At 60.0% G+C, this 906,549-nt stretch carries 867 protein-coding genes, 16 tRNA genes, 2 other RNA genes and 3 pseudogenes (2 of these 888 only partly in view); 465 read left to right on the top strand and 423 right to left on the bottom strand.

All coding sequences use genetic code 11. The features are described from left to right. The 8 genes from NAP1_RS06725 to NAP1_RS06695 form a co-directional block, all read left to right on the top strand. A protein-coding gene (locus tag NAP1_RS06725) for a YdbH domain-containing protein (protein ID WP_050750415.1) crosses the window boundary here: on the top strand, nt 1–710 show its end. It extends 2,602 nt beyond the left edge of the window; the window shows 710 of its 3,312 coding nt (coding positions 2,603–3,312); its start codon lies beyond the left edge, outside the window; its stop codon occupies nt 708–710. Nucleotides 711–790: 80 nt separating this feature from the next. Beyond that, a complete protein-coding gene (locus tag NAP1_RS15860) occupies nt 791–982 on the top strand; it encodes a YnbE family lipoprotein (protein WP_050750414.1) in 192 nt (63 codons plus the stop codon). 42 nt (nt 983–1,024) lie between these two features. Next, complete coding sequence (locus tag NAP1_RS06720; RefSeq protein ID WP_007164496.1) at nt 1,025–1,414, top strand: YdbL family protein; 390 nt, start codon at nt 1,025–1,027, stop codon at nt 1,412–1,414. A gap of 140 nt (nt 1,415–1,554) precedes the next feature. Further along, the gene (locus NAP1_RS06715) at nt 1,555–1,881 is read left to right on the top strand and encodes an AtpZ/AtpI family protein (RefSeq protein WP_007164495.1); all 327 of its coding nucleotides are present in this window, start codon (nt 1,555–1,557) and stop codon (nt 1,879–1,881) included. An 82-nt stretch (nt 1,882–1,963) separates the two neighbouring features. After that, the gene (locus tag NAP1_RS06710; RefSeq protein ID WP_040464797.1) at nt 1,964–2,719 is read left to right on the top strand and encodes a F0F1 ATP synthase subunit A; all 756 of its coding nucleotides are present in this window, start codon (nt 1,964–1,966) and stop codon (nt 2,717–2,719) included. A 52-nt stretch (nt 2,720–2,771) separates the two neighbouring features. Continuing rightward, nucleotides 2,772–3,002, top strand: a complete 231-nt coding sequence (locus NAP1_RS06705; RefSeq protein ID WP_007164493.1) for a F0F1 ATP synthase subunit C — start codon at nt 2,772–2,774, stop codon at nt 3,000–3,002. A gap of 88 nt (nt 3,003–3,090) precedes the next feature. Continuing rightward, entirely contained in the window at nt 3,091–3,585 is a 495-nt protein-coding gene (locus NAP1_RS06700; RefSeq protein ID WP_007164492.1) for an ATP synthase B chain, read from the top strand. After that, nucleotides 3,578–4,099: an ATP synthase subunit B gene (locus tag NAP1_RS06695; protein ID WP_007164491.1), complete on the top strand. Its 522-nt coding sequence runs from the start codon at nt 3,578–3,580 to the stop codon at nt 4,097–4,099. Before NAP1_RS06700 ends, NAP1_RS06695 begins: the two co-directional genes overlap by 8 nt. Before the next feature lie 57 nt (nt 4,100–4,156). On the opposite strand, the gene NAP1_RS06690 is transcribed toward NAP1_RS06695, so the two are convergent. The 7 genes from NAP1_RS06690 to aroA all read right to left on the bottom strand — a co-directional run bounded on the left by NAP1_RS06690 (nt 4,157) and on the right by aroA (nt 10,483). Then, nucleotides 4,157–5,137 carry an NADPH:quinone oxidoreductase family protein gene (locus NAP1_RS06690; RefSeq protein ID WP_007164490.1) on the bottom strand — a complete coding sequence of 327 codons (981 nt, stop codon included), beginning with the start codon at nt 5,135–5,137 and terminating at the stop codon, nt 4,157–4,159. A gap of 5 nt (nt 5,138–5,142) precedes the next feature. Continuing rightward, the gene (gloB, locus tag NAP1_RS06685) at nt 5,143–5,898 is read right to left on the bottom strand and encodes a hydroxyacylglutathione hydrolase (RefSeq protein ID WP_007164489.1); all 756 of its coding nucleotides are present in this window, start codon (nt 5,896–5,898) and stop codon (nt 5,143–5,145) included. Nucleotides 5,899–6,027: 129 nt separating this feature from the next. Then, nucleotides 6,028–7,737: a 30S ribosomal protein S1 gene (gene rpsA, locus NAP1_RS06680; protein WP_007164488.1), complete on the bottom strand. Its 1,710-nt coding sequence runs from the start codon at nt 7,735–7,737 to the stop codon at nt 6,028–6,030. A gap of 232 nt (nt 7,738–7,969) precedes the next feature. After that, nucleotides 7,970–8,608: a d(CMP) kinase gene (locus tag NAP1_RS06675; RefSeq protein WP_007164487.1), complete on the bottom strand. Its 639-nt coding sequence runs from the start codon at nt 8,606–8,608 to the stop codon at nt 7,970–7,972. Then, nucleotides 8,605–8,895, bottom strand: coding sequence for a hypothetical protein (locus NAP1_RS06670; protein ID WP_007164486.1), 291 nt, complete (start codon nt 8,893–8,895; stop codon nt 8,605–8,607). Before NAP1_RS06670 ends, NAP1_RS06675 begins: the two co-directional genes overlap by 4 nt. After that, on the bottom strand, nt 8,892–9,170 hold the full coding sequence (locus NAP1_RS06665; protein ID WP_007164485.1) for a hypothetical protein: 279 nt from the start codon (nt 9,168–9,170) through the stop codon (nt 8,892–8,894). The genes NAP1_RS06670 and NAP1_RS06665 overlap by 4 nt, the downstream gene beginning before the upstream one ends. Further along, entirely contained in the window at nt 9,167–10,483 is a 1,317-nt protein-coding gene (gene aroA / locus NAP1_RS06660; protein WP_007164484.1) for a 3-phosphoshikimate 1-carboxyvinyltransferase, read from the bottom strand. Before aroA ends, NAP1_RS06665 begins: the two co-directional genes overlap by 4 nt. Before the next feature lie 154 nt (nt 10,484–10,637). On the opposite strand from aroA, the gene NAP1_RS06655 reads away from it, so the two are divergent. From NAP1_RS06655 to NAP1_RS16455, 10 genes are all read left to right on the top strand, one after another. Next, nucleotides 10,638–10,976, top strand: a complete 339-nt coding sequence (locus NAP1_RS06655; protein ID WP_007164483.1) for a TIGR02300 family protein — start codon at nt 10,638–10,640, stop codon at nt 10,974–10,976. A gap of 101 nt (nt 10,977–11,077) precedes the next feature. Beyond that, a tRNA-Ala gene (locus tag NAP1_RS06650) sits at nt 11,078–11,153 on the top strand. Nucleotides 11,154–11,273: 120 nt separating this feature from the next. Further along, the gene (gene ffh, locus NAP1_RS06645) at nt 11,274–12,755 is read left to right on the top strand and encodes a signal recognition particle protein (protein WP_007164482.1); all 1,482 of its coding nucleotides are present in this window, start codon (nt 11,274–11,276) and stop codon (nt 12,753–12,755) included. Nucleotides 12,756–12,805: 50 nt separating this feature from the next. Further along, nucleotides 12,806–13,312 (top strand): 30S ribosomal protein S16, encoded by a 507-nt coding sequence (rpsP, locus tag NAP1_RS06640; protein WP_007164481.1) that lies wholly within the window; start codon nt 12,806–12,808, stop codon nt 13,310–13,312. An 8-nt stretch (nt 13,313–13,320) separates the two neighbouring features. Further along, complete coding sequence (gene rimM, locus NAP1_RS06635; RefSeq protein ID WP_007164480.1) at nt 13,321–13,848, top strand: ribosome maturation factor RimM; 528 nt, start codon at nt 13,321–13,323, stop codon at nt 13,846–13,848. A gap of 5 nt (nt 13,849–13,853) precedes the next feature. Further along, a complete protein-coding gene (locus NAP1_RS06630) occupies nt 13,854–14,435 on the top strand; it encodes a hypothetical protein (RefSeq protein ID WP_007164479.1) in 582 nt (193 codons plus the stop codon). Continuing rightward, nucleotides 14,435–15,256, top strand: coding sequence for a TIGR04222 domain-containing membrane protein (locus NAP1_RS06625; protein ID WP_007164478.1), 822 nt, complete (start codon nt 14,435–14,437; stop codon nt 15,254–15,256). Before NAP1_RS06630 ends, NAP1_RS06625 begins: the two co-directional genes overlap by 1 nt. A gap of 23 nt (nt 15,257–15,279) precedes the next feature. After that, the gene (locus tag NAP1_RS06620; protein WP_007164477.1) at nt 15,280–16,239 is read left to right on the top strand and encodes a carbon-nitrogen hydrolase family protein; all 960 of its coding nucleotides are present in this window, start codon (nt 15,280–15,282) and stop codon (nt 16,237–16,239) included. A gap of 8 nt (nt 16,240–16,247) precedes the next feature. Further along, the gene (locus tag NAP1_RS06615) at nt 16,248–16,565 is read left to right on the top strand and encodes a hypothetical protein (protein WP_007164476.1); all 318 of its coding nucleotides are present in this window, start codon (nt 16,248–16,250) and stop codon (nt 16,563–16,565) included. Further along, nucleotides 16,562–16,714, top strand: a complete 153-nt coding sequence (locus tag NAP1_RS16455) for a hypothetical protein (protein WP_007164475.1) — start codon at nt 16,562–16,564, stop codon at nt 16,712–16,714. The genes NAP1_RS06615 and NAP1_RS16455 overlap by 4 nt, the downstream gene beginning before the upstream one ends. Nucleotides 16,715–16,728: 14 nt before the next feature. Here the strand turns inward: NAP1_RS16455 and NAP1_RS06610 are convergent, their stop codons facing one another. After that, nucleotides 16,729–17,229: a hypothetical protein gene (locus NAP1_RS06610; RefSeq protein ID WP_040464329.1), complete on the bottom strand. Its 501-nt coding sequence runs from the start codon at nt 17,227–17,229 to the stop codon at nt 16,729–16,731. An 84-nt stretch (nt 17,230–17,313) separates the two neighbouring features. Here NAP1_RS06610 and trmD point away from each other — a divergent pair, with 84 nt between their 5' ends. The 3 genes from trmD to NAP1_RS06595 all read left to right on the top strand — a co-directional run bounded on the left by trmD (nt 17,314) and on the right by NAP1_RS06595 (nt 20,773). Continuing rightward, nucleotides 17,314–18,054 (top strand): tRNA (guanosine(37)-N1)-methyltransferase TrmD, encoded by a 741-nt coding sequence (gene trmD, locus NAP1_RS06605; protein WP_007164473.1) that lies wholly within the window; start codon nt 17,314–17,316, stop codon nt 18,052–18,054. After that, the gene (gene rplS / locus NAP1_RS06600; RefSeq protein WP_007164472.1) at nt 18,051–18,419 is read left to right on the top strand and encodes a 50S ribosomal protein L19; all 369 of its coding nucleotides are present in this window, start codon (nt 18,051–18,053) and stop codon (nt 18,417–18,419) included. The genes trmD and rplS overlap by 4 nt, the downstream gene beginning before the upstream one ends. Nucleotides 18,420–18,547: 128 nt before the next feature. Beyond that, the gene (locus tag NAP1_RS06595; RefSeq protein WP_007164471.1) at nt 18,548–20,773 is read left to right on the top strand and encodes a DPP IV N-terminal domain-containing protein; all 2,226 of its coding nucleotides are present in this window, start codon (nt 18,548–18,550) and stop codon (nt 20,771–20,773) included. Here the strand turns inward: NAP1_RS06595 and NAP1_RS06590 are convergent, their stop codons facing one another. After that, nucleotides 20,774–21,640 (bottom strand): alpha/beta fold hydrolase, encoded by an 867-nt coding sequence (locus NAP1_RS06590; RefSeq protein WP_007164470.1) that lies wholly within the window; start codon nt 21,638–21,640, stop codon nt 20,774–20,776. 71 nt (nt 21,641–21,711) lie between these two features. Between NAP1_RS06590 and NAP1_RS06585 the strand changes: the two genes are divergently transcribed. The 10 genes from NAP1_RS06585 (at nt 21,712) to NAP1_RS06540 (ending at nt 30,196) form a co-directional block, all read left to right on the top strand. Next, nucleotides 21,712–22,737, top strand: a complete 1,026-nt coding sequence (locus tag NAP1_RS06585) for an aspartate-semialdehyde dehydrogenase (protein ID WP_040464321.1) — start codon at nt 21,712–21,714, stop codon at nt 22,735–22,737. A 4-nt stretch (nt 22,738–22,741) separates the two neighbouring features. Next, on the top strand, nt 22,742–23,290 hold the full coding sequence (locus NAP1_RS06580; protein WP_007164468.1) for a hypothetical protein: 549 nt from the start codon (nt 22,742–22,744) through the stop codon (nt 23,288–23,290). Nucleotides 23,291–23,309: 19 nt separating this feature from the next. Further along, nucleotides 23,310–23,960: a 2-hydroxychromene-2-carboxylate isomerase gene (locus tag NAP1_RS06575; RefSeq protein WP_007164467.1), complete on the top strand. Its 651-nt coding sequence runs from the start codon at nt 23,310–23,312 to the stop codon at nt 23,958–23,960. After that, nucleotides 23,924–24,712, top strand: coding sequence for an alpha/beta fold hydrolase (locus NAP1_RS06570; protein ID WP_007164466.1), 789 nt, complete (start codon nt 23,924–23,926; stop codon nt 24,710–24,712). Before NAP1_RS06575 ends, NAP1_RS06570 begins: the two co-directional genes overlap by 37 nt. Continuing rightward, complete coding sequence (locus tag NAP1_RS06565; RefSeq protein WP_007164465.1) at nt 24,709–25,230, top strand: hypothetical protein; 522 nt, start codon at nt 24,709–24,711, stop codon at nt 25,228–25,230. The genes NAP1_RS06570 and NAP1_RS06565 overlap by 4 nt, the downstream gene beginning before the upstream one ends. Nucleotides 25,231–25,308: 78 nt before the next feature. Then, the gene (locus tag NAP1_RS06560) at nt 25,309–27,183 is read left to right on the top strand and encodes a M2 family metallopeptidase (RefSeq protein ID WP_007164464.1); all 1,875 of its coding nucleotides are present in this window, start codon (nt 25,309–25,311) and stop codon (nt 27,181–27,183) included. After that, complete coding sequence (locus NAP1_RS06555) at nt 27,180–28,193, top strand: YncE family protein (RefSeq protein WP_007164463.1); 1,014 nt, start codon at nt 27,180–27,182, stop codon at nt 28,191–28,193. Before NAP1_RS06560 ends, NAP1_RS06555 begins: the two co-directional genes overlap by 4 nt. After that, the gene (locus tag NAP1_RS06550) at nt 28,190–28,639 is read left to right on the top strand and encodes a RimK/LysX family protein (protein ID WP_007164462.1); all 450 of its coding nucleotides are present in this window, start codon (nt 28,190–28,192) and stop codon (nt 28,637–28,639) included. The genes NAP1_RS06555 and NAP1_RS06550 overlap by 4 nt, the downstream gene beginning before the upstream one ends. A 34-nt stretch (nt 28,640–28,673) precedes the next feature. Beyond that, entirely contained in the window at nt 28,674–29,579 is a 906-nt protein-coding gene (gene rimK, locus NAP1_RS06545) for a 30S ribosomal protein S6--L-glutamate ligase (RefSeq protein WP_007164461.1), read from the top strand. Nucleotides 29,580–29,650: 71 nt separating this feature from the next. Continuing rightward, on the top strand, nt 29,651–30,196 hold the full coding sequence (locus tag NAP1_RS06540) for a YbjN domain-containing protein (protein ID WP_007164460.1): 546 nt from the start codon (nt 29,651–29,653) through the stop codon (nt 30,194–30,196). On the opposite strand, the gene NAP1_RS06535 is transcribed toward NAP1_RS06540, so the two are convergent. The 6 genes from NAP1_RS06535 to rpsF all read right to left on the bottom strand — a co-directional run bounded on the left by NAP1_RS06535 (nt 30,193) and on the right by rpsF (nt 35,129). Continuing rightward, entirely contained in the window at nt 30,193–31,866 is a 1,674-nt protein-coding gene (locus NAP1_RS06535; RefSeq protein ID WP_007164459.1) for a methyl-accepting chemotaxis protein, read from the bottom strand. The two genes, NAP1_RS06540 and NAP1_RS06535, sit on opposite strands and share 4 nt — an antisense overlap. Continuing rightward, a complete protein-coding gene (locus NAP1_RS06530) occupies nt 31,863–32,201 on the bottom strand; it encodes a hypothetical protein (protein WP_007164458.1) in 339 nt (112 codons plus the stop codon). Before NAP1_RS06530 ends, NAP1_RS06535 begins: the two co-directional genes overlap by 4 nt. Nucleotides 32,202–32,285: 84 nt before the next feature. Beyond that, complete coding sequence (locus NAP1_RS06525; protein ID WP_007164457.1) at nt 32,286–33,734, bottom strand: AMP nucleosidase; 1,449 nt, start codon at nt 33,732–33,734, stop codon at nt 32,286–32,288. A gap of 118 nt (nt 33,735–33,852) precedes the next feature. Beyond that, nucleotides 33,853–34,527, bottom strand: a complete 675-nt coding sequence (rplI, locus tag NAP1_RS06520) for a 50S ribosomal protein L9 (protein WP_007164456.1) — start codon at nt 34,525–34,527, stop codon at nt 33,853–33,855. A 12-nt stretch (nt 34,528–34,539) separates the two neighbouring features. Beyond that, nucleotides 34,540–34,764 carry a 30S ribosomal protein S18 gene (gene rpsR / locus NAP1_RS06515; RefSeq protein WP_007164455.1) on the bottom strand — a complete coding sequence of 75 codons (225 nt, stop codon included), beginning with the start codon at nt 34,762–34,764 and terminating at the stop codon, nt 34,540–34,542. Beyond that, complete coding sequence (rpsF, locus tag NAP1_RS06510) at nt 34,764–35,129, bottom strand: 30S ribosomal protein S6 (RefSeq protein ID WP_040464792.1); 366 nt, start codon at nt 35,127–35,129, stop codon at nt 34,764–34,766. Before rpsF ends, rpsR begins: the two co-directional genes overlap by 1 nt. A gap of 197 nt (nt 35,130–35,326) precedes the next feature. Here rpsF and NAP1_RS06505 point away from each other — a divergent pair, with 197 nt between their 5' ends. Next, nucleotides 35,327–36,268 (top strand): DUF808 domain-containing protein, encoded by a 942-nt coding sequence (locus NAP1_RS06505; RefSeq protein WP_007164453.1) that lies wholly within the window; start codon nt 35,327–35,329, stop codon nt 36,266–36,268. After that, a complete protein-coding gene (locus NAP1_RS06500) occupies nt 36,268–36,912 on the top strand; it encodes a glutathione S-transferase family protein (RefSeq protein WP_007164452.1) in 645 nt (214 codons plus the stop codon). The genes NAP1_RS06505 and NAP1_RS06500 overlap by 1 nt, the downstream gene beginning before the upstream one ends. Here NAP1_RS06500 and NAP1_RS06495 read toward each other — a convergent pair whose 3' ends face one another. Beyond that, nucleotides 36,913–37,194 (bottom strand): hypothetical protein, encoded by a 282-nt coding sequence (locus NAP1_RS06495; RefSeq protein ID WP_007164451.1) that lies wholly within the window; start codon nt 37,192–37,194, stop codon nt 36,913–36,915. After that, complete coding sequence (locus tag NAP1_RS06490) at nt 37,191–38,615, bottom strand: glutamate ligase domain-containing protein (RefSeq protein ID WP_007164450.1); 1,425 nt, start codon at nt 38,613–38,615, stop codon at nt 37,191–37,193. Before NAP1_RS06490 ends, NAP1_RS06495 begins: the two co-directional genes overlap by 4 nt. Nucleotides 38,616–38,670: 55 nt before the next feature. Here NAP1_RS06490 and NAP1_RS06485 point away from each other — a divergent pair, with 55 nt between their 5' ends. The 9 genes from NAP1_RS06485 (at nt 38,671) to NAP1_RS06445 (ending at nt 45,718) form a co-directional block, all read left to right on the top strand. Continuing rightward, a complete protein-coding gene (locus tag NAP1_RS06485; protein WP_007164449.1) occupies nt 38,671–39,501 on the top strand; it encodes an LD-carboxypeptidase in 831 nt (276 codons plus the stop codon). Between the two features lie 62 nt (nt 39,502–39,563). Further along, entirely contained in the window at nt 39,564–40,499 is a 936-nt protein-coding gene (gene fabD, locus NAP1_RS06480) for an ACP S-malonyltransferase (RefSeq protein ID WP_007164448.1), read from the top strand. A 2-nt stretch (nt 40,500–40,501) separates the two neighbouring features. After that, nucleotides 40,502–40,924 (top strand): N-acetyltransferase, encoded by a 423-nt coding sequence (locus NAP1_RS06475; protein ID WP_007164447.1) that lies wholly within the window; start codon nt 40,502–40,504, stop codon nt 40,922–40,924. A gap of 10 nt (nt 40,925–40,934) precedes the next feature. Further along, nucleotides 40,935–41,684: a 3-oxoacyl-[acyl-carrier-protein] reductase gene (gene fabG / locus NAP1_RS06470; RefSeq protein ID WP_040464318.1), complete on the top strand. Its 750-nt coding sequence runs from the start codon at nt 40,935–40,937 to the stop codon at nt 41,682–41,684. Beyond that, nucleotides 41,684–42,232, top strand: a complete 549-nt coding sequence (locus NAP1_RS06465) for a hypothetical protein (protein WP_007164445.1) — start codon at nt 41,684–41,686, stop codon at nt 42,230–42,232. Before fabG ends, NAP1_RS06465 begins: the two co-directional genes overlap by 1 nt. A 157-nt stretch (nt 42,233–42,389) precedes the next feature. Next, nucleotides 42,390–43,517: a DNA polymerase III subunit beta gene (gene dnaN, locus NAP1_RS06460; RefSeq protein WP_007164444.1), complete on the top strand. Its 1,128-nt coding sequence runs from the start codon at nt 42,390–42,392 to the stop codon at nt 43,515–43,517. After that, a complete protein-coding gene (locus tag NAP1_RS06455; protein ID WP_007164443.1) occupies nt 43,517–43,939 on the top strand; it encodes a hypothetical protein in 423 nt (140 codons plus the stop codon). The genes dnaN and NAP1_RS06455 overlap by 1 nt, the downstream gene beginning before the upstream one ends. A 7-nt stretch (nt 43,940–43,946) precedes the next feature. Beyond that, on the top strand, nt 43,947–44,585 hold the full coding sequence (locus NAP1_RS06450; protein WP_007164442.1) for a glutathione S-transferase family protein: 639 nt from the start codon (nt 43,947–43,949) through the stop codon (nt 44,583–44,585). Nucleotides 44,586–44,623: 38 nt separating this feature from the next. Continuing rightward, complete coding sequence (locus tag NAP1_RS06445; RefSeq protein WP_007164441.1) at nt 44,624–45,718, top strand: DUF2855 family protein; 1,095 nt, start codon at nt 44,624–44,626, stop codon at nt 45,716–45,718. A 3-nt stretch (nt 45,719–45,721) separates the two neighbouring features. Here the strand turns inward: NAP1_RS06445 and NAP1_RS06440 are convergent, their stop codons facing one another. Both NAP1_RS06440 and NAP1_RS06435 read right to left on the bottom strand, forming a co-directional pair. Further along, nucleotides 45,722–46,549, bottom strand: a complete 828-nt coding sequence (locus NAP1_RS06440) for an SDR family oxidoreductase (RefSeq protein WP_007164440.1) — start codon at nt 46,547–46,549, stop codon at nt 45,722–45,724. Then, nucleotides 46,546–48,312, bottom strand: a complete 1,767-nt coding sequence (locus NAP1_RS06435) for an amidohydrolase family protein (protein WP_007164439.1) — start codon at nt 48,310–48,312, stop codon at nt 46,546–46,548. The genes NAP1_RS06440 and NAP1_RS06435 overlap by 4 nt, the downstream gene beginning before the upstream one ends. A 108-nt stretch (nt 48,313–48,420) precedes the next feature. Here NAP1_RS06435 and NAP1_RS06430 point away from each other — a divergent pair, with 108 nt between their 5' ends. Beyond that, nucleotides 48,421–49,317: an alpha/beta fold hydrolase gene (locus NAP1_RS06430; RefSeq protein WP_007164438.1), complete on the top strand. Its 897-nt coding sequence runs from the start codon at nt 48,421–48,423 to the stop codon at nt 49,315–49,317. Here the strand turns inward: NAP1_RS06430 and NAP1_RS06425 are convergent. Together NAP1_RS06425 and NAP1_RS06420 are read right to left on the bottom strand one after the other, a co-directional pair. Further along, nucleotides 49,314–50,180, bottom strand: coding sequence for an alpha/beta fold hydrolase (locus NAP1_RS06425; RefSeq protein ID WP_007164437.1), 867 nt, complete (start codon nt 50,178–50,180; stop codon nt 49,314–49,316). The genes NAP1_RS06430 and NAP1_RS06425 overlap by 4 nt on opposite strands. 127 nt (nt 50,181–50,307) lie before the next feature. Further along, complete coding sequence (locus NAP1_RS06420; protein WP_007164436.1) at nt 50,308–52,005, bottom strand: alpha/beta hydrolase; 1,698 nt, start codon at nt 52,003–52,005, stop codon at nt 50,308–50,310. A gap of 195 nt (nt 52,006–52,200) precedes the next feature. On the opposite strand from NAP1_RS06420, the gene NAP1_RS06415 reads away from it, so the two are divergent. The 12 genes from NAP1_RS06415 (at nt 52,201) to NAP1_RS06360 (ending at nt 69,645) form a co-directional block, all read left to right on the top strand. Next, complete coding sequence (locus NAP1_RS06415; RefSeq protein ID WP_007164435.1) at nt 52,201–54,393, top strand: EAL domain-containing protein; 2,193 nt, start codon at nt 52,201–52,203, stop codon at nt 54,391–54,393. 232 nt (nt 54,394–54,625) lie between these two features. Continuing rightward, entirely contained in the window at nt 54,626–56,716 is a 2,091-nt protein-coding gene (locus NAP1_RS06410; RefSeq protein ID WP_007164434.1) for a bifunctional diguanylate cyclase/phosphodiesterase, read from the top strand. Between the two features lie 70 nt (nt 56,717–56,786). Next, on the top strand, nt 56,787–58,604 hold the full coding sequence (lepA, locus tag NAP1_RS06405; protein ID WP_040464787.1) for a translation elongation factor 4: 1,818 nt from the start codon (nt 56,787–56,789) through the stop codon (nt 58,602–58,604). Nucleotides 58,605–58,805: 201 nt separating this feature from the next. After that, nucleotides 58,806–60,602, top strand: a complete 1,797-nt coding sequence (locus NAP1_RS06400; protein ID WP_007164432.1) for a DEAD/DEAH box helicase — start codon at nt 58,806–58,808, stop codon at nt 60,600–60,602. Nucleotides 60,603–60,807: 205 nt separating this feature from the next. Next, complete coding sequence (locus tag NAP1_RS06395) at nt 60,808–61,731, top strand: CsgG/HfaB family protein (RefSeq protein WP_162013472.1); 924 nt, start codon at nt 60,808–60,810, stop codon at nt 61,729–61,731. A gap of 75 nt (nt 61,732–61,806) precedes the next feature. Beyond that, nucleotides 61,807–62,736 carry a hypothetical protein gene (locus NAP1_RS06390; RefSeq protein ID WP_007164430.1) on the top strand — a complete coding sequence of 310 codons (930 nt, stop codon included), beginning with the start codon at nt 61,807–61,809 and terminating at the stop codon, nt 62,734–62,736. A 242-nt stretch (nt 62,737–62,978) separates the two neighbouring features. Then, the gene (locus NAP1_RS06385) at nt 62,979–63,779 is read left to right on the top strand and encodes an outer membrane protein assembly factor BamD (protein ID WP_007164429.1); all 801 of its coding nucleotides are present in this window, start codon (nt 62,979–62,981) and stop codon (nt 63,777–63,779) included. A 52-nt stretch (nt 63,780–63,831) separates the two neighbouring features. Further along, the gene (gene recN / locus NAP1_RS06380) at nt 63,832–65,499 is read left to right on the top strand and encodes a DNA repair protein RecN (protein WP_007164428.1); all 1,668 of its coding nucleotides are present in this window, start codon (nt 63,832–63,834) and stop codon (nt 65,497–65,499) included. Further along, nucleotides 65,499–65,867 carry a hypothetical protein gene (locus NAP1_RS06375; protein WP_007164427.1) on the top strand — a complete coding sequence of 123 codons (369 nt, stop codon included), beginning with the start codon at nt 65,499–65,501 and terminating at the stop codon, nt 65,865–65,867. Before recN ends, NAP1_RS06375 begins: the two co-directional genes overlap by 1 nt. A gap of 48 nt (nt 65,868–65,915) precedes the next feature. Beyond that, the gene (gene ligA / locus NAP1_RS06370) at nt 65,916–67,964 is read left to right on the top strand and encodes an NAD-dependent DNA ligase LigA (protein WP_040464784.1); all 2,049 of its coding nucleotides are present in this window, start codon (nt 65,916–65,918) and stop codon (nt 67,962–67,964) included. Between the two features lie 59 nt (nt 67,965–68,023). Next, nucleotides 68,024–69,148 carry a class A beta-lactamase gene (gene bla / locus NAP1_RS06365; protein ID WP_007164425.1) on the top strand — a complete coding sequence of 375 codons (1,125 nt, stop codon included), beginning with the start codon at nt 68,024–68,026 and terminating at the stop codon, nt 69,146–69,148. Further along, nucleotides 69,145–69,645: a CinA family protein gene (locus NAP1_RS06360; protein WP_007164424.1), complete on the top strand. Its 501-nt coding sequence runs from the start codon at nt 69,145–69,147 to the stop codon at nt 69,643–69,645. Before bla (NAP1_RS06365) ends, NAP1_RS06360 begins: the two co-directional genes overlap by 4 nt. Here NAP1_RS06360 and NAP1_RS06355 read toward each other — a convergent pair. Continuing rightward, nucleotides 69,642–70,313 (bottom strand): SDR family oxidoreductase, encoded by a 672-nt coding sequence (locus NAP1_RS06355; protein ID WP_007164423.1) that lies wholly within the window; start codon nt 70,311–70,313, stop codon nt 69,642–69,644. The genes NAP1_RS06360 and NAP1_RS06355 overlap by 4 nt on opposite strands. A gap of 164 nt (nt 70,314–70,477) precedes the next feature. On the opposite strand from NAP1_RS06355, the gene NAP1_RS06350 reads away from it, so the two are divergent. Together NAP1_RS06350 and NAP1_RS06345 are read left to right on the top strand one after the other, a co-directional pair. Further along, on the top strand, nt 70,478–70,834 hold the full coding sequence (locus NAP1_RS06350) for a YciI family protein (protein ID WP_007164422.1): 357 nt from the start codon (nt 70,478–70,480) through the stop codon (nt 70,832–70,834). A 35-nt stretch (nt 70,835–70,869) separates the two neighbouring features. Beyond that, complete coding sequence (locus NAP1_RS06345; RefSeq protein ID WP_007164421.1) at nt 70,870–72,048, top strand: RNA polymerase sigma factor; 1,179 nt, start codon at nt 70,870–70,872, stop codon at nt 72,046–72,048. Here the strand turns inward: NAP1_RS06345 and NAP1_RS06340 are convergent. Genes NAP1_RS06340 through NAP1_RS06325 form a run of 4 tightly spaced genes read right to left on the bottom strand, consistent with a single transcriptional unit; the run spans nt 72,011 to nt 75,260 of the window. Beyond that, entirely contained in the window at nt 72,011–72,727 is a 717-nt protein-coding gene (locus tag NAP1_RS06340) for a DUF2459 domain-containing protein (RefSeq protein WP_007164420.1), read from the bottom strand. The two genes, NAP1_RS06345 and NAP1_RS06340, sit on opposite strands and share 38 nt — an antisense overlap. Beyond that, nucleotides 72,711–73,631: a 50S ribosomal protein L11 methyltransferase gene (locus NAP1_RS06335; protein WP_007164419.1), complete on the bottom strand. Its 921-nt coding sequence runs from the start codon at nt 73,629–73,631 to the stop codon at nt 72,711–72,713. The genes NAP1_RS06340 and NAP1_RS06335 overlap by 17 nt, the downstream gene beginning before the upstream one ends. Next, nucleotides 73,628–74,545, bottom strand: coding sequence for a subclass B3 metallo-beta-lactamase (gene bla / locus NAP1_RS06330; protein WP_162013471.1), 918 nt, complete (start codon nt 74,543–74,545; stop codon nt 73,628–73,630). The genes NAP1_RS06335 and bla (NAP1_RS06330) overlap by 4 nt, the downstream gene beginning before the upstream one ends. Then, nucleotides 74,535–75,260: an SDR family NAD(P)-dependent oxidoreductase gene (locus NAP1_RS06325; protein ID WP_007164417.1), complete on the bottom strand. Its 726-nt coding sequence runs from the start codon at nt 75,258–75,260 to the stop codon at nt 74,535–74,537. Before NAP1_RS06325 ends, bla (NAP1_RS06330) begins: the two co-directional genes overlap by 11 nt. 147 nt (nt 75,261–75,407) lie before the next feature. On the opposite strand from NAP1_RS06325, the gene sdhC reads away from it, so the two are divergent. The 4 genes from sdhC to NAP1_RS15855 all read left to right on the top strand — a co-directional run bounded on the left by sdhC (nt 75,408) and on the right by NAP1_RS15855 (nt 79,361). Beyond that, complete coding sequence (gene sdhC / locus NAP1_RS06320; RefSeq protein ID WP_040464780.1) at nt 75,408–75,797, top strand: succinate dehydrogenase, cytochrome b556 subunit; 390 nt, start codon at nt 75,408–75,410, stop codon at nt 75,795–75,797. A gap of 3 nt (nt 75,798–75,800) precedes the next feature. Further along, nucleotides 75,801–76,187 (top strand): succinate dehydrogenase, hydrophobic membrane anchor protein, encoded by a 387-nt coding sequence (sdhD, locus tag NAP1_RS06315; protein ID WP_007164415.1) that lies wholly within the window; start codon nt 75,801–75,803, stop codon nt 76,185–76,187. A gap of 29 nt (nt 76,188–76,216) precedes the next feature. Further along, complete coding sequence (gene sdhA / locus NAP1_RS06310; protein WP_156777338.1) at nt 76,217–78,031, top strand: succinate dehydrogenase flavoprotein subunit; 1,815 nt, start codon at nt 76,217–76,219, stop codon at nt 78,029–78,031. A 67-nt stretch (nt 78,032–78,098) separates the two neighbouring features. Then, nucleotides 78,099–79,361 (top strand): adenylate/guanylate cyclase domain-containing protein, encoded by a 1,263-nt coding sequence (locus NAP1_RS15855; RefSeq protein WP_007164413.1) that lies wholly within the window; start codon nt 78,099–78,101, stop codon nt 79,359–79,361. Here NAP1_RS15855 and NAP1_RS16450 read toward each other — a convergent pair. Further along, nucleotides 79,346–79,492, bottom strand: coding sequence for a hypothetical protein (locus tag NAP1_RS16450; protein ID WP_007164412.1), 147 nt, complete (start codon nt 79,490–79,492; stop codon nt 79,346–79,348). The genes NAP1_RS15855 and NAP1_RS16450 overlap by 16 nt on opposite strands. 173 nt (nt 79,493–79,665) lie before the next feature. On the opposite strand from NAP1_RS16450, the gene NAP1_RS06300 reads away from it, so the two are divergent. Continuing rightward, on the top strand, nt 79,666–80,655 hold the full coding sequence (locus NAP1_RS06300) for a C13 family peptidase (RefSeq protein ID WP_007164411.1): 990 nt from the start codon (nt 79,666–79,668) through the stop codon (nt 80,653–80,655). Here the strand turns inward: NAP1_RS06300 and NAP1_RS16285 are convergent, their stop codons facing one another. Next, complete coding sequence (locus tag NAP1_RS16285) at nt 80,656–82,191, bottom strand: esterase-like activity of phytase family protein (protein WP_007164410.1); 1,536 nt, start codon at nt 82,189–82,191, stop codon at nt 80,656–80,658. Between the two features lie 132 nt (nt 82,192–82,323). Between NAP1_RS16285 and NAP1_RS06290 the strand changes: the two genes are divergently transcribed. Together NAP1_RS06290 and NAP1_RS06285 are read left to right on the top strand one after the other, a co-directional pair. Next, entirely contained in the window at nt 82,324–82,722 is a 399-nt protein-coding gene (locus NAP1_RS06290) for a BlaI/MecI/CopY family transcriptional regulator (RefSeq protein WP_007164409.1), read from the top strand. Continuing rightward, nucleotides 82,719–84,377 (top strand): M56 family metallopeptidase, encoded by a 1,659-nt coding sequence (locus NAP1_RS06285; protein WP_007164408.1) that lies wholly within the window; start codon nt 82,719–82,721, stop codon nt 84,375–84,377. The genes NAP1_RS06290 and NAP1_RS06285 overlap by 4 nt, the downstream gene beginning before the upstream one ends. A gap of 110 nt (nt 84,378–84,487) precedes the next feature. Here NAP1_RS06285 and NAP1_RS06280 read toward each other — a convergent pair whose 3' ends face one another. Both NAP1_RS06280 and NAP1_RS06275 read right to left on the bottom strand, forming a co-directional pair. Beyond that, a complete protein-coding gene (locus NAP1_RS06280; RefSeq protein ID WP_241761188.1) occupies nt 84,488–84,985 on the bottom strand; it encodes a hypothetical protein in 498 nt (165 codons plus the stop codon). A 25-nt stretch (nt 84,986–85,010) separates the two neighbouring features. Beyond that, the gene (locus NAP1_RS06275) at nt 85,011–85,862 is read right to left on the bottom strand and encodes a neutral zinc metallopeptidase (RefSeq protein ID WP_007164406.1); all 852 of its coding nucleotides are present in this window, start codon (nt 85,860–85,862) and stop codon (nt 85,011–85,013) included. 125 nt (nt 85,863–85,987) lie between these two features. On the opposite strand from NAP1_RS06275, the gene NAP1_RS06270 reads away from it, so the two are divergent. The 7 genes from NAP1_RS06270 (at nt 85,988) to NAP1_RS06240 (ending at nt 92,490) form a co-directional block, all read left to right on the top strand. Continuing rightward, complete coding sequence (locus NAP1_RS06270; RefSeq protein WP_007164405.1) at nt 85,988–86,740, top strand: 3-hydroxybutyrate dehydrogenase; 753 nt, start codon at nt 85,988–85,990, stop codon at nt 86,738–86,740. After that, entirely contained in the window at nt 86,737–88,227 is a 1,491-nt protein-coding gene (locus tag NAP1_RS06265) for a M20/M25/M40 family metallo-hydrolase (protein WP_162013470.1), read from the top strand. Before NAP1_RS06270 ends, NAP1_RS06265 begins: the two co-directional genes overlap by 4 nt. Before the next feature lie 98 nt (nt 88,228–88,325). Beyond that, on the top strand, nt 88,326–89,780 hold the full coding sequence (gene guaB / locus NAP1_RS06260; RefSeq protein WP_007164403.1) for an IMP dehydrogenase: 1,455 nt from the start codon (nt 88,326–88,328) through the stop codon (nt 89,778–89,780). A 9-nt stretch (nt 89,781–89,789) separates the two neighbouring features. Next, nucleotides 89,790–90,068 (top strand): hypothetical protein, encoded by a 279-nt coding sequence (locus tag NAP1_RS06255; protein WP_007164402.1) that lies wholly within the window; start codon nt 89,790–89,792, stop codon nt 90,066–90,068. Next, a complete protein-coding gene (locus NAP1_RS06250) occupies nt 90,065–91,246 on the top strand; it encodes an RsmB/NOP family class I SAM-dependent RNA methyltransferase (RefSeq protein ID WP_007164401.1) in 1,182 nt (393 codons plus the stop codon). The genes NAP1_RS06255 and NAP1_RS06250 overlap by 4 nt, the downstream gene beginning before the upstream one ends. Before the next feature lie 60 nt (nt 91,247–91,306). Further along, nucleotides 91,307–91,801 carry a tetratricopeptide repeat protein gene (locus NAP1_RS06245; RefSeq protein ID WP_156777212.1) on the top strand — a complete coding sequence of 165 codons (495 nt, stop codon included), beginning with the start codon at nt 91,307–91,309 and terminating at the stop codon, nt 91,799–91,801. A 17-nt stretch (nt 91,802–91,818) separates the two neighbouring features. Next, complete coding sequence (locus NAP1_RS06240) at nt 91,819–92,490, top strand: glutathione S-transferase family protein (protein WP_007164399.1); 672 nt, start codon at nt 91,819–91,821, stop codon at nt 92,488–92,490. Nucleotides 92,491–92,496: 6 nt separating this feature from the next. On the opposite strand, the gene NAP1_RS06235 is transcribed toward NAP1_RS06240, so the two are convergent. Beyond that, nucleotides 92,497–92,970, bottom strand: a complete 474-nt coding sequence (locus NAP1_RS06235) for an RNA pyrophosphohydrolase (RefSeq protein WP_040464315.1) — start codon at nt 92,968–92,970, stop codon at nt 92,497–92,499. Next, complete coding sequence (locus NAP1_RS06230) at nt 92,967–93,917, bottom strand: alpha/beta hydrolase (protein WP_040464313.1); 951 nt, start codon at nt 93,915–93,917, stop codon at nt 92,967–92,969. Before NAP1_RS06230 ends, NAP1_RS06235 begins: the two co-directional genes overlap by 4 nt. A gap of 98 nt (nt 93,918–94,015) precedes the next feature. Here NAP1_RS06230 and NAP1_RS06225 point away from each other — a divergent pair, with 98 nt between their 5' ends. The 4 genes from NAP1_RS06225 to NAP1_RS06210 are packed head-to-tail and all read left to right on the top strand — an operon-like array spanning nt 94,016 to nt 98,871. Continuing rightward, entirely contained in the window at nt 94,016–94,972 is a 957-nt protein-coding gene (locus NAP1_RS06225; RefSeq protein WP_007164396.1) for a metal-dependent hydrolase, read from the top strand. Nucleotides 94,973–94,986: 14 nt separating this feature from the next. Further along, nucleotides 94,987–96,378 (top strand): deoxyribodipyrimidine photo-lyase, encoded by a 1,392-nt coding sequence (locus NAP1_RS06220; protein ID WP_007164395.1) that lies wholly within the window; start codon nt 94,987–94,989, stop codon nt 96,376–96,378. A 44-nt stretch (nt 96,379–96,422) separates the two neighbouring features. Then, nucleotides 96,423–97,658, top strand: coding sequence for a cyclopropane-fatty-acyl-phospholipid synthase family protein (locus NAP1_RS06215; RefSeq protein ID WP_007164394.1), 1,236 nt, complete (start codon nt 96,423–96,425; stop codon nt 97,656–97,658). A 22-nt stretch (nt 97,659–97,680) separates the two neighbouring features. Further along, entirely contained in the window at nt 97,681–98,871 is a 1,191-nt protein-coding gene (locus tag NAP1_RS06210) for a serine hydrolase (RefSeq protein WP_007164393.1), read from the top strand. A gap of 21 nt (nt 98,872–98,892) precedes the next feature. On the opposite strand, the gene NAP1_RS06205 is transcribed toward NAP1_RS06210, so the two are convergent. The 3 genes from NAP1_RS06205 to purF form a co-directional block, all read right to left on the bottom strand. Continuing rightward, nucleotides 98,893–99,237: a PilZ domain-containing protein gene (locus NAP1_RS06205; RefSeq protein ID WP_040464309.1), complete on the bottom strand. Its 345-nt coding sequence runs from the start codon at nt 99,235–99,237 to the stop codon at nt 98,893–98,895. A gap of 208 nt (nt 99,238–99,445) precedes the next feature. Beyond that, nucleotides 99,446–100,159 (bottom strand): SDR family oxidoreductase, encoded by a 714-nt coding sequence (locus tag NAP1_RS06200; RefSeq protein ID WP_007164391.1) that lies wholly within the window; start codon nt 100,157–100,159, stop codon nt 99,446–99,448. 6 nt (nt 100,160–100,165) lie between these two features. Continuing rightward, the gene (purF, locus tag NAP1_RS06195) at nt 100,166–101,668 is read right to left on the bottom strand and encodes an amidophosphoribosyltransferase (RefSeq protein ID WP_007164390.1); all 1,503 of its coding nucleotides are present in this window, start codon (nt 101,666–101,668) and stop codon (nt 100,166–100,168) included. Nucleotides 101,669–101,878: 210 nt separating this feature from the next. Here purF and NAP1_RS06190 point away from each other — a divergent pair, with 210 nt between their 5' ends. The 7 genes from NAP1_RS06190 to NAP1_RS06160 all read left to right on the top strand — a co-directional run bounded on the left by NAP1_RS06190 (nt 101,879) and on the right by NAP1_RS06160 (nt 109,616). Next, nucleotides 101,879–103,117 carry a lipoprotein-releasing ABC transporter permease subunit gene (locus tag NAP1_RS06190; RefSeq protein WP_007164389.1) on the top strand — a complete coding sequence of 413 codons (1,239 nt, stop codon included), beginning with the start codon at nt 101,879–101,881 and terminating at the stop codon, nt 103,115–103,117. Then, a complete protein-coding gene (locus NAP1_RS06185) occupies nt 103,110–103,784 on the top strand; it encodes an ABC transporter ATP-binding protein (protein ID WP_007164388.1) in 675 nt (224 codons plus the stop codon). Before NAP1_RS06190 ends, NAP1_RS06185 begins: the two co-directional genes overlap by 8 nt. Nucleotides 103,785–103,856: 72 nt before the next feature. Further along, a complete protein-coding gene (locus NAP1_RS06180; RefSeq protein ID WP_007164387.1) occupies nt 103,857–104,135 on the top strand; it encodes a hypothetical protein in 279 nt (92 codons plus the stop codon). 108 nt (nt 104,136–104,243) lie between these two features. Beyond that, nucleotides 104,244–104,777: a hypothetical protein gene (locus tag NAP1_RS06175; RefSeq protein WP_007164386.1), complete on the top strand. Its 534-nt coding sequence runs from the start codon at nt 104,244–104,246 to the stop codon at nt 104,775–104,777. Continuing rightward, on the top strand, nt 104,774–105,253 hold the full coding sequence (locus NAP1_RS06170) for a glutathione peroxidase (RefSeq protein ID WP_007164385.1): 480 nt from the start codon (nt 104,774–104,776) through the stop codon (nt 105,251–105,253). Before NAP1_RS06175 ends, NAP1_RS06170 begins: the two co-directional genes overlap by 4 nt. A gap of 74 nt (nt 105,254–105,327) precedes the next feature. Beyond that, nucleotides 105,328–108,825: a DNA polymerase III subunit alpha gene (dnaE, locus tag NAP1_RS06165; RefSeq protein WP_007164384.1), complete on the top strand. Its 3,498-nt coding sequence runs from the start codon at nt 105,328–105,330 to the stop codon at nt 108,823–108,825. Next, nucleotides 108,825–109,616 (top strand): DUF4019 domain-containing protein, encoded by a 792-nt coding sequence (locus NAP1_RS06160; RefSeq protein ID WP_007164383.1) that lies wholly within the window; start codon nt 108,825–108,827, stop codon nt 109,614–109,616. Before dnaE ends, NAP1_RS06160 begins: the two co-directional genes overlap by 1 nt. A 56-nt stretch (nt 109,617–109,672) precedes the next feature. Here NAP1_RS06160 and NAP1_RS06155 read toward each other — a convergent pair whose 3' ends face one another. Next, nucleotides 109,673–110,809 carry an OmpA family protein gene (locus NAP1_RS06155; protein ID WP_007164382.1) on the bottom strand — a complete coding sequence of 379 codons (1,137 nt, stop codon included), beginning with the start codon at nt 110,807–110,809 and terminating at the stop codon, nt 109,673–109,675. 265 nt (nt 110,810–111,074) lie between these two features. Continuing rightward, nucleotides 111,075–112,211 (bottom strand): OmpA family protein, encoded by a 1,137-nt coding sequence (locus NAP1_RS06150; protein ID WP_007164381.1) that lies wholly within the window; start codon nt 112,209–112,211, stop codon nt 111,075–111,077. Between the two features lie 202 nt (nt 112,212–112,413). On the opposite strand from NAP1_RS06150, the gene NAP1_RS06145 reads away from it, so the two are divergent. Genes NAP1_RS06145 through NAP1_RS06135 form a run of 3 tightly spaced genes read left to right on the top strand, consistent with a single transcriptional unit; the run spans nt 112,414 to nt 114,946 of the window. Continuing rightward, nucleotides 112,414–114,024, top strand: coding sequence for a long-chain fatty acid--CoA ligase (locus NAP1_RS06145; RefSeq protein WP_040464774.1), 1,611 nt, complete (start codon nt 112,414–112,416; stop codon nt 114,022–114,024). A gap of 5 nt (nt 114,025–114,029) precedes the next feature. Then, nucleotides 114,030–114,485 (top strand): DUF411 domain-containing protein, encoded by a 456-nt coding sequence (locus NAP1_RS06140; RefSeq protein WP_007164379.1) that lies wholly within the window; start codon nt 114,030–114,032, stop codon nt 114,483–114,485. A gap of 20 nt (nt 114,486–114,505) precedes the next feature. After that, entirely contained in the window at nt 114,506–114,946 is a 441-nt protein-coding gene (locus NAP1_RS06135) for a DUF1330 domain-containing protein (protein WP_007164378.1), read from the top strand. On the opposite strand, the gene NAP1_RS06130 is transcribed toward NAP1_RS06135, so the two are convergent. Continuing rightward, on the bottom strand, nt 114,943–115,248 hold the full coding sequence (locus NAP1_RS06130; protein ID WP_007164377.1) for a hypothetical protein: 306 nt from the start codon (nt 115,246–115,248) through the stop codon (nt 114,943–114,945). The two genes, NAP1_RS06135 and NAP1_RS06130, sit on opposite strands and share 4 nt — an antisense overlap. Before the next feature lie 30 nt (nt 115,249–115,278). After that, a complete protein-coding gene (locus tag NAP1_RS15850) occupies nt 115,279–117,120 on the bottom strand; it encodes a S8 family serine peptidase (RefSeq protein ID WP_199796965.1) in 1,842 nt (613 codons plus the stop codon). 411 nt (nt 117,121–117,531) lie between these two features. Between NAP1_RS15850 and NAP1_RS06120 the strand changes: the two genes are divergently transcribed. Further along, nucleotides 117,532–118,359: a universal stress protein gene (locus NAP1_RS06120; RefSeq protein WP_007164375.1), complete on the top strand. Its 828-nt coding sequence runs from the start codon at nt 117,532–117,534 to the stop codon at nt 118,357–118,359. 42 nt (nt 118,360–118,401) lie between these two features. Here the strand turns inward: NAP1_RS06120 and NAP1_RS16445 are convergent, their stop codons facing one another. From NAP1_RS16445 to NAP1_RS16440, 5 genes are all read right to left on the bottom strand, one after another. Continuing rightward, a complete protein-coding gene (locus NAP1_RS16445; RefSeq protein ID WP_156777211.1) occupies nt 118,402–118,554 on the bottom strand; it encodes a hypothetical protein in 153 nt (50 codons plus the stop codon). 123 nt (nt 118,555–118,677) lie between these two features. Continuing rightward, nucleotides 118,678–119,772: a PA0069 family radical SAM protein gene (locus NAP1_RS06115; protein ID WP_007164374.1), complete on the bottom strand. Its 1,095-nt coding sequence runs from the start codon at nt 119,770–119,772 to the stop codon at nt 118,678–118,680. Nucleotides 119,773–119,951: 179 nt separating this feature from the next. Continuing rightward, nucleotides 119,952–120,482 carry a molybdenum cofactor biosynthesis protein B gene (moaB, locus tag NAP1_RS06110; protein WP_007164373.1) on the bottom strand — a complete coding sequence of 177 codons (531 nt, stop codon included), beginning with the start codon at nt 120,480–120,482 and terminating at the stop codon, nt 119,952–119,954. A 15-nt stretch (nt 120,483–120,497) separates the two neighbouring features. Next, the gene (locus NAP1_RS06105; RefSeq protein WP_007164372.1) at nt 120,498–122,171 is read right to left on the bottom strand and encodes a lytic transglycosylase domain-containing protein; all 1,674 of its coding nucleotides are present in this window, start codon (nt 122,169–122,171) and stop codon (nt 120,498–120,500) included. 89 nt (nt 122,172–122,260) lie between these two features. After that, the gene (locus NAP1_RS16440; protein ID WP_156777210.1) at nt 122,261–123,034 is read right to left on the bottom strand and encodes a hypothetical protein; all 774 of its coding nucleotides are present in this window, start codon (nt 123,032–123,034) and stop codon (nt 122,261–122,263) included. Nucleotides 123,035–123,137: 103 nt separating this feature from the next. Between NAP1_RS16440 and NAP1_RS06095 the strand changes: the two genes are divergently transcribed. The 7 genes from NAP1_RS06095 (at nt 123,138) to NAP1_RS06065 (ending at nt 130,996) form a co-directional block, all read left to right on the top strand. Continuing rightward, complete coding sequence (locus NAP1_RS06095) at nt 123,138–124,784, top strand: electron transfer flavoprotein-ubiquinone oxidoreductase (RefSeq protein ID WP_007164370.1); 1,647 nt, start codon at nt 123,138–123,140, stop codon at nt 124,782–124,784. Nucleotides 124,785–124,792: 8 nt separating this feature from the next. Further along, nucleotides 124,793–125,605 (top strand): 4-(cytidine 5'-diphospho)-2-C-methyl-D-erythritol kinase, encoded by an 813-nt coding sequence (locus tag NAP1_RS06090; protein WP_040464770.1) that lies wholly within the window; start codon nt 124,793–124,795, stop codon nt 125,603–125,605. Continuing rightward, nucleotides 125,602–126,324, top strand: coding sequence for an N-formylglutamate amidohydrolase (locus NAP1_RS06085; protein ID WP_007164368.1), 723 nt, complete (start codon nt 125,602–125,604; stop codon nt 126,322–126,324). The genes NAP1_RS06090 and NAP1_RS06085 overlap by 4 nt, the downstream gene beginning before the upstream one ends. A gap of 42 nt (nt 126,325–126,366) precedes the next feature. After that, nucleotides 126,367–128,082 (top strand): dihydroxy-acid dehydratase, encoded by a 1,716-nt coding sequence (gene ilvD / locus NAP1_RS06080; RefSeq protein WP_007164367.1) that lies wholly within the window; start codon nt 126,367–126,369, stop codon nt 128,080–128,082. Between the two features lie 67 nt (nt 128,083–128,149). Beyond that, nucleotides 128,150–128,416, top strand: coding sequence for a hypothetical protein (locus NAP1_RS06075; protein WP_007164366.1), 267 nt, complete (start codon nt 128,150–128,152; stop codon nt 128,414–128,416). Continuing rightward, a complete protein-coding gene (locus tag NAP1_RS06070; RefSeq protein ID WP_007164365.1) occupies nt 128,409–129,800 on the top strand; it encodes a bifunctional ADP-dependent NAD(P)H-hydrate dehydratase/NAD(P)H-hydrate epimerase in 1,392 nt (463 codons plus the stop codon). Before NAP1_RS06075 ends, NAP1_RS06070 begins: the two co-directional genes overlap by 8 nt. Next, nucleotides 129,791–130,996 (top strand): class I SAM-dependent RNA methyltransferase, encoded by a 1,206-nt coding sequence (locus NAP1_RS06065; RefSeq protein ID WP_371169739.1) that lies wholly within the window; start codon nt 129,791–129,793, stop codon nt 130,994–130,996. Before NAP1_RS06070 ends, NAP1_RS06065 begins: the two co-directional genes overlap by 10 nt. Here the strand turns inward: NAP1_RS06065 and NAP1_RS06060 are convergent. From NAP1_RS06060 to NAP1_RS06045, 4 genes are all read right to left on the bottom strand, one after another. Further along, the gene (locus NAP1_RS06060) at nt 130,993–131,784 is read right to left on the bottom strand and encodes a hydrolase 1, exosortase A system-associated (RefSeq protein ID WP_007164362.1); all 792 of its coding nucleotides are present in this window, start codon (nt 131,782–131,784) and stop codon (nt 130,993–130,995) included. The genes NAP1_RS06065 and NAP1_RS06060 overlap by 4 nt on opposite strands. Further along, the gene (locus NAP1_RS06055; protein WP_241761187.1) at nt 131,781–132,401 is read right to left on the bottom strand and encodes a hypothetical protein; all 621 of its coding nucleotides are present in this window, start codon (nt 132,399–132,401) and stop codon (nt 131,781–131,783) included. The genes NAP1_RS06060 and NAP1_RS06055 overlap by 4 nt, the downstream gene beginning before the upstream one ends. An 87-nt stretch (nt 132,402–132,488) precedes the next feature. Beyond that, nucleotides 132,489–132,755, bottom strand: coding sequence for a phosphopantetheine-binding protein (locus NAP1_RS06050; RefSeq protein WP_040464769.1), 267 nt, complete (start codon nt 132,753–132,755; stop codon nt 132,489–132,491). Between the two features lie 123 nt (nt 132,756–132,878). Continuing rightward, nucleotides 132,879–133,901, bottom strand: a complete 1,023-nt coding sequence (locus tag NAP1_RS06045; protein ID WP_007164359.1) for a GNAT family N-acetyltransferase — start codon at nt 133,899–133,901, stop codon at nt 132,879–132,881. Nucleotides 133,902–133,926: 25 nt separating this feature from the next. On the opposite strand from NAP1_RS06045, the gene NAP1_RS06040 reads away from it, so the two are divergent. From NAP1_RS06040 to NAP1_RS05980, 13 genes are all read left to right on the top strand, one after another. Next, complete coding sequence (locus NAP1_RS06040) at nt 133,927–135,471, top strand: acyl-CoA ligase (AMP-forming), exosortase A system-associated (RefSeq protein ID WP_007164358.1); 1,545 nt, start codon at nt 133,927–133,929, stop codon at nt 135,469–135,471. Next, entirely contained in the window at nt 135,471–136,703 is a 1,233-nt protein-coding gene (locus tag NAP1_RS06035) for a pyridoxal-dependent decarboxylase, exosortase A system-associated (protein WP_007164357.1), read from the top strand. Before NAP1_RS06040 ends, NAP1_RS06035 begins: the two co-directional genes overlap by 1 nt. Before the next feature lie 174 nt (nt 136,704–136,877). Continuing rightward, nucleotides 136,878–137,519: an XrtA/PEP-CTERM system exopolysaccharide export protein gene (locus NAP1_RS06030; RefSeq protein WP_007164356.1), complete on the top strand. Its 642-nt coding sequence runs from the start codon at nt 136,878–136,880 to the stop codon at nt 137,517–137,519. A gap of 18 nt (nt 137,520–137,537) precedes the next feature. Then, a complete protein-coding gene (locus tag NAP1_RS06025) occupies nt 137,538–139,061 on the top strand; it encodes an XrtA system polysaccharide chain length determinant (protein WP_007164355.1) in 1,524 nt (507 codons plus the stop codon). Nucleotides 139,062–139,071: 10 nt separating this feature from the next. Continuing rightward, nucleotides 139,072–140,052, top strand: a complete 981-nt coding sequence (locus NAP1_RS06020) for a P-loop NTPase (protein ID WP_007164354.1) — start codon at nt 139,072–139,074, stop codon at nt 140,050–140,052. Nucleotides 140,053–140,054: 2 nt separating this feature from the next. Then, a complete protein-coding gene (locus tag NAP1_RS06015) occupies nt 140,055–141,674 on the top strand; it encodes a preprotein translocase subunit YajC (RefSeq protein ID WP_241761186.1) in 1,620 nt (539 codons plus the stop codon). A gap of 20 nt (nt 141,675–141,694) precedes the next feature. After that, nucleotides 141,695–142,855 carry an XrtA/PEP-CTERM system-associated ATPase gene (locus NAP1_RS06010; protein ID WP_007164352.1) on the top strand — a complete coding sequence of 387 codons (1,161 nt, stop codon included), beginning with the start codon at nt 141,695–141,697 and terminating at the stop codon, nt 142,853–142,855. Between the two features lie 3 nt (nt 142,856–142,858). After that, complete coding sequence (locus NAP1_RS06005) at nt 142,859–143,794, top strand: XrtA system polysaccharide deacetylase (protein WP_007164351.1); 936 nt, start codon at nt 142,859–142,861, stop codon at nt 143,792–143,794. Next, a complete protein-coding gene (locus NAP1_RS06000; RefSeq protein ID WP_007164350.1) occupies nt 143,791–144,852 on the top strand; it encodes a FemAB family XrtA/PEP-CTERM system-associated protein in 1,062 nt (353 codons plus the stop codon). The genes NAP1_RS06005 and NAP1_RS06000 overlap by 4 nt, the downstream gene beginning before the upstream one ends. Before the next feature lie 13 nt (nt 144,853–144,865). Further along, entirely contained in the window at nt 144,866–146,092 is a 1,227-nt protein-coding gene (locus tag NAP1_RS05995) for a TIGR03087 family PEP-CTERM/XrtA system glycosyltransferase (protein WP_007164349.1), read from the top strand. After that, nucleotides 146,082–147,113, top strand: a complete 1,032-nt coding sequence (xrtA, locus tag NAP1_RS05990; protein ID WP_040464296.1) for an exosortase A — start codon at nt 146,082–146,084, stop codon at nt 147,111–147,113. The genes NAP1_RS05995 and xrtA overlap by 11 nt, the downstream gene beginning before the upstream one ends. A gap of 14 nt (nt 147,114–147,127) precedes the next feature. Further along, a complete protein-coding gene (locus tag NAP1_RS05985; RefSeq protein WP_007164347.1) occupies nt 147,128–149,026 on the top strand; it encodes an XrtA/PEP-CTERM system amidotransferase in 1,899 nt (632 codons plus the stop codon). Nucleotides 149,027–149,247: 221 nt separating this feature from the next. After that, on the top strand, nt 149,248–150,177 hold the full coding sequence (locus NAP1_RS05980; protein ID WP_007164346.1) for a crotonase/enoyl-CoA hydratase family protein: 930 nt from the start codon (nt 149,248–149,250) through the stop codon (nt 150,175–150,177). Nucleotides 150,178–150,186: 9 nt separating this feature from the next. Here NAP1_RS05980 and zapE read toward each other — a convergent pair whose 3' ends face one another. From zapE to NAP1_RS05965, 3 genes are read right to left on the bottom strand one after another with little or no spacing between them, the layout of a single operon-like run. After that, the gene (gene zapE / locus NAP1_RS05975) at nt 150,187–151,302 is read right to left on the bottom strand and encodes a cell division protein ZapE (protein ID WP_007164345.1); all 1,116 of its coding nucleotides are present in this window, start codon (nt 151,300–151,302) and stop codon (nt 150,187–150,189) included. Further along, nucleotides 151,302–151,790 (bottom strand): PaaI family thioesterase, encoded by a 489-nt coding sequence (locus tag NAP1_RS05970; protein WP_007164344.1) that lies wholly within the window; start codon nt 151,788–151,790, stop codon nt 151,302–151,304. The genes zapE and NAP1_RS05970 overlap by 1 nt, the downstream gene beginning before the upstream one ends. A 10-nt stretch (nt 151,791–151,800) precedes the next feature. Then, entirely contained in the window at nt 151,801–152,583 is a 783-nt protein-coding gene (locus NAP1_RS05965) for a succinate dehydrogenase iron-sulfur subunit (protein WP_007164343.1), read from the bottom strand. Between the two features lie 316 nt (nt 152,584–152,899). Here NAP1_RS05965 and NAP1_RS05960 point away from each other — a divergent pair, with 316 nt between their 5' ends. Next, nucleotides 152,900–153,634, top strand: coding sequence for an SDR family NAD(P)-dependent oxidoreductase (locus NAP1_RS05960; RefSeq protein ID WP_007164342.1), 735 nt, complete (start codon nt 152,900–152,902; stop codon nt 153,632–153,634). Here NAP1_RS05960 and NAP1_RS05955 read toward each other — a convergent pair. Together NAP1_RS05955 and NAP1_RS05950 are read right to left on the bottom strand one after the other, a co-directional pair. After that, the gene (locus NAP1_RS05955) at nt 153,631–153,915 is read right to left on the bottom strand and encodes a hypothetical protein (RefSeq protein WP_007164341.1); all 285 of its coding nucleotides are present in this window, start codon (nt 153,913–153,915) and stop codon (nt 153,631–153,633) included. The genes NAP1_RS05960 and NAP1_RS05955 overlap by 4 nt on opposite strands. Before the next feature lie 85 nt (nt 153,916–154,000). After that, nucleotides 154,001–155,017 carry a phosphoribosylglycinamide synthetase gene (locus NAP1_RS05950; protein WP_007164340.1) on the bottom strand — a complete coding sequence of 339 codons (1,017 nt, stop codon included), beginning with the start codon at nt 155,015–155,017 and terminating at the stop codon, nt 154,001–154,003. Between the two features lie 204 nt (nt 155,018–155,221). Here NAP1_RS05950 and NAP1_RS05945 point away from each other — a divergent pair, with 204 nt between their 5' ends. After that, nucleotides 155,222–155,824, top strand: a complete 603-nt coding sequence (locus NAP1_RS05945; RefSeq protein ID WP_007164339.1) for a class I SAM-dependent methyltransferase — start codon at nt 155,222–155,224, stop codon at nt 155,822–155,824. Nucleotides 155,825–155,896: 72 nt separating this feature from the next. On the opposite strand, the gene NAP1_RS05940 is transcribed toward NAP1_RS05945, so the two are convergent. Further along, on the bottom strand, nt 155,897–158,611 hold the full coding sequence (locus NAP1_RS05940; RefSeq protein ID WP_007164338.1) for a ribonuclease E/G: 2,715 nt from the start codon (nt 158,609–158,611) through the stop codon (nt 155,897–155,899). Nucleotides 158,612–159,074: 463 nt separating this feature from the next. On the opposite strand from NAP1_RS05940, the gene NAP1_RS05935 reads away from it, so the two are divergent. The 9 genes from NAP1_RS05935 to NAP1_RS05895 all read left to right on the top strand — a co-directional run bounded on the left by NAP1_RS05935 (nt 159,075) and on the right by NAP1_RS05895 (nt 168,147). Further along, nucleotides 159,075–159,959: an N-acetylmuramoyl-L-alanine amidase gene (locus tag NAP1_RS05935; protein ID WP_007164336.1), complete on the top strand. Its 885-nt coding sequence runs from the start codon at nt 159,075–159,077 to the stop codon at nt 159,957–159,959. A 59-nt stretch (nt 159,960–160,018) separates the two neighbouring features. Further along, entirely contained in the window at nt 160,019–162,529 is a 2,511-nt protein-coding gene (locus NAP1_RS05930) for a penicillin-binding protein 1A (RefSeq protein WP_007164335.1), read from the top strand. Continuing rightward, nucleotides 162,529–163,065: a peroxiredoxin gene (locus NAP1_RS05925; RefSeq protein ID WP_007164334.1), complete on the top strand. Its 537-nt coding sequence runs from the start codon at nt 162,529–162,531 to the stop codon at nt 163,063–163,065. Before NAP1_RS05930 ends, NAP1_RS05925 begins: the two co-directional genes overlap by 1 nt. A 73-nt stretch (nt 163,066–163,138) precedes the next feature. Further along, complete coding sequence (prfB, locus tag NAP1_RS05920) at nt 163,139–164,266, top strand: peptide chain release factor 2 (protein WP_007164333.1); 1,128 nt, start codon at nt 163,139–163,141, stop codon at nt 164,264–164,266. Continuing rightward, nucleotides 164,263–164,985, top strand: a complete 723-nt coding sequence (locus NAP1_RS05915; RefSeq protein WP_007164332.1) for a class I SAM-dependent methyltransferase — start codon at nt 164,263–164,265, stop codon at nt 164,983–164,985. The genes prfB and NAP1_RS05915 overlap by 4 nt, the downstream gene beginning before the upstream one ends. A 124-nt stretch (nt 164,986–165,109) precedes the next feature. After that, entirely contained in the window at nt 165,110–165,619 is a 510-nt protein-coding gene (gene fabA / locus NAP1_RS05910) for a bifunctional 3-hydroxydecanoyl-ACP dehydratase/trans-2-decenoyl-ACP isomerase (protein ID WP_007164331.1), read from the top strand. Nucleotides 165,620–165,661: 42 nt separating this feature from the next. After that, nucleotides 165,662–166,891, top strand: coding sequence for a beta-ketoacyl-ACP synthase II (locus tag NAP1_RS05905; protein ID WP_007164330.1), 1,230 nt, complete (start codon nt 165,662–165,664; stop codon nt 166,889–166,891). Nucleotides 166,892–166,936: 45 nt separating this feature from the next. Further along, nucleotides 166,937–167,692, top strand: coding sequence for an enoyl-ACP reductase (locus NAP1_RS05900; RefSeq protein ID WP_007164329.1), 756 nt, complete (start codon nt 166,937–166,939; stop codon nt 167,690–167,692). 2 nt (nt 167,693–167,694) lie between these two features. Beyond that, nucleotides 167,695–168,147 (top strand): GNAT family N-acetyltransferase, encoded by a 453-nt coding sequence (locus tag NAP1_RS05895; protein WP_007164328.1) that lies wholly within the window; start codon nt 167,695–167,697, stop codon nt 168,145–168,147. A 2-nt stretch (nt 168,148–168,149) separates the two neighbouring features. Here NAP1_RS05895 and NAP1_RS05890 read toward each other — a convergent pair whose 3' ends face one another. Continuing rightward, entirely contained in the window at nt 168,150–169,163 is a 1,014-nt protein-coding gene (locus tag NAP1_RS05890; RefSeq protein ID WP_007164327.1) for a D-glycerate dehydrogenase, read from the bottom strand. Nucleotides 169,164–169,251: 88 nt separating this feature from the next. Between NAP1_RS05890 and NAP1_RS05885 the strand changes: the two genes are divergently transcribed. Continuing rightward, nucleotides 169,252–169,752 (top strand): SH3 domain-containing protein, encoded by a 501-nt coding sequence (locus tag NAP1_RS05885; RefSeq protein ID WP_007164326.1) that lies wholly within the window; start codon nt 169,252–169,254, stop codon nt 169,750–169,752. A 4-nt stretch (nt 169,753–169,756) separates the two neighbouring features. Here NAP1_RS05885 and NAP1_RS05880 read toward each other — a convergent pair whose 3' ends face one another. Further along, nucleotides 169,757–170,953: an acetyl-CoA C-acyltransferase gene (locus NAP1_RS05880; RefSeq protein WP_007164325.1), complete on the bottom strand. Its 1,197-nt coding sequence runs from the start codon at nt 170,951–170,953 to the stop codon at nt 169,757–169,759. 176 nt (nt 170,954–171,129) lie between these two features. Between NAP1_RS05880 and NAP1_RS05875 the strand changes: the two genes are divergently transcribed. From NAP1_RS05875 to NAP1_RS05765, 23 genes are all read left to right on the top strand, one after another. Beyond that, on the top strand, nt 171,130–172,542 hold the full coding sequence (locus tag NAP1_RS05875; protein ID WP_007164324.1) for a coniferyl aldehyde dehydrogenase: 1,413 nt from the start codon (nt 171,130–171,132) through the stop codon (nt 172,540–172,542). A 12-nt stretch (nt 172,543–172,554) separates the two neighbouring features. Beyond that, nucleotides 172,555–173,793, top strand: a complete 1,239-nt coding sequence (locus NAP1_RS05870; protein WP_007164323.1) for a hypothetical protein — start codon at nt 172,555–172,557, stop codon at nt 173,791–173,793. Between the two features lie 129 nt (nt 173,794–173,922). Continuing rightward, nucleotides 173,923–174,297 (top strand): NADH-quinone oxidoreductase subunit A, encoded by a 375-nt coding sequence (locus tag NAP1_RS05865; protein ID WP_007164322.1) that lies wholly within the window; start codon nt 173,923–173,925, stop codon nt 174,295–174,297. Then, nucleotides 174,294–174,887, top strand: a complete 594-nt coding sequence (locus NAP1_RS05860) for an NADH-quinone oxidoreductase subunit B family protein (protein WP_007164321.1) — start codon at nt 174,294–174,296, stop codon at nt 174,885–174,887. The genes NAP1_RS05865 and NAP1_RS05860 overlap by 4 nt, the downstream gene beginning before the upstream one ends. Before the next feature lie 8 nt (nt 174,888–174,895). Beyond that, a complete protein-coding gene (locus NAP1_RS05855; protein ID WP_040464291.1) occupies nt 174,896–175,093 on the top strand; it encodes a hypothetical protein in 198 nt (65 codons plus the stop codon). Then, the gene (locus NAP1_RS05850; RefSeq protein WP_007164319.1) at nt 175,090–175,869 is read left to right on the top strand and encodes an NADH-quinone oxidoreductase subunit C; all 780 of its coding nucleotides are present in this window, start codon (nt 175,090–175,092) and stop codon (nt 175,867–175,869) included. Before NAP1_RS05855 ends, NAP1_RS05850 begins: the two co-directional genes overlap by 4 nt. Continuing rightward, nucleotides 175,866–177,077: an NADH-quinone oxidoreductase subunit D gene (locus NAP1_RS05845; RefSeq protein WP_007164318.1), complete on the top strand. Its 1,212-nt coding sequence runs from the start codon at nt 175,866–175,868 to the stop codon at nt 177,075–177,077. Before NAP1_RS05850 ends, NAP1_RS05845 begins: the two co-directional genes overlap by 4 nt. Further along, entirely contained in the window at nt 177,077–177,745 is a 669-nt protein-coding gene (locus tag NAP1_RS05840) for an NAD(P)H-dependent oxidoreductase subunit E (RefSeq protein WP_007164317.1), read from the top strand. The genes NAP1_RS05845 and NAP1_RS05840 overlap by 1 nt, the downstream gene beginning before the upstream one ends. After that, the gene (locus tag NAP1_RS05835) at nt 177,745–177,930 is read left to right on the top strand and encodes a hypothetical protein (protein WP_007164316.1); all 186 of its coding nucleotides are present in this window, start codon (nt 177,745–177,747) and stop codon (nt 177,928–177,930) included. Before NAP1_RS05840 ends, NAP1_RS05835 begins: the two co-directional genes overlap by 1 nt. Continuing rightward, complete coding sequence (gene nuoF, locus NAP1_RS05830) at nt 177,920–179,212, top strand: NADH-quinone oxidoreductase subunit NuoF (protein WP_007164315.1); 1,293 nt, start codon at nt 177,920–177,922, stop codon at nt 179,210–179,212. Before NAP1_RS05835 ends, nuoF begins: the two co-directional genes overlap by 11 nt. Next, entirely contained in the window at nt 179,209–179,955 is a 747-nt protein-coding gene (locus tag NAP1_RS05825) for a hypothetical protein (protein WP_156777209.1), read from the top strand. The genes nuoF and NAP1_RS05825 overlap by 4 nt, the downstream gene beginning before the upstream one ends. Nucleotides 179,956–179,957: 2 nt before the next feature. Further along, a complete protein-coding gene (gene nuoG, locus NAP1_RS05820) occupies nt 179,958–181,973 on the top strand; it encodes an NADH-quinone oxidoreductase subunit NuoG (protein WP_007164313.1) in 2,016 nt (671 codons plus the stop codon). Further along, nucleotides 181,970–183,112: an NADH-quinone oxidoreductase subunit NuoH gene (nuoH, locus tag NAP1_RS05815; protein WP_007164312.1), complete on the top strand. Its 1,143-nt coding sequence runs from the start codon at nt 181,970–181,972 to the stop codon at nt 183,110–183,112. Before nuoG ends, nuoH begins: the two co-directional genes overlap by 4 nt. Continuing rightward, the gene (nuoI, locus tag NAP1_RS05810; RefSeq protein ID WP_007164311.1) at nt 183,109–183,597 is read left to right on the top strand and encodes an NADH-quinone oxidoreductase subunit NuoI; all 489 of its coding nucleotides are present in this window, start codon (nt 183,109–183,111) and stop codon (nt 183,595–183,597) included. Before nuoH ends, nuoI begins: the two co-directional genes overlap by 4 nt. A gap of 27 nt (nt 183,598–183,624) precedes the next feature. Then, on the top strand, nt 183,625–184,248 hold the full coding sequence (locus NAP1_RS05805; protein ID WP_007164310.1) for an NADH-quinone oxidoreductase subunit J: 624 nt from the start codon (nt 183,625–183,627) through the stop codon (nt 184,246–184,248). Continuing rightward, on the top strand, nt 184,245–184,553 hold the full coding sequence (gene nuoK, locus NAP1_RS05800) for an NADH-quinone oxidoreductase subunit NuoK (protein ID WP_007164309.1): 309 nt from the start codon (nt 184,245–184,247) through the stop codon (nt 184,551–184,553). The genes NAP1_RS05805 and nuoK overlap by 4 nt, the downstream gene beginning before the upstream one ends. A gap of 6 nt (nt 184,554–184,559) precedes the next feature. Beyond that, the gene (nuoL, locus tag NAP1_RS05795) at nt 184,560–186,569 is read left to right on the top strand and encodes an NADH-quinone oxidoreductase subunit L (RefSeq protein WP_007164308.1); all 2,010 of its coding nucleotides are present in this window, start codon (nt 184,560–184,562) and stop codon (nt 186,567–186,569) included. A gap of 15 nt (nt 186,570–186,584) precedes the next feature. Then, on the top strand, nt 186,585–188,126 hold the full coding sequence (locus NAP1_RS05790) for an NADH-quinone oxidoreductase subunit M (protein ID WP_007164307.1): 1,542 nt from the start codon (nt 186,585–186,587) through the stop codon (nt 188,124–188,126). Nucleotides 188,127–188,128: 2 nt separating this feature from the next. Then, a complete protein-coding gene (gene nuoN, locus NAP1_RS05785) occupies nt 188,129–189,607 on the top strand; it encodes an NADH-quinone oxidoreductase subunit NuoN (RefSeq protein ID WP_040464760.1) in 1,479 nt (492 codons plus the stop codon). After that, entirely contained in the window at nt 189,493–190,332 is an 840-nt protein-coding gene (locus NAP1_RS05780; protein WP_371169715.1) for a biotin--[acetyl-CoA-carboxylase] ligase, read from the top strand. Before nuoN ends, NAP1_RS05780 begins: the two co-directional genes overlap by 115 nt. A gap of 15 nt (nt 190,333–190,347) precedes the next feature. Continuing rightward, nucleotides 190,348–191,145: a type III pantothenate kinase gene (locus tag NAP1_RS05775; RefSeq protein ID WP_007164304.1), complete on the top strand. Its 798-nt coding sequence runs from the start codon at nt 190,348–190,350 to the stop codon at nt 191,143–191,145. 29 nt (nt 191,146–191,174) lie between these two features. Beyond that, nucleotides 191,175–192,842, top strand: coding sequence for a ribonuclease J (locus NAP1_RS05770; RefSeq protein ID WP_007164303.1), 1,668 nt, complete (start codon nt 191,175–191,177; stop codon nt 192,840–192,842). Beyond that, complete coding sequence (locus NAP1_RS05765) at nt 192,842–193,132, top strand: DUF1467 family protein (protein WP_007164302.1); 291 nt, start codon at nt 192,842–192,844, stop codon at nt 193,130–193,132. Before NAP1_RS05770 ends, NAP1_RS05765 begins: the two co-directional genes overlap by 1 nt. A 6-nt stretch (nt 193,133–193,138) precedes the next feature. Here NAP1_RS05765 and NAP1_RS05760 read toward each other — a convergent pair whose 3' ends face one another. After that, nucleotides 193,139–195,718 carry a hypothetical protein gene (locus tag NAP1_RS05760; RefSeq protein ID WP_040464286.1) on the bottom strand — a complete coding sequence of 860 codons (2,580 nt, stop codon included), beginning with the start codon at nt 195,716–195,718 and terminating at the stop codon, nt 193,139–193,141. A 70-nt stretch (nt 195,719–195,788) separates the two neighbouring features. On the opposite strand from NAP1_RS05760, the gene NAP1_RS05755 reads away from it, so the two are divergent. From NAP1_RS05755 to NAP1_RS05740, 4 genes are all read left to right on the top strand, one after another. Next, complete coding sequence (locus NAP1_RS05755) at nt 195,789–196,106, top strand: hypothetical protein (protein WP_007164300.1); 318 nt, start codon at nt 195,789–195,791, stop codon at nt 196,104–196,106. 122 nt (nt 196,107–196,228) lie between these two features. Next, a complete protein-coding gene (locus tag NAP1_RS05750; protein ID WP_007164299.1) occupies nt 196,229–197,437 on the top strand; it encodes a hypothetical protein in 1,209 nt (402 codons plus the stop codon). A gap of 41 nt (nt 197,438–197,478) precedes the next feature. Next, nucleotides 197,479–198,417, top strand: coding sequence for a hypothetical protein (locus NAP1_RS05745; RefSeq protein ID WP_007164298.1), 939 nt, complete (start codon nt 197,479–197,481; stop codon nt 198,415–198,417). Beyond that, nucleotides 198,414–199,835, top strand: coding sequence for a sensor histidine kinase KdpD (locus tag NAP1_RS05740; protein ID WP_007164297.1), 1,422 nt, complete (start codon nt 198,414–198,416; stop codon nt 199,833–199,835). Before NAP1_RS05745 ends, NAP1_RS05740 begins: the two co-directional genes overlap by 4 nt. Nucleotides 199,836–199,898: 63 nt before the next feature. Here NAP1_RS05740 and NAP1_RS05735 read toward each other — a convergent pair whose 3' ends face one another. Together NAP1_RS05735 and gltX are read right to left on the bottom strand one after the other, a co-directional pair. Further along, nucleotides 199,899–201,185: a citrate synthase gene (locus NAP1_RS05735; RefSeq protein WP_007164296.1), complete on the bottom strand. Its 1,287-nt coding sequence runs from the start codon at nt 201,183–201,185 to the stop codon at nt 199,899–199,901. A gap of 45 nt (nt 201,186–201,230) precedes the next feature. Next, the gene (gene gltX / locus NAP1_RS05730) at nt 201,231–202,634 is read right to left on the bottom strand and encodes a glutamate--tRNA ligase (protein WP_007164295.1); all 1,404 of its coding nucleotides are present in this window, start codon (nt 202,632–202,634) and stop codon (nt 201,231–201,233) included. A gap of 36 nt (nt 202,635–202,670) precedes the next feature. Here gltX and NAP1_RS05725 point away from each other — a divergent pair, with 36 nt between their 5' ends. Further along, the gene (locus tag NAP1_RS05725; protein WP_007164294.1) at nt 202,671–204,956 is read left to right on the top strand and encodes a ComEC/Rec2 family competence protein; all 2,286 of its coding nucleotides are present in this window, start codon (nt 202,671–202,673) and stop codon (nt 204,954–204,956) included. Nucleotides 204,957–204,979: 23 nt separating this feature from the next. Here NAP1_RS05725 and lexA read toward each other — a convergent pair whose 3' ends face one another. From lexA to NAP1_RS05675, 10 genes are all read right to left on the bottom strand, one after another. After that, entirely contained in the window at nt 204,980–205,684 is a 705-nt protein-coding gene (lexA, locus tag NAP1_RS05720) for a transcriptional repressor LexA (protein WP_007164293.1), read from the bottom strand. Nucleotides 205,685–205,898: 214 nt separating this feature from the next. Next, nucleotides 205,899–207,077 carry a gephyrin-like molybdotransferase Glp gene (gene glp / locus NAP1_RS05715; protein ID WP_007164292.1) on the bottom strand — a complete coding sequence of 393 codons (1,179 nt, stop codon included), beginning with the start codon at nt 207,075–207,077 and terminating at the stop codon, nt 205,899–205,901. Continuing rightward, nucleotides 207,074–207,550 (bottom strand): cyclic pyranopterin monophosphate synthase MoaC, encoded by a 477-nt coding sequence (moaC, locus tag NAP1_RS05710; protein WP_007164291.1) that lies wholly within the window; start codon nt 207,548–207,550, stop codon nt 207,074–207,076. The genes glp and moaC overlap by 4 nt, the downstream gene beginning before the upstream one ends. A 168-nt stretch (nt 207,551–207,718) precedes the next feature. After that, nucleotides 207,719–208,507 (bottom strand): indole-3-glycerol phosphate synthase TrpC, encoded by a 789-nt coding sequence (trpC, locus tag NAP1_RS05705; RefSeq protein WP_007164290.1) that lies wholly within the window; start codon nt 208,505–208,507, stop codon nt 207,719–207,721. Nucleotides 208,508–208,512: 5 nt separating this feature from the next. Further along, nucleotides 208,513–209,505: an anthranilate phosphoribosyltransferase gene (gene trpD, locus NAP1_RS05700; protein WP_007164289.1), complete on the bottom strand. Its 993-nt coding sequence runs from the start codon at nt 209,503–209,505 to the stop codon at nt 208,513–208,515. After that, nucleotides 209,502–210,104, bottom strand: coding sequence for an aminodeoxychorismate/anthranilate synthase component II (locus NAP1_RS05695; protein WP_007164288.1), 603 nt, complete (start codon nt 210,102–210,104; stop codon nt 209,502–209,504). Before NAP1_RS05695 ends, trpD begins: the two co-directional genes overlap by 4 nt. After that, nucleotides 210,101–211,078: a prolyl aminopeptidase gene (gene pip / locus NAP1_RS05690; protein ID WP_199796964.1), complete on the bottom strand. Its 978-nt coding sequence runs from the start codon at nt 211,076–211,078 to the stop codon at nt 210,101–210,103. The genes NAP1_RS05695 and pip overlap by 4 nt, the downstream gene beginning before the upstream one ends. Next, nucleotides 211,071–211,910, bottom strand: coding sequence for a phosphodiester glycosidase family protein (locus tag NAP1_RS05685; protein WP_007164286.1), 840 nt, complete (start codon nt 211,908–211,910; stop codon nt 211,071–211,073). The genes pip and NAP1_RS05685 overlap by 8 nt, the downstream gene beginning before the upstream one ends. Continuing rightward, nucleotides 211,907–213,424, bottom strand: a complete 1,518-nt coding sequence (gene trpE, locus NAP1_RS05680; protein WP_040464758.1) for an anthranilate synthase component I — start codon at nt 213,422–213,424, stop codon at nt 211,907–211,909. The genes NAP1_RS05685 and trpE overlap by 4 nt, the downstream gene beginning before the upstream one ends. 50 nt (nt 213,425–213,474) lie before the next feature. Continuing rightward, nucleotides 213,475–215,412 carry a SurA N-terminal domain-containing protein gene (locus NAP1_RS05675; protein ID WP_007164284.1) on the bottom strand — a complete coding sequence of 646 codons (1,938 nt, stop codon included), beginning with the start codon at nt 215,410–215,412 and terminating at the stop codon, nt 213,475–213,477. A gap of 291 nt (nt 215,413–215,703) precedes the next feature. On the opposite strand from NAP1_RS05675, the gene tpiA reads away from it, so the two are divergent. The 3 genes from tpiA (at nt 215,704) to NAP1_RS05660 (ending at nt 218,749) form a co-directional block, all read left to right on the top strand. Next, nucleotides 215,704–216,468: a triose-phosphate isomerase gene (gene tpiA, locus NAP1_RS05670; RefSeq protein WP_040464282.1), complete on the top strand. Its 765-nt coding sequence runs from the start codon at nt 215,704–215,706 to the stop codon at nt 216,466–216,468. Nucleotides 216,469–216,583: 115 nt separating this feature from the next. Continuing rightward, nucleotides 216,584–217,006 carry a preprotein translocase subunit SecG gene (secG, locus tag NAP1_RS05665; RefSeq protein ID WP_007164282.1) on the top strand — a complete coding sequence of 141 codons (423 nt, stop codon included), beginning with the start codon at nt 216,584–216,586 and terminating at the stop codon, nt 217,004–217,006. Between the two features lie 105 nt (nt 217,007–217,111). Then, a complete protein-coding gene (locus tag NAP1_RS05660; protein ID WP_007164281.1) occupies nt 217,112–218,749 on the top strand; it encodes a CTP synthase in 1,638 nt (545 codons plus the stop codon). A 534-nt stretch (nt 218,750–219,283) separates the two neighbouring features. Here the strand turns inward: NAP1_RS05660 and NAP1_RS05655 are convergent. Then, on the bottom strand, nt 219,284–219,775 hold the full coding sequence (locus NAP1_RS05655; protein WP_007164280.1) for an Hsp20 family protein: 492 nt from the start codon (nt 219,773–219,775) through the stop codon (nt 219,284–219,286). A 177-nt stretch (nt 219,776–219,952) separates the two neighbouring features. Here NAP1_RS05655 and grxC point away from each other — a divergent pair, with 177 nt between their 5' ends. The 5 genes from grxC (at nt 219,953) to NAP1_RS05630 (ending at nt 223,854) form a co-directional block, all read left to right on the top strand. Further along, complete coding sequence (gene grxC / locus NAP1_RS05650; RefSeq protein WP_007164279.1) at nt 219,953–220,216, top strand: glutaredoxin 3; 264 nt, start codon at nt 219,953–219,955, stop codon at nt 220,214–220,216. Beyond that, entirely contained in the window at nt 220,217–221,032 is an 816-nt protein-coding gene (locus NAP1_RS05645; protein ID WP_007164278.1) for a carbon-nitrogen hydrolase family protein, read from the top strand. It abuts the gene before it with no gap. A gap of 9 nt (nt 221,033–221,041) precedes the next feature. Next, entirely contained in the window at nt 221,042–221,530 is a 489-nt protein-coding gene (locus NAP1_RS05640; protein ID WP_007164277.1) for a DUF1178 family protein, read from the top strand. 40 nt (nt 221,531–221,570) lie between these two features. Next, nucleotides 221,571–221,647 (top strand) — tRNA-Arg (locus tag NAP1_RS05635). 86 nt (nt 221,648–221,733) lie between these two features. Continuing rightward, nucleotides 221,734–223,854 (top strand): S9 family peptidase, encoded by a 2,121-nt coding sequence (locus NAP1_RS05630; protein WP_007164276.1) that lies wholly within the window; start codon nt 221,734–221,736, stop codon nt 223,852–223,854. Nucleotides 223,855–223,871: 17 nt separating this feature from the next. Here NAP1_RS05630 and NAP1_RS05625 read toward each other — a convergent pair whose 3' ends face one another. From NAP1_RS05625 to NAP1_RS05600, 5 genes are all read right to left on the bottom strand, one after another. Further along, nucleotides 223,872–227,192, bottom strand: coding sequence for a S41 family peptidase (locus tag NAP1_RS05625; RefSeq protein WP_007164275.1), 3,321 nt, complete (start codon nt 227,190–227,192; stop codon nt 223,872–223,874). Between the two features lie 104 nt (nt 227,193–227,296). Further along, nucleotides 227,297–229,351, bottom strand: a complete 2,055-nt coding sequence (locus NAP1_RS05620; RefSeq protein WP_040464278.1) for a S9 family peptidase — start codon at nt 229,349–229,351, stop codon at nt 227,297–227,299. 328 nt (nt 229,352–229,679) lie between these two features. Further along, nucleotides 229,680–230,843, bottom strand: a complete 1,164-nt coding sequence (locus tag NAP1_RS05610) for an MFS transporter (protein WP_007164272.1) — start codon at nt 230,841–230,843, stop codon at nt 229,680–229,682. 62 nt (nt 230,844–230,905) lie between these two features. Further along, entirely contained in the window at nt 230,906–231,817 is a 912-nt protein-coding gene (locus tag NAP1_RS05605; protein ID WP_007164271.1) for a haloalkane dehalogenase, read from the bottom strand. 56 nt (nt 231,818–231,873) lie between these two features. Next, on the bottom strand, nt 231,874–232,722 hold the full coding sequence (locus NAP1_RS05600) for a mechanosensitive ion channel family protein (RefSeq protein WP_007164270.1): 849 nt from the start codon (nt 232,720–232,722) through the stop codon (nt 231,874–231,876). A gap of 147 nt (nt 232,723–232,869) precedes the next feature. On the opposite strand from NAP1_RS05600, the gene NAP1_RS05595 reads away from it, so the two are divergent. The 4 genes from NAP1_RS05595 (at nt 232,870) to NAP1_RS05580 (ending at nt 237,107) form a co-directional block, all read left to right on the top strand. Next, nucleotides 232,870–234,036, top strand: coding sequence for an acyl-CoA dehydrogenase family protein (locus tag NAP1_RS05595; protein WP_007164269.1), 1,167 nt, complete (start codon nt 232,870–232,872; stop codon nt 234,034–234,036). 128 nt (nt 234,037–234,164) lie between these two features. Further along, the gene (locus NAP1_RS05590; protein ID WP_007164268.1) at nt 234,165–234,464 is read left to right on the top strand and encodes a septum formation initiator family protein; all 300 of its coding nucleotides are present in this window, start codon (nt 234,165–234,167) and stop codon (nt 234,462–234,464) included. Nucleotides 234,465–234,647: 183 nt separating this feature from the next. Beyond that, the gene (pdhA, locus tag NAP1_RS05585; protein WP_007164267.1) at nt 234,648–235,748 is read left to right on the top strand and encodes a pyruvate dehydrogenase (acetyl-transferring) E1 component subunit alpha; all 1,101 of its coding nucleotides are present in this window, start codon (nt 234,648–234,650) and stop codon (nt 235,746–235,748) included. 3 nt (nt 235,749–235,751) lie between these two features. After that, the gene (locus NAP1_RS05580) at nt 235,752–237,107 is read left to right on the top strand and encodes a pyruvate dehydrogenase complex E1 component subunit beta (protein ID WP_007164266.1); all 1,356 of its coding nucleotides are present in this window, start codon (nt 235,752–235,754) and stop codon (nt 237,105–237,107) included. Nucleotides 237,108–237,146: 39 nt separating this feature from the next. On the opposite strand, the gene NAP1_RS05575 is transcribed toward NAP1_RS05580, so the two are convergent. Genes NAP1_RS05575 through NAP1_RS05565 form a run of 3 tightly spaced genes read right to left on the bottom strand, consistent with a single transcriptional unit; the run spans nt 237,147 to nt 240,432 of the window. Continuing rightward, nucleotides 237,147–237,872 (bottom strand): TadE/TadG family type IV pilus assembly protein, encoded by a 726-nt coding sequence (locus NAP1_RS05575; RefSeq protein WP_007164265.1) that lies wholly within the window; start codon nt 237,870–237,872, stop codon nt 237,147–237,149. Beyond that, nucleotides 237,872–238,471, bottom strand: coding sequence for a TadE/TadG family type IV pilus assembly protein (locus NAP1_RS05570; protein ID WP_007164264.1), 600 nt, complete (start codon nt 238,469–238,471; stop codon nt 237,872–237,874). Before NAP1_RS05570 ends, NAP1_RS05575 begins: the two co-directional genes overlap by 1 nt. Next, a complete protein-coding gene (locus tag NAP1_RS05565; protein ID WP_083776260.1) occupies nt 238,468–240,432 on the bottom strand; it encodes a TadE/TadG family type IV pilus assembly protein in 1,965 nt (654 codons plus the stop codon). The genes NAP1_RS05570 and NAP1_RS05565 overlap by 4 nt, the downstream gene beginning before the upstream one ends. A gap of 217 nt (nt 240,433–240,649) precedes the next feature. Between NAP1_RS05565 and NAP1_RS15840 the strand changes: the two genes are divergently transcribed. Beyond that, nucleotides 240,650–241,309, top strand: coding sequence for a hypothetical protein (locus tag NAP1_RS15840; protein ID WP_007164262.1), 660 nt, complete (start codon nt 240,650–240,652; stop codon nt 241,307–241,309). Nucleotides 241,310–241,355: 46 nt separating this feature from the next. Continuing rightward, nucleotides 241,356–241,823 (top strand): hypothetical protein, encoded by a 468-nt coding sequence (locus NAP1_RS05555; RefSeq protein WP_007164261.1) that lies wholly within the window; start codon nt 241,356–241,358, stop codon nt 241,821–241,823. Here NAP1_RS05555 and trmFO read toward each other — a convergent pair. Further along, nucleotides 241,820–243,205: a methylenetetrahydrofolate--tRNA-(uracil(54)-C(5))-methyltransferase (FADH(2)-oxidizing) TrmFO gene (gene trmFO, locus NAP1_RS05550; protein WP_007164260.1), complete on the bottom strand. Its 1,386-nt coding sequence runs from the start codon at nt 243,203–243,205 to the stop codon at nt 241,820–241,822. The two genes, NAP1_RS05555 and trmFO, sit on opposite strands and share 4 nt — an antisense overlap. Before the next feature lie 64 nt (nt 243,206–243,269). Between trmFO and NAP1_RS05545 the strand changes: the two genes are divergently transcribed. Next, nucleotides 243,270–243,920 carry a lysoplasmalogenase gene (locus tag NAP1_RS05545; RefSeq protein ID WP_007164259.1) on the top strand — a complete coding sequence of 217 codons (651 nt, stop codon included), beginning with the start codon at nt 243,270–243,272 and terminating at the stop codon, nt 243,918–243,920. Between the two features lie 5 nt (nt 243,921–243,925). Here the strand turns inward: NAP1_RS05545 and NAP1_RS05540 are convergent, their stop codons facing one another. Both NAP1_RS05540 and gyrA read right to left on the bottom strand, forming a co-directional pair. Continuing rightward, on the bottom strand, nt 243,926–244,756 hold the full coding sequence (locus tag NAP1_RS05540) for a TauD/TfdA family dioxygenase (RefSeq protein ID WP_007164258.1): 831 nt from the start codon (nt 244,754–244,756) through the stop codon (nt 243,926–243,928). A gap of 72 nt (nt 244,757–244,828) precedes the next feature. Further along, entirely contained in the window at nt 244,829–247,630 is a 2,802-nt protein-coding gene (gyrA, locus tag NAP1_RS05535) for a DNA gyrase subunit A (RefSeq protein WP_007164257.1), read from the bottom strand. Nucleotides 247,631–247,983: 353 nt separating this feature from the next. Between gyrA and NAP1_RS05530 the strand changes: the two genes are divergently transcribed. Further along, entirely contained in the window at nt 247,984–249,348 is a 1,365-nt protein-coding gene (locus NAP1_RS05530; protein ID WP_007164256.1) for a hypothetical protein, read from the top strand. A gap of 78 nt (nt 249,349–249,426) precedes the next feature. Here the strand turns inward: NAP1_RS05530 and NAP1_RS05525 are convergent, their stop codons facing one another. From NAP1_RS05525 to NAP1_RS05510, 4 genes are read right to left on the bottom strand one after another with little or no spacing between them, the layout of a single operon-like run. After that, complete coding sequence (locus NAP1_RS05525; RefSeq protein ID WP_007164255.1) at nt 249,427–250,149, bottom strand: NYN domain-containing protein; 723 nt, start codon at nt 250,147–250,149, stop codon at nt 249,427–249,429. 56 nt (nt 250,150–250,205) lie between these two features. Beyond that, nucleotides 250,206–250,847 carry a carbonic anhydrase gene (locus NAP1_RS05520; protein ID WP_007164254.1) on the bottom strand — a complete coding sequence of 214 codons (642 nt, stop codon included), beginning with the start codon at nt 250,845–250,847 and terminating at the stop codon, nt 250,206–250,208. A gap of 33 nt (nt 250,848–250,880) precedes the next feature. Then, on the bottom strand, nt 250,881–251,189 hold the full coding sequence (locus NAP1_RS05515; RefSeq protein ID WP_007164253.1) for a P-II family nitrogen regulator: 309 nt from the start codon (nt 251,187–251,189) through the stop codon (nt 250,881–250,883). Next, nucleotides 251,186–252,172 (bottom strand): sodium-dependent bicarbonate transport family permease, encoded by a 987-nt coding sequence (locus NAP1_RS05510; protein WP_007164252.1) that lies wholly within the window; start codon nt 252,170–252,172, stop codon nt 251,186–251,188. The genes NAP1_RS05515 and NAP1_RS05510 overlap by 4 nt, the downstream gene beginning before the upstream one ends. Nucleotides 252,173–252,281: 109 nt before the next feature. Between NAP1_RS05510 and lipA the strand changes: the two genes are divergently transcribed. Continuing rightward, nucleotides 252,282–253,238, top strand: coding sequence for a lipoyl synthase (gene lipA / locus NAP1_RS05505; RefSeq protein WP_007164251.1), 957 nt, complete (start codon nt 252,282–252,284; stop codon nt 253,236–253,238). After that, nucleotides 253,238–253,699, top strand: a complete 462-nt coding sequence (locus NAP1_RS05500; RefSeq protein WP_007164250.1) for a type II toxin-antitoxin system RatA family toxin — start codon at nt 253,238–253,240, stop codon at nt 253,697–253,699. Before lipA ends, NAP1_RS05500 begins: the two co-directional genes overlap by 1 nt. Here NAP1_RS05500 and NAP1_RS05495 read toward each other — a convergent pair. The 3 genes from NAP1_RS05495 to NAP1_RS05485 are packed head-to-tail and all read right to left on the bottom strand — an operon-like array spanning nt 253,660 to nt 255,907. Then, nucleotides 253,660–254,172, bottom strand: coding sequence for a CinA family protein (locus tag NAP1_RS05495; RefSeq protein WP_007164249.1), 513 nt, complete (start codon nt 254,170–254,172; stop codon nt 253,660–253,662). The genes NAP1_RS05500 and NAP1_RS05495 overlap by 40 nt on opposite strands. After that, nucleotides 254,169–254,720 carry a hypothetical protein gene (locus NAP1_RS05490; RefSeq protein ID WP_007164248.1) on the bottom strand — a complete coding sequence of 184 codons (552 nt, stop codon included), beginning with the start codon at nt 254,718–254,720 and terminating at the stop codon, nt 254,169–254,171. The genes NAP1_RS05495 and NAP1_RS05490 overlap by 4 nt, the downstream gene beginning before the upstream one ends. A gap of 26 nt (nt 254,721–254,746) precedes the next feature. After that, nucleotides 254,747–255,907: a bifunctional 2-C-methyl-D-erythritol 4-phosphate cytidylyltransferase/2-C-methyl-D-erythritol 2,4-cyclodiphosphate synthase gene (locus tag NAP1_RS05485; protein ID WP_007164247.1), complete on the bottom strand. Its 1,161-nt coding sequence runs from the start codon at nt 255,905–255,907 to the stop codon at nt 254,747–254,749. Between the two features lie 85 nt (nt 255,908–255,992). Here NAP1_RS05485 and dusB point away from each other — a divergent pair, with 85 nt between their 5' ends. The 7 genes from dusB to hflX all read left to right on the top strand — a co-directional run bounded on the left by dusB (nt 255,993) and on the right by hflX (nt 265,425). Continuing rightward, nucleotides 255,993–257,015, top strand: a complete 1,023-nt coding sequence (gene dusB / locus NAP1_RS05480; RefSeq protein WP_007164246.1) for a tRNA dihydrouridine synthase DusB — start codon at nt 255,993–255,995, stop codon at nt 257,013–257,015. Nucleotide 257,016: 1 nt separating this feature from the next. Continuing rightward, nucleotides 257,017–258,129 carry a nitrogen regulation protein NR(II) gene (locus NAP1_RS05475; protein ID WP_083776259.1) on the top strand — a complete coding sequence of 371 codons (1,113 nt, stop codon included), beginning with the start codon at nt 257,017–257,019 and terminating at the stop codon, nt 258,127–258,129. Between the two features lie 15 nt (nt 258,130–258,144). Then, entirely contained in the window at nt 258,145–259,566 is a 1,422-nt protein-coding gene (locus NAP1_RS05470) for a sigma-54 dependent transcriptional regulator (RefSeq protein WP_007164244.1), read from the top strand. Between the two features lie 70 nt (nt 259,567–259,636). Then, complete coding sequence (locus NAP1_RS05465) at nt 259,637–261,916, top strand: HAMP domain-containing histidine kinase (protein WP_007164243.1); 2,280 nt, start codon at nt 259,637–259,639, stop codon at nt 261,914–261,916. Nucleotides 261,917–261,974: 58 nt separating this feature from the next. Further along, nucleotides 261,975–263,363 (top strand): sigma-54 dependent transcriptional regulator, encoded by a 1,389-nt coding sequence (locus NAP1_RS05460; RefSeq protein WP_007164242.1) that lies wholly within the window; start codon nt 261,975–261,977, stop codon nt 263,361–263,363. Between the two features lie 167 nt (nt 263,364–263,530). Then, nucleotides 263,531–264,109, top strand: coding sequence for an RNA chaperone Hfq (gene hfq, locus NAP1_RS05455; protein WP_007164241.1), 579 nt, complete (start codon nt 263,531–263,533; stop codon nt 264,107–264,109). 17 nt (nt 264,110–264,126) lie between these two features. Continuing rightward, complete coding sequence (gene hflX / locus NAP1_RS05450; protein ID WP_007164240.1) at nt 264,127–265,425, top strand: GTPase HflX; 1,299 nt, start codon at nt 264,127–264,129, stop codon at nt 265,423–265,425. On the opposite strand, the gene mazG is transcribed toward hflX, so the two are convergent. The 10 genes from mazG to NAP1_RS05395 all read right to left on the bottom strand — a co-directional run bounded on the left by mazG (nt 265,420) and on the right by NAP1_RS05395 (nt 275,190). Then, a complete protein-coding gene (gene mazG, locus NAP1_RS05445) occupies nt 265,420–266,205 on the bottom strand; it encodes a nucleoside triphosphate pyrophosphohydrolase (RefSeq protein WP_007164239.1) in 786 nt (261 codons plus the stop codon). The two genes, hflX and mazG, sit on opposite strands and share 6 nt — an antisense overlap. A 242-nt stretch (nt 266,206–266,447) precedes the next feature. Continuing rightward, the gene (locus NAP1_RS05435; protein ID WP_007164237.1) at nt 266,448–267,230 is read right to left on the bottom strand and encodes an MBL fold metallo-hydrolase; all 783 of its coding nucleotides are present in this window, start codon (nt 267,228–267,230) and stop codon (nt 266,448–266,450) included. 10 nt (nt 267,231–267,240) lie between these two features. Then, on the bottom strand, nt 267,241–268,017 hold the full coding sequence (locus NAP1_RS05430; RefSeq protein WP_007164236.1) for a TatD family hydrolase: 777 nt from the start codon (nt 268,015–268,017) through the stop codon (nt 267,241–267,243). Further along, nucleotides 268,017–269,594, bottom strand: coding sequence for a methionine--tRNA ligase (gene metG / locus NAP1_RS05425; RefSeq protein WP_007164235.1), 1,578 nt, complete (start codon nt 269,592–269,594; stop codon nt 268,017–268,019). Before metG ends, NAP1_RS05430 begins: the two co-directional genes overlap by 1 nt. After that, nucleotides 269,581–270,555: a DNA polymerase III subunit delta' gene (locus tag NAP1_RS05420; protein ID WP_007164234.1), complete on the bottom strand. Its 975-nt coding sequence runs from the start codon at nt 270,553–270,555 to the stop codon at nt 269,581–269,583. The genes metG and NAP1_RS05420 overlap by 14 nt, the downstream gene beginning before the upstream one ends. Continuing rightward, nucleotides 270,552–271,202, bottom strand: a complete 651-nt coding sequence (gene tmk, locus NAP1_RS05415) for a dTMP kinase (protein WP_007164233.1) — start codon at nt 271,200–271,202, stop codon at nt 270,552–270,554. Before tmk ends, NAP1_RS05420 begins: the two co-directional genes overlap by 4 nt. Continuing rightward, nucleotides 271,199–272,359: a D-alanyl-D-alanine carboxypeptidase family protein gene (locus tag NAP1_RS05410; protein WP_040464268.1), complete on the bottom strand. Its 1,161-nt coding sequence runs from the start codon at nt 272,357–272,359 to the stop codon at nt 271,199–271,201. The genes tmk and NAP1_RS05410 overlap by 4 nt, the downstream gene beginning before the upstream one ends. Nucleotides 272,360–272,429: 70 nt before the next feature. Then, entirely contained in the window at nt 272,430–273,479 is a 1,050-nt protein-coding gene (locus tag NAP1_RS05405) for a lytic transglycosylase domain-containing protein (protein WP_007164231.1), read from the bottom strand. Between the two features lie 71 nt (nt 273,480–273,550). Continuing rightward, complete coding sequence (locus tag NAP1_RS05400; RefSeq protein ID WP_007164230.1) at nt 273,551–274,276, bottom strand: hypothetical protein; 726 nt, start codon at nt 274,274–274,276, stop codon at nt 273,551–273,553. Continuing rightward, the gene (locus NAP1_RS05395) at nt 274,276–275,190 is read right to left on the bottom strand and encodes an aminotransferase class IV (RefSeq protein WP_007164229.1); all 915 of its coding nucleotides are present in this window, start codon (nt 275,188–275,190) and stop codon (nt 274,276–274,278) included. Before NAP1_RS05395 ends, NAP1_RS05400 begins: the two co-directional genes overlap by 1 nt. A gap of 70 nt (nt 275,191–275,260) precedes the next feature. Here NAP1_RS05395 and NAP1_RS05390 point away from each other — a divergent pair. Together NAP1_RS05390 and NAP1_RS05385 are read left to right on the top strand one after the other, a co-directional pair. After that, nucleotides 275,261–275,350, top strand: a tRNA-Ser gene (locus NAP1_RS05390). A gap of 20 nt (nt 275,351–275,370) precedes the next feature. After that, on the top strand, nt 275,371–275,739 hold the full coding sequence (locus tag NAP1_RS05385; protein WP_007164228.1) for a hypothetical protein: 369 nt from the start codon (nt 275,371–275,373) through the stop codon (nt 275,737–275,739). On the opposite strand, the gene lpdA is transcribed toward NAP1_RS05385, so the two are convergent. From lpdA to NAP1_RS05365, 4 genes are all read right to left on the bottom strand, one after another. Next, on the bottom strand, nt 275,736–277,151 hold the full coding sequence (gene lpdA, locus NAP1_RS05380) for a dihydrolipoyl dehydrogenase (RefSeq protein ID WP_007164227.1): 1,416 nt from the start codon (nt 277,149–277,151) through the stop codon (nt 275,736–275,738). The two genes, NAP1_RS05385 and lpdA, sit on opposite strands and share 4 nt — an antisense overlap. A gap of 177 nt (nt 277,152–277,328) precedes the next feature. Next, a complete protein-coding gene (locus NAP1_RS05375) occupies nt 277,329–277,703 on the bottom strand; it encodes an acyl-CoA thioesterase (RefSeq protein WP_007164226.1) in 375 nt (124 codons plus the stop codon). After that, entirely contained in the window at nt 277,696–278,127 is a 432-nt protein-coding gene (locus tag NAP1_RS05370; protein ID WP_007164225.1) for a hypothetical protein, read from the bottom strand. Before NAP1_RS05370 ends, NAP1_RS05375 begins: the two co-directional genes overlap by 8 nt. Then, nucleotides 278,124–279,515, bottom strand: coding sequence for a 2-oxo acid dehydrogenase subunit E2 (locus NAP1_RS05365; protein ID WP_007164224.1), 1,392 nt, complete (start codon nt 279,513–279,515; stop codon nt 278,124–278,126). The genes NAP1_RS05370 and NAP1_RS05365 overlap by 4 nt, the downstream gene beginning before the upstream one ends. Nucleotides 279,516–279,690: 175 nt before the next feature. Here NAP1_RS05365 and NAP1_RS05360 point away from each other — a divergent pair, with 175 nt between their 5' ends. Further along, nucleotides 279,691–280,143 (top strand): universal stress protein, encoded by a 453-nt coding sequence (locus NAP1_RS05360; RefSeq protein ID WP_007164223.1) that lies wholly within the window; start codon nt 279,691–279,693, stop codon nt 280,141–280,143. A gap of 34 nt (nt 280,144–280,177) precedes the next feature. Here NAP1_RS05360 and NAP1_RS05355 read toward each other — a convergent pair whose 3' ends face one another. The 10 genes from NAP1_RS05355 to radA form a co-directional block, all read right to left on the bottom strand. Further along, on the bottom strand, nt 280,178–280,693 hold the full coding sequence (locus NAP1_RS05355) for a peroxiredoxin-like family protein (RefSeq protein WP_007164222.1): 516 nt from the start codon (nt 280,691–280,693) through the stop codon (nt 280,178–280,180). A 52-nt stretch (nt 280,694–280,745) separates the two neighbouring features. Next, a complete protein-coding gene (locus NAP1_RS05350) occupies nt 280,746–283,049 on the bottom strand; it encodes a ribonuclease R family protein (RefSeq protein ID WP_007164221.1) in 2,304 nt (767 codons plus the stop codon). A 23-nt stretch (nt 283,050–283,072) separates the two neighbouring features. After that, on the bottom strand, nt 283,073–284,491 hold the full coding sequence (locus NAP1_RS05345; protein ID WP_007164220.1) for a M28 family peptidase: 1,419 nt from the start codon (nt 284,489–284,491) through the stop codon (nt 283,073–283,075). Between the two features lie 46 nt (nt 284,492–284,537). Further along, complete coding sequence (gene proS / locus NAP1_RS05340; protein ID WP_007164219.1) at nt 284,538–286,082, bottom strand: proline--tRNA ligase; 1,545 nt, start codon at nt 286,080–286,082, stop codon at nt 284,538–284,540. Between the two features lie 63 nt (nt 286,083–286,145). Beyond that, nucleotides 286,146–286,733 carry a polyhydroxyalkanoate synthesis repressor PhaR gene (gene phaR / locus NAP1_RS05335; protein WP_007164218.1) on the bottom strand — a complete coding sequence of 196 codons (588 nt, stop codon included), beginning with the start codon at nt 286,731–286,733 and terminating at the stop codon, nt 286,146–286,148. A gap of 105 nt (nt 286,734–286,838) precedes the next feature. After that, nucleotides 286,839–287,906 carry an alanine racemase gene (gene alr / locus NAP1_RS05330; protein WP_007164217.1) on the bottom strand — a complete coding sequence of 356 codons (1,068 nt, stop codon included), beginning with the start codon at nt 287,904–287,906 and terminating at the stop codon, nt 286,839–286,841. Further along, a complete protein-coding gene (locus NAP1_RS05325) occupies nt 287,896–289,575 on the bottom strand; it encodes an MFS transporter (RefSeq protein ID WP_007164216.1) in 1,680 nt (559 codons plus the stop codon). The genes alr and NAP1_RS05325 overlap by 11 nt, the downstream gene beginning before the upstream one ends. Nucleotides 289,576–289,641: 66 nt before the next feature. Then, nucleotides 289,642–290,079 carry an iron-sulfur cluster assembly scaffold protein gene (locus NAP1_RS05320; RefSeq protein ID WP_007164215.1) on the bottom strand — a complete coding sequence of 146 codons (438 nt, stop codon included), beginning with the start codon at nt 290,077–290,079 and terminating at the stop codon, nt 289,642–289,644. Beyond that, nucleotides 290,079–290,615: a CvpA family protein gene (locus tag NAP1_RS05315; protein WP_007164214.1), complete on the bottom strand. Its 537-nt coding sequence runs from the start codon at nt 290,613–290,615 to the stop codon at nt 290,079–290,081. Before NAP1_RS05315 ends, NAP1_RS05320 begins: the two co-directional genes overlap by 1 nt. Before the next feature lie 12 nt (nt 290,616–290,627). Then, nucleotides 290,628–291,995 carry a DNA repair protein RadA gene (gene radA / locus NAP1_RS05310; RefSeq protein ID WP_040464265.1) on the bottom strand — a complete coding sequence of 456 codons (1,368 nt, stop codon included), beginning with the start codon at nt 291,993–291,995 and terminating at the stop codon, nt 290,628–290,630. A 72-nt stretch (nt 291,996–292,067) separates the two neighbouring features. Between radA and NAP1_RS05305 the strand changes: the two genes are divergently transcribed. Then, complete coding sequence (locus tag NAP1_RS05305) at nt 292,068–294,398, top strand: patatin-like protein (protein WP_007164211.1); 2,331 nt, start codon at nt 292,068–292,070, stop codon at nt 294,396–294,398. Between the two features lie 6 nt (nt 294,399–294,404). On the opposite strand, the gene NAP1_RS05300 is transcribed toward NAP1_RS05305, so the two are convergent. From NAP1_RS05300 to dnaK, 3 genes are all read right to left on the bottom strand, one after another. Next, nucleotides 294,405–295,295, bottom strand: coding sequence for an MBL fold metallo-hydrolase (locus NAP1_RS05300; RefSeq protein WP_007164210.1), 891 nt, complete (start codon nt 295,293–295,295; stop codon nt 294,405–294,407). 77 nt (nt 295,296–295,372) lie between these two features. Next, nucleotides 295,373–296,515: a molecular chaperone DnaJ gene (gene dnaJ, locus NAP1_RS05295; protein ID WP_007164209.1), complete on the bottom strand. Its 1,143-nt coding sequence runs from the start codon at nt 296,513–296,515 to the stop codon at nt 295,373–295,375. A gap of 87 nt (nt 296,516–296,602) precedes the next feature. After that, nucleotides 296,603–298,537, bottom strand: coding sequence for a molecular chaperone DnaK (gene dnaK, locus NAP1_RS05290; protein WP_007164208.1), 1,935 nt, complete (start codon nt 298,535–298,537; stop codon nt 296,603–296,605). A gap of 209 nt (nt 298,538–298,746) precedes the next feature. Here dnaK and NAP1_RS05285 point away from each other — a divergent pair, with 209 nt between their 5' ends. From NAP1_RS05285 to NAP1_RS05260, 6 genes are all read left to right on the top strand, one after another. Beyond that, entirely contained in the window at nt 298,747–299,226 is a 480-nt protein-coding gene (locus tag NAP1_RS05285; RefSeq protein ID WP_007164207.1) for a copper chaperone PCu(A)C, read from the top strand. Between the two features lie 32 nt (nt 299,227–299,258). After that, on the top strand, nt 299,259–299,756 hold the full coding sequence (locus NAP1_RS05280) for a vgr related protein (RefSeq protein WP_241761182.1): 498 nt from the start codon (nt 299,259–299,261) through the stop codon (nt 299,754–299,756). Nucleotides 299,757–299,840: 84 nt separating this feature from the next. After that, a complete protein-coding gene (locus NAP1_RS05275) occupies nt 299,841–300,317 on the top strand; it encodes a hypothetical protein (RefSeq protein ID WP_007164205.1) in 477 nt (158 codons plus the stop codon). A 51-nt stretch (nt 300,318–300,368) separates the two neighbouring features. Continuing rightward, nucleotides 300,369–300,944 carry a hypothetical protein gene (locus tag NAP1_RS05270; protein WP_007164204.1) on the top strand — a complete coding sequence of 192 codons (576 nt, stop codon included), beginning with the start codon at nt 300,369–300,371 and terminating at the stop codon, nt 300,942–300,944. Between the two features lie 54 nt (nt 300,945–300,998). Next, the gene (locus tag NAP1_RS05265) at nt 300,999–301,667 is read left to right on the top strand and encodes a crotonase/enoyl-CoA hydratase family protein (protein WP_007164203.1); all 669 of its coding nucleotides are present in this window, start codon (nt 300,999–301,001) and stop codon (nt 301,665–301,667) included. Continuing rightward, nucleotides 301,664–302,158 carry a GNAT family N-acetyltransferase gene (locus tag NAP1_RS05260; protein WP_007164202.1) on the top strand — a complete coding sequence of 165 codons (495 nt, stop codon included), beginning with the start codon at nt 301,664–301,666 and terminating at the stop codon, nt 302,156–302,158. Before NAP1_RS05265 ends, NAP1_RS05260 begins: the two co-directional genes overlap by 4 nt. Nucleotides 302,159–302,165: 7 nt before the next feature. On the opposite strand, the gene grpE is transcribed toward NAP1_RS05260, so the two are convergent. Together grpE and hrcA are read right to left on the bottom strand one after the other, a co-directional pair. Then, a complete protein-coding gene (gene grpE, locus NAP1_RS05255) occupies nt 302,166–302,753 on the bottom strand; it encodes a nucleotide exchange factor GrpE (RefSeq protein ID WP_007164201.1) in 588 nt (195 codons plus the stop codon). An 18-nt stretch (nt 302,754–302,771) separates the two neighbouring features. Further along, entirely contained in the window at nt 302,772–303,812 is a 1,041-nt protein-coding gene (gene hrcA, locus NAP1_RS05250) for a heat-inducible transcriptional repressor HrcA (protein ID WP_007164200.1), read from the bottom strand. An 81-nt stretch (nt 303,813–303,893) separates the two neighbouring features. Between hrcA and rph the strand changes: the two genes are divergently transcribed. Next, complete coding sequence (gene rph / locus NAP1_RS05245) at nt 303,894–304,607, top strand: ribonuclease PH (RefSeq protein WP_040464263.1); 714 nt, start codon at nt 303,894–303,896, stop codon at nt 304,605–304,607. Then, complete coding sequence (gene rdgB / locus NAP1_RS05240) at nt 304,604–305,239, top strand: RdgB/HAM1 family non-canonical purine NTP pyrophosphatase (RefSeq protein WP_007164198.1); 636 nt, start codon at nt 304,604–304,606, stop codon at nt 305,237–305,239. The genes rph and rdgB overlap by 4 nt, the downstream gene beginning before the upstream one ends. Here the strand turns inward: rdgB and NAP1_RS05235 are convergent. Continuing rightward, nucleotides 305,236–305,763, bottom strand: coding sequence for a CAP domain-containing protein (locus tag NAP1_RS05235; RefSeq protein WP_007164197.1), 528 nt, complete (start codon nt 305,761–305,763; stop codon nt 305,236–305,238). The genes rdgB and NAP1_RS05235 overlap by 4 nt on opposite strands. Nucleotides 305,764–305,810: 47 nt before the next feature. Here NAP1_RS05235 and hemW point away from each other — a divergent pair, with 47 nt between their 5' ends. Both hemW and NAP1_RS05225 read left to right on the top strand, forming a co-directional pair. Further along, nucleotides 305,811–306,962: a radical SAM family heme chaperone HemW gene (gene hemW, locus NAP1_RS05230; protein WP_007164196.1), complete on the top strand. Its 1,152-nt coding sequence runs from the start codon at nt 305,811–305,813 to the stop codon at nt 306,960–306,962. Next, the gene (locus NAP1_RS05225; RefSeq protein ID WP_040464261.1) at nt 306,959–307,858 is read left to right on the top strand and encodes a tyrosine recombinase XerC; all 900 of its coding nucleotides are present in this window, start codon (nt 306,959–306,961) and stop codon (nt 307,856–307,858) included. The genes hemW and NAP1_RS05225 overlap by 4 nt, the downstream gene beginning before the upstream one ends. Here the strand turns inward: NAP1_RS05225 and gshB are convergent. Genes gshB through rsmI form a run of 3 tightly spaced genes read right to left on the bottom strand, consistent with a single transcriptional unit; the run spans nt 307,855 to nt 310,036 of the window. After that, on the bottom strand, nt 307,855–308,817 hold the full coding sequence (gene gshB, locus NAP1_RS05220) for a glutathione synthase (RefSeq protein ID WP_007164194.1): 963 nt from the start codon (nt 308,815–308,817) through the stop codon (nt 307,855–307,857). The genes NAP1_RS05225 and gshB overlap by 4 nt on opposite strands. Nucleotides 308,818–308,825: 8 nt before the next feature. Beyond that, a complete protein-coding gene (locus tag NAP1_RS05215) occupies nt 308,826–309,182 on the bottom strand; it encodes a YraN family protein (protein WP_007164193.1) in 357 nt (118 codons plus the stop codon). Beyond that, entirely contained in the window at nt 309,179–310,036 is an 858-nt protein-coding gene (rsmI, locus tag NAP1_RS05210) for a 16S rRNA (cytidine(1402)-2'-O)-methyltransferase (protein WP_007164192.1), read from the bottom strand. Before rsmI ends, NAP1_RS05215 begins: the two co-directional genes overlap by 4 nt. A gap of 41 nt (nt 310,037–310,077) precedes the next feature. Here rsmI and NAP1_RS05205 point away from each other — a divergent pair, with 41 nt between their 5' ends. The 6 genes from NAP1_RS05205 (at nt 310,078) to NAP1_RS05180 (ending at nt 315,851) form a co-directional block, all read left to right on the top strand. Then, on the top strand, nt 310,078–311,289 hold the full coding sequence (locus NAP1_RS05205) for a penicillin-binding protein activator (RefSeq protein WP_007164191.1): 1,212 nt from the start codon (nt 310,078–310,080) through the stop codon (nt 311,287–311,289). Between the two features lie 64 nt (nt 311,290–311,353). Further along, a complete protein-coding gene (gene parE / locus NAP1_RS05200; protein ID WP_007164190.1) occupies nt 311,354–313,342 on the top strand; it encodes a DNA topoisomerase IV subunit B in 1,989 nt (662 codons plus the stop codon). Further along, nucleotides 313,342–313,713: a hypothetical protein gene (locus tag NAP1_RS05195; protein ID WP_007164189.1), complete on the top strand. Its 372-nt coding sequence runs from the start codon at nt 313,342–313,344 to the stop codon at nt 313,711–313,713. Before parE ends, NAP1_RS05195 begins: the two co-directional genes overlap by 1 nt. A 64-nt stretch (nt 313,714–313,777) precedes the next feature. Next, nucleotides 313,778–314,290, top strand: coding sequence for an RNA polymerase sigma factor (locus NAP1_RS05190; protein ID WP_007164188.1), 513 nt, complete (start codon nt 313,778–313,780; stop codon nt 314,288–314,290). Beyond that, nucleotides 314,287–314,862 carry a hypothetical protein gene (locus tag NAP1_RS05185; RefSeq protein ID WP_156777207.1) on the top strand — a complete coding sequence of 192 codons (576 nt, stop codon included), beginning with the start codon at nt 314,287–314,289 and terminating at the stop codon, nt 314,860–314,862. The genes NAP1_RS05190 and NAP1_RS05185 overlap by 4 nt, the downstream gene beginning before the upstream one ends. Nucleotides 314,863–314,981: 119 nt before the next feature. Then, nucleotides 314,982–315,851 carry a MoxR family ATPase gene (locus tag NAP1_RS05180; protein WP_040464749.1) on the top strand — a complete coding sequence of 290 codons (870 nt, stop codon included), beginning with the start codon at nt 314,982–314,984 and terminating at the stop codon, nt 315,849–315,851. Nucleotides 315,852–315,866: 15 nt separating this feature from the next. Here NAP1_RS05180 and NAP1_RS05175 read toward each other — a convergent pair whose 3' ends face one another. Continuing rightward, nucleotides 315,867–317,267, bottom strand: a complete 1,401-nt coding sequence (locus NAP1_RS05175) for a methyl-accepting chemotaxis protein (protein WP_007164185.1) — start codon at nt 317,265–317,267, stop codon at nt 315,867–315,869. A 124-nt stretch (nt 317,268–317,391) separates the two neighbouring features. On the opposite strand from NAP1_RS05175, the gene NAP1_RS05170 reads away from it, so the two are divergent. Both NAP1_RS05170 and NAP1_RS15835 read left to right on the top strand, forming a co-directional pair. Continuing rightward, nucleotides 317,392–318,576 (top strand): VWA domain-containing protein, encoded by a 1,185-nt coding sequence (locus NAP1_RS05170; RefSeq protein ID WP_007164184.1) that lies wholly within the window; start codon nt 317,392–317,394, stop codon nt 318,574–318,576. A gap of 60 nt (nt 318,577–318,636) precedes the next feature. After that, a complete protein-coding gene (locus tag NAP1_RS15835) occupies nt 318,637–319,068 on the top strand; it encodes a hypothetical protein (RefSeq protein ID WP_007164183.1) in 432 nt (143 codons plus the stop codon). Between the two features lie 27 nt (nt 319,069–319,095). Here the strand turns inward: NAP1_RS15835 and NAP1_RS05160 are convergent, their stop codons facing one another. Beyond that, nucleotides 319,096–319,548 carry a GNAT family N-acetyltransferase gene (locus NAP1_RS05160; RefSeq protein ID WP_162013468.1) on the bottom strand — a complete coding sequence of 151 codons (453 nt, stop codon included), beginning with the start codon at nt 319,546–319,548 and terminating at the stop codon, nt 319,096–319,098. Between the two features lie 51 nt (nt 319,549–319,599). After that, complete coding sequence (locus tag NAP1_RS05155; RefSeq protein WP_007164181.1) at nt 319,600–320,826, bottom strand: exo-beta-N-acetylmuramidase NamZ domain-containing protein; 1,227 nt, start codon at nt 320,824–320,826, stop codon at nt 319,600–319,602. Between the two features lie 96 nt (nt 320,827–320,922). On the opposite strand from NAP1_RS05155, the gene NAP1_RS05150 reads away from it, so the two are divergent. Then, nucleotides 320,923–321,414, top strand: coding sequence for a TspO/MBR family protein (locus NAP1_RS05150; RefSeq protein ID WP_007164180.1), 492 nt, complete (start codon nt 320,923–320,925; stop codon nt 321,412–321,414). Here the strand turns inward: NAP1_RS05150 and NAP1_RS05145 are convergent. Continuing rightward, on the bottom strand, nt 321,411–321,941 hold the full coding sequence (locus NAP1_RS05145) for a hypothetical protein (RefSeq protein ID WP_040464260.1): 531 nt from the start codon (nt 321,939–321,941) through the stop codon (nt 321,411–321,413). The genes NAP1_RS05150 and NAP1_RS05145 overlap by 4 nt on opposite strands. Nucleotides 321,942–322,016: 75 nt before the next feature. Between NAP1_RS05145 and tyrS the strand changes: the two genes are divergently transcribed. From tyrS to cysK, 4 genes are all read left to right on the top strand, one after another. After that, entirely contained in the window at nt 322,017–323,243 is a 1,227-nt protein-coding gene (tyrS, locus tag NAP1_RS05140) for a tyrosine--tRNA ligase (protein ID WP_007164178.1), read from the top strand. A 137-nt stretch (nt 323,244–323,380) separates the two neighbouring features. Continuing rightward, nucleotides 323,381–323,719 carry a PilZ domain-containing protein gene (locus tag NAP1_RS05135; protein ID WP_040464259.1) on the top strand — a complete coding sequence of 113 codons (339 nt, stop codon included), beginning with the start codon at nt 323,381–323,383 and terminating at the stop codon, nt 323,717–323,719. A gap of 80 nt (nt 323,720–323,799) precedes the next feature. After that, nucleotides 323,800–325,122, top strand: a complete 1,323-nt coding sequence (locus NAP1_RS05130; RefSeq protein ID WP_040464746.1) for an MFS transporter — start codon at nt 323,800–323,802, stop codon at nt 325,120–325,122. After that, a complete protein-coding gene (gene cysK / locus NAP1_RS05125; RefSeq protein ID WP_007164175.1) occupies nt 325,119–326,039 on the top strand; it encodes a cysteine synthase A in 921 nt (306 codons plus the stop codon). Before NAP1_RS05130 ends, cysK begins: the two co-directional genes overlap by 4 nt. A gap of 30 nt (nt 326,040–326,069) precedes the next feature. Here the strand turns inward: cysK and NAP1_RS05120 are convergent, their stop codons facing one another. From NAP1_RS05120 to NAP1_RS05100, 5 genes are all read right to left on the bottom strand, one after another. Continuing rightward, nucleotides 326,070–329,069, bottom strand: a complete 3,000-nt coding sequence (locus tag NAP1_RS05120; protein ID WP_007164174.1) for a VCBS repeat-containing protein — start codon at nt 329,067–329,069, stop codon at nt 326,070–326,072. Nucleotides 329,070–329,448: 379 nt separating this feature from the next. After that, entirely contained in the window at nt 329,449–331,254 is a 1,806-nt protein-coding gene (locus NAP1_RS05115; RefSeq protein WP_007164173.1) for an acyl-CoA dehydrogenase C-terminal domain-containing protein, read from the bottom strand. A gap of 54 nt (nt 331,255–331,308) precedes the next feature. Continuing rightward, on the bottom strand, nt 331,309–331,794 hold the full coding sequence (locus tag NAP1_RS05110) for a MerR family DNA-binding transcriptional regulator (protein ID WP_007164172.1): 486 nt from the start codon (nt 331,792–331,794) through the stop codon (nt 331,309–331,311). 62 nt (nt 331,795–331,856) lie between these two features. Then, nucleotides 331,857–332,288, bottom strand: a complete 432-nt coding sequence (gene hisI, locus NAP1_RS05105) for a phosphoribosyl-AMP cyclohydrolase (RefSeq protein WP_007164171.1) — start codon at nt 332,286–332,288, stop codon at nt 331,857–331,859. 305 nt (nt 332,289–332,593) lie between these two features. After that, nucleotides 332,594–333,379: a ComF family protein gene (locus NAP1_RS05100; RefSeq protein ID WP_241761180.1), complete on the bottom strand. Its 786-nt coding sequence runs from the start codon at nt 333,377–333,379 to the stop codon at nt 332,594–332,596. Nucleotides 333,380–333,485: 106 nt separating this feature from the next. Between NAP1_RS05100 and NAP1_RS05095 the strand changes: the two genes are divergently transcribed. Continuing rightward, nucleotides 333,486–334,241 (top strand): hypothetical protein, encoded by a 756-nt coding sequence (locus tag NAP1_RS05095; RefSeq protein WP_007164169.1) that lies wholly within the window; start codon nt 333,486–333,488, stop codon nt 334,239–334,241. Here NAP1_RS05095 and ppdK read toward each other — a convergent pair. The 3 genes from ppdK to NAP1_RS05080 form a co-directional block, all read right to left on the bottom strand. Continuing rightward, nucleotides 334,238–336,904: a pyruvate, phosphate dikinase gene (ppdK, locus tag NAP1_RS05090; protein ID WP_007164168.1), complete on the bottom strand. Its 2,667-nt coding sequence runs from the start codon at nt 336,902–336,904 to the stop codon at nt 334,238–334,240. The genes NAP1_RS05095 and ppdK overlap by 4 nt on opposite strands. A gap of 108 nt (nt 336,905–337,012) precedes the next feature. Next, nucleotides 337,013–339,064 (bottom strand): glycine--tRNA ligase subunit beta, encoded by a 2,052-nt coding sequence (glyS, locus tag NAP1_RS05085; RefSeq protein ID WP_007164167.1) that lies wholly within the window; start codon nt 339,062–339,064, stop codon nt 337,013–337,015. Then, complete coding sequence (locus NAP1_RS05080) at nt 339,064–339,933, bottom strand: glycine--tRNA ligase subunit alpha (protein WP_193353890.1); 870 nt, start codon at nt 339,931–339,933, stop codon at nt 339,064–339,066. The genes glyS and NAP1_RS05080 overlap by 1 nt, the downstream gene beginning before the upstream one ends. A 307-nt stretch (nt 339,934–340,240) precedes the next feature. Here NAP1_RS05080 and NAP1_RS05075 point away from each other — a divergent pair, with 307 nt between their 5' ends. From NAP1_RS05075 to NAP1_RS05015, 13 genes are all read left to right on the top strand, one after another. Then, nucleotides 340,241–340,603 (top strand): UrcA family protein, encoded by a 363-nt coding sequence (locus tag NAP1_RS05075; RefSeq protein WP_007164165.1) that lies wholly within the window; start codon nt 340,241–340,243, stop codon nt 340,601–340,603. 122 nt (nt 340,604–340,725) lie between these two features. Next, nucleotides 340,726–341,112 carry a hypothetical protein gene (locus NAP1_RS05070; protein WP_156777206.1) on the top strand — a complete coding sequence of 129 codons (387 nt, stop codon included), beginning with the start codon at nt 340,726–340,728 and terminating at the stop codon, nt 341,110–341,112. 80 nt (nt 341,113–341,192) lie between these two features. Then, a complete protein-coding gene (locus NAP1_RS05065) occupies nt 341,193–341,570 on the top strand; it encodes a hypothetical protein (RefSeq protein WP_007164163.1) in 378 nt (125 codons plus the stop codon). Further along, nucleotides 341,570–341,989 (top strand): hypothetical protein, encoded by a 420-nt coding sequence (locus tag NAP1_RS05060; protein WP_007164162.1) that lies wholly within the window; start codon nt 341,570–341,572, stop codon nt 341,987–341,989. The genes NAP1_RS05065 and NAP1_RS05060 overlap by 1 nt, the downstream gene beginning before the upstream one ends. Continuing rightward, on the top strand, nt 341,982–342,359 hold the full coding sequence (locus NAP1_RS05055; RefSeq protein WP_007164161.1) for a hypothetical protein: 378 nt from the start codon (nt 341,982–341,984) through the stop codon (nt 342,357–342,359). Before NAP1_RS05060 ends, NAP1_RS05055 begins: the two co-directional genes overlap by 8 nt. Next, a complete protein-coding gene (locus NAP1_RS05050) occupies nt 342,359–342,820 on the top strand; it encodes a hypothetical protein (RefSeq protein WP_007164160.1) in 462 nt (153 codons plus the stop codon). The genes NAP1_RS05055 and NAP1_RS05050 overlap by 1 nt, the downstream gene beginning before the upstream one ends. Beyond that, nucleotides 342,817–343,011 carry a helix-turn-helix transcriptional regulator gene (locus NAP1_RS05045; RefSeq protein ID WP_007164159.1) on the top strand — a complete coding sequence of 65 codons (195 nt, stop codon included), beginning with the start codon at nt 342,817–342,819 and terminating at the stop codon, nt 343,009–343,011. Before NAP1_RS05050 ends, NAP1_RS05045 begins: the two co-directional genes overlap by 4 nt. Then, nucleotides 342,998–343,621 carry a hypothetical protein gene (locus tag NAP1_RS05040; protein ID WP_007164158.1) on the top strand — a complete coding sequence of 208 codons (624 nt, stop codon included), beginning with the start codon at nt 342,998–343,000 and terminating at the stop codon, nt 343,619–343,621. Before NAP1_RS05045 ends, NAP1_RS05040 begins: the two co-directional genes overlap by 14 nt. A gap of 59 nt (nt 343,622–343,680) precedes the next feature. Beyond that, entirely contained in the window at nt 343,681–344,334 is a 654-nt protein-coding gene (locus NAP1_RS05035; protein WP_040464257.1) for a hypothetical protein, read from the top strand. Further along, nucleotides 344,331–344,987, top strand: a complete 657-nt coding sequence (locus NAP1_RS05030) for a hypothetical protein (protein WP_156777205.1) — start codon at nt 344,331–344,333, stop codon at nt 344,985–344,987. The genes NAP1_RS05035 and NAP1_RS05030 overlap by 4 nt, the downstream gene beginning before the upstream one ends. Nucleotides 344,988–345,074: 87 nt before the next feature. Continuing rightward, on the top strand, nt 345,075–346,004 hold the full coding sequence (locus NAP1_RS05025) for a TraB/GumN family protein (protein WP_007164155.1): 930 nt from the start codon (nt 345,075–345,077) through the stop codon (nt 346,002–346,004). After that, nucleotides 346,004–346,894 carry a TraB/GumN family protein gene (locus NAP1_RS05020; RefSeq protein WP_007164154.1) on the top strand — a complete coding sequence of 297 codons (891 nt, stop codon included), beginning with the start codon at nt 346,004–346,006 and terminating at the stop codon, nt 346,892–346,894. Before NAP1_RS05025 ends, NAP1_RS05020 begins: the two co-directional genes overlap by 1 nt. 120 nt (nt 346,895–347,014) lie before the next feature. Next, nucleotides 347,015–347,701, top strand: coding sequence for a 50S ribosomal protein L25/general stress protein Ctc (locus NAP1_RS05015; RefSeq protein WP_007164153.1), 687 nt, complete (start codon nt 347,015–347,017; stop codon nt 347,699–347,701). 83 nt (nt 347,702–347,784) lie between these two features. Here NAP1_RS05015 and NAP1_RS05010 read toward each other — a convergent pair whose 3' ends face one another. Continuing rightward, complete coding sequence (locus tag NAP1_RS05010; protein WP_162013467.1) at nt 347,785–348,201, bottom strand: hypothetical protein; 417 nt, start codon at nt 348,199–348,201, stop codon at nt 347,785–347,787. Between the two features lie 91 nt (nt 348,202–348,292). On the opposite strand from NAP1_RS05010, the gene pth reads away from it, so the two are divergent. The 5 genes from pth to ychF all read left to right on the top strand — a co-directional run bounded on the left by pth (nt 348,293) and on the right by ychF (nt 352,119). Beyond that, nucleotides 348,293–348,862 carry an aminoacyl-tRNA hydrolase gene (gene pth / locus NAP1_RS05005; protein ID WP_007164151.1) on the top strand — a complete coding sequence of 190 codons (570 nt, stop codon included), beginning with the start codon at nt 348,293–348,295 and terminating at the stop codon, nt 348,860–348,862. Nucleotides 348,863–348,880: 18 nt separating this feature from the next. Further along, a complete protein-coding gene (locus NAP1_RS05000) occupies nt 348,881–349,459 on the top strand; it encodes a hypothetical protein (RefSeq protein ID WP_007164150.1) in 579 nt (192 codons plus the stop codon). Between the two features lie 61 nt (nt 349,460–349,520). Beyond that, the gene (locus NAP1_RS04995; RefSeq protein ID WP_007164149.1) at nt 349,521–350,516 is read left to right on the top strand and encodes an SDR family oxidoreductase; all 996 of its coding nucleotides are present in this window, start codon (nt 349,521–349,523) and stop codon (nt 350,514–350,516) included. A gap of 134 nt (nt 350,517–350,650) precedes the next feature. Continuing rightward, a complete protein-coding gene (locus tag NAP1_RS04990) occupies nt 350,651–350,872 on the top strand; it encodes a PEP-CTERM sorting domain-containing protein (protein WP_007164148.1) in 222 nt (73 codons plus the stop codon). 146 nt (nt 350,873–351,018) lie between these two features. Continuing rightward, nucleotides 351,019–352,119 carry a redox-regulated ATPase YchF gene (ychF, locus tag NAP1_RS04985; protein WP_007164147.1) on the top strand — a complete coding sequence of 367 codons (1,101 nt, stop codon included), beginning with the start codon at nt 351,019–351,021 and terminating at the stop codon, nt 352,117–352,119. Here the strand turns inward: ychF and NAP1_RS04980 are convergent, their stop codons facing one another. Continuing rightward, a complete protein-coding gene (locus NAP1_RS04980; protein ID WP_007164146.1) occupies nt 352,120–353,841 on the bottom strand; it encodes a hypothetical protein in 1,722 nt (573 codons plus the stop codon). 444 nt (nt 353,842–354,285) lie between these two features. On the opposite strand from NAP1_RS04980, the gene NAP1_RS04975 reads away from it, so the two are divergent. Together NAP1_RS04975 and NAP1_RS04970 are read left to right on the top strand one after the other, a co-directional pair. Then, complete coding sequence (locus NAP1_RS04975; protein WP_007164145.1) at nt 354,286–354,972, top strand: PilZ domain-containing protein; 687 nt, start codon at nt 354,286–354,288, stop codon at nt 354,970–354,972. A gap of 127 nt (nt 354,973–355,099) precedes the next feature. Next, nucleotides 355,100–355,906, top strand: coding sequence for a DUF1206 domain-containing protein (locus NAP1_RS04970; protein WP_040464740.1), 807 nt, complete (start codon nt 355,100–355,102; stop codon nt 355,904–355,906). Between the two features lie 43 nt (nt 355,907–355,949). On the opposite strand, the gene mutL is transcribed toward NAP1_RS04970, so the two are convergent. Then, the gene (mutL, locus tag NAP1_RS04965) at nt 355,950–357,782 is read right to left on the bottom strand and encodes a DNA mismatch repair endonuclease MutL (protein WP_007164143.1); all 1,833 of its coding nucleotides are present in this window, start codon (nt 357,780–357,782) and stop codon (nt 355,950–355,952) included. Between the two features lie 211 nt (nt 357,783–357,993). On the opposite strand from mutL, the gene NAP1_RS04960 reads away from it, so the two are divergent. The 5 genes from NAP1_RS04960 to rodA are packed head-to-tail and all read left to right on the top strand — an operon-like array spanning nt 357,994 to nt 363,784. Continuing rightward, on the top strand, nt 357,994–359,037 hold the full coding sequence (locus tag NAP1_RS04960) for a rod shape-determining protein (RefSeq protein ID WP_007164142.1): 1,044 nt from the start codon (nt 357,994–357,996) through the stop codon (nt 359,035–359,037). 58 nt (nt 359,038–359,095) lie between these two features. Further along, nucleotides 359,096–360,001, top strand: coding sequence for a rod shape-determining protein MreC (mreC, locus tag NAP1_RS04955; protein ID WP_007164141.1), 906 nt, complete (start codon nt 359,096–359,098; stop codon nt 359,999–360,001). Then, nucleotides 359,998–360,558 (top strand): hypothetical protein, encoded by a 561-nt coding sequence (locus NAP1_RS04950; protein ID WP_007164140.1) that lies wholly within the window; start codon nt 359,998–360,000, stop codon nt 360,556–360,558. Before mreC ends, NAP1_RS04950 begins: the two co-directional genes overlap by 4 nt. Next, nucleotides 360,558–362,657 (top strand): penicillin-binding protein 2, encoded by a 2,100-nt coding sequence (gene mrdA, locus NAP1_RS04945; protein ID WP_007164139.1) that lies wholly within the window; start codon nt 360,558–360,560, stop codon nt 362,655–362,657. Before NAP1_RS04950 ends, mrdA begins: the two co-directional genes overlap by 1 nt. Further along, nucleotides 362,654–363,784 carry a rod shape-determining protein RodA gene (rodA, locus tag NAP1_RS04940; protein WP_007164138.1) on the top strand — a complete coding sequence of 377 codons (1,131 nt, stop codon included), beginning with the start codon at nt 362,654–362,656 and terminating at the stop codon, nt 363,782–363,784. The genes mrdA and rodA overlap by 4 nt, the downstream gene beginning before the upstream one ends. Before the next feature lie 6 nt (nt 363,785–363,790). Here the strand turns inward: rodA and NAP1_RS15830 are convergent, their stop codons facing one another. Then, nucleotides 363,791–364,501 carry a LuxR C-terminal-related transcriptional regulator gene (locus NAP1_RS15830; protein WP_007164137.1) on the bottom strand — a complete coding sequence of 237 codons (711 nt, stop codon included), beginning with the start codon at nt 364,499–364,501 and terminating at the stop codon, nt 363,791–363,793. Nucleotides 364,502–364,833: 332 nt separating this feature from the next. Here NAP1_RS15830 and NAP1_RS04930 point away from each other — a divergent pair, with 332 nt between their 5' ends. The 6 genes and pseudogenes from NAP1_RS04930 to ribH all read left to right on the top strand — a co-directional run bounded on the left by NAP1_RS04930 (nt 364,834) and on the right by ribH (nt 369,629). Next, a complete protein-coding gene (locus NAP1_RS04930; RefSeq protein WP_206740587.1) occupies nt 364,834–365,064 on the top strand; it encodes a hypothetical protein in 231 nt (76 codons plus the stop codon). Between the two features lie 116 nt (nt 365,065–365,180). Continuing rightward, nucleotides 365,181–365,256: transfer RNA gene (locus NAP1_RS04925), tRNA-Lys, on the top strand. Nucleotides 365,257–365,396: 140 nt separating this feature from the next. Continuing rightward, a complete protein-coding gene (locus tag NAP1_RS04920; RefSeq protein WP_007164135.1) occupies nt 365,397–366,899 on the top strand; it encodes a DUF3336 domain-containing protein in 1,503 nt (500 codons plus the stop codon). A gap of 87 nt (nt 366,900–366,986) precedes the next feature. Beyond that, a pseudogene (locus NAP1_RS16775) lies at nt 366,987–367,304 on the top strand (transglycosylase SLT domain-containing protein); the annotation flags it as partial. Between the two features lie 651 nt (nt 367,305–367,955). Further along, nucleotides 367,956–369,203 (top strand): 3,4-dihydroxy-2-butanone-4-phosphate synthase, encoded by a 1,248-nt coding sequence (gene ribB / locus NAP1_RS16640; protein ID WP_040464736.1) that lies wholly within the window; start codon nt 367,956–367,958, stop codon nt 369,201–369,203. Nucleotides 369,204–369,209: 6 nt separating this feature from the next. Beyond that, nucleotides 369,210–369,629 carry a 6,7-dimethyl-8-ribityllumazine synthase gene (gene ribH, locus NAP1_RS04910; RefSeq protein ID WP_007164133.1) on the top strand — a complete coding sequence of 140 codons (420 nt, stop codon included), beginning with the start codon at nt 369,210–369,212 and terminating at the stop codon, nt 369,627–369,629. A gap of 119 nt (nt 369,630–369,748) precedes the next feature. On the opposite strand, the gene NAP1_RS04905 is transcribed toward ribH, so the two are convergent. Then, entirely contained in the window at nt 369,749–369,949 is a 201-nt protein-coding gene (locus NAP1_RS04905; protein WP_007164132.1) for a hypothetical protein, read from the bottom strand. 315 nt (nt 369,950–370,264) lie between these two features. Between NAP1_RS04905 and NAP1_RS15825 the strand changes: the two genes are divergently transcribed. Beyond that, nucleotides 370,265–370,876, top strand: coding sequence for a MarR family winged helix-turn-helix transcriptional regulator (locus tag NAP1_RS15825; RefSeq protein ID WP_007164131.1), 612 nt, complete (start codon nt 370,265–370,267; stop codon nt 370,874–370,876). 77 nt (nt 370,877–370,953) lie between these two features. On the opposite strand, the gene eno is transcribed toward NAP1_RS15825, so the two are convergent. Beyond that, nucleotides 370,954–372,243 (bottom strand): phosphopyruvate hydratase, encoded by a 1,290-nt coding sequence (gene eno / locus NAP1_RS04895; protein WP_007164130.1) that lies wholly within the window; start codon nt 372,241–372,243, stop codon nt 370,954–370,956. Nucleotides 372,244–372,434: 191 nt separating this feature from the next. On the opposite strand from eno, the gene NAP1_RS04890 reads away from it, so the two are divergent. The 6 genes from NAP1_RS04890 (at nt 372,435) to NAP1_RS04865 (ending at nt 375,365) form a co-directional block, all read left to right on the top strand. Next, the gene (locus tag NAP1_RS04890; RefSeq protein WP_040464734.1) at nt 372,435–373,049 is read left to right on the top strand and encodes a hypothetical protein; all 615 of its coding nucleotides are present in this window, start codon (nt 372,435–372,437) and stop codon (nt 373,047–373,049) included. 48 nt (nt 373,050–373,097) lie between these two features. Beyond that, entirely contained in the window at nt 373,098–373,544 is a 447-nt protein-coding gene (locus NAP1_RS04885) for a phage holin family protein (protein WP_007164128.1), read from the top strand. Continuing rightward, nucleotides 373,541–373,921, top strand: coding sequence for a hypothetical protein (locus NAP1_RS04880; protein WP_007164127.1), 381 nt, complete (start codon nt 373,541–373,543; stop codon nt 373,919–373,921). Before NAP1_RS04885 ends, NAP1_RS04880 begins: the two co-directional genes overlap by 4 nt. Continuing rightward, on the top strand, nt 373,911–374,528 hold the full coding sequence (locus NAP1_RS04875) for a hypothetical protein (RefSeq protein WP_007164126.1): 618 nt from the start codon (nt 373,911–373,913) through the stop codon (nt 374,526–374,528). Before NAP1_RS04880 ends, NAP1_RS04875 begins: the two co-directional genes overlap by 11 nt. Before the next feature lie 98 nt (nt 374,529–374,626). Beyond that, nucleotides 374,627–374,857, top strand: coding sequence for a DUF4170 domain-containing protein (locus NAP1_RS04870; RefSeq protein ID WP_007164125.1), 231 nt, complete (start codon nt 374,627–374,629; stop codon nt 374,855–374,857). 19 nt (nt 374,858–374,876) lie between these two features. After that, nucleotides 374,877–375,365 carry a GNAT family N-acetyltransferase gene (locus NAP1_RS04865; protein ID WP_007164124.1) on the top strand — a complete coding sequence of 163 codons (489 nt, stop codon included), beginning with the start codon at nt 374,877–374,879 and terminating at the stop codon, nt 375,363–375,365. A gap of 19 nt (nt 375,366–375,384) precedes the next feature. On the opposite strand, the gene greA is transcribed toward NAP1_RS04865, so the two are convergent. From greA to carA, 5 genes are all read right to left on the bottom strand, one after another. Further along, nucleotides 375,385–375,861: a transcription elongation factor GreA gene (gene greA / locus NAP1_RS04860; protein ID WP_007164123.1), complete on the bottom strand. Its 477-nt coding sequence runs from the start codon at nt 375,859–375,861 to the stop codon at nt 375,385–375,387. 121 nt (nt 375,862–375,982) lie between these two features. Further along, nucleotides 375,983–379,306, bottom strand: coding sequence for a carbamoyl-phosphate synthase large subunit (gene carB / locus NAP1_RS04855; RefSeq protein WP_007164122.1), 3,324 nt, complete (start codon nt 379,304–379,306; stop codon nt 375,983–375,985). Next, complete coding sequence (locus tag NAP1_RS04850; RefSeq protein ID WP_007164121.1) at nt 379,306–379,839, bottom strand: hypothetical protein; 534 nt, start codon at nt 379,837–379,839, stop codon at nt 379,306–379,308. Before NAP1_RS04850 ends, carB begins: the two co-directional genes overlap by 1 nt. After that, a complete protein-coding gene (locus tag NAP1_RS04845; protein ID WP_007164120.1) occupies nt 379,836–380,366 on the bottom strand; it encodes a hypothetical protein in 531 nt (176 codons plus the stop codon). The genes NAP1_RS04850 and NAP1_RS04845 overlap by 4 nt, the downstream gene beginning before the upstream one ends. Nucleotides 380,367–380,425: 59 nt before the next feature. Further along, on the bottom strand, nt 380,426–381,604 hold the full coding sequence (gene carA / locus NAP1_RS04840) for a glutamine-hydrolyzing carbamoyl-phosphate synthase small subunit (protein WP_007164119.1): 1,179 nt from the start codon (nt 381,602–381,604) through the stop codon (nt 380,426–380,428). Nucleotides 381,605–381,752: 148 nt separating this feature from the next. Here carA and NAP1_RS04835 point away from each other — a divergent pair, with 148 nt between their 5' ends. From NAP1_RS04835 to parA, 5 genes are all read left to right on the top strand, one after another. After that, nucleotides 381,753–382,202: a GatB/YqeY domain-containing protein gene (locus NAP1_RS04835; protein ID WP_007164118.1), complete on the top strand. Its 450-nt coding sequence runs from the start codon at nt 381,753–381,755 to the stop codon at nt 382,200–382,202. A gap of 9 nt (nt 382,203–382,211) precedes the next feature. Then, nucleotides 382,212–382,973 carry a hypothetical protein gene (locus tag NAP1_RS04830; RefSeq protein WP_156777204.1) on the top strand — a complete coding sequence of 254 codons (762 nt, stop codon included), beginning with the start codon at nt 382,212–382,214 and terminating at the stop codon, nt 382,971–382,973. Between the two features lie 47 nt (nt 382,974–383,020). Next, nucleotides 383,021–384,874, top strand: a complete 1,854-nt coding sequence (gene dnaG / locus NAP1_RS04825) for a DNA primase (protein WP_007164116.1) — start codon at nt 383,021–383,023, stop codon at nt 384,872–384,874. 72 nt (nt 384,875–384,946) lie between these two features. After that, nucleotides 384,947–386,971 carry an RNA polymerase sigma factor RpoD gene (gene rpoD, locus NAP1_RS04820; RefSeq protein ID WP_007164115.1) on the top strand — a complete coding sequence of 675 codons (2,025 nt, stop codon included), beginning with the start codon at nt 384,947–384,949 and terminating at the stop codon, nt 386,969–386,971. Nucleotides 386,972–387,147: 176 nt separating this feature from the next. After that, nucleotides 387,148–387,789 (top strand): ParA family partition ATPase, encoded by a 642-nt coding sequence (gene parA / locus NAP1_RS04815; protein WP_007164114.1) that lies wholly within the window; start codon nt 387,148–387,150, stop codon nt 387,787–387,789. A 10-nt stretch (nt 387,790–387,799) separates the two neighbouring features. Here parA and NAP1_RS04810 read toward each other — a convergent pair whose 3' ends face one another. Next, nucleotides 387,800–388,477 (bottom strand): hypothetical protein, encoded by a 678-nt coding sequence (locus tag NAP1_RS04810; protein ID WP_156777203.1) that lies wholly within the window; start codon nt 388,475–388,477, stop codon nt 387,800–387,802. 146 nt (nt 388,478–388,623) lie between these two features. Between NAP1_RS04810 and NAP1_RS04805 the strand changes: the two genes are divergently transcribed. The 8 genes from NAP1_RS04805 to NAP1_RS04770 all read left to right on the top strand — a co-directional run bounded on the left by NAP1_RS04805 (nt 388,624) and on the right by NAP1_RS04770 (nt 393,844). Beyond that, on the top strand, nt 388,624–389,103 hold the full coding sequence (locus tag NAP1_RS04805; protein WP_007164112.1) for an RpiB/LacA/LacB family sugar-phosphate isomerase: 480 nt from the start codon (nt 388,624–388,626) through the stop codon (nt 389,101–389,103). Next, entirely contained in the window at nt 389,100–390,410 is a 1,311-nt protein-coding gene (gene glyA, locus NAP1_RS04800) for a serine hydroxymethyltransferase (RefSeq protein WP_007164111.1), read from the top strand. The genes NAP1_RS04805 and glyA overlap by 4 nt, the downstream gene beginning before the upstream one ends. 18 nt (nt 390,411–390,428) lie before the next feature. Further along, nucleotides 390,429–390,656: a hypothetical protein gene (locus NAP1_RS04795; protein ID WP_040464254.1), complete on the top strand. Its 228-nt coding sequence runs from the start codon at nt 390,429–390,431 to the stop codon at nt 390,654–390,656. Between the two features lie 3 nt (nt 390,657–390,659). Next, nucleotides 390,660–391,133 (top strand): transcriptional regulator NrdR, encoded by a 474-nt coding sequence (gene nrdR / locus NAP1_RS04790; protein WP_007164109.1) that lies wholly within the window; start codon nt 390,660–390,662, stop codon nt 391,131–391,133. Nucleotides 391,134–391,135: 2 nt separating this feature from the next. Then, complete coding sequence (locus NAP1_RS04785; RefSeq protein WP_007164108.1) at nt 391,136–391,885, top strand: RNA methyltransferase; 750 nt, start codon at nt 391,136–391,138, stop codon at nt 391,883–391,885. 102 nt (nt 391,886–391,987) lie between these two features. Beyond that, complete coding sequence (locus NAP1_RS04780) at nt 391,988–392,299, top strand: hypothetical protein (RefSeq protein ID WP_007164107.1); 312 nt, start codon at nt 391,988–391,990, stop codon at nt 392,297–392,299. 187 nt (nt 392,300–392,486) lie between these two features. After that, on the top strand, nt 392,487–393,101 hold the full coding sequence (rpsD, locus tag NAP1_RS04775) for a 30S ribosomal protein S4 (RefSeq protein WP_007164105.1): 615 nt from the start codon (nt 392,487–392,489) through the stop codon (nt 393,099–393,101). A 110-nt stretch (nt 393,102–393,211) separates the two neighbouring features. Next, nucleotides 393,212–393,844, top strand: a complete 633-nt coding sequence (locus tag NAP1_RS04770) for an NAD(P)H-dependent oxidoreductase (protein WP_007164104.1) — start codon at nt 393,212–393,214, stop codon at nt 393,842–393,844. Nucleotides 393,845–393,874: 30 nt separating this feature from the next. Here the strand turns inward: NAP1_RS04770 and NAP1_RS04765 are convergent, their stop codons facing one another. From NAP1_RS04765 to NAP1_RS04725, 9 genes are all read right to left on the bottom strand, one after another. Then, complete coding sequence (locus NAP1_RS04765) at nt 393,875–394,189, bottom strand: chorismate mutase (protein WP_007164103.1); 315 nt, start codon at nt 394,187–394,189, stop codon at nt 393,875–393,877. A 54-nt stretch (nt 394,190–394,243) separates the two neighbouring features. After that, nucleotides 394,244–395,371, bottom strand: coding sequence for a tRNA guanosine(34) transglycosylase Tgt (gene tgt / locus NAP1_RS04760; protein ID WP_007164102.1), 1,128 nt, complete (start codon nt 395,369–395,371; stop codon nt 394,244–394,246). Continuing rightward, complete coding sequence (locus tag NAP1_RS04755) at nt 395,368–396,135, bottom strand: ABC transporter permease (RefSeq protein WP_007164101.1); 768 nt, start codon at nt 396,133–396,135, stop codon at nt 395,368–395,370. The genes tgt and NAP1_RS04755 overlap by 4 nt, the downstream gene beginning before the upstream one ends. Beyond that, the gene (locus tag NAP1_RS04750) at nt 396,135–397,082 is read right to left on the bottom strand and encodes an ABC transporter ATP-binding protein (protein WP_040464730.1); all 948 of its coding nucleotides are present in this window, start codon (nt 397,080–397,082) and stop codon (nt 396,135–396,137) included. Before NAP1_RS04750 ends, NAP1_RS04755 begins: the two co-directional genes overlap by 1 nt. Nucleotides 397,083–397,134: 52 nt before the next feature. Further along, complete coding sequence (gene queA / locus NAP1_RS04745; RefSeq protein ID WP_007164099.1) at nt 397,135–398,172, bottom strand: tRNA preQ1(34) S-adenosylmethionine ribosyltransferase-isomerase QueA; 1,038 nt, start codon at nt 398,170–398,172, stop codon at nt 397,135–397,137. Between the two features lie 94 nt (nt 398,173–398,266). Beyond that, a complete protein-coding gene (locus NAP1_RS04740) occupies nt 398,267–398,977 on the bottom strand; it encodes a peptidylprolyl isomerase (protein WP_007164098.1) in 711 nt (236 codons plus the stop codon). 111 nt (nt 398,978–399,088) lie between these two features. Further along, nucleotides 399,089–399,601 carry a pantetheine-phosphate adenylyltransferase gene (gene coaD, locus NAP1_RS04735; protein WP_007164097.1) on the bottom strand — a complete coding sequence of 171 codons (513 nt, stop codon included), beginning with the start codon at nt 399,599–399,601 and terminating at the stop codon, nt 399,089–399,091. A 48-nt stretch (nt 399,602–399,649) separates the two neighbouring features. Then, nucleotides 399,650–400,564: a polyprenyl synthetase family protein gene (locus tag NAP1_RS04730; protein ID WP_007164096.1), complete on the bottom strand. Its 915-nt coding sequence runs from the start codon at nt 400,562–400,564 to the stop codon at nt 399,650–399,652. A gap of 1 nt (nt 400,565) precedes the next feature. Further along, a complete protein-coding gene (locus tag NAP1_RS04725) occupies nt 400,566–400,835 on the bottom strand; it encodes an exodeoxyribonuclease VII small subunit (RefSeq protein ID WP_007164095.1) in 270 nt (89 codons plus the stop codon). Between the two features lie 63 nt (nt 400,836–400,898). Here NAP1_RS04725 and NAP1_RS04720 point away from each other — a divergent pair, with 63 nt between their 5' ends. Genes NAP1_RS04720 through NAP1_RS04700 form a run of 5 tightly spaced genes read left to right on the top strand, consistent with a single transcriptional unit; the run spans nt 400,899 to nt 405,840 of the window. After that, the gene (locus tag NAP1_RS04720; protein ID WP_007164094.1) at nt 400,899–401,303 is read left to right on the top strand and encodes a DUF2177 family protein; all 405 of its coding nucleotides are present in this window, start codon (nt 400,899–400,901) and stop codon (nt 401,301–401,303) included. Nucleotides 401,304–401,329: 26 nt separating this feature from the next. Continuing rightward, nucleotides 401,330–402,004 carry a hypothetical protein gene (locus tag NAP1_RS04715; RefSeq protein ID WP_007164093.1) on the top strand — a complete coding sequence of 225 codons (675 nt, stop codon included), beginning with the start codon at nt 401,330–401,332 and terminating at the stop codon, nt 402,002–402,004. Between the two features lie 16 nt (nt 402,005–402,020). Next, nucleotides 402,021–404,264 (top strand): phosphoribosylformylglycinamidine synthase subunit PurL, encoded by a 2,244-nt coding sequence (gene purL, locus NAP1_RS04710; protein ID WP_007164092.1) that lies wholly within the window; start codon nt 402,021–402,023, stop codon nt 404,262–404,264. After that, nucleotides 404,249–404,590: a DUF6122 family protein gene (locus NAP1_RS04705; RefSeq protein ID WP_007164091.1), complete on the top strand. Its 342-nt coding sequence runs from the start codon at nt 404,249–404,251 to the stop codon at nt 404,588–404,590. Before purL ends, NAP1_RS04705 begins: the two co-directional genes overlap by 16 nt. Next, on the top strand, nt 404,590–405,840 hold the full coding sequence (locus NAP1_RS04700; RefSeq protein WP_007164090.1) for a TCR/Tet family MFS transporter: 1,251 nt from the start codon (nt 404,590–404,592) through the stop codon (nt 405,838–405,840). Before NAP1_RS04705 ends, NAP1_RS04700 begins: the two co-directional genes overlap by 1 nt. Here NAP1_RS04700 and NAP1_RS04695 read toward each other — a convergent pair. After that, entirely contained in the window at nt 405,837–406,628 is a 792-nt protein-coding gene (locus NAP1_RS04695) for a Coq4 family protein (RefSeq protein WP_007164089.1), read from the bottom strand. The two genes, NAP1_RS04700 and NAP1_RS04695, sit on opposite strands and share 4 nt — an antisense overlap. 86 nt (nt 406,629–406,714) lie before the next feature. On the opposite strand from NAP1_RS04695, the gene NAP1_RS04690 reads away from it, so the two are divergent. Then, complete coding sequence (locus NAP1_RS04690; protein ID WP_007164088.1) at nt 406,715–407,401, top strand: nitroreductase family protein; 687 nt, start codon at nt 406,715–406,717, stop codon at nt 407,399–407,401. 32 nt (nt 407,402–407,433) lie between these two features. On the opposite strand, the gene NAP1_RS04685 is transcribed toward NAP1_RS04690, so the two are convergent. The 3 genes from NAP1_RS04685 to serB all read right to left on the bottom strand — a co-directional run bounded on the left by NAP1_RS04685 (nt 407,434) and on the right by serB (nt 411,199). Beyond that, nucleotides 407,434–408,258, bottom strand: coding sequence for a Coq4 family protein (locus tag NAP1_RS04685; protein WP_007164087.1), 825 nt, complete (start codon nt 408,256–408,258; stop codon nt 407,434–407,436). Nucleotides 408,259–408,398: 140 nt separating this feature from the next. After that, nucleotides 408,399–410,276 carry an acyltransferase family protein gene (locus NAP1_RS04680; RefSeq protein WP_007164086.1) on the bottom strand — a complete coding sequence of 626 codons (1,878 nt, stop codon included), beginning with the start codon at nt 410,274–410,276 and terminating at the stop codon, nt 408,399–408,401. Then, nucleotides 410,273–411,199: a phosphoserine phosphatase SerB gene (gene serB, locus NAP1_RS04675; protein WP_083776328.1), complete on the bottom strand. Its 927-nt coding sequence runs from the start codon at nt 411,197–411,199 to the stop codon at nt 410,273–410,275. The genes NAP1_RS04680 and serB overlap by 4 nt, the downstream gene beginning before the upstream one ends. Between serB and miaA the strand changes: the two genes are divergently transcribed. The 7 genes from miaA (at nt 411,192) to NAP1_RS04640 (ending at nt 417,247) form a co-directional block, all read left to right on the top strand. After that, nucleotides 411,192–412,151 (top strand): tRNA (adenosine(37)-N6)-dimethylallyltransferase MiaA, encoded by a 960-nt coding sequence (gene miaA / locus NAP1_RS04670; protein WP_007164084.1) that lies wholly within the window; start codon nt 411,192–411,194, stop codon nt 412,149–412,151. The genes serB and miaA overlap by 8 nt on opposite strands. A 284-nt stretch (nt 412,152–412,435) precedes the next feature. Next, nucleotides 412,436–414,160 carry a biosynthetic-type acetolactate synthase large subunit gene (gene ilvB, locus NAP1_RS04665; protein ID WP_007164083.1) on the top strand — a complete coding sequence of 575 codons (1,725 nt, stop codon included), beginning with the start codon at nt 412,436–412,438 and terminating at the stop codon, nt 414,158–414,160. A gap of 13 nt (nt 414,161–414,173) precedes the next feature. Then, nucleotides 414,174–414,689 carry an acetolactate synthase small subunit gene (ilvN, locus tag NAP1_RS04660; protein WP_007164082.1) on the top strand — a complete coding sequence of 172 codons (516 nt, stop codon included), beginning with the start codon at nt 414,174–414,176 and terminating at the stop codon, nt 414,687–414,689. A gap of 58 nt (nt 414,690–414,747) precedes the next feature. Beyond that, on the top strand, nt 414,748–415,767 hold the full coding sequence (ilvC, locus tag NAP1_RS04655) for a ketol-acid reductoisomerase (RefSeq protein WP_007164081.1): 1,020 nt from the start codon (nt 414,748–414,750) through the stop codon (nt 415,765–415,767). 41 nt (nt 415,768–415,808) lie between these two features. Then, nucleotides 415,809–416,159, top strand: a complete 351-nt coding sequence (locus NAP1_RS04650) for a DUF2200 domain-containing protein (RefSeq protein ID WP_007164080.1) — start codon at nt 415,809–415,811, stop codon at nt 416,157–416,159. Nucleotides 416,160–416,205: 46 nt separating this feature from the next. Next, nucleotides 416,206–416,802, top strand: coding sequence for a DUF4329 domain-containing protein (locus NAP1_RS04645; protein WP_007164079.1), 597 nt, complete (start codon nt 416,206–416,208; stop codon nt 416,800–416,802). Nucleotides 416,803–416,845: 43 nt separating this feature from the next. Beyond that, nucleotides 416,846–417,247, top strand: a complete 402-nt coding sequence (locus tag NAP1_RS04640) for a hypothetical protein (protein WP_007164078.1) — start codon at nt 416,846–416,848, stop codon at nt 417,245–417,247. Between the two features lie 216 nt (nt 417,248–417,463). On the opposite strand, the gene NAP1_RS16430 is transcribed toward NAP1_RS04640, so the two are convergent. Next, nucleotides 417,464–417,895, bottom strand: a complete 432-nt coding sequence (locus NAP1_RS16430) for a hypothetical protein (RefSeq protein WP_007164077.1) — start codon at nt 417,893–417,895, stop codon at nt 417,464–417,466. Nucleotides 417,896–418,011: 116 nt separating this feature from the next. Continuing rightward, nucleotides 418,012–418,491 carry a YHS domain-containing (seleno)protein gene (locus tag NAP1_RS04630; RefSeq protein ID WP_007164076.1) on the bottom strand — a complete coding sequence of 160 codons (480 nt, stop codon included), beginning with the start codon at nt 418,489–418,491 and terminating at the stop codon, nt 418,012–418,014. A gap of 286 nt (nt 418,492–418,777) precedes the next feature. Between NAP1_RS04630 and NAP1_RS04625 the strand changes: the two genes are divergently transcribed. Further along, entirely contained in the window at nt 418,778–419,935 is a 1,158-nt protein-coding gene (locus NAP1_RS04625) for an alpha-hydroxy acid oxidase (RefSeq protein WP_007164075.1), read from the top strand. A 58-nt stretch (nt 419,936–419,993) separates the two neighbouring features. Continuing rightward, complete coding sequence (locus tag NAP1_RS04620) at nt 419,994–420,425, top strand: hypothetical protein (protein WP_007164074.1); 432 nt, start codon at nt 419,994–419,996, stop codon at nt 420,423–420,425. 106 nt (nt 420,426–420,531) lie between these two features. On the opposite strand, the gene NAP1_RS04615 is transcribed toward NAP1_RS04620, so the two are convergent. After that, on the bottom strand, nt 420,532–421,092 hold the full coding sequence (locus tag NAP1_RS04615) for a YHS domain-containing (seleno)protein (RefSeq protein ID WP_007164073.1): 561 nt from the start codon (nt 421,090–421,092) through the stop codon (nt 420,532–420,534). A 334-nt stretch (nt 421,093–421,426) separates the two neighbouring features. On the opposite strand from NAP1_RS04615, the gene leuA reads away from it, so the two are divergent. Further along, the gene (gene leuA / locus NAP1_RS04610; RefSeq protein ID WP_007164072.1) at nt 421,427–423,103 is read left to right on the top strand and encodes a 2-isopropylmalate synthase; all 1,677 of its coding nucleotides are present in this window, start codon (nt 421,427–421,429) and stop codon (nt 423,101–423,103) included. Nucleotides 423,104–423,111: 8 nt separating this feature from the next. Here leuA and NAP1_RS04605 read toward each other — a convergent pair whose 3' ends face one another. Then, on the bottom strand, nt 423,112–423,303 hold the full coding sequence (locus NAP1_RS04605) for a hypothetical protein (RefSeq protein ID WP_007164071.1): 192 nt from the start codon (nt 423,301–423,303) through the stop codon (nt 423,112–423,114). Between the two features lie 403 nt (nt 423,304–423,706). Between NAP1_RS04605 and NAP1_RS04600 the strand changes: the two genes are divergently transcribed. Together NAP1_RS04600 and NAP1_RS04595 are read left to right on the top strand one after the other, a co-directional pair. After that, on the top strand, nt 423,707–424,753 hold the full coding sequence (locus NAP1_RS04600; RefSeq protein WP_007164070.1) for an amidohydrolase: 1,047 nt from the start codon (nt 423,707–423,709) through the stop codon (nt 424,751–424,753). A 48-nt stretch (nt 424,754–424,801) separates the two neighbouring features. Continuing rightward, entirely contained in the window at nt 424,802–425,806 is a 1,005-nt protein-coding gene (locus tag NAP1_RS04595; protein WP_040464722.1) for a nitronate monooxygenase family protein, read from the top strand. A gap of 15 nt (nt 425,807–425,821) precedes the next feature. Here NAP1_RS04595 and NAP1_RS04590 read toward each other — a convergent pair whose 3' ends face one another. The 3 genes from NAP1_RS04590 to NAP1_RS04580 form a co-directional block, all read right to left on the bottom strand. Next, the gene (locus NAP1_RS04590; protein ID WP_256364609.1) at nt 425,822–426,319 is read right to left on the bottom strand and encodes an AHH domain-containing protein; all 498 of its coding nucleotides are present in this window, start codon (nt 426,317–426,319) and stop codon (nt 425,822–425,824) included. Between the two features lie 68 nt (nt 426,320–426,387). Beyond that, nucleotides 426,388–427,254, bottom strand: a complete 867-nt coding sequence (locus NAP1_RS04585; RefSeq protein ID WP_156777199.1) for a hypothetical protein — start codon at nt 427,252–427,254, stop codon at nt 426,388–426,390. 99 nt (nt 427,255–427,353) lie between these two features. Continuing rightward, the gene (locus NAP1_RS04580) at nt 427,354–427,836 is read right to left on the bottom strand and encodes a flavodoxin family protein (protein WP_040464248.1); all 483 of its coding nucleotides are present in this window, start codon (nt 427,834–427,836) and stop codon (nt 427,354–427,356) included. Nucleotides 427,837–427,919: 83 nt separating this feature from the next. Between NAP1_RS04580 and recJ the strand changes: the two genes are divergently transcribed. The 8 genes from recJ (at nt 427,920) to phoB (ending at nt 436,332) form a co-directional block, all read left to right on the top strand. Then, nucleotides 427,920–429,719, top strand: coding sequence for a single-stranded-DNA-specific exonuclease RecJ (recJ, locus tag NAP1_RS04575; protein WP_040464246.1), 1,800 nt, complete (start codon nt 427,920–427,922; stop codon nt 429,717–429,719). 105 nt (nt 429,720–429,824) lie between these two features. Next, a tRNA-Glu gene (locus NAP1_RS04570) sits at nt 429,825–429,899 on the top strand. A gap of 101 nt (nt 429,900–430,000) precedes the next feature. Then, the gene (locus NAP1_RS04565) at nt 430,001–431,266 is read left to right on the top strand and encodes an ATP-binding protein (protein ID WP_007164063.1); all 1,266 of its coding nucleotides are present in this window, start codon (nt 430,001–430,003) and stop codon (nt 431,264–431,266) included. A 130-nt stretch (nt 431,267–431,396) separates the two neighbouring features. Continuing rightward, the gene (gene pstC / locus NAP1_RS04560; RefSeq protein ID WP_007164062.1) at nt 431,397–432,782 is read left to right on the top strand and encodes a phosphate ABC transporter permease subunit PstC; all 1,386 of its coding nucleotides are present in this window, start codon (nt 431,397–431,399) and stop codon (nt 432,780–432,782) included. Then, nucleotides 432,775–434,040 (top strand): phosphate ABC transporter permease PstA, encoded by a 1,266-nt coding sequence (pstA, locus tag NAP1_RS04555; protein ID WP_007164061.1) that lies wholly within the window; start codon nt 432,775–432,777, stop codon nt 434,038–434,040. Before pstC ends, pstA begins: the two co-directional genes overlap by 8 nt. Nucleotides 434,041–434,081: 41 nt before the next feature. After that, nucleotides 434,082–434,828, top strand: a complete 747-nt coding sequence (gene pstB / locus NAP1_RS04550) for a phosphate ABC transporter ATP-binding protein PstB (RefSeq protein ID WP_241761239.1) — start codon at nt 434,082–434,084, stop codon at nt 434,826–434,828. Beyond that, complete coding sequence (gene phoU, locus NAP1_RS04545) at nt 434,828–435,496, top strand: phosphate signaling complex protein PhoU (protein WP_007164059.1); 669 nt, start codon at nt 434,828–434,830, stop codon at nt 435,494–435,496. Before pstB ends, phoU begins: the two co-directional genes overlap by 1 nt. Nucleotides 435,497–435,642: 146 nt before the next feature. Beyond that, on the top strand, nt 435,643–436,332 hold the full coding sequence (gene phoB / locus NAP1_RS04540) for a phosphate regulon transcriptional regulator PhoB (protein ID WP_007164058.1): 690 nt from the start codon (nt 435,643–435,645) through the stop codon (nt 436,330–436,332). Here phoB and NAP1_RS04535 read toward each other — a convergent pair. The 7 genes from NAP1_RS04535 to NAP1_RS16280 form a co-directional block, all read right to left on the bottom strand. Continuing rightward, nucleotides 436,329–437,069 carry an extensin family protein gene (locus tag NAP1_RS04535; RefSeq protein ID WP_007164057.1) on the bottom strand — a complete coding sequence of 247 codons (741 nt, stop codon included), beginning with the start codon at nt 437,067–437,069 and terminating at the stop codon, nt 436,329–436,331. The genes phoB and NAP1_RS04535 overlap by 4 nt on opposite strands. 2 nt (nt 437,070–437,071) lie before the next feature. Next, on the bottom strand, nt 437,072–440,647 hold the full coding sequence (locus NAP1_RS04530; protein WP_007164056.1) for an error-prone DNA polymerase: 3,576 nt from the start codon (nt 440,645–440,647) through the stop codon (nt 437,072–437,074). 12 nt (nt 440,648–440,659) lie between these two features. Further along, nucleotides 440,660–442,096 (bottom strand): UdgX family uracil-DNA binding protein, encoded by a 1,437-nt coding sequence (locus NAP1_RS04525; protein WP_007164055.1) that lies wholly within the window; start codon nt 442,094–442,096, stop codon nt 440,660–440,662. Further along, nucleotides 442,096–443,334 (bottom strand): putative DNA modification/repair radical SAM protein, encoded by a 1,239-nt coding sequence (locus NAP1_RS04520; RefSeq protein WP_007164054.1) that lies wholly within the window; start codon nt 443,332–443,334, stop codon nt 442,096–442,098. The genes NAP1_RS04525 and NAP1_RS04520 overlap by 1 nt, the downstream gene beginning before the upstream one ends. Before the next feature lie 70 nt (nt 443,335–443,404). Beyond that, entirely contained in the window at nt 443,405–443,743 is a 339-nt protein-coding gene (locus NAP1_RS04515) for a PilZ domain-containing protein (protein WP_083776254.1), read from the bottom strand. A gap of 65 nt (nt 443,744–443,808) precedes the next feature. After that, complete coding sequence (locus NAP1_RS04510) at nt 443,809–445,317, bottom strand: DNA polymerase Y family protein (RefSeq protein ID WP_007164052.1); 1,509 nt, start codon at nt 445,315–445,317, stop codon at nt 443,809–443,811. A gap of 22 nt (nt 445,318–445,339) precedes the next feature. Then, the gene (locus tag NAP1_RS16280) at nt 445,340–446,128 is read right to left on the bottom strand and encodes an ImuA family protein (protein ID WP_007164051.1); all 789 of its coding nucleotides are present in this window, start codon (nt 446,126–446,128) and stop codon (nt 445,340–445,342) included. A 261-nt stretch (nt 446,129–446,389) separates the two neighbouring features. Here NAP1_RS16280 and NAP1_RS04505 point away from each other — a divergent pair, with 261 nt between their 5' ends. Beyond that, on the top strand, nt 446,390–446,875 hold the full coding sequence (locus NAP1_RS04505) for a pyridoxamine 5'-phosphate oxidase family protein (RefSeq protein ID WP_007164050.1): 486 nt from the start codon (nt 446,390–446,392) through the stop codon (nt 446,873–446,875). Nucleotides 446,876–446,933: 58 nt separating this feature from the next. Here NAP1_RS04505 and NAP1_RS04500 read toward each other — a convergent pair whose 3' ends face one another. Further along, nucleotides 446,934–448,334 carry a sodium-dependent transporter gene (locus tag NAP1_RS04500; RefSeq protein WP_007164049.1) on the bottom strand — a complete coding sequence of 467 codons (1,401 nt, stop codon included), beginning with the start codon at nt 448,332–448,334 and terminating at the stop codon, nt 446,934–446,936. A gap of 146 nt (nt 448,335–448,480) precedes the next feature. Between NAP1_RS04500 and panB the strand changes: the two genes are divergently transcribed. Next, a complete protein-coding gene (panB, locus tag NAP1_RS04495; RefSeq protein WP_040464243.1) occupies nt 448,481–449,353 on the top strand; it encodes a 3-methyl-2-oxobutanoate hydroxymethyltransferase in 873 nt (290 codons plus the stop codon). Here the strand turns inward: panB and NAP1_RS04490 are convergent. The 6 genes from NAP1_RS04490 to NAP1_RS04465 all read right to left on the bottom strand — a co-directional run bounded on the left by NAP1_RS04490 (nt 449,338) and on the right by NAP1_RS04465 (nt 458,188). After that, nucleotides 449,338–450,309 (bottom strand): bile acid:sodium symporter, encoded by a 972-nt coding sequence (locus tag NAP1_RS04490; protein ID WP_007164047.1) that lies wholly within the window; start codon nt 450,307–450,309, stop codon nt 449,338–449,340. The two genes, panB and NAP1_RS04490, sit on opposite strands and share 16 nt — an antisense overlap. Before the next feature lie 40 nt (nt 450,310–450,349). Then, entirely contained in the window at nt 450,350–451,828 is a 1,479-nt protein-coding gene (locus NAP1_RS15820; RefSeq protein ID WP_007164046.1) for a lipopolysaccharide assembly protein LapB, read from the bottom strand. After that, nucleotides 451,821–453,185 carry a PEP-CTERM-box response regulator transcription factor gene (gene prsR, locus NAP1_RS04480; RefSeq protein ID WP_040464241.1) on the bottom strand — a complete coding sequence of 455 codons (1,365 nt, stop codon included), beginning with the start codon at nt 453,183–453,185 and terminating at the stop codon, nt 451,821–451,823. Before prsR ends, NAP1_RS15820 begins: the two co-directional genes overlap by 8 nt. Beyond that, the gene (gene prsK, locus NAP1_RS04475; protein ID WP_007164044.1) at nt 453,185–455,323 is read right to left on the bottom strand and encodes an XrtA/PEP-CTERM system histidine kinase PrsK; all 2,139 of its coding nucleotides are present in this window, start codon (nt 455,321–455,323) and stop codon (nt 453,185–453,187) included. Before prsK ends, prsR begins: the two co-directional genes overlap by 1 nt. Continuing rightward, a complete protein-coding gene (locus NAP1_RS04470) occupies nt 455,323–456,708 on the bottom strand; it encodes a TIGR03013 family XrtA/PEP-CTERM system glycosyltransferase (RefSeq protein WP_007164043.1) in 1,386 nt (461 codons plus the stop codon). The genes prsK and NAP1_RS04470 overlap by 1 nt, the downstream gene beginning before the upstream one ends. Nucleotides 456,709–456,850: 142 nt before the next feature. Then, complete coding sequence (locus tag NAP1_RS04465) at nt 456,851–458,188, bottom strand: short-chain fatty acyl-CoA regulator family protein (protein WP_007164042.1); 1,338 nt, start codon at nt 458,186–458,188, stop codon at nt 456,851–456,853. Nucleotides 458,189–458,343: 155 nt separating this feature from the next. Here NAP1_RS04465 and NAP1_RS04460 point away from each other — a divergent pair, with 155 nt between their 5' ends. Together NAP1_RS04460 and NAP1_RS04455 are read left to right on the top strand one after the other, a co-directional pair. After that, nucleotides 458,344–459,942, top strand: a complete 1,599-nt coding sequence (locus NAP1_RS04460) for an isocitrate lyase (protein WP_007164041.1) — start codon at nt 458,344–458,346, stop codon at nt 459,940–459,942. 121 nt (nt 459,943–460,063) lie between these two features. Then, complete coding sequence (locus NAP1_RS04455; RefSeq protein ID WP_007164040.1) at nt 460,064–460,249, top strand: hypothetical protein; 186 nt, start codon at nt 460,064–460,066, stop codon at nt 460,247–460,249. A 135-nt stretch (nt 460,250–460,384) separates the two neighbouring features. On the opposite strand, the gene NAP1_RS04450 is transcribed toward NAP1_RS04455, so the two are convergent. From NAP1_RS04450 to efp, 6 genes are all read right to left on the bottom strand, one after another. Beyond that, nucleotides 460,385–461,767: an amidohydrolase gene (locus tag NAP1_RS04450; RefSeq protein WP_007164039.1), complete on the bottom strand. Its 1,383-nt coding sequence runs from the start codon at nt 461,765–461,767 to the stop codon at nt 460,385–460,387. 197 nt (nt 461,768–461,964) lie between these two features. Beyond that, a complete protein-coding gene (locus NAP1_RS04445) occupies nt 461,965–463,764 on the bottom strand; it encodes an SLC13 family permease (protein WP_007164038.1) in 1,800 nt (599 codons plus the stop codon). Between the two features lie 71 nt (nt 463,765–463,835). Continuing rightward, the gene (locus NAP1_RS04440; RefSeq protein WP_007164037.1) at nt 463,836–464,669 is read right to left on the bottom strand and encodes a hypothetical protein; all 834 of its coding nucleotides are present in this window, start codon (nt 464,667–464,669) and stop codon (nt 463,836–463,838) included. Nucleotides 464,670–464,766: 97 nt separating this feature from the next. Next, a tRNA-Leu gene (locus NAP1_RS04435) sits at nt 464,767–464,851 on the bottom strand. A gap of 44 nt (nt 464,852–464,895) precedes the next feature. Next, nucleotides 464,896–465,714: an inositol monophosphatase family protein gene (locus tag NAP1_RS04430; RefSeq protein WP_007164036.1), complete on the bottom strand. Its 819-nt coding sequence runs from the start codon at nt 465,712–465,714 to the stop codon at nt 464,896–464,898. Between the two features lie 6 nt (nt 465,715–465,720). Next, entirely contained in the window at nt 465,721–466,284 is a 564-nt protein-coding gene (efp, locus tag NAP1_RS04425) for an elongation factor P (RefSeq protein ID WP_007164035.1), read from the bottom strand. A gap of 205 nt (nt 466,285–466,489) precedes the next feature. Between efp and NAP1_RS04420 the strand changes: the two genes are divergently transcribed. Beyond that, complete coding sequence (locus NAP1_RS04420) at nt 466,490–466,906, top strand: hypothetical protein (RefSeq protein ID WP_007164034.1); 417 nt, start codon at nt 466,490–466,492, stop codon at nt 466,904–466,906. Here NAP1_RS04420 and thiE read toward each other — a convergent pair. After that, nucleotides 466,903–467,538 carry a thiamine phosphate synthase gene (thiE, locus tag NAP1_RS04415; RefSeq protein WP_007164033.1) on the bottom strand — a complete coding sequence of 212 codons (636 nt, stop codon included), beginning with the start codon at nt 467,536–467,538 and terminating at the stop codon, nt 466,903–466,905. The two genes, NAP1_RS04420 and thiE, sit on opposite strands and share 4 nt — an antisense overlap. Before the next feature lie 131 nt (nt 467,539–467,669). Here thiE and NAP1_RS04410 point away from each other — a divergent pair, with 131 nt between their 5' ends. Next, nucleotides 467,670–468,110 carry a hypothetical protein gene (locus NAP1_RS04410; RefSeq protein ID WP_007164032.1) on the top strand — a complete coding sequence of 147 codons (441 nt, stop codon included), beginning with the start codon at nt 467,670–467,672 and terminating at the stop codon, nt 468,108–468,110. 7 nt (nt 468,111–468,117) lie between these two features. Here the strand turns inward: NAP1_RS04410 and NAP1_RS04405 are convergent, their stop codons facing one another. The 7 genes from NAP1_RS04405 to tkt form a co-directional block, all read right to left on the bottom strand. Then, nucleotides 468,118–469,008 carry a fructose bisphosphate aldolase gene (locus NAP1_RS04405; protein WP_007164031.1) on the bottom strand — a complete coding sequence of 297 codons (891 nt, stop codon included), beginning with the start codon at nt 469,006–469,008 and terminating at the stop codon, nt 468,118–468,120. 87 nt (nt 469,009–469,095) lie between these two features. Next, on the bottom strand, nt 469,096–469,554 hold the full coding sequence (locus NAP1_RS04400) for a PaaI family thioesterase (protein ID WP_007164030.1): 459 nt from the start codon (nt 469,552–469,554) through the stop codon (nt 469,096–469,098). A gap of 3 nt (nt 469,555–469,557) precedes the next feature. Beyond that, a complete protein-coding gene (locus NAP1_RS04395; protein ID WP_007164029.1) occupies nt 469,558–470,205 on the bottom strand; it encodes a TIGR02466 family protein in 648 nt (215 codons plus the stop codon). Between the two features lie 20 nt (nt 470,206–470,225). Further along, the gene (locus NAP1_RS04390; RefSeq protein ID WP_007164028.1) at nt 470,226–470,654 is read right to left on the bottom strand and encodes a nuclear transport factor 2 family protein; all 429 of its coding nucleotides are present in this window, start codon (nt 470,652–470,654) and stop codon (nt 470,226–470,228) included. Continuing rightward, the gene (pgk, locus tag NAP1_RS04385; RefSeq protein WP_007164027.1) at nt 470,647–471,855 is read right to left on the bottom strand and encodes a phosphoglycerate kinase; all 1,209 of its coding nucleotides are present in this window, start codon (nt 471,853–471,855) and stop codon (nt 470,647–470,649) included. The genes NAP1_RS04390 and pgk overlap by 8 nt, the downstream gene beginning before the upstream one ends. Before the next feature lie 29 nt (nt 471,856–471,884). Further along, nucleotides 471,885–472,892 (bottom strand): type I glyceraldehyde-3-phosphate dehydrogenase, encoded by a 1,008-nt coding sequence (gene gap / locus NAP1_RS04380; protein ID WP_007164026.1) that lies wholly within the window; start codon nt 472,890–472,892, stop codon nt 471,885–471,887. A gap of 15 nt (nt 472,893–472,907) precedes the next feature. Beyond that, a complete protein-coding gene (gene tkt / locus NAP1_RS04375) occupies nt 472,908–474,905 on the bottom strand; it encodes a transketolase (protein ID WP_007164025.1) in 1,998 nt (665 codons plus the stop codon). Between the two features lie 275 nt (nt 474,906–475,180). Here tkt and NAP1_RS04370 point away from each other — a divergent pair, with 275 nt between their 5' ends. The 7 genes from NAP1_RS04370 (at nt 475,181) to NAP1_RS04345 (ending at nt 479,233) form a co-directional block, all read left to right on the top strand. Then, nucleotides 475,181–475,390: a hypothetical protein gene (locus NAP1_RS04370; RefSeq protein ID WP_162013462.1), complete on the top strand. Its 210-nt coding sequence runs from the start codon at nt 475,181–475,183 to the stop codon at nt 475,388–475,390. Then, the gene (locus NAP1_RS15815) at nt 475,387–475,965 is read left to right on the top strand and encodes a cell division protein ZapA (RefSeq protein ID WP_007164023.1); all 579 of its coding nucleotides are present in this window, start codon (nt 475,387–475,389) and stop codon (nt 475,963–475,965) included. Before NAP1_RS04370 ends, NAP1_RS15815 begins: the two co-directional genes overlap by 4 nt. A gap of 11 nt (nt 475,966–475,976) precedes the next feature. After that, nucleotides 475,977–476,145, top strand: a non-coding RNA gene (gene ssrS, locus NAP1_RS16275) — 6S RNA. Nucleotides 476,146–476,303: 158 nt separating this feature from the next. Beyond that, nucleotides 476,304–476,885, top strand: coding sequence for a 5-formyltetrahydrofolate cyclo-ligase (locus tag NAP1_RS04360; RefSeq protein WP_007164022.1), 582 nt, complete (start codon nt 476,304–476,306; stop codon nt 476,883–476,885). Continuing rightward, entirely contained in the window at nt 476,885–477,130 is a 246-nt protein-coding gene (locus NAP1_RS04355; RefSeq protein ID WP_007164021.1) for a DUF2842 domain-containing protein, read from the top strand. Before NAP1_RS04360 ends, NAP1_RS04355 begins: the two co-directional genes overlap by 1 nt. Nucleotides 477,131–477,209: 79 nt before the next feature. Next, nucleotides 477,210–477,722, top strand: a complete 513-nt coding sequence (locus NAP1_RS04350; RefSeq protein ID WP_156777196.1) for a hypothetical protein — start codon at nt 477,210–477,212, stop codon at nt 477,720–477,722. Between the two features lie 68 nt (nt 477,723–477,790). Next, entirely contained in the window at nt 477,791–479,233 is a 1,443-nt protein-coding gene (locus tag NAP1_RS04345; protein WP_007164019.1) for an MFS transporter, read from the top strand. Nucleotides 479,234–479,239: 6 nt separating this feature from the next. Here the strand turns inward: NAP1_RS04345 and NAP1_RS04340 are convergent, their stop codons facing one another. The 8 genes from NAP1_RS04340 to thyA form a co-directional block, all read right to left on the bottom strand. Beyond that, nucleotides 479,240–479,770: an SRPBCC family protein gene (locus tag NAP1_RS04340; RefSeq protein ID WP_162013461.1), complete on the bottom strand. Its 531-nt coding sequence runs from the start codon at nt 479,768–479,770 to the stop codon at nt 479,240–479,242. Further along, complete coding sequence (locus NAP1_RS04335; protein ID WP_007164017.1) at nt 479,763–480,095, bottom strand: helix-turn-helix transcriptional regulator; 333 nt, start codon at nt 480,093–480,095, stop codon at nt 479,763–479,765. Before NAP1_RS04335 ends, NAP1_RS04340 begins: the two co-directional genes overlap by 8 nt. 125 nt (nt 480,096–480,220) lie before the next feature. Then, a tRNA-Asp gene (locus tag NAP1_RS04330) sits at nt 480,221–480,297 on the bottom strand. A 103-nt stretch (nt 480,298–480,400) separates the two neighbouring features. Then, the gene (locus NAP1_RS04325; protein ID WP_007164016.1) at nt 480,401–480,970 is read right to left on the bottom strand and encodes a YdeI/OmpD-associated family protein; all 570 of its coding nucleotides are present in this window, start codon (nt 480,968–480,970) and stop codon (nt 480,401–480,403) included. A gap of 34 nt (nt 480,971–481,004) precedes the next feature. Further along, entirely contained in the window at nt 481,005–482,300 is a 1,296-nt protein-coding gene (locus NAP1_RS04320; RefSeq protein ID WP_007164015.1) for a dihydrolipoamide acetyltransferase family protein, read from the bottom strand. 6 nt (nt 482,301–482,306) lie between these two features. Continuing rightward, nucleotides 482,307–483,365: an alpha-ketoacid dehydrogenase subunit beta gene (locus NAP1_RS04315; RefSeq protein ID WP_007164014.1), complete on the bottom strand. Its 1,059-nt coding sequence runs from the start codon at nt 483,363–483,365 to the stop codon at nt 482,307–482,309. Continuing rightward, a complete protein-coding gene (locus NAP1_RS04310; protein ID WP_007164013.1) occupies nt 483,362–484,666 on the bottom strand; it encodes a 3-methyl-2-oxobutanoate dehydrogenase (2-methylpropanoyl-transferring) subunit alpha in 1,305 nt (434 codons plus the stop codon). Before NAP1_RS04310 ends, NAP1_RS04315 begins: the two co-directional genes overlap by 4 nt. 72 nt (nt 484,667–484,738) lie before the next feature. Further along, a complete protein-coding gene (thyA, locus tag NAP1_RS04305) occupies nt 484,739–485,707 on the bottom strand; it encodes a thymidylate synthase (RefSeq protein WP_007164012.1) in 969 nt (322 codons plus the stop codon). A 103-nt stretch (nt 485,708–485,810) separates the two neighbouring features. Here thyA and NAP1_RS04300 point away from each other — a divergent pair. Next, nucleotides 485,811–485,887 (top strand) — tRNA-Pro (locus tag NAP1_RS04300). 17 nt (nt 485,888–485,904) lie between these two features. Here NAP1_RS04300 and NAP1_RS04295 read toward each other — a convergent pair. After that, on the bottom strand, nt 485,905–486,360 hold the full coding sequence (locus NAP1_RS04295; RefSeq protein ID WP_007164011.1) for a DUF3429 domain-containing protein: 456 nt from the start codon (nt 486,358–486,360) through the stop codon (nt 485,905–485,907). Nucleotides 486,361–486,419: 59 nt separating this feature from the next. On the opposite strand from NAP1_RS04295, the gene NAP1_RS04290 reads away from it, so the two are divergent. From NAP1_RS04290 to NAP1_RS04280, 3 genes are all read left to right on the top strand, one after another. Beyond that, nucleotides 486,420–487,193 (top strand): SDR family NAD(P)-dependent oxidoreductase, encoded by a 774-nt coding sequence (locus NAP1_RS04290; RefSeq protein WP_007164010.1) that lies wholly within the window; start codon nt 486,420–486,422, stop codon nt 487,191–487,193. A 135-nt stretch (nt 487,194–487,328) separates the two neighbouring features. Further along, nucleotides 487,329–487,511, top strand: coding sequence for a YqaE/Pmp3 family membrane protein (locus tag NAP1_RS04285; protein WP_040464239.1), 183 nt, complete (start codon nt 487,329–487,331; stop codon nt 487,509–487,511). 164 nt (nt 487,512–487,675) lie between these two features. Further along, nucleotides 487,676–489,055, top strand: coding sequence for an AarF/ABC1/UbiB kinase family protein (locus NAP1_RS04280; protein ID WP_007164008.1), 1,380 nt, complete (start codon nt 487,676–487,678; stop codon nt 489,053–489,055). Here NAP1_RS04280 and NAP1_RS04275 read toward each other — a convergent pair whose 3' ends face one another. After that, on the bottom strand, nt 489,056–490,816 hold the full coding sequence (locus tag NAP1_RS04275) for a DUF885 family protein (RefSeq protein ID WP_007164007.1): 1,761 nt from the start codon (nt 490,814–490,816) through the stop codon (nt 489,056–489,058). Nucleotides 490,817–490,883: 67 nt separating this feature from the next. On the opposite strand from NAP1_RS04275, the gene NAP1_RS04270 reads away from it, so the two are divergent. Next, nucleotides 490,884–491,372 (top strand): low molecular weight protein-tyrosine-phosphatase, encoded by a 489-nt coding sequence (locus NAP1_RS04270; protein WP_040464237.1) that lies wholly within the window; start codon nt 490,884–490,886, stop codon nt 491,370–491,372. Here NAP1_RS04270 and NAP1_RS04265 read toward each other — a convergent pair. Both NAP1_RS04265 and recG read right to left on the bottom strand, forming a co-directional pair. After that, nucleotides 491,360–492,076 carry a hypothetical protein gene (locus NAP1_RS04265; RefSeq protein ID WP_007164005.1) on the bottom strand — a complete coding sequence of 239 codons (717 nt, stop codon included), beginning with the start codon at nt 492,074–492,076 and terminating at the stop codon, nt 491,360–491,362. The genes NAP1_RS04270 and NAP1_RS04265 overlap by 13 nt on opposite strands. A gap of 78 nt (nt 492,077–492,154) precedes the next feature. Continuing rightward, nucleotides 492,155–494,218 carry an ATP-dependent DNA helicase RecG gene (gene recG, locus NAP1_RS04260; RefSeq protein WP_007164004.1) on the bottom strand — a complete coding sequence of 688 codons (2,064 nt, stop codon included), beginning with the start codon at nt 494,216–494,218 and terminating at the stop codon, nt 492,155–492,157. A 54-nt stretch (nt 494,219–494,272) separates the two neighbouring features. On the opposite strand from recG, the gene NAP1_RS04255 reads away from it, so the two are divergent. Both NAP1_RS04255 and mfd read left to right on the top strand, forming a co-directional pair. Further along, entirely contained in the window at nt 494,273–494,551 is a 279-nt protein-coding gene (locus tag NAP1_RS04255) for a succinate dehydrogenase assembly factor 2 (protein WP_007164003.1), read from the top strand. 68 nt (nt 494,552–494,619) lie between these two features. Beyond that, complete coding sequence (gene mfd / locus NAP1_RS04250; protein ID WP_007164002.1) at nt 494,620–498,111, top strand: transcription-repair coupling factor; 3,492 nt, start codon at nt 494,620–494,622, stop codon at nt 498,109–498,111. Here mfd and NAP1_RS04245 read toward each other — a convergent pair. Continuing rightward, nucleotides 498,108–499,202: a redoxin domain-containing protein gene (locus tag NAP1_RS04245; protein WP_007164001.1), complete on the bottom strand. Its 1,095-nt coding sequence runs from the start codon at nt 499,200–499,202 to the stop codon at nt 498,108–498,110. The genes mfd and NAP1_RS04245 overlap by 4 nt on opposite strands. An 84-nt stretch (nt 499,203–499,286) precedes the next feature. Then, complete coding sequence (locus NAP1_RS04240) at nt 499,287–500,141, bottom strand: EAL domain-containing protein (protein WP_007164000.1); 855 nt, start codon at nt 500,139–500,141, stop codon at nt 499,287–499,289. Nucleotides 500,142–500,314: 173 nt separating this feature from the next. On the opposite strand from NAP1_RS04240, the gene NAP1_RS04235 reads away from it, so the two are divergent. Further along, on the top strand, nt 500,315–501,154 hold the full coding sequence (locus NAP1_RS04235; protein ID WP_007163999.1) for an NAD kinase: 840 nt from the start codon (nt 500,315–500,317) through the stop codon (nt 501,152–501,154). A 108-nt stretch (nt 501,155–501,262) separates the two neighbouring features. Then, nucleotides 501,263–501,337, top strand: a tRNA-Asn gene (locus NAP1_RS04230). A 71-nt stretch (nt 501,338–501,408) separates the two neighbouring features. Here NAP1_RS04230 and NAP1_RS04225 read toward each other — a convergent pair. Next, the gene (locus NAP1_RS04225; protein WP_007163998.1) at nt 501,409–501,792 is read right to left on the bottom strand and encodes a tyrosine-type recombinase/integrase; all 384 of its coding nucleotides are present in this window, start codon (nt 501,790–501,792) and stop codon (nt 501,409–501,411) included. 8 nt (nt 501,793–501,800) lie between these two features. Next, a complete protein-coding gene (locus NAP1_RS04220; protein ID WP_156777195.1) occupies nt 501,801–502,607 on the bottom strand; it encodes a hypothetical protein in 807 nt (268 codons plus the stop codon). Nucleotides 502,608–502,965: 358 nt separating this feature from the next. Here NAP1_RS04220 and NAP1_RS04215 point away from each other — a divergent pair, with 358 nt between their 5' ends. Then, the gene (locus tag NAP1_RS04215) at nt 502,966–503,211 is read left to right on the top strand and encodes an AlpA family transcriptional regulator (protein WP_007163995.1); all 246 of its coding nucleotides are present in this window, start codon (nt 502,966–502,968) and stop codon (nt 503,209–503,211) included. Nucleotides 503,212–504,537: 1,326 nt separating this feature from the next. Here NAP1_RS04215 and NAP1_RS04200 read toward each other — a convergent pair. Further along, the gene (locus tag NAP1_RS04200; RefSeq protein WP_156777194.1) at nt 504,538–505,962 is read right to left on the bottom strand and encodes a hypothetical protein; all 1,425 of its coding nucleotides are present in this window, start codon (nt 505,960–505,962) and stop codon (nt 504,538–504,540) included. Between the two features lie 281 nt (nt 505,963–506,243). On the opposite strand from NAP1_RS04200, the gene NAP1_RS04195 reads away from it, so the two are divergent. After that, entirely contained in the window at nt 506,244–507,233 is a 990-nt protein-coding gene (locus tag NAP1_RS04195) for a hypothetical protein (RefSeq protein WP_156777193.1), read from the top strand. Between the two features lie 191 nt (nt 507,234–507,424). On the opposite strand, the gene NAP1_RS04190 is transcribed toward NAP1_RS04195, so the two are convergent. Next, the gene (locus NAP1_RS04190; RefSeq protein WP_206740586.1) at nt 507,425–508,036 is read right to left on the bottom strand and encodes an HNH endonuclease; all 612 of its coding nucleotides are present in this window, start codon (nt 508,034–508,036) and stop codon (nt 507,425–507,427) included. A gap of 372 nt (nt 508,037–508,408) precedes the next feature. On the opposite strand from NAP1_RS04190, the gene NAP1_RS04185 reads away from it, so the two are divergent. From NAP1_RS04185 to NAP1_RS04175, 3 genes are all read left to right on the top strand, one after another. Next, nucleotides 508,409–508,951 (top strand): recombinase family protein, encoded by a 543-nt coding sequence (locus tag NAP1_RS04185; protein WP_040464236.1) that lies wholly within the window; start codon nt 508,409–508,411, stop codon nt 508,949–508,951. Between the two features lie 71 nt (nt 508,952–509,022). Next, nucleotides 509,023–510,024 carry a phosphoribosyltransferase gene (locus NAP1_RS04180; RefSeq protein ID WP_156777192.1) on the top strand — a complete coding sequence of 334 codons (1,002 nt, stop codon included), beginning with the start codon at nt 509,023–509,025 and terminating at the stop codon, nt 510,022–510,024. A gap of 480 nt (nt 510,025–510,504) precedes the next feature. Continuing rightward, on the top strand, nt 510,505–510,909 hold the full coding sequence (locus tag NAP1_RS04175; protein ID WP_007163986.1) for a hypothetical protein: 405 nt from the start codon (nt 510,505–510,507) through the stop codon (nt 510,907–510,909). Between the two features lie 32 nt (nt 510,910–510,941). Here NAP1_RS04175 and NAP1_RS04170 read toward each other — a convergent pair whose 3' ends face one another. The 3 genes from NAP1_RS04170 to NAP1_RS04160 all read right to left on the bottom strand — a co-directional run bounded on the left by NAP1_RS04170 (nt 510,942) and on the right by NAP1_RS04160 (nt 514,927). Then, a complete protein-coding gene (locus NAP1_RS04170) occupies nt 510,942–511,685 on the bottom strand; it encodes a sulfite exporter TauE/SafE family protein (protein ID WP_007163985.1) in 744 nt (247 codons plus the stop codon). Nucleotides 511,686–511,740: 55 nt separating this feature from the next. Then, on the bottom strand, nt 511,741–514,509 hold the full coding sequence (gene secA / locus NAP1_RS04165) for a preprotein translocase subunit SecA (protein WP_007163984.1): 2,769 nt from the start codon (nt 514,507–514,509) through the stop codon (nt 511,741–511,743). A gap of 139 nt (nt 514,510–514,648) precedes the next feature. Next, nucleotides 514,649–514,927, bottom strand: coding sequence for a hypothetical protein (locus NAP1_RS04160; RefSeq protein WP_007163983.1), 279 nt, complete (start codon nt 514,925–514,927; stop codon nt 514,649–514,651). A 120-nt stretch (nt 514,928–515,047) separates the two neighbouring features. Here NAP1_RS04160 and argJ point away from each other — a divergent pair, with 120 nt between their 5' ends. Together argJ and NAP1_RS04150 are read left to right on the top strand one after the other, a co-directional pair. Next, entirely contained in the window at nt 515,048–516,274 is a 1,227-nt protein-coding gene (gene argJ / locus NAP1_RS04155) for a bifunctional glutamate N-acetyltransferase/amino-acid acetyltransferase ArgJ (RefSeq protein WP_007163982.1), read from the top strand. After that, the gene (locus NAP1_RS04150) at nt 516,271–517,095 is read left to right on the top strand and encodes an inositol monophosphatase (protein ID WP_007163981.1); all 825 of its coding nucleotides are present in this window, start codon (nt 516,271–516,273) and stop codon (nt 517,093–517,095) included. The genes argJ and NAP1_RS04150 overlap by 4 nt, the downstream gene beginning before the upstream one ends. Before the next feature lie 104 nt (nt 517,096–517,199). Here the strand turns inward: NAP1_RS04150 and trxA are convergent, their stop codons facing one another. The 10 genes from trxA to NAP1_RS04105 all read right to left on the bottom strand — a co-directional run bounded on the left by trxA (nt 517,200) and on the right by NAP1_RS04105 (nt 530,809). Then, a complete protein-coding gene (gene trxA, locus NAP1_RS04145; protein ID WP_040464708.1) occupies nt 517,200–517,520 on the bottom strand; it encodes a thioredoxin in 321 nt (106 codons plus the stop codon). Nucleotides 517,521–517,600: 80 nt separating this feature from the next. Next, complete coding sequence (locus tag NAP1_RS04140; RefSeq protein WP_007163979.1) at nt 517,601–520,057, bottom strand: UvrD-helicase domain-containing protein; 2,457 nt, start codon at nt 520,055–520,057, stop codon at nt 517,601–517,603. Further along, complete coding sequence (locus NAP1_RS16770) at nt 519,985–521,094, bottom strand: UvrD-helicase domain-containing protein (protein WP_007163978.1); 1,110 nt, start codon at nt 521,092–521,094, stop codon at nt 519,985–519,987. Before NAP1_RS16770 ends, NAP1_RS04140 begins: the two co-directional genes overlap by 73 nt. Beyond that, nucleotides 521,091–524,129 (bottom strand): double-strand break repair protein AddB, encoded by a 3,039-nt coding sequence (gene addB, locus NAP1_RS04135; RefSeq protein WP_007163977.1) that lies wholly within the window; start codon nt 524,127–524,129, stop codon nt 521,091–521,093. The genes NAP1_RS16770 and addB overlap by 4 nt, the downstream gene beginning before the upstream one ends. Further along, nucleotides 524,110–524,835, bottom strand: a complete 726-nt coding sequence (locus NAP1_RS04130) for a nucleotidyltransferase family protein (RefSeq protein WP_007163976.1) — start codon at nt 524,833–524,835, stop codon at nt 524,110–524,112. The genes addB and NAP1_RS04130 overlap by 20 nt, the downstream gene beginning before the upstream one ends. Then, nucleotides 524,832–525,821: an aminoglycoside phosphotransferase family protein gene (locus NAP1_RS04125; RefSeq protein ID WP_007163975.1), complete on the bottom strand. Its 990-nt coding sequence runs from the start codon at nt 525,819–525,821 to the stop codon at nt 524,832–524,834. The genes NAP1_RS04130 and NAP1_RS04125 overlap by 4 nt, the downstream gene beginning before the upstream one ends. Next, nucleotides 525,818–526,273 (bottom strand): tRNA (adenosine(37)-N6)-threonylcarbamoyltransferase complex ATPase subunit type 1 TsaE, encoded by a 456-nt coding sequence (tsaE, locus tag NAP1_RS04120; protein WP_007163974.1) that lies wholly within the window; start codon nt 526,271–526,273, stop codon nt 525,818–525,820. The genes NAP1_RS04125 and tsaE overlap by 4 nt, the downstream gene beginning before the upstream one ends. After that, nucleotides 526,270–528,618, bottom strand: a complete 2,349-nt coding sequence (locus NAP1_RS04115) for a PAS domain-containing sensor histidine kinase (RefSeq protein ID WP_007163973.1) — start codon at nt 528,616–528,618, stop codon at nt 526,270–526,272. The genes tsaE and NAP1_RS04115 overlap by 4 nt, the downstream gene beginning before the upstream one ends. Before the next feature lie 106 nt (nt 528,619–528,724). After that, a complete protein-coding gene (gene ahcY / locus NAP1_RS04110; protein ID WP_007163972.1) occupies nt 528,725–530,143 on the bottom strand; it encodes an adenosylhomocysteinase in 1,419 nt (472 codons plus the stop codon). 141 nt (nt 530,144–530,284) lie between these two features. Continuing rightward, a complete protein-coding gene (locus NAP1_RS04105; RefSeq protein ID WP_007163971.1) occupies nt 530,285–530,809 on the bottom strand; it encodes a hypothetical protein in 525 nt (174 codons plus the stop codon). A gap of 226 nt (nt 530,810–531,035) precedes the next feature. Between NAP1_RS04105 and NAP1_RS04100 the strand changes: the two genes are divergently transcribed. Beyond that, a complete protein-coding gene (locus NAP1_RS04100) occupies nt 531,036–531,515 on the top strand; it encodes a peroxiredoxin (RefSeq protein ID WP_007163970.1) in 480 nt (159 codons plus the stop codon). A gap of 32 nt (nt 531,516–531,547) precedes the next feature. On the opposite strand, the gene NAP1_RS04095 is transcribed toward NAP1_RS04100, so the two are convergent. The 3 genes from NAP1_RS04095 to NAP1_RS04085 all read right to left on the bottom strand — a co-directional run bounded on the left by NAP1_RS04095 (nt 531,548) and on the right by NAP1_RS04085 (nt 533,402). After that, the gene (locus NAP1_RS04095) at nt 531,548–531,985 is read right to left on the bottom strand and encodes a PaaI family thioesterase (protein WP_007163969.1); all 438 of its coding nucleotides are present in this window, start codon (nt 531,983–531,985) and stop codon (nt 531,548–531,550) included. Between the two features lie 44 nt (nt 531,986–532,029). Beyond that, the gene (gene folE / locus NAP1_RS04090; RefSeq protein WP_007163968.1) at nt 532,030–532,653 is read right to left on the bottom strand and encodes a GTP cyclohydrolase I FolE; all 624 of its coding nucleotides are present in this window, start codon (nt 532,651–532,653) and stop codon (nt 532,030–532,032) included. Between the two features lie 257 nt (nt 532,654–532,910). Next, nucleotides 532,911–533,402 (bottom strand): hemerythrin domain-containing protein, encoded by a 492-nt coding sequence (locus NAP1_RS04085; RefSeq protein ID WP_007163967.1) that lies wholly within the window; start codon nt 533,400–533,402, stop codon nt 532,911–532,913. Nucleotides 533,403–533,496: 94 nt separating this feature from the next. On the opposite strand from NAP1_RS04085, the gene NAP1_RS04080 reads away from it, so the two are divergent. After that, entirely contained in the window at nt 533,497–533,892 is a 396-nt protein-coding gene (locus NAP1_RS04080) for a metallopeptidase family protein (RefSeq protein WP_007163966.1), read from the top strand. Nucleotides 533,893–533,948: 56 nt separating this feature from the next. Here NAP1_RS04080 and NAP1_RS04075 read toward each other — a convergent pair. Then, a tRNA-Arg gene (locus NAP1_RS04075) sits at nt 533,949–534,025 on the bottom strand. A 76-nt stretch (nt 534,026–534,101) separates the two neighbouring features. Continuing rightward, nucleotides 534,102–534,509 (bottom strand): (deoxy)nucleoside triphosphate pyrophosphohydrolase, encoded by a 408-nt coding sequence (locus NAP1_RS04070; RefSeq protein ID WP_007163965.1) that lies wholly within the window; start codon nt 534,507–534,509, stop codon nt 534,102–534,104. 96 nt (nt 534,510–534,605) lie between these two features. Between NAP1_RS04070 and NAP1_RS04065 the strand changes: the two genes are divergently transcribed. Beyond that, nucleotides 534,606–534,791, top strand: coding sequence for a Flp family type IVb pilin (locus NAP1_RS04065; protein ID WP_007163964.1), 186 nt, complete (start codon nt 534,606–534,608; stop codon nt 534,789–534,791). A 119-nt stretch (nt 534,792–534,910) separates the two neighbouring features. Next, a complete protein-coding gene (locus tag NAP1_RS04060; protein ID WP_007163963.1) occupies nt 534,911–535,075 on the top strand; it encodes a Flp family type IVb pilin in 165 nt (54 codons plus the stop codon). Nucleotides 535,076–535,170: 95 nt separating this feature from the next. On the opposite strand, the gene NAP1_RS04055 is transcribed toward NAP1_RS04060, so the two are convergent. The 4 genes from NAP1_RS04055 to NAP1_RS04040 form a co-directional block, all read right to left on the bottom strand. Then, a complete protein-coding gene (locus tag NAP1_RS04055; protein ID WP_007163962.1) occupies nt 535,171–536,649 on the bottom strand; it encodes a M48 family metalloprotease in 1,479 nt (492 codons plus the stop codon). A 92-nt stretch (nt 536,650–536,741) separates the two neighbouring features. After that, complete coding sequence (locus tag NAP1_RS04050; RefSeq protein ID WP_007163961.1) at nt 536,742–537,698, bottom strand: acetyl-CoA carboxylase carboxyltransferase subunit alpha; 957 nt, start codon at nt 537,696–537,698, stop codon at nt 536,742–536,744. Nucleotides 537,699–537,709: 11 nt separating this feature from the next. Then, nucleotides 537,710–538,597 carry a tyrosine recombinase gene (locus NAP1_RS04045; protein ID WP_007163960.1) on the bottom strand — a complete coding sequence of 296 codons (888 nt, stop codon included), beginning with the start codon at nt 538,595–538,597 and terminating at the stop codon, nt 537,710–537,712. 11 nt (nt 538,598–538,608) lie between these two features. Then, nucleotides 538,609–540,504, bottom strand: coding sequence for a hypothetical protein (locus NAP1_RS04040; protein ID WP_007163959.1), 1,896 nt, complete (start codon nt 540,502–540,504; stop codon nt 538,609–538,611). A gap of 274 nt (nt 540,505–540,778) precedes the next feature. Between NAP1_RS04040 and NAP1_RS04030 the strand changes: the two genes are divergently transcribed. The 4 genes from NAP1_RS04030 to NAP1_RS04015 are packed head-to-tail and all read left to right on the top strand — an operon-like array spanning nt 540,779 to nt 543,790. After that, nucleotides 540,779–541,345 (top strand): shikimate kinase, encoded by a 567-nt coding sequence (locus tag NAP1_RS04030; RefSeq protein WP_007163958.1) that lies wholly within the window; start codon nt 540,779–540,781, stop codon nt 541,343–541,345. After that, nucleotides 541,336–542,475 (top strand): 3-dehydroquinate synthase, encoded by a 1,140-nt coding sequence (gene aroB / locus NAP1_RS04025; RefSeq protein WP_007163957.1) that lies wholly within the window; start codon nt 541,336–541,338, stop codon nt 542,473–542,475. The genes NAP1_RS04030 and aroB overlap by 10 nt, the downstream gene beginning before the upstream one ends. Then, nucleotides 542,472–543,242, top strand: coding sequence for a cyclase family protein (locus tag NAP1_RS04020; protein ID WP_007163956.1), 771 nt, complete (start codon nt 542,472–542,474; stop codon nt 543,240–543,242). The genes aroB and NAP1_RS04020 overlap by 4 nt, the downstream gene beginning before the upstream one ends. Beyond that, entirely contained in the window at nt 543,242–543,790 is a 549-nt protein-coding gene (locus NAP1_RS04015; protein WP_007163955.1) for a chloramphenicol phosphotransferase-like protein, read from the top strand. The genes NAP1_RS04020 and NAP1_RS04015 overlap by 1 nt, the downstream gene beginning before the upstream one ends. A 1-nt stretch (nt 543,791) precedes the next feature. Here NAP1_RS04015 and NAP1_RS04010 read toward each other — a convergent pair whose 3' ends face one another. The 13 genes from NAP1_RS04010 to NAP1_RS03945 all read right to left on the bottom strand — a co-directional run bounded on the left by NAP1_RS04010 (nt 543,792) and on the right by NAP1_RS03945 (nt 557,230). Further along, nucleotides 543,792–544,061 carry a hypothetical protein gene (locus NAP1_RS04010; protein ID WP_007163954.1) on the bottom strand — a complete coding sequence of 90 codons (270 nt, stop codon included), beginning with the start codon at nt 544,059–544,061 and terminating at the stop codon, nt 543,792–543,794. Between the two features lie 234 nt (nt 544,062–544,295). Next, nucleotides 544,296–546,332, bottom strand: coding sequence for an acetyl/propionyl/methylcrotonyl-CoA carboxylase subunit alpha (locus NAP1_RS04005; RefSeq protein ID WP_007163953.1), 2,037 nt, complete (start codon nt 546,330–546,332; stop codon nt 544,296–544,298). Between the two features lie 96 nt (nt 546,333–546,428). Further along, nucleotides 546,429–546,872 carry a hypothetical protein gene (locus tag NAP1_RS04000; protein WP_007163952.1) on the bottom strand — a complete coding sequence of 148 codons (444 nt, stop codon included), beginning with the start codon at nt 546,870–546,872 and terminating at the stop codon, nt 546,429–546,431. A 154-nt stretch (nt 546,873–547,026) separates the two neighbouring features. After that, the gene (locus tag NAP1_RS03995) at nt 547,027–547,758 is read right to left on the bottom strand and encodes a DUF3445 domain-containing protein (RefSeq protein WP_241761178.1); all 732 of its coding nucleotides are present in this window, start codon (nt 547,756–547,758) and stop codon (nt 547,027–547,029) included. Between the two features lie 67 nt (nt 547,759–547,825). Next, nucleotides 547,826–548,833, bottom strand: coding sequence for a biotin synthase BioB (bioB, locus tag NAP1_RS03990; protein ID WP_007163950.1), 1,008 nt, complete (start codon nt 548,831–548,833; stop codon nt 547,826–547,828). Then, the gene (locus tag NAP1_RS03985; RefSeq protein ID WP_241761177.1) at nt 548,830–549,576 is read right to left on the bottom strand and encodes an alpha/beta hydrolase; all 747 of its coding nucleotides are present in this window, start codon (nt 549,574–549,576) and stop codon (nt 548,830–548,832) included. The genes bioB and NAP1_RS03985 overlap by 4 nt, the downstream gene beginning before the upstream one ends. A gap of 95 nt (nt 549,577–549,671) precedes the next feature. Beyond that, on the bottom strand, nt 549,672–551,933 hold the full coding sequence (scpA, locus tag NAP1_RS03980; RefSeq protein WP_007163948.1) for a methylmalonyl-CoA mutase: 2,262 nt from the start codon (nt 551,931–551,933) through the stop codon (nt 549,672–549,674). Nucleotides 551,934–552,041: 108 nt separating this feature from the next. Then, nucleotides 552,042–552,815: an enoyl-CoA hydratase-related protein gene (locus NAP1_RS03975; protein ID WP_007163947.1), complete on the bottom strand. Its 774-nt coding sequence runs from the start codon at nt 552,813–552,815 to the stop codon at nt 552,042–552,044. 103 nt (nt 552,816–552,918) lie between these two features. Beyond that, nucleotides 552,919–553,359, bottom strand: a complete 441-nt coding sequence (gene mce, locus NAP1_RS03970) for a methylmalonyl-CoA epimerase (RefSeq protein ID WP_040464231.1) — start codon at nt 553,357–553,359, stop codon at nt 552,919–552,921. Nucleotides 553,360–553,614: 255 nt separating this feature from the next. After that, the gene (locus NAP1_RS03960; protein WP_007163945.1) at nt 553,615–555,147 is read right to left on the bottom strand and encodes an acyl-CoA carboxylase subunit beta; all 1,533 of its coding nucleotides are present in this window, start codon (nt 555,145–555,147) and stop codon (nt 553,615–553,617) included. A gap of 64 nt (nt 555,148–555,211) precedes the next feature. Beyond that, complete coding sequence (locus NAP1_RS03955) at nt 555,212–555,448, bottom strand: helix-turn-helix transcriptional regulator (RefSeq protein ID WP_007163944.1); 237 nt, start codon at nt 555,446–555,448, stop codon at nt 555,212–555,214. Continuing rightward, the gene (locus NAP1_RS03950; protein WP_007163943.1) at nt 555,448–556,077 is read right to left on the bottom strand and encodes a DUF2975 domain-containing protein; all 630 of its coding nucleotides are present in this window, start codon (nt 556,075–556,077) and stop codon (nt 555,448–555,450) included. The genes NAP1_RS03955 and NAP1_RS03950 overlap by 1 nt, the downstream gene beginning before the upstream one ends. Before the next feature lie 127 nt (nt 556,078–556,204). Beyond that, entirely contained in the window at nt 556,205–557,230 is a 1,026-nt protein-coding gene (locus NAP1_RS03945; protein ID WP_007163942.1) for an NAD-dependent epimerase/dehydratase family protein, read from the bottom strand. Between the two features lie 76 nt (nt 557,231–557,306). Here NAP1_RS03945 and NAP1_RS03940 point away from each other — a divergent pair, with 76 nt between their 5' ends. Next, nucleotides 557,307–558,440: an FAD-binding oxidoreductase gene (locus NAP1_RS03940; RefSeq protein ID WP_007163941.1), complete on the top strand. Its 1,134-nt coding sequence runs from the start codon at nt 557,307–557,309 to the stop codon at nt 558,438–558,440. A 2-nt stretch (nt 558,441–558,442) separates the two neighbouring features. Here the strand turns inward: NAP1_RS03940 and gorA are convergent, their stop codons facing one another. The 5 genes from gorA to pgi all read right to left on the bottom strand — a co-directional run bounded on the left by gorA (nt 558,443) and on the right by pgi (nt 565,007). After that, a complete protein-coding gene (gene gorA / locus NAP1_RS03935) occupies nt 558,443–559,798 on the bottom strand; it encodes a glutathione-disulfide reductase (RefSeq protein WP_007163940.1) in 1,356 nt (451 codons plus the stop codon). Nucleotides 559,799–559,898: 100 nt separating this feature from the next. Beyond that, a complete protein-coding gene (locus NAP1_RS03930) occupies nt 559,899–560,927 on the bottom strand; it encodes a hypothetical protein (RefSeq protein WP_007163939.1) in 1,029 nt (342 codons plus the stop codon). Nucleotides 560,928–561,037: 110 nt separating this feature from the next. Further along, nucleotides 561,038–562,492: a DEAD/DEAH box helicase gene (locus tag NAP1_RS03925; protein WP_007163938.1), complete on the bottom strand. Its 1,455-nt coding sequence runs from the start codon at nt 562,490–562,492 to the stop codon at nt 561,038–561,040. 225 nt (nt 562,493–562,717) lie between these two features. Then, on the bottom strand, nt 562,718–563,140 hold the full coding sequence (locus NAP1_RS03920; protein ID WP_007163937.1) for a hypothetical protein: 423 nt from the start codon (nt 563,138–563,140) through the stop codon (nt 562,718–562,720). Between the two features lie 325 nt (nt 563,141–563,465). Then, a complete protein-coding gene (gene pgi / locus NAP1_RS03915) occupies nt 563,466–565,007 on the bottom strand; it encodes a glucose-6-phosphate isomerase (protein WP_007163936.1) in 1,542 nt (513 codons plus the stop codon). A gap of 98 nt (nt 565,008–565,105) precedes the next feature. Between pgi and lepB the strand changes: the two genes are divergently transcribed. The 3 genes from lepB to era are packed head-to-tail and all read left to right on the top strand — an operon-like array spanning nt 565,106 to nt 567,554. After that, on the top strand, nt 565,106–565,954 hold the full coding sequence (gene lepB, locus NAP1_RS03910; RefSeq protein WP_007163935.1) for a signal peptidase I: 849 nt from the start codon (nt 565,106–565,108) through the stop codon (nt 565,952–565,954). Further along, entirely contained in the window at nt 565,891–566,649 is a 759-nt protein-coding gene (gene rnc, locus NAP1_RS03905; protein WP_156777189.1) for a ribonuclease III, read from the top strand. The genes lepB and rnc overlap by 64 nt, the downstream gene beginning before the upstream one ends. After that, complete coding sequence (gene era, locus NAP1_RS03900; RefSeq protein WP_007163933.1) at nt 566,646–567,554, top strand: GTPase Era; 909 nt, start codon at nt 566,646–566,648, stop codon at nt 567,552–567,554. The genes rnc and era overlap by 4 nt, the downstream gene beginning before the upstream one ends. 13 nt (nt 567,555–567,567) lie before the next feature. Here era and NAP1_RS03895 read toward each other — a convergent pair whose 3' ends face one another. The 6 genes from NAP1_RS03895 to plsY form a co-directional block, all read right to left on the bottom strand. After that, complete coding sequence (locus tag NAP1_RS03895) at nt 567,568–568,149, bottom strand: hypothetical protein (RefSeq protein WP_007163932.1); 582 nt, start codon at nt 568,147–568,149, stop codon at nt 567,568–567,570. 52 nt (nt 568,150–568,201) lie between these two features. Beyond that, nucleotides 568,202–568,699, bottom strand: a complete 498-nt coding sequence (locus NAP1_RS03890; protein ID WP_007163931.1) for a PleD family two-component system response regulator — start codon at nt 568,697–568,699, stop codon at nt 568,202–568,204. Nucleotides 568,700–568,815: 116 nt separating this feature from the next. Beyond that, the gene (locus NAP1_RS03885) at nt 568,816–569,145 is read right to left on the bottom strand and encodes a hypothetical protein (protein ID WP_007163930.1); all 330 of its coding nucleotides are present in this window, start codon (nt 569,143–569,145) and stop codon (nt 568,816–568,818) included. A gap of 109 nt (nt 569,146–569,254) precedes the next feature. Continuing rightward, on the bottom strand, nt 569,255–571,831 hold the full coding sequence (gene topA / locus NAP1_RS03880) for a type I DNA topoisomerase (protein WP_007163929.1): 2,577 nt from the start codon (nt 571,829–571,831) through the stop codon (nt 569,255–569,257). 119 nt (nt 571,832–571,950) lie between these two features. After that, nucleotides 571,951–573,105, bottom strand: a complete 1,155-nt coding sequence (dprA, locus tag NAP1_RS03875; RefSeq protein ID WP_007163928.1) for a DNA-processing protein DprA — start codon at nt 573,103–573,105, stop codon at nt 571,951–571,953. A gap of 16 nt (nt 573,106–573,121) precedes the next feature. Then, a complete protein-coding gene (gene plsY, locus NAP1_RS03870; protein ID WP_007163927.1) occupies nt 573,122–573,754 on the bottom strand; it encodes a glycerol-3-phosphate 1-O-acyltransferase PlsY in 633 nt (210 codons plus the stop codon). A gap of 87 nt (nt 573,755–573,841) precedes the next feature. Between plsY and murI the strand changes: the two genes are divergently transcribed. The 5 genes from murI (at nt 573,842) to NAP1_RS03845 (ending at nt 579,175) form a co-directional block, all read left to right on the top strand. Next, nucleotides 573,842–574,636 (top strand): glutamate racemase, encoded by a 795-nt coding sequence (gene murI / locus NAP1_RS03865; RefSeq protein WP_007163926.1) that lies wholly within the window; start codon nt 573,842–573,844, stop codon nt 574,634–574,636. Between the two features lie 206 nt (nt 574,637–574,842). Continuing rightward, nucleotides 574,843–576,063: a 5-aminolevulinate synthase gene (gene hemA, locus NAP1_RS03860; protein WP_007163925.1), complete on the top strand. Its 1,221-nt coding sequence runs from the start codon at nt 574,843–574,845 to the stop codon at nt 576,061–576,063. Nucleotides 576,064–576,210: 147 nt separating this feature from the next. After that, nucleotides 576,211–577,479, top strand: a complete 1,269-nt coding sequence (locus tag NAP1_RS03855; protein WP_007163924.1) for a retropepsin-like aspartic protease — start codon at nt 576,211–576,213, stop codon at nt 577,477–577,479. Between the two features lie 68 nt (nt 577,480–577,547). Further along, nucleotides 577,548–578,405, top strand: coding sequence for a TauD/TfdA family dioxygenase (locus NAP1_RS03850; RefSeq protein ID WP_007163923.1), 858 nt, complete (start codon nt 577,548–577,550; stop codon nt 578,403–578,405). A 77-nt stretch (nt 578,406–578,482) separates the two neighbouring features. After that, the gene (locus tag NAP1_RS03845; protein WP_007163922.1) at nt 578,483–579,175 is read left to right on the top strand and encodes a nitroreductase; all 693 of its coding nucleotides are present in this window, start codon (nt 578,483–578,485) and stop codon (nt 579,173–579,175) included. Between the two features lie 3 nt (nt 579,176–579,178). On the opposite strand, the gene NAP1_RS03840 is transcribed toward NAP1_RS03845, so the two are convergent. Beyond that, a complete protein-coding gene (locus tag NAP1_RS03840; RefSeq protein ID WP_007163921.1) occupies nt 579,179–579,715 on the bottom strand; it encodes a hypothetical protein in 537 nt (178 codons plus the stop codon). Nucleotides 579,716–580,008: 293 nt separating this feature from the next. Here NAP1_RS03840 and NAP1_RS03835 point away from each other — a divergent pair, with 293 nt between their 5' ends. Then, the gene (locus NAP1_RS03835; protein ID WP_007163920.1) at nt 580,009–580,365 is read left to right on the top strand and encodes a MerC domain-containing protein; all 357 of its coding nucleotides are present in this window, start codon (nt 580,009–580,011) and stop codon (nt 580,363–580,365) included. 10 nt (nt 580,366–580,375) lie between these two features. On the opposite strand, the gene NAP1_RS03830 is transcribed toward NAP1_RS03835, so the two are convergent. Then, nucleotides 580,376–581,581 carry a type III PLP-dependent enzyme gene (locus NAP1_RS03830; protein ID WP_007163919.1) on the bottom strand — a complete coding sequence of 402 codons (1,206 nt, stop codon included), beginning with the start codon at nt 581,579–581,581 and terminating at the stop codon, nt 580,376–580,378. Nucleotides 581,582–581,730: 149 nt separating this feature from the next. After that, on the bottom strand, nt 581,731–582,288 hold the full coding sequence (locus tag NAP1_RS03825; protein WP_241761176.1) for a LemA family protein: 558 nt from the start codon (nt 582,286–582,288) through the stop codon (nt 581,731–581,733). Between the two features lie 84 nt (nt 582,289–582,372). On the opposite strand from NAP1_RS03825, the gene NAP1_RS03820 reads away from it, so the two are divergent. Further along, nucleotides 582,373–583,419, top strand: a complete 1,047-nt coding sequence (locus NAP1_RS03820) for a DUF3137 domain-containing protein (RefSeq protein ID WP_007163917.1) — start codon at nt 582,373–582,375, stop codon at nt 583,417–583,419. Between the two features lie 4 nt (nt 583,420–583,423). Here the strand turns inward: NAP1_RS03820 and NAP1_RS03815 are convergent, their stop codons facing one another. From NAP1_RS03815 to NAP1_RS03800, 4 genes are all read right to left on the bottom strand, one after another. Continuing rightward, a complete protein-coding gene (locus NAP1_RS03815) occupies nt 583,424–584,617 on the bottom strand; it encodes a carboxynorspermidine decarboxylase (RefSeq protein ID WP_007163916.1) in 1,194 nt (397 codons plus the stop codon). A gap of 33 nt (nt 584,618–584,650) precedes the next feature. Then, nucleotides 584,651–585,187 carry an O-acetyl-ADP-ribose deacetylase gene (locus tag NAP1_RS03810; protein WP_007163915.1) on the bottom strand — a complete coding sequence of 179 codons (537 nt, stop codon included), beginning with the start codon at nt 585,185–585,187 and terminating at the stop codon, nt 584,651–584,653. An 81-nt stretch (nt 585,188–585,268) separates the two neighbouring features. Further along, nucleotides 585,269–586,003, bottom strand: a complete 735-nt coding sequence (locus tag NAP1_RS03805; protein WP_007163914.1) for a hypothetical protein — start codon at nt 586,001–586,003, stop codon at nt 585,269–585,271. A 16-nt stretch (nt 586,004–586,019) separates the two neighbouring features. Then, nucleotides 586,020–587,231, bottom strand: a complete 1,212-nt coding sequence (locus NAP1_RS03800; protein WP_007163913.1) for a saccharopine dehydrogenase family protein — start codon at nt 587,229–587,231, stop codon at nt 586,020–586,022. Nucleotides 587,232–587,474: 243 nt separating this feature from the next. Here NAP1_RS03800 and NAP1_RS03795 point away from each other — a divergent pair, with 243 nt between their 5' ends. The 5 genes from NAP1_RS03795 to NAP1_RS03775 all read left to right on the top strand — a co-directional run bounded on the left by NAP1_RS03795 (nt 587,475) and on the right by NAP1_RS03775 (nt 591,392). After that, nucleotides 587,475–588,431, top strand: coding sequence for a threonine/serine dehydratase (locus tag NAP1_RS03795; RefSeq protein ID WP_007163912.1), 957 nt, complete (start codon nt 587,475–587,477; stop codon nt 588,429–588,431). 96 nt (nt 588,432–588,527) lie between these two features. After that, the gene (locus tag NAP1_RS03790; protein ID WP_007163911.1) at nt 588,528–589,742 is read left to right on the top strand and encodes a DUF3419 family protein; all 1,215 of its coding nucleotides are present in this window, start codon (nt 588,528–588,530) and stop codon (nt 589,740–589,742) included. Further along, complete coding sequence (locus NAP1_RS03785) at nt 589,742–590,416, top strand: class I SAM-dependent methyltransferase (RefSeq protein WP_007163910.1); 675 nt, start codon at nt 589,742–589,744, stop codon at nt 590,414–590,416. The genes NAP1_RS03790 and NAP1_RS03785 overlap by 1 nt, the downstream gene beginning before the upstream one ends. A 73-nt stretch (nt 590,417–590,489) precedes the next feature. Next, nucleotides 590,490–590,945 (top strand): MAPEG family protein, encoded by a 456-nt coding sequence (locus tag NAP1_RS03780; protein WP_007163909.1) that lies wholly within the window; start codon nt 590,490–590,492, stop codon nt 590,943–590,945. Nucleotides 590,946–590,966: 21 nt separating this feature from the next. Beyond that, nucleotides 590,967–591,392, top strand: a complete 426-nt coding sequence (locus NAP1_RS03775) for an MAPEG family protein (RefSeq protein ID WP_007163908.1) — start codon at nt 590,967–590,969, stop codon at nt 591,390–591,392. Nucleotides 591,393–591,413: 21 nt separating this feature from the next. Here the strand turns inward: NAP1_RS03775 and trxB are convergent, their stop codons facing one another. Together trxB and NAP1_RS03765 are read right to left on the bottom strand one after the other, a co-directional pair. Then, nucleotides 591,414–592,385, bottom strand: a complete 972-nt coding sequence (gene trxB / locus NAP1_RS03770; RefSeq protein ID WP_007163907.1) for a thioredoxin-disulfide reductase — start codon at nt 592,383–592,385, stop codon at nt 591,414–591,416. A 62-nt stretch (nt 592,386–592,447) separates the two neighbouring features. Further along, complete coding sequence (locus NAP1_RS03765) at nt 592,448–593,239, bottom strand: tyrosine-protein phosphatase (protein ID WP_007163906.1); 792 nt, start codon at nt 593,237–593,239, stop codon at nt 592,448–592,450. 172 nt (nt 593,240–593,411) lie between these two features. Between NAP1_RS03765 and NAP1_RS03760 the strand changes: the two genes are divergently transcribed. After that, nucleotides 593,412–593,873, top strand: a complete 462-nt coding sequence (locus tag NAP1_RS03760; RefSeq protein ID WP_007163905.1) for a response regulator — start codon at nt 593,412–593,414, stop codon at nt 593,871–593,873. Between the two features lie 2 nt (nt 593,874–593,875). Here NAP1_RS03760 and NAP1_RS03755 read toward each other — a convergent pair whose 3' ends face one another. From NAP1_RS03755 to NAP1_RS03720, 8 genes are all read right to left on the bottom strand, one after another. Next, complete coding sequence (locus NAP1_RS03755) at nt 593,876–595,213, bottom strand: trehalose-6-phosphate synthase (RefSeq protein ID WP_241761175.1); 1,338 nt, start codon at nt 595,211–595,213, stop codon at nt 593,876–593,878. 62 nt (nt 595,214–595,275) lie between these two features. Next, nucleotides 595,276–597,072, bottom strand: a complete 1,797-nt coding sequence (locus NAP1_RS03750; RefSeq protein ID WP_007163903.1) for a glycoside hydrolase family 15 protein — start codon at nt 597,070–597,072, stop codon at nt 595,276–595,278. Between the two features lie 3 nt (nt 597,073–597,075). Beyond that, entirely contained in the window at nt 597,076–597,819 is a 744-nt protein-coding gene (otsB, locus tag NAP1_RS03745; protein WP_007163902.1) for a trehalose-phosphatase, read from the bottom strand. A gap of 68 nt (nt 597,820–597,887) precedes the next feature. Beyond that, on the bottom strand, nt 597,888–600,146 hold the full coding sequence (locus tag NAP1_RS03740) for a DUF11 domain-containing protein (RefSeq protein ID WP_156777188.1): 2,259 nt from the start codon (nt 600,144–600,146) through the stop codon (nt 597,888–597,890). Beyond that, nucleotides 600,143–605,362 carry a carboxypeptidase-like regulatory domain-containing protein gene (locus tag NAP1_RS03735; RefSeq protein ID WP_156777187.1) on the bottom strand — a complete coding sequence of 1,740 codons (5,220 nt, stop codon included), beginning with the start codon at nt 605,360–605,362 and terminating at the stop codon, nt 600,143–600,145. Before NAP1_RS03735 ends, NAP1_RS03740 begins: the two co-directional genes overlap by 4 nt. Nucleotides 605,363–605,404: 42 nt before the next feature. After that, entirely contained in the window at nt 605,405–606,550 is a 1,146-nt protein-coding gene (locus NAP1_RS03730) for a hypothetical protein (RefSeq protein WP_007163899.1), read from the bottom strand. A 99-nt stretch (nt 606,551–606,649) separates the two neighbouring features. Continuing rightward, a complete protein-coding gene (locus tag NAP1_RS03725; RefSeq protein WP_007163898.1) occupies nt 606,650–607,135 on the bottom strand; it encodes a hypothetical protein in 486 nt (161 codons plus the stop codon). Nucleotides 607,136–607,163: 28 nt separating this feature from the next. Beyond that, nucleotides 607,164–608,144 carry a hypothetical protein gene (locus NAP1_RS03720; protein WP_007163897.1) on the bottom strand — a complete coding sequence of 327 codons (981 nt, stop codon included), beginning with the start codon at nt 608,142–608,144 and terminating at the stop codon, nt 607,164–607,166. Between the two features lie 284 nt (nt 608,145–608,428). Between NAP1_RS03720 and NAP1_RS03715 the strand changes: the two genes are divergently transcribed. Next, entirely contained in the window at nt 608,429–609,805 is a 1,377-nt protein-coding gene (locus NAP1_RS03715; RefSeq protein WP_007163896.1) for a M24 family metallopeptidase, read from the top strand. On the opposite strand, the gene NAP1_RS03710 is transcribed toward NAP1_RS03715, so the two are convergent. Genes NAP1_RS03710 through NAP1_RS03695 form a run of 4 tightly spaced genes read right to left on the bottom strand, consistent with a single transcriptional unit; the run spans nt 609,802 to nt 615,948 of the window. Then, a complete protein-coding gene (locus tag NAP1_RS03710; RefSeq protein WP_007163895.1) occupies nt 609,802–610,788 on the bottom strand; it encodes a DUF2891 domain-containing protein in 987 nt (328 codons plus the stop codon). The genes NAP1_RS03715 and NAP1_RS03710 overlap by 4 nt on opposite strands. Further along, entirely contained in the window at nt 610,779–611,729 is a 951-nt protein-coding gene (locus NAP1_RS03705; protein WP_007163894.1) for a DUF979 domain-containing protein, read from the bottom strand. The genes NAP1_RS03710 and NAP1_RS03705 overlap by 10 nt, the downstream gene beginning before the upstream one ends. Continuing rightward, nucleotides 611,726–612,397: a DUF969 domain-containing protein gene (locus tag NAP1_RS03700; protein WP_007163893.1), complete on the bottom strand. Its 672-nt coding sequence runs from the start codon at nt 612,395–612,397 to the stop codon at nt 611,726–611,728. The genes NAP1_RS03705 and NAP1_RS03700 overlap by 4 nt, the downstream gene beginning before the upstream one ends. After that, the gene (locus NAP1_RS03695; RefSeq protein WP_007163892.1) at nt 612,394–615,948 is read right to left on the bottom strand and encodes a hydantoinase B/oxoprolinase family protein; all 3,555 of its coding nucleotides are present in this window, start codon (nt 615,946–615,948) and stop codon (nt 612,394–612,396) included. Before NAP1_RS03695 ends, NAP1_RS03700 begins: the two co-directional genes overlap by 4 nt. Before the next feature lie 546 nt (nt 615,949–616,494). Between NAP1_RS03695 and NAP1_RS03690 the strand changes: the two genes are divergently transcribed. Next, nucleotides 616,495–616,680: a PLDc N-terminal domain-containing protein gene (locus NAP1_RS03690; RefSeq protein WP_007163890.1), complete on the top strand. Its 186-nt coding sequence runs from the start codon at nt 616,495–616,497 to the stop codon at nt 616,678–616,680. A 92-nt stretch (nt 616,681–616,772) separates the two neighbouring features. On the opposite strand, the gene NAP1_RS16265 is transcribed toward NAP1_RS03690, so the two are convergent. Beyond that, entirely contained in the window at nt 616,773–617,858 is a 1,086-nt protein-coding gene (locus tag NAP1_RS16265; RefSeq protein WP_083776250.1) for a sigma-70 family RNA polymerase sigma factor, read from the bottom strand. On the opposite strand from NAP1_RS16265, the gene NAP1_RS03680 reads away from it, so the two are divergent. The 12 genes from NAP1_RS03680 (at nt 617,857) to NAP1_RS03630 (ending at nt 632,548) form a co-directional block, all read left to right on the top strand. Then, nucleotides 617,857–619,437, top strand: coding sequence for an ABC-F family ATP-binding cassette domain-containing protein (locus NAP1_RS03680; RefSeq protein WP_007163888.1), 1,581 nt, complete (start codon nt 617,857–617,859; stop codon nt 619,435–619,437). The genes NAP1_RS16265 and NAP1_RS03680 overlap by 2 nt on opposite strands. Nucleotides 619,438–619,604: 167 nt before the next feature. Continuing rightward, nucleotides 619,605–620,660 carry an efflux RND transporter periplasmic adaptor subunit gene (locus NAP1_RS03675; RefSeq protein WP_007163887.1) on the top strand — a complete coding sequence of 352 codons (1,056 nt, stop codon included), beginning with the start codon at nt 619,605–619,607 and terminating at the stop codon, nt 620,658–620,660. A gap of 16 nt (nt 620,661–620,676) precedes the next feature. Then, nucleotides 620,677–623,763, top strand: coding sequence for an efflux RND transporter permease subunit (locus tag NAP1_RS03670; protein WP_007163886.1), 3,087 nt, complete (start codon nt 620,677–620,679; stop codon nt 623,761–623,763). Continuing rightward, nucleotides 623,760–625,154, top strand: coding sequence for an efflux transporter outer membrane subunit (locus tag NAP1_RS03665; protein ID WP_007163885.1), 1,395 nt, complete (start codon nt 623,760–623,762; stop codon nt 625,152–625,154). Before NAP1_RS03670 ends, NAP1_RS03665 begins: the two co-directional genes overlap by 4 nt. Nucleotides 625,155–625,241: 87 nt before the next feature. Then, on the top strand, nt 625,242–625,574 hold the full coding sequence (locus tag NAP1_RS03660) for a helix-turn-helix transcriptional regulator (RefSeq protein WP_007163884.1): 333 nt from the start codon (nt 625,242–625,244) through the stop codon (nt 625,572–625,574). After that, nucleotides 625,571–626,437: an MBL fold metallo-hydrolase gene (locus tag NAP1_RS03655; RefSeq protein WP_007163883.1), complete on the top strand. Its 867-nt coding sequence runs from the start codon at nt 625,571–625,573 to the stop codon at nt 626,435–626,437. Before NAP1_RS03660 ends, NAP1_RS03655 begins: the two co-directional genes overlap by 4 nt. Next, a complete protein-coding gene (locus NAP1_RS03650; protein ID WP_007163882.1) occupies nt 626,434–626,880 on the top strand; it encodes a YeeE/YedE family protein in 447 nt (148 codons plus the stop codon). Before NAP1_RS03655 ends, NAP1_RS03650 begins: the two co-directional genes overlap by 4 nt. Next, nucleotides 626,880–627,290, top strand: coding sequence for a DUF6691 family protein (locus tag NAP1_RS03645; protein ID WP_040464695.1), 411 nt, complete (start codon nt 626,880–626,882; stop codon nt 627,288–627,290). Before NAP1_RS03650 ends, NAP1_RS03645 begins: the two co-directional genes overlap by 1 nt. A 6-nt stretch (nt 627,291–627,296) precedes the next feature. Continuing rightward, nucleotides 627,297–629,090, top strand: a complete 1,794-nt coding sequence (locus NAP1_RS03640; RefSeq protein ID WP_241761174.1) for a SulP family inorganic anion transporter — start codon at nt 627,297–627,299, stop codon at nt 629,088–629,090. 273 nt (nt 629,091–629,363) lie between these two features. After that, a complete protein-coding gene (locus NAP1_RS03635) occupies nt 629,364–629,867 on the top strand; it encodes a hypothetical protein (protein ID WP_162013459.1) in 504 nt (167 codons plus the stop codon). A gap of 439 nt (nt 629,868–630,306) precedes the next feature. Beyond that, nucleotides 630,307–631,338: a hypothetical protein gene (locus tag NAP1_RS16425; protein ID WP_156777184.1), complete on the top strand. Its 1,032-nt coding sequence runs from the start codon at nt 630,307–630,309 to the stop codon at nt 631,336–631,338. A gap of 7 nt (nt 631,339–631,345) precedes the next feature. Next, nucleotides 631,346–632,548: a hypothetical protein gene (locus NAP1_RS03630; RefSeq protein WP_156777183.1), complete on the top strand. Its 1,203-nt coding sequence runs from the start codon at nt 631,346–631,348 to the stop codon at nt 632,546–632,548. Nucleotides 632,549–632,580: 32 nt separating this feature from the next. Here the strand turns inward: NAP1_RS03630 and NAP1_RS03625 are convergent, their stop codons facing one another. After that, nucleotides 632,581–633,570: a matrixin family metalloprotease gene (locus NAP1_RS03625; protein ID WP_007163876.1), complete on the bottom strand. Its 990-nt coding sequence runs from the start codon at nt 633,568–633,570 to the stop codon at nt 632,581–632,583. 480 nt (nt 633,571–634,050) lie between these two features. Between NAP1_RS03625 and NAP1_RS03620 the strand changes: the two genes are divergently transcribed. The 6 genes from NAP1_RS03620 to NAP1_RS03590 all read left to right on the top strand — a co-directional run bounded on the left by NAP1_RS03620 (nt 634,051) and on the right by NAP1_RS03590 (nt 641,529). Next, nucleotides 634,051–634,263, top strand: coding sequence for a hypothetical protein (locus NAP1_RS03620; RefSeq protein ID WP_007163875.1), 213 nt, complete (start codon nt 634,051–634,053; stop codon nt 634,261–634,263). Nucleotides 634,264–634,359: 96 nt separating this feature from the next. Next, complete coding sequence (locus tag NAP1_RS03615; protein ID WP_162013458.1) at nt 634,360–635,499, top strand: Arm DNA-binding domain-containing protein; 1,140 nt, start codon at nt 634,360–634,362, stop codon at nt 635,497–635,499. Between the two features lie 659 nt (nt 635,500–636,158). Then, nucleotides 636,159–637,214, top strand: a complete 1,056-nt coding sequence (locus NAP1_RS03605) for a tyrosine-type recombinase/integrase (RefSeq protein WP_007163872.1) — start codon at nt 636,159–636,161, stop codon at nt 637,212–637,214. 325 nt (nt 637,215–637,539) lie between these two features. After that, a complete protein-coding gene (locus NAP1_RS03600; protein WP_007163871.1) occupies nt 637,540–638,238 on the top strand; it encodes a DUF4145 domain-containing protein in 699 nt (232 codons plus the stop codon). Nucleotides 638,239–638,300: 62 nt separating this feature from the next. Then, entirely contained in the window at nt 638,301–639,989 is a 1,689-nt protein-coding gene (locus NAP1_RS03595; RefSeq protein WP_007163870.1) for an RNA-directed DNA polymerase, read from the top strand. Next, nucleotides 639,982–641,529, top strand: a complete 1,548-nt coding sequence (locus NAP1_RS03590; RefSeq protein WP_007163869.1) for a DNA polymerase — start codon at nt 639,982–639,984, stop codon at nt 641,527–641,529. The genes NAP1_RS03595 and NAP1_RS03590 overlap by 8 nt, the downstream gene beginning before the upstream one ends. Nucleotides 641,530–642,394: 865 nt before the next feature. Here NAP1_RS03590 and NAP1_RS03585 read toward each other — a convergent pair. Next, on the bottom strand, nt 642,395–643,006 hold the full coding sequence (locus NAP1_RS03585; protein ID WP_007163868.1) for a DUF2231 domain-containing protein: 612 nt from the start codon (nt 643,004–643,006) through the stop codon (nt 642,395–642,397). 233 nt (nt 643,007–643,239) lie between these two features. Continuing rightward, nucleotides 643,240–643,629, bottom strand: a complete 390-nt coding sequence (locus NAP1_RS03580; RefSeq protein ID WP_241761173.1) for a hypothetical protein — start codon at nt 643,627–643,629, stop codon at nt 643,240–643,242. Between the two features lie 223 nt (nt 643,630–643,852). On the opposite strand from NAP1_RS03580, the gene NAP1_RS03575 reads away from it, so the two are divergent. Further along, nucleotides 643,853–644,140, top strand: a complete 288-nt coding sequence (locus NAP1_RS03575) for a hypothetical protein (protein WP_007163866.1) — start codon at nt 643,853–643,855, stop codon at nt 644,138–644,140. Nucleotides 644,141–644,233: 93 nt separating this feature from the next. Further along, nucleotides 644,234–644,674, top strand: a complete 441-nt coding sequence (locus tag NAP1_RS03570) for a hypothetical protein (RefSeq protein WP_007163865.1) — start codon at nt 644,234–644,236, stop codon at nt 644,672–644,674. 13 nt (nt 644,675–644,687) lie between these two features. Here the strand turns inward: NAP1_RS03570 and NAP1_RS03565 are convergent, their stop codons facing one another. From NAP1_RS03565 to NAP1_RS03535, 7 genes are all read right to left on the bottom strand, one after another. Beyond that, a complete protein-coding gene (locus NAP1_RS03565) occupies nt 644,688–645,422 on the bottom strand; it encodes a PepSY domain-containing protein (protein WP_233994312.1) in 735 nt (244 codons plus the stop codon). A gap of 20 nt (nt 645,423–645,442) precedes the next feature. Continuing rightward, nucleotides 645,443–645,865 carry a nuclear transport factor 2 family protein gene (locus NAP1_RS03560; RefSeq protein ID WP_241761172.1) on the bottom strand — a complete coding sequence of 141 codons (423 nt, stop codon included), beginning with the start codon at nt 645,863–645,865 and terminating at the stop codon, nt 645,443–645,445. A gap of 154 nt (nt 645,866–646,019) precedes the next feature. Beyond that, on the bottom strand, nt 646,020–647,336 hold the full coding sequence (locus NAP1_RS03555) for a copper resistance protein B (protein ID WP_007163862.1): 1,317 nt from the start codon (nt 647,334–647,336) through the stop codon (nt 646,020–646,022). Next, the gene (locus NAP1_RS03550) at nt 647,333–649,183 is read right to left on the bottom strand and encodes a copper resistance system multicopper oxidase (protein ID WP_040464219.1); all 1,851 of its coding nucleotides are present in this window, start codon (nt 649,181–649,183) and stop codon (nt 647,333–647,335) included. Before NAP1_RS03550 ends, NAP1_RS03555 begins: the two co-directional genes overlap by 4 nt. A 48-nt stretch (nt 649,184–649,231) precedes the next feature. Then, entirely contained in the window at nt 649,232–649,789 is a 558-nt protein-coding gene (locus NAP1_RS03545) for an RNA polymerase sigma factor (RefSeq protein WP_156777181.1), read from the bottom strand. Between the two features lie 15 nt (nt 649,790–649,804). Beyond that, a complete protein-coding gene (locus NAP1_RS03540; RefSeq protein ID WP_007163859.1) occupies nt 649,805–650,239 on the bottom strand; it encodes a periplasmic heavy metal sensor in 435 nt (144 codons plus the stop codon). 3 nt (nt 650,240–650,242) lie between these two features. Then, entirely contained in the window at nt 650,243–650,539 is a 297-nt protein-coding gene (locus tag NAP1_RS03535; protein ID WP_007163858.1) for a hypothetical protein, read from the bottom strand. Nucleotides 650,540–650,687: 148 nt separating this feature from the next. Here NAP1_RS03535 and NAP1_RS03530 point away from each other — a divergent pair, with 148 nt between their 5' ends. From NAP1_RS03530 to NAP1_RS03485, 10 genes are all read left to right on the top strand, one after another. Further along, nucleotides 650,688–651,374, top strand: a complete 687-nt coding sequence (locus tag NAP1_RS03530; RefSeq protein WP_007163857.1) for a class I SAM-dependent methyltransferase — start codon at nt 650,688–650,690, stop codon at nt 651,372–651,374. Next, nucleotides 651,371–651,838, top strand: a complete 468-nt coding sequence (locus tag NAP1_RS03525) for a DUF411 domain-containing protein (protein ID WP_007163856.1) — start codon at nt 651,371–651,373, stop codon at nt 651,836–651,838. Before NAP1_RS03530 ends, NAP1_RS03525 begins: the two co-directional genes overlap by 4 nt. A 44-nt stretch (nt 651,839–651,882) precedes the next feature. Then, nucleotides 651,883–652,158, top strand: a complete 276-nt coding sequence (locus NAP1_RS03520) for a hypothetical protein (RefSeq protein ID WP_007163855.1) — start codon at nt 651,883–651,885, stop codon at nt 652,156–652,158. A gap of 281 nt (nt 652,159–652,439) precedes the next feature. Continuing rightward, nucleotides 652,440–653,723 (top strand): APC family permease, encoded by a 1,284-nt coding sequence (locus tag NAP1_RS03515; protein ID WP_232725834.1) that lies wholly within the window; start codon nt 652,440–652,442, stop codon nt 653,721–653,723. A gap of 112 nt (nt 653,724–653,835) precedes the next feature. After that, a complete protein-coding gene (locus NAP1_RS03510; RefSeq protein WP_193353873.1) occupies nt 653,836–654,585 on the top strand; it encodes a glutaredoxin in 750 nt (249 codons plus the stop codon). Further along, nucleotides 654,582–654,995 (top strand): potassium channel family protein, encoded by a 414-nt coding sequence (locus tag NAP1_RS03505; protein WP_007163852.1) that lies wholly within the window; start codon nt 654,582–654,584, stop codon nt 654,993–654,995. Before NAP1_RS03510 ends, NAP1_RS03505 begins: the two co-directional genes overlap by 4 nt. Beyond that, on the top strand, nt 654,992–655,519 hold the full coding sequence (locus NAP1_RS03500; RefSeq protein WP_007163851.1) for a DUF305 domain-containing protein: 528 nt from the start codon (nt 654,992–654,994) through the stop codon (nt 655,517–655,519). Before NAP1_RS03505 ends, NAP1_RS03500 begins: the two co-directional genes overlap by 4 nt. Then, a complete protein-coding gene (locus NAP1_RS03495) occupies nt 655,516–656,004 on the top strand; it encodes a DUF6692 family protein (RefSeq protein WP_007163850.1) in 489 nt (162 codons plus the stop codon). The genes NAP1_RS03500 and NAP1_RS03495 overlap by 4 nt, the downstream gene beginning before the upstream one ends. A gap of 92 nt (nt 656,005–656,096) precedes the next feature. Beyond that, nucleotides 656,097–656,801, top strand: coding sequence for an NAD(P)-dependent oxidoreductase (locus NAP1_RS03490; protein ID WP_007163849.1), 705 nt, complete (start codon nt 656,097–656,099; stop codon nt 656,799–656,801). 72 nt (nt 656,802–656,873) lie between these two features. Next, nucleotides 656,874–658,226 carry a rhodanese-like domain-containing protein gene (locus NAP1_RS03485; protein ID WP_007163848.1) on the top strand — a complete coding sequence of 451 codons (1,353 nt, stop codon included), beginning with the start codon at nt 656,874–656,876 and terminating at the stop codon, nt 658,224–658,226. A gap of 11 nt (nt 658,227–658,237) precedes the next feature. Here the strand turns inward: NAP1_RS03485 and NAP1_RS03480 are convergent, their stop codons facing one another. The 15 genes from NAP1_RS03480 to NAP1_RS03410 form a co-directional block, all read right to left on the bottom strand. Continuing rightward, nucleotides 658,238–660,568 (bottom strand): heavy metal translocating P-type ATPase, encoded by a 2,331-nt coding sequence (locus NAP1_RS03480; protein ID WP_007163847.1) that lies wholly within the window; start codon nt 660,566–660,568, stop codon nt 658,238–658,240. Nucleotides 660,569–660,580: 12 nt separating this feature from the next. After that, a complete protein-coding gene (locus NAP1_RS03475; protein ID WP_007163846.1) occupies nt 660,581–662,125 on the bottom strand; it encodes a multicopper oxidase family protein in 1,545 nt (514 codons plus the stop codon). Nucleotides 662,126–662,181: 56 nt separating this feature from the next. Further along, entirely contained in the window at nt 662,182–662,565 is a 384-nt protein-coding gene (locus NAP1_RS03470; protein ID WP_234990067.1) for a copper-binding protein, read from the bottom strand. Continuing rightward, nucleotides 662,544–665,711, bottom strand: a complete 3,168-nt coding sequence (locus NAP1_RS03465) for an efflux RND transporter permease subunit (RefSeq protein ID WP_007163844.1) — start codon at nt 665,709–665,711, stop codon at nt 662,544–662,546. The genes NAP1_RS03470 and NAP1_RS03465 overlap by 22 nt, the downstream gene beginning before the upstream one ends. Then, nucleotides 665,708–667,198 carry an efflux RND transporter periplasmic adaptor subunit gene (locus NAP1_RS03460; protein ID WP_007163843.1) on the bottom strand — a complete coding sequence of 497 codons (1,491 nt, stop codon included), beginning with the start codon at nt 667,196–667,198 and terminating at the stop codon, nt 665,708–665,710. The genes NAP1_RS03465 and NAP1_RS03460 overlap by 4 nt, the downstream gene beginning before the upstream one ends. Beyond that, on the bottom strand, nt 667,195–668,430 hold the full coding sequence (locus NAP1_RS03455; RefSeq protein ID WP_007163842.1) for a TolC family protein: 1,236 nt from the start codon (nt 668,428–668,430) through the stop codon (nt 667,195–667,197). Before NAP1_RS03455 ends, NAP1_RS03460 begins: the two co-directional genes overlap by 4 nt. A gap of 121 nt (nt 668,431–668,551) precedes the next feature. After that, nucleotides 668,552–668,824, bottom strand: coding sequence for a hypothetical protein (locus NAP1_RS16635; protein ID WP_241761171.1), 273 nt, complete (start codon nt 668,822–668,824; stop codon nt 668,552–668,554). A gap of 193 nt (nt 668,825–669,017) precedes the next feature. Further along, nucleotides 669,018–669,656, bottom strand: a complete 639-nt coding sequence (locus tag NAP1_RS03445; protein WP_007163840.1) for a cation diffusion facilitator family transporter — start codon at nt 669,654–669,656, stop codon at nt 669,018–669,020. Continuing rightward, nucleotides 669,653–672,145 (bottom strand): heavy metal translocating P-type ATPase, encoded by a 2,493-nt coding sequence (locus NAP1_RS03440; protein ID WP_007163839.1) that lies wholly within the window; start codon nt 672,143–672,145, stop codon nt 669,653–669,655. The genes NAP1_RS03445 and NAP1_RS03440 overlap by 4 nt, the downstream gene beginning before the upstream one ends. Beyond that, nucleotides 672,145–675,366, bottom strand: coding sequence for an efflux RND transporter permease subunit (locus NAP1_RS03435; protein WP_156777321.1), 3,222 nt, complete (start codon nt 675,364–675,366; stop codon nt 672,145–672,147). The genes NAP1_RS03440 and NAP1_RS03435 overlap by 1 nt, the downstream gene beginning before the upstream one ends. A gap of 46 nt (nt 675,367–675,412) precedes the next feature. After that, on the bottom strand, nt 675,413–676,564 hold the full coding sequence (locus NAP1_RS03430; protein WP_007163837.1) for an efflux RND transporter periplasmic adaptor subunit: 1,152 nt from the start codon (nt 676,562–676,564) through the stop codon (nt 675,413–675,415). Nucleotides 676,565–676,575: 11 nt separating this feature from the next. Continuing rightward, complete coding sequence (locus tag NAP1_RS03425) at nt 676,576–677,757, bottom strand: TolC family protein (protein ID WP_241761170.1); 1,182 nt, start codon at nt 677,755–677,757, stop codon at nt 676,576–676,578. Nucleotides 677,758–677,876: 119 nt separating this feature from the next. After that, nucleotides 677,877–678,290 (bottom strand): hypothetical protein, encoded by a 414-nt coding sequence (locus tag NAP1_RS03420; RefSeq protein WP_156777180.1) that lies wholly within the window; start codon nt 678,288–678,290, stop codon nt 677,877–677,879. 2 nt (nt 678,291–678,292) lie between these two features. Next, nucleotides 678,293–678,937 carry a class I SAM-dependent methyltransferase gene (locus tag NAP1_RS03415; protein WP_007163834.1) on the bottom strand — a complete coding sequence of 215 codons (645 nt, stop codon included), beginning with the start codon at nt 678,935–678,937 and terminating at the stop codon, nt 678,293–678,295. Nucleotides 678,938–678,945: 8 nt separating this feature from the next. Further along, nucleotides 678,946–679,308: a DUF3703 domain-containing protein gene (locus NAP1_RS03410; RefSeq protein WP_007163833.1), complete on the bottom strand. Its 363-nt coding sequence runs from the start codon at nt 679,306–679,308 to the stop codon at nt 678,946–678,948. An 82-nt stretch (nt 679,309–679,390) separates the two neighbouring features. Between NAP1_RS03410 and NAP1_RS03405 the strand changes: the two genes are divergently transcribed. Next, nucleotides 679,391–679,777: a helix-turn-helix domain-containing protein gene (locus NAP1_RS03405; protein ID WP_007163832.1), complete on the top strand. Its 387-nt coding sequence runs from the start codon at nt 679,391–679,393 to the stop codon at nt 679,775–679,777. A gap of 47 nt (nt 679,778–679,824) precedes the next feature. On the opposite strand, the gene NAP1_RS03400 is transcribed toward NAP1_RS03405, so the two are convergent. Together NAP1_RS03400 and NAP1_RS03395 are read right to left on the bottom strand one after the other, a co-directional pair. After that, nucleotides 679,825–680,091 (bottom strand): AlpA family transcriptional regulator, encoded by a 267-nt coding sequence (locus tag NAP1_RS03400; protein WP_010412637.1) that lies wholly within the window; start codon nt 680,089–680,091, stop codon nt 679,825–679,827. 1 nt (nt 680,092) lies between these two features. Further along, complete coding sequence (locus NAP1_RS03395; protein ID WP_007163830.1) at nt 680,093–680,554, bottom strand: hypothetical protein; 462 nt, start codon at nt 680,552–680,554, stop codon at nt 680,093–680,095. Between the two features lie 365 nt (nt 680,555–680,919). Between NAP1_RS03395 and NAP1_RS03390 the strand changes: the two genes are divergently transcribed. The 6 genes from NAP1_RS03390 to NAP1_RS03365 are packed head-to-tail and all read left to right on the top strand — an operon-like array spanning nt 680,920 to nt 685,052. After that, complete coding sequence (locus NAP1_RS03390) at nt 680,920–681,246, top strand: hypothetical protein (RefSeq protein WP_007163829.1); 327 nt, start codon at nt 680,920–680,922, stop codon at nt 681,244–681,246. Nucleotides 681,247–681,272: 26 nt separating this feature from the next. After that, on the top strand, nt 681,273–681,560 hold the full coding sequence (traL, locus tag NAP1_RS03385; protein WP_007163828.1) for a type IV conjugative transfer system protein TraL: 288 nt from the start codon (nt 681,273–681,275) through the stop codon (nt 681,558–681,560). A gap of 12 nt (nt 681,561–681,572) precedes the next feature. Continuing rightward, on the top strand, nt 681,573–682,142 hold the full coding sequence (locus NAP1_RS03380; protein ID WP_007163827.1) for a type IV conjugative transfer system protein TraE: 570 nt from the start codon (nt 681,573–681,575) through the stop codon (nt 682,140–682,142). Further along, nucleotides 682,139–682,894 (top strand): type-F conjugative transfer system secretin TraK, encoded by a 756-nt coding sequence (locus tag NAP1_RS03375; protein ID WP_007163826.1) that lies wholly within the window; start codon nt 682,139–682,141, stop codon nt 682,892–682,894. The genes NAP1_RS03380 and NAP1_RS03375 overlap by 4 nt, the downstream gene beginning before the upstream one ends. After that, nucleotides 682,894–684,177, top strand: coding sequence for a TraB/VirB10 family protein (locus NAP1_RS03370; RefSeq protein ID WP_007163825.1), 1,284 nt, complete (start codon nt 682,894–682,896; stop codon nt 684,175–684,177). The genes NAP1_RS03375 and NAP1_RS03370 overlap by 1 nt, the downstream gene beginning before the upstream one ends. Then, nucleotides 684,174–685,052: a DsbC family protein gene (locus NAP1_RS03365; protein WP_007163824.1), complete on the top strand. Its 879-nt coding sequence runs from the start codon at nt 684,174–684,176 to the stop codon at nt 685,050–685,052. Before NAP1_RS03370 ends, NAP1_RS03365 begins: the two co-directional genes overlap by 4 nt. 158 nt (nt 685,053–685,210) lie before the next feature. Here NAP1_RS03365 and NAP1_RS16565 read toward each other — a convergent pair whose 3' ends face one another. Then, nucleotides 685,211–685,471 (bottom strand): hypothetical protein, encoded by a 261-nt coding sequence (locus tag NAP1_RS16565; protein ID WP_193353872.1) that lies wholly within the window; start codon nt 685,469–685,471, stop codon nt 685,211–685,213. A 158-nt stretch (nt 685,472–685,629) separates the two neighbouring features. Here NAP1_RS16565 and traC point away from each other — a divergent pair, with 158 nt between their 5' ends. The 11 genes from traC to NAP1_RS03305 are packed head-to-tail and all read left to right on the top strand — an operon-like array spanning nt 685,630 to nt 698,519. Then, nucleotides 685,630–688,179, top strand: a complete 2,550-nt coding sequence (gene traC / locus NAP1_RS03355) for a type IV secretion system protein TraC (RefSeq protein WP_007163823.1) — start codon at nt 685,630–685,632, stop codon at nt 688,177–688,179. Beyond that, the gene (locus NAP1_RS03350) at nt 688,179–688,583 is read left to right on the top strand and encodes a hypothetical protein (protein WP_007163822.1); all 405 of its coding nucleotides are present in this window, start codon (nt 688,179–688,181) and stop codon (nt 688,581–688,583) included. The genes traC and NAP1_RS03350 overlap by 1 nt, the downstream gene beginning before the upstream one ends. After that, the gene (locus NAP1_RS03345) at nt 688,576–688,956 is read left to right on the top strand and encodes a TrbI F-type domain-containing protein (protein ID WP_007163821.1); all 381 of its coding nucleotides are present in this window, start codon (nt 688,576–688,578) and stop codon (nt 688,954–688,956) included. The genes NAP1_RS03350 and NAP1_RS03345 overlap by 8 nt, the downstream gene beginning before the upstream one ends. Beyond that, complete coding sequence (locus NAP1_RS03340) at nt 688,953–689,459, top strand: S26 family signal peptidase (RefSeq protein WP_007163820.1); 507 nt, start codon at nt 688,953–688,955, stop codon at nt 689,457–689,459. The genes NAP1_RS03345 and NAP1_RS03340 overlap by 4 nt, the downstream gene beginning before the upstream one ends. Next, nucleotides 689,459–690,091, top strand: a complete 633-nt coding sequence (gene traW / locus NAP1_RS03335) for a type-F conjugative transfer system protein TraW (RefSeq protein WP_007163819.1) — start codon at nt 689,459–689,461, stop codon at nt 690,089–690,091. Before NAP1_RS03340 ends, traW begins: the two co-directional genes overlap by 1 nt. Continuing rightward, on the top strand, nt 690,088–691,101 hold the full coding sequence (gene traU / locus NAP1_RS03330; protein ID WP_007163818.1) for a conjugal transfer pilus assembly protein TraU: 1,014 nt from the start codon (nt 690,088–690,090) through the stop codon (nt 691,099–691,101). The genes traW and traU overlap by 4 nt, the downstream gene beginning before the upstream one ends. Continuing rightward, a complete protein-coding gene (gene trbC, locus NAP1_RS03325) occupies nt 691,098–691,853 on the top strand; it encodes a type-F conjugative transfer system pilin assembly protein TrbC (RefSeq protein WP_007163817.1) in 756 nt (251 codons plus the stop codon). The genes traU and trbC overlap by 4 nt, the downstream gene beginning before the upstream one ends. Beyond that, nucleotides 691,850–693,571: a conjugal transfer protein TraN gene (locus NAP1_RS03320; RefSeq protein ID WP_007163816.1), complete on the top strand. Its 1,722-nt coding sequence runs from the start codon at nt 691,850–691,852 to the stop codon at nt 693,569–693,571. The genes trbC and NAP1_RS03320 overlap by 4 nt, the downstream gene beginning before the upstream one ends. After that, nucleotides 693,568–694,380, top strand: coding sequence for a conjugal transfer protein TraF (locus NAP1_RS03315; protein WP_007163815.1), 813 nt, complete (start codon nt 693,568–693,570; stop codon nt 694,378–694,380). Before NAP1_RS03320 ends, NAP1_RS03315 begins: the two co-directional genes overlap by 4 nt. Then, nucleotides 694,370–695,806, top strand: a complete 1,437-nt coding sequence (locus tag NAP1_RS03310) for a conjugal transfer protein TraH (RefSeq protein WP_007163814.1) — start codon at nt 694,370–694,372, stop codon at nt 695,804–695,806. Before NAP1_RS03315 ends, NAP1_RS03310 begins: the two co-directional genes overlap by 11 nt. Nucleotides 695,807–695,816: 10 nt before the next feature. Next, nucleotides 695,817–698,519, top strand: coding sequence for a conjugal transfer protein TraG N-terminal domain-containing protein (locus tag NAP1_RS03305; protein ID WP_007163813.1), 2,703 nt, complete (start codon nt 695,817–695,819; stop codon nt 698,517–698,519). A gap of 4 nt (nt 698,520–698,523) precedes the next feature. Here NAP1_RS03305 and NAP1_RS03300 read toward each other — a convergent pair whose 3' ends face one another. Further along, on the bottom strand, nt 698,524–698,733 hold the full coding sequence (locus NAP1_RS03300) for a hypothetical protein (protein ID WP_007163812.1): 210 nt from the start codon (nt 698,731–698,733) through the stop codon (nt 698,524–698,526). Between the two features lie 123 nt (nt 698,734–698,856). Between NAP1_RS03300 and NAP1_RS16630 the strand changes: the two genes are divergently transcribed. The 4 genes from NAP1_RS16630 to NAP1_RS03290 all read left to right on the top strand — a co-directional run bounded on the left by NAP1_RS16630 (nt 698,857) and on the right by NAP1_RS03290 (nt 700,657). Continuing rightward, nucleotides 698,857–699,396: a thermonuclease family protein gene (locus NAP1_RS16630; protein WP_007163811.1), complete on the top strand. Its 540-nt coding sequence runs from the start codon at nt 698,857–698,859 to the stop codon at nt 699,394–699,396. Continuing rightward, nucleotides 699,396–699,527 carry a hypothetical protein gene (locus NAP1_RS16710; protein ID WP_256364604.1) on the top strand — a complete coding sequence of 44 codons (132 nt, stop codon included), beginning with the start codon at nt 699,396–699,398 and terminating at the stop codon, nt 699,525–699,527. Before NAP1_RS16630 ends, NAP1_RS16710 begins: the two co-directional genes overlap by 1 nt. Nucleotides 699,528–699,556: 29 nt before the next feature. Then, nucleotides 699,557–699,718, top strand: coding sequence for a hypothetical protein (locus tag NAP1_RS16765; RefSeq protein ID WP_007163809.1), 162 nt, complete (start codon nt 699,557–699,559; stop codon nt 699,716–699,718). Nucleotides 699,719–700,021: 303 nt separating this feature from the next. Next, nucleotides 700,022–700,657 carry a S24 family peptidase gene (locus NAP1_RS03290; protein WP_007163807.1) on the top strand — a complete coding sequence of 212 codons (636 nt, stop codon included), beginning with the start codon at nt 700,022–700,024 and terminating at the stop codon, nt 700,655–700,657. A gap of 153 nt (nt 700,658–700,810) precedes the next feature. Here the strand turns inward: NAP1_RS03290 and NAP1_RS03285 are convergent, their stop codons facing one another. Beyond that, nucleotides 700,811–702,226: a DUF2235 domain-containing protein gene (locus tag NAP1_RS03285; RefSeq protein WP_007163806.1), complete on the bottom strand. Its 1,416-nt coding sequence runs from the start codon at nt 702,224–702,226 to the stop codon at nt 700,811–700,813. 377 nt (nt 702,227–702,603) lie between these two features. Here NAP1_RS03285 and NAP1_RS03280 point away from each other — a divergent pair, with 377 nt between their 5' ends. The 3 genes from NAP1_RS03280 to NAP1_RS03270 all read left to right on the top strand — a co-directional run bounded on the left by NAP1_RS03280 (nt 702,604) and on the right by NAP1_RS03270 (nt 707,927). Continuing rightward, on the top strand, nt 702,604–705,699 hold the full coding sequence (locus tag NAP1_RS03280) for a DEAD/DEAH box helicase (RefSeq protein WP_007163805.1): 3,096 nt from the start codon (nt 702,604–702,606) through the stop codon (nt 705,697–705,699). A 393-nt stretch (nt 705,700–706,092) separates the two neighbouring features. Further along, the gene (locus NAP1_RS03275; protein WP_040464686.1) at nt 706,093–706,716 is read left to right on the top strand and encodes a helix-turn-helix domain-containing protein; all 624 of its coding nucleotides are present in this window, start codon (nt 706,093–706,095) and stop codon (nt 706,714–706,716) included. Beyond that, nucleotides 706,713–707,927: a type II toxin-antitoxin system HipA family toxin gene (locus NAP1_RS03270; protein WP_007163803.1), complete on the top strand. Its 1,215-nt coding sequence runs from the start codon at nt 706,713–706,715 to the stop codon at nt 707,925–707,927. Before NAP1_RS03275 ends, NAP1_RS03270 begins: the two co-directional genes overlap by 4 nt. A gap of 93 nt (nt 707,928–708,020) precedes the next feature. Here NAP1_RS03270 and mobF read toward each other — a convergent pair whose 3' ends face one another. The 13 genes from mobF to NAP1_RS03210 all read right to left on the bottom strand — a co-directional run bounded on the left by mobF (nt 708,021) and on the right by NAP1_RS03210 (nt 727,720). Continuing rightward, nucleotides 708,021–710,933 (bottom strand): MobF family relaxase, encoded by a 2,913-nt coding sequence (gene mobF, locus NAP1_RS03265; RefSeq protein ID WP_007163802.1) that lies wholly within the window; start codon nt 710,931–710,933, stop codon nt 708,021–708,023. 48 nt (nt 710,934–710,981) lie between these two features. After that, nucleotides 710,982–713,321 carry a type IV secretion system DNA-binding domain-containing protein gene (locus NAP1_RS03260; RefSeq protein WP_007163801.1) on the bottom strand — a complete coding sequence of 780 codons (2,340 nt, stop codon included), beginning with the start codon at nt 713,319–713,321 and terminating at the stop codon, nt 710,982–710,984. After that, nucleotides 713,311–713,640 (bottom strand): hypothetical protein, encoded by a 330-nt coding sequence (locus tag NAP1_RS03255; RefSeq protein WP_007163800.1) that lies wholly within the window; start codon nt 713,638–713,640, stop codon nt 713,311–713,313. Before NAP1_RS03255 ends, NAP1_RS03260 begins: the two co-directional genes overlap by 11 nt. 649 nt (nt 713,641–714,289) lie before the next feature. Next, entirely contained in the window at nt 714,290–716,296 is a 2,007-nt protein-coding gene (locus NAP1_RS03250; protein WP_007163799.1) for an ATP-binding protein, read from the bottom strand. After that, on the bottom strand, nt 716,293–717,504 hold the full coding sequence (locus NAP1_RS03245) for a GIY-YIG nuclease family protein (RefSeq protein ID WP_007163798.1): 1,212 nt from the start codon (nt 717,502–717,504) through the stop codon (nt 716,293–716,295). Before NAP1_RS03245 ends, NAP1_RS03250 begins: the two co-directional genes overlap by 4 nt. Beyond that, a complete protein-coding gene (locus NAP1_RS03240) occupies nt 717,497–719,545 on the bottom strand; it encodes a DEAD/DEAH box helicase (protein WP_040464211.1) in 2,049 nt (682 codons plus the stop codon). Before NAP1_RS03240 ends, NAP1_RS03245 begins: the two co-directional genes overlap by 8 nt. Beyond that, a complete protein-coding gene (locus NAP1_RS03235; RefSeq protein WP_007163796.1) occupies nt 719,542–719,973 on the bottom strand; it encodes a hypothetical protein in 432 nt (143 codons plus the stop codon). The genes NAP1_RS03240 and NAP1_RS03235 overlap by 4 nt, the downstream gene beginning before the upstream one ends. Before the next feature lie 148 nt (nt 719,974–720,121). Further along, nucleotides 720,122–721,135, bottom strand: a complete 1,014-nt coding sequence (locus NAP1_RS03230) for a hypothetical protein (protein ID WP_152434321.1) — start codon at nt 721,133–721,135, stop codon at nt 720,122–720,124. Between the two features lie 2 nt (nt 721,136–721,137). Next, nucleotides 721,138–723,867 carry a DNA methyltransferase gene (locus NAP1_RS03225; protein WP_007163793.1) on the bottom strand — a complete coding sequence of 910 codons (2,730 nt, stop codon included), beginning with the start codon at nt 723,865–723,867 and terminating at the stop codon, nt 721,138–721,140. 152 nt (nt 723,868–724,019) lie between these two features. Beyond that, nucleotides 724,020–725,198 (bottom strand): site-specific integrase, encoded by a 1,179-nt coding sequence (locus tag NAP1_RS03220; protein WP_007163792.1) that lies wholly within the window; start codon nt 725,196–725,198, stop codon nt 724,020–724,022. After that, the gene (locus tag NAP1_RS03215; protein ID WP_007163791.1) at nt 725,195–726,187 is read right to left on the bottom strand and encodes a site-specific integrase; all 993 of its coding nucleotides are present in this window, start codon (nt 726,185–726,187) and stop codon (nt 725,195–725,197) included. Before NAP1_RS03215 ends, NAP1_RS03220 begins: the two co-directional genes overlap by 4 nt. 601 nt (nt 726,188–726,788) lie before the next feature. After that, on the bottom strand, nt 726,789–727,010 hold the full coding sequence (locus NAP1_RS16250) for a hypothetical protein (protein WP_007163790.1): 222 nt from the start codon (nt 727,008–727,010) through the stop codon (nt 726,789–726,791). A gap of 311 nt (nt 727,011–727,321) precedes the next feature. Beyond that, nucleotides 727,322–727,720, bottom strand: a complete 399-nt coding sequence (locus NAP1_RS03210) for a single-stranded DNA-binding protein (RefSeq protein ID WP_007163789.1) — start codon at nt 727,718–727,720, stop codon at nt 727,322–727,324. Between the two features lie 537 nt (nt 727,721–728,257). Here NAP1_RS03210 and NAP1_RS16415 point away from each other — a divergent pair. Continuing rightward, nucleotides 728,258–728,890 (top strand): annotated as a pseudogene (locus NAP1_RS16415) (tyrosine-type recombinase/integrase). Between the two features lie 119 nt (nt 728,891–729,009). Here NAP1_RS16415 and NAP1_RS03200 read toward each other — a convergent pair. From NAP1_RS03200 to NAP1_RS03185, 4 genes are all read right to left on the bottom strand, one after another. Next, a complete protein-coding gene (locus NAP1_RS03200) occupies nt 729,010–732,114 on the bottom strand; it encodes an efflux RND transporter permease subunit (RefSeq protein ID WP_007163786.1) in 3,105 nt (1,034 codons plus the stop codon). After that, a complete protein-coding gene (locus NAP1_RS03195) occupies nt 732,104–733,090 on the bottom strand; it encodes an efflux RND transporter periplasmic adaptor subunit (protein ID WP_162013457.1) in 987 nt (328 codons plus the stop codon). The genes NAP1_RS03200 and NAP1_RS03195 overlap by 11 nt, the downstream gene beginning before the upstream one ends. 110 nt (nt 733,091–733,200) lie before the next feature. Then, complete coding sequence (locus NAP1_RS03190; RefSeq protein WP_007163784.1) at nt 733,201–733,614, bottom strand: hotdog fold thioesterase; 414 nt, start codon at nt 733,612–733,614, stop codon at nt 733,201–733,203. After that, nucleotides 733,611–734,498 (bottom strand): alpha/beta fold hydrolase, encoded by an 888-nt coding sequence (locus tag NAP1_RS03185; RefSeq protein WP_007163783.1) that lies wholly within the window; start codon nt 734,496–734,498, stop codon nt 733,611–733,613. The genes NAP1_RS03190 and NAP1_RS03185 overlap by 4 nt, the downstream gene beginning before the upstream one ends. A 77-nt stretch (nt 734,499–734,575) precedes the next feature. On the opposite strand from NAP1_RS03185, the gene NAP1_RS03180 reads away from it, so the two are divergent. After that, nucleotides 734,576–735,049, top strand: coding sequence for a MarR family winged helix-turn-helix transcriptional regulator (locus NAP1_RS03180; RefSeq protein ID WP_007163782.1), 474 nt, complete (start codon nt 734,576–734,578; stop codon nt 735,047–735,049). Between the two features lie 196 nt (nt 735,050–735,245). Here NAP1_RS03180 and NAP1_RS03175 read toward each other — a convergent pair whose 3' ends face one another. Then, the gene (locus NAP1_RS03175) at nt 735,246–735,578 is read right to left on the bottom strand and encodes a metalloregulator ArsR/SmtB family transcription factor (RefSeq protein WP_007163781.1); all 333 of its coding nucleotides are present in this window, start codon (nt 735,576–735,578) and stop codon (nt 735,246–735,248) included. After that, nucleotides 735,575–736,234 carry a peroxiredoxin gene (locus NAP1_RS03170; RefSeq protein ID WP_007163780.1) on the bottom strand — a complete coding sequence of 220 codons (660 nt, stop codon included), beginning with the start codon at nt 736,232–736,234 and terminating at the stop codon, nt 735,575–735,577. The genes NAP1_RS03175 and NAP1_RS03170 overlap by 4 nt, the downstream gene beginning before the upstream one ends. 74 nt (nt 736,235–736,308) lie before the next feature. Here NAP1_RS03170 and NAP1_RS03165 point away from each other — a divergent pair, with 74 nt between their 5' ends. From NAP1_RS03165 to NAP1_RS03090, 17 genes are all read left to right on the top strand, one after another. Further along, nucleotides 736,309–737,241: an MBL fold metallo-hydrolase gene (locus NAP1_RS03165; RefSeq protein WP_007163779.1), complete on the top strand. Its 933-nt coding sequence runs from the start codon at nt 736,309–736,311 to the stop codon at nt 737,239–737,241. Beyond that, complete coding sequence (locus tag NAP1_RS03160) at nt 737,238–737,687, top strand: YeeE/YedE family protein (RefSeq protein ID WP_007163778.1); 450 nt, start codon at nt 737,238–737,240, stop codon at nt 737,685–737,687. Before NAP1_RS03165 ends, NAP1_RS03160 begins: the two co-directional genes overlap by 4 nt. Continuing rightward, a complete protein-coding gene (locus NAP1_RS16410) occupies nt 737,684–738,103 on the top strand; it encodes a DUF6691 family protein (protein WP_007163777.1) in 420 nt (139 codons plus the stop codon). The genes NAP1_RS03160 and NAP1_RS16410 overlap by 4 nt, the downstream gene beginning before the upstream one ends. After that, a complete protein-coding gene (locus NAP1_RS16625; RefSeq protein ID WP_007163776.1) occupies nt 738,103–738,513 on the top strand; it encodes a TIGR01244 family sulfur transferase in 411 nt (136 codons plus the stop codon). Before NAP1_RS16410 ends, NAP1_RS16625 begins: the two co-directional genes overlap by 1 nt. 19 nt (nt 738,514–738,532) lie before the next feature. Further along, nucleotides 738,533–739,756 carry an FAD/NAD(P)-binding oxidoreductase gene (locus NAP1_RS03145; protein ID WP_040464203.1) on the top strand — a complete coding sequence of 408 codons (1,224 nt, stop codon included), beginning with the start codon at nt 738,533–738,535 and terminating at the stop codon, nt 739,754–739,756. 25 nt (nt 739,757–739,781) lie between these two features. Continuing rightward, nucleotides 739,782–741,539 carry a SulP family inorganic anion transporter gene (locus NAP1_RS03140; protein ID WP_007163774.1) on the top strand — a complete coding sequence of 586 codons (1,758 nt, stop codon included), beginning with the start codon at nt 739,782–739,784 and terminating at the stop codon, nt 741,537–741,539. Then, nucleotides 741,539–741,700 carry a transposase gene (locus tag NAP1_RS16760; RefSeq protein WP_007163773.1) on the top strand — a complete coding sequence of 54 codons (162 nt, stop codon included), beginning with the start codon at nt 741,539–741,541 and terminating at the stop codon, nt 741,698–741,700. Before NAP1_RS03140 ends, NAP1_RS16760 begins: the two co-directional genes overlap by 1 nt. Then, nucleotides 741,693–742,148, top strand: coding sequence for a DoxX family protein (locus NAP1_RS03135; RefSeq protein ID WP_007163772.1), 456 nt, complete (start codon nt 741,693–741,695; stop codon nt 742,146–742,148). The genes NAP1_RS16760 and NAP1_RS03135 overlap by 8 nt, the downstream gene beginning before the upstream one ends. A gap of 19 nt (nt 742,149–742,167) precedes the next feature. Continuing rightward, a complete protein-coding gene (locus NAP1_RS03130) occupies nt 742,168–742,635 on the top strand; it encodes a Dps family protein (protein WP_007163771.1) in 468 nt (155 codons plus the stop codon). A 265-nt stretch (nt 742,636–742,900) separates the two neighbouring features. Then, nucleotides 742,901–743,425: a hypothetical protein gene (locus NAP1_RS03125; RefSeq protein WP_007163770.1), complete on the top strand. Its 525-nt coding sequence runs from the start codon at nt 742,901–742,903 to the stop codon at nt 743,423–743,425. 35 nt (nt 743,426–743,460) lie between these two features. Next, complete coding sequence (locus NAP1_RS03120; protein WP_007163769.1) at nt 743,461–744,090, top strand: peroxiredoxin; 630 nt, start codon at nt 743,461–743,463, stop codon at nt 744,088–744,090. A gap of 88 nt (nt 744,091–744,178) precedes the next feature. Beyond that, the gene (locus tag NAP1_RS03115; protein WP_007163768.1) at nt 744,179–745,621 is read left to right on the top strand and encodes a cytochrome ubiquinol oxidase subunit I; all 1,443 of its coding nucleotides are present in this window, start codon (nt 744,179–744,181) and stop codon (nt 745,619–745,621) included. Beyond that, nucleotides 745,621–746,616 (top strand): cytochrome d ubiquinol oxidase subunit II, encoded by a 996-nt coding sequence (gene cydB, locus NAP1_RS03110; protein WP_007163767.1) that lies wholly within the window; start codon nt 745,621–745,623, stop codon nt 746,614–746,616. Before NAP1_RS03115 ends, cydB begins: the two co-directional genes overlap by 1 nt. Next, entirely contained in the window at nt 746,616–746,744 is a 129-nt protein-coding gene (locus NAP1_RS03105; RefSeq protein ID WP_007163766.1) for a DUF2474 domain-containing protein, read from the top strand. Before cydB ends, NAP1_RS03105 begins: the two co-directional genes overlap by 1 nt. A gap of 57 nt (nt 746,745–746,801) precedes the next feature. After that, nucleotides 746,802–748,154, top strand: a complete 1,353-nt coding sequence (locus NAP1_RS03100; RefSeq protein ID WP_007163765.1) for a rhodanese-like domain-containing protein — start codon at nt 746,802–746,804, stop codon at nt 748,152–748,154. Continuing rightward, nucleotides 748,147–748,770, top strand: a complete 624-nt coding sequence (locus NAP1_RS03095; RefSeq protein WP_007163764.1) for a cyclopropane-fatty-acyl-phospholipid synthase family protein — start codon at nt 748,147–748,149, stop codon at nt 748,768–748,770. Before NAP1_RS03100 ends, NAP1_RS03095 begins: the two co-directional genes overlap by 8 nt. A gap of 25 nt (nt 748,771–748,795) precedes the next feature. Beyond that, on the top strand, nt 748,796–749,248 hold the full coding sequence (locus NAP1_RS03090) for an isoprenylcysteine carboxylmethyltransferase family protein (RefSeq protein WP_007163763.1): 453 nt from the start codon (nt 748,796–748,798) through the stop codon (nt 749,246–749,248). A gap of 95 nt (nt 749,249–749,343) precedes the next feature. Here NAP1_RS03090 and NAP1_RS03085 read toward each other — a convergent pair whose 3' ends face one another. The 5 genes from NAP1_RS03085 to NAP1_RS03065 all read right to left on the bottom strand — a co-directional run bounded on the left by NAP1_RS03085 (nt 749,344) and on the right by NAP1_RS03065 (nt 753,268). After that, on the bottom strand, nt 749,344–749,673 hold the full coding sequence (locus NAP1_RS03085) for a DNA-binding transcriptional regulator (RefSeq protein WP_007163762.1): 330 nt from the start codon (nt 749,671–749,673) through the stop codon (nt 749,344–749,346). After that, nucleotides 749,660–750,079 carry a type II toxin-antitoxin system RelE/ParE family toxin gene (locus NAP1_RS03080; RefSeq protein ID WP_007163761.1) on the bottom strand — a complete coding sequence of 140 codons (420 nt, stop codon included), beginning with the start codon at nt 750,077–750,079 and terminating at the stop codon, nt 749,660–749,662. Before NAP1_RS03080 ends, NAP1_RS03085 begins: the two co-directional genes overlap by 14 nt. Continuing rightward, on the bottom strand, nt 750,051–751,289 hold the full coding sequence (locus tag NAP1_RS03075; RefSeq protein WP_007163760.1) for a site-specific integrase: 1,239 nt from the start codon (nt 751,287–751,289) through the stop codon (nt 750,051–750,053). The genes NAP1_RS03080 and NAP1_RS03075 overlap by 29 nt, the downstream gene beginning before the upstream one ends. Further along, on the bottom strand, nt 751,286–752,386 hold the full coding sequence (locus NAP1_RS03070) for a site-specific integrase (protein ID WP_007163759.1): 1,101 nt from the start codon (nt 752,384–752,386) through the stop codon (nt 751,286–751,288). Before NAP1_RS03070 ends, NAP1_RS03075 begins: the two co-directional genes overlap by 4 nt. Nucleotides 752,387–753,046: 660 nt before the next feature. Further along, nucleotides 753,047–753,268, bottom strand: coding sequence for a hypothetical protein (locus tag NAP1_RS03065; protein WP_007163758.1), 222 nt, complete (start codon nt 753,266–753,268; stop codon nt 753,047–753,049). 344 nt (nt 753,269–753,612) lie between these two features. On the opposite strand from NAP1_RS03065, the gene NAP1_RS03060 reads away from it, so the two are divergent. Continuing rightward, on the top strand, nt 753,613–753,879 hold the full coding sequence (locus NAP1_RS03060; protein ID WP_007163757.1) for a DUF6437 family protein: 267 nt from the start codon (nt 753,613–753,615) through the stop codon (nt 753,877–753,879). 63 nt (nt 753,880–753,942) lie between these two features. On the opposite strand, the gene NAP1_RS03055 is transcribed toward NAP1_RS03060, so the two are convergent. From NAP1_RS03055 to NAP1_RS03020, 8 genes are all read right to left on the bottom strand, one after another. Next, nucleotides 753,943–754,341, bottom strand: coding sequence for a single-stranded DNA-binding protein (locus NAP1_RS03055; protein WP_007163756.1), 399 nt, complete (start codon nt 754,339–754,341; stop codon nt 753,943–753,945). Nucleotides 754,342–754,622: 281 nt separating this feature from the next. Next, complete coding sequence (locus tag NAP1_RS03050; protein ID WP_007163754.1) at nt 754,623–754,892, bottom strand: hypothetical protein; 270 nt, start codon at nt 754,890–754,892, stop codon at nt 754,623–754,625. A gap of 323 nt (nt 754,893–755,215) precedes the next feature. Beyond that, on the bottom strand, nt 755,216–756,157 hold the full coding sequence (locus NAP1_RS03045; protein ID WP_007163753.1) for a DUF2493 domain-containing protein: 942 nt from the start codon (nt 756,155–756,157) through the stop codon (nt 755,216–755,218). A 271-nt stretch (nt 756,158–756,428) separates the two neighbouring features. Beyond that, on the bottom strand, nt 756,429–757,157 hold the full coding sequence (locus tag NAP1_RS03040) for an RES family NAD+ phosphorylase (RefSeq protein ID WP_007163752.1): 729 nt from the start codon (nt 757,155–757,157) through the stop codon (nt 756,429–756,431). Continuing rightward, entirely contained in the window at nt 757,129–757,506 is a 378-nt protein-coding gene (locus NAP1_RS03035; protein WP_007163751.1) for an MbcA/ParS/Xre antitoxin family protein, read from the bottom strand. The genes NAP1_RS03040 and NAP1_RS03035 overlap by 29 nt, the downstream gene beginning before the upstream one ends. A gap of 39 nt (nt 757,507–757,545) precedes the next feature. Next, the gene (locus tag NAP1_RS03030) at nt 757,546–757,974 is read right to left on the bottom strand and encodes a hypothetical protein (protein WP_007163750.1); all 429 of its coding nucleotides are present in this window, start codon (nt 757,972–757,974) and stop codon (nt 757,546–757,548) included. An 11-nt stretch (nt 757,975–757,985) separates the two neighbouring features. Further along, on the bottom strand, nt 757,986–758,915 hold the full coding sequence (locus NAP1_RS03025; RefSeq protein WP_007163749.1) for an ArdC family protein: 930 nt from the start codon (nt 758,913–758,915) through the stop codon (nt 757,986–757,988). Nucleotides 758,916–759,135: 220 nt separating this feature from the next. Then, nucleotides 759,136–759,525: a helix-turn-helix domain-containing protein gene (locus NAP1_RS03020; RefSeq protein ID WP_007163748.1), complete on the bottom strand. Its 390-nt coding sequence runs from the start codon at nt 759,523–759,525 to the stop codon at nt 759,136–759,138. Nucleotides 759,526–759,600: 75 nt separating this feature from the next. On the opposite strand from NAP1_RS03020, the gene NAP1_RS03015 reads away from it, so the two are divergent. The 4 genes from NAP1_RS03015 to NAP1_RS03005 are packed head-to-tail and all read left to right on the top strand — an operon-like array spanning nt 759,601 to nt 761,866. Continuing rightward, complete coding sequence (locus NAP1_RS03015) at nt 759,601–759,948, top strand: mercuric transporter MerT family protein (protein ID WP_007163747.1); 348 nt, start codon at nt 759,601–759,603, stop codon at nt 759,946–759,948. Continuing rightward, nucleotides 759,941–760,153 (top strand): GDCCVxC domain-containing (seleno)protein, encoded by a 213-nt coding sequence (locus NAP1_RS16730; RefSeq protein ID WP_081432306.1) that lies wholly within the window; start codon nt 759,941–759,943, stop codon nt 760,151–760,153. The genes NAP1_RS03015 and NAP1_RS16730 overlap by 8 nt, the downstream gene beginning before the upstream one ends. Beyond that, a complete protein-coding gene (locus NAP1_RS03010; protein ID WP_007163746.1) occupies nt 760,146–761,477 on the top strand; it encodes an NAD(P)/FAD-dependent oxidoreductase in 1,332 nt (443 codons plus the stop codon). Before NAP1_RS16730 ends, NAP1_RS03010 begins: the two co-directional genes overlap by 8 nt. Continuing rightward, nucleotides 761,474–761,866, top strand: a complete 393-nt coding sequence (locus NAP1_RS03005; protein WP_007163745.1) for a hypothetical protein — start codon at nt 761,474–761,476, stop codon at nt 761,864–761,866. The genes NAP1_RS03010 and NAP1_RS03005 overlap by 4 nt, the downstream gene beginning before the upstream one ends. Before the next feature lie 1,915 nt (nt 761,867–763,781). Here the strand turns inward: NAP1_RS03005 and NAP1_RS16755 are convergent. The 3 genes and pseudogenes from NAP1_RS16755 to NAP1_RS02990 form a co-directional block, all read right to left on the bottom strand. Beyond that, nucleotides 763,782–764,066: pseudogene (locus NAP1_RS16755) on the bottom strand (ParB/Srx family N-terminal domain-containing protein); the annotation flags it as partial. 99 nt (nt 764,067–764,165) lie between these two features. Further along, nucleotides 764,166–768,401 carry a strawberry notch family protein gene (locus NAP1_RS02995; RefSeq protein ID WP_007163743.1) on the bottom strand — a complete coding sequence of 1,412 codons (4,236 nt, stop codon included), beginning with the start codon at nt 768,399–768,401 and terminating at the stop codon, nt 764,166–764,168. A 78-nt stretch (nt 768,402–768,479) separates the two neighbouring features. Further along, nucleotides 768,480–769,394, bottom strand: coding sequence for a toprim domain-containing protein (locus NAP1_RS02990; RefSeq protein WP_007163742.1), 915 nt, complete (start codon nt 769,392–769,394; stop codon nt 768,480–768,482). An 83-nt stretch (nt 769,395–769,477) separates the two neighbouring features. Here NAP1_RS02990 and NAP1_RS16220 point away from each other — a divergent pair, with 83 nt between their 5' ends. Together NAP1_RS16220 and NAP1_RS02985 are read left to right on the top strand one after the other, a co-directional pair. Next, a complete protein-coding gene (locus NAP1_RS16220) occupies nt 769,478–770,119 on the top strand; it encodes a transglycosylase SLT domain-containing protein (RefSeq protein WP_371170560.1) in 642 nt (213 codons plus the stop codon). Then, nucleotides 770,116–770,319, top strand: coding sequence for a DUF5818 domain-containing protein (locus NAP1_RS02985; RefSeq protein ID WP_007163740.1), 204 nt, complete (start codon nt 770,116–770,118; stop codon nt 770,317–770,319). Before NAP1_RS16220 ends, NAP1_RS02985 begins: the two co-directional genes overlap by 4 nt. A 9-nt stretch (nt 770,320–770,328) precedes the next feature. On the opposite strand, the gene NAP1_RS02980 is transcribed toward NAP1_RS02985, so the two are convergent. The 8 genes from NAP1_RS02980 to NAP1_RS02945 all read right to left on the bottom strand — a co-directional run bounded on the left by NAP1_RS02980 (nt 770,329) and on the right by NAP1_RS02945 (nt 776,730). Next, on the bottom strand, nt 770,329–771,582 hold the full coding sequence (locus NAP1_RS02980; protein WP_007163739.1) for an integrase arm-type DNA-binding domain-containing protein: 1,254 nt from the start codon (nt 771,580–771,582) through the stop codon (nt 770,329–770,331). Between the two features lie 178 nt (nt 771,583–771,760). Beyond that, nucleotides 771,761–771,837 (bottom strand) — tRNA-Met (locus NAP1_RS02975). A gap of 110 nt (nt 771,838–771,947) precedes the next feature. Further along, nucleotides 771,948–772,640 (bottom strand): cyclic nucleotide-binding domain-containing protein, encoded by a 693-nt coding sequence (locus NAP1_RS02970; RefSeq protein WP_007163738.1) that lies wholly within the window; start codon nt 772,638–772,640, stop codon nt 771,948–771,950. 73 nt (nt 772,641–772,713) lie between these two features. Continuing rightward, nucleotides 772,714–773,247: a 2'-5' RNA ligase family protein gene (locus tag NAP1_RS02965; protein ID WP_007163737.1), complete on the bottom strand. Its 534-nt coding sequence runs from the start codon at nt 773,245–773,247 to the stop codon at nt 772,714–772,716. A 2-nt stretch (nt 773,248–773,249) separates the two neighbouring features. Further along, entirely contained in the window at nt 773,250–774,218 is a 969-nt protein-coding gene (gene mltG / locus NAP1_RS02960; protein ID WP_007163736.1) for an endolytic transglycosylase MltG, read from the bottom strand. Nucleotides 774,219–774,222: 4 nt separating this feature from the next. Then, the gene (gene fabF / locus NAP1_RS02955) at nt 774,223–775,482 is read right to left on the bottom strand and encodes a beta-ketoacyl-ACP synthase II (protein ID WP_007163735.1); all 1,260 of its coding nucleotides are present in this window, start codon (nt 775,480–775,482) and stop codon (nt 774,223–774,225) included. Between the two features lie 141 nt (nt 775,483–775,623). Beyond that, nucleotides 775,624–775,860, bottom strand: a complete 237-nt coding sequence (locus NAP1_RS02950; protein WP_007163734.1) for an acyl carrier protein — start codon at nt 775,858–775,860, stop codon at nt 775,624–775,626. Nucleotides 775,861–775,959: 99 nt separating this feature from the next. Then, nucleotides 775,960–776,730: a hypothetical protein gene (locus NAP1_RS02945; protein ID WP_007163732.1), complete on the bottom strand. Its 771-nt coding sequence runs from the start codon at nt 776,728–776,730 to the stop codon at nt 775,960–775,962. Nucleotides 776,731–776,824: 94 nt separating this feature from the next. Here NAP1_RS02945 and NAP1_RS02940 point away from each other — a divergent pair, with 94 nt between their 5' ends. Both NAP1_RS02940 and NAP1_RS02935 read left to right on the top strand, forming a co-directional pair. Further along, nucleotides 776,825–777,838, top strand: a complete 1,014-nt coding sequence (locus tag NAP1_RS02940; protein ID WP_040464677.1) for a histone deacetylase family protein — start codon at nt 776,825–776,827, stop codon at nt 777,836–777,838. Between the two features lie 141 nt (nt 777,839–777,979). Beyond that, nucleotides 777,980–778,414, top strand: a complete 435-nt coding sequence (locus tag NAP1_RS02935) for a PA2169 family four-helix-bundle protein (RefSeq protein ID WP_007163730.1) — start codon at nt 777,980–777,982, stop codon at nt 778,412–778,414. Nucleotides 778,415–778,584: 170 nt separating this feature from the next. Here NAP1_RS02935 and aspS read toward each other — a convergent pair whose 3' ends face one another. Continuing rightward, the gene (gene aspS, locus NAP1_RS02930) at nt 778,585–780,399 is read right to left on the bottom strand and encodes an aspartate--tRNA ligase (RefSeq protein WP_007163729.1); all 1,815 of its coding nucleotides are present in this window, start codon (nt 780,397–780,399) and stop codon (nt 778,585–778,587) included. A gap of 192 nt (nt 780,400–780,591) precedes the next feature. Between aspS and rnd the strand changes: the two genes are divergently transcribed. The 3 genes from rnd to NAP1_RS02915 are packed head-to-tail and all read left to right on the top strand — an operon-like array spanning nt 780,592 to nt 783,377. Further along, nucleotides 780,592–781,794, top strand: a complete 1,203-nt coding sequence (gene rnd, locus NAP1_RS02925) for a ribonuclease D (RefSeq protein ID WP_007163728.1) — start codon at nt 780,592–780,594, stop codon at nt 781,792–781,794. A gap of 7 nt (nt 781,795–781,801) precedes the next feature. Next, a complete protein-coding gene (locus NAP1_RS02920) occupies nt 781,802–782,698 on the top strand; it encodes a hydrogen peroxide-inducible genes activator (protein WP_007163727.1) in 897 nt (298 codons plus the stop codon). After that, a complete protein-coding gene (locus tag NAP1_RS02915) occupies nt 782,679–783,377 on the top strand; it encodes an HAD family phosphatase (RefSeq protein ID WP_007163726.1) in 699 nt (232 codons plus the stop codon). Before NAP1_RS02920 ends, NAP1_RS02915 begins: the two co-directional genes overlap by 20 nt. A 17-nt stretch (nt 783,378–783,394) precedes the next feature. Here NAP1_RS02915 and pgsA read toward each other — a convergent pair whose 3' ends face one another. Then, nucleotides 783,395–784,003 carry a CDP-diacylglycerol--glycerol-3-phosphate 3-phosphatidyltransferase gene (gene pgsA / locus NAP1_RS02910; protein WP_007163725.1) on the bottom strand — a complete coding sequence of 203 codons (609 nt, stop codon included), beginning with the start codon at nt 784,001–784,003 and terminating at the stop codon, nt 783,395–783,397. Between the two features lie 146 nt (nt 784,004–784,149). Between pgsA and NAP1_RS02905 the strand changes: the two genes are divergently transcribed. Next, the gene (locus NAP1_RS02905) at nt 784,150–785,565 is read left to right on the top strand and encodes an MFS transporter (RefSeq protein ID WP_007163724.1); all 1,416 of its coding nucleotides are present in this window, start codon (nt 784,150–784,152) and stop codon (nt 785,563–785,565) included. A 3-nt stretch (nt 785,566–785,568) separates the two neighbouring features. On the opposite strand, the gene NAP1_RS02900 is transcribed toward NAP1_RS02905, so the two are convergent. Then, nucleotides 785,569–785,844: a hypothetical protein gene (locus NAP1_RS02900; RefSeq protein WP_007163723.1), complete on the bottom strand. Its 276-nt coding sequence runs from the start codon at nt 785,842–785,844 to the stop codon at nt 785,569–785,571. 166 nt (nt 785,845–786,010) lie between these two features. On the opposite strand from NAP1_RS02900, the gene NAP1_RS02895 reads away from it, so the two are divergent. After that, the gene (locus NAP1_RS02895) at nt 786,011–787,699 is read left to right on the top strand and encodes a thiamine pyrophosphate-binding protein (RefSeq protein WP_007163722.1); all 1,689 of its coding nucleotides are present in this window, start codon (nt 786,011–786,013) and stop codon (nt 787,697–787,699) included. A gap of 65 nt (nt 787,700–787,764) precedes the next feature. Here NAP1_RS02895 and NAP1_RS02890 read toward each other — a convergent pair whose 3' ends face one another. From NAP1_RS02890 to NAP1_RS02880, 3 genes are all read right to left on the bottom strand, one after another. After that, nucleotides 787,765–787,935, bottom strand: a complete 171-nt coding sequence (locus NAP1_RS02890) for a CsbD family protein (protein WP_007163721.1) — start codon at nt 787,933–787,935, stop codon at nt 787,765–787,767. Nucleotides 787,936–788,025: 90 nt separating this feature from the next. After that, the gene (locus tag NAP1_RS02885) at nt 788,026–788,775 is read right to left on the bottom strand and encodes an SDR family oxidoreductase (protein WP_007163720.1); all 750 of its coding nucleotides are present in this window, start codon (nt 788,773–788,775) and stop codon (nt 788,026–788,028) included. Between the two features lie 82 nt (nt 788,776–788,857). Continuing rightward, nucleotides 788,858–789,268 carry an EVE domain-containing protein gene (locus tag NAP1_RS02880; RefSeq protein ID WP_007163719.1) on the bottom strand — a complete coding sequence of 137 codons (411 nt, stop codon included), beginning with the start codon at nt 789,266–789,268 and terminating at the stop codon, nt 788,858–788,860. 194 nt (nt 789,269–789,462) lie between these two features. Between NAP1_RS02880 and NAP1_RS02875 the strand changes: the two genes are divergently transcribed. The 5 genes from NAP1_RS02875 to NAP1_RS02855 all read left to right on the top strand — a co-directional run bounded on the left by NAP1_RS02875 (nt 789,463) and on the right by NAP1_RS02855 (nt 794,763). After that, nucleotides 789,463–791,148: a bifunctional diguanylate cyclase/phosphodiesterase gene (locus NAP1_RS02875; protein WP_007163718.1), complete on the top strand. Its 1,686-nt coding sequence runs from the start codon at nt 789,463–789,465 to the stop codon at nt 791,146–791,148. 75 nt (nt 791,149–791,223) lie between these two features. Beyond that, nucleotides 791,224–792,033, top strand: a complete 810-nt coding sequence (gene dapF / locus NAP1_RS02870) for a diaminopimelate epimerase (protein ID WP_007163717.1) — start codon at nt 791,224–791,226, stop codon at nt 792,031–792,033. Further along, nucleotides 792,030–793,205 (top strand): MiaB/RimO family radical SAM methylthiotransferase, encoded by a 1,176-nt coding sequence (locus tag NAP1_RS02865; RefSeq protein ID WP_007163716.1) that lies wholly within the window; start codon nt 792,030–792,032, stop codon nt 793,203–793,205. The genes dapF and NAP1_RS02865 overlap by 4 nt, the downstream gene beginning before the upstream one ends. Continuing rightward, a complete protein-coding gene (gene ftsY, locus NAP1_RS02860; RefSeq protein WP_007163715.1) occupies nt 793,202–794,116 on the top strand; it encodes a signal recognition particle-docking protein FtsY in 915 nt (304 codons plus the stop codon). The genes NAP1_RS02865 and ftsY overlap by 4 nt, the downstream gene beginning before the upstream one ends. Further along, a complete protein-coding gene (locus NAP1_RS02855) occupies nt 794,116–794,763 on the top strand; it encodes an inner membrane-spanning protein YciB (protein ID WP_007163714.1) in 648 nt (215 codons plus the stop codon). Before ftsY ends, NAP1_RS02855 begins: the two co-directional genes overlap by 1 nt. A gap of 6 nt (nt 794,764–794,769) precedes the next feature. On the opposite strand, the gene NAP1_RS02850 is transcribed toward NAP1_RS02855, so the two are convergent. The 10 genes from NAP1_RS02850 to NAP1_RS02810 form a co-directional block, all read right to left on the bottom strand. Then, nucleotides 794,770–796,689 carry a potassium transporter Kup gene (locus tag NAP1_RS02850; RefSeq protein ID WP_007163713.1) on the bottom strand — a complete coding sequence of 640 codons (1,920 nt, stop codon included), beginning with the start codon at nt 796,687–796,689 and terminating at the stop codon, nt 794,770–794,772. Between the two features lie 116 nt (nt 796,690–796,805). Beyond that, nucleotides 796,806–797,447 carry a tetratricopeptide repeat protein gene (locus NAP1_RS02845; protein ID WP_007163712.1) on the bottom strand — a complete coding sequence of 214 codons (642 nt, stop codon included), beginning with the start codon at nt 797,445–797,447 and terminating at the stop codon, nt 796,806–796,808. Further along, entirely contained in the window at nt 797,444–797,878 is a 435-nt protein-coding gene (locus NAP1_RS02840; RefSeq protein WP_007163711.1) for a cytochrome c-type biogenesis protein, read from the bottom strand. Before NAP1_RS02840 ends, NAP1_RS02845 begins: the two co-directional genes overlap by 4 nt. Next, nucleotides 797,875–798,405, bottom strand: coding sequence for a DsbE family thiol:disulfide interchange protein (locus NAP1_RS02835; protein ID WP_007163710.1), 531 nt, complete (start codon nt 798,403–798,405; stop codon nt 797,875–797,877). The genes NAP1_RS02840 and NAP1_RS02835 overlap by 4 nt, the downstream gene beginning before the upstream one ends. Then, nucleotides 798,402–800,417 (bottom strand): heme lyase CcmF/NrfE family subunit, encoded by a 2,016-nt coding sequence (locus NAP1_RS02830; RefSeq protein WP_007163709.1) that lies wholly within the window; start codon nt 800,415–800,417, stop codon nt 798,402–798,404. The genes NAP1_RS02835 and NAP1_RS02830 overlap by 4 nt, the downstream gene beginning before the upstream one ends. A 6-nt stretch (nt 800,418–800,423) precedes the next feature. Next, nucleotides 800,424–800,894: a cytochrome c maturation protein CcmE gene (ccmE, locus tag NAP1_RS02825; protein ID WP_007163708.1), complete on the bottom strand. Its 471-nt coding sequence runs from the start codon at nt 800,892–800,894 to the stop codon at nt 800,424–800,426. Beyond that, nucleotides 800,891–801,031 (bottom strand): heme exporter protein CcmD, encoded by a 141-nt coding sequence (ccmD, locus tag NAP1_RS16215; protein WP_007163707.1) that lies wholly within the window; start codon nt 801,029–801,031, stop codon nt 800,891–800,893. The genes ccmE and ccmD overlap by 4 nt, the downstream gene beginning before the upstream one ends. After that, nucleotides 801,028–801,789 (bottom strand): heme ABC transporter permease CcmC, encoded by a 762-nt coding sequence (ccmC, locus tag NAP1_RS02820; protein WP_007163706.1) that lies wholly within the window; start codon nt 801,787–801,789, stop codon nt 801,028–801,030. Before ccmC ends, ccmD begins: the two co-directional genes overlap by 4 nt. Before the next feature lie 86 nt (nt 801,790–801,875). Then, nucleotides 801,876–802,943, bottom strand: coding sequence for a Glu/Leu/Phe/Val dehydrogenase dimerization domain-containing protein (locus NAP1_RS02815; protein ID WP_007163705.1), 1,068 nt, complete (start codon nt 802,941–802,943; stop codon nt 801,876–801,878). Between the two features lie 60 nt (nt 802,944–803,003). Beyond that, nucleotides 803,004–803,080 (bottom strand) — tRNA-His (locus NAP1_RS02810). A gap of 237 nt (nt 803,081–803,317) precedes the next feature. Between NAP1_RS02810 and NAP1_RS02805 the strand changes: the two genes are divergently transcribed. Both NAP1_RS02805 and NAP1_RS02800 read left to right on the top strand, forming a co-directional pair. Continuing rightward, complete coding sequence (locus NAP1_RS02805) at nt 803,318–803,953, top strand: 2OG-Fe(II) oxygenase (protein ID WP_007163704.1); 636 nt, start codon at nt 803,318–803,320, stop codon at nt 803,951–803,953. Next, complete coding sequence (locus tag NAP1_RS02800) at nt 803,941–804,495, top strand: MOSC domain-containing protein (protein WP_007163703.1); 555 nt, start codon at nt 803,941–803,943, stop codon at nt 804,493–804,495. The genes NAP1_RS02805 and NAP1_RS02800 overlap by 13 nt, the downstream gene beginning before the upstream one ends. A gap of 63 nt (nt 804,496–804,558) precedes the next feature. Here NAP1_RS02800 and rpmE read toward each other — a convergent pair whose 3' ends face one another. The 10 genes from rpmE to pyrH all read right to left on the bottom strand — a co-directional run bounded on the left by rpmE (nt 804,559) and on the right by pyrH (nt 814,466). After that, nucleotides 804,559–804,783, bottom strand: coding sequence for a 50S ribosomal protein L31 (gene rpmE, locus NAP1_RS02795; protein ID WP_007163702.1), 225 nt, complete (start codon nt 804,781–804,783; stop codon nt 804,559–804,561). 450 nt (nt 804,784–805,233) lie between these two features. After that, nucleotides 805,234–805,743 (bottom strand): 3-hydroxyacyl-ACP dehydratase FabZ, encoded by a 510-nt coding sequence (gene fabZ / locus NAP1_RS02790; protein WP_007163700.1) that lies wholly within the window; start codon nt 805,741–805,743, stop codon nt 805,234–805,236. A 33-nt stretch (nt 805,744–805,776) separates the two neighbouring features. Then, the gene (locus NAP1_RS02785; protein WP_007163699.1) at nt 805,777–806,469 is read right to left on the bottom strand and encodes an OmpH family outer membrane protein; all 693 of its coding nucleotides are present in this window, start codon (nt 806,467–806,469) and stop codon (nt 805,777–805,779) included. Further along, nucleotides 806,469–809,219 (bottom strand): outer membrane protein assembly factor BamA, encoded by a 2,751-nt coding sequence (bamA, locus tag NAP1_RS02780; RefSeq protein ID WP_007163698.1) that lies wholly within the window; start codon nt 809,217–809,219, stop codon nt 806,469–806,471. Before bamA ends, NAP1_RS02785 begins: the two co-directional genes overlap by 1 nt. A gap of 236 nt (nt 809,220–809,455) precedes the next feature. Next, nucleotides 809,456–810,577: an RIP metalloprotease RseP gene (gene rseP / locus NAP1_RS02775; RefSeq protein WP_040464188.1), complete on the bottom strand. Its 1,122-nt coding sequence runs from the start codon at nt 810,575–810,577 to the stop codon at nt 809,456–809,458. Next, complete coding sequence (gene dxr, locus NAP1_RS02770) at nt 810,570–811,733, bottom strand: 1-deoxy-D-xylulose-5-phosphate reductoisomerase (RefSeq protein WP_007163696.1); 1,164 nt, start codon at nt 811,731–811,733, stop codon at nt 810,570–810,572. Before dxr ends, rseP begins: the two co-directional genes overlap by 8 nt. Before the next feature lies 1 nt (nt 811,734). Then, the gene (locus NAP1_RS02765; protein WP_007163695.1) at nt 811,735–812,469 is read right to left on the bottom strand and encodes a phosphatidate cytidylyltransferase; all 735 of its coding nucleotides are present in this window, start codon (nt 812,467–812,469) and stop codon (nt 811,735–811,737) included. Then, nucleotides 812,456–813,097 carry a polyprenyl diphosphate synthase gene (gene uppS, locus NAP1_RS02760; protein ID WP_050750452.1) on the bottom strand — a complete coding sequence of 214 codons (642 nt, stop codon included), beginning with the start codon at nt 813,095–813,097 and terminating at the stop codon, nt 812,456–812,458. The genes NAP1_RS02765 and uppS overlap by 14 nt, the downstream gene beginning before the upstream one ends. Nucleotides 813,098–813,173: 76 nt before the next feature. Beyond that, nucleotides 813,174–813,731 carry a ribosome recycling factor gene (gene frr, locus NAP1_RS02755; RefSeq protein WP_007163693.1) on the bottom strand — a complete coding sequence of 186 codons (558 nt, stop codon included), beginning with the start codon at nt 813,729–813,731 and terminating at the stop codon, nt 813,174–813,176. A 3-nt stretch (nt 813,732–813,734) separates the two neighbouring features. Beyond that, complete coding sequence (pyrH, locus tag NAP1_RS02750) at nt 813,735–814,466, bottom strand: UMP kinase (protein WP_007163692.1); 732 nt, start codon at nt 814,464–814,466, stop codon at nt 813,735–813,737. A 97-nt stretch (nt 814,467–814,563) separates the two neighbouring features. Here pyrH and NAP1_RS02745 point away from each other — a divergent pair, with 97 nt between their 5' ends. Then, complete coding sequence (locus NAP1_RS02745; protein WP_156777178.1) at nt 814,564–815,631, top strand: MBL fold metallo-hydrolase; 1,068 nt, start codon at nt 814,564–814,566, stop codon at nt 815,629–815,631. 250 nt (nt 815,632–815,881) lie between these two features. Here the strand turns inward: NAP1_RS02745 and NAP1_RS02740 are convergent, their stop codons facing one another. The 4 genes from NAP1_RS02740 to rpsB form a co-directional block, all read right to left on the bottom strand. Continuing rightward, on the bottom strand, nt 815,882–816,121 hold the full coding sequence (locus NAP1_RS02740; RefSeq protein ID WP_007163690.1) for a hypothetical protein: 240 nt from the start codon (nt 816,119–816,121) through the stop codon (nt 815,882–815,884). Between the two features lie 138 nt (nt 816,122–816,259). Continuing rightward, nucleotides 816,260–817,159 carry a sterol desaturase family protein gene (locus NAP1_RS02735; protein WP_007163689.1) on the bottom strand — a complete coding sequence of 300 codons (900 nt, stop codon included), beginning with the start codon at nt 817,157–817,159 and terminating at the stop codon, nt 816,260–816,262. Between the two features lie 146 nt (nt 817,160–817,305). After that, nucleotides 817,306–818,232 (bottom strand): translation elongation factor Ts, encoded by a 927-nt coding sequence (tsf, locus tag NAP1_RS02730; protein ID WP_007163688.1) that lies wholly within the window; start codon nt 818,230–818,232, stop codon nt 817,306–817,308. A 110-nt stretch (nt 818,233–818,342) separates the two neighbouring features. Further along, nucleotides 818,343–819,113, bottom strand: coding sequence for a 30S ribosomal protein S2 (gene rpsB / locus NAP1_RS02725; protein WP_007163687.1), 771 nt, complete (start codon nt 819,111–819,113; stop codon nt 818,343–818,345). Nucleotides 819,114–819,434: 321 nt separating this feature from the next. On the opposite strand from rpsB, the gene NAP1_RS02720 reads away from it, so the two are divergent. Beyond that, entirely contained in the window at nt 819,435–819,707 is a 273-nt protein-coding gene (locus NAP1_RS02720) for a hypothetical protein (protein ID WP_007163686.1), read from the top strand. Here the strand turns inward: NAP1_RS02720 and pssA are convergent. Then, the gene (gene pssA / locus NAP1_RS02715; protein ID WP_007163685.1) at nt 819,685–820,551 is read right to left on the bottom strand and encodes a CDP-diacylglycerol--serine O-phosphatidyltransferase; all 867 of its coding nucleotides are present in this window, start codon (nt 820,549–820,551) and stop codon (nt 819,685–819,687) included. The two genes, NAP1_RS02720 and pssA, sit on opposite strands and share 23 nt — an antisense overlap. A gap of 43 nt (nt 820,552–820,594) precedes the next feature. Beyond that, nucleotides 820,595–821,347, bottom strand: a complete 753-nt coding sequence (locus NAP1_RS02710; RefSeq protein WP_007163684.1) for a phosphatidylserine decarboxylase — start codon at nt 821,345–821,347, stop codon at nt 820,595–820,597. A gap of 152 nt (nt 821,348–821,499) precedes the next feature. Between NAP1_RS02710 and NAP1_RS02705 the strand changes: the two genes are divergently transcribed. Beyond that, nucleotides 821,500–822,630: a phosphatase PAP2 family protein gene (locus NAP1_RS02705; protein ID WP_162013456.1), complete on the top strand. Its 1,131-nt coding sequence runs from the start codon at nt 821,500–821,502 to the stop codon at nt 822,628–822,630. Here NAP1_RS02705 and NAP1_RS02700 read toward each other — a convergent pair. After that, complete coding sequence (locus tag NAP1_RS02700; protein WP_007163682.1) at nt 822,591–823,757, bottom strand: beta-ketoacyl-ACP synthase III; 1,167 nt, start codon at nt 823,755–823,757, stop codon at nt 822,591–822,593. The genes NAP1_RS02705 and NAP1_RS02700 overlap by 40 nt on opposite strands. A 210-nt stretch (nt 823,758–823,967) precedes the next feature. On the opposite strand from NAP1_RS02700, the gene NAP1_RS02695 reads away from it, so the two are divergent. Continuing rightward, the gene (locus NAP1_RS02695) at nt 823,968–829,520 is read left to right on the top strand and encodes an AMP-binding protein (protein WP_007163681.1); all 5,553 of its coding nucleotides are present in this window, start codon (nt 823,968–823,970) and stop codon (nt 829,518–829,520) included. Further along, nucleotides 829,517–833,170, top strand: coding sequence for an SDR family NAD(P)-dependent oxidoreductase (locus NAP1_RS02690; protein WP_007163680.1), 3,654 nt, complete (start codon nt 829,517–829,519; stop codon nt 833,168–833,170). The genes NAP1_RS02695 and NAP1_RS02690 overlap by 4 nt, the downstream gene beginning before the upstream one ends. Here the strand turns inward: NAP1_RS02690 and NAP1_RS02685 are convergent. The 4 genes from NAP1_RS02685 to NAP1_RS02670 all read right to left on the bottom strand — a co-directional run bounded on the left by NAP1_RS02685 (nt 833,167) and on the right by NAP1_RS02670 (nt 837,305). Next, entirely contained in the window at nt 833,167–833,613 is a 447-nt protein-coding gene (locus tag NAP1_RS02685; protein WP_007163679.1) for a response regulator, read from the bottom strand. The genes NAP1_RS02690 and NAP1_RS02685 overlap by 4 nt on opposite strands. A gap of 4 nt (nt 833,614–833,617) precedes the next feature. Then, nucleotides 833,618–835,495, bottom strand: a complete 1,878-nt coding sequence (locus NAP1_RS02680; RefSeq protein WP_199796962.1) for a PAS domain S-box protein — start codon at nt 835,493–835,495, stop codon at nt 833,618–833,620. 68 nt (nt 835,496–835,563) lie between these two features. After that, nucleotides 835,564–836,217 (bottom strand): response regulator transcription factor, encoded by a 654-nt coding sequence (locus NAP1_RS02675; protein WP_007163677.1) that lies wholly within the window; start codon nt 836,215–836,217, stop codon nt 835,564–835,566. Further along, the gene (locus NAP1_RS02670) at nt 836,214–837,305 is read right to left on the bottom strand and encodes a sensor histidine kinase (RefSeq protein WP_199796961.1); all 1,092 of its coding nucleotides are present in this window, start codon (nt 837,303–837,305) and stop codon (nt 836,214–836,216) included. Before NAP1_RS02670 ends, NAP1_RS02675 begins: the two co-directional genes overlap by 4 nt. Nucleotides 837,306–837,507: 202 nt before the next feature. Between NAP1_RS02670 and NAP1_RS02665 the strand changes: the two genes are divergently transcribed. The 3 genes from NAP1_RS02665 to NAP1_RS02655 all read left to right on the top strand — a co-directional run bounded on the left by NAP1_RS02665 (nt 837,508) and on the right by NAP1_RS02655 (nt 841,361). Then, entirely contained in the window at nt 837,508–838,092 is a 585-nt protein-coding gene (locus NAP1_RS02665; RefSeq protein WP_007163675.1) for a hypothetical protein, read from the top strand. 227 nt (nt 838,093–838,319) lie between these two features. Continuing rightward, nucleotides 838,320–839,015, top strand: a complete 696-nt coding sequence (locus NAP1_RS02660) for a DUF2490 domain-containing protein (RefSeq protein WP_007163674.1) — start codon at nt 838,320–838,322, stop codon at nt 839,013–839,015. Between the two features lie 177 nt (nt 839,016–839,192). Continuing rightward, entirely contained in the window at nt 839,193–841,361 is a 2,169-nt protein-coding gene (locus NAP1_RS02655; protein ID WP_007163673.1) for a S46 family peptidase, read from the top strand. Between the two features lie 91 nt (nt 841,362–841,452). Here NAP1_RS02655 and NAP1_RS02650 read toward each other — a convergent pair. Continuing rightward, nucleotides 841,453–841,538, bottom strand: a tRNA-Tyr gene (locus NAP1_RS02650). Nucleotides 841,539–841,698: 160 nt separating this feature from the next. On the opposite strand from NAP1_RS02650, the gene rlmB reads away from it, so the two are divergent. Both rlmB and NAP1_RS02640 read left to right on the top strand, forming a co-directional pair. Further along, nucleotides 841,699–842,496, top strand: a complete 798-nt coding sequence (rlmB, locus tag NAP1_RS02645; RefSeq protein WP_007163672.1) for a 23S rRNA (guanosine(2251)-2'-O)-methyltransferase RlmB — start codon at nt 841,699–841,701, stop codon at nt 842,494–842,496. A 30-nt stretch (nt 842,497–842,526) separates the two neighbouring features. Further along, a complete protein-coding gene (locus NAP1_RS02640; RefSeq protein ID WP_007163671.1) occupies nt 842,527–843,423 on the top strand; it encodes a hypothetical protein in 897 nt (298 codons plus the stop codon). Between the two features lie 131 nt (nt 843,424–843,554). Here NAP1_RS02640 and NAP1_RS02635 read toward each other — a convergent pair whose 3' ends face one another. From NAP1_RS02635 to hrpB, 7 genes are all read right to left on the bottom strand, one after another. Then, complete coding sequence (locus NAP1_RS02635) at nt 843,555–843,827, bottom strand: HU family DNA-binding protein (RefSeq protein ID WP_007163670.1); 273 nt, start codon at nt 843,825–843,827, stop codon at nt 843,555–843,557. A 271-nt stretch (nt 843,828–844,098) separates the two neighbouring features. After that, nucleotides 844,099–846,495 (bottom strand): endopeptidase La, encoded by a 2,397-nt coding sequence (lon, locus tag NAP1_RS02630; RefSeq protein ID WP_040464668.1) that lies wholly within the window; start codon nt 846,493–846,495, stop codon nt 844,099–844,101. A gap of 109 nt (nt 846,496–846,604) precedes the next feature. Further along, entirely contained in the window at nt 846,605–846,946 is a 342-nt protein-coding gene (locus tag NAP1_RS02625) for a YbaB/EbfC family nucleoid-associated protein (RefSeq protein ID WP_007163667.1), read from the bottom strand. Between the two features lie 19 nt (nt 846,947–846,965). Beyond that, the gene (locus NAP1_RS02620) at nt 846,966–848,771 is read right to left on the bottom strand and encodes a DNA polymerase III subunit gamma/tau (RefSeq protein WP_007163666.1); all 1,806 of its coding nucleotides are present in this window, start codon (nt 848,769–848,771) and stop codon (nt 846,966–846,968) included. Between the two features lie 57 nt (nt 848,772–848,828). After that, nucleotides 848,829–848,923, bottom strand: an RNA gene (gene ffs / locus NAP1_RS16210) — signal recognition particle sRNA small type. A 110-nt stretch (nt 848,924–849,033) separates the two neighbouring features. Continuing rightward, nucleotides 849,034–849,312, bottom strand: coding sequence for an ETC complex I subunit (locus tag NAP1_RS02615; protein ID WP_007163665.1), 279 nt, complete (start codon nt 849,310–849,312; stop codon nt 849,034–849,036). Between the two features lie 36 nt (nt 849,313–849,348). Further along, nucleotides 849,349–851,775, bottom strand: a complete 2,427-nt coding sequence (gene hrpB, locus NAP1_RS02610; RefSeq protein ID WP_040464667.1) for an ATP-dependent helicase HrpB — start codon at nt 851,773–851,775, stop codon at nt 849,349–849,351. 206 nt (nt 851,776–851,981) lie between these two features. Between hrpB and NAP1_RS02605 the strand changes: the two genes are divergently transcribed. Next, nucleotides 851,982–852,791, top strand: a complete 810-nt coding sequence (locus NAP1_RS02605; RefSeq protein ID WP_156777177.1) for a hypothetical protein — start codon at nt 851,982–851,984, stop codon at nt 852,789–852,791. A 74-nt stretch (nt 852,792–852,865) separates the two neighbouring features. Here the strand turns inward: NAP1_RS02605 and NAP1_RS02600 are convergent, their stop codons facing one another. Continuing rightward, nucleotides 852,866–853,876, bottom strand: a complete 1,011-nt coding sequence (locus tag NAP1_RS02600) for a polyprenyl synthetase family protein (RefSeq protein WP_007163662.1) — start codon at nt 853,874–853,876, stop codon at nt 852,866–852,868. 67 nt (nt 853,877–853,943) lie between these two features. On the opposite strand from NAP1_RS02600, the gene NAP1_RS02595 reads away from it, so the two are divergent. After that, nucleotides 853,944–854,264, top strand: coding sequence for a chorismate mutase (locus NAP1_RS02595; RefSeq protein ID WP_007163661.1), 321 nt, complete (start codon nt 853,944–853,946; stop codon nt 854,262–854,264). Between the two features lie 7 nt (nt 854,265–854,271). Here the strand turns inward: NAP1_RS02595 and NAP1_RS02590 are convergent, their stop codons facing one another. The 5 genes from NAP1_RS02590 to NAP1_RS02570 form a co-directional block, all read right to left on the bottom strand. Further along, a complete protein-coding gene (locus NAP1_RS02590; protein WP_156777176.1) occupies nt 854,272–854,709 on the bottom strand; it encodes a hypothetical protein in 438 nt (145 codons plus the stop codon). A gap of 62 nt (nt 854,710–854,771) precedes the next feature. After that, nucleotides 854,772–856,271: a HAMP domain-containing sensor histidine kinase gene (locus NAP1_RS02585; RefSeq protein WP_007163659.1), complete on the bottom strand. Its 1,500-nt coding sequence runs from the start codon at nt 856,269–856,271 to the stop codon at nt 854,772–854,774. Further along, nucleotides 856,222–856,899 carry a response regulator transcription factor gene (locus NAP1_RS02580; protein ID WP_007163658.1) on the bottom strand — a complete coding sequence of 226 codons (678 nt, stop codon included), beginning with the start codon at nt 856,897–856,899 and terminating at the stop codon, nt 856,222–856,224. Before NAP1_RS02580 ends, NAP1_RS02585 begins: the two co-directional genes overlap by 50 nt. Nucleotides 856,900–857,028: 129 nt before the next feature. Next, nucleotides 857,029–857,370 carry a PepSY domain-containing protein gene (locus NAP1_RS02575; RefSeq protein ID WP_007163657.1) on the bottom strand — a complete coding sequence of 114 codons (342 nt, stop codon included), beginning with the start codon at nt 857,368–857,370 and terminating at the stop codon, nt 857,029–857,031. An 84-nt stretch (nt 857,371–857,454) separates the two neighbouring features. Further along, complete coding sequence (locus tag NAP1_RS02570) at nt 857,455–858,210, bottom strand: SIMPL domain-containing protein (RefSeq protein WP_007163656.1); 756 nt, start codon at nt 858,208–858,210, stop codon at nt 857,455–857,457. 99 nt (nt 858,211–858,309) lie between these two features. On the opposite strand from NAP1_RS02570, the gene NAP1_RS02565 reads away from it, so the two are divergent. The 3 genes from NAP1_RS02565 (at nt 858,310) to NAP1_RS02555 (ending at nt 861,258) form a co-directional block, all read left to right on the top strand. Next, nucleotides 858,310–860,124 (top strand): ABC-F family ATP-binding cassette domain-containing protein, encoded by a 1,815-nt coding sequence (locus NAP1_RS02565; protein ID WP_007163655.1) that lies wholly within the window; start codon nt 858,310–858,312, stop codon nt 860,122–860,124. After that, complete coding sequence (locus NAP1_RS02560) at nt 860,121–860,705, top strand: uracil-DNA glycosylase family protein (protein WP_007163654.1); 585 nt, start codon at nt 860,121–860,123, stop codon at nt 860,703–860,705. The genes NAP1_RS02565 and NAP1_RS02560 overlap by 4 nt, the downstream gene beginning before the upstream one ends. Nucleotides 860,706–860,895: 190 nt before the next feature. Next, nucleotides 860,896–861,258: a nuclear transport factor 2 family protein gene (locus tag NAP1_RS02555; RefSeq protein ID WP_007163653.1), complete on the top strand. Its 363-nt coding sequence runs from the start codon at nt 860,896–860,898 to the stop codon at nt 861,256–861,258. A 30-nt stretch (nt 861,259–861,288) separates the two neighbouring features. Here NAP1_RS02555 and NAP1_RS02550 read toward each other — a convergent pair whose 3' ends face one another. The 3 genes from NAP1_RS02550 to NAP1_RS02540 form a co-directional block, all read right to left on the bottom strand. Further along, the gene (locus NAP1_RS02550; RefSeq protein ID WP_007163652.1) at nt 861,289–861,825 is read right to left on the bottom strand and encodes a DUF4199 domain-containing protein; all 537 of its coding nucleotides are present in this window, start codon (nt 861,823–861,825) and stop codon (nt 861,289–861,291) included. 108 nt (nt 861,826–861,933) lie between these two features. Beyond that, the gene (locus tag NAP1_RS02545) at nt 861,934–862,359 is read right to left on the bottom strand and encodes a response regulator transcription factor (protein WP_007163651.1); all 426 of its coding nucleotides are present in this window, start codon (nt 862,357–862,359) and stop codon (nt 861,934–861,936) included. 37 nt (nt 862,360–862,396) lie between these two features. After that, nucleotides 862,397–862,867 carry a DUF6456 domain-containing protein gene (locus NAP1_RS02540; RefSeq protein WP_007163650.1) on the bottom strand — a complete coding sequence of 157 codons (471 nt, stop codon included), beginning with the start codon at nt 862,865–862,867 and terminating at the stop codon, nt 862,397–862,399. Between the two features lie 106 nt (nt 862,868–862,973). Between NAP1_RS02540 and NAP1_RS02535 the strand changes: the two genes are divergently transcribed. Beyond that, nucleotides 862,974–863,555, top strand: coding sequence for a helix-turn-helix domain-containing protein (locus NAP1_RS02535; protein WP_007163649.1), 582 nt, complete (start codon nt 862,974–862,976; stop codon nt 863,553–863,555). Nucleotides 863,556–863,656: 101 nt separating this feature from the next. Next, nucleotides 863,657–864,838 (top strand): glycosyltransferase, encoded by a 1,182-nt coding sequence (locus NAP1_RS02530; RefSeq protein WP_007163648.1) that lies wholly within the window; start codon nt 863,657–863,659, stop codon nt 864,836–864,838. A 132-nt stretch (nt 864,839–864,970) separates the two neighbouring features. Here the strand turns inward: NAP1_RS02530 and secF are convergent, their stop codons facing one another. The 3 genes from secF to yajC form a co-directional block, all read right to left on the bottom strand. Then, nucleotides 864,971–865,951, bottom strand: a complete 981-nt coding sequence (gene secF / locus NAP1_RS02525; RefSeq protein ID WP_007163647.1) for a protein translocase subunit SecF — start codon at nt 865,949–865,951, stop codon at nt 864,971–864,973. 12 nt (nt 865,952–865,963) lie between these two features. Continuing rightward, nucleotides 865,964–867,634, bottom strand: a complete 1,671-nt coding sequence (gene secD / locus NAP1_RS02520; RefSeq protein WP_007163646.1) for a protein translocase subunit SecD — start codon at nt 867,632–867,634, stop codon at nt 865,964–865,966. Between the two features lie 88 nt (nt 867,635–867,722). After that, nucleotides 867,723–868,043, bottom strand: a complete 321-nt coding sequence (yajC, locus tag NAP1_RS02515) for a preprotein translocase subunit YajC (RefSeq protein WP_007163645.1) — start codon at nt 868,041–868,043, stop codon at nt 867,723–867,725. Between the two features lie 261 nt (nt 868,044–868,304). Here yajC and NAP1_RS02510 point away from each other — a divergent pair. The 8 genes from NAP1_RS02510 (at nt 868,305) to accC (ending at nt 876,444) form a co-directional block, all read left to right on the top strand. Next, nucleotides 868,305–868,381: transfer RNA gene (locus NAP1_RS02510), tRNA-Pro, on the top strand. 198 nt (nt 868,382–868,579) lie between these two features. After that, nucleotides 868,580–870,709 carry a TonB-dependent receptor gene (locus NAP1_RS02505; protein ID WP_156777175.1) on the top strand — a complete coding sequence of 710 codons (2,130 nt, stop codon included), beginning with the start codon at nt 868,580–868,582 and terminating at the stop codon, nt 870,707–870,709. Between the two features lie 39 nt (nt 870,710–870,748). Further along, nucleotides 870,749–871,630, top strand: a complete 882-nt coding sequence (locus NAP1_RS02500) for a CoA ester lyase (protein WP_007163643.1) — start codon at nt 870,749–870,751, stop codon at nt 871,628–871,630. Nucleotides 871,631–871,721: 91 nt separating this feature from the next. Continuing rightward, complete coding sequence (locus NAP1_RS02495) at nt 871,722–872,135, top strand: holin family protein (protein WP_007163642.1); 414 nt, start codon at nt 871,722–871,724, stop codon at nt 872,133–872,135. Between the two features lie 175 nt (nt 872,136–872,310). Continuing rightward, the gene (locus NAP1_RS02490; protein ID WP_007163641.1) at nt 872,311–873,900 is read left to right on the top strand and encodes a hypothetical protein; all 1,590 of its coding nucleotides are present in this window, start codon (nt 872,311–872,313) and stop codon (nt 873,898–873,900) included. A gap of 97 nt (nt 873,901–873,997) precedes the next feature. Then, complete coding sequence (locus NAP1_RS02485) at nt 873,998–874,447, top strand: type II 3-dehydroquinate dehydratase (protein ID WP_007163640.1); 450 nt, start codon at nt 873,998–874,000, stop codon at nt 874,445–874,447. A 119-nt stretch (nt 874,448–874,566) separates the two neighbouring features. Further along, nucleotides 874,567–875,088 carry an acetyl-CoA carboxylase biotin carboxyl carrier protein gene (accB, locus tag NAP1_RS02480; protein ID WP_007163639.1) on the top strand — a complete coding sequence of 174 codons (522 nt, stop codon included), beginning with the start codon at nt 874,567–874,569 and terminating at the stop codon, nt 875,086–875,088. A gap of 6 nt (nt 875,089–875,094) precedes the next feature. Continuing rightward, nucleotides 875,095–876,444 (top strand): acetyl-CoA carboxylase biotin carboxylase subunit, encoded by a 1,350-nt coding sequence (gene accC, locus NAP1_RS02475; protein ID WP_007163638.1) that lies wholly within the window; start codon nt 875,095–875,097, stop codon nt 876,442–876,444. Here the strand turns inward: accC and NAP1_RS02470 are convergent. Beyond that, nucleotides 876,404–877,192 (bottom strand): helix-turn-helix domain-containing protein, encoded by a 789-nt coding sequence (locus tag NAP1_RS02470; RefSeq protein ID WP_007163637.1) that lies wholly within the window; start codon nt 877,190–877,192, stop codon nt 876,404–876,406. The two genes, accC and NAP1_RS02470, sit on opposite strands and share 41 nt — an antisense overlap. A gap of 82 nt (nt 877,193–877,274) precedes the next feature. Between NAP1_RS02470 and NAP1_RS02465 the strand changes: the two genes are divergently transcribed. Together NAP1_RS02465 and NAP1_RS02460 are read left to right on the top strand one after the other, a co-directional pair. Further along, entirely contained in the window at nt 877,275–877,721 is a 447-nt protein-coding gene (locus NAP1_RS02465; RefSeq protein WP_007163636.1) for a nuclear transport factor 2 family protein, read from the top strand. A gap of 11 nt (nt 877,722–877,732) precedes the next feature. Further along, entirely contained in the window at nt 877,733–878,098 is a 366-nt protein-coding gene (locus NAP1_RS02460) for a nuclear transport factor 2 family protein (RefSeq protein WP_007163635.1), read from the top strand. Nucleotides 878,099–878,122: 24 nt separating this feature from the next. Here the strand turns inward: NAP1_RS02460 and NAP1_RS15795 are convergent, their stop codons facing one another. After that, complete coding sequence (locus NAP1_RS15795; protein WP_007163634.1) at nt 878,123–879,325, bottom strand: sensor histidine kinase; 1,203 nt, start codon at nt 879,323–879,325, stop codon at nt 878,123–878,125. Between the two features lie 285 nt (nt 879,326–879,610). Between NAP1_RS15795 and NAP1_RS02450 the strand changes: the two genes are divergently transcribed. Continuing rightward, nucleotides 879,611–880,930, top strand: a complete 1,320-nt coding sequence (locus NAP1_RS02450; protein ID WP_040464663.1) for an NAD(P)/FAD-dependent oxidoreductase — start codon at nt 879,611–879,613, stop codon at nt 880,928–880,930. Here the strand turns inward: NAP1_RS02450 and NAP1_RS02445 are convergent. From NAP1_RS02445 to NAP1_RS02435, 3 genes are all read right to left on the bottom strand, one after another. Continuing rightward, on the bottom strand, nt 880,927–881,310 hold the full coding sequence (locus tag NAP1_RS02445; protein WP_007163632.1) for a hypothetical protein: 384 nt from the start codon (nt 881,308–881,310) through the stop codon (nt 880,927–880,929). The two genes, NAP1_RS02450 and NAP1_RS02445, sit on opposite strands and share 4 nt — an antisense overlap. 53 nt (nt 881,311–881,363) lie before the next feature. Next, complete coding sequence (locus tag NAP1_RS02440) at nt 881,364–881,720, bottom strand: GFA family protein (protein ID WP_256364608.1); 357 nt, start codon at nt 881,718–881,720, stop codon at nt 881,364–881,366. A gap of 86 nt (nt 881,721–881,806) precedes the next feature. After that, on the bottom strand, nt 881,807–882,268 hold the full coding sequence (locus NAP1_RS02435) for an Lrp/AsnC family transcriptional regulator (protein ID WP_007163629.1): 462 nt from the start codon (nt 882,266–882,268) through the stop codon (nt 881,807–881,809). A gap of 297 nt (nt 882,269–882,565) precedes the next feature. On the opposite strand from NAP1_RS02435, the gene NAP1_RS02430 reads away from it, so the two are divergent. The 3 genes from NAP1_RS02430 (at nt 882,566) to NAP1_RS02420 (ending at nt 885,591) form a co-directional block, all read left to right on the top strand. Then, nucleotides 882,566–884,329 (top strand): histidine kinase dimerization/phospho-acceptor domain-containing protein, encoded by a 1,764-nt coding sequence (locus NAP1_RS02430; protein ID WP_007163628.1) that lies wholly within the window; start codon nt 882,566–882,568, stop codon nt 884,327–884,329. 120 nt (nt 884,330–884,449) lie between these two features. Beyond that, the gene (locus tag NAP1_RS02425) at nt 884,450–885,436 is read left to right on the top strand and encodes a polysaccharide deacetylase family protein (RefSeq protein WP_007163627.1); all 987 of its coding nucleotides are present in this window, start codon (nt 884,450–884,452) and stop codon (nt 885,434–885,436) included. Between the two features lie 79 nt (nt 885,437–885,515). Beyond that, a tRNA-Ile gene (locus NAP1_RS02420) sits at nt 885,516–885,591 on the top strand. An 85-nt stretch (nt 885,592–885,676) separates the two neighbouring features. On the opposite strand, the gene NAP1_RS02415 is transcribed toward NAP1_RS02420, so the two are convergent. Together NAP1_RS02415 and NAP1_RS02410 are read right to left on the bottom strand one after the other, a co-directional pair. Continuing rightward, entirely contained in the window at nt 885,677–887,098 is a 1,422-nt protein-coding gene (locus NAP1_RS02415; protein ID WP_199796960.1) for a sigma-54 dependent transcriptional regulator, read from the bottom strand. Next, nucleotides 887,098–887,628, bottom strand: coding sequence for a heme NO-binding domain-containing protein (locus NAP1_RS02410; RefSeq protein WP_007163625.1), 531 nt, complete (start codon nt 887,626–887,628; stop codon nt 887,098–887,100). The genes NAP1_RS02415 and NAP1_RS02410 overlap by 1 nt, the downstream gene beginning before the upstream one ends. A gap of 251 nt (nt 887,629–887,879) precedes the next feature. On the opposite strand from NAP1_RS02410, the gene NAP1_RS02405 reads away from it, so the two are divergent. From NAP1_RS02405 to NAP1_RS02395, 3 genes are read left to right on the top strand one after another with little or no spacing between them, the layout of a single operon-like run. Beyond that, nucleotides 887,880–889,127, top strand: coding sequence for a polysaccharide biosynthesis/export family protein (locus NAP1_RS02405; protein ID WP_040464661.1), 1,248 nt, complete (start codon nt 887,880–887,882; stop codon nt 889,125–889,127). Further along, nucleotides 889,124–890,551 carry a hypothetical protein gene (locus NAP1_RS02400; RefSeq protein WP_007163623.1) on the top strand — a complete coding sequence of 476 codons (1,428 nt, stop codon included), beginning with the start codon at nt 889,124–889,126 and terminating at the stop codon, nt 890,549–890,551. Before NAP1_RS02405 ends, NAP1_RS02400 begins: the two co-directional genes overlap by 4 nt. Then, nucleotides 890,506–891,768, top strand: coding sequence for a hypothetical protein (locus tag NAP1_RS02395; protein WP_007163622.1), 1,263 nt, complete (start codon nt 890,506–890,508; stop codon nt 891,766–891,768). Before NAP1_RS02400 ends, NAP1_RS02395 begins: the two co-directional genes overlap by 46 nt. Before the next feature lie 187 nt (nt 891,769–891,955). On the opposite strand, the gene NAP1_RS02390 is transcribed toward NAP1_RS02395, so the two are convergent. From NAP1_RS02390 to NAP1_RS02375, 4 genes are read right to left on the bottom strand one after another with little or no spacing between them, the layout of a single operon-like run. After that, the gene (locus NAP1_RS02390) at nt 891,956–893,002 is read right to left on the bottom strand and encodes a glycosyltransferase family 4 protein (protein ID WP_007163621.1); all 1,047 of its coding nucleotides are present in this window, start codon (nt 893,000–893,002) and stop codon (nt 891,956–891,958) included. After that, complete coding sequence (locus NAP1_RS02385) at nt 892,999–893,985, bottom strand: glycosyltransferase family 2 protein (RefSeq protein ID WP_007163620.1); 987 nt, start codon at nt 893,983–893,985, stop codon at nt 892,999–893,001. The genes NAP1_RS02390 and NAP1_RS02385 overlap by 4 nt, the downstream gene beginning before the upstream one ends. A gap of 25 nt (nt 893,986–894,010) precedes the next feature. Then, nucleotides 894,011–894,940, bottom strand: coding sequence for a glycosyltransferase family A protein (locus NAP1_RS02380; RefSeq protein WP_040464657.1), 930 nt, complete (start codon nt 894,938–894,940; stop codon nt 894,011–894,013). Beyond that, complete coding sequence (locus NAP1_RS02375) at nt 894,940–896,214, bottom strand: oligosaccharide flippase family protein (RefSeq protein WP_156777174.1); 1,275 nt, start codon at nt 896,212–896,214, stop codon at nt 894,940–894,942. The genes NAP1_RS02380 and NAP1_RS02375 overlap by 1 nt, the downstream gene beginning before the upstream one ends. A 282-nt stretch (nt 896,215–896,496) precedes the next feature. On the opposite strand from NAP1_RS02375, the gene NAP1_RS02370 reads away from it, so the two are divergent. After that, nucleotides 896,497–897,924 (top strand): WecB/TagA/CpsF family glycosyltransferase, encoded by a 1,428-nt coding sequence (locus tag NAP1_RS02370; RefSeq protein ID WP_007163617.1) that lies wholly within the window; start codon nt 896,497–896,499, stop codon nt 897,922–897,924. Here NAP1_RS02370 and NAP1_RS02365 read toward each other — a convergent pair. Together NAP1_RS02365 and NAP1_RS02360 are read right to left on the bottom strand one after the other, a co-directional pair. Then, nucleotides 897,921–899,576, bottom strand: coding sequence for a response regulator (locus NAP1_RS02365; RefSeq protein ID WP_007163616.1), 1,656 nt, complete (start codon nt 899,574–899,576; stop codon nt 897,921–897,923). The two genes, NAP1_RS02370 and NAP1_RS02365, sit on opposite strands and share 4 nt — an antisense overlap. Then, nucleotides 899,563–902,316, bottom strand: coding sequence for a HAMP domain-containing sensor histidine kinase (locus tag NAP1_RS02360; protein ID WP_007163615.1), 2,754 nt, complete (start codon nt 902,314–902,316; stop codon nt 899,563–899,565). Before NAP1_RS02360 ends, NAP1_RS02365 begins: the two co-directional genes overlap by 14 nt. A 365-nt stretch (nt 902,317–902,681) precedes the next feature. Between NAP1_RS02360 and NAP1_RS02355 the strand changes: the two genes are divergently transcribed. Continuing rightward, nucleotides 902,682–902,758, top strand: a tRNA-Pro gene (locus tag NAP1_RS02355). A gap of 153 nt (nt 902,759–902,911) precedes the next feature. On the opposite strand, the gene NAP1_RS02350 is transcribed toward NAP1_RS02355, so the two are convergent. Next, nucleotides 902,912–905,455, bottom strand: coding sequence for a TonB-dependent receptor (locus NAP1_RS02350; RefSeq protein WP_007163614.1), 2,544 nt, complete (start codon nt 905,453–905,455; stop codon nt 902,912–902,914). Nucleotides 905,456–905,634: 179 nt separating this feature from the next. Between NAP1_RS02350 and NAP1_RS02345 the strand changes: the two genes are divergently transcribed. Next, on the top strand, nt 905,635–906,303 hold the full coding sequence (locus NAP1_RS02345) for a GntR family transcriptional regulator (RefSeq protein WP_007163613.1): 669 nt from the start codon (nt 905,635–905,637) through the stop codon (nt 906,301–906,303). Nucleotides 906,304–906,308: 5 nt separating this feature from the next. Beyond that, a protein-coding gene (locus tag NAP1_RS02340) for a hydroxymethylglutaryl-CoA lyase (RefSeq protein ID WP_007163612.1) crosses the window boundary here: on the top strand, nt 906,309–906,549 show its 5' end (the start). The gene runs 689 nt beyond the window's last position; only the first 241 of its 930 coding nucleotides appear in the window; its start codon is at nt 906,309–906,311; its stop codon lies off the right edge, out of view.

Raw genomic sequence — 906,549 nt, 5'->3', positions numbered from 1 at the left:
TGATCCTTCGTCCAACCAAGATCAACTTCGGCGGTGGCGAGGGGCAGAGTTATGTCTTTGAGCTGATCGCGCTCGACGCAGCCACCTTCGTTACCCAGATGGAGCTGTCGAATATCGGCGCGACTGGCACATTCGACGGCACGATCCCGATCTTCTTCGATGCCGACGGTAATGGCTCAATCAATGGCGGCTTGCTGATCTCGCGGTCGCCGGGCGGCAATGTCTCCTATGTAGGCGAGCTTACATATGAGGACCTCGGCGCGATCGCCAATTATGCGTTCAACTCGCTTCGTTCGCTCGACTACAACCAGATGGCGGTCGAATTGAATGGCGATCTTGCCGGTGAAATCGTCACCAATTTCAAGATCGACGGCGTGAGACAGGGCGAGGGAGCGAGCCGCAACTTCATCACCCGCCAGCTTGCCGACCTGCCGATCCGTTTCAACGTCAATGTACGTTCTGAGAACTTCTACCTGCTCGCGACAATAGTCCGCGGAATTTTCGACCCGACGATCTTCGACACGCCTGCGATGCGCGAATCTCTTGGAATCGGAGAATTTGCTCCGATCGAAAACGAGCCAGAACCAACGCCGGGTCCAGATCTCCCGCCGCCTGTTGAGAGTATCATCCAAAGGCGTGACCAGACTACCGAAGCGCTCCTGCGCGATGAATCGACCGTTCAACCTCCAGAAAGCGATAATCTGCCATGAAGATGCGTAAATTGACCCCGGTGCACCCGGATGCCACATCTTGTGAAACACAAGGCAAAGGGCGCAGCAGGGGAAAAGTTATGGCGAGGACCCGGACATACGGGACCGGACTGGCAGTTTTGGGCGCGATGGCGCTTACCGGGTGCATCAATGTTTCCGCGCCTGAAGAGCCCATCGTTATCGAACTGAACGTCAATATCCGCGCCGAAGTGCTGTATCGGCTGGCAGAGGATGCCAGCAATACGATTGAAGAAAATGCAGATATCTTCTGACAGGCTTTGATGCCTGCCGAAGATTGGAGGAACGAGAGACCAATGACCCTGATCCGCAACACCATGCTTGCTGCCGCTGCCGGCCTTATTGCCGTCACCGGTGTTGTCGCCCCGGCTTCGGCCCAGCGCGACCCTGCCTACGCCGCCGCGCGTGCCAATGGTTCCGTGGGCGAAAAGATGGACGGCTATCTGGGCGTTGTTGGTGATGCCACACCTGCACTTCAGCGGATGGTGGACGACATCAACATCCGTCGCCGCGCCGTTTATGCTGAAAAGGCCAAGGAAAACAACGCGACGCTTGAGCAATATGCGACCACCGCAGGGTGTCAGGCAATTGCCCGCACGGTGCCCGGTGAAAAGTACGAAGCGCCTGATGGAAGCTGGCAAACGCGCACCGATGCACCTCCGCAGCGGCTTCCTGCCTGTCCGTGATTTTCCACTGCACGCTTCAATGCGTGAGGAAAGCGCAACACCCTACCATTGACTCGGGTTTTGCCCTCTTCTAGGGGGCACACGCCCTTGGCGGGCACCTCGTTGTCGCGTGCCTCGCTTGCCTCAATTTGGAAAGCAGCATGAGCGACGAGAAACCCGCCCGAGAACCCATCGCTGAGGATGCGCGGATCGACGCGCTCGAAGAGCGGCTCAAGGCCGCACGCGAGCGCGAAGACGAACGCAACCGGTCGAAGGTCCAGGGAGCCGATGCGAACTATCGCAGCGGCAACCGGGTCCTTGCAGATCTGCTCGGCGGAATTCTCGGAGGCAGCGTCATCGGATGGGCAGTCGATGCCATATTCGGAACGCTCCCATGGGGTCTGTTGGTCGGCCTTTTCCTCGGAATTGGCGTTGCCTTCAGGAACATTATTCGTGCGGCAAACACGGCCCCCAAGGACCCGGAATAGGTCCTGACAAAAGGGGCCGCGTTTTTACAGGTATCAGGGATACAACAAGGTCGTGGCAGCCGAAGCAGGCAAAGTCGATCCGATGAAGCAATTCCAGATTGAGCCGCTTATCGGCCAATCCTGGGAAATCGCTGGCTTCAACATCGCATTCACCAATTCCGCTCTCTGGATGGCGATCACCACGGTTCTGCTGTGGGCGTTTGTCTTCGGCGGCATGAAGCGTGAGCTGGTCCCCGGTCGCTGGCAAATGGCGGTCGAGACCTTCACGGGCTTCATCGACGACATGCTGGAGGCCAACATCGGTAAGGAAGGTCGCAAGTACCTTCCTTACATCTTCAGCCTGTTCATGTTCATCCTGTTCGGCAACCTGCTTGGCCTCTTGCCGATCGGTCTTGCCTTCCTTCACCCGTTCACCTTCACCAGCCACTTCACGGTGACCGGCGTTCTTGCTGTGATCAGCTTCTCGATCGTTCTGATCGTCGGCTTCTGGAAGCACGGCATCAAGTTCTTCACCCTGTTCGTGCCGCACGGTACGCCGCTGCCGATGATCCCGATCATTTTCCCGATCGAGCTGATCTCGTTCCTCGTGCGTCCGTTCAGTCTCGCGCTTCGTTTGTTCGTTGCAATGATGGCAGGGCACGTTCTGCTCAAGGTTCTCTCGTCCTTCGTCATGGACGGCATCAACGCTGGCGTCGGGTTTGGCCTTCTGGTCAGCCTGCCGAGCTTCCTGCTGATGATCGGCATCTCGGCTCTCGAGATCCTTGTCGCAGGCATTCAGGCATACGTCTTTGCACTGCTCACCTCGCTGTACATCAACGACGCAGAGCACCTTCACTAAGTTCACCTTTTTCCATTCCAACAATTCGATTTTCTCAAGGAGTTTAAGTACAATGGAAGCAGAAGCAGCCAAGCTCATCGGCGCAGGCCTCGCAGCTATCGGTGCCGGTATGGCAGCCATCGGTGTGGGGAACGTCTTTGGTTCGTTCCTCGAAAGCGCCCTTCGCAACCCGGGTGCAGCAGACGGTCAGCAGGGCCGCCTCTTCATCGGCTTCGCCGCAGCCGAACTTCTCGGCCTGCTGGCATTCGTCGTCGCGATGATCCTGATCTTCGTCGCCGGCTAATCAACTTTCGGTTCCCGGGCTGGCCAGTGATTTGGCTGGCCCGGTGACCACCTGATTTCTTTCGACCTTCAAGGCAAAGCCAACTGACATGCCTCAGATAGCCCAGCTCGCCGAGACCTATTCCAGCCAAGTATTCTGGTTGCTGGTCTTTTTCGGCATCACTTTCTTCCTCATCGGTCGGGGCATGGTCCCCAAGGTGATGGAGACCGTGGGTATGCGCGACCAGCAGATCGCTGACGACCTTGCTGCTGCGCAGGCCGCCCGTGACGCTGCTGACGAGCAGGAAGATGCATGGCGCGAGCGTGAGAACGCCAACCGTGCAAAGGCGCAGGGCCTGATCGCCGACGCCAAGGCGAAGGCTGCCGCTTCGTCCGAAGCCAAGCTGGCTGACGCGCAGAAGCGTCTCGATGCGAAGCTCGAAGCCGCCGAAACCGAGATTGAAGCCGCGCGTACCAGCGCGATGGCCGAGGTCGAGGACGTGGCTGCCGAAGCGACGCAGGACATCGTGGCTCGTCTCGCCGGTGCCAAGGTCGACAAGCGGACCGCACGGTCTGCCGTGAAGAAGGCTCTCGCCAATGGCTAACCTCGTTCTCACCATGATCGCTGCGGGCGAAGGTCCCGCGGCATTCGGGCTTCAGGACTACCAGTGGGTCAGCCTTGCGATGGCTGTTCTGATCGGTGTCGTCCTTTGGAAAAAGGTCCCCGGCGCGATTGCCGGCGGGCTCGACAACAAGATCGCCGAGATCAAGCAGCAGCTCGACGAAGCCAAGTCGCTTCGCGCCGAGGCCGAGAAGCTACGCGACGAGTACGCCGCGAAGATCGCCGGTGCCGAAAAGGACGCCGAAGCGATGATGGAAGGCGCTCAGCGCGAAGCTGACGCGATCCTCGCCAAGGCCGAAGCCGACAGCGAAGCGATGGTCGCTCGCCGTCAGCGCATGGCCGAAGACAAGATCGCCGCAGCCGAACGCGAGGCAGTCGACGGCGTTCGCGCCAGCGCTGCCAACGCTGCTGCCGCTGCATCGCGTACGATCATCGCCAGCAAGCACGACGCCGAGGCTGACAAGGCTCTGGCTGACGAGGTCATTGCCTCGCTCTAATGGCTTCGCCGATCCGGGATTTGAGAGGGCGGTCCTTTAAGGGCCGCCCTTTCTGATTCAAGATCCCGGCTCGAACACGACCTTTCCGACCAACTCACGCTTGGCCATCGCTTCGAAGCCTTCGCGCCAGCGTGACAGGGGAAGGGTGCGGTCAATTGCGGGGCTGATCCTGCCAGCCTCCGCAAGCTGCGCAATCGCAGCGTTGACCGCAGCACCTCGCTCGGGAAAGCGGCGTGCGTATTCGCCGGCGCGCAGGCCGACGATGGAAAAACCCTTTATAAGCGGGATGTTAGTCGCGACTTCGGCGATCCGTCCGCTGGTGAAGCCGACCACGACCAGCTTGCCCCCAAAGGTCACGCAGCGGGTGGATTCGTCGAAGATGTCTCCACCGACCGGATCGAAGACGATGTCGCACAGGTGACCGTCGGTGAGTTCGGCGACTTCCTCGCGGAAACGTCCCTCGGCGGTGATGACGGCGTCAGGCGAGCATGCCGCTTCGATTGCAGCGCGTTTGCCCGCAACGCCTGTTGCGGCGATCACCTTGGCCCCCAGCGCTTTGGTCAAATCGCAGGCGGCCAGTCCGACGCCGCCGCTTGCGCCGTGCACCAGCACGGTTTGTCCGGCCTCCAGCCCGCATAGCTCAACAAGGCCAGTATAGGCTGTCGAATAGGCTGCGCCCATTGCGGCTCCCTGTGCGAAGTCGAAGCCTGCGGGCAAGCGCGACAGTCCGCGCTCAGGAATGCTCGCGATCTCTGCGAAGGCTCCGGTTTTGTTGCCGCCCATTACCCGGTCACCGGGGCTGAAGCCGCTATCCGCATCCGCTTCGATCACCTCGCCAGCGCATTCGAGGCCGCTTGTAAAAGGCAGCTCAGGTTTGAACTGGTACTTCCCCTTGGTCATCAACAGGTCGGGAAAGTTCAATGAGGCGGCGCGCACACGAACGAGCACTTCGCCCGGCCTTCGCTCCGGCTCCGCCATGTCGGCAAGCGTGACGCCGGACAGGTCGTCCGACAGGCTTTCAACCCTCAGAGCCTTCATGGCCGTCAGAAATTGTCCTTGGCCGCCCTGAGCGCCGCGAAGGTCTCGTGCGGAGCATTGCCGCCCCAGCGCTCCATCAGCGCAGGATCGTCAGCGCGCAGGAATGGGTTGGTCTCAAGCTCGCGTTTGAGCACGGTGGGAATGGTCCATTCGCCGCGCGCGCGCTTCTCGTCGATCTCGCGGGCGTATTCCTGGAGTGCTTCGTTGTCGGGGTCCGCGTGAAGCGCAAACTTTGCGTTCGCCTGCGTGTATTCGTGCGCGCAATAGAGCACGGTTCCGGTCGAGAGGCGCTTGATACGCTCAAGGCTGCGCCAGAACTGTTCGGGCTCGCCTTCGAACATCCGCCCGCAGCCCAGCGCGAACACGCTGTCGCCGACGAAGGCCATGCCTTCCTCGACCACGTGATAAGCGATGTGGCCGTTGGTATGGCCTGAGACGTCGATTACGTCGGCGCGGTGTTCACCGAGGTTTACGGTGTCGCCGTGTGCGACCACGCGGTCGATCGGCGAGAGCTTCTCAACCTCTTTGGGAGCCAGCACACGTGCGCCGGTCTTCTCAACGATCTCGACATTCCCGCCCGCGTGATCGGGATGCCAGTGGGTGTTCCAGATATGCGTGATCGTCCAGCCCTTGGCCTCCGCCTGCCTCAGATACTCCTTCGCATCCGGCGTATCGATCGCGGCAGTTTCATCGGTCACGCTGTTGTGCAGCAGGAAGCCGTAATTGTCGGACAGGCAGGGGAACTGGTGGACTGTTAGCATGAGACTGTTTGGCTGTCCTATCGCTTCGCGGTTTGAGGACCCCAGTCTACGCCCATCCGCAGATGTAGGAAAGGCCCGCTCTACGGTTTGGAGAACGGGCCTTTCCGAATGCCTTGAAAGGCGTTTGGCTTAGTCGTCCGACTTCTTGAGCGCTTCGCCCAGGATGTCGCCGAGCGATGCGCCCGAATCCGACGAACCGAACTGCTGAACCGCTTCCTTCTCTTCGGCGATCTGACGCGCCTTGATCGAGAAGTTCGGCTTCTTCGAACGGTCGAAACCGGTGACCATCGCGTCGACCTTGCTGCCGACCTGGAAGCGGTCGGGACGCTGTTCGTCGCGGTCACGGCCAAGGTCGCTGCGCTTGATGAAGCCGGTTGCGCCATCGTCGCCAACCTGAACTTCGAGGCCACCATCGCGGACTTCGAGAACGGTGACGGTGACGGTCTGGCCCTTACGGAGCGAACCGGCTGCGGCTGCGCCTGCTTCGGTTGGAGCACCCTTTTCAAGCTGCTTCATGCCGAGGCTGATGCGTTCTTTGTCGACATCGACGTCGAGAACCACGGCCTTGACCTGCTCGCCCTTGCGGTGGAGCGCCAGAGCGTCTTCGCCCGAAATACCCCATGCGATGTCCGACATGTGGACCATGCCGTCGACGTCGCCGTCGAGACCGATGAACAGGCCAAACTCGGTAGCGTTCTTGACTTCGCCTTCGACTTCGGCGCCGACCGGGTGCTTCTCGGCGAACTCGTCCCACGGGTTGCGCTGAGCCTGCTTGAGGCCGAGGCTGATGCGACGCTTTTCGCTGTCGACTTCGAGGACCATGACTTCGACTTCCTGCGAGGTCGAGACGATCTTGCCCGGGTGGACGTTCTTCTTAGTCCAGCTCATTTCGCTGACATGGACCAGGCCTTCGATGCCCGGCTCGAGTTCGACGAATGCGCCGTATTCGGTGATGTTGGTGACCTGGCCGGTCAGCTTCATGTTCACCGGATACTTGGCAGCAACGCCATCCCAAGGATCGCTCTCAAGCTGCTTCATGCCGAGGCTGATGCGCTGCGTTTCGGCGTTGATGCGCACGATCTGCACGGTCACGGTGTCGCCGATGGCGATCACTTCGCTCGGGTGGTTGACGCGCTTGTAGCTCATGTCGGTGACGTGGAGCAGGCCGTCGATGCCGCCCAGGTCGACGAACGCACCGTAATCGGTGATGTTCTTGACCACGCCGTCGATGACCTGACCTTCGGCCAGCTTGTCGATCAGCTCGCTGCGCTGTTCTGCGCGGGTTTCTTCAAGCACGGCGCGGCGCGAGACAACGATGTTACCACGGCGACGGTCCATCTTGAGGATCTGGAAGGGCTGCGGCACTTCCATGAGCGGGGTGACGTCGCGCACGGGGCGGATGTCGACCTGTGAGCCCGGAAGGAAGGCCACTGCTCCGTCGAGGTCGACGGTGAAGCCGCCCTTGACGCGGCCGAAGATGCGGCCTTCGACGCGCTTGCCTTCGCCAAACTCGTTTTCGAGCTTGTCCCAGGCAGCTTCGCGGCGGGCGCGATCGCGGCTGAGCATGGCTTCGCCGTCAGCGTTTTCGACGCGGTCCACGTAGACTTCGACTTCATCACCGACCGACAGGCCGTGATCGTCTTCGCCGCGTGCGAATTCCTTAAGGTTGACGCGGCCTTCGCTCTTGAGGCCTACGTCGATGACGGCGTGACCAGCTTCGATTGCGGTCACGGTGCCCTTTACGACGCGGCCTTCAAAGCCACCGTCGTCGGCGCCGCCGAGTTGTTCGTTGAGTAGCGCTTCGAAATCGTCGCGCGTTGGGTTGGGTGCAGTTGCCATAAGGCGTGCGTTTCCTGTTTAACGTTTGCTACCGGCCACCGGTTTTACCGGGGTCTTAAACCGCCTCCCACGCACCATTGCGAGGGCTAGCGGGGCAAGAGGCCGATGTCTCCACGCAGCCGGATGCTGTCGCAGAGGTCCTTTCAATCGCGCCATTATGTTTGGGGATTGCGAGAACGGCCGCGCGCCTAGGCCAAAGCACGCTGGAAAGCAAGCAAATTGCGGAGAGCTGTTACCTTGCTGCGAGTGCCTCTTGCACAGCCTCCAGCACCGTCTCAAACGCCTGCTCGCGGTCGAAGGCGGTGGTGTCGATCACCAGCGCGTCGGCTGCGGCCTTGAGCGGCGCGTCCTTCCGGTTGATGTCGCGGGCGTCGCGGGCGACGATGTCCTTCTCGATCTCGGCGAGGGGGATTTCCTCCTCGTGGTCCATCTTCTTGTCGACCATTTCGAGCCAGCGGCGGCGGGCGCGTTCCTGCACGCTGGCGGTGATGAACAGTTTTACGTCGGCATCGGGAGCAATGACCGTCCCGATATCGCGACCATCGAGCACCGCGCCGCCAGGTTGCTCGGCAAAGGCGCGCTGGCGCTTGAACAAAGCCTCGCGCACCGCCGGATGGACCGAGACGCGGCTTGCCAGCCCGCCCGTTTCCTCCGCGCGCAGCACGTCGTCCTGCATTAGCTCATCGGGAAAGTCGCAGGCCGCCAGCGCATCGGCCGGGTCGTCGGGATTGCCGCCATTGATCGCGACCTGCCGCCCCACTGCGCGGTAGAGGAGGCCGGTGTCGAGATGTGGCACGCCGAAATGCTCGGCAAGGCGGCGTGCGATCGTGCCTTTGCCCGAAGCGGTGGGGCCATCAACGGCGATGATCATTGTGCGACTTCCTCATTATGGATTGTCTCCTGGTGCTCCGTCTTTTTGCGCAAAGCCTTCACCAGACCGAAAATTGCAATGGCTGCCCAAAACCCTTCGAGCACGAGGCTTGGCCAGTTTGTGTGGACCAGCAGGCTGATCGTCAGAAGGCCCGCGCCGGTCAGGTTGGTGCCGTGCAGGATGAAGGGGTTCGGCTTCTCGACGTAGGTGAGATAGGCATAGGCCCCGATGATGCAGGCCGTGCCGAGAAAGCCGATCATCGAATAGATATCGAGCGGGGTCGTCATTGTCGGTCCTTTGCGGCGGCAGCGGCTTTCTCCGCCTCGACCTGCCGACGAAATTCCTTCGCGGCCTGCCTTTCGCGTTTGGAGCGTTCGCGGCCCTCTTTCGGCGCCCAATCCCAGCGCAGCCAGATGAAATAGCTCAAAACCGGCAGCAACAGCACCGCCAGCCACAGCCTGCCGAGCTGGATCGCCTCGCCGTGAACGAGGTGGTCGTAGATGACCGACCCGAGCACGAAGATGCCGATGCCAAGCGAGTAGAGCGCGATCTTTTCCTTCATTGCGCCGCGCTTTCGAGCATCTGCATGAAGGTGGGAAAGCTGGTCGCGATCGGGTCGGTGTCGTCGATTTCGACGCCGTCGCGGCTTGCAAGACCTGCGACCGCCATGCTCATCGCGATGCGGTGGTCGAGATGGGTTTTGACCCGCGCGTTGGACGTGCCCCGAAGCGGTTCTCCGCCAGTGCCGTGAATGGTGAGGCCGTCTTCGTGCTCCTCGACCCGCGCGCCTGCCGCGGTGAGGGCGGCGGCCATGACGGAGATGCGGTCGCTTTCCTTGACACGAAGTTCTTCAAGGCCGGTGGTTGTGGTGGTCCCTTCCGCCATCGCGGCGGCGACGAACAGCACCGGAAATTCATCGACCATGCTGGGCACGATGGCCGGGTCAACCTCAATGCCTTTGAGCGGAGCATGGCGCACGCGCAGATCGGCCACAGGTTCGCCTCCGACCTCGCGCGGGTCCAGTTCCTTGATATCCGCGCCCATCTGCTTGAGCACCGTGACAATCCCAGCGCGCGTCGGGTTGAGGCCGACATTCTCGACGACCAGATCGCTCCCCGGAACGATGCTCGCGGCAACGAGGAAGAAGGCGGCGGAGGACGGATCGCCGGGGACGGTGACGTCCATCGGCTTCAAATCCGCTTCTCCGTGGATCGCGATGACGCGTTCTCCGTTTTCTTCGCTGACTTCGAGGTTCGCGCCGAACCCTCTGAGCATTCGCTCGGTGTGATCGCGGGTCGCGATAGGCTCAATGACGCGGGTGATGCCCGGCGTGTTAAGCCCTGCGAGAAGCACGGCGCTTTTCACCTGCGCGCTCGCGACCGGCAGGCGATAGGTGACCGGCACGGCGGGCGATGCGCCGCGCAGCATGCAGGGCAGGGTGCCTCCAGCGGAGGCCTCGAAACTCGCGCCCATCTGGCTCAGCGGTTCGATCACGCGGTTCATCGGACGGCCCGACAGGCTCGCATCCCCGATGAAGGTCGCGGTGAGCCCATGACTGGCGAGCAGGCCCATCATCAGCCGGGTCGATGTGCCCGAATTGCCCATATCGAGCGCGGCGCGCGGCTCGATCAGGCTGCCCAGACCCGCGCCGTTCACGCGCCAGGTGCCGTCATCCTCGCGCACGATCCGCGCTCCGAGCTGGCGCATCGCGGCGGCGGTGGCGAGCACGTCCTCGCCTTCGAGCAATCCGGCGATCCGGCTTTCACCCACGGCAAGCCCTGCAAACATCAGCGCGCGGTGGCTGATCGACTTGTCGCCGGGTACGCGAAGGCGACCCTTTAGCGGCGCTGATGAGGTGAATGTGTACGATCCCATGGCGCGCAGGTCTTTGACAGCGGCTCTACCATCTGGCAAGGCGCGCCGCACTTTCGGACCGATACCTTGATAAAGAGGCGATCCGGTCCCACACAAGCTTACAAACTACCCGTGCCGCAGGCGCACTCGCGGCAAGACTAAGGACACTATCGAAATGGCGAAGCCTGAATGGGGAACCAAGCGTTCCTGCCCCGACTGCGGAACCCGCTTTTATGACCTGGGCAAGGACGATCCCGTCACCTGCATCGAATGCGGCAACACCTGGGAACCGGAACCCGTGCTGAAGTCGAAGCAGCCGATCCCTATCGACGATCCCAAGAAGAAGGATCAGGAAGCCGACAGCGATCTCAGTGGCGACGATGATGATGAGCTGAAGGACATCGAGAACATCGACGACGACGATGATTCGCCCGACAACGACGTTGACCTTGGCGGCGACGATGACCTTGGCGTGGCCAAGGGCAAGGGCGACGACGAAGACGACGATACCTGATTTTGCTCTTGCGTTTCGCGAGGGGCGGTCTTAGAGGAGCGCTCCCTTGCGAATGCAGGGGCGCGGCCTTATCTTCGATAGGGTCACGACATCGATGAATTGGGGCCTTAGCTCAGCTGGGAGAGCGCAACACTGGCAGTGTTGAGGTCAGCGGTTCGATCCCGCTAGGCTCCACCATCGAACCATATTCAGTGAGTTGTCCTTTGTGATGGCTCCGCACGCTGGCCGACGAGGTTTCGTCCGCCGGCGTTTTTCGCGTTTATCGGACTTCGCAGGTCCGAGAGGAGTTTGAAGACGATGTTCGACAATCTGTCCGACCGCCTTGGCGGCGTCTTTGATCGCCTCACGGGTCGTGGTGCGCTGAGCGAACAGGACGTTCGCGACGCGATGCGCGAAGTGCGCGTGGCGCTGCTTGAGGCCGACGTTGCGCTTCCGGTTGCGAAGCGTTTCATCGATTCCGTAACCGAAAAAGCGATTGGCCAGGAAGTTCTCAAGGCGGTCAAGCCGGGGCAGCAGGTCGTCAAGATCGTCCACGACGAGCTCGTGGCGATGCTTTCGGGCGAGGAAGGCGAAGGGGCTACTGAAGGCCTGAACCTCGATGCCAAGCCTCCGGTCGTCATCATGATGGTCGGTCTTCAGGGCTCTGGTAAGACGACCACCACGGCAAAGCTCGGCAAGCTGATCCGCGAACGCCATGGCAAGAAAGCCATGATGGCCTCGCTCGACGTCAACCGTCCGGCAGCGCAGGAACAGCTCGCAGTGCTGGGTGAGCAGACGCAAGTCGCGACCCTGCCGGTTATCGCGGGCCAGCAGCCGGTCGACATCGCGCGGCGCGCGATGGAGTCGGCTCGTCTCCAGAATTTCGACGTGCTGTTGCTCGACACCGCGGGCCGCCTGCATGTCGACGAAGCGCTGATGGCCGAGATGAAAGCCGTCAGCCAAGTGTCCGCGCCGACCGAAGTGCTGCTGGTCGTCGACTCCCTGACGGGTCAGGACGCAGTTAACGTCGCGCAGAGCTTTAGCGGCGAAGTCCCGCTCACCGGCGTGGTTCTCACCCGGATGGACGGTGATGCGCGCGGCGGTGCGGCGCTTTCGATGCGCGCTGTCACGGGCAAGCCGATCAAGTTTGCAGGTACGGGCGAAAAGCTCGATGCGATCGAGACTTTCCGACCCGGCTCGGTGGCCGACCGCATCCTTGGCATGGGCGACGTTGTCAGCCTCGTCGAAAAGGCGGCTGCGACGATCAAGGAAGAAGAGGCCGCCAAGCTCGCCGAGAATTTCGAGAAGGGCAAATTCGACCTCAACGACCTGCGCATGCAGCTGAAGCAGATGCAGAACATGGGCGGTCTGGGAATGCTTGCCGGCATGATGCCGGGCATGAAGAAGGCCAAGCAGGCGATGGCCGCGTCGAATATGGACGACAAGGTTCTGGTCCACATGGACGCGATCATCTCCTCGATGACCAACAAGGAGCGCGAGCGTCCCGAACTGATGAACGCCAAGCGCAAGAAGCGCGTGGCCGCGGGCAGCGGGACCGACGTTCAGACGGTCAACAAGCTTCTCAAAATGCACCAGGAAATGAGCCGCGCAATGAAGCAGCTTCGCAAGATGGGCGGGCTCAAGGCGCTGGCTGGCATGTTTGGCGGCGGCGGTGGCCTTCCCGGCGGAATGCCGCCTGGCATGGGCGGCCCCGGCGGCGGGGGCGGCTTGCCCGGCCTCGGCGGCGCTGGCGGCCTTCCACCCGGACTTCCCGGTCTTGGCGGACCGAAGAAAAAGTAATCTCACAAATTATAAGAATTCAGATATTTAAACTCGAAAGGTAATCTACAATGGCAGTTGCAATCCGTCTGTCGCGCGGTGGCGCGAAGAAGCGTCCTTACTACCGCATCGTCGTCTCGGACTCGCGCAGCCCGCGTGACGGCAAGTATCTCGAGCAGATCGGCACCTACAACCCGCTGCTCGCCAAGGATGACGAGAACCGCGTCAAGCTCAACGAAGACCGCGCCAAGTACTGGCTCGGCGTTGGCGCCACGCCGTCCGACCGCGTCATGCGTTTCCTCGATGCCGCCGGCATCATGGAACGTCCGGCCCGCAACAATCCTCAGAAGGCAGAACCGGGCGAAAAGGCCAAGGAACGCGCCGAGGAAAAGGCTGAGAAGCTGAAGGAAGCCGAAGAAGCAGCCAAGGCCGCCGAAGAGGAAGCCAAGGCAGCAGCCGAAGCTCCGGCAGAAGAAGAAGCGCCCGCCGAAGAGGCTCCTGCTGAAGAAGCAACGGCTGAAGAAGCACCGGCGGAAGAAGCTGCCGAAGACGCTGCTGAAGACAAGGCAGAAGGCTAAGCCTCGCCTTGGCGGACACGTCCGACACGCAAGCTGCGCCCGGTCTGGTGGAATTGGCCGCCATCACCGGCGCGCACGGCGTGGCGGGCGAGGTCCGCTTGAAGCTGTTGGGCGAGGGGCTCGATGCCCTTCGCCAGCACAAAAGCTTTAACGGGGGCGCACTGACCCTCAAGAAAGTCCGCTCCGACAACAAGGGCGGCGCCATCGCCCGCTTTGCCGAGGTGCAGGGGCGGGGCGAGGCTGAAAGGTTGCGCGGCACGGTGCTGACCGTCCAGCGCGAGGCTTTGCCCGAGCTTGAAGAGGGCGAATACTACCACGCCGACCTGATCGGGCTTGCCGTTGAAACCGACGCTGGAAATGCGATCGGCAAGGTGACTGCTGTCCAGAATTTCGGCGCAACCGACATTATTGAAATCGCACTCGATCCGCCGCCTGAAAAGGGCCTGAAAGCGATCATGGTCCCAATGACCAAGGCCGCCGTGATCGAATGGGACGCACAGCGGCTTGTCATTTCGCAGGATTTCGCCGACCAATAGCGCTTATGAGCGCGTCCGATCCCTCTATCGAATACGCGACTTCCACAGAGCTGTGGAAGCGACTCGACAGCTATGTGATCGGCCCGGAAACCGCCACGCTCTCCTTCCCCGCACGATTGGCGCGCGAAAACCGCTGGGAGGCCGACTTCACCAGCCGCGTGATCTGCGAATACAAGCGTTTCTGCTACCTCGCCGTCACTGCAGGACAGGAGGTTACTCCGTCGGATGCGGTCGATCAGGCCTGGCACCTCCACCTCACCTACAGCCGCGACTATTGGGGCGAGTATTGCGAGGAAATCCTGCAATGCGACCTCCACCATGGCCCAACCGCTGGCGGAGCGGCGGAAAAGTCGCGGTTCTACGATCAATATGCCGAGACGCTCGAACTCTACGAGGACGCTTTTGGTGAGACCGCGCCGCCCGATATCTGGCCCGCTGCGCAGCGCCGCTTTGGCCGCGATCCCAAGGGCATACGCGTTAACCCCGATGATGTTATGGTGCTGGAAAGACGCGTCGCTATCCTCGGCGCGTTTGGCTGGATCGCGCTGGGTGTGGGCATCGCGGTCGTAGTGGGAGTGATTTTCTGATGGAGCTTTTCGCGTCTTACACCGGCGGCGACTTTCTCGTTTTCTATTGCATAATGCTCGTCACCTGCATCTTCGCAGGCTTGTGGATCCCTGCAAACCTGCGCCCTGAAGGGAGGCGCGGCGAGGTCGAGGACCTCGAGGAAGTCGCAGTCCTAACCGGCGGAGCCGACCGGCTGAGTGTAGCGGTGCTCTCCTCGCTCTTTGCGAAGGGCGCTCTCGACGTGGACGAGAGGAAAAGACTCGCGGTCCGGCAGACCGGGGTTGCGGAGAATGAAAGCGAGCGAGCAATCCTCGCCAAGGTCGGCGGCTTTCGCCCGGCCGAAGCGGGCCGCTCGATCAAGGCGCAGGCGGCGGCGGTGGAGACGCAGCTGATCCGGCGCGGCCTGATGATGGACGAGGGCGATAGGTGGAAGCTGCGCGCACTGTCGGCTGCGCCATATGCCGCGCTGCTCGCCATCGGGCTTTACCGTCAACAAGCAGGGGCTGCGATCGGGGAGCCGACCGGGTTCCTCGTGGCTCTCATTATCATCACCTTGGTCCTCGGCCTTTTCCGCTTCGCGATGGGCAATCCGCGAACGATGGCCGGGAATGAAGTTGTGCGCTCGCTTGAGCAGAATGGCAGCCGTTTGCGCCGCGCTCCGCAGGCGAACGAGGCAGGCTATGCCGTTGCAATCTTCGGCACAGGCGTTTTGGTCGGCACGCCGTGGGAGCCGGTCCATGCCGCGCGCCAGTCCGGCACAGGCGGCGATGGCGGCGGATCGAGCGATAGCGGCGATGGTGGAGGCGGCTGCGGCGGAGGATGCGGCGGTTGCGGGGGCTAGCCCGCGCGAGTAGGGCGCGGGACATGACCAAACTCAACGTAGCGATCTGCCAGGCGGCACCGATTCCGCTCGACTTCGATGGCGGTATCGAGAAGGCCACGCGCCTCGCCAAGGAAGCCATCGATGCGGGCGCGCAGATGGTGGCTTTCGGAGAGACCTTCCTGGGTGGCTATCCGCTTTGGCTCGATGAAGCTCCGGGCGCGGCTTTGTGGGACCATCCGGGGACCAAGGCGTGCCATCTGATCATGCTCGATAATGCTATTGTGCGGGGTGACGAGCGGTTGCTTCCCTTGCAAGAGCTGTGCGATGCCAGCGGCGCGGTCATCAGCCTCGGCGCGCATGAGCGGCTGCGGCAAAGCCTTTACAATAACCAACTGCTCTTCCGCCCGGGCGAAGCGCCGCTCGACCACCGCAAGCTGGTGCCGACCCATGGTGAGCGCCTGATCTGGATGCGCGGTGACGGCTCGACGCTGAGCGTGCACGAGGCCGAGTGGGGCCGGGCGGGCAACCTGATCTGCTGGGAGCACTGGATGCCCTTGGCGCGCGCCGCGATGCACAATCTCGGCGAAAGCGTCCACGTCGCCGCCTGGCCGACCGTGCGCGAGGAATATGCGCTGGCGAGCCGGCACTATGCGATGGAAGGGCGCTGCTTTGTGCTCGCGGCGGGTTTGGTACAGCACCGCGATGATCTGTTCGACGGGCTGGAACGGGTTGGCGGGAGTCCAGAGGCTCTGGCGCTTTTCAACGCCATTGAGGGCGAGGTGCTGAACCGAGGCGGATCAATGGTCATCGCCCCCGATGCTCGGGTGCTGGCGCAGGCGGGTGAAGGTGAAGAAACCCTCCACGCCGAACTCGACCTCGGCGAGATCGGTGAGGGCTTGGCGAGCCTCGATACCGATGGACACTATTCGCGGCCCGACGTGTTTGAGCTCAATGTCGACACGCGCTCGAAAGACGGCGTGAATTGGGGGTATGAATATTGAACTCCTGGATGATCACCATCTTCGTGCTGGCGTCGGTCGCGATGAATTTCTTTTGGCGAGCGCTCTTCCCGGAGCGACGATTGCGCTGGCTCGTCTCCTCTTTGGCGATCCTTCCGGCACTGGGATATGTCGCTCTCACTGGCTATCGCGAACTAGTTGCCATCGGGCGGCATGACGCCGAGACCGGTTCGCCACCGCCAAACATGATAGACAATCTGCTGGCCGAACTAGAGCGTGCGGCGCTTTTTGGTGCCCTGTGGTTCTTGGCCGTAGTGGCTGTCGGCTTCTTCCTGAGATTCTTCGCGAAATCGGCGCGCAGGGCATGACCTTCGCCGCCATCATCTATGCCGCCGCAGCCGATGCCGCACCAGTCAACGAGTTCGGCATGTGGGATGGCGGCCCGACACCGACGGCCATTACTCGCGGCCTGACGTGTTTGGAATTAATGTCGATAAGCGGGCGAAAGATGGGGTGAATTGGTCAGAGTAGCTACTCCGCCCCCCAGCTTACCGAATAGCTTGTTTTGCTGCCCGGCGCGTTAGTCGAAAAGTCGTGGTAGAAGCTGTAGAACCCGGTCTTTTCGACCACGAATTCAGCGCGGCCCGACTGTGTGCCCGTGATCGTCTGCGACTGGTCGGAGAAAGCGGCATTCGGCCATGCGTGAAGGTCGAAGCGTACTCCCGCGTCTTCGTCGCCCTTGACGTCATACTCGAAAAACGCGGTCTGGCCGGCGACCAGGAACATACGCTGCGTACCGAAATTGCTCACCCCTCCCGAAACGTTGAACCCTGCGCCGCTCATCTGTGACTGTTGCGCCTGCCCGAGATAGGGAAATATTGTCGAGACATACAGGAAGAGCCACAGGATTAGTGCGCCTCCAAAGATTAGTGACCCGTTCTTGCCGAAACTGATGAGGGTGCCACTGGCGGCTACACGCTGCCCACCGGGAGGGCCTTCGTAGTATTCGCGCAGTTCGGGATCCGAAATCATGCTTCTGAAACGTGCCATGCATGCACATTAACCACCGAACCTTAGGAATTGATTGATTGCCCTCGCGCTGGCAGGGCGCGCACGATGACCTTCGCCGCCACCATCCTCACCCTCTATCCCGAAATGTTTCCAGGGCCACTTGGCACTTCGCTCGCAGGCAAGGCGCTCGAGCGAGGGGACTGGGCGTGTGAGACAGTCAACCCGCGCGACTTCGCCACTAACAAACACCGCACCGTCGATGATACGCCCGCAGGCGGAGGTGCCGGTATGGTGCTCAAGGCGGACATCCTGGGGGCGGCGGTCGACAGCGTCGCGGATGAGCGCCCGATCCTTGCGATGACCCCGCGCGGCAAGCCCATCACCCAGGCCCGTATTCGCGAGATCGCGGATGGTCCCGGCGTCACCATCATCTGTGGCCGGTTCGAGGGCTTCGATGAGCGACTGTTCGAAGCGCGCCCGCAGATCGAGGAAGTCAGCCTCGCCGACATCGTCCTCTCGGGCGGAGAAACGGCGGCGATTGCGATACTTGACGCTTGCATTCGGCTGCTTCCCGGAGTAATGGGCGCGGCTTCTAGCGGGACCGAGGAGTCGTTTGAGGACGGCCTTCTTGAATACCCGCAATATACCCGACCTTACGAATGGGAAGGGCGCACGATCCCCGAAGTGCTGCGATCGGGGGATCATGCGAAGATCGCTGCTTGGCGAAAGTCGAAAAGCGAAGAAATTACACGGTTACGCAGACCGGACCTTTGGGAACGTCATGAGGGCGTTCGGGACCAGTCTGCCTCTGGCGCGCGGCGAAAGAACAAGGATACGGACCAGTGAACCTGATCCAGCAAATCGAAGCCGAAGAAATCGGCAAGGTTGAACGTGAAATTCCCGACTTCCGCGCAGGCGACACCGTTCGCGTGGGCGTCAAGGTGAAGGAAGGCAACCGCGAGCGTGTGCAAAACTTCGAAGGCGTTGTGATTGCGCGTTCGAACCGCGGCATGGGCTCCAACTTCACCGTCCGCAAGATCAGCTTCGGCGAAGGCGTGGAGCGTGTGTTCCCGCTGTACTCGCCGATCGTCGATTCGATCACCGTCGTTCGTCGCGGTGTCGTGCGTCGTGCGAAGCTGTACTACCTGCGTGGCCGCACCGGTAAGCGTGCGCGTATCGCCGAGCGTCGCGAGAACGTCGCCAAGGCATAAGCCTCGCTGGCATAGCGAAATTCGTAAAGGGCGGTCCGTTGGGCCGCCCTTTTTCGTTGCGGGGTTGCAATGCTTCGTCGTGATTGCGAGAGCCTATTCTGAATGACAACAAAGGGGCTTTCCTTGAAATGCGAATTGCTTTGCTTGCTGCCGCCGCCGCAATCCTTTTGCCGACCACTGCTTTCGCGGACGCGCACATGACCGAGAGCTCTCCTGAACTCACATTCGAACGCGTCTTTGCCTCCCCATCGCTTAACGGACCGACCCCGCGCGCGGTCAAGTTCTCGCCCGATGGCAAGTACCTGACCCTGCTGCGCAACCGCGAGGAGGACTCCTCGCGCTACGACCTGTGGGGATATGACTTCGCCACGCGCGAATGGCGCATGCTGGTCGATAGCGAGGCGATCGGTTCGGGTCGTGAGCTATCCGAAGACGAAAAGATGCAGCGGGAGCGCGCACGCGTTGGCAGTCTCAAGGGTATCATCTCCTACCAATGGGCAAGCGATGGCTCGGGCGTCCTCGTGCCCATCGACGGCGACCTCTATTTCGCCAAGCTCGACGGGACGGTCCAGCGCCTGACCGATACCGAGGAAAGCGAACTCAACCCCAAGCTTTCGAGCAAGGCGGGCTACGTTTCCTTCGTGCGCGATCGCCAGCTGTGGGTCGGGGAAGTGGGAGGCGAAGCGGCTCCGATCACGCCCAAGGAAGAAGACACGATCCGCTGGGGCGAAGCCGAATTCGTCGCGCAGGAAGAGATGAGCCGCCTCACAGGGTATTGGTGGGGACCGAACGACCAGCGCATCGCTGTCCAGCGCACCGATGAAAGCCCGGTCGGTATCGTCACTCGCGCAGCTATCGGTGCAACCGGCACGCAGGTCTTCGACCAACGCTATCCGGTGGCTGGCTCGGACAACGCGATTGTCGAACTTTATGTGATGGACCCCGATGGCGGGAACCGTGTGAAGGTGGACTTGGGAGACGACACCGACATCTACGTCGCCCGCGTGAACTGGGGGCCGGACGACTATCTCTATGTCCAGCGCCAGAACCGCGAACAGACCGTGCTCGACATGCTCAAGGTCGATCCTTCGACGGGCGAGAGCGAGGTTTGGTTCACTGAAACCGCCGCGCGCGACGATTACTGGATCAACCTTTCAGACAATTACCGCTTCCTGAAAGATGGCAGCCTCTTGTGGTGGTCGGAGCGGGATGGCTTCGGCAATTTCTACCGCTTCGACGGAGAGAACTGGACGCAGCTGACGAGCCGCAAGGAGCCTGTCACCGCGCTGGTCGGAGTGGATCAGGACGGGGACAAGCTTTATTATCGAGCAGTGACCGATGTTCTGACCGAGCAGGTCTACGTCTCCAGCCTGTCCGCCGAAAGCGAACCGACGCTGCTCACCGATCCCGACTACACCAACTCGGCCAGCATGGACCCAACGGGCAAGGGCCTGCTCATCAGTCGTTCAGCCACCGACCAGCCGACCCAAAGCTATATCGCGGATACGAGGGGGGAACGGCTTGTTTGGGTCGAGGAAAACGCGCTCGACGCGGATCATCCCTACACGCCGTTTCTGCTGAGCCACACGCCGCCCGAATACGGCACGATCCCAGCCGAGGACGGCACGCCGCTGCATTACATGATGCTCAAGCCTGAGATGGAGCCGGGCAAGCAGTATCCAGTGTTCTACTATCACTATTCCGGGCCGGGTCCGCAGGTCGTGGACAAGGGCTGGGGCGGCGCTCTGGCGCAGGCGGTGGTTGACAAGGGCTATATCTGGTTCGCGCTCGACAATCGCGGCTCAGCCAATCGCGGGGTCGATTTCGAACAGCCGCTTTACCGCGCCATGGGCGGGGTCGAAGTGCGCGATCAGAAGACCGGTGCCGAGTTTCTCAAGACGCTCGATTACGTCGATGCAGAGAAGATCGCGATCTACGGCTGGTCCTATGGTGGCTACATGACGCTGAAGCAGTTGCAGGCTGATCCGGGGCTTTATGCAGCCGGTATCTCAGGCGCGCCCGTGACCCGCTGGGGCCTGTACGATACGCACTATACCGAACGCTTTATGGGCGATCCGCGCGAAGTGCCCGAAGCGTATGAAGCCGCGAGCGCCATTCCCAATGCAACCAAGATCAGCGATCCGCTGCTACTGATCCACGGCATGGCGGACGACAATGTGGTGTTTGAGAACTCTTCAGAGCTGATCAGCGTGCTTCAGGAAAACAACGTCGCATTCGAGATGATGCTTTATCCCGGCTACACCCACCGCGTTGGCGGCGAGCAGGTCAGCCCGCATCTGTGGAACACCATGTTCCGCTTTCTCGAGGCGCACGGGGTGACCCCGCCGGAGTAATTACCCGGTGAGCCACTCCAGCGCCTTGGCGGCGACTTCGTCAGGCGCTTCGACCTGCGGGTAGTGGCCGACATTCTCAATCAGGTGGTGCCTCGCGTCCGGCAACACTTCGCACCACTTGTCATAGGCGTGCTTGCCCGAAACCGGGTCGAGCGCGCCGTTGATGAGGCCGATCTTGTCTTGCGCGCCGACAAGTGCGGCTTCCCAGCGCTCCTTATTCTCGACCCGGTCGGCGATGTAATGGAGCAGCTTGTGCGTGATGCGATTGCCGTCCTTGTAGCTGATGAACTCCCAGAATTCGTCGAGCTCCTTTTCGCTCGGCTGGGTGTCGGGGCCGAACACTTCGGAGAAGCTCTTGCCGAACCCCTTTCGGCTCATCATCAGACCGAGCAGGAAGCCGAAAGGCGAAACGCCGAGTTTCTGCATCGGGCGAGGGCGGTGCTGGTCGGGGAAGATGCCCCCATTCAAAAACACCATTTTGCCAAGGCCCTTCGCGCCTGAGCCATCCTGCTGCTGCGCCAGCAATTCCTGTCCGACCGATACGCCGTAATCGTGCACCAGCGCATCGAACTCGCCCACGCCAAGCTCGCCCAGCAGCGCTTCCTGAAGATCGGTCTGGCGATGGATCGAGTAGCCCGAGCGCGGCTTGTCCGACAGGCCGAAACCAAGCATGTCGCACGCAATAAGGTGGTGCTTCTCAGCCAGAGTATCCCACACCGGCACCCAGTCCCAGGAGCAGGTCGGAAAGCCGTGCACCAGCAGCAGCGGCCTCGCCTCTGGATCGCCGCCTGTCCAATAGGCGATCTTGTGCCCGTCAAAGTGGAATTGCTTGGCCCGGTTGTGCCAGTCTCGCGTAGTCAGCGTCACGTCTTTCCCCTTGCCAATGGGGCATAGTGTCGCCACCTCACGGCGCAAGAAACTTAATCGGAGAATGTGAATTGGGTTACCGGGTGGCTATCGTCGGCGCGACGGGCAATGTCGGACGCGAAATGATGCAAGTGCTGGCCGAGCGCGAATTCCCGATTGAGGAAATCGCGGCGGTCGCCAGCGGGCGCAGCCAGGGATCAGAGGTTGAGTTCGGCGACACCGGCAAGATGCTCAAATGCAAGAATATTGAGCATTTCGACTGGTCGGGCTGGGATATCGCGCTGTTCGCCGCCGGAAGCGGCCCCGCCAAAGAGTACGCGCCGAAAGCGGCGGCAGCGGGCTGCGTGGTGATCGACAATTCCTCGCTCTACCGGATGGAACCCGACGTGCCGCTGATCGTGCCCGAGGTGAACCCCGATGCGATCGACGATTATTCCAAGCGCAACATCATCGCGAACCCTAACTGCTCGACCGCACAGCTGGTTGTGGCGCTCGCTCCGCTGCACAAGGCGGCGACGATCAAGCGCGTCGTGGTTTCCACCTACCAATCGGTTTCCGGCGCGGGCAAGGCGGGGATGGACGAGCTGTTTGAACAATCGCGCGCAATTTTCGTGGGCGATCCGGTCCAGCCGGCGAAGTTTACCAAGCAGATCGCCTTCAACGTCATCCCGCATATCGACGTCTTCCTCGACGATGGTTCGACTAAGGAAGAGTGGAAGATGATGGTCGAGACCAAGAAGATCCTCGACCCCAAGATCAAACTGAACGCGACCTGCGTGCGCGTGCCGGTCTTCGTCGGCCACTCCGAGGCGGTGAACATCGAGTTCGAGAACGAGCTTTCGGCAGAGCAGGCACAGGATATCCTGCGCGAGGCTCCCGGCATCATGCTGGTCGATAAGCGCGAGGACGAAGGCTACGTGACCCCGGTCGAAAGCGCCGGCGACAGCGCGACCTATATCAGCCGCGTGCGTGAGGACCCGACGGTCGAGAATGGCATCACCTTGTGGTGTGTGTCCGACAATCTGCGTAAGGGCGCGGCATTGAACGCGGTGCAGATCGCAGAACTGCTCGGTCGACGTCATCTCAAGAAGGGCTGAAGCGATGCGCGTACTGGTGATCGCAGCCTCTTGCCTGGCACTAGCTGCCTGTGGCGGGTCGGATGTACCGTCGCCAGCCGAACGGCTTGAACAACGCGAGGGCGGGGCGGTCGCCGAAATCATCGATCCGGGCCAGGTCACGCTCAGGTCCGAAGGCCTCGTTGCTGGACCTGACGCGTTCTTCTTTGCTGCCGGACAAAGCGAAGTCGAAGCCGCGCTCACCCGCGCAATCGGCGAGCCGGGAGAAATCTTGGAAATGCCCGAATGCGGCGCGGGGCCAATGGAGAGCTCTGCCTATCCGGGCGGGCTGACAGTCAATTACCAGGACGGAATCCTCGTTGGCTGGCTGGTCAACGAGCCGTCGGACTCAATCGGAGTAGAAGGCCTGCCCGTCGGCACCTCGCGCTCTGATCTGGAAGCCATGCCTGGCTTTGCCCTGATCGAAGGCAGTACGCTGGGCGAGGAATTCATGCTTGGCGACAGGTTTGCGGGCTTCATCGAGGATGATGCGGTTTCCATGCTTTATTCAGGGACGCAGTGTTTTTTCCGCTGAAGCGCGCTAGGCTCGCGGCATGACATTATCAGCCGATCTGTTCTTCAGCTTCCGCTCGCCTTATTCCTACCTCGCCGTGGGCCGGTACCGCGATATGGCGCGCGAATACGATCTGGACATCACGCTTCGCACCGTATGGCCCATTGCGATTCGCGATCCTGATATTCTGTTCACCGGCAACCCTGCGGCGCCGCGTTACATTGTGATGGATTGCATGCGCGCAGGGCAGTTTCTGGGCATTCCGATCAGCTGGCCCAGGCCCGATCCGGTGGTGCAGAACTTGATGACCCGCGAGATTGCTGAGGAACAACCTTACATTCACCGTCTCTGCCGCCTTGGACAGGCGGCGACCCGGCGCGGCAAGGGCTTGGAGTTTGCCGCCGAAGTCGCTCCGATCATATGGGACGGCAGCGTCGATGGCTGGAATGAAGGCGATCACCTCGCGCGCGCAGCTGAACGCGCTGGCCTCGACCTTGCCGAGATCGACGCAGAGGCCGAGAGCGACGCTGAAGCGCTCGACGCCGAGATCGCCGACAATCAAGAAGCGCTGGAAGCCGCAGGTCACTGGGGCGTGCCCACGCTTGTCATTGATGGGGAGCCGTTCTTCGGTCAGGACCGCGTCGAAATGGCGAAATGGCGTTTGGAGCAGAAGGGGCTGGCGAGGCGGTGAGTGCCGAGAGTTTCGAAAGCTTTGACGGCACGCGCCTCGCGGTCCACCGCGCGGGTGAAGGACGCCCAGTGGTGCTCTTGCATGGCCTGTTCTCGAGCGCTTTCATGAACTGGACCAAGTGGGGCCATCACACGCGGCTTGCCGATGCCGGGTTTGAGGCGATCATGCTCGATTTCCGCGTTCACGGCGACAGCGACGCGCCGCATGATCCCGCCTCTTATCCCAAGGGCGTGCTGGTGCGCGATGCGGCGGCGCTCGTGGAGCATCTGGCGCTGGAGCCGGGCGAGTTCGACCTTGTTGGTTTTTCGCTCGGCGCGCGCACGGCGATCCATGCGGTCGGCCACGGCATTCTCGAACCGCGCAAGCTCGCGATATGCGGCATGGGCGTTGCTGGCCTTGCCGAGTGGGAGCGGCGCGCGGCGCACTTCAAGCGGGTGATCGACGAATTCGACACGATCAAGCCGGGCGACCCCGCCTATGTGGCGCGCACGTTTCTGAAGTCGCAGGGCGTCGACCGCATCGCAGCGCGGCTCTTGCTCGATGCGATGGAGGATTTCGACCTCGCGCGGCTGGCGAGCATCACCATGCCGACAGGGGTTATCTGCGGCGACGAGGACAACGACAATGGCTCTGCCGAAGAGCTGACCGCGCTGCTTCCCAACGCGACTTATTATGAGGTGCCCGGCAGCCACCTCAATTCCGTCACCAAGCCCGAGCTTGGCGAGGCTCTGGTGGAGTTTCTGACCGCATGACCGCTTCCAAGCGCGCCTTCCTGCTCTGGTGGATCGGCGGCCTCGTCGCGTTCGGCATCGTGATCTGGCTGGGAAGCGGGATCACCGGAGGCGAAGTCACCCTCGGCATCCTCGACCACCAGGCTGCTGGCACGGCGGCGCGGGTGGACGAGATACAGCAGCAATGGCTCGCTGGCGGCGTCTTGGATCTTGCAAGGATCGCGATGGCAGGCGATCTCGTTTTCATCGGCATCTACGGCATCGGCTGCGTGCTTGCCGGGGTCTATTACCGCTCGCGCCCGCAGATCGTTCTCAAGGTTTTCGGTCTCACGGCCCTTGTTGCAGGTGTGCTGTTTCTCGCCACCGATTATGGCGAGACCATCGCGCAGTTCATCCAGCTGATGGAATTGCAAGGCGATGATGATCTGGCCGGATTCGCCGCCACGTTGCGCCCGGTAAAGGTGTTCGCCTTTATTGCCGCGACATTGGCCGTAATCGGCGCGCTTTTGGCGGAACGCCTTTCGTCGAGAGCATCTTGATAATCGCCTCAAAGCCGCGCAATCACGCTGGCCAGAGGAACTTGACTGGAAAAGACTAGAGAAGAGGGTCACTCCACCATGAAATTCACCAAACTTTCGCTCAAGGCTTCGGCGGCTGCGCTGGCCGTGTCGCTCGCCGCCACCTCGGTGCCTGCATTGGCAGAGGCGCATCAGGACAGCGCCGAAATGCAGGATGCCGGTACGCAATTCCCGCTGACGCCAGAAGGCGCGGCGCAGTTCGTCGCCAGTGTCGAGGATGAGATGCGTGCCTTCTCCGAGCCATATGCGCGCGTGTCGTGGCTCAATGCGACCTACATCAACACCGATTCCAACGCGCTCGCCTCGCAATATGGCGCGCAGCTCACCACGATGAGCGTCGGCTTTGCCAACGAAGCGGCCAAGTATGCCGCCGTCGAAGGGCTGGACCCCGAGGTAGAGCGCAAGCTTGGTATGCTGCGCTATTCGATCGGTCTGCCTGCTCCGGCACGCGACGGCGCGGCTGAGGAACTGTCCGACATCGCCACCCGTCTTCGTGCAGCCTATGGGGCGGGGCGCGGCACTCTGAACGGTGAGGAAATCGGCGGCTCGGATATCGAGGCCGAAATGGGCAATCTTGATCGCACGCCCGAGGAACTCGCCGAAATGTGGGCCAGCTGGCACGACAATGTCGGCGCACCGATGCGCGAGGATTACGCGCAATATGTGAGCCTCGCCAACGAAGGTGCTGCCGAGCTTGGTTTCGACGATCTCGGCACGATGTGGCGCTCTGGCTACGACATGAGCCCGGAAGAATTCGCCGCCGACACCGAGCGCATGTGGCAGGAAGTGAAGCCGCTCTACGTCGCGCTTCACACCTATGTCCGCCGCAAATTGAACGAGCATTACGGTGACGAGGTCCAGCCCGCGACCGGCCCGATCCGCGCTGACCTGCTCGGCAATATGTGGGCGCAGGAATGGGGCAACATCTACCCGCTCGTCGCACCCGAGGGCGCTGGCGATATCGGCTATGACCTCACTGACCTGATTGTCGAGAAGGACCTCGATGCGGTTGAGATGACCCGCGTGGGTGAACAGTTCTTCTCATCGCTCGGCTTCGAACCGCTGCCGCAGACCTTCTGGGAGCGCTCGCAGTTTACGAAGCCCGCCGACCGCGAAGTCGTGTGCCATGCGTCTGCGTGGAACCTCGACAATGTCGACGATCTGCGGATCAAGATGTGCATCAAGCAGAACGCGGACGACTTCATCACGATCCACCACGAGCTTGGCCACAACTACTATCAGCGCGCCTACAACCAGCAGGATTTCATGCACCTCGGCGGCGCCAATGACGGCTTCCACGAAGCGATCGGAGACATGATCGCGCTGTCGATCACGCCTGAATATCTGGTGCAGATCGACATGCTTGAACCCGAACAGGTGCCAAGCGCCGACAAGGATATTGGCCTTCTCCTGCGTCAGGCGATGGACAAGGTGGCGTTCCTACCATTCGGCCTTCTGATCGACCGCTATCGCTGGAGCCTGTTCGACGGCAGTGTCGCGCCTGGGGATTACAACAAGGCGTGGAACGATATCCGCCTCGAATATCAGGGCATCACCCCGCCGGTCGAGCGCCCAGCCGATGGCTTCGATCCGGGTGCGAAGTACCACGTGCCGGGCAATGTCAGCTACACGCGCTACTTCCTTGCGCGCCTCCTCCAGTTCCAGTTCTTCAAGGCCGCCTGCGATCAGGCCGGTTGGGAAGGGCCGCTTCACCGCTGCTCTTTCTATGGCAATGAGGAAGTGGGCAAGAACCTCAACGCCATGCTTGAACTCGGCGCTAGCGAGCCGTGGCCTGAAGCGCTCGAAGCCTTCACCGGCGAGCGTCAGATGAACGGCACGGCGATGGTCGAGTATTTCGCGCCGCTGATGGCGTGGCTCGAAGAGCAGAACGAGGGCCAGGAAGAAGGCTGGTGAAATACGCAGCCGCCTTTGCCGCAATAGCGTCGCTTTTGGTCTCCTGCGCTTCGGCGCAGGAGCCGGAGGCGAGCGCGCCGGTCGCATCCGATGTGACCGGCACGCTGTTCGTTGCGCAAAAGCGCGGCAACACGATCACCAAGGTCGATCTTGCGAGCGGTGAAGAAGTTCTGCGCCGCGACAGCTGCACCAACCCGCACGAACTGGCGACCTCACCCAATGGTCGGCATGTCGCACTAGCTTGCTACGGCGGGACGACGATCGACATTTTCAATACCGACACGCTTGAGCGCACGCACAGCGTCGAGCTTGGCGAGAACGCGCGCCCGCACGGCATCGTGTGGCATGAAAACGGGCACATCTACTCGACCGCCGAGGGGCGTCAGTCGATCTTCTGGATCCGCAGTCCGCTGAGCCAGATGCCCGACGTATTCGAATACGCGACCGGCAAGCGCGGCAGCCACATGCTGGTCGTCGCTCCCGATGCGCGCACCGCTTGGACCACTGATCTTGGATCGCGAACAGTAACGCGCGTGGACCTGCTTACCCGCCGAGTACCGCTTTCGGTCACGGTAGGAGAGGAACCCGAAGGCATCGCACTGACGCCCGACGGCGAGACGCTGTGGGTATCGGCGCGCGGCTCCAATCAGGCTTTCGCTCTCGATCCTGAGAGCATGGAAGTTCGCAGCACGGTCGAGACCGGTGCATTTCCGCTGCGCCTCGCCATCCGCCCACAGGGCGATGTCGCGGTAACCTCCGATCTGATGGACAGCGGTTTGTCGGTGATCGATCTCGAGACGGCCAAGGTTACCCGGCAGATATCCGTCGACGTGGCTTCGAATGCACAGCAACGCTTTCAGGTGACTATCCTGTGGTCGGACGATGGGACACGCGTCTACGTGGCCGAAACCGCCAGCAACACGGTGGCCGAGGTCGACTACGCGACCGGCGAAGTCCTGAGGCGACTGCCAGGCGGCGAGGGCGGGGACGGGCTCGCGATCCTGCCGTGACCGGAAAAACGCCTCGCAAATTCCTGCCCGCGGTCGGCTGGCGAGAGCTGGTCGACCTGCCTGATATCGGCCTTACCGGCATCCCGGCAAAAATCGACACAGGCGCGCGTACGTCGTCGCTGCATGCCCGTGTGCTCGAGCAATTCGAGCGCGACGGTAAACCCTTCGTGCGCTTTGCCGTAGACTGGGACGATATCGCTCACGAGGGCGTGGCGGTTCAGGTTGACAGGAGGGGCATAACAAGCTCGAATGGCGAAACGCAGTACAGGTTCGTAATCAAGACTCCGTTGCGCATCGGTGAAGTCGAATTTCGCGCTGAATTCAGTCTTGCTGACCGTTCGGACATGAAGTTTCCGATGCTGATCGGGCGGACGGCCCTGCGACGACGCTTTGTAGTCGATAGCGGACATTCGTGGCTGCAATCGCCCACTCGCCCTGATAATTAGACGCGCCCACGCCTTTCCAAGGAACACCCCATTTATGAAAATCGCCATGCTGGCTCGCAATCCGAATCTCTATTCACACAAGCGTCTGAAAGAGGCAGCAGAGCAACGGGGTCACGAACTCGATATTCTAAACACCACGCGCTGCACCGTGAACATTGCCAGCCATCGGCCCACGCTGACCTATAATGGCGAGACGCTGGCAGGCTATGACGCAGTGATCCCGCGCATTGGGGCATCGATCACCAATTATGGCCTTGCGGTGTTGCGACAATTCGAGATGGCTGGGGTGTGGCCGCTCAACGAAAGCGTTGCGATCGGACGCAGCCGCGACAAGCTGCGCTCCATGCAGATCCTCGCCAAATACGGTCTTGGTCTGCCTCTCACCGCCTACGCCAACGACCCTAAGCAGGCCGAGGAGATCATTAAGGCGGTCAACGGGCCGCCGGTGGTCATCAAGCTGCTCGAAGGTACGCAGGGCATCGGCGTCGTGCTTGCGGAAACCATGTCGAGCGCAAAGTCGGTGATCGAGGCGTTTCGAGGGGCGAACGTCAACATCCTCGTGCAGGAATTCATCAAGGAAGCGGGCGGCACCGACATTCGCGCGCTGGTTGTCGGCGGCAAGGTCGTCGCCGCAATGAAGCGCACCGGCGCGGCAGACGATTTCCGCTCCAACCTTCACCGCGGGGGAAGTGCTGAGGTCATCAAAATCACGCCAGAAGAACGTTCGACCGCCGTTCGGGCAGCAAAGCACATGGGTCTGAATGTCTGCGGCGTCGACATGCTACGTTCAAACCACGGACCAGTGATCATGGAGGTCAATTCCTCGCCCGGTCTCGAGGGCATCGAAACCGCGACTGGCAAGGACGTTGCGGGCCAGATCATCGACTTCATGCAGGCGAACGCGAAGGTCGGCGCGACCAAGACCAAGGGGCAGGGCTGATTCGGGACAGCCTGCAAAGAAGTATCAGCAGGCCCTTTGCGGCGTCGTGCAAACTGGCTATCCCTTCGCGCATGCTTATTCGCTCGATCATTTCGACTTCGCTCGCAGCCCTTGCCTTGGCTGTAACCTCAACGCCAGCCGCAGCGCAGCAGGCCCCCTCCCAGACACAGGCGCAATCAGCGCGACCCGACTGGGTCGGCCGCTTTGACGATCAGCTGATGCGGATGCTGATGCAGGATCTGCGCGCGACCTGGACCGTGGAGCAGTCTGCTGAAGGCCTGACCACCTATCGCGCGAGCGCCGAGGGCGGGATCAATTTTGTCGCCGTGCCGCGTTCGTGTGAGGACCAGAATGGCTGCGTTGGACTGGTTGTCATCGCCTTGTTCAATGACGTCAATGTCGACAACGCTGCTCGGCTTGATGCGTTCATCAATGCATTCAACGACCGCCAGCCCACAGCAAAGGTCATGCGCGATCCGCAGGGCATGGTTGCTCTCCAGGCCTACATCAACGCTGCTAACGGCATCACCTATCGCAATCTGCTCGCGCAGATGGTCGTATTTGGGCAGAACATCACCACGCTCAGCCGCGCTCTTATCGAACTCGAAAACGGCTAAGCGGGAATCGGATCAACGCCGAGGCTGGCGGTGAAACTGCTGGTCGAGCGCTCCAGTTCTCGGACAGTCTGAGCCAGGCCTGCAGCCGCTCGCTGCAACTCATCTGACAGCTCGCTTGCAGAACTGGCCCGCTTTGCGAGCGTTCGGGTTCTCTCGACCATCTGGTCCGCTTCGCCCGCAGCTCGGCGTGCGAATTGCTCGATTGTATCAGCCGATTGCGTCTGGTTGCCGACCCCGTGAAGGATGGCGGTCGCGGTTTTGCCGAGTTCTGCAATGGCTGCATCGATGGCCTCGAAACTGCTTTCTGCACTCAGCGTGCCGGCGCGGACCCCCTTGAGGAATACGTCGATCTGCGTGGCTGCATCGGTCGCCTGCGAGGCGAGAGCCTTTACCTCCTGAGCAACGATGCTGAACCCGCGACCCGACTTGCCCGCTGAGGCAGCTTCTATAGCAGCGTTGAGCGACAGCAGGTCGGTTCGCTCGGCGATGCGAACAATCGCCCGTGTCGCCTCGCCAATGGTCCGTGATTGCTCTGAGAGCGAGCCGATCGCCTGTCCCCCGCTTTCCGAACGGCTGTTTGCCTCAATCGAGAGGTCGCTCTGTTTGCGCACAAGTGCCGAGATCTCGCTGATAGCCACGGATAATTCGGCCACCCCGGCAGCGACAACATTGGCAGCGCGGCTTGCGCCCTCAGCGCAATTTGCCACGTCGTTTGCTTCTTCGCCTGCCTCTTGTGCAATCGCCTTCAAGCCGCGGGCGCTTCGCTCGAGCATTGAGACTGTACTTGCAACAGAGTGCGTAACGGCGCTGATAGTTTGCTCGAAGTCCGCCGCAATCCGCTCATTGCTTCGACGATGCGCGGCACTCAGTTGCTCACACTTACGCGAATGCGTGCTGCGCTCGTCCTCTAACCGCTTCTGCGCATCGCAAAGATCGCTGTGGAGCCTGTTCAGCTGTTTGGCGTGGTCCTTTGCATCGCCCTCAAGGTTGGCAATGCGCTCAATAATGCTAACCAGTTTTGCTGTGACCCAGCCCAAAAAGCACGCAATCAGGACAGGGCCCATGATGTGCAGGGAAGTGCCCAGCATTCCCTCGCTGCTGGAGAACGCTGGCTGAGGCATGATGAAGGCAACGGTCACATGATGCAGCACCCCGACTGTGCTCGCTGCCAGCACTGCTCTCGTATCGCAAAGGGGCACGAGCAGCCCGAGGGCGAGAACGGCGAAGAGCTGTATCTCTGACTGCCAGATGCTGTTCTGCGACGCGTAGATAAGGAGCGCTGGCTGTAGCGCGGCCACCAAGCCTAGAAGGACGCGGACAGTTGCATCGGTGCGGCCCTTTGTCGCCGCCCAAAACGGAATCAGGGCCAACAGCGCGCTCGCTACGGCTGCACCGCGAGCGTGTTCCCCGTCGACTATGGCCATCAAGGCAAGGGAGATAAGCACGCCGGCGCTGGCAATCGCGATCAGAAGCACCCCTTTCCGCCGCAATCCCTCGATGAGTTCGGACGCGGTTGCATCGGCGGGTGAGTGGATGGGCTTCGATGTCGTTCTGGAGCTTCCGGCGGCATCTCTTGCCAGTAGCTCGAAGACGCTGGCGGGTTCGCCCGAGGCAGTGGCCGTGGGTAGGTCAGCGGCGGCAAGAGTGCCCATGTCGGGAAGAGCGCTCATGGGATTGCTCGGACCTTGGAAGGCCCGCAGCCAGGCGCGGTTGCATTGAGCGTCAGGACACCGTGTTTGCTCAGAGCTTCGAGAAAACCAGGTGTGTCACCTTGGATGATGAAGGACCCGTCCACTGCCCCGCGTGCAAGGAGCAGCGTGCGCGGCGCCTCGACCAAACGTGGGAGTTCGCGAGCAGCCTTGGCATTCAGGGGCACCAGCGCAACCGGAGCGCCGGGACGCGGCAATGTTACAAACGCCACCGCCGCAAGGCAGAGCGCAGTCACAAGGACCGCAATCAGGCCTTGCTCAAAGCGACCGTTTCCATGCGCGGGGCGAAAGGGCATGGCCGGGGATATCGCCAATTTTGGTTAGCGCATCTTCCCCGGTTCACCACGTATAGGACCGCAGCGTGATAGCCCTTACCGGCTTTACCGGAAGGGCGGCTCGTTAAACGCACGCAGCTTGCGGCTATGCAGGCGGTCGCCTTCATCGCGCAAGCGCGCCGCGGCTTCGAGGCCTATCTGCAAGTGAGCGGCAATCGCTTCCTCGTAGAACTTGTTGGCCTGCCCGGGAAGCTTGATCTCACCGTGAAGCGGCTTGTCCGAAACGCACAGAAGCGTGCCGTAAGGAACGCGGAAGCGATAACCCTGCGCGGCAATGGTCGCGCTCTCCATCTCGACCGCGATTGCGCGGCTTTGCGAGAAGCGCTTGGCGCTCGACGCGTAGTGCAACTCCCAGTTGCGGTCGTCGGTGGTGACGACCGTGCCGGTGCGCATGCGCTCCTTGATGTTCGCGCCCTGAACGCCCGAGACGGCTTCCGCCGCGCCTGCCAGCGCCAGCTGAACCTCAGCAATCGGCGGGATCGGGATTTCGGGCGGAAGCACCTGATCCAGCACATGATCGTCGCGCAGATAAGCGTGAGCGAGCACGAAGTCGCCGATCTTCTGGCTAGAGCGCACGCCGCCGCAGTGGCCGATCATCATCCAGGCATGTGGACGCAGCACGGCGAGGTGGTCGCAGATCGTCTTGGCGTTGGATGGGCCGACGCCGATATTTACGAGGGTGATGCCTTTGCCGTCCTCGCGAATGAGGTGATAGGCAGGCATCTGGTGCTTGCGCCAGGCGGTATCGTTGAGCTGCTCTTGAGCGTTGTCAGTGCATTCGGAGATGTCGAGGCCAGCTGCACCCTTGAGAGCCGTGTAGCCACTGCCATCATCGTTTTCGCAAATCTGCTGCGCGCCCCAGTTCACGAATTCATCGACATAGCGATGGTAGTTGGTGAACAGGATAAAGTCCTGAAAATCCTCGACTTTGGTGCCGGTATAATGCGCAAGGCGGGCAAGCGAATAATCGGTGCGCAGACCATCGAACAGCGACAGCGGCATGTCCGCATCGTCGTCGAACTCGATGCCGTCCGCCAGCTCGTCTCCGATGAGCGACAGATCGGTCGAAGGGAAGTATTGCGCGATTTCATAGGGCGGGGTGCCCTGCATCGCCGCACCGGCTTCACCGTCGAGCACATAGGGAAACGGGATTTCCTGGCGCGAGCGGCTTACCGTGACGTCGATCTCATATTCGGCAGAGATCAGTTCGAGTTGCTCGGCAAGGTAGGGGCCGAACAGGTCGGGCCGGGTGATGGTGGTGGTGTAGGTACCCGGCATTTCCAACCGGCCAAAGGCGCGGCTGCGATCCTGGGGATCGCCCACTCCTGAATAATGCAATGTCAGCTGGGGATAGGCGTAACTTCCATCTTCGCGCTTTCGCTGCGGAGGGATGGTGCCGTTCTGGCCAAACGCGATAACGTCCGCGCGAAGGGTTGCGACGGCGTCGCTGTAGTGCTGCTGCAATTGTTTCAGGATGGTGGGGATTGGGGTCATTCAGCTGTCCTCTTTGTTGTTCTTGGCTTTAATTTAGGACCTTTGCAGGTCTTTTACAAAAAGGGCGCGAAGGTCGTTTGACCCTCGCGCCCAATTTTCGCTCGAAGAGAGAAAGCGCTTAGGCTTCGTCTTCGTTCTTGTGATCCGTTGCTTCGATCAAAGCTTCGGTTTCGCTCACGCCTTCCGGCTTGGCGACACCGTCTTCGAACAGTTCCTCAGGGATTTCGCCCGGTTCGAGGCCTGCATTGTCGATGCGCGTATCGGCAGCAGCTTCTTCGATCTCGCGCTGCTCTTCTTCGAACAGCTGTGCAAGAACGTCGACGCCCTGCGACTGCAGTTCGGCTTCGTCGTCCGAACGGGCGACGTTGGCCTTGACGGTCACGTGCACCTCGGGGTGGAGGGCGACGGTTACGTCGTGCATGCCGATGGTCTTGATGGGCGCGCCCATGATGACCTGCTTCTTGTCGATGTCGTGGCCCTTGTCATTGAGGCCAGCAACCATGTCGCGAACATTGACCGAACCATAAAGCTGGCCAGCGTTGGAAGCGGCACGAATGAGGACAACCTCTGCGCCTGCAACCTTCTCGCCGAGCTTTTCAGCTTCGGTACGCTTCTCGGCGTTCTCTTTTTCAAGACGTTCGCGGTTGGCTTCGAACACGGCCTTGTTGGCTTCGTTTGCGCGCAGGGCCTTCTTCTGCGGGAGAAGGAAGTTGCGGGCATAGCCGTCCTTGACGGTGACAACGTCGCCGATAGTGCCGAGCTTCTCGATACGTTCGAGGAGAATGATATCCATGTCTCTTTCTCCTTACTTCACGATGTACGGCAGCAGGCCGATGTGACGGGCGCGCTTGATGGCCTTGGCCAGTTCACGCTGCTTCTTTGCAGAAACGGCGGTGATGCGCGAAGGCACGATCTTGCCACGCTCGGACATGAAGCCCTGAAGCAGGCGCACGTCCTTGTAATCGATCTTGGGTGCGTCCTTGCCGCTGAAGGGGCAGGACTTGCGGCGGCGGAAAAACGGGCGGGCCATCAGTCGCGCTCCTCACGGTCGGAACGGCGCTTCTTGTCGCGCTCGTTCTTGCGCATCATCACGCTGGGACCTTCTTCGTGCTCTTCGACACGGATGGTCATGTAGCGAATGACGTCTTCGTTGATACGGGTCTGGCGCTCGAGTTCCTCAACCACCGAGCCGGGGGCGTCGATGTTGAGCATGACGAAATGCGCCTTGCGGTTGCGGTCGATCTTGTAGGCGAGGGACTTGAGACCCCAGGTCTCGGTCTTGGTGACCTTGCCTTCGTTCGCTTCGACGATTTCGGTCGCCGTGGCCGCCAGCGCGTCAACCTGGGCCTGCGAGAGGTCCTGACGCGCGAGGAAGATATGCTCGTAAAGAGCCATCTCGCGTTCCTTCAATTGCAATGCCGATCGCTGGCTTGTCCGCACCATTGCGGGGCCCCTCCGGCTTTCTTTAGCACCGCCTCCCGGAAGAAGCGGATGCGCGCACATAACGGTTTTCGCCGGTAATGCAAGTCTTGTGCGCCGGGAACAGCGGGGCCAAGCGGCAGTTGGGAAGGCACATATAAAGGGGAACATGAATGCCATCAGGTCTGGTCGCTTTATTCGACGACGTTGCAGTCATTGCGCGCGCTGCGGCTGCATCGGCCGACGATATCGCTGCTGCAGCCGGTAAGGCGGGCTCGAAAACTGCGGGGGTGGTCATAGACGATGCCGCCGTCACGCCGAGCTACGTCACCGGCCTTTCCCCGGCGCGCGAATTGCCGATCATCTGGGCGATCACCAAGGGCAGCTTGTTCAACAAGTTGGTGATTCTCTTACCCGGCGCGATCCTGCTTTCAGAGTTCCTGCCCTGGCTGATCATCTACATCTTGATGCTGGGCGGAGCCTTCCTTTGTTACGAGGGCGCCGAAAAGGTCATGGAGAAGCTTGGCGGTGACAAACACGGTAAGACGGTCGAGGATGTGATCGAGGACCCGGTCGAGTTCGAGAAGCAGCGCATTTCTGGCGCTATTCGCACTGACCTGATCCTATCTGCAGAAATCATGGCGATCGTCTTGAATGAACTCGATCTGCCGACGTGGTGGGAGCGCGGGCTGGCGCTGGCTCTCGTCGCGGTGGCTGTTACGGTTCTCGTCTACGGTACAGTCGCGATCATCGTGAAGCTGGACGATATCGGCCTGTCTCTTACCAAGTCAGACAGCGCCGCGACGCGCAGTTTCGGCGAGGGGCTGGTGGCTTTCGTTCCAAAATTGCTGATCGCGCTTTCCTTCATCGGCACCATCGCGATGCTGTGGGTTGGCGGCGGGATCATCATCCACGGCACGCACGAGATCGGCTTTGACCTGTTCTACGATATTGCACACGGCGCAGAATATGCCGCGGCTGGCGCGCTGACGGCGATTTCCGGTGTGGCCGGGTGGGTGACTTATGCTGGCGTCTCGGCGGTGCTGGGGCTTGGTCTGGGTTTCGTGATCGCAATCCTGCTCCACAAGGTCATCGGTTATGAGGGTGCTCACTGATGGTAGGCGGGCTGACGCTTTACACCTGCGCCGGTTCGCGCGGGCTGCGGGCGACCTGGGCGGCGGAGGAGGCAGGGATCGATATTAATCTCAAGGTGCTGCCGTTCCCACCGCGCCACCTTGCGCCCGAATATCTCGACATCAACCCGCTTGGCACAGTCCCGATGCTGGTCGAAAACGAGACGCAGATGACCGAGAGCTGTGCGATTGCGCATTATCTGGCCATGAAGGACGGCTCTGGCGATTTGGTCATCGCTCCGGATGAAGCCGACTATGCCGAATATCTCGACTACACCTACCACGCCGATGCGACAATTACCTTCCCGCAGACGGTCTATATGCGCTTTGCGATCTTCGAGAAGGCAAAGGGTTGGGGCGATGCTGGCGTTGCGTATGCCAAGTGGTTCGAGAAGCGGCTCGTGAAGGTCGAGCAGCGACTGGAAGGGCGCGAATATCTGTGCGCAGATCGTTTCACAGTGGCCGACATCTGCGTTGGTTATGCGCTGGTGCTGGCGGGCAGGGTGGGCCTCGACGAGCGCGTGCCCGACAGCCTCAAGTCTTATCGCGAGCGCTTGACGCAGCGAGAGGCCTACAAGCGGGCCGTAGCTCGCGAAGAGGCGGGGCTGAAGGCGCTTTCGGCCTGATCAGGTATCGGAAGAAGGAGCGAGCTGCGTCCCGCATTTGCCGCAGGTCTTGTTCGGCCACGGAACCGCAAATATCCCGCGAAAGAACAGGTTCTTCCCGCAGCTCGGGCAATTGTAGGTGAGCATCCGCCGATTGGCGAAGACGAGGCCGATAATCGCAATGCCGAAAGCGATGCTCGAATGGCCGAAGGTGCGTTCAACCAACATCACGAACAGCACTGACAGCACGAGCGCCCCGGCCATGAACCATGCGTGCTGGCGAGCCCGTTCGTAGATGCTCATGCGAGCCGCTCGAATATGCTGCGCGCAAAGGTGCTGAGCGTGTCGTCGCGCGCGCCCATGATGACGATGCGATCGCCGGGGCTGGCGATTTCGATGATCCGGTCGCCGCAGGCCTCGCGCTCGGGAATGTGCTCGGCCGTCCCGCCATGCTCCTCGATCATCGCGATGATCCGTTCTGTCCCCTCGCTTCGGTCGACGGTGCCGCCGAAATACACGGGATCACACATGATCGTGATGTCGTCCGCGCCTAGCTCCTTCGCGAAGGTCTCCGCGAGTTCATGGCCCATCTGCTTGAGCGGACCATATCCATGCGGCTGAAAGAAGGCGATCACGCGGCCTTCGGTGGCCTTCAGCGTGCGCAGGGTCGCGGCGCATTTCTCCGGATTATGGCCGAAATCGTCAATCACAGTAATGCCGGAGGCGCTCGTCCCGACCACGTCGAAACGCCGGGCAAGACCTGCAAAATCCTTGAGCACGTAGACAGCTGAGCGCACTTCGATACCCGATGCACTCGCCGCCGCGATAGCTGCAAGCGCGTTCGAGAGGTTGTGCATTCCCGGCATCGGCAGGATTAGCGGGAACACTTCGCGCGTGCGGTTGTCGATCACCGCTGCCCTGATGCCGAGCGCGTCCTGCTCGATCGATTCCGGTTCGACCGTGATATCCGCGCTCTGATCGTGCACCGCGAAGCTGACGACGTTCTTTACGCGCTCGGCAAGGAAGCGGGCTTCCTCGTTGTCGAAATTGATGACCGCACGATCAGATATCGCGACATAATCGCCGAATAGCTGGCGCAGTTCCTCGATGCTTTTGTGGTCGAGGCTCACGTTCAGAAGAACCCCGACGCTGGGACGATAGAGCGCAATCGAGCCGTCGCTTTCGTCGACCTCACTGACGAAACTCCTGCCCGAGCCCATCCGCGCCGACGCGAAAGGATTGGAGCCGTCGGCGAAGTTCTTCATCACCGCGCCGTTCATGACCGTTGGGTCGCGGCCAGCTTCGGCCATGATCCATGCGATCATTCCGGTGACGGTCGACTTGCCCGACGTCCCGCCGACAGCAACCGAATGCTCGGCGCGATTGAACAGGTTGGAGAGCAACTCGGCGCGGCTCATGCGCTGGCAACCAAGTTCCTTCGCACGGCGCACTTCGGGTACTGTGTCCTCGACCGCAGCGGAGGCGATCAGGATCTGCTTTCCCGATGTGATCCCGCTCCCATCTTGTGGGAAGAGTGCGAAGCCGTTGTCTGCCAGCCAAGCGAACTTTTCGGGCGTGCGGCCCTGATCGTATGACCGGTCGGACCCGGCCACTTCAATACCTAACCCATGCGCAATCTGGGCGAGCGGGAGCATGCCCGATCCACCGATTCCGCAGAAAAACAGAGGGTGCGCATCAGGCGCATCAACATTGTCGCGATCCATGATTGCAAAGGTTATGGGCTTGCACAGTGACTGACAAGCGCCATAGGCTCCCCACATGACGAATATCGCCATTTGCGCGCCCGCAACGCCGATCACCCGCGACCACGCCGATGCGCTGAGGCAGTTGGTCGCCGATGAGTTTCCCGGTGTCAGCGTCACCTTTCACGAGCAATGCTTTGCCGAACAAGGTCATTTTGCCGGCGATGACCTGACGCGCCTGTCGGCATTGCTCGATTGCGCGAACGATCCGCAATTCGACGCCGTGTGGTTCGCCAAGGGGGGATATGGCTCGAACCGCATCGCCGAGGCCGCCGTCGCCCAGATGAACCCAAACGCGCGGCAGAAAACGTATGTCGGTTTTTCCGACTGCGGTTACCTTCTCGGCGCGCTCTACAAGGCTGGTATCGGCCAGTGCGCGCATGGATCGATGCCGGTAAGCGCAAGGTCCGAGACAGGGAGCGAGGCGGTTCGGCGTGTGCTGCGCTGGTTCGGCGGCGACAATTCAGGGTTAGAACCGAGCCTAGATGGCGTCACGCCAGCTGCGGCCTTCAATCTCATCACGCTTGCCATGCTCGCCAAGACGCCTGCCATGCCCGACCTCACCGGTCATGTCGTAATGGTCGAGGAAGTCGCCGAGCACCTCTACGCCATCGACCGCATGTTCTTCGCTCTGGCAGGCAGCCTGCCGCGTATCGCCGGGATCAGGCTGGGGGCGGTGACAGCGGTGCCCGAAAACTATGTCGAGTTCGGTCAGAACGAGGAGGAGATTGCGAAATATTGGTGCGACCGCATGGGCGTGCCCTACCTTGGCCGCGCCGAGATCGGACACACCGCTGCCAACAGGGTTGTGCCGTTCGGACTTGCAGGGCCTGCGCGAGGCTCCTAACGGCGCGGGGCTAACTCAGAACGGGGCCGCAAGAGCCCTGATGTAATGACGGGGATACTCACATGATTGCATTCGTTTTTCCGGGGCAGGGTAGCCAGAAGGTCGGCATGGGCACCGAGCTCGCCGCCGCCAGCGCTGCCGCGCGCGAGGTTTTCGAAGAGGTCGACGAGGCGCTTGGCATGAAACTCTCGGCCATCATGCGCGACGGACCCGAGGACCAGCTGACTCTCACCGAAAACGCACAGCCTGCAATCATGGCTAATGCGATTGCGACCCTGCGCGTGCTTGAGGATGATTTCGGCGTGAAGCTGGCGGAAACCGGCTCCTGCGTCGCCGGCCACTCGCTCGGCGAGTATAGTGCCCTTTGTGCCGTCGGCGCCTTCGACCTTGCCACCACTGCGCGCCTTCTGAAGCTTCGCGGAAGCGCGATGCAGGCGGCCGTGCCTGTGGGTGAGGGCGGCATGGCTGCGTTGCTCGGTGCTGACGTCGAGAAGGCCGCCGCGCTTGCTGCCGCCGCTTCCGAACAGGACGTGTGCGAGGTCGCGAACGACAACGATCCCACTCAGGTTGTCATCTCGGGCCACAAGAGCGCCATCGACCGAGCCATCGCGATGGCGAAGGACCACGGCATCAAGCGCGGCATCGCTCTGCCGGTTTCCGCACCTTTCCATTGCTCGCTCATGCAGCCAGCCGCCGACCGAATGGCCGAAGCGCTCGCCGAAACGCTTCCGGGAGAACTGGCCCTGCCGGTCTACGCCAATGTCACAGCAACGAAGGTGTCTGACCCGGAAGAAGAGCGCAATCTGCTGGTAGAGCAGGTCACAGGCCGCGTGCGTTGGCGCGAGAGCATCATCGCGATGCGCGCGGACGGTGTTGAGCGTTTCGTCGAACTGGGCGGCAAGGTGCTTGGCCCCATGATCGGCCGGATCGACAAGGAAGCGGCCACCGACAGCCTGATTTCAATGGAAGACCTGGAGGGGTTCGCCAAGACGCTTTGAGCATGTTCGATTTCACCACCCACTGGATCAACCGGGAAAACGCGCACCTGCTCACGCGTGTCGCGCCGGGCACATTCGACCACGCCATCGATCCAGAGCGCCTTGCCCGGTATCTCGCAGGCCCCGCCAACTGGATGGCGGTTGCGATGCATGAGGCGCAGGTGGTGGGCATGCTCATGGCAGTCATCCACGACCATCCCGACAAACCGACCGAACTGTTCCTTGACGAGATCGGCACAGGCGACGATTGGCGGCGTAAGGGTATTGCGCGCGCCTTGATCGAGAGACTCTTCGAGCGCGCCGATGCCGAGGGCATTGATGAGATTTGGTTGGGGACTGAAACCGACAACGTACCTGCGCGCGGCCTCTATGAAAGTTTCGGCCACACGCGCGAGGATGCGGTGATTTATTACCTCGACTGGTGAGGAGAGAGATATGTTTAGGCTTGATGGAATGAACGCGCTGGTCACCGGCGCAAGCGGCGGGATCGGGTCGGCAATCGCGATTGCATTGGCGAAGCAGGGCGCGCGGGTGGCGCTGTCGGGCTCGAATGGCCAGAAACTGCGCGCCTTCCGCGAGCAACTGCATGAAGAGCATGGCGGCGAGCATGTCGAGATCACCTGCGACCTTTCCAACACCGAGCAGGTCGAGGAACTGATCCCAGCAACGCTCGATACGCTGGGCGGCATCGACATTCTCGTGAACAATGCCGGCATCACACGCGATGGGCTCGCCATGCGGATGAAGGATGAGGACTGGCACCAGGTCGTCTCGATCAACCTCGAAGCCGCTTTCCGCCTGATGCGCGGCAGCGCTCGACCCATGATGAAAGCGCGCTTTGGCCGCATCATCAACATCACCAGCGTAGTTGGACACACCGGCAATCCGGGCCAGATGAACTACTGCGCCGCCAAGGCAGGCCTGACCGGGATGACTAAGAGCTTCGCGCAGGAAGTCGCAAGCCGCGGCATCACCGCCAATTGCGTCGCTCCTGGTTTTATCCGAACCGCGATGACCACCGCGCTCGACGAAAAGCAGACCGAGACGATCAACGCCCGCATTCCGATGGGCAAGATGGGCGCAGGCGACGATATCGGTGCGGCCGTGAGCTTCCTCGCCAGCCGCGAGGCCGGCTATATTACGGGCGAGACGCTGCACGTGAACGGCGGCATGGCGATGGTCTGATGAAGAGGATCACGCTCCTCGCTGCCGGATTGCTGGCAGCTGCCTTCACGGCGCCCGCTGTATCGGCCAAGGAAGGCTCTCTCGCCGAATGTGCCGTCGCTGAAGCTCCGGAGGGGTTCCAGTCGAACCTCTTCCGCTCGTGGACCGCAAGCTACGAGAAGGACGCCGAGATCGAGATCGATGAGCGCGGTTTCCTGCTCATCGTACTCCAATGCTTTGACGGCGATATCGGGGACAGAGCCGCCATGGAGCGGGCGGCGCTGATCGTGATCTCCGCCGCGCTCAAGGACGAGGCCGCCGGGCGACTGGAAGGCATGGGACTGGATCTTGCCCAGGTAGACGCGGTCATGCTTCCGATCATGAAGCAAGTCCCGGTCAAGAAGCTGCTCAACAACAACCTTTCCTTGCCGGAAGAGCTGGAAACCGAAGCGGAAGAGCGATTCAACGATTTGATCGAGGCGAGCGGGATCGAGGGAACGAAGGTCGAAACCACTCTCGCCGCCTATCTTATCGGCATGATTGGCGACATCCTCGACCCTCAGAAGTGACGAACGCCCCCTTATCCCCAGCCCATTCCTTACAGTTAAAGCGACAAACTTGCCCGTGGTGACAGCCGCGCTAAGGTTTTCAGGACCAAGGGCGCTTTCGGAAGCGATTCCGCATCCGTTGAGGGCCGCAGACAAAACAACGATAGGTTGAAAGCTGATGAAGGCTACGATCGAACGCGCGACGCTCCTGCGTTGTCTCTCTCATGTTCAATCGGTGGTTGAGCGCCGCAACACCATTCCGATCCTGTCCAACGTCCTGATCGATGCATCGGACGGCGGAAGCGTGAAGGTCATGGCGACCGACCTCGACCTGCAGGTTGTCGAAACGATGAACGCCTCCTCGGTCGAAAGCCCCGGCGCGATCACCGTGTCGGCGCACCTGCTGTTCGACATCGCCCGCAAGCTCCCCGACGGCGCTCAGGTCAGTCTCGAAACCGCTGAGAACCGGATGGAGGTCAAGGCCGGGCGCGCGCGCTTCAAGCTGCCGACGCTTCCACGCGACGATTTCCCTGTAATCGTTGAGGGCGACCTTCCAACCAGCTTCGAAATCCCTGCGCGCACGCTGGCGCAGATGATCGATGCAACTCGTTTCGCGATCTCGACCGAGGAAACGCGTTACTACCTCAACGGCATCTTCCTGCACGTGACCGATGAAGACGAGCCGGTACTCAAGGCTGCGGCCACCGATGGCCACCGCCTTGCGCGCTTCACGCTTGCGCGTCCCGATGGCGCCGAGGGTATGCCTGACGTGATCGTACCGCGCAAAGCCGTGGCGGAGCTTCGCAAGCTACTCGAAGAAGCTCTCGACGGGGCAGTCCAGGTCGACCTTTCGGCTTCCAAGATCCGCTTCACGCTTGGCGGTGAGGGCGGGGTGGTCCTGACCAGCAAGCTGATCGACGGCACATTCCCTGACTACAGCCGCGTCATTCCGACCGGGAACGACAAGCTGCTGAAGGTCGATCCCAAGCTGTTCTTCGAAGGCGTCGACCGCGTTGCTACCATCGCCACGGAGAAGACCCGCGCGGTCAAGATGGGGCTCGATGCGGACAAAGTGACGCTCTCGGTGACCTCGCCTGACAACGGCAACGCAGCCGAAGAGCTGATGGCCGATTACAAGAGCGACGGTTTCGAAATTGGCTTCAACGCGAACTACCTCAAGGACATCCTTGGCCAGTTCGATGCTGAAGAGATCGAGCTTCACCTTGCCGATGCGGGCGCACCGACGCTGATCCGCGAAAGCGATACGAGCCCGGCTCTCTACGTTCTCATGCCGATGCGCGTGTGATGAGGCTTCTGGGGGGGATTTTCGCCGGATCGGGGCTGCTCATCCTTGCAAGCGCGAGCTTTGCGCAGAGCGAGGATGAAAACACCGCTTTCACACCCGAAGATGACCTCGACTGCGCGATGTATGTCGGCGCGCTGATGGCCGAATCGCAGGCCGAGATGACTCCCGAAAGCCGTGCGGCGCTGACCAGCGCCTTCACATACTTCACCGGGCGATACGAAGCCTTGCGCGGCACCGGATTGACCGAGGCCTTCACCGCGCGCTACCCCGCCTATGCTGCGTCCGACCCTCAACAGATCGCGCAGACCTGCTCGGTCCGCATGCGCGCCTTCGGAGCGCGGCTGGAACGTGCCGGGCGGGCGATGGCGGAGATGATGCCGTCTGAAACAGAGGCACCGGCTGACAGCCAGCCAGCTGGATAATCTTTCCATGGGCGACACCTCGCCGCCGCAAGTCCGCATCTTCGGGACGGTCATTTCGACCTATACGCGGATCGTCGAGCTCACGTGCGAGGAAGCTGGTCTTTCGCATGAGACTATCGCAACCGCCGCGCAGTCTCAGCAAAACCGCCATCCATTCGGCAAGGTTCCGGTGGTCGAGGTCGATGGGCTGGAACTGATCGAGAGCGTCGCAATCGCGCAATATCTCGACAATGCGCACAATGATTCAGCGCTTCAGCCGACACAACCTGCGGCAAGGGCGGTCATGGACAAGTGGATCGCGCTTGCGAACAACTACCTCTTCCCGATATTTGAGAACGGCCTTGTCATGCCGTGGATCATGCACCGCGTCGGCGGCTTTCCGCTGGATGAAGACAAGGTCCAGCGCGCGCTTCCCACCGTCAGCCGCGCGCTCGGCTATATCGAGGGCGAATTGAGCGAAGATGGCGCCTGGGCGTCGCTCGGTTTTACGCTGGCCGATGTGTTTCTCTACCCGATCGTCAGGTCGGTCCAGCTCACCCCGCAGGGCCGGGTCGGGATCGAACAATGCGAGCGCCTGCATGGCTGGCTCGCTTCGTGCGAAAAACGCCCCTCGATCGTCGCTACACGGTGGGAAAGCGAGGTTTGATCGGTTAAGGCTGCTCGTCAAAGAGGAGACACTGACGCATGACCCTTTCTCAAGTCCAAGTCCGCAAAGATGCGCTGACCGATGCCGAAACCGTTGAAACCGAGGCAGGCGCGCTCGCAAACGGCGCGATCCGGCTCGAAGTCGAGAGCTTTTCGGTAACGGCGAACAACATCACCTACGCAGTGGTGGGCGATGGATTTGGCTACTGGAATTTTTTCCCACCGACCGGCGGCGACACCGAGGGCAAGGGCATCGTCCCCATGTGGGGCCACGCCAGGGTGGTTGAGAGCAACTCTGACGAAATTGCCGTTGGCGAGCGGGTTTACGGCTACCTCCCGATGGCAACGCATCTCGATGTCATTCCCGGAAAGGTGTCGGACAGCGGCTTCATGGATATGGCGGACCATCGTCAGCCGATGAGCCCGATCTACAATCAGTACTCGCGCCTCGCCGCCGATCCGGAGCATGACCCTGCGCGTGAAGCAGAGCGCATGATTTACGGCCCGCTGTTCAAGACCGGCTTCCTGATCGAATACTTCATGCGCAAGGAAGGCTGGTTCGGTGCGAAAGAAGTGATCCTGACCAGCGCCTCATCGAAAACGGCGATGGGGCTTGCCAGCGTCGCCAAGCAGAATTCTCCCGATGTGAAGCGCGTTGGCCTGACGTCCGAAGGCAATGTCGAATTTGTCGAAAAAACCGGCCTTTATGACGCGGTCTACACCTACGCGGAGATTGGGACGCTTTCGCTGAACGACTGTGTCACGGTCGACTTCGCCGGCAATGCCGAGGTGCTTGGCAAACTGCACGAGCACTTCAATGCCATGCTCAAATATTCGTGTCTCGTCGGGGCAACCCATATCGAGGCGCGTTCGAGCTTCAATGAGGATGGCGAACTTCCCGGACCCAAGCCGACCTTGTTCTTTGCGCCCGACCATGCGGTCGCGTTCTTCAAGGAGCACGGCCCTGTCGAAGGTGGCAAGCTCGTGGCGGCGACCTGGCACCAGTTCCTGCAATCGGTTGAAGGAGCGGTCGAGATCGCCAAGCTCTCAGGCATCGACGCAGCGCGTGAAACCTATCTCGAAATGGTCGGCGGAAGCGTCGATCCGGCCAAGGGGATCGTGGTCGAGCCTTAAGGCTCAATCGGGCTCTACGACCGCATAGTTGAACAGGCCCGAGCGCTGCGCAGCGTGGCGCTCGACCATTTTCTGCTGCGTGTCAGGCTCGGTCGGGATGATGCACCAGCCGCCGCCCATGGCGAGATTAGCGTCGACTCCCTCTGCTAGCACTTCGGGGCCGGGCTGAGCGCGCCAGTGGTCTCCGACCTCGTCGGGGCTCTGCCGCGCCCCGCCGAAACGTTCGGGTCTTGCCTGCGCCGCGTTCCAGATCTGAGTGTTGAGGATGCCGGGACACAGGATCGTGACCCCGATATCTTCTTCGGCAAGCTCTGCGGTCAGCGCTTCACCGATGGCGGCGGTCATCTGCTTGGTCGTGGCATAGAGTGTAAACGGCCCGCTGACCGGTGTCACCGAAGCCGAGCTCGCGGTGATCCCGACATGGCGCGCGCCGTCGCGGGCCTTGAGTGATGGCAACCATGCGCGGGCTGTGTGCATCGGCCCCATCACGTTCACACCGATCAGCCAGTCGAGCGTGCGCGTCTTTGCGCCGCTGACAGTATCCGCGCTACCAACGCCCGCATTGATCCATAGGAGCGAGGGTTCGACCCCTTGCGCGATCAGTTTCTCGGCAACGCGCTTCGTTTCCTTCGCGTCCGACACATCGCATCCATGCGCGACCGACGCATCGCCGCACATGCGCGCAGTTTCCTCCGCCTCGTAAGCATCGATATCGAGCGCGCAGATTCTCATCCCCTTGGCGGCGAAGTGCTGGGCGAGCCATCGCCCGATGCCGCGGCCAGCGCCGGTGATGACGGCCCAGTCGCCGGGCTTTGGTTCAAATGCGCTCACTCGGCCGCTTCCGCCAGTTCGGCGCGCTGTGGGCCACGGATCAAGCCGCCGGGCGTCTCACCGGTCCACTTGCCTTCCTCAAACGTGACCACGCCGTTCTTGATCGTGCAGGCGTAACCGTCGGCCTTTTGCAACAGGCGCTTGCCACCCGCGGGAAGGTCGAAGGCGAGCCATGGGCGGCCCAGTTTGAGGCGCTCCATGTCGATGACATTGATATCAGCGAGATAGCCCGGCGCGATGACGCCGCGATCTTCGAGACCGTAAAGCATGGCGGTGTCGCGGCACTGACGCTTGATCGCATTTTCGAGCGTGATGCGATCCCCGCGCTTGCGATCGCGAACCCAGTGTTCGAGCATGAAGGTGGGCGAGGCTGCATCGCAGATCGTTCCGCAATGCGCGCCGCCATCGGACAGCGAATTGACAGTATCGTCGGCGTGCTGGAGCGGGTAGAGGAAGTCGAGATTGCCTTCCGCATAGTTGAGGATCGGCAGGTAAATGAAGCCGGTCCCATCCTCGCGGCAGAGCATGTCGTAGGCGTATTCCTGCGGGTCCACGCCAGCGGCCTTGGCGCGCGCGTTCACGCTGGCGGTTTCGTCCGGTTCGTAATCGAAATCCGGGTCCATTTCGTATTGCAGCGCCCAGCCTTGGGTGATGACCATGACAACACCGATGATGTCCATCGGCGCTTCGGAATAGTCGTTGGCTTCGGAAAGCAGCTGTTTCTTGAACGCAGGATCGAGCAATTTGGCTTTCTGCTCTTCCCAGGGAAGCTCTGCAATCGCCTGCCAGCTGGGGCGGTAGACGAAGGGGTTTACCGTGCCCTGCCACGCCATGATGATGCCGTTTCCGCGAAGCGCGATCTGGGCAACGATGTTGGCGCCGTTGTCATTCTCGGCGCGCATCGTCTCGATCTGCTCCTTGAGCGGCATTTCCTTGGCGATGCTTTCGAGCGCGGCGAAGGTTACCGGGATGCCAGCTTCGCGGCTCAGCTTGCCCATCCATTCAAACTCGTTCCAGTCGCGCTGGAGGTCGCTTGCCATCTCGAACACGGCATGGCCGCCTGCATCCTTGGCGCGGCCCATCGCATGGCCGATGGCGACCAGTTCTTCGGGCGTCGCGGTGGTGCCGGGGACTAGCTCTCCGTCGACAGACTTGTGCAGGACGGTTCGCGAGGTCGAAAAACCAAGAGCACCGGCGCGCACGCCTTCTTCGACGATTGCGCTCATCTTGGCGATATCTTCGGAGGTGGGAACGGCACCCGGCTGCTCGCGATCGCCAAGCACATAGGCGCGAACCGCGCCATGCGGAACGTGAGTGCCGATATCGACCGTCCGGGGCAGCTTTTCGAGCGCGTCGAGATATTCGGGGAAGGTCTCCCAATCCCAGGTGATCCCTTCGGCCAGAGCTGTGCCGGGGATGTCCTCGACCCCTTCCATCAGACTGATCAGCCATTCGTGCCGGTCCGGCTTGGCAGGCGCGAAACCGACGCCGCAATTGCCCATGACGACCGTAGTGACGCCGTGCCAGCTTGAGGGAGCCATCTCCTGATCCCAGGTCGCCTGCCCATCGTAATGCGTGTGAATGTCGACGAAGCCTGGCGCGACGATTTTGCCGGTCGCATCGATCTCGCGCGCTGCGTCCCCGGTTACCGTCCCGACCTGAGCAATCAGCCCGTCCTTGACCGCGACGTCTCCGGCGAAACGCTCTGCGCCCGTTCCATCGACGATGGTTCCGCCTCTGATGATGAGGTCGAATGCTGGCATGAAATGTCTCCTCTCTCAGTCGTGGAAGGTCTCACAATGAAACCTGCTTGTCCAGAACGAGCACGGCTCGGACTGGCCCGATGCTCGCGCCGGTGTTAGCCATGCGGCATGGAGAGAAAACCAAGCTGGAATCCGCCCGCAGACAGCGGCATTGCCATTCGCTGGGTGGAGGCGAACGGGCTGACTTTCGAAGTTGCCGAGACGGGTGAGGGCGAGCATCTGGCGCTTTGCCTGCATGGCTTCCCCGAACTGCATTATTCGTGGCGGCACCAGATGCCTGTTCTGGCTAATAAGGGCTACCGCGTCTGGGCCCCTAACCTGCGCGGCTATGGCGCGACGGACCGGCCCGAGGGCACTGACGCTTATCGTTTGCGCACGCTCGCGCAGGATGTGGCGGCGCTCATCGATGCAAGCGGCGCAAAGGAGGTCACGCTCATCGCGCATGACTGGGGTGCGATCATCGCGTGGTATTTTGCGATCCTGAAGGTTCGCCCGCTCACCCGCCTCGTCATCCTCAACGTGCCGCATCCGCGTTGCGCGCGGCGTGAGCTCAAGCATTGGCGGCAGCTCAGAAAAAGCTGGTACATCTTCTTCTTCCAGCTGCCCTGGATACCCGAATGTTTGCTCGGTCGAGGGCGTGCTGCACCGATCGGGCGCATTTTCCGCGATTCAGCGGTGAACAAGTCGCTGTTCACTCGCGAAGAAGTCGCGCCCTATCGCGAGGCAGCGGCGCAGCCGGGCGCTCTGACCGCGATGTTCAACTATTACCGTGCACTGCTGCGCCGACCCGATGCGCGCGATACCGGCGCTGGCTTGGTCGATGTGCCGACACTGGTGCTGTGGGGCGAGCAGGACGTCGCGATCGACATCCATGTGCTCGACGGGATGGAGGAGTATGTGAGCGACCTCACCGTGCGCCGCTACCCGCACGCCTCGCACTGGGTGCAGCAGGACATTCCAGACGAGATCAACGAGGCACTGAGCGAATGGCTGCCTGACGTCTAGGCGGCTTCGGCGCTTTCGTTCTCGGTTGCGGGCCGGTCGAGGAATTCGCGGATCGAGTCCACGCTCTCGTCCTTGTGGCTCAGCAAGAAAAGGTGCCCGCCGCCGAGCATGATCTTGAGCTCGCTATTGGGGATTAGTGCGTTCAGGAACTTGCCGTTCGCCAGCGGCACGATGGCATCTTCATCGCCCATCATGATCAGAGTTTCCTGATTAAGCAGGAAGGGCAGGGCAGGTGCGCTGGTCCAGCCGATCATGCAAAGCAACTGGTACATATAGCCGCGCGGTGATGGCGGCTGAAGGCGCGACATATGCCCCTTTTTGCCCGGACCTGCTCCAAGGCCCTCGCCATAGAGCGTCTCGAAATTCTGCATCATGTAGTCTGTGTCGACGTAGCGACGCGGATTGGCCATCTTGGTCAGCGCTTTGGGGCTGCCCGGCATCATCAGCATGCCTGCGCTGGTCGCGATCAGGACCAGACGGCGCACGCGGCCTGCATGTTGCATTGCGAAATGCTGTGCCATCCCGCCGCCCCAGCTGATGCCCATCACATCAACATCGCCAACGCCCAGATGATCGAGCAGCTGCGCAGCAGTCCAGCTCATGGTGAAGGGGTTGTACGGCATGAGCGGGTCAGGTGAACCGCCAACGCCCGGCATGTCGAACATGATGAAGGGACGCTCTGGCAGGGCCTCTGCCAGGGGAGCAACCGCTTCTATATTCGCGCCAATGCCGTTGAAGAAAAGGACTGGCAGATGGTCGGAAGGCTCATCGAGCCGCCAGCGTGCAACCCTGAGAGTGCGTCCGCCCACCTGTTCCATCGAAACGACCGCCCCGTGCATGGGGTCGTCCTTGGTTTCGCTCACTATCGTACCGTCCTTTTGATGCGCGCGTGATCCCGAGCGCCTGTCTTGGGTGGGAGGCACGCATCGCAGATCCCTTGCGAAACGTGCCTCCCATAAGCTCTTTAGTTGTTATCTGAAACGGGCCTTATCAGACTTCTTCGATTACGTAGAGTCCCGGAGCGCTTTCCATCGCCGGATGCGCGTCGCTGCCCACAGTTTCGGGCGCTGCGACCTTCTTGCCCGAGCGTTTCTGGATCCATTCCATCCACAGCGGCCACCAGCTGCCTTTCACCTCTTCGGTGCCCTGCAACCATTCGTCCGCTGTTGCAGGAAGCTTGCCCTTCTTCTTCTGGACAAAGTACTTCGCCTTGGGATTGCTGGGCGGGTTGAGGATCGCCTGCATGTGGCCCGATTGCGAGAGGACATAGGTGACGTCCTTCGAACCGAACAGCTGCGTTGAGCGATAGGTCGCCTTCCACGGAGTGATGTGGTCGGTCACGCCGCCAAGGATGAACAGGTCGCTCGTCACCTTCGACAGGTCGATCTTGTGTCCGGCCATCTCGACCTCGCCCTTCTTGGTGAAGGCGAGCGTTTCGTAGATTGTCAGGAAGTCGCCCATCAGGCTGGCAGAAAGGTTGGTCGCATCGGCGTTCCAGAACAGCACGTCGAATGCTGGCGGGTCCATGCCGAGCAGGTAGTTGTTGATGACGTAATTCCAGATGAGATCGTTCGGCCGCAGCCAGGCAAAGCCGCGCGCAAGATCATCGGCCTTGATGATCCCGGCTTTTTCCGCACGCTGGCGGGCGATCTGCATGCCGTTTTCACTGACGAGCGAGCCTGCCTCGATGTCCGTTGCCTTCGGGTGCAGCACGCAGACCATCATCGTCAGCGTGCCGAGGATATCGTTGCCTTGGGCTGCCAGCTTCGATGCGAGCACCGCCGCGGTCTGACCGCCCGAGCAACCCGAAGACACGTTGACCTTGGGCGATCCGGTGATTTCGGAAGTGACTTCGAGCGCTTTCTCACAAGCGGCGATGTAATCGTCCATGCCCCAGTGGCCCTGTTCCTTGGACGGGTTGCGCCACGAGATAACGAAGGTCTGGATACCATTATCGACCTGCCACTTGATCACCGACTTCTCGGGCGAGAGGTCGTTGATATACATCTTGTTGATCTGCGGCGGGATGGTGAGCTGCGGGGTCTCGTAAACCTCATCCGTGGTCGGTGCGTACTGGATCAGCTCCATGATCTCGTCGCGGTAGACGACGTTGCCCTTCGAGGTCGCGACATTCTCGCCCAGCTTGAACGGACGCTTGTCGACCTGGCTGACCATACCCTTGTTATGCACGAGGTCATTGTAGGCGTTCTGCAGACCCTTGATGAGGCTGAGGCCGCCTGAATTGATGATCTGCTTTTGCGCCGCAGGGTTGCCCGCAAGCGTGTTCGTCGGCGCAATGCCGTCGAGGATGATGTTGGCGATGAAGTTCGCGCGGTTGCGCTCCAGCTCGTCGAGCTCAAGCTCTTTCAGCCAATTGCTCATCCCCTTCTGGATCGCGAGATAATACTGCGCGCCAGCCCGGAAGAACGGGTTGTACTGCCACGCCGGGTCCATGAAGCGCTTGTCCTTGGGGTGAGGGGCAAGGTCGCTCTGGCCTGTCATGATCTTGACCATGTCTTCGCCTATCGTGCGCGCATGGCGCATGGCGCGGCTCGGATCGGAAGCGGTCTCGCGCAGAAGCAAAGCGACCGCGCCGACGAAATCTTCACGCGCAACGCCGATCAGCGGCCCCAGCGCATTGGTCGATTGTGCGGCTTCGTTTTCGAGCGTTACCTTGGCTTCCGACATCCTAGTCCCCTTGTTTTCGGCAGCTTATGCTTAAGCATATAGCGCGTGTCACGCGCCTAGATGGCGTGCCTTTGGGCGAGAGGCAAGTCGGCTCGTCGCTGTGTCAGTGCGGCCCGTGCGTTTGTCCGGGTTAGCCATTCCTTCACCACTTTATGGTTACTGAAACCGTCGCATTAGAAATAATGGTTAGGGAACATGGCTTCATTGCTTTCGAAACTCGCCGGTGGAGGCGGGAGCGGCTCTGCCAACCGAAAGGGTTCGCCGGGTGACGCGAATGATCACAGTCGGCGTGCGGACCTGCTTGCCGGACTGGAGAAGGCTGATCTTGGCTGGTTCTGGGAAACGGACGCTTCGGGCCAACTGACTTACCTTTCTCCAAAGGCATGCAAGTCGCTTGGGCTGGAGGCCGAGGAGCTTCTCGGCAAGGAACTGACCGAATTCATGGCGACCGACAATTCGGGCGCCACCGGAAGCACATCGCGTCCGCTCAAATTCCGCTTGAAATCACGCAGTCCGATCTCGCGCCTCAATGTCGAGATAACGGCGGCTAACAAGGAAGTCTGGTGGGAAATCTCAGCCGGTCCGCGCCTTGATGCGCAAGGCGAATTTCGTGGCCTTCATGGCACTGCGCGCGATGTAACGAAGGCGCTGGCCGAAGCCCGCGAGGCGGAGCATGCGGCGCAGTTCGATTCCCTCACAGGCCTCGCGAACCGTGCGCGCATGACTCACATGCTCGACTCCACGCTGACCGCTTTCAAGCAGTCCAAGCGTTCGGTGGCGATCATGCTGATGGACCTCGACCGGTTCAAGAAGGTCAACGACACGCTCGGACACCCGGCGGGCGATGAACTGCTGGTGCAGGTGGCTGAGCGGCTTGGTCGCATCTATGAGCAGCGCGGCGGCGAAATTGGGCGACTTGGGGGCGACGAATTCCAGGTCATCATTCCCGATATGGACGATCGCGGTGAACTGGCCGATCTTGCCAACAAGATGGTCCAGATGGTCTCACAGCCATACACAATCGCGGGGACGCGCGCGATTATCGGATGCTCGATTGGCATTGCGGTGGCGCCATATGACGGGATCGACGCAAGCGAACTGATCAAGTCTGCCGACCTGGCGCTGTACTCGGCCAAGGACGCAGGGCGGGGCCAATTCAAGTTCTACTCGGCAGAATTGAGCGCAGAGGCCGATTTTCGCCAGCGCATCGAAGATGACCTTCGCGACGCGATCGCAAATGACGAGCTCGCGGTTCACTATCAGCCGATTGTCGATGCCCGAACGCACAAGGTGTCGTGCCTTGAAGCCCTGCTTCGCTGGGAACACCCACATCGCGGCTTTGTTTCGCCCACGGATTTCATTCCTGTCGCCGAAGAGCAGGGAATGATTGGCGAGATCGGCGAATGGGTCCTGCGTAAAGTCTGCGATGATCTCGCACACTGTCCGCCTGAAATCAGGGCGGCGGTCAATGTCTCTGCCATCCAGTTCCAGGGCGAAAACTTTGTCGGAATGGTCAAGGAGGTCATTCAGGACACCGGGATCAAACCGTCTCGTATCGAGCTCGAAATCACCGAGAGCGTTTTCGTCGGCGATCTGGAAGAGACCATTGCGCAGTTTAAGAAACTGAAGCGCATCGGCATCCGCCTTTCACTCGATGATTTCGGGACAGGCTATTCGTCTCTGAGCTATTTGCAGAACGCGCCGTTCGACAAACTCAAGATCGACCAGAGCTTCGTTCGTGGATGCGCGTCCGAGGACGCAAATAACGGCATTCTCGTCGCAGCGATCGTTTCGATGGCGTCCGCGATGGGAATGGAAACCGTGGCGGAAGGGGTCGAGGCCAAGGACGAATACAATATGGTTGTCCAGCATGGCGCTGGGCTTCTTCAGGGCTATTTGTTCTCCGGCGCGCTGACGTTCGAGCAGCTCATGGAGCGTTTCGACACAGGCGAAATCGAATTCAAACCGCGCGGGCCAGAAAAATACCGCGCCGAACGCCACACCGAGTTCCGCAAGATCGGCCTCGTACACGGCGATGCGCGCTACAATGTCATCCTTCGCAACATCTCAAAGACCGGCGCCATGATCGACGGGCTGCTTGATGTTCCTGTTGATACGGACGTGGTGCTTGATCTGGGCGGAGGCCAGCTGGCGGTTGCGACCGTGAAGCGTTCGGATGGGTCGATCCAGGGGGTAGAGTTCGAAACTCCGCTCATCAGCAATGGGTCGAACGGCCTTTGCACCCGTCACCGTGTCTCGCCCTATCAGATCGAAGCGGCGGGTCGAGCCTACGGCGCAATTGACGACAACGACGTTGTGGCTGTCACAGGCGGAACTGGCGGTTCAAAGACCTTCCTCGAGGTCGACATCACAAAATACGGTCTCTGACGCAGCAGCAGGTCACTTTCTGCGTTAGCTGTCAGGATTTTTTACACGTTAACTAAGGTCATTAGGCTAATAATAACCAACCGGATTTACGGCTGGGCAAGAACGGTAATGCGTCCAATTCCGGGCGCAAGGGAAGGGAAGTCGCCAGGTGCCCCTCAAGGGTTTCTTGTCATCGAGGAAAACTAGCGCAGGCAGTGCGGCCAGTGCCCTGTCTGATGCCGAGAAGCTGTCCATGCTTGATGAGCTCGAAAGGTCCGGCCTCGGCTGGTTTTGGGCAAGCGACAAGGACGGCAAGGTCACTTACATGAGCAGCGCGATTGCCGAGCGCCTCGAACTCCCGCTTTCCGAAATCATCGGCCAACCGCTCGCCAGTGTGTTCGTTTCCGCTGACCGGGAAGGGCGCACCAAGTCGCTTTCGCTTATGCTGGGCGCTCACAAATCGTTCAGTGGCTTCGCGGTGCGCGCGGAAAAGCGACCCGAAGGCGCGGTTCTCAGACTGTCGGGCCAGCCTTCCTTCAACGGCAAGACTTTCGTTGGCTTTCGGGGCACCGGTTCCGACATAACCGACGAATATCACCGCGAGGAAGAGACCGAGCGGCTGGCGAAGTACGATTCGCTGACCGGCCTGTCGAACCGCCACCGCATGAAGCACCAGATCGAGACGACGCTCACCGCATTTCAGGCGGCAAAGCGCAATTGCGCGATCCTGATGCTCGATCTCGACAAGTTTAAGCACGTCAACGACACGCTCGGCCACTCGGCAGGCGATGAGCTGCTGCGCCAGGTGTCCGACCGGCTTCAGCGTTCGATTGAGGTCGAATGCGAGATCGGACGCCTTGGCGGCGACGAATTCCAGGTGATGATCCCCGATCAGGACGACCGCGGCGTGCTGAGCGAAATCGCGATGAAGATCATCACGATGCTCAAGCAGCCCTATTCGCTCGACGAAGGCCGCGCCATCATCGGCTGTTCCGTCGGCATCGCGATTGCCCCGCATGACGGCGTGACGATGGACGAGATCGTCCGCAACGCCGACCTTGCGCTTTACGCGGCGAAGAATGGTGGGCGAGGGCAGTACCGCTTCTTCTCTGGCGAGCTTGAGAACGAAGCCATCTTCCGTCGCAGGCTCGAAGAGAATCTCGGCGAAGCGGTTCGCGAAGAGCAGCTTTTCCTCAAATACGAACCGATGGTCGATGCCGCGACCCAGACCGTGCGCGCCCTTGAAGCGCATATCTGCTGGAACCACGAACAGCGCGGCGAGATCGACGAGATCGAGTTTGCATCGATCCTCGACGGCTCAAGTCAGGTTGGCGAGGTCGGCCTTTGGGCCATTCGCGAGGCGTGCCAGCAGGCAAGCACATGGCCCGACAGCATTCGCGTCGCGGTCAATGTGCCGGTTCCTCTCTTCACATCGGAAGGCTTCGTTGACGCGGTATCCGAAGCGCTCGAAGACGCTGACCTTCCTGCCAACCGGCTCGAGCTTGAAATCAGCGAGGCGGTGTTCTTCGGCGATACCGATGTGGTCGACCGCGTTCTCGCAGCCCTGTTCAAGCGTGGCATTCGCCTCACGCTCGATGAGTTTGGTTCAGGCTATTCCTCGCTCGCATACCTGCGCCGCGCTCCGTTCGACACCATCAAGATCGACGAGAAACTGGTCACCGAGGCCGAGGAGCATGACAGCCGAGAACTCGGCCTTATCCGTGCAATCGTCGCGCTCGCCGGAGCACTCGAGATGGATACGATCGCCAACGGGATCGAATCCGTAGAGCTTTTCGATCGCCTCAAGGAATGCGGCGTCAAGTTCATGGAAGGCCCGATCTATTCCGAGCCGGTAAACCGCGATGTTGTCGATGCCGAGCTTGCTGGCGAAGCGTGGAAGATCGCTCCAAGCGGCGATCGCACCAAGCGCGCACGCCGTCGCACGGTCTTCCGCAAGATCCAGATCATCCACGACGATCACTCTTACGAAGTCACGCTGCGCAATCTTTCGAAGACCGGCGCACTCATTCAAGGCCTCGCCAATGTCCCGAAGGGCACGCAATTCGTGGTCGACCTTGGTGCCGGCCAGCTGGCCGTGGCAACCGTGATCCGTACCAATGGCGATATCCAAGGCCTCGAATTCGAGCAGTCGCTGATCGACGATGGTTCGGGCGGACTGTGCACCCGTTACCGTGTCAGCCCCTACGCGCTCGCTTCGGCAGGGCGCCCGCTCGAAGCCTTGGCTCAGGGCGACTACAAGGCAATGCCGGGCGGCGGCCTTGGCCAATCGGGCAGCGTCCCGCAGTTCGCCTATGCCCCGCCGCCGCGAAACGAAGCGGCCTGAGACGTCCACCAGACAGGTTGCAATTTTCGCGAATGACATTGCGGCAGCGGATCGCTAAATGCGCATCCAAATGACTGACCTCTCAAAAATCCGCAATTTCTCGATTATCGCGCATATCGACCACGGCAAGTCCACGCTCGCAGACCGGCTGATCCAATTCACCGGCGGTCTGACTGAGCGCGAGATGTCCGAGCAGGTGCTCGACAACATGGACATCGAGAAGGAGCGCGGCATCACCATCAAGGCGCAGACCGTGCGCCTTAATTACACCGCCAAGGATGGCGAGACCTATCAGCTCAACCTGATGGACACGCCCGGCCACGTCGATTTCGCCTATGAAGTCAGCCGCAGCCTCGCTGCGTGCGAAGGCGCGCTGCTGGTGGTCGACGCGGCGCAAGGGGTCGAGGCCCAGACCCTCGCCAATGTCTACCAGTCGATCGAGCACGATCACGAGATCGTATCCGTCATCAACAAGGTCGACCTTCCCGCCGCAGAACCCGAGCGCGTGAAGGAAGAGATCGAGGAAGTCATCGGGCTCGATGCCTCCGACGCGGTCCTCACGTCCGCCAAGACCGGGATCGGCATCGAAGAAGTGCTCGAGGCGGTGGTCGCAAAGATCCCGCCTCCCAAGGGCGAACGTGACAAGCCGTTGAAGGCGAGCCTCGTCGACAGCTGGTACGATCCGTATCTCGGCGTCGTCATTCTTGTGCGCGTCATCGAAGGCGTTCTGACCAAGAGCCAGAACATCAAGTTTATGCAGGGCGGCACGCAGCACCTCGTCGACCGCGTAGGCTGCTTTACCCCCAAGCGCACCGATTTGCCGGAGCTGGGGCCGGGCGAGATTGGCTTCATCACCGCTCAGATCAAGGAAGTTGAACAAGCGCGCGTGGGTGACACGATCACCACCGTAAAGAACGGCGCGACCGAAGCGCTGCCGGGCTACAAGGAAGTTCAGCCGGTGGTGTTCTGCGGCCTGTTCCCGGTCGATGCCGCCGACTTTGAAAAGCTGCGCGAAAGCATCGGAAAGCTGCGCCTGAATGACGCGTCGTTCTCGTTTGAGATGGAAAGCTCTGCCGCGCTTGGTTTCGGCTTCCGCTGTGGTTTCCTCGGGCTCCTTCACCTCGAGATCATTCAGGAGCGCCTTTCGCGCGAATACGATCTCGACCTCATCACCACCGCGCCATCTGTGGTCTACCGCGTCCACCTCAACAAGTCGAAGACAGAGGACGCGACCACGATCGACATTCACAACCCCGCGGACTGGCCCGATGTCACCCGCATCGCGACCATCGAGGAACCTTGGATCAAGGCGGTGATCTACACGCCCGACGACTATCTCGGCTCGATCCTCAAGCTGTGCCAGGAGCGCCGCGGCATTCAGACCGACCTCACCTATGTCGGCGGACGCGCGCAGGTGACGTATGAACTTCCGCTCAACGAGGTGGTGTTCGACTTTTACGATCGCCTGAAGTCGATCAGCCGCGGCTATGCGAGCTTTGACTACGAGCAGATCGGTCTGCGCGAAGGCGACCTCGTGAAGATGAACATCCTCGTCAACAACGAGCCGGTCGACGCGCTCTCGCTGATCGTTCACCGCTCAGTCGCCGAAGAACGCGGCCGCGGCATGTGCGAGCGTCTCAAAGACCTCATTCCGCGGCACCTGTTCAAGATCCCGATCCAGGCTGCAATCGGCGGCAAGATCATTGCCCGCGAAACCATCGCCGCCCTGCGCAAGGACGTCACCGCCAAGTGCTATGGCGGCGATATCACGCGTAAGAAGAAGCTTCTGGAAAAGCAGAAGAAGGGCAAGGCGCGGATGCGCGAGTATGGCAATGTGAGCATCCCGCAGGAAGCCTTTATCGCCGCGCTGCGGATGGGTGAGGAATAACTCGCTCACTCAAGGCGCTGATAGTTGGCGCTTTTTTGCACCTGCGAAATAAAACAAGCCAAGCGCGCAATTTTGCGCTATCAGTGCCCGTTCACGGGCCAGCCTGACTGGCTGTTGCCCAATCGAGTCGAGCGCCAAGAGCGCGCCGGCTCGTTCCATTTTCGAGCGCGAGACTCCGCGCTCATACTCAAGCGAAATACCATGTCATTTGAAATTCTCCCGCCCGCCATTGGCGAGGCCTTGGCCGAACGCGGCTATTCCGAACCCACTCCTGTGCAGGCAGCCGCAATGGCCCCTGATTCCGCCGGACGCGACCTGATCGTTTCGGCCCAGACCGGCTCGGGCAAGACCGTCGCCTTCGGGATCGCGCTGGCGCAGGACATTCTTGACCAGATCAGCGGAACGCCGCTGCAAGAGAGGCCGCTGGTCCTGGCAATCGCGCCGACCCGCGAACTTGCCTTGCAGGTGAGCCGCGAGCTTGGCTGGCTTTACGCCAAGGCAGGCCTGCGCATCGCGACCTGCGTCGGCGGAATGGACGCGAGCAAGGAGCGCCGCGCGCTTCGGTCCGGGCCTGCCATCGTTGTCGGCACGCCGGGCCGTCTGCGCGATCACCTAGAGCGCGGCGCGCTGGACCTGTCGGGACTAATCGGCGTTGTTCTCGACGAGGCTGACGAGATGCTCGACATGGGCTTTCGCGAGGACCTTGAGGAAATCCTCGACGCAACGCCGGATACGCGCCGCACGTTGCTGTTTTCAGCAACCATGCCGCAGGCGATCGTTCGCCTTGCCCAGAAATACCAGTCGGACGCGCTGCGCCTGTCGCTGGGTGGCAAGGATCGTGGGCACGGCGATATTGAATATCAGGCGATCACCGTTGCCCCGTCCGAAATCGAGAACGCGGTTGTGAACCTGCTGCGCTTCCACGAGGCGGAATCGGCAATCTGTTTCTGCGCCACGCGCGAAAGCGTGCGGCGGCTTCATTCGGCGCTTCAGAACAGGGGCTTTGGCGTCGTTTCGCTGTCCGGCGAGAATTCGCAATCCGAACGCAATCAGGCGCTGCAGGCGATGCGCGACCGGCGTGCGCGGGTCTGCGTTGCAACCGACGTGGCCGCGCGCGGGATCGACCTGCCGACACTCAGCCTTGTCATCCATGTTGAAACGCCCCGCGATGCCGAGACGCTTCAGCACCGTTCGGGCCGCACGGGCCGTGCGGGCAAGAAGGGCACGGCGGCGATCATCGTGCCGTACAATCGCCGCAGGCGCGTCGATGCAATGCTGAATGGAGCAAAGATCAAGGCGCAGTGGCTCGACGCACCCAGTCCCGAGGCGATCCGCAAGAAGGATCACGCACGCCTCATGGAAAAACTCACCCAGCCGGCCGAGTACGAGGCAGACGATCGCGCGATCGCCAGCGAACTGCTCGCTCGCATGTCGCCAGAAGACATCGCGGCCGCTCTGGTGAAAGCGCATAGGGCCGAGCTGCCCGAACCCGAAGAGATGCTCGCCAACACGCCCGAGGCGCGCGAGAAGGCGAAGAAAGAGCGCCAGCGCCCCGGCTTCGAAGACACTGTGTGGTTCAAGATCGGCGTTGGGCGCAGGCACAATGCAGAGCCGCGCTGGCTCTTGCCGCTGATCTGTCGCCGCGGCCACATCACTCGCAACGAAATCGGAGCGATCCGGGTCGGGCAGAACGAAAGCTGGTTCCAGATACCGCGTCCCATCGCTGCCAAGTTTGCCGATACGCTTGAGCAGACCTTTTCGGACAAGGATGACCAGGACGCGATCCTGATCGAAGAATCGGCAGAAGGACCCCGGATCGAGGCTCGGAACAACCGCAAGAACCATTCGGGCAAGCCTTTCGTGAAGCCGTTCGGGAAAGGCAAGAACGCCAGCCCGAGGGATGGCAACCCGCGTGAAAAGGGCGCGGGCTTCAAGTCAAAGCATGGCAAGCCGAACAAAGGCAACGGCCCAAAGAAACCGTTCAAGCCCAAGCGTTAAAGCCGCCAACAGGCCGCCAAACCGCGAAAGCCTTGTCTTGGCTGCGACCTAATCACAAAGTCGTTCTGCAAGAAAGTTGCGCGAACGGCTGTGGCCAACTTTGTTATCCTCAAGACCAGACTAACATTGGTTAGATAAGAGGGTGACAATCTGGCGGCTTGTCGCTTTAATCCTCATCGAATCGGGGAATTCGATGGGGGCAATCATGAAATTCGAACGGCTGTTTGCTGTATTCGCGGCAATTCTGGCTTTGGGCTTTATCGGCGTTTCGCCAGCTGCGGCGCAGGATGACAATCGTCCGATCGTCGGCATCGCTCAGATGGAAGACCTGACCGGCGGCGGCAATGCGGACAACTTCGTCGCGATGATCGAGACCGCGATCATCGGTTCGGGCAAGTTCCGTATTATCGAACGCGCGCGCCTTGCGACGCTGATGGAAGAGCAGGGACTGGCACTGAGCGGCACGACCACCACCAATCGCCCCGGCCAGGTTGGCGGCTTTGAAGGGGTCGATTACCTCGTTTACGGCACGATCTCGTCGATTTCCGCGACGAACCGCTCGGATATCGGTGGAAGCATGCTGCGCGGGCTGCTTGGTGGCAGCCGCAATCGGCCCGACTGCTACAAGACGCGCGTTCGCATGGAAGCGGACATCCGCATCACCGACACGAACACTGGCGAAGTGCGTTACGCGACCCGCATCAGCGAGGAACAGGACTCTGCCACCGTTTGCGGCGGCGGCAGCCAGATCGATTCTGCGGCTCTGCTGCGCTCGTCGGCTGACCAGATCGCAACCGGCCTCGTCACCGCGATCTTCCCGATCCAGGTGGCAGCGGTCCAGGGCGACGGCACGATCATCCTCAACTTCGGTCAAGGTGCGGTGCAGCGCGGTGACTTTCTCATGATCTATGGTGAAGCGACCGAGATCCCCGATCCTTCGGGAACCGGCACGATCAAGATTGACGGCGAACAGTTCGGCGCGATCCAGGTCACTGATGTCCAGACCGGCTTCAGCCGCGCCGTGCAGGTGACTCAATTCAGTCAGCCTTTGCAGGTCGGCGCGATTGCGCGCCCGACGGATAGCGACACGGTGCGTGATCTTGAACGCGCACAAAGGCGTCGCCGCTGATTAACGCGGCACGAGGCTGGCAGGGTTGCTGTGCCTCATCAATCACGGTGCATCCCGAGGGGGGGGGGGAACACGATGAAGGCTTTTCTTGCACGCTTAGCGTTCGCTCTGGGATTGCTCGGCGGGCTGTTCGCCCTGACAGCGACATCGGCCAGCGCTCAAGGCGAGACGCGGGTGCGCGTAGGGACCATCACCGCAGGGCAATCCTGCACGACATGGCGCAATTACGAAGGCAGCCGCCTGACCTATTCAGAAGCTGAATATGCCCGGTGGTGGGGCGCAGCGGCGGCGCGACGTTACTACCTGTCGCACACAACATGGCGCAGCTGGGTCGTGAAGGACTGCCAGGACAATTTCACCAGTCTGCGCGACACGGTCGAAGCCTCGCTTGCCTCGACCGGCAGGCTAACCGTTGGGCGAGGGGGCTACACGCTCGACATTCGCATCTCGAACATTTCCTCGACTCCGCCTGCAACCCGTCAACCGGTGCGCGGCGATGCATCTTATCGCACCAGCTGGGGCACCGCTTTGGTGACAGCCGATTACATCCTGCGCGATCGCAATGGCGACAGCGTTGATGGCGGTGCGATCACCAAGCGGATCGAGATGTCGCGGACGATCGACACCAATCGCATGAGCGTATCTGTTAGCGAGCCGGGCGCTGCGGTCTATAACCTGATGCAGAACGAGGTCGCGCTGGCAATCGCACGCGAAGTGACCTTCACGATCGAACCGGCAAGGGTGATCGCCGCTGAAGGCGACCGGATCGAGATCAATTACGGCCGCCCGCTCGTGGAACTTGGCGACAGGCTCGATGTGAAGAAAACGCGCGGGATCGGCTCGATCCGCTACCGTGTTGTTTCGGCGAGCGACAACGATGCCGTGGCCGAAGTCGATGGCGACAACGATACCTCGGATATCGAACCGGGAAATCTCGTGACCTTTATCGAGAAGGACTCCGACGCCGCCAACGCAAGGCGCTTTCAGCGCAGGCGCCTGCCTTAAGTTCAGCGCTGTAGCGGCGTGGACCGCTTTCCTACACGCGCCGTTTTGTGCGATGGAAACGCCATGCTCGGACGTCATTTCATGCGAACTTCGCCGGTGTGTGATGGCCGCTCAGCCAGGAGGTTGAACTATCTCGCTCTGGACCGTGTAACATGCGGTCCACTTCTCATTGTGCACGCCCCACAGGAAAAGCCGCAGGCTTCACTTGGCGTTCACTTTCGCGCTGGCTATACGCTCCTGTCATGACCACCAAGCTCACCATGCGTACCCGCCTCACGCGCGCCGTCCTGATCGGCGCCGGATTTGCCACCCTTGCTGCCTGTGGCGGCGGTTCTGCAGAAGAAGACGTGGCTTATGTCGCGCGCGACGTCGAATCGCTTTACGCCGAAGCGCAGCGCCGTCTCGATCGCGGCAACACGACGCTTGCCGCTGCATTGTTCGACGAGGTTGAACGTCAGCACCCCTATTCGCCATGGGCACGCCGTGCGCAGCTGATGAGCGCGTTCTGCTATTACATCGCGCGCGATTACAACAAGGCGATCCAGAACTCGCAGCGCTTCCTGTCGATCCATCCGGGTAACAAGGACGCGCCCTATGCGTACTACCTGATCGCGCTCTCCTATTACGAGCAGATCAGTGATGTGAACCGCGACCAGTCGATCACCGAGCAGGCGCAGATCGCGCTTCGCGAAGTGAACCGCCGTTTCCCGCAGACCGAATACGCTGCCGATGCGCGCTTGAAGCTCGACCTTGTGGCCGATCACCTCGCGGGCAAGGAGATGGAAATCGGGCGTTTCTACCAGCGCTCGGGCCGCTGGCTCGCCGCGCAGCTGCGCTTCCGCAACGTGGTCGAAACCTACGAGACGACCAGCCACACACCTGAGGCCCTTTACCGCCTCACAGAAAGCAGCCTTGCACTCGGCATTCGCGAGGAAGCGGTGAAGTATGCGGCTGTGCTGGGCGCCAACTATCCCGGCACCGAGTGGTACGACAAGGCCTACGAGCTGGTCGGCGACCACGCAAGCGGCGTCACCCCCAGCTAAGAGCTTGTCGCCTGATGACGGGCGAGTGTGATTGGGTTAGAGCGGGGCCACGATGCTGACCCGTCTGTCGATCCGAAACATCGTTCTTATCGAAGCGCTCGACCTCGATTTCGGGCGAGGGCTTGGCGTGCTTACCGGTGAGACCGGGGCGGGCAAGTCGATCCTGCTCGACGCCCTCGGACTGATTCTGGGCGACCGCGCGGAGACGGCGCTGGTACGCGCCGGTGAAGCCAAGGCGAGCGTCACGGCCAGCTTCGAGTTTGCCACGCTCCCGTCCGCGATTGCCGAAGCACTGGACGATGCCGACCTTGAGCTTGAGCCAGGCGAACCGCTGATCATCCGGCGGCAAGTGAAGGCCGATGGCGGCTCAAAGGCCTATGTCAACGATCAGCCGACCAGCGTGGCTCTGCTTCGCGCGCTCGCACCGGCACTGGTCGAACTGCACGGCCAGCACGACGATCGCGGCCTCGTAAACCCGCGTGGGCACCTCGCGCTGTTGGACAGGTTCGCAGGGACTGATCTTGCCCTTCTCGAAAGGCGCTTTGCAAGCTGGGCCAAGGCAGAAGCGCAGCTCTCCGAAGCACGCGATGCGGTTGAACAGGCCAAGGCTGACCAGGATCTCCTGATCGCGCATCTGGCTGAACTGACTGCGCTCGAACCGCAGGCCGGCGAAGAGGCAAGGCTCGCTGCAACGCGGGCCGACATGCAAAAGGGTGAGAAGCTGTCAGGCGAGCTGGAAGAACTGCGCCACGTCTGGGAAGGTTCGGACTCGCCGCTTGCCTCGCTCAGGGTGGCCGCTCGCAAACTTGACCGAATAGCCGAGCAGCATCCTCTGCTTGCAGAAGCTTTGGCCGCGCTGGACCGTGCTGTGATCGAAGCGGGCGAAGCGGAGGAGAAACTCGAATCCGCAGCCGAGGCGCTGGTGCATGATCCGCAGGCGCTCGACGCGGCAGAAACGCGGCTGTTCGAGTTGCGCGCGCTGGCTCGAAAGCACCGCTGCGAAGTCGACGAATTGCCAGAATTGATGCGCGATATGCGTGGCAAGCTCGACTCAATCGAGAGCGGAGAGGCTGAGCTCGACGCGCTGGAAGCCGCTGCGAAGGAGGCTCGCGAGGCCTATGGTGAGGCCGCAGGCATGGCGCATGAAGCCCGCATCGCGGCTGCCAAGCGCCTCGACCAAGCGGTCGCAGCGGAACTCGCGCCGCTCAAGCTTGATGCGGCGCGCTTCCTGACTGCCATCGGCAAACTGCCGCCTGACAAGTGGGGCAGGCTCGGCATGGACTCCGCTGAGTTCCTGATCGCCACCAATCCCGGTGCTGACTTTGCGCCGCTTGCCAAGATCGCCTCGGGCGGAGAGCTTTCGCGCTTCATCCTCGCCTTGAAGGTTGCCTTGGCAGAAAAGGGCGGGGCAGCGACGATCATCTTCGACGAAATCGACCGCGGCGTGGGCGGCGCAGTCGCAAGTGCGATCGGCGAAAGGCTTGCCAGGCTTGCTTCGGATGAAGGCCAGTTGCTTGCCGTCACGCACTCGCCACAGGTAGCTGCGCGCGGCCAGACCCATTACCTCATCGCCAAGGCATCGAGCGGAACTGTGACCAAGACCAGCGTGGTGCTGCTCGACGAGAGCGGCCGTCAGGAAGAGATCGCTCGCATGCTTTCAGGCGCGGAAGTGACACCGGAGGCGCGCGCGCAGGCAGATCGCTTGCTGGAAGGCGTGTGATGGATAGCGGCGAGGACTTTGAAGGCCTCTCTTCCGGCGAAACCGCTATGGTGGCCGGAGCAGCCATCCTCTCGCTTCTCGGCACGCTCGTGGGACTGGCGGGCTTGCTCATGTGGGGCATCCGCGCCTTCGATATGATGTTCCCGGTCTCGGGGGATGGCCCTCAGATGCTCGCTGACTTCGCGCCTTATCTGACGCTGTTGCACTTCGTGCTGACCGTGGTGATCACCATGTGCGGAGTTCTCAACCTCATGGTCGCGACACGCGGCCGGGATTTCGTCGATGGTGGCTGGAAGCGCTGGCTCTTGCTGTCCGCTCTGAGCGTTGTCGCGGGCGTGCTGTTCTTTGCCGTCCCCAACACTGTTTGATTGATCATCAAGGAGAGCGCTGAGGTGTCAGCCAATCCCGTCTCGCAAATGTCTGAAGCCGATGCTGCGAACGAATTGATGCGGCTTGCCAAGCAGATCGCGCATCATGACCGCCTTTATCACGCTGACGACGACCCAGAGATATCCGACCAGGAATACGACGCGCTGGTCAGGCGCAATCGCGAGCTGGAGGAAGCGTTTCCCCAACTGGTGCGGGAAGATTCCCCGTCGAAACGGGTAGGGCACGCGGTCGCTGCCTCGCCGCTTTCCAAAGTGACTCACGAAGTTCGCATGATGAGCCTCGACAATGCCTTCAACCGCGAAGAGGTCGAGGACTGGACGGCACGGATCCGTCGGTATCTCAATCTCGATGCGGACGAAGAGGTTGCCATCACTGCCGAGGACAAGATCGATGGCCTGTCCTGCTCGCTTCGCTATGAAAACGGCAAGCTGATGCGCGCAGCAACTCGCGGTGATGGACAGGTGGGCGAGGATGTGACGCCCAATGTCGGGTACATCTCCGACATTCCGCAAGAGCTCCCGGATGGCGTGCCTGAGGTCTTCGAGGTGCGCGGCGAGGTCTATATGTCGCGCGCCGACTTTGCCGCTCTCAACACCGCGCAGGAAGAGGCAGGGGGCAAGCTGTTCGCCAATCCGCGCAACGCGGCAGCGGGTTCGCTGCGTCAGAAAGATGCGAGTGTAACTGCCAAGCGCCCGCTCAAGTTCTGGGCCTATGGTTGGGGCGCAGCCTCCGATGTGCCCTGCGAGAGCCAGAACGACATGATGCGGATGATCGAGAGTTGGGGCTTCCCTCTATCTCCGTTCCTGACCCGCACGATGAGCGTTGACGAAATGATCGCGCATTACGAGGAAATCGGGCGCCAGCGACCTGACCTAGGCTATGAGATCGACGGGGTGGTCTACAAGGTCGACCGGCTCGACTGGCAGCAACGCCTCGGCTTTGTGGCAAAAGCTCCGCGTTGGGCGCTCGCGCACAAATTCCCGGCGGAGAAGGCTCAGACAACGCTTGAGGCGATTGATATCCAGGTCGGGCGCACGGGTAAGCTGACACCCGTGGGCAGGCTTGCTCCGGTTCTGGTCGGCGGGGTGACTGTCACCAACGTGACGCTCCACAATCGCGACGAGATCGAGCGTCTCGGCGTGCGTCCGGGCGACCGGATCGTGATCCAGCGCGCGGGCGATGTGATCCCGCAAGTTGTGGAAAACCTTACGCGCGATGAAGAGCGCGAGCCCTTCGTCTTCCCTGATCACTGTCCCGAGTGCGACAGCGAGGCTGTGGCCGAGGAAGGCGAGGTCGATGTGCGCTGCACCGGTGGTCTCATCTGTCCGGCGCAACGCACTCAAAGGCTTGAGCATTTTGTCAGTCGGAAAGCCCTCGACATAGATGGATTTGGTTCGAAAACCATTGCGCAATTCTTCGCGCTTGGGTGGCTCGAAAGCCCCGCCGACATCTTCCGATTGAAAGACCGACGCGAGGATATCCTCGCGCTCGAGGGATGGCAGGACAAGTCTGTGGATAACCTGTTGGCCTCTGTGGAGAACCGCCGCGAGCCTGACGCAGCGCGCCTCTTGTTCGGACTCGGCATCCGACATGTCGGCGAGGTCACCGCGCGGGACTTGTTGAAGCATGTTCACGAACTGCCTGCTCTTCGTACAATCGCCGAGAAGGCGCGCGCAGGCGATGAGGACGCGGCCAGCGAACTCACTGCGATTGACGGCATCGGCCCTAGCGTTGTCGAGGCTTTGGGCGACTTCTTCCACGAGCCGCACAATGTCGCAGTGTGGGAGGACATCCTGTCCGAAGTCACCCCGCCGCGCTATGAAGTCGAAACGCTCGATAGCCCTGTCGCTGGTAAAACGGTGGTTTTCACAGGCAAGCTTGAGACGATGAGCCGCGACGAGGCCAAGGCGCAGGCCGAACGTCTGGGCGCAAAAGCAGCAGGCTCTGTGAGCGCAAAGACCGATCTGCTCGTTGCCGGACCCGGAGCGGGATCGAAACTGAAGAAGGCAGAGCAGCTGGGCATCGAAGTCGTCGACGAAGCAGGCTGGGCTGAGATCGTCGCAAAAGCGGGGTAGGTCCATCAGATTTCAGCAAGTTCTTTGGAAACCTCTTCGCTTCAACGTGTAGTATCAGCATGAGCAAAATGACCGGCTTTCGATTTCTCGCTCTATTTCTCCCCATCTTGGCGCTCGTCGTATGGATAGCCGCGAGCGCAGAGGGCGAAGGGCAGCCAAGCACGATTGTGGCACTTGATGCTCCCTCCATCGCTATTGCCATAGCAACCCCGGAGGAGCGAGCGTTCGAGCAAAGGCTCGAAGAGATTGGGGCATCTCTCACCGGAACCGTCGGCATCGCGGTGCAGGACGTAGAGACGGGCGAGCTCTACGAGTTCAACGGCGACGAACTGCTGCCCCAGCAAAGTGTGACCAAATTGTGGGTTGCGATGGCGGCGCTGTCTCAGGTGGATCAGGGCGACCTGAATCTAACCGAGAGGGTGCGCATCGGGCGCGATGACCTGACCCTTTTCCATCAGCCGGTCAGAGAGATCGTGAAGGCTCGCGGGAGCTATGACACGAACTACCGCGATCTTTTTGAAAGGTCGATCACGCGCAGCGACAACACCGCCAACGACCGGCTCTTGCGCCGCATTGGCGGGCCCGATGCTGTGCAGCAATGGCTTGATGACAAAGGATTGACGGGGATCCGCTTCGGCACCGATGAGCGCTCCAAGCAAAGCGCAATTGCAGGGCTAGATTGGTCGCCCTTCTATTCGATCGGTCGGCAGTTCTACGAAGCGCGTGACCGAGTGCCCGACGCTATGAGGCGAGCCGCGTTCGAAGGATACCTCGCCGACCCGATCGATGGAGCGAGCGCAAATGCCATCGCTTCCGCCCTCACGAAACTGGCGAGAGGTGATTTGCTCGATACGGACACGACCAGATTGTTGAGAGACACGCTCGAACAGACGCGCAGCGGACCGAGGCGTTTGAAAGGCGGCGCTCCTGAGGGTTGGCGGGTCGAACACAAGACCGGGACCGGACAAGTCTACGGCAATGAGCAAAGTGGCTACAATGATGTAGGCATTCTCACATCGCCCGACGGCCGCGAATATGCGATCGCAGTTCTCATTGGTAGAACCAGTGAGCCGACACCTGCGCGAATGGAGATGATGCAGCAGGTGACGTCAGCCACCGCCCAGTTTCACGAGGATCGCAAAGATGCAGCAGGCGAGCCTATGCTGGCAGGAGCGGACAGTTGAGCGAACTTGAGCAGTCTCACAAACAAGCGCTGGATGTGGCCCGGCTACTGCGCGCTCGCGGCGAAAAGCTTGCGGTGGCCGATGGCGCGACTGGTGGGCTTATCGCCGCAAGTCTCCTCACTGTTTCCGGAGCGCTCGACTTCTTCGTTGGAGGAGGTGTCGTCTATTCGTTCCGTGCCAGAGACGTCCTGTTCGACCTCCCGCGCGTAGCCTACAAGGGCATGCGCGGAGCGACCGAAGATTACGCCTTGTTGCAGGCCCGCGCGATCCGCGACAATTTCGGCGCAGATTGGGGCCTGGCGGAAAGCGGCTCGGTAGGAGGCAGTTCAAATCATCCCACCGGCGCAGCTGCAGGCCGCAGTGTTGCTGCGCTGGTTGGACCGGGCGGAGAGTTCACCGCGGTGCTCGAAACACATAGCGACGACCGGATCGCCAACATGCACGCCTTTGCAGGCAATGCCCTCAACCTGGTCTTTCGCTCTCTGGCTAAGGCCTAGTCGTTCGGCATAATGTAGATTTCGCGCACCGCGGCGGTCTTCGGTTGCGATAGGGCGTAAACTACCGCATTCGCGACATCTTCGGGCTGGATCTTGGTCGGCTTGGGCTCATCGAAAAAAGCCGTATCGACCATGCCAGGTGCGATCACCGTCGCCCTACCACCCCATTCACGCATTTCCTCAGCGAGGTTTTCGCCAAAGCCATGCACGAAGTGCTTGGTCGCCGAGTAGACCGACCCCTTAAAGCTGTCGCGTCCTGCCTTCGAGCCGGTCACAACGTAGTGCCCCTTCGTCTCCTTAAGATAAGGCGTCGCATAGTGAGCGAGTAACAATGGCGCGAGCACGTTGACGTGGATCATGTCGTGCCACTCATCCGGGTCGCCGTTCTCGATGCCCGGCTTTTCCACTCCGGTCCCCGCATTGGCAAAAACAGCGTCAATCTGTCCGAACTTAGCCTTTGTCTTCTCCAGCGCTTCGCTGATGTCTTCTCGCTTCGTCACATCGCATGGCAGGGCAAGCGCGGCATCGCCAATTTCACCTGCTAACGCCTCGATCTTGTCAGCTGAGCGGGCACAGAGTGCAACATTCCAGCCAGCATCTGCCGCCGCTTTCGCCGTGGCAGCGCCGATGCCTGAAGATGCACCGGTAATGAGGAGTGTCTTGCTCATGTGAAATTCCTTCGGATTTGAATTGCTTTTGCCTGAACAATGGAAGGACGCACCCTCGCGTTCCCAAATATTTTTTCATTGCCGTGTCGAATCCAGGTTGCACCGCGCGTCTTCGTGTCAGAGCTTCGCCAAGGTGGCGCGGCTGGATACGAAGAGGACGTGACATGCAATATATGCTGCTGATCAATGAAGATGAGAGCATCTACGAGGGCGACGATGGTGCCAAGCTGATGGAAGAAACGCTTGCCGGCCACATGGCTCTGGCTCAGGCATGGGCCGAGAAAGGTGTCGCTTTTTCAGGTGAGCGACTGAAGCCCGGATCAACTGCCACCACGATCAAGTGGAATGCCGGGTCGCACACACTGCACGATGGCCCCTTTGCCGAGACGCACGAGGAACTCGGCGGATTTTACATCATCGACGTTCCCTCGCTCGACGAAGCGCTTGAATGGGCAAAACAGATCCCCGTTCCTGGCAAGGGCGCGGTTGAGGTTCGCCCGATCTGGCCAATGGAAGGGTGAGCCTAGCGCGCGAGATTGCCGATGCACGGCCTAGAGTGATTTCCGCCCTGGCCGTGCAACTGCGCGATTTCGACCTTGTTGAAGACGCTTTTGCCGACGCAGCTGAGAAGCTGATTGAGGGCGGCGACGTCCCTGACCGACTTACCAGCTGGCTGTTTGTCGTCGCCAAACGCAAGGCGCTGGATGCGATGCGAGGGCGCGCAGCACAGGACAGGGCTCTTCAAAAAAGTGCACCGGTGGAAGAGATGGCTGACATTCTCACTTTGCCAGAACCAATCGCGGATGAGCGGCTGCGCCTGATCTTCATCTGCTGCCATCCAGCGATTGCCCTTGAGGCGAGAACGGCTCTCGCGCTGAAGGTCATTTGCGGGTTGCCGGTTGGCGTGATCGCGCGGCTCTTCGTGACCAGTGAGGCGACGATGTACCAGCGCATCACCCGGGCCAAGGCGAAGGTGCGTGATGCAGGAATTGCCTTTGAACTGCCTGAGCGAAAGGCTTGGGGCGAGCGTCTGGAAGCAGTTCTGCTTACCTTGGAGCTTGCCTATACAGCCGCTTACCAGGACGCCGCGGGTGAACTGGACCCCGAATTGTCTGGAGAGGTGGCGCGGCTCGCAGCCATGGTTGCCGAGCTTTTGCCCGAGGAGCCTGAGGCGCTTGGGCTTGCGGCACTGGTCTGGCTTGCGAGATCGCGCGAAGCGGCAAGGGTGGATGCAGACGGCGCTATGGTTCCACTGTCGCAGCAGGACGTGTGCAAGTGGGACTTCGCTGCCATTGAGCAAGCCCGCCTTTGGCTTGAGGGCGCTGCGAAGTTTGGCGCATCCGGTCCGTATCAGGTGATGGCGGCAATTCAGCTCACGCATGCCCGTCGCGCCTACGACGGTAAGACTGACTGGGGCGCAGTACTAGCGCTGTATGATGTGCTTATGGGCATGCGGCCAGCGCCGATGGTTGGCTTAAATCGGGCGGTGGCCTTGGAGAAAGTGGAGGGCGCAAAGGCAGGGCTTGAGGCTCTGGATGCCATTGAGGGGTCGCGCATTCGTTCGTCGCGGCCGTATCGGGTGGCGCGGGCTCAGATGTATTCGGGTCTCGGGCAATGGGACGCCGCGCGGTGCGAACTGGAGCAAGCGCTTGATCAGGATGTGCCGCGTGCCGAACGCCTCTTTCTCAAACGCAAGCTCAAGGAGCTGCGTCAAAATCATCGACCCACTTCATGATCCCGCCGGGGAAAGGTGACCAGACGCCTATCTCAACACCAGCGCTGGCCAGTTGATCGCTCGTCCATTGATTGCAGGTGTTGCCCAGGTGGTATGTGCCGCTTGCCGTGTAGAACACGTCGTGCGCGTCATAGCCGGGTAGGACTTCCCGGGATTCGGGAGGAGCGACTTGCCCTTTAATCGAAGCGGCGAGAGCTCGGTATTCGACTGGCCGAAGATGCATGACGCGATAATCGTCGGAAGGGGCAGGGCGGACGTAATGCGCCACATGCAGCACCCCTTCGCCGCCCGTCATAGCCGTAACGACCGTGATCGGGTTCACATCAGACCATGTCGGGGTTTCGAGGAAAAACTTCCGCTCTCCCCAGCTCACCGCGACATGCGTGTAGTCGCGGGAGGATGCGATGATGTCGCTTGCGGGAAAAATGCTCCGCCAGTCTTGTTCAGGCGTGAGGATGGGCATGGCGATTTCGGTGTGAATGCCGTTTGTGCCGATTAGGATCGCGATCGTGCGCTCGGTCGATGGATCCGGCTCGGTCCAGCCCGAGTTGCGAGAAATGGATGAACCGATCCAGCCCGACAGCACGAAAAGTGCCGCGGAACCAACGAACACGAGGCCACCCCAGCGCAGGGCCTTCAGAACAGTCTTCGCGCCCGTGCCTTTATCGGAGGCTTGCACGCCAGACCTTGCGCTTTCGGAACCACAGAATCGCCCAGTCCCCGCGCTGAGTGCGCGCGACATGGCGAAAACCCGATTGGCGATACGCTCGACGAACGGCCCGTTCCTGTTCGCCCGCCAGTAGGCCTGCGAGCAAAACCGATCCACCTTGTGCTGTGGCCGCTGCAAAGTCTGGCGCAAGCTCGACCAATGGTCCTGCAAGGATGTTGGCGATCAACAGATCATACGGCCCGCGCATCTGGAGCAACTCGTGGTCCATGCCGTCCGCGATGACCATCGTCATTTCGCCGCGGCCACTGCCCATGTTTACGCCGTTCAGCCCCGCATTCACATCGACCACCTCTGCACAAATGGCGTCGATGTCCGATGCGGTCGCCTTGGCTCCGGGCCATAACTTCATTGCCGCAAAGCCCAGCAATCCAGTGCCAGTGCCAATATCCGCAATGTTGCGCGCGACGATGCCGCGTGACTTCATGGCCGAGAGAACTTCCAGACAGCCGGCGGTCGTTTCATGTTGTCCGGTGCCAAATGCCTGTGCGGCCGGGATCACGAAATTGACGGCATCAGGATCGTCGGGAAACTCGGCCGTGTGGACATAGAACCGCCCTGCACGGATCGGCTCGACGCCCTGTTGGCTGAGCGTTAGCCAATCCTCGTCCGCAAGCTTCTCAACCGAGATGTCGGGTGCCTTGCCCGCAAACAGCGAGGCGAGAGCGCGCTTCTGTGTGGCGCCCGGCTTCTTGGGATACCACGCTTCGAGCACCCAGTCCTGTGGTCGATCCTCTGCAATCTCTCGTCCCGAAATGACGAGGTCGAAGTCCCAGTCCTCCAAATCGTCATGTGCGAGCAAGGCACCCTGCACCTGGGGTTTGGGTGCGAAAGCCGAGAGCTTCCAGCTGCTCACTGGTTTGCTCCTGCCTCTCGCTCGAGACGCGCGTTTAGGTCTTCTGTCTTGCCTGCGGCAAAGGCTTCACACGACATGCCATTGTCGAGCCTGCCCGCTGCGGCGCGTTCGATCATCTTGCTGTGTGAGGGATGTGGTGTGAGCAGGATGTCGCACCGCCAGCTCATTCCCGCAACGCGTTCAATTCCTGCTCGATACTCGGAAACATAGTCGGGGTGTTCAGAGAAACGGTAATCGTCGCTGCTGACCGGTGACATGCTGTCGGCGAACACTATCGCCTTACAGTCGCGATCCTCGCAGGAGCGCCAGAAATAGGAGCGTGCACCCGGCGTGTGACCAGCGGTGGTAAATGGGTAGATTCGTAACTTGCCCAGAGAGACCGATCTGCCAGACTCCAGCGTAAAGCCGACCGCGACCGGGGCCATTGCAGGGTGAATGGCATGTTGCGGATCATTGTCGGCAACTTGTCCTGTTTCGAGCACGGGCTTTGCGAGCGGGCTCGCACCTACGCGCGCGCCGGTTCTCTCCGCAACCAGTGCGTGCCCGCCGACGTGGTCGAAGTGCTCGTGGCTGTGCAGCAGGATTTCGACGTCTTCGAGCGCGAAGCCCAGGCTTTCGATGTTGTCGAGAACGACCTGCGCGCCCGCTTCGGTTCCGCTGTCGATCAGTATGTGGCCGTCATCTGAAGTGATGAGGATCGCGGCGATACCGCATGTCCCGACATAATAGGTGTTCGCATGGATGCGGTAAGGATGGGCGGGTTTGTCCCAATCGTCCCATTTCTCGCATTCTTGCGAGAAACGGGCGATCTCGGCTTGTTTCCTTTCAGCTTCGGTTACCGGCCCTTCCGCCAATGCTTGAGTAGAATTGGCGAGCGCCATTAGCGCGCATGCAGAAGCGAATTTAGCGAACAAAGCTGGCTCCATTGGCGTCGATCACCGCTCCGGTCATGCTGGGCGGGGCGTCGAGCGCGCAGAAGGTGATGATGCGGGCGATTTCTTCTGGAGTCGCGACGCGTCCCAGCGGGATGTCGGCCAGTAAGCCAGCCCCGCCGCGACTTTCAAGGTAGTCTCCCGCCATGCTTGTGTCGGTAAAGCCCGGCGTGATGGCGTAGCTCAAGATGCCCTCGGCAGCATAAGCGCGGGCGATCGTCTTGTGCATTGCGATCATCCCACCCTTGGCAGCGGCATAATGCCAATGGCCAGGCGAATCCCCACGATAGGCAGCGCGGCTTGCGACATGAACAAGCCGCCCCCTGACACCGTCTTGGCCCGCTATACACTCCTGCCAATGTCGTACAGCGAAACGGCTGATCTGGGCTGCTGCGGTGAGGTTGATGCGGATCGTGTCTTCCCATGCATCCAACCATTCGATGTCGGAGCGTTCGAGCCGGTTTTTCTCGAACAGTCCGGCATTGTTGACGACTGCCGCGATGTTGCCGCCGCTGCGATCCATCGCCTCTTCCCAAAGCATCTGAGCCGCGCGTGGGTCGGAGAAATCCGCAGCGATGCGTTCAGCGTCCCCAGAGCGCGTTTGGTGACCGATCACCTCGACACCGCGCGCTTCCAGGGCGGCTGCAGCAGCCGCGCCAATTCCCCGGCTCGAACCTGTGACGAGAATTGCGGTCATTTGTGACCCCTTGTCTGCAAGCTTTTATGCCAATTCATGCAATCCCCTATCCGAATTTTTGCAAGCACTGTCGAGCGCTTCCGCCCTTGCCTCATTCGTGAGGTTCGTTAAGTGGGGTTGGGGGCAATCAAGACATATGGGATCATCATGAGCCAAAGACCGCTTTCTCCGCACCTCCAGATATGGCGGTGGGGACCGCATATGCTGGTATCAATCCTTCACCGTGTGAGCGGCGATGGGATGGCATTGGTCGGCCTTGCCGTCCTCGTTTGGTGGCTAGGCGCGCTTGCAAGCGGGCCCGACGCTTACGAGACGTTTCTGTGGGCGGCCGCTTCGCCGCTAGGATATGTGGTGCTGATTGGTCTGACCTGGGCGTTCTTCACCCACATGATGAGCGGGCTGCGCCACTTTGTGCTGGATATCGGAGCGGGCTACGAGCTCGACACAAACCGGTTCTGGTCGATCGTCTCGCCGATCATCGCAATCGCTCTCACGGTTGTCCTGTGGGGCTACCTCCTTTTCGTGAAGGGAGCTTGAGCCATGGGTAACGGCACTTCCATCGGTAAAGTCCGGGGTCTCGGCTCTTCGCATCACGGCGCGCATCACTGGCTTGCGGCTCGCACCACTGCGATCGGCAATCTTGTCCTGATGACCTGGCTGATCCTCAGCTTCGTTCTGCTGCCTGATTTCAGCTATCAAAGCGTCTCCGGCTGGCTCTCACAGCCGATTGCCGCTGTCCCGATGATCCTCCTTATCATCAGCGTGTTCTACCACGCCCGGCTCGGCCTGCAGGTCGTGATTGAGGATTACATCCACGAACCCGGATCGAAATTCGCGCTGCTCTCAGCGCTCAACCTTGCAGCATTCGGCGGCGGCGCTTTCGCGATCTTCAGCGTTGCCAGCCTCGCACTCACAGGAGCAGCCTGATGGCCAGCACTCCCGAATCTGGCGCCTCTTTGAAGGGCGACTACAAGATTATTGACCATATGTACGACGTGGTGGTCGTGGGCGCGGGCGGCTCAGGCCTTCGCGCAACGACCGGCGCTGCCGAAGCAGGCCTACGCACCGCGAACATCTCGAAGGTTTTCCCGACCCGCTCGCACACCGTAGCTGCACAAGGCGGCATTGCGGCAAGCCTCGGCAACAACTCGCCCGACCACTGGCAGTGGCACATGTACGACACCGTCAAGGGGTCCGACTGGCTGGGCGATCAGGACGCGATCGAATATCTTGTCCGCGAAGCCCCTCAGGCGGTTTACGAGCTCGAGCACGCAGGCGTGCCTTTCAGCCGCAACGAAGACGGCACTATCTATCAGCGCCCTTTCGGCGGCCACATGCAGAATATGGGCGAAGGCCCGCCGGTTCAGCGCACCTGCGCCGCAGCCGACCGCACCGGCCATGCCATGCTCCACGCGCTGTATCAGCAGAGCCTGAAGTATGACGCCGACTTCTTCATCGAGTACTTCGCTCTCGACCTGATCATGGCGGAAGTCGACGGCGTGAAGCAGTGCGTCGGCGTGATGGCGATGTGCCTCGATGATGGCACGATCCACCGTTTCCGTGCGCAAAGCGTTGTGCTGGCAACCGGCGGTTACGGCCGCTGCTACTACACTGCGACTTCCGCACACACCTGCACTGGCGATGGCGGCGGCATGGTGCTGCGCGCTGGTCTGCCGCTTCAGGACATGGAGTTCGTCCAGTTCCACCCTACCGGCATTTACGGCGCAGGCGTCCTCATCACCGAAGGCGCACGCGGCGAGGGCGGGTATCTCACAAACTCCGAAGGCGAGCGTTTCATGGAACGCTACGCTCCGAGCGCGAAGGACCTCGCATCGCGCGACGTCGTGTCGCGTTCGATGGCTCTCGAAATGCGCGAGGGGCGCGGGCACGGCGCAGATGGCGACCATATCCACCTGCACCTCGACCACATTGATCCGAAGGTTCTTGCAGAACGCCTTCCGGGGATCACTGAAAGCGGCAAGATTTTCGCAGGCGTCGACCTGACGCGCGAAGCTCTCCCCGTGACGCCTACCGTTCACTACAACATGGGCGGTATCCCCTGTAATTATCACGGGCAGGTCGTGACCCTCGGCAAGGACGGCCCGGACACCGTTGTCCCTGGTCTGTATGCCGTGGGTGAAGCGGCTTGTGTGTCGGTCCACGGCGCAAATCGTCTGGGCTCCAACTCGCTTATCGACCTCGTTGTGTTTGGTCGCGCAACCGGCCTGCACCTCAAGGAGACGCTTAAGCCCGGCGTCAGTCAGCCCGAACTCGCGGCTGACAGCGCGGACTTCGCTCTCTCTCGCGTCGATCACTTCCGCTATTCTGAGGGCGGCTCGCCCACCGCGGCTATCCGCGCGGACATGCAGAAGGCGATGCAGAAGCACGCAGCCGTGTTCCGCGACACCGCTCTGATGGACGAGGGCGTCAAGATCCTCGCTGAGCAGAACAAGCGGATGGAAGACATCCACGTCACCGACAAGTCGCTGATCTGGAACTCGGATTTGATCGAGACGCTAGAGCTCGACAACTTGATGAGCCAGGCTAATGTCACCATCGCATCGGCAGCGAACCGCAAGGAAAGCCGCGGCGCGCATGCGCACGAGGATTTCCCCGATCGCAACGATGCAGAGTGGATGAAGCACACCATTGCCTGGTTCGAGGGTTGGGGCGGCAATGGCGGCGAAATCAAGATCGATTACCGCCCGGTGCACGAATACACGCTCACCGAGGACGCCGAGTACATCAAGCCAAAGGCACGCGTGTACTGAGCTATGCTTAATTCGGCCGCTTGCGGGCCAAGGCTAGTTCTTTGATAAAGCTGGCAAGAGGGTTCGCATGCTCGCCAGATTCGATGATCCAGCGGTCGAAAAGGCCTACGTGATGAGCGAGCGGGAGGCGCGCGTCCCTGCGACGCGTTTCCTCGCCGGGATCGGGATCGTCACGCTGATCTCGTATATCGGGTTCAACCCGATGCATTTCCCGCCCGAAGGGGTGATCGCCTACAACATGGCGGCGATCCCCTTCATGCTGGTGCTTACCTGCATTGTCGGGCTGACATTCACTCGCTTCTATATCGAGCAGAGCTGGATCGACCTCGTCATCTTCATTGCGATGACGGTCGTGATGGTTCTGCTGATCGAGGCGCTGGGCGAACAATCCGACATAACCGAGATCAGCCGGTTCGGGATGGGGATTATCAATTTCGGCATTCTCGTTGTGTTTGCGAGTGTCGGATTTGTTGCGACCACACGGTATTTTTTCAGCTGGGCAGTGGTGCTGCTGCTGACTTATGCCACATTCCTGCTGATCGTGGACCGCAACATCGTCAACGTGGTCTATTCATTCACCAACTTCACGACCTTCTTCACCTTCGCCTGCTTCGTGAACTGGGACATCGATCGCCGCGCGCGTCGAAGCTACAAGGCGTGGATGGCCCTCGAAGAGGAGCGCGCCAAGACCGAAGAGATGCTCTTCAATGTCCTGCCCAAGAACGTCGCGAACCGCCTGCGCCGAGGCGAGGTCGTGGCGGACAGTTTCTCTGATGTGTCGGTGGTGTTCGTCGATATTGTCGGCTTCTCGAAACTGGCCCGAAAGCTCTCGCCCGGCCATCTCGTCAAACTGCTCAACGCCATTTTCGGCCTTGCAGACGAATGCGCGAAGAATGCGGGCGTGGAAAAGGTCAAGACTATCGGCGATGCCTATCTCGCAGTCGCAGGCGGCACCACCAGCACCGAGAACGATGCGGTCTCAGCCATTCGGTTCGCCGAGCAAATGATTGCAGCAGTCACGGATTATGCCCGCGAAACCCGGATTGACGTTGCCATCAGGGTCGGCATCCACACCGGTCCCGTAGTCGGCGGAGTGATCGGCCAACAGCGAATGGCTTACGATTATTGGGGTGACACGATGAATACGGCTGCAAGGCTCGAAGGCGTTGCAAAGCCGGGCGGCATCGCTGTGTCGGAAAGCACCTACTTCGCGGCGTGCTCGCAGGTCGATTTCACTCCGGCAGAGCTTCAGACCTTGAAAGGCATCGGCGAGACCAAGGTCTACCGCGTCATCGTTGAAAACGAGGTAGCGGATCAGGCCGCGCGGTGAGTAGGGCCGTTGTCGACCGGGCGCGGAAAGTTCGTGGCCGGGGTCATGCGACGGCCAAACAGGCCTGCGGCCGGATTGGCGGGGATCTTGACGACGCGGTCAGCCGGATCGGGTTTGTCAGTCTTACTCATCTCTTGGTCCTTCGTGCATAGCGGCGATCCGAAGGAAGTGCGGGTCGCTTGATGAGTCTTAAATACCTCCGATCTGGCAGTACTGAATTGTAGTGATCCGCCAGCCGGCAACAATTGTCGGATGGATACAATGGCGCTTGACGCTTTCGCCAGCCTCCCTGAAACAGGCAGCAATGGTTTTGCGCACCCTTTACCGTCTCGCCGTGATCACCGCGCTTTGCGCCGCGCCGCTTTCACTACCGGCCGGGGCACAGGACAATCCCAACCAGCCTCCCGAACACACCGAGCCCTTTCCCAATATCGGGATTGGGCAAACGCGTGAGGAGATGCTGGAGAGCTTTGCAGAGGCACCGCAACTCAAGCGCGGCGAGCCTGCGCGCGTTCTGCTCGACCAGCGCCGCCGTCTTGCTCGTTCGCTCGACGCGCTTGCACCTCAGCGGTCCGGATCGATTGACGCTTATGTCGTGAGCATTGCGCTCGACAGCGACCCGGTGTTTGCCCGCGAGGCTCGCGAAGCTGGCCGCGTCTTGGCACGCCGTTATGGAGCGAACGGACGGGTCCTTACGCTCGCAGGGCCGGATGGTACGCGCGATGATCTGCCGCGCGGTTCGATCGAGAGCTTGCTGGTCAGTCTTGCTCACATCGCAGAGCTGATGGACACCGATGAAGACGTGCTGGTGCTCTATACGACGAGCCATGGCAACGAACTCGGGCTGGCCTATCATTATGGCGATACCGGCTACGGCGTGTTGTCGCCCGCGCGACTTGCCGAAGCTTTCGAGGAGCTAGGAATCGAGCGGCGCATCCTGATCATCTCGGCGTGCTATTCCGGCGTCTTTGTGCCCGCGCTTTCGGGCCGCGACACCGCAATTCTGACCGCCGCCGCTTCGACTCGCAATTCCTTCGGTTGTGAGCCGGAGAACGACTGGACCTTCTATGGCGACGCGCTGGTCAACCGCGCGCTTCGCGAACCGCAGCCTCTAACCGAAGCCGTGCGGGCAGCGGGTCGAACCATTGCTGGTTGGGAAAGCGAGAGGCGTCTTCTCGCTTCGCTGCCCCAAAGCGCGTTCGGCGCTGGCGTTTCAGCCTGGCTTCCAACGCTGGAGGCAGGCATGCCGCAAGTGGCGAGCGCTCCGGTGGGCAGGCCAGCGGTCGGCGAGTGATTATTCGTCAGGCTCCTCGACGCGGCGCGCATCTAGGATAGTCACCGGATCGGCGAGAATCTGTCCGACCATCATGCCTTCGCCCTTGTTGGGATCGGCAGGCAAGGCATGGATCGCGGAGACGACATCCATCCCATCGATGACGTAGCCGAAGACGGCGTAGCCATTCTTCCAGATAGGGTCGTCTGAATCGGGCTGAGCATCGAGGCCGACCTGATCGGCGAGCATGATCGAGAAATCGCCATTCGCCGTACCCGGTTCGCCCATCGCCATCGACAGCGCCCCGTTGGTGTGGCTGAGGCCGGTCTGGGTCGTCGGCTCATGCTGAATGCCCGGCAGGATGCGGTTTGGATCAAACTGAGTGCCGCCCTGGATCAGGCCATTAGGCATAGGCTCGCGCTCCAGTTTCATCGCGCGGTAGAAGACGGTGCCGTCGAACCTGTCCTCATCGACGTAGCGCAGGAAATTGGCAGCGGTGATTGGAGCGCGTTCGGTCTCGAGGCGGATGGTGATCTCTCCCATCTCGGTCTCGAGAACGACGTCGGTGGTCTCGTAGTTGACCTCCGGCTCGGGCGTTTCGGCGATCAGAGGCTCAGTCTGCTTGATCTCGAATTTCATCAGCAAAGTGCGCTGGTTCTCGGAGAAATTGTTGTCCGAGGCGAGATACAGGAATGTCTTGCCGAATTGTTCGCGCAGCGCCAGGCCTTCGAAATTGTCGAGGGTCAGCGGTGGCAATAGTGTCGCGACCGTCTCGTTGTCTCCCTCGGCAGGCACGGCGACGATGGCCGCGCGGTTGCCCTGGCCCTGCACGTAGCTGCGAAACAGGATGTAGCAGGTGCCATCGGCTCCGCAGGCGGCATCCGTTGGAACGCCGCCTTGTTCTGCAAGTTCCGGGGGAGGCGCGACTTCGAATGCGACTTCACCGCCGTCGACGATCAGCGAGCAGTTTTCCCGGTCGGTCCCGGCCCATTCTCCGCAAACGAGCAGCTTATCGCCAGCCTGCGCGAGTGTTTCGATACCGGAATTGCCTTGCGCTCCGAAGAGGATGGATGGCGGGTACTCGAGATCGGCTCCCGCGCCCTCGGCAAGGTCGTCATAGCGCCAGACCCGGTGGCGACGTTCGAAGCTGACGAGCCAGTTACCCGCCGCATCGCGGGTGATGGCTTCGGCATCTGCGTCTTCCTTGTCGCGTAAGCGCCTGCCGCGTTCGTCATTCAGATCGCCGCGCGTGATTGCCAGCACATCGATCAGCCGTCCATCGAACTCGTCTGGCTCGATGGTGAGCCATTTGCCGTCATCGCTGACGGCATAGAGCAGGCCATCGTGCCATTCGAGGCCCGAAATGCCTCCAATTTCCTCCTCGCCCGGCTCGATCATGACACCGCCGCGATAAATGAGTTCACCGACTTCGGAGACTTCCGGGTCATTCGGGTCGAGCTCAACCGGCTCTGTGATCGCGAAAATCTCGTCTTGGGCGAGGGTGGGGGCGCTCACCAACATGGCGAAGCCTGCGCAAATGGCTGTCTTCCAAGTCATTCGTCCGTTCTGGTGAACCCTTTGCAGAAGAGCAAGCGGGGAGGCGCGTCATTCATCAAGCAGCAATGTTTACAAGCGTAATCGTTGTGACTACAGACGTAATCAAGCCACCGGTGGAAGAGGGAGGCACGCTTGACCAAGTCCCCTGATAACAATGCTGAAAAGCCTGAACGCATCAGTGAAGCTGAACATGCGGTCATGGAAGTCCTTTGGGATCGAGGCACCGCCAGCGCCGCACAGGTGTGCGAAGTCGTATGCCAGAAGCGCGAGTGGAGCCTTGCCACGGTCAAGACGCTGCTATCTCGTCTTGTTCAGAAAGGTGCGATTGAAACCCGTCCAGATGGTCGCCGTTTCCTTTACAGCCCGCTGATTGCCCGCGCCGAATATGTAGGCGGGGAATCGCGTCGTCTTGTCGACCGCCTGTTTGGCGGAAAGGCGGCTTCGCTGGTTGCTCACCTGGCTGAGACCGAGGCGCTGAGTGAGGACGACCTCAGCGAAATCGAGGCACTTCTGAAGGAGCTGAAGCAATGACCAGCTGGCTCCTAGAAACGCTCGCCTGGACCGCTGCGCTGATCGCGCTGGTTCTTGTCCTACGCCGTCCGGTCACTCGCTGGTTCGGTCCCCAATTCGCTTACGCCTTGTGGGCATTGCCTGCGCTCAGGCTCGTCATGCCCCCGATTGAACTGCCTGCCTGGATGCGTCCCGCTGACGCAACGGCAACGGCAGAGCCGATGATCGCGGGCGGCACCCAATTTCTAATCCTCGACCCCGTCACTCCAGTTGCGACACAAGATGGAGCAGGGCAGTCTGAGGCGGCGGCGTCCGGTCTCGCCACACAGCTTACCCCGACGCAGAGCTTCGATTTTGGACCCTTAATCGAAGCTGGCATCGCAGTGTGGCTGATCGGCGCCGCCATTTTCCTTTACATGCGCTTCAACGCCTACTTCGCACTTCGCGACGACTTGCTCGACGGTGCGAGCGAAGTCGGCCGCGATGGCAAGGTTCGCCTTGTCGAAACGCATGGCACGAATGCGCCGCTTGCATTTGGCGTGATCGACAAGGTCGTGGCTCTCCCGCCGGGCTTTCTGGCGCTGCCAGATCGGCAGGCCCGCGATCTCGCGCTGGCTCACGAACTGGCGCACCACAAAGGCCGAGACCTTCTTGTCAACGTTCTCGTGCAGCCTTTGTTTGCTATGCACTGGTTCAATCCGCTTGGCCGCTATGGCTGGCTTGCGCTGCGGCGCGATCAGGAAGCGGCTTGCGATGCGCGTGTCATGGCGCAGCGTCCGCCTGAAACTCTATCCGAAGCGCGCGAAGCCTATGCGAATCTGATCGTAAGCTTTGCCGCAAGCCCTGGTGTCGCACCCAACCATGCCCTCACCGCGCCGATGGCGTGCCCGGTGCTGGGAGAAAAATCGATAATTCATCGTTTGAGGAGCCTTAAGATGAACGACACTCCGAAAAGCCGCCGACTGGCCGGTCGCCTGATGCTGGGCGCGGCGGTTGTGGCTCTGCCTTTGACCGCATCCATTTCCTACGCTGCAAGCGAAGCGCCGCTGCCGCCCGCACCGCCCGCTCCGCCGAGCGTGTCTGTCGCACCGCCGGCATCGCCAGCCGCGCCTATCGCTCCTGCTGCGCCGCTGGTTCAAGAGATTGAAGAAGTTGATCCGGATGTGGATGTCGACGTCGAGGTTTCCGAAGACGGCACTCGCAGCGAAAACGTGTTCGTTATCCGGACTGAGAGCGATGGCGACAGCCGCGTTCATGTCCAACGCTGGGTCGAAGAGAACGAGTGGACCAGCGAAGGCATGAGCGAAGAGGAGCGCGAACGCATCATCATCGAGATGCGCGAAGAACTCGCCGAGGCCAAGAAGGAGCTCGATGAACTGCCCGAGATCCTTGAAGAAGCCATGGCCGACATGGAAGCAGCCGAAGCCGAGGTCCGCACCGTTATTCGCATGAGCTGCGATTCATCGAGCGACGAAGTTGCTACGACGGTTGAGAACGCCGATGGCACTCGCGTCGTCAAATTGTGCCAGGCGCGAGTGATGGCATCGGCTCTCGAAGGATTGAAGCAGGCGCGTGCAGAAATTGCTCGCAGCCGCGACATGACGGCCGAAATGCGCGAGCGTGTCGTGCGCGAACTCGACCAGCAGATCGAGCGGTGGGAAGAAAACGCGCGCTGATCTAAGCCCATTGAACAGGCGCATGTGCGAGGACCCTTTCCCTCGCGCAAAAGAAGGCCGGCGAGCAACCCTGTTGCGCGCCGGCCTGTCTTTTTGGGCTCGTAAGCGGCCTATTGTCCGTCCTGCTCCTGCGTTGGCAGGACAGGGCGTTCGGTGCGGGGACGGGCAGGGTAGTTGCATCCGCGTTCGCGGCCGACGCCTTTAAGGAAGCCACGCCGCACCATTCCTGCGGTCACTGCGCGATTGAACTCGCGCCGTCGCTTGTTCGCGCCGGAAACTTCGCGAACAAGGCCGCGGAAGGGGATGAATGAGCCGACGACGCTTTGTGCCACTCGGCCACCGCTGATCCGGCGTCCCTCTTCCTCAACGAAGATATCGAAGTCGTCACCCAACGCGTTATCGAGCGCAGCGATCTCAGCCATTAGGTGGTTGCAGTTCAGCAGCCCTTCCACGTCGTACGGATCGGCCGCGGCATCGACGAGAACAGGAGGCAGATCGTCGCTGTCGATGTTGAAGTCTTCAAGCGGAGTGCGCGCCACGTCCATGGCATCAGGTTCGTCGCGCTGCTGGGCAACGCCTGGCGATGCGGCGGCAAGGGCAAGGCCCATGGCCATTCCTGCCGATCCGATCGGTTTAACGAAGCTGCGTAATCTCATCACATGCACGGTCGTCCCCCCTAAGTCCCAATTGCAAGGCTTCCTGACGCTGGCGACTGGTCCCATGAGTGAAAGTCTCGGGATTCGCCCGGCGTCCTGAACGTTGCTGCAAGGTATCATCGCCGATTGCACTGGCTGCGCGCAAGCCCTCTTGCATGTCACCCGGTTCAAGCAGGTTCCGGTTCTTGCCTGCCCAAACTCCAGCATAGCAATCCGCCTGCAACTCCATGAGCACGCTCAGCTGGTTTGCCGAACGCGGGTTCGATGCCTGAAGGCTGCGGATCTGGCCGCTGATGCCGGTAATCGTCTGGATATGATGACCAAATTCGTGAGCGACCACGTAAAGCCGCGCAAAATCTCCGCGCTCCCCGGACATGCGCGCCAATTGATCGTAAAATCCTGTGTCGATGTAGATCGTTTCGTTGGCAGGGCAGTAGAACGGTCCCATGCCAGTCGAAGCGGGCCCACAAGCGGTGTCGAAGCGCTGGCTGGTCGCAAACCTCAAGGAAGGCTGGCGAAACTCGACGTTTTGCTGGGCAAAAGTCCGCGCCCATGTCTCGTTGAGTGAGGTGAGCGCCGCGCAAGTCTCATTTGCGTAGGCATTCGAGGAACAGATCGCAGTCTCATCCTCGTTCTGAGGTGCCTGCGATGAACCCGATGTTTGCTGCACACCTTCAATAAGGCCGAGGGTTTGGCGTGGGTCGACACCGAAGACGACTGCGCCGACCAGTGCAATAACGATCCCGACGCACCCAACACCGCCAGCTCGCCGGGCACCGCCAGTCGTGCCGACATTGATCTTGTTAGTGTTGAAGGGGTTCAGGCGCATCCTCGTGTCCTCCCAATCGGATCCATTACAGCTATGTCTTGCTCGCTCAGCTTTTGCTGGACACCAGCAATCAGTGCGGCAAAGACGCTTGTCAATTCAATGGCTGAAACGGTGGATTGTGCCCGATGCTTTCGGAAAAACGCGCGCTGGTCACAGGATCGACGTCGGGAATAGGTCTTGCGGTCGCACGCGCACTTCGTGCCGAAGGGGCCGAGATTATCCTCAACGGTCTGGGCGATGAGGGCGAGATCTCGAGATTGTGCGAGGAATTGGGCGCGACCTTCAACGGGGCGAACCTAATGGATCCCGCCGCTATCGAAGCGATGATGGAAGAAGTCGGCCCGGTCGACATTCTCGTTAATAATGCGGGAATGCAGCACGTCTCTCCGGTGGAAGACTTCCCGCCGGAAAAATGGGATGCGGTGATTGCGCTCAACCTTTCGGCTGTATTCCACACAACGCGGCTCGCCGTGCCGGGCATGAAGGCGAAAGGCTGGGGCCGTATTATCAACACCGCGAGCGCACACTCGCTCGCCGCTTCACCGTTCAAGAGCGCTTATGTCGCCAGCAAGCACGCGATCGCTGGGTTCACCAAAACGATTGCACTTGAATTGGCTCAGGATGGCGTGACCGCGAATTGCATTAGCCCGGGATATGTCTGGACGCCTTTGGTCGAGAACCAGATCCCTGACACGATGGCTGCGCGGGGTATGACGCGCGAGCAGGTGATGAACGATGTTCTGCTTGCCAAGCAGCCGACGAAGAAGTTCGTGCAGCCAGAAGAAGTCGGCGCGATGGCGGTCTTCCTCTGCAGCGATGCTGCGGGTAACGTGACGGGCGCTAATTGGAGCATTGACGGGGGATGGACGGCCGAATGATGGGGCGTATGCTGGGCCGGGGGCGGCTTTTCCTAGTTTGTTTTGTCAGCTTGTGCCTTGCCGCATGTGCTCGCGCTCCGATTGCGAGCGTGCCAGCGGCTGAGCGCGATGTGATTGCTGCCAACCTGATGCGCGACATCGAAGTGCTTGCGAGCGAAGAATTCGGCGGCCGCAAGCCCGGAACCGATGGCGAGGTACGGACTGTCGAATTCCTCATCAACGAGATGCAAAGTGCCGGTCTTGTTTCCGGTACGAACGATCCGGGCAGCGCATGGCGGGCCCCTGTAGAATTGGTCGCGACTACACCGCTATCGGGCACGATCGAGTTCACCGCTGGAGGGCGGGACATCACTCCGGGCGAAGGCCAGGCGGCTGTCCTCACGTCAGGCAGGCGTGGACTGATTGAGGGCGGCGAACTCGTCTTCGTCGGCAAGGAGGCAGAAAGCATCGTTGCTGAGGATATTGCGGGCAAGGTCGTGGTCATGCTCGGCGAGCCAGGTGTAAGCCCGCGCCGCCGTGCGACCCTTTTCGAAAACTCGCCGGCCGCGATCATTACGGTGGTAGAGGACAACTCTTCCATCGAAGCCGTCAGCCGCGCCTATGGCCGCGAGCGGATCGGGCTTGCGAGTGAAGAGCAGAACAGAGTGACCGCATTCGTCACCAACGATGTTATGCTGCAATTGCTGGGCGAAGATCGCTGGCAATCGCTGCTTGGCGCAGCAGAGGACGAGAACTTCGTCCCCGTGCCACTTTCGGCGAAAACGTCGCTCGATGCCCAAAGCCAGCGGCGGGAGTTTACCAGCTATAATGTGATTGGCCTGTTGCCGGGATCATTGCGTGGTTCGGGTGCGGTGATGTTACTCGGCCACTGGGATCACCTTGGCGATTGTGCCCCGGACACACCTGAACCCCTGTGCACCGGCGCAGTCGACAATGCGAGCGGGATAGCGGTGATGCTTGAGCTTACGCGCAGGCTCGCTGCAAATGGCCCTTATGATCGGGATATTTACGTCCTTGCCACCAGCGCCGAGGAGTCAGGATTGTTGGGAGCCAAGGCATTTATCGACCAGCCTTCGGTCCCGCTCGACGATATCGTAGCAGCCTTCAATTTCGACACCGTGGCTATCGCGCCTGCTGGCACGGCGCTGGGGTTCGTGGGAGAAGGCCGCACCGCGCTTGACGATACGATCAGGCAGACCGCTGCCGAGGCGCGCCGCGAGCTCGGCAACAAGGAGTTTGCCGAACAGTTCGTGCGCCGTCAGGACGGCTGGGCCTTCCTCGAGGCGGGAGTGCCTGCTGTCTTTCTCTCCAGTGCCTTCGCCTCGGAGATCGTTCTTGGTCCCTATCTCGCCGAGAGGTACCACCGCCCGGGTGACACGATCGAAGGCATCGAGCTCGGCGGCGCGATTGATGACCTTCTCCTGCACGAGGAACTGGTGCGCAGGGTAGCAAGTACAAGCGCTTACACCCCAGCTGCTTCACAATAACGTCTAAAGCGCGCTCGCAGGCCTAGCGCCTTTCACAAAGCCGCCCTACATGGGCGTGCACGATTCGCTTCACACACGGAAAAAAGCAGCACGTGCACATGGATATTCCCCTAGGCCTTACCTTTGACGACGTTCTTCTGCGACCTGCGGAAAGCAATGTGTTGCCGAGCATGGCAAACACGCAAACTAAGCTGACGCGCGAAATCGGCCTCAACATCCCCGTGCTTTCGAGCGCAATGGACACGGTGACCGAAGCCGACATGGCGATCGTCATGGCGCAGCTGGGCGGTATCGGCGTGCTTCACCGCAACCTTGACGTCGAAGAGCAGTGTGCGGCCGTGCGCGCCGTCAAACGCTTTGAAAGCGGGATGGTCGTTAACCCTATCACTATCTCGCCTGATGCGGTTCTGGGCGATGCTCAAGCGTTGATGGAAGCAAACCGGATCAGTGGGATTCCCGTAACCGACAGCGAAGGTAAGCTGTGCGGCATCCTCACAAACCGGGACGTCCGCTTTGCCGAGAATCCGCAGCAGCCAGTGCGCGAGCTGATGACCACTGAAAACCTTGCGACCGTTCCGCTTGGCACCAGCCAGGAAGACGCGCGCCGCCTCCTGCACCAACGCCGGATCGAAAAGCTTCTGGTGGTCGACGATGACTATCGCTGCATTGGCCTTATCACGGTCAAGGATATCGAGAAGGCGGTCACCTATCCCAACGCGACTAAGGACACCGCGGGCCGCCTGCGCGTGGCGGCAGCAACGACCGTGGGCGATGCTGGCTTTGCGCGGACCGAGGCGCTTGTCGATGCCGAAGTCGACGTCGTCGTTATCGACACCGCCCACGGCCACAACAAGGACGTGTCCAAGGCCGTTGAGCGCGTGAAGAACCTTTCCAATTCGGTCCAGGTTATTGCGGGCAACGTCGCTACCGCAGAAGCCACCCGCGCGCTTATCGATGCAGGCGCAGATGCAGTGAAGGTCGGCATCGGGCCCGGCTCAATCTGCACCACACGCGTCGTCGCAGGCGTCGGCGTTCCGCAGCTCACCGCGATCATGGGCAGCGCTGAAGAAGCCGCCAAATCGGGCGTCCCTGTCATCGCTGATGGCGGCCTTCGCACCTCGGGCGATGCTGCAAAGGCTCTGGCCGCTGGCGCTTCCACCGTGATGGTCGGCTCCATGCTTGCCGGTACGGCGGAAAGTCCGGGCGAAGTGTTTCTTTACCAAGGGCGTTCCTACAAGGCCTATCGCGGCATGGGCAGCGTTGGCGCGATGGCTCGAGGCAGCGCGGATCGCTATTTCCAGCAAGACGTGTCGGCGATGAAGCTCGTTCCCGAAGGCATCGAAGGGCAAGTCCCCTTCAAAGGCCCGGCAGCGGATGTGATCCACCAGCTCGTCGGCGGTATCAAGGCAGCGATGGGTTATACCGGCTCTGCCACTATCGAAGACCTCAAGACCCGCGCGCAGTTCGTCCGGATCACCAATGCAGGTCTTTCGGAAAGCCACGTCCACGACGTCGCCATCACGCGTGAGGCACCCAACTATCCGACGCGATAGGGCATTGCTGTGATCGAGATCGTTCCTCTGATGCTGTTCCTCCTCGCCATTCCCGATGACGGGCCGGGTGAGATTGAACTTACGCGCTATCCTGCCCTGTTCGAAACTGAGGAGGAGTGCCGCGACTTTGGTGAGCGCGTTGTACGTGCCCGTGTCACGATAGAACACGAAAACGCCACGCTCTTCCAGATTTTCTGCGAGCCCGTGCCGGACCGCGAGGAGTTCGCAAAGCTTTTCGACACCCTCAGCGAAAAACGGCAGCGTTCCAGCGAAGCGCGGGACCAATGACCCCCGCCGCCCGCGTTCAGGCGGCAATCGAATTGCTCGATGCAATCATTGAGGGCGCTCGCAACAAAGGCGCGCCTGCTGACCGATTGATCTCCGAGTATTTCAAAGCGCGGCGCTATGCCGGGTCAAAGGACCGGCGCGCGGTTCGCGAACTCGTCTACCGTGCGGTGAGACTGTGCGGTCCGGTCCCTGCCGATGGCCGCTCAGCAATGCTTGCGCTCTCGAATAGGGATGAGAGCCTCGTGCCATTGTTCGACGGCTCGACCCATGGGCCGCAAACGATTGCTCCTAACGAAACGTCAGCAGAGACAGGGGTCGCACCCCACTGGTTGATAGAGCGGCTTTCAATCTCTGGCATCGAGAGCGACGAAGCCATGGCGCTCCTGGACAGAGCGCCGCTCGACATCCGTGTGAACGCACTCAAGGCCGACCGTGGCACGATCGAGTTGCCTGAAGAGGGCGAACCACTCATTGCTTCGCAAGGCCTCCGGTTCGCATCTGGAACGCAGGTCGAGCAATGGCGAGAATGGCGTGACGGGCTGGTCGAGATACAGGACCACGGCAGCCAGTGGGTTTGCGAGGCTGTACTTGCGCAGCCCGGCGACGCCGTCATCGACCTTTGTGCAGGCGCAGGTGGCAAGACGCTTGCATTGGCCGCAAGGTTTGGAAACGCGGTCAGTCTCATCGCCGCTGACACCGACAAGCGACGCCTTGGCAATCTTGCGCCACGAGCTTCGAGGGCAGGGGCACAAGTCGATCACACTGTCTTGCTCAATCCGGGCCGTGAAATTGAAGCGCTTGAGCCTTGGGTAGGTAAAGCCGATCACGTGCTTGTCGACGCACCTTGCTCAGGTAGCGGAACTTGGCGTCGTAATCCTGAAAGCCGTTGGCGTCTGGACAAAGCAGAACTTGTCCGATTTACGAAACTTCAGGCTCATGTTCTTGATATCGCAGCGAAGCTGGTTCGTCCTGGTGGCAGCATCACATTCGTCACCTGCTCGCTGCTTGACGAAGAAGGATCAGGGCAGGTCGATGCATTCCTCGACCGGCATTCAGGATGGGAGGCCGAAGGTCTCGAACTTCCTGTCGGACGAAGGCGCGGGAAAGGCATTCGCCTTACTCCGTATCACGACGGTACGGACGGCTTTTTTGTCGCAAACTTACGTTTCCCGTGCTAGCCGTTAACGACTATGGCGAAGCCTTCATCTTCTCGGCTTGCTGACTTCAAGGAGCTGTTCATGCGTTTCGCGCCCGCTGCCGCTGCCCTCTCACTCATGCTCGCGACCGTGGCGAGTGTGTCGAGCGCTGGCCAGCTCGAAGCCGATCCGCGCGCGCAGGCGCTTATCACTCAAGGGGAAGCTGCGCTGGAGGCTGGCGATACGCAGGGCGCAATTGATGCATTCGAAGCCGCGCTTGCGGTCGATCCGGGCTACACTCCGATCCTGTTGAACCTTGCAGAAGCTGCCCGTCAGGATGGCCTTCAAGGGAAGGCGATCCGCTATTACCGCGAGGCATTGGCCCGCAATCCTGATTACTTCGCCGCAATCTCGGGTGAAGGCGAGGCATTGGTAGAGAAGGGCGCGGTCGACAAGGCGCAGCGCAATCTCGCCCGGCTCGAAAGCATGTGCGGTCAAAGCTGTCCTGAAACGCAGGCGCTTCAGGCGCGCATCGCGGCAGGGCCTCCTGCGCGCTTTGCCGTCGAAACCGCCGAGGACGGCACGGCTGCCAACTGAGCTTGGCGCCCACTCGAATGCTGACACTTCACCACCTCGAATATTCGCAGAGCTTTCGCATCCTCTGGCTACTCGAAGCCTTGGGCGCCGAGTATGAGCTCAAGAGCTATAATCGCGATCCCGAGACCAATCTTGCGCCTGCCGAATACAAGGCGCTTTCGCCTCTCGGCACTGCTCCAGTCGTGACCGAGGGCGACCTCGTGCTCGCAGAGAGCAACGCGATTATCGACTATATTCTAGACTCCTATCCCGGCAGCGATCTGCGTCCGGGTGCAGGGCACAAGGACCGCGCGCGCCATCTGTTCTGGTATCACGCATCGGGTGCGTCGTTCATGAACCTGCAGAGCGTTGCGATGATCCTGGGACTGCTTGAAAGCCGCGCTCCATGGCCGATCAGCGCCCTGCTCAAGTCTGTGTTTGGCCAGGTGCACAAGCTCTTCCTCGGTCCGCGCTTCGATGCGCTGTTCGACCTGATGGAAAACGATCTCGCCAAGCAGCCGTTTTTCGGCGGCGACAATCTGACCGCTGCCGATATCACGCTGGTTTATTCAATGTTCGCTGCGCGTGAACGGGGTCAGCTTGATGGCTACCCGCAGGTGACTCAGTGGTTCGAGAGGATCGAGGAATTGCCCTCGTTCCAGTCTGCCCGCGCGAAGGACAACCGCGACAAGATCACCTTCAGCTTCTGAAGTTGCTCAGATCAGCTGCGCAAATTCCGCGACCAGCTCTTCATAGACTTCGCGTTTGAACGGGACGATCAGGTCCGGCAAATCACGCGGTTTCACCCAGCGAAACGCGTGAAACTCGGGCGGATTATGCGCTTGAAGATTGATGTCGGCATCGCTCCCGAGAAAACGGCCGAGATACCAATGCTGGATCTGGCCGCGATACTTGCCCTTCCAGACTTTGCCCAGAAGCTCGGGCGGGAGGTCGTAGCGGAACTGCCGCGAGGCAGGCGCAATCACATTGACCAAACTGCCGCCGACACCCGTTTCTTCCTCCAATTCGCGCAAGGCTGCGGTTTGAGGGTCTTCGCCCTTGTCGATTCCGCCCTGTGGCATTTGCCAGAAGCCGTGAGCGCTAGGGTCGATGCGTTCGCCGACAAAGACGTTGCCGTCCTCGTTCGCGAGCATGAATCCGGCACAGGGGCGATAGGGGAGGTCGTTCAAGAGAGATTCTCCAAGAGACATTTCATATGCGCGACGATCCGCTCCAGATCGCCCTGCGTGCTCGGCACGGCCTGGCGCAGGTTGGTGAAGGAATGGGTGACGCCCTTCATCTCGATAAAGGTCACGTCTGCTCCAGCCTGAGCGAGGGCAGAGGCATAGTCGCGGCCGGAATCGCGGATCGGATCGAGGCTTGCCGTGACCACGATGGTGGGTGGGGCCTTAGCGTGATCGCCGTGGATCGGAAATCCGCGCGCATCCTCGCGCACTGCGCCATAGGCAGCGTCGAAGAATTCGATGGCAGCCCGGGTGAGGACAAAGCCGTCCGCAAATGCCTCGAAGCTGGCAGAGCCTTCGACCGCGCTTGCGAGCGGAAAGATCGGGACTTGCAACGCGACCGGCACATCGGCGGGCTTCTCGGCGAGCAATTGGCCAATGACGATCGTCGCATTGCCCCCGGCGCTGTCTCCGATCGTAACGACCCCTGTTGCCTCTCGGCCTAGTTCCTGCGGTGAAGATGCGATCCATCGCGTCGCGGCTTCGCAGTCCTCGATTGCGGCGGGGAAGGGCGCTTCAGGAGCGCGGCGATAATCTACCGCGACGAGAGGCAGATCCATCAGAGCAGCGATCTCGGTGCATAGCGCGTGGTGTGTTTCAAGGTCGCCGATCACGAAGCCGCCACCATGGTAAAAGGTGATGACCGGACCCGGATCGCGCGTTTCGCGCGCATCGTAGAGACGCAGCGGGATGTCCCCAGCTGGGCCCGGGCAGGTCAGGTCACGGATCACTGCAAGCTCGCGCGCAGGACGGTCCGCCATGCCGTGCAGCGCAACATAGGACGCCCGCGCTTCCTCAAGCGTCATGTCAGCCAGAGCCGGCCCTTCCATCGCTGCGAGTGCATCGAGGAACATCTTCATGTCAGGGCGGATAAAGGGTGTGGTGTCGGACATTCTTGGCTCTCTCCCGTCTCTCTTTGCGTGAAGCGATAGAGGCTTGGCCCGCGCATTTCCACTCGCAAAGACGCATGTGTGACGGTAGGCATCGCTCCATGGACAATCTCACGCACAGCCTTGTCGGCGCGGTGATGGCGCAGACGGGTCTCAAGCGAAAAACCGGCCTTGCAATGCCCGCTCTTGTGATCGGAGCGAACCTTCCCGATGTCGATGCTGCGTGCTTCTTCTGGCTTGAAGGGACAGAACACCTCGGCTTCCGGCGCGGGATCACGCATGGGCCGCCCGCCTGGGTGATCCTGCCCTTGATCCTCGCTGGTCTTCTTTGGGCGTTCGACCGGTGGCAGGCAAAGCGGGGCAAACGGCCCGAGGGGCGCCTTCCTGTGCATTTCGGTTGGCTCTATGGCTTGAGTTTTCTCGGATGCCTTTCGCACCCGGCGCTCGACTGGCTCAACGTTTACGGCATTCGTCTGCTCGAGCCGTTTTCGTCGCAATGGTTTTATGGCGACACGCTATTCATCATCGATCTGTGGCTGTGGGCGCTTTTGTCGGTGACGATCTGGTGGTCGCTGCGGCAGGAAAAGCGCGGCGGCAACTGGACGCGGCCTGCGTGGATCGGAAGCGTCGTCGGGCTGCTCTACATCGCACTCAACGGGGCGATCACCTGGTTCGATTACAATGCAGGCGGCAAGTATCGCGAGCCTTATCCGGTCGAGTACATTTCATCACCCGTGCCATTCTATTTCTGGGAGCGTGAGCAAATCGCGAGGCTCGAAAGCGGGCGCTGGATTTCGAGCAGTTGGGACGGCGTGGCGTTCGGCTATGGTTACAGCCACTCGATCAGCCAGCAATGCGTGCTTCCCGACTTTAGTGAAGAGCGAAAGACCAATTCGCAACTCGATGCTTTCCTGTTCTGGTCACGCGCGCCTTTTGGAGAGGCCCATCGCGATGGTTCTCTCATTCTTCGTGATGCTCGCTTTTATGATCCGCTGGCGCGAGACAGGTTCGCTCTGGTGCTTCCCGACGTGAAATGCATGGAACTGGTACCCGACTAAAACGCTTGAGTACCATGACCAAACCGCAAATCCTCTGGCTGAGGCGCGATCTGCGCATGGCCGACAATCCCGCTCTCTATCACGCTGCCAAGGCTGGTCCGGTCGTTTGCGTTTATGTCCTCGACGACGAAGCCCCCGAACATCACAGGATGGGCGGCGCATCGCGTTGGTGGCTTCACCATTCGCTTGAAAGTCTGAGCAAGAGCCTGGGCACCCGGAACGCGAAGTTGATCCTGCGCCGTGGCGATGCGGTTGAGGAACTCACCACCGTCGCGAATGCAGTGGGGGCCGACACGATCCATGCGAACACGCATTACGAGCCGTGGTGGAGGAAAGCGCAGAAGAAGCTGAAGGACGAGATCGACCTCCAGCTCTACGACGGTGTTTACTTGTTCCCCGCTGGCCACGTTACGACGGGCTCGGGCGATCCGTACAAGATCTACACGCCGTTTTACAAAGCGTTGCGACAGGAATTGCCCCCGCGCGACGTGCTGCCCGAGCCGGAAACGCTCTCCTCTCCTGATGACTGGCCCGCGAGCGACGAGCTTGCCGACTGGAACCTGCTTCCCACCAAGCCCGACTGGTCGGGCGGCATCGCAGATTTCTGGGAGGTGGGCGAGGACGCGGCGCATGAGCGTCTGTCTGAATGGGAAGATCACGTCGCTGATTATGAGGACAAGCGCAACTTCCCCAGTGTCGACAAGACATCGCGCCTGTCGCCGCACCTGCACTTCGGCGAGATTTCCCCGGTGCAGGTCTGGCACGCGCTCAAGCACAAACGCTCCGATGGCTGGAACAGCTTCGAGAGCGAACTGATCTGGCGCGACTATGCGGCCAACGTGATTTGCGAATACCCAGCTTATGCGAGCGAGAACTATCGCGAAGATTACGACAAGCTCGAATGGCGCGATCCCGATAGCGACGAAAAGGCCGCAAAGGACCTCAAGAAGTGGCAAGAGGGCAAGACCGGCTATCCGATCGTCGATGCAGGGATGCGCCAGCTTTGGCAGACCGGTTGGATGCACAACCGGGTGCGCATGATCACCGCCAGCTTCCTCATCAAGCACCTCCTGATCGACTGGCGAAAGGGCGAGCAGTGGTTCTGGGATTGCCTGGTCGATGCCGACTATTCGTCGAATGCGGTCAACTGGCAATGGAACGCGGGCACCGGCGTCGACTCAAACATGTTCAGCCGGATTATGGCTCCGCTGACCCAGTCGGAGAAATTCGATGCGGCTGCCTACATCCGCGAATACGTGCCCGAGCTTGCCGATCTCGATGAGCCCTACATCCACGACCCCGAAGAGCATGGCCGTTTGCCCAAGGCCTATCCGGCCAAGATGATCGCTCACAAGGAAGGGCGCGAGCGGGCCATGTCGGCATACAAGGATATGAAGAACGGGTGAGGGCGCTCTTGCGGCCCCACATGGCTGGCGCTTAAGAAAGCGTCATGTCAGCGCAAGGGGTCAGAGGAGAGCAACTGCTCAGTTCGGGTGAGCGTTTTGCCTCGCGTCCGGGGCTGTTTTCGCGCCTGATCGCTCCTGGCTTCGGCAAGATCCTCGACCGGATTGATGCAGGGCTGGCGAAAGGGTCGCTGCTTGCGTACCTCCCCGATGGAACGACCCGGGTGCTTGGCGGTCATGCACCGGGTTTCGATGCGCAGATCACGCTCAAGGACTGGCGAGCGCTGTTGCGACTTGCGACAGGTGGGGTGATCGGTTTCTACCAGGCGTACGAGGCTGATGAGTGGGAGACGCCCGATCTCACGATGCTGTTCGCATTGTTCTCAGGCAATGTGAGGACGTTGGGGGATACGGCGCGCAGCTCAGGACCGTTCAAGTGGGCGGGGCGCATGGCTCACTGGCTCAATCGAAACAACCGCGCGGGTTCGCAGCGAAACATCGCTGCGCATTACGACTTAGGGAACGATTTCTACCGTGAGTGGCTCGACCCGACGATGACGTATTCGAGCGCGCTCGGCCATGGCGAAGACGGCCTTACGGCGGCGCAGAAACGCAAGCACGAGGCTTTGTCGGCCCGACTTGGCAATCCAAAGACTGTTCTTGAGATCGGATGCGGCTGGGGTTCGCTGGCGCAGCATCTTGCAGTCAGGGGCGCCGATGTGACGGCGATCAGCCTCTCCGACGAGCAACTCGCCTATGCGCGGGCAAACACATCTCCTGACATCCGCTATCTCAAGCAGGATTACCGCGATGTCAGGGGGACATTCGATGCGATTGCGAGCGTCGAGATGGTCGAGGCTCTGGGGCGCGAATACTGGCCGACATTCATGGACTGCATTGCTCGCAGTCTCGCTCCCGGAGGACGTGCCGGTGTCCAATACATCTCGTTGGCAGATGATCTTTTCGAGGCCTATGCAGGGACGGTCGACTTTATCCAGGCATTCATCTTCCCCGGCGGATTACTCATCAAGTCGAGCGAATTTCGTGCGCTGGCGGAAGAGAGGGGCCTCGAATGGCGCGATCAGAGCGATTTCGGGCTCGATTATGCTGAAACGCTCAAAATCTGGCGTGCACGCTTTGATGCCGCTTTCGAGCAAGGCCGACTGCCCGCGGGCTTCGATGATCGCTTCGTGAGGCTCTGGCGCTTTTACCTCAGCTATTGCGAAGGCGGGTTCCGCTCGGGCAATATCGACGTTCACCAGGTCACGCTGATCAAGACATAAGAGAAGAGAGAGAGGGACTTCGATGAAGAAGCTATTGGGGATCATGGGCGCGGTGAGCACACTCGCGCTGGCAGGATGCAGCTTTGGCGCCGCAGAAGGCGTAGAGGCCGCGCCAGCGCCGCTGGCTTCGGTGGAGATGGTCATGCCGCCCGAGCGAGATCCATCCGAGCTTCAAGTGCTGTTCTGGAACGACGAGCAACGCTCTGCCCGTTTCCGAGACATGGAAAGCTGGTTCGCAGGCCACGAAGTCCCGGCCGCATCAAATCCGCGCGCGCTCGAAGAGGGAACGCCGCTCCCGGCCGAGCTCGCACAGGAAATCCGCTCCCTGATGCTCGAAACAGGCGCTGCTGGCGTGATGGTTTGGGAAGATGGGGGCGTGCGCTTCGAGGACTACGCGCTCGGTTTTGGCCCCGATCAACGCTGGACCAGCTTTTCGGTAGCCAAGAGCTTTACTTCGACCTTGCTCGGAGCCGCTGTGAAGGATGGCTTTATTGGGAGCCTGGATGACCCAGTGACCCTGTATGTCCCCGGTCTTGCCGGTTCTGCCTATGACGGGGTCAGCGTGCGCCAGATTGCAACGATGACCAGCGGCGTCGCCTGGAACGAGGATTACACCGATCCCAACAGCGACGTGGCCGCCATGAATCGCTTCGTGGTCGAATATGGCCCTGACGCCATCGTCGAGCAGCTGAAAGGGCTCAAACGCGAAGCCGAGCCGGGCGAGAAGTGGGTTTACAAGACCGGCGAGACCAATCTTATCGGACTGGTGGTCGAAAACGCGGTTGGATTGTCGCTCGCTGAGTATGCTCAGGAAAAGATCGTCGAACCAGCGGGTTTCGAAGGCGGGCTGTTCTGGATGACTGATCCGCGCGGAGGCAATATCGGCGGCTGCTGCCTTTCACTGACGCTCGGGGACTACACTCGCATGGGCGTCTTCGCGCTTGAGGGCGGGGGTGACACCGTGCCCGAGGGTTGGTTTGCGGAAGCTGGCGATTCGCTGGTTGATTTCGAAAGTCGCCCTGGCTTTGGCTACGGCTACCAGTGGTGGACTTATCCCGGCAGCTATGGCGCGCAAGGCATATTCGGTCAGTCGATCACCATCGTGCCCGGCGACAATCTCGTCGTCTCGCTTGTCAGCAATTGGCCCACGGCCACCGGTGCGAACCGGGGCAAGTGGTTCCAGATGGTCGGAAAGATCGCGGCAGCCGAGTAATCGGACTGCCGCGACGCGGCATCACATCGGGCGGTAAACGCCGGTGTTGCTGTATCGCTGCAGGATGTTGTCGTGCACGATCGGGCTCAAGAGCTCGGTGAATGCGCAGCCGACGATGCAGTTGTCCCACCACACGACCTCGGCCTGAAGCGATTCGAGGCCGGGTAGGGTAAGCCAGCACATCTGGCCTTCGTGCATGCGATTGATCGATGCAGCGGAGAACCCCGAGATCGAAAGGTCGTGAACCACGCTCTGAAATGCGCGGCCACCCGACGCCCGAAGGGTAGCCGGGATTGTCAGGCGCGTGCGCGGTGAGCAGCGATCTTCCTGTGCTGCCATTTCGTATCGTTTTTGGTCGGTAGGCATGGGCCTGCTACCTTCTCCAGTCAGCTTGGTGGTCTCTGTGCCGGTGGAACGGGTTCGACCCTCATTCACCGGTTACGCTTGCCAGACTGTTGCACAGGAAGGTTAACAGGTTGGTAAGAGGCAGATTTCTGTGCCGTCATGCCCGTATTTTGCGGTGAAGCGATGCGATGACGTCACGATGCTACGCCGCAGGAACTCGCAGGGCCTCTTAATCTACGCGCTCGCGATGACCTGTCGTGAAGTCCTCAGCAAGCAGGGCGATAATGCGCTTTGCCACGACTTCGGGTGGTTTGACGCTTTCAGGCTTCTCTCCGGGATAGGCGCGGGCACGCATATCGGTGCGGGTTGCGCCCGGATCGACGATGGCAACGCGGAGCGGACTGAGCTTCTCAACCTCTGCGGCATAGCTGTCGAGCAGATTGTCGAAGGCTGCCTTGGTCGATCCGTAGGCCGACCAGAAAGAGCGCGGATTGGCACCGACGCTGCTGGTGAGGCCGATGATGCGGCCAGCCTCTGCACGGCGGAGCAGCGGGTCGAAAGCGGCTAGCAAGGCCTGTGTCGCGACCACATTGGTCATGATCGCTGTGTTGAACTGCTTGGGATCAATCTGCGGAAGCGGTGTGAGCTCTGGCAAATAGGCCGCTGAAATCACGAGAACATCAAGCGTTTCCCAGCGTCCCGCAATCGCGGAGGCAAGTCGCGAAATTGCATCGGGTTCGGTCAGGTCGACCGGCGCGATGGTCGAGGTTCCGCCCGCATCGTGGATCCGATCCTCGATGGCTTCGAGTGCCTTCACCTTGCGTGCGGTGAGGATCACATGCGCACCCGCCTCGGCAAGCGCGATGGCAGTCGCGGCGCCAATGCCCTTGCTCGCGCCAGTAACCAGGGCGGTGCGCCCTGCGAGAGGTTTTGTATCTGTCATGGAAGTTCAGGCCGCTTTGGGATCAACAAAAGGGAGTTCGCCTGTCCCCTCTTCGCTCATCGCGAGGTCGGTCAGGCTGGTGGGATAATCGCCGGTGAAGCAGGCGTCGCAGAATTGCGGGCAGGCCTTGTCGCGACTTTTCGAGCCGACGGCGCGGTAAAGGCCGTCGATGGAGATGAAGGCGAGGCTGTCGGCCTTGATGAATTCGCGCATTGGCTCGATTTCCATGCGCGCTGCGAGCAGTTTCGAGCGTTCGGGAGTGTCCACGCCGTAAAAGCACGAATGCGCGGTCGGCGGGCTGGCGACGCGGAAGTGCACTTCGCTTGCACCTGCCTCGCGCATCATCTCGACGATCTTGAGGCTGGTGGTGCCGCGCACGATCGAATCGTCGATGAGCACGATCCGCTTTCCGGCGACAAGGCCGCGATTGGCGTTGTGCTTGCGCTTAACGCTTGAATGACGCGCGCTGTCCGAGGGCTGGATAAATGTGCGCCCGACATAGTGCGAGCGTATGATGCCAAGCTCGAAGGGCACGCCCGATTCCTGAGCATATCCAATTGCTGCAGGCACGCCGCTGTCCGGTACGGGCACGACCAGATCGACATCGCATGGCGCTTCGATAGCGAGTTCGCGACCGATCGCCTTGCGCGCCTCATAGACACTGTGCCCGGCAAAGGAGCTGTCTGGACGGCTGAAATAGACGTGTTCGAAGATGCAGGGCCGCGCCTTCTGGTTGCCGAAGGGGTGCAGACTCTTGATCTCGCCGTCGAAACCGACCTGAATCATCTCGCCAGCTTCGACCTCGCGCACGAATTCGGCACCGACCACGTCGAAGGCGACGCTTTCGCTGGCGAACAGGATCGAATCGCCAAGCTTGCCCATTACCAGCGGACGGATGCCCAGCGGGTCGCGGCAGGCGATCATGCCTTCGGGCGTCATCACGATCAGCGCATAGGCCCCTTCGACAAGGCGCAGCGCGTCGATCAGCCGGTCGGCGACCGTTGGATAACGCGAGGTGGCGACAAGGTGGATGATAACTTCGGTGTCGGAGGTCGACTGGAAGATCGACCCTTTGCCAACGAGGTCTTTCCTCAGCGCAAGCGAGTTCGAGATGTTGCCATTATGGGCAATGGCAAAACCGCCGCTTGCAAGCTCGGCATAGAGCGGCTGCACATTGCGAAGGCCCGCGCCGCCGGTCGTCGAATAGCGCACATGGCCTGCCGCCATCGAGCCGGGCAGTTCGTCGATTGCTTCTTGTGAGGAGAAACTGTCCGCGACATGTCCAAGCGCGCGGCGAGAGATGAAATCCTTGCCATCGAAGCTGGTTATGCCGACCGCTTCCTGCCCGCGATGCTGGAGCGCGTGCAGGCCCAAGGCGGTCGCAGCAGCAGCTTTCTCCGCGTTGATCGCGCCGAACACGCCGCACTCTTCGCGAAGCTTGTCGCCATCGGGGTCCAGAAATGGATGAGTGAGGTTGCCTGCGACGCCCTCAGTATCGGTGTTTGCCATCGCTCGTACTGTCCGCTGCGCTGCCCCCGAATGTTGTGCGCTCAATGGCGATGTTACCGATCAATTACAAGGTCGGATCACGGACCGTCACCGGTCTTTTTTGCTACGTGGCTGAAGCGTACCGGTTTTCGCATGAGGTCTGCTTGTGCGCACACCGATCGCGTCTTAAAGGCAGCGTTCATCTCAACTGCTCCACTTCACCGGACCTGAATGCTCACTCCCTTCGAAAGAATGATCGCCAAGCGCTACCTGTGGCCGGGCAAGGGCGAGGGCTTTATCGCGCTCGTCGCCGGGATTTCGGTCGGCGTCGTGATGCTGTCGGTAGCAATGCTCGTTCTCGTGATGAGCGTAATGGGCGGCTTTCGCACCGAAATGCTCGAGAAGTTCTCAGGGCTGAACGGTCACGCGATCATCCAGGCCTATGGCGGCGAGCTTGATGGGTGGGAGCGTGTTGTTGAAGAAGTGCGCGCCACCGAGGGCGTCACCGATGCATCTCCGCTGATTGAACAGCCGCTGGTCGCAAGCGTCAACGGGCGGCTGAACCCGGTGTTCGTTCGCGGAAACACGCCCGAAGATCTCGCGCTGATCAGCGACAAGGTCCTGTTCGGTGATATCTCTTCGCTTCAGCCCGATGCAGGGCGGGTTGCGATAGGCTCACGCTTGGCTGCCAATATGGGGGCCCGCGTTGGCGATACGGTCACACTGATCAATCCATCAGGCCGCACGACGCCATTTGGCACCACCTTCCGCCAGGTTCCTTACGAGGTCGGCGCAATTGTCGAGTTCGGGCTTTACGACTTTGACGAAAAGTTCGTGGTTATGCCGATGAGCGATGCGCAGACGCTCCTCCTGATGGGCGACACGATCGGCCTTATTCGCGTGAACGTGACCGACCCTGACAATGTGAGCGGTATTCTTGGCGCGGTGGAGCAGGATCTTACCGGCCGCGCTCAGATCGCCGACTGGAAGCAGATCAATTCAACCTTGTTCGAAGCACTCGAGATCGAACGCGTTGCGATGGCTTTCGTGCTGAGCTTCATGGTTCTGGTCGCCAGCTTCAACATCCTGTCGAGCCTCGTGATGCTGGTTCGTGCGAAAACGCGCGACATCGCGATCATGCGAACGATGGGTGCAACGCGGCGCTCGCTGCTCAAGATTTTCGTCACGACCGGCACCACGATTGGAGCGATCGGTACGATTGCCGGTCTCGTGCTGGGCTTCGTGCTGCTCCTGTTCCGCAACGAGATCGTCGATGGCATCGCCTATGTCACTGGAGCACAGATCTGGGATCCGGAAGTCCGTTTCCTCACCAGCCTGCCTGTCCGCATCGATGCATGGGAAGTGATCGGCGTGGTCGCCCTGGCCATCGGGCTCAGTTTCCTCGCAACGCTATATCCTGCGCTCAAGGCTTCGAACACCGATCCGGTTCAGGTGCTGCGTTATGAGTGATCCGATTGTCTCTTTGCGCGACGTGAAGCGCAGCTTCGAACAAGGTGGCCAGCGCATTGACGTCCTGCGCGGGGTAAATCTCGACATCATGCCGGGCGAGATTGTGGCGCTTCTTGGACCGTCTGGTTCGGGCAAATCGACTATGCTTCAGGCTGTCGGACTGCTCGAAGGCGGTTTTGAAGGTTCGATCACGATTGCCGGTGAGCGCGCAGAAAAGCTCGCCTCGGATCAGCGCACTCGCGTTCGGCGCGAGCATCTTGGGTTTGTTTATCAGTTCCACCACTTGCTGCCCGATTTCAACGCGACAGAGAACGTGGTGATGCCGCAGATGGTGGCTGGCACTGACAAGGCGACCGCAACGACACGCGCTGAAAGCCTATTGTCCAGCCTCGGCCTCGGCCACCGCCTAACGCACCGGCCCAGCCAGCTTTCGGGCGGTGAGCAGCAGCGCGTTGCAGTGGCGCGCGCGCTGGCTAATCAACCGACCTTGGTGCTCGCGGATGAGCCAACCGGCAATCTTGACGAGGCGACTTCGGACGTGGTGCTCGGCCAGTTCCTCGATCTGGTACGAGGCGAGGGCAGCGCGGCATTGGTTGCGACACATAACGAACGCCTTGCAGCGCGCATGGACCGCGTCGTCCGCTTGCATGACGGTGTGCTGGGGTAGCTCGCCAGAGCGCGTCAAAAACCCGTGAACCATTGCGCCTTTGGCTGGTTATTCAGTCAAAGGAGAATTTTCATGGCAGACCATCCCAGTACATTCGAAGGCACCCCGCTCGATACCGATGAAGACGCGTGGGAAGACCGCGCGGCTCTGCACAACAAGGCGAGCAGCGACGGTGTCATTTCAGGCGGCAACGCCCTTCGCCGTGGCACCTTTGCCGAGATGATCCGTCACATCGCCATGCTGCCTGAGGATGAGCGCGGTGACTACGTGATCGAGAAAAAGGGCGACCGCGAATACTCTGCCGAGGAAGCGATAGCGCTCGCCTCCCGCGAAGACTTTCCCAAGTCATAATCATCAAAAGCCCGCACGCAGCTATCCGCGCGTGTGGGCTTTTTGCAGATCAGGGCTGGCGCTTTCGCCGGCCCGCGGTCACCCTCGCGCCAACAGGGAGGGTACCACATGATCGCACTCGTTCTTCCGCTCGCGCTGCTTCAGGCGACAGCAGACGCACCACCAACGCCGCCAGCACCTCCGCCGCCCGCCTGCGCAAGCGAGGCGCATGGCGGCTTCGATTTATGGGTTGGCGAGTGGGACGTGTTCCCCAACGGCAGCGACACTCAAGTCGCAAACAGCCGGATCGAAAGGCTTTCAGGCGGGTGCTCGATCCGCGAAACGTGGATGCCCTTTCGCGGCTCCGGCGGGCAGAGCATGTCGATGCTCAACCACACGACTGACCGCTGGGAGCAGACCTGGGTCGGCGCTGATGGCAAACGCGTCGATTTCGAGGGCGGTGTCGTGGATGGCGCAATGGTCCTGACCGGCTATTGGGATGATGTCGCAGGGCCCGGGCAGGACGCCTTGGTGCGTATGACCTACTCGAAACTTGATGACGGATCTGTGCGCCAGCACGGAGAGGCCTCGACGGACCATGGGCTTTCGTGGCAAACGAGCTTCGATTTCATCTACCGGGCGAAGGACCAAGCCGACCAATGACCACGATTGCCGATTTTGAAGTAACCACCAACCGGGGCGAAACGCTCGATCTTGCGACCAAGAAGGGCAAGGTCCTGCTGGTGGTGAACACCGCGTCCAAATGCGGTTTTACCCCGCAGTATGATGGGCTGGAAAAGCTCTATCAGGACTTCAAGGACAAGGATTTCGAAGTTCTCGGCTTCCCCTGCAACCAGTTCGGCGCACAGGAGCCCGGCAATGCCGACGAGATCGCCGAATTCTGCAAGGTCAATTTTGGTGTTACTTTCCCGTTGATGGCCAAGATCGACGTGAACGGACCAGATGCATCACCGCTCTACGACTGGATGAAGAGCGAGAAGAAGGGCGTGATGGGCTCCAAATCGATCAAGTGGAACTTCACCAAGTTCCTGATCGACCGCGAAGGCAACGTCGTGAAGCGTTACGGCCCGCAGGACACGCCGCGCATGATCGCGAAGGATATCGAAAAGCTGATCTGAGAATTGTCCACGATCTGTGGAGAATTAGCGTAGGCCAACGCTTCCGATTTCAGGCAATTTTCCTAGATTAGGGTATGCCCTTCGCTCCCTTCGTCCCGCTACGCGTCTTGTCGTCCTATTCGATGCTTGAAGGAGCCATCGATCCCAAGGCGATCGCCAAGCTGGCGAAGGAGCGCGGCTTTCCCGCGATTTCGATCTGTGACCGCAACGGCCTGTATGGCGCGGTCATGTTCGCCAATGCCTGCAAGAGCGAGGGCGTGCAGCCGATCATCGGCACGCTGCTGGGTGTTGCTCGCGAGGGTAGCGAAGGCAAGCTTGTCGATTACCTGCCGCTGCTCGCGCAGGATGAGGCGGGATATGACAATCTATGCCATCTCGTCTCCAAGGCGCACCTCGATCGCCCGCTTGAGCTCGAGCCACATGTCGTCATGGACGATTTGGAAGGCCATACAGATGGCCTGATCGCGTTGACCGGCGCGGGCGAGGGGGCTTTGACGCGTCTGCTCGCAGAGGGGCAGGTCGACACTGCGACCACTTTTGTCGAGCGGCTCGACAAGCTGTTCGTGAACCGCCTCTATATCGAGCTTGCACGCCACGGTGATCCGGTGTGCGAGCGGGCCGAGGATGCGCTGATCGAGATGGCGTATAATCGCGCTCTGCCTCTCGTCGCGACAAATCCCGCGAACTTCGCCGAGCCCCACATGCACAAGGCGCATGACGCCATGCTGTGCATCGCGAACTCGACCTATATCGAGAACGAGGATCGCCCGCGAACCAATCACGCTGCCTTCGTCAAATCTTCGAATATGATGGAAGAGCTGTTCGCCGATCTTCCTGAGGCAACCGCCAACACCCTCGTCATCGCGCAGCGCTGTGCTTACGCGCCGCCATATCGCGACCCGATCCTGCCGAGCCTCGCCGGTGACCTCGAGGGCGAGGCAAAGATGCTGGCGGAGCAATCGAAGGCAGGTCTGGAAGAGCGGCTTTCGTCCTATGAGGACCTCTCCGAAGAGGATCGTAAGGTCTATTTCGACCGCCTCGATTACGAGATCGATATCATCGTCGGGATGGGCTTTCCCGGATACTTCCTGATCGTTGCCGACTTTATCCAATGGGCAAAGGACCAAGGCATTCCTGTGGGGCCAGGACGTGGTTCGGGTGCTGGCTCGATCGTCGCCTGGGCGCTGACCATTACCGACCTCGACCCGATCCAGCTGGGATTGCTGTTCGAGCGTTTCCTCAACCCCGAACGTGTGTCGATGCCCGACTTCGACATCGACTTCTGCGAAACGCGGCGCGGTGAAGTCATCCGCTACGTGCAGAAGAAATACGGCCATGACCACGTCGCTCAGATCATCACCTTCGGTAAGATGAAAGCCCGCGCGGTGCTGCGCGATTGCGGGCGCATCCTGCAGATGAGCTACGGGCAGGTCGATCGCCTGTGCAAGATGGTGCCGAACCATCCAACCGATCCGTGGACTCTGCCCCGCGCTCTCAATGGAGCGGCGGATTTCAAGAAAGAATACGACAACGACAACGAGGTGAAGCGCCTCGTCGATCTGGCACTTCAGCTTGAAGGTTTGCCGCGAAACTCCTCGACCCACGCAGCCGGTGTGGTGATCGGGGACCGGCCACTGGCGCAGCTTGTTCCGCTTTATCGCGATCCGCGTTCGGATATGCCGGTGACGCAATACGACATGAAGAATGTCGAAAGCTCGGGCCTCGTGAAGTTCGACTTTCTCGGGCTCAAGACGCTGTCGGTGCTGCGCAAGGCGGTGGACCTGCTCGCCATGCGCGGGATCGAGATCGATCTCGGCGCGCTGCCGCTGGATGACACGGCGGTCTACGATCTCATGCAGATGGGTAACACGGTCGGCGTGTTCCAGCTGGAATCGGAAGGCATGCGCCGTACGCTGAAGGCGGTGAAGCCTTCGAATTTCGGCGACATCATCGCGCTTGTCTCGCTCTATCGTCCGGGTCCGATGGACAACATTCCGCTGTTCGGACAGCGCAAGGCGGGCGAGGTGGCGATTGAATACCCGCATCCCAAGCTCGAAGGGATTCTCGCCGAAACCTACGGCATCTTCGTCTATCAGGAACAGGTCATGCAGGCCGCGCAGATCCTGGCCGGATACTCGCTCGGCGATGCTGATCTCCTGCGCCGAGCGATGGGTAAGAAGGTCCAGGCTGAAATGGACATCCAGCGCGGCCGCTTTGTCGAAGGCTGCAAGGACGTCTCAGGTATCGAGGCCAAGCAGGCGAACGAGCTGTTCGACTTGATCGACAAATTCGCAGGCTACGGTTTCAACAAGTCGCACGCCGCCGCTTACGCATTGCTCGCCTATCAGACCGCTTGGATGAAGGCGCATTACCCCGAAGAATTCTACGCCGCGTCGATGTGCTTCGACCTTCACCAGTCGGAAAAGCTCAACATCTTCGTCGACGATGCTCGCCGCTACCCGGCGGAGCGCGCGAACGGGTCTGGGGTCGAGGTGCTACCGCCGGACGTGAACCATTCCGAAGCGCGCTTCACGGTCGAACAAACCGACGATGGCTACGCGGTCCGCTATGCGCTCGCGGGCATTCGCAATGTCGGTGAGAAGGCGATGGAGGCAATTGTTGCCGAACGCCGCTCCAAAGGACCGTTCGAGAGCCTCAAGGACCTGTTTGAGCGCATGCCACACGGCGCGATGAACCGGCGCCAGCTCGAAGGGTTGATCTGCGCAGGTGCGCTAGACGGGCTCTACCCCAACCGTGGAGAATTGTTCGCCAACGCCGACCTGCTGCTCGCCACCGCCGATGCGGCGGCACGGGAGCGGTCGAGCGGGCAGGGCGGCCTGTTTGGCGGCGACAATGCCCCGCAGGAAGACTTGCGCCTGCAGCCTGCCGAAAGCTGGTCACGGCCCGACCAGATGGCGAAGGAACGCGAGAATTTCGGGTTCTACTTCTCCGCCCACCCGGTCCAGCAATATCGCGAAGTCGCCTCGGCACAGGGAGCGCGCACTTACCAGAGCCTGATGGATGGCGGCGCGCCTGCTGGCCGCCAGACCGCTGTGATCGCGGCCATGGTCGAGAGCGCTGGCAAGGGCCGCACCAAGCGCGGGGCGGAGTTCGTGCGCGGGCAATTTTCGGACTCCTCGGGTCAATTCTCGGCGGCGTGTTTTGAAGAGTCGCTCGTCTCGAGCTTCCAGAACTGGGCCGATAGCGGGGAATGCGTGCTGCTCACGGTTGAGCTCGATTCTCCCAATCCCGGCGAACCTCCGCGTCTCACGGTACGCGGAGCAAGGCCGCTTTCCTCGGTCACTGGCAGTACGCCGATGATCCTCAAGATGGATGTGACCAGTCTGGACGGACTGGCAGAGCTGAAACTGGAACTGACACAGGACGACAAGGCGCCGGGCGAAGTGCTTGTCCGGCTTATCCTCGGACCTGACGAGGAAGCGCATATGCGGCTCGGCTCGAACTTCGTTCTCGATGGCGAGCTTGCCGAGCGGCTTGCACAGGCGGAGGGTATCGAGAACGTCGCGCTCGAACCGCTTCGAGGACGGGCGAACCTCAAGCTGGTGGCCTGATGTCTGATCCCGTCGCGGAGCTCACCGACAAGGAGAAGGAGGCGCTGCGGCTGCTGTTGGCGGGGTACGATGCAAAATCGTCGGCCAATGAGCTCGATATTTCGGTGCACACGCTCAATGATCGCCTGCGCAGCGCGCGGCGCAAACTGGGCGTTACCACAAGCAAGGAAGCCGCAAGGCTACTCGCCAGCGCCGAGAATGGATCGAACGCGTCGGACCCCAAATCCCTTGTGCACAATCCTTTGGGGGTACGGGAAAACCAAGAAAATCAGGATGATCCATCTGCCGCGGATCGAAGCGAAACCGGAATTTTCCAGTTCGCAGCGCGGCGGAAAGGTATTCTGATCATGTCATTTACTCTGGCTCTATCGCTCGCAATCCTGGCGGTCATCCCCTCGCAAGCGCCTTCAACCGAGAGCGCATCGGTGGCACCGCGGCCATCCCAGTCCGAACTCCAGGCGCGGCGCTGGCTCGGCCTCATCGATTTCGGCAAATTTGACGAAAGCTACGAAGAGGCGGGAGAGGCGCTCCGCGATCAGTATTCGCTCGGCAAATGGAAGTTCGGGCTGACGCTTCGCATGACGAAGGGCGACATTCAGGATCGCTCGCTCGCCACCGTTACGCGCACGGACGAGTTCAAGGGGCGCGAAGGCGGTGAGTACGAAATCGTCGTGTTCAACTCGCTGTTTGAATACGAAAACCGTCAGATCGAGCGGGTCGTCCTCGAACGCGTAGGATCTGAGTGGCAGGTGGTCGATTACAAGATCACCCCGCTCGAAGGCGACCGGTAACGAAAAAGGGGCCGGATCGCTCCGGCCCCTTTCGCAATTCAAGCTTCGAACTTCGCTTACATGCCCGAACCCGGACCGTAAGTGATTTCGACGCGGCGGTTTTGCAGTTCGCGCACACCGTCAGCGGTGGGAACGCGCAGATCGCTTTCGCCGAACGCCTCGCTCGCAATCATGGAACGAGCCACGCCGCGACCGGTCAGGTACTGCTGCACACTCGCGTTGCGACGGGCCGCAAGGTCGAGATTGTAGCTCTGACTGCCGACCGTGTCGGTGTGACCGGCAAGCATCACGCGCGCGCTGCCGCAGTTCGAATAAGCCGTCACGGCATTATCCAAAATGGTCGCAGCTTCCGAAGTGATCGCGCTTTCATCAAAGTCGAAGAAGACGATGTACGGGCCGGTGTTACACGGCGCCGGCTCAGGAGCGGGCGGCGGCGGTGGCGGCGGCGGTGGCGGGGGAGGCGGCGGCGGTGGCGGCGGCGGGGGAGGAGGCGGCGGTGGCGGCGCATCCTGACCACCGAAGTTGAAGGTCAACGTGCCGAGGATCGAGTGCGATTCTTGAAACAGCTCAAGTCCGTTGCCACCAAAGCCTTCGACTTCAACATTGTCGGCGCGGAAGTAGCGATACTTCACGCCCAGATCGACATTGTCAGCGATCGGATAACGAGCGCCGGCGATGCCCTGGTAGGCAAAGGTCGTGTCACTATCGTCAGCGAACACGCCGTTGACCGGATCGCTGAGCTGAAAGCTCACATTGGCAAAACCAGCGCCGCCGCCAACGAAGAACTGCAGGCCGTCATCGTCACCGATGTCGATCATGCCGTTGAGCATTGCGGTCAGGGTGTCTTGAGTGCTGTCGGGACCGGTGCGGAAGCCGCCGGGGACACCGAGAGTGTTGTTCGGGCTGGTCACGACGAAGGTGTCATGATCCTGCGCCTTGTAAGTTGCCTCGGCCTCGAGACGGAACATGCCAAAGTCGTAACCGACCACGGCTTCCAGCTCGATCCCGGTGCCGGTGTTGACGAACGATTCGTTCAGCGGCGGGGTACCCTGGAAGGGTTCGCTCTCGATCTCGATCTGGTCTTCAAAGACGACGCCTCCGCCGATACCGGCGTAGACCTGTCCCTCGCGCGCTTGCGCCGGGACTGCGATGATTGCCGCCGTGCTGGCAAGCAGGATCGCTGTTTTTCTCATTTTTGTCCTCACTATGTATTTGACCAACCACGCAAAAGGGGGATCGTGGCGGTTGCGAGAATAATCCGTGACTTTGTCCAAAGTTCCAAAATTTCTTCGCTCTGTGTGAAATAGTCGGTCGTCAGCCTCATTCTTGCGACCAATGGCATCGGCTCAGGTAATCGCAATGAGGACAATTACTTGGGTCAGACGCGTTTGCGCCCACCGAAAAATGAAGGGGCTGGAATGCTCCGGCCCCTAATGCGAGTTCTATTGATGCCGCTTCTTACATGCCCGAAGCGGGGCCGTAGGTGACCTCAACACGGCGGTTCTGAAGTTCGCGCACGCCGTCCGCGGTGGGAACGCGCGGCTGCGATTCACCGAACGCTTCACCCATGATCCGTGCAGCAGGAATGCCGCGACCGGTCATGTATTCCATCACGCTCATATTGCGGCGCTCGGCCAGAGCCATGTTGTAGCTTACGCTGCCTGACCGGTCTGTATGACCGGCGAGCATCACGCGCGCCATGCCGCAATTCGCATAGGCGGTGATCGCATTGTCGAGGATCGTCGCAGCATCCGCCGTGATCGCGCTCTCATCGAAATCGAAAAACACGATGTAGGGGCCAGTGTTGCACGCCGGAGCAGGCGGCGGGGGCGGAGGAGCAGGCGGCGGTAGCGGCGGTGGGGGAGGCGGAGGAGGAGGCGGCGGGGGCGGAGGAGGCGGCGGGGGCGCAGCCTGACCGCCGAGGTTCCAGATGAGGCTCGCCATAACCGAGTGAGATTGGCAGTCGACCTCGATCGGGTTGCCGTTCGCAGCGTCGATTTCGAACTCGTCCACTACAAAGTAGCGATACTTGAGGCCGACATCCATCCGATCGTTTACGGGAACCCGGAAACCGGCGATTGCCTGGTAAGCGAAGTCGCTGCTGGAGTCGTCGATGAGGCTGCCGAAATTGGCAGGTTCGATCGAAAGGTCGACCCGCGCGATACCGGCACCGCCCCCGGCATAGACTTGAATGCCGTCGTCGTCCCCGAATTCGATCAGCGCATTCACCATGCCACTGATGATATTGATGTCAGCCGATGAGCTTACGAAGCTGACCGGAGTTGTCTGACCGCCTGCAGTGAAGGTCGGGTTGAGCAGGGTAACATCGTCGATGCCATTGTTCTTGTAGGAACCCTCGGCTTCAAGCCGGAACCAACCGAAATCGTATCCGAAGATCACGTCGGCATCGAAACCGAGGTTCGGATCGGCAAAGGCCGCGTTGGTCTGCGGATCGGTATCGGCGAGATCGATGTCGATCTGGTTGCCATCGTTGATGCCCGCTTCGAGACCGACATATGCCTGCCCCTCGCGCGCCTGTGCAGGAGCGGCAATTGCTACCGCAGTGGTAGCAAGCAAAAGTGCTGTTCTTTTCATTGTAACCCTCACTGAGTTTTGAACTCTCTTGTGCGGGTAAGCTGCGCCTATGGCAGGTACATGACGCATTCCTTCACCTTGTCATACATCTGTCCGATGCGAGGATCGCCGATTGCAATGCGCGGGTCTGCGCGCCATGATCCCTCTCGGAGAGAGGCTGCTTTTTGCGGCCGATTATTTTTCAGGAGAGAGAGAAACAACGATGCAGACGCAGAACCTGGGTGCCATGCAGGACTGGAGCATGCGGATCACGTCGGTGATCGACCATGCCGCACGCGAAGCCGGAGCGCGCGAAATCGTCACGCGCTGGGCCGACGGCAGCGAAACCCGCACCAACTGGGCCGGTATCCGCGAAGATGCGCTGAAGATGGCGCAGGCATTGAAGGCTCTTGGCATCAAGCCGGGCGAACGCGTTGCGAGCCTTGCGATGAACCATTCGCGTCACCTCGTAAGCTGGTACGGCGTTGCTGGCATGGGCGGGGTGCTCCACACGGTGAACCCGCGCCTGTTCGAAGATCAGCTCGAATACATCGTCACCCACGCTGAAGACCGCGTGCTGCTTTACGATGCAGCTTTTCAGCCGATCGTCGATGCGATGAAGGACCGCTGGCCCACGGTCGAGCACTACATCTGCTACGATTCCGGCGAGCACACGACCAGCTTCGAGGATTGGATCGGCGAACAGGATGGTGAGACCGAATGGTTCGCCGGAGACGAGCGCGATCCGTGCATGATCTGTTACACCAGCGGCACGACCGGCAATCCCAAGGGCGTCCAGTACGAACATCGCTCCACCGTCATGCACGCCATCAGCGGGCTACAGCCTGCCGCTTTCAACTTCTCGAGTGCCTCGGTGATGCTCCCCGTGGTCCCGATGTTCCACGCGGCCAGCTGGGGGCTGCCCTACGCTGGCGCGATGGCTGGCATTAAGTTCGTGTTCTCGGCGGTCAACGACCCGGCTGTGCTGCACGAGATGATGATCAAGGAGGGTGTCACCGACAGCGCGGGCGTGCCAACCGTCTGGCTCGCTCACTTCCAGTATTGCGACAAGGAAGGCCTCGACCTGCCGCCGCTGAAAGCCGCAACTATCGGCGGTTCGGCTGCCCCCAAGTTCATGATCAAGCGCCTTCTCGAAAACGGAACGCGCGTGCAGCACGCCTGGGGCATGACCGAGACCAGTCCCATCGGCACGGTCGGTGGCCCGACCTGGGACTGGGATACGCTCACGCTTGATGAGAAGGTCGACAAGTGCGCCATGCAGGGGCGCCCCGTTTTCGGCGTCGAGCTGCGCACCGTGGACCTCGACGACATGGCGACCGAATTGCCGCGAGACGGAATGACTTCCGGCGCGCTCCAGATCCGGGGACCATGGATCATCAAGCGCTACTTCAAGGCGGAGCAGGACGCGGTAAACAACGAAGGCTGGTTCGACACTGGCGACGTTGGCATCCTGCACCCGGACGGCACGCTGCAACTCACCGACCGGACCAAGGACGTGATCAAGTCGGGCGGCGAATGGATCAGCTCGGTCGAGCTGGAAAACGCAGCCGTCGGTCACCCTGCCGTCGCCGAGGCGGCGTGCGTCGGCATGTTCCACCCTAAGTGGGACGAGCGCCCGGTGCTGTTCGTCATCAAGAACGAAGGGGCCGAATGCACTGGTGATGATATCATAGAGCACTTGAAGCCGCTCGTCGCGAAGTGGTGGCTGCCCGACGCAGTCGAATTCGTTGACGATATCCCGCACACTGCAACCGGCAAGATCTCGAAGAAAGATCTGCGCGACCGGTTCTCGGACTACAAGCTGGAGGCGTGAGGGCCATGATGAAGAACCGCATCGCAACCCTGTTCGCACCCCTCGCGCTGCTTGCGTGCACCTCCTCGGCAGCGGCAAGCGTCATCGACGTTGCTAAGACACCGTGGTGCGGGTGCTGTGCAGTCTGGGTCGAGCGGATGGAAGCCGCCGGCTTCACGCTCGATGTGCGCAATGTCGAGGATTTGAACCCGATTGCCGACGAAGCTGGCGTGCCGCGAAACCTGCGCGGGTGCCACACCGCTATGGTCGAAGGCTACGTGATCGAGGGGCACGTTCCTGCAGAGGATATCAAGCGGCTACTCGAAGAACGGCCTGACGCGGTCGGACTCAGCGTTCCCGGAATGCCGATTGGCTCGCCCGGAATGGAGCGGGGCAGCCGCGTCGACCGCTATCAGGTCGTGCTGATCATGGCCGATGGACGCCACCGAGTGTGGTCCACCCACGGCCCCTCGCAGTCCTGAACCTGAAGGGGGGCAGTCTCATGGCCAAGAGCTATATCGACCCATCGCCTGCCAATTTTCAGGCGTTCAAGGACCTGCCGCGCGATGAACCGATCCATATGCTCAACCTGCTGCGATATCGCGAACTGGCCGAGTATCCCGAAGGCCATGAACATCACGGCAATGGCTGGAGCGGCAGGCGCGCTTACGAGGAGTACGGCGTAACCTCTGGCCCGATCTTCAGCCGCGTGGGCGGCGAAATCGTCTGGCGCGGTGCTTTCCAGACGATGGTGACAGGGCCGGAGCCTGACGAAAAGGTCTGGCATGACGGCTTTGTCGCGCAATACCCCAATGCGGGCGCTTTCTTCGAGATGATCAAGGACGCCGACTATCAGAAAGCCGTCATCAACCGCACCGCCGCGCTGGTGGACAGCCGCCTGATGCGCTTCCAACCGGGCGAAGTCGGCGGAGGGTTTGGCTAGTCCGAGCCGCTCTCGCAATCGTCTTCCGGCAGGCCGAATGGGGCGATGCGCGGGTTAGAGAACGATCCTTCGTCCGGTGACGCGTCGGGTGTCGAGCGGCCGAGTTGCTCGTTCATTTTCTCGGCCACGTCTGCCGGGACGAGCACGGTGCACAGCTTTTCGACTTCGTCGGTGACGATCACGCCGAAATCTTCGTCGATGGCATCGCGCGGGATGCCGAAACGTTCGGCCACGGCGTCAGGATCAGGCGGGTCTCCATCGAAATGGAACTGCACCATCACCTTGGGTTGATCCTGAGCCATGACCGATCGTCTCTCTTTCAGGGGTGAATGCTAGCCACCACAGCCGCAGTCACCGCCTCCGGATTTGCCGCCGGCAGGCGCGGGCGGCGCGGCGCCGTCTGAGCCCACAAGCGCTTGGTATTGGCCAACATAGTAGAACAGTTCGGCCATTTCTTCCACGCTCAGCTCTTCTAGCGCACTGCCGTCGCTTAGGTCGAGCATGCCCATATCGCCGCTCTGCGCATCGCCATCATACTCGTCGAAGAAGTCGAACTCCGCTTCCTGACCCGGACGCGGCGGGCGCGGCGGAATGGGCGGGATGGGGATGGGACGCGGTGGCCGCGGGATCGGCAGACGCGGACGACACAGCCGCGGGAAACGGCGGCAGATGTCGCGCGGCAGCGGGATCGGGCGACAGATGTGCGGATGCGTGCGGCATATGTCGATGATGATCGGCCGCAAGCGCCTCGCAATCGCGCACCCGTTGACCACGCCATAACCGTGCGAGAAATCATAGCCTCGCGTACCAAGATCCTGCGCGGTGTTGGTGATCAGCTGACGAATGGCTGCCGGGGTCCGCGATGCGTTTCCTGCGACATATGGCCGCTTGGAACGCACCGCCGCAACCACGCCTGCGACAACGGGGCAAGCTGCCGAGGTTCCCCCATCGGCGGCATAAACGCCGGAACCCTGAAAGTGCGTGTATCCGGAGATATCCGGCTTGTTGCGCACGAGACGGCCCGGGCCCTTACTCGAATAGCCGACGCGGGTTTTCGTCGTATCGACACCAGCGACCGAGAGCACCTGCGGGTGGCTGTTTGCGCCATAGATTGCGCGTGAAGTCACACCTCTGCAGCGACCATCGGGGCAGTCGCTTCCGCAATTGCCTGCCGCGAAGAGGATGTCTGCGCCATGGCGGGCCAGGGTGGTCACGATCCGATTGAAGGGGTGGCCGGGATTGTCGCTGTAATTGCCCGGATGACCGACGGGGTAATCCCACGATGGATGGAACATGCCCCAGCTGTTGTTGACCACCAGCGAGCGCGTTTCACCGGGACGGCGCGGAGCGCGCATCACGCGGATAAGGTGCTGGTATGCGCGCACGGCATCGGACAGGAAGCCTTCCATCACCGTGCCGCCAGTCGCCCGCGTTTGAAGCAGGGCGATGTCGAGCAGGGTGCATTTGGGCGCTGCAATACACGCGTCGAAAGCGCACATCGTGCCGTGTCCGACTGGCAGATTGCCCGGCGTTAAACCGGCGCGCGGAACCCAGCTGCGGGCCGCATCGAAACCGGGATTTTTCCCCTTCGAGCGGATATGCGCCATGTTGATGCCGCTATCGACAATCGCGACGAGCACGCCTTCACCGTTTGCTCCCATGCGGTGCAGGGTGCTGGTGCAAAGCAGCCGCTCAACCGTCCGGTCGTTTCCCTGCGGAGGCGATCCGGGGCAAATGAGGCATGGCTCGATCGTGACGTCGGAATAGACGCCCCGAACACCTGGCTTCTTCATCAGCTCCTTCGCCGCCTTTTCAGCATCGTCGGAATCGACGTCGCAGCGCATGAGGTAAGTGGTTTCGACCGAGGGTTGAGCATCGAACCCGTCGTCTTCTATGGAGACGTTCTCGCCGTCCTCTTCGGACGCCATGTCAAAGCCGAAATCGTCGTCGAAGGCAGCAAAGCGTGCTTCGCCTGCTCCGCCGGCAAGATCGGTCATTTCCGTCACGCCGAAGTCGGTATCCAACGTGATGCTGGAGACGTCATCTGCCGCAGTGACCGTCTTTGATTTCTTCATCGCCTTTTCGGTGGCGGCACCGGCTTCGAATTTGCCTGTAGAAGCTGCCGCGAGGCCGCGATCCTCTTCCATTTCGATAAGAAGTTTTACTAAGCTCATGATCCTGTTCCTGTTTTTGGTTTTGTAGAACAAGTGATTGAGCGACCTTTATTGTTCCCTCTCATTGCAATCACGAATAGGCCATCGCTCCCAAAATCTGTGGGAAGTTAAGTTCAATGCTTTCCAAATGACCGACTCGGATATTACGAGTTTCCATTCTGGGAAGATGGTATGGAATCGACAATTGTCTGAATATTGTTAGAAAATGTTAGTTTACAGTTATATTAACTAAACTACATTTCGATTCCGCTTCGTCTTGTCTTGGCCAAATCTTACGCTGCTTTTCTGACATATATCGCGTCGGCCTTACGAACCGGCGGCCTAGGCCATCTGGCGCTAGCTGATCGAAATTGCCCGACACCGCTCTCTTGGCTAGTCTTGTGTGACCTCACAGCCAGTGTAGAGAAATGAATGCCCACCGTTGCCGTCGCCACCGATTTCAGTCCCAGAGCAGACAGGGCGGTGGATCGCGCAAAGCTTCTGCAAAAGCAGATGGGCGGCAAATTGCTGGTCATCCATGCGACCAATCAGGCGGCAGACGATCAGCCGGACATGGATGACCTCACTCGCAGAATGCGTCTTTCCACCGGGCTTGAGGCCTCTGATGGCGACGTGCAGTTTCTGTTCCCAAGCGGTGCGCCGACCAAGGCGATTGCTCATTCGTGCGAGAAGCATGACGTGGATCTGCTGGTCCTGGGACCGGCGCGATACAATACACTCGGCGACTACTTTCTTGGCACAGCGGTCGACTACATCCTTCGATCGACCACCAAACCCGTTCTCGTGGTCAAGATGCGCGCCCACGCAGATTATCGCGAAATCGTGGCCGGTACCGACTTCTCTCCCGGCTCAGCGCACGCGATACTTACCGCAGCGCGAATGTTTCCCGAAGCCAAGGTGCATGTTGTCAACGCGTGGCAGGTTCCATTTCAGGCATTCAACAAAGACGCTTACGCTGCCGAAGAGGTCGAGCGCGATCACAAGAACAAGCTCGCTGAATTCATGGCTGGACTTGCAGAGCGAGAAGGGCGGCTTGCCGACGCAACAAGCGAAACGAACCGCGGCGATGCGTGCGATGCCCTTCGAAAGGGGCTCGAGGTAAACCCGAACGCGCTAGTGGTTCTTGGCAGCCACGGGACAAGCGGTTTCAGGCAGGCAACCATCGGCAGCGTTACCAGCGACCTCTTGCGATATCTCGAAGCCGATACACTGGTAATCAACTCTGCGGACGCAGAGTAGCGACGCCTCGAAAGACGAAGGCACTAGTGTGCGTTAAAAGAATTACGCGCGGCGTTCCTCACCAGAACGGCGGACGTGCTTTCGGCGATCCGGGCCGTCGTAGGGGATCTTCGCTTTGCGGCGGTCTCCCGAACGGCGATCCGAGCTACGGCGGTCAGTTGCGCTATCGTCACTGAAGGTTTGGTTTGTAGTCATCGTCGTCTTCCCAATTGCACCGATGGTGTTTGACGATGGCAATTAGAAACGGAATTAAGTTAATCTTGCGTAAAAGACCCGTAGAAATACAGTATAAGACCGAATAGTGACATTCATCCAGTCTTAAAATAGTCGCAGTTGGCCGCCCAATTCCGGCGGTCTGAACTGCGAGCAATCGAGATCGAATTGCGCCTTGCCGTTGCCTATTCCCGCTCTCTTGCAGGCGACGCGGAAGCGGGTTCGCAGAAGGTCAGCCCAAACGCCAGAGGGCTTCATCCGGGTGAAAAAGTCAGGATCGTTGTCACGGCCATTCCTGATGGATCGCACGATGCTCATCACCTTGCCCGCACGTTCCGGGTAATGAACATCGAGCCATTCGCGAAACAATGGCGAAACCTCATGCGGAAGGCGCAAAGGGATCCATCCAACGCTTTTGACGCCGAGCGCCGCAACCCGCTCGATAATGCTCTCCATGAACTCATCAGTGATCGCAGGGATGATCGGGGAGATAGAGCAATGCACCGGCACCCCGATCTCGATCAGCTTGCCAAGCGCCGCCACGCGTTTCGCCGGGGTAGGGCAGCGCGGTTCGAGCTTGCTTGAGAGTACCGGGTCTAGCGTCGTGACCGAGATCGCGACGGCTACAAGGCTGCGGCTCGCCATCTCCTCAAGCAGGTCAGCGTCCCGCGTTACTCGGTCGGACTTCGTCGTGATCGTGACCGGATGCCGCGCTTCGAGGCACACTTCGAGAATTTCGCGCGTGATGCGGTAACGCTTCTCGATTGGCTGATACGGATCGGTGTTGGTCCCGAGCGCAATCGGCTGCGGTTTGTATTTGCGTTTGGCCAGCGTCTCTCGAAGAAGTTCAGCCGCGTTGGGCTTTGCGAACAGCTGTGTTTCAAAGTCGAGGCCGGGTGAGAGATCGTGATAGGCGTGGGTAGGGCGCGCGAAGCAATAGATGCAGCCATGTTCGCAACCGCGATAGGCGTTGATGGAACGGTCGAAGGGGACATCCGGCGATTTGTTAAAGGTGAGGATCGTTTGAGGTCGCTCCTCGGTCACAGTCGTGCGCAGCTTTACCGGCGGTCCGTCGAGTGATTCCATATGTTCGCGCCAGTCTCCATCCAGCTCACGTGTGGCGAGGCCAAAGCGTGTCGAGACACCGCCAGAGGCGGCACCTCGACCGCGCTCGAAATCGGGATGGTCGGGGGAACGCATGGGTGGAACATATAAAGAACATGCGCGCGTTTGTCACCCGATTTCGCTTTCCTACATGGTGCGCGAAAGGGCATGAGGCAGACCCTCGAAGTTGCCATTTGAAAGGAGGACGGATTTTAGCCCTAGGACCGTGTAACATGCGGTCCACTTCTCAGATAAGGCGCTGAAAACGCTGGGTTTCAGGATTCGCGAAGTCGCGGCATCAATTCGACGAAATTGCAGGGCCTGTTGCGGCTGTCGAGCTGCTCGACAAGGATGCCGTCCCAGCCATCCTTGACCGCTCCATTAGAGCCGGGAAGTGCAAAGATGTAAGTGCCCCTTGCGACGATGGCGCAGGCGCGCGACTGCACGGTACTGGTTCCGATGGACTTGTAGCTGATCCAGCGAAACAGCTCGCCAAAGCCGGGAATGTCGCGCCCGCCGTCGATACGCGAGAGCGCTTCAGGGGTGACGTCGCGGCCGGTGAGGCCAGTGCCTCCGGTCGAGATGATCGTGTCGATGTTGGGATTGTCGATCCAGCTTTCGATCTCGTCGACCAGCAGGATCGCATCGTCCTTGATGATGGCGCGTTCGGCGATGGTGTGACCGGCGGCTTCGATCCTTGCTGCAAGAATGTCGCCGGAGGTGTCGTTATCGCGGGTCCGCGTGTCAGAGACGGTCAGGACAGCGATGTTGATCGGAGTAAAGGGTAGGGTCTCGTCAATCGCCATTCTGTCGATCTGTCCTTATCGCTCGAGGCTCGCGGAGCGCGAATGGTATGCGCCGGGGAACACAGGCCACTCACTTTGTGCGAGGGCGCGGCGACTGGGCGAGGTAACGCCGGCGGCCCGCTCGTACATCCAGTAGTTGCGCATCACGATCGAGACATAACCGCGCGTCTCCCAATAGGGGATCGACTCCATCCAGAGCAGCGGATCGCCCTGATCGTTGATCTCGGAATTCCAGCGGCTGACCGGAGTGAGGCCTGCATTGTAGGCCGCCATGATCTTGGGCAGCAGTCCCTGCGTCGCCGGATTGTCGCGCAGCATCTCGAGGTTGCGCTGACCGAATGCGAGGTTCACCTCGGGGTCGTTGAGGTCGACGTAGGATGCGCTCATGTTGAGGCGCGGGGCGTGCTGGCGAACAGTGATCGGGGTGATCTGCATGAGGCCGCGCGCATTGGCGGGGCTGACAGCGCGGGTGCGGAAGCCGGACTCCTGGAGGGCATGGGCGAAGGCAAGCGAAGGATCGACCCGCCATCCGGTGCGTGGCTGCCATCCAGCTACTGGATACAGCAAGGAGCGATCCGCTCGAACTCCGTATGGGGTGTAGTGGGCCATGAACAGCTGCGTCGAAGGCAATCCAAGCGTGCGAGCAAGACGCGCGATAGCGGGATAGTCCTGCGCCCGTCCGATCCGCGCTTCGTGGCGAAGAACTTCATCGGCAAGGCCCGGTCGACCGATCTCGATCAGGGCTGCAGCGATGCGCACGTTCTTGCGGTCGGAAATCGCGTTCCAGTCGGCGCTGTCAAAAGGCTCAGTCGGTGCGGCTGTCGGCACCTCGATGCCCAGCTGGTCGATTGCGAGCATTCCGTAGAGCGTCTCATCATAGCGGGACGCGGCATCGAGGTGGCGCTGTGCACGATCTGGCTCGCCGCACCGTACAAGCGAGCGGTAAGCCCAGTAATGGGCAGCAGATGTGAGTTCGACATTGGTCGATTGGTACGCGGCACGCTCGAAGGCATCCGCCGCAATCGAGCAATCGCCAAGGCGCCAGGATGCAAGGCCTGCGACCCATTCGCCTTCAGCAACCCAGGAACCCGAACCTTCGGAAACCGTCTGCGCGAGCATGAGCGCGTTCCGGTCGTCGTTCTCGATATAGTAGCTCCACGCCACACGCTGCCGCCACTCGGCACGCGCTTCTGCGCTTAGGAATGGATCTATCTCGACAAGCTGCGCATGCGCGCCAACCGGGTCATCATTGCGGATTGCGCTGAGGATCGCATCCTTGGAGCGCGGTGTGATTGAACCGTCGTCGACGGTGCGCGGGCGAATGCGCTTGGTGGCGGAGGGCTGGCGCGCAAAGCTCTGCGCTTCGGGAAATTGAGGAAGCCATTCAAGCCCGCGATTGGCGCCGATCCGGCCCAGTTGCTCTGCCTGCGGAAGCTCGACGCCGTCCTCGAACCATTGCGCAACTTGCTCAGATGACACTCGCGGGCTGTTAGCGTGGGTGTAGAACTCAGCCAATGCGAGCTGATTGAGGAGGCCATTGTCACGGCGTTCTAGCAGCGTACGGACCTCGTCCCATTGCTGGTTATCGATCGCGGCAAAAAGCGAGCGGTAATGCGCGCGTTCTTCGTCGCTCAGGACTTGAGGTACTGCGGCCCTTGCTGCGTCGGCGCGCTCATATTGCGCCACCATGCTAGAGGATTGCGCAAAGGCAGCTGGAACAAGGGCGAAAGTGGAAGCCGCAGCGAACCCAACAATTGAGGCTCGCAAACCGTTATTGATCATAGATCGGCTGACCATTCCATCCATCTCCGCCAAAATCTGGCCTTGAGGCGGGGCATTGCCATCATGGCATCGAGCCCCTCGCTCACCATCAGCGGTACACTTCGCTTCTCATGGTTGATTTCGCGTAAAGACGATACGTCTTTCGTTAACTCGTGCCCTAATAGCGGCGGGATGCTCGAACCGAAGGCAATCAGGCGCTTGGGGGCGACGAGGCTGATGTGGTGGAGCGTGACAGCGTCCATTCCCGCGGCGGCAATCGTGGCTGCATCGGCCATCGGCGTGTGCCGGGGCAGAGCGGATGCAAGATAGACGGCATCTTCGGGCAATCTCATCGCTGTCAGGATACGGTCGAGCAATTGGCCGCACGTGCCGTTCAGGAGCCTGTCGCTGTCTCGTTCTTCGGGATCTAGGACCAGTACCATCAATTCGGGCTTAGCAGCGCCTCGCGGCGGAACCCGACCACGCGGACCGATGGTGTCTAGGCCGGGCGTTTCGAGCCAGAACTGGCGGAAATTATCAAGATCTGCTGGCGGATTGGGCCCAAGCAGATCACTACGCTGAATTTTAGGAGTAGGTGCCGGAACAGGCTCTGACGACGCAGATTTCGCGCTTGGCGACGCTGTCGGCGCCGTGTCAACCGCTGGAACTGCATCGGTGCTACCAAGCCATGACGTAGCGTCCTCGGCGAAGTTGCAATCGACACCTGCCATTCGCCACCAGTCTAGCGTGGCATCGAGTTGGTCTTTCAGGGAGGATGCAGGTGCGTTCATAGTCTTGAAGGCAGGCCTTGACTGTCGGACCCCTCGTTAGCAAGTGCATTGCGACAGATATGCGCAAACGGGTGCGCACAACTACATTGGGGTACAAAAGCCGATGAGCGAACGCGAATCAATGCCATGCGACGTCGTGATTGTGGGTGGCGGGCCGGCCGGCCTGTCAGCTGCGATCAAACTCAAGCAGATCAATGAAGAGCTTGAGGTTGTCGTATTGGAGAAAGGCTCCGAGATCGGAGCGCACATTCTCTCAGGCGCGGTCGTCGATCCCAAGGCGCTGAACGAGCTGTTCCCCGATTGGCGCGACATGGATTGCCCGATGGCAGAAACGCCGGTGACCGATAACTGGCACTGGGTGCTTTCAAAGAGCGGCAAGACTTCGCTCCCGCACGCGATAATGCCTCCGCTGATGAGCAACCACGGCTGTTACACCGGATCGCTCGGCAACATGACCCGCTGGCTTGGTGAACAGGCCGAAGCTCTCGGCGTGATGGTGTTCCCCGGCTTCCCGGCTTCCGCTCCGATCTTCGATGAGCAGGGCCGCGTCTCTGGCGTTATTACACAGGACATGGGCGTTGCCGCCGATGGTTCGCACAAGCCTGATTACCAGCCCGGGATGGAAATCCACGCCAAATACACGCTCTTTGCAGAGGGCGCGCGCGGATCGCTCACCAAGTTGATGAAGGCGAAGTACGACCTTGAGGCCGATTGTCAGCCGCAGGTCTACGGCCTTGGCATCAAGGAGCTGTGGGATATCGATCCGAGCAAGCATGTGCCGGGCCGCGTGATCCACACGCAAGGCTGGCCGCTCACCGAAAGCGATAGCTGGGGCGGGGGCTTCCTCTACCACCAGGCGAACGGTCAGGTGGCGCTCGGCTTCGTGACCGCGCTCGATTACAAGAACCCGTGGGTTTCGCCTTACCAAGAGTTTCAGCGCTGGAAGCAGCATCCTGCGATCCGCGATTATCTCGAAGGCGGCACACGCGTCGCTTACGGCGCACGCGCCATCAACGAGGGCGGCTGGCAGTCAGTGCCGAAGCTTGCCTTCCCGGGCGGCGCCTTGATCGGTTGCGCGGCTGGCTTCGTCAACGTGCCGCGCATCAAGGGTAGCCACACCGCGATGAAGAGCGGCATGCTGGCAGCCGAGAGCATTGCCGCTGCGATTGCGGCTGGCGACGAAAAGACCGAGCTGATGGATTACGACAGTGCGGTGCGTTCCAGCTGGATCGCCGACGAACTCAAGAAGGTTCAGAACGCTCAGCCCGCCGTTGCCAAGTATGGCGGCGATATCGGCACCGCACTTGCCGGGATCGATATGTGGATGCGCACGCTCAAGATCGGCCTTCCGATCAGCATGAAGCATCACAAGGACCACACCATGACGGGCCGCGCCGATCTCTACCCGAAGATCGACTATCCCAAGCCCGATGGTGAAATCAGCTTCGATCGCCTCACTAACGTCGCCTTCAGCTTCACCAACCATGCGGAGGACCAACCGGTCCACTTGCAGGTCGGCGACCGCGACTTGCAGCGCGAAAGCGAGCTTAAGGTCTTCGGCGGCCCCTCGGCGCGGTACTGTCCGGCGGGTGTCTATGAGTGGATCGAGGAGGAGGGCAAGGAGCCCAAGTTCCAGATCAACTCTCAGAACTGCGTCCACTGTAAGACGTGCGACATCAAGGACCCGAACCAGAACATCAACTGGGTGACCCCGGAAGGCGGGGGCGGGCCAAACTACCCGAATATGTGACGCGCCTCTTGGCGATCACCGAAACCGCATATGCCAAGATCAACCTCGCGCTGCATGTCCGCAGGCGGCGTGAGGATGGTTATCATGAGCTTGAGACGCTGTTCGCCTTCGTCGATGCAGGCGATGTGCTTAGTGCGCGAGTGTCTGACCAGGACCGGGTGACCACGCTGGGTGAGTTTGCAGGCGGGATCGACGACCCGCTCGACAACCTCGTTGCCAAAACGCTCGCGGTGCTTTCCCGAGCTCAGGGGCTCGATATCACCCTTGAGAAGAACCTGCCTGTCGCGGCGGGTCTCGGCGGCGGATCTGCCGATGCGGGCGCTGTTTTCAGGTTGGTAGAGCAAATGCATGGCTTGCCTGACGATTGGCAGTCTCGCGCTGCAAAGCTCGGTGCTGACGTGCCGTGCTGTGTACGAAGTGAAACGGTGGTTGGGCGAGGCACCGGGACCGAACTGGAGCGCGCTCCACAGGATCTGGCAGGTACGCCCGTGCTCTTGGTCAATCCGCGTGTTCCACTAGCCACCGGCCCAGTTTTCAAGGCGTGGGATGGCCGCGACCGTGGCGCGTTGCCTGAAGGCTCGGCCCGCGAGATCGCCCTCGAAGGGCGCAATGATCTCACCACGCCCGCGCTCGAATTGTGCCCTCCCATCAGCGATGTGCTAGACGCACTCGCGAATGGCGAAGCATGGCTCTCCCGCATGTCGGGATCAGGAGCCACCTGTTTTGCATTGTATGACGATGAAGCCGCGCGCGATCACGCTGCCGAGCGGCTTAGAAAAAAGCGCCCCGACTGGTGGCTGCTAACAGGGAAATTGAGATGATCGACGGACAGGTGTTCAAGCAAATTGGCGACTTGAAGCGAGGCGGGCTGGTCTGCGTGGCAGATCATGCGTCGAGCTTCGTGCCCGAAGACCTTCCGCTTGGAATTCCTGCCGATCAGGCGGAAACGCATATCGGAGTGGACATCGGCGTCGCCGGTGTTGCCGCACGAATGGCTCGGCGGCACGGTATTCCTGCTCACATGGCGCTTATCAGCCGTCTGGTGGTGGATCTGCACCGTGAGGAAGACCATCCCAAGGTCGTCCCGACCGAAAGTGATGGGCACTTGATCCCTGGCAATATCGGCGCGGACGTCGAGGCACGTCTGGATCGATATCACCGGCCCTATCACGAAGCCTTGGCCAAATGGTTGGACGAGGCGGCCCCCGAGCTCATCATCTCGCTCCACAGCTTCACGCCTCAGCTGGAGACCAGCACTGAGGAACGTCCTTGGGAAGTTGGCCTTCTCTACAATGAAGATGACCGCGCCGCTCGCCATGCCATCCGGCTTTTCGGAGAACTGGGCCTGAATGTAGGCGACAACGAGCCGTACTCGGGCAAGGAACTCAACGCGACGATGAACCGGCATGCGGAGGCGCATGGGCGTCCCTATTGCGCAGTCGAGGTCAGACAGGATCTGATTTCCAACCGCGCAGACCAGGCGCGCTGGGCTGCCATGATCGCCGATGTGTGTGGAAGGGTTGCGCTCGCGCTCGACTAGCGGCACAGGCTGTTACGCGGATCGAACTCTACGGGAAACAAAATGTCCTTCGATAAGTCCAAGTTGCCAAGCCGCCATGTCTCGGTCGGGCCTGAACGCGCGCCCCACCGTTCCTACTATTACGCGATGGGCATGACCGAGGAAGAAATCGCACGCCCCTTCGTCGCTGTGGCCAGTGCTGGTAACGATTCCGCGCCGTGCAACACAACGCTCGATCCGCAGGCGAATATCTGTCGCGAAGGCGTCATTGCGGGGGGAGGGACCCCGCGCCGCTTCAACACCATCACGGTTACGGACGGGATCGCGATGGGCCATCAGGGCATGAAGAGCTCGCTGGTAAGTCGCGAGGTCATTGCGGACTCCGTCGAGCTTTCGGTGCGCGGTCATTGTTACGATGCGCTTGTAGGATTTGCCGGATGCGACAAAAGCCTGCCCGGGATGATGATGGCCATGCTGCGGCTGAACGTGCCGAGCATCTTTGTCTATGGCGGCTCGATCCTCCCAGGCACTCATCGCGGCAAGGACGTGACGGTCGTCGATGTGTTCGAAGCCGTGGGCCAGCATGCTGCCGGGAATTGCCCGCTTCAGGAGTTGATCGAGCTCGAAAAGGTTGCCTGTCCCGGACACGGAGCCTGTGGCGGCCAGTTCACAGCCAATACGATGGCCTGCGTGGGTGAGGCAATCGGATTGTCATTGCCGAACAGCAACATGGCTCCTGCTCCTTACAGATCGCGTGAAGAAATCGCTCGCGCCGCGGGCGAGCAGGTGATGATACTGCTTAAGCAAAATCTGCGCCCACGCGACATCTGCACGCGCGCGGCCTTTGAAAACGCGGCCCGCGTTGTCGCCGCAACCGGCGGTTCTACCAATGCCGCTCTGCACCTTCCTGCCATGGCGAGCGAATGCGGGATTGATTTCGATCTTTTCGACGTTGCGGAGATCTTCAAATCGACACCCTACATCGCCGACCTGAAGCCCGGCGGTAAGTACGTCGCAAAGGACATGCACGAAGCGGGCGGCGTCTACATGGGCATGAAGACACTGCTCGAAGGAGGGTTCCTCGATCCCGGGCCGATGACTGTGACCGGCAAGACGCTGGGCGAGAACATCGAGGAGATCACCTGGAACCCCGATCAAAAGGTATTCTACGACGTAAAGAACCCGATCACCCCGACCGGCGGTGTGGTTGGGCTTAAGGGCTCGCTCGCGCCCGAAGGTGCGATCGTAAAGGTTGCCGGGATGGAACGTTTGCAATTCACCGGCACGGCTCGCGTATTCGAATGCGAGGAAGATGCCTTCGAGGCGGTCGAGAAGCGCGACATTGTCGAAGGCAGCGTCATCGTCATCCGCTACGAAGGCCCCAAGGGTGGACCTGGAATGCGCGAGATGCTCGCCACCACCGCTGCGCTTTACGGCCAGGGTATGGGTGAGAAAGTCGCCCTCATCACAGATGGGCGGTTCTCAGGCGCTACGCGTGGTTTCTGTATCGGCCATGTCGGCCCTGAAGCCGCGGATGGCGGACCGATCGCTCTCGTCGAGGATGGCGACACGATCAGCATCGATGCCGAGCTTGGCACGATCGACCTGGAGGTCGACCAAAGCGTGCTTGAAGAACGCCGAAAAGCATGGAAGCCGCGTACGAACGATTATCAGTCGGGGGCGCTGTGGCGTTACGCGCAGAATGTCGGGTCCGCACGAAACGGAGCGCTCACTCACCCGGGCGCCAAGTCTGAGACCCATGTGTTTGCGGACATCTAGCATAGCCTTGAGCACGTTCGCTCTTGCCGCCTGCGGCACTGGAAGTCCTGCGCCACAAGGGGATTTGGTGGATTGTGCGATCGGGTCCGGCGCGGACTACTCGAACGAATGCGTGCTTGAGCGCCTGAATTCGAAGCGATTTGTCATTCACGGACCAAATGGCGGTTTCCGTCGCTTTGAGATCGAGCAAGGCGAGAAGGGAGGCGCGGTTGTATCGATCGATGGATCTACCGAAGTCGCAATCATCAGCCAAGGCGATCCGCTGGAATTCGCTGTCGAAGATGACGTTTATCGTGTCGACAAGGCGCTGATTTTTGGTGCGAATAATGAGTAACGCGCAGGTCCTTTCTGCCTTCGAGATGCAGGCCGCCGAGCAACGGATTTTCGACACGGGTACAAGCGTGTTCGAATTGATGGAAGCCGCCGCAGGGGGAGCCGCTGAATGGATCAGGCGGTTGGCTGCCGGTCGCAGCGTTACCGTCCTTTGCGGCCCCGGCAACAATGGCGGCGATGGCTATGTCATCGCTCACCATCTGCGTGAGGCGGGCAACGAGGTGACCGTAATTGCGCCGGTAGAACCTAAGACCGACGCAGCGAAACAGGCACGCAACCTGTGGGGAGGCGCTGTTCAAACCTCTGGCAGAGGTCGGGGTGCGGACGTCTTCGTCGATAGCTTGTTTGGCTCAGGCTTATCCCGCCCACTGTCAGGCGAACATGCTCTTCTTCTCCGCGACCTGGCAGAGCGTCACGCCTTCAAGGTCGCAATCGACGTGCCATCGGGCACTGCGAGCGATACTGGCGCGCTTCTCAATGACAAGCTGCCAGATTTCGACGTCACCCTCGCACTCGGCGCGTGGAAGTTCGCACACTGGCTGCTTCCAGGACGCCCGAAAATGGGGGCGAGACGCCTGGTTCCAATTGGCGTCGAGCCTGTCGAGGGCGCGGCGCAGGTAGTGACAAAGCCTCGACTATCACCGCCCGCTGTTGACGCGCATAAATATCGCAGGGGTCTCGCGGCAATTGTGGGTGGCAAAATGCCCGGCGCTGCCATTCTCGCTACAGAAGCCGCCATGCGGAGCGGCGCTGGCTACGTGAAATTGCTTGGCACACAGGCTCAGCAGCGCACCGACCCCGGATTGGTAGTCGATACTTCGCCATTGGCTGATGCAATGGCTGACGAGCGGATAGACGCCGTTCTGTTGGGCCCAGGCTTGGGACGCGACGAGGAAGCGCGTGATCGACTTTCGAGCGTTTTGTCCGCAGGAAAACCAGTGGTCCTCGACGCTGACGCCTTGGTGCTACTCCGACCAGAGATGGTGCCAGAGAATTTGCCGGTTCTCGCCACGCCTCATGATGGAGAACTCGAAGCACTATGCAGGGCTTTCAGCGTCATTGCGGAAAGCCGGCGCGACCGGGCCATAGCTCTGGCAAGATCAAGCGGAATGGTGGTTCTGGCCAAGGGCCCAGATAGCGTAATCGCTGCGCCAGACGGTCGGATCGCCTTGTTGCCGCCCGCGCCGTCATGGCTCTCGGTTGCAGGAACTGGAGATGTTTTGGCGGGGATCGCGGTAAGCCGTATGGCATCAGGTGCCACGTCCTTCGATGCAGCCTGCGAAGCCGCTTGGCTGCACGGCAGGACTGCCGAACGATGCGGCGCCGCTTTCACACCGCTCGAGCTTGCTCATGCCGTCCCTGGCGCGCTGGCGGAGTGCCTGTGAACGAGATCGTTCGCCTCGCAGCAAAAGGAGATGGTGTGACTGCCTCAGGGCAGCACGTCGCTTTCTCCGTACCAGGCGATACGATCACAGCCGATGGAGGGATTGAGCGGGGCGATCATCATGTTGATCCTGCGTGCCGCCACTTTGCAGTCTGCGGAGGCTGCCAGCTTCAACATGCGGATGAGCAGATGTTGCGGGCTTTTGTCCGCGATCGGGTCATCAATGCAGCGCGTGGGCAGGGCGTAGAGGTCGGCGAAGTTCTGACCGAGCATCTCTCTCCTGTTCAAAGCCGCCGCAGGGCTTCGCTTCATGCCCTCAGGACTGCGAACGGCGCAGTCCTTGGTTTTCGCGAAGCGGGTTCGCATCGGCTTGTCGATCTGGCTGAGTGTCCGGTTCTTAGGCCTGAGCTCACCGCGCTTATTCCGGCCATGCGAGAATTCGTCGCGAAACACGGTCCCAAGGGGAACGTCGACATCACTCTGACCCTTTGCGATCAGGGTGTCGATGTCGGCCTATCTCATTTCCCGCTGGAGGGGCTTGCGGCGACCGAAGGAACGCTGGATTTCGCACGCCAGCATGCTCTTGCGCGGCTCACCATCGATCAGGGCTATGGTCCCGAGACGGTGTGGGAACCAGAACCGGCAACGGTTTCGCTGTCAGGCATACCCGTTGCGTTGCCCGCAGGGGCATTTCTCCAAGCGACACAGGATGCCGAAGATCTGATGGTATCGGACGCACGGATCGCTTTGGGCGACGCGCGGATCGTGGCTGATCTTTTCGCTGGTCTCGGAACATTCGCTTTTGGTCTCGCGAGAAGCGGGCCCGAGGGGCGCAAGGTTCTGGCTGTCGAGGCGGATCAATCGGCACATCTGGCGTGCAAAGCATCCGCAGCGAGGTCAGGCGGCCGCGTTCTGACTACGCACCGCGACCTCTTCCGAAACCCGCTTCAGGCAGAGGAGCTTAGCCGGTTTGACGGAGTGCTGCTGGATCCACCAAGGGCAGGGGCGAAGGCGCAGATATCTCAACTTGCCAAGAGCGATTGCCCGCGTACCGTCTATATAAGTTGTAACCCGTCGAGCTGGGCGCGCGATGCAGCGGTGTTGTGTGAGGCTGGTTACCAGCTCGAAACGCTGCGACCGGTCGGTCAGTTTCGCTGGTCGACGCATGTCGAACTCGTGAGTGTTTTCAGCCGCTAAGTTCGCAAAGCGGCGAGGATCTGCGCTTGGAGCCAGTCGCGGTGCTCGTCTTCGACATAGGAGTGTCCGGCGCCTTCACACCGGTGGATTCGGCGGTCGGTTTCGTCCCATGCCGCTTCAAACAGTTGTGCGGTTCGGTCTGCTGTCGCGAGAAGGATGGTGACATGCCCTTCGAATGCGCTGAGGCCCGCTTGCATTTCCTGCGCGAGTGTCGTCGGCGCAGGTGCAGGCCGCAAAGATGACACAATGCCCTTTCCCAGTTTCTTCAGATCAACGCCGCCGCGCAGCAGCCGCGCTATCTCTCGCGGGTTCTTGAGCTTCTCAGCATATCTCGCGCGGATAGCATCCGGCGTGTGAGTAGGGGCGTCTTCGCCTTCGTGCTCGTCGCTCTCGATGGTCCACGGATTGGAAAGAATTAGGCCCTCTAGCCCTTCGCCCTGTGTAAGCATCAAGGCAGAGGCGGCATCACAGTTTCCGAAAGCGAACACGCGGTCCATTTGCGGGACCATGCCGCGAAAAGCCTCAAGCGCTGCGCGGATATCCTTGGCCGATGACCGAAAGCCGCGGTTTTCGCCTTCGCTCGCTCCGATGCCGCGCCGGTCGAAGCGGAAAACGGGGAAGCCTTTTGAAGCGATTGCCGCTGCAAGATGAGACTGCCCCGAGAAAGCGCCCGAACGGATTTCGTTGCCGCCGCTCACCAGCAACAAGCCAGTGCTTCCCGGAGCGGTATCGAGCGTTCCTGCAAGCTTAAGGCTCCCGCAGCCGAACTGGAATTGCAGCCGGCTCATGCGCTTTCATTCCTGCCGCCTGACACGATTGCGGCGAGCGCCGCTGACTGTGCTTCGTCCTCGCCAGGTTCTGCCCTCAGCCACAATGCCCGGCCGCCGAGTTCTTTCTGCACAATCGTTTTCTGAGCCTCAACTGCTCTGGGTTCAGCCGTTTCCATCTCGCGCAGCATCTCAGCGCCAATTCGCCATCCAGCAAGAACCAGCCCCTCGCTTCGGCCAGTGTCCATGAGCCCTTCGCTGTTCTCGTCGATACCTGCTTCGCGCGACGCGATTGTTCGTGCGCGCAGCATGGCACGAAGCTGCTTTGGACCGGACTGAGGCGCGTAATGCCATCCGGGGAGGTCCTCCGGGGCGATAATCGCGCCAGCGCGGATTGCGAGGACGTGTGTCGCGCACACGTGCTGCGAGGCCTCCTTTGCTGCCGCTTGCCAACTTGCGATCGTTTGCGCTTCCAAGGGAGCTAGGCTTTCATTTGTCCCGGGCAAATCGGGTAGGAAACTGTCGACTCCAGCTTCGTCGAGCGCCCGCATTGCCTCGACAGTAAAGCGGCGCAGCTTGTTGGCTTCGTCAAACCATGCGGGCAAGATCAGAACCCGTTTCGCGCGCCCCTGTTCCATGGAGAGCAGCATCTCTTCCGAGACTTTTCCGCTAGGCAGGGGGGCTTTCCAGTTTGATATCATGCGCTGTGTCGCTTGGGGCGTGTGTCAGCGCTCTGCCAGCTTGCTTTCCGCAAAGGCCAAGAGCCCGCCATAGGTCTCCAGCATCTCGCCATCGACATCGTCGTCTTCGATCACGATATCGAGACGGTCTTCCATCTCGGTCAGAAGACCGGCAACTGCCATGGAATCGAGCTCGGGCAGATGACCGAACAGGCCGCTTTCATCCTCGAGAGCGTCTGCGGTCTCTTCGTCTATTCCCAGAACATCGGAAATGATTGACTTGAGTTCAGTGTCTAGCGCTGCGCGGCTCATCGCAAGGCCAGTTGCGGCCTTTTCAGGAGTTTCTCCGGTCGCAGAAGAAGTGCTCATTTCTGATCGATCCTACTGGGGCGCCGCTGGCTGTTGGGCGGTTTGTATAACTCTTGGCCCGCGCCCTTAACCGTGCTGCGGGTACGGCGCAAGCGCAGGGACTTCCGCTTCGGTCAGCCGGCGCGCGGTCAGCCGGACGAGATCGAGCCAGCCTTGCAGACTTGATAGATCCAGGCAATCTATCCGGTAACGCGGTCTCACGGCGTTCATCCAATCGGCTTTGTAGGCTTGGTCGCCGGTACCGAAATCGACGAGATCGACGCCGTCAATGTCAATCACTTGCCTGAACAATGCTGCTGTTAACGTTGTCCCCGCGGAAAGATTGCGCGCACTTTCGAGATGCGCGAGCTTGTGGATGTACGCTGTCCCATCTTCCACGGTCCAGCATTGAGCTGCTACAGGCTGGCCGTCATGATGGGCGATGCCAAAGCGAAGTCGACCCGCTGAGGCCTCTTCGCGAGCGAACTGGCGGAGCATTGAGGGGTGGTCTTCAGTGGGTTTCCAACTGGAATCGTAGATCGCCTCGTACTGCGCCCAAAGGTTCATATCGAAATGCGTCAAAACCTGAGTTTCAACCTTCTTCGCCTTGCGCTTGAGCGTTGTCCGCAACATGCCAGGCCGGCCTTCCCAGTATTCGTCGAAAGTCTGACCGTTCACATGAAGGACGTGGTTGGTGTCCTGATGCGTGACCTCTACTCTCCAGCCAGCCTTTGAAAATGCTTTTGCGAGCCTGGTCGCTGAGCCGTCCTCGTCAGGCACAGGATCCAGCGTAACGCGGTGTGCGCGCTGCCTTAGCTGCTTGGCAATTTCGGCGAGAAGGCGGTCACCATCGCTTCCTTGAGGCGCGAGCTGACGCCAAGTGAAACTGTACCAGTTCCGCAATGGTGTGATCCGGCCCTCATTTTCAGTGAGCGCCAGGGCAGCTGACTTATCTGCATCTGTCGCGATGGCAATCAGCGGGGTCAGGCCTGTCTCGGCGAGAAGGGAGTACCATTCTGCACGATCGAAAGGGGCAGCCGGCGCGAGAGCTCCTTTTGCAAAGACCTCTTGCAAGACGTTAACCCTGTCGTGATACCGCGCTTCGATCACTCGTATTCAATCCTTCTGGACACCGATGCACGAAACCCTCGATTCAACACCTTATCCGATCGATCACCTCACCCAGAGGGCAGCTGCGATTGGTAAAGGCGATGCCCCAGCATTGGTGCTTCGCGAGGCTGTGCTTAACCACGATGAGTTAAGACAGCGTGTCGAAGTGTTAGCCGGTTGGATTGCGCAAGAAGTCACCGAGCCAGGGGCACGGGTCGCAAGTTGGGCTTCCAAGGGCGAGCTGACGTGCCTTTTGCCGCTCGCTGCTGCGAGAGCGGGCAAGGTTCACGTTCCGATCAACCCGCTGCTGAAACGCGCACAGGTGGCACACATCCTGTCCGATAGCGGCGCGAAGATGCTGATCGGGACGGGCTCACGACTGAAATCGCTGGAAGCGGGAGACAGCCCTGACAGCTGTTCGCTGCTTGAAGAGAAGGCAGCGTTGGAAGCGGCCTATGCGACGGGCGCCAAGCTCGGTCCTTCGGATGCGGATACGGACGATCTTTGTGCGATCTTGTACACCTCCGGTTCGACCGGCAGGCCCAAGGGAGTGATGCTCAGCCACGCCAATCTCTGGCTCGGCGCGGTGAGTGTCGCCGGATATCTTGGCATGGTATCTGACGACGTGACTTTGGCCGTGTTGCCGCTTTCCTTCGATTACGGGCAGAACCAACTCCTCTCGACTTGGTATGCGGGAGGCTGTGTCGTCCCGCTGGACTTTTTGTTCCCCCGCGACGTCGCGAAAGCATGCGCCAAGCATAAGATCACGACACTGGCGGCCGTTCCCCCGTTGTGGGTCCAGTTGACCGAGCTGGATTGGCCTCAAGAAGCTAGCTCTCCGCTGCGGCGCCTCACCAACAGTGGGGGCGCGCTGACGACCGATTTGGTGGGCGTCTTGCGCAGGATATTTCCAACGGCTGATCTTTACCCGATGTACGGCCTTACCGAGGCGTTTCGCTCGACCTTTCTCGAGCCTTCGCTCGTCGATCAGCACCCGACTTCGATGGGGACCGCCATTCCATTCGCGGAGATCATGGTGATTGATGACGCTGGCACTCTCGCGGCGCCCGAGGAAGAAGGTGAGCTAGTGCATTGCGGGCCATTGGTGGCTCAAGGGTACTGGCAAGATCCGCAGCGAACAGCAGAACGTTTCAAACCCGCGCCTGCGCAATCAGAGTATGGAGGCGTTGCCGTCTGGTCGGGGGACCGTGTGAAGAGGGCGCAGAACGGCCTTCTGTACTTCGTCGGTCGGCGTGATGCGATGATAAAGAGCGCTGGCAACCGGATCAGCCCTCAGGAGATTGAAGAAGCGGCAATCGCGACAGATCTGGTGGCCGAAGCGGTCGCGCTTGGCATTCCCGATGACCGTTTGGGCCATGCGGTCCATCTGGTTGTGCGGGGAACCACAGACGATGCAGAGCAAGCGTCTCTCTCAAAGCTGCTGCTCAAGGAGCTACCAAATTTCATGCAGCCACAGGCCATCCATTGGCGTGAGGCAATCCCGCTCAATCCGAACGGCAAGATCGACAGAACCGCGCTTTATCGCGAGCTGGTTGGGGAGAGCGCGTGATGAAGACCAAGCCGGTTGGCCCCATACCGAAAGGATACGATGCCATTGACGGCGAGCTTGCCGTTGGCGGACGCACCGCGTCCGACCTAGTCGAGGCAGCCGGTCGCACCCCGCTGTTTGTATACTCTAGGTCGCATCTTGATCTGCGCACGGCCGAATTGCGCGCCGCATTGCCGAAGCGCATCGGAGTAAATTTTGCCGTCAAGGCAAACCCCCACCCTGCTGTTATTGCTCACATGGCTCCACTGGTCGATGGTTTCGACGTCGCCTCTTCTGGAGAGTTGGCCAAGCTTCAGGAGACTGGCATCGATCCGTCTCGAGTGAGCTTTGCAGGACCAGGCAAACGCGATGACGAGCTTGAAGCGGCGATCGTCGCAGGCGCAACGCTCAACTGCGAATCCGAAGGCGAGGGCGAGCGCGCTCTCGCGATTGCTCAGCGTGTTGGTACGGCTCCCCGGATCGCGATACGCGTGAATCCGGATTTCGAGCTCAAGGGCTCGGGCATGAAGATGGGCGGGGGAGCAAAGCCATTTGGTGTTGACGCGGAACGTGTGCCCGCTCTCGCTCAGACGCTGATCGATGGTGGTGCCGAGTGGCGCGGCTTGCACATTTTCACAGGCAGTCAGGCTCTTAGCGCCGATGCAATTATCGAAGCGCAAGGTAACGTCATCGACCTCGCTGCACGGATCAGCAATGATATCGGCGAAGGCCTGCCAAAGCTCAATATGGGTGGTGGCTTCGGTATCCCATATTTTCCTGGCGATGAGCCGCTCGACTTACCTGCGGTCGGCAATGCGCTCAAAGAACGGACAGCCGATCTTCCAGAAAGCCTCAGTGACACAGAGCTATGCCTTGAGCTTGGCCGCTATCTCGTTGGTGAGGCGGGAGTTTATCTGTGCCGTGTGATCGATCGGAAGGTTAGCCACGGCGTGACTTATCTCGTCACTGATGGCGGACTGCACCATCAATTGGCCGCGTCCGGCAATTTCGGAACCGTGGTGAGGCGCAATTATCCGGTCGCCATCGCTAACCGTTTTGGGTGCGAAGGCGACGACGTGGTTAACGTCGTTGGCTGCCTTTGCACACCGCTTGATCGACTGGCCGATGCAGCGCTGTTGCCGCGGGCTGAGGTCGGGGACCTTGTAGCTGTCTTTTGCGCTGGAGCCTACGGAGCTACGGCGAGTCCGGAGAACTTTTTGGGCCACGGACCGGCAGCGGAAATGCTCGTTTAGGGTTCGCGAGACGCCTGTCCCGAAACGGGATAGGGGGCCAATCTGGCGCATATCACTAACAATATGTTCACCATTATCGGCGAGAAGTTCCGGGTCATTCGCGAACCCGGGTGAGGCAGGTCGCTCCTGCCATGACTATCCGGGGCCGCAACATCTGGCCAAGGATACGTATCGATGCCCAATTCGCTGTCTCTCGCCCGTTTCGCGGGAATCTCTCTTGCATCCCTCGCTGTCGCGGCTTGCGGCGCTGGTGGGCCAGAGCTGCCATCGGCCAGTTATGCTGGCGGACAAAGCGAACCTAGCGAAGAGTACATCATTGGCCCGCTCGACGAGGTAACGATCCACGTCTGGCGAAATCCCGAACTGAGCGCTGAGAAAATTCAGGTTCGTCCCGACGGCCGGATCACGATCCCGCTTGTTCGCGACATGCCTGCTGTTGGCAAGACAGCGACCCAGCTGCAGAACGACATCAGAGACGAGCTCGTTCAATATATCGAGCAGCCGATCGTCTCGGTGATTGTGAACCAGTTCAACTCGACTTTTGACCAACAGATCCGGGTTGTCGGCTCGACCGAGCAGCCAGCATCGCTGCCTTACCGCGCCAATATGACGGTTCTGGATGCAATGATCGCTGTCGGCGGTCTGGGTGAATTTGCCGCTGGCAATCGCGCCAAGCTGCTTCGTATCGATCGGGACGCTGGGACGCAGAAGGAATACCGCCTGCGCCTTTCTGACCTTTTGAAACGCGGTGACAGCACTGCCAACGTCATGCTGCGTCCGGGCGATACCATCATCATCCCTGAAAGCCGGTTCTAAGGGAGCTCGGACGGGAGGATGAACGAACTCTTCGACGAACTGCGCACAGCGCTCTATTCGGTCTGGTATCGCCGCTGGCTGGCGTTGGCCGTGGCTTGGGGGGTGTGCCTCCTGGGTTGGCTTGTGGTGGCTCTGATCCCCAATTCCTACGAATCCAAAGCGCGCATCTACGTCGACGTGGACGATGTCCTCTCCGAACAACTCGGCATTGCTGGTGATGGTCAGGAGGAAATCCGCGAAGTGCGCCAGACGCTGCTGGGCTCTGTTAATTTGGAAAAAGTCATCACCGCGACGAAGCTTGGCGAGAACATCACTCAGCGAAGCGAAATGGATACCGCGATTGCTCGCCTTGCTGAGAATGTGAAGGTTGAAAGTGAAGAGGACAATCTGTTCTCGATCACCGCCGAGGTTGGCGTTCGCAGTCTCAGCGATGCGGAAAACGCCGTATTGGCTCGCAATGTCGTCCAGAAGCTGCTCGACATCTTTCGCGAGGAGCACATCTCAGGCAACCGTGCACAGGTTAGCGGAGCCATTGCTGACCTCAACGACCAACTTGAAGAGCGCAAGCTTGAGCTTGAGCAGGCCGAGGAACGCCGGCTCGCTTTCGAAGCGCAATACCCCGATCTTGCGGGTGGTTCGGCTTCGCTCTCATCGCGCGTACAGCAGGCCCGAGCAGAGCTTCGCGATATAGACGCAGACCTTGCGGCGGCATCTAGCGCGCTGGCACAAATGAATTCGCAGATCGCTTCGACCCCGCGCACTATCGCAGGTGGTCCGGGGGCGGTTGGCCCGCAAGCCGCGCTTTTGCAAGCACAATCACAGCTGGCTGAATTGCGGTCTCGTGGCCTTACCGACCAACACCCTGATGTGGTCTCGACCAGTCGGCAGGTCGATATCTTGAGCCGCCAGGTAGCGGCCGCTGGTCCGGGCGACGTCACGGGTTCGCCGAACCCCGCTTACTCTCAGCTGGTGGCTCTTCGCGCCGATCGTCAGGCGACCATCGATTCGCTTCAGGCGCGCCGGGCCGCTGTCCAATCCAATCTCGCGTCGCTTGCGGCAAGCCAGGCGACTGAGCCGGCCGTTGCAGCAGAGGCAAACCGCATCAGTCGCGACTATGATGTGCTGCGCACAAACTACGAGCGGCTTCTGGAAGATCGCGAAAAACTCCGCACGCGCGGCGACGTGATCGACGAGACAAGCCAGTTCAAGTTCGAGTTGGTCGACCCGCCAGTCGTCCCGCAATCACCCTCCGCACCCAACCGCCCGCTGCTGCTGATCGCAGTGCTGTTTGTAGGCGTGGGAGTTGGTGCCGGGGTTGCTTATGTCATCGGTCAGCTGCGCTCCAGCTATTCAACCTCGCAGAGCTTGGAACGGTCGATGGGGCTACCGGTCATCGGGTCCATCTCGCTGACACTGTCCGAAACCGCTAAGGCACTTCGCCGCCGCCGTCTCAAGCAGTTTGCAGGTGCGAGCGCCGGCCTGTTCGGCGTGCTTGTTGTTCTCTTGGCGATCGAGATTGTCTCGGTCGGAACGATCGCGTGAGGAGGCAGGCATGACAGAGCATAGCAAGATTGATCGCAAGTCAGCCGAGCGCGCTCACAAAAGCGCTTCGTTGTTCGAGCGTGCCGATGCGGCTTTTGGCCTCGACCAGATCGGGCCAGCTGCAGTGCCAGGCAATCTGCCTAAAGCGAAACGCCCACGGCAGCGGCTTCAGCGAGCGCCAGAAACGCGCCCTACATCGCCTGACCCTGCACCAACGCAGGCCGTAGCTTCGCAGGCGCCCAAGGTTGAGAAGTCCGTCTCGTTTAAGGGGCAGCGCCTTTCAATTGAGCGCGACAAACTGCGTGATGCAGGCCTTATCGTTCCAGAAGAACCCGTTACCGGCCTGCTTGAAGAGTTCCGGATCGTGAAAAGAGAGCTGCTCGCCGACGCACGCGCAGCCAATGACGACCCATCGCGACGAGTTTTAGTATGCTCGCCGCATTCCGGTGAGGGCAAGACTTATTGCGCGACCAACCTTGCGCTCGCTCTTTCTGCCGAGCGCGATATCGAAGTGGTGCTCGTCGACGCCGACGTGATCAATCCATCTGTCTCGCGCCGCCTTGGTATCGAACAGGGCGCAGGACTAATGGATGCGCTGGCAGATGCCTCTATCAATCCAGAGGACCTTGTATCGCCGACTGATATTGATGGGCTTTTCGTCATGCAGGCAGGGACTGGCAGCGCCCGTGATGCCGAATACCTGACAAGCGCTCGCACCGGCGAGGTGCTTGATCGCCTCACGCGTGGCGCGCCCAACCGTTTCCTGGTTTTCGATACGCCGCCTGCGCTTGCCGCGTCTCCGGCAGCGGAACTTGCAGCTTATGCCGGGCAAGCGCTTCTTGTCGTCCGCGCGGACGAAACTAGCCGCGCTGCGCTCGACGATGCACGTCAGCTCCTGTCAGCCTGCCCAGATATCAAGCTGCTCCTTAACGCAGCGCAATTCAGCCCGTCAGGTCGCCGCTTTGGCGACTATGGCGAAAGGGAGGAATGATCATGCGGTTCTTCCGAGGAAAGCTCCTTGTCGGATGCGCGGCTTTTGCGGCTGCAACGCCGGCGTATGCCCAGTCTGAGCAACCGGCCGGTGACGGCCGTGCAGTCAATATCCAGCCATATATCGAAGTGAGCCAGATCCTAACTGCCGAACTGTCTCCGGGCGATGAAGTTCTCACCTTTACGCAGATCGCAGCCGGGGTGGATGTCAACGCACAGGGACGCAACAGCGGCGCTTCCGTATCGGTCCGATACGAGCGTAATATCGGCTACGGCGACGCAGTCGACACCGATACTATAAGCGGAATTGCGCGCGGCTATCTCTCGGTCATTCCGCGGGCGCTAACGCTTGAAGCTGGCGCACTTGCCAGTCGGACCCGCGTGGACACCGGAGGGGCCGTCTCGCCTAACCCGCTGGTTAGCGATGATGCGACCAGCCAGATCTACAGCCTGTATGCAGGGCCAACGATTGCGACACGCCTTGGCGCTGTCGACGTCACTGGGTTTGCGCGTGTCGGCTACAATCGATTTGAAGCCAACGACGCTGTGATCGACCAGGCCGGTAATCCGGTTGATATCTTTGATGATTCCGTGACCTATCAGGGTCAAGTTCGAGCAGGCACACGTGTCGGCGATCCGCTCCCCATTGGCCTTGCAGTAACTGCTGGCGGGTTCCAAGAAGACATATCGAATCTCGACCAGCGCGTGCGCGACACCTTCGTTCGCGGAGACGTGACCATTCCGGTGTCGCCCAGCCTCGCACTGGTGGGCGGCGTTGGCTACGAGGATGTTGAGGTTTCGAGCCGCGACGCACTGCGTGATGCTGCAGGCAATCCGGTCATCGGATCAGATGGCCGAGTTGTCACCGACCGGAATTCGCCGCGGTTGGTCGCCTTTGATGTCGATGGGTTGCTCTGGGACGTCGGCGTTCTTTGGCGTCCTTCGACACGCACCTCGCTGGAGGCGCGTGTAGGCGAACGCTATGACAGCACCACCTATTACGGCAATTTCACCTACATCCCCAGTCGTCGCAGTGCTCTGAGCATTTCGGTTTATGACGGCATCAGCGGCTTTGGCGGCGTGCTCAACAATGCGCTGTCCGGCCTTTCGAGTGACTTTGTGGCCAATCGTAATCCGGTCACGGGTGACTTTGGTGGGCTGGTTTCCGGCGGGGAGACTCCGGGTCTCGTCAATTCTTTTGGCTCGGTTCGCTCTGCAGCTTTCCGAGGTCGCGGCGTGAACGCAACGTATCAGCGCCAGATGGGCCGTCTCACCGCAGCCTTCGGCGCAGGTTACGATCGTCGCACCTTCATCGCCGCTGCTGGAAGCGCGCTCGAAGCTGCCGATGGCCTGCGCGATGAAAGCTATTACGTCACCGGAGCGCTCACGCGGCAGCTTGGCCGCAACGCGAACCTACAGGCAAATGCTTACGTGAACTGGTTCGAGGCTGGCACGCCCGGCAACGACCTGACCGCTATTGGTGCCTCAGCCGCATATAATCGCTCTATCAGCGAGCGTCTGTCTGCGCGTGCCGCTTTAGCGGTCGACTACTTCGACAGTGAATTCACCGCAGAAGACTTTGCCACCGCAACCGCGCTGCTTGGCCTGCGCTACAATTTCTAAGCCCACGGAGCTGACCTGAGATGTACGACCAATATTACGGCTTCAGCGGACGCCCATTCCAGCTAACGCCGGACCCGCAATTCTATTTCGAAAGCGCAAGCCATAAGAAAGCGATGAGCTATCTTGGCTATGGCATGAACCAGGGTGAGGGCTTCATCGTCATCACCGGCGAGGTTGGTGCTGGTAAGTCGACGCTGGTCGCTCACCTGATGGAGCGCATCGACCCAGAAGCACTCACCGTTGCACAGGTCGTGACAAGCGCTCTCGATGGCGAAGAATTGATCCACGTTATCGCGCAAGCTTTCGGCCTTGCTGTCGAAGGGCACGACAAGGCGGGCGCACTGGGCGCCATAGAGCGTTTCCTTCAGGACGAGGCCCGCGAGGGGCGTCGCTGCCTGCTCGTCGTCGATGAATGTCAAAACCTCGATTTCACCGCGCTTGAAGAGCTGCGCATGCTCTCCAACTTCCAGCTGGGCGCGCATCCGCTCCTGCAGAGCCTGTTGCTAGGGCAGCCAGAGTTTCGCCGCACGCTGGCGCATCATCCTGACCTTGACCAGCTGCGCCAGCGCATCATCGCCTCGCACCACCTCGAAGCACTCGATGAGGATGAAGTCGAAGACTACATCTTCCACCGCCTGCGGCACGTTGGCTGGGACGAACGGCCACTGTTCGAAGAGGGGTTGCTTGAGGCGCTTTACAAGGCGACTGACGGTATCCCGCGCCGCGTGAACCAGGTCATGAACCGCCTGCTGCTGCTGGGCGCGATTGAAGAAAAGGACATGGTTGGAAGCGAGATGCTCGAGGCCGTCATGGCCGAGATGAACGCTGACCAGGCGCGCGGATCCAGCGCTGAACCGAGCCCTTTGAGCATTGAGCCTGCCGTGTCAGGACAATCAGCGCAGCCTGCTCAGGAGCAGGACATCGACAGCGTGCCGGCGACCGAAGTTGCGGCTCTCCTTGCTCAGCGGGACGCTCGCACTGCCGAACTTGAGGCTGCAATTAGCGATTTGCAGGCGGCGGGTGCATCGCCATCGTCCGGAGCGCAGGAGGCTGAAGCTGAACTGGGCGCGGCACTTGAGCGGATTGAATCGCGCCTTGAGGAGCAGGAACGCTCGTTCCGGCACGTGCTGACCATGCTGATCGAATGGCTTGAGGACGATACGTCACGCGAGGCCGCCTGACCCATGAACGCGCCTAATCCGTTTTCAGAGAGCGACAGGATCGAGGGCCGCGCAATAGCGAACGGCCTGTCGGTCGATGTCGAAGACTGGTTTCAGGTGGGCGCATTCGAAACTGTCATTGACCGCGCAGATTGGAGCTTGATCGCCACGCGGGTCGAAGGCAACATCGCACGAATTCTCGACCTTTTTGGCGAGGCCGGGGTCAAAGGTACGTTTTTCACGCTTGGTTGGATCGCTGAGCGCCATCCATCGATGATCAAGCAAATTGTCGACGCCGGACACGAGATTGCCAGCCACGGTTACGACCATGCGCGCGTCTTCACCTTTGAGCGCAAAGCGTTTGCCGACGACATTCGCAAGGCGCGCGAGATCCTTGAGGATTGCTCTGGCCAAAAGGTGACCGGTTATCGCGCACCAAGCTTCTCGATCGATCCACGATCGCTCTGGGCCTTCGATGAACTCGCGGAGCAAGGATACGCCTACTCGTCGAGCGTCGCGCCGGTAACGCACGACCATTATGGTTGGCGCGAGGCGCCGCGTTTTGCATTTCGTCCTGTTGAAGGGTCGGAACTCGTGGAGATTCCGGTCACCACAGCGATGTTGGGCAAGCGCCGCGTTGGTGCAGGGGGAGGGGGGTTCTTCCGTGTCCTGCCCTACGCATTCTCGCGTTGGGCCATCCGGCAGGTAAACCGCGTGGATCAACGCCCTGCGGTCTTCTACTTCCATCCATGGGAGGTCGATCCTGATCAGCCGCGCGTAGACAACGCGCCGCTCCGTTCAAAGCTTCGCCACTACACCAACCTCGACAAGATGGCCGGCAAGCTTTCCAACCTTGTCGCGGAATTCAACTGGGGGCGCATGGACGAGCTTGCGCGTCGCGAGGCTCGACGGGCAGTGCCCTTCATGAAGGATTCCGACAAAGCTGGAACGGCCCGATGAACGCGCCGCTCAACATGTCCGTTACTGCATCGCTAGTCGATTTGTCTGACGACCGATTGTCGCGGCGAATTGACGGCTTCGTGCGTGAGCAAGGAGGAAGCGTCTTTCATTTGCCGCAGTGGTTGAAAGCAGCAGAACGCGCCTCAGGACACCGGGCGAGTGGTTTCATCACTGAGCAATTGGGCGCCATCACCGGCTGGGTTCCGCTAACCGAGGTTCGCTCGCTCTTGTTTGGGCAGGCGCTTGTCTCAAGTGGATTTGGGGTCGGCGGGGGAATTCTCGCTGAAAGCGACGAAGCGGCACAAGTTCTGGCGCGCGCGGTCGAAAACCACGCTCTGCTTTACGGCTTTGCGAGTGCCGAGATGCGTGGTGGTCCGGTTCCTTCAGGCTGGAGACCGGTTTCCGACAAGCACTGCGGGTTCGAACGTGCTCTGGCCGGGGACGATGAGGCAGAATTGCTGGCCATCTCGCGCAAAGCACGGGCCGAGGTTCGCAAGGGTCTGAAAAACGGGCTTGAGGTCAACATCGGCCGGGGCCCGAAGGATTTGGCCGCTCATTATTCTGTTTACGCCGAAAGTGTGCGAAACCTTGGAACGCCGGTTTTCCCAAAGCGGCTCTTCCGCGCAATGCTCGACGCCTTTCCAGACAGCAGCGATATTCTTACCGTCCAACAAGACGGCAAACCAATTGCCAGTGTCCTGTCATTCTATCACGAGGGCGCGGTCCTGCCTTTTTGGGGTGGCGGCAAGCAGCGCGCTCGCGATGCAAGAGCCAATGAGCTGATGTATTATGAGCTGATGCTCCACGCCCGGCGCAAGGGTATGGACCGCTTCGATTTTGGCCGCTCCAAAACGGGCAGTGGTCCTTATCGGTTCAAGAAGAACTGGGGATTTGAGCCTGAACCCCTGACATATTCGACCTGGACAGCTCCGGGCGAGGAAGCACGCGATGTCGATCCGACGAGCGATGCCTATGCAAGCAAAATCGCGATCTGGAAGAAACTCCCTCTACCCATTGCGAACAGCGTCGGCCCGCTGATCGCGCGCGATCTGGCGTGATGGGAGTGCCGTGATGGGCGATATTCTCTTCCTTGCACACCGGGTCCCGTTTCCGCCTAATCGAGGCGACAAGATCCGCAGCGCGAACCTGCTTTGGAAGCTCGCGAAAATTGCGCCGGTTCATGTCGGCGCCTTCTCTGAGAGTGAGGAGGATAGGGATGGGATTGCCGAACTCGAAGCACTGGCCAAGTCACACTTTATTGCCAAACGCAGCAAGCCGCTCATTCTTGCCGGTGTCGAAGCGGTGCTTTCGGGAAAGCCGGTAAGCCTAACCGCGTTCCATAGCCCGAAATTGGAGCGTTGGGTTCGTGATACGATCTCATCACAAGCAATAGAGACCATCGTCGTGTTTTCGGGGCAGATGGGACAATACATCCCAACCGATTTTTCAGGCCGCGTGATCGTCGACCTGTGCGATGTCGACAGCGCGAAGTTCGAAAGTTACGCGGCGTCCGGACAGCGCGTCTGGCTGAACGAGCGCGAAGGCCGATTGTTGGCGCTCGAAGAAGAAAGGCTGGCACGCCGTGCTGATGCGACAGTCCTGATAAGCGACAATGAGGCTGAGCTTTTCCGGTCGCGCTTGCAGTTCCCTTCGATGGCGAGGGTGAAGGTCATCGGCAATGGGATCGACGCGCATGCTTTCGATCCTGCGAAAGTCGTCCCGTATCAAGCGTTGTCAGGTGCCGAGGGACCCACTTTCGTCTTCACGGGCCAAATGGACTATCCGCCCAATGAAGCAGCTGCTCTGTGGGCGATCGCTGAGTTTCTGCCCGCAATCCAGCAACTTCAACCGATGGCGCAATTCCATGTGGTCGGCCGCAATCCCACGAAGGCATTGCTGGCGCGCGATGGCGTAAGTGGGGCGAAGGTCTGGGGTGAAGTGCCGGACGTTCGACCGTTTCTTGCCGCCGCTACATGCGTCGTAGCCCCACTCACCATCGCAAGAGGGGTGCAAAACAAAGTTCTGGAAGCGATGGCAATGGCGCGGCCCGTGCTGCTTACTCCGCAGGCTGCGACGGGGATCGACGCCCAGGATGGCCGCGACTGGCTCGTGTGCGAGGCGAATGCAGCATCAATGGCCGCTCGCGCTTCCCGGATTATTGAAACGCCTGCTGTGGCTGACAAGGTAGGAAAGGCGGCGCGGCAGTTCGTTTTGGAGAACCATTCCTGGGATGCGATGCTTTCGCCATTGGAAGCTCTCGTAAAGGGCAAGGGCGAGGAGGCGCGCAATGCCGCCTGAGACGCTCTCTCACTCTAACAATTCAGCTTCGGTCCAAGCCAGGATGTCTGTCGAGTGGCGCAAGGCGCTCAGCCTTCTGGCTGCTTCGTCGTTAGCGTTGATCGCTCTGGCGGCGCGCGATTGGGGCGAGATGCTGCATCAATGGTGGAACATCGACACATATTCGCACATCGTTTTGGTCCCGCTGATCATCGGTTGGCTGGTGGCGATCAAGCTTGGCGAATTGGCAAAGATGACTCCGCGGCCATGGGTGCCCGGCCTCGCCATTGTCGCAGCGGGGCTGGGGCTGTGGCTCGTCGGCAGGGCAAGCGGGATCAACTTGATTGCTCATGCGGGAGCGGTCGGAATGCTTCAGGGGATGGTGATCGCGGCAATCGGTCCGAGAGCATCGATGGTTGTCGCGCTGCCAATTGCTTTCGCCGTTTCCCTGGTGCCATTCGGTGATGAGATCATTCCGCCGCTTCAGGCTATCACCGCCGAGATCGCGATCGCGCTTACACTCTGGAGCGGTGTTCCGGCTGAAATCGACGGCATCTATATCGACACACCCGCAGGTCTCTTCATCGTCGCTGAAGCGTGTTCTGGCGTGAAGTTTCTGATCGCCATGGTGACGCTAGCTGTGCTTGTGTGCTTCACACGCTTCGAACGCTGGTCGCATCGCGCACTTTTCATGCTTGCAGCGATCGTCGTCCCGATCCTTGCAAACGGCATCCGCGCCTGGGGCACCATCTTCATCGCGCAGAGCCAGGGGGTGGAGTTCGCTGCGGGCTTTGATCACATTTTTTATGGCTGGATATTCTTCGCAATCGTCGTCGCTCTGATCCTGTCCGCCGCTTGGCGGTACTTCGATCGTGAAGCCGAAGACTATGGATGGACTGCCGATGCCGTCGCACGGTTCATGTCTATTCAGTCGCTCGAACGCGGGCAGACCAGCGCAATCGTCGTGTTTGCTGCTCTTGCCGCGATGGTGATCCTTGCAGCAATCGCAGCGAGCATTGTCGATCCAGGAGCATTGGGCTAACCGCTCGATCAGCCATGTGCGGGATCGCCGGAATCTTTCATGCTGAAACGCCAAAGCCGGTCGATCCCAGGCGGATCGAGCGGATGTGCGACGCAATGGCTCATCGTGGGCCCGATGGTGCCGGTGTCTGGACCGAGCAGGGGGTGGGGCTTGGCCACCGCCGCCTTTCGATCATCGATCTGGAAGGCTCTCCGCAACCTATGCTTTCCGCTGATGGCCGCGCAGTCATCGCGTTCAATGGCGAGATTTACAACTTTCGCGAGTTGCGCCGGGAGCTTGAGAGCCAAGGCGCGAAATTTCGTACATCCGGCGACACCGAGGTCATCCTGGCCGCATGGCAACGCTGGGGCGTAGATTGCCTCGAAAAACTCCATGGCATGTTCGCCTTCGCGCTTTACGACCTCGACAAACGACAATTGTTCTTGGCCCGCGACCGGTTTGGCGTGAAGCCATTGTTCATGACCCGTCTGGCCGATGGCGGCCTGGCATTTTCCTCCGAGCTCAAAGGGCTGCTCGCGCATCCGCAGATGCGTCGCCGCGTCAATCCGCAAGCCGTGGATGCGTACCTCACTTGGGGCTATGTTCCGGACACGCACTCAATCCTTTCCGGGGTGGAGAAACTACAGGCCGGTCACTTCCTGCTCCTCGAACAGGGTCGGCCCATTCCGGCCCAGCGCAGGTGGTGGGACATCAGTTTTGCCGATCGCGCGAAGGGGAGCGAAGCGGACCTGTCAGCTGAACTGGTCCATTTGATGCGTGAAGCTGTCCAGTCACGCATGGTATCGGATGTGCCGCTTGGAGCATTTCTTTCAGGCGGAGTGGACTCATCGAGTGTCGTCGCATTGATGAGCGAGGCGAGCGCTGAACCTGTTCGCACTTGCTCTATAGGGTTCGATGTCGCGGCGCTGGACGAGACAAACTACGCGTCTCGGATCGCGCAAAGATTCAGCACGGATCATGACAGTCGTATAGTCGCCAGCGATGACTTTGAGGCCGTCGATCAGATCTCGGCGATGTTCGACGAGCCATTCGCAGACGCTTCGGCATTGCCGACATGGCGGGTCTGCCAATTGGCACGCGAGAAGGTGACGGTCGCCTTGTCTGGGGATGGCGCTGACGAAGCGTTTGCTGGATATCGCCGCCAGGTCTTTCACCATAATGAGGAAAAGGTGCGCTCGCTCTTACCCGCCGGATTGCGCCAGCCGCTTTTCGGAGCACTTGGCCGCTTTTGGCCAAAGGCCGACTGGGCACCGCGCCCATTGCGAGCGAAAGCGACACTGCTGGCGCTCGCCGAAAGTGGAGAGAGCGGCTATGCGCGCGCCCTTTCAGTTGCGACGCACGATCAGCGCGCATCGCTTTACGATCCGGAATTCACGAGAAAATTGAGTGGTTTTCGCGCCGAAGATGAACTCATTTCTCTTATGAAATCTGCGCCAGCGAGAAGCGGTCTCGACCGCGCTCAATATGCGGACCTCACTTTCTGGCTGCCCGGCGATATTTTGACGAAGGTGGATCGTACGAGCATGGCGGTGAGCCTGGAAGCCCGCGAACCGTTGCTAGACCATCGCCTCGTCGAGTTTGCTGCCCGGTTGCCGGAGGGGATGAGGGTGAAAGGCACGACAGGCAAGCACCTGCTGAAGAAATGTATGGAGCGGTATCTTCCGAACGATATCCTCTATCGCCCAAAGCAAGGGCTTGTGACCCCCATTGCTCAATGGCTGCGTGAACCATTGAACTCTGAAACACGAATGATTGCCTCGAGCTCAACCCTGTCGGGTTTGGGTTGGTTCAAGCCCAACGAGATCCGGCGTCTGGCTGACGATCACATTTCAGGGCGCAGCGATCATTCACGCGTCCTTTGGCAACTGCTCATGCTGGAGCGCTCACTGAAGCATTTGAATGTTTCGGGATAGAAATCAGCGCTGAGGCGTACTTATCCCCAGTGCAAGGGAATAAAATGTCTCGTTTGCACATATTTGGCCCAAATAGAGACTCGTCTCGTCTCATGAGCTGAAATAAATGTTTGCCTATTTGCCAAGTGGTAGGTTAGCAATGCGTTAAAGCAGGCCAAAAGGCCGCATTCGCGCTCGATCATGATGTCAAGCGCACTAGGGTCGAATTGGAGTTACGCGCAATGGACAGCAGCGTCGGCAAGGCAATTCCATGGACAGGCGATGAGCAATTAATCGCCGAGAGCGCAATCCACAATTCAATCCCGGAAGAACTCTTTGCACTGCAGGAACTCGATGTCCTGTATGACGATCGCAGCGCGGCATTGTGGACCTATATGAGCCCCGAAGGACGGCCCTCCTTCACACCAACCATGCTTGGCGACTTCGAGAGTTGGCAGGATCTGATCGAAAGCGGTTTTGGTCCCGATAAGGTGCCACTGCGCTATCTGATTTTAGGTAGCCGATCCCCCGACGTTTTCTGCTTTGGCGGTGACCTCGATCTGTTTCAGCGTCTCATCAGGGACCGGGATCGCGATGCGCTCGTCGAGTATGGACATCGTTGCTGCAGGATCCTGGATCGCAACATCCGAACCCTCGACATTCCGATGCTGACCGTAGGTCTGGTGCAGGGTACTGCTCTCGGCGGCGGCTTCGAAGCGCTCTTGTCCTTCGACTACATCATAGCTGAGCGGCACGCGACATTTGGGCTGCCTGAAGTGATGTTCGGGCTTTATCCCGGGATGGGCGCTCATGCCTTGCTGGTTCGCAAACTGGGATCGGCGCTGGCAGACAAGATCATCGTTTCGAACGAGACCTTCACGGCCGAACAGATGTACGAGTTTGGAATCGTCAACCAACTGGCCGAACCTGGTGACGGTGCGAACGCGGTTCGCGAGTTCATCAAGAAGTCCGAGCGTCGTCACGCAGGACTTGTCGGTGCGCGTCTTGCAACCAAGCGGGTTTGGCAGCTCCATCTCCAGGAGCTCAACGAGATCACCGAGTTGTGGGCTGACACAGCCTTGCAGCTAACTGAGACCGATCTGAAAGTCATGAGCAGGCTGGTTGCCGCGCAAGCACGTCTTGCCGAACGGATTGCCACCGCAGCGGCCTAAGGTCCGCGATCAGGTCTCGGCTCCGTGGCCTAGCGCCATGTATTCATCGCTCTGCATTTCATTGAGCCGGCTAACCGTCCGCTCGAACTCGAAGCTTCCATCGCCTGCGGTGTAGAGTTCTTCGGGTGGCGCCTCGGCGGTCACAAACAGCTTCACCCTGTGCTCGTATAGGGCATCGATCAAAGTGACGAAGCGCGCAGCTTCGTTGCGTTGATCAGGGCCCATTTTGGGGATCCCGACAAGGATGATCGTGTGGAATGCGCGGGCGAGGGCGAGGTAGTCCGATGCGCCGCGTGCCTCTCCGCACAGGCGCTTGAAGCTGATCGCCGCCACCCCTTTCAACGACTTGGGTACGTGCATGTCGCGCTTTGAGCTGATGTCGAGCACGCCGGTGGGAACGTTTGCTGCATCCTGCGGGTCAAAGTCGGTGAGGCGGAAGAACACCTCGCGCACCTTCGCAGTTGCCTCATCGCTGAATGGCGAGTGCCAAGTGGCCATGTCTCCGATACGGTCGAGTCGGTAATCGGTGGGGCCGTTCAACCCAACCACATCCAACTCCTCATTGATGAGGTCGATGAAGGGCAGGAAGTGCTCGCGATTGAGGCCATCCTTGTAGAGATCTTCTGGCGGACGGTTCGAAGTGGTGACGATGCATACGTCTTGCTCTCGAATGAGCTGTGTGAACAGCCGGCTCATGATCATCGCGTCGGCTGAGTTGTTCACCACCATCTCGTCGAAGGCGAGCACTCTCAGGCCCTCAGAGAGCTTGGCTGCAACCGGCGGAATCGGGTCGCCTTCGTGGCGTTGGCGAGCGATCCGCATTTCCTCGTGCACCTCCTGCATGAAGGCATGGAAGTGAGCGCGGCGCTTTTCAGGAATGGCGAGCGTGTCGTGGAACAGATCCATCAGCATCGACTTGCCGCGCCCGACACCGCCCCACATGTAGACGCCTTGCGGCCGCTCCTGCTTTCGCGCGAACAGCTGGGCGAGCAAGCCACCGGGCTTCTCGGCCTCAAGCTCCTTTTGCAGCGCATTCAACCGCTCGACTGCGCGCCTTTGGTCGGGGTCCTCGCGCAACTCTCCGTTGGCGATTAGCTGCTCGTAGCGGGCGCGCATGCGGGTCATCAGCTGGCCTGCTGAGGACGCGGCTTCATCTTGCGCACGATGCCGGAATAGGACGCGACCACATCGTCATCCTGCATCACCTGCCCTCGCACGAAGACGAGCTTCCCGGTCTCGCGCACGATCTCGTTCACGGCGTCTAGTGGCCGGTTCGGATCACCGCCGCCCACGAATTGGGTAGAGAGCTCCAGCGTCACCGATGGCCCGGCATTGCCGCTGCCGATCGTGTGCATCGTCGTGAACATCGAGATGTCGATCAGCGCGAGCGTTACGGCACCGTGGATGATGCCCTGCAGGTTCTCATGGCGGCGTTCGGGGAACATGCGCAGCCGCGCTTTCCCATCCTCATCGACGCGCGTGATGAGGCGCCCCATGACGGCGCCGTTGAACAGCGACTGATCCTTGAGGTTCCAGTGCCTCCAGCCCGGATTGTCCGGATCGGGCCCGTGCTCAAAGACGTCTTCGCCCAGACCTTTGGGTCCCGATGTCATGGCCGCGCGATCAGATGGCGCGTTCGGCCATCATCTTCTTGGTTTCTGCGATTGCCTTGGCGGGCGAGAGGCCCTTGGGGCAGACATTCGCGCAGTTCATGATCGTGTGGCAGCGATAGAGGCGGAAGGGGTCTTCCAGCTCGTTCAGGCGTTCACCCGTCATCTCGTCGCGGCTGTCGGCCAGCCAGCGATAGGCTTGAAGCAGGATTGCCGGGCCGAGGAACTTGTCCGAATTCCACCAGTAGCTCGGGCACGACGTCGAGCAGCACGCGCACAGGATGCACTCGTACAGACCATCCAGCTTCTCGCGCTGTTCGGGCGTCTGCAGACGCTCTTTGCCCGACGGCGTCGGGCTGACGGTTTGCAGCCAGGGACGGATCGAGGCGTACTGCGCGTAGAAGTGCGTGAAGTCGGGCACGAGGTCCTTGATCACGTCCATGTGCGGCAGGGGCGTGATGCGGATCTCGCCCTTCAGGTCTTCGATCGCGGTGGTGCAGGCAAGGCCATTCGCGCCGTTGAGGTTCATCGAGCACGATCCGCAGATGCCTTCGCGGCACGAACGGCGGAAGGTCAGCGTCGGGTCGATCTCGTTCTTGATCTTGAGCAATGCGTCGAGAACCATCGGACCGCAATCGTCGAGGTCTATCTCGAACTTGTCGTATCGCGGGTTCTCACCACTGTCGGGATCGTAGCGATAGACCTTGAACGACTTCACCCGTTTCGCGCCATCGGCCTTATGCACTTTGCCGCTTGGCTTGATCTTCGAGTTCTTCGGAAGGGTGAATGTCGCCATGATGTAGATGTCCCTGTCTATCAGTGTCCTACTTAACGCCTGTGGCATGGGAGGCAAGGCGTCAAAGCTTGCGAGCTGTGCGATGCGTGTTGCCAGTTGTTCAAGTGGCTCCCACGATTTCTGGTTTTTCCTGCGAGTGTGGACCGCACAAGCACCCTTATGAAAGAATGGGTCATACGTTCAAGATACTGATACATAAGGATAATATGCCGGTTGCGGCTGTAGGATGTGTGACTTTACGATTTCTCAGTCTCCTTCTCACCGTTACGCCTCACCCAAGCCGGAACTTTTCGCGGTCTCGCTCGCTCTACCGGACATGGACGAAGTAGGAAAATGGCCCCGCAGCGCTGCGATATTTGGTGCGAGCGGCGGCATCGGGCGAGCAATTGCCGAGACACTGGCAGCCCGTGGTTGCGAGATCGTCCATGTCGGCTCGCGCAGCGGCAGCGCACCTGAAGGCGCCGCATTTCGGCCTTTCACGTTCGACCTCACCGATGAGAACAGCATTGCCGAGACTGCGAGAAGCATGAAGAACGCGCCGCCCGAATTGGTGCTCGTTGCCAGCGGGGTTCTCACCCTATCGGACGGAACCGGGCCGGAGCGCACCTACAAGCGGCTCGATCCCGAAAAGATGGCGCAGGTTTTCGCCATCAACACGATCGGCCCGGCGATCATCGCAAAGCACATGCTCGCGTTCATGCCGCGCGACCGGCGTTTCGTGTTCGCAGCTCTGAGCGCGCGCGTCGGTTCGATCAGCGACAATGGGCTGGGCGGTTGGCATTCCTATCGTGCTTCCAAGGCTGCGCTCAACATGCTGCTCCGCAACTTTGCGCTGGAGACTGGCCGCACCCACAAGCAGGGCGTTATTGTCGGACTGCACCCCGGCACCGTGGACACGCAGCTGTCCGAGCCATTCCAAACCAATCTACCCGAAGGCCAACTCACCACGCCCGACGAGGCAGCTGCCATGCTGCTCGATGTGATGAGCGGCCTCGACGCTGATGACAGCGGCAAGGTTTTCGATTTTGCGGGTAAGGAAGTGCCGGCCTAACCGGTTGCCAGCATCGCCCACACGAAGACAAAACCGGCCAGCGCAATCGCGATTGCCGTTGCCCTGAGTGCGCGTCCCGAAACAAAGCGGGCGACCAGCTCAATCACCGCTCCCAGCGTCAGCAGCATCAGTGCCGCAACGACGAAATCGCCGATCTGCCAATTGACCTCGCCCGTTAACTGCATCGCCAAGAGCGGGATCGCCAACAGCGTGCAGGAGAGCGCGCCAAAAGCGATCCTATAGGATCGAAAATTGGGGTTGGTCGATAGTGCGGCGGACATGGTTCATGCTCCCATTGGTTTGGGTGTATGCCTCCGAAGCGGATTATGGACCTGCCTCGCCATTATTGGCAAGTGCCGCGTGCGCTTACGCCGCGATCAATGCGTTGCGACGCCACGCCTCGGCGAGCAGTGTTTCAAGCAGGTCGCCATGGCTGAAGCCCGCTTCCTTTGCCGCCTTTGCCATCACCTTTTCCGACCACAGATTGCAGTTGAGGTTGATCTCGATGAAGTTGATGTCGCCGGTCTTCAGGTCGACCCGAAACTCGATCCGGCCATAATCGAACGGCAGGAATTCGCGGGCGAACTTGTGCGCCATTTCTTCGATTCTCGGCGCGAACTCGGCGTGGTCGAACCTCTTGAGGGCGGCCTTTTCCGTGTTCGGGACCAGGTCGCGTTTCTCGTAATAGGTCCAGAGTTTCTGTGTGTTTTCACGCTCATACCACAGCATCGGCAGCGCAACCGGCTTGCCGTGCATCGTGATGAAAGCGCACTGGACATCGTATCCGTCGAGGTATGGCTCAACGATCGCATCGTGGCCCTGACCGTGAATGTCAGCGATGGAATTGGTCACGCCATTCCAGTCATAGGCATCGGAAATGCCCCAGCTGGCTGAGCTTGCGTTGGGCTTGATCACCCAGCGCCCATCGGGGGAAGGGGGCAGGTCGCTTTCCTGCACTGGAGCGCCTCTGCGAAAACAGAACCAAGGCGCAGTCGGAACGCCGGCATGGGTCGCGACCAGCTTGGAAACCGACTTGTCATCGCCAAGCCCGCGCAGGAACGGCATCGCGCCCAGATAAGGCAGGCGGTGCATGTTGCACAGGACCGGGATCAGCATTTCAGAGTTCACGAAGCCGCCGCGATTGAGCAGCGGGAACACGAAATCGACGTCGGGCCGCGTGAAAAGCACATCATAGCTGTCGGCAAGATGCAGATTCAGGCCAAGCTGTTCGAGGCTGGTGCGCACTTCGTGATGGTAGATGGCATGGTTGCCGTCTTCGGGATGCATCCCGCCGCCCCAATTGGCGTGCTTTGCCATGAACAAAAGCCGCACACGCTCTTTGTCTTCTGCAGCGATGCGCAGCGGGGTCAGGGTCTCGCTCATACTTCTTCCGGTCTTTACAATGCGCCCCGTCTCTCTCGCGCATTAGTCGGCCTTTGCCTTACGCGCCAGCCCCTTGCTGAAGCGGCGTGACGGGTTGCACACAAAATCATTTGGCAAATGGGCGGATATGAGGGAAACTTACCGCTCGGCAATCGGGCTCAGGAGGGATCGGTGGGCTTGGGAGACTGGTACGACGCGCATGTAATGCCGCGCCTCATTCGATGCGCATGCAGCACCGGGCAGGTGATGAAGCGGCGTGCAATGGTGGTGCCGCTCGCCAAAGGCGACGTGTTCGAGCTTGGCTGCGGCGGCGGGATCAACCAGGAATTTTACGATATCGAAGCCGTGTCATCCTATGCCGGGATCGATCCGCATGAGGGCCTTCTGGACAATGCGCGGGCTGCGGCTGAGGCCAAGGGCTGGCCTGCCGACATCCGCCAGGGGATAGGCGAAGATATTCCGTTTCCGACTGGCTCCTTCGATACGGTGGTTTGCACCTTTACCCTGTGCTCGGTGCAGGACCCGGCGAAGGTTCTCTCGGAAATGCGGCGTATCCTGCGGCCGGGAGGGCAGGCGCTGTTCCTCGAGCACGGACGCGCTCCCGATCACGGCGTCGCGAAGTGGCAGGACCGGATTGAGCCCGTTTGGAAGCGCATGGCGGGGGGATGCCATCTCACGCGCCCGATCGGCTCGGCGTTTCGTGGGAGCGGGTTCGAGGTCGAACCGCTGGGGCAGGGTTATCTGCCCAAGGCGCCGAAGTTTGCCATGTGGAACGAGTGGGGGATCGCGCGCAAAGTGGGTTTGTGACGCAGCACGAATAAGAAAGGGGCCGGGAAAATGCGTTCTCCCGGCCCCTTTTTTCTCAGCAATTTGTGAAGATTACTCGCCGAAAGTGCGTTGCCACCAGCCACCGCGCTTCTTGCCGCCATCGGCTTGCTCGTCGGCCTTGTCGTCGGAGGCAGGCTCCTCTGCCGTTTCGGCGGGAGCTGCGTCCTCAGTCTTGGCCTCCTCGGTGGGGGCCTCCTCGGCAGGAGCTTCCTCGACCTTCTTCTTGCGAGGGGCGCGCTTGCGAGCCGGCTTTTTCTTGGGCTCCTCCTCTGTGGGAGCTTCCTCGACCTTGGCTTCCTCAGCAGGAGCAGCTTCCTCGGCAGGCGCTTCCTCGACCTTTTTCTTGCGAGGGGCGCGTTTGCGCTTGGGCTTTTCTTCCTTGGGAGCCTCTTCGGTCTCCCCGTCCGCCTTGGCGTCCGTTTCGGCAGCCATCGCCCCGGCAGTTTCAGGAGCATCGTCTGGTCCGGCGACAACGGTCATGTCTTCCTTGACCTGTTCGGATACCTCTTCGAGGTTTTCCGCGTCTTCAGATGTCACCGTTTCGTCGGTCTTCTTGCGACGACCGCGACCACCGCGGCGGCGGCGGCGCTTGGGCTTCTCTTCGCCATCGTCCGAGGTCTCTTCCGAAGCCTCGTCGCCGTCCGATGCATCGCTGTCGTCGCTGTCGTCGCTGTTGTCTTCGCCGTCTTCCGACGAACCGGTGTCCTGACGCTTCTTGCCGCGACCGCGACCACCACGACGGCGGCGGCGCTTTTTCTTCTTGGGCGCGTCATCGTCCTCTTCGGAGCCGTCATCCTCGGGGATGTCGTCCTCGTCCTCGTCGTCGTCGACGATCGGTTCGAATTTCGGAGCCTCGGTCGGGCGCGGGCCCTGGCTCGAGACTTTCATCTTCGCGCCTTCGTCCTCGCCTTCGGGCATTACCTCGACGATGACGCCATAGCGTTGCTCGATCTCGACCAGCTCGTGGCGCTTCTCGTTGAGGAGATAGACCGCTGCCTCGGTGCTTGCTTCAAGGCAGATCTTGCTGCCTTTGCCCTTGGCCGCTTCATCTTCGATCAGGCGCAGTGCGGAAAGACCGGCGGACGATGCCGTGCGAACGAGACCCGTGCCATCGCAGTGCGGACATTCGCGCGTCGTTGCTTCGAGCACGCCGGTGCGCAGGCGCTGGCGGCTCATTTCCATCAGGCCAAAGCCCGAAATGCGGCCAACCTGAATGCGCGCGCGGTCGTTCTTGAGCGCCTCTTTCATCGCCTTTTCGACTTTGCGGACGTTGGAATTGTATTCCATGTCGATGAAGTCGATGACGACAAGGCCCGCCATATCGCGCAGGCGCAGCTGGCGCGCGATTTCGCGTGCTGCCTCAAGGTTGGTGTGAAGCGCGGTCTGCTCGATCCCGTGCTCCTTGGTCGAGCGTCCGGAGTTGATGTCGATCGAAACCAGCGCTTCGGTCGGGTTGATTATCAGATAGCCGCCCGATTTCAGCTGAACCATCGGATCATACATCGCACGCAGTTGGTCCTCCGCGCCATAACGCTGGAACAGGGGCACGGGGTCCGAATAGGCTTTCACCCGGCGCGCATGGCTGGGCATCAGCATTTTCATGAAGGCCTTGGCCGACTTGTAGCCTTCTTCGCCCTCGACCACGACTTCCTCGATCTCGCGATTGTAGATGTCGCGGATTGCACGCTTGATAAGGTCGCTGTCCGAATGGATCAGGCTAGGTGCAGTCGACGCCAGCGTGGTCTGGCGGATATCGTCCCACAGCCTTGCAAGGTAATCGAAGTCGCGCTTGATCTCGGTCTTGGTGCGGCTGAGGCCCGCGGTTCGAACGATCAGGCCCATGGACTTGGGCAGCGACAAGTCGGAGACGACCTGCTTCAGGCGCTTGCGGTCGCTGGCCGAGTTGATCTTGCGGCTGATCCCGCCGCCATGCGACGAGTTCGGCATCAGGACCGTGTAGCGCCCGGCAAGGCTCAGGTAAGTGGTGAGCGCAGCGCCCTTGTTGCCGCGCTCTTCCTTGACGACCTGTACGAGCAACACCTGGCGGCGCTGGATGACATCCTGGATTTTGTAGCGGCGGCGAAGTGCCATGCGCTTTGCGCGCACTTCATCGACTTCCTTGGCGCGGCTGCGGCCCTTTTGCTGGCCTTTCTTGCCGCCCTGACGACGGCGACCGCGACCCCGGCGACCGCGGCGCGGCTTTTTTTCGCCATCGTCACCGTCTTCGCCGTCTTCGGAGGATTCTTCGCCCTCGTCTTCGCTATCGTCTTCGTCCTGATCATCGTCGTCGTCATCATCCGATGCGCCGTCTTCGATGGTCGAAACCTTGTCCTTATCCGAGGTGTCGATTTCCTCGAGGCCGTCTTCGGCGAGGTCTTCGGCAAGCGCTTCCGCGCTTTCGTCTTCTGCATCGTACTCCTCACCAGGAGTGATGCCCTCTTCCTCTTCCTCGTCGCGAAGCCGCGCTTCTTCTTCAGCGGCCTCCGCCTCTTCAGCGAGCAGCGCTTCGCGGTCGCTTTGCGGAATCTGGTAGTAGTCCGGGTGGATTTCGTTGAAGGCGAGGAAACCGTGGCGATTGCCGCCAAAATCCACAAAAGCCGCCTGCAACGAGGGTTCGACCCGCGTGACCTTGGCTAGATAGATGTTTCCTTTGATCTGCTTGTGTTCAGCAGATTCAAAATCGAATTCCTCAATCCGATTGCCTTTGAGTACCGCCACCCGGGTTTCTTCCGAGTGGCGCGCATCGATTAGCATGCGCGTTGCCATGTAATATTCTCCAAACGCCCCGTCGCTTCGCCAGCGAATGGCGGGAAGGGCGTGTCTTGTTGGGGTAATCGGCCCGCTGCACCGCGCCTGCAAAGGCAGGTTCGATGGTCGGGCCGGTAGTGGTAAATGCGCGCTTCTGCATGTGCGGGAAGCGGGCAGTGATCGTGTCTGCTGAAACGAGAGTGCGGATCATGTCCGCGCTGCGACTCGCGAACTCACCCATGCCGCCGGTGCGGATAGTGTGTTCCTGCGAGGAGAAGCGTCTCGTCACTGCATCAACCTGTCATGTGGCCGGTCTTTGCGCCGGGTAAAGCGCTGTTCGGCCTTGCGAATGAAGCCGGAAGCGTGCGCGTCAACAATTGATCGCGAGCCGCCCCGTTTCGATTACAAGCGCTAGCACCGGTGGTTAAGCGCCGCAACTCTATTGCGCATACACAACGCAACATTCTAAGCCGTTAAGACAATGAGCATCCGAACGCTTCTGTTGCTTATCCTCGCTGTGCCCGCCCTTGTCTTGGGCGGCGCCATAGCAATGGGCGTGACCATTCCGGTGCCGGAATGGGGTCGCGAATACGTGATGCGCTTCCTTCTCGATCCCGCGCCAGAGCAGGTTGATTTGCCCGATATCCTGGGGCCTGACGATCCGACGAGGCCACTGGTCGTGCTCGATGCAGGACATGGTGGGCGCGATCCTGGGTCGATCGGGCGCGATGCTTCAGGCGAAGAGGTGCTTGAAAAGGATATCGTCTTCGCGCTGACAATGGCTCTTCGTGACAGGTTGCTCGAAGAAGGCGGGATCAGGGTCGCCCTTACGCGGAGCGACGACACGATCATCCCGCTTGCACAGCGTCCTGAAATTGCTCGCCAGCTGGACGCCGACTTGTTCCTCTCGATCCACGCGGATTCCGCTGGCGGCCGCAGCGACGTTGCCGGGGCGAGCATCTACACCTTGTCGAACGAGGCATCCTCCGAGGCTGCGGCCCGATTTGCAGAGCGCGAGAACGCCGTCGACAGTTTGAACGGCATTACGATCGAAGGGCAGAGCGCCGAAGTCAGCGCGATCCTTGTCGAATTGTCGCAGCAGCGCACGCAGGATGATGCGACCGAGTTCGCCTCGCTTATTGCTAGGGAAGGCGCTGAGGTGATCCGCTTTCACCCTCAAGCGCGGCGTTCGGCGGTCCTTGCCGTGCTGCGTGCGCCCGATGTGCCGGGAGTTTTGTTCGAAAGCGGCTTCGTCACAAATGAGGCCGACCGGGCACGGCTTACCACCGAGGAAGGGCAGCGGGCCTATGCCGAAGTGCTCGCGCAAGCGATCCGAGTCTATTTCGCACGCCGGGCCGAGCCATAGGCGGACCTTTGCATGCCGCTCTGGCATTCCGCGCCGATCCACTATAAATCGCAAAATCAATGACTGAAGCAGACCCCCAAGCTCTCAATTTCGTCGATTATGTCCGCTATCGCATCAACCGCGATCTGTCGGGCGCGCTCGCGTGGTTTTCTGCCAAGTGGCGCGAAAGCCTGCTGTTCAAGCTGGGCGCATTCGCGGTGGGAGCCTTTGCGCTTCTCTGGATCGCGGCGTGGGGTTGGCTGGCGAGTGACCTTCCCGAAGCGGAAAGCCTGACCGAATACCAGACGCCTTTGCCGACCGTGGTGCGCGGCATCGATGGCGAGATCGTTCATTCCTATGCGCGCGAACGGCGCGTGCAGCTTCAGTATAACGATTTTCCCGATCGGCTGATCGAGGCCTATCTTTCTGCTGAGGACAAGACTTTCTTCAGCCATGGCGGCGTCGATTACACCGGCACGGCCAATGCAGTAATCGACTATCTCAATCCCAGCCGAACGGGGCGCGCAGTGGGTGGTTCGACCATCACGCAACAGCTTGCGAAGATCCTCCTGCTCGGCGACGAATATTCGGTGACGCGCAAGCTCAAGGAGATGATCCTTGCCGGCCGCATCGAGCAGGTGCTCTCGAAGGAAGAGATCCTCGAGCTTTACCTGAACGAAATTCCGCTCGGACGCCGCTCCTTCGGGGTGCAGGCGGCTTCGCGTGCCTATTTCGACAAGGATGTGGGTGAGCTTGAGCTGCACGAGGCAGCATTTCTCGCAATCCTTCCCAAGGCACCCGAGCGCTATGGCCGCAGCGGCCAGGAAGAAGCAGCGATGACCCGCCGCGATTTCGTGCTCGCACAGATGGAAGAAAATGGCTTCATCACCGAAGCCGAACGTGCCGCTGCAGCAGCGCAGCCGCTTGGTCTCGTGTCGCAGCGCAGTCAGCGCAGCGCAGATGCTGGGTACTTCCTCGAGGAAGTGCGCCGCGAGTTGATCGAGAAATTCGGCGAAACCGCAGAAGATGGCGAGAACAGCGTCTATGCTGGCGGACTTTGGGTGCGCACTTCGCTCGACACCGGCTTGCAGGAAGCCTCACGCGACGCGCTTCGCCGGGGCCTCATCCGTTATCATGGTCGCCGTGGCTGGTCGGGCGCGATCGCCACCATTGATGTGAGCGAAGGCAATTGGGCGAGCCAACTCGCAAGCTCCTACCTCGGCGTGCGCTATGAAGACTGGCGCGTAGGTGTCGTCACGCAGCGTAGCGGGTCGTCGGCTACAGTCGGTTTCTCGAACGGCGATGAGGCTCCGCTGTTGAACCTGCCTAATGCATTGAAAGCCGGCGACGTGATTGCCGTCAGTCCGGCAGGCAACGGCTTCCGGGTCGAGACAATTCCAGAAGCGCAGGGCGGGGTGGTCGTGCAGGACGCGCAGACCGGTCGCGTGCTAGCCATGCAGGGCGGGTTCGATCACCGCCTGTCGGACTTCAACCGCGCAACGCAGGCGATGCGGCAGCCGGGATCGACCATTAAACCGTTCGTCTACGCGACCGGCCTCGACAACGGCATGACGCCTTCGACTGAGGTCGATAACACGCGGTACTGTTACTATCAGGGCCGCAATCTCGGCGAGAAGTGCATTCGAGGCGGGCGCGCGGGCCAGTTCCCGATGCGGTACGGGCTTGAGCAATCGCAGAACATCATGACCGTTCAGATCGGCATGCAAGCAGGCATGGAGAACGTGGTCGACACGATCGAGACGCTCGGCATCTCCGAGGATCCCGATCCCTACGCAGCAACCGCGCTGGGTTCGGAAGAGACGACCGTTGGCAAGATGGTCGCTGCTTATGCCGCGCTTGCCAATCATGGCCGACTGAACCAGCCCACCGTTATCGACTACGTGCAGGATCGCAATGGCCGCGTGATCTGGCGCGCGGATGAGCGTGCCTGCAATGGCTGTAACATGGCCGAGTATGACGGCAGCCCCATGCCGCGCTTTGGCATCAAAGGCGAGCAGGCGATGGATGCGCGCACTGCCTATCAGACCATGCACATGCTTGAAGGCGTTGTGACGCGCGGAACCGCGACGATTCTGCGCGACCTTGACCTGCCGCTCTTCGGCAAGACCGGAACAACTACCGGACCCAAGGACGTGTGGTTCGTTGGCGGGACGCAGCGCCTGATTGCGGGCGCTTATGTCGGCTTTGACAATCCGCGCAACATGGGCGGCTATGCCTATGGCGGGACGATTGCTGCACCTATCATCAAGGACTTGATCCAGAACTCGAAGGAGCGCTGGGAAACCGTACCGCCTGTTGCACCTGAAGGTATCCGCATGGTCCGCGTCGATCGGCGCACCGGCAAGCGCGTCCTCGATGGCTGGCCCACCGGCGATCCGCGTGGTGACGTCATCTGGGAAGCCTTCAAACCCGACACCGAACCAGACCGCCGCACCCGCCAGGACGAGATTGCGGCCAAGCGTGACGAAATCCTGGCGCTGATCGCTGCTGGCCGCGCTGGCGATACGCGCGGCGGGCGCCGTGAGGGCGAGCCTACGAACTTTGCTGAAGAGCAGGGAGGAATCTACTGATGCGTCAGCTGTTTACCGCTATTGCGGCCATGATCGGTCTTCTCGCCATGGGCACGGCGACGAGCGCCAAGGCAGAGCTCAAGGTAGGCGATCCTGCCCCGGTATTCTCCACCAATGCAGCGCTTGCCGGAGAGGGGAAGAATGTCATTCTCACCGCCATGCTGCGCGATGGGCCCGTCGTCCTCTATTTCTACCCCAAGGCATTCACCAGCGGCTGCACGCTCGAAGCGAACGCCTTCGCCGAAGCGATGCCCGAATTCGAAGCTGCGGGGGCATCGGTCCTCGGCATGTCGAACGACGATATCGAAACGCTCAAGCGCTTCAGCCGCGAGGAATGCCGCGATGCTTTCCCGGTCGGTGTCGCAAGCCGCCGCCTGATCGACGCCTATGACGTAGCCGCTGGCAATTCGGGTTTCGCCAGCCGCACCTCCTATGTCATCGGCCGGAACGGACGTATCGCTCACGTCTATTCGAGCAGCGACTGGCGCGGTCATGTGCGCGAAACCTTGGCTGCGGTAAAGGCGCTCTCGAACTGAGGCGCGCCGCGCGCTTTACAATCGGCTGACCGACGCTAAGCGGGCCTTCTGAACTGACACGTAAGGAATAATTATGCGGGCCGAGGCCCAGGCACATATCGACCGGATCGAAGCGGCGCTCGCTCTCGTCCGGCAATCGCTCGATTGGGAGCGCGCCCTGCGTCGCCTCGACGAGCTGAATGCGCGCGTCCAGGATCCGACGCTTTGGGACGATCCCAAGGAAGCGCAAAAGATCAGCCGCGAGCAAAAGCAGCTCGAAGATGCGGTCAACACCGTCAACGAGATCAGCGCCGAAATGGGCGACGCGGTCGAATTCATCGAAATGGGTGAGGCCGAGGGCGAGGAAAGCATCGTCAACGATGGCCTCAAAAGCCTCGAGAAGCTCGCCGCGCGCGCCGATGCAGACAAGGTGCAAGCGCTCCTGTCGGGTGAAGCGGACGGAAACGACACCTATCTCGAAATCCATGCAGGCGCTGGCGGAACGGAATCGCAGGACTGGGCCGAAATGCTCTTCCGCATGTATGGCCGCTGGGCCGAACGGCGCGGGTTCAAGGTCGAAACGGTCGAGTATCAGGCCGGCGATCAGGCCGGGATCAAGTCGGCAACGCTGCTGCTGAAAGGCGACAACGCCTATGGCTATGCCAAGACCGAGAGCGGCGTTCACCGCCTCGTCCGCATCAGCCCGTATGACAGCGCGGCAAAGCGTCACACGAGCTTTTCGAGCGTCTGGGTCTATCCGGTGATCGATGACGATATCGACATTGAGATTAACCCGGCTGACCTCAAGATCGACACCTACCGCGCATCGGGTGCGGGTGGTCAGCACGTCAACACCACCGATTCCGCGGTTCGCATCACTCACCAGCCCACCGGCATCGTGGTTGCTTCGCAAAACGACCGTTCGCAGCACAAGAATCGCGCCACCGCGATGAACATGCTGAAAGCGCGATTGTTCGAGCGCGAGATGGCCGAGCGCGAAGCTGCCGCTTCGGGCGAGTACCAGGAAAAGAGCGAGATCGGGTGGGGTCACCAGATCCGCTCTTACGTGCTCCAGCCGTACCAGATGGTGAAAGACCTTCGCACCGGCGTCACTTCAAGCTCGCCTGACCGCGTGCTCGATGGCGATATCGACGACTACATCTCCGCCGCGCTTGCCCAGCGTGTAACCGGCGAGAAGGTCGAGGTGGAGGACGTCGAATGATGTTGGCAAGGCTCGGCATGCTGGGCCTTGCTGCGGCGGCCCTTGGCGGGTGCGACGCTTTCTCGCAGCCGCCGAGTGACAGGCTCGACACCGCGCTTGAGTTCCCTCAGCCAGCACGCGACGTCGCTCAGACGGTTTCCAACCAGTTCTCAAACGAAGACGCCCGCGATGAGCGCGGCGAGGCGACGGCGGTCATGGACCTTGCCAATATCTCGCCCGGCATGACTGTCGCCGATATCGGGGCGGGCGAAGGCTATTATACGGTCCGTCTCGCCAACCGTGTGGGCGAAGATGGGCGCGTGCTCGCTCAGGACATCGATCGCGAAGCGCTGCAGCGGCTCGGTCGACGTGTTGAGCGTGAGCGGCTCGAAAACATCTCGATCAAATTGGGCCGCGCGGACGATCCGCAGCTGCCGGTCGACAGTTTCGACCGGATTTTCCTCGTTCACATGTATCATGAAGTCGAGGAGCCCTACGCGTTTCTCTGGCGGATGTGGCCTGCGCTGGCCGACGAGGGGCAAATCATTGTGGTCGATGTAGATCGCCCCACGGGTCGCCATGGCATCCCGCCCGCGCTGCTGTTCTGCGAGTTTAAGTCGATCGGATACAAGCTCGTCGAATTCGTCGAACGCCCCGACCTTCGCAGCTATTTCGCTCGGTTCGAGCGAGGCGACGAGCGCCCAGAACCTGAAGCCATTTCGGTCTGCGCCAACAGCTGACCAAATCCACGTTTTTCAATACCGGTCCAAGCGCCCTTTCCAGCACCGATGCGCGGTGCTAGGCGCTGCGACCATAAAAATCGGCCTATGAGAAAGGCCAGGACTTAGAGGAGAGTCGCCGGGGATGACTGATTTCCCAACCCATTTCGACCGCGAAGATTTGCTCAAATGCGCACGCGGTGAGCTGTTCGGGCCAGGCAATGCGCAATTGCCCGAACCGCCCATGCTGATGATGGACCGTATCACCGATATTTCCGGCGATGGCGGAGAGCATGGCAAGGGCCATGTTGTTGCCGAATTCGATATCAAGCCTGACCTGTGGTTCTTCGATTGCCACTTTCCCGGCAATCCGATCATGCCTGGCTGCCTTGGCCTTGATGGCCTTTGGCAGCTGACCGGTTTCAACCTTGGTTGGCGAGGCTGGAAGGGTCGCGGTTATGCACTTGGAGTGGGCGAGGTGAAGCTTACCGGAATGGTGCGCCCGGATCGCAAGATGCTGAAATATTTTGTCGATTTCACCAAGGCGGTTCAGACCCGCCGCCTTACCATGGGTGTCGCTGATGGCCGGGTCGAAGCCGATGGCGAAGTCATCTATCAAGTCAAAGACATGAAAGTCGCCCTGTCCGAGGCCTGATCGGGGCCAAAGACTGGATCAACTGGGGCGAAAAGGGGATTTATGCGCCGCGTCGTTATCACCGGGTTGGGGATCGTATCCTCGATTGGAAACAATGCAGATGAAGTGCTTGCCTCGCTGAAGGCGGGCAAATCTGGCATCTCTTTCAATGAGGAAATGGCCGAGCACGGGTTCCGTTCGCAGATCGCGGGTGCAATTGATCTCGACGTCAAAGAGCACGTCGACAAGCGCACGCTTCGCTTTATGGGGCCGGGCGCAGCCTACGCGCACATCGCGATGGGTCAGGCGATTGCCGATGCCGGGCTTGAAGAGAAGGACGTCATCAACCCGATGACGGGTGTGATCGCCGGCTCCGGCGGGCCTTCGACCTCGGCGATGCTGGCCGCGCATCAATCGGTGCTCAAGACCGGCGGGACCAAGCGGATCGGCCCGTTTGCAGTGCCCAAGACCATGTCGTCGACGGTCAGCGCGAACCTTGCCACGGCTTACCAGATCAAGGGCATGAATTTCTCGATCACGTCCGCGTGCTCGACCTCGCTCCATTGCATTGGCATGGCAGCGCAGCAGATTGCGTTGGGCACGCAGGACGTCATGTTCGGCGGTGGCGGAGAAGAGCTCGACTGGACGCTCTCGTGCCTGTTCGACGCCATGGGCGCGATGTCGAGCAAGTATAACGACACGCCGGAGCGCGCATCACGAGCTTTCGATGCCGACCGCGACGGTTTCGTTATCGGCGGCGGCGGCGCAATGGTGGTGCTGGAAAGCCTCGAACATGCACAGGCACGCGGGGCGAAAATCTATGCCGAAGTCACTGGCTTTGCGGCAACCTCGGACGGCGCTGACATGGTTGCACCATCGGGCGAGGGCGGGGAGCGTGCGATGCGCGGCGCAATCCGCACGCTCGGCGAAGACCGCAAGGTCAGCTACATCAACGCGCACGGCACTTCGACACCTGTCGGCGATGTCGGCGAGATCGAAGCGGTGCGCCGCGTCTTTGGAGATGGTTCGACCCCGCCGGTCAGCTCGACCAAGTCGATGACCGGTCACAGCCAGGGCGCTACCGGCGCTCAGGAAGCGGTCTACTGTCTGCTCGCGCTAGAGAACGATTTCATCATCCCGTCGATCAATGTCGAAACGCTCGACCCGGCGCTCAAACCGGAAGAGATCGCGACGAAGCTGGTGGAGAACGCCGGGCTCGACACGGTCATGACCAACAGCTTCGGGTTTGGCGGGACCAACGGGTCGATGCTGTTGTCGAAGTTTCACGGATAAAGTGAGGTAGCTATGGGCGTGCTTGCTGGAAAACGAGGGCTCGTAATGGGTGTCGCCAACGATCGCTCGATCGCGTGGGGCATCGCCAAGGCCTGCGCCGAAGCAGGCGCGGAGCTTGCCTTTACCTATCAGGGCGAAGCTTTCGGCAAGCGACTTGCACCGCTGGCTGAGAGTGTCGGCTCTGACACGATGCTCGACGTCGATGTTACTGACGACGCCTCGCTCGACGCGGCGTTTAGCGCGCTGCAGGACAAGTGGGAAACGCTTGATTTCGTCATTCACGCGGTTGCGTATTCGGACAAGTCGGAGCTGACAGGCCGGATCCTCGACACCAGCCGTGCGAACTTCAAAAACTCGATGGATATCTCCGCCTACAGCTTCATCGAGGTCGCGCGGCGCGCTCACCCGATGATGAAGGAGAATGGCGGCACGCTCCTGACACTAAGCTACATGGGTTCCAACCGTGTCACGCCGAATTACAACGTCATGGGCGTTGCCAAGGCGGCGCTTGAGGCGGGTGTGCGATACCTTGCCAACGACCTCGGCCCTGAAGGCATTCGCGTGAACGCGATCAGTCCGGGCCCGATGAAGACGCTTGCGGGTTCGGCCATTGGCGGCGCGCGCAAAACCTACAAGCACACGGAGGCCAACGCTCCCCTGCGCGCCAATGCGACGCTTGAGGCGGTGGGCGGAACGGCTGTGTATCTGTGCTCCGACGCGGGCGCATGCACGACCGGTGAGATTATCCGTGTCGATGGCGGCTTCCACGTCCTCGGCATGCCTCAGCACGATAACTTGTGACGATGGAGATCCGGCGCACCGACCTCAGCGAACCTGAAGTCGCGGCGCTGATCGACCTGCATACGCGCGAGATGTTCGAAGGCTCGCCGCCCGGCACCAATCACGCGCTCGATCAGTCTGGCTTGAAAACGCCTGACATGGAGGTGTTTGCGGCGTGGAACGGCGAGCGTCTTCTTTCGATTGGCGCCATCCGCAAGCATGATGATTTCGCCGAGATAAAGTCGATGCGCGCGCACCCACAGGCGCGTGGCAGGGGCGCGGGCAAGGCGATCCTGACGGCCTTGATCGATCGGGCGAAGGAACTTGGCTATCCCGAGATCAAGCTTGAGACAGGATCGGGCGAACTGTTCGAACCTGCGACCCGGCTTTACCGAAGCTTTGGCTTTGAACCGTGCGAGGCCTTTGCGGGCTACACGCCGGGCGAGTTCAACAAGCTCTTTTCACTCAAGCTCTAGCGTCAAACCAACGCCGTCAGCACCTGATCGGGCGGACGGTGCCCGTCAGCCCAGAAGCGGATGTTGGCGATCACCTTCTCACCCGACGCCTCTCGCCCTTCGACAGTCGCGCTGCCGATATGGGGGAGGGTCATGACATTGGGATTGGTGATGAGGCGCCGGTCCACCTTGGGTTCGTCCGGATAGACATCGAGGCCTGCTCCTGCGAGGTGGCCCGACTGCAGGGCTTCGATCAGCGCTTCTTCGTCAATCAATTCGCCGCGCGCGGTGTTCACGATGCTGGAACCCGGTTTCATCAGCGCGATGCGGCGAGCATCAATCATGCCGCGGGTTTCATCGGTCAGTGGGCAGTGAAGGGTGAGGATGTCGGCCTCGGCGACGAGGTCGTCGAGATTGTCGACGAAGCGCACTCCCAGCATCTGTTCGAGCGCTGCGGGAAGTGGCCTGCGGCTATGGTAAGACACTTCGAGCCCGAACGCCCGAGCACGGTGCGCGACCGCCTGTCCAATCCGGCCCATACCGACAATGCCGAGTACCTTGCCGCCAATTTTGCGGCCGAGCATTCCGGTCGGTGCCCAGCCGGTCCACTTGCCGCTGCGCACCAGCTCGACGCCTTCGCGGATGCGGCGAGGGACGCCGATAATGCCCGCCATTGCGAGGTCGGCCGTGTCGTCGGTGAAGACGCCGGGCGTGTTGGTGACGATGATCCTGCGCTTTGCCGCAGCCGCCAGATCGATATGCTCGGTCCCCGCGCCAAAATTCGCGATAAGGCGCAGGTTTTCGCCCGCACCGTCGATCATCTCTGCATTGATCCGATCGGTGACTGTCGGGACCAGCACGTCGCAGCTTGCCATCGCTTCGACCAATTGCTCGCGGCTCATCGGCTTGTCGCTCTCATTGAGGACAGCGTCGTAAAGCTCGCTCATGCGCGCCTCGACCGCCGGGGCGAGGTGGCGCGTGACCACCACGCGGGGCTTGCCGGATGAGAATTTCGGAGGGGTCTCGCTTATTGCCATGAGCTAAGCGCTACGGGGTTTCGCAACCAAGCGTCAAGCGGCCTCTTGGTCCTTGATGGGCTAGTGATGAAGAGGTTATCAGGATGCCATGACCGCGCTTCGATTTTTTGCCGTTCTCGGCCTGTGCCTCGTGCTTGCAAGCGCGATCTTCACCGACGCTCTGCGCGCCCAGAACCGGGAAGTGCCATATTGGGCGACCCTGCGCTTCGACGAAGTCAACATGCGTGTTGGGCCCAGCCAGGAATACAAGATCGACTGGGTCTACAAGCGCAAGGGGCTGCCGGTAAAAGTCGTGCGCGTGCGCGAAAGCTGGCGGCTCGTGCAGGACCATGAAGGCACGCAGGGCTGGGTGGCTGCAAGTCAGCTCAACCCCAAGCTTGGCGTCCTGATCATCGGTGAAGGGCTGACCGAGCTGCGCGAAGAGCCTGCCGCCAACTCCGTCATGCGCTGGCTCGCCGAGCCTGGAGTCGTCGGCGAACTCATCGAATGCCGCGACAATTTCTGCGAAATCGATGTCGATGGCAGGGTTGGTTGGGTGGCGATGGACCGCCTGTGGGGCGTGGGTTCAATGGAACCCGACGCCCCTTAATTCATCAAACCAGTTCGACAGCCACTGCGGTTGCTTCACCACCGCCGATGCACAGCGAGGCGACACCCTTGGTCTTGCCTTGCGTCTTGAGAGCATTGATCAGCGTCACGATGATACGCGTGCCCGATGCGCCGATCGGGTGACCGAGAGCGGTCGCGCCGCCGTTCACGTTGATCTTGGCATGGTCGATCCCGATGTCGCGCATCGCGAACATGGCGACACAGGCAAAAGCCTCGTTCACTTCCCAAAGGTCGACGTCGCCGACGCTCCAGCCTGCCTTTTCGAGGACTTTCTCAATCGCTCCGACCGGTGCCACAGTGAAATCTTTGGGCATGCGGGCATGGGCGGCCATCGCCACAACCTTGGCGACCGGCTGCTGACCGTTTTCCTTGGCGACACTTTCACGGGTGAGAACGACAGCCGCAGCGCCGTCCGAGATCGAGCTCGACGTAGCCGCAGTAATCGTGCCGTCCTTGGCGAAGGCAGCGCGAAGCGTCGGGATCTTGTCGGGGCGGCCCTTGCCGGGCTGTTCGTCGGTGTCCACGGTCACTTCGCCCTTGCGGGTTGCGAAAGTCACTGGGACCACTTCATCCGCAAACGCGCCGCTTTCGATAGCCTTGTTTGCGCGGTCGAGCGAGGTGATCGAGTATTCGTCCATGTCCTCGCGAGTGAGCTGATACTCGTTCGCGGTGTCCTGAGCGAAGGTGCCCATTGCGCGGCCTTCTTCGTAAGCGTCTTCAAGCCCGTCGAGGAACATGTGATCGTAGGTCGTATCGTGCCCGATGCGCGCGCCCGAGCGGTGCTTCTTCAGGAGATACGGCGCGTTGGTCATGCTCTCCATACCGCCTGCGACGACATAATCGACAGTGCCGCTGGCGAGTGCCTCTGCGCCCATGATCACGGTCTGCATGCCGCTGCCGCAGACCTTGTTCACGGTGGTAGCCTGCACGCTTTCAGGCAGACCTGCCTTGATCGTCGCTTGGCGGGCTGGTGCCTGACCGAGGCCTGCGGGAAGGACGCAGCCCATGTAGGTTCGATCAAACTTTTCGCCCAGAACGCCCGAACGCTCGACCGCAGCCTTTACCGCGGTCGCGCCAAGGTCAGTCGCCGACACGTCGGAAAGCGCCCCCTGCATCCCGCCCATGGGCGTGCGCGCATAAGAGAGGATGACGATCGGATCGTTGGCAGAAAACTGGGCCATGATTCACTTCCTTGAGAAACGAGGGGGAGATTTGGCTCCCGATTTAGTGTTGCGCCTGTCTCATGGCAACGCGAGATCGGCTTTGCCATCGGCAATTGGTATTAACTTGCGGGCGCGCGAGCTTTCCCGCACAAAGCGTGGCAAAGCGAAACCAAATTTGCCGGAGAGAGACCAAAATGGCCGACGACAAACGCGAAGAACTCGAACGCCTGCTTGACCTGCAGCGCAGCGCCTTCACCGCATCGCGCCCCGAAAGCATGAAGATGCGCAAGGATCGCATCCGCCGCGCGATGGCCTTGCTCAAGGATCATGGCGAAAACCTGTGCAAGGCGATGAGCGCGGATTTCGGCAATCGCGCGATGCACCAGTCAATGATCACCGATATTGATGGTACGATCAACGCAGGGAAAAACGCACTGTCGAACATGGACAAATGGGCCAAACCTGAAAAACGCAAGGTCCAGTTCCCGCTCGGGCTCATGGGAGCGAAGGCAGAGGTTCGCTACGAGCCCAAGGGCGTGATTGGTATCCTGTCGCCGTGGAATTTCCCGGTGAACCTCGCTTTCTCGCCGTTGATGCAGGTCTTTGCGGCCGGGAACCGCGCAATGATCAAGCCCAGCGAGTTTACCGAGCGCACGTCGCTGCTGATGGCAGAACTGGTCGAGGAGTACTTCACTCCGGACGAATGCGTCGTTGTGACCGGCGGACCGGAAGTGGCCGCTGCGTTTTCGTCGCTTCCGTTCGATCATCTGATCTTCACCGGCTCGACCGCAACAGGGCGCCGCGTGATGCAGGCCGCCGCAGAAAACCTCGTGCCCGTTACGCTTGAGCTAGGCGGAAAATCTCCGGTTATCCTTGGGCGCAGCGCTGACTTCGCCAAGGCGGGTGAGCGGATTGCGCTCGGCAAGATGATGAATGCGGGTCAGATCTGTCTCGCGCCTGACTATATGTATGTGCCGGAGGAGAGCGAGGACGAAGCGATTGCCGGCGTGACCAACGCCGCATCGACCATGTATCCGACCGTGCTGGAAAATGACGATTACGCTTCGATCGTTTCCGACCGCCATTTCGAGCGGCTTCAAGGCCTGGTCGAAGACGCGCGTGACAAGGGTGCGGAAGTGATCGAAGTCAACCCGGCGGGCGAGAACTTTGCCAGCGCCAACCAGCGCAAGCTGCCTCTCACCGTGCTGCGCGGGGTCAATGACGACATGACCGTCATGCAGGAGGAGATCTTCGGGCCGGTCCTGCCGGTGAAAACCTACAAAGCGGTCGATGAGGCGGTCGATTACATCAACGCGAACGACCGCCCGCTTGGCCTATACTATTTCGGCGAGGACAAGGACGAACAAGAGCGCGTCCTGTCGCGCACCATTTCAGGCGGTGTCACCACCAATGACGTGATCTTCCACGTGTCGATGGAGGACCTACCGTTCGGTGGGATCGGTCCATCTGGGATGGGCAGCTATCACGCGATCGAGGGCTTCAAGGAGTTCAGCCACGCACGCGCTGTCTATCAGCAGCCCAAGATTGATGTCGCAAAGCTTGCCAAGATGAAGCCGCCTTACCCCAAGGCCAAGCAAAGCGCGTAAGGCACTCCAGCGATGAGAATCCTTCTGGCGGCGCTCGCGCTGACCGCTGCGTCACCACTGCTGGCCCAAGAGAACGCAGCTTGGCGCAGCGTCGATGCACAGACCGGGCAGATTCGTGACCTTGATGGGCTCACCGCGCTGGCAGAAGCTTTTCCTGACAGCTCGTCGGTACGGCTGCGGCTGCTGAACGCTCAGCTTGGGGCCGAGGATTTCTATGGCCTGAAGCAAACGCTGCGCTGGCTCATGGATCGCGGCTACGTCTTCAGCGAGGTCGCGCGCGATCAGATCCCGAAACTCGTCGGTGAAAAACATGCGGAAGATGTTGCGGCGCTGCTTATCCGCGATGTTGAAGTAATCGAGGCAAGCGAAGTCGTGGCGACAGTTCCTGCTGAGGCAGGTCTGATCGAAAGCGTCTTTGCCCCTGAAAGCACGCCCCTGATGGTGGCGACTTCGGTGACCGGCAATTCGGTCCACATCTACACAGGCGATCAAAGCTGGACTTCGATCGCGATACCGGGAGCTAACGACCTGTCGGGCATCGTGGGCGAGCCGGACGATTCCATGGGTTGGGCCGCTTCTGCCAATCTCGACGAATCTGAGGACGCTGAGGAATTCTTCACCGGTCTGATCGGACTCCGCGGGGATTTTCAGAACCCGGTGCTGGTCCCGGCTCCAGAGGGCGCGAAAGCAGTCTCTGACCTCACGATCAGCCCCGATGCGACGGTCTACGCAAGCGATCCGATTGGCGGAGGAATCTATCGCAAGCCCGTCGGCGCAACCGAGTTGGAAGTGCTAGTTGCTCCGGGCACCTTTCGGTCACCGCAAGGCCTAGCGATCAGCGCAGATAAGTCTCGGCTTTATGTCAGCGACTATCGATATGGATTAGCGATGATCAATCTTGGGGATGGCTCAGTGTCGCGCCTGCAATCCGATGTGCCCGCGATCCTTGACGGGGTCGATGGCCTGTGGCGGCATGGTGACCGGCTCATCGCGATGCAGAATGGGACATCGCCGATGCGGATCAGCGCATTCACCTTGTCGGATGATGGTCTCAGGATCAGTGCGGTTGAAACACTTGAGCAAGCACATCCTGGTTGGACTGAGCCGCTGGGTGGGAGTATTTCAGGCGATGCTCTCGTCTATGTTGCCACCGGCCAATGGGATCGCTTCGTCAAGGGTGAACCGGCTCAGGACAAGCCTCCCATCCCGACCGATATTCGCCGCCTGCCGCTTGCGTCCGGGCAGGATTGACATTCGCACGACCCACAGTTCGATTTTCTGCAACAGATATGTGCCCATTTGACCGAGTCGCGCCCTTGCGCGGCGGTGACGACGCGCCTAGAGGCAGCCCACTGGGATAAATAACGTCTGGACATCGCTGTGATAGATCTCGCTCAGTATCTTCCGATACTGCTCTTCATCTTCATCGCCTTCGGGCTTTCCGTGCTTTTCGTGTTTTTGCCGATGGGCGTTTCGCGCCTGACCGGTGCGCACAATCCTGACGCGGAAAAACTGTCGGAGTATGAGTGCGGCTTCCCCGCATTCGAAGACGCGCGCAGCCAGTTCGATGTCCGGTTCTACCTGGTCGCGATCAGCTTCATCATCTTCGATCTCGAAGCCGCATTTCTGTTTCCGTGGGCGGTGAGCCTTGGCGAAACGGGCTGGGTTGGCTGGATCGGCATGATGACCTTCCTAGGCATTCTCGCGATCGGCCTTGCTTACGAATGGAAGAAGGGAGCTCTGGATTGGGAATGAGCACGCCCGAACAAGCGGTAGGGATCACCCCTCCGAACAATTTGCCGGATGTGAGCGCACTCGAAACCGCGAAAGCGGGCGAGGTGCGCCAGCCTGACGAAGATTACTTCCGCTCGCTTCAGACAGAGGTGAATGACAAGGGTTTCCTCGTCACTTCGACCGAAGACCTGTTTCAGTGGGCGCGTACCGGTTCGCTGTGGTGGATGACCTTTGGCCTCGCATGCTGCGCGGTCGAGATGATCCACGTCAACATGCCGCGCTATGACATGGAGCGTTTCGGCATCGCCCCGCGTGCATCGCCGCGCCAGTCGGACGTGATGATCGTCGCCGGAACTCTGTGCAACAAGATGGCTCCGGCGCTGCGCAAGGTCTACGACCAGATGTCCGATCCCAAATACGTGATCAGCATGGGTTCGTGCGCCAATGGCGGTGGCTATTACCACTATTCCTACAGCGTCGTGCGCGGCTGCGACCGGATCGTACCGGTAGACATCTATGTGCCTGGCTGCCCTCCGACTGCCGAAGCGCTTCTTTACGGCGTGATGCAGCTGCAGCGGAAGATCCGCCGTTCGGGGACGATCGAACGGTGAGCCGGGGCGTGGTTATCACATTCGTTGTTATCTGCGACCTCGTGTTTATCGGCGCGTTGATTGCCGCGCTTTCACCGGGCGCGATCAAGCAATGGACCGGGCAGGAAGTGGTAGTATCGCAGTCGGTCTTGTGGATAGCAGTAGCAATTGCAGGCGTGGCTTCGGCTGCGCTCACCGCGATGGCAATATCCAAGGCAAAGACATGACCGTTCTCCATTCCGCCCCCAAATTCGCCTCGAACGAAGGCGTTCTTGATGCTCTGAGCGAAAGCGTCAGCGTGTGGCTTGACCGTGCCGAGGAACAGCACGGCGAGATCATTCTGACCGCCAAGCGCGAAAGCATCGCCGAAGTGCTGCGCATCCTTCGCGACGATCACGCCTATCAGCAGATGATGGAGATCGCTGGGGCCGATTATCCCGACCGCGATGAGCGTTTCGAAGTCGTCTACATGCTTCTGAGCCTTACCAAGAACCACCGGATCATGGTGAAATGCTCGACTGACGAGACGACGCCCGTCCCCAGTGTGACTTCGCTGTGGCCCAATGCGGGTTGGCTCGAGCGTGAGGTTTTCGACCTTTACGGTGTCGTGTTCGAGGGCAATTCGGACCTGCGCCGCATTCTCACCGACTACGGTTTCGAAGGACATCCTTTCCGCAAAGACTTCCCGATGACCGGCTACACTGAGCTGCGCTATTCGGAAGATGAAAAGCGCGTTGTCTACGAGCCGGTAGAACTGCCGCAGGACATGCGCACCTTCGACTTCCTCTCGCCTTGGGAAGGCTCGGATTACGTGCTCCCTGGCGATGAAAAGGCTGATGGTCCGCCGCAGGTCGACAAGCCCAAGGTAACCGAAAAACCCGCCGACACCGGCGCTGGCCCCAAAGCCACGGAAGCTGCCGCTGAAGGCACCGACGCCGTTCCGCCCGACATGATCGAGGTCGAGATCGGCGATGACGACGAATTGAAGGAGGGCGACGAATGAGCGTCCAGATAGAAGAATCGCCGACCACCGACGGCGAAGTCATCACCAACTACACGCTGAATTTCGGCCCGCAGCACCCCGCGGCGCACGGCGTTCTTCGCATGGTGATGGAGCTTGACGGCGAAGTGATCGAGCGAGTCGACCCGCATGTAGGTCTGCTCCACCGCGGCACCGAGAAGCTGATCGAGCAGAAGACCTATCTTCAGGCTTTGCCGTATTTCGACCGCCTCGATTACTGCTCGCCTCTTTGTCAGGAGCACTCCTACGTGCTCGCGATTGAGAAGCTGCTGAACATCGAAGTGCCGGAGCGTGCTCAGTATCTTCGCGTGCTGTTCGCCGAGCTGACCCGCATCTGCAATCACATGCTCAACATCGGCGCGCACGTCATGGACGTGGGTGCAATGACGCCGAACCTGTGGGTGTTCGAGCTGCGCGAAGATTGCCTCAACTTCTTCGAACGCGCATCGGGCGCACGGATGCACTCGGCCTGGTTCCGTCCCGGTGGTGTGCATCAGGATGTGCCGGAGAAGCTGCTGGTCGACATTGGCGACTGGCTCGACAACCGCTTCTTCCAGCTGTTCGACGACGCGATGAGCCTCGTCATGGACAACCGCATCTTCAAGCAGCGCAACGTCGATATCGCCGTTGTGAGCCGCGACGATGCGGTTGCATGGGGCTTCTCCGGCCCGATGATCCGTGCTGCGGGCATTCCATGGGACCTGCGCAAGTCGCAGCCTTACGACGTCTATGACCGCATGGAATTCGACATTCCGGTCGGCACGAACTCGGATTGCTATGACCGTTTCATGGTGCGCGTGCAGGAAGTTCGCGAGAGCGCCAAGATCATCAAGCAGTGCCTGCGTGACATGCCCGAAGGCCCGATCGCAAGCACCGACGGCAAGGTTTCGCCTCCGAAGCGCGGCGAGATGAAGCAGTCGATGGAAAGCCTGATCCACCACTTCAAGCTCTACACCGAGGGCTTCCACGTCCCCGCAGGCGAAGTTTACGTCGCGACCGAAAGCCCCAAAGGCGAGTTCGGCGTCTATCTCGTCAGCGACGGCACTAACAAGCCGTACCGCTGCAAGATCCGCCCAACCGCCTTCAGCCACCTTCAAGCCATGGATATGATGAGCAAGGGACACATGCTGGCAGATGCCACCGCCATTCTCGGCGCGATTGATGTCGTGTTTGGGGAGTGTGATCGCTAATGGCTGACCGTACTCCCGCACCCGATACGCCCGAGCTGCGCGCGCGTTGGGGCTCTTTCGAGTGGTCGAAAGAGAACAAGAAGAAGGCCGATCGCGAGATCGCCAAGTATCCCGAGGGCCGCCAGAAGTCGGCAGTGATGGCGCTGCTCGACCTCGGCCAGCGTCAGGTTGGCGAAGAGACCGACACGCAGGGCTGGCTGCCGCTTCCGGTGATCGAATACATCGCCGACTATCTCGATATGCCGGTGATCCGCGTGCTCGAAGTCGCGACCTTCTACTTCATGTACAACATGAAGCCGGTGGGTAAGTACCACGTGCAGGTTTGCGGCACGACGCCGTGCATGCTGCGCGGTTCGGACGATATCATCAGCGCGTGCAAAAAGCGCGGCATGGGTTTTGGCAAGGTCTCCGAGGACGGCCTTTGGACCCTCACCGAAGTCGAATGCATGGGCAATTGCGCGACCGCGCCGATGGTCCAGATCAATGACGACAATTACGAGGACCTGACCGTCGAACGTCTCGACGCTGTGCTCGACGCGCTGGCCGCTGGCGAGCAGCCCAAAACGGGCACGCAAGAGCCGGGCCGCCACACCTCCGAGCCAAGCGGTGGCCCAACCACGCTCAAGGAAATGGTCGACGCCAACCACGATTACCGGGGTGACTGGTAATGGCCGGCGGCACGCTCGCACTCATGATTGCAGGCCTCGTGGGCTTTGGTGCCGGCGCGTATCTCGCTGCCACTGGTGAGCGTCCCGTTGGTATCGCACTGATGGGTATGGGCCTTCTGTTTCAGGCGCTGACGCTGCGCCAGCTGAGAATTTCTAAAGTGAAGGATCAAGGCGATGCTGGCTGACAAGGACCGCATCTTCACCAATGTCTACGGCTTCCAGGATGCCGGGCTGAAGGCTGCGCAGGCGCGCGGCGATTGGGACAACACCAAGGCCTTGATCGAACGCGGCCAGGACGCGATCATCGAAGAGATCAAGGCATCGGGCCTTCGCGGGCGGGGCGGGGCAGGCTTCCCCACCGGTCTTAAATGGTCGTTCATGCCCAAGGAATCGAAGGACGGTCGCCCGAGCTTCCTCGTCATCAACGCCGACGAATCCGAGCCGGGTTCGTGCAAGGACCGCGAGATCATCCGTCACGACCCGCACAAGCTGGTTGAAGGCGCACTTGTGGCCGGTTTCGCTATGCGTGCGCGTGCCGCCTACATCTACATCCGCGGCGAATACATTCGCGAAGCGCAGGTGCTTCAGAAGGCCATCGACGAGGCTTATGACGCAGGCCTGATCGGCAAGAATGCCAGCGGCTCGGGCTTCGATTTCGACGTTTTCATGCATCGCGGCGCTGGCGCTTACATTTGCGGCGAAGAGACCGCGATGATCGAGAGCCTCGAAGGCAAGAAGGGCCAGCCACGTCTCAAGCCGCCTTTCCCGGCAGGCGCGGGCCTTTATGGCTGCCCGACCACGGTGAATAACGTGGAATCTATCGCCGTCGTGCCCACGATCCTGCGCCGCAGTGCCAACTGGTTCTCAAGCTTCGGGCGCGAGAACAACAAGGGCACCAAGCTCTTCCAGATCAGCGGCCACGTCGAAAAGCCATGCGTCGTCGAAGAAGCGATGAGCATTCCGTTCGAAGAGCTGATCGAGAAACATTGCGGCGGCATTCGCGGCGGGTGGGATAACCTGCTTGCGGTGATCCCCGGCGGTTCGTCGGTTCCGCTGGTTCCGGCAGAGCAGATCCGCAACGCGCCGATGGATTTTGACGGTCTCAAGGATCTTGGCTCGGGGCTCGGCACGGCAGCTGTCATCGTGATGGACAAGTCCACCGACATCGTGCGCGCGATCAGCCGCCTGTCCTACTTCTACAAGCACGAAAGCTGCGGCCAGTGCACGCCGTGCCGCGAAGGTACGGGCTGGATGTGGCGCGTGATGGAGCGCCTTCGCACCGGCGATGCGGCGATCGAGGAAATTGACATGCTGCACGAAGTGACCAAGCAGGTCGAAGGCCACACCATCTGCGCGCTTGGCGATGCGGCAGCATGGCCGATCCAGGGCCTCATCCGCCACTTCCGCCCGGAACTTGAGCGCCGGATCGAAGAACACAATGCCAAATTTGCTGAGGCAGCAGAGTGATTGCTCGTTCTATCCTGACTGCTGGTTTTATGGCGCTTGGCGTTTGCGGTGCGGTTGCAGCCCAGACGACGGGTGATCCTCGCGGTTTCCGGATCAAGCAACCGGAAGCCGATCACCGCGATGTCACCGAGGCAACCCCGCCCGAACTGACTATGATGCGTACAGCGCGCTGCATCGTCGATGACCAGGTCGAGGATGTAGAGGCCTATCTTCGCACTGTTCCAGGATCGACGCAGGAAGACACAGCGTTCGCGAAGTTTGAACGGAAGCTAAACCGTTGCATGCCGGAGATGGACATGTCTTCAGTCGGCAACATGCAACGGGCCAGAGGCACAATTACAATGCGTTTTGAGCATGCAGCTTTGCGCGGTGCGTTGGCCGAAAACGTCCTTCATCAAAACGATGTGGAACTGGAATTGGGTCGCATGGCGCGCGGAGACGATGGCATGTATGTGGCCGAGAAGTTTCACGGCGAAAGATCAGGCGACCCGTCGCGCGTTTTTGCGCTTGGTTTCGCGGGTTGCGTGATGGGCCACAATGCCGACGCTATCCCGATGCTATTGGAAACAGAGCCAGCGAGCGCTGAAGAGAAATCGCTTATTGGCGCGATGGCTCCTAGCTTTGGCCAGTGCGTTGTCGAGGGACAGACGCTGCGCCTAACGGCGCCGAAACTGCGGACGCAAATTGCGGAGGCAGTTTACTACGCCCTTCATGATTCTGAAAATTCGGAGGCAGCGGAGTAACCATGCCTAAAGTCACCGTAGACGGCGAAGAACTCGAAGTCCCGGCAGGCGCTACCGTCCTGCAGGCTTGCGAGATTGCGGGTAAGGAAATCCCGCGCTTCTGCTATCACGAACGCCTTTCGATTGCGGGCAATTGCCGCATGTGTCTGGTCGAGGTTAAGCCTGGACCGCCCAAGCCGCAGGCGTCCTGCGCACTTCCGGCTGCCGACGGTCAGGAAATCCGCACCGATACGCCGATGGTCAAAAAGGCCCGCGAAGGGGTGATGGAGTTCCTGCTCATCAACCATCCGCTCGACTGCCCGATCTGTGACCAGGGTGGTGAGTGCGACCTGCAGGATCAGGCGGTCGCCTATGGCCGCGGCGGATCGCGCACCAAGGAAAACAAGCGCGCGGTCACCGAGAAATATATGGGCCCGCTGATCAAGACGATCATGACCCGCTGCATCCATTGCACCCGCTGCGTTCGCTTCTCGGAAGAGATCGCGGGCGTCGACGAGATCGGCGCGCTCTATCGCGGCGAGGACATGCAGATCACGACCTATCTCGAACAGGCCGCCAAGCACGAATTGTCAGCCAATGTGATCGACCTGTGCCCGGTCGGCGCTCTGACTTCGCGTCCCTACGCCTTCGAGGCGCGTCCATGGGAGTTGAAGCGCACGCTTTCGATCGACGTGTCGGATGCTGTGGGCGCGAATATCTCGCTGCACTCGAAGGGCCGCGAAGTTATGCGCGCACTTCCGCGCATCAATGATGACGTCAACGAAGAGTGGCTGTCGGACAAGGGCCGCTATCAGGTCGATGGCCTGATGAAGCGCCGCCTCGACAAGGTCTTTATCCGCAAGGGCGGCAAACTTCAGGCATCGGGCTGGAGCGAGGCTTTCGAGACGATCGCAAGCCACCTCGGCAGCGACAAGAGCTCAATTGCGGCGGTCGCTGGTGACATGGTCGATTGCGAGACGATGTTCGCAGCCAAGTCGCTTTTGAAGGCTTGTGGCTCGGACCTCGTCGAAGCGCGTCAGACCGGCATGACCTACGATGTGTCGAACATTGCCGCGGTCAATTTCAATTCGACGCTCGCCGGGATCGAAACCGCTGATGCGATCCTAATCGTTGGCTCACACATTCGCTGGGAAGCGGCGTTGGTCAACGCGCGGATCCGCAAGGCAGTGAAGCACGGCGCGAAAGTCTTTGTGGTCGGTCCTGAATGGGAAACCACTTATCCTGCAGAATTCCTTGGCGAAGACCTGAAGGTTCTCAATCGCGTACCCAAGGCTCTTGGCGATGCGATGAAGGCTGCGGAGCGCCCGGCTGTGATCCTCGGCGGCGCGGCATTGGCGGCAGGGGCGCTCGCACCTGCGCTCAAGCTCGTCGACAAGTTCGGGCTCGTCAAAGACGGTTGGAACGGGTTCAACGTGTTGCACATGAGTGCGGCTCGCATGGGTTCGCTGATGCTCGACTTTACGGTCGAGGGCGGGATGGCTGACATTGCCGCGGCCAAGCCCAAGGTTGTCCTGAGCCTCGGTGCGGATGAGATGAATCACGAACCGTTCGCCGACAGCCTCAAGGTCTATATCGGCCATCACGGCGACAAGGGCGCCCATGCGGCGGACATTATCCTTCCGGCGGCAAGCTATGCCGAGAAGGACGGGACCTACGTCAACACCGAAGGCCGCGTGCAGTATGCAGAAAAAGCCGTCTTCGCGCCGGGTGATGCCCGCGAAGATTGGACGATCCTTCGTGCGCTCGCCGATGCGCTGGGCGTAAGCGTCGGCTTCGACAGCTTCACCGAGCTTCAGGGCTCTATGATCGCCGAAGTGCCTGCGTTCGGCGAAGAAGGTCTCGCTGATTACGGCGCGCTTTCCAAGGCCGACAGCAGCGCCAAGGCGGAAGGCACGATCAGCGCCTATCCGATCAAGGATTTCTACCTCACCAACCCCATCGCCCGTGCGAGCGCGGTCATGCAGCAATGCTCGGCTGAACTGCTACACGCAGATGAGATCAAGGAGGCTGCGGAATGACCGAGTTCTTCCAAAGCTTTGGCATGTCCTATGAGTGGGCATGGACCGTCGCCACGCTGGTCGGCATCCTCGCGATTTCGCTGATCGTGATGTTCTCGGTCGCGATGGTGATCTATGTCGACCGCAAGGTGCTCGGCGCGATTATGCTGCGCCGCGGGCCCAACGTGGTCGGGCCATTCGGGCTGCTGCAGTCGTTTGCCGACGGGCTCAAGGTGTTTCTTCAGGAAACCATCATCCCGAGCGCCGCGAACAAGGGCATCTTCCTGCTTGCGCCGATCATCACGTTTACCGTTGCGCTCGCCGCGTGGGCGGTGATCCCGTTCGACGCGGGGGTGGTGCTGGCGGATATCAATGTCGGTCTGCTCTACATTCTCGCGATCTCGTCGCTTGGCGTTTACGGCGTGGTGATGAGCGGGTGGGCTTCGAACTCGAAGTATCCTTTCTTCTCAGCGATGCGCGCAGCTGCGCAGATGATCTCTTACGAGGTCTCCATCGGCTTTATCCTCGTATGCGTAGTGTTGTGGGCGGGGACCTTCAACCTGACCGGCATTGTCGAGGCGCAGCGCGGGCATGGTTTCGGGATCGTCAACGGGTTTTTCTTCAACCTGCTGCTGTTCCCGATGTTCGTTGTGTTCTTCATCTCGGCACTGGCCGAAACAGCACGCGCACCCTTCGACCTGACCGAGGCGGAGTCCGAGCTCGTCGCCGGCTACCAGACCGAATATTCGAGCATGGCCTTCGCGCTGTTCTGGCTGGGCGAATATGCGAACATCCTGTTGATGTGCTCGCTATGCACGCTGCTCTTTATGGGCGGATGGCTGCCCCCGATTGAGTGGGCGCCGCTTTATTACGTGCCGGGCATCGTGTGGTTCTTGCTCAAGACCTTCTTCTTCTTCCTGCTGTTCAGCTGGATCTGGGCGACCGTGCCACGTTACCGCTATGACCAGCTGATGCGGCTTGGCTGGAAGGTGTTCCTGCCGATGAGCCTGCTCTTCGTCGCAGCGATCAGCGGTTACCTGATGGCAACCGGGCACTTCACCGGTCCGACACCGCTTGTCGACCCGGCCAGCGTTGCACCTGCTGATTTCGTCGAAACCAAACCGGCAGCACAACCAATCGCTGCGAGTGAAGCATCATGAGTACCGCAACACAGCTCCTCAAATCTTTCACCCTGTGGGAGTTCCTCAAGGCTCACAGCCTGACCTTGAAGTATTTCTTCAAGCCCAAGGTGACGATCAACTATCCTTTCGAGAAGTCGCCGCTCAGTCCGCGTTTCCGTGGTGAGCACGCGCTGCGTCGTTACCCTAACGGCGAAGAGCGTTGCATCGCTTGTAAGCTGTGCGAAGCGGTGTGCCCCGCGCAGGCAATCACGATTGAAGCAGAGCCTCGCGAAGACGGCAGCCGCCGCACAACGCGCTACGACATCGACATGACGAAATGCATCTATTGCGGCTTCTGCCAGGAAGCCTGCCCGGTCGATGCCATCGTCGAGGGTCCGAATTTCGAATATGCCACCGAAACCCGCGAGGAGCTGCTCTACGACAAGGCGAAGCTGCTCGCGAATGGTGACAAATGGGAACGGGCCATCGCGGCCAATCTTGAAGCCGACGCACCCTATCGTTAAGGGCGCGCTCAGCGGAAAACGGGGATCATGATTCAAGTTCTTGCCTTCTACCTGTTCGCAGGGCTCGTCATCGCGAGTGCGGTCATGGTCATCATGGCCCGCAACCCGGTGCACAGCGTCCTGTGGCTCATCCTCTCGTTCTTCAACGCGGCAGGCCTCATGGTGCTCGTCGGTGCCGAGTTTATCGCGATGCTGCTGGTGATCGTTTACGTCGGCGCGGTCGCGGTTTTGTTCCTGTTCGTGGTGATGATGCTCGACATCGACTTTGCCGCAATGCGCGCTGGTTTCATCAAGAATTTCCCTTTGGGAATCGCGGTTGCGCTGATCCTGCTGGCTGAGCTTTTCCTTGGCCTTGGCGCTTATGGCGCAGGCGGTATCGAGCTTGGCACGCCTGACGGAACCGCAGCGGAGCGCGGCGATGTCAGCAACATTCAGGCTATCGGTGCTCTACTTTACGGGCGCTACATCGTGCTGTTCGAGATCGCGGGGATCATCCTGCTGGTTGCGATGATTGGCGCGATCGTCCTTACCCACCGCGAAGCCAAGCCGGGTGCGCGCGGTCGTCAGGACATCGGCAAGCAGATTCGCCGCCGCCCCGAAGAGGCAACCGTCATGAAAAATCCCGAATACGGGAAGGGGGTCGAGCTGTGAGCATCGGCATCGAACATTACCTAGTCGTAGGCGCGATCCTGTTCGTGCTCGGCGTGCTGGGTATTTTTCTCAACCGCAAAAACGTGATCGTCATCTTGATGGCGGTCGAACTGATCCTGCTGAGCGTCAACATCAACCTTGTCGCGTTCAGCGCGTTCATGGGCGACCTCGTGGGTCAGGTCTTCGCAATGATGGTTCTGACAGTCGCTGCGGCAGAAGCGGCGATCGGGCTCGCAATCCTTGTCATCTACTATCGCGGACGCGGCACCATCGCGGTCGACGACGTGAACCGGATGAAGGGATAAGCACCGGTGGCAACGCAAATCCTCATCATCGTTTTCGCGCCGTTGCTGGCGTCGATTATCGCAGGGCTGGGCAACCGCGCGCTGGGCAACACCGTAACCAAGTCGATCACGACCGGTGCGCTGTTCCTGTCTGCGATCCTGAGCTGGCCGATCTTTATCGGTTTCCTGACCGGCACGCAGACAGCCGAAGTCGTACCCGTGCTTCAATGGGTGCAGTCGGGCGACATGAGCTTTGACTGGGCGCTGCGCGTCGATGCGCTGACCGCCGTCATGCTCGTGGTCATCAACAGCGTCTCCGCCCTCGTGCACCTTTATTCCTGGGGGTACATGGAGGAAGACCCGGATCAGCCGCGGTTCTTCGCATATCTGTCGCTCTTTACTTTCGCGATGCTGATGCTCGTGACTGCCGACAACCTTGTCCAGATGTTCTTCGGATGGGAAGGGGTTGGCCTTGCGAGCTACCTGCTGATCGGTTTCTGGTTCAAGAAGCCCTCCGCCAACGCCGCTGCGATCAAGGCTTTCGTGGTCAACCGTGTGGGCGACCTTGGCTTCATGCTCGGCATTTTTGGGACGTTTCTGGTGTTCAACACCACCTCGATCCCCGAAATCCTCGATGCAGCGCCCGCGATGAGCGGGACGACCATCACCTTCCTTGGCATGCGCCTCTACACAATGGATATCCTGTGTATCCTTCTGTTCATTGGCGCGATGGGCAAGTCCGCGCAGCTTGGTCTTCACACCTGGCTGCCCGATGCGATGGAAGGCCCGACCCCGGTGTCGGCCCTGATCCACGCGGCGACCATGGTCACTGCTGGTGTGTTCATGGTCTGCCGCCTTTCGCCGATGTTCGAGACCGCGCCGACCGCGCTAATGATCGTTACCGTGATCGGTGCCGCCACCTGCTTCTTCGCAGCCACGATCGGCACGACGCAGTGGGACATCAAGCGGGTCATCGCCTATTCGACCTGTTCGCAGCTGGGCTACATGTTCTTTGCAGCGGGCGTCGGCGCATATGGCGTCGCGATGTTCCACCTTTTCACACACGCATTCTTCAAGGCGCTGCTGTTCCTTGGCGCAGGCTCGGTCATTCACGCGATGCATCATGAGCAGGACATGCGCTATTACGGCAACCTGCGGAAAGAGATCCCGGTCACCTTCTGGGCGATGATGGCGGGCACTCTCGCGATTACCGGTGTCGGCGTGCTTGGCGTATTCGGCTTTGCTGGCTTCTACTCGAAGGACGCCATCCTTGAGGCGGCCTGGGCGCGCGGTACTGGCGTTGCGCAGTTCGCATTCTGGGCGGGCGCAATCGCAGCTCTGCTGACCAGCTTCTACAGCTGGCGTCTCATGTTCCTCACCTTCTGGGGCAAGCCGCGCTGGATCGAGAGCGAGCATATCCAGCACTCGGTCCACAAGACGCCCGAGGAAGCTGGAGAAGACACCACCGGGGGCTATCACCCGCATGAAAGCCCGATCACCATGCTCGTTCCGCTCGGTCTGCTGACGGTAGGTGCGGTGTTTGCTGGCTATGTTTTCAAGTATCCGTTCATCGACGGAGCATCCGATACTGTGAATGGCGCGTTCTGGGGTGGATCGATCTACTTCAACGAGAATCTCGTCCACGCGCTTCATGCGGTGCCGCTGTGGGTCAAGCTGACCGCGACGGTCGTGATGATTGTCGGCTTCATCGGCGCCTATGTCGCTTACATCGCAAAGCCTGACATTCCGGCGAAGTTCGTGGGCACTTTCGGCGCGCTTCACAACTTCGTGTTCCGCAAATGGTACTTCGACGAGCTCTACAACGCGATCTTCGTCAAGCCAGCCTTCTGGTTCGGGCGCCAGTTCTGGAAACTCGGCGATATCGGCACGATTGACCGCTTCGGCCCCAACGGCGTTGCCGCCATGGTCCAGCGCGGTTCGGTAGCCGCCAAGTCGATCCAGTCGGGCTATCTCTACACTTACGCGCTGATCATGCTTCTCGGCCTGATCGCCGCTGTCACTTACGTGCTGCTCTAGGGGTCATTGAGAGCAATGGATTTTCCCATCCTCACCACCATGATGCTGGTGCCGCTCGCTGGAGCGATTGCCTGCTTGTTTGCAGGAAATGCTTCCCGCGTGATCGCGCTCGGCGCAACGCTCGTGACCTTTGGTCTGGGCGTGATGCTGTGGGCCAATTACGAGATCGGCGGCGCTCAGTGGCAGTTCCAGGAAAGTTACGAGCTCGTTGCAGGCTTCTCCTACGCGCTCGGGATCGACGGCATCGCCTTGATGCTCATCATGCTCAGCGTCTTCCTTATGCCGATCTGCATCCTTGCAAGCTGGGAAGGCATCACGAAGCGCGTTGGCGAATACATGGCTGCCTTCCTGTTCATGGAAGTCCTCATGATCGGAACATTCGCTGCGCAGGATATCTTCCTGTTCTACATCATGTTCGAGGCGGGCCTAATTCCGATGTACCTGATCATCGGTGTCTGGGGAGGCGATAACCGAATCTACGCGTCGTATAAGTTCTTCCTCTACACGCTGCTCGGCTCAGTTCTGATGCTCGTCGCAATGTTCTGGATGGTTGCCGAAGCGGGCACGTCCTACATTCCGGCACTCATGGAGTATCCGTTCCCGGGGGGAGCGCAGACTTGGCTATGGCTAGCATTCTTCGCGAGCTTTGCGGTGAAAGTGCCGATGTGGCCGTTTCACACCTGGCTACCCGACGCGCACGTGCAGGCGCCGACTGCGGGTTCTGTCATTCTTGCCGGTGTGCTTCTGAAGCTTGGCGGGTACGGTTTCATCCGTTTCAGCCTCCCGATGTTCCCGGAAGCCAGCGCTGATTTCGCATGGTTCGTCTTCATCTTGTCGATGATCGCAGTGGTCTACACCTCGCTCGTCGCGCTGGTTCAGGCGGACATGAAGAAGCTTATCGCCTATTCCTCGGTCGCTCACATGGCGATCGTGACCGTCGGCCTGTTCGCATTCAATGTTCAGGGGCTTGAGGGCGCGATGATCGTCATGCTTTCGCATGGCCTAGTGTCGGGCGCGCTGTTCCTGTGCGTAGGCGTGATCTACGACCGTCTGCACACCCGCGAGATCGAGCGTTACGGCGGCCTGTCGATCAACATGCCGTATTACGCGATCTTCTTCCTGCTGTTCACCATGGCCTCGATCGGCCTGCCGGGCACGAGCGGCTTTGTCGGCGAGTTCCTCTCGCTTGCGGGCATCTATCAGACTTCCAGCCTCGTGGCGCTGATCTGCACCACCGGCATCATCCTTGGCGCTGCCTACATGCTTTACCTTTATCGCCGCGTCGCTTTCGGGGGGCAGAAGAACCCCGATGCGGCCGCCATGTCCGACATCACCGTGCGCGAGTGGGCCATGATGGCACCGATTGCCGCCGTGGTTCTGTGGATGGGCGTCTACCCTGAAAGCTTCCTTGCACCGATGCGCGCCGACATTGCCGCGCTCGATGCGCAGATTGCTGCGGCGGCACCGGCGAGTGATGCTGAACTCGCCGCTGGCGATCCGCGTGCGGAGGCAGCCAACGCCATTGAGTACGATCACGCCGAAGGGGAGGGTCACTGATGATCGACTTTGCATCCTCTTTCGCGCTGGTCATGCCGGAACTGCTGCTGACCGCAGCAGGGCTTATCCTCCTTCTTGTTGCGGCATGGGGTGGTGACAAGCTTGCCCGCCCGGTTGCGATCCTTGCTGTCTCCGCGCTGTTCGGTGCTGGAGTTATGACGGTTCCCGGCCTTCACTTCGGCGTCGACGGGGCGGACACATACGCTTTCGGCACGCTGATGAAGGTTGACAGCTTCGCGCTGTTCTCAAAGGCGCTGATCTATCTGGCGGCCATCGGCTGTCTGATTGTCGCTCCTGCATTCTTTAATTCAGCCGCAGCTGGGGCGGAGCGCGGTCTTCGCGCCGAGTATCCGGTGCTGGTCCTGTTCGCGACGCTCGGCATGAGCATCATGGTGTCTGCCAGCGATTTCATGACGCTGTATCTCGGGCTCGAGCTCAATTCGCTCGCAGCTTATGTGCTGGCGTCGATCCTTCGCGCGGACCAGCGTTCGGCCGAAGCGGGCCTCAAATACTTCGTTCTGGGCGCGCTTGCCTCGGGCATCCTGCTTTATGGAATGAGCCTTCTCTACGGCTTCACTGGCGGCACTGACTTCGCAAGCGTACGTGCTGGCCTCGAAGGTGAGCTTTCGACCGGGCAGCTGTTCGGCCTGATCTTCGTGATGGCAGGCCTTGCGTTCAAGATCGCCGCAGTGCCGTTCCATATGTGGACGCCCGACGTTTACGAGGGCGCACCGACCCCGGTAACGGCGTTCTTCGCCACCGCTCCGAAGGTCGCCGCCGTAGCCCTGACGGCTCGCGTGGCGTTCGAGGTGTTCGGAGGTCAGGTCCTCGCTTGGCAGCAGATCGTCATGTTTGCAGCGCTGGCCTCGATCGTGTTCGGCGCGCTCGGCGCCATCGGTCAGGAAAACTTGAAGCGCCTGCTCGCTTATTCTTCGATCAACAATATCGGCTTTATCCTGCTCGGCCTTGCCGTGGCATCGCCAGCTGGGGCTAGCGCGATGCTCATTTACCTTTTCATCTATGTCGCGATGAGCCTTGGCAGCTTCGTTGCTCTGCTCATGCTGCGTAGCGAAGACGGGAACCTGTTCGAGACATTTGGAGACATTGCAGGCCTTGCGGTCACGCGTCCTGCGATTGCGTGGTGCCTCTTGCTGCTGATGTTCAGCCTCGCCGGTATTCCGCCGCTGCTTGGCTTCTACAGCAAGTTCGTGGTCTTCCAAGCGACCGTCGAGGCGGGCCTAGTAGTGTTCGCGGCCATCGCCATCGCGGCGAGCGTCATTGGCGCATTTTACTATATCAAGTTCGTCAAGGTGATGTTCTTCGATGAGCCCGCTGGTGTCGCCACCGGCAAGAGCGGAGCCGCGCATTGGGTGTTGCTAGCCATCACAGCTGTGATTATTTCGCCGCTCGGCTATTTGCTGACGCCGTCGCTGACCGATCTTGCGGACAAGGCCGCGCGCGCGCTCTTCATGGCGGTCTGATCGGACAGGCTGGTTTGATCCGTTTCGTCGAGGAAACCGGCTCTACAAACGCCGATCTCGCAGCCTCCTTGCGCTCTGCGTCTACACCGGCAGAGGGGGATTGGTTGGTCGCGCGTCGACAGACGGCGGGCAAAGGGCGTCAAGGACGCGAGTGGTTCGATGGAGAGGGCAATTTCATGGGCTCGACCGTCGTCCCCATTCGCGATGGCGATCCTCCACCAGCCTCGCTTAGCTTCGTTGCGGCGCTGGCGGTGGCAGACGCGATCCACCAAAGTGTCGAGGGCACGGTTCGCGCCGAGCTCAAGTGGCCAAATGACGTATTAGTGAACCGCGCGAAGGCGTCGGGCATCTTGCTTGAAATGGTCGAACGCAGCGTTGTCGTCGGCATCGGGGTCAACCTTGCAAGAGCTCCTAGCCTGCCGGACCGTGAGACTGCGGCGCTTGCAGATTTTGGACGAGCACCAACCGTCGAAGTCTTTGCCGACGAGCTCGCTAGCCGTTTTGCTCGCTATGTCACAATCTGGCGCGACAACGGCCTTGGAGCGGTTTTGCGCGCGTTTCTCGACGCCTCGATACACCAAAGCGGTGACCGCGTCCGGGTGCACGATGCCGATGGCTCACTGATCGAAGGCGCCTTCGCCGGGCTCGACCCATCGGACGGCGCGCTCAAGCTGAACTTGGCGGATGGCTCCGAACGTGTCATTCGAGCGGGCGACATTACCTAGAGGAGTGTAAGGCCCATGCTGTTGGCGGCCGATGTCGGAAACACCAATGTTGTTTTCGCCCTGTTCGAAGCGGACGGGGAGGGCGGTTACGTCTGCCCGCCGCGCGCTCGATGGAGGATTGCGACCGATCCGCGGCGCACTGGCGATGAATACGCTGTCTGGTTGCTGCAATTGCTCACCATCGAGGGCGTGAGCCGCGATAACATCACTCAGATCGTTTACGCATCGGTCGTGCCACGCGCCGACCATAATTTGACGGTTCTCGCGCAGAAGTATTTCGGCATCACGCCGCTGAAGGCGGGCGAGGGCAAGGCAGCGTGGCAGTTTGAGATTGATGTCGATCAGCCCAGTTCGCTGGGTGCGGACCGGGCGCTCAACATCCTCGCTGCGCACCAGAAATATGGCGGTGATATCATTGCAATCGACTTCGGCACCGCGACCAAATTCGAAGCGATTGATTTCAACGGCACTTACAAGGGCGGTTCGATCGCGCCCGGGATCAATCTCTCGCTGGATGCACTTGTAGGGAAGACCGCCAAGCTCCCCCGTATTGCCATCCGCTCGCCGGAAAGCACCAGCGTCATCGGCCGCAACACCGAAGACCAGATGCTGATCGGCGTTTTCTGGGGCTATGTTGCGATGATGGAGGGGATTGTCGCGCGTATGAAGAAAGAGATTGGCCGCCCGACCAAGGTTGTAGCGACCGGCGGGCTCGCTATCTTGTTCGACGAAGCGACCGACATCTTCGACATCGTCGACGCTGATCTCACAATTGAAGGGCTCGCCATCCTCGCCCAGCAGGCGAGCGAATAAGCTCCCTTTCCAGATAACAAAGAGAATCCGTGAAGAAGAATTACACTCCTGAAAAGGAACTGCTTTTCCTGGCCCTTGGTGGGTCAGGTGAGATTGGAATGAACGTCAACCTGTATGGCTGCGACGGCAAGTGGCTGATGGTTGATCTTGGGATGACATTTTCAGGCGGCGAGTATCCGGGCGTCGACCTTGTTTTTGCTGATCTGGAATTCATTGAAGAGCGCACCAAGGACTTGCTTGGCATCGTCCTCACGCACGCGCATGAGGATCACATTGGCGCTGTTCCATACTTCGCTGGTGAGCTGGGTGTGCCGCTCTATGCGACGCCGTTCACCGCTGATCTGGTTGCGCGAAAACTTGAAGAAGCTGGCTTGCTCGGCAAGGTCGAACTCAACATCATCGAGGAAGACCACGGACAGTTCGACATCGGACCTTTCTCTGTCACTTACCTCCCGCTTGCCCATTCAATCGCGGAAGGCAACGCGCTGCTGATCGACACGCCGTATGGCCGCGTGTTTCACACTGGCGACTGGAAGCTCGACGAGGACCCGATCATCGGAGAACCGACCACCGAAGCAGAATTGCGTGCGATCGGTGAAGAGGGCGTGCTGGCATTGGTCTGCGATTCCACCAATGTATTCAATCCCAAGCCTTCAGGTTCCGAAGGCGCCGTGCACAAGGGGCTCATGGAGGAAATCGCGCTTCACAAAGGCAAGCGCGTGCTCGTCACGACCTTTGCAAGCAATGTCGCGCGGTTGCAGACGCTTGGCGAAGTGGCGCGCGAGACGGGCCGACAAGTGTGCGTTGCTGGCCGCTCGCTCGATCGCATCATCGAGGTCGCTCAAGACAACGGCTATCTTCAGGACTTTCCGGAGACCGTCGACTTTGACACCGCCATGAGCCTGCCGCGGGGCGAGGTCCTGATCCTCGCAACCGGGGGGCAGGGAGAACCGCGTGCCGCCCTGGCCCGGATTGCGGACGACAACCACCCGCTAGAACTGGTGCCTGGCGACGTGGTGCTTTTCTCATCTCGCCAGATCCCCGGCAATGAAATCGCCATCGGCAAGATGCAGAACCAGTTGGCTGCCAAAGGGATCACGATGATCACTGATCGGCAGAGCCTCATTCATGTCTCGGGCCATCCGGGACGCCCTGAGCTTGAGGCGCTTTATGACTGGCTCAAGCCAGAAGTCTTGGTACCGGTGCACGGTGAAATTCGCCACATGGCTGAACAAGCTCGTCTTGGAAAGGCTTGCGGCATCCTCGCAGGTGTCGTCCAGAAGAATGGCGATGTGGTTCGCCTTGCGCCGGGCCAGCCCGGGAAGATTGCCGAAGTACTCAGTGGACGCCTTGTGCTTGACGGAGACATCATTGCGCCCGCCGACGGAGAAGCAGTCACCACGCGGCGCCGCCTATCCTTTGAAGGGCTGGTGGTTGCGGTACTCGCTCGCGGACAGGTGCCGGTGGTCGAACCAATCGGTCTGCCTCTCGATGAGGATCTGCCTGAGTTTATCGAGGAGACGCAGGAAGATATCCTGAAGGCAATCGGGAAGCTCAAAGGCCGCGACGCCAACGACCCTGCCGCAGTTCACGAAGCGGCTCGTCTTGCTGCACGGCGCGCAGCCCGTCGATGGTCTGGCAAGAACCCGCAGGTTCGCGTGATCATGCCAGGTCTCGGCTCGCCAGAGGTGAATTGATGCAGTTGACCTCGATCCTTGCGATCTACTTCCTGTTCTGGGTGATGAGCGCTTTCATGCTCCTCCCATTCGGCGTGCGTACGGCGGATGAGGAAGGCATCAAGAAGGTGCCCGGACAGGCTGAAAGCGCTCCGACCAACTTCAGGCCGGGACCGCTGGTGATCAAGGCCACGATCATCGCGAGCGTGTTGACCACACTGTTCGTGCTCAATTTTGAGTATGGCTGGCTGTCTGCCGAAGATCTCGACATCTTCCCTGAGCCACCGGCCCAGATCGGGCCGCGCGACTAGTCTTTCCTACTGGCGGAAGCGCTCGATTGCCTGAGCAAGCACGACATAGAGCTTGCCCATGTCCGACCCCAGGATCGTGACGCCCAGTGCGTTGCCATCGCGTGTGGACAGCATCGAGCGCAACATCGCTTCGAAATCGTGGATGTAACGACTGACATTGGCCTTGAACGCATCGTCTCGCTGATACAGTTCAGCGATTTCCTTGGCCTCTCCGCTGTTCACAAGGCGAACCGCTCGCCGTGTGAAGATACCGCGGTCACCCTTGAGATATGCATCCCACTGGGTGTCGGTGACTTCGCTCGACAGTGACGAAGCGATATCGATGGCATTCGAGTTTAGACTGTCCGTAATCAGAGCCATGCGCCGTGCGAAGTCGTTCCCGACTTGCTCTTCGGCCAATTCGCGCGCCCGCGAGACGCGCTGCTCCAGGTTGACGGTCAACTCGTTCACCTTGGCGAGTTGATCGCGCAATTGTGCGGTGGCTTCACGGCCTACGCCAGCGGCATGGCTTGCCGCCTGTTCAAGCTTCCCGACGGTTTCTGCGGTGTCATTGCGAAGAGCGCGCTCGATCTCCTGAGCTGCCTCTTTCGAGATAGTCTGCGCCAGCGTCCCGACCTTCTCGCGTGCCCCGTCCTCGAGCGCAGCGAATGCGGACTTCGTAGCGCTCTCAAGCGTGTTGAGCGCGAGCCGAAGCGTATCCTGCGTCCCTTCGGCGAACTCGCTGCTTTCAAGGCTCAGGCGCGTGAAACCGCCACGAAGGCCCTGCAGACGCGAAAGCGCTTCTTCGGATTGTTCGGTGAGCTTGGCTTGAAGGTCTGCAACCTGGCTTTCCGTATCGCTGATCTTCCCTTGCGTGGTGATCAGGTATTCGGCCAAGCCTTCGGCGTTCTCGCGAGTGCTGAACATGATGCTGGAAAGCTTGTCCGCTCGTTCCTCGACCGACCCCAGCGATCCGAGCGCCGTTTCTATCGCTTCAGGCAATTCTTCGCGGCTATGCTTGGCACCAGATTGAATGATCTCGAGCAGCCTGATGCCTGATTCCGTCAATTCAGCAAGCTGCGCCTCTGTTTCACTGAGCGCAGCGCGCTTGTCGGTCAGCTGTTTGTCGAGATCGCTGAGCCCTGCGGTGAGGTTCGTTCGTGTTGTCTCGCCTTGCTGGTCGATCGATCCGATGAGGGTAGAGAGTTTCTCAAGCTGCTCGCCAATGGCGGCCGAATGGGCAACGAGCTTCTCGGTTTCCTGCGTCTGTGCAACGCGGCGTTCCGCAAGAGCATCGTCGAGATCGGCCAGGCGCTGCGCCAGAACTTCGCTGGCCTGCGCTTCACGGGTTTCAAACTCCTCTTGGCGGCGGGTCATTTCCTCAAGGAACTTGCGGTCACGAATGCCGAGGCGTTCATCGAAGCGGATGGCTTCCTGATTGAGCTCGTGAATCCGTTTCTGTGATGCAGCAAGAGCATGGGCATCCAGTCGATCGAGCGACTCCACTGTCTTACCGACTTCTTCCTCAAAGCGTTTCTTCGAGGCGAGCAACTGGTTCAGCGCCCCCGTTTCAGCATCGCGAAGCTTGATCGAAACCGCTTCCGTTTCGCTTTCCAGGGTGGTGATCCGCTTACCAATGGCAGCGATGGCTTGCTCTTCGGCGGCTTGAACTTCGGTCCGATAGTCTGCGGCCATGGTCTTCACCGCTTCGAGGCGTTTTCCGACCGTTTCTTCCACCGCGGCAATCTGTGCCCCGAAGCTGCTGAGTATCTCACCAACACGGTTATCCAGCGCGGTCACCTGATTTTCGCTGGCCTTGCCAAACTGGTTGAGGCGTTCAAACCCTGTGACAAGCTTGTCCAACTGTTCCTGAGCCGTGCGCCCGGCCGCGCCAACCTGGTTCGACACATCGCGCGCAGAGTTGGCGACCACTGGCAGATCGTCACGAAGGCGGTTCATATTGCCAAGCGCGGTTTCGCTGGCGCTACCGATCGCATCGACTTGAGCGCCGTTCGTCTTGATGAGGGACTGGAGTTCGGCGGCGTGGGTCGAGAGCTTCTCGCTCGCGATACGGCCAAGCGATTCAAGCTCGCGCGACTGTGCCCCAAGAAACTCGCGAGCAAGGCTGAGTTCCCTATTCACGACGGTCAGTCGATCTTCAAGCTCGCGGCTTTCCTGCGAAAGAAGCGCCGCGGTTTCGGCAAAGCGCTTCGCTTCGGCACGCGAGTGCCGCATGGTCAATAACCAGACGACGCAAACAAGAAGAACCGGAACCGACCAGTCGATGATCCAGCGTGTCCATTGCGCCGGCTGTGCGCTCGCAGCGTTCAGCAGCTGATCCTGCATCGCCCAAACGTAGAGACCGGTCCATACCGCAACGACACTGAAGGCGAGGGCAGGGGCGACCCAACCGAAACGCGACGCGGTTACGTAAGCATCGTCCTCAAAGGCAGCCTCGTCGGCGTACTCCTCAGTGTAATCCGAAAGATCGAGCTCGCCATCGCTGGCAGCGATCTCGTCAGGCGCAGCTGCGCCCGATTCGGTTTCGGATTGCGCATCTTGCGCGGCGTTGGGGCCCACGGCCCGGATATGGTGTCCGCCTGACATTCCGTGAAGATACCACAGCTTAGGCTGGGATAAACCCCGCATTAACTCCAAGTGCTTATCCATCTCAGTCATGGCCTATGAAAGCGGAGCCCTCGACGCGACATTAGCGGCAGCTGCCGGAGACGATCCGGCACTGCTCGGCGAATTGCGCTCGGCATTTGTGGAAAGCGCCACCAAGCAGCTCGACCTGCTCAAACGCTCGCGCTGTGATGGCAACTGGAATGTCGCAGCAATGCGATTGAAGGGCCTCGCTGCCAGTTTTCATGCCGAGGAGCTGCTGCTCGCTGCTGAAAACGCACTGTCGTCTGCGCCCGGAGAGCCTGCGGCCATTCGCCAGATCGAGACGGTTCTCGACCGCTTCGATGGCCGGGGCGTGGGCTTCCAGTAACGACGCGGGCGGTTTTCACTGCCACTCACCGCAAAATGATGGGGTTTGCCTGCGCTCGCCGGTTGATGAGCGGCGTTTGCTACGCCTAGCTTCGCGGACATTCTCAATTGGAAAGTCCCACATTGCGCACCGCTCTTGTCGCCGCGATCAAACGCACCTCTTCTGGCAATCTGCTGGCTGAGCTGACGCTTGGTGGGCGCAGCGTCCTGGCGTGGCAAATCGAGCTTGCTCAAGCGCTCGGTTGTGAACGTGTCGTATGTATGTGCGAAAGCCCTTCCGAAGAGGTGCTGGCCCAGCAAAAATGGGTCGAGAGCGATGGCCATGAGTTTCATGTGGTGCGCGGAAACATCCAGCTGACCGGCATCATGCGGGCTGATGACGATCTGGTGCTGATTGCCGACGGGCTTGTGCCGGACCGCGGGGCTGTTCTTGGCTTGATGAGCGATCAAGCCCAGCTGAAAAAGGGGATCTGGACCATCGCCTCAGGCCACGAACTGGCCGAAGCTTTTCCGGAGGATTTTGAAAGGATCGACCGGGATCGGCACTGGGCTGGTCTTGCGATCATGCGGGCCGGCAAGGTCCAGGAGCTTGCCGATCTTCCACAAGACGGCAATGCGACCTCTCTCCTGCTGCGGCTTGCACTGCAAGCAAGGACGGAGTGCCTTGCTGTGTCCTCAGACAGTCTAGAGGAAGATCGCTGGCTGCTGGCGACGTCGCAGGCAGCTCTGGAAGAGCGTGAGCGTGCGTTGATCACCTCAAGTGCGCCAGCGGCACCAGCAAGCGCACCATTCCAAGCCGTCGCTGATGCGATTGTTCGCGAAACAGCACCGCGCTGGCTTGAAAAAGGCGCAGAGATGAGCGCGGTCGGCGCCATCGCGATGCTTGGTATTGGCGCGCTGCTTGCGGGACTTGGTCTGGGGCCGTGGGGCTTGGGTGTTGCCGCAATTGGTGCCTTTGTTGGTCAACTGAGCGGTTCTTGGGCACGCATGCGCTCTGCGCTTTGGTCGCGCGGGGCGAGTGCGCGGCTTGAACGTGGGCTATCGATTGTCACGGACCTGCTATGCGTTGCTGCCCTTGCCTTGACGATAGCCTCAACTTCGATCTCTTTGCCGCTGATATCATTGGCTATTCTTGCAATGGTTTTGTCGCAGATAGCCGGGGAAGGTCATACGCCTAATAGACCTCCGCTCGTTACAGCCATCTGGAGGGACCGCGCATTGCATATGGCTATCTTCGCAGGCGCTGCGGGTTTTGGACTGTTGCCGGAAGCGCTTGCTCTCTTTGCACTCGCGGCCGCAGTGCAATTGATGCTGCGTGAGCGAGCATATTGAGCTAACCCCGCCTTAACCATAGGCGCTGTATGGGGTGCCGGATGGGCGAAATGGGAATGGACCGGACTGAAACCACCTTTGTGGAAGCTATCCTGAAGGATGAGCTGGAGCGTGAAGATCGCGCGCTGCGTTCGGTTGCGCCGGTCATTTCGCACATGCTCGACACAGGTGGCGGCTCTCTTGTCAGCGACGCGGCAGTCGCGAGGTTGCGCGGCATGCTAAGCGATATCGCGCGGCAGTTGCTTGAAGCTGTCACATCCAGCGCGGCGAGCGATGAGGAAATCGACCGCATTGTCGATGAACTTTCGAATGATAGCGCCCTAATTGACCACCTCTATGCGCTCGCGATGGAGGGGCACTTGGCGGACCGGCTAGAAACCCAATTTGGGATTGATCCTGTCCTCAGCCCGCTGATGCAGGAGCTGATTGCGTCCAATCATCCCGATACTGCCGAACTCGCGATGAGTGCGATGGCGGCTCAATCGCGCTTCAACCTGTGTCAAAGACGCATGGAATTGCCGCTCGGAGAGCTTCCCTCGGAGTTGTTCGCGGCTGTGATCGAGCGCTTTTGCAATGCCGCGCAGGATTGCGAACCTGCACAGCTTGATCGAGCAATGGGGCAGCTAAAGGCGAACTATGACGAGGCGGCAACGCGGCTTGGCCTGCTGGCACGGGTGACATCGAACATGCGTGGAGGGGCGATTGCGGGGCTGAACCTTGAACACGCCGGGCTTGCTCTGTTCGCAAGCTCGCTAGCGGCGCTTACCATGCAAAGCCGTGACCATGCGATTTGTGCCTGCCATGATCGCCAATCGGCGCGGTTGACCATCAGCCTCCGGGCCGCCGGACTCGATGCAGAAGAGATCGAAACGCAGTTCGGCCTGCTCGACCAGAGCCAGTCGCCGCCCGACGGAATTGCGTCAATGCCGCCTGAGGTCGCCAAGGAGTTGCTCAAGGCATCTCGCGGAGGGCTCGCGTGAACCGGCAACAATCCATCACGGCCGCCCGCGGTTTGACCGATGCTCAGGACCGGTTGCTGACTGCCGATGAGCCTTTGGCAGAACTGCACGAGGCATGCGGTGGCACTCTACCTGGAACGCTCGCCATTCCTGAGCTGTTGGCGCTCGTGCGCCGCTCACGGGGCATGGGCCTTCGCATCGCGAAGGAATTCAGTGCATTTGATGGCGAAGAGATCGTCAGCGGATTTGCTCGAATTCAGCCAATTGACGATGATGAGCTCGGCGGATGCGAGGTGATCGTCGAGAACTGGCACCGGGCCGTTCAGAGCGAAACCAGCTCACATGACGATGCGCAGAGGATCGATGAAGTCGACCGCGCAACGGCGGAGGTCCGCGCCCGTCTGGATGCTCGCCAACAGGTCCAAATCGTCACCGACTGCGCTGGTGATGCGACCAGCTTCAAAGATGCTGTCGAGGCAAATCCGGGCAGCGCGTGGTCCGATCATGTCGAGTTGCAAGGGATCTCGCACCAGCAGCCCCTTCATTGGCGCCTACTAGACGGCGCGAGCGCCAGCATACCCGGTTCGTCTCGCAATTGGCGTGTGAGGCTAATACCCTTGGGTCCGAATAGAGCGGCGCCGCGCGGTTTCGAGCTGCTCTTGCTCGCGAATGAACCGCTGGGTGTTGATGGCGCAGGGACTGAGCCAGCAGAGATCGAGGGCGCGCATTCCCGCATAATCGGCAGCGCGCTCACCCCGGTTCTGCGCCAACCGATCGCGCGCATCATCGCCAATGCCGAAACCATCCGCACACGGCTCGCCGGGCCCTTGCGCGACGAATACAGCGAGTATGCCGGCAATATCGCAGCTGCCGGTCAGCACTTGTCGGGCATGCTCGATGACCTTGCTGACCTTGAAGTGGTCGAGGCTCCGGGCTTCTCTACCGCAAGCGAGCGGGTTGATCTCGCTGACGTCGCAAGGCGCGCGACGGGAATACTTGGGGTCAGAGCCCGTGATCGCAAGATCGATTTCGCGATCGAATGCGGTGATGAGCCTGTGATTGCGATGGGCGAATTTCGCCGCGTCCTCCAGATCTTAATCAACCTGATCGGTAACGCGATTGCCTATTCGCCCGAGGGTAGCACCGTGACCGTGACGGCTCAGAAAGCGGGTGAGGGATTGGTCAGCGCAAGTGTGCGCGATGAAGGGCCTGGCGTGGATGCCGAGCAGGCCGAGAAGATCTTCGACAAGTTCGAGCGTCTTGGCCGGGACAGTGATGGCGGAAATGACACAGGCTCGGGTCTCGGCCTCTACATCTCGCGCAAGCTGGCACTGGCAATGGGAGGCGATCTCGAAGTCGTTCAACCGAGCCAGGACGAAGTAAGCGCTGGGGCGCAGTTCAAGCTTACGCTCGCCGCAGCCGATACCTCGAAGTCCTAGCAAAAAGGCCCGCCCGGTGAGGGGCAGGCCTTTTTTCAAATGCGTTGCTCTTAAGGGCGAGCCTTAGCGTTCGCTCAGCGGCACGTAGTCGCGCTCAACTGGACCGGTGTAAAGCTGGCGAGGACGTCCGATGACCTGTGCTGGGTCGGAGATCATCTCGTTCCACTGCGCGACCCAGCCCACCGTGCGGGCAAGGGCAAACAGAGCGGTGAACATCGTGGTCGGGAAGCCGATCGCCGACAGGATAATGCCTGAGTAGAAATCTACGTTCGGGAACAGCTTCTTTTCTTTGAAATACGGATCGTTGAGAGCGATCTCTTCGAGCTGGAGCGCGGTTTCGAACACCGGATCCTTGACGTTGAGCGCCTCGAACACCTCGCGCACCGTCGACTGCATGACCGTCGCACGCGGGTCGTAGTTCTTGTAGACGCGGTGGCCAAAGCCCATCAGACGGAACGGGTCGTTCTTGTCCTTGGCGCGCTCGATGTAGTGCGGGATGCGGTCAGGCGTGCCAATCTCGCGCAGCATGTTGAGAGCCGCTTCGTTTGCGCCGCCGTGAGCCGGGCCCCAGAGGCAGGCAATGCCAGCTGCGATACAGGCAAACGGGTTTGCGCCCGACGAGCCGGCGAGGCGAACGGTCGAGGTCGATGCGTTCTGTTCGTGGTCGGCGTGGAGGATGAAGATCCGGTCCATCGCCTTTTCTACCGCCGGAATGACTTCGTATTCTTCAGCCGGAACGCCGAAGGTCATGCGCAGAAAGTTGCCCGTGTAGCTCAGGTCGTTCTTGGGCTGCATGAATGGCTGACCGACCGAGTATTTGTAAGCCATCGCTGCGATGGTTGGCATCTTCGCAATCAATCGGTGCGAACTGATCTTGCGGTGCTCGGGGTCCGAGATATCGGTGCTGTCGTGATAGAAGGCCGACAGAGCACCAACAACGCCGCACATGATTGCCATCGGGTGCGCGTCACGGCGGAAGCCCTGATAGAACGTGTTCAACTGATCGTGCAGCATGGTGTGCCGCGTGATCGTGTAATTGAAGTCCTCGTACTCCTGCTGGCTCGGCAGTTCGCCATTAAGAAGCAGATACGCGGTTTCCATGAAACTCGAATGCTCGGCCAGCTGGCCGATCGGATAGCCGCGGTGAAGAAGGACACCTTCCTGGCCGTCGATATATGTCAGCGCGCTTTCGCAGCTTGCAGTCGACTTGTAGCCGGGGTCAAAGGTGAAGGCGCCGGTTGAACCATACAGCTTCCGAATATCGACCACATCAGGGCCGGTGCTGCCTTCGAGCACGGGAAACTCGTAAGTTTGCCCGCCTAGTTCGAGTTTCGCCTGCTTGTCTGCCAAGTTAAGTCTCCTGCCGTATTTCTATTCAGCGTGGTCGCCCAGACTTCAAGAAGCCTGCGCGTCGATCCGTGCCAGGGATTCTTCCCGTCCCAACAGGACCAGAACATCGAAAATACCGGGCGACGTGGTCGTCCCGGTCAGTGCGGCGCGCATTGGCTGCGCCAGCTTGCCAAGCCCCAATCCCTGTTGCTCCGCAAGCGATTTGGTAGTGGCTTCGAGTGCCTCGATTGTCCAGCTATTTTCCTTTGCAAGAGCCGTTGAAACCAGTGCAAGTCGAGCGCGACCCTCGTCATCGAGCAGCTTGGCGGCTTTTTCCGTCATTTCCAAGGGTCGCTTTGCGAACAAAAATCCAGCGCCTTCAGCGAGTTCGTCGACATTCTTCGCGCGCGTTTTCAGTACGGGCATGGCTTCGGTGAGAATCGCCGCATCCGCACCTTCGCCGATCTTGGCTGCGACCAACTCAGCGAGACGCGCGTTGTCAGCCTCGCGGATGTAATGTCCATTCAGGTTTTCGAGCTTCTTCATGTCGAAGCGCGACGGACTCTTACCAACGCCAGACAAGTCGAACAGCTCGATCGCCTCTTCGCGGGTGATCTCCTCACGGTCACCGTGACCCCAGCCAAGACGCAGCAAGTAGTTGAACAGCGCTTCGGGCAGGATGCCGAATTCGTCGCGATAGGTCTCTGCCCCCAGAGCGCCGTGACGCTTCGACAGCTTCGCCCCGTCGGACCCGTGGATCAAAGGGACATGCGCGTAGATCGGATCGGGCCAACCCCCTTCGATTGCATCCATTGCGCGATAGATCGGCAACTGGCGAAAGGCGTTGTTGAGGTGATCGTCGCCTCGAATTACGTGAGTGACGCCCATGTCATGATCGTCCACCACTACGGCGAGCATGTAGGTCGGGGTCCCGTCGGCGCGAAGGATGATGTAGTCATCAAGCTCCTCGTTGCGCACCGAGACTTTGCCCTGGACCTGGTCTTCAATGGTGGCTTCGCCCTCGAGAGGGGTCTTGAGGCGGACCGCGTAAGAAGCGCCTTCGGGAGCCTCCGAAGGGTCGCGGTCGCGCCAGCGTCCATCATACCGCATGGGTTGTTTGTTTGCGCGCTGCTCTGCGCGCATGGCTTCAAGTTCTTCAGGCGTCGCAAAACATTTGTAGGCATGGCCTGCCTCCAGCAGCTTGTGAGCAACCTCGGCGTGGCGTTCTGCGCGCTGTGACTGGAACGTGGGCTCCTCGTCGTAATCAAGTCCTAGCCAATCCAGTCCGTCCAGGATCGCGTCGATCGCTCCCTGCGTGGAACGCTTCTTGTCCGTGTCCTCAATCCGCAAAAGCGCCTTGCCGTCGTGGTGGCGGGCATAAAGCCAGTTGAAGAGCGCCGTCCGAGCTCCACCGATATGGAGGAAGCCGGTCGGCGAAGGTGCAAAGCGGGTGACAACTGGACTTGCCATGGGCTTGATATTCCTATTCATTCAGGCGCATTGAGTATGGCCGAACCCGAGGGGGGAAATGGGCCCTTGGCCAATACGCCGATCATTCCGATTGCGGGCGAGCCCGACAGCAGCGCCGAAGCTGCGCGAGCCGGTCCGTCCAGGCCTCGAGAGGCCGCTGCGCGCCTGTGGCAAAGGGGCGGCGGATTGTCCAGCGCTGCGAGCGCGGTTGCGACCAAGGTCGAAGCCTTTTTAGCCGGCGCTGGCTTTGACCGCGCGCCGTGGCTGGCGGTTGTATTTGTATCAGGGATCCTGAGTTGGTTCGCCTTGCGGAACGAGTGGCAATGGATTGGCGCCATCGCGCTTTCCCTATTTGTGGTCCTGTCCGCTGTCGCTGCATGGAGAGGCCGGCCTGAGCGCGATCATGTTCGAACCGCAGTAATTGCTTGCGGATTGGTGTTTGCCGCCGGGGTCAGCGTCATCTGGCTGCGCTCTGAAATGGTCGGTGCACAGCCAATCGAACGCCCTATGATTGAGCGGGTGCAGGGATATGTCCTCGAACGGGACGACCAACCCTCTAACGACCGCATTCGCCTGACACTGGCTGTTCGTGACGCGGCCAATGGGCAGGGCCGCAAGATAAGGGTCAATGTACCGCTCGACGTGGCGGCACGTGCAAGCGACGGTCAGGCTACGGGAACGCTGTCCGAAGGCGCGGTTGTTCGCATGCGTGTGCGTCTCATGCCTCCGGCAAGCCCTATGCTGCCCGGAGCATACGACTTTGCGCGCGCCGCATGGTTTAAGGGGTTGAGCGGTACTGGCAGCGTGTTGGGCGATATCGAGATTGTTGAGCCTGCGCCGCAGACAAGCGGCATCGCCGCGATGCAACGTGCCTTGTCGGCGCACGTTCGCGACCGGGTTGACGGGTCGGCCGGCACCATCGCGGCGGCCTTTGCGAGCGGCGACCGTGGTGCAATCGCCGAGAAGGATGAAGACGCGATGCGCGATGCAGGGCTCACGCATTTGCTCGCGATCAGCGGCCTGCACGTGAGCGCGGTGATCGCCGCTGCTTATTTCATTGCACTGAAGCTTCTGGCGTTGTTTCCGGCGATCGCCCTTAGAGTGAGGCTACCAGTTGCAGCTGCCGCTTTCGGAGCGCTTGCTGGCATCGCATACACCTTGCTGACAGGCGCGCAGGTCCCCACCGTTCGAAGCTGCGCAGCGGCGATGCTGGTGCTGATTGCCCTTGCTCTGGGCCGCGAGGCTCTCTCGCTTAGGATGGTCGCAGCTGCTGCTGTGTTTGTATTGCTGCTTTGGCCGGAGAGCGTCATCGGGCCGAGTTTTCAGATGAGCTTTGCGGCGGTGCTCGCCATTGTCGCGTTGCATTCGTCAAGTCCGGTGAAAGCATTTCTCGCGCCGCGAGAAGAGAGCTGGTCGAGCCGCGCGGGAAGGCGGGTCTTGATGTTGTTCTTCACGGGTCTCGTCATCGAGATAGCGCTGATGCCTATCGTGCTGTTCCACTTCCACCGTGCTGGTGTCTACGGCGCGTTTGCCAACGTGCTGGCCATTCCGCTGGTCACGTTCATTTCGATGCCGCTGATTGCGTTTGCGTTGGCATTCGATCTGGTAGGGCTGGGCGCACCGTTCTGGTGGCTCGTCGAGCGCTCTCTCAACCTGCTTCTTTCGATCGCTCACATCACCGCATCGCAGCCCGGAGCGGTGAAGCTGATGCCTCAGATGAGCGGTGCGACCATTGCTCTTTTCGTAGGAGGAGGCCTTTGGCTCGCGCTATGGAGCGGTAAGGCAAGGCTGCTCGGGTTCGTGCCTGCGGCGCTCGCTACGACACTGCTCATGGCAACCCCGATACCTGACGTTCTCATCGGCCGGGAAGGAAGGCACGTCGGTATCACGATCGAGAACGAGGATGGAAGCCGAAGTCTGCTCTCGCTCAGGGACAGCCGCTCGTCCTACTCGCGTGACAACTTGCTGGAACTCGCAAGCGTTCAGAGCGAACCCATCCCGCTCGCCGATTGGGAAGGCGCTCGCTGTTCGACCGAGTTCTGCACGATCAACCTCGAGCGTGGGGATCGCGAATGGTCGCTCCTACTTGCGCGCAACCGTGATCTGATCGAGGAACGCGCTCTAGCCGCTGCCTGTGAGCGAGCCGATATTGTAGTTGCCGACCGATTCCTGCCGAGGTCTTGCAAGCCGCGTTGGCTCAAAGCAGATCGCAGCCTGCTTCTGCAAAGCGGTGGATTGGCACTCAACCTCAAGGACCAGCAAATCGTTAGCGTGGCTGAAAGCCAGGGCGGACATGGCTGGTGGCGAGGGGAAGGCGATTAGGCATTCCCCCGCCGACCGATCAATCAGTGATAGCGACGAAGCAAGCCTGCAAGCTTGCCCTGTACTTCGACTTCATCAGGGCCGTAGACCTGCGCATCATAGGTCGCATTGGCCGGGTCGAGCCGGACCATTGCGCCTTCCTTGTGCAGATACTTCAGCGTTGCTTCCTCTCCGCGGACAAGCGCCACGACGATTTCGCCATCGCGCGCTGTATTTGTCCGGCGGACGAGTGCGAAGTCCCCGTCAAAGATACCGGCTTCGATCATCGAATCTCCCGATACCTCGAGAGCATAATGCTCGCCCGGGCCAAGCAGCGCAGCGGGAACAGGCAGGGAATTCTGGCCTTCAAGCGCCTCAATCGGGGCACCGGCCGCAATTCGGCCGTGTAGCGGGATTTCGATGACGTCGTTAGCTGGCTCTGGCGCCCTTGCCATAACGCTGGAGGCTGAGGCCACCGCCTCATTGGCTGCCAGTGCCGCAGGAGCAGCCTGCGAACGCGGTGAGGTGACCGCGTCTTCGGGAACCTTGATGACCTCAAGCGCGCGCGCCCTGTTGGGCAGGCGGCGGATGAAGCCGCGTTCTTCAAGAGCCGAAATCAGGCGGTGGACGCCTGACTTGCTCTTCAAGTCGAGCGCCTCTTTCATTTCCTCAAAGCTGGGCGAAATACCGGTTTCTTCGAGCCGCTGCTGGATGAAGCGGATCAGTTCATGCTGTTTTGCCGTCAACATTGGCAAGCTCCGTAAAAGCCGCATTATGAGCGCCCGGGCCAGGACCGGTCCAAACGCAATGCCAAACTCGCGCACCCTCAGAGGCACCGCCCGCTAAAACGGAACAGGTGCGATACAGAGCACTAACCGCGCACCAATATGGTGAACGAATGTGGAACAAGTAGGCAACTTCGGATTTCAAGTCAAGCGGGCTAAATCCACAAAGCCAAGCATTTCAGCCATTTTCGAGGTTGTAGATGCGAAGCTTGTCGCCCGGTGCGACTTCACTCGATCCGGCAGGGCGTTCGATCAGGCAATTGGCTGCGGCGAGTGAGCGGATGGCGCTGGAATCTTGCGATGCTGCACGGCGCACGCGCTGACCATCGAAGACACCTCTCACGAATTCGCGGCGTCCGCCGGTTGCGGGCATTGCCTCGGCTGCCATCGCTGTTTGCATACCCGGAATAAGTGCGCGCATCCCCATCGCAGCGCGCACCAGCGGGAGAGCGAACAGGAACGCGGTCACAAAGCTCGAGACCGGATTTCCCGGCAAACCGAGAACCACTTGCGCGCCGCGCTTTGCGACCATGAGCGGCTTTCCTGGGCGAATTGCGACTTTCCAGAAGGCGATGTCCGCGCCCCATTCGCGCAGAGCGGATTGCACAAGGTCATGATCGCCGACCGAGGCCCCGCCGGATGTGATCAGGATATCGCAGTCCTCAGCCTCGGCGAGAGCAGCCGCGAGCGCGTCCATGTCATCGCCCACCGGGCCAATCCGCTCGCACCGACCAACCAGCGGATTCAGCATGGCAGCGATCATCGCTCCATTCGATGCCGGGATCTGGCTCGGGCCGCAGTTTTCCGGGTTTAGGCTCAGTTCGTCGCCGCTATCCAGCACTGCCACTCTCGGCCGTTTGCGGACAGTGAGTTTCGCATGTCCCGCCGCGATGGCGAGTGCAAGCTGTGCAGGTCCAAGCCGGGTTCCGCCTTCAAGCACGATATCGCCCGAGGAGAAGTCGAAGCCTCGTTTGCGCACATGCTTGCCGGCGGTCGGGGGCTGATCAGCGCTAATCGTTGCGTCAGCTACGCTCGCGTTCTCCTGAATGAGCACGCTTTCTGCGCCATCTGGCATGTGCGCGCCGGTCGAGATGCGCACGGCTTCGCTTGGCGCAAGCTTGCCTTCAAACGGGGCACCGGCGCGGCTTTCTCCCACAAGTGTCCACGGACCAGCGCCGCACAGCGCATAGCCGTCCATTGCCGACAGGTCCGCAGGGGGCTGGGTTCGGTTTGCTCTCAGGTCATGTGCGAGGACCCGCCCAATTGCCTCCTCGATCGCGACAGTTTCCTCGCCCAACTGCGGCGCAAGCGCGAGTAGCCGTTCTTGCGCATCGGAAAGGTCGAGCAATCCGCTCACGCAGCAGGCGCTTTCCAGTCGCCTGACTTGCCGCCGCGTTTTTCGGTAAGGCGCACCTCGCCGATCACCATCCCCTTATCGATGGCCTTCGCCATGTCGTAGATGGTGAGAAGCGCGGTAGAGACAGCGACCATCGCTTCCATCTCGACCCCGGTCTTGCCCGTAAGCGATGCGGTAGCGGTGGCGAGGATAGAGTCGTCTTCGAGTGCGAAGTCGACATTCACCGCTTCAAGTCCGAGCGGATGACACAGCGGGATCAACTCGCCAGTGCGTTTCGCTGCCATGATCCCTGCGATGCGGGCCGTGCCGAGGACGTCGCCTTTGGGCGCATCGCCCAGGCGTATCGCTTCCAGCGCCTCGGACGACATCGTGATCCGTCCCGAGGCGATTGCGACACGCTGCGTTTCGGGCTTTCCACCCACATCCACCATGTGCGCGGAGCCTTGCGAATCGAGATGCGTCAAACCGTTCATGTTCAGTGCCTTAGCTGAGAAGTGGACCGCATGTTACACGGTCCAGAGGCAAATAGTGGACCGATCACGAAAGCGCCTTTTGATCGCCTGTCTCGATCACTAAGGATACGTGCTGCGCTGCTCATTCCCACCTGATGCCACGACGGCGGCATGTAGGACAGAGCGCGCTCAGCCTTCGAGGAGCGACCGCGTCGCCGCGGCAACGTCGTCAGCCCGCATCAGGCTTTCGCCGACGAGGAACGTGCGGACGCCGCTTTCTGCCAAGCGTTCGAGGTCGGCATGGCTGTTGATCCCGCTTTCACCGACCAGCAGCGACCCCTTCGGCGCCAGCGGTGCAAGGCGTTCTGTCACTTCGAGCGAGGTCGTGAAGGTCTTCAGATCGCGGTTGTTTACTCCGAGAAGGCGGCTTTCGAGGGTCGTTGCTGCTCGCTCAAGCTCCTCCTCGTCGTGAACCTCAATGAGCACATCCATCTTGTGCTCGGACGCTGCAGCTTCGATTTCGGCCATCTGCGCATTGTCTAGCGCCGCGACGATGATGAGGATCGCATCGGCTCCGATCGCGCGCGCCTCAAGGCATTGCCACGGATCGACCATGAAGTCCTTGCGCAGAACCGGCAGCTTGCATGCCGCACGGGCAGCGATGAGGTAGTCCTCGTGCCCCTGGAAGTATGGCGCATCGGTCAGGACCGAGAGGCATGCCGCGCCGCCTGCTTCATAGTCGGCAGCGTGCAGTGCGGGCTGAAAATCCTCGCGGATCAGGCCCTTGGAGGGGCTCGCTTTCTTGATTTCTGCGATCAGCGCAAAGCCGGTTTTGGCCCGGGTGCGCAATGCCGCCTCAAACCCGCGCGGCGCAGTCTGGATTGCGGCGGCCTGTTCGAGCTGACTCATCGGCACCGCGCTTTTGCGGGCGGCGACGACTTCGCGCTTGGCGGCACAGATTTCTTCGAGCTTGTTCATGCGCGTCAGGCCGCCATCTCGATCCAGTCGGCAAGCAGCTTCGCCGCTGCACCGCTATCGAGTGCCTCGGCTGCCATTGCGGCACCATCGGCCCATTCATCGACCTTGCCTGAGACTACCAACGTCGCCGCAGCGTTCAGTACAACCGCGTCGCGATATGGACCGGGCGTGCCTTCAAGCAGTGCCTTGAGCGCCTTCGCATTGTGCTGCGCATCGCCTCCGCGGATCGCTTCGACCGGAGCATGCGAAAGGTTCACGGTAGAGGCATCCACACGGCGCATTTCGAAGTCGTTTCCGGTGACGTCCGCAAGCTCGTTTCCGCCTGCGAGGCTAAGCTCGTCGAGCCCTTCGTCGCCTGAGACGATGAAGGTGCGTGTCGTGCCAAGCTTGGCCTTTGCCTCGGCATAGATCGGCACATAGCCGGGGCGCGCGATGCCGATCAGTTGCCGCTTCACGCCTGCCGGGTTCGAAAGCGGGCCCATCAGATTGAAGATCGTGCGCTTGCCGATCTGCAAGCGAATGGGCTGGATCCTGCCCATCGCTGGGTGGTGATTCTTGGCAAAGAGGAAGCAGATGCCAAGTTCAGCCAGAGTCTTCTCAGCCGTGCGTCCGGCAGCATCCATGTCGAGGCCGAGCGCTTCGAGCGTATCCGCCGCACCCGATTTGGACGAGGCTGCGCGATTGCCATGCTTGGCCACCGGTACGCCGCATGCTGCGACCACGAGGCTCACGGCAGTTGAGACATTCAGCGTGTGATGCCCATCGCCGCCCGTGCCGCAGCAATCGACTGCATCTTCGGGCGCGTCGATCGGGATTAGGCGAGCGCGAAGGGCACGCGCGGCCCCCGCGATTTCGTCCGCCGTTTCGCTGCGCTCGGTCATGGCGAGCAGGAACCGGGCAATTTCCTCGTCGGTCGCTTCACCATCGAGGATCCAGCCGAACACCTCCTCGGCCTCGGTTTCGCTCATGTGAGGGACGGCGAGGGGGAGCGTCTTCATGCGGGCATGTCCTCGTTCTTTGGCGTCTCTATCCCGCATAGGCGCAGGAAGTTTGCGAGCAGGTCGTGACCGTGCTCGGTGGCGATGCTTTCGGGGTGGAACTGCACGCCGTGGATCGGCAAGTCATTGTGGCGGAAGCCCTGGACATATCCATCATCGGAGTTCGCGTTGACCTCGAGCGCATCGGGAATGTTCTCGACGATGAGCGAGTGATAGCGCGTCGCGGTGAAGGGCGAGGGCAGGCCTTCGAAAACACCCGTTCCGTCATGCGTTACCAGCGAGGTCTTGCCATGCATCAACCCGCCGCGTGTGACGGTCCCGCCGAAATGCTGCCCGATAGCCTGATGGCCAAGACAAACGCCGAGCAGCGGCTTCTCGGCATCTGCGCAGGCCGCGACAAGGTCGAGACTGATCCCGGCCTCGTTGGGCGTGCATGGGCCGGGCGAGATCAGGAAACCGCTCGCATTGGTCGCCAAAGCCTCGCTCGCGCTGATTGCGTCATTACGCTCCACCCGCACAACCGCGCCCAGCTCCATCAGGTAATGGACAAGGTTGAAGGTGAAGCTGTCGTAATTGTCGATGACTAGTATCTGGCTCATGGCGTTTTGCCCGCCAGCTTGTCGGTTGCGCGGACCAGTCCGTCAATGATGCCAGGTTCACCGGCCGAGTGGCCAGCGTCGTGAACCATCCAGAGCTCGGCCTCGGGCATCGCCTTTTTGAGCTCCCACGCGCTGGTGGGCGGGGTGCAGATGTCGTGGCGGCCCTGCACGATGATCGTGGGGATATCGCGGATCGCGTCTACGTCGCATAGCAACTGGGCTTCCTCGAGGTAGAAATCATTGAGGAAGAAGCGCGCGCAGATGCGGGCGAAGGGGACAGCCCTTGCGGGGTCCTCGAAATCGGCGAGCAATTCGTCATTGGGCAGAAGCGTTGCGACCGTGCCCTCCCACAGCGACCATTCCTTGGCGGCGGCGAGGCGCGTGGCCTCGTCATCGCTGGTCAGGCGGTCGTGATAGGCTTTGACGAGGTTGCCACGCTCATCTTCGGGAATGAGACCGGTGAACTGGTCCCACTGCTCGGACATGATTTCGCTCGCTCCGTACTCATAGAGCCACGCCTTTTCCTTCTGGCGGGCGAGAAATACGCCGCGCAGGACGATCTCGGAGGTGCGCTCAGGATGTTTCTGCGCATAAGCCAGCGCGAGAGTAGCGCCCCAGCTGCCGCCAAAGACTTGCCATTTCTCATGCCCGCACATTTCGCGCAGACGCTCCACGTCCGCGACGATGCGCCAGGTGTCGTTGTTCTCGATCTCCGCGAAGGGCAACGATTTGCCGCAGCCGCGCTGGTCAAACAGCAGCACGTCGTAGGCTTGCGGGTCCCACTGCCGCCGATGCGATGGTGCCATCCCGCCGCCGGGACCGCCGTGGAGGAACACAGCAGGTTTCGTGCCCGGAGTGCCAACGCGCTCGTAATAGAGCTGATGGCCTTCGCCCACGTCGAGCATCCCGGTCTCGTAGGGCTCGATCTCGGGATAGAGCGTGCGGGTGTAGTCGAGCATGTTCGAGTTACTCATCAATTTTCTCCACCACCAAAAGCGGTCCTACGCGGCGGTCGTCCATGCGCCCGGACGCCGGGTTCCAGAGCGAGGAAATGTTGCCGTCGAGGAACAGCGCGTTGGGGGTCTGCAATTCGTCTCGGAAGAAGCGGGCGAAGCGTCCGAAGCTGATTGCCTCGTTCGAAATCACGAAGTGAGCGCGGCCTTCTTCGTCAATGCCCACGCCATTGCGAATGGCGCGCGATGGGCCGTTTTCCTGGAAGTCCGGGTGCAACTCGCCATTCACGACCAGCATCGGGCCTGATTGGGTGCCGAATGCGGGGCGCGTGCCGATGGTGCGCAGGAAGACGCCTGTTTCGATGATATTCCAGTTGCCGCCCGTGCCAAAAAACACGCCATTGGGCTTCATGTAGAAGTTACCGCTGCCGTCGCCTCTGTCGAGCTCGGCAAGGCGCTCACCGTCCTCGACGAAGTAGCCGAGAGGGCGCAGGTCGTCGCCGTACATCCCGGCATTCATCACAAAGGCAATCGCGCTTTCGTTGCGGCCAGCGGCCCATGCGCGGATCGTGCCGAAGTCATCGCCGCTTGATGGGGCGAGGCTCGTGCGGATGCGGTGGGTCGCCGGATCGGCGATGCAGTGGGTGAGGGAGGTTTCCTCAAACGTCACCGGCACACAAGCAGAGTTCGCATCGGGAACGCCGCCCGCATCGGGCACGATTTCCTCAAGCACGGCGAGTTCTTCGCCCGCGACCGCTTCGCTCAACTCCGCTCGCACGACCGGCTCGCCAGCGGGTTGTTGTTCGCATGCCGAGAGGGCGAGGGCGGCGACGATGATTGCTGCGCGCCTCATTGTCCGAACCCCGGCTCGCTGGCGACGCGCACGGCCTCCTTTGCCGCCGCTATTAGCGCGCCCGCCTTGGCACGGCATTCTGCCAGTTCGTAGTCGGGATCGCTGTCCGCGACGATGCCAGCGCCCGCCTGCACGTGCATGGTTCCGTCTTTCACGACAGCGGTGCGCAGGACGATGCACGAATCCACCGACCCGTCCGGCGCGAAATAGCCGACCCCGCCCGCATAGGCCCCTCGCGTTTCTGGTTCGAGTTCGGCAATGATCTCGCAGGCGCGCACTTTCGGTGCTCCCGAGACTGTGCCTGCTGGGAAGCCTGCGAAAAGCGCGTCGAGCGCGTCCTTGTCGCTCGCGAGGCGGCCTACGACATTGCTGACGATGTGCATGACATGGCTGTAGCGTTCGATGGTGAAGCTGTCTGTGACTTCGACGGTCCCGCGCGCTGCCACCCGGCCAACATCGTTCCGTCCAAGGTCGAGCAGCATGAGATGCTCCGCGCGCTCCTTAGGATCGGCGAGCAGGCTCGTCTCGTTCTCGCGGTCGAGCGCGGGGGTTTCGCCGCGTGGGCGTGTCCCGGCGATGGGGCGGATCGTGACTTCTCCGTCTCGGACGCGGACGAGTATCTCAGGGCTCGAACCGACGATGGCGAAACCTGGCAGGTCGAGGAAATAGAGGAAGGGCGACGGGTTTACCCGGCGCAGGCTGCGGTAAAGTTCCAGCGGCGGCAATTCGAACGGACAGGTAAATCGCTGGGCCAGCACGACCTGGAAGATGTCGCCGGCAAGGATGTACTCTTTCGCGCGCAGGGCGAGCGCCTTGTAGTCCTCCCCGTCCATCACAGGCGTGAGTTCAGGCTCGAGCGTGTCAGCGGCCGCACGTGGCGCTTCGGGACGAGGCTGGACGAGGGCACGCAGGGTTTCGTCGATCCGCTCGCCTGCCGCTTCGATAGCGGCGCGGGCATCATCGGCTTCCCAGATCGGCGCGACGCAAAAGAGCGCATCGCTCAACCCGTCGAACACGAGAATGACAGTCGGGCGCACGAACAGCATGTCTGGCAGTGCCAACTCGCTTTGCGGCGCACGCGGAAGCGTTTCGACAAGCCCGATCGTCTCGTAGCCGAAATAGCCAACGAGGCAGGCAAGGGCAGGGGGAAGCGGGTTCTCGGCGCCCTCGGGCACATCAACGCGGCATGCATCGGCCAGCGCGCGAAGTTCGCTCAGAGCGTTGCCCGAACAAGGCTCAAACGCGTCGCGGTCGGATTTCCATGCACGGTTGATCGCCGCCTCGCTAGCGCTGGCACGGAAAACGAGATCGGGATCGAGGCCGAGGAGTGAATAGCGCCCGCGAACCTCACCACCTTCGACCGATTCCAGCAGGAAGTCGCCGCGACCGGGCACGATCAGTCGCCGCGCTGCTCCAACCGGCGTGTCGCTGTCGGCAACGACCTTGCGCCACACGAGCGCAGGCGCGCCGCTTTCGAGAGCCTTGGCGGCTCCGGCAGCGTTTTCGAGCCCGATCGGAAGGGATGCGGGGGATGCGTTCACGGTGTTTTCGCGTGTGTCCCTGCTCAGATTTCGCCAGCAAGCTGACGACGCAGCGCTTCGACCGCTTCTTCGTTGCGTTCCACGCCCACTTCCTCGCGCACTGCGGCAGCGAACTGCGCGTTGTACTCGCCGGCCAGAGCCTGCGCGAGCGAGTTCTGTGTCTGATCAAGGATCGGATTGTCGTTAGCGACTTCGGGAACAACGATCTCGTCAAGGTCAACAAGGAACCAGCCAAGGTCATTTTCTTCTTCAAGAATCTTGGTCGATCCCTGCGCCATCGAGAACATTAGGATCAATGCCGTGGGCACGCGCTGGTTTGGATTTGCCAGCAGCTCGCGGCGTTCAAGGTCGATCCGTTCGACCTGGGTCAGAGACGGATTTTCCGCACGCATCGCCTCGGCCAGCGGAGTTCCGCTACGCACGTCTTCAAGAATGCGGTTGGCTGCCTGTTGCGCGATGCGGTTGCCCTCGTTGCGGCGCCACGCGGCAGTCACTTCCTCGCGCACTTCGGCGATCGGTGGTGCGGCGCTTTCTGTGATGTCCGAGACGTCGAAGATCAGGAACTGTTCGCCAGCCACGAGTTCTGCAAGTTGCGGCTCGCCTTCGTCCATCTGGAAAGCAGTCTCGAGTACCGGACGGACCGCTTGATTGAGGGTCTGCCCAGGCGTTCCAAAGATGCGCCCGTCAGCCAAAACACCCGGAACGGCAGTGACTTCAAGACCGAACTGGGTCGCAGCATCCATCAGCGACGTGCCGGTGTCGACCAGTTCTTCGATCTGAGAGCTGAGGTCAATCAGCTGCGCAGCGACCGCTTCTCTGCGGATTTGCGCAGCGATCTCGCCTCGAACATCTGCAAGCGAGCGAGCTGGCGTGTTTTCCACATCGTCTACCCGCGCGACGTACCAGCCCAGCTGAGACCGCTGAGGGGTGATGACATCGCCTTCGCTTTCGGCAAAGACTGCCTCTGCAAGCGCAAAACTGGTTGAGGATGACATGCTTTCGCGGTCGAGGAGCTCGCCCGACGACACGTTGAACCCTGCCTGCTGCGCCGCAGCTTCAAGGCTGAGACCGGCACGAATGCGCTCTACTAGGGCTTGTGCTGCCGCTTCGGTTGGCACGACGAAAGTGCTGATCGCGCGTCGTTCCTGCGCTGCGTACTGTGCAGCGTCTGCCTCGTAACGGGCCGCGATCTGGGCATCGGTCGGCTCTGCTACGGTTTGAACGCTGTCAGCCCCGAACCGTGCGAAGCGGATCGTGCGGCGCTCAGGCAGAATGAAGTTTGCGCGGTTCTCACTGTAAAATGTGTTGAGTTGCTCATCCGTGGGATCGCCATCGGGTGCATATTCACTGCTCGGAACCAAGCCGATGCGCCCCTGACGACGCTCCAGCACCAGCGCGGCATACTGACGAGCGGCTGCGCGCGGCAATTGCGGCGCAGCAAAGGCCGGGCGCAGGAGTTGCTGGGCAAGGAGGCCGTCCGCGATGTCCTTGCGAAGGATCGCATCGGTAATCCCCTGACGGCGAAGCGCCGCCTGATATGTGGCCTGATCAAACTCACCGGTGACATTGCGGAATGCACCAATCTGCAGGATCTCGCTGTTCACGAGGTTTTCGCCAGCGCGAAGGCCGTATTCCTGCGCAAACTGTCCAATTGCAAAGCGGTCGATAAGCAGTTCAAGTTCGCGATTAAGGCCATCATTTGCGACCAATTGCGGCATCGTAATCGTCGGGTTCTGATCGCGAGCGCGGTCAAGCGCGTTGTTCATTGCGCCGCTCATCTCGTTGCTGGTGATCGGTTCGCCGCCCACAACTGCGACCTTGTCGTCACCGGTCAGACCACCAAAAGTCGCTGATCCCGAGATGTCCGACGCCGCGAAGGCGAGGGCAACCAGAACGAGAAATCCAATGAAGATCGGCAGACCAATTTTCGACTGGAAGAAGTTGCGGAACAGCGAAATCATTTCTTGGTGGCTTCCGGTTATCTATGATCGCGTTGGCAGAATTGCGCGCGATACTTGCCCTTCTGGCGGTGGATAATGCAATTGTGTTTCGGTGCGGGGAAGGGGCTGGCGTGCGCTAACCCAAACCTCGACCGGGAAGTTCAGCGCTTTATCGGTCCTGCGACCTCCCGGCAACAGGTTGGCGGAGCTTTTGACTAAATCTTGCACCTCCGCTAGCCGACCCAACCCCCTGACCCTAAATCGGGTCAACCAAGATTCGAATTCAAGCTTCACGATAGACAGGATTACTTGATGTCCCAGCGGCCATACATCGTTGGAAACTGGAAGATGCACGGCACCCGCGCCATGCTCTCCGAAGCGCGCGCGATCGACCGCGCGGCTCAGCGTCATATGAAGGTCGAAGTGGCGCTTGCGCCGCCTTACACGCTGATCCACCCAATCCACCGGGAGGCGGAGCAGATCGCTGTGGGCGCACAGGATTGTCATCACGAAGAGGGCGGCGCCCATACCGGCGACATCTCCGCAGCGATGGTTGCCGATGCCGGCGCGAAGTTCGTGATCCTTGGCCACTCCGAGCGTCGCCAAAACCACGGCGAGAAAGACGCGGTCGTGCGGGCAAAGGCCGAATCGGCGCTTGCTGCCGGCCTTCGCATCATCTTGTGCTGCGGTGAGAGCGAAGAGACCCGCGATGCGGGCAAAGCGGTAGCCTTTGTGAGTAAGCAGCTAAAAGCCTCGCTTCCCAAAACCATCGAAGACGTCGCCGAGAAGCTCACCGTCGCATATGAGCCGATCTGGGCGATCGGAACCGGGAAGACCGCAACGGTCGAAGATATCGCAGAGATGCACGCTGAGATTCGTGCCTTGTTGGTGAAGATGTACGGCGAAGAAGCGGGCGCGGAAGTCCGCATCTTGTACGGCGGCTCGGTGAAGCCTGAAAATGCTGGCGAAATTCTCTCCACTGCCGAAGTCGGCGGAGCATTGGTTGGCGGGGCAAGCCTTGCTGCCGACAGCTTCATGGGGATCGCTCTGGCTGCAGGCGAAGCCGACGAAGGGTAAGGCTGCGAAGGCGAGCATTCGCGCCGCACTTGCCGAGACGCGCGCGCATCCCTAAATGCGCGGTGCAAACGCATTCATCCGTTACGATTTCACATAGAAGAACACAGCCGGGATCATGTCGCTCTTTATCATCTTCACTGTCATTCAGGCCATCGTGGCTGCTGCGCTTGTGGGCGTTGTCCTTATGCAGCGTTCAGAAGGCGGCGGCCTGGGTATTGGCGGCAATCCTTCCGGTGCCCTCGGTGCGCGCGGTGCCGCTGACTTCCTGACCAAATCGACCCGCTGGCTGGCTATCGCTTTTGTCGCGCTTTCGATCTTCCTGGCTGCCCTGGCAGTAAGCGAATCGAGCATGGGCGACGTCAGTACGGATCTCGAGCGCGATGTGAACGCTCCGAGCGCTGCCGATCTGCTGGGCGAGGGCGCGCCCGCAGGCGTTTCGCCAGATGGCGCGGCGTCGGACCCGGCCGATCTTGAAGATTTGCTCGGCGAAAACCCGGCAAACACAGAGCCTGCAAACGACGATCCGCTCGCCGAATAAGCGCGCTCACTTTCGAATTTTTCTCACAGCTTTGTGGATTGGACGGGCTTCACCCGATCAATTCGCTTGCCTCGAATCCCTCATCACGATTAAGGCCCAACTCCCATGGCGCGGTACATTTTTATCACCGGCGGCGTGGTCTCCTCGCTTGGCAAAGGTCTCATGGCAGCATCGCTTGCTGCCCTCCTCCAAGCGCGCGGCTACAAGGTCCGCATTCGTAAGTTCGACCCCTATCTCAACGTCGATCCGGGCACGATGAGCCCGTATCAGCACGGTGAGGTCTATGTCACTGACGACGGGGCAGAAACCGATCTCGACCTTGGCCACTATGAACGCTTTACCGGCGTGTCTGCGCGGCAGAGCGACAACATCACGAGCGGGCGTGTCTATCGCGACATCATCGCCAAGGAACGTCGCGGCGACTATCTCGGTGCGACCGTGCAGGTGATCCCGCACGTGACCGACGCGATCAAGGAATTCGCTCTCGCGGATCAGGACGATCACGATTTTATCCTGTGCGAGATTGGCGGGACGGTCGGCGATATTGAATCGCTGCCATTCATGGAAGCGATCCGCCAGATCCGAAACGAGCTTGAGCCGTTCCAGACCTTGAGCGTCCACGTGACGCTCGTGCCGTATATCGCGGCGGCCGGCGAGCTGAAGACGAAGCCAACCCAGCACTCGGTGCGCGAACTGGCATCGCTTGGCATCAAGCCGGACGTACTGCTGTGCCGCGCAGAGCATCCAATCCCCGATGGCGAGCGTCAGAAGATCGCGAACTTCTGTAACGTGCGCAAGGAAGCCGTGATCCCCGCGCTCGATGCGCCTTCGATCTACTCGGTCCCGCTGCAATATCATGAGGAAGGACTCGACGCAGAGGTTCTGCGCGGCTTCGGTATCACGGACGCGCCTGCGCCTGACCTTGCGCGCTGGAACGACGTGACCGACCGCTACTTCAATCCTGAAGGCGAGGTCACGATTGGCGTGGTTGGCAAATATGTCGGCCTCCCCGATGCCTATAAGAGCCTCAACGAAGCGCTCGTCCATGGTGGCTTAGCCAACCGTGTGAAGGTCAACATCAAGTGGATCGATGCTGAAATCTTCGAAGGCGAAGACGAGGCGGAGATTGTTTCTGCGCTCGAGCCGATGCACGGCATCCTTGTGCCTGGCGGCTTTGGCGAGCGCGGCAGCGAGGGAAAAATCTCGAGCGTGAGGTTCGCGCGCCAGCGTAAAGTTCCGTTCTTTGGCATTTGTCTGGGGATGCAGATGGCCTGCATCGAGGGTGCGCGTGCCGCCGGTTTCGAGAATGCGTCATCGACCGAGTTTGGCGAGACGAAAGAACCCGTTGTCGGCATCATCAGCGAATGGATGAGCGAAGAAGGCCTCCAGCAGCGCGAAGAAGGCGGTGACCTTGGTGGTACGATGCGGCTTGGCGCTTACGAGGCCAAGCTTGCGGGCAACAGCCACACCTCGTCGATCTATGGCGGTGCCGAAGAAATCTCTGAACGGCATCGTCACCGCTACGAGGTCAACAGCGCTTACATCGAGCCGCTGGAAAAGCAGGGTCTGGTGTTTGCAGGGATGTCACCCGACGGGCTGCTCCCTGAAATCGTCGAGCGTCCAGACCACCCCTGGTTTGTCGGAGTTCAGTTTCATCCTGAACTGAAATCGAAGCCGTTCGACCCCCATCCGCTCTTCGCAGGCTTCATTGCTGCAGCGCTCGAGCAATCGCGGTTGGTCTGACGTATCGAACCTCGAGACATGTTATTTTGTCTCAGAATCCCGCCGGGTTCCAGAATCGTCCGACATTCGCTCGATGGCGGAAGTCTGCTGCTTTTTAAGCCGATTTTTAGGGTAATTGTCCCGAAATGACCATTAATGGACCGGTATCTGTCGCGTTCGTACAAGCTGGGTAATTAATCCTTGCGTGCCTCCCATTTTGCGCACTACCACTGTGACCAGCCTACAGCTTTTCTGAAGGGGTAGGCTCCGGATCACGGCGGTGTTCATTGCCATGGTTCGGGTCTGGAGGGACTAGGAACAGTTAGAGCTTTGCCCCGTCCATCATGGAACGGAGGTTTGGCTACACCGAGCTCGTGTCGGGATTGATCATCTTCTGCGACCCGGATGATCATTGTCGTACGGGGCGACTTCAGTGTCGCGGGGGCGGACCTTACAAGGCCGCCCCCACTTCTTTCCGATTGATCACGAAGTTTCTGAATTCAAGGCGATCTTTGACAGCCCTGAATCGCGGTAAGCTGATTTTAGCCTGTCCGATCAGGCTGCGTCAGCTGACTTGTCGTCTTCGTCCGCCGCATTGTCCGAAGGAACAGCAGTGAGCGTGGTAGCGCCATTAACGGCGATCTTCTTCGGCTTCATCGCGTCTGGCACTTCGCGCACCAGGTCGATTATGAGAAGGCCATCGGCAAGCTGCGCGTCATCGACGCGAACGTAGTCAGCCAGTTCGAATCGGCGCTCGAACCCGCGATTCGCAATACCGACGTGAAGAAGTTCGGAGCCATCGTCGGCTTCTTCGCGCTTCTTGCCCTGAACAACCATCAGGTTCGCCTGAGCGGTGATGTCGATATCCTGCGGACGGAAACCGGCCACGGCGAGCGTGATGCGGTAGTTGTCTTCGCCGTTCTTCGCGATGTTAAAGGGGGGATAGTTGTCGCCGGAGTTCAGCCGGGCCTGATTTTCGATCATGTCGAAAAGACGATCGAAGCCAACGGTCGAGCGGCGATAGGGGGTAAAATCAAGACGTGACATAATTCAAATCCTCTTACTTTGAGCAATTTGGTTCTTCGTGCAGGCCTGCCTCATGCAGCACCTGCTAGTGTCACCCGCTGATGTTCCCCAAGACTGGCGGAACCGGGCGACACATCCTAGTTAAGTGAGGCGAAAACGCTTTCAAGGGCCTTCAGCCAGGTCCAATGGGATTGAATTATGAGCACACCGCAAATCGATATGTACACCAAGTTCGCATGCCCGTTCTGCGTGCGAGCAAAGCACCTGCTTCAGAAAAAGGGCGTCGAGTTCAACGAGTATGACATCACGATGGGCGGTCCCAAGCGTGAAGAGATGATGGAGCGTGCGCCGCTCGCGCGTACTGTACCGCAGATTTTCATCGGCGATGTCCATGTTGGCGGTTCTGATGACCTTGCCGCGCTGGAGGAAGCGGGCAAGCTCGACGCGCTGCTGGCGGGCTGAATGGTCAAAATCGCTGTCCTGCAGATGACTTCGGGGATCGACCCTGAGGCGAATTTCCAGACGATTTTTCGCGCAATGTCGGATGCTCAGGCCGCAGGGGCCAAGATGCTCTTTACGCCTGAAATGTCGCTTCATTTAGATCGTGATCGCAAGCGCGCCGCTCCGAAAATTCGACGCTTTGACGATAGGAAGATGATTGATCGTATCCGTTATGCGGTCGATTCCGAGGGTATCTGGACGACTATTGGGGTTCCAATTGATCTTGGCACTGGCAAATACGCCAACCGTCAATGGCTCTTTCCCAGTTCGGGTGAAATTCCTGACACCTACGATAAAATGCACATGTTCGACGTCGAGCTTTCCACCGGGGAGACTTGGCGCGAGAGCAATGCCTATGAGGCGGGCAGCGAAGTTGTGACCGTCGACGATACCCCCGTCGGACGGCTAGGCCTGACGATCTGTTACGACATGCGCTTCCCCGCGCTGTTTGAGGCGCTGGGCAAGCGTCGATGTGACGCCATCGCTGTCCCGGCTGCTTTCACCGTGCCCACCGGCAAGGCGCACTGGCATACTCTCCTGCGCGCCCGCGCGATCGAAGCCTCCGCTTTTGTGATCGCAGCCGCACAGGTCGGCAAACACGAAGACGGGCGCGAAACCTATGGCCACAGCCTCGTGGTCGATCCGTGGGGCGAGGTGCTGCTGGATATGGGCGGAGAGGCACCGGGTCTCGCTTTTTGCGAGATCGACCTTGCCCGGATCGAAGAAGTCCGCTCGCAGGTGCCGAGCCTTGCCAACCGGCGCGAAATTCCCAATTAGAAGAGTGTTATGATCGTTTTCGACCTCCACTGTGATGCAGGCCACCGGTTCGAGGGCTGGTTTGGCTCATCCTCCGACTATGAAGAGCAGAAGGCGAGCGGCCTTGTCAGTTGCCCGCATTGTGGCTCCGACGTCGTCGGCAAGGCGCCCATGGCTCCGGCAGTAGGCGCGAAGGGTAACACCACTCCCGAAACGCGCATGCCGGTTCCTGCGACGGCGGCACACGAAGATGCGCAGCCTGTTTCCAACACGCCGATAACTCCCGAGGTCCAAAAGGCGCTGACAGCTCTCGCAAAAGCGCAGGAAAAGGCTCTCAAAAACAGCACCTGGGTCGGTAAGGATTTCGCCAGCCAGTCGCGCGAAATGCACTATGGCGAGCGCGACGAAGCGCCGATCCACGGTCAGGCCAGTATCGAAGAGGCGAAGGCGCTCGTTGATGAAGGCGTACCAGTGGCTCCGCTGCCATTTCCTGTGGCCCCACCTGACGAACTCAATTGATTGGAAAGAGGCTCCTGCTATGGGAGGCCCTCTGCCGAGAGTCCCCGTAGCTCAGGTGGATAGAGCGTTGGATTCCTAATCCAAAGGCCACAGGTTCGAATCCTGTCGGGGACACCACATCAGCTTCTCAAGTCCAGATTGACCCCATGCCGCGTGACGTTATCACACGGGGGCAATCATTTCTGAGAGAGAGGCTCCCGACAATGAAATCGACATTTGCAGCGCTCGGCGCGTTTGCCCTGATCGCCGTTCCGCCAGCGATCCTGAACGCGCAGACAAGCGAACCCTCATCAGAAATGTCTGTCACCGGCAAGGGATCGGAAAGGACCGGACCGAACTCGCGTCTGACGGGCGAAGACCTGTTCGACATTGCATACGCATCTGACCCGCAGATCAGCCCTGACGGATCGACCATCATCTACACTCGCCGTCAGAGCGATATCATGACGGACCGGGTTGTCAGCAGCCTGTGGTCGATCGATGTCGCAAGCGGTGAGGAGCGCCCCTTTGCGGGCAATGACGGGGCTGCCTTCGGGGCCCGCTGGTCGCCGGACGGATCGCGCGTCGCTTACGTGTCTACCGAGAACGGCGGCGCACAATTGTGGGTCAAGTGGATGGATAGCGGCGAGGCGGTCAAGCTGACCGGTCTCCCGAATTCGCCGATGAGCATCACCTGGTCACCTGATGGCAGGCAGATCTCTTACGTCATGATGGTCGACGACAACGCACCGTCACTTGGGTCTGCACCGTCGAACCGCCCGGAAGGCGCGACATGGGCTGACGCGCTCCAGATCACCGACCTCGTGAATTTCCGAGCAGATGGCGCTGGCGAGATTACTCCGGGATTCGAGAAGATTTTCGTCATTTCAGCCACCGGCGGCGCGCCGCGTCAGCTGACCTTTGGGCCCAATCACGATGGAGGCGCTCTCAGCTGGTCGGCCGACGGTACCAAGGTGTTCTTCACGTCTAACCGTAATCCTGATTGGCAGACCGACCCGGTTGAAGCGGACATCTGGTCCGTTGACACGCGCACGCTTGCTCTTGCGCAGCTGACCATGCGTGACGGGCCGGACGGAGGACCACTGGTTTCACCTGATGGATCAATGATCGCCTATGTCGGATTTGACGACGAGGGTCGAGCCTACGAGCAAACCGAAATCTATGTGATGGATGCCGATGGCAGCAATTCGCGACTGCTGACCGGCAGCTGGGACTTCAGCCCTGATGCGGTGGAGTGGGATGCGAATTCGCGCGCGCTTTACGTCCAGTACGACAAGCGCGGTGAGACTTTCGTGGCGCGCATGTCGCTCGATGGCTCGGTTCGCGATGTAGTCGAAGGTGTTTCGGGCGGTGGGCTCGATCGACCCTACACCGGCGGCAGCTTCTCGGTGGCTGACAACGGAACGATCGCATTTACAGGCGGAACAGCGACTCGGCCGCCCGAAGTCAAAGTCGCGCAGCGCGGCAATGCGCGCTATCTGACGCAGCTCAATTCAAGCCTGCTCACGACCAAGCGCCTGGGTGAAGTGCGCGCCATCACGACCCCGTCGAGCCATGACGGACAGGAAGTTCAAGGCTGGCTAACACTCCCGCCTGATTACACCGAAGGTTCGAGGGTGCCGCTGATCCTTGAGATTCACGGAGGACCATTCGCGGCTTACGGACCGCATTTCTCGACGGACAACCAGCTGTATGCAGCGAGCGGATATGCTGTCCTGTCGGCCAATCCTCGCGGGTCGACCAGCTATGGCGAGGGGTTCGCGCAGGAAATCGACAAGGCTTACCCAAGCCAGGACTATGACGACCTGATCAGCATCGTGGACCGTGCAATCGAGCTCGGCATTGCCGATCCTGACAAGCTGTTCGTGACTGGCGGTTCGGGCGGCGGAGTGCTCACTTCGTGGATCGTGGGCAAGACCAATCGCTTCAAGGCGGCCGCGACACAGAAGCCCGTGATCAATTGGACCACGCAGGCGCTCACCGCCGATGGGACGGGCTATTTCGGACTTTACTGGATCGGGTCGCGCCCATGGGAAGACCCGCAAAAGTTTTGGGATCAGTCACCGCTTTCCCTCATCGGCAATGTGCAGACACCGACGCTGGTGGTTGTCGGAGGCGAGGACTATCGGACCCCGGTAAGCGAGGCGGTGCAGTACTATTCCGCGCTTCAACTGGCCGACGTGCCGACCACGCTCATCCGCGTGCCCGGAGCCAGTCATGCGATCACCGCGCGGCCTTCGCAGAGCGCCGCGAAGGCCTCCGCGATCCTCGCATGGTTCGAGCGCTATGCCGAAGGTTGGGAGCCAAGCGATACAGCCGACTAACAGGCTTAGGTCGCCGCTCAATCCGAGAGCGGCGACACGTCCCTTGCAGGTGTTCCCAGCGGACTAAGCGGACGCGGCCTAAGCGGCATGACCGGTTGTTCGGCAATGCGTTGTTGGAGAAGCCCGATGGCCGCCTCTAGCTGAGCGTCGCTTCCCTGATAGGTAGCGACCGGCCCGTTCTCGACCACGTAATCAGGGGCAACTCCGTAGCCCTCGACGATCCAGTTTCCGTCGATGTCGTATTGGGCATATTCGGCAATTCGAACCGCGCCGTTGTCGACAAGGCGATTGCGATCGGAGAGCCAAATACCTGCGCCTGCCGTGCGCGTGCCGATCAGCGGGCCGAGGCCGAGCGATTTAACAGCAGCTGCGAAGGTCTCGCCATCGGAATAGGTGCGCTCATCGATCAGCACGGCGATGTGTCCGCGATAGGCGTTTTGCATGTTGGTGGTCTGTTGGCCTGTCCCATCAGGAGCGCCCCAAAACGCCCACGCCTTGCGCATCAGCTGCGCAATTATGATGGAATCGATGTTGCCGCCGCTGTTGTTGCGTACGTCGATAATCAGGCCCGGCTTGTCCAACTGCGCAAAGTAATCGCGGGCGAAGCTGGCAATGTCTCTGCCGCCCATTGCGCGCAGCTTGAGATAGCCGATCTCGCCGCCGGACAGGCGCTCAGCTGCCGCTTTGCGGTCTTCGGTGAAGTCGTAATACTCGGCCATCGCGCGCCCTTGAGCGTTCATGGGCGACACGATCTGTGAAAGTTCGCTCGAACCGCGAGCAAGGTCGAGACGCACTTGTTGTCCGGCTTTGGAGGCAAGGGCGAGCCTCAGGTCAGCCAGCGATGTGACGGAACGTCCGTCGACGAGGCGGATGATGTCACCTTCGCGCACATCAACGTCGGGGCGCCGCAGCGGCGGACGAAGTGATACAAGATCGGCTTCGCCCTGATAGATGCGGTCGATCCTCAGGCCTCCGGAGACGGATGAATACTCGGCACCCAAGAATGCCATGTCGCTGTTCTCGTCATCCTCAGGCAGGTCGCCTGATCGAACCTGGCTGTGAAGGATGCCAAGTTGCGAGGCCATCTGGCCGAGGATCGTGTTGAGCTCTGCGCGGTGACCAATGCGGCTGACCAGCGGTTCGTGCTGATCGCGAACCGCCTCCCAGTCGATCCCGCGAAGGGCGGGGTCATAGGCAAAGTCGCGGTGCAGACGCCACGCATCGTGGAACATCTGCTGCCACTCGGAGACCGGATCGATGGTCAGGCTCCAATCGTCCAGACGGACCATTTTGCCATCGAGCTTGTCGGGCATCTTTGGACCTGCCGGAACCAGAGCAAGGCGAGGGCCATTGGGACCCGGCAGCGTTACCGCGATGGTCTCCCGGTCGGCCGCCAGCTCAATTGCCAGAGCGTTGCCCGAGAACGTTTCCACCTTGGGATCATTCTGGTCGATCGCGATGGAAACCCACTCATCTCCGATCCGAGTGAACAGATGCGACTTCGTGACGAACAGCTCTCGACCTGCGCCCGCTTTCACAGGGAGTTTGTAGAGCCGATCTGCGAGCCCATCGAGAACGATGTTGGCCGATGGCTTTTCGTCCTCTGCTTCGTCCTTTTCACCTTCATCATCGCTATCGCTGTCCGAGCTTTCATCCTCGTCTTCGCCGGCGAGCGTCAGCTCATTGTCTTCGCGGAATGGGAATTCGGCTTCGGGGTCGAGTTTCAACGCGTGAATCTCGCCGCGATCGGGGAACGACACGCCCATGTTGCGGTCGCCCCAGGGGCTTCCCGGCTCGGGCGAGAAGTTGCGTTCCGATACGAAGTAGAGCCACTTTCCATCCGGCGAGAAGGCGGGGACGAAGTCGTTGAACTTGCCGGAGCTCGCCTGCACCCGCTCACCGGTTGAGAGGTTCTGAACCTGGATGTTGGCGGTGTTGGAGAATTGCTCAGGGCCGGTTTCGGAATATGCAATGAACTTGCTGTCGGGCGAGAATACGATGTTGACGAAGGCGTTGTCGTTGCCGGTCGTGTTTTGTGCGAGGAGCGTCACTGCACCGCTTTCGACATCGACCTTCTGCAGTCGCGCTAGCTTGTCGCGTACGACCAGAGTTTTGCCATCGGGCGAGACGACGAACGACCAGATGTGCGCGTCGTAATTGGCAGCGATGACATTGGGTTCACCGGAACCATCGGCATCCATGCGAACGAGGTCGCGCGTATCGCCTCTATCCAGAATGAGGAAGAGATTGTCGCCCTCGGGCCCTGCGACGGCCTCACGGGCGCGCGCACCATCGGGCACGTTGAACTCGACCCGCCTGCGCGCGAGGGGGGAGGCGAGGGCCACCTGACCACGGGCAGTCACAGCAATTGCATCGCCTGTTGGCGAGACGCGCGCTGCCTCGATCTGTTCCATGGGATTGTCGAGTGTGCGCGGACGCGTCTGCTCACGGTCGGTTACGAGGTCGATGGCGAGCGTCGAAAGCGTGTTTGATGCAAGCGAGAAGACATGCAGGTCGGCGCCGTTCTGTATGAAGACCGCACCGCCATCGATTGCCGCTTGCAGCACTGGGAAAGCAAATTCTTCGCTGTGCTGTGTGACGCCGCTGCCGTCTTGACTGACGGACCAGATCGCGTCTCCTCCGCTTTTGTCCGAGATGAAGTAAATCCGCCCGCCATGCGCCATCGGCATCCGGATGGGGGCACCGAAATCGGCGAGAAGCTGCGTTGCTTCGTCGGTTGATCCGGGCATCCAACTCCACAATTGGGCCATTCCGCCACCACGATAGAGCACCGCATTATCGCGGGCGCGGGCATAAAGGCCACGGCGATTGAAGAAGAATCTGCCGTCCGATCCGTAAGCGGCGCTGTTGGCGCGCCAAAGCGGGATAGCGCTTGGCTGCCCACCGGTGGCAGCGATGGTGTGAAGGACTTCGCCCTGACCGCTTCCGCGCAGACGCGATGAGAAGATAACCTGTCCGTCGGGCGTCCACCCCACGGTGGTCATGCCGCCGCCCTCATATGTGAGGCGAGTGGGACGCCCTCCTGCGACCGGCATCACATAGATATCATCGCCGCTGTCATAGCCGGCATTGAATGCGACCATCGATCCGTCGGGCGAGATATGGAGGTTGCGCTCCTCGCCCTCATGGTTTGTCAGGCGAACTGCAGTCCCACCATCCCGCGATGCGCGCCAGATGTCGCCTTCACTCGCAAAAACCAGAACATCGCCGCGCACAGCAGGGTATTGGTAGAACCCTTCTTCGGCCATCACAGGCGCAGCCGTTGAGGTCAAAAGAACAGCGGCAAGCGCAAGAGTGCGCCGACGAAGTGGCTTCATGAATTCAGTCCCCTGTTGCGCGAGGGGATGCGACTGCCCCTCGCATAATCATCGTTGGCTAGCGAGGAGGACAGCGCGAGGCACCACCCTCATCGACAAACTGGTTATTCCTCCCCATCGCGGTCGGTTCGATAGCGCTCGAACCATGCGATGGTGTAGTCCGTCTTGGCGTTCAGCAGTGAAGGCCGCGAGGCAATGCCGTGATTGGTACCCGGTACGCGCACCATGACACTGGGCACGCCGCGCAGTTGCAGTGCCTGGTAGAACTGTTCGGTTTCCGAGATCGGCGTGCGGTAATCCACCTCGCCAGTGATCAGCATGGTTGGGGTCGTCACATTGCCGACAAGGCTGAGCGGCGAGCGCTCCCAATAATGATTGAGATGCTCCCATGGTGGTCCGGGAAACTGGTTTGCTATCTGGCCGATGTAGCTGTCTGCGGTCAGCACTTTGGAGACCCAGTTGATGACCGGTTTTGCGGCCATTGCGGCATTGAAACGGTCCGTGAGGCCAATAGCGTAAGCGGTCGCGATCCCGCCCGCCGATCCGCCTGCGATGAATAGGTTTTCCGGGTCAGCAAAGCCGTTGTCGATCGCCCAATCGACAGCGGAATTGTGGTCGGCAAAATCGTCGGGGCTTGAGTACTTGTATTTCAGCAGGTTCGCGAACTCGCTTCCATAGCCGATCGATCCGCGATGATTGTCATAGATCACCACGTATCCTTCCGCCGCCATCCGCTGAAGCTCAGCCGAGAAATGCGGGCCATAAGCAAGGTGAGGGCCGCCATGAATCTCGATGATGAGGGGGTAAGCCTTGCCTTGCTCATAGCCTGGCGGCGTGATCATCCAGCCTTGGATTTCGAGCCCGTCGAGCTCGGAATTGTAGGTGAAGCTGGTGACTTCACCCAGATCCCGGTGTGCGAGAAGGTCTTCATTCAGAGAGGTCAGACGCGTGGCGCGGCCTGATCGGAAGGCGTAAAGGTCAGCGGGCCGCTGCGCGCTCCCCTTGGTATAGAGAAGGGTGCTGCGCGCCCCTGCGTCATACGATCCGCTGACATACGGGCGGCCGATAGTGGTTCCGCCGATCCCCTCGACTGCCGTGCGGCGATTGCCCCGCGTATCGACAACTCCGATATTGTTTTCGCCCCGGTTCTGAAACGTGAAAGCTATTTCCGAACTGGACAGCCACTGGACATCGCCTGCGCGCCGATCGAGGCCTTCAGTCAGGTTTCGCGCATTACCGCCATCGACGTTCATCACAAAAACGTTGGTTGGCAAGAAGGGTTCGCGCGCGTTGCCGGTGCCGAGAAATGCGATCGACCCACCATCGGGAGAGACTTGCGGGCTCGTTTCCGTACCCGGCATTTCGGTCAGCTGCGTCAGCTCGCCTGATGAAACACTCACCGAGAAGACGTCCGCCTCTCGGCTCTGCAATTCCCATCCTTCATTGCGATTGGCCGAGAAGATGATCTGCTCGCCATCGGGGGTGAAAGAGAGCGGGCCGCCGTGGTTGAAGTCACCAGAGGTAAGCTGTCGCTGTGTGCCGCCTTCTGCCGGGATTACGAAGATGTGATCGTAGGCCAGTTCGACAAAGCCTGCGCCGTTGGTGCGATAGCGCGCGCGGTCGATCACGACCGGTGCTTTCGCCCAGTTCGCGCCTTCGGGGCGGGACGGGGGGCTCAGCAGCTTGTCGCTCTTCGCCTCAACTGACATCGCAAAGGCGATCATAGTTCCATCAGGCGACCAGGTTATGCTCGATGGGCCGCGTTCGAAGCTACCGATCAGCGCGCTTCGGCCAGATGCGAGGTAGTGAACATACAGCGCCGTCCGGCCATTCTCGGAGGTCATATAGGCGATGCGCGAGCCATCGGGGGACCAGCGCGGCGAGCGGTACGAGCCGCCGTCAGCCAGGAGTGGTTCGTGTGCGCTGCCATCCAGATCGACGATCCAGACATGCGAACGCGTGCGATCGGTCATGATGTCGTTGAAACGGCGCACGTAAATGGCCTGGCTGCCATCCGGGGAAACCTGTGGGTCGTCTGCCCATTCGAGCTCAAACACGTCTTCCGCCGAAAACAGCTTCAATTCTTCACTGTGATCATCTGCGAGCGCTGGTGTGGCGAGACCTGCGGCGAAGATCGCCATGGCCAGAATTCGTTGCATCGAGCACCTTTTCTATTGAAAATTCCAGTGCTCAGCTTGGGCAATGCGCGGCGCAGTGGCAACAATGAATTGCAGCACAAGGGCGCGATAAAAAAGACGCTCGGCCAACCCGGAAGAGGCTTCTGCGAAAAGCCATTCGGGATGAAGCCTCAGCGTCTTTTTTATCTCCCGTCCAGTGGGAGATCGGGCCGACCACACTTTGCATTCGGTAAGACCGGAGATGATCAGGTCACGCTGAAGATCATCGGTAAACACCTGAGTGCGTGTGCGCGCTAAGCCTCTCTAGTTGGCTAAGTTTCGGTTAACAACAAAAGGTTCCTAGGCACTGTTACCTAGTGTCGCCAGCTGACTGCGAACGCCGGTCCCAAGCGAACTGCGCATAGTATGAAAGGGCTACGACGCCAGAGGAAATCGCGAGGAGCAGCACGCACGTTCCAAGCCAACCGCCATAATCGTAAATCGATGTTCCAAGAACGCTGCCAAGCGCTCCGCCAATGAACATGATCACGATATATGTCGTGGTCAGCCGCGTGCGGATGGCCGGCTCAAGGCTGAGATAGGTCATGCGACCCGTTACATCGATGCTCGGTCCAACTATGTTCGTGATGACCAGCGGCACCATGACCGCCCAAGCATTCCAGCCGAGCGGGTACATCAGGGCAATGCCAACCATCTGCACCACTGCTGCGAGCAATCGGGCCCGGCGCGCCCCGATCCTGTCGGCGATCTTGCCGAGCCGTGCAGTGGTGAAAAGGCTTATCGCGGAAACCCCTGCGAGATAGCCCACCGTATCGACCCCGTAGCCCAGTTCGTCACTCGTCAGGTGAAGCGCGAGCGCCAGCCATGTCGCGGTAAATGCGGCGAAGTTCAGGCCTTGAATCAAGCCCGAAATCAGCATGTCCTTGTTGGACTTTGCGAGTGTGAAGACCGACGCCAAGAGCGCGCCATAGCCAGTGCGCGGCTGTTTGGCAGAGCTCCCCTCGCTGCGGAACGTGATCGGGAGAAGGGCAGTCGTTGCCGCCATCAGCACGAAAGCGCACCAATAGACCGCGCGCCAGCCAAATTGCTCCGCCACCACACCAGCGCCAACGCGCGCAACCAATATTCCGAAGATCACCCCCACCGTAAGAAGTGCAGTGACCTGGCCCAGCCTGTCAGGCGACACACGCTTCGAAGCGAAAGCGGGAATCAGATATGGTGCGATGGTCACAAAGCCCAGCAGGGTCGAGGACAGCGTAAACAAGACAAAGCTTTCCGCCATCACCATGCCGAGCATGAACAGGCTCTGCGCGCTTACGAAGATGATGCAGAGCGACCGGTTTGAGTAGATATCGCCCAGCGGCAGAAGCAGCAAAATACCGACCGCCAACGCCAGCTGGTTAAGCGCTGGTACGATGCCAATCCGCGCTTCACTCACACCAAAGTGCGCGGCGACCTCTCCGATGATCGGGTGGATGTAATAGGCATTTGCGATGACCACAGCCGCAGTCACGGCCAGAGCGAATTCCTGGCCGCGTGTAAGATAGGCTGGGTTGGACTGCGCGTGGGTCTCGCTCAGAGCATGCCCGCTTTCTTGGCGGCGAAGACAACGCCATCGGCCAGTTCCTTGGGGCGATCCTCTTGGCAGAAATGCCCGCAAGTGCTCAGGATCTCGTGAGGCATTCCCTCTGCGCCCTTGATGCGTTCGCTGAGGGTCTTGCCAAGCCCGCCTGTCACAGGATCGTCGGCACCGAACAGTGTCAGGAACGGTTTGTCGAATGCTGCGAGACCTTCCCATGCCTTGGTGTTTTGCTCGATCCCATCCATGCCGTCTTCAACCGGCACAAGCTGTGGGAAGGCGCGCGCGCCAGCTTTGGAAGCTTCGTCGGGGAAGGGGGCATCATAGGCTGCCACCTCTTCCGGCGTCCGCTCAGTTGCGGTCGCTCGCTGGAGCAGTTCGCCGATCTCAAACTCGGGCGAGCTCTTGGCAAACTGGCGCCATGCAAGGAATGCGGGCGAGGGTGTCCCGCCGGTCGGTAGAAATGTGTTGCTCGCGACCACACAAGCGAACCTGTCTGGCTCTTCTCCGACGAGGCGAAGGCCAAGTAGGCCGCCCCAGTCCTGGCAGAACAGCGCAGCGGGCGCAGGTACCACCGCGTCGCGCCACTGGCGCAACCACGAGATGTGGCGGTCATAGGTGTAGAACGCGATATCGTCCGGCTTGTCGCTCTTGCCAAAGCCGATGAGGTCGGGCGCCAAACATCGGAAACCGGCGTCAAGCAGCACCGGGATCATCTTGCGATAGAGGAAGCTCCAGCTGGGTTCGCCGTGAAACAGAAGGACGGGCGGTGCATCCTTCGGCCCCTCGTCAATGTAATGCATTCGGCCCGAATAGCCTTCGCCCAGATCGATAGTGATCCAATGCTCTTGGAAGTCGTAGTCGGGCAGATTTGCGAACCGCGCGGGATCCGATGTCAGAATTTTCATGTCTGTCTCCTCTCGCTCGAGAAGATCAGTAGCACGAAAAAACTGATCGGAAAGGACTAAGCCTCTTCGCCCGGCTTCTCACCCATGGGCACGCGCTCCTTGAAGGTATGCGTGATGTAGGGGAACGGAATCTCGATACCGGCATCGTCCAGCGAACGCTTGATCGCGCGGACAACTTTGTCCTTCGATTCCCAGCCAGCACGCGGGGTCGAACCCGACCACCAGCGCACGAGGAAATCGACCGATGACGAGTTGAACTCCTGTGCGAAGATATCGATGCCTTTGTCCTCGTCGACCTCTTCAACGCCGGTGACAGCCTTGCGGATGACTTCGGCAGCTTCGTCGAGATCGGTGTCGTAGGAAACGCCTATCACTACATCGTGACGGCGCTGTTCCTTGTCAGTGAGGATTTCGACCGGGTTCTTGAACAGGATCGAGTTGGGCACGACCGTCACTTCGCCCGACAGCTTGCGGATATGCGTTTCGCGGAGGGTGATATGCTCGACCTTGCCGATCATGCCTTCGCATTCAATCACATCGCCGATGCGCATTTTCTCGCGCACCATGATGAGTACGCCGGCGAGGAAGTTCTCAAAGATGTCCTGAAACGCGAACCCGATGGCCACGGCACCGATGCCGAGGCCCGCGATAAGACTGCCGACCGTAAGGCCGGGAAAGACCACAATCATCGCGATGAGCATACCGATGATCCAGACGGCAAGCTTGACGATGGTTTCGATCAGCTGGCGCAGTGAAGGCCGCAGATCGGTCTTGCCTGTGATCCTGTCTGCGATCGACGTCGCGAAACCCGCGATAATCGCGGTGATAATGACGATGACTAAGGCGATACCGAGTGAGGGAAGAAGGCGCACGAATTCCGTGCCCATATCGTTCAGCTGGTCCATCAAAGTGCTTAGCATATTACCCCGTGTTGTAACTCTGTTAGCTACCCAACGATTGTGTGTACCCGATAGTTCCGGATTTGCAGGGGGTGTGCGCTTACGGGTGCTGGACGCGAGCGCCGTGTCGCGGCAAGGGATGCAGCCATGACAATGCCGATGACGAACGAGAGCGAAGAACTCGCTGAAATCCGCCGCGCCGTGCGCGCTTTGTGCGATGACTTTCCGGGAGAGTACTGGCGCGCAAAGGACGCTGCCCGCGAATATCCGGGCGAGTTCGTCGACGCGCTCACACAGGCCGGTTTTCTGGCTGCCCTCATCCCCGAGGAATTCGGCGGCAGCGGCCTTTCGCTCGACGCGGCGGCCGTCATCATGGAGGAAATCCAGGCAACCGGGTGCAACGGATCGTCCGCTCATGCGCAGATGTACATTATGAACACGCTGCTCAAATACGGGTCTGACGATCAGAAAGCGGAGTACCTGCCGAAGATTGCGCGGGGAGACTTGCGATTACAGGCTTTCGGCGTTTCCGAGCCCACCAGCGGCACCGATACGCTCAGCTTAAAGACCCGTGCGGTGCGCGAGGGCGATGAATATGTCGTATCCGGTCAGAAGATATGGACGAGCCGCGCCGAGCATTCCGACCTCATGCTTCTCCTTGCTCGCACGACGCCGCGTGACCAGGTCGAGAAGAAGACCGATGGCCTCTCGATCTTTCTCGTCGACATGCAGGAAGCGCTCAAGAACGGCATGAGCATCAAGCCGATCCGCACCATGATGAACCACTCTTCGTGCGAGGTGTTCTTCGATGACCTGCGTATTCCGGCCAGCTCGCTTGTTGGCGAGGAAGGGAAGGGCTTCCGCTACATCCTGTCCGGCATGAACGCCGAACGCATTCTTATCGCTGCTGAATGTATCGGCGACGCCAAGTGGTTCATCGAGCAGGCCAAGAATTATGCGGGCGACCGCAACGTGTTTGCCCGCCCGATCGGGCAGAATCAGGGAGTACAATTCCCGATCGCGCGTTGTTACGCCCAGATGCGCGCGGCAGAGCTCATGGTGCATCACGCGGCACAGGTTTACGACGAAGGCGGTAATCCGGGGGCAGAAGCCAATATGGCAAAGCTCCTAGCATCCGAAGCCAGCTGGGCGGCGGCAGACATGTGTGTGCAGACGTTCGGCGGGTTCGGTTTCGCTGAGGAATACGACGTCGAGCGCAAGTTCCGCGAGGCGCGGCTTTACACGGTGGCGCCAATCTCGACGAACCTGATCCTATCCTATCTCGCCGAACACGTCTTGGGGCTGCCGCGCTCGTACTGATCAGCGATCTTACTGATGCGTGGCAATTCTGACTCGTTTTCTCGTGAATTGAGTGGCCTAGAGCGCATTTCTCTTGCGGTCTGTGGTTAACTATGATTCTGTGGACGGCGGATCGAGGGATTGGGATAATGCGCAGACCACCACAGGAGCATATCAAGCAGGGCCTTGCGCTCGTGCTGCTTGTCGTCCTGACCGTCTCCGCAATCGCTGGTCCCACCGGTCTCCTCGCATGGGCGGAAAATGGCGAGGTGCTCGAACAGCGTCAGGTTCGCATCACCCTGCTCAAGGAAAAGCGAGACGCGCTGAAGAACCGCGTAGAACTGCTTGATCCAGAGGGCGCTGACCCTGACCTGGTGAGCGAGTTGGTGCGTGAGGATCTGGGAGTGATTCACCCGGACGAGATCGTCATTACGCTCGAAGACGAATAGCCAGATCGCAGCCTTCTTGGTTTGCCAAATGAGCTAGTTTAACCACATCGGTAATTTGTAGGTACTTCGGGTCGACTTACGTTGCGTAAGGCCAATTGCGATGCCTATAGCAGCCCTTCAACACCAGAGGCGCGCACCGTGGGTTCACGCGAAGCGCGCTGCAAGTGAGGGAAGGGATCACACTTGGCCAAGAAACCCGCCGCGAAAAAGCCTGCCGCAAAGAAAGCAGCAGCGCCCGAAACGCTCGCTCCGTCTGACGATCCGGACTTCATCCTCCACTCGCTGCAGGAAGAATTCGAAGCGGCAAAGAGCTACGCTGCGAGCGACGAACAATTGCTCGAATTCTACCGCCAGATGCTCCTCATTCGCCGTTTCGAGGAGAAGGCGGGCCAGCTTTACGGCCTCGGCCTGATCGGCGGTTTCTGCCACCTTTATATCGGTCAGGAAGCGGTTGCGATTGGCCTTCAGTCCGCGCTCGACAACGACCGCGACAGCGTGATCACCGGCTACCGTGACCACGGCCACATGCTCGCTTACGGTATCGATCCCAAGGTCATCATGGCCGAGCTTACGGGCCGCGAAGCGGGCATTTCGAAGGGCAAGGGCGGGTCGATGCACATGTTCTCGACCGAGCATAAGTTCTATGGCGGCCACGGCATCGTCGGTGCGCAGGTCGCACTCGGCGGGGGCCTCGCGCTCGCTCACCAATACAATGAAGATGGCGGTCTGTGCCTTGCTTATTTCGGTGACGGTGCAGCCAACCAGGGCCAGGTTTACGAGACCTTCAACATGGCTGCCCTCTGGAATTTGCCCATCGTTTTCGTGGTCGAGGACAACCAGTACGCGATGGGTACCGCCTCCTCGCGCTCCTCGGCTGAAACCCGCTTCCACCGCCGCGGCACCGCATTCCGCATTCCGGGCATGGAAGTGAACGGTATGGATGTGCTCGAAGTGCGCGCCGCTGCGGAGGTCGCATTCAAGCACGTTCGCGAGGGCAAGGGTCCGGTGCTGATGGAATGCAACACTTATCGCTATCGCGGCCACTCGATGTCCGACCCTGCCAAGTATCGCACGCGCGAAGAGGTGCAGGAACAACGCGATCACCATGACCCGATCGAGCGGCTCAAAAAGTCGCTGATCGAAGGCGGCCATGCCGAGGAAGACCTCAAGGCTATCGACAAGGATATTCGCAAGATCGTGACCGAAGCGGCTGATTTCGCGGAAAGTTCACCCGAACCGGGCCCGGACGAACTCTACACCGATGTTCTGGTGGAGGAGTATTGATCCATGGCTATCGAACTCAAAATGCCAGCGCTTTCGCCGACCATGGAAGAAGGCACGCTCGCCAAATGGCTCAAATCCGAAGGCGACACGATTGAACCCGGTGACATCATCGCCGAGATCGAAACCGACAAAGCAACAATGGAATTCGAAGCCATCGACGAGGGTGTGCTTGCCAAAATCCTCGTAGCCGAAGGCACCGAGAACGTCGCCGTTGGCACCGTGATTGCCGAGATGGAAGGCGAGGGCGAAGAAGCATCGCCTGCTCCCGCGCCTGCGGCGAAAGAAGAACCTGCACCTGCGCCAACTCCGCCTCCTGTGGCAACTAAGCCAGAGGTTAAGGCAACGCCAAGCGATCCGGAGATCCCGGAAGGTACGAGCTTCACTTCGACCACCGTGCGCGAGGCTCTTCGCGATGCGATGGCTGAAGAAATGCGCGCTGATAAGCGCGTCTTCGTGATGGGTGAGGAAGTCGCCGAATACCAGGGCGCCTACAAGGTAACGCAGGGCCTCCTCGATGAGTTCGGTCCCAAGCGGGTCATCGACACGCCGATCACCGAGTACGGGTTTGCCGGCATCGGTTCGGGCGCCGCTATGGGTGGCCTCAAGCCGATCGTTGAATTCATGACGTTCAACTTCGCGATGCAGGCAATCGACCACATCGTGAACTCGGCAGCCAAGACGAACTATATGTCAGGCGGCCAGATGCGCTGTCCGATCGTGTTCCGCGGTCCGAACGGCGCTGCAAGCCGCGTCGCAGCGCAGCACTCGCAAAACTACGGCCCGTGGTATGCGAGCGTACCGGGCCTGATCGTGATTGCCCCCTATGACAGCTCGGATGCCAAGGGCCTCATGAAGGCTGCGATCCGGTCAGAGGACCCGGTTGTCTTCCTCGAGAATGAGCTTGTTTACGGGCGTTCATTCGAAGTTCCCGACCTTGACGACCACGTACTGCCGATCGGCAAGGCGAGGATCGTGCGCGAGGGCAAGGACGCGACTATCGTCACCTATTCGATTGGCGTGGGTCTCGCCTTGGAAGCAGCGGAAGAGCTGGCAGGGCAGGGGATCGATGCCGAAGTGATCGACCTTCGCACATTGCGCCCGCTCGACAAGGAGACGGTTCTCAAATCTCTCGCCAAGACAAACCGCCTGGTTGTTGCGGAAGAGGGTTGGCCGACCTGCTCCATCGCGAGCGAGATCATTTCGATCTGCATGGAGGAAGGCTTCGACGATCTCGACGCACCGGTCCTGCGGGTCTGCAACGAAGACGTGCCGCTTCCCTATGCCGCGAACCTTGAAAAGCTCGCGCTGATTGACGCGCCTCGCATAGTCGAGGCGGTCAAGAAGGTTTGCTACGTTTAAAAGTGATGTGGGGAGGGCGCCAGAAGCGCCCTCTCACCCTCAGCTTGGGCGGTTAGCCGAATAGACGTTGCAACGAGCAACCGGCGCGGGGTCGTCTTCCCGATTGTAGATTTGGCTGATGTCGCGCTTGTCGCGGACATTGAACGCAGCCGTGTACTCGAGCTCCGTTCCGTCGAACATCTCGAACGGCGTCACAGACTCGTAGGTGTAATACACCTCAACGAAAATCACTGCAGTGCCGGATTCGGCCTTGATCTTTTCGTTGCGACGCGGACCGCCGCCCATGCCGGGGAAGCTGTTGTCGTCAGCGCCAACGCCTTCCTCGCCATACTGCGAATCGATCACTTTCGCGCCGCGACAGCGTTGCCAGCGGATGGTCTGACCATTCGGGCTGTTGCCGTCGTTCAGCTCATTGTCCTGAAGGCTCGAGATGATGATCCGGCCGTTCTCGTAAATCGAGTAGCGCGCACCCAGCTTCTCGGCGCCGACAAGCGTGCCGTTGATGTCATCCTCAAACACCTTGCGCGCAACGAGCACGTCGTTCTCACCGACGCGCGAGGCGTTATCAGCCACCTGCATAGCGATCTGGCTGACCTGCATATGCGTGATGGTGAAGTATGCGGTTTCGGTACCCATCATGCCGAGACCCAGAACGAGCGGAGCGGTGAAGGCAAACTCGACCATCGCGACAGCCGAATTGTCCTTCCACAAAGAGCGCATGCGGTTCGCGAAGGTCTTGGCGGGTTTCACAGGGTTCTTTGTCATCACAGGCAATTCCCGGATTCTACACTGGTGTCTTGTTGGTCGTAGGGCTGGTTGCGCAGCACGGTGGAGGCGGTGACCTGCACTTCCTGCGAGAGGCCAGCGAGGCCATACATCGGAAAGACGCGCGGATAGGTCACAATGGCAGTGTAAAGAACTGCATCGCGGGCGCCGCCGATACCTTCCTCACCGCGATCAGCATCCCACTGACCGTTGCGGTTCGCATCGATGAAGACCTCGTTGTTGTCGCAAACGCCGTTGAGGTTGATGTCGTCGTACTCTTCTTCTTCACCGATATCTTCGAAGTCGAAGTGCGACAGCTTGTTGAGTTCGATCGTGGCGGTCGAAGGTACAACGTTGCTGATCTGGGAGATCACATAGCCGTCAATCGTGCTCTCCTGGCTGCCTGCCGTCTCGAGCGTCAGGTCTCGGCCTGCTTTCTGAAGCGCTCCGTTAACGAGCGACGTCGTGTACTGCGTATGCGCGAGGTCGAAGATACCCATGATCATGAGGATCAGGATCGGTGCGACGAGCCCGAACTCGGTCAGCGTCGCACCTGTCTGATCATCACGCAGGTGTCGTGTGAATTTGCTGCGGATCATTGGGTGAGCCTCAGTGCAGCGATTTCCTGCGCGATCTGTTCAAAGCGGGTTTCGAGCGCTGCCGTGTCATTGGCCTGGAAGGCACGGCCCGGCGTTGCGCAGTCGATCAGGTTCTGGGTGAGGGTGGTACCAAAGGCGATCACCCAGACCGAGATGTTCTCTTGGCGAGCAGCGCGGCAGGCAACCTGGAAACGCGTCGCGTGACGATCGCGAGCCTGGCCGCCAGAGCCATCGTTCGTGATGCGGCGATCCCACCACTCGATGCCGTACATCGAGTAGATTTCCTGGTTCGGCACAAGCAGACCGTCGGTCATGAAGACAATGTGACGCGAGATCGCATCGCCGTTCGGAGCCGTTGCGTTCGAAGCAGCGAAGATCCCGTTGGGCGAGATGAAACGTGCACCCCAGATCATGCCGAAGTCATGATAGGTATTGCTGCGCGGTGTGAGCCCGTCGACGTAAGTCTCCAGATCAGTCCGAGAAATGTCGGTCAGTTTGAAGGCTGCTGCTGGGCAGCTGTATCCGGGACGGTTTTCGTTGCCCGTCTGTGTGATGTGGCCGAGCACATTCCCGCTGCTGTCTTCACGCTTCCAGGTGGCGTTGCGAAGAACCGGCTTCCAGTACTCGTTCACGTTGGAAGGCGTCAGGTTGATCTTGAGATCGTGTGCGTCCTGGGGGAACGGATCGAAGGTGTCGGTGGCCACGGTGTTGGCCTCTTCGATGCAACCATCCCAGGTGACGTTGGTGTTGCTTCCATTGCTTCCAATCGGAAGGCTGATCACGTTGTCATCGTAGAGCGATGCAAGGTTGTAGGTGACGGGCTTGTAGGTCCAGTTCTGGAACGTCTCGGATTCGCCGGTCCTTTCCTCAACGATGTCGAAGAACACGTCGCCGCGCGATTCATAGACCAACCAGCCATAGCGGCAGCGACCGTCCGAAGAACGGTATCCGCGACCACCCCGAAGGCGCCAGAGGATTTCATTACCGTCGCGGTAGCGGGTACGCCGCTCGTCGCCGTTGACCGACTGACCGCTTTGGCCTTCGTGTGTACCAAGGTCGCTTCGCACGTCGAATTCGATGTCGTCGGGCTGCAATGCGGCACACTGAGACGAACTCAGTCCATACTGAGTACCATCGATGATGACGCCGAGATATTCCTCGTCGTCGTAATCGTAATCTTCGAAGCGCACGATCTCGACGCGTTCGTTGCCCCATTCAGCCGTCGTCTCGAAGTTGGCTTCGCGCGACTGATAGGTGTGAGTCTGCGCCATCCAAGCCGGTTCGGTAGCCATCAGTGCAGCGCCGACATTCACGTTCGACGCATAGGGCACCATACCATAGCGAACCTGAGCGCTCGGCGAGGTCGAAGTTTCGACCGTATCGTAGAACTTCAGCACTGCACTACGCAGGCCTTTGATCTTTGCGCCTGGATCTTCGGTGTTGCCGCAGCTACCGCCGCCGGGGTTGTCGGGAGCACAATTCATCGAACCGGTAACGTCGACCACGAACAACACGTCGGTGTTCGAGATGTTGACGTCCGCCTCGCATGTCACCGAGAGTGAAAACTCATCGTACCCAAAGGGAGCCATGATCGCAGTCGGCAAAGTTCCCGAGGCTTCGCCGTTCACTTGCCCTGATTGAGTGGCTGTGAAGCTGCGTTCAAGGTCTTCGAGGCCGAACGTACCGTCGGGATAGTTCTCATCGAAGAATTTCTCGCCGGTGATCCTGTCGGCGCGGCTGAAGTTGTCATCGGCCATGGAACGGCGCGCGGCGAGCGCACCGGCATCACATGCAGCCTGGAGTCGCGTTTCCGCCATGTAGTAGCGGCTAGCATCGACGCCGCCACCGACCATTGCCATCAATGGCACCAGCGAAGCCGCTGATATAACGATCGTATTCGCCGTGACATCTTTCGCCAACCGGCGGAAGAGGGTGGGGTGGGTTTGTGTATACTGGCCCATAGGTTGCGCGTCCTTCAGGTCAATCGAGCACGGGAATAGTGCGGGATTTCTGATATCTTCCCGAAGGTTTAGCGCATTGGTGGTAATCGATTTCCAAAGCGGCGTGGTAAACGAAGCCCTAATTCTCGTGCGGAGGTTTAACCCATATCGGTGACCGCGGGCGGGTGGTTCCCGGTGCTTGACAATCCTCGAAAAACTGCGCCTAGCAGCGCCGCAAATGACCTCTCCATCGACCGAAAACCTGCCAGATGAAGCGCAGCTTGCGATCGCTTATACCGCGGCAGCGATGCGCCGACCGTTAACCGTGTTTCTTGAACTAGATGCGCGCCTTGCCCGCATTGTAGCGGCCACGAATGAGCCCATGCTCGGACAAATGCGGCTAGCCTGGTGGCGTGATATGCTGGCCAAACCTTTCGAAGAGCGTCCGCAAGGTGATGCTGTTTTGGATGGGATTGGCGATCACTGGGCCGGGCATGAAGCTGCCCTGTCCGCTCTTGTCGATGCTTGGGAGATCATGCTCGCAGAAAATCTTGACGCTGCGGCAGCGCTGGAATTTGCGACCAATCGCGCACGGCCTGCCGAGGCCCTTGCAGAGATGGTAAGCTCCAACGCCGAACAATCGCACGCGGTGGGGCGGGGCATGATCCGCTGGGCATTGGCAGATGCGGCGGTGAACATCAGCAGTTCGGAAGAGCGGGAGATCCTGCTTCAGCAAGCAACTGCGCAATTGCGGGATCGTGCGAGCTATCCCAGATCGCTAAAAGGGCTACGTATCCTTTCAGCCTTGGCAGAACGTTCGGTTCGCAAGGGTGGACGCCCACTCATGGAAGGTCGAGGCGCTGCGCTCACCGCCATAAGAGCTGCTATGCTCGGGTGATGAATATGTGTTATCCTCCCGACACTTATGGGTCGCGGGAAATGACATGCGTCAGACAGTAATCGGGGTTTTCGTCGGGCTGATCCTTGCAGGGGTCGGGGTGTTCTGGTGGCAGGGCCGTGCCCAAGTTGAGCTTTATGCGCCGCCTCCGCCGGAGCCTGAGGAGCTCGTAGAGATAGATCCGAACGAGCTACCCGAAAGCGATCCGGGCGACATGGTTGGTCCCGCACCTCCCGAAGCGAGCGAACTCACCCGCGAAGAGAGGCGCTTTTTCCGTTACGACCGAAACCGTGATCGGATCATTACGCGGCAGGAAATGCTCTCAAGTCGCAGCGATGCATTTCGCGCGCTCGATGTCGACGGCAATAACCTGCTCACTTTCGAGGAATGGGCCGTGACGACGTCCGAGCGGTTTGAGAAGATGGACGAGAACAAAGACCTGGAACTCACGCAGGCCGAATTCGCAACCTCCGCTCCTCGGCGCAGACCGCGAAGAGCGTCGTGCAATTGCTAGGCTGGAACGGCTTCTTCGCTCGCATCTAGCCATTCGCGCAGGTCGACCTTGGCGCGTGAGGTGTACGCTTCCTTCCTCTGCTTCTTCTTGACCTCGTGAAGAGGCGGGAAGAGGCCGAAATTGACATTCATTGGCTGGAATGTGTCTGCATCTGCATCGCCAGTAATGTGGCTGAGAAGCGCCCCCAGCGCGGTCGAAGGGGGCAATGGGCGCCAATCACGGCCAGACAGTTCGGCTGCCGTCATCATTCCCGAGACAAGACCAATAGCCGCGCTTTCAACATACCCCTCGCAGCCAGTGACCTGCCCGGCGAACCGGATATGCGGTGCAGCGCGAAGGCGCAGTTGACGATCCAAAACCCGAGGTGAGTTCAGGAAAGTGTTCCGATGAAGCCCGCCAAGCCGCGCAAATTCGGCATTCTCAAGACCCGGAATGGTGCGGAACAGTTCAACCTGTGCGCCATATTTGAGCTTGGTCTGAAAGCCGACCATGTTCCACAGCGTGCCAAGCTTGTTGTCCTGACGCAGCTGGACCACCGCGTATGGCCAACGGCCCTGCGGATGCTCTTCCGTAGTATCGTAAGGGTTATCGAGCCCGACACCTTTCATTGGACCATAGCGTAAGGTTTCGACCCCGCGAGCGGCCATGACTTCGATTGGCATACAGCCGTCGAAATAGGGGGTGTCCTTTTCCCATTCTTTGAACTCGGTCTTTTCACCTTCGACCAAGCCCTTGTGAAAGGCGAGGTACTGCTCTTTCGTCATCGGGCAGTTGATGTAATCGCCATCTTCATTCGATGCCTCGGTCCGCTTGTTCCAGCGAGACTGGATCCAGCATTTCGACATGTCGATGCTGTCGCGGTGGACGATCGGTGCGATCGCGTCGAAGAAGGCAAGGCGTTCTTCGCCGGTTGCTCCCACGATGCTTTGTGCAAGCGACTGCGCGGTTAGAGGACCGGTGGCGACAATCGTCAGCCCCGCGTCGGGCAAAGTGTCGACGCGCTCGCGCACGATTTCGACATTCGGGTGCTCGCTGAGTGTTTTCTCAACCTCGGCGCTGAACACATCGCGGTCCACTGCCATTGCGCTCCCAGCAGGAACACGAGCGAATTCACCGGCGCGCATGACGATGGAGTCGAGCTCACGCATTTCGTGGTGGAGCAGCCCGACAGCGTTCTTGGTATCATCGTCCGAGCGGAAGGAATTTGAGCATACCAGCTCAGCCAGGCCATCGGTCTGGTGTGCAGGGGTCATCTCCCCGCTGCCGCGCATTTCGGACAGGCGCACTTTTACGCCGCGGCGAGCAAGCTGCCACGCGGCCTCGCTCCCGGCGAGCCCGCCGCCGATAATGTGGACATCATAATTCGAAGTGGTCTTGGTCATGGTCACGCGAGGTAGCCCTGTGCTAGCTCACCTTCAAGGCCGCAAAGGGGGAAGGGAGCACACGATGTCGAAGCGCGCATTGGTGAACCATCGTCCCTGGCTGCTTGTAGGCGTGATCGCGGCGCTGGCTTACTACTTCCTCTGGAACAACCCGATCGGCGGTATCTGGTTGATACTTCTGAAAGGTTCGGCGGTCGGGTTCCTCGCTATCTACGCGTGGCGCCGCGCGCCAGGCCTGGACGGGACGATCCTTACCATTACCCTCGTCCTTTCCGCAGCGGCTGATATGGCCCTGGAATTGTGGTTCGAAATTGGTGGGGCGCTGTTTGCGGCATCACATCTGGCTGCGACTGTTCTTTACCTGCGAAACCGCCGTGATCAGACGGCACCGAGTCAGCGCCTGCTCGCAATCGCATTGCTGATCGGCGTTCCAGCCGTCTCCTATCTGCTGAGCTCGAGAGCAGATATCGCGGCTTACGCAGCGATCCTTGGCGTGATGGCAGCAAGCGCTTGGATGAGCCGTTTCCCTCGTTATCGCGTGGGTCTTGGCGCTGTGCTTTTCGTGTTGAGCGATTGGCTGATCTTCAGCCGCGAAGGCGCATTCAACCTGGCCCCGTTGCCCGATACGCTTATCTGGCCGCTCTATTTCGCAGGCCAACTGATGATCGCAACTGGGGTCGTGCAGACCCTGCGCGGCGAGCATCCCGTCAGATAGAGCGCCTAGACTGCGGCAATTGTTGAACGGTGCAATTCGCGCCTGTGGCCTTCGTAGCCACCGGTCGCCTTGTGATTGACGCTTCGATTATCCCAGATGACCAGCATGCCGGGTTGCCACTTGTGGCGATAGACGAAGCGGTCCTGCTCGCACCACTGGTGCAATTCTATGATGAGTTGGAAGGCGTCCATGTCGTCCATGCCCTCGATCCCTACCGTATAGCTGATCGAGCAGAAGAGCGCTTCTTCGCCAGTTTCGGGGTGCAGTTTTACGAGCGGGTGTGATTGCCGGGCGAGGGCAGCTTCGCCGGGGCGGATCGACATTGAGCGTCCCTTGTCGTTGTCGCCATACAACCCATCGGGCGCGTAGCCGCGGCTAGCCGAATGGACCGCAGTCATTGCGCGAAGCTCGTCCTTGCGCTTGTCAGGAAGCGCAGCGAATGCAGCAACCTGATCCGAGAAAAGAGTGTCTCCTCCGATGGGAGGAATTTCGACTGCCATCAAGCAAGTGCCGGATGGTGGTTTGCGCAGAAAGCTCCAGTCGCTGTGCCAGTTTTCGGCAAAGAGTGTCGACGTCTCGTCCGCTTCGCGCTTGATCGCGGCAATGTGTTCGTGACCGTCAATTGGATCGAAGAACGGATCTTCGCCAAACCCACCCATTGCTAAGGTGAACCGCTCCAGCGCATCGTCGTCCATCTGCTGATCGGCAAATGCGAGAACCTTGTGCTCAAGCCACGCAGACCGAATGGCAGAAATGTCCGCATCCTCTAGCGCGACTGACAAGTCGATGCCGCTGACCCGCGCCCCGCAGGCCGCACCTGATGGTTCGATATGCATTCCCGACCTCTCCCAAAGTCTGTTTTCCAAACATACTGAAGAGGTCGGGTATGGCAAGTTTCACAGCGGTGCTTACTCGGGCGGGTCTTCGCCTAGATTGTCGTCGGAATGGACCGTGGTGTCAGGCGTGGTCTCGTCGCCCCCACCGCGACGTTCGACCATCTCCTCGACAATGGCTTCCTCGGCCTCGTTCTCGGGTTCCTCGGTCTCGTCGATCTTGACCGCGCTGACAACATGCTCGTTCTTGCCGACAGTGAACAGACGAACGCCGGCGGTGTTGCGACCCATTACTCGCAGGGATTCGAGCCCGATGCGGATTAGTTTTGCCTGATCGGTGACGAGCATGAGCTGCTCGCCTGTTTGGACGACGAAACTCGCGACGACTGAGCCGTTGCGGTCGATATTGTCGATGTTGACCACGCCCTGACCGCCGCGTCCGGTCTTGCGGTATTCGTAAGAGCTTGAAACCTTGCCGTAGCCATTGGCGCAAACGGTGAGGATGAACTGCTCCTTCTCCTTGAGCGCATCATAGCGTTCAGGCGTAAGGTCTGGATCGCCCTCTTTCTCACCCTTCCATGGTGCAAACTTGATGTATTGCTCGCGCTCTTCGGGGGTGGTGCCGGTTGCGCCCAAGGTAGAGAGCGAAACGACTTCGTCTCCGTCGGCGAGTTTCATGCCGCGGACTCCGGTCGAAGTGCGGGAGGTGAATTCACGAACGTCCTCGGCCGCGAAGCGTATCGCCTTGCCAGACTTGGATGCGAGCATGACATCGTCGCTAGGTGCAACGAGTCGAACGCCGATCAGGCGGTCTTCGCTCTCATCGTCGAATTTCATCGCGAACTTGCCGTTTGACGGAATGTTGGTGAAAGCGTCCATTGAATTGCGACGCACATTGCCCTTGGCCGTGGCAAACACGACCGAAAGCGCGCCCCATTCATCCTCGTCCTCAGGTAGAGGCAGTACGGTCCGGATCGTTTCATCCGTGTCGAGAGCGGGCAGCAGGTTGATGATCGGACGACCGCGCGTTGTCGGGCCACCTTCGGGCAGCTTCCAGACCTTCAGGCGATAGACTTTACCAGCGGTCGAGAAGAACAGCACCGGATTGTGCGTCGAGGTGACGAACATCTCGGCGATGGCGTCCTCGTCCTTCGTACTCATCCCTGCGCGGCCCTTGCCGCCGCGATTTTGCGCGCGGAAGGTCGAGAGCGGGGTGCGCTTGATGTAGCCGTCGAGCGTAACCGTCACGACCATGTCGTCGCGCTCAATCAGGTCTTCGTCGTCGAGGCCGTCCCATGCGGGTGCGATTTCCGAAATACGCGGCGTCGCATAGGTCGCGCGAATTTCTTCGAGCTCCTCGCGCATGACCTCGTAAAGCTTCACGCGGTCGGCGAGGATGGCGAGGAATTCCTCGATCTTCTCGGCGAGCTCCTTCAGCTCATCACCAATCTCATCGCGGCCCAACGCGGTAAGACGGTGGAGGCGCAGGTCGAGAATGGCTTTCACCTGGCGGGTCGAAAGCCGGTAGGTGCCGCCCTCCTGATCCGCGCTCGGCTCGATCGCTTCGACCAGTCGGATATACTGGGCGATGTCGCCGATCGGCCATTCCTTGGTGAGCAGGCGCTCACGAGCGGTGGCCGGGTTGGGTGCGCCGCGAATGATCGCGACCACTTCGTCGAGGTTCGACACCGCGACCACGAGGCCGAGCAAGATGTGCGCGCGTTCACGGGCCTTGTTGAGCTCGAATTTGGTGCGGCGCGTGATGACTTCTTCGCGGAAGGAGATGAAGGCCTGGATGAAGTCACGCAGCATGAGCGTTTCGGGCCGTCCGCCACGAATGGCGAGCATGTTGGCCGGGAACCCCGATTGCGCTGGCGTGTGCCGCCAGATCTGATTGAGCACGACTTCGGCGGTGGCATCACGCTTAAGGTCGATGACGATGCGCGTGCCGTCGCGGTTGCTCTCGTCGCGGATGTCGGAAATGCCTTCGATCCGCTTGTCCTTGGCGGCCTCAGCGATCTTCTCGACCAGGCCAGCACGGCCGACTTGGTATGGGATCGAGGTGAAGACGATGCTTTCGCGGTCGCCGCGCAGCGGCTCGATCTCGTGACGGCAACGCATCAGGATTGAACCGCGCCCGGTCGTGTAAGCAGCTTTCGCGCCGCTCGTGCCGAGGATCAGCGGAGCGGTGGGGAAGTCGGGTCCGGGGATGTATTCAATCAGCTCTTCCGACGTGATCGCCGGGTTTTCCATGAAGGCCAGGCAACCGTCAATCACTTCGCCCAGATTGTGCGGGGGCACATTGGTAGCCATGCCGACAGCGATACCCCCTGCGCCGTTGACCAGCAGGTTGGGGAAGCGCGCTGGGAGCACCGAAGGCTCTTGCTTTCGGCCATCGTAATTGTCGACGAAATCGACAGTGTCCTTATCGAGGTCGTCGAGCAGCGTGTCCGACACACGCGCAAGCCGCGCCTCTGTGTAGCGCATCGAGGCGGGCGGATCGGGATCGGGAGAGCCGAAGTTCCCCTGACCGTCGACCAGCGGCACACGCATCGACCATGGCTGCGTCAAGCGAGCGAGCGCATCGTAGATTGCGCCGTCGCCGTGAGGGTGAAAATCACCCATCACGTCGCCGACGATCTTCGCGCTCTTCACGTAAGGCCGTCCGGCGACAAAATTGCCAAGCTTGGACGCATAAAGGATGCGGCGGTGAACCGGTTTCAAGCCGTCGCGCACATCGGGAAGCGCGCGGCTGACGATCACGCTCATCGCGTAATCGAGATAGCTGGTCTTCATTTCATCGACGATGTCGATGCGGTCATATCCGTCTGCGGGGGCAGGGGATGCAGGGTCGATAATGTCGGTTTCGTCGCTCAAAGCGAAAGCCCGTTTCTAGTTGTTGTTTTCGGAAAGAAGTTCTGTTGGTCAGATGTAGGTGCTGGGGCGCGGTTTCGCCATGGCCACAGCGGAACACAAAGGGTACAGACACACCTTTTTCCACACTTGGTGACCGACACGCGGTAGCCTGCGCTCACCTTACCGCTTGCTGAACGATTGTTGCGCGCTTCTTTTCTATTAGTGCGATCCATTCAATCGCCGTTCAGCCCGGTTCGTCTAGTTAGAATTGCAAATGTCGATGCTCTCGCTAAATGAGCGGCGCAGACATTCATAAAGACCGCGACGACTGGAAGCCGTGCGGCAATAACATCACTCGCTGGAGGACCCCCCATATGCTTACACTTATTTCGCGCAAGCGTGCTTCGTCGTTCGCACTCGCGATTTCGCTTGCGACCGGCACGGCTGTTATCGGCACCGCCGTATTCCCGACCGAAGCAAGCGCTCAGCGCCGCGACCGTGACCGGGATCGCGACCAGCAGCAAGAATCTGATGGTGGCGGTTACAGCGACGCATTCCGCGCTGCCTACGTACCGCTTGATGAAGCCATGAAGGCTGAGGGCGGCGACATCACCAGCATGCGCGCCCAGTTCCAGCAGCTCGCTGGCGTGCTGAATACGAACGACGAGAAGATCGCCGGCGGTGGCTTGATCTTCAACGCAGGCATCCGTCTGCAGGATCGCCCGCTGCAGCTGCTTGGCATGGAAAACATGCTGGCAAGCGGCAAGGTCCCGGCTGAGCAGGTTGGCCGCTACAACTTCATCGCTTATCAGCTTTCGAATGAAGCACGCGACTACGCCAAGGCGCGCCGCTATCTTCAGGGTGCGATTGACAACAACTTCACCACTGAAACGATCAGTGCGTCCTCGCTGCGTATTGCGATGGCTGAGAGCTTCTTTGCCGACAACGATCTGACTTCAGGATTCGATTACCTTCAGCAGGCGATTGCCGATCAGAAGGCGTCGGGCCAGCCGGTCGATGAACAGTGGTATCGTCGCGGTGTCACAGTTGCATACGAAAACGAAGTCGTGCCGACCGTCTACGATTTTGTCACGATGTGGATCAGCGATTATCCGTCGGCCACAAACTGGCGTGATGCGATCAATGTGGCTCGCAATCTCAATACCTATGAAGGTCCCGAGATTCTCGACCTCTTCCGTCTCAGCCGCCGCGTCGGTGCACTTAGTGACGCATCGGACTACGACTATTACGTGGAAGCAGCCGACGCACGGCGTCTGCCGCGTGAGGTCAAGGATGTGATCGACGAGGGCATGGCGGCAGGTGTCGTCAGCTCGGGCAACCTGTTCATCACGGAAGCGCTTGAGACCGCCAACAGCCGTATCGCAAGCGACCGCGCCGATCTTCCGGCGCTTGAGCGCGATGCACTGGCATCCGATGCCGGCCTTCGCACTGTGGTTGCAGCCGGTAGCGCATTCCTTAGCTACGACGAGTTCGGCAAGGCAGAGACCTTTTACGAGAAAGCGCTCGGCATGGCTGGCGTCAACACCAACGAAGCGCTGACCCGTCTGGGCATCGCGAAGCTTGGTCTTGGCAAGTATGACGAGGCACGCAGCACCTTTGCTCGCGTGTCGGGCAACCGCGCTTCGATCGCCAAGCTCTGGATCGCTTATGCCAATGAGCTTGAGAAGAACACTGGCGGTGCTGCGGCTCAGTCGGCAGCATCTGTCGAAACGATGTAAGCACCCAAAAACGGGAAAAGAAAAGGGCGCCGGGAGCTGATCCCGGCGCCCTTTTTCGTTCGGCCCTAAGCGCGACAATCAGCGCAGGCGTTTCACATACACCTGGTTGTCGTCGCGGTGTTCGAGCACGAAGTTGTCGAAGCTTTCGAACATCTCCTTGAGGCTCTTGAAACCGTGGTTCCGCACGTCAAAGCTGGAACGGTTGCCGGCAATCTGGCCAACCTGCGAGAGACGGGCAAAACCGCCGTCCTTTTTGGCCTCGGAATAGGCGGCAAGGATCAGGTCATCGAGTTCGTCGTCGACGGAAGATGCGTCTTTCTTGCTGCTCTTTCTTGCATTGGGTGTGTCCGCTGCGTTCGTCGCGATCAGCTGCTTGATATCGATGAAGCGGGTGCACACCGACTTGAAAGCTTGCGGAGTTTTCGCCTCCCCGAAGCCGTAGACGATGATTCCATCCTGCCGAAGCCGGGTAACGAGCGGAGTGAAGTCGCTGTCCGAGGTCATGATGCCAAAGCCGTCGACCTTGCCCTGATAAAGAAGGTCAATGGCGTCGATCGTCATCGCCATGTCTGTCGCGTTCTTGCCTTTGGAGACGTCGAACTGCTGCTGTGGGCGAATGCCGAAACGGTTGGTGATCTTATCCCAACGCGCAAGATTGTCCTTCGCGAAGTTCCCGTAAGCGCGGCGAATATTCACCTGTCCGAGCTCCGCCATCACGGTAAGGACGGGGTCGATACCTTCGGGCGTCGTGTTGTCCGCGTCTATCAGAAGGGCGATATTCTTGAGTTCTGCGTCAGGCATGCAGCGCTCAATGACGGTGCGGCCAAACTAGGGCAAGCGAATATTCTTGCGCTGGATCAGTCTTCAGGCAGGAACTCGCCCGTTTCCTCGTCGAGCGAGTAGAGCACACCTTCCTTGATCGAGAAGTGCGCGCCCCGCAGCTTTATCTCGCCCACTGCTTCCTTGTCCGCGACCCACGGAAAGGTGCGCAGGTTCGCAAGGCTTTGGCGTATCGCGGCAAACTCCATGGCCAACTCAGCCTTGCGGCCCGTCGTTCCGTGTTTTCGCTCTACGGGCAACCGCGCTTCGCTGAGCAGGTCAATCCAGTTGGCGATAAAGCCGCCTTCGCCAGGCTCCTTCTCGAGATAGCTGCCGCTCAGCGCCGCCTTGCATCCGCCGCAGCGGCCATGCCCCATGACGAGGATCTGCTTCACCTCAAGCATCTGAACCGCAAATTCGACCGCTGCAGAAACGCCGTGAAGACCGGGCTTTTGTTCGAATGGAGGGACGAGCGCCGCCACATTGCGCACAACGAAGATCTCGCCCGGATCGACGTCGAAAATCTGTGCAGGATCGACGCGGCTATCAGAGCAGCCGATGATCATGAGCTTTGGGTGCTGACCTTTAGCTACGGTCTCATCGAAGCGAGCTTTCTGGCGAGGATACGTATCCTCGCGAAAGCGACGATAGCCCTTCAAGAGCTCAGCAAATTCAGGCAACGATCCCTCCCTACGCGTCGGCGCTTTTCTCCCTTAGAAACGCTCGCCGCGGATAACCTGCACGTCCCACATACTCAGGACGAAGCCGAGATGTGTAAGCATGGGAGCAAGCTCTTCTGCAAGCGCCATCGCCTTGTCTTCCGCAGCAATTGTCAGCACAAGCACCTTGTCTGTGCCCATCACACTCTCTTCGCGCCAGACACCTTCACGGCCTTTGCCGCTTGTGACGGGGACAATTGTCCAACCGGTAATCCCGATCCGGTCGATTGCGTCAGTAACCCGGCGCTGAAGCGCCTTGTCGGCAAGGATTTCGATGCGCTTGCGCGTGACAGTTTCAATCATTGCATCGCTCCATTGGCGCCGGTCAAAGATGCCGCGAGCGCGCTTATCAGGCCGATATTGATCAGCACGTTGAACGGAAAGGTGATGCTGAGCGACATGGTGAGATAGATGCCCGGATCAGCGTCGGGGAGGGCTAGTCTCATCGCGGCAGGGACCGCGATGTAGCTTGCGCTGGCACACAAAACGCCCAGCGCCGCAGCAGAGCCTGCATCGAGGCCAATGACCACGCCAAGAGTGGTGCCGACTGCGCCATTCACGATGGGCAGGAATATGGCGATGGCACCGAGCCTCCATGTGATTGAGCGCGACTCCATGATCCGCCGCATCGCGATCAGGCCCATGTCGAGAAGGAAGATACAAAGGACGCCCTTGAACCCTGCCTCGAAGAACGGGCTGACAGGTGCAAAACCGACTTCTCCTCCAACCATCCCGATCACGAAAGCGCCCAGCAGCAACATGATCGAGGAGTTCGTGAAGACTTCATGCAGCATTTCGCCCGTCGACTGTGTGCCCGCCTTGCTACCCATACCGCGCGCGAGCAACAGGCCGCTGAGGATTGCTGGCGCTTCCATCGCGGCCATGACGGCGACCATGTAACCACCGGGCTCGCGCGACTGTCCGGTCAGGATCTCAACCGCTGTGACAAAGGTGACGACGCTGATCGATCCATAGTGCGCTGCGACCGCGCCTGAATTGATGCGGTCCAGCTTGCCGAATGTCTTGAGAACGCCATAGGCGAAGAATGGCAGGATGAAGCCTGCGGCAATGCCCGCTCCGAGTGCGGAGACGACGGTAACATCAACGCCCGACTTCGAAACTGCAACACCGCCTTTCAGGCCGATCGCCGCCATGAGGTAGAGCGACATTGCCTTCGCAATCGGTTCCGGGATCGCAAGGTCAGAGCGCGCGAATGCCGCAAACAGGCCAAGGACGAAGAACAGCACGACCGGCGAAGTGAAGGTCTGGATTGCTGTCTCGAACATGGCGTTGGGGGTAACGGCTTTTCGGTTTTCTGCAAGTCACGCCCGCTCAACGAACTAAGCCGATCGGCTACGCTTGCAGCATCGCCGCGTGGGGCCTAAATGGACCCGCATGAACGACCTCTCCAATCTGCCTGAGGCAGCCAAGAGCGAAGAGCGCCCACAACGTCAGCGCAAGCCTGACTGGATCCGCGTCCGCGCGCCAGTGAGCCAAGGCTACAATGAGACGCGCAAACTTATGCGCGAGCTCAACCTGAACACGGTTTGTGAAGAGGCCGCTTGCCCCAACATCGGTGAGTGCTGGTCGAAGAAGCACGCGACGGTCATGATCCTCGGAGATGTTTGCACCCGCGCCTGCGCGTTCTGCAACGTCAAGACCGGCATGCCACGCCCCGTCGACCCGATGGAGCCCGAGAATACGGCCGTGGCTGCGGCAAAGATGGGCCTTGAACACATCGTCATCACCAGCGTCGATCGCGATGACCTTCCCGACGGTGGCGCAGGGCAGTTCGTTAAAGTGATCGAGGCACTGCGTCGCAATACGCCCGACACCACCATTGAAATTCTGACACCGGACTTCCGCGGCAAGATGCGCCCTGCGGTTGAGGCAATCTGTGAAGCTGGGCCCGATGTCTACAACCACAACCTCGAAACCGTCCCGAGGCTTTATCCGACGATTAGGCCCGGAGCGCGCTATTACGCATCGCTTCGCCTTCTCGAAGAGGTAAAGGCGCACAACCCGCTGATCTTTACGAAGTCAGGCATCATGCTCGGCCTTGGTGAGGAGCGCCTTGAAGTGCACCAGGTCATGGATGACATGCGCAGCGCCGATGTCGATTTTATCACGATGGGCCAGTATCTTCAGCCAACGCCCAAACACGCCAAGGTGGAAGAATTCGTCACGCCAAAGGCGTTCGGAGCATACGGTTCTATCGCTCGAGCCAAAGGCTTTTTGCAGGTTGCTTCCAGTCCCCTGACGCGTTCGAGCTACCATGCTGGCGATGACTTTGCTCAGATGCGAAAGGCGCGCGAGGAAAAGCTCCGCAAAAAGGATCGGCTGAGTATCTGATGGTCGGTATCCGCGAAACCCGCAGGCTGCCGTATAGCGCCGACCAGATGTTCGATCTGGTCGCCGATGTCGCTCGCTATCGTGAGTTCCTGCCATGGGTCATCGCGACACGCGTCCGCTCGAACAGCGAGACCGAAATGGTTGCGGATATGGTGGTCGGCTTCAAATCAATCCGTGAGACATTCACGTCGCGCGTATCCAAGGATCGCCCTCGCGAGATCGCGGTCCACTACGTCGATGGCCCCTTGTCCGATCTCGACAACGTCTGGACCTTCAGGCCGATTGACGAAAACACGTGCGAGATCGACTTTTGCGTTGATTTTGAATTCAAGAACCGGGTGTTTCAGGCGCTTGCTGGCCAATATTTCGACCGGGCTTTCCGCAAGATGGTCGCCGCTTTCGAAGCACGCGCGCACGAGCTTTACGGTAACAACAACTCGAGCGCGCAGATCGTCGCCTGATGCCGGATCGCGGCGCGGCCGCTTGGTCCTTCGCCGCCTTCGAAGTGCTTGAGTTCGCCCTCGGGCTCACCGTCCTGGTTGCGATAGGCTCTGGCAAAGACCACCGTTCCAACTGGCTTTAGCTGAGTCCCGCCGCCGGGGCCTGCTACGCCGCTGATTGCAACCGCGACATCGGCGTTTGAGCGTTCCAGTGCGCCGGTGGCCATCGCCCACACGCATGCAATCGAAACGGCGCCAAAGGTTTCGATGATATCCTGGGCCACACCCAGCGATTCCATTTTCGCTTCGTTCGAATAGGTGATGAAGGCACGGTCGAGCACGGCGGAAGAGCCCGAAATCTCTGTGATCGCGCCAGAGACGAGACCTCCAGTGCAGCTTTCTGCGGTGACGACCTTGCGCCCAGCGGCTTCATTCTCTGCCACCACTCGTGCGGCGAGGTCGGTGATGTCTTCTGGGAGGATGTAATTGCTCACTCTGCGGTGCTTTCGCTCGCAGCCTGTTCTTCATCCTCACGCGCACCCAGCTCTACGATCAGGCCCACCATCTGTGCGATATTGTCTGCCGGAAGCGGATCAAGGATCTCCAGGCCGCGCTCGATAACCTCGCAGTCGTCCGTCTTGATTTCCTGACCAATCAATCCGCCGACCAGCCCGTCGACGAATGGACGCAGTTCGTCATCTCCCAGCATGGCGAAGACGGCGGTCATCTCACGCGCATCCTCATCACCGCTCGCCATCATGATCATGGCGTCTTTTGCGGCAGGCCACGCATCATCCATTCCATCGGAAAACTTGGCCATAAGCCGGTCAGAATTGCTCAGTGCGTAACCGCCCTGGTCAAGATTGGCCGAGCACTTGGTCACGAAGCTGTCGAACGCAATCGGGAGCGCATAGCGCGATGCCGCCGCAACTGCTGCGGGGTCGAGATTGCTTGGCTGCGCAGCGGCAGGTGAAGCGCTGAAAGTGGCGGCTGCGGCGAGCGATACAAAAGCGAGTTTTGTAGCGTTGATGGTGTGTTTCATGTCGAAAGGTCCGTCCTTTTCTCTTCTCAGTTTGCCGCGTGAAGCGCGACAATCGCCTGTGCAGCGATACCTTCACCTCGGCCGGTAAAACCCAGCTTTTCTGTCGTCGTTGCCTTGATACTAACAGCATCTTCTCCAAGGCCGGTAATCCTCGCCACTTCAGCCCTCATGGCGGGGCGATGTGGGCCGATCTTCGGGGCCTCACAGATAAGCGTTAGGTCGATGTTTCCGAGCGCGTAACCCGCTTCCTCAGCAAGCTTAACGGCATGTTCTAGGAATTGACCTGAGCGTGCTCCTGCCCATTGGTCATCGCTTGGTGGAAAATGCGTTCCGATATCGCCGTTGCCGATGGCGCCCAGCACCGCATCGGTTATCGCATGAAGCGCCACGTCGGCATCGGAATGGCCAGCCAAGCCGTGGGTGTGTTCAAGCTTTACACCGCACAACCACAGCTCTTCGCCTTCTGCCAGGCGGTGGACGTCATATCCTTGTCCGATGCGGAACGGGGCAATACCGGCTGTGTCCATCAGGTCTTCTGCAAAAGTGATCTTCTTGAGGCGTTCATCACCCTGAACCAGTGCGACTGAACCTTGCATGGCTGCAAGGACTTGCGCGTCATCTCCGGCATCGGTTTGTGAATTCCATTCGCGGTGAGCAGCAAGAATGTCCTCAAACCGGAAAGCCTGGGGAGTCTGCACTCTTCGAAGGGTCTCCCGATCGGCCTTGCCCGCCATGGTGCTGGCGTCACTGGCGACCGCGAGGCTGTCGACGACGGGAAGGGTCGGGATCGCACCTTGATGCTCATCCAGAGCTGCAAGGAGCCGCTGGATCACTTCCAACGGCAGGTCGGGGCGAGCTGCATCATGGATGAGGACTTTTGCCGGCGGTTCTTCCGCCAATGCTTCAAGCCCGGCTCGCACGGAATCCTGTCGTGATGCGCCGCCTTCCTCAAATCGAAACCCGGTAAGACCCTTCAAAGCATCTTCGGCATCATCCTCGGCTCCAGTTGCGATCACCACCAAAAGAGGATCCGCACCAGCGGCGCGAAGAGTCTCGACGGAATGGCGGATAAGAGGCTTGCCGCGCCAGTTGCGATACTGCTTGGGCGTGTCGCCGCCGACCCTCAATCCCTTTCCCGCTGCAACGACGATAGCGGCAAATGGGGGGAGGGTGGTGGCTTGGTCCATGGTGGCGCCAGCGCTTAAGGTCTGGACGCAAGTTTCGCAATCCACTATGCGGCTGCCCAATATTTAGGCATACTCTCTCCAACCCATGACAGACATACCCACTCCTCCGGCGCTGAAGCCGATCGATATTGGTCCTGTGACAATCGCAGAGCCTGTGCTGCTCGCGCCAATGACTGGTGTGACCGACATGCCGTTTCGCACCTTGGTGCGCCGCTATGGGTCGGGCCTCAACGTCACAGAGATGATCGCCAGCGAGGCTGCGATCCGCGAGACGCGGCAGTCTGTCCAGAAGGCGGAATGGGACAAGACCGAAGAACCCGTTTCGATGCAGCTGGTCGGCTGCGATCCTTCAAGCATGGGTGAGGCAGCCAAGCTTCAGGAAGGCAACGGCGCTGCAATCATCGACATCAACTTCGGCTGTCCGGTGCGCAAGGTTGTCGGCCAGTTCGCCGGTAGCGCGCTCATGCGAGAAGTGCCGCTTGCAACCAAATTGATGGAGGCCACGGTAAAGGCCGTCGATGTGCCCGTGACCGTCAAAATGCGTATGGGCTGGGACCACCAGAGCCTCAACGCGCCCGAAATGGCACGCATCGCCGAGGACCTTGGTGTCAAGATGATCACCGTTCACGGCCGCACCCGCAACCAGATGTACAAGGGCAGTGCGGACTGGTCCTTTATCCGCAAGGTCAAAGAGGCGGTAAACATCCCGGTGATAGTCAACGGCGATATCTGCACTATTCAAGATGCTGCCACCGCGCTTGAGCAATCTGGCGCAGACGGCTTGATGATTGGACGCGGCGCTTACGGCAAGCCATGGCTTCTCGGTCAGGTTATGCATTGGTGGCGCACGGGCGAAAGCATTCCGACGCCCAGCTTTGACGAGCAGTATTCGGTCCTGGTTGAACACTATCACCGCATGCTCGATCACTATGGTCGCAATGTTGGCACCAAGATCGCTCGCAAGCATCTTGGCTGGTATACCAAGGGCATGCACGGCTCGGCTGAATTCAGAAACCGTGCAAACTTTATCGATGATCCCGACGAAGTGCTGGGCGAGATCGAACGGTTCTACGAGCCCTTCCTTGGCCGCACTGCCAAAGCTGCCTGATATGTCGGTCAAACCTGAGGCGGGCAGGTCCGATATAGCGAGGTTCGATCCTTCCAGGCCTGATGCTCGTGATCAGCTTTCCGGCCTATTGTTTGCGCTCGTGCTGATCGATCCGACTTCGGCGATTGCCGAGGTCAATCATGCAGCCGAGAACTTGCTTGGCCGAAGCGCCAAGCGTCTAGTTGGCAAGCCATTGCTTGAGGCCATTGGGCCGCTTGATCCAAGGGTCGAAAATCGCCTGACAAACACCGACGAGGCGCTTGTTGCTCGCGATATCCTGATCAATGCGAGTGAGGCCGAAAAGCGGGTTAATTTGACCGTCAGTCCGCTTGGAGGCTTTCAGGGCTGGAGAGTGGTGACATTCTCCGAAATTGGCCACGAAGAGACGGGAAGCGACGACGATCTTGGTTCATCGCTCGGTGCGCCTTCTATCTTGGCCCACGAGATCAAGAACCCTCTCGCGGCGATCCGGGGTGCCGGGCAGCTGGCGGCTCGCAAGCTTCCGCTGAAGGACAAGAAGCTGGCCCGCATGATCACGGATGAGGTCGACCGGATTGCGAGACTCATCGACCGGATGCAGCAGCTTGGCTCGCGCACGGCAGAGGTGGCAGAAGCCTGCAACCCGCACGAGGCGATCCGTTCGGCGATTGCCACGGTTCGCGCAGCAGGCGGCGCGAAGCCGGTGGAAATCAAGGAAGAGTTCGATCCCTCAATTCCACCGGCATACGCCAATCGCGACGCTTTGGAGCAGGTACTGATCAACCTCATATCGAATGCGCGCGATGCCGCCTGCTCTGGTGCACGCGGCGAGATCACAGTGAGAACCCGGTTCGTATCCGGCCTTGCCTTTAGCGCGATCCGCTTGGGACGAGCGGTGCGCCTGCCGGTTGAGATCACCGTTTCCGACAACGGGCCCGGCATTGATCCAGCCATGCGCGACCATGTGTTCGAGCCATTCGTGTCGTCAAAACAATCCGGCCAGGGGCTGGGGCTGGCTCTCGTGCGAAAACTTGTTCGCGACATGAACGGATCGATCTCGCATGAGCGTGACGCGAAGCGCGGCCTTACGCATTTCCGGCTTCATCTGCCCTTGGCCAAGACACCCCAGGAATAGGGATCCTCTAAAGCAATGTCAGGTACGCTCCTCCTCGTCGAAGATGACAGCGCAATTGCCACGGTGATTACCGCTGCGCTCGAGGATGAAGGCTTCGAAATCCAGCGGTGCTCTTCCATCCGGGAAAGAGATCAGCAGTTGGCTGCGCGCTCTTTCGACCTAATGCTGACCGATGTGATGCTCACCGACGGGGATGGCCTTGCGAGCCTTTCTTCAGTGCGTGAAGCCGCGCCCGACATGCCTGTAATCGTGCTGTCTGCACAGAACACGCTCGATACCGCCGTGCGTGCAAGTGACAGCGATGCCTTCGAATATTTCCCCAAGCCCTTCGACCTCGATGAACTGGTGCGCACTGTGCTCCAAGCGGTGGGGACCGGAACAAATGTCGCAACCGCGATACCGGATAGCGAAGGCGACGGCATGCCCCTGGTTGGACGAAGTCCTGCTATGCAAGGCGTCTACCGGATGATCACCCGCGTCCTTCGCAATGATCTGACCGTCCTGGTGACCGGCGAGAGCGGGACCGGCAAGGAGCTGGTCGCAGAAGCTATCCACCAGCTCGGAAGCCGACGTACCGGACCGTTCGTGGCGGTGAACACGGCAGCCATCCCGCATGACCTCGTCGAAAGCGAACTTTTCGGTCACGAGAAGGGCGCGTTTACAGGGGCCGTTGCGCAAGCCATCGGCAAGTTTGAGCAGGCCAATGGCGGAACCTTGTTTCTCGATGAGATCGGCGACATGCCGGCTGAGGCACAGACCCGGCTTTTGCGCGCGCTCCAGTCCGGACGAATTCGCCGGGTCGGCGGTCGCCAGGAGATCGCGGTTGACGTTCGCATCATCGCGGCAACCAATCGTGACCTTGCCCCGATGATCACCGCGGGCAAGTTTCGAGAGGATCTTTTTTACAGACTCAACGTGGTGCCAATCGAATTGCCACCCCTGCGTGAAAGACGTGAGGACGTCGAAGTGCTTTCGCAGCACTTCCTTTCTCAGGCCGTGGAAGATGGCTTGCCTCGGCGCCAGCTCACCACCTCCGCGATCGAGCGGCTTGAAGCGCGAAACTGGCGCGGGAATGTCCGCGAACTTCGCAACGTGATCTACCGGCTTGCCCTGATGAGCCGTGAGGACGCGATCGACGCATCGAGTTTGGGCGACATTCTGGGTGAGGAGGCTCCGTTCTATCCTGCAGAGAGCGCTGGAAGGGGAGGCATTGCCGCTGCCCTCGACGTCTGGCTTGCTCAGGAGGAGCCCGCGCCGGGCACTGTATACTCCAGTGCGATTGCGGCTTTTGAGAAGCCGCTCATCGAGCATGCTCTGGGTGAGACAGGCGGCAACCAATTACGCGCAGCCAAACTTCTCGGGATCAATCGAAACACTCTGCGCAAGCGTATCAGCGAGCTAGAGATAGAGCCTGATCGCTTCGCAAGACCGCTTTAACGCAGTTATGCGACCAAAATGTCACTTTGGGCTTGCGCAGATACAACACTAGCGTTGTAACTCCGCAACTATGGAAGGCTCAGTCGCCAACCCTGTTGATGATGGCACCGCGCAAGATCGCGCGGTCAATCGCTTGCAACCGCGCCAATCCCCGCGGTGGTGGCGCCAATTCGTAGTGAGTTCGCGGCGAGCCAATGTCTTCCGCTGGTTAGAAGCATTGGCGGTCATCGCGCTGATCATCGCGATCATTGCCAATTACCTCGCGTATTCGAACCAGCCTTCCGACTCAGGCGGGCTCCCATCGCTGCAAGTATCCTTGCTGTTGGTGGCAGTATTGGTGCCCGCAATGGCACTGTTGGTCATGATCGGGCGCCGAATGGCGTTGAGCCGAGCTGCAGGCAGCACAGCCCGGCTTCACGTGAGGCTCGTGTTCTTCTTCTCGATGGTTGCAGCTGTCCCGACGCTTCTCGTGGCCGGATTTGCAGCGTTCCTCTTTCAAACAGGTGTCACCTTCTGGTTCTCCGATGAATCGCGCGGCCTGTTGGAGAATGCAAACGAGCTTGCTCAAAGCTACTACGATTCCAATCAGAGAGACGTCGAACAACAGACCATCACGATGGCGACAGACATGCGGGAAATCCTCTTGCGTGTGCCTATCCCCGATCCCGATTTCCCCGAGCTCTACTTCTACCAGATGCAGGCGCGTGAGATTTCGGAAAGCGTGATCCTGCAGAGAATGGACGACGATTCGCTGCGCACAGCCGCTGCGCTCAACGTAGTGGAAGGCAATGACCCCAGCGTTTTCAGTGAAGCTGCGCTGCCAACGCTGGACACCGGTGAACTGGTGGTGGTGGAGGGGAGCGCAGAGAGGATCGCTGCGGTCGCACCGATTGATCGTGAGGCAGGCATCTACCTCTACAACGCTCGCACCACTGAAGAGACGATGTTCAATGCCTGGTCGCGCGCTCAGGCCATTTCAACAGCTTATGACACGCTAACCAGCGATGCGCGCACGCTGCAACTGCGGTTCAACATCGCTCTCGTTGCGATGAGTCTTTTGTTGGTAGGCATCGCGGTCTGGTTCGCCCTGCGATTTGCAGATCGCCAGGTTGAGCCCCTCACAGACCTCGTTGGCGCCGCGCGAAAAGTGGGGCAAGGCAACTTCGCTCTTAGAGTTGAAGGCAGAACGGGGGCGGATGAAATTGGCCTGCTCAACCGGGCATTCAACCGAATGACGGCGCAACTCGAAAAACAGACCGATGCCTTGGTGAGTGCAAACCGTCAGATCGACGACCGGCGCGCCTTCATGGAAGCTGTGCTGGAATCAGTCACCGCAGGTGTGATCTCGGTCGATGAGAACAGCCGCGTTCTGCTGATGAACGAGTCTGCATATGGCCTTTTGTCAGAAGATAGCACCGAGAGCGCAGAAGAGGGGCCGGCTGCGCTCGTTGGGAAATCGCTCGACGAATTGTCTCCTGAAATCTGTCAGATGGTGCGAGAAGGTAAGGAGCGCGCAATTGTCACTCAGCCGCGTGGCACTGACCTTTTGACCCTCGCTGTGAAAGTCGCGCCTGGCTCCAGCGGTCACGTCATCACTTTCGAGGACATCACGCGCCAACTGATTGACCAGAGGCAAGCGGCTTGGTCCGACGTCGCTCGCCGTATCGCGCATGAAATCAAGAATCCGCTCACCCCGATTCAGCTCGCAACGGAGCGCCTCAAGCGTCGCTATCGCAAACAGGTCGAAGGTGGCGATGCAGAATTGTTCGACGAATTGACCAGTACGATTGTCAGGCAGGTTGGCGATCTGAGGAAGATGGTCGACGAATTTTCATCCTTCGCCCGTTTGCCCAAGCCTGTTTTTCGATCAGAAGACGCGCTTGATCTCGTGCGGCAGGCGGTCTTCCTGCAAGAGGTCGCTCATTCCGATATCGCGTTCGCTGTTTCTGCCGATGATCTTAGCGAGCGCGAAATCCAGTGTGACCGGCATCAGATGGGCCAAGCCCTGACCAACGTGCTCAAGAACGCTGTCGAAGCGGTCGAAGCGCGCGCCTCCAACGCGGACGAGGCGTTTTCAGGACGCATTGGCGTGACGATGGCCGATCAAGGTGAATGGGTCGCGATCGTGGTCGAAGATAACGGGATCGGCCTTCCGACGGACCGCGATCGTATCGTCGAGCCATATGTAACAACCCGCGAGAAAGGCACAGGTCTCGGCCTCGCAATCGTGAACAAGATTGTTGACGAGCACGGCGGGGACATGAGTTTTGCCAACGGCGAGGATGGCGGGACGCGCGTCACGCTGCGTTTCGCGCGTCACCCCGATCCAGATGCGAGCGAGGCCGTATGATGATCTCGCACACACCCCAGTTTCAATCCCCGATGACTACCCTCGTGAGGAGAAGCGCATGGCGCTCGATATCCTGATTGTCGATGATGAACGCGATATTCGCGACCTTGTTGCCGGCGTACTTGGCGATGAAGGCTATGAATGCCGAACCGCTGCGGACTCCACCAGCGCGCTCGCTGCCATAGATGAGCGCCGGCCTAGTCTCGTCCTGCTCGATGTCTGGTTGCACGGAAGCGAGTTGGACGGGCTTGAAACACTGGACGCGATAAAGCAGCGCGAGCCTGACGTGCCCGTGATCATCTTCTCGGGCCACGGCAACATTGATACCGCGGTCTCCGCAGTCGGTCGCGGGGCAATGGACTTCATTGAAAAACCCTTTGAAGCTGAGCGACTGCTTCTCCTGGTCGAGCGTGCAACGGAAACTGAGCGTTTGCGCCGCGAGAACACCAATCTTCGCGATGCGAGCTGGGGCGGTACGGACTTCACAGGAAATTCGAGCGCAATCAATGCTGTCCGCGCAACTCTCAAGCGCGTTGCGAACACTGGTAGCCGGGTGCTCATCACTGGCCCGGCGGGAGCGGGCAAGGAAGTCGCGGCGCGCATGCTCCATGCATGGAGCAGCCGGTCGGACAATGCCTTTGTGCTCGTCAATTCCGCGCGAATTACGCCTGAGCGCTTTGAGCAGGAGCTCTTTGGAGAGGAATCCGACGGAAAGCAGGTCCGACCCGGTCTCCTCGAATTGGCCGATGGTGGCACGCTCTATCTCGACGAAGTCGCAGATATGCCGCTTTCAACACAGGCCCGTATTCTCCGCGTGTTGACAGAGCAGAGCTTCGTCCGGGTCGGGGGCACGCGTCAGATTGGCGTTGATGTTCGGGTGGTCTCTTCAACCACGCGCGATCTGGCAATCGAAATGGAGGAGAAGCGGTTCCGCGAAGACCTGTTCTATCGATTGAACGTTGTTCCTGTATCTATCCCTTCGCTGGCTGACCGGCGCGATGACATTCCTGCACTCGCCGAGCATTTCTTTACGCGTTATTCGACCGATCAGGGACTGCCTCCGCCCGAAATCAGTGAAGAAGCAATGGCTGCCCTCCAGGCGTATGACTGGCCTGGTAACGTGCGCCAGCTTCGCAACGTCGTCGAGCGAACGATCATCATGACGCCGCGTGAACGCCTCAATGTCGTCGAGACTGATATGCTTCCTGGTGAGATCACCGGCGGGAGGCTCGCTGGGTCGGGCCCGGGTCTATCGACCATGATGGGTGTGCCCTTGCGCGAAGCGCGCGAGAGCTTTGAGCGCGAATATCTCGCGATCCAGATACGCCGCTTTTCGGGGAACATCTCGAAAACCGCCACCTTCATCGGGATGGAACGATCAGCGCTCCATCGCAAACTCAAGCTTCTGGGAATGGCGGACCGGCGCGATGCTGAGCGCAAGGGGTAGGGCTGACCACCCGACCCCAAGAACGGCCAGATTTGCGATGTGATGAAATATCCCATTGCGGCAAGGCATTGCAGTCGCCATTATATGAGTTGAGCTGCAAATCAGTCCGGGGGGGCTGGCGGCGTCATGCGGACTGAACGAACGGCCGCCAACAACAGGAGCACAACATGTCCACCGGGCGAACCCTCTCTCCGCGCCCTTCTGCGAGATCCTCCGAGACAAGCGATAGTCAGTCGCGTTCGACTGCAAGCGGGTCTCGTCAAGGCAACCTGCAGGATGCCTTCCTCAACCTGCTGCGCAAGAACAAGACGCCGGTCACAATGTTTCTTGTAAAAGGCGTTAAACTTCAAGGGATTGTCACGTGGTTCGACAATTTCTCGATCCTTTTGCGCCGTGATGGCCAATCGCAATTGGTCTATAAGCACGCCATTTCCACGATTATGCCATCTGGCGCGGTTGATGCTGAACAGTTCAGCAATCGCGGTGCCGGAGGAAAGCAGCGCATGCTGCAAGATGTGTTCCTCAGCCGTGTGAGTGAAGCTGGCGTTCAGGTGACGATGTTCCTCGTCAATGGCGTGATGCTTCAGGGACGGATCGCTGCATACGATTTGTTCTGCATGCTGCTGGAGCGGGAAGGGGCCGTGCAACTCGCTTACAAGCACGCGGTTTCAACAATCCAGCCTGCAAGCCCAGTCGACCTCTCCGATGATGCCGGCGAGGACGACGATTACGGGGACGATTACTGAGTTTCGACGATGACCTGATGGATGAGGTCACCCGCGGTGCGCGGGCCCTTGTCCTGTGTCCGGATATCAGGAGTTTCAGCTACGATCTTGATGCCGCCGAGCGTCTGGCGGAGGCCGAAGGCCTTGCGCTGGCGATTGGCGTTGCAATCGAGCATTCGGAAATCCTCCCCGTCCGTCAGATGCAACCCAACACGCTTTTCGGCTCTGGTCAGGTCGAGAATATCAAGATCTTGTGCGAACAGCACGAATGCGAGCTCGTGATTGTTGATGGTGCATTGACGCCGATCCAGCAGCGCAATCTTGAAGACAAGCTCAAGCGCAAGGTCATTGATCGAACGGGATTGATCCTCGAGATTTTCGGTGAGCGTGCCGCGACGGCTGAAGGGCGGCTCCAGGTTGAACTGGCGCACCTCGACTATCAGCAGAGCCGGCTTGTCCGCAGCTGGACCCACCTTGAACGGCAGCGAGGTGGTTTCGGCTTCCTTGGCGGCCCCGGTGAAACCCAGATCGAAGCAGACCGCCGTATGATCCGCCAGCGTATGGGACGATTGCGCCGAGAGCTTGAGCAGGTGCGCAAGACCCGTACGCTTCACCGTGAAAGGCGGGGGAGGGCGCCATGGCCCGTCATTGCGCTTGTCGGATACACCAATGCCGGAAAGTCGACCCTCTTCAACCGCCTCACCGGCGCGGAGGTCATGGCTGAAGACCTCCTTTTCGCCACGCTGGATCCAACGATGCGGGCTATCAGCTTGCCCGGCGTGGAAAAAGCCATCCTTTCTGACACTGTCGGCTTCATCTCGGACCTTCCCACGCAGTTGGTCGCCGCTTTCCGCGCCACCCTCGAAGAGGTGACTGGCGCGGACATCATTTGTCATGTTCGCGACATGGCGAACCCGGCGCATTCCGCTCAAAAGAAACAGGTCATGGAGGTCCTTTCGGATCTCGGTGTCGTCGATGCTGAGAGCGGAGAGAGCGAAATCCCAATCCTTGAAGTGTGGAACAAGGCGGACCTGCTTTCTGAAGACACTCTCACGGAACTGCGCGAGGCAGCAGCAGGACAGGACGCGGTGCTTCTTTCAGCGTCGAGCGGCGAAGGTGTTGAAGCTTTCGCAGACAAGATCGCCGACATGTTAACCGCGTCGGCCAAAGAAGTGACTATCACGTTGCCTGCATCGGACGGCCGGCGACTTGCATGGCTGCATGCGCACGGAGACGTCCTCGAGGATTGCGATGCCGGGGAAGGGGAGCACGGTCCAGAACGCCGGTTGACGGTTAGGCTCAACCCTAAGGAACTGGGTCAGTACGCATCCTTATAGCGTTGATTTCTCAGCACGTTTGACCTTCTGCCAATAGGATTCCTGCTGTTCGAGAGACAGCTGGTCGAATGCATGGCCATCGGCTGCTGAAAGTTCTTCCATCTGCCTGAAACGACGCTCAAACTTGGCGTTTGACGCTTTCAGCGCGGCTTCGGCATCAACGCCATATCGCCGAATGATGTTCACTGCGACGAAGAGGACGTCTCCAGCTTCAACTAGACGCTCATCCTCGCTCGCTTCCTCCAACTCGCGCAGTTCCTCATCGAGCTTTTCCTGAGGACCTTTGATGTCATGCCACTCAAAACCGACGCGAGCGGCTCGCTTCTGCAGTTTTTCGCTGCGCAGCAACGCAGGAAGCGCGTTGGCGACGCCGTCCATGGCGCTCTGCATGCCGATATCTTCGCGTTCAGCAGCTTTGAGGTCCTCCCAGCGGGCTGATGTCATAGCGCCGCCTTCGTTTCCGAAGATGTGAGGATGGCGGGCTTCCATCTTGTCGCTGATTGAACGTGCGACATCCTCGAACGTGAAATGTCCGGATTCTTCCGCCATGCGCGCATGAAAGACAACTTGAAGAAGGAGATCGCCGAGTTCTCCTTTGAGGTCAGCCATGTCCTTGCGTTCAATTGCGTCGGCCACTTCGTAAGCTTCTTCGATTGTGTACGGAGCGATGGTTTCGAAATTCTGGGCAAGGTCCCATTCGCATCCGCGCTCTGGATCGCGCAAGTGCGCCATGATCGAAAGGAGGCGGTCGATTTCGGTCGAATGGGGGGCCTTGGTCATTCAGCAAATGGCCTCAATGTCAGAATTGATAATATATATTATGTTAAATATGTGATGGTGGCGTTAGGTGGGCAATCGAGCCCCCAACAGATCGGCTGCGACGAACAACCCCGCAAAAATGGCGAGCCACACCAGTGCCAGCTGAGCAATCTTTGCCCAACCCAGCCTGAAACTCGCGATCGCACCCCCGGCTAGGATCAGCCATCCAAGCAAAGCAACAATTGAGATAATGGAACTTTCGCTCATGCCGTCATCTCCAATCCGTCAAAGCCAACGACTACGCCTTCGGGCACTTCGTCAACCAATGTCCGGTAATCCATACTCTTGTCGAGATGGCTTAGCACAAGCTGTCCGGCACCAGAACGTTCGGCCAATTCGATAGCCATTGCCAGGTGGGCATGAGTTGGATGAGGCTCACGCCGCAAACAATCGCTCACCAGGATGTCGACGCCGTCATAAAGCTCAACCATCTCTGTCGAAATAGAACTGAAGTCTGTCGCGTAAGCAATTGATTTACCGTCAGCTTCGAACCGATATCCGGTCGTCTCACCAGGTCCATGTTCCATCTGGCACCATTCGACCCCGAAGCCAGCCACAATCTTCAGCCTTTCTAGCGTTTCCAGCGAGCAAATGGTCGGATACCCGTCCTGACCGGCAAAAACATATCCAAACCGCTGGCGCAGACGCCTGACGGTTTCCGTACTCGCATAGGCCGGAATTGGGCCACCGCGCCCATATCTGAGCACTCTGAGATCGTCGATGCCGTGGCAGTGATCGGCATGATCGTGCGTCCAGAACACCGCGTCGATCTTGTCAATCCTGTTGGCGAGAAGTTGAGCACGGCAATCAGAGGACGTGTCGATGAGCAGACGCCTGCCTTCATCGCTTTCCACAAGGATCGATACGCGCGTGCGGCGATTGCGTGGTTCGGCCGGGTCGCAGTCGCCCCAGTCGCCCTCGCCATCTTCGCCGCCGATCCGCGGAACGCCGGTGGACGTGCCAGATCCGAGCATGATGAACTTCACGCCAGTTGCCTCACAGGCCAGCCTTGCTGAACAGTTTCGTGAAGTTGGCGGTGGTCTGCTCCGCCAATTGCTCGGTTTCTATTCCGCGCAGTTCAGCCACGAAACGCGCTGTGTCGGCGACAAATGCAGGTTCGCAAACCTTGCCGCGATTGGGCACAGGCGCCAGGAACGGACTGTCCGTTTCAACCAGCAGCCGGTCTTGGGGAACTTCGCGAGCTGTGGCCTGCAAGTCCTTGGCATTCTTAAATGTCACGATTCCTGACAGCGAAATCGTAAGACCCAGATCAAGGACCTTGCGCCCGAATTCTGATGAAGCGGTGAAACAGTGGATGAGCGCCGGAAAAGCCCCCTTCCCCAATTCGTCTTCCAAAATTTCGAGCGTGTCGTCTTCTGCATCGCGCGTGTGAATGATGACCGGCAGTCCCGTCTCACGTGCCACGTCGATATGCATTCGAAACAGCTTTGCCTGCGTCACCCGGTCCGAGTGCTCGTAGAAGTAATCAAGCCCAGTCTCACCGATCCCGATAACCTTGGCGTTGTCGGTTGCTTTAAGCAGCACCTCGCGGCCCAAGTCCTCATGACCGTCTGCCTCGTGAGGATGGATGCCCACGCTGGCATAAACATCTGCCTCGCGGTTCGCAGTGCCGACAACCTGCTCCCATTCGCGCTGTTTAGTCGAGATGTTGAGGAAGGCGCCTACGCCAGCCTCACGAGCGCGAGATAGGACGCCTGCCTGATCCTCAACCAGTCCTTTGTATTCAAGATGGCAGTGGCTATCGACGAGCATCACGATTTCTCCTCGGCCGCCTCTGGCAATTCAAGGCGTGGGAAGATCGGGGTGGGTTTGCCTACCACATGACCGCTTTTCGCCAGCCGGTCGAACCACGAACGGTCATGCAGCTGTTCAAACTGGCGCTCGTTTTCCGGCACACCGAGTTGGTCGAGAACTGCAGAAGCCTTTTCAGGCACGATGGGCTGAATTGCGATGGCAAGATCGCGAATGGCGCAAAAAAGCGTCTGGAGCACCGCTTTCATGCGTTCCGGATCGGTTTTCTTGAGCGTCCAGGGTGCCTGCTCGTCGACATACTGATTGCAGGCATAAACCGCCTTGATCCAGACCTCGATCCCGACTGAAAAGGCCAGCTGCTCGAATTCTCGCGGAAGATCGGTAGCACAAGCGTTTTTCACGGCGGCGAGCAACGCTGTGTCGACTTCGGCTAGCTCGAACGGTTCAAGCACCCCGTCCATATTTTTTGCAATCATCGACAGGGTGCGCTGCGCGAGGTTGCCAAAGCTGTTGGCCAGTTCCGCATTTGTGCGCGTCACAATCGCTTCAGATGAATAGGAACCGTCCTGGCCGAACGCGACCTCGCGCATCAGGAAATAGCGCAGGTTGTCGACACCGAACTGTTCGGCAAGCTCGAGCGGGTCTGTGACATTGCCAAGAGACTTCGATTCCTTCTGTCCGCGATTGAGAAGGAAGCCGTGGCCGAACACTTTCTTGGGCACAGGAAGGTTCGCGCTCATCAGGAATGCCGGCCAGTAGATCGTGTGGAAGCGCACGATATCCTTGCCGATAAGATGCAGGCTGGCCGGCCAGAACTTCTCCATCTCGGGCGTTTCGTCTGGGAAACCAAGACCGGTGAGGTAATTGGTCAGCGCATCGACCCAGACATACATCACGTGATTGTCAGAACCCGGCACCTTCACGCCCCAGTCGAAGCTGGTTCGGCTTACCGAAAGATCGCGCAGGCCCTGTTCGACGAAAGCGATCATTTCGTTGCGGCGGCTTGCAGGCTCAAGGAAACCGGGCGTTTTGAGCAGGTCCAGAAGCGGTTTTTCGTATTTTGACAGACGGAAGAACCAGCTTTCTTCAACGGTCCATTCGACCGGAGTGCCTTGCGGCGAAAGCTTCTGCTCGCCCTCACCTTCAACCAGTTCGCTCTCGTCATAGTACGCTTCGTCGCGCACCGAATACCAGCCCTCGTAACGATCGAGGTATAGATCGCCGGCGGCTTCCATCCGCTCCCAGATCGCTTGGCTCGCCCTGTGATGCTCGGGCTCTACTGTGCGGATGAAGCGATCGAAGTCGATGTTCAGCGCTTCGTCCATCTCGCGGAAGTAGCCGGACATTTCGTCTGCCAGATCACGCGGGGTGCGGCCTTGCTCTTCCGCTTTGCGCGCCATCTTGAGCCCGTGTTCATCCGTACCGGTCTGGAACCGGACCTCGCGCCCCTTGAGCCGTTGGAAGCGCGCAATGACGTCAGCAGCGATACCCTCGTATGCGTGACCGATATGCGGACGGCCGTTAGGGTAGTTGATCGCAGTGGTGATGTAGTAGGGTGCGTTTTCAGTATCGGACATGGGCGTGCTCGCTAGCCGGGGCAGCGCGTGTGAGCAAGCTGCCGATTTCGACCGACAGCAATCCCGTGTCGAAATTGTAGGTCGGGGCCTGCGCAGCCAGCTTCACCAGATCGCGATGTGTATCGACGAGCTTTGCGCGCTGAGCGGGATTATCCGTGCTGCGGGCAAGGTCGGCAACCACTGCCTGTGCGAGCTCAAACACCGCATCCAATCGCACCCGATCTGCCCTACCCCCGATGAGACGTGTCAGTTCGGAGCGCCCCGTCATCTGCGGATCGCCCTTCGTGAGCAAGGTACTGATCGCGTTGGCCAAAGGACCAAGATCCTGTTCAGCAAAGCGCAAAGCTGCACCGTACGATCCCTCGGCAGCGCGAATAGCGGCAAGGCGCGCATCGCCCCCGCCAGCTATGCCTGAGGCGTCAAGCATTTCTTCCAGCTGGACATCTTTCAGGATCGGAAAGCGCAAGATGCGACAGCGCGACCGGATGGTTGGGAGGAGCCGTGAAGGGCGATGCGTTACAAGCATGAAGAATGTACCTTGTGGAGGCTCTTCAAGACTTTTGAGCAACGCATTTGCAGCTGCGACTTCCATGTCATCGGCGGGATCGATGATAACGACGCGACGCGAACCAAGTGTTGGCCGCGTGTTCAGTCGCCGCTGCATGGCGCGGACCTGATCAACGCGGATTGATCGCGCTCGTTCGAAATCCTTTCCATCGGCGGCGGCGCGCGCTTCCTTGTCGTTCTTGGGACCGTAGGTAAGCACGATGATGTCAGGGTGGTCGCCGGGCGGCTGCGGAATACCTTCCTCCGCGACGAGTTCTCGCGCTGCTGCCATGGCGAAATCGTGTTTGCCCAGACCACTCTTCCCCGCGAGAAGCCACCCGTGATGCATCCGTGCGCCGGACATGGCGCCGCGCCATTCACGCCATGGCCCCTCGTGATTAGGCCAATTCGTCATTTGCCATCCTGACCGAGCAAGTCGGCCAATGCATCGAGAACGCGATTGTGGACCTCGTCCGGTGTTCCTGTCCCGTCGACTATGCGAAATCCATTCGGGTCGGCTTCGGCGAGCTTTCGAAAACGCGCAGCAACCGCACGATGATAATCGGCGCTTCGCCCGCCGATAGCATCGCTGGTTCCACCGTCACGCTCGGCAAGCCTTTGAGTGAGACGATCCTCGTCAACTTCGAGCAGGATCGTGAGATCAGGCCTCAGGCCATCGCTCCCGAACGCATGAAGCGCAGTAATCGCCTCGTCGCCAAGCCCCCCCGCCCCGCCCTGATAAGCGCGGCTTGAATCGACAAAACGGTCGGTCACGACCCACACACCCTTTTCGAGCGATGGCTTGATGTGCTGCGCCACGTGGTCGCTGCGAGCTGCGGCAAATAGCAGGGCTTCTGCCTGTGCGCCCCATCCATCACCCGGAGGATGCAAGAGCAATTGCCGGATGGCCTCGGCGCCCGGAGTACCTCCCGGTTCCCGCGTCACCTCGACCACTTTCCCGCGCGCACGCAGGGCGTCTGCCAGCTTGAGTGTTTGAGTGGATTTTCCAGTGCCCTCACCGCCTTCAAAGGCGATGAATAGTCCCCTAGTCTCGTCGCTCATGAGAACCACCCCGCAATCCCATTGTAGATCCGGGAGAAGAAACCCGCATCACCCACGCTCTCGGCGGCAAGGAGCGGAAGATGCGCCGGCTCCATACCCGGAACGTCGACGACCAATGTTGCAACGTGGTCTCCGGAGTCAAACGGAGCACGCAGAGGCCCATCATATTCGACGCGCAGCGAAAGTTCGCTCAATCGCCCTTTGGGCACATTCACAAAGACATCGCGCTCTGTCTGCAGAGCAACGGACCGCGAATTGCCACCCTGCACTCTCGCGCGAGCAACCACTTCTCCGTTCGCGTAAAGTCGCTCGCGGTCGAAAGCGTCGAAACCCCATTCAATCAGATCGCGTGCAGCTCTGGCTCTGATTGATCCGCGCGAGATGCCAGCGACCACCACGACAAGCCGTTGACCATCGCGCTTTGCAGAGCCGACATAGCCGAGGCCGGATTCGTTCGTGTAACCAGTTTTGATGCCATCGGCCCCGGCAACCCGGCCAATCATCGGGTCGCGGTTGAATTGCTCGATGTCGTTGTAGCGAAAGCCGGGCTTCCCGATATAACGCGCATATTTTTGCGGATGACGACTAATCAACGCCTGTGCCAGCTTCACGAGGTCGCTCGCCGTCGTGAAGGTACGCCCTTCGTCTGGCCAGCCATTGGGTGTTCCGAAGTGGCTGTTGACCATCTCCAGACTGCGCGCCCTCTGGTTCATGCCATCGAGCCAAGCCGAGATCGATCCGGCCTGTCCTTCGGCGAGCATCGCTGAGCCGTCATTGGCGGAGATATTGGCGATACCTGTCAGCAGGTCATCAACGGCCACGCGGTCGCCGGCGTTGATCCACATGGTCGATCCTTCTCCGCCCCATTCTTCCCAGACTTCGTCACTCATTACGAGCGTCTGGCGCGGATCGAGGTCGCCCTCCTCAATTAACTCGAAAGCGTGGAACAAGGTCATGACCTTGGTGATGGATGCAGGCACAAACCGGCGGTCCGCGTTGCGCGAATAGAGCACCTGCCCGCTGGTAACATCCACCAGAAGCGCGATTGGTAATTCAGTCTGTGCCGGAACGGGAGCAGGACCTTGCGCTCGGCTAGCAGGCGAGGCCGCGGCCAATGCAAGGATGACCAGCAACGCTACCGCGCGTTGGATTTTCATAAAGTGGTTTCTAGCAAACACGGTGCTGCCATAATCGCGCCCGCTCACCATTGCGAGGGAGCCAAGCGTGCTAGTTCACGATTTCGTCAGCGAGCAGGCCAACGCTCATCGCATAATAGTTCGAACAATTGTACTCGAGGATCACTCGGTAGTTGCTTGTGAGCAGATAGGCCGGTGCGCCGGGTCCGTCGGGTTGAAAGAGTGACGTCAATGTGTCGTCGGGAAGGAAACGCTGCGGCTGCACACCCAGAGCGCGCCATTCAGCGACCGTTTTCCATTGGCTGTGACGCTCGTGAACGCGCGGGCAGACGGGCGCCACAAGCTCGGTTTTGTAGGCATCCACGTCGAAACCGCGCGGCACAGCAGCCCTTACGCCCCACGGCTGACCCGATCGCCATCCCGCGTCGCGGAAGTAATTTGCGATAGAGGCAAACGTATCGGCGCGGTTATTGAAGATGTCGGCGCGGCCATCGCCATCTCCGTCGGCCGCAAGGCGAAGGTAGACCGAGGGCAAGAACTGCGGATTGCCGAATGCACCAGCATAGCTTCCCACCAGCGTGCCCCGCGAATAACCTTTGTCTGCGACCTTCATGAGAGCGACCCACTCCCCTTCGAAAAGCTCGCGCCTGCGCCCTTCCCATGCGAGCGTCGCTAGACTCCGTGAAAGATCGAAATTGCCTGTGATCGCGCCGTAGGAGGTTTCATGCCCGAAGATCGCAACGATGATTTCTCCTGGCACGCCATATTCACGCTCAACCGCACGCAGCTGGCCGACGTGAGCGCGATAGACACGCTGTCCGCCTGCTATCCGTGTCGGGTTTACGTGAGTGCGGATGTATGGCGCCATGGCCGGATAGCCCCGGCGCGTCGGTGTACCGGGCTGCCCCTGGTCAAGCCGGATAACGCGCGGATTAGGCGTAAGGCCGGCGGTCATGCGGTCGATCGTTGACTGACTTACGCCTTCACCGCGTGCGCGCGCTTTGATCCGCTCAAGGTAAGCATCAAAGTCGATCCCGTCGCGTGCGACTTGAGCCTGGGCAGGTGTAGGGGTACTCGCGCTCGAAAGGCCGAAAGATGCAGCGATTAAAATCGCAAGGGAAGTGAAGTGCTTGAGGGTCATTGCGTAAGGTATCTCACTTTCGAGATTAATCGGGGGTGATTGCGCAGCCATGCCCGCTGCCGCAATCCTGTTCACTCAATCGCATATTTGCGCATGAACTCATAGTCTTCGCGGCACGCATCGGCCGCTTTCTGATACTCTCCGTCGAGTTCGGGCAATCCGCCTCGGGGCGCGCCAAAGCCTGTCGACGCATTAACCTTGTCGTACCAATGCTCGCCCCAGACACCGTCTTCCGGGTGAGGGCCTTTTTCCCAGCTGAGCATCGCAGGGTCCCAGGCAACACCAATCGCATCGCATAACGCTTCTAATGTCCCAGAAGGATTGGCGAGAACAGCATCGGAATCGACGACCGGAGGCGCCTTGCCGATCCGGTCTGCCTCGCGTTCAAAGTAGGAACGAACCTGAGCAAAACCCAGCATGTCGGGCGTCCTCAGCTCATTCTTGTTGCGGTAGCTGGCGACTACTCGTTCAGGGGCCCTGATCAAGAAGGCATGAGTATGATCGGGCATGTCGCCGATATCGACGTGTGCGATCATGTGATGCGGCATCTGCTTTTGGTACCAGACAGACTTTCCTTCAGGTGCTTGGCCGGATTGAAAGGCGAGCACACTGTCCCAATCGCAATCCATGTCTGCGATGGTTTCCGCCGCCATCGGGTGAGGTTCGCCGCTATCCTTGAGGAAGGCTCCGTAGAAGGGCTCATCGCTAACCGCGCAATCGGAGCGCGCACCAAAGCTTCGCATCATTGCAGTCGAGATATTGCGAGGCCCACTCCACATGGCGATGCGGATCGTCATTATTGGACATCCCGATCCATAAGACCGCGGTAAAGTCCCTGGAGCCGCTCCACCATGGGGCCGCGCGAAGGCGTGAGAGCTCTTCCGTCCACTTCCGTTACGGGCACTACGCCGGCAAAAGTGCCTGTCACAAAGGCCTCCTGTGCTCCGTAAACATCGGTAAGGGAGAAGTTCTTCTCGAAAACCGGAATGCCCTCCTCGCGGCAAACCTGGATGACGTTCGAGCGTGTGATCCCTCCGAGGCAGTAATCGCCGCTCGATGTCCAGACCTCGCCATTGCGGACGATGAAAAAGTGAGTGGAATTGCAGGTCGCAACGAAGCCATGTGGATCAAGCATCAACGCTTCGTCGGCCCCTGCTTGTGTCGCCTGAATGCATGCAGTGATGCAGTTGAGTTTGCTGTGCGAATTGAGCTTTTGGTCCTGCACGGCGGGATCGCCGCGCCTCACATGGACGGTGAACAGCTTGATGCCGGTCTCGATTGTGGAGGGCAGCGGCGCCTTGTATTCCGGGATGATCACGATTGTCGCAGGTGAGATGACGACGCGCGGGTCTTGGTAAGGTGTTGAACGTATGCCGCGTGTCACCATCAAACGGATATGAACACCTTCAGCATCGCGCATGGTATTTCCGTCGATGGTTTCATCCAAACGCTGAGCAAGTTGATCTTTGGTCAGCCCAATGTCCATCGCAATGGCTTTCGCACCTTCGTAGAGCCGGTCCAGATGCGCGTTTAGGAACGCGACCTTCCCGCGGTGCACCCTGAGGCCCTCCCAGACGCCATCACCCAGCATGAAACCGCTATCGAAAACCGAAACGCTTGCCTCAGCGCGCGGCACCATTTGGCCGTTGACATTGATCAGGATCCGCTCGTTGCGTGGGTCCGGTGTGAAGTCATGAGTGCCTTGAGCCATGAATATCGTTCTTAGCCGCAAGCAAAGGCGTGACAATAGGCGCGCACGTCGCTAGCGAGCATTTCCGCGCGGACAGGTGGCAGAGCGGTTGAATGCACCGGTCTTGAAAACCGGCAAGGGTGCAAGCCCTTCGTGGGTTCGAATCCCACCCTGTCCGCCACTCTTTGCAAGGAGTGTATCATGAGCAAGCAGGTCGTCCTGATGGGTCTTCACCCCGATGTGGTGGACTGGGACAAGTGGCCGAATCTCTCGCCGGAGAAGCTCATGGAAGGGACCGAAAAGACCCGCGAGGCGCTGGAAGCAGAAGGCTTCGACATGACTGTCGGTTTCATCGGGACCGGCGACGAAGGCGCTGAAGAGGCTGCCGAAATCCTGGCCAGCAAGCCTTTCGACCTTGTCCTGATCGGCGCGGGGGTTCGCAAGGATGATGACCAGTTCCTCCTGTTCGAGAAACTGATCAACCTTATCCTCGAACACGCGCCGCAAGCCAAGGTCGCCTTCAATTCCTCCCCTTCCGATACAGTCGAGGCGGTCAAGCGCTGGCTCTAGATGTGCAGCGCCTTGCCGTAGGCGCCGAGGACGCTTTCGTGCATCATCTCTGAAAGCGTCGGGTGCGGGAAGACCGTCTGCATCAGCTCTTCCTCCGTGGTCTCCAGCGTCATGCCGACCGTGTAGCCCTGGATCAGTTCGGTCACTTCTGCACCGATCATGTGAGCGCCAAGTAGCTCCCCGGTCTTTGCGTCGAACACCGTCTTGATGAAGCCTTCCGCTTCTCCGAGCGCGATCGCCTTGCCATTGCCGATGAAGGGGAAGTTGCCGACCTTCACCTCGTAGCCCGCTTCCTTCGCCTTGGCTTCGGTCATTCCGACGCTGGCGATCTGCGGGTGGCAGTAGGTGCAGCCCGGAATCGCATCGCGGTTGAGCGGATGGGGATGGACGTCCGTGTTGCCAAGCTCCTGAGCGATGGCCTCGGCGGCGGTCACCCCTTCATGGCTCGCCTTGTGCGCAAGCCACGGGCCCGGCGTGCAGTCTCCGATCGCCCATAGCCCAGCCGACTTGGTCCGGCCGTAATCGTCGATCTGGATGAAGCCGCGGTCCATCTCGGCAAGACCGTCGAGGCCGATATCCTCGGTGTTGGGCACGATCCCGATAGCGGTGATGCAGTGGCTGAATTCGGTCGTCTCGGTCTTCCCCGCCTTGTCCTTGATCGTCGCGGTAACGCCCTTGTCGGTTACCTTGAGATCTTCGACCCCTGCCCCGGTCATGACCGTGATGCCCTGCTTGGTCAGGCTCTTTTCGAGGAAGGTGGAGACCTCTTCGTCCTCGACCGGGACGATGCGGTCGAGCATCTCGACCACGGTCACATCGACGCCGATGTCGTTGTAGAAGCTTGCGAACTCGATCCCGATGGCTCCCGAACCGATAACCAGCAGCTTGGTCGGCTGTTCGGGCGGTGTCATCGCGTGGCGGTATGTCCAGACGCGCTTTCCGTCAGCGGGAGCGAACGGCAGGTCGCGCGCACGCGCTCCTGTTGCGACGATGACGTGCTTGGCTGTCAGCTTCTCCTCGCCCTTCTCGCCTTTCACCGTGAGCGAGGTTGGGCCAGTCAACACGCCCTCGCCCATGTGGACGGTGATCTTGTTCTTCTTCATCAGGTGCGTGACGCCCTGGTTGAGCTGTTTCGCGACCCCGCGGCTGCGCTTTACGATGGCGGCAAGGTCAGCCTCGATCTCGCCCGCCACTTTGAGCCCGTACTCGCTGGCGCGGTGCATCTGGTGATAGACCTCTGCCGAACGGAGCATCGCCTTGGTCGGGATGCAGCCCCAGTTGAGGCAGATGCCGCCAAGCAGTTCGCGCTCCACGATCGCGGTCTTCAGACCCAGTTGCGATGCGCGGATTGCCGCCACATAGCCACCCGGTCCCGAGCCAAGCACGATCACGTCATAGTCAGTATCAGCCATCGATCCCTCATGTAACTGTGTAACATGGACCGCATGTTACACGGTCCAAGAGCAAATATGTGTAGCGTCCCTACACGCTCTGAAAACCGCACAAAAGCGGGAAAAGAAGAGGTTTGAACTCGCCGTATTCATGGCATTCGCGATGCCACAGGACGCCATATGTAGGACAGCCTTTTGTCATTTGGTGCGATCCACTTTGCGCGGGCGGTCGTTCTCGTCGAGCAGCACAAATTTGAATGTCCCGGCGCTCACTTTGGTGGTCGCCTCCCCATCGCGTTCGCGCCCGACCCCTTCAGCCTTGATGGTCAGTGACGTGGTCCCGCTCGCTGTAATCTCGCAATAGACGCTGAGTTCATCGCCCACCACCATTGCGCCCGGAAAGGTGAAGTCGGTTGCGTGGACCACCACCGCCTTGCCCTTCCCCACGCGGCTCGCCAGCGCGCCCGCGCCCAAGGCCATCTGCGCCATCAGCCAGCCGCCGAACACCCCGCCGTACGGATTGAGATCGGTCGGCATTGCGGTGGCGCGGATCATGAGTTCGCGGTCAGCCATGGGCAGCCTCGTTGATGATCGCCTCGCGCTTGGGTTTGAGGATCCAGTACCAGCCCAGAACCGCGAAGGTGATCGCGGCGATTAGGGCGGGCACGCCCAACATGACAATTCCCGCCTCCCCGCCGAGCACAAAGCTTGCAAGGACAAGCATCACGCCGGAGAGCAATCCGGTGATCATCACGGTCGTGGGCGAGTAGATCAGGTGGCGCGATGAGAGGAAATAGGTGAGCAATGCTGTTGGAAGACCGATTGCAAAGCTTCCGAGCAGCGAGAAGCCCAATGTCGTCAATGCCGCCTCTGTGCTGAATTGCTGTTCGCCCGTCGTCATGGTGTGCACAAAACCCAGCAAGGCGACATAGCCCCACGCTGCTACCGCAGCGCAAAGTGCAATGATCACCGCCTTGCCGATCAGGGCAAGGTTCACACCAACAGCCCCATCGGGTTTTCAACTAGCTGCTTGATCGCTTCCATCAGCTGAGCACCCTCTGCGCCGTCGATGGCGCGGTGGTCGAAGCTGCCGCTTGCGTGGAGCACAGTCGCAGGCTTGATCTCGCCGTCAATTACGTATGGCACTTGCTGGCCTGCACCCACGGCAAGGATCATGCCCTGCGGCGGGTTGATGACCGCATCGAACTGCTTGATCCCGAACATGCCGAGGTTCGACAGGCTTGCTGTGCCACCCTGATATTCGTGTGGTTGCAGCTTGCCGTCGCGGGCTTTGCCGGCAAGTTCCTTCATCTCCTTAGAGATCTGGGCAAGGCCCTTCGTATCGGCTTCGGTGATGACCGGGGTGATGAGACCCGAAGGCGCTGCCACCGCGACCGAGATATCGGCGCGCGAGTATTTGCGCATCGTATCGCCGTGATAGCTGACATTGCACTGCGGCACGCGGATGAGCGCGCGGGCGAGCGCCTTGATGAGCAGGTCGTTGACCGACAGCTTGACCCCATCGGGTTCGAGACTGGCGTTCAGTTCCTTGCGCAGCTTGAGCAGTGGATCGAGCACGATATCCATAGTGAGATAGTAGTGCGGGACGGTCTGCTTGCTCTCGGTCAGGCGGCGCGCGATGACCTTGCGTACGTTGGAGAGCTTCTCTTCCTCGAACGGAGCACCGTGTTCGGGCGCCTGAGGCGCGGGTTTCGCAGTTTTTTCTTCGCTCGCAGCGGGCGCGGGAGCTGGAGAAGCTGCGGGAGTAGGCTCGTAATTGTCGATATCGGCCTTGATTATCCGACCACCCGGACCTGTGCCCGAAACATCGCCAAGGTCGATGCCCTGCTCGCCCGCCATCTTCTTCGCAAGCGGCGAGGCAATGACGCGGTCGCCCGAACGTGGCTGCGATGAAGAACCGCCAGCGGCTGCCTCGACATCGGCTTTCACTATGCGACCCTTGGGGCCAGAGCCTTCGACGGATGCAAGGTCCACGCCTTCGTTGGCGGCAATGCGCTTAGCCAGCGGGCTGGCCTTGACGCCTTCACTGGATGCGGGAGCCGATTTGGGAGCTGGCGCCGGGGCGGGCGTGGGCGCTGGTGCCGCATCACCGGAGGGCGCGCTGACATCGCTCACGTCTTCGCCTTCTTCAGCAAGCATTGCGATGACCGTGCCGACCGCCACATTCTCTGTGCCTTCTTCGACGAGGATTGCCGCCAGCGTGCCTTCATCGACGGCTTCGAACTCCATCGTCGCCTTGTCGGTCTCGATCTCGGCCATGATATCGCCCGATGCGATCTCGTCTCCGACCTTGACCAACCAGCGGGCAAGCGTCCCCTCCTCCATCGTGGGGGAAAGGGCGGGCATTTTCAGTTCGATTGCCATGTGTGCGTTTTGACTCCCATGCGCCGCGCACGGCCAGCGGTGCCGTAGGGGCGTTCGACCCGTTTAGTGCTTCATGCGCAGGTCGCAAGCCCTGCATGCTCCAGATGCCCGACTTGCAAATCTGATCGATTGGCCGGATACCACGCCACTTGGAGAGGGTGGGCTTGAGACACGAATGCGTACATTCCTGATCGTGATGGACGAAAGCGACGAAGCGCGCGCGGCGATGCGGTTTGCAGCCCGGCGCGCTGTCCAGGTTGACGGCGCGGTTCATATTCTTGCGCTGGTGGCACAGCAAAACTTCAGCGCCTTCGGAGGCGTTCAGGCAACGATCGAGCAAGAGGCACGTGACCGCGCAGAGGTGCTTGCGCACGGTGTGGCGGGCAATTTGCTCGCCGAGAGTGGGATCATGCCGACAATCTCAGTGAAAATCGGCAAGGGCACGCAGATCGTCAGCGAGTTTCTTGAACGCCACCGCGAAGTCGCGGCCTTGGTGTTGGGAGCAGCCGCAAACGGAGCGCCGGGTCCGCTGGTGACACACTTCGCAGCCAATGCGGGATCACTCCCCTGCCCCCTATATGTAATCCCTGAGGGCTATGACGAAACAAAGGCCGATCACGAAGCGTGACCGGCCTTTAGTGATGTTCGATTGAGAGCCTCGCTCAGGTCAGCGTGCCGCGTGTCGGATAATCGTTCTTGGTGATGTAATCGATGCCCTGCAGCAGATCGTCGAGCGGCGGACGGGTGAACGGCGCGTTCTGGATGCTGGCGAAGTAAAGCGTGCCATCGGGACGCACGAGGAACATGCCGGGTTCTGAGAACTTGTCAGGCTCATCGCTGCCTTCGCGCTTCTCCGAAATGTAGAGACCCCATTCGCGTGCGGTCTCCTCGCTCATGTCATAGGCGAGCGGGACATCGCCCGTATCCCATTCCTCGTCGACAACCATCGCGCGCTCCTTCGAATCCATCGAGACGGCAACCACGTTGATGCCGCGCTTGGTGAATTCGTCGAGCTTCGAGGCGAGGTCCTTCAGCTGCCCTTTGCAGATCGGGCAGTGCTTGCCGCGATACATCACGACGAGCGTGAAATGGTCAGGATGCTGCTTCGACAGGTCATAGCGCGCACCGATGGTGAGCGGCAGGTCGATAGCTGGGACTTGGGTTCCGGGCTTGATCATGATGGTTCTCCTTTGCTTCGCTTACGTTTGAACGAGGCAAAGGTTTCGCCATTCATTTCCGCTTTCTTCCCTGATGGCGAATGTTTCCGGGCCTTCCGCGTTTCCCGACCTGGAACTTGCCCGCCTTCTTGGGTGGCTTGCCAGGACGGCCGTAACGGGGTGCGGGCCTGCTCCCCCGCGCATCGATGACATTGCCATCCTCATCCACCGGCACGAATTTGAGCGCGCCTGTGAGCGGGTTGGCTTCCGCCAGTTGCAGTGTCAGCCGGTCGCCGGCCGAGTAGGTCGTGCCGGTCTGCTCTCCGACGAGAGTCTGTGCGGCTTCGTCATGGCGGAAGTGTTCTGCGCCCAGTGTCGAGACGGGCACCAGCCCGTCGCCGCCCAGCCCCACGATTGTCGCGAAGAAGCCGAAGCCCTGCACACCTGTAATCCGCGTCTCGAAGTTCTCGCCCACACGTCCCGATAGCCACGCTGCGACATAGCGGTCGATCGTGTCGCGCTCTGCTTCCATTGCGCGGCGTTCGGTCTGGCTGATCGCGTCGGAGACCTCTTGCAGGCTCTTACGATCCTTGTCCGAAAGCCCCGTCGTATCAGGCAGCGACCCGGGTGGTTTGGGCTGCTCCAGCTTGTAGGCATCGACGAGAGCGCGGTGCACAAGAAGGTCGGCATAGCGTCGGATCGGCGAGGTAAAGTGCGCATAGGACCCAAGCGACAGACCGAAATGCCCCGCATTGGCCGGTCCGTAATAGGCCTGCATCTGGCTGCGCAGCACCGCTTCCATCACCTGCGCCTTCTCGCTCTCGTCGGTGACGTCCTTGAGCATGCGATTGAACAGACCCGGCGTCACCACCTGCCCCAGAGCCAGCTTCTTGCCCATCGTCGCCATGTAATCTCGCAGCGCAATCAGCTTCTCACGGCTCGGCGGTTCGTGGACGCGGTAGACGACGGGCGAGGTCTTCGCCTCCAGCGCCTTTGCAGCAGCGACATTGGCCGCAATCATGAAATCTTCGACTACGCGGTGCGCATCGAGCCTTTCGCGCACAGCGATCTCCGCAATCTGGCCCTCGTCGTTGAGGACCACGCGGCGCTCGGGCAATTCAAGCTCGAGCGGATCGCGCGCCGCTCGCGCCTTGGCGAGCAACTCCCATGCGCCCCAGAGGTTGGTGAGGAATGCGGGCGCATCCCCAGCGTCCATCGTCGCCTGCGCTTCCTCGTACGGGATCACATGAGCAATCCGCACGAGCGCGCGGGAGAAGCGAACATTTTCGACCCTGCCCTCTCCATCGATGTGAAAGTGGCAGACCATCGCCGCACGGTCTTCGCCTTCGCGCAAAGAGCAGACATCGGCGGACAGAATTTCGGGCAGCATCGGGACGACGCGGTCTGGGAAATATACCGAATTGCCGCGCTTCCTCGCTTCCTTGTCCAGTGCGGAACCAGGGCGGACGTAGAAACTCACATCGGCAATCGCCACCTTTGCGTCAAAACCGCCCTTGCCGTCGGGCTCGGCCCAGATTGCGTCGTCATGATCGCGCGCATCAGCAGGGTCGATGGCGACGATGGGCAGATCGCGCAGGTCCTCGCGATGCTTGTCCGACAGCTTAAGGTTGGCTGCGCGTTGGGCTTCCTCGTGAACGCCTTCCTGAAAGACATGCGGGATGCCGTGTTTGGCAATCGCAATGAGGCTGAAACTCTTCGGTGCGAGCGGGTCGCCGATCACCTCGACCACGCGCACGCCAGCGCGCTCCGACCGCCCTGCCCGTTCAGCGAGCACAAGCTGCCCCTCTTCCGCGCCGCCCAGATCGCTGATCGGAGTGGAGCGGCGAATGCGCTTGTCGACGGGGGCGAGCCAGGGTTTGCCGGTGCCATCCATCTCGACCACGCCCATCAGGCCCTCGGTCCGAGCAGGCAATTTCTTGATCGGAAAGGCGACCCAGCCCCGCTCGGTTTCCTCGGTGCGCGACAGCACCCGATCACCGCGTTTGAGCGCCGCAGCACGTTTTCCGCCCCGCCCTTTCAACTCGCGCACGGTCAGGCGCGGAGGCTTGTCCGGCGCATCGGGTGACCAATTGTCCGGTATCGCAATCGCTTCGCCATCCTCGATCTCGATAACGCGTAGAACAGTGACCTTCGGAACGCCGCCCATGCGGTGATAAGCGGTCTTCTTGCCGTCGATCAGGCCTTCCTCGGCCATGTCCTTAAGCAGTTTCTTGAGCGCGATCTTTTCCTGCCCCTTGAGCCCAAAAGCGCGCGCAATTTCGCGCTTTCCGGCGGTCGTGTCAGAGGTCTGGATGAATTCGAGCACCTGCTTCTTTGTCGGAAGGCCGGGTGCGAATTTAGGGGAGCGTTTTGCCATATACGCCCCATATGGAGACGCGACTAGTCGCTGTCACCCTCAGGCTGCTTCACGGGCTCGAATGCACCGCCCGGAACCGCGCTCGCTACGGGCGAGCAATAGGGGCCGTTGCAAGCCTGAACCCCGAAAATCCAGTCGTCTCCGCGAAGGTTTTCTATGTGGCTGAAGCGGCGTGCCTCATCGGCAGCCGCTGCGTTCGCTTCGACGGGGCGATCAGCATAGACCAAGGCAGTCTCATCAGAATCCCAGTACGATTCATCCGTGCGGCGCCTATGAACCACATAGAGTTTTGCCCCCGGCACAGCCTGCCATGATATCTCCGTATCGGTCCTGACCGCCGCATCAGCGGACACCCTCGGCGGCATCGGAGCCATGGCAAGGTTGTGAAGGGCGCGCACGTTTAGCTGCGCGGCTCTGGTCAGGTAATCGAAGTCCAGCTCGTCCACCGTATCGCCGTACTTGATACCGTCTTCCGTTCGCAGGTCCTGATGCTGATGCTCGTAATCCTCGACTGCGACGGTGATGCGGACAGCCGGGTAGCCCTTATCGAGAAAAGGGATCTGATCCCCGCCCCGACCCATGCGGTCGGTGCGCCAGATTTGCCTGACCTGCATACCATCCGGATTACTCGAGGCGACTTCATCGAGCCAGCGCGAAAGGTTGCGGCCGGGAGAATCGTTTTCGCCGCCAAACCGGCGTTGCCGAGCGCGCAGGCGAGCGGTGGAATCGGCGCGCAGCCCCTCGGAAAAGACGCGGACATGTTCTGCATCGCAATAGCCATCCGAGCCGCATGAGTTTCCGATCATGTCGTTGTTGAGGACAGCCTTGACCGTCATGCCCTGGCTCTCGACCCAGTCGGCAAGGATGCGGGCGCCGAACAGCCCCTGTTCCTCGCCTGTAAGGAGCGCGTAGATGATGGTCGAGGGATGCTCGCGCTGGCTCAGGATGCGAGCAGCTTCGAGCACCATGACGCTTCCTGAGCCATCGTCGTTTGCGCCCGGCGCATCGTCGGTCGCGTTGAGGGCATTACTCACGCGGCTGTCGTAATGCGCCTGCACGATGATGACTTCATCGGGCCGCTCGGTGCCTCGCTGGATGGCAACGGCATTGCGAACAAGTGTCGGTGTGGGAATACGGTCGCCCGTTACGGTGTCGCTGACGGCCATGACTTCAAGACAGTCGTTGCAGGCACTGGAGATGCGGCGGAATTCGTCGAGCGCCCAGTTTACCGCAGCCCCGATTCCGCGCTCCGGATCAGTCTGGCTCGAAAGCGTATGGCGCGTGCCGAAGCCGACGATGGTGTCCATGTCAGCGCGCATGCGATCTTCCGAAACCTGCTCGGCCAGGTGATCTTCCCACTCGACGAGTTCGTCGGCGGTGATTGATGTCGCCACTGCGGGCGCGGCGAGAACGAGGGCGATTGCGAGGCTGGGCTTGATCATGTGCGAGCTTGTGCCGCGCACGGGCCCGCAGATCAACCGGAAGCGGTCAATAGGCGCGGGCGACCAGCACGCGCTCAACCGCAGGCTCACCGGTGAAGATGCAGATACCATCTCCTGCATCGGCGTCGCGCGGGACGTTGCGAAGCGTGAGCTTTTCGGCCTTCAACTGCTCAACGACCTTTTCAAGCGCAGCGCCGGTAGGCTTGGCCCACTCGACCTCTACCCAGCCCGGATACTTGCCGTTCGACTTGAAGAAGTCCTGCACTTCACCCCACTGGGTCAGGCCGCGCGTAATGTTGGCATCGCGGCGCTCGCGCGCTTTGGTGAAGAGGCTGTTCTGAATGTCTTCCAAGAGAGCGGCGGCACCGTCGATAAATTCGCCCTTGGGAGTGAAGGCCATGGCGGGCTTGCCGTTGTCCATGTTCCACAGCGCATCGCGGCGCAGAACGGCGACCTTGCCTTCGTCCATGTCGCGAGGGCCAACCTCGACGATTACGGGTGCACCCTTGCGCACCCAACTCCAGCGTTTCGCGGCCGCCTTGCCCGGCGTCTTGTCGAGCAACACGCGAACGGGCTCACCCATCGACCACTGACTTGCAAGAGCCGCGCGAACTTCCTCACAATAAGCCAGCACAACCTCGTCCTCAGGCTTTTCACGAAGCATCGGCAGAATGATGATCTGGTGCGGGGCGATGCGCGGCGGAACGCGCAGGCCATCGTCGTCGCCGTGGGTCATGACGACGCCGCCGATCATGCGGGTGGAGGTCCCCCAGCTGGTCGTGTGGCACAGCTGCTGCGTGCCTTCCTTGTCCTGATACTGGATGCCAGCAGCGCTGGCGAAACTGGTTCCGAGATAGTGCGACGTGCCGGCTTGCAGTGCCTTGCCGTCCTGCATCATGGCCTCGATCGACCAGGTTTCATCCGCGCCGGGGAAGCGTTCGTTCTCGGGCTTCTCACCTGCGATTACCGGCATGGCGAGGTCTTCCTCGACGCAGGCGCGGTACATTTCGAGTGCGCGGTGCGTTTCTTCGACAGCCTCTTCGCGGGTTGCGTGTGCCGTGTGGCCTTCCTGCCAGAGAAACTCTGAAGTGCGCAGGAACATGCGGGTGCGCATTTCCCAGCGCACCACGTTCGCCCACTGGTTAAGCATCAACGGGAGATCACGCCACGACTGGATCCAGCGCGCCATAGCATCGCCGATAATCGTCTCAGACGTGGGGCGAACCACCAACGGCTCTTCAAGCTTGGCTTCGGGGTCAGGGATCAACCCGCCCTTCCCATCCGCGATCAGGCGGTGGTGCGTGACGACGGCCATTTCCTTTGCGAAGCCATCGACGTGGTCGGCCTCGCGCTCGAAATTTGCAAGCGGGATGAAGAGCGGGAAATAGGCATTGGCGATACCGGCCGCCTTGATCCGGTCATCCATGAGGCGCTGAACGCGCTCCCAGATGCCGTAGCCCCACGGCTTGATCACCATGCAGCCGCGCACGCCCGATTCCTCGGCGAGATCGGCTGCCGAAATCACTTCCTGATACCATTTGGCAAAGTCGTCTTCGCGCTTCACGTTGAGCGCGTGCCTGATGTTAGCCACTGATTTTCCTGCTTAGACTTGTTCTGTTATCGCCCATGCGAGCTTGTCGCCGGATTGGTGGCCTTATTTGGCGAGATCGTCCAGCTTCTTTTGCATCGCTGCCATCTGCTCGCGCAGCGCGGCGATTTCCTCGGTCGAGCCGTCGTTGGCGGGCTGCTCTGGCTTGGCGGTCTTGCCGAGGCCCTTGGCACCCGGGATCAGCGTTTCAGCCGCTGCGCGCATCATCGCCATATTGGTTTCGTGGATCGCGGTAAGCGGATTGTTGGCCATACCCTTTTCAAACGCTTCGCGGATCTTGGTCTGATTGTCGCGGAAGTTCTGCATGCTCGCTTCGAGGTAAGACGGCATCATCGACTGCATCGAATTGCCGTACATCCCGATCAGCTGGCGCAGGAAACTGACCGGCAGCATCTGACCGCCATTCGATTCCTCTTCCATGATGATCTGGGTGAGGATCGAGCGGGTGATGTCTTCTCCGCTCTTTGCATCGAAGACTGCGAAGTCGACATTGTCGCGCACCATTTTGGCCAGGTCATCGAGCGTGATGTAGCTCGAGCTCGCCGTGTTGTAGAGGCGGCGGTTTGCGTATTTCTTGATGACGATTGCGCCATCCGCGTCAGCGGCGGCGTCTTCGGTTGCCTTGCGAGCCATATCTCTCAAATCCCAATGCGACGTCTCGTGAAGTACCCGTCTTAGCATCTGCACAATGTGCAGCGCAATAACAGCGCAAGGAATGTTCGCAGTTGCGAAGAACACCTACGACCAGTGTCGCAGGCGGCGTCCGAGAACGGTAAGCAATTCATATTGAGAAACAGAGCTTTGCCGCGCAGCATTCAAAAGGTCGAACGGCACGTCGAGCCAGTCGCCTTCTTTCACCTCGGGAGCGTGGGCGAGGTCGACGACGACCATGTCCATCGACACCTTTCCCAGCAGCGGCAGGCGCTTCCCTTCGAACATAAACGCTTCACCAGGCCCGCGAGCGCGCAGGAACCCGTCTGCGTAGCCGATCGAGATCGTACCGACCCGCATCGGCTCGCTCGCTACGAACTCGCCGTTATAGCCCACCGCGTCGCCGGCCTTGAGCGAGCGGGTCTGCAGAACGCATGCTTTGATGTAAGCGACCTGCTTGATCCTTCCTTCGAGCTCCGGTCGAGCGATACCTCCATAAAGAGCGAGGCCGGGTCGGGTCAGATCGAACGCGTAATCCATGCCGAGGGCGATGCCTGCACTGTTGGCAAGGCTCTCACGCTTGTGTCGAACCGAGCCGAGGCATTCGCGATAGAGCGCAAGTTGCCGTGCATTCATCGGGCCGTCCTCGTCGGCGCTCGCCAGATGGCTCATGGCGACGTCGATATCGAGCGCAGCAATCGCGGGATCGGAAATGTCGGATGGAGCGATGCCAAGACGATTGATCCCGGTGTCGATCATCAGATGGCAGGTGCCGCCCCCTGCCTTGGTCCAGAGCTTCGCCTGATGGATCGAGTTTATGACTGGCAAGATGCCCGAGGCTTTCGCAAAATCTGCTTCCTGCGGCGTCACCGGACCTTGCAGAACCGCTATCTGCTCAGGTGCGACGTAATGCGACAGCTCCTCCGCCTCGTCCCAATTTGCGACGAAGAAATTGCGGCATCCCGCCTCAACGAGTGTGGGGACGCAGATGCTCACGCCGAGACCATAGCAATCAGCTTTGACCGCAGCCCCCGCGCCGGCATCGCCCGACATTCTATCGAGCATGCGCCAATTGTCCTTCAAAGCCTCGGTATCGACCCTGAGCTCATTGCTGCTTGGCGGAAGGCTAGACCTGTCGGCCTTGTCAGGCTGCATTATCTTCAAAGTCCGTGGGTGGTCCGCCCTTCAGCCCGAACCACGCGACTACCAGGCCGAACGCGACAACGACCCAAGTGTACCAAAGGCCCGAATAGACATTGCCGGTGCTCGCAACGATGATCCCTGAGATCAAGGGCAGGAAGCCGCCGAGATAGCCCGCTCCGATGTGATACGGGATCGACATCGAAGAGTAGCGGATCTTGGGCGGAAACATCTCGGAAAGCAGCGCCGCCACCGAACCGTATGTCAGCGCCGACAAAACGCCGAGGCCAAGCAGGATCGCGATGATCCCGACAAGGTTTGCAATCGGCGGTTGCTGCGGAGTGAAGTCGAAACCGTACTGGCTAAGCGCCTCGCGAATACCGGCGCTGCGCGCCGTGCCGCTTTCGATCCACTCATCGGCGATCGGAATGTCGTTCCCGGCAGCCGAGAGGCTGAGTTCACCACCCTCGCTGAGAGTGTAAGGCACGCCCGAAGCCGTCAGCGTCTCAAGCACCTTGCCGCAATCGGTCTGCTCGCGGTCGAACAATTCAGCGAAGGGATCGGTGACACAGCCCGGCCCGCTCACCACCACGGGCGAACGTTCCGCTGCATCCGAAAGCCCCGGATTAGCGAGAGCGCCCAGGCCCCAGAACGCAGGGAATAGCGCGAGCAAGGTAATCGCAGCGCCAACGGTAATCGGTAGCTTCCGACCGATCGTGTCGGACCATTTGCCCACGACGATGTAGAATGACATCGAAATTGCGCCCGCGATCAGCAGCACCCAGTTTACGGTCAGCGGGTCCATGTTCATTGGCCCGCGAAGGAAGCTGAGCGACGAGAAGAAAGCGGTGTACCAGATCGTCGTCAGGATGCCGGTCACACCGAACAGCGCGATGAAGATGCGGCTCTTGTTGCCGGGATAAGTAAAGCTCTCGACGAACGGATTGGAAGAGGTCTCACCCGCCTCCTTCATCGCCTGGAAGACCGGGCTCTCGGAAAGCATCAAGCGCATCCAAAGCGAGATCGCGAGGAGCGCAATCGAGAGCAGAAAGGGTATGCGCCAGCCCCATGCCTCGAAGCTTTCGGTATCCATCAGCGCGCTCGTTGAAAGAACGACAATGATGGAAAGCACAAAGCCACCAACAACGCTCGCCTGAATGAAGCTGGTGTAGAACCCGCGCTTGTCGGGCGGGGCGTGCTCGGCGACGTAGATCGCTGCGCCGCCATATTCTCCGCCAAGCGCGAGGCCCTGAAGGATGCGCAGGAAGATCACGATCAACGGCGCGATTACGACGTAGGATTCGCCGTAATTGTCTTCGAGATAACTGACCGTCGGGATGAACCCGACGCCTGCGGTCGCGATCCCCATAAGGGTAACCGTGACAAGAAACGTGTATTTGCGCCCCAGCCTGTCACCTAGAAAACCGAACAGGATCGCTCCGATGGGCCGAAACGCGAAACCCACCGCAAAAGTGGACCAGACCAGCAGCAGGCCGAGCGTGGGATCATCGACGTTATAGAACGCATCTTTCAGGATGTAAGCGAGCGTTCCGTAGATGAAGAAATCGTACCATTCGAAGATCGTACCGGCGCTCGATGCGCCGACGACAAGCCGGATTTCCTTTGCGCTCGGTTCGCGATCCGCAAGTGCGCCGGCTTCGCTGGTGGCGGTGGTTGCTGACATGGTTCCCCGTATTGTTATGTCTATCGCATCTGCTCCGGCCCCCTCAGACCGGGAAGAACCTCTGCCTTAGCTTGGGGTTGGTGCTGAGGAAAGCGCATCGACCATAGCCTTCCACGGCAGCAGCAGCGCTCCATGACGCCCCTTGTGATCGAGCGCTGGCTCCAGCGCATCGAAACCGGGCCAGGTTGGGAGCCCGCCCTCGCCCGCAAGCCAAGCCTCTATTTCGTCGAGGGCGGTCGTAAAGGCGTCTGCTGTAACTCGCTCAGCAGAAAGAGCCATGATCGCAGCAGAGCTTTGACCCACGGCGCATGCCGTTACCTGCATGCCAGTATTCGCGACACGTCCGGTTGCGTCCAGATTGGCCCCTACTTCGATGGTGCTCCCGCAAGTTCGCGAACGCGCTTCTGCTTGGTAATCAAATGACCCCGAAAGCGGAAAGCGCGCAAGCTCAGCCGACAATGCGAGGAGGCGCGGCGTATAAAGCTTGGTCGAGGAACTCGCCATCACTCGGCGGACGCTTCGTCCTCAGCCTCTTCTTCGCCCAGCAGTTGCGCGCGACGATCAGCAATCATCTGGACAAGCTCGCGCGAGAAAGCGTCGGCGGCAGGGTAAGTCCGAGCCTGCGTGATCCAGTCGGGACGGCCTTTGTAGCCCCAGACGGTATCGAACCCGAGAACCAGAACCGAGAAAGCAAAAATCACGATGATTGCGCCCTTGAGCGCACCGAACCCGAAGCCGAGCACCCGGTCAATCGGGCCAAGGATCGACCCGCGCGCGGCCTCGCCCACATTGCTCGCAATCACTTTCATCGCTGCGTACGGGATGAGCAGCAACAGTACGAATGCAAGCAGCGGCGTCGCGGGTTCTGCGTCGAGGTACTGACGCATCTGTTCGGTGACCGGGGTGTGGAGGTAGTAGACCGAGAAGGCCGCCAGGATCCACGCCGCAAGGCTGAGCACTTCCTGCACAAGCCCGCGCATGAAGCCACCAATCGCCGCAACAGCGACGATAATAAGCACTATGATATCGAACAGCGTCATGGGAAAGACGAGTTATTGGCTGCCCATCACCTGGTCAACGAGGTTCGCGAGTTGTCCCAACCCGGTATATCGCACCGTCGATGAACCGGTCTTAGCATCCGATGGGCCGTATCCTCGGGCAAATCCGAGCTTGCCCGCCTCACGCAATCTAAGTTCGGAGTGGGCAACCGGGCGAATCTCACCGGAAAGTGAAACCTCGCCAAACCAAGCGCTCTTGTCGGGCAATGGCTTGTCGGCGAGCGCGGAAACAAGCGCAGCGGCCACCGCCAGATCGGCGGCGGGATCGGACAGACGATAGCCTCCGGCTATGTTGAGATAGACTTCGGCACTGGAGAAATTCAGCCCGCAGCGCGACTCCAGAACGGCTAGTAACATAGCCATACGCCCATTATCCCAACCGACGACGGCTCGGCGCGGCGTTGCGCCCGACTGAAGCCGCACAATGAGCGCCTGTATCTCGACCAGCACCGGCCGCGTCCCTTCAAGTGCGGGGAAGACCGAACTGCCGGCCAGAGGTGCATCGCGACCGGAAAGAAACAGCATCGACGGGTTCGAAACCTCGTCCAGCCCACCGCTGGCCATTGCAAAGACGCCGATCTCGTCGACTGCGCCAAAGCGGTTCTTGAGAGCTCGCAGAATGCGATACTGATGGCTGCGCTCGCCCTCGAAACTCATCACGACATCGACCATGTGTTCGAGCACGCGCGGCCCGGCGATGTTGCCATCTTTCGTGACGTGTCCGACCAGCACCAGAGCAGCGCCTGATGACTTCGCATAGCGGATCAATTCGAGCGCGCAGCCGCGAACCTGGCTAACCGTGCCCGGCGCGCCTTCGATCGTGTCGGAGTGCATGGTCTGGATCGAATCGATGATCAAAAGCGCAGGCGGATCGCCCTGCCCCAGCGTCGTCAGGATATCGCGGACCGATGTTTCCGAAGCGAGACGGATCGGCGCATCGGCGACGCCCAACCTTTGAGCGCGCAGCCGGACCTGGCCGGCCGCTTCTTCGCCGCTGACATAGACGACATCATTGCCACCGCGTGCAATCGTTGCCGCAGTTTGAAGTAGCAGAGTGGACTTACCGATCCCTGGATCGCCGCCCATCAGCACAGCTGATCCTGGAACGATCCCCCCGCCCAGCGCACGATCGAATTCTGCCAGTCCAGTTGATTTGCGAACCGGTAATTCGGCAGGACGGTTTAGCGGAACAAACTCGATGCCCCTGCCCCCACTCGATAAATCATGCTTTTGCGAGAACACCGTCGCCGGCGCATCTTCGGTGAGCGTGTTCCACTCCCCGCAATCGGCGCATTGCCCCTGCCAACGCGGGCTCACTGCACCGCAATTTGCGCAAACATATCGGCGCTTTGTCTTAGCCATGGCGCAATCTGTAACCAGAACATTTGTGGAACGCAATTGCCTTTGTCCGCTATCCACGGCATCAATTGAGCCATGCGGCAAAAGGAACTTCGCCTCGCTCTGGTCTGCTATGGAGGCGTCAGCCTTGCAGTGTACATGCACGGCGTCACGAAGGAGATCTGGCATCTCGCCAGGGCGAGCCGCGCTCATCACTCGAAAGGCGAATTCGAGCAGCCTGACGGTGTTGCGGCTGTCTATCGCGACTTCCTCCAGCAAATCGAAGGCGAACACCAACTGCGCCTTCGTATTCTACCCGATATCCTCACCGGGGCGAGCGCTGGCGGGATCAACGCGATCTTTCTCGCGCAGGCGATGCATTCTGGACATTCGCTTGAGCCGCTGACCGACCTCTGGCTCGAAAATGCCGATGTCAGCGAGCTGACCGATCCTGATGCTCAACCCATGTGGCGTTATGCCAAGTTCTGGGCACAACCCATTGCAAACTGGTTCCTTTCGCGCCCCGGCAACGCGGTCAGCGAAAGTGTTTCGCCTGAAACCCGCGACGAAGTGCGCGACAAGGTTTCGAAGCTCGTGCGAGGCCGCTGGTTCAGCCCTCCGTTCTCAGGCGACCGGTTCTCCGCGATGCTTTTCGAAGCGTTCGAGAGCATGGCGAATGAGGCACCGGGACCGCCATTGCTTCCGCCGGGCCATCCGATCGACCTGCTCGTCACGGCAACCGATTTTCGCGGGCATCCCGAAATGCTCCGGCTCAATTCACCACCGCTGGTCGAAGAGACGGAGCACCGGATGCCAATCGATTTCCGCGCGCTCGCGGTCGAACATAGCGGTGACGAACTGGCCAATCCGCTTGAGCTTGTTTTCGCGGCCAGAGCGACTGCCAGCTTTCCCGGCGCTTTCCCGCCGCTGATCCTTGATGAGATCGACCGGCTTGCCCTTCAGGAAGGGCGCATGTGGGATAGCCGTGGCAGCTTCCTTTCTCGGATCATGCCAACGCATGTGCGGCAAAACACCGTCGACAGCGTCGCGCTGATCGATGGAGCTGTTCTGGTCAACGCGCCCTTTGGCGCAGCCTTCGAGGCGTTGTCAGCACGAACTTCGCAGCGAGAAGTGGACCGCCGTTTCGTTTACATCGAACCGCGTCCCGACCGCCGCAAACCAAGCGCGGCAGACGAACCCCAGCCCATCGGGTGGTTCAGCTCCATCTTCGGCTCGCTTTCAACAATCCCTCGCGAGCAACCCATCCGCGATGACCTTGAACGCATCGAACTGCAGTCCAAGGACGCGGCCAGATTGCGGCGGATTGTCATGGGGCTGCGTCCTGAAATCGATCGCGCGGTCGAAAAGCTGTTCGGCCGAACATTCTTCCTCGATTCCCCGACACCCAAGCGGCTCGGCAACTGGCGGTCAAAGGCGCAGCAGGCCGCAGCCGAGAATGCGGGCTATGCGTTTGGTGCCTATGCGCAGACCAAGTTCAGCGCCATTGTCGACCGCCTCGCACATCTAGCCCATGCAGCTGCCCCCAACCTTGCGCTTCCAGACTGCGGTCCCATCGCCACCGCATTGCGGGATGAATTGGTGCGGCGCGGGCTGGAAGAACTGACGCAGGAACATGGCGGAGCGCGCGAGGAAGCCATTCGTTTCTTCCGAGCGCACGATATTGGTTTTCGCATCCGGCGGCTGCAATTGCTCGCCCGGCGCCTGTCACGCGATTGGGAGATCGATCCTGAAATCCCGGACGATGCGCTCGATTTGGCGCGAGAGAAAATTTACGACATTCTCGCGCTTTATCGCGCGGCCGACGACAACTCGATGCTGGGCGACCATTTCGAGGAACTTGCGATGGACGTGCTCGAGAAGCCCGGTGCAGTGCTGGATTTCCTGGAAACGCAACGCCTGCTTCCCGAGACGGATCTGATGGCCGAACACAAGTTCGCCGATGCTCTTACAGAGATGCCGAAGAACCTGAAGCGGCGCATGCTGCTCACCTATTTAGGCTTCCCGTTCTATGACGTTGCGACGCTACCCTTACTCCAGAGTGAGGGGCTGGACGAATACAATCCGGTCAAGATCGATCGCATCTCGCCCGACGATGCAACTTCGATCCGCGATGGCGGCACGCGCGCGACCCTTCGCGGTATCGAGTTCTACAATTTCGGGGCCTTCTTCAGCCGCGCCTATCGCGAAAACGATTACCTCTGGGGGCGCCTGCACGGGGCCGAGCGCATGATCGACCTTGTCGCTTCAACCGTCGATGGCGGTCTGCAGAACAGCACGATCCAGCATGCCAAGCGCGCCGCATTCCTCGCGGTCCTCGACGAGGAGGCCGCGGCCGGTCGATGCCGGGGTCACATGATCGCGAAGATACGCGGCGAGATCGAAGAGCGAATGGGCCCCGCGACCTGATCTGCTTTAGCTGTCGCTGTTCCAGATAGCTGTCACAAAACCGTCGGCATCGATGAAACCCTCACCGCGCTCGAAATCGTCAAGCAAGCGAGCGGCGATCGTCTCTTCAAGCGAGTTGCCTTCTTCACGCGAGGCTTCGACACGGGTCACCGCTTCGCCGATCATGGCGCGGTAGGCAGCCAGTTCGGCCTTGTTAGACATGGGGCCGTGACCGGGAATGACCTTTGTTTCGTCGTCGATCATCATGATGACGAGGTCGAGCGTGCGCATCGCGTTGTGGACGTTTCCGCCAGAGGCCACGTCAATGAAGGGAAAGCCGGGGATCTTGAAATAGAGATCACCCATGTGGACGATGTTGTCCTCCTCCCAGAACACCACGCTGTCGCCATCGGTGTGTCCGCCGCCGAAATACATCAGGTTGATCGTGTCGCCATTGAGGTGGAAGCGCATGCCTTGGGGATAGGTGACGACGGGCAGAGCCTCCTTTGGAGACGGGCCGATCGTGCGCTCACCGCGCTGCTGTGGTTCGGCTAGACGGATGCGGACATTGTCATGGGCAAAAATGGTCGCGCCGGTTTCGCCGAAATGCTCGTTTCCGCCGGTATGGTCGCCGTGCCAGTGGGTGTTGACGACGTAGCGCACAGGGCTCGCGCCGAGGCCTTCAATTGCGGCTTCGATCTTTTCGCTGAGCGGTGCGTATTGATCGTCGATGATCAGCGTCGCATCCTCGCCATGGCTGACGCCGATATTGCCGCCTCGCCCGAACAGCACCGCGATACCGGGTGCGACTTCTTCAGCGGTGACTTCGACGCTGTCCCAGTTGGTCTGCGCGGTAAGCGGCGATGCGAGGATGGTGCCAGCGCCGAGTGCGGCGGCGATACGGCCGAGTTTTGTCATGGCATGTCTCCCAATTCCGAGAGAATGCCTAGGCCTGACAGACCTTTGTGTCGAGCGTCAACGACAGCTCGGCAGCATCAGCCGCCGAACGCTTCCTTGATCTTCGAGAAGAAACTACGGCTTTCAGGACATTCCTCGCCGGTTTCCGTATCCCGGAATTGCTCGAGGATCTCGCGCTGCTTGCGGCTCAGCTTGGTCGGAGTTTCGACCTTCACCTCGACCACAAGATCGCCGCGACCTCGCCCTTGCAGCACCGGCATACCGGCACCGCGAACGCGCAGCTGTTTGCCCGACTGAATGCCGACCGGGATGTCGACCGTGTTGGTCGAACCGTCGAGGTCGGGAATGTCGACGCTGCCGCCGAGGGCCGCCGTGGTGAAGCTGATCGGTACACGCGTCGCGAGCGTCGTCCCTTCGCGCTCGAACAGCGGGTGCTCTTTCACATGCACGAAGATGTACAGATCACCCGGAGGCGCACCGCGCTGGCCTGCCTCTCCCTTGCCGGAAAGGCGGATGCGGGTGCCGGTGTCGACGCCCGGCGGGATATCGACCTGAAGCGCCTGCGCCTTGTCGACGCGACCTTCGCCGCGGCAATCGCCGCACGGATCTTCGATGACCTGGCCGCGCCCGCCGCAGGTTGGGCATGGCCGTTCAACGACGAACAGGCCCTGCTTTGCGCGTACTGAACCCTGACCATGGCAAAGGTTGCAGGTGCGCTCGCTCGTTCCGGGAGCCGCGCCTGAACCGTCGCAAGTGTCACAGCTTTGCGAAACTTCGATCTCGATCTCTGTCGACTTGCCGTGGAAGGCCTCGTCGAGCGTGACTTGCATGTCGTAACGCAGGTCTGCGCCGCGGCGCTGGCGTTGACGCTGTGCGCCCATTCCACCGCCGCCAAAGGCGCTGCCGAAGATCGTTTCGAAAATGTCGCCGATATCGGCAAAACCATCAGGCCCGTGCCCACCGCCGGGGCCGCCACCGCCATTCATGCCTTGCGTGAAGGCTTCATGGCCGAAGCGGTCATAGGCCGCGCGCTTCTGAGGGTCCTTGAGGCATTCATAGGCCTCGTTGCAGGCCTTGAACTTTGCTTCAGCCTCTGCATTGCCCGGATTGCGGTCCGGGTGCCATTTCATCGCGAGCTTGCGGTAGGCGGACTTGATCGTCGAGCCGTCGGCGTCTCGCGATACTTCGAGCAGGGAGTAATAATCTGTTTGGGTAGCCATTAGTTTGCCTTCCAACCGCCCTCGCCCGGCCCGCGCATGGCAGGCTGAGCGAGGGGGTCTAGCGGGTTAATCGCCCAAGGAACTAACTTAGCCCTTCTTGTCTTCGTCGACTTCCGAGAACTCGGCGTCGACGACGTCTTCGTCGCTCTCTTCTTCAGCAGCGGCCTCTTCGCCAGCATCGCCACCTTCAGGCGCAGCGTTTTCCTGCTCCTGCTTGTAGATCTGCTCGCCCATCTTCATCGCAGCTTGCGTGAGTTCCTGGGCTTTGGCGTTGATTTCGTCGGCATCGTCGCCTTCGAGAGCGGTCTTGGTTGCAGCAATCGCTTCCTCAACGGCACTCTTGGTTTCGGCGTCGATCTTGTCGCCGTTTTCTTCGAGCTGCTTTTCGGTTGCGTGGACAAGGCTGTCGGCCTGGTTGCGGGCCTCGGCGCCAGCGCGGCGCTTCTTGTCCTCTTCTGCAAACTTCTCGGCATCCTGGACCATCTGATCGATGTCGCTGTCGGACAGACCGCCCGAAGCCTGGATCTTGATCGTTTGCTCCTTGCCGGTGCCCTTGTCCTTCGCGCTGACGGACACGATGCCGTTCGCGTCGATGTCGAAGGTCACTTCGATCTGCGGGACACCGCGCGGTGCAGGCGGAATGCCTACGAGGTCGAAATTGCCAAGCAGCTTGTTATCTGCCGCCATTTCGCGCTCACCCTGGAAGACCTTGATCGTCACCGCGTTCTGGTTGTCTTCGGCGGTCGAGTAGGTCTGGGTTTTCTTGGTCGGGATCGTCGTGTTGCGATCGATCATGCGAGTGAAGACACCGCCCAGCGTTTCGATACCCAGCGAAAGCGGGGTAACGTCGAGCAGCAGCACGTCCTTGACGTCGCCCTGCAGAACGCCCGCCTGAATGGCAGCACCCATCGCAACGACTTCGTCCGGGTTCACGCCGGTGTGCGGCTTGGCTTCGAAGAACTTCTCAACCACTTCGCGAACCTTGGGCATGCGGGTCATCCCGCCAACCAAGATCACTTCGTCGATCTCGTCCTTCGATACGCCTGCATCGGCAAGCGCCTTCTTGCACGGATCGAGAGTGCGGTTAATCAGGTCGCCGACCATCTTTTCGAGGTCAGCGCGGCTGATTGTCTCGACGAGGTGCAGCGGGGTGGACGAGCCACCTTCCATGCGAGCGGTGATAAAGGGCAGATTGACTTCGGTCGTGGCCGAGCTCGAAAGCTCGATCTTGGCCTTTTCTGCGGCTTCCTTGAGGCGCTGAAGAGCGAGCTTGTCGGTCTTCAGGTCCATGTTTTCCTTCTTCTTGAAGGCTTCGGCGAGGTGCTCGACAATCGCATTGTCGAAGTCTTCACCGCCAAGGAAGGTGTCACCGTTGGTCGACTTCACTTCAAAGACGCCGTCGCCGATCTCGAGGATCGAGACGTCGAACGTACCGCCGCCAAGGTCGTAAACGGCGATGGTCTTGCCGTCTTCCTTGTCCATGCCATAGGCAAGCGCAGCCGCCGTCGGCTCGTTGATAATGCGAAGGACTTCCAGGCCGGCAATTTGCCCTGCATCCTTGGTTGCCTGACGCTGGGCGTCGTTGAAGTAGGCAGGGACCGTGATGACGGCCTGCTCAACCGTTTCGCCGAGATAGCTCTCAGCGGTTTCCTTCATCTTCTGCAGGATGAACGCCGAAATCTGCGAAGGCGAATACTCTTCGCCGCCTGCTGAAACCCATGCATCGCCGTTCTTGCCCTTGACGATGTTGTAGGGGACGATGTCCATATCCTTCTTGGTGGTAGGATCGTCGAAGCGGCGGCCGATGAGGCGCTTGATCGCGAAAAGAGTGTTGTCGGGGTTGGTGACGGCCTGGCGCTTTGCGGGCTGGCCAATCAGACGTTCGCCATCCTTGGTGAAGGCGACGATCGAAGGCGTCGTGCGAGCGCCTTCCGAATTCTCGATAACCTTGGGCTTACCGCCATCCATGACAGCAACGCAGCTGTTGGTGGTGCCGAGGTCGATACCGATTACTTTACCCATGTTGTTCCCATCTCTTAGGTCTTGTTGGACACCGCGCCTTGCGCCTCCCAAAAGCGGCGAGACGGCTCGGCGGCTCGAATTATGCTGGCGATATAGGTGCGGTTTCGCTTGGCACAAGAACCGCAGCGCTCTAGTTTTTGCACCATCCACAAGGTGGAACAGTTTCACGGGGTATTACAATAATGAGCAATAATATGACGGGAGTAGCGATGAAACGGGCAGCATTCGGGCTTGTACTGGCAGGAAGCATGGCCCTTGCGGCTTGCGGCGGAGAAGCCGAAGTCGTCGAAGAAACCGCGCCCGAAGGCGTTATCGAAGGCGTCACGATTGAAAATCCGCGCATGGTTCTCGCCCCTGTTTCGGGCAATCCGGCAGCGATCTATTTCGATTTTTCCTATGACGGCGACCGTGCCTTCTCGCTTGGCCGCGTGTCGGTCGAAGGGGCCGAAAGCGCAGTCATGCACCAGTTCGGCGAATATGATTTCGAAGTGCAGATGATGGAAGCGCTGCCGATCCCGGTGAAGAACGGGACCACGGTCGAATTCAAACCGGGCGACTATCACGTCATGGCAATGGGCGTATCGCCTGATCTTCAGCCGGGTGACACCACTGAAGTCACTCTTACGGTTTCGGGCGGCAAGACTCACAAGTTCGACGCAGAAGTTCGCGCCGCCGGGGAAGAGCGCTGAACGAACAGCCCTCGCTAGATAAAGGGGACGCTTTGCTGCCCGCCTGCCCGGTGGGCGGCGAGCGTCACCTGACTTCCGGCGAAGTCGAGATTGCGCGCACCGTTTTTGGTGACGCTATCGATTACGGCTCTGTCCAGATCAGGCGGCGCAAGTGGTTTCCGTTCCAGCCCAGGAAGGTGACGATGGCACCGCGCGGGCACGTGCACTTCCATCCGGAAGGCAGCGCCTATTGTGACGACTTTTCGAGCGTGAACATTCTGCGGCAGGGCCTACTGATCCATGAGCTTACGCATGTCTGGCAGACACAGATGCGCGGCGACTGGTACCTGATCCTCAACCGGCACCCGTTTTGCCGCTACGACTACAGTCTGAAGCCCGGACAGCCTTTCAAGAAGTATGGCATTGAACAACAGGCAGAGATTGTGAAGCACGCTTTCTGGCTGCGCCACGGAGTCAAGGTAGCGGGCGTTGCCGACAAGGAAGCTTACGACGTCCTTGTCAAGTTCGACGGTGCCACGCTGCCGAGATAGCGAGTGGCCAAGCCCCCATTAATCGGGCTAAGATGAACAGGATGACGCTGCGCCCGATTGGCGCCGCTTTGGAGGGGTAATTTCATGAAACGCATTTCCATCGCTCTTGCGACTGTTGCACTTGGCGTGTCGGGCACGGCTCTCGCCCAGAACATCTTCGGCGATCCTAACTCGGGCACTGTCACCTTGTCGGCTAACTTTGAGGACGACCCTCGCACGGTCAGCGTCACGTCGGGCGGCGACATCGACGCAAGCGAAGCGATTGACGGATGCGTCGGTTACATTTCCGAAGATCCCGACGTGCGCCTCAGCTTTACCGCAGACGAGAGCCCCAACGCCTTCCCACTCTACATTTCGGCGACTTCCGATGAGGACACCGTCCTCGTGATCAATGCGCCGGACGGCAACTGGTACTGCAACGACGATGGCAGCGAAGGGCAAAACCCCTCGGTTGTCTTCGGACCAGCACAGAGCGGCGATTATGAAATCTGGATCGGCTCATATGAGCAGGGCCAATATCATGATGCGCAGCTCAATATCTCCGAGCTAGGTGGCCAGTAAGCGGTCTGCGCAATAACACGCAGTCAGAACGCAAAACTGTAAGTTCTAGCGATGAACGACTTCGAGTTCGTCTTTGTGCTCTACGCGCTCGTGCTTGGTCTCTCGATGGTCGAGTTGCTCGCAGGGCTTGGCCGGGCGATGGAGTACAAGTTTGCGCGGGATGCAGCGCATGAGCGGTTCACCATAGGCTGGCTGACTCCGCTTTTTGCGGTCTTTGTTATGCTCGACCTCATGAGTTTCTGGATGTTCGCTTGGGCGATCCGCGAACTCATCAATGTCTCGCCGGCAACGATCGTCGGCGTAACGGCTTTTGCATCGTCCTATTATCTTGCAGCGCGGCTCGTTTTCCCGTCGGACCCCGAGGCCTTCACCGACCTCGACGATCACTTCTACCGGGTGCGCCGTGTGGTCTTGGGCATCCTGATCGCGCTCGTCATCGTGCAATGGGCATACATAACCTCACAGTCGGGCCTCGCAGCAATAGCTGGCAACCCCGTGAGCATCGTCCTGACTGTAATCCTGCTAGTTCTGATGGCAGCCGGAATGTTCTGCAAGAAAGACTGGCAAAACATCGCAATTCTCAGCGCACTCAACATTCGGTACCTGGCGCTTTATCTCGTATTCTAAGCAAATCAGAACCCGCCCCGGCGCCACCTAACGACACGCAGAAAGCACTCAGACATGATCACCCATTCCACTCTTGATGGCTCGCACATCCTGACCATGGACGATGGCAAGGTAAATGCGCTCAACAAGGAAAAGCTTGATGCCCTCGTTGCGGCGCTGGCCGAGTGTGCGCAGAATCAGGCACCGGTTGCCATTCGCGGGCGCAAAGGGATTTTTTCCGCAGGCTTCGACCTGAAGGGTTTCGCAGCTGGACCGGAAGCGGCAACCGCGCAGCTTCAGGGGGGCAAGGACGCGCTGCTCGCGATCTTGCGGCACCCTGCCCCGGTCGTCACCCTTTGCGAGGGGCATGCCTATCCGATGGGCGCCTTCCTGATGCTCGCGAGCGATCGCGCCATCGGCACCGAAGGCAACTTCGTGACCGGCATGAATGAAAGTGCGATCGGGATGGCGCTCCCAATCTATCCGATGATCCTTGGTGGCGCGCGACTGAATTCGACCGGGCGCAAGGCGGTGGCCACATCGCAGATGTTCTCGCCTTCCGAAGCGCGCGAAGTCGGTTACTTCGACCTTGTGGTCGGCCCGGACGAAGTCGAAGAGACCATCGCCAAAACATTGGCCGAACTGAAAAAACTCAATCCCGGCGCATTCCACGCCAACAAGTCCGCCATGAACAAGCAGTTGGTTGCCGATATCGAGGCAAGCCCGCTGCCGGACTTCGGGTGAGCGAGCCTGCCATTCTGATCCGCGAATTCCGCTCCAGCGATGCAGAGGCATTTGCGGCGCTCAATCTACGCTGGATTGAGGCGGACTTCGGCGTCGAGGACGAGGATCGTCGCCAGCTGGAGCATCCACAAGAGACAATCATGGACCCTGGCGGCGCTATCGCAGTCGCAGAATGCGATGGCAAAGTTGTCGGCACAGGAGCGCTAATCCCCGCGCATCGTCCGCCATCCGGCGAGGGCCGCTGGGGAGAAATCATCAAGATGGCGACCGACCCCGACCACCAGGGACGCGGAATTGCCAGCGCGATTATCGACCATCTGATCGAAGCCGCTCGTGAGAGAGGTATGGACCACCTGTGGCTCGAAACGAACGACAAGCTTCAGGCCGCGACCGCGCTCTACAAACGCAAGGGCTTCACCCCGCTTTCGAGCGAGGACAAATGGTCCACGCCCTACTCACGGTGCAATTTGCAGATGGTATTGACGATCTGAGTATTGATCAGTCCGCCTTTTTAGCGACGCCCACCATTGCGGGGCGCAGCAGGCGGTCCTTGATCATCCAGCCCGACTGCATTTCTTGAATCACCGTGCCCGGCTCGTGATCGGCCGAGGGGATTTCCATCATCGCCTGGTGCTGGTTGGGATCGAGCGGCAGGCCGACAGCGGCCACGCGCTCAACGCCGTGCTGCTTGAAAACCTTTTCAAGCTCACGCTGGGTCGCCTCGATGCCGGTGACGAGACCTTTCATCTTGTCGTCTTCGCGCAAGCTGTCAGGTATCGCATCGACCGCGCGGCTGAGATTGTCCCACACGCTCAGGATATCGCGGGCAAAGCCTGTCGCCGCATAGTTGCGCGCATCGGCAATGTCCTTCTCAGCACGGCGGCGAACGTTCTGTGTTTCAGCGCGCGCGTAAAGGACATCCTGCTTGGCAGCCTCAAGGTCGCCGCGAAGCGCCTCAAGCGCCTCACCCAGAGCGCCCTCACCTTCGCTCTCATCTTCGCTGCCATCATCGAGGAATTCCTCGGGCACACCCTTCAATTCTTCTTCAGCTGCCGCATCCACCTGCGGCTTATCGTTGTCGATCATGTCTTTTGGTTTTCCTGATTAAGCGATCAGTTTGCCCAGTGAACGGGCCGTTAGGTCCACCATGGGGACCACGCGCGCGTAATTCAAGCGCGTGGGCCCAATCACACCGAGCACCCCGACCACGCGACCTTCCATGTCGCGATAGGGCGAAGCGATGACGGAAGAGCCCGATAGACCGAACAAGCGATTCTCTGCACCAATAAAAATACGGGTCGCGTCGGCCTCGCGGGCGCTCTCGAGGAGCTGTGCGACGGACTGCTTGTTCTCAAGGTCATCAAGGAGCGAGCGGACACGCTCGATATCACCCATCGCGGCTTCGTCGAGGAGGTTTGCAGCACCGCGAACGATCAGGACAGGCCGTTCGTCCGCATCTGCGCTCCACACGGCAAGTCCGCGCTCAACAAGATCGCGGCTCGCATCATCCAACTGCGACTTGCCGGACTTGATTTCCGCCCGCATCGCCTGCGCCGCTTCGGCAAGCGTGCGACCGGCAAGTCGCGAGGTAATGTAATTGCTCGCCGCTTCGAGCGAGCCTGTCGCTGCCGGATCGAGGTCGAGCACACGGTTCTCGACCCCGCCATCCTCGCCCACCAGCACCGCAAGCGCTCTGCCCTGTCCAAGGCTGACGAGGCTGAACTGGGCAAGCCGCTGTTCGCGCGTCGGGACCATGACCATGCCTGCCGCGCCCGAAAGCTCAGACAAGAGCGCGCTCGTCTTCTGAAGCGCCTGTTCTACAGGTCCGCCTTCCGCAAGCCGCGCTTCGATCTGTGCGCGCTCTTCGGCGCTCGGTTCGGCAACGCGCATCATCCCATCGACGAATATGCGCAGGCCAGCATCGGTCGGCATCCTGCCCGCACTGGTATGAGGCGCGGCGAGCAAGCCTAGCCCCTCAAGCTCGGCCAGCACCGAGCGGATAGAGGCTGGCGACAAGTTGAGCGCACCATCGCTTGCGAGCGTCTTTGAGCCCACCGGCTGACCGCTGTCGATGTATTCTTCGACCACGCGCCTGAAAATCTCGCGTGCTCTTTGCGTCAATTCGGTGATCGGTGGGGATGCCATAGGGGTAATCTTAGTCTTTGCGCTTGCGGCGACAAGCCTGGGGTGCCACTTGGCCCGCAACACAGACATACGGAGTACCTAATGCGCCCTTCAGGACGTAGCGCAGACGAAATGCGCACTATCACAATCGAGACCGGCTACACCAAGCATGCCGAGGGATCGTGCCTCATCAGCTTCGGCGACACCAAGGTGCTGTGCACCGCGAGCGTCGAAGAACGGATCCCGCCATGGCTGCGCGGCAAGGGCGAAGGCTGGGTTACGGGCGAGTATTCGATGCTCCCACGCGCCACGCACACCCGCGGATCGCGCGAGGCGGCACGTGGAAAGCAGTCGGGCCGCACGCAGGAAATTCAGCGCCTGATCGGTCGATCCCTGCGCGCAGTGGTTGACCTGCAAAAGCTTGGCGAGCGTCAGATCACTCTCGATTGCGACGTGATCCAGGCCGATGGCGGCACGCGCACGGCCTCGATCTCGGGCGCTTGGGTGGCCCTTCGCCTCGCAGTCAGCAAGCTGATGGCTGAAGGTGCGATCAAGGAAGACCCGATCACCGGGCAGGTCGCTGCTATCTCCTGCGGCATTTTTGAGGGCACCCCTGTGCTCGACCTCGACTATGATGAAGACTCGAGCGCCGACGCAGACGCCAACTTCGTACTCATCGATGGCGGCCAGATCGCCGAAGTTCAGGCGACCGCTGAAGGCGCGACCTATGACGAGGAAGGCCTGCTGCGCCTCTTGCGTCTTGCCAACATTGGTTGCGATGCGATCTTCAAGGCGCAGTTGGACGCGGTGAAGTGAGCCGCAAGCTCGGAGGTGGATCGCTCGTCATCGCGACACACAATCCGGGCAAGCTGAAAGAGATTTCGGCGTTGCTCGATCCGTACGGGATGAAGTGCATTTCGGCAGGCTCACTGGGTCTGCCGGAGCCGCCTGAGACGGGCACCACCTTCGCCCAGAACGCGCTGATCAAGGCGCGCTCAGCTGCCGAAGCCTCCGGGCTTGCTGCCTTGGCAGACGACAGCGGCCTAAGTGTCGATGCGCTTGGCGGACGCCCCGGCGTTTACACCGCCGATTGGGCTGAAAGGCAATGGTTCGAGGGCGATCCGGGCCGCGACTGGTACATGGCGATGGGCAAGGTCGAGGGGATGCTGCAGCAGCTTGGCCCCGACACAGATCGCACAGCCGCATTCCACTGCGTTCTAGCGGTTGCTTGGCCGGACGGTGAGCATGCTGTCTATGAAGGCAAATGCCCCGGCTCGCTAACATGGCCTCCGCGCGGCGAAATGGGCTTTGGCTACGATCCGGTCTTCGTTCCGTCGGCACGCGATGGCGATCAAACTTTCGCTGAGATCGATCCTTCGGAAAAGCACGCGATCTCTCACCGCGCCGACGCGTTTGCCAAGCTGGTTGCGGATCAGTTCGGCGTCTAGCGCCGGGCTATGTTGTCGCGCGGTGCAATCCGGGCACCCATCAGATTCCCAGCTGGCCAATAGCGGCAAACAAGCACATCGAAACGCGCGCCGCGTGCTGTGGCACAGCCGACCTCGCGCGTGGTAGCCCAGACGATCTGGGTGTAGTGCCCAACATCGGCCCAGTTTCCCGTCCGCGAGACCTGCGGGAAATCGCCCGCCCGGAAATGCTGCTTCTCCGCCGCAAAATGAGCGATCATCTGCTGCGGGGTGAAGTAGCCCGCCGTTCCCATCCAAAGGTTCTCGCCAGCGCCGCCCCTTTTGTCCGGAGATGAATGCCGAATCCGCCCTTCTCTCGCGAGCGTTTGGGCCCATTCGAGCGCTTCGCCTTCTAGCCTGCGTGACCATTCGAGCGGCGCGACGCCAAATTCGGCTCGTTCAGCGTTGTGAGCGACCAGCCAAATGCGTTCATCCGCTTGAGCGGGCACAGAGGCGAAAATGCCAAGGCTACTTGCAAGACCGATAATTGTCGCACGAACTTTCATAGCCTAAAGAATGCCCTGCAAGCGTTACGGAAAGACTGACAAAACCCTTGGCACGCGCCCTCTACATCCACTGGCCCTTCTGCGCGAAGAAATGCCCCTATTGCGACTTCAACTCGCATGTTCGCGAGAGCGTGGACATCGACCTGTGGGAACGCGCGCTCATTGCCGACTTGCGCGCTGAGGCGCGTGAAGGAGGCTATGAGAAACTGACTTCGATCTTTTTTGGAGGCGGGACCCCGTCGCTGATGCCGCCCAAACTGGTTTCAGCTTTGCTGAACGAAGCAGAGAAACTCTGGGGCTTTGCACCCGAGATCGAGATCACTCTTGAAGCCAACCCCTCGTCGGTAGAGGCGGCCAACTTCGCCGCGCTTGCGTCGGCTGGCATCAATCGCGTGTCACTTGGAGTGCAGTCGCTTGACGACAAGACCCTACGCTGGCTTGGGCGACTTCATGGCGCGCAGGAGGCGATCGGAGCGCTTGACGTTGCGCAGGCTCATTTTGCGCGTGTCAGTTTTGACCTGATCTATGCCCTGCCCGACCAAACTGCTGAGCAATGGGAAGCGCAACTCACAAGGGCACTATCGTTCGGCACCTCGCATATGTCGCTTTATCAGCTCACGATTGAGCCCGGCACGCGTTTCGAAACTGACGTTCGCCTTGGGCGATTTGCTCCGCTGGACAATGACGAGGCAGCAGAGCTGTTTGCACTCACGCAGTCCCTCACATCGGCTGCAGGATTGCCAGCATATGAAACCAGCAATCACGCGCACCCAGATGACGAAAGCCGCCACAATCTCACTTATTGGCGGTACCAGGATTACGCAGGCGTTGGTCCAGGTGCCCATGGCCGACGTGGCGGGTTCGCTACCGTGAGGCACAAAAAGCCGGAGAATTTTCTCAAGGCGGTGAACGAAAGAGCGCACGGCATTTCGGAGCAGCGTCTTCTGGACCCGAAGGAAGCGGCGTCCGAGGCCTTGATGATGGGGCTAAGGCTCGTTGAAGGGGTCGACCTGTCGGCCTTGGAGGCGCGTTTTCGGCAGGATCGCGGCGAAATGGTCGATGCAGGCAAACTCAAGCACCTGAAGGACATCGGCCTGATCTGGCAGGAAGACGAGCGCATTGGACTTACCGATGCCGGGCGCCCAGTCCTTGACGCGGTCCTGGGCGACTTGCTTGCCGAAGCACTGGTGCAGGCGTGAGCGAGGCGGCTCTAATAGGTCAGTGGCAGTCGCACCTTGCTGATGCGAGGCGCAGAAGTCCTCACACTGTCCGAGCCTATGTCGGCGCTGCGCGGCGGTTGCTCAGAGCGAGAGACCTTAGCACGTGGCACGACGTCGCGGCGGTCGAAGCGCACGATTTGCGAAGCCACCTTGCTAGCCGGCGCGCGCAAGGGCTCTCCAATTCGAGCGCAGCGCGCGAACTGTCGGCCCTGAAAGCTTTGATCGCATATGCTCGCTCTGAAGCCGGTGATCCCGACCCTTCGGCACCGCGCCTTTGCGGGCCGCGCCTCAAGAAAGGTCTTCCCCGCCCAGTAACACCCGATGAAGCGGTCAACATCGCTGATCTCATTGACGGAACCGCTAGCGAAGACTGGATTGGAGCACGCGACCGTGCGGTCCTGCTCCTAATGTATGGAAGCGGCCTGCGCATTGCCGAGGCGTTGTCATTGGAAGGCCGCGATGCTGTGCTTGGCGAAACGTTGCAAGTCACCGGCAAGGGCGGCAAGCAGCGCTTGGTCCCGATCCTACCAATCACGCGTGAGGCGGTGGCAGAGTATGCAAACGCGTGCCCGTGGCCCCTCCCCACGCACGAGCCGCTGTTTCGCGGAGCCAAAGGTGGACCACTTTCCGCAGGAATGGTGCAGAAAGCGATGGCAAGAGCACGGCGCGCTCTCGGCCTTCCCGACACCGCAACCCCGCACGCGCTTCGCCACTCGTTCGCCACTCATCTTTTGGGGGCTGGTGCGGATCTTCGGAGTCTGCAGGAATTGCTCGGCCATGCCTCGCTTGGTTCGACCCAAATTTATACCAAGGTCGACGCGGCCAGCCTGCTGGAAACTTATCGCGGCGCGCACCCGCGCGCAAAAAAGGGCTAAGTGCGCCGGGCCGCCAAGCGCGCTTCGATCGCGTCCCAGATCATTCCGGCGAGATCGGTCCCGTCAAAGTTGGAAATTGCGACGATCCCGGTGGGTGAAGTGACGTTGATCTCGGTGAGATACTTACCTCCAATCACGTCAATGCCCACGAAAGTCAGGCCAAGTCGCTTGAGTTCGGGGCCCATGGCCTCGCAAATTTCGACCTCTCGGTCGGTCAGGGTTGTTGCTTCCGCGCTTCCACCCATGGCGAGATTCGAACGGAACTCACCTTCCCCCGGTATCCTGTTGATAGCACCTGCAATTTCGCCATCGATCAAGACGATACGCTTGTCCCCTTCTGCCACTTCGGGAAGGAAGGGTTGGACCATGTGCGGTTCGGGCCAGGTTTGATTGAAAACTTCGAACAATGCGGTGAGATTGTCGCCGCTCTCCGGAACGCGGAAAATGGCCTTGCCGCCATTACCGTGGATTGGCTTCACAACGACCGCTCCATGTTCCTTCATGAAGCGCTTCACCTCGTCGACTGAGCGAGTGACCAGCGTTGGCGGCATGAAGCGGCGATAGTCGAGGACCATCACCTTTTCGGGGGCGTTGCGAACATTGGCAGGGTCGTTAACGACCAGTGTCTCTGCCTGAATGCGCTCGAGCATATGTGTCGCGGTGATATAGCCCATGTGGAACGGCGGATCCTGTCGCATCAACACGACGTCGATATCGCGCCCGAGATCAAGGCGCTGGGCCTCGCCCTTTTCGAAGTGGTCGCCTTCGACGCGTTGCACCTTCACAGGAAAGCATTCCGCGATAAGGCGGTCATTCGCATCAAGTGTCAGGCTTTCGACATGATACTCGAAAACCTCGTACCCGCGCTCCTGTGCCGCAAGCATTAGGGCAAACGAACTGTCGCCTTTGATATTGATGTTTTCGATTGGGTCCATCTGGACTGCGATTTTGAGGCTCATAAAACTTCCTAAGGCATCCAGGCGTTTTCGATGTGGCGGGGCTTGCTTCCGGGCGCAAGCAGGATCACGTCGATGCGGATATCGTCTTCCGGCATTGCGTATTCGTGTGCGACCATCTCGACCGCCGCGGCGACCCGCGCTAGGCGGCGTTCATCGATGGCGGTGTCGAGATCACTGCTGCGCTTTCGCCACTTTACCTCGACAAACGCAACCAAGCCCTTCTTTCGGGCGATCAAGTCAATCTCGCCGAGCTTGGTCTTGCGCCTTTCGGCGAGCACTTCGAAGCCTTGCTGCATCAGCCATTGCGCGGCCTGTGCTTCCGCCTCACGCCCCTTTCGGTCGGCAACTACGCGCTTTTCATTCATTCGCCGCGGAGCTCCACAGCGCGGGCGTATAGCGATTGGCGATCAATCCCGGTCGACTTTGAGACCATACCGGCAGCCTTGCTGGCGCTCATGGTTTTCAATGCGTCGCGCAACAGCTGGTCGGGGTCAGCATCGCTGAGTGTTTCCCCGGGCGGCCCCACCAGCAGCACAATCTCGCCCTTCGGAGGATGCGCTTCGTAATGTTCGGCCAATTCGCCCGGAGTGCCGCTCCGGCATTCTTCGTGCAGCTTGGTAAGTTCGCGAGCCACCGCCACCTCGCGCGTGGGCCAGACTTCGGCAATTGCTCGCAACGACCGCTCGAGCCGAGGCCCGGTTTCATAGAAGATCAAAGTTACGCTCACGCTTGCCAATTCAGCTAGCACATCACCGCGCGCTTTCTCTTTGACGGGCAGGAAACCGGCGAAAAGGAAGCGATCGTTAGGCAATCCCGAAAGCGTAAGCCCGGAAATGGCAGCGCAGGCCCCCGGCAGCGTTGTCACCTCGATCTCAGCTTCGCGAGCCTCACGCACAAGCCGATAACCCGGGTCGGAGACCAGAGGCGTTCCCGCATCGCTTACAAGCGCAATCGGTTCCCTTCGCGCCAGTTCGATTAATCGCTCCCGCACCTCGGCTGAGGCGTGGTCATCATAGCGCTGCATGCGGGTCTTGATGTCATACGCCTTGAGCAATTTTCCGGTCACCCGCGTGTCTTCGCAGGCGATCACGGCTACCCGGCGCAACACGTCGAGCGCACGCATCGTTATATCGCCAAGATTGCCAATCGGGGTCGCGACTATATAGAGACCGGGATCAAGCAATTCGGTTTTGGCTGATTCAGGATTGTGCGTGCTCATGAGGGCCGCATCCTTGGAGAAGCGATGAGGGGTCGGCAAGAATGAAGCGTATGTTTGGCACCAATTTCCTTGCGGATGGATCACGCAAGGTCCTGAAGGCGTTCAACCGTCGCAATGCCGCGATGGTGGCTACAGCGATGCTGCTTGCAGGCTGTCAGGTCATTCCCAAGACCGAGACGGTTTCAACAACGCCATCGACAACTCCGACCCCGCAGCCAAGCCAGACCGCGCTGCCAACCGACGCAACCCGTCACCGTGTCGCTTTGCTGGTGCCAATGGGCGGGTCCGCCTCGGAAGTCGGACAGTCTCTTGCCAACGCAACCACGATGGCGCTGATCGACACCAACGCAAACAATCTGCGCATCACCACGTACGATACCTCTGGCGGCGCGGCAGCCGCTGCGCGCCAGGCGATCGCCGATGGCAATCGGTTGATCCTCGGGCCTCTTCTCGCGGACAACGTGCCCGCCGTCCAGTCTGCAGCGCGGCCAGCCAATGTCCCAGCTATCGCATTCTCGAACGATTCGAGCGTTGCCAGCGCAGATGTTTTCGTGATGGGACATATTCCCGAACAATCGATCCGTCGCTCGGTCGAATATGCGCGCCGCAATGGATCAAACAGCTTCGCAGCTCTGTTGCCCGAGGGCGATTATGGGCAACGTTCCTACAATGCCTTGCAGAACTCCCTGCGCGATTACGGCGGCAATCTGGTCAGGTTTGAACGTTATGCTCGCGGTAACACCTCAATTGTCGGCGCTGCGCAGCGCCTGCGTCAGTCGGGTGGATACGACACCGTTCTGATCGCCGATGGTGCGCGCCTCGCCATTCAGGCCGCAGGTCAGATCCGCAGCCAGGGCGCCGAAGGCACTCGCCTGCTCGGAACTGAATTGTGGAGCGGTGAAGCCGCGATCACTCAGTCATCGACCGTGAACGGAGCCCTGTTTTCTGCCGTTTCCGACACGCGGTTCCGTCGATTTGCGGACAGCTACGAAGCGCGCTTCGGGGCAAAGCCATATCGCATCGCGACGCTCGGCTATGATGCCGTGCTGCTGACGCTGCGCATCGCTCAGGATTGGGAAGTGGGCGACGATTTCCCCACCAATCGCCTCTATGATCGCGGTGGCTTCCTCGGCGTCGACGGCCCGTTCCGCTTCGCTCGTAGCGGTGTTGCACAGCGTGCGCTCGAGGTTCGAGAAGTGCGCGGCAACCAGGTTATCGCTGTCGATGCGGCTCCGCGCAGCTTTGGGAACTAAAAGCGGCGCAAAACGGGTGTGCCCCTGCTTGTGAGCGGTGGGCACTCGTCCCTATATCGGAAGCATGTCCGACGACCTGTTTGAAAACACGCCGACCACCTCTGGCGATTATGACTCTTCCTCCATCGAAGTCCTTGAGGGACTGGAGCCCGTGCGGCGCCGTCCCGGCATGTATATCGGCGGCACCGACGATCGCGCCCTGCACCACCTGGCGGCAGAAGTCCTCGACAACTCGATGGACGAAGCGGTCGCAGGCCATGCTTCACGGATCGAGGTGCGGCTTGAGGAAGGCAATCGTCTCAGCATTTCGGACAATGGTCGCGGTATTCCGGTCGACGAGCACCCCAAGTATCCGGGCAAATCGACCCTCGAAGTGATCCTGACGACGCTTCACTCAGGGGGCAAATTCTCGGGAAAGGCCTACGCCACCAGTGGCGGCCTTCACGGTGTGGGCGTCAGTGTGGTCAACGCGCTGTCCTCACACACCCGCGTCGAAGTCGCCCGCGACAAGCAACTTTACGCCCAGGAATTCGCAAAGGGTCACACGCAAGGTCCCATCGAGGTAGTCGGCGCAGCACCAAACCGCCGCGGGACGACAGTCACATTTACGCCAGACACCGAGATTTTCGGCGACCGCCAGTTCAAACCGCACCGCCTTTTCAAACTCGCTCGCTCCAAGGCATATCTGTTTGCTGGGGTGGAAATCCGTTGGAAATGCGCAGAAAGCCTTACCAGCGACGATGTACCGGCAGAGGCCACCTTCAAGTTTCCTGGCGGGCTCGCCGACCACCTTGCCGAACAGGTCGGACAGCGCGAATGCGTCACCGCCCAGCCCTTTACTGGAAAACAGGAGTTTCCCGAAAAGGACGGCATCGGTCAGGGCAGCGTCGAGTGGGCCATTGCGTGGCCGCTCTACTCGGACGGCTCGACCAGCTGGTATTGTAATACGGTCCCGACGCCTGATGGCGGAACGCATGAGCAGGGCGTTCGCGGGGCCCTGACCAAGGGCCTGCGGGCTTTCGGAGAGCTGACCGGCACCAAGAAAGCCAAGGACATTACGGCTGACGACGTGATGACCGGCGCCGAGGTGATGCTGAGTGTCTTCATCCGCGATCCGCAGTTTCAGTCGCAGACAAAGGACCGCCTGACATCGCCCGAAGCCGCTCGCCTCGTCGAAGCGGCGGTGCGCGATCACTTTGATCACTTCCTCACCGACAATATGGATCGGGGTAAGGCGCTGCTGGGCGAAGTGATGGAGCGCATGGATGAGCGTCTCAAGCGCAAGCAAGAGCGCGAGATCAAGCGCAAGACCGCGACCAATGCGAAGAAGCTGCGCCTGCCCGGAAAGCTCACCGATTGCTCGGGCGAAGGGGAGCGCGAGACCGAACTCTTCATCGTCGAAGGGGACTCGGCAGGCGGCAGCGCCAAGCAAGCACGCGACCGCAAAACTCAGGCGATTCTCCCAATCCGCGGCAAGATCCTGAATGTCGCATCCGCAACCGCCGACAAGATCCGCGCGAACTCTGAAATCGCCGATCTGACGCTCGCCATGGGATGCGGCACCCGCAAAGATTGCGATCCGGAAAGCCTGCGGTATGACCGTATCATCATCATGACCGACGCCGATGTTGATGGCGCGCACATCGCGACGCTCTTGATGACGTTCTTCTTCCAGGAGATGCCCGAAGTCGTTCGCAAGGGGCACCTTTTCCTCGCTCAGCCTCCGCTTTACCGCCTCACCGCAGGCAAGGAGAGCCGCTACGCCCGCGACGACGCGCACCGCGCGGAGTTGGAAGAGACGGTGTTCAAGGGCAAGAAAGTCGATGTCGCGCGCTTCAAGGGTCTTGGCGAGATGAACCCACAGCAATTGCGCGAAACAACGATGCATCCAGAGACGCGCAGCCTCGTCCGAATCACGCTCCCGCAGGAGTTCGAGGACAGAGCGGGCGTCAAAGTCCTCGTAGACCAACTGATGGGTAAGAACCCCGAACACCGCTTCAATTTCATCCAGAACCGCGCGGGCGAGATGGACCGCGACATGATCGATGCGTGATGGCGGATAAGGGCAAGTATCCCAATCCTCGAGAAGAGGACATTTACGCGGGCGACCGGCGCGTCTCTCGCCCGGATAGCGCCCTTCCCGACTGGCATATTCCCGACGCGAAATATCGGCCAATACCCATCGCCTGGTTCGCGGCCGCATTCTTGATCCAGCTGTTGCTGCTTACAATGGTGTTCGTGGTGCTCGCAGGGCAATCGGGTTGGATCACGATCGCAGTATCAAGCCTGATAACCGGCGCGCTTGGCATGTGGACTTGGGAGCGCGGGATGAAGGATGCGGGCACGGGCTGGAAGGTGGCGACAATCCTCGTACTGGTGGGGCAATTGGCATTCGTTTGCCTGGGGGCAAGCACGCGGCTCTGACCGGCAGTCAGCCAAATCTGCCCCCGGCGTGTAAGAAATCCGCGTGCCGCTGGACTAAGGGGGTATGACACAAGACGCAGACACTCTTTACCGGCAAGCAGGCGAAGAATTTGCGCCAGCGCTTGCCCGCCTCGCTCGCGCTGTCGAACGCAATGCGGACAAGGCGCGCGATCTCGAACAAGAGATGCACTGCGCTTTGTGGTCGAGCCTTGCCCGGTTCAATGGCGACTGTACCATCAAGACCTGGGTCTACCGCGTCGCGCACAATGTCGCTGCCGATCATGTCGCAAAGGCGATGCGCGGACCGACGAAAATCCCGCTCGATGAAATCGATGCTCTCCCGGACGCGGCCAATCCTGAAGCCGATGCAGCTGAAAACCTCGTTCTGGAGCAAGTCGCGGAACTGATCCGGCGGCTCCCTGCGCTTGATGCTCAGGTTATTATCCTGTGGCTCGAAGGCGAGAGCGCTTCAGACATTTCCGAAATCACCGGCCTGTCCTCAGGCGCGGTCGCAACGCGTGTGCATCGCATCAAGGCGCTGCTTGCAGGCCATTTTGAACTAGGAGATCCTTCATGACCCGACCACCAATGCCCGGCTGGGACAGCCAGAATAGCGACGCATCTTTCAGCGCGCCTTCCGATTGCGCTGCTCGCATCGGCAAGTTTGAGCGCCGGATCCGGTTTCGCAACATCACCGAATACGCTGCAGGCACGCTGGTGATCCTGCTGTTCGCAGGAATGGCAATCGGCGCATTCATGCGCGATGAATTGCTGATCACGCTTTCAGCCCTGCTCACAGTCGGCGGCGCAATCGTGGTTATGGTCGGCCTTAAGCGCCGCGCGAGCAATCTTGATCGCCGTCCGGAAGATGCGTGCCTTGTGCACCTGCGCCGCCAGTATCAGCGTCAATATGAAGCACTACGCGATGTGCCGCGCTGGTACCTCGCGCCACTGATGCCTGGAGTTATCCTGTTCTACTATGCCGTGACATCAAGGGTTGCCGAAGTGACGGGCTGGCTCCGCGCTATCGAAGGGGCTGCGGGACCTGCAGCGATCACCTTCGGGATCTTTGCTCTTGTTGCTCTCGCCAACTGGATCGGCGCGCGCGCGCTCAAGAAGAAAGCCGATGAAATAGAGGCGCTAGCCTGACCACTCGATACCGGATGCGTGGACTGCTCGCTGGGCCTGGCAGTCCCCTTCCCCCCTTGCGCGCCGAGGCCACGTCTCTTATCGCGGCGCACAAATAAATGCGTTTTGAAGGGAAACCGATGACCGAAGAGAGCACCGAGCAGCAGCGTTTTGAAGGCACCAGCGACTATATCGCGACCGAAGATCTAAAGGTTGCCGTCAACGCCGCAGTGACGCTGCGCCGTCCGCTGCTGGTCAAAGGTGAACCGGGAACCGGCAAGACCGTTCTCGCGCATGAGATCTCAAAGGCTATCGGTGCCCCGCTTATTGAGTGGAACGTCAAGTCGACCACCAAGGCGCAGCAGGGTCTTTACGAATATGATGCGGTTGCACGCCTGCGCGACGGCCAGCTGGGCGAAGAGCGCGTTCACGATATCCGGAACTACATCAAGAAAGGCAAACTCTGGGAAGCCTTCACCTCAGAGGAGCTGCCCGTCTTGCTGATCGACGAGATCGACAAGGCCGACATCGAGTTTCCGAACGACCTTCTACAGGAGCTCGATCGCATGAGCTTCGACGTTTACGAAACGCAGGAACGGATCGAGGCAAAGGAACGCCCGATCGTCGTGATCACTTCGAACAACGAGAAGGAACTGCCCGACGCATTCCTGCGCCGCTGCTTCTTCCACTATATCAAGTTTCCCGACCGCGAAACGATGCAGTCGATCATCGACGTGCACTATCCCGGCATCCAGAAGACGTTGGTCAAGAAGGCGATGGATATCTTCTACGAACTGCGCGAAGTGCCAGGTCTGAAGAAGAAGCCCTCGACCAGCGAGCTGCTCGACTGGCTCAAACTTCTGTTGAACGAGGACATGCCGCTGGAAGTCCTTCAGGACGCGAACCCTAACAGCGCGATCCCGCCGCTACACGGTGCCCTCCTCAAGAACGAACAGGACGTGATGCTGTTCGAACGCCTTGCATTCATGGCGCGCCGTAACCCGAGCTAAGCTCGGGCCGGAGCTTTACCGAAAGCTGTAAGCGACCTCGAAATCGCCCCAGCGGCGGCCGTTGATGATCAGCGGCACGTATACGTTGCGGACCACCTGATATTCACGTCCGTCGCCTTCCTGGCGATAGACAGCCATCATATATGGCGCAGTGCTGACCTTCGCCTTGCGGTCGATCGGGTACATCATCAGTCGCCCGTTGCGGCAGTACTTGGTGTCGTGAACGACATCGCCGGTGGGCTCGCGCGACATTTCGCTCAGGTGCGTCGGAAGATAGCCCTTGGTGTCAGTACAGGCCGCCGCGATGATGTCGCCGTGCGAGGCCTTGGTCGCGTCGAGCTTGGGCTGCCAGTGGCGCATCGCCCAATCAGTGAGGCCGGTGCGGTAGCGCTTAGGATTGCTTCCTTCGATAAGTTCGTAATCCTGGTCAAAGACTTGCGCCATGCTGATTTCGCCGGTGGCGATGGCGTCTTCGGTCGCTTTCGCAACCTCGCGCGCGATTTCTTGCGCACGCTCAACCATGATGCTGTCCTGCGGGCTTAGACCGGCCTGAACCAGGCTGTCGAACATATCGCTGGCGGTCATTTCCAGATCTTCCATGCGCTTGTGCGCGCCCTGGAGCTGGCTTTCATTTTCGCGAGCTGCGGTGTCGAAGCTGGTCAGCACCTGCTGCACTGCATCCACGTGGCTCGAAATCGTCCCGGTCGAACGGGCGATCACATCGTTCTGTTTGTCCACCTCTTCAACAAGGTCGCCAACGCTCGAAATCGTGCTCTCGATGCGGGCCACAGAAGCCTTTGCTTCAGAGCTGGCTTTCGAGCCTTCTTCGATCCGCCCGATAACCTGCGATGCTTCATCGCCAAGTGCGTCGATCGTATGTGCGATTTCCTCGGTTGCCTTACGGGTGTCGTTTGCAAGGCTTTTCACTTCGCTCGCAACGACGGCAAAGGTTCGCCCTGCATCGCCCGCACGCATCGCCTCGATCGTCGCGTTGAGCGCGAGGATGTTGGTGGTCTCGGCGATATCATCGATATCCTGAGCGCTGCGGCGCACCTGCTCCATTGCGGCCGAAAAGCTGGTCACGTGTTGGCCCAGCGCATCGACAAGGTCGAGGAGCGAACCGATCTGTCCCAGCGACGACTGGATCAGCCTAGTACCCTCGCCCAGACGCTCAATCGCGCGTTCGGATAGAAGCCGCGCTTCATCGCTTGCTTCGGCAACCTTGGTTTGGTCCGCTTCAAGCGCAGTCACCGTCCCGCGCAAAGCCTCGTGCTCGGCGCGCAGTGTTTCGGATGATGTGATGACCTTTTCGACAATGCCTGCAACGTCGGTGCATCCGACGGTAACAGCCCCGCATTTCTCCGGGATCTTGTCCAGCGCAGATGCGGTTGCGGTGTCGAGTTCTACTGGCTTCATAATAAGTTGGTCCCCTGTATGCCCTCGCCCTAACTCCGATATGGTTAGCGAAGGTTTAAGGGATTGGCCGAGGATGGCATTCATGGGACTGGAAACGCGGAAAAATCGCGTTTAGACCACGGCCATGTTTTTCAACTTCATGGACGAACTGCGCGAAGCCGGGATCGGCGCGAGCTTCAAGGAACACCTCACGCTGCTTGAGGCGCTCGACAAAGACGTGATCGAGCAGACGCCTGAGGCTTTCTATTACCTGTCGCGCGCAACGTTCGTGAAGGACGAAGGGATGCTCGATAAGTTCGACCAAGTGTTCCACAAAGTCTTCAAGGGCATCATGACCGATTACGGTCAGAACCCTGTCGATGTGCCCGAGGATTGGCTGAAAGCGGTCGCCGAAAAATTCCTGTCCGAGGAAGAGATGGCCGAGATCGAAAAGCTCGGCGACTGGGACGAGCTGATGGAGACGCTGAAGAAGCGGCTCGAGGAACAGGAAAAGCGCCACGAAGGTGGCAACAAGTGGATAGGCACAGGCGGCACGTCACCCTTCGGCAATTCAGGCTACAACCCGGAGGGCGTGCGGATCGGCGGAGAAAGCCGCCACAAGCGCGCGGTCAAGGTCTGGGAAAAGCGCGAGTTCAAGAACCTCGACAACACCAAGGAGCTTGGTACCCGCAACATCAAGATGGCGCTTCGTCGCCTGCGCCGTTTTGCGCGCGAGGGCGCTCAAGATCAACTCGATCTCGATGCGACCATCGAAGGAACCGCAAAGCAGGGCTGGCTCGACATTCACATGCGAGCAGAACGCCGCAACGCGGTAAAGCTGCTGCTGTTTCTCGATGTTGGCGGATCAATGGACCCCTTCATCAAGCTGGTCGAAGAGCTCTTCAGCGCTGCGACGGCGGAGTTCAAGAACCTTGAATTCTTCTACTTCCACAATTGCCTCTACGAGGGCGTCTGGAAGGACAACAAGCGGCGCTGGCAGGAGCGTACGAAGACTTGGGACGTGCTTCACAAATATGGCCACGATTACAAGGTCGTCTTCGTCGGCGATGCCGCGATGAGCCCATATGAAATCACACATGCCGGTGGCAGCGTTGAGCACATGAACGAGGAAGCTGGCGGCATCTGGATGAAGCGTGTCACCGACACCTATCCGGCGACCGTCTGGCTCAACCCGGTGCCCGAAAAGCAGTGGGGCTATTCGCAGTCGACCAAGATCCTCAAAGAGCTGGTCAACGATCGCATGTTCCCGCTGACGCTTGAGGGGCTGGACGGTGCGATGCGCGAACTCAGCCGCAAACAGGGTCATTGAGCCGCACTCGCGAGAACGTCTCTTTTCTGCTACAGCGCTGGCAGGAAAGGGAGATTTGTGATGCGCATCGTGCTTGTTCCGATGGTAGCAGTCGCCTTGATAGGTGCTGGTGAACCCGAATTTGCGGCTCCCGGACCGGCTGCGCTCGACAATCCAGCCTACACAACTCCGCCTGAGCGTTGGCGCACAATTGAGGATGCGCTTGAGGAGGATAACAACCTCGCGCAGATCCTCGAGCGCTCGCAGCGTGACGAAAGCTGCAACGATCGCGTCATTCAGGCGCGTGAGGCTTCGGGGCAGTCGCCATTCTTTTCACGCGAACCTGCGTCCCCTGACAAACCACTCGCAATCTATGCATTGCACAGGCAGCAGGATGGGTGCTCCGTTATGGTCATGATGGGCGATCCGGACGATATCCGACCTCTTCCGCTTCCTAGCGAAAATGCGCCCGGCGTAATCCCGGCACAGGCGCCGCCGTCGTTCGAAGAGTAGACGCTTTCTGCCTTTCCGTTTTCTGTGTCAGGCCACGAAAACGCTCTGCAATTCTCCGAACCTAATCAGGCGTTCCATCTCCTTGAAGCCGAGGCGATGCAGAAGCGCGACCGAGCGGCAATTTACCGACTGGGTTTCGGCAACGATCCGCGATGCTCCCGAATTTTGCCGAGCAAAATGCTTTGCTGTTGAGCAAGCTTCAAACGCGTAGCCTTGGCCCCATGATCCGGCGTCGAACTGGAATGACAGTTCGGGCGCATCGAGTCGCTTATGCCGGTCGAGGAAAACCAGCCCAATTGGATCTCCCGCAGCCGCAACATCGCGGACGGCCCACACGTAGTGGTTGGCTGCAAGATCCAGATATCTCGCGAAGGTCGGTCCAAGCTCGTTTGAATCCAAAGGACCTCCGAGATAGCGACGCACCAGTTCGCACTGGAGCAATCGTTCGACGAATGCTTGGTCACCCTGCTGCAAAGGCATCAATGTGAGCCTTTCCGAGCGCAGGAGACAGGCTTCATCCATCAAGCGAGATCAGTAGAGCAAGTGTCCGCGCACGGCCTGCACCCATGCCGCTTCATCGTGTGAGGCTGCATTGTCGAGATCGTGCGGCGAGGCGTCGGGGTTGTCGACCCATTCGCGCAAAGCTGGGCCGCCATTGATCACGTCAATTGCTAGACGGTCGAGCTCGTACTCATAGGGGAAATCACGCCATAGGTCGTAGTCGGGGTACAACCGCCGAATGGCTTTGAAGGCGAGTGCCTGCATACGCCAGGGCTTGAAAGCGTCGTGATCGTAGTCAGGCCCTTCGGCATGCAGCATCAGCGCATTGCACAGTTTACCCGCATGCTTGTGAAAAGTCGGCTCGAACCAGCAATCGCGCATCCTGACGCCACTGCACCAGTCAGGCGCGAAGGCGAGCATCTCAGCCGCCACGGCTTTTGCGTCAACGTCAGGCGCTCCAAACAGGACCTCGAGTGGCCGGGTTGTGCCGCGCCCTTCCGACAGCGTCGTGCCTTCAAGCATGACAGTCCCAGCGTAGCAGCGCGCCATGTTGACGCTAGCCGCATTGGGAGACGGGTTGATCCAGATGCGTGAAGCCGGCCAGCCAAAGCCGCTTGCTACCGATCCATCGCCGGCGTCAGGCTGCCAGCCTTCCATGGCGATCACCTTGTACGCCACGTCGAGGTTGAAATGCTCCACGAACCAATGACCCATCTCACCCAAAGTGAGACCATGGCGCATGGGCATGGGTGCGGCACCGACAAAACTTTCTTGCCCCGGCACCAGCAATGTGCCCTCGACCGGACGGCCCGCTGGATTGGGGCGGTCGAGAACCCACACTTCCTTGCCGTGCTTTTCCGCTTCTTCAAGGAGGTAGAGCAGCGTTGTAACAAAAGTGTAGATGCGGCAGCCAAGGTCCTGAAGATCAAACAGAAATACATCCGCGCTCGACATCATCTGCCCTGTGGGCCGGCGCACTTCTCCGTAAAGGCTGAAGATGGGGATGCCGTATTGCGCATCCATCTCATCGGCAGTCTCAACCATGTTGTCCTGTTTGTCGCCTTTCAGCCCATGCTGCGGCCCGAAGGCGCTGCTGACATTCACTCCTGCCGTGATAAGCGCATCCAGACTGTGCGTGAGATCAGCGGTGACGCTCGCCGGATGTGCGACGAGTGCGACCCGGCGGTCGCCGAGCTGGGCGATCAGGTCAGGAGATGCGAGCAAACGGTCGATGCCGAATTGGACTGAGTTGGCCATGGCGAAAGCGTTGGAACAGGCTTCTGTCAAAGGCAAGCGCTCGTAACTCGCTTTGCCTGCGCGGAACGGATCGTCTATCGAAACGCTTGTATCATCATGGACTACACCGCCCTCACCTTCGCGATCCTCTATGGCCTTGGCCTGAACATAGCAGGCGGCCTGCTCACCGACCTGAGCGAGTGGTATCACAATCTTGACAAGCCCTGGTTTCAGCCACCCGGTTGGGCATTTGGTCCTGCGTGGACAATCATCCTGGGGCTGGCTGGATGGGCACTCTATATCGGGCTCACCGAAGCGGATAGCGCAGGACAGTATTATGCGGTCGCAGCCGCGTTTTCGGTCAACGCAGTACTGCATTTCCTGTGGTCACCGCTTTTCTTCAAGTTCAAGCGGCCTGACTGGTCCTTCTACGAGAACTGGCTGCTGATCGCCTCATGCATCGCGCTGGCCTTCATTCTGGAACCGGTGTCGAGTTTCGCTGCCTGGCTGATCCTGCCCTACATCATCTGGACCTGTTTCGCGCAGGCGATCAATTACGAAGTTGTCCGACTGAACGGCCCCTTTGGTGGGCGCGCGGAAGAAGCCTAGTCTCTGTCCACGATCAGTTGGCGACAGGCTTCTGAATGAAACTCGGCCTTCCCAGGTGGGAATGCCAGTGCCCAGAATTGCAATGTCCCATCCTCGTGCTCGACGATAGCGTTAAGTGCCACTTGGGCAGGTGTGGGAAGGTCGCTCGCAATTCTCGCTTTGAGTACAAGCTCCCCTACTCCATTTGCGCTTGCCCTTGCATGGCTCAACGAAATCGCATCGACGGGTGCATCTCGCATACCTTCGCGGAATGCATCGAAGTCATAAGCCGCCCAGCGGCTCGAGGGCGACAGGTTGAACTCGCGGTAGTATGTTCCGCCAATTGGTTGCCAGAAGATTTCAAAGCAGGTCGTCTTCCAGAGATCATCGGTGCGCACTGACGGTCCCGGTTCAGGAAGACGGATGGCGTCGACCTTCCCTTCGAGCCGGAATTCGGCCTCGCAGCCAACATCGGTCGGCTTGAGATCGGCGGTCACAGCCCGGATCGGGCCAAGGTCGCAGGTGCGGTGGAGCATGAGTGGTCGCATGGCTTTTCCATGGCTCACTGCACCCATGCGAGCAAGCCACTTCCAAGCAACCCTCCCCACTGTTAAGCGCGGCGCATGACTTACGAATCCGACCTTCTGCGTCTGCTCGAAGAGCGCGGCCACCTTCATCAGATCACCGATCCCGGCGCGCTGGATCAGCTCGTCACCAAGAAGGTTGTGACGGGGTACGTCGGCTTCGACCCGACGGCATCGTCACTGCATATCGGCAATCTCGCCTCGATCATGCTTTTGAAGCGCCTTCAGCAGGCAGGCCACCGACCCATTGTCATCATGGGCGGCGGGACTGCGAAGGTCGGTGATCCCTCAGGCAAGGATGAAACCCGGACGATGCTGACCGAGGAACGCCTCGCGAGCAATATCGAGGGGATAAAGGGCAGCTTTGAACGGATCCTCGATTTCGATGACAGCAAGACCGGCGCACTTCTGATCAACAATGACGATTGGCTGAGCGAGCTTGGCTACATTGAAATGCTGCGAGATGTGGGGCCGCACTTCACGATCAACCGGATGCTGACATTCGATTCGGTGAAGCTGCGGCTCGATCGCGAGCAGCCCCTCAGCTTCCTCGAATTCAACTACATGATCATGCAGGCTTACGACTTTCTGGTGCTGGCGCGTGACTACGATTGCCAGCTCCAGCTTGGCGGCAGCGATCAGTGGGGCAACATCGTCAATGGGATCGAACTCAATCGCCGGATCGACCAGCGCGAAGTCTACGGTGTCACCGCCCCGCTCATTACGCGCGCTGATGGCGCGAAGATGGGCAAGTCGGTGGACGGCGCGATCTGGCTGAATGAGGACGCGTTGCCCGCCTACGATTTTTGGCAATATTGGCGGAACACTGACGATCGCGACGTTGGCAAGTTCCTGCGGCTGTTCACCGATATTTCGCTCGATGAGATCGCACGCCTTGAAAAGCTTGAAGGCGCTGAGATCAACGATGCCAAGGTTGTGCTGGCCAATGCCGTGACCGCGATGGTTCGCGGTGAAGCTGCAGCCAGGGCTGCCGAGGAAACCGCCAATGCTACCTTCGCTGGCGGCGGCGCGGGTGAAGACTTGCCTACCCTCAGCGTCGGAGGCGATGGCATGCGCATTGGAGCGATCCTGACGCAGATTGGCTTCACTGCCAGCAATGGCGAAGCCAAGCGCAAGATCGCGGAGGGCGCGGTCAAACTCGATGGCGAGCCAGTCAGCGATCCGGGCTCTCTGATTGAGATCGCCGATGGCGCAAGCGTCAAGCTCAGCCTTGGCAAGAAGAAGCACGGTCTCCTCAGCCGCTAGACAGTCCTCAGTCAGTCACCGTTAGTCGCTTTGACAAACGGGGTCCCGACCGCCTTTACCAAATGTCAGCCTTTACCCAGCATTAGGGGTGATGGCTCACGCGGGGTGAGCAGTTGAGAATATGGAGGGCGCCGACTGTGACGGCAGGAGCTAATCTGAGTGTAACGGACCTGCGCAGGGCTGCGCGGCACCCTGTCGACTTTCCGGTGATTGTCGAGCATTTTTCGAATGGCGACCTCAATCTTCATGTCTGCAACATCTCTGCGCATGGCTTTATGGTCGACGACGCGCATTCACTCAGCCGCGGCGACCGGGTTATCATTCGCCTTCCGGTGGTGGGTCGGATCGAAGCTTACGTCATTTGGACCCGCGACGAGCGCGCCGGCTTCCAGTTCGAACGCATCATCCGCCTCGACGATTTTGTCGCAATTATCGACACGCTGCAGCCTAACCCGCGCCTGCGCCGCAACCGCTGATCTAAACCGCTTCTTCACGGGACATTAGCAGCCCTCGCTTGGCAGCGAGCGGTGCGCCTGTCATTGGGCGCTTCGTGACTATCGCCGAAACATCGAGCCAGACGCACCCGTTCAGGGTGCACAATTTCCGTTGCTATTGGCTCAGCCGCCTTGCGATGACGCTCGCGCAGTACGCGATGCTGCTGATCATCGGTTGGCAGACGTACAATATCGCACGCGATGGCGGCATGAGCATTGCCGAGGCGTCGGGGCAACTCGCGCTGATTGGCCTGCTGCAATTCCTGCCGCTGTTTGTCCTAACGCCCTTTTCCGGCTTGGCCGCCGACCGGTTTGACCGTCGCTCGCTAGCGAGGTTAACGGTGTTCCTGCAGTTGCTCTGTGCCGCGGCGCTTGGCTGGACGACGTGGACGGGAGAGATCGGCCTTCCAGTCCTCTATGGTATTGCCATCGTCCTCGGTGTCGCGCGTGGCTTTGCTGGTCCTGCTCTTTCGGCGCTCGCCCCCAATCTCGTGCCAAAGGCGATCCTGCCGACCGCCATCGCCCTGTCATCCATCGCCTGGCAGGTCGGCATGATCGGCGGGCCGGCGCTCGGCGGGTACCTCTACGCAATCGAGCCTGCCCTTCCCTATGCCGTTGCAACGGGTCTGTTCGTAATCTCGATGATCGCGCTCACCATGATCGGCAAGGTGCCGCAACCCGCCGTTCGAAAAGACCAGAGACCCATCGGAGCAATCGTCGACGGGATGCGCTACGTGGTGAAGAACAAGATGGTTCTGGGCGCCATTACGCTAGACCTGTTCGCAGTCTTCCTCGCCGGAGCGACTGCGCTTTTCCCAGTTTATGCCCGCGATATCTTGCAAGTTGGCGAAACGGGCCTGAGCCAGCTTGCCATGGCGCCAGCGGTCGGCGCTGCACTTACGGCAGCGTGGTTCTCCTTCCGACCAATTGAGAGCAATGTCGGCCCGAAGATGCTTTGGGCGGTCGCCATCTTTGGCGTTGCGACAATCGTCTTTGGTCTGTCGACCTCCATGCCGCTCAGTCTCGCGATGCTGTTTATCGTGGGCGCGGCTGACATGTTCAGCGTCTATATCCGCCAGTCTCTGATCCAATTGCACACACCAGACGACAAGCGCGGACGCGTCTCTTCAGTATCGCTCCTCACTATCAGCGCGTCCAATGAAGGCGGTGACTTTTTCTCCGGTACACTCGCCTTTTTGGTCGGTCCCGTCGCGGCCGTGGTCGCAGGCGGAGTGGGCGCAATTGTAACCGTTGCCGCCTGGAGCCGAATATTCCCCGTACTCAGAACTACGAAAACCTTTGATCCGCCAAATGATCTGACAGACAATTCCGATCTGCTAGAAGAACAAACAGAACAGAAATCCGCAGGAGGCCAGACAACATGAAAGCCACGAGCATTCTCGAGACCATCGGCAACACCCCGCACATTCGCCTGTCGCGCATGTTCCCCGATCACGAAGTCTGGTTGAAATCAGAGCGCGCCAATCCCGGCGGCTCGATCAAGGATCGCATTGCGCTTGCCATGGTGGAGGATGCAGAGGCTTCGGGAGCACTCAAGCCAGGTGGCACCATCGTCGAACCGACCAGCGGCAACACCGGCATCGGTCTTGCGATGGTTGCGGCGGTCAAGGGCTACACGCTCGTGCTCGTCATGCCCGAATCGATGTCGATCGAACGTCGACGCCTGATGCTCGCATACGGAGCGACCTTCGACCTGACGCCCAAGGAAAAGGGCATGAAGGGCGCAATCGAGCGCGCGACCGAGATCGTCGAGACAACCGAAGGCGCATGGATGCCGAGCCAGTTCGATAACGGCTCGAACCCCGCGGTTCATGCGCGCACAACGGCCAAGGAAATCCTTGGCGACTTCGCCGACAACCCCATCGATGTGATGATCACCGGGGTTGGAACTGGCGGCCATCTCACAGGCTGCGCAGAGGAGCTCAAGAAAAGCTGGTCCGACTTCAAAGCCTATGCGGTCGAGCCCGTCGGCTCTCCCGTCATCAGCGGCGGAGAGCCTGGCCCCCACCCGATCCAGGGCATTGGCGCTGGCTTCATCCCCGGCAACCTCCACACCAACGCAATCGACGGCGCGATCAAGGTCGATCCCGAAGACGCCAAGGAGATGGCCCGCAGGGCAGCGCGCGAAGAAGGAATGCTGATCGGGATCTCTAGCGGTGCCACGCTCGCGGCAATTGCACAGAAGCTGCCTGACCTCGCCGCCGGCACCCGGATCATGGGCTTCAACTACGACACGGGCGAGCGTTACCTGTCCGTACCGGACTTCCTGCCGGTGGAGTAAGTCGAGAAGCCTCGCACCAGCAAGGCCGTCCTATGGGCGTCGTTTCCATATCATAAGAGTCTCGGCATCGCTTGCTGCGGAAGTTTTGCACGGGCCGGCGATGTAGTCGGTCTGGGTCAGATGCCAGTTTCCTAGCACGTCATCATAAGGGTGCAGTGCGTGGCAGACAGTCGGTCTGCTTTCATCGACTTCGAGCACGCCGATACCCCAACGACTGTTCACCACGATCTGATGCTTGTCGTTTCCGCGCATTCGTACCGCGGCGCGAGAGTAGTTTTGCGCAGGATTGAATCGCCATCCGCCATAACGCTCGCCCTCGGAAAGCTTCGCGGCCACCGTCAGGCGATCGTTGGACAGTTTCAGGATGAACCAGGCATCGTTTTGTGCGAGGATCATTGCATCTTGGTTTCCGCCAAGAAAACGTCCAGTGTGACGGAACTGGCTTCGGTTGCTTAGGATGCAACCATTTCCAAGATCACTGTCCCAAGCATGCATGGCGATGGATTTGAGGCCGCCATTTGCGTGTTTCAGAATGCCGATACCCCAGTCGCTCCGGATCATGATCTCGTCGCTGCCATCCCCGTCGAAATCCGCGATGCTAACGACCCGGTTGCGCGAGCTGTCGAGCACCCATGATCCCAATCGGTCACCCGTTTTGTGCATAGCAATGTCGCGATTGTGTTCGAGCGAAAGCAAGCCGATGCCCCAACCGCTTGAGACGAGCACCTCGTCATGACCATCACCGTCGAAATCTCCGATGCCTCGATGAACAGTTTTCGCGACATCATAGACCCAGCCCCCGATCCGAGTGCCCGATTCATAGGTCCGGGTCGACGTCATACTATTACCAGACTGGCTCAAGACGCCCATGCCCCACGAACTCGTCACAAGCAGTTGGTCGCGCCTCCTGTCGGTCAGATGACCGGTAGCTCTGATCGAATCGCGCCCCCGGTTTACTGTCGCATCCCAGCGCCACTGGCCGAACCAAGTATCTCTTTCGGCAACTGTGAGAGCGGTCCATCGCGTGCCATCGTGCTTGACTATCGCTATGCCCCAGTCACTCTGTACGGCTATGCTATCCTGGCCCGAGCCGTCATAGTTCCCTGTGCCTTTGTGGCGATCACGTGAAGAATCGAAGTTCCAGGCACCGATCCACGCCTGAGTCGGATGGATCACCTCGTCCCTGATCTCGCTTCCTTCGAGAGAAAGTAGACCGAGACCGTTCTTGTTGCTGAGCCGCAAGGTCCAATCGCCCGTGATGCTCCAGAAATACGCGCGCTTGTTCTGGACGACCACAGGTGCCAGCGCCGCATCGCCCGCTTGCAAATCGTAATAATGCCGCCAGGCGTTGCCGAAGTTTGCCCGTGTTCCTGTACCAAGCCCGGCGCCCATACCTCTCGGTGCGTCATTGAAGGTTTTTGCGCGCGACAAAAGCGCAACCGCGCTCGATCCGAACAGGATTCCTTCGGCATTCTGCCACGGCGCGTAATACTTGCTATCGTGAGTGTGGCTGTGCGTGCCTTCTACGGTATTTACGTCGCAGCCGCCGTGAATCATCAGGCAGCCCGGAGCATCCTTGTTTGTTCCATGTTGGAACAAAGTGCGGTGGATCGTCCAATCGACGATCTTACCCTGGCCTTCGAAGCTAGGTCGAAAAGCGCCGCTTTCGTATTTCCAACGAAAGGGAGTGCCGCCGCATGCGGATTGCAACTCATCAGGTTCGTAGTCCCCATCGAACTCTGATATTTGCCAGTTCGAGTGGGCGATGATGTACTTGAACGCGGGAGGTGTCTTGAGGAAATCGACATAGTCCTTGGGACTTGCCTGATCGACCGTAACATCGCGACCGAAGTTTGTTGCCGCCTCTTTGAGAACGCCGAGATAGTTCGCCGCCGAAAAGTCGGAAGTCCCGGAGATGACACCAGCCTGCAATTCATGATGTGACCAACCGCCAATTCGGAAGCGGTGATTTCGATCAAAGTATTGATTGTACAGACGGCGCTCGAGCAATGGATTGAACGAAGTGAACATGGCGCGCTGGTTTGCTGGCACCAAATTGGGATCTGTGCTTGGAACCACATTCGGATCGCCCTGAGGGTCGACGAAACGTTCCCCGTTGGTGCCTTGCTTCCGCGCACTAGGATCATAGGCAATGTTGCTCGCATCGATCCTCGACACGCTGATATCCGGTCGTGCTGTAACGTTGACCGAGCTGCGATCCTCGGGCGCAACTTCGGGATGAGGCAGCGGAGTGCGCACTCTCACAATAAGCTGCGGATTGGCATTATCGTCACGCCTGAGCACCGTGAAGTTCGCATCGTCAACGTAGAAGCAATCCTTGAACGTCAGCTTGCCGGCCTTGTAGTCGTTCGAGGTAAAGGTGCAGTCCAGGATCGTCTCTCCGTTGCGCCAACCGTCTCCCATGTCGCTGGTGGCATTGGCCAGCCAGGCCTCGATCTCAACTTCCTTGTGATACAGCCGCTCCCACTGACCTGTCAGATCCGCAAGAACGATCTCGGAGCGACGCGAAACCGATTCCGGCACGATCGTCAGGTGGGGCGTACCGCCGGTCCAGGGAGGACTGGCATTTCCGTGCGGAGAGGCCCAGGACCACCGGCGGACAAGCGATGCTTCGGGGAAAGAACCAACAAGCACCACGCCCTCAAACCTCGGGAATGCTTCCCGAATGTCGATCAGGAAACGGCGCAGGGCGAGAAGAGTCAGACCATCTTTATGATCGACACCATCGTAGAGATCGGCACGGATGAAGCGGGTATGCATTCCCTCCGCTCGAAGATCTCCTTTAAACCTTTCGAGCCGCGAGAGCAGATCTTGATCCGGCGTCTCTCCATCGATCGCATCAAGGATACGCGATTCCACTAAGACCAGAACAAGACGGCCACCAATAGGCGGCTGATCTTCAGGCTCCTCGAAATCAAGATAGGTAAGGGAATTGATGTCAGCATCATCGCCGGACTTCAAAGAAAAGCCAGCATAGCGGTCCATAATCTGCTTGACGATATCAGCCATAGGTTCCTCCCATCGACCGCAATCGTCGTTTCAAATAGTTTTTCAGTATTGGACGGAGGCGACAACAATTTTGGCAGTCATAATACAGACTTATTAGCCAAATTCATTTGCGAATGGAGCCATTTTTAACTGTCATTAACTTACTTGTCTGTTCATAGCTTTTGAATTCATGGCCCTCAGCCTATCACTGGCTAAGGTTGAATCGATCCTAGAACCCTCGACTCAGCTTCGAGTATTTCGTTCTGCCGACGAGAGCCCGTCTATCCTCGCGGTCAGCAACGGACTCGCCAAATCTAGTGGAAGCTCGCCTGCTCAGCGGACAAAAGAAGAGGTCCGGTTCCCCCCAGAACCGGACCTCGGTGACGACTTCAGTAATCCGTCAAGCTGCGGTGGCAAATGCCTCTTCCGGGAGCGCCATCAAATTGTCGCTGCCAGCTTCAAGCTTGCGCCGCAGAGCCCCTGCATCGGGCAAAAAGCGCTCTGCATAATAGGACGCAGACGTCATTTTTGCCTCATAGAACGCTTTATCTTCGGTCCCGGCTTCCAAAGTCGCCTGTGCGACCTTGGCCATCTTGAGCCAGAAGAAGCCGAGCGTCACGATGCCCATGATGTGCATGTAGTGGTGCGCGCCCGCGCCGAGGTGGTTAGGGTTCGCCATTGCATTCTGCATGAACCACATGGTCGCCTGCTTCTGCTCACCCAATGCCTTTTCGAGTTTTTCGGCGAGCGGAGCGAGAGCTTCATTGCCCTTGGCTTCCGAAATCTCGTCGTCGAGCATCTTGAAGAAGGCCTGGATTGCGCGGCCACCCTTGCTGGCAAGCTTGCGACCGCAAAGGTCCATCGCCTGCACGCCGTTGGTGCCTTCGTAGATCATCGCGATACGCGCGTCGCGCACGAACTGCTCCATGCCCCACTCGCTAATGTAGCCGTGGCCGCCATAGACTTGCTGCATGTTGTTGGCGATGTCGTAGCCCTTGTCGGTGCCATAACCCTTGATGACCGGGGTCATCAAGCCGATGAGGTCATCGGCGAGCTGGCGCTCTTCTTCGGTCTGGGCCTTATGCGTCAAGTCAACCTGAAGCGCGCCCCACAGGCACAGTGCACGCATGCCTTCGTTGAATACCTTGGCGTCCATCAGCATCCGGCGAACGTCGGGGTGAACGAAGATCGGGTCGGCTTTTGAATCCTTGTCAGCCGGACCGGTGAGAGCGCGGCCCTGACGACGGTCGAGAGCGTAGTTGACGCCGTTCTGATACGAAACCTCTGCCTGCGCGAGACCCTGAATACCGACACCGAGGCGCGCGGCGTTCATCATCACGAACATCGCGGCAAGGCCTTTGTTCTCCTCGCCGACCATGTAGCCGGTGGCTTCGTCGTAGTTGAGCACGCAGGTCGAGTTGCCGTGGATGCCCATCTTCTTCTCGATGGAGCCGCAGACGACACCATTACGCTCGCCCGGTTCGCCGTTCTCGTCGAGAATGTACTTCGGCACGATGAAGAGCGAGATGCCCTTCGCGCTGTCGGGAGCGCCCGGGGTCTTTGCGAGAACGAGGTGAATGATGTTGCTGGTGAGGTCGTGTTCACCAGCGGAAATGAAGATCTTGGTGCCGGTGATTTTGAAGCTGCCATCGGCCTGCGGTTCGGCCTTGGTGCGGATCATGCCGAGGTCGGTGCCGCAATGCGGCTCGGTCAGGTTCATCGTGCCGGACCACTCGCCCGAGATCATCTTGGGAAGGTAGGTTTCCTTCTGCTCCTGCGAACCGGCAGCTTCGATCGCGGCAGTCGCACCATTAGTGAGGCCGGGATACATCCCGAAAGCCTGGTTGGCGGCAGCGGTAAACTCTTCAACTACAAAGCCAAGCACGTGAGGCAAGTTCTGGCCGCCGAATTCTTCAGGTTTCGCCAGTGTGCCCCAACCCGCTTCGACATAGGCGTCGTAGGCTTCCTTGAAGCCCGGAGGGGTAGTGACGCTGCCATCCTCGTGACGGGTGCAACCGTGCTCATCCCCAGCCTGGTTGATCGGAGCGAGGACTTCCGAACAGAACTTGCCCGCTTCGTTGACCACGGTGTCGATCATGTCGGTGGTCGCGTTTTCGAAGCCCGGAAGGTTTCCGTAGCTTGCAAGGTCGAGCATTTCATTGACGACGAAGCGCGTGTCGCGAGTGGGGGCTGTGTAGGTTGGCATCAGTTGATCCCTTGTGCTGAGCGTTTTTGAGGTAAAAGCAAAGTGTCAGTGAGGTCAGCCGAGATTGAGCTGTTCAATCTCGCTGACGAAGCCGGTGAGTTCCTTGATCGAGCTGTCGATGTCGGCGCGCTGCGCTTTGAGCTTGGCGATGTGCGCTTTGCACTTCTCGACCGTGACACGGCGCTGTTCGACACGCCCGTCATCAAGGTCGTAAAGGTCGATCATCTCGCGAATTTCGGTGAGGCTGAACCCCACGTTCTTCGCGCGCATGATCCAAGCGAGGCGTGCGCGATCCCGCTTTGAATAGACGCGGGTCAAGCCCACGCGTGCAGGACTGATAAGCCCCTCATCCTCGTAAAAGCGGAGAGCGCGTGCTGTGCAGCCGAATTCCGACGTAAGGTCCGAGATCGAGAACTGTTCGCGCTCAAGTTTGTCGGGCCGATCGAGATGCGCGCCGTTACGACGCTGCCCCTCGCTCGCGGAATTCGACGAAGCCCCCTTGGCGGTGGCGGCGGTCTTTTGTTCAGGTGCAGAAGCCATTTCCGATGGCTACTTTACCTTTACGTGAACGTCAAGGCCTCACGCTGACGGGAAGTCACCCACTAAGCGAGCCGGGACAGGGCAGACCCGTCCGGGGCCGACAAATCGAGCTTTCGGTAAAAGCAGCTGGTCTCACCCGTATGACAGGTCGGACCAGCGGGCGTCGCATAAATAACCAGCGCATCCTGATCGCAATCGACCCGTATCTCATCGACCGACAGAACATTCCCTGAGGTCTCGCCCTTCATCCAAAGCGAAGACCTCGACCGCGACCAGAAGTGCACTTTGCCGGTCTCCCTCGTCTTTTGAAGCGCATCGGCATTCATGAAGGCGATCACCAAGACCTCTTTAGTGCGCGAATCGATGACCACCGATGCGAGCAATCCTGACGCGTCGAACTTGGGTGCAAAGCGGCTACCCTGCTCGATCTGCTGGGTGGATAATGCGTCGGGGTCAGGCAAGAATCGTCTCCGAGAAAGTTGGAATGTGCCCATAGCAGCGACAAGCGGTTCGTCCCATGCGATAGAATGTTGCACGATAACAACATATGCGGATCAAAATAGGACAAAGCTCAGGTTTCGACTTCCGAAAGATGAACTTGAGTGGAACAACGAGGCCATTGAGCGTTTCGGCGCTCTTCCACCGAACACCGGCGCGTAAGTGCCAGGTTCAGGGGGTGGTCGATCAAAGCCAACAGCGGGGTGTTGGACTGGTCGATTGAACGATGAGGGACAAGGTCCTGATAGCGAAGTTAGGGGGTCGCTATCTGAGCTCATTAGAGCGGATCTGAACCATTTCGTCACGTGGCGCCCGGGGTCTTCATGGCCTCGGGCGTTTCGCTTTTTTGCTCCGGGTTGCGATTCCGGTCTTGCCCCAACCCGCTGCCATCAACCACGCGTGCGAAGCAGGCGATGCGGACCGAAACAGCGCCCGCATCGAGCAGCGCCTTCGTGCAGGCATCGCTCGTCGCACCGCTTGTTAGGACATCGTCGACAAGGATCACATTCCGACCCGTGATTGATCCTTTCGCGTTTGCACGCACTTCGATGGCCCCACGCAATGCATCGGCGCGTTCCTCGATCCCCAGCCCTCCAAGGCTTGGTGTCCGCTTGGAGCGGTTGAGGCCATCTACGAGCAACTCGCCCTTCCCGCGCCTCGACAACTCGGTTGCGAGCAACGCCGCCTGGTTGAAACCGCGTGACCAGAGTCGCCAGCGATGGAGCGGCACCGGGACAAGTAACGGCAGTTCCCCATCATTGGGCGCCATCCTCGCTGCGATAAGGCCCGCCAGTAAGGGCGCGATTGCGATCTTGCCGCCGTGTTTGAATGCGAGGATCAATTTGCGCGAGGCATCATTGTAGAGGCTAGCGGCGATGATCCCGTCGTGCAGCGGAGGCTCGCTAACACAAGCAAAGCAGTGGTCCGACGCACTCGCAGCAGCGGAGCCCATCGGGCGCTGGCAGCCAGAGCAAGCAGGTTCGCCCAGTACCTCGATATCGCCCCAGCATTCGCTGCAGAGCCCACCTTGCGAGGCAAGCGCCGTACCACACAGCGGACATCGCGGCGGGTAGACGAGGTCGACCACCGGGCTCAGCCCTTCTTTCAGACTGGTGCTGAGTTGCGACCTCCACCCCATCGCGATCAGATTGCACCTCTTGCGCACCGGACACAAGCGCGGCAGGGGTCGCGCGATGACTTCGACACAAGTTCCCCGCATCTTCGACCGCAGACAAGCCGCCGCCAAGTGGGCTCGCGCAAGGTCACGTCAGCGCGGCGCGGAGCCGGCCAGTTACATCCTCGACGCGATGTGCGAAGACATTGAGGACCGCCTTGCTTTTATGCGCTTCGAGGCGCAGCGGGCTCTTCTGGTAGGCGACATGACGGGCAGTCTCGCGAGTGCACTCCAAGCTGATGGGACCAAATGCAAGCTGGCCCGCCTTGGCGAGTTCGACGAAGAACGCCCGAGCGGATTTGAAGCCCACGACCTCATCGTCCACTTGCTTGGCCTTGGCACCGTAAACGACCTTCCCGGCGCGCTGATCCATTCGCGCAATGCACTTGCCGAAGGTGGCCTCTTTCTCACTGCCCTTCCTGGAGCAGGCTCTCTACCTTCACTGCGCCGCATTGCCCTTGCAGCTGATGGTGACCGGCCCGCTGCTCGCACGCACCCGCTTGTCGACTTGCGTGGGGCAACCGGCCTGATGGAGCGCGCCATGTTCAAGCGGCAGGTGGTGGACAGCTATCCTCTCAAGGTCCGCTTCGGATCGTTTGAGCGGATGATCGAGGACCTGCGAGACCACGGCCTTACCCGCTCGCTCACGACCCCCGCCCCGCCCCTGACCCGCGACTGGCTGGCCCGTGCAAGGGCGGAGTTCGATGTGATGCGTGACGAGGATGGCAAAGTCACCGAGACCTTCGAAATCCTCGTTCTGACGGGTTGGCGCTAGGCTTTCAGCGCAGCCTGAGCCGCCGCGAGACGAGCAATCGGAACGCGGTACGGTGAGGCGCTGACATAGTCGAGGCCGACCTTTTCGCAGAACGCAATCGAAGCCGGGTCGCCGCCATGCTCGCCGCAGATGCCAAGCTTGATGTCGGCCCGGGTCGCCCTGCCCCGCTCTGCCGCAAGCTCGACCAACTGACCGACACCGTCGATGTCGAGACTGACGAACGGATCGCGCGGAAAGATGCCCTTCTCGACATAGGGAGCGAGGAAGCGCGCCGAATCGTCGCGGCTAACGCCCAGCGTGGTTTGGGTCAGATCGTTCGTGCCAAAGCTGAAGAACGCGCCTTCTTCGGCGATCTCACCGGCCATCAGGGCAGCGCGCGGAAGTTCGATCATGGTGCCCACGAGATACTCAACGCTCGCGCCCTTTTCCTCGAACACCTCGGCCGCAACCTTGTCGACCAGAGCGCGCAGAAGCTGAAGTTCGCGCTTGGTCGCGACGAGCGGGATCATCACTTCGGGGATCGGAGCTTCACCGCTTGAAGCAGCGACGTCGCATGCCGCCTCGAAGATTGCGCGCGCCTGCATCTCGTAGATCTCGGGATAGGTGATCCCCAGGCGGCACCCGCGGTGGCCGAGCATCGGGTTGAACTCGTGCAGCTCCCCTGCGCGGCGCTTGAGGTGATCGACGCCCAGCCCCGTTGCATCGGCAAGCTCTTCAAACTCAGCGTCCTGCGTCGGCAGGAACTCGTGAAGCGGCGGATCGAGCAGGCGGATCGTACAGGGAAGCCCTGCCATCGCCTCGAAGATTGAGGTGAAGTCCGCGCGCTGTTCGGGCAGCAGCAAGTCGAGTGCCTTGCGACGCCCCCGCTCGTCCTCAGCAAGGATCATCTGGCGCACCGCGCTGATACGCGAAGCGTCGAAGAACATGTGCTCGGTCCGGCACAGGCCAATGCCTTCCGCGCCGAACTGCCGCGCCATCGCGCAGTCGGCGGGCGTTTCGGCGTTGGTGCGCACCTTCATCCGGCGCAGCGCGTCGGCCCATTCCATCAGTGTGCCGAAGTCGCCTGCAAGCTCGGGCTCGACCGTGGGCACGATGCCCATCATCACTTGGCCATTTGCGCCATCAAGGGTGATCTCGTCACCCTCTTTCATCTCGGAATTGCCAATCCGAAGCGTCCGGCTCTTGCGGTCGATCGATACGCCGCTCGCGCCTGAAACGCACGGACGGCCCATTCCGCGCGCGACAACCGCAGCGTGTGAAGTCATGCCACCGCGCGCCGTCAGGATGCCTTGTGCCGCGTGCATGCCGTGGATGTCTTCCGGGCTGGTCTCGACGCGCACGAGGATGACCTTGTCACCGCGGTTCGCCCATTGCTCGGCGGTGTCGGCGTCGAGCACGATCTTTCCGGCAGCCGCGCCCGGCGACGCAGGCAGGCCGGTGACAAGCACATCGCGCGGTGCTTCAGGATCAAGCGTTGGGTGGAGCAGTTGATCCAGCGCCATCGGGTCGACGCGCCGCACCGCTTCTTCTCGGTCGATCAGGCCTTCGCCTTCCATATCGACCGCCATCTTGAGCGCTGCCTTTGCCGTGCGCTTGCCGCTGCGGGTCTGAAGCATCCAGAGCTTGCCGCGTTCCACGGTGAACTCGATGTCCTGCATGTCCTTGTAGTGACCCTCAAGCAGGTCGAACACGCGGGCAAGCTCTCCATAAGCATCTGGCATTGCCTCTTCCATCGAAAGCGGCTTTGCCCCCGCCGCCTCACGCGCAGCCTTGGTCAGGTATTGCGGCGTGCGGATGCCGGCGACGACGTCCTCGCCCTGTGCGTTGATGAGGTATTCGCCGTAATAGGCGCGCTCGCCAGTTGCAGGATCGCGGGTGAAGGCGACGCCGGTGGCGCTCGTTTCGCCCATGTTGCCGAACACCATCGCCTGCACGTTTACCGCCGTGCCCCAGTCGGCGGGGATGTCGTTCAGGCGGCGATAGACCTTGGCGCGGTCGCTGTCCCAGCTGTCGAACACCGCCCGGATTGCGCCCCATAGCTGTTCATTCACATCCTGCGGGAACGGCTTGCCAAGCTCTTCGTCAACGATGCCCTTGAACTGTCCGACGATCCCGCGCCAGTCGTCGGCGCTGAGTTCGGTGTCGTTGTAGAAGCCGTTGTCTTCCTTGACGATTTCCAGCGCCTCTTCGAACAGGCCGTGATCAAGGCCGAGCACAACGTCCGAGTACATCTGGATGAAGCGGCGATAGCTGTCCCAGGCGAAGCGTTCGTCTTCGCTGGTCTTCGCGAGACCCTCGACCGTGTCGTCGTTAAGGCCAAGGTTCAGCACGGTGTCCATCATCCCCGGCATCGACACCCGCGCGCCCGAGCGGACCGAGACCAGCAGGGGGTCGGCTGCATTGCCGAAGGTCTTACCCACCGATGCCTCGATATGAGCGAGCGCGTTTGTGACTTCGCCTCGCAGTTCGTCGCGGAACTCCTCACCGCCCTGAAGGTAGCGCACGCTTTCCTCGGTGGTGATTGTGAAACCGGGTGGGACCGGCAGACCGATCGAGGCCATCTCCGCGAGGTTTGCACCCTTGCCCCCCGTGATCGTCTTGTCCCGCTGGCGGGGGTCATCGTGAGCGGCGGCTCCGCCGAAGGGGTAGACGGTGGTGGTCATAGAGAGGCCCTTTGTGGGGTCGTGTTACAGGGTAACATGGACCGCATGTTACACGGTCCTGAGAGAAAAACCGGCAGCTTCGCGAAAAGGTCCGAAACCGCCATGGGTTCAGCCTTCGATCCGGCTGAAATCGGCGACTTGGCCAACGGCTGAAGTGAAGCGGGCGAGCAAGTCGAGACGAGCGGCGCGTTTGTTCTCGTTATCGTCATTCACCGTCACCTCGTCGAAGAAAGCGTCGATAGGCGCGCGCAGAGTAGCAAGCGCGGCCATCGCATCCTCAAAGCGCTCTTCATTGACCGCCGCAGCGGCTTTTGGCGCGGCAGCATTGATCGCGTCGATGAGAGCCTTTTCGGCAGGTTCGGGCGAGTAGGAAACCTCTTTCGCCTCCCACTCTTCTTTCTTGAGGATGTTGGCTGCGCGTTTGTAGCCGGCGAGGAGGTTGGTGCCATCGTCGCTGCCCAGGAATCGGGTCAGCGCCCTAGCCCGCGCTTCTACGCGGTCGATGCGCATGTCGATGCTGCCCGACCAGTCACGCGATGCTCGGATGAAGTCGTGCCGCACCCCTTCATCGCGAAGCTGCACCGCGAGGCGGTCGTGCAGGAACTCGGTCAGCTTTTCAGCAAGAGACTGGTTCGGCTGGCTGTCCCAAGCGTGGACCACCTGGTCCAGAGACAGCTTCAAGCCGTTGGCCTGCACAAGCCGGATGTATCCGAGCGCGGCGCGGCGAAGCGCGAAGGGATCCTTCGAACCAGTCGGAAGAATGTCGATCTTGAAAAAGCTCAGCAGGTTGTCGAGCTTATCCGCGAGACTTACCGCGACGGTCGTGGGGGCGGTCGGTACATCATCGCCCTGCCCTACCGGCTTGTAGTGATCGCGAACAGCGTCTGCGACTTCCTGCGGTTGGCCTTCCTTCTGAGCGTAATAGCCACCCATGAGACCCTGCAACTCAGGGAATTCGCCGACCATCTCGGTCACGAGATCTGCCTTGCTCAGCTCTGCGGCAGTCCGGGTGAGCTGGTGATCGCCATTCGGCTCCTTAGCGTCGAAAACGAGCCATGAGGCCAGCTTCGCGACCCGGTCCACCTTGTCGGCCACCGTGCCCAGCTTCTCGTGGAAGGTGATCCGCTCCAGTCCCTTGGCGTGCTCGGCGAGCGTTTTCTTCTGGTCGAGTTCCCAGAAGAACCGCGCATCGGCCAGACGCGCGGCGAGGACCTTACGGTTGCCGTCGACCACCCCCGTCGGATCGACCGAAGCGATATTCGCGGTGCAGATGAAGGCATTTGCGAGCTCGCCATCCGCATCCTCGCACACAAAATACTTCTGGTTCACGCGGGCGGTCAGCTGGATGACCTCCGGCGGCACGTCGAGGAATGCTTCGTCGAACCGGCCAAGCAGCGGCACGGGCCATTCGGTGAGGCCGGCGTTCTCGATCACCAGCCCTTCGTCTTCGACCAGCTTGAGGCCAGCGTCCGCAGCCGCATTACTCGCACCCTCGCGGATGATGTTCGCGCGTTCCTCGTGGTCGACGATCACGTACTCGTCGCGAAGGCGCGGTGCGTAGTCGTCGGCGTCGTCGATCGGGATGCCGCCGTCCGAGTGGAAGCGGTGGCCCATCGTGACCCGGCCGCTGGCCATGCCGTCGGTGACGCAAGGCACAACCTCGCCGTCAAGCAGCGCAACGATGCCGGAAAGCGGGCGGACCCAGCGCGTGCTTTCGCTGCTGATCGAGGCATCGCCCCAGCGCATCGACTTGGGCCATGAAAAATCGCTGATGATCGCGGGGATCGCTGCGGCCAGCAGGTCGGCGACAGCCTGACCCGGTTTCTCGATCACCGCGAACCAGGTCGCGCGGCCCTTGACCTCGCGTTCTTCGAGGCTCTCGCGGGTGACGCCGTTCTTGCGGCAGAACCCGTCGACGGCTTGATCTGGGGCGCCGACCGGAGGGCCCTTGGCCTCCTCGCGAACGGCTTCGGTTTCTTTTGGCAAGTCCCGCGCAATCAGCGCAAGGCGGCGCGGCGTCGAGAAGATGGTGAGATTACCAACCGCGACACCGGCGGCTTCCATCTCGCGGCGGAACAGCTTGTCGAGTTCCTTGCGCGCACCGGCTTGCATGCGCGCCGGAATTTCCTCGCAGCGCAATTCGAGCAGGAAATCGGCCATCAGACGAGGCTCCAATCCGGATATTGCGCTTCCCACCGGGGCCGCATGAGTTCGGCGTATTTCTCGCATGAAGAGCGAGCCAGATCGCGTACGCGGCCCATATAGCTCGCGCGCTCCTGAACACTGATCACGCCGCGCGCTTGCAACAGGTTGAAGACGTGGCTCGCCTCGATCGCCTGCTCATAGGCGGCAATAGGCACGTCATTGTCGAGCGCGTTGCGGCACTCAGCCTCGGCCTTGGCAAAGAGATCGAAAAGGCCGTCGGTGTCGGCGACTTCGAAGTTCCACTTCGACATCTGCTTTTCGTTTTCGAGGAAAACCTCGCCATACGATGTGCCGCGGCCGTTGAAGTTCAGCTCGTAAACGTTGTCGACGCCCTGGATGTACATGGCGAGGCGTTCGAGCCCGTAGGTAAGCTCGCCAGCAACCGGCTTGCAGTCGAAGCCGCCCATCTGCTGGAAATAGGTGAACTGGGTAACTTCCATCCCATCGCACCAGACCTCCCAGCCCAAACCCCAAGCGCCAAGCGTGGGCGATTCCCAGTCGTCCTCGACAAAGCGGATATCGTGTTTGAGCGGGTCGATCCCGATTGCCTTGAGGCTGTCGAGATAGAGTTCCTGAATGTCGCCGGGCGATGGCTTCAGGATCACCTGATACTGATAATAGTGCTGGAGCCGATTGGGATTTTCACCGTAGCGCCCGTCGGTCGGGCGGCGACAAGGCTGTACGAAAGCGGCATTCCACGGCTCCGGACCAAGCGCGCGCAGCGTGGTCGCGGTGTGAAACGTGCCCGCCCCCATCCGCATATCATAGGGCTGCAAAATGACGCAGCCATTGGCAGACCAGAAGTCGTGCAGCGTCAAGATCATGTCCTGAAAGGACGTGCGCGGATCGCGGGTTCGCGAACCCGATTCGTCCAGCGCCATTTTGGTCTCCGATTCCATGGCGCGGCCATGGCTTAAGGCCCATGCGGGGTCAATGCCGCAGCGCAGCATCAGCCAGTTTTGCACACCCCAAAACCGCTCATTTCTGCGGGTTTCGTAAGGTCAGCATGACCAAATGTAAGGTCATGTTGACATGGTCAGCGAATCGCGACATAAAGTAAGGGCAACCTGACATTCCGGAAGGTTGTTGTGACAAACCAGTTCAACATTTCCTCCCCAGGAGAACATCAAAATGCGCAATTCCATCATCTTCGCCGCCGCTGCTGCAGCTCTCGCCATCCCCGCCGCTGCATCGGCTACCCCTGTCAACTCGACCGAGTTCGAAGAGGTCATCGATCACAAGGATCTCGACCTCACGACCCGCGACGGCGTTACCCGCCTCGACGACCGTGTTCGCACCAAAATCAACCAGATGTGCCGGAACGGTGGCCGCGACAGCGCCTCGATCCGCCTTGAGCGCGAATGCCGCAGCAGCGCTCTCGCCGCAGCTCAAACCGAGGTCCGCGTTGCGGTTGCACAGGCCAATGCGGAGCGCGCTCGCTTCGCTGCCAACACCTCCAACCCAGCATCGGAAGCGGCAACTCCAGGCGCATGATGCTGGCTAGGCCGCTCTCGCGAAATCCGGGTCGAACCCCGAATTACCGGACGAGCGAGAGCGGCCACCCCCTTCTTTTCAATCCACCCAGAGGCTGACTGACTATGTACTGGCGCAAACCAATGTCCCATGAAGACAAGGCCAAAGTGCTCAATTGGGCGGCCGTGACCGGCGTTATCATGACAGCGCTTGGCTGGGTCCTGATTGGGCTTTCGGACGATGGGGAGACGCCCGTCGTGACTACGAGTTTCATCATCATCTCTTTGAGCATCATCTTGGCGGACAAGCAGTATGACGAGTTCCAGCGCGGCCTCGCTTATGCGGGCGCAGTTGGCGGAATGCTGGCAGTCACCCTCTGGACGGCCTTCATCCCGATCATCGCCGACATGGCCGATCGTTTCGAATTCAGCATGTGGGAAGCCACATCCGACAAGCGGTTCACCTTCTACATCGCGGCGAGCGGTTTCTACATCGGATATCTGTTCAAGCGTAAGCGAGGCAAAGCCTGATCCATCCGAATTCAATCGCCGCGGTCTTCCTTACGGTCAAAGCCGGCAGGCCGAGTGCTTATCGAGAGAGTAACAACGCGATGACCAAGTCCCCACTCCACACCACCGAAAACGATCGCAGTGCCGCGTTCAATACGCTCTGGATCGGTCTTCTCGACACTATTCTCGTCATCGCAACAGTGTTTGTTCCCGCTCTGGAAGCACTTCAGAGCGTCGCCGTCGCAATTATGTCGGGTACGCTGATAGGTCTTGTCTTTATCAGCTTGCACGACGAGTTCGTCCAGCGGCTGATAGGACGCTCGGCCACAATTGCATGCGCAGTGGTAGGGGTTCTTGCCCTTCTCGAGATAGAGCCAATCCGCAGCAATCTGGAGGTCTCCCCAGTGCTCGGCTTCGCTCTCATCTCGCTCGCCTTCCACCTGCCTTTGGCAACTATGCGTCTGCGGGGAGACATTTGATGCGATACGATCCGAAAGTACCCGGCGAGTACGAACGTTCTCGCGCTTACGATCTTCAATGGATTGGCCTCCCCGCGTCGTTGCTGTGGCTTGGATCCGAGATTTTCATCGCAGGCGGCCTAGGTAATGCGGGCCTCAGTGAACTGGCCTTTGTCCCAGCCATTTGTGCGGCAATGTCGCTCGCCTGGCCCCTTGGAACGCTCGCGGACACAGACGAATTCGTTCAACGCCAGCACTTGGCTGCGGCGAGTTGGGGGTTGGCAGTGGCCGGTCTCGTGGCGATGCTTCGTCTTTTCCCCTTCGTTCGCGACTGGTTTCCGCAAATCGAGGCAACGATGGCGATCGCGCTCATTGCATCAGCATACAATCTCGCGCTCGTCGCGGGTCGCTTGCGTGAAGGATTTAGCGGCAATGAATAAAGCAAACATCTTTATGGCAGCCGGTTGGACCGGGCTCGTATCGCTTCTTGCAGTCATCGCTCTAAGCCTCACCGGTGCGTCGGATGCGCTCGCTACGTTCACCTCGTCCGTCACGGTCGCATGCTGCTGGATGATGCTCTTCACCCGCAATGCTGATGAGTACACGCGCGGTCTGTGGACCTCGGCGGCCAGCCTTGCCTTTGCCGCGCTGCTGCTGCTTGTCTTCGGCCTCCCCGCTCTCGAGGGAGCCTATGACGGCATGACCGCCGGTGAGCGCCGCCAGGACTTCGAGCCGATCATGGCTGTCGGCCTCGCAATTGTCGCCTTCTACATCGGTCTTTTCTGGAAGCGTCTGCGGGGAGGTGTCTGATGCCCTACGATCCTTATGCAATCGACGAACATCAGCGCAGCTACCAGTACAAGGTGATCTGGTTCGGAGCCGCCTGCTCGATCGTCAATTTCGCGAATGCGTTTATCGGTAGCGACTCGATCGTGTTTGCTTGGGCACTTGGCGGCGCTGTTGGCGGGCTTGTTGCCGGTCTCTGGGCGCACCGGGTCGACGACTATTTCCATGGGATGGTCACAGTTGGCTATCGCTGGGCGCTCGCAAGCCTCGCAATCTACCTTTTTGCGGCTTTCACGCTCGACATATTCGATGTGTCCTATTCGGCCGGCTTCGCGCTTAGCAACCCAGAGGGTGAGCCTACCCGCGATACCTTCTCGCTGTTCTTCACCGATGCCCGCACGCTCGCCTCCTTCACCGTGCTGGCTTTCCACGCAGGCTACGCCTTCGCCTGGATCTCAGACGCAATCGAGGCGCGCCGCGCATGAAGAACCGCCTCAAAGTGCTGCGCGCTGAGCGCGATTGGTCCCAGGCCGAACTTGCCGGGCGTCTCGACGTGTCTCGCCAGGCGGTGAACGCGATCGAGACTGGCAAGCACGACCCTTCCCTGCCGCTGGCATTCCGTATTGCCCGTCTGTTCGAGATGGGCATCGAGGAGATTTTCGATGACGAAGCCTGATGAGATCGAAGACAACGGAGCCGCGCGCCCGTTTCTGGGTCAGGTGCTGTTTTACCTTGGTGTTTGCATCGCCGTTGGTGGCGCTGGTGCTGGAGTAGTCGTCTTCGCCGAACGCGGGATCGACCTTCGCGGAGCGGCTGTCATAGGTACAACGGTTGCTGTTGGTCTAGCGGCGTTGATCTGGTCGCTGCGGATCGGAAACTTTGATCCGCCCTCACTTTCAAGCAAAACCGGCAGGTCGCAGCTCGTCCTCCTGTTATGTGTAATCTTGGGAGCAGCGACGAGCTTCTATTTTGTCACCAACGGAGTGACCGACCGCTTCATCGAAGGCGACTTTTCGCTGACCCGTTTCGAGGCAGGTTTGCTGCTGTTCGTCACCGTCGGCTTGGGTCTTCCGCTGGGCATTCTTCGAGAGCGCGACATCGACGATTTCGAGCGCAAGTCGACCAGGGATGCGGCCTACTGGGCGTTCAACCTGTACATTTATGGGTATCTTGCCTGGGCAATCGCCGCCTCAGGATCGCTCTTGCCGCCTATTAATCACTTCGCGCTGTTCCTCGTCGTGATGTTCACATTCCTAGGAATGTGGGCCGCAAAGCGCGCCGGGTGATCATTCGACCCCATCCAGAACATCCGGTTGCAATCGCAGACCCCAATGAGAGTTTTTCAATGACCACCCCCGACCAATTCGAAGAAGAAGCAGAGTTCTCGCACACACGCTACTGGCTGCATCTGATTGGCTGGTCAGTCCTTTTGACCGTCGTTTTGATCGGCGGAATTCTGGTCGGCGTAGGGTTGAAAAACCTTCTCAATGGCGGCGACACAAGCGACATCCTGTTCGTCGTGATTGGCACTCCAATTGTCGCTGTCTCGGGCTATTTTTGTTGGCGTTGGTTCCCCGATTTCACGATGGGAGAGCCGCACACCGCGCGTGGCAACCGGATCCGCTGGCTGCTGGTCGCTGTCGTCGGAGTGGGAATAGCAACCGCCTTCCCGATCATTCTGTCCGACAGCGAGCAGCGGGCGACGGAAATCCTCTTCAGTAACGGCCCGATGCCCTTCTGGCCCGCGATCACCGCCATTTCGATCTGGGCGATCGCCATGCCTTTCCTCATCCTTTTCGGACGCCGCAACTCTGACGAGCATGGCCGTGCTGCTGGTGACTTCGGAATGATGGTCGGTTTTCAGGTCTTCGGCTACGCCGCTCCGATCTGGTGGATGGGCTGGCGCGCCGAAGTCTTCCCGCAGCCCGACGTGATGATCCTCTTTATCGTCACCGGCGTGATTTCCTCCATCGCAACCCTTTGGAAGCGCTCATCATGAACGACAAAACCGAACACGACGCAGATGCTCCGCTCGGCCTGCTTACGATGCTCAAGCAACAGCTCGGCACTGCCATGATTGCTGGCGCTGGCATCGGCCTTCTTTATGGCGGCCTTGTGGGCCTTGGGGTCGTCCTATTGCGAGAGACGCTTTCCATCCCTGCTTTGCTGGTATGCTTAGTCTGCATCGGTGGCGGTGTACCGATCCTGGTTTACGCCTACCGCCGCTCACCTAGCCTACGTGATGGCGATCCCGACACGCCTCGCGCACGTCGAATGGGCAAGCTCATGTTTTTCCTCATGACTTTCGTAGTCGTGATTATGCTGCCTTTCGTCATTCGCGGAGACAGCCTTGAGGGGATCGAGTTCTGGTCGAACGGCCCTATCCCGCAATGGATCGCCCTGTTCCTTGGCGCGGTCTGGCTGATTGGAATGCCCGCGCTAGTCTATTTCAACCGCGTCAACATGGACGAGCTTGAGCGCGGCGAGATGGAGTTCGGTGAGACGATCGGCTTCCAGTTCTTCGGCCTTGGCGCACCCCTCTGGTGGATCGCTCACCGCGGCGGTTTCGCGCCCGAGCCTGACCTTATGATCATGTTTGTCGCTACTGTGGCCGTCTCGGTCGCCGCAAACATGTACAGGAAGGTATCATGACGCTGGTAGCTCTGAGCCACGACGAACCACAATGACATTCCATCAATTGATACTGCCTCAACTTACCCCACTGAAAGGATCGCATACATGAAACTTGCACATCTCCTACCCACCGCCGCAGCAAGCCTTGCCCTTATCGCCGCGTCACCGGCGCTGGCTGATGCTCACATGGAAACCGCGCAAGCGGAGGCTGAAACTGTTCTCCCCGCCGGACCCGAGGGCCCCGCGCTCTGGAAAGTCAGCGACGAGGACACCACGATCTATCTCTTCGGCACGGTCCACATCCTGCCCAAAGAGCTCCAGTGGTACGACGCCGAGATCGACGCAGCCCTTTCCTCGTCCGATCTCGTTGTCACTGAACTGATGGAGTCGCCTGAGAACGAAGCAAAGTCTCAGCAGCTTGCCATGCAGATGGGCATGCTCGAACCGGGCACGACGCTGCGCTCGCTTCTCGATGAAGAGCAAACCGCGCAGTACGAGGCCGCGCTCGCGGGGCTCGGCGTTCCCGAGGCGGCGTTCGATCCGTTCAAGCCCTGGATGGCAAGCGTCACGCTCACATTCCTGCCGCTGATGGCGAACGGCTATGACCCCGCTTCCGGTGTCGATAAGGTGATCATCGCCAAGGCGGGTGACACGTCGAAGGACGCCCTTGAGACGGTCGAATTCCAGCTCGGCATTTTCGACTCTTTGCCTCAGGATGAGCAGCTCAAGCTCCTGATGTCGACCGTTGAAGGCGTCGAGGAGGTCAAGACCATGATCGACACAATGGTGGATTCGTGGATCAAGGGCGATGCGGACGGGCTTGCCGAAACCATGAACGAAAGCATGAGCGAAAGCCCGGAGCTTGCCGAAGCACTTTTGTACGAGCGCAACGCCAACTGGGCCGAGTGGATTGACGCTCGCATGGACGAGCCCGGCACGGTTTTTGTTGCAGTCGGAGCAGGCCATCTTGCGGGGGAGATGAGTGTGCAGGACTACCTCACCAAATATGACCTGACGGCAGAGCGCATCCAGTAATGCTCTCGCGCATGTTCGCCGCCTTCGCGCTCGGTTTCGCGCTGTCTCTGACAGCGTGCGCCGAGCGCGAGGAAGCGGTCGATTTCCCCGGCGTCAATCCGCTGGTCTACGAAATCGCCAATGCCGACGGGGAGGTCGAGGGATGGATGCTGGGCACCATCCACGCCCTCCCCGATGGCGTATCGTGGCGTACGCAGACAATCGAAAGTCTTGTCGCAGACGCAGATTACCTGTGGGTGGAAGTGGCTGAGCTCGAAAATCGAGCGCAGATTGCGCTCACATTTGGGGAGCTCGCTGGCACCGAAGGGCTCGGCCCGTTGAACGATCGGGTGGAAGAGGACCTGCGCGAACCGCTCGCCACGATGATAGCGCGCTCGGATTTTCCGGCTGGCGATTTCGCAGACACCGAGAGCTGGGCCGCCGCCATCATGCTTTCGCGGGTCGATGCAAACGGTGACCCCGGCAATGGCGTCGATCGCGCACTCATCCGTGATTTCGCGCAGCGTGAAGTGCGCGGTTTCGAGACCGCCGCCGGCCAACTCGGCGTGTTCGACCAGCTTGCCGAAGAGGATCAACGCGACCTACTCGAAGGGACCGTGCGTGAATGGGCTGCGAGCCGCGATGAGCCGGGCAAGTTGATGCGCGCCTGGATCGCAGGTGATCTTGCGGTGCTTGAGGAAGCCACAAAGACCGGCATCATGGCAGATCCTGAATTGCGAGACGCCCTGCTGGTGGGCCGCAATGAAGACTGGATCGAACCTCTGGTACAAAGCCTTCAGGCTGACGAAAGGCCGCTGGTTGCAGTTGGCACGGCTCACCTCATTGGTCCTGACGGTCTTGCCGCGATGCTCGAAGCGCGCGGTTTCACAGTGACGCGCCTTAACAACTAGGCATTTGGGCTTGTGTTTTGGCCCGCAACCTGTATTTGCGCGGCCTTCGGCGTTCTGGTCATCCCTGGAGGCGGCGCGCCGTAAGACACTTAATCAAACACGTATTCGAAAGGCACTGCTATGAGCGACGCTCTCACATTGCCCGCCGAAGCGCGCGAACGGGCAGGCAAGGGAGCCTCCCGTGCACTTCGCCGCGAAGGTCGGGTCCCCGCTGTAATTTACGGCGGCAAGGAAGAACCAACGACGATCCACGTCGAGGAAAAGGAACTGGTCAAGCAACTGATGACCGGTCACTTCATGAACTCCATCGTGAAGATCGAAGTCGGCGGTGAAACCATCCGCACGCTTCCCAAGGATGTCGCTCTGCATCCCGTCACCGATCGCCCGACGCATGCGGACTTTTTCCGCCTTTCGCGCGACGCGAAGGTCGAGGTTCAGATCCCAGTCGTATTCGTTGGCGAAGAGCAGTCGCCGGGCCTCAAGAAGGGCGGCGTGCTCAACGTTGTCCGTCACGAGCTCGACCTGATCTGCGAAGCTGACAAGATCCCTGGCGAGATCGAAATCTCGGTCGAAGGCAAGGAAGTTGGCGACTCGATCCACATCAGCGAAGTTAACCTGCCCGAAGGCAGCGTGAGCTCGATCACCGATCGTGACTTCACCATCGCAACTCTCGTCGCACCGTCGGCTCTCAAGAAGAGCGAAGAAGAAGGTGCCGAGAGCGAAGACGTCGAAGCAGATGCAGTCCCCGCTACCGAGCAGGGTGAAGATGCAGACGCTGCCCAGGAACAGGAAGACAAGAGCGAATAAGCTCCGGTCGAATGAACCAAATCACCAAGGCGCCGGGCTGGGAAACCAGTCCGGCGTTTTGCTTTTTGGGTCAGATGTGCGGGTCAGTCAGTCGCGGCAGACAGATGAGCATCGCACTCGTCCACCCCGGCCTTTACCCCGTTGATGTCGTAAATATCGCGTGCTTCTTCCCAATACGGGCGGGCCTCATGTGACCTTTCCATTCCCTCCATCGCAAGCGCGATCAAGCGGGCGGTGTTGGCGAAATTGAGGCTCTTGTCGGTCTCGGTCTGCTCGTAAACCGACATTGCTTCCTCGGCAGCGTCAAGCGCCAGTCGCAATTGGTCATTCTCGATCGAATGTTGCGCGCCGTGCCTGAGACAAAAAGCCAATTCACCCAGAAGCTCCACGCTGCGCGCTTTGTCAGCGGCTTCGTAATAGCCACGTGCAGCTGCGCGGTGATCTCCCGCTTCACTGGCCGTGCGCGCTCTGGCCAACATGGGTCGAAGACGTTCAGGCATGACGAGGAGATGATTAGCACACAATTTTCGTTTGCCTAGAGGGGTACCCTCCCCTCGCCAAGCCGACGCGGGGGCGCTAGAGGCGCTGACCATGCAGATCTGGACAGGCCTTGGTAATCCCGGACCCAAATACGCGCTCCACCGTCACAATGTCGGCTTCATGGTGCTCGACGTCATCGCGGACATGTACGACTTCGGCCCCATCCAGAAGAAGTTCTCTGGCTGGGTACAAGAAGGCCGTATCGGAACGCAGAAGGTTCTGCTGCTCAAGCCAGCGACTTTCATGAACGAAAGCGGTCGCAGCGTGGGCGAAGCGATCCGCTTCTACAAGCTCGACCTCGACGCGCTCACCGTGTTTCATGACGAGCTCGACCTTGCGCCATTCAAGGTCAAGGTCAAACAAGGCGGCGGGACGGCAGGCCACAATGGCCTTCGCTCAATCGACAAGCATCTCGGCCCCGATTTTCGCCGCGTGCGTATCGGGATTGGCCATCCGGGTCACAAGGACCGGGTAAGCGGTTATGTGCTTGGCAATTATGCAAAATCCGAGCAGGACGATCTTGCAGCCATGCTAGGTGCCATCGGAGCCGAGGCTGAATGGCTGGCAAAGGGCGACGACCCCCGCTTCATGAGCGACGTTGCCATGAGACTTCAGGACTAAGAGGGCGAGAAGACGATAATGGAAGGCTTCGACTACGTCGTCCTGTTCCTGGCGATCCCGGTTGGACTGGCGCTGGCAGACATGGCGCAGGGTCTCTCGGTTGCGATGCGGCGCAGGGGAGAATTCACCATCGGATGGCTGACCCCGCTGCTGGTGCTTTTCATCCTGGTTCTTACCTCGATCTTGCTAGAAAGCTTTTATGAGGTCCGCGACATCGTGGGAGCTGACGCTCCTGTGCTGTTCATCGGATTGGTCTATACCTTTGCGTTCTACGTCGCGGCATCCTTCGTCTTCCCGGAGAGCTTCGAACCGGGAATATCACTCGACGACTGGTTCATGGAAAAGCGGCGCTACTCGCTCGGCGTCACGTCCGTTCTGGTGCTCATCACATTTTTCCTGTTCCTAATGGGAAGAAGCAGTTCGGTCGCTACGCAACCGGTCGTCTTTGCGATCGTGCTTGCCGCGTTCTTGCTGATCTTCTTTCTCCCGATCTTCCTCGCGCTTCGGGCAAAAACCAAGCCGGGCGCGCTAATCGCAATGATCGGTCTTAATGGGCTCTATCTTCTTGCTGCTGCATCAATCGTGATCTCCCGATAAGTCTTGCAGGGCGTCGCGGCGGCAGCCTATCGTCGCGAGACAAAGCTTCGGAGAGAACCCCATGACCAATATCAACCGCCGCACCCTTCTTGCCGGAGCCGCCGCAACCGGCGCGCTCACTGCAACAGCCTCTCTGGCGCTTGATGACGTAGTCGAAGGAACAACCGACATGAGCGGCAAGAGCGTGCTCATCACCGGCTGTTCGAGCGGCTTCGGGCGCCTTGCCGCAGAGGATTATGCTCGCAAGGGCGCCAAGGTGTTCGCAACCATGCGCAACCTCCCTCGTGCTGAAGCGGCTGAACTCATGGCGCTCGCCGAAGCGGAGGGCCTCGATCTGCATATCATCGAGATCGACGTCACCTCCGATGAGCAGGTGGCAGCAGGAGTGGCAGAAGCGATGGAAATCGCAGGAGGCCCGATCGACGTTCTGATCAACAATGCGGGGATTTCCTATGGCGGCCCGGTCGAAGTTCAGGACATGAAGGCAACCCACCATATGTTCGACACGAACGTATACGGTCCACACCGCATGGCGCGCGCGGTCCTGCCCGCAATGCGGGAAGCGAAGAGCGGGCTCATTATCAATGTCACCTCGCAGCTAGGCCGCGTCATAGCGCCTGCAATCGGCCAGTATTCGCCGACGAAATTCGCTCTTGAAGCGATGAGCGAACAGCTCGCCTACGAACTGGTTCCGCATGGCATCGAGGTCACGATTATCGAACCGGGCGGCTATCCGACCAAAATCTGGGAAAACTCGAACGCGAACACGATGGAGCTGCTCGCAAGGGCCGACGGTGCTCACACGGCAGGCTATGCCGCACTCCTTGCCTCCCTCGCCCAGCGTTCGGGCGGCGGCGGAAACACCGATCCGATGGACGTGCCCAACGCAATGGCAGAGATCATCGCGATGCCCGCAGGCACGCGCCCGATCCGCCGCGCGGTGCATCCCGGCCTCAAACCGCAACTCGCCATCAATGAAGCATCGGCGCAAGCACAGCTCGGATGGCTTGGCGAATCCGGCTATGGCCCTTGGATCAAGGCCGTGCACAACGCCTGAGCGCGTGTCAGACCTCTTGGTTAAGGCGTTGTGAGAAATCGCGCCATAATGAAACATTGTCTCCAAGTGGCGAGACAGCATCGGCGCTATTCGATAACCCGGTTCTCGAAAGAACTTGATGGGGGCCGCGAACGATGCGTCAGTTTAGTTTTATCCATGCTTTGATTGTGTTTGCGGCGCTTGCTCTTGCGGCGGCTCCGGCACACGCCCTGAAATGGCCTCCCAAGGATGAACCTGTCAGCAGCTCAGGCGGATCGTCCGGTGGCACTCCGGTCCCCGAACCTTCGAGCATGATCCTTTTTGGCGCGGGCGCGGCAGCATTCATGCTGACCAAGCGACGCAAAAAGTCTGACTAAGACACACTGAACACTCCTTGTGAGTCTTCGAGGGGCGCATTCCTTTGGTCGGGGATGCGCCCCAACCCGTTTTGTACTCTGGTCAAGCGAGCGCGGCGGCGCTAAGGCGCGGGCCTTCCAACGTCGCTTTTCATGAAAGAGTACCCATGGGTTTCCGTTGCGGGATCGTGGGCCTGCCCAATGTCGGCAAGTCCACTCTATTCAATGCACTCACCGAAACGCAGGCCGCGCAGGCCGCGAACTATCCGTTCTGCACGATCGAGCCGAATGTCGGCCAGGTCGCCGTTCCAGACGAACGCCTCGACAAGATCGCCGCCATCGCAAAGAGCGCGAAGGTAATCGCGACGCAGCTCGCATTCGTTGACATCGCGGGCCTCGTGAAAGGCGCGAGCCAGGGTGAAGGTCTGGGCAACCAGTTCCTCGGCAACATCCGCGAGGTCGATGCCATCGTCCACGTGCTGCGCTGCTTTGAGGATGACGACATCCAGCACGTCTCCAACAAGGTCGACCCGATTGCCGATGCTGAAGTGGTCGAAACCGAACTGATGCTCGCTGACCTCGAAAGCCTCGAGAAGCGCGTGTCGAACGCGGAGAAGCGCGCGACAGCGGGCGACAAGGAAGCCAAGATCATGGCGAGCGTGCTTGGGCAGGCGCTAGAGCTGCTGAAGGACGGTAAACCTGCAAGGCTTGTTGAACCGAAGGATGTCGAGGAAGAGCGCGTACTCAAGCAGGCCCAGCTGCTGACCGCCAAACCTGTTCTTTATGTCTGCAATGTCGCAGAGGATGAGGCCGCAAGCGGCAATGCGTTGTCCCAAGCCGTCTTCGCCAAGGCCGAGGCCGAAGGTGCGCAAGCCGTCGTCGTGTCCGCAGCCATCGAAGCCGAGCTGGTCGAAATGCCCGCCGAAGATCGGGCGGAGTATCTCGAGAGCCTCGGGCTTGAAGAAAGCGGTCTCGCACGCGTCATCCGCGCTGGCTACACGCTGCTTGGCCTCAAGACCTTTTTTACAGCCGGTCCTAAGGAATCGCGCGCTTGGACCTTCCCGGATGGCGCCAAGGCGCCTCAGGCAGCAGGCGAAATCCACACCGACTTCGAAAAAGGCTTCATCCGTGCCGAGACCATTGCCTACGACGACTACATCGCTCTTGGCGGCGAAGCCGGTGCTAAGGAAGCGGGAAAAATGCGCCAGGAAGGCAAGGATTACGACGTGAAGGACGGCGACATCATGCTGTTCAAGTTCAACGTCTAATCAGATAGTTGTCGGCCCCTCGACGAGCGCTGCCATAATCCGGTCCACACCTCTATCCGACCAGAGGAAGAGCCCGATCGCATCGCGCAATTCTTCGTCGTTTGCTTGAGCGAAATCGGCGTCTTTGACAGCGCCGCTTAGCAACTGAACCGCCTCATGCTCCGCCCCGCTATGGGTGGAGACTTGTGGGCGGTCTGCCAAAAGGCGCGCACTTTCCTCATCCCCGCTGCTGAGGGCTGCGAGCATCAGGTAGATGTGGAGAAGCGGATCGGGCGCGGGATTGCGCAAGACCATGCTGCGTAGTTGGCGAGAAGACAGGTAGTCATCGTCTCTGGTGATCGCGCAGGAGTTCGCTTCTGCTTCCAGCGCCGCAATCATGGCTGGGTACGTGGCCGCCCCTTCAAATGCCCTTTCGATATGTCCTGCGGCTGCCGGGCAATTGTCGTTGGCTAATTGAACCTTTGCTGCAGTGAAGTTGGCAAAAGCGTTGAAGCGATCAATCTCGAGCGCTCGCGAGACATCCGCCCAGCCCTGCCCAGTACGCCGGATCGGCTCGTCCGCTAAGCGTCTCTGTTGAAAATGTGCGTGAGCGCGCCTGGCATATATGAACGATGAAAACCGATCCTGCGGGAAACGCTCAAGGCATTGGTCTACCAGCCCCGCGAGAATCTCCGAATTTGATCGGCGCGCTTCTATAGCAATGAAGCATTGATATGCGCTAGCGGGTTCCTCGGTGATGCCCTCCGCGACGTGTTGAGCTATCGCGCCAATTGGCGACGTCACATAGACCAACGCGGCTCTGAAATCGCGCTTGAAGGCGGCCTCGTCATCGGGCTCAATCAATATGCGATCGGTGAACAGCAACTCCCCCTCGCTCGTATAGAGGAGCAAGGACGCAACGCCTTCGCCGCCACTGCGAGCATCGAAGTGGATCTCCAGGTTGTAATCCGCAGGCATATCGCCGTCTTCGAAGTGACGCTTTGAAACCATCGAGTAGGATAGCTGAATGTCGGCATCGACTTGCGACTGCTCCGCCAGGGCGGCCAAGGATGGGGGTAGGCTTTCGAGCTCAGCCTGATCCATCGATAGCGCCACGCTGGGCACATCGGCATCCACACTCGGTGCTGGCGATCCACTCTGCCAAGCTTGCACACCCACCAACACGAGCGCTGCGGTCGCGAGGACCAGTGCGGCAAGAACAAGAACCCTGTTGTTCCGCACTTGCGGGGCGACGAGTTCGATCGGCTTTGTTTCCGGGCGAGCCAGAATTTCCATCGGCTCCGCGCGCGGCTCGACGACCGGGATTTCTTCCTGCACCACAACAGGAGCCGGTGCGTCTTGCTCCTTTGCTTCGTCCAGAATTGGTATCTCGGAAAACTCGGTCAGCTTCAGCAAGTATTCGCCAAGCTCGATGCTGATGCGGCGACCGTCCAGCGGCGCGTTGCGAGAGTAATATGTATCAAGGTTCGACCGCAGACGCGAAATCTGCACTCGCGGATAGCTGTCATTGGCAAGGTCGAAGTCCTCATCCTTGCCCAGTCCATCGACCGCGATTTCATACTGGGTCGGCCCCGGACCGCCCCGCGCACTTGCCTCTACTAAATACCTAAGCAGCCGGCTTTGCACCGGAGAGCGCCTGAAGAGAGGGTCTGAAAGCACCTGTGCGGCTTCCAGACCCAACTGTTGTGCAAAGTCAAATCGAGTGATCTGCGATTCACTCATAGTCTGACACCCCAAAGAATAAAAGTTAACGCGCCGTTAGTATTTATAGAGTGGCGAATATCTGAGGATGTAACGCCCTACTGAACCTGGGGTTCCCTACAGTTGTAACGTTACAATAACGGTAAGAAACTCGTTCATGACGTGAAGTCAAGGCAACCTTCGAAGGCATGAAGCGATCATGCACTATTGCCCTGCTTGCCACGTCATTTGCGCTGTTTCCAAACGCAGCGAATGCCCAACAAGCCGATGAACCGAAGTTTTCCCGAGCTTCGACGGCAACCCAAGTGGTCGCTTCGGCGAGGATCCTCTCAGGGGTCAGGATCGAGTGGTCAGACCTGACTTCTGAGAGGATCGCCACCAATTCAGCGGGCCAATCGGTGGCTCGGTCACGCTCCCGGGTCGAGAGCGTCAGCCAATCGGACGGCGAACGGAGGGAAGTTAGATATGTCGATTTTCATTGAGGGTGCTGCGCAATCACAACCGGGCACCGAGTTTGTCGATCCGATCGAGGCGCTGATTGAAAGCGAGCCTCAAGAGCGCGCAATCAGCCCGCGTCAGCCCGCGATCACTGAACGCCGAGCCAATCGACGCTTTCTCGCCGCTTTCCGACCAGCCTGTCTGATCATCAACAATCGTATCCGCCTCGGGATGATACGCAACATGTCTGATCTGGGCGTCATGATAGAATGCGAAACGCCCCTGAAGAAGGGCGACCGCGTCTCTTACTTCTGGGATGAGAACAAGATCGTCCAAGCGCGGGTCGCCTGGAGCGACGGCAATCGCCACGGGCTTGATAACGACGAGCAGGCCCGCGTTTTTGATCCGGAACACTCATATCGCTCGGTACGAATTCCCTGCTCGCTCCACGCGAAAGTCTGGATTTCCGGTAATTGCCACACGGTCCGTGTAGTCAACCTATCGATGGGAGGTATGCAGATCGATGGTATTGAGGCCCGTGCGGGCTCCCCGCTCACGATCGCGATCGGCGGACTGGAGATCTACAACGCCTGCGTCAGATGGAGCAATGGCCGGCTCGCTGGCATCCATTTTCCCAAACGCCTCAGCCAGAGCGAATTAGCGCAGCTTATGCTCGAACACCCGGACCATTTCGACAACGCAGTCGCAGCCTGATCAACCAGAGAGTTTGGCTTTCACATCCCCGCACGGAACGTTCCTGGTCGCAATCACCGGTCGAGATCGGGAACTATTTGCCCTTCCCATGGGTAGAGTTTTCAGACGCTAACCTTGGGAATTCATGATGGTCGACAAATCCGAAAAGTTTAACTGGCTGGTCCGGGCAGGCTACCTGTCGCGGGCCATCCTGTATTCGATGCTGGGCCTTATCGCCCTCTCGAGCGCTGGTGCGATCAGCAAAGGCACCGACGGAATCTTCAAGGCGATCGAAGACTTTCCCGCAGGTACGGCGATCCTTTGGCTGATGGTCATCGGCCTGTTCGGCTACTCGCTATTCCGCTTCGCATCGCCGATTTTCGACATCGAGAATAATGGTTCAGACGCCAAAGGCTGGGCCAAACGCATTGGCCACGCCGGCTCGGGCGTAGGCCACGCGGCGCTTGCCCTCTCCGCTTATCAGTTCGCGACCACGTCTGGTGGTACTTCCGGTGGCGGAGGCGCGGAGGCCGCCGCATCGGGCGTGCTTAGTATGGCCTTTGGCGGAACAGTTCTTGGCGTGCTCGGACTGATCTTCTTCATTGTTGCAGCAGTCCAATTCAAGAAGGGCATCAGCGGCGATTTCATGCAGCGCATTTCAGGGTCTGCACCGGATTTCACTCGCACACTTGGTGGCATCGGATTCAGCGCACGCGGCGTAGTCTACGGTGTCGTCGGCTGGTCGCTGATCCAGGCTGGTTTCATGTCGGGCGGCGCAGAAGAAGTGCGCACGTTGGGTGATGCGCTCGCCGACCTTGCTGGTCAGGGCGCGATCTTCACCATCACGGCGGCGGGCCTTCTGATCTTTGGCATCTTCAGCCTGATCCTTGCACGCTATCGGATTATTCCTGAGTTGGACCGCGACCAGGGCGTGCCGCAGTTCCGCACTGCATAAGCAGGCAACAACCAACATCTTTTCGGGCGGTGCTGGCTTCGGGTCAGTGCCGCCCGAACAGTTTCTCGACGTCTTCCATCGAAAGTTTTACCCAGGTTGGCCTGCCGTGATTGCACTGCCCTGAGCGCGGCGTTGCTTCCATTTCGCGCAGCAGCGCATTCATCTCTGCAACACTGAGCACCCGCCCCGCCCTCACCGAACCGTGACAGGCCATAGTCGCGAGGACGTATTCAAGCCGCTCCGCCAGGAGCAGTGAGCCGCTGTCCTCTTGCTTGCCGTGCTTGGCAATATCGTCAGCCAGATCGCGCAGCAATTTGCCCGTATCCGCTTTCGCAATCGCAGAAGGAACGCTTCGAACAAGCATAGCCGCAGGTCCGAAGCGCTCGACCGTCAGACCAAAGCGAGCCAGACCTTCTGCCGCGTCTTCGAGCCGGTCGCAGTCAGCTTCATCCATTTCTACGACGTCCGGCACGAGCAACGCTTGAGAACGCTGCGTCGCCTCCCCTGCTCCAGCCCGCTTGAGCCGCTCAAGCACCAAGCGCTCATGTGCCGCGTGCTGGTCGACAAGGATAAGGGCGTCCTTGCTCTCGGCGACGATATAGGTGTTCGCGACCTGCCCGCGAGCGATACCCAGCGGGTATTCGGCGACTTCATTCTCGATCGGAGCGGCCTCTTCTGCCCGCCCTTGCGGAAGAGCGGCATCCGGACGCGGTGTGTATTCGACGCGCGGTTCGGCCACGCGCTGTTGCGGCGCAGACCAATCCCGGCTCTCGAAGATTGAGCGCATCGCTGGTGCAGGTTCGTGAACCGGCTCAGCTTGCCATCGCTCCATCGCCGCACGGTCGGGTCCCTGCGCGCTACGCCGGTCTCCTGTGGCAAGCGCCTGCCTCAGTCCTGAAACGATGAAGCCGCGCACACCTGTTGAATCGCGAAACCGCACTTCGGTCTTTGCGGGATGGACGTTCACGTCCACATCTTCAGGAGGCACGTCGAGGAACAGCGCAAGCACAGCATGGCGATCACGCGCGAGCATGTCGGAATAGGCCCCGCGCACCGCCCCTGTGAGAAGCTTATCCTTTACCGGCCTGCCATTGACGAACAGGTATTGGTGATCGGCCACACCGCGGTTGTAGGTTGGCAAACCGGCGAGCCCGCTCAGGCGCATCGGGCCGTGAGGGCCGTCACGCTCCAGCTCGATCTCGACAGCATTGTCCTTCAATTCGCGCGCGACGATCTGCGCCACACGATTGGAAAGGCCTTCATCGGTCTGAGTGGCGAGCGCCTTGCGGATTTTCCCTTCAGCGCCATTCTCTAGAGTAAAGGCAATATCTGGCCGCGCCATCGCCAAGCGCCGCACGATATCGAGACAGGCGATGTATTCGCTGCGAGGAGTGCGCAGAAATTTTCGGCGGGCGGGGACTTTGGCGAAGATTTGCTCCACCCTCACCCGCGTTCCCACTGGCAGTGCAGCAGGAGCATCTTCGACCGTCTCGCCATGATCGACGACGCGTCGCCATCCATCTGCAGCGCCTTTCGGTCTGCTTTCCAATGTCAGACGAGCAACACTCGCAATGGAGGGCAATGCTTCGCCTCGAAAACCAAGGGTCGCGACCATCTCGATCGCTTCGTCAGGCAATTTCGATGTTGCATGCCGCTCAAGTGCCAGCCCCATCTCGTCCGGCGTCATCCCGCAGCCATCGTCCGTCACTTCGAGCCGCGTTAGGCCGCCATCTGTCAGCACCACACCGATTCGCCGCGCTCCCGCATCGATGGCGTTCTCGACCAACTCTTTGAGCGCCGCCGCAGGCCTCTCAACCACCTCACCAGCGGCAATTCGGTTCACAAGAGCGGTTGGAAGGCGTCGGATTTGGGGCATTTGTCGCAAGCTAGCTGTCACACGCCGCAAATTCGAGGGCTGCGGGGGAAAATACGGGGGTCAGTCAACAAAAATTTTAGCAATTTTGACAAGCTTTCGCTAGGCGCAACGGGTCTCGTCAATTTTGGGATGGATTGCGGACGTTCTGACCTTTCGGGGACCCCATAAGCGGAATGTTCGTTACCCTAATCAAGGCAACGGAAAAACATAAATGAGCTTTTGGAACAACCTGTTCAAATTCGGTTCGCAAAACATGGCCATCGATCTCGGTACGGCCAACACGCTGGTTTACGTGCAAGATCAGGGCATCATCCTCAATGAGCCGTCTGTCGTCGCGATTGAGACAATCAACGGCATCAAGCGCGTTAAGGCGGTAGGCGACGACGCCAAGATGATGATGGGTAAAACGCCCGACACGATTGAGGCAATCCGCCCGCTGCGCGATGGCGTGATCGCCGACATCGAAATCGCGGAAGAAATGATCAAGCACTTCATCCGCAAGGTTCACGGCAAGCGTAACTTGTTCCGCTATCCCGAAATCGTAATCTGTGTTCCCTCAGGCTCGACCTCGGTCGAGAAGCGCGCAATCCGCGACGCAGCCTCGAATGCGGGTGCTTCAGAAGTTCACCTCATTCTTGAACCCATGGCAGCAGCCATTGGTGCCGACATGCCGGTAACCGAGCCCGTTGGTTCGATGGTGGTCGATATCGGCGGCGGCACGACCGAGGTTGCAGTCCTCTCGCTGCGTGGTCTTGCTTACACCACGTCGGTCCGCACCGGCGGCGACAAGATGGACGAAGCCATCGTTTCCTATGTGCGTCGACACCACAATCTCCTGATCGGTGACGCCACAGCTGAGCGGATCAAGAAAGACTACGGCATCGCTATGGTCCCCGAAGACGGCGCGGGCGAAAGCATCACTCTCAAGGGCCGCGATCTCGTGAATGGTGTGCCCAAGGAAATCACCATTAATCAGGCGCATGTGGCGGAGGCGCTTTCCGAGCCGATCGGCGCCATCGTTGAAGGCGTTCGCATCGCTCTTGAGAACACCGCACCTGAACTGGCCGCAGACATTGTTGATCAGGGCATTGTGCTCACTGGCGGCGGCGCACTAATCCGCCGCTTGGACGAGCATCTTCGCGAGGAAACCGGTCTTCCGGTGTCAATTGCCGAAGATCCGCTCACCTGCGTTGCGATCGGCACTGGCCGGGCGATGGAAGATCCGATCTATCGCGGCGTGTTGATGACCGCATAAATTCGCTCCTCGCAAATAAGCGGCAGGAGACACGAACAAAGGGACTTGGGGCAAGGTCATGGCGCCGCCATCATCGCGTCGATCGAGCTTTTCGAAAAAGCAGCAATATTCGGTGTTCACCGGATATCTGCTTGCGACGCTTGGCGCACTTGCGGGACTGGGACTTCTCGCCCTTTCCCTGTGGCAGCCTTCGACCTTCCAACCCCTGCGAGGCGGCGCGACCGATATCGCAGCGCCCGTAGGAGAAGCGAGCGCAACCGTTCGATCCGGCGGAAGCTCCACCTGGGATACTATCACCGGATATTGGCGCGCCGGCAGCCAGAATGCGCAGCTGCGTGACGAAGTGGAGGTCGCCCGTATCCAGTTAGCGGAAGCCAAGGCGGTCGAAGCCGAAAACAGGCGACTAAAGGCCCTGCTTGGCCTTGCCACTCAACAGGCCGACGCCATCGCGACAACTCGCCTCGTGGGCTCAAGCTCATCCAGCGCACGCCGGTTCGCTTATATTGGCGTCGGACAAAGTGATGGTGTCCAGATAGGCATGCCCGTCCATTCCGAGCGTGGCGTGATCGGGCGTGTGCTCGAGACTTCGCGTGGGTCTTCGCGTGTGCTGCTTCTCACCGACACGGAAAGCGTTCTTCCGGTACGCCGTGCAGCCGACCAAACCGTCGCCTTTGCCGAAGGCCGCGGTGACGGTCTGTTGCGCATCCGTCTTATCAATCTTGGCCTCAATCCTCTTGAAGTGGGTGATGTCTTCGTCACCAGTGGTGCTGGCGGATACTACCGACCCGGCGTTGCGGTCGCGGTATTGAGCGAGCTGACGCCTGATGGTGGCATTGCGCAGCTCATTGCAGAGCCTTCAGCGACCAATTTCGTCGTAGTAGAGCCCATCTACGAACCCGCTGCGGTCGAAGCGGCTGGCGTACGTGCGAGCGAGGAACTGAGCGACGAGGAGCTTGCGAATTGATCGACCGGCTCGATCCGCCAGTTCAAAGGCGCGCCTATGGTAGCGGCGGTATCAACCGTGTCACCTCGCCCTGGCGGGCAAACTCGGTTCACTACATCTCAATCATGATCGGATCGCTTCTGCCGCTATACGCTTTGGCGGATGTGATGCCGATACTGCCGCCGCTGGGCTTCCTGATCTTCCTCGGCTGGCGGGTCATGCGTCCGGGCCTGATGCCTCTTTGGGTCGGAGTACCGCTCGGCGCATTCGACGATCTGTTCAGCGGTCAGCCCTTCGGCAGCGCAATTTTGCTATGGTCATTGACCATGATCGTGCTCGAACTCATCGAAACGCGCTTTCCCTGGCGCGGCTTTTGGCAGGACTGGTTCACCGCCGGTCTAGCGATCGTGCTTTACATCATCGCAGCCATGGTGGTTTCCGGTGCAACAATCCAATTGACGGTGCTTTTCGCGATCCTTCCGCAGATCGCGCTTAGCGTGCTGATTTATCCGCTGGTCGCGCGCTTGATCGCGTGGCTTGATCGCTTCCGTCTTTCCCGTTCGCGCAGGATTGGATGATGGGCATTTTCAATCGTCGCAAAACTGGCTTCAAGACAACGGCGGTGGTCAACGCATCGACCTTGCGCAATACATTCGACCGGCGTGCCATTGTTATTGGGGGTCTGCAAGGCGGCATCGGTATCCTGCTCGCCGCTCGCATGGGCTATCTCGCGATTGCCGAGAACGAGAAATACCGGCTGGAGTCCGAAAGCAACCGGGTCAACCTGACACTGATCCCGCCGCGTCGTGGCTGGATTCTTGATCGCAACGGAGCCCCCCTCGCCTCCAACCGCGCCGACTTTCGCGTCGACGTGATCCCGGAGCGCCTGGCCGATGCCGACGCGACGATCGACCAGATCGGCAACTTGCTCGATCTCGAGGCTGACCGCATTGCAGACTTGAAGACAGAAGTGGCCGCAGCACGCGGATTTGCTCCTGTGGAAGTGGCAAGCGGCCTCGATTACGAGCAGTTCGCTGCGCTCAGCGTACGCCTGCCTGACATGCAAGGTGTCATCCCGCAGAGGGGCTTTTCGCGCTTCTATCCCACCGCGTCTTCGGTCGGTCACCTGATCGGTTATGTCGGTCCCGCTTCGTCCGAGGAGTATGACGAGGCACCTGACCCGCTGCTCCTTACGCCGGGCTACAAGATCGGGAAGGACGGACTGGAAAAGCAGTTCGAGCAGGATTTGCGCGGCGTTCCCGGTGCGCGGCGGGTCGAAGTCACTGCGGGCGGTCGCATCGTACGCGACCTTGAAACCCGCGACGACATTCAGGGCGACCCGGTTCGCCTCACGATCGACGGGCCTTTGCAAGACTACGCCGCTCGCAGGATCGGGCTGGAAAGCGGTTCGGTCGTGGTGATGGATTGCGAAACCGGCGACCTGTTGTGCATGGCTTCCATGCCAAGCTTCGACCCCAATTCCTTTTCTGACGGCATCGGCAGCGTCGAGTACGCGATGCTGCGCGAAGATCCCCGCGTCCCGCTGCGCAACAAGGTGCTGAAGGGCCTCTATCCGCCTGGTTCGACGGTCAAGCCGATGCACTGCATGGCATTCTTGAAAGCCGGAATCAGCCCTGACGAGGCGATCACCTGTGGCGGTGGACGGCGCATCGGCAATCGCTTCTTCAATTGCTGGTCGAACCATGGCCGCGTCGACATGGCCAAGGCGATCTACCAGTCCTGCGACAGCTATTTCTATCACTTCGCCCAGCAGATCGGTTTCGACGCCGTTGCAGAAATGGCGCGCACCTGCGGGATGGGTGAAGAATTTCCGCTCCCGGTGATGAGCCAATTCTACGGCACGGTCCCAACGCCAGACTGGAAATTCAACAAGTTCGGCCGCGAGTGGCAGCCTTTCGACACGGTCAACGCGTCGATCGGACAGGGATATTACCTCGCAAGCCCTCTGCAACTGGCGGTCACTTCTGCGCGCCTAGCAACCGGGCGTCACGTCATGCCGCGCCTTACGCTCGATACCCCGCCCAAGGGGTTCAATCAGGTCGACTTTCCCGCTGACCACGTGAGCTACGTGCGGCAGGCGATGAGCGATGTCGTCAACGGCCCCGGCACCGCGGGCCGCGGGCGCTTGCCGTTCGAAGATATCAAGATGGCAGGCAAGACCGGAACTGCACAGGTCGTGAGCCTCAGCGTTTCGGACGGACGCAGCGGCCCATGGAAATATCGCGACCACGGTCTGTTCACCTTCTTCGCGCCGACCGACAAACCCAAATATGCAGGCGCGGTGGTCATTGAGCACGGGGGCGGTTCTGGTGCCGCTTACCCGATTGCCCGCGACGTTATGACCTTCCTGTTCGATCCCGCAAAAGGGCTCGAGGCTCTGCGCGCACTTGAAGAACAATGGGGCGGAACCGCTCAAGAGCGCCTCGACCGCCGGTATGCAGCCTACGCCGCCGAGCGCGGGGCGACGGTTCAGCCCACGCCGCGGCGCGATGAAGAAATCTTTGACCGCGTGGAGGCTGAGGCAAGGCTCGAAGCAGAGCAGACGCAGGAAGAGATCGGCGACGCATTCGTGGCGCCTCGCGAGAACCAGACCGCGGCAGGCACCCCTCCTGTCGATGCCTTGACGCCTGTTACCGAGCGCGGGGCCCAGCAATGAGCGCGCGCGGCGGCATAATTCCCTATCCGATTGCGCGTCAGCCGTGGGGGATGCTGATCCCCTTGTTTTTGCTCGTCGCATTCGGAGCTGCGGTTCTCTACTCTGCAGCCGGTGGATCGATGGATCCGTACGCGTCTTCGCATCTCGTTCGGTTTGGCGTTTTCCTGGTCATGGCATCAGTGATCGCGTCGCTACCGCGCGAGTTGGTGCGACTTCTGACTTATCCAGCTTATGCTATTGTTCTAGCGCTTCTTTTGCTGGTCGAGATTATTGGACAAGTAAACGGAGGGAGCCAACGTTGGCTCAACCTCGGCTTTATGGTCCTGCAGCCTTCAGAGATCATGAAACCGGTGATCGTGGTAACGCTCGCGCTGTTCTACTCATCGTTACCCGTTGGACTAATCACCGGGTGGCGCGCGCTCCTGATCCCTGCCGCGTTAATAGGCCTGCCCGTTTCTTTCGTCCTGCTTCAACCGGACCTTGGCACCTCGCTAGCGATCCTGTTCGGTGGCGCTGTGGTGATGCTCCTCGCCGGATTGCCACTCAAATGGTTTATCGGCGGAGGACTGGCAGCGGCAGCGGTGGCCCCGGTCGTGTTCTTCTTTGGACTCCAGGATTACCAGCAGCGGCGCATCCTCACGATGTTTGATCCGGAAGCAGATCCCCAAGGCGATGGCTATCACATCATACAGTCGCAAATCGCGATCGGTTCAGGCGGCATCTTCGGCAAAGGCTTCAACAATGGCTCACAAAGCCACCTGCAGTATCTGCCAGAGCCGCACACAGACTTCGTCTTTGCAACCATGGCCGAAGAGTGGGGCCTCATCGGCGGTCTGTTTGTGCTCGGCGTGTTTGCCGTCATCATGCGGTGGGGTCTGAGCGTCGCGCGCGCATCGAAGGACAGGTTCGCAAGCTTGCTGGCCGGGGGAATGACCGCGACCATATTCTTTTACGTAGCAGTCAATCTATTGATGGTGATGGGCTTTGCCCCCGTGGTCGGCATCCCATTGCCGTTTATGAGCCATGGCGGCTCCTCAATGCTCACCAACATGATCTGCATCGGCGCGCTGATGATGGTCAATCGCTGGAACCGGAACGCCCCTCGCGGTGGTCTAAGCAGCCAATAGGCACGCTCAAACCTTCACGAGCCCCATCCTGAGTGCTTTGACAACTGCTCCAACCCGATCAGACACGTCGAGCTTCGCGTAGATGCGTTTGGAGTAGGTCTTCGCTGTATCTGGCGAAATATCGAGGATTGTTGCGATAGCACTGAGCGACTTGCCGCGTGCCGCCCATGTCAGCACTTCCACTTCCCGCTCAGACAAGGCCGGTGCATCAAGCTTGTGTTCCACAAGGATCACCACACGCTGGTGGGCGACCTGCGACAGGCTTCTGATCATTCCGATCGATTCGGGCGCGACGTCGTCGACATGCTTCAAGAAATCGAAGCTGGCATAGGCATCTCTGGCATTGCGTCCGTAAAGCGGGATGCCGAAGCCATGGATGAGGTCATACTCCTTCATCTTGGCGAAATAGGCTTCCTGATCCGGAGTATTGTGCTGCCAGGACATCGCATCCTGCCAAGTCATCAAAGAGCCAAACTGCATGACACGACCAGGGATCGGATCGGTGAGCCGAAACTCCTCTTTCGCATAAAGTGCCATCCATTCGTCGCTGAAGCCGTGCGCATAAACAGCAGCTGTCCGCGAAGTCTGTTGATCGAACGCAGGGGTGACATGGTAGCTCATCCGAGCAGCGCCAGCCTTGATGGCTTGGTCGCGAACGTATGTGAGCACGTCGCTTATCTCTACCAAAGTTTCGACGTGATCGAAGTGCCGCTGCATTGTGACAAGATATCACACGTCACCCAACTAGGCGACTTTCCGTAGACGTAAAGATGCCCGATAAAGCATCAAGCTCTGAGGAGCTGGGCGTTCGGGTCGCACCCGCCGATTCGTCGGCCAATTAGTGAGCGCTCAAGTCCTGGCGGCAGGGGTGTCGTTCCCCCCATTACATGCGGCACCAACTGTCGTCAGGCATCTGTTTCTCTGCAATTCGACCATCGAGGCGTTTTATGTCACCTTCGAGAGTGCCTGTATTGCTGTCGCGGTTCGCAAACCGCTTCGCTAACCGCTCCTGTTTTCAGGAGAAATCTGCTGACAAGATGGCGGTCATGATGTCCGCCATCCATCTTCGCGAGATGAGCGGACAGAGCACCACGCTTCGCCAATTGCATCAAATCTCGGAAATGCCGCAACCCGAGGCACTCAACGTCATCGACCGCCTGCAGAAGGCCGGGATCGTCGAGATAACCACGAACCTGGGCGACGCGTTTGAATCGCAGATTACGCTCAATGATGCCACGCGCAGGCGTCTAGATCGCGCTTCGATGCGAGAGGCAGCATAGAAGTTCGCGATTAGACCTTTTCATCCGCGAACGGCGCGCTATATGCAGCGCCTCGCGTGATTCGGGACGCGGTCACAGACGCTCCCAGACACGTTTCCGATACGTCGATCGGATGTGGACGCATAGCTCAGTTGGTAGAGCAGCTGACTCTTAATCAGCGGGTCCTAGGTTCGAACCCTAGTGCGTCCACCACCACCCTTCCCCATCCTTCGCATCGCTAGATTAGGCTCAACGAGCCTTTTCGTGCTATCTCAATGCTGCAATGCAGCATGATTGCTGTGCTCAAGGATCGGTTCGCGCCCTGAAGGCGGGACCAGGAAGGGAATTCAACGATGCGGCTCGACAAATCCAGCCTCGAAAAAGCGATGAAGCAAGCTGAGAGTTACGATCAGTGGGCCGACTACGCCAAGCTCCACGACGAGGTCACCGGGCGGGATAAATGGCGCCGCTTTGAACAGAGCGAACGTTACGACTTCGCAGCAATCCGCTCCCGCCTGAACGAATTGCGCCTTTTGCGGGAGCGCGGCGACAATCACGAACTTCTGTTTGCGCTTCACGAAGGCATTCACGGTAACCTTGGCGGCATGGGCAAGCCTTCGATGTATGGTCACGCCAAGTTCGGCACCAAGAACCTGATCGAGGACTATATCGAAGAGCTCGCGCTTGCCCTTGAGCACTTGGCCTCGCCAGCTGCCGACGACATCGATCTCAACGAGCGCATCGATTTCTTCCACCGCGCCAGCGACTGTTTCGGCCACGCGGCCTTCATGATGAGCGGGTCAGGCTCGCTGCTGTTCTTCCATATTGGCGTCGTCAAATGCCTTCTGGAACAGGACCTGTTGCCGCGCGTGATATCGGGCTCCAGCGGTGGAGCAATCGTATCGACGCTCATCGGCACTCGATCGCGCGAGGATGCACTGAAGCTCCTCAACGCTGACGAGTTATTCGCACTCGGAGACGCTCTGCCATCCATCAACCGTGATGCTGGTTCACGAAGGCTGATGCCGCCGGAAGAATTGGACGAATACATCAACGCTGGCATCCCGGACCTGACGTTCGAGGAAGCGATGAAAGTGTCAGGACGCGAGATCAGCCTTTCGATTGCGCCTGCCGAGCCGCGCCAATCATCCCGCCTTCTCAATGCGATCACCACACCCAACGTTTACGTTCGCGAGGCTGCAAAAGCCTCGGCGGCCTTGCCCGGGGTTTACCCACCAGTGGTCTTGGCTGCCAAGAATGTCCAAGGGATGCGGCAGCCCTACCTGCCGGGCAGCCGTTGGGTCGATGGGTCGCTCAGCCAGGATCTGCCTGCCAAGCGCCTCACGCGGCTTTATGGCGTCAACTACTTCATCGTAAGCCAGACCAACCCTGTCGCCATGCCATTCGTCAACACCGACAAGGGTACCGGCACGCTGCGCTCGAAACTGTTCGACATCAATTTGCAGGGGTTCAAGCTGGCATCCAATGCGTGGTTCAACTTGCTAGAAAGACCTTTATCTTTAGTGAGCAAGCAACTCTACAATATGGCAAAAACGGCAAACGGGGTGGTTCAGCAGAACTACACGGGCGATATCAACATCGTCCCCGCCTCGCGCGTGCTCAACCCGCTTTCCGCTTTGTCGCAGCCATCGCTCGATCGAGCGGAGAAGCTTATTCGCGAGGGCGAGCTGGCGACATGGCCTCTCGTGGAGCGCATCCGCACTACAACCCGCATCAGCAGGCTGCTTGAAACCATTATCGCTGACCTCGAAGCCGAACGTGCGAGCCTTGGCAGAACGCGCCGCAAGCAAGTTGCCGCATCGACCAAAGCGCGCCTGAAAGCGGCGAATGGTTAGCGCTTTGAACTGCAAATGGGTTACTCGAAGGTAAAGCTGGTGCTACGTCAGTAACCCCTTAACTTCTGGCCGCTTACGCCAGAAATTATGGGGCGCTGGCTGGCAATCTGGAACATCCTATTTGTGATGTTGTTTCTCGGGGGCGCTGCCCCGAGCCACGCGCAATCAGTGCCCACCTCGTACAGTGCCGCTAACACACCGCACTTCGCACCATTCGCAGCCGACCTCCGTTCGCCCATCGGCCGGGACTTGCAGACCAGGAACAAGGTGCGGTCCGCCATATGGGCGGCATCTCAGCATACGGGAGTCGATTACCGCTACCTTCTTGCTAAGGCCCAAATAGAATCCGGCCTCAATCCAGATGCAAAGGCGCGCGGATCGACCGCTACCGGGTTGTATCAGTTCATCGAGACCACCTGGCTCGTCAGCCTTGATCGTTATGAGGCACAGCTTTTCACTTCACTTCCCATACGCGGAACGAACGGCCAGGCTGGACTGTCGCGGCGAGCGAAGCTTGCGCTTAGAGACGATCCGCGCATGTCGGCCATGATGGCTGCGGCCTACACCCTTGAGAACGGGCGCGCCCTTCGGAGCGTCTTGGGACGTGAAGCGGTCTCAAGAGAACTCTACCTCGCTCACTTCCTTGGAACAGGAGGTGCGAAAAGGTTTCTGTCCGCATGGCTCCGCAATCCACACGCTTCGGCTGCATCGCTTTTCCCGCGAGCTGCACGATCAAACCGTCCAATTTTCAGCGACCGACGCGGGCAAATGCGCTCGCTCGATCAGGTGCTGCGATATATTGACGTCAAATTGATGGAAGCCAGCAAGCTCACCATGGGCAAGATCGAAGCGGGTCTGGCAAAGCTTAGTGATTGCCAGATTATTATTTTGGTAGAGGGTTTTAAACGGGTAACTGAAGAAACTGCCGAAACCTGTGATGGTGAGACACCCGCGAGCTATACCGCACCGCGATCAATCGGTAGAGGAACACTCGCTGTGAGCGGGGATCACATTGCACTCCCTTGCCATCACATCGAAATGTGCTATTTGTCGAGAATGAGCACATCAACAATCACACAGGTCCGCGAGCTCGTTGAGACGGGCGCTTACACGAAGGCAGGAATTGCCCGGGCTGCCGGGCTTCACGCCAACACGCTACGCGATGCAAGCGAGCCTGACTGGAACCCGACAGCCGAAACCCTCGCCAAACTCCAGCGATTCCTGGACGCAAATGACGACAGTCCTGTGCTCGTCGGGATCGAAGAGATCATCGACGAAGCGCGCAATGGCCGCATGTACATTCTCGTTGATGACGAAGATCGCGAGAATGAAGGCGATCTCATCATTCCGGCGCAAATGGCGACACCCGCCGCTATCAACTTCATGGCGACGCATGGCCGTGGCTTGATCTGCCTGGCGCTCGACAAAGGCCGCGTGGACCAGCTCGGCCTTGATCCGATGAGCCGGAACAACAAGGAGAGCATGCAGACCGCCTTCACTGTCTCGATTGAGGCAAAAAAGGGTGTGACCACCGGGATATCCGCTGCGGACCGCGCCCGCACGGTGTCGGTGGCGATCGACGCAACAAAGGGGGCTGATGATATCGTCACCCCAGGCCATGTTTTCCCATTGATGGCACGCGATGGCGGGACGCTGGTAAGGGCAGGACATACCGAAGCTGCCGTCGACATCTCACGATTGGCGGGGCTCAATCCATCCGGCGTGATTTGCGAGATCATGAACGAGGACGGGTCGATGGCGCGGCTCGACGACCTTGTCGACTTTGCACGCAAGCACAGCCTCAAGATCGGCACAATCCGGGATCTGATTGCATATCGAATGCGAAACGATCATCTGGTCGAACGCATCGACGAGCGCAGCTTTGAGAGCGATTACGGCGGCCAGTGGCGCCTCATCACCTACACGAACAAGGTTTCGGGCGGAGAAGCGTACGTGCTTCAAAAAGGCCATGTCGTGCCCGGAGAGCCCACCCTCGCCCGCGTGCACCCAATCTCGGTGTTTGACGACGTCCTGGGCCAGCCCGGGCCACGCAAACGTACGTTGCAGCGCGCAATGGGCGCAATCGGTGAACATGGATCCGGCGTCATCGTGATCCTGACCAATCGCATCGGAGGCGATGAATGGACCCGAGATGAGCAGGATCGCAACATCGGTATCGGCTCGCAGATCCTTGCCGATCTTGGCGTTCACGATATGGTGTTGCTCAGCAATACGCGGCCCGAACTCGTAGCTCTCGACGGTTACGGCCTTACCATCACCGACCACATGCCGATCCCGGAGTAAGCCCACATGGCCAAGTTTCTCATCGTAGAAGCGCGTTTCTACGCGCATCTCAACGACATGCTTATTTCTGGCGCGCGCAGCGCCCTGGAAGCTGCCGGGCATGATGTCGAAGTCATCACCGTTCCCGGCGCGCTCGAAATTCCCGGCGCTATCGCAATGGCTGCGGAGTCGGGAGAGTTTGACGGATTTGTGGCAATCGGCGTCGTCATCAGGGGCGAGACCTACCACTTCGAGATCGTCGCCGGTGAAAGCGCGCGCGCGATCATGGCATTGACGATGGACGGTATCGCGATTGGCAATGGCATTCTGACCGTCGAAAACGACGACCAGGCGCTGGTGCGCGCCGATCCGGACCAGAAGGACAAAGGCGGCGAAGCTGCGAAGGCAGCCATCGCTCTGCTCGATCTCGCCGCACGCTTCGGCTAAGTATTAAAACGGATACAGTTTTAGAGAAGGCGCAAGTATTTCCGAAAAGTCGCCGGGTCGCTACCGGTGGGCCTGTTCGTTCAGGCCCGCATGACAAATGGGATACTACCGTGCTTCACTTAACGCTGAACGAACTGGACGAGCTGAAAGATAGCATCGTCACCCTGGAAGATGTCCTGCGCGCGCTTGATCGGATCGGCGCTGGGATCGCTGCCATCCACGTTGATGCTGCGATCAATCAGCTCAAGAACAATTTGGAGATCGTGGCTGAGGACATAGGCTGCGCTGACTTCGATCTTGAGGGGTGCCCCAGCGAACAACGACTGAGCTCACGATAAGCCTGCAGACTCGATCGCCCGTAGATTTTCCAACCATTAAAACTACTTACGGGCTAATCCGTAATGAAACCCCGGCGCGGTTAATCTAGATCGTTGCGCGGGGGCATTTGGTCATGACGATCAGCCAGTCTTGGTAAGCGCCCCCTGGGAGGTCTTGATGGCGCTTTCACGCACTAGTGTGCTCGACCCTAATCGCCGACTGATGCGGGCCGTTAGGCGCAACACCGCTCGGACTTTGCAAACTCACTGCATTGAGCTGTTTGGCTTGCAGTGGCTGCGCCAGGCAAAGAGCGGCGCATGAAGGAGGGCACAGACAATCGCTTCCTGGCTAAGCTAACCCCTCGCGAACGGACGGAGATGATCCGGCAGGAAGCCAATCTGAGCGAACTCGCTCGCCAGCTTCGGGCCATTGCTGAAACGCTATCTGCGGCTGATGGCGGCGGAATAGCTGAGCCCTCCACCACCAGCCTTCGCAGTATCTCACCCGCTCAACCTGCTCGAGTGACGGACCCGCTCTATGACCCTGCCTACGGACCATCGAACAGTCTGCGAGATATTCAGCACTTGCGAACGATCTATGCTGAGTTCGCACGTGAAGCCTACACGATGCGCCGTCGGCGTGGGACGATATTCGACAATCAGGAACTCTTTGGAGAGCCCGCGTGGGACATATTGCTCGACCTCTACATTGCCCATGTCGAGAGAAAGACCGTCTCGGTTTCAAGCGCATGCATCGGATCGGCGGCCCCTCCAACAACCGGACTGCGCTGGCTTGGCGTGCTGACCGAAGAAGGACTAATCGTGCGGGAGCATGATCCGGAAGATCAACGCCGGGTCCTGGTGCGCCTGACGGAGCGAGGCCTTGCAGCGATGGACGAACACTTTGCGAGCGCGGGTCCGTCTGCTTGACGACCCGCTAACTTGAGCGCCCGGACCTCCTACCCTCACCCCTGAAACAGGAGCGTCCGGGCGCATCTTTCGAAAAATCAGGCGGAAAGCGACCCAAAACACCCGCGTCCGGCATATTCAGCGCTGTCTCCCAGCTCTTCCTCAATGCGGATGAGTTGGTTGTATTTCGCAAGCCTGTCGGAACGGGCCAGCGACCCGGTTTTGATCTGACCGCAATTGGTAGCAACGGCCAGATCCGCGATGGTCGCGTCCTCGGTCTCGCCCGACCGGTGGCTCATGACGCTGGTGTAGCGTGCGCGGGTCGCCATATCGACCGCAGCCAGCGTCTCGGTCAAAGTCCCAATCTGGTTCACCTTGACCAACAGGGAGTTGGCCAGCCCCTTTGCAATCCCGTCGGAAAGGCGCTCCGGGTTGGTTACGAAGAGATCGTCACCCACCAATTGGACGCGATCGCCGATCGCCTTGGTTACAGCTGCCCAACCTTCAAAGTCGTCCTCGCTCATGCCATCCTCAATCGAGCGGATGGGATAATCGTCGCACAGTTTGGCGAGATAATCAGCCATGCCCTGGCCATCGAGGCTGAGGCCTTCGCCAGAGATTTCGTACTTGCCGTCGCGGAAAAACTCGGTCGCAGCGCAATCCAGCGCCAGAACAATATCTTCGCCCGGTTTGAACCCGGCCTGCTCGATCGAAGCCATGATGAAGTCCAGCGCCGCCCGAGTGCTCGCAAGGTCGGGCGCAAAGCCCCCTTCGTCGCCAACGCTCGTCGCAAGTCCCTTGTCAGAAAGTCCTTTTTTCAGCGTGTGGAATACTTCGGAACCCCACCGCACGGCTTCGGCAATCGATTCCGCGCCAACCGGCATGACCATGAATTCCTGAATGTCGATCGGATTGTCGGCGTGCTCACCGCCGTTGATGATGTTCATCATAGGCACCGGGAGAACATGCGCGGCGACACCGCCGAGATAGGAATAGAGCGGAAGGCCCCTCGCATTGGCTGCCGCTTTCGAAACGGCAAGGCTGGTCCCGAGGATTGCGTTTGCGCCAAGACGCCCTTTGTTGGCAGTCCCATCAAGCGCGATCAGCGAAAGGTCGATATCGCGCTGATCCTCAGCATCGAACGCACCGATCAAAAGGTCGCGAATCTCAGTGTTCACCGCCTCGACCGCCTTGAGTACGCCTTTGCCCTTATACCGGTCCTTGTCGCCATCGCGCAGCTCAACCGCTTCGTGGGCGCCAGTCGACGCGCCAGACGGTACTGCAGCTCGTCCAAAACTGCCGTCATCGAGCAAAACATCCACTTCGACCGTGGGATTGCCCCGGCTATCGAGAATTTCACGTCCATGGATGTCAATAATGGCGGTCATGTTTGCGCTCCGGGTCGAAAGTGTTGTATAAGCATAAGACACCCGGAGAGCTGTATTTCCGGGCGGCCACTACGATTTTCCCGGCAACCCCTATGCGCCGGAGGAAGAGCGTGCAAGCGGCCTCGGAACACAACGAGCATTTGCGTGTATTCTCTATGGAATTACGCGCAAAGGAAGGGCAAAAGACATTCATGGCTGAGAGCAAAACCACAAAAACCCCCGCCAAGACCCCGGCAAAGGGGTCAACCCGTAAGAGCACCGGAACCAAGAAGGCTGCACCGAAGAAAACCGGTGCGACCGCTGCGAAGGCCGCAGAGCCTGAAACAACAACCGGCACCGCAGAAGCCAAGAGCCGCTTCAATGCTGCCCTCGAGGAAGCCAAGGCAGGCGCCGCGGCCCTTCGTGCCGAAGCCGGCTCACGCGCTGGCGAATATCGGGATCAGGCAAAAACCAAAGGAGACGGTCTCGTGAGCGACGCCAAGGCATATGGCGAAAAGGCGCGCACCCGCGCAGGCGAACTCGCCGGTGAAGCAAAGTCAGGCGCAAGTGACGCGATCTCTTCGCTCGGCAAGGTCGTTGGCGAAACGGCCGAACAGATCGATGAGCGCTTTGGCGAGCAGTACGGCGACTACGCCCGCTCCGCTTCGCGCAGTCTTGCTGAAACTTCGGCAAAGCTCGAATCCAAGAGTGTTGAAGAACTCGGGGACGACGCACGCGAGATGGTGCGTAAGAGCCCAGGAGTCGCTGTCGGCATCGCCGCTGTCGCAGGCTTCTTGCTGGCCCGCCTTTTCCGCGGGTCGCGTTGATCAACTGCGAGCGCATTTTGCGTGCTTGGAACATTGAGGGGGCGTTGAATGGATGACGCAGACCGGCACCCGGGCGCGGGGCACTCAGACGATGCCGCGCCCGATCCGGCAGGCGACATCGAGGCTCCACAATCAGGCGATGGCGAGATCGAAGACACCCTGATCGAGGAAGCCTCCGCGATCATCGACGATGCGCGCACTTACGCTGAAGCAGAAATCGCGTTTCAGAAGACGCGCGCGAAGCTGGCTGGTCGATTGGTCGGTGCATCGGCTGGCCTTGTCATCGTCGCACTTATCCTGCTGCACATCGCGCTCCTAGCATTGGCGGTAGGTCTGGTCATCGCGCTTGAACCAGTCGTGACGATCTGGGGAGCGATTGCAATCGTGGTGGGCGGATTGTTGCTCATCACGGGACTGCTAGGATGGATGGCGATGAAGCGTGCCAAGAAGTTGAGCGCCCTGTTCTCATCTTCGGAAAAGATCGAAGACCAATGAGCAAACTCGAACAACGCCTGATCGAAGACCGCGAGCTGCGCGATGCGGCTCGCGCGAATCTGATGGCCGAAATCGAGCATGCCAAGGAGGCCTTCTCCGCAAAGGGAGTGTTTGGCAGGGTCGGCGGGCGCATTGGGGACGGAGCGAAAGACGTACTCGAGGTTGCCAAGTTCCAGGCAGAGGACAAGCGCGGTATCCTCGCCCTCCTAATCGGCGCGATCCTTCTCTGGCTCGGACGCCAGCCTCTCCTTGAAGCCCTCGGCCTCGACGAAGAAACGGACACTGCCCTTCCCCAGACAGCAGAGAGCGAAGATGCGCCCTCTGCTCCACTTACCCCCGACGACGACGACATACCCGGAGATAACAATGAGCGATGACCCCACGGCTTCTGCCCCTAGCGAAGACACTCGCCGCGACGAACTTCGGATGAAGATCGAGGCCAGCGAGCGCCGCATTGCTGAACGCGATGCAGCAGACCAGATCAAGGAAGCAGCTCAGGCCGCGGCAAACTATACGCGCGAGAATCCACTTACCGTAATCGGCGGCGCAGTCGTTGCTGGCGTACTGATCGGGTTGATGACGGCGCCAGGTCGGCGCGTTGCAAGCCGAGCAGCAACTGGCGCGGTAAGCGCCATTGGAACCGCCGCAACCCGTTCGCGCCGCGCTGCTGAAGACCTGGGTGATGACGCCGCGCACGTTGCGCGCGAAACGAAGGCTGAAGCGTCGCGCATCAGCAGCTTTCTGCAAGACGCCGTCATTGCATTCGGTATCAAGCTGATCGACGACGTCACCGGTGCAGCACAATCGGGTCAAGACGCGATCGAAGACATCAGCGAAAGCGCTGGCGCAAAGGCAAGGCGTCTGCGACGCGAAGCACGGCATCTGGCTGCGAATGTAGCGGACAGCTCGCTTACAACGGGCCGTCGGACGCGACGGCGTGCTGAACGAGCCGTCCGAGACCTTACCGGTCGAGGTCGCGGCTGATCGCAATTCTGGCCTGCGGGTTGAATTGCAGGCGCGGTCCGTTAAAGGGGCGCGCATCGGCGCGGTTTACGCGCCACCACTCCCCAGGGATAACGTAAATGGAAGAAACAACTCCAGGCCAGAAGCTCCACCTCGTGATGGGTGGACGCGTCACTGATCCGCGCGGCCATGAATTTGCCGATCCGGAAAGCGTTCACGTTGTCGGCGTTTACAGCTCGTACGACGCGGCAGTCGACGCCTGGCGCGCACAGGCCCAGCGCACTGTTGACGATGCCGAGATGAAGTACGTGGTGGTGCACATTCACAAGCTTCTGACCCCGGACGCCTGATCGGCGCGGCGAGAGGATCATGGCATACGCTATCCGTGATTACCGCGATGGCGACGCCCCAGCCCTCGCCGATTTGACCCTCGCGGCAATCCGCAGCATCGGATCACACGGCTATTCAGAAAAGCAGGTTGAGGCATGGGCTGCGCGCCATCCCGGTGCGCAGCGCTTCAGAGCGCGTGTAGAAGAAGGCCACCGAATCTTTGTTGCGGCAGACGCCGACGATTGCCCGGTAGCTTACACGCTACTCGAGCCCGATGGCCATTTGGACATGCTGTATTGCCACCCTGAACACACCCGCCGGGGGCTGGCGAATGAATTGTTGGCCCAAAGCGAAGCTTACGCACGCGGCATCGCAATCACTCGCCTTTACACCGAGGCGAGCGAACTTGCTCGGCCAGCCTTCGAACGCGCGGGATATGAGGTCATGCACCGGCGCGCCTTCGAAATCCCTTATGGGGACGAAGCCGTGCCGATCCACAACTACGCAATGGAAAAGTGTCTCAGTTGAGGCACTTATCAGTGCTTGATCAGATGAACTCGATCTTTTCGACGAGGTAGAACTTGTCGCCCGAAGGAACGGTTACCTCAATCTCTTCCTCGACTTGCTTGCCGATCATCGCACGTGCAAGCGGCGAGGAATAGGAGATCCGGCCTTTCGCAGCATCCGCTTCGGTCTCGCCGACGATCTGGTACTTGATCGGCTTGTCGTCTTCGTCGAGCAACGTCACCGTCGCGCCGAAGATGATCCGGTCACCTGAGAGCGTCTTGGGGTCGATGATCTGCGCGCGGCTGATCTTGCCCTCGAGATCGCCGATCTGCGCCTCGACCTGGCCCTGGCGCTCCTTGGCAGCGTGATATTCGGCATTTTCCGACAGGTCGCCATGCGCGCGAGCTTCCTCGATCGCATCGACGATCCGGGGGCGTTCTTCCCGAAGCGCCTTCAGGTCGGTGGTCAGACGCTCGTAACCCTCCGCGAGCATCGGAACCTTTTCCATCGTAGCCATTCCCGTTTCTTTCTACCTTGCGCCCCTCTTCGACGATTCCACCGAGGAAATTTCGACCGTGGCCGCTCGCTCTTGAGCGGTTGATGTGCAGTCGAAATGTCGGGAGGGACGTACGTTTAGCTCAGCTATAATAGTCTTGCAGCGAACGGACTTCAAGTTGCGAAGGTTTTATCGCCGCAATTGCGGCTGCTGCCGCCTTGGATGCTGCAGCTGTCGTGTAATACGGAACCTTCTTTTCGAGCGCGGTCGCGCGGATCGATTTCGAATCGAGCAGCGATTGCCAACCTTCCGTCGTGTTGAAGATCAGCGCCACTTCTCCGTCGATGATCTTGTCGACGATATGCGGCTGACCTTCGGCAACCTTGTTCACCGGTTCAACCGCAAGGCCCTGTTCCGAAAGATACTTCTGAGTCCCAGAAGTCGCGATGATATGGAACCCGTGCTCGATCAACTGCTTGACCGCAGGCACGATCGCGGACTTGTCCGAATTCTTGACCGATACGAAGACAGTGCCCTCGGATGGAGGGACCATCCCTGCTCCGATTTGCGACTTGAAGAAGGCCGCCTCGAAGTTGTTGTCGATGCCCATCACTTCGCCAGTCGATTTCATCTCTGGCGACAGGACCGGGTCGGCTCCGGGGAAACGGCTGAAGGGGAAGACGGCTTCCTTGATCGCCATGTAGTCGAGATCGCGCTTGAACGGCTCGAACTCTGCAAGCATTTCGCCCGCCATCACGCGCGCCGCGATCTTTGCGACGGGTTGCCCGATGGCCTTGGCGACGAATGGGACCGTACGGCTCGCGCGCGGGTTGACTTCGATCAGGTAGACCTCGCCATCTTTTACGGCGAACTGCACATTCATCAGGCCACGCACGCCAAGAGCGCGAGCAAGCGCTTCGGCCTGACGCTCCATCTCCTCGATGATGTCGGCAGACAGTGAATAGGGTGGCAAAGTGCAGGCACTGTCGCCCGAGTGAACGCCTGCTTCCTCGATATGCTGCATCACGCCAGCAATGCGCACTTCCTTGCCATCGCAGAGCGCGTCGACATCGCACTCAATCGCGTCGCGCAAATATTGGTCGACCAGCACCGGGCTCTCACCCGACACGGTCACAGCAGTGTTGATGTAGTCATCGAGCTGCGCTTCGGAGTCTACGATCTCCATCGCGCGCCCGCCGAGCACGAATGACGGGCGCAGCAGCACCGGATAGCCGATCCGCGCTGCGACAGCTGCGGCCTCGTCACGGGTGTAGGCGATGCCGTTATCGGGTTGCTTGAGCTTAAGTTTGTTGACCAGCTTGGCGAAGCGTTCGCGATCTTCGGCGTGGTCGATCGCGTCGGGACTGGTGCCAAGGATGGGAACGCCCGCATCCTCCAGCGCCTGCGCAAGCTTGAGCGGAGTTTGGCCACCGAACTGCACGATGACGCCGACAAGCTCGCCTGCCTCCTGCTCAACCCGCAGGATTTCGAGCACGTCTTCGGCAGTGAGCGGCTCGAAATACAGGCGGTCTGAGGTGTCGTAATCGGTCGAAACGGTCTCGGGGTTGCAGTTGACCATGATCGTCTCGAAACCCTGCTCGGCCAGTGCGAAGCAAGCGTGGACGCAGCAATAGTCGAACTCGATCCCCTGCCCGATACGGTTGGGCCCGCCACCAAGGATGACGATCTTACGCCGGTCCGAAGGCATCGCCTCGTCCTCCGCCTCGCCGAAACTAGGTGCCTCATATGTCGAGTACATGTAGGGCGTGATTGCCTCGAATTCAGCGGCGCAGCTGTCGATCCTCTTGAACACTGGCGTCACGCCGAGCTTGTGTCGAAGCTTGCGCACTTCGTCCTCGCTTGTCGCACCAGCCATCGCCTGAAGAGCATCATGCAAGAGGCCAGAACGCTTGGCCTGCGTCTCCCCAAGCCCGCCGGCCACCCCGACCGAACGCACGGCGAGCGTCGCAAGGCGTTTATCCGAGAAGCCCATTGCTTTTAGCCGCCGCAGCGAAGCAGCATCGCGCGGCAAGCCATCGGCCTGCACTTCGCGCTCGGCCAAAACGATCCCTTCGATCTGGCGCAGGAACCACAGGTCGTAGCCGGTCACATTGTTGATGTCCTCGACGCTCAGCCCCTCGCGCATCGCCTGCGCTACCTTAAGCAAGCGGTCGGGTGTGCGGCGAGAGATCGCGGCGGTGATCACGTCGCGCGCTACACCTTCAAGCTCGGGAACGCGGTTGAAGCCATCGAGGCCCGTTTCCAGGCCGCGCAGTGCTTTCTGTACGCTCTCCTGGAAATTGCGACCGATGGCCATGACCTCACCGACCGACTTCATCGCGGTGGCTAGCAGCGGCTCTGCGCCCTTGAACTTTTCGAATGCGAAACGCGGGATCTTGGTGACGACATAGTCGATAGTTGGCTCAAAACTCGCCGGGGTCGCGCCGGTGATCTCGTTCGTAATCTCATCTAGCGTGTAGCCCACGGCCAGCTTCGCCGCGACGCGTGCGATGGGGAAGCCTGTGGCCTTGGATGCGAGAGCCGACGACCGCGAAACACGCGGATTCATTTCGATCACGATCAGGCGACCGTCCGCCGGATTCACAGCGAACTGCACGTTCGACCCGCCCGTCTCGACACCGATCTCGCGCAGCACTTCGATGCTGGCGGTGCGCATGATCTGATATTCCTTGTCGGTCAGCGTCAGCGCGGGTGCGACCGTTATGGAATCGCCGGTATGCACGCCCATCGGATCGACATTCTCAATCGAACAGATGATGATGGCGTTATCCGCGCGGTCGCGCACGACTTCCATCTCGTATTCCTTCCAACCAAGGAGAGATTCCTCGATCAGAACTTCTGTCGTCGGCGATGCATCGAGGCCTTCGCGAACGATCCGATCGAACTCCTCCTTATTGTACGCGATGCCACCGCCCGTACCGCCAAGCGTGAAGCTGGGACGGATAATCGCCGGCAGACCTGTGCGCTCGAGCACGTCGCGCGCTTCGTCGACCGTATTCGCAACACCGCTGCGCGCGCTTTCGAGGCCGATCTTGTCCATTGCCTCGCGAAAGCGCTGGCGGTTTTCGGCCTTGTCGATCGCGTCGGCCTTAGCGCCGATCATCTCCACACCGTGCTCTGCCAGAACGCCCATTTCATCGAGCTTAAGCGCGCAGTTCAGCGCGGTCTGCCCGCCCATCGTCGGCAGGAGAGCGTCCGGCTTTTCCTTGGCGATGATCTTCGCGACGATCTCCGGCGTGATTGGCTCGACATAGGTCGCATCGGCAAATTCCGGGTCGGTCATGATCGTCGCCGGATTGGAGTTCACCAGGACTACCCGGTAGCCCTCCTCCTTCAGCGCCTTGATCGCCTGCGTGCCCGAATAGTCGAACTCGCACGCCTGGCCGATGATGATCGGACCAGCGCCAATGACAAGGATGGAGGAAATGTCGGTGCGTTTGGGCATCAGCTGTTGTTCTCTTCTGTGCTGGCTTCTTCTGGTCCATCCGCCTCAGGCGGGGCGGCTGAATGTCTGGAAAATTCAACTTCGATGAGGCGCATGTTCGGCAGCTGCCGCTCGCAACCTGAAGTTATCACGTCGCTTAGTTGAACAGGCGCACCCCTTACGCGGTAAAGCGCTGGGTCACGCCCCATGAAGAACGCGCCATCCTCATCGACAGGCTGCTGCATGAACTGAGCGACAGCGGTCGAGGTTTCATTGGTGGTTTGATTGATCCGGGTACCTGACGTCTCGTCATTGTAAGAGACCGAAAGCTGCTGGATCGCCTCTAGCTCGAGCTTCGTCACGTCATAAGTATAGGTTGGTACCCACAAGGCCCCATCATCGAGGGCATCGAATTCTTCGGAGCGCGATTTGTTCGCAACGCGCTTGAGGCAGGCCTCGACTCCTTCCACTCCCACGCGGGGATCCTCGTCGTTGAACAGCTCACAGCCCGACAAGGCTGCGAGCGAAACCATAGCTGCTGCGACCCGCATCATCCCTCTTCTCCCGTGTTCGGTTCGAATGCGTAGGTGATCTTGGTGTAGCGATAGACGTAGGGCAGCGGATCGATCGTCGCGATAGAGCTGCCATAGATGAAGGTGCAATTGCGGCGAATGTCGATCAGCCGCTCGCCATCGCGCACGAGAATGTAGCTGAGCACATAATGTTCGCGCTCACGCGGGCGGCGTCCGACGACGTCGAGCTGGCGCATGGTGTCGGAGTAATCGCGCAATCGGTCCTGATCGCGGTAGCCTTGCTGTGAGCGCGTGTCGGCGACCGACGCGTGGCGCGCATCTGGGTCGAAGTCTGCTTCGCTGAAGAACCCGTCCGCCGCGACAATCCGGCAATCCATGCGGCCCGCGACCGGCTTGGTGGTGTCCTCGCGAAACAGGATTGGCCGCCAGAATGCGAGCACAGGCAGACCGCTCTCGCCCGCTTCGATCGTGATGCCGCCATTGCCTTGGAACGCCACGCCATCGACGATCTCAGCGCCGGGCCATTCCGAAGATGGCGGCGGCGTCATCGCCGGGTTTTGGGCGGCCGTGTGAGCCGCTAGAAAAACAAACGTGGCGAACAGGGCTCTCACCCTAGCCCCCCGACAAACTTCTCGAACAGGTAAAAGCTATCCTGCGGCCCCGGACTCGCCTCCGGGTGATACTGCACACCGAACGCGTTCTTGCCCTTTACCGCAATCCCGCAGTTCGAGCCGTCGAACAAGCTCACATGGGTCTGTTCGAGTGTGTCGGGCAAGGTGTCCGCATCGACCGCGAATCCGTGGTTCATGCTGGTGATCTCGACGAGGCCGCTCGTCTCACCCCAGCTCTCACCAACGCGCTGCACGGGATGGTTCGCGCCGCGGTGGCCCTGGTGCATCTTGGTGGTCTTCGCGCCTGCTGCGAGCGCGAGCATCTGGTGGCCGAGGCAGATGCCAAAGATCGGCATATCCGCATCGAGCAGCGCCTTGATCACCGGCACCGCATACTCGCCTGTCGCCGCTGGGTCGCCCGGACCGTTGGAGAGGAACACGCCATCGGGCTTTAAGGCCATGATGTCGTCAAAGCTGGTGCGAGCGGGCACGACTGTCACCTTTGCCCCCGCCTTCACAAGGTTGCGGAAGATGTTGTCCTTCGCGCCATAATCGATCGCGACTACGTGCGGACGATCCGACGTGCCCTCGACATAGCCGAAGCCGAGCTGCCAGTGACCACCCTTCCAATCCTCCGCCGCTTCGCGTGAGACGTTGGGGACGAGGTCAAGCCCCTCGAGCCCGCTCCAGTCCTGAGCCTTGGTCAGCAATGCGTCGATGTCGAACTCACCCGACGGCGAATGCGCAATCACCGCGTTCGGAGCGCCATTCAGGCGAATACGGCGGGTAAGCGCACGGGTGTCGACGCCCGACAGTCCGATCTTGCCGTGGCCCGCCATCCACTGAACGAATTCGTCGCGCGCGCGGAAACTGGAATGCGGGGTCACTTCCTCGCGAACGATGCAGCCTACCGCGCCGAGCCCGCGGCTCTCCACGTCTTCCTCGTTCGCGCCGACATTGCCGATATGCGGGAAAGTGAAGGTGACGATCTGGCTGTCATACGAGGGATCGGTCATCACCTCCTGGTAGCCGGTCATCGCGGTGTTGAAGCAGACCTCGCCCACCGCATCGCCGACAGCGCCAAAGCCCTTGCCCCAGACGACCGTTCCGTCGGCCAGGACAAGACAACCCGTCGCACCTTTTGGCTGCGCAGGACGAGAGGGAGCAGAAGCCATTCGGGGCTCTCCGTTGAAGGTGTTTCCAGCAATGTCGCTAAGTCTCATCCGCTAGGCTTGCGCATCCCCTGCGTCAACCTATCTCGCGGGGGATAGTTGAGCTATTGCGCCGACACCGACAAACCATCCACAAGAAAGACCATTTGCCATGATCCGGGACGACATCAAGGCCGCCACCATCACCGCCATGAAGGCGAAGGAAAAGGATCGCACCGCGACGCTCCGCCAGATCAGCGCCAAGATCAAGGACCGCGACATCGAAGAGCGCACCAGCGGCAAGGACATCCCGGACGACGAGCTTGTCACCAGCGTTCTGCAAAAAATGGCGAAGCAGCGGCGCGAGTCGATAACCATGTATATTGACGGTGGTCGTGAAGAATTGGCCGAGAACGAACGCGCCGAACTCGCAATTATCGAGGAGTTTCTGCCTCAGATGATGAGCGAGGAAGAAACCAAGGCCGCTATCGCCGAGGTCAAGGCAAGCATTGGCGCCGATTCCATTAAGGATATGGGCCGCGTCATGGCGGAACTAAAGGCTCGTCACGGAAGTAAAATGGACATGAGCACCGCGAGTGCTCTCGTCAAAAACAGCTTCTAGGAGCCTCAAATGTCCACCCACCGTTTCGCTAGCGCCCTTGTCGGGGCATCCTTGCTCGTCCTCGCTGCCTGCGGTGGTGACAACGGGGACACCGCCGAGCTCGAAGTCGCTACCACGGACGGTGAAGCGGCAGCGTTGCCCGATGCTATCGATCCGGGCGACTTCGGCGAACTCGAGCTGGGCGCAAAGATCGTCGGACCGCAGGGACCAGAGGTGAAGAACTCGCTTTCGAATGAAGCTGGCATCCTTGCCGACATCACATCCTATGTCGCCTGCCCAGCTGGAATGGAACAATGCGATCCGGCCAGTGCACCCGAAGGCACGGTCTACACCTATGTCCACACGGTCTATCCGGGCGAAGACATGGACCCGGCCACGGGCGCAGGCGACGGACCTGACGATATCGACGTCGAGATGGCGACCGCCTTCAAGATGATCGCGCCCGCTCTCGGTTTCACCGGTAATGCGGGCTTCTCGAAGGCCGGTGCGGTCGCAGCCGCGGGCGATAGCGTTCAGGTCGTCATCACATGCGACGACACAGGCGCGCTCATCTGGACAGTGAATGCAGGCGACGGCGGAAACCAATGGGAAGACGCTGAGCCGCTTACCTTCTACTGGCAATCGACCCTTCCACCGGCTGGCCCAGCCCCGCACTACGAAATCCGCGCAAATGGGGTTAGCGGTACCGGCAACGGTCCCTATCCCGGCGTCGATCCCGAAGCCACTAATGCATGCGCGGCTATCAATGCACAGGCTGCTCCACAAAGCTGAGGCGCCTGCGTCTTGAATGATGCTCGCGCTGGGCGCACAGTCCAACAATGGCAATCACCCCGCAATGGAAGGACGAGCTGCGCGCGCGCATTACGCTGTCGAGCGTGATCATGCGCACGACCAAGCTTACCCGCGCGGGTCGTGAGTGGAAGGCGTGCTGCCCCTTTCATGACGAGAAATCGCCGAGCTTCTACGTCAACGATCAGAAGAGCTTCTATCATTGCTTTGGCTGCGGCGCGCATGGCGACGTCATCAGCTGGATGACTGAACAGCGCGGGCTGTCCTTCATTGATGCTTGCAAGGAACTGGCGTCCGAAGCAGGCATGGAAGTCCCCGCGCCTGACCCTGTCGCAGCGAAACGCGCGGAAAAGCGGGCCGAACTGGTGGACGTCACCACCGAAGCGCAGGAATGGTTCGTTCAAAACTTGCGTGAGGAAGTCGGGCGAGAGGCGCTCGACTACCTCAAGAAGCGTGGGCTGAAACCGGAAACGCTGCGCGAATTCGGCTTCGGTTACGCGCCAGAGAGCAAGCAGGCCCTCCCAAATGCCCTGCCCCGTTTCGAAGATCAGATGCTTGTCGAAACGGGCATGCGCATCCGCACCGATGACGGCACGACCTACGACCGCTTTCGCGGCCGCGTCATGCTGCCAATCCAGGATACTCGCGGCAGGGTGATCGCGTTTGGCGGGCGTATCCTCGGTAAGCGCGAGGGCGTGGCGAAATACCTGAACTCGCCCGACACGCCGCTCTTCGACAAGGGGCGCAACCTCTACAACATTCACCGCGCCGCGCCCGCTTCGCGCCAATCGGGCCGGGTCATCGTCGTCGAAGGCTACATGGACGTCGTCGCGCTGGCCCAAGCCGGCTTCGAGGACGCGGTCGCGCCGATGGGCACCGCGCTCACAGAGATGCAGCTCGAGATGCTGTGGCGAATGGTCGAGGTGCCGGTGCTTTGCTTCGATGGCGATGCAGCGGGACAGAAGGCGGCGATGCGGGCCATCGGGCGCGCTCTGCCCTTGCTGGCGCCGATGCGATCACTCGGTATCGTAACGCTTCCGACCGGTCTCGATCCAGACGATCTGATCAATGAACAAGGTCCCGGTGCGATGGAAAAGCTCCTCGCTCAGCCGATGAGCCTTCTTGATTTCCTGTGGCAGGCAGAGCGCGATGCGCAACCGCTCGCAAGCCCCGAGGCAAAGGCCGGGCTCAAGGCAAGGCTGATGGCGCATGTCGATACGATCGAGGATCGCGACATCCAGGCGCTCTATCGACGTGAGTTGCTCGACCGTTTCTCAGCTTTTGCTTTCCCACCGCGCGAACCTCGGCAACGCCAGCAGAAGGGCGCATGGCAAAGCTTCAAGGCTGTACCAAAGGGCCTCTCTCCGGAGGCAAGATCCACGCTTCAACGCGCCATGGGTGGCGGTCAGCGCGCGGGTTTCCAGTCCGCGGTAATTGCTGGCCTTATCCGTTTTCCGGAAGAGATCGAACGCCATTCAGAAGCGCTCACTCGTCTCGCCCGGCTTGACCCAGATGCCGCACCTGCAATCGAATCGTTGATTGAATTGTCAGAAACGCTTGATTCGCAGGCGCCAAGCGCCATATCTGACCGACAAGGCCATCCTGCCCCACCGGAAGACCAACGTTTCGCCTTTCTCAGAAAAGGCACACCACCCGGTGAAGCGCGCGAGGAATTGGCCGAAGCTGTGTCGCTTTTGGCGCAAAAACCGGCGCTCGAAGCCGCTATGGCGGCGACGATAGCCCGGTTTGACGAGGATCCGGAGGGTTCTTTTGCTGAACAGGCGCGCTTGCGAGAACAGCTCACAACAGTTGAAGAGCGTTTGAAGGCATTCGGGCGCAAAAAGGCCGGTAGTCCGGCTGAACAGGATTGGGCCAGCGATTGACGCTGGTGTGGGATTAAACATCGCGCGGCCTCGCTGACATGAGGTTGCCGGACAATGGATTGACAGATTTGTATGGCCTCGACTGCTAAAGCCGCCGACAAAGACGACGCACCGCTTATCGATCTCAATGAAGCTTCAGTGAAGAAGCTGATGACCAAGGCCAAGAAGAAGGGCTACATCACGTATGATGAGCTCAACGCGGCCTTGCCGTCGGGCGAAATGAGCCCCGACCAGATCGAAGACATCCAGACCGCGCTTTCCGAAATGGGCGTCCAGATCGTCGAAAACGACGAAGAAGCCGAGGCCGAGGCTGAACAGGAAGCCGAAGTCGAGGAAATGTCGGTCGAAGGCGAGGCCGAGAAGAAGAAAGACACCAAGGCTGCTGCCAAGCCCGCCGCGAAGAAAACCGGCACCGGTGAGCGCACGGATGACCCGGTTCGCATGTATCTACGCGAAATGGGCGCGGTCGAGCTGCTCAGCCGCGAAGGCGAAATCGCTATCGCCAAGCGTATCGAAGCTGGCCGCGACATGATGATCATGGGCCTGTGCGAGAGCCCGATCACCTTCCACGCGATCATCCAGTGGTCCGAAGCTCTGAATTCCGAAGACATGCAGCTGCGCGAGATCCTCGATCTCGACGCTATGCTTTCGAAGGAACCGCCCCCTGACAAGATGGAGGAGGAGAACGAAGACGACGACGGTGAGATCTCAGAAGAAACCGCCGGCCCGACCATTCGCGACGATGACGAGGACGATTCTGACGAGAGCGAAGACGGTGAAGACGGCGAAGAAGGCGCATCCAAGAAGGATGACGAGGAAGAGGAAGACAACACCCTCAGCCTTGCCCAGATGGAAGCGGCCTTAAAGCCCGACGCGATCGAGCGTTTCGCCCGCATCACCAAGCTGTTCAAGACCTTCGAGAAACTTCAGGCGGAGCGCGTCGAAACTCTTGCAGCGGGTAATGAATTCCCGAAGGCGAAGGAAAACAAGTACGAAAAGCTCTCGGAAGAGCTGACCGCCGAAGTTGAAAGCGTCCAGTTCCACGCGACCAAGATCGAATTCCTGGTCGACAACCTCTACGCCTTCAATCGTCGCCTGACCGCTCTTGGCGGCCAGATGCTGCGTCTTGCCGAACGTCACAAGATCAAGCGCATCGACTTCCTCAAGTCCTATGTAGGCAACGAGCTCGACGATAGCTGGATTGCTGCCAACGCCAAGAAGGACAAGAAGTGGGCCGCCTTCGCCGAGAAGGAAGAGGCCGCGATCGAACGCATCCGGACCGAGATCACCGACATTGCCGCGCAGACCGGCATGGCGCTTCCCGAGTTCCGCCGCATCGTGAACATGGTGCAGAAAGGCGAGCGCGAAGCACGTATTGCGAAGAAAGAAATGGTCGAGGCGAACCTGCGTCTCGTGATTTCCATCGCCAAGAAATACACCAATCGCGGGCTGCAATTCCTTGATCTTATTCAGGAAGGCAACATCGGCCTGATGAAGGCCGTCGACAAATTCGAGTACCGTCGCGGCTACAAGTTCAGCACTTACGCGACATGGTGGATCCGTCAGGCGATCACCCGTTCGATTGCCGACCAGGCGCGCACTATCCGCATCCCGGTCCACATGATCGAGACGATCAACAAGCTGGTCCGCACTTCGCGCCAGTTCCTCCACGAGGAAGGCCGCGAGCCCACGCCGGAAGAAATGGCAGCGCGCCTCTCAATGCCACTCGAAAAGGTTCGCAAGGTGATGAAGATCGCCAAGGAACCGATCAGTCTCGAAACGCCGATTGGCGACGAGGAAGATTCGCATCTGGGCGATTTCATCGAGGACAAAAACGCCGTCATCCCGGTCGATGCCGCGATTCAGGCAAACCTCAAGGAGACCGTCACTCGCGTCCTCGCCTCGCTGACCCCGCGCGAAGAGCGTGTGCTGCGCATGCGTTTCGGCATCGGCATGAACACCGACCACACTCTCGAAGAGGTCGGCCAACAGTTCTCGGTGACGCGCGAACGAATCCGTCAGATCGAGGCGAAGGCGCTGCGCAAGCTCAAGCACCCGAGCCGCAGCCGCAAGATGCGCTCCTTCCTCGACCAGTAAGAACAAAAAGCTGCCTCGCGACTTTGAGTTTCGAGGCAGCTTTCGTTTTGGCTAGGAGGGCGCGCCTCCATCCGCACCGTAGCCGCGTTTTTCCCTAGCTTTGTGGGAAACTGGCACTCGCCAAGCTCACCCGTTTGCTCTAATTATTGTGCAGCGCAGCAATTCGGGGTTCGCTCATGACGACAATTATCGCAATCGCCAGCCAGAAAGGCGGGTCGGGTAAGACCACGCTCGCAGTCCATCTTGCGACGCGCGCAGCGGTTGCGAAACATGAAAGTTGCGTGATCGACACCGATCCCCAGGCGACCGCCGCGACCTGGAGCGATTGGCGCGGCGACTTTCTGCCCGTGGTGGTGACCGCGCCCCCAGCCCGCCTTAATCGAACAATCGAGAGCGCCAAGAAAAACGGCGTCGACTTCATCGTCATCGACACCCCTCCCCATGCCGATGCTGCCGCACGCGAAGCGATCAAGGCGGCCGACATCGTGCTCGTACCGACCAAGCCTCGCGCCTTTGATCTAGCAGCGCTCGAGCCCATTGCTGATCTGGTCAACTTTGCAAAGACGCCCGCCTACGTGGTGCTCAACGCGGTCCCTTCAGGGGCGACAGTCTTGGCGGAGGAAGCCAAAGGCACCGCGAAAGCAATGAAGCTCGACATCTGCCCGGTCCAATTGGGCGACCGCGCCGCGTTTCACCGCTCGTCGGCCAAAGGCGAAACTGCGGCAGAGATTGACCCTGAAGGCAAGGCAGCAAAGGAGATCGAGGCTTTGTGGAAGTGGCTGAACAAGACAGTCAAGAAAGCCAAGAAGAAGAAGTGATTGGACCGCTTCAATAGCGCCGGTTCAAATCATCCTCGTAGCTTCGTGGAAATAGCCCGTATTTTAGCTTGAACTCGTCGGGAATGACCGGCTCAGGAGCACGCGCAAGACGCGCGAGACGACGCTCTGTCTGGCGTAACTCTTCGCTCGGGACTTCGGACCATTCGATCGTGTTGCGCGAAGTGAGCGCGAAATCGCCAGCATAGGTAACCGCGCCCGCCCGAACCTCGAATGTCGGCGCTATCACGCCGTAACCGCGACTGGGACGTGATATCTCTTCGCGTCCAAACAGACCGGGCGCATCTATCAGGCAGCGCTCGTCCTCGGCCGGCACCTTTGGGCACTCCATACCGTGTCCGACAAGGCGATATGTGCCTGGTCGCAGCTGATAGGCGTGGACTTTATACTTGAGCGTATCGTTGCCGAAGGCGATCAGCCCCTGCTTGCGCTCGAAACGCACGACATCGGCGTCGTTGGCTACATCCCCGCCCTCTCGCAGGAAAAAGACGTCCAGCGGCTCATCGAGGTAAATCTCGCTGCGGATTGAGATTACAACCGCGCCAAATCCATCATCAAGCGCGGACGCGCGTGACACCCGCTCGGCTTCGACACCCGGCTCAGCGTCCAGCTTTTCCCACGCAGGCATGGCGAGCACGAGGCAAAGTCCGATGGGTAGTATTGACCGCATGCTAAGGAAATGACTCACAAATTCCTCCGGCACAAGTGAGCGATTTGCCCATCAGGGGCTCCAAATCTGCATTTCCGCTTCCTGATACGTCGAAAAGCGTCCCGCACGGGGTGGAGTCGCGCGGCTGCCGCGTTTATGTAGCGGCCATGCGTATAGCCATTGCATCAGATCACGCCGCCACCGACCTCAAGGCAAGCCTGGCCGAATGGTTGATGGACGAAGGCCACGAAGTCGCCGATCTTGGCCCCGAAGAGGGCGAGAGCGTCGACTATCCCGATTACGGCTACAAACTAGCCGAAGTGGTCGCAGACGGGACCGCTCAGTTCGGTATCGCTCTGTGCGGATCGGGGATTGGCATCTCGATCAGCGTCAATCGTCACCCGGCGCTTCGCTGCGCTTTGGTGTCTGAGCCGCTGTCGGCCGCTCTTGCGCGCGAACATAACAATGCGAACTGCATCGCCCTTGGCGCGCGGCTCATCGGCATCGAAATGGCGAAGTCTTGCGTAGCTACATTTCTCAACACCGAATTTGCCGACGAAGGCGATCCCGCCGGGCGTCACCAACGCCGCGTTGCCAAGCTTGGTAATCCGCCGACCTCTCCCGATCACATCGAGACACATCAATGAGCACGCAGCCCAATCACACCACCGACCCGATGCACGGTTTTTGGCACGACAATCTTGCGACTTCCGATCCGGAGATCGCGGATGCAATCGACAAGGAGCTAAAGCGCCAGCAGGACAAGATCGAGCTGATCGCGAGCGAGAACATCGCGTCAAAAGCGGTGCTTGAAGCAACCGGCAGCGTCTTCACCAACAAGTATGCGGAAGGCTATCCGGGCAAGCGCTATTATGGCGGCTGCGACTATGCGGATGTGGTCGAAACGCTCGCGATCGAGCGTGCGAAGCAACTGTTCGGATGCAATTTCGCCAACGTGCAGCCCAACAGCGGCAGCCAGATGAACCAGGCAGTGTTCCTCGGCCTTCTGCAGCCCGGCGACACGTTCATGGGGCTCGACCTCAATTCCGGTGGTCACCTTACCCATGGTTCGCCCGTTAATATGAGCGGCAAATGGTTCAATCCAGTCAGCTATGGAGTGACTGAAGGCGACGAATTGATCGACATGGACGCGGTCGCCGCAACCGCGCGCGAGCACAAGCCAAAGCTCATCATCTGCGGCGGCACCGCCTATTCGCGCGTCTGGGACTTTGCGGCCTTCCGCGAGATCGCCGACGAAGTGGGCGCGGTCCTGCTGTGCGACATGAGCCACATTTCGGGCCTCGTCGCCGGCGGCGCCCACCCCTCGCCCTTCCCGCATTGCGACATCGTCACCTCGACTACGCACAAGAGCCTGCGCGGCCCGCGTTCAGGCATCATCCTGTGGAATGACGAGAAGTTCACCAAGCCGCTCAACATGGCGGTCTTCCCCGGCTTGCAGGGCGGTCCGCTGATGCATGTCATCGCTGCCAAAGCAGTGGCCTTTCGCGAAGCTCTCCAGCCTGAGTTTAAGACCTATGCTCACCGCATCGTCGAGAACGCCCGCGCGCTGGCGGCGAGCCTCGAAGAAAACGGCCTTCGCATCGTCTCGGGCGGGACCGACAACCACTCGATGCTGGTCGATCTGACGGCCAAGGACGTGACCGGCAGGGCAGCCGAGGCAGGTCTCGACCGCGCATGGCTAACCTGCAACAAGAACGGCATCCCCTTCGACACCCGCTCGCCATTCGTCACAAGTGGCATCCGTCTGGGTACGCCTGCTGGCACCACTCGCGGTTTCGGGCCGGTCGAATTCCGCAAGGTGGGCGAATTGATCGCGCGCGTCGTCGATGGTCTTTCGAAGAACGGCCCTGAAGGCGATGCGCAGATCGAGGAGCAGGTCCGCGGCGAAGTCGCGAAGCTCTGCGCCGATTTCCCGGTTTATCCGGGCCAGTAACTCGAACCGGCCTACTTGGTGAGCGACGAGCCCGAAAAGCAAGACCTCGACGAAAGGTTCAAGGCCGAGATCGAGGACATGGAAAAGGTCGGCTGGGATCATCCGACCGTTCCATATGCACTTGGCGGCGCTGCAATCGGCGGTGTCTTCGGTTGGCTGATTTTCGATGGCTGGCTCTGGATCATGCTCGGCGCTTTTCTGGGTTTCGTCATCGCCGTTTACGCAAAAATCGAAGAACAAGAGTAACTCATGCGCTGCCCCTTTTGCGCTCACGAAGACACCCAAGTGAAAGACAGCCGCCCGACAGAGGACAACACCTCGATCAGGCGGCGTCGCCAGTGTTCGTCGTGCGGCGCACGCTTCACTACGTTTGAACGCGTCCAGTTGCGCGAGGTCACGATCGTCAAATCGGGCGAAAAGGGCGAGGAGCGGCGCGAGGCATTTGACCGCTCAAAACTCGAGCGTTCGGTCGCTCTTGCCTGCCGCAAGCGCGATGTCTCGCAGGAGCGCATCGACCAGCTCGTTTCGGGAATCCAGCGCCAGGTGGAGACCGCTGGCGAGCCCGAAGTGCCTTCCGCTCGCATCGGCGAAATGGTGATGGAGGGCCTGAAACAGATCGACTCGGTAGCCTACATCCGCTTCGCCAGCGTCTACCGGGACTTCTCCGAGGCCCGCGATTTCGAGGAATTTGCGAGCACGGTGCAAGAGGCCGCGAAGGACTGATTATGGCGAACAAGCCCGTTATCGTCCTCGTACGCCCGCAACTTGGCGAGAACATCGGCAAGGCAGCGCGCGCAATGCTCAATTTCGGCCTGACCGAAATGCGCATCGTGAACCCGCGCGACGGGTGGCCCAATCCTTCAGCCGGGCCTGCCGCCGCAGGTGCGGACATCGTGCTAGACGAAGCGAAGGTCTTTTCGAGCACTGCTGAGGCCGTCGCTGATTGTGAGCATGTCTATGCCACCACGGTCCGTAAACGCGGCGTGACCAAACCAGTAGTTGGTCCCGATGGTGCGGCACGGCTGATCCATGCCGAGCCTGGACGCCACGCCATCCTCTTCGGGCGCGAGGCATCGGGCCTCGAGACCGAAGATGTGGCACTTGCCCGGCATATCCTGACAGTTCCGATCAATCCCGAGTTCGGCTCACTCAACCTCGCTCAGGCAGTGATTTTGTGCGCATATGAATGGTCGCGGATTGGTCGAGAAGCTGAAGATGCGTCGAGCGACCTGGTACAGCCAACCGCCGAAGACGAAGCTCTTCCTCCCGCTCCTCAGGACGACCTTGAGGGCCTTATCGGGCACTTCGAGAAGCTGCTCGATCCCCGAGGTTACTTCCTCCCTGAGAGCCGCCGCGAGGCGACTGCGCGTACCTTGCGCAGCGTGCTGACGAAGCCGGGATGGAATCATCTCGAGGTTCGCACCCTGCGCGGGATTCTGAGCACACTTGAGCGCCCTCCTCGCGATCCTGAGTAAGTGAACGCTAACACTGCAGCGCAGAGCGGCGATTGACAGTGGACAAGCAAGCGACGCACCGTTAGCCACTGCGAACCCTCTAAAACTTCAGCGAGAATTTTGATGAAGCTCACCCTCCCGCTCGCCGCGGCAGCCCTCGTTTTTGCTGTGTCCGCTTCTGCCGATGAACCGGCGCAGGAAACCGCGCCCTCAGTGACCGAAACGCAGGTCGAGCAACAAGAGAGCGATCCCGCCGAAGAACCTGCTCAGGCAACGCAGGCCGAAGCGGCTGCGCCCGAAGCACCGCAGGTCGATGAAGAACCGGAAGAGGCCGAGCGCATCTGCCGCCGAGTCCGTCTCGACGCCGCAAGCCGTCGTCCGACCCGCGTTTGCATGACCAAGGCCGAATGGCGCCGGTTCAATTCCGGCAACTGATCGCGGGCGGCACTTTGCTGCTCCACAATAGCTTGACTGGCGCGCCGATAATGCTATTGGCGCGCCTTCGCATTTTGGCCCCGCACCCCGGTGAAGCGGTGGCCGCGTCGAACTTCATAATCGACGGAGCGATGCCGGGTTGAATGGCCAGCACAAGGCTGGTCCAGCTAGATTGAAGGAAAGACTTATGTCGAAGCGCAAGAGCGCCAAGTACAAACTCGACCGCCGGATGGGTGAAAACATCTGGGGTCGCCCCAACAGCCCGGTCAACAAGCGTTCCTACGGCCCGGGCCAGCACGGTCAGCGTCGCAAGAGCAAGATGAGCGACTTCGGTCTGCAGCTTCGCGCCAAGCAGAAGCTCAAGGGCTATTATGGCGACGTTACCGAGAAGCAGTTCCGCTCGACCTACAAGGACGCCACCCGCATGAAGGGTGACACCGGTCAAAACCTGATCGGCCTGCTTGAGCGTCGCCTCGACATGATCGTGTACCGCGCCAAGTTCGCTCCGACGATCTTCGCCGCGCGTCAGATCGTTTCGCACGGCCACATCTACGTCAACGGCGTGAAGTGCAATATCGCATCGCGTCGCTGCGACGTGGGCGACGTCATCAGCCTTGGCAACAAGGCTAAGGAAATGGCTCTCGTCATCGAAGCCCAGAGCCTGCCTGAGCGTGAAATCCCCGACTATGTCGCTCCCGACGGCAACGACAAGGTTCAGTTCACGCGCGTGCCCAAGCTCGACGAAGTGCCCTACCCGGTCACCATGGAACCGAACCTCGTGGTCGAGTTCTACTCGCGCTAAGAACCGCTGGTTCATACACAACGAAAAAGGGCGGTCCGGTTGGGCCGCCCTTTTCTTTTGCGCAGTCGAGGGACAGGATGGCTCGGGCATCAGGGGGAGATCGCGATTTCATGAATGTTTTGCTGGTTGATGGACACCCGGACGAGGGCCGTTTCGCATCGCACCTTCTTGACCTGTATCGGACTGCGCTGCCTGAAGACTGCTGCGTCGAGAGGATCGCGATGCGCGATCTGAATTTCAATCCCAACCTCAGTCATGGCTATGCCAAGCGGACCGAATGGGAACCGGATCTCCGCATGCTCGCTGAGCGGATCGACGATTGCGATCATCTGGTCGTTGCATTTCCAATGTGGTGGGGTGCCGAACCGGCACAGCTGAAAGGGCTGCTCGACCGACTTTTCCTGCCCGGCTTCATGTTTGCTTATCGTGAAAAGAGCGCTCTGTGGGACGAGCTGATGGGAGGTCGGTCGGCCGATGTGATCGCCACCATGGATACCCCTCCTGTCTTTCTCCGTCTGCTTTACGGCAATGCCCTGATCAAGCGCTGGAAGAGGCAGGTGCTCGGCTTTGTCGGATTCAAGCCCGTGCGCATTCTAGCCTGCGGCCCAATCAAGGATGGCGGCGCGGAAAAAGGTCTGGGCAAGTGGCAAACGAAGATTGAACGCATGGCGCGCTCAATCAGGCCGAAAGCTCCAGAGAAAAAGCAGAAACGGCTGGAGAGATTCCTCGCCCCTCGCAGCTAAATCCGCCATCGTGGCAGCGAGCACCACAGGTCAGTCCCTGATGCGATCCCACTCGACGAATTCGTAAGCGATTGAACCCTCGACAAGCCGCTCCCAGATGTCGGCGATCACGTCGCCGGGGATCCCTCGGCTTTCGGCATCGGCGACAGCTGCATTGATGACGCTCGCTTTGCGCTCCTCATCACGCACGGCATCGCGCGTTGGCTTAATCCGGGCAGCTGCGCGCATATAGCCGAACCGGCGATCCAGCAGCTCGACCAGTGCGCGATCGGTAGCGTCGACGCCTTCGCGGACGTCGATCATCGTTTCGCAATCGTCGGGAAGTTTCGCAGTGAAATCACTCATGCAAGCGCCATTGGCCCGAAGCGCAGCGTTTGTCGAGGCCGCCGGCCCAAGAATTTAGCTGCGCAGGTAGTTTCGCCTGAAGTCCGCAGCGAAAGCGGCAAATCGCCCTTCGGAAATGGCATCGCGCATCGCCTGCATGAGCGACTGGTAGAAAGCCAGATTGTGCTCGGTCAACAGCATCGCGCCCAGCATCTCGCCTGACTTGATGAGGTGGTGCAAATACGCCTTGGAATAATCGCGGGAGGCCGAGCAATTCGAGGTCGGATCGAGCGGCTCCTGATCTTCCGCGAAACGCGCATTGCGGAGATTTAACGGGCCGTTCCAAGTGAAGGCTTGCCCATTGCGCCCTGACCGGGTCGGGAGGACGCAGTCGAACATATCGATGCCGCGTTCAACCGCACCGACGAGGTCGTCCGGCTTGCCTACACCCATGAGATATCGGGGCCGATCAACCGGCAGCATGTCAGGGGCATAGTCGAGGACACCGAACATGGCCTCCTGACCCTCGCCTACGGCAAGCCCGCCCACCGCATATCCATCGAACCCGATGTCCGTAAGTTTGTCGGCGCTGATTTTTCTCAGGTCTTCGTCAAGCGCGCCTTGCTGGATGCCGAACAGGGCAGAGCGCGCTGCATGTTCTTCACCGCTGTCAAAGCCGTCCCGGCTGCGCTTGGCCCAACGCATGGAAAGCTCCATCGATGAGGCAATCTCGTCGCGTGGGCGGTCGGCGCGCGGGCATTCGTCGAAGGCCATCACGATGTCAGAGCCGAGCAGGCGCTGAATCTCCATCGATCGCTCTGGCGTCAGCATGTGCTTCGATCCGTCGATGTGGCTGCGAAACTCGACGCCCTTCTCGGTGAGCTTGCGCAGGTCCGAAAGGCTCATCACCTGATAGCCGCCGCTATCGGTCAGGATCGGGCGATCCCAGCGCATGAATTTGTGAAGCCCGCCAAGCCGTGCAACACGCTCGGCGCCGGGACGCAGCATCAGGTGGTAGGTATTGCCAAGGATAATGTCCGCGCCGAGCGCGCGAACCGCCTCGGGTTTCATGGCCTTGACGGTCGCAGCAGTGCCAACCGGCATGAAAGCCGGCGTGCGGATGTCGCCGCGCAGCATCTCGATCTTGCCGGTGCGCGCCTTGCCGTCAGTTGCATCGAGGGTAAATTTGAAGCGAGAGGTCATTCTCTGAGGCGCCAGCCTGTCTTGAAGATGAAAGCGATGATACCGGTGCACAGGGCAAGGAACCCGAGCGTTAGGCCGAGCGACACCCAGATCGATACGTCCGATGTCCCGTAGAAAGTCCAGCGCAGCCCGCTCACGAGAAAAGCGATCGGGTTCGCATAGGCGATAGTCGACCAGATGCCTGGAAGGTCGTCGATCGAATAGAATGTGCCGCCAAGAAATGTAAGCGGTGTCAGGATCAAGAGCGGGATGATGCCGAGCTTCTCAAAACTGTCAGCCCAGATACCGAGGATGAAGCCGAACAGCGAGAAACTCGCGGCGACCAGCATGATGTAACCGATTGCGGCCAGCGGATATTTGATCTCGTAATCGACGAACAAAGTCGCGGTTCCAAGGATGATGGCGGCCAGAATAAGGCCCTTGGTTGCCGCCGCGCCCACGAAACCGATCAGCGTTTCCGCCACCCCAACGGGGGCCGAGAGCAGCTCGTAGATGGTTCCGGTAAAACGCGGCATGTAGATGCCGAAAGAGGAGTTGCTGGTCGTCTCGCCCAGCAAGGTGAGCATCAAGAGGCCGGGAATGATAAAGGCACCATAAGCGACCCCGTCGACCGGCTCCATCCGCCCGCCGATGACTGTCCCGAAGACCACGAAATAGAGCGAGGTGGTCAGAACCGGTGACAGGATCGACTGAAATGCGGTGCGAAGCGCGCGCATCAGTTCGCGCTGATAAATCGACCACGCGCCGCGAATATTGAACGCCATCACGCCGTCTCCTCTTCGCGCGCGGAGACGAGGTCGACGAAGATGTCCTCAAGCGAGGAATCGTGAATGTCGATCCCGCGATAGTCGATCCCTGCCGCGATCAGCGCCTTGGTCAGCGCCGCGACCTGCTCGCTGCCGCTGCCCGACCCGTCACCGCCTCGATAGCAAAGCTCCTTGCCATCGTCGGTCAACGAAACGGGGAATTCGGCGATGCTTGCGGGAAGTTCACTCAACGGCTCGGCGAGCTGGAACACGGCCTCTGTCGTACCCATTCGTTTCATCATCGCGGCCTTGTCATCGACCATCAGGATCTTGCCGCCCCGGATAATCCCCACGCGGTCGGCCATGAGTTCGGCTTCCTCGATATAGTGAGTTGTGAGAATAATGGTGGTACCGCGTTCGCGCAGGGCCGAGATCTGTTCCCACATGCCCTTGCGCAGTTCCACGTCAACGCCGGCAGTGGGCTCATCAAGAAAGAGCAATTCAGGCTCATGCGCCAAAGCCTTTGCGATCAGCACGCGGCGCTTCATCCCGCCAGACAGTTCGCGGATTTGACTGTCCTTCTTCTCCCACAGCGACAGCGATCGAAGGATCTCCTCGATCCGCGCTTTATCAGGAGGGTGGCCAAAGAGGCCGCGCGAATACGATACCGCACGCCAGACAGTCTCGAACATGTCGGTCGAGAGTTCTTGCGGGACCAGGCCAATTCGTGCCCTCGCCTTGCGCCAGTCATTCGAAAGGTCATGCCCGAATGCAGTGATCGTGCCGCTGCTTGGCCGCACGATACCGCAAACCGCGCCGATAAGCGTCGTCTTGCCCGCGCCATTAGGGCCGAGCAGCGCGAAAATCTCACCCTTCCGGATTGAGAGATCAACGTTGTCGAGCGCTTTGGTGCCGCCCGCGTAGACCTTGGTAAGGCCGCTTATCTCAAGGATCGTATCGCTCATCATGCGCGATGTGGCACAGCGCGCCGCGATTGCAAGCACGTCGGCCAGTCTCTCAGGGGAGAAGCAGCGAAGAATCTCCATAGGAGTAGAAACGATAATTTTGCGCGATGGCATGCTCGTACGCTTCCATCATGCGCTCGCGGCCCATGAGGGCACTGACAAGCATCATCAAAGTCGATTTGGGCAAATGGAAGTTTGTCATCAATCCGTCGACCACGCGGAACGGGTAGCCGGGGGTGATGAAGATATCCGTGTCACCTGCAAATTCGCGGAGCTTACCATCCTCGCCCGCTGCACTTTCAAGCAGGCGCAGCGAAGTCGTACCCACGGCAATCACGCGGCCACCTGCGGCGCGGGCCTCGTTGATGCGTGAAGCCGTACCCGCGTTGATGCGCCCGAATTCGGAGTGCATCTGATGGTCCTTGGTGTCTTCGGCCTTGACCGGCAAGAACGTACCCGCGCCAACGTGGAGCGTCAGCATCTCGCGCTTGATCCCGGCGTGGTCGAGGGCTGACACCAGTCTGGTCGTGAAATGGAGGCTGGCCGTAGGAGCAGCAACCGCGCCGTCTTCTGCGGCAAACATGGTCTGATAATCGCTCTGGTCCTGGTCATCGACCCCGCGCCGCTGGGCGATGTAGGGAGGAAGCGGCATAGTGCCTGCGCGGTCGAGCAGGACTTCCACCGGCTCGGTCCCTTCGAACAGCAGGGTCATCGAACCGTCGCGGTGACGCTTCTCTGCAATGGCCGTTACGCCGCCACCAAAGACCAGATGGTCACCTTCTTTCACGCGCTTGGCGTTGCGGATGAAGGCCTGCCAGCGGCGAAGGTCAATGCGCTTGTGCAAGGTCGCGCCGATTTTGGCTTCACCCCCCGAACGACGGCCTTCAAGCTGCGCGGGAATGACCCGCGTGTCATTAAAGACGAGCACATCGCCAGGGCGAAGCAGGCAGGGCAGGTCGCTCACACCGTGATCGGCGAGCGGACCTTGCGAGCCTTCCACGACCAGCATCCGCGCAGCATCGCGCGGCCGCACTGGGCGCAGGGCTATCCTTTCCTGGGGAAGCTCGAAGTCAAACAGGTCAACGCGCATGGCCCGCGCCCATAGTCGCTTAGCTTATGGTTGGCAAAGCCTGTGCGCGGCCTAGGCCGCTTGGCACTCCGAACGAAGCTTAACGCTGCGCCGATTATTGGAGCGGAGCGTTCAACAGATCGGCAGTGATATCCTGTTCAGGCTGAGCCGCGGGAGCTGCTGACACCGGAGGCTTGTTGTCGCTGGCAAGCGATGCCTGCAAAATGCGGGTCGGATTCTGCGGCGGCTCTCCGCGGTTGATATCATCGACCGCCTTCATGTTCTCGATCACACGGCCAAGATTGGTGTAGCGCTTATCGAGGCTGAAGCGCGGATAGAACACGATGAAGAACTGGCTGTTCGCGCTGTCTTCATCCGTCGCACGGGCCATTGAGAGAGTGCCGCGAACATGCGGCATCGGATTGAATTCTTCCTCCAGATCGGGAAGCTGCGAGCCGCCCTGCCCCGTACCGGTCGGATCGCCGCCCTGCGCCATAAAACCATCGATCACGCGGTGGAACACCACGCCGTCGTAAAAACCTTCCTTGGTCAGCGTCTTGATGCGCTCGACATGCTTGGGCGCCCATTCTTCCATGAGGCGGATCTTCACCCGCTCACCATTCGACAGGTCGAGCACCCAGATATTGTCAGGCTTCACGCTTGCATCGAATTCAACCGGTGGGAAAGTGCGCGAGTCGACTTCTTCAGCGACAGCACCTTCGTCGCGGTTGTCCTTGAGCGCTTCGTCAACTTCCTGTGCGAAAGCAGCGGATGAGGCCGAAAGAACGGCGAGTGCGGCGAGCGAGCCGAGGGTCTTCTTGAACATGGGTGTCTTCACGGGTCCGAACGGTCTTGTTGCAATGAGAAAAGTCAGGTTGAAGCGTCTAACGGTCGCAGGCTGACACTTCAATGAATGAGTGCGCCGCCGTCACCAGCTCTAGTAATCGCCTTTACGTCCGATCTTGTCGACGCGGGCGATCACTTCGTCTTTTACTGGCGCGCTGACAAAGGGGGTGATGTCGCCCCCATAAAGAGCGATCTCCTTCACCAGCTTGGATGCGATCGGCTGAAGCGAGACATCCGCCATAAGGAATACGGTCTCGATATCCTCATCCAGCTGCTGGTTCATGCCAGCCATCTGGTACTCGTATTCGAAGTCGGCAACGGCGCGCAGACCACGGATGATGACATTCGCACCTTGTTTCTGCGCGAATTTCACGAGAAGCGCGTTGAATCCGACCACCTGCACATTGTCGAGGCCGAGCGCGGCCACCTCGCGTTCAACCATCGCAAAGCGTTCGTCGGTCGAGAACATGGGATTCTTCGAAGGATTGGTCGTCACACCGATGATGAGCTCGTCCACCAGCTTGGACCCGCGCCGGATGATATCGGCATGGCCAAGCGTAATCGGGTCGAAGGTGCCCGGATAGATTCCGATACGGCTGGTCATAGCTACGTCCTCATGAAACGCCGGATTCTGTCGACCGGCTTCGTGCTCCTATCGGTCCCGCTCGACAATGAACCGAGCCAGCGCGCGCAACGTGTCCGCCTCGCTACCGTGGCTGGAAAGATGCGCGACCGCCTGATCGACCAGAGCGCGGGCCTGTTCGCGAGCCTTGTCGACGCCCATCAGTGTGACGAAGGTTTGCTTGCCCTGCTCGTCGTCCTTGCGCAGCGCCTTGCCTGCCTTGTCGGCGTCGCCTTCGACATCGAGCAGATCGTCCGCGATCTGGAACGCGAGCCCGATGTCGCGTGAATAGGCCCTGAGGTGGGCGCGGCCTTCCGGGGCAACCTTGCCAAGGATGGCGCCCATCTCGACGCTTGCTGCCAGCAAGGCGCCGGTCTTTAGCTGTTGCAGACGGGTGATGGTCCGAAGGTCGTATTCTACGCCCTCCTCATCAGCGACCATGTCCATCATCTGGCCGCCCGCCATACCGCCCATGCCGCTCGCCTTACCGAGAGTTGCGATCAGCTCGCTGCGAACGAAGGGATCGGCGCTGGTCTGGCTGTCAGCGAGGATTTCGAAGGCAAGCGCATGGAGCGCGTCGCCAGCGAGAACCGCTGTCGCGTCGTCATAAACCTTGTGAACCGTGGGTTTGCCATGACGAAGGTCGTCATCATCCATGCATGGCAAGTCGTCGTGGATCAGCGAGTAAACGTGGATCGCCTCGACCGCCGCAGCGGCACAAAGCGCAGCGGTGCGGTCAACGCCGTACAATTCCGCGGTGCTGACGAGCAACAGCGGGCGGACCCGTTTGCCGCCGCCCATCGCGGCGTAGCGCATCGCCTCGACCAGCCTCGCGCTTGTGTCATGTGGGACCGGCAGAAAGGCGTCGAAAACGGAATCGATCTCGCCCTGCACCCTTTTGAGCGCATCACCCAGCACGTCATTCTCGACACTTGCGAGAGCCATATCAGTTGCCCCCGTCGAGCGGCGCTGTGCCTGTGGGCTTACCATCAGCACCCGCTACGATCTTTTCAATTCTGGCCTGCGCGGCATCGAGCCGATCCTGACAGGCGGCACGAAGCCGCTCGCCGCGTTCGTAAAGGTCGATAGACTTGTCGAGCGGCACGTCGCCGCGCTCAAGCTGCGTGACGATCTCTTCGAGCGCCTGAAGCGCCTGCTCGAAACTCATCTCGCTGATTTGCATCTGTTCCGATCCGGAACTCGTTCCCTCATCCATGGGTTCTTGCATTGACGCTGCGCGTGGGCGCGGTCAAGGCCACCTTCGAATGAGAGATTTCTAATGACCAAGTTTCTGATCGCCTATGCTTGCGCAGCCGTCGTTTTTGGCGCGCTCGATGCCGTCTGGCTGCGTTGGGCCGGCGACAATTTCTATCGCCCTGTGATCGGCGAGATCATGGCAGACGAATTTCGCGCTGCACCTGCAGTCGCATTCTACTTCCTTTACCTCGCGGGGATGACATACTTCGCGATCAAGCCGGGGCTTGAGACCGGACAAGTTACCACCGCTCTGATCAATGGCGTCCTACTCGGCGCACTTTGTTACGCGACGTATGATCTAACCAGCCAAGCGGTGCTAAAGGTTTGGGCAACCAAGATCAGCGTCATAGACATCATGTGGGGAGCATTTGCGACAGGCACTGCAAGCGCTGTTGCAACTTGGGCGACTTTGCGCTTCACGAGCTAGGAAAAAATCGGGGGCAAGATTTTCCAATGTTCATCGGGCATTTCGCACCGGCTTTCATTGCCGCAGCAGCCTATTCTCGTGGGCCAAAGCTGGGCACATATTTCGTGGCCGCACAGCTTGTTGACTGGGCTTTTTTCACGCTTGCGATTGTCGGGGTGGAGAAAATGCGAGTCGATCCCACGGCCACCGCCATGGTTCCGCTTGACCTGTACTATTACCCATTCACACACAGTTTGGCGGGGACCGGCGCCTGGGCGCTCGGCTTTGCGCTCATTGTCGCGATTTGGCACCGAAGCGCGGTCGGGGGATTGCTCGCCGGACTGGTCGTCGCGTCGCACTGGGCGCTCGATTGGCTTGTCCACGCGCCTGACCTGACAATTGCCGGCGGTGATAAGGCCTATGGTCTTGGCCTGTGGAATTTCCCCGAGGTCGCAATACCGCTTGAGATCGGGATCACGCTTGCCGCCTTCTTCTACTATTGCAGCAAATCGCGTGGCCCGGTGGCGCAACCGATCCTGTTGATACTGGTGATGCTGGCGATGCAGATGGTGAACTGGTTTGGACCTCATCCGGAACAAGCAGGATTGTTCTTCTATCTTCAGGCGCTCACCGCCTTTGCGGTGATCACCGGTTTCGCGGTCTGGGTGGGGGAGAATCGATATTTCATGCAGAGAGGTGGCTTGGCTGCGGCGGGGCTCTAGCCTATGCGCCCCAGACATGACCGACATCACTCCTGAAATCGTCGAACAGCACGGCCTGTCACCCGAAGAATACGAACGCGTGCTTTCAGGCCTCGGCCGCGAACCCAACCTTGTCGAGCTCGGCATTTTCTCGGTCATGTGGTCCGAGCATTGCTCCTACAAAAGCTCGCGCCTGCACCTGAAGAAACTGCCGACCGAGGCGGATTGGGTCATCTGCGGTCCGGGTGAGAATGCGGGCGTTATCGACATTGGCGATGGTCAGGCAGCGATCTTCAAAATGGAGAGCCATAACCACCCCTCGTATATCGAACCGTACCAGGGCGCGGCGACCGGAGTTGGCGGAATCCTGCGCGATGTCTTCACGATGGGCGCGCGGCCGGTTGCGAACATGAACGCGCTGCGCTTTGGCCGTCCCGATCACCCCAAGATGAAGCACCTTGTCCAGGGCGTCGTCGCCGGGATTGGCGGATACGGCAATTGCGTGGGCGTGCCGACCGTCGGCGGGGAGACGAATTTCCACCCGGCGTATGACGGCAACATCCTTGTGAACGCGATGACCGTCGGGATCGCGGATTCGGACAAGATTTTCTATTCCGCCGCGACCGGTGTCGGGAACCCGATTGTCTATGTCGGCTCGAAAACCGGGCGCGACGGCATCCACGGTGCGACAATGGCGAGCGCGGATTTCGAGGAAGACGCCGAGGCCAAGCGCCCCACCGTACAGGTGGGCGATCCCTTTACCGAGAAACTTCTGATCGAGGCCTGCCTCGAGCTGATGGCGACCGATGCAATCGTCGCGATCCAGGACATGGGCGCGGCGGGCCTCACCTCCTCGAGCGTCGAAATGGCGACCAATGGCAAGGCGGGCATCCGGCTCGACATGAACAAGGTGCCATGCCGCGAAGAGGGCATGACGCCTTATGAGATGATGCTGTCGGAGAGCCAGGAGCGGATGCTCATGGTCCTGAAGCCCGGCAAGGAGGCGATGGCCGCCGCGATCTTCGAAAAGTGGGAGCTCGATTTCGCAGTCATCGGCGAGGTCACCGATACGCAGCATATGGTGCTCGAATGGAACGGCGAGGTTGTGTGCGACATCCCGCTTGGCCCTCTTGCTGCTGATGCGCCCGAGTATGACCGCCCTTACTTATCGAAGGAAGAGTATGCCGAGTGGGCGCAGATCGCGCCGATGCAGGATGTGCCCGATACCAACGATCCCGGAGCGGACCTGCTCAAGATGCTCGCTAGCCCCAATCTGTCCTCGCGCAGCTGGATTGCCGAGCAATATGACAGCCAGGTCATGGCCGACACGATCCAGACCGGCGGCGATGCAAGCGTCGTGCGTGTCCACGGCACCGAAAAGGCAATCGCGATCAGCACCGATTGCACGCCGCGCTATGTCTTTGCCGACCCCTATGAGGGCGGGAAGCAGGCGATCGCCGAAGCCTATCGCAATCTTTGCTCTGTCGGTGCGCGCCCGCTCGCCGTCACCAACTGTCTCAACTTTGCCAACCCGCAGCGGCCCGAAATCATGAGCCAGTTCGTCCATGCTCTCGAAGGCATGGGCGATGCCTGCCGCACGCTCGATTTCCCGATCGTGTCGGGCAATGTGAGCCTCTACAACGAGAGCAAAGCGACAGGCGGCGGCTCGGCGATCCTTCCCACTCCCGCGATTGGCGGCGTGGGTATACTCGAAGATGCATCGAAGATGGCAACGTCCGCCTTCAAGAGCGAAGGCGACGCGATCTACCTGCTTGCACCTGAATTCTGGGCAAAGCCCGATCCGACCCGCTCGCATCTCGGCAAATCGATGTGGCTCGATGTGGTGAAAGGCCGCGATGAGGGCCGCGCGCCGCCGGTCAATCTCGCAGCCGAGTATGGCGCCGGACAGATCGTGCGCAAACTGATCGGCGCTGGCCTGCTATCCGCAGTTCATGACCTTTCTGATGGCGGCCTTGCCGTGGCGCTTGCCGAAATGGCGCTTGCCGGTGACCTTGGTGCTGACCTCGTCGATGGCTACGAAGGCTATACCGCTGCGCAGTGGTGGTTCGGAGAGGATCAGGCTCGCTATGTCCTGACCGTCTCTCCAGAAAACGCCGATGCCTTCAATCGCATGGTCGCCGAAGGGCCAGACATTCCCGAAGCTGAAATGGTGGGTTTCCACCGGATCGGCACGGTCGGCGGCGACCGCTTGCTCAGCGTCAGCGTCGCTGACCTTCGCGCCGCGCATCTGAGCTTCTTCGCCAAGTGGATGGAAGCATAGAGCTACTCCAGCCCGCGCTGCATTATGGCGGGCACTTCCTTGCCCCGTTTCTGATCGCCGCCGTGATATGGCGTGTCGAGTGGAAACGGGCGGTCCTTGTGATGGTCGCGGCGAACCTGATCGACCTCGACCATTTGCTCGCCGATCCGATTTTCGATCCGGGACGCTGCTCGGTCGGCTTTCACCTGCTCCACGGCTGGGAAGCGGCGCTCGCATATGCGTTGATGCTTCTGATCCCCAAGTGGTGGACGCGCGCGTTCGGGCTTGGGGCGCTGTGGCACCTTTGTGTTGACGCGGGCGACTGTTTGGCGATGACTGCGCTTTGATGAGCGAGCATGCCGCCCAACCTCATGCAAACACGACGACTTTGTTCTTCGTCGCACTGATCGTGTTCATCGACATGGTTGGGATCGGGCTGATTGTGCCGGTGCTTCCGGGCTTGCTTGAGGAAGTGACGGGCGAGACGCTCGACCAGACGGCGCAGATCGGCGGGTGGCTTCTGTTCGCCTACGCCGTCATGCAGTTCACCTTCGCACCCATCATCGGAGGTCTATCAGACCGCTTCGGGCGGCGCCCCGTGCTGCTGTTCACGCTCTTCATGCTCGGCGTCGATTACGCGATCATGGCGTGGGCTCCGACCCTGTTCTGGCTGTTCGTGGGGCGAATCCTGTCGGGCATTATGGGGGCAAGCTGGGCCGCAGCAAACTCTGCCATCGCCGACGTTGCGGAGCCGGAAGAGCGCGGCAAGTTCTTCGGGATCATGGGCGCGGCAGGCGCTGCCGGATTCGTCATCGGGCCCGGTATCGGTGGGTTGCTCGGATCGATTGACGTGCGATTACCATTCATCGCGGCTTCCTTGCTCGCCATTGGTGGCGCGATCGCCGGATATTGGCTGCTGAAGGAAACGCTGCCCTCAGGTCGCCGCCGTGGCTTCTCGATCACGCGTGCCAATCCGCTCGGTACTCTGATCCAGATGGCACGCCATCCGGTCGTATTCGGCTTTCTGACGGTAATATTCTTCATGCAGATGGCCGCGCAATCGCACCAATCCGTGTGGGCCTATCACACCGAGCTGGTCTTTGGCTGGAGCACGCTCCAGATCGGCCTTAGCGTTGCGCTGTACGGCGTCATGGTGGCTGTCACTCAAGGCGGCCTCACGGGAATGATAATCGCGCGGATCGGCGCAGCGCGAACTGTCCTGATCGGCTTCATCATTTCGCTTCCCGCAAACCTGATGTTCGCATTCGCGCCTGCTGGCTATTTCATGATTATCGGCATCGTCATTGGCAGCCTCGGCGCTATGGCATTTCCGGCGATCCAGCAGATGATGAGCGAGCGGATCGCCGACGACGCCCAAGGCGAATTGCAGGGCGCGGTTGCGAGCACGATGAGCATAACCAGCATCATCGGCCCGCTGATCATGACGCGCGCATTCGGCACGTTCGCTGATTCTGAAGGGCTCTATTTCCCGGGCGCGCCGTATCTGCTGGCTGCGCTCTTCGGAGCGACCGCGCTTGGGATCGCTGCCTGGAACATATCTCGGATCAAGGCAGCGCCGGACCCTGCGGAAACCTAGGCCGCTTTGGCGCTTCCCAGCGTGAGCTCAGCCGTGACATTGCCCTCGGCTTCGAGGATACGAAGGCATTCGCGGTAGATTTCGGGTTTCCCGATCCCGAGCCGCGTCCGCGCTTCACCGATGTCCTCGCGCATGACTGCCTCGACATCCATATGTGCGAGCTTCTTCGCGGCGCGCCCAAGCCGCTGGCCTTCACGCACCGCCGCATAGAGCGGTGCCTTGGTGCCAGAGACTTTCTTGATCTGACGCGCGCCTGCAAAAGCAATGAACTGCACGCCGCGATTGTGGTTCTGCGCGTAGGAAAAACCAAGAAGGCACGCCTCTCCCAGCGCATCGCGGCCATAGCCGGTCAGGACGTGGAACAAATCATGCGTGTCGCGAAGGCGGTCGAAGTACCACTGCGTAAGGTCTTGCGGCAGTCTCTCAGGCGGCGCCCATTTGTGGCTCTCTGCGACGAGGCCCGCTGCAGTAAGGCCCTCGCGCTTCATGAATGCCATGTAGTGCTTGCCCACCGAGTTCTCGGGCAGGTCCGCCCAGCGGTCGTGGTCGTCGAGCATGGAGGGAATATCGACTTCGGTTTTGAGGAAGTGCTGGCCTTCTGGCGACTGGACGAAGTCCCACGCCTGGCGGACGCTCTTCTTGCCCTTGGTCGCCTCGATAATGTGGAATACCTGTTCGGTGTCCTCCTTGTCCTCGACCAGTTTGCCGAAGTGATAGAGCACCTTGCGCGGCTGAAACCCGGTAAGCTCGCGGGTGTCGGCAACGAGGGGACGATCGATCAGGGCCATTTGAACTTCCTCCTGAAATGCAACTTACATTTATGTCAGTTAAAAGTCCACTTCCATCGAGGCGCGGAAACGGGAATAGGGATTCCATGAGAAAGCACGACACAGTCCCCTATACGCTGGAAGCCCTGCCCGATGACGAAAGCGTTTCCCGCGCACGGGCATTGCGCGACCGGCTGAAAGAGCGCCGCACCTGTCGATATTTCTCCGAAGAGCCCGTTCCGCGCGAGGCAATCGAAGCGGCGATCGAAGCGGCGGGAACGGCTCCTAACGGTGCAAACCACCAGCCCTGGCATTTCGCCGTCGTATCCTCGCCGGAAAAGAAGCGCGCGATCCGCGAAGCTGCCGAAGCTGAGGAACGACGGTTTTATGGTGTTGATGGCGATGATCCCAAGGCGAGCGATGAGTGGCTTGGCGCGCTTAAGGACCTAGGCACCGACGAGGACAAACCCTTTCTCGAAACCGCGCCCTACCTGATCGTCGTCTTCGCCCAACGAAAGGGCGGAATCGAGGAAGACGGCAAGACGCAGAATTACTACGTCAACGAGAGCGTTGGTATTGCCTGCGGCATGCTGATTGCAACGTTGCATGAGGCGGGGCTCGCGACGCTCACGCACACGCCCTCGCCCATGGGTTTCCTGCGCGAAGCGTGCGAGCGGCCAGAGTGGGAGAAGCCGCTGATGATTGTGGTGGTGGGCCGCCCGACCGAAGATGCGACCGTGCCCGCGCATGCGCTAAAGAAAAAGCCGCTGAGCCAGATTGCAAGCTGGCTCTAGCGGATGTTTCTCTGCCTGCGCCCTTACGCGGATCAGGCGGAAGCGAGTTCCTGCGGCGTGTTCGCGCTGGCGAGCAGGTTGTAAGGGTCGATGCCCTCTTCGCGCCAGATGCGGTGGCATTCGCGATATTGCGTCGGCTCTGGAATGTTCAGCGCCTTGCGAACACTTTCAACCGGTTGCTTGAGCAGTTCGCGGATAGGCTGCTCAATCAGGCGCGGTGCTCCGCGTCCGGTGGCCTTGGCCTGACGCACGGCGCCCATCACCGGGGCCTTTGAACCCCAAACCATCTTCTTGATGTTCGCAGCGCCTGCATAACCGATCAGCAGGTGCCCCTGTGTCGGCGACTGGCCGTGCGTGAACAGCAGAACGCACTGCTCGCCAAGCGCATCGCGACCGTAGCCGGTGAGCACGTGAAAGAGGTCATGCGTGTCGCGCGAGCGGTCGCCGAACCACTGAACAAGATCGTCGTATTTCGGTCGACCGAGCTTATCTGCTTCGGCAACGAGACCCGCAGCGGTAAGCCCTTCGGCTTCCATAAAATCGCAGTAAGCGTGAGCGAGCGAACCCTTCGGCGTTTTGCGAAGCTCTGCGTGGTTATCAAGGATCTCCGGCAAGCTTGGTTCGGTTTCGCGCAGATACTCGCCATGCTGCGACAGCGTCAGCTTCTGAACGCGCGGCATGAAGTGCTTCGAAGGAAGCGATTCATAGATCTTGAAGACAAGGCTCGTATCTTCCTTGTCCTTCATCAGAAGGCGAAAATTCTTGATCGCGCGCGGCAGCGAATAGCGCGGCGCAGGACGGTTTGGGTCGCGCAGGACGGTGCCGTCGGCGGCGAACTGGTCGGAATAGTCGGTCATGGCGTCTTGCCTTCTCGCGTGCTCGGTGCGGGGATTTAGCGATCGAGGATTCGCTAGCACCTGTTACTTACATTTGTGTAAATAGCAGAATTAGGTTCTGAATCAAGACCCATACTCACCCGCCCCACCGCATCAGACCCTCACCTCGCAGCGCGGACCAACGCAGGGTGCTCAATCTGCCGCGCAAAAACTGAACTTGCTTCGGTCGTAAAGTGGCTGTTGTCGACAACGAGCGGAACTCCGCGGGGCGTGAAATAGGCGCAATCGGCCGGACACTGCATTGAGTAGATAGAGACATATTCGACGCCCAAATCGTATGCGACTGCACTCATTTCCGCGTCCAATTCGGCGCGCTCCGCGAGCAGCATCCGATCGGCAACTTGCGCTTGCTCGCCGCGCTCATGCGACAAAGTCAGAAGACGCGGGACAAACTGCGACCACTCAGCAACGGGACCAACAAGAAGAACGGCCCTGCCCTCTTGCACAAGCTGATCGAGCGTCGCTGCGAGCGCCGGCAGGTCGTTCTGCTCCCAACGGCCGGCAAGTACGATCAAGTCTGAGCCGTGTTCGGCCGCGTATTGGGAGAACGCCTTGGTCATGAGCGCGCCGCAAAATGGGTAAGGCCCGCTCTCTTGCTCCATTACGGGGCGGCACCCAGCGGCAGTGACTTGGCTGACTGCGCTTCCCGGAAAGCTCGCGACAAGTCCCGGTGCGAGATGCGCTGCGTGACTGTCGCCCATCAGAAGGACGCGTGGCTTGGCTTCGCTTGCCGCTAGACAGGCCGCTTCATCGAAACTCTGGCTTCGATGGTGAATGAAGCATTCGCCCGAGCGAAACACGTCATCGAGCGGATACCCCATGTAAGAAGCCAGCTCCTGCCCGCGCTCCGAAAGCCGCTGCGGCCAACCAGAAGAGAACGATAAGGTGAGCGCGATCGCGACCAGACCGGCTGTGACTGCCGCGCTTCCTCGCAAGGTCACTGCCTTTCCAACTCCGCCCTTGCGAAACGGTTCTTCGACATACTTCCAGCTCAAAACGGCCAGAACCACCGAAATGCCCGCCGCGATCAGTTGAAGTACCAGGTCAAGTTCGCTTGCCGGAATGCCTAGGAGGAGCAGGACGATCACGGGCCAGTGCCACAGATACAGGGAGTAAGAGATCCGCCCAATGAAACGGACCGGCGCCAATTCCAGCATCCTCCTCACCAACGTGTCCCCGCCCGAACCCGCTGCAATGATAGCCGCCGCCCCGAGACACGGTATCGCCGCCCGCCAACCGGGAAATGGCGTGTCGACATGAAATGCGAGTGCAGCATAAGCGATGCAAGCCATTCCCAGGACGCCGAGCACCTCCCTCACCCAGCGCAAATGCACCAGCGGCAGTGGCGCGACCGCGATCATTATCCCGAGAATGAATTCCCAAAGCCGCGCTGGCAGCATGTAAAAACTTGCCGCCGGATACAGCAGCGACGCAGCCGCCGACGCAAACGCCAATGCGACGAGACCACCCAGCACACCCACACGCCCGAAGCGGATCAGGCCAAGGATGATCAACGGCAGGATCAGGTAAAACTGCCCCTCAACCCCCAGGGTCCACATGTGGAGCAGCACTTCATGCTCGCTCTCCGCATATGCGCCGCGGTGGAGCCAGAAATGGAAGTTGGCGAGGAACAGCGCCGAAAACCCCAGGCTCCACGCATAGCCTTCGAGCTCGCTGGGCAGGAGCAGCGCACAAGCCGCGATGGTCACGGTTGCGAGCACCACGAGCATGACCGGCACAATCCTGCGCACGCGGCGCGTCAGGTAAGCGCCAAGGCTGAACTCACCTGACCCAATCTCGCGAAAGACTATGCCGCCAATCAGAAAGCCTGAGATGACGAAGAAAATGTCGACCCCGATGAAACCGCCGCTGACAGTCTCGAAGCCTAGATGGAAGAGCAGCACAGCCCCAACCGCAACCGCACGCAGCCCTTCGATGTCAGGGCGATAGTCGCTGCGGTGTGGAGCAGCCGAGATCAATCCTCGACCCAATCCTTACGGTCGATGCCAAGGAGCGAAAGGATCGCGGTTAGGTCTTCGCTGTCGACCCGTCCGTTCGCGGCGGAGCGCGCCTTCGGCTTGGCGCGATAGGCGAAGCCGTAATGCGCCGCCTCCAGCATCGGAATGTCGTTCGCCCCGTCGCCGCTTGCGAGGATCGTTGCTCCAACCGGGAGGTGCTCAGCCTCTTGCCTAAGCGCCGCAAGCTTGGTGCTCGCATCCGAGATTGGCCCGGCGAGCTTTCCGGTCAACTTGCCGTCCGCGACCTCAAGGCGGTTGCCGACCACGCGGTCGAAGCCGAGCCATTCAGCCACACGGTCGCCGAAATGGTGGAACCCGCCCGTCACCAGAACGCAGCGACAGCCCAGCGACTTAAGCGTCGAAACAAGTGTTTTGGCTCCGGGTGTGGGCGCAATCCGTTCGGCAAGGCAGCGATCGATCGCGCTCTCATCGAGCCCCTGAAGCAATGCTACCCGTTCGCGGAGGGCACTTTCGAAGTCCAGCTCACCTTGCATCGCACGTTCGGTAATCGCTGCGATCTGCGGCTTTATCCCGGCGTAGTCGGCAAGTTCATCGATGCATTCCTGCCCGATCATGGTGGAATCCATGTCCGAGATAAACAGGCTCGGGACCATGATGCGTTCATCGCTGTACAGAAAGTCTGTGGGCGCGAAATGCGTCTTGATTATCTTGTGAGCGAGGCCAGCATCATCGAACGGGAACTGCATCTCCAGAACGGTTGGTGAAATCGGCAACTTTACGAGAGAGTCGGGCCGCAACTGAGCCGGCGCTATCGCTCTACCGATCGCGTGGATGCGACCGACGCCCTTCGGCAAGGCGCTGTCCATTTCATCACGCTGTGTTTCCCATTTCGATTGGTCTGCTATCAGACGCGCGATGAGCACCAAGAAATCTCCAAGCAGCACCGCTGACGCGCGGCCTCTCGCGCTCATTGCAGGGCCAACCGCGAGCGGCAAGAGCGCGAATGCGCTGGACCTTGCCCAAAAGCTGGAAAAGTCAGGCCGGACCGGCGTCATCATCAATGCCGACAGCATGCAGGTCTACGCTGACATCCCGATCCTTTCCGCCGCCCCAAGCGAGGAAGAGCGCGAGGTGTGCGAGCATCGTCTTTACGGCGCATGGGATGGCGCAGACGCCTGTTCAGCAGCTGACTGGGCCGCGCGCGCCAAGGCCGAGATTGAGAAATGTCACGCAAACGACCTCGTCCCGATCCTCGTCGGCGGAACCGGCATGTATCTGAAGGTTTTGCTCGAGGGCATCGCGCCGATCCCCGAAATCGAGCCAGAGGTTCGCGAGGTTGTGCGCGCAATGGAGACGCAGACTGCCTACGCCGCGCTGCAGATCGAAGATCCCGTACGCGCCGCTGAGCTCGAGCCGGGTGACAGCCAGCGGATTGCGCGGGCGCTTGAAGTGAAGCGGTCAACCGGGGTGACCCTCGGCGATTGGCAGCAGGCCAAGACCGGAGGGATCGGTGACGAAGTCGCGCTCACCGCCATTGTAATGATGCCAGAGCGCCAGTGGGTCTATGATCGCTGCGATGCTCGCTTTGCCGCAATGGTCGAAGGCGGCGCGGTAGAGGAGGTCGAAGCGCTTCTCGCTCGCGACCTCTCTCCTGAACTGCCTGTCATGCGCGCCATCGGCGTTCCGGAGATTGCCGCATTGATCCGCGGCGAGGCTACCAAAGATGAGGCCATCGAGGCAGGCGCACAATCGACCCGGCAATACGCCAAGCGCCAGTTCACCTGGCTCCGCAATCAGTGCCCGGAAGATTGGAAGCGGATCGAGTCTCAAAATATCGACGTAGAAGCACTTTTCGCAGGATTATTTCAAACTTAACTGTTGACGCGATATATTCGAACCTATAGCGACGCTTCCCAAGAGAGCCCTTTGAGCCGCGAAAGGCATCTCACTTGGGTTTGTCACAAAAAACCGCTACCCGGCGTAGCGCACAACATTTTTAAGGTTTCGGTCATGCTTATTGTCATTCTTGTAGGGGTAACGGGCTGACCGGGAATTTGTGAACACGAATATCCTGACCGGCCCGATGCGAATATCCGCCTCGGGCCGTTTTCATTTCTAGGAGAGTTAAAGTGGCGCAGCGCTCAGGAGCCGCCTTGTTGATGGAATGCCTGGTCGATCAGGGGGTCGAATTCGTCTTCGGCTATCCCGGCGGCGCAGTGCTGCCCATTTACGACGAGCTTTTTGGTGATGAGCGCATCCGTCACATCCTCGTGCGCCATGAAGCGGGCGCAGGGCATGCCGCAGAGGGCTATGCACGCGCAACCGGTAAGCCAGGCGTCGTGCTGGTCACGAGCGGCCCGGGCGCGACCAATGCGGTCACGGCGATTGCCGATGCCTACATGGATTCGATCCCCATGGTTGTCATCACTGGACAAGTTCCCACTGCCCTGATCGGGACAGACGCGTTTCAGGAAGCGGACACGGTCGGCATCACCCGCCACTGCACCAAGCACAATTATCTCATCAAAGACCCCGCCGATCTTGTTGCCACGGTCGAGGAAGCTTTTCGCATCGCCACCACGGGCCGCCCCGGCCCTGTCGTTGTCGACATCCCAAAAGACGTTCAGATTGCGGTGCCATCGCAAAGCAGCGCGTATGTCGCGCCCGGCTCGCACCGATATGCTCCGCAGATGGTTGCTCCAGCCGAACAAATTGCGGAGGCTATCGAGCTGATCGAAAACGCTCAGGCGCCGATCCTCTACACCGGCGGCGGTGTTATCAATTCAGGGCCGGAAGCAAGCGAATTGCTGCGCAAATTGCAGGACCTGACCAACGCTCCGATCACCTCGACGTTGATGGGGCTTGGCGCATTCCCGAACACGCATCCCGACTGGCTCGGCATGCTGGGAATGCACGGAACTTACGAAGCCAACATGGCAATGAACAAGTGCGACGTAATGATCTGCGTCGGTGCGCGGTTTGACGACCGGGTCACCGGCAGGCTCGACGCATTTTCGCCTGACAGCAAGAAGATCCACATCGACATCGACCGCAGCTCGATCAACAAGACGGTTCCCGTCGACATCGGGATCGTCGGCGACTGCGCGACCGTGCTCGGCCAATTGGTTGAAGCATGGGGCACACGCAAACCGCAAGATCTCGGCGAATGGAAAGCCCGGATCGCAGGCTGGCGCGCTCGCGAATGTCTCGCCTACCCACAGCGTTCGAAGAAGAACCCCGAAGCAATCATGCCGCAAAAGGCGGTCGAGCGGCTCTATGCGCTGACCAAGGACAGAAAGCCCATTGTTTCGACCGAAGTCGGCCAGCACCAGATGTGGGCTGCGCAATATTTCGGTTTCGATGAACCCAACAAGTGGCTCACCAGCGGCGGGCTCGGCACCATGGGCTACGGCATGCCAGCGGCCATCGGTGCGCAACTGGGTTGCCCAGATGCGTTGGTGATCGACATTGCCGGAGAAGCTTCGATCCAGATGAATATTCAGGAGCTTGGCACGGCGTCGCAATACCGCCTGCCGATCAAGGTCTTCATCCTTAACAACGAATATATGGGTATGGTCCGTCAGTGGCAGGAACTGACCTATGAAAGCCGTTATTCGAACTCCTACAGCGACAGCCTGCCCGATTTCGTCGCTCTCGCAGAAGCCTATGGCTGGAAAGGCATCCGCATCACCGAAGAAGCGGGCCTCGATGCAGGCATCAAGGCGATGATCGACCACGACGGCCCGGTGATCGTCGATTGCTGTGTAGCCAAGGATGCCAATTGCCTTCCGATGATCCCGTCGGGGGCTGCGCATACCGACATGCTGCTATATGGCGACAGCGTCGATGGGACCATGGACGACGAAGCAAAGGCCCTGGTTTAGGAGTGGGGGACTGATGAAAATCCAGAGCGCCGAAAGCGAGCGGCACGTCTTGACCGTTACGGTCGATAACGAGCCGGGTATCCTTGCGAAGATCACAGGCCTGTTCACCGCACGCGGCTATAATATCGACAGCCTGACCGTCGCCGACATCACCGAGGACCACGCGGTCAGCCGCATCACGATCGTGACCAACGGCCCGCCTGCAGTGATCGACCAGATCGAAGCGCAGCTTGAGCGATTGGTGCCCGTCCACAAGGTCACCGACCTGACGACGGCCGGCCCGCACGTCGAACGCGAACTCGCTCTCATCAAGGTTGCGGGCAAAGGCGACGCGCGAGTGGAGGCACTGCGCATTGCGGAGCTTTTCCGAGCCAATGTCGTCGACACGACCACGCACAGCTTCGTCTTCGAACTCACTGGAGCGCCCGACAAGATCAACAGCTTCATCAGCCTAATGCGCGAGCTTGGCCTCGTCAGCGTGGGCCGCTCGGGCGTGGTCGGGATGATGCGCGGGGCCGAAGAGGTCTGAGCGCCCTTCCCCGCCAAAACAGTTTCAACTCATTCACGAATAATCAGAGGGAACCTTCATGAAAGTCTACTACGACGCCGATGCCGATCTTGGCCTCATCAAATCCAAGAAGATCGCCGTGCTCGGCTATGGCTCGCAGGGCCACGCTCACGCCCAGAACCTGCGCGACAGCGGTGTCGCCGAAGTGGCAATTGCCCTTCGCGAAGGCTCGGCCACAGCAAAGAAGGCGCAAGATGCAGGCTTCAAGGTGCTTTCCAATACCGAGGCTGCCAAGTGGGCCGATATCGTGATGATCCTCGCACCCGATGAGCATCAGGCAGCAATCTGGGAAAATGATCTCGCCGGCCACATGAAGCCGGGCAGCGCGATTGCCTTTGCCCACGGCCTCAACATTCACTTCGGCCTTATCGAAGCACCGCAGGATATCGACGTCATCATGATCGCGCCCAAAGGTCCGGGGCACACTGTGCGTAGCGAATACCAGCGCGGCGGCGGCGTCCCTTGCCTGATTGCTGTTCATCAGGACGCGAGCGGCAGCGCCAAGGAAATCGCCCTCGCCTACGCATCAGGCGTCGGAGGCGGCCGCTCGGGCATCATCGAGACCAACTTCCGCGAGGAATGCGAGACCGATCTGTTCGGTGAGCAGGCCGTGCTTTGCGGCGGGATCACGCACCTGATTCAGGCCGGTTTCGAAACCCTGACCGAAGCCGGTTACGCGCCCGAAATGGCCTATTTCGAGTGCCTCCACGAAACCAAGCTGATCGTCGATCTTCTCTACGAAGGCGGCATTGCGAACATGCGCTATTCCATCTCGAACACGGCGGAATATGGCGACATCACCACCGGCCCGCGCATCATCACCGATGAGACGAAGGCCGAGATGAAGCGCGTGCTCGACGACATCCAATCGGGCCGCTTCGTGAAGAACTTCGTGCTCGACAATCGCGCAGGCCAGCCCGAACTCAAGGCAGCCCGCAAGCGCGCCGAAGCTCACCCGATTGAGAAGACCGGCGCAGAACTGCGCGCAATGATGCCATGGATCAGTGCCAACAAGCTGGTCGACAAGTCGAAAAACTAGGGCCAAACCGGGCGGGCGACGATTGCAAAGGAGCCCGCCCGATGGCCGACCATCCTGTATTCTCGATGGCTTTCTCGAAAATCTACCCGATGTACGTTCAGAAGGCGGAGAAGAAGGGGCGCTCGAAGGAGGAAGTCGACGAGGTGCTGCGCTGGGTCACCGGCTATTCACAGGACCAGCTCGAAAGCCAAGTCGCGCGCGATATCGATTGCCGCGGCTTCATCGAGCAAGCACCGCTCAATCCCGATCGCGAGCTGATCAAGGGCGTGGTCTGCGGCGTCAGGGTCGAGGAAGTCGAGGACCCTTTGATGCGCGAGTTACGCTATCTCGACAAGGTCGTCGACGAGCTCGCACGCGGCAAGAAAATGGAGAAGATCCTCCGCACGCCTTGAGAATGCTCGACAACCGGCAAGACGCGGCGCTACGCATCGCGCTTCCATGAACTCGTCCATCACCCGTATTATCTACGCCATCTGCGCGCTCGCTTTCGTGGTTATCGTTGCGCGCGCCTACATGAATGTGAAAGGCACAGACGGGCTGGTTGCGAGCATCCCCCAAGCGCAAGTGCAAGCTTTTGCGAAGGGGCAGCTCAATGCGCTCCAGCCTCAAAGCTTTGCTGGCGACATCGAGCTTTGCGGGATCGTTTTCGAAACGCGCGACGGAGAGCTTGGCGCAACGAATTCGCGACCCGGTGAGCAGGCAAGCTGCAACATCGCCTATTTCGACGAACCCGGCATGGTTCCGGTCGCCAGCTTCCACACGCATGGCAAACATTCGGAAGCCTATGACGGCGAAGTCCCCTCAACCATCGACATCCGCAGCGATGTCGCCAGCGGAATGGACGGATATGTCGCGACACCCGGTGGGCGGTTGTGGCATATCGACCATGACACGGCGACCGCTCGCATGGTTTGCGGCGAAGGATGCCTCACGCAGGATCCTTCTTATGTGCCCTGCCCGGGTGACATGATCGCAAACACCTATACACTCGCCCAATTGGAGGAGCGGTTTTCGTTTGCTCGATCAGAGTGCTGATCTGGAACTTTGCTCTATCTCAGGAATTGCTAGGAAAATGACTATGAAAACCCCTACCCTTATCGCCCTCGCCGCGCTCCCGCTTTCTCTTGCAGCTTGCGGAGAGGCAACCAGTGCCGACGCCGATCCGATGCCCGATGCGCCGGTTGACGTTGCCGCGGTAGAACGGTCCCTCCCCGAACCCGAAGTGACTGCTGAAGAAGTGGGTGAGGTCGACAGCGCCTGCCGCGCCAATCTGGCGCAGCCGTTTGTGGGTCAGACGCTGAACCTTGAAAGCCGCACCGCTCTGCTTGACGCGGTCGAGCCGCAAGCGATCGTGCGTTTCATCGAGCCAGGTGAGGAGGTTGATATCGAGGAAGAGGCCGAGGCAGGCTCTACCAATGCAGACCGTCTCAATATCCGCGCCGATGCGGATAGCACCATCACCGAAGTTTTCTGCGGCTGATTGTTCTGAGAATAAAAGCGACGCAGCGCCGATTTGAGGCTCTAGCGTTCGCAGGAGGAAACGCCCGCGCGACTTTCACAGTCCCGCGGGCGTTTTCTGTTTGCGGTCGGGCCCGTTCCTCTGGCCTTCACGCGATGCCTGTTGGCGCTTTGTCAAAAAGGGTGTGACCGAGGCATTAGGAGGAACGTCCCCCGGCCACACCCAAGCGCGCACCCGTCAGGCAGCGGGCGCACAACCTTCAGCTTCGCATGCGCTCGCATCGCAAGCCGATGCGGCACAGGCCGATGCTACACATGCGCTGGCATCGCAGGCGCTGGCGTCACATGCAGCGGCGCAAGCCGGCGCGTCACATGCGGCTGCACATGCCGAAGCGACACAGGCGGACGCATCACATGCTGCAGCGCATGCATTGGCGGCGCATGCTGCTGCTGCACATGCAGCTTCGCGAGCAGCCTTGCGCTCTGCGCGGGCCACGCGACGCTCCTCGCGAGCGGCGCGGCGTTCAGCAGCGCTCGAATAGCTGCCACTGCTCGATGAAAAACCGCTCGGGCCGCATGGCGCATCGGCCATCGCCGGAGCGCCTGCCGTTGCTGCGGCAAGACCGCCGGCAACCATCAGCATCTTTGCGAAACTTGTTGTCTTGCTCATCTTGGATTTCCTCTCAGATATTCGTCACGTTGTGTTCTGGGGGCGGCACCCGGCCTGTGGGTCAATGGGATAAGACAGGCCGGGCACCACGGGGGGGCTTCGGGGCTAGCAGGGGGTTACTGGCCGAAGCGCTTTCCATCGGGGATCGCGGCCCATGCAGGGTCGGATTTCGCGATGAAACCGTCGATATCGCCGAGCCACGTCTGCTGAACTTGCTCATTGAAGTTGAGGTACAGCTTGCCGTCGACGATCTTGTAAAGCGTCGGGTCGCCCGGTGCGAGCGAGCCGCGGCTCATCGCCCAGGCGCAGTGGCCGCCATATTGCGGTGCGTAGGCGTCAGGGTCGGCAGCGAAGATGTCGGCATTGGCCTGGCTCGAGAAATGAAATTCGGCGCCGTTATGCTCGACCATGAAGCGCGAGCTGCCGACTACGGGGACGCCGTCGCCCTGGAAGTAGCTGACGGTGTCATAGCCGCTGAGGGCTACGTTTTCGCCGGTTACGCCGACAAACACGCCGCCATCGGCGAATGCGGGTGCAACCGCAGCAACCGGCGCGACAAGCGCGGCTGCGGCGATCATGAGATATTTGCGATACATCGGGGGTTCTCCTGAAGGGAATTCTGTTCGTGCGCGGCCAACAAGATGCCGGGAGCCGGGAGGGGTCGTCAGGGGCAAGCCAGCTAGGGGGAACTGGCATTTGGTCCGGCTGGGCAACCTCATTGGCCGCGCACATCTGTTCATTCGCGCGGCCACCCGGATTGGTGACACCTGCCGCACAAAAAATTCGAAAAAGATTTGGAAGACCGCATCATTCAGCCTGCTCTCGACACCGGGCCTGCAATGGCTAAGACGCTAGGCGAGGCTGGAACAGAACGGGGCGCACATGCGGCTTAGCGATTGCCACAATATCGATGACTTTCGGAAACTGGCGAAAGCTCGGCTACCCTTCCCCGTGTTCGACTACATCGACGGCGCGGCGGATGACGAGCTGACCAAAGCGCGCAACACGGCCAGCTACGACGCGGTCGATCTCGTCCCCGACGTGCTCGCCGGGGTCGCGGAGATCGACACGTCGTGCACCATCCTTGGCCGAAAGAGTGCCTTGCCGCTGATGCTTTCGCCAACCGCGGTCCAGCGCGCATTTCACTGGCAGGGCGAAACGGCGGTCGCGAAAGCGGCGGAAAAGCACAGTCTCTGGTTCGGTATCTCCAGCCTCGCGACGCGCAGTATCGAGGAAATCGCCGCGCTAACTTCTGGGCCCAAAATGTTTCAGCTCTACGTCCACAAGGACAAGGGGCTGAACACCCACATGATCGAACGCTGCCAGGCGGCAAAGTTCGATGCGATGGCTTTGACGGTCGACACAATCGTCTCGGGCAAGCGCGAGCGGTGTCTGAGAAGCGGTTTCACCACCCCTCCCCGCTTCACGCCCGCGAGCGTTTGGAGCTATGCGACGCGCCCTCGCTGGACATTGGACTACCTGTTCCGAGAAAAATTCCGCCTCCCCAACCTCGACACGCATGTGAGCGAAGGGTCGAGCGAGGCGGTCAGTATCGCGGAATATTTCAACACGATGCTCGACACCTCGATGGACTGGTCAACCGCCGCCGCGATCCGGGAGCAATGGGGTGGGACATTCGTGCTGAAAGGCGTGATGAGCGCGGGCGATGCGCGCCGCGCGGTCGAGATCGGGGCTGATGCGATCATGATCTCGAACCACGGCGGCAGGCAACTGGACGGCAGCCGCGCGCCTTTCGACCAGCTGCCCGAGATCGTCGATGCGGTCGGAGGCGAGATCGAAATCATCTGTGACGGCGGCGTCAGGCGCGGCACCCATGTCCTGAAAACGATGTGCAGCGGGGCGACCGCGGCTTCGGGTGGCAGGCTCTACCTCTACGCGCTCGCTGCTGCGGGGGAGGAAGGCGTCATGCGCGCGCTCGACATTCTCAAGGACGAGATTGAGCGCGGGATGCGGCTGATGGGTGTCACCAGCGTCGATCAGCTGACGCAGGAACGATTGCGCGCGCGTTCGCTGTCATGATGTTGTAAAAGAAGAAGCGCCTTAGCGCTGCCACGGATTTTCACTCGAGAGACACGCAATGAACAAGCTCTCTGCCATGATCGCCCTTCCCGCCCTGCTCGCGCTTGCCGCTTGTGGAGAGCCCGAAGCCGACACCTCGAACAGCGCCGATGATTTCGCTGCGCGCATCAATGGAGGCAAGCCAAGCGGTGAGGCGACCGTGGCACCCACTGTCGCCGCTCCGCTCGAAGGCGCTGCGCAGGGAGCCTATTCGCCCGGCACCGCAACCGACCCTCAAAGCGCAACCTGCGGAGCAAACGCGATGGGCCCCTTCATCGGAGAGCCCGCCGACGATGCCACGCGTGCACAGATCATGACCGTGGCTGCGGGCGCAAGCGAAGTGCGCTTCATTCCGGCAGGGAGCCCCTATGTCCGGCCTGATCCGAGCAATCCGCGCCTCAACCTGATGCTCGACAATCTCGGAGTGATCCGCGACGCTCGGTGTGGTTGATCGCGGCGGCTATCGCGACGGAATTTTTGACGTAATCACTACATGAAAAACCCCGCCACTCATGCGAGTAGCGGGGTCTCTCTCCAGCCCGAGAGGGCTTTATCTCTTACGAGTCCTGATAGTGTTCATCAGGCGAGTGGGTCGGATAATTCACGTCCGCGCTCTCGATGAAGCCGGGAATGTCGGCCTGCCAGCGGCCCTGAACATCTTCGTTGAAGTTCAGGTAAAGCGTGCCATCGACAATCTCGTAGACGTTAGGGTCACCCGGTGCGAGCGCATCGTTGGCACCCAGCGCCCATGCGCAGTAGCCGCCATAGGCCGGGGCAAACTTCGCCGGATCTTCGATGAAGGTGTTGGCGTTCTCTTCGTTTGCGAAGCGATAGTCATATCCTTCGTAACGAACGGTGATGTCTTCGGCACCTTCGACGGGGACGCCGTCGCCGGTGAAGTAGCTGACCACGTCGTAACCGGAAACGGCAAGCGTATCGCCCTTGGTTTCGCGATAGACGGGGCCGGTGGGATCGCCGCCGAGATCGGCGTAGAGGCCGGTTTCAGCGCTGGCTTCGGTTGCAGCGACAGTTTCGCCTTCGGTGGCGGGAGCTTCCGCAGCACCGCCGCAAGCGGCAGTGGTAGCAAGCAGGGCGAGTGCAAAAAGTGACTTTTTCATTGGGGTATCCTCCTACGGGGTAATTCAAAAACTCGTGTCAGCCAGCTGCCTGTTTGCCGGTGACATGGTGCTATTCGCCTCGCGCCCCCTGGAAGTTACAAAGAATTTTCGAGCCAAGCGAAATTAGACGCAAACTGGAGCATCTCGCCGCTTGCAAGGCGGCTCAAGATCGGCAACACAGTGTGTATGACATTCGGCAACGCGGCCCTTCTCCTACGACTTACGCGCCCCTGGGCGCGATAGGGCCGGCGCGCGCAAGACGTAAGCGTGCGGCCCAGCGCTTCAGGGGCCAGCACCAGCCTTACGATCCGAGACGAGAGCCGAAGCCAATCCCATGTTGAAAAATCCCGCGAACAAGTACCGCCCTTTCACGCCAATCAACCTGCCCGACCGCCAATGGCCCTCGCGCGTTATTGAAGGCCCGCCGCGCTGGCTCTCGACCGATCTTCGCGACGGGAACCAGTCGATCATCGACCCGATGGACGGGGTGAAGAAAGCGCGCTTTTTCGATCTGCTCGTCGAGATCGGAGTGAAGGAAATCGAAGTCGGCTTTCCCAGTGCCGGCGCGACCGAATTCACCTTCATCAAACATCTGGTGGAATCGGGCACGATCCCCGACGACGTGATTGTGCAGGTGCTTACTCAAAGCCGCGAAGACCTTATACGCACAAGTTTCGAGAGCCTCGAAGGCGCGCGAGCAGCCATCGTTCACCTCTACAACGCGGTCAGCCCCGCCTGGCGCGATATCGTCTTCCGTATGTCGAAAGACGAGGTGCGCGAGATCGCGAAGCAGGGCGCCAAGGTCATGCGCGACGAAGCCGCTAAGCGGCCAGACACTGACTGGCATTTCCAATATTCGCCCGAAACATTCTCTACTGCCGAGATCGATTTCAGCATCGAGGTTTGCGAGGCGGTGATGCAGGTGCTCGCGCCGACGCCCGAACATCCGATCATCCTCAACCTGCCCGCCACGGTCGAGGCGTCGACGCCCAATATCTACGCCGACCAGATCGAGTATTTCTGCCGCAATCTCCCGAACCGCGACAGCGCGGTGATCTCGCTTCACACGCATAACGATCGCGGAACCGGTGTGGCTGCGGCCGAGCTAGGCCTTATGGCAGGCGCGGACCGTGTCGAAGGCTGTCTGTTCGGAAATGGAGAGCGCACGGGCAATTGCTGCCTCGTGACGATGGCGCTCAACATGTACACGCAGGGCGTCGATCCGGGGCTCGACTTCTCCGACATCGACCGCGTGATCGAGACGGTTGAGTACTGCAACGACCTGCCGGTCCACCAGCGCCATCCCTATGGCGGCGAGCTGGTCTACACCGCCTTCTCCGGCAGTCACCAGGACGCGATCAAGAAGGGCTTCGAAGCCCATGACCAGCAAAATGATGAGCTTTGGCGCGTTCCCTACCTGCCGATCGATCCGGCTGATCTCGGGCGCGATTACGAGGCCGTCATCCGTGTCAACTCGCAGAGCGGCAAAGGCGGCTTTGCGTGGGTGCTCGAACAGCGCGAGGGTCTGAAATTGCCCAAGGCCATGCAGCGCGATTTTTCCAAGCATGTCCAGCGCCTCGCCGATGAAAGCTCACGCGAGCTCAACGCCGAGGACATCTGGCAGGCATTCAAAGGCGCCTACCACGTGCAGACGCCAGACAAGCACTTCCAACTGGTCGATTACAATGAAACCCGTGCCAGCGACGGAACGCGGGTATTCAGCGGAAAGATCGCGGTCGAAGGACGCGAGCAAAGCGTGTCGGGCCGCGGCAAGGGTCTGATCTCCAGCGTCATGGCGACCATTCGCGACGTATTCGGCGTGGAGCTCGAAGTGGTGGACTACACCCAGCAATCGCTGGGCAGCGGCACCGATGCAAATGCGGCGACATATCTGGAATGTGTCGATCCGGACGGACGGACCGTCTGGGGCTGCGGCATCGACGAGGACGTTGCCACCGCAAGCGTCCGCGCCGTGCTCAGTGCTGCTAAATCAGCTGTTTCCGTCGACTAAGGACGCTCTCAGCGCTCCGATTTCGAACCGGCCACCGCACGCAACACCGGAGTGTGCGGAGTGATCGACTGCACGTATTCCACGTGTTCGATGGCGTGCGACAGGTAATCTGTCGCAATGCCCAGCTTCAATCGCGCTGCTTCCAGCTCACATTTGCGAAGATCTTCGCGCAGTCGCCGCAACTCATCATGCTTGCTCATACCTCAACCCTTTTTCTGGTTTTTTGGCGACCCTACTTACCGTTAGGTAAGGAGCAATGAATGCAATTCGCTGCCCAATGTCAAGGCTATCACAATTTTTGAGATTGCCGCATCTTTTTGAGCTGACATGCGATTTTTTCACACAATTTCCGCGTGTAAGCGAGCATCTGGCTAGATTGAGACACGGCTGGCTGGGCTAGCACGCGACCGTTTCCTACTCTTGGCCGACGCGCTACACATCGGTCATGAATGCCATGCGCGATGTGATTTTCTGCCCAAGCGAAGCAAGCAAAGGGAGCCAGGGGAGTTTTCGCCCTGGACCGTGTAACATGCGGTCCACTTCTCAAGTAAGTGACTGTAATTCAAAGACCTCCCAATCCCAGATCAGGAGACATCTGACGCAATGACCGAAGCGATCCTTGAACCCAATCTGCCGATCATCGACCCCCACCATCACCTGTGGGATTTGCGGCCCATGCTCCCGATGTTCCCAGAGCCGCATCATCGCTTCATCGAGACGCTCGTGCCAGTCGCCCACTACACCTTCGACCAGTTCAATGAGGAGGTGGCGTCGAGCGGTCACAATGTAATCGCAACCGTCTTCATGGAGTGCGGCGCGTTCTACAACGGCGCCTATGGAGAGGCGAAAAAGGTCGTGGGCGAAGTCGAATATGTGAACGGCGTCGCCGCCCAAAGCGCAAGCGGGCTCTATGGCCCTGCAAAGCTATGCGCCGGAATCGTCGGGCACGCTGACCTGATGCTTGGCGAGGAAGCTGGCGAGGTGCTCGATGCATTGCAGGCCGCAGCACCGGGTAGGTTCCGCGGTATCCGCCATGCAGGCGCCTGGGATGCCGACCCCGAAGTGCTCGGCCCTCCATTCGCTCACCCACCTGAGCGCTATCTGGATACAGGCTTCCGCAAGGGCTTCGCGGAACTTGGCAAGCGCGGCCTTAGCTTCGATGCATGGATACTCGAGCCACAAATCCCCGATGTGATCGACCTCGCTCGGGCCTTTCCGGAGACCCCGATCTGTCTCGATCATTGCGGCACCCCTCTCGGCATGGCGAGCTATACCGGAAAGCTTGAGGAGCGCTTCGGCATCTGGCGCGACAACATCATCGAGCTTGGCAAATGCGAAAACGTGATGGTCAAGCTGGGCGGCCTCGCCATGCACAATTGCGCCTTGCCCGCAGAAGGCCCAGCAGCGGGGATCGGCTCCGAAGAGCTTGCTCGCCTCTGGAAGCCCTACATCGAGACCTGCATCGAGGCGTTCGGCACCAAGCGAGCGATGTTCGAAAGCAACTATCCCGTCGACCGCTGGGGCGCGACCTATCCCGTTCTGTGGAACAGCTTCAAGCGGATCACCGCCGATGCGAGCGCAGATGAGAAGGCTGACCTCTACGCGGGGAACGCCGCACGCTTCTACCGCATCGAAGAGGTGCTTGCGTAGTTGCAAATCGCAACCTACCGCGTGGACAAAGCTTCAGGAGAGAACGCAATGACCCTGCCCGCCCCTTTCGATCGCCTGCGTCTGCCGCTCATCGGCTCGCCACTGTTCATCGTCTCCGGCCCCGAACTGGTGATCGCTCAGTGCAAGGCGGGGATCATCGGCAGCTTTCCCGCCCTGAACGCGCGCCCGCAATCGCTTCTCGATGAATGGCTGCACCAGATCACCGAGGAGCTTGCGAAGCACAATCGCGAAAACCCGGATCGTCCCGCTGCCCCGTTTGCGGTCAACCAGATCGTACATAAGTCGAACGACCGCGTGATGCAGGACATGGCGACCTGCGAAAAATGGCAGGTGCCGCTGGTCATCACCTCGCTGGGCGCGCGCACCGAGATCTTCGATGCGATCCGCAATTGGGGCGGGATCAGCATGCACGATGTCATCAACAACCGCTTCGCCAACAAGGCAATCGAGAAAGGTGCAGACGGTCTCATCCCTGTGGCAGCCGGCGCTGGTGGCCACGCCGGCACGCAGTCACCTTTTGCCCTGATGCGCGAAATCCGTGAATGGTTCGACGGTCTGGTCGCCCTCTCAGGCTCAATCGCACACGGCTCCTCAATCCTTGCAGCGCAGGCCATGGGCGCAGACTTCGGCTATACCGGAAGCGCCTTCATCGCGACGGAGGAAGCGAACGCGGATCAGAACTACAAGCAAGGCATCGTCGATGGCAGCGCCGAGGGGATTGTCTATTCCAACCTCTTCACCGGTGTGCACGGCAACTACCTGCGCTCATCGATCGAGAATGCGGGACTGGACCCCGACGACCTTCCGACGAGCGATCCTTCCAAGATGAACTTCGGATCGGGCGGCAACACCAAGGCAAAGGCCTGGAAGGACATCTGGGGATCGGGTCAGGGTATCGGCACGGTCAAGTCGGTCGGCACTGTCGAGGACATGGTCTCTCGATTCGAGCGCGAGTACCACGCTGCCAAAGCAGATCTCGCCGCGAAGTCGGATTACTCGCCATGGACGGCCCTCGCAGAAGCAGCGGAGTAAGCCAGCACCACCTGCTCAGGTTGCGTCCCAAAGCGCCTCCGCCATCGCGTCGAGCTCGGCAAAATCAAAGCCATGACCAAGCGGATCCTTGTGGTTCAAGATCATCCGCCTTCGCTCGCTGAGCAAGCGGTTGCGGAGTGCTGACTGAAGCAATGCGAGGCGCTCGAGGGCTTCAGTCAGAGCCTGTTCGGCGTCTTGTGGTTGCGCAGCAGACCAACTCTCTTCGATCCGCCCTACCCGCTCAATCACAAGCTCGTTGTAATAGCGGTGCGGTCCACGATGAAGCGGCATGCCCGTGCGCATAGTCGCATCGTCGGTTGCCGGAAGCAGCAGGCCATTGCGCCTGAAGTCATCAAACCCGACGCGCTTGCGACCGATTGCCTGAAACAGGGCTCCGAAACATCGCTGTCCCAGAAGCTGGCGGGGCAAGAGATGGTGCCGCTGTAGGCCTGGATCATGACCGGGTGATCCGCGGCGGTTGACGGAACGAAACGATATCGCGGCGCGCGGCAAGGTTGATCGACCGGCTCGGCGGTCGAATGATCGAACCCTCCACGCGACACGGCTTCTTGTCATGCTGCCTATTCGCGCCAAACCCGAATGAACTTGCCATTCCTGGAAGGTCGAAGAACAAGCCGACTGCCATCAGGCGCGACGATGCGTTCGCTTCCCTCGACGCCGCCAACAATCATCAGCTGATTGATCAGGCGAACGCCAAGCCGCGTCGCTGCCACTTTGTCGGTCGAGAGCGGTGGCTCGATACGAAGCTCCTGATCCAGCCAGAAATCGAGGCCTACGCTTTGCAACGCGCCATCGAATGTCTGCCGGAAGGCCGTCAGGCCAAGCGCCGGGAACGGGCCACCGCCAAGCCAGGCAGTTGTTACCGACTCGAAGTATTGTCGACTGCTCGCACTCTTCGAAGGCGGCCACGCAATCGCCTCGATGCCCGCGAAATGCTGAACAAGGTCGCAAGCGAGGGCGATCAGGCCTCTCGCGACCGGCATTGTCCGTTCGCCACCAGCCAGGTGATAGCCTGGAGCAAGGTGGAGTGCTTCGAAACGAGCAGTCCCAGGTTGTTCCTTAAGGTCGAACAAATGTTCAACGTTAGGCACAGCAAATCCATCCCCAGGTGCAAGCCCGTTCAGATCAAATGCAAGGCCCTCGCGAAGAAGCTCCACCCAGGAAACCTCATTTGCCGATTGGTCAAGCAAGCCTTCTTCAGCGACTGGCTCACCGTGATTGGACGCCAACCTGATCGGCGCATCGGCGCTAGGGTCGTGAACCAACGACACGACCGGGTTGCTCGCTACGAAATCCTTGATGTCACCGACGGATGGCCGCTTGCCTTTGGCAAACAGCAGAAACACTCCATGAGGCATTGGCTTGGAAGACTCTGTGATCGTCCAAATCCCTTCGCTCGTCAGCCCTTCGGCGTAACGTCTTACCACAAGTCCGCGCCCCCCGATGCTCTGCGCAATCAGCCTGGGCTCTTGCGCTTGATCATGCACGCTCGCAGTTTGCTTGGCGCGTCCGATACTGCCGTGAGGTCAGAAGACTCCCACGACAATTCCCTCAGCTAGCCCAATTCCAAGTTCACGGCAATCGCGCAAGACCCTGTCTGGAACCGACTTTGTCGCCCAGATCTCTTCCGGGGTTTGAGCGCCAAGGACGGCAATTATCGGTTCGGCAACGCGCTTTAGCCGCCATCCTGTTGCGATGCGGTCCAATTGCCTTTGAGCGCCTTCCCCATCTGTTCCAGCGGCAATTATCGAAGCGTATGGGCGGCCCTCGATTTTGCCCAGGACGCTGTAGTAGTTGGCGTCGAACATCTCCTTCATCTCGCCGCTCATCGACGCAAGGTTCTCCGGGCAAACGAACAGGTATCCCGACGCTTGCATGAGGTCATCGCTCGTCACCTCGTTCGCTCGCATCAACTTCGAAGCCTCATGCTCCGCAGCAGCGCGCGCCATCTGCTCGCTGGCTGAAGTCCGGCTGTGCCAAACTATCAGAAGGTGAGGATCGATACTCATTTAGCTTGCCTCGCCAATAGGCCTGTCGATTGTCAATGCCCCTGCTCTGTCAGCTGGGCCGCGCTTCGGGTAAAGAATGACCAATGAGTACGCGTTCGCTTTCCCACGTCCTTGGAGTTTCTCAATCGCTTGCCGGCAAAGCATGGCTGTGGCGAGGTGGGAACATGGAGCTTGGCACAGGCTCAACCGCAGCCTCGCAGGATCTGGATAGGAGCGTCGTGACACAGCTCCTGATGACCCGCGGCGTAGCGGCGGACGAGGTCGCGAAACACGCCAAGCCGACAATGCGCGAATTCCTGCCAGATCCTTCCGAGTTCCGCGACATGGAGCAGGCAGCTGAACGGATCGCTCAAGCGGTGCTCAACGAAGAGCAGATCACAATCTACGGCGACTACGATGTCGACGGTGCCACCAGTTCGGCATTGCTGGTCGACCTGCTGCGATCGCTTGGCGTGGAAGCCGGGTACTACATCCCGGACAGGCTTCTTGAAGGATACGGCCCAAGCGGTGAGGCATTGGTGAAGCTCGCAGAGGACGGGTCGAGCCTGATCGTTACTGTCGATTGCGGCGCGATGGCGCACGAAGCGCTTACCATGGCGCGCGATGCAGGGGTCGATGTGATTGTGGTCGACCACCACAAATGCGCGGCCGAGCTTCCACCAACTGCTGCTCTGGTCAATCCGAACAGGCTTGATGAAAGCGACCTCGCAGCCTCGCACGGTCATCTTGCCGCAGTTGGCGTTGCCTTTCTATTGGCGATCGCTTTGGTCCGGACATTGCGGGCCAAAGGCTTTTTCGAGAGCCGTCGCGAACCTGACCTGATGAGCCTGCTGGACCTCGTTGCCTTGGGGACAGTGGCCGATGTAGCCGCATTGCACGGGCTTAATCGCGCTTTCGTTTCTCAAGGATTGAAAGTGCTGGCCCGACGAGATCGCATAGGGATGGCAGCCCTTATCGATGCGAGCCGGTTGAAACGTGCCCCCATTGCCTCCGACCTCGGCTTTGCTCTCGGCCCGCGGATCAATGCGGGAGGAAGGATCGGCGAATCGACTCTCGGAGTGCGCCTCCTGACGACGAGTGATGCGGAAGAGGCCCGTGAAATCGCGGAGCAGCTGTCGGCCCTGAACGAAGAGCGGCGAGCAATAGAGGCTGAAGTGCAGGAAGCTGCCGAAGCTCAACTCGAAGGACAGCACAACATGGCTGTTCAGGTCCTTGCCGCGGACGGGTGGCATCCGGGCGTGATCGGCATTGTCGCAGCGCGCATCAAGGAAAAGACCGGCAAACCATCAATCGTGATCGCTCTTGATCCGGCCGACGGCACGGGCAAGGGGTCAGGGCGGTCGATTAGCGGCGTAGATCTGGGCGCCGCCATCATCGCAGCGCGCGAAGAAGGCCTGCTCGTTGCTGGAGGCGGCCATGCCATGGCTGCTGGCCTTACCATCGCACAGGACAAGCTGTCGGCCTTCACCGAATTCCTGGATGAGCGGCTCGCTCGCGATGTAGAGCGCGCGCGGATCTCGCAGGTCATGCAACTCGACCTGAGCCTTGCGCCCGGTGGTCTCACTCCTGACCTGGTCAACACATTGGAAGCGGCAGGCCCCTACGGTGTCGGTTGGCCTGCGCCGCGCGTGGCGGTGGGGCCCGTTCGCATCGTGAACGCGGACATCGTCGGAAAGGATCACCTGCGGGTGATTGCGAGCGGTGGTGATGGCCGCTCATTCAAAGCCATTGCCTTCAGAGCTGCCGAAACGGAGATGGCTCAGACACTGATTCACCGCAGCAAGGGCCGACAATTCCACTTTGCTGGTCGTGTGAAAATCGATGATTGGGGCCCCCGTCCGGCAGCCGAACTGCACCTAGAAGACGCTGCTTTCGCCGACTGACGTAACGGAAAATTGTGCGGTCGCGAAATTTTTCTACAAACCAGCGCACACAGGGCTTGACCCATCCGAATTGCCCCCCTAGATGCGCGCTCTCGCAACGAGCGTGGCCCGTTCGTCTAGCGGTTAGGACGCGGCCCTTTCACGGCTGAAACACGGGTTCGATTCCCGTACGGGTCACCACTTCTTCGTTGCGACGCTCCCTGCAGAATTGTTCTGGAAAGCGTGCAATTTGCACGCGCGGGGTTTCGCGCCCTTGCGCTGCGCTGTAGAGCCACCTCGCCATGGGCCTTAAACAGACCTTTCCAATCGCAGGTGTTCTTCTCGCATTGGCAGCGCTTGTGGCGATGCTCTTGCAGGGGCTCGATGCTGCAATCGCGTTTGCTGTCACTATCGTTTGGATCGGTTCGCTCTTGCTGGCATCCGGTCGACCTCCTGAGCCGGAAAAGGTCGTAGTTGAAGCGCCCTTCAGCACGCAATCGATGGGAAAGCTGATCGAGAACTCGTCAGTTCCCCTCCTCGTGACAGAGCGCAACACGATCGCCATCGCAAATCGTTCAGCCCGCAGGATGCTTGGGCAGCACATTATCGGCCAGGATGCACGAGTTGCCTTCAGGCAGCCGGAAGCGATCTCGCTTCTGAGCGAGAACCGCAACGGGCAGGCAATCGTCAGAGGGCTCGTGCGACGTCAGGACATCTGGCAAATCAATCATCAGTCAGTGGACAAAGACCTCGCGGTTATCGAACTCATCAACCAGACGAGCGAAGCCGACATTAGCCGAGCTCACACGGACTTCGTTGCAAATGCCAGCCACGAGCTGCGCACCCCGCTCGCAGCGATTCTCGGTTATGTCGAGACTCTGCGCGAAAGCGGCGACAGTCTCGATTCTCCCACATCGCAGAAGTTCCTCGGCATTATTGAACGCGAAGGGCAGCGTCTTCAGAACTTGATCAGCGATCTGATGAGCCTTTCGCGCGTTGAGGCGGAAAAGCACGACCTTCCCGAAACACGGCTCGAACTTGCAGCGTTGACAGAGCGCGCTGCATGCGACGCGGCGGGAACGAACAGGATTGACCGGCTGAAGCTCGAAATTTTGAGCGATCCCCTGGTCAAAGGCGACCTTCAGCAGCTCGAACAGGTCGTGAGGAATCTTGTCGACAATGCGCTGAAATACGGTTCGGCCGACACTTCAGTAACGGTTCGTCTTGATCGTTCTCAAGATGGGATGGCGCGAATTGCAGTTACCGATCAAGGCGATGGCATCGCGCCAGAACAACTTCCGCACCTCACTCGCCGGTTCTATCGGACCGATCCCGGCCGCAGCCGCGCCTCGGGTGGGACGGGCCTCGGACTCGCCATCGTCAAACACATTGTGGAGCGCCACCGCGGACGACTCAACATCGATAGTGATCTGGGTAAAGGCACGCGCGTGGTGGTGCGCCTCCCGGTTGCGAAGGCTAAGAGGAATGCATCTGATCAGTCCTCTGAGACAATTGCGGCTGCAAACGGAACTGAAGATCGAGAACCGGAAAGCCCGTCATTGTCTTAGTGGTGTCTTATTTTGTCTACATGCGGCTCCGAGTGCCCCTAACAGGGATTCGCTCGGGCGCAATTCACACAGGAAATTCGCGGCTAACCTGACCGCGTGATCATCCTTCAAGGGAACCCAGGTCTAGTTCATGTCGCCAATCACACTCCTCTTGATAGCTATCGGGTTGGGGCTCGCCGGATGGCTCGCGGGTCGGGCCAAGGCGTGGAGCTTCCAAAAAGCGGACCCTGAAACACGCGCAGCGGCACGTCCGACCTACTACGCATGGTATGTGGCGATATGGATCGTCCTGCCAGTTCTCGCCTTCGTCGTTCTTTGGACCCAGATCGCGCCTTACCTAGTAACGCAGTCGGTTCTCGCCTCGCCAGCAGGGGAAAACCTCCCGAGCTTCGGATTTGAGCGCGAAGCATGGTTGTCCGAAGCGCGCGCTGTTGCGAGCGGGTACGCGCCCGGTGTCTTCAACGATGGAGCACAGGCGCTGGTCGAGCCATTTCGCAATGCGATCCAGCGATACTCACTCATCGGCTATGCTTTGACGGTTCTTATCGCGTTTGCTGGCGGTGCGTTTGCCTTCATGCGTGTTCGCCCCGATTTTCGTGCGCGTACCAAGGTCGAACGCACTGTGATGGGTATTCTGCTTGCCGCTTCTCTCGTCGCCATCCTTACGACCTTCGGCATTGTCGCGAGCTTGGTGTTCGAAACCATCCGCTTCTTTGGAATGGTCTCTCCGATAGATTTCCTGTTCGGGACGTTCTGGGGTCCAGATCCGATGAGCAATCCGGACAATCCGGATGGCTCGCGCTTTGGCGCAATCCCTCTGTTCTGGGGCACTATCTTCATTGGCGCGATCATTGCGATGATCGTCGCCATCCCGCTTGGCCTGATGAGCGCGATCTACCTCACACAGTACGCTGCTCCCTCGCTTCGCGCCTGGGTTAAGCCCGCTCTCGAGATACTCGCCGGTATCCCAACCGTCGTTTATGGCTATTTCGCCGCCCTGACTGTCGCGCCCGCCGTGCGTGATCTTGCAGTATCCGTTGGCATTTCCGGCGCATCAAGCGAGAGCGCGCTCGCCGCTGGTGTCGTCATGGGCGTGATGATTATCCCGTTTGTCTCTTCGATGGCCGACGATTCGATGGCAGCGGTTCCCAGCGCAATGCGCGATGGCAGTCTCGCGATGGGGGCGACGCAGTCGGAAACGATCAAGCGTGTTCTCTTTCCCGCCGCCTTGCCGGGCATCGTCGCCGGGATCATGCTCGCAGTCAGCCGCGCTATCGGCGAGACCATGATCGTCGTGATGGCCGCCGGTGCATCGTCGAACCTCACAGCAAACCCGCTCGAGACTATGACGACGGTTACGTACCAGATCGTCGCTATGCTGACGGGCGAAGGCAGTTTCGACCACCCGGCAACCCTCAGCGCTTTCGCGCTCGGCTTTGTCCTGTTCCTTGTGACGCTTGTGCTGAACATCATCGCACTGCGCGTCGTAAAACGCTTCCGTGAGGCCTATGAATAATCAGAGCGCCAATATGGCTGGCGGCCCGACCCGCACCGAAGCCTTCGCAAAACGCCTGAACCAGCGATACCGCGCTGAGCGCCGCTTCCGTGCACTTGGCCTTGGCGCGATCGTCTTTTCGATCGCGGTGCTGATTTTCCTTCTTGGCAACATGCTTGCCAACGGCATCGGCGGGTTTCAGCGCGCCGAGCTTGCTGTCGAGATAAACATGCCGGAAAGCGGCGTGACCGGGGACGAAGTCTCATTGACAGCGCCGAGTTCGACGCAAGTTCTCGAGATGCAGGGTCTGCCGGACATCGTGGAGTTCTATGCCGAGCAATCGCTTGGCGAAGCCGGCGCTGAGCAGGTCAGCCGGGATGCGTGGCGCGACGTCGCCGATGCATTGAAAGAAGATCCCTCGCTGATCGAACGCACCGAGACTTTCCAACTGGCCGCATCATCCGACCTTGCAGCTGGCCTTGCCGGCGAAGGCTCTGCAGAGATGCAGGCTCTCGCAGAGCAGCTCGCAAACGAGGGCAAACTGGCCGAGAATTGGGACTGGGGTTTCCTTGCCCGCTCTGACGCAACCAGCCCTCAGCAGGTCGGAATTTGGGGCGCATTGAAGGGCTCGATCCTCACGATGATCGTCACCTTCCTTCTTGCCTTCCCTATCGGCGTTCTCGCTGCACTGTATCTTGAGGAATATGCGCCGAAGAATCGTTGGACCGATCTGATCGAGGTTTCGATCAACAATCTCGCTGCGGTCCCATCGATCATCTTCGGTCTTCTTGGCCTTGCAGTATTTCTGACGCTGTTCCCGAACCTGCGCTCTGCACCCGTCATCGGGGGCATGACACTCGCACTGATGACGATGCCTGTGATCGTCATATCGGGACGCAATGCAATCAAGTCGGTTCCCCCGTCGATCCGTGACGGAGCCCTCGCTGTTGGTGCCTCACCAGTGCAGGTCGTGTTCCATCACGTCCTTCCGCTCGCCCTTCCCGGCATGCTGACGGGAACGATTATCGGCATGGCCCGCGCGCTGGGAGAAACCGCACCGCTGCTGTTGATCGGCATGCGAGCATTCGTCGCGACACCTCCTGATGGCTTTACCGCGCCTGCCACGGTTCTGCCGATGCAAATTTTCCTTTGGTCGGACGAAATCGACCGCGGTTTTGTCGAGCGCACCAGCGCTGCGATCATAGTCCTCCTGCTGTTCCTCCTTCTGATGAACGGCCTCGCCATTTACCTGCGCAACAAGTTCGAGAAAACCTGGTGACCCTAGTCCACGAAAGCATCCAGCAAGACAAAGGCGCGAAGATGATCGCGCGCGATGTCTCGGTCTACTATGGGGCGAAGAAGGCCATCGACGAGGTGTCGATCGACATCTCGCCCGACTATGTGACCGCCTTTATCGGTCCTTCCGGCTGCGGAAAATCGACCTTCCTGCGGTGCTTCAACCGTATGAATGACACCATTCCTGTTGCCCGTGTTGAAGGCCTCATCGAATTGGAAGGCGAAGACATCCATTCCGACGCGATGGACGTCGTGCAACTGCGTGCTCGCGTGGGAATGGTGTTCCAGAAGCCAAACCCCTTCCCCAAGTCGATCTACGAGAACATTGCATACGGGCCGAAGATCCATGGCCTCGGGGAAAAGAAGGCCGATCTCGATGTGATCGTGGAACGATCGCTCACTCGTGCTGGCCTATGGGACGAGGTGAAAGACCGTCTGGAAGACTCCGGTACCGCTCTCTCGGGAGGCCAGCAACAACGCCTTTGTATCGCTCGCGCAATCGCCGTCGATCCTGAAGTAATCCTGATGGACGAACCAGCATCCGCGCTCGACCCGATTGCGACTGCCAAGATTGAAGAGTTGATCGATGAGCTTTCCGGGCGTTATGCTATCGTAATCGTGACGCACTCGATGCAACAAGCTGCGCGCGTTTCACAACGCACCGCCTTTTTCCACCTTGGGAAGATGGTCGAATACGGCCCTACCTCGGACATCTTCACCAACCCGATTGAAGAGCGGACCAAGGACTACATTACAGGGCGCTACGGCTAATGGCAGACCATACGGTCAAGGCATTTGATGAAGACATCACCCGGCTTCGCGGTCTGATCGCGGAGATGGGCGGTCTTGCGGAAGTTGCTATCCAGGAAGCGCTGGAGGCGATGGTTCGAGGCGACGAAGAGCTCGGTGATCGCGTGGTTGCGCGCGACAAGAAGATCGACGCGCTTGAGACCGAGGTCGACAAGCTTGCTGTGCGGATTATCGCCCTGCGCGCACCTATGGCCGACGACCTGCGCGAAGTTATCGCTGCCTTGAAGATCGCCGGCGTCGTTGAACGCATCGGTGATTATTCGAAGAACATTGCGAAACGCGTCAGCATGATCGAGGGGCGAGAGCGTTTCGAACCGCTCACCCTTCTGCCTGCGATGGGAGAACTTGCCGGTGAAATGGTGCACGATGTGCTGACCGCATATGCCGCACGCGACCCCGGCCTCGCGCGCGAGGTCATCAGCACTGACGCTAAGGTCGATGCATTCTACAACAGCATTTTTCGCAACCTTGTGAGTCACATGGTCGAGAACCCTGCTACCATTTCTAGCGCTGCACAGCTGTTGTTCGTGGCTCGAAATCTTGAACGGATCGGTGACCACGCGACCAACGTGGCTGAGATGGTTCACTTCGCTGCGACCGGCTCATATCCCCCGGAAGACGACCGCTAGGCGTCACGGGTGCACTGCAGGTGAATGTCGCTTTCGCCGCTTGTGGAAAAGTTGGCGCCGTGAGATTCATCAAACTGTAGCCAAAGTGAAACATGTGGATTGCGATTGCCCTTGTGTGAATCCGGGCCTCGCGTGGGAGACATTTGATGTCCGCTGCCAAGCTGCTTCTCGTCGAAGACGATCCGGCTCTTTCGGAACTGCTCGAGTATCGCTTCCAGAACGAAGGCTATAATGTTCGCTGCACTGGCGATGGCGATGAGGCCATGGTTCTTGCGAGTGAAGACGTGCCCGATCTGATCATTCTGGACTGGATGATCGAAGGCACGAGCGGCATCGAGGTTTGTCGCAGGCTGCGCCGGGACAAGGAAACCGCGCACGTTCCCATCATTATGCTGACCGCGCGCGAAGCAGAAGACGATCGCGTTCGCGGTCTTGAGACCGGCGCGGACGACTATCTCACCAAACCTTTCAGTCCGCGCGAGCTTCTCGCCCGTGTCGCCGCTGTCATGCGCCGTATTCGCCCCGCTCTTGCTGGCGAGACGATCGAAGTGGGCGATATCAAGCTCGATCCGGTCGCTCACAAGGTTCAGCGTCGCGGCCGCGCCCTGCAGCTGGGCCCGACCGAGTACCGCCTTCTCAAGTTCTTCATGGAAAGCCCGGGCCGCGTTTTCAGCCGCGGACAGTTGCTCGATGGAGTGTGGGGCACGGGCTCGGATATCGAGCTTCGCACGGTCGACGTGCATATCCGGCGCCTGCGCAAGGCCATCGGACTTGAAGGCGCAAAAGACCCGATCCGCACGGTTCGATCAGCAGGTTACGCTCTCGAAGCGGCTTAGCGGCAAACACCAGTCCACCGACCATCCTGATCGAAATGGAAGTGGTCGGCGTGTGCCTCGTTATAGTCAGGTGACAGGACGGTGGCGAACACGCCGCACGCTCCGTCGCGCACCTGTCTCAAGAATCTCGCCTCGTCAGCGTCGCCGTTCCAATCGCTGATCAGACTGATCCGGCGCCCATCCTCGAGCACGAATGCCGAAATGTCGATCGCGTTGCCGGTCGCATGCTCGCTCCACGCGCCTTCGCTTCGGCCGTAGAGCCGCCGACAGGAATAGACGCCTAGGTGCTCGATCCGCGCAATTTCGCTGGCGAAGATATCGAGCGCGGCAGGCTCAACGGTCTTGGTTCGCCACAACTCCATCGCTGCTGCAACCGGGCACGTCATCGGCGGCGAGTTTGGCGCGAATGGGTAGTCGGTGAGCCGTGTTCGGTCAGGCCGCGCGCATGGTCCCTCGCCGGTTGGATCAAGTACGGCATATCCGACCTCGCTGCGATCAATGACGGCGCGGCATTCCGGCACGTCGTCCTTCAGCGCGACCAGCTTCGTAGCGGTCGCCATTCCGACCGGATGCCTCAGATCAAGCGGGGCCGAAGGATTATGCTCGGGGTGAGCTTCAACCCAGATGTATCCGGAATAGGCAAGGATACCCAGCATCGCGAGCAACAGAAGTCTGCGCTCAGCGTGGAATTTTCCGACCTTGCGGGAGATGCGAAAAGGCTTGGGTTTTTTGGCCATTATCAATGAAAGTCGCGAGAGTTCGGAAGTATCCTCACATTCCTCGGATGCACACGCGTATTGGGCATTTTGCGGCGTCCTCGCCGTGGAGCGCCATTGGCATCGGGCAGTTCATCGATCAGATCGCGCGGACGGATCGCCTCGGCGTCGCTGTCGATCAAGTCATCCCTCGGATTCATCACCCGCTTGCCACCGACTTGGCTTGGAAGCGGGGAATGGACGTGATCCGCACGCGCGACCGGTGCGTTGAGCATGTCGTCCGAGAGCGAATAGAGCTGATCCGTCGCATCATCCATATGGTGAGCAATGACGTGGATCACCTCGTCATCATATTCGACGCGGCCCCGCACCTCCATCAGTCGCGCTCCCATCACGACGCGGCGCTGTTTCTCCTTGAGATCGGGCCATACGACGAGGTTGATCACGCCTGTCTCGTCCTCAAGCGTGATAAAGCAAACACCCTTCGCGCTCCCCGGCCTCTGACGGATCAGCACCACACCTGCGACCTTGACCATGGAGCGGAACTTGCGGTTCCTGAGGTCGCAGGCACGCACAAAGCCACGCTCCGCCAACCCTGCGCGCAGGAAGGACATAGGGTGCGCTTTGAGGCTGAGGCGGGTTGTCTGATAATCGGCAACCACCTCTTCGGACAGCGGCATGGCGGGTAGCTGAGTCCGGGCGCGCTCTGCCCCCTCGTCCCGCTCCGCCGCCGCGCGGAATAGCGGCAGGTCTGGCCCAGCGATCAGGCTGCGCGCATCCCATAAGGCTTGCCTGCGCGAAAGGCCCAGCGATGTGAAGGCGTCGGCGCTTGCGAGCCGCTCGATATGCGCCGGACCAAGCCCGCCCCGCTCACGCAGCTCTGCAACATCGCGGTAACCCCCGCCCTCCTCGCGCGCAGCAATCAGTTGCGCAGCGATATGCTCGGGCAATCCATCGATCTGGCGAAGGCCCATGCGCATCGCGATATGCTTGTCGAGGCGCCCCGTCTCGCCGTCACCAGCCTCGCCGATCTCTTCCAGAGTGCAGTCCCATTGCGATGCGTTCACATCGGGCGGCAGCACCTCAACCCCATGCTCGCGCGCATCGCGCACGATCTGCGCCGGCGCGTAAAAGCCCATGGGCTGGGAATTGAGCAAGGCAGCCGCAAAGGCCGCCGGGAAATGGCATTTGAGCCAGCTCGACACGTAGACCAGATGCGCGAACGAAGCGGCATGGCTTTCGGGAAAACCATACTCGCCAAAGCCTCTGATCTGATTGAAACACCGCTCGGCAAAGTCGGGATCATAGCCGCGCGTCACCATGCGCCCGACCATCATGTCCTGAAGCTCATCCACCATCCCGCGCGATCGGAAGGTCGCCATCGCCTTGCGCAAGCGATTGGCCTCAAGCGACGAGAACTTTGCCGCATCGAGAGCAATCTTCATCGCCTGTTCCTGAAAGATTGGCACACCTAGCGTGCGCTCAAGGATACTTGAAAGCTCGTCAGGCGGACCATGCTGCGGCGATGGCGCGGGGATCTGCACCGGCTCTGCCCCACGGCGGCGCTTCAAGTAAGGGTGCACCATGTCGCCTTGAATCGGCCCGGGCCTGACAATCGCGACCTGAATGACGAGGTCGTAGAATTCACGTGGACGCAGGCGCGGGAGCATGTTCATCTGCGCGCGGCTTTCGACCTGGAACACGCCGAGCGAATCTCCCTTGCGCAGCATCGCGTAGGTCTCAGGGTCTTCGCGCGGGACCGTCGCAAGCGTGAGTGCGCGACCGTGATGCGCTTCGAGCAGGTCGAGACATTTCTTGATGCAGGTCAGCATACCAAGCGCCAGCACATCGACCTTGAGGATACCGAGCGCCTCGATATCGTCCTTGTCCCACTCGATGAAACTGCGTTCCGGCATCGCTCCATTGCCGATCGGAACCGTTTCGGTGAGCGCGCCCTCGGTCAGGATGAAACCGCCGACATGCTGCGAGAGATGGCGCGGCATCCCGATCATCTGCTCGGTCAGCTTGAGGACGCGGCGAAGGTGCGGGTCGGTGATGTCCATGCCGGTTTCGGCGGCGTGCTTTTCGCTGATCTCGCGGCCCCACCCACCCCAAACGGTCTTGGCCAGGCTCGCAGTCACGTCTTCGGATAGGCCCATCGCCTTGCCCACTTCGCGGATCGCCATACGTGGACGATAGTGGATGACGGTCGCGGTGAGCCCGGCACGCTCGCGGCCATACTTTTTGTAGATGTATTGGATCACCTCCTCGCGCCGCTCATGCTCGAAATCGACGTCGATATCGGGCGGCTCCTTGCGCTCTTCGGAGATAAAGCGATCGAATAGCAGTTGGTGTTTGGCCGGATCGACCGATGTGATTTCGAGGCAATAACACACGGCAGAATTGGCCGCCGACCCGCGCCCCTGACACAAGATCGGCGGCTCAACGCTGCGGGCGAAATCGACGATATCCTTGATGGTGAGAAAGTAGCGCGCAAGGTCGAGCCTCGCGATCAGCGCAAGTTCGCGTTCGAGCGTCTGCTCCACGCTGTCAGGAACGCCATGTGGATAGCGTCGCTCTGCCCCCGCCCATGTCTCGATCTCGAGATATTCCTGCGGGGACATGCCATCGGGATAGATCTCTTCGGGGTATTCGTAGCGCAGTTCCTCGAGGCTGAAATCGCAATTGTCGGCAACCTCGCGGGCAGCGTGGATCGCGTGCGGCCAGCGGGCGAACAGGTGCTGCATTTCCTGCGGGGATTTCAGGTGCCGCTCGGCATTGGCGTGAAGCAGGTGCCCGGCCTGCGCGACCGTGGTCTTGTTCGCAATCGCGGTCATCACGTCCTGCAACGGACGGCGCTCGGGCGCGTGATAGTGAACATCGTTCGTCGCAAGCAACGTCAGGCCGTTTTCATGGGCCAGCGCATCGAGCCGGTCGATCCTCGCGGTGTCGTCGCCGCGATAGAGATACGAGGCGGCGATATGGCCCAGCGAGGGAAGCTGGCGCGTCAGATGGGGGAGGATCTCGCCGAATGAGGCAACGACCTCGATCGCCTCTGCCTCGTCACCTTGCGGACGCAGCGGCACGACGTTGCTCGGCACCAGGATTGCGAATTCGGTCTCAAGGTCTTCGGGCGGCAACAGGATCAGTTGTATGCCCTCACCATGCTCTGCCAGCATTGCGAGGTCGATCTGGCACACGCCCTTTTCCTGCCATTCGCCCGACAAGGTCTGCATCCGGCCAGCGCTGATAAGCCGTGAGAGACGACCATAAGCGGCGCGGTCCTTTGGATAGGCGAGGAAGGCGATCCCCTCGACCGTTTCGATCCGGCAGCCGATCACGGGCCGCAGTTTGAGCGTTGTCGCCTCGGTGTGGATGCGCACCACGCCCGCAAACGAGTTCGCATCGGCAATCCCGATCGCGTCGTAACCAAGGCTGCGCGCCGTCATCGCAAGGTCGACCGCGTCCGAAGCACCGCGAAGGAAGCTGAAACAGCTGACCAGGCCGAGCTCGACGAAGGGCGCGCGTTCAGGACGATCGATCAGGTCAGGGTCGATCTCCAGCGTGCGTTTGTCAGGGGTAAGCGGGGCGTCGGGCATCGGCTCACAACCCTATTCCGTCAGCTCGGCTAGCCGCGCGCGCACCGCTGCGAGATCGCGTGCAAACAGCTGTCCTTGCTCATCGCAAGCCTCTCCCTCTAGCCGCAACAGGTAGGAGGGGTGGACCGTGACCCACAATTCGCTGCCATCCTCCAGTGGGATCGGGCGACCGCGTTCCTTGCCGACGCTCACCGTGCGGCCTAGGAGCCCGCGCGCTGCGCTTGCCCCTAGAGCGAGGACCACGCGCGGTTTGACGAGGCTGCGTTCGGCCTCAAGCCACCAACGGCACGTATCGACCTCCTTTGCGGTCGGGGTCTGGTGGATGCGGCGTTTGCCCTTCCACTTGAACTTGAAGTGCTTGACCGCATTGGTGACGTAGGCCGTGCTGCGATCGATCCCGGCGTGGTCGAGGCACTGGTCGAGCAACTGCCCGGCAGGCCCGACAAAAGGTCTTCCCTGTTGGTCTTCCTGATCGCCAGGTTGTTCACCTACGATCATCAAGGGCGCATCAGCAGCCCCCTCTCCCATTATTGCACGCGTGCCGCAATCGGCGATCGGGCAATCGCGGCAGGCGGCAATGCCCTGTTCGACAGCGGCGAGGCTTTCGGGAATCGTCTTTACCTCGCGCTCGCCCGCGGCGACCATGCCCGCCTCGCGCGCCTGTGCCCCTGCGATCAGATCGGGGATCAGCTCGGCCTCTGGCATGTTCTTCCAATACTTCTTGGGCATCTCGGAGAGCATCGCCCCGACCTTCAAACGCGCCGGATTGAAGATTGAGGCGTAATAGGACTTCCACAGCTCCTCGGTCGGGTCGCCTTGTGGAGCGTCTTCGCGGCGCGCGGGGCCGCTTTCGCGCATCGTCTCACCATCCCAGTGAATGCAGCCGCGCGGGGTCAGGATCGACCACTGCATGTTGGCAAAGCGGCGCATGAAAAATCCGGCATTGGCGCGCACGATGTGATGATCGGGCTCGAACCACGCGACGTAGTGGTCGTCTCCCACTTCGCGAAAGCGCACGAAGGCGTGCATCTTGTGGCTGTCGCGGCGCACCTCCTTGTCGAGTTCCTCGATCCGGCGCACGTCGGGATCGGCGCTGTCTTCCATCGCACGCGGGTTCGACTGGAGACGCCACAGCACTCGGTACAGGAGGCCGAAACGCTGCGGATCGGAATGGAGCGCGGCGTTGCGGGCAAGCTTGAGAAAGCGTTTGCTCGCGCGCACGGGCCGCGCGTTGGAGCTGGGCACCGGCAAACGCTTCTCGCTGCGTGCCGGTCCTTCGAGCGCAAAGAGATCACCAGTTCCGCCCGGCTCGACCCAGCTTACCCGGTCAGGCGGCACATCGCACTGAATCAGCCCACGCGCACGCTCTCGCCAGAAGGCGAAATCATCTGGCGCGGGCAGATGCACGGCATAATGCGCACCGAGCGAGACATTCTGCATCGCGGTCATCAGAACAGCTCCAGCTGCTCTTGCTTGGGCGCGAGCAGCGCGCGCAGGTCCGCGCGATCGGTCAGCATGGTCGGCCGCCAGTCGACGGTGCACAGGAAGGGTCGCACCTTGGCGATCGACTGGGTGAGCCTGGCGACGTCATCAAGCCGCAGGGTCCGATGCCGCCGAGCCTTGAGGATGCGCGCCACCGCCGTCGTTCCCAGCCCTGGAACGCGCAGCAATTGCTCCTTCGACGCGCGGTTCACGTCGACCGGGAACTGACCCCTGAATTTCAGCGCCCATGCGAGCTTTGGATCAATGTCGAGCGGCAAGTTGCCATCAGCCTCGGTCGCCTGCGCGACTTCTCCGGGAGCGTAGCCATAGAAACGCATCAGCCAGTCGGACTGATACAGACGGTGCTCACGCATCAATGGAGGGCGCTTCAAAGGCAGCACTGCGCTCGCATCGGGGATTGGAGAGAAAGCGCTGTAGTAGACGCGGCGTAGACCGAATGCCTTGTAGAGCGTGCTCGCCTTGCCCACGATATCGACATCGCGCGCCGCATCCGCGCCGACGATCATCTGGGTCGACTGACCAGCAGGCGCGAAGCGCGGCGCGTGCTTGAAACGCTTGCGCTCGTCCTTTGCCTGAATGATCCGCGCCTTGGTCTTGCCCATTGCGCCTTCGATCTGCGCCTCGTTCTTGTCAGGCGCGAGACGCGAGAGGCCTGAACGGGTCGGCAGTTCGACATTGATCGAAACGCGGTCGGCGAACAGGCCCGCCTGATCGATCAGTTCAGGATCGGCCTCAGGGATCGACTTGAGGTGAATGTAGCCGCGAAAATCGTGTTCCTCGCGCAGGATCCGCGCAGCCTCGACCAACTGCTCCATCGTGTGATTGGCGCTTTTGACAATGCCGGAGGACAGAAACAGCCCCTCGATATAATTGCGCTTGTAGAAGTTGAGCGTGAGGTCCGCGACCTCCTGCGGTGTGAAACGCGCGCGGCGCACATTCGAGCTCTTACGATTCACGCAGTAATGGCAGTCGAAAATGCAGTGGTTGGTCAGCAGGATCTTGAGCAGCGAGATGCAGCGACCGTCCGGGGCGTAAGCGTGGCAAATTCCCATGCCTTCGGTCGAACCGATGCCTTTTCCGCCAAGCGAGTTCTTGCGCGCGGTCCCCGACGACGCGCACGAAGCATCGTATTTCGCCGCATCGGCAAGGATTTCGAGCTTTTCGCGGAGCGTTTCACTGGACATATGTTCTTTATATGTTCCAAAGCGGATTTTGCCAAATGCAAAGGATGCAATTCAGCTATGTGAGGCTAGACTATAGTCTGCGCGACTGATCGTCTTTCTCAACGGCTACGTCCGGCACTTGTGCTGCGCAGAGATGATCGAGCACCGCGGGGTGAACCTCTCCTTCAAAAGAGATGCCCGCCACCCGGTCCTCCATCCATGCAACTTTGCCTACGGGGACGTAAATGTTCGACACTTTCATGGTGATGCGATCACCCACATTGGCAAACCCGCGTGAGCCACTGACCTTGCAGCCGCCTTCGGAGATATCGATCATTTCGACATAGACGGGGCGCGACTCAACACGGCTCTTCACCGTCAGGCGCAATGGGCGGCGCTGCGAGTCGCGTGGAGTAGCGTGTAGGCTCATGGTTTCCAGATCGCATATTTCCGTAAAGGAAAGTTTAGTCTGGCGGTAAGGCCCGCTTAGGACATTCAAGCGGACAAGCCCTGAAGAAACCAGTCGGGCATTCCGCCCCGACCATCTCCGACAATGCCATGCCGGTAGATCCAGTAGCGGGCACCATCGGCATCTTCGATCCGGTAATAATCGCGCAGCCGCACGGTAGAGCGCACTCGCCACCATTCCGGCGCAATACGTTCCGGTCCTTCGACCCGCATCACTTCGTGCACCTGCCCACGCCAGCGAAAACGCTGCGGATAGCCGTCGGGCGACGCATAAAGGACCGCGATTCGTTCGGGCTGATCGAGCAGTTTCAGTGGCCTGTCGCGCACAGGCTCAGTCTGAACCGGCCATGCGCCTTCAAGCGGCGGGTGCCAGCTTTGCGCTCGCTCGGGCAAATGGCTGGCATGCGGAACCGGGCGACGCACTGCGTCAGGTCCAAGCCGCACGCTCAACCTGTCGATACAGGCCGCAAGCGAAGTGCCATGGCGCTCTGCCGCTGCCTCGACGTCCCCCTGTTCCGCAGCGAGCGGTTCAGCCCAGCTGGCACGCAGCCGGACAGTCTCTATCCCGAAACCGGCGTCGATATTGTCGAGCTTTTCCTCGAACAGACGAGTGATGTGCGTTGCATCGCGGGTCGCGGCGGCGAGTTCGAGGCGCCGCACGATGACTTCGCCGTCAACCCGCCACAGGCCGAGTTCGAGCCGCCTCGCCCCCTCTCCCCGCCCTTCGAGCTCGCGGGTCATGTCCTCGGCAAGATCTGCAAGCACGCGGTCCAGCAGCGAACGATGGCGCAGAGGTTCCATCAGGCGGCGCTGCACAAGCGGCATTTGCTGCGGGATGACCGGCAGCAGCGGTTCGGGCACCCGGCCAAGCAGCTGGTCGAGCCGGATAAGCGGGTTTGCGCTGGGCGACTTGCGGTTGCGGAACCGGCGATGGAGAGCATCGCGCGCAGCCTCCTCGCTGCGGTTCACGGCGCCGGTCGTGATGTCAGCAAGGTCGCCAAGCCGCTTGAGACCCAAACGCCGCAAGACGGTGAGCACGTCGTCATCGAGCCGCAGCGCTGCGACTGGCAGTTCGGCAAGCGCGCGGTTCATATTGTCGTTTGCTGACAGGATTGAACGTGGCGGCCCGTAGTGAGCCAAGGCCCATGCTGCACCTGCGGTCGGCGCAATGCTGGTGCGCACGGCATAACCGCGCGCGGCAAACGCGGCTTCAACGTCGGCCAGCAAGCGCGTCTCACCGCCGAACAGGTGCGCGGCGGCAGTAGTATCGACCAGCACACCGTCGGGTGGGTCAAGCGCGCTCCATGGACCCCAGCGCTGTGCCCACACGGCAAGCTTTTCGAGGCATGCAAGATCGCCCGCCGGGTCAGCGGGAGCCGTCTGGATCGACGGGCAAACCGTGCGCGCATCGGCGAGCATCATCCCGGCCATCGCACCGGCCTCTTGCCCCGCGCGGTTTACGGCGTGGATGCGTGGCCCGTGCGCGGTTTCCGTGATGAGGACGGTAGGGTCAGCATCCGCGCCCTCACCAGGCATGCAGACCTTTGCCTCAGGCCCTTCAGGCGCGAGCGACAGCCGCCAGCGATCGACCGACAGTCGGGCGCACCAGACGGCCAGGATACGGCGGGGCGGCGTGCTCGAGTGTGCCGGGGACTTGCGAGGCGCTGCGGGCAGAGAGGCGTCCTTTGTCATAAGTGAGTGTCCATTGTCCGGGAGCATGGCCGCGCGCTCGGAAGAGCTCGGCCTGCCAGGCAGGCACACCGGGAGCGTCTGCATTCCAGAGCGGTGGCTTCGAAACGGCAGGCCGGGCCCGCCAGCGCATCCGCGCCGAGGATAGGTCCGCCTCCGCCTCGATCCGCACCAGCCACAAGGCGATGCCATGCTTTTCAGCAGCAAGGCTGAGCCTGCGCGAGGCGGTGAAATCGAGCACGCGCGGATTGCCCGCGATCTCACCGATGACGCAGGCAAGGTCGCGGCACTTGAGCCCCTCTTCCAGCGCGAACAGCGCATCTTCGGGCTTGTGAGCCTCAACATGGATCAGGCGCTCGCGAAACTCTTCCGGCAGGCCGTGAACGTAAGGCCGCCCACCCATTTGCACCGCACGCGCATCCTGAACCCACAACACGTGTCGGCGATCATCGGCCTCAGCGAGCGGGCCTTCAGGCTGCGCGGTTGCTTCCAGTGCATCGCGTGCCAGAGCCAGCGCCAGTCCTGCCCCACTTGCATCACGGGCGCTGGCGAAAATCTCGCTATGAAGCGGCTGATCGCGAAGGCCCGGTTGCCAGCGCCCTTCCCTCGCCTTCGAGATCGCCGCGATTTCCTCCGCCGACAGAGTATGAGCCGACAAGTGCGACGCTGCGCCGCCTGCCGGGCGAACCGGAGGACGTGATGGCACGGACAGATCGCGCAGGGCTTTCGCCCCGGAAGGAAGAGCAGGACTGGTCATAGGAACATGTAAAAGACTCGCCTGAGTCTCATTTGTTCCTAATATGTTCTCATTTACCTGTCAGTGCAACGGTTTTTCGAACCGCCTGACCGCAACCGCCAACTCAAATGGAACGTTGCCCCCTGCCTGCGCATTGGATGGATAGACAAAGGAGATACAACAATGCGTTACAATCAAGGCAAAGCCGACGAACTCAAGACCCAATTCTGGAAAGCTCTGGCGGATTCGCCATTCCTGTTCCTCCAACTGGACGGACAGCCCGAAACCGCAGTCCCCATGAGCCCGCAGCTCGACAAGGACGCCGACAGCGCGATCTGGTTCTTCACCCACGCGCACAGCGACTTCAACAAGCTCGGCGCAGCGACCGCAACCTTTCAAGGCAAGGGCCACGACATGTACGCTCGCTTCAATGGCACGCTGACCCGCGAGACAAGCCAGGAGCGTTTCGACCAGTTCTGGAACAACTTCGTCGAGGCCTGGTACGAAGGTGGCAAGGACGATCCCAACATCGTCTTTCTGCGCATGGACCTGGGCGACGCCGAAATCTGGAGTGGCGATCTCGGCCTGCTCAACACTGCCAAGATGGCGCTTGGCATGAACGTCCACGACGAAGCCGAGAAGGAGCACGTCGAAGAAGTCGCGCTCTAAAACCCGACCCAAACGAAAAAGGGCCGCTCATTATTGGGCGGCCCTTTCGATTCTGAGCTTAGCCGAAGAGGCCAACATAGAGGATCACGGTCAGCACGATCGGACAAACATAGCGAACCAGCGCTCTCCACGTCTTGTGCAGCAAACCGTCCAGCCCGTTCTCGCTGTCGATCAGCTTCGCATCCGCAATCCAACCAACAAAGATGCAGGTCAGGATCGCACCGATGGGCATGAACAATTTCGCCGTCACACCATCAAGTGTGTCGAAGAAGTTCGTTTCCGCAAAGATCGGGATGAAGCTGAGCGGATAGAAACCTGCCAGATCGTTGAAAGAGAGCGCCGACAGCACCCCAAGAACCGCGGCACCTGCACCGACGATGACGGTCGCAACCGAACGCGAGATATTGAACTTCTCGAAAACGTAGGCGGTCGGCGCTTCTAGTAGCGAGACCGAGCTGGTCAGCGCAGCGAAGAACACCATCACGAAGAACGCGAGGCCAATCAGCGATCCGAACGGCATGGCCTGAAACGCGATCGGGAGCGACTGGAACATAAGGCCCGGCCCGGCGCTCGCCGAGAGACCCGCAGCAAACACGATCGGGAAAATTGCAAGGCCAGCCAGCAACGCAACGCCAGTGTCGGCGCTCGCGATGATGCCCGAGGTTTCACCCAAGTTTGTATCGCGGTTGGCATATGCGCCGTAGGTCATCATCCCGGCCACGCCGAGCGACAACGAGAAGAATGCCTGCCCCACAGCTGCGAGCATCACTTCGCCGGTCAGCTTCGAGAAGTCGAAGGTGAACAGGTAGCTTACCGCATCACTGAAATTGCCCGTGAAGGCGCCGTAGATGGTGATAGCAAGGAACAGCAGGAAAAAGAGCGGCATCAGGTAAACGGCAACCCACTCAATCCCGCTAGAAACACCACGCGCGACGAAGAACATAGTCACAACTAGGAACCCGAGGTTGAGGCCAACCATCAAGCCGCCATTGCCGAACAGGCCGGGAAGCAGTCCTTCGATATCGTCGGGAGCACGGCCCTCGAAAGCGCCGCCAGCCAGACCCGTTTGTACCAGATCGTTCGCGAAGACGCCGATATAATAGACCACCCAGCCGCCTACGACGCAGTAAAAGCTGAGGATCAGGAACGCCGCAAATACGCCCATCGAAGCAAGAACGCTCCACCCTTCGGGAGCGTTTGAATCGCGCGCTACACGCCGCACGCTCTCAGGCGCATTGGCCTGACCGTGACGCCCGATCAGCACCTCCGACAGAAGTACCGGCAGGCCAATGAGCAGAACGCAAAAGATGTAGAACAGCACGAAGGCACCGCCGCCATTCTCGCCGGCTTCTGCTGGAAAGCGCCACATGTTGCCAAGGCCCACCGCTGAACCGACCGCTGCGAGAATGAACGCGCTGCGTGAAGACCAATTCTCGTGGCCTGAACCTGCTGCTGCCATGTGTAGAAAAATCCCTCTTGGATCGCGCTTCCCCAAGCGCGTTGTCTTGTGTGGACGCCTATCTGCAATGATTCTGCGCTCTCGCCAAGGGGGGAGAGCAATATCCTTGTTTGTCGTTTGTCGCATGCGGCGCTAAATGAGCGCCCATGTCGACCACATTTCAGCTCGATACGAGCACCAGCCGAGCCCATCCCACCCCTCAGCCGATGAAACGGCTCACTGTCCCGCGCATCCGTGCGAAGAAAAAGGACGGCGTCACCGAAGAGCCGCTGGTGATGCTGACCGCCTACACGGCGCGTCAGGCACAGCTACTCGACGCACATTGCGACATTCTGCTGGTTGGAGATTCGCTTGGGCAAGTGATCTACGGGCTGGATTCGACCATCCCGGTCAGCCTCGAAATGATGGCCAATCACGGCGCTGCGGTAGTGCGCGGGAGCTATCATTCGGTTGTAGTCGTGGACATGCCTTTCGGTTCTTATGAGGCCTCGAAAGAACAGGCATTCGAAAGCGCCGCTTTCCTACTGAAGCAAACGGGCGCAGCGGCGGTGAAGCTCGAAGGCGGCGAAGCGATGGCCGAGACGGTCGAGTTCCTCAATTCACGCGGCATCCCTGTCATGGGGCACGTCGGGCTTACTCCGCAGGCAGTAAATGTGCTTGGAGGCTACATGGCGCGCGGTCGGTCTGACGCCGAAGCGGACAAGATTGTCAGTGACGCCGTAGCCCTCGACAAGGCGGGTGCCTTTGCCATCGTTATCGAAGGCGTCGTTGAACCGATCGCGATTGAAGCCACACAAGCGGTTGCTTGTCCAACCATAGGGATCGGCGCATCTGCACAATGCGATGGGCAGGTGTTAGTCACCGAAGATATGCTCGGCATGTTCGAACGCGTCCCGCGCTTTGTGAAGAAGTACGAGGATATTGCGAGCGTTATTGAGAAAACCGTCGCATCCTATGCCCAGGAAGTGCGTGAGCGTTCATTCCCGAGTGAAGACCAGACTTATCAGCCCAAGGCTTGATCGTCGGAGAGCAGCGTTGCGACTGGCGCCGCAATCATCAACTGCAGCAAGTGGTAGAGGAGCAGCGGCGCGATCACGAATCCCGCTATTTCGGCAGGAAACAGAATCGCGGCCAGCGGGGCACCGATTGCCACGCTCTTTTGCGCACCCGCAAACAGGAACGCTATGCGATCCTCTCTCGCAATCTTGAGCATACCGCCGGTAAGCCAGGCACAGCCTGAAGCCGCGATCAGATAAGCTACCACCAGCGCGATCAGGATCGCCCAGCCAGTGGCACCGAAAAGCGATGCAAGACCCTGCTCGACTGCGCCGGAGAACGCGACATACACCGCGATACCGATAACCAAACGGTCGAGCCACGCGACCTGCGACTTGCGGTCCTGCAGCCACTTGATCGTCCACCCCTGCACCGCTTGTCCAATCATGAAAGGCAAGATGAGTATCAGGCCAATCCGGATGATCGTCTCAGTTCCAATATCTGCCGCCTCACTCCCGGCGAGCAGCGCGAACAACGGCGCAGTTATGAATACGCCCGCAATGTTGATGAGCGCAGCCCCAACGACCGATAGCGCCACATTGCCGCCAGCAAGGCTCGTGTAGGAGGTCGCTGACTGGATCGTCGAGGGCAGCGTCCCGAGATAGAGAAAGCCCATCGCGACCATTGGCGGCAAAGCGGTGAGCGCCAGATTGGACAGCCCCAAGCCGATCAGCGGCATGGCTCCGAAAACGAATGCAAAGAGCGGCCCGAAGAACCGCCAATTGGTGAACCCGCGTGCGATTTCGCCGCGAGCGATCCTCATTCCGTTCACCAAGAACAGGACGAATATTGCGACATTGGAGACCAATTGAGCGCTTTGCCGACCTTCGCCACTCGCGGGCATCATGAACGCCAATGCAGTCGCTAAGAGAAGCACTGCAATCATCGGGTCAGCGAGAATGGAAAAGCGTTTGCCCATGTGCGATGCGCCAGTGCCCGGTCGGCTGCAGATTGTCGAGTTATGGGGTCAGAAATTCGCTTGGCTTGAGATCGCTCAGCAATTGATCGAACTTCGCCGCATCATCTTGCTGCCCCAGTGCACGCGCAGTTTCCGCGCGCAAGGCAAGGACATCGAGATCGTTGCCCGCGCCAAGCTCGATCGCTGTGTCGAGCAGCACGGCCACTCTCAACCAATCCTCATTCCCAGCGCTTCGCTGCGCCAAGAGGAACATTGCTTCGGTGTTATGCGGGTCGCCTGCAATATGGCGAGCGAGCAGTACCTCGGCGGAAATCTCGTCACCATTGGCGATGAATGCCTCGACCATTTTTCGCGTTAGCGGCCACGACCGACGGACACGAGCGGAGACTTCATAAAGTTGAAGCGCTCTCTCAGCGTCACCACTCGCAAGGTAGGTGTCACCGGCAAGCGAATGAATGTCTCCCGACAGCGGGGCCCTATCTATCAGGATGTTTGCCAGCCGACGTGCAGGAGCGAGGTTGCCCGCACCGACGAAGTCTCGCAGCTCGGCAGTGGCAATCGGCAGTTGGCCACTTTGACGCGCAGATCCTTGGAGTACGATTTGTTCATCGGCGCGACCCTCCAGCGCTCTTTCAATGAACGGGATCGCACGCTCACGCTCACCCATACGTTCGAGACTGCGCCCGACCAGCATCACGAGATAGGGTGAAGCGGAAGGGCGGGATGCCAACGCCTCGAACCGATCAATGAGAGCACGATCGCGCCCACCAAGCCAGAGCGCTCGCGCGAGCAGTTCGTTCACACGCACATTCGCTGGCTGACGTTCTGCCAGTTCTTCCAGAGTTTCTGCCGCAGTGTCGAAAGTGCCTTGCTGTAAGTTGACAATGGCATTGAGCATCATGGCCGAAGCCACTCCGCGCTGAACAAGTCCGCTTCGATTAAGCAATGTGCCCGCCAAGACCGGATCGCCTCCGCGTGCCGCAAGAACGGCTTGGAGAAAATGCACCTGCGGATGGTCGGGCGCTACCACAGCCAATTGCCGGACAACTGTCAGCATGTCGGCGTACCGGCCCAGATCGCCAAGCGTGGCCGCGTAGTCGGCGAGGATCTCCGGGTCTGAGGGGGCTGCAGCCGCAGCGGCCTCGAACCAGGGCAGCGATTCCAAAAGCCCATTGGCATCGCGCACCAATTGCGCCCGCATCAGCAGGGCTGAAGGATACTGCGGGTCAAGCTCGAGAGCATAGTCCGCCGCTTCAATTGCAGTCAGATGCTCGCCTCCACGGAAACGCAGGCGCGCGATCTCCACCCACAGACCCGGATTTTCAGGCTCAAGTTCGCGCGCCTCGTCATAGTACTGACCCGCTTCACTCAGATTGCCAGCATTCACCGACACTCGCGCATCGTCGATCAATTCGAGAAAGTCGGGACCTCCCGAGATGGCGGTCGAGGCGGCGGTCTCACTGTCCCCTGAACAGGAGCTGAGCGCGATTGCACCTAAGATCGCGAACAATCTACGCATGAAGGTCGTACTGTTTGAGTAGATCGTAAAGTGTTGGACGGCTGATCCCGAGCAGCTTCGCGGTACTGGAGATGTTGCCCTCGCTGCGTGCTAGCGCATGGCGGATCACGCGGCGATCGGCCTGTTCACGAGCAGCCTTGAGGTTGAGGACGTCAGAACTCTCTTCATCTTCGCCGTCAAAATCGAGGTCGGCAGCGCCAACCAATTTGCCTTCCGCCATGATCACCGCCCGTTTCACGCGGTTTTCCAGTTCGCGCACATTGCCCGGCCAATCATGTGCATCAATTGCCGCCAGCCCATCGGGTGCAAAGCCAGATACGGCCGGGTTCATCTCTGTCGCAAATCTCTTTAGAAAAGCCTTGGCGAGCAGGACTGCGTCTCCGTGGCGCTCTGCCAGACCGGGAATGCGCACTACGATCTCGGCCAGTCGGTAGAACAAGTCTTCGCGGAAGGTTCCGTCCCGGATCATTTGCTCAAGATCCTGATGGGTAGCGCACACAATTCGCGTGTCGACCGCAATCGTCTTGCGACCACCGATCCGCTCAATCGTACGCTCCTGCAGGAAACGCAGCAGCTTCACCTGAAGAGGGAGCGGAATGTCACCGACCTCGTCGAGGAACAGCGTGCCTCCGTTTGCGCTTTCAATCTTGCCCTCAGTTGTCTTCACTGCACCAGTGAACGCACCCTTTTCGTGACCGAATAGCTCGCTTTCCAACAGGTTCTCGGGGATCGCTGCGCAATTGATGGCGACGAAGGGCTTGTCCGCGCGGTTGCTCGTCTCGTGCAAGCCTTGCGCAAGCAGCTCCTTGCCCGTCCCACTCGCACCAAGCAGCATCACGGAAACCGAAGTCGATGCAACGCGCTCGATTGTCCTTGCAACCTTCACCATCTCCGGCGCGCCCGTAATCAACCGGCCAAGGACAGTCTTGTCCTCGCTGGCATTGGCTACAAGCCGGCGGTTCTCGCTCTCAATTGCATGAAGGTTGAACGCGCGGCGCACGATGAGACCGAGAGCGTCGATATCGACCGGCTTCTGATAGAAGTCATAGGCTCCGCGTTCGATTGCCCGCAGCGCGCTCTCACGTGCGCCATGTCCGCTGGCGACGATGACCTTGGTGTCAGGTTTGAGCTCCATTATCGCATCGAGCACGGCGAAGCCTTCGGTGGTGCCGTCTGGGTCGGGCGGCAATCCAAGATCAAGCGTCACGACCGCTGGGGCCTCGCTGCGCAGCGCCGCGATCGCGCTGTCGCGGTCACCGGCGATGACGACCTCAAAGTCCTCATACGCCCATTTGAGTTGCGCCTGGAGGCCTTCGTCGTCCTCGATGACAAGCAGGGTTGGTTTCTTATCAGCCATCATGCGACCTTTTCGTTCTTGGGCTGGGGTGCGATTGACCCAGCATTCGCGCGGGAAAGCAGGCTTGCCGTTTCGGCGACGGGCAAGGTGGCAGCAAAGCGCGTCCCGATTCCTTCTCGGGATTCGACTGACAGACGGCCACCCATTGATTTGATCATCTCGCGGGCCTCAAGAGCGCCAATTCCAAAACCGCCCTGTTTCGATGAAACGAAGGGTTTGAAAAGGCCCGTGCGCACGAATTCAGGCGACATTCCTTCGCCCGAATCGATGATCTCGATCTGTCCGGTGATACCGTCGCTGCTGACGCTGATGTGGACCGCATCTTCCGGCCCGCTCGCATCAACTGCATTCTGAACAATATGCACGAGTGCCTGCTCAAGGCTTTCCGCATCCGCCAGTACTTCAAACGTTTCCGCTTGCGTCACCTGGACCGGGTGAGCGCTCTTGAAACGCTGCTCAAGGTCGCGGGCCAAGACACTCAAATCGACCGGTCGAAGCGTATTTGCCGACTGGCCACCATATCGGCCCAGCCTTGCCAGAAGCGCGTTAAGCTTGTCCGAGGAATTGCGCAGCGTCACCAACATGTCTGCCCGAAACGCAGGATTGTCTGCGTGCTTTTGGGCATTCCCGGAAAGCAGTGAGAGCTGGCTCGCCAGGTTCTTGATGTCGTGCATCACGAACGCCATTCGCCGATTGAATTCGTCAAACCGGCTTGCGTCCATCAGAGCCTGTTGTCCCGCCTGCTCGGCAAGATAGCTGGCCAATTGCTGACCTACGACGCGCAACAGATCGAAGTCTTCCCAGTCTAGACGACGTTCGATCCGTGGTCGCGCGAGCACGATGGCGCCCACCAGCCTGTCGAAGTGAATGAGCGGTACGACCGCCCATGCATCTTCGGCTTCGATCAACCATTGGGGGACATGTTCAAGCTCACCGACGTGGTCGATCCCCGCTCGAGCCTCTCCGAGATCTAGGATATGATTGTGCTGCTCCAACAAGCCAGCAAGCGCGAAATCGGTGGCTTGTGCGGGGACTTCGAGCGTTGCCCAGTTCCAACGAGCAGAGAGTTCGAGGCGTGCTTCCTCATCGGGAACGAGCAAAAGTCCCGCCGGACTGTCGGTGATGTCTGCGATCGCTTTCACCGCACGCTGGTGGAAGCTGGAATTGCCGCTCGACTTTTGGCTGATCGTCTGCGTGAAGCGCAGCCATTCTTCGCGGTAGTCATAACGATGCTGAAACAGATGCTTTGCAGCGGTGACCCTCAACCAACCGCGCATGCGTTCCGACGGAAGCCACAGAATTGCGGCAACTACCGCCAGCACAAGGAACAAAGCCTGGCTCGCCCGGGCGATATCGCCGCCGAGCAGGGCCAGCCCTCGCGTGACGACAATCATCATCGACAAGTAACTGCCGATCACAAGCAGCGAGAGTGTCTGGAACGTCACCGCTCGCGATGGGCTGAACTGCAGACCCGCGCTGGTGGCATTCGCCCCTAGCGCAAGCGCAATAGCAAAGAGGCCAGCAGCAATTCCGCGCGCAGCAATCAGGAACGCCGGCGTTTCTCCAGCGAGATAGGCTACGGTGAAGAGATTGAGATCATAGGCAAATATTCCGGCAAGCGCGATGCCGCTCCACCGGATGATCTGGCGCGAAACATTGGCGGCGCTTGCATAAAGGTTATGCAACAGCACCAGAGCGCCAACTGCCACAAGCATGTTCAGGAGCGTGCCGATCTCAAAGATCACCAATTGGATCTGCTCATATTCGGCAGTTTGCGAACTCACGAAGAGCAGAACCGGCTGAAGAAATTGCACGGCAACTAGCGAAGCGATTACCGGGCGGATCGGCTTCAGGCTTTCATCGCGGCCGTCGGCGGCAAAGAGCCGGGAGATCACCGCGATCAATGCGAGATTGCGTGCCGTCGCTGCGAGTTCCGCCTCAGCGGCATTCGGCCCGAAAACGACGCTTATAACGCACCAGATTGCGGTGAGAGTAGAGGCAGCGATGGCGGCCCTGCGATCAGGCCGCGCTTCATCCCCTGAGCGCGCAATCCACAAGCCAGCGCCACCCGCCAGGAATGCCCCAGCGAGATAGCACAGCATTGTCGCGCTGTTCAGGAGTGAGGTCAGCCATTCCATTAGCGTGCACCCTCAGGCCACAGGATCACGCGCACCGTCTGCAACAGGATTACGAAATCGAGGAAAGGCGTGTAGTTCTTGGCGTAATACAGGTCATATTCGAGCTTCTTGCGGCTGTCCTCAGTCGACGCGCCATAAGGGTAATTGATCTGCGCCCACCCCGTTATGCCCGGCTTGACCATGTGGCGCTCGCCAAAGAAAGGGATCTCTTCCTGGAGTTCATCGACAAAGGTGGGTACTTCGGGTCGAGGGCCTACAAAGCTCATCTCGCCTTTGAGCACGCTCCATGTCTGCGGCAGTTCGTCGATGCGAACCTTTCGAATGAAGCGACCCACGCGCGTGACCCGACTGTCATTTTTCTCAGCCCACTTTGCTCCGTCTTTTTCGGCATCGACTCGCATGGAACGAAGCTTGATGAGGTGGAATGTTTGTCCAAATAGACCCACGCGCTCCTGCCGGAAGAAGGCGGGGCCCTTGCTGTCCAGCTTCACGATGATCGCGAACACGACGATGATTGGGGCAGTGAGGAAGAGCAGTATCAAGCTCGCCACAATGTCGAACACGCGTTTGACTGCGCTCGAGAACATGCGCCCGCTTGAGAAGCCGTCAGAGAAGATCAGCCAACTCGGGTTGACCGTATCAAGATCGACCCGGCCGGTCTCTCGTTCCAGGAAGCTGGAGAAGTCGTTGACGTGCACACCCTTGGTCTTGATGCGCAGCAGGTCATTGAGAGGCAGCGAGTTGCGGCGCTCTTGCAGGGCGAGAACCACTTCGCTCACGCCGAGGTTCTCAACAAAGCGGCCAAGATCATGGATCGCCTCACGCGGGATCGCTTCTTCGACCACGCGTTCAGGTTCACCCATCGCGATGTAAGAGACAATCGCGAAGCCAGCCTCTGGCTTTTCGGACAGTTTGCGAAGCCGCTGTGCCCTGTCTCCCGCGCCAAGAACCATGACCCGTCGGCGAAACGCACTCGAACCTAGGAAGCTGTTGAGCAGAAGACGGTCGGCAACGAGCACCAGAACCGTAAAGCCCATCGCGTAGAGCAGTGTCGAACGCCAAAAGGTCTCGCCGGGCAAGATCCAGTCGATGGTGGCAAGTGCGATGATGCCAAGGCTGATCGCAACCAGCAATCGTGCCCCTGCAAACCTCAACGATCGCAGGGCATAGGGCCCGTAAACCCCGACAGAGATCATCGCGAGCCAGACAATCGCGGCGGATCCAAGCAGCGGTATCCAGCGCGACTCGATCGGGTCCAGGTCCATCCCGATCTGCGACGCGCGAACCTGCCACGCCAGCTCGCCAGCCAGCACCAGCAAGGCAAAGTCCAGCAAGCCGAGCAAAATCACGGCATGGGGAATGTAGTGCTTGAACAAGCGGATCATCGCGTGGCGAAACCTTTGAATACGGTTTGGTGCGATGATCTCTGTAAGCGCCAAGGCTTAAGTGTCGGTAAACTTTACAGTGCAGTTGGAAGCCGCGCATTTCCTTGGGTGGCAGCGGTTAACAGCGTGTAAGCCTCATAGCTCAGCTTCCCCTCTGAAGCGACAGTCTGGCGGGTGCCGGCGTCAGGCAATCGGCGCGGCCGCATCGGGGGCATCCTACGCCAAGAGGGACCGCGTCGAGCGGGTCAAGCGATACACCGCGGGCCTGCGCCAATTCGCTTGCAAACCGTGCTTCCAGTCCAAGGACGATAGCGCGGCGCGCTGAACAGGCCGCGCCGTCGACTTCGACGGTTCGGACGATTGTGAACCAATGCCGGGGTACTGCCTCGCCTTCCCCAAACGTGACCGCTTGTGTCAGCATAGTCCCGCGGCTCTCGAACGCAGCATATGGCGCCCATGCAGGCCAGCGTGCTCCTTCGAGCGGATAGGCTGCACCGCTAGCGCCCGCCGTGAAATGGACCATTCGCCCGGTTCGCCCAAACCGGGCGCTGAAGAATGGAAGGCCGCGCTCACCGACGCGTTGAAGGGTCGTCAATCGCTGTGCCAACTGGTCGAAGCTGACCGAGAAGCGTCGCCCGAGGATCGGCAAATCGTACCCCGTCTGCTCGCAGGCTCTCAGAAAACGACTGTAAGGCATGAGAAGTGCCGATGCGACGTAGTCGGTCACATGCTCACGAAACCGCTCACGAGCCTCCGGCGATGTCAGATTGGCGCCCGCAACCACGGTCTCGATACCATCGCGTTGTTCCAGCGTCGCGATCTGGCGTGCTATCTGAAAACGCCGCGCGGCACCGCCTAGCATCTCTGAAAGCTGCAGCTGGCGCGCATGCAGATCGAGGCGATGGACAAGGCCGGGCACAACCTCCGAAGGCAAGACGCGGACGCTGAGACGATGTTTTTCGCGCAACCGTTCAATCAGGGCAGCGCTTATGTCACCGCGCGACAGACGCAGCTCGTCCGCGAGGTCTTCCGCGGCGTGATCGAGGTCGGCGAAATGGTTTTGCCAACGCTCCACTGCACGGCGCGCTTCGCCAATCGGATCCTCACCGCGTTCCGCATCCGGATGGGAGTTGTCGTAAAGTCTTGCAAAGGCAGCAGCCGCCTGCGGTGCTGCGGCGAGAAACTCCTGCACCTCTTCTCGATCAATCCCGAGGTCATTGAACCGCTTGTCCGCCATGCGCCGAGCAAGACCATCAACGCCGCCAATTGCCTCATCCTCACGTAGGTCGCGCGGATCAAAGTCGTACCGCTCAATCACCTGCACCAGCACGCGCGCAGAGAGCGGTCGCTGGTTTCGTTCGATCAGATTCAGATAGCTCGGCGAGATACCGAGTGATGCGGCCATTGCCGCCTGGGTCAGGCCTTCGCGCTTGCGCAAACGGCGCAGCGACGGGCCAGCAAGGAGTGTGCTCTCAGCCATACGCGATCTGTAAATATCTTTACATCGTTACACAAGAATTACCTGATCTGGTGCCATACAGACACGAAATTCTGTAACTTTTCCTGTCGCGCTGCACTGCACCATGGCATCGCTCCGCTCGTCACATTCCTCCCCTCGGACATAGGAGACCTCTCATGACCTACCAGAATACCATCGCCCAAATGCAGAGCGTTATTGAAGCAAATGGCCCCAGCTGGGGCGCAATTGACGCCGAAGCGACTGCCCGTATGGCAATCCAGAACCGTTTCCCCACCGGTCTCGACATCGCGAAGTACACCGCGAAGATCATGCGCGCAGACATGGACGCCTATGACGCTGATCCGGCCAACTACACCCAATCGCTTGGTTGCTGGCACGGTTTCATCGCGCAGCAGAAGATGATCTCGATCAAGAAGCACTTCGGCACTACCAAGCAGCGTTACCTCTACCTTTCGGGCTGGATGGTCGCCGCGCTGCGTAGCGAGTTCGGGCCCCTTCCCGACCAGTCGATGCACGAGAAGACGACCGTGCCTGAGACCATCGAAGAGCTCTACACGTTCCTCAAGCAGGCCGATGCCCGTGAGCTCGGCATGATGTTCCGCGAACTCGACGCAGCGCGCGACGCGGGTGACGAGGTGAAGGCCAAGGACATCGAGAACCAGATCGACAACTACGAAACCCACGTCGTTCCGATCATCGCAGACATCGATGCGGGCTTCGGCAACGCCGAGGCGACCTACCTGCTCGCCAAGAAGATGATTGAAGCAGGCGCCTGCGCGCTTCAGATCGAGAACCAGGTTTCGGATGAGAAGCAGTGCGGTCACCAGGACGGCAAGGTCACCGTCCCGCATGAAGACTTCCTTCAGAAGATCCGCGCGATCCGTCATGCCTTCCTCGAGATGGGCGTTGAAGATGGCGTCATCGTTGCGCGCACCGACTCGCTCGGCGCAGGCCTTACCAAGCAGATCGCTTACTCGACCGAGCCTGGCGATCTTGGCGACCAGTACAACAGCTTCCTCGATTGCGACGAAGTCGATCCGGCCAAAATCACCAACGGTCAGGTCTTCATCAGCCGCGACGGCAAGCTGATGGCTCCCAAGCGCCTCCCATCGAACCTCTTCCAGTTCCGCTCTGGCACTGGCGAAGACCGCTGCGTTCTCGACTGCATCACTTCGCTTCAGAACGGCGCGGACCTGCTTTGGATTGAGACAGAGAAGCCTCACGTCGAGCAGATCGCAGGCATGGTTGATCGCGTCCGCGAAGTGATCCCGAACGCCAAGCTCGTCTACAACAACTCGCCTTCGTTCAACTGGACGCTGAACTTCCGCCAGCAGGTCTATGATGCCTACGCGGAAGCCGGCAAGGACGTGAGCGCTTATGACCGCGACAAGCTGATGAGCATCGACTACGACGGCACCGATCTGGCGATCGAAGCCGACGAGAAGATCCGCACCTTCCAGGCCGACGCTGCGAAGCGCGCGGGCATCTTCCACCACCTCATCACGCTGCCGACCTACCACACCGCGGCGCTCAGCACGGACAACCTTGCCAAGCGCTACTTCGGTGAGGAAGGCATGCTTGGCTACGTCCTCAACGTTCAGCGCGAAGAGATCCGCCAGGGCATCGCCTGCGTGAAGCACCAGAACATGGCCGGTTCCGACATCGGCGATGATCACAAGGAGTACTTCGCCGGTGAAGCCGCTCTCAAGGCAGGCGGCAAGGACAACACGATGAACCAGTTCGAGGCTGCATAAGCAGCGGCGAAGAGAGGGATCCCGCGAGGTCGGCAAACACTGGCCTTGCGGGAACCGAACACAACCTTCATTAGCTGTATCACCATCACCCGGATCAAACCGGGCAAGCGAGAGAGACTAGATGAGCGATACCGATACCCCGAGCAAAGAACCCTCACGCGCTCGTGCGCTGCTTTCGACCGCCGACATGAAGCTTCTTCGTCGCGCGCTTGAAAGCCACGCTCGCGGCACCGAGGACCGTGACGAGCTCGCCAAGATCAACGCGCTGCACCACCGTCTTGGGACCTACGTACCCAACGCCGAGTAGGAAAGCGCTTTTGGCCCCTTGCGCCACAGCGCGCCGGGCCGACCTAACACCTTCACCAATTCTCCTGGGGAGGAGAACACGGCCACCGAGAGGGATTCGTCCCGCTTGGTGGCCGTAATGGTTTGGGAGCGGGTGCTAGCCGCCGCTCCTCGGCATCAGGTCCAGCGTCGCTGCCGTCAGCGCTTCCGTCGCGGTGGCGATTACCACTTCGGCGTCAGGCGCCCAGAAGGGCGAGTGAAGGCTCGGCAACTCGACCTCGCCGCGTTCTGAGGCGAGGTATTGCTCCATCGGCACACCGCCGACCCAGAAGATCAGCGATTCCACCGTTTCGGGATCAGCGCGGTAGAACTGGCCGAAGTCCTCCCCGCCCATGACACTCGGCGTCTCGCGCACGCGGTCGCCAAACCGCTCTTTCAGGCCCGCCATCACGTTCTCGGTGAATTCGGGCGTGTTGTAGGTCGATGGCGTATACGGATCCTGCACCGTCACGCTCGGCAGCTTGTCTTCGGGCATGCCCGCGGCCATCGCCTCGCCGCGAGCGATTCGCTCAATCCCTTCGAGCAATGCAGCGCGCACTTCGTCGGTGTAGCTGCGCACGGTGATTTGCAGGCGCGCTTCGTCGCTGATGATGTTGTGCTTGGAGCCAGCGCGGAAGCTGCCAACTGTCACCACCGCCGGGTCGAGCGGGCTGATCTCGCGGCTGACCAGCGTTTGCAGGCGCGTCACCACATTCGCGCCGATCACCACCGGGTCGACCGTCGTGTGTGGATAGGCACCATGGCCTCCGATACCGGGGATCACGACATCGACGCTGTCGACATTGGCTAGCGCGTAGCCCTTCGAATAGCCGATGAAGCCCGCAGGCGCCTGAGCGGCATCGTGGAAGGCGAGCACGTAGTCGGGTTTGGGGAAGCGTTCGTAGAGGCCGTCTTGCAGCATGGCGAGAGCGCCCTCGCCCGTTTCCTCGGCTGGCTGGAGGATCATGACCAGCGTGCCCGACCAGTCATCCTTACGCTCGGCCAGCAGCTGCGCCGCGCCGACCCACGCGGCCATGTGCGTATCGTGACCGCAGGCGTGCATGACGCCTGTCTCAACGCCCGTTGCCGGAACCGCCGTGCGTTTCGAGGCGTATGGCAGGCCGGTCTGTTCGATAACCGGAAGGCCGTCCATGTCGGCGCGCAGCATCACCACGGGGCCAGGGCCGTTCTCCATCACAGCAACGACGCCGGTCTGGCCAACACCCTCAGTCACTTCAAAGCCGAGCGCCCTTGCCCGCTCTGCCAACTTGGCTGCGGTTTCGAACTCCTGAAAGCTGAGCTCAGGATTAGCATGCAAGTCCTTGTAGAGCTCAAACAGGCCCGGCATGTCTTCCATCACAGCTGCGCGAAGCTCATCTGCGCCTGCTTCTGCATGAGCCTCGGCAAGTGCCGGAGTGGCGCTCATTGAAAGCGCCATTGCCATTGCTGCGCCTGCCATCAGGTGCTTCATCATGTCGGTCTTTCCCCTCGTTTGAGCCATTTCCTACAAGCCAAGCCTTTTGAGGCACTTGGTTGAGAAGTGGACCGCATGTTACACGGTCCTGGCGGTAAAAACTGTCCCTCGCCTCTCGGTCCGAAAATCCTCTTAGGAACACCCCTCGAAACGCGTGCGATCAGCATGCTTTGACGCTGCCACATTCCCTCCCGGTAGGAAAGCGGTCCACGCGGCCCAGCCGCTTACAATCCGTAACTGAGCACCAGCAAGATCGACAAAGTCGTCACCATGATCATCACCAGCGGCACACCGGTACGGATATAATCGCCGAACTCGTACTTGCCCTCAGCCATGATCAGCATGTTCGTCTGGTATGCGATCGGCGTCGCGTAACACAGGTTGCATCCGAACAGCACGGCAAGCACCAGCGGCTCAGGCGGCAGGCCGAGCTGCGCAGCGATGCTGAATGCGATGGGAGTGCCCACGGTCGCTGCGGTCGCATTCGAAGCAAAGTTGGTTAGCACCGTCACGAAGGCCATGATCGCTGCGAGAACGAGCGCGGGCGGCAGATATGCAAGGCCGAGCGACAAGGCCTCTCCCAACCACGCCGCAGCGCCGCTTTCGTCGATAAAGCGCCCGATAGTGATACTCGCCGCGACCAGCACGATCACTTGGCCGGACAGCGCCCTTCCCACCCGGTCAAACTTCACGCAGCCGGTCACGAACATCAGGATCGCGCCAGCCAGCGCAGAGATCGCAATCGGGAAGATCCCGACGGCGGCAGTGGTGACCGAGAAGCCCATGATCGCGGCCGAGAGCAACGCCTTTGACCGGCGCGGCAGTTCACGTGCGCCTTCGAGCATCAGGAGGCTGTCCGCGCGGGCAAAGGATTGCAGGTCTTCCTCAATCCCCATCACCAGCAGGACGTCGCCTTCGACGATGCGAAGGTCGCCGCCGTCGGAATATTGCTCTTTCTCGCCAAGCAGCCGCTCAGGACGGTGGATGCCGAGGACCGCGACCGAATAGAGGTCGGCGATGCCCGATGAAGGCAGCGTGCGGCTGATGAGGCGCGAATCCGCGGTGACAGTCATCTCGACGACCATCACGTCCTCGCCCTTGGCAGACGATGTGCGCTTGATCCGGTCGAGCACCCAGCTCGGCGCCAGTTCGCCTTTCAGTTCGCGCGTGGCGTCTTCGAGAGCTTCGTGGGTGCCGGAAATGTGGATGCGCTGCTGCGGCTGCATCGGGCCGACCGGCGGATTGTGGAAGGTGATCCCTGCAGGCAGCTTGTCGCGCACCTCGGAAAGCTCGACGCCCGCGAGCATCGACTGACTGCCGACTCGAAGGCGGGTGTGGAACATGCGGGCACCGGCCTGCGCCTGTGCGGTGTTATCCTTGAGCAGGCGCGGCATGACCAGCCACATGTAAGGCAGAGCCACGAGGCAGGCGACGAGCACGATCGGGGTAAAGTCGAACACCCCGATCTCGCGCATGCCAAGGTCCATCGCGATCGAGACGACGAGGATATTGGTCGAGGTGCCGATAGTCGTCGCGAGCCCGCCGATAAGCGAGGCTGCGTTCAAGGGCATGAGCGTCTTCGAAGTCGGCAAAGCGCCCCTGCTGGCCAAAGCTGCAAAGATCGGGATCATCAACACCAGAACCGGCGTGTTGTTGACGAACATCGACAGGACCAGCGCAATGATGAGCGAGACCAAGAGGCCGAGTTGCAGATTGAACTTGAACACCCGCTCCAAAACGCGCGCGGCGGGTTCGAGAGCGCCGGTTACGACCAGCCCCCTGCCCATGATCATGAGCGCGCAGATGGTGATCAGCGCGTAATGCCCGAAGCCTCCGAATGCGAGCGCGAGGCCATCAATCGGGCGCGCATCACCAATGGGGAAGAAATAGAGGCCAACCGCGATGACCGCGATGGTGAGCAATGAGACGATCTCGATGCTCATGCGACCGCGTACGAAGCCGATAAACATCAGGATGGTGACGGCCATTGCCGCCATGGCGTGATAGGATGGTGCTTCCAGCATGGCGTCGTTGCCGCTGACTTCTCAATAAGCGCGCAAGTTTGCAAGTGTTTTGATGACTGGCGGACCTGCTATCATTTGTCGGACAGCCCGAAACCGAACAGGCTAAGTTGCTGACCATTGACCTGTTTGGCGAGTTTGGCATCCTCGCGATCACGCGGATCGTTGAACGGTGCGAGCGCGCGGCCCTGAACCAACCAGGACGCGCCGAAGGCTCCAAGGATCATCGCCTCCGCCCAAAATGTCATATTGTTGTCGAACCACCACGGCACGCCAAGCAAGCCTGCAACGGCAATGCTGATCGCGCCCAGAGCGATGAGGATGCCCGACGTGACGTAGATCGCATTTCTGCGCATCTTTGCCGGGCTCATGATTTTCTGGCCGCTCGCATCGTCGACCGGGATCTTGGTGAAGACAAACAGGCAGAAGAAGGAGAGGATCGCGAATAGCAGGCCGGCAGCGCCGGCATGAACCCAATATCCGATAACGGGATACCGCACCGCCTGCACCGCGCAGGTGCCATCGTCGGCCAATTCTTCGCAGCCCATGATCCAGCCATTCATCGGAACAAAGGCGACCAGCAAAGCCGCAATTCCCGCCAGCGTTGCCAATTGCGCGACTTTGGGCGTCCACCCGCGATAGGCCATCAGCAAAGCGCCGATTGCAACGAGACAGCCAACGAAGAAGTCGCCCAGCAGGATCACCTCGTAGTAATATTCGGACAGCGCCACTCTGAACCGCCCAAGCGCATATCCGCCGAAACCCAGCACGACCGGCATGGCAAAGGCAATGAAGCCGACAACACGTGCAAGCCGTCGCTGGTCAAAGCGTAGCTTGGGATCGCGCGCATAGGGATAATTGGCAGGAGGCTGATAGCGCGCCGGTCCTGTTTCGAATGGGGTTTCCATGCGGGTCAACTCCCAAGACCAATCCCGCGCTCAAGCAGCAAGGCGGTAGCGCAACAAGCTACCCGCTCAAGCAGCGAAGCGGTAGCGCAACGAAAAATGGTGCCCCTGGCCCGACTCGAACGGGCACTCCCGAAGGAAAGCGATTTTGAGTCGCTCGCGTCTACCAATTCCACCACAGGGGCACCCGCGCGTTCGCGGAATGCGGGCTGTTAGCCGCGCAGCGCCTTTATCGCAAGCTTCCCGCGAGGATCTTGTGCAGCTTGGAGTGAAGCGTGTCGTTCGCAGCGAGGATCTGCTTCGAATGGATCGCTTCGGAACGCCCGCGGAAGTCGCTGACGAAGCCGCCTGCTTCACGCACCAGAAGGCATCCGGCAGCGGTGTCCCAGTCGTTGAGCCCGCTTTCCCAGAACCCGTCAAAGCGACCTTGCGCAAGGAATGCCAGATCGAGCGAGGCTGCGCCAAAGCGGCGGATACCGGCAACTTCGGGACCGATCGCGCCGAAGATGCGGCTCCATTCGGCAAAGTCGCCATGCCCCTGGAACGGGATGCCGGTCGCGACCAGAGCGTCCGAAAGACTGCGGCGCGAGGAAACGCGCAGACGCGCATCCTGAAGCCATGCACCGCGCGTCTTCTCCGCCCAGTAGGTCGCGTCCTGAATGACGTCATAGACAACGCCAGCGGTCACTTCTCCCCAGCCTTTGCCGTCCAGCCTTGGTTCCTGCACCGCGATGCTGATTGCAAAATGCGGGACGCCGTGGAGGAAGTTCGACGTGCCGTCCAAGGGATCGATGATCCAGCGCGGCTTGCCTTCATCGCCTTCGATGATGCCTGCCTCTTCCAGAACGAAGCCCCAACCCGGGCGTGCATTGAGCAGCTCGTCATATAGCGTGCGCTCGGCGCGCATGTCGGCTTTGGATACGAAGTCGGCAGGGCCCTTGCGGCTGACCTGCAGGTGTTCGACTTCGCCGAAATCGCGGCGCAGACGCCCGCCCGCCTTGCGCGCGGCGCGTTCCATGACGCGGATAAGACCTGAAAACATGCTCATGAGAAGTTAGCCGGCCTTCCCGACATAGGTCTGCTCGTAAACGTCGACGACGATGCGAGTGCCGCTTTCGATATGCGGCGGGACCATGATGCGAACGCCATTGTCGAGCACGGCAGGCTTGTAGCTGGAAGATGCCGTCTGGCCCTTCACCACTGCGTCGGCTTCGACGATTTCCGCTTCGATCTGCTGCGGTAGTTGCACGCTGATCGGCTTTTCTTCCCAAAGCTCAAGCTGCACCTGCATCCCATCCTGAAGGAATGGGCGCGCATCGCCGAGAAGGTCGTTCGGCAGGTTGATCTGCTCGTAGGTGTTGGTGTCCATGAAGACCAACATGTCGCCGTCTTCGTAGAGGAACTGGTATTCAGCCGTGTCGAGCCGCACCTTTTCGACTGTGTCGGCGCTGCGGAAGCGCACGTTGGTCTTGCGGCCATCCTGCAGGTTCTTCATTTCGACCTGCATGTAGGCGCCGCCCTTGCCGGGCTGGGTGTGCTGGATCTTCGCGACCTTCCAGATGCCGCCTTCATATTCGAGGATGTTGCCGGGGCGAATGTCGACGCCGCTGATCTTCATGGGAATAACTCTTTTGTAGGTGGGAGGCGCGAGCGCATATGGGCAGGCGCTGCCGGAAATCAAAGCGCGCCAATAGCCGCTTGCGCCAGACTCGGCAAGCGCGCCACTGCTGATGGCGGCCTATGCGAGGATTGCTATGGTTAATCGCGTGGTAAAGCGCGCGTCCCGATGGTAAAGCTTGCGCTTAAAGGGATCCCTCGAAACCATGAAAACCTCTCACGTTCTCATCCTGACTGCGACGGCGGTGATCGTCGCCGCGTCTGTGCCTGCGACCGGCCGTCAGGACAACGCGCCGCCGGCGACCGAGGCCGCGCCGCTGCCTTCGGGCGGAATGCTGCGCACCATGCCGCTTGGCGATTACCAGTGTGCGATGCCTGGCGATGCAGGCGGCCAGGCGTTTGTCGAGGTCTCGGACGAAAACTTCCGCATCTCGACCGCTTCTCGCTATTTCAGCTCCGATGGCGACGGCACCTATATCATGCGCGGAACCAATCTGACCTTCACGCGCGGCCCGAAGAAGGGCGAGCGTTTCCTGAGGGTCGGTGACAATCAGCTGCGCAAGCTCACTGATGCAGGAGAGCGCAGCAAGCTCCTGTGCACACGGCTTCAGGATCGGCGCTAAGCTTTTTCGATCGCCTCGGCGAAGGCTTTGACGGCTGCGGCCTCGTCGCCGTTCCAAACCCCGCCAGAAACGGCGAGAAAATCCGCGCCTGCTCTGACCAGCGGCGCGCAATTTTCAGGCGTGATGCCGCCAATGGCGACGACCGGAATTTCGAACAGCTTGACCCACCATTCGATGGTGTCGGGCGTAGGGCGCTCGGCGTCGCCCTTGTCCTTGGTCATGCTCTCGAAGAACGCGCCAAATGCGACATAGTCTGCCCCCGCCTCGCCGGCTTCCATAGCGAGATGCTTCGACGCGTGGCATGTCACCCCGATCTGTGCATCGCGGCCCAGCACTTCGCGCGCCTCTTTCGGGTCGCCGTCGTCCTGTCCCAGATGAACGCCATCGGCCTTCAGTCGTTTTGCCAGCGGGACCGAATCGTTGACGATGAAAGCGACTTCGTGGCGCGCGCAGATCGCCATCAAGGGTTCCGCGAGCCGAGCCGCTTCGTGCTGATCAACGCCTTTCACCCGAAATTGGAACGCGGTCACCAGCCCCTCGCCCGCATCCAGAGCGCGCTCAAGCCTGTCGGGGAAATCGCCATCAACCTGCGAGGGTGAAATGAGGTAAAGCTGCGTGGTCGGATCAGTCATGGCGCGCCTGATAGCGACCTAACGAGCCCGCGCCAATCCGCCTAACTGTCCATGTGCGGCACAGGCCGATTTTGCCATCCGTCTCCAAAGCAGAATCGTGGTAATCGAAAGGTTAAAGGAGACCACTCATTATGCGGTTAAAAACGGCCCTTGCCCGGTTACCGATTGTTGCGCTCACGATCCTCGCGGTCAGCGCCGTGCCGGTTCAGGCGCAGGTCTCTCGCGTCGATGACGTCGCCTTTTTCGAACGCGCACAGGTCGGCCCCATCGAGCTCACACCATTTGGCATAGTCCGCGACCAGCGCTGCGCCGACGCACGTTTCTGTTATCGCACCAACGACATGCTCGTGTCCGTAATCGTGCGCGATCGCGGCATTCCTTACGAGATTGTGCTCAGGCTCGGACAGCAGGTCGAGGCCCCCGGTGGGTTCCTCGTGTTGCGCGACACAGGCACGCGGCCGCGCGAACGTGGCGCGCTTCCGCTCAGCGAATATGCGCTCGACATTGAGTTCATACCCGTGCCGCGCCGCGACGACAGGCAGGCTGGGCCGGCGCCTCTGCCCCGGCCCTGACCTCAAATCAGACCAGCACGCTGGCTTTCTGGATCTTGTCGATCGCACCGCTGAGTGCGGAATTGAACTCGTCGTCTGACTGGTCTTTGCGAAGGTCCTGAAGGAGACCGCGGCTGAAGCTCGCAATCATTCCGGGGTTCTTGGCGAGTTGGTCGCACGCATCATCCGTCGAGTAACCGCCCGACAGAGCGACCACGCGCAGCACCTTGGGATGCTCAATCAACGTCGTGTAGTGGCCCGGGCGCTTGGGGATCGACAGCTTGAGCATGACCTGACGCCCTTCGGGAAGAGCATCGAGACCCTTCTGGATTTCGGCTAGTAGAATGTCCTCGCCCTCGGCGCGGTCGTCGGCGTTGATGTCATATTCCGGCTCGAGCATCGGCATCAGGCCAGCTTCAGCAATCTGGTTGCCTACCGAGAATTGCTGCGCGACGATAGCGGCGATGCCTTCGGCGTCAGCCGCCTTGATGACCGAGCGCATCTTGGTCCCGAACATGCCCTTCGCGACCGACTTTTCGAGCAGCGCGGGAAGCTTGTCCAAGGGCTTCATCATCTGGACGCCGTTGGCTTCGTCCATCAGGCCCTGATCGACCTTGATGAAGGGGACGATGCCGCGCGCCTTCAGCGCATCGGCAGTGGGCTTTCCGTCGACTTCGCCGTCCATGGTCTTTTCGAACAGGATTGCCCCGATCACCTTGCCGCTGGAAAAGCACGGCGAGGTGATTACGCGCGAACGCATGTCGTGGATACGGGAGAACATTTCCTCGTCACCCGACCATTCGCTGTCTTCCACGCCATAGCCGCGCAGCGCCTTGGGGGTGGAGCCGCCCGACTGGTCGAGCGCTGCGATAAAGCCGTCGCCTTTGGCGATCTTGGCGGTCATTTCCTGGGTATTCATGGCGTGAGGGCGCCTTTCCTGCTGGTTGTTTTTGCTGTTGCCTGCGGGCCTTAACGCTCGCTCGCACGAGCCGCAACCGGCCCCCGATCAACGTTTGGTGAACTTGCGAATAATGCCTGTGAAGCTGAAAACGGGATGGCCATCGGCAGTGATCATGCCGCGCACGAAAATGGTCTTGCCGCCGCCGCGCGTGACCTCGCCGCGCGCTTCCATCAGCGCGCCGGGTCCGGCCGAGCCAAGGAAGTCGCCCGAAAGGTTCATGGTCACGCCATTGCTCCCTGCAAGCTCATCGGTGGCGATGGCGAACAGGGCGAAATCGGCAAAGGTCATCAGGCACCCGCCATGCATGAAGCCGGCCCCGTTCATGTGGTGATCCTCTGAGCGGAATGCGGAGACGAACGAGCCGTCTTCTTCGCGCTTCATGAAGAAGGGGCCGGAGCGGGTCTCGAACGGGTCGGAGTTCCAGTGATGCCACCCGGCAAATTCGCCCTCTTCATTGAGGACGGCGCTGCCATAGGCCTCGGTTCCCTGGATCGTCTCGCTCATCGCTCAGTTTCCGCCGCGAGTCTTGGCGCCAGCGACCAGATTGATCGCAATCGAGATGCGCGTGCCGCGTCCGTAAAAGGCGCGCACCGAATGCTGGAGCCAGCTGGGAAACATCACGATCAGGCCGGTGTGAGGGCGGACCATAGGCTCATTATTCTGCAAACCGCCGTCCACGTCCTTGAAGCGCAGGTCCGGCACGGTCATCCGCACCATCGGCATGCGCGGGTCCAGAAGCTGCAATTCTCCGCCGAGCCCTGCATCGGGATCGCCTTCATATCCATCGTCGATATAGGCGACCGCGGACCAGAAGCTGCCGGGATGCGTATGGTACTGGTTGGCGTTGCCCTTGGTCGACACGTTGGCCCACATCTCGGGAACCCAGCCATATTCGCGGCCCTGATCCGCGCCGACATTGATCATCGCCGCATCGGCCATGTCCATTGCCTTCAGAGCCAGCGCACGTGCCGCTTCGCCGCCCCATTCCAGCATCTGCGTGTTCGAATGCCAGCCGCCGATATTGGAGATCTGCACCCCGTCCTGATCACGCGCTTTCTCCGCCATGATCAGGTTCTTTAGATGCGCGATCCCTTCCGGGCTGCGCAGCGTGTCGATGACGAAAGGGGTCGAGAAGAGATGCCGTGTTTCTGCCATATCGTGTGCCCCTTAGCTGATCAGCGCCACAATTGCAGAGCGAGGATAGCATCGGACAGCTGGCTGTTGTTCTCCGCCATAGCAATGCTGCGTTCGGCAAGCTTCCAACGCCGGCGAACCGTGCCCTTGCGCCACATATCCGTGATCAGGAAGTTTCCGGTCCAGCGCCGGGCGCCGATCGCCAGATCAAGTTCCGCATGGCCGGTGAACCACGCCGTCTTGCCGTAAGCGCGCGCGGTGACTTCGTGAAAACGGAAAGCGTCGCATCGAAGGCCCCGTTCAAGCCCGGCAATAAAGCTGGGACGGTCGAGCAATACCGGCGGCGCGGTGCCGAACATCATCAGGCAATCCGCCTGTACGAGGTTCCTGATCTCTCCTGCCGACTGATGCAGCCACGCGCGCATCAATCGGTTCTCGAGAACCTCGATCCTGTCCTGGATGTCAGCCATGGGCGCGTTCAAGTGCCGCGACGCCGGGCAGTTCCTTGCCTTCCATCCATTCGAGGAAGGCGCCGCCTGCCGTCGAGATATACGTCACGTCTTCAGTCACACCCGCCTGCGCAAGTGCAGCAACGGTATCCCCGCCGCCAGCAACGCTGGTGAGCGATCCTTCTTGGGTCAACGCCGCCGCATGGCGTGCAAGCGCGACGGTGGCGGTATCAAAAGGCTCGGTCTCAAATGCGCCAAGCGGCCCGTTCCAGACAAGGGTGCGGCATGTCTTCAGAACATCCGCGAGCGCCTCGGTTGCCTGCGGTCCGATGTCGAGGATCATCTCATCGCTCGAAACCTCATGGACGTTGCAGGTGCGCAAGGACGCGGGGTTGGCAGCGAATTCCTGTGCGACGACCACATCGTAGGGCAGGTGCACGGTGCAACCCGAATGGTCGGCTTCATCCATGATCTTCGAAGCGGTGTCTGTAAGGTCATGTTCGCACAGAGACTTGCCCACATCGACCCCGCGCGCCGCAAGGAAGGTGTTGGCCATGCCGCCGCCGATGATGAGATGCTGCACGCGGCCAACCAGATTTTCCAGCACGGCAAGCTTGGTCGAGACCTTCGCCCCGCCGACGACCGCCGCAACCGGTGCTTCGGGATTGCCCAGCGCCGCGTCGAGCGCCTTGAGTTCGCGTTCCATCGCGCGGCCCGCATAGGAGGGCAGGAAATGCGTGATGCCTTCGGTCGATGCATGCGCACGGTGGGCAGCGGAGAACGCGTCATTCACGTAAAAATCGCCATGCGCCGCGATGGCCTGCGCGAAGTTCGGGTCATTGCCCTCCTCACCCGGCCAGAAGCGAGTGTTGTCGAGCAAGCCAATATCGCCGTTGCGCAGGATGCCGATGCTCTGCTCCACCACCGGTCCGTGGACCTCGGGAATGAACATCAGCTCCTTGTCGAGCACCTTTTCGACATCGCCCACGACCATGCTGGTCGAAAGCACGCTCGAACGCTGACCCTTGGGACGCCCGAAATGCGCGAGCAAGAGCACTTTCGCGCCCTTGTCGGCGAGTTCGAGAATGGTCGGTTTGACCGCCTCGACACGGGTCAAATCGGTTGCCGAACCATCCTTCATCGGAAGGTTCAAATCGACCCGGACGAGCGCGACCTTGCCGGTCACGTCACCAAGATCATCGAGTGTCTTGAATGCCGTCATGTCGCGCTCATCCCGTCAGTTCGTTTCTATCAGAGAAACTTTGCCATCACGCCCGCGGTGTCGATCATGCGGTTCGAGAAGCCCCATTCGTTGTCGTACCAGCTGACCACGCGGGCAAGCTTGCCTTCCATCACGCTGGTTTCCAGGCTGTCGACAGTCGAACTGGCGGGCTGGTGGTTGAAGTCGCTCGAGACCAGCGGCTGGTCGGTGTATTCGAGAACACCCTTCATCGGACCTTCGGCAGCTGCCTTGAGAGCTTCGTTCAGCTCTTCGGCGCTGGTGTCGCGGCCCGGCGTGAAGACGAGGTCAACGAGGCTTACATTGGGCGTCGGCACGCGGACACTCGAGCCGTCGAGCTTGCCAGCGAGTTCTGGCAGAACCAGACCAACCGCGCGCGCTGCGCCGGTCGTGGTCGGGATCATATTCTGCGCACCGCCACGAGCACGGCGCATGTCGCTGTGCATCTGGTCGAGCATGCGCTGATCGTTGGTGTAGGAGTGGATCGTGGTCATGAAACCGCGCTCGATACCGACCGTGTCGTTCAGCACCTTGGCAACCGGTGACAGGCAGTTGGTGGTACAGCTTGCGTTCGAAACGATCACGTCTTCGGCGGTCAGCGTCTCATGGTTCACACCGTAAACGATGGTGGCCGACACGTTCTTTGCCGGAGCCGAGATCAGAACGCGCTTTGCACCAGCCTTGAGGTGCGGTTCAGCGGCTTCGTGACTCTGGAAGAAACCGGTGCATTCCAGCACGATGTCGACGCCCTGATCGCCATGCGGAAGGTTGCCCGGATCACGCTCGGAAGTAACCGCGATGCTCTTGCCGTTCACAACCATCGCGCCGTCGGCAACTTCGACCGTGCCGGGGAAACGGCCATGGGTGGAATCGTACTGGAACAGCAGCGCGTTCGACTTCGTATCTGCAAGGTCGTTGATCGAAACGAGTTCGAGATCGTGGTCGTCACGCTCAAGAATTGCACGCGCGACAAGGCGTCCGATACGGCCGAAACCGTTGATGGCGACTTTGGTAGCCATGTGAGAAACTCCTGCTTAGTTGTTCAATTTGTTCTGGATTTGGGGGACGATTGCGTCCGCCGTGAAACCGAAATGGGCAAACAGATCGCTTGCCGGGGCCGAGGCGCCGAAGCTTTCCATGCCGATGTTGAGACCGCCGCGCCCGGTATAACGCTCCCAGCCCAGGGTCGAGCCCGCCTCGATCGAGACGATTAGCGTATCGTGAGGCAGCAGGTCCGCCTTGTAGGCATCGTCCTGCGCATCGAAGAGCTCGGTGCATGGCATCGAGACGACATCCGCGCCGACGCCCGCTTCTTCAAGCTGATCCGCGCATTCCATCGCAAGAGCGACTTCGCTGCCGCTGGCGACGATCACGACGCGCCGGTCCGCGCTCGCGCTGCGCAAGCGATAACCACCCTTTGCGCAGCGATTGCTCTCGCCCGTCCATGCCTCGTCACCCTCGCCGCGCAGTTGCGGGAGACCCTGACGAGTAAGAGCCAGAACCGAAGGCGTTTCCTCCGCCTTGAGCGCAAGCGCCCAGCATTCCGCTGTCTCGATCGTGTCGCACGGGCGGAAGGTGTAGAGGTTCGGTATCAGGCGCAGGCTCATGACTTGCTCGACCGGCTGGTGCGTGGGTCCGTCTTCGCCAAGGCCGATGCTGTCATGGGTCATGACATAGATCGCCTGCGTCTTCTGGAGCGCCGACAGACGGATCGCGTTGCGGCAATAATCGGAGAAGATCAGGAAGGTTCCGCCGTAGGGGACAACACCTCCATGCAGCGCCATGCCGTTCATCGCTGCGGCCATGCCGAACTCGCGAATGCCATAATAGATGTAGCGGCCCGAATAATCGTCCGCGCTCATCGGCAATGTCGATGGCGTCTTGGTGTTGTTCGATCCCGTCAGGTCAGCTGAACCACCGATCAGCTGCGGCAGGTTCTCGGTCAGCGGACCAAGCGCCATCTCGCTTGCCTTGCGGGTCGCGGCCTTCTGCGGTTCTGCTGCGAGCGTGCGAATGTGTTGTTGGATCGCGGTGTCTGCGCCTTCGGCAACGCCCGCGAGCTGCTTTTCGAAAGCATCGCTATGGGGCGACTCGTTCAAACGCCGCTCCCATTCGCCATGATCATGACGTCCGCGCTCGGCCGTCTTGCGCCACTCGACGAGGATATCTTGCGGAACGTTGAATGGCTCAGCTTCCCAACCAAGCACTTCGCGGGCCGCAGCAACTTCGTCGGGACCGAGGGGCGCGCCGTGCGTGGCACTGGTGCCCTGCTTGTTGGGAGCGCCTTTGCCGATGATGGTCTTGCACGCGACCAGAGATGGGCGCGGGTCAGCCTTGGCTTCTTCGATCGCGCGCTCGATATCGTCGAAATCGTGACCGTCGCAGGATACGACATGCCACCCGGTCGCCTCGTAACGCGCCTTGACGTTTTCGCTGGTCGAAAGGTCGGTTGCGCCGTCGATGGTGATGGCATTGTCGTCCCAAAGAACGATCAAGCGGCCGAGGTTCAAGTGCCCGGCAAGGCCGATTGCTTCGTGGTTGATACCTTCCATCAGGCACCCATCGCCTGCGACCACCCATGTGCGGTGATCGACAAGCTCATCGCCGAACTGCGCATTGAGGTGCCGCTCTGCCATCGCCATACCGACAGCCATCGCGAGCCCCTGCCCAAGAGGACCGGTGGTGCATTCGACACCTTCGAGAAGGAAGTTTTCCGGATGCCCGGCGCATGGGCTGCCCAGCTGGCGGAAATTCGCGATCTCATCCATCGTCGGGCGCGCATAGCCTGACAGGTGAAGAAGCGAGTAAATCAGCATTGAGCCATGGCCTGCCGACAGCACGAAACGGTCGCGGTCTGCCCAGTCGGGGCGGCTTGGATCGAATTTCAGGTGCCGGTCGAACAGCACGGTGGCGACATCGGCCATGCCCATTGGCATACCGGGGTGCCCCGAATTTGCGGCCTGCACCGCGTCCATGGAAAGCGCGCGGATGGCATTTGCCATCGGCTGAAGGCGGGCGGCGTCGAGAGTCATGCTCGGTCAGGCTCCTGCTGGCGCGAGTTTGAAGGCGCGCTCTTTAGCTTTTGGGCGCTGTTCTATGGGCAGCGATTCGGGCCCTTGTCCCAGCGCGGATTGCCATTGCCGAGCCATGTGGTGAGGTCAACACTTGCCGCCTTGCGCTCCCCAAAGTGTTTGTTTGCACAATGGACTCAAGAGCACTTATCAACAGGGGACCCCAAGGCTTTGCGAAAGTGGGCAATCTTGGTAAATTCTTGTCCACCATGAGTGCAGCACGGATCGAACAGGCGATGACACGCCTCAATGCCGCAATGGAGCGGATCGAAGCCGCGCGCGCGGATATCGAACAAAAGGCGGGCGACAACACCGGCGATGGCGCGAGTAACGCTGGCGGCTCGCAGCGTGTCATGGCGCTCGTCAACGCGCATGAGAAACTTCGTGAAGAGGTTGCAGATACGATCGGTCAGATCGACAATCTGATCGAGGAGCTTGAGGCGTGACCCAGGTGAAGATCAAGGTCGGACCGCGCACCTACTCGATTGCCTGCGGACCGGGCGAAGAGGAAAAAGTCGAAGCTTTTGGAAAGCTTATCGACGAAAACTACGCAAAGCTTGGCACTGCGCGCGCGCCGCAGGAGGCCGACAACCTAGTCTTCGCCGCCCTGTTCATGGCCGATGAACTGGATGAGGCGAAAGAGAAGGCAGCCAGTGCTCAGGGCGAGCTTGCTGAACTTCGGATCGAGCTGCAACGCGCACGTGACGATGCTGCAAATGCACTGAAAAAGGCCGCGTCGGCCAGCGAGAATGACAAAGAGCGCAGCGGGTCGGCGAAGGCCGAATTGCGCGCCGAGATCGCCACGCTTCGCAAGGCCGAGGAACGCGCTCGAAAGGAAAATGTCGCTCTGAAGGCGAAAGTTGCCGATTTCGAAGATCGCGAGAGGCATCAACACGACCTGTTCGGCGGCCCAGCGGAAGATGCTGCCCATTCTGCCGCCCTTGCAGAAAAGCTCGAAGCATTGGCTGCGCGTGCCGAAGCAACTGCAAGCGCGCTTGAAGGCCAGTCAACCACGCACTAAATGACGCGGTGGCGGGGCTGCCCGGCACGAGCCACAGAAAATCCCTGAGGCTATAAGCAATCCAAGGGAGCTGTCCCTGCTCTGGTCCACCAGTCCGGCTGTGGGACCGGAGTATACGGCGCCCACCTGACGTTTTAGGCGTCAGAGGATTTCCCGGCACCGACCCATGGTGGTCCCGTCATTTACTTTTGTGCCTCAAGCGCCGGCGCGCGCATCCGCGCGCTTGGCTTTCCTACGGGGCCCGACGCCTTCGGCGCCACCCCTCCGGACGCGCAGTCGCGCTTGCGGCCCTCGCGGGCCGTTTTCTTTTCGTCATTGTGAGCGTAGCGAAGCGATCCATGGACCTAGCAACCGACAAGAGCATACTTCGCAAAAGCCTTCGAAAAGCGCGCCGTGACCATGTCGCGGCGCAGCCTGATGCCGTTCGCGCCTTGCTGTTTCATCGGCCCCCTGCGCCGCTGCTGGCGAAGCTTGGCGATGAGGCGGTGATCGGGCTGTACCACGCGACCGGGGCCGAAGCGCCTGCGGCTGGCTATGCCCGCTTTTTCCACGAGGCCGGTCACACGGTTGCCCTGCCTCATTTCGCGTCCGAAACGTCACTCATGGAGTTTCGCGTTCACACCGAGCCCCATGGTGAGAGCGATCTTGTGGAGGGACCGTTTGGTATCAAGCAGCCCGCGCCAGATGCGCCCCTCATCTCGCCCGACGTTCTTTTCGTACCTCTGGTAGGCTTTACCGAAGACCTTGCACGCCTCGGTCAAGGCGGAGGGCATTACGATCGCTGGCTTGCCGCAAACCCCGGCAGGATCGCGATTGGCCTCGCGTGGGACGTGCAATTGTGCGAGGCGCTGCCAACAGAGCCGCACGACATTGCATTGGACGCTGTCGTGACACCAACTCGAATTTATGGACTGAATTGATGCGTGAGACCCCAACCTGGCGAATTCCGATTGGTATCATCGGCCTGTTTGTCGCGCTCATCATCTATGGCATCCTGATCGCGGTCTATCTCGCCGATATCCTCGCGACATGGCCGGGATGGGCGCAAACAATCACTTACGTGACCCTCGGCGTCATCTGGCTCCTGCCGCTCAAGCGCTTCCTGATCTGGATGGAGACGGGGAAATGGGGCGTGAGCCGCGAGATCGATCAGGACGCAGCTTAAGCCTTCATACATAGGCCCTGCGCTTTGACACCGTTTGCGACGAGCAATATCCTCGCCGCCAGCCACGGGAGAAGCATTGATGCGGGCGACTGCTACCTCACTCATTTCTATAGGCCTCGTTACCGCAGCCGTGCCCGCATCGGCCCAGTCGGAGGCTCAAAAAGCGCTCGCGCATATCGAGGAAATTGCGCTTGAGCGTACATATTTCTGCCGTGTGAAACCCCGTACAAGCGCCACTAGTGAGGCCTTCATTTCGCTGCGCCTGAAATTCGAATCCGAGTCTCAGGTCGATGCCCGCATGGTCGTCACCGGCCGCGTGTCGGGCGCGCCAGTCAGTGCGCGCATGAGTTGGCGTGGTGAGACAAGCACCGAAGGCAATCAGGCGGTGATCAGCCTCACCGAAATCTACGAGTATGACGCCGACCCACTACCGGGCGATGCGGAATGGAGCGATCCCGAGGGCGATCTCATTACTCTTAATGTTGTCGAGACCGACCGCAGGGGCAGCCTCGCCTACGTCCTTTCGGGAACGCAAGAGACCGAACTTGGCACCAATGATTTGAACTGTCTTCCTCGAAGACCGCGCAGATAGGCTTCAATCCCGGCCATTGCCAGCCTGACAGCAACCGCTTAGCCTTCTCTCTTGAGAGAGGGAACTTAATGGCATCAACCGCTGAGGGCGTAGCGCCGGCACCTGCCGACAAGCCGCCTGTCGCGCTCAAACTGGCGCATGGTTTCGGCTCGGTCGCGTTCGGGGTGAAGGACGGCGGCTTCAACTATTTCCTTCTGCTGTTCTACGGCACCGTCGTCGGCGTGGAGCCGGGACTTGTTGGGCTCGCCATCTTTATCGCGCTGGTGTTCGATGCGGTTTCCGACCCGGTCGTTGGTTATTGGTCGGACAATCTGCGGTCGCGCTGGGGGCGAAGGCATCCTTTCATGTACGCAGCCGCACTGCCCGTGGGCCTCAGCTATTTCCTGTTGTGGAGCCCGCCGGAATGGTCGCAAACCGGTCTTTTCATCTACCTGACAGTGCTTGCGGTCACGATACGGACTTTCATCACCTTCTACGAGACGCCCTCAAGCGCGCTACTGCCAGAGCTTTCGCGCGACTATGAAGAGCGCACGAGTATTCAAGCCTACCGCCTGTTTTTCGGCTGGGTGGGCGGCAATGCGATGAGCGTGTTGATGTTCGGCGTCTTGCTGACCGGCCCGCTTGGCATGCGCGATCCCGATGGTTTTCGCACGTATGGGGTCGTGGCGAGCGTGCTGATGGTGACCGCTATTCTTGTGTCAGCGATGGGCACGCATCACCGCATTCCCACATTCAGCAAGCCAAGCCCCAGTCCCGAACGCTTCAGCCTCAGGCGGATATTGCGCGAAATGTTCGAAATCCTGAGCGAGCGCAGCTTCATTGCGCTGTTCATTGCAACCGTGATCTTCTCAATCGCGCTAGGCGTAAACACCTCGCTCGCTTTCCTGATGCTCAACTATTTCTGGGGCTTCAGCGAGTTTCAGATCTTCATCTGGACGACGACTGTTTTCATTTCAGCGGCGATGTCCTTCTTCATTGCGCCTTTCGCCGTGCGCAAACTGGGCAAGAAGCACGCGACCATCGCGCTCGGGCTGCTTGCCTTCACGATTCAGCCTCTGCCCGTCCTGCTGCGGCTCGTGGACCTGATGCCGGAGAACGGGGACCCCATCCTGTTCCCGATCATGCTGGCGGTGAATATCTTTGATCTTGCGCTGATCATCGCAGTGCAGACCGTGTCCTACTCGATGATCGCAGACCTCGTTGAATCCAATCAGGTGAGGACCGGACGCCGAAACGAGGGCGTCTACTACGCAGCGATGACATTCACGCGGAAGACAACCCAGGGGCTCGGCGTGCTCGCAGCAGGCCTAATCCTGTCGCTGATCGCATTTCCCGAGGGCGAGGAGCCCTCTGCCGTTCCTCAAGACACGCTCTGGCAGCTCGGCGCATTTTACGCGCCAACGCTGCTCATTCTATGGATGGCTGCCCTCTACTGCTTGTCACGCTACAAGATCGACAAGGCGCAGCATGAAGCCAACCTTGCCGCGCTGGCGGAGGTAAAATCGGACTGATCGGTTCTAGGCGATACGCCGTTCGTACTCGGCCTCGAGCCGTTGGTCGACCACCCAGAAGTCGCTCCTGCGAGGACCAGTGAGCACCTCGGCGAGCAGGTCGAAATGGCCGTGCCAGCCTGCGAAAACGCCCACCAGCATTTCACGGCCGACGATGCCGTCATGCGTAAGCCTTAATCGCGTGGAGGCATCGTCGATGGCAGACAGCGAAATCTCAACCTTGCTCGATCCCCCTCCAGCCGATTCAAACCACGTAAATGCGAGGTGCTTTGGCGGATCGTACTCGAGGATCTCGCCGCGATGCGTTGCAGTCTCTTCCGAGGCGTATTTCTGCGGCGGAGGGCTTTCAGCAAGGCGGCGGTGGTCGAATTCGAACACGATCTCGCCCCCGACCCTGTCATCGGTCGAACCACTACAGAACCAGAGTTTGCGCTTCTCTGGGTCGACTAGGAACTGCCAGACCTTCTCGATCGGAGCGTCGAAAATGCGTTCGAACTCGAGGCTTTGCGGCCCCGTCTGCCTTCCATAGTCACTCATCGCCATCCTCCTTCAAAGCTGTGTCGAGCGCATCAAGCCGCTCGCTCCAGAATTGCGCGTACCGTTCGACCCAATCGCGCGCAGCCAGCAGAGAGTCGGGCTGCAAAGTACAGACCCGTTCGCGCCCGCGCTTGTGCCGCGCAACGATCCCGGCCTTTTCAAGCACGCCGACATGTTTGGATACGCCCGCCATGCTCATCGCGAGCGGTTCGGCCAGCTCGCTCACCGTCAGTGGCCTCTGCGACAATCGCTCGACCATCATGCGCCGCGTCGGGTCACTCAGAGCGTGAAACACCAGATCGGCTTGCGATTTATGTTCAACCATATGGTTAAGTAATCATCGCGAGCCGTGAAAGTCAACCAATTGGTTGAGCATCTCGCACAGACACAGCTAAACCCCCCGCGCAAAACACGAGAGGATAGACTGCCATTTTCTGGAAATGTCCCAAGTGGCGCGAGTGACGGGACTCGAACCCGCGACCCTCGGCGTGACAGGCCGATACTCTAACCAACTGAGCTACACCCGCGCATCTTTGCGGCGTCAGCGCCCTTGGGAGACGCGCAGATAGGGCCGTGCGCGAACCCTGTCAACAAAGCATCGCACCTTTTTTCACGCGCGATGAAAAACTCTCAGCAGTTCTCGTATTTCCAGTTCCGACGCTTGCCCTCACCGATCCATTCTGCTGCCTGAGCCACGCGCTTTTCGCGGGTCGCTTCGCGTTTCGCAGAGGTGATCCAGTCGATGTAGTCACGTCGCTGGGCGTCGGTGAAACCATCGAACACGGCACGGGCGCCAGCAGTCGAATCGATCGCATTGGCAAGATCGCTGGGCGTATCGAGCGCCGCCTTGGGCTTTGGCTTAGAGGTTTTTGGCGATTGGACCGCGACCGCAGAATCGCGGAATTGCTGCATCAGGTCTTCATCGCCCGGCAATTCGTCGATGGCGGTGAGTTTGCCGAAATTACCCATCCCGCCGCCTGCGGTGACGGTGCTGCAGACCATGACCGACGCATGCTCCTTGAACGCCGCCATTCCGACCGCGTTCTTACCGTTCACGGTGAAGTACGGCATGCCCCATTTCAGCACTTCCTCACCATCGGGAAGCGCGTCGTGAGCCAGATCGCGCACATGCTTCAGTATCGGCTGAGCAAAGTCAGCCTGCCGCGCGATATACGCGTCGACTTTCGGATTGCGCTGCATGAACTCCTCCCTCCTCGAGGGAGCAGACTACACCTCAATCTGACAGCAGCAAAACCGGCGTTTCGATGAGCTTCTTCACGTCCTGGATGAAGCTTGCCGCGTCGTATCCGTCGACCACGCGGTGATCGCAGGAAATCGAGATATTCATGAGCTTGCGCTTCTCGATTCGCTCACCGCCCTGCCCGTCAGAGACGAACATGGGGCGTTCGATGATACGGTTAGGTCCGATGATGGCGACTTCGGGACGGTTGATGACAGGAGTGGTCGCAACACCGCCAAGCGGTCCGAGCGACGTGACTGTGATCGTCGAGCCTGAGAGCTCTTCCGACTTCGCCGAACCATCGCGCGCAGCATTTGCAAGACTTCCGATCTCGGTCGCCAGCTGCCACAGATTGCGAGATTGTGCGTCGCGAATGACCGGGACCATCAGGCCGTTGTCGGTCTGCGTCGCCATGCCCATGTGCACGCTGCCGTGGCGCGTGACGACATTCGCCTCGTCATCGTAGCGCGCATTGATCATCGGATAATGCGGGATCAGCTTGCAGAACGCCGTGATGAGCAGCGGCAGCATCGTAAGCTTCGGCTTGTCGCCACGCGCGCTGTTGAGGTCGGCTCGCATCGCTTCCAATGCGGTGACGTCGCATTCTTCGACATAGGTGAAGTGCGGGATGTTACGCTTGGCCGCGCTCATGTTCTGAGCGATGCGTTTGCGAAGGCCGATGACCTTGATCGGCTCGTCCTCGCGGGTGCGGCCAGCGGGCGAATACCCACCGCCCGAATTGTAGGCGATGAACTGATCGAGATCGCCGTGGCGCACGCGGCCATCTTCGGCAGGCTTCACCCGCGAAAGATCGACGCCGAGATCATTGGCACGCTTGCGCACGGCAGGCGATGCGAGAACCTTGGCTGCTGTTGCAGCAGGCTCGGATGCGGGCGTCGGGCTAGGAGTTGGAGCCGGTGCAGGCTCGAGTTCAGGCTCAGGCGTGATTGTGGGATCGGGCATCGGGGCCGACGCTTCTTTCGGCTCTGCTGCGGGTTCAGGAGTGGGCGCTGGTGCGGCCTCCTCTTCAACCTCGTCGGAAACTTCGCCTTCGACCTCGACCACCAGTAGCATCGAGCCAACCGCGACCACGTCGCCGACTTCGCCTGCCACTTCGAGGACCTTGCCATCGACCGGGCTCTCGATGTCGATCGTCGCCTTGTCGGTCATCACGTCGACGAGATGCTGGTCCTCGGCAACGGTGTCGCCGACCTTGACCAGCCATTCGACGATCTCCGCCTCGGCCACGCCTTCGCCCACATCGGGCATGTTGAAAGTGAACTTCGCCATATGCGCTTAGTCCTTCAGAATCTTGTCGATGGCCTCGCCGATACGGACAGGGCCGGGGAAATAGGCCCATTCGAGGCTGTGCGGATAGGGAGTGTCGAAGCCGGTCACACGTTCGACCGGCGCTTCGAGGTGATAGAAGCAACGTTCTGTAACCAAGGCCGAGAGTTCGGAGCCGAAACCGCTGGTGCGGGTCGCTTCGTGAACGATGAGACAGCGCCCGGTCTTCTTCACTGAGGCCTCAATTGCCTCGATGTCGAGCGGGACGAGCGTGCGCAGGTCGAGAATGTCAGCGTCCACGCCCTTCTCGCGGCACACGGCCTCCGCCACATGAACCATCGTGCCATAGGCGAGCACGGTTAGCGCCTCGCCCTCTTGCACGGTGCGCGCCTTGCCGAGCGGGATCTTGTAGTAGCCTTCCGGCACCACCGAATCCTTGTGCTTTTTCCACGGCTCGACCGGCTTGTCGTAAAAACCTGAGAACGGGCCATTATAGATACGCTTAGGCTCAAAGAAGATCACCGGATCGTTGTCTTCGATGCAGCTGATGAGGAGGCCCTTCGCATCATAAGGCGTAGACGGGATCACGGTTTTGAGGCCCGATACGTGCGTAAAAATGCTCTCCGGCGATTGCGAGTGAGTCTGCCCGCCGAAAATACCGCCGCCGAAAGGCGAGCGCACCGTCATCGGCGCGATGTATTCGGTGGCCGAACGATAACGCAGGCGGGCTGCTTCTGAGATCAGCTGGTCGAGGCCGGGATAGATGTAGTCGGCAAACTGAATTTCCGGGACAGGACGCAGGCCATAGGCCCCCATCCCCACGGCGACACCGATGATCCCGCATTCGGAAATCGGCGTGTCGAAGACGCGGGTCTTGCCGTGTTTTTCCTGCAAGCCGGCAGTGCAGCGGAACACGCCGCCGAAATAGCCGACATCTTCGCCCATCACGATTACGTCGTCGTCACGCTCAAGCATGATGTCGAGCGCTTCATTGATCGCCTCGATCATGTTAATCCGGCGTTCGGCCTGCGCCTCTGCGGACGCATCGGTTTTCACATCGGTGCTCATGCGTCGGGCCTTTCCGAACCGAATTTCGTAATCCGCTCACGCGTTGCCTGCTCGGCCTGTTCCTTGAGGTGCCAGGGCAGCTCTTCGAACACGTCTTCGAACATGGTGTGGAACGGATGGTGGAGGCCGTGGCCGAGGATGCCGTTCTTCTCGGCTTCCTTGGTGGTCTTCTTGACCAGCTCGGCAGCTTCGAGATCCATCTTTTCCTGGCGCTCTTCGTCCCACTCACCGATTGCGATGAGGTGGTTCTTGAGGCGCATGACCGGATCACCCAGCGGCCATTCCTCACGCTCTTGCGCAGAGCGATATCCGGATGGATCGTCCGAGGTTGAGTGACCTTCGGCGCGGTAGGTGAAGTATTCGATCAGGGTCGGGCCCTGATTGGCTCTCGCGCGGTTGGCCGCCCACTGCTGCGCTGCGAAGCATGCGAGCGCATCGTTACCGTCGACGCGCAGGCCCGCAAGACCATACCCAAGAGCGCGTGCAGCAAAGGTGGTGCGTTCGGACCCTGCGAAACCCGAAAAGCTCGAAATCGCCCACTGGTTGTTGATCACGTTCAGGATCACAGGCGCGTTGTAGACAGTCGCGAAGGTGCAGGCTGAGTGGAAGTCGCCTTCCGCAGTAGAGCCCTCGCCCACCCAGGTTGCAGCGATCCGGCTGTCGCCCTTGATCGCGCTCGCCATCGCCCAGCCGACTGCCTGTGGCGTCTGCGTTGCGAGGTTGCCCGAGATCGAGAAGAACGAGTGCTCGCGGCTCGAATACATGATCGGCAGCTGACGGCCCTTCAGCTTGTCGCCCTTGTTCGAGTAGATCTGGTTGATCATTTCGATCAGCGGATAACCGCGCGCGATCAGGATGCCCTGCTGGCGGTAGCTCGGGAATACCATGTCGTCCGATGCCAGCGCCATAGCAGCAGAAATGCTGGTCGCCTCTTCGCCGGTGCACTTCATGTAGAACGATGTCTTGCCCTGGCGCTGACCACGAAACATGCGCTCATCGAAAGCGCGGGTCAAAGCCATATGGCCAAGCATCGTGCGCAGGGTTTCGGGGTCCAGCTTGGGGTCCCAAGGCCCATGCGCTTTGTTGTCATCACCCAGTACGCGGACGAGGCCGTAGGCCAGGTCCTTCATGTCCTCAGGCTTGGCGCCTTCGTCGGGGCGCGGCTGCGAGCCGGCTTCGGGAATGTCGAGTTCGGAAAAGTCGACCGGATCGCCGGGTCGCGACTTGGGCTCTGGTACGTGCAGAGCGAGCGCCGGGCGATTGTCGCCTTTGGGGGACGGATTGTCGGCCGCATCGGCCATAGATTTGCTCTCCCAAGAACAGTTTCAGGAGGGCAGCTATGTCAGCAAAATGCGGCGGTCAAGCGGCGGTATTCAGACCGCAACAGGAGCCTTGATAGGAGGCAGCGGCGCGTAATCATCAACCCGGAAATCCTCGATTTTGTAGTCGAATATTGTTTCGGGCTTTCTGGTGATTTCGAGACGCGGGTTGCCGGTGGGCTCGCGGGTCAGCTGCTCCTCGATCAAATGCGCGTGGTTCAGGTAGAGGTGGACGTCTCCGCCCATCCATATGAGTTCACCCGCCTCAAGACCGGTCTGCTGCGCCATCATCCGGGTCAGCAGCGCCGCCGACCACAGGTTGAAGGGCAGGCCAAGCGCAACATCGCAGCTGCGCTGATAAAGGAGGCAATTGAGGCGCTCCTTCCCTTTGGCCCCTGCAACATGGAACTGGTAGGTCTTGTGGCACGGCGGCAGCGCCATGCGGTCGAGTTCGGCGACGTTCCACCCTTCGATGATGTGGCGGCGGCTGCCAGGATTGTTGCGTAGGCTTTCGACCACTTCGGCGACTTGGTTGATCCCCTCGCCCTTCTCGTAGAGGCCATCCTTGCGATAGCGATAGGTCGGCCAGTCGACCCACTGCTTGCCGTAAACGGGACCAAGATCGCCCCATCTTTTCGCAAAGCCCTCATCATCGGCGATGCGTTTGACAAAGTCCTCTAACGCGATCTCGTCGCCGGTCTCGCGCACGTAATTGGCGTGCGGCCACTCATTCCAGATCTTCACACCCTGTAGCACCAGCGGGCGGATATTGGTCTCGCCGGTCAGGAACCACAGCATCTCGCGCGTAGCGGTCTTCCAGTAGACGCGCTTGGTCGTGAGCAACGGCATTGCGCCGTCGGCAAGATCGTATCGCAGCATTGCCCCTGCGATCGAGCGCGTACCCGTGCCCGTGCGATCCATGCGCTCGCTCCCCCTCTCCCAAATCTCGCGCATAAGATTGAGGTATTGCCATTCGGGATGAGCGGGCTCGGTAAGCTGGGTTGGAATCGACTGAGAGGCCATGGGGCGAACTATAAGGTGCAAAAGTGCGCTTGCCACCCGCGCTATCCACACTTATAGGCGCGCCCCTACCGCATGAACGCGCTCGCGCTCATGCCATCTGAGTCGGGAAGTAGCTCAGCCTGGTAGAGCACCGTCTTCGGGAGGCGGGGGCCGGAGGTTCGAATCCTCTCTTCCCGACCAACACATCTTGCCAGAAACTAGACGATCCGATCGGCAACGAGGCCGAGCGCGATCGTCAACAATCCCAAGCCGACCGACAATTGCACTCTTAGCTGCATGAAATCCTTCGCAGCAAAACCGAGCCAGCGGTCGACCAAGGGAGAAAGCACGATCAGCGCGCCGAGATAGAGCAGCGCCGGTCCCGGCCAGCCCCATCCGAAGCTCCACGGTAAAAACAGCGCCACCGCAATCAGGCTGGGCATGACCGAGACCAGATATGCTCCAGCTCCGCCCTTGCCGCTCGCGATGGATTGTCCCCACCACACTCCGCCAAGAAAGCTGAAGATCGCCGCTGCATAGGCAAACCCGCCAGCCAGAGCTGTGTAGGCATATTCATGGCCCGTAGCAGCCAGCGTCACGCAGATGATTTGCGGCAACAGGCCTGCATAGCCGAGCCAACGTGATGCGGGGGTTAGCGAAGTGGTGCTGTCCATTGTTTTGTCCGGTTACTCAGTCTTGCGGCCCTAAGCCAATTGGGTCACTCCTGTGAACCATGGATATGTTTGATCTTTCAGGCCGCACGGTCGTCGTCACCGGTGGCAATTCCGGGATCGGTCTTTCGATGGCCAGAGGCCTCGCCAAAGCAGGAGCCGATATCGCCATCTGGGCACGAGATACGCAGAAGAGTGCTTCTACGGTTTCAGAGCTCGATGCTTTGGGTTCCGGAGAGGTGATCGCGTGCGCCTGCGATGTCACTGATGAGACGACGATTGAAACTGCCACTCAAGACACGCTCGACGCGTTAGGCCGGATAGATGCAGTCTTCGCCAATGCGGGACGTTCAGGTGCTGGAACGCGGATTCCCGACATCACTGCCGAAGGTTGGGACGCCACGATGGCGGTCAACACACGCGGCGCAGCGCTCACCTACAAGCACGTATCGCGTCACATGATCGAGCGGGCGGAAAGGGGCGACCCCGGCGGTAAACTCATCGTCACCTCCTCGGATCAGTCGATCATGGGGGTGAACAAAAGCTCCGATTACGCGGCATCGAAGGCTGCGGTGAACGGCCTCACGCGCGGCGCAGCGTTCGAACTCGCTCGATATGGCATCACTGCCAATGCGCTTCTTTTCGGATTTTACGAAACGCCGCTGACGGCGGCTGCCAATCCGAAGTTCGGCGAGTGGATTGCAAAACGCGTCCCTCTTGGCCGGTTCGGCGATCATGATGGACTGGAAGGCTTGGCAGTCTTCTTCGCCTCATCGCACAGCGACTACATTACCGGGCAGAGTCTACCGGTCGACGGGGGCTTGTGCATCAGCTGAGCCCCTATTTACACTTAGCTAGGCGATTGGTTCCACTTGAGATTTCTCGGAACGAAGCTGCATTTCCAAGGGTAAGATAGGCGTAACCAAGGCGAGGCATTCGCCGCAAACGCAAATCTAGGAGCCCCACCCATGATGGAACTTATCGCACTTATCGCCACTATCCTTCTTCCGCCGCTTGGCGTCGCAATCAAGAAGGGCCTCGGCACTGATTTTCTGATCAACCTCGTGCTGACCCTGCTGTTCTTTATTCCGGGTCTCATCCACGCGATTTATGTGAACTATATCGCAGGCGGAACGCGCGCATCGCTCGCCTAATCCGGTACTGAATTCGGTCAGTGACCTGACCTGATAGAAACGGCCCCGCCATCCTTTATGGCGGGGCCGTTCTTGCATCTGGCGCAACCTTCATCTCGAGGGTCGCGTATCTAACCTCGATTGTTTTTCTGGGCTTTCCACCCACACACCCTATCTAGAGCGCCATGCCTGACGACAGCTTCGACAATTCGCCAAAAAATCGTGCTGACAGGAACCGGGAACGTGCCGTGCCCTCGGGCCGGATCGCGCGCTTCGGGACCTTTGGAAGGCTCGTCGGCGGTGTCGCTGGCGGGATGGCTGCGGAGGGCGCACGCCGGCTCACGAGCGGAGAGCCGATCAATCCGCGCGACCTGATCCTGACGCCGGGCAACGTGAAGCGTATGACCGATCGCCTCTCGCATCTTCGGGGTGCGGCGATGAAAATGGGCCAGATGATCAGCATGGATGCGGGCGATTTCCTCCCGCCGGAATTGTCCGAGATTCTCGCTCGCCTGCGCGATCAGGCCAATTTCATGCCCACCAAGCAGCTCGACAGCGTGCTGAAGGCCGAATGGGGCAATGACTGGCGCCGCCAGTTCAAGTGGTTCAACCCGCGCCCGATTGCGGCGGCCAGCATCGGTCAGGTGCACAAGGCCATGACCCGCGATGGCGAGGAACTGGCGATCAAGGTCCAGTATCCCGGCATTGCCAAGAGCATCGACAGCGACGTCGACAACGTGATGACGCTGCTCAAGGTTGCAGGGTTCGCCCCGCCGGAGCTTGAAATCGACAAGCTGCTCGCGGTGGCGAAAAAGCAGCTTCACGAGGAAGCAGACTATCGGCGCGAAGGCGAGCAGATGGAGCTCTATCGCCGCACGCTTGAAGGCGAAGAAGGCTTTGTCGTCCCCCGTCTCCACGAAGGACTAACGCGCGGCTCGATCCTCGCGATGAGCTTCGAGGATGGCGTTTCGATCGAGCGGCTCGATGAAGAGGCGCCAGAACGCCGGGACGAGGTGATGACCCGCCTCATGAAACTGGTCGCGCGCGAATTGTTCGATTTCGGGATAATGCAGACCGACCCCAACTTTGCAAACTACCGCTTCCGCCGCGACACAGGCGAGATCGTCCTGCTCGATTTCGGTGCTTGTCGCCCCGTCGATCCCACCGTCGCAAATGGCTACCGCAACATGCTCAAAGCCGGGCTTGCTGGCGATCGCGATGAGGTCATCAAGGCGACGATCGAATCCGGTTTCATGATGCCGATCGTCTACGAAAAGCACCCCGAGCGCGTGGGACGCATGGTCGACATCGTCATTGGCGAGATGCGCGAGGACAAGCCGTTCGACTTCGGCGACCGCGCGTTCGTCCCACTGCTGCGCGACGAAGGTTGGGAAATCGCGCAGGATAAGGACACCTGGGCCTTCCCTCCAATCGAGACGTTATTCGTTCAGCGCAAGGTATCTGGCACAGCCCTGCTCGGCGCGCGGCTTAAGGCGCAGGTCAATGTCAGAAAGATAGTCGAGGAAGTGCTCGGCTCGACCGAGCCCTTCCCCGTTCCAGCCTGATTACTCAGCGAGCTGCGCCGCGATCCACCGATCAACGTGCCCTTCGAGCACGTCGAGCGGGATCGATCCGTTTTCCAGCACGGTATCGTGGAAGTCACGCAGCGAGAATTCCGCGCCCAGAGCTTCCTCCGCCCGCATGCGCAGTTCGCGGATCTTGAGTTCGCCAACCTTGTAAGCAAGCGCCTGGCCCGGCCATGTCATGTACCGATTGACCTCTGCGTCGATGTTACCCGGCGAAAGCGCAGTGTTGTCGAGCATGTAGTCGACCGCCTGCTGCTTGCTCCATCCCTTTGAATGAAGCCCCGTATCGACGACCAAGCGCGTCGCGCGCCACATCTCGTAGGACAGGCGCCCCATCTGCTTGGCCGGTGTGTCGTATAGCCCCATCTCGATACCGAGCCGTTCGGAATAAAGCCCCCAGCCCTCAACAAAAGCAGTGAAGAATGTACCGTTGGCGCGCAGCGGGTGGATGTCGAGTTCCTGCTGGATCGCGATCTGCAGGTGGTGCCCTGGAACTGCCTCATGTACGCCAAGTGCAGGCAATTCCCAGAGCGGTCGTTGGTCCAACTCGGTCGTGTTGATGCGATAGATGCCCGCCGAACCTGTCTCCAGCGAACCCGGCTCGTAATACGCGGTCGTATTGCCCGGTGCCTGCGCGGCGGGAATGGGCGACACCGTGTAAGGATTGCGCGGCAAGCGCCCGAAAAGCTCAGGCATGAAGCCGTCAATATGCTTGGCGAGCGCAGCGACGTAGCGGACATACGCGTCCTCGTCGGTCATGTAATATTGCGGATCAGTGCGCAGGTGCTCGATATAGGCCTCGCGGCTATCGAAGCCTGCCTCTGCCGCGACCTCTTCCATTTCGGCGCGAATACGCGCGACCTCGGACAGTCCGAGATTGTGCACTTCGTCTGCAGTCATATCTGTCGTGGTGAAACTACGCACGCGATAGTCGTAGTAATCTTCGCCTCCCGGCGTTGCGGAAACACCGGGTACTCCCTCACGGCAATTGGGGGCGTACTCTTCGGTGTAGAAGTTCAAGAACTCGCGGTATGCCGGAATGACTGTACCGGTGATTGCCTCGCGCGCGCGATCTTGCAGTTCTGACCAGACTTCGTCGCTGAAAGCTGCAGGCCTTTCGCCCACGAATGGCCCCCAGAATGGCGTCTGTGTCGGGTCGTCGACGATTAACTGCCCGATGCGGGCATCGAGGCCTTCCATTGGTTCGCACGGTTGGGTCAGCCCTTTTTCCACAGCGATCCGGCTGCGCGCGATCCCGTCATCGTTGACTTCGCCATAGGCACCCAGCCGCGAAATGTAGCTTTCGTAATCGGCCAGCGTGAAAAACGGCGAGCCATTCGGCAGCGAGGTAAATCCGCTGAACCAGCCGCCGCGATTGGTGAAAAGGATGTAATAGTCGTGCTCATGTTCGCCTGCTGCCACCGCATCGGCGAGGCTAGAACGGATCACACCGAAATCGACCATCATCTCGGGCGAAAAGCCACTGGTATCAATGGCATCGAGGCGTTCGACAAATGCGCGCGCCTCCTCGATCGAGCGGATATGCGCCTCCAGCGACCAGTCACCAAGCTTGCCGTCGCCGCGTCGATCGCCGACGCTGGTGGCAAGCTGCGGATTGTTGTCGAGCCGCCATTCCCACACTTCTTCGCGCACGGCCTCATAGTCTTCGACCGGACCTGCAAGAACAGGCGAAAGGGGTAAAGCTGCAGCGATCAGGCCGATCAAGAATTTGGAGGACATTATCTTAACCTCTTTTTTAGCACGGTAATTATTGCGTTGTCGGAAAGTCTTACACTACACAGCCACCATGACACGGGTCGATAACCACGTTCCCAAGGTGCTCTTTGTGTGCCTCGGGAATATTTGCCGCTCTCCCATGGCGGAAGGCGCTTTGCGAGAAGCAGCGGCGGCGGCTGGTATCGAGCTGCAAGTGGATTCGGTTGGGACTGCCGCCTACCACATCGGCGAAAACCCCGATCCGCGAGCCATCGCTACGGCGCGCTCGCATGGTGTCGATATTTCGAAGGCTCTTGGTCGGCAGCTGACCGAGGCAGATTTCCACGACTTCACCCATATCCTTGCTCTCGATAAAGCTAATCTGGCCGGGATCAAGGCGCGCAAACCCAAGCACGGAACGGCGAAGGTCGATCTTTTGCTCGACCTTGTTCCGGGCCGTGAGGGAGAGTCTGTGCCCGATCCCTATTACGGCGATGAAGATGGTTTCGAGCAATGCTGGCAGACGATCAGTGAGGCGGTCGAAGCGCTGATTGAGAAGCTTGGATATCACACCGCCTGAGGCTTTTGGGATCCGCGCGTTGGTCCCGCGAACCGATATTGCGCGTAAAAAAGCATGACCGCGCCAAGCAGCACCGGCCCAGCCACCAGCAAGGGATCGGGCAATTCGTAAAACCCGGCGGTTTCAAACTCGACGAGCGGAGCGCGCAGCACGATGACGAATGCCCAGATCATACGTGCCAGATGCCTCCCCACGCGCAATCTGGCACGATCATGCTGGCGAAGGTGCCAATTGATGTCCCCGCCAAGCAGGATCAACGGGACGAGCAGTACCACGACCGGACCGATAGGAGGCACTAGGCCCGACATCACATTAGGCAGGGCAATTGCCAGGAACGCGGCAACGGCAGCCACCTCGATCACGCTGAGCGCGACCTCTGCGCTGCGCACATTTGCGCTCGACGGCTTGAGCGCCAGCCAGGCCGTGATCACAGCGTAGGACGACGTCACTGCATTGAGCGCGAGCGGCGCGATAAACTCCCTTGCCAGCATCACCAATGCCGTCACGCCGATCAGCAAGACCGATGCGATGCAAACCTGCCCTGCGCGAATATGCAGCCGGCTTCCCTTGGTCGCGAAAAATGCGACCAATGCCGCCACGAACCAGATCCCGCCAACGATCATGTGTCCCTGATACTCAACAAGCGAGTATGGCACCGGATCGAAAAAATCGATCGGATCGGGCGCGAACAATTGAGTAGCCATGCCTGCCCCTTCCACCACCCAAGGTTGCGACTGCCTACCACTCTAGCAGACCGTGGACAAATGAAGGCGTTCCGCCGCCTATCCTCCACGCAGCAATTGCACGCCCCAGTCGCGCTCGAACAGGTAGAGCAGCACCCGTGCCGCCTCACCGCGCTGCGATGTCAGACCTCCGTCCCGGTCTATCAGCAAGCGCGCGTCGGCGTGCGCTGCGGGCAGGAGCTTTTGCACTTGCTCCAGATTGGCGATCCGGAACGCTGCCTCGCCCGACTGGCGTGTGCCGAGGAGCTCTCCACCGCCGCGCAATTCGAGATCTTCCTCGGCGATGCGAAAGCCGTCCTGCGTCTCGCGCATGAGAGCAAGCCGCTTGCGACCTGCCTCGCTGAGTTCGCCGCCGCGCAGCAGCAGGCAGACAGATTTTTCGCTCCCCCGCCCCACGCGGCCGCGCAATTGGTGAAGCTGCGCTAACCCAAATCGTTCAGCCTGTTCGATGACCATCAAAGTTGCCGAAGGCACATCGACGCCTACCTCGATCACGGTGGTCGCGATGAGGAGCTTGGACCCGCCGCTGGCGAACCTTTCCATGTTCGCATCCTTGATTTCCGGGCGAAGCTGTCCGTGGACCAGGACAACGTCGTCCCCAAACCGCTCTTTCAGCGAAGCATAGCGCGCCTCGGCGGCGGCGATGTCGGCCGTTTCGCTATCCCGAACCATTGGGCACACCCAATACGCCTGCTGACCGGTCGCGAGATGGCGCTCGACCCCCGAAACGATATCTTCCATCCGCTCTTGCGCAACCACGCGAGTATCAATCGCCTGTCGTCCCGGCGGAAGCTCGTCGAGACGGCTCACGTCCATCTCGCCATATTGGGCGAGCGTCAGACTGCGCGGAATGGGCGTGGCTGTCATGGCAAGTGTGTGCGGCGCACGCTTGCCCTTCGCGGCGAGTGCGAGGCGCTGCTGCACGCCGAACCGGTGCTGCTCGTCAATCACCACCAGCGCCAGATCCTTGTACGTCACGCTGTCCTGAAAGATGGCATGAGTGCCGACGAGAATATCGATATCGCCGTTGAGCAGGCTCATCAGCAGCCCTTCACGCTCGCGCCCTTTCGCCCGGCCGGTGAGGATTGCGACTTCGGCGCCGGTCGGAGCGGCCATCTTGCGCAGGGTTTCAAAGTGCTGGCGCGCGAGGATTTCGGTCGGTGCCAGCAATGCCGCCTGCTTGCCCGCTTCGACTGCGATCAACATCGCTTCGAGCGCCACCACGGTCTTGCCTGCGCCCACGTCTCCCTGCAGCAAACGAAGCATCGGCGCTTCCTGCTGAAGATCGCCTTCGATCTCGCTTACGGATCGTTTTTGTGCGCCGGTCATCTCGAACGGCAGATCGAGGCGGTCGCGCAAACTTCGATCACCCTTGAGCGGTTGCCCGCGTTTTCGCCGACCGTCCGCCCGTACCAGCAGCAAGGCGAGGCTGTTCGCGAGCAACTCGTCATAGGCCAGCCGGTCGCGCGCTTTTTCGTGCTGGTCCTTGTGCGCGAGGTGGAGCGCGTCATGCCAGTTGGGCCAGCCCTCGCGCTCGAATTGTCCCGGCTCGATCCATTCGGGCAGCTCTGGCAAACGCTCGAGCGACTGCGCCACCAGGCCAGCGACCCGTGGCTGCGTGAGCCCTTCAGAGAGTGAATAGACCGGCTCGTTCATCCGCGCGAGATGCGCTGCAGAATCCTTCTCGACATGGTCGGGGTGCACAATCTGGAGCATGTCCCCGTACCGATCGAGCCGCCCGGCGATCCAGCGCTTCTCTCCAACGGGCAGCTGCTTTTTCGCCGTGTAGGACGCCCGCCCAAAATAGGTGAGCGCGCACATATTGCCGACTTCGTCCTGAGCCATCACCCGGTACGGCCCGCGACCCGGATTGCGCGCGGCGCGATGCTCCGTTGCGGTCAGCGCGACAATGACCTGCTCGCCTTCCGCGCCTTCATCGAGGTTGGCAATCGCGCGGCGCGTCACGAAGCGTTCGGGCAGGTGGTAGGCCAGATCCTTGACCCGCGTCAGTCCCAGCTTCTCAAGCGGCTTTGCGAGCTTTGGCCCCACTCCATCGAGCGTCTGGCTTTCAGCAAACAGCGGGTTGAGAATGTCGGGGCGCATGCACAAAGCCTATACGATCTTGAACGTGCCTTGCGAGTGCCTTACTTCACTCGCATGCCTGATATGCCCACCTTAGAAACCCGCCTCGCTCGCGCCAAATTCCGTGCCTGGCACCGCGGCACGCGCGAAGCGGATTACATGATTGGTGGCTATTTCGATCGCTATCACGCCGAATGGGGTGAGAAGGAAATGGACTGGTTCGAGGACCTGCTCGCCGAAGACGACGTCGACGTGATGGCATGGGGCCTCAAGACGCAGCCCGTCCCGGAGCGGTTTCAGGGCGAGATGATCGAGAAAATGCAGCGTCTCGACTACGTCGACATCCCGAGCTAGGGCCGCGGCGTATCTGAATTCCTGCGGCAGCGCAGGAACTCCCGCCAACCCGAACGCTTTAAACTCACATGCCCGATCTCAACCGCATCCTTGCGGCCCAAGCCCCTCTGACCTTGTCGTCGCTTCCCCGCGGCGCGCAGCCGCTTGTCATGAGCGACCTCGCGCGCGCGGCGAAAAAGCGTGCCGTTTTCATCGCACCCGACGATGCAGCGATGCGTTCTGTTGCCGAGGCTGCGCGGTTCTTCGCGCCAGAGGTTGAGGTGCTCGAGTTTCCGGCATGGGATTGCCTCCCTTACGACCGCGCCAGCCCCGCGCTTTCGGTGAGTGCTGCGCGCCTGTCCGCGCTGTTCCGATTGCAGCACCCCTCAACCGGTTCGCAGTTGCTTGTCACTACGATCAACGCCGTCCTCCAGCGCGTACTGACCCCGTTTCGCATCCGAGAGAGCGTTCGAGGGTTCAAACCGGGAACCACCATTGGCCACGAGAGCCTCGCTGCATTGCTCACACGGCAGGGTTATACGCGCACAGATACGGTCGTCGATCACGGCGAGTTTGCGGTGCGCGGATCGATCGTCGACATATTTCCATCCTCGCTCGATGAAGGCCTGCGGCTCGACTTCTTCGGCGATGAGCTTGAAAGCCTTCGTCTGTTCGATCCGTCGACGCAGCGTTCGACCGGGCGGCTTAAGGATCACCTGCTCCTGCCCGCATCCGAAGCGCTTATCGACGAGGATTCCATCAGGCGTTTCCGCAGCCGATACCGCGAGAAATTCGGCGCCGCTGCCACGCAGGACCCGCTATACGAAGCGGTAAGCGACGGGCGGCGCTTGGCGGGAATGGAGCACTGGCTGCCGTTGTTCGAAGAACGGCTGGCAACACTGTTCGACCACCTCGCCGACGATGACGTCGTTGTGATCGACCAGGCGGCACTCGGAGCAGCCGAAGAACGGCTTTCCGACATTCAGGACTACCACGACCAGCGCGGACGCGTGGCGAGCGACAAGACCGGGTCCTACCGACCGCTTGAGACCGACGCGCTGTACCTGGCTAGTGACGAATTCCAGAGCGCCTTGGCAAAAGCGCCCGCGCACCGTGCCAGCGTCTTCGCTGCGCCCGAAGCGGAGGCGGTGCTGGACTTCGGCTTCAAGGCAGCGCGCGACTTCACGCCGGAGCGCGCTCGCGGCGACAATGTCTACGAGGCCGCTGCCAAGCACTTCAAGGCGATCGCGAAAGACGGGCGCAAGCCTCTTTTCGCGGCCTACTCAACCGGCAGCGCGAAACGCATCTCTTCGATCCTCGAAGAAGCGGGCGCGCCCACCGTCCTCGCAGAGAGCTGGCAGGAGGCGCAGGGTCTTGCGGCCAAGGGCCAGACTGCGGCGATGGTCCTGCCGCTCGACACCGGGTTCGCAAACGACAATCTGGAAGTCCTGACCGAGCAGGACGTGCTCGGTGATCGGCTCGTCCGGCGCAAGAAGAAGCGCAAGGATTCCGACGCTTTTCTCGCCGAACTTCAGGCACTCTCACGCGGCGATCTGGTTGTCCATGTCGAGCACGGCATCGGCAAATATTTGGGCCTAGAACCGGTTCCCGTCGGCAAGAGCCAGCACGATTGTGTCACGCTCGAATACAAGGGCGGCGACAAGCTTTACATCCCGGTCGAGAACCTTGAGGTTCTCTCGCGCTATGGCTCATCGGAAGAGACGGTACCGCTGGATCGCTTGGGCGGTGAGGCATGGCAGAAACGCCGCGCCAAGCTGAAGGAGCGCATCACCGCCATCGCCGGCGAATTGATGAAGGTTGCCGCCGAGCGCGCGCTCAAGAAAGCGCCGCGCTTCGAAGCAGAGGACGCAAGCTTCAACCAGTTCGTCGACCGCTTTCCCTGGGAAGAAACCGACGATCAGGATGCCGCCATCGCCGATGTCCTGCGCGACCTTGAAAGCGGCAAACCGATGGACCGGCTGGTCTGCGGCGATGTCGGCTTTGGAAAGACCGAAGTCGCTTTGCGCGCCGCTTTTGTCGCGGCGATGAGCGGCAAGCAGGTCGCAGTGGTCGCCCCCACCACCCTACTCGCCCGCCAGCATTACGAGAACTTCAAGCAACGCTTCGAAGGGTTCCCTCTCAAGCTTGGCCGCTTGTCGCGTCTTGTGTCGTCCAAGGAGGCAGCGGAAACTCGTGAAGGCCTCGCCAACGGTACAGTTGACCTCGTGGTCGGCACTCATGCGATTCTTTCCAAGTCCACCGAATTCAAGGACCTCGGCCTCGTTATCGTCGACGAGGAACAGCGCTTTGGTGTGACGCACAAGGAGAAGCTGAAGCAGTTACGCGCCGACGTGCACATGCTCACGCTGACCGCCACGCCGATCCCTCGTACATTGCAGATGGCCATGACCGGCCTGCGCGAGCTTTCCACTATCCAGACCCCGCCGGTCGACCGCCTCGCGGTGCGGACTTACGTGATGGAGTGGGACGACATGGTGATGCGCGAGGCGTTGCTGCGCGAACATCACCGCGGTGGACAAAGCTTCATTGTCGTTCCGCGCATATCGGACATGGCCGATGTCGAGGAGTGGCTGCACGAGAACGTACCAGAGGTCAAAGCCATCAGCGCGCACGGCCAGATGGGCGCTGCCGAAATCGAACAGCGCATGAGTGCATTCTACGATCGCAAATACGAAGTGCTGCTGTCGACGACGATCGTCGAATCCGGCCTCGACCTGCCGAGCGCCAACACTATCATCATCCACCGCGCCGATCGCTTTGGCCTTGCCCAGCTTTACCAGCTGCGTGGGCGCGTGGGCCGGTCGAAGCTGCGCGCTTACGCTTATCTCACCTACGAAAAGGACGTGCAGCTTTCCGAAGTGGCGGAAAAGCGCCTCAAGGTATTGGGCGATCTCGACAGCCTTGGTGCAGGCTTCCAGCTTGCCAGCCACGACCTCGATATTCGCGGTGCTGGCAACCTGCTGGGCGACGAGCAATCGGGCCACATTCGCGAGGTCGGATTCGAACTCTACCAATCGATGCTCGAAGACGCGATCCTTGCCGCGAAGGCTGGCGAGATGGGGCTCGAGAAAGCGCAGGACGCATTCTCACCGCAGATCACCGTCGATGCGCCGATCATGATCCCCGAGGATTACGTCCCCGACCTCGCTGTGCGCATGGCCCTCTATCGTCGTCTCAACCAGGCGCAGGACAAGGCCGAAATCGAGAGCCTTGCGGCAGAGATGATCGACCGCTTCGGCGACCTGCCGCAGCCGACCAAGAACCTCGTGCGGCTCATCGAGATCAAGCATCAGGCGATTGAGGCGAACATCGCCAAGATCGATGTCGGCGCGCGCGGAACGCTGGTGACCTTCCACAAGGACGACTTCCCGGACGGGCCGGGCCTAATCGCCTATGTCGACCGGCTCAAGGACACAGCCAAGCTGCGCCCGGACATGAAGCTTGTCATCAACCGCGCATGGGGCGACCCGGAAAGCCGTCTCAACGGATTGTTTCAGCTGACCAAGGGCCTGAGTGGAATCGTGCGCAAGGCGAAGAAGCGCGAAAAGCAAGCCGCCTAGCTGAACAGGTGAGAGATCAGGTTGTAACGCACACCCGATGTCGTCTCCTGAACCTCGTGCAAGAGTGAAGACGAGAAGACCATCGCAGTACCTGCGGGCACGCGGTAACCTTTCGGGCTGAACTCCTCAAAGGTAATTTCGCCGCCTTCATATTCATCGTTGAGGCTCATCGAGAGTGCAAACCGACGATGTGCACCGGGTGGATCGACATTGTCGCGGTGCCCCATCGCGATGCCTTCACGCTTGCCGACATAACGCGCAATATGCAGGTCCTCGCGCCGGGTCACATCGTAGGCGAAAGCTTTCTTGATCATCGGAGTGACGCGTCCGAAGATCCTTTCGTCAAGAAATCTCAGCGTATTGGGATCCTTGATAATGAGGTCGATCCGGTCCTGCCGATTGTGATCGTAGACCGGCACCTTGTAATTGCCTGAGATCTCCCCCGGCTGAGGCTTGCGCACCATGAAGGGCGTGTCTGTTTCGACCGATTTGACAAGGTTTCCGCACTCTTCCGGCGAAAGTACGTTGGGCACGATCAGGATAGGCGCGTGAGGCGGGCTCCAGCGCATTTCCTCGGCTGCTTGCGAATTTTCCAAAACACTCATGATCGTATCCAGCGTTGGGCCTGCGTCGTTGTCGATGTCGAAATAGGCGCGAATTTGGCGGAACGGCGTGATCAAGACCAGCCGCGTTGTCTGGTCTTCTCCCTTGTGAAGTCCGTATGAGGCGAAGAACGCTCCCGACGGATCGCTTGCGATAGGCCAAGGAAAGTTCGCCTCGCGCTTCATTTGCTTGTTTGCGCTTGCATCCGCCGAAGCGCTCACTGCGATCACGGTCGCATTAGCGTCCTCAAATTGCGCATCCAGATCGGCAAGCGCACGCAAGAGCGCAGCAGATTGCTCCGAATGAGGAACGCTCAGGAATGCGAGCAACAGATAGTGGCCCGACAGATGATCGTCGGCGAGGTTAATTTTCCTGCCCTGCTCATCGCGCGTCTCGAAGGGCATCGCCAGGGCACCGGGCCAGAGCGGTTGCACATAAGGCCGGATAGACGGCGCGGCGATCTCATATGTCGGGCGATTATCGGACATTGCTTTGCAGCTTCACGTAAACATGCAGCAGGTCAATGGCAGTGTAGAGGGGCTCGCGAAATTATGCCCACGCAGCGCACGCAGTCAGCCGTGGCCCTGCCCTCTTGCCGTGCGCGACAAGGCAATCACGTCGTCGCTCTTCATTGGCTGAGCACGCAGGAAGCCCTGCCAATAGTCGCATCCTTCCGCCTTGATCGTTGCGCGCTGAACGTCGCTCTCAATACCCTCGGCGTAGATTGCAAGGTCCAGCGCCTTGGCGAGCGCCATGATGGCCCGTAACACCGCCAGCGCCTTGGTGTCGCCAGGAATGCCATCGACCATGATCTTGTCGAGCTTGATCGCATCGAGCGGCAGCGCCCGCAAATAGTGGAAGTTGCAGAAGCCAGCCCCGAAGTCATCAAGCGCGGTACGAAAGCCAAGTGTACGCAGAGCATTGAGAGCCGCCGAAGCCTGTTCGATATTTCGAACAAGCAGATCCTCAGTGATCTCGAGCATAAGGCGCTCAGGTTCGATCTGGCTTTTCGCGATGCTCTCGGCGAAATCGGCGGCAAAGCGCGGATCGCCCAGCTCCTCGGGCGTGATATTGAGCGAAATGGTGAGATCGTGAGGCCAACTCGCTGCATCTTCAAGCGCCCTTGCAACGACATGCCGTGACAAGGGCGCCACGAGAGCAGCACGCTCAGCAATCGCAAAAAGGTCGCGCGCTCCGATCTCTCCAAGCGAGGGATGCTGCCAACGTGACAGTGCTTCGGCCCCGACCACCGCGCCTGTGCGACAACTGAATTGCGGCTGGAACAGCACTTCGATCTCGCGCCGGTCGAGCGCGCGCAATAGGTCCTGTTCGAGCGCCGATGCCTTTACCCCGGGCAGATTGCCCGGTGCACCGCCTCGCAGCGAGCCGGCTCCTGTCGTTCCTGTCGATGTGCGCCCGTTATTCATGCGGCTCCCTTATTCCCGCATTTCGCCAAAATCGCTCCCCAATTGCAATCCGCCCAAAATTGGAACATCAGGATAACTCATTAGTGCCTGTGGGGGGCGCGCTGCCAGCGTAGCATGGACAAGTAAACGCTTAGGCAAGGCGGATTTTTCGCGAAATTGTGCGGAGTGCGTGAATGGGGACTGCAGTGGACACCGACACCAATGGCAGCCGCTCGGGCGATGGTCCGGTGCGAGGCAATTTCGAGAAGGTCGCCCTCGTCGCTTCTGATTCGCCGCGCGCACAGGAAGCCTATTCCATGCTTTGGGCTCAGCGCGACTGGTGCGCGATGGAGGACGCCGATGCAGTGGTCGTTCTGGGCGGCGACGGCTTCATGCTCCAGACGCTTCACTCGATGATGGACACAGGCCGCATTGTTCCCGCCTATGGCATGAACCGCGGCACGGTCGGGTTCCTGATGAACCGATATGACATGACGAAGCCGGTGATGGAGCGCCTGAATATCTCGCGTGCCAAGACAATCACACCCCTGTGCATCACCGCGGTTACGCAAGCCGGCGAAAAGCACGAGATGTACGCGATCAACGAATTGTCACTGCTGCGTGAAACCCGCCAGACAGCGAAGCTTGAGGTCACTGTGGGTAGCCGCGTGCGTATTCAACAGCTGGTGGGCGACGGGGTGCTTGTCGCGACCCCTGCTGGATCGACCGCTTACAACCTGTCAGCGAACGGCCCGATCCTGCCGCTCGACAGCGGAATGCTTGCCCTCACCCCGATCAGCCCATTTCGCCCGCGTCGCTGGCGCGGAGCCGTTCTACCGGACGAAATGCGAATCAAGTTTCGCGTGCTCGAGCCGGTCAAAAGGCCGGTTGCAGCCGTCGCCGACCAAAAAGAGCTGCGCGATATCGCTGAAGTCACGATCGAGATCGCGCATGACTGCGACCTGGAACTGCTCTTTGATCCCGGACAATCACTAGCCGAGCGTATAGTCGCTGAACAATTCGCGGTGGATTAGGCTGATCGCGCAAGCGGGGCACGAAAACACGAATTCACCCCTTGCATTGCTCGCCGCGCCTGCATATAGGCTCGCCTCCGCTTCCCTCAATACCGCTTGGGAAGCTGCTCCCCGATAGCTCAGCGGTAGAGTAGGTGACTGTTAATCACTTGGTCGTTGGTTCGAATCCAACTCGGGGAGCCACTATTTTCAAAGACTTAGATCGAAATTTTGCACGGTGAGCTTTCTCCTGTGTACGCCGACTGTGTACTGCTTCAGTCCGACAGCCCACCATTCACGACGGTGAACTTCGGCTCAGATACCATTTCCATTGCAGCCCGCACGTCTTCACGGTTCGTGTTGGCGTACTTCTGTGTGGTCTTGATATCTGCGTGGCCAAGGAGCTGACGGGCAATTTCCAGGTTGGGAACTGCGCGGACCAGTCGCGTAGCTCCGGTGTGGCGCAAGTCGTGAAATCGAAAATCTCGCAAGCCCGCTTCCTTCACCACAGCGTTCCAGGGCTTGTATATCCCATGCTCGGTCCAAGGATACCGCTCCCCCTTTATCTGGCCGGTGGTGCGGTTCGTTTTCCGACACGTGTACGTGAATACCCGGTTGCAGCCTGCTACCCTTGGCTGAGCGTTCAGTAGTTCGACCATGGATATGGTTAGAGGTTCTCGTGGATGATCGGATCGTTGCCTTCGCCCTTGAGCGGGACGAACGCTACTTCCTCTTCAAAATCCACATTTTCCCATATGAGATCGAACACGGCTGTTTTCCGCGCGACGGATAGGATCGCAAATTGTACCGGGCCTTTGAGGTCTGGGTGCAGCTTCTCAATGGCCGCGAAAAGCTTTACCTGCTCTGCCTCGCTTAGTGTCCGAGTACGGTGTTTTTCGGCCTTGTTCTTGATTGCCGCCGACCAATCTAGCTGAGGGGTGCGAAAACCGCATTTGCTGGCATATCGGATCGCTGCGCGAAGGTGTGCTAGATCGCGGTTGATTGTAGTGTCTTTCACCGCATCGCCTTTCCGATTTATCATAAGCTTCCGCCGCGCGCGGAATGTCACTAGGTCGGGCAGCGTAAGGCGAGAGATAAGCATATTCGGGCCGTCCCCGATGGAAAGACAATACTCGGCGTTGATGCGACGACACTGCTTGTTGCGCCAATCCGCCTCCTTGGCGGCGCGATAGCGTTCCAAACACTGAGCCAGCGTTAGATCGCGCGATCCATCCGACATATGTCCAATGGCGTTTGCTTCTGCCTGGAGCCTCTGCCGCGCTTCTGCTCGCTTGATATCTACAAGTTTGGCAGCTTCCGAGGCCTCAACGCATCCGGTGGAGCCACGGAATGTCCTGCCGTCGATGACAAACTTGTACTGCCAGAATTCGCTTTCTGGCCGCGTATAGAGATATCTGCGCTTCGTCCCCGTTGGCATGTAGGCCTCACCTGGTAAGTGTTGTTCCGCTTCCACGCATCGAGATCGCGTTCGTCAACGCGAAAGCTGTTTTTCCCAACCCTCAGGCAGGGCATTTCCTCCATGAGCCTTCCGGCCTGCTTCGGGCTGATATTCAATTTGGACGCTATATCGCCCCTCGAAAGCATCGACATTGCGCGCTTCCAGCTATGATCCTTGTTAAAAGAAGACCGCTGAGCGTCCTCACACTCAGCAGCGATCTTCAGGATAGGATGAGAATGATTCCCAAGAACATGTGAAATGTGCTGATGGCTGTGGATAAGGGTAATGGTTCATTAGCGAATGTCAGATATATATAGCTCACTAGAGACTTGCCCACCGACGGATCGCAGGGCCAACTAGCCAAGGTCGATCCATGTCGTTGTCAAATCCACCAGCATCGAAAGAGTACCTCACGGTCAAAGAAGCCGCGGAGGTTGTGCGATTGTCCCGTGCCTATCTGGACAAGATGCGGTTAAGCGGCGGCGGCCCTAGATATTTCAAGGTTGGAGGCAGGGTTCTTTATCGCCGTGATGTGCTTGAAGCTTGGATCGAACAGCGTGAATATGAACGCACTAAGCTGTGGAAAGAGAAGTACGATCCCTATTCGCTGATTGAATGATTGGCGACCCTACAAACCCATTCGTTGATCGACCGATCGACCGACCTATACATCGACCGCCCCCTATGGGCCGCCTCCCCGGGCCGGCACGCTAGACTACGGGATCAGAGGTGTTTCTTCCGCTTTTATGGTGTGGTCCCTTTAGACCACATCAGCAAGCTAATCCCGCAAGAGAAGGATAAGCACGAGTGGGCAATGCGTTGCCGCAACCCACAGAAGCTAGGCTGGTAGGCGAATTGCCAGCCTTGTTTGCTCCCGCGTTGATAAGCGGCGGATAAAGGGAGACCGCTCAACCGCCCCTCCCCAGTTTGCTGGGTTCCGCTTTTCGCCTGTGTCCATGCCATACGGCTTGGCTCCGAGGTTCATCGGATTGGACAACAGCTTTGCCCATCGTTCAGAGTTTTAGGGATTTCCCTGAACATTCTGATCGTGGTCGGCAAAGCTGTATCCGCCTTCAACTTCCACCAAGGTTCAAGGATGAATAACCGATGAGCATTCTCAATGCATTCCCATGACCCAAGCAGCATGTCGCTGGCAGACCTCAACCGCTCAAGCGGCGAGCTGACTAATCGCCTAGCCTATTCCGGGGAGTACCACCGACGGAAGAATCGCAAAGCTGCGATCACTCGCCAGCAATGGAAAGACACTGGTTGCGAATATCTCATGACCTTCACCGACTTTCGCCAACAAGGGCGGCGAAACCGCATCAGGAAAGAGTTAGGTCTCGACCCAATTTACCTGCCAGGCGAAGGTAAGCCGAATACGGTCCACTAAACACAACAAAACTGCTCCCGCGAACAGCGGGGGCAGGCGGTCCGCGAAGCGGGACGCAACCTTCAACCCGCTATCCATAAACGCGTCGGGTCTCGCAGACATTGCGCCGAGCTGGGTCTCGTAGTCAGGCGTCGATCCTACCCTGGACCGTCTCTTTCGCTTGATGCAATCGATGGCCATCAGGTTTTGTATCGGCTGTGGGTGACGGCTTGGAAAAGCCAGGCTTTTACCCGATAACGCTCCATCGGTACGTCATCAAAAGCACCCAAGTTCTGCCCTATTTGTGCGGCTTCAATGGGGGATGAATAGGGGGCGTTTCCCCTATTTGGATTTCAATCATCCTTCCCTCGCAATGCAATCAAAGCTCCAGAATGAAATCAATCTAGTGCTGGTGCAGGCTTTCGGCACCATTGAGAGCCGTTCGGGGAAAATGCAGTTCGAACTGTGCGGCAACTCGAGTTTTTAGCGTGAGCGGTCATTGGCTTCGCTCAGGGTCTGTGTCGCGGCCCATCAACGGAGTTTGGTCCCCTGATGGGCTTTGATGGGACGACTTTAAGACCCATTTTGGTCGACGAACTCTTTAGTTTGAAGGTAGCCAAGACCGATGAATGCCAAGGATTGATCGACATAGAAACTTTGGTCGATTGTAGAGTACTGTGGGAAGTCCAAGGCTAGGAAATTAACCCCAGTAGAATTGAAGACCGTGGCTGTGCCGTCGCTGCCGTTCAGGTAGTCTGCGTAGCTAGCCGTGTTGTATGCCATCCATGAGGAAAGGTCTGATGGCGCATAACCCAAGTTTGCGCAGTCCCAATATTTGGACCGAGGATCGCTGTCTTCCAGAGCCTGCATGAATCGCCGTTGGTCATCCCATCCGACGCTGTTCGGTTCCGTCTGCTCAGCAAAGGTATCGTCAAGTGTCTCGGGCAAGGCCATCTTGATGTAGACGATCTTTGTGGCGCTGCTTTCGCCTTGTGCCGTTCCAGAGAAGTACGAAGTCTGTAACCTCTGGCCATCTGCCGATTCGATGGCTGGTATTTCTAGATCAATACCCTCTGCTTGGAGGCGGTCCTTTAGAATGTGATAGGCACCAAAGGTGTAATTTGGATCGTGTTCTGCGTCGATGATGACGACGCGTTTTTGACCGCCCACAATCAAAGGGAAAGCACCTAGGTTTTCAGATTTTCCACCATCCCACACGCGAAGTCTATTACTGTCGATTGCTGAAAAAGGGTTCGGCATCCACTGTTTCAATGCCCCGACAGCCGCACCAGATATCGCAACCATTCTGTACAACGGAAATTCATCCTCAGACACATTCGTCCATTGAGCGGCTCCGAGGTTACCATTCGAAATGCCTTGAGGGGTGAAGGTGACAATTACGTCATTCCCTGTGACGTCCCTTGGCTGCGCGATGGTCGCATTTACGAGAATGTTTGGTATCTCACCGTTTGAGGCTGATTCAGCAAAACTGGAGAGCTTAAGGCCGTTTTCCCAAGTGTCCCCATTTCCGTAGGTCCGGAGTATTGCACTTTGGTATAAGCCCACCGAATTTCTGATCAGCCAGTTCCAGCCGATCTGCGTGTTCGTGACGAAATTTCCTTTGGTGACGATCTCACATACGCGTTGCGTGTATTCCTGATCTGATAAGGAATAGTGACCGAAGCGTTGGTCGCCAGGATTGGTGAGTAGATAGCGCGAATACAGCCAATAGTTTGCGTAACTGCCTCCGGAGACCGACGAGATTGCAGGGGCCGTGGATACCATATTGCCTTGGTCAAGGGCTTTCAAAGCCCCAATCATGAAAAGCGAAGAACGCAGACCCCCGCCAGAAAGCGCGATTGCCCAGCTCTCTTCCGCTTCGATATTCGCTGAGCTTGCCTCTTGCGCTTCATTGGCTGTCGAAACAGTAGGCCAACCAAGCGCAATCATTGAAAAAGCCGATAGCAGAAAACGCGAAGCAGTTTGCGATTTACTCATTACAACCCCCATCTAAAGCAGAACTTTTAAAGCAAAGTGATTTGGTGTTTGCAAGTTAGCCTGCATGGATAAAGGGAATAGGCCGCAGTAGTAGGTTGTATTGATCGACGATTGGACTTCGCCTCCGCTCCCAATTCGTGACGCCTAAATATGTCCGGAAGATGTGTGCCAATTCAATGAAGATGGGCTGTAATTTCTCATATATCGAGTGGCCCTTGTTCCGCTCGTTTCTCACGATATGTCAGTGGGCTGACAGGGTGAAAAAGGAAGGACCCGAGTAAGTGAACTCCGCTTTAAATAGGGTTTCTGGGTTTTTCGCGCTTCTCGGCATGCTTAACATTGCTGGGTCTATCGACACATTGTTCACACTTACCGCTAGCTTAAAATATCTTATCGCCTGGTGGGACTGGCTTTTCGGAAGCGTCTTTCAGTGGCTCGCCATCGAGCTTCCTCGGTGGCAACGCGACTTCATAGTCCTCTTGGCGATTCTGACACTGCAAAGCATCCGGCTCATCATGTTCCAGCCGCTTAAGGATGTTCCGGTCTTCCGTTCGTATCCTGAGTCTCACGAGTCACTGGATGAGGCTGAAGAAAGAATAAAAAACCTTCCTCTAATCGAGCGTTTTCGAGGACGGTTATTCATTTTCAACAAGCACTTTCTCACTATTGCCTCGCTAGCGATAGCAGGCCCGCTCTCTATCCGTATTCCATTCCTCGCGACATTTGTCGCAACATCGCTCACCGCATACTTTGTGATCTGTAATGCCATCGGGTCGATAGTATCAATTCCGTGGTGGTGGGTAGCTCTCGCAATCACTTCAACCATGGTCCTGGCCATGGAATGCTTCCCACCTGGGAGCATGGCGAGAGCTTTGATTTTCGCGAACTTAGCTCCTTCTACCGACACACCGTTGTCAAATGTTCGAAGGATATCCTCACTCCTCGGACGGATTATCGCTTACGTCCTTCATCTCGCCTACACGGTACCAATGTCCGTGCTGGTGCTTGCAGCACCGCCATTTGCGGCTTTGGCAATTCAGTATCGTGGGATCATGAAACTCATCGCACTGTTTCTCGCTGTCCTGATCGTGGATTCTGCAGTCGAGTTAACTATGTCAGATCGGCTGATCTCACCGCTCACGAATTTGCCTTACGCACCAGAGATCGGATCGTTTGAAATAAGGCAAATGGACTCCCAAGGTAACGTGTGCATTCGCGCCGAGACGATGCAAGATGACCGAACCATTTGCGAGGTTTCTCCGAGGCATTGAGCCAAAGACCGACGTGAACATTAGGCTGCCGTGCAAGCGGATCAATGTAACTCATGCTTCGTAGCCTCTTGGACCAAGCACCAGGGGCAGCCATATGAGCCGATTTTCCCTTAGGCTCGTTGCCAACCGTGCTGTTCTCTGTTTTTCGAAGCCTTCTGTTGCCTAGGTGGACGGCATGCTAATTGGGAAAGCTAAGTCGGTCGCGTTTTTGCGCTTCTCCGGGCAGCGCGTAACTCATCTAGACTCAATGGTATCCGTTTGCGGTGGGCCATCCGATGGCAATTCGCACACAGAAGCGCCAAATCTTTGAGCCTGGTTTTGCTACCCTTGCCGAGAGTGTGAACAGGCTTGAGATGGTGGACCTCGATGAACCCGTCTCCCAACTCACCGAATGCTGCTTCGAAGTCGAATTCGCACACCTCACATTCTACACTTCCAGCCTTTTTGGCTGAGACGATCTTCTTTCGGCTAAGGCTGCGGTCGCGTTCGTACCTTTTGTGCAATCGCATCACAACGCCACCTTCTTCCCCCTCGACCTCGTCTTCATTCGGTAGTGCGGCCAAAGATTCAACATCTGCTTTCTCGACCGCTTTCCGTATCCTATCTGCTTCGAGCTTTAGTGCCACTGGGTCTTTCACAAACTTGTACCAGACAACTTTCTCCAGCTTTCCCCCTGACTTCATCCCAGCCTTTCCCTGAGCTTTGAAAGCCGGGTCGATCGATCGGAAATTCATCATCTTCATGTAGGCACCATTGCGATTGCGAAGTGTCTCTCCTGCATCCGTCCCCAAAATCTTATGCATCTTCTTCAGCAATCCCGACAGGTTTTTACTAAGGTACTCCCCTTTCCGGGTGGCGAAGACCGATTGCTTAAGTAGAGCTGTAAAGCCAGTACGAGTTCGTCTTCGCCCCAAGTCGGATTGCGTGTCGGCTTCTTGACGTCAAAGCCAAGGGCCTCAAGACGCCTAACCACCAGAGCTAACCCACCAGAAAAGTCATTCTTCCCTAAAGCTTTGCCACTGGCAAACTTGTGAGCAACGCCAAAAATTGCCTTAGATGGGTAAACTCAAACGAGACGCGCGAGTGAGACACAATAGGCGTCTCATTAGGGTTGATAATAATGGCTCTTCATGTCACTTTCCAAGAGTCGAGACCCTATTGAGACGGATCACTGCATGACATTGGTAGGCTACGCACGAGTAAGTTCGGCAGGGCAAAGCTTGGAAATTCAGGAGGCAGCGTTGTCTGACGCTGGTTGCGAAAAGATCTTCTCGGAGAAACGATCGGGCATGTCTGCGAAGGATCGACAGCAGCTCGAGGACGCTATTCGCTATGTCCGTGATGGCGATACCCTTATTGTGACGCGCCTTGATCGCTTGGCCCGCTCAGTCGGTGACCTCTTCACCGTTATTGAGCGGCTGCAGAGCAAAGGTGTTTCGTTTCGTTGCCTGCAGCAGAGTGGCGTGGATACCGACAGTTCTACTGGGAGGCTGATGATGGCGATACTCGGCGCCGTGGCGGCATTTGAGGCAGATATCCGCAAAGAAAGGCAAATGGAGGGTATAGCAAAGGCGAAGGCGGCCGGTGTCTATAAGGGTCGCAAAAAGACAATCGATACTAAGGAGATCATTCGACTTCACAAACAGGGGGTGACCCCATCGCAGATTGCCAAGAAACTTGGTATCAGTCGAGCCAGCGTTTATCGGCACTTAGAGTAGGCCTAGGCTGTTGATTAAATTGCCACTCCCCTAGCGGCATTGGCTGCGGGCGGTATTTAGCGCCTGATGCATTGATTTCTAATCCGGCCTGTTTTGTTCATTGGATCCAGCTTCGCGACTTCAGCTTGGCAAATCCTTTCAAGCTCGACCAAGGCCTATCTTCGAACAGAACCAACCCAGTTAGTTTAGCTCCCCAAATGTCGGCCTCCGCCCCACTTTGCCCCCCACTGGCGTCGCATCCGCGAGAACGTTTGCCGATACCAGCCTGCGATAGCATCATCGTTCATGGCCCTTTGGCCGTTCTGAAAGGAGACCAGGAGGGACTCCGCATCAAAAAAAGTGATGCCGCCAAGGCGTATCAGGCCGCTAAATTCTCAAACGATATGTCCGCCGCGATGGACCTAGTGGACATGGTCTGGGATGAGGGCAAAGAAGATGCGATCATCGACCGCTTAATGGATGCTGGCAAGCGACCTATTTACGTTCTGCCACATCCAGCGTTCGACGACGAAGACGCTATCGATGGCACCGCAGGCATGAGGGATGGGCCAGTCAACGCAATCCCCTTTGCACACGCAGCACGTCTCGCCGAAGCGATCGGGGGCGAGATCGACAACGAAATTACGCAAAAAGCGAGAGTTGGACGAACAAAACTCAATCGATTTCAACGGTTTTTGTGGCAGCCCTCGTTTGTTGGAGACATTTCGACCGACAGACCCTATGTATTAGTAGATGATGCCTTCACCCTAGGAGGCACATTGGCAAATTTGGCGAGTTACATTTTAGCGGGCGGCGGAACAATCGCTTGCGCTACTGCGTTAGCTCATAAAGCGGCAAAGGACGTACCCTTTGCATTAACGCAAGATACATTATACACACTTAAGACAGAGTATGGACCGGACATTGACCGGTTTTGGAAGGACGCAATCGGACATGAAGCGGCTAAGCTTACAGATGCTGAAGGGTCTTTTCTCGTTGACTGGTGGCGAAGCGAGCAGTCAAAGCACGATGGGTACGAGGGACTACAACTCCTCCGAAATCGATTGCTTAAAGTACGAGATCAAGGCGAATAGCGAAAAGGCACGCGCTGAAGCTCAGCAGCGTGGCTATCGTCGCAACAAGCGGGCGGCTAAGCTCGCATAACCGGCTGGGCGGTCCGAAACCGCCCCTCCCCACGTGGTCCAGATGTCTCGCACCCATTTTGGGGCGGCTCCATGCTGGGTCTCGCCTGCCCCCATCAAGATTTCAGAGTACGCATGAGGCGCGGGCCGCCTATGAAGTAGAATGTGTGTACTGAGGCGTGTACTCCTTTGAGTCCTTTTTGGCCGATCTTGACCGGCAGGGCCGCACAAAATTGCCCCAATTCAAGGGTGTCCAGACGGACCGAAGTGCCAAACGCTGGCTTTGAGACTGGTGACTGTTAATCACTTGGTCGTTGGTTCGAATCCAAATCGGGGAGCCATTTTCCACCCACCTTCGATCGCCAGGCCTTGGACAGGGCCATTTCCACCGTGCTAGCACGCGTCTGGAACGTTTCGTTTTGGGAGGAATACATGGGGATTTTTGGACTTGTCGCGGCCTCGCCGATCTTTGTCATGCTGATGGCAGGCGATCTTGATCGTGACACGCGTGACCACTTCGACAAGATCGCTGAATCGGTCTCAATGGCGCCCACTTGCCGCCAGCATGATTTCGTCGTCGACGATGCCGGCATCAGCGATTGGAAAATACGTGCAGTCGCGATGGCTGTCGCAGGCGGCATGGCCGAGCCCGACGCACAGGCTTTGCTCGATCAAACCATCGACGAAGAATACGAAGATACCAAAGCGATGTTCGAGGAAGCCCGTCGCACTGTTCGCACACGCGACCAGTCCGAGCGCTTTAACCGACGCATGAAGAAAGCGTGCGAGCGTCTGGCCGATCACGAACTCTCGGGCGACTACTTCACCGAAGATTGATGCGCCTTTGCAGGGGTGGGCGCTCAGGCGCGTCAGACCCCGGCCAAGAGCCTCACGCCGACCAATCCGACTAGCGCTGCGGTAAGCCAGCGGATCCATTTGAGCGGAAGCACTCGCACGGCCATGAGGCTACCGATCTGGCCGCCGATGACCACCGCGATAAGCAGCGGCAGTGCATCGACCATCGCGCCGCCGAACATGGCAGGTCCGTTCTTGGCGAGTTGACCGGCCAGACCAAACAGTGAGTTTACGAGTATGAAAAGGCTCGCGGTCGCGGCAATCGCGCGCGCATCGCGCCACCGTGTCAGGTGAAGAAGCGGTGCGAGGAATATGCCTCCTCCGATGCCGACCAGCCCTGCCAGAAACCCTATAGGCGCGGCCACGAAAGGCATGGCCTTGGAGAAGCGGTTCGGCACGCTCGTATCGTCCTCCCTCACCGGGATCAGCATCGTCAGCGCTGTCAGAACGAGGCTAGCCCCAAGCAGAAGCAGGAACGAGTTGCGGTCGATCGGCATGAGCCCGCCGATAAACGCCGCCGGAGCCGCAAGAGCGGTCAACGCAATGGCTCCCTTCCACGGTGTCACGCCCGAGCGAGCAAAACGAATGCTCGCACCGCTCACCACCACGATGTTGCACGCAAGGCTGACGAGCGGGAGAACCCGGTAATCCAGCCCTGCCAGCGCCAGAAGCGCCGAATAGGTCGAGCCCCCGCCGAAACCGACGCTTGCATAAAGCAGTGCGGTGACGAAAAAGCCTCCAGCGAGCAGAAGGATCAATGGCACTGTGCCCTAACCTCCCTGCCCGCCAGTTGCCGGTAGTGAAATCCCTGCCTTATGCAGTGCGAACAGCACCCGCATTCGCCGCACCGTGGCAGTGCTTGTACTTGTTGCCAGATCCGCACGGGCACGGTGCATTTCGGCTGATCTCCATGCCTGCATAGGGATTGTCGGTTTGAGAACCGCCCGGTCCAAATGCAGCCTTGGACGAACCGGCGAGCGAACCAAACAGCTCAGCGCGCTCGGCAGATCCATCGCCGTCATCCGAGTTCTCGAGGCCCGTCAACGGATCAATGTGGCCGGTCAGGAAATCAGGCAGATCGGGCAGCGCTGCAGGCTCGGGTTGCTGAATGCGCAGCTCTGACTTGAACAGCAGCTTGGTCACGTCCTCGCGCAGGGTTTCGAGCATCGTTTCGAACAGCGCGAAGGCCTCTTGCTTGTATTCGTTGATAGGCTGCTTTTGAGCAATTCCACGCATCCAGATCACCTGGCGCAGCGCATCGAGCGTCGCGAGGTGTTCTTTCCAGTGATAGTCAAGCTGTTCGAGGAGCAGTTGCTTCTCAACCCGGCGCCAGATTTCAGCGTCATACTTCTCGACTTTCGCCGCCATCATCTCGTCGGTCTGAGCACGAATACGCTCTTCCATGATCTCCTGCTCGACCTGGTCTTCCTCAAGCCACTCGTCGATCGGAGGCGTGATGCCGAAGACCTCTTCGAGCTTCTCCTTGAGCCCTTCGACGTTCCATTGTTCGGGGTACGAGCCGACCGGGCAGTTCGCATAGATGATGGAACTGATGGAATCGTGGCGCATATCGACAACGACATCGTCGACCGCTTCTGAGTCCATAATTTCGGCGCGCTGTTCGTAGATGACCTTGCGCTGGTCGTTCATGACATCGTCGTACTGCACGACCTGCTTACGGGTATCGTAGTTCCGCGCCTCGACCTTCTTCTGTGCCGTCTCAATGGCCTTGGAGAGCCATTTGGACCCGATCGCCTCGCCATCTTCGAGGTTCGAATTCATCATCTTGGCAAACAGGGTGTCCGGGCCGAAGATGCGCAGAAGATCGTCCTCAAGGCAGAGGTAGAAGCGCGAAAGGCCGGGGTCGCCCTGACGGCCCGAGCGACCGCGCAGCTGGTTGTCGATACGGCGTGATTCGTGGCGCTCGGTGCCGAGCACGAACAACCCACCCGCTTCGAGCACCTTGGCTTTCTCAGCTGCGACTTCTTCCTTGATACGGGAGATTTCGGCCTCCTTACGAAGGCCGTCTTCCATTTCACCCAGCTCATCCTCGATCAGGAAATCGACGTTACCGCCAAGCTGAATGTCGGTACCGCGACCCGCCATGTTGGTCGCGATGGTCACAGCGCCAAGCCGGCCCGCCTGCGCCACGATATGCGCCTCGCGCTCGTGCTGGCGGGCGTTCAGCACCTCGTGCTTTACGCCTTCCTTGTCGAGGAACTGGCTGAGCAATTCGGACTTTTCAATCGACACCGTACCCACCAGGATCGGTTGACCGCGCTCGGAATGTTCCTTGATCGTCTTCGCGATAGCCGCGAATTTGTCCAATGTGTTCTTGTAGAACTCGTCTTCCTCATCGATGCGCTGGACCGGCACATTGGTCGGGATTTCGACGACGTTGACCTTGTAGATGTCCCAGAATTCTGCCGCTTCGGTCGCAGCCGTACCGGTCATGCCAGACAGCTTGGGATACATCCGGAAATAGTTCTGGAAAGTGATCGAGGCCATGGTCTGGTTCTCAGGCTCGATTTTCACGCCTTCCTTGGCTTCGACCGCCTGGTGAAGACCGTTGGACCAGCGGCGGCCATCCATCATGCGGCCGGTGAACTCGTCGATGATAACGACCTTATCGTCCTTCACGATGTAGTGATCGTCACGCTTGAACATGTGCACCGCGCGCAGCGCCTGGTCGAGGTGGTGTACCACCTGAGTATTTTCGACATCGTAGAGATTGTCGGTTTCGAGCAACCCCTTGTCCATCAGCAGCTGCTCGACCTGGTCCAGTCCGTTCTCGTTCAACTGGATGTTCTTGGTCTTCTCATCCTTGTCGTACCAGTCTTCCGGAATCTCCTTCGCAACCTCATCGAGAGCGGCATAGAGGTCGGATTTGTCTTCAGTCGGACCGGAGATGATCAGCGGCGTACGAGCCTCATCGATCAGGATCGAGTCCACCTCATCGACGATGGCGAAGTTGAACGGGCGCTGCACCATGGCCTTGCGCTCATGCTTCATGTTGTCGCGCAGGTAGTCGAAGCCGAACTCGTTGTTCGTCCCGTACGTGATGTCTGCGTTGTATGCGTCGCGTTTGGCCGCCTCAGTCATGTTGGGGACGATCACGCCGACCGTCAGGCCGAGCCAAGTGTAAAGCTGTCCCATCCATTCCGCGTCGCGGCGGGCGAGGTAATCGTTGACGGTGACGACGTGGACGCCCTTGCCCTCGATAGCATTGAGGTAAACGCCAAGCGTCGCCATCAGGGTTTTACCTTCACCCGTGCGCATTTCGGCGATTTCGCCGCGCTGGAGCACGATGCCGCCTATCAGCTGCACATCAAAGTGGCGCATCCCCAGCACGCGTACCGATGCTTCGCGAACGGTCGCGAAGGCTTCGGGCAGGATGTCCTCAAGCGTCGATCCGCTGTCGAGCTGCTGGCGGAACTTGTCGGTCTGCGCCTTGAGCGCGTCGTCCGACAGTTCCTGTATCATCGGCTCCAGCGCGTTGATCTTGTCGACAATCTTGCCGAGCGATTTGACGTATCGATCGTTCGAAGAGCCGAAGACGGATTTGACGATTTTGTTGAACATGGGAGAGGTCTTGCCTTTGACGTTTTGTTCTTGAGGCTCGCATCCCGCAGCAGGGCGGGACCGGGCGCAAATGCGGATATGTCAGGGAGTTTCGCACGCAAAGACGGCGCGCGTTACGATAGAAATACTTGGGGGCGCGCTATTCGAGCGCGCGGTCTCCGCCGAGGAAAATGCTCGGGCGCAGCCAGCTTGGGAACCACGTCCAGGTGCGCTTGCGCTCACGCTTGGGACGGGCAGCCTCGCGGTTTTCTGCCTCGGAGGCGCATGAACAGTTTTCGCTCGCTTGGGCTTCAGAAGTATTGGCGACTGAGCGCGAATTCTGAACGTTCGACTGCACTTCGCCCGCATGCGCAGGCGCGGAAAGCGCGGCGATGCCGGTGAACAGGGCGAACAACGCAATAAGATGACGAGCCATCATGCACCGCAAGACATAATGCATCTGTCGCAATGCGTCCACCGTCAGGCCGGATTTTTACTGCCGCTTGCATGAAGATTGAGACGTTTACTCGGCATGGGCGCGCTCCTAAGGCTTCCGCCTATGGAACTTGACCGCTCTCCACTCGCTCTGCCCTTCCCCGAAATGCCAGCCATAGATGGCGTAACTTTGCGCGTTGCGAGGGCGCGTTACAAGGATTGGGATCGCTGTGATCTGACCTTCGTAGAGCTCGCTGAAGGCTCTGCGCTTGCAGGAGTATTCACTCAAAGCGCGTGTGCCTCGACCGAGGTCGAAATGGGACGTGAGCAGGTAAAGTCGGGCAAGGCTCGCGCACTTATCGTCAACGCCGGGAACTCCAACGCCTTCACAGGCCATCGGGGGCGCGAAACGGTTGAGCAAATCATGTCGCAGGTGGCCGAAGGGCTGGCTTGCGCCCCTGATGAAGTGCTCGTTTCGTCAACCGGCGTAATCGGCGTGCCGCTTCCCAAAGACCGGGCACGAGCAGGCGTTGATGCGGCGCTGAAGGCTGGCGAATGCAGCTGGGAGGAGGCTGCAGACGCGATCGGTACAACAGACACTTTCGCCAAAGGTGCGCACGCGTCTGCGATGATTGGCGAGACACGTGTCGAGATCGCCGGGATCATCAAGGGTTCGGGCATGATTGCGCCCGACATGGCGACCATGCTCGGATATGTGTTCACCGATGCTGATGTGGCGCCCTCATTCTTGCAGGAGCTGTTAGAACAGGCGAACGCACGGACCTACAGTTGCATCACGGTCGACGGTGACACCTCGACCAGCGACACGGTGCTTTCCTTCGCGACCGCCAAAGCAGGCAATGCTCGTATCGAGAATTGGGAAAGTCCGGGTGCGGATGCTTTTGCTGCGGCGTTCACAGACGTTCATCGCCAGCTAGCGCAACTTGTCGTGCGTGATGGTGAAGGAGCGACCAAATTTATAAATGTACGCGTAAGCGGTGCGGTCAGCGACGACAGCGCACGGCGTGTCGGCCTCTCGATTGCAAATTCGCCCCTCGTGAAGACCGCCATAGCCGGTGAAGATGCCAATTGGGGCCGCATTGTCATGGCTGTGGGTAAGGCTGGCGAGCCGGCCGACCGTGACAAGCTTTCGATAGGCTTCGGGGGCGTCTGGGCTGCACGCAATGGTCTGCCGGTCGACGACTATGACGAAGCGCCGGTGTCCAAGCACCTCAAGGGCGATGAGATCGATATCGAAGTCGATCTCGGCATGGGTGGCGGACGCGCCACTGTTTGGACCTGCGACCTCACCCACGGTTACATTTCGATCAACGCGGATTACCGTTCATGACCCAATTTTCACCCTTGGATGCTGAAATACGCGACCTCCTGCGCTTCGCCGCGCAGCGTTCGATGTTGCCTAGATACCGTGAGCTGCGCGACGACGAGATCGAGATGAAGGGCGAAGATGACCCGGTGACGGTTGTCGACCGCGAGGTGGAAGAGTTTCTGACCGAAGCGCTCACGAGGCTTGCTCCCGATGTCGCGGTCGTGGGTGAAGAAGCCGTGGCAGCGGACGCCAGCGTCATGGATCGCTTGTCCGGTGCATGTTGGATAATCGACCCGCTTGATGGCACTGCCAATTTCGCAAACGGCGAGGGTCATTTCGGAATAATGATTGCGCTTGCCGACGCAGGCGAAGCTGTTGCGGGCTGGATCTACGATCCGGTTCGCGACCGGCTTTGCCACGCAAAGAAGGGCGAAGGTGCCTTTATTGACGGCGAAAAGGTCGCAGCATCGGCTTCCGGCGACACCCCGCCTAACCTTGCCGCGATGAAGGGCTTTATGCCCAATGCGCAGCGTTCCATATTCGAAGCCGAGATCGAACCGCATTATTCGATCGTCAAAGCGCCGCGCGCAGCGTGCGAGCAATATCCGCTCACAGTGTTTGGCGGTCATGACCTCGCGATCTACGAACGCACCCTGCCTTGGGATCACGCAGCCGGCTGCCTGTTTCTAAACGAAGCTGGCGGATCGTGCCTGCGGCCGGATGGGTCGCCCTACCGCGTTGATGATGGCCGAAAAGGCATGATCGGAGGCGCGAATCGCGCTTTGTTCGATGATCTGGCCGAAAGGCTCATCAAGGCTGGCTACATGCCCGCGGACGCCTGACGCGATTTCAGGTTTTCTGAATCAGCAAGGCGCAGGTTCCGGCCTTCGCTAGAACCTGCGCCTCGTTGTTTGCCTGCCGCCAAAATCGGCAGACTGCCTGAACTTTAGATCTCGCTTTCGAGCCAGTCCTTGAGCTGGCTTTTGGGAGCGGCTCCGACCTTGCGAGCAACCGCTTCGCCATTCTTGAATAGGACCATCAGCGGGATCGACTGAACACCCATTTCAGCGGGGATTCCGGTGTTTTCCATAATGTCCATCTTGGCGATGGTGACCTGCTCGCCGAGTTCGTTGCTGATCTCTTCGAGTGCGGGTGCAATCATCTTGCACGGGCCGCACCAATCGGCCCAGAAATCGACCAGAACGGGCTTGTCGCTCTCGAGCACGTCGCTCTTGAAGCTCTCATCGGTGACGTTGACGGTTGCCATAATGGCTTCTCCTGAAAGTGGGTCTTCGCCCTTCATACATCCGGGCTTAGCGTTGAGTTCAATTTAAGCCGGTTTGTAGCTCACTCAAGAGCAAGCGGGGCATAGTTATCCTGTGTCTCACCCAAAGATCGCTTGTGATCGGCGAGTGTAACTTTCGGAATCTCGATCAGCTTCGTATTCTGAGTGTAAAGCACTGCCGCACGCACCTCGCGTCCGGGATAGATCGCTTCGAGTGCACTGGCGTAGGCGGCCATCTGGCGAAGCGTTGCACGCGGTATGTCATCTAGGCTTTCGGGCGGGCGACGGGTCGTCTTGAAGTCAACGACGGTGACGACTTCTTCGGTCACGTGCAGGCGGTCTGCTGTACCCGCGACCACGATCCCATCGACCTGCGCTGCAAGCGGAACTTCCGCAAGCGCATCAGCACTGAACAATTCAGCGAAACCAGGCTCCACCAGCACTGCAAGAGAGCTCGAGAGTATTTCCTCTCTCGTTTTTTCATCAAGGTCGCCGGCCTGCCGCGCCAACCAACTGCGCGCCGCGGCTTCGCGTTCAGCAACAGCGAGATCGGGCAGACGTTCGAGCAACCTGTGCATTAGCGTCCCGCGCCGTGCGGCAATTGCGGCAATTTCGGGTGCAAGCGGAGGGTCAGCGCTCTGATCTTCCGCAGCACTGCTCGGTGCGAGCGGTTTGGGGGGACGTGGCTCGGGCCCGATGGGTTTTGTCGCCCACATTGGCAGCGGCTCGGTCCCTGTCGTCGCGGCGGGAGTATCGCTCCCCACCAGCGGATCTGCTCGCACGCCCCACTCGCGCCTCTCCCCCCAGATCGAATCTTGCTGAGGAGGCGCGTCGAAAACCGGGGCGAGCCGCGCGTACCAGCTATCTTCGTGCGGTTCGCCCTTCTTGGCCTGTCTCGGACCAAGCGATCCACCAATGAACAGTGCCTCTTCTGCGCGCGTCATCGCCACGTAGAGCAAGCGCCAATGCTCTTGCATTTGGGCAACGCTTGCCTTTTCCTCGGCTAAGCGCACGGGGCCGACTCGCTCGTCTTTTGAAAGCGATGGCAGCGGGACTTTGCGCGCGCCATCTCCAGCATTGCCTATTGGATCGTCTGCAAGTTCAAGCGCGCCACCCTGCCCCGGCTCACCGGTCGCATCGGCAAGGATCACGATTGGCGCTTGCAATCCCTTGGAGCCGTGAACCGTCATCACGCGGACCTGGCCTGTAGCCTCGTCCGCATCACGCTTGAGCTCGCCCTCGCCTGCATCGAACCACTCGATAAACCCTGCCAGACTGGGCGTGTGAGCTGCTTCAAACGCGAAGGCCGCGTTCAGCAATTCATCAATCGGATCATTCGCCTCGCGTCCAAGTCGCGCAGCCAAAGCCCGGCGTGCCTGCCATGGACCTGTCAGCAACCATGCCAGCAGTGTCTGAGGCGTCTCGAAATCGGCCCTCGCCAGCAATTCGCGCAGCTTTGTAATAGTCTCTTCAACCCGTGGCGCCTCGTGCTTGCGAAGGTGGTCCCACAAGCGCTTGCCCGGATCGCGCGGCACATATTCGAGCAGGTCGTCCTGCGTCCAACCAATGAGCGGCGAAGCGAGAAGGTTTGCAAGGCTAAGGTCATCGAGAGGTTGAGCTGCGAACCTCAAGGCTGCCATCAAGTCCTTGACCACGAGCGGCGCGCCCAGCCTCAGCCGGTCGACCCCGGCAACGGCCACACCCTTCGCATGAAGCTTTGCCACGATCTGTGCGGCGAGATCCTTTCGCCGCCGGACCAGCACCATGATGTCGCCGGCACTCGCATGCCGCCGCTTGCCTTTTTCGAGCACGAACGGCTCTTCCTCGCTCACCCAGCGGCGAACCTGTTCTGCGATCTTTTCCGCAAGGCGCGTGTCATGAGCGGGCAGCCAATCGCGGTCATCCTCCTCGTCAGGATCATCAGCTGCACCCATCACAGGGTCCCAAAGCGCGACAAGTCCCGGCCGATCCGCGCCGACATGGTCGGCGGGCGCCTTGTTCAATCCAAATGCCCCGTACCCGAGCGTCTCGATCACGCGATTGACGAAATCGAGCACCGGCAATGAGGTGCGATATGAACGTCCGAGATCTAGATCATTCCAAGTCGGCAGCCGGCGATTCTCACGCAGCTCACCAGCGTTCGCTTTCGCATCGTCGATGCGGGCCTTCACCTTCTGCTTGGCGCGCTCGAAATTGTCGGGGCTCGTACCCTGAAAGCCGAAGATCGCCTGTTTGTAATCGCCCACGGTGAAGATCGTGCGGACTCTGTCTCCGCGGGCACCCTCCCCTGCGAAGAAATCGTCGATCAGGGCGAAAACGATGTCCCATTGCGCCGAGTTCGTGTCCTGAGCCTCGTCGATCAAAACATGATCGAAGCTGCGGTCGAGCTTGTAGCGGATCCAGTCGGACGCCTCGCTTTTGCCGAGCAAGGTCGCCGCCTTGCGGATTAAATCGTCGAAATCGAGGAAGCCTTCGCGCGCTTTCGCTTCTTCCCAACGCAGCGCGAAACTGCGCCCCATTTCGAGTGAAGAGGTAAGGAAGTCCGCGAGAGCAAGAAGCGCTTGGCGCTCGAAATACATGGCCACGCTTCGGCGATCTCAGCCTGCCGATCAGGCAGCGATGGATCAACCTTTGTAGGGTTCGCCATCTTGCGCGGCTCGCCCTTCTTGGTGAGGACGGTTTCGTAAAACCGCCCGATCAAGTCGGATCGCTCTTCAACCGAAGCGACAAGCCACAACGGTATAAAGTCCGCACAAGCCTGCCCAGCCTGCGCTTTCCAATCCCGCATAAGCGGCAACATTGCTGTGAGATGGTGATCGGGGAAGGCGTCAGGGTGAAGCACCTCCTCCGCCCAGGCCGCGTCTGCACCCGCTGGCATATCGAGAATGCGAAGCACGCGCGCACGCATCGGCGGTGCCCAAGAGGCTGTCCCTTCCCACAAGTCCGCAGCCGAAGCGCACCGCATTAGCCAACCACGCAGCGCATCGGGGTCCTTTGTCTTCGTGAAGTGACTGACGGCATCGGTGAAAGATTGGTCACCCTTCGCCTCTGCCTCCGAAAGCATGTCGGCGAGCACCTCCCTTGCCAGGAGCTCGCGCTCGCGGTCCTCCATCGGCCTCGCGCCGGGTGTGAGATCGGCTTCCTCCGGAAAGTTGCCGAGCAGCCATTGCGAGAAGGCGTGGATCGTGTCGATCCTGAGACCTCCGCCGGGGCAATCGAGCACGCTTGCAAAGAGTGTCCGCGCCCTTGCCAGCGTTTCAGGGTCGAAATCAGCGCCAAGGTGTTTGAGCTCTCTCGCGAGCGCGCCTGCCTCAAGCCTCACCCATCGCGCCAGAACCGCGTTGATGCGGTTGGCCATCTCGGCAGCGCCCGCCTTGGTGAAAGTCAAACACAAGATTTGCGAAGGTTCGACGCCGGGCGTCAGCAGCAATCGAAGCACACGTGCCGACAGAACCTGCGTCTTGCCCGTTCCAGCCGAGGCCGACAGCCAGACATTGTCGCGCGGATTGGCCGCTCCGAGTTGATTGTCGGCGAGAGGAAATACTTCACCGCTCACGGCGTCCCCTCCCCGCCATCGCCGAGGCGTACGATCCATTCCTCGAGCCGCATCAGCTGGTCGTAATCCGAATACCCCAGATAGTCTGGGTTCTCCTTGGCGGTAAACGGTGCGTCGCCGAGGAGATATTTGCTGATGGCGGTATTCAGGAACTCCTCGTGCCTTGGCAGGAATTCCTCAGGCGTCAGCCCTTTCTGGCGCGGGGTCATTTTCAACGGGACGGTTTGATAGCCGAATTCGCCATCGTCCTTTGAGCGTCCCAGTGACCAATACTCATAGGTTGCGACCTCGCCAGAAAGCTTGCCCTTTTCGAAAGCTCCATCGCGCGCAATCAGGCCGAGAATGCCCATCTGCAGCGCGTAGCCCGCCTCGACTTGCGAGGCAGAAGCGGGGCCGCCGGTCTTGTAGTCGACAACCACCAGACGCCCGTCGCCAAGCCTGTCGATCCGGTCGGCACGGCCGCTGACTGGGATGCCATCGACCGACATTTCGCCTCTCGTCTCGGTGACGAGAACGGTGCGACCATCCTTGGCAGCATCGTCGACCCATTGCTCGAACCGCTCCATCGCCGCAACGAGCCGCGGCTGCCATAAGCCTTTGAACAGAGGATGGACTTTCGCCTCAGCGAACATGCGCTCGGCAAAGGGTGCGATCTCGAGCGTCGGGTGTGCTTCACGCGCCTTGTGCCAAGCATCGAGGATGTCGTGCACCAACGTTCCCCGCAATGCGGGATCGCCAAATGGATCGGCAGCGAGCGGATCGAGGCGCCGAAGGCCAAGGATTTCTTGCGCATAGAATTGGTAGGGATCGCCCAGCAATCGGTCGAGCGCGGTCGCACTGATGCGCACCTTTCGCTGGTCGGCAGTCGGCGTGGGTTGAGGGCGCGGATAAGCGGGTGCTGGCTCTGGCTCACGATCAAGCAGCGGCAGCATGGCAGGCGTTCGTTTTTCCCGATGCCTGCCAGCCAACTCGCCCAAAAGCGCCTCGACACGAAGGACAAAACGCGAAGGCAAGGTCGGCCCCTCCGCATCGCGTTGCGATCGGCTCAGGACAACCTCCGGCGCGCCCATTGCACCGGCGAGATCGTGAGCCGCCAGACCAATTCGGAATTCAGCGCCCGGTACGCCCAACGCCCGTAATACGCCCGGCGCGAGCAGGGCATCCGAGCCGGGAGCCTGCGGCCAGCTGCCCTCATTCAGCCCGCCACAGATCACCAGATCCGCGCGCGCCATTCGCGATTCGAGCAAACCGAGAATCGCAACTCGCGGGTGGCCACCGTAAGGCGGGCGAACAGCCACTTCATCCATTCGATCGCGCAAAATGCTCGCGATGTCGGAAGGCGAAACCGTTGTAGCGATCTCGCGGGCGTGCAGGCGTAAGTCTTCGAGCAGTCGGGAGAGAGCGCGCCCATCCTCGGCTGCCCACACAGCTTCGGCGGCAAGTCGTTCAGCGCTGGATGCCAACATATCGAGCGACTGTGCCAGAGTGATGGTCTCAGGAAGATCGACGAGCGGCGAGAGGATTTCTTCCACCTCTTCAAACCATTCAGAAACGCCAGCTTCACGCGCAATTTGACGCAAGGGTTCGAAACCCGGAGCGGGCGATGGTCCTCGCAAGGCGCGATCGAACTTTCGCACGTTGCGAAGCCATTGTCGGCGCGCTTCTCCATCGCCGCGCTTGACCAAGGGATGCGCGATCAAAGCGACAAGGCCGGCAGGTGCAAGGCCATGCGACATGATATCCGCGAGCAGGCCAAGCAGCCGTCCAGCCGGAGTGAGCGACAGCGCTCGACCAGCAGAATCGTCAGCCATGATACTCCAGCGCTCAAGGTGCTGCGTGACCCGGCGAGCGAGACTTCGATCTGCAGTGACCACCGCGATCCGCTTGGCTGGTTCTTCAAGCGCCTCTCGAACCAGAAGCGCGATCGCCTGCGCCTCTTCCTCGGACGTTGCGCTGGTCATCAATTTCACACCGGATAGCCTGCGCTTTTCTGGGCCGAGTTCGACCCAAGAGCGGCTCGCTTTGGGCGGCAGGAAGAGCGAACTGATGGCATGGCTGCGCGCTGGATCGGCTGCGGTCATGCCACTTCGATGCCATGCTCTCACTTCAGCGCGGGCAATTCCCATACGCTCCAATAGGAGCTTCAGGTGGTATTGAGGATGAGTGAGCGCATCGGACTGTCCAAAAACCTCTCCTCCTGGCTCTGGCGTTGCGCCAGCACGCCCGAGTTCATCCCACGCCTCATCGCCAAGCGACAAATCGAGGTCGGGAAGGATCACCGCACCGCATGGCAGATGAGCGATCACGCGCAGCATCCGGGCGAGAGCGGGAGAGGCGCTCGTCACCCCGGCCGCGATGATTGGGGTCTCTGGCGGGATCTCTCTCCAACGCTTACTTGCTCTTTCGAACAGGAGATTGCGCCGCGTCGCAGCGTCCACTTCGCCGTTCTCGTCGAGCCGTGATCGCCAGCGCGCCTGCACCCGGGCAAACAGTCGCAGCGAATCCTTCCAATGATCGGACAGATCGCCGAGCATATCGAGCACCGCATCGCTGGTCAGGTCCTCCGGCTCTTTGTCCTCGACCAGCAAGCGATCCATCGTGCGCGCAATTTCGCTTGCGAGGCGCATCCGCGCTGCTCCAGGCAGTGGGGGCTTGCCCAGGTCTGCACGCTCCTCTTCGACAAGCTGCGCGAGTTCGAGCAGTCGCCTCGTCGGTTCGACCGCCGGCGGGATATCGCTCGCACCCAAGGGATCGAGCAAGGCTCCAAGGCTTTCGTCTAGGTCAAGATCGCCAACTGTCACCATTCGCGGCATCAACATTCCAGCGCGATCGTTTTCACCGCACCAACGAATGAAAGCCTCGCTCATGGTGCGGGCCGCGCGGCTGCTGGGAACGAGCAGCGTCACTCTCGCCAGGCCGAACCCTTCTTCCTCGTAACGAGGGACCAGCCCCGCAACCAGCGCATCGGCAAAGCCGCGATGCGCCGCGATGGAATAGACCTTCGGCTTGCCCGCCTCACCCACGCCTGAGCGCATCTTCGGTTGGCGCGATCGCCTGCGGGGTTCCGACTTCGAACCATAGTCCTGTGAAAGAAAGCCCAAACAACCGTCCTTCTTCTATCGCGCGATTCCACAGGATGTTGGTGGAGAACTTGCCTTCGGGCGCATCGCGAAGGAGGCGGTGCGAGACAAGCTGGATGCCGGTGTAAATGAACGGTGCGATCCGCCCTTGTCTGCGTCGCGACAGCCGACCGATGGGGTCCATATAGAAGTCCCCAGGCCCTGCAAAATTGACTGCCCTTGCGTGGCTCACAACCAGCAGCAAAGCGTCCATCTCATCCGGGTTCCAACGCGCAGACAAGTCAGCGAAGGCATCACGCGGGCCGTCGATCCAGATATTGTCGGCGTTGAGGCAGAAAAACGGGTCTGGCAGCTTTGCCTGGGCCTTGATCATGCCGCCGCCGGTTTCGAGCAGCGCGTCGCGCTCATCCGAGATCAGGACCTTAGGCGAAGAGCGCTCAACGACATGCGCTTCGAGAGCGTCGGCGAGGTAGTGGACATTGACCACTGCCCTTTCGACCCCATTCTCAGCCAGACGGTCAAGCGCGTGGTCAACCAATGGCTTGCCCGCAACCCTCACGAGCGGCTTGGGCTGAGATGCGGTGAGCGGGCGCATGCGCTTGCCAAGCCCGGCGGCCATGACCATTGCGGTGTCGCTTGCCAGGGCCGGCCTGTCGCTCATGCTATTGTTCCCCCACCCTTTTTACGCAGATCGTCAGGGATATTGGATGCAAACCAATTTGCAACCGGTTCAAGCGCGGGGTGCTTCAAATCACGCTCCATCGCCCCCCATACGCGCGGTATCATGGCGAGATAGCGAGGCTTGCCATCGCGCTTGTACAGGCGCGTGAAAATGCCGACGATCTTGGCATTCCGCTGTGCGCCAAGAAGCGCATAGTCGGCCAGGAATTCTGCGCCGCCTCCGGCCTTTTCCCGATAGCGTTCAAGCATCGCCGCTTCGAGCTCCACCGATACGTCGCGGCGAGCATCCTGAAGGAGCGAAACCAGATCATAGGCTTTGTGGCCCGCAAGTGCGTCTTGGAAATCGATCAGGCCTTGGGGAGCGTGATCAAGTGGGTTGCCAAGGAGCATGATATTCTCGGCGTGATAATCGCGCAGGACTGTCACTCCATCGCCTTGCCGCGCGATCAAGGGTTTGAGGGCGGTTTGCCATGCTGCATCAAAGCCAGCCGTATCGACATCAAGCCCGACCGCGGGTGCGTACCACTGCGTCAGCAGTGCAGTTTCGCGCAGATAGACCGGCATGTCATATGCAGGGAAAGGACCGGGAGGTAGATCGTGTAGAGCGACCAGTGCGTCTATAGCCTGCTCATAGGCTGCCTGTTCACCGCCCGGGTGGTCGTCGAGCCAATCGCGCATGCGATCGTTGCCGAAATCTTCGGTAAGGACCCAGCCTTGGCCAGCATCATCGGCAAGGATCTCTGGCGCGCGCATTCCATGCTTGGTCAACCAGGAGGCGACATTGAGAAAGGGCAATGGATCTTCTTCCGGCGGTGGGGCATGCATCAGCATCGCAGTCTCGCCGCTCGTGCGCCGCAAACGGAAATAACGGCGGAAAGAAGCATCGCCCGGTATCGGTTCGACGGCTGCATCGCCCCAACCTGCGCCCGCTACGAAATTCTTAAAACCCTCAGGCAAGTCAGTCATGGCATCCGCCCTAGCCAATCCGCTCCACCGCGAGCAATCGCAATCCTGCCCGATCCTTGGGTTTCCAACAGGATAGAGAGGCAGGCTGGCTCGTGCGCAAATCCTCCCGCATAAGACGGCCATTCGGCGATCAGGACGGCCCCTTCGCGGTAATCGTCGAGACCGATCTCCTCCACCTCGCTCGGGTCTTCGAGCCGGTAAAAGTCGGCGTGAGCAATCGGAAGGCGCACAGCTGGTGGATCGTAGGTCTCGATGATCGTAAAAGTCGGCGAAGGCACCTCGCCTTCATATCCAAGCGCTGCGATGATGGCGCGCGCAAGCGTCGTTTTGCCGGCGCCAAGGCCACCCTCCAGCGCAATGACATCTCCCGACTTGAGCTTGGCAGCGATGCGCGCGCCGAATGCGGCCATCGCTGCAAGGTCCGAGAGTTGGAGGCGTCGTTCGTCGGTCATGGCAGCACGATCACAGCGCTTGTGCCGACATCTTTCCTGCTGGTCAGATCAAGCGTGCCACCATGTGCTTCGATCAACTGACGTGCCAACCGGATGCCAAGCCCGCTTCCTTCGCTCATTTCAGAATCATCGGAGTTCAACGTGCCTTCAGCGCGGGCCAGTTCGTCGGGCGTCATGCCCTTGCCGGTGTCGCTGATTGAAACCTTACCTCTCCAGGCGTCATCATCAGTGGGTTTGGGCAGCTCGATGGTGATCTTCCCACCCTCTGGCGTTGCCTCGATTGCATTGTCGAGCAGATGGCCCAGCGCACGCCCCAATTGACGCGGATCGGCCTCTACCACGCGGCCACGCCTGCCCTTGAGATCAAGGCCGAGACCTGCACCGATGATCGCCTGCTCACGCTCGCGCACGAGCTTTGTAAGGAAGGCGAGAAGGTCGATTTCCTCCTTCTCGATCGGAAGCAGGCCAGCCTCGCTTTGTGAAAGGTCGAGCACGTTCTCTACCTGCTCGGTGAGGCGTTCAACCGATGAGAGGATCGCATCGACATACTCACTCGCCCCCTCGCCCAATTCGCCTGCCGCACCGCTCTTGAGCAATTCGGCAAATCCGCCAATCGAAGTGAGCGGCGTGCGGAACTCGTAAGACATGTTGGCAAGGAACCGCGCCTTGACGGCATCAGCCTCTTCAAGCGCAACCGCCCTCTCCCGGAGGGCTTGCTCGGCCTTCTGAGAGTCCGTGATATCGAGGACGGTGAGCAATCCGTTTCCATCTGGCAGCGGAACACCAGCAAAGCGCAACGTTCTCCCGTCGGCGAGCACAACTTGCCCTTCCTTCTCGCGCCGATCGAGTGTCGCCGCGCGCACGATCGCGCCAATCTTTTCCGCCTCCCCCGGCCTGCGCAGGTTCTCCCCGATGGCTTCCAGCAGAACCTCGGCACTTGGGTGGGTGTCTAGGAACTCGCTTTCCAGGCCCCACATCCCGCCAAAACTGCGGTTCCAAAGTTGGACGGAGCCATCCGGCGCAAAGATCGCAAGCGCTTCGAAAAGGCTATCAAGCGTTGCCGTGCGCGTGCGAAGCAGCGTGTCACGCGTCGCCGATAGGGCAAGACTCTCGGTGCGGTCCTCCGCGATCATTACGAGCCCGCCATCTGGCATCGGCTGCGCAACGATGCGTAAATGGACCCCGCCCGTCAGCGGCCAGTTCTCTTCAACCGCCTCCGATGCGTCGAACCAGGCTCGGTGTTCGCGTCGCCATTCGGGGAAGTCGCGAACCTCAGGGGTGCTACCATGCTCGCGCGCATCGGACAGGAATTGCTCAAACGAAACTCGGCCCTCAGCGACTTCCGCTGTAATCCCGAACAACCGGCGGAATGGGCGGTTTGCGAAAGCCAGTTTTTCTTCGGAGGTGAACTGGGCCACACCAACCGAAAGCTGATCGAGCATCGCACGCTGCGCATCGCGAAAGGCGCGGAATTCGCGCGTGACCTGCTGTTGCTCCTCTATGTCCATTGCGTAGCCAGCGACGCCATCGCGACCGAGCGGAAGATCGGTGACACGCACACTTCGACGCGAGCCATCTATCGTTACGGCAGCGTCTCGCTGTGTTTCCTTCTGAGCCTCGAAGGCTTTCCTTGCGATTTGCGCTGGCGATTCACCGCCGCTCGCCTCGAGAAGCTCTATTTGATCCTCAACTACCGCTTCGAGGCTGCCCGCTCCTACCGCCTCGACATATGCGTGATTGACCAGCATCAGCCTCATCTCGGGATCGCGAAACCACATGGGCATTGGCGCAGCTTCAATAAGGCCGATCAGGGCTGCAAAGTCGGCCTGAGCCGCGCTGGCGCTTTCCCGAAACTGGGCGAGCTGCGTCTCGCTGTTGGTGAAATCGAACACCCATACGATCGCCGCCCCGCCCGGAGAAACCTGTGGGTCAGCAAGCGTTCCCTGCAAAGCCAACGTCTTGCGCGATCCCGGCGGAGCAAGTGCCATTTCGAAAGGTGCTGCACTTTTCTGCGTCAGTCGCACCTTCTCCCAGAGTTGATCGACCTGTGCCTTCGTTAGGCCTGCATCCCCCTCGCCTTCGAGTTCGCTCAGGTAGTTGGGCATCGCTTCAAGCCCAAGCCAGCGCGCCAGCCGTTCCGGTGCCTCAATCCTTCCATCGACCCGCACAAGCAGCGGGATCGAGGGCGCCGCGTCGAGAAGGCTCTGCATCCGCTTGAGCGAGGTTTGCAGCGCTTTGGTTCGCCGCGTCTTGGCTCCTGCGCGCAGGACCAGGACGGCAGCCGCCACCGTCCAGGCAGCCAGTACCAGCGCGATTCCAACGAGACCAAGCGGGGAAAATTCCATTACATGCAGCTATGACGGAGCACGTCTCCATGCAACCGCACCGGATACGAAAAGCCCCCGCAATTTCGCCGAATTGCGGGGGCTTTCGCGATCAGTCGGTTTTGGATCAGTAGCGGTAGTGATCCGGCTTGAACGGACCTTCTGCCGGAACGCCAATATAGTCGGCCTGCTTCTGGCTCAGCTTGGTCAATTCAACACCCAGCTTTTCGAGGTGAAGCGCTGCGACCTTTTCGTCCAGATGCTTGGGCAAAACGTAGACGTCGTTCTCGTACTCGTCCGATTTGGTGAACAGTTCGATCTGAGCGAGAGTCTGGTTGGTGAAGCTCGCGCTCATCACGAAGCTCGGGTGGCCGGTGGCGCAGCCAAGGTTCACGAGGCGACCCTTGGCGAGGATCAGCAAATTCTTGCCGTCTGGCAGCGTCACCATATCGGTGCCTTCCTTGATTTCTTTCCACTCGTAATTGTCGAGCGCGGAAATCTGAATCTCGCTATCGAAGTGGCCGATGTTGCACACGATCGCCATGTTTTTCATGTTCTTCATGTGCTCGCCGGTGATGACGTCTTCATTGCCGGTGGCCGTCACGAAGATATCGGCACGCTTGGTCGCTTCTTCCATAGATACGACCTCGTAGCCGTCCATCGCAGCCTGGAGCGCGCAGATCGGGTCGATTTCGGTCACCATCACGCGTGCACCGCCATCGCGAAGCGAGGCAGCCGAACCCTTGCCGACATCGCCGTAGCCAGCAACACAGGCGACCTTGCCGGCGAGCATCACGTCGGTTGCGCGGCGGATTGCGTCGACGAGGCTTTCCTTACAACCGTAGAGATTGTCGAACTTCGACTTGGTCACGCTGTCGTTCACGTTGATCGCCGGGAACGGCAGCTTGCCCTGCTTGGCAATCTGGTAGAGGCGCATGACGCCCGTGGTGGTCTCTTCCGAAACGCCCTTAATCGTCTTGACGCTCTTGGTGAGGTAGCCAGGCTTCTTGGCGACGAAGGCCTTGAGCGCGCGCTGGAATTCGATTTCCTCGGCGTTGGCAGGGGCAGGCAGCTCCTCACCGGCCTCGATGCGAGCGCCCCACAATGCGAACATGGTGGCATCGCCGCCATCGTCGAGGATCATGTTGGCGGTGAGATCCGGGTCAGCTTCAGTCGACCAGTCAAAGATGCGGCCAACGTAGTCCCAGTAATCAGCCAGCGTTTCGCCCTTGATGGCGAACACTGGAATACCCTGGTCCGCGATGGCCGCGGCCGCGTGGTCTTGCGTCGAGAAGATGTTGCAAGTGGCCCAGCGCACTTCCGCGCCAAGCGCCACAAGCGTCTCAATCAGAACAGCAGTCTGGATCGTCATGTGAAGCGAACCGGTGATGCGCGCGCCCTTCAGCGGCTGCGTTGCGCCGTACTCTTCACGCAGAGCCATAAGGCCCGGCATTTCAGTTTCAGCGATGGCGATCTCGTCGCGGCCGTACTGGGCGAGCGAAATATCCTTGATAATGTATTCCTGAGCAGGGGCGAGCGTTGCCATATCTAATCGTCCTGTATTCGAGTGTCGTCGCGGGCAATCGCCCGCCTTTCGTTATGGCGCAGGCCATAGCGATCTCGATTAAACTGAGCAACTCAATATAAAGTTTTCTTTATATCCTGATATGGGGCGCACCGGCTGGCTTCAGAAAGCAGGCTCACCGATAGCGAGCGTTGGATATGCTTCCATAAGGCCAACCATCGAGTAGGTGATCCGGATGGACGGCGCCTGCTCCTGAGTAATCGGAGGCTTGGGGGAAGCGAACTCGTCCCCCAACGCAAGATCGGCTGCCGCTGCAAGCAGTCGCGCATCGGCGTGCTTGCCAAGGCTGCGCGTGAGTGCGGCCAGTTGCGCGCAGGACATCGAGGGATGCCCATCGCCAAAACGGTTTGCGATCTGCACGCCCATCCGGTCGAGCGATCTTGCACTGCCTCCAAGCGAACGCTGCAATGTCGCCCCCGCCCTGTTCAAGGTGGCAAGGTGCGATGAGGCAAAACGCTCGTATTCGGCGCGGAAATCGTCGCGACCGGTTCGACAGCGAAGCGATGACACCATCAACATGATATCGAGCGAGCGAAGTTTGTGCGCCTCACTCGTCTGAGACTGCGCCATTGTGGGCGCGCTCGCCATACTGAGCAGCATCGCAGCAAGACCACCAATTCCCTTCATCGAACACAAATGCATCGCAATTCTCCTGCTATCGTGCCCGTCCGCACAGAAGAAGATTGAGCGAGACGTTTACCCTCTTCCAAACACGCTTGGTAAACCGATCCTAACCATCGCATGTCCCGGAAAATCAGGCGTTGTGGTGGGCTCTGAAGCGCCTATATCGGGCCCATAATCATCCTCCGACTTCGCCCTAGGGGCGAGTCCGTAAACCATGATGGAGACTACAATGACGATTTCGGTTGGCGACAAGATCCCTGAGGTCACCATGGTCAAGGCGACCGCCGAAGGGCCTCAGCAGGTCTCCTCTTCCGAGTATTTCGCAGGCAAGAAAGTTGCCCTGTTCTCGGTGCCCGGTGCCTTCACCCCGACCTGTTCGGCCAAGCACCTTCCCGGCTTCGTTGAGAAAGCCGATGATCTCAAAGCAAAGGGCGTCGACGAAATCGTCGGCACTGCAGTCAACGACGCTTTTGTGATGGGCGCGTGGAACAGCGCGGCTGGTTCTGACGACATCACGATGCTCGCCGATGGCAACGCTGATTTTGCCGAAGCGGTTGGCCTGACAATGGACGGATCAGGTTTCGGCATGGGCAAGCGCGGTCAGCGCTTCTCGATGGTGATCGAAGACGGCACCGTCACCCAGCTCAACATCGAAGAGCCCGGCGACTTCAAGGTTTCAAGCGCCGAACACATGCTCGGCCAACTCTGATTAGAACGGGGCAGGCGCTGGCGGGCGCCTGCCTACTTCTGTGAGGGAAGCGCGTAGGTCACTGTGGATTGCGCGGCAATATTCGCTTCCTCATCCTGCCAGATGCGCACATCCACCGTCGCCAGCCTTCGACCGAGCTTGATGATCTGCGCATCGGCATAGAAATCGTGCGCCGCCAATCCGCGCAGAAAACACATGTTGAGATTGCTGGTCACCGCCATCGGCACGATCCCGACATGCGCGAGGATTACCGCGTAGGCAGCCCTGTCGGCGAACGCCATTTGCGTCGGACCTGAGACAATGCCCCCGGGCCTCAGCATCGCCGAGCTGGCGGCATGCCTCAATCGCATGAAGCCAGCGCGCAACTCGACGAAATCGTGAAAGCTGCGATCCTGCCCAGGAAAGGCCTCTACGAAAAAATCAGCGAGTTCGTCAGCGGTAAGAACGGGTTCGGGAAAGGGCGATGCCATGCACTAGCCATGGCGCGATTTCTCAAGGTGCTCAAGCTCGCTGATCAGAAGCCCATAAGGCTGAGCACTTCCTTGCGGCTGCGCGGATCCTCGAGGAAACAGCCCATCATGCGGCTGGTAAGCATTTCCACCTCATGAACTTTCACGCCGCGCCCCGTCATGCAGCCATGCTCTGCCTCGATCACTACAGCGACGCCGCGCGGCTCGAGGTTGTTCCAGATGCACTCTGCGACTTCTGCCGTGAGACGCTCCTGAACCTGCAGTCGATTGGCAAAACCGTGCAGCACGCGGGCGAGCTTTGAAATGCCGACGACTTTCTGGTCAGGAATATAAGCGATGTGTGCTTTGCCCGTGATCGGGGCCATATGGTGCTCGCAGTGTGACTGGAACGGAATGTCCTTCAACAGCACGATCTCATCATAGCCGCCAACTTCCTCGAAGATGCGGCTCAGGTGGACAGCCGGGTCTTCCTTGTTGCCAGCACAATACTCAAGCCACGCGCGTCCGACGCGCTTGGGCGTATCAAGCAGTCCTTCGCGAGTGGGATCATCGCCGGTCCAGCGGATCAGCGTGCGAATGGCCTCTTGCACATCTTCGGGGACTTCAGGCTTGTTCAATGGGTTCTCCGGGTCAAACTCAGCGTGATCATGCACGTTCACATAGTTCATGGCTATTCGCTTTCTGCGCAAGCGGGCTGACCCGGTGCTTGGCCGACCCTTGTTCCAACATGATCCCAGACGAACGAGCAGTGCCCTGCGGCACCCACTCAACATAGATACGATGGCACGGAGCTAAGGGATTAACCCTGGGGTGCATCAATCTGCGGGCCATGTAGGCACGCATCGCGCGATTGACCACCTTTACCGCAAAAAACAAGGCGCCCCCTGCCATCTAGCAGGGGACGCCTTCGTAATTGGTGGTTTGATTATTCCTTGGCGTTTTCGGCCTTTTCAGGGGTCACTTCTGCCTCGGCTTTCTCGGCTTCTTTGCGTTCGTCGAAAGTCTTGGTCATTTCCTTATCCATCTTTTCGTCGATCTGCTCGGCGAAGTCGGGGAAGTGGTCGTCTTCTTCTTCGGTGATGTGGTGGCGATAGCGTTCGTCGAATGACTTGAACTTGAGCATCCAGCCTGGCGAACTCATGTCAGTTGCGGCGAGGTCGTTCAGCATTTCGTCGATTTCATGGTGCTCGGCCACCGAGTGGCGCGTTTCGCCGCTCACTTCGGGATCTGCGAGCATCTCAGAATAGACAGCCTGCTCTTCAGCGGCCGCGTGGCTCTTGAGTTCCATGGTCAGCTCAGTGAACAGACGGCGGCGCTCTTCGCTGTCACCTTCGGTCTTGGCGATCTTGTCTAGCAGGTCGCGTTGACGGTTGTGATCGGTTTCGAGGCGTTCGAGGACAGTCGTCTGGGTGTTCATGATAATTCCTTTCGTTCTTACCCGACCTACACTCAGACCCAGGTGATCGTTCCGAATTCTTGTCCAGGCGACTAACAAGCACCACATCAGGCTAATGAGCTGGACAGAACCCACTGCCGCCGAATTCGAGACCGCTGCGCGCGACATCATTGCCCGCCTGCCAGACGAGTTTCGCGATCCGCTGACGGGCGTTGTGCTTCAGGTGAAGGAGTTCGCAAACGCCGATCAGCTTTCTTCTGTCGACATACAGAATCGCTGGCACCTCACTGGCCTTTATGAAGGAACGCCCTTGACCGAACAAAGCCAGTGGTCACCTTCGGAGATGCCGCCCGTAATCAGCCTTTTCCGCCAGCCCTTGCTTCGCGAAATGCGCGAGACAGGTGTCGGATTCGCAGACTTGGTCCGGCACGTGGTCATCCACGAGGCAGGCCATCACTTCGGCTTCTCCGACGAAGATATGCATGCGCTCGAGGATATGGCTGACGACTAGGGTGAGGCCGGGCCAAAACCAAAAAAGGGACCGACCCATTGGGCCAGTCCCTTTTTTGGCGCGCCAGGAAGGATTCGAACCTCCGACCGCCTGATTCGTAGTCAGGTACTCTATCCAGCTGAGCTACTGGCGCGCGGTGAGGGGCGGCAGATAAGGGGGTCAGCGCGGCTTGGCAACCCTTAGTTTCATGCAAATGTTGATCGATACGCTCAGCTACCGAAAAGTCGTTCGAAAAGCAGACTATCCAACGGCGGCTTGTCCAGTAGGCCGATCCCGTCACGATCAAACCAGTCGACAGCTCCGCCCTCCAACGCTTGCGGATCACCCTCCCAGGACGTGATCCTGTAAAGCAGTATTACAATCGGATTTGCGAGGCTGCGTCCTCTCTCGTCAGCAAAAGCTACAGGCTCACAGGCGCTTTCACTGACGATGATCCCCAATTCTTCCTGAAGCTCTCGAATCAATGCTTTCACTGGAATTTCAGTGGCTTCAACCTTGCCACCAGGGAACTCCCATAAGCCTCCATGGTGCTTTTCATAAGGTCGCCGATGCATAAGACACGTCCCATCCGGACGCATCAACGCGCCCGCGACAACCCAGATAACTCGTTCGCTCATGTCGGATTTTTTTCCATTTGCGCCGCTTGTTTCAACCTTTTCTTAACCCGTCGAACCGATTTTGAGAGCATCAGAAACGTATGGGTGGGTGACCTCATGAAATTGACGAACTTCCTCAAGCACATCGGAAACGACAATTCGGGTGCCACCGCCGTTGAATACGGACTGATCGTATCGCTGATCGTGGTTGCCATGATTGCTGCTCTCAATGGCGTTGCCAACGAGACCATCAAGATGTGGAGCGACGTAAGCGACACGGCTGAGGAACGGATGGGCGGATAATAATTTTTGAGAAAGGTCCGAAGTTAGGAATTTCTCAACTGCTGCATCTTAGACCTCAAATGTCCGTCCGGGAAACCAGACGAACAACGGGTACCGAAGACCAAACCAGGAGACTACACATGAAGTTCTTTAACAAGCTCGCTCGCGACGAACAGGGCGCCACCGCAATTGAATACGGCCTCATCGCTGCACTGATCGCAGTTGCTGCCGTTGCTGCAATGGGCACCCTCGGTAACACGCTGGCTGACACCTTCTCGCAGGTCGAGTCGGACATGGCTGGCTAAGTCGCAAGACTTACCAAACAAGAAAGCGGCGGGGTCTTCCCCGCCGCTTTTTTTGTGCGTTCAATCCGCGACAGATCGCCGATGCTATGAAGCGATTAGCGTCCTCGCACGACGATCTTCACCTTCTGCCCGGCGACCAGACCTTCGTTCGAACCCAACCCGTTCAAAACGCGGAAGCGTTCGACCTGAGCTGAGTCGTAAGCCATGCGGCGCGAGAGCGATGCCACGCTGTCTCCGCGCTGGACGGTCACAACATCGATCTGCCGCGGGATAACCTGCGAAGCTTCCGACTGACTGATGCGACGCATCGATTGATACATCGACGTAAACGTAGCTGAGCGGCCAGCCGGTGTGATCGCGGCAAAGTGGTAAGCTCTCTCGCGCGAAAATTCGTACGCGAACACGACAACATCCACTTGGCTATTGCCATTGTTCACGCGCGCAGTGCCGTATGCGGCCGGGATCCCATTGACAGTGGTGCGCTGGATGTCCTGCGGGGCAAGGTTGTTGTTCTGCCCGCCAAGTGCAGAAAACTGCTGCCGAATGTAGGTGTTGAGATCACCCGAATACGGAGCGAGGGTAAGCTGTGCTTGCCCGCTCTGGCCATTGATGCTGACCGCCCTCGTTGAGTTGACCATAAAAAAGCCCTGCGGCGCGGTGAAAGACAGCCTGAGTTCTGGGTGGATGAACTGGCGTCCTTCAATGACGCCCTGTTCAGGGTCATCTCCGTAAAGCAACCCATCAATACGGGTCAGGAAAGTGTCGCGGTTGGTCACCGACCCCGGAAGACCCTGCGCAGCGCTGGCAGCGCGGCGCACCCGGCTAGCGGGGTCAGGGTGCGTCGAAGCCCATTCGGGGACGCTCGCGTCACCCTGCCCTCGCAAACGCGCGTCGAGGTTGTTTTGTGCAGCGAGGCTCGCGAGGACAGTCGACATCGCATTGGGATCGTAACCCGCGCGGGTCAGATACTGAATGCCCAGATCGTCTGCTTCAATCTCCTGCGAGCGCGAAAAGCTCAGAGTGAGCAATTGCGAACCTTGCAGGAATGTCCGGGACAGCGTGTCGCCGATCGCGCTGTCTCCCAAAAGTACGCCGGACAGAATTGCTCCAAGGCCACCCAACAGTGAATTGCGTTGAGCAGCCTGTTGCCGGCGCTGCGAATGGCGAGCGGCTACGTGCCCGACTTCGTGGCCGAGTACGCCTGCCAATTCTGCTTCATTGTTCATCAGAGTGACGAGCTGACGAGTGGTGTAAATGTATCCGCCAGGAACCGCGAATGCGTTGTTAACGGAGGAATTGAGGAGGCTGACCGTGAAGCTCTCGCGTGCGTTTCCAAGACCGGACTGCACCGCGATATTTTTGCCCACTTGCTCGACATAAGCAGCTTGCGGGCCTCCCATCGCGCCCCCGAACTGAGCGAGCAATTGCGGATGGTATTGTGCGCCCTGCTGCGCTTCGCTGGTCGTGATCGGTGTTGAGGCTGATGGGATCGAGCCTCCTCCCATGCAACCCGTCAATGCGAGCGCGAGCGCAGATGTCACTGCGGCGCGTGCGAGAAAGTTGGCGGTTTTCATAGCTCTGGCTCCTTCGCGACCAATCGCTCAAATTTACAAACGTATGCCACTACAATACGTCCGAAGGCGGGTTGGTTCCGAGAAGGTCGAGACTATCCGCCGAGTTGCAGGAACCGTTCCTCGCGCATCTGAATAAGTGCGGCACTGTCTTTTTTCGAAAGCGCGTCGAGCTCCTCGCTGATTGCTTTGCCAAGCACCTCGGCCGTCCCGACAGGATCGCGGTGCGCACCGCCGACCGGCTCCTTCACGATCCGATCAATAACGCCAAGGCGTTTGAGGTGCTGCGCGGTAATCTTCATCGCTTGCGCTGCTTCCGATGCCTTTTCGGCGGTGCGCCAAAGAATCGAGGCACACCCTTCGGGCGAAATCACAGAGTAGACGGCGTGCTCCAGCATCAAGACGCGCTCAGCACTGGCAAGCGCAACAGCACCGCCCGATCCGCCTTCACCAACGACGACAGAGACCATTGGCACCGGCAATGCGAGGCAAGCTTCAGTGGAACGCGCGATCGCTTCAGCCTGACCGCGTTCTTCTGCTTCGATCCCGGGAAAGGCTCCCGACGTATCGACCAGCGTGACGACCGGCAGTCCAAATCGCCCGGCGAGTTCCATCAACCGGATCGCCTTGCGATAGCCTTCAGGCTTACCCATCCCGAAATTGTGACGAATACGGCTTTGCGTATCATGCCCTTTTTCGTGCCCGATCAACATCACCCGGCGACCCTTCAATGTCGCAAAACCGCCCATGATTGCTTCATCGTCGGCGTAGTAGCGATCCCCGCCAAGCGGCATGAAATCGGAAAAGGCATGCTCGACATAGTCGCGGAAATGCGGCCGCTGCGGATGCCGCGCGACCTGAGTCTTTTGCCATGGGCTGAGCGACGCATAGGTGCTTGCCAGTAGATCGCTGGCCTTCTCTTCGAGACGCTCAATCTCTGAAGCGACATCAACCTCATGATTTACATCGAGATTGCGCATCTCACTGATGCGCTGCTCGAGGCTTGCGACAGGTTTTTCAAACTCGAGATAGGAAATCTTACTGTTTGCCATTGCTGTGGGCGCTAGTCCCTAGTCGTCGGGCGGGCAAGAGGGTGCCGCGAATTTACAAGTTCGACAAGCCGGGCTGCATCAACGTGAGTGTAGATCTGCGTTGTCGCGATATCCGCATGCCCAAGTAACGTTTGAAGTACGCGCAAATCAGCGCCTCCCTCCAGCAAATGGGTCGCAAAAGCGTGACGCAAAACATGCGGGCTGATACCCGCCGGGTCCAAGTCAGCACGCACAGCAAGCTCTTTCAGGATCTGAAACAGGCGAACCCGTGAGAGATGTTTTCCACCGCGCGATGGAAATAGATGGCCGGTCGGCGGGTCACTCGGGCGGACCTTGACCCACTCGGCAAGCGCCTCTTTTGCGCGCTCACTGACTGGGACCATTCGTGCCTGCCCGCCCTTCCCCTTGACCGTGATAAGCGGCGCATCGCGTGGGACCGAAACAAGAGGTAGGCTTACAAGTTCGGTCGCACGCAGGCCCGATCCGTAGAGCATTTCAAGGAGTGCAAGCTGTCGCAAGGCAGTCGGCTGGCCAGAATTCGCTTCGAGTTCCGCACGCTGGAGCAGTGTTTCCACCGCCTCATGGCTAAGTATTTTTGGCAAGGGGCGGCGCGTTCGTGGTTTCGGCAGTGCACCCGAAGGATCATCCTCGCGCCAGCCTTCATCCACGGCAAATCCGAAGAACTGTCGAAGGGCCGACGCTTTGCGCGCGACAGTCGACGGAGCGAGTGACGCCCACTGAGCAGACAGCTTCGCCACCGCTGCGCGCGATGCCTTGTCGAGATCTCCGAGAGCTTCTTCCGCGCCATCAAGATCACGTCGGTAGGCAGCCAGCGTATTCGCCGCCGCGCCTCGCTCGGCAGCAAGCATGTCGAGAAACGCCCGCGTCGCAGCCGACACCGCTTCTCGCCTCAGCCGCGGGCGACCGCCTCTGCGGCGATCATCCTGGCTTCTGCTTCAAGCCCAACGCGAGTAAGCGCGGAGGTGATGTGATAGAGGTGTAAGGGCGTCATCTGTGCCCAACTTTCGCCCTGCATTCCTAGCCCAACCAGAAACGCGACAAGAGCTGCATTTTCGACCTCCGCTGCGCGAGAGATCACGCGGCTCCAGCGGTTCTCGCGAGAAAAGTCGATATCTACCTGGCGCCCAAGGCTCGCCAAATTGTTTCCTGGGAGGCGGCCAAGCCCGCCAAGGCCGGCGATCAGGAACGCGGATTTGCGAGCATCTTCGCTCTCGTCAGCTGCAAGAAAGCTCTCGATACCCTGCGTTGTGGCTGCGCCGCTCTGAGGATCAGCAAGCGAGACCAAAGCCCATGCCAAGGAGCCTTCCTCAACCAGCCCGCTCCATGCGGCAGCGTCCCGGTCGAGACCGGCAGTCAGCATCGAGGCTATCAGGTCATCCGCGGCGTAAGCGCTCTGCCGGGCCGGCGTAATACGCGCGGCTGCATAAGCAGTCGTGATCATGCCAGCAAAGCCGAGATCGCCTTCTCCCCAAAGACCGCGCATCGCGTTGATCCGGTTGGCTGGGTCGGTCGCCACATAGGCATCACGCAGCCTCGCTGCTCGGCCCGCTGCATCGCCGCCGATTGCCTCGTTCGAGTAGATCTGCGCGTAAAGATCGACCATCGCGCTTGATGAAAGAACACCTTTGCTGGCGGCTTGTTCCGCGTATCGCGCTCTTTCTGCCAGCGGCAGCATAGGCGCTGAGGCAGATGCCAGCTGATAGTAGTTTGCCCGCTCTCCCGCGAAGGCATCGTCGATGATGCCCTGAGGAATATCCTCGCCCACTGCGATCGCGAGGGAAAAGCGCCACGGCGTCAGCTCTTCGACGCCGTCCCATGAAACCGTTGTGCCGCCGCGTCCCCGTCCGGCAGCACCCGCGTAGCGTTGAGCCAACAGCAGGTCGATTTCGGGCGCTATCTCGCGCGATTGCGCACTGTTCAGCTGCGATGCGGCAAGAGCCCCCTCCCCTGCATAAGCGTTGCAGATCGCCTGGAGCATGACCCATTGCGGGTCTTCACGTACTGACCCTTGCAAACGGACTGCTGGGCAAGCACCCACGACATCGCTAGTCGCGATATAGGCCGTGAGAGCCTGCGAGGTCATCGCGGTATTCCAGTTCCCGGTATCGACGTCCTGCGCAATCGCGCGTGCGACAGCAAACTCACCCATGCGATTGAGAACTCCTGCTCGCAATGCTGCGAATTCGACTGGGTCCATGCCTTCCGGGGCTGCAAGCCGGCTGGCAAGAGCGCGCCGCATCAGGATATGACCCCAGCGCGAAACCAATGGGCCTTTGGTCCCGGCAAGCACCGCCCTCACAAGGCTTTCAGGCTGGCGCGCGAATGACGCGACCTGAAAGCCGCCTTCCTCTGGGGAAAGCACGCCCACTTGGCTTAGAGCGCGGCGCGCGGCAGGCGGAATATCGTATTGCGGTTTAAGACCGAGCAAATCGTCGAGCTGATCGGTCGAGAGTTCTTCGAGTTCCTCGAGCGTTGGAATGCCCGCCAACTCGTCATTCGAAAGCTGCGGCACGAACGGCAAGTCGCCGGGAACCTGGGGCGGCGCGACGCCAGGTGGCGGTGCGGTCACTGGTGCCGCCGGAACAGCTGGCGCTGGCGCTGCGGTCGGCAAAGCGCTTGGCCGCGCACTTGGCGTAGGCGTCGGTGCCGGATCGTCGAAACCAGGAGGCAGCAGCGATTCAGGCGCTTCCTGTGCTCCGGCCATAGTGACTGCCATCACGCCTCCGGCAGCCCCGGTGAGTGCAAGCGCGGCAATCCAGCTGCCTGTTCCGATACGCTTTGCCATTCTCACTGTCCGCCATCCCTGGCGTCGCTCAATGGCGAGGTGATCGGCTGGCTAATAGGATGAAGCGGTTCCTCTCCGCCGTCGACGTAAGCGATACCGAGTAGAAGTAGGACCACCGCCACCGCGTAAAAAGGCGCGCGACGCGACAAACCAGAAGGTCGATCTGTAGACTTGAAATGCGCCGATTGGACCGGCTGATTGGCGCTGCCCATCGCTTTGCTCGAATATTCAGACATATTGCGTGCGCTCTACCCCAAGTATAGGCCTGCTCGCAATGACTGCTGATACCGCCCTCACCAACAGCGAAATTGCCCGGATCGCTCGGACAATCGATAAGCCGATTGTGCTGGTTGGTTTGATGGGCGCTGGCAAATCAACGGTAGGAAGGCGTTTGTCTAGTCTGCTCAGGCGCGACTTTGTCGATGCCGACGACGCGATTGAGGAAGCCGCGCAGAGGTCCATCCCGGAAATCTTCGACGAGTTCGGCGAAGCCTATTTCCGCGACGGTGAGCGGCGCGTTATTGCGCGGCTGATAGAGGAGAAGCACGGCGTCATCGCAACCGGCGGCGGCGCATTTGTCGATCCTGAAACGCGGGCCCTCATTCTCAAGCAGGCCATTGCGGTCTGGATCGACTGCGATATCGACACACTCGTTGAGCGTACATCCCGCCGAAACACGCGTCCTCTGTTGCGCCAAGGCGACCCAAAACAAATCCTGAGCGACCTGTTTTCCAAGCGTGAGCCATTCTACAAACAAGCGCAGGTTCGCGTGCTCAGCGAAGATGGCCCGCACAAGGACACCGCTCGCGCAATTATCGAGGCAATAGACGCATGGCTCTGACAAACTCGACCGCTATCCGTGTGGAGCTTGGCGGTCGTTCCTATGACGTGCTGGTGGGACGCGGGCTGCTCGACGACATCGTAGTACAGGCTCGGCCATTTCTCGGACCCTATGCCGGTCGCAAGGTGCCAATCGTCGCGGACGTAAATGCACGCGAACATCATGGAAAGCGCCTCGCCCGCTCGCTCGCAAGCGACGGGTACGAAATCGCATGGTACGATGTCGCGCCGGGTGAAGGCTCGAAAAGCTGGGAGAGCCTGGAGCGATTGACCGACTGGCTTCTCGACCTCGGCATTACGCGCTCTGACCATGTATTCGCGCTTGGCGGCGGCGTCGTCGGCGATCTGGTCGGCTTTGCCTGCGCCATCCTCAAGCGCGGTTGCGGATTTGTGCAATTGCCGACCACACTATTGTCGCAAGTCGACAGTTCGGTTGGCGGAAAGACTGCAATCAACACCCGGTCCGGCAAGAATTTGATCGGCGCATTCCATCAACCGTCACTGGTTCTGGCCGACACGCAGACGCTCGACACGTTGCCTGATCGCGAAATGCGCGCGGGCTACGCCGAAGTGCTCAAATACGGACTGCTCGGCGACGAGGCATTCTTCGCATGGCTCGAATCCAACGGTCCGGATGTGCTCGCCCGAAATCGCGAAGCGCTCACCCACGCCGTTGCGACCAGTATCGAAGCCAAGGCGCGGATCGTTGCGGAGGATGAACGCGAGACGTCGGGCAGACGCGCCCTTCTCAATCTTGGCCACACCTTCGGCCATGCGCTTGAGGCTGAGACGGGTTTTTCGGACAGGCTGCTCCATGGGGAAGCGGTTGCACTCGGAATGGTGCTCGCCGCGCGCTATTCGGCGCGGCGGGGTGAGCTAGCGGCTGCGGACGCTGAGCGTGCTGCGCAAGCGATTGCGGAATCGGGACTGCCCTCCGAGATCGCGAACCTCGACATGAAATGCGACGGCAAACGTCTCGTCGATCACATGCGCCACGACAAGAAAATGGAAGCCGCAGGAACGCTGCCCTTTCTTCTACTCAAGGGTTTAGGCGAAGCTTACATGGCCAGAGACGTCGATCTGGGCGATGTCGCCGCGTTTCTGGATGAACAGCTGAAAGTGCCCGCATGACCCGCTTCATCGATCTCTCGATCCCGATCACCAATGACGTGATTTCCGATCCAGAGGTGATGCGGCCCAAGGTCACGTACATGACCCACGAACATACGTGGGAACAGATCGCGATGTTCTTCCCGGGCCTTGAGCAAGACGATCTGCCCGATGGCGAAGGCTGGGCGGTCGAGATGCTGGAGCTGTCGACGCATAACGGCACGCACATGGACGCGCCGTGGCACTACCACTCGACAACCAATGCGGGCGCAAAACCCGCGCCCAGTATCGACGAAGCACCGCTGGACCGATTCCTGCGTCCGGGCGTGAAACTTGATTTTTCGCACCTGCCTCACGGCCATGTCGTGAGCGCGGCCGAAGTCGAGGAAGCCTTCGTCAAGATCGGATACGAGGTGCAACCCCTGGACATCGTCCTCGTTCAGTCGGGCGCAGTCTATGGCACGGACAACTTCACCGATCAGGGCGTCGGGCTAGGCGCAGAGGCGACGCTTTGGCTGACCGAGCGCGGGGTCGAGGTAGTTGGAACCGACGCATGGAGCTGGGACGCACCCTTCAGCCACACGGCTCGCCGATGGGCGGAGAACCGCGATCCTTCGATCATTTGGGAAGGACACAAGGCGGGCCGCATCCGTCCCTACTATCAGATCGAAAAGCTCACCAATCTGGAAAACCTTCCAGCACATGGCTTCACGTTCAGCTGCTTTCCAGTGAAGATCGAGCGGGCTAGCGCTGGCTGGATTCGCGCGGTCGCCATAATCGAGGACTGATGGCCCGCATCATCATCCTCAACGGGGTTAGCAGCGCCGGCAAGTCGTCACTGGCGCGCGCAATTCAGGGAAAAGCGGATCGAACTTTCCTCCACATAGAAATGGACGCGTTCATTTCGTTTCTGCCGAATGGTCATGAATTCAGGCCGGAATGGTTTGAGGTGCAGAAAATTCCAGGCGAGCGCTCGCCTCTCCCGCGCATCATCAATGGCCCGCGCGGCGAAGCATTGCTGAGCGTCATGCGCCAATTCGTCTTCAATGCCGCAGACAGGCGGCTCGACATGATCGTCGACGAAGTTTGCCACGCGAGAGAGGTGCGCGATTATCGCGATGGCTTGGTCAATCACGATCTCACTGTCGTGAAGGTCCATGCACCGTTGGACGTCGTCGCGGCGCGTGAGAAGGCCCGCGGCAATCGCCTGATCGGGCTGGGACAAGAACAATCAACCCATCTGCACGACGGCATCGACTACGATGAAGTAATAGACACGAGCTCAGGTTCTGCGCGCGAGTTAGCCGCGCAACTTCTGAGCCGGATCGCGACCTGACCTAGCTGGCCGTGCGTTCCGGCAGCTTAGTCACTTTCGGAGCGACCTCTATTACGTTCGAGCCGTCGCTTTCGATCATCACGTCATGCTCGGCAAACAGGCGCTCGATTTCCGCCCGGTTTTCTAGGATCGTGTGTGCAATGCCTGGGGCCAGACTCTCGCCATCGCCAATCTGACCGAGCATTGCTGCAAGATCGCTTTCGGTCGCTTCGCGCGCCGATTTAAAGAAATGGCCCCTACGATCGAAGTAGCCAGTGCCTTTTTTCGCCACAACAATTCCCCTCAAGATGCGAAATTGCGGATCACTGTCGAATCGGAGAGCCCGACCCGACAAACAATATCGTCCCTGAAGAGGCTGCGATGCGCCAGCTTGTTAAGCTTAATAATCTCTCAAAAAGCCAAATTCGTCGGATCGGTACAAAAACTTCGAACGAATAGAATGCCTTGCAAGAAGAAAGTTACTCGAAGCTCTTAGATTGTGAGCCAGCCATCGACCCGCATCACTTTATTCGAGTTCGAGAATCACTGCGTCAACTGCGAGGCTTTCGCCTTCCGATGCATTGATCTTGGCAATTTTGCCTTCCTTCTCGGCGCGCAGGATGTTCTCCATCTTCATCGCCTCGACAGTCGCAAGCGGTTGGCCGGGCTGGACTTCCTCACCTTCCCCGACATGCAGCTTCACCAGCATTCCGGGCATCGGGCAAATAAGCATCTTGGAAAGATCTGGCGGCTCTTTCTCGATCATGCGGCTTTCGTGTTCAGCAAGCCTTGCGGGGAGTACGAGCGCCTCGTGAGAAGCGCCGCGCGTCGTTATCCTCCAGCGAACGCCGACGCGCTCGATCTGCAAGACCATCTCGTTGTCGCCAGTGACGTGTGCGAAGGCCTCACCGACCTCCCAATCCCAGGTTCCGTTTAAACGCTGGCCATCGACGGTTGCCCCGCCCTCTTCGAGCATGACGTCAAAGGTCTGGCCGCCGATCTTCACCATCCAGTGCGATGGCGGGTTGTCGGTGCCATTCAACTGACCCGAGATCCGCCTTGCGCGCACCTGCTGCGTGAATTCTGCTCCTGCGAAAAGCCCGGCCAGCTGGCGCAGCCATTCTTCACTTGCTGGAGCGCCTTCGAAGCCTTCGGGATACTCCTCCGCGATGAAGCCGGTCGTCAGTTCGCCGGATCGGAAGCGCGGGTGCTGCATGATCGCCGACAGGAAGTCGACATTGTGGCCCAGCCCCTTGATCCGGAAACGATCGAGCGCTTCGATCTGCAAGTCGGCAGCCTGCTCGCGTGTCGGAGCCCATGTGATCAGCTTGGCGATCATGGGGTCGTAGAACATCGACACCTCACCGCCTTCGAACACGCCGTCATCGACGCGCACGCTGCCTACGCCTCTTGTCACACCCCGGCGCGGTTTTCCTGCGACTTCGCCATCGTCCTCCCAGCCGCGGACGCTGGGCGAATATTCGATCAGGCGTCCGGTCGATGGCAGGAACCCGCGATAGGGATCTTCGGCATAAACGCGGTTCTCGATCGACCAGCCGTCGATCCCGATATCATCCTGAGTAAGCTCAAGCTTTTCGCCGGCTGCGACGCGGATCATCTGTTCGACCAGATCGACCCCGGTGATCGCCTCGGTCACCGGATGCTCGACCTGCAGGCGCGTGTTCATTTCGAGGAAGTAAAAGCTCTCTCCGGTCTTGTCCGCACCGCTGACGATCAACTCGACCGTACCGGCGGAGTGATAATCCACAGCGCGCGCCAGAGCGACGCATTGCTCACCCATGGCCTTGCGCATCTTCTCGGTCACGAAGGGGGACGGAGCCTCTTCGACGACCTTCTGGTGGCGTCGCTGGATCGAGCATTCACGCTCGTTCAGATAAAGGATGGTGCCGTGCTTATCGCCGAGGATCTGGATTTCGATGTGGCGCGGGTTCTCAATGAACTTCTCGATGAAGACACGGTCGTCGCCGAAGGAATTAAGACCTTCGCGCTGGGTTGCTGGAAAGCCTTCTTCGACATCCTTGTCGTTCCACGCGAGGCGCATGCCCTTGCCCCCGCCGCCAGCCGAAGCCTTGATCATGACCGGGTAGCCGATGTCCTGGCTCACCTTGAGCGCTTCTTCGGTCGACTGGATCGCGTCTTCTGAACCCGGGACCGTGTTGACGCCAGCTTCCTTGGCGAGGCGCTTGCTCTCGATCTTGTCGCCCATCGCGGCGATGGCGCCTACGGGCGGACCGATGAAGGCGATGTTCTCCGCCTCCAGTGCCTCCACGAAGCTCGCGCGTTCGGAGAGGAAGCCATAGCCGGGATGGACCGCCTCAGCGCCCGTTTCTTTGCACGCCGCGATAATCTTTTCAGGGATCAGATAGCTCTCGGCCGCTGGAGAAGGTCCGATATGCACCGCCTCATCCGCCATGCGCACAAACGGCGCGTTGCGGTCCGCATCGGAGTACACCGCGACGGTTGCGATCCCCATCTTGCGAGCGGTCTGAATGACGCGGCAGGCGATCTCGCCGCGATTGGCAATCAGAATCTTCGAAAACAAACGGGCCTCCGTGGGCGGTAAAGCGTTGCAACGCCTATGCCGCTCCCGAAGGCCCGTATCAACCTGCCTTGTGTGGGTAAGGTCGGTGTCGCTGCGTCAGTCGAGGTCGATGTGACCGATATGGTTCTGCGAGCGGTCGACCGTGGCCATGTACTTGGCCCAGTGGGCGGCAACCGCTTCCTCGCCGCCCAACTGACGCGCGAGCTCGGCGTTCCATTCCTCGTTGCGTGGATTGTTTTCCCATCCCATCGAAGCGATGCCGTCTTCCATCTTGAAGGCGACGACCATGTCCCATTCGCCTGTGTCCATGTGCAGCGCCATCGGACCATCGCGGCCAAGCGCTTCATCGACTTTCACGAAAGCCTCGATCAGCTTCATCGCTTCCTGCATCTTGCCGGGATGAAACTTGAAGAAGACGACGCTGTACCAGTCCTTCTTCGCAAGTTCCGGTTCAGCCGCATCCATGTGTGCCTCGGCCATCGCAGGCGTGGCTGCAAACGGAACGGCAAGAGCGGCAGCAGCCGCCAGTAAAATACGCATGATTGTTTTCCCCCAATCGATCCCAATCCATGCGACCCGGCTGACGAGGCTAATCCCGAAAAAAGGCCAACAAAAGGCATGAACTTGTAGGAAAGCGTCAATCTTTAGAGGCTGCTGAACGCTCTCAAACGAGCGGTTCTAAGCGGCGCAGTGATCAGCTTTGCGCGATCCGGGCGGCGCATTGAATCAAGGCATCAGCGTAGGCGGGAGCGCCGCGCCTGTCGCCCTCGCCCGCAACGAGGCTTTGCGTCGCCTCAGCCAGCCGCTCGAGGTTCTCAGTCGAAAGCGCTGCCAGCGGTTCAACATAGATGCCGATCGTGAACAGAATTGCGCCTGTTCGGGGGAGCCTTCGCAGTGTTTGTCGCTCAGAACGCACGAACAGGGTTTCGCCTGCATTTTCTGGCGTGACATGCGCAAACGCCTCAGCCGCAGGGCGCGCCTCAATCCATTGCTTGTCGCCGGTTGCCGCAATGAACCAGTTGCAGCGGCCATAGATTGCGCCGGGTTTGAGCGTCTCCATGAAACGATCGACCCCAGTCGCGAGTTGCTCCTCATACCCGGCGATCGGCGCGTGAAGCGCACGCAAAGGAAGGCCGATCTTGTCTTTGGGGTGCCAGTCTGAGGGCCAAGCAACCGCAGCGCCGATCAAGCGATACTGATCTTCGCCCTCGCGCTTGGTCAGGAGGCACATGTCTTCATGTGACCCCATTGCGGCTTCAGGAAGACTTCCGTTGAGACCAACTAGAGCAGCAAGTTCGCGCCCTGGCTCGTCGACCTGAGGTGTCAGTTGCATGCCTTCGGGCCAATCGGCGAAAGCTTTACGCCTCGCTTCAAGGTCCGGATCGGGCTGAAGCCACTCTTCCTCAGCGAGGCGAACCAGACCCATCCGTAGCTGCCCTCCCCCGCGCGCTCGCGGAAGAAGCGAATTGACGGAGAAACCGAGCGACATGGGCCTATGCCGGTTCGCTAACCTTGCAGGCGCGCGCTGGCTCGTCGCCCTGAAGGGATGTGAGGCCAAGCTTGGCGAAGAGTGCGCCGCCGCTGTCATCGCCAGCATTGGGAGCGGTCAGCAGCTTGTCGCCTGTGAAAATCGAGTTCGCGCCCGCAAAGAAACACAGCGCCTGCGTCGCCTCGCTCATGCTTTCTCGTCCAGCTGATAGGCGCACCATGCTCATCGGCATCGTGATGCGAGCCACCGCCACCGTGCGGACAAACTCAATGTCGTCGATCTTCGCCATCGGCGTATCTGCGAGCATATCGCCCAGCACCGTGCCCTTCACCGGCACGAGCGCATTCACCGGCACGCTTTCGGGATGCTCGGGCAGCGTCGCGAGCGTGTGGACGAACCCCACGCGATCCTCGCGCGTTTCACCCATCCCCACAATTCCTCCGCTGCAAACATTGATGCCAGCTGTGCGCACATGATCGAGCGTATCAAGGCGGCACTGAAAATCGCGCGTCGAGATCACCCGCTCGTAATACTCCGGGCTGCTGTCGATGTTGTGGTTGTAATAATCGAGACCCGCTTCGGCGAGCATGTCGGCCTGATGCGGCTCGAGCATGCCAAGCGTCATGCACGTCTCAAGTCCCATGTCGCGCACGCCTTTCACGATCTCGACGATCTTGGGCATGTCGCGGTCCTTCGGATTGCGCCAGGCTGCGCCCATGCAGAAGCGCTGAGAGCCTGCATCCTTCGCCTGCGCGGCGCGTTGAAGCACCGCCTGCACGTCCATCAGTTTGGTCGCTTCGACACCGCTGTCAGCCTTTACGCTTTGCGAGCAGTAACCGCAGTCCTCAGGACAACCGCCAGTTTTGATGCTCAGCAGCGTGCAAAGCTGGATCTGCTCTGGCGGATGATTTTCACGGTGAACGCTGGCCGCACGAAAAAGCAGTTCGGTGAAAGGCAGGTCGAACAGGTCCGCAATCTCTTCGCGGGTCCAGTCGGTGCGCAAAGTCGTCATTCATCTTCTCCCACTTCGCTGCATTCGACAACGAAGCCATATTCTTCGAGCCAGTCGGCCTTCGTAGGCAACAAGAACTGGAGCGCCTCGGCAAGAAGCTGATGCATCGCGTTCGCGTGGCGTACGTGACTATCGCGCCGATCCGCAAAACAGAGTCTGTCTCCAGCTTCGCCAACGAAACGCAGCGCCCCTTCTTCAGTCGCGCCGCCTTCATCGGCTAGCGACAGGAAAATCGGAGGCCGTTCGACAGGACGTTCACCGGATAGCCTGTACGAAAGGCTTTGGTTGTCCCATTGCAAGCTCGGCGAGAGCGCCGCGTATCCATCAAACGCACTGGGCGCCGTGATCCATGTTTCGGCCACGAAATGCCCTGCGGCACTTTCGCCAACGAGGATCGCGGTGCCATTGTCCCGATAACGCGCCCGGATCATGGGCATGACATCTTCAACCAGCCATCGACGAAAGCTTTGAGCCTCGCCTGCGGTCGGATAGCGCTCGCGTTCTTCAATCGATTTTGTGGGAGGCAGCAACTCGCGTTGGCGGTCGACTGTCTCGATACCGACAATAATCGCAGGCTGGCTACGCCGCCAAAGTTGGTTCCAGCTGTGGATGCCGTGCGCCAGATAAAGGTCCTGTCGCTCGCCACCGTCCAGAACGACAATAAGCGAGTATTCCCTGTCGCCTTCATCGTAATCGAGCGGAAGCAGGACATTAATCCGCCGGTCGGCTTCGTGAGTGGTCACCGCATACGACTCGCCCAACGAAATGGGCGCTGGCTCCTCAGCGTAGGCCGGGCTTGCGATCAATAGCGCGGCGAGTGCCGCAACGCAGCCAAGTCTCACTCCGCAGCCTCGTCCAGCCCTTCGCCGAGTGGCGGCATGTTATGGCCGAGAAGCGTAAGGATGTCCGCAGCGCACTCGACCACGTTCGAACCGGGCCCGTAGATCCCTTGAACGCCGGCCTCGCGAAGGAAGTCGTAATCCTGCGGCGGGATGACGCCGCCTGCGGTGACCTTGATATCTGCGCGCCCTGCCTCTTTGAGCAGTCTGATCAGCTCGGGGATCAAGGTTTTGTGGCCTGCCGCCAAGCTGGAAGCCCCTACGATGTCAACCTGCTTGTCGAGCGCCATCTGGCAGGTTTCTTCGGGCGTCTGGAACAGCGGGCCGGAGACAACCTCAAAGCCCATGTCCGAAAATGCGCTGGCGATGACATTCGCACCGCGATCGTGCCCGTCTTGGCCCATTTTGGCGACCATGATTCGTGGCTTGCGACCAAGACGGCGCTCAACCGCGTCGACGCCTTCGGTTACTTGTGCCCAGCGGCGGTCGAATTCGTAGGCGCTTTTGTACACACCGCTTACGGGCTCAGGCGTCGCATCGTGGCGCCCGAAGGCAGCTTCCATGGCTGCAGATATTTCGCCCAAGGTCGCATCGTGGCGTGCCGCCTCGACCGCCCTGCCCAGCAAGTTCACATCGGCTTGCTTTTCAAGTTCTGCAATCTTTGAGGGCGGAAGCGGGATGTCGTTCTCGTCGCGGCCTGTCAGGATTGCTGCACGGTGTGTCGTCGGATCGGCCTGAGCAGCTTCGGTCAGCGCCTTGAGCGCCGACTGGCATGCAGCCTCATCGCGGCCCGCGCGCACCTTCTCGATCCGCGCGATCTGGCTCTTTCGGACCTTCGCATTGTCGATGTCGAGCGTGTCGATCGGGTCTTCTTCGTCCTTGCGGTACTTGTTGACGCCAACGATCACGGTCTCGCCCTGATCGACCATGGTCTGCTTCTCCGCAGCAGCCCGCTCGATCGCCGCCTTGGGAGCGCCGGTCGCAACATAGGCGGTCATGCCGCCAGCTTCGTCGACCTCGGCGATGAGCTTTTCAGCCTCTGCAACGAGCGTCGCGGTCAACGCTTCGATGTAATGCGAGCCGCCGAGAGGATCGACGACATTGGTGATGCCGCTTTCTTCCTGCAGCACCAGCTGCGTATTGCGCGCGATGCGGGCGGAGAAATCGGTGGGGAGCGCGATGGCTTCATCGAGCGCGTTGGTATGAAGACTCTGGGTTCCACCCAGCGTCGCAGCCATCGCTTCAATGGTGGTGCGGATGACGTTGTTGTAGGGGTCCTGTTCCTGCAAGCTCACACCACTCGTCTGGCAATGCGTGCGCAGCATCTTCGAACGCTCGCTCTTCGCACCCAGCCCGTCCATCACGCGATACCAGAGAGTACGAGCGGCGCGCAGCTTGGCGATCTCCATGAAGAAGTTCATGCCGATGCCAAAGAAGAACGACAGGCGCCCCGCAAACGCATCGATATCGAGCCCTGTCTCCATCGCGCGCACGGCATATTCTTTGCCGTCAGCGATGGTGAAAGCCAGCTCCTGCACCGCCGTCGCCCCAGCTTCGTGCATGTGATAACCGCTGATCGAAATGCTGTTGAATTTCGGCATGTTGGCCGAGGTATATGCGATGATATCGGACACAATCCGCATGCTCGGCTCAGGCGGATAGATGTAGGTGTTGCGGACCATGAACTCCTTGAGGATGTCGTTCTGAATCGTCCCCGAGAGCTTGTCCTGCGAAACGCCCGACCGTTCAGCCGCGACGATGTAGAAAGCGAGCACCGGGATCACCGCGCCGTTCATGGTCATCGACACGCTCATCGTGTCGAGCGGGATTTGGTCGAACAGAATTTCCATGTCCGCCACCGTGTCGATGGCGACGCCCGCCTTGCCGACATCGCCCACCACGCGCGCGTGATCGGAATCGTATCCGCGGTGGGTGGCGAGGTCGAAAGCGACGCTCAGACCCTTTTGTCCCATCGCAAGATTGCGGCGATAGAAGGCGTTCGATTCCTCAGCGGTCGAAAAGCCCGCGTACTGCCGGATCGTCCACGGGCGCCCGGCATACATGCTTGCCTTCACGCCGCGTGTGAACGGAGCGAAGCCCGGAAGGCCGGGATCGAATTCCGCGTGGTCTTCTGCCGTGTAGAGCGGCTTGATCTCGAAACCTTCTGGCGTCTGCCAAGTGAGATCGCGGCCCTTGCTTTCCTTGTCAGCAAGAGCCTTCCAGTCGGCGGGGGTCGGCCGGGAGTCGTTCGTGTCGGTCATGAGGGATGCCTATACACCAATCGCGACCCCCGCCAACGCGCGAGGGTGCACCAGATTGCGAATATGATTGTCTCGGGGCCCTACATGAGCCCCAGAAATCGAAGTCGCCTACTTGCCTGTAAAAGCAGCCTTGCGCTTCTCGAGGAAAGCCGTGCCGCCTTCCTTTGCATCGTCCGACGCACCTGCGATACGCTGAGCTTCGGCTTCTGCCAGCAGCACATCGTTCACCCCGCCATCTAGCGCGGTCATGATGTTGCGTTTGATATTGCGATACGAAACGGTCGGACCATTCGCGAGCTTGTCAGCCATCGCGCGTGCTTCGTCCATGAGCAGTTCGTCGTCGACGCATTTGTAGACGAGGCCCCATTCCTCTGCCTGCGCTGCGCCGATCTTTTCACCCAGCATCATCATGCGGGTCGCCCGCGCGCGGCCGATAGCGCGCGCCAGCATCCAGGTAGAGCCGCCATCGGGCACGAGGCCGATATTGACGAAAGCCTGAAGGAAATACGCACTCTTCCCCGCAATGGTGAAGTCCGCCGCGAGTGCGAGCGAGCACCCGACGCCAGCTGCCGGCCCGTTGACCGCGCAGATTACGGGAACATCGGCACGCAGCAGCTGGTTGATCGCAGGGTTGTAATGATGAAGCAGCGCCTCGTGGCTTCCGCCCTTGGAATCCATCGAGCGGGCCGAAAGATCCGCGCCCGAGCAAAAGCCCTTACCCTCGCCCGTGATCAGCACGCAGCGCGCGTCACCCAGGTCATAGAACACCTGCGTGATTTCGTCCGCCATCTGCGGGGGCATGGCGTTGAGGCGATCGGGACGGTTGAGTGTGATCGTGGTCAGCGGGCCGTCAGCTTCGACGCGGATGGTTTCGTAGGTCACTTGTCTCTCTCCCAAGCGAAATGGTTTGCGTTTCGTTTGGCAACGCTTTGCCCAAACGCGGCGCGTGAGACAAGTCCGCTACGACGCGGCACGTAAAGCGTGATCAGTGAGCGCCGTCCTTGGGCGTCTCCATGATCTCGGTAAGCATGCCCTGCATGTCCTTTGGGTGAAGGAAGAAGATCGGTGTTCCGTGCGCGCCGATGCGCGTGGGGCCGAGGATGCGCTTGCCCATCGCCTCGAACTCTGAGCGCGCTTCCTCGATATCGGGCACTTCGAAACAGACATGATGCTGCCCGCCGAGAGGGTTCTTGGCGAGGAAGCCGTTAATGGGCGAATTCTCGTCCAGCGGCTCGATCAGTTCGACCTGCGTCCCGTCCATGCCTGAATGGGTCGGCGTGTCGACGAAGCAGACCTTCACGCCCTGCTCCTCAATATCGAAAGGCTCGGTGATCGAGGTCGCTCCCATTGCGTCGCGGTAGTGCGCGATGGCTTCCTCCATCGAGGGCACCGCGTATCCGACGTGGTTCATGCGGCCTAGTTTCATGGGTCTCTTCCCTGCTTCAGAGTGTCAGAAATGTGAGGACGGCAAATGCCACGCCAAACACAGCGGTCATCGCCAGCTGTGGCCACGCATGGAAGGTCAGCCTCTTCGTAACATCATCGATATGCCACGAATTCGGACTGCGCCACAATCGCCAAGCAACCACGGCACAAACCAACGCAGCAATCGCAGCCAAGGCAACCAAGCCATCACTTGATAGAAAACTGCGAAGTGACTCCAGCATTCACGCTGTCCGCATCAAAGCGGGATGTTATCATGCTTCTTCCAAGGGTTCTCCAGCTGCTTCGTGCGCAGCTTCCTTAGCCCCAGCGCAACCCTCCGCCGCGTCGCATGCGGGTGGATCACCTCGTCGATATAGCCACGGCTCGCTGCCACGAACGGGTTAGCAAACCGCTCCTCATATTCCGCCGTTTTCTCGGCGATCTTCTCCGGATCGTCGCGGTCCTGGCGGAAGATGATCTCCACCGCGCCCTTTGCGCCCATCACGGCGATCTCTGCCGTGGGCCAAGCGTAGTTCAAATCGCCGCGAAGGTGCTTTGACGCCATCACGTCGTAGGCGCCGCCATAGGCCTTGCGGGTGATGACGGTGATCTTGGGCACGGTCGCCTCAGCATAGGCGAAGAGCAGCTTTGCGCCGTGCTTGATGATGCCGCCGAGTTCCTGCGCGGTGCCGGGAAGGAAGCCGGGGACGTCGACGAAGGTCACGATCGGGATCTCGAACGCATCGCAGAACCGCACGAAGCGCGCGGCTTTCTTGGAGCTCGCGATATCGAGTACGCCCGCGAGCACCATCGGCTGGTTCGCGACCACGCCTACCGTTCGCCCCTCGACCCTGCCAAAACCGCAGATGATGTTGGCGGCATGCGCAGGCTGGATCTCGAAGAAGTCACCCTCGTCGAGCGTCTTTCGGATCACCTCGTGCATGTCATAGGGCTGGTTGGCGTTGTCGGGGATGATCGTGTCGAGGCTCGGCTCCTCGCGGTCCCACGGGTCGTTCGTGGGAAGTTCGGGCACTTCTTCGCGGTTCGACAGCGGCAGGTAATTGAAGAAATCGCGCGTCGCGAGCAGAGTCTCGACGTCGTTTTCGTAAGCTACATCGGCAACGCTGGTCTTGGTCGTGTGCGTGATTGCGCCGCCCAATTCCTCCTGCGTCACGACTTCGTTCGTGACGGTCTTCACCACGTCCGGCCCGGTGACGAACATGTAGGAGCTGTCCTTCACCATGAAGATGAAGTCGGTCATCGCAGGCGAATAGACCGCCCCGCCCGCGCAAGGCCCCATGATGAGGCTGATCTGAGGGATGACGCCGCTCGCCAGCACGTTGCGCTGGAAGACCTCGGCATAGCCGCCCAGCGACGCGACGCCTTCCTGAATGCGCGCACCGCCGGAATCGTTGAGACCGATCACCGGTGCGCCGACCTTCATCGCGGTGTCCATGACCTTGCAGATTTTCTCCGCATGACGCTTCGACAGCGATCCGCCGAAGACGGTGAAATCCTGACTGAAAACATAGACGAGGCGGCCGTTGATTGTGCCGCTTCCGGTAACGACGCCGTCGCCGGGAATCTTCTGCTTCTCCATGCCGAAATCGACGCAATCGTGTTCGACATATGTGTCGATTTCTTCGAAGCTGCCTTCGTCCAGCAGGACGTCGAGCCGTTCGCGCGCGGTCAGCTTGCCCTTGGCGTGCTGCGCGTCGATCCGCTTTTGCCCGCCGCCCATGCGAGCGGCTTCACGGCGGCGTTCCATTTCGGCGATATTGGCTGACATTCAAAAAAGCCCCTGATCACAAGTCGCATAGCGCCTAGCGATCAGACCACGCCAACGTCAATCGTCACTCGCTCGCCTCGGTGCCGTCGCTTTGATCTTGCGCACGGTATTCGAGGATATCGCCGGGTTGGCAGTCAAGCTCGCGACAAATTGCCTCGAGCGTCTTGTAGCGGACGCCTTGAACTTTGCCTGTCTTCAAGAGCGACAGATTGGTGTTCGAAATGCCAATGCGCTCGGCCAGTTCCTTCAAACTGACCTTGCGCTTGGCCATCATCACATCGAGGTTGGTGATGATAGGCATCAGACCACGCTTTCGCTGTCTTCGCGGAATTGCTGGCCGGATCGGAAAGCTCCTGCCGCGAGGAATGCAAGGAGAGAGAGCAGCAGGCTGGAGATCGGCGGGCTGTATTCGAGCCAGATGTTCTCGACCCCATCCTTGTCCCAGCTGATCGAGGGATGGATCGCCCGCCCCTCAATCGCGGGCAGCGCGTTGATAATGACGCTCTGGACAATGATTGTTGCCACCACCGAAAGCGCCGCCCCGAACAGCAGGATCTGGCCGATCCGCTTGAGGCTTGTGACGTTGCGATCGGTGAACACCTCGCCCGCACCGATCCGCGAGAGAAGCCCGCGCAGGTAAACGAGGCTCGCAGCGAACAGGCCGAGGAAGGTGAACTGAAGCGCGAGCCGCAGAGCGCGCAGCCATGCATGATCGTCGATGCGGATAGTACCTTCCTTCAATTGCCAGAAGGCGGTCCCCTCTTCGTCGAGATATTCCATACGGATGTTCTCGCTCGAGGCCGGATAGCTCACCATGTGAAACTTGCCCTCGGCAATCGCGCCGCCCGCTTTCAGGATCGCCCCCAGCGCCGCAAGCGCGACCAGCACGATCAACATATCGACCAGGCGGCGTGTCCAGACTGCACTCATCGTCTTCCCTCCAAAACTGTGTTTAACAGCCTAATGGCAGCGAGGGAAACGATTCGCAATATATATTTTATGTTTTACGTAAATTATATGTCGCCTTGCGTTTTGGCGAATTTGAGCAAAAAGTCGTTCAGACCTTCACGACACCGTGTTCGATCAGGCTCTTGGCGCAATCGATCACGCTTTCTTTTGCAGGGCGCGTTTCCCATCCGAGCCGCTCCTTCGCGTGGCTGGTATCGCAATGGCGGCTCTTCCCAAGCTCACTCTTGATCGAGCGGATGCCTTCGTTGAACAGACTGAGAATGTGCACGAGGAAGTTGGGCATGACCTTGGTCGGCACCTTCTTCGTGTGCTCCGGTGGCAGGCCATCCTTGAGCATCTTCGCCACATCGATGAACTTGTAAAAGTCGCCGGCTGCGAGAAAACGCTCTCCCGCAAGTCCTGGCTCTTCGAGGCATTTGACATGCAGTTCGGCGGTGTCGCGCGTGTCGACGATTGCAAAGCCAAGGTCGGGTGCCATCGGCACATCGCCTGCGAGCAATTGGCGCACAGCCTCCACCGATGGCGAGAAATCGGGATCGTCGACAGGGCCAAGCACCATGGAGGGATTGACCGAGACGAATTCCATGTCGCCACCGTGCTCGGCCACCCAATCGCGCGCGGTGCGCTCTGCAATGGTCTTGGACTTGATGTACGGATAAACATCCGGGTGAGTGATGTCGGTCCAGTCGCTCTCATCGACCGTGTAGACCTTGTCGCTGCGACCATATGCGACCGCTGCCATTGAGCTGGTCTGGACAAAGCGCGTGACCCCCGCATCCTTGGCAAATCGCAGCGCGCGCAGCGTACCTTCGCGGGCGGGGACAATCATCTCGTTCTCGTCCTTCGGGGTCGATGCTGCGATGGGAGACGCGACGTGCGCGACATGCGTGCACCCGGCAACCGCCTCTGCCCAGCCATCGTCGGACATAAGCTCTGCCTCGAAAACCTTGACCTTGTCCTCGCCCGGATTGCCGAGGCGATCGCGCAGCAGCGCCTCGCTCTTTGCCTTGTTGCGGACGGTGGTGTGAACGGTCCAGTCGCGCGCCAGCAACTGGCGGATCAATTCGCCTGCGATGTAGCCGGTTGCGCCGGTTACGAGTACGGTCTTGCTCATGGCGAATGCTCTCCCTTTGTTGTGTTGTATCGAAGGCTAGTCACTTGCGTTTCGACCTGCAACTTTGTGAGCCGAAATGACACGATACGACATCTGCGTGATCGGCGCCGGAATTGCCGGGCTGTCGCTTGCTGCAAGGCTTGCAGAACATGCCAGCGTCCTCGTGGTCGAAGCAGAAAGCGCGCCCGGCTATCACGCATCCGGCCGCAGTGTGGCCTTTGCCCATTTCGGCCTTGGTGAGCGCGTGGTGCGCACTTTGACAGCGCTCAGCCTCGAAGAATTGGCAGCGGATCCGAGCGATGACCGAGCGCGCCCGGCCGAGGTGCACAGCGCTCTGCACATAGCCAGCAGAGCTGAACTGTCCGCGCTCGACGCCTTGGAGAAAGTGCACCGGGACTTTGGCTGCGACTTCGAGCGGCTTTCAGGTGAAGAAGCCGCCGAAATCGCGCCCGCATTGAAGATCGGGCCGGAACACTGCCACTCGGCCATCCTCGATCATGGCTCGCTAAAACTGGACGCCGACGCGATGCTGCAGGGCCATGTTCGAGATATCAGGGCGCATGGTGGTCGCCTCGAATTTTCCAGCGCCGTGCGTAAGATCGCGCGCGCGGGCGAAGACTGGGTGATAGATACTGAGAGCGACAGCTTCAGCGCACCAATCCTGATTAACGCAGCTGGTGCATGGGCAGACGCCGTCGCCGGGATGATAGGGGCCCGACCCATCGGCATCGAACCACGCAGGCGAACGGTCATATCTTTCTCAGGTCCTGAGGGCTCGAACGTTTCGCACTGGCCGTTCGTTAAGACCGTAGGTGCCGGTTTCTACATGCTGCCCGAAGGCGCAGGGCAATTGCTGGCCTCCCCTATGGACGAAGGCGCGAGCGAACCATGCGATGCCGCTCCTGAGGAGTTCGACATCGCGACCATCGCCCATCGCATCGAGGAGGCGACCCGCTTGAAGGTGGCCCGGATCACTCATTCTTGGGCTGGCCTGCGCAGCTTCGCCCGCGACGAATTGCCCGTGGTGGGCTTTGCAAAAGACGCGCCCGGCTTTTTCTGGTGCGCTGGCCAAGGGGGCGCAGGCTTCCAGACCTCGCCCGCGCTTTCACGCATCGGCGAGGTTCTGGTGCGTGGCGAGGAGTGGCCTGGGGAGCTGGCAGCGCAAGGGCTTACCCCTGCGCTGTTCTCCCCTGCCCGGCTCAGCGCCTGACATTACCTCAGGAGAACGAGCTCTTCCGCAACGGTCGGGTGGATCGCCGTCGTGGCGTCGAAATCCGCCTTGGTCATCCCGGCTTTCACTGCAACCGCAGCCGCCTGCATGATCTCGGGCGAGTCCGGGCCAATCATGTGGATGCCCAGGATCTTCCCATTTGCATCGTCGCAGATCATCTTGACGAGACTACGCTCATTACGGTTGGCGACCACGTTTTTCATTGGGCGGAAGTCGGAGGTGTAAACCGCGACCTTGCCGTATTGATCCTTGGCCTCGCGTTCGTTCAGACCGACCGAGCAGATCGGCGGATGGCTGAAGACCGCGCTCGGAATGCAGGAATGATCGACGCTGTATGGCTCGCCCGGGCCGAACACGCTGTCGGCGAAGGCCTGACCCTCGCGGATTGCCACAGGGGTCAGCTGCACGCGGTCGGTTACGTCACCCACGGCGTAGATGTAGTCGACATTGGTCTTAGAATACTCATCGACCTTGATTTCACCCTTGTCGCCCAGCTCGACGCCGACATTCTCAAGACCGAGACCACTGGTGTTCGGCACGCGGCCCGTCGCAACCATGACGAGATCAAACTCGCGCTCTTCGTGATTGGTCATCTTCACCGCAAAGGTGCCGTCCTCGTTTTTCTTCACGTATTCGAATTCCGCGTGGAAGCAGAACTCGATCCCCTTCGTCATCGAGATTTGCATAAGCCGGTCGCGAAGGGCGAAGTCATATTGGCGAAGGATAACATCGGATCGGTTCGCAACGACCACCTTGCATCCAAACTCGTTGAAGATACCGGCGAATTCGTTGGCTATGTAACCGCCGCCCGCGATCAGCACGCGCTTTGGGATTTCGTCGAGATGAAACGCCTCGTTCGAGGTGATGCAATGCTCGCTGCCCTCAAACTCGGGAACATGCGGCCACGCGCCAGTCGCGATAAGGATGTATTTGGCGGTAACGACCTTGCCACTTGCGAGCGTGATTTCGTGATCGCCGGTAATCTCCGCACGCTCATGAAAGATGGTGACATCGTGCTTGTCGAGCGTATCTGTGTAGACGCTTTCAATGCGCGATACGTCCTTCATCACGTGGTCGCGTAGCTTGATCCAGTCGAAGCTCTTGCCCTCGATGGTCCAGCCGAAATGAGTCGCGTCCTCGAGGTCCTCGGCGAACTGTGCGCCGTAAACCAGCATCTTCTTGGGCACGCAGCCGCGAATGACGCAGGTGCCGCCGACGCGGTGCTCTTCTGCAGCCGCTACGCGGGCGCCATGAGCTGCAGCAACACGGCTGGCACGGGTGCCGCCTGAACCGATGCCGATTGTGAAAAGGTCGAAGTCGTAATCCTGGTCAGCCATGCTCGCTCCTATCGCATAACGGGTGCCTATGGCTGCGTTCGATCAAGGCTGCAACCGCGTTACTCGCGAATGGACGCGTTCTGCTTTGTAGCGAAAAAGCTCAGCTTTCGAGAAAGCGACCGTAGTCGCGCAGGAGCTCGAAAGCCTTCATGTTCTCAAGAGTGATCCGGCTTTCATCGGCGATACCGGTCAGGCGATAAATGAGCCTCAGGATCGCCTTTTGCTGCGTTTCTGATACGTCGACGAGACTGATCAGCATGTCGGGATTGTCGTGCTCAAGCTCGTCGAACAGCATTGCGACATTCATCGGATCGAAGCCGAAGCCCAGGAAACCAAGCCGCTTGCCACGCGACATTTCGGCGCGCAGGTATGACTGGAACTGGCGCGAAGACCCTCGTTGGCTTGCAGTGAAGATCCGCTTCGAAAGGCCGACGATGTTCTCGGGCCGCTCAATGCCCCATCCCACGCTCTTGTCCTCATCGCCTTGCCAAGGCAGCCGCCCTGCGACGCCGTAAGGGTGAACGATGCGGAGCCGGCCTGCGACAAGCTCGCAGGCCTCCTCGTAAGTCATTCCGAAGGCGCGCTGCACCACCCATGGCAGGTAATGTTCGATCGCTCGGTCGTAATTGAAGCAGACGATCGACAGCTTCTCAAAGCACTCCTCCGCTTTCGCGCGAGGGACGCCCTTCACGATTAACTGCCCAAGCTGGAACAGCCAGTTCTCGGTTCCTCGAAGCGGCAGTTCGTCGGCAGCGCGCGGTGCAGCGGCAAGCGTCGACTTCGATTCCGCCTGCAAGGTGTAATAGACGATTGCGAGCTTTCCCGCGGCCAGAACCGCAGGGTCATGGCCATATTGCTCCAGGATCGCATCAATCGATGTCGAGACAAGCGTCGCTTCGCGAATTGCGGTCGCGCCTGCGACCAGCTCGTCATAACTCAGTCCGATCTCGTCCGAGACCTGTTCGAAAAGGTTGGCGAGACTGATGAGGTCGCGGGACTTCACCTCCGATTCGAGCCGCTCAAACTCGTAACCCGCAGCGATCTTCGCGAGGAGGTCGGGCCCATCGGGCATCTCGATCTCGCGATTCGCTCCGGCGCCGATGATCAAGGTGGTATCGGTACGGATCATTGCGCGCGCGGCTTCCTATCTAGCGGTGAGCCGCCAGTTAGGAGCCGCATGCTTAATTTTCGCTTAGGTTAGCAGGCGTGATTGTCGATTTTTCGCGACAATCGACAGGCTTAGCCATTTGCAGAACGCGCATGTCCGCCGCCACCGCCCGGTGAACCGCCCTTACCGCGACGACCACGACGACCCGGGCCACCGCTGCGACGCGAATTGCCGTTGGGATTGCCTCCGCCCGGGCGACCCGAGGGCCGACCTTTGCGCGATGGGTGCTTGCCGCCTGGCTTCTTGGGCTTGGAAGAACCGTCACCCGCAGGCTTTCCTGCCGATGCGCCAGCGGGCTTCGGCTTGATCTTCTTTGCTGAAACACGTGTCGCGCCGCGAGGAGCAGGCTTGGTCGGGCCGACCCCCTCGACCACGGCGCGGAAGTTTTCCGGCAGGTTGAGCCGGTCGAGTTCTGCGCCAGTCGTCTTGCGAATATCCTTGAGATACGCGCGCTCGTCTTCGGCGCAGAACGCGATCGCGACCCCGTCCTTACCTGCACGCGCGGTGCGGCCGATGCGGTGCACATATTGTTCCGGCACGTTGGGCAGCTCGTAATTGAGAACGTGACTGACGCCGGGAATGTCGATCCCGCGCGCCGCAACATCGGTCGCGACGAGGATCATCGTCTTGCCCCGGCGAAACTCGTCCAGAGCGCGTTGGCGCTGAGGCTGCGACTTGTTGCCGTGAATCGCGTTGGCCGGGATACCGGCGCGGCTCAGCTTCTTCACGACGCGGTCGGCGCCGTGCTTGGTACGGGTGAAGATCAGAATACGCTCAAACTCGCCAGGCACCTTATGACGGCCTGACAAAATCAATTCGAGCAGCGATTGCTTCTCGTCCTGTTGTACCATGAAAAGGTACTGGTCGATCCGCTCAGCGGTCGTGCTTTCGGGCGTGACGGAGACCTGCACCGGGTTGTTGCAATAGCCGCTGACGAGTTCCTTGATCGCCTTTGGCATGGTCGCGCTGAAGAACAGCGTCTGCCGTTCTTTGGGCACCAGCTGGCTGATGCGGCGCAGCGCATGGACGAAGCCCAGATCAAGCATCTGGTCAGCCTCGTCGAGAACGAGCACCTCGACTGAGCCGAGGTTAAACGCCTTCTGGTCGATCAGATCGAGCAAACGACCCGGCGTCGCGATCAGGATATCGGTCCCGCGATGCAGCTTGTTGCGATCCTTGTTGACGCTGGTCCCGCCGACAATCGACTGAACCTTGAGACCGGCAAGCGCGCCATAATCCTTGGCGCTTGCGGCGATCTGCGAGACGAGCTCGCGTGTGGGCGCAAGCACCAGCATGCGGCACGACTTGAACGGGATGCGGTTATCGGCTTCGCGCAGGCGATCAATGCTCGGAAGCATGAAAGCGGCCGTCTTGCCGGTGCCGGTCTGCGCGATGCCGAGCAGGTCGCGCCCTTCGAGAACAGGCGGAATGGCCTGCTCCTGAATGGGAGTGGGAGTGGAATAGCCCTTGAGGTCAAGAGCCTGGAGAACGGGCTGCGAAAGCCCGAGATCGGAAAACTGGGTCATTGTGACTCGCAATAATATGCGACGCGCACGCCAAACGGGCATGCGGGAGCGCGGGGTTGATAACCACCCGCGTGAATTGGGAAGCTGTAAGAAGTTTGTTCGAGGCGCTGCCGGGGCGGGTAGTTTCAGAGCCGCCGCTTCACGCTGGCACAATCGCGCCTCGTCTTGGCGCGCCAGATGGGGGCGCACCGGTCAAATGTCAAAAGAATAGTGTTTTCGGAACGCTCAGTCAGCTTCGAGACGGTCGCGCACGTCCATGTACGAAATACGCGAAACGTAGCTGCCCTCGACCGGGGTGCCCGAGGCATCATGAGCCGGTTCGAACATGTGATGCGCGCTCAGAACATCGCAAAGCCTGTCGCTAACCCGGCGCATACGAAACTGTTCGGTGATCTCGCATCCCGTCACTTCGCCGGCCGCATCGACGGTCAGCTTATATGCGAGGTGCGAGCGCCACACGCGCATCCGGCGCGACGTCTTCATCAGTTCCCAATCGCCCGTCCATTCTTTCAAACGTACGGGAGTTGCTTCACCGGTCGCTGTTGCAGCGACCTGCGCACCGGTTTCATCGCCGTCGGTCTTCGCGAGCGCTGCAGGTGTGAGTGTAAGGGCAGCGGTTGCTGCGGACAGCGCGAGGAGACGGTTCATGAAGTGGACCTTTGGTTAAGGGGAAAGGGGTTGCGACGCGGCTGCGAAAATACGCAGAATTTATGAAAGTGCAAATATGACTCGGATGCTGCGCTGCAGCGTAATAAGTGTGCTGCGCGCAGGCATACTTGCAAATTTTCGATCCATCGCTTGATTTATAGCGTCGTGAATCGGCTTAATCATGCCAAGGCCTTGGTCATTTGTGACGCGCGGGTGACAGGCGTGATGTAGCGGAGCCACACTCGGCGCTCCGCCTCTCGGTATGTTCAGCAATAGAAGCTCCAACCTGAACAAGGCTTGAAGCCCGATCCGCGCCGACGAAACGCTATCCGCCGAGCCCTGCAGCCTGCATGAGCGCCTTGGTGCTCGCATCGAATTCGCCCTCGCCGCTGTCGATTGCTTTCGCCATCGCCTTGCCGAGTTCAACCCCGAACTGGTCGAACGGATTGATGCCCATCAGCACCGCATTCGCAAAGGTTCGGTGTTCGTGAAACGCGATGAGCGCGCCCAGAGTCGCTGCATCGAGATCATCCACAAGGAACATCGCACTCGGCCGGTCGCCGGGATAGTTGCGCGCGGGATCGTCCGAGGTCTTGCCAGCCATCAGCGCTGCCCCTTGCGCGAGGCAGTTCATCAGCAGGCTCGAGTGATGCGCCGGGTCGAGCTCATCGCCCGGAGCAATTGAAGCGATGAAATCGACGGGTACAAGGTGCGTGCCCTGATGCAGAAGCTGGAAAACCGCGTGCTGCGCATCGGTCCCCACACCGCCCCATGTGATCGGTGCGGTTGGACCGTTCACAGGCTTGCCATCGGCAGTGACGCTCTTTCCGTTCGATTCCATCTCCAGCTGCTGTAGATAGTCCGGGAACAGAGCCAGCCTCTCGTCATAGGCAAAGACTGCACGCGTCTGACATCCGCGAACGCGCGTATAATACAGGTCTCCAAAAGCTGCGAGAAGAGGGCCATTGGCCCTGCCCTCGCTCTCACGAAAGTGCGCGTCCATGGCCTGCGCACCGGCCAGCATGGCACTGAAATCGTCCATCCCCACGGCAAGCGCGACAGGGAAGCCGATGCTCGACCACAGCGAATAGCGCCCGCCCACGCTTTCGGGGAAAGGCAGGATGCGCGTTTCATCAACACCCCATTGCACCGCCTTTTCCGGGTTCGCGGTCAGCGCGACCACACGGCCGCTGGGATCGCTCACACCATTGTCCGCAAGCCATTTGAGCGCGCTTGAGGCATTGGTCATCGTTTCGGTTGTGGTGAAAGTCTTCGATGCCACTGCAATCAAGGTCGTCGCCGGGTCGCATGCAGCGAAGGCCTGTTCAAGCGCGAGACCGTCGATATTCGAGACGACATGGACGTCGACAAGCTTGAGGTCGCGGGTCAACGCGTCGACCGCCAGATCCGGGCCAAGTGCGGATCCGCCGATGCCGATATGGATCAGGTGCTTGATCTCACCCAGCGTGCCCTGATGGATCGCTTCGACCAACATGCCCATGCGCGCGAGCAGCGCCTCGGCTTCCTCTACATCGCTTTCTCGACCGCTGCCGCGCATGGCTCCGTGTGTAGCGGGCCGTCCTTCGGTCGGGTTGACGATCCCGCCATCGAACAGCGCATCGCGCGCCGCGCCGAATTGGGATGCCTTGGCAAGCTCCTCGAATGCGTCGAGCGCCGCATCGTTCAAATGGGTCTTCGACCAATCGAGCAGTATGCCGACCTCGCCCAACTCCCCTAGGTCGAATTCGAGCCGCTGGCTGAGCCTTGCAACGCGGTCCTCATCTGCATCGAATAAACCCGCGAGCGTTTCGGTCGGCAAGGCCGATAGCCTCTCCCAAGCGTCTGCGATACGCGATTGATCAGTCATCGAGAGGAATTCCTTCGCTAGTCGTTTGCACTCTAGGTTGCGTTTCTTCGCACACACCCCCTAGGCGGGACAGAACCTCGCGAGTAAGGGGGTCCGTAATGGATGTTAAGACCCAATCTGACGGCAGCGCCGCAATGCAATCTCAAAGCAGCTCTTCTCAAGAAGAACGCAAGGAGACACCGGCGAGTTTTGCCCTGTTCCTTTTGAAGCTTCTGCTTGCGGTGCTGATTTTCCGCAGCTTCATCTTCTCACCTTTCTCGATCCCGTCCGAAAGCATGCTTCCGCGGCTGATGAACGGCGACTATTTGCTCGCGGCAAAATGGCCTTACGGCTTTTCCAGCAACTCGCTGCCGTTCAATGCGCAGTTGATACCTGGCCGTGTTTTCGCAAGCGAGCCCGAGCGCGGCGATGTCGCGATTTTCAAGCACCCGGTCGACCGAACCGATTACATCAAGCGAGTCATAGCCCTGCCCGGCGATTCCGTCGCGATGGTCGATGGGCAGATCATGCTCAATGGCGAGCTGGTCTTGCGCGAGCCAATGGCGGATTTCGAAATACCCCTGTCCCCCAACACTGGCTGCGCCTGGGGCGGTGAAGAGGCCACCAATGCCGAAGGCGAGAGCGTGTGCCGATACACCCGATTCCGCGAAACGCTCCCTGGGGGTCGCAGCTACGAAGTGCTCGATTTCGGAACCACACCGGCTGACGATTTCGCGCCCAAGATCATTCCCGAAGGGCACATGTTCGTCCTCGGCGATAACCGTGACAATTCACGTGACAGCCGTTTCGAAGCGCGCGCCGGTGACGCTGTTGGCATCGTCCCTCAAGAGAACCTCGTCGGAGAAGCGAGCATCATCATGTGGTCGACCGATGGAAGTGCCGAATGGATCAAACCGTGGACGTGGTTTACTTCCGCACGCTGGAGCCGGATCGGCGGTACCCTGTGAGCGCGCTTCCCCCCGAGACCCGCGACTGGCTCGGCACGATTGGCTTTGAGGTGAAGGACGGCTCGATGTGGCTCGAGGCGCTCACCCATGGCAGCTTCAATTCCACACATACCGCGACCGGTCAGCCGGAGGCCGATTATCAGCGCCTCGAATTTCTCGGCGATCGCGTGCTCGGGCTCTCTGTCGCAAGCTGGCTTTTTCGATCGAGCGATCGGAGCAAGGAAGGCCAGCTTTCGCAGCGCCTTAATGCGCTCGTGAGTGGAGCGACCTGTGCGCGCATCGCCCGGACAATCGGACTATCCGATCACATCCGGCTCGGCAAACAGGCGCGCGAGGATGGCGGTTCGGACAGCGACAACATCCTTGGCGACGTGATGGAAGCGATTATCGGCGCGAGTTTTCTCGACAACGGTTTCGATACGACGCGCGCGATTATCCTAGAGCTATGGGAGCCGGAGCTTGCGGGCGATGCCGGCAAGGCCAAGCATCCCAAGAGCGCATTGCAAGAATGGGCCGCCGGCAATCGCCGTGCCATGCCTCAATATGATGTGATCGACCGCTCAGGCCCAGATCACGCCGCGCGCTTCACCGTCCGCGTCAGCATTCACAAGGTTGGCGAAGCTGAAGGCGTCGCCACTAGCAAACACGAGGCGGAAAAACTCGCCGCCGCAGAATTCCTGGAGAAATACGGGTGAGCGACACGCAGACCCCTACCCGCTGCGGCGTCGTCGCCGTTATCGGCGCGCCCAACGCGGGCAAGTCCACATTGGTGAACCAACTGGTCGGCCAGAAGGTCGCGATCACCAGCGCCAAGGCGCAGACGACGCGCGCACGGATGCTCGGGATCGCTTTACACGGTTCGGTGCAGATGATCCTCGTCGACACGCCGGGTATATTCGCGCCCAAGCGCCGCCTCGACCGGGCGATGGTCAGCGCGGCTTGGGAAGGCGCGGAGAGCGCGGACGCTGTTCTGCTGATCGTCGACCCGATCAAGCAACGCCGGCACGAGCTTGAGCCTCTGCTCGAGGCGCTCGAACAACGTTCCGAACGCAAGATCCTTGTCCTCAACAAGGTCGATAAGGCGAAGAAAGAGCCGCTCCTCGAACTCGCGCAGGAAATGTCGCAGCGCATCGACTTCGAAGAGATTTTCTTCGTGTCGGCACTCAGCGGAGACGGCGTTGCCGAGATGAAAGAGGCTCTGGCAGAGCAGATGCCCGAAGGCGTATGGATGTATCCGGAAGACCAGGTTTCCGACGCTTCGGAACGTCTGCTGGCCGCAGAAATCACGCGCGAACAGCTTTATCAGCAGCTTCACGAAGAACTGCCCTATGACAGCGCGGTCCGCCCCGAGCAGTACAAGACGCGCCCCGATGGCAGCCTCGAAATCCACCAGCAAATCATTGTCGCCCGCGAAACCCAGCGCGGCATTGTGCTCGGCAAGGGCGGGCAGAAGATCAAGGCTATCGGCGAAGCGGCGCGCAAGGAACTCGCGGAAATCCTCGGCGTAAAAGTCCATCTGTTCCTGCACGTAAAGGTGCTGGAGAATTGGTCCGAGGACAAGGAAGTGTTCGAGGAAATGGGGCTGGACTGGGTGCGATGACCGCAAACCCGTTCTAGCGGTTCAGAAGCACCTTGATCATCCGTACATAAGGTACAGCGGTCTGATCCGATCCGTTCATTGTGCCCAGCGGGACCGAGCTTAGAAAATCGCAAACCAGAGCGGTGTCCTGTTGTGTCGGATTGTCGAATGATGCGGCGCCTACGCATCCGGTGACGCGTCCTGTCTCGTCGACCTCCACAAGCGCATTGACCATTCCCGAGAACTCCGTGCTCGGGAGGGCGAACGCGATGTCAGGCGTTTCCCGAATTACTCCGGCTTGATCTTTACCGGGGTCTAGATTGACCTTTGTCGACGTGACGCCATGGACAGGCGCGCCGTCTTTTGCGGTCGCTGGCAGCACTTCGACACGTTCCAGCAGGCGACACAGCTGGCGTGCGAGTATTGCCGATCCCTCGGTGCGCTGAGGCGTGCATTCAATCACGCCGCCTTCGTCGTCGACGAACAGCAACACCTCGGTCGAAAAGCCTGAATCGCGACGCGCAATCGGCAGTTCGTCCGCCGCTCGCAAAACGTCGACAGGGTTGATTTGCGGAAGCGCAATCGCGCCGACCGCGGCAAGGAGGCTAAAACTCATGCGGAGCGCTTAGCGCAGTAGAAATCGAGAATGAAGCGTGATTCGCCTAGGATCAGCCCCGCTCCAGTTTCTCCAGCTTCGCCTTGAGCCCTGCCTCGTCGAACGGCTTCACGATGTAGTCGTCCGCCCCAGCCTTGATGCCGGCGTGTACGTCGGCTGCCTTGTTCTTCGAGGTGCAGAAGATCACCACCGGAGCCTTGGGTGTTGGGATGGCGCGCAGGTTCTTCACGAACTCCAGTCCGTCCATTTCGGGCATGTCCCAATCGGTCAGCACCACATGCGGCATCGATTTCTTGCAGCGAGCGAGTGCTTCAAGACCATCCTGCGCTTCGACAGGGACGTAGCCGAGGCTCTTGGCGATCTTGCTTGAAACCTTGCGAATGACACGGCTGTCATCGACGATCAGGCAGACCTTTTGCGCAGCGCGCTGGGCCTGTTGGGGAGCCGAGCCGTCGCGCATCGCCTTGGCCGCGCGGACGACCGCATCAATGTCGTTCGGATTTTCTTTATCCTCACGGGCGCCGCCCAGCGGATCGACCAATTCCTTCACGTCTTCAGGCGTCTCGATGGGTTCGCCATCGGGAACATTGGTGCCGCGCGCTTCCTCGGCTTTCGCCTTGGCTTCTTCGCGTGCCTGCTGCTTGTGCGGGCCGGTCGTGCGTTTGATCAGATTTTGAATGGTTCTGCCTCCCGTGCGAGCGAAGCGAATGCGTCTTCGCCTTGCAGGTCGTGGGAAGCGTCTTCGTCGAACGCCCCCTGAGTGTTGTCGGCATCATCGCCGCCTACGGCTTCGCCGGGAGTCATGCAGACATGCAGGTATGGCATCCAGATGTCGCCGTATTCGGCCTTCTGATACCATACGTCGAGTACATCGTAGCTCGCCCACATTCCGTCGGGTTCGCGCAGGCGCAGCCCTTCGCCGATCCGCGGCACCGCAGCAAAGCGGAGGCGTTCCTGAGTCTGGTGAGTCTCGTTCTGGACTTCGATTTCGATCACAGCATTGGTCCCTGGTCTAGGGACCCGTGATAGGCAGCAATGTTAAAGGATTTACCAACGCGGGCTTCGATTATGCTTTCATTGCCCGCGTCGGTTCAAATCCTTGAATTCAGCTGTCGCTTTTCGCTGCCGCCTTTTTCTTGGCTGGAGCCTTTTTCGCAGCCGTTTTCTTCGGCGCTGCCTTCTTCTTCGGCGCGGCTTTCTTGCGGCCCTTCTTCTTGGCGGGCCCCTTGGCTGCGCGGGCATCGATCAGCTCGATGGCCTTGGCCGCCTCGATATCCTCGGGCTTGATGTCCTTTGGGATCGTGGCGTTCGTCGTGCCGTCGGTCACGTAGGGGCCATAGCGGCCCGGCATGACCTTGATCTCTCCGCCGCTGGTGGGGTGTTCGCCCAGCGTCTTGATCGGCTCGGCCTTGGCCCGCCCTCGCCCTTTGCGCTCGGCCGCTTCGGCGAGCAGCGTGACGGCGGCGTTCATGCCGGTGTCGAAGACGTCCTGCGTGGTCTTGAGATTGGCGTACTTGCCATCGTGGCGCAGATAGGGACCATAGCGCCCGATTGCGGCCTCGATCTCCTTGCCGGTCTCGGGGTGAGCGCCGATGATGCGCGGCAGCTCAAGCAGCTTGATCGCCCATTCGAGGTCAAAGTCGTCGACATCCTTGGGGATCGAAGCGCGCTTCTTCTTCTCGTCGACTTCCATCTCGACATAGGGACCAAAGCGGCCCGACTTGCGGTGGATATCCGCCCCGGTTTCCGGGTGCTGACCCATGACGCCGTCCTGCACCGCCTCGTCACCGTCCTCGCGTGGAGGGCCGAAACTGCGGGTGAACTTGCATTCGGGATAGTTTGCGCAGGCGATAAAGGCGCCATTGCGGCCACCGCGAAGCGCGAGCCTGCCGCCCGAGCGCCCCTCGGCATCACAAAGCGGGCAATAGCGCGCATCCTTACCGTCCTCGCGCGGCGGGAAGAGATAGTCGGAAAGGTATTCGTCGAGCACTTCGGTCACTTCCGAAGGCATCTTCTCCATGACCTCGTCGGCCTTGGGCTTGAAGTCCTGCCAGAACTTGGCGAGCAGTTCCTTGTAATCTTCGCGCCCGTCGGAAACCGTGTCGAGTTCGTCCTCCATGCCCGCCGTGAAGTCGTAGGCGACATAGGTCGGGAAGAAACGTTCGAGGAAGGCGGTCAGCAGACGACCCGATTCCTCGGCGAAGAAGCGGTTTTTTTCCATGCGCACATAATTGCGGTCGCGCAGGGTCTGGATGGTCGATGCATAGGTCGACGGGCGGCCAATGCCGAGTTCTTCGAGGCGCTTGACCAGCGATGCTTCGGAGAAGCGCGGCGGCGGCTGGGTGAAGTGCTGCGTTGCCTCGACACCGGTCTTGGCAGGCACATCGCCATTCTTGAGAGCGGGCAGAATGCCGTCCTCGTCGTCGTCCTGATCGTCGAGGCCTTCCTGATAGATCGCGAAATAGCCTGGGAAGACGACGACCTGGCCGGTGGCGCGCAATTCGTGCTGGCCGGTGGCGTCGCGCAGAGTGACGGTCGTGCGCTCAAGCTGTGCGGTGGACATCTGGCTCGCCATCGCGCGCTTCCAGATCAGCGAATAGAGCTTGGCCTCATCGCCGCCGCCTGCGCGGTCGCGGCTGAAATTAGTCGGGCGGATCGCCTCGTGCGCTTCCTGAGCGTTCTTGGCCTTCGTGCTGTAAAAGCGCGGCTTTTCGGGAAGGTAGGCGGCGTCGAACTTCTCGCCGATTGCCTCGCGGCAGGCGTTTATGGCGCCGGGGTCCATCTGCACCCCGTCGGTACGCATATAGGTGATCGCGCCCGCTTCGTAGAGCGACTGGGCAAGCCGCATGGTGTGGCTGGCGGAAAAGCCGAGCTTGCGTGCGGCTTCCTGCTGCATGGTCGACGTGGTGAACGGAGGCGCGGGATTGCGCTTGAGCGGCTTTTTCTCGACGTCCTCGACCGTGAAGCGCCCGCCTTCGACGGCGGCTTTCGCTTCCATCGCGATGCCTTCGGCGCCAAGCGAGAGCTTCTCCAGCTTCTCTCCCTTGTAGCGCACAAGGCGCGCATCGAATGCCGTCCCGTCATGCTCAAGATGAGCGAGGACTGACCAGTATTCGTCGGGCTTGAATGCCTCGATCTCGCGCTCGCGGTCGACGATTAGGCGCAGTGCCACGGATTGCACGCGGCCAGCCGACTTTGCTCCGGGCAGCTTGCGCCACAGGACAGGGGAGAGCGTGAAACCGAATAGGTAGTCGAGCGCGCGGCGGCCTAGATAGGCATCGATCAGCGGCTGATCGAGTTCGCGCGGAGACTTCATCGCCTCTGTGACGGCTGACTTGGTGATCGAGTTGAAGGTGACGCGGTCCACCTTGGTCGGCAGCGCCTTGCGCTTCTTCAAAAGCTCCTGGACGTGCCAGCTGATTGCTTCGCCTTCGCGGTCAGGGTCGGTCGCGAGCACGAGACGCGATGCGCCCTTGGCGGCATCGGCAATCTCTTTGAAGCGGCTCTGCTTGTCGCGGTACAGCTCCCAATCCATGGCGAAGTCTTCGTCCGGACGCACGCTGCCATCCTTGGGCGGCAGGTCGCGGACGTGACCGTAGCTTGCGAGCACCTTGAAGTCGGAGCCCAGATATTTCTCGATGGTCTTCGCCTTGGCGGGCGATTCAACAATGACGAGTTGCATGAGAGAGGTCGAATTTCCTTACACGTGTACGTACGCGCGAGAGTGGGGTCGGCATTTGGGCCGCGTCAAGTAGGTTTGGATGCAAAGCACGGCAAGCCTTGCCCGGCGGTTGTCACACTTCATGTGAGGCGGACCATTCCGCCATCGCCGCGCTCGACCTCGCCGCCAAGCTCCAGTTCAAGCAGCGTCATGTGCACCGCCGCCGGGTCTGCGCCTGACTGACGGATCAATTCGTCGACGCCAATGGGCGCGGTTGTGAGCAAACGGGTGATCGCCTCACCCTCGTCGCCCGCTGCCAGCCCCTCGCCCCATTGCAGCTTGCTGAGCTCGGCATAGTCAAAACGGGTCATGTCCTCTGCAACGCGGTAGGTCGAGCGCGGCGCGCCGGTGAAAGTTTGCAACAACTCGGCGACCTCTTCCGGAGACGACACCAGCACTGCCCCGTCGCGGATCAGCTGGTTGCAACCGTGCGAGCGTGTATCAAGCGGGGAGCCCGGGATCGCCATCACCTCCCTGCCCGCTTCGCCCGCTAACCGCGCGGTGATGAGCGTGCCGGATTTGGGCGCGGCCTCAACCACCAAGGTTCCCGAAGCGAGGCCCGCGATGATGCGGTTGCGGCTTGGGAAGTGGCGACCGCGCGGCTCGGTACCGGGCGGCTGTTCGGCGATGAGCAGGCAGTCAGCGGCGATCCGCTCCTGCAGGTCGGTGTGTTGCGGCGGATATGCGATGTCGATCCCGCTTGCGATCACGCCGATGGTGCGCGGGAAAGCACCATCATGTGCCGCTCCGTCGATGCCGCGTGCGAGGCCACTGACAACGGTGAACCCTGCGTCCGCGAGTGCCTGGCTGAAGTCACGCGCTAGGCGTGTCGCCGCAGCGGACGCGTTGCGCGCGCCGACGATTGCGACGCAGGGCTGCGAGGCCAGTTCGAGCCGGCCCCTGCAGGTCAGTATCGGCGGCGCGCTTTCCAGTTCGCCGAGTAGCTCGGGGTAGTCGGGCTGGTCATGGAAGAGGTATTGCGCGCCCGCCTTTCGCACACTTTCGATTTCTCGGTCGATCCGTTCGGCAGCAGCGGGGCGGAAGGTTTTGTTGCCGCGAAGCTGCACGTTTGGCAGCTGTTCTAGCGCCGCTTCAGCCGACCCGAAGCGCGCGAGGACCTGGCGATAGGTGACCGGCCCGACATTGGGCGAACGAAGCAGGCGGATGCGAGCGAAGGCTTCTGTTTGGCTGAGCCTCGGCTTGGACTGTTGCGGCTGCGACCCCGTTTTTTCCATCAGATGATCCGCGCCTTCATTTCTTGCCACCGATCTTGGGCTCTTCGCCCTTCATCAGCCGCCCGATGTTTTCTCGGTGGAGATAGATGATGAGACCCGCAATCGCGGCCAGGACAGGGAAAAACTCCGGATATCCGAACAAAGGCGCAGCGGCAGCCGCAGCGACCACAGCGCTCATCCCGGCGAGCGAGGAGATGCGGAAGATGGCCAGCATCGATAGCCAGATCAGCGCGTAAGCTCCGCCTATCGCCCAAGCGAGGCCGAAACTCACGCCTGCATTGGTGGCCACACCCTTACCGCCCTTGAACTTAAGCCAGATCGGGAAACAGTGACCGAGAACCGCGCCCCCTGCGGCGAAGGCCTTGGCCACGTCTCCCGTTTCGCCCGCCCAGATCATCCCGGCAGCAAACACTGGCGCAAAGCCCTTGAGCAGGTCGAGCAGCAGTGTGCCTGCGGCAAGCCCCTTGTTGCCGGTGCGCAGGACGTTGGTCGCGCCGATATTGCCGCTGCCGATGTTGCGCACATCGCCAAGCCCAGCCGCGCGCGTCAGCAAAAGGCCGAAGGGAATCGAGCCCGATAAGTAACCGAGCAAGGCGGCAAAAAGCGGTTCCACGTTCTTCTCCCGGCGCCGCGATCCCAGCGCCCGCATGATCTATGTCGTTTGACCTTGCTCTAAAAGTAAGTAGGTCGCGTGGGCAAGCATTGCGACGCTAATGGGCGAACGGAAAACGTCATTTTGAACCCATCCTCCCCTATCCTGCTGTTCGACAGCGGCGTCGGCGGGCTGACGGTGCATGCCGCTGTGCGCAAGCTGTTGCCTGATGCGCCGATTATCTACGCGGCCGATCTTGCGGGCCTGCCCTATGGCACGAAATCGGAAGCCGAGATCGCGGCGCGGGTTGCCGGATTGCTCGGTCGGATGAGCGAGCGTTACCAACCTCGTCTCGTCTGCATCGCCTGCAACACGGCCTCCACAATCGCGCTCGGCATGGTGCGCGACGTGCTCGAAGTGCCGATTGTCGGGACGGTCCCAGCGATCAAGCCAGCCTCCGCGATCACCAAGACCGGTACGATTGGCCTGCTGGGCACACAGGCGACCGTGCGCCAGGCCTATGTCGACAATCTCGAAGCCGAGTTCGCCGCTGACAAGCGCCTGCTGCGCCACGGGGCGAGTGGCCTTGTCCGCGCAGCAGAGGCCAAGCTTCGCGGCGAGGAGGTCGACCGCAGCGTAATCCAGTCGGCGGTAGCAACTTTGCGCGCGATGGATGGCGGAGATCAGATCGACACGGTTGTGCTCGCCTGCACTCACTTCCCTCTGCTGACCGAAGAACTTGGCGCAGAATTCGGTGACGGCGTCAGTTTCGTTGACGGCGCAGACGGGATCGCGCGGCGCATTGCCCACCTCACGAAAGGCCAGGCTTTCGATCCGGCAGCACCAAGTTTCGCGGTCAGCACCGGCGATCTGGCGCAATTCGAGAGGCTCTCTCAAACGCTTCACAACTATGGATTCGACGATCTGCGAGCGTTTTAGCGTTACTTAAAACTGCAAATCGCTCGCAAAGATCGCGGTTTTCTTGTGAGCAAGGCTTGCTACATAGGCCTCTCAGAAACATTTGCGCCATTGGGGGGTTGTATGGCCTGCAGGTGTTTGGGTTTTGGACGTCAAGAGCCCGGTCCAACGGGTCGTCCTGAAATTCTGGGGGCTGTTCACCAGTCCCTTCAAAGAGCAGAGCGACAGTGAACTACGACCAGATCTTCGATTCCGCGATCGACCGCCTTCACGAGGAAGGCCGCTACCGCGTCTTCATCGACATCATGCGCAACAAGGGCGCCTACCCCAATGCGCGGTGCTTCCACGGTCACAATGGGCCCAAGCCCATCACCGTGTGGTGTTCGAACGACTATCTGTGCATGGGCCAGCACGATGTCGTGATCGGTGCGATGGAAGATGCACTGCACGATGTCGGCGCCGGTTCCGGCGGCACGCGCAATATCGGCGGTAACACGCACCTGCATGTCGAGCTGGAAAAGGAACTCGCCGAGCTTCACGGCAAGGATGCCGCACTGCTGTTCACCAGCGGCTACGTTTCGAACGATGCGACGCTCTCGACGCTGGCGAAGCTGCTCCCCGGTTGCGTCATCTTCTCCGATGAGTTGAACCACGCCAGCATGATCGCAGGCATCCGCAATTCCGGCTGCGAAAAGCGCGTGTTCCGTCACAACGATCTGCGGCACCTTGAAGAGCTGCTGGCCGCCGAAGACGCCGATACGCCCAAGGTCATCGCTTTCGAAAGCGTCTATTCGATGGACGGCGACGTCGCACCGATCCACGCGATCTGCGACCTGGCCGAGAAGTACAACGCCCTCACCTATATCGACGAAGTTCACGCGGTCGGCATGTATGGCGACCACGGTGGTGGCATTTCGGAACGCGACAACGCGGCAGACCGGATCGACATCATCGAAGGCACGCTGGGCAAGGCGTTCGGTGTGATGGGCGGCTATATCGCAGCCGACACCCGTGTGATCGATTGCATCCGCTCCTATGCGCCAGGCTTCATCTTCACGACCTCGCTTTCGCCGGTTCTTGTCGCAGGCGTGCTCGCATCGGTGAAGCATCTCAAGAACTCGAACGTCGAACGCAATGCTCAGCAGCAGGCAGCAGCAACGCTCAAGCTGAAGTTCGCCGAGGCAGGCCTACCTGTCATGGACAGCGTCACTCACATCGTCCCGCTGATGGTCGGCGATCCGGTGCGCGCCAAGAAGATCAGCGACATCCTGCTCGCCGAATACGGTGTCTACGTTCAGCCGATCAATTTCCCGACCGTGCCACGCGGCACGGAACGCCTGCGCTTCACGCCCGGCCCTCATCACACCGAAGAGATGATGAGCGAACTGACCGATGCGCTGGTGGAAATCTGGGACCGCCTCGAAATGGACCTGCGCGAAGCGGCGTAAGGGGTCTCCCGCCTTAGTGAAATCCGGCGTCACGCGCTTCAAAGCCCTGTTTTTGAACGTGCTCGGCTAGCTCGCCAACGCGTCTTGGAACGTTTCGGCAGCGTAGCTGTACGCGAACCGAAACCAACTGGAGCATTGCCCATCTCGATGATTTGCCGCCGCTCGACGCGAAACCCCGTCCTTCTCGCCGCCGCCGCTGCCTTGCTTGCAAGTCCCGTTATCGGGCCTGCAAGCGCACAGGAAAGCGAGGCAGCAGCTACGCAAGAACTGAGCCCGCAAGCCGCCGCGCTGAAACGGCTCGACTTCGCCTTCTTCACCGAAAGAGAAACGGACGACGCGCTGACTTCGGCTTTGACCGCGATCATCGAACGAGAGCCCCAAGGCGGCTCTTTCCTTGCATCCGCAATCCCCGACAGTGCGAGTGACGAAGCCCGCGACGCATACAAGGCGCTTGCACTAAACCAGTTTCGCCACAGGCTCGATTTTCCCGGTTACGTCGACGCCGCTCAGACGCTTGGCGAAGAAATCGGTCCGCAGATCCGCTTTTTCGCCGAGGCCGAACCACCCAGCGCCGAGATCGGCTCCGATGTGATCGAGGTCGATTTTGCGAACCGCAAGTTCAGCGCGTCAATCAACGGCCAGCCGATTACGATCGTTTTTGACACAGGAGCGCCCGGAGTTTCGGTCGACTACGACATCGCCACGCGCGAAGGCTTTGCGATCGAGACGGAAGGCGGAGGCTATTCCTACATCCCTGCATTCGACATTCGCGCGAAGCAGGACGCGACCATCATCCGCGAGCTGACGATCGGTGATGCAGTGCTGCGCAACATTCCCGCCACTACCAGCCGAAACACCGCCGAGGACAAGGCAAAGCTCGAGGCGGCTGGGCTGGCAAGCGACATGATCTTCGGTCTAGACCTGTTTGCTAGGTTCTTCGCCGCGGTCGAGATTGACCAAGTGGAAGGCAAGCTGCGCCTCTACCGCGATACACCGCCAGCTGACCTTCCGGGCCGGTTCCTGATGGGTACGTCGCGCTATCCGCTGGTGCGGGCCGACATTCTGGGCATCGGGCGCAACGTGATCATCGACACAGGATCGGGAAACAACAACCTGCCGCCAGAATGGCTTGAAGGCATTTCCTGCGGACCGGTTCGCACGTTCGAGCGAAGCTGGGGCTCATTCAGCGAGCAACAGGTGCCGGTGGCATTCGGCGGAGAGACGTTCGATCTGTGGGTAACAGCGCGCGGTTTTGGCAAGGATGAGTTCTTCGAATCCAACGGGGTGCTCGGCGCAGTCAATCGCGGGCGCATGATCTTCGATCTGCAAAATGGCCGCTTTGGGCTGCTCGACTACGACCCAGCCCTCGCCAAATATGACTTCGATGCGGTGAGCGTCACGAATACGTGTGAGTAGCCGCGCGACCGAGCGATCATTGCCTCTCTCGCGATTTGGCTGCACACTCTCAATCGAGGGAGAGAGACATGGCCACCACATTCGATCGGACGAAACTTGACACAGGCACGCTCGACATCCGACCGCTCACCCCGGCGATTGGTGCAGAGATTCATGGCATCGACCTAGGCGCTCCCAATGTTGCTGAACGCATTGCAGAGGTGCGCGCGGCTTTGCTCAAATATGGCGTCATTTTCTTCCGTGATCAGGACCTGACGCAAGAAGCGCACATCGCCTTTGCGCGCCATTTCGGCGAACTCGAGATCCATCCGGCGACACCCAAGGACCAGGCCAACCCCGAAGTTCTGCGCATCGCTCACGGGCCCAAAAGCCGTGGGCAGGAGAACAACTGGCATTCCGACGTCACCTGGCGTGAGGAACCCTCGCTCGGCTCGATCCTGCTGGCTCGCGAAGTCCCTGAATGCGGCGGCGATACGCTGTTTGCGAACATGCACCTCGCTTACGAGCGTCTCAGCGAACAGATGCAGCGCTTTTGCGAAAGCCTCACCGCCGTTCACGATATCAGCCGCGTCTTCGCCAAACGGCTTGGAAAGGCACCAGAGGACCTGCACGAAAAGTATCCGCCCATGCGCCATCCGGTGATCCGCACCCACCCTGAAACGGGCGAGCGAGTCATCTACGTCAACACCGCCTTCACCAGCCATATCGAGGGGCTGTCGGCCAAGGAAAGCGCGTGGCTGCTCGACCATCTTTACGCGACCGCCAAGGACGTGGAGATCCAGTGCCGCTTTCGCTGGCAGGCTGGCTCAGTGGCATTCTGGGACAACCGCGTGTGCCAGCACCTCGCAGTCTCGGACTATTTCCCCGCGCGCCGCGTGATGGAGCGGGTGACGATTGCTGGCGACAAGCCCTTCTTCACGCCCTGAGAGCGCGCTGACGTAGCGGACTTTGCGCCAGACGCCGGCTGCGCTAGCTCTCTCGCAGACAGATTCGGGAGAGAGAAGTGGGCGGTAACGTCGATCAGACATATGAAGAAGTCGTGCTCGGGCGGCGCTCGATCCGCGGTTATCTCGACAAGCCCGTTCCGCGCGAACTGATCGAGGAACTGCTGACGATGGCGATGCGCTCGCCCTCGTCGATGAACACCCAGCCCTATCACTTCCACGTCATCAGCGGCGAACCGCTCGACCGAATCCGCAAGGGCAACACCGAGCGCATTCTGGCAGGCGAGCCCGACAGCCGCGAGTTTCGCAAGGGCCACCCCTTTCAGGGCGTCCACCGCGACCGCCAGGTCGGCTGTGCGATCCAGCTTTTCGAAGCGATGGGCATTGGCCGCGATGACAAGGAAAAGCGCCAGGACTGGGTTCTGCGCGGCTTTCGCCAGTTCGATGCGCCAGTGTGCGTGATCATCACCTATGACAAGGAGCTCTCCGACGCCGACGACACCGTGTTTGATTGCGGAGCGGTCACCACCGCGCTCGTCAACGCGGCATGGTCGCGCGGGCTTGGCTGCGTGATCAACTCGCAGGGCATCATGCAGTCGCCGGTCGTGCGCGAACACGCAAATATACCTGACGATCAGGTGATCATGAAAGCTGTCGCGATGGGCTGGCCAGATGAGGATTTCCCGGCAAACCCGGTCAAAATCACGCGGCGCAGCGTGGACGAAGCGGCACGGTTCGTGGGCTTCGAATAAAAGCTATTCGCTGCCACCTGTGCGCTCGAGCCGCATTTCGAGGAATTTCGCCGGCGGTGCTTCTCCGAAGGCCATGAAGCCTTCTTCGGACCAGACGCCGTCGTCATAGACAGCGATGTATGAAATCTTCACCGGACCGGTTTCGAAGCCCCATTCAAAGCCGTTGTCGGTCTTCTTGAACCAGGGCTGCGTTGCGCGACCTCGGGCGCTGGCGATCATGCCGTACTCGTCATTCTCGGCATCGTAGACGATCATGGCGGCTGCGTTGAATTTGAGCTCGCCCGCTTCATCAAAGCCGCGCCCCTCGATCACGCGGACAGTGCCGCCAGCGATCGGGCTGATATTTTCTGTCTGCCTGTAGGTGACCGGACCCTCGGGCGTCTGGGTGGTGACGGTGCCTTCCCATGTCCCATCCATCCATGACAGCGCTTCCATCGCTTCCCGCTGTTCGGCGATCATGGCGCCTTCGTCGGGCATCTGGGCCGAAAGCGGGGCGGCAATTGCGAGCGATGCTGCGGCGAGAAGATAGCTGGGTTTCATTTCATACTCCTTCTGATCTCGTAGAGGGTATCCTGGAACACGCCTCGTGAGGACCGGGACTTTAGCGGAGTTCGATTATTCAAGCTCTTGAACGCCAAGTCTAGGCCGCCTCGTCTATGAGATAGTGCAACGTCTCATGAGCATCCGCTTTTTATGCCCCAACTCCTCGAACGCAGCGCCCGTTTCTCTGACGAGGCGAACATCCGCGACGATATCCGCGAGAGTGGCTGCAATCTCGCTGCCTGGAGGCGCGAGCAGTTGCCCTGCGCAGAGGCGTTCATAGGAAGACTGAAGTGTCTGCCACTGCCTCTTATGATCGCGCGGCTGCGGCTCTCAGTCTCGCTTGCATCGTGCATTGCGTCGCGCTTCCGATCGTCGCGATCACTTTGCCGTTCCTGGCTGGTTTTGCCGAGACCGAATGGGTGCATTGGCTACTGACAGGATTGGCCATCGCGGCATCGGCGACGGTCATCGGGAAAGCCCCGTCCGCTCGCACTCTCATATTTCTGATACCTGTTCTTTCGGGCATGGGCTTGATTGGGGCAGCGCTCTTTGCAGAGCCGTTCGGCGTCGACGAAACCATACCCACGCTCGCAGGTGGTTTGCTGATGGCTTCAGCGCATATCTGGCGGCTCAGGCAGCACGCCTGAGCCTTCGCAATCAGCGTAAGTTCACCACATTATCGCTCGCTTCGCGCTGGCGGCTGCCGTCGAACAGGCTCATCATCGGTTCGTCTTCGACAATCACGATTTCTGCATCGCCAAAGCCGTTGAAGCCGGTTTTCATGGCAGCGCCGTATGCGCCGAGCACGCCGATTTCGATGAAGTCGCCTGCCTGAATGTCTCCGGGCAGCGGGAACGGACCGGCCATGTAGTCGGCATCGTCGCAGGTCGGACCGTAGAATGCGAAGTCCTCGACCGCATCGCGCAGGTCGTCTTCGAGCGCGTTCACGGGGAAGCGCCACGAAACATGCGCTGCGTCATAGAGCGCACCGTATGCGCCATCGTTGATGTAGAGCTCATTCCCGCGGCGCTTTTCGACGCGCACGATCATGCTCGAATATTCCGCGCACAACGCCCGGCCCGGCTCGCACCACAACTCTGCGTTGTAGGCGATGGGAAGCGCATAGAAGTGCTGGTGAATGATCGCGAAATAGTCTTCGAGCGGCGGAGGCTCCATGCCCGGATAAATGCTCGGGAAACCGCCGCCGACGTCGATCATGTCGATCACGACCGACGCCTCTGCGATGGCAGCGCGGGTCCGGTCGAGCGCTTGCACGAAAGCAAACGGCGTCATCGCCTGGCTGCCCACATGGAAGCAGACGCCCAGCCAGTCGCAATGCTGGCGACAGGCCTGAAGAAGCTGCGGAGCTTCGAGCAGGTCGCAGCCGAACTTGCTCGCAAGCGAAAGCTCCGAATATTCCGACGAAACGCGCAAACGCACACACAGGCGCAGGTCGGTTGCAGGTTCGCCCGTCTCGGGGTCGGAGCAGGCTTCCACGATCTTCTCAAGCTCTTCGAGAGTATCGAGGCTGAAGGTCTTTACCCCATGCTCATGATACGCCTCGGCAATGGCGCGGCGGCGCTTGATCGGGTGCATGAAGCACAAATTCGCATCAGGCAGCAGCCCGCGCACAAGGCGCACCTCGGCAATCGACGCGACATCGTAATGCGTCACGCCTGCATCCCACAGGACTTCGATCAGATCAGGAGCGGGGTTCGCTTTGACCGCATAGAGAACCTTGCCGGGAAACTTTTCGACAAAGTACTTCGCAGCGCGCCGCGCAGCGTGCGGGCGGTTAAGGATGACTGGTTCTTCGGGCTCAAGCGCCCGTGCTACAGCCTTGGCGTCAGGAAATGTGCGCAACTCAAGGGACCCCCTAAGGTTCAGTGTTCAACCAAACGGTTCGAGGCTGCCTTGCGGTACGTCCCTTGGGGCAGCGGAAGCGCGCATATAGTCACGATGCGCAGATTCGCAAACAAAATGTGTGAGACGGGCGAAGGTTCCCCGCGGCCTCAAAATGCGACGTTAGGCACCTGATCGACGGTCCCGCGCTCGGAATCGTCGAGCTTGTTGAAGTCGGCTTCCTGAAAACCAAGGGCGCCCGCGAACAGCACCGCCGGAAAGCTTTCGCGCGCCGTGTTAAAGCGCGAAACAGCCGCGTTGAGCGCGCGCCGGGCGGCGGCAAGTTTGTCTTCTATGTCAGCCAGCTCGCGCTGCAGCTCCTGAAAGTTGGTTGAAGCCTTCAGGTCAGGATAGGCCTCACCCAGCGCAAGGAGATTGTCGAGCGCGACGCGCAGGCCCTGTTCGCTACCGCTGTCGGGATTGCCTTTGGCTGCGACATTGCGCGCGCTGATCACCGCTTCGAGCGTCTCGCTCTCGTGGCCGGCATAGCCTTTTACCGTCTCAACGAGGTTTGGAATGAGATCGTGTCGCTGGCGCAACTGGGCGTCGATATCGGCGGTACCCTGACGCACATTCTGCCTCAGGCCCACGAGATTGTTGTAAATCCCGACGACCAGCACCGCGATCAGCGCCAATACGCCTAAAACAACCCAACCAAACATTCCCATTGTCCACCCCTCCTTTACCGGGCAGGACTATAGTAGCGAGGGAAGGTTAAAGAAAAGGGCAGATTTCTGCCGTTTGAGGGGGTTATGCAGGCGGATATCCAGCGGCTTCTTGATGGCGAGCTCGGTCGATGGCTGGCGGAGCAGGAAGAAGTGCGCGCTGCGGCCAAGGCAAAAGCCAGGGAGCGCTGGTTTTACGGCGCCCTGATCTGCCTGCCGCTATTCGGCTTCATGTGGTTCCTCCCCGCGATTGCGTGGAACTTCAAACTGTTCATCGCCTTTGCCGCTGGCGGCGCCGCCTATGCCTGGGGCTATGCTGTCATCGCGGAGGCCAAGAAAAACGTGAAGGTCGGGATCAATTCCGCGATCGCGGCGGATCTTGGCATTCAATACAATGACGAAGTCTCCCCAGGATGGGAGTACGACACCGCCCGCAAATTCTCGCTTCTGTCGTCAAGCGACCGAAGGAATTTCGAGGACCGCTGGTATGGCGAACTCTCCGGCCACCGCTTCAACCTTTACGAAGCGCATCTCGAAGAGCGGCGCGGATCGGGCAAGAACCGACGCTGGGTCACGGTGTTTCGCGGCGCGATTATCGACATGGGGTTCGGGCGCGATTTCCATTCGACCACCCTCCTCCAGCGCAAGGGCAAGCACAAGAAATGGTGGGGCTTTGGAGGCCGGGCGGACCATGTGACTTTCGACGGCCACCGGCTCGATTTCGTCGACCAGGTCCATCCCGATTTTGAAGACGTGTTCGAAGTCTACAGCGACGATCAGGTCGAAGCGCGCGTCCTCATCCACCCGTCCTATATCGAACATCTCCTCGAACTCGAGCGCGTATTCGGCGGCGATGCGGTACGAGCGGTGTTCAGCGCGGGCGAAGTGGTGATCGTGGTCGAAAGCGGCAATCTGTTCGAAAGCGGCACGATGAACGCGCGCGATGATCACGCCAAGGTCGCGCAGGCTGCCGAACAATTTGGCGCGATGGCGCGCCTTGCGCTTGCGATCAACCAGAACGAACGCGGGCGAGCGCTCGGGTCAGAGCCGATAGCAGATAAACCCCGCATCACCGATCACGCTCGCGAAACGATCCAGCCCCGCGCAGGCGGTTTCGGGCGCAAGGGCCTGTAAGCCGTCAGCTCAGGCGGTCGCGGAAATCCTCGTATTCGAAGCGCTTCACGCAATCGAGCGCATCGGTTTCGCTGTCCCAAAGCCAGATGCTCGGCAGCGGGACGCCGTTGAAAGTGTTGGTCTTCACCATCGAATAATGCGCCTGGTCGAGGAAAGCGAAACGCGCGCCCGGATCGGCTGGAACCGGTAAGCGATAATCGCCGATCACGTCACCCGCGAGGCAGGATGGCCCGCCCAGACGGATCGGGATCTTGTCCTCGTCGGTAAGTTCTCCCAGCATTGCCGGTCGATATGGCGCTTCGAGAACGTCGGGCATGTGGCACGTCGCGCTGATATCGGTGATGCCGATTGGCACGTCGTTGAAGCCAGTATCGAGCAGAGTGCCGACGAGGATGCCCGCATCGAGCGCCACCGCTTCGCCCGGCTCGATAATGATTTCGGCGCCCGTGTCCTCGGCTGCGTCACGCAGGAATTCTACCAGCTTGTCGCGCTCGTAGTCGGCGCGGGTGATGTGGTGGCCCCCGCCCATGTTGATCCACTTGAGTTGTCCGAACCACGGCTCAATCACGTCGAAGACGCGGTCCCATGTTTGGCGCAGTGGCTCGAAAGTCTGCTCGCATAGATTGTGGAAGTGAATGCCCTCGACGCCTTCCATATGCTCTTCGGTGAGCTGGTCGATCGGGAAGCCCAGCCGCGATCCGGGTGCAGAAGGATCGTATTTGGGCACCTCTCCGGTCGCGACCATCGGGTTGAGCCTGAGGCCCACCGACACGTCGCCGCCGGTCACTTGCGCCTGGTCAAGGATAAGCGCGGCGCGCTGCATCTGGGCGGGCGAGTTGAAGATGACATGCTCGGACAATCGGCAGATTTCTTCGAGGTCTTCAGGCTTGAACGCTGCTGAGTAGGTCGCGATATCGCCGTCGTAGAATTCGCTCGCCAGCCGCGCTTCCCACAGCCCGCTGGTCGATACGCCGTCAAGATACTCGCCCATGATCGGTGCGACCGACCACATCGAAAATGCCTTCAAAGCCGCAAACACCTTGATCGAAGCGCCATCGCTCGCCGCCGCGTCGCGAATGTCGGCGAGGATTTGGCAGTTTTCGCGGATCTTGGCAGCGTCGACGACGAAGGACGGACTATCGACGCGGGAGAGATCGAAATGGGCGAACGCGCCCGGATTGCCGGCTTTAGTTTCCATGGCCGCCCAGATAGGCGCGCGCAGCCTCTCGCGCTAGTCGGTTAGCGCGAGCGATGTGGCTTGCTCGAACGCAGCCTCCACGCCCTCTCCAAAGCAGACAAGCGCGATGCGGTCGAAATCGCCGGGGCGGTTGCGCACTTCCTCGATCACGGTCGCCACTGCGATTTCGGCTGCCATGCTGACGGGATAGCCAAAAATGCCGGTCGAGATTGCGGGGATTGCCACGTCGCGAGCGCCAAGCTTGCTCGCCTGATTCAGCGATTCTCGATAGCAGCTCGCGAGCAATTGTGGCTCGCCTTTCTCGCCGCCATTCCAGACAGGTCCAACTGTGTGAATGATGTGCTTTGCCGGTAGATTGTAGCCCTTGGTCGTTTTGGCCTGACCGGTCTTGCAGCCGCCCAGCAAGCGGCATTCATGCACCAGATCGCGCCCTGCAGCACGGTGGATCGCGCCGTCGACGCCTCCACCGCCCAGTAATGAGGAATTCGCAGCGTTGACGATGGCATCGCAGGCCATCTTGGTGATGTCTCCCACCACCACTTCAATCACTGTCGACCCTATTTGCGGCATCGCCCACCCCTTGCTGCCAGCCTTACCGCCTAACGCAAACAAGTGCTGCGGTCCAACGTGTAATAGGCAGCCCAGGATTGACTAATCGTTGCCCTGCACGGCTCCCATTTCCAACGCCTCGAGGCCCGAAAGCACGTCCCGGCTGCAGGGTGTATCGCCGCGATGGACTGTGCGGATGCGGTTCGGCTGGGGCTCGGCCCCGATTTGGCTCATCAGCCTGAGCGTTGTCGCTGGTGCGCGTTCCCAGCCCTCATAGGCGTGGAGCAGGTTGTTCGCGGCAAGCAAGACCTGCGTGCGCCCAGCGTCGCCGAGGCGCGACGCATCGCTACGCGCAAGGGCAAGCGTCGCCCAATCGGTCTCCTCGCGTTGCGCCGCATTGCGCAGGTCGCCTGCGACAAGGCCGAGAAACTCGTAGGATTCCGCAAGCTGCGCGGGCAGGTATTTGCGCGTTTGCGCCGCCAGCGCCCCGTCCCACGCGGTCAATTCGCCCGCGCCCTTGGGTGGATGGCTGGTGAAGACACCCTCGCGAAGCGGCTGACCTGCCTCAACCGAAACGATAATCTCGCGAAGATTGGCGGTTATACACTCCGCTTGCAGACCGCGCTGGATGAGGCTGGTTCCGACATTGTCGAGCTGTCGGTTCAGCGCTGTCCGGCTCGCCTCGAAATTCGCGCGCGCCTGCTGCGCCTGAAAGCGCTCTTGCAGCATTTGCGCCGCGAGAACGCCCAGCAGCACGACGATGAATTCGAATACGAAGATCGCGGCCCATTTCGGGCCATCGAGTTCGCCGAGACGATGTCGCAGGAGTGTGAACACGTAATGCGGCCTGCGATCAGAAGTCGACCGGCCCGTCCATTTCCTTCACCTGCCACGGCAGACCGTGTTCGTTCAGCATGTCCATGAAAGGGTCGGGGTCCATTTCTTCCATGTTGAAGACGCCGTGACCTTCCCACTTGCCGGTCACCATCATCGCAGCGCCGATCATGGCGGGCACACCGGTAGTGTAGCTCACCGCCTGGTTGCCGGTTTCTTCGTAAGCGGCTTCGTGGCTGCAGATGTTGTTGATGTAGAACGTCTTCTCGCCCGACCCGTCGAGCGCTTCGCCGGTGGCGATGACGCCGATATTGGTGTTGCCCTTGGTCGTTTCGCCCAGCGTCTCTGGCTTGGGCAGGACGGCGGCGAGGAACTGCAGCGGGATGATTTCCTTGCCCTGATACTTGACCGGATCGATCCGGGTCATGCCGACATTCTGAAGCACGGTGAGGTGCTTGATGTACTCATCACCAAAGGTCATCCAGAAACGCGCACGCTCAATCTCGGGATTGAACTTGGTGAGGCTTTCGAGCTCCTCATGATACATCATGTAGGCGTTCTTCTCGCCCACCTGCTCAAAGTCGAAAGTGATCTTCTTGCCCATCGCGGGGGTCTCGACGAATTCGCCGTTTTCCCAGTGGCGCGCGGGCGCGGTGACTTCGCGGATGTTGATTTCCGGGTTGAAGTTGGTCGCAAATGCCTGACCGTGATCGCCGCCATTGCAATCGAGAATGTCGAGCTGGCGGATGGTCTTGAGCTTGTGCTTCTTGAGCCACATCGTGAAAACGCTGGTGACGCCCGGATCGAAGCCCGAACCGAGCAGCGCCATCAGCCCCGCTTCCTGGAAGCGGTCGTGATAGGCCCACTGCCACTTATATTCGAACTTCGCCTCGTCCTTGGGCTCGTAATTGGCGGTGTCGAGATAATCGACGCCTGCGGCAAGGCAGGCATCCATGATCGGCAGGTCCTGATACGGAAGAGCGAGGTTCACGACGAGACTCGCTTCGACCTTCTTGATGAGGTTGATCATTGCCGGGACTTCTTCGGCGTCGATCTCGTAGGTTGTGATGTCGACCCCGGTGCGGTCTTTCACGCTGGCGGCGATGGTGTCGCATTTGGACTTTGTGCGGCTGGCAAGGTGGATCTCAGGGAATATATCCGCGTTCATCGCCATCTTGTGAACGCACACGCTGCTGACGCCGCCAGCGCCGATTACCAGGACTTTGGACATGAGAATTTCGCCTCTTGGAATTGATTCTTGGATGGCTCCTTAGGGCAATGCGGGCGCGCCCTCAACGAAGGCACCCATTTCCTACAGGACCGCTATCAGGCATAGCGCTGGCATGGCGTTACAGTTCCCAACAATCTCGAAAACCGCACAGCTGCAATCGCCCGGAATTCCGGGAGTTTTATTAGCCTCTGGACCGTGTAACATGCGGTCCATGTTAGGGTGTATCATGGGGGTGTCGAGCCGATGAACGCTGGCCGCAAACCGACTCGCGAAGGGGGGCTAGAAGCGGCGAAGAGCATCGGGGCGATCCTCCCGCCGACCCCGCTGCTCCCGGTCGAGATCGCGGGCACGCGCGCTTTCGTGAAAGCGGAGAACCTGCAACCCATCGGCGCCTTCAAGATCAGGGGCGGCTGGTGGCGGCTCTCCTCGCTTTCGGAGGAAGAGCGCGCTGGCGGCGTGGTCGCGGTGTCTTCGGGCAACCACGCTCAAGGCGTCGCTTGGGCGGCGAAGCGATTGGGAATCAAGGCCACCATAGTCATGCCGCGCGATGCGCCCGAGGTGAAGCTCGCGAACACCCGCGCACTCGGGGCCGAGGTCGTGCTCTACAACCGCCCCGGCGAAGATCGCGACGAAGTGGCAGCACGGCTGATCGCAGACCAAGGTGGCACGCTCGTCCATGCTTTCGGCGATCCGTGGGTTATCGAAGGGCAAGGAAGCGCAGGGGTAGAGGCGCAGGCCCAGCTTGGCCGCCAGCCTTCGCGCTTCATTGTGTGCTGCGGCGGTGGCGGGCTTGCCGCAGGCCTTGCCCTCGCCTGCCCGGACACTGCGATCCACGTCGTCGAACCGGCAGGTTGGGACATGGTGGGACAGGCTCTCGCAACCGGCTCAATCGTGAGCGCAGCCGAGGATGCGCCGCGCACGATCTGCGATGCGCTGCAACCCACGGCCACGAAGCAGCTCAATCTCGACGTCCTGAAAGAACGCGCCGAGCCCGGCGTCACCGTCACCGACGACGAGGTTCGCGAGGCGCAGCGCTGGGCCTTTGCCAACTTGCGCATGGTGATCGAGCCGGGAGGCGCAGCTGCCCTCGCCGCTGCGCTCGCTGGCAAGGTTTCGGTCGACGAAGACACAGTGATCATGCTCACCGGCGGCAATGCGGACCCTGCGCGATTTGCGCAGACCATCGCAGCGGGAGTATAGGATGCCGTAGCGGCAAAGCGATCTGTGGAAACCGTCACACAAGCGACATGCGCCGATCATAAACACCCCTCACCATCCCTCACGAGGCCAATTCCCATGAACGCTCAACCCAAACGGATCATCGAAGACGCGGTGGTGCGAAAGGACGCAAGCACGAAGGACAAGCTGCTCGACAAAGCCTTCGCGCTCGCCTTCAATGGCCTTGTCTACGCGCAGATCTGGGAAGACCCGGTGTGCGACATGGAAGGCCTCGCGATCGAGCCTGACAGCCGCGTGATGAGCATCGCGAGCGGCAGCTGCAACGCGCTCTCCTACCTCACCGCGAACCCGGCGAGCGTCACCGCTGTCGACCTTAACCGCGCTCACGTCGCGCTGGGTCAGCTCAAGATCACCGCGATCAAGCACCTGCCCAATTACGAGCGCTTCCACCGCTTCTTCGCGCATGCCGACCACAAGGAGAACAAGGCGGTCTACAAGGAGATGATCGCGCCGCATCTCGACGAGGAAAGCCGCAAATACTGGGAGAAACGCGACATCCGTGGGCGTCGGCGGATCAGCTACTTCACCAAGGGCCTGTATCGCCGCGGCCTGCTCGGCAACTTCATCGGCCTCGCTCACCTGTTCGCCAAGCTCTACAAGATCGACCTTACCAAGCTGCTCAAGGCCGAGACGATGGAAGAGCAGCGCGCGGTGTTTGAGACCGAGCTCGCACCGGTCTTCGACAAGCGCTTCATCCGCTGGCTGACCGACCAGCCCGCCTCGCTGTTCGGCCTTGGCATCCCCCCTGCACAGTTCGACGAGCTTGCAGGCGATGAACGCATGGCAGAGGTTCTGCGCCGCCGGTTGGAGAAGCTCGCCTGCGACTTCGAGATCAAGGACAACTACTTCGCGTGGCAGGCCTTTGGTCGCGGCTATGACCGAGCCGAGGACGCGCCGCTACCGCCGTATCTCCAGCGCAAAAACTGGGAGGCCATGCGCGAGCGGATCGACCGGCTCGATGTCGTGCGCGCAAACATGGTGCAATGGATTGGCGACCGCGAGGAAGCTTCGATGGATCGCTTCGTGCTGCTCGATGCGCAGGACTGGATGAACAATGCGCAGCTCGACGATCTGTGGGGCCGCATCACCCGCGCCTCGCGTCCCGGTGCCCGCGTTCTGTTCCGCACAGCCGCTGAACCGACCATGCTGCCGGGCCGTCTCGACGATGCGATCCTGTCGAAATGGCGCTATCTTGATGAGCAGTCGGCTGACCTCACCGCACATGACCGCTCGTCAATCTACGGCGGCGTGCACGTCTACGAGCTCGCCTGATGGACGCGCAGACCGCGAACACCTCTCATGGGGCGCTGATGGACAGCGTCTACAAGGGGCAGCGCCACATCTACGACCTGACGCGCAAGTACTACCTCTTCGGACGCGACACGCTGATCGAGGGGCTTGATTCAAGGCCGGGAATGCGGGTGCTGGAGGTAGCCTGTGGGACCGGACGAAACCTCGCCAAGATCGGCAAAGCGTGGCCGGGGGTGCAGCTTTACGGGCTCGATATCTCGTCAGAGATGCTGAAGAATGCGCGCAAGGCCGTTGGGAAAAACGCAAAGCTCGGCCTTGGCGATGCCTGCGCCTTCCATGCTGACGAGACGTTCGGTGAGCCGGGTCTGCGCGAGAAAGGCTTCGACCGGATCGTGCTGTCCTATTCGCTCTCGATGGTCCCGGATTGGGAGAGTGCCCTCGCTCACACAGCTGACCAGCTAGCCCCCGGCGGCGAGTTGCATATTGTCGATTTCGGTGATCTCGGCGGTCTGCCCGGACCGCTTGAGGGACTGCTCCACAAATGGCTCGCGAAGTTCCATGTCCAGACCCGCAGCGACCTGCCCGAAGCGGCGCGCCGGATTGCGAAAGCCCATGGCATTGAGCTCACTTCAACGCGCGGCAAGCTCGGCTACTTCCAGCTTCACGTCCTGAAGGCACCGCGCACAGGCTCCTGACCAGTTGCATTTGACAATCGAACCCGCCTCTCGCAGTTAGGCGTCAACCAAGAGAGGAAGGGGATCGCTCGCAATGCAAGCTCAAATGCTCGCGCCTGCCGCCGTGCTGGTGGTGTGGACGCTGATCGTACTGTTCTGGATCATCCCGTACCGCTTCGGCGCAATAGCGAAAGTCGAAGACAAGTCGAAACTGCCCCGCAAGGAAGGTGTGCGCGGCGCGGACCTGGAGGGCGTCATCCCTGACAAGGCCAACTGGCCGGCGCACAACCATACGCACCTTCATGAGCAACCGACGTTGTTCTACGCGGTGAGCCTAATCCTCGCGGTGGTAGGTGCAGGCGCGTTCGATGTGATGCTGGCATGGATCTATGTCGGTATCCGCGTGGTGCATTCGCTGTGGCAGATCCTCGTCAACAAGATCCCGGTGCGGATCGTGCTGTTCTTCACAAGCACATTCGTCCTGATCATCCTCGCCGTTCGCGCAGTGATGGCGACAGCATTCGCCGACCCAAGCCTCGCGCCTCAATAAGACCTGATCGGAAGACACGACATGATCGGAATAGAAATCCTGCAGCCCGTTATCGCATTGATGATCTGGACGATGATCATTTGGGCTTGGATGTATGCGTCGCGCATCCCTGCCATGGCGAAGGCCGAAATCGCGCCCGACGATGCGCAGATCGTGGGGCTGCTCGACCAGAAGCTTCCTCGCGAGGTTCAATGGAAAGCGCACAACTACAACCACCTGCATGAACAGCCGACGGTGTTCTACGCGGTTGCAATCGTCTTGGCGCTTCTCGACCAAGGGGGCGGAGCGAACGCGTTTCTGGCGTGGATCTATGTCGGGCTGCGCGTGGTGCATAGCCTCGTTCAAGTCACCGCGAACAAGGTGATGGTGCGGTTTGTCCTGTTCGCCTTGTCGAGCGTCGTGCTGATCACGCTGATCGCGAAAGCGGCCTTCGTCGCCTTCGCCTGACACCGGATGGCGGAGTAGGTTCTACTCCGCCGCTTCGGCCTCTTCCTCGGCGTCTTCCATGGTCGCAAGGAAACGCTCGCCGTCGAGTGCGGCCATGCAGCCCATGCCTGCTGCCGTCACAGCCTGGCGATAGACGTGATCCGTCACATCACCGGCTGCAAACACGCCAGGGATGACAGTCTTGGGCGTGCCAGGCTCGGTGTCGAGATAGCCGCTCTCATCCATTGGCAGCTTGCCCTTGAACAACTCGGTCGCGGGGGCGTGACCGATCGCGACGAAAGCACCGTCCACTTCGAGCGTCGAAGTCTCGCCAGTTTGCGTGTCCTTGAGCACGAGGTGCGAAAGCGTGCCGTTTTCCCCTGCCTCGAAGCTTTCGACGGTCTTGTTCCAGAGCGTCGAAATCTTGGGGCTCTTGAACAGTCGATCCTGCAGGATCTTCTCCGAGCGCAATTCGTCGCGGCGGTGGATCAGGGTCACGTCGTCGGAGTGGTTGGTGAGGTAGAGCGCCTCTTCCACTGCGGTGTTCCCGCCGCCGATCACCGCGACCTTCTTACCGCGATAGAAGAAGCCGTCGCAGGTTGCACAGGCCGAAACGCCCTTGCCGCCGAGCTCCTGCTCACCGGGAACGCCAAGCCACTTGGCCTGAGCGCCCGTCGCAATCACGATCGTGTCGGCGATGTACTCATCGCCGCTGTCGCCCACTGCGCGGAAAGGCGAGCCGCCTTCGAGATCAACGCTGGTGATGATGTCGTACATCATGCGCGTGCCGACATGCTCGGCCTGCGCCTTCATCTCTTCCATGAGCCAAGGCCCCTGCACCACGTCGCGAAAGCCGGGATAGTTCTCGACATCGGTGGTGATGGTCAGCTGGCCGCCGGGTTGCAGGCCCTGAACCACGATCGGCTCAAGCATGGCGCGCGCGGCGTAGATCGCTGCGGAATAGCCAGCAGGGCCGGAGCCGATGATGAGCATCTTGGTGTGATGAGTAGCCATGGGTCGTCTCTTCAAATCTGGTCAGTTGTTACCGTGCGATATGGGGTCCGGGCGCAGCCTTGTCACGTCAGGAACCGCTCCCTGAGGCGAGCTTTCCTTGTGTCATCCACACCTAAGCTATTCTCAAGGTATGCATCGACGCTGCCGTGGTCGCGGGTGACCTCGGACCAGTAGCGCTCGATATACTCCTCGCGCACTCCCATAAGGTTGCGGATCGCCTCGGGCTCTATCTCGCCATAATGCGCCTCCATGCGCGGTAGCGACTGGCGCTCGAGAATATGCTGGGTCGGTGCATCGTTGGTGCGCATGAATTCGGCGACAACGTCGTCCTTGTGAGCACCGAGCACATGAAGAAGCAGGCTTGCTGCGATCCCAGTGCGGTCCTTGCCCGCAAAGCAATGGACAAGGCTACCGCCCTCGCGCGTTTCCAGCGCCTTGAAATATCGGGAGAACATCTCGATCATCGCGGGATTTACGGGCATGCGGGTGTAGACTGAGAGCATGCGCTGACGCGCCCTTTCGGCAGTCATGTCCTCCTTGTCCCATCCGCCTTCGTGTGGCGGTGAGCTTGTGGTCTCGCCGTCGAACGCGATGACATCGGCACCGAACTCATCGTGCCGCCGACAGGGAAAGCTCGTCCGCTCGCTCAGGCCGCGAAGGTCGACGATTGTACGGATATCGAGGCTCTGGATCGTGTCGAGATCCTCGTCGGAGGCTTCCATGTGCTGGCCTGAGCGAAACAGCAGTCCGCCCCTGACGTGGCCACCATCAGCAGCCGCGTAGCCGCCGTAATCGCGCAGATTGTGTATGCCATCGGTTGGCAGGAAGGGATCGAGCTTGGTCTCGCGAATCATGATGCGTCCCGTCTGACAGCGCGCCCGCCATCGGGCAACAGCGCGCACGCGCCGATTGTAGGTAGTGGAACGGAGGCGACGCCAAAGGCGAATTTGTGTCACCGTACCTATTGCAAACCGACCCTTTCAGCGCGGTCGCATAGCGACCCGAAGCAACAATGGCCCCTTGATAATGGCGTTCATACTTATCGCAGATGACGACGAACTGATTGCCGAACTCGCCTCGCAGGTCCTGATCGATGCCGGACACGCCTGCGGCTGGGTGACGAGCGGTGAGGAATGCTGGACGCTCCTGCAACGACGACGGCCCGACATTCTCCTGCTCGACCAGAACATGCCGGGCATTTCGGGCGTGAGCCTGCTGCGCAAGCTGCGACAATCCGAGAACTTCTACGACCTGCCGGTTATCATGTTCACCGCGATGAGCGGAGCAGATGACGAGAACCAGGCGATCTATGCGGGCGCGCAGGACTATATCCGCAAGCCCTTCGACCCACGAAGCCTCACCAGCCGTATTCAGCGTATCCTGTCAAAACGCGGCGACCAGCCACAGCACACCGATCTCAAGACGTACCTTGCACAAAGCTCTGGACAGGTGGAGGAAGAACGGCGTCCCGCGCGCCGCGCTATCTGAAATCAGTCAGCCGCGAGATCAGTGCAGAAATTCTGGGTCCAGTCGCGAACATCATCGTCGCGCACCGTCGCAATCATCGCCTCGTAGCGCGACTTGCGCTCTTCAAGCGGCATGTCGAGCGCCTTGCGGATCGCGCCCGCCAGCGCGTCGGGGCTGTGGGGATTGACCAGCACGGCGCCCTTGCCATCGCATCCTAGCTGATGCGCTGCGCCCGCGAATTCCGAGAGGACCAGTACGCCCGGATCTTCCGGGTCTTGAGCGGCAACATATTCCTTGGCGACCAGGTTCATCCCGTCACGCAGAGGGGTGACGAGCCCGATCTTGGCTGCGCGGAAAAACCCGAATAGCTGGGCGTGAGTGTAGCCTCGGTTCACATAGCGGATCGGAACGATATCAACCTCGCTGCGCGCGCCGTTGATCTGTCCGGTCTTCTGCTCAAGCAACCCGCGGATCTGCTGGTAGCTTTCCACGTCTTCGCGGCTCGGCGGAGCGATCTGGATGAAAACCAGGTCGCGTGTTCGCTCAGGATGCTCGTCGAAGAAGCGCCCGATGCCGTCGATCCGTTCAGGCAGTCCCTTGGAATAGTCGAGCCGGTCGACCCCAATCATCGCGGTCCTGTGCCGGGTCGATGCGAGGAGGCGCTGGCTAGCATTGCGCGCTTCGCCTGTGTCGCCCTGCGCCTGAAAGTGTTTCCAATCGATCCCGATGGGATAAGCGCGCGCGGTGGTCGTCCGGCCTTCATGCGTGATGCGCCCGGTATCGTGATCGACCTTCGCGCCTAGCTCGGTCTCGCAATAGTGGACGAAGCTTGAGAGCCACTCCTTCGTCTGAAAGCCGATCAGATCGTAGGAAAGCATCGTGCGCACCAGCCGCTCATGAAACGGCAACGAGGTCAGCAGCCGCGTCGGCGGCCACGGCGTGTGCAGGAAGAAACCGATGCGGTTTTTGATCCCGCGCGAACGAAGCCGTTCGCCAAGCGGGATCAGGTGATAATCGTGCACCCAGACGAGGTCGTCTTCTTCGATCAGCGGGAGCGCGCTCTCGGCAAAACGGTCGTTGACCCTTTCATAGCCCTCGCCGGTGCGGTTCTCGAACCGGGCAAGATCAATGCGGTAATGAAACAGTGGCCACAGCGTCGAATTGGCATAACCGTTGTAGTACTCACCCACGTCGCGGGTTGAGAGGTCGATTGTTGCCGTCGTCACACCGTCATTGCGTTGCAGGTCCATGTTGCCGGTGCGGTCTTCGCTCTCCTGCCCGGACCACCCGAACCATACCCCGCCCCGGTCCTTGAGCGCTGCGTTAAGCGCGCCTGCGAGCCCTCCCTGAGCACCCGCCACCCCGCGCGCCTTTGGAACGGCGACGCGATTGGAAATCACCACCAGTCGGGATTGAGCATTCGCTATCGGACTTCACTCCATGGTTTGGACAATAGCCCAGCGCAATTGATTACTCCAACCAGCGAATAGGTCTGCGGAAAGTTCCCCCAAAGCTCGCCGGTTTCGTAATCGAGGTCTTCGCTCAGGAGCCCCGATTTGGTCGTGTGGCTGAGCATGGTTCGGAACAAGCTGCACGCTTCTTCGTCGCGGCCCGCGAGATGCAACGCCTCAATCAACCAGAACGTGCAGACGTTAAACGCGGTTTCGGGAGCGCCGAAGTCGTCTTCGGCGGCATATCGCAGCATGTGGTCACCGCGCCGCAAATGCTCTTCCACTGCGGCAAAGGTTTGCTGGAAACGCTCATTGTCAGGAGAGAGGAAACGCAGCTCGACCATCTGGAGCAGGCTCGCATCGAGATAGTCGGATTCGAAGCTGGCGCCGTAGTGGCCCCCTTCTCCGTTTTCTTTCCACGCCTTGTCTTCGATCTTTGCACGGATGGCCTCGGCGCGGTCGCTCCAGACCTTCGCGCGGTCTTCTTTACCGATATGGCGCGCGACATTGGCGAGCCTGTCGCACGCGGCCCAGCACATCACCGCGGAATAGGTGTGCACCTCCTGCCGGGTGCGGAATTCCCAGAGCCCGGCATCAGGCTGATCGTGCATCGCCCAGGCCATCTTCCCGACCTGTTCGAGGTTTTCGAAATCGTGCTCGGTCGCGGGGCGCAGTAGTCGCTGGTCGAAGAAGCCCTGAACGCTCGGCAGCACGATCTGGCCGTAGCAGTCGTACTGAACCTGCTTGTACGCGGCATTGCCGCGCCGCACAGGCCCCATGCCGCGATATCCGGCGAGATAGGACGCGGTCGTCTCATCGAGCTCGCTTTCGCCCATCACAGAGTACAGCGGCTGGATCTGCCCGCCCTTCGCGCCGTCCACGATATTGCGCAGATAGGCGAGATACTTCTCCATCACGTCCAGCGCACCAAGGCGGTTGAGTGCCTGGATCGTGTAATAGGAATCGCGGATCCAGCAGTAGCGATAGTCCCAGTTGCGCTCCGAATGCGCGGCCTCCGGGATCGACGTGGTGAGCGCCGCAACGATCGCGCCGGTCTCTTCATGCTGGCACAGCTTGAGAGTGATTGCGCAGCGGATCACCTCTTCCTGCCACTCAAGCGGAATGGCAAGCATGCGCACCCAGTTCTGCCAGTATTTGCGCGTCGATTGCTCCATTGAGCGGATCTGTTCGCGCAGGTTTCCGACAAATGGTTCATCCGGGCCCAGGAAAAAGTGCGTGTCATCCTCGATCCGGAAGGTGCGGCCTTCCTGGATGTAACCAACCGGTGCATCGGTCGAGAGGCGTAGGCCAGTCGCTCCTGTAAGATAGCGGATGTGATTCGTGCCGTGAGTGGTGTCGGCAACGCCCGCGCCGTAATTCTTGGTCGGGTTCAGGACGACTTTGATGCGCGGAGTTCCGCTTATCGGTCGCACGATACGGACATAGGCGACTGGACGATACATTCTGCCCGAGCGTTCAAACCGCGGGCAGAAGTCGAGTATTTCCACCGCGCTGCCATCCGTCGCCTCAAGCGTGGTCAGAAGGTGAGGCGTGTTGCGAATGTAGCGTTGGCTCGCCGAACACTGCCCTTCGAGCTCGAAGCGCCAGACACCTGCATCACGCTGCTCTCCATTGAGAAGCGCGGAGAACACCGGGTCGCCATCTACGCGTGGGACGCAGCCCCAGACCAGCGCCCCGGTCTCGTCGATCAGGCCGGAAACCTGGCAATTGCCGATAGGCCAGAGTTCAAGAGAGGGTGTGTGCGCCAAACGTCAAAGCTCCAGCCATGAATGAACCATCGAAACCGTATTTAGGCGATACTTCGCGCGCGTTTCCTCGCGCTCGCCGACAAGGATGCCTGCTCCGCCCATCCCATCGCAGGCCCGAAAGCCTGCTTCGTCGGTGAGGTCGTCGCCTATGAAGAAAGGGCGTGCGCCTGAGAATGCTTCCGTCTGCATCAAGGCGCAGACGGCAGCCCCCTTATTCGCATCGCCTGCCACCAGCTCCACCACGCATTTACCGCCCTGCGCAGCCCAGCCATGCTCCGCCGCGAGTGCTTCGGCGAATTGATGAGCGCTCGGCCCTTTGTGAGGGTTCCGTCTGTAGTGAAGTGCGCCACCGTGGGGCTTGTGTTCGTAGTCCAGTCCCTCGCTCGCGGCGAATTCCCGGAGGCGCTGTTCGATCGAGGCGGGGATTTCTGCAGGCCCGCTACCGAGAGCCGCGCCATCGGCGCCTCGAATATCGGATCCATGCGAGCCAGCCATCGCCAGAGATAGCGGTCCCGTGTGTCGCTCGATATCGTCGATGCCCCGCCCGCTCACGATAGCGCAGCGCCCCCCGAGACGATGCGCGAGATTGGCGAGCCGATCGGCCAGATCGGGCACTGGCGCGATGGCGTCCGGTCCCTCGGCCAATTCTACCAGCGTCCCATCGAAATCCAGAAAAAGCGCAATGTCTTGCCCTTCGAGCAGGGTCGCAAGCGACGGCGGCGCTCCTGGAGCAAGGGCTGACTGCATGCCAGCTTGTGTAGTGGCTCAGACCGCGCGGTCAACATGCCTGCTGCACTGCAGCAAACCAATGCAGGCTATCTGACCTCAAACCTCACAGTAAGCGTGAAATCTCCGCCCGCTGCAAAAGCGCCTCCGGGTCGCACACGGAAGTCGGTGACCGCGCCATCACAACCGAAGCCATCATCGACAGGAGTATAGGTAAAGCTCGCTCCGTCATCGTTCGAGAACTCAAGATTGTCGGTCGTCGCGGCGAGGCTTGAGAATGAATACGTGAGATTGGAATTGCTGCCTGGATCGCTGAAGATCACCGGCCCACCCGCCCGGTCGATCAGGCACAATTTCGCATCTGCAGGACCATCGTCCCAGACGGTCACAGTGTCCGCATCAGTTGCGCTTCCGCCGGTGTTGGCGACGGTGATGAGATACTCGATCGTAGCGCCGGGAATGGCCTTGGGGTTGGTTGTTCCGTTGATGGGGTCGGCGATGACAGAGCTAACCTTGCTCACGCTGAGTGTCGTGAACGGATCGCACACGCTGATATCGTGAATGCCAATGCCCTGCTGGCCTGGATCGGCAGGGGCCGTTGAATGGTTGCCGTAGCGCAGGATCACGGTGTCGACAGTACCGGTGAAGGTCACAACGACGTTGCCGAGTGCTTCGGCAGAGCCGGAAGCAAGATCGCCGATTGCTACGTTGCCGCTGATGAAGTTGGCGTTCCCGTTTGTCAGCTCTGCGGTGACAGTCGCTCCGCCGTTCGAGCCTACGACTTCGAGCCGGTCCGCGAACTGGTTGGTGCCGAAGTCGACATCGAACACAGTGAACTGTAATCCGGTGAACGCAAGGGGCAAGGTGATGACGACCTCGACTTCTCCGGTTCTGTTCGCCTGGTTCGCGAGGATTGTAAGGCTATCTTCCGCCGGAACGAGACCGCCCTCGAACGTGTCCGTCACGGTCGGCGACTGACCACCGAAAGTCCCATTGTTGACGTAAGCGCCGTCGTTGCTGAGCTGGAAGCGGATGTCTCCGTAGCTTGCAAATGCGTATGTGTTGTCGGTCGAACCAGCAGCCCAACCGGAAATACCGTCCCAGTCAAAAATCGACTGCCCCGCCGGGCACGAGAGGACCGGAGGGATGCCGGGTGAGCGGCCGCTTTGGACGGTAAAGCTCGCGCTGGCGTAATCGTCCTCGGACGTCACCCCGTTGTTAGGAGTGGAATCAAGGTCGTTCGCGCTGGAAGAGATGATTTCAGCTACATTGGTCAGCGTCGATCCTGCCGCCGCCGATACTGTCCCCGTAACTGTCAGCGTCGCGCTTTCACCCGGAGCAAGCGTACCCACGTTCCACTGATTGCTTCCTGTATCGAAGGAACCATCGCCCGATGCGCTGGAGAAAGTGAACCCAGACGGAAAGGTCTCCTGAACCACCACATTGTCCGCCGTGAGAACAGATGCGGAATTGTTGGTTGCGATCAGACGCCAGACGGCAGTGCCGCCCTGCACCGGCGGTGAGCCAATCAGAGCTTTTGTGAGTGAAAGATCGGCGTCCGGCGCCGAATACTGCCAGTCCGAAATGCCCATGAACTGGCCAACCGGGTCGCCCGATCCGGTGTAGCTGAAATAGACGATCTGGATGCGCTGAACGGCCTGCGATCCGAAATCGAAATTGATATTGCCATCGGTCGCAGCGGTCGCAGACCCGCCCGTGCCGCGCCAGCCGTTTACGGTCGCATCATTGGTGCGACTGACAGAGGCACCGAGAGACCAGAAGGCGTTGTTGGTGGCGGCGTTCGTGAACGTGCCGCTTCCATCGTCATCGTAATAAACCTCGACCGCATCGGCGAAGCTGCCCAAGTCGATATCGCCGAGCGAAAATGTCAGGTTGCTCACCGCCTCGGTCAGAGAGATGGTGATGACAATTCGGTCATTGGGATCATACTGCGAGTTGTCGAAGCTTACCAACAGCGGCGATGCTGCACCGCCAATCGTGCCATTGAAATAGCTCACGAATGTTGGCGAGAAAGCCGGATCGAACGTGCTCGGTGCGACCGACTGGCTCGACCATGTGATTGTTGCAACATTGCCATCAGATCCCGTCGCGCTCGTCCCGCTCGGCAGCGAGCCTTGGCTCGCTATCCCGGCGTCGGCCCAATCGATATCGGCATTCTGAGCGTGAGCAGGAGCCGCAATTGCAAGGCTAGCCGCCAACATGGCGAGCGCGAGCAATGCAATTTTGCGGTTTGCGGCAAGCACGTCTCCAAGCATGCGCAAGACATACCTAGAGATGGTAAATACGGCGTTTACCATGGGGCGATGAGAGATGATGCTCATACTCATCGGCCAAGCCCCAGGAAGTCGAACGTATCGGTGTCGAACTTGAAGCGAACGGCGGCGAAAACGCCTTTGTCGGTGTTGCGGGCCGCCGCGAAGTCGCCGTCGCGGAATCCTTCGACGTTGTAGCCGACTGTTAGCAGCATTCCCTCGACCGGTACGAAACCGATAGTCGGGCCATAGGCAAAGCTGGTCACGTCATCATCGAGATTGGTCCGCACGGTAGCGCTGGCCCCGATTTCGAAACGCTCGCCGATACCGATGCGCGCATCCGCACCGACAAGCACGGTCGTGCCGGAGAATTCCGTGCCTTCGAACTCGTCGAAGTTGTAGCGGCCTCCGATAAAGAGCGTGTATTCGTCGCGGCGGGTTTCTTCTTCGATGCCGAATTCGTTGAGGTCAAAGCCGCGCGGGCTCCAGTTGGTACTCCAGCTGGCGACTAGGCGGCGCGAAGTGGCATCGCCGTCGACGATCAGAGCTGTGCGGCCTGCACCCGCTCCGCCAAGGCCGCTGGCCTGTCCTGCGATGCCTCCGGTAATCTCGTCGCTGCGAAATTCGAGCTTGCCGAGCATGGCGAATTCCGAGGCGTCGGGGCGATGGGCAAATGCGATGGCTGCGTCGACGATCTGCGTCGTCGCTCCAAACTCGTCTTCTGCACGCGTCCAGGTCGCGCCCGACCCAACGATGCTGCCCTCGCCCAGTTGGCGGATAGCGCCGACGGTAGCGCCCATGCGCTCGGCCAGTTCGCCGTCGCGATATTCGCCGCGCCCGGTGACGCTCCAGCGATCCTTGCGCCATGCGCCGCCGAAAGTGACAGCGGTGAAGTCCTCGAAATTGAGGTTGCCGGTGATCTGTCCCCCGGTCGCAAGCGGCTGTTGCGGATTGACGAGGTCGCTTGTGGGAGGTGCGCCATTGAGGGTGCGGTTGCCGTCAATTGTCGCGTCCAACGTGAATTCCGGGCTCACCTGCCATGTCTGGGCGAGGCCGAATGCCGCGAAGGTGCGGTTGCCGAGTTCGTTGATGCTTTCCTGGCCGACCGAGGTCACAATCTGCCCACCCTGCCACGGCGTGACTTCAAGACCGCCGCGAAGCTGGCGCGCGTTGAATTCCGCGCCATCGGAAATCTCGTATGTCCCGACGAGGCGGACATTGCGGGTCACGGCATAACGGGCACTCAAACGATGGCGCGCGGGCAGGTCAGCGCTCTCCGCGTCGTCGAGCGCGAGCGCGGTGGCTGCCGAAAGTTCGAGCGTATTGTTGATCAGACGCTGCGTGACGCCCGCCTCGACCACGGTCGAAGTGTTGGTGCTGCCGTCCGCAAGGCGGTCGTTGAAATGGCTCAGCCCAAGACGAAGATCGGTGCGCTGACGTGTCAGATTGACCTGCCCCTGAGCAGCGCGGCGGCGCGACGTATCGGTAAGGCTGTCATCCTGCCAAGCACTGCCGAGCAGGCTAAGATTGTCGTTGAGGAGCAAGCGTCCGTCGACACCGATCTTGCGGCGACCAAGCTCAGCGCCGTTCTGCTGACCGATGCCATAGTTGGCGTCGAGCTGGTGAGCGTAGGCGAGAATGTCGAGCTTGGCGGTTTGGTGCTGTACCTCGGCGAGCCAGCCGGTTGCGCTTTCGCCTTCACGGCGGCTCATGGCGACTTCGCCGCGAACCTCTGTACCAGCGCCAATGCGAGCGCGCAGGTCCAGCGTCCCAATATCGGTGCGCGCACCTTCGCCCTTGTCGGTGATTGCATTGGCGCCGACGCGGATCGCGCCGTCATTGCTGGTCCAATCGGCGCGCACGCCAGCATTGAGTTCAGCCTCGCCCAATCCGTCAGTTTCGTATTCGACAACGATGAACTGGGGATTGAGGTTGTCATCGCGGCTCAGAACGGGACGCGAGAACGTGATGGTGCCCGAAAGCAGGTCGATATCGTAATCGATAAAGCGCGTGAGGCGCGTGCTCGAGATGATCAACTCGGACCGGAAACGGTCGCGCACTTCGAGCGTCACGCGTTCGCTGTTGGCGAGGATGCGGCGACTACCGAGCTGATAAGGCCCTGTGATGCCCTGCCCCTGGATTTCATCTCGCTGGAGGCGGGTCGAGATTTCGGCGGCGAAGGCGTTGGCCTTGACCTGTCCGAAACGCGCTTCGCCGCGCACGCCGGTTGCCGTGCGGTTGTAGCGAGCAAGGCGGGTCTGGTCGAAAGCCGTTTCGAAGTCGCCGTAAAGCGCATAGAAGGTCGCCGTTTCGATGCGCACGTAGAGCTTTTCGCGGCTCGCAGCATCGAAGCGGCGCGAGGACGCGTCTGCGAAAACGGTGTAGTATGCCTGCGGGTCGATTGTCCCGAGAACGCGCTGGTCCTCGCGCTGCTTGGCACTGTCATAGGCGAGCGTCATCAGGAACTTACCGAGCACGCGGCCCTTGGCGTAAAGAGCAACGCGTGCATCGTCGCCGAGGTCGCTGTCGAAGCGACCTGTGCGCTGCATATTGTCCGCAACGCTGCGGGCACCGGCCGTGCCTTCAGCAAGACCGACGATGGTCCAGTCGATATCGCCCGGCTCGATCCATGCATCGACCTGCTGTGCGCGAACAAGCTCGCCGTCGTTGAATTCGAAATCGAGGCGCAGCGAACCGCTGACCATCGTCGGGGCAAGCTCGATCTTCGCGATGCCGTCAGTGCCCTCGACTACCCAGCGCGCTGCCGTAGGCGCAAACCCGGTAAGCTGGTTCAGCTGCTGGCGGTCGAGCGCCTCTGCGCTTTCATAGGGCGCGTTCAACTGGAAATTGCCCGACACGCCTTCGCGAAGGGGGCGGTTGTTGCGGTCGAGGACGCGAATAGCGACCACGGGCCGGGTTCGGCCATCGGCAATCAGGTTGGATTGCTCAGGCACCAGTTCAACGCGCGTCGGCGTCGTGGTAAAGAACACTTCGCGCGTGAATGTCTTCGAGATCTCGCCGAAGGAATTGATGATGTCGGCATCGAGGACTGTGCGCTCGTCTTCGAGCACGATCCCGCGCCAGGTGCTGACCGCGAACCGGCCTGTGTCTGGCGTCAGCGTGCCGTCGAAAGCAAGCGAGCTGACTTCCTTGCCATCGACCTTCAGCACAACCGTTTGGCCGCGGCGGTGGCGGATCGCGACGCGGATGGCAGGCGCGCGTGGGTTTGCCGTCAGACCCGGCGTCAGGAACCCATCTTCGCCATCACCGAGAGCGACCCAGTCGGTGTTTGGATCATAGTCAGCCGGCACGCTTTCGGCCGCCTCTGCGGTGCTTTCTGGCAGACCGGCTTCGACCAGAATGCCCGCATCGAGCGCAGGTTCATTGTCACTAAGGCCGCCCGCAATGGAGTTGATTGCGCGGGCGGTCGCCGCGCCACGACGTGTCTCGGCGAACTGCGCGTTCTCCTCGATACCGCCTTCCGGGACGATCGCATGGAAGTCCGCGACGACGAGGCTACCGCCCTGCCCGATGACAAAACGCGACATCGCGCTGCCAGCGTTGCGGGTCGAGCGGTGGCAATCGATAAGCTCAGCACCCTCCGGCAACGTCATGCGCGAAACCGCGACGACATGCGTGCCCGGCACCACACCTTCGAAGTGATAGCGGCCATCCGCGTCGGTGATGGCGTAGCTGCCGTCTTCCATGACGACGCGGACGCCAGGAATGCCGCGTCGCGGATTGTCACGCGTGTCGCGAACAGAGCAAGGTCCGGCGGTGATGCGACCAATAACCGTCATGCGGTCAGCAATGCTGTCGCGCTCGATATCGACGACCGCGCTTGCTCGCGCGGTGCGACCGAGCGAGTCCGTAGTAACGGCATCGTTCACTGCGCGGCCCGGAGGCGCATCGGGCAGCACAGACATGGCATAGGTCACGCGGCGCGAAGCCCCACCCTCAAGGTCGCCGAGTGCAATTCGCAAAGAGCGTCCGTCGGGGGCAATCTCGACCTGCTCAGGAGCCTCTGCTCCGTCGATGCGGATCGTGTCTGGGCGGAGACGCAGAAAGCGCGACGGGGTGTCGTTCAGCACGACATTGCGCTTGGGGCGCGATGGGTCAGCGTTGCTCGCGGTGATCGCGTAGAAAACAACATCGCCGGGCTGCACGCGATCGCGCGAGGCGACCTTGTCGAGACCAATTTCGAGGCTCGGACGGTCGACGGGGATGTCAACCTGAACGGGCGTTGGGTCGTCCAAGACGAAACTGCCACCGAACGAAGCATCAACGATGATGTAGTTGCCCCCATCAGGAGCAGTGAGCTGGCTGAGATCAGCAGTGCTCACGACAGATGGCGCGGTGTAGGGCTCCGGCGGTTCGATCTGGAGCCGGTATGTGCCAAGGAAGGTGAGCGGGAACCAGAATTCGCCCGGCCCCATATCGGTAATCCGGCCAGCCCCGTCGATAATCGGGTCGCCCGAAATGACGCTGGAAGGCCATCCGGTTACGCCGTCCTCTGCAAAAACGGTCGCAGGTTGACCCGTAAGCGCATCGACGAGGGTTACACGCGCACCGTTGACCGGCTCGCCCGTCTCGCTGTCGAATACCGTTCCGAACGGATCGGCCAGCACCTCGACGGCGGTTTCGATGATGACCTCGTCCTGGCCCGGAAGGCTTGCGGCCACGGAGATCGACGCCCCATCGGCAATGCTGAGCCTGCAATCGCCTTCAGTCGGAGCAGGCGGCATGCGCACGGTGTCGATCTGACCCACAAACACGCCCGTGTTGAGACCGGTTTCGAAGATGGTCTCAACCTCGCGATCGCCGGTCGAAGTCGTGATTGTGACGGAAAGCTGATCGACTTCGTTCGGATCGCGGTTTGCAGCCAGTGCGGTCACCTCGAACAGCAATGTTTGCCCTGCCCGAAGGGTGTCCGTTACCTCGACCAACCCTTCACGCGGAGCAAGCGGGACATTCGAAGTGTTGTTACCAGCGCCGCCTTGGGCCGATTGGCCGATCGCACTGCACAAAGGTGCCCGGAAATTGAGCTCGACGCTGCCCTGAGGCGCCGGGCGAAATGCGCGAATTTCCGGGGGCGGAAGGGTGACGTCGAATGTCACCTCGTTCGAGGAGGTCTGGGCTGACCTCCCGCGCAAAAGCCAGCTGGCCTCTGCGATATTGGTGACCGTGCCGATGATCTCGGCTTCGGTCTCGGTTTCCTGTGCGAATGCCCCCTCTCCAGACACGCCGAAAGGCAGCAGCACCAATAGGAGTGCTGCTGCCAGACGCCTCATGAGAGAGGGGGCTACACGCAAAGTCAGATTTCCGGGTCGATCTTAGTTGATCGTCACACGGAAATAGACGGCACGCGTTTCGCCAGCTGCGATATCGAGCAGGTCGCCCGAGATCAGGTCGAGACCACCCGTTCCGCCGGTCGCAGTGAAGGTCGCATCACCGCTTGCTTCGCCGTCGGTGCCGCTCGGAACTGTGCAGGTCGCAACGTCATCAGCCGTGCTCGCGGTGCCCTGATCGTCGACCGTTGCAGTCGCGTTCACGAAGATGCCGAAATCGTTCTCGGTAAAGGTCACATCGGCAGGCAGGTCATCGGCTACGTTGACTGCCGAAGCAGTCGCAGCGCCCGATGCGTTGGAAACCGCGATGCAATACTGGATCACGGCACCGGGAATTGCCTTGGGATTGGTCGTGTTGTTGACCGGATCGCTGATGATCGAGCTCGACTTGACGACAGTGATGTTCGCCCCTGCGACCAGGATCTGTGCCTCGTCAGAGAATGCGCCATCGCCGTCGATCTCTTCGCCCGTTCCACCATTGCCATCGGCAAGGACAGTGTCGACGCCATCGGTGTTAGCGCCATCATCGTTATCGATGTTTGCGCCAAGCGCGCCGGCAGTGCCAGCTTCGTGAGCGTCGGCAACGAGAGCAACATCAAAGGTGTTCGTGTTGATCGCATCAAGCGAGATGTCAGTTACGACGAGAACCGAGATGGTCTCGGTACCGCTGCCATCGTCTGCGGCAACCTCATCAAGGAAGGTTACGGTGCCAGCAGTGATCTCGTCTGCGTCGAGCTGACCGTCGCCATCGGCGTCGATGTAAATCTCGAATGCCGAGATGTCGCCAGCATCGCCTGTGCCGCCGGTCAGAATGGCGGAGAGGTCGAGGTCGACCGTAGCGTTCGACAGGTTGGTCACATCGAACGCAAGAACGACATCATCCTCACCCGGTGAAACCGAGGTCGGCGAAACGCCGTTGAAGTTGACATTAACGTCAATCCGGCGGTCGACCGTGAAGGTGTCGCTGGCGGTGACTTCGGTTTGCGGCTCGTCGCCGACTTCGAACGTCACCGTGACGTTGTTGGTAATGCTGTTGCCAGCATTGGTTCCGACCGCCAGGGCCGGTGTGCTGGACATGGCAATAAGCGCCGATGCGCTTACAGCCCCCAGCAGCTGGGTGCTTCTTTTCATGGTTGTGGTCCTTTGCGTGTGGCCCCGCGACATTCACTCCGCCCGCGGGACGTGGCGGCTATCTTCCGTTTCCCGACGAAAGAAACTGAGTGTCGCGCGTCAGCGGATGATGGCGGGGTATTCGACCCGGCCGTTGTCACCCGGAGCAACGCTTTCAAGCGTCCAGCGCACGTGAGTCACGTCTGCGTGAGCGGCAGCGCGCATAGTCCCGTCTTCGCCTGCGACCGTGAGGGAACTGAGTGCTCCCCACGTCTCACCGCCATCGACCGACACGGTAAGTGCAGGGTCGGCATCGCCAGCGAGACGAACGGCATCCGGGACAGCGTTGGTCACGACGAAGTTATCAACCGCTTCAGCGCCATTGTTGGCGTAGTCGGTGGTGAAGACTAGACGGTCGCCAGGGACGATGACGTCCGGCTCGACCAGGCGAGTGACGGTGTTGCCAGCTGCGTCAACCGAAGTTTCGACAGCTTTCACATCGCCGCTAAGCGTGATCGGGCTCTGGCTCTGCGCAACCGCAGATCCCGCCGCAGGTACTGCGGCAAAAGCCAGGAGAGCGGCGACCATTTTGGTGATGTTTTTCATTGCTCTGTTTCCTCAACCCAAAGTTGAATCAGTCGATCGTTACGTCGAACGTGATCTGGTGAATTGCGCCACCAGCGACGGTGCCGAGATCGACAGTGATCCCATCCGCGTCCGAGGCCTCGCCCGCGTCATCGCCGGCTGCGTCAGTGAGAGCGTCTCCGTCGAGCGCGAGCGTTCCGTCTGCGTAAGTCGTGCCGTCAGGAATGATGTCGGTGACGACCAGCGCGTCGACCGATCCGCTTCCAGAGACAACGGCAGTGATCGTGAAGGTCGCGACAGTGCCTGGCACCGCGCTGTCACCGCCGAACGGGTCAACAAGGCTCACGGCCTTGTCGAGGTCGACCGTGGTGATCCCCGCAATCAGCGAACCAGTTGCGGTGTCGTCCGCTCCGGTTGCACCGACAATCGCGTCGCCGCCATTGACTCCCTGCCCATCGAAGCTTGTGCCGGGAGCGCCCGTGCCGGTGACGGCCTCTGCGGTCAGTTCGACATTGCTCTCTTCGGTGTCGGCGACGCCATCAGGAACCGTCACGATCACGAAAACCGTGATTGCCTCGTCTGCGGCCAGCTCTGCCGTGGTTTCGGGAGCCGTCAGGATTTCGTCGACGCCAGGATCGTAGGTGCCGTTGCCGTTCGTATCGACAGCAATGCTTTCGACCACGGTCTCGAAGTCGTTGCCCGTCACCACCGGGTTTGCCGTCAGCACGAAGGCTTCGGGTCCGTTGCCCTGGTTGGTGACCTCGAACGTGAGCACGGCTTCGCCGGGCGAAGCGCCCACGGCGCCGCTGTCGAGAGAGGTGACGGTCACGTCGAGCAACTCGTCCACGCGCACCTGCACGGTGTTCGAGTCCACCGTCTTGGTGCCCTCGCCGTCCTCGTAGGTCGCGCTTGCGGTGTTCTCGATCAGCGTACCCGCGCTGACACCTTCAGCGAGCGCAGGAGACGAAATGGTAAACGCGGCCACGATGCTTGAGGCCAAGAGCGGTTTGATGATTGTCTGCGTATTCATGCCTAGGGCAAATACGAAGAAATGGTTATTAAGCCGTTAGCAAACCGCTCAAGAATCGCAGATTTCCGCCAGATTGCCGAGGTTTTTTGTAACGCGGTTAATTGCTTACGCTACGGCATGCTGACCAATTGGTAAGGGACGGCGAACCTCATGATTAACCACGCGCCGCTTCATTAGCCTTTTGGCCACGCCCAATGGGTTACCCGCCATTGCGGATTTGACAGTGTCTCCGCGATGTCCGCATAGCTTCTTGCGAAATGAGTGAGAGGGATTTTTTAGGCAACATGCAGAATAGGCTCATCACATCGGGGAAGTCGCTCGTTTGCGCAGTCGCCCTGGCTGCTTTCGCTTCAGTCCCGGCGAAGGCCAGCGACGCAGTCGAGATGAGCGAGGCCGAGCAGGCAGCCCCGCAGTTGCCCGAACTTCTCTCCGCTCGTGAACGCTCCGAAGTCATAGATCGCATTCTTGCCGAACGCCTAGACACGGTAATTCCGCAAATCATGCGGGAGCAAGGCGTGGATCTCTGGTTACTGATGGCGCGCGAGTACTTCGAGGAGCCCGTCATCGCCACCATGCTCGATGCTCAGAGCATGGCAGCGCGGCGCCGTACAATCCTGATCTTCCACGATCCGGGCGACGGCCAACCCATCGAGCGCCTGACGGTGAGCCGTTACGGGCTTGGTGGATTATTCAATCCTTCGTGGATACCAGAAGAACAACCAGACCAATGGCAAGCGGTTGCCGACATCATCGAGGAGCGCGATCCACGCACGATCGCGCTCAATTACTCGGACTTGAGTGCTTTCGGCGATGGCATGACACTTAGCCAATATCGTCTATTTATGAATGCGTTACCGAACAAACTTCATGACCGTGTGAAGTCCGGAGAAACGTTAGCGGTGCGCTGGCTGGAGACCCGCGTTGCGTCGGAGATGGAAATCTATCCCGGCATTGTTCGCACAGCGCACGCATTGATCGCACAGGCTTTTTCGCGCGAGGTCATTACACCCGGCGTCACGACCGCCGACGACGTTCGATGGTGGTACCGCGATCGCTTGCTTGAGCTTGGCCTTACACCATGGTTCCACCCATCGGTTGCGATCCAGCGCGAGGGCGAAGAAGGCATGCTGCGCGGCGAGGTTGTCATCGAGCCTGGCGATTTGCTCTGGACCGATTTTGGCATCACCTATCTGCGCCTCAATACCGACACGCAGCACCTGGCTTACGTCCTGAAGCCCGGCGAGACACAGGCGCCCGCGGGTCTTCGCGAGGGCCTAGCTAACAGCAACCGAGTGCAGGACATTTTGCGCTCGCATTTCAAGATGGGCCTTTCGGGCAACGAGGTTCTTGCGAGGGCTCGCGCTGAGGCGATCGACGAGGGGCTCGACCCATCGATTTACACGCATCCGATCGGATATCACGGGCACGGCGCAGGGACCGCGATTGGCTTCTGGGACAACCAGAACGGCGACCCGCGCGGAGATTACACCATCCATCCAAACACTGCGTGGTCGATCGAGCTCACTTCCTACGCACAAGTTCCTGAATGGGGCGGACAAAGGGTTGATTTCAGGACCGAGGAAGATGCCTATTTTGACGGCGAGAGCGTCCGCTTCCTCGATGGGCGGCAGACAGAGATAACCCTGATCCCTTCGGGCTAGCGGGCCTCAAGCAGAGCGAGGAGCGCGAAACTCGAAAGCCAGTGTTCGCCCATATAGTCGCCCGACACATGCGGCATCGCCGCGTCCATATGCTCGCGCGCCCGTTCGCGCAAAATAGGCGGCGCCCCCTCGCCCAGCGCTTTGGCCAGACCGAGAAGGCACCATGCCCGGCTCAGATTGAGCCCATCGAGATGGGCGATTTTTCCGTCGCTTCGATCGGAAACCGTGACTGGATGGCATTCGCGCTCAATCCATCCGTTTTCTAGCACAAGCCGATCCAGCCAACCGGCAAATTCACTGGAAGGCATTACGCGGCTCATCAGAAGTGCAGCGGTCAGGACCGGCGAAAGGAATTCATCTCCGCCAGGCTCCCATCCGCTATAATCTGTCCGTTTTTCAAATGTATGAACCGACCACTTATCAATCAGTGAGAGCAATTCCTGCTCGCGGTCGCTTGCCCATTCCCTAGCGAGCAGCAAGGCAAAGGCCGTGTTGGCGTGCGTCCCAACAGTTATCGGGTAGGTCAGCAGGGGCAGGTAATCGCTTAAGCGCGCTGCGAACGCATTTGCCAGTCCTGACATCCTGCCACCCCAGGGGCGATCTGTGTGTCGCTCCGCTTCGAGATGAAGGCATAGAAGCCAGCCCCAGCCATATGGCCGCTCAAACCCGCGCGAGCTGGGTCGCTCGAGATAAGCGAGCTCAACGGAGAGCTTTTCTTTGGTAAAGGTTGCGTCGGCCAGAGCCTCGATTTCCCGCGCCTCCGGCATATCGGGCAAAAGCCGCCTCAAGGTGAGTAGCGTCCACCATGAATGGACGCAGGAATGCCAATCGAAACTGCCGAAGAATACAGGGTGGAGATCGCGCGGCGTGCGAACATCGCCGTCCCCATCCATCACATGATCGAGCTTGTTGGGATATTCCTGCCCCACGTGGCCAAGGGCGATGCGGGCAAATTGGCGGGCTATCGCTTCGGTCAGTTCCACAGCAGGAAGGCTCCCACGTAGATGATTATGACGTTGCAGACCCATAACGGTATCGCGGTGCCGATCTGCTGACGAATGACCGCGTTCTGGTCTTTCAGTTCAAGCAGAGCCGCTGGAACGATATTGAAGTTCGCCGCCATCGGGGTGAGCAAGGTTCCGCAGAACCCCGCGAGCATTCCAACCGCACCGATAACCGCAGGATCGCCCCCATAGCCTTCGACGAGGAGCGGGATTCCGATCGCTGCGGCCATGACCGGAAAGGCCGCAAAGGCGTTGCCCATGATCATCGTGAAGAGCGCCATCCCAAGCGCGAACACGACCACTGTCAAAAAGATGCTGCCCTCCGGGATCGCGCCGCCTGCGAATCTGCCGATGATCTCGCCCACTCCTGCAAGCGCAAACACAGCCCCCAAAGCTGCGAGCATCTGAGGAAGGATCGCAGCCCATCCGATGGAATCGAGCAATCTGCGCCCCTCCTCTGCCGGGGCTGCAAGGGGGGCTCTGAGCCAGATCATTGCGGCGATGAGTGCGATGACCACGCCAATGCCGAAGAGGATCAAGGTCTCGCGCCGAGCTTCGAACAGGCCTGTCGCCGACAGAGGTGTGTAATTGTAGAGCAGAGTCCCTGCGACAGCTGTAACGGGAACGATCAGTGCCGGAATAAACAATCTGTTTCCGAGCCTTACTGAATATTCCTCACGTTCAGTCTGAGAAGTGGTCTCGGGCGCACTGCGTGATAATCGCCCCGTCCCTGCAATCGCGACAAGGGCAAGCACCAAAACCCCGTTGGCAAAATCGCTCAGGTGGCTTCCGGCGAAGAAGCTCACCGAAAGAAGGCCCCAGAACGCTGCGTTGCCATATCGACCATCTTTCAGGCTTAGGAGCGCCCACACGGCAAAGAACGTACCTGCAAGCCAGTAGAGCCATTCGTAGGTAATCATGTACGCACCCTCCCGAGCCGCCGGTCAAGCGCCCTGATCCGCCATGAGTGAATGAAGAACGCGCAAATCGCAGTCGGTATCGCCCAGACTGACAGCTCGAGCGGTGTCAGCGGGTATCCATAGCTTTCAAAGACCCCTTGGATCAGTAGGATAGAGGCGATTGCGAAGAAGATATCTTCGCCGAAGAACAAGCCGACATTGTCTGTTGCAGCCGACATCGCGAGGACTTTCTGGCGATCATCCTCGCTCAAATCGCCATGCGACTTTTCAGCGGCTGCTTCTGCCATGGGGGCCACCAGCGGACGTACGGCCTGTGGGTGTCCGCCGATATCTTTCATTCCCAGCGCCGCGGTGATCTGGCGAAAGCCGAGATAGATCGTGAGCAACTTGCCCATCGTTGCCCCGCGCACACTTTCGATTACGGCCCGTGCGCGCTGCTGCAAGCCATGTCGCTCCAACAATCCGATTACGGGGAGAATGATCCATGTGACCGAGATATAGCGATTGTCGTTGAACGCCTTCCCCAGCGCTTCGATTACAGCGACAATATCGAGGCCAGCGAGCAGCCCAGTTGTCACCGCGGCCCCTACGACCACGAGAAGCGGATTAAAGCGTAACGCGAAGCCGATCACGACCAGCGCGATGCCCAGCAAGGGCCAATAGTTCACTCGACAACCTCCCCGAAGCCGCCCCCGCCGGGCGTCTGGATCACAAAGGCATCACCTCGCTCCATCTGCGCCGAACCGGTTGCCGACAACTCTTCGCTGGTCCCGTCGGCCCTTTCAACCCAGTTACGCCCGGGCTGCGCATCCCCTCCCCCGCAAATGCCGCGCGGCGGCACCGCCCGCCGATTGGCGAGCATGTTGGCGCGCATGGCTTCTAGGAAAGTGACGCGCCGCTCAACACCGTCACCGCCGCAATGCTTGCCCATCCCTCCCGAACCCTTTCGAATGGAGAAGCGGTCTAGCCGCACTGGCAATCGGCTTTCGAGAATTTCCGGATCGGTCAGACGGCTGTTGGTCATGTGTGTCTGTACAGCGCTTGTGCCGTCATGGTCCGGCCCCGCGCCAGAGCCCCCGCAAATCGTCTCGTAATATTGGTGCTGCGCATTCCCGAATGTGAAGTTGTTCATCGTGCCCTGGCTCGGAGCAAGCTTGCCCGTGGCCGCGAACAGGGCATCGGTGACAGCCTGGCTCGTCTCGACATTGCCTGCAACCACGGCTGCCCCCGGCTTTGGATTCAGCATCGAGCCCTCGGGGACGACCAGGTCGACCGGTCTCAAACAACCGTCATTCATCGGAATTGTGTCGTCGATAAGGGTGCGCAGTACATAAAGCGCTGCCGCACGAGTGATTGAGCGAGGCGCGTTGAAGTTATCGGGTAGCTGATCGGATGTCCCGGTGAAGTCGAAGACAGCGGAGCGAGCCTCGCGGTCGATCCGGATCGCCACCTCGATCACGGCGCCATTGTCCATCGGATAGCGGAAGTGTCCATCCTCAAGCCTATCGAGTAATCGCCTCACGCTTTCCTCTGCATTGGCGATCACGTGACCCATGTAAGCTGCAACGACCTGCGCACCTTGATCATTGGCGGCTGCGGACAACAGTTCCGACCCGCGCGTGCACGCAGCCAGCTGCGCGCGGAGATCCGATAAGTTGCGATCGGGATTGCGCGCGGGATACTTCGCGCTTGCGAGCACCAAGCGCACCTCTTCTTCGCGGAATGTGCCTTCGTCGACCATGAGGAGGTTGTCGATCATGACGCCTTCTTCCTCGATCGTTCGGCTCTCCGGAGGCATAGATCCGGGCGCGATCCCGCCAATGTCGGAATGGTGCCCACGTGCGGCCACGAAGGCATCGGGCTCGTCACCCGAACCGTAGAACACCGGCACAACGACCGTGATGTCGGGCAGGTGCGTGCCTCCGCGATAGGGGTCGTTGAGGACATAAGCATCGCCGCGCTTGAAACCGCGTCCGTCGCGCGATTGCCCGCGTGCCTCGATCACGCGCGCGATGCTGTCACCCATGCTTCCCAGATGGACCGGAATATGCGGCGCATTGGCGATCAAGGCACCTTCGGCATCGAACAGCGCACAAGAGAAATCGAGGCGCTCCTTGATGTTGACCGAGGTCGCAGTGGATTGCAGGACCACACCCATCTCTTCGGCGATCGCCATGAAGAGATTGTTGAAGATTTCGAGCCGAACCGGATCGACCGCGGCGTCTTTCGCAGTCCCGGCTGCGTGCTCGCGCTCAAGTGGTGACACGCGCGAAAGGACAAGGCTTCCATCCTCGGAGAGACGCGCCTGCCATCCCTCCTCAACAACCGTTGTCGAACCCGGATCGATGATCAGCGCCGGCCCATCAACCGTATCGTCAACGCCTAGCGCAGCACGCTCAACTGTCCGCCACGTCCCCGAAGCTGTGCCGCTGGCAGCGACCGGTTCAGCGACAGCCGCTCCAAGCCCCCCTGACACGCCGCTTGCCTCGACGCTCAACGCTTCGACGATGATCTGAGCGGTGTCGTCGGAATAGCCAAAGCGCTGACGATGAAGCTTGCGAAAGCCCGCATCCATCGCTGACACATCCTCACAAGAAACAGTGAGCATGGAATCGCTGCCTTCGAAACGCAGGCGCGCTCTCTGTTCCAGAGTGATCGCAGGCTCTTCGATATCATGAGAAAGCAACGCATCGCGTGCCTCAGTTTCGAGTTCAGCCAATTGCTCAGTAAAATCCTCGCCAAGCGGTTTCACAAGGCTGACCTCACGAATTGCCTTCACGGGCGCAATGCCAATCCCGAATGCAGACAGGATTCCGGCAAGCGGATGGACGAGCACCGTTTCCATGCCGAGTTCATCTGCGACCTTGCAGGCATGCTGTCCTCCCGCCCCTCCGAAGCAGGCCAAGGCATACCTCGTCACATCATGCCCGCGAGCGACCGAAATCTTGCGAATTGCGTTGGCCATGTTGTCGACCGCGATGGCGAGAAAGCCTTCTGCGATATCCTCGATCGAATGGGGCTCAGGCATTGAAGCCGCGATGTCTTCGAGAGCTGTTCTGGCTGCCACCGGGTCGAGCGGTTCGTTGCCGCCGGGACCGAAAACGCTTGGGAAGAAAGCAGGGTCGATCCTGCCCAGGGCAAGGTTGCAGTCTGTGACGGTCAGTGGACCGCCCTTGCGATAGCACGCGGGGCCCGGATCGGCCCCGGCGCTCTCGGGACCAACGCGAAAACGCGCACCATCGAAGCTGCAGATTGAACCACCACCCGCAGCGACTGTGTGGATCTGCATCATCGGCGCGGCAACTCGAACCCCTGCGACCACACTGTCGCCGGTCAGCTCATACTCACCGGCATAGTGGGCGACGTCAGTGCTGGTCCCGCCCATGTCAAAACCGATCAGCTTGTTGTGACCGAGCGGCTGTGACGCAGCCACCATGCCGACAACTCCGCCAGCGGGCCCGGAAAGAATTGCATCCTTGCCCCGAAAAGCACCGACCTCTGCCAGCCCTCCGTTCGATTGCATGAAACGAAGCCTGTCTGCGCCAGGCAGTTCTGCCTGCAGCGTGTCAGTGTAGCGCCTCAGGACCGGCGAAAGGTAAGCGTCGACGACTGTAGTATCGCCTCGCGGGACGAGCTTGATTAGCGGAGCGACTAGGTGGCTGGTTGAAATCTGTGAGAACCCCAGTTCGCGAGCGATCTCGGAAAGTCGTATCTCGTGATCGCGATACTTCCATCCGTGAAGCAGGACGATTGCAATCGCGTCGAAACCTTCCTCGCGCAGCTTGGCGAATTGGGTTCGCGCATTTTCTTCGTCGAGTGCACTCAGAACTTCGCCGTCAACAGCAACGCGCTCGTCAATCTCAATCACGGCCTGTGGCAATTGCTCTGGCAGCACGATGTGACGAGCGAAAATCTCAGGCCGCGCTTGTGTCCCAATCCGAAGCGCGTCTGCGAAACCCTTGGTGATCGCCAATGCCAGCCGTTCGCCCTTGCGTTCCAACAGTGCATTTGTCGCAACCGTTGTCCCGATCCGAAGCTCGGCGATAGGCCCAGCGCCGTGCTCGACCATCAACCTGCGGACCGCCTCACTGGCCGCGTCAGGATAGTGATCGGGGTTCTCCGACAGCAGTTTGTAGGTCACCAACCGACCGTCAGGCGTCAACGCGACGACGTCAGTGAAAGTGCCGCCACGATCTATCGCGAAGCGCCAAGCGGTCATGCGAGTGGGAATCCCCTTTGGAATGGGCAGCCAGAACTACGTTCTTTTGCAGAGGCCAGATCAACCGGTCAAATCCACGCTGGCTCAACCCATGAAAGATGTCGCGGCTTTCGGGTTTGACGGTGACTGGAACGGCGTCGCCCAAGCTTTCGTGCTTCAATCAGAAAGTCGATCACGTCTCTGAAAAAATGGAACGAAGAACGTCCCCGATCCTATTCCAGACAGAACCCACAGGGTCACTCACTTGCCCTCCTTGGCTCTTTGAAACGGAGCCCGTGCGAGCGCGATCCCAAGTGTTTGGCCTAGTCGAAACTAGGAAGGAAACGCACATGACTTCGGCCCCAATCTACTCCAGCAAACCAGACCGTTGGAGCCATCCTCGTCCCCATCGCGACGCGAGTACACGGTTCAGGAAATACGGTCGGATTCAGCCGCTTCACGAGCCGAACTTCGTCGAACGCTTGTTGGGCATCGACTGAGCCGAGACATAGCGCTGCCGCAGCAATGCTGCGCGCTTCCCCCTAACCAAAGAACAGAGAATTCACCATGGAATATGGACTCATTGGCCTTCTTGTCCTCGTACTCAACATCTGGGCGCTCTTCAGCGTTTGGAGCTCGGGCGCTTCTATCGCCGCGAAGCTGGTGTGGACCATTGCCATCTTCGCGCTGCCTGTGATCGGCGTGATCCTGTGGCTGGTATTCGGTCCACGCAGTGGTCTGCAGACCGCCTGACACGAAGGACTCGCTCCAAAAAAAAAGAAGCGCCGCGCCCCATCAATTGGAGCGCGGCGCTTTAATTTCTATTCGTTCAATGAGAGTTAGCCTCACCGCTTGAGGTTGATGACATCCTCGATGTTTCCGCCCTGCTCGATTGTCTCGATGGCCTCGACGAAGACCTCGGCGATTTCGGTCGCATCCTCGGTGTTTTCGATCGGCATTTTGAGTTTACCATCCTCGATGATGTCACCGAGAACCGACCGTGCACGCGATACGCGGCTCTTTACTGTACCCGGAGCGCAACCGAGGATCTCGGCAGCTTCCTCATAGGTGTGGTCGCCCGGCCCGACCAGCATCACGGCTTCGAGCTGATCGGTAGGCAATTCGGACATTGCGCGTTGCAGGTCGGCCAATGCCATTGACGCATTTTGCGATGCGGGCATCGAAAGAATGTTCTCAGCTGCCCGCTCATCGTATTCACCCACGAACTTTTTGTTGCGCCGGATCTGGTTCAACCAGGTATTGCGAAGGATTGTGAATGCCCAGCTCAGGAAGTTGCTGCCTGGTTTGAACTGATTGCGCGCCGCCCACGCTTTCATAAGCGTTTCCTGCATCAAATCCTCTGCCAGATCTTCCCTCTTGCAGAGACGCACAGCAAAGCGCTTGAGCGGCACCTGAGCTTCCACCATCTGCTTCTTGAAGGAGCGCGAAGAAACCGATTTCTTGCGCTTCGATTTCGCTTCCGGCCATGGGTTGCGTGGCTTTTCGCTAGCCGAGCCATGGGCGTTCGGCAAAGTGCCGTGGCTGCGTATTGGAATGTTCACTGGCGGATTATTTGGCATTGCGATTTGCCCGCTGGCTTGGACTGACATGAGTATCCCTTGAGTTGCGAGGCCGAGGGGGATGGCGCTCTCATACACAACGGCGACAACCCTTTGCTGTTCCTGACTTTTCGCTGCGTTGGGGGGAACAAGGGTAATGCAATCTCGGACATGATTGCGATAAAGTGCCATACGAATTGAATTTCTTTGCAGCGGCCTGTTTTCGGGAGACGGCCCGAGCCACGCGTTCGCGCTAACTTGAATTCGGCCAAGGACGCAGCTAGTTGACGCGCAACGCAAACGGAGTGAATTCGCATGAACAACTAAGCTGATCGTTCGTCGTACAGACAACTTTTGCTCGGATGTTCTCATGTCTCATATTCATCTCAACGGCGTATGCGTTGGCGCCGACCTTCTCAATCCACTCTTCCCCCCGCTTTCCGAGACGATCTCGCACGAGGTCGTTGGACTGTTCGGCCGCAATGGATGCGGGAAAAGCACTCTGCTGACTGCCATAGCCGCGGGTAGCGGCTTGGTTTCTGGCTCCGTCACGGCTGACGGTACGATTGGCATCATGAAGCAAGGGGCGTTCGAAAAGGGCGTCAGCGTTGCTGAGGCTTTGGGCGTTGAGTGCCAGCTATCAATCCTTGCCCGGATCGAACGAGGAGAGGCGCAAGGCACCGACCTTGAAGATGCCGATTGGGACCTTCCTTCACGCCTTGAACATGCGCTCTCGCAGGTGGGATTGCCTGATATCTCGCTCGAACGTCCTGCACATAGTCTGAGTGGAGGCCAGCAATGCCGTGTGAAGATCGCAGGCTTGCAGATCGCACGGCCTGACATCCTGTTGCTCGATGAGCCCACCAATGACCTCGACGAGGAGGGGCGTGCGATGGTCGCCAAGCTTTTGGAGGATTGGGATGGTCCGGTGCTCGTTGCCAGCCATGATCGCGAATTGCTCGAAAGCATGGATCGCATTATCGAACTGTCTCCTGCCGGTGCCTTGAGCGTTGGCGGAGGCTGGTCGACTTTCAAGGCTCAGCGTGATGCGATCAGAGAGCAAGCGAAAGACGCGCTGGACCAGGCCGAGCGCGATGCAAGCCAGGCTCGCGCGGCCCAGCAAGCCCGCACCGAACGACAGGCTCAGCGCAGCAGGCAGGGGAGGCAAGGAGCCGCCCGCCGCGATGATTCAAAGCTCGAAATCAATGTTCAGAAGGGCCGCGCCGAGAAGACATCGGCGCGCAACCTCGCAATCGGCAAGGAGCAAGTCGAGGATACGATAGATGCCGTATCAAATGCAGCGGCGTTGGTAGAGCGCGTGGTTCCAGTTCGCATAGAGCTGCCGCGTTCACGGCTTTTGAATGGCCACGTGCTGCTGGATGCGTCGGCCATCTGCTGCGAGTTTTCCGGAATGCATGTTTTTGGCCCACTTGATCTGCGCATCACCGGCCCGGAGCGTATCGCTTTCAACGGCCCAAATGGCAGCGGCAAGACGTCCCTGTTGCGGATCATTTCGGGCGAGATTCCGCCGAGCGCGGGCTCGTTGGGTTGCGATCGGAACGCTATAGCAGTCCTCGATCAGCATCTCTCGCTTCTGAAGCAAACCGAGTCCGCACTGGAGGCAATCAGAAGGCACAATCCGGCTCTCGACAGGCAGTCGGCCCACGCAGCCCTTGCTCAATACGGCTTCCGATCTGAGTGGGGCCAGCGCGATGTTCAGACCTTATCAGGGGGAGAACGAGTGCGGCTTGCATTCGCCTGCCTCTTTAGCGCGCCGGAACCGCCCAAATTGTTGATACTCGACGAGCCGACCAACCATCTCGACATCTATGCGATCGAACTGCTCGAACAGGCGCTGATCGATTATGACGGCGCTATTCTGTGCGTTTCGCACGACCTTGCCTTTCGTCGAGCTCTTGGCTTGGAAAAGGTCATCGACATGACACACTGAGCCATTGGCGCCGGCAGCCTCCCATCAACACGATCAGATACGCGACTATTGTCGGCTTTGACCAAGCCCAAAGGATGTGTAGAGCGAAGGGAGAGCCAAGCCAGCGCAAGTCCCTCTCCGCTTGAAAGCTGCTCCCGCCTGGCTCTTGCATTAAGGTGGTGGAACCTATGCAGATTAAACGCTGGATACTGGCCGCGATCCTCTCACTCGGCATGGCTTCATGTGCTGACGATGTAGAGATCGTAGTCGAAGAACCGGCAGTCCCGGCAAAATTGCTGACATTGGAACAGGCTTCGAACCAACGCGCGAACAGCCTTCCAGCCGTCGTGCGCTCGGTGCGTACGACCGATCTAGCCTTTCAGGTTGGCGGCCAGATCGTCGAATGGAATGCCATCGACGGGGAAGAATTCCAGCGCGGCGATGTGATCGCCCGGCTTGACGCGCGAAGCTTTCAGGCCGCAGTCGCACAAGCGGAGGCGCAGTATTCGAACGCGGACAGCGAGTATCGACGTGCACTTCGCCTGATCGAAGAGGATGCGATTTCTCGCAGCGTGGTGGAGAGCCGCGAGGCGCAGCGACAGGTTGCCAAGGCAAATCTCGACACCGCGAAAAAGAACCTGTCGGACACCGTCCTTCGCGCTCCGTTCAGCGGTTTTGTTGGCGTCACCTATGTCGAGCAATTTCAAAACGTCGCTCCCCAACAGGCCGTCCTCGTCCTTCAGAGCCGCGCGGTTGAAGCCGTGGTCAATGTCCCTGCGAGTTTCGTGCTCAACTCCAACCGGGTCAGATACTTCAATGTCTTCGTTGAGCTCGATGCAGCCCCCGATCGCCAGTTTCCAGCCACATTCCGCGAAGCGACTGGACAAGCCGACAGTTCAACGCAGACTTTTGAGGGACACTTTCGCTTTGAACCGCCGGCAGACCTCGTCGTCCTGACAGGCATGACGGCAACAATGTTCTTCGACACCGAAATCATCGACGTTCCTGAAGAGATGCTTGGCGTTGCCGTCCCGCTGGCTGCCGTCATGGCCGAAGGGGAACAGCGATACGTTTGGGTCGTGAACGGGCCTGATCGCGCTCTGGAACGGCGCGACGTGACGATTGCCCAGGAAGTGGGCGAGTACCTCACGGTTACGGACGGACTACAGACCGGGGAGACAATCGTCGCAGCGGGCGGTGCCTATTTGAATGAAGGCGACAAAGTTCGCCCCTGGGCGCAGTAAGGCGCCGGCCCGCTCGATGGATATCGCCGCGTATAGCATCAAGAACCGGCTCATCATGTGGCTGGTCATTATACTGTCTTTGTTCGCGGGCTGGTTCGCCTATGGCAATATGCCGCGGTTCGAGGACCCAGAGTTCACCATCCGCACCGCGCAGGTTTTCACCCCCTACCCCGGCGGAACCCCGGAAGAAGTCGCACGCGAAGTCTCTGCCCCTCTCGAAGAAGCACTGCAGGATATGGCCGAAGTGGACGAGATCCGCTCGGTGTCGTCGGCGGGTTTCTCCGAGATTTCCGTCGACATCAAATTTTCCGCCTCGCCGAGCAAGGAAGATCTCCAGATCATCTGGACCAAGCTGCGCAATAAGGTTCGTGACGCGGCCAGCGACCTGCCGCCCGGCAGTGGATCAAGCATGGTCTTCGACGAGTTCGGCGACGTTTTCGGCATCTATTATGTGCTGACGGGTGACGGCTTCTCGATGGCTGAGCTGCGCAACTACGCCAAGCGATTGCGGCAGGACCTTCTGGCCGTTGACGGTGTCGGCAAAGTCAATATCGCCGCCGACCAGCAGGAGGTCATCTATGTCGAAATCACCCGTCAGAATGCAGCGGCGCTGGGCACGACGGTGGACGCGATCTTTCAACAACTGTCGACACAAAACACAGTGGTCGCCGGAGGCAGTGCGGAGGTCGACGGGCGGCGTCTGACGATCACTCCCACCGGCGACATCGATTCCGTAGAGGCGATTTCGAACCTGCTCGTTTCCCCCGGCGATGGGCGGACCGTACAGCTCAGCGATATCGCAGAGGTATCACGCGGATATCAGGACCCGCCCGAGTTTCTCGCCTATTTCGACGGCAAGCCAGCGATCGTACTTGGCGTAGCGGCTGTCGCAGGATCGAACATTGTCGCGGTGGAAGAACGGCTGTCGCAAAGGCTCGCTGAAATTGAAGGTGAGCGGCCTGCGGGCATCGTGCTGCAGGAGTTTTACAACCAGGGCGAGATTGTCGATGCGTCGGTGTCGAACTTCGTCATCAATGTCCTCATCGCCCTCGCCATTGTGATCGGCACGCTGTTCATCTTCATGGGGTGGAAATCAGGCCTCGTGATCGGAATTGGCCTGCTTCTCACGATATCGGCGACGCTGGGCACGATGTATCTGGCCGATATTCCCATGCACCGCATTTCGCTCGGCGCGCTCATAATCGCGCTCGGTATGTTGGTCGATAACGCCATCGTCGTCGCAGACGGAATCTTGACCGGTTGCCAGCGCGGACGGCGGTTGATCGACATTGCAAGTGTTGTGGTGAAGCGCTCAATCTGGCCCCTGCTCGGCGGCACAATTGTCGGAATTCTCGCTTTCGCGCCAATTGGGCTGGCGCCAGGCGATACCGCCGAATTCACAGGTGACTTGTTCCGGGTGATCTTGATCTCGCTGATGTTCAGCTGGATCTTTGCGATCACCCTCACGCCGTTTCTTTGCTCAATCCTTTTCAAGTCGGTCGAGGATCAGTGCCACGAAGGATCGGGCGGCACTCCCATGGAAGAAAAGGGCGACGGAAAGGCGATGGCCGCGTTCAGACGAGTCGTGACCGCTGCCATTCATCGGCGGTTCGTGACCCTGGGCGCGGCGGCAGCGCTGTTCGTCGCATCGCTTGCCGGGTTCTCTCTCGTCACGCCGGGCTTCTTCCCAGCTTCGACCACGCCGCAACTGGTGGTCGATTACTGGCTTCCGGAAGGGACGGATATCAAGCAGACAGATGCCGACATAAAGGAGCTGGAGACGTATCTTGCTGGCCTTGACGGGGTCGAGCATGTCCATTCGCTCGTCGGGCGAGGAACGCTGCGGTATATGCTTGTCTATCAGTTCGAGAGCTCGAACTCGGCTTACGGGCAGATACTGGTCAAGGTCGATGACTATACACGTCTCGATGACATGATCCCCAAGGTCCAGGCCCATCTCGATGCGAACTTCCCGCAAGCGCAAGGCAAGGTCTGGCGATTTATCCTCGGCCCTGGAGGGGGATCAAAGATCGAGGCAACCTTCAGCGGGCCAGACCCCGAAGTCCTGCGCAGGCTCGCGCGGGAAGCGCAAGATATCTATCGCGAGGATGGGGGCGCCATCGCGATCAAGGACAATTGGCGCCAGCCTGTCCCCGCGATCGAACCTGTCTATTCGGAAGTGAAAGGCCGTCGCGCAGGCGTGAGCCGATCGGATGTGGGCGCTGCCCTTGCCCGCAATTACTCGGGCCAGCAGGTCGGAGTATATCGTGAGAACGACGACCTCATCCCGATCATGTCGCGCGCGCCTGAGAACGAGCGCCAGGACGTGTCGGACATGGGCACGATCCAGGTGATCTCTCCAACTGGCGCCGCAGTTCCAATTGAGCAGGTCACCGATGGCATCGCCACCATCTATCGAGACAGCCGCCTTCGCCGAACCGACAATCTCTGGTCGATCAAGGCGCAAGCCGACCCCGCTCCCGGCGTACTCGCTGGCGACCTTCAGGCGAGAATTCAGGGCCCCGTCGAGGCAATCGAGCTTCCGCCAGGATACGCTCTGAAATGGGATGGCGAGTCTGGTAATTCCGAAGAAGCGAACGGCAACCTGATGACCGCCATACCATTTGGCTTCGGAGCGATGATCCTTGTCGTGATCCTCCTATTCAATGCTTTGCGGCAACCATTGGTGATCTGGTCGGTGGTTCCGCTGTCGCTCGTCGGCGTGGTGCTCGGGTTGGTGCTGATGGGTGTGCCGTTTGAATTTATGGCGATCCTTGGCGTGCTGTCGCTCGCAGGCCTGCTGATCAAGAATGCCATTGTCCTGGTGGATCAGATCGACCTCGAAATCTCGGAAGGCAAGCCGCGCTTTACGGCACTGGTCGATAGCGCGGCCAGCCGCGTTCGTCCGGTGCTCCTTGGGTCAGGCACAACCGTTCTCGGCGTTCTCCCGCTCTTTTTCGATGCATTCTTCAAGTCGATGGCTGTTGTGCTGGTCTTTGGTCTCAGCTTCGCGACCGCGCTTACTCTGGTCATTGTTCCCGTGGTTTATGCGGTCGTTTTTGGCATCTCCGATGATGAGACCGGTGAGGAGCAACCAACGTGAACCGAAGCACCCTCGCCCCGCTCTTGGCCTTCAGCGTGATGCTTGGAGGGTGCGCGACGCTGAGCACAGACAGCGACGTTGCGGAGGCCGTGAGCGAAAGTCTGCCCACGCTACCGGACCAATGGGTGGTCGACGGTAGCGTTCCCGGAGAAATTCGTGTCGGCTGGATTGAAGCCATTGGCGATCCGGTGTTGACCGAACTTGTTTTCGAAGCGCAGGCCAACAACCGCGACATTCGCGTAGCTGCAGCCAACCTCGACGCGGCCCGCGCGCTGGTTCGACAAGCCCGTGCGCCGCTCTTCCCGCAGTTGAACGGAAACTTCAGCGTCGATCGCACTGACAGTCCGCAACCTTTTGCGATCCAGGACCCGGTTTACACGCTCACTGCACAAGCGCAGTGGGAAGTTGATCTCTGGGGCCGTGTGCGCGCCGGGCGAAACGCTGCCTATGCCAGCGCGCAGGCCGTCGAAGCGGATCTCAGATTTGCGCAGTATGCGCTCGCTCAAGGTGTCGCGAGCGCGTATTTCGCGACGATCGAGGCGGAACAGCAGGTCGGCGTTGCTCAGCGCACGGTCGACGCATTGGCGGAGATCGACCGGATCGTTCGCGTGCGATACCGCGAAGGTTTTGCCTCTCGGCAGGATACAGCAACGGCCGGGACCGATCTCGAAACAGCGCGCGACAGCCTTGAACAAGCACAAGTCAGCGCACGAATTGCCAAGCGCGCTCTTGAGGTGTTGCTCGGTCGCTATCCGGCCGACCGCGCCATCGTGTCGGTGGAACTTCCCGAAACGCCGCCGCCTCCTCCTGCCGGTGTTCCGTCGCAGCTTTTGGAAAGGCGGCCTGATATAATCGCGGCAGAGCGCCAGGTCGCAGCGGCCTTTGCAAATCTTGATCAGGCGCGCGCGGCTCAGCTTCCGCTCGTGTCGCTAACCGCCAGCGGGGGTGGAACCTCTACCGACCTCACCAACATACTCGACGGCCCCAGCCTTCTATGGTCGGTGGTCGGCAGCGTGCTTCAGCCGATCTTCGATGGAGGATTACGCGGAGCCCAGGAGGACGATGCGGACGCCAACCGTCGTGCCGCAATAGAGCTGTACGCATCAACAGCCCTGTCCGCGTTTCAGGATGTCGAAAACAATCTCGACCAGGTGCAAGTCCTCGGAAGGCGAGAATTGATACTCGAAACCGCCGCAGAGGAATCGAGCACCGCCTACATACTCGCTCAATTGCAGTACCAGGAAGGCGAGATCGCGCTGATTGACGTCCTCAACATTCAACAGCGCCTGTTCGCCGCCGAGCGCAATCTGGTGTCGATAAGGCGAGCCCGCATCGACCAGTGGGTCGCCCTCAATCTTGCCCTCGGCGGTACCTGGGTTTCAGAGGATTAAGCGCAAATCTCCCGGCCTTGTTGAACTCGCAGACCCTTGACGATTAGCCTGTAATTGCATATTTTATGAATTATGCAATTACAGGAAATGGAAAAGACTGCGTCAAAAGTGAGCGCGTTGCTCAAGCTGCTTTCTCATCGCGATCGGCTGATGGTGCTTTGCCATCTGGCTCAAGGTGAGATGGCCGCTGGCGATCTTGCTGAGGCGCTGGATCGAAAGGCACCGGCAATGTCTCAGCAACTGGCGGTCCTACGCCGAGAGGGCATCATCGAGGCGCGCCGCGATGGACAGTCGATCTTCTATCGCATCGTTGATGAAGATGCGGTCGCCATCATGGAATTTCTCTATCACCGTTTCTGCGGCGACGAAGCACAAGGCCCGCTTGTCGCTAGTCTGGCCGAAGAGGGAGCCGGGTCATGAACACCCCAGACGTCACATCTTTCCTCGACACTGAAACCAACAACATCAGCCATATCGCGGCTGATCCCGACACAGGTCGCTGCGCGATCATCGATCCGCTGCTTGACTACGATCAGGCTTCAGGACGAAGTTCGACCAAATCCGCTGACAAGATCGCCGAGCATGTGAGGGCACATGGGCTGACGGTCGAATGGATCATCGATACGCACATCCATGCCGACCACCTTTCGGCGGGCCATTATCTGAGGTCCGAATTGGGCGGAAAGCTCGCCATTGGTGAGCATATTTCCGAAGTTCAAAAGGTATTTGGAAAGCTCTTCAATGCGGACGAAGATTTCCGGCTCGACGGTTCGCAATTCGACCATCTCTTCCGGGATGGCGAAACCTACAAGGTCGGAACCATCGGCGCGCGAGCCATTCACACGCCCGGTCACACCCCGGCTTGCATGACTCACCTCATCGGTGATGCTGCCTTTGTCGGCGATACCCTGTTCATGCCCGACTACGGGACCGCGCGATGCGACTTTCCCGGCGGTGACGCGCGCACGCTCTACCGCTCTATTCACCGCATTTTCGAGCTACCCGACGACACGCGGATGTTTCTCAATCACGATTACCTTCCCGAAGGCCGAGACGAATTGCGATGGATATCAAGTGTTGGCGAGCAGCGGCTTGGCAACATCCATGTGCGCGAAGGGATTAGCGAGGAGGACTTCGTCGCCATGAGAACGAAACGGGACGCAACTCTGGCAACCCCCAAGCTGATGATCCCGTCCGTACAGGTGAACATGCGCGCCGGAAGCTTTCCCGCGCCGGAAAGCAATGGGATCCGCTACATCAAGGTACCGGTGGACACGCTATGACCCTGCCCGGATTTCCGAACGCTATGCCCTTGGAAGGCTTCATCGGCGGTCTGCTGATCGGACTGGCTGCTGCACTATTGCTGCTTGGTTCTGGAAGGATCGCGGGCATCAGTGGTATCGCCGCACGCGCCTTGGACCTCAACAAGTCAAGCCTGCCCCTTCTCGCTGCCTGGCTGTTCTTGGGAGGGCTCTTGATCGGCGCTCTGTTTGTGAATGCGTTTGTAGCGCCAATCCAATCTGACTTTCCCTCATCCGTGGCTCTGTTGGTGATTGGCGGGATCATCGTTGGGTTCGGCACGCGCTTGGGAAGCGGCTGCACCAGCGGGCATGGCGTGTGCGGAATGTCGCGGCTGTCGCCCCGTTCACTAGTCGCGACTTGCACATTCATCGTCAGCGGCATGATAACAGTGGCGCTCGCAAACGCTGCAGGATGGAGCTGGTGATGCGCGAAGGATTGATCTCGCTCGCCTCAGGATCCCTGTTTGGCGCAGGATTGGCGATTTCGGGAATGATGGACCCAAGCAGGGTTCGAGGCTTTCTGGATATTCTTGGAAATTGGGACCCAACGCTCGCCTTCGTTATGGGCGGCGCTATCCTGGTTATGGCCCTTGCGTGGTTGATCCAGGGACGCATGATTAGGCCAGCGATGGCGGGTCAGTTCAATCTTCCACAGACCCGAAAAATTGACCGCAATCTGGTCATGGGAGCAGCTATGTTCGGCGTCGGATGGGGACTTGCTGGCCTGTGCCCTGGTCCTGCAATCGGCGCACTAGTCGTCGAACCTGTCTCTGCCGGTATTTTCGTCGTCAGCATGATCGCGGGAATGGCGATCCATCGAGCGGCAAAGCTCTAAGCGGCCGTGACAACCCTCCGAGAGCCAAGCGCCGTGCGATCAAAATTATCGCGCTATCTCCCGATCCTCGAGTGGGGCCGCGAATACAATCGATCAATCCTCGCCGATGACCTGATGGCCGCGGTGATCGTGACGATCATGCTGATCCCGCAGAGCCTTGCCTATGCCTTGCTTGCGGGGCTCCCTCCGGTGGTTGGGCTGTACGCTTCGATCCTGCCTCTCATGCTGTATGCGATCTTTGGCACAAGCCGGACTCTGGCTGTTGGACCCGTCGCGGTCATTTCCCTCATGACCGCCAGCGCTGCCGGATCAGTTGCTGCTCAAGGCACTGCCGAGTACTTGGAAGCCGCGATCACTCTGGCAATGCTATCGGGAGCAATGCTGGCAATTCTTGGCCTCCTGCGCGCCGGATTTCTTGCCAATCTGCTGTCCCACCCGGTCATCAGCGGATTTATCACCGCCTCGGGCATCCTTATCGCCACGAGCCAGATAAAGCATATTCTCGGCGTAGATGCGGGCGGCGATACCTGGCCCGCAATGCTCGGCTCATTGGCGGTGGCTGTTGGCGATACGAATGTCTGGACGCTCGTAATAGGCATCCCGGCAACCCTTTTCTTGTTTTGGGTGCGCAAAGGCGGATCGTCAGCCTTGCAGGCAATCGGCTTACGTAAAAGGCCTGCTGACCTCGTCTCCAAAGCCAGTCCGATCCTCGCTGTTGCCCTTTCGATAATCGCTGTGATCGCGCTCGACCTGGGAGAGAAAGATGTCCGCCTGGTCGGGGCGATACCGCAAGGCTTGCCGCCATTCGCCCTCCCCGGCGCCAATATCTCGCTCATTGAGCAGCTCTGGGTCCCAGCCCTGCTCATTTCGGTCATCGGCTTTGTCGAAAGCGTATCGGTCGCACAGACCCTCGCGGCCAAGCGTCGGCAGCGTATCTCTCCCGATCAGGAGCTCATCGGCTTGGGATCGGCGAATATCGCAAGTGCCCTGTCAGGCGGATATCCGGTGACCGGCGGGTTCGCCCGTTCGGCAGTGAACTTCGACGCAGGCGCGCAGACGCCAGCGGCAGGAGCTTTAACCGCTGTCGGAATCGCGTTCGCGACGCTCTTTCTAACACCGCTTCTGTTCAACCTGCCCATTGCCACCTTGGCAGCGACCATAATCGTAGCGGTCCTCAGTCTCGTCGACCTCAAGACGCCCGGTCAGTTGTGGCGCTATTCCAAAACCGATTTCACAGCGCATGCCGTGACCATCGCAATAACCCTTATCGCGGGGGTCGAGATGGGCGTAATTGCGGGAGTCGGGGTTGGATTGGTTCTTTTCCTGTGGCGCGCCAGTCGGCCCCACGCAGCGATTGTCGGCCGCGTTCCGGAGACCGAGCATTTCCGCAATATCGCTCGCCACAAGGTGTTCACGGTGCCGCACGTCCTCTCGATCCGCATCGACGAGGCACTGACCTATCTCAACGCGCGTTGGCTCGAAGAATATGTGCTGGAGGAGGTGGCTGACCGGCCTTCGGTTCGGCATGTCATCTTGATGTGCAGCGCGGTCAACGAGGTCGATGCTTCCGGTCTCGAAAGTCTGGAGGCGATCAACCACAGGCTCGGCGACGGAGGGATCGGCCTCCACCTATCCGAGGTCAAAGGCCCCGTGATGGATCGGCTCAAGCGCACGCATTTTATCGAAGAGCTGAACGGGAAAGTCTTTCTCACACAGGATAAGGCTTTTGCCGAGGTGTCCCTCGATACCGGCGAGCCCCCTGCCCCGGTTGACCACTACATGGCGCGAGGATTGATTTGATCGCCGGGCATGGTCCACACCAGTGATACGCGCGCTAAGAGCAGCAATAGTTGCCGCTCGACAATCGAGTCCCAGTGAACCAGTGTCCGCGCAATGAATGCCAGTTCTCATGCACATCCCCCGGTGCTTCCGTCGCTAGCTTGGGCTTGTACCGCTCTGGTTGGCATTGTGGTGCCCTTGGCAGCGATGATTTCGGTCCATGAGATCGGCGGGCAAGCGACATTGACCTTGGCAACCGCGCCAATTCTTGCCGTTGGCCTTATGGGCTCTGGTATGATTGGTGCTGCTACCGCAACTCGGCTCTGGGTCGGGGTGCTGCTCGCCTTGCTGGCAGGGGTGAGCCTGCTCGTCGTTGGAACGGTAGTAGGCATGGCGCCCGCAGCGAGCACCCTTGCTACTGCCTTGGCCATCTCTGCTGCCAGCTTCAGTTTCGCAGCGCGCGGCGCCTTGTTCGCCAGGTCAGCGTCGAACAAGGGCTGGCTGGTTGCTCTCGCAATTGTCGCGGGTGAGGCTGCCATTGTGCTGACCGCCGTCGCGGAGCCGGGATTGCTTCCGAATTGGCTCCTCGCCCTTTTGCCGGCTCAATGGACCAGCATCGCAATCCAGTCTTCGCTGACGGGCGAGGCAATGGTCGCTGCTCGCAGTGCGCTGATCGCGCTAACCGGTACAGGAGCGGCCACACTGGTCGTCATATGGTTTTGGCCGCGTCGATGGACCTATTCGATTATGTTCACGGTCTGGATCGGCTTTTCAGCGCTTGTATATCATTCCATCTGAACGCGATGCCTGAATGGATTGCGGCAATGGGGTTCGCAATCGTGGTGCGAGAATGACTGGCCACGCTTAAGAGCATGATATTGGTAGCGGAGGAGGGACTCGAACCCCCGACACGCGGATTATGATACCGTTGTCTGCCTTTGAAAACAGTAGAGAATTTTCCCAATTGTCAAAATTGAGGACTAAATCTTTTCAAGATCTTAGACACGAATTCCCTACCGTCATGACTGTGTGAGCCATTCGAGATTGCTATAACCAATCACGACCGAAACACTGGCCACTTTGTCAATCCTTGAAGTTGGGCGAAGCTTTCCAGCGCAAGTTTGCTCGTGCCAAGACAACCCAATCCCGCTCGCCTTGAATTTTTCATTGCATTTAATACAGCCAGAACTTAACCATCAAATCATCGCGTCGAGTTTTATTGGCAGGGGTATTTCTTATGTTGCGCCACCAAGTAACCTTATTACTTATAACCCTGTTGCTTGTTGGGTGTGTAAAAGCACCACCTGTATCTGTATCTTATTATTTACCGAAGACTAGTGTCTCTGTGAGTGTTATCGCAACAGCCGCATGCGACGCGTCAGGGCAGAATCCTATCGTCTCTGTTGCCGTCACGCCAACAGCCACCCACCACGCCGACCTAGCTCCAGATGGCCACAAAACAATTGATCTGACGGCCATCCAGGGGGGGTTTTCAAACACTGACATCAAGGTTGGATTCAGGGAGGATGGTCGCATTTCCAGTTTGAACTCCACGAGCGAAGGACGAGGAGGGGAAATCCTCAAGACTACAATTTCGCTCGTTTCGAAAGTTGCGGGGATAGGCCAAGGATTTCAGGAAGAATGCGAAAAAATTGTTGCGTATGGCGGCGGAAAGCCCATCTCTCTCAAGTTCCATACCGAACTTGATCTTTCCCATGCCAAAAAAACAGTTCCCCAGGTTCTACAGCCAGCACCCGAGAGCTCGTTCTATTTCAATGAGCTTCGGAGTGCTATCGGAGATTTTTACGCAGGGTACTGCGAAACCACCGCACCTGTAATTCCAATCTCGCATAGTGAAACCAATGCAAATCTTCTCCTTCACGCGAGACAACCGGGGTCAGCATCGGTTCGAGTTGTGGGGGACGCTGGCCACCTTTGCGATCTCGACCAGGAACCTCTTTGGGCTGGGCAAGTCCCCGTTGCCCAGTTCGGTGTAGGTTATACGATGCCAATCCCAAGATCTCCTGCATTTGGGAAACAAGTCTTCTCGGTGACTTTCGCTGAGAGTGGCGCGCTTGAAGAGATCAACTATGCTACGAACGAAGGCAGCTCATCGGCTCTTGGTGTCGTAAATGAAGCGATAGAGGCCGCATCTTCGTCACAGGACTCGACTGCTACAATTCTAGCGGAAACAAAGGCGGAAGCGGACTTAATTGTTCAGCAACAGCGGTTGGTTCAATGTTTGGCTGATCCTGCCAACTGTGAATAGAATTCATATGTTTTCGACATTTGGCCGTATGGCTATTGCAATGCTCGCAGTCCTAGCAAGTTCTGCGTGCGAGCAGGACGCTGAGACCATCATTGACGATACACTTGCTTCTGACTTTGATCCTCTAGAAAGTGAGTTGTACGCTGAACAAAGGGCTCAGCTGGACGCCGAGCTGGACGGTGCGCAGTCGAAAATCTTTCTGAGGGAAACGAATCTCGACGACGTGACAATTGACGACCTTAGTTATCATTTTGGGGTACCACCCGACGACCAAATCGTCGTGCTTGGGGAGATTGGCCCCAGTGCATTCGAAGAGTTCAAGGCCGTCTACGAACAAGCCCAAGAGCGCTACCAAGTTCCCATAGTTTCGCTTAATTCGATGGGTGGAAGCGCAAATCAGGCGGCGATGATTGCAGAGTTTGTCTCTCAGAACCACCTAACTACTATTATTGAAAGCGGTTCAGTCTGTTATTCGGCTTGCGCTTTTATTTTCATGGCTGGGCGCATGGACGGCGGAGGTGAGGGCCCCGGAGGCGTAAATAGACTACTTCATATAAACGGGCGATTGGGATTTCACGCGCCATTTCTCGCATACAGTCCGAGTAAGAAGCGATCTCCTTATAAGGGGACGTATGGAGGCGTTGCTAACGCTTACAACTCGGGACTCAGACAAATTGGCCAGATGCTGGCGGGCCCATATCCGTCTAGTACACGCTGGCCGTCAAGCCTGGTGGGTGAGATGCTATTGACGCCGCCGGATCGCTTGCGCGAGGTGACCACTGTAGATGACGCAGGTCGATGGGAGATCGAACTAATTGGGACACCGCAGGAGGTTTCAGAATTAACTCCACGACAGATGTACATTGGTTGCCGCAATCTGCATCATTGGGCGTATGAAGAACTTTGGAATGCCTATCACTATGATATCTATCGCGAGAGTCCTGAAGCGGAAGAGGAAACGGTGATGGGCTGGTCTCGCGCTCAATCGCGCCTGCCAGACGCCCCTCCCCTCAGAAACAGGATAAGAGTCCCCATTGATGAACTAAATGGTCTCGCCTGCATCTTTTCCGATTATCCCGAAGATGACGACAACCGCGGACACATTACGGTGCAATTTGGAGGACGTGAGGATCTGGACTTGTCGCTACCAGCCTGGATGGCGTTTGACCCGGAATACCCGATTGCGCGTTTGCCCAAAGATGGTCGATAAACGCCAACATCGCCCAAATCTGAACTACCGTCCTATCCCCCGCGCTGCGGCAGTATAGATTGACAAAGTCCCGGATTATGCGAGAAATTTGGTGCGGCACCGTAGACACAGGCTACACCGTTCTGATCGAGCTCTGTAAGAGTAAGTGTCCAATCCCCTAAACCATTGCACTGAGGGTAGTGCATTACGGAGTAGGGATCATAATCGGTGACTGGCCGCCAATCACTATCCTCAAAGCAAGCACCAGCCTGCGGCCTCACATGCTCGTGCCGTGCGCCAAGTACATGTCCTAGCTCATGTCTTAGAATTCCAGTTAGCGTCAATCCGTTCCCTTCATTCGGATGCACCATGGCCGAAGCGTCAATCAAGACGTTCCTACTTCCACGCGCATAACTCGGAAAGAAGGCTCTTGCCAGATACTCACCTGCTACGTCGACCGGCCGCACATCGAAAACGACTGAAGAATTCAAGCGGTCGCAATCTTGATCCTCTTCCACAGTGTGAATGAAGTCGACTTCGGCAAACTGCTCCCAACGACTGGCCGCAGCGGCCATCGCATCCAGAACTCGCCCATAATCATCTTCAAAGGTCGAAGATACACAGTACGTCAATCTCACCTTCTGATCATCTGGCCACACATCGTTGTATCCATGGACAGTCCCAATTGTGAACGCGGCCGAATCGACGGCAAATTCTTCCTCCGTTTCGGGAATGTCGTTCGTCAAATCGTTTGCTGCACTCTGAACAAGCCACTTTTCGTAAAATTCTCTAAGGTCCGCGTCTGTTGCAAGGTGAATGTCTCCGCTCACAATGTAACCGCCACCATCGAATGGTTCGCGATATGTTGACGCCCGAAATTCCTCGAAACCCTCGACCACCGCTGAAAGGGAAGCCTCGCGGGATGCTTCACGCTCCGCGACCGACGATACGTTCACCAGACTCTCATCCGTCGCCGACTCTTGCTGCTCGCTGCACCCAGAGACCAGCACAATTGAACCAATAGCAATCATTGAAATGCGCATCACTTGTTACCCCCCGCCAAAAAATCTCGAAACCGCCGACAAGAAGACTATGAATAAAAGTATAGTCTGTCTAACATAAGAGCGCGCTCCATAAAAGATCTGCAATGCAGCGGCCAGATGTATGGATTCCCTTGCCTCACCCTCCTCTATCCACACAACTCAAGACTTTTTGGGTCTGCCGGAGCGAACTCATCTCACCATATCCGGGTAAGCGAACATCGACTTCATACCTTCAGCGTTGACCTGAACGATCTCAAAGGCCTCCCGGATCAATTACGACAGCTTCACCTATTGGAGTAACCGAGCGCCATAAAGGCGCTTTTCATGTGGAATTTTTCCTCATTGGATCGACCAACGGAGTCTGCGGAACGATCGCTTAACTTGCCACCCTCAGGGGATCTGGTTTTAGGTTGGAGGGAGAAGGTGCGTAGTCGGGGAATTCCCCCAGTCTTTCTCCCGAAAACCAGAAGAGGAAAAGACATGGATGAAACCGCAGACGAAAACTTCATCTTCCTGCCGAGCACGACCGGAGACGGTGTGCTCATCAGGCGAAACCAGGTGGTGGGTGCAAGGCCCAACGGACCCAATGAGGGTGCCGTGGTCTACACAGCCGCAGGACCCAGCATCTACACCAGTCTCACGACTAAAGCGCTTTCGCGACTGTTCGCAGCGCAAGTTGTCGAAGCCGGATAAGAGCTGACGGTTAAGGCGCGGCGGAGTCCGTACCGAGTCAACCATTTGGTCGATTTCGCCGCGCCAATGTTAGTGAAGGGAAAGGAACAGCCCTTCATGGCAAGCTGGGAAAAACGAAGGAAAAGAAGAGATGCCTGGGGCTGGGAGCGCAAGAATTCCGGCCGGAAGGCGCGTCGAAGTGCGTCCTTTTCCGATGAGTACATTGAGAACCTTATCCCTGAGGATAGGGACTACCCAGTCTACGATCTTGCTATGGACAGTGATGTAGATCGTCTGCTCCTGATAGTACGCCCAAGCGGCTCAAAGACTTTCTACTATCGGCGACTTGGTGAAGGTGACAAACGCAAGGTTCGCATTGGCATCTTCGGTAAACTCCTGACGCATGAGGCTCGAGCAAGGGTGCGGGAAATCTCACGACTCCTCGACAGAGGTGGGTCACTCTCACAGTTCATCAATTCGCGCTCAGGGCAAACCGTGCAGGATGCCTTCAGGATCTACATCGGCAATCAAGACTTCACGGAAGAGTGGGAAGCCCGAACACTCGCCACGTTTGAGAAGCACCTTCTGCCGAGAATTGGGAAGCTTCGCCTCCCCGCAATCAAATTCGAGGATCTCGAAAGAGCGCTCGCAGGTTGCAAAACGGACCATCAGAAACGCCAACAAAGAGAAATGCTATCTGCATTCCTTTCATGGTGCGTGAAGACGGGTCGAATTCCATCAAATCCGCTGAAGGGAAGACCCGCCCCTCCCCGGCCCCGACGATTGCGCCAACCAGTCGACCTTGGAGAGCAAGAGCTTCACTGGATTTGGGATGCTAGTGCTAACCTTCCAGGCAAGTGGTGTGAGGCGATCAGGCTCACGATTGCACAGGCAAAACCAATCAGTGAGGTTCTTCAAACTAGAGGCTACCTGACGCAAGCGCAGAAAGAGAGAGAACTCAGCGAAACGACATGTTTTGCACATGCCTACCTGCTTCAAGTTGCGGGCGGGAGAGAGGGCTATGTCTTCTCTGCAAGAGGCAAGTCTGAGCCGTTGCAATTTCAGAGTAGAATTTCGCAAATTCTGAATTCTCAGATGCCTATGCCACTCAACTTCTCGATGAGCGACATTGTCCGAGGATCGATTGAGTCACTCGCGATCCTGCGAGAATCCAAAACGCAATGGGATGAGATTCACCCCGCCGCGGTAAGGTACATCAATCCACCACAGCCAGAGATTGAGGAAGTGGAATTATGACCTTCCTCGTTGAAATGGCATGGATGGCACGAAACGTAAGCATGCGAATGAAACGTCAGCTGCGTGCTTCGTCGCCCCGTAGGGGGCCTGGAGGTACGTCACCGTCTTGTCCGGACAGGCGCCCGTACCCCAGTACTCAGAGAGAGTCCGGCCCACAAAAACACTCCAGCTTCAAGCAACATTTACGTGAAAAACATAAGAATTATTCTTCAAATTAAATAATCTAAGGCAACCTTGAAAGTAGACCTTAAACCCCAATGCACAAGAGATCCCCAAGGGAAAACAGGAAACTCTCGATAAGCGTGACAGGCTATAACTGCAGAGAAGGGAGTGGCTTCAAATTGAAGTCGCTCCTTTCTCTTTGAGTAAGCACAAGCTCCAACCATCGGCCACTGGTAAGTCCAAAATAGACCAGCAGTTTCCTCGGCGAGATCGACCTATTGGATAATAATTTCAGACGGTTGTATACTTGTCTATGCCGACACGCCGCCAACCATCCTTCAAGAAAACAGACGTAACTCGCGCTCTCATGGCAGCGAAGGATGCCGGCTTTGAGATCGCAATCACTGAGATCAAGCCAGACGGCACAATCCGCCTGATCTGCGGTCCAGCTCAGAACAACAGTAGCCTCTCACCCTTTGACGAGTGGAAGCAACGGCATGCGAATTAAGCTCAAGGGGCTCAATCGCGTCAAAAAGCGGTTGGCCAGCGGGAAGACGGTTACCTACTACTACGCTTGGAAGGGCGGGCCCCGGCTTGAAGGCGAACCAGGATCGCCAAAGTTCATCGAGAGCTACAATGCGGCTCTCGCAACCCGCTTCACCACCCCGCCAGATCAGCTCCGAAGCATCTTAAAGCAATATCAGGCCTCACACAGCTTCACTGACCTCGCCGATAGAACTCGTCAGGACTACAAAAAGCACCTGAGAACCATCGAGGCTGAGTATGGTGACTTTCCTATTGAAGCGCTGGCCGACCGCCGTACGCGCGGCGAATTCCTTGCCTGGCGCGAGCGCCTGGCCAAAAACTCGCGCAGACAAGCAGACTACGCTTATGCAGTGCTGGCGCGTGTCCTCTCGTGGGCGAGCAACCGAGGATTCGCCCCGCTTAATCCCTGCGAACGCCCAGGCAGACTGTATCGCTCGACCAGATCAACGAAAGTTTGGACCGCGGAAGATGAGCAGAGGTTCTACAAGCACGCTCCTCGTCATTTGCACCTACCGCTCTTGATGGCCTTATGGACTGGACAGCGACAAGGCGACCTCCTCGCGCTGCGTTGGAGCGCTTACGATGGACAGTACCTTCGTCTCACCCAACAAAAAACCAAGGTGCGAGTTCAAATCCCCGCCGGAAAACCTCTGAAAGCAGAGTTGGATGCACTGAGAGAAGCTAGAACGAAGCCCGCTAACGAGCTGGCTGCGAACTCGCACATCCTACTCAATACGCGACACTCGCCGTGGACCGCGGCAGGCTTCCGGGCATCATGGCGAAAGGCATGCAAGCAAGCCGGAATCGAGGACCTCACATTTCATGACTTAAGAGGTACAGCGGTCACCCGTTTGGCCATTGCGGGATGCACAATTCCCGAAATTGCAACTATCACAGGTCACTCGCTTAAGGACGTCGGGACCATCCTCGACAGCCACTATCTGGATCGAAACAGCGCTCTGGGAGAGTCAGCAATTCGAAAGCTGGAGGATTTAGACGGGGCCTAGAGATGTGATTATTGGAGCTCTTAAGGCTGATTGCTGAACCTGCACGATTGGTCAATTGATCCATTGAGTGCAAAATCTATCTTGCGAAATAAGCTCGCGTGGCAGTTAGCCAACTCTCAATCACTAATTCAACGCTACAAATATTGATATCGGCTACCGATTATCCGCTCACCATAATGGACAACTATTCTGTCCATCGCGAGCGGCGCGACGTTCCTATCCATTAACTTCATTTGCACTCCTCCAAATCTACAGCGCACAAAGTACCTTCGTCGAAATTCTGACGCTCAGCTGGGTCCGCAGGGACTATCGATGGGAGAATTTTGTGTTCAAAAGCTTCAAGCGCTTGGAAGATTTGGATGAGCGGAAGAGACTGCAGTGCAATTCATGCAAAAGACAGACAATCCATACACTTGAGGCTCAATGCATCGGCAAGTGGCAAGAGGATTTTGGCCGTGGGCACAGTGCCGACGGTGGAACCGAGTTTTCGCTTTTTCGCTGCGGAGCATGCGATGACGTCTGCTTTGAAACTTCATCGTGGTGCAGTGAGGATTACGACCACGATGACGAAGGCAATCCCTACTTACCTCGGACGGAGTCTCAGTATCCGCCTCCGTCCTCTGCCGACTTCGCGTTTGACACAGATTTCACACCCCATGACCTTAACGAGCTGATTGATGAAATGCTGTATGCTTTGTCAGGCAGCAAGCTAAAATTGGCTACTGTTGCTCTAAGGATGGTAGTAGAATTCATCGTTAATGACACCAAATGCTCCGGAAGAAATCTGATGCAGAAGATAGACAATCTGCATAGCAGAGGCCACGTTGATGAAAATCAATTGGGCTTGCTCCACAAAATCAGGGAAAAAGGCAATGCAGGTGCCCATGAACGGATCGCGATGAATCGGAATGAAATGGTTGCCGGAATTGGAATCGTAAACCTGCTCTTGGAAAAACTATACAACGGCCCCAAACGACAAGAAGAGATCCTCAAGAAAGCGAAGCAGGCATTTCAGGATGGGTAAAATTTTGCAGACAGGTCGCTAATCCGACGACATAGTTTAACCGATCTGAGGGTCAAATCTGAATGCAAAGCAATGATGAAGTCGACTATATTGTTGATCCTGCTTTCTGGTTAAATGGCCAGGCTCTGGGTTTCCCAGTGAATTTCGAATTAGTACTCAAGCATCTTCGCCAGGATATGCGCGACGATTGGTATTACGACTGCCTTCAGTACGATGACTTGTTCAAGGACCCAAGCGAAGCCAAGCGCATTATCATCTCGCTTCTTCAGGAGTGGAATGGCGAGTACCGCGGTACGCGCAGCGTTGTACGCAACATCCCAAAGCAAGGGTATGGAGAACGCTACGGTCTAGAGACCGATTTCTTTGATCGTTTTGTCTATCAGGCAATCTGCAGCTTCCTGATCCCGTTCTACGATCCGCTGTTGGGCCATCGGGTCCTGAGCTACAGGTACGAACCAACGCCTATCAAGGCAAAATATCTATTCAAAAACAAGATTGACCGATGGTTCACTTTCGAAGGTGTCACGCTGACGTTCCGAAAATCGGGGCTATATCTGCTAATTACTGACCTTAGCAACTTCTTCGAAAACGTGTCGCGAGAGCAAATTATTAAAGCACTTGAGCAGGCAGTTCCCAATCTTTTAGCGACTGGACCGCAGAAGTTGCATGTTCGAAATGCTATCGCCACCCTCGACCGATTGTTAGGCCAATGGACATACAGCGGCGACCACGGTTTGCCGCAGAACCGCGATGCATCAGCGTTCCTGTCCAATATCCTGCTTTCTAATGTTGACAGGAAGATGGCCGAAAAGGGCTACGACTACTATCGGTATGTCGACGACATCCGCATCATTACAGATTCTGAGACGCACGCGCGGCGAGGTCTTCAGGACCTCATCCGTGAGCTGAGGACTGTTGGCCTCAACATTAATGCAAAGAAAACTGAGATCTTGGCACCGGACGTTTCGGACGAGAAAGTCGCAAAGTACTTCCCATCGCAAAACAGCTCTACCATCGCGATCAATCAGATGTGGCAGTCCCGCAGTCGCCGCGTTGTGACCAGGTCGGTGACATACATTTTCGAAATATTGAGCAAATGCATCGCAGAATGGGACACTCAGTCTAGGACCTTTCGCTTCGCGGTGAACCGCGTGGCGAAGCTCGTGGATTCCGGTCTTTTCGACGTTGGCGATGCGTTATCGGTCGAGCTTCTCGATACACTTTCACAATCTTTGTCGGAGCACGCGGTATCGACGGATCAGTATTGTCGATTGATAGCGACATTAGACCATGGCGGGCGCTGCCTACCATCATTGGAAGCGTTTCTGCTTGCAGAGGACGGTGCGATTCATGATTGGCAGAATTACAATATCTGGATGTTGCTAGCGGTGAGGCAACACCGGTCTGACGATCTGGTGGCCCTAGCGGAACGTAAGCTTCAAGCGGACATGAAATCGGGTGAGGCAGCAGCGATCCTGATCTGGTTGCGCTGCGTCGACGAGAAAGCACTGATCGCGAGATGCTTGGAAGAGTTCGCGAACCTGCCTTTTCAGAATGCACGCTACCTCCTCATTTCCGCTTCAGTGCTCGAGGAAGAAGTCTTGCGCCCATTGTACGGCCACGTCCCTACGGGCCTTCGAGGCACCGGTCACAGGACCCAACGCCATTGCAATGAAGATGGTTTGCCATTTGCCCCGCGGGAGAACACTGATCTTCTGAACCTTATCGACGAAATCAGCGGATATGATTGATTTGGTTTCCCGACTTCTGATCTTCATCAAAGACTTCACTGGGAGGAAGCATGATTCGTTCTATTGGTTTCAGGATGGCAATCTAGAAGAGACCGACGCAGCTAGCGTAGCCGAATTTCAGGGCATCGTAGTATGCCATGATTTCTGGTTGATCCGCGATGCACTCTACGACAGCACTGGGACGCTACCCGCGTTGATCGTCGACTTAGATGAGCTACGCATATCTGTCAGTGGGTGCCCCGAAGATCGAATTGCGCGCGAGAAGCGCGACATAACCAGCCATCTTGAAAAATACGGCATCGAGCGGGAAGATCGCGATCTCTACCAGAAGATGTTTAACAAGAGCATCCCGTTTGACGAGGGGATTGCCGTCAAAGCCGCAACGGCGATTGCGGCGATGTACTTAGATCTTTGCGCTAAAGCTTACGCAGAAAGCGAGTTCGAACGCTTCTTCAACGTCGAGGTACCCGCCTATCGACTACTCCAGCTTTCTATGTCGGCTGGCATATCGATCGATACGTCCGGACTATCGGAGAAACGAGGTCAAGCGGAGCATGACTATTTCGTATTCTTGAAGGATTATTCAGCCAATCACGACATGCCGATCGAGACTCCGAGCAGGAGGAGGATTAAGGCAAAACTCCTTCAAGAAGGCTTCGAATTGGATGGTGTATCAGTCGACTACATTCTTGAGTTCGTTCCGCACGATCGTGACTTTGGCGATGACACCTTGACGCTCCTAGCACTGGACGCAGCCCGCAAAGTGCTTGGCTCGTTAACACTGTCGACCAATACAACAAGACCATTGGTTGACGTGTTCGGCTCGCGCACATCGCGTGTACAAATTCGGAGTCCGAATTTGCAAAACATTCCCAAAAAGTATCGTTCGATCATTAACTCTCGTGATGACGCACAACTTTGCTACGTCGACTTCGACCAATTTGAGGTCGGGATTATGGCGGCTCTTTCCGGCGACGAGATGCTAAAGGAGCTATACGCTGCGGGCGACATGTACGAATTGTTTGCCACTACACAGCTAGGACTTGTCGACAATCGGAAGGCCGCTAAGCAGCTGTTTCTTTCTTACGCATATGGCATGAGCCGAAAGGCCCTAGTCGACGCTGCCGTCTCTCTAGGTGTAGAAAGGCAAAAAGCGAAGAAAGCTTTCCGACAATTCCGAGGCTATGAAGATTGGAAAAGGACCGTGTGGACTGAGTTCCAGAAAGCCGGCAGGGTCTCATCCATATTAGGCAATCACTTCCGCAGAGAAGGTCAAGGACAGCTCACCGGCAAAGAGCAGCGCTCGGCAGTAAGCCAGGTGGTTCAGGGTACTGCATCGCTGATTTTCAAGCGAGCATTAATCAGCGTTGCCTCTCTTGAAGATTTGAGAGTGGCTCTTCCAATGCACGACGCATTGCTCTTCGAGCATAGGTCTGACGAGACACCTGCTAAAGTGGTCGAAGTGTTTGAAAGCGTAATGACTGTTTCGCTGAACTCAGAAGTTAGTGGGAAGGCATCGATAAGCGAATTCTCTGATTAAGAGTAAGACTCTTCAGCACCGGACGCGGCGAATTCCGATTCTTCGAAGCTCGAAAATTTGATAGCTGCAGTTTGGTCGAAATTGATCGAACATAGTTACAGCTCACCTTCGACCCTTCCGTGAAACACACTCGAAAATAACGATAATTTCGGCCTGGGAAACAAGAAGAGCTTCCCAACTGAGCCCCCAACTAAGCCTAGCGTGGCAGGCACACATCACTCAATCCGTTTAAAAAGTTGGTAGCGGAGGAGGGAAATATAGAGAGCATATAACGTGCTGATTTACCTAATAAACTTTTTGAGTCGTCTTGCAAATACCCCCATCAATACCCCCAAAATCGGACAGATGAGATAAAGCGCCTTTGGCAAACGACGACTTGTTATTCGTAGTGATTGGTAAAACGAGCGTCGGCCGTTTTTGGGCCGATCAGAAGGCGAAACGCCAGGTCACGATCCATCCGCCTGATCGGACATCGAGGGCATGTCATGGTCGGGCATGGATGGCATATAGTGGCCCGCATGAGGATCGGGTGTGTTGCTAGGCTGGGCATTCACCGGCGGGGGAGTGGCCGCAGGGGACGACGCTACTACCGGAGTGCTCGCCGGTCGGTCTGGTTGCCTACCGGCAGTCGCAGCTTCACCCGACCGGTTCGTGTTGGCCTCTCCAGCGGGAGAGGCAGCGTTGTCTCTTTCGCCTTCGCCAGCACCTGTGCTCTCGGTCGGCGGGGCCGTATACAGTGGCAAGGCTTCAGCTTCTGATGAAGTGTCCTGCGTCTGATCACAGGCAGCGAGCCCTAGCCCCAATGCCGCCGCAGCAAGGGGGGCAACAAACGCGTTCCGATTTGATCTGCGCATCATTCTATCCTTCAAAGCCAGGAGATACCAAGATGATTGGCACCGTGCGCAAGCTCGCCGCCCAGAAATCCCTGCACCAGCACTAGAGCGGCCATGGCAAAGATTGCGGCGCGAAACGCGGTCCGGCTCGCGGAAGCACGGCTCGCCAGATAGGCCATCGCCAGACCGAGGACCGCGATCAGCATTCCGTTCCAGCGATGAACCTGCATCGCAGTATCTCCGCCGAACCAGAGACCGGTATGGATCCAACCGAATATGGCCGCCACGACCGCCCCGGCGGCACCGCCATAAACAAGTACGCGCACTGCCGACTCTAGGCCTGTGCCCTTCCGTGCGATGACGAATAGCTCGGTGAGAGCGGCCATAAAGAACAAGGCGATCGGAAAGTGTACGGTGGCGGGATGCAGCGACTTGAGCACACCGACCACGCCCTTGTCGCCTTCGTCTGCATCTTGTCCCTTCGCCCCGTCATGATCAGCAGCCGTGTCGCCGTGCCCCTGCGCAGCCTGGATATCTTTTGACGCCGCATCGGAGACGACAGCACTGGCCGCTTCGCCATGTTCCTCGTCGCCATGGGCCTGGGCCGGACTTATCCAGAGCAGACTGGCGGCCACAATAGCCATGAATTGTATTCGTTTCATTCTCTACGGGCTCCGGTCTTGGCGATGGTCGTGCAACCTATTGTGTCTGTAATGCTCTGCGAACCTTCATCTCTTGCGGTGATAGAGCGCGGCGATCGTCGACGCGTGAGGGTTCAAATTTTACTCACGAGATGGTCGGGCCTCCTGCCTTGCACCGCGCCCTGGTAAGAGTGTGGCCAGGCTCAGGCACAAAGCGAGAGCCCGGCCACCGCCTCCTAATCGTCTTGCGCCATGTTCTCGTGAGCCGCCATCTGCTCGATCATGTCATGCATCATCATCATGTGCTGGTGACAGGCCGCCATCATATCGGCGTTGTCCCCCTGCATCATGCCCGCCATGTGTTCCTGCATTTTTGCACGATGTTCGGCCATAAGCCTTTGGCGTTCGGCAGGATCGCTCGCCGCGTGGGCCTGCTGCATCAGCGCGCGCATTTCAGCCATCTTCTCGCGGTGGGCCGTCATGGCCGCCGAATCCTGCATCATATGGCCAGCGTGTGACTGCTGCTGCGCCGCCGCTTGATCCCCGTGGTCATGCTGTTGCCGGGCCATTGCCGGGGTGGTTGCCAGGCCGGTGGCGAGCGCGAAAGCTAGAACTGTCAGTTTCATGGTCGATTTCCTTTCGTCGGTCTTGCGGTGGATGCTGTGTGCAGTCATCCTCTTTACGCAGCCGCCATCTCTTCCCCTCAAACAATCCGCAGCAGCGGTGGGGCTGGTGGGCCGAAGCACGGCCGGTTGCAGCGGTGCTGTTTTTCGGCCACCTTTTTGAGAGAAGCCGATAACGACGAATGGGGAGTATCATGGTGCCAGCAGAGCCGTCGGAGAAGCAGTCGTGAGCACGGTCAATGAGAACGGCAGCTGGGATATCCCGGAGCCCGATCATGCCGATCTGGTGCAAATGCGCATTCGCCTCATTACTCTCGAGAACATAGTTCTTGGCCTTTTGTCCGGGGCGAGCGATGAACAGATCGAACAGATTAGGAAACGTGCGGACATGATCGAACCGCGCCCCGATGCGAGCCGGCACCCGCTTACCGAACTGGCAGCAGGTGACATGCGGAAATTTCTCAAACGCGCTGCTCGCATGGCCGAGTCGGAGGGCCGCGAAAATCATGACTGATCCGGGCTTTGGGGCAGCGAAGGCGCTATGCAGGAAGTGGAAATCCGGCCGCTTGCTATTTGCTGGCGCAGATTATTCCGGCGTACCTGCAGCATGACCAGAACCCATTGGCTGATCCTTATTTGCGGGAGCCTGGTCGCGTTCGTCTGGGAGATTTTCCAGATGCCATTCTTCGAACCGGGTGATCTCGAACCCTTCGAGCGGACCATTCGCTGCGGCATTGCAAGCCTGGGCGATGGCGTGATCCTGCTGACAGCTTATAGCCTTGCAGCATTACGTGGCGGGCACGCATGGCTCTGGCAAGCCGCCAAAATGCCCTATGCGGTCTATTTCGGCTTCGGGCTTGTCGTCGCAATCGCCGTCGAAATGATCGCCACATCGCTTCCGGCAAACAGTTTCCTGAGCTGGCGCTACAGCGAGTTGATGCCGCACGAGCCAGTGACGGGACTAGCGCTGATCCCGATCGCGATGTGGACGATCGTGCCGGCGCTAACGATCCTTCTGGTCTGCTTTGCCCGAGCCGAACCTGATTAAACTGGGAGCGGCTTCAGGGTGCATTCGGCACATGTTTCGCCCGCCGCCTGATCCTGGGAAACCGGTTCGCAAGCAGGACAAAGCCCGAAACCGCGATAATCGTCCCGCCGATCCCGAACAGTAGCAGCCACCAGCTGTTGATGCGGTCGCGCTGCGTCCAGTCCATGATATGCAGCCCCCAGATAAAATCGAACAGGCGCCAGGTGTCGCTGCGGGCAGCGAGCACCGAGCCACTCGATGCATCGATGTAGACGCGGGTATTGTCCTCATCGCCGTAGGTGATCTGCCACGCCGGAAACGGACCCCGGAATTCGGTCCCGACAGCGTCTTCGATGAGGCGTGTGGTCGCTATGGTGGTCGATGGCCCGGTCCAGGCACGTCGGGCGATGGCCCGTGCACTCGCGGCGGGAAGGGGCGAGAGGAGCATCCCGCTATCCGGGTCGCGGAGCGTGACGCTTCCATCGTCCCGGCGGACCTCGGTTACTGCCCTGCCGCCGACCGCGCGCGTCGCAAGGGAAACCACCCCCTCGCTGCTATCGAGCCATTGGGGCATGACAGCATCAGCGGGCAGGACCTCCGGCGCGCGCGAAACGACATGTTCGGACCGAACCTCTTCGATGTCGAGAAACGACATCAGCGCCCCGGTGATCATCCACAGGAGCACCTGGACGCCGACAAAGATCGCCAGCCATTTGTGAAGCTTGCTGCCCAGCACATGAAGACGCAGCTTGAAAGAGCGTAACGCCAATCGGTGTTCCCCCGATCAAATCAGTTGTTACGCGGTGCGCGTGACGACGAATGGTACTGAACGATCTTCCAGCCATCTGCATCATGAGCGAGGACCGAGGTCGCAACCCCTTCGCGGTCGATTACGCGGCCGTCGGCCAGTTCGATCCGATAGGTGTAAGTTTCGCGGCCATAAGCCATATGTCCCATCCGGGTGACTGCGAGCGTCGGTTCGCCGAAGGTGAAGCTGGTTATTGCATCGAGTTCCGGTCCCAGGTGATGCTCCATGTAGTGCGTGAAGCTGCCTTCCGCCTTGCCGTTTTCGTAAACGAAGGATTCCTCGGCAAACAGCGCGGCCATGGCCTCTGCATCGCGCGACGTCAGGGCATCGCGATATGATGTCAGAACCGCTTCTGCCCCAGCGACGTCGTCGTTCATCGCAGCCATATGCTCGGCATGGTTCATGCCCTGCTCCGTATGGTCCATCGGCGTTGATACCGAATGTTCCGAATGCGCCGAATGGTCCATGGATTGTGCCAGGGCGGGAGTGCCCCCTGCAGCCAAGGCCAGGGCGACCGCGCTTAGGGATAGTCTTGTCCTCATTGTATATTTCCTTCTCTTAAAACCAGAATCGCATGCCCACGACGTAATTCGTCACGCTAGGGTCTTCCCCTGCGGCGCGTGCAAAATCGGCACTCTGACCGATCCGCCACTCCTGGGAGACGCCGACATAGGGCGCGAATTCGCGTGCGAACTCGTAGCGAAGACGCAGACCTGCCTCGATCCGGTCGAGGCCAGCGCCAATGCCGAGTTCGGGAATATCCTGAGCCGAAAGAGCGATTTCGGCTCGCGGCTGGAGGATCAGCCGCTGCGTGATGCGCTGATCAAGCTCGCCCTCGAAGCGCGCGGTTACATCACCCTTGTTCGATACGAACGCTGCAACGTCGACCTCGAACTGGTAGGGAGCAATGCCCTGTATGCCAATGACAGCATGGGTGCGCTCGGGTCCTGTTAAATCCTGGCGCACACCTGTCTGTAGGTCGAAAAAGGGAGCGATCGCCCGGCTCCAGAGTGCCTGGACTTCGGCTCCCTCGACAGGCTCACCGAAGCTGCCTTCGCCCTCGGATTTGAACCAGAACTTGTCGATATCACCACCATAATAGCCCTGGATGTCCCAAAGATATCCATCCACTCCCTCGCGGGCGCGGTATTCGAGCCGGTCGCCCTGAAACCAGAAGCGCATCCCGCCGTCGGTCTCGCGGACAAGTTCGCGCCGCGCTTCGTTCATGGCTTCCTCGCCCCAGATCGCGACCGCCGCGCGCGCGGGACCGCTCCCGGCTTCGGGAGGAGGCGGCAGCAGCGGGATATCGTCGTTCGAGCCCATCTGCATCGCCGAATGGTCCATGCCCTGCATGTCCTGCGATCCCGTCTGCCCATGGTTCATCTGGCTGTGATCCATCTGCCCATGGTCCATCGACGAGTTGCTGGCTTCCGCCTGACCCATGTCGCCTTGGTTCATCTGCGAATGATCCATCGCGCCTTCGGCAGGCGTGCCATGCGGCATCGAGCCATGATCCATTCCTTCATGACTCCCGGGTGTAGTCTCCGGACGGGCAGCGTCCATCGGCATTGCCATGCCCGAATGACCATCCTGAGCGGTCGTCGAACCATGAGACATCGTCGAATGGTCCATCGTCGAATGATCCATGGCAACTTCAGGCTGGGCCACTGGTTCGCAAGCTCCTTCGGCTACCGGGTGCCCCATCGCGCGATGGCGCTGGGCTTCTTCTTCGCACTTTGTCTTGGCGTCAGCCTGCGCCTCGGCGCTCTGCTGCGGCTCCGCGGGCGAATGACCGGCATGCTGCGCCGCAGCGGGGGAGGCGAGAACTGAGCCGACTGCGATCGATGCGAGCAGGCTGGTAATACGAATCTTCATGCTTCGCTCCCATCGGGATTGGCGACAGTGACGATCTGAAACATCCCGGCATGCATGTGGTAGAGAAGGTGGCAGTGGAAGGCCCAGTCGCCCGGCTCGTCCGCCGTCAGGTCGAACTGCGCGCTGCCGCCCGGCTGCACGTTAACCGTGTGCTTGAGCGGCTGACGATCGGCAGGTGCGCCGTTAACCAGTTCGAAGAAGTGCCCATGCAAGTGGATCGGGTGCGCCATCATCGTGTTGTTTATCAATTTGACACGCACGCGTTCGTTATAGGCAAAGCGGATCGGCTCGTCGGAGACGGCGGAGAACTTCTTGCCGTCGAACGACCACATGTAGCGTTCCATGTTCCCGGTGAGATGGATTTCCATCCGCCGCGAGGGAGTCCGGCCCTCCTGATGAGGTGTCAGCGAGCGTAGCTTGCGATAATCAAGCGTGCGGTGGGGGACATCGGCGAGACCGATGCCGGGGTCGCCCATACGGTCGACCGGGTTCATCGAGACCATGTCGAGGCCGGGCCCGACCTGCACGTCGGGAGGCAGGAGCGATGTATCGCGCATCTGCATACCTCCCGCCATGCCAGCCATTCCGGCCATCTCCGCCGAACCGCCATCCATACCGGACATCCCATCCGCGCCAGCCGCTCCGCTCGATCCGTGATCCATTCCGGCCATCCCGCTGGCGCCATGGTCCATGCCGGCCATACCAGCATCGCTCTCGCCGGCTCCGTGGTCCATGCCGCTCATGCCCATATCGGCCATGGTCAGCAGCGGGGGATCGCGCAGCGGCGGGATGGCGGCGCGCGCGCCGGGCGTGCTCGCCAGCGTCGCAATGCCCATGCCCGAGCGGTCCATCGACTCGGCCACCAGCGTGTAGGCCTGTTGCTCGCCCGGCGTCACGACGACATCGTAGGTTTCGGCGACGCCGATCTGGAACTCGTCGACCTCGACCGGTTCGACATCCTTCCCGTCCGCCTGCACGACAGTCATCGGCAGACCGGGAATACGGATATTGAAAAAGGTCATGGCTCCGGCATTGATGAAGCGCAGCCGCACGCGCTCGCCCGGACGGAAGAGATATTCCAGATTGTCGAGCGGTCCGTGACCGTTAAGAAGGTAAGTGTAGGCAGCGCTCGACACATCGAGGATGTCGGTAGGCATCATGCGCATCCTGGCCCACATACGGCGATCCTCGCCCGAAAGCGGATAGTCGTCGGTCCAGGTGTTCTGTTTGTAGTTGAAGTAGCCTTCCCCCTTCTTGAGCTTGTCGAAGATCGTGTGGGGCGACATTTCGCTGAATTCGCTCAGCACCACGATATATTCGCGGTCGGCCCGCACCGGATCGGGTCCGGCGGGATCGACCACGATAGCGCCGTAGTGCCCGGCCTGTTCCTGCAACCCGCTATGCGAGTGCCACCAATAGGTTCCTGCCTGCCGCACGGGAAACTCCGCTGTGAAGGTCTCGCCTGGCTTGACGCCGGGAAAGCTCACGCCGGGTACACCGTCGAGTTGGAACGGCACGAGCAGACCGTGCCAGTGAATTGAGGTGTCTTCCTCGAGCTGGTTATGGACGTTCAATCGGACGGTCGTGCCTTCCTTCAAACGCAACAACGGGCCGGGGATCGTGCCGTTGACGGCGATGGCGCCGCCGCGTCTGTTGCCGGTTGCAAAGGCAGACCGCGCGACAGTGAGGTCGATATTCGGCCCGGATACTTCATCCAGCCCTTTGCGGGCGTTTCCTGCAAGGATGTCCGCGCCGCGCGCCCAGGCCGGCATGGCACCGGAGAGACCAAGCAGGCCCAGCCCGCTAGCACTTGTTCCAAGGAATCTTCGGCGATTGAGGGCAGGCATAGGGGGCTCCTGAAAATGCGTATACCGTCACATACGCGGTCAGCTGCCCTACCCCTCAAACTTTTCGAACCGCTCCTTCAGCCGGTTGCGCGCACGATAGATGCGCGTCTCGACGGCTTTCTCGGTGGTGCCGAGCAGCTCGGCAGCCTCGGCCTGGCTGTACCCCTCGACAGTGACCAGCACGAGCGCCTCTTGCAGGCGCACCGGCAAGCGCCCGATTTCGGCCTGGACCAGCCGCAGCTGTTCGCGGGCTCCGGCAACATTTTCGGGATTAGGGGCATCGTCGGCAACGGCGTCGGCTTCCCGCCCATCCGGCAAACCAAGGAAGCCAATAACTTTCCTGCGGCGGAGCTTGTCGCGGCACCGGTTGAGAACGATTGTCGTCAAATAGGGACCGATGGGCTTGCTCGGATCGAGGCGATGACGTGTCAGCCAGACCGAAGCGAGACCGTCCTGGACGACATCTTCGGCCTGCGATGGTGAACCCAGCATACGCGTGGCAAGCGCGATCAACCGGGCGATCTCGCTCTCGACGAGAGCTGTGAACGCCCGCTTGTCACCGGCTATTGCCCGCCCGATCAGCGCTTCGTTCGAAGTGTCATCCACCGCTGCCAAGGCTGATCAGTCACGCGGATCGCGCGTGAGGGCCGCGGACACTTTCCGGTCGAACTGGAGCTGCTGATCGGGATCGAGAATTTCCCGCATATCGAAGACGTGCCGCACGGTCGCTTTCTGCAATTCGCCCATGCGCGCATGCACCTCGTCGATCGCGGCACTGACTTCGGGCCCGTATTCGTGCTCGGTTTCCATTGCCTGGGCGAGCTGTGCGTTGGCTGCGCGCGCAGAGGCTTCGAGCCTTGCCTGTTCTACCGCGAAACGCGCTTCGAGCGCATCGAGCCGCTCCTCCTGGTCAGCCGTGAGCGACAGCTCATCGTGCACGAACTGGTGCAGGCCGCCCTCGGCATCGTTGTTGGCCCAGCGATCGGCGGCAAGCGCTCCTAGGCATCCGGCGAGCGCCGCCAGCAGGACCGCAAGGACAAGGTGAAACTTCTTCAACGTCTATGACCCCACATGAAGCAATGCAGCGGGTGACAGGGATTCTCCGCCAACGAGGCTCTCGCCAACAATTTCTGTAGGAGCGCCGTTTTCGGACGGCCATCCGCTGGTCCCTGCGCCTGCCGTTAGGCCGACGACAAACAGACCGGCGAACAAGGCCATTCTGCGCCGCTGATCGGCAATTTCCCCCAGCTGCCCTGCGCGCTGCCAGACGCCGTTCATGAAGTCGGGCGGCACGTCGCCAGCCTTCTGCGAGGCCATGGTGCCGAGCATCGCATCGAGTGTCTGATTGTCACGCATCCCTTGCTCCTGTCGGTTGCACGGTTCCTATACGCGATGCTTCGCGCAAACCCTCAAGTTTCTTTTTTGAGGGGTGCGGGTCGGCGACGCGTAAGAGGAGTAAGTCAAGCAACAGCGGCAAGTACCAGCGTCGAATAGGAGCCATGGCATGAAAAGCGCGGCAGTTCCGCCAAAAGAACGCGAGTTCACTCCGCCGCTGGGCAAAAGCTGGCTCACGCCGTTCTATGACCGCGCGATCGCAATCTTTACGCGCGAGAGCCGGTGGCGCCGCGCGATCGTCGAAGAGGCCGTATTGGTGCCGGGCGACAAGGTCATCGATGTCGGGTGCGGCACCGGAACCTTGCTCAGAGCGCTGATGGCCAGCTGTCCCGAAGCCGGCTTCATCGGCGTTGAGCCAGACCCCGCCGCGCTGGCGATCGCGCAACGCAAATTCGGTGCCGGAGTCGATATGGTCCGGTGGCACAACGGCTTTCTCGACAGTCTCGAGCTTTCCGGCGGCTGGCAACCAGATAAGATCGTCAGCAGCCTCGTCCTTCACCAGGTGCCCGTATCGCAAAAGCGCGCGATCCTCGAGCAGATCGAGAACCTGCTGGCCCCCGGGGGCATGGCGCTGATTGCCGACTATATGCGGCAGGATGCTCCACTCATGCGCGCGCTGTTCCGTTCGAGCGTTCAGCTTCTCGACGGCGTGAAGGACACCCAGCCGAGCGCCGACGGAGCCGTCGAGAAATTGCTCGCCGAGATTTTCGCAGACGCCGAATTGCTCGATCGTATCCATACCGCGACCGGAACCATTTCTCTCTGGCGCGGCATCAAGAAAGGCAATGCTCAATGAACCTCATGAAAGATTCGAGACCGCTACGCCGTTCGCTGGCGGCCTCGCTCCTCCTCGCCATTGCAGCCTGCTCGAATGCGGCCCAGGCCGCGACCTACACCATGTTCCGCGACGCAGGGTGCGGCTGCTGTCTCAATTGGGCCGGTCACGTAGAACACGGACTCGAAGCAGAGGTCGCCTCGGTCGACACCGACGACATGGCTGCGCTCAAGACAGCCAGAGGTGTGTCGCAGGATCTGTGGTCGTGCCACACGATGGAAGTCGATGGCTATATCATCGAAGGCCACGTGCCCGCCGATGCCATCGCGAAACTATTACGCGAAAGCCCCGAAGGCGTGGCAGGCCTGGCTGTGCCCGGAATGCCGCTTGGCTCGCCCGGAATGGAAGCCGGGGACCGGGTGCAGCCGTATGATGTCATCGCCTTCGGCTCAGGCGGGCAGCGCGTTTTCGCATCCTACCCGTGACCATGGACAAGCCATCTCAGCGCCAACTCTAACGGAGGACCATCATGTCAGACTATTCGGTCAAAACCTCAATACTGATATGGGGCTGGACACTCAGCCTCTTCCTGCTTTTCAGCTACCTGATCTGCATCGGTTTCGGCCTGCTCGCGCCCGAACAGGCGCACATGCACGAAGCGTGGGCGCCGCTGCTTCCCGGGTTCGAATGGCTGACCATCTCGGGCTTTCTGGCAGGCGCTCTCGGCAGCTTTTTGTACGGTTGGTACATCGCGATCATTGGGGTGCCAATGCTGCGATTTTTCCGGAACCGATTCAGGACGTAGCAGATCGGCGGCGATGGCCGCTTGCCTTGAAACTCGCGGAGCGTTTTTCGGTCGCGCAGGCAGTCCGCTTTAGGCCGCAATTTGCTCGAGCGCCCCGAGCAAAACGCAACTCTCCGGCTTTGTCCTGAAAGTTTTTTGAGGGACGCGGCAAGGGCGAACGTACTGGTCGACATAATCTTTCTTTCACGGGAGACCATCGACAGGGGAAAGTCTTGCAAGACCATGAGCACGAGAATCAAAGCGAAACGGCTGGCTCGATAACCCTGCTGGGCGGCGTTGCGATGGGTACCGGCGTCATGATCGGTGCCGGCATATTCGCGCTGACCGGGCAGATCGCCGAGCTCGCCGGTCCGCTCTTCCCCCTGTCTTTCATCGCCGGCGCGCTGGTAACTTCGCTGGCGGCCTACAGCTATATCAAGATGTCGAACAAATGGCCGTCTTCGGGCGGCATCGCGATGATCTTGCAGAAGGCCTACGGACCCGGCGTCATTGCCGCGTCGGCATCGCTCCTGATGGCTCTGTCGATGGTCATCAATGAAAGCCTCGTGGCCCGCACCTTTGCGACTTACGCGCTGCGCCCGTTTGGCCTCGAAAGCAGCGGGTGGCTCGTTTCGCTGGCAGCGCTTGCACTCATCATCTTCGCCTATCTCGTCAATGCAGCGGGCAACAAGTCGGTAAGCGGCTTCTCGCTCATCATGTCCGCCATCAAGATCGGCGGTATCGCGCTGTTCGCAGTCGCGGCGATCTGGGCCAGCGGATTTTCATCAGGCGCATTTTCGCAGTCCGTTTCGCTGACCAATGCAGAAGCCCTGCTCGCCTCGGTTGCTTTCTCGATCCTCGCCTTCAAAGGCTTCACCACGATTACCAATAGCGGCGGCGAAATCGTTGACCCGCACAAGAATGTCGGCCGAACCATCATGATCTCGATAGCCGTCTGCATCGTGATCTATCTGCTTGTCGCAGTGGCGGTGGGTTCGAGCCTGAGCATATCCGAGATCGTCGAGGCGCGCGATTATTCGCTCGCGGCTGCGGCGCGTCCGGCGCTGGGAGAACTGGGCTTCTATTTCACCGTGGCGATCGCGATCGCCGCCACCACTTCGGGCGTGATAGCGAGCGTATTTGCCGTGTCGCGCATGCTTGCGATGCTGACCGATATGAAGATGATCCCGCACAGCCATTTCGGCATGAGCGGCGGGATTCGCAGCCACATGCTGGTCTATACGGTGGTCATTGCCGGGACGCTTGCCGTCCTGTTCGATCTGTCAAGGATCGCCTCGCTGGGCGCCTTCTTCTACCTCGTCATGGATATGCTGGTTCACTGGGGCGTCCTGCGCCACCTGCGCAAGGAAGTCGGCGCGCGCGCAACAATACTTCTGACAGCGCTCGCGGCAGATGGCGTGGTCCTCGCAGCCTTTACCGCGGCCAAATTGCGCAGCGATCCTGCCGTTGTCGCCTACGCGGCGATCGGCATCGTCGCAGTCTTCGTGGGAGAATGGATCTACCTCTCGCGCAATTCCGAAGCGCCCGCATCTCCTGAAGATGATGGGTCAGGAGAGAAAAGGTGATGGCACCTTCTTCAACCAGCTTTGCCGCTTTTACGCCGGGCTTTTTCGAAACCGTTCACCGAAAACCGGCGTTGAGCACGAGAAACGTCAGGCAAAACAGATGGAGCGATTCATGACGACCCGAACAGCGGCGGTCTACCGTATGGTCATGGAGGACCATGTCTGTCCCTATGGCATCAAGACGGTCGATCTCCTCAAACGGCAAGGCTTCGAGGTCGAGGATCATCACCTGACCAGCAGGGAGGAAACCGACGCATTCAAGGACAAGCACAACGTCGAGACCACCCCGCAGACCTTTATCGAAGACAAGCGCATTGGCGGCTATGACGATGTCCGCGAGTTCTTCGGCAAGAGCCGTTCGCAGCCAGAGGAAGGCGAGACCAGCTATCAGCCGGTCATTGCGATTTTCGCGGTCGCGCTGCTGCTCGCGCTAGGGCTGAGCTGGGCGTTTTTTGACGACCTGTTCACCGTCCGGGCCGCGGAATGGTTCGTCAGCCTGTCGATGACCCTGCTCGCCGTCCAGAAGCTTCAGGACGTGCGCAGTTTCTCGACAATGTTCCTCAACTACGATCTGCTCGCACGGCGCTGGGTGCCCTATGGCTTCGTCTACCCGTTCGGCGAAGCCGCTGCCGGCATTCTGATGACCGCAGGCGCGCTGACCTGGCTCTCGGCCCCGCTGGCATTGTTCATTGGCACCGTCGGCGCTGTCAGCGTCTTCAAGGCTGTCTACATCGACAAGCGTGAGCTCAAATGCGCTTGCGTCGGTGGGGGCAGCAATGTGCCGCTCGGCTTCGTCTCGCTGACCGAAAATCTGTTCATGATCGGAATGGGTCTGTGGATGGGCGCGAAGCTTCTCGCATGATCACCGCGCTCCTTCTCGCCGTCTTTCTGTTCCTTGCAGCCGTCGCTTCCCACCTTGCCATTCTGGGTGTCGGCCACCGGCTTCTCGATCGCCGCCGCGATACGCTGGGAAAGCTTGCAGTCTCGCTACTCGTGCTCGCGTCGCATTTCCTGGTCGCGATCCTTTTTGCCGCAGGTTTCTGGCTGGGCGCGCAATGGGGCCTGGGAGGGTTCGACAAGGCGCCTTCCATGGACTGGATGGACTACTTCTATTTCTCGCTCATCAACGTGACCACACTGGGCCTGGGCGACATTTATCCGACCGAGCACCTGAGAGTTCTCGCCGGCGTCGAGGCCCTTACCGGCTTCGCTCTCATCAGCTGCTCGGCGCAGCTATTCTGGACCATGATGCAAAAAGGAGAAAAAGCATGACCGAAAAGACCTCCCACTCGGACAAGGGAGGGGGCGGCAGCTACTGGCGATTCATGGCCATGGTGTCGACCTCGACCGTGATCATGTTCTTCCTGATGTATGCCAACACCTTTACCGTCGATGATCTTTTCTGGAGCGAAACGCGCTTCTGGATGATGTTCGTCATGGGCGCGATGATGATGGTTGTCATGCTGCTCTTCATGTGGGGCATGTACAAGGACCGGACCAAGAACTTGATCATCCTGGGCGTCGGGGCCTTTGTGTTCGCGCTCGCACTATGGCTGGTGCGCAGCCAGACCACCGTTGACGATACCGAATATATGGCAGCAATGATCCCGCACCACTCAATCGCGATCATGACCAGCGAACGCGCGAGCCTGAAAGATCCTCGCGTGCGCGAACTCGCGCAGGCCATCATTGTCGCACAGCGCCGCGAAATCGCCGAGATGAAATACCTCATAGACGATATCGAGCAGAACGGTCCTCGAACCGAAGAACGCCTGCCCGAGGAGATGCAGCCATGAACAAGATAGCTTTCACGGCGCTCATCGCGCTGCCGCTTGCCGCCTGCAATTCGAACACCGCTCCGGGCAACGACCGCGAAGCCCAGCTCGACCCGCCTGCCACTGCCGCGCCGATCGAGGACGCGGCCAGTGCACTGGCAAATGTTGACCCGGGCCTCATGCTTCCCGGGACCATGAATGACGCGGACCTTGCTGCTCTGGGCGCAGGACAGGCCTGCCAGTTCCGCCTGACCGAAGTGGCCTTTCCCTCGTTTGTCTATGACGGTGACGGGGGCGGAGCGATCAAGATCAATGGCAAATTGATCCCCGTGACCGCCGATGGCCCTGGCAGCTATGCGAACGGCGAGCTTCGGATCAAAACCCGCATGCTGGATGATGAAGGCGATGCGGGCCTGCAAATGCAGGAGATGATCGTGGCAGCACCAAGAGCCAAGGATGAGTTCGGCTTTTGGGGTTATACCACCTGTCCGGCCGACGGAGCCTGATACTGGCAGGGCGCATGGGCGGGCCGTCGGCTAACCCATGCGCCCGCGCCTCCGCCCTTCGTCGCCCTCACCATTTTTACAGGAACAAGCAGATGACCGATACGAGGCCCATCGCTGTCTTCGGCGCAGGCGGGAAGACCGGCACCGAGCTCTTGAGGCGTGCCATTGCCCGAGACATACCGATCCGCGCCTTTGAACACACCGTGCCTGGGCCAGGCGAGCGGGTGGGCGACTTCGAATATATCGAATGCGATGTGCTGTCGGATAATTTCGCGGGCGATCTCGATGGCTGCCGCGCGGTTATCTCGACCCTCGGTGTCGCTTTCGGTCCGGGCAATGCGATCGATCCACCGCCGCTCTATACCGATGGCACGCGCAACCTGCTCGAGGCGATGGCACAAGCGAAGATCGACCGCATTGCCGTAATCTCCGCTGCCTTCGTCGAACATCAGTCGAGCGTCCCGGCCTGGTTGGAACTCACTGCCAAGCCTGCATTGTTCAATATACTCGAGCAGATGCGCTCCATGGAAGTGATGCTCAGCGACGCCCAAGGTATTAAATGGACGGCCGCACGGCCGGGCTGGCTGCTGGATGAGCCTTACACTGGCGACGCCGTGATTACGGACGAGCGGCTGGCGGAAGGCTGTTTCCGGTGCCGTCATGCTGATCTCGCGGCGAGCCTGCTTGAATTCGTGTGCGAAGACACCTGGATCAACGCAAAGCCTGCCATCGGCAGGCCCGAAGCCGAACGTTTCGAAAGTCCTGGTGCCATCAAGGCCGAACTCGGTATCGATTGAGCGTCGTATCATTTATCGTTCTGTAACAAGCCCGAACGTTACAAGTTTTGAGCAACAGACAAGGAAAATTGTATGTTTCTGGAGAAGATCAAAACCCCTGGCCTCTCGCACCTTTCCTACATCATCGGTTCGGGCGGACAGGCAGCGGTCATCGATCCGCGCCGGGACTTCGAGGTCTATGTCGAAAGGGCCCGGGCTGAAGGGCTGGAGATAACGCATATCTTCGAAACCCATCGCAATGAGGATCTGCTCAGCGGCTCGCCGATCCTTGCGGACTTGACTGGTGCGACGGTTCACCACGGTCCCAATCCGGCCGGAAACGTGGCCTTCGCCAACACTACGCGCGAAGGCGATTGTTTCGAGCTGGGTCAATTGAAGATCGAAGTGCTTGAAACACCTGGACACACCGACGATCATCTCGCTTTCGTCATCCATGACAGCGAATATTCCGAGGGACCGGTCGGCGTCTTTACCGGCGATGCCTTGTTCGTCGGCGATGTCGGACGCACCGATTTCTATCCCGAGCGCAAGGAAGAAGTCGCGGGCCTTCTTTTCGACTCCCTGCAGAAACTTTGCCGCCTCGGCGACCAGGCGATCATCTACCCGGCGCATGGTGCGGGCTCGGTCTGCGGGTCGGGAATGGCGGACCGGGAATTCTCGACAATCGGCCACGAGCGGCGCAACAACCCGCGCCTGCGCATCTCCGACCGCGATGAGTTCATCAAGGCGAAGGTAGCAGAACACCACTACCAACCTCCCTATTTCCGGCTGATGGAACGGCTTAACCTCGAAGGGGCCGATGCCGCGCCGCGGATTATGCGGCCAAGGCGTCTGGGGCTGGACGACCTTCGCGAGAGCGGCGCCGATCACCTGGTCGATGTGCGCGAGCCGCTCGCCTATGCCGCCGGTCATATGCCGGGTGCCATGTGCCTTCCGGTGGGAATGATACCGGCCTTTGCCGGATGGTTCCTCGGTGAAGGCGACAGGATTGCCCTCGTCGCTTCCGAGGAAGACCAGCTAGCCCACGCCATGGCCCATCTGGTGCGCATCGGTCTCGATAATGTTGTCGGCGGCTATGTCGGCGTGGTTCCAGCCGCTGCTCAGGGCAAAGCGATGCGCAGCATTCCCATGATTGGCACCGAGGAAGTCGCGCGCAGGCTCGATCAAGACAGCTGCGAATGGACTTTGCTCGACGTGCGCGACGCGGACGAACGACAAGATGCAAGCATCGACGGGTCAGAGCATATCTATGTTGGCGAGCTCAACACGCGATGGAAAGAGCTCGACCGCGACCGCCACTACACGCTGATGTGCGCGAGCGGCATGCGGGCGAGCGTTGCGGCAGGCTGGCTCGCAAGCCAGGGCTTCAAGCGCCTCGACATCTATCTCGGTTCCATGGGCGCTTGGAAAAACGCGCATGGCTGAAGTTTGGCCTGTCAGACTTCGAGGCGCAGACCCCGCAGCCGCAGCGCATTGCCTATCACCGATACGGAAGAGAGGCTCATGGCTGCGGCCGCAATCATCGGGCTGAGCAGCACTCCGAAGAAGGGATACAGCACGCCTGCCGCGACCGGAATGCCGAGTGTGTTGTAAGCGAAGGCGAAAAACAGGTTCTGCCGGATGTTGCGCATCGTCCCACGCGACAGCACGATGGCCTGCACCACTCCTGTCAGGTCGCCGCGAACCAGCGTCACGCCTGCGCTTTCGATTGCGACATCGGTGCCGGTGCCCATCGCAATACCAACATCGGCGGCAGCCAGCGCAGGAGCATCGTTGATCCCGTCCCCGGCCATGCCGACCCGGCGACCTTGCGCTTTCAGCTCTTCGATCTTGCGGTGCTTGTCTTCGGGCGAGACATTCGCATGCACTTCGTCGATTCCCATTTCACGGGCGACCGCTTCGGCAGTGCCGCGGCTGTCGCCCGTGAGCATAACGACCCGGATATCGCGCTTGTGCAGTGCCGCAATGACCGCTGCACTGGTAGGCTTGATCGGATCGGCCACCGCGATGAGCCCTGCCGGACGGCCATCGAATGCCACGAACATCACTGTTTGACCCTGCCTGCGGCCACTTTCGGCCGTGCCGAGCCAGGCCTCGTCATCGATCCCGACGCGCCGCATCATCTTCTCATTGCCGATCGCAACCCGGCGGCCCTGGACATTGGCTTCAACACCTTCCCCGGTCGTCGAAGCGAGATCCGTGGCATTGGCGGGCGAGACCCCGCGCGTCCGCGCACCTTCGACGATGGCGTGGGCCAGCGGATGTTCGCTCCCCATTTCGACGCCTGCAACCGCAGCCAGGAAATCGGCTTCGTCGATTCCTTCTGCTGGCGTCACCGCCACCAGATCGGGCTTGCCCATCGTCAACGTGCCGGTCTTGTCGACCACTAGCGTATCGATCTTCTCGAGTGTCTCCAGCGCCTCGGCATTGCGGATCAGGATGCCATGCTGGGCACCCTTGCCCGTGCCGGTCATGATCGACATCGGCGTAGCGAGACCAAGCGCGCAGGGACAAGCGATGATCAGGACCGCAATGGCATTGACCAATGCGTAGGCAAGCGCAGGTGCGGGACCCCAGATTCCCCAGACCACGAAGGTGGCGATGGCTATCACCACCACCGCAGGCACAAACCAGCCCGCCACCTGATCCGCCAGTCGCTGGATCGGTGCGCGGCTGCGCTGCGCCTCGGCCACCATCTGGACGATCTTGGACAGCATCGTGTCCTTGCCCACGCCGGTTGCGCGCATAATGAACCCACCAGTCTGGTTGACTGTGCCGCCGATGACTGTGTCGCCAGCCTGTTTGGCGACCGGAAGCGGTTCGCCGCTGATCATGGATTCGTCGATGGCGCTCGATCCCTCCTCGATTTCTCCATCGACCGGAACCTTATCGCCGGGGCGGACGCGCAGACGATCGCCTGTGGCCAGCTGGTCGAGCGGCACCTCGCGCTCATCGCCGGAGCCGAAGATCTTGACCGCGCTGGGCGGTGCCAGCTCGAGCAATGCGCGCAAGGCGCTCGAGGTCGAGCCCCTGGCCTTGAGCTCGAGGACCTGTCCGAGCAGGACAAGCGTGGTTATGACCGCTGCCGCCTCGAAATAGACCCCGACCCGTCCCGAATGGTCGCGGAACGCTGCAGGGAACAGATCGGGCGCGACCGTCGCCACCACGCTGAACAGATAGGCGATGGCAACGCCAAACCCGATCAGCGTGAACATGTTGAGATTGCGCGTCTTGAGCGACTGGATGGCCCGAACGAAGAACGGCCAGGCTCCCCAAAGAACAACCGGTGTGGCAAGGGCAAACTGCGCCCATTGCGCCCAGGCAGGTTCGATCAGCCCGTCGAAACTGAGCCCCGGTGCCATGTCGCTCATCGCGTAGACGAACAGAGGCAGCGTAAGCAGTGCGCTCCACCAGAACCTACGCCGCATGTCGACCAGTTCGGGGTCGGGGCCATCGCCCAGCGAAACCGTTTCCGGTTCGAGCGCCATGCCGCAAATCGGGCATGAACCTGGCCCGGGCTGGCGGATTTCAGGGTGCATCGGGCAGGTGTAGATCGTGCCTTCGGGCACATCCTCGACCGCGTCGAGATGCGCGCCCGAGAGATAGAGCTCGGGATCGGTGACGAACTTGTCGTGACAGCGCGGCGAACAGAAATAGTGTTTCGCGCCATCATGCGTCGCGATATGCTGAGCCCCGTCGATTGCAACGCTCATGCCGCAAACCGGGTCGATCGCAGTACCCTCGATTACGCTCTCGTTCTTGCTCATCGCCTGTCCTTCCTAGCTCTTCACGACTACGAACTGCCCCATCATGCCTGCATCCTCGTGTTCGAGAATGTGGCAGTGATACATGTAGGGCAGGTCTGGGTCGGTGTGTTCTTCAAAACGCAGGAGAAGGCGTACCTGCTCGCGCGGGTTGACGATCACGGTATCCTTCAAACTGGTTTCCAATGGTGGGGGCGCTCGGCCATCGCGGTCGATCACACGAAACTGGACGTTATGGATATGAAACGGGTGGGCCATCATCGAAGCGTTGGCGATCTCCCAGATTTCCCATTGGCCGACCGGCACACGTTCGTTGATCACATTCATGTCCATCGCAGCACCGTTAATGGACATTCCGCCGCCCATCATGCCCATGTCGAGAACGAAACGCCGGGTTCGGACGGCTGACGACAGGTCGGGTGGAGCAAGCGATGCCAGTTGTGTCGGCACCCTGATGCGCTGGGCCGAACTTGCCGGCCTGATATCGAGGATTTGAAACACGTCTGCGGAAGCATCGCCGCTATCGCCGCGCCCCGTCATCCCGCCGCCCATCATTCCGCGTCCGCCCATCATGTCCATGGCGTTTTCGGGACTGCTGGCAAGAAGGCGAAGCGGGCGTCCTTCCGAGAGATCGATAATTACCTGCGCGCGCTCCCCCGGGGCGAGCCTGACCGAGCGGACGATGTGCGGACGATCGAGCAAGCCGCCATCGCTCGCGATCAGTTGCATCGAACGATCACCTTCGAGCGAAAGATCGTAAAGGCGGGCGTTCGATCCATTGAGGATGCGCAGCCGCAATTGGCCTGTCTGTGCGTCGAACACAGCGTTTTCAGTGCCGTTGACGAATATCCGGCTCCCGCGCACGCCCATCATCCGCGTGTGCATGCTCAGCGGGTACACCAAGCGGCCGGATCCATCGATGACGCGGTCCTGCACGATCAGCGGAATGTCGTCGACGCCATAGTCGCTCGGCAAGTCGAGGCGCTCTTCCTCGTCATCGCGAACAAAAATCGGCGCGGCAAGCCCGGCATAGACCTGCGGCCCGGCTTCGCGTTCCAAATGCGAATGACACCAGTAGAGCGAAGCCCGCTGGCGAACTTCGAAAGAGGGGCTCCAGCGTTCGCCGGGACGGATCAACTGATGCGGTCCGCCATCGGCTGCGGCAGGAAGTTCGAAACCATGCCAATGGACCGTAGCGCCTTCGGCCAGCTTGTTGTCGATATGAAACTGCACCCACTCGCCCCGGCGCATTTCAAGCGTCGGTCCCAGATAGGGTGCGTCGATGCCGATGGTGGGCGAAGCAACACCGGGGACGAATTCCTTCTGGCCCGGTGTCAAAGACAGGCGGAAAACCCGTGCGCCCTGCTCAATCTCGCCACGCTGCAAGGGCGGTATAGCGAGTGGATTGGACCCGTCAGTGCTGTCCAGCATCGATGCGTCTTGCGCCTTGCATCCCGCAAGCGGGAACGCGGCAAAGCCTGCAGCAGCAAAACCAGCGCTTTTGATCAGTGTGCGGCGGTCCACGGGGAATGCCTGGGTGATGCGCGGTATCCGGATCATGCTCCTCCTGTTTCGCGATGGGCGGCACCAGATTTGCCTGGCACCACCCAACCGATTTACTCCTTCGTGATCGACGTGATCACACTGCCTTCAGAACCAGTACGAAATTCAAAGGCAATTCCCTCACCGACGCTTACTTCGCTGCGCAGTTGCTCATCGGCTTCAAAAGCCATGGTCATCGCAGGCCATTCGATCGCTGGGACCGGACCGTGGTCGACGGTTATCGTGCCCGCTTCGGCATCGATTGCAGTGACCGTGCCTTCTGCGCTGACGGTTTGCATTTCGCTGCCAGGTTCCATCATTGGCATATCCTCGCCGTCCATCATCATTTCATTTTCTGCCATCGGCATGTCGTTCATGTCGGCAGTGTCCTGGCCAGAATCGCAGGCCGCCAGCGCCAGCGGAAAGGCCAGTAGGCTCATGAGGGTTGTGGTACGCATTCTTCTTCTCCTTGCGGTTGGGTTGGCCGTTCGGGCCGGGGGCGCCGCATCAACAAATATGCGGCGGGGATAACGAACATCGAAAGCAGCGGCGCGGTGATCATGCCGCCCACCATCGGCGCGGCGATGCGGCTCATGACCTCCGAACCTGCGCCGGTTCCAATGAGGACAGGGAAGAGACCGGCAAGAATGACGGCCACGGTCATCGCCTTGGGACGCACGCGCAGAAGAGCACCCTCCCTGATGGCTTCGCCCACGCCGTCCGCATCGAGGGCACCGCTGCGCCGGGCCAGCGCAGACTTGAGGTAGATCAGCATGATGACGCCGAACTCGGCAGACACACCGGCAAGCGCAATAAAACCCACCGATGTCGCAACAGACTGGTTGTAGCCCATCAGATAGAGCAGCCAGAAGCCGCCGGTGAGGGCAAAGGGCAGCGTGCCCATAACAAGTAGCGCTTCGTCGAAGCGGCGGAAGATCAGGTACAGCAAAACGAAAATGATGCCGAGCGTCGCGGGAACGACGACCTGCAACCGCTCATTGGCGCGGGTGAGATATTCAAACTGGCCCGCGTAGGAAATGCTTACACCGGCAGGCAGATCGACGCCCTCTGAAACTGCCGCCTGAAGATCGCTTACGACCGAGGTCAAATCGCGCCCGCGCGTATCGACATAGACCACGCTGATGAGACGGCCTTGCTCATTCTTGAGCATCGGGGGGCCATCGCTGACGCTCACCTGCGCTACGGTGCCGAGCGTAATTTGCTGGCCAGAGGGGGTTAGCAAAGGCAGCGCGTGCAGTTCTGCGAGGCTGTCGCGGATCTCGCGCGGATAGCGCACATTGATGGGATATCGCGCCAATCCTTCGACCGTTCTGCCGATATTCGCGCCGCCGATCGCGCCTGACACAATCTGCTGAACATCGGCGATATTCAGCCCGAAACGCGCCGCAGCGACCCGGTCGATGTCCACATCGACATAGCGGCCTCCCGAAAGACGCTCTGCCAAAGCGGAGCTGACGCCGGGAACCTGTTTTGCGACATTCTCGACCTGCAACGCCACGCGCTCGATCTCGCCAAGGTTCTCGCCAGACACTTTCACGCCTATCGGGCTCTTGATACCGGTCGCGAGCATGTCGATGCGATTGCGGATCGGGGGCACCCAGACATTGGCGAGCCCCGGCACCTGCACCGCACGATCAAGCTCTTCGACGAGCTTCTCCGGCGTCATTCCGGGTCGCCACTCTTCTCGAGGTTTGAACCGGATGGTCGTCTCGAACATCGTGAGCGGCGCCGGGTCTGTTGCGGTATCCGCGCGTCCTGCCTTGCCGAACACGGTGTCGACTTCGGGTACGGATTTGATCAGTCGATCAGTCCGCTGAAGCAATGCCGACGCTTCACCAGGAGACAGACCAGGCAACGCGCTTGGCATATAAAGCAAGTCGCCTTCGTCGAGCGGCGGCAGGAATTCTCCTCCAAGGCGGGTGAACGGGACCAGCGCTGTAAGGAATACGAGGCCTGCCACAACCAATGTGGTTTTCGGTCGGCGCATTACCCAATCAAGACCGGGCCGGTAGGCGTTGGTCAGCAAGCGATTGAGGAGGTTGGTGTCCTCCTTGGGTATCTTGCCGCGGATCAGCCAGCCCATGAGTACGGGAACCAGTGTCACCGACAGAATGGCGGCCGCCGCCATGGCATAGGTCTTGGTAAAGGCCAGTGGGGAAAAAAGGCGGCCTTCCTGCGCCTGCAGAGTAAACACCGGCAGGAACGATAGGGTTATGATCAGGAGGCTGAAAAACAGCGCTGGCCCCACCTCTTTCGATGCGTCCGCAATCAGTTTCCAGCGTTCATCGTTGGACATCTGCTCGTCGGGATGGTCCTCTTCCCAATGCTCGATATGCTTGTGCGCGTTCTCGATCATGACGATGGCAGCGTCGACCATCGCGCCGATTGCGATGGCTATGCCGCCCAAGGACATGATGTTCGCATCGACCCCTTGAAAACGCATCACGATAAAGGCCGCCAGCACCCCCAATGGAAGCGTGACGATCGCCACCAATGCTGACCGCACATGCCATAAGAATAGCGCGCAAACGATCGCGACGATAATAAACTCGGCGATGAGCTTTCCGGTCAGGTTTTCGATCGAGGCATCGATCAGCTTCGAACGATCATAGGTCGTGACAATCTCGACCCCTTCGGGAAGACTGGCCTGGAGCACGTCGAGCTTCTCTTCGACAGCCGCGATGGTTGCCCGCGCATCCTCACCCTGTCTGAGCACGACAATACCGCCTGCGACCTCGCCTTCGCCATTGAGTTCGGCGATTCCTCGCCGCATTTCGGGGCCAAGCTGGATCGTGGCGACATCGGACAAGGTGACGGGGATACCGTTACCCACCGATTTCAGCGGAATCTGTCTGAAGTCGTTGAGAGATGTGAGATAGCCCGAAGCGCGGACCATGAATTCGGCCTCGCCCATTTCAACCACCGATCCGCCGGCCTCCTGATTTGAGGCCTGGATGGCACGCACGACATCGCTGTAGGTGACGCCAAGCGAAGCCATCCGGTAGGGTTCCAGCACGACCTGGTACTGCTTGACCATGCCGCCAACGCTTGCAACCTCTGCAATGCCGGGGATGGTCTGGAGCTCATAGCGCAGGAACCAGTCCTGAAGACTTCTGAGCCCAGCAAGATCGCTGTTCCCCGTTCGGTCGACGAGAGCATATTCGTAAATCCAGCCCACCCCCGTCGCGTCCGGCCCCAGCGAGCTTGTCACACCTTCGGGCAATTCGTTTTGCACTTGGTTGAGATATTCCAGCACGCGCGAGCGCGCCCAGTAGAGGTCCGTACCGTCCTCGAAGATCACATAGACGAAGCTGTCGCCGAACATCGAATAGCCGCGCACCGTTTCCGCGCCCGGCACCGAGAGCATCGTCGTTGCGAGCGGGTATGTGACCTGATCCTCAACGATGCGCGGAGCTTGGCCCGGATAATTAGACCGCACCACGACCTGCACATCAGACAGATCGGGGATCGCATCGACAGGCGTTGCGCGCACCGCCCAGAAGCCAGCCAGCGTGACCGCGATAGCCGCCAGAACGATGAAAAACCGATTGGCGATCGATGCATCGATTATGCGCGCGATCATCGGTCGGTCTTCCGAATGGATTCGATACGCGGACCGGTGTCGTGCTGCGAGAACGTAAACTCGACCTTGTCGCCCGGTTCAATACCGTCAACTAGAGCGGCGTCTTCGAGTGCGAAGGGCATGACCATGCTCGGCCATTCGAGAGCGGGAACCGGCGCGTGATTGAGAGTGATCGAAGCACCAGCGATTTTCGTCACTCTTCCCGTAGCGGTGTACGTCCTCATGTTTGGCGAGCCTTCCGACGCCATGCTCATGGTCCCATCGATCGACCTGACGTCGATCCCGCTAAGACTTGCTTCGGAGTCGATCAGGAACTGACCTGAAGTGACGACCTGCTCGCCCTCCGCAAGGCCTGCGAGTATCTCTGTCCTGCCATTCGCTTCGCGCCCGATTTCGACCTCAGCAGGCAGGAACGCGCCTTCATCCTGCTTGAGCATCACGAGATTTCGGCGTCCGGTTCGAATGACCGCCTCCGACGGTACCAGCAAGGCTCGCCGTGTGTCGGGTGAAAGCGACACCTGCGCGAACATCCCCGGTTTCAACCTGCCGCGCGGATTGGGTAGCTCAGCCCGAACGGTGATGGTTCGGCTCGCGGCATCGGCGCTTGGAAGGATGGCAACAATCCGTCCCGCAAATCGCTGATCCGGATACGCTGCCAAGGTCGCACTGATGGGCTGGCCCTGCCGGACATTTGCGGCCTGGACTTCAGGAACCGAAGCTTCAAGCCATATCGGCGTAAAGCCCGTAATCTCGGCCAAAGTCTGACCTTCCATTACAGTCATGCCCGAGCGCACCCCAAGCATTGTTACGGCACCGCCCACGGGAGCCGTGACGGTGATCGTGTTTTGAGCTCTGCGTGTGCGTTCAACCGACGCGATCATTGCGTCGGTCATGCCGAGCAAGCGCATGCGCTGCCGCATCGCGTCTGCAAGTGCCTGATCGCCGGTATCGAGCACAGCAATGTATTCACGCTGCGCGCCGCCCCAGTCAGGGACAAGAATGTCGACTATCGGAGCGCCGCGACGCACGACATCGTCCTGTGCAAGACCATAGGTCCGTTGGACATATCCGCCCGCTCTTGGCTGGACGATGGCAACATCCCGGCTGTTGTACGCGAGGACGCCCGTCACGGTGATTTCCGGCTCGAGAACTCCGAACTCGGCCGCTGCAGTGCGAATGCCGAAATTCTGGACAAGGCCCGGATCGATCCGGACGCCCGCTTCCGCAGCTTCTCCCGCGCACTTGGGAACCAGCATCATGTCCATGAAGGGCGACTTACCGGGCTCGTCAAAGCGTTGTCCGGGCACCATCGGATCGTACCAATAGAGCACGTCCTCACAGTCAGTATCCGTCGCCGACCCAGCCCCGCTGCTCTCGCCGCCGAGCATGTGAAGACCGTAGCCAGCAGCCAGGCTGACAAGGGCAATACCTAGCCCAGCCGCAAACAAGCGTTGGCGCTGCGTAAATCGTTCGAGCACGGAGTTCATGGCCTGCCCTCCCCGTATGTGAGTTGTAGTTTGACCGCCGCCTGCACCGCCGCCTGTTCGCGTTCGAGAATTTCCAGCTCGAGCAGGGCAAGTGCGGATTTCGCCGCAATCACATCGACGAGATCGGCACGCCCGGCCGCAAAGCTGGCTGTCTCGAGCTCAACGCGGTCACGCGCGAGCGGAAGAAGTTCATCACGCGCGCGGCGCCATTGGCGCGTAGTGCTGCGCCAAGTGGCGAGTTGGGCTTCGAAATCCGCAACCAGCGCGCGCCTGCGATCCTCGCGGTCGGCCAAAGCGGCAGCGGCATCGGCTTCGGCGGCGGCGATGCGCGGATTCTGCCGCCGGTCGGTGAAGATCGGAAGAGTAATCGACCCCATGACCGACACCGCATCGCCAAACGCCTGGTCGCGACGACCATAGGTGACGCTCACCCCAAAATCCGGCCGCTTTTCAGCGCGAGCGAGCGCCACACCGGCTTCGGCCCGATCTTGTTCCGCATCGGCCAGAATGAGTTCGGGATTCTCTTCCAGTTCGAAGCGAAGCTGGTTTTCATCCAGAGCCGCCGTGGGAGCCTCACCCAAGGCAACCGGGTCAGGGAACGGTATGTATCGGGAAAGCTGCGCTTGCGCCGTCTCGCGCTCGGCCTCGATCGACGTCGCTGCATCCTCGATCCCAAGCAGTTCGCGCCGGATCGCCAGACTCTCTGCCGGGCGGGCCGACCCGGAGGCGACGGCGCTGTTCGCTGCGGGTACGAATGCCCTCAATTCGTCCAGCGCGGCGTGGGCAAGCTCAATCCGCGCCTGCGCATAATAGAGCCTCACCCAAGCCGTTCCCGCATCGGCGAGGAGATCACGGTCGGTCACACCCAGGCGCGCTTCGGCTAGCCTCACTTCCGAACTGGCAACGCCAAATTTCGCCCGTCGGCGGGCGAGGTTGGGTATCTCCTGCTCGATACCGATGGCGACTTGCGTAGGAAGTTGCCGGTCAAGCTCGAACGCCGCGGGACCGCTGACCGGAAGATTCATAACCCCTGCGCGTACACGCGGGTCAGGAAGCTCGTCTGCCGCTTCCGCAGCCTCGCGCCGTGATTGCACACGCAGCGCGCCAGCTTCTAGAGCGGGTTGCTCGACTCTTACCGATGCAAGGGCTTCTTCGTATCCGACAGACTGCGCTTGCGCAGCTTGTGCGCTGAGCAGGGCCGAAAACGGCAACAAGCCAATTCGCCAATCCATAATTCTCACTCTTTCAAAGCGAACTGGCCGGGAACGACTGCGGCGTACGCGTCAATCGACACGGCGCAAGTCAAGTAATCCGTCAAGCTCGCAAACGGCGCAGAGCACCGCCCGGGAAATGCTAGATGGTGAGTTCAGTTTGTGGAGGGGGAGATTCCGGCGGTCGAGGCTGGCCGTCGAGCCTGCTGGCGCTAGCGGCCAGATACGTAGGCGCAACAGGAAACGGTCCTGCATGCGCCAGTCCCGGACCCGCAAGCGCTAGCGGCGGGAGGCAATTCATGGCTACGAGACAATCGAGGCTCATCTCGCAGCATGAGCCATGCTGTTCGGTGGAGTCCGTTTCGGAAACCATCTGTTCGGGCATCGCGTGTTCAGACATGCCGTGCTCGGCCATGCTTTGCGCCATTTCAGCACAATCAGCCGACCCAGCCATATCGCTCTGCGGAACGGCCGCTTGCGCAGCAACCTGCACAAACAGTCCGAAACTGAAGCAAATCAGGGTCAAGGCGCGAACAAACTTCACGAACCTGCGATAGTCTGAATACGGAGCCGAGGCAATCCAGCGACCAAAATGCGAATTTCGAGCATCATCTTCCGAATTCGTCGCCTTTGATATGTTCGGTGCCCGCTTCCTCATGCTTATCCCTGTGCGCATCGCGAAGGATATCGATCCCGCCATACAGGGCAATGCCAGCAACCGCGATCCCAACCACGAGATCCGGCCAATTTGCGCCTGTAAGCATAACGATGATCCCGGCGACGATGATGCCGCCGTTCGATATGAAATCGTTGAAGCTAAAGGTGGTCGCTGCGCGCAGATTAACATCCTTTTGCTGAAGCTTCTGGAGCATGCGCAGGCAGATGAGGTTCACCACCGCCGCGATGGCCGCCATGGCGATCATCATCAGGCCGCCCGGCTCCGAGCCTTCGATGAAACGCCTGACGGCATCGGCGATAACACCTCCGGCGAAGATCAGGAGCATGATGCCTGAGAAACGCGCGGCCCCTCGTTTCCAGGATTGCGAACGGGTGAGAGCCAGAAGACTGAGCGCGTAGACAAATGCATCGGAAGAATTGTCGAGCCCGTTGGCCAAGAGCGCGTTCGAGTCCGCAAAATAGGCAACGACAAAGAAACCAACCGCGATTGCGACGTTGAGCCACAATACGATCCACAATGTGCGTCGTTTGTCCGCCGAATCCAGATCGAAGTCATCGTTGCAGCTCATACTGGCTTCTCCACTATGTCTTTTGTGCTGCCCTTCTCTTTATACGCCAGAAGGCGAAGCGCATTGGCGACCACGATCAGCGTTGATCCCTCGTGAACCGCGACAGCGGGGCCTATCCCGAGACCGAAAATGGTTGCCGGGATGAGCACGACAACAATTCCAAGACTGACGATCATATTCTGCCGGATGATCGACCGGGTCTGTCGGCTCAGATCGACGGCGAAAGGCAGTCGGGCGAGATCATCGGCCATCAGCGCGACATCGGCTGTCTCCAATGCAACGTCCGATCCGGCAGCCCCCATTGCTATCCCGACTGTGGCATTCGCCATGGCCGGAGCGTCATTGACCCCGTCTCCGACCATCGCAACCTTGTCCTGGCCGGCAAGCTTGCGGATGGCCTTGACCTTGTCGTCGGGCATGAGATTGCCCCAGGCCTCGTCGAGGCCGACTTCCGTTCCAACCGCATCGGCCACTCTTTGGTCGTCGCCCGAGATCATGATCATTCGGGTGATCCCGAGGCCGCGCAACGCTTCGAGCGTCGCCTTTGCCGCCGCTCGCGGCGTGTCGAGCAAACCGATCGCTCCGAGATCGCGCGTTTCCGAGCGAACGCCCATTGTCGTTCGCCCGCGCTCGCGCATGCCCTCGATAGCATCCGACAGTTCGGCACTGAGCGGAGGGACCCCGTCTTGCCCGAACATTTCGAGCTTTCCGATCCACACCCGCTCACCGCCGACAAGCGCGGTGATGCCCTTGCCTGTGAAGCTTTCGAGATTGGTAGCTTCGGGCAGAGTCTCATCGCCAAGCCGCTGCTTGCCGTCCCTGACAATCGCCTGTGCCAGGGGATGATCGCTCAGATTTTCAGCCGCCGAAGCAATCGCAAGCAGTTCGTTTTCAGATACACCCTGCTCGGGTTCGACATCGGTAATGCGGGGTTCGCCTTCGGTAAGAGTACCGGTCTTGTCGAACGCGATGGCCTTGAGCGCACCGAGATCCTCGAGCGGCGCGCCGCCCTTCACCAGAATGCCGCTGCGTGCAGCTCTCGCCACTCCGGACAAGACCGCGCTCGGGGTCGCGATCGCCAAAGCGCACGGGCTCGCAGCCACAAGCACCGCCATCGCCCGGTAGAAACTGTCGCGGAACGGCTCGTCGATGATAACCCATGCGAAAAGGAGCAGGCCGGCCAGAGCGAGCACGGCAGGCACGAAAATTCGCTCGAAGCGCTGCGTGAAGCGCTGGGTAGGAGATTGCTGAGCCTCGGCTTCGCTCACCATTTGGACGACCTTGGCTAGGGTCGTATCGCTCGATCGCCGGGTCACTTCCACTTCGAGCGCGCCCGATCCGTTGATCGTCCCCGCGAAGACGCGATTGTCATCCGCAAGATTGTCAGGATTGGCGCGCGCAGAAGCGACATCCGAAACCGCGCTCTTGTCGACCGGCACGCTTTCGCCGGTCACCGGAGCCTGATTGATGGCACTGACGCCGTCCAAGATGAAGCCGTCAGCCGGAAGGCGTTCGTTCGGACGCACGATTACCACGTCGCCTAGCGCAAGCTCCTCGACCGGGATCTCAACTACGTCAGGTCCGCGCTTTACCCGTGCGGTGTCCGGGGCAAGCTCGGCGAGCGCTTCGATAGCTTTCTTCGCGCGCCCCATCGCGTAGTGTTCGAGCGCGTGGCCGAAACTGAACAGGAACAGCAGTAGCGCGCCTTCGGCCCATTCCCCGAGAAAGGCGGCGCCCGCAGCGGCGACAAGCATGAGGCTGTCGATTTCGAACCGGCGGAGGCGCAAATTGTCCCACGCCTCTCGGAGAGTGAAGAAGCCTCCGAAGAAATATGCCGCTATATAGCAAGCGAACGGCAGCCAGACCGGATGCCCGTCCCACAGTTTCTCGATCCCGAAGCCGATGGCGAGAAATGCGCCCGAAGCGAGCGAGAAAAAGAGTTCAGTATTAGCGCCGAAGATGCCGCCGTGACTGTGCCCGGAATGATCTTTATCGTCATGGCGGTGTTCTTCAGCATCCCTGGCATTTGCGGCGATTTTGTCGGCCTTGATTGAAACCCCCAGTTCTTGCAGCGCATTGGCAATCGCGGTCTCATCGGTACGCCGGCGGTCGAACTCGGCGACCAGCTTTCCGCTCGCATCGGCATTTGCTTCAAGTACGCCGGATTCGCGGGCTACCAGATCTGCGACCGTCTGCGCCCGGCGCACCGAATTAATGCCCTCGGTTTGCCACACAACATGCCCGTAGCGCCCGGAAATTTCCGCTCCTGCTACGTGCGCAAGTTCTCTGATCCGCGCGATCGTGAGACGATCGGGATCGTAAGATATTGCAAGCTGGGCAGGTGTACTGTTCGATCCTGCAAGGACCTCGACCGCATGCACCCCGGCCCGCGAACTGAGCAACGACTGCAGCCGAGCGATACATCTGTCGGTGTCGCTCGGAATGTCCGGGAGAAGCGACGATAGTTCGAGTTCGATATTCCGTGTCACTAGCTGTCGCTCCTCGCTGCTGCTGATGTCTCAACCTGGGTCGCGCGCGGTTTTCTCGCGAAGATCAGGCTTACAATGGCTGGCAATACGAACAGGGTGAGCGCGGTGGCGGTGATCAACCCGCCAATGACAACCGTAGCCAATGGACGTTGCACTTCGGCCCCGGTTCCCGTCGCAAGCGCCATCGGAACAAAGCCGAGCGATGCGACAAGCGCTGTCATCAACACTGGCCGCAGCCGTGCGATCGCGCCCTCGATGATCGCGTCGCCCAGTTCCAAGCCTTGTTCGAGACGCTGCTTGATCGCTGTGATCATGACGAGGCCGTTCAGCGTCGCAACTCCGGAGAGAGCAATGAACCCCACCGCTGCCGAGATGGAAAAAGGCATGCCGCGCATAGCCAGGAAAAAGACCCCGCCAGCCAGTGCCATGGGGATTGCGCTGAACACCGCCAGCGCAGGGACCCAACCGCCGACCGCCAAATACAGGAGCAACAAGATGACGCCGAAGGCGAGCGGAACCACGATCAGCAGACGCTGCTGAGCCTGTTGCAGGTTCTGGTACTGACCGCCCCATTCGATGAACGATGCGGAAGGCAAATCAACGCCTGCAGCGACCTCGGATTGCGCCTGTTCGACGAATGACCCAAGATCGCGCTCGCGCACGTTGGCGGATACGATCACCAGCCGGCGACCCTGCTCGCGCCGGACCTCGGCCAAGCCATCAATCACCTGAAACTTTGCCACTGCGCGCAACGGCACGGTTCCTCCATTGGGAAGCACGATCGGCAATGATCCGAGCTGGTCGAAGTCATTGCGATTTGCATCCGATAGCCTGACCACGACATCGAAACGTCGATCGCCTTCGAACACCAGCCCTGCGTTTCGACCTCCAAGCGCTATGGCAACGGACTGCGCCACGTCTTCGACCGTGAGGCCGTAGCGCGCAATCGTTGGCCTATCGAAGGCTATATCGAGCGTCGGAAAACCCGAAACCTGCTGGACCTTCACATCGGCCGCGCCCTCGACACCGCGGAGCACGACCGCGACCTGGTTTGCAGCCGCAGTCATAGCCGTAAGATCATCCCCGTAGAGTTTGACCGCGACATCGCCGCGAACGCCTGCGATGAGCTCGTTGAAGCGCAGCTCGATGGGCTGGCTGAATTCGTAGAGATTGCCAACGAGATTACCGAGCGCCTCTTCCATCTCGCTTACAAGCTGATCCTTAGACAGCGAGGGGTCCGGCCATTCTTCGCGCGGTTTGAGGATAACATAGGCATCCGAGATGTTCGGCGGCATAGGGTCGGTCGCGACCTCTGCCGTGCCGGTGCGCGAGAATACCAGCTCAACCTGCGGGAATTGCTTCAATCGCGCTTCGACCTGGCGCTGCATTGTAAGCGACTGCTCCAGTGGGGTGGAAGGAATACGCAATGACTGGACAGCCAGATCACGCTCGTCGAGCTGCGGTGTAAATTCGCTGCCGATGAAGCTGAAGACAAGCGCCGCGAGCGCGAACACGCCGACTCCGGTACCGATGACAGGCCATGGACGGGCAAGCGCTCTGCGCAGCAGCGGACCATAGCGCTCTTTCGCCAATCGGATGGGCTTTGCTTCCTGCTCGTTGATTTTCTTGTTCAGCAAGAGAGCGATCATCGCTGGGACGAAAGTAAGCGAGAGTATGAATGCCGAGGCAAGTGCCAGCATCACCGTGATGGCCATGGGCGAAAATGTCTTGCCCTCAACCCCGGTGAAGGTGAGGAGCGGCGCAAAAACCAGAAAGATGATCGCCTGGCCATACACCGTTGGCTTGATCATCTCATGCGCCGCTGCCCGCGTCTCGGCAAGGCGTTCGCGCAGTGTGAGCAAACGTCCCTCGTGCTCCTGCCTTGCGGCGAGGCGCGCGATGCTGTTTTCGACGATGATGACAGCGCCATCGACAATCAGGCCGAAATCAAGCGCACCAAGACTCATCAGGTTGCCAGATACGCCAAGCCGGTTCATGCCAATAGCTGCCATCAGCATCGACAAAGGGATGACCAGAGCTGCAATGATGGCGGCGCGGATGTTTCCAAGCAGCAGGAACAAAACGACAATGACGAGCAGCGCGCCCTCGACAAGGTTGTTGCGTACCGTCACGATGGTCGCATCGACGAGTGTCGAACGGTTGTAGACGATCTCCGCCTCAACTCCTGCTGGAAGCGACGACCGTACCTCGTCGAGCCTGTCGGCAGCACCCGCAGCTACGGTGCGGCTGTTTTCGCCTGCGCGCATCAGCACAGTACCGACGACGGCTTCCTCGCCATTCAGCGAGGCTGCACCTGTGCGGAGATCGCCGCCAATTTCGACCGTTGCCACGTCGCCGACGCGGATCGGCACACCTTCGCGCGTTGCCACCACTGCCTGCGCAATGTCTTCTACGGAATTCAGCCGGGAATCGACCCGTGCAAGAAGAGCTTCGCCAGCCCGTTCGACAAAGTTGGCGCCTTCGGCCTGGTTCGCCGCTTCCAGCGCGGTAATCAGCTGGTCGAGCGAAACGCCGTAGCCGTTGAGGCGGTCGGGGTCTGGCTGCACCAAGTACTGCTTCTCAAAGCCACCGATCGAGTCTACGCCCGCCACGCCGTTGGCCGAACGCATCAGCGGCGCGACGACCCAATCCTGTACCGTACGCAGATAGGCGGCTCTCGCCACCGCCGTGTCCAATCGCTCGCCCCGGTCCGTGACAAAGCTGCCGTCATTCTGCCAGCCAACAGCACCACCCTTGGGCGCATCGGTTCCGCCCGGATGCTCAAACTCGATGGTATACATCAACACCTCGCCGAGACCGGTCGCAATCGGACCCATCGACGGCTCCGCGCCTGCAGGAAGCGAAGAGGCGAGCGTGGCGAGCCGTTCCTCCACCTGCGATCGCGCGAAATAGATATCCGTGCCTTCCTCGAAGATCGCCGTGACCTGGCTAAAGCCATTGCGCGAGATCGAGCGGGTCATCTCCAGTCCCTCGATTCCGGCCATGCCGGTTTCGACAGGGAAGGTTACCTGCGTTTCGATCTGCGAGGGCGAGAGCGCCGGTGCCTCGGTGTTGATCTGCACCTGAACATTGGTGATGTCCGGCACCGCATCGATGGGCAATCGGGCGAGATTGAAAGCCCCCCAAATCGCTACGCTGAGGGCCAGAACCACGACCGCCCAGCGGTTTCGAACAGACCAGTCTAGGACGCTGCCAATCACGCCATCATGGCTGCTGCGCTCCTCCTCGAAGCCGCTTTCAGACCGATCAATGTCCATGTTCGGCCTCCTCTTTTCCGAGTTCGGCTTTGAGCAGGAAGGCGTTTTCGGTCGCGATCCGCTGGCCATTCTGCAATCCGGACTCGATCACGATGCGCCCTCCCGAGCGCGATCCCGTCACGACAGGCATCGCCCGAAAGCCGGTACGCGTGCGAACGAACACCACTTCACGGCCTTCGACCATCTGAACTGCGGATTCAGGCACCGAGATCAAGGTCGCATCGGTTTCACCTGAGGGCCGGATGCGCGCCTGCAAGAATGCGCCTGGCTGCAATCCGGGGACCGCTCCAGCGAGCGAAATAACTGCGGTTGCGCTGCGGCTTTCCGGATCGAGCGCGGGGGTTATCGAGCGCACACGTCCGCCGATCTCCCGCTCCTCTCCGAATTCCAGCGTTGCCTCGTCGCCGGGCCTAATTCTCGCAGCATCACTGGCGGGCAGAGCAACCTGCACTTGCAAGCCGCTCGCGTTCACGATCTGGAACATCTCTTCACCGGCGGAGACGTAGGAGCCAAGCACGATCGGCGCGCTGGTGATCTGCCCTGAAATCGGACTCGTCACGGCCAGCGAACGTCCATCCCCGCTGACACCAGCAGCGGCGGATGCAGCTTGTGCGCGTGACAGCTCCGATCTTGCCACTTGCAGATTGGCCTGCGCCGCTTCGAGATCCTGCCGGGCCGTCACATTGGCCTCGAACAGCCGCTTTTCGCGGTCGTAGAGCGCAGACAGTTCATTGACCCGCGCACGCGCGGTAGCGACCTGCGCAGCCAGTCCGGCAGCATCAGCGCTCTCGATCCGCGCGATCGCCTCCCCCTGCCTGACATAATCGCCCAGCATCTTGTTCACGCTCCTCACCACACCGGATGCACGCGCATCGATCCGTGCGCTGGCATTCGGCGCCGCGGCGACGGTCGCTGGGAATACAAGCTCCGTTGCTGCGCCGAATTGGACAGCTTCGATTTCTATCGACGAAGCTGCGATCTGCTTCGCGTCGATCAGCAGAACGCCTTCGGGGACTTCGCTCTTTTCACCTTGTTCCGCTTGCTGGTCGGGCCCGTTTGAGTCAGCGGGCCAGAAGACCCAGGCCAAGGCGGCCAGCAAGATCAGGACACCGATTACGGCGATCAAATGGCTACGTTTCATGGAAATGGGCCTCACTGTGTGGTGAGCCAGATGAGCCGCGCCGCGAGCAGGCCGCGGGTCTCTTCTGCCTGAATCAGATTTTCACGAATGGCGTCGCGCGCTTCGGCAGCCGCCAGAACTTCGATCAGCGGAAATCTGCCATTGCGGTAGCCGATTTCGACGAGCCTGAGCGCTTCCTCAGCCTGCGGCAGGGATGCGCTGGAGAGGGTCTCCACACGCGTTTCGGCGGCCAGATAAAGCGTTCGCGTCCGCTCGAACTCCACGCGGTAGTCCGCCTCGGCTATCGCCTCGCTCGCGCTTGCCGCGCGGTATTGCGCCTCGGCGGCTGCGATGTTGCCCTGGTTGCGGTTGCGAAAGGGAAGCGGAATGGAAATCCCGACGATGAACGCTTGATCGTTGCTTTCCTCAAAACGGCGCACACCTGCCGACAGCGTTGGGTCGGGAACGCCAAGCGAGCGCTCACGCGCAATTTCGGCTTCAGCAAAGGTGGTTCGAGCGCCCGCAATGCGCAGTTGCAACGGATCTTCGGAAACCGGCGGCGCAAGGGGCGGCGATAAGTCAGGAAAGACGTTCGATACTGCGGGATTGGGCTGTCCGGATACCCAGAGAGCCGCGAGCGCCTGACGTGCTGCTAAATCGTCTGCTTGTGCAGCCTGCAATTCGGCCTCCGCCTCGGCAAGCGTAGCTTGTGCACGCATAGCTCGAAGAGGCGGCTCCCGCCCGACCTCTACAAGCACGTTGGCGATCCGCGTCAGTTCACGGTTTCGCTCGACGATTTCCCGCGCGAGAACGAGGCGCTGGCCTGCGGCGACGGCCTGCACATAACGCTCGCGCACCCCCAAAGCGAGTTGCGACAAGGCAAATTCGCTCTGCAAGCCGGCGAAATCGGACGATGCGCGTGCGCTCGCGATGCGTGCGCTTCGCTTGCCGCCGAGTTCGAGCGGCTGACCGATCGCTAGGGTATATTCGGTCGATCGCAGCCCGGAGAAAGCGCCGGAGCCCGCGATGTTCTCGGCCTCGAGCGATAGCTCGGGATTGGGTCGGAGGCGTGCTTGGTCGATAGCCGCACGCGCGGCTTCGGCCTCCGCCAGAGGGCCGTAAACCCGTGGATTGCTGGAAGGGTCATCTTCCCCTTCAATGCCGACGCCCGCTCGAGCGAGCGCTTCCTCGAGTGTAACTGTTTCCTGTGCCAATACTGGCGAACCCGTGGACACGGCAATCAAGGCCGCGGCCAGTGCAAAGCACCGCATTATTGTATCTCCTGACTGAAACCAATCGAGCGCGCGCAGGCGCACTCGCACATGATTTGCTGTCAGGCTTTGGGAGGTTGGATCAGAACCGGCGGCGCGCGCGAGGTGAGCATCGAAGTCGCAAGCGGACCCTTCAGGCTATTCGTGCGCGCAAAGGGCGACCCCAGGAACACTCCACTATCGGCGAGGCTGAAGCTGCAATTGTGATGATGCGTTGCCGAATGGTCCTGACCATCGTGGTCCGGCTCGGGATCATTGCTATCGAAGTGGTCCGCCCCATGCGCATAAACGTGATCGGCCGCATGAACGAAGCTTTCGCCTTCTGAAGCATGGGCGTCAGGTAACGATAGAACACTACCGAAAAGAATGGCGATGATCGCAAGGAAGGGCAACACAAAACGCGGCACGTTACTCAACCCTTTAGGAGCCTTGCAAAGCTTGCGCAACCACGGCTGTCTGAGCGCTTGTCTTTTCATGATCACGATCTGGCACCGACGAATTCATACGCACAACCGGCCAGAAACTCGCGGAAGTGGACTTCGCGCAAAACTTTGCGTGCTGGTAACCAAGGGCGGAACTCCTCATACTCGCGCGAGACTCCGAACGGTTTCGTGGCGAATATTCCGATTTCAATCAGCCATCGCGGCCAGCGCTCGGGGTGCTTCAAGCCAAGCAAGGCCATCCGGCCACCCGTCGGGAGAGCAGCTGAGGCGCGCTCGATGATCGCGGCGTAGTCAGGTGGCATTTCCAGTCCAAAGGTGCTGATGACTGCGCTGGTCTCGCTCGGAAAGCGGAAGGCGGCTACGTCTGACTGCACAAATTCGACATTACTTGCTCGCAGGCGCTTCGCTCGTCGACGGGCTTGGTCGAGCATGCCTTGCGAAAGGTCGACCAGCGTCACCTTGCCGCTTGGTCCTACTCTCTCAAGCAGAAACGCGAGGTTTGCGCCGGTGCCAGCACACAGATCGACCACATGGTCGCCGGCGTTGAGTTCAAGCCGGTTAACCAGATCGCGTCGCCAGCGACCAAGACCGGCCCACCGAAACCCCGACACCAATCGGTCATAGATTCCCGCGTTCTTGTCGTAGAGGCGTTCAACCTGTTCGTTGGATAGAATTGCCATGGCGCGAGCTAGCGAGCTTCGCCCGAAGAGATCGTAAGAACCTCTGAGAGGTCGTCCGGGTATGGCATTGGCGCGAACGCGCTCACGTTTGCGCGTCCGGTATTCCCCCTAGGAAGCCGTCCGGTGAGATTGCCAAGGGGAGCGAGCGAAAGACGTATGACCTGCCCCAGAACTTCCCGGCCATCGCGGGTTTCAACCGCATAGCCCAGCATCGTCATATGTGAACGAAGGTGCGGCCCGAAGAAGCCCTGGCCCAGAATATGTTCTCGCTCGAGCGCGGTCCAAGCCAAAGCCCGGTCACCAGACTGCCTGGCGGTACGGAAAACGCGCCGCTCAGCTTCGATAAGTTCAATAATGTCCTTCTTTGCCACAGGATTTCACCGTTCTGCTTGCATCTTCGAATCGTCTTATGCACCTTGTAGTGGCTACAAGGTCAAGCATTGCGAGAAACCCATGAAGATTGGTGCCCTGGCGCGGAAGACCGGCACGACCGCCGAAACCATCCGCTACTACGAACGGACCGGATTGCTGGAGGAACCACCACGCACCGCCGGCAACTACCGGGACTATGGCCCGACCGAATTGGCCAGATTGCGGTTTATCCGCCGCGCACGCGACCTCGGCTTCACCATGGCGGAGGTGCGCCAATTGCTTTCTTTGGCGGATGATCCATCGCAATCGTGCGAAGCCGTGGACTCTATTGCCAGCCTCCACCTGCGCGAGGTGGATCGGAAGCTTGGTGACTTGCGAAAACTGCGAACCGAACTGCGCCATATGGTCGACGACTGCCAGCACGGAGCGGTTGGCGAATGCCGGATAATCGAAGTGCTTTCCGGCTAGCCGGACAGAGGGCGTTTATGGGAGCAGTGACGGGACGCAAGACATGATCATCTCGAAATTCGGGGCGTGTTCTGACATATCTCGTCGGTGCGTTCGACAACAGAACCGATCCAGTCATCGATCTCGGCTTCGACCCAAACCGTGCAACGGGGACCGAGCGAACGCGACTTTGGAAAACGGCCTTCGCGCATCCGCTGATAGATTGCCGTTCGGCGCAGGCCCACGCGCGCCATGACCTCGGGAAGACGAATGAGCCGGTCTGGCGTTGGCTCGACAGGAACGGCTTCCGCGTCCGTTTCGAGACCGGTCGTCATTTCAGAGAGCGAAGCTTTGTTCATCCTGCCGCTCCAGTTGCGCGAGGTGATCCGACAGGAGACCGGCGGTGCGGTGCGCGGTCCCCTTTGCCCAGCGCGGTCTCACATCGAGCAGCCTCTCGCCCAGCGCCTGATCCAAAGCAGACGGCAACTCGCTTATGAAGGTTTCAAGAAATTCCAGCACGCCGCTATTCTGCCAATCCTCGCTACGCTGCGAGTACCCCGCGAGTGCCAGCATCAGGGAGGTGCGCGGCGCGTGTCCGCTCGCGTCAAGGATGGCCAGCGCCTCTGGCAGTGTGGCTGACCTTGTCCCGGCGAGGATGCGTCGGAGCGCATCCTTGTTGATATTCGTCTGTGCGGCAATCGTCCGCCGGGACTTGCCACTTTCGTCCACGGCATGGTCGAGGAAAGCGGCGACTCCTCGCGATAGTTCTCCCCATTTGTCGTTTGTGTTTCGCGCCATTTTTCCTGCTTCCGGTGATCTTTAGCGAATCACCAACAGGCTAGGCGACGCGTCAAACTGTAGGAAAGGAAAAAGAACAAATAAGGAACTCGTAGGAAACTGGCTCATCGTTCACACGATTTGATTCGCGCAGATTCCGGCCCCTCGATCTCAGATTTCGGTGTGGGTGGCGCAATGATCGGTATTCTTGGCCGCAATGTCTGCACCGGTCGCGCAAAACCCGGTCAGATTGCCCAGAATCGACGATTTCTCTTGGTCGGAATACCGCGTGCGGCAGTTTCCGTTTTCCTACACCCTGCCTTCCAACCGAGGAAAGAACATACAGCGAACACATCGCTGGTCCATGTTCGATACGGAGTTCCTCGATGACCAAAGCAATCACTCTTCAGCGCCAATCCACCAAAGGCATTCGTGCCCGCGACTATATTCTTCCGGCCGCCATTGCGCTCGCCTGCGCCAGTGCGGCCTATGCCGGTGCCGACACGACCTTCGATCCCGCGCTGCAGAAGTTTACCGATTTCCTCGAAGGTTCGGGCGGCAAGATCATCACCGTCCTCAGCCTTGCCGGCGGGCTTATCGCGCTCGCCTCGGGCCGCTTCGCCCTCGGGCAGGTCGCGGTCCCGGTCGGTGTCGGTATCGGCGTCGGCACCGGTGTGCCGATTGTCACCTCGGTCGTGACCGCGACCATCTGATCGCGGTCTAACGACGGGAGGGCGGCATGGCCGACAGATACCTCGTTCCACGGCGGCTCGACGATCCGGAGCTCATCGGTTTCTGGACCATCGACGAGTTTGCGGGACTGCTCGTCCCGTTCGCCTGGGGCATCCTTGCGCAGCACATCATCACCGGCACCGGCCTATCGGTCATGACCTGGTTCGCCCTTCGAAAGGCGAAGGCATCAGGCGCAGGGTCGAAACTGGTCCATGCTGCCTACTGGTATCTGCCGGGGAGCTTCCTCGGGCTGAAAGCCACGCCGCCCTCCCACTGCCGCCTGCTCGCAGGCTGAGGGAGGACCCAAGTGAAACACGAATTCGCGTACGAGGAAGCCCAGCGTCATCTCAAGCAGCGCAATCGCTTCGCCGCGCTGGCAGCCGTGCTGGGCCTCACAAGCGTGCTGGCGGTCGGCGCGGCGGCGACGCGCGAGGAAAGTGTAATCCTGGTCCCGGTTACGCCTGAGCGGATAACGCTCACGAGCAGCGCAACCGATGCGCACTACCTTGAGCTTGTCACCCGCGACACCGCGCTCATGCTGCTCAATCGCGCACCCGAGAGCCTCGACTACTGGATGGAACAGGTCCTGAAGGTGGCAGATCCAACAGCGCACGGAAGCCTCAAGGCCGAGCTCGTCAAGATCGTCGACGAGCAGCGCGGTTCGGACATCAGCCAGGCCTTCGTCATCTCGCGGATGGAGGTCGATCCGCAGGCGCTCACCGCTGTCGTCACCGGCACGCTCAAGACCTTTGTTGGAGCGCAGGTGATCGCCAGCCAGCAGCGCAGCTTCGCCTTCAGCTGGAACCGCCGCGGCCTCAGCCTCGGCCTCACCGGCTTCCGCCAGCTCCCAACCGAAACCGAGGAGGAGAACCCATGACACTCCTATCCCGCCCCTTCCCCGCCGCGCTGACCAGCGTTGCGCTGGCAATCGCCACGGCCGCCTACGCTTCACCGGCACATGCCGACCAGTTCGTCGAGGCCGCTGATGGCGCCGCGATCGATTGCGTGCTCGCGCGCGGCGCGCTGACCCGTATCGCCCTCATCAAGGATGGTTTCGCCAATGTCTCGAAGATGGCGAGCGGCTATCCCTACAACGATTTCGAGGTGACCCACGAACCGGTGCGCGGCGACATCTATGTCTCGGTGCCGCTGCAATACGCGAGCGCCAGAGTCAGCTTCTTCGCGACCAGCAGCGCGGGCTATGTCTATAAGTTCGCCTGCCGCGTCGATGGCGAGGAAGCGAGCCAGCTCTTCGTCACCAATCCCGCGCTCGCCAAATCCCAGGCGAGCGAATGGGAAGGCTATGCAGCGACGCGCGACGAAGCCGCGATCCGCCTGATCGAGGCGATGGCGAGCGACGGTGTTCTGCCGGGCTTCCGGGCGCGCGCCGAACTCTCGCGACCACGCCGCACCGACAGCCTCGAAGTGCAGCAGGTCGCCGAATATGAAGGTGCCGAGCTGATCGGTCAGGCCTTCACCCTGCGCAATCTCGGTCCGATGCCCGTCGACCTTGCCGGTGAACGCGAGGCGCCCGCCGGGGCGCTGGCCTTTGCCTATGGCCGCGACAGTCTCCAGCCCGGCGCGAGCACGCAGGCCTTCCTCGTCTTTGCGAAGGGAGGGCTCGAATAATGGCCGATACCGACAGACACGATACGCCCGCCGCAGCGCCCAAGGACGAGACGCGCGGCGAAGCCCGGCGCAATCTCAACCGCACGGTCGCGCAGCGCCAGAAGCTGCTGCTCGCCGGCATCGGCGGGGTGGCACTCATCTCCGGTTCGATGTTCATCTTCGGCGGCGAGGATGAAGCCGGCGCCGGCGGCGCGGGCGCGACCACGATCGAGACCGGCGCGCTGGTCAATCGCAATCTCTCGCAGCGCGAATTCGTCGCCACTTACGGCAACCGTCTTGATGCGCAGGGCCGCGCGATCAAGGACCTGCAGGAAAGCCAGCTTCCCAAGGCCTCGATCGAGCAGGAGCTCGAGACATTGCGCGGCGAAAACGCGGGGATGATCAGCGACGGTCAGGCGGCGATCGATGCGATCTCGGCCGAGAACGCCGCCTTGCGCTCGGAACTCGAGACGGTGCGCGCCAATCCCCCAGTTACGCCGGTTCCCTCAGCCGATCCGCGGGCTCCGGGCTTCCCTCCCGGAGCGCTCGAGCCACCCAGCGAACCCAAGGCAAGCCTGCTGAGTTTCTCATCCGACAAGCCGGGCGCCGCCAAGACCAAGGCAATCGAAAGCGCGCCGACGCTGCTGCTCGAGGCAAGCCGCGATTACCTGCCGCCCAACAGCTATGCACCTGCCACCGTGATCGTCGGGGTCGACGCCTCGACGGGCGTTACCAGCCAGAGCGATCCGCTGCCCGTGGTGCTGCGTATCACCGGTCCGGCGCGCTCGGTGCTGCAGGGCAACAAGCTTCTCACCACCGATCTCACCGGCTGCCTCGTCAACGGCGCGGCGCGCGGCGATCTCTCGGCCGAGAAGGTTTACGTCAAGCTTGTGCGCATGACCTGTGCGCAACCGGGCGGACGCTTTGCGGTGAGCGAGGTCAAGGGGTTCATCGCCTTTGCCGGCAAGTCGGGCGTTCGCGGCAATGTCGTCAGCCGCGAAGGCAGCCTCGTCAGCCAGGCGCTGCTCGCCGGGATCGTCGGCGGGTTCGGACGCGGCTTCTCGGCCAATGCCAACGGCATCTTTGCGCAGCCTGTCGGCAGCGACGGCAGGCGCGACGCGCTCTCGCCGACCGACATTCTCGCAGGCGGCCTCGGCCAGGGCGCGGGCGAAGCCGCCGACACGGTCAGCAAATACCTCATCGAACGCGCAGAACAGTACCAACCCGTCGTCGAGATGCCGACCGGCATCGCAGTCGAGATCGTCTTTCTCGACGGCGTCCATGTCAGGAGCACACCCCAATGAACTACTCGAACCAGCGGCCCGGCCTCAAGGCGCGCGCCGCGCACATATCGCTCGCCGCCGCCAGCGCAGCAGCCCTCCTTACAAGCGGTGTCGCGGTAGTGACCGCCATGCCGGCGCAGGCCGCGATCACGCAGAATGTGGTTGAAGCGCTCAAGCTTCGTCTGCCCAAGACACCGATCGACGCGCTCGATTGCAAGACATTCGCGCCGTGGTGCGAGGTCGTCTCGGGAGAGACGCTGTTCTACATCGACGAAGCGGCACGCTACCTCTTCGTCGGGCGGCTCTACGACATGGAGGAGCGGCGCGACGTAACCGCCGCGCGCCTGCTTGAACTCAATCCCGACCTGCTCGCCGCCGGCGCAGCCCGCGCTGCCGGCGAGGACACTGCCGGTCGGCACGACGTTGCAGAACCCCGCGACAGGCGGGCCGCGACGCATGTCGATCTCAAAGTCTTGCCCGCAGTAGGCGCGATCCTGTGGGGCAATCCCAAGGGGCCGAAGCTGGTAGTCTTCTCGGATTTCCAGTGCGGCTACTGCAAGCGGCTCACCGGCGAACTCGAGAAGGCAGGCGTCCTTGTCGAGGAGCGGCCGATCTCGATCTTCGGCGCATCGAGCCGCCGCATGTCCGAGGCGGTGCTGTGCGCCGCCGATCCGGTCGGGGCGCTCCATGCCGCCTACACCGGCAAGCACCTCGAACCGCGCGCTGCCTGCAAGAAAGCAGCTGCGCTCGATGCCAACGAAGCCTTTGCACAGGCCAACGGCTTTGCCGGAACCCCGGTGATCGTCAGAGCGCGCGACGGTGCGGTGCTGCACGGCTACCGCGATGCAAAGACACTGCGCGCATTTGCCAATGCCAAGACCGGATCGAAGCAATGAGCGGCCGTGTGACCCGTGTCGGAGCGACGGCAACCCTCTCCTTGATGATCGCCGGCTGCGCTACACTTGGCGGCAACGTCAAGGGCGACTTTTCCTGCCGCGCGCCGGAGGGAAGCTGCGCGCCAACCTCGATGATCGACGATGCCGCCACCCGCGCTTCACAGGCAGAACGGTCCGGTCATGCCTCTGCGCGAGCGCACGGGGCCGGTGATCGCGAATTGCGGATCGTCGTTGCGGGCTACCGCGACGAGGCGGGCCGCATCCACGAGGCCCGGGTCGTTCATGTCGTGCTGCCCGATCGCGCTGCCGAGCGCTGGCGCGCGCCGCGTTCGACCGGCGACGTTCTGCGCGCACTGGCGCGCCCGGCTGAAGCGGAAGGCCCGCCGCCCGCCGCCGCAGAAGCACGTCCATTCCAGCATTCCAATCCCTCCCCCCAGCAGCCTCCCGATGTCCTGGTCATCCCCGCACAGGATCTGACGGAGCTGCCCGGTGCCAAAGCGCCGGACCCCGGGGCACCTGGTCGTTCCCCCTCCCCCGGCCAGGTGCCCCACCCTGTTCTGCCCGAAGGAGAGCCCAAGTGAACCTCTCGCTATCCTCTGCGCGCGACGCGCTCCTCGCTGGCCTGTTCGGCGATGCGAAGAAAGCCGACCATGCGCAGCCGCGTTTCGCGCTCGACATGCTGTCGGACTGGCTTCCGTACCGCATCTATGACGAGGGCCCGGGGCTCTACCGCAACGCGCACTCGAAGGGCTTCATTCTCGAAGTCACCCCGCTCATCGGCGCCGATGAGCGCACCGGTGAAATCCTCGGGCAGTTCTTCTCCGAGAGCCTGCCGCAAGGCGCCTGTTTGCAGGTGCTGAACTTCGCGTCTCCGCGCATCGGCGCCATCGTCGGCCCCTGGTTCGCGCCGCGCTACGAGCAGGGCGGGATCTACGAAGCGATCGCGAAGGCCCGCACCAACCGGCTCTACGATCTCGTCTGGAAGTCGGGCTCGGCACACGCGCCGTTTCATGCGCGCCATGTGCGTCTCGTGCTGTCGCTGGGCGTTCCGGTGCCCGGAAACGTGACCGATGCAGAACTCACCGAATGCCGCGACGGGATGGCGGGGATGCTGAACTCGCTCGGCCTTGCATCGAACAGGCTCGAGCCCGCAGGCCTGCTCGCACTGGTCGACGAACTCACCTCGCCGACGACAGCGCGCGAACCCGATCTCACCCACTGGAACCGCGAGGACACGCTCGACGCGCAGGCCATCCGCCGCGATATCGAACTCGAGGTCGAGGACGACCGGCTTATCTTGCGCACCGAGCGCTTCCGCGAGACCGGGCGCTCGCGAGATGGCGTGCCTCAGGTAGGTGAATGCTATCCCGACCGCTTCGATGTGCGCCATTACGGCGTGCGCTCTACCCCTGAGCGCTGGGCACCGTGGGAATGCGCGCGGCTCATCGGCGACATGTTTACTGACAAGCTGCGCTTTCCCTGTCCCGCCGCGACAATGCTGTGCCTGCACTATCCCGACCAGGAGGCCGCCTCGGCGCGCGCCGGCTACAAGTTCATGCGCACCACCAGCCTTTCGGAAACGAAGAGCGCGCGCTTCCTCCCTAGGCTTGGCGAGCAATCGGCCGAATGGAAGCACGTCCAGGCCGAGCTCCAGGCGGGCAAAAAGCTGGTGAAGCTCTTTTACGGCCTCACCACTATCTCGCCGCTGGGGGAAGGCGATGCGCATGAGCGCACGGTCAAGGCGATCTACAAGGCCGCCGGCTGGGACCTTGCCGACGAGCGGTTCCTCCAGCTGCAAGGCCTGGTCGCGGCATTCCCGTTGAGCCTCGCCGATGGTCTGGTCCACGACCTTGCGCGGCTCAAACGCTTCCGGACCATGCTCTCGACCACCGCGGCCAATATCGCCCCCCTGCAGGGCGAGTATCTCGGCGGGACGATCCCGCACCTGCTGCTCCTCGGACGGCGCGGCCAGCCCTTCTTCTGGTCGCCCTTCGAGAACGCGGCGGGCAACCACAACATCGCGATCTGCGGAAAGTCGGGCTCGGGCAAGTCGGTGCTGCTGCAGGAGCTGTGCGCCGCGCTGCGCGGCGCGGGCGCCAAGGTCGTGGTGATCGACGACGGACGCAGTTTTGAGCATTCGGTCAAGTTACAGGGCGGCCGCTTCGTCGAGTTCACGCTCGCCTCGGGATTCTCACTCAACCCCTTCTCGATGGTCGACGATGCCCGCGCGCATGAAGACGAGGATTACCGGCTCGACTGCTTCGCCATGATCAAGGCCATCGTTGGCCAGATGGCGCGGCCAAGCGCCGCGCCTTCGGACACCGAGCGCGGGCTGATCGACCGCGCGGTGACGCAGGTGTGGGAAGCGCTCGGCAGCGGCGGGGCGATCGACGACGTCGCGCATGCGCTCCATCAGAGCGAGAACGAGGCGGGCAAGGATCTCGCCACAGCGATCGCGCCCTTCTGCCGCGGTGGCAGCTATGCCGGGTTCTTCTCGGGGAAAGCGAGTTTCGCGCTCGAAGACGATTTCACCGTCTTCGAGATGAGCGACCTCGCGTCCCGCGAGGAGCTTCGAAGCGTTGTCCTCTCGGCAATCATGTTCATGACCGGTCAGGCGATGACGCGCTCGTCGCGCTCGACCAAGAAGCTGCTGCTGATCGACGAGGCCTGGGCGATGCTCAAGGGCGGTTCGATGGGCGAGTTCGTCGAGACCTATGCCCGCACCGCGCGCAAATATGGCGGCGCGCTTGCGACCGCGACCCAGTCCTTGAACGACTACTACAAGTCCGATGGTGCGCGCGCCGCGCTCGAAAACAGCGACTGGATGCTGGTGCTCCAACAGAAGCCCGAGACCATCGCCGATTTCCGCAAGGAGGCCCGGCTCGACATGGACGACCGGACCGAGACGCTGATCCGCAGCCTCAAGCGCTCGGGCACCGAGTACAGCGAGATCTACCTCAAAGGTCCCGAGATGGAAGCCGTTGGACGCCTGGTGCTCGACACACTCTCGGCAACCATCTTCTCCTCCGATCCCGACACCTATGCCGCGATCCACCGCCATGTCGAAAACGGCATGCCGCTGGAGCGCGCAGTCGCGCTGGTCGCAGGCGTAGAAGGAGGCATGTGATGGTGCTCGAGACCACCACGCTCGTAAATCGCGTGCCGCTTCCGTCAGTCAGACAAGCCCGCGACAAGCACCGTGTGATCGACTGGCTGGCGCTGTTCCAGGGCACCTGCCTGGTGCTGATCGAAACGGCAAGCTTCGCGGCGAGCACGCTGCTGCTGGTCCTCGGCCTGCCGCTGTTCGTGTTCCTGGCTGTAGCAGGCTGGGATCTCACGGCGCTGTTCGCGCAGCTCGGCAATCTTGCCGACCATTACCGCACCGCTGAACCGGTCGCGCGCCGCTTCTTTGCGCAGGACCTCCAGATCGCATTCCTCATCGCAGCTGGCGGCCTCACCCTGCTGCGGCTGCCGGCTTTCCTGCGCCGCCTCGATCGCCGCCTCGCCGAAGGATCTCCCCGCCATGGATAGACTGCACCTCCCGCTTAGCCAGCTGGGCCCGAAACTCCTCGCCGTAGCGGTGCTCGTTGCCGCGCTCCTGTGGGGTGCGTGGATCACGCAGCAGGTCACCAGCTCCCCGGAGCAGCGGATCGTCACGGTCCGGCTCGCCGAGACCATCGGGACATTCGTCGAGGAAGCCGCGCGCGCCGATGCCGATCCGGCGGTCGTCCAAGCGGCTAGCCTTGCCTACCTCAAGGCCGCCGAAAGCGCCGTTGCCGACATGGGCCATGACGGCCGCGTGGTGCTGGTTGCCGAGGCCGTGCTCGCGGGCGCTGCCGAAGACGCAACCTCCGAACTCGAGCAGCGCATCGCGGACAAGCTCGCAGGGGAGATCCAGCCATGAGCCTGCCCCGCTCGATCCGCCGTTCGCTGCTGCTCTCGGGGCTGGTCCTGCTGCCGCTCGCCTGGGCGCCGCTCGATGCCTTCAGCAAGGACCACGCTTTCCTCATCAATGCGAGCCCGAGCCTGCCAAACTGGGCGTTCTGGCTCGACAAGCGCGCGCCGATCGAACGCGGCAGCCTGATCTTCTTTGAGCCGCCGCAAAGCGAACTCGTCGAAAGGCATTTCGGAAAGGAACCGCAGATGTTTGGCAAGCACGTGCTTGGCATGCCGGGCGATGTCGTGCGCCACGAGGGCGATGCGGTCTTCATCGACGGAAAGCAGGTCGCGAGCCTGCTCGAGGTCACCCGCCTTGGCGTGCCGCTCACGCGCGGTCCCGAAGGCGCAATACCGGAAGGTTGCTACTACACCGGAACCGACCATCCACGCGGGCTAGACAGCCGCTACGGGGAAATCGGCTTCGTCTGCCGCGGGCAGATCCTCGGCAGCGGGAGGGCAATCCTGTGATGCGCTCTTTCCTTCCGATTGGCGCGCTTCTCCTCGCCATGCTCCCTGCCAGCCTGCAGGCACGAGACTACGGCCAGCGCGGCGCGGTCTTCCCTGTGATCGAGCGCGACCTGCTCGAACAGATTCATACGCGCCTCGCGCAGATGGAAAAGTCGGGCGAGACCGCGCGGCTCAACGAGGAACTCAAGCGTCGCACGATCGCACGCGTCAACCGGCCCGATCCGGTTGCCGGCCTCATTCGCGCAAGCGCAAGCCGCAGCTGGGCGTTCGATCCGACAATCGCGCTTGCTGCCGATATCCGGGGCGCAAAAGGCGCGCTGATCCATGCCGCCGGAACCCGGGTCAATCCGCTCGACAGCGTCAAGCTGCGCTCCGACCTCCTGTTTCTCGACGGCGACGACCCTGCGCAGATCGCCTGGGCGCTGAGGCAGGACGCCAATGCCAAGCTGATCCTCGTGAAAGGCGCACCGCTCGAGCTGATGAAGGCCCGTCAACGCCGCTTCTATTTCGACCAGGGCGGCAAGCTGACGCAAAAATTCGGTATCAAGGCTGTTCCCGCGCGGGTGCGCCAGAACGGGCGCTTCCTCGAAGTCAGCGAGATTGCGCTGCCGCGCCGGAAGGCACAGCCATGACCGGAATCCGCGCCTTCCTCGTGCTTTTCACGGCGATGCTGTCGCTGGTCTTCGCATCACCCGCTTCGGCCGATGCCGGTCCGGGCAAGTGCACCGGGCAATTCGTCAATCCGATCACCGACATCTGCTGGTCGTGCCTGTTCCCGATCTCGATCGGCGGGCTCGAAATCTGGCCGAGCAATCGTCCCGATCCGGACAACCCCGATTTCCCGCTGTGCCTGTGCGGTCTTCGGCCCGGCATCGCGATGGGGTTCTGGGAGCCGGTCCGGCTCGCCGATGTCAGCATGAAGCCTTGGTGCTTCGTGAACCTCGGCGGCATGAAGCTCGATCCCGGCTTTGATATCGGCTTCCGCTCGATCTCGGGTCCTTCGGCCGTGGGCGGCGCCAGCCAGTATTATTCGAGCTGGCACGTCCACTGGTATGCCTATCCGCTGATCTACTGGATGGAGATCGTCGCCGATTTTCTGTGCCTCGAGCCGGGTTCGATCGACATCCTCTACATCTCCGAGATCGATCCGCTGTGGCAGGACAGCGAGCTCACCGCGATCATCAATCCCGAGGCCGTGCTGTTTGCCAACCCGCTGGCGCTTGCCGCGTGCGCGGCGGATTGTGCTGCAGCGACCGCGAACCTGCCGCTCGACGAGATGTTCTGGTGCGCGGGCTGCCAAGGGTCGATGTACCCGATGAACGGCAACGTCTCGGCCTCGATCGGACACGTCCAGGCCTCGCGGCTCGTGCTCTCGCGCTTCGCCTACAAGCTCCACCGCGAGCTCGTCTCATGGGGGACGATGGGGTCGAAGGGCCTGTGCGGCAAGTACCTGATGCCGGTGATGAGGAAGCAGCAATACCGCTTCCAGGCCACCAGCCCCAACCCGGCGACCAAGGGCCGCTACGCCTGCCCGCCCATCGGTGCATCCACCACCTTCCAGTCCCCCGGACAGGTCATCCCCGCGATCGGCGAAGACATGGGATACCTCGTCTGGCGCAAGAGGAATTGCTGCGCGCTATGAGAAACGCTTTCCCCATACTCGTTGGCCTGAGCCTCGTGATCGCTGCCGGATTTGCCGCCGCTTCTGCGCAGGATGCCGGACCCGACCTTGACCTCGCTGAGATCCGCGCGCGAGCGGCCGAACATGCCGTCGACGCCGAGGCGCTCGCCACGTCGGTCAGGACAAAAGCGGATACCCTCGCAGAAGACACGCGCGCCGCGCAGCAGACGGCTTTCGACAATCGCGCAGGCTATGCCGAGACTGCGCAGGCGACCGCGAATGCCGGGCCGCTCGATCTCGATGGCATGATCCGCGCCCAGGCCGACGCGGAAGTGGCAGCGATGGGCGACACGCCCCGGTTCATCGCTTTTGCCTCATTGGCAATGCCCGAGCCCTCATTGAAGGCGCTGGTTCGCGATGTCTCGAGGGCCGGCGGCGTCACCGTGCTGCGCGGTTTCCCGCAAGGCGACAGCGCGCGCTTCAAGAAGCGCATCGCCGCAATCTGGAGCGATGGCGATGAGGCCGGCGCGCTCGGGATCGACCCGCGCCTGTTCCGCGCCTTCGATATCAAGGTTACCCCGAGCTTCGTGATGATCGCGAGCGATTTCAGCCCCTGCGACGGGTTCGACTGCAAAGACGTCTTGCCGCCGCACGACCGCATTGCCGGCAATATCAGCGTGGCCGAAGTGCTCGACACCTTCGCTTCGGGAGGCGGTCCGGGAGCGCAGCTCGCGCGCCTCCATTCCCGCAGGCTCGAAGGAGAACGGCCATGAGGCTCATACAATCGCTTCGCATAGGACTGCTCGGTCTTCTCGCCGTCGCCGCGCCCCTTTCCGCGCAGCAGCAGGACGCGCGGGCCGATGGCAAGGCCTTTGGCGAAAGCCTGCGCGGCGAAGCGCAAGAAGCTGCCAGATCGCAGCCCAATGCAGCAAACCTGCCCAACTACGACCGCAACGCCGTGCGAAACCTGGAAACGCTCGCCGACGCTCCCGAGCGGATCGAGAGCAATGCGGCCGCCGCTGCTACCGGACACCAGGGCTATCGGGCTATGCGCGACAGCGTGGCCAATCGCGCGCGCTTCGATCCAAGTGAGATCGAGGACGTCATTGCGCGCAGCCTCGCCATCAACGAGACCCCGCTCGACTACACCAGCGGCATGGCAATCTCGGGTGGCCAGGGTAATTGCGTGCCGCTGCCGACCGGGTCCGGATCGGCAGGGACCTACACCGCTACCTGCAACACTGGCACGCGGATCGACCAGTCGGTGGGTCAGTGCGCGGTGCCGCTCGTTGCCAGCGTGACCCGGCGCCAGCAATGGCACTATCTCTGCAATGAGACGAGCACAGTCTATGGATATCCCTGGTGCTCGGCATTCGATGGGGGGTCGTGCCGGATCACCGGGTATCAGCCCGGACCCTGCCTCCAGTGGCGGGAGGACCAGTTCTATAGATACTGCACCGAACCTGGCGATCCCATCGCTGAAATCACATGCGACAATCCAGATGCGCGCTACACGCCCTATGCGGTGACCACGGACAGCACGATCGATACCTTTTCCGACGAGAGCCAGTGCATCGGATTTGCCGATAATGGCGATTGCACACTCGACAATGAGATCTGCACCGATGCCGATCCGCAGACCCGCGTGATCGACGGCGTCTCGGTGACACGGCCGTGCTGGGAATGGCAGCGCAGCTACACCTGCACTTCGCGCGAAGCGGCGACCGACTGTTCCGACATCGAAAGCCAGGGCACCTGCCGGTTCATCGGCGAGGAATGCCTCACCGACGAGATGCCCTGCGAGACCTGGGAGCGCATCTACGAATGTCCCCTGCCCGGTACGGACATCTCCACCCAGTATGTCTGCGACGGCGATGTCTATTGCATTGATGGCAGCTGCGAGACGATCGAGCGCACCGCCAATGACGAGTTCAAGGATGCGGCGGTCGCATTGCACGCCATGGACGAGGCGCGCGGCCAGTTCGATCCGAACACGCTGACGCTGTTCCGCGGCACGCGCAACACCTGCTCGTCCAAGGTCTTCGGCGTCCTCAACTGCTGCAAGGGCAAGGGCTTCCCGCTCATCCCCGGAATCAGCCTGCTGGTCGCGCTCGGCTGCAACCGCGAGGAAGTGCTGCTCCACGAACGCGACGCGCAGGGGCTGTGCGCTTATGTCGGAACTTATTGTTCGGACAAGTTCCTTGGCGTCTGCCTGACGAAGAAGAAGGTCTATTGCTGTTTCGAGAGCAAGCTCTCGCGGATCCTGCAGGAACAGGGCCGCAAGCAACTCCCCAAGCCATGGGACAAGCCCAAAGAAGAACAATGTGAGGGGTTCACTCTCGACGAGTTTGCCCGGCTCGACCTCAGCCGGATGGATTTCAGCGAAGTCTATGCCGAGTTCACCGACGCGGCCCGACTTCCCGACGAACTCGAGACCAGCATCCTCATCCAGCAGAGGATCGAAGATTATTACGCAAGGGGCGGCCAATGACCCATCTGCATCACCTCACGGCGCTCGCGCTCGGCATAGCTGCCCTGCCCGCCACTCTGGCCCAGGCGCAGGAGCGGCGGGACACAAGATCGACCACCTCGGCAGACGCGCTCTACTGCGAAGAGCGCAGGCTCGGCTACTGGTTCTACTGCGTGAAGCCCGCTCCCATTGAAGAGCCACAACAGCCTGAAGCCGAGCAGGTCGCGGCCAGCCAAGAACTCGACGCGATCACCTCCGAGCTTCGCGAACTCAAGGCGCGCGCGATCCTCTATCCGACCGAGGCCAATGTAGCGGCCTATATCCGCTTCCAGCGCGCGCAGCTCGACCGCGCCTCGCTGTTCTCCGATGTCTGGCAGCGGGCGATCTGGCAGGACCCGGACCTCGACTACACGCTTGAACGCCCCGTCGGAGCGGTCGCCAAGAAGCAGTGGCAGGATGCCCGCAGCGCGGAGCGCGATTACGTCATGGCAACGCTCTCCCAGCGCTACGGCCTTTTCTATTTCTTCAGTTCGACCTGCGGCCCGTGCGAAGTGATGGGCCCGATCGTCAAAGGCGTCGCCGACCGCTGGCGGATCACCGTGCGCGCGATCTCCACCGATGGCGGTTCATCCCGGCATTTTCCCGACTATCGGGTCGAGACGAACCAGCGCGGCAAGCTTGGTCTCGAAGGCAAAGCCACCCCCGCTCTGGTGCTGTGGGACAGCGTGACCAAACGCCCGATTCCGATCGGCTACGGCGTGCTCTCGGCCGACGAGCTGCAGGACCGCATCTACCTTCTCACCTCCAAGGAAGCCGGACATGATTACTAGCATCCGCAATGCGGCATTGACCCTCGCCGCCGCCAGCATGGTTGCCTCACCGGTCGCCGCGAATGTTGGCGACAGCATGGACCGCTTCATGGATGACATGGGCGCGGCGGCGAATGTCACCGGCCCGACCGCCTTCGAAGGCCAGTCGGCAGGCTATTACAGCCTCGGCAATGTCTGGACGCGCTTCCCTCAGAAGACGACCAACATCGCCAATCTCCAGCTGCCGCGCGCAAGGGCGGGCTGCGGGGGCATCGATATCTTTGCCGGGTCTTTTTCCTTCATCAATGCGAGCGAGATGGTCGCGCTCCTGAAAGCCGTCGCCAACAACGCGGTCGGCTTTGCTTTCAGCCTCGCGATCGACACCGTCTGTCCCGAGTGCAACAAGATCATGCAGGAATTTAGCCAGAAGGCTCAGCTCATGAACAATCTCTCGATCAACTCCTGCGAAATGGCGCAGGGGCTGGTCGGCGGCCTGTGGCCCAAGGGCGATCTCGCCGACAAGGCGATCTGCGAAGCCATCGGGAATTCCGAAGGTATCTTCACCGACTATGCGGCCGCCAAGCACGGCTGCGGCACGCGCGGCCAGCGCGCGTCAACCAACGAAGGCGGCGGCACCGACTACGCCGACGTCAATCCCGGCGTGCCGCGCAACTACACCTGGCACGTCCTCAAGAAGAGCGCCTTCTTCAACCCCGGCGGTACTTTCGACCGCGAACTCGCCGAATACGCGATGACGCTGATTGGCACGGTCATCTACGTGCCGCCCAAGGATGATGAACCCGGCAAGTTCGTGCCCTTCGCGGGCGACGCGTCCTCGACGCTCGTAAGCGCGCTCCTAGACGGGACGCAGGGCCAGACCGTGCGCGTGTTTCGCTGCGACGAGACCGATCTTTGCCTCAATCCCACCTTCGAGCAGATGAGCCTTTCGAATGCGAAGGCCATCCGCCCGCGCGTCGCGCTCCTCATCGGCAATATGGTCGATGCGATCCGCGCCGATACCGCAATCGGCAATGCCGAGAAGGAACTGCTGCAGGTCGCCTCTGTCCCCTTATACAAGATCCTTACCGTCCAGGCCGCCTATGGACGCGGCATGCCGACCGACGATCGCGAAACGCTCGCCGAGATCGCCAGCATCGACCTGCTCTATGCCATCCTCGACCGGATCGTGTCCGAAGCCGGGCGTTCGATGGCAAGCTTCATCGCCGCCGATGAAGCCAAGCTTGCGATCTGGCGCGGCCAGGTCGCCGAAGTTCGCTCGGGCATTGTGCAGCGGCAAGCAACGGGTCAGGCCAAGGTCTCGGCGTTAATGCAGATCATCGAGAAAACGGCGATGATCGAAAACGCTCTCGCCGCTTCGATGTCGCCCTCGATGTCCGCAGCGCTCGACTGGTCACGCGGCCTCCAGTCGCGCTCGATCATCCCCTGAGGCGAATACCATGGTCGAGATCTTCACTACCGGCGGCGGCGAGTACATCGTCAATGTCTTGAACGCCGTCGCCGCGTGGACCGGGGCCGGTGGCTACAAGAGCCTGATCCAGGTGGCGCTGGTCATGGGCATGGCGCTTGCGGTCATTGTCGTCGCGTTCAATCAGGACTGGCGCGCCTGGCTCAACTGGTTCCTTGGCGCGACGCTCATCTACATGTGCCTGATGGTGCCGCGCATGGATGTGCAGGTCACCGACCGCGTCAATCCGAGCCTTGCACCGGCAGCAGTGGCCAATGTCCCGCTGGGCCTAGCGCTCATGGCAAGCTTTACCAGCCAGGCGGGCGACTACCTTACCCGTTCCGCAGAGCTCGTCTTTGGCCTTCCCGACGATCTCAACTATTCGAAGAACGGCATGATTTACGGCGCGCGCCTGCTCGAAGCGACACGCTCGCTGCGCATTGCCGATCCCGAGTTTGCCGCCAATTTCGATGAGCATATCCGCCAATGCGTTTTCTACGACCTGCTCCTCGGCCGCTATTCGATGAAGGAATTGTCGGAGAGCAACGATATCTGGGCGACCATTGCGCCCGGCAGTGCCGCGCGTGCGCAGCGCTTCCTCACCCGGCAGGCGGACGATAGCGTCACGGCCACGATCATCACCTGCCGCGAAGCATACACTGCGCTCTCCAACCAGTGGGCCGGGCTTATCGATGAGATGACACAGGTCGCCGGGCGCCAGCTCTACCCCCGGCAGACCGAAGCGCTCGCGAAGGCCAAGCTCATCGCCGACCTGCCGATTGCCTATCAATACCTCACCGGCGTCTCGAAGGATGCAAGCAGCATCTTCCGCCAGGTTCTGACCATCAACGCCATGAACCAGGCGATGCATGGATTTGCCGGAGCTAGCGGTGCATCGAGCGTCGATGTGTTCGCGCAGACCCGCGCCGACATCCAAACCGAACGGACCTATTCCTCGATCGCGCACAACGCGATGAAGTGGGTCCCGATCCTCAATGTCGTCCTGACGGTCGTATTCTACGCGCTCTTTCCGGTGCTCTTTCCGCTGTTCCTGATGCCCAAGACCGGACCGATCGCGCTCAGAGGATACGTCACGGGCTTCTTCTATCTGGCAGCCTGGGGGCCGCTGTTCGTCATCCTGCACATGATCCTGATGCTCAAGGGCGCGAGCGATGTGGCGGCCGCGGGCGGCGCAAGTGGTCTCAGCCTCGCAACCTTCTCCGGCATGACCGACGTCAACAACGACATCGGGATACTGGCCGGCTACCTCGTCGCATCGATTCCGTTCCTTGCCGGCGGCGTCGCCAGAGGCGCGCTCGCAATATCGGGCCAGGCCACGAGCTACCTCAATCCGAGCCAGAACGCGGCAGAAGAGGCGGCGCGCGAAGCGAGCACCGGCAATGTTTCGCTCGGCAATACCAGCCTTGAGAACTCGAACGTGTTTTCGCGCCAGTTTGCGCAAGCCAGTCTTGCTCCCAACATTAGCTACGGCGCCGCGCAGACGCGAGCCACGGGCGAAAACGGCACCCAGACCACCCGTTTCCCACAGGCCGAGTTCGCGACTGTGCCAACCTCGAGCTATCCGTTCACCCCGACACTCGGGCAGGACTTCTCGAGCCGGCTTGCGACCATGGCGAGCCAGAGCCGCGGCCAGAGCGAGACATTCTCGAACCTTGCCCAGCAATCGACGAGCTCGGCGGTCACCCGGTTCAGCGAGCTACGCGATGCCTACACCCGCTCGCGCTCGAACGAGAGCGTCAGTGGCACGTCAACGAGCGACAGCATCGGCAGCGCCTTCAGCGAGGTCGACAACGCCTCGAAGACACTCCAGCAGCAATTCGGGCTGTCGCGCCGTGCCGCCGACGACATTACTGTGTCCTGGTTCTTGAACGGGGATGGCGCGCTAGGACTCAAGGGGGAAAAGGGCGCTGGATCGGCGAGCATCGGCGTAAAGGGCGGACGCAATCAGAGCTGGACCGATAGCGATATCGGGATCGCCTCCGAGGACCGCTCGCGCATCATGGGCGCGCTGCGCCAGATCTCGGATAGTCGCAGTTGGTCGAGCACCCGTGAGGGTTTCCTGCGCGAGACAAGCTCAAGTTCTGAAGCGCTGGTGTCAAGCAGCTCGGCCGGCATCACCACGTCGATCACCGAAGCGCAGAGCTATACCCGTGAAGCACGCCGCGCCGAAGAGATCGCCAGCCGGCTCGAGAACCAGGCAAGCTGGTACGAAAGCGCCAATGCCGCAGGCACTCTCAACCTCAGCCAGGTCTATCGCGAATGGGGCATGGCGGAGATCGATGCCAATCGGGACTATTATGGGCCGGTGCGCTTCGACGATATCGACTTCCAGATGAGTGCGAGGGGCCAGCAACTCCAGACGCGGTTCGTCGAAAGCTATGCGGACCGGCTAAATGCCGAGATCGCGGACGACCTCGTTCTGCCGCCCTTTGCGCCTGTTGCTCGACCTCCCGTGAGCAACGCAGATGGCGTGCGTGGATCGGTACGGCTCGGCGGGGTACCAGGGAGTCTCGGTGCCGCCTCAAGCGAGCGCGAGGACATCGCCCGCGATGTCGATCGAGTCCAGCAGCAAGGCGAACGGCGGGTCGGGACCGTAAAAGGATACCTCGACGGCAAGACCCGCGATGCCAAGGGAGCCTCGGCCGAAGCGGCCGACGACGTGAAGGAATGGTAGGACCTCAGAGAATGACGTCGTACACAATCACAAACACGACAAAAGCCGCCAATGCAGCAGAAATCGCAATCAACTTTAGCCGTCCCCACGGGTCTGCCCAAGTCTTCTTCCAAGTGTAGGCAGTAAGTCGGTTCTCAGCGATGGCCCGGTCGACTTCACGAAAGCCTTCCCAGTCCTGCTTGCCGCCGGTGGGAGTGTTGTCTGGATCGCTCATCGCTCATTCTCCTTCGGGAGCCAGTCTGCACCCTCCCCTCTAGACAGCCCCTTCGCGTTGCCGCGAAAATAGCTGAAAATCATCGGGAAAGCGAGCACGGTATCTTGGCCTGCAGGCCCGAAAATGAAAGAAGGTGGCATGGTAGGAAGATCACCTCAGAATAATGTCTTCGATTTTCGCGCAGGAGTTCTCCGGCAGAAGCAAGGCAAACGGCGCGGCCTTGCGCTGCTTGTTGCCGGAGGCTTACTCGTTGGCATTCTGGGCGGCCTTCTCGGCATCTACTGGCCGTTTGGTTCGGCGATCGCTGAGGCACGAACCACGCACAGCTTTGCCGTTTGCGGCATGGTCAGACGCACCTGCGTCGTCGATGGCGACACTATCTGGCTTGAAGGCGTGAAAATCAGGATTGCCGATATCGACACACCGGAAATCTCGCAGCCAAGATGCGATTACGAATACGATCTCGGCATAAAGGCACGCGACAGGTTGGTGGTCCTGCTTAATCAGGGAGAGTTCTCCGCGCTTCCAATCGGTAATCGAGACGAAGACCAATATGGTCGGAAGCTGCGGGTCTTGATGCGCGATGGCCGCTCGATCGGCGACCAGTTGGTCGCAGAAGGAGTAGCCCGGACCTGGTCCGGACGCAGGGAGCCATGGTGCTGATGCGCGACTGGCCGGACAAAGACGTTTCCTTGCCGGGCAACGAGCGGGAATGGAAATTGAAGCTTGAAGCGTGGCTGCTGGGTATTCCAATTGTCCTCATGCTCATCGCAGGAGTCGGGTCACTCTTCTGATGCTCACCCGTGACCATGAGCTTTAGGGCATGGCGCTGTGGGTGGAGAAGCACCATGGCGACGCCGGAGGTGAATTCATTGCGTCGAAGATCGATCAGCTAAGCCAGGTCGGCGAGCCGGACGGGGCAAGACTTTGGCAGGATGTTGTCCGTCGCTATGAGCAACTTGTTGAGCGCAAGTCCCATTCCTGATGGAACCGTTGGGATCTCCAGCCTCAACTGACTGAAGATAGGCTTCCAGTCGCTCCAGCGTTCGTCGACGCGGCCTTCGCCCTTGCCGGAGGTCGAGCACGAATCGAGGATCACCGACTGCGCGCCTACCGAAGCGTGTCGCCGAAATATGATTATCTTTCAGATGCTTTTCGATCCGTTCCAGCAAGGTCATGACCCTTTCGCTCCGACTCGCAAATCCCTTGTGTTCTTGTTATGTTCTTAGTAGGATCGTATCCGCGAGTCTAGGAAAATTCCTACGATTGAGATTCGAAGGACAGGCGAATGGAACATGTGAGGGAGGAGCTCGACCGGCTGATCCTCAAGGGCGGATATGGCTACGCGTCGATATCGCGGCTGCTTGGCCGCAACCCTGCCTATGTGCAGCAATTCATCAAGCGCGGGTCTCCGAGAAAGCTCGATGACGAAGACCGAAAGACGCTCGCCTGCTTCTTCGGTGTCGACGAGCAAGTGCTCGGTGGTCCGGCTAATCCGGTCACCGATGGCATGGTCGAGATCCCCGTACTCGATGTGGAGGCATCCGCCGGCTTTGGCGCGGTAGCTGCTAGTGAGACTGCACACACCCGGTTTGGGTTCGATGAGCGGTGGCTGCGGCACCTGACTTCGGCCAAGAGCGCCAGCCTGTCGATCGTTGGGGTAAAGGGTGACTCGATGGAGCCCACTCTCAGCGATGGTGACGAGGTCCTGGTCGATGCATCAGATCATGGATCGCGATTGCGTGATGGGATTTATGTCCTTCGCTCTGATGATGCCCTCGTCGTGAAGCGTATCGCGATCAAACCAGGTGGTCGGCAGATCACAATTGCCAGCGACAATCCGGCCTACCCAACTTGGTACGACATGGACCGGTCTGAAGTACATGTGGTTGGCCGCGTCATCTGGTTTGGCCGCGCCTTGTAGCGGCAGGGCTTGGGCCGATTGCCGACCGTCTGCTGTGGGCAGCCGGAGACCCGAAAGTTACCGCTCGGCACACGAACCCAGGCGCGGACCAAAGCCGATGCACCTGCGAGCGCGTTGGGATCGAGCACGAATCGCAATAATCGGCTGCAATTGCTATGAGTAGTAGTGGTTGAACCGTTCGTCCTCGCGCAGCGCCTCCGGACGATATTGTAGAACCTTCCCGCACTTCTGAATGGCGGGGAGGGCAAAGCGCTCGTGGACGCTCGAGTGAACAGGTGCCCCAAGCACCGCTGCCCTAGTCGCCTCGCTCCAGCTCTTGCGAAGCTTCGTAGGCCACCATGACGGATAGGAATCTCGCAAACTCTCGACCTCGCAGTGCTGCATGCCGTCCGCGGAAGGATAGATGTTCAATTTGGAGTCGTCGATCCGAAGCGGCTCAGGTAGTGATTGAGCTTCGTCCACCATCCACTTTAGCGCGATATCGGAGAGCCGCGATTCAGTTTCCGGGTAACTTCCGCCGATGTCGGAGTGATTGCCGGCAAACCAAAGCTGGACGAACGGCTCGACATCGCCGTCGCGTGAGTAATCCAGTTGCTTGTAGCCCCACTTAACGCGAGGGAAGTCGGCACGTGTCTCGTCGATAGCAAGCGCGTGCCGGACGAAGCCAACGCGCGTACTGAGACCGCGATCATAGTTCTTCATCCGCCACTTCGCGAAGTGCCACCGCGACTCGCCATTTGAGGGAAAATCGGTGATCCGCTTGAACGACGATCTGAAGGTCTTCCAGCCGGTGTAGAGGACGCCCAGCGTGCCCAGCGAGGCGAAAGATATCCCAAACCCCACCGGCAAGGCCCAACTAAGGACAGCTGACACCACAGCGATCCCGGCTAACGTCAACGCGAGCAGAAAGCCTGAAATCAGCCAACGCACCACACCTTTGGAACCAAGGGACGCCACGGTGTCGAATACACCGACGAAGTATGGATATACGTTTGCTGCGTCGTCATCACCTGACTGATATTTTGCCCGAAACCTTCGACCAAGTTCCTGTCGCGCCGCGAAATGCGACTTGATGTCGCGGCCCGCACCGTACTCATAGACCTTCACCACCGCCTCGTGCGCTATCGCCCGCGCCTTGCTGGTGTGCTTCGGGAAGGGATTTCCATTGCCATCAGAAGAAGGAACACCACAAAGACTGATTAGGTTAGCGACGCAGCGGGCAGTGTAAGCACCCCTGCTGAACCCAAACAGATAAATCCGATCCCCCGGCTCGTAGAGGTTCAGGATCGCCTCATAGCAATCGACGATGTTGTGGGTAATGCCACGACCAGTCGCCGAGGAGATGAGCTTGTTGAGCGAACGACGAAGGCCAGTGATGCCGCTCCGTACGTCGTCATCTGTGCCCAATCCGGGATCATAGAAGCAGACCTGCTCAGCCGGATCTATTAGATTGAAAGGATCGACGCGCGCTGCTCGATAGATTTTGTAGACGTTGCTGAGACGCTGATCGGGTTTGACGCCGCCCGCCTGCCCTGTGCCGTCTGAGAAGATGCAAATGTTTTTGCTCATGATACCCTGTTCCCGATCTGTTCGACCTATCTCAGGCGCCCACGAAATTCAACCGTGAAGAGGACGATAACATGACCGATTGCCGAACCTTTCGGTCTTCGGCCTGACCATCGTAAACGACGCCGCTTTGCGCACCGAAAAAATCTCCTCGACGACGAGTCGATCTATTACGCGGACAAGTCAAACCGAAATGGATTAGGCCAGCGAGTTTCGAGCGGTATTGCGGGGAGGCTCAAATCCAGTAATGTTTTTTCATGCGAAGTGACGCCAAACAAGCAAGCTTTCCGGGAATGGAAGCGCCAGTTGAGACAATACGATTCGAGATAGCTGACCCCCTTGCCTACAGACATTCCAGATCTGCGACTGGTGTCCTTTCAATGCTTGCACTTGGCCCTGCGGATCGAGTCTTCGATGCGATCGAAGTCTCGAGTGGCGAATATGAACTCAATCATTCGTCAGGCGCAAAATTCTCCGTTTCTGCACGGAAGCTTGGCGGGAAAAACAAACACAAATTCAAGATAGAAGGTAATGTTAAGCGTTTGGACCTTGAGCTCAGCGTTCCGTACAAATCCTTTAGAATAGACGGTAAAAGCAACGACGGGAAAAGTCTGCGACCAGCGCAAATTGGCGCGCTATATGCACTCTTGTCGCACTGGTCACTTTCGCGAGAGGTGGCGACGGTTATCTTGCCAACTGGAACTGGCAAGACCGAAACGATGCTCGCTGCTTCTATTGCTGATCAAGCAAAAAGAACACTGGTTGTCGTTCCGAGCATCGAGCTCAAAGATCAGATTAGTGAGTCATTTGCGCATTGGGGTATCCTCCGAAAATTGGGTGTGATCGCTAAGAGCGCCTCCAATCCGGCCGTCTTTGTAATGAATAGGACAATCGGAAGCGAAGAAGACCTCCAAACAATCGAAGATTCCGACGTGGTAATCACGACGCCAGGACTGTTGGCCCGTGCCAACCATGATCTGCTTGACGCCGCGTCAGACAAGTTCACTCACGTATTTTTCGACGAAGCCCACCATGTAGCCGCGAAAGAATGGAGCTTCCTCAAGGAGCTCTTCAAATCAGCAAAGATCGTTCAGTTCACTGCCACACCCTACAGGACCGACCGCCAACCCATCCAAGGGAAAGTGGTTTACAATTATCCTCTTTCCCAAGCGCTCGCTGACGAATGTTTCTCAAGGATTTCGCTTGTTTCAGTCAACGAGCGACATCCAAAAAAGAAGGATCGCGCAATCGCGGACGCGGCTATGCGGCGCTTGGCTGAAGATCGCCAGAAAGGCTGGGATCGTCACCGCATGATGGTGCGAGCTAGCGGAAAGAACGAAGCAGAAGAACTGTTCAAGCTATATTCGGAGTGGTTTCCGAACGAGCGAATTGTGCTGGTACATTCCGGTACCACAAATCGTAAGTCGATCATCTCCGACATCAAGGCAGGCATGTATGACATCATTGTCTGTGTCGATATGCTCAAGGAGGGCTTCGACTTCCCAGATTTGAAGATCGCTGCCGTCCACAGCGTGCACAAATCCCTCTCAGTACTCTTACAGTTTATTGGGCGGTTCGCCCGGACGCAGGATGGCTTGGGAGATGCATCGTTTGTAGTCAATTTTGCAGACGAGCGAGTGTCGACCGATCTCGAGGAGCTGTTCCAGGAGGGTAACGGTTGGGAGAAGATAATCAGCGAGATTGCTGATGCCAAAAAAGCCGATGCGGAATCGCTCTTGGCGTTTTTGCAGGGCTGCGAACCATACTCTGGCTTCGATGCTCCAGACATCGAACTACATCCCAAGCTCGTTTATCCCGCGCTCAGCTGCATTTGTTTTAAAGCCGACAAGGCTGATTGGAGCAACTTCGCGGATGCTTTTGATCTGAAGAAATATGCAATTTCCCATCCGTATTTCAATAAGATGGAGAACGTTTTCTACTTCGCTACGCAGAAGCGGGAACGCGTGAAATGGGCACGTTCGCGCAAGATGGCGGATCAAAGGTGGGACCTCGTCGTCATGCATTTCGATGCAGGCAACAAACTCCTTTATGTCGGGTTTTCAGATAAGAAGTTGGGTGTCGCAGACCTAGTTGAAACGATCACTGGCAGTGCGGCTCGTATAATTAATGGGGATGATGTCTTCCGGACATTCGATGACATCAAGCGATTGAGCATTGTACATGCAGGGATCTTCAAGCCCGCAAATCACTTACATCGCTACTCCCGGCTAAGCGGCGCAGATGTTACAACCGAGCTAAGTCGCTGGAAGGAAGGGAAGCGATGCAAGAAATCAGACTTCGTCGGGGTCGGGTTTCGCGACGGCTTTCCAGTCAGCATAGGAGCCTCTGTAAAAGGAAAGGTCTGGAGTCCAGCGAGATCGGGTGACCTACAAGAATGGAAGCGTTGGTGCCTTGAGATCGGGCAAATGCTTACCGACAAGTCGATCGATTCCGACCAGTTGCTCGAGGATTCTGCGGAGAAGACTGAGATTGTCGAATACCCACCGGGCCTGATTGTCCTTGCTACCGACTGGTCAGAGCAGCTCTATGACAAGATGCACAAGCTCACGCTTGAGAGGCCGGGACGAAACTCATTCATGCTCTCCGAGTGTTCGATAGTCTATCTCGGCTCAAGCGGAGATACGGCCAAGTTTAGTCTCATCGTGATGGAGGACACTTATTCGTTTAGCATCAAGCTCGGCGGCGAACAGGGGCATAGTGTACAGGGCCTAGAGAATACTAATGCAAAGATTGACGGCTTGAAATCGAAGCCGTTGGACCTCACTCAGTTCTTCGCGGAAAACCCTCCCACACTTTTCCTTCTCAATAGCTGTACAATCGCCGGCTGCATTCACACCGACTATGGAGAAATGTTCGAAGTTCAGATCCCGGGCGATCGGATTAAGGTGCTTGACTGGGATGGCGTCGACCTCCCAATTGAGTCCATGTTCAAAGGGGGAATCGCACGACCCAACTCCATACAAGAATATATGATGAAGTACCTCGTGGGTCGCGGCGCGCGCATTGTATTTAATGATGATAATAGCGGAGAGTCAGCCGACGTTGTGGCAGTGTTCGTTGTAGGAGAAACGATCCGATTCGAACTGGTTCACTGTAAGTATTCTAAGGCCGATGTCGGCAATCGCTTGTCGGATTTGTACGAGGTCTGTGGCCAAGCTATCGTTTCGCTAAGGTATAAATGGAAACCTGAGGAGCTTCTCCGGCACATGCAACGACGAAATGGTGCTGGGGTTTTAAAAGGAAAACGGTTCTATCAAGGGGACAACCGTGACATTGAGGAAGTCGCGAAAGCTCTAAAATACTCGGAGGTTGAGTTTGAATTTGCGATTGCTCAGCCAGGGGTCGTTGGACCCAGCCTGAGCTTGGATCAGAAAAATCTCCTCGGTTCTGTCTATTCCACCATTGTCGAGATGACAGAAACGAAGCTACTCTGTTACTTTAACAAGTCGAGTTAGCGGTTCTAGAACTCGTCGACTGGCACGGGACGTGGGATCAGTGACCTTCCCATCTGATCCTGTTTCAGGCGCTCTTAGGTAAGCAGGTATTCGTCAGCTTTGCAGAACGGAAGAGCCAACGCCAATCGTCCGATATGAGGGCGCATTGCCGCGGTCGGCTTGCCTGACTGATCGGCAAATCACTGGGCGAAAGCTCTGCCACCGAAGGAGCGGAAAAGGTTCTGTGAAGTAGCGACCGCTTCTGCCCTACGCGCGGCACTCCCTCCATGATATGCAATGACATATGAGAGATACCGCACATATGTTTCTGCATATTCTTCTTGCTTTTCCCAAGGATGATCATATATGCTAAAACATATAGAGATCGCCCAGCATATGCAGAAACATATATATATGAACAAGGCAATCGAAGACATCGCCGCAAGCGTCAAAGAGGCTCGCACAGCGAAAGGCTTCACCCAGAAACAGCTAGGTGGACGCGTCGGCCTGCCCCAAAGCCACATCTCGAAGATCGAGAACGGCTGCGTGGACCTACAACTCTCCAGCCTTGTTGAGATAGCGCGTGCGCTGGGTCTCGAATTGAAGCTCGTACCTCGCAAGACTCTACCGGCAATCGAAGGCGTTGTGCGCTCACAGCGCGAAAGAAGCGAGGCCAGTCGGGCGCTCGCAACGATTGCCGAAACCAACCGGTTCGCTGAGCGAGTACGGGAGAGCTATCCGAGTGTCACCGAGGTGAATGAGTTTCAAAGCGCACTTAAAGAAATCCAGACCGTCAATTTCAGTCCCGAAACGCTCAAAGCCATCCAGCAGGCCTTGCAGCCCGTCGCTCACCTGAAAAAGCATCTTCAGGACCTCGGCTGGGCGCTTGAGCAGCAAGAGGGAACCAAGAAACTCGCCCAACAGATCGCAGCATCCACACGTGCCCTCCAACACGTCAGAAACCTGCAGGTCCACGCGATCGATCAAGATAGTGCCCCGAGACGGCCTGCTTACCGGCTTGAGGACGACGCCACATGATCGACGCAGCGGCTCTCGATATCTTTCTGGGTGAGACGCGCGTTGGAACCATCGCACGCCTCGATGGAGATGCGAGCATCTTCACATTCGACGAGGTCTACCTTGCCGACCTGGATCGGCCAACGCTGTCGCTCGCCTACAAGGACGCGAATGGCGAAATCATTGCCGAGACACGCAGCTATCGAACGAAGATCGAGCCGTTCTTCTCCAACCTCCTTCCCGAAGGCACGCTTCGCGACTACCTGGCCCGCCGCGCGGGCGTGAAAGCCGTACGCGAGTACCACCTTCTCGCACAGCTCGGGCGCGATCTTCCAGGCGCAGTGCGCGCCATCGCCGTCGATGCCGAGGAAAGGGAGGCCGACGAGCCCAATGAAAAAGCGGCGGGGAAGCAGGCAGAGCTCGCGCTGCGCTTCTCACTTGCCGGCGTGCAACTCAAATTCTCGGCAATCAAAGCTCAGGGCAAGAATGGCGGGCTGACGATCCCGGTCACAGGCAGCGGCGGCGACTGGATCGTCAAGCTGCCCTCTGCGAGACATCCGGACGTGCCCGAGGCGGAATTTGCAGCGATGAAACTTGCGGCAAAGATCGGGATCGACGTACCTGAAATCGACCTTGTTCCGCTCGATCAGATCGATGGCATACCCGAAGGTATCACACGCTACGGTAAATCCGCTTTTGCCATCCGGCGCTTCGACCGGGGGGAAAAGGGACCAGTGCACACCGAAGACTTCGCCCAGGTGTTCGGTGTCTTTGCAGACGATAAATACGAGAATGCGAGCTACCGCCAGATCCTTAGTGTGCTGGCGATCGAGACCGACGAACAAAGCGTGGTCGAATTCGTCCGCCGGCTCACCTACTCGGTGCTGATCGGGAATGGCGACATGCACCTCAAGAACTGGTCGTTGATCTACCCGGATAGGCGTAACGCGCTGCTGGCACCTGCCTATGACCTGCTTTCGACGCTCGCCTATATCCCAGGCGACGATGCTGCACTCAAGTTTCATAGCTCGCGCGAGTGGGCGTCCTACACCTATGATGAACTCGAAGCGATCGCCGACAAGGCAAGGCTGCCTGCCAAGCTGATCACCGCGACAGCGAAGGATGTCGTTGCACAGTTCGACGACGCCTGGAGCAGCGAAAGCGGACACCTGCCCTTCCCCGACGATGTGCGAAGCGCGATCGAGAGGCATCGCAAAACTCTTGCGATCTGAGAGCAGTTACGAAATTCGGCCATTCGCGCGTAAGCACCACCTGGACCAACTGCCGGACCAACACGTCTGAAGATTGGGTCGCAAGGCGGCCCTTCAAATCCCGAAATCCAGTGTCTTGCTCTTGCTTCGGGCGAGTTCCTTTTCGGCCTTGTTGGCCTCTTCCGGTTTCAGCTGATCAAGTTCGCCGTTTTTCTTTTCTGTCGGCGTCAACTGTGCGGTGACCTCGAGGGCCGAGGCCTTCTCGCCTTTGTTGCGTGCCACGGCTGCTCCGAGCCTGTCCGAACTGTCGACCACCAGTGTCAGGTGATCGCGAAGCCTCGTGATCGTCACGAGGAACGTTTTCTGGTTCGAAAGGTTGCGCTCGCGGCTGTCCATGACTGCAATGCCGCGATCGGATGTCAGACCCTGCGCCATGTGGGCGTTGAGCGCATAGGCAAGATCGATCCGCTTCAGCATCGGATCGTCCTTTTTGAGCTCGACCTGGTCTCCCTTGGAAGTTTCGAAAGTGACCTTCCCGCCGACAACGGCAACCACCCTGGCCTGGTCGGCATTGAACAGGCCGCGGCGATGATCGTTGCGGGTCCATCGGATCCGGTCGCCTTCATGGATCTCGAGCTTCCTCGGCTCATGCAAGGTCAGATTCTGGTCGCCCTTCCCTGCCCTGATCCGTGCCGGGTCGAACCGGAACCGCTTGCCGCGCTTATCCGCAACTTCGACCTGCCTGCCCTTCCGGTCCTGTCCCAGGACACGATACTCGCCCGCTGACAGTCCCAGGGCCTGTTGCTTTCTCGAGACCTCGAGCACCCGGCCAGGCTGATAGGCCGAGAGATGTCGCAGCTCTTCGCGGGTCGTGTTGACGCGGTCGAGCACTCCGAGCTCGGCCTTGCCCGGGCCAATCTCGCCATTGGCGAGAAGTCCCTGCTGGATGGCAGCATTGACCGCAGAGCGGATTGCGCGGCCCGAGGCGTAGATCGATGTCCGCGCGCGGTCGTCCTTGTCGAGCGCCAACCAGGTATCAGCAGCGACCAGCGCGCCATCACCCTTGGCCTCGACCGTGTGAGGCTGCAGGTGCCGCAGCGCCTTGCGCACTTCGCCCGCCTGCGCTGCCGCCTGCGCCTCGCGAACGACAGGGTCGCGGGCGCGCAGGTTGGTCGCCATTTCAGCGCTTGCCGTACCCGTCCGCTGCAGGAGCGCGAAAGGTTTGCCCGCATCGACTGCGCCGAGCTGCTTTCGGTCCCCCATCAGGACCAGGCGGTGAACGCCAGCCAGATTGGCGAGACGGACGAGCTTTTCCTTGTCCTCGTTCGAGACCATCGAAGCCTCGTCGAGCACGAGCACATGGTCCTTCAGCGCCGCCTTTGCCTCCAAACGCAGCGCCGCGTTGCCTGGATCGTCGAGCAATTTTTTCCAGCCACCAAGAAAGCGGGCCAGCGTCTGCGAGCCGATGCCGGTGTCGCGTTCGAGCATCTGGACGAGCGTGTTCTGGATCGCGAGCCCGATGACCGGGCGGCCCTCGTCGCGCAGCACCTCGGTGACGGGCTTCAGAACGCTGCTCTTGCCGGCACCGGCAATTCCCTGGACCGCGATCGTTCGATCCTCTGACGTCAGGATCAGCTTCGCCGCTCCAAGCTGGCCCTCGTTGAGGCGGAACCCCTGCCCTGCCATTGCAGCGGTCTGGACACGATCAGTCGCGCTTCCACGCTCGATTGCAGGCGAACTCGCGCCCCTGCCGGCGGCAACCTCGGACACGATCTGCTGCTCGGTCAGCACCGCGTCTCGCGAGGCGAGCCAGCCCCTGTGGTCTCCCTTGCCCGCTATCAGGTCGCCGGAGCGCACCAAGGCGCGTGTCCGCTTCTCGATATCAGCGATCGTTGTGGGGAGCCCGAAATCGAGCGCGGCCTTGTAGAGCGCGGTGCGCTCGAACGCCGCTTCGCGCTGCGAAAGATGACGCACCGCCGAAGCGACGGCCTGTGCCGCTGCGATCGTCTCACGGTCCTGTCTGAGGACCGACTTGGGCACAAGCGGATCAGCCGGATCGCCCCTGACATGCGCGGCGAAGCGTCCCAGCCATGCGCGCCCGCGCTCGACAAGCGAGCCGAACCTGCCAGTTTCGATCGACTGTCTCAGTGTGCGGGTCCGGGCCCGCTCGACCAAGGGCGCGAGGTCCAACCCGATGGATTTTGCGGTGTCGCTCCATTGCATGCCGAGGGCCTCGCGGTCCTCGATCCCGTCCTTGCTCGCGCGCGTATCGAGCGCAGCGATGCGGCCCGCTTCAAGACCAGGACCGCGCCGGGCATCGAGCACTTCCTGGCGGCGGCTCGAGAACGCCATGACCTGTTCGCGCGTGATACCGCGCGCCTCGAAGTTGCCGTGCTTGAGGGTCGGTCCCGGCTCATAGCCAAGCTTTTCGACGGCGACACGGAAGCGCGCCATCGCGATCGAGTTGAGCGTCGTATTCAGCTGCCAGAGCCGGTCGTTCTTGAGCGTACGCCACTTCCCGTCCTTGCCTCGCGTGACATTGGCGATGACCGCATGGAAATGTAGGTTCGGCTCCTGGTTGCGGTTGGTGTCGTGCTGGAACAGGCCGATCGCAAGGTTTCCCGTGGTCTGCGTGACGGTCTTGCCTTTCTCGACCATCCGGGTCTCGGCCGCATTCTTCTCAGCCCAGTGCAGCGCTTCGAGGACGGCTTCGCGGTAGGCGGCAATGATCCGCTCATCCTTCCCGACGAGCGCCAGCAGCGACCAGCTCTTGGGGACGGAGAAGGTGAGGTCTGTACCCGGGCGGTGCGTCTGTCCGGGATTGCCGACGCTGCTGCCGTCGGGCAGCTCGCCGCGCAGCAACGCGTCGAACGCTTGGGCCTCGACCTTGCCCTCAAGACCGAGGCGTTTCGCGCCATCACCGATCCATTGGCCCGAACGATCGGCATCGGCGCTGGCGTAGTAATTGTCCGAAGCGAAATAGCTCGCGGCCGCCGAAGGCGAGCGGACGTTGGCGACGGAAAGCATGGGCTGGGATCACTTTCTCTTGGCCCTCGTCCCCTCCCCGGTCCAGCGTCACATATCCGGGTCGAAGTCCCCGTAATCGTGACCATGGTCCTGCCCCAGATCGGCATCGCGACCCTGCTTTGCAGCACCGCCAAGCAGCGACTTCTGCTGCTCTTCCTGGAGCCTCTGTTCGACCTTGCTGCGCGCATCCTGCGCCCGCTGATGCGCTGCGGGATCGGGAATGTCAGACCTCGCGGAAGGTGCATCCGGTTGCTCCTTGCCGCGTTGCTCCTCAGCTCTGGAAGACAGCGGAAGCTCGGATTGAGCCGGCCGCTGAGGGTCTGATGTCCCCCTTTCCTCTTGCGCATTCGGATCGCGACGCTTCCTTGTCTGGTCCGGTCGAGCCTGATCGCCCTTGTTGCTGCGACGGGTCCGGCGCAGTTCCTTTTTGTCTTCCTTGTCGGCTTTCTTTTCAGCGCTGTCGGAGCGATCGTGCGCGACCCTCAACCGTCGAGGATCACCATCATTGTCGCCTGTTTCAGAGGCTGCTCCGGCACGGCCACCTGCTCCTTCTTTGTCATCACCGTGGCGGGCCTGTGGTGGTAGCTTAGGCATATCCCGGGGAATGAAGCCTTCGGCCACCCGAGGCCAGTTGCGCGGTTCGAGGACCACGGGTGCCGCCGGAAATCCTTCGGGAAACTTGATGAAGCCATGAAGGTTCTTGAGCTTCATCAGCTCGTCGGGAAGCAGCAGCGGGACGACCTGGCGCCGGGGCGTGAGGCTGACCGCATCGCGTGCATTGTTGTAGCCATAGCTGTATCCTTCCTCCATCTCGCGAACCTCGCGGTGGCCAATGATATCGGAACACCAGGTGGCGGTCTCGCGATCTGCTGTGCCAAGGATCAGCTTTGTGCGGGCAAGCGAGGACAGGGTCATCGCCATGTTCTCGCCGTAGACATCCTTGAGCTTGGCAAAGGCATGGATCCCGGTGACGATCGCGCCCCCGAAATTGCGCGCGGTCTGGAGGCCCTTCTCAAGCGAAGGGAGACGATGCAGCGCGCCCAGTTCGTCGATCAGGAACCAGAGCCTGATGTCCCGCGAGCGCTGGCTCGCCATCAGCGTATTGATCGCGGTGTCGAGCCACAGGGTGAGCAGCTGCGAGAGCACGCTCATGTCGATGTAGCGCGCGGACAGGAACAGGATCGAGCCCGGTTCACCTGCTCCGTTGATCCACTCACGGACCGAAAAGGGCGTCCCGTCTTCGGGCAGCATCTGCAGCGCCTTGGCATTGACATTGAATACTGCGCGCACCGATTCCGCCATGCGTGCCGCGCTCGGCGTGCTGATGGGACCAGCCATCGTGTCTTCGACGAGACGGTGCAGATCGGAGAGATCGGCGTTCATCAGTTCATGAGCGAGCGCGGCGTTGGTGCCCCGCCCCGCTTCGGCGAGCTTGAGACAGGTCTCGACGAACAGCGTGCGCGCGGCGAGTACCCAGAACTGTTCGGTGCCGCCCCCATCATGCGGGACGAGGGACTCCGCCGCAGCATGGAATTCGGCACGTGTCGAGCAATCGTTGAACACGCTCCATGCGGGACAGCGCGCGTCGAGCGGGTTGAGAATGATGTCGCGTTTGGGATCGTAGAAGCTTTCGACAAAGGCTCCGGTAAGATCGAAAATGACCGCACGTTCGCCCCGTTCACGGATCTCCCTGGTAAGCTCGGTTAGGACGACGGTCTTGCCTGTCCCGGTTGTGCCAACAAGCATCGCGTGGCTCTGCTCCAGGCGCCAAGGCCAGCTGACCCCTGCCAGATGCGCGGGAGAATAGAAGCCCGCATCCCGCAGCGAAGCCGACCCGGCCAGACGCCAGCGCCAGCCCAACGCATCGCCATACTCGCGGGCACGGGCATTGCGGTTGTGCGCGGCGATCTCCCGGTCAAGTTCACGCAAGGTAGCAAGCTCCGCCCCGCGCACATGCTTCTTCTGTTTGGACTTCTCGCCGAAGCGTTCGGCAACCCACCAGAAAAGCGCGAAGAGCGGCGCAAGAATGAACCCGGCAAGCCACAAAGCGCTGATCACCGCACTCCGGAAAAGCGCGACCGCTTCGCGCATCGGCGGGTAATCGGTGACCACGGAAATTGGAAAAGCAACGAGGCTCCCATCGGCAAGCTTGAGGTTCACAAGCTTGTTCGGATCGAACTCCATGAAGGCATAACCAGAGGCATAGGCATGCATCCACAGGAGGTAGACCTGATAGTCATCTAGCGCGCTGCTTACGTCCCAATAGACCAGCCCGAGAACGACCAGGAGTGTCACGATCAGGGGCCCCTTGAGGCCAGCAGCAAACATGAAGCCGAAATGCCCGAGGAGCTGGCTGCCGCGGGTGAAGTTGACGAGATTATGCTTCATCGTCGCCTCCCATGGGTCGGGGTGCAACGATGCCAAGGCGCTCCAGCCGGCGCTGGTAGGCAGCGACCGTTCTGTCGCGCAAAGTGCTGTCAGGATGATGTGTAAGCAGCGCATCCAATGCGACCGTGATGAAGATGTTCTGGCGGACCGGATCGGTCGCTGGAGTCCTCAGATCAGCTTCGGTCGCGCGGTGCCAGGCATCGAAGATGCAATCGCAAACAACGATACTCGCGCTGACCCTGCGCTCGTCTGCTTGTTTCCTGATCCATTCGGCGATCAGGGGCGTGACATAGGTCACGAACCGGTGGTGTCTTTGCATTTTTCCAAGTTCCTTGTGTTCAAAGAACCTGGCTCACCCTTCGAAAGGCAGGTGCCACTCTAGGCCGCAGCACGGGGTGTAGGAAAACGGAAAATTCACATAGCTTTTCAGAAAATTAAACGGATCTGTGCCGACTCGGCACGGACGAGCGAGCAACTGGGCCGCATCCGGCACAGAAGATGACATCGGTGAGATTTCGTGAATTCGCGAAGCTTTTCCATGCCTTCCATTGCAGCACCCGCTGCGTCCGGTGTGCTGTCAAGTTCCAAAGTGCGCGGGCGTTTCCGGCAACTTAGGACAACCGTTCAATGCACTGAATTTTATATCTTATTTTTGGAGCGGGAGCAGGTGGGAATTCTTGAGACGATCCGAGATTCCTCCCGGATTGCCTTCGGGCTACCAAATAGCCTTAGTCGTCCGAGATTGGATGGTGCTGATTTGACCGATTTCAGGTCAATTAGAGTCGCCTAAGTGCTTGGCAGTTTTGCTCCTGCTGCTGCTTTGTAAGCGTGCCCTTCTGCCACCAGTTCCTCACCAATCTGGCCAACTTTCAGGGACAGCTGAACTGATTTCGGACGCTCTTCGGGAAAGGCCTACCGGGCGCGAGCAGGCCTGCAATTCGAACAGTCTTGTCAGGAAACCTGCGAAGCTACTCGATGCCAAGCTTGTCGAAGAATATCTTGTTCCGCATCTCCGCATCGCGCAGCAGCTTAGTCCAACTTAGAACTTCAACATAGAGATTGATGTTTCCGAACCAGCGGAACCAACCCAAGCCATCAGGCATAGGCGTGAAGTCCTTTTCTCGCTCCAGCCAGTCTGAAACTTTCTTCGTGAGATCGCAGACCACGTATCCGTAGAAGGGAGTATTTGTGTTGACCAAAATGTCGCGATTCTGGGGCGTCTTGAACTTCCCATCGCGTATTTGATTCACGTATCGGACTATCTGCTGAACTGGGTCATCTTTCGAAGACGGGTTCGCAAAATCGTCGCGCTGCGGCTTCTTGAACTCGAAAATTGTGATGGGGTTGCTTGCTTCGTTGTCACCACGAAATGCAACTCGATTGTTGAAGATCGTGATGTCGGTCCGGTCACCCCTAGGCTCGTTGATAGGCTTTTCCGACGAGATATATGCCGAGAAATTTAGCCTCTCATCAAGTATCCAAAGGTTGTGCGCCTGAAAGTCGATTTCGTCGGAATCCTTTCGGCGCTGCATGATGATATCATGCACTTCGCCTTCTGACTTATGCTTCCCTTCATCATCAGCTTCTAGTGATTTGGCGAATATATCGAGCACACACTTCCGCATGGAAACATAGTGAATGAGATCGTTCTTGCTCGTTTCCGAGATGCTATCGATGACCTCCGAAATCTTGTCATCTAGCGCTACCCCATCACCAGCTTGTAGGATGGCCGAAACCTGCGCCCTCGTCGCCAACTCTTTCGCAAATTTCTTGCGCTGGAAATGCAGCTCAATTTCCTCATTCGAAGGCCGCATAGGAAGGTCGCTAAAGTCCGCTTCCGTACTTAGGGTTCGATGCCAAGGGGCTTGCTTGGCGACGTATTCAGCAATGCGAGCCTGCTTCCGTCTCTTCCTCTCGGCAATCTCATCACCAACGGCCGATTGCGCAATCTCTGCGGCTCTCTTCTCGATGTCTCCTTGCGAGATAGTGCTCAAGAGATCGGCTTCAGATTGAAAACGAAACTCCCCCCGTTCCAATGAGACATTCTCGTTGAGGTAGTCACCGAAAACGTACGCTTTGATAACGAAGTTGCGCCCCTTCCCCTCCTCTTCTCCTGGGGAAGGTTCGAAAAACTCGTCCGCGAATTCTGGGACGTGAGATTGCAACATCACTTCCGTGACTTCGCGACGGTGCGCTACCAGACTTATCTTGCTTCGCGCCGCTCGCGGTGAGTAGAATTTGAAAACACGAACGTGAAACTCCTTGTCTTCGCCGTTTGATGACAAAGTGAAGCTGTTATCCTCGATGGGCATCTCGACAATTTGGCTGTTCTCTTTTCCGAGATAGTCGTTGAGCGAGACAGGTGGGACAGCTGCGCCTTCATCACGAATTACGACACGCGGACAGGGTTTCTCTGCGTCAACGAAGTAGGGAAGCAACCGCTCCACGATAGCTTTGCTGATCGTATCGATGCGTTTGTCGGGGAACTTGACTGATTTGATCCCGGATATCTCAACCGTCGAACCAGTGTCTCCGGCCTCTACCGTTTCCACTTCTTCCTGAACTATGATGTCGGTATCAAGGCCCATAAGAAACGAGCGCTGCTTCGGGGTCTCGCCGTCGAGAAAAATGCTTCGAACTGCCATCTTGTCAAAGTACTTGAGACAAGTGAAGCGCCCGAACCCCTTGCCACCATCGGCAATCTTTTTTTCCGTGTAGACGGTATCAAACGCGTCGCGATTGTTTTGAGTGAAGCCGATCCCGTTGTCAGAAACGATAAAGCCATCAACGCCACGAACGCCCTCGATCAGATCCTCTTGACCGTCACGCTTTATCTGAATCTCGACCAAGCCCTCGCCATTCTTGCGTTCATCAATAGCCTGGATCGCATTGACCACCAATTCCACAAGGGGCGTGTAAACATTCGTGCCGGAGCGGATGTTCTCGACCAATCGCTTAATGTTGATGTTGCTCATGTCCGACCCGTTTTTTCCTTCAGGCTGGCTGAAGTGGGGTCGTAAACGAACTCAGTGATCGTCCCATCTTTGATGCGCGCCACGGCTTCATCAATTACGAACCGAGGGACTAGGAACCACTCCTTTGGCACAACAGGTTTACCGAAACGGTCCTTGATCTCGATGTCGAGCTTTGCGGCGCCAAATACTCGATGGATGACGCTTTCAAGCTTGGTCCGATTGATATTGAATAGCTCGTAAGTCGCGACGATCTCGACATCGGCCATGAGAAAGGTCGGGTCGATCTTGGCATTCGCAATGCGGCGCTCAACCTTTCCGCTCGTTACCCCGATTTTGTGAAGCACTTCGCGATGTGCCGCAACGGTCGGATGATCAGACTTGCTGCGCAGCACATAGATCGTGCCGCTCGCCTGGTCATCGTCGTCTTCGTTGTCGGTAAAGAGTGGGCCGGCAACAGGTTCAGTTATCCGCCTGCCTGCCTCGTCTTTGTAGAGCGCTCTCTGAAGGGAGCGAAGCAAGAGATTGCTCTCGGTGCCGTTGGAGTAGATGACACGAAGTCGAGCATCTGTTTCACCGTTAGGCGCTTTGATAGTTTCTCCCACCTCGGCGACGTAAACGGTCTGTCCACCCAGGATGAAAAGTTCACCTTGTTTGATGTCAGCCTTCAGGAAGCCCGCATCTTTCACGAACGGGCGAGTCTGGCGAATGCCGTCTTTGATTTCCCTTTGGACCTTCTCGAAGAGGGGCTGGAATTTCTCAAAGTCCTCGCATTTGTCGCGATTGGCAATTTCTTCGGCTGCACGTTTTTCAGCGCTAGAACGGACATGACGAAGCTCGGTGATGTCTGCCGTTTCGGCTTCCACACCTAGCTCAGCGAGAAGTGCATCATCGTCGAGTTCGTCAACCTCGACTGGTTGCTCGACGTTGGTGGTGTCGAGCAACCCTTGATGGTCCATCGGCTCGACAAGACTGCGGCACTCTTCTTGGTCTCGGATGCGCTCTAACCTGACGGCATACAGACGTTCGAAAATGTCATTGTCTTCGCCGTGCTGTGGGCGCTTGCCATGCTCTTCAACGAAGCGCTGAATTTCCTCAAAGCCTGCGATGATGCGTTCTTCGAGCGGAGTGCGAGTGGCAACCTTTTTGGCTTCTACCTCAACGCCTAGCTCTTCGAGGAGGTCATCGTCTTCCTGCGTGAAATTAGCCATTGGCAGCCTCGGCTTTCATGCGCGCAAGGAAGGCAACGCCTTCTGCCATTCTCTTTTCCCAAGCATCCGCTGAGGTGATCGAGGGCAAGCGTCCGCGTTCCTGTTTGAACTTCAGTGCGCGTTTGGCAAGGTCGCGAGCCTCCTCAGGAGTCAAATTGACCCGCTTGCCAGAGATGATTGAGGCAACCTGCTTCAGGCTCTCCTCGCTCATCGTCTTAGCAAGAATAGCGTATGCTTCTCCGAAAGGATTGATGCGGTCGATGAGGTCGATGTCGAGTTCTCGCACGTCCATCGCGTATTTGCGGACGCCATCAATGAGAGCCGTATTGCCTTTCTCCTCGTTGTCACCGCCCACGGCGATTTCCTTGGCCTTCTGAGTGAGATTAAGAGCTGCGATGGCGTGCTGGCGAACGGCCTCCTGATCCTCGTCATCAAGTTCGGGAAACTTGGCCTTGATAATCTTGCCCATGCGAACCTGAGTGAGCTCTTCGGGCACAAGCTCCTCATCAAAGAGTCCGCGTTCAATCGAGGATTTGTCCTGGACGAAAGCCGTGATGACCTCGTTGAGGTCTTCTCGGCAAATGCGTTCGGCCTCTTCGGATTTTGGCTCGGCGAGGCCTTTTATCTCGATTTGGAATAGTCCGCGCTCTTCGTTGAATCCGACATTGCAGTCATCGGGATCGTAGCCGCCCTCCCCATAGTCGAAGCCTTCGGTCGCGACGTTGGTGGGCTTCTTCGGCTTGAACTCGAATCGTGGGGCTAGAACCTGCTCCATCAAAAGGCTGGCAGCGATAGCTTTCAGCGTATCGTTGACGGCTTCCGTCACTGCCTCTTCCGAAGCGTCGGGCTCAGCAATCAGATTGGTGAAACGAGCGCGGGTTTTCCCTTCAGCATCGCGGGTTGCTCGCCCGATGATTTGAACAATCTCGGTCAGACTGGCGCGATATCCAACCGTCAAAGCATGCTCGCACCAAATCCAGTCGAAGCCTTCCTTCGCCATGCCGAGAGCGATGATGACATCGACGTTATCGCGATTGTTTTTCTGCGCGGGGTCTTTGAGCGCCGCGAGCACTTTGGACCGCTGGCCTTGGTCGCTGTCATCGACAAGGTCAGCAATCTTTAGAACCTTGCCGTCTGAGGTATGGACGAGCTGGAAGCCTGTCTTGGGGTCGGTTCCTTTCCAATTGCCAAGCGCGTCGATGATGTGCTCGACTTCGCGGTGTTTGTCCTTGGTGCTCTCGCGAGAGTTGACGCTCGGGATGTGAATGATGGTCTTCTCGTCAGGATCGAGAACCTTCAGGATGTACTCGGCGTAGGAGCCTGAGTAGAAGAAATAGCCGATACCGAGTGTTTTCAGCCATTTGTAGCCGTTGAGCTGCTCATAGTAGGTGTAGGTGACGCTATCGAACTTGGCTTCATCCTGCGGAGCAAGCACCGCCTCGGCATCGCCACGGAAGTAGGAGCCTGTCATCGCAACAATGTGAACTTTGTCGCGCTCGATCAGCTCGGCGAGCTGTGCGCCAAGCTTGTTATCTGGGTTTGCTGAAACGTGGTGAAACTCGTCTACCGCGATCAGGCGATTGTCGAATGCTTCGACACCGAACTTCTCGACTGCGTTGCGGAAGGTCGCGTGCGGACAGACAAGGGCGCGCGCATCGCTATTCAAGAACGCCCCGACTGAATCTGCCTTGCTGCCTTCCGTGCCAGGAGCGTTGCAAAGATTCCATTGCGGTTCGACCTCCCAATCTGCCCAGAAGCCAAATTTGCTGAGGGGTTCGTCAGCAAAGCTCGACCCGATGGATTTTTCAGGGACGGTGATGATTGCCTGCTTCAAGTCCTGATTGTGCAGCTTGTCGAGCGCGATGAACATGAGCGCTCGGCTTTTGCCCGACGCGGGCGGTGATTTAATGAGGAGATATTGCTCGCCGCGCTTCTCGTATGCCCTCTCTTGCATCGCCCTCATGCCTAGCTCGTTCGACTCGGTCGAAGCGCCTGTCTGGGCATAGGTTACTGATACCGAGGGGACGGATTGTTTAGTCATGCTACCTCAAATTCGGTGAGTTGCTCGCGCAGCCAAGCGGGTGGCGATGGCCAAGAATAGGATCGGTGTTTACTCCACGACTCCGACTCATTGATACGCCCAACAGCATCAATACGATCAGCCATTTCGTCGTGTGGATAGACGTATACTCGATCGGCGTGGATGAATGCGATGTAGAGGTCGCGCCCAACATACTTCCGGTCAATGGTCATACGCCCCTTCAGTTGGATTCGGTAAAAGCGCTCGCCATCGTTGTGGTAGGCGATAAAATCTGCACCGAGCCAATCGTCTGAGAGCAGGATGCTGTTATAGCCGTACTCTGCGAGTCGGGCTGCAATCCTGTGAAAGTTGTAAGTCTCTTTCTGGCGCGAATTGAGCTTACCATAGTCAATTTTGCGCAGGGCCAGCGGTTCAATCGGATGGCTCATGCAGCTTCCTTCTCGCCAATAGTCAGGAGAAGCTTGGGGAGACTAAGGTCGAAACGGGACCGCATCTCACGCATGAACAGCTCTATCGACTTTGGCGAAGCGTCGAGCTGACCATGGTTTTTCGAGATCGTTAGGCCTCCCACCATAACTAGACCAACTCCCCGAAACGCCTGCCGCCACCCATCGTCTGAACATTTGCGAGCCGGTGCCCATAAACTAAATCGAACTCTTCAGCCTCAACCGCCCTTAAAAGGAACTCGCTGCCCTGTGGTTCGAATATCAGCACCTTACCGTCATAGACCCCAAAGCCGTGGTCTTCGGGCATGGGCAGCGTTAGCTTCTCCATCGTGTTGTCATTCTCCCGGTAGTTCTTCACCACCTTGGGACCGATTTCAGTCAAAAAATTGATCTGACCAATGAGCGTCGAATTGCCGATGGCAGCGCCGAAACCGAAAAAGTCACGAAATCCGTTTGGAGCGAAAATCTGGTTGCCAGGTCTGTGGTCACCTCGATTCTTAGTGACGTAGCCAGCCTCGATCCAAAAACCCTTAGATGGGGCGTGGGTCTCGTCCGGTCGGTTCTCATCTTTGTTGGAAACCAGCTCTGCCCTTCGGCTTTGGTAGGAAGGCAATATGGTATCCAAAGGGGTAGCGCCGTTCCAATGGTCTTCAAATACTGAGGCTACGGGCTGAACATAAGCGTTCATCTGCGCTTGATTTAGAGCGATGAATGATGCTCCTGCCTCCACACTCCGCCAAAGGCCATTGTATGAGAAGTTCCCAGACCCAAGCACCAAGCCATGGGAATGCTGAGTTGAATTCTCCAATATCATTGACTTGGCATGATAGTCTCGGCGTGGCGCAAAGCCTTCGCTATCAACCACATACTGGCCGTCAAAAATCCTAATCTCTGCGTTTGCTCTGTCGGCTATTGCTTCGAGAGCACGAGGATCGGACCTTCCATAGTCAATTCCGAAGAGCCAACGTGATGTAGTGGAGTCCCAGAAATCTTCTCCCACACCTAGTTCAAAGGTTCGGAAACCAGACTGTGTTGCATACGCGTAGCAACCGAAGACTCTGTCAGGAGAAAGTTCCTCTCTCAGTCTCAGTATTTCTGACAGTGTCGTAATTCCACCGGTGTGGTCATGTGCAAATCCATTCATAACTACACAACCTTACGATATAGAGAAAACAAGTTCTCAAGTCGGTCTGTGTCATTACGCATTCTGCGACCGAAAAATATCCGTTCTACAGCCTCGTCATTAGCCTGATGGGCCAAAAGCAAGTTCTCAGGCATCTTCCCTTGCTCATATAGATCAGCAATCGTGCTTGGAAAGTGTCGCTCGCGAGAAGCGAGGATTTCTTTTGCAGTTCTTATCAGATCATCACGGTTTTTATCTGTAAGCACAGGGACTGGAAAAGTATTCCACCCGAGAGTATTTGAGTATGAGAAATCGCTGCGCATGCGCACGCAAACCGTTCCAATCCAAACCCAATGAAGTCTGGACGCAATTAAAGCCAAATTCCAAAGGGGAGCATCGTAGAGCGCAAAGTTCCTGTCCCCAATGATGTAATCGGCCGTAACGAGATCGACCGGTAAGTAGTCGCGATTCTCAGACGAAACGCGAGGCACAACAATTGCAGAATGTCGTGCCACACCTGCAATCTGCACAAAGCGGTGAGGCGATTCCGCAAAAAGCTGTGTCGACTTCGCTGGCGACTGACGTCTATTTTCCGCGACCAGCTCAAGTCGCTGCGCAATGAAGTCGCTTTGTCTGGCTAAATCAACCTCGTCGCCATTGATCCAGATGCAGTGCCTAATTTTCCCGTTTATCAGCTCGGCGGAACCAAGGAATTTGCGCACGAAGCGTTTTGCATTCGGATCAGCGCGAAGCTGCTCTGCCTCGGCGGTCGTAAGGAATAAATGACCTCCATCTCGAGGCATGTTGCCAAACAGCATTGGAGACTGCGGCCCTAGGGGCGTAGCTACCTTCGAGATAGTGTCAGACATGTTCGGGACCAGATAGGGCCCGATGGCATCGCATTCGCGGACCAAATCGCCGGGGCTGAAAAGGTGCTTTTTTCTGTTTGATTTCGCAGACAAGCCGATAATTATCACAGTCACCCCAGCGTTGTGGCTAGCAAGGTTTTTCCATGTAAACGGTGTGTGCGCGAAAGCGATTTCTTGACCACCTTTGCTCATGACGGGCCAAATCTCAGACGCCTGCTGGCCTTGGCAGATACTGTTGGTCGTGACGAATGCGGCCATCACGTCAGGTACGCTTTTCGCATATCTGAGATAGGCTCCCAACCATCCGGATACGAAGTCGGTCGTCTTTGCTAACTTCGGGTGATCAGACCAAGCTTTAGCAAGGTCGTTCTTTTGCTCCTCATCCTGCCATTTACTCCCGCGATACGGTGGGTTCCCACAGATATAGGTTTCACCGCCCTCATTCTCGAAATCGATTTGAGCCTGATCTAGAGGGGTATGAAAAAGGTCATCTGAGGTATGCTTCACGCCAGTGCCGGTTGGAGGGCAAATGCTCAGCCAGTCAAGGCGTAGAGCGTTTCCACAAGTGATCCAGTTCTGAGCATCCAGAGGAAGAAACTCAGCGAGAGCCTCTTTTTGCCCACGGTAAAGAACGTCGCACTGGTACTCGGCAATTATGAGCGCCAATCGTGCAATCTCGGCAGGAAAATCGCGCAACTCTATCCCGCGAAAATTTGTGAGCGGGATCTCTGTGCGCAGATCAATTTCATCTCGTAGTTTGTTAATCTCGGCCTCAATCGCGCGCATTTCTTTATAGGCAATCACTAGAAAATTGCCTGATCCGCATGCTGGATCGAAGACCCTAATTTTCGACATGCGCTTTCTAAGGTTGAGCAATTTGATTGGGCTGTTGCCCGCGTCTTCTAACTTTTCACGAAGGTCATCGAGAAAAAGGGGATTGAGTACCTTCAAAATGTTCGGGACGCTCGTGTAGTGCATCCCCAATGCGCCGCGTTCTTCATCGTCCGCGACGGCCTGGATCATGCTCCCGAAAATATCGGGGTTAATCTTTTTCCAATCAAGATTGCCGATATTGATTAGGTAGGAACGTGCAATCTTGCTGAAAATCGGGACTTCCGTGCTTCCTGAAAACAGCTCACCGTTCACATACGGAAATTGGTTTGCGTAGCGCGGTATTTCGTTGGCCTCTCGCTCAGCACGCTCGCAGTCCATCGCGCGGAAAATTCCGCCGATCACCTCATGGGTGTTGGAAGAGTCTCGCTCACTCATTTGCTCGATGGTGCGGGTAAAAAGGTGTTCGCCCTCGAAAATGTCGGTGTCCTCGGCGAAAAAGCAAAAGATAAGACGTGCCATGAAATGATTCATGTCAGGGCGGCGCTCGTCTGTGTCCCAATCGGGATTGTCTTTCAGCAGCTCCACGTAGAGACGGTTGAGCCGTCCAGTGGCCTTGATGTCGAATGAACTCTCGCGGATTTGCTTGACCGTTGTGATGCCAGCGAGCGGGAGTAGGAAACCGAAATGGTTGGGGAAGTCTGCGTATTCGCAAGCGATAGGCGCTTCGTCGCTTCCTACCTCTTCGGCTTGGAGCGTCTCGCCGTCCGTTGCGAGAATGAACTTGGCACGAGCACTCGCCGTCTGGGGGCTTTGCCGTAACGCCTGAAGTGTCGCGTCTACCTCGCCAAGTTCACATGTCGCAATGTGAATATTGTTGCGCTGTAGCACCCCGCCCTCAAGGTCGGAACTATTCGACGCGCCTGAGCGAAGGCGCTTAACGGTAGTGGCTTTATTTCCGAATGCAGCAAGGAATTGGAAGGGGAATTCAGTCTTGTCAAAAGGCTGTTCCGCTAGCTCCGATATCGCTTCTTCAATCTCGACCGCATTCATCTGCTATTTCTAGTCTTTCTAATTCAGCAATAGATGCGCCAGCATCTCCTTGGCGACTAAAGCATATTCCGTGATTCGACTCAGCAGCCAGATTCCTTGCATTCGAGTTTATCCACACGGTCGCTGCTTGCACGGTTGCTCTTGAGAAGTTGTCATTGTCGAGATTGAGGTTGGAAAGCAATCTTTCGGCCAATCTCACTTCCGATCAGGTCTGACATCAAAAGTAGATGCCCGTCATCCAAATGAGCGTAACGTGCGGTTGTTGAAGAGTTGTTGTGGCCCAGCAAGCGCCCAATCATGGGCAGTGTCTCGGATGAACGAGCAGCGAGGCTCGCAAAGTTGTGCCGCAGATCGTGCAATCTAACGTCCTCGATGCCCGCTTCGACCCTCAACATGCGCCAGAACCATTCGATTGCAGAGACGGGCAGCACATCGAACTGGAAGACGCACTCATGGGGCCTTTTGCGCGGCAAGCGATCAATGACTGCCCTCGCCTCTTTGCCAAGCCATACGACACGTGGTCCAGTTTTGGAATCGGTCAGCTTGAGCTTACGCCCCTGAACCTCGCCCCAAGTGAGATTGAGAATTTCGCCGCGCCGACATCCGGTCAAAGCGAGAAGCGAAATGACCGCAACCTCGTTCGGTTTGGCAGCGCGATGGCGCGCAAGCGCGTATCCGAGACGGGCCATTTCGTTTTCGCTCAGGAAGCGTTCGATCTTGCGCCCTCTGTTGCGCTTCACGCCACGAAAGGGATTGGAGTGCTCTGGGAGATAGCCCCATGCCTCCGCCTTGCCGAACATGGCTTTCAGGATTTCCATAGCGCGGTTTGCAGCGCCCGGCCCTGCCGAGCGCGTTAGCGACGCATGCCAGCGCACAGCATCAGCATGGCCAATCTCGTCGATAAACTTTCCGGCGAACGCATGTTCCAAGTGCGTTCGCCGGTAGATGTCGTGAATCTCAAGCGTGGATGGCTTCCAGGTTGGAGCCGCCACCTCCCAATAATGCCGAAGAAACGACACATATGTCGGCGTCTTCTTCCCGCGTTGCTTCTCTTCCGCAGGATTCTGTCCCAGTTCGATCCTCAAGATGAGGCGGCGTGCAACATCCTTGGCGATCCGCTCGGTCAAAATGGCAGCATCGCCGATTGTAATGAGTCGTTGCTTGCCGCCCATCGTTCGCTGCAGGACGAAACTCTTCTTGCCGGACGGATGGATACGCTCGCCAAAACCAGGAAGGACGTAGTCAAATTTCGTACGACGCTTTCCAGCATCGCCCGGAACGATCCGCGCCAGCTCCTCGGCAAGGATGCGCTGGAGGTCATAGCTGGTCATGCGGTCATCCGCATTGAGTTTGCGAGGCTGGAACAGATGCGGTCAGCGCTTTCCGAAATCACCTCATCGGCTAGGTGGGCATATCGGGCTGTCGTTTCAGGAAGCGCATGGCCGAGCAGCTTGCCAATGGTCGCAAGCGGAATGCCTTTCGCGATAGCCACCGAGGCGAAGCTGTGCCGCAAGTCGTGCAGGCGCACATCGGGCAAAGCTGCCTTGCGCCTGATCTTCTCCCAGTGCTGGCCCAGGTTGATCGGTACCTCACGATACATTGCCGGGAACACGAGCTGATCGTCTCCGCGCCGTTGCAGCGCATCGAGCACAGCGATTGCCTGCGGGTTGAGGTAGATTGTCTTCGGCCCCGTCTTGCTGTCAGGCAATGCGAGGCGCGAAGGCTGGACGTAGCGCCAGCGCAACGTCGCAATCTCTGAAACTCGCGCGCCTGTATAGATCAGCATCCGGAGAGCTGGGACGACGAACTCATTGGCACCGTCGTGCTCTGCCAGCACCTTACCGAGCCTTCGATATTCATCGGCTGAGAGATAGCGTTCCGGCAGGTCCCGCTTGAAGCGAGAAACGCCGCGACACGGGTTGGTGTTCTTCTCGCGATAGCCGAGCTTTTCGGCATATTGCATCATAACCGACATGACCGGGATGCTGCGATTGAATGCACCTCCCACGTCAGCCATGCTGTCTCGCCAACGATTGATGTCAGCGCGTTCAATCGCATCAACACAAAGCGTCCCAAACCGTGGGATCAACCGCTTGTCGATGTAAGCCCGCGATGCAGCGCGCGTTGAAGGTTTCCAGTGCGGCGAATAGTCGAGCCAGAATTCCTCAGCGTATTCTGCAAATAGTGGAGCCTTAAGCCTCTCTGGAGCGGTGGGAAGATCGGCAAGCGTTGCCTTGATGAGCAATCTGCGCGCGGCAGCGCGCGCGGCGGGTGCGCCCAGCGCTCCTGCCGCCACTCCCGCGATTCCAAGCGTCACCATCCGCTGCACGCCTCTTGGCCTGTGCTTCACAATCCAGGTGAGGTGTCCGGACTTGCGCTTGCGAAGCCCGAAGCCGGGAAGCTCTGTATCCCAAGTAATGCCGAGTAGAAGCGACTTTCGCCGTGCAACAAAGCCGGTCAATTTGAGGCGGTGGGAAGTCCGGCGACGGGATACTCCTGTGCCTTGGCTACCACCTGATTGCTCGGCCTTTAGGACAAGGGATGCTTCTGTTTCTTCGCGCTTTTTTGCCATCCCATGCAGCTACCGCTGCGTACGGTGTGCACGAAGTTGTTCCCCATATGTGCATGGTCTGATCCAACACTACCTAGACTGTTTAGTTACGGCAAAGGCACTGGTTTCACGCGGATTTCCTAGCCCAAACCGGGCTTGAGGGGAAGATGCGAGAACGCGAGTTTGTTCTCCCTGGGGACCACTTTGGTAACAAATAGCCATTTCCTAAAGCCAAACTGCGCACGACTGCCGTCATCCAATACCTCCCAAAACAGAGTACTGTTCTGCCGACCTAGTCGGGCATCGATCTTGACTTTGCGAACAAGAAAAAAGGCAGGAACCGCAACCGGTCCCTGCCTCGCAAGTGCGGTCAGTATTCGTCTGACATTGCTCCGTGGATCGTATGTACGACGCGCGCTGCAAGGTTCGCCGGAAGTGCATTGTAGTCGCCCTCGTCCAGGGCAAAATATCCAAGTTTCCGGTCCTCAACAATATGCTGATCGAAGAAGCTGTGTAGCGCCCGGCGCTCTGCCACAGCTAGTGCATTAAAGTAGCGTTCCGAAGTCGAAGTGCATTCAAATTGCGTAGCCATTGTATCCTCCTGAAGTCTGCCGTTGACGGCAGGAGCAGGACGGATGGGTGTGCGGTCGGCGGGTCAGGGATCGCCCAAAAAGGGCGACCGCGAAGCGGCGGTAGGGGTAACGATTTTGTCGGACCGTAGCGTAGCGAATGGGAGACAAAATGGGGGGACCCTGCCGTCCTTGACGCGCCGATTGCATACCCATCAGAATGGGACAACCGTGAGCCAGGCCCCCTCCCCCGCCAGAGAATTTGAACAACGCAAGAAGGGGCGCTGTCCGGTCTGGACAGCGCCACTCTGATGAGGATCGATTATGGTGGATGTCAGTCGATCTCGGGAGCGTCGGTGTTGTCGTTGTCGTCGCTTGAACCACTACCGCGAGAGAGGAAGTCGACCTTGTCGGCAAGGATCTCGGTGCCGTAGCGCGTGACCCCGTCCTTGTTTTCCCACTGGGTGTAGTGGATGCGGCCCTGGACGGAAACCAGCTGGCCCTTGGTGCAGTACTGGCCGACGGTCTTGGCGAGGCCGTTGAAGCAGGTCACCCGGTGGAACTCGCTTTCCTTGGCGGTGTAGCCGTTCTCGTCCTTGTAGGTCTTGCCATCCTTGTCTCGTGCGGGACGATCGGTGACGACGGTGATCCCGGTGACATTGGTGCCGCCCTTGGTCTCGCGGGTTTCCGGATCGCGGGCGATGCGGCCAGTGAGGATTGCGATATTGGTCATGGTTGTATTCCTTCAGTTCCTGAAACCGGAGACCATCTCCGGCTTGCGAACATCTGAAAGAAGCAGGGCATGGGAGGACTGCACCGCAGGAGCGAAGCTCCAAGGGAAACCGGTTCATGACGGGTGGTGCGGGCAGGCAGCGCAGCTGCCAACACGGCCGGCAAAGGAACGGGTTGCAGCTCCTCAGCTGACCTGGTTCAGGACTGTTCGCGAAGAAAGCCGGATGGGTATCGGGTGTGGGTCTGAAGGTTGACGTGATCCCGCTGCAATCAGCCTACCCCGTCGCCTTCCGCTGCCGCCAGGAGATCCATGAAATTGCGAGCTGCTTCCCGGTCTTCCTCGCTCTTGAACGCCACATCGAGATCGGGGGCGGACCCGAACATGTGCAGGAACGACCACAGTGCAAAGCGCTTGCCCCGGTCCTGCTCGAGGCCCGCAAGCGTCAGCTTAGCGCCCCAATGTCGGACGTAGCCATCCGAGATCTTAGCTCCCGAAAGCGGACATTCTCTGCGGCCATTCCGGCCAAGGAGAATGACAATGACCTATTCACAATTTGATCCTGCTTCTCAAAACCGAGTGCCTTGGAACTTCGGTGCTAAGATCGGTCCCAAGCGTCCATTCAATCAAAAGCAGATTTGGGCGATCCGTTTCTTTCTTGATCGCGAGGAGCGCATAAGAGACCGCGCTCTGTTTGACTTGGCGATCGATAGCAAACTGCGAGGCTGTGATCTCGTCGAGCTCAAAATCGGCGACCTAGTCAGCGGCCCGGAAATCCGGACGCGAGCAACAATCACGCAGCGCAAAACAGGTCGACCTGTTCAGTTTGAGATCGCATCAGATGCGCGTGCAAGCCTGTTTGCGTGACTCGAGCTCAGATGTGGTGACGTGGAGGACTTCGTCTTCCCGAGCAGAGTTGATCAAACACGCCACTTGAGCACGCGACAGTACGCGCGGCTTGTTGATGAGTGGGTGACGGCTATTGGCTTGCGTCCTGAGGAATACGGCACCCACTCACTGCGCCGGACCAAAGCTTCAATCATATACAAAGCCACAGGCAACATACGTGCAATCCAGATACTGCTCGGTCATTCCAAGATCGAGAACACCGTGCGGTATCTTGGTGTCGACATTGAAGATGCTCTTACTCTCGCTGAGAAAACTGAGATCTGACTGGAGTTGGGCGCTGATCTCAAATGGCCCAGCGTCCGCTTCTGGAGGTGAATGCGGACAATGCTTGTTCTACCCTGCGCCGATCACAAAACCGGTAACGGTTGAGCCAACGCTTCGACCTAGGACGGTCCATGCAAGAGCGAGGATCGAAAGTTGCTCACGAGCTTCCGCAAATCCGAGGCTGCCGCATAAGCTGCGGGTATCACCAACAATGTCAGGAAGGTAGATGTCGTGAGACCGCCGATAATGATGAATCCCATGGGGTTTCTCCATTCCGCAGCGTCTGACTGTGCCAATGCGACGGGCATCATTCCGAAAACGGCAGCCAGCGCGGTCATGAGGACTGGTCGCAGCCGTTCCGGCGCGGCATCGCGCATAGCCGCAGCAGCATCTTTGCCAGCATCGCGGAACTGGTTGGCGCGATCGACAAGCAGGATGCCGTTTTTCATCACGATACCCATAAGCGCAATCATGCCGATTTGCGCAAACAAGCTCATTTCCTGACCTGCTGCCCACATGAGAAAATACGCGCCCGAGAAGGACAGCGGCGCGGTGAGCATGATGATGATCGGTTGCCCGAAGCTGTTAAACTGGCTTGCGAGGACAATGTAGAGTGCGACAATCGCTAAGATGAAGGCAAAGATAATGGCCTCGCTCGTTTCAGCGAGGCGGCGCGCTGTGCCTTCCATTTGGGTAGACAGTCCAGCTGGCGGTGGGTTGGCGGCAAGCAAGCCCTCTAAATCCGAGACGGCCACGCTCAACGGAACACCCGGCGCGGTATTGGCGAGCACCGAAATCTGGCGCGATCGATCAATGCGTTCGATTTCTGCGGCGTTCAGCGTGACATCAATGTCGGCAATTGCTGCCAAATCGACCAGACTGCCCTGCGCTGTCCTGAGGGGCAGCGCCTCTATGTCGCTCAATCGCTGTCGCTCGCTTTCCTCCAACCGGACCCGAACGTCGTAGCGGCGTCCACCCGTCTCGAACGTCCCGGCATCGCTCCCGCCTACGAGTGTCCGCGAAGCTGCCGCAAGGTCGCGCGCAGAAATACCGAGATCCGCCGCCCGATCACGGTCGAGCGCGATCTGCAACTCAGGTCTGCCACCCTCGTATGTGGAGCGCACGTCTACGAAATCAGATCGCGCCGACAGCTCGCTTTCGAGCCATTGCGCGTAGCGATTGATTGTGGCGGTATCCGGCCCTGTGATGATCAGCTCTATCGCGGTCTGTCCGACCCCGGCACCGGAAACCCACGGGACTTCCTCCACCGCGACTTGGCGTGCCTTCGGGACTCCGTCGAGTGCTGCCTGGCGTGCGAAGGTCATTATATCGTCTTGCGTCACGTCGCGTGACCGTTTGTGCGAAAGGCCGACATAGATATCGAGCTCGTTGATCTTTGGATTGGTCCCGCTGCCCGCACTGACAAAAACGAGTTCGACTTCGGGATTTTCGCGCAGAGCGGCATCCACCTGCTGCGCTGCATCCTTTGCCCCGGCTATCCCTGTGCCGAGCGGTAGCTTGATCGTGACGAGAAATTCCGAGCGGTCCGTAGTGGACATGAATGTGCTGGGCACGAGCGCCGCAAAACCCCCCCCCACGAATACGCTGGCAAGGGCGCCGCCTAGTACGACGTAGCGGCGGCGGATCGCCCAAGATACGAGCCTTTCGTAGCGTTGTCGCATCCCGACATGGAATCGCTCTATGCGTGCGAACCAGCCGCTCTCCTTTTCTTCGGGACGCAGCAACCGGGCCGAAAGCGCGGGTGTGAGCGTGAAGGCAACCAGCATCGAGACGCTGACGGAGAAGACGATTGCAAGACCGTATTGAAAGAAAAAGCGGCCAACTATTCCTTCCATAAACGCGATTGGCACGAACACTGCCAAAGTCGCAAAAGTTCCAGCCAGAACAGCCAACGCAACCCGCTTAGTGGCTGCGTGAGCCGCTCCAGTTGCGTCAGCACCTTCATCGACATCATTTTGAACTGCTTCGACGACGACGATCGCGTCATCGACCAGCAGGCCGATAGCGACCGTCAGCGCTAACAAAGTGACCATGTTGATCGTGAAATCGAACGCCGCAAAGGCAATGAAGCTTGCGACTATCGAAGTGGGGATCGCCAGCAATACTATGATCGTAGCGCGCCAACTGAGAAGGAAAAGGAATGTCACCGCGACCACCAGAACCACGGCAATTAACAGATCGAACAGCACGTCTCCGATGGCCTGTTCGATGAAGCGAGAAGTGTCGCGCGCGATGACGAAGGTGACGCTTTCTGGTGCCGAAGCTCGCAGCTCCTCAATGTCGGCGCGGATGTGTTCGGCGACGGCGACTGTGTTCTCACCGCTTTGCTTGCGGACTTCAAGAACAACGCCTGGTTCACCGTCGAGCTGAGCATAACTGGCCTCGTCTTCAATCGAGTCTTCTACCCGCCCGACGTCGCCGATCCGAACGGTTTGGCCATTGGGTCGATAGGCGATGGGTATGGCCGCGAATTCTGCCGCGCTCTCCGCTTCGGCGAGTATGCGGACACCGAATTGGCGCGCGCGCCCCTCGGTGACCAACCGACCACCCGGCAGTTCGGAGTTCTCGCGCTGAATTGCGCCGAGTACGTCGTCCGCAGTCACTCCGCGAGCGCGCATCGCGGCTGCATCGAGCCAGATACGCATTTCCCGCTTGCGTCCGCCGACCAGCTCGACTGAACCGACGCCGGGGACGCGCTGTAAACGCTCCTTGACCTCCTCGTCTGCGAAAGCGGTCAAGTCACGAGCGGGCATGTCCCCCGACATGAGAACCGAGAGAATAGGCGCGGCATCGGGATCGACCTTTTCGATGACCGGTGATTCGGAATCGGCAGGCAGATCGGCTCCAAGCCGCGACATTTTGTCGCGCACCTCCTGCGCTTTCACATCGGCATCTTCCTCGAGTTCGAATTCGAGATTGACGATGCTCACACCCTCCGCACTGGTCGACCGCATCTGACGCAATCCCGCAATGGTATTGAGCTGTTCCTCGACAATGTCGGTAACTTCGGTCTCCACGGTTCCGGGCGAGGCGCCAGGAAGCGCCGTCGTTACTGAAACGTATGGAAACTCCACCTTTGGGAAAAGGTCGACGCCGAGCCGATTGAACGAAACAAGTCCCAGCACCACGAGCGAGGCGATCAGCATCGTAGCGAAGACGGGGCGCCGGATCGATACGTCAGCGAGCCACATATCAGTCTGCATCGCTCATTTGGCGGGACTCTACTGGTTCACCGTCACGCAAAGTCGAAGGCGGATCGAGGATCAATTCATCCCCTGCGGCCAAGCCTGAAAGAATGCGCACCCGATCAAGATCGATGCTCTCGAAAGTAACTTCGCGCCCATGTGCCTTCCCGTTTTCAACAATGAAAACGTGCGCGGCAGCACTATCGCCACGGATTGCGGTTCGAGGGAGGATTATCGCCGAAACGGGTGGGACGTTGATTTCAGCGCGAGCCCCCAAACCTGAGCTGATGCGATAATTTGGATTGGCAATCGGCAGCCGCAATTCGACCATCCGGCTCTCAGGGTCGACCCGGTCGTTGATAATATAGACTATGCTATCAATCGGCTCGTCGAACCCTTCGATGTAGACGCGAGCGGGCATATTTCGCCGAAAGGCGTCAACATATTCCTGTGGCGCGTTCACGATGGCGGCGACCGTTCCGAGCTCCTGCAATTGGAGCGCTGCTGATTGACCGCCCATCGAAAAGCGGTTGTTGAGGTAGACCCCTTCATCGACCAACCGAGCGGTAACAACGCCATCGTAAGGCGCTCGCGTGATGGTATCAGATAACGCTTGCTGCGCGGTGCCGAACACTGCCTGAGCCTGCGTTTTTTGCGCTCGTGCAACGGCAAGTTCCGTTTCGACCGCATCGACCTGCGCGTTTGATACAAAACCCTTAGGTGCAAGCGCAATAACGCGCTCGTAGCGCCGTTCTGCCTCGATCGCTCGGGCGCTAGCTAGATCGACGGCGGCCTGCGCTTCGGCGACGCGCCGCTGGTAATCAGCCTGACGGATACGAAAGAGTGGTTGGCCCCGCGATACCCTGTCGCCGACCTTTACGAAAATGCGCTCAACCGGCCCCTCTGCGAGCGCTCCGATCGAACTGCTTTGCTTGGCTGCAATGGTGCCGAATGCTTTTACTGGTTCTGCGAGCAATTCGAGTTCGACGACCATTGTCTGAACTTTGCGCGGACCTGACTGCGCGTCTTGCCCCGCCTCGCTTCCGTCCACGCCACCTGAGCATGCAGCAAGAGCCAAACAGAAAGCCGTTAGGGTGGCGCGCGCTAACATATGTAGGCACTCCTGCCGCTGGCGATCAGTTTGCCGTCCGGTCCAACTATCCGGCTTTCGGCAACCGAGATTTGCCTTCCGACCTTGACCACCTGACCCGTCACAATGAGGGGCCCAGAAGTCGCCGGGCGATGATAATCAACGCGCAGGTCGGCTGTCACCTTCGCTGTCACACCTTGCGACAGCAATGTGTAGAGCCCTGTGAGGTCAATCAGCGATGCCAGCACGCCGCCATGAGCTGAACCGATCATCGGGTTCGAGATAATCTCTTCGCGCCACGGCATTTCGAGCTCAATCTGCTCGCTAGAATACGATTTTACCGTCAGACCGAGCCATTGATGAAACGGAGCAATCCGCAACAGCTCATCAAGACGTTCGCAATCGATTGGACCGTGCTCCTTGCTCATGCTGTAGTTCCTTGGGGAGAGTGATGGCGGGTCAGAAAATCGAGGATCGCTTCCGAAAAGGCGTCGTTGGCGTCTCCCACCACCATATGCGTGGCATCTGCGATGTCGGAATATTCGGTGTTCGGGACCAGGTCGCGCAAATGCGCCACCGCCTCTTCGGAAACCAGATCGCTCGATCCGCCGCGAATGAGATGCACTGGTAACGAAAGCCGACTGGCCGCATCGCTCAGCGCATCGAATTGCCGATCCTGATGAGCCGGATCGCTTCGCTTCGTGGTCATGATGTTACGGATAAAGGCCGGGTCCCAGTGCCAGTAGTAGCGGCCATCATCCTTTTTGCGCAGGTAGCGCCGCAGTCCCTCTCCAGCCCCGCGCTTGCGGCGATGCGGCATGTACCTCGCGATGATTCCCGCCGCTTCTTCAGGTGAAGAAAAGCCGGTATCGACATGCTGTTCCATGAAACCGACCACACGCATCACGCCGCCCGGCTCCATGCGCGGGGCAATGTCTACAAGGGTCAGGGAAGCGAAAGTGTCTGGCGCGAGATAACCCTCGGCGATGATCCCGGCCAGTCCCCCCAGCGAAGCACCAACGAGTGCTGGTTTGCATTCCATGCCTGATGCAATCGCTACAAGATCGGAAGCGAAGTCGCGAATATCGTATGCTCCGCTCGCAGCCCAATCGCTCTCGCCATGACCGCGCATATCAATCGCAATTGTGCGGTAGCCAGCTTCGGCCAAATCACCTGTTACGCGCTTCCACGCACGGCGCGTCTGCCCGCCGCCATGTGCGAGCAGGACGGGCATGGCGTTGTCGCCACCAATCACTTCTGCGGCAAGGGAGAGTCCTCCCGCTCCATGAATTTTGGTGGTCAAAATCTCCATATCGCAAGCCACTATATTGTAAATTGATTTACAGTAAATGACTTTATCTAAGTCGATGCTGTGTTAAGGTGCCTTGCATGGCAACAAAGCTCGACCACGATCCCGATGAAAAAGCGGCGCCATTCCTGACCGATCAAGACCGGTTGGTTTTTCTGTTGGAAGAGCTTACGCGACGATTGCGCCGTACCTTCGATTCCTCACTCGAGCAGTTTGGACTCACCCGCACCCAGTGGCGTGCGTTAGCCTATCTCTACCGGACACCCGGCATGACCCAGACCGAATTGGCCGGTCAATTGGAGCTGGAGCGGGCAAGCATCGGGCAAGCGATCGACCGGCTAGAAGAATTGGGCTTGGTCGAACGGCGCAGCGCCAAAAACGACCGCCGTGTGTGGCAGGTGCACCTGCGATCCGCTGCAATCGACTTGCTTCCGAAAATGCGAGTCGAAGCGGATCAGGTCTATGCGCGCCTGCTCACAGGAATAAAGGACGAGGACTTGGAGGCATTCAAGTCTACTTTGGCCGCAATGCAGCGCAGTTTGGGCGATGCCTAAAGGGCCCAGCGGTCGCCGCGAGAGAAGGTAACTTTACTAGCTGTAGTCGACGCCAACGCCGAAGAATGGCGGTAATTCCAATTACCCATCTATATCCGCAATTGGGTCGGAGGCGGAAGGTCCGCTTTTTGCGAAACCAGCGCCGAAAGCCGACCGTCAACTAACGGCCCAATTCGCGAAACGGCTAACCTTTGCTTTAAGAAAGCCGAGCGAAGTTGGCTACTCCAGGTGACGGTGTACGCGCTGGGGCGGTCATTCCGCTTCGCTGTACCAGACCGCCTACAACTTCCGCCAAGTCAGCGAGTTTTTCCTCTCCGAGACGATAGTAGACAAGCTTGGCTTCCTTGCGGGTCTCGACAAGTCCCGCTTTTCGCAGAACACCCAGTTGTTGGGAAAGAGCGGGCTGGCCAATCTTGGCTGCATCCTCGATCTCGCCGACATTCCGCTCACCTTCCCGCAACACCTCGAGAATGCGGAACCGCAGGGGGTGTGCAAGCGCCTTGAGTTCTTCGATCGAACTGTCGCTCATTTGCTCTTTCCTTTTGGCATCTCGCGAAGAAACCACGTCGTCTCTTCCGTGGCCCGGTAGACTTCATCGAGGTCCTGCGTCGGCGATTGGAGAAGCGCATCGCCTGCTTGCCAGTTCGCGGGTGCGAGGCCGTCCTGTGCGTCGATGGCCTGAAGTGCATCAAGCGTGCGCAACATCTCGGGGATCGAACGCCCGACGTTGGCCGGGTAGCACGTCATCGCTCGAATGATCCCCTCAGGATCAATGAAGAAGGTCGTGCGAACCGTCGCGCTGTCATTGTCGCTCGGCGCGACCATCCCGAATGCGCGGCCGATGACCAATGTCGGGTCCTCAACGATCGGGAAGCGCACTTCGATGTCGAAACGCTCCTTGATCATGCGCAACCAGGCAAAGTGGGAGAAAAGGCTATCGACCGACAAAGCCATGAGCTGACACTTGCGCTTTTCGAAGGCCTTGGCCTCTTTCGCCAGTTCGACGAACTCGGTCGTGCAAACCGGCGTGAAGTCGGCGGGGTGTGAAAAAAGGATCAGCCATCGTCCCCGATAGGTGGATAGCTTGACGGGCCCGATAGTGCTCCGCGCCTCGAAGTCGGGCGGCGCGTCCCCAATACGCAGGCCTGCACAGGGTGCGGCCGAGTGATGCTGTTCTGTGTCCATCCGCCACTTATAGCGCTTGACTCCGGGAAAGCAATACATATACACGATTTATGTAAATGATTTGGAGTTATACCATGAGTCGCGATGATCAGGCCTTGCAGGCTGCCGCCGAACAGATTGTGCGGGCGCAAGGGGACAAGGCGCTGCGCCCTTCTATTGCGGGGTTCTTCGACGAAGCTACCAACACAGTCAGCTATGTGGTCCATGATCCTGCCACATCCGAGGCGGCGATTATTGATTCGGTGCTCGATTACGAGGCGGCTTCCGGTCGAACCTCGAATAGCTCTGCAGACCTGATTATCGAATACGTGAATTCGCATAATCTGAAAGTGACTTGGCATATCGAGACTCACGCACATGCCGATCACATCTCCGCGGCCCCTTACCTTCAAGAGAAGCTCGGAGGTAAACTCGCCATCGGAAAAGAGATAATCCGCGTCCAGGAAGTTTTCGGGAAGCTTTTCAACGCTGGCACCGATTTCGAGCGGGACGGCTCTCAGTTCGATCACCTCTTTGTCGATGGTGAGACGTTCAGGCTTGGAGAGATCGAAGGGATTGCCCTTCATGTTCCCGGTCACACTCCGGCAGACATGGCCTTCATTATCGGTGACGCGGCGTTTGTTGGCGACACGATCTTTATGCCGGACTTCGGGACGGCCCGCGCGGACTTCCCCGGCGGCGATGCGCGTCAGCTGTTCCAGTCGATCCGCCGTCTGCTTTCGCTTCCCGACGAAACCAGGTTGTTCCTGTGCCACGACTACAAGGCCCCGGGCCGGGATGAATACGCTTGGGAAACCACCGTTGAGCAGCAACGGACGGGCAATGTGCACGTCAAGGACGGAGTGACCGAAGACGAGTTCGTCGAGATGCGCACATCGCGCGACAAGACGCTGGCCATGCCTAACCTCATCATGCCCTCGGTGCAGGTAAACATCCGCGGTGGGCGCTTGCCTGATCCCGAGGATAACGGCGTCAGCTACATCAAGATTCCGGTGAACGCGGTATGACGCTCCCCGGATTTCCGGACGCCGCGCCACTGGCGGGCCTTGCAGGAGGCGTTCTCATCGGATTGGCGGCCGCTTTGATGCTGCTTGGGATCGGTCGGATTGCTGGCGTTTCTGGAATAGCTGCACGCGCAACCGGTATTGCCGATAGCAGCTTGCCGCGCATCTCGGCTTGGGCATTTGTCATCGGGCTCCCTGTGGGTGCCCTGGTCGTGTTGCTCGCGAACGGTGGGCTGCCAGCGAACTTCGCATCGCCAGTCTATCTCGCGATAGCCGGCCTCATCGTAGGCATCGGAACGCGGTTGGGGAGCGGCTGCACCAGCGGGCATGGTGTCTGCGGAATGAGCCGCTTTTCGCAGCGCTCGATCGTTGCAACGCTAACCTTCATGGTCACCGGGTTCGCAACGGTCGCGGTGATGAATGCGATGGGATTGGAGGTGCTCCCATGAGCGGGCGCATCGTTATTCCAGCTCTCTCCGGTTCGATATTCGGAGCGGGCCTCGCGCTTGGCGGAATGACCGACCCTGCACGCGTTCGGGGTTTTCTCGACATCTTTGGAGACTGGGATCCTACCCTGGCATTCGTCATGGGCGGGGCTGTTCTTGTGATGGTCGTCGCCTGGCAAATCCAGCCAAGGCTTACTCAACCCATGTTTGGTGGCGGCTTCAACCTGCCTGGAACTCAGGACCTGACGCCGCGCCTGATTGGCGGGTCGGCGCTGTTTGGAATTGGATGGGGCATTGCAGGCCTGTGTCCGGGTCCGGGCATTGCCGCACTTGTGATCGAGCCGGTGTCGGCCGCGATCTTTGTGGTCGCCATGCTGGCAGGCATGTTCCTCGTCCGCCTCTTCGAAGGGAATGCCTGATGGAAATCCGCGATGTAACCCCGAGCTTTGCGGTCGCGCCGCAGATTCAGCCTTCGGACGCGGCAGAATTGGCCGAGCGAGGTTTCGTAGCAGTCGTCTGCAACAGGCCGGATGGCGAAGAGGCGGGCCAGCCCGGCGTTGCCGCAATGCGCGAAGCAGCTGAAACCAATGGCCTCGCGTTCCATCATATCCCTGTAGCAGGCAGTCAATTCCCCGAAGGAGCGGTGGCTGCCTTCCGAGCCATCCGTCGCGGTACCGAGGGTCCGCTGCTGGCCTATTGCCGCACGGGTACGCGCTCAATCACGCTCGATACGCTCGCAAACCCGGATGCCATTGACCCGTCCGAACGCCTCATGCGCGCTGCCAATGCGGGCTACGATCTAACCAATCTGAGCAACAAGCTCATCTGAGAATTCCGGGAGAAAGAACATGTCTAATTCACACACGGTGGTGATTGTCGGCGGCGGTGCTGCCGGGATCGCTACTGCTTCTTCGCTTCTCAAGCGTCGCTCGGGCCTCGACATTGCGATCATCGATCCCGCCCATACGCATGCCTATCAACCGGGCTGGACGATGGTTGGCGGCGGCATATTCGAGCCCGAAGTCACGCGCCGGACCATGGCGAGCGTGATGCCGAAGGCGGTCACCTGGATCAAGCAGGCGGCGAAGTCCTTTCAGCCCGACAACAACGAAGTGACGCTCGAGGATGGCTCGACCGTCCGTTATGAGGCGCTCGTCGTCGCTCCCGGCATCCGCCTTGCCTGGGATAAGATCGATGGTCTGGAAGACGCGCTCGGCAAGAATGGTGTCACGTCCAACTATCGCTACGACCTTGCTCCTTACACCTGGGAGCTGGTTCAGAAACTCAAGAGCGGCCGCGCCATTTTCACGCAGCCTCCCATGCCGATCAAATGCGCAGGCGCGCCTCAAAAGGCGATGTATCTCTCCTGCGACCATTGGATGCGCGCTGGCGTGCTTGACGATATCGACGTCGAATTCTGCAATGCCGGAGGCGTGTTATTCGGCGTGGCCGATTACGTGCCTGCGCTGATGAGCTATATCGAGAAGTATGGCGTTCAGCTCGATCTCGGACACACGCTCGTGTCAGTCGATGGTCCCGCGCAGAAAGCCGTTTTCAAGACCGAAGACGGAGAGGTCACCCGCGAATTCGACATGTTGCACGTCGTACCGCCGCAAGTCGCGCCGCAATCCCTGGCCGACAGTCCGCTGGCTGCCGAAAGTGGTTTCACAGACGTCGACCAGCATACCTTGCGCCACAACCGATACGATAACGTGTTTGGGCTGGGCGATGCTGGCTCAATGCCCAATGCGAAAACTGCAGCGGCGGCGCGCAAACAAGCGCCCGTGGTGGCAGTAAACGTGCTGCAGCAGCTCGACGGTCATGGCCCGAAGGCAGGTTATGATGGCTACGGTTCGTGCCCTCTGACGGTTGAGCGCGGCAAGATCGTGCTCGCCGAGTTTGCCTATGGCGGCAAGCTCGCACCGAGTTTCCCGACTTGGTTGATCGACGGGACCAAGCCGCAGCGTTTGTCCTGGATGCTAAAGGCTGACGCGCTACCGTGGATCTACTGGAACGGGATGCTCAAGGGTCGCGAATGGCTGGCCGGTCCTGGCGGACTGATCGCCCAGTAGGGCGACGGATAAGGGGCCTTCAGGCATGCTCTCGCGCTACCTTCCGATCCTTGAATGGGGTCGGACCTACAACCGCAACGTCCTGACGGACGATCTGATGGCGGCGGTGATCGTCACCATCATGCTGATCCCGCAGAGCCTCGCTTATGCGCTGCTCGCCGGGCTCCCGCCGGTTGTCGGGCTATATGCGTCGATCCTGCCGCTCGTTCTCTATGCGATCTTCGGAACAAGCCGGACGCTCGCCGTGGGGCCGGTCGCGGTGATCTCGCTGATGACGGCGTCGGCTGCAGGAGCAGTCGCGGCGCAAGGCACGGCGGAATATCTCGAAGCCGCAATAACACTGGCGATGCTTTCAGGCGTGATGCTCGCGATCCTGGGTTTCCTGCGCGCCGGTTTCCTCGCCAATCTGCTCTCGCACCCTGTCATCAGCGGCTTCATCACGGCATCGGGCATCCTCATTGCCACCAGCCAGTTGAAACACATCCTCGGCATTCAGGCGGGCGGCGCCAACTGGCCGGAGATGCTCGGTTCCCTCAGCAGCGCGATCGACGAGACCAATGTGTGGACGCTCGCCATCGGTATCCCGGCGACGCTGTTCCTGTTCTGGGTGCGGAAAGGCGCAAAGCCTGCGTTGCAGCGCATCGGAATTCCAGAGCGTGCAGCAGACATGTCTGCGAAAGCAGGACCAGTGGTCGCGGTTGCACTCACAATACTGGCGGTTCTTGCGCTCGATCTCGGCGACAAAGGCGTCAATCTGGTCGGCGCAGTACCGCAGGGCCTGCCTCCGTTTGCGCTGCCGAGCACCGATCTCTCTCTGATCGAAAAGCTCTGGGTGCCAGCGCTCCTCATCTCAATCATCGGCTTTGTGGAGAGCGTATCGGTCGCGCAGACGCTCGCAGCCAAGCGGCGCCAGCGCATTTCGCCGGATCAGGAGCTGATCGGGCTTGGTGCAGCCAATGTCGCCAGCGCGTTTTCGGGCGGATATCCGGTCACAGGCGGCTTCGCCCGTTCGGCGGTGAATTTCGATGCGGGAGCACAAACTCCTGCGGCCGGAGCCTACACCGCTGTCGGTATCGCGCTTGCGACGCTGTTCCTGACCCCACTCCTTTTCAGCCTGCCCATCGCCACACTCGCCGCGACGATCATCGTCGCGGTCCTCAGCCTCGTGGATCTGAAGACTCCCGGGCGGCTTTGGCGCTACTCAAAGGCTGACTTCGCGGCGCACATCGCTACCATCGGGATCACTCTGCTCGCAGGCGTCGAGATGGGCGTGATCGCAGGCGTCGCGGTGGGGCTGCTCCTTTACCTTTGGCGAGCAAGCCGGCCCCACGCTGCCATCGTAGGCCGTGTCCCGGAGACGGAACACTTTCGCAATGTCGAGCGGCACAAGGTCATCACGGTTCCGCACATCCTGTCGATCCGCATCGACGAGGCCCTGACCTATCTCAACGCCCGCTGGCTCGAAGAATATGTGCTGGAAGAAGTCGCTGATCGTCCCGCCGTGCGCCACGTAATCCTTATGTGCAGCGCGGTGAACGAGATCGATGCTTCGGGCCTCGAAAGCCTCGAAGCAATCAATCACCGGCTCGGGGACGGCAAAATCGGGCTGCATCTGTCAGAGGTCAAGGGACCGGTCATGGATCGCCTGAAACGCTCCCATTTCATCGAAGAGCTTAACGGAGAGGTGTTCCTTTCGCAGTCAAAGGCCTTCGAGAAGCTGGTCGTCGATGACGGAGCCCCTCCAGAGCCACACGATCACTATCTCGCCCGAGGTCTGATCTGATGCCTGCCATCGCCCACAAGGACCAGAAATGCCGTCGCATCGAAGCGTTGATCGAGAGCGGCAGGGGAGTTTGCGAGAGTTGCCGCGAAATTGGCATCTCGGAGAAGACCTTTTATCGTTGGCGGAAAGCACAATCGTTCGGGGAGGATCGAAATGCTTAGATCGATTGACGCTTTGCTCACGCCTTCGCAGCGATGGTCGCGCATCGCCGAACTGATCTTCCGTGCATTCACCAGTCTGATCTTCATCATCGGCGGCCTCGGGCATTTCGGCCGTCATCAAATGATGCTTGACCGCATGGCCGGTTCTCCTTGGCGTGATACGGTAAACTCGATTGGTGATCCCTCTGTGCTCCTGTGGCTGAGCGGAGCGGCATTTGTTGTGTTTGGCATCGCGCTGGCGCTGGGCTTAATGACGCGACTATCTGCTTTAGTAATTCTGGTCACGCTAATACCGATCACATTCTTCACCCATGTCGCCCCTGGTGGGACCGGGCCACTGTTCAAGAACATCGCCATTATGGGCGCGCTCATTTTGCTGATGGCCAAAGGCGGCGGAGCTTATTCGATTGATCTGGTGCGCGAGCGCGTGCCCATAGCGAGACAGTGAAGAAGGAAAGGACCTATCTATGGATATCGACATCGGGATCGATGACGCAGGACGCGAGAAGTCATCGAACGCGCTGAAGAAGTTGCTCGCGGATACGTACACGCTTTATCTCAAGACCCATGGGTATCACTGGAACGTGGAAGGGCCGCATTTTCAACAATTGCACCTTCAATTCATGGAGCAATACACTGAGATGTGGACGGCCGTTGACGAATTGGCAGAACGCATCCGTGCGCTTGGGCATTATGCGCCCTCATCATACTCCGAGATGAGCGGTCTCTCATCGATCAAGGAGGAGGCCGGCAGTCCGGATTGGCAGGAGATGGTGACCAATCTTGCCAAAGGTCACGAACAGGTGGCGAAAACTGCACGTGAGGTGCTCAGGGTAGCCGAGGAGATCGGCGATGAGGCAACATCCGACGTGGTCGCGCCAAGGCTCACCCTCCACGAAAAGACCGCGTGGATGCTTCGCGCCACCGCGAACTAGATCGCGGCAGGGTTGAAAGACGCCCGGAAGGCTCGTGCAAGGCTTGTCTGTTCGAGACTTGCACGCACCTTGGCGCGCCACCCAGCTTTATACGATTACATCTTTTTTAATAATGAAGGGTTGTTACTGCCGCGATATCTGGCGGAATATGCATATCTCTCCCAATTTCATGCAGAATCTAGGATATCGATTACATTAAGTGATAAATTGTAATTGCAGTCCCTAGCCGCTGCTGTTAGACCTTCCTTCAAGAAAGGAGGTCGCAATGGCCTGTTGGAAATCTCTTCTCGCACTGGGTGCGCTCATGCTTGGCGGTGGATGCACAAACGCGATCGCGGCAGACCCGCCAGGCATTGATGGTGCGGCCTTGTTGCAGGCCCTTGACGATGAATATCGTGCCGAGGCCACCTACGCCGCCGTCATAGAGAAGTTTGGCGGGGCTCGGCCTTTCATCAATATCATCGAAGCGGAGCGTCGCCACGCGAGCCGGGCGAAAACCGAAATGGATCGTCTTGGCCTTAGCTATGAGGCATCCAACCCGTATCTCGGCAAGATAGAAGCGCCAGCGACCTTGCTGGCAGCGTGTGAGCAAGGCGTCACCGCAGAAATCGAGAACATCGCACTCTACGACCGCCTTCTCCCGACCATTCAAGACGACGACGTCCGCGAAACCCTTGGTCGACTGCAATGGGCTTCGCGCGAACGTCATCTACCCGCGTTCCAGCGCTGCGTTTCGCGCGGTGGTCAGATGGGACAGGGACGCGGCGGCGGCCGCCACGGTCGCAACTGATCCCAATTATCACACTCTCAAGAAAGGAAATCCCTATGTCTCTTCACATCGGCGAGACCGCCCCCAACTTCACTGTTGCTACGACCAAGGGTGAGATCGATCTTCATGAATGGTCGGGTGACAGCTGGGTCTTTTTCTTCAGCCATCCGGCGGACTTCACCCCCGTCTGCACCACCGAAATGGGCATGACAGCAAAGCTCGCCGCCGAGTTCGAGGCGCGCAATGTCAAGCCGCTCGGACTCTCGACCGACACAGTCGAAGAGCACCTGGAATGGGTAAAGGATGTCGACGAAACGCAGGGCGTCGCTCTCGACTTTCCCATCGTCGCCGATCCCGACCTCAAGATCGCGAAGCTCTACGACATGATCCACCCCGACCAGAGTGAAACCGCGGCGGTCCGCTCGGTCTTCATCATTGATCCGGCGAACAAGATCCGACTGGTGATGACCTATCCGATGAGCGTTGGCCGCAATTTTGACGAGATCCTGCGGGTGATCGATAGTCTCCAGCTCTCGGACCGCTGCACTATCGCCACGCCTGCCGACTGGCGGCCCGGCGATGATGTGATCATCCCGCCTTCGATCAACGACGACGAGGCGAAGGCAATGTTCCCCCAGGGCTTCACCACCATCAAACCATACCTACGGACGACCAAAGTCGCCTGAGGGTCGCGGGGAGCGTTCGCTGCAAAGCGGACGCGCCCTCAATCTCTTGCTGCAAGAATTTCACAACTGAGGGATCACGGTTTCCGACATGTTTGATCAGCTCGATGCCCTTCTGCTGGCGCGTATCCAGTTCGCCTTCACGGTGAGCTTCCACTTCTTCTTCCCTGCCTTCTCGATCGGGCTTGCGAGCTACCTCGCTGTTCTCGAAGGCCTGTGGCTGAAGACCGGGAAGCAGGTCTATCTCGATTTGTTCAAATACTGGCTCAAGATCTTCGCGATCGCGTTTGCGATGGGCGTCGTCTCGGGCATCGTGATGAGCTACCAATTCGGCACCAACTGGTCAGTGTTTTCCGATGTAGCCGGTCCGGTCATCGGGCCGCTCATGGCCTACGAAGTCCTGACCGCGTTTTTCCTCGAGGCCGGATTCCTCGGTGTCATGCTGTTCGGCATGAACAAGGTTGGGAAGAAGCTGCATTTCACCGCCACGCTTATGGTTGCGATCGGGACGTTTGTTTCGGCCTTCTGGATCCTCTCGGTGAATAGTTGGATGCAGACACCGGTCGGGCATGTGATGGGCGAGAACGGTCAGTTCCTGCCAGGCGACAGCTGGTGGGACATCGTCTTTAATCCTAGCTTCCCCTACCGCCTCGTGCACACGGTGATGGCAGCCTATCTCACCACGGCCTTCGTTGTCGGCGGCGTGGGTGCCTGGCACCTGTTGAAGGACCGCGCCAATCCGCATGCGCGCAAGATGTTCTCGATGGCGATGTGGATGGCTGCGCTCGTCACGCCGCTGCAAATCTTCGCTGGTGACATGCACGGCCTCAACACTCTCGAGCATCAACCCGCAAAAGTAATGGCGATGGAAGGGCACTTCGAAAGCCATCCCGATGGCGCGCCCTTGATCCTGTTCGGCATCCCGGACAGCGAAAGCAAAACGGTGCGCTATGCAATCGAGATTCCGAAGCTATCATCGCTAATCCTCAAGCACGATCTGAATGCGCCGATGGACGGCCTCGACACCATCCCGGATCATGAAGAGCCGCCGGTGGGCATGGTCTTCTGGTCCTTCCGCATCATGGTCGGGATTGGATTTGCGATGCTTGGTATCGGTCTTTGGAGCCTCTATGCTCGGGCCCGCAAACGCCTCTACGACGCTCCTTGGCTGCACCGCGCAGCGATCCTTATGGCACCGAGCGGATTTGTAGCCGTACTCGCGGGTTGGATTACGACCGAGGTCGGCCGACAGCCCTATGTGATCTATGGTCTGTTGCGCACAGCCGATGCGGCCAGTCCGCTCGATGCGCCAGCCGTTGCAGCGTCGCTACTTGCCTTCATCATCGTCTACTTCACTGTCTTCGGGATCGGCGTCTGGTACATCCTGCGCCTGATGGGCAAGACGCCTCATACCGGTGAAGTCGGGGTCAAGCGCGGAGACACAGGGCCAATCCGCACCGCCGGCATTACACCGGGACCGACGCAAAACCCTGGCCACGATGAACCCCTTCCAGCCGAGAAGGAGGACGTGTGATGGACCTTACTGTCATCTGGGCATTCATCATCGCCTTCGCCGTCTTTGCCTATGTCGTGATGGACGGCTTCGATCTCGGCATCGGCATTCTGTTTCCGACAATTCGCGTCGGTCAGGGCCGCGACCGGGCGATGAATTCGATCGCTCCGGTTTGGGATGGGAACGAGACATGGCTCGTCCTCGGCGGCGGTGGATTGTTTGCCGCCTTCCCGCTGGCCTACGCGGTCATCCTTCCCGCCACCTATCCCCTGATCATCGCCATGCTGCTGGGCTTGGTGTTCCGGGGAGTCGCATTCGAGTATCGGTGGCGTGATCCCAATCACCGCGCATTCTGGGATGCAGCGTTCTTCGGCGGTTCGCTCGTGGCGGCCATGGCTCAAGGAATGACGCTGGGCGCGCTCCTGCAGGGCATCGAGGTTGTTGACCGCAGTTATGCGGGGAGCTGGTTCGACTGGCTCACGCCCTACACTCTGCTTTGCGGACTGGGCGTTGTCGCAGGCTACGCCCTTCTTGGCAGCACATGGTTGATCTGGAAGCTCGAGGGCGGCGCACAGAAACATGCGCGATACCTAGCGTTAAGGGCGGCAATCGCGACGATTGTCCTGATGGGAGCAGTTAGTCTCTACAACATTTTCCTCAACGCAGAATATGCCGAACGCTGGCTAACTGCCCCGGAGATTTACTTCGCGGCCCTCGTTCCGATCCTCACGGCGATCATCGCGCTGTCGATGATCCACGCCATCAGGAAAGACAGGAACAGCAAGCCGTTTTGGCTTTCGATTGCGCTCTTCTTCTTCGGTATGGCGGGCCTCGGTGTCACGATGTGGCCCTATGTGGTGCCGCCAGGAGTAACAATCTGGGATGCCGCTGCGCCCGAAAAGAGCCAGATATTCATGCTGGTTGGTGTTGCGCTCACCATGCCGCTCATCATCGGCTACACCGCTTGGGCCTATTGGGTGTTCAGAGGTAAGGTCGCCGACGAGGGATATCACTGATGCTCGCACCACCTGAACCCCAGCAACCGCTATGGAAACGGCTCGCATGGATGGTCGGGATATGGCTGGCGAGCGTCACTTTCCTCGGCATCGTAGCCATGATCATCCGGTTCTGGCTGAAGGCGTAGTCGCTTCGGAAACAGGGCGGGATCGAAGCGTTAGAAAAGCTGCCAAAAGGAACCAGCATGATACTCGAAAAGATCAAAACACCCGGGCTTTCGCATCTTTCTTACCTCATCGGTTCCGGCGGGAAAGCGGCTGTGATCGACCCCCGCCGCGACTGCGAAATCTATGTCGAAAAGGCACGCGCTCAAGGGCTTGAGATCACGCATATCTTCGAAACGCATCGCAACGAAGATCTCATCACCGGCTCGCCGATCCTTGCGCAGATGACCGGGGCGACTGTCCTGCATGGCCCTAATCCGGCAGGCGAAGTCACTTTCGCCAAGACCGCGAAGAAGGGCGACACATTCGAGATCGGACAGCTTACAATCGAAGTGCTTGAGACGCCCGGGCACACGGACGATCACCTCGCCTTCGTGATCTACGATCGCGAATATCGCGATGGACCAGTCGGCGTGTTTACCGGAGACTCGCTGTTTGTTGGCGACGTCGGACGCACCGATTTCTATCCTGATCGCAAGCGCGAAGTTGCCGGCCTCCTCTATGACTCGCTTCAAAAGCTACTCTCGCTCGGCGACCAGGCGATCATCTATCCCGCGCACGGAGCGGGGTCTGTCTGCGGCTCGGGTATGGCTGAGCGCGAATTCTCGACGATAGGGCATGAGCGTCGCAACAATCCGCGCCTCCAGTTGGGAGGTCGGGATGCCTTTATCGAGGCGAAGGTTGCGGAGAACCATTATCAGCCGCCTTACTTCCGGCTGATGGAGCGGTTGAATCTCGAAGGCGCTCAACCCGCCCCCCGCGTCATCCGTCCTAAGCGGCTCACTCTGCCAGAGATGCGAAACACGACTGCGGACCATGTGATCGATGTGCGTGAACCGCTCGCTTTCGCATCCGGTCATTTCCCGGGCTCGATGTGCCTGCCTGTTGGAATGATCTCCGCTTTCGCCGGATGGTTTATCCGAGAGGGCGAAATGATCGTGCTGGTTGGATCAGACGAAGACCAACTATCCAGTGCCCTATCACACCTCACCCGGATCGGGCTCGATAACGTGATCGGCGGCTACAATGGCGTCGTTCCGGCTGCTGCAAACGGAGTCAGTATGAACTCGATGCCGATGGTCGATACGGACACGGTGAAATCCCGGCTAGATAAGGTTGAGGGAGATTGGACATTGCTCGACGTTCGCGACGCCGACGAGCGAGAAACAAGCGCGATCGATGGCTCCGAGCATATCTACGTTGGCGAGCTCAACGAGCGGTGGTCACAGCTCGATAAGGACCGATCCTACACGCTCATGTGCGCAAGCGGTATGCGAGCAACGGTTGCGGCAGGCTGGCTCGCAAGCCGCGGGTTCAGCAACCTCGATATCTATCTTGGATCAATGGGCGCATGGAAGGCAGCCAATGGCTGACGCGATCGACGGCCAAGAGTTCTGGGACGAAAGGTTCGCAACCGAAGACTATGTTTTTGGGACTCAGCCGAATGCCTTTCTCGTTCGCGAGGCCCATCGTCTTGAGCCAGGGTCGCGCGTGCTCGCTGTTGCAGATGGTGAGGGACGAAACAGCGTCTTCCTCGCCAAGCATGGTCACAAGGTTGTCGCGACCGATATTTCGGAACGCGCGCTGGAAAAGGCCGATCGGCTTGCAGCGAAAAGTGGCGTCGAAATTCAGTTTGTCCAGACAGACTTGGCTTCTTGGGCTTGGCCAGAAAACGCCTTCGATGCGGTCGTGGCGATATTCATTCAGTTTTCAGCACCGCAAGTGCGCGAACGCATCTTCGAGGATATTTCCAAAACACTGAAGCCGGGCGGTCTCTTGCTGCTCGAGGGATATCGCCCCGAACAGCTGGCTTTCGGAACCGGTGGTCCGCCCTCGGCTGAGAACATGTACACCGAAGCGATGCTGCGCGAGGCCTTTGGAGCGCTCGAAATCGAATTGCTCGAAGGCTATGATGCTGAGATCAGCGAGGGAAAGGGACATCCAGGCATGTCAGCGCTGATCGACCTGATTGCTCGTCGTCCGAGTTAAATGGATAGATAGGTCAAGATACGAGATGAAACTGCTGATACCCCCTCCGATCATCGCCTTGCTTTGCAGCTTGGCCATGTGGGGAATAGCGGAAACATTCTCCCAGACGCGGTTCGCGTTTCCCTTTCAATCGGCTCTTGCCGGCGCGTTCATTGTGGTGGGCCTTGCCATCGACTTGATCTCTATAGGTGCCTTTCGAAAGGCCAAGACCACCGTTACACCTCTCGCCCCCGAGAAAGCTACAAGCCTCGTCGTTACCGGCGTCTACCGCCACACAAGAAACCCGATGTATCTGGGGCTTTTGCTTATACTTAGTGGCATCGCAATCTGGCTGGGATCGCCCGTCAATGGCGCAATTCTGATTGCTTTTGTCGGATATATTACCGCGTTTCAGATCGCACCCGAAGAAGCGCGCCTCACTAAGCTCTTCGGCTCTGATTATGAACGCTACAGAGCGCGAGTCCGCCGCTGGTTGTAGTCATTCATACCAATCGGCCTTGCGAATCGTAGATTTAGACCACCATCAACGCGGCAGTCGTCATCGAACGGCTCTGCGCTTCCGACCTGCCAGCTTCAAGCCACCGCGTCCAACCCGTTGCGTTGAATAATCGACAGCAACCGTAGCGCCGGTCCCCCTGGCTTCTTTGCGCCACGTTCCCAGTCGGACACAAGGTTCTTCGACACGTTGAGATAGCGCGCGAACACCGGCTGCGAGACATGCTCTGCCTCGCGGATCGCTCTGATCTCTTCCGGTGCAAGGACCGGAGCAGGCGCAAGGCAGGCCTCATCGAACTCGCGCATGGTGCGCTTGTCGATGCTGCCCGCGTCGTGGAGGCCTTCTATCATCTCATGGACAGCCGCCAGCGCCTCACTTTTGTAGGTCTTTGCCTTAGCCTTGCTCATCGTCTTTCACCTCGACCAATCGGCCTGCTTCAACTTCCGTTTCGATCTCGCCATCACCAAGCTCCAGCATGATCCTGGCGGCCTTGCGATAGACCTTCAGTTCGGCCGCACTCAGGTTTGCCTTGGCGCTCTTGGCGAAGGCAAACACGAATATGGCCCGCCCGCCCGAGCGGAAGATCAGGATCGTGCGATAGCCACCCGATTTTCCTCCGCCTTCGCGCGCGAGGCGTTGCTTGATGAGACCGCTGCCAAGGTCGGCATCGATCAGGCCGCTCTCGGCCCGATGCACGGCATCAGCAAGCGTTGCATCGCTGATCTTTTCCTTTGCTGCGAACTTGGCGAACCAGCGGTTCGCAAAAATGCGGGTGCGCCGGTTCCTAGTAATACAGCAGTGCCGATTTATCACACATAGTATTATGGTTCAATGAACGGTTCGAACCCATCATTTCTTCGATCAGGTCGCCGATGCGCTGCCCGGCTTCGATCACTGGGCCATCATCCAGATGAGCGTAGCGGGCCGTGGTGGTCACATGCCTGTGTCCCAACAGCTTGCCGATCATCGGGAGTGTTTCCGAGCGCGCGGCCGCGTGGCTGGCGAAGCTATGGCGCAGATCGTGAAGGCGCACACCATTCATACCCGCCTTTTCGCGAACGTCTCGCCAAAGGCATGTCAGATCAACGCTCCCGCCAGTCTTCGGATTGAAGAACACTTCCGGGCGGCGCTTGTGACGTGGAAGGCATTTGATGATGGTCCACGCAGCTTCGCCTAGCCAGACGGTACGCGGGCCGGTTTTGCTGTCTGTTAAGAGCAATCGGCGGCCTTTGACCTCGCTCCAGGTCAAGCCGGTGATCTCAGATCGTCGACATCCGGTCAGGATCAAGAGCTGCAATGCCGCGCAATGAACCGGTCTCGATTTGCGGTGTTTGTCTATCGCCGCGCCAAGGCGCCGAAACTCCTGATCGGAGAGGAACCGCTCGCACTTGCGTCGCTTGTTCATTCGGATCGAGGAGCATGGGTTCGAGCATTCTGGCTTGATGCCCCACTCTTCGGCCTTGTTCATCAGTGCTCGCAGGATTTCGCATGACCGGTTTGCTGCACCCGGCCCTCCAATTTCTGTCACACGGTTGAACCACTCCTGCACATGCGACTGCTCAATCTCATCAAGAAACATCCCTGCAAACGCCGATTGGAGATAATTCTGCCGATACAGTCCATGCGTGTGCAGCGTTGATGTTTTCCAGCTTGGCGAGACTTTGCGCCAGTAGGTGTCGAGAAAGTCCGCATAGAGCGGGACCTTGCGGCGCTTCTTGCGCCTCTCTGCGGGGTTATGGCCGACTTGCGCGCGCAAAAGTACGCGCCGCGCAACATCCATCGCCTGTGCTTCGCTCAGGATCTTGGCGTTGCCAATCGTTACGGTTCGCGTCCGTCCCTGCATCGCCGCCTGGACAATGTAGATGGTGCGTCCACTCGCGTAGAAGCGCGTCCCGAATCCCGGCAATCGTCTTGACCAGACTATTCGGCGTAGTTTGCTATCGCCTTTGGTCTTGCCGACCACTCCGATACGCGCCGTGCCAAGTTCTTCAGTGACGATGGTCTGGAGGGTCAGCGCGTTCATTGACTCACTCCAATCAGGCTTGCGATCGATCCCGACACGCGCTCGGCAGCATCGGCGATGACCTCGTCGGACAAATGCGCGTATCGCGAAGTCGTCTCGGCCAATGCGTGGCCGAGCAGCTTGCCGATCACCATTAGCGAGATGTTGTCGCGGATCGCGGTCGAAGCGAAGCTGTGCCGAAGGTCATGTAGGCGAACGTCAGGCAGCGCTGCACGGTTGCGGATTTCTGGCCAATGCATGCCCAGCTTCATCGGCCTCTCTGGGTCGCGAACCGACGGGAAAACCAGCCCCGTCGGCTTGCGATCCGGGATCGATGTGATCACTTCAGCAGCTTGTCGATTGAGGTAGACGATCTTCGCGCCAGTTTTACTGTCAGGCAGCATGATACGCGGCTCCTGCACCCATTCCCAGCTCAGGTTCTCGATCTCTCCGCAGCGCGCGCCCGTGTAGATCAACAGACGTATCGCAGCGACAACAGCCGAGTGTTCGGCTTCAAAGTAGTCCAACGCGGTCGCGAGCTGACCGTATTCGCGGGCAGAGAGGAAGCGTTCCATCCGCTTGCGCTTGTAGCGTGGCGTCCCCCTGCAAGGGTTCGAACCACGACTGCGGTATCCGATTTGTTCGGCATAACCCATCATCACCGAAAGGATCGGGATGGTGCGATTGAAGGCACCTGTGCGCTCGGCGAAGCCATCACGCCAGAATGAAATATCGGCCTTGGTGATTTCGTCGACACGGCGGTCACCGAAGGTTGGGAGAATGTCCCGATCGATCCCTGTTCGGTTCCGCTGGCGCGTGCTCGGTTTCCAGTGGTGCGCATAGTCAGCCCAGAAACGCTCAGCGTATTCGCGCATCAACGGAGCTTCCTTTGCGCGGGACTTCGTGGTCTTGCGCGAAGGCAGTCCATCGAGCGCCACTTCCGCCAGCTTCTCGCGCGCAATTCGACGCGCCTCTGTCGCGGTATTCTGTCTGGTCGTCCCAAGCGAAACACGGCGCTGTTTGCCGCGCTGACGGAACATCACGAACCAGGTTCTGCACCCCGAGGGATGCACGCGCAGACCGAAGCCGGGTAGCTCGCTATCCCAATATTCGATCATCCGTTTACCAGGCCTGCGCCGGACGATATTGCCGTTAAGTCTTACATGCTGGATGCTCTGCCCACCCTCATCTTTGCGCTCACGCGGCACTGCGGAAAGCGCATGATTCGGACTTGATTCTTGCGGTAACACATGGCCATTTCGGTCCATCGATCTGCTCCTCGTTTTTGAGGATCAAATTCGAGCAAGATATTGGTAAACAATATCTTTCTGCATCAGCGATGCGTACGGTGTGCCCAATTTCCCAACTGCGCAGGTCGCTCCAGCTACGATGGCGGTTTTCAGATAGCGGGTAGTTTCCCATCCCAATTTATGGCGCGCGAGCAACCAGCCAGAGGCGGCCTAGATCAGGGAAAATCGGATCTTTCTCGGCCGGTCGAAACAGGAAACCGCACCCCCGGAAGGGCATAGGCAAAGGAGCGCGTGCGGTGCCAGGGACCGGGGTCTGTCGGTCCCGCCAGCATTGCGCCGCTCCGACCCGATGCCCGTCGGGAGTGCGTGCGGGGCCCGAAACAGAAACCCCGCGCCCGCAGGAGCACCGCCGCAGGTGGTGCGGGACCGAGCGCGTCGTCCGCCCCGCGCAGTATCTATCGCGACCCTCGCAAGGCGAACAGGAAAAAAGGGCAGGAACCGGAACCGGCTCCTGCCCGATGGGATATCTCAGAATTCATCCAGCATCGCACCGTGGACCGTATGAACAACACGGCTCGCCAGATGCACCGGGAGGGCGTTGTAGTCGCCTTCGTCCAGCGCGAAGTAACCCAGGTCATCGTCCTCTATGACGTGTTGGTCGAAGAAGCTGTGCAGCGCCCGCCGTTCAGCAGTGGCAAGCGCTTGAAAGTAGCTGTTTGAGTTCGATTGAAGATTGCCGAATAAAGTCATGATTTCCTCCTGATGTCTGTCGGTGAGACGACAGGAGAAAGGCGGATGGGTGTGCGGCCGGTGGGTCAGGGATCACCCGGTCGGGTGACCGCGAAGCGGCGGCGGGGGAAACGATTTTGCCGGACCGAAGCGCAAGCGAAGGGGAGGGAAAATGGTGGGGCCCTGCCGTCCTTGACGCGCTGGCTGCGCGCCCATCATCCTTGAAAGGTCCGTGAGCCAGGCCCTCTCTCTTTGGTTGGAGGTTATCCCGGAGACGATTCCAGAACGCGCTTTCCTACAGAGCCCTTGCTGGTTCAATTAGACACCAGGGAGGAACATTCGAGGGGGCGAAGGAAGTATCCAAAATGCCATCCAAACGAAGCGCTGTGGCTGCTCTCAAGAAGCTGGAGGCCGATCGGGCAGCGCTCGATATACGTCAAAAGGAACTCGAGGAAGAAGCTGCCCTTGAATTGGGACGGGTGATCCTTGGAACGGGCCTCGAAAGCTTCTCCAAGAAGTGTCTTGCAAGACTGGCGGCAGAGCTTGCAAAGCTGGGTGAAGAAGAGGCCTTGAAGCGGCTGGCTATGACGCCTGCTTCCTCTCCTCAGACCGGTGCACCAGCAGCAAAGTAGGCACAAAGAAGGGGCCCTGTCCGACATGGACAGGACCCCTTCGGGGAGGATCGACGGGACAGTTCAGTCGATCTCGGGGGCATCCTTGTTACCCTCGTCTTCATTAGCACCGTTGCCGCGGGAGAGGAAGTCGACCTTGTCGGCGAGGATCTCGGTGCCGTAGCGCGTGACCCCGTCCTTGTCCTCCCACTGGGTGTAGTGGATGCGGCCCTGGACGCTGACCAGCTGGCCCTTGGTGCAGTACAGACCGACGGTCTTGGCAAGGCCGTTGAAGCAGGTCACCCGGTGGAACTCGCTTTCCTTGGCAGTGTAGCCGTTCTCGTCCTTGTAGGTCTTGCCGTCCTTATCGCGCGCGGGGCGATCGGTGACGACGGTAATCCCGGTGACATTGGTGCCCCCCTTGGTCTCGCGTGTTTCCGGATCGCGAGCGATGCGGCCGGTGAGGATTGCGATATTGGTCATGGTGATATTCCTTCAGTTCCTCAAACCGGAGACCATCTCCGGCTTGCGAACATCCAGAAGAAGCAGGGCATGGGAGGACTGCACCGCAGGCCAGCAGACATCGTCTGGGGGCCGAAGGGAAACCTGTTCATGACGGGTGGTGCGGGCAGGCGCGCGAAGCGCGACAACACGGCCGGAAAAGAACGGGTTGCCGTCCTCAGCTGACCTGGTTCAGGACTGTTCGCGAAGAAAGCCGGATGGGTATCGGGTGCGGGTCTGAAGGTGCCAAGACCCTACTGCAATCAGCTTACCCCATCGCCCTCCGATGCCGCCAGGAGATCCATGAAGTTGCGCGCCGCCTCCCGGTCTTCCTCGTTCTCGAACGCCACATCGAGGTCGGGGGCAGACCCGAACATGTGCAGGAACGACCACAGTGCAAAGCGCTTGCCCCGGTCCTTCTCAAGGCCGAAATCGACGCGGCAATGCTCGATACCGGCTGCAAGTGTGTCAGGAGCAACCGAGGAAAGGTCGGTCGAGGCAAAGTAGCGCTGCAGCAGATCATCGAGTTGCATGAAATACCCTGTAGCGCGGAATGAATGATCCGAGAACGCCCAGTGATGACCTGGCGAAAGAACCCGAGAATGTATGTCGCAGAGTAAACGCCGGTCAGTTCATTAGGCGCAGCAGGTGCAGACAAGAGGCGCATTCAAAAGCGTATCTATTCGGGCCTGTCGTAACCCTACAATCGACTTGATCGGGTTCGGTGCTATGTAGCCAATGCGACCCGAAGGGCTCGGAGCAGCAATGCGATGAGTTCTCTCCTTATGGGCGGCCTCGAGAGGGGCCGCCCTTTTTTCGGCGGCGGAGATTGATCCGGCCGGGAGTGAATTGAACCCTACGCAGGGAAGTTGGGGCTGGTACCAAGCGGTCCGCGGCGATCGACTACGGTGATGCGCTGCTTCTTGGCCTCGATCACCAAGCGCTCGGTCACGCCATTGCCAGGAAATACCACCACGTAGCGAGGGTTAAGGCCGAGCATTTGCTCGTTGCGCTTAAATCCGGCGCGGGCACCGAGACGGCGCTCAAGCCCGAACGTCAATTGCTGAACTTCATGACGCTCGGCCCAGGATGCGGCCAGTCTGTCGGCTCCTTTGCCGTCGCCTCCGTGTACGAGAAACAGGTCAGGAACGACCTCACGCACCCTGTCGAGTGTAGCCCAGATGTTGGCCACGTAGGTCTTCGCCTCGGCCTCGCTTTCGAAGCTGTTGCGGCCACCGGCGAAAACCACCGGAGTACCCTCGGGTGAATGTGCAGCCTGACGGCGTTCCTTGCGCACGCGCAAGAAATCGCGGGCATCGATCACAGCCGAAGTCATGGTCTTCGAATGGATCGCACGCGATCCCGAAACGGGCTTCCACGAAGACCCGGTTTCGTCGCGGTAGAGACCTGCTGCAACCTCGCGCATCTGCTCGAAGGCCTGCATGCTGGCTTCAGCCGACTGCGCGCGCAGGGTCTGCTCCTCGAGGTTCGACGAATGCACCTCGGAGCCGTCGGCGGATGCCAACAGGGCGCGGATTTCATCCGAGGCACGATCCACCTGCGCCGACTTGCGGCTGGCAGCGCGGTGGAAGAGGTTGACGAAGCTCCAAGCGAGATCCTCGGAGTCGGCTTCGAGCGCGGTGTCGGCGAACAGCGCAAAGAGATCGGACCATACCGCTCCCAGCGTGTGAGCCATGGCATCCTCACATGGAAAGTCGCATTCGTTGAAAGGGGCGGGCGTGATCGAGAAGCCGGATAGATCGAGGCCCGCAAGCTGGCTGGCGAAACTGTCATACATATCGGTAGTCCTCCTGAGACCGGCGAATGCCGGCAGAGGAATTTCCGCGCGGGCCTGTTCGCCGTGCCTGACAAGGACCGGGACAAGGAAACGCCGCACCGCGGCAGCGGGAAACCCCGCAAGGCAAGGCTGGCGCGGGCCACACGGGCCGCAGCCTTGCGCGGGTTGCGGTGGGACCTGACCGGTCCAGGGCACGAGGACCAGCGAACAGGTTCGTGCTGGATAGTGCCGGGGTGGTGCTGCAGTTGTCTCGGAGGAGTCCCGGATCGACTCAGGAGCGCTCTTGGAGGCCAAACTGCCCCGGCGTGAAGGCGAGCACTTCCGCGTGCGGGAAAGCCGCGATCGCGGTTAGTCGGTCTCCCTCGTGACGCAAGTGCCACCCCCGACCGTGATCTGGTTCCGATTTCGCAAAGCCGGCCGGATCGAGCAATGCCAGGTTGATGCCGTCCGGGTCACGCGCGGAGCATGCCCGAATGGCCTGACGGCCTGCTTGGCGTACCGAGGTGGCAAGGTCCTGGCAGTGCGAGTAGTTGTCCGGGTCAAGCCATCGGTTGGCATCGGCCTCAAGCGGCGCTCTGGTCGTATCAGTCAGCCGCGTGACCGATGTGGGCACGGAAAAGCTCAGGTGCTCGCTGGTCCGATTGCCTGGAACGAAGCCCGGCGAGCGGCTGTAGAACTTGAGCCGCCAGTAGGCGGTCTCGGTAATCGCAGTGCTTTCGGCTTCGCTTGCGTAGAATATCCCGGGTCGCTCGTTTGCCCGGCGAAAGCGGCTGGCAACCGTGTGGCCATAGCGAAAGGGTGAAGCGAGGAGATAGTGCAACCCGTGCGCGGACTTCGGAAGGTCGGGCTTTGCGCTATCTGCCAGTTCCTCAAGCCGCTGTTGCTCGCCAAGATCTGAGGTCAGTCGGTTTGTCGAGATACGATGCTGTGCTTCGACTACCCGCCATACCGTTCGGCGGTAGCGGCGGAACTCAGACGCGAGCGCGGTGGGCGTCCACATAGTCGCAAACTGTGATGAGACCCTTGAAACTGTCGACGAGATCGATCGGGCGCGCATCGAGATCGAGATTGGCGGTCGTCAGCCACGCGCGCGCAGACATGTCATCGCTCCCGAGCAGGGCGTCAAGCGAGCGGAATAGCCGCAGGAGGAACTGAGCAGCTTCGAAGGACTTCGATGCAGGGTCGAGCTGTGCCTTGCCCGAGCGCAGGCGCGAGGCGGTCGATTCCGACACCCCCAGGATTGCACCAAGCTTGGGGTTGGTGAGGCCCCAGAACTCCGCAATACGCGCGATAGCAGAGGTGAGGACCTTGCCATCGTCGGGCTGTAATTCGAGTGGCTTCGTCGCCATAAGCCGTCCTTTCAATTGCAAGATATACCGATTATCCCGTCAAATGCAAGGTGATGAGCGTTCGAAGATCGCCTCTCCGTTTGAAAAACGCCCGACCATCTTGAGCTCGCCGAACAGTCGTTCGAGATGCGGCCCTACTTGTGCGATCCAGTGACGTGCCCGCGCCGCCCGCGGGCGAGACGAGTCCGCTTCCCAGAAGAGAGCGTCATCGCGCGGGGCGATCCAGATTGCAGCAAGACCGGAATAGGTCGATATCCCGCAATCGGCAAAGGCGTTGCGCAGGAGGATACGGTCCTCGCGGCCGCGCCATCCATCGAAGGCCTCAAAGGAAGGAAAGGATGCTTTTGTGGTATCGATGATTTCGTCGACGAGGCACTTATAGACCCAGTCCGCATCGTCGTCTTCGCCGTCCTCGAGCAGGCGAAAGGCGACCACGGAGCCGGTCGGATAGCTGACGGAACGTCCCATCTTCCAGCTCCTCAGGCTGCACTAGCAAGATCGATATCGGTCTCGCCTTCACAAGTCTGGAGTCCACCCAGCTCGAGCAGCAAGGTGGCTGCCTCCTCCGCCTTTGCTGCGGCGGTCAGGATCGCGCGCTCGTCCGATTTGAGGATTTTGAGCCAGGACGCGATGTAGCTGGCGTGATGGTCGAGGTGGGTGACCGGTAGCCCTAGTTCGGCACCCAGAATGGCTGACGATAACTCGGCGATCAGTTCTTCGGCAGCATAGGCTTCGCTGCCGAAGCGGTTCTTGAGATCGCGATCGAGCCGCGAGGAATGCCCCGTCCAGTGCGACAGCTCATGCGCGAGTGTCGCATAGTAGTGGTCATAGGCTTCGAAGAGTTCAACAGGCGGCATGGTGACGCGGTCGCGCAGCGGCTCGTAGTATGCTTGCGCGCCGTGATGCCGCAGGTTTGCCTCGATCCGGGCGAAGAAGGCATCGAGCCGCTCTTCGCGGCCTTCGGGCTCAAGCGCGGCAACCAGAGGCTTGGGATGGTAGAATTCGGAAAGGCCATCGCACTGGTCGGCGTTGAATACCGAATAGGCCTTCAGCACGCGACGGTTCTCCGTGTCCTGCCCGCCGTCAGCGGTTTCAACTTCCTTTGTGTAGCTCTTGTAGAAGATCGCGATGGTCGACTTCTCGCCTTTGCGGACCTGACCACCGAGCTTCTGACTCTGGCGGTATGTCATCCAGTAGGGAGAGGTGTATCCGCAGGCATCGGCCACCATACACAACCAAAAGGTGTTCATGCCGCGATAGGGCGTCCCGCAGCAACGCAAGGGGCGCGAAACCGGCAAGCCACGCCACGGCTTGACCCAGGGCTTGGTGCCCTCTTCGAGCTTTTCAATGATGGCGGCAGTGATGCGTCCGGCTGGAGAAACTGAAGCGGTGCGGCGGGACTTGGTCATCGATCGTCTCCTGATCACCGGAACGGACGTGTCCGGGTTCAGGAATCAGGAAGCTCACTCTCCTCTTAGCTTCGATGTCGGCTTTGCGCCCCAATTCTGGTCGTAGGCCGCACATTGCAAGGTGCCCGAAAGCGGACCGATTGCTTTTCTGATCCGGCAGGCTGCGCCAATTTTGAGTGCTGGGTGGAAACCCGTTGGTCTGTAGCTTGAATTCGCTGGGCTAGCCTTCGCCCGCGAGGCTTTCCAATACCGGGCACCGATCATTGCTCGTGGTGCCACATTGCTCGATCAGTTTAGCGAGAGCGTTCTCCATACGCTCAAGGTCGGCCCGCTTCGCACGGATGTTTGCGAGGTGCTGTTCGGCGATCGATTGCACCTCATCGCAACGCACTTCCTGACCTGGCGTTAAGTCAAGCAATGCCCGCACCTCTTCGAGGGAAAATCCGAGTTCGCGCGCGCGCCGAATGAAGCGGAGGCGCTCCGTGTCGTGAGGACCATAGTCGCGGTAGGCGCCCCTTCTCGGCGGAGCATCGATAACGCCTATCCGTTCGTAATACCGGATTGTCTCGATGTTACACCCGGTCCGCTTCGCCACTTCGCCAATTTTCAAAGCCAACCTCTTGAGTCTGTAGTTGCTACAGACTGTAAATAGGTATGCGAATCGAGGTTTGCAAAAGGACGATCGATGCGCGGCATCAGCACATGGTGGAACGGATTGGCGACGGGCGGGGGTATCTTTGCAGCCTTCGGGGCAGCTGCATGCTGTGCACTGCCCTTGATGCTCGCGTCGGTGGGTGTGGGCTCGGCGTGGCTTGGCAGCATCTCGCCGGTCCTGGCCCCCTATCGCGTCCCGTTGCTGACCCTGGCGTCGGCTCTTCTTCTCGCTGCGACCCTCCGTTTGCTCTGGCAGTTTCGGCAGGCACGAACATGCCCGGCGGACAGTGCATGCGGATCATCGACTTATCGAGCGCTGACCGCCATAGGAATTGCCATCGGTGCGGCGCTGCTGACAGGTGCCTTCCTCTATGGCTGATCCGATCCTGATCTCGCGCTTGCGCTGTCCCGAATGCGGTCATGAGGAGGACATGGAAATGCCGACCAACGCTTGCCTGTTCTTCCATAACTGCGCGGGTTGCGGCGTTCGCCTTCAGCCGCTCCAAGGCGATTGCTGCGTGTTCTGCTCGTACGGCACCGTTCCCTGCCCCCCAATACAGGAAGGGGATTGCTGCCATGGCTGAGGCTTTCGATTTCGTCGCCATCGGATCGGGAACTGCTGCGCAGGTCGCGGTCCACCAGATGGCCAACGCCGGGAAGCGCTGCGCGGTTATCGATTATCGGCCTTACGGTGGCACATGTGCGCTTCGAGGGTGCGACCCGAAAAAGATGATGGTGAGCGGAGAGGAAGCGCTCGCGGCATACAGGCGAATGAAGGGGAAGGGCATCAAGGGCTCGGTTTCAATTGATTGGGCCGACCTCCAGGCATTCAAGCGCAGCTTTACCGACCCCGTCCCTGAAAAGCAGGAAGCTCGCTACGAGCGTAAGGGCGTCGCGACTTTTCACGGCGCGGCACGCTTTGCTGGCCCCGACAGGATCGTGATAGGCGACCGGGAACTGAGTTTCTCGCACGCTCTTATCGCAACGGGAGCAGAGCCTCGGCCGCTTGGGATCGAAGGTGAGGAATTGCTGATTCACAGCGATGCATTCCTAGAACACAAAACCCTTCCAGATCGGATCGTATTCGTCGGCGGCGGATACATTGCCGCAGAATTTGCCCACCTCGCCGCGCGCGCCGGTGCAAAGGTCACAATCTTCCAACGAGGCCGCATTCTGAAAGCCTTCGACCCTGACACGGTCGATTGGCTCATGCCAAGTTTCGATGATCTCGGCATCGAAATTGTGGACGCTGAAGTGGACCGCGTAACGAAGAAAGGCAACGTGCTGACCGTCCATGCTGGCGACCGCAGGATCGAAGGGAGCCTGGTGGTGCACGCTGCCGGAAGAATCCCTGCGATCGGCTCGCTCGATCTGGAGGCGGGAGACGTCGCCTGTGACGCGGGTCGCTTGGCACTTACCGCCCAGCTACGGAGCCAAAGTAACCCCAAGGTCTTCGCGGCAGGTGACGCTGCTGCAAATGGCCCGCCACTGACTCCAGTCTCCAGTAACGATGCCAAGGTCGTGGTAGAAAACATACTCGATGATACCGGTCGAACTCCGAACTATCGAGGGGTGCCAAGTGCACTTTTCACGGAGCCGCCGGCGGCCAGGGTCGGAATGCTGGAAAGCGAGGCGCGTGAGGCAGGGCTGGATTTCACGGTGCATGCTGGCTCGCACCCTGGTTGGTTCTCGGCGAGGCGGCTGAACGAAGAGATCTACGGCCACAAGCTGCTGGTCGAGAACGGAACGGGACGCATCCTTGGAGCCCACTTGGTCGGCCCTGACGCCGACGAGCTCGTCAATATCTTCGGCTTGGCCATGCGCCATGGGCTAAACGCGGACGACATCAAATCTACCATGTTCGCTTATCCGACGGCGGCCTCCGATGCAGGGTATATGTTGGGATGAGCAACGCGGAAGCCACCAACAAGCGTGACTTGGCCGCCAACCGTCTGCACCGCATCCTAATCTGGGGCGTGCCGTTTGCGGCGCTAATCGGCCTAAACTTTACCGCAGAACTTCTGCAACCGAACGAGAGGGTGGAAATCGCGGCGGTGCTGTTCCTATGGATGGGGGCGGCGTGCTCGTTAAACGCTTTGCGTTGCCGTCGGCTTCACTGCATGATCGCAGGGCCAGCATTTTTGATTGGTGCTGCGCTTCTTGCCATGGTGGCATTCGGCTTGGCTGATTTCGGGAAACACGGTCCAAGCGTCATCATCTGGGTCACGTTTGGGGTAGTTGCTGGCAGCTTTATCGCCGAACGCATAGCAGGGAAGTATTGGCGAAGACCGGCGTAAGCTCAGGTTTCTGTTCACAGCGAAATAGAAACGAGACCCTCTCCACCAAGAACCTTTTCAAAGCGAACACGAGCGGGTGGTCTCGATCAAGCAGACTGCCGTCTGCTTCTGCTGCGCAGTCGCCTGGGAGCGGACTGTCAGCAACCGGCCCAGACCTGGACATGAAAAAGGCGGCCCGTCCCGAGAGGGACGGACCGCCCGCCGAGTAACCTGGACCTGTCAGGAGGGGTCAGGCAGCCGGCTCGGCAATTTCGTTCGCGGTCTCGTCCTCGGCCGGGTCCACTGTTTCATCCTCGACCGGCTCCTCAGGCGGACCGAAGCGCATGATCTCGGGCACCCACGCTCCCGCTCGCGTTTTCACATCCGCCTCGCCGATGAAATTGCCGGAGAAGATGCGCTCGGCTGCGCTCGCCAACTCTGCTTTCTTCGAACCTGCATAGCGACTGACGAGTTCGGGGCCGCCTGCTGCATCGAGCGCTTCGAGTGTACGCGCCTTGGCCACACGATCGAATAAGTTCGCCGCCGTCGGCCGCCACCAGTGCGCGGTCTCGATCTCGAGCAGCGACCCGAGGATTTCATGCAGCGGCGCCGAGCGATCGCCTTCACACGCAAGGCTCGCGACCAGCGTGCGGGATACGACATGACCGAGCCAGGCCGAACGTGCTTCATCGCTCAATGCGCGGAAGCGTTCGAACCGTTCGACATCGGTCTCGCCGGCGCGCCAGCTTTCGTCGAGCGAAGCGACAAATTCGGCGAGCGCAGCGCTTGCTGGGGCGTCCTTCGCCTCGAAGCCGACCACCGGTCCCGATGCTACCGAGCCGACCAGCGTCGATGCCTTCTTCGCGCGCCAGTCATGCCCATCGGCATCGGCGAGCGTGAAGACCATGAAGTCGAGCGCAAGCGCAGGATCATTGGCCAAGTGGATCGCCAGGATATCGCGGCGCTGCATCGCGAGCTCGTCGAGCAGTCGCTGCGAAAGCGCACCGCTCTTGCGCTTGGTATCAGCGCCAGCATCCACCGGTTCGACTGCTCCGTCGTCAGCGTTGACGACTTCAACTTCGGTGTAGAATTGCGGCACCAATGCCGGTTCGCCATTGCGAGAGAGCACGAGGAACGCTCCAGCCTCCGACTTCAGCTCGTCGGCAAGCACCGGCGGACGATCGTTGAGATCGCGCATCGCGCGGTCGATCGAGACCAGTTCCTCTTCCGCCTTGGCGATCTCGCTTTCGTCGCTGTCCTCATCCTCAAGGATGGCGGCCGTCCGATCGTAGTCGGCTTCAAGGTCGCTGAGCTCACGAGCCTCGTCTTCGGTTAGCGGAGCCGGTTCGCATGGGAGCCGATTGAGGCCCTCGATGAGATCGTGGCTGACATAGTTGCCAAGCGTGGGTCGCACCCAGGCAAGACCGTGTTCTTCCGCGACCTTCTTCGCAGCATCATCCATCGCTTTCTGGGCAAGGTCTTCGAGAAGCGCGACATCGATCCAGCTCTCGCTGGCTTCGTCGTCGAACAGTTCGCGTTCGATCCGGCCGCCTGCAGCAAGGTAGGCATCGCGCCCGACCAGAACCGCGCGCGGATCGGAGCCACGAACAGTGGCATCAAGCACCATGCGCCGGATTGTGTCTGGCGTGACCTGGTACCAGGCATCCTTCAGTTCGGCAAAGACGTGCGCCTGACGATCGATGTCTGAGATTGCCCCATAGGCCTTGGCCATGTCGAGCGTGATTGCGCCTTCGGCGAGCGCTTCAAAGACACAAGGTGCGAGGCCTGCCAGACGCAGACGACCCTCGACAAAGCGGGCCGTGAGACCGAACCGGCGGGCAACGTCTTCGGTACTGGCTCCCGCCTCGATGATCGCAGCAAAAGCCTGTGCCTCGTCGGCCGGGTTCATTGCGAGGCGCTGGAAGTTCTCGGCGAGGCTTGCTTCGCGTACTTCGCTTTCCTCGCCTTCGATGACGAGACAAGTGACTTCGTGATTCTTGGGAAGAGAGCCCTCCTCGGCCAGCGCCTGGAGCTGAGCCAGACGGCGACCACCGGCCTCGACTTCGAACTTGCCGCGCTTTGCTTTTCGCACGACGAGGTTCTGCAAGAGTCCGCGGGCGGCAATGTCCGCCCGCAGCTGCAGGTCGGCAAGTACGTCGCTCGACTTGCGAACATTCCGCGGGCTTGGGACGAGCTTTTTCAAAGGAATAGACTGGATCATGGATTGTCTCCTGATGGATTGAAAAGCCACGCGACGGTGCATGGCCCGACAAGCCACCGGCTCCCTCCCCTCTCTCACGCTTGGTCATGGATTTGCCCTTCAGGCCGCAATGGCTGGGAGAACAGAGGATGCCTTCGACACGGGGACGAAAAGGCGCGTGCGGTAGCGGATGATCTCGGTGAAACAGCCCTTGGTCTTATACCAGTCGAGGCGCTCAGGCGCATACCCAGTGAGCTCAAGTCGTTGCTCGCCGCCGACCAAAGAGCGCTTAACGGTCAGTGCATCATGACTGGCAAGCGGCTGGGGCGTTCCGCTCGAGAGGACAAGTTTCCCGAGTTCGGCTGGAGCCGGGCCGGACACACCCTTCAAGCCGAACGTCTCGGCAATCTTGGCCAAGTCGATATCGAGGACTTCGCGCCCGATGATCGATCTGCCATCCTCGGCGACAAGTCGCGTCACCCGGACATGCTCGCCAGGCAGCCGCTTCCAGACCGGGAGTAATAGCCCCGTCGCCAGATGCGCTCGTTCGGTCACCGGCGAGGCCGCTGCGGCGCTTTCTTCTTGTGTCCAGAGCTTGGAGAACTCGGTTACGCCGACCTCTTCCCACAAGCTTTCACCGAGCGCGTCGAGCGTCCAGTTGGCGGATTTAAGCGGTCGGAGAAGGCGACGGCGTTCGATCACCGCGCCGTCATCGGCAATGAGGCGCCGCGCCGGAACTGACAGGGCCACCTTGCCCGAGCGCGCATTGCGCAGGGGAATGGCCTGGGGGGATCCGATCTCGTGCATCCTGACGAGACGTTTGAAGCGCAGCGGGCGCAATTGGCGTTTCACTTCGAGCGAAACCAGGCGGGTTTCGGCGCCCGAAACAGGATCTGTGCGGAGAACTTCATCAGACAGCACCGTAAAGCTGTCGGCGCGGACCGTCTCCAAACCCAGATCGAGCGTGCCAGCCTCGCGTGCGGCCTCGATGCGCGCTTCCACAAGTCCGAGATATTCCTCGAAGATGGCGTTCTGCAGTGCGATCGGGAGCGCAAGTATGCGATTGAGCCAGCGTTGGATCGTGGGAAGGTTATCGCTCAGGCCGCCATCGGGGTTCTCGAGCTTGAGGCCTGTTAGCTCGACGAAGTCCCCGAAACCAACCGCCTCGAGTTTTCCATCGTAAAGCAGGTGGAACCAGCGCGAGAGCGCGTCCTTCGCATAATCGCTTTCGAGATTGTCGGCAGGGTCGAACAGGTTCTGTCCCCCTGTCTGACGCTGGCCGCGTGTGAGAGCGCCCAATGCGTCGAGCCTTCGCGCGATTGTCGAGATGAAGCGGCGTTCGCCCTTCACATCGGTCGTGACCGGGCGGAACAGCGGCGCAGAAGCCTGGTTAGTACGGTTTGTCCGGCCAAGACCCTGGATTGCATTGTCCGCGCGCCAGCCCGGTTCGAGGAGAAAATGGACGCGGCGCTGCTGGTTCTGCGCATCGAGATCGGCGTGATAGGATCGGCCCGTACCCCCCGCGTCCGAGAAAATCAGAATACGCTTCGTCCCGTCCATGAAGCACTGTGCTTCAGCGACGTTGGCGCTTGCGCTTCGACGTTCAAGCCGCTGCTGACCGTCGCGTCCCAAGACCAACCTGCGCGTGCGGCCTGTGACCTCGGCCACAGCCTCGGTCCCGAAGTGCTCGATGATGGCATCGAGTGCAGTGGCGATTGGCGGAAGGGCGCAAAGCTGTTCGATCAGCGCGTCGCGCGCAGCGATGGCACGCGAGCAGAGAACGGGATTGCCGTGATCGTCGCTCATCGCTTCGGATCGCAAATTGCCTTCCTCGTCAGTGAAGACCTGCATCAGGCGCACCGGGAAGCTCTTCGCGAGATAGTCGATGACATATTCGCGCGGAGAGAGATCGATATCGAGCGCTTCTCGCTCCTCGTCCGAGAGATCGGCCAGGCGTCGGTCAAGCATGGCCTCAGCGGTCGAGACCAGCTGCACCACCACCGAATGATCATCGCCGAGCGCCTCTTCCATTGCCGGGATCAGGCTCGGCAGTTTCATCGAGAGCAGAAGCTGCCCAAAGAAGCGCTGCTTGGTGCCTTCGAATATCGAGAGCGCCGCTGCCTTGGCGTTGCGATTGAGCGTATCGCCGCTGTCCTCATCGACCACCCTTGTGGCTTCGAGTGCTTGGTCGAGATTGCGGTGGATGATCGCCCAGGCATCGGCGTAGGCATCGTAGATCCGCACCTGCGCCTGCGTGAGCTGATGTTCGAGGATCTCGTATTCGACCCCGGCAAAGGACAACGCACGGGCAAGGTAGAGCCCCTGTGCCTTGAGATCGCGGGCGACGAGTTCCATCGCCGCGACGCCGCCGGCGCGGATCTCGGTCATGAATGCCTGATGCGTTGGGAACGCGGTTTCTGGCCCCCACAGTCCAAGGCGGGCTGTGTAGCCGAGGTTGGCAATGTCAGACGCGCCGGTAGCGGAAGCGTACAGAACACGTGCTCGCGGCAGATGGTTCTGAAGCCTGAGACCTGCCATCCCTTGCTCCGATCCTTTGACATTGCCGCGGGTCGAGGAAGAGCCGAGCGCATTAGCCATGGAATGCGCTTCGTCGAAGGCAATCACGCCCTCGAATTGCTCGGCGGCCCAGTCGAGGATCTGATCGAGCCTTGTGTCCTCGGCGCGTCCCGAGCGAAGCGTTGGATAGGTTACAAACAGGATACCCTCCGCCATTGTCACAGGACTTCCGAGATTCCATCGGGAGAGCGGCTGGATGTCGAGCGGGAGCCCGCCAAGCGCCTCCCAGTCGCGGCGCGCGTCTTCGAGCAGTGCCTCGTTCTTGGTGATCCAGATGTGACGGCGTTGGCCCGAGAGCCAGCGATCCATCATGACGCCCGCGATTTGGCGACCCTTGCCTGCGCCCGTACCATCACCGAGGAAAAAGCCTTGCCGGTAGGAGTGACCGTCCTCCGCGAGTTCGACCGTCGTTCCTTTTTGGCTTGGACGGAATTGCCCGGGAAGGTCGCGGGTGAATGCCTCGCAAGCGTAGACCAGTGTTTCGCACTGTGCGGCCGAGAGCAGTTTGCCCTCCTGCCAGTTCATGGGAAGCAAAGGGCGTGCTTTCGCTACTGGTGCCGCGACCGAGCCCATCGCGATCGATTCTACGAGCGGCGTCGGGTGAACAGGTGCATCCTCCATGATGACGCGGCTCGGTCGGTAAGGCAGATAGATGCCCGCCTGCTCGGGAACGGGTGCAGGCTCTGCCAGGGCTTCATAGTTGAGCGCGACTGCCGCGCTTTTCTGGGCGGCTGCAGCCAGGAAAGGAGCAACCGGCTTGCGCGAAGCAGCGCCGCTTACCGAGGTCGCAACCGAACGTACCAGAAGGCGATGAACGTTGGCCTGCAAAGGCGCGCGATCGGGCAAATGCGCCAGGCAGGAATTCAGTTCGGTGAGATCGGCGAACTCTCCCGACATCGTGGAATTACCCTGAAGATTCGCTTTCTCGATCACGACCATTCTGACAGCGATCCCGGTTCCGCTTCGTGAGAATGCGCCCGATAGCCGGACGTTGATCAGCAGCGAGGCCTGTTCCTGGTCTTCGACAAAGGCCACGGCATCAAAGCCGTCCGGGAGAATGGCGAGGAGGCGACCTCCCACAGCGCAAATACGCAGCGCACTGCGCAAGTGACGCGTCGCCGTGCGGCCATCCACGCCCCGCTCGCTGCTTCGGGCGAAGGGAGGGTTCATCAGGATAACGCTGGGGCTTGGACCATTGGTGAGTTCGGCGATCAGCTCGCCATCATGTCCGAATAGACGGGCACGAGGGAAGAGATGCGCGAGCGCATCGCGGCGCACGCGATCAATCTCGTTCAGCGTCAACGAGCAATCTCGGACGTCACCCCAAAGAGCAAGCGCGCCATTCCCGGCTGACGGTTCGAGAATGTGATCGCGCGTGCCAAGGGACGCGGCCTTGGCCATCAGCCATCCAAGGATCGGCGGCGTCGAGAATTGCTGCAGCTCGACCTGGCTCTCGCTGCGCACGTGGCGGGGCGGCAAGGCTGCCTCGAGCCAATCGAACCGCGCTGCGGCCTCGTGGAAACCAGTATCGAGGTCGATCCGTGAGAACTCGCGAAGCCAGAGCAAGGCTCCAATCTCGACCGCGTTGTTATAGTCGTCGATGGTCCACGCACTGCCCCAGTCCTGTACGCCGGTTTGAGCGGCGAAGAACTCGACAATGTCAGGTCGGGTGAGGTGGCATCCATCCGCAAGTCGTCGGGAAATTTGTTCGCCGATTGCGAAAGCGAGCGGAATTGTGCTCGATGTCTCGCGGTCTGGAAAAAAGTCTGACTGAAACATGGCTTGTCGTCCTCCTGGTTGAGGCATCGGGACATGCGCCCTCTGCCGGGTCAGGAATTCGAGAAGCTCTCTCTCCTCTTAGCGACACGCCTTTCGGCGCAGCCATGACTGGAGTTCATCGTTCCAGTCGGTCCCGCGCGATTTGGGCTGTCGGACTTGGATGTTTCGCCCTTCACGGAGATAGGCATCGCGCCCTCGCTCGGCTGCAAGGTCGCCGCCAGAATCGTGATCCACGAAGAGATGAAGGTCGCTCACGCTCTCCGGAATGGCAACCAGCCCGAAGCGTCCATTGCCCAGCGTTGCCCACGTCGGGATACCAGTGAGCGCATAGGCCGACATCGCGCTTTCAATGCCTTCGGCGAGACCGAGCCTTCCCTCGGCAGGTTCGAACAGACGTACCGCCGCCTCGCCGAGAGACCCCAGTGCGCGTTTCGGCTTCGCAAACAATGCCTGCGTATTGCCGCATTGCGACAGGAAAGTCCGGTGAACGGCAATCGGCCCCTCGTCGAGGCTGACCGCAGCGATCATCGCTGGCAGGAAGCGTGCGCGACCCTTCGGTCCAAGCGGCGTGCGCGGATGAAATTTCAGCGCATGGGACGTGGCGAGGATGCCGCGCCCTTCGAGGTAGGCCTTGGCAGGACTTCGGTGCAACGGTCGAGCATCGCGCCAGATGCGGAGTGCTGCAGCCGATGGCTGGCTGGAATAGCGCGGCTGGATCGGAAACTCGTCGGAGGAGCCTGAGAATAGCGCAGAGGTCTCGATCCCTTCTCGAGCGAGGGCAGCGAGCACGCTCGCCTGATCGCATCCGGCGAAACAATGCAGTAGGATAGCCCTCCGGCCAAGCGTAACGCCGAGCGAAGGGTTGCGGTCACCATGCGCGGGACAACGGGCCATGCCCTTGGTGCCTGACCACTTGCCGCCGCGGCTCTCGCAGAGCTTGCGAGCGGTGTCCTCTAGCGAGGGGCGGGATAGGGTTGAGTTCGAAACGGACATACTGGCTCCATCGCCGCACAATTGCCCCTGCAGACTGCCCCCTTTCCTCTTACCGGACGCGTATGGCGCTTTCCTACACCCTTATGTTCCATTTATGTTCTGCCACCTGTCCAGGCAAGACAAGAGAGAACGCAATGAGACGAAAATGGGTAACTGGCGTGTGTTGCGGGCTCGCAATTGCGATCCCCGCCATCGCTCAGGCGCAGGAGTTCCGGGTCTTTGATCATCGACTGAGCAGGGTCGAAAAGCCGGTAGACAATGAAGTTATGTACGATCCTTCTCTGGCGGTCATTGGGACCGAAGGAGGGTACCCATCGGCCGCCAACCGAAGTTTCAAGGAGACGCTCTACGAACCCCTCATCCGCCAAGCTGAAGCAAGGTATCGATTGCCGCCTCGCTTGCTCCAAGCATTGGTCTGGCAAGAATCTCGGTTTAATCCAATGGCGATCAGTCCGGCTGGTGCTGCCGGACTTGCGCAACTTATGCCTGCAACCGCACGAGAACTCGGAGTAACCAATCGGCACGACCCAGCTCAGAATATCGACGGTGGCGCGCGATATCTAAGGCAGATGCTCGACCGGTTTGGTGCGATCCATCTCGCATTGGCGGCCTACAATGCGGGACCCGGCGCGGTATCCCGTGCTGGTGGAATTCCAAGAAATCGGGAAACGCCGGGATATGTGAGGAGCGTTATCCAAAGATGGATGGCATACGGAGCACTATGAACACGAATCGGAAAAGGATCAGCGGACGGCTCGAGCATCTCCCGCGTGGGGCAGCTATCGTGACAGATGCAGGCGACCACTGGGTTCTGGAAGGCTACGAACCATCGAACGATGACTTCGGTTTCGAGGTCACCGCCGAGGGTGTCGTTGTGGGCTTTGACCGCCTTCGAGTTGAGTGGCTGGGCCAAGTCCCGGCATAGCACGCTAAATCACGCAGCTCTCAAGATCGCAACATTGCCTGTTTTTCCGCGCATCGCATCGAGGAAGTTCGCCCAATCTTGAAGCATCGCGCGACGGGGCGCCAGATACTCTGCGGCATTATAGGCCCCGCGAACTTCGTTCTCCTCGCTATGAGCCAGTTGAAGCTCGACCCAGTCTTCATGGTACTTTCGGATCCACATTGGCGGTTGGCCGACTTCGACAAGCTGTTCATTGGCCCATGTGCTCGCAAGACCTCTGAAGCCATGAACAGTCTGCCGACCGTGATAGCCCAGACGATACAAACCATAGATCATGGTGTTTTCGGATAGCGGCACTCCACGCTTCTGGCCGGGAAAGACATAGTCACTTTGAGAACATGCGATCATGTCCTTGGCGAGCGAAGCGGCTTGCATTGACAATGGTACGATATGCTCACGGTGCATCTTCATTCGATCAGGCCCGATGCGCCAAAGCGGAGAGTTTCCTTCTAGATCCTCGAACTCGTGCTTCTTGGCAAAACGAAGTTCCTTCGTTCTGACCCATGTCAGAAGCGCGAAGGTGAGCGCTGCGCGAGTAATCTCGGAGCGTCGCTCCCCTTCTTCATTGTATTGATCCAGCTTGTTTATGAGCTCTGGCAACAGAGCGAGCGGCAGTTTGGCCATATGCTTTACGCGAGGTCGCGGCTTCAGAGCGCCGCGAAGATGAGCCGTGGGGTCCGCATCGCAAAGCCCACTCGCGATGGCGAACTGGAAAACTTGGCCAATGCTCTGCTTCGCACGCCGACTGATATCCAGAGCCCCCCGTTCTTCAATATTGCGGATCACGCCTAAAACTTCAGGGGGGGTGATCTCGTGCATCATCCTTTCGCCCAATACCGGAAACACGTCCCGTTCCATCCGAGACCAGACACGCTTCGCATGAGCTGGATCAAGGCTGCTCTTTCGATTCTTGTGCCACATCTCAGCAACAGCCTTGAAGGTTTTCTCTGGCTCGAAATCTCGACCAGGCTTGTGGACCATCGGATCCTTGCCTTCGGCCAAGGCAGCCCTTGCAAGCGTCTTCAACTCACGCGCAGCCGCTATTCCGACGTCAGGATAAGCACCAAAGGAAAGCAGCTTCTCCTTTCCGCGATAGCGGTATTTCATGCGCCAGAGCTTCGAACCGTTCGCTTTTACGAGGAGGAATAGCCCTTCACCGTCGGCAAGCTTGTAGGGTCGTTCTGCCGCCTTCGCATTCTTGATCTGAATCTCACTCAAAGCCATTGGGGGTATCGCTCCTTTTCGGTACCCCCCGAAAGTACCCCCAAAATACCCCCACTCCAAATCCGGCTTCAAGCGCATGCAAGCGAACGCAAGCGGACGCGAATCAGCGACATGGTTTTGATTTCATTGTTTTTTTCGGATTTATACGGAAGAATGCGAACCCATGCGGATTCGAGAATGGTAGCGGAGGAGGGACTCGAACCCCCGACACGCGGATTATGATTCCGCTGCTCTAACCACCTGAGCTACTCCGCCACACCAGTTTGCCCTGGGGGCTCCCGATTGTCGGTTGGCAACCGGGATTCGCGAGGCTTAATGCCTCAAGCGAGCGGCGCATTTAGGGCGCTCCCATGCCCCGGTCAACCTCAAGTTTGCGATTGCTCGGCGTCATCCTGATTTGCAGGTGCGTTGGCCCTGTTCATGCGCATGACCTTGACTGCCAGCGAACGGTTGAAGGCGTTGTCGACCGCGCGCCCGATCTCGGGCAAGCTCTTCGACAATTGCGCGAGGGCATCGCGGTCGATGCGGGCGCAGCGCATGGGTTTCGTCACCTTGACTGTCGCGCTCGCGGTATGGCCGGAGATGTGGCTCATTTCGCCAAGAAACTCCCCTGCTCCGCATTCATTCACGGCCTCGCCATCGCGTACGATCGAAGCGCGGCCGCTGGCGATGTAGATAAGCGGCGGGTCGAGTTGGCCCTGGACGATCAGGTCTTCACCCACTTCCATGTCGCTCCACACCATGAGATCGCGGAGGCGGTTTTGACGAGCGGGATCTTCGATCTGCATGACGTGGTCGAACAGCTCGCGCTCTTCACTGGTCATCACGCCGCTGCGAGCGCGCCGATAGAGTGCGAAAAGCCGGAACGCATTGACCAGCAGAAACGCCGCCGCGATCAGCAGCGCAACGCTGAATTCTCCCTTGAGAGCGAAATGTGCAACGCCGAGAATACCCGCGACGAGCGCGATGATGCGTATCGTGCGCACCTGTCCCGGCAACATCGCCGCGACCAGCGCCGCGCCCGCGGCCCAGCCTGCTAAGGTGCTCGCCTCTTCCATCAATTTCCCCCCAAATGCGCCGGCGCACTGCGTCCGGATTCGCGCAGTCAATCACGCGGACTAAGTGCCTATACTACAAGCGCTCGCGTCCACGAAATGGCATTCGCTTCACCTCTTTCCAAGGGCCGCCCTCATACAGGTGCAATTCGAGCGCGGGAAAGGTGAACCACCCACGATCGATCCAGGGGTCAAGCTGGGGGATCAACCGAGCCTGCAGCGCCCTAGCCTCCTCTTTGGACACCTTGTTCTGGATCGTTATGTGAGGCCGCGGTTCGTGCAGATCCTGCTCGGTCAGCATGCCGTGAAAATGCTCTGCGATGATCCTGCGAACGGCGATGAGGCCCGGAGCTTCAAGCCTGATCGCCGTGCCCTTGCCGAAATCGAGCAAACCGGTGATGCGCCCCTCGGGAGGCTCGAATTCTCCCGTGACCTGCGGCAGAAAGCCGAGCAATTCCTCGCGCAAGGAAGGCGCAAATGCGTGGAACAGCGTCACATGTGCGTGCAGATGGTTTCGCTCTGGCGGAAAATGCGCGCGCCTTAGTCCTTCTGCCCAGCCACGAACCGGTTCAGGGATCGAAGCGGTCAGGATGAAAGGCTGCGAGCCCAAGACTAGTTCATCTCGCCGCGCTGCCTGCGGATTTCGAACCAGCGTCCGACCGCTTCGTTGTGACCGTCCAACGTTTCGTTGAACTCATGACCGCCGGTGCCGTCGGCAACCATGAAAAGGTAATTGTGGTCCTCAGGGTTAAGCACTGCGGCAATGCTCTCACGGCCCGGATTGGTGATCGGACCCTCGGGCAGGCCGACGCGGGTGTAGGTGTTGTAGCCGTTGATGGCGGCAATCTCTGACTGGCGGATGCGGCGGCCCAGTGGCTTCCCCTTGGTGATGGGGTAGATAATCGTTGGGTCGGCCTGAAGCATCATGCCCACTTCGATCCGGTTGGAATACAGGCCAGCCACCGTGCGGCGCTCTTCTGGAGTGCCTGTCTCCTTCTCAACCACTGAAGCCAGGATCAGCGCCTCGCGGATCGTGTCGACGGCGATATTCTCGCCCCGCTCGGCCCAGGCCTCGGCAAGGTACAGGTCCATCGCCGACTGCATCTGCTCGAGCAATTCAGAGCGCGGCTGTCCTCGCTCAAAGGCGTAGGTGTCAGGCAGGATCGAGCCTTCGGCAGGCACGTCGATTTCGCCGGTCAGCAATTCTTCGGCCATCAGGCGCTCCCAAACCAGCACCGAGGGCATGCCCTCTGGGATGGTGACAAAACGCCGGATCACGTCGCCCGACTGGAACGCGGTCAGAATGTCCTGCTGGCTCATACCGGGCGTCAGAGCGAACTCCCCCGCCTGGATGGGATCGGACGAGCCGAACAGCCGGGCCGACAGCAGGAACCCGTCAGCCGAGCTGATAAGTTGCTTCTCTTCCAGATCCTGGGCCACGGCGCTGAGCGATGAGCCCGCCGGGATCATGAAAGGCGTCTCCTCCTCGATCTGCGCTTGCCCAAGCAATTGCGGCGCGAGCAGCAGCCCGACGCCTGCCAGCATGATCAGGCTGATGATGAGCAGCCCTAACCTGCGCACCGGCTCAGTCGACCTTCTGCATGATCAGCGAGGCGTTGGTGCCGCCGAAACCGAAGCTGTTGTTGAGCACCGCGCGCACTTCGCGCTTCTTCGCCGTGTGCGGTACGAGGTCGATGCCTTCGGTCCCCTCGTCCGGATTGTCGAGGTTGAGCGTCGGCGGGACGATCCCGTCGCGCATCGCGAGAATGCAGAACACAGCCTCAACCGCGCCAGCGCCGCCCAGAAGGTGGCCAATAGCGCTCTTGGTCGAGCTCATCGAAGCACCGCTCAGGTCATCGCCCAACACGCGCTTAACTGCGGCGAGTTCGATCGTATCGGCCATCGTGCTAGTGCCATGCGCGTTCACGTAGTCGATGTCGCCCGGACCAAGGCCAGCCTTGCGCAGCGCCATCTTCATGGCGAGCTCTGCGCCCTTTCCTTCGGGGTGCGGTGCGGTGACGTGGTAAGCATCACCTGAGAGGCCGTAGCCGGTGACTTCGGCGTAGATCTTTGCGCCGCGTGCCTTGGCGCGCTCATATTCTTCAAGCACTACGACGCCTGCACCCTCGCCCATCACGAAGCCTTCGCGGTCCTTGTCGTAAGGGCGACTTGCTTCCTTGGGGCGGTCATTGAAATTGGTGTTAAGTGCGCGGGCCTGTGCAAATCCGGCGATGCCCAGCGGGTTGATAGTGCTCTCCGCACCTCCGGCCAGCATCACGTCCGCATCATCCATCGCGATCATACGCGCGGCATCACCAATCGAGTGTGCGCCGGTCGAACAGGCGGTCACGACCGCGTGGTTCGGGCCCATGAAACCATATTTGATCTGCACCTGTCCGGTGACGAGATTGATCAGGCGGCCATGCACAAAGTGCGGGCTGACCCGGCCAGGGCCGCGCTCGTGCAGGTTGACGCTTTCATATTCGATACCTGGAAGCCCGCCGATGCCTGCGCCGATCGAGCAGCCCACGCGCTCCTTTTCCTCGTCGGAAAGGTCAGTAAGGCCCGCATCTTCGAGCGCCTGTCCGGCAGCATCGATGCCATAGACGATGAACGGGTCCACCTGCCGCTGAACCTTGCTGTCGACGCGCTTGTCTGCGTCAAAGCCCCACGGGTGGTCCTTGCCTTTGACTTCGCAGGCAATCGTGCATTTCTGGCCTTCGGTGTCGAAGCGCGTGATCGGACCCGCGCCGCTTTCGCCAGCGATCAAGTTCTTCCACGAGGTTTCAACATCACCGCCAAGCGGTGTGACAAGGCCAAGACCGGTTACGACAACGCGGCGCATCAGGTATCTCCACAGCCCACAAGGGCAAAATTCGAATTTACGTCCAAAACACTACAGGCCCGAAGGCCCTTCACAAAGGGCTCGGGCCTGTTGGTCAATTGCGCGCCTCATGTGTGATGCGACGCGCATATTGCGGGGCGATTAGCCCTTGTTTTCCTCGATGAATTTCGTGGCATCGCCAACGGTCGAGATCTTCTCGGCTGCATCGTCGGGAATTTCGACGCCGAATTCTTCTTCGAAAGCCATCACAAGCTCGACGATGTCGAGGCTGTCTGCGCCAAGATCATCGATGAAGCTTGCATCCTGAGTGACCTTGTCACCTTCGACGCCGAGATGTTCGACGACAATTTTCTGCACGCGGTCGGCAGTATCGCTCATGTGTATCCCTCTTGAGACTGGGTATTAAACTCGTGAATGGCCCTAAAGGTCGGTTCGATTAAGCGCAAGTCAAGATCGCCATGGTTTTCCGCGAGTATGTCACGCAAACAGATCGGCGGTGTCGAGCAAGGCAATGTCACCGCGTTGGGAAATGCTGCGGCGGATCATATATTTATGCGCCGATCCAAACATGATGAGCGTTGTGAGCCCTTCCCCGGAAATTTCGTCGAGGGCAGCATTGATAAGGTCGGTGTGCGCTCTGTTGATCTGACTCCAGCCACCCGGTCCGAGGTCTTGATCGAAATAGCGCTGATAAGGTTCGCGCGATTTTTCAACAAGTTGATCGAAATGTTCGGTGTGAATGAACCGCGGATCGTCGCTACGGCCGGCGACGGCCTGTGCAAAATCGCTCTGAGCCGCGCGGTGCTCGGCCCATTGCTCCGCGCGCGCCGGATCGTTCTGGATTCGCTCAAGCGCCTGGGCTCGGTCATCTGCGATTTGCCTTGTCCAGCCAGCGCAACCGAATAGCCGAAAAGGCATCTCCCGGCTCAGCGGAAAAACGACGTCTGTGTATTCGGGGAAAACTTCAGTGCGCGGTTCATCGACTTCGCCGGTGGAGGCGAATGAGCAACGCGCCTGATCGATGCGATCAGGCGGTATCTCGGTAAAGATCACATCAGGCGCGGCAATGCGGATCGCCTCTTCCAACACCGCGAGCGAATAGCTCTCGCTGCGCCGATGCCGCCCATGGATCACACCCATCACGTGGACCTTGGTGCTCGATGGCAACGGTCCGCACCCCATCAAGGGATGAGCGGCAGCCAAGGTGGCAAGGCTACCTGCAAGAAAGGTGCGGCGCGTTGAGATCATGTGTGTTCCTTCGCAAGACCCCTTCGCAGACAATGCGTGCAAGGTTACTGACAAACGCATCCTACGCGCACCAGCGACCACTCAAAAGGCATCCATGCTCACTTTTTATTCCGACCACCAGTCCGCCCATGCTCCCTTGCGCGAGCTCAATAATGGCGAGTGGATGGACTTTGCCGAAAGCCCGGCAAGGCTCGCATCGATCCACGCTTCCATCGGAACGGGCGAAGCGCCGCGCGACCACGGCATGGCTCCGATCGAGGCAGTGCATGACAGCGAATACCTCTCCTTCTTGAAAGCAGCACACGACGAATGGCTCGCAGCGGGGCGCGAGGGTGACGCGATCGGCTATGCCTTCCCGGTGTGCGGTCGCAGGCGGCTGTCGCTCGACCGGATCGACGCAAAGCTTGGCGCCTTCGGGTTCGATGCCGCATCCCCAATTTCCTCCGGCACATGGCAAGCGGCATATTGGGGTGCACAAAGTGCGATGAGCGCACTCGAACCGGTTGCAACAGGTCGCGCGCGCCACGCCTTCGCGCTTTGCCGCCCTCCCGGTCACCATTCGGGCCGCGATTATTATGGCGGCTATTGTTATCTCAACAATGCGGCCATCGTCGCGCGCGCCGCAGTCGATCGCGGTCTCGGTCCGGTTGCGATCCTCGATGTCGATTACCACCACGGCAACGGGACGCAGGACATCTTTTACAAGGACGCAGACGTGTTCTTCGCCTCGATCCACGCCGACCCGGCGAGCGATTACCCCTACTTCTGGGGCCATGGTGACGAAACGGGAGAAGGCGCGGGCGAAGGTACGACTTTCAACCAGCCGCTGCCGCGCGGGACCACATGGGAGACCTACGAAGCAGCGCTGGATCGAGCACTTGAGGCCATCGCTAAGTTCGGGGCGAGGTTCCTTGTTGTCAGCTACGGCGCCGACACGTTTGAGCAGGACCCAATCTCACACTTCAGCCTTACGACACCCGACATGGAGCGGATCGGCGCGCGTATTGCGCAGGCCGATCTCCCGGCGGTCATAGTCATGGAAGGCGGCTACCGGATTGACGCGCTCGGGCACAATGTCGCCGCATTTCTCGCCGGAATCGAGAGTTAAATCATTGAAATAACGAGCTATCGCAGCTCATGAACGGTCCAGCGAGCTCATGGAACGATCACCCCTCTCAGTTCATAAGAGAGGTGAAAGCAAGGCGCGGACGGCGCAATGCTAACTCCACGAACCCCATCAAGGAGACCCATGAGTAATATCAACACTCTTAAATCGCTTACCCAGACTACCTACGATTCCGTCGAAGGCTATCGCAAGGCCGTCGACAAGGCAGACAGCCCCGCACTGAAGGATGCGCTTAACCGCCGCCTGAACTCGCGCGAACAGACGCTTTCGAAGCTGAATTCGGCGCTTGAGAGCAATGGCGAAGAACGAATTACGTCGTCGAGCATGACCGCATCGGCACATCAGACTTTCATGAGCATTGCCGACTCGTTTGAGAACGGAAACGAAGCCGCAGTCGAGCGCGTGGAAGAAGGCGAAGACTACATCGCCGGTAAGTTCCGCGATGCACTCGAAGACGACAATCTCGATGCCTCTTTCCGCAGCCTGATCCAGCAGACGTATCAGGAAATTTCGGAAGGCGAACGGTTCAGCGACATGCTGGAAAAGCAGTACGCGTAACCGAATGACACCAATCGCAGGTGGGGACCTGCGTATGAGCGTCGAGCGCGCCTGAGCGGCGCCTACGCATCGCCAGCCTTGGGCTGCGCTCCGCTCACCACTTTAAGAATATAATTGTCCCAAAAAAACTAGGGCGCCCATCCACACCGGAAGGGCGCCCCATTTTTCTGTCAGCTTTCATCCGAGACGATATCGGCCTTTGGCTGTGCCTTTTGCGCTGGTTCGACGAGGCGCAGATGAAGTTCGCGCAGCTGCGCTGGCGTTGCCTTGGAAGGCGCGCTCATCATGAGGTCCTCGCCCTTCTGGTTCATCGGGAAAGCGATGACTTCGCGGATCGCTTCCTCGCCAGCGAGCAGCATCACGATGCGGTCGATACCCGGAGCCGAACCACCATGCGGCGGCGCGCCTAGCTTGAAGGCTTCGATCATGCCGCCAAATTCCTTGTCGACGGTCGCGTTGTCGTATCCCGCGATCTCGAAAGCCTTGTACATGATCTCCGGCTTGTGGTTCCGGATAGCGCCCGAGCTGAGCTCGTAGCCGTTGCAGACGATGTCGTACTGCCACGCCTTGATTTCGAGCGGGTCCATGCTTTCCAGCGCTTCCATCTCGCCTTGCGGCATCGAGAAGGGGTTGTGGCTGAAATCGACCTTCTTCGCTTCCTCGTCGTATTCGTACATCGGGAAGTCGACGATCCAGCAGAACTTGAAGCAATCCTGTTCGATCAGTTCGAGCTGTTCGGCGATCTGCGTGCGGGCCGCGCCCGCAAGCTTGGCTGCGTCCTTTTCCTTGCCGGCGGCAAAAAACAGGCCGTCATCCGGGCCAAGGCCAAGCTCATTGTAGAGCTCTTCCATGCGATCAGGGCCGTGGTTCTTGGCAATCGGACCGCCAAACTCGCCGCCCTTGCGAGTGACGTAGCCGAGACCAGCAAAACCTTCGGAGCGCGCCCAGTTGTTCATGTCGTCGAAGAACTTGCGGCTCTTCTCGTTGGTCTCGGGAGCCGGGATGACGCGAACCACACCGCCGCCGCCGACGATCTTTTCAAACAGGCCAAAACCGCTCTTTTCGAAGTGGCTGGTGACGTCGCTGATAATCAGCGGGTTACGCAGGTCGGGCTTGTCGGTGCCATACTTGAGCATCGCCTCGGCGTATGGAATGCGCGGGAACTCGCCCGATTTCGTGACGGTCTTGCCGCCCGAAAATTCCTCGAACACGCCAGCAAGCACCGGCTCCAATGCCTGGAACACGTCTTCCTGCGTGACGAAGCTCATTTCGAAGTCGAGCTGGTAGAACTCGAGGCTGCGATCGGCCCGCAGGTCTTCGTCGCGGAAGCACGGCGCGATCTGGAAATAGCGATCAAAGCCCGACACCATGAGCATCTGCTTGAACATCTGCGGCGCCTGCGGGAGCGCGTAGAAGCTGTTCGGGTGCATGCGGCTCGGCACGAGGAAGTCGCGTGCGCCTTCGGGGCTCGATGCGGTGAGGATCGGGGTCTGGAACTCGGTAAAGCCCTGCCCGATCATGCGCTGGCGCAGGGAGGTGATGACCTGGCTGCGAAGCATGATGTTGCGGTGCATGACCTCGCGGCGAAGATCGAGGAAGCGGTACTTGAGGCGGATGTTCTCCGGATACTCTTCTCCGCTCGCGACCGGCATCGGCAGCTCGTCGGCGGCGCTCTGAACCGTGATCGAGCGTGCGAAAATCTCGATTTCGCCGGTCGGCAGATCCTTGTTCACCGTTTCGGGCGTGCGGGCCTTCACTTCGCCGTCGATGGTCACAACCGATTCGGCGCGCAGCTTTTCAAGCACGGGGAGCGCGGGCGAATCCTCGTCCGCCACGACCTGCGTAATGCCGTAATGATCGCGTAGGTCGACGAACAGCACGCCGCCATGGTCGCGTTTCCGGTGCATCCAGCCCGAAAGACGGACGGTTTCGCCGACATTTTCAGCCGAAAGCTGTGCGCAAGTGTGGGAACGATAGGCGTGCATCTAAATTCTTGTCCTGTTTGGGTGTATGGCGCTAAGGGCGCGCCAGCGTCTCGTAGGACAAATTGTCCCACGTGGATATGCGCGCGCTAACAGGGCATGACCTGCGCTTTGTCAAGTCGCGCACCTCTCGAATTGCTGGGTCGATAAAGGCCCGAGAGCGGCACTCCGCTCAAAACACTAGAAACGATAGACATGAAAATACACGACCTCATTACAACTTCCGACGCTCTGGCAGACCTGTGCGAGCGCCTCTCCCAATCCGAATTCGTTGCCGTCGACACCGAATTCATGCGCGAAAACACCTATTGGCCTGAACTGTGCCTGGTTCAGATCGCCAACACTGAAGAAGCCGCGGCGATTGATCCGTTGGCTGACGGGATCGACCTGTCGCCCCTGCTCGAACTGCTGACCGAGAACGATGAGGTTCTGAAGGTCTTCCACGCTGGCGGTCAGGACGTCGAGATCATCGTCAACATGACGGGCAAGACGCCCTTCCCCATTTTCGACACGCAAATCTCGATGATGGCGATCAGCCAGTCCGAACAGATCGGCTATGCCAATCTCGTCGACCACTGGCTGAACATCACGGTCGACAAGGGCGCGCGTTTTACCGACTGGAGCCGCCGTCCGCTAACCGACCGCCAGATTGAATATGCAATCGGTGACGTGACGCACCTGTCGAAGATCTTCCCGAAGATTCTCAAGAAACTGATGAAGACCGAACGCGGCGCCTGGCTCGATGCTGAGATGGAAAAGCTCGCCGACCCGTCGAACTACATCGTAGATCCCGACACTTCATGGAAGCGTATCCGCCAGCCGGGCCGCAATCCGCAGGTGCTTGGCCGCCTTAAAGCCCTTGCCGCATGGCGCGAGGGCGAAGCGCAGCACAAGAACATTCCGCGCGGTCGCATTATGCGCGACGAAACGCTCGCCGACATTGCCTCGCACCCACCCAAGAAACAGGGCGATCTCGCGAAGGTGCGCGGACTTTCAGCGTCGTGGAAGGACAACGACATTGGCAAGCGCCTGATGAAGGTGGTTGGCGATGCCGAGCCGCTGCCCAAGTCGGAAATGCCCGAAAAGATGAAACGCGGCGCGCCGCTCGGCAAGGAAGGCGCTCTGGTCGCCGACCTGCTCAAACTGCTCCTCAAAATCCGCGCCCGCGAAATCGACGTGGCCGCCCGCCTGCTCACCCGCGCAGACGAGATGGAAGCGCTCGCAGCCGGTGTTCGCGATCTCAAGGTGCTGCAGGGCTGGCGCTATGACGTGTTCGGCAAGGATGCGCTCGAACTGGTCGAGGGCAAGCTCGCTTTTGCGGTCAAGGACGGCAAGCTTACCATGACCCACATCGACGACATGCAGGCGAGCATGGAAGAAGCGCTGGCGGCGGAGTGAATCGGCCTTGAGCACTTACCTCCCCACGATCAAGCAACTGCAATATCTCGTCGCGCTGCATGAGCACGGCCATTTCGGCCGCGCTGCCGATGCGAGCTTCGTGTCGCAGTCGACTTTGTCGGCCGGCATTCGCGAGCTTGAATCGCTCCTGGGCGTGACCTTGGTCGAGCGTTCGCGCCGCGTCGTGCGCTTCACCGCTCTGGGGGAGCAAGTCGTGGCGAAGGCTAACAAGTTGCTGCGCGAGGCGGAGGAATTGTCCGACTTGGTGCAAGCGGCCGGTAAGCCGCTCTCGGGTCAGCTGCGCATGAGCGTGATCCCGACCATCGCTCCCTTCATGATCCCGCGTCTCTTGCCGCGCCTCAAAAAGGAGCGCCCAGACCTGCAATTGATGCTGCGCGAAGAGACATCGCACGACGCACTTGAATCTCTCCAGCATGGCAGGGCTGATTGCGTGCTGCTTGCGCTACCGTTCGACACGGGCGAGGCGGACTGGGTTCACATCGCGGATGACCCGCTGTTCGTTGCCTTTCCCAAGGACGACCCGCGCGATCCACCAGCGACAATTCCGCCCGACATGATCGACCAGGGGCGCCTGCTCTTGCTTGAGGACGGCCACTGCCTGCGCGATCACGCGCTCGCCGCCTGCAACCGCTCAGAACTGCGCGCCAGCGCCAGCATGATCGGCACGAGCCTGCACACGCTGGTCCAGATGGTCGATAACGACCTCGGCCTCACCATGCTGCCAGAAATGGCGATTGACGCTGGCATCCTGAACGGCACCGAAGTTGTCGCAAGGCCTGTGGAAAGCGACAACGCCAAGCGCGAGATTGTTCTGGCTTGGCGCAAGAATTCACCGCGCGAGGCGGATTTCAGGTTGCTGGCGGATGAGCTTCGGGCTGGCTGACACCGGCATGAAGCTGCGCGAATTCGATGCGATCATCTTTGACAGCGACGGAGTACTGGTCGATTCTGAGATCATCCACATCACGGTAGAGCGTGAGTTGCTCGCCAAGATGGGGCTTGAATACGATCTGACGGAATATCTGACCCGGTTCGTCGGATTGTCCAATCCCGACTTTTACGCAGAGCTGCGCAGCGACCATGCCAGCCGAGTAGGCGGCGATTTGCCATCTGACTTCGGCGACAAACTTCAGGAAAAGATCTGGGAGCGTGTGCAGGTCGAATTGCTGCCGATCAGCGGTGTGCCCTCGTTGATCGAAGCATTTGGCGGTAAGGTGGCCGTTGGCTCGTCTGCCCCCTTTGATCGGCTTACCAAGAAGCTGAAGATTGCAGGGCTCTTCGATCTTCTCGCGCCGCACATCTATTCAGCCGATCATGTGGAGAACGGGAAACCCGCGCCGGACCTGTTCCTGCACGCAGCGAAGCAAACCAGCACAGCGCCCGCGAAATGCGTGGTCATCGAGGACAGCGTAAATGGAGTTCGCGCCGCGAAAGCAGCCGGGATGACAGCAATAGGCTTCACCGGAGGCGGTCATTGCGACGCTGGATTGGAGCAGCGGCTGATGGCGAACGGGGCTGACACGGTTGTCTCGAGCCACGCCATGCTGCGGTCCATGATCTAGCTAGTGCTTTCGCCGCTTCATTCCATGTGCTTGAGGCCGACCCGCAGATAGTCCCAACCTGTGATGCAGGTCAGCACGGCGGCAGCCCAGAGGCTGGCGAGGCCGACGACATGGATCCATGTTTCTTCAACGCTAGCGCAGGCGGCCCCGGGCGACTGGCATGGCTGCCCGTGAACAGCTCCGCCCAGGATCAGCGCGCCAAGAGCGACCAGTTGAAACGTCGTCTTCCACTTTGCGAGTTTCGTAACCGGGACTGACACCTGGATGCCGCCCAAAAACTCGCGCAAACCGCTCACCGTGATCTCGCGGATAAGAATCACAAGCCCCGCGATGACGTGCATATCGCCGACATACGGACCTCTCAGGAAACCTTGCGCGGTCAGAATCAGGATCACGGCGGCGACCATGATCTTGTCCGCAATCGGATCAAGGAAGATGCCGAGTTTCGACACGGTCCCCTGTGCTCGCGCCAGATAGCCGTCGAAAAAGTCGGTGATCGCAATCACGCAATAAAGCGCAAAACCGATCAGGTAGCCGAGCTGCCAGTCCGGCCACCACAACAGGAAACCGAGCAGCGGCACTGCGAAAATTCGCGAAAGGGTCAGGATGTTGGGCAGCGTCAGCATCTTCGTTTCCCCCTTAGCGCGGGCGATGCTCCAAGCAAATGATCCTCAACGTTCTGCTAACAGCTATACTTCCTCGCCCTTGCTCCCCTCCGCATCGTCGCTATGTGGGGAACAGAAGAGAGAACGGGCTACAACTGCTTTAACGCATGACCACATCGACGCACCTCATGCGCCGTAAGCGCTTTCTGCCGCTTATGGTCACGCAGTTCTTCAATGCCTTCAACGATAATCTGTACAAGACCGCACTCGTCCTGTTCGTGGTCTACACGGTCTACAATGACGAGCAGCAAGAAGCGCTGTTCAGCGGCCTAGCATCGGTCATTTTCATCGTCCCATTCGTGGTCTTTTCGGCGCTTGCCGGGCAACTTGCCGACACGCGCGACAAGGCGCGGATCATCCGCATCGTCAAGATATGCGAGATCGGGTGGGCATCACTCGGCGCGATTGGCCTTTTCATGGCGTGGCAGGGGATCATGGTGCACACGGTTGCCATCCCGCTCCTGCTCTTTGTCGTATTCCTTGCCGCCACGCAGTCGACTTTCCTCGGGCCCATCAAGTACGCAATTCTTCCACAGCACCTCAAGAAGGAAGAGGTTCTCTCCGGAACCGGGTTGATCGAGGCGGGGACGTATATCGCCATTCTGACCGGTACGATTCTGGCCGGATTCATCGCGGTCGAGATCGCAATGGTCCTGATCGTGATAACCGCTTTCATCGGCTACTGGGTGAGCCGCTACGTGCCCGATGCGCCGCCGCAGAGCGATTACGAGATGCATTACCCGCTGCTCGAGCCTTACCGCGAGAAGGTGGGCAGCAAACTCATGCGCTGGCTCGGCTATCCCTTTGTCGCGATCGCCGACCAGGCGATGATGAGCTACAAGCTGGTGCGAGACACCGCTCATAATCGCGAGATTTTCCTGGCGATCATCGCGATCAGTTTCTTCTGGACGATTGGCGCCGTGCTGTTCATCCAGTTCCCGCCGCTTGCCAAGAACCAGTTGCTTGCCTCCAAGGAAGTGGCGAGCCTGTTCCTCGTCATCTTCTCGATCGGCATCGCTATCGGTTCGATCGGCATCAACGCGCTTTTGAAAGGCGACGTATCGGCGCGTTACTCGCCCGCTTCCGTGATCATCATGGGCATCTTCGTGATCGGCTTTTACCTCGTCTCGAAGGCTTGGACGCCAAATGCCTCTGGCGAATTGCTGCCAATCCAGCTTTGGATTCTTGAGCCGCTTGCGATCCCTCTTTCACTCATGCTGCTCGGTATCGCGACTGCGGGGGGTTTCTTCGTTGTGCCGCTTTACGCGTTTCTCACCACCCGGTGTGCGCATGACGCGGCAAGCCGAACCATTGCCGCGAACAACATCGTCAATTCGCTCGCCATGGTGGTGGGCTCGCTGATCGCAATCGGGCTAACTGGCCTCGGCATCCCGGTGGTTGAGCAATTGCTCTTCGCAGGCGCGATGACGGTCATTTCCGCATGGCTGGGCATGCTCTTGTTCCGCGCCGAGAAGGATGCAGCGGCGGCCAAGAGCCTCGCAGACGCTGCTCCAGCCGAATAAGTCTCACATGATAAAGACGAGCATCGCTGCAAACGCAGCGAAATAGACGCTCGCAAAACCGCGCATATCGTCAGCGGTAAAGCGCCACAGGCTCTCAGCCGGCTCTTCGATCAAATCAGCAGTGACATGCGGAGGCAGGCTTTGACGAAACGGGTGGCCAGCGCCTTCCTGTGTCAGGACGAGAGAACGACGCTTTCGCCCAAGCAGGCGCCTGCGCTCAATTTCGGGGCCAGCCGGTGCGTTGAGGATTGTATCGATTGCGACTTTGCTTTGTTTCATAGGGCCAAGCGTTAACACTTTCTTAAGAGTTTACGAGGCCGCGATTTCCCCTGCCCAAAATGGAGACAGTTAGCCGATTTCGTGGTTAATCGGTGGAACGCCAAGAAGCGCGTGTTTGCCAGTTTGCCGTGCCCCGGCTAAGCGCGCGGACAAGAGGAGAGCACATGTGAGCCAAGCGACTCAGACCGCCGCCGAATTGCTGGTCGATTGCCTGAAAGAACAAGGCACTGACCGGATTTTCACCGTGCCGGGCGAGAGCTTTCTCGCAGTTCTCGACGCGCTTCACGAACGTTCGGACATCGAAACCTTGGTGTGTAGGCAAGAGGGCGGAGCAGCCTTCATGGCGTGCGCTGATGGCGCGATGAGTGCTGCGGGCGATTGCCTTCGCCCCGGTATCGCTTTTGTCACTCGCGGACCGGGCGCAACCAACGCGTCGATCGGCGTGCACGTCGCCCATCAGGACTCCCAGCCGATGATCCTCTTCGTCGGCGATGTCGCGCGCCCGATGCGCGATCGTGAAGGCTTTCAGGAAGTCAATTTCAAAGCGTTCTTTGGCCCGATCGCCAAATGGGCTGCGCGTATCGATGACCCCGCCCGAGTGCCCGAATACGTAGCGCGCGCCTATTCCGTTGCGGTGAGCGGGAGGCCGGGCCCCGTGGTGCTCGCGCTCCCGGAAGACATGCTGTGCGATCCCGTCAGCGCCGACATCAAGCCGCGTCCGGCAACCGTCCGCCCGGCTCAGGCCGTGTGTCCCGACGCTATGCAGGCGATGTTCGCGCTGCTTGCCGATGCGGCCAGTCCCATCGCCATCATCGGTGGCGCAGGCTGGAACTCCAAGGCACGCGAACATTTCCAGGCCTTTGCCGAAAGCGTCGGCTTGCCGGTTGCGACGGCGTTTCGCAGGCAGGACGCGATCTCGCCAGACTCGCCAGTCTACGCTGGCAACCTCGGATATGGCCCCAACCCTGCGCTCGTGAAGCGCGTGAAGGAGGCCGATTTCGTCCTCGCAGTGGGAGCGCGGCTGGGTGAAGCGACGACCGATGGCTACAGCTTCCCGGCGACCGATCATCCTGACCAGTTGCTTGTTCACGTCCATCCCGATCCAAACGAACTTGGCCGGGTTTATTTGACCGAGTTGGGGCTCGCCTGCGCGGTGGACGAATTTGCCGAGGCTGCCGCGCTGTGGGAGGACCATTCGATCATTCCCTTCGACGCCGGAAAGGAAGCTCACGCGGAATGGGAAGCGTGGGCCTCTCACAAGGTTTCGGACAATCCCCCTGCCCTCGATATGGGGGCCTGCGTCACAGCCATGCGCGAGACGCTGCCTGCCGATACGATCATTTGTAACGGAGCGGGAAATTTTGCCGGGTGGTGGCACCGGTACTGGCGCTATGCCGGTTATCCGAGCCAGCTTGCCCCTACCGCAGGCGCGATGGGATATGGCGTGCCCGCATCGGTTGCAGCCGCGCTGCGTTTTCCGGACCGGACAATCGTCGCCGTCGCGGGCGATGGCGATTTCCTGATGAACGGACAGGAGCTGGCGACCGCAGCGCAATACAACGCAAACCTGATCGTTCTGGTGGTCGACAACGGCGCATACGGCACGATCCGCATGCATCAGGAGCGCGAATATCCGGCGCGGGTTTCGGGTACGGAACTTTCAAACCCCGATTTTGCGATGCTCGGCGCATCCTTTGGCGCGTGGAGCGCTACCGCCACCACGACACAGGAATTCACCGCCGCGCTAACCGAAGCCAAGGAACGGATTGGCCTTCGCCTCATCCACATGAAGATCGACGTCGAGCAACTCGCAGCCAGCGGCGCGACGGTAAGCGGGCTCAGAGCCAAGGCCTGACATGGGAACAGAAAGGCCGCCCCCATTCGCTGGGAGCGGCCTTCGATTGTTCTTGAACTGGCGGCTTAGATATCGTCGCCAAGAGCGCCCTTCACTTCGCCTTTGGCCTGATCGGCCTTGCCTTCCATTTCCTCGGCCTTGCCTTCGGCACGGGTTTCCGGGTCATTGGACTGCTGCTTCAGCTCACCCTTGGCTTCCTTGAAGTTGCCTTTGATCTTGTCGGTCAGTTCACCCATGGTCTAGCTCCTTGATGTTGCTACAAAATCGCCCCCGATCACCAGACAGCGAACGGGGGCGTTTCGTTCCAAATTTTGCGGCGAACAGGCTTATCTGAGCGTCATTCCGCCATCGACCATATATTCCGAACCGGTAACGTAGGATGCCTGATCGGACAGCAGGAACAGGGCGACCTGCGCAGCCTCTTCCGAATTACCAAAGCGGCCGAGCGGAACCTGATTCTTGATCTGCTCGCTCATCTCTTCGACCTGTTCTTCATCAAGGCCCATGCCGTCGAAGAAGTTGGTCTCAATCGGGCCCGGTGCGATCGAATTCACGCGAATGTTGCGATCGGCAAGGTCCGAAGCCCAGCTTCGCGAGGCGGCTCGGATCGCGCCCTTGGTCGAGGCATAGACCGCGCCCATGGGCTGGCCGAGATAAGGCGAGACCGAAGCGGTCACGACAACCGAACCGCCTTCGTTGATTGCCGGGATCAACTCGGCCATTTGGAGAAACGGTCCCATCACGTTCACGTCGGTCATGCCGCGGAACATGTCCTTGTCGACCTGCTTGTTCGGGCCGAACTTGCCGAAACCTGCATTGAGCCACAGCCCGTCAATGCCGCCCATCTGTTCCTTGACCTTGGCTCCAAGCTCCTTTGCCGCTTCGGGGTCGGAAGCGTCATTGCGAAGCACCAGCGAGCCTGAAGGCAGCGCCTCGCCCGCTTCGTCCAAGTGATCCTGACTGGTGCCGGTCACGGCGACTTCGCCGCCTTCGGCAACGATCATCTTCGCGCCTGCCAGCCCCATGCCGCTTGTGCCGCCGGTGATGAGTACGCGCTTGCCTTCGAACCTGTTCATGTCTGTCTCCGTGTTTAGGGGGTGTTTCCCTCAACTTACGGAGCGCAAGGATTATCGTTCCAATCCAGTCGAACAGACAGTCCTACCCTTCGGACATCTTGCAGATCAGCTTCCACTCGTCCGGCTTGATCTTGGCAACCGAGAGACGCGAAAGGCGAACCAGTTCGCAATCGGCAAGCTTGGGTTCGGCCTTGATCTGCTTGAGCGTCACCGGATTGTCGAATTTACGCTTTGGCTTGATCTTCACCGCTGCCCACTTGCCGGTTTCATCGGTCGGATCCCCGATCCCCGCGACCGTCACTTCGACAACGCCGACAATCTCAAGCCCCTCGCGCGAATGGTAGAAGAAGGCTTCGTCGCCCACTTCCATCGCTCTTAGATTCAGCTTCGCCGAATGGTTGCGCACGCCGTCCCATGTGCCCTCTTCCTCGGCAACGAGGTCGTCCCAGCTGTATTTGAAGGGTTCGGACTTCATCAGCCAGTAATTGGGCATGTACTTGCTCTCCTTGTTTGCAGGTCTGCATAGCGTGCTTGCGCCGCTCCGACCTAGTGCGCCGACGCCCGCTCTTCCACCCCTCGAAGTCAGCCTTCCCCAAGGGTTAACGGAAATTTCAACATGTCTGAGCAATTACACGCAGAGGTCTTTCATAAGGGGCGTGCCCAAAGCGGCATTGGCAGAACATAACATTGGCCAAGACTAAGACTGACAATGCGATCGGAAGCGCAGAGCGCGACCTTGTTGCTCTGGGGCTAGCAATTGCCGCGATCATCCTGTTCGTGGCGACGGGGTCTTCAGTGGTTCCGGCCGCGATCAATTCCCTTTTGGGTAACGGAAGCTCGCCGGACAATCTTCTGGTCAGCGCCCTGCTTCTCAACATCGTCCTGATCATCTTTTGCTGGCGTCGCTATCGCGATCTGCAAAGCGAGATCGAGGAACGTCGCCGCGCCGAGGAACGGGCACGGGAACTGGCCGAGATCGACCCGCTCACCGGATGCCTGAACCGCCGCAGCATGGCAGGGGCAACCAGCGCATTGCAGGAGTTCGCGAAGACACGCGGTCTGGCAATTGCATACATTATGATCGACCTTGATAACTTCAAGCAGATCAACGACATGCATGGTCATTCGATTGGCGACGCCGTGCTTGTCCAGATGGCATCGCGCATTCGCAATCAATTGCCAAAGGAAGCCCGCCTTGCTCGCCTTGGCGGCGATGAATTCGCCTTTGTCACGCCCTACGACCCAGTGAGCCGCGAGCGTGTTGACGATCTGGTGGTGCGTCTGTTCGAAAGCATGGCCGTCCCGTTCGAACACAATGGGATCAGCATCGATGCGACAATCTCGATCGGGGTAACGTCGGATTACGAAGACAATTGCATTGATCCGGACGTCGCCACTTCCGATGCCCTGATGCAGCGCGCTGACATGGCGATGTATCAGTCCAAGAAGGAAGGCAAAAACCGCTACTTCTGGTTCGAACCGAGCATGGAAGACGAGCTGCGTTTCCGCCACGAACTGGAGTCGGGAATTCGCCGCGGCCTCGTGAATTCGGAATTCGTTCCGTACTACGAGCAGCAAGTGGATATCGAAAGCGGTGAGCTTGTTGGCTTCGAAATGCTTGCCCGCTGGCATTCGCCGACGATGGGCAAGGTCAGCCCGGAGATCTTCATTCCTGTCGCCGAAGATATCGGGGTCATCACCGAACTGTCTGACCAATTGATGTCGCAGGCCTTCATCGATGCTCGCGAATGGCACGAAGAACTCACGCTTTCGATCAACATCTCGCCGGTGCAACTGCGCGACCCGTGGTTCGCGCAAAAGATCCTCAAGGCACTGACCGAGCACAATTTTCCGCCGCATCGTCTCGAGATCGAGATCACTGAAAGCTGCCTGCACGAAAACATTGGCATGGTCCGTTCGATCATTACGAGCCTTCGCAACCAGGGTGTGCGCGTTAGCCTTGATGATTTCGGGACTGGTTATTCAAGTCTCGAACAGCTGCGCACGCTGCCCTTTGACCGGCTCAAGATCGACCGCAGCTTTGTGGGTGAACTGCGCAATCCTTCGACGAAATCAAGGATCGTCGATGCGATTGTTTCGCTGGGCCGAGGTCTCGAACTGCCCATCACTGCAGAAGGCATCGAGGACGAAGAGATCCTCGACGCGCTCAAGAAAATGGGCAAGCTCAAGGGCCAGGGCTATTACTATGGCCAGCCCGAAAATGCCGAAGAAGTCGCACGGCGCCTGAAAAGCGCTGGCCGCCTTGCCCGCGATCAAGCGCCAGAACTTCCCATCGCGCGGGAAAGCGTCGAGGAAGAAGAAGAGCACCACGAGTTGCCGCAGCCCTCTGGCAAACGCATCGTCAACGAATAGTTGGCGCGCGGTTGCGCTTCCTTTGCCCTCACTAACCTTTACGCCGGGCCGCGCGATGCATAAATGCGCGGGGCTATGCGCGTAGACTTCACCAAGATGCACGGCCTCGGCAATGATTTCGTCGTGCTTGATGCGCGCGAGACGCCCCTGCCTGCCATTTCGAACGCCACGGCCAGCGCGCTTGCCGACCGCAACACCGGGGTCGGTTGCGATCAGCTGATCGTGCTCGAGCCGAGCGACGATCACGATTTCCGTATGCGAATCTACAATTCTGACGGCGGCGAGGTCGAAGCCTGCGGCAATGCGAGCCGCGCTGTCGCGATGCTGCATGGCTCGCCGGCAACCGTCGAAACAGCAGGCGGAGCGATCAGGCTCGAACCTGCTCAAGGCGGCGCGAGCGTCGATATGGGCGAGCCGCGCTTCGAATGGGATGCGATCCCACTCGCCTACGCGATGGACACCGCCAACATGCCGGTTGGCTGGGGCGAGCTTGAGGCGGGGATCGCGGTCAATGTTGGCAACCCGCATGTGATCTTCTTCGTGCAGGACGCCGATGCGGTCGATCTTGCCGAGCTTGGCCCGCAAATCGAGACCGACGCCCTTTTTCCTGAACGCATCAATGTGAATGTCGCGAGCCGTTTGAGTGATAATCACCTGAAACTGCGCGTTTGGGAGCGCGGTGCCGGTCTCACGCGCGCCTGCGGCACCGGTGCATGTGCAACGGCAGTGGCAGCAATCTCGCGTCTGCACATGAAGAGCCCGGTGACCGTCTCCCTCCCCGGCGGTGACCTTGAAATCGCGTGGGAGCGCGGCGAAAGCATCGTCATGACCGGCCCTGCGACCGAGAGCTTCCGCGGCAGCTTCGAATGGAATGATTTCGCGTGAGTGCTCCGGAAGTCATCAGCCTTGGATGCCGCCTCAACATTGCCGAGAGCGAGCGGATGAAGGGCATGCTCGCCGACGCTGGCGACGTTGTCGTCGTCAATTCCTGCGCCGTGACCAGCGAGGCCGTTCGCCAAACGAGGCAGGCGATCCGTAAAGCGCGCGCGGCACGCCCCGATGCGCGGCTGATCGTCACCGGATGCGCTGCCGATATCGAGCGCGACCAGCTTGCGGCCATGCCCGAAGTCGACGGGCTGATCGCCAACGCATCAAAACTCGACCCGCGTAGTTGGAACGTGCCGTTGCCCGAGGCGCCTCCCCCGCCCACTCGCACGCGCGCTTTCATCGCGGTCCAGAATGGCTGCGACCACGCTTGCACATTCTGCGTCATCCCGCAGGGTCGCGGTAAAAGCCGTTCGATGACCATTGCCGAGGTCCTGCGCGAGGTTGAGCATCACCTTGACCTTGGCGCGAAGGAAGCGGTGCTGACCGGTGTTGACGTGACCAGTTGGGGCCATGACCTGCCCGACACCCCACCGCTTGGCGCCCTTGTTGGCGCTGTGCTGAACGAATTTCCCAACCTGCCCCGCCTGCGTATGTCGTCGCTCGACGGGATCGAGATAGATGAGGCGCTGTTCGAACTATTCGCCAGCGAGAAGCGGTTGATGCCACACCTGCATCTCTCGCTCCAGCATGGGCACGACCTGATCCTCAAGCGCATGAAGCGCCGCCATTCGCGCGCTGACGCGGTGGACCTCGTGGCGCGAATAAAGCAGCGCCGCCCCGAGATCGCCATCGGCGCAGATCTGATCGCCGGCTTCCCGACCGAGAGCGACGAGCATCACGCCGCAAACCTGTCGATCATCGACGAACTCGACATCGTTCACGGCCACATCTTCCCCTATTCGCCCCGCCCCGGCACGCCGGCCGCACGCATGCCGCAGGTCGACCGCCGCATCGTGAAGGCGCGCGCCGCGGAACTGCGCGAACGGGTCGCTGAGCGCCGCGCCGCGTGGCTCACCACGCTTGTGGGCGAAAACCTCGAAGTCCTCGCCGAACGCGACGGCACGGGCTATGCGCCCTCCTATGCGCGGGTGGACCTGCCCGAGGGCACTCCTGCCGGACGCATCGTATCAATCACACCGCACGCCATTGAAGGAGGCCTGCTTAGATGAGTACCAGCTGGAGCGACCGGCTGCTCGGCGGGTTTCGCAAAACCTCCGAACGTCTTGGCGCAAACCTCACTGGGGTCGCGACGCGGCTTGATGAGGCGACGCTCGACGATGTCGAAGACGCGCTGATCATCTCTGACCTCGGCCCGGCAGCGGCGGCGCGCATCCGCGCGAAGCTGAAAGAAAAGAGCTTCGGACTGGAGATCACCCAGCGCGAGCTCAAGGAAGCGGTCGCCGAAGAGATCGCCGAAATCCTTCGCCCTGTGGCAAAACCGCTCGAAATCACCGCCTTCCCGCGCCCTCAAGTGATCCTTGTCATAGGGGTCAACGGTTCGGGCAAGACCACCACCATCGCCAAGCTCGCCCACCTCTTTACCGAGGACGATTACGGCGTGCTCCTGGCAGCGGGCGACACGTTTCGCGCTGCCGCGATCGGCCAGCTCGCCACATGGGCAGAGCGCGCCGGTGTAGACCTCGTGCGCGGGCCCGAGGGCGGCGATCCCGCTTCGATCGTATTCGACGCGGTGAAGCAAGCGACCGACACCGGGATCGATGCGCTGGTGGTGGACACCGCCGGACGCCTCCAGAACAAGAAAGAGCTGATGGAAGAGCTGGCGAAGATCCGCCGCGTCCTTGGCCGTCTCAATGAGGAAGCCCCGCACGACGTGGTGCTGGTCCTTGATGCGACCAATGGTCAGAATGCGCTTTCGCAAATTGACGTGTTTCAGGAAGTCGCGGGCGTCACCGGCCTCATCATGACCAAGCTGGACGGCACGGCGCGCGGCGGCGTTCTGGTCGCAGCGGCCGAGCAATATGGCCTGCCGATCCATGCCATCGGCGTTGGCGAGAAAATGGAAGACCTGCGACCCTTCGACCCCGATCTGGTCGCGCGCGTGATTGCAGGAGTGGCCTAATGGCGAGCGAAGAAGCCAAGAAAGCCGGATCAAGCTGGCTCAACGTCGCGGTCGATTACGGGCCGTTGCTGGTGTTTCTCGGCGTCTATCGCTGGAACGCGCCTGCCGATCCCAATCCAGCGGGTGAACTGCTCGCGATCATGTACGGCACCGGTGCCTTCATGGTCGCAGCGATTGCCGCGCTGCTCATCTCCAAGTGGCGGCTCGGCAAGGTTTCACCGATGCTGTGGTTCTCGACCGCGCTGATCGTCGGCTTCGGCGCGCTGACGATCTTCTTCGGCGATCCGGTGTTCGTGCAGCTCAAGCCCACGATCATCTACGCGGTCTTCGGCGTCGCGCTGCTCGCAGGGTTCTACATGGGCCGCGCGTTGCTCAAGATCCTGCTCGAAGCCGCGTTCGAGGGGCTATCCGACAAAGGCTGGCTCAAGCTGTCGCGCAACTGGGGGGTGTTTTTCCTCGTGCTCGCGGTCCTCAACGAAGTCCTGCGCGCCCAGATGAGCTTTGAAGGCTGGCTTTGGGCAAAATTCTGGGTGTTCATGCCGCTGAGCTTCCTTTTCACCTTCACCCAGTTGCCGATGCTCATGAAGCACGGGCTGAGCCTTGAGGGTGAGGAAGAAGCGATCAAGGACGAACCGCCCACGGCGTGAATGCTGCTAGATCTCGACCTGGCTGCCCAGCTCAACCACACGGTTGGTCGGTAGCTTGAAGAAGTCCATCGCGCTGGCCGAGTTTCTCAGCATCCACGCAAATATCTTCTCGCGCCAGATCGGCATTCCTGGCTTGTCCGAGGCAAGCAATGTTTGGCGCGACAGGAAGAAGCTGGTCTGCATCATGTCGAAGTCGCCGCCGCAATAGATGCCCATGCCCTTGAGGCCCTGAGGCACGTCGGTCTCCTCCATGAAGCCGTATCGCAGCACCGCACGATAGAAGCCGTCGCCCATGTCGGTGTATTCGCATCGCTCGGACGGGTCGATATAGGGCACATCCTGAATATCGACGGTCAGTATGACGACGCGTTCGTGCAGCACCTTGTTGTGCTTGATATTGTGGAGCAGCGCTGAGGGGACGCCTGCCGTGCTCGACGCCATGAAGATCGCGGTGCCGGGAACGCGCAGGGCCGAGTTCTTGGCAGACTTGGCAAAGATCTCCATCGGCAGCGCGACCTCGCTCATCCGCTCACGCATGAGCTTGCGCCCGCGCGACCAGGTGGTCAGCAGCGTGAATGCGATGAAGCCAACCATGAGCGGGAACCAGCCGCCGTCGGGCACCTTGGTGAGGTTGGCTGCAAAGTATGCTCCATCGACGATCAGGAACAGAAGAACGACCGGCGCGGCGTACCACCACTTCCACTTCCACACGCTGACGAAGAGAAGGCCCATCAGAAGCGTGTCGATCGTGACGGCGCCCGTGACCGCGATGCCGTAGGCGCTGGCGAGGTTCGACGAGTTCTGGAAGGTCAGCACGAGGATGATGACCGCAACCATCAGCGCCCAGTTCACGACCGGGATGTAGATTTGGCCACCCTCGGTTTCGGACGTGTGGAGGATCGAGAGGCGCGGCATGAAGCCCATTTGCACCGCCTGATGCGTGATCGAGAACGCGCCCGAAATCACGGCCTGGCTGGCGATGAAGGTGGCGACGGTGGCGAGGAAGACGAGCGGCAGGCGCCATTCTTCGCTGGCGAGCAGGAAGAACGGGTTCTGTACGACGACAGCCGCTTCTTCTGCCGGGAGGCCAGCGATCATCGCGCCCTGCCCGAAATAGTTGAGCAGCAGGCACGGCATGACAAAACCGAACCACGAAAGCCGCATCGGCCCCCGCCCGAAATGCCCCATGTCCGAATAGAGCGCTTCGGAGCCCGTCACAGCCAAGACCACCGCGCCCAGCGCCAGGAAGGCGACAAAGCCATCGGTGACGAAGAACATCACCGCGTAATACGGGTTGAGCGCCCACAGGATGTCGGGATTGTTGATGATCTGCCACCCGCCCAGCAGCGCGAGCACGAGAAACCATACGATCATCACAGGCGCAAACAGGGCGCCCACCTTCGCCGTCCCGCGCGCTTGAAGCATAAACAGGAATACGAGCAGGCCCAGCGCAATGGGAATCACATATTGCTGAAGACCAGCATCGACCACAGTCAGGCCCTCGACCGCCGAGAGCACGGAAATCGCGGGCGTAATCATAGAATCGCCGTAGAATAGCGATGTCGCGAACACGCCCAGCAGCACCACGAGCCAGCCATATTTCGACTTACCCATATGGCGCGACAACAGCGCGACCAGCGCGAGCGAACCGCCCTGCCCCTTGTTGTCGGCGCGCATGAGGATTGTGACGTACTGGATCGCCACGACGAGTAGCATCGACCAGAAGATCAGGCTGACGACGCCAAGCACATGCATGCGGTCAATCGCGACGCTTGCAGTGCCTGCGAAGGTCTCACGAAACGCGTAAAGCGGGCTGGTGCCGATATCGCCGAAAACGATGCCGATCGCGCCCACCGCAAGCGCAGCCTTCGAGCCTTTATGCCCGTGACCATTGCTCGTTGAAGTGGAGGCTGCGTTATCGCTCATAAGTGGCGGCTATCCTGCTGCGCGCGAGATGGCGGATTACGCCGCGTCTCGGCCAAGGTCGCGGCCCTTAGCACCGCGGGTTTGCACCTGCAACATCGCGCCCTGCCCCGTGACCCTTATTGGAGCATCGGCGCATTGGCGATCATCTGGTCGAGCCGGGCGACCTGCGCCTCGGTATCCGCGCGCCACGGTGCATCTTCGGGCGTGTTCTCAAGAAGGCGCGCAAAGGTGTCTCGCGCGGCGATGATCTCGCCCGACCTCAGGAAAGACACCGCGAGGAAGTAATCCGCGCCCGGATTGGCCGGGTCGATCGCGCGCGCCTTTCCATAGGCATAGAAAGCCGCCGGCGTAACAACTCCGTCTGCATGGCCCGTCAGCGCCATACCAAGCGCCAGCCAGCCCTCAAAATGCTCTGGATTGTCATTCAACCCGCGCCTGAGCAGCTGCGCGGCCTCCGCAAACTTGCCGCGACGGGCAAAGCCATCCGACAGCATCAGATAATCGGGCTTGGGCGCCATCGAGTCGAAAAGCTGGCGGCGCGCTTCGACCATTTCCTCGCCCGAACGCTGCTCGGTCGTTTCGGGCTGTTTGGGACTACCCGGCTGTCCGGGAGAGCCTTGCATCCCATATGCGGCGAGGCCGAACAGCAGCGTCGCGCCGAACACCGCATAGCCCTCTTTGGGCAGGCGCAGCGTGAAGGCAGCGATTGCGAAGCTGACCAGCGCCAGCGCGAGAATGCCCAACCATGCGCCGATCATTGGGTCGGCTCACCGTCAGAGCGCTTCTTGCCGAGCCGCCGCAGCAGGATCAGCCCGACAAGCGCCAGCAACACCAGCGGGATCGCAAAAAGCGGCCACGTGGTCGAGCTGACCTGCGGCTGATAACTCACATAATCGCCATAGCGCTGAGTCAAAAAGCTGCGAATCTCGTCGGGGCTCTCCCCAGCCAACAGCCGCGAGCGGACCTGGTGGCGCATGTCGCCCGCCATCGGCGCATCGCTGTCATTGATGCTCTGCGATTGGCACTTGAGACAGCGCAGCGTTTCCATCAGCTCGGTCGCCTCGGCTTCGAGCACCGGGTCTTCGAGCTGGGTGTAAGCATAGGGCGCTGCGGGCATCGACTGCTGCGCCGCGAGCGGAGCCGCGATCAACGCCAGGGCGGCACAAAGGAGGCGCAAGAAGTCGATCACGAGCGCGCTTCCTCCAGCTTTTCAAGCAGAAGCGGCACCGTTTCTTCGCGCACATCGCCGATATGCTGGTAGCGAATGTTGCCCTCTGCATCGATGACGTAGGTTTCCGGCACGCCCGATGCGCCGATCTGGATCATGAGTTCGCTGATCTCGTCTGCGCCGATCCGGGTGTAGGGATTGCCATAGCGGCCAAGGAAGTTCGCGACGGCTTCGGGCCGGTCGCGCACGGCGACGCCGATGATCTCGACGCCCTCTTCGCGCAAGCGTTCAAGGTGCGGAGCCTCGGCAATACATGGTAAGCACCAGCTCGCCCAAATGTTGAGAAGGCGCGGCTCGCCACCGACGAAATCTGCGCGGCTGACGCCCGGCATCCCGCCGAGCGCAGGCTCGAGCGTGAATTCTGGCAGCGGCTGCTCAATCATCTGCGAGGGGATCTGGTCCGCCTTGGGCTGGGTCAGCATGTAGCCTGCCAGCCCAGCGAAAAACAGGAACAGGCCGAGCGGGATGAGGTAGAGCGCGCGGTTCATTCGGCAGGCTCCGGCACGGGGCCGCCCCCGCTTACGCTGTCACCTTTGAGCGCGTCCATATCTTCACGCCGCGCATCGCCGAGCGCCTTGGCATTGCGGCGCTTGAGGTCGACGCGGATGCGGCCGACAATCGACAACACGCCTCCGAAGGCGATCAGCAGACCGCCATACCAGATGAAGGTCACAAACGGCTTCCACCATACGCGCAGCTGCCAGCGCGTATTACCATTGGCGTCCACGCCTGCCTGATCGCCGATTACGGCGTAAAGCTGTCCATCCCAGCGGGTGACGAGCGCGCTTTCGCTGGTGGCCTGCGAGGGCGACCAGAAATTGCGCGCCTGCGGGTTGAGTTCGATCCGCTCTCCGCCGTCGCGCGATGCGAAGATACGGGCCTCGACAGCAGTCCAGTTGGGGCCTGCGACGGGGTCGACGCTTTCCAGTTCGATGGTCCAGCCTGCAACCTCTTCAACGCCGCCAGGCGCAACGGCCGCAAGCTTCTCGCTGGTGAACGCTGTTTCACATGCCATACCGAACAGCGCCACCGCGACGCCGAAATGGGCCATCACCATGCCCCAGGTTGCGGTGGGCACACGGCGCAGATTGCGTCCGCGCAGCGGCAGGAAAGCGGCGATGCCAAGCCCGATGGCTAGCGCAAGACCGAGAACGGAGAGAATGCTGTAATCGCCAAGGATCGCGACGAGCGCGCAGACCGCAATGACCACGGCAGCGAGCATTGCGAGTTCAAACTGGATGCGCGCCGGTTTGTCGTCCTTCCAGCGCAGCAACGGCCCAACCGCCATCACGAGGAACATCGGGATCGCGAAGATCGCGCCTGCCGGGTTGAAATATGGCGGGCCAACGCTGACGCGCACGTCGAACGCCTCGGTCAGCAGCGGATAGAGCGTGCCCAGAAGCACGATCGCAAGGATCGCCGAGAGCATCACGTTGTTGAACACAAGCGCGCCCTCGCGGCTTGTAGCGGTGAAGCGCTTGCCTTCCGCGATGCTGCCGGCGCGCAGAGCAAATACGCCAAGAGCGCCGCCGATATAGAGGCCAAGCAAGATGAGGATGAACGTCCCGCGCTCAGGATCGACTGCAAAGGCATGGACACTGGTGAGGACGCCAGAGCGCACAAGGAACGTGCCCAGCATCGACATCGAGAAGGCGAGCACGCCCAGCATGATCGTCCAGGTGCGAAGCGCGTCGCGTGCGGCGAGCACGCTCACCGAGTGAAGCAGCGCTGTCGCGGCGAGCCACGGCATGAGCGAGGCGTTCTCGACCGGGTCCCAGAACCACCAGCCGCCCCAGCCAAGCTCGTAATAGGCCCAGTAGGAACCGGCCGTGATGCCGAAGGTGAGGAACACCCAGGCGCCCAGCACCCAAGGCCGCATGACCTTGGCGAAATCGGGTGTCACCTGCTTGGTGATTAGCGCGCCCATGCAAAGGCTGAAGGCAACCGAAAGGCCGACATAGCCGACGTAGAGCGTGGGCGGATGGATCGCGAGGCCGATATCCTGAAGGAGCGGGTTGAGCCCAGACCCCTCAAGCGCGGGGACCGGAAGCCGCTCGAATGGGTTCGAGGACAAGAGCAGAAATGCGTAAAAGCCGAGCGCAACGAAGCCCTGCACGCCCAGCGTTGCGCTCATCGTCTTTTCGGGCAGCCGCCGTTCAAGCCCAGCAAGCAAGCCGCCCGAGAGCGCAAGCACCGCGACCCACAGCAGCATCGAGCCTTCGTGGTTTCCCCAAGTGCCGGTCAGCTTGTAAATGAACGGCTTGGCCGAATGCGAATTGGTTGCGACCAGCTTGATCGACAGGTCGGTGATCGCAAAGGCCCAAAGCAGCAGGAAGAAAGCGAGCGTCGCGAGGAAAGCCTGCACCACGGCAGCCGGGCGCGCATAGATTGCAAACCGGGCGTTGTCCCCGCCCGCAAGGCCCATCGCGCCAGAGGCCATCTGCAAGACGGCGAGCGCGGCCGAAAGCCACAGGGCGACAAGTCCGAGTTCTGCGATCATGAGCGCTTACTCGATGCCCCGCGTGCTTTGCGCGACGGTTTCCGCGTAATCTTCCGCCTGGTGCCCCTCGAGCCCTTCAAGCTCGCGCGGGACGTAGTTTTCATCGTGCTTCGCCAGAAGGTTGGTCGCAAGGAAGGTGCCGTCTGCCTGAAGGCTGCCTTCTGCAACGACCCCGGAATTTTCGACGAAAAGGTCCGGCAGGATGCCCGAATAGGTCACGGGGATCGTGCTGTCCCCATTGCCGGTCACGACGAAGTTGACCGTGATGCCGTCGGCCTGCGTCTCGATCGAGCCTTCCTGCACCATCCCGCCGAGGCGCACGGCCTGACCCACTGCGGGCGGCTCGGCGGCCATCTGTTCGGGCAGGTAGAAATAGTTCGCCTGGCTGCGCAGCGCCCATGTCGCGATCAGGCCAGCGCCAATGATCGCCACGAGCGCGAGCACGACGAGAGTCATGCGTTGATGTTTGGCTTTCATTTGCGCCTCATGTCCTCACGGCGTTTTTCTGCACGGCGCATGGTGGTGTAGCTCCATGCGATCAGCATTCCCAGCGCAACTGCGCCAACTGCGTATGCCCCAATGACGAAGGGCCAGTGGTCGAGCGCTTCTCTCATTCTGCCGGCTCCGCTGCGGGCGAAACGGCGGCAGGCGCATCGTCATCCAATGCACGGCGGCGAAGGCGCGCCTCGACCTGTTGCTCTGCGATAAGAGCGCGCATGCGCATCAGCACCACGCCTCCGAACAACAGCGAGAAGCCCAGCACCGCAACCAGCAGCGGCCACAGGAAAGTCGGGTCGATCGCGCTTTTGCCCACGGTGATCGAAGGCGGTTGGTGAAGCGAGTTCCACCATACCACGGATCGGTTGATGATCGGAACGTTGATCGCGCCGACGAGGCCGAAGATCGCAGGGATTTTGTAAGAGCCACCCTCGCGCGATGCAGCCTGTGCCAAGGCGATGTAACCGCCATAGAGGAACAGCAGCACCAGCATACTGGTCAGTCGCCCGTCCCACTCCCACCAGGTGCCCCATGTGGGACGTCCCCAGATAGAGCCGGTTGCAAGGCAGATTATGCAGAACACCATGCCCGGCACTGCAATCGCCCGAGCGGCGATGCCCGCAAGCGGATGTTTCCAGATCAGCAGCGCGCCGCTCGAAATCGCAAGTCCGGCCCAGCCGCCCATGCCTAGCCATGCAGCGGGCACGTGGATGAACAGGATGCGCACGCTTTCGCCCATGAGGCGATCAGGCGGAACCATGAACAGGCCCCACGCCACCGCGCCAAGCGACAGCACAAGCCCGCTCCAGAACAGAAGCGGGGTGAGCCATTTGGCGAGCGACAAAAAGCGCTTTGGATTGGCGTAGATATGCACCGATTATTCCCTTGCGCCTACTATTAGAGCCAATGGCTCACCGGGCAAGAGCGCAAAGACTGCAACACAAGGTTGCACCCCGTTGATCAGGCGCGCCCGATCAGTTCCTGCGCCATGCGGTCGGCAACCACGTCGGGCGATGTATTGTCCGCATCGCTCTTTTGCCAGACCTGAGCGAGGCGCGCCGGGATCTTTTCGATGAGCGCATTCACTTCATCGCGGCTCGCTTGGCGTCCGTCGCGCCGTGCGGCGTATTCGGTGCCGACCGAGATGATGCCGCCAGCATTGATGACATAATCGGGCGCGTAGAGGATACCGCGTTCGAAAACGGCCTGACCGTGGCGTGCGCGGGCAAGCTGGTTGTTCGCGCCGCCTGCGACGATCTTGGTGTCGAGCTTTTCGATGCTTTCGTCATCGAGGATCGCGCCCAGAGCATTGGGGCTGAACACATCGCAGGGCGTCGTCATGATCGCATCGGGAGCGACCACGTCTGCTCCCAGTTCGTCAGCCAGCGCCTTCACTCCGTCCGCGTCAATGTCAGCCAGCGTCAAACGAGCGCCGTCCTTCGCAAGCAGGCGCGCTACGCCGCCGCCGACGCTGCCGGTGCCCTGCACAGCAACGTGCACGCCGTCCATGCTGTCGGTGCCCAGTTTGTGCGCGACCGCGGCCTTGATGCCGAGATAGATGCCAAAGGCGGTGAACGGGCCCGGATCGCCGCCTGCGCTGCCCTCGCCCGTTACAGGAAGGCCGCTCACATGCTGAGTGCGCTTGGACACGGCGACCATGTCTGCCTCGGAAATGCCCACGTCTTCTGCCGTGACATAGCGTCCGCCCAGCCCTTCGACCGCGTCACCGAATGCGGCGAGCAGTTCAGGCGTCTTGGTGCGCGCTTCGTCGGCGAGGATTACGGCCTTGCCGCCGCCCAGCGCAAGGCCGGCCATTGCGTTCTTGTAGCTCATCCCGCGCGACAGGCGCAGTGCATCGCGAAGGCCATCCTTGGGGTCGGGATAATGCCAGAAGCGCGTTCCGCCAGCACCGGGGCCAAGGTGCGAGGAATGGACCGCGATAATCGCCATCAGTCCCGATGCGCGATCGCGCACGACATGCACCATCTCGTGGTCGTCAAAGTCGGGTTCGGTCCAGAAAGCGGTCATGAGCAAAGCCCCCAAAGAAGGCGCAGCGTAAGGCTCACAGCCTGAAAGCGTGGGAGAAGATGGGGCGATCGAGGGGTCTCGAACCCCCGACCTCCGGTACCACAAACCGGCGCTCTAACCAACTGAGCTACGATCGCCACATGCCCTTCCCCAGCGTCGATCTTTCTCAAGACCATTTGCCAAGTGCCGCGCAAGAGCGCCGCAATTAATGACGGCGCTTGGCGCGTCAAGGCCGCTGTGGATGGGCGCGAGCCTGTTGCACAATCCATCGGCCAAGGGAAGCGAAAACTGTGTTTAAAAGCCATGAGCGCAAGATTATTTCGCGCCCGGTTAGAAGCTTGCCTGACACGGCGCGGCTTTTAAGGTCAAAACCCATGGATGCGATGACCGATTCTGTTTCCCAAAGGCTCTCACGCTTCGACACCGCGCAGCGCGTGCCGCATCCCAGGATCGAGCAGTTTCAGGTCAAAGGCTTCATCAGCCCAGAACTTTGCGCAGAGCTGATCCGGCTGATCGACTTGGGAAGGCGCCCCAGCACGATCGCCGATGCCAATGGTGATGACTACTTCCGCACCAGCGAAACCTGCGACCTCGACGCGAACGAAACTGCGGTCAAAGAGCTGGAAGCGAGGTTCTTTTCGCTCAACGGGATCGACCCCAAGTACGGCGAGCCGGTTCAGGGGCAGCGCTATGACGTGGGGCAGGAATTCAAGGCACACACCGACTATTTCACCCCCGGCGGCGCGGATTTCGAGAAGTTCTGCGCGGAAAGCGGCCAGCGCACCTGGACCTTCATGATCTACCTGAACGAAGTCGAAGCGGGCGGCGCGACGCGCTTCAAGGTGATCAAGAAGTCGTTTCAGCCCGAAACCGGCAAGCTCGTTTGCTGGAACAATGCGCGGCCCGATGGCAGCGTGAATCCGGCCACGCTTCATCACGGGATGAAGGTGCGAAAGGGCGTGAAATACGTCATCACCAAGTGGTATCGTGAGCGGGAATGGCCGTGGTGACGCAGCCGGGAATTGTGGCAGCCGTACACCGCGATGGTAAGCATCGCTTTTCCAAGCAGCGTAGCTCCGCAATTCGAATTCTTGCAGGGCTAGGCGTCGAAGGCGACGCCCATGCAGGCAAGACTGTCCAGCACCTCAGCCGTGTGCGCGCCGATCCGAGCCAGCCTAATCTGAGACAGGTGCATCTCATGCACGGTGAGCTGTTCGACGAGCTTGAAGCCAAGGGCTTCGTCGTGAATCCCGGCGACCTGGGCGAGAACGTGACGACGCGCGGGGTCGACCTGCTGGGTCTTGGTCGGGATACGCTTTTGCGCATCGGCGCAAGCGCCGTGCTAAGCGTGACCGGGCTGCGCAATCCGTGTGGTCAGATCGAGGCGTTCTCGCCCGGTCTGCTGAAGGAGCTTGCGATCAAGACCAGTTCGGGAATCATCCGCAAGGCAGGGATCATGGCGGTTGCGCTGAATGGCGGGGAAGTTCGCGCTGGCGACACGATCCGCATCGAGAAGCCCGAAGGTCCATTCATCCCGCTCAAACGCGTCTAGCGCGCGCAACGAAAAAGGGTGGCCCCGCAGGACCGCCCTCTTCTAAATCGCTTGTGTGCGCGATTACTTCTTGAGGCTGAGCCCGCCAAAGCGCTTGTTGAACGCAGCCACACGGCCACCTTCCTGAAGCTGCTGCTTGCCGCCGGTCCATGCAGGGTGGCTGGTCGGGTCGATGTCGAGCGACAGGGTGTCGCCTTCGCTGCCCCAGGTAGAGCGCGTCTGAAACTCGGTGCCATCGGTCATCTTGACCGTGATCATGTGATATTCGGGATGCCCTTCGGCTTTCATCGTAACTGTCCTTGCTAGCGGGTGCCCGGTTCCGACCGGGTGAGCTGTTTGCGGGAAAGCGCGCCACTTAGTGTGGTTCTGCTGCGAAAGCAAGCTTTGTGAGCCAGCGTTTTCCTACTTGGATCGGGCAAGCTAGACCTGCACGCGCCGTGCCTTTTGCCGGTGAACGCAGACCCATTGGCGAGCCTCATCTTGGAAAGTCACACATCCAACAGCGAATTTCTAGAAAAGCCGCTGAAAATCAGACTTTTGCCGGGAGAAGCCACTTTTCTAAACCACCCCTATGCGAGGTCCACGAGACAGGCAGGATAGCCCTCAAAAGCGCCCATCGGCGCCGAAGACTTCGCAAGGGCGACCGCCAGCCCGCAGGTGCCCCGAAGCAAAGCGAAGGGAATGTCGCCGAGGATGCTCGCCCGGATGGGCGAGCTCAATGCCACCAACAGGAAGGCTTCAGCCTTCCGGCGGGTCCGCGATCATCGCCGTGAACTCGGTCTCGCAAGTGACCTTGCCCTCGACGCTCGCACGGCCCTTGAACTTGTAGATCGTGCGGCGTTGCTGGAGGAACTCGACCTCGAGATCCAGCAGGCAGCCGGGCGTCACAGGCTTGCGGAACTTGGCGCTCTCGATACCCATGAAGATGACGAGCTTGCCGGTCCCGGCGAGTTCGAGCGTTTCGATGCCAAGGATCGCGGCGGCCTGAGCCAGCGCCTCGATCTGCAGGACGCCGGGCATGATCGGCGCGCCGGGGAAGTGACCCTGGAAGAACTCCTCGTTCATGGTCACCGCTTTGACCGCGTGAATGCGCTCGTTGAGGTGGAGCTCCTTCACCCGGTCAACCAGCAGAAGCGGGTAGCGGTGAGGCAGGGCCTTCAAGACCTTGTGGATGTCGTAGTCGGTGATCGGCTGCGACGCTCCCCCGCCGTTCTGGCCCCCGCCATCATGGCTCTCGGTCTCGCTCATGCCCTGCCCCTTCCTGCTTCGCGCAACGCGGCCTTATCGGCCCGCGGGCGCCTGCGGTTGTTGCGCCTGGCCCTGCTGCTGCTGTTGCTGCTGCTGGATGATCTGCGCGGTCAGGAGCGTCTGCTGAATGTCCTGGAAGATCTGTGCGGTCTGGCGCTGAGGACGCCAGTCGGCGGGCGGAACGATCTGGACCGAAGGCACCTTGGCGTTGAGCGAGGTAGTGATCAGCTGCGTGATGTCGGCGCCCTGTGCGGCGAACTGGATCACGTCGGGCTGCAGAACCATAACGACCTGCTGCTGAGTGGTCACTTCGGTGATAGCTGCCGGATACTGAGCGAGGATCTGCTCGACCGCGTAGATGCGGGCCGCGTTCACCTGGCTGGTGAGCCCGGCGACTTCCTGCTCGAGCGTCTGGATCTGAGCGAAGTTCGAAGCGCTCTGGACAGCAGGCAGTTCAGCTTCGTCGAGCTGGCCGTTGCCGTTGGTGTCGAACGGCTGAAGCAGCGTGGTGAGTTCCTGCTGCTTCGTCTGACGTTGTTCGATCTGCGCCTGATAGGTGGTGCCGATCTGATTGTACGCGGTCTGCAGCGCGGTGGTGCCGATGATGGCGCGGCTGATGTCAGCGGTAGCAACGCGGCCATCGACCTGTGCCTGTGCCGGAGCAGTTGCAGCGAGCGCGCCAAGTGCGAGCGCACCGGTGGCGAGGAGTTTCGAGGTAAGCTTCATTAGAATTGTGTTCCTACGTTGAACGTGAAGGTCTTGTCGTCATCGCCCTCGACCTTGCGGATCGTCTGGGCGAAATCGATACGGAACGGGCCGAAGGGCGAGTTCCAGTTGACCCCGATACCAGCCGTGATGCGAGGGCTGGGCGAATCGCCCAAGAAGACTTCGCGGATCGCACTGTTGGTGCGGATCAGGCGGGTGTTAGGGGTTACGCCGTCACTGGCAAGCGGATCGGTCGTGAGTTCGCCCGTCTCCGTGCTGATGAACAGCGGATTTCCATTGGTGTCAGTCTGCGGGAGGCCGGTCGGGTTATCCTGCAGGATCGGCTGCTCGACGCCCCAAAGAGCGCCGACATCGAGGAAGATCGACGGGCGAAGGCCAAGCTCGCGCGCGCCGGTGCCAAGCGGAATCTCGATCTCTGCACGGCCAAGGTAGTAGTTGCGGCCGCCGATTGAGTCGTCACGAATGCGGTTGCGCTCGGTGATGAGAATGGGGTTGCCATCGTCGTCGAGCTGGTTGTTGTTGAACGCGTCGAGAACGTATGGCTGCGTCAGAATACGCGGGCCGACGCCGCGAATGTCGAAGCCGCGGAACTGCGGCTCGCCGAGGAAGAAACGGTCGGTGAGTAGAATGTCATCAACTCCGCCTCCACCGCGATCTTCGAGCGGGATGATCGTACCGCCTTCAAGCGAGAGCGAGAAGATGAAGCCCGAGTTGAAGACGTTCCAGAACTGCTGGCCGCGGCCGCGAAGTCGAAGGTATTGCACATCGCCGCCCAGCCCGGCGAATTCGGTGCTGAGCGTAACGCGGCGACCGCGCGTCGGACGAAGCAGCGAGTTCAGCGAGTTATACTGAAGGCTCAGTCCAGCAATCGACGACAGGCGATTGCCCAGCGCGTCACACAGGAAGCGACCGGCGCGCAGCGGATCACACTCGATATCGCCATCGCCGTCGATGTCCGAGAAGAACAGGTTCTCGTCGAGGCTGACTTCATCGTAGTTGAGAGTGTAACTGCCGATGAGCGACATGAACTCGGTCAGCGGAACGCCGACGCGGATCGAACCACCAGTCGTCGACTGCTCGAACGTAGTCTGGCGGTCGTTGCGGTTGAAGTTGAAGCTGTTGAAGTCGCGGCGATAGATATCCGCGCCAGCCGAGATGTTACGGTCGAAGAGATAGGGCTCGGTGAAGCTGACCTGCGCCGAACGCGAGAATTGCGAGTAGTTGAGGCTGAGGCCAATCGTCTGTCCGCGACCACGGAAGTTACGCTGGCGGATGGAACCTGCAAGGATGAAGCGCTCGATCGACGAGAAGCCGGCGGAGAACTGAAGCTCACCGGTGGGCTGCTCTTCGACGTTGGCTTCAAGGACGATACGGTCAGGCGCAGAACCCTCGACCTGGTTAACTTCGAAGTTCTCCTGGAAGTAACCCAGCGAATTGATACGCGCAGTCGTACGGGCCACGCCCAGCGAGTTGAACGCATCGCCTTCCGACAGGCGGAACTCACGGCGAACAACCTTGTCCTGCGTGAGCGTGTTGCCGTTCACGTCGACGCGCTCGATGTAAACGCGCGGCGCCTGACGCAGGATGAAGGTAATATCCATCGTCAGGTCTTCAGGATTACGATTGAAGCGCGGTTGCACGTCGGCGAATGCATAACCGAAGCGGCCAGCAAGCTCGGTCAGCTGTTCAACCGTGTCCTCGACGGTCGCTGCGTTGTAGAAATCGCCGGACTTCATCGCGAGACCGGCCTGCAGGGCATCGCTGTCAAAGTCGCGCAGCTGACTCTCAACCTCGACGTCGCCGAAGGAATAGCGCTCGCCCTCTTCAACGACGTAAGTGATGATGAAGTCGCGCTGATCAGGCGTCAGCTCTGCGACGGCCGAGACAACGCGGAAGTCGGCATAGCCTTCGGTGAGGTAGAACTGGCGCAGCTTCTGTTGGTCGAACGCAAGGCGATCCGGGTCATAGGACGTGTTCGAGCTGAAGAAGCGGAAGAAGCGCGCCTGCTTGGTGACCATTTCCGAGCGAAGCTCACCATCGGAGAACTCTTCGTTGCCGATGATGTTGATCTGGCGAACCTTGGACTTGGGCCCTTCGGTGATCTCGAAGACAACGTCGACGCGATTCTGCGGCAGCTGAACCATCTGCGGTTCGACGGTCGCGGCGAAGCGGCCCTGACGCTTGTAGAGCTCGACAATACGAGCAACGTCGGCGCGAACCTTGGAACGGGTGAAGATCTGACGCGGGGCGAGCCGGATCTCGGGAAGGATCTTGTCGGCGTCGAGGCGATCATTGCCTTCTAGCACGATGCGGTTGATCACCGGGTTCTCGACCACGGTGATGACCACGTTGCCATCCTGGTTTCGGATGGAGGCGTTTGCAAACAGCTCGGTCGCGTAAAGGTCGGACAGCGCCTGGTCGGCTGCTGCGGCCGAGTAATCCTGGCCCACGCGAAGGCGAATGTATGACAGGATCGTGCTCGGCTCGAGACGCTCTGCGCCGGTCACGCTGATTGAGCGGATCGTGTTCGAAACGGGAGCGGGGGCAGGCGTTGGTTCAGATGTTGGCTGAGTGGCTTCGGGCGCGGTCTGCGCCTGCGCTTCGGCTTCGTCCTGTGCGAGCGCGGAGAAAGGCACCCCGGCGAGCATGGTTGCGCCCGTAAGCGCAAACGCCAAGCGGCCGCTGGCGCCCTTGGACTTGGCAGAAGTGGATTTCACAGACTGAGCGCCTGCATTCTCGCATCGATTCATGGAAAGTATGTTCCCGTCCAACCCGTATTCGTAAACGCGCCCCGCCCGTGTGAGGGCCCCCTTAAAGCGCGCGGCAGAGCCTGTCAGCCCTGCCTGTCCCAAAACGTCATCCGCCTGTGCCCGATGCGTCACCTGCAATCAAGCAGGCTATACGCACAATGCCGGATGGAGTGCCCGCTTTCCCCGGCAAACTGCCGCATCGAAGCGACAGGACAAGCCAGATTAGCTGCTCAGTTCTAACTGCCGAAGATCGGCAGCGAGACCACGTCGTTCACGGTTACCACAACCATGAACGCCAGCACGATCGCGATGCCGGTGCGATACGCCCACTCCGTTGCCTGAGGCCCGACCGGTTTGCGCCGGATTGCCTCAGCAGCGTAGAAGGCGAGATGCCCGCCATCGAGTGCGGGGATTGGCAAGAAGTTGATGAACGCCAAGTTAAGCGAGATCAGCGCTGCAAAGAAGACGAACTCGGTGAGACCCAAACTAAGGCGTTCGCCAGAGAACTTGGCGATCTTGATTGGCCCGCCCAGCTCCTTGATCGAGCGATCGCCAAACAGGATCTGCTTGATTCCAGTGACCATCATCTTGGTCATGTCCCAGCATTGCCAGGTAGCGAGCGGGATGGCCTTGAGGATGGAGACGGGCTGGAAATCGTATTCGAGCGCGGCCGGAGCGACCCCGATACGGCCAACCGTGTGGCTGTTTCCGAAGCCGTCTTCCTCGGTGACGCGTGCAGCGGTCACGTCGAACGCCATCTCGTCCCCGCTGCGTTCGGCCACGATGGTCATCTCGCGGCCCGGATAGAGGGCAATCTCGCGCACGATGTCGTCGAAGGTTTCGACCTTCTGCCCGTCAATCGCGATGATGCGGTCGCCCACCTCCATGCCTGAAGCCTGCGCGACGGATGTTTCGGAGAAGCCGCCAATCTCTGTCGAGCTTTCCGGATTGGCGACAACGCGCTGCCCGTAGATCGAGAACAAGGCGGCGAGGATCGCGATGGCCACCACAAGGTTTGTCACCGGGCCAGCGGCAACGATGAGCGCGCGCTTCCACAAGGATGCGCTCTGGAAGCTGCCTGTTTCGGCAGGGGCATCGGGATCGGGGACGCTTGCCGGGTTCATGTCGCCCTTGAACTGGACATAGCCGCCCAGCGGCAGAGCAGAGAGTTTCCAGCGCGTGCCGTGCTTGTCGGTGCGGCCTGCGATCTCCTTACCGAAGCCGACCGAGAACGCCTCTGCTTTCACTCCGAACCAGCGGCCGACCAGATAGTGGCCAAGCTCGTGCACTGTCACCAATGGCCCGAGCAGAAGCAGGAAGCCGACAAAGTACATCCAGAAAGGGGGCGATTCAAACAAGGGCGAGGTTCTCCGTGGCGGCGCGGGCGCGGTTGCGCGCCTCTGCGTCAATCGCCAGCACATCTTCCAGGCTGGCCGGCGCGGCGGCGCTATAGCCTGCCAGCGTCGCTTCCGCCACTGCCGTAATGCGGCTGAACCCAATCTGACCAGCGAGGAATGCCTCGACCGCGATTTCGTTCGCGGCGTTGAGCACTGCAGGGGCTCCTCCGCCAGCCTCGATGGCTTCGCGCGCGATGCGGGTCGCGGGGAAGCGCTCCTCGTCGGGCGCGTGGAAGGTCAGTTCACCAATGCTCGTTAGGTCAAGCGGTTCTAGCGGCGTCTCCATCCGCTCTGGCCATGCGAGGCACGATGCAATCGGCACGCGCATGTCGGACGGCCCCAGCTGCGCGAGCGTCGAGCGATCGCGATATTCGACCATTGAATGGATCACGCTTTGGGGATGCACCACGATCCGTAGGCGATCGAGCCCGACAGGGAATAGGTGAAAGGCTTCGATATATTCGAGCCCCTTGTTCATCATAGTCGCGCTGTCGACGCTGATCTTCGCGCCCATCGACCAGTTGGGATGCGCGACCGCCTGCTCCGGTGTCGCAGCCTCGATTGCCTCGCGCGACCAAGTGCGAAGCGGTCCGCCGCTCGCGGTCAGCGTGATGCGCGCCACATCCTCGATCTTGCCGCCGGCAAGACACTGGAAGATCGCGTTGTGCTCGCTATCGGTGGGCAGCAGCGTCGCGCCGTTTTCAGCAACAGCCGACATCATCACATCGCCTGCGGAAACCAGCGCTTCCTTGTTGGCTAGCGCCACAGTTCCGCCGCGCCTGACCGCCGCCATGGTCGGAGCAAGCCCTGCGCAGCCAACGATGGCCGCGACCGTCATGTCGACCGGGCGCGCTGCGGCTTCGCAAAGGGCATCGCACCCGCCAGCGGCTTCGACACCTGAGCCCGCGAGCGCGTCTTTCAGATCGCCGAGGCAGCTTTCGTCGCCGACCACCGCGACCTTCGCCCCGAATTCGCGGGCCAGCGCGCCCAGCTCCTTTGCAGAGCAATTCGCGCTCAGTGCCTCGACCTGCCAGTCATCCGGGTTGCGCCGCACGAGGTCGAGCGTCGAGGCGCCGATTGAGCCTGTTGCTCCCAGAAGTGTGATCGAGCGGGTCATGTCACTGCAATCCGATATAGGAAGGTACGACGGCGACCAGAAACAGGACGAAGTACACCGCGATGAAGCCGTCGAGACGGTCAAAGATACCGCCATGACCAGGAATGAGACTGGAGGAGTCCTTCGCACCCGCGCGCCGCTTCATCCAGCTCTCGAAGAAGTCTCCCGCCTGCGCGATCACTGCGATGAGTAGAGCGGATAGCGCAGCGAACCCGATTGCACCGATCGTGTATCCGGGCGCCGTGGTGGCGACGAGGTCGCTGATCTCAATCCCGACGGTGAAGATGCCCGCCGCCAGAGCGCCGCCCAATAGCCCTGCCCAGGTCTTCGACGGACTGATGCTCGGCGCGATCTTTGGCCCTCCGATCAGGCGGCCTGCGAAGTAGGCCCCCACATCGACCGCAATCACCGGCGCCAGAAAGGCCAGCGCTACGGTCCATATGTCGTAGTTGATCCGGACCTGCACCATCGCAAGCGCCGCCGCCCCGACATAGAGCGCCCCGACGAACTGCCACGCGACCTCTGCCACTGGCGAGATGTTGAAGCCTTTGACCAGCAGGTTCCATTCCCACAGGACCAGCCCTGCAAGAAGGGCCACGAAGCCAACCCAGAACCATCCACCCAGCCACAAAGCGATGAAGGCGACGCCAAGCATGGCGACCGCTGAGACGAAGCGCACGAGCAGGTCGCTCATAGCCGAGCCGCCCTTGCTGCCTTTGCTATCAGCGCCCGCCATATCTGCGCTCCCTTCGCGCAAAGTCGTCCAGCGCTTGCGAGAGATGTTCTGGTTTGAAGTCCGGCCAAAGCGTGTCGACGAACAGCATCTCTGCATAAGCCGCCTGCCACAGCAGGAAGTTAGAGAGGCGTATCTCACCGCTGGTGCGGATCAGCAAATCGAGCGGCGGAAGGTCAGCCGTGTCGAGCTGAGCCTCGATTGTCTCCGCAGTGATTTCGCCAGCTTCGGCCGCTTGTGCAGCAGCGCGGGCGATCTCATCCTGAGCCCCGTAATTGAGCGCGACCGCCAGCAGCTTCGACCCGCCCGAGGTGCGCTCCAGCGCATCTTCCAACATCGCCACGATGTCTGGAGCGAGCGCTTTCCAGTTGCCTATGATCTTGAGCTTCACGTCGTTGGCAACGAACTCTTCAAGGTCGGATTTGATGAACTTGCGCATCAGGTTCATGAGGTCGTCGACCTCGTCTTCTGAACGCTTCCAGTTCTCGGAACTGAAGGCATAGAGTGTCAGGCAATCAAGCGCCATCGGGTCGAGCCCGCGCACAAGCCTGCGCACCGCTTCGACACCGCGCTGATGGCCAACCGCACGCGGCAGCCCCCGCTTCTTGGCCCAGCGACCATTGCCATCCATGATGATGGCGACATGTTTGGCGCGACCTTCGCCCAAGCGTTCCTCTCCTCGATCCCCTGGCCCCTCTCAGGAGCGCTTACTGGGTCAGGATTTCCTGTTCCTTCTTCGCCGCCGCTTCGTCGGTGTCAGCGACGTATTTGTCGGTCAGCTTCTGGACTTCGTCTTCCATCCGCTTGCGATCGTCCTCCGAGATTTCCTTCTTCTTCTCGTCGGTCTTGAGGCTTTCCATCGCGTCGCGGCGGACATTGCGGATCGCGATCTTGGCCTTCTCGGCATACTGGCCTGCAAGCTTTGCCAATTCCTTGCGACGCTCTTCGGTGAGGTCGGGCATCGGCAGGCGGATCGTTTGACCGTCAGTCATCGGGTTGAGGCCAAGGTTCGCCTTGGTGATACCCTTTTCGACCGCGCTCACATTGCTCTTGTCCCACACCTGCACGCTGATCATGCGCGGCTCTGGCGTGTTGACCGTGGCAACCGAGGCAAGCGGCATCATCGAACCGTAAACCTCGACCACGACCGGATCGAGCAGCGAGGTGTTTGCACGGCCCGTGCGCAGGCCCGAAAGGTCACCCTTGAGCGATTCAACCGCGCCGTTCATCCGGCGCTCGGTGTCTGCCTTGTCATACTGAGGCATCGGTTAGTCCTTCTGTACTATCGTTTGTGTGCCCTCGCCCGACAGGACGCGGGCAACGTTGCCTTTTTCGCGGATCGAGAACACCACTATCGGAATGTCGTTCTCGCGGCAAAGCGCAACCGCGGTTGCGTCCATCACCTTGAGGTTGTCGGCAAGCACGCGGTCATAGCTGATCGTTTCGAAGCGCGTAGCATCCGGGTTGTGCTTGGGATCGCTGTCATAGACACCGTCGACGCTGGTGCCCTTGAGCAGCGCATCGCAGTTCATCTCCGCTGCGCGAAGGGCAGCGCCGGTGTCGGTGGTGAAGAACGGGTTGCCGGTGCCAGCCGCGAAGATGACGATGCGGCCCTTTTCGAGGTGCCGTTCGGCGCGGCGGCGGATGTAGGGTTCGCACACGGAGGACATCGGGATCGCGCTCTGCACTCGGGTCTGCACACCTGCCTGCTCCAGCGCGTTCTGCATCGCGAGCGCGTTCATGACGGTGGCGAGCATGCCCATGTAGTCGCCGGTGGTGCGATCAAGGCCGCGCGCCGCACCTGCGACACCGCGGAAGATGTTGCCCCCGCCAATCACGAGGCAGACCTCCAGACCCGCCTCCTGCGCCAGCTTCACTTCTTCGGCAAGCCGCGCCACATACGCCGGGTCGATCCCGTAATCCTGCTCTCCCATCAGCACCTCGCCCGATAGCTTGAGGAGGACGCGCTTGATCGGAGGCATCGCGGCAGATTGGGTCATGGACAGGTGATTTCCGGTTGGAGTTGTTGTGCCGCTCCCCTTAGACATGGTCGCAAGGTCGCGCAAAGGGGAAGTTTGAAAGCGGGGAGACTGGCTGGTGAAAAGGGTGATCGGGTACGGGACGCTCGCCGTGTTGGTCGCGGCAGGCGTGCTCGTGTGGACCATGCAGCGCCAGATCGGTGAGCAGGTCTTCGCCAGCGTTGCCGCACAGCGGATAGTCTCCAACAACCTGCGCTTCGACGATGGGCTGCACCTCGTCTTGTGCGGGACAGGTTCGCCCCTTCCCAATCCGGACCGCGCAGGCCCATGCAATCTCGTCGTTGCCGGCGATCAGGCCTATGTCGTCGACATCGGCGAAGGAGGCGCGCGCAACCTCAACCTGATGGGCTACTTCATCCCTTCAACCACCGCCCTGCTTCTCACCCATTACCATTCTGACCATGTCGACGGGATCGGCCCGCTGTCGCTGCTCTACTGGACGCAAGGCACCAAGACTGCGCCGCTTCCCGTTCATGGCCCGCAGGGGCTGAACGTGCTGGTCGAGGGATTCAACCGCGCCTACGAGCTCGACCGGACCTACCGCGTGGAACACCACACCTCCGAGATCGTGCCCGAAACCGGCGGGGGGCTTACTGCGATCCCGTTCGAGATCGGCGAGCAGCCTGTCACCGTGATCGAACGCGGCGGTCTGCGCATCACCGCTTTCCGCGTCGACCATGACCCGGTGCGCCCTTCGGTCGGATACCGTTTCGACTACAAGGGCCGCTCGATCGTGATCAGCGGCGATGCGGCCAAGTCGGACAGCATCGCTAAGGCAGCGCGCGGGGCGGACATCCTCGTTCACGACGCGCTTCAGCCGCGCCTGGTCGGCCATATCACCGACGCTCTCGACGAAGCTGGCAACGAGGCGGTTGCGACCATTACGCGCGACATCCTCGACTATCACGCCACGCCAGAGGAAGCCGCCGAAACCGCACAAGCCGCCGGCGTGCGTCACCTGATCCTCTCGCACCTCGTCCCGCCGATCCCCAACGCCTTCTTCTACCCCGCCTTCCTCGGCGATGCCGAAGATGCGTTCGACGGCAAGATCACGGTCGGCGAAGACGGCATGGTCTTCTCGCTCGATCCGCAAGGCGAGGTGATCGAACGCGACCGCCTGCTTTAGCTTCGGGTGGAACACGCAAGGGGGTGCTTTGGAACAACGCTCATTCCCGATTTCGCAAGGTTTATCAAAGGGTAAAACCCCATATCAGTGTTGGAGATGTGACTTTCCAGATCGGCAAGGGTGACACTTTGCCTGCCCCAGGCTCGGCGATGCCCGACAATGTCAAAGAACGCCGCCGGTGATACCTGACTGATCCGATGTAGGAAAACGGCGCGAGGGCAACGCCCGTTTGCCTTGCGCTCCGCCGCAGTCAGGACGCCTCGGCCGACTTCCCTCCGCTGGTAAAAACGAGCGTGAAGAATAGGCTGACGACAAACACGAAAGCATGCGCACCCGGAAGCGTCAGCGGCTCGACCAGCAGCCAGTCGAGGAACTGGCCAAGCAGATGGACCCCGCGCGCCCTGCGGCCTGAAATCGGCTCCTCATGACCAATGGCGCCTGCAAGCGCGAAAAGTCCCGTCAGGACAAAGGGAACGGCAAAGCGGTTCATGCCAGAAAGCCGTAAGCCGCGCCTGCAAACGAATGACTAATAAGGGCAAAGGCAACGCGGACCCGGCGCCGCGCATCGCAACAGCACGATACCTGCCGCCTTCTCACGCAAAAGAGGGCCTGAATTTCTCGGCGCGGGCTAGGCTGGTTTCATTCCCGCATATTTCGGGCAGTCCGAACGACAAATTCCGTCGTGCGACCATTCCGGCGGCCGCCAGAGATAAGCAAGCTTGTCCTGCCAGCGATCGGCCATTTCCATGCGATCCCTCAACTGCAGAAGCCCCGCGAACTGCGCGGTCAGAGGATTGTTGTCATAAACGCGCTTCACGAGGCCGGGGTCGGGTTCCTCGTCGATATGCGCGACACTGCCGAAGATCCGGTCAAACAAAAGTGTGACCTGGCTATAATTCCGGTCGATATATTGCGGTTGGTTGGCGTGATGCACCTTGTGCATTTTGGGCGTCATCAGCACCCGGTCGACCCAGCCGAGGCGCGGCACGTAACTCGCGTGGTTCCAGATTCCGAACGAGTTCGTGAGAACGCTCACGGCGATGTAGACGACCGGATCGACGCCGATGAACGCAGCCGGAAGCGCGAAAATACCTTTCAACTGCCCATCGAGAAAGAACCCACGAGCCGCCGTCGAATGATTGAACTCATTCGAGGAATGGTGGATCGCGTGGAACGCCCACAGAATGCCGATCCGGTGACCGAGCCGGTGGTCCCAGTAATAGGCAAGCTCGTGGATGAGGAAAGCCAGCGGGACGGCAAGCCAAAGCGCCATCTCGTCCACCAGCCTCAAATTGTCAAAAACAAGCACGTACAGCGCCAGGGGAATTACCAGCGCGATTATGAGGTTGAGCACGCTTGAGATGAGGTTGAGGCCGATTGAACAAAGGGCGTCGGCGTTGTCGTAATCCGGATTGCCTCTGATCGCCCAGAGGCGCTCAAGGATGACGCTGCCGAAATAGACCCCTGCAAGGATCCAGAGAGTGCCCGGCCCCCCGATGAATTCGATTGCTTCGCGGATGCTTTCCATGACGCGAAGCTATCAGTTGGCGATGGAAAAACAATTCCCGACTTTCTCCTCGCATTCCGAGGCTCGGACCCGCCGAATGAAAAGGCCGCCGCAGCAAAACGCTGCGACGGCCCTTTCGAATTAGCCAGTAGCTTCGAAAAAGAAGCTTAGCCGCCGACGGCAGCTGCGACTTCTGCTGCGAAGTCGCTTTCTTCCTTCTCGATGCCTTCGCCGAGCTGGTAGCGGACATAGTCGGTCAGCTTGACGCTGCCGCCATTGTCCTTGCCGAACTTGGCGACGGTGTCTTCGACGCTGGTCTTGTTGTCCATGACGAACATCTGCGACAGAAGCGCGTTTTCCTTCGCGTACTTCTTGATCGCGCCTTCGACCATCTTTTCCTGCACGTTTTCAGGCTTGCCGCTTTCGGCTGCCTTTTCCTGTGCGATCTTGCGCTCACGCTCGATCACTTCGGCGTCGAGGCCTTCGGCGTTGAGAGCCTGCGGGAACATCGAGGCGATATGCATGGCAAGCTGCTTGCCGAACGGCTCGAGCACGTCTGCGCCAAGATCGCTTTCAAGAGCGACGAGAACGCCGATCTTGCCGAGTCCTTCAGCAGCCGCGTTGTGGACGTAGGACACGACCGACCCTTGCGGAACCGAAACGGTCTGCATTCGGCGGACCTGCTGGTTTTCGCCGATGGTTGCGACGTTGCTGGTCAGCTTGTCGGTGACGGTGCCGCCATCGGGATAGTCGGCAGCCTTCAGCGCTTCGACATCGTCGCTGTCGAGCGTGAGAGCAACTTGCGTGGTCTTGCGCACGAAGTCCTGGAACTGGTCGTTCTTCGCAACGAAGTCAGTTTCCGAGTTGACTTCGACGGCAACGCCCTTGGTGCCTTCAACGGCAACGCCGACGAGGCCTTCAGCCGCGGTGCGCGACGATTTCTTCTGGACAGCGGCCAGACCCTTTGCGCGCAGAGCGTCCTGTGCTGCCTCAAGATCGCCAGCGGCTTCTTCGAGAGCCTTCTTGGCGTCCATCATGCCAGCGCCGGTCATTTCGCGCAGTTTCTTCACATCAGCGGCGGAGAATGCAGCCATGGTGATTTCCTCTTGTAAGTTGGGGGGCGCCGGGAAGCACCCGTTCAAAGGCGTGCCCGGCGCGCTAGTCTTGAATTGTGACGAGCGGGTTGCGCACCCGCCCTGTCGGATCAGGCTTCTGCCGGAGCTTCTTCAGCGGTCGGTTCGGCAGGCGGAGTTTCGGATGCACCGAAATCTTCGCCCGACTGCTCGACAGCCTGGCCACGACCGGCATTCGCCGCGTCGCTGATAGCCTGGCAGTAAAGACGCACGGCGCGGCTTGCATCGTCGTTGCCCGGAACCGGGAATGCGATGCCGGTTGGGTCGACGTTCGTGTCGAGCACTGCGATCACCGGAATGCCGAGCACGGCTGCTTCCTTGATGGCGAGGTCTTCCTTGTTGGCGTCGATGACGAACATCACGTCAGGAATGCCGCCCATGTCGCGGATACCGCCGAGCGAAAGCTCGAGCTTGTCGCGCTCACGCGTAAGCTGGAGGACTTCCTTCTTGGTGAAGCCGCTGGTGTCGCCCGAAAGCTGCTCTTCAAGGGTCTTGAGCCGCTTGATCGAACCGCTGATGGTCTTCCAGTTGGTGAGCATCCCGCCCAGCCAACGGTGGTTCACGAAGTGCTGGCCCGACTGGCGTGCGGCTTCAGCGATCGGCTCCTGAGCCTGACGCTTGGTGCCGACAAACAGAACCTTGCCGCCTGCGCGAACGGTCTGCTCAACGAAGTCGAGAGCGCGCGCGAAAAGCGGAACGGTCTGCGACAGGTCGATGATGTGAACACCGTTGCGGTTGCCGAAGATGTACGGCTTCATCCGCGGGTTCCAGCGGTGGGTCTGGTGGCCGAAGTGTGCGCCGGCCTCAATCAATTGCTGCATGGTGACGGTAGTGGCCGCCATAGGTATTTCCTTTCCGGTTGTTCCTCTGAAAGGCCGTGGAAACTTGAACTGGCGGAGATCCCGCTCGGCAAGCACCGGTATGTGTGGCCTTCCATGTGAATTTCACTTGGCGTTGCAGGCGGTGATTCGCCTTCGCAGACAAGTGAGGCCGCGCACATAGGGGCATCGACCCACAAAATCTAGTGCCAAGTGAAACTATTGGAACACAAATGGAACAAACTGCTTGACCCTGTGGAACACTTAGTGAACAAGGGCTGCGGAACAAACGCTGAACTTTAATGATCGGCGGGGGTTTCGAAAGGGAAGGAAAGGACCGCTCACATGATGCTCGCAATGATCCTCACAGCGTTGTTCACCGTGACAGCGATCGCCACCGGGCTGAGCCTCATCGACAGCTGGATACGCGGTAGTAGCGCTTATGGCGTGCTGCGCCGCGAGCAGGCATTGCTCGATGCGGGCTTCGTTCCGGCGGTTGAGGCACGCGATACGCGCCTTCGTCGTCCCGCCTCTTCCCAGCCGCGCCGCACGGTCGCATCGGCCATGCGCTCGCACGGTCGCAAGCGCGCTCTCGCTAGCCTTCAGCTTGCCGGTTAGCCGCCCTTAAAGCGCGGCGACGCTTGACCTTGCCATATTTGAACAGGGCGTACGGCATCAGCGCGAGGTAGGTCAGGCTGATTGCGGTCAGTGTCCACCAAGGCTCCAGCAGCAGAGCCGCAAAGGCGAGCGCGACGAGCGCAATCACCCACAAACGAATGCCCCTGCGTGGCCGGATCGCAGTCCAGCTAAGCGTCGCCATGTTCGAAATCAGCAAGACCGCAATAATGCTGACCCAGATTGCAAGGATCAGCGGGTCGCGGAAAATCGGCTCACCTGTTTCGAGCCACAGGTAGCACGGCGTGAAGGCAAGCCCTGCCCCGACGGGAGCGGGGACGCCGGTCAGAAAGCCAGCGGATTTGTGCGGTTGGTCCTCCACATCGATCCTGGCATTGAAGCGGGCGAGCCTGAGCGCACAGCAGATCGCAAAAGCGAGCGCGGCAAACCATCCGAAACGGCTCAGATCCTGGAGCGCCCACATGTAGAGAATGAGCGCGGGCGCCATGCCAAAGGACAAGCAATCGGCCAGACTGTCGAGCTCGGCCCCGAAGCGCGACTGGGCATTGAGCAACCGCGCGATGCGCCCGTCCATGCCATCGAGCACACCAGCGAGCGCAATCATCAGGATCGCGTAGGCCCACTGCTCCTCGATCGCGAAACGCACTGCGGTAAGTCCCGCGCACAGCGCCGCAGCCGTGATCGCATTGGGAAGCATCGCGCGAAGCGTCAGGCCTCCGCCGGATGTATCATCGCTCCCCGGTTCGCCTTCTTCGCCTTCATAACCCTTGGGCCCGACGCGCGCGGGCGAGGTACCGGTCTTTTTGCGAGAGTTGCGGTTGCTCATGCAGAGCCTACTCGCATCGCGCGCTCTTGGTTCCCTGCGCGCGTTATTGCGCGATCCCTTCAAGCAATGCCTGACCGCCGACTTCGGCAAGGATCGTCTCGCCGGCAATAATCCGCTGCCCCATCAACACCTTGGGGTCGGTTCCTGCGGGCAAATATACGTCGACGCGGCTACCGAAACGGATGAGACCCACCCGCTGGCCCTTCGCAACAAGATCGCCCGGCTTCACAAACGGCACGATTCGGCGAGCGACCAACCCGGCGATCTGCGTGAAGCCGATCTTGAGGCCGTCGGTGCGCTCAATCAGGATGTGCTGGCGCTCGTTCTCTTCGCTCGCCTTGTCGAGGTCGGCATTCACGAACTTGCCCGGCACATAGACCACGCGCCGGATCGTACCCGCGATCGGCGCACGATTGATGTGCACGTCGAAAACGCTCATGAAGATCGAGATGCGCGTCACCGGTCCGCTAGCCAGGCCCTGACTCCCGGAGCCATCGTCCATCTGAAGCTCGGAAGGTGGTTCAACCTGCTGGATAAGCGTCACCAGGCCATCGGCCGGGGCAACGATCGCATTGTCGCTTTGCGGGATCACCCGTTCCGGGTCGCGGAAGAATGCAAAGACGCCTGCTGACAAAAGCAGCAACGGCCAGCCGATGATTTCCCAATCGAGAATGATCAACGGAACCAGCGCAATCGCAATCGCGATCACGCCATATTTGCGCCCTTCTGGGTGAATTGCGGGCCAACCCCAGCTTGCATCGCCGCGACCCTGATTATCGAGTATTTCGCCTGCCATAGATGCTGCATCTAAGAACCGGCCCGCATGCAAGCAAGACGTTTGCGCGCGCAGCACACGGATTGAGCCTCGCAATTGCCGCAAGCGAGCGCCCGCGAACGCCCGAAGATCAACCGTTTCTTAAGTTGTTTACCATAATTCGCGATGTCGTGATGAGCACCATTTCAAAAGCATCGCCGCGCGCGCCCTCAAGCGACACGGGCGTCTCATATCGTGATGTCGGCGCCCTCACCCGGCGCTACCTTGGCGAAATCCCGATCTACGTCATCTCGCTGACGCTGATGTCTTTCTGCATCGGGCTGCTGATGACATATGGGATATCGCCAAGCCTTGGCGGCGCGCTGGTGAACAGCCAGTTGTTCCTGATGTTCGTGCTGATCCTGCTTTGCTACGACAGCACGGTCCAGATCGTCCGGCACCGCCCGAAGAGTCCGATCAGCTTCCTGCGCGAACGCTATTTTGCAAAGCCCTTGTGGCGAGAGATTGCGGCTGGCTTGCCACTGATCGCCATCGCCATTCTGGTGTTGCCGTTCTTCTCGAAGATGAAATCGGCGATCCCCCTGTTTCAGGACTATGTCTGGGATCAGGCCTTCATCGACTGGGATCGTGCACTCTTCTTTGGCAATGACCCGTGGCAAGTCTTGCAACCGGTGCTGGGCTTCCCGATCGTAACCGCGTTTCTCGCCCTTCTCTACCACCTGTGGTTCCTGCTTCTGTACCCCGGCGTCCTGTTCTTCGTGTTTGCGCGGATCGACAGCCGGGTGCGTCGCCAGTTCTTCCTGACCTATGTGCTGAGCTGGCTCCTGATCGGCGGCCTCATGGCAACGCTGCTTGCATCGGTCGGCCCGTGTTTCGTCGGTCCCATGCTCGGCAATTCGACCTTCGATGCGCAGATGGCGTACCTCTATGCCGCGAACGAAGAGGTCCCGATCATGGTCCTGTCAGTTCAGGAGATGTTGCTCGAACGCTATGCCAATGCAGATAGCGGCCTTGGCAGCGGCATCACCGCCATGCCCAGCATGCACTGCGCCATCGCGTTCCTCTACTGGATTGCGGTGCGCCGCGTGTCGAGCAAGTGGGGCGCATTCTTCGGCGTGTTCTTCTTCATCACGTGGATAAGCAGCGTCCACCTCGCCTACCACTATGCGGTCGACGGGCTGGTTTCACTACTCGCCGTGGCGGCGATCTGGTGGGCGTCGCAGCGCATCATCGCTGCGTGGGACCGTTTCCTTGAAGCGCGTGCTCAGGCGGACTTGCGCACGAACACCGTACCGGCGGAATAACCCGCACCGAACGAACAGATCAGGCCCTTATCGCCGGCCTTCAGGTCATCGCTGTGCTGGTGAAACGCAATGATCGAACCTGCGCTTGACGTGTTGCCATAGGTGTCGAGCACGGTCGGGCTTTCATCCGAATTGGCTTCGTGGCCAAGCACACGCTGCGCGATCAGGCGGTTCATGCCGGCATTAGCCTGATGCAGCCAGAGGCGGCGAAGGGTTGCCGGGTCCATCTGGAGCTTCTCGGCCTCTTCGATGATCATTTCCGCGACCATCGGGACGACTTCCTTGAACACCTTGCGGCCTTCCTGAACGAACAGCTTGTCGGGCTCGCCGATGCTTTCCGGGTGCGCGCGGTTGAGGAAGCCGAAATTGTTGCGGATGTTGTTTGAGAATACGGTCTTGAGCTTGGTGCTGAGGATTTCCCAGTGCTGTTCAGGAGCGATGGCCGCATCCTCGACCAGCACAGCGGTTGCGACATCGCCGAAGATGAAGTGGCTGTCGCGGTCGCGCCAGTTGAGGTGGCCCGACGTGATCTCGGGACTGACGACCAGCACGCTCTTCGCGTTGCCTGCGCGCACATAATCGGCGGCGGTCTGAATGCCGAAGGTGGCCGATGAGCACGCGACATTCATGTCGAAGCCGAACCCCTCGATACCAAGCGCCTGCTGAATCTCGATCGCCATCGCCGGATAGGGACGCTGCATGTTGGAGGCAGCGCACAGAACCGCGTCCACGTCCTTCGCATCGCGCCCTGCCCGCTCGAGCGCCTGCTTGGCCGCGATCACGCCTATCTCCGCCATCAGCGACATTTCGTCATTGCTGCGGTCTTCGATGCGCGGGGTCATGATTTCCGGATCGAGTATCGGAGCCTTGCTCATCACGTGGCGCGATTTGATGCCGCTCGCCTTCTCGATGAACTCGACCGAGGAGTGCGGCATCGGCTCGATATCGCCTGCATCGATTGCGTCCGCATTGGTGGCATTGAAGCGATCCGCATACTCGTTGAAGCTGGCAACCAGCTCTTCGTTGGAGATCGATTCTTCGGGGGTGAAGAGGCCGGTCGCAGAGATGACGGGACGGCCCGTCAGGGGGCGTGCGTTCGGCGCTTTTTCAGAGACAGTCTGTTGCATGGCCTGCGTCAATACGTATGCCCGAAACCCGCCGCAAGACCCGTGTGGACAGGTGCATTTCGGCAAGTGAGGAACCGTTTCGTCTCGCTGCCGTTTCTTGACTGAAAATTGCGCCGGATCGGTGTCGAAAGGCACAAAAAGAGCGCAAGGGGTTTCGCTTGCGACACATTTTGCGTAAGCGCCCCGTAACCGTCTTGTGGGATCATCACAATGATTGGGGAGGGCGATGACATCGGTTCGTCCAATAATTTGGAAAAACAGTCTCACGGCCTGAGAATATCGGACCGTGATCACTTCCAGCGACTCAGGGAAGAATGCCGGAGCGATCCGGGCGAATTTCATGGGCGACTGGCCAAACGAGAAATTTGCTGGCTGATCGAAGGGCCCGGAGGCAATCCGGCATGGGCCTTCTACGACGATGCCGCTGAGACATGGACAGGGTGGGACGCATCAAGCGCCGCCCCGATAACGCTCGACCTGCCCGAAAGCTTTGAGCCGTGGGAACGTGCCTTCAACGATGACGACCCGCCCAACTGGCGCTGGTTCGAAGGCGGGCTGACCAGCACCGCATTCAACGAAGTCGACCGCCACGTCTTGTCCGGCCACGGCGATGAAGCCGCGATGATCTTCGAAGGCGACCGTTGGAACATGGCCAGCGAAGGCGGGCGCGGTGGCCCCGTCGACAGCGAAGTGATCTCGCGCCGCAAGCTGCTCCTCGAAAGCGCAAAATGCGCGCTCGCGCTGAAGGCATTGGGCCTCGAGGCGGGCGACCGCATCGCGCTCAACATGCCGAGCATTCCGGAACAGATTTACTGGACCGAGGGCGCGAAGCGGATGGGTATCGTCTACACGCCTGTCTTCGGCGGCTTCAGCGACAAGACCCTATCCGACCGGATTGCCGATGCAGGCGCGCGCGTGGTCGTCACCGCCGATGGCTCATACCGAAACGCGCAGATGGTGCCGTTCAAGCCGAGCTACACCGACCCCGCGCTCGACAACTTCATCGCGGTCCCGGTGGCGATGGAACTGCTCGGGCAAGCGCTCGAAGACGGCGAGCTTGTGGTGGCGCCCGAACATGCAGGCCTCATCCGCAGCGAGGTCGCCGGCCTGCTCGATGGCGAGGTTACGGTCGAACGATCCGACGTGATGCGCGGGGTCGGCAAGGCGCTGACCGCGATCGCATCAGGCGAAGCGGCGGGCGGCGCGATGACCCCGCGACAGGCGGCGCAATTGCGCATCGCCATCGCCAGCGCGCTTGTGGACTCCCCTCCCCGCGTCGACGCGGTGGTTGTTGTCAAGCACACCGCGCAGCCGGACCTGCCCTGGAACGAAGCGCGCGACCACTGGAGCCACGACCTCACCGCTGCGGCCGGCGAGGAACTGCTTAAGGCTGCTCGCGATGCCGGTTTCGACGTCGCCGATGAAGAGGCGCTGCTCGCGCTCTCCGACACCGAATTCGTGCGCGCCATCTGGGCCGGTGCGCCGGTACTCGCAGTCGATGCCGAATATCCCAACTTCATCATCTACACCTCGGGCTCCACCGGAAAGCCCAAAGGCGTTGTTCACGTCCATGGCGGCTATGCGAGTGGTGTCGCCGCGACCATGCCCGCCGCCTTCGGAGCCGAGCCGGGCGATGTGATGTATGTCGTCGCCGATCCGGGCTGGATCACCGGCCAAAGCTACCAGATCGCCGCCTCGCTCCTCTCGCGGGTGACGACGGTCATCACCGAAGGTTCGCCCGTTTTCCCTCACGCGGGCCGCTTTGCCTCGATCATCGAGCGATATGGCGTCAACGTGTTCAAGGCGGGCGTCACCTTCCTCAAGTCGGTGATGCAGAACCCGGAGAACCTGAAGGACATCCAGCGCTACGACCTCTCCAGCCTCAAGGTCGCAACCTTTTGCGCAGAGCCCGTCTCTCCCGCAGTTCAGGCCTTTGCGATGGAGCACATCACTCACCGCTACATCAATTCCTACTGGGCGACCGAGCATGGCGGGATGGTGTGGACGCACTTCGCCGATGCGGACGGCTTCCCGCTTGAGGCCGACGCGCACACTTATCCGCTGCCTTGGATCATGGGCGACGTGTGGGTCGAGGACGCGGACGGTTCCAGCAATGGCCCGGTCGAATATGAGCGCGACACCGGCACGGGCGGCGCGCCGTGGCGGGTGGCCGAGGATGGAGAGAAGGGCGAGATCGTCATCGCGCTCCCCTACCCCTACCTCACCCGCACGATCTGGGGCGATGTCGAGAATTTCACGGTCGAGCACGTGGGCAATCTGGCCCGCGTAGCAGGTGGTTGGCGTGGCGATGAGGTCCGCTACGCCGACACCTACTGGCGGCGATGGAAGGGCGCATGGGCCTACACGCAAGGCGACTTTGCCATGCGCCATCCGGACGGCTCTTTCTCTCTCCACGGACGCTCCGACGATGTGATCAATGTCTCGGGCCACCGCATCGGGACCGAGGAAATCGAAGGCGCGATCCTGCGCGACAAGGCGCTCGATCCGAACTCGCCGGTTGGCAATGTGATCGTGATCGGCGCGCCTCATTCGCAGAAAGGCGTGACCCCGATCGCCTTCGTCACCCCGGTCGAAGGTCGACGCCTCACGCAAGACGACAAGCGCCGCCTCACCGACCTCGTGCGCACCGAAAAGGGCGCGGTGGCTGTGCCTCAGGACTTCATCGAGCTGTCCGAATTCCCAGAGACGCGCTCGGGCAAATACATGCGCCGAATGGTGCGCGCCGTGGTCGAGGGCGGGGAAGTCGGCGATGCCTCCACCCTTCGCAATCCCGAGAGCCTCGATGAACTCGCGCGCGCGGTCGATGGCTGGAAGCGGCGGCAGTCGCTGTCTGACACGCAGGCCTTGTTTGAGCGGTATCGCTTCTTCACGATCCAGTACAATCTGGTAGCCCCCGGCAAGCGGGTCGCGACCGTCACGGTCAAGAACCCTCCGGTCAACGCGCTCAACGAACGCGCGCTCGACGAACTCGTCATCATTGCAGAGCACCTTGCGCGCAAGGACGATGTCGCAGCCGTGGTCTTCACCGGCAGCGGCACGGCGAGCTTCGTTGCAGGCGCAGACATCCGCCAGATGCTGGAGGAAGTGAACAGCGTCGAGGAAGCCAAGGCGCTCCCCGACAACGCGCAGCTCGCCTTCCGCACGATCGAGGAAATGGACAAACCCTGCATCGCTGCGATTCAGGGTGTGGCGCTGGGCGGCGGGATGGAGTTCGCGCTCGCCTGCCACTACCGCGTCGCCGAACCCAAGGCGCGTTTCGGGCAGCCAGAGATCAATCTGCGGCTGCTTCCCGGTTATGGCGGCACGCAGCGCCTCCCGCGCCTGCTCGCGGACGGTGGCGGAGAGACGGGGCTTCGCGATGCGCTTGATTTGATTCTTGGAGGGCGGGCGATTGATGCCGACGCTGCGCTTGCGGTCGGGGCGGTCGATGCGCTCGCGGATGGATCGGACAATGCACTCAGCCACGCCCACGCGATGGTCCGCGAATTCGTGCGGTCGGGTGACGACAGTGCACTCGGCAAAGCCTTCGCCGCTCGCAAAACCCAAACGCAAAGCTGGCACGAACCCGCAAGCATCGACCTCGACGCCGTGCTCGAGGACGAATTCCTTCAACGCATCCTCAATCAGCTCGAATGGGCAGGCCGCGACAAGGCGGGGGAGCGCGCGCTGGACGCGGTGCGGACCGGCTGGACGCAGGGCATGACAGCGGGGCTCGAATGCGAGGCGCAGCGCTTTGCCGAGGCCATCATCGATCCCGAAGGCGGCAAGACCGGCATCCAGCAATTCATGGACAAGCAGTCCCCGCCCCTACCCGTGCGCCGCGATGGCGTGTGGGAGGATGATCAGCACGAGGCGACCAAGACCGCGTTGATCGAGGCGGGCGACCTCTTGCCGCTGGGCGCGCCGTTCTACCCCGGCGTCACCGCCATCCCGCCAAAACAACTCGCCTTCGGCATCGCCCGCGATCCCGATACAGGGGCACCGCGCTTTGGCCCGCCGGAAACGCACGAGCGCGAACTTGTGGTGAATACGCCCAAGCCGGGGGCCAACGAGGCTCTCATCTACCTCCTCTCATCGGAAGTGAACTTCAACGACATCTGGGCGCTCACCGGCATCCCGGTCTCGCCTTTTGATGCGCATGACGAAGACGTGCAGATCACCGGATCGGGCGGACTCGCGCTCGTCGCCGCGCTCGGCAGCGAGTTGAAGGAAGAGGGCCGCTTGCAGGTCGGCGACCTCGTCTCGGTCTATTCAGGTACGAGCGAATTGCTCTCGCCGCTCGCAGGCGATGATCCGATGTATGCGGGCTTCGCGATCCAGGGCTACGAGACCAAAACCGGCAGCCATGCGCAGTTCCTGACGGTTCAGGGCCCGCAATTGCACCGCCCGCCAGCCGACCTGACGCTTGAGCAGGCAGGCGCCTACACGCTCAACCTTGGCACCGTCGCGCGCTGCCTGTTCACGACGCTGGAAATACAGGCAGGCAAAACCGCCTTTGTCGAAGGGTCAGCAACGGGCACGGGTCTCGATGCGCTCAAGTCTTCGGTTCGCACCGGCCTCGCCGTGACAGGCCTCGTCTCGAGCGAAGACCGCGCTGAGTTCGTGAAGTCGCACGGCTCTGTTGGCGCGATCAATCGCAAGGACCCCGAGATTGCCGACTGCTTCACGCCCGTCCCCGACGACCCTGACGAAGCACGCCAATGGGAAGCGGATGGCGAGAAACTGCTCGACGCCTACCGCGAGACGAATGGCGGCAAGCTCGCCGATTACGTGGTCAGCCATGCTGGCGAACGTGCTTTCCCGCGCTCATTCCAGCTTCTCGCGGAAGGTGGGCGGCTCGCCTTTTATGGCGCGTCATCGGGCTATCACTTCTCCTTCATGGGCAAAGGCGGCGAAGCGCGGCCCGACGAGATGCTGGCACGCGCGAACCTGCGCGGTGGGGAGAGCGTACTGCTCTATTATGGCCCCGGCTCGCACGAATTGGCGGACGAAAAGGGCCTCGAAATGGTCGAAGCCGCGCGCCTGATGAAAGCGCGCATGGTGATCGTCACCACCAGCGACGGACAGCGCGAATTCCTGCAATCACTGGGCCTCGAAGACGCTGTCGAAGGCATTGTCAGCATCGAAGGCCTCAAGCGCCGCCTTTCGGACTTCCACTGGCCAGACACGCTCCCGCGCTTGCCCGATGCGCGAACCGATATTGAGAACTTCAAGATCGGCGTGCGCGCCTATCAGCAGAACACGATGAAGCCGTTCGGGACGGCAGTGGGCAAGCTGCTGCGATCTCCCGGCAACCCGCGCGGTGTGCCTGACCTCGTGATCGAACGCGCGGGACAGGACACGCTCGGTGTCTCGACCTCGCTCGTCAAACCGTTCGGCGGGCGCGTAATCTATGCCGAGGAGATGGCCGGGCGCCGTTACACTTTCTACGCCCCGCAGGTCTGGACCCGGCAGCGCCGTATCTACATGCCGAGCGCCGAGATCTTCGGCACGCACCTGTGCAACGCTTACGAAGTGACGATGATGAACGAAATGGTCGCAGCCGGCCTGCTCGACGTCACCGAACCAACCATGGTCCCCTGGGAGGGTCTTCCCGAAGCGCACCAGGCGATGTGGGACAACCGCCATTCGGGCGCGACCTACGTGGTCAATCATGCCCTGCCCGCGATGGGCCTCACAACAAAAGACGAGCTGCTCGAATATTGGGTCGCCGCGCAATCTGACACCGGAGAGACGAGTTGAGCAAAGAAGGAAACGCCGCCAAGGGTCGTCTCGAAGGTAAGGTCGCGCTGATCACGGGGGCGGCAGGCAATCTCGGCAACGAGATATCGCGTGCCTTTGCCCGCGAAGGCGCCTTTGTGGTGATGACGGGGCGCACCGAAGAGCGTATTTCTGCGGCGCGCGAACAGCTCATCGCGGACACCGGCGTCGCGCCTGAGCGAATCGACACCGCCGTCCTCGATGGCGGCAATCCAGATTCGATCCGCGCAGCGATGGCAAAGCTTCGCAAAGAATATGGCCGGATCGATATCCTCATCAACAATGCAGGTTCTGCTGGCCCCAAGCAGCCGCTCCACAACGTACCGCTCAGCCCTCAGGAGATGGAAGCGTGCGGCGATACCGAGACCGTCCGCGATGCGATGCTCAATATCCTTGGCGTGACCTGGAACATGGCGCGCATCGTTGCGCCCATGATGCCGGTGGGCGGCGCTATGGTGAATATCTCGACGATTTTCAGCCACACGCGCTATTACGGACGCACGGCTTATGTCGTGCCCAAGGCTGCGCTGAACGCGCTATCGAACCAGCTTGCCAGCGAGCTCGGACCGCGCGGCATCCGCGTGAACACTGTCTTCCCCGGCCCGATTGAAAGCGACCGCATCCGCACCGTTTTTGCCGCGATGGACGAGGTGCAGAGCCAGCCCAAGGACACGACCGCAAACTACTTCACCGGTCGCATGGCGCTCACCCGCAGCGTCAACGGAAAGGTAGACGGCAAGCCTCTGCCCAACCCAAAGGATATCGCGGGGACGTGCCTGTTCCTTGCCAGTGAGGAAGCCGCAGGAATTGCGGGCGAGGAAGTGGACGTGACCCACGGTCTATCCGCCAACCGCACCTCGGCATCGACCTATATGACCCGGCCATCAATGCGCTCGCTCGACGGGGCGGGTCTCAATATCTTCATCGTCTCGGGAGAGAACTGGGACGATGCGCTGGTCGCCGCTCACACGCTGATCGGATCAGGCGCAAAGGTGCGCCTTGGCCTCGCTCGCAATGCCGACGTTGCGCAGGCCAATGCGCGGCTGAAAGCGCAAGGGATTGGCGAGGAGCTGACCGTCACCCGCTTCAACCGCGCAGAGCCCGATGCGATGGAAGACGCGCTCGCCGCGTTTTCGGGCGATGTCGACGGGGCGATCACCGGCGCGATCATCCTGCCGGTCAAGCCATCGGGCCACTTCACCGGATCGCTGCTCGCCGCCGACGATGATACCGTTACGAAGTTCATGGACACCGAGCTTGTGGGCGCGATTGCAGTCTCGCGAAGCCTTGCGCGGTATTGGCATGGGCGAGAGGATCTCCAGTCCCCTCCCCGCTGCGTGTTCATGACCAATCCGGGCGATCCCTTGGGCAATTCCTTCGCCTCGGTCCTCTCCGCCGGCATCACCCAGCTGATCCGCATCTGGCGCGATGAGGAACGCGTGCAGGCGGGCAATGGCTCGACCGAGCACGCCGTGTGGTCGAACCAGATCGTGCGCCACACCAACACCGAAGACGAGAACACCCGCTTTGCCTCGGGCCATGCCACCCGCGTTCTCTTCCGCGAACAGCACATCGCCGAGATCGACCTCAAGCTGCCCGCGAATATCAGCGAGGAAACCGGATCGCGCAAGGCCATGGTCGGCTTTGCCGAGAACATCACCGGGCTACACCTTGGCAAGGTTGCTTTCATCACCGGCGGCTCTGCCGGGATCGGCGGCCAGGTGGCGCGCTTGCTCGCGCTCGCAGGCGCAAAGGTGATGATGGTCGCAAGGCGCGAAAGCGAGCTTGTCGCCGCCCGTGACCGGATCGTGGGTGAGCTTCAGGATATCGGCTTCGCGGGCGTTGAACGCCGGGTCAAATACATGGCCGACATCGACGTCAGCGACTTCGCCTCGCTCGACAAGGCGGTTGACGCGACGCTCGAGGAGTTCGGGCGGATTGATTACCTCATCAATAACGCAGGCGTTGCGGGCGCCGAGGACATGGTGATCGACATGGAGCCCGAGGCATGGCGCTTCACGCTCGATGCGAACCTTATCTCCAATTACCATCTGATGCAGCGCGTCGTGCCGCTGATGAAGGAACAGGGCTCGGGCTACGTCCTCAATGTCTCGTCCTATTTCGGCGGTGAAAAGTTCCTCGCGGTCGCCTACCCCAACCGCGCCGATTATGGACTGTCGAAAGCGGGCCAGCGTGCGATGGTCGAGGCGTTCTCGCCGTTCCTCGGGCCAGAGGTACAGTGCAACGCCATTGCGCCGGGCCCTGTCGATGGCGACCGTTTGTCCGGCACCGGCGGAAAACCCGGCCTGTTCCAGCGCCGCGCCAAGCTGATCCTTGAGAACAAGCGACTGAATGCGGTCTATTCCGCAGTCATCCACGCGATCCGCGAGGGCGGCGATGCGGCGAAAATCCTGACGCGATTGTCGCGCAATTCGACCTCGACCCTCAGCCATGACGCAGAAGCACCCGAGGAACTGCGCAAGCTCGCACTCGACTTCGCATCGCAGGGTGATGGGCTGTGCACGTGGGATCAGTATCTCCTGACCGACGCGATGGCGCAGCGTTTGCTCGTCCGTCTTCAGCTTGGCGGCTTCCTGCTCGGCTCGAACGAATGGGCGAGCCTGTCGAGCAGCGAGCAGACGTGGCTCAAACTCTCGCCTCCCGATGACAAGCCCTTCCTCCCCGCTGCGCAGGTCGACAAGGTCGCAAACGGCGTCGGCAAGGGCGTGATCTCGCAGCTTCACCTTGGTGCGATGCCGACCGAGGCGGAGGTGGCGCAAGCGACCGTCTTCTTCCTCGCCGACCGCGCTGTGAGCGGGGAAACCTTCATGCCGTCAGGCGGCCTCCGGGTCGAACGCTCCAACACCGAGCGCGAGATGTTCGGCAGCCCCAAGCAAGAGCGCATCGACAAGATGAAGGGGAAAACCGTCTGGATCATCGGCGAGCACCTGTCCGATTATGTCGCTGCGACTATCGAAGAGCTCGTTTCAGGCTGCGGCGTCGCCAAGGTCGTGCTGATCGCCAAGGACAAGTCCGGCGAAAAGGCGGTGCGCGACCAGTTGCCCAACGACCTTTCGAAAGACGCGCTCGAAGTGCTGATCGCGGGTGATGGGCTTGAGGAAGCGATGGACGAGGCGCTTGGCCATTGGGGCAAGCCCACCACGGTCCTGTCCATGCCGGGTGAACCCTTGCCCGATCACCTGTTCGAAGGCGGCAACCCGCTTTCGACCAAGGATTTCGCGCATATGGTCGAGGCGAACATCACCCGCCACTATCGCGTGACGCGCAAGGCGTCGCTTTATGACGGATGCCAAGTCGTGTTGGTGTCGCCGGACGTGCCGTACGGCTCCGATGGCCCCGGAGTGGCGCTCGCCAATTTCGTGAAGACGAGCCTGCACGCTTTCACCGCGACGGTTGCGGTGGAGAATGAGAGGTTGGTCCACGATGTGCCGGTCAACCAGATCAACCTCACCCGCCGTGTCTCGAGCGAGGAGCCGCGCGATGCTGACGAACATGCCGAGGAGCTTAGGCGCTTCACCCGCGCTGTTCTGTTGGTCGGCGCACCGCTGCCCGATGCGCAGGACTCGCGCTACCGCTCGAAGATCTATCGCGGCACGTCGATGACGGTCTAGACGCCGGGGGCTGCGCGCAGGCGTTCGTAAAGCAGCCGCGTTTCAAGCAGGTTGGAGATGCGAAGGCCCACTTCGATGACATCGAATGGCTTGGCAACGAAATCCTTCGCCCCGAGCGCAAGAGCCTTGCGCCGCGCCTGAATAGTCGTGTCCGCAGTCAGAACGAGGACGGGACGAAACTCATCCGCAGCATCGTGGCGAGAAAACGCTTCAAGCAGCTGAAACCCGTCCACCTCGGGCATCATCAAGTCGAGGAGGACGAGATCGGGTTCAAGATCGATGTAGGCCTCAAGCGCCTTGGTCGAGTCGGTCAGGCAGTGGACGTCTTCGTACCCCTCGCGCTGCAAGAGATTGCGCAGGAGCGCGACATTCGCTTCCTCGTCATCAATCGCGAGGATACGGCGCGAGAGGATTTCCTCTGTCGCAATCAGTTGCTGGGACATGGGGTCAGGACTCCTGATCGGCCTTGGGGCGGCTATTCTCGGTCGGCTGGCTCGACAAGGTGAACCAGAAGCGGCTGCCGGGTTTGCGCGGGCTGTAGCCGATCTGACCGCCCATCGATTCCACCAGCCCTTTAGAAAGTGCGAGGCCGAGGCCAGTGCCTTCGGTCTTGTCGCGCTTGTGCTGTCCCAAACGATCGAACGCGGTGAACAGGCGAGATGCATTGGCGGGATCGATGCCGGGGCCGTCGTCCTCGACGAAGAAGGTCGCCGCGCCATCGCCGTCCAGGCTCGCGCCCAGCCGCACAAAGCTGCCCTCGACGTTGTACTTCGCCGCATTGCCGACGAGGTTGAGGATGACCTGCGTCATGCGGCGCCGATCTGCGACGACTTTCGCTCCTGCTTCAGGCAACGCCATTTCGAACGACAGGCCCGCGCTCGACACGATGGGTTCGGCAAGATCGTGGACCTCTTCGAGCATCGCGGCGACGTCGACTTCTTCATATTCAAGCTCTGCTCCGCCCGCTTCGATGCTGGAAATGTCGAGCAGATCGTTGATCAGCGACAACAAGTGACGGCCAGCCCTCGTGATCCGCTCAACTGCTTCCTGATGCGGTTGGCTGAAGTCCTCAAGGTCGATCTCGAGCAATTGCCCAAAGCCAAGAATGGCGTTCAGCGGCGTGCGCAATTCGTGGCTGGTGCGCGAGAGGAACTCGCTCTTTGCAAGGCTCGCCGCGACCGCATCTTCGCGCGCCAGCCTCAGCGCGTCTTCGCTCCGCCGACGCTCCGTCATGTCGCGCGTGACCTTGGCAAAGCCCTGCAATTCGCCTGCTTCGTTGCGAAGCGCGGTGATGACGACGTTTGCCCAGAACACCGATCCATCCTTGCGCACGCGCCAGCCCTCGTCCTCGGCAGCACCCTCGGCGCGCGCTCTTTCGAGCATCTGGTCCGGCAGATAATCGCGCGTGTCGTCAGGATAGAACTGGCTGAAATGCTGGCCGAGGATTTCTTCGGCCTGCCAGCCCTTGATGCGTTCGGCCCCAAGGTTCCAGCTCGTGACGATCCCGCCTGTATCGAGCGTGAAAATTCCGTAGTCGCGCACTCGTTCGATCACGAGGCGGAAGCGTTCTTCGCTAGCTCGCAGATCGTCTTCACGCTTGCGCAAGAGCGCGCTTGCCCCGACCAGCCTTTGCGAAAGGCGACCAATTTCGTCTGCCTCCTCGGGAAGCTCGGTCAGCCGCTCTCCGCGCGCAAGCATCTCGGCGTTCTGCTCAAGCTTGCTGACCCGTCGCACGATGCCGGTCGAAAACAGGTAGACCGCCATAAGGCTACCAAGCAGGCCGACGATCCCGCTGACTGCCGTCAGTGCGAAAAAGCGTGAGCGCACATCGTCCACCAGCGCACGGCGCTCATCGAGAACGATCGCTTCGAGGCGCTGGATGTTGTCGATCTCCTCTCGCACCGCATCAAGCGTCATCTTGCTGGCGAGCAGTGATTCCTCGATCTCGGTTTGCGTCGATGGCTGCGGCGATTGCGCGAGTGCGATCGTTTCACGAAGCCCTTCGCGCTTCTGTTCAACGACTCTCAGCAGGTCTTGGAAGCCCGCTTGCACGCGGTCATCCTCGATAGCCACGTCGAGCCTTTGCAATGTCGGAGAAAGCTGGTTCTCCATGCGCTCATAAGGTTCAAGGAAGCGATCCTCGCGCGTCAGTGCATAGTCTCCAACGCCCGCCGCTGCCTCTGCCAGCATGGCGCGAACCTGATAGATGTCGCGCTGGATCGCAAAGGCACGGCGCACGTCATCCTCGGCTTCGGCCTCCGCATTGCTTGCAAGATACAGTGATGCGAGCGCCCCAATCAGGATGGCAAGCGGCAAAGCGATCACCACCACGCCTTTGTACGCAAGCGGGCGGTCAGCCCAAAAGCGGGTTGTTCGCGAGTTGGGCAAGGTGCTCACAGTGGGCTGGCCTGCCCCGACTTCAGCTTGACCGCCATCACGGCCGCCTGCGTGCGATCGGCAACGCCAAGCTTTCCGATCAGCCGTTCGACATGCACCTTCACAGTCGCAGGGCTGATATCGAGTTTTCTGGCGATTTCCTTGTTGGTCAGACCTTCCGCGACGAGCTCGACCACTTCCTGCTCGCGCGAAGTGAGAATCTGCGAAAGGTCGCCTTTGGGTTCTGGCCGGTTTTCCGCGCGCATCGCGGCAGAGACAAGGTCGAGCGGCAAAGCCGATTGACCGGCCATGACCTGATTGATAGCAGCGCGAAGATCGCCGATTTCGGTGTCTTTCAAGACATATCCTGCGGCACCTGCAGCAAGAGCCTCGCGCACATAGCCCGGCATCTCGTGAAGCGTCAGCATCACCACCTTGATCGGCAAACCAAGCGCAACAACCTGCCGGGTGGCTTCAAGTCCATCGATCCCATCGCCGAGCCGCACGTCCATCAAGATCACATCGGGAACGAGCGAGCCGGCCAGTTCAACCGCTTCTTCGCCGGTGCTGGCGAGGCCGACGACCTCCATTCCATCGCCAGCAAGAACAGCGCGCAGACCTTCTCTTGCGAGCTGGTGATCATCGACAATGAGGATGCGGGGAGCCGTCATGCCGAGTGTCCTGCCGGAAGTCGCGCTACGACGGTGACGCCGCCGCCATCGACGGCACGCCATTCGAGGGTCCCGCCGATCGCTGTCATGCGTTCTTTCATTACCTCGATCCCGACATTATGCCCGGGCCCATCGCCCCTAAGCCGTGTTTCTTCGGACGGGCCATTTCCATGGTCCGAGATGCGAAGGACGACTGGGTCGCTGTGAAGATCCGCCTCGACCGAGACTTCGCATGGCCCGCCCGCGTGCTTGTGGATGTTGGCAATGGCTTCCTGAGCCACACGGAACAGGGCTGTTTCAATGAGCGGACAATGGCGCTGCGCGCGCGGAGTAATCCGCTGCGAGACAGTGAAGCCTTCCGCCTCCAGCCCGTCGCACAGCGACTGAAGCGCCGCGGGCAGGCCCAGATCGTCAAGCAAAGTGGGCCTCAAGCCACCAATGACCCGGCGCAGCTCGGAGACGAGACTGCGCGCAACATCGGTGGGCGAAACCCCATCGCTGCTTGCACCCGACTTTTTCGCAGCCGTTTCCGCACCCTCCAGAATGCGAACCAGCGCCGTCGCAGTCTGCGCGACGCCATCGTGCAATTCATGGCTGACCCGGCGGCGTTCTTCTTCCTGCGCGGTGAAAATCCTCTCAAGCAGCATCTCAAGGCGCTTTTCGCGCTCCTTCAGTGCGGCGACCAGTTCGCCCCGCTCGCTTTCTTTTTCGATGCGGTCGATCGTTGCGCCCATGAGCTCAAGCTCCATGCGCACGGCCTCGCGGTCTTCCTCATCGGGAATGTCGTCAAGCGCGTCGAGCCCATCAATCACGATCGCGGCGAGCTCTTTGCCGTTAGGGCCCGGAGCGTGGATCGCAATCCCTTCAGCCCCCGGATCGATTACGATTACGGCCGAGCGCTTGCCCACGAAGAACGCCAGCCGCTCGGCACAGCGCGACAGAATGGCGTCCAATGTCGAGGGATCAGCTTCGGCGAGTTCACGTCCCGACGTCGACAGCAAGCGCAAACGCGCAGCGCGCGCCTCTGCTGCACGGTACAATTCGCGCAGTTCGGCAATCGTTTCGCCATCGGATGGCAGGGAGGACATGACCGCTTTCATGCAGACATATCTAAAGCCTCTTCCGGAAAACGCATAGGCCATTCGGCCTACGCCGGAACGCATGCCAAGTGGCTGATTTGCCGGCCTCTCCTGACCCCTATCTCATCGTTGCAAGTCGAAAAGACGACATCGCAATCAACTAATTCCGGCAGCCGCGTTCCCCGGCGCCACTTCAGAAGAGGAAGTACAAATGAAGATCTCAGCCAACCGTTCGCTTACCACCGCCCTTCTCGGCAGCGCAGCCGCTCTGGCAGCATTCAGCGCGCCCGCCTTGGCCCAAAGCTCGACGCCGATCACGACTGAAGAAGTCGAAGCAGCGCAGCAGGCGTGGGGCGAGGGCATCGTCAAGATTTCGACCGCTCACGCCAATGGCGATGATTACAAGGCGGTTGCTCGCAACCACCTCGACACGCTCTACAACTATGACGACGGCATGGTGCTTTTCAAGCCGACCCTGGCTGCCGAAGACCAGTTCCGCGGGACCTATGACGAAGCGCTCAGCTACTTCGTGAAGGGCATGCGAGCCGAAGACAGCGGCTTTGCCATCAAGGGCTGGACCGATGTCCGCTTCGAGAACGAAGGCATCGTGACCGATGACGACAACGCGATGGCCATGGGCAACTACTTCTTCACCGGCCCGGACGGCAGCGTGACCAAGGTTGAGTACACTTTCGGTTATGTCCGTGACGAAGACGGCAACCTGAAGATCAACACCCACCACAGCTCGATGCCGTTCCAGCCTGCGCCGACGCAGGTTGCCCAGAACGGCGGCTGATCGATTACCCCGATGGAGCGCGGGGGCGGCTCTCATGCCCCTATCAACCCCAACCGCTCTCGCGCCCATCACCCCAGTTCCCGGACCCGGGAAAATTCGTACCCTACGAAAAAACTTGAGCGGCTGCGGCGCCCATAAGTGCTGACAGTCGCTCTTCTTTTTGGAAACGCTTCCTCCCCTACGGCGTTTCAAACTGCCTGAAAACACAAGAAAAGCTCGAGGATCGAATGACGTCCATCCTGAAACCCACGGCCGTGCGCGCTGCCATTCTCGCCGCCGGCCTGACCGCATTCACAGCATCGCCCGCAGCAGCAGAAGAAGACTTCAACATCTGGACCGGCCAGTTCATCGTCCTCGACCTTGACGAGGAAGGCGACTGGTTCGTGCGCGGCGAAGCGCAGGAACGTTTCACCAATGACGCCTACCGGCTGGGCCAGCTGCTGCTTCGCTCGCTCGTCGGCTATCGGATCAGCGACCGCGTGAGCATCGGTGCGGGCTATGCCTATATCCTCACCGACCCGATCGGCCCGATCGAAACGAATGAGCATCGCTTTTACCAGGAACTCAACATCCGCCTGATCGAAACCCCGGGCGGCATCACGCTGGATTCGCGCAACCGGTTCGAACAACGCACCTTCGAGGAAGATGGCGAGGTCGCGCTGCGTTTCCGCCCGTTCCTGCAGCTGCGTGTGCCGATCACCGATAACAACAAGCTGATCGCCTACACCGAGCCGTTTATCGCGCTCAACGAAACGCCGCTTCAGGATGATGGGTTGCAGATCTGGCGTAACTTCGTGGGTTTCTCAATCCCGGTGGCGCAGGGCGTTGAAGTCGTGCCGGGATATCTCAACCAGACCGTCTTTCGCGACGGGGAGAACCGTGCAGACCATGTTGCCAACGTCAACATCTTCATGAACTTCTGACCGGGCGGCTCGCGGGCCCTTGCATGGTCCATATCATTGACACCCGCTGCTTCTGTTTGCATTGCCTCGCACCGACAAGGTCACTGCCCGGGAGAGGCAGGGCCGAGGTGACGGGCGATTGATCTCAACGGGTGATTTCTCCTGCATCTCACGCATGCGTTCGGAGAATTCGCAACAATGAAGCCTATCAAGTCGCTCGTCCTTGGCCTTCTGGCCGGAACCGTGATTGCCGTCCCCGCCACAGCGAAAGAGGGCATGTTCACGCCCGAACAGCTGCCCGACATCAGCGAGGCTTTGCAGGAAGCAGGCCTTGAACTCGATCCCGAAACGCTGACCGACCTCACCGGTTTCCCGATGGGCGCGGTCGTATCGCTGGGCGGATGCTCGGCAAGCTTCGTTTCGCCCGAAGGACTGGTGGTGACAAACCACCACTGCGCGCGCGGATCGGTCCAGTACAACTCGACCGCCGAGAACAACTATCTCGCCAACGGCTTCCTTGCCGGAACCAAGGACGCCGAACTCCCCGCAGCGCCCGGCTCACGCGTTTACGTGACCACCGAGCTGACCGACGTGACGCAGCGCGTTCGCGAGGGCACAGCGGACATGACACCGATCGACCGCTACGCCGCGATCGAGCAGCGCCGCAAGGACATCACCGCCGAGTGTGAGGCTGAGCCCGGCTATCGCTGCCTCGTCGCCAGCTATTATGGCGGCGCCGAATACACGCTCATCAAACGTCTTGAAGTGCGCGACGTGCGGCTTGTTTACGCTCCGGCAGATTCCATCGGTAAGTATGGCGGAGACATCGACAACTGGATGTGGCCGCGCCACACGGGCGACTTCGCGTTTTACCGCGCCTATGTCGCGCCGGACGGATCGGCGGCTGACTTCGACGAAGCCAACGTCCCCTACCAGCCCGAGCATCACCTGAAGGTGAGCGCTGCAGGGCTCGACGATGGCGATTTCGTCATGGTCGCGGGCTATCCCGGCTCGACCAGCCGCTACACGCTGCTTGCCGAGGTAGAGAACACCTTCAACTGGACCTATCCGACCTTTCAGGGCCTGCTAACCAGCTGGATCGCGACCATTGAAAACGCCGCACCTGAAGGATCGGACGCGCGCGTGAAGTACGAAAGCCGCCTTGCCGGCCTCAACAACTTCGAAAAGAACCTGCGCGGCCAGATCGAAGGCGCCCGCCGCGTCGGACTGGTTGAGCGTCGCGCCGCGCGCGAAGCTGCACTGGCCGAATGGATCGCCACCGATCCCGCACGCGTTGGCTATGGCGAAGCGATCACCGCTCTCGCCGCGCTGTCGCAGGAAAGCGCCACCGCCTCGCGCACGAACTTCTGGTACAACAACGCAACGCGCCCTGCGCTCCTGTCTGCGGCACAGCGCCTTTATCGCCTGTCGAAAGAACGCGAGCTTCCCAATGCCGAGCGCGAGCCCGGCTATCAGGACCGCGACATGACCTTCTTCCGTCAAGGACTTCAGGCGCTTGACCGCCGCTATGATGCAGCTGTCGACAAGGCGGAGTGGGTGCTGTTCCTCAGCGGCTACCTCCAGCAGCCGGTCGAAGAGCGTGTCGCCGTGTTCGACGAAGCGCTCGGCCTTACCGCCGAAACGACCGCTGCAGACCTGCCCGGTCTGCTCGATCGCTACTACGCCAACACGACGCTTGGTGACACCGAGACGCGCCTTGGCCTGATCGAGGCCGATGCCGCGACTTTCGAAGCGAGCGAAGATCCGTTCGTCCAGCTCGCCGTCGCGCTTTACGATTACGAGCGCGGCCTCGAGAACGAGTCAGAGGAGCGTTCGGGACGTTCGCTCGCGCTGCGCCCTGCATACATGGAAGCGATCACGCAGTGGCAGCGTGAGAATGGCGGACTGCCCTACCCCGATGCGAACTCGACGCTGCGCATCACCTTCGGCAACGTCATGGGCGGATCGCCCTTCGACGGGATGGCCTACCTGCCCTTCACCACTCTCGAAGGCATTGCCCAAAAGGACACCGGCGAAGACCCGTTCAATTCGCCGCAAAGCCAGCTCGATCTGATCGAGGCCAAGGATTACGGCGAGTACGAGCTTGAGTCGATCGACTCGGTTCCGGTGAACTTCCTCTCCGACCTCGACGTGACTGGCGGCAACAGCGGCTCGGCAACGCTCAACGCAAAGGGCGAACTCGTCGGCTTGCTGTTCGACGGCACCTTCGAAAGCGTCAATTCCGACTGGGACTTCGACCCACGCACCACCCGTTCGATCCACGTCGATTCGCGCTACATGCTGTGGGTGATGGAAAAGGTCGACGGCGCCGATGCGCTGATCGAGGAAATGGACATCGTCCGATAAGGATTGAGCCGGGGCGCACGAAACTGCGCCCCGGTTTCGATATACGCGAACCGATCAGTGCGCTGGACATGCATTGATTGAAGAGAGCCGGTGGTGGACAGGGCTGGATTCGAACCAGCGTACGCTTGCGCGGGCAGATTTACAGTCTGCTGCCTTTAACCACTCGGCCACCTGTCCACACATGGGCCCTGACAAAACGCCGCCGAGCGGCGCTGTTCATTGGGCGAAGCGACGTCGCGCTTCGCTGCCGAGAGGCGCCCCTTTGGCGAAGCTGCGCTTGCCTGTCAATGGGGCTACTGGCAGGGAACTTCGCAATTGCAGAAAAACAGGATTTCCAATGGCAAAAGGTGAGCGCAAGAAGGCGCTGCGTGGTCGTGCAGGGCGAATGAAGGGCGGACGCGGCTCGGGCAAGGGAACCGCGGGCCATGTGCGTCTGTGGGGTCGGCACCCGGTCGAAGCGGCGCTCAAGAACCCGGCGCGCCAGCACCGCAAGTTGTGGGCGACACGCGAGGGTATCGATTCGCTCGACGGCGAGCTGCCGCCCGATTTCGCGGTCGAATATGCCGAAGTGACCGACCTTGCGCGCCTCGTCGCAAAGGACGCGCCGCATCAGGGGCTCGTGCTTGAATGCGAACCGCTCGAAGATGTGTTTCTCGACGATGTGGCAAACGGTGACCCTGCCCGGCCTGTGGTGGTGCTCGATCAGGTGACCGACCCGCACAATGTCGGCGCGATCCTGCGATCTGCCGCAGCATTCGGCGCTGCCTGCATCGTGACGCAGGACCGCCATGCCCCGCCCGAAGGCGGTGTGCTGGCCAAGTCGGCATCGGGCGCGTTGGAGACTGTGCCTTGGGTGCGCGTAGTCAATCTTGCGCGCGCTCTCGATGAACTTGCGGACCTTGGCTACTGGCGCATCGGACTTGCAGGCGAAGCGGAAGCCACCCTGTCCGGAAGCCTGACAACCGGGGCGCTTGCTCTGGTGCTGGGCGCCGAAGGCGAAGGCATGCGGCACAATATCGCGCAGCATTGCGACACACTTGCCAAGCTGCCGATCACATCGGCGATAGAAAGCCTTAACGTTTCGAATGCAGCAGCAATCGCGCTATATGCCGCAGCAACCCGCGAGCGGGACTGAGGCGATCTGAACAGGGGAACAGGGGACGTCATGACTATCATGCAAAATCCGAAAGCCATTGCGACCGCATTGCTGGCGAGCCTCTCGCTGCTTTTAACGGGCTGCTTCATCACGCCGGGCAAGTTTACCAGCGAGCTGGTGCTGATGGAGGAGAACCGCTTTAGCTTCACCTATGAGGGCGAGATCTTCTTCATCGGCCTGTCCAACCTCGCCGCCATGGGCGCTGGTGCGGAAGAGTTCGAGCCGAGCACATGCTACGACGACGACACCTTTGATGAGCGCGAATGCACCGAGGCCGAACTCGCCGAGCAACGGGCTGAGTGGGATGCGGGCGCGGAAATGCGCGCTGCCGAGGCCGCGCAGCAAGCCGAACAGATGTCGGCAATGATGGGCGGGATCGACCCGAACGACCCTGAAGCCTCTGCCGAACTCGCCAGGCTGCTGATGCGCCAGAAAGGCTGGGAGCGGGTCGAGGACAAGGGCGAAGGAGTGTTCGACGTGCTCTACCGCGTCGAAGGCGAGCTCAGCCATGACTTCATGTTCCCGGTGATCGAAGACGTTCCGATGACCAACCCCTTTGTGCAGATGGTGCTGCGCGATGAAGGCGTAGTTCGCATCAACGCTCCCGGTTTCTCTGCCAACAATGACGCCAACCCGATGGCGGCGATGGGCGGTGCAATGGGTGGTATGGCCGGACTTGCTGGCATGGCCTCGATGGGTCAGTCCTCTGAAGGGGGGGGGGAGAACGCCGAAATGCCGAACATCCCGACCATGGAAGGCACGTTCCGGATCGTCACCAGCGGGCGCATCCTCGCCAACAACACCGATGAGGGGCCGAGTGCGATTGCTGGTGGTGAAGCGCTCGAATGGGCTATCTCTCCGCGCACGCAGCAAGCCCCCACCGCGCTGATCGACACATCGCGCTAATCACGCACAAATAGCGAAAAGCAAAGAGAAGGCCCCGCCGACCGTTCTGGTCTGCGGGGCCTAATACTTTTTGCTGTCTGTTTGGCGCGAGGCGGAGCGCCGAGTTAGCCTGCTAGTAGTCTGGAGCGGTCTTAGTTGACCGCGTCCTTCAGACCCTTGCCAGCCTTGAACTTCGGCTGGTTCGAAGCCTTGATCGGCATCGGCTCACCCGTACGCGGGTTGCGGCCCATCGAGGCCTTGCGTTTCGCCACTGCGAAGGTGCCAAACCCGACCAGTCGCACTTCGTCGCCGTCAGCGAGAGCCTTCTGAATAGCGTCGAAAACGCCCTCTACGGCGTTTGCTGCATCGCTCTTCGTAAGGCCGCTGTTTTCGGCAACCGCGCTGATCAGATCGTTCTTGTTCATTATTCTCGTCCCCTCGTTTTCGTTCGAATTCGGGTTAAGTGAATCGCCTCCCCGAAAGCGCGCAAGTTGAACGCTCTTTAGGGAGGCTGTCAAAGGCAATTCGCCCGGAAAAGCGCCATTGTGGCGCCTCGACTGTCATTTTGCGACCAACTGTGTCCTGACGCGCGCATGGCGATGCACGTGGCCAGTGTTCCAGCTCATCTCAAAACAGAATTCCGGACTGATTTACGACCCTGCCGCGAATCGCGACAAGAGCGTTCCATCTAGCGGATCAGTGAGCGGTTGGCACGTCAGAACCGCTGCTGACATGACCACCCGGTTGCGATGCAAGATCATCGGCTTCGGTCCATTCGATCGGCGACGGCATATCGATGATCGCATGTTCGAGCACCTGGTCGACATGGCTCACAGGAATGATCTCCAGCCCCTCTTTCACGTTGTCGGGAATCTCTGCGAGATCCTTCACGTTTTCGTCGGGAATGAGGACCGTGGTAATGCCTCCGCGAAGCGCTGCGAGGAGCTTTTCCTTGAGCCCACCGATTGCCAGCACGCGGCCACGAAGCGTCACTTCGCCGGTCATCGCGATGTCGGGACGCACGGCAGCGCCGGTCAGGGTCGAGACGATCGAAGTCACCATGCCGACACCTGCGCTCGGCCCGTCCTTTGGCACCGCACCTTCGGGAAGGTGGATGTGGATGTTCTTGCGCTGAAACAGGCTCGGCTTGATCCCGTAGCTGGGCGCGCGCGCCTTCACGAAAGAGAAAGCCGCCGCGACGCTTTCGTTCATCACGTCGCCAAGCTTACCGGTGGTCTTGATCTCGCCCTTGCCCGGTGTGGTGACGCTTTCGATGGTGAGAAGCTCACCGCCAACACTGGTCCACGCAAGTCCCGTAACCGCACCGACCTGCGCTTCGTCTTCGCTCATGCCGTGCTTGAATTTGCGGACACCTGCAAAATCGCCGAGGTTTTCAGGCGTAATGACAACGCCCTTGGTTTCTTTCTCCAGGATCTTGCGCAGCGTCTTTCTCGCCAGCCGCGCGATCTCGCGCTCCAGCGTACGCACGCCAGCCTCGCGGGTGTAGTAGCGGATAAGGTCGCGCAAGCCCTCTTCGGTCAGCTCGAATTCGCCGTCCTTGAGACCATGCGCTTCCACCTGCTTGCGGATCAGGTGGCGCTTCGCAATCTCGACCTTCTCGTCTTCGGTATAGCCTTCGAGGCGGATGATCTCCATCCGGTCGAGCAGGGGTTGAGGCAGGTCGAGACTGTTCGCGGTGGTCACAAACATGATGTTCGACAGGTCGAGGTCGAGCTCGAGATAGTGGTCCTGGAATTTGTTGTTTTGCTCCGGGTCGAGCACCTCGAGCAGCGCCGATGCCGGATCGCCGCGGAAGTCCTGTCCGAGCTTGTCGATTTCATCGAGCAGGAACAGCGGGTTCGATGTTCCAGCCTTCTTGAGGTTCGACACGATCTTGCCCGGCATCGAGCCGATATAGGTGCGGCGGTGGCCGCGGATTTCGGCCTCGTCGCGCACTCCGCCCAGCGACTGGCGCACGAATTCGCGGCCCGTCGCTTTGGCGATGCTCTTGCCGAGCGAGGTCTTGCCGACGCCCGGAGGGCCGACAAGGCAAAGGATCGGACCCTTCAGCTTGTTAGTGCGCGCCTGCACGGCAAGGTACTCAATGATCCGGTCCTTGACCTTTTCAAGCCCGTAGTGATCGGCGTCGAGGATTTCCTGCGCCTTGCCGATGTCCTTTTTGACACGGCTCTTCTTGCCCCACGGCAGGCCCAGCAGCACATCGAGATAATTGCGCACGACAGTCGCCTCTGCGCTCATAGGCTGCATGCCGCGCAGCTTTTTCAGCTCTGCCTTGGCCTTGGTCTTCGCTTCCTTGGAAAGCTTGGTCTTCTCGATCTTCTCGGTCAGCTCGGCGATCTCATCGCCTTCGCCATCGTCCGAACCGCCAAGCTCGCTCTGGATCGCCTTCAACTGTTCGTTGAGATAATATTCGCGCTGCGTTTTCTCCATCTGGCGCTTCACGCGCCCGCGGATCTTGCGCTCGACCTGGAGCACCGAAAGCTCGCCCTCCATGAAGGCCATCACGAGTTCGAGGCGCTTCAGCGGATTGGCTTCGGTGAGCAGGGATTGCTTGTCGGAAACCTTGGCGTTCACCGCAGCGGCGATTGTGTCAGCAAGCTGGCCGGCATCATCGACATCGGTCAAGTCGACATTGGTCTCTTCGCCCATCTTCTTGTTGAGCTTGGCGTATTCGCCGAACTGCTCGACCACTTGGCGCATCAGCGCGGTGACTTCGCTGCCCGCGACGGTTTCGGGTTCCTGAATGTCGACTTCTGCGAGGAAGTAGTCGTCTTCTTCGCGCAGGCTCGACAATGCAGCGCGCGCTGTGCCTTCAACAAGCACGCGAACTGTGCCGTCAGGCAGCTTCAAAAGCTGAAGCACCTGCGCAATGACGCCGACGTCATAGAGGTCATCGCCTTCCGGATCGTCGCAGGACGGATCAAGCTGGGCGAGGAGGAAGATATCTTTCGACGCTTCCATCGCCGCTTCAAGCGCGGCAACCGACTTGTCACGCCCAACGAAGAGCGGAACGACCATGCCGGGAAAGACGACGATGTCGCGAAGGGGAAGAAGAGGAAAATGCTGTGTCATATTCTTGTCCGTGGCTGCCATTTGGGCAGCGCCTTTGGGGTCGAATATGGGTAGCCTGCCCTAGCCTCGCAATGCCCTCTTCAACGAAGCTGTGGATGTGGTGGAAACCTTATCCCATGCCGGGCAGGTTGAAGCCCGGTGGCAGGCCCATTCCGCCCTGCATTTCCTTCATCTTCTCGGCGGAAACACGGTCGGCCTTGTCACGCGCGTCGTTGAAAGCGGCGGTGACGAGGTCTTCGACGATGTTCTTCTCTTCCTTGACCATCAGGCTGTCGTCGATGTTGACGCCCAGGATGCGGCCCTTGGCGGTCGCGCGGACCGTCACCAGGCCACCGCCAGCGGTGCCTTCGACCTCGATATTGTCGAGTTTGACCTGCATGTCGTTCATTTGGTTCTGGATTGTCTCGGCAGCCTGCTGGGCTGCCTGCATCATCTCTTCCATGCTCTTCATGGTTCGGGGCTCCTTTGTCTCAATTCCATTTGCGGCCCGAGCCAGAAGCGCGGGCGAGCGTTTGTTCGGGGTCAACGAGTTCGGCGTCGGGGAACGCCTCGAAGGCTGCTTTTACCAGAGGGTTCGCGCGAATGCGATCCTGCGTCGCTTGCGCTTCGGCGTCGGCCGCTTCTCGCAAGGAAGGTTGAGCATCGCCGCTGCCGCGTTCGACCAGCCAGCGTTTGCCGGTCAGCTTGAAAAGCGCATCGCGGATATCGGGCGCGGGATCGTCCGAATAGTTGTCGGCCTGCTCGAAGATCAGCTTCTCGGGCGCGAGTTCGATCACCCGAATACGATCGCGCATCATCTGGGCAACGCGAAGCTGGCCTGCATTGTCAATCTGATCGACCAGTGCTCCCCATTCGAAGGATGCATAGACTGATGACGAAGCGGTCGGAGCAGGCGCGCTCTCACCGCCTGTCTCGGCGGGCGCGGCGGATACGCCGTTCTTCGCCATCTCCTCAATGCGAGCCGCAAGCTTGCCCGGATCGGGCATTTGCGCAGCATGGAGCACCCGCAAGAGTGCCATTTGAAGGGCGACTAGCGGATCGGGGCTCGTGCGAACTTCCTCGTGACCCTTGAGCAGCAATTGCCACAGGCGGTGGAGTTCGGGCGCGCCGAGCTTGCTTGCAAATTCGGCAAGTGCGGTGCGCTCCTCCTCGCTCGGCGCGTCTGGCTCCCCGCCCGAAACCTGCGCGACCGTCACCCTGTGGACGAGGTCCATCAGCGCGCGCATCAGGGCAAGCGGCTCGACGCCAAGCGCGTATTGTTCGTCAACTCCGGCGAGCAGCCCCTTTGCATCGCCCTCTAGCACGGTGCCAAGCAAGCGCCGCTGCGCGCTCTTGTCGGCAAGCCCCAGCATCGAGCGCACGCGTTCCGCGGTCACCTTGCCTTCGGTGTCCATGTCGGCATGCGCAATCGCCTGATCGAGGATCGAGAGACCGTCACGCGCCGAACCTTCTGCGGCGGCGGCGATGATGCGCAATGCCTCTTCCTCGGCTTCCACGCCCTCTGCCTTGCACACATTGCCGAAATGCTCGGCCAGCAGGCTAGCCGGAATGCGCCGCAAGTCGAAACGCTGCGTCCGGCTAAGCACGGTGACGGGAAGCTTCTCGACCTCGGTGGTCGCGAAGAGGAACTTCACATGCGCGGGCGGTTCCTCGAGTGTCTTGAGCAACGCGTTGAAAGCGTTGCGCGAGAGCATGTGGACCTCGTCGATGATGTAGATCTTGTACCGGGCCGAGACCGCGGCGTAGCGCACCTGCTCGATAATCTCGCGAACGTCGTCGACACCGGTATGCGATGCCGCGTCCATCTCGATCACGTCGATATGGCGTCCTTCGGCGATCGCGGTGCAAAACTCGCACACCCCGCAAGGGTCGATTGTGGGTCCGCCATTACCGTCAGGCCCAACGCAGTTGAGCGCCTTTGCGATAAGGCGCGCGGTCGAGGTCTTTCCGACCCCCCTCACCCCGGTCATCAGGAAGGCATGCGCCAGCCGATCGCGCTCAATCGCATTGGCGAGCGTGCGCACCATCGGTTCCTGACCGACGAGTTCAGAGAAGGTCTGCGGACGGTACTTGCGCGCCAGCACGCGGTAAGGCTGCGCGCCTTCGTCTCTTGGTGCAGGCTCGGCCTTCGTCTCTGCCGAATCAGGTGTGGCAGGCCCAGTTGCCCCCACATCATCCCCACCAAACATCGAATCCTGACCCGCAGCCTCAAGCTCGGCAGCGCTCGGCGCGGTTTCCTCTTCGGTGTCGGGCAGGTCTGGATCGGAATCAGTCACGCATTCAAGCTAGGCGCTTGATCGCGGTTTGTCATGGCGATGATCGACCGAAATGTTGGAAAAGGAGCCGAGCGACCCGCCGCAATTCACCTGGGCTGCTTCCTTCCGGACCTGACCCGGTGAGCGAACGCAAACGTCCACCCGACTCCCAGAGCGCCATATGGCGGGGACGAATGAAGATTTCAATACGGAAAACGCGGGGCTTGGTCGATCCGCAGGACCGAAAGCGCGGCTGTACGCCGCACCTTGTGCCGCGAAAAGATTACCTGAAATTATCCGCGTAAGCCTGGATCTTGAGGCTCTTGGGCGGTGTCTTGTGAACGCGCGCGGTGATTCCGTATTTTTCGGCGTAGGCTTTGGCCGCGTCCTTGGTCGGGAATTTGAGCTTTACCTGCGCCTGCGTATCGCCGCTGCCGGTCCAGCCCATGAGCGGATCGGGCTTGCGCGCCTCGCTCTGCTCGTATTCGAGCACCCACGTGTCGGTCTTGGCCTTGCCCGATTGCATTGCGCTCTTGGGCTGCTGATAGATGATAGCGGTCATTGTGAATCCCTTTATGCGCCGCCCAATAATCCAAACCTAGCTTCGATTGAAGGCGTTTTTGGTCTTTAGGCTCGGCTTTTCTAGCCACGGCTGATCGGGCCAGCGATGCTTGGGGTAGCGGCCCTTCATATCCTTCGCGACATCTGCCCACGAACCGCGCCAGAATCCCGACAAGTCCCGCGTCGACTGGATCGGGCGACCCGCCGGACTGGTAAGCTTGAGGAGGAGCGGTTCGCGTCCGATCATCGGGTGCTGATCAAGCCCGAACAGCGCCTGCACGCGCACTTCGACAGTGGGAGCATCGTCGCCTGCATAATCGATGGCGTGCCTTGTTTCTGCTGGCGATGTGAAATGTGTGGGCGCCGCCGCGTCCAGGCTCTGCCGCGCTTCCCAGTCGAGCATGCCAAGCGCAGCTTCGGCGAAACGGATGGGCGCAAGATCAAGATCGCGCCGCCCTTCTAGCAAGGGGATAAGCCACAGGTCGGACTGGTCACACAGATTGTCGGTCGATAGCTGCTCGACGCCTGCGAAATCGGCACGTGCAAGAAAGCCCGCCGGGAACAAATCACCGAGATTAGCGAGTGCGCGCTCCTCCAGAATGTCTCTGAAAACCGCGGGGTCTGGCTTCGGATCGGAACCGCTGGCGAGCACGATTGCGCCGAGCCTGCGCTCTCGCCGTGCTTCTGCCCTGCCCTTGTCGCCATTCCACCGCGCGATCGAGCGTTCCTTCAATTCGTCGGCGAACAACTGTTCCACCTGCGAGGCTTCAAGCTCGATGCCAGAAGTGATCCGCGCGCCCTTGGCCTGCCCTTGCGCGTCGCAGATCACCATCCACTCGGTGCGGGCGAGCGGCGATGCCGGGTCGAGATGGAAGCCGCGCCCGCCTGCGCTCAGCCAGCTTTCGCCATTTGCGTCACGGCGACGAGCGACGAAGTCGGGCCTTGCAAGCGCAAGACATTCGGCGGGCTCTAGCTCCCGTTTGTCCTCGTCACTCACCAACTTTGCAGCCTGGCGCGCCCAGCCTTGCGCGATACGCCCCGCGCTCTTGGATCGTCCCGAATTCTCGTTCCGCCAGCGCGAAAGTCGCTGCAATAAATCCTCGCTCCGCCCGCCGAGCCCGCGTTCCTGGAGCAGCATGACCAGCCGCGCGACCGTTTCCCCGCACCCGTTGCGCGCTCCGTGCAGCACCGCCGCCGCGTGATCGGGAGCCATGGGCATGGCCGCGATGGCCTTGCCCCAGTCGGTAATCCGCCCCTCCTCGTCGAGCGCTCCCAAAGCCTCCAGCGAAGCGCGCGCGCTAGCGACCGACGCGGCAGGCGGCATGTCGAGCCAGCGCAAAGATTGCGGATCGCTCGATCCCCATGTCGCAAGGTCGAGGATTAGCCCGGTAAGGTCAGCGGTCTCGATCTCAGGCGGCGCAAATTCGGGACGCCCAAGATGCCCGCCTTCTTCCCATAGCCGATATGCAACGCCCGGCCCCTGGCGAGCCGCGCGCCCTGCCCTCTGCGCCGCAGCCGCCTGACTGGCGCGGCGGGTGACGAGATGCGTGGTCCCGGCGGCGCGGTCATACTCAGCGAGGCGCGCAAGGCCGCTATCCACTACGACCGACACGCCATCGAGCGTCAGCGATGTCTCGGCAATGGCGCTTGCAAGCACAATACGTCTGCGGCCGTCCGGATCGCGGCGGATGGCAGCGCGCTGGGCTGCTGGTTCGACCTGTCCGTGCAAAGGCAGGACAGGCGTATCTGGCAACTTCGCCTCAAGTCGTTCGCGGGTGCGTTCGATCTCACCGACACCGGGGAGAAAAGCTAGGATGTCACCTTCCTGCTCTCGCCAAGCCGTCATCACGGCGCCCGCAACCTGATCTTCGACCCGCTGCGAAGGATTGGCGCCGAGCCACTTGATCTCGAGCGGGTAGCTTCGTCCTTCGCTTTCCACGACCGGAGCATTATCGCCAAGCAGCGCAGCAAACCTTGCGCCGTCGATCGTTGCCGACATGACCAGCACACGCAAATCGTCGCGCAGCACATCGCGCGTCTCCAGCGCCAGCGCGAGACCCAGATCGCTGTCGAGATGCCGTTCGTGCGCCTCATCGAACAGGACCGCCGACACGCCCGGCAACTCGGGATCGGCGACCAGTCGATTCACGAGGATCGCCTCGGTCACAACGAGGATGCGGGTCTTTGTCGAAACCTTGCTGTCGAGCCGCGTCATGTATCCGACCGTTTCGCCGGGCTTTTCGCCCAGCAGCTGTGCCATACGATCTGCTGCCGCGCGAGCTGCGACCCTGCGCGGGCTGGTCAGGATGATCTGGCCGTCGCACCATTCGTCACTCAACAGGACTGGCGCGACCGCAGTCGTCTTGCCTGCACCCGGCGGCGCGATCAGGACAGCAGCTCCCGACTCGCGCAACGCGGCTTGAAGTTCGGGCAGAACCGAATGGATGGGCAGTGTTTCAGACACGTTTTTGCCATTGCACAAATGGATCGGTCTCGCAGCCCCTCCCCCAAAACGCTCTCAATTGTTTGGGGATTTCGTCCCGCTCAGCTGAAGATTTGGCGAATTGCCGCCATTCCCTATACTCGGATGCAGGGACGCAGTTCGATGCGAGGCTCTCAAATATGCGCACTTGAGCGCCGAGAGCCGAGCGTAACTGATGGGGGAAATCGATGAAAACGACTATGACGGCCTTGGCCGCAATCACGCTTGTGCTGGGGACAGCAGCATGCAGCGGAGGTGCTGAGAGCGACACGGCAGAAGCCACCGCCGCGACTGGTATTGTCGGCACGTGGACAGTGAACCTGGACTCGGCCGAATGGGAAAACGCGAATAGCAACTATGCGATCGCTGATGGCGAATATACCTGCAACTCATGCCTGCCACCTTACTCGGTTGCCGCTGACGGTAACTGGCAATCGGTCGATCGGCCTGGCCTCGATCAGGTCATGATCACGGTCGTCGATGACAACACGGTCGAGCTTGCCTCGCGTTTTGAGGGGGAGGATCAGGGCAAGTCGGTCTGGACCGTGGGCGAAGATGGCCAGACGATGACCATTAACTGGACCAACTACGAGGACGCTGGCGAAACCACCGGGACCTCGATGATGACCCGTGTCGAAGCCGGACCGGACGGCTCGCATGCAGCGTCGGGCGAATGGGCACCAGCAGGCGTTTCCGAAATGTCCGACGAAGCGCGCAGCGTGACCATCACCGAAGATGGCGACACGATCACTTTTGCAAGCTTCGGTGGTGGCTACACCGCGACACTGGGCGGTGATGCCGTGACTATCGACGGCGACAATTCGGGCACGATGGTCGCGATCGAGAAGACGGGCGACAACACTTATCGCGAAACTTTCACGCGCGATGGGGAGACAACGGGCGTGAATGACTGGACTGTCGACGGTGACACCCTGACTGTCGTCGCAACCGATCCACGCGATGACAGCAAGGTGAGCTGGACGGCTACCCGACAGTAAGCGTGTATCGCTGAACGGATTATCCCGGCTTCGCTATCAGCGGGGCCGGGATTTTCTTCGCCCGGTCGCCGGGTTCAGTAGCCGCGAGCGACCGCGAACTGCGCAGCTTCAGCCATTGCGGCGCGCGCCTTGCTATCCGCGAAGATCGAGATCGCGTCGATGGCGCGCTGTGCGAAGTGGCGTGCTTTCTCGCGCGTATCTTCGAGAGCGTTGTGCTTTTCGATCAAGCGGATCGCTTCGGCGAAATCTTCATCCGAAGACCGGTGGCCCAGGATCGCGTCCTTCCAGAACTTGCGCTCAGCCTCGTCTCCGCGTGCGTGAGCGAGAATGACGGGAAGCGTCATCTTGCCTTCGCGGAAATCGTCGCCCTGGTCCTTGCCCATTTGCGCTGCATCGGAATCGTAGTCGATTGCATCGTCGACCAGCTGGAACGCGACACCGAGGTTACGACCGTAGTCTTCCAGCGCGCGCTCTTCCTCGTCGCTGCATTCGGCGACGACTGCGCTGATCTGGCTGGCGGCAGCAAAAAGCGCCGCCGTCTTCGCGCCGATGATGTGGAGATAGCGTTCCTCGCTCGTCTCGATCTGGCGCTGCGCGGTGAGCTGAGAGACTTCGCCCTCTGCGATCACGGCGCTGGCGTGGCTGAGGATTTTGAGAACGCGCAAAGACCCATCCTCGGTCATCAGCTCGAATGCGCGGCTGAACAGGAAGTCGCCGACCAGAACCGTTGCCGGGTTGCCAAACACGATGTTGGCCGCCGCCTTGCCACGGCGCAGTTCGCTGCCGTCCACGACATCGTCGTGCAGCAGCGTCGCGGTGTGGATGAATTCAACCGCTGCGGCGAGCTTGTGATGGCGCGTGCCCTCATATCCGACCAGCGCAGCACCGGCGAGTGTCAGCATCGGGCGTAGACGCTTTCCACCACCCGAAATCAGGTGCCCCGCAAGGCGCGGAATGAGCGGAATCTCGCTCTGCATGCGTTCGAGAATAACGGAGTTGACCGAATTCATGCCGTTCGCAGTCAGCGAAAGCATCGGCTCGAGCGTCGGTTTCTTGCGCGGCAGGGGTACGACGTCTGCGGTCATTGCTTGCGCCTTTAGGGTGCGCGCAGCACGCTTGGCAAGCGCTGAATTGCTGCTAGTTTCGCGGTATATGGCGCACGAGACGCAACCTTCCACCACCGCCGCAGCCGGAGACGATCCGGTCCTCGCGGCCTATCGCAAGAGCATCGACAACATCGATGCCGCAATCATTCACATGCTGGCAGAGCGGTTCCGCATCACCCAGGCGGTGGGTGAGTACAAGGCGAAAGTGACACTACCTCCAGCCGATCCGGCTCGCGAGCAGCGCCAGATCGAGCGGCTGAGAAAGCTGTCGGAAGAAGCCGATCTCGACCCTGAATTCAGCGAGAAGTTCCTGCGCTTCATCATCGAAGAAGTGATCCGCCACCACGAAAAGGCGCGCGGGAGCTAGTTATCGCTCAACGAGGTGTCTCACCGTCGCCTGTGTTTGTCACGGGCGGTGCGCTCGGCTGCGGCGGAGGCGGCGCGGGAGACGCGCTTGCCTGCTGAGCGTTGAATTCGGCGATGCGTTCGTCCTGCACCGCTTGCGCCTGATTGGCGAAATAGACTTCGCACAATTCGCGTAGCTCGCGGCGGGACAGTCGGACGCGGTTGCCTTCGCGGTCATACGCGAATTCGCCGCCGCCGGGATAAAGCAGGTCATCGTCCCAACGCCTCCACCGGCCATGCTCGTCAAGCACGCCTGGCCCGACAGCGCGCCGGTCGATTTCGGGCGCGGCATAAGGGCTGGTGAAGATACCGCGCTCGGCGGCGAAATTGTTCGGTGTGTCGGACGAGGTCGCACACGCGCCCAGAACGAGACTGGCGGCGGTCAGGAGTACGAAATTGCGAACCATGCTGAGCGCTCCCCTTGCGACTTTGCGCAGCAGGCGAGCAAACGCTTGAACGAACGCTGAATTCAACCCGCTCGCGGCAGGCGAAGGTCCACGAGCAAGCCGCCCAAGTCCTCGCTTTCGCCAAGCGTGACCGAGCCGCCGTAAATCTCCGCCACGTCCCGAACGATGGCTAGGCCAAGGCCAGTGCCCGGTTTGCCGGTGTCGAGGCGAGCGCCGCGGTCGAAGATGCGGTTGCGTTCTTCCTCGGGGATGCCGGCGCCGTCGTCTTCGATCCAAATGCGGCAAAGCGGGCTGCCGGGCTCATGATCGACGGTAACGAATACGCTGCCGCCGCCATATTTCGCGGCGTTCTCAATCAGATTGCCGAGGATCTCGTCGAGGTCCTGACGCTCGATCGCGACGAGGGAATCTTTGCTGCCCGCAATGTCCAACCGTCCTTCGGGGTAGAGCCTTTCGACAGCGCGGCGCACAGCCTCGGCGCTCTGACGGACATTGGTGCGCGCCTGTCCCACCGCGCGCCGGCCAACTGCGCGTGCGCGGGCAAGGTGGTGGTCGACATGGCGCTGCATCGTGCGCGTTTCGCGGAACACGGCGGTGCTGAGGTCCGGATCGCGCGCAGTGGCGGCATTGGTGAGCACGGTGAGCGGCGTCTTGAGCGCGTGCGCGAGGTTGCCCGCATGCATGCGCGCTTCTTCCGCCTGCCGCTCGGTGTGTTCGAGCAGCGCGTTTACTTCCTCCACCAGCGGCTGCACCTCTGCGGGAAGCGGCTCGGTGATACGATTGTCGCCGGTGGTACGCAGCTTCTGGATCGCCGCCCTCACCCGCCGCAGCGGCGAGAGCCCGTAGCGGATCTGGAGCAGCGCCATGACAATGAGGCCGAGGCCGAGCGCGGCGAAGCTCCAGATCAAGATCGTGCGGACCTGCTGGATTTGCGCGTCCATCTCCTCGGTTGCGCTGGCGACGGCGAAGGTCCAGCGCGTCTCGCTTCCCGGCAGGATCACTGTCCGCTCGACGATACGGATGGGTTCGCCGGGAATTTGCGCCGAGTTGTAGAATTGCGGCGCGCTGTTGAAGTCCCCGCCCTCCTGCGGTCCGCGCAATTCAAGCGGCGTGTCCCACAGGCTTCGCGATGGGTACGGTTCATAGCCCTCGCCGCTGATCTGCCAATAAAGGCCGCTGCCGGGTTCGAGGAACCGCTGGTCACCCAGCGGGCGGTAGAACCACACCTCTCCGAAGCTGTCGATCTCCGCCGAGGCGAGCATCGCGGTGAGCTGGTATTCGAGCTGCTCGTCGAAATTCGATTCGACCTGGCGCGTCAGCGTGCGTTCGAGCGCGATCCCGCCGCCCAGCAGCAGGACGATGATCCAGCCCGCCGCGATGAAGCCCATGCGCCGCGCGAGGCTGGCGCGCGGTTGGTCGGTCGGTGCTTGTGCAAGGCCCGCTGCATCGTCCGCGGGCGCAGGCTCCTGCGCACCCGGCGGTGAAGCCGAGGCGCCAGGCCTGCGCGCAGTGTCATGCTCGTGGAGCGTCTGCGGGGTCGTCGAGGCTGTAACCGAGGCCACGGATCGTAGTGATTACCTCTGCGCCGAGTTTCTTGCGGATGCGGGTGACGAACACTTCGATCGTGTTCGAATCGCGGTCGAAGTCCTGATCGTAGATGTGTTCGATTAACTCAGTCCGACTGACAACCTTGCCCTTGTGGTGCATCAGGTAGCTGAGCAGCTTGTATTCCTGCGCGGTGAGCTTCACCGGCTCCCCGTCAAGCGTCACGCGGCCCGAGCGCGTGTCCAGCCGGACACCGCCTGCGGTAAGTTCGGACGATGTGTTGCCCGATGCACGGCGGATAAGCGCGCGAAGGCGGGCAATCAGCTCTTCGGTCTGGAACGGCTTGGCAAGATAATCGTCAGCGCCTGCGTCCAGCCCGGCTACCTTGTCCGACCAGCTGTCGCGCGCTGTCAGGACCAGCACCGGGAAGTCGCGACCTTCCTTGCGCCACATGCCGAGTACGCTGAGCCCATCTATCTCAGGCAGGCCAAGATCGAGAATGCAGGCGTCGTAATCCTCTGTGCTGCCGAGGAAATGGCCGTCTTCGCCATCGGTCGACAGATCGACCGCATAACCGGTCTGCTCCAGCGTGGATTTCAGTTGCTGGCCAAGAGTGGGCTCATCTTCAACGATCAGAATGCGCATGGTCCACCATTATCCTTTGAGTTTTCGGGAGGATGCCTGCGCGTTTGTGCGACGCACGTCAAGCGAGCGACGTGTCGCATATTGTGCTTCGTCCCCCGGCGAATGGTCATGAGTATTGCGGATCCGCTCTCAATTCGACCGGTTGATGATCCGGCCAGTGCGGGCATCGACGTCGACATAGGTCACGCGGCCCTCGCGAATGAACTTGAGCCGGTATGCGCGTGCTGTGCTGTCGTAAGACGGGCCGAGATATTCGCTGCCGCGCATGCGCGGCAGGATGCGCCGCTCGATCTCGCGCAGGGACAGCTGGTTTCCGGCGCGCATCTCCCGCCGCGCCTCGCCCTGATCCGAGCGCGACTGCTCCTGCGCAGCCGTCGTGGCAGCGACAAGCGACGTCGTGGAGCCCGCACCAAGACCGACCGCCATCATGGCGGCGGCAGCTGCGGCAAGGAGGAAGCGGTTGTTGGTCATCGTGCTGTCATGCCTAGGCCCAGCGCGTTGAACAAGCTGTGAATACGGCGAAGTCCACTTGTTCAGGCAGGCATGGCACCCGTGTCACTGCTCCGCCTCGGCCGTTTCAGCATCGTCGTCGACCATTTGGTACTTGATCGTGATGTTGACACCGGTGTTCACCATGCCCGGCTGAATGCGCGATCCCGTCACTTGGATCGAGTCCGAAGCAACTTCGCGCATGGCCATTTGCGGCATGGGCGCGCGGCCCTGGATCGCTTCGCTGATGGAAAGCACCTCGACCCCGTCAAAGCCGAGCATTGAGGCGTAGGATTCCGCCCGGCTTTGCGCGCGCTTTACGGCGCTGGCGCGGGCAGCATCCTTGGCGGCTTCGTCATCCTCGATGCTAAAGTCCGGTCCTGACAAGTCGGTCGCGCCCGCAACGACGAGAGCATCTAGCACCGCGCCCGTCTCATCGACCTCGCGCAGCTTGACGCTGACCCGGTTCGAGACTTGGTAGCCACGGAACACGTTCGTTTGCGTCTCGCGATTGTAGTCATAGCGCGGATTGAGGTTCACGCCGGTCGTCTGGATGTCCTCTTCGGGAACGCCGAGCTCGATAATCCGCTCGATCACGCGGTTCATCTGTTCTGCGTTCATGCGCATTGCCTCGACCGCCGTGCGCGCCTCAGTTGAGACGCCCGCACCGATCGTCACGAGGTCGGGTTCGGCAGTGATGCTTTCATAGACCGACAGTTCGATCACAGGACCATCTGCTTCGATTTCAACCTGTTGAGCGGCAAGAGTTGCAGGCAGTGCAAGCGCACCGGCGGCAGCGAGAGTAAGCGGAATACGGGTCATGAAATGCGTCCTCCTTTGCCGCGCAGATGGGGGATTGCGGCTTTCCGCGCACTGAACCGACTTGGCAGCCGGTATGCAAGGCCCTACTTGGCGCGCTCTATGGCACAACCTCCGATCCTCTCTTGGGAAGGGCTTGGTCTTCAGCAAGGCGGGCGCTGGCTTTTTGGCGGCCCCCAGCCGGGTGAAGGCGCAGAACCTATCGACCTGCATATCCTGCCCGGAGACCGGTTGGCGCTGATCGGGCGCAATGGGGCGGGCAAGACGACACTGCTCAAGTTGATCGACGACCGGATCGAGGCCGATCGCGGCCAGCGGCGGGTTAAGCCGGGCACGCGGATCGTGTTTCTTGAGCAGGAGCCCGACTTCTCTGCGTTCGATACGCTGATGGACTTTGCGCTCCATGGCGATCACGCGCCAGCAACGCATGAGGTCGAAGCGATTGCAGGCCAGCTCGGCATCGACATGAGTACCGATGCGGCGACAGCTAGCGGCGGCGAACGTCGCCGTGCGGCTATCGCCCGCGCGCTGGCACAGGACCCGGACCTGCTCTTGCTTGATGAGCCGACCAACCACCTCGATCTGAGCGCGATCGACTGGCTTGAGGACTGGCTCACCCGGTACAAAGGCGCATTCATTACGATCAGCCACGATCGCACTTTCCTGAAGCGCCTGACCCGCGCGACACTCTGGCTCGACCGAGGCACCCTGCGTCGCAAGGAGGTCGGCTTTGGCGGTTACGAGGCCTGGGAAGAGCAGGTCTATGCCGAGGAGGCACGCGCCGCCGAGAAGCTCGACGCCAAGCTCAAGCTTGAGGCGCACTGGCTTGAACGCGGCGTCACTGCGCGGCGCAAGCGCAACCAGGGCAGGCTTGAGAAGCTCTACCAGATGCGCGCAGCCCGCGCCGCGATGATCTCTGACAGCGGGGCAGCCAAGCTCAAGCTTGGCAATGACGAGGAGTTCAAGTCCAAGTCGGTGATTGTCGCCGAAGGCATCTCCAAGTCCTACGATGGCCGCGCGGTCATCAAGCCCTTCACCCTTCGCATCCAGAACGGCGACCGCATCGGTATCGTCGGCGCAAATGGTGCCGGCAAGACGACCTTGCTCAAGATGCTGACCAAGGAGCTTGAGCCCGACACCGGCACGATCACGCATGCCCGCACGCTTTCTGGTGTGATGATCGATCAACAGAGGAAGCTCCTCGAACCCGATGTGACTGTGCGACAGATCCTTGCCGAGGGCGGCGACTGGATCGACGTGCGGGGAACGCGCAAGCATGTGCAGGCGTACCTCAAGGACTTCCTGTTCGATCCCAAGCTGGTCGACACCAAGGTCGGTATCCTTTCGGGCGGCGAGCGTTCGCGCCTTTTGCTCGCCCGCGAGTTTGCGCGCACCGCGAACCTGCTCGTGCTGGACGAGCCGACCAACGACCTCGACCTTGAAACGCTCGACCTGTTGCAGGAGGTCATCGCCGACTTCGAAGGCACCGTTCTGATCGTCAGCCACGACCGCGACTTCCTCGACAAGACGGTCACGATCACGCTCGGCCTCGATGGTACGGGCCGCGTGGACGTGGTCGCGGGCGGCTATGCCGATTGGGAAGCCAAGCGGCGCAAGCCTGTCGCTGGCAAGGCGAAGTCTTGCGCGCCGTCTGCCGCTCCCACCCCAGCACCGCCTCCGCCCAAGTCGGACAAGCTCTCCTACAAGGACCAGCGCGATTACGAGCAGCTCCCTGCGCGGATTGAGGAGCTCGAAGCCGCCATCGCCAAGGCCGAGGGCATCCTCGCCGATCCCGACCTCTTCGCCTCCGACCCGCAGCGCTTCGCGACCATCTCAAAGGGGCTGGAGAACGCGCGCCGCCAGAAGGACGAGGCCGAAGAACGCTGGCTCGACATCGCCGAGAAGGTCGAGGGGTGAGCACGCAGCGGGCCGAGGCTCTCCATCGGGAGATCGCGGCCTGCACCCTTTGCGCCAAGCACCTGCCGCTTGGTCCCCGCCCCGTCGTCCAGTTCTCGCCAAACAGCCGCATCCTCATCGTCGGTCAGGCTCCGGGCACCCGCGTCCATGCGAGTGGCATCCCGTGGGATGATGACAGCGGCGACCGTTTGCGCGGCTGGCTGGGGCTCGACAAGGACGCCTTCTACGACCCTGCCAAGGTCGCGCTGATGCCGATGGGGTTCTGTTACCCCGGCAAGGCCAAGGGCGGCGATGCTCCGCCGCGCAAGGAGTGCGCCCCCGCATGGCATGACCGCATCCTCGCGCTGCTCCCCGAAGACCGGCTGACCTTGCTGGTGGGGGCCTATGCGCAGGCCGCCTACCTGCCCGCAACGCGCAAGCTTTCGATGACCGATCGGGTGAAGCGGGGGGCCGACTTCGCGCCCTTCTTCCCGCTACCCCACCCCGCTTGGCGCGTGCGAATGTGGATGGCGAAGAACCCCTGGTTCGAGGCAGAAACCCTGCCCGCCCTTCGCCGCGAGATTGCCGCTCGGATCGCCTGACAGATGCGAGAAGTGGACCGCATGTTACACGGTCCAGAGGCAAAACCCGGCACTGTGTCACCATAGGCCGCAAAAGCGTCACCTTAGGGCGCAAAGCGTGGACATCGGGCGCGAAAGTGTCACTCTTTGCGTGTAAAAGCGTAACCCTCGGCGCGCAGCCGCCGCCTTTGCCAAATCGCAGGAGCCAGCCATGTCCATTGAGCAACTCGCCACCGACTTCATGAAGCTGATGATCGAAGAGGATGCCGAAGGGTATCAGGCATACTGGTCTGACGACATTGTCAGTCTCGAGCCGACCGACGACCCGATGGCGCGGGTCGAGGGTCGCGAGGCGCTGATCCAGAAGCACCAATGGTGGGAAGACAATGCCGAGATGCACTCCTCCTCCATGCAGGGTCCGTACGTCTTCGGCGACCAATTCGCGGTGCGGTACACCATGGACGTCACGATGGACGGTGAACGCAGCCAGATGGCGGAAGTGGGCGTTTACACCGTCAAGGACGGCAAGATCGTCGAGGAGCGCTTTTTCTACGGCGCGGGCGATTACGCCTGACGTTCCTCGACCGACCTTGCTCCTCATCGCCTATGCCGCAGCGCGCGCAGGCAGCACCTTTGCGTTGCGCAGGATCGCAGCCGAAATCAGCGCAACGATCAGCCCGACCGGGAAGATCTCGATGAAGGTGATCGGCATGCGGAAGAGCGGGTTCGCGTACATCACCATGCCCTCTTCCAACTCGGCAATCTGGGCTGCGCGCTCGGCATCGCTCAGGCTCTGCGCTTCGATCGATGCGCGCATGGAATCGCCGTAGGCCTGCATGAAGGCAAAGTCTGTCGCGTAAAGGAACACTTCCCAGGTGATGACGTAGAATACGGCAGCAACTACCGCGATCCCGATGCCGACCGCAGCTGCCTGGCCGAACTTGATCACGCCGCCATGCTCGACGTCGCGATATCTCTTGATGCCGATGAAGACGAGGCTGAGCACCGCGAGCATGACCGCGTAACCGGCAATCTCGGAGGTCATCAGATCATCGGTCCCGACCACCAGCATCACCGCGATCATGAAAGCGATGATCACGACACCGATGATCGAACCGTAAGTGAGTGCGTAACGAAACATTGTGCGTCTCCTTTTTTGTAATTGGACGCCTGACCCGTTCCTTATTCGAACCTCAAATCCTATCACCCGGATGGGTGAATTCGACCATTTCACCCTGATGGACGGCCCTTACGGGATGAGCGCCAGCGAGCGCGCTGCCTCGACTGCCTTGCCTCTGCCCGTCACTTCCAACTTCATGTAAAGATTGGCGATATGGGTCTTCACCGTGTTGGGAGAGACGCCGAGCGAGCGGGCGATTTCCTTGTTGCTCGCGCCTTTTGCTAGGTGGTCGAGGATTTCGCACTCGCGCCTAGTGAGACCGAGCGAGGAGATGGCCTTTTCGTTGCGCTCGAACGCCGTTGGCTTGCCACCGGGTGTCAGTTTCATGCCGAGCCAGATGCCAATGACGACGAAAATCGCTGCCACCACGCCGATGTAGATCTCGCCCGGCATGCTCATCAGGAGATAGCGATACTGCGCCCATTGCAGCACCACCGCGACCAGCGCGAGCGCGCCGCCATACAGCAAACCATATCGGATGATGCCCTTCCCCATGTCCGCTCCGTGCCAGATCGCGCCGCGATGATCTAGATCACCTGATCCGGTAGAAGTCGGCCACCCTCTCGAGCGCGAGTTTGAGCACCAGTTTGCCGCTCCTGGCAGGCCAGCCGAGGGTCTTCTCCGCCTGCGGCAATCCCTCGCCCGCGCACACGACACGCCAGAGGATGTCTTCAAGCCCCTTGCCTGCTGCCTTGAGCGCGCCGTCGAAACGCTGTTTTGCCGCGATCTGGCGTTCGCTTGCGCTCAGCCCCTGCTCTCCGGTTGTCTTGATACGCACAGGGTCCCAGCGCATCGTGACATTGGGTGACAATTGCGCGCGCTCGTAATCGGCGCGCAGCGCCTCACCCGCATCAAACAGCTTGGCGGAGAGGTGCCCGCGCGAATGGAGCCATGCAATTGGCGATTCCGCCGCGTTGACGGTGACGCTTCGGCCTTTTGCACGCGCCGCCCCCTCGCGCCTTGGGCCTTCGGATGTAAGCTCCCTCTCGACCAGTTTGCGCATGTCCAACTCTCCTTTATCACCAAATGGGTGATTTGAGGCTTGCATTGCATCCGGCACTGTAGGAAAGTCCAAATTCGCCAAAAGGGTTCTTCGAGAGGTTCGAAACATGATCAATCGCATCCGCGAAATCCGAAAGGCCAAGGGCTTGACCCTCGCCGATCTTGCAGAGGCCTGCGAACCGCCTACCACCGCGCAGACGATCGGGCGGCTCGAAACGGGGATGCGCAACCTCTCGATCAAGTGGATGGACCGGATCGGAGCGGCTCTCGAGGTTGACCCCGAAGTGCTGGTGCGTTCGGAAGAGCAGAAGCGCGCGCAGGTTGTCGCCGAACTCGGCCTCTCCGAGCCCGAGGCGCTCAAGACTCCGCGTGAGGCGATCCTTCCCACCGAAATCGCGGCCAGCGGCGGGGATGCAACCATGCTGGTGCTCGAAGTTGCTGCATCGGTCGGCGAGTATCGCCCCGGCGACATGGTGTGGCTACGCCAGATCGATCCGGACGAAGCGGCAAGCGCAATGAACCGCGACTGCCTGATCCCCCGCCCCGGCGGTCGTTTCGCATTCGGTCGGCTGATCGACCGCAAGGGCACGCTGGTCGGCCTCCTGCCTGCTCAGGCGGGCAACAAGCAGCTTGTTATCGATAATCCGCCCTGGATCGCGGTCGCCACGATGCTGGTGAGGCCGCTGTGACGTTAATCTTGTTTGTCAGTCGGTTTTAACCGCAAACCCGCTAACATCCTGAATCGGAGAGAGGAGAGTATCGTGCGCAGTAATCGGCAGGAAGGTTCGTGATGAAGCACGTCCTGTCGCTCAGCACGCTCTATCCCAACACGACCAATCCGCGCTTCGGGACCTTCGTCGCACGCTCGCTCGAAGCGCTGGCGCGGCGCGGGGACTGGCGTGTAACGGTGGTCAATCCTATTGGCCTGCCCCCTGTGGCCGTGGGTCGCTACCGCGCGCTTGCTGGCCTCGATGAAGTCGCTGAGGAAGGCGGCATTACTGTTCACCGCCCGCGCTTTCGCCTGATCCCGGCGGTGGGCGCGCGCCGCAACGCCTCCGCCATCGCCAAGGCTGCCTTGCCCGTGATCCGCCGCATTCATGCCGAAAGCCCGATTGATGTGCTCGATGCGCAGTTCTTCTTCCCCGACGGCCCTGCCGCTGCCGAGATTGCTGACGCAATTGGAACGAAGCTTTCGATCAAGGCGCGGGGCAGCGACATCACCTATTGGGGCGGCATCGACTTTGCGCGAGCGCAAATGCTCGAAGCCGCTGAGCGCGCCGACCGCCTGCTAGCCGTGAGCGAGAGCCTTGCACGCCAAATGGAAGATATCGGCATGGATCGCCGCAAGATGCGCGTCCATTACACCGGCCTCGACCGCGACCGTTTCCGCCCGCTTGAGCACACGCAGCTGCGCGCGCAGTTGACCAAGGAACTGAGCTTCACAATGCCCGACAACGTGCCGCTGCTTGTCTGCGTCGGCGCTCTCATCAAACGCAAAGGTCAGGACATTGCGATTGCCGCGCTGAAAGCCATTCCGGGCGCGCGGCTGGTGCTGGTCGGCAAGGGTGAGGACGAGGCACACTTGCGCGATCTCGCCAGGACAATGGACCTTGATAAGCGGGTGCATTTCGCAGGGTCGCTCGACCACAACCGGATGCCGCTGGTGCTGTCGGCTGCCGACGTGATGGTGCTGCCTACCGCGAATGAAGGGCTCGCCAACGTCTGGGTGGAAGCGCTTGCCTGCGGGACTCCGGTGGTGACTTGCGACGTGGGCGGCGCTCGCGAGATCATCACCAACCACACGGCGGGACGGCTGGTCGAACGCAACCCCGAAGCCGTGGCGGCGGGCGTGAACGAGGTGCTCAACAACCCGCCCATGCGCAGCGCCGTCGCCGCGATGGCCGAGCGTTTCAGCTGGGAGACTAATGCGCTCGAGCTGGCGGCCCATTACGATGATTTGATCGGACGCTAACGCCTATCTGCAATCGGCCCACAGGGCCGCAAGGGCGCCGAGAAACCATGGGCGTCCGCCCGCAGGCGCCTCAAAGCGAAGCGAAGGGAATAGTGCCGAGGAAGTGCTCCCGAATGGGGGCACACCCAGCGACTACGCCTGCCCCAGCACCTTCTTTTCCTGAAGGTCCGCCTCGGTCTCCTTCGGCACGAAGCTGTCCGAAGTGACGCCCATCCAGACCAACAGCGGCGCTGCGAGATAGACGCTCGAATAGGTACCGATGAAGAGGCCCGCCGTAATTGCCGCGACGAGGCCGAAAAGGCTCGCCGGGCCGAAGAACAGCAGGGGCAAAAGCGCGACGAGCAGTGTAAGCGAGGTCATCACCGTGCGCGCCAGGGTTTCATTCACAGACAGGTCGAGCAGCTCTGGAAGCGGCATCTTGCGGTACTTCTTCAGGTTCTCACGGATGCGGTCGTAGACGACGATCGTATCGTTCAGCGAGTAACCGATGATCGCGAGGATCGCCGCGATGATCTGAAGGCTGAACTCCATCTGGGTCAGCGCAAACAGACCCAGCGTCACCGACACATCGTGGAACAGCGCGAACAGCGCGCCCACGCCGAATTGCCATTCGAAGCGGATCCAGATGTAGAGCGCCACCATCACCATCGCCGCGATCAGCGCGAGGGCTGCATCGTTTCTGAATTCGCCCGAGACCTTGCCCGAGACGCTGTCCACGCCATCGATGCGGATATCGGGATAGCTTTGCTGGATCTCGGTCACGATCGCGTTGGTCATCTCGTTCGCGAATTCAGGGTTGCCTTCCGCTTCGGGCGGCAGCTTGACCCGGATCGAAACCTCGTTGGGTTCGCCAAATCGCTGAACGATCGGGTCCTCGATGTTTTCAAGATCACCGATCACTTCGCGCAGTTCCACCACCGGCGCTTCTGCCGTCTCGGTGAAGGTCGCGCGGATTTCCTGGCCTCCGGCGAAATCGACGCCGTAATTGAGGCCCAGCGCAAGCACAGCGGCCCAGCTTCCCACGATCAGCACGATGCTGAGAATGAAGAAGGGAACGCGCAGTTTCAGGAACTTGATGTTGGTGTCCTGGGGCACGAGCTTGAGCAGTTTCATGTCTCGTCCTCCTTAAATCGTGATGTCTTTGGGGCGCTTGGCGGCGAGATAGCCGGACACCCACATCTTGGTCAGGGTCAGCGCGGTGAAGACCGAGGTTGCAAGGCCGATCACCAGCACGACCGCAAAGCCACGGATCGGGCCCGATCCGAACCAGAACAGCAGCACGCCTGCGATGAAGTTGGTGACGTTCGCATCGTAAATCGCACGGCTCGCTTCCTTGTAGCCGTTCTCGACCGCGGTGATGACCTTGCGGCCACGCTTGCGCTCTTCGCGGATACGCTCGTTAATGAGCACGTTGGCGTCCACCGCCGCACCGACAGTCAGCACGAAGCCAGCAATACCCGGCAAGGTCAGCGTGAAGTTTCCGATAGCCATCAGGCCCAGCAGGATCAGCACGTTGAACACCAGCGCCGCCGTCGCATACACGCCGAACCGGCCATAGGTCGCCACCATCAGCGCGATGACGGCAATCGAACCAATCAGCATCGCGATAAGCCCGCTGCGGATCGATTCTGCGCCAAGGTCAGGTCCGACGGTGCGTTCTTCCACCACGGTCAGCGGCACCGGCAGCGCCCCCGATTGCAGCGAGATCGCAAGCTCGTTCGCCGTGTCAGGCGTGAAAGCGCCGGAAATCTGTGCGCTACCGCCAAGGATCGGCTCGTTGAAGAACGGCGCCGAGATCACTTCGCCGTCGAGGATGATCGCAAAGCGCTCACCCACATTCTCGGTCGAAAGCTGAGCGAACTTCTGGCCGCCCTGCTGGTCGAACTGGATGTTGACGACGTTCTCGTTGGTCTGCGGATCGACGCCCGCGCGCGCATTGATAAGGCTGTCGCCGCGAATGCCGCCGAGGCGTTTGACCGCTTCGAACTGGCCGGCGAAATCGGTTTCAGGCGCGTATGGGTAGATCTGGCTTCCCGGATTGGCGACACCGGCAGCGGTGTTGGTCGGCAGGGCCTGCTGATCAACCAGCTTGAATTCAAGCTCTGCGGTCTCACCAAGGAGACGCTTGAGAGCAACCGGGTCCTGAAGGCCCGGCACCTGCACCACGATGCGATTTTCACCCTGGCGGATGATCGTCGGCTCGCGCGTGCCGAGAAGGTCGATACGGCGGCGCACGACTTCGACCGCGCCTTCCATGGCGCTGTTCAATGCGGTTGCCTGTCCGGCATCGGTCGGGCTCAGCACGATACGCTGTCCGTCGACAACCGATAGATCCCATTCACGGCGCAGGCCGTCGCCCATCATGATCGGTTCAAGCACCGCGCGTGCACGGTCGATGTCGGCCACGCTGTCGAGGATGAAGGAAAGCTGTCCGTCCGAGCGCGAAGTGTCTCCGAACTCGATTGCTGGCACCGCCTGGCGAAGCGCGGATTCGACCGCTTCTTCCATGTTCTCGAGCCGTTGGCTCGCGACATCAGCCGGGTTTGCCTCAAGCAGGAGGTGCGAGCCACCCGCAAGGTCGAGCCCCAGATTGATCTGCGGAAGCGAGCTTTCCTCCTCGTCTTCCCCGTCCACTTCGGGGAAAGCCGGAGCCTCTGCGGTTACATCGTCGGCGGGAGCCGGCGCGGGTTCGTCCGAGGAGGTGAAGCTGGATATGAGCGAAGGGATCGCGGCCGCTGCGAGCGCAAGGGTGAATACCCAGAGCGAAATCTTCTTCCAGAGTGGTGTATCAAGCATTGCCGTTCAGTCTTGAACCTTATGATATTTACCGTCGATGTCCGGGCTGACTTCGCATGGTGCTGCGCCAAGGCCCGGCATGCTGGTCTTAGTCGTTGGCGGGCTTGCCACCCGGCTCAATCAGGTCAGCAATGGTGTGCTTGACCGCTTTCACTCGAACATCCTTGGCGAGCTCAATCTCGGCATAGGTGTCGTCGACCTTCATGACCTTGCCTACCAGGCCGCCCTGCGTGACAACCTGATCGCCTTTCTTGAGGCCAGCGACCTTTGCCTGGTGCTCTTTCTGGCGTTTCATCTGCGGACGGATGATCAGAAACCAGAAGATCACGACCATGCCGATGATCGGCAACCAGTTGATCCAGCCCGGAGGCGCATCAGCAGCTCCGGCAGCGGCAAGAAGGTCAAGCATGTGTCAAAAGCCCGTTCGTTTTGCTGTTTAATAATCCCGAAAGCGGGCGCCCGCTGCGTGGCAATTGGCACGTCCGCTCTACCCTTATTCAGGTAAGTGGGCGCGGTTAGCAGCAATACAAGCAACGGGCAATTCGGCTAGCGCGCATGGTGGCAAACAGGCCACAGCTGTGTGTATCGCCTCGATAGCCGGTGGGATGGATCAGCTTTCGTCTTGCCAGCGCCAAACGCCACCCTTATAGGCCGCCTCCTCCACTGGATACGGGAAGTAGCGCAGCCTGGTAGCGCATCACACTGGGGGTGTGGGGGTCGCAGGTTCGAATCCTGTCTTCCCGACCAGTGGAGAATTTCACTCAACAGCCAGACCAGATGACGCAGCCGGTAATGGCGCACGCGGATTGACGCGCCTGCGGCCAGCAGAGCCGTGGAATCGATGGTCCGCAATCGGCCCAAATTTCGAACGTTTTTTGTCGAACGCAGATGACCGTTCGTCCCTTGAGCCTGTTCATTCATTTTAGCGATGCGCAAGGAACTTTCATGCTCCCTCAGCGTTTCTGTGCCTCGATGAATCCCCTGACCCATTCCAAACTCCTCCTCGCGACTTGCGCAGCCCTTGCCCTGTGCCCGGCACCGCTTTCGGCTGAGACAAGCGAAGGCGAGGCACTGGACGAGACCGGCGCGGCATCCACCGAGGCAAACACTCGCCGCACTTTCGTGCCGGAAGATTTTGCCCGCTTTGCCCCGCGAAGCGCTCTCGACATGGCGCGCCAGATCCCGGGCTTCTCCATCCGCGAAGGCGGCGGGGATCGCGGCCTCGGTCAAGCGGACACCAACGTCATCATCAATGGCAGGCGCATTTCGGGCAAGTCGAACGGCCCCGTCGCCGCCCTACAACGCATCCCGACCGAAGAGGTTGTCCAACTGGTGCTGGTCGACGGCGCGAGCCTCGATATTGGCGGCCTCACCGGTCAGGTGCTCAACGTCATCACCGCGAGCGGCGGCGGCATTTCAGGCCAGTTCCGCTACGCACCCCAGTTCCGCTCGTTCGGCACGCCCGCGCGCCTTTATGAAGGCCGCGTCGCGATTGCTGGCGGTGGTCAGAAGGACGAGTGGACGCTTGAGTTGGAAAACAACTCTGGCAGGCGAGGTGACGAGGGGATCGAGCGCGTGTTCGACGGCGCGCGCACGCTTATCGCGCTGCGGGATGAGGCCTCGAACTTCAATTCGGACCGGATCGGGCTTTCCGGCTCCTACACACGCGTGGCGGACAATGAGAATGTCCTGAACCTGACCGGCGAAGTGAACGGCTTCATCTTCCGTGAGAGCGAAATCTCGCTTCAGGATGGAATCGTCGGCCTGCCCGACAGCGCTCGCGACTTCCGGTCACAGGAAGACGAATACAACTTTGAAATCGGCGCGGACTACCAGTTCGACCTTGGCGGCGGGCGGCTCAAGCTTATCGCCTACCACCGCTACGAGGACAGCCCCACGGTCAGCCAGGCGATCACCAGTTTCGAGGATGGCTCGCCGGTCGTCGGAAGCCGCTTCACCCGCGATGCCGATGAAGGCGAGACGATCCTGCGCTCCGAATACAGCTTTGGTGCATTAGGCGGAGACCTGCTTGTTGCGGCCGAAGGAGTGAAGAACTTCCTCGACATCACCTCCGCGCTCGAAGTGATCGATGCGGGCGGCGATTTCCAGCCCGTCGCGCTGCCGGGCGCCACCGCGCGCGTGGAAGAGGACCGTGCAGAAGCGAGCCTCATTTACAGCCGGACGCTCGCCTCGACGCTGCAATTCCAGTCTTCACTGGGCGCCGAATATTCCAAGATCAGCCAGAGCGGCCCGCTTGGCCAGACGCGCACGTTTTATCGGCCCAAGGGCTTTGTTGCGCTCGACTGGAAGGCCAGCCCCAACATCAACATCGCAGGCCGCGTTGAACGGGTTGTAGGCCAGCTCAACTTCTTCGATTTCATCGCCTCGGTCGACCTCAATCAGGAACGCGCCGATGTGACCAATGCCGACCTCGTGCCACAGCAAAGCTGGGTCTTCGAGATTGAGGCAGCGATCAATCTCGGCGCGATCGGCACTCTGAACCTGCGGCCATTTTACGAGGACATCTCGGACATCGTCGACCAGATCCCGATCGAAGGCGGCGGTCAGGCACCGGGCAACCTGCCTTCTGCTGAGTCCTACGGCATTGCAGGCGACCTCACGCTTCTTTCCGAAGGGTTCGGCTGGCGCGGCACTCGGCTCGACTTCCGCGCTTCGGTGCGCGACAGTTCGATCGTCGACCCGCTGCTTGGCACGACGCGGCGACTGTCGGGCAACGACATTCTCGATGTCGGCATGGACCTGCGCCACGATTTCCAGGGCACATCCTGGGCGATAGGCACGTCGGCCAGCTACGAGGACAACGCACGCAACGTGCGCCTCGACGAAATCGCGCTGCGAACCGAAAGCTTTCCCGGTTTCGTGAGCGCCTTTATCGAGAACAAGGACGTCGCCGGCCTCACCATTCGCGCCAACGTCGCCAACATCGCTGACCGCGACAATCGCTTCGACCGGACCGTCTTCGTTGATCGCCGGGCGGGCGTCATCGACTTCATCGAAGACCGAGACCGCGAGTTCGGGACGATTTTCACACTCGAGATTGAAGGTTCGTTCTAACCGTCCTACGCGCACCTCCACATAGAGAGGACGCTACAGATGACGACCCCACCCCTGCCCAAGGTGCGCAGCTGGCTGTTTGCTCCCGGCGACAGCGAGAAGAAGATGGCAAAAGCCATCGCGAGCGACGCCGACATTGCGCTCATTGACCTTGAGGATTCGGTAGTCCCGGACCGCAAGGCCGAGGCGCGCAAGATGGTTGCAGACGCGATTGCAAATGCGCCCGACACATCGCGCGTTTGGGTTCGGGTCAATCCGCTCTCGGGCGGATGGACCGAGGATGATCTCGATGCGGTAGTGGCAGCAGGCCCCGGAGGATTGTTTCTGCCCAAGGCCGAAGGCGGTCATCATGTCGAGGCGCTCGACGCGCTCATCACACCGCGCGAGGTTTCGGCAGGGCTTGCCCCCGGCTCCATCAGGGTCGCAGCGCTCGTTACCGAGACAGCCGCTGCGATGTTCACCACCGGGACCTATGACAACACCCCGCGCCTCGCTGCAATGAGCTGGGGCGCTGAGGACCTGTCGAGCGAACTCGGCGCCAGCGAGCAACGCGGGCCTGACGGCGAATACGCTCACGTTTACGAGATGGCGCGTAGCCTTTGCCTACTCGGCGCGGTCAAGGCAGGCGTCGCTCCGATCGAGACCGTACAGCCGGAGTTTCGCGATCTCGAAAAGCTGGAAACCCGCGCCCGCCGGGTTCGTGCGCAAGGCTTTCGCGGAATGCTCGCCATCCATCCGGCACAGGTCGCGCCGATCAACGCGGCCTTCACGCCGAGCGCGGATGAGATCGCGCACGCCCGTGCCGTGGTACAGGCCTTCGCTGACAATCCCGGAGCGGGCGCGCTGCAACTCGACGGTGCGATGATCGACCGTCCGCACCTCGCCCTGGCGGAAAGGCTGCTTGCCGAAGCGGGCGAATAGACTCGATTATCGAACCAATTAAAATTTTTAACTCTCCTACATGAACCCATTTGGTTAGTACGCTCGCTCGATTCCCAACAGGAGCGCTGCAATGGCCATTCTCGAAACCCTCATCGGTCCGATCACTTCCCTGCTCGACAAGATCATTCCCGACAAGGAAGCCCGGGCGAAAGCCCAGCTTGAATTGATCCGGCTCGAAGGCACGCAGGATCTCGCCATGATCGAGGCGCGCCTCGCAGCGATCGTCGCAGAGGCGCAATCGAAAGACCCTTGGACCAGCCGCGCGCGCCCAAGCTTTCTCTATGTGATGTACGTCCTGATCCTGACCGCCCTTCCGATGGGGCTGCTGAGCGCCTTCAATCCGGGTGCGGCGCGTGATATTGCGGGCGGGATGAACGCTTACCTCGCGGGACTACCCGAACCGCTCTACGCGCTCTTCGGTACCGGCTACCTCGGCTACACCGCCGCGCGCCAATGGGGGAAAGTGAAGGGTGTGGATCGGTAGTGGTCGCGCGCCCTGATCCCGTGGCGTCGGCATTCCTTCAACTGGCCGTGCAGCCCACCCCCCCCTTTGCTTCAGCGCATTAAAGGTTTATAAACTGTGCGCCTCATGTCGCACGGTTCGCTCGTAGAACGAGACTGGAACCAAAGCGGCAAAAGATAAAAAACGGGGAGTCGACATGAAAAGAACGGTATTTGCCGGAGTCTCGGCGATCGCACTTTCAATGCCAGGCATAGCGCTGGCACAGGACAACATCAGCACCGTCACCCAGTCAGGCACCGGCAGCGATGCCGATGTGACCCAGACCGGCGACACCAACGAATCGGTTCTGACGCAGGACGGCACGCCTACCGGCGTCGATGGCATCGCGAATGAAGCGACCATTCTGCAGGAAGGCTCGAACGGTTATTCCGAAGGGACGCAGACCGGCGACAACATTCTCAATGTCACCCAGACCGGCGACAGCGACGGCATGAATTCCGAAGTATTCCAGACCAATGCAGGCGGTGGAACCAGCAACCAGGCTGACGTGACACAGCGCGGCCTTGGTCAGGGCTTTGGTTCGGGGACCGGCAATTTCATCAACCAGAGCGGCACGAACGGCGACATTGACGTCATCCAAGATATCGGCACGACCGATGCGGTCAGCCTCGTCATCCAGCGCGACCAGAACCAGACTGCTGAGGTAACGCAGACTGCGGGCGTAAATGTTCAGTCCTTCATCGAGCAGGAACAGAACACGCAGACCGCGACTGTCCGGCAGACCGGCGATGACAACTTCTCCGACATCTTCCAGTCGCAACGCCTGAACGATGCCGATGTGCAGCAGACGATGGCTGGTAACAGTTCGGAAATCATTCAGGATGGTGAGGAAGGCGACGTCGATGTCGATCAGACCGGCATGGGCAATGAAAGCTTTGTCGATCAGGACGACAACACCGACCGCGGCCGCATCCTGATTACCCAAAGCGGGAACGAGAACGAGTCAGAAGCCTTTCAAGACGACGACGATTCGATCATCACCCACACTCAGAGCGGGAACGATAACGTCGCCGACACCGATCAGGGTTCGGAAGACAGCGAAAGCACCATCACCCAGTCGGGCAACAATAACGAGGCCACGGTTGTTCAGGGTGATGTTTCCGACGATCAGTTCAGCACCATCGTTCAATCGGGCAGCCGGAACACCGCAGAAGTTCAGCAGGGAACCGACGCGTCTGGCCCGAACGACGACTTCAACACCAGCATGATCACCCAGTCGAGCAACGACAACACGGCAGTGGCTGATCAGCTCTCGAGCGATACGAGGCACACGCTGGTACAGGAATTGGGTGATTTCAACCGAAGCACGACACTGATTGGCGATGACACGGTCGGTGCAAATCCTGTGCCGACCAATATCGACGTCACCATCCGTCAGGCCGGTGCGATGAACACATCAACCGTTACCGCGTCGAGCAACAACAGCGACGTGTTTGTCGACCAGATCGGCTTCATGAACACCTCGACGGTCACGCAGAACCTGGGCGGCGACCTTAACACCGCCGACGTCAACCAAGATGGCGACAACGGCACGTCGACCATGACGCAGTCGGGCACGAGCAACATGTCGATCCTCAACCAGGACGGCACGTTCAATATCAGCGTGATCACCCAGAACGGGACGTCCAACATGGCGACCACCAATCAGGGCGGCACGGGCGATTTCTCCTCGACCTCGCAGATCGGGACCGGAAACGTCGCGACCGTTTCGCAGAATTTCCCCTGATCTGAGTTTTGATACCACACCAATTCGAAGGGCCGCGATGTGCGCATCGTGGCCCTTCTTGCTTTCTTAGCGCCGCCAACCCGGCTAACCCGATCACATGAGCGAAACCTCGAACACAGTCTTCGTCCTCAACGGGCCGAACCTCAACCTGCTCGGCCTGCGAGAGCCTGAAATCTACGGCTCCACCACGCTCGATGAGATTGCAGGAATGCTAGAGGATCGCGCGCTCGAGCTCGGGCTCACCATCGACATGCGGCAGACCAATCACGAAGGCATGCTGGTCGACTGGCTCCACGAGGCGCAGGCGCAGGGCGCACGCGCGGTTCTGATCAACGCGGGCGCTTACACGCACACCTCGATCGCCCTGCTCGACGCCGCCAAAGCGATAACCACTCCGGTTATCGAAGTGCATCTAAGTGATCCAAAAACGCGAGAAGAGTTTCGCCATGTCTCCTATATCGGCATGGCAGCGGCCAAAACGGTAGAAGGGCACGGCCCCGATTCCTACCGCATCGCATTGGAAGCCGTAGCGTCGGGCGAAGTCTGATCTCGCAGGCGCACTTGCGAATTTTGCGTGCTTTGCCACTTGCCAGCCGCAATTCGCGTCAATAGTCACACCCGCAACCAACCACGCCATGGAAACATGGGGCCATATTAGGGGAACGCATGGCTGAGAAGAAATCCGGCATGAATGTCGACACCGCTCTCGTTCGCGAGCTTGCAGAAATGCTCAACGAGACCGGCCTTACCGAAATTGAAGTCGAAGATGATGATCGTAAGATCCGCGTCGCACGCAACTTTCCTGGCGGTGGAGGCGGCGGTGCGAACCTCACGCCGGCGCAAATCGCAGCCTTTGGCAACCTCGTCGGCGGCGCGCCAGCAGCCCCTGCTCCCGCTCCGGCGGCGGCTCCTGCAGCCGCACCGGCACCTGAAGCGCCCGCCGCTGACGCACATGCCGATGCGCTCAAGTCACCGATGGTAGGCACTGTCTATCTCGCTCCCGAGCCGGGAGCCGCTGATTTCGTCAACGTCGGCGACAGCGTGAAGGAAGGCGACACGCTGCTCATCGTCGAGGCGATGAAGGTCATGAACCCCATCACCGCCGACAAGTCGGGCACGATCAAGGCGATCCTTGTCGCCAACGCCCAGCCGGTCGAATTTGACCAGCCGCTTGTTGTAATCGGGTAAGCAGACGTGGCCATTACTCGCATACTGATCGCCAATCGCGGCGAAATTGCGCTGCGCATCCACCGCGCGGCGCACGAAATGGGGATCGAGACAGTCGCGGTGCACTCGACCGCCGATTCAGACGCGATGCATGTGCGGCTGGCAGACCATGCAGTCTGCATCGGCCCGCCCGCAGCGTCGGAAAGCTATCTTAACCACGCCAACATCATCTCGGCTGCGGAAGTCGCAGGCTGCGACGCGATCCATCCGGGCTACGGCTTCCTCTCGGAGAACGCCAAGTTCGCCGAGATCGTCGAAGCGCACGACATCGCGTGGATCGGGCCCAAGCCTGAGCACATCCGCACGATGGGCGACAAGGTGCAGGCGAAGAAGACCGCTGGCGAACTTGGCCTTCCGCTGGTCCCAGGCTCCGACGGAGCGGTCTCCGATCCCGAGGAAGCCAAGAAAATTGCAGCCGAAATCGGCTATCCCGTGATCATCAAGGCCGCCTCCGGTGGCGGTGGCCGCGGCATGAAGGTGTGCGAGAGCGAGGACAAGCTCGAGACGCTGATGAAGCAGGCCGGCAGCGAGGCAAAGGCCGCGTTCGGCGATGCGACGGTCTATATCGAGAAGTATCTCGGCAACCCGCGCCACATCGAATTCCAGGTCTTCGGCGACGGCAACGGAAATGCGATCCATCTGGGCGAGCGCGATTGCTCGCTCCAGCGTCGCCACCAGAAAGTGCTCGAAGAAGCGCCCTCCCCCGTCATCAGCGACGATGAACGCGCGGCGATGGGCGAGGTCTGCTCCAAGGCGATGCGCGACATGGGCTATCGCGGTGCAGGGACGATCGAATTCCTGTGGGAGAACGGCGAGTTCTACTTCATCGAAATGAACACCCGTCTGCAGGTCGAACACCCCGTCACCGAAGCGATCACCGGGGTCGACCTGGTGCGCGAACAGATCCGCATCGCGGCTGGCAAGCCGCTTTCGGTGGCGCAGGAAGACCTGCGTTTCACCGGCCACGCAATCGAATGCCGCATTAATGCCGAGGACCCGTTCACCTTCGCGCCCTCGCCCGGCAAGGTCACTTACTACCACCCGGCAGGCGGCATGCATGTGCGCGTCGATTCAGGCCTGTACGCAGGTTATTCGATCCCGCCCTACTACGATTCCATGATAGCCAAGCTGATCGTCTATGGGCGCAATCGCGAAGGGTGCATCATGCGCCTTCGCCGCGCGCTTGAGGAAATGGTGGTCGAGGGGGTGAAAACCAACATCCCGCTTCATCAGGAATTGCTGCGGCAGGACGATGTCCTCAATGGCGATTATTCGATCAAGTGGCTGGAAGAGTGGCTGGCGGAGCGATCGAGCTGATCAGGGCTGCGCTCTGATCGTCGGCTGGCACGAAAGCCTCGATCCGCAAGGCCGCGAGGCCAAATTCGCCCGGCGACGCGATCGAGGACAGCACCGAGATAACGCGCAGGGTCTCGCCTCGTAACGTGTAGCGCTCCTCAAGGACGCTTGGCGGATCGCTCAGTCGCGCCGTCCACTTGGCAACCGCCGGATAGCTTTCAAACCGGGCAATCGTGGCGCTGAGCGAGGGGAAATGCGATGCCTCTATCCGCAATCGTCTGAGCGTTTCGGGGATGACCTCTTCAGGGTTTTCCATCCAGCGGATCAGTCCGTCAGGGTGGAAGACCAGATCGTACATGTTGGCCTTTCCGTCCGCTGCGGTCGCTTGCCACAGATCCTCTCCCCCGCCAGCATAGGTAAGCAGCGTATCAAGCGCCGCATTGCTCTGCACCAGAGTGCCGTCCGGCTCGAAAGTGCAGGCGGGCCATGGCGACAGGCGCTCAAAAAAACCCTGGGGAAGCGACGCCGTATGTTCAGGCGCACTTAGCTCGGTCCTGCCGCCGGCAAGCGGCCTGAACAGCGCCCTTTGCTCCCATGCCCGTAGCGCCATCGCCTTCGCCAGCTTTGCCAAGGCGGACTGACCCGGCTTTGACCGGCCGGTCTCCAGAAAGGAGATGTGACGCTGTGAAAGGTCGGCCCGCATCGCAAGCTCTTCCTGCGACCAACCCCGGTCACGGCGCAAACGGGCGAGGATGTTCCCAAACTCCATACCCCACCGATTATAACCCAAAGGTAATTGAGTCCATTATCTCTTGAATGCATTTCTGCCGTCAGCAACGGGAGAAGAGACGATGATGGAGCGTTGGCAGGCATGGATCGACGCCTTCGATGAAGCGGTCGAAACCGACAACTGGGATAAGCTGGAGCCGTTCCTCGCGCCGCAGGTCACCTATACAGTGACAGGTGTTCCCTTCGCCTGCCGCCTCGAAGGCCGCGATGCCGTGATATCGGGTTTCCGAAAGTCGATCGCGAACTTCGATCACCACTTTGACGAGCGTCAGTGGTTCCCAGTGGGGCTGCGCCACTTCGAACCCGGCACGATCACGGCGCGTGCGATGGGTATTTATAGGCTGGGCGACAAACCGCTGCTGCATTTCTCCGCGCACAGCCTGTGGCAGTTTTCAGGCGATCAGATCACGGCGATGAACGACTGGTACGATCTGGCCGAGGCAGATGTGAAAAACGCGCTGGGCTGGATCGCAGAGCACGCACCAGGCCTCGACGCATCCTACGCATAAGGGACAATTCTATGAGCGACTATATGGACAGCCTTCACAAGATGATGGCGATCTGGAACACCACCGATGCGGCAGAAATCGAGCGGCTGACCGAAGAAGCGCTTGAATACAATGTCCATTTTGCCGACCCGAACCACAACATCGTCGGGCGCAAGGCGTTTATCGAGATGGTTCATCAGACGCAGAAACAGATCCCGGGAGCGGCATATTCGCACAACAGCGAGATCGAGATGCAGAACAATTTCTGCCGCTATCACTGGAAGATCGAGATGGGCGACAAGCGGCTGATGGACGGCTTCGATATGACCGAGGTCAACGATGCGGGAAAGATCGTGAAAGTCATTGGCTTTTTCGGACGGCTTGAAGCGAACGATTGATCGCTTTGCGCCACTGGGACGAGGTCAAGTGACCTCACTCGCATGGCCATTCGTTTCGTCGTCTGACGCTTCGATCACTGTCTCGACCGCTCCATTGCGCGCAGTTATCGCGCTGATCGGACAAGTCAGGCGATAGAGAAAGGCCGCAGGCGCGATTTCAAACCGGCCCTTGCCGCCGAGCAGACGCGGCACAATGCGCGTCAAAAGCGTCTCGCTGAACTCGTCGAGCGGCAGTGGTGTGCCCGCAGGCGGCTCATCTGAAACGCTGTCGAAGTCGCTTTCTTCGGAGGTTGATCCGAAGCTCTCTCGCCATTCCAGAATCAGGCTGGCCTCCTCGTCATCCGCATCTGACCCATCAACCGTCCAACTGACCGCGATGTGCCCGCGAGCTTGATCCGCCCGTCCGATCTGGACAAAGCGCGAGGCAAGCTCCCAAGCGATAAGGCTCAATTGCTGAGCGCCCTGCGCACCGACTTCGACAACCGGCCCGTCTGTGCTCAACTGTTGCGCAGGCGAATTGAAGAGCGGTTCGATCTGTCTCCGGATCACTCTTTCAAGGCTTGCGCGTGCGGTATCGTCCTGCTCCATCACGGTCGAAGTCGCTATGGCGAGCGCATTGATGCGGCCTCGCAATTCGCGCAGGAATCGTTCCGGATACTGGCTGATTTCGACGCCCGGCCGCGTAAGCGATGAGACCACCTGAATAAGGTTGCGGCTCCGCTGGACCGCATCGCGCGCGGTCAGAGCCAACCGGGTGTTCGCATCGTTGAGTTCTTCCGTCCGCTGCCTGACTCGGCTCTCAAGCTCATCGCGCGAGCGTGACAGGTCGGCAAGCGTCACTTCCAGCTTTCCGATGACCTCTTCGTGCGTATCCGGGGTGGGTATTCGCAGGAACACCGGGATGAGCCTGAACAGCACGAATGCGGTGGCGAGCGAGACTATGCCCGTTGCGAGCTTCACCGCGCCGGTGAAGGGATAGATCGGGTACCAAAGCGTCACGATCCCCATGAAATGAGTGATGCCGCAAAGTAGGATGAAGGCAGCAAAAAGCGCCACCAGCGCTCGGTGCCGAAGGTCGTCTCTTCGGCGCATGACCATGACCAGCGCAAGCGGTATCGCCATGTAGGCGACGAAGATCATGAGATCGCTGCCGGCCCACAGGATGACCAGCCAAGGCTCCCACAAAAGGCACATGCCATGGGGCATATATTGATCGTATTCGAACACGCCTCACCCTCGCTTTCGCAGTGCGACGCACCCATCGCCAGGGGCCCTTCTAGCCCGAAGTGGGCGCTACTTGCCTCCGTGGAACCACCTAGGCTCGGTCCGATCTGGCGGTGTTTTCAGGAAATAGGCGGCTTTCTGCCTCTGGGGGCTTGGTAAACCGGCCACAATTGGTGCTATAAGATGACGAAATCGCCCCAGCGGGATCGGGGGCCACGCACTGTCGAAGGGCCTCTCTTGAAGCAAGACGTCATATCCCGCAGCGATTCCGAGCGGCATCCCATCGCCATTCCGGAAGCAAAGCGCAAAACTCAGATTGTCATCGTCGGCGGCGGCGCAGGCGGGCTAGAACTCGTGCGCAAGCTTGGCGCGAAATATGGCCGCAAGCGCCACGACATCATTCTGGTCGACCAGAACCTGTCCCACATCTGGAAACCGCTTTTGCACGAAGTCGCCGCCGGATCTCTCGATGCCAATCTCGACGAGGTTGGCTATCGCGGACATTGCGCGCGCTGGGGCTATCGTTTCTTTCAGGGACGCCTTGAAAGCATTGATCGCAAGGCCAAGACCATCCGTCTCGCGCCCGTGATGGATGACGATGATGAAGAGATCATCGGCGCGCATACGATCCGCTATGACATGCTGGTGCTCGCCATCGGTTCGGTTTCGAACGACTTTGGCGTACCGGGGGTAGCGGAGCATTGCCTTTACCTCGACAGCCGCCGGCAGGCGGATCGATTCCGTACGCTTCTGCTCAACCACTGCCTTCGCGTGAGCCGTGCGATGATCGAGAATCCGGGTGCAGATTCGCGGGTGAAGGTTGCGATCGTCGGAGCAGGCGCAACGGGAGTGGAACTCGCCGCAGAGCTCTACAACGCGGCTGGCGCGCTCAAGCACTATGGCCTCGAAGTGTTCGATGAAAGCCGCCTCGACGTCACCATTCTGGAGGCCGGCCCTCGCATCCTTCCCGCCCTGCCCGAGCGTCTTTCGACCTCTGCACGCAAGGAATTGAAAGCGCTCGGCGTCGAGGTGCGCGAGGGGGTGCAAGTGGTCGAAGCCAAACGCCGCCAGCTCATTACCAAGACCGGCGAAACGATCGAGGCCGACCTGATGGTCTGGGCTGCGGGCGTCAAAGGCGCAGAATTCCTGAGCACGCTGGGGCTGGACACGACGATGCGAAACCAGATCGTCGTCACTGAAACGCTTCAGACCGTGACCGATCCCGATATTTTCGCGATCGGCGACTGCGCCTCCTACTCGCCTGACAGCGACGCGCCGCCCATCCCTCCGCGTGCGCAAGCTGCGCACCAGATGGCGGACACCGTATTCAAAAACCTGCGGCTTCGTGAACAGGGGCGACCGCTCAAGCGCTTCGTCTATCAGGACAACGGATCGCTCATCTCGCTCAGCCGCTTTTCAACCGTGGGAAGCCTGATGGGCAACCTCGTTGGCGGAGCAATGGCGGTTGAAGGGCGTATAGCGCGCTTCATCTATACCTCGCTCTACCGGATGCACCTCATCGCGATCCACGGCTGGCTCAAGGGCATGGGGCTGATCGTGATTGGCCGCGTAAACCGCATCGTGCGGCCCAAGCTCAAACTTCACTAAAAGTCGATCTTGAGGCGCACTTCGGCGCCATCGGCATCAAAGCCGCCAACGCCCTTCTTGATGACATTGGCCTCGGCCTCCGCATCCTCGCTTAGCCGGACGCGAGCGCGTGGGATCGCGCTGCCTTCGGTCAATTCGGCGGCGGTCGGGCCGTAAGTCGGACCAATTCGGGGCGAGAGCACCGTCTCACGGCACACGATGATTTCCGGATTGAACGGATCGGGCTCTATCTCGTCGAGGCATTCGGTCGGAGGCGGAGCAAGCGGAGTAAGGTCGATCACCAGCGAGCCGTCCTCGCGCGTGGTTGTGGGCAGGCCCTCATCCGTGTTCGCAGGTGAAGGCAGTTCGATGACCACCGGCACGGGAGGCTCATCCAGCATTCTCGAACCTCCTATGCTCGCGTCTCAGACCGGGTCACCCCTGCGGTAAGCAGCTATTCGAAACTGAAACCAGCAGCCTCGGCTTCAGCGATGATTTCTGCACCCGTTTTCTTCGGGCTCTCCTGCGCGATGTCGAACCAGTCGGGTTTCTCTTCGATGAAAATCTGGTGCTTGATCGGCAGGCCCGAAGGCAGTTTGAACAATCCGGCAAGGAACGTGCGATTGCCCGTGGGCAGGAACTTGTACCACAGATTGCTGCCGCATTTCTTGCAGAAGGCGCGCTCTGCCCAGTCGCTCGATTGATAGGTGCTGATGTGCTCCTCACCGGAGAGCGAGAAATCGTCCGCCTCAATCCCGGCATACATGCTGCCTCCCCAGCGCTGGCACATGCCGCAGTGACATACGTCCACTTCCGCGTGGGCAGCATTCAGGGTGATTTTGACGCTGCCGCAAAGGCAGTGACCTTGGAGCGGCTCGGCGAGGCGCTCCGCATCGCTCACAGCGGGACGCCGGGTTCGTGCTTGGAGGTGCGAATCGTCAACGAGGTCTTCACGCTCGCGACGTTGGGCGCAGGCGTCAGCTTGCTGGTCAGAAATTCCTGAAAGCTTTGAAGGTCCTGGCTCACGATCTTGAGAATGAAGTCGATCTCGCCATTGAGCATGTGACACTCGCGAACTTCGGGAAGGTCGGCCATGTGCTCTTCAAATTCGCGCAGAGCGCTTTCGGCCTGGCTCTTCAGGCTCACCATCGCGAAAACGGTGATCGCAAAGCCAAGTTTCGAAGGGTCGAGATCAGCGTGATAGCCGCGGATGACGCCGTCTTCCTCAAGCCCGCGAACACGGCGAAGACAAGGCGGCGCGGTGAGACCGACGCGCTGCGCCAGCTCCACATTGGTCACGCGCCCTTCAGCCTGAAGCTCGCTGAGCAGACGCTTATCGATCTCATCCAGATTTGCCATCGAAACCAAGAACCCCCTGAAGGCCTGCACAATAGAAAGATCCCGTTGCTCACGGGCAGCAGATTGCCTTACCCTACAACAACCTTTTGCAAGAACTTGAACGGTTTTGCTTGGGTAAAGCTAATTTTATTATGTGTGCCAGCAATTGTCCCGCTTTGCAACGCAGTGTGCGATGGTCCTGCGACAAATCGCTCATGATGTTAGGAGTTAATTGCCGAATTGCGTCCAAGTGACTGGCTTGGATTCGCAAACGGCTCCTTGCCGCCAAGCGGTGCAGCTGATGGATTTGGAGCCTGGATGTTTTTCGATGATCGCCTTGCGACGGTGCTACGCCAGCGCGCGCAGAGCGATGGGTCGAAGCGCACGCAATACCGGCAATTGCTCGATATACTCGGCGCTGAGCGGATGGGTGCAGCCAATGTCTCGCGAGATCCAAGCCTTGCCGCCGCCGCGTGGCTGAGGATGGATGCACTGGCAGAGGCAATCCCGTCAGCTGACCGCGCGCGCATGGTGCGCGAACCGGGCTGGCGCTTTCGCAATCCGGAACTGGCCGCACATCTTGCGGACGCGGAGCCCGACGTGGCGTCGGCCGCTTTGTCGCGGGCGCAGTTGTCCGATGATGACTGGGCAGCGCTGATCCCGCGCCTCCCGGTTCGCGCGCGCGGTTTCCTGCGCCTGCGCAATGACTTGCCAGCCAAGACCGAGAAACTGCTTGAGAAACTGGGCGTCTATGACCGCGGCCTGCCCTCGCCCGAAACCGGTGTTCTTGCCGAGGTTGAGCGCGACCTGATCGTCCCTTCAGAGCCCCCTCAACCTGAGCCGCTCGAACTTGAAGATGAATTCATAGAAGAGCCGGAGAAGGCGCCGCAATTCGAGCCTGAGGGCGAAGACGAACTGGAAAGCGATCCTCAAAGCGAGGGTCGCAGCGAAATCTCCGCCCTGGTGGAGCGGATTGCCGCCTTCAAGCGCAACCGCGGCGGCAAACCGCGCGGTGACGACGATCAGCTCATGCCGCGCCTCCCGCTGGGGGAACAAGCTGGCGGTTCGACGCGCAAAATCGCCGCATTCGGCTTCGCAGGCGACGCGGCGGGCCGGATCGAATGGGCAGACGGTGAAATCGCGCCCATGGTGATTGGCTCACGTTTGGTGGCCCCTGCCCGTCTTGGAAGCGCGGCGGTTCAGACCCCGCTTGAGCGTGCTGTTGCCCGCAGGCAGCCGATCAGCGGCGCAAGCCTAAGCCTCGATGGGGCCGAGGGGATTGCCGGCGAATGGGTGGTCGACGCGCAGCCGCGCTTTACCGAAGGTGGCAACTTTGCAGGCTATGTCGGGCGCTTCCGTCGTCCAGCTAGTTCAGGACAACCTACCCAAACCGCAGCGCAGCGAGAGGCTGACCGCATTCGCCAGCTTCTTCACGAGTTGCGTACACCAGTGACCGCGGTTCAGGGCTATGCCGAGGTCATCCAGCAGCAATTGTTTGGCAACGCCCCGCACGAATATCGCGCGCTCGCAGCCGCCATCGCGGCGGACGCAGCCCGGATCCTTGCAGGATTTGAAGAACTGGACCGCCTTGCGCGGTTGGAAACCGGCGTGATCGAAGTTGAAAGCGGAGTAGCCAATCTCACCGCGCTCACGCAGCGCACCGTGGGTCAGCTCGCCCAGGTTCTTGGGCCGCGCATGTCGGGCATCGAGCTGGCCGCCATTGATCCCGATGGCACCGGTGAAGCCGTGATGGCCGCCGTCGATCCGGAGCAGGCAGAAGCGCTTCTCTGGCGCCTTCTGGCAACGCTGGGAGGTGGATGCGCAGCTGGAGAGATGCTCACTGCATCGGTTGAGCGTGACGGCGATTTTGCCAAGCTTACCAGCGAAGTGCCTGCGCAACTTCTGAGCGAGGAGAATATCTTCGCAGCTGACGCCCGGCCCCTTGGATCTGCAATCAATGCGGGGCTGTTCGGCGCCGGGTTTGCCCTGCGCCTCGCGAGGGCCGAAGCTCGCTCGGGCGGCGGCGATCTGGTGTGCGAGGACGAAATCATCGTTCTCACCTTGCCCATCGCGCAAGATTGAAACGGTATCCAGCGAGGCTCCCGGTAAGGCTCCGCTTACACATTGTCGCTATAGCGATGGGCCATGCAGGCAGCAGCCCAACCACAAGCGCCCGTTAATACCGGAGCGCATGGCGTTTCGATGATCGAGCCACCGCTCGCATCGGCGAAGGCTTCCTTTGCGCCTGATTTCGGTCAGCGGGTACTGCTAACGGTCGACACCGAAGAGGAGTTTGATTGGGAAGGCCCCTTCACCCGCGACCAGCACGGCCTGCGTCATGTCGAGGCCATTCCGCGCTTTCAGACGTTCTGCGAGGATATCGGTGCTCATCCGGTTTATCTGGTCGACTGGCCAATCGCGACAGATCCGCGCGCTGTTGAAATCATTGGCGACGCAGTAAACCGAGGGGTCGCTGACGTCGGCGTGCAGCTTCACCCTTGGGTCAATCCGCCTTTCGACGAGGAAGTGTGTGCACGAAACTCTTACGCCGGAAGCCTCCCGCCCGAGCTGGAAGCCGCCAAGTTCAAGGCGCTGCGCGACCGGATCGAGGAAGCATTCGGCACGCCGCCCCTGATCTATCGTGCCGGTCGGTATGGCCTTGGCCAGCATTCAGCGCAGATCCTCAAGGACAATGGCATCCGCATCGACACATCGGTGCGCTCACTGTTCGATTACGCTGCCCAATACGGCCCAGATTACTCCAATCACCCGCTGGCCCCCTACTGGGTGGATGAAGCGCGCGAACTGCTCGAACTGCCTGTGACGAGTGTCTATTGGGGCCCGCTGCGCATGCTGGGTAAGCACATCCACCGATTGCAACGCCATATCCCGACCTTCTTTTCAGGTTTCTCGCGGTTGAAGCTTCTCGAACGGATCGCTCTAACTCCGGAAGGCGTCACCAGCGCAGAGGCGATGCGCGGCATCGATGTGGCCCTGGATGAAGGTTTGCCGCTCCTGGTCCTGTCATTTCACAGCCCGACACTTGCGCCGGGCTATACTCCTTATGCAGCCAGCACGCGCGATGTTGAGCGGCTGTATGAGTGGCTGAGCGACGTCTACGCCTATCTCGGCAAGCGCGGCGTGCGCACTGCGAATGTCGCCGACATCATCAACGCCACACAAAGGTGAACCATCCGCTTGTACTGGCCGAAATGTGGCTGTAGTGCCCGTGCTGCTTAACGCCACAGCACGCGCTGATGGTTCCGGGGGGCCTGTAGCTCAGCGGTTAGAGCTGGCCGCTCATAACGGCTAGGTCGCGGGTTCGAATCCTGCCGGGCCCACCATACCCCCACCTGGATAGCTGAGACGAAAGCGCGGCACGTAGACCTCCGCGATGCCAGATGGGCACCAGCATTCTCCACTGGTCGTTTATCCGCCCCACCGTTCAAGCTTTCTGTAGATTGTGGACGGGCTGACCCCCAGTCCCCGCGCAGCTTTGACGATGTTGCCGGAATGGCGCGCGATTGCCTGCTCGATCGCGAGGCGTTCGATCTGGTCGAGTGTCATGCCGGAAAAGTCTGCGGTCATCGCACTTTGCGCGTCGGCAATTGGAAAGGTGGGAGTGGCCGCTTCGCCGGTCGAGAATTGCGGCGGTGCGCTTGGTGCAACCGGGCGCCGTGTGAGCGCGCCAATTCCCGCCAGATCGAGTTTGTCGCCAGAGCCGGTGATGATCGCGCGCCGCAGCGTGTTCTGCAATTCTCGGACATTGCCGGGCCAACTGTGCTGAGCAAGATAAACCTCGCTTGCAGGGGTGAAGCCGGTGATTGCGCGGCCTTCCTCGGCGGCAATCCTCTCGGCCAGCTTTCGTGCAATCAAGGAGATGTCGTCGCCGCGCTCGCGCAGAGCCGGAAGCGCGATGGGGATCACATTGAGGCGATAGTAAAGGTCTTCGCGAAAGCGCCCCTCTGCGACTTCGCGCTCGGGATTTCGGTTGGTTGCGCACACGATGCGAACGTTGACCGGTTCGGCAGCGGAACTGCCGACACGCTGGATCATGCCGGTCTGCAGGAAACGCAGCAGCTTGACCTGCAGCTTGAGATCCATCTCGCAAATCTCATCGAGGAACAGCGTCCCGCCATCGGCGGCCTTAGCCGCCCCGATCCGGTTCTCGACAGCCCCGGTGAAGGCGCCTTTGACATGGCCGAAGAGTTCGGATTCGAGCAGGTTTTCAGGGATCGCACCGCAGTTGATCGCTACGAACGGCCCGCTGCGGCGCTTGCTGGCTGAATGGATGGCCTCCGCCGTCACTTCTTTTCCTGTGCCGCTCTCTCCCGTCACGAAGACCGTCGCTTTGGAATCCGCGACGCTCTCGATCGTGCGAAACACAGTTTTCATGGCGGGAGAATGGCCGATAAAGCCGTGAAACGTATCCTCTTGCGACGGCGCAGAGACTTCACGAGGCCCGGATGAACGCTCAGCGCTGTTGCTCTGTTCGGCAGCGTTCCCGACCGTGCTCAGCAATCGTACGCCAGACACTGGTTTGACCAGAAAATCATAGGCGCCAAGCCGCATGGCGGCGATAGCGCGATTAAGCGAACCGTCGGCTGTCACGACGATTACAGCCGGATTGCCTTTGCTCCCAGTAAGCGCATCAAACAGAGTCAGGCCATCGCCGTCGGGCAATTGCAGGTCGAGCAGCACCACGTCGAAAGCCTCGCCAGAAAGCGAACGGCGCGCTTCTGCCAAAGTCTCGCAAAGACTGACTTCATGGCCTGCATCTTCCAACTGGGCAGCATAGCCCAGCGCGAGCGAGGCGCTGTCTTCGACGATAAGGACCTTGGCTGTTGGCATCATTGTATCCTGAAAAAGGCGGTCTGGCCCGATGGATCGCGATCAAGCCAGTTTATTGATCGAGGATCGTCGAAATGCTTCATGCACCCCTGCACAAGGCCATATGCAATGTGAGCAAAAGGGCGATGCGAGGAGTATTCGACAACGAAACCGTCGCCTTCTTTTCTCGATGCGACATGAGGCGGCTCGGCATCGGGATAGAGGACACGGACCTCCTCGTGGATATGGTCCTCGACATGTGCGAGCATGCCTTCGGCGGTCGGGTAGCGCTCGACGATATCGGTGTAGAGCACCGTGAATCGATCAAAGAGAAACCGCCCAAACTCCTCGCACAGATCGCCTGCATCGGCCCCGCTGATCCTCGAGGCAGAGGCAACGACCTGCACAGCCTGTTCCCATGGGTAACGAGACACACGCGAGAACGCGCCGCCATGCGGCAAATCCGCACCTGCAAGCACCTCTTCGGTAAAGCTCGGTCCGCCCTTCTCATCGAGGAAGCCGACCAGCTCCGAATAGATAATTCCCTTCATTCAAGACATCTCCAGTGATTGGGTCCGTCTCCCATTATGCAAAGCGCGTGCCGGAAAATGCCCCCGAAAAGGCCCATAATCGCCGTTCGAGTGTCGCATAACGCGAAATACTTTGCAAAACGCAAACTTGCGCGATGCATTTTGCGAATTGGACGGTTCGCAATCTGCGCAAAGCCCGGTTTTCCGCCGCTGACCGCGATTGGCACGATCCTTGAGATGGAATGGGGCAACCAGTTCTCATGGAGTTCGAAATGCCATTCTCGCTCAACACTCGCCTGCTGGCCTGTGCCGCCATTGGAAGCCTTCTCTCCGCATGTGTTGCGGGGCCGGCTCCTGCCAATCTCGCAAGCTCGGTCTATGCACCGGGTCAAGTGGCGTGGGACGGTTCGGATCAGCCGCAAGGCGACTGGATCACCGAGGCGCCGGTCGCACGCGGCGCTCCGACTTGCAGCTGGCAGGCTCCGCGTGAACTCGACACCTACCGCCGCGTCGCGCCTGCGAGCTTGCTTGACCGGACGCCGCCGCTTGGCGCGGGCGATCGGCTCGAGATCACCGTGCTGGGCGACACGGACCGCCTGACCGGCACCTATGTGATTGCCGGTGACGGCACCGTTGCCCTTCGGGGGCAAAGCCCGGTCGAAGCAAGCGGGCTTTCAATCGCCCAATTGACCCGAGCGCTGCGCAGCCAATTGGTGAGCGAAAATCTCGTACGACCGCTTCAGAACGCCGTGAGGGTTTCCCTGATCGAGAATGCGGGAGCCTCCGTTTCGGTTGGCGGCGCTGTGTTTCAACCGGGTGCCGTGCGCGCGGGCGAGCGTGATCCTGAAAGCCGCATCGGCCTGAAGGAAGGCGCAGTCAGCGGCGACGACAATGTCAGCCGCACCATCGCAGGCGCAATCCGCGCAGCCGGAGGTGTCCGCCCCGACGCCGATGTGCAGCGCATCTACGTGCTGCGCGGGGAAACCTACGCAGAATTCGATCTCTCAGGTCTTGTCCACGGATGGTCCAGCCGCGATGTCGCGATCGCGAGCGGTGACCGGATCATCGTGCCCAGCCGCACCTGCTTCGACGCCGACCTCGTGCGGCCCACCCCTCTCACCGCTCCGGGCATCCGGGTCTACATGTCCAACCTGACGCGCAGCGCCGGGAACAACGCGGGCGCGGCCATCGGCCACCAGACGACTTCGCTTCCGTACGGCACTCGCCTGCTGCAAGGGCTCGTCGCTGCCAACTGCGTCGGGGGAAGCTACATGCAGTCGGACCGCCGCGCGGTTCTCATCTCGCGCAATCCAATCAACGGTCAGAGCATCGTCATTGAGCGGGATATCGAAAAGCTCGTTCGCGGCGCCAATCGCGATGCGCTCAACCCCTACCTCATGCCGGGCGATGCCATCGCCTGCTATGACAGCCGCTGGACCAATTTCCGCGAAGCGGTTGGCCTCGTCGCGGATGCTGTGAACACGGTTACTCCGGCAATCCTGCTGGACAACGCGCTGTGAAGACCTTCGCTCCCAACCTGGAAGCAGGCGCACCGCCGCGTTTCCTGCTGCGCGCGTGGGTTGTGGTTCGCGACGGCCTTCCCTCGGTCGGCCGATATCGCCGCTACTTTGCAGCTTTGGCGGGTCCACTTGTGCTCGTCTGGGGGCTCGCGCTCGCCTACATCGCACTGGCCCCCGACCGCTACGACAGCCGCATGACCCTGATCCTGCCGGGAACCGGCGTGGGCGCGAGCATGAACCTAGAATCCATCGGGCAAGCGACCACGAACACCTCCTCGGCTTTCTCCTCCCCCTCGCTTAGCCCGACCGAGAATTACAAGCGTCTGCTCCAGTCAGACCTGGTGTTGCGCGATGCGGCGAACATCGCTGGTGAGGACGAAGGGGCTTTCCCGCAGCCCGGCATCAAGCTGATCGACCAGACGAACCTGATAGAGCTGAAAATGCCCGCACGATCGCCAGAACAGGCGCAAATCCGCATGCAGGCGCTCCAGCAGGCCTTCAACACCGCTCTCGACACGCTGCGCGAGGACGAAGCGCGGGCGCGTGAGCAAGCCGATTCAAAACGCATCAGCGAGCTTGAACGCAAGGTCGACGAAGCACAGCAGTCACTGCTCGACTTTCAAGGCAGGACGGGCCTTGTTTCGCTCGACCAGTTTGCCGGGCGCATCACTGCTCTCGACCAACTCAAGGCAAATGAACGCGACCGCCGTGTGCGCGTTGCCGAGACCGGCGCTGCCGCATCGCGGCTTGCGAGCACGCTCGACATCAGTCTGCCGCAGGCGCGCCGTGCGATGCAATTGAAGGCCGACCCGGAGTTCCAGGAGCTGCTCGGCCGCTATGCCAAGACCAACGGCGAACACGCAGAACGCTCCGGCACATTGGGCGATGCTCATGAAACGATCGAAAAGTTGGCCGCCGAGAAAGCATCACTGCGCGCAGACCTCGCTCGCCGTGGGGGTGCGCTGACCGGGCTCGATGGCACCAAGGTCATCGCGCTTGCCGACCTTGCGGTGTCCAACACCCGTGAGAACCTGTTCGCCAGCCTGTCGGAGCGCGATAGTGACCGAACCGGCCACGGGGCGGCGCTCGCTGAGCTTCGCCGCCAGATCGCATCGCAATCGGCAGATGCCGAGGAACAGGTCGAACAGGCTGCCAGGCTTGCAGATCTGCTGCGCGACTTGCGCGTTGCCGAAGCGGTTTTCAGCTCGGCGCTTGCCCGGCTCGATACAAACAAGTCGGACCCGTTTGCTTCCTATCCGCTCGTCCAGACGCTGGAAGCGCCGTCGCTGCCGCGTTCGAAGTCGGCGCCGACTCCGCTGCTCGTGATCGCAGGAGCGTTGGGCGCCACCATTTTCATCCTTATCGGATTCCTGCTGCTATGGCTGAGACAGCCAATCATCCGCAAACTGCTGCCGAACGCCTGATCGCCAAAACGATCGAGTGGACTTGGGCGCTGTGGCTGGTCGGCGGACTTTACATCGCCGGTCCAGCCCTCGGCTGGGTCCTCGCAGGCATGGCAGCGCTGGCAATCTACCTTGATCAGGCCAAGGCGTCCTCTATCCCGGGCTCGATCTGGATATGGCTTGCCGGGATGGCGGCGATGCTGGTCATCTTGTGGGTCGGCCATGCCAATTTTGAGCTGGGGCCAGGCAAGACGATCAAGTCGAGCATTGGCTGGGCCAAAGGCTGGGCGCTCATGGCGCTTTTCCCGCTCGCCGGGGCTTTGCTCAATGTGCGCGCCGAAGTCATCTATCGGGCAATCTGCAAGCTCGGGCTGCAGACCATTTTCCTGCTGCCGATCTTTCTTGCAGCCCCTTATGTCGGGCTGCCGGAATTGCTTTGGATCTCGCCTCTGAAAGTCATTGGCGGATCAGGTCCTGAATACTTCGCAGCCCAACTTTATACGATTGAACCGGGCGCCGGGACACCTCGTTGGCAGTTCTTCGCCCCGTGGTCTCCTGCGGCGGGAATGATGGGCGTGATCTACGTGCTTCTGGCGATGCAGGAAAAACACTCGGGCTGGAAGACGGTCGGGATCATCGGCGGCCTGCTTCTCGCTCTCTTCTCTCAATCGCGCCTCGCCTTGGTCGCGCTGCTCGTGATCGTCCCGTTTGTCTGGGGCGCGAGCCGGCTTGGCAAGGGGTATCTATGGCTTTTGGCCGCGCCTGCGGTCCTGGCACTCGGCGTCTTTGGCCCTGCACTCTTTGAGCTGATCGACAGCGCCATCAGCGAGTTTTCAGCCGCCCGTGCAGATTCAAGCCGGGTGCGCGCGGCCTTGGGCCGCATTGCGATACACCGGTGGGAAACCGAGGCATACTGGTTCGGGCATGGCATCGTTGAAAACGGTCCGCACCTCGTCGAGTACATGCCCATCGGCAGTCATCACAGCTGGTATGGCCTGCTATTCGTCAAGGGCCTCCTTGGAGCAATCGCGCTCGCCATTCCGCTGGCGGCAAGCTTCGGCGTGCTGCTGGTCAAGGCCCAGGCTCAGCCAAACGCGCGGATCGGCCTCGGCCTGACGCTGGCGCTGGTGCTCTACTCCTTCGGAGAGAACCTCGAGATCCTGGCCTATCTCTATTGGCCGGCACTGGTGGTAATCGGGATCGCGCTGCGATCGATGAGCCAGTCGGCGAAAACCTGATCACCTCAAACACATGCACAAAAAGAGCCGCTGATCCACGGGGGTTGGGGGGTGTGGATCAGCGGCCAAGGTGACTGTGTAGTCGGAACTGTTGTCGTTCTTCTTAAGTGACGGGGCTACCGATCCGCCGGGTCGCATATGCGGTTCGGCAGCCCCTCACGATGCTCTTCGTGGCGCGTCGCGCCGGTCAGACCATCGCTCTGCCCAAAGCCCGTTGAGGACCTTGGGAAGTGGTTGTCTGCGTCGCCCAACGGGTGCTGCAGATGAGGTGGGTCCATTGGCGAAGGATCTGTTCGTGCTGGCCCTGAACATTGCGGCGCCCAGCCACCCCGAGCTTTGGAAGGTCGGCACCGATAGCCCAACGGATCGAGTTGGCGATGTCCTCTGCCGTGCGCATAGGTGCGATACGCCCGCCGATCTGAGCCTGTTCGGGCAGGCCGTCGACATCAGCCACGATCAAGGCGCGCGCAGCCATGCGTGCCTCTGTCGCGACAAGGCCAAAAGCCTCGTAGTGAGAAGGCACAATCACCGCGTCACATAATTCGAGAAAGCTCGCCGGATCATCCACCGGCCCGAACACATCAACATTCGGCAGGTCAGCCGCAAGAGCCTGAAGCAGGCCGCGCTGCGGGCCATCGCCAAAAAGGGTCAAGCAAACTTCGCCGGGCGAGAAGTAGCGCATGGCGCTGATCAAGGAGGCGAAGTTCTTGACCTCTGCGAAGCGACCATAGGCAAGCAGCTGAACCGGTTGGGCGTCAGCCTGCCGTGCGGGAGGAATGACGAAAAGGCTCTCCCTGTCGGTCCAGGGATAGATAACGCGGAGCTTTGTTGGCGAGACACCGACCTCTCCAGCCATCCAGTCGCGCTGGGCCTCCGACACGCAGATGACATCATCGAAAAAAAGCGCACAAAGCTGGATCATCGTTCTGAAACGACCTTTCGAAGTCACCGTGTTGGCTTCGAACCCTCGCGTGTAACTGTGCTCCACATGCACGATCCTTGCGCCCGGATTGCGGGCGCGAAGGCTTACGAGGAACGGCAGGCGCGCCCAGGAAAAGGACATGTGATCCACGATCAGATCGGCATCGAGCTTCGGTGCGACTTTGGCGCTCGGCTTCATAGGCACGACGTTTGATTGCGCAAGCCGCTTGAGTGTCGGCTGATCGAACAAAGTCAGGGCGCGGGTCACGCCGCCCATGCCGAAATCGTCGAGGAGATGAGCGATCGAGATCATGCCGCATTCCTCAGGAACGGCCGCATGATCCCGGTGAAGCGGTCAGCGCCAAGGATTGTGCCGGCAGCGATAGCGCCCGCCGTGATGACGGTCTTGCGCGGTTCTTCGGCAAGGATGCGCGGCTGGAGGCCCACCGCTTTGCTCATGAGATCGCGGGCAAGTTCGAAGTTGCCCAGCTGAACCGAACGACGAGCGAGGTAACGCAGCTGATAGGCGCGCGCTGTGTCGCCATGCTGTTCTACGAATTCGGGCGCATAGCCGCGCAGCTTGCGCAGCATCTTGGTCCAGCTCAGATATTGCTTCACCACGTTGGCCGAAAGCGCGCCTGGGATGATGCGATAATCGGTCAGCAATCCGTCGATCCCTGCGAAAACCACCTCGTGCTTCACCGCAAGGCGGATCCACATTTCGATGTCCTCGGATTGACGAAAACTCTCGTCAAACCAGCAGGTACGGCTCGGTTCTTCGGGATGGGGAAATACCGCAAGATCGAGAGCAGACCGGCGCAGAACAGGCGCACTGCCATTGCCGACTGGGTTCCGGCAAATGATGTCCTTGGCCGTAACTCGCCCGGTCTTCGGGCGCATGGCAACGCGCAGGACATTGCCGTTCTGGTCGATCATTCGCGAACCGGCATAGCTCACTCCAACTTCGCGATTGGCCATCAGGTGGATGTAGTGGAGCGCCAGTTTCTCGGGATGCCAGACATCGTCGCTGTCGAGGAGCGCGACAAACTCGCCGCGCGCATTCGCAATGCCGGTGTTGCGCGCGCCAGCAAGGCCGCGATTGGCCTGGCACACGATGCGGATGCGTGGATCTGAGAAACCGCGCACGATGTCCATCGAGGCGTCGGTTCCGCCATCATCAACGCAGATAAGCTCGAAATCGGCAAAGGTTTGGTCGAGGACGGACCGCACCGCCTCGCCGACGAATTTCTCGACATGGTAGATCGGCATGACGACGGAGATTTTGGGAAGGGTCATTGTAAGGTCTCCTTGGAAAACGAATTCAGGCGAAAACCGCGCGGCGCAGCGGGGCGGGCAAGGTGCCGCCGGCGAGAACGCCGCCAAGGGTAAGAAGACTGCGAGCGCCGCCCGCCATGAATGTGCCGCGATCCGCGCTTATCCCGCGCCGGGCGAGCGAGCGAGTAATTCGCATTGACGCCCCGGCCCGGAGCGCCCGGCGCGTGAGGTAACGACAGTAGATTGCTTCGGCCTGCGCTAGTTCCGATCCTTCGATCCAGCATGAGGCGAACCGCCGCCAGTTCGAGAGCATCGCTTCGAAATCGCAGGAAAGTCCGTCCTCGCTCATCCGGTATCGGACGAGCGGCTCAGGGATGCCCCGGATAAGGCAACCATGCGCGAGAAGGCGTGCGAGAAATTCCTGATCCTCTGCATAGCGCATCGTCTGGTCGAAGCCGCCAAGGTCGGCAAAAGCGTCGCGCTTGATGACGAGGTTCGAGGTCGTGCAGACCGCATTCTCGACAAGCACATCGCCCAGATCGAGATAATCGGCTGGGATGCTCGAGCGCACCCTGCCCCGCTTCAGCTTGCCCTTGCGCTCAGGCGCGAACTCAACCTGCGCGAAGCTCGCATCAAGCAGCGGATCGCAGCGGTGCATTTCGCGGTGACGGGCGAGCTTTTCGCGGTCCCACTGATCATCGGCATCAAGGAAGGCAATGAGTTCACCCTTGGCCAGCGAAGCGCCGTAATTGCGAGTGGCCGAGACGCCCGAGTTGGGTTGCGACACGATCCGGATACGCTCATCCTTGACCGCAAGATCAAGCATCGCGTTGAGCGTGCCATCGCTCGACCCATCGTCGACAACCACAATCTCGAAATCCTGATCGGTCTGGGCAAGGACGCTGACGACCGTCGAGCGCAAGGTCGCTCCGGCGTTGTATGCGGGAATAACAACAGAAAACTTGGGAGCAGACATCATTGGTCTCCATTGAGAGGGATGAGTTTGTTGAGGCGAAGGCCGGCGAATTGAAAGAAAGCGGCGGGCAGGAGGACGAAAGCGAGGCCTGCGACAAAACCGACGCATGCAGCAGTCAGGCCCGCCTGAGCTCCCAGGCACAGTCCGCTCAGTGCGAAAAGGGTCGCAATCGCCATCAGGCCGGTTTCGGCCATCGGCTTGCCCATCGCCCGCAGACGAGCACCGATCAGCGATGCGATGAAGAGTGGGATCGCCGCGCAAGCGAGAAGCGAAAGGTATGGCGTTGCCGCGATCCAGTTCTCGCCGAACACGACAGGCACATAGAATGGAGCGAGCAAGGCCTGAGCTGCGACCAGCGGAATGACTACCGATAGGCCCATGGCAAAGGCGCGCTTGAATTCGTCTTCGAACTTGGCGCCACTTAGCTTTGCGAGATGCGGAAACAGGACGAGGTTGCAGGCCGTCACCAGCGATTGCGTGATGCCCAAGCCTGCGTTGAAGGCGAAGAAGTAAAGCCCCAACGCCTCCGTCCCGAGAAGCGCGCCGACAAGCAGCTTGTCGCAATGCAGACGCGCTGCAGTGAGCATCTCAGAACCCAGGATTGCAGGACCGAAAGCTGCAAACTCGCTGGCTGGCGCAGCAGCGACATCACGATTTGGCGTCCACTGGAAAGTGCGGCGAGCAAGCATAAGCCAGATCGGCGCGGTCAGCAGCTTGGGCAGCACTATCGCCCAAGCGCTAGGCCACGCCAGAACGAGTAGGACCGTGACTGCGCTGTCGGCAATGTTCTGGGTTGCGGCGACGCGTGCCGTCGCTCCCATGCGCTGTGCACGCATGGCCAGGAATATCTGGACGAGGCCGGCTGGCATGAAGAGATAGACGCCCGACAGGACGGCAAGCATCGCCGCCGCTTCGCCAAGGCCAAACCCGAGGCCAAGCGTGGCCGCGAGAACGAGCTGGAGTGATGAGACACCGAGGCAAACCATCCAGAACAGGCGATGAGCGGCGTTGCAGATCGCATCGAGTTCATCCTCGCGCGCGGTTATGATGCGCTGACCGATCCCGACATTGGCCAGCACTCGCACAAGCTCGAAAAGGCTCAGCGCAAGCGCCGCAGTTCCGAGCATCTCCGGTGAAACCTGACGAGCAACGACGAGGATTGCACCGAGCCGCACGATCCGCGTGATCGCTTCGGCCGAGCCATAGGCCATCATCCCGCGGGCAAATGCGGGCCACGCGTCTGGCTTCATCAATGTCCGAATAGCGTGCTGCATTCTTTCCTCGCGTTGGGTTCGGGGAAATGAATTCAACAACCATGCCAATTGCGGAAATGGCGGATTTCCGGGCTTTTTCAGCCTGGTGACCGCGCTGTTTCGCAGATGGCGCATCGATTCTCGCAATTTGCGAAGTTCAAGTGATCCAAAATGCGAAATTCGGCAGTTGAGACCGTGCCGCCAGTTCGGCCAATTATTATTTTGCTCGCAAAATCAGTGCTTTCTGAGTTTGGCACAGCCCTTGCCAATTACCGGACGAGATCAATTCAAGGAGCTTGTCCGATGAAATACACCCCTACCAGCGAGTTTCGCTTCATCCCCGGCGCAGAGCTTTCAGACCGGATCGAGGCGGGCCGAGAATGGCCAGTCAGCCACCTCTTCGGTCTGCAGCTTGCACAGGCAGGCCGCAGCGAAATGGCACAGCACATCCTTGCCCGCGTCGGCGCACGCAAGAGCTCGACGATTAACTTCGTCAACGCGCATTGCGTGAACCTCGCGCATGAAGATACCGCTTATCGCGAGGCGCTGAACACCAGTGACCTGCTCTTGCCCGACGGCGTCGGTATGGAGATCGCTGCCAAGATGAGCGGGACAAAGCTCGGGCAGAATCTCAACGGAACGGATCTCTTTCCTGAGCTATGCCGAGAGGCCGAGGAAGAGGGCACCGGCCTATTCCTCCTGGGCGGCCTGGCGGGCGTTGCCGACCGTGCAGCAGACTGGGCCACCCATAATTTCCCCGCCTTGCGCATCGCAGGAACCCAATCCGGGTATTTCGATCCTCGCGACGAAGACGCCCTCATTGAGCGCATCAACCGTTCGCACGCGGGCATTGTTCTCGTCGGCTTTGGAGTTCCGCTTCAGGAGAAGTGGATCGCCCGCAACCGCCACCGCCTCAACGCTCCGGTAGTCATGGGCGTGGGCGGCCTGTTTGATTACTATTCGGGGCGCATCCCCAGGGCGCCCCAGCTTGTGCGAGCCTGCAAAAGCGAGTGGATGTGGCGCCTAGCCATGGAGCCGCGCCGGATGGCGGGGCGATACATTGTCGGCAACGCAGTGTTCCTTGCCCGCGCAGCCATGGAAGGCGCTGCATCGCGCGGCGTGTTCGACCAGTTCAACACAATCGGCAAGCGCGCTTTGGACGTCGTCGGAGCCAGCATTGCGATCCTCGCCCTGCTGCCAATCTTCATTGCCACTGCGCTTTCGATCCGTCTGGAGGACGAAGGGCCTGTGCTGTTTCGCCAGACCCGCATCGGCGCGGACGGCACTCCTTTCAGCATGATCAAGTTCCGATCGATGTACACCGATGCCGAGGAGCGCCGCAAAGCCCTGCTCTCGCAGTCCGAGCGCGACGGAACCTGCTTCAAGATGCGCAACGATCCGCGCATCACTCACACGGGCCGCTTCATCCGCCGTTTCTCGATCGATGAGCTGCCGCAACTGTTCAACGTGCTGGGCGGCAGCATGTCCCTGGTCGGGCCGCGCCCTGCCCTTCCAAGCGAAGTCACGACCTATCGCGGCAACCATTGGCAACGCCTTGCTGGCAAGCCCGGTATCACCTGCACCTGGCAGGTTCGCGGCCGCGCCGAGATCCCGTTCAAGCGTCAGGCCATCATGGATCGCGCCTATCTCAAGCGCACCAATCTTTGGGTCGACATCAGGCTGCTGCTTTGCACTCCGAGAGCAGTCCTTGGCGGTCGTGGAGCGTATTAAATCTCGCTCACTAGCGCGCTGTAGAGATCGTCGAAAGCCAGAAGGCTCGCGGCGATCTCCTTGCGCAGGTTGGCGCTCGAATAGTCTTCGTCCTGCGCCAGCTTTTCACGATAGCGGCTCAGCTCCTCGACGATCCCGATTGCGCCGACATTGAGCGACACGCCCTTCAACGAGTGCGCAGCGCGCGACAATTCCTCAGCGTTGTCTGACTTGGCCGCGGTAAGGACCTGTTCGCCATATTCGCTGATGTCCTTTTTCGCCGCCTCGCGCATGCGGTCCCGGTAAGCTGCGGGCAAATCGAGGAACGCCCGTTGGAAAAGTTCATGATCGAAACGCGCGTTGAGAGGTTGCACCGCTTCGCGGCCCAGCATCGCGGTACGGATGGCCGTTTCAAGTTCCTCGCGCCTGACCGGTTTCGAAAGGCAGGCGGTCATGCCGGCTGAGAGAAGCCGTTCGCGTTCGGCCTGAAGACTGTGTGCAGTGACGCCGATAATCGGTGTTCGGGATGGAGCGCCGGGCATGTTGCGAATGGCCTGCGTGGCCTGCTCGCCATCCATGATCGGCATCATCACATCCATTAGCACGAGGTCGAATGTCGCGTTGCGCATCGCTTCGATCGCCTCGACACCATTGGTCACCACGGCGGTCTCGCATCCGATCGAACCGAGCAACCGTTCGATGACGTAGCGATTGCTCTCGGTATCTTCGGCCAAGAGGACGCGAGGCGCAGACTGCGTGCCGTCCAAGCCTGCTGGCTCCCCGACTTTGGCCGGTTCTCGCTGCGGCGTTTCCAAAGGTTCTGCCGTGTCGCTTTGGTCGATCATCTTGGCCGCGATCTCGACCAGCTGGTCTGCGGCCTCCCGAACGATCGCGAAGTCTTTCGACTGCCCCGTCGCGCTGTCAGCCAAAAGCTCCAGCCCGCCGTTCAGCGTATTAAGAGGCGTGCGGATGGCGTGCGCCATCTCTGACAGAAAGCGCGTGCGCGCGGCGAGCGCCTGCGCGGTTCTTTCCTGTTCCTCGGAAAGCTGCTGGCTGAGCGCGTTCAGTTCCTTGACGCGCCGTTCCGCTCGCAGCTGGAGGGCGCGCACCGCGCGTTCATTGGCGCGGCTCAAGGTTATGTCGCGCACGGTCCCATAGACCACCGAGGGCCGATCCTCATCCCCTGGATCACGCCGGATTGCCCAACTGAACCAATGGGTCGCACCCGTATCGTAGCGGATGATGCGATGCTCAAACCTGTGTTCGATACCCGGCTTCATTTTGGTAAAGAATGAGACGGCCTCGCGCATGATCCGGTCACGATCGAGTGGGTGGATGGCGGCAATAAGCTTGTCTACAGACCCTTCCTCGTTTTCCGGCAGGCCAAGCAGCACACCGCTGCCTTCGGATGCGGTAAAGGATTTGCCTTTCTCGCCATAAATGGTCGCCATCTGCGCAGTGGTCTGTGCGGCCAGCAATTTGCGGCTCTCGATATCGAGTTTCTTGGCAAGTTCGCTTTCGCGCCGGCTGAGGTCGGCGTTTGCACGGTCGAGCTCGCGCATCCTTCCTTCAAGCGCGATCTCCGCATCCTGCTGCGCGCGTTCGGCGCGCTCAAGCCGGATTTTCAGGATGCGAGCCTGTTCTTCGAATGGGAGGTCCTCAAGCCTGTTCATCGAGCGCCCTTTCGAGCAGGTCCGGCAGATCCTTGGCAAGATTGCCTGCCGAGGAACGGACGAGCTTTGCATCGTATTGCGAAAGTGCTGTCGCCGTCACTTCGCTGTCGCCAGCGACTATGATCTTGTGGCAAACCGAAAGCCACTCGTCCGGGATTGCAGAGAGGCTTTGCGGGTCAGTCAGGATCAGGATTTTGCCGACATCGCCAATTGGTGATTGAGCCTCACTCCCGGTTTGCGCAATCATCCAGCCCTTGCCGCTTGCGGTGGCCTCGGCCTGAATTTGCTCGGTCGCCTTCTCGAACGCGACATAAAGCGTGCCTCTGCCTTTGCCATCGACGGGCTCCTCAATAGCCTCCTCAACAGCACCTAGCGGAAGCCGGATCGTGAACTTCGCACCGCGCCCGGCCTCGCTCTCAACCGATATCTCGCCATTCATCGCTTCAATAATGTCTCGGGTGATCGACAAACCAAGACCCGTTCCTTGTGACTTGCCAAGAGAGTCTTCGCCGCTGGTGTCAAAGGGATCGAATACCTTCTCGATGCGCTTCTCATCGATCCCGACACCGGTATCCGACACTATGAACACCCAGTCCGTTTGAGAGGTTGCAGGAGGCTGCACTTCGATGTTCACGGACCCGGATTGGGTGAACTTGACCGAATTCGAAACAAGATTGGCCAGTACCTGCTGCACTCTTCCCGGATCGCCGACCGCTTCGCTTTCGTCCGAGGATATGAGCTCGATCCTTATCGCCTTCCTGCGCGCGAGCGGCCGGAACAGTTCGGCCACTCTCTGCGCGACCGCGCTTGGGCGGAACTTCTTGGCCTCGCGCTGCTCGGCTCCTTGCGACAAGCGCGCCTGCTGAAGGATCGCATCAAGCGTGTCGAGCAACGCCTCACAGGAATCCTCGATCAGGCTGAGGGCCCGCGTGCGTTCAGTCTCCGAACGCTCATTCTTGAGTTGCTCGATAATGCCGACAAGGCCGCCGAGCGGCGTCCTGATCTCATGCGACATGACCGCAAGGATATTTGTCCTTGCAGCCAGTTCGGCGCTCGCCTCATCTCTTGCAGCGATGATGGCCGCTTCTGCTTCCTTCTGGCCGGTCATGTCCCGTGCGACATAAGCAAAGCCCACAAGCACATCGTCCTGATCCATCATGGGCTCCAATGCCTCGAACGCCCAGAAAGTGCTCCCATCGCCGCGCGCGCGCTGCACTGCCTGAGAAACACGGCCAGTGTCGCTCACACGCTCCAACAGATCATGAGCCGCGGCCTCGTCCCCGCCCATGATCTGAGCGAGCGGCGCACGTTCCGCCCAATCGAACCCGTCCTTTGCCGCGCTGTTTGCGCGCACCACGTTCCCAACCGGATCGAGGAGGAGAATGGCATATTCCTCGATCGCATCGACCAACTGATCGAACGAGCGGGTAAGCCGCAATCGCTCTTGAGCGACACGTTTCTCGAGCGCGTCAAACGCTGTGTTAAGGCGAGCTAATTCGTCGCCCTCATGTGCGGAGAGCGACCCATCATCCTGCTGCATCGCTGCGATACCGTCGGCGCGGGCAGCAAGTCTTTCGACTGGGTTTGTGAGGATGCGGCGGATGAAGATGATGATAAAGATCGCGAACAGTGCCGTGCCAAGCAATCCCGTGATCAGGATCGGACGCGAGGCCGCAAATGCGTTTGACCGGATAGTCTCGCCGGGGATGAAGGAAATTACGAACCATTCGGGTTGCTCAAGCGAAGCGGCGTCGATGAAAAGGTCCGCACCTTCCAGATAGCCGCTGAAACCAAGGGCCCGGTTGTCACTCAGCGCTTCCCACAGGGCGCGCAATTGCGGATCGTCCGTCTGTGTGAGGTCGAGAAACTGACCGGTAAGAGCCGAGGATTGGACGGTGAAATCTGGGTGACGGATAAGCTTACCCTGCCGCGTGACGATTGCCCGCTTGATCCCGCCATTTGCGACCATCTCGTCTTCGGCGAAGATCTCGTCGAGCAACAGGCTTGATCCGAACGCACCAATCTGCCCCGATCCGGTTCTGACAGGCGTCATGCAACCGGTTGTCCAGGTCTGCTCCGTTTCGTCGTAGAGAATAGGGCGAAGGCTGGTGCATTGCATCTCGCCCTCGGGATTGAGCTGAGGCCGCACGATCTGCGAGAACTCTTCTTCCTGAAAATCCAGATCAGCCGGAGCATCGCGCCGATAGAACGCCAATTGATCCGAGCGCGTCGGCGCGAACATGATCAGGTCATTATCGGGCGAGAAAAAGTAGATATTGCTGACGTTGACCGGCAGCCCATCGACAAAGTTTGCAAGGGAAGCAAAAGCTGCGGAAAGCACACGGCGGCGCTCTGGCTCCAGTGTTTCGTCGGAGATGAACGCTCCGAAGCCACGCACACTACCGATAGCGAGACGCTGACCGTCCCACAGGCTGTCAGCGCTGCGACGCGTCCCGTCACCGGCAGCCGGGAAGTATTGATCGAAAGCCACGGACGGAGCGGCTTCGCTTTCGAGCAAGCTAAGTGTCCGTTGGCGAGCGCTTTTGTGCGCGCGTTCGATCGCGTCGAAACGCAATTGAAGCGATTGCTGCGCCAGTATCCGGTCCTGCGCGAGCGCCTGCCGCGAAGACGCGACCTCGCTTGTGCGCGCCCCATCATAGGCGATCCATGTGGAAATGCCGAAGAAACCGAGCGCAACCGGCAGCAGCACAGAAAAAGCGCGGGCGCTCAGACTTTTCATATGGGCGCAGCACTCCTCCTTCCGCCTTGCGAACCTTGCGATTGCACAGATTATGTTTCTGTTACGTTTTCCGAACGGTAGCAAGCGCTCGATCGAATAGCTGCACCACATCAAATGCAATTGTGCAGCCTTCGCGGCCAAGCTTATCCAATCATCAGCTTGACCTGCGAACGCCGCAAACGTAGATGCCGCCGGACTGTGGCACACCATTGTGGCGCAATCACCGCGGATAACCGGTCTAAGCTTTTGTTTTTATAGACATTAGGCGCTGACCAATTGGTTTTTTAGCGGGTCCACCAACCTCGAAGGGCGGTGAGGAAGTGTTGAGCATCGGGGACTACCCCTTGCTTGAACGATTGAAATGTCGGGGAGTGGCGCAGCCTGGTAGCGCACCTGTTTTGGGTACAGGGGGTCGCTGGTTCGAATCCAGTCTCCCCGACCATTTCAATCCTGGACCGGATCGGTCTTTTTGCACTCACAAACGAATAAGCCCGGACCACCACGTTGGGCGGCCCGGGCCGGTTTATCGTGACCCGCTCGGAGTGGGATCGTAACCGAGCGGGTCAGGATAGTGACTGTTGCGCTGGACGCTGGCTTAGAATTCGAAGCCAAGCTCCACGCCGAAGCGGCGCAGGCCGCCCGGCGAAAGGAATGACCCGCCGAACTCGATCGCCGGGATCACTTCGTTGAGATAGCGCTCGTCGGTGAGGTTTTCAGCAAAGGCGATGATCGAGATGTTGTCGATCTCCACCCCGACGCGCACATCGAGCACGCCGAAGCTGTCACGCTCGGTGATCGAATAGTCAGCGTCGCCTACGAAGGCTGGCAGTGCGAGCGCAGATCCCGGAAGCAGACCGCTGAACAAGGTCGGTGATGTATCATCCTGGACGGTATGAAACCACGTGGGGCCGGTGATGCGATAATCGGCGCGACCGACGAAGTTCACGGTGTTCGTAACCGGCAGATCGACCTGCGTGCCGATATTGATCGTATAGTCGGCGGTATAGGGCGATTGATTGCCGACCGTGACGGGGCGCGAGGCGTTTGCCTTGATCTCGCTCTCGGTCACGTTGGCCGAGCCATAAATGCTCCAGCCATCGAGCAGTTCGGCGTTCAGATTGATTTCCGCGCCGTATATCTCGACCTCGTCGATGTTCGACACAACGCGCAAGAGACCGAACGGTCCGACGAAGAATTCAAAGAACTGCAGATCGTCGATGTCGGTGTAGTAGCCCGCAAGATCGAACGTCACTGCCCCATCGAGAAGCCCGCCCTTGATACCCGCTTCGAAGGCCGAGGAAGTTTCCTTGCGAAATTGGTCCTCGATCAGGACATTCGTGCCGATGAACTGGTTGAAGGTCTGGTCGACGATCGCGGCCGACCCCTGGTTGTTGAAGCCGCCCGACTTAAAGCCGATGCCCCAGTTGGCGTAGAGGTTGAGATCGGGCGTCACTTCGTAACGCAGCGAAATCTTCGGCTGGAACTGCCTGAAAGTCTCGGACTGGTCCGGGATCGGCTGTACGACACCGTTTACGACCTGCTGACCAGGATTGATGGGACCGCCTGTAAACGGGTCGAGCACGGCGGGGACAAGACTGCTGGTTGAACGGTCCTCGATGTCATAGCGGCCCGCGATACTGATATCGAAGCGGTCGCTGACTTCCCACTCGACCGACGCGAACGCGGCGTAGACATTGGTCGAGAAGTCATCGTTCAACAATTGCGAGGTCGGGTTGAACGAGCCTGCCGGATTGAACAATTCGCGCGATACGCCCTGCCCCAGATCGGCTGCGATGGCGACGCCAACCTCGCGGTCGATGGTGAGGAAATACGCTCCCACCTGCCACTCAACCGGACCGCCATTGTCGGAAGCCAAGCGGACTTCGGCGCTGAAATCGCTCTGATTGCGGATTTGCAGCTGCGTGCCGTCACAGGTCGTGGGGCTGTATGCGCCGAAAGTCGAACCATTCACCGGATCGAAGATGAACGGCACGGGCGTTGCGCCAATGAAGGTCGGCGGGTTGATGGGGAAGCCGGTGAGCTGCGCGGTGCTCGCGAAACAGGCGTTGGAGGCCGCAACCGAGTCCGGCGTCGCTCCTGGGAAGGTGAAGCGCGCAAAGTCAGCCGAGGTGCCGTCCGCGATCAGCAGCTGGTCAACATCGCTGTAGAGCGCCCATGCGGTAAGGACGAGGCCGCCAAAATCGTGCTCGACCTTGGCCGAAACCTCGAAGGTCTCCTGCTCGTTCACCGGGCGGATGTTGCCGAAGAAATCGAACGGGTGCTCGTTCACATCCTCGAAGAAGGTCGGGTCGACCGCCGCGAAATTTGGGAGGTGGAACGAGGCGTTGAAGTTGATCGAGGCCCCCTGAACATCGGCGTAGCGCGCCTTGACGTCGAGCTCGGTGTCAGGACCGATATCCGCGACGAAGCGGCCATCGATTGTGAAGGTTTCCTGGTTGTCGACAACGTCGTCGTTGAGGAAGCGATTGAAGAAGAACCCGTCGGTGTGGAAATAGCTGCCTGAAAGAACGATGCCTGCGCCTTCGCCAACCGGCGCCGCGATATAGCCGTTGGCGCGGTAAGTGTTGTCCTCGGCAAAGGAGACAAGCCCGCCTGCTTCGAGCCGGTCTGATGGCTTCAGTGTCTGGATGACAATTGCGCCAGCCGCTGCATTGCGCCCGTAGAGCGCGCCTTGCGGACCTTTCAAGATTTCGATCTGACGCAGCGTGCCCTGGTCCTGATTAAGCTGCGCGGTGTTGGTCTTGAGGATGCCGTCGACGACCAGAGCAACCGAGCTTTCCGCATCGCGCGCACCGTTGATGCCGCGAATGTTGATCTGCGTGTCGCCCGCTTCCGCGGTGCCGGTGACGATCGTGACGCCGGGAGTAAGCTGCGCAAAGTCATCAGCGTTCTCGATACCTGCGGCCTGGATCGCGTCTGCGGTGAAGACTGTGACAGCGGAGGGCACCTCGGCCAGCGTTTCAGACTGGCGCCGAGCGGTCACGATGATCGCGTTGTCGTCATCGCTCGCGGCGGCGGTAGCCGTTTGCGTGGCTGTCTGCTGGGCCATCGCTGGAGTGAGCGGAAGCACCGCGCCGATGGCGACACTGCCTGCAAGGATGGTCTTAAAATTGCGCATTATCAGTTCCCCAGAGCCGTGAATGGAAGGCACGCGGCTGGAGGTCAGGATCGCCCTTTCCCCAAACCGCGCAAATTCTCACCCGCGTCCAATCCGTCGATTGACCCCTCACCTCGAACCGGTTGCGTTGTTCGCTTCTTATTGTATACAATTTGTCCGAGTCAATAGCTGGGGCAATTGTGGCGAAGGCATCCGATCTTGCATACGAGACCATTCGAGCGATGGTGCTTTCGGGGGAACTTTCCCCCGGAGAGCAGCTGAGCGAGGAGACCTTGGCGGAGCGTTGCGGAGTGTCCCGAACACCGGTCCGTGACGCCTTGCGGCGACTCGAAGCTGAGCTGCTTGTTCGCAAGAATGAGTCTCAGCGCAGCTTCGTCGCGGACTGGTCAGTGGATGATGTCGCCGATGCATTCGAGCTTCGCGCGATGATGGAAGGACACGCTGCGAGGCGCGCTGCCGAACGCATGACGCCGCAGGTTCTGGACGATCTAAGGCAAATAAATACAAGGCTTTGCGCCGCGATTCAGAAGCGGCCCGATCCGGATATCGCGGGCTTCCTCGAATACAACAAGCAATTCCACGAGCTCATCCTCAAAGCAGCCGATTCGCGCAGGCTCACCACTTTGCTTAGCGCCTTGATCGAACAACCGGTCGTCTGGCGCACGGCGCAGCATTATGGCGCAGAGGCGTTCAACCGGTCGCATAACGAGCATGACGACCTGCTCTCTGCATTTGCGCGCAAGGATGGCCCCTGGGCCGAGGCGATCATGGCCGGGCATATCCGCCGCGCCTTCCACGTATACGCCGATGCGCATCGCGGCCTCGCCAGCGTTGAAAGTGCAGCGTGACACAAATGTATACAGAAACGTCCGATCATTCCGCACCCGCAATCGAATTGGTCGAGGTAGGCCCGCGAGACGGGTTGCAGAACGAGCCCGAAACGGTACCAACAGCCACCAAGCTTGACCTGATCAATGCCATGATCAACTACGGCGCGCGGCGGTTGGAGGTCGCTAGCTTCGTTCACCCCAATCGGGTCCCGCAAATGGCCGATGCCGAGGCCGTGATCGAAGCTCTGCCCGACCGCGGCGACG

The organism is Erythrobacter sp. NAP1 (genome assembly GCF_000152865.1).
GTDB lineage: Bacteria > Pseudomonadota > Alphaproteobacteria > Sphingomonadales > Sphingomonadaceae > Erythrobacter.
Note: the sequence above shows the minus strand (reverse complement) of the source record. Positions and strands in the feature narration are given on the sequence as shown.

What these genes read in the sequence shown, in the direction of transcription:
- NAP1_RS04225 (WP_007163998.1), bottom strand. Translation starts at nt 501,792, where the DNA reads ATGGTCGAACTACTGAACGCTCAGCCAAGGGTAGCAGGCTGCAACCGG.
- NAP1_RS02665 (WP_007163675.1), top strand. Translation starts at nt 837,508, where the DNA reads ATGAAGATCTCAGCCAACCGTTCGCTTACCACCGCCCTTCTCGGCAGC.
- zapE (WP_007164345.1), bottom strand. Translation starts at nt 151,302, where the DNA reads ATGACCCGCATGCGCGCCCGCTACGAGCAGCTAATCGCCAACGGAGAG.
- NAP1_RS06610 (WP_040464329.1), bottom strand. Translation starts at nt 17,229, where the DNA reads ATGATTTCGGATCCCGAACTGCGCGAATACTACGAAGGCCCTCCCGGT.
- traL (WP_007163828.1), top strand. Translation starts at nt 681,273, where the DNA reads ATGGCCGACAGATACCTCGTTCCACGGCGGCTCGACGATCCGGAGCTC.
- sdhD (WP_007164415.1), top strand. Translation starts at nt 75,801, where the DNA reads ATGGGTAACGGCACTTCCATCGGTAAAGTCCGGGGTCTCGGCTCTTCG.
- NAP1_RS06185 (WP_007164388.1), top strand. Translation starts at nt 103,110, where the DNA reads ATGAGTGATCCGATTGTCTCTTTGCGCGACGTGAAGCGCAGCTTCGAA.
- NAP1_RS04020 (WP_007163956.1), top strand. Translation starts at nt 542,472, where the DNA reads ATGACCCGCTTCATCGATCTCTCGATCCCGATCACCAATGACGTGATT.
- NAP1_RS04370 (WP_162013462.1), top strand. Translation starts at nt 475,181, where the DNA reads ATGACACGCCTCAATGCCGCAATGGAGCGGATCGAAGCCGCGCGCGCG.
- rodA (WP_007164138.1), top strand. Translation starts at nt 362,654, where the DNA reads ATGAGCGCGCGCGGCGGCATAATTCCCTATCCGATTGCGCGTCAGCCG.
- NAP1_RS05760 (WP_040464286.1), bottom strand. Translation starts at nt 195,718, where the DNA reads ATGTCAGGCGGACACCATATCCGGGCCGTGGGCCCCAACGCCGCGCAA.
- NAP1_RS06530 (WP_007164458.1), bottom strand. Translation starts at nt 32,201, where the DNA reads ATGCCCTTTCGCCCCGCGCATGGAAACGGTCGCTTTGAGCAAGGCCTG.
- NAP1_RS16250 (WP_007163790.1), bottom strand. Translation starts at nt 727,010, where the DNA reads ATGGCTACGCAATTTGAATGCACTTCGACTTCGGAACGCTACTTTAAT.
- NAP1_RS05170 (WP_007164184.1), top strand. Translation starts at nt 317,392, where the DNA reads ATGTTTTTCAACTTCATGGACGAACTGCGCGAAGCCGGGATCGGCGCG.
- NAP1_RS02435 (WP_007163629.1), bottom strand. Translation starts at nt 882,268, where the DNA reads ATGGCAAATCTGGATGAGATCGATAAGCGTCTGCTCAGCGAGCTTCAG.
- NAP1_RS05570 (WP_007164264.1), bottom strand. Translation starts at nt 238,471, where the DNA reads ATGATCCGCAGCAAATTCACACGACACCTGCGTGATGATCAGACAGGT.
- NAP1_RS05675 (WP_007164284.1), bottom strand. Translation starts at nt 215,412, where the DNA reads ATGATTTCGCTGTTCCGCAACTTCTTCCAGTCGAAAATTGGTCTGCCG.
- NAP1_RS03390 (WP_007163829.1), top strand. Translation starts at nt 680,920, where the DNA reads ATGACCAAAGCAATCACTCTTCAGCGCCAATCCACCAAAGGCATTCGT.
- NAP1_RS06265 (WP_162013470.1), top strand. Translation starts at nt 86,737, where the DNA reads ATGATGGGGCGTATGCTGGGCCGGGGGCGGCTTTTCCTAGTTTGTTTT.
- NAP1_RS02700 (WP_007163682.1), bottom strand. Translation starts at nt 823,757, where the DNA reads ATGCAACAGACTGTCTCTGAAAAAGCGCCGAACGCACGCCCCCTGACG.
- purF (WP_007164390.1), bottom strand. Translation starts at nt 101,668, where the DNA reads ATGGCAAACACCGATACTGAGGGCGTCGCAGGCAACCTCACTCATCCA.
- hfq (WP_007164241.1), top strand. Translation starts at nt 263,531, where the DNA reads ATGTCCACCGGGCGAACCCTCTCTCCGCGCCCTTCTGCGAGATCCTCC.
- NAP1_RS05075 (WP_007164165.1), top strand. Translation starts at nt 340,241, where the DNA reads ATGCGCAATTCCATCATCTTCGCCGCCGCTGCTGCAGCTCTCGCCATC.
- NAP1_RS03675 (WP_007163887.1), top strand. Translation starts at nt 619,605, where the DNA reads ATGCAGATTAAACGCTGGATACTGGCCGCGATCCTCTCACTCGGCATG.
- mce (WP_040464231.1), bottom strand. Translation starts at nt 553,359, where the DNA reads ATGAAACTAGGCCGCATGAACCACGTCGGATACGCGGTGCCCTCGATG.
- lpdA (WP_007164227.1), bottom strand. Translation starts at nt 277,151, where the DNA reads ATGGCTGATACTGACTATGACGTGATCGTGCTTGGCTCGGGACCGGGT.
- NAP1_RS04175 (WP_007163986.1), top strand. Translation starts at nt 510,505, where the DNA reads ATGGGGATTTTTGGACTTGTCGCGGCCTCGCCGATCTTTGTCATGCTG.
- NAP1_RS06430 (WP_007164438.1), top strand. Translation starts at nt 48,421, where the DNA reads ATGGAGAGAAAACCAAGCTGGAATCCGCCCGCAGACAGCGGCATTGCC.
- NAP1_RS03840 (WP_007163921.1), bottom strand. Translation starts at nt 579,715, where the DNA reads ATGAAACCCAGCTATCTTCTCGCCGCAGCATCGCTCGCAATTGCCGCC.
- NAP1_RS04050 (WP_007163961.1), bottom strand. Translation starts at nt 537,698, where the DNA reads ATGGCAAACAGTAAGATTTCCTATCTCGAGTTTGAAAAACCTGTCGCA.
- dnaG (WP_007164116.1), top strand. Translation starts at nt 383,021, where the DNA reads ATGGCAATCACCCCGCAATGGAAGGACGAGCTGCGCGCGCGCATTACG.
- NAP1_RS04980 (WP_007164146.1), bottom strand. Translation starts at nt 353,841, where the DNA reads ATGAGTGAATCGCAGATCACTCGATTTGACTTTGCACAACAGTTGGGT.
- NAP1_RS05960 (WP_007164342.1), top strand. Translation starts at nt 152,900, where the DNA reads ATGGACGAAGTAGGAAAATGGCCCCGCAGCGCTGCGATATTTGGTGCG.
- NAP1_RS03940 (WP_007163941.1), top strand. Translation starts at nt 557,307, where the DNA reads ATGACACGATACGACATCTGCGTGATCGGCGCCGGAATTGCCGGGCTG.
- NAP1_RS16445 (WP_156777211.1), bottom strand. Translation starts at nt 118,554, where the DNA reads ATGACTACAAACCAAACCTTCAGTGACGATAGCGCAACTGACCGCCGT.
- NAP1_RS15860 (WP_050750414.1), top strand. Translation starts at nt 791, where the DNA reads ATGGCGAGGACCCGGACATACGGGACCGGACTGGCAGTTTTGGGCGCG.
- NAP1_RS06620 (WP_007164477.1), top strand. Translation starts at nt 15,280, where the DNA reads ATGACCAAACTCAACGTAGCGATCTGCCAGGCGGCACCGATTCCGCTC.
- pgk (WP_007164027.1), bottom strand. Translation starts at nt 471,855, where the DNA reads ATGACGGCATTCAAGACACTCGATGATCTTGGTGACGTGACCGGCAAG.
- NAP1_RS03095 (WP_007163764.1), top strand. Translation starts at nt 748,147, where the DNA reads ATGGCTGACGCGATCGACGGCCAAGAGTTCTGGGACGAAAGGTTCGCA.
- NAP1_RS06575 (WP_007164467.1), top strand. Translation starts at nt 23,310, where the DNA reads ATGACATTATCAGCCGATCTGTTCTTCAGCTTCCGCTCGCCTTATTCC.
- NAP1_RS06015 (WP_241761186.1), top strand. Translation starts at nt 140,055, where the DNA reads ATGCGGTTCTTCCGAGGAAAGCTCCTTGTCGGATGCGCGGCTTTTGCG.
- NAP1_RS06160 (WP_007164383.1), top strand. Translation starts at nt 108,825, where the DNA reads ATGTCTGATCCCGTCGCGGAGCTCACCGACAAGGAGAAGGAGGCGCTG.
- NAP1_RS04510 (WP_007164052.1), bottom strand. Translation starts at nt 445,317, where the DNA reads ATGCCTGGTGAGGGCGCGGATGCTGACCCTACCGTCCTCATCACGGAA.
- NAP1_RS03035 (WP_007163751.1), bottom strand. Translation starts at nt 757,506, where the DNA reads ATGGCGACGAAGCCACTCGAATTACAGCCCGACGATGGCAAGGTCCTC.
- NAP1_RS03695 (WP_007163892.1), bottom strand. Translation starts at nt 615,948, where the DNA reads ATGACCGCTTGGCGCTTCGCGATAGATCGTGGCGGCACTTTCACTGAC.
- NAP1_RS16285 (WP_007164410.1), bottom strand. Translation starts at nt 82,191, where the DNA reads ATGACTTGGAAGACAGCCATTTGCGCAGGCTTCGCCATGTTGGTGAGC.
- NAP1_RS02570 (WP_007163656.1), bottom strand. Translation starts at nt 858,210, where the DNA reads ATGACCCGTATTCCGCTTACTCTCGCTGCCGCCGGTGCGCTTGCACTG.
- NAP1_RS05070 (WP_156777206.1), top strand. Translation starts at nt 340,726, where the DNA reads ATGTCCCATGAAGACAAGGCCAAAGTGCTCAATTGGGCGGCCGTGACC.
- NAP1_RS03030 (WP_007163750.1), bottom strand. Translation starts at nt 757,974, where the DNA reads ATGGGACGTTCCGTCAGCTATCCGACCGGCTCCGTGGTCGCCTTTCGC.
- NAP1_RS04620 (WP_007164074.1), top strand. Translation starts at nt 419,994, where the DNA reads ATGAACAAGCTCTCTGCCATGATCGCCCTTCCCGCCCTGCTCGCGCTT.
- NAP1_RS05060 (WP_007164162.1), top strand. Translation starts at nt 341,570, where the DNA reads ATGCGATACGATCCGAAAGTACCCGGCGAGTACGAACGTTCTCGCGCT.
- NAP1_RS05915 (WP_007164332.1), top strand. Translation starts at nt 164,263, where the DNA reads ATGATGTTGGCAAGGCTCGGCATGCTGGGCCTTGCTGCGGCGGCCCTT.
- ilvB (WP_007164083.1), top strand. Translation starts at nt 412,436, where the DNA reads ATGGAATGCCTGGTCGATCAGGGGGTCGAATTCGTCTTCGGCTATCCC.
- NAP1_RS04255 (WP_007164003.1), top strand. Translation starts at nt 494,273, where the DNA reads ATGCCTGATATGCCCACCTTAGAAACCCGCCTCGCTCGCGCCAAATTC.
- NAP1_RS06210 (WP_007164393.1), top strand. Translation starts at nt 97,681, where the DNA reads ATGAAGAAGCTATTGGGGATCATGGGCGCGGTGAGCACACTCGCGCTG.
- NAP1_RS04105 (WP_007163971.1), bottom strand. Translation starts at nt 530,809, where the DNA reads ATGAAGGGAATTGGTGGTCTTGCTGCGATGCTGCTCAGTATGGCGAGC.
- pstB (WP_241761239.1), top strand. Translation starts at nt 434,082, where the DNA reads ATGATCGCGCGCGATGTCTCGGTCTACTATGGGGCGAAGAAGGCCATC.
- yajC (WP_007163645.1), bottom strand. Translation starts at nt 868,043, where the DNA reads ATGCTTGACCTTCTTGCCGCTGCCGGAGCTGCTGATGCGCCTCCGGGC.
- NAP1_RS03955 (WP_007163944.1), bottom strand. Translation starts at nt 555,448, where the DNA reads ATGCCTATCATCACCAACCTCGATGTGATGATGGCCAAGCGCAAGGTC.
- NAP1_RS06105 (WP_007164372.1), bottom strand. Translation starts at nt 122,171, where the DNA reads ATGGTGGCGCAATATGAGCGCGCCGACGCAGCAAGGGCCGCAGTACCT.
- NAP1_RS04190 (WP_206740586.1), bottom strand. Translation starts at nt 508,036, where the DNA reads ATGCATAAGATTTTGGGGACGGATGCAGGAGAGACACTTCGCAATCGC.
- ychF (WP_007164147.1), top strand. Translation starts at nt 351,019, where the DNA reads ATGGGTTTCCGTTGCGGGATCGTGGGCCTGCCCAATGTCGGCAAGTCC.
- NAP1_RS06350 (WP_007164422.1), top strand. Translation starts at nt 70,478, where the DNA reads ATGCAATATATGCTGCTGATCAATGAAGATGAGAGCATCTACGAGGGC.
- metG (WP_007164235.1), bottom strand. Translation starts at nt 269,594, where the DNA reads ATGTCCGATACTGAAAACGCACCCTACTACATCACCACTGCGATCAAC.
- NAP1_RS06025 (WP_007164355.1), top strand. Translation starts at nt 137,538, where the DNA reads ATGAACGAACTCTTCGACGAACTGCGCACAGCGCTCTATTCGGTCTGG.
- NAP1_RS02485 (WP_007163640.1), top strand. Translation starts at nt 873,998, where the DNA reads ATGAGCGAAACCTCGAACACAGTCTTCGTCCTCAACGGGCCGAACCTC.
- NAP1_RS05305 (WP_007164211.1), top strand. Translation starts at nt 292,068, where the DNA reads ATGCGGCAAAAGGAACTTCGCCTCGCTCTGGTCTGCTATGGAGGCGTC.
- NAP1_RS04645 (WP_007164079.1), top strand. Translation starts at nt 416,206, where the DNA reads ATGAACTCGTCCATCACCCGTATTATCTACGCCATCTGCGCGCTCGCT.
- NAP1_RS05190 (WP_007164188.1), top strand. Translation starts at nt 313,778, where the DNA reads ATGACACAAGACGCAGACACTCTTTACCGGCAAGCAGGCGAAGAATTT.
- NAP1_RS06595 (WP_007164471.1), top strand. Translation starts at nt 18,548, where the DNA reads ATGCGAATTGCTTTGCTTGCTGCCGCCGCCGCAATCCTTTTGCCGACC.
- tyrS (WP_007164178.1), top strand. Translation starts at nt 322,017, where the DNA reads ATGACTTACGAATCCGACCTTCTGCGTCTGCTCGAAGAGCGCGGCCAC.
- NAP1_RS03715 (WP_007163896.1), top strand. Translation starts at nt 608,429, where the DNA reads ATGCAGAATAGGCTCATCACATCGGGGAAGTCGCTCGTTTGCGCAGTC.
- NAP1_RS05150 (WP_007164180.1), top strand. Translation starts at nt 320,923, where the DNA reads ATGGACTACACCGCCCTCACCTTCGCGATCCTCTATGGCCTTGGCCTG.
- NAP1_RS05555 (WP_007164261.1), top strand. Translation starts at nt 241,356, where the DNA reads ATGCGTCAGACAGTAATCGGGGTTTTCGTCGGGCTGATCCTTGCAGGG.
- ribB (WP_040464736.1), top strand. Translation starts at nt 367,956, where the DNA reads ATGAGCACATCAACAATCACACAGGTCCGCGAGCTCGTTGAGACGGGC.
- NAP1_RS02595 (WP_007163661.1), top strand. Translation starts at nt 853,944, where the DNA reads ATGGCGCACGAGACGCAACCTTCCACCACCGCCGCAGCCGGAGACGAT.
- NAP1_RS06035 (WP_007164357.1), top strand. Translation starts at nt 135,471, where the DNA reads ATGAAGACCAAGCCGGTTGGCCCCATACCGAAAGGATACGATGCCATT.
- fabD (WP_007164448.1), top strand. Translation starts at nt 39,564, where the DNA reads ATGATTGCATTCGTTTTTCCGGGGCAGGGTAGCCAGAAGGTCGGCATG.
- NAP1_RS03115 (WP_007163768.1), top strand. Translation starts at nt 744,179, where the DNA reads ATGTTTGATCAGCTCGATGCCCTTCTGCTGGCGCGTATCCAGTTCGCC.
- alr (WP_007164217.1), bottom strand. Translation starts at nt 287,906, where the DNA reads ATGCAGCCTGACAAGGCCGACAGGTCTAGCCTTCCGCCAAGCAGCAAT.
- NAP1_RS03785 (WP_007163910.1), top strand. Translation starts at nt 589,742, where the DNA reads ATGGACGCGCAGACCGCGAACACCTCTCATGGGGCGCTGATGGACAGC.
- NAP1_RS04125 (WP_007163975.1), bottom strand. Translation starts at nt 525,821, where the DNA reads ATGACTGACTTGCCTGAGGGTTTTAAGAATTTCGTAGCGGGCGCAGGT.
- NAP1_RS05755 (WP_007164300.1), top strand. Translation starts at nt 195,789, where the DNA reads ATGGCCTATGAAAGCGGAGCCCTCGACGCGACATTAGCGGCAGCTGCC.
- topA (WP_007163929.1), bottom strand. Translation starts at nt 571,831, where the DNA reads ATGCAACTCGTCATTGTTGAATCGCCCGCCAAGGCGAAGACCATCGAG.
- NAP1_RS06190 (WP_007164389.1), top strand. Translation starts at nt 101,879, where the DNA reads ATGCTCACTCCCTTCGAAAGAATGATCGCCAAGCGCTACCTGTGGCCG.
- NAP1_RS03085 (WP_007163762.1), bottom strand. Translation starts at nt 749,673, where the DNA reads ATGAGCAAGGCTAAGGCAAAGACCTACAAAAGTGAGGCGCTGGCGGCT.
- NAP1_RS04060 (WP_007163963.1), top strand. Translation starts at nt 534,911, where the DNA reads ATGAAGTTCTTTAACAAGCTCGCTCGCGACGAACAGGGCGCCACCGCA.
- glyA (WP_007164111.1), top strand. Translation starts at nt 389,100, where the DNA reads ATGAGCACGCAGCCCAATCACACCACCGACCCGATGCACGGTTTTTGG.
- NAP1_RS02880 (WP_007163719.1), bottom strand. Translation starts at nt 789,268, where the DNA reads ATGCCCAATTACTGGCTGATGAAGTCCGAACCCTTCAAATACAGCTGG.
- ahcY (WP_007163972.1), bottom strand. Translation starts at nt 530,143, where the DNA reads ATGGCAACGCTCGCCCCTGCTCAGGAATACATTATCAAGGATATTTCG.
- NAP1_RS03395 (WP_007163830.1), bottom strand. Translation starts at nt 680,554, where the DNA reads ATGGCGCGAAACACAAACGACAAATGGGGAGAACTATCGCGAGGAGTC.
- NAP1_RS03585 (WP_007163868.1), bottom strand. Translation starts at nt 643,006, where the DNA reads ATGGCTATTGTGGCCGCCAGTCTGCTCTGGATAAGTCCGGCCCAGGCC.
- NAP1_RS05840 (WP_007164317.1), top strand. Translation starts at nt 177,077, where the DNA reads ATGGCTGACCGTACTCCCGCACCCGATACGCCCGAGCTGCGCGCGCGT.
- guaB (WP_007164403.1), top strand. Translation starts at nt 88,326, where the DNA reads ATGGATATTCCCCTAGGCCTTACCTTTGACGACGTTCTTCTGCGACCT.
- NAP1_RS05000 (WP_007164150.1), top strand. Translation starts at nt 348,881, where the DNA reads ATGGAAGGCTTCGACTACGTCGTCCTGTTCCTGGCGATCCCGGTTGGA.
- NAP1_RS05875 (WP_007164324.1), top strand. Translation starts at nt 171,130, where the DNA reads ATGGCCGACGACAAACGCGAAGAACTCGAACGCCTGCTTGACCTGCAG.
- NAP1_RS04490 (WP_007164047.1), bottom strand. Translation starts at nt 450,309, where the DNA reads ATGGGCAAACGCTTTTCCATTCTCGCTGACCCGATGATTGCAGTGCTT.
- NAP1_RS02900 (WP_007163723.1), bottom strand. Translation starts at nt 785,844, where the DNA reads ATGAAACAAAGCAAAGTCGCAATCGATACAATCCTCAACGCACCGGCT.
- NAP1_RS04765 (WP_007164103.1), bottom strand. Translation starts at nt 394,189, where the DNA reads ATGAGTGATTTCACTGCGAAACTTCCCGACGATTGCGAAACGATGATC.
- NAP1_RS03400 (WP_010412637.1), bottom strand. Translation starts at nt 680,091, where the DNA reads ATGACGACCGGTCTCGAAACGGACGCGGAAGCCGTTCCTGTCGAGCCA.
- NAP1_RS02885 (WP_007163720.1), bottom strand. Translation starts at nt 788,775, where the DNA reads ATGAACAGGTTCGAAGGCAAGCGCGTACTCATCACCGGCGGCACAAGC.
- NAP1_RS05025 (WP_007164155.1), top strand. Translation starts at nt 345,075, where the DNA reads ATGAAACTTGCACATCTCCTACCCACCGCCGCAGCAAGCCTTGCCCTT.
- NAP1_RS04880 (WP_007164127.1), top strand. Translation starts at nt 373,541, where the DNA reads ATGAGCAAACTCGAACAACGCCTGATCGAAGACCGCGAGCTGCGCGAT.
- recJ (WP_040464246.1), top strand. Translation starts at nt 427,920, where the DNA reads ATGAGTACGCGTTCGCTTTCCCACGTCCTTGGAGTTTCTCAATCGCTT.
- purL (WP_007164092.1), top strand. Translation starts at nt 402,021, where the DNA reads ATGACCGACATCACTCCTGAAATCGTCGAACAGCACGGCCTGTCACCC.
- NAP1_RS05845 (WP_007164318.1), top strand. Translation starts at nt 175,866, where the DNA reads ATGAGCGTCCAGATAGAAGAATCGCCGACCACCGACGGCGAAGTCATC.
- NAP1_RS06670 (WP_007164486.1), bottom strand. Translation starts at nt 8,895, where the DNA reads ATGACGACCCCGCTCGATATCTATTCGATGATCGGCTTTCTCGGCACG.
- pth (WP_007164151.1), top strand. Translation starts at nt 348,293, where the DNA reads ATGCAGATCTGGACAGGCCTTGGTAATCCCGGACCCAAATACGCGCTC.
- NAP1_RS05765 (WP_007164302.1), top strand. Translation starts at nt 192,842, where the DNA reads ATGCAGTTGACCTCGATCCTTGCGATCTACTTCCTGTTCTGGGTGATG.
- NAP1_RS04930 (WP_206740587.1), top strand. Translation starts at nt 364,834, where the DNA reads ATGTCCGCCATCCATCTTCGCGAGATGAGCGGACAGAGCACCACGCTT.
- NAP1_RS06000 (WP_007164350.1), top strand. Translation starts at nt 143,791, where the DNA reads ATGAACGCGCCGCTCAACATGTCCGTTACTGCATCGCTAGTCGATTTG.
- prsK (WP_007164044.1), bottom strand. Translation starts at nt 455,323, where the DNA reads ATGGAATGGCTGACCTCACTCCTGAACAGCGCGACAATGCTGTGCTAT.
- tkt (WP_007164025.1), bottom strand. Translation starts at nt 474,905, where the DNA reads ATGACTCTCGACGCCGCCCGCCTTCAGCCGATGGCAAATGCCATCCGC.
- lepB (WP_007163935.1), top strand. Translation starts at nt 565,106, where the DNA reads ATGGATGTTAAGACCCAATCTGACGGCAGCGCCGCAATGCAATCTCAA.
- NAP1_RS04000 (WP_007163952.1), bottom strand. Translation starts at nt 546,872, where the DNA reads ATGCGTATTTTACTGGCGGCTGCTGCCGCTCTTGCCGTTCCGTTTGCA.
- ribH (WP_007164133.1), top strand. Translation starts at nt 369,210, where the DNA reads ATGGCCAAGTTTCTCATCGTAGAAGCGCGTTTCTACGCGCATCTCAAC.
- frr (WP_007163693.1), bottom strand. Translation starts at nt 813,731, where the DNA reads ATGCCTCAGTATGACAAGGCAGACACCGAGCGCCGGATGAACGGCGCG.
- NAP1_RS04320 (WP_007164015.1), bottom strand. Translation starts at nt 482,300, where the DNA reads ATGGCGAAGTTCACTTTCAACATGCCCGATGTGGGCGAAGGCGTGGCC.
- NAP1_RS06655 (WP_007164483.1), top strand. Translation starts at nt 10,638, where the DNA reads ATGGCGAAGCCTGAATGGGGAACCAAGCGTTCCTGCCCCGACTGCGGA.
- NAP1_RS03005 (WP_007163745.1), top strand. Translation starts at nt 761,474, where the DNA reads ATGAGCAACGCGGAAGCCACCAACAAGCGTGACTTGGCCGCCAACCGT.
- hisI (WP_007164171.1), bottom strand. Translation starts at nt 332,288, where the DNA reads ATGGGCACATTCCAACTTTCTCGGAGACGATTCTTGCCTGACCCCGAC.
- NAP1_RS02765 (WP_007163695.1), bottom strand. Translation starts at nt 812,469, where the DNA reads ATGGCGGGCGCTGATAGCAAAGGCAGCAAGGGCGGCTCGGCTATGAGC.
- NAP1_RS04890 (WP_040464734.1), top strand. Translation starts at nt 372,435, where the DNA reads ATGGCTGAGAGCAAAACCACAAAAACCCCCGCCAAGACCCCGGCAAAG.
- NAP1_RS04140 (WP_007163979.1), bottom strand. Translation starts at nt 520,057, where the DNA reads ATGGGGCGCAGTTTCGCGCTGCGTTGGGAAGAAGCGAAAGCGCGCGAA.
- NAP1_RS05395 (WP_007164229.1), bottom strand. Translation starts at nt 275,190, where the DNA reads ATGGCTCAAGGCACTCATGACTTCACACCGGACCCACGCAACGAGCGG.
- NAP1_RS05365 (WP_007164224.1), bottom strand. Translation starts at nt 279,515, where the DNA reads ATGGCAATCGAACTGAAAATGCCCGCCCTTTCCCCCACGATGGAGGAG.
- NAP1_RS05955 (WP_007164341.1), bottom strand. Translation starts at nt 153,915, where the DNA reads ATGTCCGCCGCACTATCGACCAACCCCAATTTTCGATCCTATAGGATC.
- NAP1_RS03485 (WP_007163848.1), top strand. Translation starts at nt 656,874, where the DNA reads ATGTTTCTGGAGAAGATCAAAACCCCTGGCCTCTCGCACCTTTCCTAC.
- NAP1_RS04405 (WP_007164031.1), bottom strand. Translation starts at nt 469,008, where the DNA reads ATGAATACCCAGGAAATGACCGCCAAGATCGCCAAAGGCGACGGCTTT.
- NAP1_RS03255 (WP_007163800.1), bottom strand. Translation starts at nt 713,640, where the DNA reads ATGCAAAGACACCACCGGTTCGTGACCTATGTCACGCCCCTGATCGCC.
- NAP1_RS03740 (WP_156777188.1), bottom strand. Translation starts at nt 600,146, where the DNA reads ATGAGTATGAGCATCATCTCTCATCGCCCCATGGTAAACGCCGTATTT.
- NAP1_RS03475 (WP_007163846.1), bottom strand. Translation starts at nt 662,125, where the DNA reads ATGATCCGGATACCGCGCATCACCCAGGCATTCCCCGTGGACCGCCGC.
- NAP1_RS06070 (WP_007164365.1), top strand. Translation starts at nt 128,409, where the DNA reads ATGAGTAACGCGCAGGTCCTTTCTGCCTTCGAGATGCAGGCCGCCGAG.
- NAP1_RS04700 (WP_007164090.1), top strand. Translation starts at nt 404,590, where the DNA reads ATGAGCGAGCATGCCGCCCAACCTCATGCAAACACGACGACTTTGTTC.
- NAP1_RS03345 (WP_007163821.1), top strand. Translation starts at nt 688,576, where the DNA reads ATGGATAGACTGCACCTCCCGCTTAGCCAGCTGGGCCCGAAACTCCTC.
- NAP1_RS03025 (WP_007163749.1), bottom strand. Translation starts at nt 758,915, where the DNA reads ATGACCAAGTCCCGCCGCACCGCTTCAGTTTCTCCAGCCGGACGCATC.
- NAP1_RS04975 (WP_007164145.1), top strand. Translation starts at nt 354,286, where the DNA reads ATGTCGATTTTCATTGAGGGTGCTGCGCAATCACAACCGGGCACCGAG.
- NAP1_RS04065 (WP_007163964.1), top strand. Translation starts at nt 534,606, where the DNA reads ATGAAATTGACGAACTTCCTCAAGCACATCGGAAACGACAATTCGGGT.
- NAP1_RS04870 (WP_007164125.1), top strand. Translation starts at nt 374,627, where the DNA reads ATGGAAGAAACAACTCCAGGCCAGAAGCTCCACCTCGTGATGGGTGGA.
- NAP1_RS06205 (WP_040464309.1), bottom strand. Translation starts at nt 99,237, where the DNA reads ATGCCTACCGACCAAAAACGATACGAAATGGCAGCACAGGAAGATCGC.
- NAP1_RS05035 (WP_040464257.1), top strand. Translation starts at nt 343,681, where the DNA reads ATGACCACCCCCGACCAATTCGAAGAAGAAGCAGAGTTCTCGCACACA.
- NAP1_RS04835 (WP_007164118.1), top strand. Translation starts at nt 381,753, where the DNA reads ATGATCCGGGACGACATCAAGGCCGCCACCATCACCGCCATGAAGGCG.
- NAP1_RS05175 (WP_007164185.1), bottom strand. Translation starts at nt 317,267, where the DNA reads ATGAAGCCAGTAGAACTCGACACCGCAACCGCATCTGCGCTGGACAAG.
- NAP1_RS03815 (WP_007163916.1), bottom strand. Translation starts at nt 584,617, where the DNA reads ATGGAAACTAAAGCCGGCAATCCGGGCGCGTTCGCCCATTTCGATCTC.
- NAP1_RS06525 (WP_007164457.1), bottom strand. Translation starts at nt 33,734, where the DNA reads ATGACCCCAATCCCCACCATCCTGAAACAATTGCAGCAGCACTACAGC.
- NAP1_RS04605 (WP_007164071.1), bottom strand. Translation starts at nt 423,303, where the DNA reads ATGAGCAAGCATGATGAGTTGCGGCGACTGCGCGAAGATCTTCGCAAA.
- NAP1_RS03560 (WP_241761172.1), bottom strand. Translation starts at nt 645,865, where the DNA reads ATGAACCATGCCGAGCATATGGCTGCGATGAACGACGACGTCGCTGGG.
- NAP1_RS05880 (WP_007164325.1), bottom strand. Translation starts at nt 170,953, where the DNA reads ATGGCCCAGTTTTCTGCCAACGATCCGATCGTCATCCTCTCTTATGCG.
- NAP1_RS03510 (WP_193353873.1), top strand. Translation starts at nt 653,836, where the DNA reads ATGACGACCCGAACAGCGGCGGTCTACCGTATGGTCATGGAGGACCAT.
- phoB (WP_007164058.1), top strand. Translation starts at nt 435,643, where the DNA reads ATGTCCGCTGCCAAGCTGCTTCTCGTCGAAGACGATCCGGCTCTTTCG.
- NAP1_RS02855 (WP_007163714.1), top strand. Translation starts at nt 794,116, where the DNA reads ATGGCGAGCGAAGAAGCCAAGAAAGCCGGATCAAGCTGGCTCAACGTC.
- addB (WP_007163977.1), bottom strand. Translation starts at nt 524,129, where the DNA reads ATGCGCTCAGGCGTGGGTGAGGCGGGCAAGCCGAAGGTCTATTCCATC.
- NAP1_RS05265 (WP_007164203.1), top strand. Translation starts at nt 300,999, where the DNA reads ATGATCACCCATTCCACTCTTGATGGCTCGCACATCCTGACCATGGAC.
- lipA (WP_007164251.1), top strand. Translation starts at nt 252,282, where the DNA reads ATGAACGACCTCTCCAATCTGCCTGAGGCAGCCAAGAGCGAAGAGCGC.
- NAP1_RS04785 (WP_007164108.1), top strand. Translation starts at nt 391,136, where the DNA reads ATGGCGAACAAGCCCGTTATCGTCCTCGTACGCCCGCAACTTGGCGAG.
- NAP1_RS02605 (WP_156777177.1), top strand. Translation starts at nt 851,982, where the DNA reads ATGAAAACGACTATGACGGCCTTGGCCGCAATCACGCTTGTGCTGGGG.
- trmFO (WP_007164260.1), bottom strand. Translation starts at nt 243,205, where the DNA reads ATGACCAAGACCACTTCGAATTATGATGTCCACATTATCGGCGGCGGG.
- NAP1_RS05640 (WP_007164277.1), top strand. Translation starts at nt 221,042, where the DNA reads ATGATCGTTTTCGACCTCCACTGTGATGCAGGCCACCGGTTCGAGGGC.
- NAP1_RS03620 (WP_007163875.1), top strand. Translation starts at nt 634,051, where the DNA reads ATGGATGAAACCGCAGACGAAAACTTCATCTTCCTGCCGAGCACGACC.
- NAP1_RS02555 (WP_007163653.1), top strand. Translation starts at nt 860,896, where the DNA reads ATGTCCATTGAGCAACTCGCCACCGACTTCATGAAGCTGATGATCGAA.
- NAP1_RS05805 (WP_007164310.1), top strand. Translation starts at nt 183,625, where the DNA reads ATGATTCAAGTTCTTGCCTTCTACCTGTTCGCAGGGCTCGTCATCGCG.
- NAP1_RS03960 (WP_007163945.1), bottom strand. Translation starts at nt 555,147, where the DNA reads ATGTCAGCCAATATCGCCGAAATGGAACGCCGCCGTGAAGCCGCTCGC.
- NAP1_RS03090 (WP_007163763.1), top strand. Translation starts at nt 748,796, where the DNA reads ATGAAACTGCTGATACCCCCTCCGATCATCGCCTTGCTTTGCAGCTTG.
- NAP1_RS06375 (WP_007164427.1), top strand. Translation starts at nt 65,499, where the DNA reads ATGGATAGCGGCGAGGACTTTGAAGGCCTCTCTTCCGGCGAAACCGCT.
- rpmE (WP_007163702.1), bottom strand. Translation starts at nt 804,783, where the DNA reads ATGAAAGCCGAAGGGCATCCCGAATATCACATGATCACGGTCAAGATG.
- NAP1_RS16220 (WP_371170560.1), top strand. Translation starts at nt 769,478, where the DNA reads ATGTTCCATTTATGTTCTGCCACCTGTCCAGGCAAGACAAGAGAGAAC.
- NAP1_RS03200 (WP_007163786.1), bottom strand. Translation starts at nt 732,114, where the DNA reads ATGCAGACTGATATGTGGCTCGCTGACGTATCGATCCGGCGCCCCGTC.
- NAP1_RS04310 (WP_007164013.1), bottom strand. Translation starts at nt 484,666, where the DNA reads ATGGCCGATGCGGCCGACAATCCGTCCCCCAAAGGCGACAATCGCCCG.
- NAP1_RS04160 (WP_007163983.1), bottom strand. Translation starts at nt 514,927, where the DNA reads ATGATGGCTCGTCATCTTATTGCGTTGTTCGCCCTGTTCACCGGCATC.
- NAP1_RS03105 (WP_007163766.1), top strand. Translation starts at nt 746,616, where the DNA reads ATGCTCGCACCACCTGAACCCCAGCAACCGCTATGGAAACGGCTCGCA.
- trxA (WP_040464708.1), bottom strand. Translation starts at nt 517,520, where the DNA reads ATGGCAACCGTCAACGTCACCGATGAGAGCTTCAAGAGCGACGTGCTC.
- NAP1_RS02380 (WP_040464657.1), bottom strand. Translation starts at nt 894,940, where the DNA reads ATGTCTGCTCCCAAGTTTTCTGTTGTTATTCCCGCATACAACGCCGGA.
- NAP1_RS02430 (WP_007163628.1), top strand. Translation starts at nt 882,566, where the DNA reads ATGTTTTTCGATGATCGCCTTGCGACGGTGCTACGCCAGCGCGCGCAG.
- phaR (WP_007164218.1), bottom strand. Translation starts at nt 286,733, where the DNA reads ATGGCTCGCAAGGCAACCGAAGACGCCGCCGCTGACGCGGATGGCGCA.
- NAP1_RS03515 (WP_232725834.1), top strand. Translation starts at nt 652,440, where the DNA reads ATGGGTACCGGCGTCATGATCGGTGCCGGCATATTCGCGCTGACCGGG.
- mazG (WP_007164239.1), bottom strand. Translation starts at nt 266,205, where the DNA reads ATGACCAAGGCCCCCCATTCGACCGAAATCGACCGCCTCCTTTCGATC.
- grxC (WP_007164279.1), top strand. Translation starts at nt 219,953, where the DNA reads ATGAGCACACCGCAAATCGATATGTACACCAAGTTCGCATGCCCGTTC.
- NAP1_RS06250 (WP_007164401.1), top strand. Translation starts at nt 90,065, where the DNA reads ATGACCCCCGCCGCCCGCGTTCAGGCGGCAATCGAATTGCTCGATGCA.
- NAP1_RS03550 (WP_040464219.1), bottom strand. Translation starts at nt 649,183, where the DNA reads ATGCCTGCCCTCAATCGCCGAAGATTCCTTGGAACAAGTGCTAGCGGG.
- NAP1_RS03260 (WP_007163801.1), bottom strand. Translation starts at nt 713,321, where the DNA reads ATGAAGCATAATCTCGTCAACTTCACCCGCGGCAGCCAGCTCCTCGGG.
- NAP1_RS05905 (WP_007164330.1), top strand. Translation starts at nt 165,662, where the DNA reads ATGCGCCGCGTCGTTATCACCGGGTTGGGGATCGTATCCTCGATTGGA.
- gshB (WP_007164194.1), bottom strand. Translation starts at nt 308,817, where the DNA reads ATGAGCCTCAAAATCGCAGTCCAGATGGACCCAATCGAAAACATCAAT.
- NAP1_RS03520 (WP_007163855.1), top strand. Translation starts at nt 651,883, where the DNA reads ATGTCAGACTATTCGGTCAAAACCTCAATACTGATATGGGGCTGGACA.
- NAP1_RS05530 (WP_007164256.1), top strand. Translation starts at nt 247,984, where the DNA reads ATGCTTACACTTATTTCGCGCAAGCGTGCTTCGTCGTTCGCACTCGCG.
- NAP1_RS04290 (WP_007164010.1), top strand. Translation starts at nt 486,420, where the DNA reads ATGGATATGTTTGATCTTTCAGGCCGCACGGTCGTCGTCACCGGTGGC.
- NAP1_RS05030 (WP_156777205.1), top strand. Translation starts at nt 344,331, where the DNA reads ATGAACGACAAAACCGAACACGACGCAGATGCTCCGCTCGGCCTGCTT.
- NAP1_RS02415 (WP_199796960.1), bottom strand. Translation starts at nt 887,098, where the DNA reads ATGCCAACAGCCAAGGTCCTTATCGTCGAAGACAGCGCCTCGCTCGCG.
- NAP1_RS06170 (WP_007164385.1), top strand. Translation starts at nt 104,774, where the DNA reads ATGACCACGATTGCCGATTTTGAAGTAACCACCAACCGGGGCGAAACG.
- NAP1_RS05385 (WP_007164228.1), top strand. Translation starts at nt 275,371, where the DNA reads ATGAGCAAGCAGGTCGTCCTGATGGGTCTTCACCCCGATGTGGTGGAC.
- aroA (WP_007164484.1), bottom strand. Translation starts at nt 10,483, where the DNA reads ATGGGATCGTACACATTCACCTCATCAGCGCCGCTAAAGGGTCGCCTT.
- NAP1_RS05275 (WP_007164205.1), top strand. Translation starts at nt 299,841, where the DNA reads ATGAAACGCATTTCCATCGCTCTTGCGACTGTTGCACTTGGCGTGTCG.
- NAP1_RS05895 (WP_007164328.1), top strand. Translation starts at nt 167,695, where the DNA reads ATGGAGATCCGGCGCACCGACCTCAGCGAACCTGAAGTCGCGGCGCTG.
- NAP1_RS03350 (WP_007163822.1), top strand. Translation starts at nt 688,179, where the DNA reads ATGGTGCTCGAGACCACCACGCTCGTAAATCGCGTGCCGCTTCCGTCA.
- NAP1_RS16410 (WP_007163777.1), top strand. Translation starts at nt 737,684, where the DNA reads ATGAGCGGGCGCATCGTTATTCCAGCTCTCTCCGGTTCGATATTCGGA.
- moaC (WP_007164291.1), bottom strand. Translation starts at nt 207,550, where the DNA reads ATGAACGGTTTGACGCATCTCGATTCGCAAGGCTCCGCGCACATGGTG.
- NAP1_RS03340 (WP_007163820.1), top strand. Translation starts at nt 688,953, where the DNA reads ATGAGCCTGCCCCGCTCGATCCGCCGTTCGCTGCTGCTCTCGGGGCTG.
- trpD (WP_007164289.1), bottom strand. Translation starts at nt 209,505, where the DNA reads ATGAAGACGCTCCCCCTCGCCGTCCCTCACATGAGCGAAACCGAGGCC.
- NAP1_RS05695 (WP_007164288.1), bottom strand. Translation starts at nt 210,104, where the DNA reads ATGAGCCAGATACTAGTCATCGACAATTACGACAGCTTCACCTTCAAC.
- NAP1_RS03470 (WP_234990067.1), bottom strand. Translation starts at nt 662,565, where the DNA reads ATGCGTACCACAACCCTCATGAGCCTACTGGCCTTTCCGCTGGCGCTG.
- NAP1_RS04410 (WP_007164032.1), top strand. Translation starts at nt 467,670, where the DNA reads ATGCGGTTAAAAACGGCCCTTGCCCGGTTACCGATTGTTGCGCTCACG.
- NAP1_RS03285 (WP_007163806.1), bottom strand. Translation starts at nt 702,226, where the DNA reads ATGAGCAAAAACATTTGCATCTTCTCAGACGGCACAGGGCAGGCGGGC.
- NAP1_RS03465 (WP_007163844.1), bottom strand. Translation starts at nt 665,711, where the DNA reads ATGATCGCGCGCATAATCGATGCATCGATCGCCAATCGGTTTTTCATC.
- NAP1_RS04850 (WP_007164121.1), bottom strand. Translation starts at nt 379,839, where the DNA reads ATGATGCGGGTCGCAGCAGCTATGGTTTCGCTCGCAGCCTTGTCGGGC.
- NAP1_RS06445 (WP_007164441.1), top strand. Translation starts at nt 44,624, where the DNA reads ATGACCCTTTCTCAAGTCCAAGTCCGCAAAGATGCGCTGACCGATGCC.
- NAP1_RS02565 (WP_007163655.1), top strand. Translation starts at nt 858,310, where the DNA reads ATGGCACAACCTCCGATCCTCTCTTGGGAAGGGCTTGGTCTTCAGCAA.
- NAP1_RS04830 (WP_156777204.1), top strand. Translation starts at nt 382,212, where the DNA reads ATGTCCACCCACCGTTTCGCTAGCGCCCTTGTCGGGGCATCCTTGCTC.
- NAP1_RS03950 (WP_007163943.1), bottom strand. Translation starts at nt 556,077, where the DNA reads ATGAGTGCAGTCTGGACACGCCGCCTGGTCGATATGTTGATCGTGCTG.
- argJ (WP_007163982.1), top strand. Translation starts at nt 515,048, where the DNA reads ATGGAACTTGACCGCTCTCCACTCGCTCTGCCCTTCCCCGAAATGCCA.
- NAP1_RS16730 (WP_081432306.1), top strand. Translation starts at nt 759,941, where the DNA reads ATGGCTGATCCGATCCTGATCTCGCGCTTGCGCTGTCCCGAATGCGGT.
- NAP1_RS06240 (WP_007164399.1), top strand. Translation starts at nt 91,819, where the DNA reads ATGCTGACACTTCACCACCTCGAATATTCGCAGAGCTTTCGCATCCTC.
- folE (WP_007163968.1), bottom strand. Translation starts at nt 532,653, where the DNA reads ATGAACTATGTGAACGTGCATGATCACGCTGAGTTTGACCCGGAGAAC.
- NAP1_RS03010 (WP_007163746.1), top strand. Translation starts at nt 760,146, where the DNA reads ATGGCTGAGGCTTTCGATTTCGTCGCCATCGGATCGGGAACTGCTGCG.
- tmk (WP_007164233.1), bottom strand. Translation starts at nt 271,202, where the DNA reads ATGAGCGACGAGACTAGGGGACTATTCATCGCCTTTGAAGGCGGTGAG.
- NAP1_RS05115 (WP_007164173.1), bottom strand. Translation starts at nt 331,254, where the DNA reads ATGCCAACCTACACAGCCCCCACTCGCGACACGCGCTTCGTCGTCAAT.
- tpiA (WP_040464282.1), top strand. Translation starts at nt 215,704, where the DNA reads ATGTCCCAGCGGCCATACATCGTTGGAAACTGGAAGATGCACGGCACC.
- trbC (WP_007163817.1), top strand. Translation starts at nt 691,098, where the DNA reads ATGAGAAACGCTTTCCCCATACTCGTTGGCCTGAGCCTCGTGATCGCT.
- NAP1_RS03135 (WP_007163772.1), top strand. Translation starts at nt 741,693, where the DNA reads ATGCTTAGATCGATTGACGCTTTGCTCACGCCTTCGCAGCGATGGTCG.
- NAP1_RS03680 (WP_007163888.1), top strand. Translation starts at nt 617,857, where the DNA reads ATGTCTCATATTCATCTCAACGGCGTATGCGTTGGCGCCGACCTTCTC.
- NAP1_RS16635 (WP_241761171.1), bottom strand. Translation starts at nt 668,824, where the DNA reads ATGGCCGAGCACGGCATGTCTGAACACGCGATGCCCGAACAGATGGTT.
- NAP1_RS03250 (WP_007163799.1), bottom strand. Translation starts at nt 716,296, where the DNA reads ATGAGCAACATCAACATTAAGCGATTGGTCGAGAACATCCGCTCCGGC.
- NAP1_RS06115 (WP_007164374.1), bottom strand. Translation starts at nt 119,772, where the DNA reads ATGCGTTCCCCCGACCATCCCGATTTCGAGCGCGGTCGAGGTGCCGCC.
- NAP1_RS04500 (WP_007164049.1), bottom strand. Translation starts at nt 448,334, where the DNA reads ATGGCAGCAGCAGGTTCAGGCCACGAGAATTGGTCTTCACGCAGCGCG.
- NAP1_RS03555 (WP_007163862.1), bottom strand. Translation starts at nt 647,336, where the DNA reads ATGAAGATTCGTATTACCAGCCTGCTCGCATCGATCGCAGTCGGCTCA.
- NAP1_RS03650 (WP_007163882.1), top strand. Translation starts at nt 626,434, where the DNA reads ATGACCCTGCCCGGATTTCCGAACGCTATGCCCTTGGAAGGCTTCATC.
- NAP1_RS16450 (WP_007164412.1), bottom strand. Translation starts at nt 79,492, where the DNA reads ATGAGTAAGACTGACAAACCCGATCCGGCTGACCGCGTCGTCAAGATC.
- NAP1_RS05375 (WP_007164226.1), bottom strand. Translation starts at nt 277,703, where the DNA reads ATGGCTGACCGCGAACTCATGATCCGCGCCACCGCAATGCCGACCGAT.
- prsR (WP_040464241.1), bottom strand. Translation starts at nt 453,185, where the DNA reads ATGGCTGATAAGAAACCAACCCTGCTTGTCATCGAGGACGACGAAGGC.
- NAP1_RS05235 (WP_007164197.1), bottom strand. Translation starts at nt 305,763, where the DNA reads ATGAAAGTTCGTGCGACAATTATCGGTCTTGCAAGTAGCCTTGGCATT.
- NAP1_RS03445 (WP_007163840.1), bottom strand. Translation starts at nt 669,656, where the DNA reads ATGAGCTGCAACGATGACTTCGATCTGGATTCGGCGGACAAACGACGC.
- rsmI (WP_007164192.1), bottom strand. Translation starts at nt 310,036, where the DNA reads ATGAGCACGCACAATCCTGAATCAGCCAAAACCGAATTGCTTGATCCC.
- NAP1_RS02545 (WP_007163651.1), bottom strand. Translation starts at nt 862,359, where the DNA reads ATGGGGAAGGGCATCATCCGATATGGTTTGCTGTATGGCGGCGCGCTC.
- NAP1_RS05345 (WP_007164220.1), bottom strand. Translation starts at nt 284,491, where the DNA reads ATGATCAAGCCCAGCCTCGCAATCGCCCTCGTTCTCGCCGCGCCCGCA.
- NAP1_RS03505 (WP_007163852.1), top strand. Translation starts at nt 654,582, where the DNA reads ATGATCACCGCGCTCCTTCTCGCCGTCTTTCTGTTCCTTGCAGCCGTC.
- NAP1_RS02740 (WP_007163690.1), bottom strand. Translation starts at nt 816,121, where the DNA reads ATGAACCGCTTTGCCGTTCCCTTTGTCCTGACGGGACTTTTCGCGCTT.
- NAP1_RS03670 (WP_007163886.1), top strand. Translation starts at nt 620,677, where the DNA reads ATGGATATCGCCGCGTATAGCATCAAGAACCGGCTCATCATGTGGCTG.
- NAP1_RS05745 (WP_007164298.1), top strand. Translation starts at nt 197,479, where the DNA reads ATGGGCGAAATGGGAATGGACCGGACTGAAACCACCTTTGTGGAAGCT.
- NAP1_RS05835 (WP_007164316.1), top strand. Translation starts at nt 177,745, where the DNA reads ATGGCCGGCGGCACGCTCGCACTCATGATTGCAGGCCTCGTGGGCTTT.
- hflX (WP_007164240.1), top strand. Translation starts at nt 264,127, where the DNA reads ATGGATGAGGTCACCCGCGGTGCGCGGGCCCTTGTCCTGTGTCCGGAT.
- NAP1_RS02390 (WP_007163621.1), bottom strand. Translation starts at nt 893,002, where the DNA reads ATGATCTCGATCGCTCATCTCCTCGACGATTTCGGCATGGGCGGCGTG.
- efp (WP_007164035.1), bottom strand. Translation starts at nt 466,284, where the DNA reads ATGAAGATCAGCGGCGTCGACATTCGCCCCGGCAACATCCTCGAATAT.
- fabF (WP_007163735.1), bottom strand. Translation starts at nt 775,482, where the DNA reads ATGCGCCGCGTTGTCGTAACCGGTCTTGGCCTTGTCACACCGCTTGGC.
- lepA (WP_040464787.1), top strand. Translation starts at nt 56,787, where the DNA reads ATGACTGACCTCTCAAAAATCCGCAATTTCTCGATTATCGCGCATATC.
- NAP1_RS04360 (WP_007164022.1), top strand. Translation starts at nt 476,304, where the DNA reads ATGGACCTAGCAACCGACAAGAGCATACTTCGCAAAAGCCTTCGAAAA.
- NAP1_RS04625 (WP_007164075.1), top strand. Translation starts at nt 418,778, where the DNA reads ATGCGGCTTAGCGATTGCCACAATATCGATGACTTTCGGAAACTGGCG.
- NAP1_RS03895 (WP_007163932.1), bottom strand. Translation starts at nt 568,149, where the DNA reads ATGAGTTTTAGCCTCCTTGCCGCGGTCGGCGCGATTGCGCTTCCGCAA.
- NAP1_RS04780 (WP_007164107.1), top strand. Translation starts at nt 391,988, where the DNA reads ATGAAGCTCACCCTCCCGCTCGCCGCGGCAGCCCTCGTTTTTGCTGTG.
- NAP1_RS04240 (WP_007164000.1), bottom strand. Translation starts at nt 500,141, where the DNA reads ATGAATAACGGGCGCACATCGACAGGAACGACAGGAGCCGGCTCGCTG.
- rlmB (WP_007163672.1), top strand. Translation starts at nt 841,699, where the DNA reads ATGGCAAAAGGTGAGCGCAAGAAGGCGCTGCGTGGTCGTGCAGGGCGA.
- rimK (WP_007164461.1), top strand. Translation starts at nt 28,674, where the DNA reads ATGAAAATCGCCATGCTGGCTCGCAATCCGAATCTCTATTCACACAAG.
- NAP1_RS03160 (WP_007163778.1), top strand. Translation starts at nt 737,238, where the DNA reads ATGACGCTCCCCGGATTTCCGGACGCCGCGCCACTGGCGGGCCTTGCA.
- NAP1_RS05995 (WP_007164349.1), top strand. Translation starts at nt 144,866, where the DNA reads ATGGGCGATATTCTCTTCCTTGCACACCGGGTCCCGTTTCCGCCTAAT.
- NAP1_RS03185 (WP_007163783.1), bottom strand. Translation starts at nt 734,498, where the DNA reads ATGGAGATTTTGACCACCAAAATTCATGGAGCGGGAGGACTCTCCCTT.
- NAP1_RS06385 (WP_007164429.1), top strand. Translation starts at nt 62,979, where the DNA reads ATGACCACCAAGCTCACCATGCGTACCCGCCTCACGCGCGCCGTCCTG.
- NAP1_RS04685 (WP_007164087.1), bottom strand. Translation starts at nt 408,258, where the DNA reads ATGACCGACTATTCCGACCAGTTCGCCGCCGACGGCACCGTCCTGCGC.
- traU (WP_007163818.1), top strand. Translation starts at nt 690,088, where the DNA reads ATGACCGGAATCCGCGCCTTCCTCGTGCTTTTCACGGCGATGCTGTCG.
- uppS (WP_050750452.1), bottom strand. Translation starts at nt 813,097, where the DNA reads ATGGATGGCAATGGTCGCTGGGCCAAGAAGCGGGGGCTGCCGCGTGCG.
- NAP1_RS06560 (WP_007164464.1), top strand. Translation starts at nt 25,309, where the DNA reads ATGAAATTCACCAAACTTTCGCTCAAGGCTTCGGCGGCTGCGCTGGCC.
- NAP1_RS03165 (WP_007163779.1), top strand. Translation starts at nt 736,309, where the DNA reads ATGAGTCGCGATGATCAGGCCTTGCAGGCTGCCGCCGAACAGATTGTG.
- NAP1_RS02890 (WP_007163721.1), bottom strand. Translation starts at nt 787,935, where the DNA reads ATGGGTGAACTGACCGACAAGATCAAAGGCAACTTCAAGGAAGCCAAG.
- NAP1_RS06505 (WP_007164453.1), top strand. Translation starts at nt 35,327, where the DNA reads ATGCCATCAGGTCTGGTCGCTTTATTCGACGACGTTGCAGTCATTGCG.
- NAP1_RS03320 (WP_007163816.1), top strand. Translation starts at nt 691,850, where the DNA reads ATGAGGCTCATACAATCGCTTCGCATAGGACTGCTCGGTCTTCTCGCC.
- NAP1_RS03495 (WP_007163850.1), top strand. Translation starts at nt 655,516, where the DNA reads ATGAACAAGATAGCTTTCACGGCGCTCATCGCGCTGCCGCTTGCCGCC.
- NAP1_RS05775 (WP_007164304.1), top strand. Translation starts at nt 190,348, where the DNA reads ATGCTGTTGGCGGCCGATGTCGGAAACACCAATGTTGTTTTCGCCCTG.
- NAP1_RS04455 (WP_007164040.1), top strand. Translation starts at nt 460,064, where the DNA reads ATGAGCGATACCGATACCCCGAGCAAAGAACCCTCACGCGCTCGTGCG.
- secG (WP_007164282.1), top strand. Translation starts at nt 216,584, where the DNA reads ATGTCGCTCTTTATCATCTTCACTGTCATTCAGGCCATCGTGGCTGCT.
- NAP1_RS03690 (WP_007163890.1), top strand. Translation starts at nt 616,495, where the DNA reads ATGGAATATGGACTCATTGGCCTTCTTGTCCTCGTACTCAACATCTGG.
- NAP1_RS05095 (WP_007164169.1), top strand. Translation starts at nt 333,486, where the DNA reads ATGACTTCGACACAAGTTCCCCGCATCTTCGACCGCAGACAAGCCGCC.
- NAP1_RS04450 (WP_007164039.1), bottom strand. Translation starts at nt 461,767, where the DNA reads ATGGCTCAAACGAGGGGAAAGACCGACATGATGAAGCACCTGATGGCA.
- NAP1_RS04185 (WP_040464236.1), top strand. Translation starts at nt 508,409, where the DNA reads ATGACATTGGTAGGCTACGCACGAGTAAGTTCGGCAGGGCAAAGCTTG.
- NAP1_RS03430 (WP_007163837.1), bottom strand. Translation starts at nt 676,564, where the DNA reads ATGAAACGTAGCCATTTGATCGCCGTAATCGGTGTCCTGATCTTGCTG.
- NAP1_RS06040 (WP_007164358.1), top strand. Translation starts at nt 133,927, where the DNA reads ATGCACGAAACCCTCGATTCAACACCTTATCCGATCGATCACCTCACC.
- NAP1_RS04055 (WP_007163962.1), bottom strand. Translation starts at nt 536,649, where the DNA reads ATGAAAACCGCCAACTTTCTCGCACGCGCCGCAGTGACATCTGCGCTC.
- NAP1_RS03580 (WP_241761173.1), bottom strand. Translation starts at nt 643,629, where the DNA reads ATGAAACTGACAGTTCTAGCTTTCGCGCTCGCCACCGGCCTGGCAACC.
- NAP1_RS02550 (WP_007163652.1), bottom strand. Translation starts at nt 861,825, where the DNA reads ATGTTTCGTTACGCACTCACTTACGGTTCGATCATCGGTGTCGTGATC.
- NAP1_RS03945 (WP_007163942.1), bottom strand. Translation starts at nt 557,230, where the DNA reads ATGAGCAAGACCGTACTCGTAACCGGCGCAACCGGCTACATCGCAGGC.
- ilvC (WP_007164081.1), top strand. Translation starts at nt 414,748, where the DNA reads ATGAAAGTCTACTACGACGCCGATGCCGATCTTGGCCTCATCAAATCC.
- NAP1_RS03525 (WP_007163856.1), top strand. Translation starts at nt 651,371, where the DNA reads ATGAACCTCATGAAAGATTCGAGACCGCTACGCCGTTCGCTGGCGGCC.
- NAP1_RS04970 (WP_040464740.1), top strand. Translation starts at nt 355,100, where the DNA reads ATGGTCGACAAATCCGAAAAGTTTAACTGGCTGGTCCGGGCAGGCTAC.
- NAP1_RS06140 (WP_007164379.1), top strand. Translation starts at nt 114,030, where the DNA reads ATGATGAAGAACCGCATCGCAACCCTGTTCGCACCCCTCGCGCTGCTT.
- NAP1_RS05605 (WP_007164271.1), bottom strand. Translation starts at nt 231,817, where the DNA reads ATGAAAATTCTGACATCGGATCCCGCGCGGTTCGCAAATCTGCCCGAC.
- NAP1_RS05685 (WP_007164286.1), bottom strand. Translation starts at nt 211,910, where the DNA reads ATGAGGCGCGCAGCAATCATCGTCGCCGCCCTCGCCCTCTCGGCATGC.
- bioB (WP_007163950.1), bottom strand. Translation starts at nt 548,833, where the DNA reads ATGACGACTTTGCGCACCGACTGGACCCGCGAAGAGATTGCGGACCTG.
- NAP1_RS03655 (WP_007163883.1), top strand. Translation starts at nt 625,571, where the DNA reads ATGAACACCCCAGACGTCACATCTTTCCTCGACACTGAAACCAACAAC.
- carB (WP_007164122.1), bottom strand. Translation starts at nt 379,306, where the DNA reads ATGCCCAAACGCACCGACATTTCCTCCATCCTTGTCATTGGCGCTGGT.
- NAP1_RS05545 (WP_007164259.1), top strand. Translation starts at nt 243,270, where the DNA reads ATGTCGAAGCGCGCATTGGTGAACCATCGTCCCTGGCTGCTTGTAGGC.
- gloB (WP_007164489.1), bottom strand. Translation starts at nt 5,898, where the DNA reads ATGCTAACAGTCCACCAGTTCCCCTGCCTGTCCGACAATTACGGCTTC.
- queA (WP_007164099.1), bottom strand. Translation starts at nt 398,172, where the DNA reads ATGCGCGTTGACCTGTTTGACTTCGAGCTTCCCCAGGAAAGGATAGCC.
- NAP1_RS04350 (WP_156777196.1), top strand. Translation starts at nt 477,210, where the DNA reads ATGCGGGCGACTGCTACCTCACTCATTTCTATAGGCCTCGTTACCGCA.
- NAP1_RS05400 (WP_007164230.1), bottom strand. Translation starts at nt 274,276, where the DNA reads ATGACGATCCGCATCGCCATGTGGAGTGGGCCTCGCAATATCTCGACT.
- NAP1_RS02375 (WP_156777174.1), bottom strand. Translation starts at nt 896,214, where the DNA reads ATGCAGCACGCTATTCGGACATTGATGAAGCCAGACGCGTGGCCCGCA.
- NAP1_RS02405 (WP_040464661.1), top strand. Translation starts at nt 887,880, where the DNA reads ATGCCATTCTCGCTCAACACTCGCCTGCTGGCCTGTGCCGCCATTGGA.
- NAP1_RS03795 (WP_007163912.1), top strand. Translation starts at nt 587,475, where the DNA reads ATGAACGCTGGCCGCAAACCGACTCGCGAAGGGGGGCTAGAAGCGGCG.
- NAP1_RS05355 (WP_007164222.1), bottom strand. Translation starts at nt 280,693, where the DNA reads ATGATCAAGCCCGGAACCCAAGTCCCAGCTATCGACCTGCCGCTCACC.
- NAP1_RS15830 (WP_007164137.1), bottom strand. Translation starts at nt 364,501, where the DNA reads ATGCAGCGGCACTTCGATCACGTCGAAACTTTGGTAGAGATAAGCGAC.
- NAP1_RS04345 (WP_007164019.1), top strand. Translation starts at nt 477,791, where the DNA reads ATGGCATCAACCGCTGAGGGCGTAGCGCCGGCACCTGCCGACAAGCCG.
- NAP1_RS03595 (WP_007163870.1), top strand. Translation starts at nt 638,301, where the DNA reads ATGCAAAGCAATGATGAAGTCGACTATATTGTTGATCCTGCTTTCTGG.
- NAP1_RS06485 (WP_007164449.1), top strand. Translation starts at nt 38,671, where the DNA reads ATGACGAATATCGCCATTTGCGCGCCCGCAACGCCGATCACCCGCGAC.
- NAP1_RS04615 (WP_007164073.1), bottom strand. Translation starts at nt 421,092, where the DNA reads ATGAAAAAGTCACTTTTTGCACTCGCCCTGCTTGCTACCACTGCCGCT.
- NAP1_RS03615 (WP_162013458.1), top strand. Translation starts at nt 634,360, where the DNA reads ATGGCAAGCTGGGAAAAACGAAGGAAAAGAAGAGATGCCTGGGGCTGG.
- NAP1_RS03075 (WP_007163760.1), bottom strand. Translation starts at nt 751,289, where the DNA reads ATGAACGCGCTGACCCTCCAGACCATCGTCACTGAAGAACTTGGCACG.
- NAP1_RS04245 (WP_007164001.1), bottom strand. Translation starts at nt 499,202, where the DNA reads ATGTCCGATAATCGCCCGACATATGAGATCGCCGCGCCGTCTATCCGG.
- NAP1_RS02995 (WP_007163743.1), bottom strand. Translation starts at nt 768,401, where the DNA reads ATGTTTCAGTCAGACTTTTTTCCAGACCGCGAGACATCGAGCACAATT.
- glyS (WP_007164167.1), bottom strand. Translation starts at nt 339,064, where the DNA reads ATGGCCGATTTCCTGCTCGAATTGCGCTGCGAGGAAATTCCGGCGCGC.
- NAP1_RS06630 (WP_007164479.1), top strand. Translation starts at nt 13,854, where the DNA reads ATGAGCGCGTCCGATCCCTCTATCGAATACGCGACTTCCACAGAGCTG.
- NAP1_RS03480 (WP_007163847.1), bottom strand. Translation starts at nt 660,568, where the DNA reads ATGAGCAAGAACGAGAGCGTAATCGAGGGTACTGCGATCGACCCGGTT.
- NAP1_RS03215 (WP_007163791.1), bottom strand. Translation starts at nt 726,187, where the DNA reads ATGGTGACGCTTGGAATCGCGGGAGTGGCGGCAGGAGCGCTGGGCGCA.
- NAP1_RS03130 (WP_007163771.1), top strand. Translation starts at nt 742,168, where the DNA reads ATGGATATCGACATCGGGATCGATGACGCAGGACGCGAGAAGTCATCG.
- NAP1_RS06395 (WP_162013472.1), top strand. Translation starts at nt 60,808, where the DNA reads ATGAAATTCGAACGGCTGTTTGCTGTATTCGCGGCAATTCTGGCTTTG.
- NAP1_RS03760 (WP_007163905.1), top strand. Translation starts at nt 593,412, where the DNA reads ATGGCGTTCATACTTATCGCAGATGACGACGAACTGATTGCCGAACTC.
- NAP1_RS05515 (WP_007164253.1), bottom strand. Translation starts at nt 251,189, where the DNA reads ATGATTGAAACTGTCACGCGCAAGCGCATCGAAATCCTTGCCGACAAG.
- NAP1_RS05300 (WP_007164210.1), bottom strand. Translation starts at nt 295,295, where the DNA reads ATGACAAAACTCGGCCGTATCGCCGCCGCACTCGGCGCTGGCACCATC.
- NAP1_RS03055 (WP_007163756.1), bottom strand. Translation starts at nt 754,341, where the DNA reads ATGACCAATATCGCAATCCTCACCGGCCGCATCGCTCGCGATCCGGAA.
- NAP1_RS03045 (WP_007163753.1), bottom strand. Translation starts at nt 756,157, where the DNA reads ATGTATGACAGTTTCGCCAGCCAGCTTGCGGGCCTCGATCTATCCGGC.
- NAP1_RS02360 (WP_007163615.1), bottom strand. Translation starts at nt 902,316, where the DNA reads ATGAAAAGTCTGAGCGCCCGCGCTTTTTCTGTGCTGCTGCCGGTTGCG.
- NAP1_RS03850 (WP_007163923.1), top strand. Translation starts at nt 577,548, where the DNA reads ATGGCCACCACATTCGATCGGACGAAACTTGACACAGGCACGCTCGAC.
- NAP1_RS02985 (WP_007163740.1), top strand. Translation starts at nt 770,116, where the DNA reads ATGAACACGAATCGGAAAAGGATCAGCGGACGGCTCGAGCATCTCCCG.
- NAP1_RS06410 (WP_007164434.1), top strand. Translation starts at nt 54,626, where the DNA reads ATGCTTGATGAGCTCGAAAGGTCCGGCCTCGGCTGGTTTTGGGCAAGC.
- nrdR (WP_007164109.1), top strand. Translation starts at nt 390,660, where the DNA reads ATGCGCTGCCCCTTTTGCGCTCACGAAGACACCCAAGTGAAAGACAGC.
- NAP1_RS02635 (WP_007163670.1), bottom strand. Translation starts at nt 843,827, where the DNA reads ATGAACAAGAACGATCTGATCAGCGCGGTTGCCGAAAACAGCGGCCTT.
- NAP1_RS03275 (WP_040464686.1), top strand. Translation starts at nt 706,093, where the DNA reads ATGAACAAGGCAATCGAAGACATCGCCGCAAGCGTCAAAGAGGCTCGC.
- NAP1_RS06120 (WP_007164375.1), top strand. Translation starts at nt 117,532, where the DNA reads ATGCCCACCGTTGCCGTCGCCACCGATTTCAGTCCCAGAGCAGACAGG.
- NAP1_RS03630 (WP_156777183.1), top strand. Translation starts at nt 631,346, where the DNA reads ATGTTTTCGACATTTGGCCGTATGGCTATTGCAATGCTCGCAGTCCTA.
- NAP1_RS16765 (WP_007163809.1), top strand. Translation starts at nt 699,557, where the DNA reads ATGGCGCTGTGGGTGGAGAAGCACCATGGCGACGCCGGAGGTGAATTC.
- NAP1_RS06060 (WP_007164362.1), bottom strand. Translation starts at nt 131,784, where the DNA reads ATGAGCCGGCTGCAATTCCAGTTCGGCTGCGGGAGCCTTAAGCTTGCA.
- NAP1_RS16630 (WP_007163811.1), top strand. Translation starts at nt 698,857, where the DNA reads ATGAAAGAAGGTGGCATGGTAGGAAGATCACCTCAGAATAATGTCTTC.
- NAP1_RS06475 (WP_007164447.1), top strand. Translation starts at nt 40,502, where the DNA reads ATGTTCGATTTCACCACCCACTGGATCAACCGGGAAAACGCGCACCTG.
- NAP1_RS03230 (WP_152434321.1), bottom strand. Translation starts at nt 721,135, where the DNA reads ATGAATGGATTTGCACATGACCACACCGGTGGAATTACGACACTGTCA.
- pstA (WP_007164061.1), top strand. Translation starts at nt 432,775, where the DNA reads ATGAATAATCAGAGCGCCAATATGGCTGGCGGCCCGACCCGCACCGAA.
- NAP1_RS02815 (WP_007163705.1), bottom strand. Translation starts at nt 802,943, where the DNA reads ATGACCGCTTTCTGGACCGAACCCGACTTTGACGACCACGAGATGGTG.
- NAP1_RS03725 (WP_007163898.1), bottom strand. Translation starts at nt 607,135, where the DNA reads ATGAAAAACATCACCAAAATGGTCGCCGCTCTCCTGGCTTTTGCCGCA.
- NAP1_RS04580 (WP_040464248.1), bottom strand. Translation starts at nt 427,836, where the DNA reads ATGAGTATCGATCCTCACCTTCTGATAGTTTGGCACAGCCGGACTTCA.
- NAP1_RS03420 (WP_156777180.1), bottom strand. Translation starts at nt 678,290, where the DNA reads ATGAAAAGACAAGCGCTCAGACAGCCGTGGTTGCGCAAGCTTTGCAAG.
- NAP1_RS04920 (WP_007164135.1), top strand. Translation starts at nt 365,397, where the DNA reads ATGCGGCTCGACAAATCCAGCCTCGAAAAAGCGATGAAGCAAGCTGAG.
- secF (WP_007163647.1), bottom strand. Translation starts at nt 865,951, where the DNA reads ATGAAACTGCTCAAGCTCGTGCCCCAGGACACCAACATCAAGTTCCTG.
- scpA (WP_007163948.1), bottom strand. Translation starts at nt 551,933, where the DNA reads ATGACCGACACGAACGACTCCCGGCCGACCCCCGCCGACTGGAAGGCT.
- NAP1_RS02600 (WP_007163662.1), bottom strand. Translation starts at nt 853,876, where the DNA reads ATGACCGCAGACGTCGTACCCCTGCCGCGCAAGAAACCGACGCTCGAG.
- NAP1_RS04285 (WP_040464239.1), top strand. Translation starts at nt 487,329, where the DNA reads ATGGAACTTATCGCACTTATCGCCACTATCCTTCTTCCGCCGCTTGGC.
- NAP1_RS05930 (WP_007164335.1), top strand. Translation starts at nt 160,019, where the DNA reads ATGACTGAAGCAGACCCCCAAGCTCTCAATTTCGTCGATTATGTCCGC.
- NAP1_RS03720 (WP_007163897.1), bottom strand. Translation starts at nt 608,144, where the DNA reads ATGAATACGCAGACAATCATCAAACCGCTCTTGGCCTCAAGCATCGTG.
- NAP1_RS04395 (WP_007164029.1), bottom strand. Translation starts at nt 470,205, where the DNA reads ATGGCAGAAACACGGCATCTCTTCTCGACCCCTTTCGTCATCGACACG.
- NAP1_RS02540 (WP_007163650.1), bottom strand. Translation starts at nt 862,867, where the DNA reads ATGCGCAAACTGGTCGAGAGGGAGCTTACATCCGAAGGCCCAAGGCGC.
- NAP1_RS04810 (WP_156777203.1), bottom strand. Translation starts at nt 388,477, where the DNA reads ATGCGGTCAATACTACCCATCGGACTTTGCCTCGTGCTCGCCATGCCT.
- NAP1_RS05120 (WP_007164174.1), bottom strand. Translation starts at nt 329,069, where the DNA reads ATGGCTGATATCGTCAAGCAGATTATGGACCGCTATGCTGGCTTTTCT.
- NAP1_RS04530 (WP_007164056.1), bottom strand. Translation starts at nt 440,647, where the DNA reads ATGCCCGACGCCCCGCTTACCCCTGACAAACGCACGCTGGAGATCGAC.
- NAP1_RS05315 (WP_007164214.1), bottom strand. Translation starts at nt 290,615, where the DNA reads ATGACGCTGTTCGATATCATAGTGCTTATTATCGTCGCTGTTGCGGCG.
- NAP1_RS04400 (WP_007164030.1), bottom strand. Translation starts at nt 469,554, where the DNA reads ATGAGCGAGACGATCCAGGGAACCGAGGCCTATGGCAGCGCCGTCCTC.
- NAP1_RS03590 (WP_007163869.1), top strand. Translation starts at nt 639,982, where the DNA reads ATGATTGATTTGGTTTCCCGACTTCTGATCTTCATCAAAGACTTCACT.
- NAP1_RS05900 (WP_007164329.1), top strand. Translation starts at nt 166,937, where the DNA reads ATGGGTGTCGCCAACGATCGCTCGATCGCGTGGGGCATCGCCAAGGCC.
- NAP1_RS04470 (WP_007164043.1), bottom strand. Translation starts at nt 456,708, where the DNA reads ATGATCCGCTTGTTCAAGCACTACATTCCCCATGCCGTGATTTTGCTC.
- NAP1_RS04600 (WP_007164070.1), top strand. Translation starts at nt 423,707, where the DNA reads ATGACCGAAGCGATCCTTGAACCCAATCTGCCGATCATCGACCCCCAC.
- NAP1_RS04995 (WP_007164149.1), top strand. Translation starts at nt 349,521, where the DNA reads ATGACCAATATCAACCGCCGCACCCTTCTTGCCGGAGCCGCCGCAACC.
- recN (WP_007164428.1), top strand. Translation starts at nt 63,832, where the DNA reads ATGCTGACCCGTCTGTCGATCCGAAACATCGTTCTTATCGAAGCGCTC.
- NAP1_RS03730 (WP_007163899.1), bottom strand. Translation starts at nt 606,550, where the DNA reads ATGAAAAGAAGCACCCAGCTGCTGGGGGCTGTAAGCGCATCGGCGCTT.
- NAP1_RS04505 (WP_007164050.1), top strand. Translation starts at nt 446,390, where the DNA reads ATGCGTTACAATCAAGGCAAAGCCGACGAACTCAAGACCCAATTCTGG.
- NAP1_RS02915 (WP_007163726.1), top strand. Translation starts at nt 782,679, where the DNA reads ATGAGCTTCGGGCTGGCTGACACCGGCATGAAGCTGCGCGAATTCGAT.
- NAP1_RS04015 (WP_007163955.1), top strand. Translation starts at nt 543,242, where the DNA reads ATGGCCCGCATCATCATCCTCAACGGGGTTAGCAGCGCCGGCAAGTCG.
- NAP1_RS04875 (WP_007164126.1), top strand. Translation starts at nt 373,911, where the DNA reads ATGAGCGATGACCCCACGGCTTCTGCCCCTAGCGAAGACACTCGCCGC.
- NAP1_RS03800 (WP_007163913.1), bottom strand. Translation starts at nt 587,231, where the DNA reads ATGTCCAAAGTCCTGGTAATCGGCGCTGGCGGCGTCAGCAGCGTGTGC.
- rpsD (WP_007164105.1), top strand. Translation starts at nt 392,487, where the DNA reads ATGTCGAAGCGCAAGAGCGCCAAGTACAAACTCGACCGCCGGATGGGT.
- NAP1_RS03290 (WP_007163807.1), top strand. Translation starts at nt 700,022, where the DNA reads ATGGAACATGTGAGGGAGGAGCTCGACCGGCTGATCCTCAAGGGCGGA.
- NAP1_RS06695 (WP_007164491.1), top strand. Translation starts at nt 3,578, where the DNA reads ATGGCTAACCTCGTTCTCACCATGATCGCTGCGGGCGAAGGTCCCGCG.
- NAP1_RS05565 (WP_083776260.1), bottom strand. Translation starts at nt 240,432, where the DNA reads ATGGGCCAGTATACACAAACCCACCCCACCCTCTTCCGCCGGTTGGCG.
- NAP1_RS06565 (WP_007164465.1), top strand. Translation starts at nt 24,709, where the DNA reads ATGACCGCTTCCAAGCGCGCCTTCCTGCTCTGGTGGATCGGCGGCCTC.
- dusB (WP_007164246.1), top strand. Translation starts at nt 255,993, where the DNA reads ATGACAGACATACCCACTCCTCCGGCGCTGAAGCCGATCGATATTGGT.
- fabA (WP_007164331.1), top strand. Translation starts at nt 165,110, where the DNA reads ATGACTGATTTCCCAACCCATTTCGACCGCGAAGATTTGCTCAAATGC.
- NAP1_RS02660 (WP_007163674.1), top strand. Translation starts at nt 838,320, where the DNA reads ATGACGTCCATCCTGAAACCCACGGCCGTGCGCGCTGCCATTCTCGCC.
- NAP1_RS04730 (WP_007164096.1), bottom strand. Translation starts at nt 400,564, where the DNA reads ATGGCTCTCGCAAGTGTCGAGAATGACGTGCTGGGTGATGCGCTCAAA.
- NAP1_RS04755 (WP_007164101.1), bottom strand. Translation starts at nt 396,135, where the DNA reads ATGGCGTTCAATATTCGCGGCGCGTGGTCGATTTATCAGCGCGAACTG.
- NAP1_RS06180 (WP_007164387.1), top strand. Translation starts at nt 103,857, where the DNA reads ATGGCAGACCATCCCAGTACATTCGAAGGCACCCCGCTCGATACCGAT.
- NAP1_RS04440 (WP_007164037.1), bottom strand. Translation starts at nt 464,669, where the DNA reads ATGGAAACCCCATTCGAAACAGGACCGGCGCGCTATCAGCCTCCTGCC.
- NAP1_RS06490 (WP_007164450.1), bottom strand. Translation starts at nt 38,615, where the DNA reads ATGGATCGCGACAATGTTGATGCGCCTGATGCGCACCCTCTGTTTTTC.
- NAP1_RS04325 (WP_007164016.1), bottom strand. Translation starts at nt 480,970, where the DNA reads ATGCAGCGCAATCCGAAAGTCGACGCGTATATCGCGCGGCAGGCTGAC.
- NAP1_RS03635 (WP_162013459.1), top strand. Translation starts at nt 629,364, where the DNA reads ATGATTGGTGCTGCTACCGCAACTCGGCTCTGGGTCGGGGTGCTGCTC.
- NAP1_RS04990 (WP_007164148.1), top strand. Translation starts at nt 350,651, where the DNA reads ATGCGTCAGTTTAGTTTTATCCATGCTTTGATTGTGTTTGCGGCGCTT.
- NAP1_RS04715 (WP_007164093.1), top strand. Translation starts at nt 401,330, where the DNA reads ATGTTCATCGGGCATTTCGCACCGGCTTTCATTGCCGCAGCAGCCTAT.
- NAP1_RS04640 (WP_007164078.1), top strand. Translation starts at nt 416,846, where the DNA reads ATGAAAACCCCTACCCTTATCGCCCTCGCCGCGCTCCCGCTTTCTCTT.
- thyA (WP_007164012.1), bottom strand. Translation starts at nt 485,707, where the DNA reads ATGGCCTCTCAGTCGATTCCAACCCAGCTTACCGAGCCCGCTCATCCC.
- NAP1_RS02495 (WP_007163642.1), top strand. Translation starts at nt 871,722, where the DNA reads ATGGCCATTCTCGAAACCCTCATCGGTCCGATCACTTCCCTGCTCGAC.
- NAP1_RS05180 (WP_040464749.1), top strand. Translation starts at nt 314,982, where the DNA reads ATGACCGAAGAGAGCACCGAGCAGCAGCGTTTTGAAGGCACCAGCGAC.
- NAP1_RS03405 (WP_007163832.1), top strand. Translation starts at nt 679,391, where the DNA reads ATGAAGATTGGTGCCCTGGCGCGGAAGACCGGCACGACCGCCGAAACC.
- pssA (WP_007163685.1), bottom strand. Translation starts at nt 820,551, where the DNA reads ATGAGCAACCGCAACTCTCGCAAAAAGACCGGTACCTCGCCCGCGCGC.
- NAP1_RS05510 (WP_007164252.1), bottom strand. Translation starts at nt 252,172, where the DNA reads ATGTTCGAGACAGCAATCCAGACCTTCACTTCGCCGGTCGTGCTGTTC.
- coaD (WP_007164097.1), bottom strand. Translation starts at nt 399,601, where the DNA reads ATGACCAGCCGTATCGGAATCTATCCGGGCACCTTCGACCCGATTACG.
- NAP1_RS05195 (WP_007164189.1), top strand. Translation starts at nt 313,342, where the DNA reads ATGGCGGATAAGGGCAAGTATCCCAATCCTCGAGAAGAGGACATTTAC.
- NAP1_RS03180 (WP_007163782.1), top strand. Translation starts at nt 734,576, where the DNA reads ATGGCAACAAAGCTCGACCACGATCCCGATGAAAAAGCGGCGCCATTC.
- NAP1_RS03300 (WP_007163812.1), bottom strand. Translation starts at nt 698,733, where the DNA reads ATGAGCGATCCAGACAACACTCCCACCGGCGGCAAGCAGGACTGGGAA.
- xrtA (WP_040464296.1), top strand. Translation starts at nt 146,082, where the DNA reads ATGCCGCCTGAGACGCTCTCTCACTCTAACAATTCAGCTTCGGTCCAA.
- NAP1_RS03280 (WP_007163805.1), top strand. Translation starts at nt 702,604, where the DNA reads ATGCTTGCACTTGGCCCTGCGGATCGAGTCTTCGATGCGATCGAAGTC.
- NAP1_RS02535 (WP_007163649.1), top strand. Translation starts at nt 862,974, where the DNA reads ATGATCAATCGCATCCGCGAAATCCGAAAGGCCAAGGGCTTGACCCTC.
- NAP1_RS05625 (WP_007164275.1), bottom strand. Translation starts at nt 227,192, where the DNA reads ATGAAGCCACTTCGTCGGCGCACTCTTGCGCTTGCCGCTGTTCTTTTG.
- NAP1_RS03310 (WP_007163814.1), top strand. Translation starts at nt 694,370, where the DNA reads ATGATTACTAGCATCCGCAATGCGGCATTGACCCTCGCCGCCGCCAGC.
- NAP1_RS03535 (WP_007163858.1), bottom strand. Translation starts at nt 650,539, where the DNA reads ATGCGTGACAATCAGACACTCGATGCGATGCTCGGCACCATGGCCTCG.
- NAP1_RS06220 (WP_007164395.1), top strand. Translation starts at nt 94,987, where the DNA reads ATGACCAAACCGCAAATCCTCTGGCTGAGGCGCGATCTGCGCATGGCC.
- NAP1_RS03315 (WP_007163815.1), top strand. Translation starts at nt 693,568, where the DNA reads ATGACCCATCTGCATCACCTCACGGCGCTCGCGCTCGGCATAGCTGCC.
- NAP1_RS02710 (WP_007163684.1), bottom strand. Translation starts at nt 821,347, where the DNA reads ATGGCAGGCGAAATACTCGATAATCAGGGTCGCGGCGATGCAAGCTGG.
- rpsR (WP_007164455.1), bottom strand. Translation starts at nt 34,764, where the DNA reads ATGGCCCGCCCGTTTTTCCGCCGCCGCAAGTCCTGCCCCTTCAGCGGC.
- NAP1_RS06150 (WP_007164381.1), bottom strand. Translation starts at nt 112,211, where the DNA reads ATGAAAAGAACAGCACTTTTGCTTGCTACCACTGCGGTAGCAATTGCC.
- grpE (WP_007164201.1), bottom strand. Translation starts at nt 302,753, where the DNA reads ATGATCGACAACGATAAGCCGCAGGTGGATGCGGCAGCTGAAGAAGAA.
- NAP1_RS03190 (WP_007163784.1), bottom strand. Translation starts at nt 733,614, where the DNA reads ATGAGCAAGGAGCACGGTCCAATCGATTGCGAACGTCTTGATGAGCTG.
- NAP1_RS02945 (WP_007163732.1), bottom strand. Translation starts at nt 776,730, where the DNA reads ATGATCTCAACGCGCCGCACCTTTCTTGCAGGTAGCCTTGCCACCTTG.
- bamA (WP_007163698.1), bottom strand. Translation starts at nt 809,219, where the DNA reads ATGAATCGATGCGAGAATGCAGGCGCTCAGTCTGTGAAATCCACTTCT.
- NAP1_RS04460 (WP_007164041.1), top strand. Translation starts at nt 458,344, where the DNA reads ATGACCTACCAGAATACCATCGCCCAAATGCAGAGCGTTATTGAAGCA.
- NAP1_RS03240 (WP_040464211.1), bottom strand. Translation starts at nt 719,545, where the DNA reads ATGACTAAACAATCCGTCCCCTCGGTATCAGTAACCTATGCCCAGACA.
- secA (WP_007163984.1), bottom strand. Translation starts at nt 514,509, where the DNA reads ATGTTCAACAAAATCGTCAAATCCGTCTTCGGCTCTTCGAACGATCGA.
- NAP1_RS05600 (WP_007164270.1), bottom strand. Translation starts at nt 232,722, where the DNA reads ATGGACCAGCTGAACGATATGGGCACGGAATTCGTGCGCCTTCTTCCC.
- NAP1_RS05885 (WP_007164326.1), top strand. Translation starts at nt 169,252, where the DNA reads ATGACCGCGCTTCGATTTTTTGCCGTTCTCGGCCTGTGCCTCGTGCTT.
- NAP1_RS16710 (WP_256364604.1), top strand. Translation starts at nt 699,396, where the DNA reads ATGCGCGACTGGCCGGACAAAGACGTTTCCTTGCCGGGCAACGAGCGG.
- NAP1_RS05010 (WP_162013467.1), bottom strand. Translation starts at nt 348,201, where the DNA reads ATGCCTGAACGTCTTCGACCCATGTTGGCCAGAGCGCGCACGGCCAGT.
- ppdK (WP_007164168.1), bottom strand. Translation starts at nt 336,904, where the DNA reads ATGACCACCACCGTCTACCCCTTCGGCGGAGCCGCCGCTCACGATGAC.
- NAP1_RS06050 (WP_040464769.1), bottom strand. Translation starts at nt 132,755, where the DNA reads ATGAGCCGCGCAGCGCTAGACACTGAACTCAAGTCAATCATTTCCGAT.
- NAP1_RS03500 (WP_007163851.1), top strand. Translation starts at nt 654,992, where the DNA reads ATGACCGAAAAGACCTCCCACTCGGACAAGGGAGGGGGCGGCAGCTAC.
- nuoG (WP_007164313.1), top strand. Translation starts at nt 179,958, where the DNA reads ATGCCTAAAGTCACCGTAGACGGCGAAGAACTCGAAGTCCCGGCAGGC.
- NAP1_RS06500 (WP_007164452.1), top strand. Translation starts at nt 36,268, where the DNA reads ATGGTAGGCGGGCTGACGCTTTACACCTGCGCCGGTTCGCGCGGGCTG.
- NAP1_RS05620 (WP_040464278.1), bottom strand. Translation starts at nt 229,351, where the DNA reads ATGCAACGAATTCTGGCCATGGCGATCTTCGCCGCAGGTCTCGCCACA.
- NAP1_RS03245 (WP_007163798.1), bottom strand. Translation starts at nt 717,504, where the DNA reads ATGGCTAATTTCACGCAGGAAGACGATGACCTCCTCGAAGAGCTAGGC.
- NAP1_RS02950 (WP_007163734.1), bottom strand. Translation starts at nt 775,860, where the DNA reads ATGAGCGATACTGCCGACCGCGTGCAGAAAATTGTCGTCGAACATCTC.
- NAP1_RS04420 (WP_007164034.1), top strand. Translation starts at nt 466,490, where the DNA reads ATGAAAACCTCTCACGTTCTCATCCTGACTGCGACGGCGGTGATCGTC.
- NAP1_RS05655 (WP_007164280.1), bottom strand. Translation starts at nt 219,775, where the DNA reads ATGTCACGTCTTGATTTTACCCCCTATCGCCGCTCGACCGTTGGCTTC.
- NAP1_RS05970 (WP_007164344.1), bottom strand. Translation starts at nt 151,790, where the DNA reads ATGACATCGGGACCCAAAGGTCTGGGCGAAGACGTCTTTGAGCACGGG.
- NAP1_RS03370 (WP_007163825.1), top strand. Translation starts at nt 682,894, where the DNA reads ATGGCCGATACCGACAGACACGATACGCCCGCCGCAGCGCCCAAGGAC.
- NAP1_RS04085 (WP_007163967.1), bottom strand. Translation starts at nt 533,402, where the DNA reads ATGAACACCCAGACGACTGTCCTCGAACGCCTCGAAACCGATCACAAC.
- NAP1_RS06455 (WP_007164443.1), top strand. Translation starts at nt 43,517, where the DNA reads ATGAGGCTTCTGGGGGGGATTTTCGCCGGATCGGGGCTGCTCATCCTT.
- NAP1_RS04865 (WP_007164124.1), top strand. Translation starts at nt 374,877, where the DNA reads ATGGCATACGCTATCCGTGATTACCGCGATGGCGACGCCCCAGCCCTC.
- nuoF (WP_007164315.1), top strand. Translation starts at nt 177,920, where the DNA reads ATGCTGGCTGACAAGGACCGCATCTTCACCAATGTCTACGGCTTCCAG.
- NAP1_RS02385 (WP_007163620.1), bottom strand. Translation starts at nt 893,985, where the DNA reads ATGACCCTTCCCAAAATCTCCGTCGTCATGCCGATCTACCATGTCGAG.
- NAP1_RS04725 (WP_007164095.1), bottom strand. Translation starts at nt 400,835, where the DNA reads ATGGATGAGGGAACGAGTTCCGGATCGGAACAGATGCAAATCAGCGAG.
- NAP1_RS02365 (WP_007163616.1), bottom strand. Translation starts at nt 899,576, where the DNA reads ATGAACAGGCTTGAGGACCTCCCATTCGAAGAACAGGCTCGCATCCTG.
- NAP1_RS03100 (WP_007163765.1), top strand. Translation starts at nt 746,802, where the DNA reads ATGATACTCGAAAAGATCAAAACACCCGGGCTTTCGCATCTTTCTTAC.
- NAP1_RS05080 (WP_193353890.1), bottom strand. Translation starts at nt 339,933, where the DNA reads ATGATCTTGACGCTGCACGACTTCTGGTCTGCCAATGGCTGCGTCATT.
- NAP1_RS05860 (WP_007164321.1), top strand. Translation starts at nt 174,294, where the DNA reads ATGAGCACGCCCGAACAAGCGGTAGGGATCACCCCTCCGAACAATTTG.
- NAP1_RS05940 (WP_007164338.1), bottom strand. Translation starts at nt 158,611, where the DNA reads ATGGCAACGCGCATGCTAATCGATGCGCGCCACTCGGAAGAAACCCGG.
- mreC (WP_007164141.1), top strand. Translation starts at nt 359,096, where the DNA reads ATGGCGCCGCCATCATCGCGTCGATCGAGCTTTTCGAAAAAGCAGCAA.
- NAP1_RS06325 (WP_007164417.1), bottom strand. Translation starts at nt 75,260, where the DNA reads ATGACCGCAATTCTCGTCACAGGTTCGAGCCGGGGAATTGGCGCGGCT.
- NAP1_RS04130 (WP_007163976.1), bottom strand. Translation starts at nt 524,835, where the DNA reads ATGAGCGACAGGCCGGCCCTGGCAAGCGACACCGCAATGGTCATGGCC.
- dxr (WP_007163696.1), bottom strand. Translation starts at nt 811,733, where the DNA reads ATGACCCGCTCGATCACACTTCTGGGAGCAACAGGCTCAATCGGCGCC.
- NAP1_RS05540 (WP_007164258.1), bottom strand. Translation starts at nt 244,756, where the DNA reads ATGCATATCGAACCATCAGGTGCGGCCTGCGGGGCGCGGGTCAGCGGC.
- NAP1_RS06095 (WP_007164370.1), top strand. Translation starts at nt 123,138, where the DNA reads ATGAGCGAACGCGAATCAATGCCATGCGACGTCGTGATTGTGGGTGGC.
- NAP1_RS04515 (WP_083776254.1), bottom strand. Translation starts at nt 443,743, where the DNA reads ATGAGCCTACACGCTACTCCACGCGACTCGCAGCGCCGCCCATTGCGC.
- NAP1_RS06225 (WP_007164396.1), top strand. Translation starts at nt 94,016, where the DNA reads ATGGACAATCTCACGCACAGCCTTGTCGGCGCGGTGATGGCGCAGACG.
- NAP1_RS03490 (WP_007163849.1), top strand. Translation starts at nt 656,097, where the DNA reads ATGACCGATACGAGGCCCATCGCTGTCTTCGGCGCAGGCGGGAAGACC.
- NAP1_RS02395 (WP_007163622.1), top strand. Translation starts at nt 890,506, where the DNA reads ATGGCTGAGACAGCCAATCATCCGCAAACTGCTGCCGAACGCCTGATC.
- ilvD (WP_007164367.1), top strand. Translation starts at nt 126,367, where the DNA reads ATGTCCTTCGATAAGTCCAAGTTGCCAAGCCGCCATGTCTCGGTCGGG.
- NAP1_RS05065 (WP_007164163.1), top strand. Translation starts at nt 341,193, where the DNA reads ATGACCAAGTCCCCACTCCACACCACCGAAAACGATCGCAGTGCCGCG.
- NAP1_RS02625 (WP_007163667.1), bottom strand. Translation starts at nt 846,946, where the DNA reads ATGAAGAGCATGGAAGAGATGATGCAGGCAGCCCAGCAGGCTGCCGAG.
- NAP1_RS06200 (WP_007164391.1), bottom strand. Translation starts at nt 100,159, where the DNA reads ATGACAGATACAAAACCTCTCGCAGGGCGCACCGCCCTGGTTACTGGC.
- NAP1_RS02720 (WP_007163686.1), top strand. Translation starts at nt 819,435, where the DNA reads ATGATGCTCGCAATGATCCTCACAGCGTTGTTCACCGTGACAGCGATC.
- NAP1_RS04115 (WP_007163973.1), bottom strand. Translation starts at nt 528,618, where the DNA reads ATGGAATTTTCCCCGCTTGGTCTCGTTGGAATCGCGCTGGTACTGGCT.
- aroB (WP_007163957.1), top strand. Translation starts at nt 541,336, where the DNA reads ATGGCTCTGACAAACTCGACCGCTATCCGTGTGGAGCTTGGCGGTCGT.
- NAP1_RS04295 (WP_007164011.1), bottom strand. Translation starts at nt 486,360, where the DNA reads ATGGACAGCACCACTTCGCTAACCCCCGCATCACGTTGGCTCGGCTAT.
- NAP1_RS03270 (WP_007163803.1), top strand. Translation starts at nt 706,713, where the DNA reads ATGATCGACGCAGCGGCTCTCGATATCTTTCTGGGTGAGACGCGCGTT.
- NAP1_RS06625 (WP_007164478.1), top strand. Translation starts at nt 14,435, where the DNA reads ATGGAGCTTTTCGCGTCTTACACCGGCGGCGACTTTCTCGTTTTCTAT.
- NAP1_RS03455 (WP_007163842.1), bottom strand. Translation starts at nt 668,430, where the DNA reads ATGGATTGGCGAATTGGCTTGTTGCCGTTTTCGGCCCTGCTCAGCGCA.
- NAP1_RS03375 (WP_007163826.1), top strand. Translation starts at nt 682,139, where the DNA reads ATGACACTCCTATCCCGCCCCTTCCCCGCCGCGCTGACCAGCGTTGCG.
- NAP1_RS04150 (WP_007163981.1), top strand. Translation starts at nt 516,271, where the DNA reads ATGACCCAATTTTCACCCTTGGATGCTGAAATACGCGACCTCCTGCGC.
- NAP1_RS05870 (WP_007164323.1), top strand. Translation starts at nt 172,555, where the DNA reads ATGAGAATCCTTCTGGCGGCGCTCGCGCTGACCGCTGCGTCACCACTG.
- NAP1_RS02460 (WP_007163635.1), top strand. Translation starts at nt 877,733, where the DNA reads ATGAGCGACTATATGGACAGCCTTCACAAGATGATGGCGATCTGGAAC.
- cydB (WP_007163767.1), top strand. Translation starts at nt 745,621, where the DNA reads ATGGACCTTACTGTCATCTGGGCATTCATCATCGCCTTCGCCGTCTTT.
- NAP1_RS03460 (WP_007163843.1), bottom strand. Translation starts at nt 667,198, where the DNA reads ATGAACTCCGTGCTCGAACGATTTACGCAGCGCCAACGCTTGTTTGCG.
- NAP1_RS03305 (WP_007163813.1), top strand. Translation starts at nt 695,817, where the DNA reads ATGGTCGAGATCTTCACTACCGGCGGCGGCGAGTACATCGTCAATGTC.
- NAP1_RS16440 (WP_156777210.1), bottom strand. Translation starts at nt 123,034, where the DNA reads ATGAACGCACCTGCATCCTCCCTGAAAGACCAACTCGATGCCACGCTA.
- NAP1_RS05935 (WP_007164336.1), top strand. Translation starts at nt 159,075, where the DNA reads ATGAGCATCCGAACGCTTCTGTTGCTTATCCTCGCTGTGCCCGCCCTT.
- NAP1_RS06715 (WP_007164495.1), top strand. Translation starts at nt 1,555, where the DNA reads ATGAGCGACGAGAAACCCGCCCGAGAACCCATCGCTGAGGATGCGCGG.
- NAP1_RS02590 (WP_156777176.1), bottom strand. Translation starts at nt 854,709, where the DNA reads ATGGTTCGCAATTTCGTACTCCTGACCGCCGCCAGTCTCGTTCTGGGC.
- NAP1_RS04355 (WP_007164021.1), top strand. Translation starts at nt 476,885, where the DNA reads ATGCGTGAGACCCCAACCTGGCGAATTCCGATTGGTATCATCGGCCTG.
- ffh (WP_007164482.1), top strand. Translation starts at nt 11,274, where the DNA reads ATGTTCGACAATCTGTCCGACCGCCTTGGCGGCGTCTTTGATCGCCTC.
- secD (WP_007163646.1), bottom strand. Translation starts at nt 867,634, where the DNA reads ATGCTTGATACACCACTCTGGAAGAAGATTTCGCTCTGGGTATTCACC.
- NAP1_RS02800 (WP_007163703.1), top strand. Translation starts at nt 803,941, where the DNA reads ATGGCCGTGGTGACGCAGCCGGGAATTGTGGCAGCCGTACACCGCGAT.
- traW (WP_007163819.1), top strand. Translation starts at nt 689,459, where the DNA reads ATGCGCTCTTTCCTTCCGATTGGCGCGCTTCTCCTCGCCATGCTCCCT.
- NAP1_RS06030 (WP_007164356.1), top strand. Translation starts at nt 136,878, where the DNA reads ATGCCCAATTCGCTGTCTCTCGCCCGTTTCGCGGGAATCTCTCTTGCA.
- NAP1_RS03765 (WP_007163906.1), bottom strand. Translation starts at nt 593,239, where the DNA reads ATGATTCGCGAGACCAAGCTCGATCCCTTCCTGCCAACCGATGGCATA.
- NAP1_RS05410 (WP_040464268.1), bottom strand. Translation starts at nt 272,359, where the DNA reads ATGAAAATCCAACGCGCGGTAGCGTTGCTGGTCATCCTTGCATTGGCC.
- NAP1_RS02500 (WP_007163643.1), top strand. Translation starts at nt 870,749, where the DNA reads ATGACGACCCCACCCCTGCCCAAGGTGCGCAGCTGGCTGTTTGCTCCC.
- mfd (WP_007164002.1), top strand. Translation starts at nt 494,620, where the DNA reads ATGCCCGATCTCAACCGCATCCTTGCGGCCCAAGCCCCTCTGACCTTG.
- NAP1_RS06275 (WP_007164406.1), bottom strand. Translation starts at nt 85,862, where the DNA reads ATGCGCCTGAACCCCTTCAACACTAACAAGATCAATGTCGGCACGACT.
- NAP1_RS05575 (WP_007164265.1), bottom strand. Translation starts at nt 237,872, where the DNA reads ATGACAAAGAACCCTGTGAAACCCGCCAAGACCTTCGCGAACCGCATG.
- prfB (WP_007164333.1), top strand. Translation starts at nt 163,139, where the DNA reads ATGCGGGCCGAGGCCCAGGCACATATCGACCGGATCGAAGCGGCGCTC.
- nuoI (WP_007164311.1), top strand. Translation starts at nt 183,109, where the DNA reads ATGAGTACCGCAACACAGCTCCTCAAATCTTTCACCCTGTGGGAGTTC.
- NAP1_RS06010 (WP_007164352.1), top strand. Translation starts at nt 141,695, where the DNA reads ATGTACGACCAATATTACGGCTTCAGCGGACGCCCATTCCAGCTAACG.
- cysK (WP_007164175.1), top strand. Translation starts at nt 325,119, where the DNA reads ATGAAAGCCACGAGCATTCTCGAGACCATCGGCAACACCCCGCACATT.
- NAP1_RS02735 (WP_007163689.1), bottom strand. Translation starts at nt 817,159, where the DNA reads ATGGAAAGCATCCGCGAAGCAATCGAATTCATCGGGGGGCCGGGCACT.
- NAP1_RS06175 (WP_007164386.1), top strand. Translation starts at nt 104,244, where the DNA reads ATGATCGCACTCGTTCTTCCGCTCGCGCTGCTTCAGGCGACAGCAGAC.
- parA (WP_007164114.1), top strand. Translation starts at nt 387,148, where the DNA reads ATGACGACAATTATCGCAATCGCCAGCCAGAAAGGCGGGTCGGGTAAG.
- NAP1_RS04315 (WP_007164014.1), bottom strand. Translation starts at nt 483,365, where the DNA reads ATGAGCACCGATGTGAAAACCGATGCGTCCGCAGAGGCGCAGGCCGAA.
- NAP1_RS03050 (WP_007163754.1), bottom strand. Translation starts at nt 754,892, where the DNA reads ATGCAACTCGATGATCTGCTGCAGCGCTACTTTGCCTCGACCGACCTT.
- NAP1_RS04070 (WP_007163965.1), bottom strand. Translation starts at nt 534,509, where the DNA reads ATGAGCGAACGAGTTATCTGGGTTGTCGCGGGCGCGTTGATGCGTCCG.
- greA (WP_007164123.1), bottom strand. Translation starts at nt 375,861, where the DNA reads ATGGCTACGATGGAAAAGGTTCCGATGCTCGCGGAGGGTTACGAGCGT.
- NAP1_RS03930 (WP_007163939.1), bottom strand. Translation starts at nt 560,927, where the DNA reads ATGATCCGTACCGATACCACCTTGATCATCGGCGCCGGAGCGAATCGC.
- NAP1_RS15855 (WP_007164413.1), top strand. Translation starts at nt 78,099, where the DNA reads ATGCTCGCCAGATTCGATGATCCAGCGGTCGAAAAGGCCTACGTGATG.
- NAP1_RS03530 (WP_007163857.1), top strand. Translation starts at nt 650,688, where the DNA reads ATGAAAAGCGCGGCAGTTCCGCCAAAAGAACGCGAGTTCACTCCGCCG.
- NAP1_RS02685 (WP_007163679.1), bottom strand. Translation starts at nt 833,613, where the DNA reads ATGTCCCAGCAACTGATTGCGACAGAGGAAATCCTCTCGCGCCGTATC.
- NAP1_RS05160 (WP_162013468.1), bottom strand. Translation starts at nt 319,548, where the DNA reads ATGCCTTTGCAGCAGGGTGACCAAGCATTCGTCGAACGATTGCTCCAG.
- NAP1_RS15820 (WP_007164046.1), bottom strand. Translation starts at nt 451,828, where the DNA reads ATGCGTAGATTGTTCGCGATCTTAGGTGCAATCGCGCTCAGCTCCTGT.
- NAP1_RS04030 (WP_007163958.1), top strand. Translation starts at nt 540,779, where the DNA reads ATGACTGCTGATACCGCCCTCACCAACAGCGAAATTGCCCGGATCGCT.
- NAP1_RS06020 (WP_007164354.1), top strand. Translation starts at nt 139,072, where the DNA reads ATGACAGAGCATAGCAAGATTGATCGCAAGTCAGCCGAGCGCGCTCAC.
- NAP1_RS02670 (WP_199796961.1), bottom strand. Translation starts at nt 837,305, where the DNA reads ATGTCCTCCCTGCCATCCGATGGCGAAACGATTGCCGAACTGCGCGAA.
- NAP1_RS06495 (WP_007164451.1), bottom strand. Translation starts at nt 37,194, where the DNA reads ATGAGCATCTACGAACGGGCTCGCCAGCACGCATGGTTCATGGCCGGG.
- NAP1_RS02575 (WP_007163657.1), bottom strand. Translation starts at nt 857,370, where the DNA reads ATGACCAACAACCGCTTCCTCCTTGCCGCAGCTGCCGCCGCCATGATG.
- NAP1_RS02935 (WP_007163730.1), top strand. Translation starts at nt 777,980, where the DNA reads ATGAGTAATATCAACACTCTTAAATCGCTTACCCAGACTACCTACGAT.
- phoU (WP_007164059.1), top strand. Translation starts at nt 434,828, where the DNA reads ATGGCAGACCATACGGTCAAGGCATTTGATGAAGACATCACCCGGCTT.
- NAP1_RS02370 (WP_007163617.1), top strand. Translation starts at nt 896,497, where the DNA reads ATGAAATACACCCCTACCAGCGAGTTTCGCTTCATCCCCGGCGCAGAG.
- NAP1_RS05850 (WP_007164319.1), top strand. Translation starts at nt 175,090, where the DNA reads ATGACCGTTCTCCATTCCGCCCCCAAATTCGCCTCGAACGAAGGCGTT.
- NAP1_RS15825 (WP_007164131.1), top strand. Translation starts at nt 370,265, where the DNA reads ATGAAGGAGGGCACAGACAATCGCTTCCTGGCTAAGCTAACCCCTCGC.
- NAP1_RS05270 (WP_007164204.1), top strand. Translation starts at nt 300,369, where the DNA reads ATGAACGACTTCGAGTTCGTCTTTGTGCTCTACGCGCTCGTGCTTGGT.
- NAP1_RS04595 (WP_040464722.1), top strand. Translation starts at nt 424,802, where the DNA reads ATGACCCTGCCCGCCCCTTTCGATCGCCTGCGTCTGCCGCTCATCGGC.
- NAP1_RS03225 (WP_007163793.1), bottom strand. Translation starts at nt 723,867, where the DNA reads ATGAATGCGGTCGAGATTGAAGAAGCGATATCGGAGCTAGCGGAACAG.
- NAP1_RS03220 (WP_007163792.1), bottom strand. Translation starts at nt 725,198, where the DNA reads ATGACCAGCTATGACCTCCAGCGCATCCTTGCCGAGGAGCTGGCGCGG.
- rpsF (WP_040464792.1), bottom strand. Translation starts at nt 35,129, where the DNA reads ATGGCTCTTTACGAGCATATCTTCCTCGCGCGTCAGGACCTCTCGCAG.
- NAP1_RS05500 (WP_007164250.1), top strand. Translation starts at nt 253,238, where the DNA reads ATGGTCGGTATCCGCGAAACCCGCAGGCTGCCGTATAGCGCCGACCAG.
- ftsY (WP_007163715.1), top strand. Translation starts at nt 793,202, where the DNA reads ATGAGTACCAGCTGGAGCGACCGGCTGCTCGGCGGGTTTCGCAAAACC.
- ccmD (WP_007163707.1), bottom strand. Translation starts at nt 801,031, where the DNA reads ATGAGAGAAGCGCTCGACCACTGGCCCTTCGTCATTGGGGCATACGCA.
- NAP1_RS02845 (WP_007163712.1), bottom strand. Translation starts at nt 797,447, where the DNA reads ATGATCGGCGCATGGTTGGGCATTCTCGCGCTGGCGCTGGTCAGCTTC.
- NAP1_RS05420 (WP_007164234.1), bottom strand. Translation starts at nt 270,555, where the DNA reads ATGACGAATTGGCCTAATCACGAGGGGCCATGGCGTGAATGGCGCGGC.
- NAP1_RS03210 (WP_007163789.1), bottom strand. Translation starts at nt 727,720, where the DNA reads ATGACCAATATCGCAATCCTCACTGGCCGCATCGCCCGCGATCCGGAA.
- NAP1_RS06130 (WP_007164377.1), bottom strand. Translation starts at nt 115,248, where the DNA reads ATGGCTCAGGATCAACCCAAGGTGATGGTGCAGTTCCATTTCGATGGA.
- NAP1_RS05725 (WP_007164294.1), top strand. Translation starts at nt 202,671, where the DNA reads ATGGCCGAACCCGAGGGGGGAAATGGGCCCTTGGCCAATACGCCGATC.
- NAP1_RS03780 (WP_007163909.1), top strand. Translation starts at nt 590,490, where the DNA reads ATGCAAGCTCAAATGCTCGCGCCTGCCGCCGTGCTGGTGGTGTGGACG.
- NAP1_RS04040 (WP_007163959.1), bottom strand. Translation starts at nt 540,504, where the DNA reads ATGGCAAAGCGTATCGGAACAGGCAGCTGGATTGCCGCGCTTGCACTC.
- NAP1_RS05320 (WP_007164215.1), bottom strand. Translation starts at nt 290,079, where the DNA reads ATGGCGAGTTCCTCGACCAAGCTTTATACGCCGCGCCTCCTCGCATTG.
- NAP1_RS06420 (WP_007164436.1), bottom strand. Translation starts at nt 52,005, where the DNA reads ATGTCGGAAGCCAAGGTAACGCTCGAAAACGAAGCCGCACAATCGACC.
- nuoH (WP_007164312.1), top strand. Translation starts at nt 181,970, where the DNA reads ATGACCGAGTTCTTCCAAAGCTTTGGCATGTCCTATGAGTGGGCATGG.
- NAP1_RS03605 (WP_007163872.1), top strand. Translation starts at nt 636,159, where the DNA reads ATGCGAATTAAGCTCAAGGGGCTCAATCGCGTCAAAAAGCGGTTGGCC.
- NAP1_RS05325 (WP_007164216.1), bottom strand. Translation starts at nt 289,575, where the DNA reads ATGTCAGCAACCACCGCCACCAGCGAAGCCGGCGCACTTGCGGATCGC.
- NAP1_RS04390 (WP_007164028.1), bottom strand. Translation starts at nt 470,654, where the DNA reads ATGGCTGACATCCAGGACAGGATCGAGGTTCTCGAGAACCGATTGATG.
- rplI (WP_007164456.1), bottom strand. Translation starts at nt 34,527, where the DNA reads ATGGATATCATTCTCCTCGAACGTATCGAGAAGCTCGGCACTATCGGC.
- NAP1_RS05465 (WP_007164243.1), top strand. Translation starts at nt 259,637, where the DNA reads ATGGAAGGCTCAGTCGCCAACCCTGTTGATGATGGCACCGCGCAAGAT.
- NAP1_RS05630 (WP_007164276.1), top strand. Translation starts at nt 221,734, where the DNA reads ATGAAATCGACATTTGCAGCGCTCGGCGCGTTTGCCCTGATCGCCGTT.
- NAP1_RS03645 (WP_040464695.1), top strand. Translation starts at nt 626,880, where the DNA reads ATGCGCGAAGGATTGATCTCGCTCGCCTCAGGATCCCTGTTTGGCGCA.
- mobF (WP_007163802.1), bottom strand. Translation starts at nt 710,933, where the DNA reads ATGCTTTCCGTCGCCAACGTCCGCTCGCCTTCGGCGGCCGCGAGCTAT.
- NAP1_RS04740 (WP_007164098.1), bottom strand. Translation starts at nt 398,977, where the DNA reads ATGTTCAAGAAGACCCTCGGCTCGCTCGCCGCACTCGCCGTTCTTTCG.
- NAP1_RS03705 (WP_007163894.1), bottom strand. Translation starts at nt 611,729, where the DNA reads ATGATTACCTACGAATGGCTCTACTGGCTTGCAGGTACGTTCTTTGCC.
- dnaE (WP_007164384.1), top strand. Translation starts at nt 105,328, where the DNA reads ATGCCCTTCGCTCCCTTCGTCCCGCTACGCGTCTTGTCGTCCTATTCG.
- NAP1_RS04750 (WP_040464730.1), bottom strand. Translation starts at nt 397,082, where the DNA reads ATGAGCGATACGATCCTTGAGATAAGCGGCCTTACCAAGGTCTACGCG.
- carA (WP_007164119.1), bottom strand. Translation starts at nt 381,604, where the DNA reads ATGGCTTCTGCTCCCTCTCGTCCTGCGCAGCCAAAAGGTGCGACGGGT.
- rpsA (WP_007164488.1), bottom strand. Translation starts at nt 7,737, where the DNA reads ATGGCAACTGCACCCAACCCAACGCGCGACGATTTCGAAGCGCTACTC.
- tgt (WP_007164102.1), bottom strand. Translation starts at nt 395,371, where the DNA reads ATGACCTCTCGCTTCAAATTTACCCTCGATGCAACTGACGGCAAGGCG.
- NAP1_RS05185 (WP_156777207.1), top strand. Translation starts at nt 314,287, where the DNA reads ATGACCCGACCACCAATGCCCGGCTGGGACAGCCAGAATAGCGACGCA.
- NAP1_RS06245 (WP_156777212.1), top strand. Translation starts at nt 91,307, where the DNA reads ATGCGTTTCGCGCCCGCTGCCGCTGCCCTCTCACTCATGCTCGCGACC.
- NAP1_RS03925 (WP_007163938.1), bottom strand. Translation starts at nt 562,492, where the DNA reads ATGACCCAGTTTTCCGATCTCGGGCTTTCGCAGCCCGTTCTCCAGGCT.
- rpsB (WP_007163687.1), bottom strand. Translation starts at nt 819,113, where the DNA reads ATGGCGGCCACTACCGTCACCATGCAGCAATTGATTGAGGCCGGCGCA.
- NAP1_RS15850 (WP_199796965.1), bottom strand. Translation starts at nt 117,120, where the DNA reads ATGAGCTTAGTAAAACTTCTTATCGAAATGGAAGAGGATCGCGGCCTC.
- NAP1_RS03040 (WP_007163752.1), bottom strand. Translation starts at nt 757,157, where the DNA reads ATGTGGACGCCCACCGCGCTCGCGTCTGAGTTCCGCCGCTACCGCCGA.
- ligA (WP_040464784.1), top strand. Translation starts at nt 65,916, where the DNA reads ATGTCTGAAGCCGATGCTGCGAACGAATTGATGCGGCTTGCCAAGCAG.
- NAP1_RS06145 (WP_040464774.1), top strand. Translation starts at nt 112,414, where the DNA reads ATGCAGACGCAGAACCTGGGTGCCATGCAGGACTGGAGCATGCGGATC.
- NAP1_RS16455 (WP_007164475.1), top strand. Translation starts at nt 16,562, where the DNA reads ATGACCTTCGCCGCCATCATCTATGCCGCCGCAGCCGATGCCGCACCA.
- rnc (WP_156777189.1), top strand. Translation starts at nt 565,891, where the DNA reads ATGGATCAAACCGTGGACGTGGTTTACTTCCGCACGCTGGAGCCGGAT.
- NAP1_RS03820 (WP_007163917.1), top strand. Translation starts at nt 582,373, where the DNA reads ATGCAGGCGGATATCCAGCGGCTTCTTGATGGCGAGCTCGGTCGATGG.
- NAP1_RS02505 (WP_156777175.1), top strand. Translation starts at nt 868,580, where the DNA reads ATGCTCCCTCAGCGTTTCTGTGCCTCGATGAATCCCCTGACCCATTCC.
- dnaK (WP_007164208.1), bottom strand. Translation starts at nt 298,537, where the DNA reads ATGGGTAAAGTAATCGGTATCGACCTCGGCACCACCAACAGCTGCGTT.
- rpoD (WP_007164115.1), top strand. Translation starts at nt 384,947, where the DNA reads ATGGCCTCGACTGCTAAAGCCGCCGACAAAGACGACGCACCGCTTATC.
- NAP1_RS02490 (WP_007163641.1), top strand. Translation starts at nt 872,311, where the DNA reads ATGAAAAGAACGGTATTTGCCGGAGTCTCGGCGATCGCACTTTCAATG.
- NAP1_RS06355 (WP_007164423.1), bottom strand. Translation starts at nt 70,313, where the DNA reads ATGAGCAAGACACTCCTCATTACCGGTGCATCTTCAGGCATCGGCGCT.
- NAP1_RS06690 (WP_007164490.1), bottom strand. Translation starts at nt 5,137, where the DNA reads ATGAAGGCTCTGAGGGTTGAAAGCCTGTCGGACGACCTGTCCGGCGTC.
- NAP1_RS02940 (WP_040464677.1), top strand. Translation starts at nt 776,825, where the DNA reads ATGCTCACTTTTTATTCCGACCACCAGTCCGCCCATGCTCCCTTGCGC.
- NAP1_RS03015 (WP_007163747.1), top strand. Translation starts at nt 759,601, where the DNA reads ATGCGCGGCATCAGCACATGGTGGAACGGATTGGCGACGGGCGGGGGT.
- NAP1_RS04095 (WP_007163969.1), bottom strand. Translation starts at nt 531,985, where the DNA reads ATGGCATCGCCCTTTCCCGAACCCGTTCTTACCGCTGACGAACTCGCT.
- NAP1_RS04630 (WP_007164076.1), bottom strand. Translation starts at nt 418,491, where the DNA reads ATGTATCGCAAATATCTCATGATCGCCGCAGCCGCGCTTGTCGCGCCG.
- NAP1_RS02850 (WP_007163713.1), bottom strand. Translation starts at nt 796,689, where the DNA reads ATGAGCGATAACGCAGCCTCCACTTCAACGAGCAATGGTCACGGGCAT.
- NAP1_RS05015 (WP_007164153.1), top strand. Translation starts at nt 347,015, where the DNA reads ATGAGCGACGCTCTCACATTGCCCGCCGAAGCGCGCGAACGGGCAGGC.
- NAP1_RS04430 (WP_007164036.1), bottom strand. Translation starts at nt 465,714, where the DNA reads ATGAGCATGTTTTCAGGTCTTATCCGCGTCATGGAACGCGCCGCGCGC.
- NAP1_RS04080 (WP_007163966.1), top strand. Translation starts at nt 533,497, where the DNA reads ATGAGCTGGACAGAACCCACTGCCGCCGAATTCGAGACCGCTGCGCGC.
- NAP1_RS04270 (WP_040464237.1), top strand. Translation starts at nt 490,884, where the DNA reads ATGACACGGGTCGATAACCACGTTCCCAAGGTGCTCTTTGTGTGCCTC.
- NAP1_RS06465 (WP_007164445.1), top strand. Translation starts at nt 41,684, where the DNA reads ATGAAGAGGATCACGCTCCTCGCTGCCGGATTGCTGGCAGCTGCCTTC.
- parE (WP_007164190.1), top strand. Translation starts at nt 311,354, where the DNA reads ATGTCCGACGACCTGTTTGAAAACACGCCGACCACCTCTGGCGATTAT.
- fabZ (WP_007163700.1), bottom strand. Translation starts at nt 805,743, where the DNA reads ATGAGCGAGACCGAGAGCCATGATGGCGGGGGCCAGAACGGCGGGGGA.
- NAP1_RS05055 (WP_007164161.1), top strand. Translation starts at nt 341,982, where the DNA reads ATGAATAAAGCAAACATCTTTATGGCAGCCGGTTGGACCGGGCTCGTA.
- NAP1_RS05925 (WP_007164334.1), top strand. Translation starts at nt 162,529, where the DNA reads ATGCGTCAGCTGTTTACCGCTATTGCGGCCATGATCGGTCTTCTCGCC.
- pgsA (WP_007163725.1), bottom strand. Translation starts at nt 784,003, where the DNA reads ATGCTGACGCTGCCCAACATCCTGACCCTTTCGCGAATTTTCGCAGTG.
- NAP1_RS03065 (WP_007163758.1), bottom strand. Translation starts at nt 753,268, where the DNA reads ATGACTTTATTCGGCAATCTTCAATCGAACTCAAACAGCTACTTTCAA.
- NAP1_RS05430 (WP_007164236.1), bottom strand. Translation starts at nt 268,017, where the DNA reads ATGCTCGTCGATAGCCACTGCCATCTTGAATACAAAGGACTGGTTGAG.
- NAP1_RS04235 (WP_007163999.1), top strand. Translation starts at nt 500,315, where the DNA reads ATGGGGACTGCAGTGGACACCGACACCAATGGCAGCCGCTCGGGCGAT.
- NAP1_RS03825 (WP_241761176.1), bottom strand. Translation starts at nt 582,288, where the DNA reads ATGGGAATGTTTGGTTGGGTTGTTTTAGGCGTATTGGCGCTGATCGCG.
- NAP1_RS05890 (WP_007164327.1), bottom strand. Translation starts at nt 169,163, where the DNA reads ATGGCAATAAGCGAGACCCCTCCGAAATTCTCATCCGGCAAGCCCCGC.
- NAP1_RS06215 (WP_007164394.1), top strand. Translation starts at nt 96,423, where the DNA reads ATGTCAGCGCAAGGGGTCAGAGGAGAGCAACTGCTCAGTTCGGGTGAG.
- tsaE (WP_007163974.1), bottom strand. Translation starts at nt 526,273, where the DNA reads ATGACCGACGAACGACGCCTCCAACTCTCGGACCTTGCAGCGATGGCC.
- NAP1_RS06280 (WP_241761188.1), bottom strand. Translation starts at nt 84,985, where the DNA reads ATGGGCCTTGCCCTTGCCGCCGCATCGCCAGGCGTTGCCCAGCAGCGC.
- pstC (WP_007164062.1), top strand. Translation starts at nt 431,397, where the DNA reads ATGTCGCCAATCACACTCCTCTTGATAGCTATCGGGTTGGGGCTCGCC.
- ccmE (WP_007163708.1), bottom strand. Translation starts at nt 800,894, where the DNA reads ATGAAAGCCAAACATCAACGCATGACTCTCGTCGTGCTCGCGCTCGTG.
- NAP1_RS16625 (WP_007163776.1), top strand. Translation starts at nt 738,103, where the DNA reads ATGGAAATCCGCGATGTAACCCCGAGCTTTGCGGTCGCGCCGCAGATT.
- NAP1_RS04845 (WP_007164120.1), bottom strand. Translation starts at nt 380,366, where the DNA reads ATGACGCCGCCGCCATCTTCGGAATGGCCCGGCGCTGAGATCGTCGAT.
- NAP1_RS02580 (WP_007163658.1), bottom strand. Translation starts at nt 856,899, where the DNA reads ATGCGCATTCTGATCGTTGAAGATGAGCCCACTCTTGGCCAGCAACTG.
- NAP1_RS05215 (WP_007164193.1), bottom strand. Translation starts at nt 309,182, where the DNA reads ATGAATGAAAAGCGCGTAGTTGCCGACCGAAAGGGGCGTGAGGCGGAA.
- NAP1_RS05945 (WP_007164339.1), top strand. Translation starts at nt 155,222, where the DNA reads ATGCCGCGCCTCATTCGATGCGCATGCAGCACCGGGCAGGTGATGAAG.
- NAP1_RS04960 (WP_007164142.1), top strand. Translation starts at nt 357,994, where the DNA reads ATGAGCTTTTGGAACAACCTGTTCAAATTCGGTTCGCAAAACATGGCC.
- NAP1_RS02655 (WP_007163673.1), top strand. Translation starts at nt 839,193, where the DNA reads ATGAAGCCTATCAAGTCGCTCGTCCTTGGCCTTCTGGCCGGAACCGTG.
- NAP1_RS06540 (WP_007164460.1), top strand. Translation starts at nt 29,651, where the DNA reads ATGCTTATTCGCTCGATCATTTCGACTTCGCTCGCAGCCCTTGCCTTG.
- lexA (WP_007164293.1), bottom strand. Translation starts at nt 205,684, where the DNA reads ATGTTGACGGCAAAACAGCATGAACTGATCCGCTTCATCCAGCAGCGG.
- trpC (WP_007164290.1), bottom strand. Translation starts at nt 208,507, where the DNA reads ATGAACAAGCTCGAAGAAATCTGTGCCGCCAAGCGCGAAGTCGTCGCC.
- NAP1_RS06400 (WP_007164432.1), top strand. Translation starts at nt 58,806, where the DNA reads ATGTCATTTGAAATTCTCCCGCCCGCCATTGGCGAGGCCTTGGCCGAA.
- NAP1_RS05950 (WP_007164340.1), bottom strand. Translation starts at nt 155,017, where the DNA reads ATGAGCGAGACCCTGACCCCGCTGCGCATCGCTGCAGAAGACAAAGAG.
- NAP1_RS06415 (WP_007164435.1), top strand. Translation starts at nt 52,201, where the DNA reads ATGGCTTCATTGCTTTCGAAACTCGCCGGTGGAGGCGGGAGCGGCTCT.
- NAP1_RS04275 (WP_007164007.1), bottom strand. Translation starts at nt 490,816, where the DNA reads ATGTCCTCCAAATTCTTGATCGGCCTGATCGCTGCAGCTTTACCCCTT.
- bla (WP_007164425.1), top strand. Translation starts at nt 68,024, where the DNA reads ATGAGCAAAATGACCGGCTTTCGATTTCTCGCTCTATTTCTCCCCATC.
- NAP1_RS05285 (WP_007164207.1), top strand. Translation starts at nt 298,747, where the DNA reads ATGAAACGGGCAGCATTCGGGCTTGTACTGGCAGGAAGCATGGCCCTT.
- NAP1_RS06710 (WP_040464797.1), top strand. Translation starts at nt 1,964, where the DNA reads ATGAAGCAATTCCAGATTGAGCCGCTTATCGGCCAATCCTGGGAAATC.
- NAP1_RS06300 (WP_007164411.1), top strand. Translation starts at nt 79,666, where the DNA reads ATGGTTTTGCGCACCCTTTACCGTCTCGCCGTGATCACCGCGCTTTGC.
- NAP1_RS16430 (WP_007164077.1), bottom strand. Translation starts at nt 417,895, where the DNA reads ATGAGCAAGACAACAAGTTTCGCAAAGATGCTGATGGTTGCCGGCGGT.
- tsf (WP_007163688.1), bottom strand. Translation starts at nt 818,232, where the DNA reads ATGGCTGCATTCTCCGCCGCTGATGTGAAGAAACTGCGCGAAATGACC.
- accB (WP_007163639.1), top strand. Translation starts at nt 874,567, where the DNA reads ATGGCTGAGAAGAAATCCGGCATGAATGTCGACACCGCTCTCGTTCGC.
- NAP1_RS05045 (WP_007164159.1), top strand. Translation starts at nt 342,817, where the DNA reads ATGAAGAACCGCCTCAAAGTGCTGCGCGCTGAGCGCGATTGGTCCCAG.
- NAP1_RS02445 (WP_007163632.1), bottom strand. Translation starts at nt 881,310, where the DNA reads ATGCTGGATGAGCCTCCCGTGCCGGTGGTCATCGAACTGCCTTCACCT.
- NAP1_RS04200 (WP_156777194.1), bottom strand. Translation starts at nt 505,962, where the DNA reads ATGAGTAAATCGCAAACTGCTTCGCGTTTTCTGCTATCGGCTTTTTCA.
- NAP1_RS03120 (WP_007163769.1), top strand. Translation starts at nt 743,461, where the DNA reads ATGTCTCTTCACATCGGCGAGACCGCCCCCAACTTCACTGTTGCTACG.
- NAP1_RS16265 (WP_083776250.1), bottom strand. Translation starts at nt 617,858, where the DNA reads ATGAGAACATCCGAGCAAAAGTTGTCTGTACGACGAACGATCAGCTTA.
- NAP1_RS03790 (WP_007163911.1), top strand. Translation starts at nt 588,528, where the DNA reads ATGAACGCTCAACCCAAACGGATCATCGAAGACGCGGTGGTGCGAAAG.
- NAP1_RS06580 (WP_007164468.1), top strand. Translation starts at nt 22,742, where the DNA reads ATGCGCGTACTGGTGATCGCAGCCTCTTGCCTGGCACTAGCTGCCTGT.
- mrdA (WP_007164139.1), top strand. Translation starts at nt 360,558, where the DNA reads ATGGGCATTTTCAATCGTCGCAAAACTGGCTTCAAGACAACGGCGGTG.
- NAP1_RS06135 (WP_007164378.1), top strand. Translation starts at nt 114,506, where the DNA reads ATGGCCAAGAGCTATATCGACCCATCGCCTGCCAATTTTCAGGCGTTC.
- NAP1_RS06705 (WP_007164493.1), top strand. Translation starts at nt 2,772, where the DNA reads ATGGAAGCAGAAGCAGCCAAGCTCATCGGCGCAGGCCTCGCAGCTATC.
- NAP1_RS03235 (WP_007163796.1), bottom strand. Translation starts at nt 719,973, where the DNA reads ATGAGCCATCCGATTGAACCGCTGGCCCTGCGCAAAATTGACTATGGT.
- NAP1_RS03365 (WP_007163824.1), top strand. Translation starts at nt 684,174, where the DNA reads ATGAACTACTCGAACCAGCGGCCCGGCCTCAAGGCGCGCGCCGCGCAC.
- NAP1_RS02980 (WP_007163739.1), bottom strand. Translation starts at nt 771,582, where the DNA reads ATGGCTTTGAGTGAGATTCAGATCAAGAATGCGAAGGCGGCAGAACGA.
- NAP1_RS05040 (WP_007164158.1), top strand. Translation starts at nt 342,998, where the DNA reads ATGACGAAGCCTGATGAGATCGAAGACAACGGAGCCGCGCGCCCGTTT.
- NAP1_RS03195 (WP_162013457.1), bottom strand. Translation starts at nt 733,090, where the DNA reads ATGGTCGTCGAACTCGAATTGCTCGCAGAACCAGTAAAAGCATTCGGC.
- NAP1_RS04770 (WP_007164104.1), top strand. Translation starts at nt 393,212, where the DNA reads ATGAATGTTTTGCTGGTTGATGGACACCCGGACGAGGGCCGTTTCGCA.
- trmD (WP_007164473.1), top strand. Translation starts at nt 17,314, where the DNA reads ATGACCTTCGCCGCCACCATCCTCACCCTCTATCCCGAAATGTTTCCA.
- lon (WP_040464668.1), bottom strand. Translation starts at nt 846,495, where the DNA reads ATGACACAGCATTTTCCTCTTCTTCCCCTTCGCGACATCGTCGTCTTT.
- rnd (WP_007163728.1), top strand. Translation starts at nt 780,592, where the DNA reads ATGAAAATACACGACCTCATTACAACTTCCGACGCTCTGGCAGACCTG.
- NAP1_RS02785 (WP_007163699.1), bottom strand. Translation starts at nt 806,469, where the DNA reads ATGAAGCTTACCTCGAAACTCCTCGCCACCGGTGCGCTCGCACTTGGC.
- NAP1_RS16760 (WP_007163773.1), top strand. Translation starts at nt 741,539, where the DNA reads ATGCCTGCCATCGCCCACAAGGACCAGAAATGCCGTCGCATCGAAGCG.
- gorA (WP_007163940.1), bottom strand. Translation starts at nt 559,798, where the DNA reads ATGGCTGACCAGGATTACGACTTCGACCTTTTCACAATCGGCATCGGT.
- NAP1_RS02675 (WP_007163677.1), bottom strand. Translation starts at nt 836,217, where the DNA reads ATGACGGCTCCCCGCATCCTCATTGTCGATGATCACCAGCTCGCAAGA.
- NAP1_RS05580 (WP_007164266.1), top strand. Translation starts at nt 235,752, where the DNA reads ATGGCTATCGAACTCAAAATGCCAGCGCTTTCGCCGACCATGGAAGAA.
- NAP1_RS04650 (WP_007164080.1), top strand. Translation starts at nt 415,809, where the DNA reads ATGGCCGACCATCCTGTATTCTCGATGGCTTTCTCGAAAATCTACCCG.
- NAP1_RS03125 (WP_007163770.1), top strand. Translation starts at nt 742,901, where the DNA reads ATGGCCTGTTGGAAATCTCTTCTCGCACTGGGTGCGCTCATGCTTGGC.
- NAP1_RS05360 (WP_007164223.1), top strand. Translation starts at nt 279,691, where the DNA reads ATGCGTACATTCCTGATCGTGATGGACGAAAGCGACGAAGCGCGCGCG.
- aspS (WP_007163729.1), bottom strand. Translation starts at nt 780,399, where the DNA reads ATGCACGCCTATCGTTCCCACACTTGCGCACAGCTTTCGGCTGAAAAT.
- dnaN (WP_007164444.1), top strand. Translation starts at nt 42,390, where the DNA reads ATGAAGGCTACGATCGAACGCGCGACGCTCCTGCGTTGTCTCTCTCAT.
- NAP1_RS03140 (WP_007163774.1), top strand. Translation starts at nt 739,782, where the DNA reads ATGCTCTCGCGCTACCTTCCGATCCTTGAATGGGGTCGGACCTACAAC.
- ilvN (WP_007164082.1), top strand. Translation starts at nt 414,174, where the DNA reads ATGAAAATCCAGAGCGCCGAAAGCGAGCGGCACGTCTTGACCGTTACG.
- NAP1_RS02830 (WP_007163709.1), bottom strand. Translation starts at nt 800,417, where the DNA reads ATGATCGCAGAACTCGGACTTGTCGCCCTGTGGCTTTCGGCCGCGCTC.
- NAP1_RS04535 (WP_007164057.1), bottom strand. Translation starts at nt 437,069, where the DNA reads ATGGCCAAAAAACCCAAGCCTTTTCGCATCTCCCGCAAGGTCGGAAAA.
- NAP1_RS05405 (WP_007164231.1), bottom strand. Translation starts at nt 273,479, where the DNA reads ATGACCCTCAAGCACTTCACTTCCCTTGCGATTTTAATCGCTGCATCT.
- NAP1_RS05980 (WP_007164346.1), top strand. Translation starts at nt 149,248, where the DNA reads ATGGACAGCAGCGTCGGCAAGGCAATTCCATGGACAGGCGATGAGCAA.
- NAP1_RS05985 (WP_007164347.1), top strand. Translation starts at nt 147,128, where the DNA reads ATGTGCGGGATCGCCGGAATCTTTCATGCTGAAACGCCAAAGCCGGTC.
- NAP1_RS04695 (WP_007164089.1), bottom strand. Translation starts at nt 406,628, where the DNA reads ATGGCCCTGATCGATCGTCCCCTCGTTGCCGACACCCGCGAGCTTACC.
- NAP1_RS05595 (WP_007164269.1), top strand. Translation starts at nt 232,870, where the DNA reads ATGCCGATGACGAACGAGAGCGAAGAACTCGCTGAAATCCGCCGCGCC.
- eno (WP_007164130.1), bottom strand. Translation starts at nt 372,243, where the DNA reads ATGACCGCCATTATTGACATCCATGGACGTGAAATTCTCGATAGCCGG.
- rph (WP_040464263.1), top strand. Translation starts at nt 303,894, where the DNA reads ATGCGCCCTTCAGGACGTAGCGCAGACGAAATGCGCACTATCACAATC.
- NAP1_RS04335 (WP_007164017.1), bottom strand. Translation starts at nt 480,095, where the DNA reads ATGGTTGAACATAAATCGCAAGCCGATCTGGTGTTTCACGCTCTGAGT.
- dapF (WP_007163717.1), top strand. Translation starts at nt 791,224, where the DNA reads ATGCGCGTAGACTTCACCAAGATGCACGGCCTCGGCAATGATTTCGTC.
- dnaJ (WP_007164209.1), bottom strand. Translation starts at nt 296,515, where the DNA reads ATGGCTACCCAAACAGATTATTACTCCCTGCTCGAAGTATCGCGAGAC.
- trxB (WP_007163907.1), bottom strand. Translation starts at nt 592,385, where the DNA reads ATGGCTACTCATCACACCAAGATGCTCATCATCGGCTCCGGCCCTGCT.
- NAP1_RS05475 (WP_083776259.1), top strand. Translation starts at nt 257,017, where the DNA reads ATGTCGGTCAAACCTGAGGCGGGCAGGTCCGATATAGCGAGGTTCGAT.
- NAP1_RS05590 (WP_007164268.1), top strand. Translation starts at nt 234,165, where the DNA reads ATGCGCAGACCACCACAGGAGCATATCAAGCAGGGCCTTGCGCTCGTG.
- NAP1_RS03735 (WP_156777187.1), bottom strand. Translation starts at nt 605,362, where the DNA reads ATGAGGCGTCTGGCAGCAGCACTCCTATTGGTGCTGCTGCCTTTCGGC.
- NAP1_RS06390 (WP_007164430.1), top strand. Translation starts at nt 61,807, where the DNA reads ATGAAGGCTTTTCTTGCACGCTTAGCGTTCGCTCTGGGATTGCTCGGC.
- hrcA (WP_007164200.1), bottom strand. Translation starts at nt 303,812, where the DNA reads ATGGCATCCCCACCGATCACCGAATTGACGCAAAGAGCACGCGAGATT.
- panB (WP_040464243.1), top strand. Translation starts at nt 448,481, where the DNA reads ATGTCGACCACATTTCAGCTCGATACGAGCACCAGCCGAGCCCATCCC.
- NAP1_RS06230 (WP_040464313.1), bottom strand. Translation starts at nt 93,917, where the DNA reads ATGTCCGACACCACACCCTTTATCCGCCCTGACATGAAGATGTTCCTC.
- recG (WP_007164004.1), bottom strand. Translation starts at nt 494,218, where the DNA reads ATGCGCCCCGACATTCTCAACCCGCTGTTTGCTGAAAGCCAGACGCTC.
- NAP1_RS02835 (WP_007163710.1), bottom strand. Translation starts at nt 798,405, where the DNA reads ATGAACCGCGCGCTCTACCTCATCCCGCTCGGCCTGTTCCTGTTTTTC.
- NAP1_RS03855 (WP_007163924.1), top strand. Translation starts at nt 576,211, where the DNA reads ATGATTTGCCGCCGCTCGACGCGAAACCCCGTCCTTCTCGCCGCCGCC.
- moaB (WP_007164373.1), bottom strand. Translation starts at nt 120,482, where the DNA reads ATGGCGATTGACGAGACCCTACCCTTTACTCCGATCAACATCGCTGTC.
- fabG (WP_040464318.1), top strand. Translation starts at nt 40,935, where the DNA reads ATGTTTAGGCTTGATGGAATGAACGCGCTGGTCACCGGCGCAAGCGGC.
- NAP1_RS03920 (WP_007163937.1), bottom strand. Translation starts at nt 563,140, where the DNA reads ATGAACCGTCTCCTCGCGCTGTCCGCAGCAACCGCTGCCCTTACACTC.
- NAP1_RS06535 (WP_007164459.1), bottom strand. Translation starts at nt 31,866, where the DNA reads ATGAGCGCTCTTCCCGACATGGGCACTCTTGCCGCCGCTGACCTACCC.
- NAP1_RS02615 (WP_007163665.1), bottom strand. Translation starts at nt 849,312, where the DNA reads ATGACCGCTATCATCTATCAGCAGCCCAAGAGCGCAATGCAATCGGGC.
- NAP1_RS06435 (WP_007164439.1), bottom strand. Translation starts at nt 48,312, where the DNA reads ATGCCAGCATTCGACCTCATCATCAGAGGCGGAACCATCGTCGATGGA.
- NAP1_RS02470 (WP_007163637.1), bottom strand. Translation starts at nt 877,192, where the DNA reads ATGGAGTTTGGGAACATCCTCGCCCGTTTGCGCCGTGACCGGGGTTGG.
- NAP1_RS06055 (WP_241761187.1), bottom strand. Translation starts at nt 132,401, where the DNA reads ATGGAACAGGGGCGCGCGAAACGGGTTCTGATCTTGCCCGCATGGTTT.
- NAP1_RS05645 (WP_007164278.1), top strand. Translation starts at nt 220,217, where the DNA reads ATGGTCAAAATCGCTGTCCTGCAGATGACTTCGGGGATCGACCCTGAG.
- NAP1_RS06085 (WP_007164368.1), top strand. Translation starts at nt 125,602, where the DNA reads ATGATCGACGGACAGGTGTTCAAGCAAATTGGCGACTTGAAGCGAGGC.
- NAP1_RS05460 (WP_007164242.1), top strand. Translation starts at nt 261,975, where the DNA reads ATGGCGCTCGATATCCTGATTGTCGATGATGAACGCGATATTCGCGAC.
- NAP1_RS15835 (WP_007164183.1), top strand. Translation starts at nt 318,637, where the DNA reads ATGCGCATCGTGCTTGTTCCGATGGTAGCAGTCGCCTTGATAGGTGCT.
- NAP1_RS06005 (WP_007164351.1), top strand. Translation starts at nt 142,859, where the DNA reads ATGAACGCGCCTAATCCGTTTTCAGAGAGCGACAGGATCGAGGGCCGC.
- leuA (WP_007164072.1), top strand. Translation starts at nt 421,427, where the DNA reads ATGTTGAAAAATCCCGCGAACAAGTACCGCCCTTTCACGCCAATCAAC.
- NAP1_RS02805 (WP_007163704.1), top strand. Translation starts at nt 803,318, where the DNA reads ATGGATGCGATGACCGATTCTGTTTCCCAAAGGCTCTCACGCTTCGAC.
- NAP1_RS06700 (WP_007164492.1), top strand. Translation starts at nt 3,091, where the DNA reads ATGCCTCAGATAGCCCAGCTCGCCGAGACCTATTCCAGCCAAGTATTC.
- NAP1_RS02410 (WP_007163625.1), bottom strand. Translation starts at nt 887,628, where the DNA reads ATGAAGGGAATTATCTATTCGGAGCTGGTCGGCTTCCTCGATGAGAAG.
- NAP1_RS02970 (WP_007163738.1), bottom strand. Translation starts at nt 772,640, where the DNA reads ATGGAAGAGGCGAGCACCTTAGCAGGCTGGGCCGCGGGCGCGGCGCTG.
- NAP1_RS05790 (WP_007164307.1), top strand. Translation starts at nt 186,585, where the DNA reads ATGGATTTTCCCATCCTCACCACCATGATGCTGGTGCCGCTCGCTGGA.
- NAP1_RS06450 (WP_007164442.1), top strand. Translation starts at nt 43,947, where the DNA reads ATGGGCGACACCTCGCCGCCGCAAGTCCGCATCTTCGGGACGGTCATT.
- NAP1_RS05525 (WP_007164255.1), bottom strand. Translation starts at nt 250,149, where the DNA reads ATGCCTGACGCAGAACTCAAGAATATCGCCCTTCTGATAGACGCGGAC.
- rpsP (WP_007164481.1), top strand. Translation starts at nt 12,806, where the DNA reads ATGGCAGTTGCAATCCGTCTGTCGCGCGGTGGCGCGAAGAAGCGTCCT.
- NAP1_RS02990 (WP_007163742.1), bottom strand. Translation starts at nt 769,394, where the DNA reads ATGTCCGTTTCGAACTCAACCCTATCCCGCCCCTCGCTAGAGGACACC.
- pyrH (WP_007163692.1), bottom strand. Translation starts at nt 814,466, where the DNA reads ATGACCCAATCTGCCGCGATGCCTCCGATCAAGCGCGTCCTCCTCAAG.
- thiE (WP_007164033.1), bottom strand. Translation starts at nt 467,538, where the DNA reads ATGACTGATCCGACCACGCAGCTTTACCTCATTTCACCCTCGCAGGTT.
- NAP1_RS03175 (WP_007163781.1), bottom strand. Translation starts at nt 735,578, where the DNA reads ATGAGCGACAGTTCGATCGAAGAACTCAAGGCGCTTGCACACCCCCTG.
- NAP1_RS06155 (WP_007164382.1), bottom strand. Translation starts at nt 110,809, where the DNA reads ATGAGAAAAACAGCGATCCTGCTTGCCAGCACGGCGGCAATCATCGCA.
- NAP1_RS02425 (WP_007163627.1), top strand. Translation starts at nt 884,450, where the DNA reads ATGATCGAGCCACCGCTCGCATCGGCGAAGGCTTCCTTTGCGCCTGAT.
- NAP1_RS04805 (WP_007164112.1), top strand. Translation starts at nt 388,624, where the DNA reads ATGCGTATAGCCATTGCATCAGATCACGCCGCCACCGACCTCAAGGCA.
- radA (WP_040464265.1), bottom strand. Translation starts at nt 291,995, where the DNA reads ATGGCTAAGACAAAGCGCCGATATGTTTGCGCAAATTGCGGTGCAGTG.
- NAP1_RS16425 (WP_156777184.1), top strand. Translation starts at nt 630,307, where the DNA reads ATGTTGCGCCACCAAGTAACCTTATTACTTATAACCCTGTTGCTTGTT.
- NAP1_RS16565 (WP_193353872.1), bottom strand. Translation starts at nt 685,471, where the DNA reads ATGCTGGAATGGACGTGCTTCTGCGGCGGCGGGCGGCGGGCCTTCCGC.
- NAP1_RS03660 (WP_007163884.1), top strand. Translation starts at nt 625,242, where the DNA reads ATGGAAAAGACTGCGTCAAAAGTGAGCGCGTTGCTCAAGCTGCTTTCT.
- NAP1_RS05050 (WP_007164160.1), top strand. Translation starts at nt 342,359, where the DNA reads ATGCCCTACGATCCTTATGCAATCGACGAACATCAGCGCAGCTACCAG.
- otsB (WP_007163902.1), bottom strand. Translation starts at nt 597,819, where the DNA reads ATGCAGTCAGCCCTTGCTCCAGGAGCGCCGCCGTCGCTTGCGACCCTG.
- NAP1_RS05965 (WP_007164343.1), bottom strand. Translation starts at nt 152,583, where the DNA reads ATGGCGACATTCACCCTTCCGAAGAACTCGAAGATCAAGCCAAGCGGC.
- NAP1_RS06675 (WP_007164487.1), bottom strand. Translation starts at nt 8,608, where the DNA reads ATGATCATCGCCGTTGATGGCCCCACCGCTTCGGGCAAAGGCACGATC.
- NAP1_RS02705 (WP_162013456.1), top strand. Translation starts at nt 821,500, where the DNA reads ATGAGCACCATTTCAAAAGCATCGCCGCGCGCGCCCTCAAGCGACACG.
- NAP1_RS05350 (WP_007164221.1), bottom strand. Translation starts at nt 283,049, where the DNA reads ATGGCAAAACGCTCCCCTAAATTCGCACCCGGCCTTCCGACAAAGAAG.
- NAP1_RS04565 (WP_007164063.1), top strand. Translation starts at nt 430,001, where the DNA reads ATGGGCCTTAAACAGACCTTTCCAATCGCAGGTGTTCTTCTCGCATTG.
- gap (WP_007164026.1), bottom strand. Translation starts at nt 472,892, where the DNA reads ATGGCTACCAAAGTCGCCATCAACGGTTTCGGCCGTATCGGACGCCTT.
- NAP1_RS06570 (WP_007164466.1), top strand. Translation starts at nt 23,924, where the DNA reads ATGGCGTTTGGAGCAGAAGGGGCTGGCGAGGCGGTGAGTGCCGAGAGT.
- NAP1_RS04265 (WP_007164005.1), bottom strand. Translation starts at nt 492,076, where the DNA reads ATGGCTACTCAATTGTTCGCGCCCGATCCGATCGATTTTTTCGATCCG.
- NAP1_RS02465 (WP_007163636.1), top strand. Translation starts at nt 877,275, where the DNA reads ATGATGGAGCGTTGGCAGGCATGGATCGACGCCTTCGATGAAGCGGTC.
- mutL (WP_007164143.1), bottom strand. Translation starts at nt 357,782, where the DNA reads ATGCCCCAAATCCGACGCCTTCCAACCGCTCTTGTGAACCGAATTGCC.
- NAP1_RS06615 (WP_007164476.1), top strand. Translation starts at nt 16,248, where the DNA reads ATGATCACCATCTTCGTGCTGGCGTCGGTCGCGATGAATTTCTTTTGG.
- NAP1_RS05470 (WP_007164244.1), top strand. Translation starts at nt 258,145, where the DNA reads ATGTCAGGTACGCTCCTCCTCGTCGAAGATGACAGCGCAATTGCCACG.
- NAP1_RS05485 (WP_007164247.1), bottom strand. Translation starts at nt 255,907, where the DNA reads ATGGACCAAGCCACCACCCTCCCCCCATTTGCCGCTATCGTCGTTGCA.
- NAP1_RS03170 (WP_007163780.1), bottom strand. Translation starts at nt 736,234, where the DNA reads ATGGACACAGAACAGCATCACTCGGCCGCACCCTGTGCAGGCCTGCGT.
- NAP1_RS04280 (WP_007164008.1), top strand. Translation starts at nt 487,676, where the DNA reads ATGCCTGACGACAGCTTCGACAATTCGCCAAAAAATCGTGCTGACAGG.
- NAP1_RS06270 (WP_007164405.1), top strand. Translation starts at nt 85,988, where the DNA reads ATGCTTTCGGAAAAACGCGCGCTGGTCACAGGATCGACGTCGGGAATA.
- sdhC (WP_040464780.1), top strand. Translation starts at nt 75,408, where the DNA reads ATGAGCCAAAGACCGCTTTCTCCGCACCTCCAGATATGGCGGTGGGGA.
- NAP1_RS04465 (WP_007164042.1), bottom strand. Translation starts at nt 458,188, where the DNA reads ATGGCTGAGAGCACACTCCTTGCTGGCCCGTCGCTGCGCCGTTTGCGC.
- NAP1_RS05490 (WP_007164248.1), bottom strand. Translation starts at nt 254,720, where the DNA reads ATGAAACACACCATCAACGCTACAAAACTCGCTTTTGTATCGCTCGCC.
- NAP1_RS04885 (WP_007164128.1), top strand. Translation starts at nt 373,098, where the DNA reads ATGGATGACGCAGACCGGCACCCGGGCGCGGGGCACTCAGACGATGCC.
- NAP1_RS03810 (WP_007163915.1), bottom strand. Translation starts at nt 585,187, where the DNA reads ATGCCGCAAATAGGGTCGACAGTGATTGAAGTGGTGGTGGGAGACATC.
- NAP1_RS05155 (WP_007164181.1), bottom strand. Translation starts at nt 320,826, where the DNA reads ATGGCCAACTCAGTCCAATTCGGCATCGACCGTTTGCTCGCATCTCCT.
- NAP1_RS05110 (WP_007164172.1), bottom strand. Translation starts at nt 331,794, where the DNA reads ATGGCTTCTGCACCTGAACAAAAGACCGCCGCCACCGCCAAGGGGGCT.
- NAP1_RS04520 (WP_007164054.1), bottom strand. Translation starts at nt 443,334, where the DNA reads ATGTCCAGTGAAACGCTCCGCGAAAAGCTCGAAATCCTTGCCGATGCG.
- NAP1_RS04525 (WP_007164055.1), bottom strand. Translation starts at nt 442,096, where the DNA reads ATGACCGCGATGCAGAATGTCTCGCTCGGTGCGCATTATGCCGTGCAT.
- NAP1_RS02695 (WP_007163681.1), top strand. Translation starts at nt 823,968, where the DNA reads ATGATTGGGGAGGGCGATGACATCGGTTCGTCCAATAATTTGGAAAAA.
- NAP1_RS03145 (WP_040464203.1), top strand. Translation starts at nt 738,533, where the DNA reads ATGTCTAATTCACACACGGTGGTGATTGTCGGCGGCGGTGCTGCCGGG.
- NAP1_RS06720 (WP_007164496.1), top strand. Translation starts at nt 1,025, where the DNA reads ATGACCCTGATCCGCAACACCATGCTTGCTGCCGCTGCCGGCCTTATT.
- dprA (WP_007163928.1), bottom strand. Translation starts at nt 573,105, where the DNA reads ATGGAAAAAACGGGGTCGCAGCCGCAACAGTCCAAGCCGAGGCTCAGC.
- NAP1_RS04690 (WP_007164088.1), top strand. Translation starts at nt 406,715, where the DNA reads ATGAGAAAGCACGACACAGTCCCCTATACGCTGGAAGCCCTGCCCGAT.
- NAP1_RS03625 (WP_007163876.1), bottom strand. Translation starts at nt 633,570, where the DNA reads ATGCGCATTTCAATGATTGCTATTGGTTCAATTGTGCTGGTCTCTGGG.
- NAP1_RS03060 (WP_007163757.1), top strand. Translation starts at nt 753,613, where the DNA reads ATGCCATCCAAACGAAGCGCTGTGGCTGCTCTCAAGAAGCTGGAGGCC.
- gltX (WP_007164295.1), bottom strand. Translation starts at nt 202,634, where the DNA reads ATGGCAAGTCCAGTTGTCACCCGCTTTGCACCTTCGCCGACCGGCTTC.
- NAP1_RS04720 (WP_007164094.1), top strand. Translation starts at nt 400,899, where the DNA reads ATGACCAAGTTTCTGATCGCCTATGCTTGCGCAGCCGTCGTTTTTGGC.
- NAP1_RS15840 (WP_007164262.1), top strand. Translation starts at nt 240,650, where the DNA reads ATGACCTCTCCATCGACCGAAAACCTGCCAGATGAAGCGCAGCTTGCG.
- NAP1_RS04100 (WP_007163970.1), top strand. Translation starts at nt 531,036, where the DNA reads ATGACGATTTCGGTTGGCGACAAGATCCCTGAGGTCACCATGGTCAAG.
- NAP1_RS02640 (WP_007163671.1), top strand. Translation starts at nt 842,527, where the DNA reads ATGACTATCATGCAAAATCCGAAAGCCATTGCGACCGCATTGCTGGCG.
- NAP1_RS04340 (WP_162013461.1), bottom strand. Translation starts at nt 479,770, where the DNA reads ATGAGTGACTATGGAAGGCAGACGGGGCCGCAAAGCCTCGAGTTCGAA.
- NAP1_RS02905 (WP_007163724.1), top strand. Translation starts at nt 784,150, where the DNA reads ATGACCACATCGACGCACCTCATGCGCCGTAAGCGCTTTCTGCCGCTT.
- plsY (WP_007163927.1), bottom strand. Translation starts at nt 573,754, where the DNA reads ATGCGGGCGCTGGGATCGCGGCGCCGGGAGAAGAACGTGGAACCGCTT.
- NAP1_RS05205 (WP_007164191.1), top strand. Translation starts at nt 310,078, where the DNA reads ATGAAGCGTATGTTTGGCACCAATTTCCTTGCGGATGGATCACGCAAG.
- NAP1_RS03070 (WP_007163759.1), bottom strand. Translation starts at nt 752,386, where the DNA reads ATGATCGAATATTGGGATAGCGAGCTACCCGGCTTCGGTCTGCGCGTG.
- pgi (WP_007163936.1), bottom strand. Translation starts at nt 565,007, where the DNA reads ATGACTGATCAATCGCGTATCGCAGACGCTTGGGAGAGGCTATCGGCC.
- NAP1_RS04215 (WP_007163995.1), top strand. Translation starts at nt 502,966, where the DNA reads ATGTCGTTGTCAAATCCACCAGCATCGAAAGAGTACCTCACGGTCAAA.
- NAP1_RS04445 (WP_007164038.1), bottom strand. Translation starts at nt 463,764, where the DNA reads ATGCTGGAAGCACCATCCTATCACGCCATGGCGGCAATGGCCGTCACC.
- NAP1_RS03570 (WP_007163865.1), top strand. Translation starts at nt 644,234, where the DNA reads ATGACCAGAACCCATTGGCTGATCCTTATTTGCGGGAGCCTGGTCGCG.
- NAP1_RS02350 (WP_007163614.1), bottom strand. Translation starts at nt 905,455, where the DNA reads ATGCGCAATTTTAAGACCATCCTTGCAGGCAGTGTCGCCATCGGCGCG.
- NAP1_RS06665 (WP_007164485.1), bottom strand. Translation starts at nt 9,170, where the DNA reads ATGAAGGAAAAGATCGCGCTCTACTCGCTTGGCATCGGCATCTTCGTG.
- pip (WP_199796964.1), bottom strand. Translation starts at nt 211,078, where the DNA reads ATGAGTAACTCGAACATGCTCGACTACACCCGCACGCTCTATCCCGAG.
- NAP1_RS05145 (WP_040464260.1), bottom strand. Translation starts at nt 321,941, where the DNA reads ATGCGACCACTCATGCTCCACCGCACCTGCGACCTTGGCCCGATCCGG.
- NAP1_RS02530 (WP_007163648.1), top strand. Translation starts at nt 863,657, where the DNA reads ATGAAGCACGTCCTGTCGCTCAGCACGCTCTATCCCAACACGACCAAT.
- NAP1_RS05020 (WP_007164154.1), top strand. Translation starts at nt 346,004, where the DNA reads ATGCTCTCGCGCATGTTCGCCGCCTTCGCGCTCGGTTTCGCGCTGTCT.
- NAP1_RS03775 (WP_007163908.1), top strand. Translation starts at nt 590,967, where the DNA reads ATGATCGGAATAGAAATCCTGCAGCCCGTTATCGCATTGATGATCTGG.
- NAP1_RS03995 (WP_241761178.1), bottom strand. Translation starts at nt 547,758, where the DNA reads ATGGGTCTGGTTCGCCTCGCTGAGGAAGAGTGGCTTCAGCCCGATCCG.
- NAP1_RS05660 (WP_007164281.1), top strand. Translation starts at nt 217,112, where the DNA reads ATGGCGCGGTACATTTTTATCACCGGCGGCGTGGTCTCCTCGCTTGGC.
- miaA (WP_007164084.1), top strand. Translation starts at nt 411,192, where the DNA reads ATGAGCACCAAGAAATCTCCAAGCAGCACCGCTGACGCGCGGCCTCTC.
- NAP1_RS06285 (WP_007164408.1), top strand. Translation starts at nt 82,719, where the DNA reads ATGACCAGCTGGCTCCTAGAAACGCTCGCCTGGACCGCTGCGCTGATC.
- NAP1_RS03415 (WP_007163834.1), bottom strand. Translation starts at nt 678,937, where the DNA reads ATGGCAATTCTATCCAACGAACAGGTTGAACGCCTCTACGACAAGAAC.